The 670490-nt window shown below is 65.9% G+C and carries 634 protein-coding genes, 3 tRNA genes, 1 rRNA gene, 13 pseudogenes and 1 riboswitch (1 of these 652 only partly in view); of the genes and pseudogenes, 304 read left to right on the forward strand and 347 right to left on the reverse strand.

Annotated features, from left to right (window positions below):
* From pheT to BMZ43_RS02800, 7 genes are all read right to left on the reverse strand, one after another.
* On the reverse strand, positions 1-2374 hold the 5' portion of the coding sequence (gene pheT, locus BMZ43_RS02770; RefSeq protein WP_068385421.1) for a phenylalanine--tRNA ligase subunit beta. The gene continues 5 nt to the left of window position 1, outside the view; the window shows 2374 of its 2379 coding nt (coding positions 1-2374); it begins with the start codon at positions 2372-2374; its stop codon lies off the left edge, out of view.
* Between the two features lie 18 nt (positions 2375-2392).
* Positions 2393-3394 carry a phenylalanine--tRNA ligase subunit alpha gene (gene pheS / locus BMZ43_RS02775; RefSeq protein WP_017638834.1) on the reverse strand — a complete coding sequence of 334 codons (1002 nt, stop codon included), beginning with the start codon at positions 3392-3394 and terminating at the stop codon, positions 2393-2395.
* A 96-nt stretch (positions 3395-3490) separates the two neighbouring features.
* Positions 3491-3847 carry a 50S ribosomal protein L20 gene (gene rplT, locus BMZ43_RS02780; RefSeq protein WP_007159199.1) on the reverse strand — a complete coding sequence of 119 codons (357 nt, stop codon included), beginning with the start codon at positions 3845-3847 and terminating at the stop codon, positions 3491-3493.
* Positions 3848-3877: 30 nt separating this feature from the next.
* Positions 3878-4072, reverse strand: coding sequence for a 50S ribosomal protein L35 (gene rpmI, locus BMZ43_RS02785; protein WP_007159200.1), 195 nt, complete (start codon positions 4070-4072; stop codon positions 3878-3880).
* Between the two features lie 61 nt (positions 4073-4133).
* On the reverse strand, positions 4134-4667 hold the full coding sequence (gene infC, locus BMZ43_RS02790; RefSeq protein ID WP_017638835.1) for a translation initiation factor IF-3: 534 nt from the start codon (positions 4665-4667) through the stop codon (positions 4134-4136).
* Positions 4668-4687: 20 nt separating this feature from the next.
* A complete protein-coding gene (thrS, locus tag BMZ43_RS02795; protein ID WP_017638836.1) occupies positions 4688-6610 on the reverse strand; it encodes a threonine--tRNA ligase in 1923 nt (640 codons plus the stop codon).
* A 206-nt stretch (positions 6611-6816) separates the two neighbouring features.
* Positions 6817-7101, reverse strand: a complete 285-nt coding sequence (locus BMZ43_RS02800; RefSeq protein WP_177323646.1) for a hypothetical protein — start codon at positions 7099-7101, stop codon at positions 6817-6819.
* A gap of 431 nt (positions 7102-7532) precedes the next feature.
* On the opposite strand from BMZ43_RS02800, the gene BMZ43_RS02805 reads away from it, so the two are divergent.
* Both BMZ43_RS02805 and BMZ43_RS02810 read left to right on the forward strand, forming a co-directional pair.
* Positions 7533-8210 (forward strand): YfdX family protein, encoded by a 678-nt coding sequence (locus tag BMZ43_RS02805; RefSeq protein ID WP_177344761.1) that lies wholly within the window; start codon positions 7533-7535, stop codon positions 8208-8210.
* 564 nt (positions 8211-8774) lie between these two features.
* The gene (locus BMZ43_RS02810; protein ID WP_064306608.1) at positions 8775-9944 is read left to right on the forward strand and encodes an MFS transporter; all 1170 of its coding nucleotides are present in this window, start codon (positions 8775-8777) and stop codon (positions 9942-9944) included.
* A gap of 343 nt (positions 9945-10287) precedes the next feature.
* On the opposite strand, the gene BMZ43_RS02815 is transcribed toward BMZ43_RS02810, so the two are convergent.
* From BMZ43_RS02815 to BMZ43_RS02830, 4 genes are all read right to left on the reverse strand, one after another.
* Positions 10288-10364, reverse strand: a tRNA-Val gene (locus BMZ43_RS02815).
* A gap of 88 nt (positions 10365-10452) precedes the next feature.
* On the reverse strand, positions 10453-10965 hold the full coding sequence (locus BMZ43_RS02820; protein ID WP_068385407.1) for a DUF2937 family protein: 513 nt from the start codon (positions 10963-10965) through the stop codon (positions 10453-10455).
* A gap of 18 nt (positions 10966-10983) precedes the next feature.
* Positions 10984-11757, reverse strand: coding sequence for a class II glutamine amidotransferase (locus BMZ43_RS02825; RefSeq protein WP_017638841.1), 774 nt, complete (start codon positions 11755-11757; stop codon positions 10984-10986).
* 98 nt (positions 11758-11855) lie between these two features.
* Positions 11856-12329: an MFS transporter gene (locus tag BMZ43_RS02830; protein WP_068385404.1), complete on the reverse strand. Its 474-nt coding sequence runs from the start codon at positions 12327-12329 to the stop codon at positions 11856-11858.
* Between the two features lie 89 nt (positions 12330-12418).
* Between BMZ43_RS02830 and BMZ43_RS02835 the strand changes: the two genes are divergently transcribed.
* The 9 genes from BMZ43_RS02835 to BMZ43_RS02875 all read left to right on the forward strand — a co-directional run bounded on the left by BMZ43_RS02835 (position 12419) and on the right by BMZ43_RS02875 (position 22514).
* A complete protein-coding gene (locus BMZ43_RS02835; RefSeq protein WP_093249602.1) occupies positions 12419-14440 on the forward strand; it encodes a S9 family peptidase in 2022 nt (673 codons plus the stop codon).
* Between the two features lie 53 nt (positions 14441-14493).
* Positions 14494-15249: an SRPBCC family protein gene (locus tag BMZ43_RS02840; RefSeq protein ID WP_093249606.1), complete on the forward strand. Its 756-nt coding sequence runs from the start codon at positions 14494-14496 to the stop codon at positions 15247-15249.
* A 217-nt stretch (positions 15250-15466) separates the two neighbouring features.
* Positions 15467-16318, forward strand: a complete 852-nt coding sequence (locus BMZ43_RS02845) for a MurR/RpiR family transcriptional regulator (protein WP_017638845.1) — start codon at positions 15467-15469, stop codon at positions 16316-16318.
* 41 nt (positions 16319-16359) lie between these two features.
* Positions 16360-16935 (forward strand): D-alanyl-D-alanine dipeptidase, encoded by a 576-nt coding sequence (gene ddpX, locus BMZ43_RS02850; protein ID WP_017638846.1) that lies wholly within the window; start codon positions 16360-16362, stop codon positions 16933-16935.
* Between the two features lie 106 nt (positions 16936-17041).
* Positions 17042-18607: an ABC transporter substrate-binding protein gene (locus BMZ43_RS02855; protein ID WP_093249611.1), complete on the forward strand. Its 1566-nt coding sequence runs from the start codon at positions 17042-17044 to the stop codon at positions 18605-18607.
* Between the two features lie 48 nt (positions 18608-18655).
* Positions 18656-19672, forward strand: coding sequence for an ABC transporter permease (locus tag BMZ43_RS02860; RefSeq protein ID WP_068385385.1), 1017 nt, complete (start codon positions 18656-18658; stop codon positions 19670-19672).
* Position 19673: 1 nt separating this feature from the next.
* The gene (gene ddpC / locus BMZ43_RS02865; protein WP_017638849.1) at positions 19674-20549 is read left to right on the forward strand and encodes a D,D-dipeptide ABC transporter permease; all 876 of its coding nucleotides are present in this window, start codon (positions 19674-19676) and stop codon (positions 20547-20549) included.
* A gap of 1 nt (position 20550) precedes the next feature.
* A complete protein-coding gene (locus BMZ43_RS02870) occupies positions 20551-21534 on the forward strand; it encodes an ABC transporter ATP-binding protein (protein WP_093249617.1) in 984 nt (327 codons plus the stop codon).
* Entirely contained in the window at positions 21531-22514 is a 984-nt protein-coding gene (locus tag BMZ43_RS02875; RefSeq protein ID WP_093249622.1) for an oligopeptide/dipeptide ABC transporter ATP-binding protein, read from the forward strand. The genes BMZ43_RS02870 and BMZ43_RS02875 overlap by 4 nt, the downstream gene beginning before the upstream one ends.
* Positions 22515-22522: 8 nt before the next feature.
* Here BMZ43_RS02875 and BMZ43_RS02880 read toward each other — a convergent pair whose 3' ends face one another.
* On the reverse strand, positions 22523-22972 hold the full coding sequence (locus tag BMZ43_RS02880) for a YcgN family cysteine cluster protein (RefSeq protein ID WP_068385378.1): 450 nt from the start codon (positions 22970-22972) through the stop codon (positions 22523-22525).
* Positions 22973-23109: 137 nt separating this feature from the next.
* On the opposite strand from BMZ43_RS02880, the gene BMZ43_RS02885 reads away from it, so the two are divergent.
* Entirely contained in the window at positions 23110-23706 is a 597-nt protein-coding gene (locus tag BMZ43_RS02885) for a nitroreductase family protein (RefSeq protein ID WP_017638852.1), read from the forward strand.
* Here the strand turns inward: BMZ43_RS02885 and BMZ43_RS02890 are convergent.
* From BMZ43_RS02890 to rnd, 3 genes are read right to left on the reverse strand one after another with little or no spacing between them, the layout of a single operon-like run.
* Positions 23691-24632: a D-2-hydroxyacid dehydrogenase gene (locus BMZ43_RS02890; protein ID WP_093249628.1), complete on the reverse strand. Its 942-nt coding sequence runs from the start codon at positions 24630-24632 to the stop codon at positions 23691-23693. The genes BMZ43_RS02885 and BMZ43_RS02890 overlap by 16 nt on opposite strands.
* Positions 24629-24931 (reverse strand): YcgL domain-containing protein, encoded by a 303-nt coding sequence (locus tag BMZ43_RS02895; protein ID WP_017638854.1) that lies wholly within the window; start codon positions 24929-24931, stop codon positions 24629-24631. Before BMZ43_RS02895 ends, BMZ43_RS02890 begins: the two co-directional genes overlap by 4 nt.
* Positions 24928-26082: a ribonuclease D gene (rnd, locus tag BMZ43_RS02900; protein WP_064306620.1), complete on the reverse strand. Its 1155-nt coding sequence runs from the start codon at positions 26080-26082 to the stop codon at positions 24928-24930. The genes BMZ43_RS02895 and rnd overlap by 4 nt, the downstream gene beginning before the upstream one ends.
* 284 nt (positions 26083-26366) lie before the next feature.
* Between rnd and BMZ43_RS02905 the strand changes: the two genes are divergently transcribed.
* Positions 26367-27671 carry an OmpP1/FadL family transporter gene (locus tag BMZ43_RS02905; RefSeq protein WP_093249633.1) on the forward strand — a complete coding sequence of 435 codons (1305 nt, stop codon included), beginning with the start codon at positions 26367-26369 and terminating at the stop codon, positions 27669-27671.
* Positions 27672-27777: 106 nt separating this feature from the next.
* Here BMZ43_RS02905 and BMZ43_RS02910 read toward each other — a convergent pair whose 3' ends face one another.
* From BMZ43_RS02910 to cobO, 11 genes are all read right to left on the reverse strand, one after another.
* Positions 27778-29931, reverse strand: a complete 2154-nt coding sequence (locus tag BMZ43_RS02910) for a putative bifunctional diguanylate cyclase/phosphodiesterase (protein WP_064306622.1) — start codon at positions 29929-29931, stop codon at positions 27778-27780.
* 159 nt (positions 29932-30090) lie between these two features.
* Positions 30091-30822 carry an adenosylcobinamide-GDP ribazoletransferase gene (locus BMZ43_RS02915; RefSeq protein WP_068385367.1) on the reverse strand — a complete coding sequence of 244 codons (732 nt, stop codon included), beginning with the start codon at positions 30820-30822 and terminating at the stop codon, positions 30091-30093.
* Complete coding sequence (locus tag BMZ43_RS02920; RefSeq protein ID WP_017638859.1) at positions 30822-31373, reverse strand: histidine phosphatase family protein; 552 nt, start codon at positions 31371-31373, stop codon at positions 30822-30824. Before BMZ43_RS02920 ends, BMZ43_RS02915 begins: the two co-directional genes overlap by 1 nt.
* Positions 31366-32424 carry a nicotinate-nucleotide--dimethylbenzimidazole phosphoribosyltransferase gene (gene cobT / locus BMZ43_RS02925; RefSeq protein ID WP_093249638.1) on the reverse strand — a complete coding sequence of 353 codons (1059 nt, stop codon included), beginning with the start codon at positions 32422-32424 and terminating at the stop codon, positions 31366-31368. The genes BMZ43_RS02920 and cobT overlap by 8 nt, the downstream gene beginning before the upstream one ends.
* The gene (gene cobU, locus BMZ43_RS02930) at positions 32421-32942 is read right to left on the reverse strand and encodes a bifunctional adenosylcobinamide kinase/adenosylcobinamide-phosphate guanylyltransferase (RefSeq protein ID WP_093249642.1); all 522 of its coding nucleotides are present in this window, start codon (positions 32940-32942) and stop codon (positions 32421-32423) included. The genes cobT and cobU overlap by 4 nt, the downstream gene beginning before the upstream one ends.
* Positions 32943-34394, reverse strand: a complete 1452-nt coding sequence (locus tag BMZ43_RS02935; RefSeq protein ID WP_093249649.1) for a cobyric acid synthase — start codon at positions 34392-34394, stop codon at positions 32943-32945. It lies immediately after the preceding gene.
* Positions 34391-35380, reverse strand: a complete 990-nt coding sequence (gene cobD / locus BMZ43_RS02940) for a threonine-phosphate decarboxylase CobD (protein WP_093249654.1) — start codon at positions 35378-35380, stop codon at positions 34391-34393. Before cobD ends, BMZ43_RS02935 begins: the two co-directional genes overlap by 4 nt.
* Positions 35373-36281: an adenosylcobinamide-phosphate synthase CbiB gene (gene cbiB / locus BMZ43_RS02945; protein ID WP_093249658.1), complete on the reverse strand. Its 909-nt coding sequence runs from the start codon at positions 36279-36281 to the stop codon at positions 35373-35375. Before cbiB ends, cobD begins: the two co-directional genes overlap by 8 nt.
* Positions 36278-36928: a 5,6-dimethylbenzimidazole synthase gene (gene bluB, locus BMZ43_RS02950; RefSeq protein ID WP_093249663.1), complete on the reverse strand. Its 651-nt coding sequence runs from the start codon at positions 36926-36928 to the stop codon at positions 36278-36280. The genes cbiB and bluB overlap by 4 nt, the downstream gene beginning before the upstream one ends.
* Entirely contained in the window at positions 36925-38223 is a 1299-nt protein-coding gene (locus BMZ43_RS02955) for a cobyrinic acid a,c-diamide synthase CobB (protein WP_068385352.1), read from the reverse strand. The genes bluB and BMZ43_RS02955 overlap by 4 nt, the downstream gene beginning before the upstream one ends.
* The gene (gene cobO, locus BMZ43_RS02960; RefSeq protein ID WP_064306628.1) at positions 38217-38843 is read right to left on the reverse strand and encodes a cob(I)yrinic acid a,c-diamide adenosyltransferase; all 627 of its coding nucleotides are present in this window, start codon (positions 38841-38843) and stop codon (positions 38217-38219) included. The genes BMZ43_RS02955 and cobO overlap by 7 nt, the downstream gene beginning before the upstream one ends.
* A gap of 96 nt (positions 38844-38939) precedes the next feature.
* A riboswitch (cobalamin riboswitch) is annotated at positions 38940-39135 on the reverse strand.
* A gap of 97 nt (positions 39136-39232) precedes the next feature.
* Between cobO and BMZ43_RS02965 the strand changes: the two genes are divergently transcribed.
* The gene (locus BMZ43_RS02965; protein WP_093249668.1) at positions 39233-39562 is read left to right on the forward strand and encodes a four-helix bundle copper-binding protein; all 330 of its coding nucleotides are present in this window, start codon (positions 39233-39235) and stop codon (positions 39560-39562) included.
* Between the two features lie 5 nt (positions 39563-39567).
* On the opposite strand, the gene BMZ43_RS02970 is transcribed toward BMZ43_RS02965, so the two are convergent.
* The 3 genes from BMZ43_RS02970 to BMZ43_RS02980 form a co-directional block, all read right to left on the reverse strand.
* Positions 39568-40767: a mandelate racemase/muconate lactonizing enzyme family protein gene (locus tag BMZ43_RS02970; RefSeq protein WP_017638869.1), complete on the reverse strand. Its 1200-nt coding sequence runs from the start codon at positions 40765-40767 to the stop codon at positions 39568-39570.
* Between the two features lie 10 nt (positions 40768-40777).
* Positions 40778-41755, reverse strand: a complete 978-nt coding sequence (locus BMZ43_RS02975; protein WP_093249671.1) for a 2-hydroxyacid dehydrogenase — start codon at positions 41753-41755, stop codon at positions 40778-40780.
* Between the two features lie 90 nt (positions 41756-41845).
* Positions 41846-42862 (reverse strand): LacI family DNA-binding transcriptional regulator, encoded by a 1017-nt coding sequence (locus BMZ43_RS02980; RefSeq protein ID WP_177344762.1) that lies wholly within the window; start codon positions 42860-42862, stop codon positions 41846-41848.
* 132 nt (positions 42863-42994) lie between these two features.
* Between BMZ43_RS02980 and BMZ43_RS02985 the strand changes: the two genes are divergently transcribed.
* The 3 genes from BMZ43_RS02985 to BMZ43_RS02995 all read left to right on the forward strand — a co-directional run bounded on the left by BMZ43_RS02985 (position 42995) and on the right by BMZ43_RS02995 (position 45158).
* Positions 42995-43363 (forward strand): YggL 50S ribosome-binding family protein, encoded by a 369-nt coding sequence (locus BMZ43_RS02985; RefSeq protein WP_007159230.1) that lies wholly within the window; start codon positions 42995-42997, stop codon positions 43361-43363.
* A gap of 212 nt (positions 43364-43575) precedes the next feature.
* On the forward strand, positions 43576-44409 hold the full coding sequence (locus tag BMZ43_RS02990; RefSeq protein ID WP_093249682.1) for a metallophosphoesterase family protein: 834 nt from the start codon (positions 43576-43578) through the stop codon (positions 44407-44409).
* 131 nt (positions 44410-44540) lie between these two features.
* Complete coding sequence (locus BMZ43_RS02995) at positions 44541-45158, forward strand: DedA family protein (protein WP_093249691.1); 618 nt, start codon at positions 44541-44543, stop codon at positions 45156-45158.
* On the opposite strand, the gene BMZ43_RS03000 is transcribed toward BMZ43_RS02995, so the two are convergent.
* From BMZ43_RS03000 to ttcA, 9 genes are all read right to left on the reverse strand, one after another.
* Positions 45155-47401, reverse strand: coding sequence for a xanthine dehydrogenase family protein molybdopterin-binding subunit (locus BMZ43_RS03000; protein WP_093249701.1), 2247 nt, complete (start codon positions 47399-47401; stop codon positions 45155-45157). The genes BMZ43_RS02995 and BMZ43_RS03000 overlap by 4 nt on opposite strands.
* Positions 47398-47880 carry a (2Fe-2S)-binding protein gene (locus BMZ43_RS03005; RefSeq protein WP_093249703.1) on the reverse strand — a complete coding sequence of 161 codons (483 nt, stop codon included), beginning with the start codon at positions 47878-47880 and terminating at the stop codon, positions 47398-47400. The genes BMZ43_RS03000 and BMZ43_RS03005 overlap by 4 nt, the downstream gene beginning before the upstream one ends.
* A gap of 2 nt (positions 47881-47882) precedes the next feature.
* Positions 47883-49109, reverse strand: a complete 1227-nt coding sequence (locus tag BMZ43_RS03010) for a c-type cytochrome (protein WP_093249706.1) — start codon at positions 49107-49109, stop codon at positions 47883-47885.
* A 281-nt stretch (positions 49110-49390) separates the two neighbouring features.
* Positions 49391-49711, reverse strand: a complete 321-nt coding sequence (locus tag BMZ43_RS03015; protein WP_007159236.1) for a hypothetical protein — start codon at positions 49709-49711, stop codon at positions 49391-49393.
* A 54-nt stretch (positions 49712-49765) separates the two neighbouring features.
* Positions 49766-50302, reverse strand: a complete 537-nt coding sequence (locus BMZ43_RS03020) for a C40 family peptidase (RefSeq protein WP_068385323.1) — start codon at positions 50300-50302, stop codon at positions 49766-49768.
* Between the two features lie 96 nt (positions 50303-50398).
* The gene (locus tag BMZ43_RS03025; protein ID WP_093249714.1) at positions 50399-51037 is read right to left on the reverse strand and encodes a C40 family peptidase; all 639 of its coding nucleotides are present in this window, start codon (positions 51035-51037) and stop codon (positions 50399-50401) included.
* Between the two features lie 96 nt (positions 51038-51133).
* Positions 51134-51898, reverse strand: coding sequence for an NAD-dependent protein deacylase (locus BMZ43_RS03030; protein ID WP_093249721.1), 765 nt, complete (start codon positions 51896-51898; stop codon positions 51134-51136).
* Entirely contained in the window at positions 51895-52566 is a 672-nt protein-coding gene (locus BMZ43_RS03035) for a DNA-3-methyladenine glycosylase I (RefSeq protein WP_093249725.1), read from the reverse strand. Before BMZ43_RS03035 ends, BMZ43_RS03030 begins: the two co-directional genes overlap by 4 nt.
* Positions 52566-53390 (reverse strand): tRNA 2-thiocytidine(32) synthetase TtcA, encoded by an 825-nt coding sequence (ttcA, locus tag BMZ43_RS03040; RefSeq protein WP_007159241.1) that lies wholly within the window; start codon positions 53388-53390, stop codon positions 52566-52568. Before ttcA ends, BMZ43_RS03035 begins: the two co-directional genes overlap by 1 nt.
* Positions 53391-53487: 97 nt before the next feature.
* Here ttcA and BMZ43_RS03045 point away from each other — a divergent pair, with 97 nt between their 5' ends.
* Both BMZ43_RS03045 and BMZ43_RS03050 read left to right on the forward strand, forming a co-directional pair.
* Positions 53488-54114 carry a DNA-J related domain-containing protein gene (locus BMZ43_RS03045; protein WP_064306641.1) on the forward strand — a complete coding sequence of 209 codons (627 nt, stop codon included), beginning with the start codon at positions 53488-53490 and terminating at the stop codon, positions 54112-54114.
* A gap of 207 nt (positions 54115-54321) precedes the next feature.
* Positions 54322-54816, forward strand: a complete 495-nt coding sequence (locus BMZ43_RS03050; protein WP_093249728.1) for a SprT family zinc-dependent metalloprotease — start codon at positions 54322-54324, stop codon at positions 54814-54816.
* 43 nt (positions 54817-54859) lie between these two features.
* Here the strand turns inward: BMZ43_RS03050 and BMZ43_RS03055 are convergent, their stop codons facing one another.
* Positions 54860-55597 (reverse strand): dienelactone hydrolase family protein, encoded by a 738-nt coding sequence (locus BMZ43_RS03055; RefSeq protein ID WP_068385307.1) that lies wholly within the window; start codon positions 55595-55597, stop codon positions 54860-54862.
* 55 nt (positions 55598-55652) lie between these two features.
* The gene (gene htpG, locus BMZ43_RS03060; protein ID WP_093249732.1) at positions 55653-57557 is read right to left on the reverse strand and encodes a molecular chaperone HtpG; all 1905 of its coding nucleotides are present in this window, start codon (positions 57555-57557) and stop codon (positions 55653-55655) included.
* A 200-nt stretch (positions 57558-57757) separates the two neighbouring features.
* Between htpG and BMZ43_RS03065 the strand changes: the two genes are divergently transcribed.
* The gene (locus BMZ43_RS03065) at positions 57758-58039 is read left to right on the forward strand and encodes a hypothetical protein (protein WP_007159246.1); all 282 of its coding nucleotides are present in this window, start codon (positions 57758-57760) and stop codon (positions 58037-58039) included.
* A gap of 54 nt (positions 58040-58093) precedes the next feature.
* Here BMZ43_RS03065 and brnQ read toward each other — a convergent pair whose 3' ends face one another.
* From brnQ to sdhC, 10 genes are all read right to left on the reverse strand, one after another.
* The gene (gene brnQ, locus BMZ43_RS03070) at positions 58094-59437 is read right to left on the reverse strand and encodes a branched-chain amino acid transport system II carrier protein (RefSeq protein ID WP_093249735.1); all 1344 of its coding nucleotides are present in this window, start codon (positions 59435-59437) and stop codon (positions 58094-58096) included.
* A gap of 205 nt (positions 59438-59642) precedes the next feature.
* Positions 59643-60530 carry a succinate--CoA ligase subunit alpha gene (sucD, locus tag BMZ43_RS03075; RefSeq protein WP_017638886.1) on the reverse strand — a complete coding sequence of 296 codons (888 nt, stop codon included), beginning with the start codon at positions 60528-60530 and terminating at the stop codon, positions 59643-59645.
* Positions 60530-61696, reverse strand: coding sequence for an ADP-forming succinate--CoA ligase subunit beta (gene sucC / locus BMZ43_RS03080; protein WP_064306646.1), 1167 nt, complete (start codon positions 61694-61696; stop codon positions 60530-60532). Before sucC ends, sucD begins: the two co-directional genes overlap by 1 nt.
* A 207-nt stretch (positions 61697-61903) precedes the next feature.
* Complete coding sequence (lpdA, locus tag BMZ43_RS03085; RefSeq protein WP_017638888.1) at positions 61904-63340, reverse strand: dihydrolipoyl dehydrogenase; 1437 nt, start codon at positions 63338-63340, stop codon at positions 61904-61906.
* Between the two features lie 80 nt (positions 63341-63420).
* Positions 63421-64641, reverse strand: coding sequence for a 2-oxoglutarate dehydrogenase complex dihydrolipoyllysine-residue succinyltransferase (gene odhB / locus BMZ43_RS03090; RefSeq protein ID WP_093249738.1), 1221 nt, complete (start codon positions 64639-64641; stop codon positions 63421-63423).
* A 42-nt stretch (positions 64642-64683) separates the two neighbouring features.
* On the reverse strand, positions 64684-67515 hold the full coding sequence (locus BMZ43_RS03095; RefSeq protein WP_093249742.1) for a 2-oxoglutarate dehydrogenase E1 component: 2832 nt from the start codon (positions 67513-67515) through the stop codon (positions 64684-64686).
* Positions 67516-67700: 185 nt separating this feature from the next.
* Positions 67701-68405 (reverse strand): succinate dehydrogenase iron-sulfur subunit, encoded by a 705-nt coding sequence (locus BMZ43_RS03100; RefSeq protein WP_017638890.1) that lies wholly within the window; start codon positions 68403-68405, stop codon positions 67701-67703.
* An 11-nt stretch (positions 68406-68416) separates the two neighbouring features.
* Positions 68417-70189: a succinate dehydrogenase flavoprotein subunit gene (sdhA, locus tag BMZ43_RS03105; RefSeq protein ID WP_026083584.1), complete on the reverse strand. Its 1773-nt coding sequence runs from the start codon at positions 70187-70189 to the stop codon at positions 68417-68419.
* Positions 70190-70192: 3 nt separating this feature from the next.
* A complete protein-coding gene (gene sdhD / locus BMZ43_RS03110) occupies positions 70193-70561 on the reverse strand; it encodes a succinate dehydrogenase, hydrophobic membrane anchor protein (protein WP_017638892.1) in 369 nt (122 codons plus the stop codon).
* Positions 70555-70941, reverse strand: a complete 387-nt coding sequence (gene sdhC / locus BMZ43_RS03115) for a succinate dehydrogenase, cytochrome b556 subunit (RefSeq protein ID WP_026083585.1) — start codon at positions 70939-70941, stop codon at positions 70555-70557. Before sdhC ends, sdhD begins: the two co-directional genes overlap by 7 nt.
* A 347-nt stretch (positions 70942-71288) precedes the next feature.
* Between sdhC and gltA the strand changes: the two genes are divergently transcribed.
* On the forward strand, positions 71289-72569 hold the full coding sequence (gene gltA / locus BMZ43_RS03120) for a citrate synthase (protein WP_017638893.1): 1281 nt from the start codon (positions 71289-71291) through the stop codon (positions 72567-72569).
* Between the two features lie 135 nt (positions 72570-72704).
* Here the strand turns inward: gltA and BMZ43_RS03125 are convergent, their stop codons facing one another.
* From BMZ43_RS03125 to ppsA, 6 genes are all read right to left on the reverse strand, one after another.
* Entirely contained in the window at positions 72705-73760 is a 1056-nt protein-coding gene (locus BMZ43_RS03125) for an OmpA family protein (RefSeq protein WP_017638894.1), read from the reverse strand.
* 100 nt (positions 73761-73860) lie between these two features.
* On the reverse strand, positions 73861-74445 hold the full coding sequence (gene sigX, locus BMZ43_RS03130; protein ID WP_007159259.1) for an RNA polymerase sigma factor SigX: 585 nt from the start codon (positions 74443-74445) through the stop codon (positions 73861-73863).
* A 55-nt stretch (positions 74446-74500) separates the two neighbouring features.
* A complete protein-coding gene (locus tag BMZ43_RS03135) occupies positions 74501-75325 on the reverse strand; it encodes a mechanosensitive ion channel family protein (RefSeq protein ID WP_017638896.1) in 825 nt (274 codons plus the stop codon).
* Positions 75326-75589: a hypothetical protein gene (locus tag BMZ43_RS03140; protein ID WP_017638897.1), complete on the reverse strand. Its 264-nt coding sequence runs from the start codon at positions 75587-75589 to the stop codon at positions 75326-75328.
* Positions 75590-75637: 48 nt separating this feature from the next.
* On the reverse strand, positions 75638-76639 hold the full coding sequence (locus tag BMZ43_RS03145) for a zinc transporter ZntB (RefSeq protein ID WP_068385304.1): 1002 nt from the start codon (positions 76637-76639) through the stop codon (positions 75638-75640).
* A 148-nt stretch (positions 76640-76787) separates the two neighbouring features.
* Positions 76788-79157 (reverse strand): phosphoenolpyruvate synthase, encoded by a 2370-nt coding sequence (ppsA, locus tag BMZ43_RS03150; protein ID WP_026083586.1) that lies wholly within the window; start codon positions 79155-79157, stop codon positions 76788-76790.
* Between the two features lie 126 nt (positions 79158-79283).
* Between ppsA and BMZ43_RS03155 the strand changes: the two genes are divergently transcribed.
* Together BMZ43_RS03155 and BMZ43_RS03160 are read left to right on the forward strand one after the other, a co-directional pair.
* Positions 79284-80102 carry a posphoenolpyruvate synthetase regulatory kinase/phosphorylase PpsR gene (locus tag BMZ43_RS03155; RefSeq protein ID WP_017638900.1) on the forward strand — a complete coding sequence of 273 codons (819 nt, stop codon included), beginning with the start codon at positions 79284-79286 and terminating at the stop codon, positions 80100-80102.
* A gap of 49 nt (positions 80103-80151) precedes the next feature.
* Positions 80152-80781 (forward strand): LysE family translocator, encoded by a 630-nt coding sequence (locus BMZ43_RS03160; RefSeq protein WP_017638901.1) that lies wholly within the window; start codon positions 80152-80154, stop codon positions 80779-80781.
* Position 80782: 1 nt separating this feature from the next.
* On the opposite strand, the gene BMZ43_RS03165 is transcribed toward BMZ43_RS03160, so the two are convergent.
* From BMZ43_RS03165 to BMZ43_RS03175, 3 genes are all read right to left on the reverse strand, one after another.
* On the reverse strand, positions 80783-81847 hold the full coding sequence (locus tag BMZ43_RS03165) for a 5-methyltetrahydropteroyltriglutamate--homocysteine methyltransferase (protein WP_093249745.1): 1065 nt from the start codon (positions 81845-81847) through the stop codon (positions 80783-80785).
* A gap of 102 nt (positions 81848-81949) precedes the next feature.
* Positions 81950-82450, reverse strand: a complete 501-nt coding sequence (locus BMZ43_RS03170) for a GNAT family N-acetyltransferase (protein ID WP_017638903.1) — start codon at positions 82448-82450, stop codon at positions 81950-81952.
* Between the two features lie 92 nt (positions 82451-82542).
* Positions 82543-84945, reverse strand: coding sequence for a TonB-dependent siderophore receptor (locus tag BMZ43_RS03175; protein WP_093249749.1), 2403 nt, complete (start codon positions 84943-84945; stop codon positions 82543-82545).
* Positions 84946-85383: 438 nt separating this feature from the next.
* Here BMZ43_RS03175 and BMZ43_RS03180 point away from each other — a divergent pair, with 438 nt between their 5' ends.
* From BMZ43_RS03180 to BMZ43_RS03190, 3 genes are read left to right on the forward strand one after another with little or no spacing between them, the layout of a single operon-like run.
* The gene (locus BMZ43_RS03180; protein WP_177344764.1) at positions 85384-86670 is read left to right on the forward strand and encodes a CHASE2 domain-containing protein; all 1287 of its coding nucleotides are present in this window, start codon (positions 85384-85386) and stop codon (positions 86668-86670) included.
* Positions 86667-87026, forward strand: coding sequence for a hypothetical protein (locus tag BMZ43_RS03185; protein WP_017638906.1), 360 nt, complete (start codon positions 86667-86669; stop codon positions 87024-87026). The genes BMZ43_RS03180 and BMZ43_RS03185 overlap by 4 nt, the downstream gene beginning before the upstream one ends.
* A 2-nt stretch (positions 87027-87028) precedes the next feature.
* Positions 87029-88612, forward strand: coding sequence for a M48 family metallopeptidase (locus BMZ43_RS03190; RefSeq protein WP_093249756.1), 1584 nt, complete (start codon positions 87029-87031; stop codon positions 88610-88612).
* Positions 88613-88730: 118 nt separating this feature from the next.
* On the opposite strand, the gene BMZ43_RS03195 is transcribed toward BMZ43_RS03190, so the two are convergent.
* Genes BMZ43_RS03195 through BMZ43_RS03205 form a run of 3 tightly spaced genes read right to left on the reverse strand, consistent with a single transcriptional unit; the run spans position 88731 to position 91817 of the window.
* On the reverse strand, positions 88731-90728 hold the full coding sequence (locus BMZ43_RS03195; protein WP_256562858.1) for a CHASE2 domain-containing protein: 1998 nt from the start codon (positions 90726-90728) through the stop codon (positions 88731-88733).
* Positions 90729-90738: 10 nt separating this feature from the next.
* The gene (locus tag BMZ43_RS03200; protein ID WP_093249763.1) at positions 90739-91371 is read right to left on the reverse strand and encodes an OmpA family protein; all 633 of its coding nucleotides are present in this window, start codon (positions 91369-91371) and stop codon (positions 90739-90741) included.
* Complete coding sequence (locus BMZ43_RS03205) at positions 91368-91817, reverse strand: FecR family protein (protein WP_026083591.1); 450 nt, start codon at positions 91815-91817, stop codon at positions 91368-91370. Before BMZ43_RS03205 ends, BMZ43_RS03200 begins: the two co-directional genes overlap by 4 nt.
* 274 nt (positions 91818-92091) lie before the next feature.
* Here BMZ43_RS03205 and BMZ43_RS03210 point away from each other — a divergent pair, with 274 nt between their 5' ends.
* Positions 92092-92658, forward strand: coding sequence for a histidine phosphatase family protein (locus BMZ43_RS03210; RefSeq protein ID WP_017638911.1), 567 nt, complete (start codon positions 92092-92094; stop codon positions 92656-92658).
* 110 nt (positions 92659-92768) lie between these two features.
* On the opposite strand, the gene BMZ43_RS26835 is transcribed toward BMZ43_RS03210, so the two are convergent.
* Both BMZ43_RS26835 and BMZ43_RS27150 read right to left on the reverse strand, forming a co-directional pair.
* Complete coding sequence (locus BMZ43_RS26835; RefSeq protein WP_093249767.1) at positions 92769-93578, reverse strand: inositol monophosphatase family protein; 810 nt, start codon at positions 93576-93578, stop codon at positions 92769-92771.
* A 261-nt stretch (positions 93579-93839) separates the two neighbouring features.
* Positions 93840-94037 (reverse strand): annotated as a pseudogene (locus tag BMZ43_RS27150) (SH3 domain-containing protein); the annotation flags it as partial.
* Between the two features lie 192 nt (positions 94038-94229).
* Here BMZ43_RS27150 and BMZ43_RS03220 point away from each other — a divergent pair.
* The 9 genes from BMZ43_RS03220 (at position 94230) to xylB (ending at position 103328) form a co-directional block, all read left to right on the forward strand.
* A complete protein-coding gene (locus BMZ43_RS03220) occupies positions 94230-94670 on the forward strand; it encodes a hypothetical protein (protein ID WP_093249772.1) in 441 nt (146 codons plus the stop codon).
* 152 nt (positions 94671-94822) lie between these two features.
* On the forward strand, positions 94823-95068 hold the full coding sequence (locus tag BMZ43_RS03225; protein WP_093249776.1) for a hypothetical protein: 246 nt from the start codon (positions 94823-94825) through the stop codon (positions 95066-95068).
* Between the two features lie 143 nt (positions 95069-95211).
* Positions 95212-95526 (forward strand): hypothetical protein, encoded by a 315-nt coding sequence (locus BMZ43_RS03230; protein ID WP_064306661.1) that lies wholly within the window; start codon positions 95212-95214, stop codon positions 95524-95526.
* Positions 95527-95742: 216 nt separating this feature from the next.
* Positions 95743-97068, forward strand: a complete 1326-nt coding sequence (locus BMZ43_RS03235; RefSeq protein ID WP_093249780.1) for an ABC transporter substrate-binding protein — start codon at positions 95743-95745, stop codon at positions 97066-97068.
* 122 nt (positions 97069-97190) lie between these two features.
* On the forward strand, positions 97191-98123 hold the full coding sequence (locus BMZ43_RS03240; RefSeq protein WP_093249784.1) for a carbohydrate ABC transporter permease: 933 nt from the start codon (positions 97191-97193) through the stop codon (positions 98121-98123).
* Positions 98124-98133: 10 nt separating this feature from the next.
* Complete coding sequence (locus tag BMZ43_RS03245) at positions 98134-98967, forward strand: carbohydrate ABC transporter permease (RefSeq protein WP_064306664.1); 834 nt, start codon at positions 98134-98136, stop codon at positions 98965-98967.
* Between the two features lie 157 nt (positions 98968-99124).
* Complete coding sequence (locus tag BMZ43_RS03250; RefSeq protein WP_064306665.1) at positions 99125-100222, forward strand: ABC transporter ATP-binding protein; 1098 nt, start codon at positions 99125-99127, stop codon at positions 100220-100222.
* 64 nt (positions 100223-100286) lie between these two features.
* A complete protein-coding gene (locus tag BMZ43_RS03255; protein WP_064306666.1) occupies positions 100287-101762 on the forward strand; it encodes a mannitol dehydrogenase family protein in 1476 nt (491 codons plus the stop codon).
* 69 nt (positions 101763-101831) lie between these two features.
* A complete protein-coding gene (gene xylB / locus BMZ43_RS03260) occupies positions 101832-103328 on the forward strand; it encodes a xylulokinase (protein WP_064306667.1) in 1497 nt (498 codons plus the stop codon).
* A 144-nt stretch (positions 103329-103472) separates the two neighbouring features.
* Here the strand turns inward: xylB and ybaK are convergent, their stop codons facing one another.
* Together ybaK and BMZ43_RS03270 are read right to left on the reverse strand one after the other, a co-directional pair.
* Positions 103473-103943: a Cys-tRNA(Pro) deacylase gene (gene ybaK, locus BMZ43_RS03265; protein WP_064306668.1), complete on the reverse strand. Its 471-nt coding sequence runs from the start codon at positions 103941-103943 to the stop codon at positions 103473-103475.
* Positions 103940-105004: a diguanylate cyclase gene (locus BMZ43_RS03270; protein ID WP_093249787.1), complete on the reverse strand. Its 1065-nt coding sequence runs from the start codon at positions 105002-105004 to the stop codon at positions 103940-103942. The genes ybaK and BMZ43_RS03270 overlap by 4 nt, the downstream gene beginning before the upstream one ends.
* A 223-nt stretch (positions 105005-105227) precedes the next feature.
* On the opposite strand from BMZ43_RS03270, the gene BMZ43_RS03275 reads away from it, so the two are divergent.
* Together BMZ43_RS03275 and BMZ43_RS03280 are read left to right on the forward strand one after the other, a co-directional pair.
* Positions 105228-105665: an HPF/RaiA family ribosome-associated protein gene (locus BMZ43_RS03275; protein ID WP_064306670.1), complete on the forward strand. Its 438-nt coding sequence runs from the start codon at positions 105228-105230 to the stop codon at positions 105663-105665.
* Positions 105666-105747: 82 nt separating this feature from the next.
* A complete protein-coding gene (locus tag BMZ43_RS03280; RefSeq protein ID WP_093249791.1) occupies positions 105748-106806 on the forward strand; it encodes an oxidoreductase in 1059 nt (352 codons plus the stop codon).
* Here BMZ43_RS03280 and BMZ43_RS03285 read toward each other — a convergent pair.
* Together BMZ43_RS03285 and rlmKL are read right to left on the reverse strand one after the other, a co-directional pair.
* Positions 106800-107834 (reverse strand): acyltransferase family protein, encoded by a 1035-nt coding sequence (locus BMZ43_RS03285; protein ID WP_064306672.1) that lies wholly within the window; start codon positions 107832-107834, stop codon positions 106800-106802. The genes BMZ43_RS03280 and BMZ43_RS03285 overlap by 7 nt on opposite strands.
* Before the next feature lie 167 nt (positions 107835-108001).
* A complete protein-coding gene (gene rlmKL, locus BMZ43_RS03290; RefSeq protein ID WP_064306673.1) occupies positions 108002-110173 on the reverse strand; it encodes a bifunctional 23S rRNA (guanine(2069)-N(7))-methyltransferase RlmK/23S rRNA (guanine(2445)-N(2))-methyltransferase RlmL in 2172 nt (723 codons plus the stop codon).
* Between the two features lie 318 nt (positions 110174-110491).
* Between rlmKL and rmf the strand changes: the two genes are divergently transcribed.
* On the forward strand, positions 110492-110707 hold the full coding sequence (gene rmf, locus BMZ43_RS03295; protein ID WP_082900346.1) for a ribosome modulation factor: 216 nt from the start codon (positions 110492-110494) through the stop codon (positions 110705-110707).
* A gap of 120 nt (positions 110708-110827) precedes the next feature.
* On the opposite strand, the gene BMZ43_RS03300 is transcribed toward rmf, so the two are convergent.
* On the reverse strand, positions 110828-111847 hold the full coding sequence (locus tag BMZ43_RS03300) for a quinone-dependent dihydroorotate dehydrogenase (protein WP_064306674.1): 1020 nt from the start codon (positions 111845-111847) through the stop codon (positions 110828-110830).
* Between the two features lie 185 nt (positions 111848-112032).
* On the opposite strand from BMZ43_RS03300, the gene BMZ43_RS03305 reads away from it, so the two are divergent.
* The gene (locus BMZ43_RS03305; protein WP_064306675.1) at positions 112033-112908 is read left to right on the forward strand and encodes a hypothetical protein; all 876 of its coding nucleotides are present in this window, start codon (positions 112033-112035) and stop codon (positions 112906-112908) included.
* A gap of 7 nt (positions 112909-112915) precedes the next feature.
* On the opposite strand, the gene BMZ43_RS03310 is transcribed toward BMZ43_RS03305, so the two are convergent.
* From BMZ43_RS03310 to BMZ43_RS03325, 4 genes are all read right to left on the reverse strand, one after another.
* A complete protein-coding gene (locus BMZ43_RS03310; RefSeq protein WP_026083593.1) occupies positions 112916-113485 on the reverse strand; it encodes a biliverdin-producing heme oxygenase in 570 nt (189 codons plus the stop codon).
* Positions 113486-113512: 27 nt separating this feature from the next.
* Positions 113513-115924, reverse strand: coding sequence for a response regulator (locus BMZ43_RS03315; protein WP_093250961.1), 2412 nt, complete (start codon positions 115922-115924; stop codon positions 113513-113515).
* Between the two features lie 102 nt (positions 115925-116026).
* Complete coding sequence (locus BMZ43_RS03320) at positions 116027-116488, reverse strand: response regulator (RefSeq protein WP_017638932.1); 462 nt, start codon at positions 116486-116488, stop codon at positions 116027-116029.
* An 8-nt stretch (positions 116489-116496) separates the two neighbouring features.
* Positions 116497-118746 (reverse strand): ATP-binding protein, encoded by a 2250-nt coding sequence (locus BMZ43_RS03325; RefSeq protein ID WP_068385239.1) that lies wholly within the window; start codon positions 118744-118746, stop codon positions 116497-116499.
* Positions 118747-118960: 214 nt separating this feature from the next.
* Here BMZ43_RS03325 and BMZ43_RS03330 point away from each other — a divergent pair, with 214 nt between their 5' ends.
* Positions 118961-119986, forward strand: coding sequence for an alpha/beta fold hydrolase (locus tag BMZ43_RS03330; RefSeq protein WP_064306677.1), 1026 nt, complete (start codon positions 118961-118963; stop codon positions 119984-119986).
* 106 nt (positions 119987-120092) lie between these two features.
* Here BMZ43_RS03330 and BMZ43_RS03335 read toward each other — a convergent pair whose 3' ends face one another.
* The 3 genes from BMZ43_RS03335 to BMZ43_RS03345 all read right to left on the reverse strand — a co-directional run bounded on the left by BMZ43_RS03335 (position 120093) and on the right by BMZ43_RS03345 (position 125755).
* Positions 120093-124940 carry an NAD-glutamate dehydrogenase gene (locus tag BMZ43_RS03335; protein WP_093249795.1) on the reverse strand — a complete coding sequence of 1616 codons (4848 nt, stop codon included), beginning with the start codon at positions 124938-124940 and terminating at the stop codon, positions 120093-120095.
* A 192-nt stretch (positions 124941-125132) separates the two neighbouring features.
* On the reverse strand, positions 125133-125342 hold the full coding sequence (locus BMZ43_RS03340) for a SlyX family protein (RefSeq protein WP_064306679.1): 210 nt from the start codon (positions 125340-125342) through the stop codon (positions 125133-125135).
* A complete protein-coding gene (locus BMZ43_RS03345) occupies positions 125339-125755 on the reverse strand; it encodes an HIT domain-containing protein (protein ID WP_093249799.1) in 417 nt (138 codons plus the stop codon). The genes BMZ43_RS03340 and BMZ43_RS03345 overlap by 4 nt, the downstream gene beginning before the upstream one ends.
* Positions 125756-126157: 402 nt before the next feature.
* Here BMZ43_RS03345 and BMZ43_RS03350 point away from each other — a divergent pair.
* Together BMZ43_RS03350 and BMZ43_RS03355 are read left to right on the forward strand one after the other, a co-directional pair.
* Positions 126158-127462: pseudogene (locus BMZ43_RS03350) on the forward strand (OprD family porin).
* A gap of 151 nt (positions 127463-127613) precedes the next feature.
* On the forward strand, positions 127614-129320 hold the full coding sequence (locus tag BMZ43_RS03355) for a proline--tRNA ligase (protein ID WP_064306682.1): 1707 nt from the start codon (positions 127614-127616) through the stop codon (positions 129318-129320).
* A 16-nt stretch (positions 129321-129336) separates the two neighbouring features.
* Here BMZ43_RS03355 and BMZ43_RS03360 read toward each other — a convergent pair whose 3' ends face one another.
* A complete protein-coding gene (locus BMZ43_RS03360; protein ID WP_064306779.1) occupies positions 129337-129621 on the reverse strand; it encodes an acylphosphatase in 285 nt (94 codons plus the stop codon).
* Entirely contained in the window at positions 129621-130871 is a 1251-nt protein-coding gene (locus tag BMZ43_RS03365) for a YihY family inner membrane protein (RefSeq protein ID WP_064306683.1), read from the reverse strand. Before BMZ43_RS03365 ends, BMZ43_RS03360 begins: the two co-directional genes overlap by 1 nt.
* A gap of 91 nt (positions 130872-130962) precedes the next feature.
* On the opposite strand from BMZ43_RS03365, the gene arsC reads away from it, so the two are divergent.
* A complete protein-coding gene (arsC, locus tag BMZ43_RS03370) occupies positions 130963-131316 on the forward strand; it encodes an arsenate reductase (glutaredoxin) (RefSeq protein WP_064306684.1) in 354 nt (117 codons plus the stop codon).
* Positions 131313-131912 carry an NAD(P)H:quinone oxidoreductase gene (gene wrbA / locus BMZ43_RS03375; RefSeq protein ID WP_017638944.1) on the forward strand — a complete coding sequence of 200 codons (600 nt, stop codon included), beginning with the start codon at positions 131313-131315 and terminating at the stop codon, positions 131910-131912. The genes arsC and wrbA overlap by 4 nt, the downstream gene beginning before the upstream one ends.
* A 15-nt stretch (positions 131913-131927) precedes the next feature.
* Here wrbA and hda read toward each other — a convergent pair whose 3' ends face one another.
* A complete protein-coding gene (gene hda, locus BMZ43_RS03380) occupies positions 131928-132632 on the reverse strand; it encodes a DnaA regulatory inactivator Hda (RefSeq protein ID WP_064306685.1) in 705 nt (234 codons plus the stop codon).
* A 97-nt stretch (positions 132633-132729) separates the two neighbouring features.
* Positions 132730-133818, reverse strand: coding sequence for a DUF2066 domain-containing protein (locus BMZ43_RS03385; protein ID WP_064306686.1), 1089 nt, complete (start codon positions 133816-133818; stop codon positions 132730-132732).
* A 285-nt stretch (positions 133819-134103) separates the two neighbouring features.
* Here BMZ43_RS03385 and purM point away from each other — a divergent pair, with 285 nt between their 5' ends.
* From purM to BMZ43_RS03400, 3 genes are read left to right on the forward strand one after another with little or no spacing between them, the layout of a single operon-like run.
* Positions 134104-135165, forward strand: coding sequence for a phosphoribosylformylglycinamidine cyclo-ligase (purM, locus tag BMZ43_RS03390; RefSeq protein ID WP_017638947.1), 1062 nt, complete (start codon positions 134104-134106; stop codon positions 135163-135165).
* On the forward strand, positions 135162-135830 hold the full coding sequence (gene purN, locus BMZ43_RS03395; protein WP_017638948.1) for a phosphoribosylglycinamide formyltransferase: 669 nt from the start codon (positions 135162-135164) through the stop codon (positions 135828-135830). The genes purM and purN overlap by 4 nt, the downstream gene beginning before the upstream one ends.
* Positions 135831-135845: 15 nt before the next feature.
* A complete protein-coding gene (locus BMZ43_RS03400) occupies positions 135846-136559 on the forward strand; it encodes a DUF3108 domain-containing protein (protein ID WP_017638949.1) in 714 nt (237 codons plus the stop codon).
* A gap of 63 nt (positions 136560-136622) precedes the next feature.
* Here the strand turns inward: BMZ43_RS03400 and BMZ43_RS03405 are convergent, their stop codons facing one another.
* Both BMZ43_RS03405 and BMZ43_RS03410 read right to left on the reverse strand, forming a co-directional pair.
* Entirely contained in the window at positions 136623-136991 is a 369-nt protein-coding gene (locus tag BMZ43_RS03405; protein ID WP_064306687.1) for a GFA family protein, read from the reverse strand.
* Positions 136991-137476: a GNAT family N-acetyltransferase gene (locus tag BMZ43_RS03410; protein WP_143075223.1), complete on the reverse strand. Its 486-nt coding sequence runs from the start codon at positions 137474-137476 to the stop codon at positions 136991-136993. The genes BMZ43_RS03405 and BMZ43_RS03410 overlap by 1 nt, the downstream gene beginning before the upstream one ends.
* A gap of 177 nt (positions 137477-137653) precedes the next feature.
* On the opposite strand from BMZ43_RS03410, the gene BMZ43_RS03415 reads away from it, so the two are divergent.
* Positions 137654-137833, forward strand: a complete 180-nt coding sequence (locus BMZ43_RS03415; RefSeq protein ID WP_017638952.1) for a hypothetical protein — start codon at positions 137654-137656, stop codon at positions 137831-137833.
* A gap of 325 nt (positions 137834-138158) precedes the next feature.
* Here the strand turns inward: BMZ43_RS03415 and BMZ43_RS03420 are convergent, their stop codons facing one another.
* From BMZ43_RS03420 to BMZ43_RS03430, 3 genes are read right to left on the reverse strand one after another with little or no spacing between them, the layout of a single operon-like run.
* Positions 138159-140384 carry a xanthine dehydrogenase family protein molybdopterin-binding subunit gene (locus BMZ43_RS03420; RefSeq protein ID WP_064306688.1) on the reverse strand — a complete coding sequence of 742 codons (2226 nt, stop codon included), beginning with the start codon at positions 140382-140384 and terminating at the stop codon, positions 138159-138161.
* Positions 140381-141367, reverse strand: coding sequence for an FAD binding domain-containing protein (locus BMZ43_RS03425; protein WP_064306689.1), 987 nt, complete (start codon positions 141365-141367; stop codon positions 140381-140383). The genes BMZ43_RS03420 and BMZ43_RS03425 overlap by 4 nt, the downstream gene beginning before the upstream one ends.
* Positions 141364-141894 carry a (2Fe-2S)-binding protein gene (locus BMZ43_RS03430; RefSeq protein WP_064306690.1) on the reverse strand — a complete coding sequence of 177 codons (531 nt, stop codon included), beginning with the start codon at positions 141892-141894 and terminating at the stop codon, positions 141364-141366. Before BMZ43_RS03430 ends, BMZ43_RS03425 begins: the two co-directional genes overlap by 4 nt.
* Before the next feature lie 316 nt (positions 141895-142210).
* On the opposite strand from BMZ43_RS03430, the gene paoA reads away from it, so the two are divergent.
* From paoA to BMZ43_RS03445, 3 genes are read left to right on the forward strand one after another with little or no spacing between them, the layout of a single operon-like run.
* Positions 142211-142879 (forward strand): aldehyde dehydrogenase iron-sulfur subunit PaoA, encoded by a 669-nt coding sequence (gene paoA, locus BMZ43_RS03435; RefSeq protein ID WP_017638956.1) that lies wholly within the window; start codon positions 142211-142213, stop codon positions 142877-142879.
* Complete coding sequence (locus BMZ43_RS03440) at positions 142876-143856, forward strand: FAD binding domain-containing protein (protein WP_064306691.1); 981 nt, start codon at positions 142876-142878, stop codon at positions 143854-143856. Before paoA ends, BMZ43_RS03440 begins: the two co-directional genes overlap by 4 nt.
* Before the next feature lie 10 nt (positions 143857-143866).
* On the forward strand, positions 143867-146089 hold the full coding sequence (locus BMZ43_RS03445) for a xanthine dehydrogenase family protein molybdopterin-binding subunit (protein WP_093249808.1): 2223 nt from the start codon (positions 143867-143869) through the stop codon (positions 146087-146089).
* A gap of 16 nt (positions 146090-146105) precedes the next feature.
* Here BMZ43_RS03445 and BMZ43_RS03450 read toward each other — a convergent pair whose 3' ends face one another.
* Complete coding sequence (locus tag BMZ43_RS03450; protein WP_093249813.1) at positions 146106-147002, reverse strand: DMT family transporter; 897 nt, start codon at positions 147000-147002, stop codon at positions 146106-146108.
* 22 nt (positions 147003-147024) lie between these two features.
* A complete protein-coding gene (locus BMZ43_RS03455; protein WP_093249816.1) occupies positions 147025-147927 on the reverse strand; it encodes a DMT family transporter in 903 nt (300 codons plus the stop codon).
* A gap of 104 nt (positions 147928-148031) precedes the next feature.
* Here BMZ43_RS03455 and BMZ43_RS03460 point away from each other — a divergent pair, with 104 nt between their 5' ends.
* From BMZ43_RS03460 to BMZ43_RS03480, 5 genes are all read left to right on the forward strand, one after another.
* Positions 148032-148988: a LysR substrate-binding domain-containing protein gene (locus BMZ43_RS03460; protein WP_093249819.1), complete on the forward strand. Its 957-nt coding sequence runs from the start codon at positions 148032-148034 to the stop codon at positions 148986-148988.
* A gap of 53 nt (positions 148989-149041) precedes the next feature.
* Positions 149042-149422 carry a lysozyme inhibitor LprI family protein gene (locus BMZ43_RS03465; protein WP_064306695.1) on the forward strand — a complete coding sequence of 127 codons (381 nt, stop codon included), beginning with the start codon at positions 149042-149044 and terminating at the stop codon, positions 149420-149422.
* A 70-nt stretch (positions 149423-149492) separates the two neighbouring features.
* Complete coding sequence (locus BMZ43_RS03470; protein WP_093249821.1) at positions 149493-150149, forward strand: DUF2726 domain-containing protein; 657 nt, start codon at positions 149493-149495, stop codon at positions 150147-150149.
* 16 nt (positions 150150-150165) lie between these two features.
* On the forward strand, positions 150166-150492 hold the full coding sequence (locus BMZ43_RS03475; RefSeq protein ID WP_093249825.1) for a hypothetical protein: 327 nt from the start codon (positions 150166-150168) through the stop codon (positions 150490-150492).
* Between the two features lie 53 nt (positions 150493-150545).
* Entirely contained in the window at positions 150546-151019 is a 474-nt protein-coding gene (locus tag BMZ43_RS03480) for a GNAT family N-acetyltransferase (protein ID WP_017638965.1), read from the forward strand.
* 370 nt (positions 151020-151389) lie between these two features.
* On the opposite strand, the gene BMZ43_RS03485 is transcribed toward BMZ43_RS03480, so the two are convergent.
* Complete coding sequence (locus tag BMZ43_RS03485) at positions 151390-152406, reverse strand: HTH-type transcriptional regulator GntR (RefSeq protein ID WP_064306698.1); 1017 nt, start codon at positions 152404-152406, stop codon at positions 151390-151392.
* Between the two features lie 186 nt (positions 152407-152592).
* Here BMZ43_RS03485 and BMZ43_RS03490 point away from each other — a divergent pair, with 186 nt between their 5' ends.
* Both BMZ43_RS03490 and BMZ43_RS03495 read left to right on the forward strand, forming a co-directional pair.
* Entirely contained in the window at positions 152593-153126 is a 534-nt protein-coding gene (locus BMZ43_RS03490) for a gluconokinase (RefSeq protein ID WP_064306699.1), read from the forward strand.
* Positions 153127-153329: 203 nt separating this feature from the next.
* Positions 153330-154682 carry a GntP family permease gene (locus tag BMZ43_RS03495; RefSeq protein ID WP_017638968.1) on the forward strand — a complete coding sequence of 451 codons (1353 nt, stop codon included), beginning with the start codon at positions 153330-153332 and terminating at the stop codon, positions 154680-154682.
* 4 nt (positions 154683-154686) lie between these two features.
* On the opposite strand, the gene BMZ43_RS03500 is transcribed toward BMZ43_RS03495, so the two are convergent.
* The 3 genes from BMZ43_RS03500 to BMZ43_RS03510 form a co-directional block, all read right to left on the reverse strand.
* Positions 154687-156240, reverse strand: coding sequence for an alkaline phosphatase D family protein (locus BMZ43_RS03500; protein WP_064306700.1), 1554 nt, complete (start codon positions 156238-156240; stop codon positions 154687-154689).
* Positions 156241-156302: 62 nt separating this feature from the next.
* Positions 156303-156605 carry a putative quinol monooxygenase gene (locus BMZ43_RS03505; RefSeq protein ID WP_064306701.1) on the reverse strand — a complete coding sequence of 101 codons (303 nt, stop codon included), beginning with the start codon at positions 156603-156605 and terminating at the stop codon, positions 156303-156305.
* 88 nt (positions 156606-156693) lie between these two features.
* Positions 156694-157098 carry an RcnB family protein gene (locus tag BMZ43_RS03510; protein ID WP_017638971.1) on the reverse strand — a complete coding sequence of 135 codons (405 nt, stop codon included), beginning with the start codon at positions 157096-157098 and terminating at the stop codon, positions 156694-156696.
* A 325-nt stretch (positions 157099-157423) separates the two neighbouring features.
* On the opposite strand from BMZ43_RS03510, the gene BMZ43_RS03515 reads away from it, so the two are divergent.
* From BMZ43_RS03515 to trmA, 3 genes are all read left to right on the forward strand, one after another.
* Positions 157424-158815: an MFS transporter gene (locus tag BMZ43_RS03515; protein WP_064306702.1), complete on the forward strand. Its 1392-nt coding sequence runs from the start codon at positions 157424-157426 to the stop codon at positions 158813-158815.
* Positions 158816-158937: 122 nt separating this feature from the next.
* Complete coding sequence (locus BMZ43_RS03520) at positions 158938-160233, forward strand: NCS2 family permease (protein ID WP_064306703.1); 1296 nt, start codon at positions 158938-158940, stop codon at positions 160231-160233.
* Positions 160234-160293: 60 nt separating this feature from the next.
* The gene (gene trmA, locus BMZ43_RS03525; RefSeq protein WP_093249828.1) at positions 160294-161382 is read left to right on the forward strand and encodes a tRNA (uridine(54)-C5)-methyltransferase TrmA; all 1089 of its coding nucleotides are present in this window, start codon (positions 160294-160296) and stop codon (positions 161380-161382) included.
* Between the two features lie 537 nt (positions 161383-161919).
* Here the strand turns inward: trmA and BMZ43_RS03530 are convergent.
* Positions 161920-162840 (reverse strand): Gfo/Idh/MocA family protein, encoded by a 921-nt coding sequence (locus BMZ43_RS03530; protein WP_093249831.1) that lies wholly within the window; start codon positions 162838-162840, stop codon positions 161920-161922.
* Positions 162841-162890: 50 nt separating this feature from the next.
* The gene (locus tag BMZ43_RS03535) at positions 162891-163775 is read right to left on the reverse strand and encodes a putrescine utilization regulator PtrR (RefSeq protein WP_093249834.1); all 885 of its coding nucleotides are present in this window, start codon (positions 163773-163775) and stop codon (positions 162891-162893) included.
* A 102-nt stretch (positions 163776-163877) separates the two neighbouring features.
* Between BMZ43_RS03535 and BMZ43_RS03540 the strand changes: the two genes are divergently transcribed.
* The 4 genes and pseudogenes from BMZ43_RS03540 (at position 163878) to BMZ43_RS27160 (ending at position 169376) form a co-directional block, all read left to right on the forward strand.
* Positions 163878-165026: a YbfB/YjiJ family MFS transporter gene (locus BMZ43_RS03540; RefSeq protein ID WP_093249847.1), complete on the forward strand. Its 1149-nt coding sequence runs from the start codon at positions 163878-163880 to the stop codon at positions 165024-165026.
* Between the two features lie 152 nt (positions 165027-165178).
* The gene (locus BMZ43_RS03545; RefSeq protein ID WP_093249850.1) at positions 165179-166825 is read left to right on the forward strand and encodes an acetolactate synthase large subunit; all 1647 of its coding nucleotides are present in this window, start codon (positions 165179-165181) and stop codon (positions 166823-166825) included.
* 718 nt (positions 166826-167543) lie between these two features.
* A pseudogene (locus BMZ43_RS27155) lies at positions 167544-168518 on the forward strand (methyl-accepting chemotaxis protein); the annotation flags it as partial.
* The gene (locus BMZ43_RS27160; protein WP_371099766.1) at positions 168513-169376 is read left to right on the forward strand and encodes a methyl-accepting chemotaxis protein; all 864 of its coding nucleotides are present in this window, start codon (positions 168513-168515) and stop codon (positions 169374-169376) included. The pseudogene BMZ43_RS27155 and the gene BMZ43_RS27160, both read left to right, overlap by 6 nt.
* A gap of 390 nt (positions 169377-169766) precedes the next feature.
* Here the strand turns inward: BMZ43_RS27160 and BMZ43_RS03555 are convergent, their stop codons facing one another.
* Positions 169767-170636, reverse strand: coding sequence for a LysR substrate-binding domain-containing protein (locus BMZ43_RS03555; protein ID WP_064306710.1), 870 nt, complete (start codon positions 170634-170636; stop codon positions 169767-169769).
* Between the two features lie 131 nt (positions 170637-170767).
* Here BMZ43_RS03555 and BMZ43_RS03560 point away from each other — a divergent pair, with 131 nt between their 5' ends.
* The gene (locus BMZ43_RS03560) at positions 170768-171421 is read left to right on the forward strand and encodes a DUF998 domain-containing protein (protein ID WP_256562859.1); all 654 of its coding nucleotides are present in this window, start codon (positions 170768-170770) and stop codon (positions 171419-171421) included.
* A gap of 22 nt (positions 171422-171443) precedes the next feature.
* Here the strand turns inward: BMZ43_RS03560 and BMZ43_RS03565 are convergent, their stop codons facing one another.
* Entirely contained in the window at positions 171444-171704 is a 261-nt protein-coding gene (locus tag BMZ43_RS03565) for a DUF2798 domain-containing protein (protein WP_064306712.1), read from the reverse strand.
* 118 nt (positions 171705-171822) lie between these two features.
* On the opposite strand from BMZ43_RS03565, the gene BMZ43_RS03570 reads away from it, so the two are divergent.
* Positions 171823-172737: a LysR family transcriptional regulator gene (locus BMZ43_RS03570; protein WP_093249862.1), complete on the forward strand. Its 915-nt coding sequence runs from the start codon at positions 171823-171825 to the stop codon at positions 172735-172737.
* 42 nt (positions 172738-172779) lie between these two features.
* Here BMZ43_RS03570 and BMZ43_RS03575 read toward each other — a convergent pair whose 3' ends face one another.
* The 4 genes from BMZ43_RS03575 to BMZ43_RS03590 form a co-directional block, all read right to left on the reverse strand.
* Complete coding sequence (locus tag BMZ43_RS03575) at positions 172780-173631, reverse strand: universal stress protein (protein WP_064306714.1); 852 nt, start codon at positions 173629-173631, stop codon at positions 172780-172782.
* A 13-nt stretch (positions 173632-173644) separates the two neighbouring features.
* Complete coding sequence (locus BMZ43_RS03580) at positions 173645-175129, reverse strand: SulP family inorganic anion transporter (RefSeq protein ID WP_093249865.1); 1485 nt, start codon at positions 175127-175129, stop codon at positions 173645-173647.
* A 262-nt stretch (positions 175130-175391) separates the two neighbouring features.
* Positions 175392-176006: an ATP-dependent Clp protease proteolytic subunit gene (locus BMZ43_RS03585; protein ID WP_177344765.1), complete on the reverse strand. Its 615-nt coding sequence runs from the start codon at positions 176004-176006 to the stop codon at positions 175392-175394.
* A gap of 191 nt (positions 176007-176197) precedes the next feature.
* Complete coding sequence (locus BMZ43_RS03590) at positions 176198-176554, reverse strand: YajD family HNH nuclease (protein WP_017638989.1); 357 nt, start codon at positions 176552-176554, stop codon at positions 176198-176200.
* Between the two features lie 682 nt (positions 176555-177236).
* Here BMZ43_RS03590 and BMZ43_RS27165 point away from each other — a divergent pair.
* From BMZ43_RS27165 to BMZ43_RS03620, 8 genes and pseudogenes are all read left to right on the forward strand, one after another.
* Positions 177237-178013: pseudogene (locus BMZ43_RS27165) on the forward strand (CHASE3 domain-containing protein); the annotation flags it as partial.
* A gap of 258 nt (positions 178014-178271) precedes the next feature.
* Positions 178272-178868: pseudogene (locus tag BMZ43_RS27170) on the forward strand (methyl-accepting chemotaxis protein); the annotation flags it as partial.
* Between the two features lie 138 nt (positions 178869-179006).
* The gene (locus BMZ43_RS03600; protein ID WP_017638991.1) at positions 179007-180200 is read left to right on the forward strand and encodes a DUF2252 domain-containing protein; all 1194 of its coding nucleotides are present in this window, start codon (positions 179007-179009) and stop codon (positions 180198-180200) included.
* 232 nt (positions 180201-180432) lie between these two features.
* Positions 180433-180948, forward strand: a complete 516-nt coding sequence (locus tag BMZ43_RS03605) for a sigma-70 family RNA polymerase sigma factor (RefSeq protein WP_093249871.1) — start codon at positions 180433-180435, stop codon at positions 180946-180948.
* Positions 180945-181277 (forward strand): FecR/PupR family sigma factor regulator, encoded by a 333-nt coding sequence (locus tag BMZ43_RS26845; RefSeq protein WP_256562860.1) that lies wholly within the window; start codon positions 180945-180947, stop codon positions 181275-181277. Before BMZ43_RS03605 ends, BMZ43_RS26845 begins: the two co-directional genes overlap by 4 nt.
* Before the next feature lie 53 nt (positions 181278-181330).
* Positions 181331-181897, forward strand: coding sequence for a FecR domain-containing protein (locus tag BMZ43_RS26850; protein WP_256562861.1), 567 nt, complete (start codon positions 181331-181333; stop codon positions 181895-181897).
* 135 nt (positions 181898-182032) lie between these two features.
* The gene (locus BMZ43_RS03615) at positions 182033-184429 is read left to right on the forward strand and encodes a TonB-dependent siderophore receptor (RefSeq protein ID WP_093249874.1); all 2397 of its coding nucleotides are present in this window, start codon (positions 182033-182035) and stop codon (positions 184427-184429) included.
* Between the two features lie 131 nt (positions 184430-184560).
* On the forward strand, positions 184561-187173 hold the full coding sequence (locus tag BMZ43_RS03620) for an excinuclease ABC subunit UvrA (protein ID WP_093249877.1): 2613 nt from the start codon (positions 184561-184563) through the stop codon (positions 187171-187173).
* Here the strand turns inward: BMZ43_RS03620 and BMZ43_RS03625 are convergent.
* Positions 187170-188360 (reverse strand): MFS transporter, encoded by a 1191-nt coding sequence (locus tag BMZ43_RS03625; RefSeq protein ID WP_093249881.1) that lies wholly within the window; start codon positions 188358-188360, stop codon positions 187170-187172. The two genes, BMZ43_RS03620 and BMZ43_RS03625, sit on opposite strands and share 4 nt — an antisense overlap.
* Between BMZ43_RS03625 and BMZ43_RS26410 the strand changes: the two genes are divergently transcribed.
* Entirely contained in the window at positions 188296-188433 is a 138-nt protein-coding gene (locus tag BMZ43_RS26410) for a hypothetical protein (protein WP_177344753.1), read from the forward strand. The genes BMZ43_RS03625 and BMZ43_RS26410 overlap by 65 nt on opposite strands.
* 73 nt (positions 188434-188506) lie before the next feature.
* Complete coding sequence (gene cobF, locus BMZ43_RS03630; protein ID WP_093249884.1) at positions 188507-189268, forward strand: precorrin-6A synthase (deacetylating); 762 nt, start codon at positions 188507-188509, stop codon at positions 189266-189268.
* Here cobF and BMZ43_RS03635 read toward each other — a convergent pair.
* A complete protein-coding gene (locus tag BMZ43_RS03635) occupies positions 189235-189780 on the reverse strand; it encodes a GNAT family N-acetyltransferase (RefSeq protein ID WP_093249888.1) in 546 nt (181 codons plus the stop codon). The two genes, cobF and BMZ43_RS03635, sit on opposite strands and share 34 nt — an antisense overlap.
* A gap of 103 nt (positions 189781-189883) precedes the next feature.
* On the opposite strand from BMZ43_RS03635, the gene BMZ43_RS03640 reads away from it, so the two are divergent.
* From BMZ43_RS03640 to BMZ43_RS03655, 4 genes are all read left to right on the forward strand, one after another.
* Positions 189884-190294 carry a DUF2946 family protein gene (locus BMZ43_RS03640; protein ID WP_256562862.1) on the forward strand — a complete coding sequence of 137 codons (411 nt, stop codon included), beginning with the start codon at positions 189884-189886 and terminating at the stop codon, positions 190292-190294.
* An 89-nt stretch (positions 190295-190383) separates the two neighbouring features.
* Positions 190384-191763: a PepSY-associated TM helix domain-containing protein gene (locus tag BMZ43_RS03645; RefSeq protein ID WP_093249894.1), complete on the forward strand. Its 1380-nt coding sequence runs from the start codon at positions 190384-190386 to the stop codon at positions 191761-191763.
* 398 nt (positions 191764-192161) lie between these two features.
* A complete protein-coding gene (locus BMZ43_RS03650; RefSeq protein WP_064306728.1) occupies positions 192162-192770 on the forward strand; it encodes an FMN-dependent NADH-azoreductase in 609 nt (202 codons plus the stop codon).
* 325 nt (positions 192771-193095) lie between these two features.
* Positions 193096-193719, forward strand: coding sequence for a HutD/Ves family protein (locus BMZ43_RS03655; protein WP_064306730.1), 624 nt, complete (start codon positions 193096-193098; stop codon positions 193717-193719).
* 51 nt (positions 193720-193770) lie between these two features.
* On the opposite strand, the gene hutC is transcribed toward BMZ43_RS03655, so the two are convergent.
* From hutC to BMZ43_RS03695, 8 genes and pseudogenes are all read right to left on the reverse strand, one after another.
* Entirely contained in the window at positions 193771-194484 is a 714-nt protein-coding gene (hutC, locus tag BMZ43_RS03660; RefSeq protein ID WP_064306731.1) for a histidine utilization repressor, read from the reverse strand.
* A gap of 94 nt (positions 194485-194578) precedes the next feature.
* Positions 194579-195960, reverse strand: a pseudogene (locus BMZ43_RS03665) (amino acid permease).
* A gap of 79 nt (positions 195961-196039) precedes the next feature.
* Positions 196040-197572, reverse strand: coding sequence for a histidine ammonia-lyase (gene hutH / locus BMZ43_RS03670; protein WP_093249898.1), 1533 nt, complete (start codon positions 197570-197572; stop codon positions 196040-196042).
* A gap of 3 nt (positions 197573-197575) precedes the next feature.
* Positions 197576-199261 carry a urocanate hydratase gene (hutU, locus tag BMZ43_RS03675; RefSeq protein ID WP_064306734.1) on the reverse strand — a complete coding sequence of 562 codons (1686 nt, stop codon included), beginning with the start codon at positions 199259-199261 and terminating at the stop codon, positions 197576-197578.
* Positions 199262-199294: 33 nt separating this feature from the next.
* Positions 199295-200239, reverse strand: a complete 945-nt coding sequence (gene hutG, locus BMZ43_RS03680) for a formimidoylglutamase (protein WP_093249902.1) — start codon at positions 200237-200239, stop codon at positions 199295-199297.
* A complete protein-coding gene (gene hutI, locus BMZ43_RS03685; protein WP_093249906.1) occupies positions 200229-201443 on the reverse strand; it encodes an imidazolonepropionase in 1215 nt (404 codons plus the stop codon). Before hutI ends, hutG begins: the two co-directional genes overlap by 11 nt.
* 331 nt (positions 201444-201774) lie before the next feature.
* Complete coding sequence (locus BMZ43_RS03690) at positions 201775-202656, reverse strand: transglutaminase family protein (protein WP_093249909.1); 882 nt, start codon at positions 202654-202656, stop codon at positions 201775-201777.
* Positions 202656-205136 (reverse strand): circularly permuted type 2 ATP-grasp protein, encoded by a 2481-nt coding sequence (locus tag BMZ43_RS03695; RefSeq protein WP_017639010.1) that lies wholly within the window; start codon positions 205134-205136, stop codon positions 202656-202658. The genes BMZ43_RS03690 and BMZ43_RS03695 overlap by 1 nt, the downstream gene beginning before the upstream one ends.
* Positions 205137-205448: 312 nt before the next feature.
* Between BMZ43_RS03695 and BMZ43_RS03700 the strand changes: the two genes are divergently transcribed.
* Positions 205449-206648, forward strand: coding sequence for a zinc-binding metallopeptidase family protein (locus BMZ43_RS03700; protein WP_017639011.1), 1200 nt, complete (start codon positions 205449-205451; stop codon positions 206646-206648).
* Between the two features lie 12 nt (positions 206649-206660).
* Here BMZ43_RS03700 and BMZ43_RS03705 read toward each other — a convergent pair whose 3' ends face one another.
* Together BMZ43_RS03705 and erdR are read right to left on the reverse strand one after the other, a co-directional pair.
* Complete coding sequence (locus BMZ43_RS03705) at positions 206661-207029, reverse strand: diacylglycerol kinase (protein WP_093249911.1); 369 nt, start codon at positions 207027-207029, stop codon at positions 206661-206663.
* 110 nt (positions 207030-207139) lie between these two features.
* A complete protein-coding gene (erdR, locus tag BMZ43_RS03710) occupies positions 207140-207790 on the reverse strand; it encodes a response regulator transcription factor ErdR (protein ID WP_007159375.1) in 651 nt (216 codons plus the stop codon).
* Between the two features lie 171 nt (positions 207791-207961).
* Here erdR and BMZ43_RS03715 point away from each other — a divergent pair, with 171 nt between their 5' ends.
* Complete coding sequence (locus BMZ43_RS03715) at positions 207962-208858, forward strand: DMT family transporter (RefSeq protein ID WP_093249914.1); 897 nt, start codon at positions 207962-207964, stop codon at positions 208856-208858.
* On the opposite strand, the gene BMZ43_RS03720 is transcribed toward BMZ43_RS03715, so the two are convergent.
* On the reverse strand, positions 208851-209588 hold the full coding sequence (locus BMZ43_RS03720) for a tRNA-uridine aminocarboxypropyltransferase (protein ID WP_093249918.1): 738 nt from the start codon (positions 209586-209588) through the stop codon (positions 208851-208853). The two genes, BMZ43_RS03715 and BMZ43_RS03720, sit on opposite strands and share 8 nt — an antisense overlap.
* Before the next feature lie 141 nt (positions 209589-209729).
* On the opposite strand from BMZ43_RS03720, the gene BMZ43_RS03725 reads away from it, so the two are divergent.
* On the forward strand, positions 209730-210137 hold the full coding sequence (locus BMZ43_RS03725) for a quorum-sensing-regulated virulence factor family protein (RefSeq protein ID WP_093249922.1): 408 nt from the start codon (positions 209730-209732) through the stop codon (positions 210135-210137).
* A gap of 15 nt (positions 210138-210152) precedes the next feature.
* Positions 210153-211232: an LOG family protein gene (locus BMZ43_RS03730; RefSeq protein WP_093249925.1), complete on the forward strand. Its 1080-nt coding sequence runs from the start codon at positions 210153-210155 to the stop codon at positions 211230-211232.
* 559 nt (positions 211233-211791) lie between these two features.
* Here the strand turns inward: BMZ43_RS03730 and recX are convergent.
* The 3 genes from recX to BMZ43_RS03745 all read right to left on the reverse strand — a co-directional run bounded on the left by recX (position 211792) and on the right by BMZ43_RS03745 (position 213939).
* Positions 211792-212244 carry a recombination regulator RecX gene (recX, locus tag BMZ43_RS03735; protein ID WP_082900344.1) on the reverse strand — a complete coding sequence of 151 codons (453 nt, stop codon included), beginning with the start codon at positions 212242-212244 and terminating at the stop codon, positions 211792-211794.
* Positions 212245-212308: 64 nt separating this feature from the next.
* The gene (gene recA / locus BMZ43_RS03740; protein WP_017639019.1) at positions 212309-213352 is read right to left on the reverse strand and encodes a recombinase RecA; all 1044 of its coding nucleotides are present in this window, start codon (positions 213350-213352) and stop codon (positions 212309-212311) included.
* An 86-nt stretch (positions 213353-213438) separates the two neighbouring features.
* Positions 213439-213939, reverse strand: a complete 501-nt coding sequence (locus BMZ43_RS03745) for a CinA family protein (RefSeq protein WP_093249928.1) — start codon at positions 213937-213939, stop codon at positions 213439-213441.
* Between the two features lie 165 nt (positions 213940-214104).
* On the opposite strand from BMZ43_RS03745, the gene BMZ43_RS03750 reads away from it, so the two are divergent.
* The 8 genes from BMZ43_RS03750 (at position 214105) to BMZ43_RS03785 (ending at position 222416) form a co-directional block, all read left to right on the forward strand.
* Complete coding sequence (locus tag BMZ43_RS03750; protein ID WP_093249938.1) at positions 214105-215142, forward strand: LacI family DNA-binding transcriptional regulator; 1038 nt, start codon at positions 214105-214107, stop codon at positions 215140-215142.
* Positions 215143-215199: 57 nt separating this feature from the next.
* A complete protein-coding gene (locus BMZ43_RS03755) occupies positions 215200-215982 on the forward strand; it encodes a sugar phosphate isomerase/epimerase family protein (RefSeq protein ID WP_093249942.1) in 783 nt (260 codons plus the stop codon).
* Entirely contained in the window at positions 215975-216904 is a 930-nt protein-coding gene (locus BMZ43_RS03760; RefSeq protein ID WP_093249947.1) for a sugar kinase, read from the forward strand. The genes BMZ43_RS03755 and BMZ43_RS03760 overlap by 8 nt, the downstream gene beginning before the upstream one ends.
* A gap of 37 nt (positions 216905-216941) precedes the next feature.
* The gene (locus BMZ43_RS03765) at positions 216942-218225 is read left to right on the forward strand and encodes an MFS transporter (RefSeq protein ID WP_026083602.1); all 1284 of its coding nucleotides are present in this window, start codon (positions 216942-216944) and stop codon (positions 218223-218225) included.
* 14 nt (positions 218226-218239) lie between these two features.
* Positions 218240-219223 (forward strand): 2-hydroxyacid dehydrogenase, encoded by a 984-nt coding sequence (locus BMZ43_RS03770; RefSeq protein ID WP_093249962.1) that lies wholly within the window; start codon positions 218240-218242, stop codon positions 219221-219223.
* A gap of 53 nt (positions 219224-219276) precedes the next feature.
* Positions 219277-219483: a hypothetical protein gene (locus BMZ43_RS03775; RefSeq protein ID WP_007159388.1), complete on the forward strand. Its 207-nt coding sequence runs from the start codon at positions 219277-219279 to the stop codon at positions 219481-219483.
* 76 nt (positions 219484-219559) lie between these two features.
* Positions 219560-221509 carry an ATP-binding protein gene (locus tag BMZ43_RS03780; protein ID WP_093249966.1) on the forward strand — a complete coding sequence of 650 codons (1950 nt, stop codon included), beginning with the start codon at positions 219560-219562 and terminating at the stop codon, positions 221507-221509.
* 373 nt (positions 221510-221882) lie between these two features.
* Positions 221883-222416, forward strand: a complete 534-nt coding sequence (locus BMZ43_RS03785) for a hypothetical protein (protein ID WP_093249969.1) — start codon at positions 221883-221885, stop codon at positions 222414-222416.
* Here the strand turns inward: BMZ43_RS03785 and BMZ43_RS03790 are convergent.
* The 48 genes from BMZ43_RS03790 to BMZ43_RS04015 all read right to left on the reverse strand — a co-directional run bounded on the left by BMZ43_RS03790 (position 222379) and on the right by BMZ43_RS04015 (position 253908).
* Positions 222379-222645, reverse strand: coding sequence for a hypothetical protein (locus tag BMZ43_RS03790; protein ID WP_093249973.1), 267 nt, complete (start codon positions 222643-222645; stop codon positions 222379-222381). The two genes, BMZ43_RS03785 and BMZ43_RS03790, sit on opposite strands and share 38 nt — an antisense overlap.
* Positions 222642-223055: a hypothetical protein gene (locus tag BMZ43_RS03795; RefSeq protein WP_256562863.1), complete on the reverse strand. Its 414-nt coding sequence runs from the start codon at positions 223053-223055 to the stop codon at positions 222642-222644. The genes BMZ43_RS03790 and BMZ43_RS03795 overlap by 4 nt, the downstream gene beginning before the upstream one ends.
* A complete protein-coding gene (locus BMZ43_RS03800; RefSeq protein WP_093249977.1) occupies positions 223052-223477 on the reverse strand; it encodes a ubiquitination-like system serine protease family protein in 426 nt (141 codons plus the stop codon). The genes BMZ43_RS03795 and BMZ43_RS03800 overlap by 4 nt, the downstream gene beginning before the upstream one ends.
* Positions 223477-223950 carry a hypothetical protein gene (locus BMZ43_RS03805; RefSeq protein ID WP_093249982.1) on the reverse strand — a complete coding sequence of 158 codons (474 nt, stop codon included), beginning with the start codon at positions 223948-223950 and terminating at the stop codon, positions 223477-223479. The genes BMZ43_RS03800 and BMZ43_RS03805 overlap by 1 nt, the downstream gene beginning before the upstream one ends.
* A 116-nt stretch (positions 223951-224066) precedes the next feature.
* On the reverse strand, positions 224067-224426 hold the full coding sequence (locus tag BMZ43_RS03810) for a DUF1353 domain-containing protein (protein WP_093249985.1): 360 nt from the start codon (positions 224424-224426) through the stop codon (positions 224067-224069).
* Positions 224423-224878, reverse strand: coding sequence for a hypothetical protein (locus BMZ43_RS03815; RefSeq protein ID WP_216352423.1), 456 nt, complete (start codon positions 224876-224878; stop codon positions 224423-224425). Before BMZ43_RS03815 ends, BMZ43_RS03810 begins: the two co-directional genes overlap by 4 nt.
* The gene (locus BMZ43_RS03820) at positions 224875-225759 is read right to left on the reverse strand and encodes a hypothetical protein (RefSeq protein WP_093249993.1); all 885 of its coding nucleotides are present in this window, start codon (positions 225757-225759) and stop codon (positions 224875-224877) included. The genes BMZ43_RS03815 and BMZ43_RS03820 overlap by 4 nt, the downstream gene beginning before the upstream one ends.
* Before the next feature lie 47 nt (positions 225760-225806).
* Positions 225807-226325 carry a hypothetical protein gene (locus tag BMZ43_RS03825; RefSeq protein WP_093249996.1) on the reverse strand — a complete coding sequence of 173 codons (519 nt, stop codon included), beginning with the start codon at positions 226323-226325 and terminating at the stop codon, positions 225807-225809.
* Between the two features lie 9 nt (positions 226326-226334).
* Positions 226335-226817 (reverse strand): hypothetical protein, encoded by a 483-nt coding sequence (locus BMZ43_RS03830; protein ID WP_093250000.1) that lies wholly within the window; start codon positions 226815-226817, stop codon positions 226335-226337.
* On the reverse strand, positions 226814-227398 hold the full coding sequence (locus BMZ43_RS03835; RefSeq protein ID WP_093250007.1) for a hypothetical protein: 585 nt from the start codon (positions 227396-227398) through the stop codon (positions 226814-226816). Before BMZ43_RS03835 ends, BMZ43_RS03830 begins: the two co-directional genes overlap by 4 nt.
* An 18-nt stretch (positions 227399-227416) precedes the next feature.
* On the reverse strand, positions 227417-228109 hold the full coding sequence (locus BMZ43_RS03840; RefSeq protein WP_093250012.1) for a hypothetical protein: 693 nt from the start codon (positions 228107-228109) through the stop codon (positions 227417-227419).
* A gap of 13 nt (positions 228110-228122) precedes the next feature.
* Complete coding sequence (locus BMZ43_RS03845) at positions 228123-229661, reverse strand: hypothetical protein (RefSeq protein WP_093250016.1); 1539 nt, start codon at positions 229659-229661, stop codon at positions 228123-228125.
* Complete coding sequence (locus tag BMZ43_RS03850) at positions 229658-230137, reverse strand: hypothetical protein (protein ID WP_093250019.1); 480 nt, start codon at positions 230135-230137, stop codon at positions 229658-229660. Before BMZ43_RS03850 ends, BMZ43_RS03845 begins: the two co-directional genes overlap by 4 nt.
* A 1-nt stretch (position 230138) precedes the next feature.
* Positions 230139-231857, reverse strand: a complete 1719-nt coding sequence (locus BMZ43_RS03855; protein ID WP_093250023.1) for a hypothetical protein — start codon at positions 231855-231857, stop codon at positions 230139-230141.
* Positions 231857-232366 carry a hypothetical protein gene (locus tag BMZ43_RS03860; protein ID WP_093250026.1) on the reverse strand — a complete coding sequence of 170 codons (510 nt, stop codon included), beginning with the start codon at positions 232364-232366 and terminating at the stop codon, positions 231857-231859. Before BMZ43_RS03860 ends, BMZ43_RS03855 begins: the two co-directional genes overlap by 1 nt.
* A gap of 42 nt (positions 232367-232408) precedes the next feature.
* On the reverse strand, positions 232409-235357 hold the full coding sequence (locus BMZ43_RS03865) for a tape measure protein (protein ID WP_093250031.1): 2949 nt from the start codon (positions 235355-235357) through the stop codon (positions 232409-232411).
* A gap of 99 nt (positions 235358-235456) precedes the next feature.
* Entirely contained in the window at positions 235457-235759 is a 303-nt protein-coding gene (locus BMZ43_RS03870) for a hypothetical protein (protein ID WP_093250034.1), read from the reverse strand.
* Positions 235760-235818: 59 nt separating this feature from the next.
* Positions 235819-236361, reverse strand: coding sequence for a DUF4124 domain-containing protein (locus BMZ43_RS27175; protein WP_093250040.1), 543 nt, complete (start codon positions 236359-236361; stop codon positions 235819-235821).
* 103 nt (positions 236362-236464) lie between these two features.
* Complete coding sequence (locus tag BMZ43_RS03880; protein WP_093250044.1) at positions 236465-237232, reverse strand: phage tail tube protein; 768 nt, start codon at positions 237230-237232, stop codon at positions 236465-236467.
* 1 nt (position 237233) lies between these two features.
* A complete protein-coding gene (locus BMZ43_RS03885) occupies positions 237234-237434 on the reverse strand; it encodes a DUF7210 family protein (RefSeq protein ID WP_093250047.1) in 201 nt (66 codons plus the stop codon).
* Positions 237431-237898, reverse strand: a complete 468-nt coding sequence (locus tag BMZ43_RS03890; RefSeq protein ID WP_093250050.1) for a hypothetical protein — start codon at positions 237896-237898, stop codon at positions 237431-237433. Before BMZ43_RS03890 ends, BMZ43_RS03885 begins: the two co-directional genes overlap by 4 nt.
* Before the next feature lie 3 nt (positions 237899-237901).
* Positions 237902-238216: a hypothetical protein gene (locus tag BMZ43_RS03895; protein ID WP_093250054.1), complete on the reverse strand. Its 315-nt coding sequence runs from the start codon at positions 238214-238216 to the stop codon at positions 237902-237904.
* Positions 238216-238566 (reverse strand): DUF2190 family protein, encoded by a 351-nt coding sequence (locus tag BMZ43_RS03900; RefSeq protein ID WP_093250057.1) that lies wholly within the window; start codon positions 238564-238566, stop codon positions 238216-238218. Before BMZ43_RS03900 ends, BMZ43_RS03895 begins: the two co-directional genes overlap by 1 nt.
* A 59-nt stretch (positions 238567-238625) precedes the next feature.
* Positions 238626-240629, reverse strand: coding sequence for a prohead protease/major capsid protein fusion protein (locus BMZ43_RS03905; RefSeq protein ID WP_256562864.1), 2004 nt, complete (start codon positions 240627-240629; stop codon positions 238626-238628).
* Positions 240598-242127, reverse strand: a complete 1530-nt coding sequence (locus BMZ43_RS03910) for a phage portal protein (RefSeq protein WP_093250060.1) — start codon at positions 242125-242127, stop codon at positions 240598-240600. The genes BMZ43_RS03905 and BMZ43_RS03910 overlap by 32 nt, the downstream gene beginning before the upstream one ends.
* 1 nt (position 242128) lies before the next feature.
* Positions 242129-242332 (reverse strand): phage head-tail joining protein, encoded by a 204-nt coding sequence (locus BMZ43_RS03915; RefSeq protein WP_093250067.1) that lies wholly within the window; start codon positions 242330-242332, stop codon positions 242129-242131.
* 2 nt (positions 242333-242334) lie between these two features.
* Positions 242335-244254 carry a phage terminase large subunit family protein gene (locus BMZ43_RS03920; RefSeq protein ID WP_093250070.1) on the reverse strand — a complete coding sequence of 640 codons (1920 nt, stop codon included), beginning with the start codon at positions 244252-244254 and terminating at the stop codon, positions 242335-242337.
* 16 nt (positions 244255-244270) lie between these two features.
* Complete coding sequence (locus BMZ43_RS03925; RefSeq protein WP_093250075.1) at positions 244271-244798, reverse strand: terminase small subunit; 528 nt, start codon at positions 244796-244798, stop codon at positions 244271-244273.
* A gap of 138 nt (positions 244799-244936) precedes the next feature.
* A complete protein-coding gene (locus BMZ43_RS03930; protein ID WP_093250080.1) occupies positions 244937-245674 on the reverse strand; it encodes a hypothetical protein in 738 nt (245 codons plus the stop codon).
* Positions 245671-245955, reverse strand: a complete 285-nt coding sequence (locus tag BMZ43_RS03935) for a hypothetical protein (protein ID WP_093250084.1) — start codon at positions 245953-245955, stop codon at positions 245671-245673. The genes BMZ43_RS03930 and BMZ43_RS03935 overlap by 4 nt, the downstream gene beginning before the upstream one ends.
* A gap of 4 nt (positions 245956-245959) precedes the next feature.
* Entirely contained in the window at positions 245960-246334 is a 375-nt protein-coding gene (locus BMZ43_RS03940) for a Gp49 family protein (RefSeq protein WP_093250087.1), read from the reverse strand.
* A 39-nt stretch (positions 246335-246373) separates the two neighbouring features.
* The gene (locus tag BMZ43_RS25990; protein ID WP_143075225.1) at positions 246374-246643 is read right to left on the reverse strand and encodes a hypothetical protein; all 270 of its coding nucleotides are present in this window, start codon (positions 246641-246643) and stop codon (positions 246374-246376) included.
* Positions 246640-246834, reverse strand: a complete 195-nt coding sequence (locus tag BMZ43_RS25995) for a hypothetical protein (RefSeq protein ID WP_143075226.1) — start codon at positions 246832-246834, stop codon at positions 246640-246642. The genes BMZ43_RS25990 and BMZ43_RS25995 overlap by 4 nt, the downstream gene beginning before the upstream one ends.
* Positions 246831-247082, reverse strand: coding sequence for a hypothetical protein (locus BMZ43_RS03945; RefSeq protein ID WP_093250090.1), 252 nt, complete (start codon positions 247080-247082; stop codon positions 246831-246833). Before BMZ43_RS03945 ends, BMZ43_RS25995 begins: the two co-directional genes overlap by 4 nt.
* A complete protein-coding gene (locus BMZ43_RS03950) occupies positions 247079-247408 on the reverse strand; it encodes a hypothetical protein (RefSeq protein WP_093250094.1) in 330 nt (109 codons plus the stop codon). The genes BMZ43_RS03945 and BMZ43_RS03950 overlap by 4 nt, the downstream gene beginning before the upstream one ends.
* The gene (locus BMZ43_RS03955; RefSeq protein WP_093250098.1) at positions 247408-247713 is read right to left on the reverse strand and encodes a hypothetical protein; all 306 of its coding nucleotides are present in this window, start codon (positions 247711-247713) and stop codon (positions 247408-247410) included. The genes BMZ43_RS03950 and BMZ43_RS03955 overlap by 1 nt, the downstream gene beginning before the upstream one ends.
* Before the next feature lie 327 nt (positions 247714-248040).
* Positions 248041-248766, reverse strand: coding sequence for a hypothetical protein (locus BMZ43_RS03960; RefSeq protein ID WP_256562866.1), 726 nt, complete (start codon positions 248764-248766; stop codon positions 248041-248043).
* A gap of 3 nt (positions 248767-248769) precedes the next feature.
* A complete protein-coding gene (locus tag BMZ43_RS03965) occupies positions 248770-249072 on the reverse strand; it encodes a hypothetical protein (RefSeq protein ID WP_093250103.1) in 303 nt (100 codons plus the stop codon).
* Positions 249050-249475: a hypothetical protein gene (locus BMZ43_RS03970; RefSeq protein ID WP_093250111.1), complete on the reverse strand. Its 426-nt coding sequence runs from the start codon at positions 249473-249475 to the stop codon at positions 249050-249052. Before BMZ43_RS03970 ends, BMZ43_RS03965 begins: the two co-directional genes overlap by 23 nt.
* Positions 249472-249906 carry a VRR-NUC domain-containing protein gene (locus BMZ43_RS03975; protein ID WP_093250114.1) on the reverse strand — a complete coding sequence of 145 codons (435 nt, stop codon included), beginning with the start codon at positions 249904-249906 and terminating at the stop codon, positions 249472-249474. The genes BMZ43_RS03970 and BMZ43_RS03975 overlap by 4 nt, the downstream gene beginning before the upstream one ends.
* Positions 249903-250208, reverse strand: a complete 306-nt coding sequence (locus BMZ43_RS03980) for a nuclease domain-containing protein (protein ID WP_093250117.1) — start codon at positions 250206-250208, stop codon at positions 249903-249905. Before BMZ43_RS03980 ends, BMZ43_RS03975 begins: the two co-directional genes overlap by 4 nt.
* Complete coding sequence (locus BMZ43_RS03985) at positions 250205-250426, reverse strand: hypothetical protein (protein WP_093250123.1); 222 nt, start codon at positions 250424-250426, stop codon at positions 250205-250207. Before BMZ43_RS03985 ends, BMZ43_RS03980 begins: the two co-directional genes overlap by 4 nt.
* Positions 250423-250692: a hypothetical protein gene (locus BMZ43_RS03990; protein ID WP_093250141.1), complete on the reverse strand. Its 270-nt coding sequence runs from the start codon at positions 250690-250692 to the stop codon at positions 250423-250425. Before BMZ43_RS03990 ends, BMZ43_RS03985 begins: the two co-directional genes overlap by 4 nt.
* Positions 250682-251161 (reverse strand): hypothetical protein, encoded by a 480-nt coding sequence (locus tag BMZ43_RS03995; RefSeq protein ID WP_093250146.1) that lies wholly within the window; start codon positions 251159-251161, stop codon positions 250682-250684. Before BMZ43_RS03995 ends, BMZ43_RS03990 begins: the two co-directional genes overlap by 11 nt.
* A 118-nt stretch (positions 251162-251279) precedes the next feature.
* Complete coding sequence (locus BMZ43_RS04000) at positions 251280-251942, reverse strand: replication protein P (RefSeq protein WP_093250151.1); 663 nt, start codon at positions 251940-251942, stop codon at positions 251280-251282.
* A complete protein-coding gene (locus BMZ43_RS04005) occupies positions 251942-252748 on the reverse strand; it encodes a helix-turn-helix domain-containing protein (protein WP_371913845.1) in 807 nt (268 codons plus the stop codon). The genes BMZ43_RS04000 and BMZ43_RS04005 overlap by 1 nt, the downstream gene beginning before the upstream one ends.
* Positions 252749-252777: 29 nt before the next feature.
* Positions 252778-253518 (reverse strand): phage antirepressor KilAC domain-containing protein, encoded by a 741-nt coding sequence (locus BMZ43_RS26855; protein ID WP_256562867.1) that lies wholly within the window; start codon positions 253516-253518, stop codon positions 252778-252780.
* 162 nt (positions 253519-253680) lie between these two features.
* Positions 253681-253908, reverse strand: coding sequence for a transcriptional regulator (locus tag BMZ43_RS04015; protein ID WP_058790595.1), 228 nt, complete (start codon positions 253906-253908; stop codon positions 253681-253683).
* A gap of 92 nt (positions 253909-254000) precedes the next feature.
* Between BMZ43_RS04015 and BMZ43_RS04020 the strand changes: the two genes are divergently transcribed.
* The 24 genes from BMZ43_RS04020 to fdxA all read left to right on the forward strand — a co-directional run bounded on the left by BMZ43_RS04020 (position 254001) and on the right by fdxA (position 266466).
* Positions 254001-254708 (forward strand): LexA family transcriptional regulator, encoded by a 708-nt coding sequence (locus tag BMZ43_RS04020; protein WP_093250158.1) that lies wholly within the window; start codon positions 254001-254003, stop codon positions 254706-254708.
* 328 nt (positions 254709-255036) lie between these two features.
* A complete protein-coding gene (locus BMZ43_RS26415; RefSeq protein ID WP_177344767.1) occupies positions 255037-255207 on the forward strand; it encodes a hypothetical protein in 171 nt (56 codons plus the stop codon).
* A 5-nt stretch (positions 255208-255212) separates the two neighbouring features.
* A complete protein-coding gene (locus BMZ43_RS04025; protein ID WP_093250162.1) occupies positions 255213-255689 on the forward strand; it encodes a type II toxin-antitoxin system death-on-curing family toxin in 477 nt (158 codons plus the stop codon).
* A gap of 107 nt (positions 255690-255796) precedes the next feature.
* Positions 255797-256054, forward strand: coding sequence for a DUF1654 domain-containing protein (locus BMZ43_RS04030; protein ID WP_093250166.1), 258 nt, complete (start codon positions 255797-255799; stop codon positions 256052-256054).
* A gap of 379 nt (positions 256055-256433) precedes the next feature.
* Entirely contained in the window at positions 256434-256658 is a 225-nt protein-coding gene (locus BMZ43_RS04035) for a LexA family protein (protein WP_177344768.1), read from the forward strand.
* Positions 256655-256870, forward strand: coding sequence for a hypothetical protein (locus BMZ43_RS04040; protein WP_093250174.1), 216 nt, complete (start codon positions 256655-256657; stop codon positions 256868-256870). Before BMZ43_RS04035 ends, BMZ43_RS04040 begins: the two co-directional genes overlap by 4 nt.
* Before the next feature lie 47 nt (positions 256871-256917).
* Positions 256918-257256, forward strand: a complete 339-nt coding sequence (locus tag BMZ43_RS04045) for a response regulator transcription factor (protein ID WP_093250984.1) — start codon at positions 256918-256920, stop codon at positions 257254-257256.
* Positions 257257-257270: 14 nt separating this feature from the next.
* Positions 257271-257486: a hypothetical protein gene (locus BMZ43_RS04050; RefSeq protein WP_093250178.1), complete on the forward strand. Its 216-nt coding sequence runs from the start codon at positions 257271-257273 to the stop codon at positions 257484-257486.
* A gap of 303 nt (positions 257487-257789) precedes the next feature.
* Positions 257790-257984 carry a hypothetical protein gene (locus tag BMZ43_RS26420; protein WP_093250183.1) on the forward strand — a complete coding sequence of 65 codons (195 nt, stop codon included), beginning with the start codon at positions 257790-257792 and terminating at the stop codon, positions 257982-257984.
* Positions 257981-258286, forward strand: coding sequence for a hypothetical protein (locus BMZ43_RS26425; protein WP_093250186.1), 306 nt, complete (start codon positions 257981-257983; stop codon positions 258284-258286). The genes BMZ43_RS26420 and BMZ43_RS26425 overlap by 4 nt, the downstream gene beginning before the upstream one ends.
* Complete coding sequence (locus tag BMZ43_RS04065; protein WP_093250192.1) at positions 258246-258716, forward strand: hypothetical protein; 471 nt, start codon at positions 258246-258248, stop codon at positions 258714-258716. The genes BMZ43_RS26425 and BMZ43_RS04065 overlap by 41 nt, the downstream gene beginning before the upstream one ends.
* 14 nt (positions 258717-258730) lie before the next feature.
* The gene (locus BMZ43_RS04070; protein ID WP_093250195.1) at positions 258731-259102 is read left to right on the forward strand and encodes a hypothetical protein; all 372 of its coding nucleotides are present in this window, start codon (positions 258731-258733) and stop codon (positions 259100-259102) included.
* A gap of 44 nt (positions 259103-259146) precedes the next feature.
* A complete protein-coding gene (locus tag BMZ43_RS04075) occupies positions 259147-259608 on the forward strand; it encodes a hypothetical protein (protein WP_093250200.1) in 462 nt (153 codons plus the stop codon).
* Positions 259601-259855, forward strand: a complete 255-nt coding sequence (locus tag BMZ43_RS04080; protein ID WP_093250203.1) for a hypothetical protein — start codon at positions 259601-259603, stop codon at positions 259853-259855. The genes BMZ43_RS04075 and BMZ43_RS04080 overlap by 8 nt, the downstream gene beginning before the upstream one ends.
* A 9-nt stretch (positions 259856-259864) precedes the next feature.
* Positions 259865-260017, forward strand: coding sequence for a hypothetical protein (locus tag BMZ43_RS26430; RefSeq protein ID WP_177344769.1), 153 nt, complete (start codon positions 259865-259867; stop codon positions 260015-260017).
* 59 nt (positions 260018-260076) lie between these two features.
* On the forward strand, positions 260077-260493 hold the full coding sequence (locus tag BMZ43_RS04085; protein WP_093250208.1) for a hypothetical protein: 417 nt from the start codon (positions 260077-260079) through the stop codon (positions 260491-260493).
* A 64-nt stretch (positions 260494-260557) separates the two neighbouring features.
* Positions 260558-261181 carry a hypothetical protein gene (locus BMZ43_RS04090; RefSeq protein WP_093250211.1) on the forward strand — a complete coding sequence of 208 codons (624 nt, stop codon included), beginning with the start codon at positions 260558-260560 and terminating at the stop codon, positions 261179-261181.
* Between the two features lie 46 nt (positions 261182-261227).
* Positions 261228-261500, forward strand: coding sequence for a hypothetical protein (locus tag BMZ43_RS04095; RefSeq protein ID WP_093250214.1), 273 nt, complete (start codon positions 261228-261230; stop codon positions 261498-261500).
* Complete coding sequence (locus BMZ43_RS04100) at positions 261497-262006, forward strand: hypothetical protein (RefSeq protein ID WP_093250217.1); 510 nt, start codon at positions 261497-261499, stop codon at positions 262004-262006. Before BMZ43_RS04095 ends, BMZ43_RS04100 begins: the two co-directional genes overlap by 4 nt.
* On the forward strand, positions 262003-262206 hold the full coding sequence (locus BMZ43_RS04105; RefSeq protein ID WP_093250222.1) for a phiTE_015 family protein: 204 nt from the start codon (positions 262003-262005) through the stop codon (positions 262204-262206). The genes BMZ43_RS04100 and BMZ43_RS04105 overlap by 4 nt, the downstream gene beginning before the upstream one ends.
* 51 nt (positions 262207-262257) lie before the next feature.
* On the forward strand, positions 262258-262455 hold the full coding sequence (locus BMZ43_RS04110; RefSeq protein ID WP_093250225.1) for a DUF4224 domain-containing protein: 198 nt from the start codon (positions 262258-262260) through the stop codon (positions 262453-262455).
* Positions 262456-262467: 12 nt separating this feature from the next.
* Positions 262468-263445, forward strand: a complete 978-nt coding sequence (locus tag BMZ43_RS04115; protein WP_093250229.1) for a tyrosine-type recombinase/integrase — start codon at positions 262468-262470, stop codon at positions 263443-263445.
* Between the two features lie 52 nt (positions 263446-263497).
* A complete protein-coding gene (gene mutS, locus BMZ43_RS04120) occupies positions 263498-266074 on the forward strand; it encodes a DNA mismatch repair protein MutS (protein ID WP_093250233.1) in 2577 nt (858 codons plus the stop codon).
* A gap of 68 nt (positions 266075-266142) precedes the next feature.
* The gene (fdxA, locus tag BMZ43_RS04125) at positions 266143-266466 is read left to right on the forward strand and encodes a ferredoxin FdxA (RefSeq protein ID WP_007159459.1); all 324 of its coding nucleotides are present in this window, start codon (positions 266143-266145) and stop codon (positions 266464-266466) included.
* 407 nt (positions 266467-266873) lie between these two features.
* On the opposite strand, the gene rpoS is transcribed toward fdxA, so the two are convergent.
* The 8 genes from rpoS to BMZ43_RS04165 all read right to left on the reverse strand — a co-directional run bounded on the left by rpoS (position 266874) and on the right by BMZ43_RS04165 (position 274150).
* Positions 266874-267866, reverse strand: coding sequence for an RNA polymerase sigma factor RpoS (rpoS, locus tag BMZ43_RS04130; protein WP_093250237.1), 993 nt, complete (start codon positions 267864-267866; stop codon positions 266874-266876).
* 110 nt (positions 267867-267976) lie between these two features.
* Complete coding sequence (locus BMZ43_RS04135) at positions 267977-268813, reverse strand: peptidoglycan DD-metalloendopeptidase family protein (RefSeq protein ID WP_064306749.1); 837 nt, start codon at positions 268811-268813, stop codon at positions 267977-267979.
* Positions 268814-268983: 170 nt separating this feature from the next.
* Positions 268984-269622, reverse strand: coding sequence for a protein-L-isoaspartate(D-aspartate) O-methyltransferase (locus BMZ43_RS04140; protein WP_160923793.1), 639 nt, complete (start codon positions 269620-269622; stop codon positions 268984-268986).
* 38 nt (positions 269623-269660) lie between these two features.
* Positions 269661-270416, reverse strand: coding sequence for a 5'/3'-nucleotidase SurE (surE, locus tag BMZ43_RS04145; protein ID WP_017639032.1), 756 nt, complete (start codon positions 270414-270416; stop codon positions 269661-269663).
* Complete coding sequence (gene truD, locus BMZ43_RS04150) at positions 270404-271462, reverse strand: tRNA pseudouridine(13) synthase TruD (RefSeq protein WP_093250240.1); 1059 nt, start codon at positions 271460-271462, stop codon at positions 270404-270406. The genes surE and truD overlap by 13 nt, the downstream gene beginning before the upstream one ends.
* The gene (gene ispF / locus BMZ43_RS04155) at positions 271459-271932 is read right to left on the reverse strand and encodes a 2-C-methyl-D-erythritol 2,4-cyclodiphosphate synthase (protein ID WP_017639034.1); all 474 of its coding nucleotides are present in this window, start codon (positions 271930-271932) and stop codon (positions 271459-271461) included. The genes truD and ispF overlap by 4 nt, the downstream gene beginning before the upstream one ends.
* Before the next feature lie 209 nt (positions 271933-272141).
* Positions 272142-272996, reverse strand: a complete 855-nt coding sequence (gene fghA / locus BMZ43_RS04160; protein WP_177344770.1) for an S-formylglutathione hydrolase — start codon at positions 272994-272996, stop codon at positions 272142-272144.
* Between the two features lie 41 nt (positions 272997-273037).
* Positions 273038-274150: an S-(hydroxymethyl)glutathione dehydrogenase/class III alcohol dehydrogenase gene (locus BMZ43_RS04165; RefSeq protein WP_093250250.1), complete on the reverse strand. Its 1113-nt coding sequence runs from the start codon at positions 274148-274150 to the stop codon at positions 273038-273040.
* 104 nt (positions 274151-274254) lie between these two features.
* Here BMZ43_RS04165 and BMZ43_RS04170 point away from each other — a divergent pair, with 104 nt between their 5' ends.
* Positions 274255-275154 carry a LysR substrate-binding domain-containing protein gene (locus tag BMZ43_RS04170; protein WP_371913846.1) on the forward strand — a complete coding sequence of 300 codons (900 nt, stop codon included), beginning with the start codon at positions 274255-274257 and terminating at the stop codon, positions 275152-275154.
* 48 nt (positions 275155-275202) lie between these two features.
* On the opposite strand, the gene ispD is transcribed toward BMZ43_RS04170, so the two are convergent.
* The 23 genes from ispD to rpsB form a co-directional block, all read right to left on the reverse strand.
* Positions 275203-275904, reverse strand: a complete 702-nt coding sequence (gene ispD / locus BMZ43_RS04175) for a 2-C-methyl-D-erythritol 4-phosphate cytidylyltransferase (RefSeq protein ID WP_093250254.1) — start codon at positions 275902-275904, stop codon at positions 275203-275205.
* The gene (locus BMZ43_RS04180; protein ID WP_007159473.1) at positions 275904-276182 is read right to left on the reverse strand and encodes a septum formation initiator family protein; all 279 of its coding nucleotides are present in this window, start codon (positions 276180-276182) and stop codon (positions 275904-275906) included. Before BMZ43_RS04180 ends, ispD begins: the two co-directional genes overlap by 1 nt.
* A gap of 165 nt (positions 276183-276347) precedes the next feature.
* On the reverse strand, positions 276348-277637 hold the full coding sequence (eno, locus tag BMZ43_RS04185) for a phosphopyruvate hydratase (RefSeq protein WP_007159474.1): 1290 nt from the start codon (positions 277635-277637) through the stop codon (positions 276348-276350).
* A 79-nt stretch (positions 277638-277716) separates the two neighbouring features.
* On the reverse strand, positions 277717-278565 hold the full coding sequence (gene kdsA / locus BMZ43_RS04190) for a 3-deoxy-8-phosphooctulonate synthase (RefSeq protein ID WP_093250258.1): 849 nt from the start codon (positions 278563-278565) through the stop codon (positions 277717-277719).
* Between the two features lie 2 nt (positions 278566-278567).
* Positions 278568-280196 carry a CTP synthase gene (locus BMZ43_RS04195; RefSeq protein WP_007159476.1) on the reverse strand — a complete coding sequence of 543 codons (1629 nt, stop codon included), beginning with the start codon at positions 280194-280196 and terminating at the stop codon, positions 278568-278570.
* A 142-nt stretch (positions 280197-280338) separates the two neighbouring features.
* Positions 280339-281655, reverse strand: coding sequence for a tRNA lysidine(34) synthetase TilS (gene tilS / locus BMZ43_RS04200; protein ID WP_093250262.1), 1317 nt, complete (start codon positions 281653-281655; stop codon positions 280339-280341).
* 10 nt (positions 281656-281665) lie between these two features.
* Entirely contained in the window at positions 281666-282616 is a 951-nt protein-coding gene (locus BMZ43_RS04205; RefSeq protein WP_017639042.1) for an acetyl-CoA carboxylase carboxyltransferase subunit alpha, read from the reverse strand.
* A 140-nt stretch (positions 282617-282756) separates the two neighbouring features.
* The gene (gene dnaE / locus BMZ43_RS04210; protein WP_017639043.1) at positions 282757-286278 is read right to left on the reverse strand and encodes a DNA polymerase III subunit alpha; all 3522 of its coding nucleotides are present in this window, start codon (positions 286276-286278) and stop codon (positions 282757-282759) included.
* Positions 286279-286354: 76 nt separating this feature from the next.
* Positions 286355-286990: a ribonuclease HII gene (gene rnhB / locus BMZ43_RS04215; protein ID WP_064306759.1), complete on the reverse strand. Its 636-nt coding sequence runs from the start codon at positions 286988-286990 to the stop codon at positions 286355-286357.
* Entirely contained in the window at positions 286990-288117 is a 1128-nt protein-coding gene (gene lpxB, locus BMZ43_RS04220) for a lipid-A-disaccharide synthase (RefSeq protein WP_177344777.1), read from the reverse strand. Before lpxB ends, rnhB begins: the two co-directional genes overlap by 1 nt.
* 16 nt (positions 288118-288133) lie before the next feature.
* Complete coding sequence (lpxA, locus tag BMZ43_RS04225) at positions 288134-288910, reverse strand: acyl-ACP--UDP-N-acetylglucosamine O-acyltransferase (protein ID WP_064306761.1); 777 nt, start codon at positions 288908-288910, stop codon at positions 288134-288136.
* Complete coding sequence (gene fabZ / locus BMZ43_RS04230) at positions 288907-289347, reverse strand: 3-hydroxyacyl-ACP dehydratase FabZ (RefSeq protein ID WP_007159483.1); 441 nt, start codon at positions 289345-289347, stop codon at positions 288907-288909. Before fabZ ends, lpxA begins: the two co-directional genes overlap by 4 nt.
* A 45-nt stretch (positions 289348-289392) precedes the next feature.
* Positions 289393-290466: a UDP-3-O-(3-hydroxymyristoyl)glucosamine N-acyltransferase gene (lpxD, locus tag BMZ43_RS04235; protein ID WP_064306762.1), complete on the reverse strand. Its 1074-nt coding sequence runs from the start codon at positions 290464-290466 to the stop codon at positions 289393-289395.
* Positions 290466-290969, reverse strand: coding sequence for an OmpH/Skp family outer membrane protein (locus BMZ43_RS04240; RefSeq protein WP_017639048.1), 504 nt, complete (start codon positions 290967-290969; stop codon positions 290466-290468). The genes lpxD and BMZ43_RS04240 overlap by 1 nt, the downstream gene beginning before the upstream one ends.
* A gap of 38 nt (positions 290970-291007) precedes the next feature.
* Positions 291008-293395 carry an outer membrane protein assembly factor BamA gene (gene bamA, locus BMZ43_RS04245; RefSeq protein WP_026083607.1) on the reverse strand — a complete coding sequence of 796 codons (2388 nt, stop codon included), beginning with the start codon at positions 293393-293395 and terminating at the stop codon, positions 291008-291010.
* Between the two features lie 73 nt (positions 293396-293468).
* On the reverse strand, positions 293469-294821 hold the full coding sequence (gene rseP / locus BMZ43_RS04250) for an RIP metalloprotease RseP (protein WP_093250266.1): 1353 nt from the start codon (positions 294819-294821) through the stop codon (positions 293469-293471).
* A gap of 66 nt (positions 294822-294887) precedes the next feature.
* Positions 294888-296069, reverse strand: a complete 1182-nt coding sequence (gene ispC / locus BMZ43_RS04255) for a 1-deoxy-D-xylulose-5-phosphate reductoisomerase (protein ID WP_037062975.1) — start codon at positions 296067-296069, stop codon at positions 294888-294890.
* The gene (locus BMZ43_RS04260; protein WP_093250272.1) at positions 296066-296881 is read right to left on the reverse strand and encodes a phosphatidate cytidylyltransferase; all 816 of its coding nucleotides are present in this window, start codon (positions 296879-296881) and stop codon (positions 296066-296068) included. The genes ispC and BMZ43_RS04260 overlap by 4 nt, the downstream gene beginning before the upstream one ends.
* Complete coding sequence (gene uppS, locus BMZ43_RS04265; RefSeq protein ID WP_017639053.1) at positions 296881-297630, reverse strand: polyprenyl diphosphate synthase; 750 nt, start codon at positions 297628-297630, stop codon at positions 296881-296883. Before uppS ends, BMZ43_RS04260 begins: the two co-directional genes overlap by 1 nt.
* Positions 297631-297648: 18 nt before the next feature.
* The gene (gene frr, locus BMZ43_RS04270; RefSeq protein WP_007159491.1) at positions 297649-298206 is read right to left on the reverse strand and encodes a ribosome recycling factor; all 558 of its coding nucleotides are present in this window, start codon (positions 298204-298206) and stop codon (positions 297649-297651) included.
* Positions 298203-298946, reverse strand: coding sequence for a UMP kinase (gene pyrH, locus BMZ43_RS04275; RefSeq protein WP_017639054.1), 744 nt, complete (start codon positions 298944-298946; stop codon positions 298203-298205). The genes frr and pyrH overlap by 4 nt, the downstream gene beginning before the upstream one ends.
* Before the next feature lie 191 nt (positions 298947-299137).
* Positions 299138-300007 (reverse strand): translation elongation factor Ts, encoded by an 870-nt coding sequence (gene tsf, locus BMZ43_RS04280; protein WP_017639055.1) that lies wholly within the window; start codon positions 300005-300007, stop codon positions 299138-299140.
* Positions 300008-300138: 131 nt separating this feature from the next.
* Complete coding sequence (gene rpsB / locus BMZ43_RS04285; RefSeq protein WP_017639056.1) at positions 300139-300876, reverse strand: 30S ribosomal protein S2; 738 nt, start codon at positions 300874-300876, stop codon at positions 300139-300141.
* 287 nt (positions 300877-301163) lie between these two features.
* Here rpsB and map point away from each other — a divergent pair, with 287 nt between their 5' ends.
* Genes map through dapC form a run of 3 tightly spaced genes read left to right on the forward strand, consistent with a single transcriptional unit; the run spans position 301164 to position 305889 of the window.
* Entirely contained in the window at positions 301164-301946 is a 783-nt protein-coding gene (gene map / locus BMZ43_RS04290; RefSeq protein ID WP_017639057.1) for a type I methionyl aminopeptidase, read from the forward strand.
* Between the two features lie 10 nt (positions 301947-301956).
* Entirely contained in the window at positions 301957-304656 is a 2700-nt protein-coding gene (locus BMZ43_RS04295) for a [protein-PII] uridylyltransferase (protein ID WP_093250277.1), read from the forward strand.
* Between the two features lie 39 nt (positions 304657-304695).
* Entirely contained in the window at positions 304696-305889 is a 1194-nt protein-coding gene (gene dapC / locus BMZ43_RS04300; protein ID WP_093250282.1) for a succinyldiaminopimelate transaminase, read from the forward strand.
* Here dapC and BMZ43_RS04305 read toward each other — a convergent pair.
* Complete coding sequence (locus BMZ43_RS04305; RefSeq protein WP_093250287.1) at positions 305886-307520, reverse strand: Na+/H+ antiporter; 1635 nt, start codon at positions 307518-307520, stop codon at positions 305886-305888. The two genes, dapC and BMZ43_RS04305, sit on opposite strands and share 4 nt — an antisense overlap.
* A gap of 211 nt (positions 307521-307731) precedes the next feature.
* Between BMZ43_RS04305 and BMZ43_RS04310 the strand changes: the two genes are divergently transcribed.
* Entirely contained in the window at positions 307732-308046 is a 315-nt protein-coding gene (locus BMZ43_RS04310; protein WP_007159499.1) for a hypothetical protein, read from the forward strand.
* Between the two features lie 51 nt (positions 308047-308097).
* On the opposite strand, the gene cysN is transcribed toward BMZ43_RS04310, so the two are convergent.
* The 3 genes from cysN to BMZ43_RS04325 all read right to left on the reverse strand — a co-directional run bounded on the left by cysN (position 308098) and on the right by BMZ43_RS04325 (position 311836).
* Positions 308098-309996 carry a sulfate adenylyltransferase subunit CysN gene (cysN, locus tag BMZ43_RS04315; RefSeq protein WP_093250291.1) on the reverse strand — a complete coding sequence of 633 codons (1899 nt, stop codon included), beginning with the start codon at positions 309994-309996 and terminating at the stop codon, positions 308098-308100.
* 1 nt (position 309997) lies between these two features.
* Positions 309998-310915, reverse strand: coding sequence for a sulfate adenylyltransferase subunit CysD (cysD, locus tag BMZ43_RS04320; RefSeq protein WP_007159501.1), 918 nt, complete (start codon positions 310913-310915; stop codon positions 309998-310000).
* Positions 310916-311080: 165 nt separating this feature from the next.
* Positions 311081-311836 carry a Nif3-like dinuclear metal center hexameric protein gene (locus BMZ43_RS04325; RefSeq protein WP_093250295.1) on the reverse strand — a complete coding sequence of 252 codons (756 nt, stop codon included), beginning with the start codon at positions 311834-311836 and terminating at the stop codon, positions 311081-311083.
* Positions 311837-311953: 117 nt separating this feature from the next.
* Between BMZ43_RS04325 and BMZ43_RS04330 the strand changes: the two genes are divergently transcribed.
* Positions 311954-313072 carry a S1C family serine protease gene (locus BMZ43_RS04330; protein ID WP_093250299.1) on the forward strand — a complete coding sequence of 373 codons (1119 nt, stop codon included), beginning with the start codon at positions 311954-311956 and terminating at the stop codon, positions 313070-313072.
* Between the two features lie 13 nt (positions 313073-313085).
* Here BMZ43_RS04330 and hisC read toward each other — a convergent pair whose 3' ends face one another.
* From hisC to BMZ43_RS04380, 10 genes are all read right to left on the reverse strand, one after another.
* On the reverse strand, positions 313086-314141 hold the full coding sequence (hisC, locus tag BMZ43_RS04335; protein WP_093250304.1) for a histidinol-phosphate transaminase: 1056 nt from the start codon (positions 314139-314141) through the stop codon (positions 313086-313088).
* Positions 314138-315457 (reverse strand): histidinol dehydrogenase, encoded by a 1320-nt coding sequence (gene hisD, locus BMZ43_RS04340; protein WP_093250309.1) that lies wholly within the window; start codon positions 315455-315457, stop codon positions 314138-314140. The genes hisC and hisD overlap by 4 nt, the downstream gene beginning before the upstream one ends.
* Before the next feature lie 146 nt (positions 315458-315603).
* Positions 315604-316236 carry an ATP phosphoribosyltransferase gene (gene hisG, locus BMZ43_RS04345; protein ID WP_093250315.1) on the reverse strand — a complete coding sequence of 211 codons (633 nt, stop codon included), beginning with the start codon at positions 316234-316236 and terminating at the stop codon, positions 315604-315606.
* A gap of 9 nt (positions 316237-316245) precedes the next feature.
* Positions 316246-317511 carry a UDP-N-acetylglucosamine 1-carboxyvinyltransferase gene (murA, locus tag BMZ43_RS04350; RefSeq protein WP_017640061.1) on the reverse strand — a complete coding sequence of 422 codons (1266 nt, stop codon included), beginning with the start codon at positions 317509-317511 and terminating at the stop codon, positions 316246-316248.
* Between the two features lie 22 nt (positions 317512-317533).
* Positions 317534-317773, reverse strand: a complete 240-nt coding sequence (locus BMZ43_RS04355; RefSeq protein ID WP_093250321.1) for a BolA family protein — start codon at positions 317771-317773, stop codon at positions 317534-317536.
* A 73-nt stretch (positions 317774-317846) separates the two neighbouring features.
* On the reverse strand, positions 317847-318161 hold the full coding sequence (locus BMZ43_RS04360; RefSeq protein WP_093250323.1) for an STAS domain-containing protein: 315 nt from the start codon (positions 318159-318161) through the stop codon (positions 317847-317849).
* A complete protein-coding gene (locus BMZ43_RS04365) occupies positions 318158-318808 on the reverse strand; it encodes an MlaC/ttg2D family ABC transporter substrate-binding protein (protein ID WP_093250992.1) in 651 nt (216 codons plus the stop codon). Before BMZ43_RS04365 ends, BMZ43_RS04360 begins: the two co-directional genes overlap by 4 nt.
* A 14-nt stretch (positions 318809-318822) precedes the next feature.
* Positions 318823-319299: an outer membrane lipid asymmetry maintenance protein MlaD gene (mlaD, locus tag BMZ43_RS04370; RefSeq protein ID WP_007159511.1), complete on the reverse strand. Its 477-nt coding sequence runs from the start codon at positions 319297-319299 to the stop codon at positions 318823-318825.
* Positions 319299-320093: a lipid asymmetry maintenance ABC transporter permease subunit MlaE gene (gene mlaE, locus BMZ43_RS04375; RefSeq protein ID WP_093250325.1), complete on the reverse strand. Its 795-nt coding sequence runs from the start codon at positions 320091-320093 to the stop codon at positions 319299-319301. The genes mlaD and mlaE overlap by 1 nt, the downstream gene beginning before the upstream one ends.
* The gene (locus BMZ43_RS04380) at positions 320093-320902 is read right to left on the reverse strand and encodes an ATP-binding cassette domain-containing protein (protein ID WP_017640057.1); all 810 of its coding nucleotides are present in this window, start codon (positions 320900-320902) and stop codon (positions 320093-320095) included. Before BMZ43_RS04380 ends, mlaE begins: the two co-directional genes overlap by 1 nt.
* Before the next feature lie 204 nt (positions 320903-321106).
* Here BMZ43_RS04380 and BMZ43_RS04385 point away from each other — a divergent pair, with 204 nt between their 5' ends.
* The 9 genes from BMZ43_RS04385 to BMZ43_RS04425 all read left to right on the forward strand — a co-directional run bounded on the left by BMZ43_RS04385 (position 321107) and on the right by BMZ43_RS04425 (position 327633).
* Positions 321107-322081, forward strand: coding sequence for a KpsF/GutQ family sugar-phosphate isomerase (locus BMZ43_RS04385; RefSeq protein WP_026083729.1), 975 nt, complete (start codon positions 321107-321109; stop codon positions 322079-322081).
* Positions 322082-322162: 81 nt separating this feature from the next.
* On the forward strand, positions 322163-322735 hold the full coding sequence (lptC, locus tag BMZ43_RS04390; RefSeq protein ID WP_007159515.1) for an LPS export ABC transporter periplasmic protein LptC: 573 nt from the start codon (positions 322163-322165) through the stop codon (positions 322733-322735).
* The gene (lptA, locus tag BMZ43_RS04395) at positions 322722-323264 is read left to right on the forward strand and encodes a lipopolysaccharide transport periplasmic protein LptA (protein WP_017640055.1); all 543 of its coding nucleotides are present in this window, start codon (positions 322722-322724) and stop codon (positions 323262-323264) included. Before lptC ends, lptA begins: the two co-directional genes overlap by 14 nt.
* Complete coding sequence (gene lptB / locus BMZ43_RS04400) at positions 323261-323989, forward strand: LPS export ABC transporter ATP-binding protein (RefSeq protein ID WP_017640054.1); 729 nt, start codon at positions 323261-323263, stop codon at positions 323987-323989. The genes lptA and lptB overlap by 4 nt, the downstream gene beginning before the upstream one ends.
* 102 nt (positions 323990-324091) lie before the next feature.
* Entirely contained in the window at positions 324092-325591 is a 1500-nt protein-coding gene (locus BMZ43_RS04405; RefSeq protein WP_093250327.1) for an RNA polymerase factor sigma-54, read from the forward strand.
* Between the two features lie 91 nt (positions 325592-325682).
* Positions 325683-325991, forward strand: a complete 309-nt coding sequence (hpf, locus tag BMZ43_RS04410; RefSeq protein ID WP_017640052.1) for a ribosome hibernation-promoting factor, HPF/YfiA family — start codon at positions 325683-325685, stop codon at positions 325989-325991.
* Positions 325992-326008: 17 nt separating this feature from the next.
* Positions 326009-326473: a PTS IIA-like nitrogen regulatory protein PtsN gene (gene ptsN / locus BMZ43_RS04415; RefSeq protein ID WP_017640051.1), complete on the forward strand. Its 465-nt coding sequence runs from the start codon at positions 326009-326011 to the stop codon at positions 326471-326473.
* Between the two features lies 1 nt (position 326474).
* Positions 326475-327329, forward strand: a complete 855-nt coding sequence (rapZ, locus tag BMZ43_RS04420) for an RNase adapter RapZ (protein WP_017640050.1) — start codon at positions 326475-326477, stop codon at positions 327327-327329.
* A gap of 31 nt (positions 327330-327360) precedes the next feature.
* Positions 327361-327633 (forward strand): HPr family phosphocarrier protein, encoded by a 273-nt coding sequence (locus tag BMZ43_RS04425; protein WP_017640049.1) that lies wholly within the window; start codon positions 327361-327363, stop codon positions 327631-327633.
* A 71-nt stretch (positions 327634-327704) separates the two neighbouring features.
* On the opposite strand, the gene BMZ43_RS04430 is transcribed toward BMZ43_RS04425, so the two are convergent.
* Positions 327705-328319, reverse strand: a complete 615-nt coding sequence (locus BMZ43_RS04430; protein ID WP_017642374.1) for a superoxide dismutase — start codon at positions 328317-328319, stop codon at positions 327705-327707.
* A gap of 223 nt (positions 328320-328542) precedes the next feature.
* Positions 328543-329892, reverse strand: coding sequence for a metalloprotease PmbA (gene pmbA, locus BMZ43_RS04435; protein WP_017642375.1), 1350 nt, complete (start codon positions 329890-329892; stop codon positions 328543-328545).
* Between the two features lie 92 nt (positions 329893-329984).
* Between pmbA and yjgA the strand changes: the two genes are divergently transcribed.
* Positions 329985-330509: a ribosome biogenesis factor YjgA gene (yjgA, locus tag BMZ43_RS04440; RefSeq protein ID WP_017642376.1), complete on the forward strand. Its 525-nt coding sequence runs from the start codon at positions 329985-329987 to the stop codon at positions 330507-330509.
* Positions 330510-330544: 35 nt separating this feature from the next.
* Here the strand turns inward: yjgA and tldD are convergent, their stop codons facing one another.
* The 8 genes from tldD to mreB all read right to left on the reverse strand — a co-directional run bounded on the left by tldD (position 330545) and on the right by mreB (position 341852).
* A complete protein-coding gene (tldD, locus tag BMZ43_RS04445; protein WP_017642377.1) occupies positions 330545-331990 on the reverse strand; it encodes a metalloprotease TldD in 1446 nt (481 codons plus the stop codon).
* Positions 331991-332101: 111 nt separating this feature from the next.
* Complete coding sequence (locus BMZ43_RS04450; RefSeq protein WP_093250329.1) at positions 332102-332941, reverse strand: carbon-nitrogen hydrolase family protein; 840 nt, start codon at positions 332939-332941, stop codon at positions 332102-332104.
* A gap of 58 nt (positions 332942-332999) precedes the next feature.
* Positions 333000-336836, reverse strand: a complete 3837-nt coding sequence (locus BMZ43_RS04455; protein ID WP_093250994.1) for a YhdP family protein — start codon at positions 336834-336836, stop codon at positions 333000-333002.
* A gap of 12 nt (positions 336837-336848) precedes the next feature.
* Complete coding sequence (gene rng / locus BMZ43_RS04460) at positions 336849-338303, reverse strand: ribonuclease G (protein ID WP_017642380.1); 1455 nt, start codon at positions 338301-338303, stop codon at positions 336849-336851.
* Between the two features lie 61 nt (positions 338304-338364).
* The gene (locus BMZ43_RS04465) at positions 338365-338967 is read right to left on the reverse strand and encodes a Maf family protein (RefSeq protein ID WP_093250334.1); all 603 of its coding nucleotides are present in this window, start codon (positions 338965-338967) and stop codon (positions 338365-338367) included.
* Between the two features lie 63 nt (positions 338968-339030).
* Positions 339031-339519 carry a rod shape-determining protein MreD gene (mreD, locus tag BMZ43_RS04470; RefSeq protein ID WP_017642382.1) on the reverse strand — a complete coding sequence of 163 codons (489 nt, stop codon included), beginning with the start codon at positions 339517-339519 and terminating at the stop codon, positions 339031-339033.
* Positions 339519-340727, reverse strand: coding sequence for a rod shape-determining protein MreC (mreC, locus tag BMZ43_RS04475; protein WP_093250337.1), 1209 nt, complete (start codon positions 340725-340727; stop codon positions 339519-339521). The genes mreD and mreC overlap by 1 nt, the downstream gene beginning before the upstream one ends.
* An 87-nt stretch (positions 340728-340814) precedes the next feature.
* Positions 340815-341852 carry a rod shape-determining protein MreB gene (gene mreB, locus BMZ43_RS04480; RefSeq protein ID WP_007159533.1) on the reverse strand — a complete coding sequence of 346 codons (1038 nt, stop codon included), beginning with the start codon at positions 341850-341852 and terminating at the stop codon, positions 340815-340817.
* A 232-nt stretch (positions 341853-342084) separates the two neighbouring features.
* Here mreB and gatC point away from each other — a divergent pair, with 232 nt between their 5' ends.
* The 4 genes from gatC to BMZ43_RS04500 all read left to right on the forward strand — a co-directional run bounded on the left by gatC (position 342085) and on the right by BMZ43_RS04500 (position 345783).
* Entirely contained in the window at positions 342085-342372 is a 288-nt protein-coding gene (gatC, locus tag BMZ43_RS04485) for an Asp-tRNA(Asn)/Glu-tRNA(Gln) amidotransferase subunit GatC (protein WP_017642385.1), read from the forward strand.
* Between the two features lie 8 nt (positions 342373-342380).
* Positions 342381-343832, forward strand: a complete 1452-nt coding sequence (gene gatA / locus BMZ43_RS04490; protein WP_093250342.1) for an Asp-tRNA(Asn)/Glu-tRNA(Gln) amidotransferase subunit GatA — start codon at positions 342381-342383, stop codon at positions 343830-343832.
* 14 nt (positions 343833-343846) lie between these two features.
* Positions 343847-345295, forward strand: coding sequence for an Asp-tRNA(Asn)/Glu-tRNA(Gln) amidotransferase subunit GatB (gatB, locus tag BMZ43_RS04495; protein WP_017642387.1), 1449 nt, complete (start codon positions 343847-343849; stop codon positions 345293-345295).
* An 89-nt stretch (positions 345296-345384) separates the two neighbouring features.
* Positions 345385-345783 carry a septal ring lytic transglycosylase RlpA family protein gene (locus BMZ43_RS04500; RefSeq protein WP_093250347.1) on the forward strand — a complete coding sequence of 133 codons (399 nt, stop codon included), beginning with the start codon at positions 345385-345387 and terminating at the stop codon, positions 345781-345783.
* A 389-nt stretch (positions 345784-346172) separates the two neighbouring features.
* Here BMZ43_RS04500 and kdgD read toward each other — a convergent pair whose 3' ends face one another.
* The 5 genes from kdgD to BMZ43_RS04525 form a co-directional block, all read right to left on the reverse strand.
* Positions 346173-347084 carry a 5-dehydro-4-deoxyglucarate dehydratase gene (gene kdgD / locus BMZ43_RS04505; RefSeq protein ID WP_017642389.1) on the reverse strand — a complete coding sequence of 304 codons (912 nt, stop codon included), beginning with the start codon at positions 347082-347084 and terminating at the stop codon, positions 346173-346175.
* Positions 347085-347217: 133 nt separating this feature from the next.
* Positions 347218-347970, reverse strand: coding sequence for a FadR/GntR family transcriptional regulator (locus tag BMZ43_RS04510; protein ID WP_026083998.1), 753 nt, complete (start codon positions 347968-347970; stop codon positions 347218-347220).
* Between the two features lie 83 nt (positions 347971-348053).
* A complete protein-coding gene (locus BMZ43_RS04515) occupies positions 348054-349787 on the reverse strand; it encodes an ABC transporter ATP-binding protein/permease (RefSeq protein WP_093250352.1) in 1734 nt (577 codons plus the stop codon).
* A 122-nt stretch (positions 349788-349909) separates the two neighbouring features.
* Positions 349910-350470, reverse strand: coding sequence for a response regulator transcription factor (locus tag BMZ43_RS04520; protein ID WP_017642392.1), 561 nt, complete (start codon positions 350468-350470; stop codon positions 349910-349912).
* A gap of 16 nt (positions 350471-350486) precedes the next feature.
* Complete coding sequence (locus tag BMZ43_RS04525; protein WP_017642393.1) at positions 350487-351746, reverse strand: ATP-binding protein; 1260 nt, start codon at positions 351744-351746, stop codon at positions 350487-350489.
* A gap of 178 nt (positions 351747-351924) precedes the next feature.
* Here BMZ43_RS04525 and BMZ43_RS04530 point away from each other — a divergent pair, with 178 nt between their 5' ends.
* The 11 genes and pseudogenes from BMZ43_RS04530 to BMZ43_RS04580 all read left to right on the forward strand — a co-directional run bounded on the left by BMZ43_RS04530 (position 351925) and on the right by BMZ43_RS04580 (position 365048).
* Positions 351925-352632, forward strand: coding sequence for an SIMPL domain-containing protein (locus tag BMZ43_RS04530; RefSeq protein ID WP_064307242.1), 708 nt, complete (start codon positions 351925-351927; stop codon positions 352630-352632).
* Between the two features lie 246 nt (positions 352633-352878).
* The gene (locus BMZ43_RS04535) at positions 352879-354477 is read left to right on the forward strand and encodes an ABC transporter substrate-binding protein (RefSeq protein ID WP_064307243.1); all 1599 of its coding nucleotides are present in this window, start codon (positions 352879-352881) and stop codon (positions 354475-354477) included.
* 70 nt (positions 354478-354547) lie between these two features.
* Entirely contained in the window at positions 354548-356146 is a 1599-nt protein-coding gene (locus tag BMZ43_RS04540; RefSeq protein WP_064307244.1) for an ABC transporter substrate-binding protein, read from the forward strand.
* Positions 356147-356188: 42 nt separating this feature from the next.
* Positions 356189-357781 (forward strand): annotated as a pseudogene (locus BMZ43_RS04545) (ABC transporter substrate-binding protein).
* A gap of 145 nt (positions 357782-357926) precedes the next feature.
* Positions 357927-359351 (forward strand): OprD family outer membrane porin, encoded by a 1425-nt coding sequence (locus BMZ43_RS04550; RefSeq protein ID WP_093250357.1) that lies wholly within the window; start codon positions 357927-357929, stop codon positions 359349-359351.
* A gap of 360 nt (positions 359352-359711) precedes the next feature.
* Positions 359712-360722 carry an ABC transporter permease subunit gene (locus BMZ43_RS04555; RefSeq protein WP_017642399.1) on the forward strand — a complete coding sequence of 337 codons (1011 nt, stop codon included), beginning with the start codon at positions 359712-359714 and terminating at the stop codon, positions 360720-360722.
* Between the two features lie 22 nt (positions 360723-360744).
* A complete protein-coding gene (locus BMZ43_RS04560; RefSeq protein ID WP_017642400.1) occupies positions 360745-361656 on the forward strand; it encodes an ABC transporter permease subunit in 912 nt (303 codons plus the stop codon).
* Complete coding sequence (locus BMZ43_RS04565; protein WP_017642401.1) at positions 361653-362684, forward strand: ABC transporter ATP-binding protein; 1032 nt, start codon at positions 361653-361655, stop codon at positions 362682-362684. The genes BMZ43_RS04560 and BMZ43_RS04565 overlap by 4 nt, the downstream gene beginning before the upstream one ends.
* Positions 362671-363696: a peptide ABC transporter ATP-binding protein gene (locus tag BMZ43_RS04570; protein WP_017642402.1), complete on the forward strand. Its 1026-nt coding sequence runs from the start codon at positions 362671-362673 to the stop codon at positions 363694-363696. The genes BMZ43_RS04565 and BMZ43_RS04570 overlap by 14 nt, the downstream gene beginning before the upstream one ends.
* A gap of 106 nt (positions 363697-363802) precedes the next feature.
* The gene (locus BMZ43_RS04575) at positions 363803-364222 is read left to right on the forward strand and encodes a GNAT family acetyltransferase (RefSeq protein WP_017642403.1); all 420 of its coding nucleotides are present in this window, start codon (positions 363803-363805) and stop codon (positions 364220-364222) included.
* 355 nt (positions 364223-364577) lie between these two features.
* A complete protein-coding gene (locus BMZ43_RS04580; RefSeq protein WP_017642404.1) occupies positions 364578-365048 on the forward strand; it encodes a helix-turn-helix domain-containing protein in 471 nt (156 codons plus the stop codon).
* A 246-nt stretch (positions 365049-365294) separates the two neighbouring features.
* Here BMZ43_RS04580 and BMZ43_RS04585 read toward each other — a convergent pair whose 3' ends face one another.
* Positions 365295-366413, reverse strand: a complete 1119-nt coding sequence (locus BMZ43_RS04585) for a hypothetical protein (protein WP_064307246.1) — start codon at positions 366411-366413, stop codon at positions 365295-365297.
* 144 nt (positions 366414-366557) lie between these two features.
* On the opposite strand from BMZ43_RS04585, the gene BMZ43_RS04590 reads away from it, so the two are divergent.
* From BMZ43_RS04590 to BMZ43_RS04610, 5 genes are all read left to right on the forward strand, one after another.
* On the forward strand, positions 366558-366863 hold the full coding sequence (locus tag BMZ43_RS04590) for a nucleotide pyrophosphohydrolase (protein WP_017642406.1): 306 nt from the start codon (positions 366558-366560) through the stop codon (positions 366861-366863).
* Positions 366860-367615: a methyltransferase domain-containing protein gene (locus BMZ43_RS04595; protein WP_017642407.1), complete on the forward strand. Its 756-nt coding sequence runs from the start codon at positions 366860-366862 to the stop codon at positions 367613-367615. Before BMZ43_RS04590 ends, BMZ43_RS04595 begins: the two co-directional genes overlap by 4 nt.
* A gap of 46 nt (positions 367616-367661) precedes the next feature.
* Positions 367662-368273, forward strand: a complete 612-nt coding sequence (locus BMZ43_RS04600) for a DUF4136 domain-containing protein (protein ID WP_017642408.1) — start codon at positions 367662-367664, stop codon at positions 368271-368273.
* Positions 368274-368335: 62 nt separating this feature from the next.
* Positions 368336-368920, forward strand: coding sequence for a DUF4136 domain-containing protein (locus tag BMZ43_RS04605; protein ID WP_064307247.1), 585 nt, complete (start codon positions 368336-368338; stop codon positions 368918-368920).
* Positions 368921-369078: 158 nt separating this feature from the next.
* On the forward strand, positions 369079-371622 hold the full coding sequence (locus tag BMZ43_RS04610) for a bifunctional diguanylate cyclase/phosphodiesterase (RefSeq protein ID WP_093250360.1): 2544 nt from the start codon (positions 369079-369081) through the stop codon (positions 371620-371622).
* Positions 371623-371626: 4 nt separating this feature from the next.
* On the opposite strand, the gene BMZ43_RS04615 is transcribed toward BMZ43_RS04610, so the two are convergent.
* The 3 genes from BMZ43_RS04615 to nirB all read right to left on the reverse strand — a co-directional run bounded on the left by BMZ43_RS04615 (position 371627) and on the right by nirB (position 375016).
* Positions 371627-371836: a hypothetical protein gene (locus BMZ43_RS04615; protein ID WP_143075228.1), complete on the reverse strand. Its 210-nt coding sequence runs from the start codon at positions 371834-371836 to the stop codon at positions 371627-371629.
* A 271-nt stretch (positions 371837-372107) separates the two neighbouring features.
* Positions 372108-372464, reverse strand: coding sequence for a nitrite reductase small subunit NirD (nirD, locus tag BMZ43_RS04620; RefSeq protein ID WP_017642412.1), 357 nt, complete (start codon positions 372462-372464; stop codon positions 372108-372110).
* 2 nt (positions 372465-372466) lie between these two features.
* Positions 372467-375016: a nitrite reductase large subunit NirB gene (nirB, locus tag BMZ43_RS04625; RefSeq protein ID WP_064307248.1), complete on the reverse strand. Its 2550-nt coding sequence runs from the start codon at positions 375014-375016 to the stop codon at positions 372467-372469.
* Between the two features lie 583 nt (positions 375017-375599).
* On the opposite strand from nirB, the gene BMZ43_RS04630 reads away from it, so the two are divergent.
* On the forward strand, positions 375600-379631 hold the full coding sequence (locus tag BMZ43_RS04630; RefSeq protein WP_064307249.1) for a bifunctional nitrate reductase/sulfite reductase flavoprotein subunit alpha: 4032 nt from the start codon (positions 375600-375602) through the stop codon (positions 379629-379631).
* A 9-nt stretch (positions 379632-379640) separates the two neighbouring features.
* On the opposite strand, the gene BMZ43_RS04635 is transcribed toward BMZ43_RS04630, so the two are convergent.
* Entirely contained in the window at positions 379641-380249 is a 609-nt protein-coding gene (locus BMZ43_RS04635) for a TetR/AcrR family transcriptional regulator (RefSeq protein WP_256562868.1), read from the reverse strand.
* 146 nt (positions 380250-380395) lie between these two features.
* On the opposite strand from BMZ43_RS04635, the gene BMZ43_RS04640 reads away from it, so the two are divergent.
* On the forward strand, positions 380396-381406 hold the full coding sequence (locus BMZ43_RS04640) for an SDR family oxidoreductase (RefSeq protein WP_017642416.1): 1011 nt from the start codon (positions 380396-380398) through the stop codon (positions 381404-381406).
* Between the two features lie 10 nt (positions 381407-381416).
* On the opposite strand, the gene BMZ43_RS04645 is transcribed toward BMZ43_RS04640, so the two are convergent.
* The 3 genes from BMZ43_RS04645 to BMZ43_RS04655 form a co-directional block, all read right to left on the reverse strand.
* A tRNA-Sec gene (locus tag BMZ43_RS04645) sits at positions 381417-381512 on the reverse strand.
* A gap of 9 nt (positions 381513-381521) precedes the next feature.
* Positions 381522-383435 carry a selenocysteine-specific translation elongation factor gene (gene selB / locus BMZ43_RS04650; RefSeq protein WP_064307250.1) on the reverse strand — a complete coding sequence of 638 codons (1914 nt, stop codon included), beginning with the start codon at positions 383433-383435 and terminating at the stop codon, positions 381522-381524.
* Positions 383436-383524: 89 nt separating this feature from the next.
* A complete protein-coding gene (locus tag BMZ43_RS04655) occupies positions 383525-384412 on the reverse strand; it encodes a LysR family transcriptional regulator (protein ID WP_093250369.1) in 888 nt (295 codons plus the stop codon).
* A gap of 110 nt (positions 384413-384522) precedes the next feature.
* On the opposite strand from BMZ43_RS04655, the gene BMZ43_RS04660 reads away from it, so the two are divergent.
* A complete protein-coding gene (locus tag BMZ43_RS04660) occupies positions 384523-385509 on the forward strand; it encodes an aldo/keto reductase (protein WP_093250372.1) in 987 nt (328 codons plus the stop codon).
* Positions 385510-385556: 47 nt separating this feature from the next.
* Here BMZ43_RS04660 and BMZ43_RS04665 read toward each other — a convergent pair whose 3' ends face one another.
* Positions 385557-385865, reverse strand: a complete 309-nt coding sequence (locus BMZ43_RS04665; protein WP_093250374.1) for a DUF2288 family protein — start codon at positions 385863-385865, stop codon at positions 385557-385559.
* Positions 385866-386079: 214 nt separating this feature from the next.
* On the opposite strand from BMZ43_RS04665, the gene BMZ43_RS04670 reads away from it, so the two are divergent.
* The 5 genes from BMZ43_RS04670 (at position 386080) to BMZ43_RS04690 (ending at position 390969) form a co-directional block, all read left to right on the forward strand.
* Positions 386080-387201, forward strand: a complete 1122-nt coding sequence (locus BMZ43_RS04670) for a branched-chain amino acid ABC transporter substrate-binding protein (RefSeq protein WP_017642421.1) — start codon at positions 386080-386082, stop codon at positions 387199-387201.
* 114 nt (positions 387202-387315) lie between these two features.
* Positions 387316-388239 carry a high-affinity branched-chain amino acid ABC transporter permease LivH gene (gene livH / locus BMZ43_RS04675; protein WP_017642422.1) on the forward strand — a complete coding sequence of 308 codons (924 nt, stop codon included), beginning with the start codon at positions 387316-387318 and terminating at the stop codon, positions 388237-388239.
* The gene (locus tag BMZ43_RS04680) at positions 388236-389492 is read left to right on the forward strand and encodes a high-affinity branched-chain amino acid ABC transporter permease LivM (protein ID WP_064307298.1); all 1257 of its coding nucleotides are present in this window, start codon (positions 388236-388238) and stop codon (positions 389490-389492) included. The genes livH and BMZ43_RS04680 overlap by 4 nt, the downstream gene beginning before the upstream one ends.
* Complete coding sequence (livG, locus tag BMZ43_RS04685; protein ID WP_093250381.1) at positions 389489-390256, forward strand: high-affinity branched-chain amino acid ABC transporter ATP-binding protein LivG; 768 nt, start codon at positions 389489-389491, stop codon at positions 390254-390256. The genes BMZ43_RS04680 and livG overlap by 4 nt, the downstream gene beginning before the upstream one ends.
* Positions 390257-390267: 11 nt before the next feature.
* Positions 390268-390969 carry an ABC transporter ATP-binding protein gene (locus BMZ43_RS04690; protein WP_017642425.1) on the forward strand — a complete coding sequence of 234 codons (702 nt, stop codon included), beginning with the start codon at positions 390268-390270 and terminating at the stop codon, positions 390967-390969.
* A 246-nt stretch (positions 390970-391215) separates the two neighbouring features.
* Here the strand turns inward: BMZ43_RS04690 and BMZ43_RS04695 are convergent, their stop codons facing one another.
* Positions 391216-392127 carry a LysR family transcriptional regulator gene (locus BMZ43_RS04695; protein WP_064307300.1) on the reverse strand — a complete coding sequence of 304 codons (912 nt, stop codon included), beginning with the start codon at positions 392125-392127 and terminating at the stop codon, positions 391216-391218.
* Positions 392128-392225: 98 nt separating this feature from the next.
* Between BMZ43_RS04695 and BMZ43_RS04700 the strand changes: the two genes are divergently transcribed.
* The 3 genes from BMZ43_RS04700 to BMZ43_RS04710 all read left to right on the forward strand — a co-directional run bounded on the left by BMZ43_RS04700 (position 392226) and on the right by BMZ43_RS04710 (position 396304).
* Positions 392226-392825, forward strand: coding sequence for a short chain dehydrogenase (locus BMZ43_RS04700; RefSeq protein ID WP_017642427.1), 600 nt, complete (start codon positions 392226-392228; stop codon positions 392823-392825).
* Positions 392826-392885: 60 nt separating this feature from the next.
* Positions 392886-393566, forward strand: coding sequence for a hypothetical protein (locus BMZ43_RS04705; RefSeq protein ID WP_093250385.1), 681 nt, complete (start codon positions 392886-392888; stop codon positions 393564-393566).
* Positions 393567-393742: 176 nt separating this feature from the next.
* Complete coding sequence (locus BMZ43_RS04710) at positions 393743-396304, forward strand: bifunctional diguanylate cyclase/phosphodiesterase (RefSeq protein WP_093250388.1); 2562 nt, start codon at positions 393743-393745, stop codon at positions 396302-396304.
* Positions 396305-396327: 23 nt separating this feature from the next.
* Here the strand turns inward: BMZ43_RS04710 and BMZ43_RS04715 are convergent, their stop codons facing one another.
* The gene (locus BMZ43_RS04715; protein WP_093250392.1) at positions 396328-397290 is read right to left on the reverse strand and encodes a GlxA family transcriptional regulator; all 963 of its coding nucleotides are present in this window, start codon (positions 397288-397290) and stop codon (positions 396328-396330) included.
* A gap of 283 nt (positions 397291-397573) precedes the next feature.
* Positions 397574-399532 carry an acetate--CoA ligase gene (acs, locus tag BMZ43_RS04720; protein WP_093250396.1) on the reverse strand — a complete coding sequence of 653 codons (1959 nt, stop codon included), beginning with the start codon at positions 399530-399532 and terminating at the stop codon, positions 397574-397576.
* Between the two features lie 163 nt (positions 399533-399695).
* Here acs and BMZ43_RS04725 point away from each other — a divergent pair, with 163 nt between their 5' ends.
* Positions 399696-400046 (forward strand): 4a-hydroxytetrahydrobiopterin dehydratase, encoded by a 351-nt coding sequence (locus BMZ43_RS04725; protein WP_093250409.1) that lies wholly within the window; start codon positions 399696-399698, stop codon positions 400044-400046.
* A gap of 31 nt (positions 400047-400077) precedes the next feature.
* Here BMZ43_RS04725 and BMZ43_RS04730 read toward each other — a convergent pair whose 3' ends face one another.
* The 3 genes and pseudogenes from BMZ43_RS04730 to BMZ43_RS27185 all read right to left on the reverse strand — a co-directional run.
* Entirely contained in the window at positions 400078-400491 is a 414-nt protein-coding gene (locus BMZ43_RS04730) for a VOC family protein (RefSeq protein ID WP_093250411.1), read from the reverse strand.
* 69 nt (positions 400492-400560) lie between these two features.
* A complete protein-coding gene (locus BMZ43_RS27180; protein WP_371099829.1) occupies positions 400561-401379 on the reverse strand; it encodes a methyl-accepting chemotaxis protein in 819 nt (272 codons plus the stop codon).
* Between the two features lie 18 nt (positions 401380-401397).
* Positions 401398-402708: pseudogene (locus BMZ43_RS27185) on the reverse strand (methyl-accepting chemotaxis protein); the annotation flags it as partial.
* Positions 402709-402967: 259 nt separating this feature from the next.
* Here BMZ43_RS27185 and BMZ43_RS04740 point away from each other — a divergent pair.
* The gene (locus BMZ43_RS04740; RefSeq protein ID WP_017642435.1) at positions 402968-403189 is read left to right on the forward strand and encodes a hypothetical protein; all 222 of its coding nucleotides are present in this window, start codon (positions 402968-402970) and stop codon (positions 403187-403189) included.
* Between the two features lie 2 nt (positions 403190-403191).
* Complete coding sequence (locus BMZ43_RS04745; protein ID WP_093250418.1) at positions 403192-403644, forward strand: GNAT family N-acetyltransferase; 453 nt, start codon at positions 403192-403194, stop codon at positions 403642-403644.
* Here BMZ43_RS04745 and BMZ43_RS04750 read toward each other — a convergent pair.
* Positions 403641-403856 carry a DUF3820 family protein gene (locus tag BMZ43_RS04750; protein WP_017642437.1) on the reverse strand — a complete coding sequence of 72 codons (216 nt, stop codon included), beginning with the start codon at positions 403854-403856 and terminating at the stop codon, positions 403641-403643. The two genes, BMZ43_RS04745 and BMZ43_RS04750, sit on opposite strands and share 4 nt — an antisense overlap.
* Before the next feature lie 122 nt (positions 403857-403978).
* On the opposite strand from BMZ43_RS04750, the gene BMZ43_RS04755 reads away from it, so the two are divergent.
* The gene (locus tag BMZ43_RS04755) at positions 403979-404785 is read left to right on the forward strand and encodes an SDR family NAD(P)-dependent oxidoreductase (RefSeq protein WP_064307305.1); all 807 of its coding nucleotides are present in this window, start codon (positions 403979-403981) and stop codon (positions 404783-404785) included.
* A 91-nt stretch (positions 404786-404876) separates the two neighbouring features.
* Here the strand turns inward: BMZ43_RS04755 and BMZ43_RS04760 are convergent, their stop codons facing one another.
* On the reverse strand, positions 404877-405068 hold the full coding sequence (locus tag BMZ43_RS04760; RefSeq protein ID WP_017642439.1) for a hypothetical protein: 192 nt from the start codon (positions 405066-405068) through the stop codon (positions 404877-404879).
* Positions 405069-405251: 183 nt separating this feature from the next.
* Between BMZ43_RS04760 and BMZ43_RS04765 the strand changes: the two genes are divergently transcribed.
* Positions 405252-405944: an aspartate/glutamate racemase family protein gene (locus tag BMZ43_RS04765; protein WP_093250421.1), complete on the forward strand. Its 693-nt coding sequence runs from the start codon at positions 405252-405254 to the stop codon at positions 405942-405944.
* On the opposite strand, the gene BMZ43_RS04770 is transcribed toward BMZ43_RS04765, so the two are convergent.
* Positions 405941-407242 carry a leucine-rich repeat-containing protein kinase family protein gene (locus BMZ43_RS04770; RefSeq protein WP_256562880.1) on the reverse strand — a complete coding sequence of 434 codons (1302 nt, stop codon included), beginning with the start codon at positions 407240-407242 and terminating at the stop codon, positions 405941-405943. The two genes, BMZ43_RS04765 and BMZ43_RS04770, sit on opposite strands and share 4 nt — an antisense overlap.
* A gap of 77 nt (positions 407243-407319) precedes the next feature.
* Positions 407320-407997: a haloacid dehalogenase type II gene (locus tag BMZ43_RS04775; RefSeq protein WP_064307307.1), complete on the reverse strand. Its 678-nt coding sequence runs from the start codon at positions 407995-407997 to the stop codon at positions 407320-407322.
* Positions 407998-408232: 235 nt separating this feature from the next.
* Between BMZ43_RS04775 and BMZ43_RS04780 the strand changes: the two genes are divergently transcribed.
* From BMZ43_RS04780 to BMZ43_RS04795, 4 genes are all read left to right on the forward strand, one after another.
* Positions 408233-409990, forward strand: coding sequence for a putative bifunctional diguanylate cyclase/phosphodiesterase (locus tag BMZ43_RS04780; RefSeq protein WP_093250428.1), 1758 nt, complete (start codon positions 408233-408235; stop codon positions 409988-409990).
* Between the two features lie 83 nt (positions 409991-410073).
* Positions 410074-411327: a sensor domain-containing phosphodiesterase gene (locus BMZ43_RS04785; protein ID WP_093250431.1), complete on the forward strand. Its 1254-nt coding sequence runs from the start codon at positions 410074-410076 to the stop codon at positions 411325-411327.
* A gap of 121 nt (positions 411328-411448) precedes the next feature.
* On the forward strand, positions 411449-412696 hold the full coding sequence (locus tag BMZ43_RS04790; RefSeq protein WP_093250436.1) for a GGDEF domain-containing response regulator: 1248 nt from the start codon (positions 411449-411451) through the stop codon (positions 412694-412696).
* Positions 412697-412813: 117 nt separating this feature from the next.
* The gene (locus BMZ43_RS04795; protein ID WP_017642446.1) at positions 412814-413893 is read left to right on the forward strand and encodes an SMP-30/gluconolactonase/LRE family protein; all 1080 of its coding nucleotides are present in this window, start codon (positions 412814-412816) and stop codon (positions 413891-413893) included.
* Between the two features lie 3 nt (positions 413894-413896).
* On the opposite strand, the gene BMZ43_RS04800 is transcribed toward BMZ43_RS04795, so the two are convergent.
* A complete protein-coding gene (locus tag BMZ43_RS04800; RefSeq protein ID WP_093250441.1) occupies positions 413897-414250 on the reverse strand; it encodes a hypothetical protein in 354 nt (117 codons plus the stop codon).
* Between the two features lie 140 nt (positions 414251-414390).
* On the reverse strand, positions 414391-415485 hold the full coding sequence (locus BMZ43_RS04805) for a DUF1615 domain-containing protein (RefSeq protein WP_143075234.1): 1095 nt from the start codon (positions 415483-415485) through the stop codon (positions 414391-414393).
* A 230-nt stretch (positions 415486-415715) separates the two neighbouring features.
* Between BMZ43_RS04805 and BMZ43_RS04810 the strand changes: the two genes are divergently transcribed.
* Positions 415716-416927 (forward strand): YeeE/YedE family protein, encoded by a 1212-nt coding sequence (locus BMZ43_RS04810; RefSeq protein ID WP_093250450.1) that lies wholly within the window; start codon positions 415716-415718, stop codon positions 416925-416927.
* Here the strand turns inward: BMZ43_RS04810 and BMZ43_RS04815 are convergent.
* Positions 416924-418195 (reverse strand): hypothetical protein, encoded by a 1272-nt coding sequence (locus BMZ43_RS04815; protein ID WP_093250453.1) that lies wholly within the window; start codon positions 418193-418195, stop codon positions 416924-416926. The genes BMZ43_RS04810 and BMZ43_RS04815 overlap by 4 nt on opposite strands.
* Before the next feature lie 37 nt (positions 418196-418232).
* Positions 418233-419837 (reverse strand): hypothetical protein, encoded by a 1605-nt coding sequence (locus tag BMZ43_RS04820; protein ID WP_093250456.1) that lies wholly within the window; start codon positions 419835-419837, stop codon positions 418233-418235.
* Positions 419838-420397: 560 nt separating this feature from the next.
* Here BMZ43_RS04820 and BMZ43_RS04825 point away from each other — a divergent pair.
* The 5 genes from BMZ43_RS04825 to BMZ43_RS04845 all read left to right on the forward strand — a co-directional run bounded on the left by BMZ43_RS04825 (position 420398) and on the right by BMZ43_RS04845 (position 425589).
* Entirely contained in the window at positions 420398-422542 is a 2145-nt protein-coding gene (locus tag BMZ43_RS04825; RefSeq protein ID WP_093250461.1) for a polysaccharide biosynthesis tyrosine autokinase, read from the forward strand.
* Between the two features lie 112 nt (positions 422543-422654).
* Positions 422655-423881 carry a SpoIIE family protein phosphatase gene (locus BMZ43_RS04830; RefSeq protein WP_017642453.1) on the forward strand — a complete coding sequence of 409 codons (1227 nt, stop codon included), beginning with the start codon at positions 422655-422657 and terminating at the stop codon, positions 423879-423881.
* A gap of 5 nt (positions 423882-423886) precedes the next feature.
* Entirely contained in the window at positions 423887-424450 is a 564-nt protein-coding gene (locus BMZ43_RS04835; RefSeq protein WP_093250996.1) for a SiaB family protein kinase, read from the forward strand.
* An 18-nt stretch (positions 424451-424468) separates the two neighbouring features.
* Complete coding sequence (locus BMZ43_RS04840) at positions 424469-424858, forward strand: DUF1987 domain-containing protein (RefSeq protein WP_064307315.1); 390 nt, start codon at positions 424469-424471, stop codon at positions 424856-424858.
* The gene (locus BMZ43_RS04845) at positions 424855-425589 is read left to right on the forward strand and encodes a GGDEF domain-containing protein (protein ID WP_093250466.1); all 735 of its coding nucleotides are present in this window, start codon (positions 424855-424857) and stop codon (positions 425587-425589) included. Before BMZ43_RS04840 ends, BMZ43_RS04845 begins: the two co-directional genes overlap by 4 nt.
* A 90-nt stretch (positions 425590-425679) precedes the next feature.
* On the opposite strand, the gene BMZ43_RS04850 is transcribed toward BMZ43_RS04845, so the two are convergent.
* A complete protein-coding gene (locus BMZ43_RS04850; protein WP_017642457.1) occupies positions 425680-427314 on the reverse strand; it encodes a glucan biosynthesis protein D in 1635 nt (544 codons plus the stop codon).
* 230 nt (positions 427315-427544) lie between these two features.
* Between BMZ43_RS04850 and BMZ43_RS04855 the strand changes: the two genes are divergently transcribed.
* On the forward strand, positions 427545-427928 hold the full coding sequence (locus BMZ43_RS04855; RefSeq protein WP_064307316.1) for a glyoxalase superfamily protein: 384 nt from the start codon (positions 427545-427547) through the stop codon (positions 427926-427928).
* 316 nt (positions 427929-428244) lie between these two features.
* Here BMZ43_RS04855 and BMZ43_RS04860 read toward each other — a convergent pair whose 3' ends face one another.
* Entirely contained in the window at positions 428245-430518 is a 2274-nt protein-coding gene (locus BMZ43_RS04860) for an ATP-dependent DNA helicase (RefSeq protein WP_064307317.1), read from the reverse strand.
* Positions 430515-432176 carry a VRR-NUC domain-containing protein gene (locus BMZ43_RS04865; RefSeq protein ID WP_017642460.1) on the reverse strand — a complete coding sequence of 554 codons (1662 nt, stop codon included), beginning with the start codon at positions 432174-432176 and terminating at the stop codon, positions 430515-430517. The genes BMZ43_RS04860 and BMZ43_RS04865 overlap by 4 nt, the downstream gene beginning before the upstream one ends.
* 185 nt (positions 432177-432361) lie before the next feature.
* Between BMZ43_RS04865 and BMZ43_RS04870 the strand changes: the two genes are divergently transcribed.
* The 5 genes and pseudogenes from BMZ43_RS04870 to BMZ43_RS27195 all read left to right on the forward strand — a co-directional run.
* Positions 432362-433639, forward strand: coding sequence for a glucarate dehydratase family protein (locus BMZ43_RS04870; RefSeq protein ID WP_093250473.1), 1278 nt, complete (start codon positions 432362-432364; stop codon positions 433637-433639).
* 148 nt (positions 433640-433787) lie between these two features.
* Complete coding sequence (bglX, locus tag BMZ43_RS04875; RefSeq protein ID WP_064307320.1) at positions 433788-436067, forward strand: beta-glucosidase BglX; 2280 nt, start codon at positions 433788-433790, stop codon at positions 436065-436067.
* 284 nt (positions 436068-436351) lie between these two features.
* Positions 436352-437107 (forward strand): carbon-nitrogen hydrolase family protein, encoded by a 756-nt coding sequence (locus BMZ43_RS04880; protein ID WP_064307321.1) that lies wholly within the window; start codon positions 436352-436354, stop codon positions 437105-437107.
* A 197-nt stretch (positions 437108-437304) separates the two neighbouring features.
* A pseudogene (locus BMZ43_RS27190) lies at positions 437305-438444 on the forward strand (cache domain-containing protein); the annotation flags it as partial.
* A gap of 288 nt (positions 438445-438732) precedes the next feature.
* Positions 438733-439305: pseudogene (locus BMZ43_RS27195) on the forward strand (methyl-accepting chemotaxis protein); the annotation flags it as partial.
* Positions 439306-439376: 71 nt separating this feature from the next.
* On the opposite strand, the gene BMZ43_RS04890 reads toward BMZ43_RS27195, so the two are convergent.
* The 3 genes from BMZ43_RS04890 to BMZ43_RS04900 all read right to left on the reverse strand — a co-directional run bounded on the left by BMZ43_RS04890 (position 439377) and on the right by BMZ43_RS04900 (position 442954).
* Positions 439377-441350 carry a BCCT family transporter gene (locus BMZ43_RS04890; protein ID WP_064307322.1) on the reverse strand — a complete coding sequence of 658 codons (1974 nt, stop codon included), beginning with the start codon at positions 441348-441350 and terminating at the stop codon, positions 439377-439379.
* A gap of 119 nt (positions 441351-441469) precedes the next feature.
* The gene (locus BMZ43_RS04895) at positions 441470-442327 is read right to left on the reverse strand and encodes an AraC family transcriptional regulator (protein ID WP_064307323.1); all 858 of its coding nucleotides are present in this window, start codon (positions 442325-442327) and stop codon (positions 441470-441472) included.
* 21 nt (positions 442328-442348) lie between these two features.
* Complete coding sequence (locus BMZ43_RS04900) at positions 442349-442954, reverse strand: LysE family translocator (RefSeq protein WP_064307324.1); 606 nt, start codon at positions 442952-442954, stop codon at positions 442349-442351.
* A 145-nt stretch (positions 442955-443099) separates the two neighbouring features.
* On the opposite strand from BMZ43_RS04900, the gene BMZ43_RS04905 reads away from it, so the two are divergent.
* From BMZ43_RS04905 to BMZ43_RS04930, 6 genes are all read left to right on the forward strand, one after another.
* The gene (locus tag BMZ43_RS04905) at positions 443100-444134 is read left to right on the forward strand and encodes a LacI family DNA-binding transcriptional regulator (protein ID WP_082900383.1); all 1035 of its coding nucleotides are present in this window, start codon (positions 443100-443102) and stop codon (positions 444132-444134) included.
* Between the two features lie 87 nt (positions 444135-444221).
* Positions 444222-445577: an MFS transporter gene (locus tag BMZ43_RS04910; protein ID WP_064307325.1), complete on the forward strand. Its 1356-nt coding sequence runs from the start codon at positions 444222-444224 to the stop codon at positions 445575-445577.
* 23 nt (positions 445578-445600) lie between these two features.
* A complete protein-coding gene (locus tag BMZ43_RS04915) occupies positions 445601-446752 on the forward strand; it encodes an L-talarate/galactarate dehydratase (RefSeq protein ID WP_064307326.1) in 1152 nt (383 codons plus the stop codon).
* A 73-nt stretch (positions 446753-446825) separates the two neighbouring features.
* Entirely contained in the window at positions 446826-448271 is a 1446-nt protein-coding gene (locus BMZ43_RS04920) for a sensor histidine kinase (protein ID WP_064307327.1), read from the forward strand.
* A complete protein-coding gene (locus BMZ43_RS04925; RefSeq protein WP_093250477.1) occupies positions 448256-449593 on the forward strand; it encodes a sigma-54-dependent transcriptional regulator in 1338 nt (445 codons plus the stop codon). The genes BMZ43_RS04920 and BMZ43_RS04925 overlap by 16 nt, the downstream gene beginning before the upstream one ends.
* A gap of 153 nt (positions 449594-449746) precedes the next feature.
* On the forward strand, positions 449747-450523 hold the full coding sequence (locus BMZ43_RS04930; protein WP_093250480.1) for a hypothetical protein: 777 nt from the start codon (positions 449747-449749) through the stop codon (positions 450521-450523).
* Here BMZ43_RS04930 and BMZ43_RS04935 read toward each other — a convergent pair whose 3' ends face one another.
* Entirely contained in the window at positions 450524-451744 is a 1221-nt protein-coding gene (locus BMZ43_RS04935; protein WP_093250486.1) for a pyridoxal phosphate-dependent aminotransferase, read from the reverse strand. It lies immediately after the preceding gene.
* A gap of 160 nt (positions 451745-451904) precedes the next feature.
* Here BMZ43_RS04935 and zapE (BMZ43_RS04940) point away from each other — a divergent pair, with 160 nt between their 5' ends.
* From zapE (BMZ43_RS04940) to BMZ43_RS04950, 3 genes and pseudogenes are all read left to right on the forward strand, one after another.
* Positions 451905-453005: a cell division protein ZapE gene (gene zapE / locus BMZ43_RS04940; protein WP_093250490.1), complete on the forward strand. Its 1101-nt coding sequence runs from the start codon at positions 451905-451907 to the stop codon at positions 453003-453005.
* Between the two features lie 98 nt (positions 453006-453103).
* Positions 453104-453967: an MBL fold metallo-hydrolase gene (locus BMZ43_RS04945; protein ID WP_093250495.1), complete on the forward strand. Its 864-nt coding sequence runs from the start codon at positions 453104-453106 to the stop codon at positions 453965-453967.
* A 302-nt stretch (positions 453968-454269) separates the two neighbouring features.
* Positions 454270-454419: pseudogene (locus tag BMZ43_RS04950) on the forward strand (general stress protein); the annotation flags it as partial.
* Positions 454420-454492: 73 nt separating this feature from the next.
* Here BMZ43_RS04950 and BMZ43_RS04955 read toward each other — a convergent pair.
* Positions 454493-454945, reverse strand: coding sequence for a DUF421 domain-containing protein (locus BMZ43_RS04955; RefSeq protein WP_017642480.1), 453 nt, complete (start codon positions 454943-454945; stop codon positions 454493-454495).
* A gap of 8 nt (positions 454946-454953) precedes the next feature.
* Positions 454954-455445 carry a hypothetical protein gene (locus BMZ43_RS04960; RefSeq protein WP_093250498.1) on the reverse strand — a complete coding sequence of 164 codons (492 nt, stop codon included), beginning with the start codon at positions 455443-455445 and terminating at the stop codon, positions 454954-454956.
* A 108-nt stretch (positions 455446-455553) separates the two neighbouring features.
* Here BMZ43_RS04960 and BMZ43_RS04965 point away from each other — a divergent pair, with 108 nt between their 5' ends.
* The gene (locus tag BMZ43_RS04965) at positions 455554-456003 is read left to right on the forward strand and encodes a DMT family transporter (protein WP_231893078.1); all 450 of its coding nucleotides are present in this window, start codon (positions 455554-455556) and stop codon (positions 456001-456003) included.
* Here BMZ43_RS04965 and BMZ43_RS04970 read toward each other — a convergent pair.
* The 7 genes from BMZ43_RS04970 to BMZ43_RS05000 form a co-directional block, all read right to left on the reverse strand.
* A complete protein-coding gene (locus BMZ43_RS04970; protein WP_093250501.1) occupies positions 456000-458504 on the reverse strand; it encodes a sulfite reductase flavoprotein subunit alpha in 2505 nt (834 codons plus the stop codon). The genes BMZ43_RS04965 and BMZ43_RS04970 overlap by 4 nt on opposite strands.
* Positions 458489-459172 carry a Fe2+-dependent dioxygenase gene (locus BMZ43_RS04975; protein WP_093250506.1) on the reverse strand — a complete coding sequence of 228 codons (684 nt, stop codon included), beginning with the start codon at positions 459170-459172 and terminating at the stop codon, positions 458489-458491. The genes BMZ43_RS04970 and BMZ43_RS04975 overlap by 16 nt, the downstream gene beginning before the upstream one ends.
* Before the next feature lie 64 nt (positions 459173-459236).
* Positions 459237-461453, reverse strand: a complete 2217-nt coding sequence (locus BMZ43_RS04980) for a TonB-dependent receptor (protein WP_093250509.1) — start codon at positions 461451-461453, stop codon at positions 459237-459239.
* Between the two features lie 181 nt (positions 461454-461634).
* Complete coding sequence (locus tag BMZ43_RS04985) at positions 461635-462798, reverse strand: type III PLP-dependent enzyme (protein ID WP_007159636.1); 1164 nt, start codon at positions 462796-462798, stop codon at positions 461635-461637.
* 474 nt (positions 462799-463272) lie between these two features.
* A complete protein-coding gene (amn, locus tag BMZ43_RS04990; protein ID WP_093250511.1) occupies positions 463273-464745 on the reverse strand; it encodes an AMP nucleosidase in 1473 nt (490 codons plus the stop codon).
* Positions 464746-464817: 72 nt separating this feature from the next.
* On the reverse strand, positions 464818-466563 hold the full coding sequence (locus BMZ43_RS04995) for an ABC transporter ATP-binding protein (protein WP_093250515.1): 1746 nt from the start codon (positions 466561-466563) through the stop codon (positions 464818-464820).
* A complete protein-coding gene (locus BMZ43_RS05000) occupies positions 466560-468293 on the reverse strand; it encodes an ABC transporter ATP-binding protein (protein ID WP_093250518.1) in 1734 nt (577 codons plus the stop codon). The genes BMZ43_RS04995 and BMZ43_RS05000 overlap by 4 nt, the downstream gene beginning before the upstream one ends.
* 179 nt (positions 468294-468472) lie before the next feature.
* Between BMZ43_RS05000 and BMZ43_RS05005 the strand changes: the two genes are divergently transcribed.
* From BMZ43_RS05005 to BMZ43_RS05020, 4 genes are all read left to right on the forward strand, one after another.
* Positions 468473-469270: a bifunctional hydroxymethylpyrimidine kinase/phosphomethylpyrimidine kinase gene (locus BMZ43_RS05005; protein ID WP_093250520.1), complete on the forward strand. Its 798-nt coding sequence runs from the start codon at positions 468473-468475 to the stop codon at positions 469268-469270.
* On the forward strand, positions 469267-469896 hold the full coding sequence (thiE, locus tag BMZ43_RS05010; RefSeq protein ID WP_093250523.1) for a thiamine phosphate synthase: 630 nt from the start codon (positions 469267-469269) through the stop codon (positions 469894-469896). The genes BMZ43_RS05005 and thiE overlap by 4 nt, the downstream gene beginning before the upstream one ends.
* 20 nt (positions 469897-469916) lie before the next feature.
* Positions 469917-471203 (forward strand): glutamate-1-semialdehyde 2,1-aminomutase, encoded by a 1287-nt coding sequence (gene hemL / locus BMZ43_RS05015; RefSeq protein ID WP_064308514.1) that lies wholly within the window; start codon positions 469917-469919, stop codon positions 471201-471203.
* A gap of 212 nt (positions 471204-471415) precedes the next feature.
* Positions 471416-471961, forward strand: a complete 546-nt coding sequence (locus BMZ43_RS05020; protein ID WP_093250526.1) for a tetratricopeptide repeat protein — start codon at positions 471416-471418, stop codon at positions 471959-471961.
* A gap of 154 nt (positions 471962-472115) precedes the next feature.
* Here the strand turns inward: BMZ43_RS05020 and BMZ43_RS05025 are convergent, their stop codons facing one another.
* Both BMZ43_RS05025 and BMZ43_RS05030 read right to left on the reverse strand, forming a co-directional pair.
* Entirely contained in the window at positions 472116-472451 is a 336-nt protein-coding gene (locus BMZ43_RS05025) for a DUF1820 family protein (protein WP_007159644.1), read from the reverse strand.
* A 65-nt stretch (positions 472452-472516) separates the two neighbouring features.
* On the reverse strand, positions 472517-473440 hold the full coding sequence (locus BMZ43_RS05030; protein ID WP_064308513.1) for a LysR family transcriptional regulator: 924 nt from the start codon (positions 473438-473440) through the stop codon (positions 472517-472519).
* A 119-nt stretch (positions 473441-473559) separates the two neighbouring features.
* Here BMZ43_RS05030 and BMZ43_RS05035 point away from each other — a divergent pair, with 119 nt between their 5' ends.
* From BMZ43_RS05035 to lnt, 6 genes are all read left to right on the forward strand, one after another.
* Complete coding sequence (locus BMZ43_RS05035; RefSeq protein ID WP_093250531.1) at positions 473560-473964, forward strand: Rid family hydrolase; 405 nt, start codon at positions 473560-473562, stop codon at positions 473962-473964.
* An 86-nt stretch (positions 473965-474050) separates the two neighbouring features.
* Positions 474051-475424, forward strand: a complete 1374-nt coding sequence (miaB, locus tag BMZ43_RS05040) for a tRNA (N6-isopentenyl adenosine(37)-C2)-methylthiotransferase MiaB (protein ID WP_093251001.1) — start codon at positions 474051-474053, stop codon at positions 475422-475424.
* 100 nt (positions 475425-475524) lie between these two features.
* Complete coding sequence (locus tag BMZ43_RS05045) at positions 475525-476541, forward strand: PhoH family protein (RefSeq protein ID WP_093250534.1); 1017 nt, start codon at positions 475525-475527, stop codon at positions 476539-476541.
* Entirely contained in the window at positions 476531-476986 is a 456-nt protein-coding gene (gene ybeY, locus BMZ43_RS05050; RefSeq protein WP_017642497.1) for an rRNA maturation RNase YbeY, read from the forward strand. The genes BMZ43_RS05045 and ybeY overlap by 11 nt, the downstream gene beginning before the upstream one ends.
* Before the next feature lie 7 nt (positions 476987-476993).
* On the forward strand, positions 476994-477830 hold the full coding sequence (locus tag BMZ43_RS05055; RefSeq protein ID WP_017642498.1) for an HlyC/CorC family transporter: 837 nt from the start codon (positions 476994-476996) through the stop codon (positions 477828-477830).
* A gap of 273 nt (positions 477831-478103) precedes the next feature.
* Positions 478104-479651: an apolipoprotein N-acyltransferase gene (gene lnt / locus BMZ43_RS05060; RefSeq protein ID WP_093250541.1), complete on the forward strand. Its 1548-nt coding sequence runs from the start codon at positions 478104-478106 to the stop codon at positions 479649-479651.
* Here lnt and BMZ43_RS05065 read toward each other — a convergent pair.
* Complete coding sequence (locus tag BMZ43_RS05065; RefSeq protein WP_093250544.1) at positions 479642-480403, reverse strand: YdcF family protein; 762 nt, start codon at positions 480401-480403, stop codon at positions 479642-479644. The two genes, lnt and BMZ43_RS05065, sit on opposite strands and share 10 nt — an antisense overlap.
* A 40-nt stretch (positions 480404-480443) precedes the next feature.
* Positions 480444-480767, reverse strand: a complete 324-nt coding sequence (locus BMZ43_RS05070; protein ID WP_256562870.1) for a hypothetical protein — start codon at positions 480765-480767, stop codon at positions 480444-480446.
* Positions 480768-480944: 177 nt separating this feature from the next.
* Between BMZ43_RS05070 and leuS the strand changes: the two genes are divergently transcribed.
* The 5 genes from leuS to BMZ43_RS05095 all read left to right on the forward strand — a co-directional run bounded on the left by leuS (position 480945) and on the right by BMZ43_RS05095 (position 486992).
* Positions 480945-483608, forward strand: a complete 2664-nt coding sequence (gene leuS, locus BMZ43_RS05075; RefSeq protein WP_093250552.1) for a leucine--tRNA ligase — start codon at positions 480945-480947, stop codon at positions 483606-483608.
* Positions 483609-483633: 25 nt separating this feature from the next.
* A complete protein-coding gene (gene lptE, locus BMZ43_RS05080; RefSeq protein ID WP_017642503.1) occupies positions 483634-484248 on the forward strand; it encodes an LPS-assembly lipoprotein LptE in 615 nt (204 codons plus the stop codon).
* A 48-nt stretch (positions 484249-484296) separates the two neighbouring features.
* On the forward strand, positions 484297-485334 hold the full coding sequence (gene holA / locus BMZ43_RS05085) for a DNA polymerase III subunit delta (RefSeq protein ID WP_017642504.1): 1038 nt from the start codon (positions 484297-484299) through the stop codon (positions 485332-485334).
* An 89-nt stretch (positions 485335-485423) separates the two neighbouring features.
* Complete coding sequence (arfA, locus tag BMZ43_RS05090; protein WP_007159657.1) at positions 485424-485585, forward strand: alternative ribosome rescue factor ArfA; 162 nt, start codon at positions 485424-485426, stop codon at positions 485583-485585.
* Between the two features lie 84 nt (positions 485586-485669).
* Positions 485670-486992 (forward strand): lytic murein transglycosylase, encoded by a 1323-nt coding sequence (locus BMZ43_RS05095; protein WP_093250555.1) that lies wholly within the window; start codon positions 485670-485672, stop codon positions 486990-486992.
* A gap of 45 nt (positions 486993-487037) precedes the next feature.
* Here BMZ43_RS05095 and BMZ43_RS05100 read toward each other — a convergent pair whose 3' ends face one another.
* Positions 487038-487937 carry a LysR family transcriptional regulator gene (locus tag BMZ43_RS05100; protein WP_093250559.1) on the reverse strand — a complete coding sequence of 300 codons (900 nt, stop codon included), beginning with the start codon at positions 487935-487937 and terminating at the stop codon, positions 487038-487040.
* Between the two features lie 103 nt (positions 487938-488040).
* Here BMZ43_RS05100 and BMZ43_RS05105 point away from each other — a divergent pair, with 103 nt between their 5' ends.
* Together BMZ43_RS05105 and pgm are read left to right on the forward strand one after the other, a co-directional pair.
* A complete protein-coding gene (locus tag BMZ43_RS05105) occupies positions 488041-488790 on the forward strand; it encodes a sulfite exporter TauE/SafE family protein (RefSeq protein WP_093250562.1) in 750 nt (249 codons plus the stop codon).
* 163 nt (positions 488791-488953) lie between these two features.
* Positions 488954-490618, forward strand: coding sequence for a phosphoglucomutase (alpha-D-glucose-1,6-bisphosphate-dependent) (pgm, locus tag BMZ43_RS05110; RefSeq protein WP_093250567.1), 1665 nt, complete (start codon positions 488954-488956; stop codon positions 490616-490618).
* Positions 490619-490749: 131 nt separating this feature from the next.
* On the opposite strand, the gene lipA is transcribed toward pgm, so the two are convergent.
* The 12 genes from lipA to BMZ43_RS05170 form a co-directional block, all read right to left on the reverse strand.
* On the reverse strand, positions 490750-491751 hold the full coding sequence (gene lipA, locus BMZ43_RS05115) for a lipoyl synthase (RefSeq protein ID WP_093250571.1): 1002 nt from the start codon (positions 491749-491751) through the stop codon (positions 490750-490752).
* A 1-nt stretch (position 491752) separates the two neighbouring features.
* A complete protein-coding gene (lipB, locus tag BMZ43_RS05120) occupies positions 491753-492409 on the reverse strand; it encodes a lipoyl(octanoyl) transferase LipB (protein WP_093250574.1) in 657 nt (218 codons plus the stop codon).
* The gene (locus BMZ43_RS05125) at positions 492409-492684 is read right to left on the reverse strand and encodes a DUF493 domain-containing protein (protein ID WP_017642511.1); all 276 of its coding nucleotides are present in this window, start codon (positions 492682-492684) and stop codon (positions 492409-492411) included. The genes lipB and BMZ43_RS05125 overlap by 1 nt, the downstream gene beginning before the upstream one ends.
* A 73-nt stretch (positions 492685-492757) precedes the next feature.
* The gene (locus BMZ43_RS05130; RefSeq protein WP_026084012.1) at positions 492758-493918 is read right to left on the reverse strand and encodes a D-alanyl-D-alanine carboxypeptidase family protein; all 1161 of its coding nucleotides are present in this window, start codon (positions 493916-493918) and stop codon (positions 492758-492760) included.
* Positions 493919-494043: 125 nt separating this feature from the next.
* Positions 494044-495033, reverse strand: a complete 990-nt coding sequence (locus BMZ43_RS05135; RefSeq protein WP_064307939.1) for a septal ring lytic transglycosylase RlpA family protein — start codon at positions 495031-495033, stop codon at positions 494044-494046.
* Positions 495033-496037, reverse strand: a complete 1005-nt coding sequence (gene mltB, locus BMZ43_RS05140; RefSeq protein ID WP_093250577.1) for a lytic murein transglycosylase B — start codon at positions 496035-496037, stop codon at positions 495033-495035. The genes BMZ43_RS05135 and mltB overlap by 1 nt, the downstream gene beginning before the upstream one ends.
* A gap of 39 nt (positions 496038-496076) precedes the next feature.
* Positions 496077-497180, reverse strand: a complete 1104-nt coding sequence (gene rodA, locus BMZ43_RS05145; protein ID WP_093251005.1) for a rod shape-determining protein RodA — start codon at positions 497178-497180, stop codon at positions 496077-496079.
* Positions 497181-497224: 44 nt separating this feature from the next.
* The gene (gene mrdA, locus BMZ43_RS05150; protein WP_093250581.1) at positions 497225-499132 is read right to left on the reverse strand and encodes a penicillin-binding protein 2; all 1908 of its coding nucleotides are present in this window, start codon (positions 499130-499132) and stop codon (positions 497225-497227) included.
* A 12-nt stretch (positions 499133-499144) separates the two neighbouring features.
* A complete protein-coding gene (rlmH, locus tag BMZ43_RS05155; RefSeq protein WP_007159668.1) occupies positions 499145-499612 on the reverse strand; it encodes a 23S rRNA (pseudouridine(1915)-N(3))-methyltransferase RlmH in 468 nt (155 codons plus the stop codon).
* Positions 499613-499617: 5 nt separating this feature from the next.
* On the reverse strand, positions 499618-499968 hold the full coding sequence (gene rsfS, locus BMZ43_RS05160; protein WP_017642516.1) for a ribosome silencing factor: 351 nt from the start codon (positions 499966-499968) through the stop codon (positions 499618-499620).
* A gap of 10 nt (positions 499969-499978) precedes the next feature.
* On the reverse strand, positions 499979-500641 hold the full coding sequence (gene nadD, locus BMZ43_RS05165) for a nicotinate-nucleotide adenylyltransferase (protein ID WP_017642517.1): 663 nt from the start codon (positions 500639-500641) through the stop codon (positions 499979-499981).
* Positions 500641-501900: a glutamate-5-semialdehyde dehydrogenase gene (locus BMZ43_RS05170; RefSeq protein WP_026084015.1), complete on the reverse strand. Its 1260-nt coding sequence runs from the start codon at positions 501898-501900 to the stop codon at positions 500641-500643. The genes nadD and BMZ43_RS05170 overlap by 1 nt, the downstream gene beginning before the upstream one ends.
* 251 nt (positions 501901-502151) lie before the next feature.
* Here BMZ43_RS05170 and BMZ43_RS05175 point away from each other — a divergent pair, with 251 nt between their 5' ends.
* The 11 genes from BMZ43_RS05175 to BMZ43_RS05225 all read left to right on the forward strand — a co-directional run bounded on the left by BMZ43_RS05175 (position 502152) and on the right by BMZ43_RS05225 (position 522777).
* On the forward strand, positions 502152-505169 hold the full coding sequence (locus tag BMZ43_RS05175; protein ID WP_093250584.1) for a cellulose biosynthesis protein BcsC: 3018 nt from the start codon (positions 502152-502154) through the stop codon (positions 505167-505169).
* Between the two features lie 363 nt (positions 505170-505532).
* Entirely contained in the window at positions 505533-506582 is a 1050-nt protein-coding gene (locus tag BMZ43_RS05180; protein WP_017642520.1) for a cellulose synthase operon protein YhjQ/BcsQ, read from the forward strand.
* 2 nt (positions 506583-506584) lie between these two features.
* A complete protein-coding gene (bcsA, locus tag BMZ43_RS05185; RefSeq protein ID WP_093250587.1) occupies positions 506585-508783 on the forward strand; it encodes a UDP-forming cellulose synthase catalytic subunit in 2199 nt (732 codons plus the stop codon).
* A complete protein-coding gene (bcsB, locus tag BMZ43_RS05190) occupies positions 508780-511020 on the forward strand; it encodes a cellulose biosynthesis cyclic di-GMP-binding regulatory protein BcsB (protein WP_093250590.1) in 2241 nt (746 codons plus the stop codon). Before bcsA ends, bcsB begins: the two co-directional genes overlap by 4 nt.
* Positions 511021-511023: 3 nt before the next feature.
* Complete coding sequence (locus tag BMZ43_RS05195; protein WP_093250595.1) at positions 511024-514806, forward strand: cellulose biosynthesis protein BcsC; 3783 nt, start codon at positions 511024-511026, stop codon at positions 514804-514806.
* Between the two features lie 14 nt (positions 514807-514820).
* The gene (locus tag BMZ43_RS05200; protein ID WP_017642524.1) at positions 514821-515486 is read left to right on the forward strand and encodes an SGNH/GDSL hydrolase family protein; all 666 of its coding nucleotides are present in this window, start codon (positions 514821-514823) and stop codon (positions 515484-515486) included.
* Between the two features lie 35 nt (positions 515487-515521).
* Positions 515522-516133, forward strand: a complete 612-nt coding sequence (locus tag BMZ43_RS05205; protein WP_051226201.1) for an alginate O-acetyltransferase AlgF — start codon at positions 515522-515524, stop codon at positions 516131-516133.
* A gap of 13 nt (positions 516134-516146) precedes the next feature.
* Positions 516147-517562 carry an MBOAT family O-acyltransferase gene (locus BMZ43_RS05210; RefSeq protein WP_017642526.1) on the forward strand — a complete coding sequence of 472 codons (1416 nt, stop codon included), beginning with the start codon at positions 516147-516149 and terminating at the stop codon, positions 517560-517562.
* A 10-nt stretch (positions 517563-517572) separates the two neighbouring features.
* Positions 517573-518718 (forward strand): alginate O-acetyltransferase AlgX-related protein, encoded by a 1146-nt coding sequence (locus BMZ43_RS05215; protein WP_093250599.1) that lies wholly within the window; start codon positions 517573-517575, stop codon positions 518716-518718.
* A gap of 62 nt (positions 518719-518780) precedes the next feature.
* Positions 518781-520109, forward strand: coding sequence for a bifunctional DedA family/phosphatase PAP2 family protein (locus BMZ43_RS05220; RefSeq protein ID WP_093250604.1), 1329 nt, complete (start codon positions 518781-518783; stop codon positions 520107-520109).
* A 100-nt stretch (positions 520110-520209) separates the two neighbouring features.
* Positions 520210-522777, forward strand: a complete 2568-nt coding sequence (locus tag BMZ43_RS05225; protein ID WP_093250614.1) for an ATP-binding protein — start codon at positions 520210-520212, stop codon at positions 522775-522777.
* Positions 522778-522807: 30 nt separating this feature from the next.
* On the opposite strand, the gene bfr is transcribed toward BMZ43_RS05225, so the two are convergent.
* The 6 genes from bfr to BMZ43_RS05255 all read right to left on the reverse strand — a co-directional run bounded on the left by bfr (position 522808) and on the right by BMZ43_RS05255 (position 527841).
* Complete coding sequence (gene bfr, locus BMZ43_RS05230) at positions 522808-523305, reverse strand: bacterioferritin (RefSeq protein ID WP_093250619.1); 498 nt, start codon at positions 523303-523305, stop codon at positions 522808-522810.
* Between the two features lie 120 nt (positions 523306-523425).
* Positions 523426-524316, reverse strand: a complete 891-nt coding sequence (locus BMZ43_RS05235) for a PA4780 family RIO1-like protein kinase (protein ID WP_017642530.1) — start codon at positions 524314-524316, stop codon at positions 523426-523428.
* 149 nt (positions 524317-524465) lie between these two features.
* Entirely contained in the window at positions 524466-525398 is a 933-nt protein-coding gene (locus tag BMZ43_RS05240) for a 5-oxoprolinase subunit C family protein (protein ID WP_093250623.1), read from the reverse strand.
* The gene (pxpB, locus tag BMZ43_RS05245; RefSeq protein WP_093250629.1) at positions 525395-526072 is read right to left on the reverse strand and encodes a 5-oxoprolinase subunit PxpB; all 678 of its coding nucleotides are present in this window, start codon (positions 526070-526072) and stop codon (positions 525395-525397) included. Before pxpB ends, BMZ43_RS05240 begins: the two co-directional genes overlap by 4 nt.
* Complete coding sequence (locus BMZ43_RS05250; RefSeq protein ID WP_093250632.1) at positions 526069-526815, reverse strand: 5-oxoprolinase subunit PxpA; 747 nt, start codon at positions 526813-526815, stop codon at positions 526069-526071. The genes pxpB and BMZ43_RS05250 overlap by 4 nt, the downstream gene beginning before the upstream one ends.
* A 105-nt stretch (positions 526816-526920) precedes the next feature.
* Positions 526921-527841, reverse strand: coding sequence for a LysR family transcriptional regulator (locus tag BMZ43_RS05255; protein WP_017642534.1), 921 nt, complete (start codon positions 527839-527841; stop codon positions 526921-526923).
* A gap of 272 nt (positions 527842-528113) precedes the next feature.
* Here BMZ43_RS05255 and BMZ43_RS05260 point away from each other — a divergent pair, with 272 nt between their 5' ends.
* The 7 genes from BMZ43_RS05260 to BMZ43_RS05285 all read left to right on the forward strand — a co-directional run bounded on the left by BMZ43_RS05260 (position 528114) and on the right by BMZ43_RS05285 (position 534042).
* Entirely contained in the window at positions 528114-528821 is a 708-nt protein-coding gene (locus BMZ43_RS05260; protein ID WP_093250634.1) for a DUF969 domain-containing protein, read from the forward strand.
* Positions 528818-529768 (forward strand): DUF979 domain-containing protein, encoded by a 951-nt coding sequence (locus BMZ43_RS05265; protein WP_017642536.1) that lies wholly within the window; start codon positions 528818-528820, stop codon positions 529766-529768. The genes BMZ43_RS05260 and BMZ43_RS05265 overlap by 4 nt, the downstream gene beginning before the upstream one ends.
* Before the next feature lie 8 nt (positions 529769-529776).
* Positions 529777-530415, forward strand: coding sequence for a pyroglutamyl-peptidase I (gene pcp, locus BMZ43_RS05270; RefSeq protein ID WP_093250637.1), 639 nt, complete (start codon positions 529777-529779; stop codon positions 530413-530415).
* Between the two features lie 79 nt (positions 530416-530494).
* On the forward strand, positions 530495-531847 hold the full coding sequence (locus tag BMZ43_RS05275) for an MATE family efflux transporter (protein ID WP_064307955.1): 1353 nt from the start codon (positions 530495-530497) through the stop codon (positions 531845-531847).
* A 64-nt stretch (positions 531848-531911) separates the two neighbouring features.
* Positions 531912-532049 (forward strand): hypothetical protein, encoded by a 138-nt coding sequence (locus BMZ43_RS26435; protein ID WP_007159685.1) that lies wholly within the window; start codon positions 531912-531914, stop codon positions 532047-532049.
* Between the two features lie 120 nt (positions 532050-532169).
* The gene (locus BMZ43_RS05280) at positions 532170-532715 is read left to right on the forward strand and encodes a hypothetical protein (RefSeq protein WP_064307956.1); all 546 of its coding nucleotides are present in this window, start codon (positions 532170-532172) and stop codon (positions 532713-532715) included.
* A gap of 286 nt (positions 532716-533001) precedes the next feature.
* The gene (locus BMZ43_RS05285) at positions 533002-534042 is read left to right on the forward strand and encodes an acyltransferase family protein (protein ID WP_017642540.1); all 1041 of its coding nucleotides are present in this window, start codon (positions 533002-533004) and stop codon (positions 534040-534042) included.
* Positions 534043-534195: 153 nt separating this feature from the next.
* Here BMZ43_RS05285 and BMZ43_RS05290 read toward each other — a convergent pair whose 3' ends face one another.
* From BMZ43_RS05290 to queA, 6 genes are all read right to left on the reverse strand, one after another.
* The gene (locus BMZ43_RS05290; RefSeq protein ID WP_017642541.1) at positions 534196-534723 is read right to left on the reverse strand and encodes a glycine zipper 2TM domain-containing protein; all 528 of its coding nucleotides are present in this window, start codon (positions 534721-534723) and stop codon (positions 534196-534198) included.
* Between the two features lie 59 nt (positions 534724-534782).
* A complete protein-coding gene (gene secF, locus BMZ43_RS05295) occupies positions 534783-535688 on the reverse strand; it encodes a protein translocase subunit SecF (protein ID WP_017642542.1) in 906 nt (301 codons plus the stop codon).
* A 10-nt stretch (positions 535689-535698) separates the two neighbouring features.
* Positions 535699-537567, reverse strand: a complete 1869-nt coding sequence (gene secD, locus BMZ43_RS05300; RefSeq protein ID WP_017642543.1) for a protein translocase subunit SecD — start codon at positions 537565-537567, stop codon at positions 535699-535701.
* A 64-nt stretch (positions 537568-537631) separates the two neighbouring features.
* Positions 537632-537976 (reverse strand): preprotein translocase subunit YajC, encoded by a 345-nt coding sequence (gene yajC / locus BMZ43_RS05305; protein ID WP_007162951.1) that lies wholly within the window; start codon positions 537974-537976, stop codon positions 537632-537634.
* Positions 537977-538123: 147 nt separating this feature from the next.
* Positions 538124-539242 (reverse strand): tRNA guanosine(34) transglycosylase Tgt, encoded by a 1119-nt coding sequence (gene tgt / locus BMZ43_RS05310; protein ID WP_051226203.1) that lies wholly within the window; start codon positions 539240-539242, stop codon positions 538124-538126.
* Positions 539243-539252: 10 nt separating this feature from the next.
* Entirely contained in the window at positions 539253-540296 is a 1044-nt protein-coding gene (gene queA, locus BMZ43_RS05315) for a tRNA preQ1(34) S-adenosylmethionine ribosyltransferase-isomerase QueA (RefSeq protein WP_093250641.1), read from the reverse strand.
* Between the two features lie 106 nt (positions 540297-540402).
* On the opposite strand from queA, the gene BMZ43_RS05320 reads away from it, so the two are divergent.
* From BMZ43_RS05320 to BMZ43_RS26005, 17 genes are all read left to right on the forward strand, one after another.
* Positions 540403-540487 (forward strand) — tRNA-Leu (locus tag BMZ43_RS05320).
* Between the two features lie 207 nt (positions 540488-540694).
* The gene (locus BMZ43_RS05325) at positions 540695-541900 is read left to right on the forward strand and encodes a tyrosine-type recombinase/integrase (protein ID WP_093250644.1); all 1206 of its coding nucleotides are present in this window, start codon (positions 540695-540697) and stop codon (positions 541898-541900) included.
* Complete coding sequence (locus BMZ43_RS05330) at positions 541897-542610, forward strand: hypothetical protein (RefSeq protein WP_143075229.1); 714 nt, start codon at positions 541897-541899, stop codon at positions 542608-542610. Before BMZ43_RS05325 ends, BMZ43_RS05330 begins: the two co-directional genes overlap by 4 nt.
* A gap of 120 nt (positions 542611-542730) precedes the next feature.
* Positions 542731-542940: a helix-turn-helix transcriptional regulator gene (locus BMZ43_RS05335; protein WP_093250650.1), complete on the forward strand. Its 210-nt coding sequence runs from the start codon at positions 542731-542733 to the stop codon at positions 542938-542940.
* The gene (locus BMZ43_RS05340) at positions 542940-543233 is read left to right on the forward strand and encodes a helix-turn-helix domain-containing protein (protein ID WP_093250653.1); all 294 of its coding nucleotides are present in this window, start codon (positions 542940-542942) and stop codon (positions 543231-543233) included. Before BMZ43_RS05335 ends, BMZ43_RS05340 begins: the two co-directional genes overlap by 1 nt.
* Positions 543234-543511: 278 nt before the next feature.
* On the forward strand, positions 543512-543688 hold the full coding sequence (locus BMZ43_RS26440; protein WP_177344772.1) for a hypothetical protein: 177 nt from the start codon (positions 543512-543514) through the stop codon (positions 543686-543688).
* Entirely contained in the window at positions 543675-543875 is a 201-nt protein-coding gene (locus BMZ43_RS05345) for a hypothetical protein (protein ID WP_093250660.1), read from the forward strand. The genes BMZ43_RS26440 and BMZ43_RS05345 overlap by 14 nt, the downstream gene beginning before the upstream one ends.
* A gap of 7 nt (positions 543876-543882) precedes the next feature.
* The gene (locus tag BMZ43_RS05350) at positions 543883-544299 is read left to right on the forward strand and encodes a helix-turn-helix domain-containing protein (protein WP_256562872.1); all 417 of its coding nucleotides are present in this window, start codon (positions 543883-543885) and stop codon (positions 544297-544299) included.
* Positions 544300-545036: 737 nt separating this feature from the next.
* On the forward strand, positions 545037-545264 hold the full coding sequence (locus BMZ43_RS05355; protein WP_058788619.1) for a hypothetical protein: 228 nt from the start codon (positions 545037-545039) through the stop codon (positions 545262-545264).
* Between the two features lie 101 nt (positions 545265-545365).
* Positions 545366-546502 carry a phage major capsid protein gene (locus tag BMZ43_RS05360; RefSeq protein WP_093250664.1) on the forward strand — a complete coding sequence of 379 codons (1137 nt, stop codon included), beginning with the start codon at positions 545366-545368 and terminating at the stop codon, positions 546500-546502.
* 10 nt (positions 546503-546512) lie between these two features.
* Entirely contained in the window at positions 546513-546692 is a 180-nt protein-coding gene (locus tag BMZ43_RS05365) for a hypothetical protein (RefSeq protein WP_058788621.1), read from the forward strand.
* Positions 546693-546813: 121 nt separating this feature from the next.
* A complete protein-coding gene (locus BMZ43_RS05370) occupies positions 546814-547002 on the forward strand; it encodes a hypothetical protein (protein ID WP_093250667.1) in 189 nt (62 codons plus the stop codon).
* 145 nt (positions 547003-547147) lie between these two features.
* On the forward strand, positions 547148-547768 hold the full coding sequence (locus BMZ43_RS05375; RefSeq protein WP_093250671.1) for a tail assembly protein: 621 nt from the start codon (positions 547148-547150) through the stop codon (positions 547766-547768).
* The gene (locus BMZ43_RS05380) at positions 547765-548406 is read left to right on the forward strand and encodes a tail assembly protein (RefSeq protein WP_093250674.1); all 642 of its coding nucleotides are present in this window, start codon (positions 547765-547767) and stop codon (positions 548404-548406) included. Before BMZ43_RS05375 ends, BMZ43_RS05380 begins: the two co-directional genes overlap by 4 nt.
* Complete coding sequence (locus BMZ43_RS05385; protein WP_093250678.1) at positions 548403-548882, forward strand: hypothetical protein; 480 nt, start codon at positions 548403-548405, stop codon at positions 548880-548882. The genes BMZ43_RS05380 and BMZ43_RS05385 overlap by 4 nt, the downstream gene beginning before the upstream one ends.
* 14 nt (positions 548883-548896) lie before the next feature.
* On the forward strand, positions 548897-549199 hold the full coding sequence (locus BMZ43_RS05390; RefSeq protein WP_256562873.1) for an HNH endonuclease: 303 nt from the start codon (positions 548897-548899) through the stop codon (positions 549197-549199).
* Positions 549200-549456: 257 nt separating this feature from the next.
* Complete coding sequence (locus tag BMZ43_RS26005; RefSeq protein WP_143075230.1) at positions 549457-550050, forward strand: hypothetical protein; 594 nt, start codon at positions 549457-549459, stop codon at positions 550048-550050.
* Here the strand turns inward: BMZ43_RS26005 and BMZ43_RS05395 are convergent.
* Positions 550009-550260 (reverse strand): hypothetical protein, encoded by a 252-nt coding sequence (locus tag BMZ43_RS05395; RefSeq protein ID WP_093250684.1) that lies wholly within the window; start codon positions 550258-550260, stop codon positions 550009-550011. The genes BMZ43_RS26005 and BMZ43_RS05395 overlap by 42 nt on opposite strands.
* A gap of 291 nt (positions 550261-550551) precedes the next feature.
* Positions 550552-550881, reverse strand: a complete 330-nt coding sequence (locus tag BMZ43_RS05400) for a DHCW motif cupin fold protein (RefSeq protein ID WP_064307958.1) — start codon at positions 550879-550881, stop codon at positions 550552-550554.
* Between the two features lie 198 nt (positions 550882-551079).
* Between BMZ43_RS05400 and BMZ43_RS26445 the strand changes: the two genes are divergently transcribed.
* The 3 genes from BMZ43_RS26445 (at position 551080) to BMZ43_RS05410 (ending at position 552174) form a co-directional block, all read left to right on the forward strand.
* A complete protein-coding gene (locus BMZ43_RS26445; protein ID WP_017642547.1) occupies positions 551080-551250 on the forward strand; it encodes a hypothetical protein in 171 nt (56 codons plus the stop codon).
* A 35-nt stretch (positions 551251-551285) separates the two neighbouring features.
* Entirely contained in the window at positions 551286-551753 is a 468-nt protein-coding gene (locus BMZ43_RS05405; protein WP_064307959.1) for a hypothetical protein, read from the forward strand.
* 100 nt (positions 551754-551853) lie between these two features.
* Positions 551854-552174, forward strand: coding sequence for a hypothetical protein (locus BMZ43_RS05410; RefSeq protein WP_017642549.1), 321 nt, complete (start codon positions 551854-551856; stop codon positions 552172-552174).
* A 19-nt stretch (positions 552175-552193) separates the two neighbouring features.
* Here BMZ43_RS05410 and lptG read toward each other — a convergent pair whose 3' ends face one another.
* Complete coding sequence (gene lptG / locus BMZ43_RS05415) at positions 552194-553255, reverse strand: LPS export ABC transporter permease LptG (protein ID WP_017642550.1); 1062 nt, start codon at positions 553253-553255, stop codon at positions 552194-552196.
* Positions 553252-554364 (reverse strand): LPS export ABC transporter permease LptF, encoded by a 1113-nt coding sequence (lptF, locus tag BMZ43_RS05420; protein WP_017642551.1) that lies wholly within the window; start codon positions 554362-554364, stop codon positions 553252-553254. The genes lptG and lptF overlap by 4 nt, the downstream gene beginning before the upstream one ends.
* A gap of 171 nt (positions 554365-554535) precedes the next feature.
* Between lptF and BMZ43_RS05425 the strand changes: the two genes are divergently transcribed.
* From BMZ43_RS05425 to BMZ43_RS05445, 5 genes are all read left to right on the forward strand, one after another.
* On the forward strand, positions 554536-556035 hold the full coding sequence (locus BMZ43_RS05425) for a leucyl aminopeptidase (protein WP_093250692.1): 1500 nt from the start codon (positions 554536-554538) through the stop codon (positions 556033-556035).
* 210 nt (positions 556036-556245) lie between these two features.
* Positions 556246-556674: a DNA polymerase III subunit chi gene (locus tag BMZ43_RS05430; protein WP_093250695.1), complete on the forward strand. Its 429-nt coding sequence runs from the start codon at positions 556246-556248 to the stop codon at positions 556672-556674.
* Between the two features lie 4 nt (positions 556675-556678).
* On the forward strand, positions 556679-557041 hold the full coding sequence (locus tag BMZ43_RS05435; RefSeq protein WP_017642554.1) for a hypothetical protein: 363 nt from the start codon (positions 556679-556681) through the stop codon (positions 557039-557041).
* A gap of 87 nt (positions 557042-557128) precedes the next feature.
* Positions 557129-559960 (forward strand): valine--tRNA ligase, encoded by a 2832-nt coding sequence (locus BMZ43_RS05440; protein WP_093250699.1) that lies wholly within the window; start codon positions 557129-557131, stop codon positions 559958-559960.
* Positions 559961-560013: 53 nt separating this feature from the next.
* Entirely contained in the window at positions 560014-560310 is a 297-nt protein-coding gene (locus BMZ43_RS05445) for a winged helix-turn-helix domain-containing protein (protein ID WP_017642556.1), read from the forward strand.
* A 3-nt stretch (positions 560311-560313) separates the two neighbouring features.
* Here BMZ43_RS05445 and BMZ43_RS05450 read toward each other — a convergent pair whose 3' ends face one another.
* A complete protein-coding gene (locus BMZ43_RS05450; protein ID WP_017642557.1) occupies positions 560314-560628 on the reverse strand; it encodes a YqfO family protein in 315 nt (104 codons plus the stop codon).
* A 102-nt stretch (positions 560629-560730) separates the two neighbouring features.
* The gene (purL, locus tag BMZ43_RS05455; RefSeq protein WP_093250703.1) at positions 560731-564630 is read right to left on the reverse strand and encodes a phosphoribosylformylglycinamidine synthase; all 3900 of its coding nucleotides are present in this window, start codon (positions 564628-564630) and stop codon (positions 560731-560733) included.
* A 316-nt stretch (positions 564631-564946) separates the two neighbouring features.
* On the opposite strand from purL, the gene mltF reads away from it, so the two are divergent.
* Positions 564947-566431 carry a membrane-bound lytic murein transglycosylase MltF gene (gene mltF / locus BMZ43_RS05460; RefSeq protein WP_093250707.1) on the forward strand — a complete coding sequence of 495 codons (1485 nt, stop codon included), beginning with the start codon at positions 564947-564949 and terminating at the stop codon, positions 566429-566431.
* A 359-nt stretch (positions 566432-566790) separates the two neighbouring features.
* Here mltF and tcdA read toward each other — a convergent pair whose 3' ends face one another.
* Positions 566791-567576 (reverse strand): tRNA cyclic N6-threonylcarbamoyladenosine(37) synthase TcdA, encoded by a 786-nt coding sequence (gene tcdA / locus BMZ43_RS05465; RefSeq protein ID WP_017642560.1) that lies wholly within the window; start codon positions 567574-567576, stop codon positions 566791-566793.
* Between the two features lie 84 nt (positions 567577-567660).
* Between tcdA and dapE the strand changes: the two genes are divergently transcribed.
* From dapE to BMZ43_RS05480, 3 genes are read left to right on the forward strand one after another with little or no spacing between them, the layout of a single operon-like run.
* Entirely contained in the window at positions 567661-568803 is a 1143-nt protein-coding gene (gene dapE, locus BMZ43_RS05470; protein WP_093250712.1) for a succinyl-diaminopimelate desuccinylase, read from the forward strand.
* The gene (locus BMZ43_RS05475; protein ID WP_017641149.1) at positions 568800-569612 is read left to right on the forward strand and encodes a putative RNA methyltransferase; all 813 of its coding nucleotides are present in this window, start codon (positions 568800-568802) and stop codon (positions 569610-569612) included. Before dapE ends, BMZ43_RS05475 begins: the two co-directional genes overlap by 4 nt.
* A gap of 5 nt (positions 569613-569617) precedes the next feature.
* Positions 569618-570001: a hypothetical protein gene (locus BMZ43_RS05480; protein WP_064307967.1), complete on the forward strand. Its 384-nt coding sequence runs from the start codon at positions 569618-569620 to the stop codon at positions 569999-570001.
* A gap of 184 nt (positions 570002-570185) precedes the next feature.
* Here BMZ43_RS05480 and BMZ43_RS05485 read toward each other — a convergent pair whose 3' ends face one another.
* Positions 570186-570398 carry a cold-shock protein gene (locus BMZ43_RS05485; protein ID WP_017641736.1) on the reverse strand — a complete coding sequence of 71 codons (213 nt, stop codon included), beginning with the start codon at positions 570396-570398 and terminating at the stop codon, positions 570186-570188.
* Between the two features lie 369 nt (positions 570399-570767).
* Between BMZ43_RS05485 and plsB the strand changes: the two genes are divergently transcribed.
* From plsB to BMZ43_RS05500, 3 genes are all read left to right on the forward strand, one after another.
* Positions 570768-573278 (forward strand): glycerol-3-phosphate 1-O-acyltransferase PlsB, encoded by a 2511-nt coding sequence (plsB, locus tag BMZ43_RS05490; RefSeq protein ID WP_093250716.1) that lies wholly within the window; start codon positions 570768-570770, stop codon positions 573276-573278.
* Positions 573279-573326: 48 nt separating this feature from the next.
* A complete protein-coding gene (locus BMZ43_RS05495) occupies positions 573327-573809 on the forward strand; it encodes a YbaY family lipoprotein (protein ID WP_093250721.1) in 483 nt (160 codons plus the stop codon).
* Between the two features lie 110 nt (positions 573810-573919).
* On the forward strand, positions 573920-574480 hold the full coding sequence (locus tag BMZ43_RS05500; RefSeq protein ID WP_093250724.1) for a GNAT family N-acetyltransferase: 561 nt from the start codon (positions 573920-573922) through the stop codon (positions 574478-574480).
* A gap of 54 nt (positions 574481-574534) precedes the next feature.
* Here BMZ43_RS05500 and BMZ43_RS05505 read toward each other — a convergent pair whose 3' ends face one another.
* Positions 574535-575059, reverse strand: a complete 525-nt coding sequence (locus BMZ43_RS05505) for a MarR family winged helix-turn-helix transcriptional regulator (RefSeq protein WP_177344773.1) — start codon at positions 575057-575059, stop codon at positions 574535-574537.
* Positions 575060-575152: 93 nt separating this feature from the next.
* Between BMZ43_RS05505 and BMZ43_RS05510 the strand changes: the two genes are divergently transcribed.
* The 3 genes from BMZ43_RS05510 to BMZ43_RS05520 all read left to right on the forward strand — a co-directional run bounded on the left by BMZ43_RS05510 (position 575153) and on the right by BMZ43_RS05520 (position 577891).
* Positions 575153-576067 carry a DMT family transporter gene (locus BMZ43_RS05510; protein WP_093250732.1) on the forward strand — a complete coding sequence of 305 codons (915 nt, stop codon included), beginning with the start codon at positions 575153-575155 and terminating at the stop codon, positions 576065-576067.
* A gap of 70 nt (positions 576068-576137) precedes the next feature.
* Positions 576138-576863, forward strand: coding sequence for an AraC family transcriptional regulator (locus BMZ43_RS05515; protein ID WP_093250735.1), 726 nt, complete (start codon positions 576138-576140; stop codon positions 576861-576863).
* Positions 576864-576940: 77 nt separating this feature from the next.
* Entirely contained in the window at positions 576941-577891 is a 951-nt protein-coding gene (locus tag BMZ43_RS05520) for a DMT family transporter (RefSeq protein ID WP_143075231.1), read from the forward strand.
* Between the two features lie 10 nt (positions 577892-577901).
* Here BMZ43_RS05520 and BMZ43_RS05525 read toward each other — a convergent pair whose 3' ends face one another.
* The 5 genes from BMZ43_RS05525 to BMZ43_RS05545 all read right to left on the reverse strand — a co-directional run bounded on the left by BMZ43_RS05525 (position 577902) and on the right by BMZ43_RS05545 (position 582057).
* Positions 577902-579191: an Nramp family divalent metal transporter gene (locus tag BMZ43_RS05525; protein WP_093250755.1), complete on the reverse strand. Its 1290-nt coding sequence runs from the start codon at positions 579189-579191 to the stop codon at positions 577902-577904.
* A gap of 96 nt (positions 579192-579287) precedes the next feature.
* Complete coding sequence (ung, locus tag BMZ43_RS05530) at positions 579288-579983, reverse strand: uracil-DNA glycosylase (protein ID WP_093251015.1); 696 nt, start codon at positions 579981-579983, stop codon at positions 579288-579290.
* 64 nt (positions 579984-580047) lie between these two features.
* Positions 580048-580347 (reverse strand): hypothetical protein, encoded by a 300-nt coding sequence (locus tag BMZ43_RS05535; RefSeq protein WP_093250764.1) that lies wholly within the window; start codon positions 580345-580347, stop codon positions 580048-580050.
* A gap of 85 nt (positions 580348-580432) precedes the next feature.
* Positions 580433-580885 carry an NUDIX hydrolase gene (locus BMZ43_RS05540; RefSeq protein WP_093250767.1) on the reverse strand — a complete coding sequence of 151 codons (453 nt, stop codon included), beginning with the start codon at positions 580883-580885 and terminating at the stop codon, positions 580433-580435.
* A 50-nt stretch (positions 580886-580935) separates the two neighbouring features.
* A complete protein-coding gene (locus BMZ43_RS05545) occupies positions 580936-582057 on the reverse strand; it encodes a glycerophosphodiester phosphodiesterase (protein WP_037064265.1) in 1122 nt (373 codons plus the stop codon).
* A 296-nt stretch (positions 582058-582353) separates the two neighbouring features.
* On the opposite strand from BMZ43_RS05545, the gene BMZ43_RS05550 reads away from it, so the two are divergent.
* The 9 genes from BMZ43_RS05550 to BMZ43_RS26450 all read left to right on the forward strand — a co-directional run bounded on the left by BMZ43_RS05550 (position 582354) and on the right by BMZ43_RS26450 (position 594878).
* Positions 582354-582569: a cysteine-rich CWC family protein gene (locus BMZ43_RS05550; protein WP_017641724.1), complete on the forward strand. Its 216-nt coding sequence runs from the start codon at positions 582354-582356 to the stop codon at positions 582567-582569.
* The gene (locus tag BMZ43_RS05555) at positions 582569-583273 is read left to right on the forward strand and encodes a pseudouridine synthase (RefSeq protein WP_017641723.1); all 705 of its coding nucleotides are present in this window, start codon (positions 582569-582571) and stop codon (positions 583271-583273) included. The genes BMZ43_RS05550 and BMZ43_RS05555 overlap by 1 nt, the downstream gene beginning before the upstream one ends.
* Positions 583274-583333: 60 nt before the next feature.
* Positions 583334-584305 carry an aldo/keto reductase gene (locus BMZ43_RS05560; RefSeq protein WP_093250774.1) on the forward strand — a complete coding sequence of 324 codons (972 nt, stop codon included), beginning with the start codon at positions 583334-583336 and terminating at the stop codon, positions 584303-584305.
* 57 nt (positions 584306-584362) lie between these two features.
* Complete coding sequence (gene rlmF / locus BMZ43_RS05565; protein WP_371913847.1) at positions 584363-585301, forward strand: 23S rRNA (adenine(1618)-N(6))-methyltransferase RlmF; 939 nt, start codon at positions 584363-584365, stop codon at positions 585299-585301.
* A gap of 605 nt (positions 585302-585906) precedes the next feature.
* Positions 585907-587544, forward strand: coding sequence for a malate dehydrogenase (quinone) (gene mqo / locus BMZ43_RS05570; protein ID WP_017641720.1), 1638 nt, complete (start codon positions 585907-585909; stop codon positions 587542-587544).
* A gap of 269 nt (positions 587545-587813) precedes the next feature.
* Complete coding sequence (locus BMZ43_RS05575; protein WP_017641719.1) at positions 587814-590453, forward strand: MGH1-like glycoside hydrolase domain-containing protein; 2640 nt, start codon at positions 587814-587816, stop codon at positions 590451-590453.
* A gap of 283 nt (positions 590454-590736) precedes the next feature.
* Positions 590737-592152, forward strand: coding sequence for a GGDEF domain-containing protein (locus BMZ43_RS05580; protein WP_064309221.1), 1416 nt, complete (start codon positions 590737-590739; stop codon positions 592150-592152).
* Between the two features lie 697 nt (positions 592153-592849).
* Entirely contained in the window at positions 592850-594661 is a 1812-nt protein-coding gene (locus BMZ43_RS05585) for an ABC transporter ATP-binding protein (protein ID WP_093250782.1), read from the forward strand.
* Positions 594662-594725: 64 nt separating this feature from the next.
* Entirely contained in the window at positions 594726-594878 is a 153-nt protein-coding gene (locus BMZ43_RS26450) for a hypothetical protein (protein ID WP_167348555.1), read from the forward strand.
* Between the two features lie 315 nt (positions 594879-595193).
* On the opposite strand, the gene treA is transcribed toward BMZ43_RS26450, so the two are convergent.
* From treA to BMZ43_RS05600, 3 genes are all read right to left on the reverse strand, one after another.
* The gene (treA, locus tag BMZ43_RS05590) at positions 595194-596837 is read right to left on the reverse strand and encodes an alpha,alpha-trehalase TreA (RefSeq protein ID WP_093250785.1); all 1644 of its coding nucleotides are present in this window, start codon (positions 596835-596837) and stop codon (positions 595194-595196) included.
* A gap of 99 nt (positions 596838-596936) precedes the next feature.
* Entirely contained in the window at positions 596937-598850 is a 1914-nt protein-coding gene (locus BMZ43_RS05595; protein ID WP_064308620.1) for a hybrid sensor histidine kinase/response regulator, read from the reverse strand.
* Positions 598851-598976: 126 nt separating this feature from the next.
* The gene (locus tag BMZ43_RS05600; protein ID WP_093250789.1) at positions 598977-602402 is read right to left on the reverse strand and encodes an AAA family ATPase; all 3426 of its coding nucleotides are present in this window, start codon (positions 602400-602402) and stop codon (positions 598977-598979) included.
* 172 nt (positions 602403-602574) lie between these two features.
* Here BMZ43_RS05600 and BMZ43_RS26455 point away from each other — a divergent pair, with 172 nt between their 5' ends.
* Positions 602575-602712: a hypothetical protein gene (locus tag BMZ43_RS26455; protein ID WP_156522344.1), complete on the forward strand. Its 138-nt coding sequence runs from the start codon at positions 602575-602577 to the stop codon at positions 602710-602712.
* 42 nt (positions 602713-602754) lie between these two features.
* On the opposite strand, the gene BMZ43_RS05605 is transcribed toward BMZ43_RS26455, so the two are convergent.
* The 5 genes from BMZ43_RS05605 to BMZ43_RS05625 all read right to left on the reverse strand — a co-directional run bounded on the left by BMZ43_RS05605 (position 602755) and on the right by BMZ43_RS05625 (position 608483).
* Positions 602755-603930: a zinc-dependent alcohol dehydrogenase gene (locus BMZ43_RS05605; RefSeq protein WP_064308622.1), complete on the reverse strand. Its 1176-nt coding sequence runs from the start codon at positions 603928-603930 to the stop codon at positions 602755-602757.
* Complete coding sequence (locus BMZ43_RS05610; RefSeq protein ID WP_093250794.1) at positions 603930-604769, reverse strand: SRPBCC family protein; 840 nt, start codon at positions 604767-604769, stop codon at positions 603930-603932. The genes BMZ43_RS05605 and BMZ43_RS05610 overlap by 1 nt, the downstream gene beginning before the upstream one ends.
* A 100-nt stretch (positions 604770-604869) precedes the next feature.
* The gene (gene sbcD / locus BMZ43_RS05615; RefSeq protein WP_093251020.1) at positions 604870-606075 is read right to left on the reverse strand and encodes an exonuclease subunit SbcD; all 1206 of its coding nucleotides are present in this window, start codon (positions 606073-606075) and stop codon (positions 604870-604872) included.
* Between the two features lie 182 nt (positions 606076-606257).
* Positions 606258-607448, reverse strand: coding sequence for an MFS transporter (locus BMZ43_RS05620; protein ID WP_093250798.1), 1191 nt, complete (start codon positions 607446-607448; stop codon positions 606258-606260).
* A gap of 174 nt (positions 607449-607622) precedes the next feature.
* Positions 607623-608483 (reverse strand): LysR family transcriptional regulator, encoded by an 861-nt coding sequence (locus BMZ43_RS05625; protein WP_093250802.1) that lies wholly within the window; start codon positions 608481-608483, stop codon positions 607623-607625.
* 97 nt (positions 608484-608580) lie between these two features.
* Here BMZ43_RS05625 and BMZ43_RS05630 point away from each other — a divergent pair, with 97 nt between their 5' ends.
* Positions 608581-609480: a DMT family transporter gene (locus BMZ43_RS05630; RefSeq protein ID WP_064308625.1), complete on the forward strand. Its 900-nt coding sequence runs from the start codon at positions 608581-608583 to the stop codon at positions 609478-609480.
* Positions 609481-609894: 414 nt separating this feature from the next.
* Here the strand turns inward: BMZ43_RS05630 and BMZ43_RS05640 are convergent, their stop codons facing one another.
* The gene (locus BMZ43_RS05640) at positions 609895-610908 is read right to left on the reverse strand and encodes a GlxA family transcriptional regulator (protein ID WP_093250807.1); all 1014 of its coding nucleotides are present in this window, start codon (positions 610906-610908) and stop codon (positions 609895-609897) included.
* Between the two features lie 249 nt (positions 610909-611157).
* On the opposite strand from BMZ43_RS05640, the gene BMZ43_RS05645 reads away from it, so the two are divergent.
* From BMZ43_RS05645 to BMZ43_RS05660, 4 genes are all read left to right on the forward strand, one after another.
* Positions 611158-612612 (forward strand): amino acid permease, encoded by a 1455-nt coding sequence (locus tag BMZ43_RS05645; protein ID WP_093250813.1) that lies wholly within the window; start codon positions 611158-611160, stop codon positions 612610-612612.
* 86 nt (positions 612613-612698) lie between these two features.
* The gene (locus BMZ43_RS05650) at positions 612699-613577 is read left to right on the forward strand and encodes a GntR family transcriptional regulator (protein ID WP_064308629.1); all 879 of its coding nucleotides are present in this window, start codon (positions 612699-612701) and stop codon (positions 613575-613577) included.
* Positions 613578-613656: 79 nt separating this feature from the next.
* Positions 613657-614664 carry a nucleoid-associated protein YejK gene (gene yejK / locus BMZ43_RS05655; RefSeq protein WP_017640943.1) on the forward strand — a complete coding sequence of 336 codons (1008 nt, stop codon included), beginning with the start codon at positions 613657-613659 and terminating at the stop codon, positions 614662-614664.
* Positions 614665-614828: 164 nt separating this feature from the next.
* Positions 614829-615266 carry a hypothetical protein gene (locus BMZ43_RS05660; RefSeq protein ID WP_017640942.1) on the forward strand — a complete coding sequence of 146 codons (438 nt, stop codon included), beginning with the start codon at positions 614829-614831 and terminating at the stop codon, positions 615264-615266.
* 415 nt (positions 615267-615681) lie between these two features.
* Here BMZ43_RS05660 and BMZ43_RS05665 read toward each other — a convergent pair whose 3' ends face one another.
* Together BMZ43_RS05665 and BMZ43_RS05670 are read right to left on the reverse strand one after the other, a co-directional pair.
* Positions 615682-616587 carry a hypothetical protein gene (locus BMZ43_RS05665; RefSeq protein ID WP_256562874.1) on the reverse strand — a complete coding sequence of 302 codons (906 nt, stop codon included), beginning with the start codon at positions 616585-616587 and terminating at the stop codon, positions 615682-615684.
* 122 nt (positions 616588-616709) lie between these two features.
* Positions 616710-617225: a dihydrofolate reductase gene (locus BMZ43_RS05670; protein WP_017640940.1), complete on the reverse strand. Its 516-nt coding sequence runs from the start codon at positions 617223-617225 to the stop codon at positions 616710-616712.
* A gap of 81 nt (positions 617226-617306) precedes the next feature.
* Here BMZ43_RS05670 and BMZ43_RS05675 point away from each other — a divergent pair, with 81 nt between their 5' ends.
* Positions 617307-618695, forward strand: coding sequence for a DUF2868 domain-containing protein (locus BMZ43_RS05675; RefSeq protein ID WP_093250823.1), 1389 nt, complete (start codon positions 617307-617309; stop codon positions 618693-618695).
* The gene (locus tag BMZ43_RS05680) at positions 618692-620068 is read left to right on the forward strand and encodes a GTPase/DUF3482 domain-containing protein (protein WP_093250827.1); all 1377 of its coding nucleotides are present in this window, start codon (positions 618692-618694) and stop codon (positions 620066-620068) included. The genes BMZ43_RS05675 and BMZ43_RS05680 overlap by 4 nt, the downstream gene beginning before the upstream one ends.
* Here the strand turns inward: BMZ43_RS05680 and BMZ43_RS05685 are convergent.
* From BMZ43_RS05685 to BMZ43_RS05700, 4 genes are all read right to left on the reverse strand, one after another.
* Entirely contained in the window at positions 620065-620958 is an 894-nt protein-coding gene (locus BMZ43_RS05685) for a proline iminopeptidase-family hydrolase (RefSeq protein ID WP_093250830.1), read from the reverse strand. The two genes, BMZ43_RS05680 and BMZ43_RS05685, sit on opposite strands and share 4 nt — an antisense overlap.
* 1032 nt (positions 620959-621990) lie before the next feature.
* A complete protein-coding gene (locus BMZ43_RS05690) occupies positions 621991-622152 on the reverse strand; it encodes a DUF2474 domain-containing protein (protein WP_017640936.1) in 162 nt (53 codons plus the stop codon).
* On the reverse strand, positions 622152-623174 hold the full coding sequence (gene cydB / locus BMZ43_RS05695) for a cytochrome d ubiquinol oxidase subunit II (RefSeq protein WP_017640935.1): 1023 nt from the start codon (positions 623172-623174) through the stop codon (positions 622152-622154). The genes BMZ43_RS05690 and cydB overlap by 1 nt, the downstream gene beginning before the upstream one ends.
* The gene (locus tag BMZ43_RS05700; RefSeq protein WP_017640934.1) at positions 623171-624616 is read right to left on the reverse strand and encodes a cytochrome ubiquinol oxidase subunit I; all 1446 of its coding nucleotides are present in this window, start codon (positions 624614-624616) and stop codon (positions 623171-623173) included. Before BMZ43_RS05700 ends, cydB begins: the two co-directional genes overlap by 4 nt.
* Before the next feature lie 479 nt (positions 624617-625095).
* Between BMZ43_RS05700 and BMZ43_RS05705 the strand changes: the two genes are divergently transcribed.
* The 5 genes and pseudogenes from BMZ43_RS05705 (at position 625096) to BMZ43_RS05720 (ending at position 630812) form a co-directional block, all read left to right on the forward strand.
* Positions 625096-626325 (forward strand): MFS transporter, encoded by a 1230-nt coding sequence (locus BMZ43_RS05705; RefSeq protein WP_093250834.1) that lies wholly within the window; start codon positions 625096-625098, stop codon positions 626323-626325.
* A 147-nt stretch (positions 626326-626472) separates the two neighbouring features.
* Positions 626473-626973, forward strand: a pseudogene (locus BMZ43_RS27200) (MCP four helix bundle domain-containing protein); the annotation flags it as partial.
* Between the two features lie 600 nt (positions 626974-627573).
* Positions 627574-628101 (forward strand): annotated as a pseudogene (locus BMZ43_RS27205) (methyl-accepting chemotaxis protein); the annotation flags it as partial.
* Positions 628102-628186: 85 nt separating this feature from the next.
* Positions 628187-628990: a glucose 1-dehydrogenase gene (locus BMZ43_RS05715; protein WP_093250841.1), complete on the forward strand. Its 804-nt coding sequence runs from the start codon at positions 628187-628189 to the stop codon at positions 628988-628990.
* Positions 628983-630812: a glycoside hydrolase family 15 protein gene (locus BMZ43_RS05720; protein ID WP_093250843.1), complete on the forward strand. Its 1830-nt coding sequence runs from the start codon at positions 628983-628985 to the stop codon at positions 630810-630812. Before BMZ43_RS05715 ends, BMZ43_RS05720 begins: the two co-directional genes overlap by 8 nt.
* Positions 630813-631276: 464 nt before the next feature.
* On the opposite strand, the gene BMZ43_RS05725 is transcribed toward BMZ43_RS05720, so the two are convergent.
* A complete protein-coding gene (locus BMZ43_RS05725; RefSeq protein ID WP_231893081.1) occupies positions 631277-631681 on the reverse strand; it encodes a response regulator in 405 nt (134 codons plus the stop codon).
* 248 nt (positions 631682-631929) lie between these two features.
* On the opposite strand from BMZ43_RS05725, the gene betT reads away from it, so the two are divergent.
* Together betT and BMZ43_RS05735 are read left to right on the forward strand one after the other, a co-directional pair.
* Positions 631930-633894 carry a choline BCCT transporter BetT gene (gene betT, locus BMZ43_RS05730; protein ID WP_085984311.1) on the forward strand — a complete coding sequence of 655 codons (1965 nt, stop codon included), beginning with the start codon at positions 631930-631932 and terminating at the stop codon, positions 633892-633894.
* A 128-nt stretch (positions 633895-634022) separates the two neighbouring features.
* Positions 634023-635093 carry an AbrB family transcriptional regulator gene (locus BMZ43_RS05735; RefSeq protein ID WP_017640927.1) on the forward strand — a complete coding sequence of 357 codons (1071 nt, stop codon included), beginning with the start codon at positions 634023-634025 and terminating at the stop codon, positions 635091-635093.
* Positions 635094-635114: 21 nt separating this feature from the next.
* Here the strand turns inward: BMZ43_RS05735 and BMZ43_RS05740 are convergent, their stop codons facing one another.
* A complete protein-coding gene (locus tag BMZ43_RS05740) occupies positions 635115-635375 on the reverse strand; it encodes a hypothetical protein (RefSeq protein WP_007162574.1) in 261 nt (86 codons plus the stop codon).
* A gap of 204 nt (positions 635376-635579) precedes the next feature.
* Between BMZ43_RS05740 and BMZ43_RS05745 the strand changes: the two genes are divergently transcribed.
* A complete protein-coding gene (locus BMZ43_RS05745; protein ID WP_093250847.1) occupies positions 635580-637139 on the forward strand; it encodes a GGDEF domain-containing protein in 1560 nt (519 codons plus the stop codon).
* Here the strand turns inward: BMZ43_RS05745 and BMZ43_RS05750 are convergent.
* Positions 637136-638155 carry a GGDEF domain-containing protein gene (locus tag BMZ43_RS05750; protein ID WP_093250854.1) on the reverse strand — a complete coding sequence of 340 codons (1020 nt, stop codon included), beginning with the start codon at positions 638153-638155 and terminating at the stop codon, positions 637136-637138. The genes BMZ43_RS05745 and BMZ43_RS05750 overlap by 4 nt on opposite strands.
* Before the next feature lie 341 nt (positions 638156-638496).
* On the opposite strand from BMZ43_RS05750, the gene BMZ43_RS05755 reads away from it, so the two are divergent.
* Both BMZ43_RS05755 and BMZ43_RS05760 read left to right on the forward strand, forming a co-directional pair.
* Entirely contained in the window at positions 638497-639309 is an 813-nt protein-coding gene (locus BMZ43_RS05755; RefSeq protein ID WP_197480265.1) for an HDOD domain-containing protein, read from the forward strand.
* Between the two features lie 124 nt (positions 639310-639433).
* Positions 639434-639706, forward strand: coding sequence for a hypothetical protein (locus tag BMZ43_RS05760; RefSeq protein ID WP_007162578.1), 273 nt, complete (start codon positions 639434-639436; stop codon positions 639704-639706).
* Between the two features lie 55 nt (positions 639707-639761).
* On the opposite strand, the gene BMZ43_RS05765 is transcribed toward BMZ43_RS05760, so the two are convergent.
* Positions 639762-639992 carry a hypothetical protein gene (locus tag BMZ43_RS05765; RefSeq protein ID WP_093250862.1) on the reverse strand — a complete coding sequence of 77 codons (231 nt, stop codon included), beginning with the start codon at positions 639990-639992 and terminating at the stop codon, positions 639762-639764.
* Between the two features lie 152 nt (positions 639993-640144).
* Between BMZ43_RS05765 and BMZ43_RS05770 the strand changes: the two genes are divergently transcribed.
* Positions 640145-640912, forward strand: a complete 768-nt coding sequence (locus BMZ43_RS05770) for a hypothetical protein (protein WP_017640922.1) — start codon at positions 640145-640147, stop codon at positions 640910-640912.
* Between the two features lie 4 nt (positions 640913-640916).
* Here the strand turns inward: BMZ43_RS05770 and BMZ43_RS05775 are convergent, their stop codons facing one another.
* Positions 640917-641690, reverse strand: coding sequence for an SIR2 family NAD-dependent protein deacylase (locus BMZ43_RS05775; RefSeq protein WP_064308586.1), 774 nt, complete (start codon positions 641688-641690; stop codon positions 640917-640919).
* A 196-nt stretch (positions 641691-641886) separates the two neighbouring features.
* Between BMZ43_RS05775 and BMZ43_RS05780 the strand changes: the two genes are divergently transcribed.
* On the forward strand, positions 641887-643815 hold the full coding sequence (locus BMZ43_RS05780; protein WP_017640919.1) for an AAA family ATPase: 1929 nt from the start codon (positions 641887-641889) through the stop codon (positions 643813-643815).
* A gap of 72 nt (positions 643816-643887) precedes the next feature.
* Here BMZ43_RS05780 and BMZ43_RS05785 read toward each other — a convergent pair whose 3' ends face one another.
* Positions 643888-645186, reverse strand: a complete 1299-nt coding sequence (locus tag BMZ43_RS05785) for a flavohemoglobin expression-modulating QEGLA motif protein (RefSeq protein ID WP_064308587.1) — start codon at positions 645184-645186, stop codon at positions 643888-643890.
* 90 nt (positions 645187-645276) lie between these two features.
* The gene (locus tag BMZ43_RS05790; RefSeq protein WP_017640917.1) at positions 645277-645702 is read right to left on the reverse strand and encodes a VOC family protein; all 426 of its coding nucleotides are present in this window, start codon (positions 645700-645702) and stop codon (positions 645277-645279) included.
* A gap of 138 nt (positions 645703-645840) precedes the next feature.
* Between BMZ43_RS05790 and BMZ43_RS05795 the strand changes: the two genes are divergently transcribed.
* Positions 645841-646707: a LysR family transcriptional regulator gene (locus tag BMZ43_RS05795; protein WP_093250867.1), complete on the forward strand. Its 867-nt coding sequence runs from the start codon at positions 645841-645843 to the stop codon at positions 646705-646707.
* Positions 646708-646835: 128 nt separating this feature from the next.
* Here the strand turns inward: BMZ43_RS05795 and BMZ43_RS05800 are convergent, their stop codons facing one another.
* Entirely contained in the window at positions 646836-648446 is a 1611-nt protein-coding gene (locus BMZ43_RS05800) for an inorganic phosphate transporter (protein WP_093250874.1), read from the reverse strand.
* A 153-nt stretch (positions 648447-648599) separates the two neighbouring features.
* Between BMZ43_RS05800 and BMZ43_RS05805 the strand changes: the two genes are divergently transcribed.
* The gene (locus BMZ43_RS05805) at positions 648600-649241 is read left to right on the forward strand and encodes a hypothetical protein (protein WP_093250880.1); all 642 of its coding nucleotides are present in this window, start codon (positions 648600-648602) and stop codon (positions 649239-649241) included.
* On the opposite strand, the gene zapE (BMZ43_RS05810) is transcribed toward BMZ43_RS05805, so the two are convergent.
* The 3 genes from zapE (BMZ43_RS05810) to BMZ43_RS05820 form a co-directional block, all read right to left on the reverse strand.
* Entirely contained in the window at positions 649238-650287 is a 1050-nt protein-coding gene (gene zapE / locus BMZ43_RS05810) for a cell division protein ZapE (RefSeq protein WP_093250883.1), read from the reverse strand. The genes BMZ43_RS05805 and zapE (BMZ43_RS05810) overlap by 4 nt on opposite strands.
* A gap of 85 nt (positions 650288-650372) precedes the next feature.
* Positions 650373-650759, reverse strand: a complete 387-nt coding sequence (locus tag BMZ43_RS05815) for an MAPEG family protein (RefSeq protein ID WP_017638759.1) — start codon at positions 650757-650759, stop codon at positions 650373-650375.
* 68 nt (positions 650760-650827) lie between these two features.
* Positions 650828-652000, reverse strand: a complete 1173-nt coding sequence (locus BMZ43_RS05820) for a multidrug effflux MFS transporter (protein ID WP_026083563.1) — start codon at positions 651998-652000, stop codon at positions 650828-650830.
* A gap of 112 nt (positions 652001-652112) precedes the next feature.
* On the opposite strand from BMZ43_RS05820, the gene BMZ43_RS05825 reads away from it, so the two are divergent.
* Complete coding sequence (locus BMZ43_RS05825) at positions 652113-652742, forward strand: TetR family transcriptional regulator (RefSeq protein WP_093250886.1); 630 nt, start codon at positions 652113-652115, stop codon at positions 652740-652742.
* Here the strand turns inward: BMZ43_RS05825 and BMZ43_RS05830 are convergent.
* Positions 652724-652918 (reverse strand): cation transporter, encoded by a 195-nt coding sequence (locus BMZ43_RS05830; protein WP_093250889.1) that lies wholly within the window; start codon positions 652916-652918, stop codon positions 652724-652726. The genes BMZ43_RS05825 and BMZ43_RS05830 overlap by 19 nt on opposite strands.
* A gap of 111 nt (positions 652919-653029) precedes the next feature.
* On the opposite strand from BMZ43_RS05830, the gene BMZ43_RS05835 reads away from it, so the two are divergent.
* From BMZ43_RS05835 to BMZ43_RS05850, 4 genes are all read left to right on the forward strand, one after another.
* Entirely contained in the window at positions 653030-655414 is a 2385-nt protein-coding gene (locus tag BMZ43_RS05835; protein WP_093250891.1) for a heavy metal translocating P-type ATPase, read from the forward strand.
* Entirely contained in the window at positions 655411-655797 is a 387-nt protein-coding gene (gene cueR, locus BMZ43_RS05840) for a Cu(I)-responsive transcriptional regulator (RefSeq protein ID WP_017638754.1), read from the forward strand. Before BMZ43_RS05835 ends, cueR begins: the two co-directional genes overlap by 4 nt.
* Positions 655798-656044: 247 nt before the next feature.
* Positions 656045-656284 carry a hypothetical protein gene (locus tag BMZ43_RS05845; protein WP_093250907.1) on the forward strand — a complete coding sequence of 80 codons (240 nt, stop codon included), beginning with the start codon at positions 656045-656047 and terminating at the stop codon, positions 656282-656284.
* Positions 656285-656351: 67 nt separating this feature from the next.
* On the forward strand, positions 656352-657545 hold the full coding sequence (locus tag BMZ43_RS05850; protein ID WP_064308918.1) for a class I SAM-dependent rRNA methyltransferase: 1194 nt from the start codon (positions 656352-656354) through the stop codon (positions 657543-657545).
* A 55-nt stretch (positions 657546-657600) separates the two neighbouring features.
* On the opposite strand, the gene BMZ43_RS05855 is transcribed toward BMZ43_RS05850, so the two are convergent.
* From BMZ43_RS05855 to BMZ43_RS05895, 9 genes are all read right to left on the reverse strand, one after another.
* Entirely contained in the window at positions 657601-658002 is a 402-nt protein-coding gene (locus tag BMZ43_RS05855; protein ID WP_093250909.1) for a Rho termination factor N-terminal domain-containing protein, read from the reverse strand.
* A 13-nt stretch (positions 658003-658015) separates the two neighbouring features.
* Positions 658016-658237 (reverse strand): YgdI/YgdR family lipoprotein, encoded by a 222-nt coding sequence (locus BMZ43_RS05860; RefSeq protein WP_017638750.1) that lies wholly within the window; start codon positions 658235-658237, stop codon positions 658016-658018.
* Positions 658234-658470 carry a hypothetical protein gene (locus BMZ43_RS05865; RefSeq protein WP_017638749.1) on the reverse strand — a complete coding sequence of 79 codons (237 nt, stop codon included), beginning with the start codon at positions 658468-658470 and terminating at the stop codon, positions 658234-658236. Before BMZ43_RS05865 ends, BMZ43_RS05860 begins: the two co-directional genes overlap by 4 nt.
* 138 nt (positions 658471-658608) lie before the next feature.
* Entirely contained in the window at positions 658609-660657 is a 2049-nt protein-coding gene (locus BMZ43_RS05870; protein WP_064308916.1) for an AsmA family protein, read from the reverse strand.
* A 67-nt stretch (positions 660658-660724) separates the two neighbouring features.
* Entirely contained in the window at positions 660725-661858 is a 1134-nt protein-coding gene (locus tag BMZ43_RS05875; RefSeq protein ID WP_064308915.1) for an MFS transporter, read from the reverse strand.
* Between the two features lie 20 nt (positions 661859-661878).
* Entirely contained in the window at positions 661879-662661 is a 783-nt protein-coding gene (locus BMZ43_RS05880; RefSeq protein WP_064308914.1) for a DeoR/GlpR family DNA-binding transcription regulator, read from the reverse strand.
* 56 nt (positions 662662-662717) lie between these two features.
* Positions 662718-663608: an EamA family transporter gene (locus BMZ43_RS05885; RefSeq protein WP_093250912.1), complete on the reverse strand. Its 891-nt coding sequence runs from the start codon at positions 663606-663608 to the stop codon at positions 662718-662720.
* A 143-nt stretch (positions 663609-663751) separates the two neighbouring features.
* Positions 663752-664150, reverse strand: a complete 399-nt coding sequence (locus BMZ43_RS05890) for a DUF3140 domain-containing protein (protein WP_017638744.1) — start codon at positions 664148-664150, stop codon at positions 663752-663754.
* Positions 664147-664665: a hypothetical protein gene (locus tag BMZ43_RS05895; RefSeq protein WP_064308912.1), complete on the reverse strand. Its 519-nt coding sequence runs from the start codon at positions 664663-664665 to the stop codon at positions 664147-664149. Before BMZ43_RS05895 ends, BMZ43_RS05890 begins: the two co-directional genes overlap by 4 nt.
* Positions 664666-664788: 123 nt before the next feature.
* Between BMZ43_RS05895 and BMZ43_RS05900 the strand changes: the two genes are divergently transcribed.
* Positions 664789-665724, forward strand: coding sequence for an alpha/beta hydrolase (locus BMZ43_RS05900; RefSeq protein WP_064308911.1), 936 nt, complete (start codon positions 664789-664791; stop codon positions 665722-665724).
* A gap of 120 nt (positions 665725-665844) precedes the next feature.
* Entirely contained in the window at positions 665845-666312 is a 468-nt protein-coding gene (locus BMZ43_RS05905; RefSeq protein WP_064308910.1) for a hypothetical protein, read from the forward strand.
* Positions 666313-666357: 45 nt separating this feature from the next.
* Here BMZ43_RS05905 and BMZ43_RS05910 read toward each other — a convergent pair whose 3' ends face one another.
* From BMZ43_RS05910 to rrf, 6 genes are all read right to left on the reverse strand, one after another.
* Positions 666358-667647 (reverse strand): MFS transporter, encoded by a 1290-nt coding sequence (locus tag BMZ43_RS05910; protein ID WP_064308909.1) that lies wholly within the window; start codon positions 667645-667647, stop codon positions 666358-666360.
* 99 nt (positions 667648-667746) lie between these two features.
* On the reverse strand, positions 667747-668205 hold the full coding sequence (locus tag BMZ43_RS05915; protein ID WP_017638740.1) for a DUF3301 domain-containing protein: 459 nt from the start codon (positions 668203-668205) through the stop codon (positions 667747-667749).
* A gap of 28 nt (positions 668206-668233) precedes the next feature.
* Positions 668234-668413, reverse strand: coding sequence for a hypothetical protein (locus BMZ43_RS05920; protein WP_017638739.1), 180 nt, complete (start codon positions 668411-668413; stop codon positions 668234-668236).
* Positions 668410-669162, reverse strand: coding sequence for a type III pantothenate kinase (locus tag BMZ43_RS05925; protein ID WP_017638738.1), 753 nt, complete (start codon positions 669160-669162; stop codon positions 668410-668412). The genes BMZ43_RS05920 and BMZ43_RS05925 overlap by 4 nt, the downstream gene beginning before the upstream one ends.
* Positions 669152-670099 (reverse strand): bifunctional biotin--[acetyl-CoA-carboxylase] ligase/biotin operon repressor BirA, encoded by a 948-nt coding sequence (gene birA, locus BMZ43_RS05930; RefSeq protein ID WP_068383691.1) that lies wholly within the window; start codon positions 670097-670099, stop codon positions 669152-669154. The genes BMZ43_RS05925 and birA overlap by 11 nt, the downstream gene beginning before the upstream one ends.
* 83 nt (positions 670100-670182) lie before the next feature.
* Positions 670183-670298, reverse strand: a 5S ribosomal RNA gene (rrf, locus tag BMZ43_RS05935).
* Positions 670299-670490: the final 192 nt, after the last annotated feature.

A 670490-nucleotide genomic window follows, 5' to 3' on the forward strand; every position in this document is an offset into this window, starting at 1 on the left:
TCCTTAACGTGGCGTTGAACCTTCTTTCCAGAGAAACGAGGATTTTCTGCGTCGTTTCGTTGACTTCTTCATCGGTTAATGTGCGCGATGGATGTTGCAAGGTCAAGCCGATGGCGACGCTTTTTCTATGTGGATCAATACCTTTGCCTTGGTAGACGTCGAACAGACGCAGTTCCTTGAGGCCTTCTCCGGCGTTTCCGCGGATGTCGGCCAAGAGGTCGCCTGCGGCGACGGCTTCGTCCACCACCAGTGCCAGGTCACGCCGCACTTCCGGGAAGCGCGACAGCTCGCCAAAGCGCGGCAGGCTGCCGGTGGTCAGGGCATCCAGTGCCAGCTCGAAGAGGAACACCGGGCGATCCACGTCCAGCTCGCGCGCCACTTCCGGGTGCAGGGCGCCCAGGTAGCCAACTGGCTGCCCTGCCCTTTCGATCAGCGCGGTCTGCCCCGGGTGCAACGCCGGATGCTCGCCTGTGACGAAGCGGAAGTCGCTACCCGCACCGGACTGAGCCAGCAGCGCCTCGACATCGGCCTTGACGTCGAAGAAGTCCACCGCCTCACGTCCGGACGACCAGCTCTCCGGCAGGCGCGAACCGCAGACGGCGCCAGCCAGGACGTTTTCCTGCACCAGGCCTTCCAGCTGACCAACGAATCTCAGCCCCGACTCGAACAGCCGGACGCGGTCCTGCTGACGGTTGAGGTTGTACTGCACGGCCTTGACCAGGCCCGGCCACAGCGACGAGCGCATGGCGGCCATGTCGGTGGAGATGGGGTTGGCCAGCATCACCGGCTGGGCCTCAGGGGCGAACAGCCGGAAGGTCTTTTCGTCGATGAAGCTGTAGGTGATGGCTTCCTGGTAACCGCGGGCCACCAGCAGGCGACGCAATTGGCTCAGCTCGCCCTTGCTTTCAGGCAGGGGTTGCGGCGCCAGACGGGCCTGGGGGAAACGGATCGGCAGCTGGTTGTAACCATAGAGGCGCGCCAGTTCTTCGATCAGGTCCACTTCGATGCTGATGTCGAAGCGGTGGCTGGGTACGCCCACCTGCCAACGACCGGCTTCCAGGCGCGCCACGGCCAGACCCAGGCCGCTGAGCAGACGCTCGACCTGAGCATCGTCCAGGGTCAGACCCAGGACGCGCTCGATGCGCTCGGCGCGCAGCAGGATCGGCTCGACCTGCGGCAGGTGCTCGGCACTGACCGCTTCGATCACCGGACCCGGTTCGCCGCCGACGATATCTAGCAGCAGACGAGTCGCGCGCTCCATGGCCTTGCGTGCCAGTTCGAAGTCCACGCCCCGCTCGAAGCGGTGGGAGGAATCGGTGTGCAGGCCATAGGAGCGAGCCTTGCCGGCAACGGCGATAGTGTCGAAGAAGGCGCTTTCCAAGAACAGATCACGGGTACCGGCGGCGACGCCACTGTGCTCGCCCCCCATAACGCCAGCTATGGCCAGGGCGCGTTCGTGGTCGGCGATCACCAGGGTGTCGTTGCGCAGTTCGATGTCCTGGCCATCCAGCAGTACCAGGCGCTCGCCGGCATCGGCTAGGCGCACGCGGATGCCGCCCTTGATCTGGTCCAGATCGAAGGCATGCATGGGCTGACCCAGTTCGAGCATCACATAGTTGGTGACGTCGACGGCGGCGTCGATGCTGCGCACGCCGCTGCGGCGCAGGCGCTCGACCATCCAGTCCGGCGTCGGACGGGACAGGTCGACGTTCTTGACCACGCGACCCAGGTAGCGCGGGCAGGCCTGCTGAGCCATCACCTCGACCGGACGGGTCTCCTGGTGCGTAGCCGCTACGGCCTCGACCTGCAGGGGCTCGACGGTGGCGTTGTACAGGGCACCCACTTCCCGCGCCAGACCGGCGATGGACAGGCAGTCACCACGGTTGGGCGTCAGGTCGACGTCGATGATGGCGTCATCCAGCTGCAGGTAGCTGCGGATGCTCTCGCCCACCGGCGCGCCGGCCGGCAGCTCCAGCAGGCCGCTGTTGTCGTCACTAATCTGCAGTTCGCTGGCCGAGCAGAGCATGCCGTGAGATTCCACGCCGCGCAGCCTGGCCTTCTTGATAGTGAAGTCACCGGGTAGCGTGGCGCCGACGGTGGCGAAAGGCACCTTCAGGCCCGCGCGCACATTGGGTGCACCACAGACCACCTGGAAAGACTCCTGACCGTTGCTGACCTGGCAGACGTTGAGCTTGTCGGCATCGGGATGGCGCTCGACGGAAACCACCTCGCCGACGATGACGCCCTGGAAGCGCCCGGCCGCCGCTTCGACGCCGTCCACTTCCAGGCCGGCCATGGACAGCCGGGCAACCAGATCCTCGTGCGTAGCCGCAGGGTTCACCCAGCTACGCAGCCATTGTTCACTGAATTTCATAGGACTCCCGTCTGGCAGCTAGCGGAATTGCGCCAGGAAGCGCAGATCGTTGTCGAAGAAGAGGCGCAGGTCGTTGACCCCGTAGCGCAGCATGGCCAGGCGCTCGGCGCCCATGCCAAAGGCGAAGCCCTGGTACTTCTCCGGATCGATGCCGGCCATGCGCAGGACGTTGGGATGGACCATGCCGCAGCCCAGCACCTCGAGCCAGCGCGAAGCCGGTTCGCCGTCGCGGCTCGGACGGCGGATGTCCACCTCGGCCGATGGCTCGGTGAAGGGGAAGTAGGAGGGACGGAAGCGGACTTCCAGCTCTTCCTCGAAGAATTCGCGCAGGAAAGTCACCAGGGTGCTCTTGAGGTCGGCGAAGCTGACTTCCTCGTCGATCACCAGGCCTTCGACCTGATGGAACATCGGCGAGTGGGTCTGATCGCTGTCGCAGCGGTACACGCGACCCGGGCAGATGATGCGGATCGGCGGCTGCTGGCTCTCCATGGTGCGGATCTGCACCGGCGATGTGTGGGTGCGCAGCAGCATGTTGGCGTTGAAGTAGAAGGTGTCGTGCATCGCCCGTGCCGGGTGGTGGCCGGGGATGTTGAGCGCTTCGAAGTTGTGGTAGTCGTCTTCGATTTCGGGACCGGTGGCGACGCCATAGCCGATGTTGGCGAACAGGCGCTCGATACGCTCCAGGGTGCGGGTGACGGGATGCAGGCCACCGGAGGCCTGACCACGCCCGGGCAGGGTCACGTCGATGCGTTCCGCGGCGAGGCGAGCGGCCAGGGCGGCCTGCTCCAGCGTCGCCTTGCGGCTGTTGATTGCGTCCTGGACACGTTCCTTGGCGGCGTTGATCAGCGCGCCAGCCTGGGGACGCTCCTCCGCCGTGAGGTGGCCCAGGGTCTTCATGATCTGGGTCAGTTCACCCTTCTTGCCCAGGTAATTGACCCGGAGCTGTTCCAGGGCATTGGTGTCTTCGGTGTGCCGCACGGCCTCCAGTGCTTGGGAGACCAGCGCATCCAGGTTTTCCATCTAGGGACTCCAGATACAAAATAGGGGAAGAGCTATGAGGCTCTTCCCCTATTGATAACGTTGCTTCGCGCCAGGGGCGCGAGATTGCCGGGGGGCTTAAGCCAGCGAAGCTTTAGCTTTCTCGACAATCGCAGCAAACGCCGCTTTTTCGTTCACGGCCAGATCGGCCAGTACCTTACGGTCGATCTCGATGGCCGCTTTCTTCAGGCCGGCGATCAGACGGCTGTAGGACAGACCGTTGATACGAGCACCAGCGTTGATACGAGCGATCCACAGAGCGCGGAACTGACGCTTCTTCTGGCGGCGGTCACGGTAGGCGTATTGGCCTGCCTTGATTACCGCTTGCTTAGCGACGCGGAAGACGCGCGAACGGGCACCGTAGTAGCCTTTGGCGAGCTTCAGGATTTTCTTGTGACGGCGACGAGCGATGACGCCACGCTTAACACGAGCCATGGGTAACTTCCTTTAAATTCTTGACCAGGATTAACGAAGGCGCAGCATGCGCTCGACCTTTTGGACGTCGGATGCATGCATCAGCGACGTACCGCGCAGCTGACGCTTACGCTTGGTGGTCATCTTGGTCAGAATGTGGCTCTTGAAAGCGTGCTTGTGCTTGATGCCACCAGCAGTTTTCACGAAGCGCTTCGCAGCGCCGCTTTTGGTTTTCATCTTTGGCATGTTCGGATACTCCGCATTGAGTGATTACGCATAACAGCAAGGCCTGCCAGTGCCCTGGTAGTTACTTTTTCTTCTTGGGGGCGATGACCATGATGAGTTGACGTCCTTCCATCTTAGGATGCTGCTCAACGGCGCCGTGTTCGACGAGGTCTGCTTCGACCCGCTTCAACAGCTCCATGCCCAGCTCCTGGTGGGCCATCTCCCGGCCGCGGAATCTCAACGAGACCTTGGCCTTGTCCCCCTCGGTTAGGAAACGTACCAGGTTGCGTAGTTTTACCTGGTAATCCCCTTCTTCCGTCCCTGGACGAAACTTGATTTCTTTGACCTGAGCCTGCTTCTGGTTCTTCTTCGCCGCCGCGACTTGCTTCTTCTTCTCGAAGACGTGCTTGCCGTAGTCCATGATCCGGCAGACCGGGGGTACGGCGTCGGCGGTGATTTCCACCAGATCCAGCTTGGCGTCTTCAGCAGCCTGCAGGGCCTCCTGGATGGAGACGATGCCTACTTGCTGACCATCGGCGCCAATAAGGCGAACTTCCCGGGCGGTGATATTTTCGTTGATCGGTGCCCGGGGTGCGGCTCGCTTGTCTTGTCTCATGTCACGCTGCTTGATAGTGATTACTCCGAATCTTGCCGGCCACGCCGGGAAACCGCTTGCGTGAGCAGCTCGCGGAAACGCTCGACGGGCATGGAGCCCAGATCTACGCCTTCACGGGTACGCACGGCAACGGATCGTGTCTCAACCTCCCGGTCTCCAATAACCAGGAGATAGGGAACCTTGAGCAAAGTATGCTCGCGGATTTTAAAGCCGATCTTCTCGTTTCTCAAGTCGGCTTTGGCCCGGAAGCCCTCAGCGTTCAATTCGCCGACGACCTGCTGGGCGAAATCGGCCTGTTTGTCGGTGATATTGAGTACCACCGCCTGAGTCGGAGCAAGCCAGGCCGGGAATAGACCGGCATAGTGCTCGATGAGCATGCCGATGAAGCGCTCGAAGGAACCGAGGATGGCACGGTGCAGCATCACCGGGCGCTGACGACTGTTGTCCTCGGAGATGTAGCTGGCGTCGAGGCGCTCCGGCAGGTTGGGATCGTACTGCAGGGTACCACACTGCCAGTTACGCCCCAGGCAGTCCTTGAGGGTGAATTCGATCTTGGGCCCGTAGAAGGCGCCCTCGCCCGGCTGGTATTCCCACTCCAGACCCGAGGCGTCCAGGGCATCGGCCAGCGCCTTCTCGGCGCGATCCCACAGCTCTTCGGAACCGACGCGCTTGGCCGGTCGGGTGGAGAGCTTCATGATCACGTCGGTGAAGCCGAAGTCGGCATAGACCTGCAGAGTCAGCTTGATGAAGTCGGCCGCTTCCTTCTCTACCTGCTCTTCGGTACAGAAGATGTGGGCGTCGTCCTGGGTGAAGCCGCGTACGCGCATGATGCCGTGCAGGGCGCCGGACGGCTCGTTGCGGTGGCAGGCACCGAACTCGGCCAGGCGCAGCGGCAGGTCGCGGTAGGACTTCAGACCCTGGTTGAACACCTGCACGTGGCAGGGGCAGTTCATTGGCTTGACCGCGAAGTCACGGTTTTCCGACGCCGTGGTGAACATGTTCTCGGCGTAGTTGGACCAGTGACCCGAGCGCTCCCAGAGGATGCGATCGACCACCTGGGGCGTCTTGATCTCCTGGTAGCCGTGGTCGCGCTGGACCTTACGCATGTACTGCTCGAGCACCTGGTAGACGGTCCAGCCATTGGCGTGCCAGAACACCATGCCGGGCGCTTCTTCCTGCAGGTGGAAGAGATCGAGCTGCTTGCCGATGCGGCGATGGTCGCGTTTCTCGGCTTCCTCGATGCGCTGGATGTAGGCCGCCAGCTGCTTCTTGTCCGCCCAGGCGGTGCCATAGATACGCTGCAGCTGCTCGTTCTTGGCGTCGCCACGCCAGTAGGCGCCGGACAACTTGGTCAGCTTGAACGCCTTGAGGAAGCGGGTGTTGGGCACGTGCGGGCCCCGGCACATGTCGACGTATTCCTCGTGGTAGTACAGGCCCATGGCCTGCTCCTCGGGCATGTCGTCGATCAGGCGCAGCTTGTACTCCTCACCCCGGGCCTTGAACACCTCGATGACTTCGGCGCGCGGCGTCATCTTCTTGATGACGTCGTAGTCCTTGTCGATCAGCTCGCGCATCCGCGTCTCGATGGCCGAGAGGTCATCCAGGGTAAAGGGACGCTCGAAGGAGATGTCGTAGTAGAAGCCTTCGTCGATCACCGGGCCAATGACCATCTTGGCGGTCGGGAACAGCTGCTTGACCGCATGACCCACCAGGTGAGCGCAGGAGTGGCGGATGATCTCCAGACCGTCCTCGTCCTTGGCGGTGATGATCTGCAGGTTGGCATCCTGCTCGATGAGATCGCTGGCATCGCGCAGCTGGCCGTCGACGCGACCGGCAATGGTGGCCTTGGCAAGACCGGCACCAATGGACTGGGCGACTTCGGCTACGGTGACGGGCTTGTCGAATGGACGTTGGCTACCGTCGGGGAGAGTAATGACAGGCATGGCGCCTCCTCAACTCAGTGGTGACCCATACCAAGGGCCACATGGTGGGATTGGCCAGTAAGCAGCCGCACCGCTGGAAATCCCGCCGCACAGTGGCAGGGCCGCAAGGCATTCCGGGCGACGCGAAAGGATCACTGGAAAGTTTGGGACGGAAATCCTTTCAGAAACTGAGACCTAGCGCAACCTCGCAAGGGACGGTTGCCCGCTCAACGTGCCACGTTGGGATACTTCTTGAGGAACTGCTTCTGCATTTCCTGGCAGTTTTCCATCAGCGCCTGGCGATCGGCCGGCGAGGTGTCCGCGGCATTGGCCCGCGCCAGGCACTGGTCGATGGCCTGCTGCTCGTTGGCGCGGCTGACCGGCGTGGCATTGTGGCGATAGACGTAGATGATGGAGCCGAAGACCACGACCGCGAACAGGATCGACAGCAGGATCAACCCCAGGCAACCACCCTTGCCGATCTGCCGGCCTTCACCACCCTGCGTCATCATTCGCTCCTCGTTGTGGCAGGCCCTGCTCGCGCCTGGCGAAGCAACGAAGCCCAAGAAAAATCGTCCGTCAGTCTACGTGAAAACCCAGGGCCTCACGACCGAGACAAGCGGTCACACCCCTATTCGAATGATCCACGGAAGACCGACGTGGACTTAAGAAAAGTTTTACCGCGCAAAACAAACTTATGCCGGACTCGATCAAATACTCACCTTGATTAATTCGCAGCAAGATCACCCAGATTAGCCATGCAAACTCGTTCAGCAGCCATTCAAGAAAGCCCCGCTTTTATTAATCCAGTGTTAAGCGATACGGCGGAGTATCGACTCCAGGCACTGCAGAACCTGGTTCTGGTACCTGAGCGATAGCCTTACTTCAATTGCATATCCGCTGGAGGCAGCAAATGAACGTCAAGAATAAACTGGCAAAGAGCATGCTGGTCGTCGCCATCGTAGCCGCCTGCTCGTCTGCGGCCATCGCCGCAAACCAAGCCCCCTCGGCAAACGAGCTGGGCAGCTTCCAGGCCCTGTCCACCCAGGGGCAACGGGCCTTCACCGACATCTCCGCGGCACGCCTGGAGCTCTTCCAGGGGCAAACGAAGCAAGCGGTGTCCCATGTCAAGGACGCCCAGCAGGCACTCAAACTTGCGCAGTCGGATAATACCGCGCTGAAAAAAGCCGCGAGTGAATTACAGGTCAAGGATAATCAGGGCAAGGCCGATACCAGTACCACCGTAACCTCCTGGTTACCTATCTGGGGCGATACCGTGGTGCAGGACAGCTATATGGCCAGCCCGCAGAAAGTTAAGGCAGTGGCCGATGCCAATAACAAACTCAAACATGGCGACGCCAAGGGTGCTGCGGAAACCCTGCGCCTGGCCGATGTGGATATCGATGCGGCCATTGCCCTGGCACCGCTCAAGCAGACCATGACGGACGTCGACCAGGCGGCCAAGCAACTGGCCAGCGACAAGTTCTATGAAGCCAACCTGACGCTCAAGCAGGCTCAGGATGGCGTGCGCTACGCCTCGACGGCCCTGGACTTCACGGCGAACAAACACGGGCTGCAGCCGGCGGGCTCCTTCACCGAGACCGTTACCCCGAGCAGCTGATGGCTTGGGGCGGACAACAGGGCGATCGCGAGATCGCCCGGTTAAACGACTCCATGCCGGGCAAGTCCGCCTCGATCACGGCGTGCAGCATGGGTAATAGAAAGGGCGATCTCTTGGATCGCCCTTTCTATTACCCGCCACCGATGGGAATTTCGTTTTGCCAGGTCCAGCTGATCCCAAACCCATACCCCTCCCCGCATAAGCCTTGGCGAGACCTGTCCACAGCCGCCGGCACCTAAAACTTCAAGGCGCCAAACATGGGCTGCCGCTGCAGGAAAGGCAGTCGGTGTGCAGATGACACCCAGGCCTGTTGGCGCGTTGCAGCTCCACTTCGCCCACAAGTTCGTACAGGCCTTCACCTCCCTGCAGGCAGAGCAACCAAGCCCCGCCGATACCTCCCCGCCAGGCGGCTGCCAACGCTCGGATCAAACATGGCCATCCAGCTCTGCGCATATCGTCCTGAAATGCACGATTGTGCGTAATCTTGCTTAATCATGCATGATCAGCTAACACTGGTATGAGGTGTGATTACCCCTACTGCCGTCTTATTTCGGAGCCTCTCCAATGCAACATGTGCAACTCGCCGCCCAACAGCCTTCGGGAGCGATCGAGCAATGGGCGACCCGCGCCGGCTTCCTCATTGCGGGTTCGGCCATGGCCGCGTGGGCACCCCTGGTGCCCGTCGCCAAGGCGAGGATCGGCGCCGATGATTCGACGCTTGGCCTCCTGCTGCTTTGCCTGGGCCTGGGATCCATTGTCGCGATGCCCATCGTCGGCATCCTCGCCAGCCGCTTCGGATGCCGTGCAGTGATCGCGACCAGCTCGGTGGCACTGGCGCTGGTGCTGCCGCTGCTTGCCGTCGCCGATTCGCTTCTCGGCATGGCCATAGCCCTGGCCCTGTTCGGGGCCAGCGTTGGCGCCCTGGATGTCGCGATCAACATCCAGGCCGTGATGGTCGAGAAGGACAGCGGTCGCAACATGATGTCCGGCTTCCACGGCCTGTTCAGTGTCGGCGGGATCGTCGGCGCCGGCGGCATGAGCGTTCTGCTGGGGGCTGGAATCCAACCGCTGGTTGCGACCCTGGTGTTCAGCGCGTTGTTGATCCTTCTACTCGCGGCCTCAATCAAGGGTCTGCTGCCCTACGGCAATCATGACGCCGGGCATACTCCGCTGTTCACGTTGCCGCGCGGGATCGTCGCCTTCATCGGCCTGCTCTGTTTTCTGATCTTTCTCGGCGAAGGCGCGATCCTGGACTGGAGCGCCCTGTTCCTGATCGATGCCCATGACGTCGCCCCGGCACAGGCCGGCTTTGGTTACACGGTATTCGCGTTGGCCATGACCCTTGGTCGTCTGACCGGGGATTGGATCGTGAAGACGCTGGGCGGCCTGAAAGTGGTCGTAGGCGGCGGCCTACTCGCCGCGGCAGGCTTTCTGATGGCGGTGCTGGCACCCAGCCAGCCCTTTGCCTTCGCAGGCTTTCTGCTCGTTGGCCTCGGAGCCTCCAACATCGTCCCGGTGCTCTTCAGTGCCGCAGGGCGGCAGACCCGGATGCCTCCAAGCCACGCCATTGCCGCGATCACCACCATCGGCTACGCCGGCATTCTCATCGGTCCGGCAGCGATCGGTTTCGTGGCCCAGCATTGGAGTTTGAGTGCAGCGCTGGTGCTGGTGGGGGGCGGGATGGCGTTTGTTGCGCTCACCTGGCCGATGACAGCAAGACAGCAAAATATCTAGCGCTTCACCTTCGCCAGAGCCTGGCAGCCGCTATCGAGCCCTTGGCAACGGCGGAATGGCATAGTCGCCGGTCACTGCTCCTTCTTCCATGCGGATCGAGCACCAGGCTCTCGGCTCAGGCCCCTTCCCAGAGGAACACACCAGACGCCAGGGGATCATGTCGATCCGACAGGGTTTCGCTATCACCAAGAAGGCCAAGGCGAACAGGTCGTTGAGTATCAGGCCGCCGGGACGGATCAGCAGCCCTGACAGCTGAACGCCTTCCCATCTCATCCCCAAACGAAAAAAGGGCGACCCTTTCGGATCGCCCTTCTTCTTACCCGCCAGCAGTGCGGGTTTTGTTTGGTAGGCACGATTGGATTCGAACCAACGACCCCCACCATGTCAAGGTGGTGCTCTAACCAACTGAGCTACGTGCCTGCTGTGGGTGCGCATTCTACAGCGCGAGACTTTAGCGTCAAGCCCTTTTTTCAGCTAAACGCCTGAAAACGTGAAATTTTTTTGAGGTCTAGGAAAGACGCCGGGCTGGGCGCCGTGGATAGAGCAGGATGGAAAGCCAGAGCGCGAGGGTTTCCACTGTCACCGCCAGCGCCAATCCCAGCCCTATTCCCCAGCCGATGGCTTCGGGGGTAAGGACCACCTGATAGCGATATTGACGCAGGGTCTCGTCACGCAGCTCGCCGTTGGGCCGTACCAGGATGTGCCAGGCCCGCTGGTACCAGGGGCCTTGCAAGGCCTGCCATTCTTCGTTGAACAGCGCGTTACGGCGCATCAGTACGCCAAGGCTGTCGGCGTCGCTGCGAAAAACCGGATCCTCACTGGTCTGATAGTGGGCCAGCAGGCCGTCGAGACTGCCCTCGAAATATTGTTGCGCGGTCCGCCGGAAGCCGCCCAGGGCCTGATCGGACTCCAGGCGATGGGCGTCCACGCGCTGCTCGTAGTCGAGCATGAAACCGGGGATCTGCACCCCTACCAGCAAGGCCAGGGTGAACAACAGCAGACGAATATAGCTGCGCAGCATCGTGAGGTAGGTTCCTGTCTAGACGCGACCCTGGGTGACGATCTCGCCATCCCACCAGAGATGCCATTCCCCCGGCTGATGCAGGGTCCAGACCTCGTCGCAGGTCAGCGGCTCGGTGGCGATGATGGTGACGACATCATTGGGCGTGGTCTCGGCCTTGAAGTCGATGCGTACTTCCGCATCACGCAACTGGGCCGGACCGAAGGGGGAACGGCGGGTGATATGGGCCAGCTTGGTGGTGCAGAAGCTGAACAGCCAGTCGCCATCGCTGAGCAGGCAGTTGAAGACGCCCTTCTTGCGAAAACCATCGCAGGCGTTCACCAGTTGCGGCAGCAGCATCTCCACCGGGACGGGTTCGGGAAAGCGCTCGCGAACCTGATCCAGCAGACTGCAAAAGGCCGTCTCGCTGTCGGTAGTGCCTACCGGTCGGTAGAAACGCGGCTCGGGATGAAAATCCTGCAGCTGGCCATTGTGGGCAAAGCTCCAATAGCGCCCGCCCAGCTCGCGCACGAAGGGATGGGTGTTGGCCAGATTGACCGCCCCGACATTGGCGTGGCGGATATGGCCGATCACCGTGTGGCTCTTGATCGGATAGCCCTGGACCAGCTTGGCCACTTCGGAATCGGCGCCCGGCAAGGCATCCTTGAACAGGTGCAGGCCCCTACCCTCGTAGAAGGCCACGCCCCAGCCGTCTCGATGCGGACCGGTACGACCGCCGCGCTGCATGAGGCCCTGGAGACTGAAGACCAGATCCGTGGGCACGTTGGCACTCATGCCCAGCAATTCGCACATGTCCGTCCCTCCGGGGTGGCTGCCTGGTTCAACGGCGGCTGCAGCCGCTGCCCTTCGCGGTCATGCTGAAGGGGTCACGGCCCAGGCGCAAGCCTGGATTACAGACGGGGTTCGACGCGCTCGCTGCGGCCACGGGGCTCACGGCGCTCCGCAGGTGCTGCCGGGCTGCGCAGTGCCGTCGGCGATTCCGGCTGTGGATCATCCGCAGGGCTTTCCGCGGCGACCGACGCAGGACGCGGATGGGAGCGGCGGTACAGCCAGCGACAAAGGACGAAGATCAGGTAGAGCACCACGCCGATGGTGCCAGCCGCCGCCAGATTGGCCACGGCCGACCAGGCACTGTTGCCGACCTTGAACACCAGGTCCAGCACCGTCACGGCGATGGCCGGCGCATAGAGGCCATGCTCGGCATCCACCAGAGCCGGGGTCACCAGCAGCACGGCCACCACCAGGCGGATAGGTTCGCGCAACCAGCGCCAGAGCCAACCGGTGGCCTTGAAAGACACCACCAACAGCAGCAGCGCGGCGACGGCGTAGACGGCCCAGGCGATCAGGTACTCTTGCTCGGTCATTGCGATCCATGGCGATAGCGGAAAGGAGAAGCCTATGATAGCGGTTTTGCCCCGCCCGCGTGCTCTTGCGCGGCGCCCAAGGAGCCCGCATGACCCAAGCCCCCATTGCCCGCCGCGCCCCCGGTGACGATCCCTACGCCTGGCTGGAGAGCCGCGACGCCCCCGAGGTGCTGGCGCACCTGGAAGCCGAGAACGCCTACCTGGAAGCCGAGCTGGCACCCGAGGCCGCCCTGCGCGAACAGCTGTTCGAAGAGATCCGCGCGCGCATTCGCGAGACGGATCTGTCGCTGCCCGTCCCCCGCGGCGACTATCTCTACTACCAGCGCACCCAGGCCGGTGACGAATACGGCCGTAACTATCGCTGCCGTCGCCCCGCCAATGGCGACCTCACGCCCGATCCGGCGACCGAAGAATTGCTGTTCGACGGCAATGCCATCGCCGACGGCGGCTTTCTTTCGGTCGGCCGCTTCACCATCAGTCCGGACCAGACCCGGCTCGCCTACAGCCTCGACCAGGTCGGTGACGAGACCTACCGGCTCTATGTGAAGGAACTGGCCACCGGCCTGGTGACCGAACTGCCCTTCGAGGAGTGCGACGGCAGCCTGACCTGGGCCAACGACAGCCGCACCCTGTTCTTTGGCGAGCGCGACGAATCCCATCGTCCGCACAAGCTCTATCGCTACCACCTGGGCGATGCCGAGCCGCAACTGGTCTTCCACGAGACCGACGGGCGCTTCTTTCTCGGCTGCTATCGTTCGAGCTCCGAACGCAAGCTGCTGCTTTTGTCGCACAGCAAGACCACCAGCGAAGCCTGGGTGCTGGACGCGGATCGGCCGGACGAGGCCTTCGTCTGCCTGGCGCCCCGCGAAGAAGGTCATGAGTATTTCCCCGATCATGGCGTCGATGGCTGGTACATCCGCAGCAACCAGGACGGCATCAACTTCGCGCTCTACCAGGCCGCCGAGGAAAGTCCCACGCGCTCGCACTGGCAGCTGCTGGTACCTCACGATCCCGCGGTGATGCTGGAGGACGCCAGCCTCGGCGCCCAGGCGCTGGTCTTGAGCCTGCGCACCGCCGGGTTGCCGATCCTGGAGGTTCGCCCCTATGGTCAGGCCTCCTATCGGGTCGACCTGCCGGACGAGGTCTACAGCCTCGATGCCATGGACGTACTGGAATTCGACAGTCCCGTCATGCGCCTGCGCTACGAGGCGCTCAATCGCCCCGCCGAGATCCGCGAACTGGACCTGGTAAGCGGTACCCAGCGAGTGCTCAAGCAGGTGCCGGTGGAAGGCCCCTTCGACGCCGACGCCTACGAGAGCCGCCGCCTGTGGGCCACCGCCACGGACGGCACGCGCATTCCCATCAGCCTGGTCGGTCGGCGCGATCTGCCGCAGAGCGCCCCGCTCTACCTCTATGGCTATGGTGCCTACGGCCACAGCCTGGACCCCTGGTTCTCCCATGCGCGCCTGAGCCTGCTGGATCGTGGCGTGCGCTTCGCCATCGCCCATGTGCGCGGCGGCGGCGAACTAGGGGAAGCCTGGTATCGCAGCGGCAAGCTGGAACACAAGCAGAACACCTTCGATGACTTCATCGCCTGCACCGAGCATCTGCTGGAACAGGGCCTGACGACGCCGCAACAGGTGGTCATCAGCGGCGGCAGTGCCGGCGGTCTGCTGATCGGCGCCGTGCTCAATCAGCGGCCCGAGCTCTATGCCGCGGCCATTGCCGAGGTGCCCTTCGTCGACGTGCTCAACACCATGCTCAAACCGGACCTGCCTTTGACCGTGACCGAGTACGACGAGTGGGGCGATCCGAACGAGCCCGAGGTGCGCGCGCGCATCGCCAGCTACGCGCCCTACGAAAACGTCAAGGCCCAGGCCTATCCGGCCATCCTGGCGGTGGCGGGCTATCACGACACCCGGGTGCAGTATTGGGAAGCCGCCAAGTGGGTGGCGCGGCTGCGCGAGCGGCGGACCGATCAGGCGCCCCTGCTCCTGCTCAAGACCGAATTCGGTGCCGGACACGGCGGCATGAGCGGGCGTTACCAGGCGTTGCGCGACGTGGCCCTGGAATACGCCTTCGTCTTCCGGGTACTGGGCCTGACCGGCTAGGGAACGGCGGGGGCTCTGGGCAGGTCTTTTCCACAGCTAAAGGAGAATCTGCCATGCACCTAGATGCCCCCACTCCCCCTCTCGCTCCCCCGCCTCGCAAAGCCGCTGCCATCCAGGGCGTGGAACGCCTGGCCTCCGTGGCCGGCGGTGGCTTGCTGCTCAGCCGCGGCCTGGCGCGTGGCGGTCTGCTCGGCCTGCTGACCGGCGCCACCGGCGCCTGGCTGCTGAATCGCGGCCTGCGCGGCCATTGCTCGATCAAGCGCACCCTGACCAAGGTGCGTTTCGAGCGCGACGTCCGCCGTTCGCTGGCCTGGCATTCGGCAGCCTCCCAGACCCGCCGGATCGTCATCGCCCGTCCCCGCGATGAGCTCTATCGCTTCTGGCGCGACTTCTCCAATCTGCCGATCTTCATGCGCCACATCGAACGCGTGGACGTGCTCAACGACCGCTATTCCCACTGGGTGGTCAAGGCGCCCATGGGCCGTTTCGAATGGGATGCCGAAGTCACCGACGACGTGCCGGGCCGCCTGATTGGCTGGCGCTCCTGTGGCTATGCCGGTCTGAACAACCTGGGTTGGGTCAGCTTCGAAGATGTGCCCGGTGGCACCGAGGTGACGGCCGTCATGGCCTACGAACCGCCGGCCGGCCGCCTCGGCCACCTGTTCGCCCGCCTGCTGCGCCGCGACCCTGGCACCCGCATCGCCCAGGACCTGGCCGAGTTGAAGGTGCTGCTGGAACGGGCTCACGCCGTCGGCGATCGCTATGGCGCCGTCGAGCGCACCTCGCACATGGAGTCGCCGCTGGGCTGATCTTCGGCTGTACCGCGGCGTCTCGCTCGGGACGCCGCCACCCTCCTCCCAAGCCATTCAGCCTGTACCGGCTTATCTCGTAACGACCCCAAACCCCGCTTTGCGACACCGCGGTGACAACCGGCGTGCAGCCGCTTGCGACGCCTGGAAAATCAATGTTAGCTTTCGAACAACAGAGCAGTTAATGACAACTCGATAACATTGCAGGCTATCCGGTGTGACCAAGCCACTCTTCTTCCAAGCCCTTGAAGGCGCCTTCGCCGACCTTACGCCCACCGGCAAACGCGTCGCGGGCTACCTGTTGGCCAATCCGGAGAAGCTGCCCTTCGAGACCGCCGACAGCATCGCCCAACGCACCAACACCACCGGCATTTCCGTGGGTCGGCTGCTGCGCTCGCTGGGCTATCGCAATCTCGACGACGTCAAGCAGAGCTTGAGAAACGAAGGCCTGGAAGGCTGGCGCATCACCGATCGCTTCAGTGCCTTTCGCCAGCAGAGCGGACGCAGCGACGCCCTGGACCGCTCTCTGGCCGCCGAGCTCGCCGCCATCGAGGACGTCTACCAGCTGGCCCGCGGTCCGGTGTTCGAACAGGTGGTCCAGCAGCTGACCGGTGCGGACGCCGTGTTCATCGCCGGTATCCAGACCACCCGCGGCGTCCTGGGTAGCTTTCACAGCCTGCTGGAATACATCCGCCCCAAGGCCTTCTACGTCGACGGTCTGTCGGGCACCTACGCCGACATCTTCAACAGCGGCTTCGCCCAGCCCTACCTGGTGGTGGCCGACTTTCGCGCCTATTCCAGCGTGACCCGCAAGCTCTGCGAAGCCGCACGCGATGCCCAGCTGCCCATGGCGCTGATCACCGACTACCACTGCCCCTGGGCACGGGATTACCCCGCCGACCTGCTGCAACTGCGCCTGGAAGTCGACCAGTTTTGGGACTCCCTGGCCCCGCTGGCCTGCCTGCTCAACCTGCTGGTGTCAGCGGTGGCGGATCGCTCGGGCGATGCCTTGGAACAGCGTCTGGCCAGCAACCGCGCCCTGCAGCAGCGCTTCGGGCAATTCGAATGAGCGCCGGCACCCCTCTTTACTCCAAGGAAGCATCCCGTACCGTGAACCATCCGGAACTCGTCGAGATCGACGCCCACCACTATGGTGTGGACATCCACCTGGTCTATGCGACCGCCGACAACCTGGCCGGCAAGGTGCTCTACCAGGACGCCCACTGCCTGCTGCACCGGGATGCCGCCGCCCGCCTGCAACGCGCCAGCGCGCTGGCGCAACAGGCCGGTCTGCGCCTGCAGGTGCTGGATGCCTACCGCCCGCCCTATGCCCAGCAACTGCTGTGGCGGGTGCTGCCCGACGCCCAGTACGTGAGCGATCCAGCGCAGGGTTCGCACCACAGCCGCGGCGTGGCCGTGGACGTGACCCTGCTCGACGAGGCCGGTGAACCGCTGGATATGGGTACCGGCTTCGACGACATGCGCGAGCTGTCGCACCTGTTCAATCCGGCGCTGCCCGCTGCCGCCCAGCGCAACCGCCTGCTGTTGCTGGGCATCATGCAGAGCGCCGGCTTCACCTTCATCCCCAGCGAGTGGTGGCACTTCGAACTGCCCGACGCCCGTCGTTATGCGCTGATCGACTACCACCATCTCAGCCAGGAGGAGCTCGCCGCCCTGCTGAACTGATCCTGCCGGCGACCGGGTCATTCGAATCCGGCGCCGCGAGCCCATCGCTCGACCGCCTTGCCCACTGCCGAAACACCCATAAACCCAAACAATCCGAGGTACCGGCATGTTCTCGTCTTCGCGCACCTGCGTTTCATCGGCGTCCCGCGTGCTCGCCCTGGTTTCCCTGCTGGGCCTCGGCGCCTGGCAACCGGCCAGCGCCGCCACCGCGACCGACACCCTGGTCATCGGTAAGCCTGCAGATCTGCAGACCGTCGATCCGGGCGTGACCTTCGACAACAACGACTGGACCGTGACCTATCCGGCCTACCAGCGCCTGATGCGCTACAAGGTGGAAGACGGCAAGGGCAGCACCGACGTCGAGGGCGACCTGGCCAGCGGTTGGACCGTGTCCCCCGACAACCTGGTGTGGACCTTCACCCTGAAGCCCGGCAACAAATTCGACGATGGCAGCGAGGTCACCGCCGAGGCGGTCAAGTTCTCGGTCGAGCGCCTGATGAAGCTCAAGCAGGGCCCGTCCAGCATCTTCCCGGCGGACATGGCGGTGACCGTGGTGGATCCGCAGACGATCAGATTCACCCTGCAGAAGCCCTTCGCGCCCTTCCTCTTCGCCCTGGCCCACGACGGCGCCAGCGTGATCAACCCCAAGGTGGCCAGCACCCACGGCAAGGACGTGGACGCCTGGCTGGCCGGCCATACCGCCGGCTCCGGCGCCTATCGCCTGGCCGCCTGGCAGAAGGGCCAGTCGCTGACCCTGGAGCCCAACCCGCACTACGCCGGCAAGGCGCCCACGCTCAAACAGGTGGTGATCCGCATCATCGCCGAGCCTTCGGTACGGCGCCTGCAACTGGAACAGGGCGATCTGGACATCATCGAGGACCTGCCCGAAGACCAGGTCAAGGCGCTGGCGCAGAAGTCCGGCTTCGTCACCACCGCCTACCCCTCGCTGCGGGTGACCTACCTCTACCTCAACAACAGGCGCGCACCCCTGAACGACGTCAACGCGCGCAAGGCCGTGGTCGACTCCCTCGACTACCAGGGCATCGTCGAAGGCATCGCCATGGGCAAGGCCAAGCTCATGAACGGCCCGATCCCGGACGGCATGTGGGGGCATGATCCGAGTCTGCCAATGCCCAAGCAGGACCTGGAAGCCGCCCAGACCGCCCTGGGCAAGGCGCCCAAGATGCGGGAGCTGCAATTCCTCTACTCGGACAAGGATCCGGCCTGGGAGCCCATCGGCCTGACCCTGCAGGCGGGCCTGGGCACCCTTGGCGTCAACCTGAAGATGGAGAAGCTGGCCAACGCCACCTTCCGCGAACGCCTGGGCAAGGGCGACTTCGACGTCGCCATCGGCAACTGGAGTCCGGACTTCGCCGACCCCTACATGTTCATGAACTTCTGGTTCGACAGCACCAATGCGGGACTGGCGGGCAACCGCGCCTTCTACAGCAATCCCAAGGTGGATCAGCTGCTACGCGACGCCGCCAGCGTCAGTGACGTGGCTCAGCGCAAGGCGCTGTACCAGGAGGCCCAGAAGATCGTGGTGGGCGACGCCGCCTACGCCTACCTCTACCAGAAGGCCTACACGGTGCCGATGCGCGCCGCGGTCAAGGGGTACGTGTTCAACCCCATGCTCGAGCAGGTCTTCAATTTCGCTGCGATGTCCAAGTAAGGGCGACGGGTGCCGGCGCGCTCCGGCACCCGCCTCGCGAGGTATGCCATGGCCTTCTTCCATCTGCTGCGCAAGCAGCTGACCGATATCCTCATCGTGGTGATCGGGGTATCCCTGATTACCTTCGTCATCTCCCACCTGATCCCGGGCGATCCGGCGCGGCTGATCGCCGGCGAGCGTGCCAGCGATGAAATCGTCGCCGGTATCCGTCAGCAGCTAGGTCTGGACCTGCCGCTCTACCAGCAATACTTCCGCTACATGGGGGACCTGCTGCAGGGCGATCTGGGCCAGTCGATCCGCACCCATCGCCCGGTGTTGGAAGACCTCCAGCTGTTCTTTCCGGCCACCCTGGAGCTGGCCCTGGCGGCGCTGCTGCTGTCGATCCTCATTGGCGTACCCCTGGGCGTGCTCTCGGCGGTCTACAACAACCGCTGGATCGATCACATCAGCCGCACCCTGGCGGTGGCCGGCATCTCCACCCCGGCCTTCTGGCTGGGCCTGGGGCTGATCGTGCTGTTCTACGGGCATCTCGGCTGGCTGCCGGGCGGCGGGCGGCTGGACCAGGGGCTGACGCCACCGCCGACGGTGACCGGCTTCTACCTGATCGATACTCTGCTGGCGGGCGATCTCACCGGCTTCGTCAGTGCGGCCAGACACCTGTTGCTGCCGGCGGTGACCCTAGCCTTCGTCAATCTCGGCGTCATCACCCGGCAGATCCGCGGCGCCATGCTCGAACAGCTGGGCGAGGACTATATCCGCACCGCCCGCGCCTATGGCCTGTCGCAGACCACCGTGGTGCTGCGCCACGCGCTGCCCAACGCGCTGATTCCCTCCATCACGGTAATCGGCCTGGCCCTGGGCGACCTGCTCTATGGGGCAGTGCTCACCGAGACCGTGTTCGCCTGGCCGGGCATGGGCGCCTATGTGGTCAAGTCGATCCAGGCGCTGGATTTCCCGGCGGTCATGGGCTTCGCCATCGTGGTGTCCTTCATCTACGTCCTGCTCAACCGCTTCATCGACCTGCTCTACCGGCTGGTCGATCCCCGCATCGGCAAGGTGAACTAGCATGACGACCCTGACCGCTGCGCGCCCCCGCTGGCGCGAGCAGACCGCCTGGCTGGCCTGGCGCATCCGCCGCAATCCGCTGATGCTCACGGGGCTGGTGATCACCCTGCTGGTGCTGCTGTGCATGGTCGCCGCGCCCTGGCTCGCGCCCTACCAGCCCAACGCGCTGAAACTCACCGCCCGCCTGCAGGCACCCAGCGCCCTGCACTGGTTCGGCACCGACGAGGTGGGTCGCGACCTGCTCAGCCGGGTGATCTACGGCAGCCGCCAGTCGGTGGGCGTCGGCCTGTTCGTGGCCTTTGCCGCCTGCGCCATCGGCGGCCTGCTCGGCTGCCTGTCGGGCATCGTCGGCGGCGCCTTCGATCGGCTGATGATGCGCCTGATGGACATCATCCTCTCGGTGCCTTCGCTGGTGCTGATCATGGCCCTGGCCGCCGCCCTCGGGCCGAGTCTGTTCAACGCCATGCTGGCCATCACCCTGGTGCGCATCCCCTTCTATGTGCGCCTGGCCCGCGGCCAGACCCTGAGCATCCGCCAGCTGGCCTATGTCCAGGCAGCACGCACCTTTGGCGCCGGCAAATGGCACCTGGTGCATTGGCACGTGGCCCGCAACGCCATGCCGCCGCTGCTGGTGCAATTCAGCCTGGACATCGGCAACGCCATCCTCATGGCCTCGGCGCTGGGCTTCATCGGTCTGGGCGCCCAGCCGCCCACCGCGGAATGGGGCGTGATGGTCGCCAGCGGCCGCAATTTCATCCTCGACCAGTGGTGGTACTCGACCTTCCCGGGTCTGGCGATCCTGGTCACCGCCATCGGTTTCAACCTGCTGGGCGATGGCATCCGCGATCTGCTCGATCCTCGCCAAAAGGGCAAATGACATGGGCCAGCCCGTTCTGCACATCGACCAGCTGAATCTAGAATTCCCCGGCTTTCGCAGCAGCGCCAAGGCGCTCAACGGCGTCAGCCTGAGTGTGGCCCCCGGCGAGATCGTCGGCGTGGTGGGCGAGTCCGGCTCGGGCAAGTCGGTCACCGCGATGCTCACCCTCGGCCTGTTGCCACCCGGCAGCTACCGGGTCACTGGTGGCAGCGTCAACCTGGTGGGCCACGACATGCTCGCCTTGAGCGAGCGCCAGCTGATGGAGGTCCGCGGCCGCGAGGCGGCGATGATCTTCCAGGAGCCGATGACCGCGCTCAATCCGACGCGGCGCATCGGCCGCCAGTTGCTGGACGTGATTCGCCGCCATACCGCGCTGGATGCCGCTCAGGCCCGCGCCAAGGCGATCGAGTTGCTCAAGGACATGCACATCGCCGATCCCGAGCAGATCCTCGAACGCTATCCCTTCGAGCTGTCCGGCGGCATGCGCCAGCGCATCATGATCGCCCTGGCCTTCTCCTGCGATCCGCAGCTATTGATCGCCGATGAGCCGACCACCGCGCTGGACGTCACGGTGCAGCGCCAGGTGCTGCTCCTGCTGCGCGAAAAGGCACGGGCCCGGGGCACCGCCATCCTGCTGATCACCCATGACATGGCCCTGGTCGCGCAATTCTGCGATCGCGTCTATGTGATGTACGCCGGCGGCATCGTCGAACAGGGGGCTACCGCGGCGGTCATGCAGGCACCCCGACATCCCTATACCCAGGGCCTGCTGGCCTGCCTGCCGGAAAAGGCGGTGCCCGGCAGCGACCTGGCCAGCATCCCCGGACAGGTGCCCAACCTGGCCCAGCTACCTGGCGGCTGCAGCCTCAAGGATCGTTGCAGTCGGCGCCATGAGCGCTGCGAGACGCGCCCCGCACTGCTGCCGACGGACACCCCCGATCACCTGAGCGCCTGCTGGCTGCAGGCGGAGGACGCCCCGGCATGAACACCTTTTCCCCGCCCGCCGTACCGCTGCTGGAGCTCAGCGGCATCGAGGTACGTTATCCGGTGGGCCGCGACTGGCTCGGGCGCACCAAGGGCCAGGCCCATGCCCTCAACGGCATCGACCTGCGACTATTTTCCGGCGAGACCCTGGGCGTGCTCGGCGAATCCGGCTGCGGCAAGAGCACCCTGGCCCAGGTCCTGATGGGGCTGGTGGAGCCGGTGAGCGGCTCCCTTCGAGGCTCGGCCCGTGGCGAGCGCAACATCCAGATCGTCTTCCAGGACCCGCAGTCCTCGCTGGATCCGCGCCTGCCGGTGTGGAAGCTGATCACCGAGCCGCTGGTGGTGCGGGGTCGCAGCTCCTCTGTCGAATTGCGCGCCCTGGCCGAGCGCCTGGCGGCGCAGGTCGGTATCCGTCCCGAATACCTGGATCGCTACCCGCACCAGTTCTCCGGCGGCCAGCGCCAGCGCATTGCCATCGCCCGGGCGCTGTCGTCGGATCCGGACGTCATCATTCTCGACGAGCCCACCTCGGCCCTGGACATCTCGGTGCAGGCGCAGATCCTCAACCTGCTGGCCCAGCTGCAACGCGATCGCGGCCTGACCTTCGTACTGATCTCCCACAACGTCTCGGTGGTGCGCCACCTGGCCGACCGGGTGGCGGTGATGTACCTGGGGCAGATCGTCGAGCTGGGGGCGGCGGCAGAGGTGCTGGAGCAGCCCAGCCACCCCTATACCCGACTATTGCTGGAGGCGGTGCCGCGGCTGGATCAGCCGCTCACGGGCAATGCCGCGGCGCAGCGCACCGAGCTACCGGGCAACCGAGTACTGCCGGCTGGCTGTTTCTTTCGGGATCGCTGTCCGCAGGCGGGCACCGGTTGCGAGCGACCTCAGGCACTGCTGCCAGGTGAGTTGGCGGAGGTACGCTGCCATCGCGCAACAGGCCTGACGGCGCAGCTGCGGACCAGCTCCGCGGCGGTCTGAAGCCGGGATCAGCCCGCGCGAAAGATCAGATAGTCTTCCCAGTCGTCTTCGGCGACCTGGGTTTCGCTGAGCATGCGGCCGGATTGGGAAATGCCGGCCTTGTGCACCGCCTCGCGGTCGTCACAGATCAGCGGGTGCCACTCCGGCAGATCCTTGCCCTCGGCCACCAGGCGATAGCCGCAAGTAGGCGGCAGCCAGGCGAACTGGTCGGCCTGGGCCGGGGTGAGCTGGATGCAGTCGGGGACGAAGCGGGTGCGCTCGGCGTAGCGACTGCACTGACAGGTCTTGAGATCCAGCAGCTTGCAGGCGATGCGCGTGTAATAAACGGCGCCGTCGTCCTCGTCTTCGAGCTTCTGCAGGCAGCACAGGCCACAGCCGTCGCACAGCGACTCCCATTCCAGGGCATCGAGCTGATCGAGGGTCTTGCGCTTCCAGAACGGCTGGGTGATGGCGGCCATGGCAGAGATCGTGGCAAGGAAAGGGGGCGCGCAGTCTAGTGCCGCACGCCGCGAGCGCCAAGCACCGTTCGCGCCCTTGTCGACGCCGCCCGACCGGATTACCGTGCCGGACTCCCCTTTCCTCCCGTGGTGAAGCCATGACCAGCAGCAGCCGTACGCCCCAGTATCCCGTAGATCCCCAGTTCGTCCAGCGCTGGTCGCCCCGCGCCTTCGACCCGGTCGCCATCGAGGAAGAGACCCTGCTCGGTTTCATCGAGGCCGCGCGCTGGGCGCCGTCAGCCTTCAATGCCCAGCCCTGGCGCTTCCTCTATGCACGTCGCGACGACGCCCATTGGGAGCTGTTCCTGTCGCTGATTAGTGAATTCAACCGCGGCTGGGCGCAGCACGCCTCGGCGCTGGTGATCATCCTGTCGAAGACCACCCTGCTGCGCGCCAGCAGTGGCGAGGAAGTCCCCTTCCCCAGCCACAGCTTCGATGCCGGTGCGGCCTGGGCCTACCTGGCACTGCAGGCGACCAATGCGGGCTGGCACGCCCACGGCATGGCCGGGATCGACCGCGAAGGCATCCAGCGCGAACTCAAGGTGCCGGCGGCGTTCAAGGTCGAGCTGGCGGTCGCCATCGGCAAGCTGGGCGACAAGGCCAGCCTGCCGGAGTCCCTGCAGGGGCGCGAGTTGCCCAGTCCGCGCCTGACCGTCGAGGAGCTGGCGGTGGCCGGCCCCTATACCTTCGACTGAGCGGCCAACTCGACGGCGCCACGCAGGGGCTGCCCCTGTTGCAGGCGCTGGAGATTGTCGAGAAACAACCGGACCGCCGCCGCCGGCGGCGTGGGCCCGGCGACATGGGCGGTGAGGTGCAGGTTGGGCGTCCGCCAGAAAGGGTGCTCGGCCGGCAACGGCTCCTGACGGAACACGTCGAGCACCGCCCCGGCCAGCTGCCCGCTCTCCAACGCGGCGATCAGCTCGGCGTCCACCACGCTGGTGCCGCGTCCGGCATTGATGAACAAGGCACCCGCAGGCAAGGCGGCGAAAAAGTCCGCATCGTAGAGATCCTGGGTGCTGCCGCTGTCCGGCAACAGATTGACCACGAAGTCCGCATCCCGCGCCACCTGGTGCAGTTCCGGGAGCGGCACCACCCGGGCAAAGCCAGGCGAGGTTCGTGCACTGCGGGCGACGCCGGTGAGGATCATGCCGAACGGCGCGAATAGACGAGCGATGTCCTGACCGATGTCCCCTGCCCCGACCAGCAGCAGACGCCGCCCGGCCAGGGTGCCCGGCACCCGGGTGTCCCAGTGCCCCTCGCGTTGGCTGAGCTGACGCGCGGCCACCTGGCGCTCATGCTGCAACAGATAGGTCAGGACGTATTCGCCGATGCTCTGGCCGAACAGCCCTACTGCTCTGCTGAAGCGATAACCGTCTGGCAGGTCCGCCGCCAGCAACGGCGCATAGCCGGCCCAGGTGGATTGCAGCCAGAGCGGCTTGACGCCCTCGCGCAGCAGGGCTGCGGCACGATCCGGCTGGCCAAGCCAGTAGCATGGCCGCTGGGCAAGACGCACGGCCTCGACCGGGTCCGCCGGCACCTGCAGGTCCAGCTCCGGCGCCAATTGGCGCCAGGCCTCGACATAGCCGGCCGCCGCGTCTTCCAGCAGCAGGACGGCGGTCATAGCGGATCGTTGAGACGCAGCAGTTCTTCGGGCAGGTGCTCGATGTAGTCGTCGCGCTCCAGCTCCGGCGGTGGCATCTGCAGGTGATAGCCCTGCTTGGCGATGTTCTCGAGGACCTTGGCGACGTCTTCCCGGGCCAGCGTGCGCTGCGGGGTGAGCACGAACTCGAAGGCCAGTGCCGGAGGCCCGAAAGCCGCGAGCAAGCCTTCAGGGACCAGAGTCAGGCCCTTGAGCTTGTCGACATAGAGGTACATTTCCGGCTTGCGCGGGCTTCGGTAGATGGAGCAGAGCAGTTTCATGGGGTGTCTTCCAGGGGCGCCGGCGGGGTGCGCTGCGCCTGCAGGTGATCGAGAAGGGCCTGGCCGAAGCGTTCGCGGCGCCAACCGCGCAGGTTCGCCGGCAGTTGGTAGTCGCCATCGGGCCAACCGGTGAGCAGCAAGGCTTCGAGCACCTTCTTGCGCAACATCAGTTCCGGCGCCATGCCCAGGGCCTCGGCATCGCGTTCGCCAATGGCGCGCAAGGCCTTGAGCAGCGACGACGCCTCGTGGGGCAAGGGCTCGGCCTGCAGCTCTGGCCATTGGTCAGCCGGGGTGGCGGCGCCTTCGGCAATCAGTTCCAGCAGGGTATCGCCGTCCTGGCGCACGGTGCGCGGGTGCATGTCGTCGATGCGCGCCAGGGCCTGCTTGTCGGTCGGCTGGAAACGCGCCAGCGGCCACAGCGAGCGTTCGCGCAGGACATGGTTGCGCGGCTGATCGCGCTCGCGGGCACTGACCTCGCGCCAGTGGCAGAGCACCCGCAGCACCGCCAACTGCTGGCGCGACAGGCGCCAGGCCAGCTTGACGTCGCGGTAGGCTTCCCAGGGATCGCTGATGCGCCGCAGATTGGCGACCAGTTCAGCGCCATCTTCCAGTAGCCAGGTGCGCCGCTGATCATCCAGACGCGCGTTCAGGTAGTGGTAGACGTCGACCAGATAGGTCACGTCGGCCGCCGCGTAACGTTCCTGCAACGGCGTCAGCGGCCGTTGCAGCCAGTCGGAGCGGGTCTCGTCCTTGGGGATGTCGATCTTGAGCACTTCGGCGACCAGCCGCGAATAACCCATGGAATGGGCCAGCCCCAGATAGGCCGCCGCCAGCTGGGTGTCGTACAGCGGCTGCGGCAGGCTGCCGGTCAGGCGCAACAACACTTCCAGGTCTTCGCTGCAGGCGTGCAGCACCTTGACCACCGCCGGGTCCTCCAGCAGCGCGGCGAAAGGCGTCCAGTCACCGATGCACAGGGGATCGACCAGGTAGGCCTGTTCGCCGTTGCCGATCTGGATCAGACCGGCCTTGGGATAGAAGGTGTCGACCCGCATGAATTCGGTGTCGAGAGCGATGAAGGGCAGGGTCTGGCACCGCGCGCAGAGGGCGGCCAGCGCCGCGTCGTCGCGGATCCAGTGAGGGGCAGAAGTCAAGGGCGCACTCCGAACAGATGAGCCGACAGTATAAGCCACCCGGGCCGGTTCTTCGGTGCCGCTTGACGCCCCTGTCACACACCGGGAAACGTGGCATTCAGCGGCTTTCCAGGCGGGTTCGTCGGATGAACGCCTGATGACCGCCCCGAACCAAACGTGACCGAATAGTTTTTTTTGTATTCGCAAGCAGGGCCTGCTAAAAGCTGAGTGTGCGCAGGTACTCACTCGGACTTGGGAATCCGCGGAGGTAAGCGCTTCTCGCCTTTCAATGGAGCTGCAAGAGCATGAAAACAATAAAACTGACCCTACTTGCATTGGCCGTTTCGAGCGCTTCCGGCTATGCCCTGGCGAACGGTCTGGCTATCAACGAACAGAGTGTCAGCGGGATGGGTACCTCCTTCGCCGGACGCTCTTCCTCCGCGCAGGACGCTTCCACCATCTATGGCAACCCGGCTGGCATGTCCCGCCTGGGCCGTGAGGTGTCCCTGGGTGGCGCCTATATCCACGCCAAGATCGACATCAAGGACGCCAGTGGTCGCTACGCCAACGGCCAGGCCGTGCAGGGCAGCAACGATGGCGACATGGTGCCCACCTCGGTGGTGCCTTTCGGCTACTTCGTGACGCCGGTGGATGACCGCCTGCACTTCGGCCTGGGTGTCTACGTCCCCTATGCGCTGATCAGCAACTACGAGCACGCCTTCCAGGGTCGCTACCAGGGTCAGGCGAGCAAGGTGGAAGTCATCACCATCCAGCCGACCGTCAGCTACAAGATCACCGACAAGGTGTCCGTCGGCTTTGGCCCGACCATCAACCGCATCGAAGGCAAGCTCAACAGTAACGTCAACTTCGGCAGCACCCAGGATGGCCAGGTCAAGATCGATGGCGACGACACCGCCTATGGCTTCAACGTCGGCCTGCTGGCGGACCTGACCGATGACCTGACCTTCGGCCTGACCTACCACTCCAAGGTCACCTACAAGCTCAAGGGCAACACCGAGGTGACTGGCGCCAACAGCCAGGCCAGCCCCATCACCAATGCCCTGGTCAGCCGCCTCAATGGCAAGTATGACGCCAGCCTCAACATCACCCTGCCAGAGAGCAGCGATGCCTCCTTCACCTATCGGCTGAACAACGACTGGACGATGTACGCCGGCGCCACCTGGACCCGCTGGAGTCGCCTGAAGTCGATCGACGTGGAGAACGAGGGCACCCCCACCCTGCCGGTGCTGGGTTCGCCCCTGGCAACCGTGACGGAAGAGCTCAACTGGAAGGACACCTGGTCCTACGCCATCGGCGCGGCCTATCAGCTGAATCCCCAGTGGGTGCTGCGTGCCGGCATGGCCATTGACCCCTCCCCGGCGGACAACGGCAACCGCAACGTGCGCATCCCGGTGGGCGATCGCAAGACCTTCTCGGTGGGCGCAGGCTGGTCGCCGACCAAGGACATGACCATCGATGTGGCCTATGCCTATCTGTGGGAAGACGATGTGTCGATCAATCGCCCCGCTACCTCGACCAAGGCAGGCTACAGCGCCAAATACGACAACAGCGCCCACGGCCTGGGTGCCCAGCTGACCTACCGCTTCTAAGAGCGCCAGGGTCCGTCTGCCGAAGCCGCCGCCAGGCGGCTTCGTGCTTTTCCGGATATAGAGCGAGCATCAGCTACCGGCTGCGATCACCAGCCTGACCTCTTGCCTAGGCCCGGAGCGCCCAGTAACCCTGCTCCTGCCCGGCGTACCAGCGCTGGAAGTCTTCCAGCGACAGGGCGCCGGCCACCAACTGGCCCTGGATCTGGTCGCAGCCGAGCTCGGTAAGGACCTGCAGCGCCTGGTGGGTCTCCACGCCTTCGGCCACCACCCGCAGGCCACGCAACTGGCCCAGCTGGACCAGCAACCTGATCACCTCCTGATCACCGGGCAGTTGGCAATGCTCGATGAACTGCCGATCGATCTTCAGCTCGTCGATGGGAAAGCTGCTCAGGCAGGCCAGCGAGGAATGCCCGGCGCCGAAGTCGTCCAGCGACAATTCGAAGCCCATGGCCTTGAGCTGGCGCAGGCAGTCGAGCACCTGTACCGGATTGCTCATGGCCCGGGACTCGGTGATCTCCAGGCAGAAGCCGGCGGCCACGGCACCCGTCTCGTCCAGCAGCCGGCCGATGCGGGCGATGAAGGCTGGGTGCTCGAGGTCCAGCAGCGACAGATTGACGTTGAGTTTGAGGGCACCTAGCTGCCGCTCGCGCTGCAGGTGCATGCAACGTTCCAGTACCCAGAGCGTGATGTCGCAGATCTTGCGGCTCTGTTCGGCGATACCGACGAAGGCGTCTGGCTTGAGCAGGCCCAGTTCCGGATGCTGCCAGCGGATCAAGACTTCGGCGCCCTCGACCCGGCCATCCGGCAGCGCGATCTTGGGTTGCAGATAGAGCCGCAACTGGTCGTGATCCACGGCGAGGTCCAGGGCATCGAGCATGGCAATGCCGAGCTGCCGCTGGCGCTCCTGGTCCGGATCATGGAAGGCGAAGGGCAGCTGCCGCCGACGCGCATCTTGCAGGGCGGTCTCGGCGTTGGCCAGCAGGGCTTCGGCGCTGGTGCCGTGTTCGGGGTAGCAGGCGATGCCGAAGGTGATGCGCAGGGATACCCGCTGATTGCCACTGACGAAGGGTTTCTCCACTAGGTTGCGCAGCGACAGCAGCGCCGCCTCCGCCGAGGCGCCGTCGAACCAGGGCAGCAGCAGGACGAAGGTGTCGGCGCCGATCCGCGCCACGCCGTTCTCTTCCGGCGCCGCGACCCTTAGCCGGCGGGCCAGATGACGCAGGATCTTGTCGCCGCCCTCCTGGCCAAGCAGTTCGTTGATGTTACGGAAGTTCGCCACGTCCAGCAGCAAGACGGCGAAACGCCCGGCTGCGGCGCGCTCGATGCGCTGGCGGATCTCCAGGACCAGCCGCACCTGGTTGGGCAGGCGGGTGAGCATGTCACGAAAGGCCAGCTGGCTGATGCGCCGCTCGCGCGCGGCGAGGGCGGCGCCCATCTGGTTCATGGCGCGACCCAGCCGGCCGACCGGGTCCCGCCCTTCCTTGAGGCCCAGTTGATAGTCGCCATCGGCGATGCGTTCGGTGGCCTGCCCGAGGCGGGCCAGATAGCGGTTGAGGGCGCCTGCCAGTATTCGACTGACCAACGCCCCCAAGGCAAAGATGATCGCGCCTATCAGCAGCGAATCCAGCAGAGCCGACTGCTCTGCCGCTGCTATTCCTTCCATGAACATGTCCGCCCCTATGACGACTGCTTGCCCGTCCTGCCCGGGAATGGCCAGGAACAGGGAACGGAAACTGCCAAAGTTATCCTGGTATTCCGCGAAACGAGGTTGATGATCGGCAAACACGGCGCCGAGTTCCGGCGGGGCCTGATCGTAGAGCTGGCGATAGTCGCCGAAGTAGCCAACGCGGATTTCTTCCTCGTTGGCCGAATCCATGATGAAGCGAAAGCTCGAACCGTCCTTGACGAAGGCATAGAGCGACGCCAGCCCGGCCTTGCGGGCATAGCGATCCAGGGTGATCAGGGTTCGCTGGTAGCGTTCGGGATCGGCCTGGGCCGGATCCTGCAATTGGGCGAGATAGTCCTCGCCGAGAATTTCCGGCAGCGCCAGGGCCGCGCTCATCAAGCGATAGTCGATGCTCTGGCTGCTGGCATCGCGGGCCTGGCGATAGCTGTGCAGGGTAAACAACAGGGTGCCCAGGGCATCCACCAGGATGAACGCCAGAAAGAAGGTGGCGAACAGGCTGCGCGGTTTGAGGCTGAGCCGCGACGCGGGGGCGACTTCCCGGGGCGAGGCGGCGCTTTGGGGCGCATCGGGCATTGGGGCTCCTTGTCCAGTTGACGACGACTCCCTCTGGATCCGCACGTGCCGAGGTGGCTTCGCTGGGCGCGCAACCAGGCGCCTTCTTAACGGTTTAACCAGGGTCGTTCAAGGACGGAGGTCGCAAAATCCCGGGTATCTCACGCTTGGGTCGATTTTTCAGCCCAGCGACAGGGCCAGCGCGACCAGCACCCCGCTCTCGGCGAGCTCCAGCAGCGCTCCGGCGGTATCGCCGGTGGTGCCGCCGAGACGCTGGCGCAGGGCACGACGCACCAGCAGCGCGACCATGGCGGTCACCAGCAGCGCGGTCACGCCCTGGGGTAGCAGGACCATACCGATGGCCCCCAGCAGCAGCACTCCCTTGAGCGCAGTCCGTGGCAGGTGGCGACTGAGCAGATCGCCGAGGCCACCGGGGCGCACATAGGGCGTGGTCAGCAACAGCCAGGGCAGCGCCAGGCGACCGGCCAGGGGCGCCAGCCACAGGCCGGCCGGCGCATGCGGTAGCAGGACGACCAGGGCGCTCCACTTGAGCAGCAGGGTCAACAGCAGCGCCAGCACGCCCATGGGGCCGCAGGCCGGATCCTTCATGATGGCCAGGGTCCGCTCGCGATCGCCATAGCCGCCGATCCAGGCATCTACCGTGTCGGCCAGGCCATCCAGGTGCAGGCCGCCGGTGAGGATCACCCAGCCGGCCAGCACCAGCGCCGCCTGCAGGAAGACGCCGCCCGCCGCGCTCAACCAGGCGATCAGGCTCAGGAGCGCGCCCAGCAGCAAGCCCACTGCGGGATACCAGAGCACCGAGCGGCCGACGGCCTCGGCGGGCGGCAGGCCGGGCAGCCGGATCGGCAGGCGCGTGAGAAACTGCACGGCGATCAGCAGCGGCAGTGGCATCAGCTCTCCTCCAGCGCCAGTGGCTGCAGGGTCGCATAGGGCGCCTCGACCTGCAGCAGGTCCTTGGCCGCCAGACCGCGCTGGCGAGCCAGCAACAGGCGGATGACGCCGCCGTGGGTGACGAGCAGGCTGCGCCGCCCGTGCAGGCGTGGACGCCAGCGCGCCACCGCTCCCAGCACTCGTTCGGCGAAGGCGGCCACGGGTTCACCGCCAGGGGGGGTATAGGCATAGGGATCGGCCCAGAACAGCCCCAGGGCCTCGGCCTGGTCCTGCATGAGCTCCGCGGCGCTATGGCCTTCCCAGGCGCCGAAATCCAGTTCGCGCAGATCCGCCTCCACCATCAGTTCGGTGCCCTGCTCCGCCGCCAGCCACTCGGCGAAGCGCGCGCAGCGTTGCTGCGGCGACGTCAGGATGAGTTCGAACGGTGGCTGCGCGGCAACGGCGGCGCGCATTTGCTTCCACCCCTGTTCCGACAGTGGCGGATCGAGGCGTCCACGAAAGCCTTCGGGGCCCTCGGTGACGCCATGGCGCAGCAGCCAGCAATCAGTCATGGGCGCGACTGGAGACACTGGCTTCGGCGAAGGTCGCCATCTCGCTGTGCAGGCGGCAGGACAGTTGCAGCAGGGGAACCGCCAGGGCCGCGCCACTGCCTTCGCCAAGGCGCAGGCCGAGATCCAGCAGGGGTTCGCCGCCCAGGGCCAGCAACACCGCCGCATGACCGGGCTCGGCGCCGCAATGGGCGAACAGTAGCCAGTCGCGGGTGTCGGGTTGCAGGTGCTGGGCACAGAGCGCGGCCACCGAGCAGATGAAGCCGTCCACCAGGGTCGGCAGGCCCTGCTGGGCACAGGCCAGGTAGGCGCCGGTCAGGGCGGCCAGCTCGAACCCCCCCAGGCGGCGCAAGAGTTCATAGGGATCCTGCAGGGTATCGCCATGGCGCAACAGGGCGCGCTGGATGACCGCCACCTTGCGCGCCACGCCATCGGCATCCAGCCCGGTCCCGGGTCCGGCCAGGGCCAGCGGCGAGGTATCCAGCAGCACACTGGCAATGGCGCTGGCGGCGGTGGTGTTGCCGATGCCCATCTCGCCGCCAATGAACAGATCGGCACCCCCGGCGCAGGCGCGCAGGACGGCGTCGCGCCCGGCCTGCAGCGCGGCCTGGCACTGGTCATGGGTCATGGCCGGGGTCAGGGTGAAGTTGGCTGTACCGCGTCCGAGCGGCAGGTCGATGACGCCGGGCAAGGCTTCCAGGGGCGTGACGGTGCCCAGGTTGATGACTTCCAGGGCCGCGTCCAACTGCCGGGCGAGCACGCTGATGGCCGCGCCGCCGCGCACGAAGTTGCGCACCATCTCGGCGGTGACGGCCTGCGGATAGGCCGAGACGCCCTCCTCCACCACCCCGTGATCACCGGCGAAGATGGCGATGGCGGTGCGCTGCAGCAGCGGCCGGGGCGTACCCTGCAGGGCGGCCAGCTGGATGGCCAGCACCTCCAGGTCGCCGAGCGAACCGCTCGGCTTGATCAATACCGTCTGCCGCTGGCGTGCGGCTTCGGCCGCGGCGGTATCGGGTTGGCGGCAGGGTCCTTGCCACCAGGGTATGCTCATAGCGGGGTTCCTTTGAGGGTCAGGGGGAGACCGGCGACGGTCAGCACCACGCGCTCGCAGCGCGCGGCCAGGGCCTGATGCAATTCGCCGGCGGCATCGACATAGCGCCGGGTCAGCTCGCCCAGCGGGACGACGCCCAGCCCGGTCTCGTTGCTGACGAAGATCAGGCGACCAGGCAACTGTGGCAAGGCGTCGAGCAGCTGGGTGCAGGCTTGCTCAAGGCGCCGGGGATCATCGAGCAAGAGCAGATTGGTCAGCCAGAGGGTCAGGCAATCCACCAGCAGGCAGGCATCCGGCGCCGCCAGAGCCTGCAGGCGTTCGGCCAGCGCCAGAGGTTCTTCCACCAGCGCCCAGTGCGCCGGCCGGCGGGCGGCATGACGTTCGATGCGCCGGGCCAGCTCGGCATCGTTGCCCCCGGCGGTGGCGATATAGGTGACGGCAAGGCCGGACTCGGCGGCCAGGCGCTCGGCCAGGGCGCTCTTGCCGGAGCGAGCGCCGCCCAGGATGAATTCGCGCATCTAGAGCTCGCAGAGGGCGCGCAGGCGCCCGGTGTCCAAGTGATGCTCGACCAGATCGGCCAGGCGCTCCAGATCCCGTTCGCGCAGGGCGTGGTAGTCCAGTTGCTGGGGTTCGGCGAGACCCGCCCAGCGCAGCAGGGCAACGCTGGCGGCGGGCGACTCGAACAGGCCGTGCAGGTAGGTGCCCAGCACCTGGCCGTCGTCGCTGAGGCTGCCATCGACGCGACCATCGGCGAAGCGCAGCACAGGACGCGCCAGCGCCGCACCCTGGGTGACACCGGCATGAATCTCATAGCCCGCGACCTCGGCCGCGCCGTCGCACAGCCAGCCGTGCACGTTGCGCAGCTGCTTTTCCGCCGCCAGTTCGGTGGTCATGGCCAAGAGGCCCAGACCGGCGCTGTCGCCGGGCGTGCCCTCCAGGCCGAGGGGATCGGCGATCCGCTCGCCGAGCATCTGGAAGCCGCCGCAGATGCCCAGCACCCGCCCGCCGTATCTCAGGTGACGGGCGATGGCCGCGTCCCAGCCCTGGGCGCGCAGGAAGGCCAGGTCGCTGCGCACGCTCTTGGAGCCGCCGAGGATGATCAGATCCGCTGCGGGCAGTTCCTCGCCCTGGCGGACGAAGAGCAGCTCCACCTGGGGATGCAGGCGCAGGGGATCGAAGTCGGTGTGGTTGCTCAGCCGCGGCATCACCGGTACCGCCACCCGCAGCCGCGGACCCTGCTTGGCGACCTGGCCGGTGGCCAGGCGATCCTCGGCTTCCAGGTGCAGGTCGTGCAGATAGGGCAACACGCCCATTACCGGCTTGCCGGTGCGGGCTTCGAGCCAGTCCAAGCCCGGCTGCAGCAGGGCCAGGTCGCCGCGAAAGCGATTGATGATGAAGCCGGCGACCCGCGCCTGCTCGCTGGGCTCGAGCAGGTCCAGGGTGCCGACCAGATGGGCGAAGACGCCGCCACGGTCGATGTCGGCCACCAGCAGCACCGGGCAGTCCACCGCCTCGGCGAAGCCCATGTTGGCGATGTCGCCCTGGCGCAGGTTGATCTCGGCCGGCGAACCGGCGCCCTCCACCAGTATTACCTGATAGCCCTCTGCCAGTCGGGCATGGGAGGCCAGCACCGCCTCGCGGGCTATCGGCTTGTAGGCGTGATAGGCCTTGGCGTCCATGCTGGTGACGGCACGGCCATGGATGATCACCTGGGCACCGACGTCGGTATTGGGCTTGAGCAGCACCGGATTCATGTCGGTATGGGGCGCCAGGCCACAGGCCTGGGCCTGGACCGCCTGGGCGCGGCCGATCTCGCCGCCATCGGCGGTCACGGCGCTGTTGAGCGCCATGTTCTGCGGCTTGAAGGGCACCACGGCCACGCCCTGGCGATAGAGCCAGCGGCACAGGGCGGCCACCAGGGTGCTCTTGCCGGCGTCGGAGGTGGTGCCCTGCACCATCAGCGTACTCATAGGGGGCTCCGGTAACCGGCCAGACCGGCGTCCAGCCGCTGCCAACCCGACTCGTCGCCGGGCAGGCCGACTCTCAGGGCGCCAAGCGCAGGGAACAGGCGGGTCAGAATGGCCTGGCGGGCCAGGTGTTCATGCAGGGCTGCGGCATCGGGACGCCGCAGCAATTGAAACAGGACACAGCCGCCGCTGGGGGCCAGGGCGTGTCGGACGAGCAACGCGGCCAGGCGCTCGCCCGCCTGCAGCAGCGCCTCACGCTGACGCTGCTGGCCCTGCTGATCGGCCAGCAGTTGCCGGGCGAGATAGCGGCTGGGGCCGTTCACCGTCCAGGGCCCGAGGTGCTCGTCGAGGCGCGCCAAGAGTGCTGGCGCCGCCAGCACGAAGCCCAGGCGCATCCCGGCCAGCCCAAAGAACTTGCCAAAGGAGCGCAGGACGATCAGCCCGGGCAGATCGCTGAAAGGCGCCAGACTCGCCGCCGGAGTGGGATCCATGAAGGCCTCGTCCACCACCAGCCAGGCGCCGCGGCGTTCGAGCCGGGCGTGCCAGTCCAGCAGGCGGGCTGGCGACAGGCGCTGCCCGGTGGGATTGTTGGGATTGACCACCACCACCACGTCCAGCTGGTCGAGGTGGGTCACAATCTGATCTTCGCTCCACTCCAGCACCTCGTGCCCGGCGCGTTGCCAGGCCAGGGCGTGCTCGGCATAGCAGGGTGCCAGCACCGCGACCCGCGCGGACGGGCGCAGGGTCGGCAGCGCCTGGATGGCCGCCTGGGAGCCGGCCACTGGCAACAGCGCGGCGGCCCGGTAACAGGCACAGGCAGCTTCCACCAGGCCATCGTCAGGCTCCGGCAGCCGGGCCCAGGCGCTGGCAGGAATCTCCGGCAGCGGCCAGGCCCAGGGGGCCAGACCGGTGGACAGATCCAGCCAGTCGGCCAGGGGAATGTCGTAGGTGCGCGCCGCGCGCCTCAGGCGACCGCCGTGCTCAAGCAAGCAGCAGCCCTCCCAGGGCGATCAGCAGGGTCCACAGCCAGGCACCGCGGCGCACCAGCTTGAGGGCGCGGGTGATGGCCAGGAAGGTCGGCGCCGGACCGCGACCCAGCACCGGGCGCTCGTGCCACTCGCCATGGTAGCGGGCCGCGCCGCCGAGGCTCACGCCCAGGGCGCCGGCACCGGCCGCCATCACCGGGCCGGCGTTGGGGCTGTCCCACAGCGGCGCCTGGGTGCGCCAGCTTTCGATGGCGCTCCAGAAGCGGCCAAGGCCGGCATAGGTCAGAGCCACCAGGCGCGCGGGAACATAGTTGAGGACATCGTCCAGGCGCGCCGCGGCCCAGCCGAAACGCTCCAGACGCGGCGTGCGATAGCCCCACATGGCGTCCAGGGTATTGGCCAGGCGATAGAGCACCACGCCTGGCGCACCCAGCAGGGCGAACCAGAACAAGGCGGCGAAGACGGCGTCGCTGCCATTCTCCAGCACCGATTCGGTGGCGGCGCGGGCCACGGCGGTCTCGTCCAGCTCGCTGGTCTCGCGGCTGACCAGGTAGCCGACCCGACGCCGTGCCTCGGGCAGATTGTTGCGTTGCAGGGCGCGGGCCACCGGCTCGGCGTGCTCGCCGAGGCTGCGCAGTCCCACGGCCAGATACAGCGCCAGGGGCTGGATGATCCAGGCCAGCCAGTCGATCTGGCAGAGCAAGGCGGTGAGCAGCACCCAGGGCAGCACGGCCAGGCTCCAGGCCATCACGCCATGACTGCGCCAGCCGCGCCCGCCGGGATTGAAGCGGGCCTCCAGGCTATCGGCCAGACGCCCGAACAGCACCAGGGGATGGGCACGGCGGGGTTCACCGAACAGCAGATCGAGCAGCATGCCGCCGACGACCGCGAAGGCCAGCATCATGGCTTCTGGCCCCAGCGATTCTCGAAGACCAGTTCCTCCAGCGGCTGCCCCTGACGCCAGCCCTCCTCTTCCAGCATGGGTCGCGGATAGAAAGCCTCTACCGGCCCCAGGCAGAGGATGGCCGCCGGCTGGGAGCCTTCGGGCATCTCCAGCAGGTTGCGCACGGCTTCCGGTTCGAACAGCGACACCCAGCCCATGCCCAGACCCTCGCAGCGCGCCGCCAGCCAGAGATTCTGGATGGCGCAGGACAGCGAGGCGAGGTCCATCTCCGGCAGGGTACGGCGACCGAAGACATGGGCTTCGCGGCCGTCCATGAGGGCCGCCACCAGCACCTCGGCGCAATCGAGAATGCCCTGCACCTTGAGCTTCATGAAGTCGTCGCTGCGCTCGCCGAGCGCTTCGGCGGTGGCGCAACGTTCTTCCTCCACCAGCTCGTGCAGGCGCTGGCGCAAGGCTGGATCGCTGATGCGCAGGAAGCGCCAGGGTTGCATCAACCCGACACTGGGGGCCTGGTGCGCAGCACCCAGCAGCCGGGCCAGTTGTTCGGGAGGTACCTCGCCACCGCAGAAATGGCGCATGTCGCGGCGCTCGGCGATGGCTCGGTAGACGGCGGCTTGTTCGGCGGGGGTATAGGGGGTCGTGGTCACGGCTTGAGCATCGCGGCGGCCGCGGCGGGTGCCGACGGCATGTAGAAGTGAATATAGCTGGCGGTGAGGCGACCGTCGCGGTAGACCGCCTCGGCGACCGCCTTGCCATTGGGACACAGCCCGCGCGCCCAGGGCGCCTCGGGCGACTCCAGGGCGGAGTGGTGATAGGTGTGGCCGCGCAAGGTGCCCTGCTCGAATTCCACCGATTGCAGCGCCAGCGCCGTCAGGCGCGTCTGCATTCGCGCGCTGCCGGGCAGCAGCCCGAGCAGGCTGGCGGATTCGCCGGCCTTGTCGGTGAGTTCGTCGAGCAGATAGAGCATGCCGCCGCACTCGGCGAGGATCGGCTTGCCGGCGGCGTGATGGGCGCGGATGGCCGCGCGCATGCCCAGATTGTTGGACAACGTCTGCAGGTGCAGCTCGGGATAGCCGCCGGGCAGATAGAGGCTGTCCACCTCCGGCAGCGTCGGATCAGCGAGCACGGAAAAGAACTGCAGCTCGGCGCCCAGGGCGCGCAGCAAGTCCAGATTGGCCTGGTAGAGAAACGCCAGGGCCGCATCGCGGGCCACGCCGATGCGCACCCCCGCCAGCAGCGGCTCGACCACGGCCGGTTCCGGCGCGGCGAAGGCCACCGGCGCTGGCAATTCGATGTCGGAACTGGCACCCAGGGCGTCGGCCGCCATGTCCAGACGGCGATCCAGGTCGGTGACCTCGTCGGCCTGGATCAGCCCCAGGTGACGACTGGGCAACTCGATGCCGGCATCGCGCGGCAGGCTACCGAAGAAGGTCATGCCCGCCGGCAGGCTGCCGCGGATCAACTGGGTCTGCCGCGGACTGCCACTGCGATTGGCCAGCACCCCGGCGAAGGGCAGGCTCGGCCGATAGTGGGCCAGGCCATAGGCCAGGGCACCAAAGGTCTGCGCCAGGCCCGCGGCGTCGATCACCCCCAGCACCGGTACGCCAAAGCGCTCGGCCAGGTCCGCCGCCGACGGCTGCCCGTCGAACAGCCCCATGACGCCTTCGATGAGGATGAGGTCCGCCTCCGCCGCCGCTTCCCATAACAGGCGCCGACTCTCGGCCTCGCCTATCATCCACAGATCGAGCTGGTAGACCGGTGCGCCGCTGGCGCGGGCCAGGATCATCGGATCGAGAAAGTCCGGACCGCACTTGAACACCCGCACCCGTCGCCCCTGGCGGGCATGCAGCCGGGCCAGGGCGGCGGTGACGCTGGTCTTGCCCTGCCCGGAGGCCGGAGCGGCGATCAGCAGCGCCGGGCAGTGCCGCGTATCCCCTACCATTCGATGCCCTGCTGGGCGCGGACGCCGGACTGGAAGGCATGCTTGACCAGACTCATGTCGGTCACGGTGTCGGCGGCCTCGATCAGCGCCGGCGGGGCGCCGCGGCCGGTCACCACCACGTGCTGGTGCGCCGGACGTCCGGCCAGATCGGCCAGCACCTGATCGACGTCCAGATAGCCGTGCTTGAAGGCGATGTTGAGTTCATCCAGCAGTACCAGGCCGATGGCTGGATCGCGCAGGAGCTCCACCGCCACCGCCCAGGCGGCGGCAGCCGACTGCAGGTCGCGGGCACGATCCTGGGTGTCCCAGGTGAAGCCCTCGCCCATGACGTGGTAGCGCACCTCGTCGGGGAAGCGCTTGAAGAAGAGTTGCTCGCCGGTGTCACGACGGCCCTTGATGAACTGCACCACGCCCACCTGCATGCCATGGCCGAGGGCGCGCGCCGCCATGCCGAAGGCGGAGCTGCTCTTGCCCTTGCCGATGCCGGTATGCACCAGCAGCAGGCCACGCTCGTCCTGGGCGTCGGCGATACGGGCGTCGATCACCGCCTTCTTGCGCACCATGCGCGCGCGGTGGCGTTCGTCGCGCTCGGGGCTGGTCGAATCGGGGGTGTCGGTCATGGGGCGGTTCTCCAGGTGCGGGCGCGGCGGAGAAACGGGCAGAGACGCCACCCGCGCAAGGCAGATGGCGACGCCGCGCGAAGCCCTCCGCATCGCCGAGATGAGCGCAAGCGTGGCCGGTCTCCGGGCTGGTGAGCCGATGCCTGGTGGCATCCGCCGCGCCCCTTCCCGGCCAGGGCCAGTGGGCATCGCGCAGCTACTGCTCAACTACCGTTGCGGGGGCAGCGCCGGCTCGACCGGCTTCCCTGTTTCACCCCGCTCCAGGCGGGGCACCACGTGCAAGGGCGCAGGGTACGGACTAGCCGGGAGAGCGTCAATCGATGGCACCGCCCGAACTCGGCGTCGAGCGGACGGGTCCACCCTAAGCACCCACCGCCAGGAGCTACCGGATGAACGATGCCACCCTCGCCGCCTGCATCAAGGCCTGCCTCGATTGTGCCGCCGCCTGCGAAACCTGCGCCAGCGCCTGCCTGGGCGAAGCCAATCTGGACATGATGCGCGACTGCGTCCGCCTGGATCGCGATTGCGCCGACGCCTGTCGCCTGGCCGCCACCTTCATGCAGCGCGACAGCGATCGCGTCGCCGAAGCCTGCGCCCTGTGCCTGGCCACCTGCCGTGCCTGCGCCGCCGAATGTGGCAAGCACAAGGCCGATCACTGCCAGGCCTGCGCTCGGGCCTGTGAAGCCTGCGCCGATGCCTGCGCGGCCATGGCCGCCTGAACCCCTTACCGCGCTGATACCCGCCCGATCCGGTCCGGCCGCTGACGCAGCGCCGGATGCAGGGCGGTGCCCAGGCCCGGTGCGGTTGGTGGTAGCAGCCAGCCCTGCTCCAGTACCGGCAGCTCGGTGACCAGCTCACGATAGAAGCCCGCCAGATAGGCTCGCACCACTTCCTGAAAGATGGCATTGGCTGAGGCCAACCCCAGATGCAGCGAGGCCATCAGCACCACCGGCCCGGTGCAGTCGTGCGGGGCGATGGGCTTCTGATAGGCCTCGGCCAAGGTGGCGATCTTGCGCGCCTCGCTCAGCCCTCCGCACCAGGACAGGTCCACCATCACATAGTCCAGCGCATCGGCCGCCAGCAGATCGCGGAAGGCGCCGCGCATCGCCAGGGTCTCGCTGCCGCAGACCGGAATGCCCGCCAGCCGCCGGAAATCTGCCAACCCCTGAACGTGATCCATCTTGATCGGATCTTCCGCCCAGAAGATGTTGTAGTCCTTGAGTGCTCGGGCGATCTGCAGGGCGCAGGTTGGATTCCACAAGGAATGGAATTCGCACATCACCTCGATGCCATCGCCGACCGCCTCCCGGATGCGCGCGAAGGGCTCCAGCCCCTGGCGCAAGTCGGTGCTGGATAGATACTGGCCGCCACTGGCCAGGGCGAAGGCATCGAAGGGCCAGATCTTCATGGCGGCAAACCCTTCGTCCATCAGGCTCTGGGCCAGTTCGCCCGGGTTTTCCACCGCCGCCACCTGATCGTCGTAGCGCCCGGCCACGCGGGCCTCGCCCTTGGCGATCAACCGGCGCTGCTCACCACCGGTATTGAAGTTGGGACTGGCGCAGGTGTTGTAGGCGCGCATCCGCTCGTGGACCTGGCCACCCAGCAGCTGATGGATGGGCACGCCCATAGCCTGGCCGAACAGGTCCCAGAGGGCGATGTCCAGCGCCGAAGCCGCTCGGGTTTCCACGCCGCTGCCGTTGAAGCCCAGATAGCCACGCAGCAGCGCCCGGCTGTGGGCTTCAATCTGTAGGGGATCGCGACCCAGCAGCAGCGGCGCGCAAAGCGAGTGGATCTGCGCCTCCACCGCTTCGGCGCCGCGAAAGGTCTCACCCAGACCAACCAGACCGCTGTCGGTATGGATCTCCACCCAGAGCAGATTGGGCAATTGCGTGAGCCTGGTGGTTTCGATACGAGTGATGCGCATGGCGCCTCCTCTAGCGCGGTCCGTGGACCTGATTGAGCAGCGTTTCGCCCCGCCGCAGGCGTTCGATGTTGGCGGCGATGAAGGCATAGCGGCGCGCGAACAGCCCATGGGTCCAACCCGAGACATGCGGCGTGCAGACGGCATTGGGCAGTTCTTCGAAGCGATGCCGTGCGGGTGCCACGAGATCGCCTTCGCCAATGGGGTAGCGGTACCAGACGTCCAGGTACGCCTTGGCGATGCGCCGGTCGGCGAGCGCCTGATAGAGGGCGTCTTCTTCCACCACCGCCGCTCGTGCCAGGTTCAGCAGCACGGCCTCCGGCCGCATGGCGGCGAATTGGGCAGCGCCGAAGCAGCCCCGGGTGGTCTCGTCCAGCGGACAGGCCAGCACCACGTAATCGGCCAGGCCCAGGGCCTCGTTCAGCGCCTCGGGCGCAAAGGCGGCATCGGCCCCAGAAGGCACCTGGCCGTCGCGGGCACTACGGGTGATGGCCAGGATGCGCATGCCGAAGGCCCGCGCCCGCTGCGCCACCGCCTGGCCGATCCTGCCAAAACCCAGGATCGCCAGGGTCCTGCCCTGCAACTCACCACGCGGCTGGCGCCCCAGATAGGCATGGGTCCAGCGCTCGCTGGCGAAGGCCGCCTGGGCCTCACCCAGGCGCACCTCATGATCCAGCAGGCAGGCCAGGGCGTATTCGGCCATGGGAATCTCGTGCTCGAAGACGTTGCAGACGCGACAGTCCGCTGCCAGCACTCCGAAATCGATGCCATCGAGGCCAGCGCCAGGTACCTGCAGCAGCCGTACCCTGGGCGCCCGCGTTGAACGCTGCAGACGCATGGCGACCAGGACATCGGCGCCCTCGATTCGCTCGTCCCAGGCGGCTGACTCATGGGCTTCCCGCGGCAAGGTCATAAAGGTGGCCGGGCCGGCCAGGTCCCTGGCAAGCGCCTCCTGGTGCGTGGCGGCTTCACCAATCATCACGATCTTCATCCGGCTCCTCCCCTGTTGAGCGAAAATGGTACCGCTACCATTTCAATCACCCTAGCGTCCAGCAAGTCGTCTGACAACCGCCATCTGTCCTTAGGCGCTACCGCGCTCGATCCACTCGACACCCAGGTCGCGCTGCTGTGGCTCTCCATCACTACCCGCCAGACGGGCCAACAACAATTCCGCTGCCGTGTGCCCCAAGGCCGTGGCATCCACCCGTATCGTGGTCAAGGCAGGCAGGGTATGGGCCGCGAAGGCCATGTCGCCGAAACCGATCACCGCCACGTCGCCGGGCACCGCTAGCCCCTGCGCCAGGGCCTCGGTCAGCACGCCATGGGCCAGGGTGTCGGAGGTGCAGACCACCAGCAGCGGCCGCACCTTGGTTTGGGCGAGCAGCTGGCACAGGGCCTGGCGCCCCTGCTCCAGGCTGGGCAGGCCGGTGAATAGCGCCGGCGCCGTCTCGGCGATGCCGAGGGTGGCCAGGGCCTGACTCAATGACAGACGTCGCCGGGTACCGCGGGGATCGTCCACCGCCACCTGGGCGACCTGGGCATAACCGCCAGCGTTCGCCCGCTTGGCCAGCAGGGCACCCACTGCCTCATGGTGAAACCCTACCGCCTGATCGATGGGCTCAGCGCTGAGATCCCAGGTTTCCACCACCGGCACGCCCGCCGCCTGGAGCCGGGCACGGCTGGCCGGCGTGTGATCAACGCCGGTCAGGATCAGGCCATCCGGCCGCCGACTGAGAATGGTCGCCAGCAGCGCCTCTTCATGCCTGGGATCGTGGCCAGTGACGCCCAGCAACACCTGATACCCGGCCTGGGCCAGTCGCTCGGCCACCGCCTGGTAGCTGTCGGCGAACAGCGGATTGGTCAGCATGGGCACCAGCACCGCCACCAGCCGACTGCGATTGGAGGCCAAGGCCCCAGCCACCAGGTTGGGCATGTAGCCGCTTGCTGCTATGGCGGTCAGTACCCGCTCACGGGTGGCCGCCTTGACGCTTGCGGGCGCGTTCACTACCCGCGAGACCGTGATCGGCGCGACGCCGGCCAGGCTGGCCACGTCGCGGATGGTCACGCTACCGGAGCGGCTTCTCGTCTTGCCCGTCATCCTTCCACCCCTGCGCGCTCTGGTCGCAGCCAAAACCGCCATGCTAACCGGCCCTCCTGGCGGCCACCATTGGCATTACCCGTCGACGCCAGGGATAATGCCCGCCCTTTCATCGATATCCAGGCCTTCGCCATGACCGATACCAACCAAGATCCCCGTTTGAGCCGCATGAAGCGTCGCCTGCGCAAGAAGCAGTACCTGGGTGAATTCCAGGAACTGGCCTTCGAAATCAAGGTGAGCTTCAAGAACGAACTCAGCGAAGACGACCTGGACACCTTCCTCGGCGACTTCATCGACTACGTCGAAGAGCGCAAGCTGGACTACATCGGTGGCTTCGACAACGCCTGGGTCGAAGGCACCATCATGGCCAACAAGCGCTACACCTCGCCCACCGCGGAAGACCGTACCGCTCTGCTGGACTGGCTCAAGGCCCGCGCCGAAGTTGGCGAAGCCAATGCCTCCGAGCTGCATGACGCCTGGCACCACGACGGCGAAGTCTAAGAGACTGTTCGAAGGCGGCTGCGTGTCGGCCAAACGGCGTTGAAAATGGCTTCGGGATGCTCGTTTACCACTCGTAAACGCTGCTTCCTCAGCCATTTTTGCCTTGTTTGGCTCTAGCTCACGAGCCTTGGAACAGCCTCTGGGCAACCCTCGTCGGATAGCTTGGCGCCCGTTGCGGTCGTAAAGGGGAATCCGTTGGAAACCAGGTCCTCATGACGACCCTTCTGCAAATCTCCGATACCCACTTCGGCACCGAGCAACCTGCTGTGGTCGCGGCCCTGGAAGCCCATGTCCGCGAACACGGCGCCGATGTCCTCATCCTTTCCGGGGACATCACCCAGCGCGCCCGGCGCGAGCAATTCGCTGCCGCCAAGACCTTCGTCGAACGCCTGGAAAGCTACGGTATCCCGCGTACCCTGGTGATCCCAGGCAATCACGACCTGCCGTTGTACAACCTCTTCACCCGTTTCCTGATGCCCTATGGCAACTATCGCCGCCATTTCGGCCAGGAGTTGGAACCCAGTTTCGAGAACGACGAGCTGCTGCTGGTCGGGCTCAACACCACCGCCCCGCAACGCCACAAGGATGGCGCGGTGAGTGCCGAGCAGATCGAGCGGGTGGCCGAACGCCTGCGCCGCGCCGGTCCCGGCAAGCTGCGCATCGTCATCGCCCACCAGCCCTTTGGCGCCCTCGAACTCAGTGACCTGAGCAATTTGCAGCACAACGCCGATCACGCCCTTGCCACCTGGGCCGATGCCGGCCTGGATCTGGTGATGGGGGGGCATATCCACCTGCCCTATGTGCTGCCCTTGAGTCGCCAGTACCCTACCCTGCCCCGCGAGGTCTGGATCGTTCAGGCCGGCACCGCGCTTTCTTCGCGCGTGCGGGGCACCTCGCCCAACTCCTTCAACCGCCTGTTGGTCGGTGAAGGCGCGGAAAAGACCGTGGACGTGGAACGCTGGGATTTGCATGGCGATCGTTTCATGGTCGGCGAGCGTCACGAACTGCGCTGGCATGCCGCCCAGGATGCCCTGGCGGAGACCTGAGGCGTCCACGCGGAGCGCCGATGCGCGCTCCTGCGCACTTCCAGCCAAGGAAATTGATTCAAGCTGTTGAAACGGCGGACAGACTGCGGGCGCCGCGTAGTCTTAGGACTTTTCGGCAAGAGTAGCCTCCCATGGAATCCCTGACGCAATCGCTGCTTGGCTTTATCGAAACCCACCAGGCCTGGGCGCCGCTGATCGTCGGCCTGCTCGCCTTCGGCGAATCCCTGGTGCTGCTGGGCGTCTTCATTCCGGCCACGGCGCTGATGCTGGTAGTCGGTGGTCTTGCCGGCTCCGGAGTCCTCGCGCCCGTGCCCCTGGTGCTGGCTGCCATCGTTGGCGCCATCCTCGGCGACATCTGCTCCTACATCATCGGCCGCTGGCTCGGTCCCAACATCGTTCACCGCCCGCCCTTTCGCCGCTATCGCAAGCAGGTGGCCAAGACCCGGCTGTTCTTCCGCCGCTATGGCTTCTTCGCCGTGTTCGGCGGGCGTTTCCTGACCATGATCCGCAACACCGTCCCCCTGGTGGCCGGGATGATGGCGATGAACCAACTGCGCTTCCAGTCGGCCAACGTACTGTCGGCCATCGTCTGGGCGCCGCTGATGATGGGCCCGGGCTATCTCGCGGCCAAGGGCGCCAACCATTTCAGTTTTGCCGGCAACGAACCCCTCTGGATCGGTGCGGGGGTCGTCGCCTTGCTGGGCGCCGGCGCCGTGCTGTTCTTCAAGCAGCGGCTGAAACGCGCCTAACGCCGGGCGGCCAGCGCCTCGCGCAGGCGCTCACGATTCAGCGGCACCTCGCGCAGCCGCAGACCGGTCGCCGCCGCCACGGCGTTGGCGATGGCCGCGGGGATGGCGGCAGTGGTGGCCTCCCCGGCCCCCACCGCCGGCTCCTCGGGCCGATCGATCAGCTCCAGTTCCAGCTCGGGCAATTCATTGAAGGTCAGCGGCGGATAGGCGCCCCACTCCAGACTGGTCACTCCCTGGTGATCGAAGCACACCGCCTGCTTAAGGGTCCGGGCGATGCCCTGTACCACGCAGCCCTCCAGCTGATTGCGCAAGCCGTCCGGATTGACGATCAGACCGCAGTCGTGGGCCACCACCACCCGCGTGACCCGGATACCCGTGGCCTCGCTCACCGCCACCTCCACCACCGCAGCCACATAGGCGTTCTCGTTTTCGTAGCGCAGGAAGGCCAGGCCCTGTCCCTTCACCAACGCGCCGTCCCAGGCCTTTTCGTGCGCGGCGGGCGGTTGCCACCCGGCCTTGGCGGTGGCGGCCTGCAGCACCGCCCGCGCGCGTGGGTCCTGCAGATAGCGCAGGCGGAATTCCAGTGGATCGACACCCGCTGCCATGGCCAGCTCGTCCATGAAGGATTCATTGGCGAAGGTGTTGCCGACTGCCCCCAGGGCGCGCAAGGCCGACGGCCGCAACGGTGAATCCCCGGCTTCCAGCCAATGAGTGGCCACCTGAACATTGAGCAGATCGTAGTCCAGCGGCGCATTACGATTGCCGCCGCCCCTACCGCCCTTGAGCGGCAGGTTGTAGGCCAGCTGCCCGGCGAGCAGCGCCGCCTTGCCGGTCTGGCCATTGGGTCGGGTCAGATGGGTGGGCGTCCAGTTGGCGAAGCGCCAGGCCAGCAGATCGCCAGTCACACTCAGGCCGCCGGCCAGACGCATCAGCATCGCCGGCCCCTTGGGATTCCAGCCGTGCTCGTCGGCCCGACTCCATTGCACCCGCACCGGACGGCCGCACAACTTGGAGAGCAGTGCCGCATCGGCCGCCGCATCATCGGCGCCGTTGTGGCCATAGCAACCGGACGCCTGCTGATAGATGACATGGATACCGTCTTCCGGCAGCCCCAGCAGGTCCGCCAGTGCCGCCCTGAGCTGATAGACGCCCTGGGTGCCGCTCCAGACGGTAGCGCTCTCGGCCCCCACGTCCGCGACTGCGCAGGAGGGACCGATGGAATCGTGATTCTGATAGGGCCAGCGATACTCGGCCTCCAGGCGCTGCGCAGCGCTCGCCAGTTCGCCCGCGACATCGCCGGTCTCCTGCTGGATGTCGGCCGGTCCGGCCTTGGCTTCCAGTCGGGCATAGAGCTCGCCCGGCAGCGGCAGGTCCGGTACCAGGCTCCAGTCCACCCGTAGCGCCGCCGCGCCCTGTCGCGCCAGCCACGCCTGCTCCGCCACCACCGCGACGAAGGCGCCCTCGTAGACCAGTCGTGCGCCGGACGGCAGTGCGCTGGCATCGATACCGCGGATGCTCACCCCCGCCAGTCGCGCCGAGCCGGTGCAGGGCGGTCGCACCACGCAACCGTGCAGCATGCCGGGCAGGCGCAGGTCATGGACATAGTCGAAATGGCCGAACAGCTTGGCGGGAATGTCCTCCCGTGGCACCGAGGTGCCGACCAGACGGTAATCCTTGACGGCCCGGGTGCGCACGGCCTGATTGACCAGCCGCCCCAGGGGCCGTCCGCCCACCAGTTCGCCATAGCTGACATAGCGTCCGGTGGGATCGCCGCGATAGACCACGCGGCCGTCCACCGTGTCCACCACGGCCAGATCCAGCCCCAGGCGCCGCGATCCCTCCAGAAACAGGAATTGCCGCGCGCTGGCGGCGGCCTTGCGCAACTGGGCACCGCCTACCTGCAAGCTCTTGCTGCCAGCGGTGATGCCCTGGTCCGGCGTCAGCCGGGTATCGCCCTGGATCAACCGGGTGGCGGCGAAAGACACGCACAGCTCCTCGGCCACGATCTGCCGCAGCGCCGTGCTGACCCCGGTGCCCAGCTCCACCTTGCCGCTGTAGACGGTGACCTGGCCCTGGGCATCCACTGCCAGCCAGGCGTCCAGTTGGCGCTGATCGAGGATCTTGGCCAAGCTCGCATGGTCAGTCGGGGCTGCTAGCACCTGGGCGGCGAGCGGCCGCTGCAGGCTGAAACCCAGCAGCAGGACTGCACCGCCGCCAAGAAAGGTGCGGCGTGACAGCGTCATGCCGAGGCCTTCCCGTCGCGCAGCAGCACCGCCGCGCGCTTGATCGCGCGCAGGATCCGATAGTGGGTACCACAGCCGCAGAAGTTGGCGGCCAATGCCTGACGGATCTGCGCATCGCTGGGATCCGCCACCCGTGCGAGCAGGGCCTGGGCGGTCATCACCATGCCAGGGATGCAATAGCCGCACTGCGCCGCCTGTTCCTCGATAAAGGCCTGCTGCAGCGCATGAGGGGCCTCGGGCGTGCCCAGACCTTCCAGGGTCAGCACCTCGCGACCGACGAAGGAGGCTGCCGGCAACAGGCAGGCGCGCACCGGCTTGCCATCCGCCAGCACCGTGCAGGCGCCGCACTCACCTAGGCCGCAACCGAATTTCGGTCCCTTGAGGCCCAGTTCATCGCGCAAGGCCTCCAGCAGGGGCATGCCCGGGTCGACGTCGAGCTGTCGCGGCTCGCCGTTGACCTTCAATTCAATGACCGCCACCGCTATTTCTCCGCGTTACGCGCCGCTGCCACATCCTCGGGGCGGATGTCGGCGGCATGACCGCCAAAGCGGCGGCCGATGTAGGTGGCCAGATCGGCGAGCTGCTGATCGCTGAGCAATTCCCGATAGGCTGGCATGAAGGCGTGCTCGCTACGCCCCTGGCGGTCGAGACCGTCGAGCAGGACGCGCACCAGGTTAGTCCCTGTGGGATCGCGCACCACCGAGTAGTTGCTGAAGGACCGCGGATAGGGACCCGCCGGCCCCTGGTCATCCGGTGCGTGACAGCTGGCGCAAGCGGATTGCAGCAAAGCCGCGCTTTCCGCCTCCGCGGCCGTGAGAGGTCCGGCCTCTCCGGGCGGCTGCACCTCGGCGCGCGCCGGGACCGCTCCGGGCTGCGCCGGCAGGGTTCGCAGATAGGCGATCAGGGCACCGAGATCGGCGTCGTCCAGATGACGGGTGCCACCACTTACCACCTCGGCCATGGGCCCGGCCGCCACGGCTTCGCCGCGTTGATGGCCTTCGCGCAGATAGCTGGCCAGCTTGGCATCGCTCCAGCCGCCGAGGCCACGCGGATCCGCGGTGAGATTCCAGGCGGTCCAGCCCTGCTGGGTCGCGCCGGCATAGGCCCGGCCGCTGTCGAGCCCCTGACTCCAGGTCCGCGGGGTATGGCATTCCTGGCAGTGCCCCAGCGCCTCCGCCAGGTAGGCGCCTCGCGCCACCTGCGCATCGGCCGTCGCCGGTAACGGACCTGGCGTGAAGTTGAGCCACTTCCAGCCACGGATCAGCGCGCGCTGGTCGAAGGGAAAGCGCAGCGCATTGGCCGGCGGCGCATAGGGCAGCGGTCGCTGGATCTGCAGGAAGGCGAAGATGGCGGCGACGTCCTCGTCGCTCAACCGGGTAAAGGCGGTATAGGGAAAGGCGGGATAGAGCTGCTCGCCCTCACGCCCCAGCCCGTCATGCAAGGCGCGGCGAAACTCATCCACCGTCCAGTCACCCAGCCCGTGCTGGCGATCCGGGGTGATGTTGCTCGAATAGAGACGACCGAAAGGCGTGTCGAAGGCGACCCCGCCAGCGAAGGGCGCGCCATCCGGGCGGGTATGGCAACCCTGGCAGTTGCCCAGGCGCGTCAGATACTCGCCCCGCGCCAGGGTCGCCTCATCGGCGCCGGCCGATGCGACGCTAGACAGGAGCAGCATCCCCGCCAGCAGGGGCAGGGCAAAGGATCTCATCGGCCCTCCTCGTGAGATCGAACCGGACTGGCGGATGTCGCCGCGGCTTCGCCGTCATCCTAATCGCAGCGGCCAACCGCGGTGGCGTTCACCCCTGGAGGTGAGATGCAGACGACAGTTTCGGCCAGCGCGTCAGCGGCGGCCTTTACATTACCGTGCCGGTCCGGCTGCGTTCTGGCGCGGAATTACCGGATCGCTGACAGCCTCCTTTCCTGATTGCCTACCCTCAGGACAGGAAGGACAAAGACAGCAGATCTAAGCACTTATAGGGGTGGTATTACTTATCGCTTGGGCACGAAGCCATCGGGCTTGGCCGCCAGCCAGTCGACGAATTGGCGGATGCGCGCGTCGCTGAGCAGCAACTCGCGGCTGTTGTATTCCAGGGCCAGGGTCTTTTCGTCGAAGGTCTGGTGGATATGGTTGTGGCAGGGGCGGCAGACCCAGAGGGTGGCGGTGATCCGGCTGACGCGGTCGAATCTCTTGCGCACGTAGGCCTTGTCGTGCAGCGAGCGAGGGATCAGGTGATGGCGGGTGAGCGGCGCCGCCCGACCGCACAGCTCGCAGCGAGCCGGCTGGGGCGGCAGACGTATCGCCTGGGGCATGATGGGCTCCGCATGGGCTGGATACCTATTCGAGCGGCCCGGGCGAAACGGGGTTCAATAGCCGCCGGCGAGACTCGGCGTGACCAGCACCCGCTTGGCCTGCAGGTAGCTGTTCTGCCAGTAGGGTTTGGCCAGGCTGTCCAGGCGTACCGTGCCACCGGTGCGCGGCGCATGGACGAAGCGCCCCTCCCCTACATAGATGCCGGCATGGCTGACCTGACGGCCACCGGCAGTGGCGAAGAAGATCAGATCACCGGGCTGCAGGGCATTGCGCGCCACATTAGGCGAGCCCAGGGTGATCATCTCGCGGGTCGAGCGCGGCAGGGTCACCCCAGCCGCATCGCGATAGACGTAGCCGATCAGGCCGCTGCAGTCGAAACCGCCGGCCGGGGTGTTGCCGCCATAGCGATAGGGGGTGCCGACTAGGCCGATGGCCCGAAAGAGTACATCGTTGGCTGCCTGGGCCTGGCTTTCCAGCAGGGGACGAGAGACGACCGGGGCAGCCGGTGCGGGGGCCTGGGGCGGCCTGCCGGCACAGGCGGCCAGCAGTACAAAGGCGCAATACAATCCGAGGCGAGCCGCATGCGGCATTGGAGACATCCTTAGTTATCCATCGATCACCGTCGGCCTGCCACGCAGCCTCGACGGGTCCTCGAAGCGCACCGGCGAAGATCGCGGCGATACGCCTCAGCGCAATACGCGCTTGCCTTCCAGGAAACTCACCTTCCAGTACTGGTCGTTCAGGCTGTCCACCCGCACCCCGCCGCTCCGGCGACTGGAGGAATGGATGAACTTGCCTTCGCCCATGTAGATACCGGTGTGACTGACCCGGCCACGGCCGTTGCTATTGAACAGCAACAGATCGCCAGGTTCCAGATCGTTCTTGCTGACTACCGGTACTTCGAGATCGATGATCTCGCGGGTGGAGCGCGGCAGGGTCATGCCGGCGCGCTCGCGAAAGACGTAATTGACGAAACCACTGCAATCGAAACCGGCCAGGGTGCTGCCGCCGCGGCGATAGGGCGTACCCACCAGTTGGGTGGCACGATTGAGGATCTGGTCCGCCAGATTCGGCAGCGCCTGACGTGGGCCGACCTCGCGCTCCCAGTCGAGCTGATGCGGCGACTGGGTATGGGGAAAGACCGGACGTTGCTGAGCACCCTCGGTCTCCACGGGCACTGAGCCATTGCCAGCGCCACCCAGGCCATGCAGCGAAGCGGTCTGGAACGTCCGGGAGGTAGCGGCCGAATCCTGGGTAATGGTGGTGTCGGGACTTTGCGGCGCACTCGCACAGGCGGCGAGCAGACAGACAAAAGACAGGGGCACGAGGGGTGCGAGGCGGTTCCTTGGCATGGGCACGACCGTGTCGTTTTTTCAAAGTTTCGACACCTTGCCGACCTGGATCACAGATGGCAAGTTTTTTTAGCCCTCGATGTGACTCAAAAGCCGAGGAAGGACGTCTACGGCCCTTTTTTTGAGTTGAACGGTCGCCAAGCCGCTCAGCGACGAACGGTCCGGATTGATCTCGATGAGGTCACCACCCTGCGCCAGGGTCTGCCCGATCGGCGCCTGGATATAGCCGAAGGCAGCCGTGGTGCCGACGGCGATCACCAGATCGAAGCCCTCCTCCGCTGCATCCTGCAGACGCTGCAGTTCGGTGATCGGCAGGGCTTCCTCGAACAGGACCACGGGTGGCCGCAGGATCCCGCCGCAAGAGTGACAGCGCGGTGGCAACGGACCTGCCAGGTAATCCTGAGCCTCCTCGACGGCCTGCGCGCAACTCATGCAGGCGAGCGGCTCCAGTTGTCCGTGGATCTCGATCAGCCGCTCCGATGGAAAACCCGACTGCCGATGAAAGCCGTCGATGTTCTGTGTCAGTACCCAGCTGCCGGGACGCCGAATGCCGAAATCGGTGATCGCCTGGTGCGCCGCATTGGGCACGGCCGCGGCGCAGGCGCGGCCGAGTTGCGCCAGGTAGCGCCAGCAGAGCTCCGGGCGCTGCCGGAGCATGCTGCCCGAAAGAGCCGCCTCGATGGGGATGCCTTCCTCGGTAAGGCCGTTGTACAGCCCACCCAGGCCACGATAGGTCGGCACGCCCGAGTCGGCGGACAGCCCTGCCCCGGTGATGAACAGCACCCGCCCGGCCCGTTCGAGCAGGCCTTGAGCGCGCGTCAGGGCATCACTCAATGATTCACCGTCAGAGCCAGCATCACCGACAGCTGGCAGAGCGGACGCCCGCTCTGTTCCTGCCAGAGGTTGAAGGCCTCCTGAATCTTCTGCCGATCGCGCTTGGCGGTGGGCGCCTTGTCGAGGATGTTCTGCGCCTTGAGGGCCGTTACCACGTCGTCGGTCGCCAGGAAGGTGTCCTTGCCGGCCATGCGCAGGAAGCGCTGCGCCGACAGGCCACCCAACTGATTGCCACGCTTGGTCAGCAGCTCCCACAGGCCGACGATGTCCTGCCCCGGCCAATCGGCCAGCAACTGGCCGAAGCTGCCGTGGCTGCGCTGGAAATCGAGCACCATCTGAGCGTTGATGGGCACGCTACGCAGCTTGCCCAGGTGGCGGATCAGCCGCGCATCCTGCATCAACCGCTCCAGGCGTTCGCCGCCCATGAGCACCACCTTCTCCGGATCGAAGCCGAAGAAGACCTCCTCGAAGGCCGGCCACTTGGCATCCACCAGGCTGTGCTTGAGCCCGGCGCGAAAGATGCGGCGAGTCAGCAGCGACAGATAGCGGTCATCGCCCACGGACCTCAGGGTCGCGGCGTCCACCGGTTGCGGCAGCCGCGCCTCCAAGGCCGCGCGGGAGCCGCAGCGGTTGAGAGCGTATTCGAGCAGCCAGGCGTAATCCCGCATCAGAGATTCATCACCTGGACGAAGCGCGGCGTCGCGCTGTCATCGATCTTGAGACTGGCGAAGTCGAACAGCTCGCGATCCGCCAATTGCGACGGCACCACGTTCTGCAGGGCGCGGAACATGATCTCGGTACGCCCCGGCGTCTTGCGCTCCCACTCCAGCAGCATCTCCTTGACCACCTTGCGCTGCAGGTTTTCCTGGGAGCCGCAGAGGTTGCAGGGAATGATGGGGAATTCGCGCAAGACCGCGTAGGCCTCGATGTCCTTTTCGTTGCAATAGGCCAGCGGGCGGATCACCACGTTGCGGCCGTCATCGGCCCGCAGCTTAGGGGGCATGGCCTTGAGCGTGCCGCCATGGAACAAATTGAGGAAGAAGGTTTCTACCATGTCGTCGCGATGATGGCCCAGCGCCATCTTGGTCGCACCGATCTCGTCGGCGAAGGTGTAGAGGATGCCCCGCCGCAGGCGCGAGCACAGCGAACAGGTGGTCTTGCCCTCGGGGATCTTTTCCTTCACCACGGAATAGGTATCACGTTCCAGAATGTGGTACTCGACTCCCAGTTCCTTCAGGTACTGAGGTAAAACGTGCTCAGGAAAGCCCGGCTGCTTCTGGTCGAGGTTGACCGCCACGATCTCGAAGCGAATCGGCGCGACCTTCTGCAGATAGAGCAGCATGTCGAGCAGGGTGTAGCTGTCCTTGCCACCGGACAGGCAGACCATGACCTTGTCGCCGTCCTCGATCATGTTGTAGTCGGCGATGGCTTCGCCGGTAAGACGGCGCAGGCGTTTCTGCAGCTTGTTCTGGTTGACCGAAAGGGTGCCCATGGATGAATCCGCGAAAGGAAAAAACGAAAGGCCGGCATTTTACGCGCAAAGCGTCCGCCGCCCTACCCCGAACGTCAGTCCGCAGCGACCGGCAGCCATGAGCGAGACCCAGGCGCTCATGACAGCGCTCCATCAGGAACTGCTCCGGGCCAAGTCCGGCCTGTCGGAATACGAGTTGCTGCAGGCCTTGCGTCGGGCGGGGTCGCCCCTGGTGCCCCCGCGCCCGGTGACCGACAACTACGAACTCTTCCGCCTGCACTTTCGCGTCTTCAACGCGCTCTACCGCCTGCGTGACCAACTGCGCGCCGAACAGCGCGCCGAACTCATCATCAGCGCCCTGCGCATCGAACTGCGGCCCTACCTGCGTGCCCGTGCCGGGCTGGTGGTGGCCGATCCGTTGCGCGCCTACTACCTGGATCTCACCCAGCTCGAAACCACCACCCCGGAAGACGTGGCCGATCTGCTCAATCACTTCTGGGCGCTGGTCAATGGCGAGTCGGAACTGCTGGAAGCCCTGCGCCTGCTAGGCCTGGATCGCTCGGCCGACTACGGCCAGATCCGCCGCCGCTATCGCCAGCTCGCCAGCCGTCATCATCCCGATCACGGCGGCAGCACCGGCCGGCTACAAGCCATCAACGCGGCCATGGATACGCTACGGCGGCACTACGGTCACCAGCCGACCGCGGACGCTAGGTTCAGTCCGAAAAGTGCCTGCACTCGGTGATGCTTCGTTGAAAAAGGCCTGGATCGCCAGCCCGGTCGGAATGCTCATTTACTGCCCGTAACTCGTACGCGAGCCCGGTCCGCTTCCTTAGCCTTTTTCGCGCGGCCGCCCAGGCCTCGCCTGACCATCGCTCGTCGACTTTTCGTACAGAACCTAGGGCGCAGGTACGAGCTTCGGCATAATTGCCCGGTTCCCCAGAGGTTGCCCATGCCTGAACCACTCAGAGACCGGGTCGAAGACTGCTATCGCCAGGCCGAGGCCTTCTTCAAATGCCGCTTTCCTCGTCCCGAGGTCAGCCTGGCCTTGCGTGGCCAGCGCGCAGGCGTTGCCCATCTCACCGAGAATCGGCTGAGATTCAACAAGCAGCTCTATCAGGAAAATACCGTCCACTTTCTCGAACAGACCGTCGCTCACGAGGTGGCACATCTGGTGGCGCATCAGCTGTTCGGTGGCCGTATCAGGCCTCATGGCGAGGAGTGGCAGCTAATCATGCGGGGCGTCTATGGCTTGCCGCCGGATCGCTGCCATACCTATGAGCTGCCACAGCGCGCCCGAACGCTCTATCTATATCGCTGCAATTGCCCGGATGGTCGCTTCGAGTTCACCGCCCAGCGGCACGCCCTGGTACGCAAGGGACGGCGCTATCTGTGCCGACGCTGCCATGGACCGCTGGCCTTCACCGACGAAGTGATCAGCGGCTGAGCCTGCCAGACCCGTTCCGGGTACCGGCAGGCAGGGAAAGCACTCAGCCCTGGGCGAAGACTTCGTCGAACAGGTTGTGCATCGCCAGGAAGGCGCGCTTGGCCACAACCGGGTGGTACTGCTGCTTGCCCGGATTATTGGCTTCGGGATCGGTGAAGGAATGCACCGCGCCGCCATAGCTCAGCAACTGCCAATCCACCTGGGCGGCATCCATTTCCTGGCGGAAGCCAGCGAGCTGCTCGTCAGGCACCATGGGATCGGCGGCGCCGTGCAGCACCAGCACCGGACCGGTGATACGCGCCGCATCGGCCGGGTTGGGCGTATCCAGATTGGCGTGGAAGGTCACCACGGCGCTCAGCGGGGCCCCGTCGCGCGCCAGTTCCAGAGCCGCGCAGCCGCCAAAACAGAAGCCGATAGCAGCGATCTGGTGGACGTCCACCGCCGCCGTCTCAGCCTGGGCGACCAGGGCCGCATAGGCTGCCTGCATGCGCTGGCGCAGCAGGGCGCGATCGCCGCGGATCGGCGTCATGGCCGCCAGGGCCTCGTCGGCGTTCTGCGGACGCACATTGCGACCGTAGAAATCCACTACCAGGTAAGCCAGGCCGTCGGCCTCGGCCAGCGCCTTGGCCTGCTCGACGGCGCCATGGGACACCCCCATCCAGTTGGGTGCAAACAATACGCCCGGACGGGTCGGATTACCGCTGGTGGCGTACACCAGCTGGCTCTCGAACGGTTCACCATCGATTTCGTAGGCAACGGGTTTTACAGTGACATCGACCATGGGGTCCTCCAAAGGGTGGATAGAAAGAAGCCCGCCGAGGCGGGCTTCTCTATCTTTAAGCGGACAATTCCACCAGCAGTTTGTTTAACCGGCGGACATAGGCGGCGGGATCCTTGAGGCTATCGCCCGCGGCCAGTGCAGCCTGATCGAACAGGATGTGCGACAGGTCGGCGAAGCGATCCTCATCGGGCTCGCCATCGAGTTTCTCGATCAGCGGGTGCTGCGGATTGATCTCGAAGATCGGCTTGGAGTCCGGCGCCTTCTGGCCGCTGGCTTCCAGGATCCGGCGCATCTGCAGACCCAGGTCCTGCTCACCGATGGCCAGGATCGCCGGCGAATCGGTCAGACGATGGGAAACGCGGACTTCGCTGACCTGGGCGTCCAGGGCCTGCTTGAGACGCTCGACCAGGCCTTCCTTGGTCTTGGCGACCTCTTCCTGGGCCTGCTTGTCTTCTTCGCTGTCCAGCTTGCCGAGGTCGAGATCGCCACGAGCGACGTCAACGAAGTGCTTGCCGTCGAATTCGGTGAGGTAGCTCATCAGCCACTCGTCGATGCGATCGGTCAGCAGCAGCACCTCGACACCCTTCTTGCGGAAGACTTCCAGGTGCGGGCTGTTCTTGATCTGGGCGTGGCTCTCGCCAGTCAGGTAGTAGATCTTGTCTTGACCTTCCTTCATGCGGCCGATGTAGTCGGCCAAGGACACGTTCTGAGCGTCATCGCTGTTGTGGGTCGAGGCGAAGCGCAGCAGACCGGCGATTTTCTCGCGGTTGGCGAAGTCTTCCGCCGGACCTTCCTTGAGCACCTGACCGAAGTGGCCCCAGAACGACTGGTACTTTTCCGGTTCGCTCTTGGCCAGCTTCTCCAGCATGTCCAGCACGCGCTTGGTCAGCGCCGACTTCATGGAGTCGATCACCGGATCCTTCTGCAGGATCTCGCGGGAGACGTTCAACGACAGGTCGTTGGAATCCACCACACCCTTGATGAATCTCAGGTACAGCGGCAGGAACTGGTCGGCCTGGTCCATGATGAAGACGCGCTGCACATAGAGCTTGAGACCCTTGGGCGCTTCGCGCTGATACAGATCGAAGGGCGCACGGGCCGGCACGTATAGCAGCGAGGTGTATTCGAGCTTGCCCTCGACCTTGTTGTGGCTCCAGGTCAGGGGGTTCTCGAAGTCATGACCGACGTGCTTGTAGAACTCCTGGTAGTCCTCGTCCTTGAGTTCGGTACGCGGACGGGTCCAGAGCGCGCTGGCGCGGTTGACGGTTTCCCACTCGGCGGCGGTCGGCTGCTCGTCTTCGCCACCCTGCTGCTCCTTGGGCAGCTCGATGGGCAGGCCGATGTGGTCGGAGTATTTCTTGACCACGTTGCGCAGGCGCCAGCCATCGGCGAATTCGGTTTCCTCGGGCTTGAGGTGCAGCACGATGCGGGTACCGCGCTCGGGCTTGTCGACGTTCGCGACCTCGAACTCCCCTTCCCCCTTGGACGACCAGTGCACGCCCTCGGCGGCAGGCTGGCCGGCACGGCGGGTATAGACATCCACCTGGTCGGCGACGATGAAGGCCGAATAGAAGCCCACGCCGAATTGACCGATGAGGTTGGAATCCTTCTTCTGGTCGCCGCTGAGGTTCTTCAGGAAGTCGGCGGTGCCGGACTTGGCGATGGTGCCGAGGTGGGCGATCACCTCTTCGCGGCTCATGCCGATGCCGTTGTCTTCGAGGGTGACCGTGCCGGCCTCCTTGTCGAAGCTCAGGCGAATCCTCAGCGTATCCCCGCCTTCGAGCAGTTCGGGCTTGGACAAGGCCTCGAATCTGAGCTTGTCGGCCGCGTCGGAGGCGTTGGAAATCAATTCGCGCAGGAAGATTTCCTTGTTGGAATACAGCGAGTGAATCATCAGGTGAAGCAGCTGCTTCACTTCGGTCTGGAAGCCTAGGGTTTCCTTTTGAGTCTCCACACTCATGCTACGAACTCCGCTATCGATAGGAACGCACCAGATGCCTGGCGATGTCGCCGAGATGGGGGCGCCCGGAGACATTTCAACCTTGGCGCGCTCGGTTCGCGATGCAGGTAGGAATTTGCACGATGCCTGAGCTAGACGCGGAACTTAACTTTTAACGGTGCGCTCGAACGGCTGTCGTGTAGTTCATAAGGAGAAAACACATGAAAAAGCCCTTCGCCATCGCCCTGCTCTTCACTGCCGCCTTCGGCCTCGCCGCCTGTGACAAGCCTTCCGAAAACAAGGCTCAGGATGCTGCCAAGACCGAACAGAAAGCTCAGGAAAACCTGAACAAAGCCGCCGAGCAGAGCAACAAGGCTGCCGAGCAGCGTAACGAAGCCGCCAACGAGGCCGCCAAGGAGCAATCCAAAGGCGAAGCCACCTCGGTCAGCCCGGCTACCGGTACCGCCAACGGCAACGCGCCGGCTACCCAGCCCAAGCCGTAAGCTGTCTGGATACGAAAAAAGCCCGCTGCTGCGGGCTTTTTTGTGGGCGCTGATTCAGGAGCGCGAAGGATCCGGTTCGGCCTCGTCCTCTTGGACGCGTTCGCCAGGCCGCAGGCTTTCCAGCGCTAGGGCGACCAGGCCCACCACCACGGCCGGCAACAGCCAGCCCAGGCCCGAGTCGGCCAGCGGCAACCACTGCACGGCCCCGCTCAGATAGGGCACGCTCAGGCGTGCAGCCTGCAGGCCGTCGAGGATGCCGAAGGCCAGGGCGACCAGCAGCACCGGGCCGAGAATGCGTCCAGGCGCCGCCCAGCGGGCGGTGAAGAAGCTCAGCACCACCAGCGCGATGCACGGCGGATAGATGGCGGTCAGGATCGGCACCGAAATCTGGATCAGCTGGGTCAGCCCCAGGTTGGACACCAGCAGCGAGAAGGCCGCCAGCAGAACCACCAGGCTGCGATAGCTGAAGGGCAGGAATTCACTGAAGAATTCCGCGCACGCGCAGGTCAGCCCCACCGCCGTGACCAGACAGGCCAGGGTAATCAGCACCGCGAGAAAGTCGCTGCCGACACTGCCGAAGGTGTGCTGCACATAGGCATGCAGGACCTCGGCGCCATTGCTGGCGTGGGGCACCAGCGACCCGCTGCCAGCGCCGAGCTGGAACAGGCTCAGGTAGACCAGCACCAGCCCTGCCCCGGCGATCAGGCCGGCGATGATGGTATAGCGCGTCAGCAATTGCGGCGCCGTCACGCCCCGGGCGCGAATGGCGTTGACGATGACGATACCGAACACCAGGGCGCCCAGGGTATCCATGGTCAGGTAGCCGTTGACGAAGCCCTGGGACAGCGCCCGCGAAGCATAGTCCGGCGCTGCCGCGGCAGGACCGCCGGCTGGCCAGAACAGCGCCGCACCACCCAGCACTGCCAGCGCCAGGATCTTCAGCGGACCGAGAAAGCGTCCCACGGTGTCGAGCAGGCGCCCCGGATAGAGCGAGACCACCAGCACCACCAGGAAGTAGGCCAGGCTGTAGAGGAACAGCGGTATGGGTCCGTTGCCCAGCAGCGGCGCGACGCCGACCTCGAAGGACACCGTGGCGGTGCGCGGCGTGGCGAACAGCGGCCCCACCGACAGGTAGCAGACGATGGCCAGGGTGCGGGCGGCCGTCTGGCCGAGCGGCTTGCTCAGGGCATCCATGCCACCGCCGACCCGCGCCAGGGCGATCAGCGTCAGCACCGGTAGGCCGACGGCGGTCAGCAGGAAGCCCAGGGCAGCGCTCCAGACGTGCTCGCCCGCCTGCAGACCGACGATCGGGGGAAAGATGATGTTGCCCGCGCCGACGAACAACGCGAACGTCATGAATCCAAGGGCCAGGACATCCCGGCTTTGCAAAGCTTTCATGGAAGGCAGTACCAGCAATGAGGAAAACGAGGCAGCCCGCCCTCATGGGAGCAGGTCTTGGCGGGGCCACGGCGTGGCCGTTGGAGCGGAAGGTTGCCATCCTAACGAATTACCGGCGAAAAGGCAGCCGGCAGCTGATGAGGCGTCATGAGCGCGCCCATGAAAAAGGCCGCCCGGAGGCGGCCTTTTCTACAGTCAGTCAGACTCAGGCCTGCTTGACTTCCCAACCGGTCAGCTCGGCCAGGGCCTTGCCGATGTCGGCCAGGGACCGCACGGTCTTCACACCGGCGTCCTGCAGGGCAGCGAACTTCTCGTCCGCAGTGCCCTTGCCACCGGAAATGATGGCGCCAGCGTGGCCCATGCGCTTGCCGGGCGGAGCGGTGACGCCGGCGATATAGGACACCACCGGCTTGGTCACGTTGGCCTTGATGTAGGCCGCGGCTTCTTCTTCAGCGCTGCCGCCGATCTCGCCGATCATCACGATGGCTTCGGTCTGCGGATCTTCCTGGAACAGCTTCAGGATATCGATGAAGTTCGAACCCGGGATGGGGTCGCCGCCGATGCCCACGCAGGTGGACTGGCCGAAGCCGGCGTCGGTGGTCTGCTTCACGGCTTCATAGGTCAGGGTGCCGGAACGCGACACGATACCGACCTTGCCCGGCAGGTGAATGTGACCGGGCATGATGCCGATCTTGCACTCGCCGGGGGTGATGACGCCGGGGCAGTTCGGGCCGATCAGGCGCACGCCCAGTTCGTCGCACTTCACCTTGGCATCCAGCATGTCCAGGGTGGGGATACCCTCGGTGATGCAGACGATCAGCTTGATGCCGCCGAAGGCCGCTTCCAGGATGGAGTCCTTGCAGAAGGGAGCCGGCACGTAGATCACCGAAGCATCGGCGCCAGTGGCTTCCACCGCCTCGCGCACGGTGTTGAACACCGGCAGACCGAGGTGGGTAGAACCGCCCTTGCCGGGGGTCACGCCGCCAACCATCTGGGTGCCGTAGGCGATGGCCTGTTCGGAGTGGAAGGTACCCTGGCTACCGGTGAAGCCCTGGCAGATGACCTTGGTGTCTTTGTTGATCAGGACGCTCATTACTTACCCTCCGCGGCCTTGACGACCTGCTGGGCAGCGTCGGTCAGGCTGGTTGCCGCGATGATGTTCAGGCCGCTTTCGGCCAGGACCTTGGCACCGAGTTCGGCGTTGTTGCCTTCCAGGCGAACCACGACCGGCACCTTCACGCCAACTTCTTTAACGGCACCGATGATGCCTTCGGCGATCATGTCGCAGCGCACGATGCCGCCGAAGATGTTGACCAGAACGGCCTTCACGTTGCTGTCGGACAGGATGATCTTGAAGGCTTCGGTCACGCGCTCTTTGGTCGCGCCGCCGCCCACGTCCAGGAAGTTGGCCGGCTTGCCGCCGTGCAGGTTGACGATGTCCATGGTACCCATGGCCAGACCGGCACCGTTGACCATGCAGCCGATGCTGCCTTCCAGGGCCACGTAGTTCAGTTCCCACTTCTGCGCATGGGCTTCACGGGCGTCGTCCTGCGACGGGTCGTGGAAGGCACGCAGCTTGGGCTGACGGTAGATGGCGTTGCTGTCGATGTTGATCTTGGCATCCAGGCAGTGCAGGTTGCCATCCTTCTTGATCACCAGCGGGTTCACTTCCAGCAGCGCCAGGTCGTAGTCCTGGAACAGCTTGGCCAGACCGACGAAGATCTGGGTGAACTGCTTGATCTGGTCACCTTTCAGGCCCAGCTGGAACGCCAGGTCGCGACCCTGGTAGGGCTGAGCGCCCACCAGCGGATCGATGGTGGCCTTCAGAATCTTTTCCGGAGTGTCGTGAGCGACCTTCTCGATGTCCACGCCACCTTCGGTGGACGCCATGAACACGATACGGCGGCTGGAACGATCGACCACGGCGCCCAGATAGAGCTCCTGATCGATGTCGGTGCAGGATTCAACCAGGATCTTGGTGACCGGCTGACCGTTGGCGTCGGTCTGGTAGGTCACCAGACGCTGGCCCAGCCACTTGGCGGCGAATTCCTTGGCCTCTTCCTTGCTCTTGACCAGCTTCACACCACCGGCCTTACCACGGCCACCGGCATGTACCTGGGCCTTGACGACCCACTCGTCGCCGCCGATACGGCCGCAAGCCTCGTAGGCCTCCTGGGGGGTGTCGACAGCGTAGCCTTTGGAAACGGGCAGGCCGTATTCAGCGAACAGCTGCTTACCCTGATACTCGTGGAGATTCATGCTTGTCTACCGTCTTCGTTGGGTATTGCGCATTCGACGCTGTGCGTTCTCCGAGCCGTCCTCCGGACGGTCGCGGGCACCGCGCCACCTGTGACCCCTGCCCTAGTGGGGCGTCTCACACCCCACTCACAAGAGTCCGAGGCGCCTTCCTGCGGTGGAGCCCTGAGGCTCCACGGCGGTCGGCAACCCCGTGGTTCCGTAAATCTCTTACCGCTTCTTGCGATTCACTGCGTGGATCGCATGACCGTTCACCGCCAGGGCCGCTTCGTGCAGCGCCTCGGACAACGTCGGGTGCGAGAACACCATCATGCCCAGGTCTTCGGCGCTGGTGCCGAATTCCATGGCGATGGCGCCTTGCTGTACCAGCTCCGCCGCGCTCGGGCCGACCACATGGACGCCCAGGACGCGATCGGTCTTGGCATCGGCCACGACCTTGACGAAACCGGCGGTGTCATTGGCCGCCAGGGCACGACCGCTGACCGCGAAGGGGAAGGTGCCGACATTGACTTCGACGCCTTCGGCCTTCAGGGCCTGCTCGGTCTTGCCGACCCACGCGATTTCCGGGTGGGTGTAGATCACCGAGGGGACCAGATCATAGTTCATCTGGGCCTTGTGACCAGCGATGCGCTCGGCGACCATCACGCCCTCTTCCGAGGCCTTGTGGGCCAGCATCAGACCGCGCACGCAGTCGCCGATGGCGAACACGCCCGGCACGCTGGTGGCGCAGTGGTCGTCGACGTAGATGTAGCCACGCTCGTCGCTTTCCACGCCGCTGTCGGACGCCAGCAGGTCGGTGGTCACCGGACGACGGCCCACGGCAACGATCAGGCGATCGAAGGTGATCTGCTTTTCTTCACCGGCTTCGGTGTAGTTGACGGTGACTTCTTCGCCATTGACCTGCGAGCCGGTCACACGAGCACCCATGCGGATGTTCAGACCCTGCTTGGAGAGGATCTTGTAGGCTTCCTTGGACACCTGCTCATCGGCGGCGACCAGGAACTTGTCCAGGGCCTCCAGCACGGTGACTTCGGCACCCAGGCGGGCCCAGACCGAACCCAGCTCCAGGCCGATGACGCCGGCACCGATCACGCCCAGACGCTTGGGCACGCTCTGGAATTCCAGGGCGCCGGTGGAATCGACGATGACCTTCTGGTCCACCGGAGCCGGCGGGATGTCGATGGGACGCGAGCCGGACGCCAGGATGACGTTTTCGGCCTCGACGACCTGGACGTTGCCGTCCAGACCGGTGACTTCGACCTTCTTGCCCGACAGCAGCTTGCCGTTGCCTTCCAGCAGGGTCACGCCGTTGGCCTTGAACAGGGTGGCCACGCCGCCGGTGAGGTTCTTCACGATCTGGTCCTTGCGGCCGATCATGGTGGGCACGTCGATGGTGACGTTCGGCGCGTCGATGCCGTGAACCTTAAAGCCCTCGTGGGCCTCGTGGTACTTGTAGGAGCTGTCCAGCAGCGCCTTGGAGGGAATGCAGCCCACGTTCAGGCAGGTGCCGCCCAGGGCGACCTTGCCTTCCTTGCCCTTGTAGCGCTCGACACAGGCCGTCTTCAGGCCAAGCTGCGCGGCGCGGATGGCGGCCACGTAGCCACCAGGGCCGGCGCCGATCACCACTACGTCGAATTTGTCGCTCATACACTAATCCCCTTGGAGCAGCTTCAGGCAGGAAAACTTGAAGCGGTGCGTGGCCCCTGCCCCGCACCGCGAGAGCCGGATCAGATGTCCAGCAGCAGACGAGCCGGGTCTTCCAGCAGGTCCTTCATGGTGACCAGGAAGGTCACGGCTTCCTTGCCATCGATCAGGCGATGGTCGTAGGACAGCGCAAGATACATCATCGGCAGGATCACCACCTGGCCGTTCACCGCCATCGGACGTTCCTGGATCTTGTGCATGCCCAGGATCGCGGTCTGCGGCGGGTTGACGATGGGAGTGGACAGCAGCGAACCGAAGACACCACCGTTGGAGATGGTGAAGGTACCACCCTGCATGTCTTCCATGGTCAGCTTGCCGGCCTTGGCCTTCTTGCCGAAGTCGGCGATGGTGCCTTCCACTTCCGCCAGGCTCATGAACTCGGCGTTACGCAGCACCGGCACCACCAGGCCACGGTCGCTGGACACGGCCACGCCGATGTCCTGGTAGCCGTGGTAGACGATGTCGTTGCCGTCGATGGAGGCATTGACGCCCGGCTGACGCTTGAGCGCCTCGGTGGCGGCCTTGACGAAGAAGGACATGAAGCCCAGGCGCACGCCGTTGTGCTTCTTCTCGAACATGTCCTTGTACTTGGAGCGCAGGTCCATGATCGGCTTCATGTTGACCTCGTTGAAGGTCGTCAGCATGGCCATGCTGGACTGGGCTTCAACCAGGCGCTCGGCGACCTTGGCGCGCAGGCGGGTCATGGGCACGCGCTTCTCGGTGCGGTCGCCAGCGGCGGTCACCACCGGAGCGGCGGCGGCAGCGGGCTTGGCAGCCGGAGCGGCAGCGCCGGACTTCTTGGCCTCGACAGCGGCGACGGCGTCTTCCTTGGTGATGCGACCACCCTTGCCGGTGCCGACCAGGGTAGCCGGGTCGATGCCGTTCTCTTCGGCGATCTTGCGCGCGGCAGGCGCCAGGATCGGATCCTCTTCAGCACCGGCGGCCGGTGCGGCGGCCGGAGCGCTGGCGGCAGCCGGCTGGGCAGCCGGAGCGGCGGCGGCAGTGGCGCCCTCCTCCACGCGAGCGATGACTTCTTCGCTCAGCACGGTATCGCCTTCGTTCTTCAGGATTTCGGCCAGGACGCCATCGGCCGGTGCCACGACTTCCAGCACGACCTTGTCGGTTTCGATGTCGACCAGCAGTTCGTCACGCTTGACTGCTTCGCCGGGCTTCTTGTGCCAGGTGGCGACGGTGCCGTCAGCGACCGATTCCGGGAAGGTAGGGGCTTTGATCTCGATAGCCATTCTATGAATTTCCTTAGTGATCTCTAGTAGTCGCGTGGCGAATCAAACGGAGAAAGCATCGTGCAGCAGTTTTTCCTGCTGCTCGGCGTGCATGGAGGCATAGCCGCAGGCCGGCGCGGCGGACGCATCGCGACCGGCGTATTCCAGACCCAGGCCCTGCTTGTAACCGGACACGGCGCGGCGCATGTGATGCTGGCTGCAGTACCAGGCGCCCTGGTTCATCGGCTCTTCCTGGCACCAGACCACGCGCTCGAGGTTCGGATAGCCGGCCAGTACGTCGGCCAGATCGTCTTCCGGGAACGGGTAGAGCTGCTCCAGACGCACGATGGCGATGTCCTGGCGATTCTCGCTGCGGCGCTTTTCCAGCAGGTCGTAGTAGACCTTGCCGCTGCACAGCACCAGGCGCCTCACCTGCTGGGCATCGATCTGATCCAGCTCGTTGATCACGGTCTGGAAGGAGCCATGGGCCAGGTCTTCCAGGGTCGAGATGGCCAGCTTGTGGCGCAGCAGCGACTTGGGCGTGAGCACCACCAGCGGCTTGCGCAGCGGGCGGATCACCTGGCGACGCAAGAGATGGTAGATCTGCGCCGGCGTGGTGGGTACACAGACCTGGATGTTCTGCTCGGCGCACAGTTGCAGATAACGCTCCAGACGTGCCGAGGAGTGCTCCGGGCCCTGGCCTTCGTAGCCATGGGGCAGCAGCATGGTCAGGCCGCAGAGACGACCCCACTTGATCTCGCCGCTGGTGATGAACTGGTCGATGACGACCTGGGCACCGTTGGCGAAGTCACCGAACTGGGCTTCCCAGACCACCAGCGCATTGGGCGTGGTGGTGGCGTAGCCGTATTCGAAGCCCAGTACCGCTTCCTCGGACAGGAAGGAGTCGTAGATCTCGAACGACGGCTGATTCTCGGCCAGGTGCTGCAGGGGCACGTAGGGTACGGCGTCCTTCTGGTTGTGCAGCACCGCGTGACGGTGCGAGAAGGTGCCACGGCCGACATCCTGACCGGTGATGCGGATCGGATGGCCTTCGTGCAACAGGGTGGCGTAGGCCATGGTCTCGGCGAAGCCCCAGTTCAAAGGCAGACCGCCGGCGGTCATCTTCTGGCGATCTTCGAGGATCTTGCCGACCTGACGCTGGACCACGACGCCTTCCGGAACCTGCAGCAGCTTGTTGGCCAAATCCTGCAGGGTCTTGAGGTCGAAGCCGGTGTCGTGCCGGGCGGTCCAGGCATGGCCGAGGTAGGGTTTCCAGTCGACGAACAGGTCGCGATTGGGCTCCTTGACCAAGCTGGCCACGACGTGACGGCCCTCGTCAAGGGCACCGCGATAGGCTTCGAACTGTGCCTGGACCTGCTCGGCAGTGACCACGCCGGCCTGGGTCAGGGCATCCGCATAGAGATCGCGGGTGGTGCGCTGCTTGGCGATCTGCTGATACATCAACGGCTGGGTGCCGCTCGGCTCGTCGGCCTCGTTGTGGCCGCGACGGCGGTAGCACACCAGGTCGATGACGATGTCACGCTTGAACTGCATGCGGTAGTCGACTGCCAGCTGGGTGACGAACAGCACCGCCTCGGGATCGTCGCCGTTCACATGGAAGATCGGCGCCTGGATCATCTTGGCGACATCGGTGGCGTACTCGGTAGAGCGCGCGTCTTCCTGGCGGTTGGTGGTGAAGCCCACCTGGTTGTTGATCACGAGGTGCAGGGTGCCGCCGGTCTTGTAGGCCCGGGTCTGCGACATCTGGAAGGTTTCCATGACCACGCCCTGGCCGGCGAAGGCGGCGTCGCCGTGGATGGCCACGGGCACGACCTTGTCACCGGAGCGATCGCCGCGGCGATCCTGGCGCGCGCGTACCGAACCTTCCACCACCGGAGAGACGATCTCCAGGTGCGAGGGGTTGAACGCCAGCGCGAGGTGGACTTCGCCGCCCTGGGTCATGACGTTGGAGGAGAAGCCCTGGTGATACTTGACGTCACCGGAGCCCAGCTCGACCAGCTTCTTGCCTTCGAATTCGTCGAACAGGTCGCGCGGATTCTTGCCCAGGGTATTGACCAGCACGTTCAGGCGGCCACGGTGGGCCATGCCGATCACCAGTTCCTTGACCCCATAGGAGCCGGAACGCTGGATGATCTCGTCGATCAGCGGAATCAGACTCTCGCCGCCTTCCAGGCCGAATCTCTTGGTGCCCGGGTATTTGGTGCCCAGGTACTTCTCCAGACCCTCGGCGGCGGTAAGGCGCTCCAGCAGATGGGTACGGACTTCCGGCGAATACTGCGGGCGGCCACGGACGCTTTCCAGGCGCTGCAGGAACCAGCGGCGCTCCTCGGAATCGACGATGTGCATGAACTCCGCACCGACCGTGCGGCAATATGTCTCTTGCAGCGCATCCCTGATTTCGCGGAGAGTTGCTTCCTCTTTGCCGATGAACAATTCACCGGTACGGAAGGTGGTATCCAGATCGGCGTCGGTCAACCCATAGTGGTTGAGCAGCAGATCGGCAGGCGGCTGACGCTGCCACAGACCCAAGGGGTCGAGTTGGGCAGCCTGATGACCCTGCAGACGGTACGCCTGGATCAGACGCAGGACTTCGACCTGCTTCTTCTCGTGTTCGGAACTGACGGTACCGGCCGAGACCGGCTGAGCTCGCCGCTGATTCTTGCCCAGCAGCACGAAATGGTCGCGGATCGCGGAATGCGCGACGTCCGGCGAATTGCCAGTGACCGCGGGAAGCTTCTGGAAGTAGGTGCGCCATTCTTCCGGCACAGCGTTGGCATCGTGCAGAAACAGCTCATAGAGCTCTTCCACATAGGCAGCATTACTGCCGGACAGGTGAGCGCTGTCCCACAGTTGCTGCATCTGACTTTCGTGCATCTAGTTCACCCCTTCGGCAGAGATAGCATCAGCCGATGACCAGCCTCGACGCGAGACCTGGCCTCACTACGACTGCGCCAATGCCCGGATGCGGTTCCGGGTATCCCTGAATGGACATTGGTTGAATCAAGCTATCAAGGTCGCTAACGAACCCGCCCGGCACAACTGGCCGGGCGGGACGTGGATCAGGTACCGCTCTGCAGCAGCATCGCCCGTACATGGCCAATGGCCTTGGTCGGGTTCAGCCCCTTGGGACAGACCGCCACGCAGTTCATGATCGAACGGCAGCGGAACACGCTGAACGGATCGTCCATGGCGGCCAGACGCTCCTGGGTCTTGGTGTCGCGACTGTCGGCCAGGAAGCGATAGGCCTGCAGCAGCGCAGCGGGGCCGAGGAACTTGTCGGGATTCCACCAGAAGGACGGGCAGGACGTCGAGCAGCAGGCGCACAGAATGCACTCGTACAGACCATCGATCTTCTCGCGGTCTTCCGGGCTCTGCAGGCGCTCGATGGCCGGTGCCGGGGTCTCGTTCTGCAGGAACGGCTTCACCTTCTCGTACTGCTTGTAGAAGATGCTCATGTCGACGACCAAGTCACGAATGACCGGCAGGCCAGGCAGCGGACGCACGACCAGCTTGCCGTTCTTGACCACCGCCGACAACGGCGTGATGCATGCCAGGCCGTTCTTGCCGTTGATGTTCATACCGTCGGAGCCGCACACGCCTTCGCGGCAGGAACGACGGTAGGAGAAGCCTTCATCCTGCTCTTTGATCAGAGCCAGGACGTCCAGCACCATGAGATCCTTCCCACCGGTATCGACCTGGAACTCCTGCATGGACGGCAGGCCGTCCTGATCCGGGTTGTAACGATAAACGCTGACTTTCAACATGGTGGTCACCTTTAGTAAGTCCGAACCTTGGGTTCGAACATCGGTACGGTCTTGGGCGCGAAGTTGACGTCACGCTTACTGACCCGCTTTTCACCGGGGAAATAGAGGGTGTGGCACAGCCAGTTCTCGTCGTCGCGCTCTTCGAAGTCTTCACGGGCGTGAGCACCACGGGACTCCTTGCGGTTCTCGGCGGCGATGGCGGTCGCTTCGGCCACTTCGAGCAGGTTCTGCAACTCGAGCGCTTCGATACGGGCGGTGTTGAAGCCCTGACTCTTGTCGTTGATCTTGACCTTGGCGATGCGCTCGCGCAGGTCGGCCAGCTCGGCGATGCCCTTCTGCATGTACTCGCCGGTGCGGAACACCCCAAAGTAGTTCTGCATGCAGGTCTGCAGTTGCTTGCGCAGGGTGGCGACGTCGTCACCGGTGGTGCGCTCGTTGACGCCGGACAGGCGCTGCAGCGAGGCTTCCAGATCGCTTTCCGAAGCACCGCGGTGCTCGATACCTTCCTTGAGCGCCTTCTCCAGGTGCAGACCAGCGGCACGCCCGAAGACCACCAGGTCCAGCAGCGAGTTGCCACCCAAACGGTTGGCCCCGTGCACGGACACGCAGGCCACTTCGCCTACGGCGAACAGGCCTTCGATGATCTTGTCGTTGCCGTTGGCGTCCTGGGTGATGGCCTGGCCATGAATGTTGGTGGCGATGCCGCCCATCATATAGTGGCATGTGGGGATCACGGGCACCGGTGCGACGACCGGATCGACATGGGCGAAGGTCTTGGACAGTTCGCAGATACCGGGCAGACGGCTGTGCAGCACGTCTTCACCCAGGTGATCCAGCTTCAGCAGCACATGATCGCCATCCGGACCGCAACCGTTGCCGGCCAGCACTTCCTTGACCATGGAACGGGCGACCACGTCGCGACCGGCCAGGTCCTTGGCGTTGGGCGCATAGCGCTCCATGAAGCGCTCGCCATGCTTGTTGATCAGGTAGCCACCCTCACCGCGGCAACCCTCGGTGACCAGTACCCCGGCGCCGGCGATGCCGGTGGGGTGGAACTGCCACATCTCGATGTCCTGCACCGGCACGCCAGCGCGCAGCGCCATGCCGACGCCGTCACCGGTGTTGATCAGGGCGTTGGTGGTGGAGGCATAGATACGGCCCGCACCGCCGGTGGCCAGCACGGTGGCCTTGGCCTTGACGTAGACGGTCTCGCCGGTTTCGATGGCGATGGCGATGACGCCGACCACGACACCATCCTGGTTCTTGACCAGATCCACGGCGTACCACTCGTTGAGGAACACCGTGTTGTTCTTCAGGTTGCCCTGATAGAGGGTGTGCAGCAGAGCGTGACCGGTACGGTCGGCCGCGGCGCAGGTACGTGCGGCCTGGCCACCCTTGCCGTAGTCCTTGGACTGACCGCCGAAGGGACGCTGATAGATGCGGCCCTGCTCGGTACGGGAAAACGGCAGACCCATGTGCTCGAGTTCGAAGACCGCTTCCGGGCCCACGGAACACATGTACTCGATGGCGTCCTGGTCACCGATGTAGTCCGACCCCTTGACGGTGTCGTACATGTGCCAGCGCCAGTCGTCGTTCGGGTCGGCCGAAGCGATGGCACAGGTAATGCCGCCCTGAGCGGACACGGTATGGGAGCGGGTCGGGAAAACCTTGGTGATCACCGCGGTCTTGTGGCCGGACTGGGCCAGTTGCAGGGCGGCGCGCATACCGGCGCCGCCGCCACCTACGATGATGGCATCAAACGAAATATGACGAATTGTGGACATAGATCAAACACCCCAGAAGATCTGCACGCCCCAGACGAAGAACGCGAACATCGCGAACCCGCATACCGCCTGGAAGAGAAAACGCACGGCGGTAGCACCCTTGCCGATTGCCATGGTGGTCAGGTAGTCGGTGGAGATGGTCCACATACCAACCCAGGCATGAACGCAGATGGACACCAGCGCCAACAGGCTGAAGATGCGCATCAGGGTGTGGGAGAACAGGCCGTGCCATTGCTCGAAGGTGAGCCCTGGATGAAGGATCAGGAAGCCGATGAGAAAGAGGAAGTAGACCGCGAGGACGACTGCCGAGACCCGTTGAGCCATCCAGTCGTAGAGACCGGAACGCGAAAGATTGGTGACGTTGGTTACCATACCCAAACCCCTGCCAGAATGATCAGAACTGCGGAAATGACCAGCACGAGCTGCGCACCCAGCTTGCCGCCCTGCAGGGTTTCGCCGGCGCCACCATCCATGATCAGGTGCCGAATGCCGGCGACCAGGTGGTAGAGCAATGCGGACAGCAGACCCCAGATCACAAGCTTGACCAGCGGATAGGCCAGAAAAGCTTTCACTTGGCCGAAGCCTTCCGGGCTACCCAGCGACAGATGCAGGCCATAGAGCATGACTGCGATGCCGAGGAAGAGGATGACGCCGGAGATACGGTGAAGAATCGAGGTATAAGCTGTGATAGGTAGTTTGATGGTCCTGAGATCTAGGTTTACAGGTCGTTTGCTATTCACGGCTTCTTTCACACTGAGGGCCCAATTACGGTCGGGCTAGTTATAGGAGATTCCACATCTGCTACACGCTTCCTGTTGAAAGCGTCTCGACCGCTCGGCATCAGCTCGCCGACCCGGCACGGTCGGGCGAGAATTATAGACAGTTAGCCTACTCATGACAAACGCGGATACCCGATCCCGACGTCGCCAGCTGATATTCAGAAGCCTGCGTGTTAATGTCTTTTCGCCGCACAATCTGCCCAGAAAGCGCCTCTAGGGTGATATTTTCGTAAATTGACTTTCAAATTTATCCCTCTATAGTGGGCGAGGCCCTGAGTGGAGGGTTTATTGATGATTTCAAAGCAAAATAAGGAGGCCTAATGGCTGACAAGAAAGCGCAGTTGATCATCTCGGGAGCGGATCCGGTTGACCTGCCCGTTATGTCCGGCACCCTCGGCCCGGACGTGATCGATGTTCGCAACCTCACCTCCACTGGTGTGTTCACCTTCGACCCGGGCTTCATGTCCACTGCCTCGTGCGAGTCCAAGATCACCTACATCGACGGTGACAAGGGCATCCTGCTGCATCGTGGCTACCCGATCGAGCAATTGGCGGAGAAATCCGACTACCTCGAGACCTGTTACCTGCTGCTCAAGGGTGAGTTGCCGAACGCGCAAGAAAAAGCGCAGTTCGTTGACACCATCAAGAACCACACCATGGTTCACGAGCAACTGAAGAACTTCTTCAACGGCTTCCGTCGCGATGCGCATCCCATGGCCATCATGTGCGGCGTAGTCGGCGCCTTGTCGGCCTTCTATCACGACTCCCTAGACATCACCGATCCGCAGCACCGCGAGATTTCGGCGATGCGCCTGATCGCCAAGATGCCGACCCTGGCCGCCATGGTGCACAAGTACTCCATGGGTCAGCCGATGATGTATCCCCGCAACAACCTGGGCTATGCGGAAAACTTCCTGCACATGATGTTCAACACCCCGTGCGAGGAAAAACCCATCAGCCCAGTGCTGGCCCGTGCCATGGATCGCATCTTCATCCTGCATGCCGACCATGAGCAGAACGCCTCCACCTCCACCGTTCGCCTGGCCGGCTCTTCGGGCGCCAACCCCTTCGCCTGCATCGCTGCCGGCATTGCCGCCCTCTGGGGTCCGGCGCATGGTGGTGCCAACGAAGCCGTGCTGAAGATGCTGGACGAGATCGGCGATGTCGCCAACATCGACAAGTTCGTGGCCAAGGCCAAGGACAAGAACGATCCGTTCAAGCTGATGGGCTTCGGCCACCGTGTCTACAAGAACTTCGATCCCCGCGCCACGGTGATGAAGCAGACCTGCGACGAAGTCCTGGCCGAGCTCGGCATCAACGATCCGCAACTGGAACTGGCCATGCGCCTGGAAGAACTGGCCCGCAAGGACCCCTACTTCGTCGAGCGCAACCTCTATCCGAACGTGGACTTCTACTCTGGCATCATCCTCAAGGCGATCGGTATTCCGACCAGCATGTTCACCGTGATCTTCGCCATGGCGCGGACCGTTGGCTGGATCTCGCATTGGCAGGAAATGCTGTCCGGCCCCTACAAGATCGGCCGGCCGCGCCAGCTGTACACCGGCGTTGCCCAACGTGATATCTCGGACGATCGCGGCTGATCGATCCGTAAAGAAGAACCCCGCTTCGGCGGGGTTTTTTATGCCTGCAGTGCCTGGATCTACGTCTGACGCCAAGAACGTCAGGCATGAAAAAGCCCGCACTAGGCGGGCTTTTTCACGTCTGGATCAGGCAGATTACTTGGCCTGAGCTTCGACTTCGGCCTCTACGCGACGGTTAACAGCGCGACCGGCTTCGGTAGCGTTGTCAGCAACCGGGCGGGACTCACCGTAACCAACAGCGTTCACACGGCCGCCCTGCACGCCGTACTGGTTGACCAGCACGTTACGCACGGCGTTGGCACGACGCTCGGACAGCTTCTGGTTGTAGGCGTCAGTGCCGACGGAGTCGGTGTGGCCTTCAACGGTAGTCGAGGTCTGCGGGTACTGCTGCATGAAGTCAGCCAGGTTCTTGATGTCGGCGTAGCTGTTGGGCTTGACCACGGCCTTGTCGAAATCGAACTTCACGTCCAGCTCGACGCGAACGGTTTCAGCGGCAGCCGGGCAGCCGGTAGCGTCAACGGTGACGTTGGCCGGGGTGTTCGGGCACTTGTCGACGTTGTCGCAAACGCCATCGTTGTCGGAATCGGTGCAGACGTCAGCAACGGGGGCCGGAGCCGGAGCCGGAGCGACTTCTTTCTTGGTGGAACCACCGAAGTTCAGACCAACACCAACAGCAGCGCTCCACTCGGTGTCGCCGTAGTCGATGTTGTAGTTGGCTTGTACGCCGGTACGGGCATACAGGTTCTCGGTGAAGTAGTACTTCAGGCCGGCACCCAGGTTGGCGTAGGTGGAGTGATCACGACCACCTTCGTTGATGTCGCGGTTGCTGATGGACTGGTGAGCGAAACCACCGGACACGTACGGACGCAGGCCGACGCCGGGCTGACCGAAGTGGTAGTAGGCATCCAGAGCGGCCAGGCTGCCCTTGATGTTCTTGTGGCCCAGGTCGCGGTCGCCACGAGCGTTGTGGTACTCACCGTAGGACAACGCCAGCTCAACGTCGTCGGTCAGGAAGTAGCCAACGGAACCGCCGTACAGGTCAGCGTTGGTCATGTTGCGCTGGCTGTCGGTGAACAGACGGCTGCCGAACAGCTCAGTCTCGACGGCGCCTTGACCTTGTGCCAGGGCGCTCAGCGAGGCGCTTGCCAGCAGGGAGCCGATCACGACGCCCAAGGTGCTCTTCAGTTTCATCCTTTGTATCCCCATTTTAGTGGTACTAATTCCGGCAATCTCCGGAGGCTTCGACAACAAGTTTTCGTGAAGTTCAAAAACTTACAGCTGACACATCCGGTCAGCCCTCAACTTCAGCTGCGAACTTGTCACGCAGTTTGTCGAGTGCCCGCTTGTATCGCATCTTGGTGGCGCTGAGCCCCATGTGCATGATGTCGGCTATCTCCTGGAACTCCAGCTCCGCGACGAAACGCAGCACCAGGATCTCCCGATCGACCTGCCCCACATGGACCAGCCAGCGATCCATCCCTCCCTTTTCTTCCAGCTTCGGCGCCCGTTCCTCGGAGGCTTCCTCCATCGGATCCAGACTTAATGCCTCCACCAGCCGCCGCTTGCGGCGTTCCTTGCGGTACTGAGTGATGCACTCGTTGTAGGTGATGCTGTACAGCCAGGTCTTGAATTTCGATTTCCCCTCGAAATTCTTCAAACCGTAAAGCACCTTCAGCATGATCTCCTGGCAGACATCGTCGGCATCCCGGTCGTTCCCCAGGTAACGGGCGCAGACGTTGAACAGGGTGCGCTGATAGCGGCGCATCAGTTCTTCGTAGGCTCGCGTCACGTGGAAGAGTTCACCATGCGCGCGCTGGACCAGCTCTTCATCGCTGAGCGTGGTCGGATCGTAGGCATGAGGGGCAGGCTTGTTCAAGACGGAATTGGCTACCAAAAAGTGGCGGGCATGATAGCCATCTCCGCGACGCCTGTCAGCGGCTGCGGACCTGAGCCTCCAGCAATAGACGGTTCGGAACCGAAACGATGTCGCCCTCTTCGGTCATGATGAGGGTCTTGGCAGTACCGATCTCCTCGATCTCGCCTTCGACGTCCGCCAAGGTCACCCACTGGCCGACTTCGTAGAGTTCGCGCACGTAGATACCGGCCAGAATCTGCGACACCAGTCCCCGGCTACCCAGCCCCAGGGCCAGGGCTGCAGCCAGGGCGAAGGCGGTGAGCACGATGGCGATGACCAGGTTCAGCAGTTCGGTCTTTATCTCCAGCTGACCGACCGCGACCGAGATCGCAATGATGATGACCAGGCCCTGGGCCAGACGCCCCAGCCCTGCGGCGTAATCCAGGCCGACGCCCTCGGCGGCGCCGTGGACCAGGCCGCTGACCAGTTGCGCCAGCAGCACCCCGACGATGAGCACCAGGGCGGCGCCAAAGATCTTGGGCACATAGAGCGCCATGACGTCCAGGGTGGAGGAAACGCGCTGCAAACCCAGGGACTCGGCCGCCGACACCAGGAACACCAGCAGGACGAACCAGTAGACGATCCGGCCGATCAAAGTGGTGACCGGCATGCGCATGCCGATCTTGGCCAGTTGCTTGGTCACGCCGGCACCGGCGAGCACACGGTCCAGGCCGAGCTTGGCGAGGACCTTCGACAGCACGGTGTCGAGAATCTTGGCGACCGCGAAGCCCGCCAGGATCACCACCAGGGCACCGAAGACGTTGGGAATGAAGCCGGCCACCTTGCTCCACAGGGTGGTCATGGCGGACAGCAGACTCTGGGTCCAGATATCGAATTCCATCTACTTCAGGATCTCCGGGGAAGATTCGCTACGTGCGGTACGGCGCGAGCGCGGCTTCAGATGAGGGGCGCCGTTGCCCAGTGCCAGCAGCAGCGCCGATGCCCAGTGCCGCCCGATCAGATCGAACAGCGCACCCGCGCCCACCTGACGATTGGCGGTCTTGAGCACACGATGCAATCGTGCCTGATCATCGCCCTCCTCGTCCTGAGCATTGGCTGGGGTATTGAGGAGCGCTTTGAGGGACGCTTCGAAGGGATCGTGCATAGGCACCTCGCTGGTCGTTTCCTCTTGACGCAGCGAGGTGGAGACGGGTCACAGCCAGCGCAGTCGGCGAAACAGCCAGACCTGGAAGACCGCCACCGCGCCGATCAGCAGGCAGGCAGCCACGAAACCGAAGGCGGATGACGAACCCGGCATGCCCCCCATGTTCATCCCGAGCAGACCGGTGATGAAGCTGATGGGCAGGAAGAAGCCAGTGATGATGGCCAGCAGATAGAGGGTGCGGTTGGTCTTTTCCGTGGTCGCCCGTTGCTCGGCGTCCTGCAGCAGCGCGACCCGCTCGCGCATGACCTCGAGCTCTTCCAGGTTGCGCACCAGACTGTTGTGCAATTCGCTCCAGTAACCCTGACTGGCCGCCTCGACGAACCAGGCCGGCTTGCCACGAGCCAGATCGCCATAGATGTCACGCTGCGGGGCCAGATAACGGCGCAGCCCGGTGGCGCGGCGCCTGAGGGTCAGCACCTGGGCATGGTCGGGCAGGCTGCCCTCGTCCTGGTCGACCTGCTCCTCGAGACTATCGAGTTGATCGGACAGGCCACGCACCAGGTCATCGACCCGACTGGTCATGTAGCTGGCGAGGTAGAGCACCAGCTCCTCGGCATTCTGGGCGCCGATGCCCGCCTCCAGGTCCTCTTGGACTTCGGCGGCAGCCTTCATGGGCCTCATGCGCAGCGAGATCACCCGGCGTTTATCGACGAATACCCGCAGCGACACCATGTCTTCGGGCACGGCGCCAGGATTGAGGTTCACCCCGCGCAGGAACAGCAGGAGGCTGTCGTCGGGCTGATTGACCAGGCGTGGGCGGGTCGCTTCTTCCAGCAGCAGATCGCAGGCGAATTCGCTCAGACCACTGGATTGCCGGAGCCAGGCCTGGGCCTCGGGCACACTGCGATCCCAGTGCAGCCACAGCACCTCGCCGGGACCCGGCTCGACCTCGGCCAGTTCACGGCGACTCAGGCGCCGTCCACCACCGCGGCCGTCGAGGAGATAGCCATAGACGAGGCCCTGTTCCACATCACTGTCGTACTGCTGCATCTGGTGTCTCGTGCAAGGATCCTGCCCCCGTGTGGTGAGGCGATCCGGCGAACGTGACTCCAGCTGGGCAGGGCCACGCTCGTGGGGAATGGGGGATTAATCCTGGAAAGAGTCACCCTGCCTCAGGCAGGCAGGGTGACCCCTGGGATCAGGCGTTGCCTTCAGCCAGGAAGAACCAGGTGTCGAGCACGGAGTCGGGGTTGAGCGAGACGCTCTCGATGCCCTGCTCCATCAGCCACTTGGCCAGGTCCGGGTGGTCCGAGGGACCCTGACCGCAGATGCCGATGTACTTACCGGCCCGGTTACAGGCCGCGATGGCATTGGCCAGCAGCTTCTTGACCGCCGGATTACGCTCGTCGAACAGGTGGGCAATGATGCCGGAGTCCCGATCCAGGCCCAGGGTGAGCTGGGTCAGATCGTTGGAGCCGATGGAGAAGCCGTCGAAGTGCTCGAGGAACTCGTCCGCCAACAGGGCGTTGGAGGGCAGCTCGCACATCATGATGACGCGCAGGTCGTTCTCACCGCGCTTGAGGCCGTTCTCGCCGAGCAGCTCGACCACCCGCGCCGCCTCGTCCAGGGTGCGCACGAAGGGCACCATGAGCTCGACGTTGGTCAGGCCCATCTCTTCGCGCACCTTCTTCATGGCGCGGCATTCCAGCTCGAAGCAATCGCGGAAGTTCTCGCTGATGTAGCGAGAGGCACCGCGGAAGCCCAGCATGGGGTTCTCTTCCTCGGGTTCGTAAAGCTTGCCGCCGATGAGGTTGGCGTATTCGTTGGACTTGAAGTCCGACAGGCGCACGATGACCTTTTTCGGCCAGAAGGCGGCGGCCAGGGTGGACACCCCTTCCACCAGCTTTTCGACATAGAAGCCGACCGGATCCGAGTAACCGGCGATGCGCTTGTCGACGCTTTCCTTCACCTCGAAGGGCAGGCTGTCGTAGTTGAGCAGCGCCTTGGGGTGCACGCCGATCATGCGGTTGATGATGAATTCCAGGCGGGCCAGGCCCACGCCAGCATTGGGCAGCTGGGCGAAGTCGAAGGCGCGGTCGGGGTTACCGACGTTCATCATGATCTTGAATGGCAGCTCGGGCATGGCATCCACCGAGCTCTGGCGGATGTCGAAGTCCAGTTCGCCTTCGTAGATCAGGCCGGTGTCACCTTCGGCACAGGAGACGGTGACGGTCTGGCCGTCCTTGAGCAGGCTGGTGGCGTTGCCGCAACCGACCACGGCCGGGATCCCCAGCTCGCGGGCGATGATGGCGGCGTGGCAGGTACGGCCGCCACGGTTGGTGACGATGGCGCTGGCGCGCTTCATCACCGGCTCCCAGTCGGGATCGGTCATGTCGGAGACCAGGACGTCACCGGGCTGGACACGATCCATCTCGCTGACGTCGCGGATGATCTTGACCTTGCCGGCGCCGATGCGCTGGCCGATGGCGCGGCCTTCCACCAGCACCAGGCCCTTGTCCTTGAGCAGGTAGCGCTCCATGACGGTGGCGCTGGCCCGGCTCTTCACCGTTTCCGGGCGCGCCTGGACGATGTAGAGCTTGCCGTCGTCGCCGTCTTTGGCCCATTCGATGTCCATCGGCCGACCATAGTGACGCTCGATGATCAGCGCCTGCTTGGACAGTTCGGTGACCTCGGCATCGGTGATGGAGAAACGCGCGCGATCCGCGGGCTCGACATCGACGGTGCGCACGGAGCGACCGGCCTTGGCTTCTTCGCCATAGACCATCTTGATGGCCTTGCTGCCCAGGTTGCGTCTGAGGATGGCCGGGCGACCGGCTTCCAGGGTGGGCTTGTGGACATAGAATTCGTCCGGGTTCACCGCGCCCTGCACCACGGTCTCGCCCAGGCCATAGGCAGCGGTGACGAAGACCGCATCGCGGAAACCGGATTCGGTATCCAGGGTGAAGAGCACGCCAGCGGCGCCGGTTTCCGAACGCACCATGCGCTGCACGCCGGCGGACAGGGCGACCAGCTTGTGATCGAAGCCCTGGTGCACGCGGTAGGCGATGGCGCGGTCATTGAAGAGGGAGGCGAAGACTTCCTTGGCCGCGCGGATGACGTTGTCGACGCCGCGGATATTGAGGAAGGTTTCCTGCTGACCGGCGAAGGAGGCATCCGGCAGGTCTTCGGCGGTCGCCGAGGAGCGTACGGCGACAGCGAGATTGGGGTTGCCTGCCGAGATCTCGGCGAAGGCCCGGCGGATTTCGGCGTCCAGGCGCTCGGGGAAAGGCGCGTCCATTACCCACTGGCGGATCTGGGCGCCGGTCTTGGCCAGGGCGACGACGTCGTCGACATCCAGGGCATCGAGGGCCGCGTGGATACGCTCGTTCAGCCCACTCTGCTCAAGGAAATCGCGATAGGCCTGGGCCGTGGTGGCGAACCCGCCCGGCACGGAGACGCCCGCGTTGGCCAGGTTGGCGATCATCTCGCCGAGGGATGCGTTCTTGCCGCCCACGCGCTCGACGTCGTGCACGCCAAGCTGCTCCAGTGAAATTACATACTCGTCCAAGGTCTTCTCTCCATCTTGTGTCTTTGTGGGAAAGCAGTACGCCTCGGCGCTCGCCCCATGGACAGTGGACGGCGGTAGGTTACAGTGCAGCGATCCCTGCCCCGTACGCCACCAGGACGTCCCTCCATGCAACGAACCGCCTTTTTCATTTCCGACGGTACCGGCATCACGGCCGAAACCCTCGGTCAGAGCCTCCTGGCCCAGTTCGGGGACATCACCTTCAGGAAGGTCACCCGCCCCTACGTGGATACGCTGGACAAGGCCAGGGCGATGGTACAGCAGATCAATGCCGCCGCCGTCCAGGACGGTGCGCGACCCATCATCTTCGATACCATCGTCAACCGCGACATCCGGGCCATTCTGGACCAGTCGAACGGGTTCATGATCGACATCTTCTCCACGTTTTTATCCCCGCTCGAACGGGAACTTTCCGCCGAATCTTCGTATTCGGTAGGGAAGTCACATTCGATCATGCACAATAGTCACTACATGGAGCGGATCGAGGCCGTCAATTTCGCACTCGAAAACGACGACGGCGCCCGCACGACCCACTATGCCCAGGCCGATCTGATCCTGGTGGGGGTCTCGCGCTGCGGCAAGACGCCGACCTGCCTCTATATGGCGCTGCAATACGGCATCCGCGCGGCGAACTATCCGCTGACCGAAGAGGACATGGAGCGCCTGCAACTCCCTGCCTCGCTCAAGACCTATCGCGACAAGCTGTTCGGGCTGACCATCGACGCCGAGCGGCTGGCGGCGATTCGCCACGAGCGCCGGCCGAACAGCCGCTATGCGAGCTTCGCCCAGTGCGAATTCGAACTACGCGAGGTGGAAGGTCTGTTCCGCCGCGAGAACATCTCCTTCATCAACACCACGCATTTTTCCGTAGAGGAGATCTCGGCGAAGATTCTGGTGGAGAAAGGCGTGGAAAGACGGTTTAAATAGCCGACCACCCTTCCTCTTCGGCGCCCTCGCGGCGCACCAGGCGACCGCCATGAATCTCGTCGATGCCCTGCTGTTCTTTCCGGTCGCCCTGCTCATCGCCCTGACACCCGGCCCCAACAACTTCTGCTCGCTCGGCAATGGCATCCGTCACGGCGCGGTGACGGCGGGACTGGCGGCCCTGGGTCGCAATGTGGCCTTCGTGATCTTCCTGGTGATTTCGGCGGTGGGCCTGGGCGCCATGCTGCTGGCCTCGGAAACGGCCTTTACCGTCATCAAGTGGATCGGTGCGTTCTATCTGCTCTACCTGGGCGTGAAGAGCTGGCGCAGCCGGGCCTTCGACGGCCTGGACCTGAGCGAGAACGGCGCAGCGCAACCACGCGCGCTGCATCGGTTGATGCTGCAGGAATTTCTCATCGGCATCAGCAACCCCAAGGCGATCCTGCTGTTCGCCGCGGTCTTTCCGCAATTCATCGACCCCACCCAGCCGACCACCCAACAATTCGTCTACCTGGGTGGTACCCACTTGTTCGCGGAAATGGTCGCGGCCTTCATCTATGGCCTGTTCGGCCGGCAGATCCGCCGCTTCATCCGCGGGCCCCGCGGAGTGCGCCGCCTCAACCAGGCCACCGGCGCCTTCTTTGCCGGCGCAGGCGGCCTGCTGCTGACCGCTCACCGCTAGCTCAGGACGTTACCAGGTGGGACTGGGCAGCGCCCAGCTTCGCCAGGGCCACCTCTATCGCCGACCAAGGCCTTTCCGGGCGCACTGCTGTCCTGCCTATGGCGGCCTGGCGAGCGGCCCGCACCAGGCAGGCGAATTCGGCCGCCACCGCATCGGCCTGCGTCGCGTCGGCGTCCCTGGAAAGGACCGCGGGTGACAACCAGAGGCGCTCCTGCAGGCGTTCGCCGGCCTGGCGAACGAAGTGCAGCCGCCGTTGCTGGCCTACGGGTCCGGCTTCAGTCTCTTCGACCAAGCCCAGCGACAGCGTCTTGTAGGCCGGCAGCCGATCGAGCAGCCCCTGCTGGGCCTGGACCGACCGTGGCCAATCGACATGCAGCCCCTCCAGCGGCAGACCGGCAGCCAACCCCAGGTTCTCGATCAACTCACCATGACGCACACCCAGCAGCTTCTTCAGCGGCTCGCGTTGCAGCAGGTTGTAGGCTCTTTCGAAGGCGGTACGCCAGGCCAGCGGCAGTTCCAGCGTCAGCAGCGGCTCGTCGATCTGGATCCATTCCACGCCCTGGGCGGCCAACCGCGCGAAGATCTCGCCGTAGACCGGCAGCAGAGCTTCCAGCAGTTCGAGGCGATCGAAGGCCGGATCGAGCGAGCGACCGAGCCATAGATAGCTCAGGGGTCCGAGGATCACCGGCTTGACCAGCAGACCGAGCGCCTGGGCCTCGGCGACCTCGTCGAACAGCTGCTCCCAGCCGATGGCAAAGGACTGGTCCGCGGTGAATACCGGGACCTGACAGGGGCCGGCGAATCCCAGATCGTCTGCCGCCTCGGTGCGAGTGGCGGCGCCGACCAGATACGAATGCGCCAGAACCCGATCGCCCCAGCCGAAGTCGCCTACCGTGAGCCACTCACAACCCGCGGCCTGCTGGGCGCGCCACGCCTGCCGACGCTGCTCGCGTCCCTGGGCGATCAGGGCGGCCCGGTCGCAATCGTCGAGAGACGCCATCGTCGCCAGGGACGCGTCACCCTGTTGCTCGCGCCGCGCGGAACTCTGGGAATGAATCTTGACCATTGCACACCTCCACCAGACAAGGTGAAGATTGTCGTCGCGCATGACCCATGAAACAAACTCAGGTTTCTTGTGGTGAACTCAAGTTTCTCTCATACACCGCGATCAGGGTTTGAAGCGCGCCATGCTGTAGGCGTCGACGAACACCCCATCGCGCAGGGCATAGCGCCGCAGCAGCCCTTCTTCTTCGAAACCCAGCTTGCGATAGAGCGCCAGGGCCGGCTCGTTGTCGCTGAAGACGGTCAGTTCGACCCGTTGCAGATTCATCCAGTTGTCGGCGAGGTCGAGCAGGGCCGTCAGCAGCTGGGTACCTATGCCCTGCCCCTGGCAATCCCGGGCCACGCCCATGCCGAGGGCGCCACAGTGCTGGCGGCGAATGCGCTGCTGCTGTTCGAGACTGGCGCTGCCCACCACCTGCCCCTGCCGCAGGGCGACCAATCCTATCCGCCCTTCGCGCTCGCCGCTCAGACGCTGCCGCCATTGTTCGGCGCTCTGATAGGGTAGCTGCAGCACCTGCCGCGCCACGGCCGGATCGCCATAGAGGGCAGCGAGACCCTCGGCATGGCGATCAGCATAGCGTTCCAGATGGACGATCGGGCTGGACATGGGCGGCACTCCTTCGCAGAAGTCCGCAGCTTCGCCCAAGTCCGGTGGGTCGGACAAGGGCGAAGCGTGAGCCCGCTAACGGAGTCGCGGGATCAGAGGGTCCACTTCAGGCTGAGCATGACGTTGCGGGGATCGCCGTAGACGCCGGTACCAGTGCCCGTTGGAATGCCCTGCCAGTATTTCTCGTCGAAGATGTTGTTGAAGTTGACGCGACCATCCCAGTGCTCGTTGAAACGATAGCCCGCCATCACGCCCACCAGCGCATAGCTATCCTGTTTGGCTTCGCCATTACCGACACGCTCGAAGGTCCCGCTCTGGGCCAGCAGATCGGCGCCAATGCGCCACTTGCTCAGCTCGCCGGTGAGCTGATAGCTGGTGGCGGCCTTGAACAGGTGCTTGGGCTGCTCCGGCGCGAAGCGGCGGTCTTCGTAAACAGCGTCTTTCGTGAACTCGCTCAGCACCAGGGTATAGGCCGCCGACGCCTGCCAGTTGGGTGCGAATTGACCGGAGATTTCCGCATCTATGCCGCGACTGCGAACCTCGCCAGCGGCGGTGTAGCAGCTTTGCACCGGATAGCCCGGGCAGAAGGTCGCCTGGTTGCTCGGCAGGTAGGCGCGATTTTCCTGGACGGTGTCGAAGAGCGCGACGGAAGCGTTCAAGGCGCCATCGAAATAGGCGCCCTTCAGCCCGATCTCGTAGCTTTTGCCGGTCCGGGGTTCAAGTACCGAACCTCCGGTGTTCTGCTCGCTTTGCGGCTTGAAGATCTCGGTATAGCTGGCATACACCGAGTAGGTGTCGTTCAGGTCATAGATGATGCCGGCATAGGGCGTGAATTCGCGTGTGGCCTTGTAGTCGTTGTCACTGTAGAGATTGTCGAAGTCGTACCAGCTGACGCGTCCCCCAACGATGACGTGCAGGGGATCGATCGGATTGAGACGCGCAGCAGCGTAAATCGCTTCCTCGGTGGTGGTGTTCTTGCTGGCGTAAGGCGTCAAGCTGTCCTTGGCCGGCTTGGGAATGCTGCTGGGACGGAAGTTGTAGATGTCGACCGGGGTTGCGCCGGAAAAGCCCCCGCGCTGGTAGAACTTTTCCTGACGCCGACTGATGCCCACCATCAACTCATGCTCTCGACCCAGCAACTGGAAGGGGCCGCTCACCGAGGCATCGAGGTTGAGCTGGTCGGAATCCGTCCGATAGGCACCGGAGGCGGTGGCCAGATCGCTGACGGAGGAATAGCTGAAGTCCGGCGCTACAGAGGTCAGGTAATTGGAATAGGTATCCGAATTCGCCCAGACCTGCTGCGCTGCCAGCTTGGCCTTCCAGCCGTTGTCGAAGGTGTGGGTGATGTCCGAGAACAGGGTGTAGGTGTCCTGATCCCAGTACGCCCAGTCGCCGCTCAGGAAGGTGGAGCGTGACAGGTGCAGGTCTTCGCCATTGGGACCGCTGGGCAGGCTGCCCCAGTCGGAGGTCTTGTCCTCGCGCTGCTTGGAGGCGCCGATGGTCCAGGTGGTGGCGTCGCTGAGATCCGCTTCGAGCACGCCATAGAAGGTCTGGCGTTTGCGCTCGCGGACGTCCTGGAAGCTGTTGCTGTCTTCATAGGCAGCCACGGCGCGACCGCGCAGGGTGCCAGCTTCATTCAGCTTGTTGGAGGCGTCGACCTCGGTACGGTAGCGATCCCAGCTGCCGGCGCTGGTGGTGACGCTGACCTGCGGAAAGGCGGTCGGGCGCTTGCGCACCAGATTCAGGGTGGCCGAAGGGTCGCCAGCACCGGTCATCAGGCCGGTCGCGCCGCGCACCACCTCGACCCGGTCGTAGATGGACAGGTCCGCCGAGGACAGGGTGTCGAGGGTGAAGGTCCCGGCCGTGGTGGGCAGGCCGTCGTACATGATGTTGTCGATACGGAAGCCGCGCGCGAGGAATTCCTGGCGGTCGCCGCCGAACTTGTTCAGCGTCACCCCCGGCGCGTAGCGGACCACATCGTTGAGATCGGTCATGCCCTGGTCTTCCATGCGCTGTCGGGTGATGACACTGACCGACTGGGGCGTCTCGCGGATCGACAGGGGCAGCCCGGTGGAGGTGCTCATGGCGCCGGTGGTATAGGAGCGGGTCCCTTCGGTGGTCGCTCGACCAGTAAGGGAGCCGTCGTCCGCACTGATAGTGGTGGCATCCAGGGTCACGCTGCCAGTCTCCGCCTGGGTGGATACCGGCGCGACGGTAGCGACCGAGCCGCTGACCGTGGCCGCCAGGCCACTGCCCGCCAGCAGACGCTGCAGGGCGACATCCGGCTCCATCCGCCCCGACAGCGCTGGCGCACCTTTACCGGCCAGGGCCGCGGGATCGTAGTTCACCTTCAAGCCGCTGACGCGCGCGAAGCTCTGCAGGGCATCGGCCAGCGGCTGCGCCGGTTGCGACAGGGCTATGGGTGCGGCCTGGGCCAAGGCTGTCACGCCCAGGGAAACGGAGAGCGCCAGGGCGCGAAGAGTGAAGTGCTGCATCTAGGTTCGTCCTCAGAATGGAAGCGGTCCGTCCATACCCCACGTAAGGACTCGACAGACCCGGCTCCCGGGTCCATGGACCTGCATCCAACGCCGCCAGCGGCGGGCTGAAAGACTATGAGATGATGTCCTATCTGTAAATGCAAATTAGTATCATAAATATACGCGAACGTTACCCATTGGCGTCCGTGCGCTCTAGGCTGCGGTTCCGTGAAGTTGCAGGAGCTGGGTGCACTTCAGGCAAAAGCTGCCTGATCCATTGCATCCAATACACTGGCGGAACATGGGTACCAGGGCTGGAGCAAAGACAAGAGAGCGGGCAAGCTACTCCCAGACGAAAAACGTGACGCAATTTGCAAAAAGCCCTCCATTGCCGCAGAGTTGCTCTCGCTTGAAACAAGGAACGTTTTGATGTGCCAAGGAATGCCACCAAGGTCCATGACCCGTCTGCGTCGTGGGCTGCTGCTAGGCGTACTAGGGCTGCTGATCCTGGCCTGTGATCCCTTGGGCTTGTCCAGCGCCACGGACAAGGCCAGCGAACAATTCTTCAATCGACTGCTGTCGGCCTTCTACTCCGATCGCGGCCAGCAACAGATCGTTTTGCTGTTGCTGGACGATGCCTTTCTGCTTCGGCACGATCTGCATTGGCCTCTGCCTTATCAGGAACAGGCCAAGGTGTTGGCGCGGCTGCTGCATTATCGGCCCCAGGCGGTATTCGTCGACCTGCTGTATAGCCATGATCACTCCCGGGCGAACGAGACGCCGCAGGTACTAGCCAACGTCTTCGCCCGCTATGCCCAGCAGGACATTCCAGTGTTACTCGCCAGCACCGGGCAGACGCTCCCGCAGACGAATCAGGCGGATACCCTGTCTGAGCTGGCGAAGGTGACGAAGCCGGCCATCATCCAATGGGATGACCAGGGGGACCGCTATCCCCTCACCGTAACCGGCAGCGACGGTCAGCCGCTGCCTACACCTGCCCAAGCGCTCTATCAGGAATACTGTCAACGCCAGACTTGCGAGCCACGTGAGATGGCAGCGGACGCGCCTCCCATCGCCGTGCAATGGGGACTGCATACGGCTAGCCAGCAGCCTCTGCTCAGCAACAGCCAGCATTGCCAACTGCGCTCCAGTGCCCTGGCGGAGACCTTCCAGATGGTGCTGACGGCGCTGTTCTGGCGCTTCTCCACTCCCGCGACCCTGCCCTGCCCCTATACCCTCACCCTGAATGCAGCGGAACTGGAAACGACCCTGCCCGAGGAGCGGGCGCTGCTGCGCAGCGTATTACAAGGGCGCCTGGTTCTGGTGGGTGCCGACATCACGGGGGCGGCGGATCGCATCCATTCACCGGTTCACGGACAGATCCCGGCGGTCTATCAGCACGCCATGGCCTTGGACAATCTCATTACCTTACAGGCCGACTATTACCGAGACCCGCCAAGCCTGGGCGATACCTCACTGGATGTCATCAGTATCGTCGGCCTGGTGTTTGCAGCCGCCATCCTCGCCATTGTCCTGGTTCGTGAGCAAGGTTGGTTCACTAGGCTCTACCTGAGAACGATGCTGGCGATCCTCCTGCTGGCCGCGATGACCGTCTGCTACCTGCTGAGCCTGACGCCGCTCAATGTGGTCGGTCTGGGACTGCTCAGCCTCACCCTTTTTCGCCATCACCTAGAAGCTCGGGCGGAGACCCGAGAGCACATCCGGCAAGGAGAACAATCATGATCAAAGCGTGGCTCACCAGCGCAATTCTCGTGGTATCGCTTGAGCTTCAGGCCGCTCCCCTCACGGTCGTGGCCATCGAGAGCGACCCCTTGAGCCTGCTCGACCCACTCGGCAAACCCTTGGGTAGCCTGTCTCGGGATCGCCTGCCCCAGCTGCCGCTGCCGGTCTTGTCCACCAACGAACTGGATCTGGTGGAGGTGCAACTGGATGGCCGGCGAGTCTGGCTGGACCGGATGGACGTGCGCCTGAACCAAGGCGCAGAGGTAAAGATGCCGTGCGCCAAGCTGGCCAGTGGCACGGCCGACCGCAGCAGTGGGGCCACCTTGGGCTACGGCGCCGGCTGCGCCAAGGAGTAGCGATGAACACCGCCCGCGCTGTCCTACCGCTGCTCTTTGGCTGCCTCGCGCTGAGCGGATGTGGGACGCTCACCGGGGCGCCCGATGCCCTGGCCAATCTGTCAGGAAAGCATACGTATGCCACCTTCGACGGCCACTATCTGGATCAACCGGACGTGCGAGCCCACCGCACGCTCGATGCCCGGCACGTCGAAAACCTGCGCCTCAGCTACGATGGCCGCAGTCTTCCAGCCAATGAGGTGCGCCAGCAGAATCTCGTCGCCATTGCTCCGCTACAGGAGTATCTGGATGGCATCGTGCAAAAACTCGGGCGGGGCTGGCCGGGTGAGATGCCACCCCTCAAGATCGGCCTGGTCGACAGTTACGCCTTCGGCCCTTCGGCCGATCCCTACGGCAACATCTTTGTGCCCCTGGGGATGTTGGAAAACGTCGCCAGCGAAGATGAAATCGCCGCCATGCTGGCTCATGAAATGAGCCACGTTCTGCTGCGGCACCATGATCGCCGCAAGGCGTTCATCCAGCAGAAAGAGAACGTCACGCGCATGGCGACCTTGGCGATCCTGGGTGCGACAGTGGCCGACACCCGCATGGATCGCGCTGGCGATCAGGTCCGCTTCAACCAGAAGAATCCCGCTGAAACCGGCAAGATCATCAACCGTACCCTCCTCTACAGCGCCTTGATCAACAGCTTTTCCGACAATGTCTGGAACACGGCCTGGGGCCGCGTCCAGGAGGATCAGGCAGATCTGCTCGGCGTCGACCTGCTGATCCGTGCTGGCTATGCACCACGGGCCGCCAGCCACAGCCTGCAACGCCTGGACGACTACCAGGGCAAGCAGACCCCGCTGATGGCCACCTTTCTTCAGGAACGCCAGTTGGGCCTCACGGCGGCGGTTACCAAGCTGGATGTCAATGGGGTGCTCAAGGAAGCTCAGACATTCCTCAATCAAGGCATGCTGGTAAGCATTACCACGGCCAGTGACTACCTGCAGCGCTCGCACATGTCGCCCATGCAACGTGATAAGGACCTGCGCCAGTACCTGCAGCGGGAGTATCAGGGCGAGCGGCGCGCCCAGGTGGAGCGCTCGCGCTGGTCGCACCTGCGTGAGGATCCTCGGGTACGGGCCGCACTCAGTGCCTACCGCGATGCCTATGGCGCCAATGTGGCCCTGGAACGCAAGGATCTGCGAGGTGCTCAAGCCCTTGTCGAACGTGCCCTGTCATCACCGGTAGCCAACCAACCCGGCATCCGCCGTGCAGACTTCAATCTTCACCTGGCCCAGGGTAATCGGCAGCAGGCGGCGGCAACCCTGCAGGCCATCGAGAACTGGCGACTGGCGAGTCCGGAGCTTTACGAGCTGGCAATTTCCGCACGCCTGAACAACGGCGATCCCCAGGGTGCGCTCGCCTTGATCGATCAAGGCGAGCAGAACTTCGGCTCCGAAGAAATGTTCATCGTGCAGAAGATCCATGCTGCGCGACAACTCAAGGACCAGCCCGCCCAGCAGCGGCTGGGTAAGAAATGCCTGACCTATCCCAGCGTCAAGGCCAATTGCGTGAAGTTGGTGCCAGGGCTGAAGGCTTGATCCGTTACGCGAGGGACGCTTCCTGACCAGGGGGCATCTCCGATTCGGCATCCGAACACGCTGTGCAGGACCACCCATCCTGCTTGACGATGTCATAGATGGTCGGTGCCGCACCCGTTCAGACCAGGCGCCGACTTCCCCCCGCCCCTTCGTCGCGAAAATGCTGGGCGATGGTCAGGATCTGCGGCTCGATGGCCAGGAAGGCATCGAGCACCTGGGGATCGAAGGTGCTGCCACGCATCTCGCGCATCATCTGCAGCGAGTCTTCGTGGCTGAAAGGCTCCTTGTAGCAGCGACGACTGATCAGCGCATCGTAGATGTCGGCCACCGCCATGATTCGCCCGGCCAAGGGAATGTCTGTACCGGACAGCCTGTTGGGATAGCCGCTGCCGTCCCATTTCTCGTGGTGGGTACTGGCGATCTCGGCGGCCAGGGCGAGGAAGTTGTCATCCTCCAGATGGCTGGCGGTGCTGAGGATGATCTGGCGACCGAATTCGGCGTGCCGTTGCATCACCTGCATTTCCTCGGGCGTCAGCCGCCCGGGCTTGAGCAGGATGGCATCCGGCACCCCGACCTTGCCGATGTCATGCAGCGGCGCGGACAGGAACAGCAGCTGGATGTAGTCCGGCGTCAGCAGGTCCGCCGCCTGACCGGTGCGTCTCATCTGCTCGGCGATGGCACGGACATAGTGTTGGGTGCGCTTGATATGGGCACCGGTCTCGGGATCCCGGGTCTCGGCCACCGCGGCCATCGACTCGATGGTGACCTGGCGTGACCGTTCCAGTTGCCGGCGCCAGCGCTCTTCGTACTGGCGCGCCAGGATGATCCGGGTGACCAACGCCATGCCCGACAGCATCGCCACCAGCAGCAGGGGCGCGGCCAGGGGCAGGAAGACGTCGTAGCGCACGAACAGCCAGATGCCCAGCAGCTGTGGCAGGATGATCAACGCTGCCGCCAACAGGGCGAAGCGGCGCTGATTGTGGTTGTAGAAAAACCCGGCGGACAACAATAGGCCGCCGATCAGGCACAACGCCAGTTGCAGTACTCCAGCGAACTGGGGGACCCGCACCAAGGCGTCGTCCAGCAGGTCCTGGGTCAGGGCGGCCTGCAGCCTGACGCCGGAAAAGGTCTGGCCCAGGGCCGTCGTGTGCAGATCATTGAAGCCCGTGGCAGATACGCCGACGAAGACCACCTTGCCCTTGAGCCTGGCGGGCGCCACCGCGCCGCTGAGCACCGCCAGCGCCGAGACCTCAGGATAATGCTCGGCAGTGCTGTGCAGGTGCAGCAGCGCCTGGCCTCGACTGTCGAGCGGCAGACGGTGATCGCCAAGCCGCAGCACCGGTCCGGTGACGCTGGTCTCCACCACGCCCTCGGCCAGCCCCAGGGCGCGCATGGTGGCGGCCAGGGCCAGACTGGGATGGATGATGCCCTGGTGACTGAGCAGCAGGGGGGTGCGCCTGAGGATGCCATCGCTGTCACGCTGGCTGTTGATGAAGCCGCTAAAGCGCGTCTGGCTGGCGATGGGGGCTACGTTGTCCAGCGCGCCAGTAGCCTCGGGCAGCGCCAGGGCGTCGAGGGCACCGCTGAAGCCAATCCCGGGCCGTAGGCCGCTGGAAGCGGGCTGGTGCAGATCGAGGAAGAAGAAGCGGGCGGCGATGGCCCCCGTCTGTCCCATGACGTAGCCAAGATAGCCGTCGTTGTCCTGCAACTCCGCAGGCACGCCGGAAAAGCTCAGGTCGATGCCGAAGTCGTCTTTGAAGCTCTGCTGCAACGCCTTGAGCGAGGTGCGGTCCGGCTCGCTGAACAAGACGTCGATGGCGATCGCGGCGGGCTCGGCTTCGGCGATGCGGGAGAGCAGCTCGGCTACCCGATAGCGGGGCCAGGGCCACTGGCCCAGTGCCGCCAGGCTGGCTTCGTCGATGCTGACCACCTGTACCCCGGTCGCCTCCTCGTCGCTGGCCGAAAAGCGACTCAGCTGATCGTAGGCGAGGCGGTCGAGATACTGCAGTGGCGTCCATTGCAGCAAGGCGGCGAAGCCAAAGGCCAGCGACAGCCCCAGACTGACCAGGAACATCCAGGGCGCACGACGACGCAACGGGTGGGTGACGGATTTCATGCACCAGACCCTAGAGAATCAGGACTTCGGCACGGCGATTGCGCGGTTCCGACTTTCCCGGGCGAGACGGCACCAGTGGCACCGTGTCGCCGAAGAACTCGACGTTGATACGCAGTTTGGGATCGAGCCGCTGCAGCAGACCGGCCACCTTGCGGGCGCGCTGCCCCGAGAGGTCGAGATTGTAGGAAGGCGTACCCGACGCATCCGCGTGGCCGAACACCGAAATCTCGGTAGGCATGCGCTGGCGCGCAGCGTCCAGCACCTCTGGTAGCAGCGCTTTGGATTGAGGTGTCAGCTCCATGCTGTCGGACCGGAAGTTGAGCACGAAGGTCTTTGGCGGCGAGGGCTGGGCCGCCAGCACCTGGCGATGCTGCTGCTCGAAGAGCGGCTGGGCCACTGACTGCGCGGCGGTCGGCGCCTGGCCCGGTCCAGCTACCGTAACCTCGGCAAAGCCCTGGTCGATTGCCTGGCGCCCGGCGGAACTGGTAACGGAGACGGCACCGACGTGCCCATCCTCGTCGGGCATCAGGGTGACCCTGGTCTGGGGCAGCGGCGGGCTGGCACAGCCGCCCAACACCAGCGCGGACAGCAGGACACCTAGCAGCAGGCGACCTTGGGACGAGGCAGCGATCACGGCGCTCATTGGGCCTGGACCAGGAAGCGGGTGCCACGCACGCCGATAGTGGCGGAAGGCGTCTCGATCTTCACCGAGTCGGGCGAGACCTTGCCGATCTTGCCGGACGAGTAGATGGCCGCGCCTTTGGTGAGGTAGACCGAGAAGCCATAACGGCTGCTCTTGGGTTCAAACAGGTAATCGCGCAGCTGCACATCGGCGTCGTTGCCCAGGGTGAGCAGGGTACCGTCGAGAAAGACGATGGCCGCGGTGGATTCCGGGCCCGCCTGCAAGCGATCGGCCACCTGCAGGGTGGTGCCGGCCTGGGCCTGGAAGGTCGTCGTCTGACGCAGCACCGTGACGCTGCCTGACACGCTCTTGATCAGCGCCACATGGGACTCTTCCGCGGCAGTCACCAGCGGCGCTCCCAGCACCTGGACACCGAGCAGCGCCAACGCGCACAGTATTCTTTTCATGCTTTCCTGTCCTTGGATGGACGACGTGCTTGGACGGTCTCTGACTAGGCAACGCGGGTTGCAGCAGGCGCCCAGGCAACTTCCCGAAGCAGCCTGCTACCCAGCGAGCCAGGCACTAGGCTCGTGAACCCAATCACCTTCTACCAGATAAACAAGCCAGGCGGCATAGCCAGCAGCACAAGTGGCAATTTGATATCACCGTTACGGGGCGGGACAGTGCGAGACGAACGCTGATAACTGCGGTCTAGTGACCATCTTTCCCAGGTCGCCTTCCATGCACATCATTCTGGTCCGTCACGGCAAACCCGATCTTTCCAGTAAGGCTCGCTGCACCCCGCGGGAGATGAAGGACTGGGTCGCGCGCTACCAGGAGGCGCCGGTGCCGGCAGGCCAGGAGCCTGCGGAAACACGGCGGCTGGCGCAGGAGGCGGGCTATGTGGTGAGCAGCCCCCTGGGACGTTGCGTACGCTCGCTGGAATACCTGATGGGGCGCACGGACAGCCCGGTCGATGAGGTCTATGCCGAAGCGCACCTGCCTTATCTGGAACTCGATGCGCCGCGGCTGCCGGTCAAGGCCTGGCGCCTGCTGTTCAGATCCGCCTGGTTCCTTGGCTTCGCCGCCCATACCGAATCCATCGGCAGCTCTTCGGTGCGCGCTGGCCAGGCGGCCGATCGACTCATCGAACTGGCCGAACGCCACGGCTCGGTGCTGTTGCTAGGACACGGCATCATGAACGTCCTGATCGCCTGGCAACTGCGCAAGCGCGGCTGGCGCGGTCCGCTGCATCTGCTGCTGAAGGACTACTGGAAGCCGAGCCTCTATCGCAAAGAGCAGCGCTAGGACGCGGCGCCTGGCTTCGGTCACACCGGTCACGTCCGACGGCGGCAAGGTGACCGGTAATAGCCAGGCAACCTGCCCTCTTGCCTCTTCGTTCCGCCGGAACGGCCCGCTCACTTATCCAGCGAAGGCCCTACCAGCGCGGCGAGCTGGTCGTACACCCCTGGCGCTGCCACCAGCAGGGGATTGCCATTGACCAGGCCCTCGTTACGCAGGAAGGCGTTGTGGCGGCCGCCCGCCTCCTGGATCAGGACCAGGCCCGCCAGGCAGTCCCAGCCATGGATCAGGGTCTCGTAATAGCCGATCAGCCGGCCGGCGGCGACGTAGGCGGTCATCAGGGCGCCCGAGCCATTGCGAAAGAACTGCCCGCCTTCGGCCAGCAGACCGGTCACGAAGGGCAGGAAGTTTTCCTTGCCACGTCTGTGGGTGGTACCCAGGCCGGTCAAGCCCTGGCGGATCTCGGTGGCGGGATGGACACGCAGTGGCTGATCGTTGACGAAGGCACCATGCCCCCGCAGGCCATGGAAGAGTTCGTCGTGATTCGGATCCATGATCGCGCCGAGCAAGGGCTCCCCCTCGTGCATCAGGCCGATGGACACACACCAATTGTGCAGTCCATTGAGAAAGGGCGCGGTGCCGTCGATGGGATCTATGACCCAGAGATAGGGGGCAGCCAGATCGGTTGCACCGCCCTCCTCGCCCAGCAGGCCATCCTCTGGAAAGCGTTCGCTCAGGCGTTGGCGGATGAGCTCCTCCAGCGTCTTGTCGGCGATGCTCACCACGTCCTGCAGGTCGCTGCCCTTGTGGTCCACCTGCAGCGCGCCGCGCCGGTGATAGAAGTCAAGGCCGAGTTGCGCCGCTTCCCGGGCGATCTCCTGGACGGCGCGGTAGCGTTCGGCGATGGCGGGGGCAATGTTGACCATGAAGACTCCTGGAGCAGTTGAAAAGCGCCAGGGTGCCAGCTCGGAACCAGGATGCAAATCCTCCATACGGGACGGCACCAGGTCATCGTCCTCAAGCAGAATTACGGCGTCCGGCAACCAACCCGTGTCTCCAGTCATAGTGGTACAGAATACAAATCCGCTCTCACTGTAATGCAATCTCAATTGATCGCCCTCGCGGACATTCAATTCCAAGGCCGCGAAATCCCGCTTGAGTTGCCAGCCATCGGCGCAAGGCTGGCACCAGGCGTTGGGCACCCAACCAGAACGACCATCCACAGCTTTGCACCATGTCCAGCCCAGCATATCCGTGATCTCTTGCGAGCCATCGATTACCGGCTGAACGATATCGCCGCCTGCAACTGCCAGCGGATTTGGATAAGGTCGTTGATAGGCGAGACTGGCGCTACCTAAGGTGCCAGGAGGAAAGCGATAGAACATATGACTAATCCTTATTGACGCCGTCCTTACTCTTTAAGCTCTACCAGTACCAGGCGGTCACCACCATGTCATCTGCAAGCCGCAGGCTGTCGGGTATTGGCAGTCGATACGGCGAAATGTGGAAGCGGACCGCACCAAATCCGCCAGCAGCCGGTCAGAACATTCAAGCGCTCGATGTACCGGGAGGACGCCATGACCGCACAAACTTCGCTATTCCACGGCAATGGTCAGTTGCAGCAGTTGCGCCGACTGATTCCCAGAAAGCACTTTGAGTGTCTGGAGCGCCATCTGGAGCTGTTGTCGAGCGAATTCCCACTCTTCGATCATCCGCCACTGATGATCGACTGTGCCATCGCCGAAACCCTGGAAAACCTCGGCATCCGTGCCTTCCAGTGGCAAGGCAGCTGCGACCTGCCGCAGCGGATGGCCCTGGGTAGCGCGCTCATGGGTGAGGGGTTCATGGCCCAGTCCAGTACGCCTGAATACACCCTCTACCTCAATGCGCGTGGTGAAAAAGTCCTGTTGCGACAAGAGCCCGCTGCCAGCCAGACCTTGGTCAGCCTGGTCTCGGATTGCCCGCCGCTCTTCGCCTATCTGGCAGCCAAGCACCGCGAGCTGCTATCGGTTGACTGAACGGTTCGGCATCCGGTTGTCGGTGGTGTGACCGACCGGTACTCAGGATGACGAACGGGATCACAGTTACGCAGTAACGTCAGACTAAGAAGGATCCAAATAGGCAGGGTAATGGTAGATTCGCGCTTCGGATCTACCAGGAGACCCAAGGAATGGGAATTCGTATTCTGGCCAGTGTCATTGCGACCTTTGCAGCCCTTCACGCCCAGGCTGCCACCCTTCCCGCCGTACCGCCGCTCAAGCTGGCAGATCTTACGCTCAAGGCTCCCGCCGCAAGTACCGAGGTTCTCCCTAGCAGAACCGACGCCCAGCCCCGTGACACTCGACAGCCTATCAATAGCGCCCGCTGGCTGAATGAACGTCAGACCTTTGTTCAAGAACAGCGCTGGGTATTCTAGGCCGTTCGATTGATGTCGACGGATGGCTTCCAATTCGTATGCTTTTTAATCCCGCCTAGGGAATGAATCGCCGTTTTCCAGGTCCGTCTGGTTCTATGGGCAGCTCACCCCGTCTGCCCTTTCGACCTGCATGCGGAGCCGTCATGAAACGCCTGTCCCTTCTCCTGTTCGCCGCGCTGTCGGCATGCAGTTCGGCGCCTACCTCTCCTCCGGCCGACCCCTCGCAATTCGGCGGCCGTACCCAGGAGCAACTCCGGCAGAGTTTCGGCTCGCCGCAGCGAGTCGCGCAGCTCGATCGCCTAGTGGTCTACGAATATCGCAACCTGCGCGCCCCGGGTAGCGCGACGCCGGTCTATTCCTTCCTCATCGAAAACGAACGGGTGATCGAATCTACCCCCGGAACCTTGCAGCTTTATCGCGAGGACGGCATCACCAAGGTCAAGGCGGAAAGCCTCTAGGCAGAGCGGACGCCCTTGCCGGGGGTTAACGCACGGCCTGGAAGGGATGTGCAAAAAAATACCGATTTTGGTGTCTTCCAGCATTTGTTTCCCAGGCGGCTACGGGCTGTAATCAGTCCGAGGCTTCCGCTGCCAAGGCCGCAATAGCCGGTCGCGTAGTGGGTTACAACAACAAGAAAAGCGTCTGCTGCATTGGCACGGGACGCGGAGTGCAAGATGAAAACCACACCAAAAGCGCTTTTATTGTCCGCTGTCACCCTCTCTGCAGGCCTGACCTTTTCACTGGCCCTTCAGGCCGCTGAAACGGTCACCATCGCTACCGTCAACAACAGTGACATGATCCGCATGCAGCGGCTGTCCAAGACCTTCGAAGAACAGCATCCCGACATCAAGCTCAACTGGGTGGTGCTCGAAGAAAACGTGCTGCGGCAGCGGCTGACCACCGACATCGCCACCCAGGGTGGTCAGTTCGACGTCCTCACCATCGGCATGTACGAGACCGGCCTCTGGGGCGCCCAGAACTGGCTGGAGCCGATGAAGGACCTGCCCGCCAACTACGACCTGGACGACCTCTTCCCGTCGGTTCGCGAAGGCCTGTCGGTCAAGGGCACCCTCTATGCGCTGCCCTTCTATGCCGAAAGCTCCATCACCTACTACCGCAAGGACCTGTTCCAGCAGGCTGGCCTGACCATGCCCGCCCAGCCCACCTGGACCCAGATCGCCGAGTTCGCCGGCAAGCTGCATCAGCCGGACAAGGACCAGTACGGTCTCTGCCTTAGGGGCAAGGCCGGCTGGGGCGAGAACATGGCCCTGGTCACCACCATGGCCAACGCCTTCGGCGCGCGCTGGTTCGATGAAAAGTGGCAACCGGAATTCACCGGTCCGGAATGGACCGCGGCGGCCAACTACTACGTCACCAACATGAAGAAGTACGGTCCGCCCGGCGCCTCCAGCAACGGCTTCAACGAAAACCTGGCGCTGTTCAACAGCGGCAAGTGCGCCATCTGGGTCGATGCCAGCGTCGCCGGCTCCTTCACCATGGACAAGAGCCAGAGCAAGGTCGCCGACAGCGTCGGCTTCGCCGGCTCGCCGCGCGAGGTCACCGACAAGGGCTCCTCCTGGCTGTACGCCTGGTCCTTGGGTATCCCGACCTCCTCCAAGCACAAGGATGCCGCCAAGACCTTCGTGACCTGGGCCACCTCCAAGGACTACGCCAAGCTGGTCGCGGATAAGGACGGCATCGCCAACGTGCCGCCGGGTACCCGCAAGTCCACTTACAGCCAGGCCTACATGAACGCGGCGCCCTTCGCCAAGGTCTCCCTGGACATGCTGCAGCACGCCGACCCGGCCCACCCTTCGGCCAAGCCGGTGCCCTATGTGGGCATCCAGTACGTGACCATTCCCGAGTTCCAGGCCATCGGCACCTCGGTGGGCAAGCTGTTCGCCGCGGCCCTTACCGGGCAGATGTCGGTCGAGCAGGCTCTGCAGGCGGCCCAGCAGTCCACCGCCCGGGAAATGAAGCGCGCCGGCTATCCCAAGTAGCGCTGGATACCGGGATCCGCCGCGCGCGGATCCCGGCCTAGCGGCTTTCCCTGCCTGATCCGCCACTGGCCTCGCGAGACGCCAGTGCCTCGTCACGGCCCACTGCCTTGCGGAGCATCGCCATGCAGACCTCCACCCTCAAGACGCCTGCCGTCGAAACTCCTGCCGCACCCGCCCGGCGTCAACGCCGTCGTGCCGGTCCCGGCTGGTTCCTGATCAGTCCTTCGGTGGCCTTGCTGCTGGTGTGGATGCTGGTGCCCCTGGGCATGACCATCTGGTTCTCGCTGATCCGCTACAACCTGCTGTATCCCGGCGAGCATGGCTTCGTCGGCCTGGAGAACTTCGAATACTTCGTCACCGATGCCGGCTTCTGGCCCGGCATGACCAATACCCTGCTGCTGGTGGGCAGCGTGCTGCTGATCAGCGTGGTCTTCGGCGTACTGATCTCGGCGCTGCTGGAAGCCAGCGAGTTCCTTGGCCGCGGCATCGTCCGCGTCCTGCTGATCTCGCCCTTCTTCATCATGCCCACGGTCAGTGCCCTGATCTGGAAGAACCTGATCTTCCATCCGGTCTCCGGCATTCTCGCCGCGGTCTGGAAGCTGTTCGGCGCCACCCCGGTGGACTGGCTGGCCACCCATCCGCTGCTGTCGATCATCCTGATCGTCTCCTGGCAGTGGCTGCCCTTCGCCATTCTCATCCTGATGACCGCCATGCAGTCGCTGGACCAGGAGCAGAAGGAAGCGGCTCGCCTGGACGGTGCCGGTCCGCTCGCCATCTTCTGGCACCTGACCCTGCCGCACCTGGCGCGCCCCATCGCCGTGGTGGTGATGATCGAGACGATCTTCCTGCTGTCGGTGTTCGCCGAGATCTACACCACCACCAGCGGCGGCCCGGGCTTCGCCTCCACCAACCTGGCCTACCTGATCTACAACCAGGCCCTGCTGCAGTTCGACGTCGGCCTGGCCTCCGCCGGCGGCCTGATCGCCGTGCTCATCGCCAACATCGCCGCCATCATCCTGGTGCGGATGCTTGGCAAGAACCTGACCCAACAGTGAGGACCCTGACATGCTGACGCTCAAGCAATCCCGGCGCCTGCAGAGCCTGCTGCTGGGCCTGCTCGCCTGGCTGGTGGCCCTGGTGCTGTTCTTCCCGATCTTCTGGATGGTGCTGACCAGCTTCAAGACCGAGATCGACGCCTTCGCCACGCCGCCGCAGTTCTTCTTCACGCCCACGCTGGAGAACTACCTGACCATCCAGGCGCGTAGCGACTACTTCCACTTCGCGCTGAACTCGGTGGTGATCTCCTTTGGTGCCACCCTGCTCAGCCTGCTGTTGGCGCTACCGGCGGCCTACTCGATGGCCTTCCACGAGACCAAGCACACCCAGCGCCTGCTCTTGTGGATGCTCTCCACCAAGATGCTGCCGGCGGTCGGAGTGCTGGTACCCATCTACCTGCTGGCCAAGCAATTCGAACTGCTCGATAGCCGGCTGCTGCTGATCGCCGTCTACACCCTGATCAACCTGCCGATCGTGGTCTGGATGGTCTACACCTACTTCAAGGACATTCCCAAGGACATCCTCGAGGCCGCGCGCCTGGATGGCGCCACCACCTACCAGGAAATCGTCCGGGTGCTGCTGCCGATCGCCAAGGGCGGCATCGCCTCGACCATGCTGCTGTCGCTGATCCTGTGCTGGAACGAGGCCTTCTGGTCGCTCAACCTGACGTCGTCCAATGCCGCCCCCCTGACCGCGCTGATCGCCTCCTACTCCAGTCCCCAGGGACTGTTCTGGGCCAAGCTGTCGGCCGTCTCGACGCTGGCCTGCGCGCCCATCCTGATCTTTGGCTGGATCAGCCAGAAACAACTGGTGCGCGGCCTGTCCTTCGGCGCCGTGAAATGAGCCGTCGCTGCGCTACTGCGCTTGCCGATCCGGCGTCGGAAGCTCGCTCGAAATGCTCATTTACCCGCGTAAACTGCGCTTTCTCGCGACCTTCCTCCTTGTCTCGCCTTCGCTCGCGACGCGCAGCGACGGCTCAAATAACAAGAGGATTCCTGTCATGGCCAATCTGAAAATCCGCAGCCTGCGCAAGGGCTTCGACTCGCTGGAAATCATCAAGGGCGTCGACCTGGACATCAACGACCGTGAGTTCGTGGTCTTCGTCGGTCCCTCGGGTTGCGGCAAGTCCACCCTGCTGCGCCTCATCGCCGGTCTGGAAGAGGTCAGCAGCGGCACCCTGGAACTGGACGGGCGCGACATCACCGAGGTCTCGCCAGCCAAACGTGACCTGGCCATGGTGTTCCAGACCTACGCCCTCTATCCGCACATGAGCGTGCGCAAGAATCTGTCCTTCGCCCTGGATCTGGCCAAGATCGACAAGCAGGAAGTGGAGCGCAAGGTCACCGATGCCGCCCGCATCCTCGAACTGACACCCCTGCTGGAGCGCAAGCCGCGCCAGCTCTCCGGCGGCCAGCGCCAGCGTGTGGCCATCGGCCGCGCCATCGTGCGCCAGCCAAAGATCTTCCTGTTCGACGAACCCCTGTCCAACCTAGATGCCGCCCTGCGCGTGCAGATGCGCCTGGAGCTGGCACGCCTGCACCAGGAACTGCAGGCCACCATGATCTACGTGACCCACGACCAGGTAGAGGCCATGACCCTCGCCACCAAGGTGGTGGTACTGAATGGCGGGCGGGTCGAGCAGGTCGGCTCGCCCCTGGAGCTCTATCACCATCCGGCCAACCTCTTCGTCGCCGGCTTCCTCGGCACGCCGAAGATGGCCTTTCTCAAGGGCAAGGTGCTGGCCACCGACGCCCAGGGCGTGGAAGTGGAGCTGGCCGCCGGTCCGCGCCTGCACCTGCCGCGGCGCGGTGACGGCCTGACGGTTGGCAGTCCGGTGACCCTGGGCATTCGCCCGGAACACCTGCGCCTGGCCGCCGACGGCCAGCTGCCGGTAATCAGCGATGTGGCCGAACGCCTGGGCAGCGACACCTATTGCCACATGGTCACCGAGGCCGAGGAGCCGCTGACCGTGCGCGTGCCGGGTGACTGCGCCGTGGCCTACGGCGAACGCCAGCGCCTGGCCCTGGACGCGGACTTCTGTCACCTGTTCGACGAACAGGGCCGCGCCGTGGCGCCGCTGCTGCGCCAGGCCGCCTGATCTCCCCTTCTCTCCTGGTCATGGCCGACCATGACCAGGAGCGCCTTCTGCCAGGATCCCTCTCATGAAACTCAATCGCCAGAATCTCGACCAGCTTCCCGCATACATCGCCAAGCCCTCCTACGCCGCCTGCCAGCTGCGTCAGGGCATCGTCCACATCGGCGTCGGCGGCTTCCACCGCGCCCACCAGGCCATCTACACCGAAGCCCTGCTCAACCAGGGCCGCGACCTGGACTGGAGCATCTGCGGCGTCGGCCTGCGCGCCGAGGACCGCGCCATGCGTGACGCCCTGGCCGGACAGGACTACCTCTATACCCAGGTGGTGCTGGCCGACGAGCCGGACACCGAGGTCCGCGTCGTCGGCGCCATCAGCGGCATGCTGCTGGCAGAGGAAGGCACCCAAACGCTGATCGACAAGCTGGCCCATCCCAGCACCCGCATCGTCTCCCTCACCATCACCGAGGGCGGCTACTGCATGGATGACAGCACTGGCGAATTCAACTTCAAACTGCCGCTGATCCAGCACGACCTGCAGCATCCCGGCGATCCGCGCAGCGTCTTCGGCTTCCTGCTGGCGGCCCTCGCCAAGCGCCGCGCCGAGGGCACCGGCCCCTTCACCGTGATGTCCTGCGACAACCTTCCGCACAATGGCCAGGTGACCCGCAAGGCCCTGCTGGCCTACGCCGGCCTGGTAGACGAAGAGCTGCACGGCTGGATCGCCGAGCACGTCAGCTTCCCTAACGCCATGGTCGATCGCATCACCCCCATGACCAGCACCGCCCATCGCGAGGCCCTGCTGGCCGAACACGGCGTCGAGGATGCTTGGCCGGTGGTCTGCGAGCCCTTCCTGCAGTGGGTGCTGGAAGACAAATTCGTCGCCGGCCGTCCGGCCTGGGAAGACGTCGGCGTGCAGTTCACCGATGACGTCACCCCCTACGAGGAGATGAAGATCAAGCTGCTCAACGGCAGCCACCTGGCCCTCACCTACCTGGGCTTCCTCAAGGGCTATCGCTTCGTCCACGAGACCATGGCCGATCCGTTGTTCGTACGCTACATCCGCACCTACATGGACGAGGACGTGACCCCGCAGCTGGCCCCGGTTCCCGGCATCGACCTCGACCAGTACAAGGACACCCTGATCGAGCGCTTCTCCAATCGCGCGATCGCCGACCAGCTGGAGCGGGTCTGCTCCGACGGTTCCTCGAAGTTTCCCAAGTTCACCGTGCCGACCATCAACCGGCTGATCGAAGACGACCAGGCCATGGATCGCGCCGCCTTGGTGGTGGCCGCCTGGGCGGTCTATCTGCGCGGCGTGGACGAGAGCGGGGCGACCTATCGCATCCCCGATCCGCGGGCCAACTACTGCGAGGAGCTGGTGCAGGATCAGAAGAACCTCACCGAGCGCCTGCTGGGCGCCGAGGAAATCTTCGGCAAGCACATCCCGAAATCCGCCGCCTTCGTTGCCGCCTTCGAGCGGCAGCTGTACAACTTGCGGACCCATGGGGTCAGCGCCACCTTGCAGACCCTGCTCGGCGACTAGCCTTGGCAAAACGCTGCCTAGGTAGCGTCGATGGTTCATACAAGCCCTAACAACAAGGAGCGGCCAGGCATGAAGTTTCTCGGGATCGACTGCGGTACCCAGGGCACCAAGGCGGTGATCCTGGATGTCGAGCGCGGCGTGGTACTGGGTGAAGGCAATGCGCCTCACCCCCTGACCGAGGGCGCCAATGGCCGTCGCGAGCAGAATCCGGCGGACTGGATCAGGGCACTGGTAGCGGCTACCCGCGCCGCCCTGGCCCAGGCCGGCAGCGATGGCCAGGACATCCTCGGTGTTGGCGTCTCGGGCCAGCAGCATGGTCTGGTGCTGCTCGACGACAGCGGCAAGGTGCTGCGTCCGGCCAAGCTCTGGTGCGACACCGAGTCCACCCCGGAAAACCAGCGTCTGCTGGAGCATCTCGGTGGCGCGGCAGGCTCCATCGAGCGCCTGGGTCTGGCCATCGCGCCGGGCTACACCGTCTCCAAGCTGCTCTGGACCAAGGAGCAGCATCCTGAGGTGTTCGACCGGATCGCCCAGGTACTGCTGCCCCACGATTACCTGAACTTCTGGCTGACCGGCCGGGCCGTGGCGGAATACGGCGATGCCTCGGGTACCGGCTATTTCAATGTGCGCACGCGCCAGTACGACCTGGAACTGCTGCGCCATATCGACCCCAGCGGTCGCCTGGAACGCGCCCTGCCGGCGCTGATCGAAGCCGACCAGCCGGTCGGGCGGCTGCGGCCGGAGGTCGCCAGCCAACTGGGCATCAATCCCCAGGCGCTGGTCTCCAGCGGCGGCGGCGACAACATGATGGGCGCCTTGGGCACCGGCAACAGCCGCGCTGGCCAGATCACCCTGAGCCTGGGTACCTCGGGCACCCTCTATGGCTATTCTGACGAACCCCGCATCAGCGAGCATCCCGCCGTGGCGGGTTTCTGCTCCTCCAACGGCGGCTGGCTACCGCTGATCTGCACCATGAACCTGACCAATGCCAGCGGCCAGATCCGCGAGCTGCTCGGTCTGGATCTCGCCGACTTCACCCGTCTGGTGGCGGAGTCGCCCATCGGCGCCGAAGGGGTGCTGATGCTGCCCTTCCTCAATGGCGAACGGGTACCGGCACTGCCGACGGCGACCGCCAGCCTGCACGGCCTAACCGCCACCAACCTGACGCGCGCCAACCTGTGCCGGGCGGTGGTCGAGGGGGTGAGCTTCGCCCTGAGATACGGCTTCGATCTGCTGCGCGACCTGGGCATGCCCGGCGACACCCTGAGACTCATCGGCGGCGGCGCCAGGAGCCCGGTGTGGCGCCAACTGATCGCCGATCTGATGAACACCCCGGTGGTCTGCCCGGTCCACGGCGAAGCCGCGGCCCTGGGCGGCGCCTTGCAGGCGGCCTGGTGCTGGAGTCGCGAACAGGATCGTCCGGAATCGCTCGACAGCCTCACAGAACGCTGCGTGCACCTGGATCCGGCCAGTCGCGCCGAACCGGATCCCGCGCGGGTCGCCGAATACGAGGCGGCCTACCAGCGCTATCGGCAGCAACTGCGGGAGAGCTACGGGGTAGCCTAGCGAGCGGAGGGGGTGGAAAACGCCAGGCGGTTTTCACCCCATGGAGACTCAGCCGTAGGTTGGGCTGAGCACCGCGAAGCCCAACAAAACATAGCCGTACCTTTACATCGTTGGGCTTCGCTGCGCTCAGCACCAACCTACGTCTCAGGCCTTGCCGATCGGCACGAAGGGCGCATCCAGCAGCCGGGCGAGGTCCGTCGGTGCCAGGGCCACTTCCAGTCCGCGGCGTCCCGCACTGACATGGATGCTCGGCAGCTCCGCGGCGGACTCGTCGACAAAGGTACGCAGCCGCTTCTTCTGCCCCAGCGGACTGATGCCACCCACCAGGTAGCCGGTGCTGCGCTGGGCTTGCTCGGGCTTGGCCATCTCCAGCTTCTTCACCCCGGCCGCCTGGGCCAGGGCCTTGAGATCCAGGGTGCCGGCGACCGGCACGATGGCCACCAGCAGTTCCTGCTTCTCGCTCGCCGCCAGCAGGGTCTTGAACACCGTCGCCGGCGCCAGACCGAGTTTCTCGGCGGCTTCCAGGCCGTAGGAGGCGGCCTTGGGATCATGGTGGTAGCTCAGCACCTCGTGGGGCACCTGGCTCTTCTTGAGCAACGCTATCGCCGGGGTCATGCCAGCACTCCTTGGGGATCGGCCACCTCCGCCCTTCCGCGCCCTTGGGCCTTGGCCCGGTAGAGCGCGAAGTCGGCCGCCTGCAGCCAGTGGGCGACGTCATCGTAGGTGCGGTCGAAGCCGGCGATGCCGCAGCTCAGGCCGACGCGCACGTTCTGCCGGTCGCCGGGGCCGCCCGCCTGCATCTCGTGCAAACGCTGCTGCAGCCGCCGGATCAGATCCAGGGCCCGCTCGGGCGAGGTGTCGGGTAAGAGGATACCGAATTCATCGCCGCCAAAACGACCGGCGAGGTCACTGGCGCGGATGGTGCGCGCCAGCAGACCGGAAAATTGGCGCAGCATCTCGTCACCGGCCTGGTGGCCGAAGCGATCGTTGATCAATTTGAAGTTGTCCAGGTCGATCATCAACAGGCTGGCCTCGGCGCCACTGCGCTTGCAGCGGGCGAACTCGCGCTGCAGCAGCTGATCCCAGTGCGTTCTGTTGTGCAGACCGGTCATGCCATCCTGCTTGCTGATCAGCTCCAGCTCCTGCTTGCGCCGCGACAGCTGCTGCGCCAGGCGAAAGCTCACCAGGCCCAGGGCCCACGGGTAGGCGACGATCATCGGCAGGCAGGCATAGATCTGCGCGGTGGAGGTCTGGATGGCGACCGGATGACGCAGCACGACCAGGCCGACCAGGATGCCCGCCAGCTGTGCGAGCAGCCCCCGGCGCCAGAACGCCAGGCCACCGGCGCCGAGCATGTTCATACCGGTCATGGCGAGCAAGGTCACGCTGGGCAGGAGATTGAAGCCCATGCTCGCTGCCCAGAAGCCGGCCGAGCCGCAGTCCAGCAGCAGATTGCCCAGTTCGGTGCGATAGGGGTCGCGAGCGCGCACCGCTCGCCAGTAGGCCAGCGGTGACCAGAGCAGCGCATTGGTCAGCAGCAGGATCCATAGCCCGATGGACACCGGCTGGGTGATCTGCACCGAGACGATGCAACTCAGGCTGAGCAGCAGACCGACCGCACGGGGTAGCCAGAGCCGCCGAGCGAAACCGCGGCCACGCGTGAGCACATCTGGCATTGGCGATCCCCACTGCGACGGACGATGGAAGGTCGCGCATTATCAGTGGATAAGGGCAAAACGCCAGCGACCCGCGACTTCAACGTCGCTTTCCGATCGTTGCGACGCGCCTAGACAGTGCCAGAAGGAAACATCGGGTGACACGCACACCGGACGAACAGCCTTGAACCTCGGCCTGACCGGCCTCATCCAATGGTCAGGCCCGTCAAAAAGAGGAAGCCGCATGCAAGTCCAAGTGAACAGTGATCACAACATCGAAAGCAGTGCCGGTTTGCAGAATTGGGTGGCGTCCGTGGTGGAAGACCGCCTGGATCGCTTCGACGAACTCCTGACCCGTGTCGAGGTGCACCTCAACGACGAGAACGCCGGCAAGTCGGGCGCCCAGGACAAGCGCTGCCAGATGGAGGCGCGCATCAAGGGCCATCAACCCCTCTCGGTCACCCACAAGGCCGAGTCTCTCGATCTGGCCGTGGATGGCGCGGCGGACAAGCTGTTGCGAGCCATCACCAACCTGTCCGGTAAGCTTGAGAAAAAGCGCCTTTCCGGTGGCGAACTCAATGACCCCCTGGCCCTGGAGGATTCCGCAGAGTTCCAGGATTCCTTGCGGCAGGACGAATTCCTTGAACGGGAGCAACTGGCTCACGATCATGAGTTGAAGTAAGGCAACCTCGCGCTTCAGCCTACAACCGGGGCCGCTCATCGAGCGGCCCCGGTCTTTTCCACCCCGGTAAAAAGGATGCTCCATGCCCTCCCCCTTTCGCGTCGCCCTGATCGGCTATGGCTTCGTCGGTCAGACCTTCCACGGCCCGCTGCTGCGTTCCATCCCCGGCCTCACCCTGGAACTGGTGGCCTCGCGGGACGCTAAGCGGGTGCACGCCGATCTGCCCGAGGTACGGGTGACTGCGGATTACCTGGCGGCCGTGCAGGATCCGGCCATCGACCTGGTGGTGATCGCCTCGCCCAACCAGACCCATGCGCCCCTCGCCAGCGCCGCCCTGGCCGCCGGCAAGCACGTGGTGGTCGATAAACCCTTTACCGTCACCCTCGCCGAAGCCCGACAACTGGCCGCCGAAGCCGAACAGGCCGGGCGGTTGCTGTCGGTGTTCCAGAATCGCCGTTGGGACAGTGATTTTCTCGGACTGCAGGCGGTACTCGCCAGCGGCGCCCTGGGCGAACTGACCAGTCTGGAATCGCGCATCGAACGCTTTCGCCCCGAGGTGCGCACGCGTTGGCGCGAAGCGGCGCTGCCCGGCAGTGGACTCTGGTTCGACCTCGGCCCCCATCTGCTGGATCAGGCGCTCTGCCTGTTCGGTCTGCCCGAGCGCCTGCAGGCGCAGCTGGTGCGGCAGCGTGCCGGCGCCCTCACCGACGACTGGTTCCAGGTGCAACTGGACTACGGCGCCCGCCAGGTGACCCTGAGAGCCGGGATGCTGGCCGCCGATGGCGTACCGCGCTTCCTGGCCCAGGGTACAGCGGGCAGCTGGATCAAGCAGGGCGCGGATCGCCAGGAAGACGCGCTCAAGGCCGGCGTGCGCCCCGGTGGTCCGGACTGGGGCCAGGATCCTGATTCTGGCTGGCTCATCACGGGCGATGGCGAACGCCAGGCGTTGCCGACGCCAGCGGGAGATCACCGCCGCTACTACCTTGCCCTGGTCGAGGCTCTTGCCGGGCGCGCCGCCAATCCCGTCCCTCCCGCCCAGGCCTGCGCCCTCATGGCCCTGCTGGAAGCGGCACAGCGTTCCTCGGCGGAAGGTCGGGCGCTAGTGCCCGAGCTCACGGCTGCCGAACGCGTTTCCTACTGACCCGCCACCCACTGCGGACGCCGTCCCGCCAGGCGTTCGCCCAACTGGCGCAGGGTGCGCGAGAGACGCCGCTCGATCCACTCGTAGCTGCCCCAGGCCAGCAGCAGGATCACCGGCAGGCAGACCGCCAGGGTCTGGTAGGGGCTCAGCCCCCACTGCTGGTGCAGCCAGTAGTCGCCCAGCCAGAGCACGATGACGTGCACCAGGTAGACCGAATAGGACCAGTCCCCCAGTGCCTTGCACAGGCGTGAGCCGGCGAACCAGGGTTCGAGGATCACGCAGGCGCCCACCAGGACCGCGCTGGGCACGCCCCAGGTCAGCAGCCGCCAGGGATGGTCCGCCGGAAAGGCCACCAGACAGACCAGTGCCGCCAGAGCAGCCGTCAGGGCCAGCGGCTTGGAGCCGCGCAGGGCGCCGCGCCGATAGAGCGCCGCCAGGCTCACGCCTAGCAGGAACTCGAAGATGATCGGATTGCGATAGAAACTGCTGACGAAGGACTCGCGGGCCAGCACCAGGCTGACGAGGATCACCAGCAGACTGACCACGCCGATGCGCCAGCGCTCGGCCACGCCAAAGGACAGGGCAAACAGCAGGTAGAACAGCATCTCGAAGTTGAGCGTCCAGCCCACCGGCAGGATCGGATAATGGCCGAAGCCCGCCGGGTTCTCGCTGGGAATGAAGAACAGCGAGAGTAGTAGTTCCCGTGCGGCGATCCCGTAGACCGGCATCACGTCGCTGGCCAGATAGAGGATCAGCGCCGTCACCGCGGTGTACAGCCAATAGGCCGGGACGATACGGGCGATGCGGTGCCAGAGGAAGGTGCTGCGCCTGAGCGATCGGCCGGCGGTGGACAGGTAGATCACGAAGCCGCTGAGTACGAAGAAGATATCGACCCCGACCTGTCCCCGGGTGGAGAGCAGATGGCCGCCGAGGCTGTCGGCGTGGAAATCGAAGAACACCTGCATGAAGTGATGAAAGACCACCAACCAGGCGGCCAAGGCCCTGAGAGCTTGCAGTGAAACCAGCATTGTAGAACCTGTCCCTCCTCGTCCCGCCGGGCACGACCCAGCGCCGCGCCGTCATTGTGGACGGCCTGGGCGGATCGGGTGTTCCCGGGAAAAGGCGGGATTGCGCCGGATCACAGGCTGAACGGATCGATGCTCGACCCGTTCAGCGGCAGTTCAGGCGGCTGACCTCATTGCAGACTGAAACGCCAGGCACGGTGGATCTTGGGATTGCGCGCGAAATCCGGATCCAGGGTGCTGGCGCTGATCTCTTCGACGCGATAACGCTCGGCGAGACCTGCATCCAACTCGAACTTGCGGAAGTTGTTGGAGAAGTACAGTACGCCGTTGCGGCTCAGATGGGCCATGGCCGAATCGATCAGGGCGACGTGATCGCGCTGGACGTCGAACACACCTTCCAGACGCTTGGAATTGGAGAAGGTCGGCGGATCGACGAAGATCAGATCGTATTCGCCGCGATCGTTCTCCAGCCAGTGCAAGACATCGCCCTGCTCCAGGCGGTGTCGCTCGGAAAAGCCGTTGAGCGCCAGGTTGCGCCGGGCCCAGTCCAGGTAGGTCCGCGAGAGATCGACGCTGGTGGTGCTGCGCGCTCCACCCACCGCGGCCTGCACCGTGGCGGCGCCGGTGTAGCAGAACAGGTTGAGGAAGCGCTTGCCCTGGGCTTCCTGACGCAGGCGTAGGCGCAGCGGGCGATGGTCGAGGAACAGACCGGTATCCAGGTAGTCGGTGAGATTCACCAGCAGTTTGGCGCCCGCCTCCTCCACCTGCAGGAATTCACCCTGGGCCGCCTGACGCTCGTACTGCTTGGTGCCGCTCTGCCGCTCGCGCCGCTTGACCACCACCCGCGCCGGATCGATGTTCAAGGCTTGGGGAATGGCGGCCAGGGCATCGAGCAATCGCGCCTGGGCCTTGTCCGGATCGATGGAACGGGGCGGTGCATATTCCTGCACGTGCACCCGGTCACCATAGAGATCCACGGCCACCGCGTACTCGGGCATGTCGGCGTCATAGAGGCGATAGCACTGCACGCCCTGGTTGCGCGCCCACTTGCCGAGCTGCTTGAGATTCTTCTGCAGGCGATTGGCGAACATCTGCCCGCCTTCGCTGAGCTTGGCCGGTTCCGCCGCCTGATCGATGGCCGAGCGCTCGCCGCTGCGGCTGCCGGTGACGAACTGGCGGGTCTCCACCTCGAACATCAGCAGCTTGCAGGGCAAGGCGCCGTTCCAGAAGGCGTATTGCTTGTGACTGCGGATCCCCATGCGCTTGCCCAGTTCGGGCGCACCGGTAAAGACCCCCGCGCGCCAGCCCAGGCAGGCCTGGCGCAACCGCTCGCCGAGATTCTGGTAGAGATACAGCAGACTGGCTTCATCGCCCAGGCGCTCGCCATAGGGCGGGTTGCAGATCACCAGACCGGTCTGGCCCTTGTCCGGCCGCGGCTCGAAGCTGGCCACCTCGCCCTGGTAGACCTTGATCCACTCGGACAGACCGGCGCGCTCGATGTTGTTGCGCGCCGGCTGGATCAGTCGGGGATCGGCTTCGTAGCCGCGGATCCAAGCCGGTGTCTTGGCCAGGCCAGCCGCCGCCCGCGCTTCGGCTTCCTGATGCAGCTGCTGCCAGAGCGCGGGCACATGGCCCAGCCAGGCGGAAAAGCCCCAGCGCTCGCGGCGCAGGTTGGGCGCGATGTCCGCCGCCATCAGCCCGGCCTCGACCAGGAAGGTACCCACCCCGCACATGGGGTCGGCCAACGCCCCGCCCGCCGCGGCCAGGGCCGGCCAGCCGGCACGGATCAGCACCGCGGCCGCCAGGTTTTCCTTGAGCGGCGCCGCCCCCTGCTGCAGGCGATAGCCGCGCTGGTGCAGGCTCTGGCCGGAGAGATCCAGCGACAGGATGGCCTGACCCCGCTCCAGGTGCAGATGGACGCGCAGGTCCGGGGCGACCTTGTCGACCGTGGGTCGTTGCCCGGTGCGTTCGCGCAGGCGGTCGACGATGGCGTCCTTGACCTTGAGGGCGCCGAAATGGGTGTTGTCGATGCCCGCGCCCTGGCCGCTGAAGCCCACCGCCAGGGTGCCGTTGGGCGCCAGGTGCTCTTCCCACTCCACGCCATGCACACCCAGGTACAACCCCTGGGGGTCTTCCACCGGGAAGCGGGCCAGCACCAGCAGCACCCGGTTGGCCAGGCGCGACCAGAGGCAGAGGCGGTAGGCGTCCGCGAGACTCGCCTCGCCGCGCACCGCCGCGGTCTGGCTACGGGCTTCCTGCAGGCCGAGGCCCTGGGCCTCTTCCAGCAGCAGGGTCTCGAGCCCCTTGGGACAGGTGAGGATGAGTTGTTGCATCGCGGACATCGTTGAATCCATAGGTTAGCGAAAGGCGCTTCTCTGCCTTTGGTCGGATTGACCGGTAAGGACAGCGCCTCCCGTGAAAGTTTGACTGCGTCTCAACAAGCCGCAGTGACGGCATTCCAGCGGCGGTTTATCGCCATTTCATTTCGATTTGATTACGTCTTATAGCTAAAAGGTCGTTCCCAGCCAGGGTCTCATTGGTTAGTAATTGACCACCCGCAGCGCGAAGGTGCGGGGCGGATGTCAGGACGCCGGCTCTGGCATCCAGGCCTGCAACGGGCCATGGACAATCTGCAAGTCAACCTACGAGGGCACTACCCTATGAGAAGACTCAAGCGTGATCCAATGGAACGAGCTTTCCAGCGTGGTTATCAGCACGGCATTGTGGGCAAATCGCGGGACCTCTGCCCCTTCACCCAGGACGCCGTCCGGCAGGCCTGGCTCAATGGCTGGCGTGAGGGCCGTAGCGACCAATGGGACGGCTACGTAGGCACCGCTGGTCTTCAACGCGTGAATCAACTTCAAGCCGCAGGCTAATTCGATTTCACTAGCGGAAGCCTGAGGGCTTCCACCAGCGTTCTGGTTTTGTTCCAGTCAGATCCCTTCCCAGGATCAGGTACCCGGTCCCACGGGGGCTCCCAGCGAGCCCCCTATCCCTCAGCGGCGCGCTGCCGCGATCGCATCCACGGCTTCGCGGATCAACGTCGGTCCGCGATAGATGAAGCCGCTGTAGAGCTGCACCAGACTGGCCCCTGCGGCGATCTTTTCCGCCGCATCTTCCCCCGACAGGATCCCGCCCGCCGCAATGATCGGCAGCCGGCCACCCAGTTCGCCCGCCAAGACCCGTACCACATGGGTGCTCTTTTCCCGCACCGGAGCGCCTGACAGGCCACCAGCCTCGGCGGCATAGGGCAGATTCTCCACCCCTTCGCGCCCCAGGGTGGTGTTGGTGGCGATGATGGCGTCCATCCCGGCATCGCGGATCGCCTGGGCGGTCAGCACGATTTCCTCATCGGTCATGTCCGGGGCGATCTTGATGGCGATGGGCACCCGCCGGCCATGCTGGACCGCCAGGTCTTCCTGGCGCTGGCGCAGGGCTTCCAGCAGGCTCTTGAGCGCATCGCCGAATTGCAGGCTGCGCAGGCCAGGCGTGTTGGGCGAGCTCACATTCACCGTGATGTAGCTGGCATGGGCGTAGACCCGGTCCAGGCCGATCAGGTAGTCGTCCACCGCCCGCTCCACCGGGGTACTGGCGTTCTTGCCGATGTTGATCCCCAACACACCCTGGAAGCGCGCCGCCTTGACCCGCTCGATCAGGGCGTCGACACCCGCATTATTGAAACCCATGCGGTTGATGATGGCGTCGGCCTGTTCGAGACGGAACAACCGCGGCTTGGGATTGCCCGGCTGCGGCCGTGGCGTCACGGTGCCGATCTCGACGAAGCCGAAACCCAGGCCGGCGAAGCCATCGATGGCGGCGCCGTTCTTGTCGAGTCCGGCGGCCAGGCCCACCGGATTGGGAAACTCCAGACCCATGACTTGGACCGGCAGCCGACCCGGCCGCCGTCCGAGACCGGTCAGGCCCAGACGACCCGCGGCACCGATCAGATCCAGCGCCAGATCGTGCGATCCTTCGGGAGACATTTTGAAAAGCAGAGGACGGAGCGCGTCGTACATGGCGGACTCACAGGCAATTCGGAAAACGCGCATTATACAGGCTTGCCAGCGGCCATACGTCGCTCGCGCCGGACTCGAACGGTCACTCGCACAAAAGATCCTACCTTTCGGGAATCATTTGACGATAGCGCGGTCTTTGCCACGCTAGAATCGGCCGTGCAGTTCCTATCCGCCCCGGAGATCCCATGAGCAACAGTGCCAACCTCCTGGGCAGCCCCTGGTCTTCATTGGCCTTGCATCTGCATCCTTCCCTGGCCAGCCGCCGCATCCAGCGCTGCCTGGAGCGGCTGGCCGACGCCTTCGTCCCCTTGCCCGCGCCAACCGACAGCCTTTGGTGGGACGAAGGCCATCCATTGCATCTGCTCCTCGGCCTGCCACGCGCCGCCCTGTCCGGCCCGACCCAGGAGATCAAGAGCCGGGCCCATGCCCTACTGAGTCAACTGGTGGTGGCTGAAACCGTTCAGGTCGCCGCTCTCGACCTGCGCGCCATCGATGGACTCTGCCAGCGTCTAGGCGACAGCACACCCGCGACAGTGGTGCAGCTGGAGGAGCTGGCCGCCCTGCCCGCGGCGCGCGAGCAGGTGCGGATCATCGGCTATCGGGATTTTCAGGCGGCGCTCTATCGCACCCTGCCGAATCTGTCCGCGGAACAGACTCTGCGTCTGCGCCAGGCCAGCTGGCGGGGTACTCGGCTATTCCTGGAAAACAACCCAGCCACCACGCTCGCCTTTGCCAGCATCATCGCCTATGCCCGGATTCGCGGCATCGCTGTGGAGGTGCCGGCGCAGATCCAGCGTCTGCGCCTGGACCCGGCGGCCATCGACCGCCTGCAAGAGGCCTTTGCCCTCTACGCCCTGCCCAACGCGGTCTGGAATCACCCGGACTTCATCCAGGTGCTGCTGGGGCTGAAGCTCGACTATGCGCGCCTGCCGCTGCCCGCACCGGGCCAGGATCTGGAATGGCTGCTACTGCCCAACGAGGTGGCGAGCACCCGGGTCCTCGCCGAGATTCTCGAACGCCTGGGCGCGGCCGAGGTGATCGGCTACCTGCAGGCGCTCTAGCGATCGCTCAGCAGGCGATGACCGCAGGCGCGTGACGCTGCCCCGCCGCCAGGAAGACCTCGAAGGCCAGCCGCTGGCCGGCCAGCATCGCCGGGTGCAAACGCGCATCGCGGCCGGCCTCGTCCAGGCGCTGCAGAAATCCCGGCCAGGCGCCCTGGGGGGGTACGTGGCCCAGATAGGCCCGGGCATCGCGTACCGCCTCATCGGGACTCTCGCCGGCATGGCGATCCAGCAACCGCGATCCCAGCCGAGATCCCTCCAGCACATAGGCCACCCCCCAGCACTCACCCTCATCGAGCAGACGCTCGAGGGCGACGGGTTCGGGCGGGGCGGCGGCCAGTTGCTGCAGATCTTCCCCCAGCACTTCGGTACGGCGACGCTCGGCCCAATCGGGCAGCAGACGCTGGATGCCGGAGCGCTCCAGGAGCGCTTCGAGGCCGATCAGCGCCTGGGCATGGGCCTGCAGAAAGGCGGTGTAATGGGGCCGGGTCTGCAGTGCATAGCGGCCGAAGGTCGCATCGACCTGCTCGTGCAGGGCACCGCCCTCGGCGCGCAACATTTCACGGATGGTGGACACGCAAATACCTCATGGTGACGGCGGCCTTCAGAGGGGCGAAGGCTGGGGCTTCTCGCCGCGCAGGGCTGCCTGCAGCCGTGCTGCCAGGTCCGCTTCGCGAAAGGGCTTGGGTACGATGAATGATTGTTCCGGATCGAGCTCGCCCAGTTCGGCGTAGCCGGTGATGAAGACCACCGGCAACTGTGGCAGCCGCTTGCGCACCTGACGGGCCAGTTCGGCACCGTTCATGCCGGGCATGGCGAAGTCCGCCAGCAACAGATCGATCTGCGGATCACGCTCCAGCGCGCTCAACGCCGCGAAGCCGTTGCTGGCTTCCACCACCTGATAGCCGAGATCGGCCAACAGGGCGGCGGTCACGTTGCGTACCGCGTGATCGTCGTCGACCAGCAGAATGCGGCGTTCGGCGGCCTGTTCGTCACGATCCATGGCGGGCAGCCCGATCGGATCCAGGGCATCCTCCGCCTCGGTACGGGGCAGATAGACCAGCACCGTGGTACCGCTGCCCATCTGCGTCTCGATGCGCACACCGCCACCGGACTGCTTGGCGAAGCCGAACACCTGGGCCAGGCCCAGACCGGAGCCCTTGCCCACCTCCTTGGTGGTGAAGAAGGGTTCGAAGGCCTTGGCCAGCACCTCTTCGCTCATGCCGGTGCCGGAATCCTGCACCGCCAGCAGTACGTACTCACCGGGTTCGGGTTCTTCAGGACGTTGAGGCGGCTCGCTGATGGTCTGGTTGGAGGTGCTCAGGCGCAGGGTACCGCCGACCGCCATGGCATCCCGGGCATTGATCGCCAGGTTGAGGATGATGAGCTCGATCTGGGTCGGATCAACCAGCGCATGCCAGCAATCGGCGCGCAGATGGGTCTCGATCCAGACACTGCCACCCATGGTGCTGCGCAGCAGTTCGAGCATGCCCTCGACGGTTTCGTTGAGCTTGACCGGTTTGGGCGCCAGGCGCTGGCGGCGGGAGAAGGCCAGCAGCTGGGCGGTGAGCTTGGCGCCCCGCTCGCCCGCTTCGCGGATGTTCTGCACCCGCCCCTGGGTCTTGTCGCTGGCCGCCAGGCGCGTCAGGTCGCGCTCGAGGAAGCTGGCGCTGCTGAGCACCACGGTGAGCAGATTGTTGAAGTCGTGGGCCACGCCCGCGGTGAGCTGGCCCACGGCCTCCAGCCGCTGCATCTGCTGCAGGGTCGCCTCCACCCGCTCGCGCTCGTCGATCTGCTCGCGCAATTGGCGATTCGCCGCGGCCAGCTCTTCCATCGCCAGGACTTCCGAGGAGATGTCGCGACCCGAGCAATAGGTCATGCCCGCATCCGGTACCGCCGTCCAGGAAATCCAGCGATAGCTGCCGTCGCGGTGACGGATACGATTGACGAAGCGCTGGCTGGTCGCGCCATTGGCCAGCTGCTTGAGTTCGTTGTCGGTGATGAAGCGTTCGTCGGGACGCACCAGCGTCAGCAGCGAGGAATCGAGCAGCTCCACGCGGGACCAGCCGAGATTCTCTTCCCAGGCCGGATTGAGCGCCACCAGGGTGCCATCCGGCTTGCACACCAGCAGCAGATCGCGGGTGAGATCCCAGGTCCGATCACGCTCGCGGGTACGTTCTTCGACGCGTTCGCCGAGACTGACGTTGAGCCGCTCGAGCTTTTCCGCGGCATCGCGCTGCTGGGTGATGTCGAGCATCACCCCCAGGAAGCGGGTGCAGACGCCGCTTTCGAAAAAGGGCTGGCCACGGGTCTCGACCCAGCGCTGGGCGCCGTTGTCCAGACGGATGCGGTACTCGCTGCGGTAGTCGTCGTCGCGCTCGTCGGCACCCGCCTGGCGGACCGTGTCGAGAAAGCGTTCGAGGCCGTCGCTGCCGCACAGCCGTGCGAACACCTCGAGATCGACCACCGCATCGGCTGGCAGGCCGAACATGGCCTTGCAGCGTTCGTCCCAGACCAGGGTACGGCTGGCGGGCAGGTATTCCCACATGCCCAGTCGCGAGGCGTCCATGGCCAGGCGCGATCTGACCTCGAGACTGTGCAGGGGTTCTTCGGCCCGACGCCGCTCGCGGCGCTCGTGCACCACCAGCAGCGCTCGCTCGACGGCCTTGGCCAAGAGCTCCATGCTCTGCTTGAGCACATAGTCGTTGGCCCCTAGGCGCATCATTTCCACGGCGTGCACTTCACCGAAGATGCCCGAGACGAAGATGAAGGGCGTTTCCGGAGCCAGCGCTCGCGCCACCCGCAAGGCCTCGGCACCCGAGAAGCCTGGCAGGATGATGTCGGAGAGGATGATGTCGTAGGTCTGCTGGCTCAAGGCCAGGGTGAGACCGGCACGCTCATAGACAATCTTGGATTGCAGCTCGAATCCATGTCTTTCCAGCTCGATCAGAATCAGCTCGGCATCGAGCTTGCTGTCTTCTACCAGCAGGATCTTGATCTGTTTCGAGAGAGGCATAAACGGGCGTCGGCCTTGAATCTGTTCGCTCAGGGGAACCGGTTCGCGCATGTCTGCCTGTCGCGGATAACTGGATACGGATGAACTGAGCTTGCTCACTCGCTAGCGGCCAGTCCGCCTGGTGACACGTCGCGATCCTGGGGGCGGCTCATTGAGCACAGCCCAGAATACGCCGAGATCGCTGATCGCGGCGACGAAATCACGAAACTCGACCGGTTTGACCACGTAAGCGTTCACGCCCAGTTCGTACGCCTTCTCGAGATCAGGTTCTTCGCGTGACGACGTCAGCATGACCACGGGGATGCTGCACAATTCGGGGGTACCGCGCACCAGTTCGAGCACCTCGAGGCCATCGACCTTGGGCAGCTTGAGATCCAGTAGCATCACCGCCGGATTACCAGGCTCCCGGTCAGCATGAGGCTCTCGCCGCAGCAGATAGTTCACCGCCTCGGCGCCGTCGCGGAGCACCACGACATCGTTGGCCAGCTGGCTGCGCTCCAGAGCTACCAGGGTGAGCTCCAGATCGTGCGGATTGTCTTCGACCAGCACAATGGGTTTGAGCATGAACAGAACTACCTTTTGTGTACCGGCGACGGTCGTTGTTTGGGAAGGGCGAAGTAGAAGGTAGCGCCCTCGCCGATGGCGCCCTCTGCCCAGACACGACCGTCATGGCGTTCGATGATGCGTCTGACGCTGGCCAGGCCGATGCCGACCCCTTCGAATTCGTCGGCGTGGTGCAGGCGCTGGAAGACGCCGAACAGCTTGCCCACATAATCCATGTTGAAGCCGACGCCGTTGTCCCGGACAAAGACGATGTCCTCGGAATCGCTCGGCAAGGTGCCGATCTCGATCACCGCGGGGTCTTCGTAGCGACTGTATTTGATGGCATTGGCCAGCAGATTGCGCAAGGCGAGATGGACAAAGGCGGCGTCGGCGATGACCACCGGCAGGGGGCCGATGTGCCACTCCACCTGACGCTCTTCATAGTCCGGCGCCATTTCTTCACGGATGGCTTCCACCAAGGCCGTGAGGTTGACGTCGGAATAGCGAATAGCGGCCCGGCCCATCTGCGAAAAACTCAGCAGATTGTCAACCAGGCTGCCGGCGAAGCGCGCCGAGGAGCCAATGTTCTCCAGGAAGCGCCGACCGCGATCCGACAACTTGCCGCCTTCGATGTCGCCCAGCAGCTCGGCATAGCCGGCGATATGGCGCAACGGCGCACGCAGGTCGTGGGAGACGCTGTAGGAGAAGGCCGCCAGCTCCTTGTTGCTGCGTTGCAGCTCTTCGGCCAGCTCGGCCATTTCTTCGGCCTTGCGCAGGACGATCCCGCGCACCGCGTTGCGCAGTTCGATGGCGCTTTCCAACTCCAGGGGGGACCAGGGCAGCGACAGACCACGTACCGTCTCCTGCCACAGCGCAAAGCTCTGTCGCGGCGACAGGCGCCCATCGCTGCCTTCCTGCTTGGTCGGGCGCCCCGCCCAGTTGACCACCTGGACCAGCTCGCTGCGGAACCAGATCAGGTAGTGGGAATGCAGTTCGGAAATGGGTACGGCGAGGACTCCGGCGGCATACCCGGCGAGCTCGGGCAGCTCGGCGATGTCCTTGGCCACGTTATCGGTGACGTAATGATCCTTGACGTTGACCGACAGCCATTCGACCAGGCTGTCCACCACCTCGCGCGGCGGCACCTGACCGATCAGCTCGGTACCGTCGGAGGAGATGATGGCGGCACCCTGGGCCCGGGCGAAATCCAGATAGACCTGCGGCAGTTCCAGCAGCCCCTGGCAGACACTGTCGCGGTCGGCCATGGCCGACAGCATCTGCACCATGGATTGGCGCAGGGCCAGACGGCGGTCGGATTCCGCGTGGGTCTCGGCCGCATCGATCTGCAGCGACAGCACCCGGCCAAACAGCTCGCAGGCGGTACGCGTCTGGAACGACACCCGCTGGGGCTGACGATCATGGCAGAGCACCAGCCCCCAGAGGCGGTCACCGACCACGATGGAGATGGACATGGATGCCAGGGTGCCCATGTTTCTCATGTACTGCAGATGCACCGGTGACACGCTGCGCAGCTGCGCGAAGCTGAGATCCAGCGGTTGCCCGGTCGATGGATTGATCGGCGGCTGCAGCGGCGAGGGCTGATAGCAGGCATTGCCGATCACCCGGATACGGTTGGCCAGGTACAGATGCCGGGCTTGGGCCGGAATGTCCGAGGCGGGGAATCTCAGCCCCAGGTAGGTGGGTACCCCCGGCGCGCACTCCTCGGCCAGGACCTGACCATGACCGTCGTCGTCGAAGCGATAGATCATGGTGTGATCGAAACCGGAGATACGCTTAGCTTCGCGCACGGCGAGCGTGGCGATGGCGTCGACGGTTTCCGCCTGATGCAGTTGCTCGATGAACACCCGCACCATGGGATAGAGGGTATTGAGGCCGAGTCGACTGTCCACCGGCGCCTCGAACTCGACGATCAGCACCCCGCCGAAGCGATGCATGAACAGGGCGAAGGTCTGCTGTCGCGATCCCAGGGTCACGTCACCCTGATAGATGGGATTCTGCTCTTCCTGGGTCAGGGCGCCAAGCATCGCGGGCAGATCTCGATCCGGCAGCAATTCGCCCAGGGTGCGTCCCAGCACCTCCTCCACGGCAATCCCGAGGTACTCGAGCACATTGGCGCTGGCCTGCACGATGCGCAGATCCGGCTCTTCCACGGCGAACAGGAAGCCATGTTCCTGGATACTGCCGGGAATGTGGATCGGCTCATTGGCACAATCGGCCAGAGCATCGGGCTGCGTCTTGGAGGGTGACTCGAGCGCCAAACCGGGAACCTCGTGTGATCGGGGAGAAACGCAGGGAAGAGGTGCGCAAAAAGGGAATCAAGAATCGTCCAGACTACCAGACCCTGGGCGGGAGGCGAAGCGAAACGGCACCCACCCTGACCACCTGCCCAAAAGGCGATAGCCCGTCCGGGGCAAGCCGGAATCTTCACCCCTGGCGTCTGGTCGGACCTGGTTTAGCCCCTGGAATCCATCCATGTCCCTGCGCCTCGCCCTCCCCCTGGCCACTCTGTTGCTGAGCCCACTCACTCAGGCGCAGTCCGTCTATGGCGAACGTCTCGAAGGCTTCGACTACGCTTTTCCGGTCAAGACCTTCAGCTTCGACTCTCAGCGCCAAGCGTTGGAAATGGCCTATCTCGATGTCGCGCCGAGCGGAAAACCGAACGGCCGAACCCTGGTCCTGCTGCACGGCAAGAACTTCTGTGCCGGTACCTGGGCACAGAGCATCCAGGTGCTGAGCGCTGCCGGCTATCGGATCGTGGCCCCGGATCAGATCGGTTTCTGCAAATCCAGCAAGCCGGCGCACTATCAGTACAGCTTCCAGCAACTCGCCGCCAATACCCGCGCCCTGCTCGACCACCTGGGCATCGCCCGGGCGACGCTGATCGGTCACTCGACCGGCGGCATGCTGGCGACCCGCTATGCGCTACTCTATCCCGAGGCCACCGAACAGCTGGTACTGGTCAACCCCATCGGCCTGGAGGACTGGAAGGCCCTGGGCGTGCCCTATCGCAGCATCGACCAGTGGTACGCCCGGGAACTCAAGACCTCCGCCGATGGCATCCGCGACTACGAGCGCAGCACCTATTACGCCGGCCAGTGGTCGCCGGACTACGACCGCTGGGTCGACATGCTCGCGGGTCTCAACAACGGGCCGGGCAAGGAGCGGGTGGCGTGGAACTCGGCACTGATCTACGACATGATCTACAGCCAGCCGGTGGTCTATGAATTCGCGCGATTGCGCATGCCCACCCTGCTGCTGATCGGCCAGCGCGACACCACGGCCATCGGCAAGGATGCCGCGCCAGCCGAGCTCAAGGCGCAGCTGGGCCGCTATCCCGAATTGGGCAAGGCGGCGGCGCGGCGTATCCCCCAGGCGACCCTGGTGGAATTCGAGGATCTGGGCCATGCGCCCCAGATGCAGGCGCCGGAACGCTTTCACCAGGCACTGCTGCAAGGGCTGAGTACCCTCAAGGCTCTCTCAACGCCGTCCAAACCCTGACCCGCTTCCGCTGGTAAAAAAGGCGGCGCACCCGAGGGTACGCCGCCTTTTCATGGCGCTGTCGGATCAGGGCGCCCGCGAGATCCAGTCGCGGGTACCCTTCGCCTCAGACGCTGCTGCTGGCTAGATCCGCCAGTTCACGACTGGCGACGCTGTACATCGCATAGTCCTGCCCGCTGGCATTGCGCAGATCCACCAGCAGACCCCGCCAGCGCTCCACCGCCGCCCTATGGCGTTCCAGCCACAGTGACAACCGGGCTTCCGGATCGCTCGGCGCCTCGCTCAGATTGAGCATGGCGACGGTGATGGTGCGCTGCTGCACATCCACCTCGTCGCGGAACGCCTCGCGGGCCAGGGCCTGCCAGGCATTGGCCACCGGCAGCTGGTTGAGTTGCTGCTGATACCAGGCCAGATCCAGCACATCGCCCGCCGCGAACCAGGTGGCTGCCACCGCCAGCGGATCCTGGGCGGTGACCTCCGCCGCCTGGATCACCGGCAGCAGCGTATAGATGTGGTTGGTCCCGGCGACCACGCGCGCCAGCAGCTCGGGTACGCCCGCTTCGGTATAGGCGCGGAAGCGCTCTTCCCAGTCCTGACGCGGTTCGCCCTGCAGCAGTTCATCCAGGCGTACGCCCAGAGCGGCGATGCGTGGCCCGAAGAAGGCCGCCACGGCGCCAGCATCCAGACCACTGCGATGGCTGCGCAGGAACCAGCGGGTGGCCCGGCGCCCCAGGCGCATCAGTTCGCTCATCAGACGCAGCTGCAGGTCAGCCGGCACCTGATGATCCAGGGCTTCCACCTGACGCCACCAGTGCGGCAGGTGCAGCACGTCGCGCATCACCACATAGGCCCGGGCGACATCGGCCGCGCTCATGCCGGTGGATTCGCACAGGCGCTGCACGAAGGTGATGCCCATGTGGTTGATCAGGTCGTTGGCGATCTGGTTGGCGACGATCTCGCGCTTGAGGCGGTGGCGCGCCATGGCCTCGGGGAACTGCTCGGTCAGGCGTTGCGGGAAGGCGCCCTGCATGTCCCGGGCGAGGTAGTCATCATCCGGCACCGAAGAGGCCAGCAACTGTTCCTTGAGGTCGATCTTGCTGTAGGAGATCAGCACCGACAGCTCGGCCCGGGTCAGCCCCTGTTCCTTGGCCGCGCGTTCGGCGAGCACCTCATCGCTGGGCAGGAATTCGAGGGTACGATCCAGCTTGCCGCGCCCTTCGAGATCCACGATCAGCCGTTGGTACTCGGCCAGGTGGGTCCGCGCGCGATACTCCGCCAGGGACAGGGCTCCGGTCTGCATGTAGTTGTTGGCGACCACCAGCTCGCCGACCTCGTCGGTCATCTCGCCCATCAGCGTATTGCGCTGCTTGACGGTCATGTCGCCGGCGGAGACCACATCGCCCAGCAGGATCTTGATGTTGACCTCGTGGTCGGAGCAGTCCACGCCCCCGGCATTGTCGATGAAGTCGGTGTTGCAGGCGCCGCCGTGCAGGCCGAACTCTACCCGCGCCAGCTGGCTCATGCCCAGGTTGCCGCCCTCGCCGATCACCTTGGCGCGCAGGTCGCAGCCATCGACGCGCAGACCGTCGTTGGCCTTGTCGCCGATATCGGCGTGGGTTTCGAAGCTGGCCTTGACGTAGGTGCCGATGCCGCCATTCCAGATCAGGTCCACCGGCGCCTTGAGCAGGGCGTTGATCAGCTCGTTGGGCGTCAGGTGATCGGCGGTCAGGTCGAAGCGCGCCTTCATCTCGGGGCTGATGGCGATGCGCTTGGCACTGCGCGGGAAGATGCCACCGCCCTGGGAGATCAGGCTGGCGTCATAGTCGGTCCAGCTCGACCGCGGCAGGTTGAACAGCCGCTCGCGCTCGACATAGCTGCGCTCGGCGTCCGGGTTGGGATCGATGAAGATGTGCAGGTGGTTGAAGGCCGCCACCAGCTCCAGGCTGCGCGAACGCAGCAGGCCGTTACCGAAGACGTCGCCAGCCATGTCGCCGATGCCCACCACGGTGACCGGATCGGTCTGGACATCGATGCCGCGCTCACGGAAGTGACGCTGCACGCTGACCCAGGCACCCCGGGAGGTGATGCCCATCTTCTTGTGGTCATAGCCCGCCGAACCACCGGAGGCGAAGGCGTCGTCGAGCCAGAAACCGTAGTCCTGGGCGATGCCGTTGGCGATGTCGGAGAAGGTCGCGGTGCCCTTGTCGGCCGCCACCACTAGATAGGGATCGTCGCCGTCGTAGCGCACCACCGCGGCCGGCGGTACCACCTCGCCATCCTTGAGATTGTCGGTGATGTCCAGTAGACCGCTGATGAAGATGCGGTAGCAGGCGATGGCCTCGGCCTGGATCTCGTCACGGGAGCCACCGGTGGGTAGCCGGCGCGGCACGAAGCCACCCTTGGCGCCCACGGGCACGATCACCGAATTCTTGACCTGCTGCGCCTTGACCAGGCCCAGCACCTCGGTGCGGTAGTCTTCCTCGCGATCCGACCAGCGCAGGCCGCCACGGGCGACATTGCCGAATCTGAGGTGCACCCCTTCCACACGCGGGCTGTAGACGAAGATCTCGTAGCGCGGCACCGGGCGCGGCAGCTCGGGAATGGCCTTGGGATCGAGCTTGAAGCTGAAGTAGGCCTTGGGCTTGCCGGCGGCATCGGTCTGGAACACGTTGGTTCTCAGGGTCGCCTTGATCAGGTCCAGATAGCGCCGCAGGATGCGGTCTTCGTTGAGCACCGCGACGTCGTCGAGGGCGCTGAGGATGGCCTGCTCCAGCCGCTGTTGCTTGTCGTCCAGGTCTTCGCTGGTCATGCGCCGCGCCAGATAGAACTTCATGCGGAACAGCCGCACCAGTTCCCGGGCGATATCGACATGGGCGTTGAGGGTGGCGGCGATGTAGCCGATGTCGAAGCCGATGCGAATCTGCTTGAGATAGCGCGCATAGGCGCGCAGCACCGCGACGTCGCGCCAGGGCAACCCGGCGGTCAACACCAGGCGATTGAAGCTGTCGTTTTCCGCCTGGCCTTCCACCACTTGGACGAAGGCGTCCTGGAAGGTGTCGTTGAGTTGCTGTAGATCCAGCTCGAGGCCGGCCACGGTGGTGAAGGCGAAGTCATGGATCCAGTAGCGGCGGCCATTGCGATGACGCAGCTCGTAGGGGAATTCGCCGAGCACGCGCAGGCCGAGATTTTCCAGGATCGGCAAGACGTCCGACAGCGCCAGGGGCGTGTCGGCGTGGTAGAGCTTGCAGTGCAGAATGTTGTCGCCGGTCTGGGTCAGCGGCTGGTAGAAGCCCATGGCCAGACGGCGATCGTCCTTCAGGGCCAGCAGGTGCCGCATGTCCACCACGGCCAGGTGCGGCGCGAAGCGCTCGCGGTAGCCGGCCGGGAAACCCAGCGGGTAATCGGCCAGGATGGAGGTGCCCTGGGCTTCGCCGAAGCTGTCCACCATCAGGCTGGCGAAATCGTCCTTCCAGCTGCGGCAGGCCTGCACCATCTCCTGCTCCAGGCGCGCCGGATCGACATCCTGGGGCTGCAGGGGATCGACGCGCAGGATGAACTGCACCCGCGCCAGCACGGATTCGGAGAAGAAGGTCCAGAATTCGCAGTCGGTGCCGTGCAGGCGATCCATGAGGATCTGCTGCATGCGCTGGCGGACTTCGGTGGAGTAGATGTCGCGCGGCACATAGGCCAGGCAATAGAAGAACTGGCCATAGGGATCGCGGCGCAGGAAGACGCGCACCTTGCTGCGTTCCTGGATCTGCACGATGGCCATGGCGGTGCTGAAGAGATCGTCCACCGGGGTCTGGAACAGATCGTCCCGCGGCAGGCCTTCGAGGACCTGGGCCAGTTCCTTGCCCAAATGGGCGCTGCTGTCGAAATCGGCGCGGCGACGCACCTCGTCGACCTTGCGGCGGATATAGGGAATCTCCCGCACGCTGTCGTTGTAGACGCTGGAGGTATAGAGGCCCATGAAGCGATGCTCGCGCACCACCCGGCCGCTGGCATCCACCTCGCGCAGGGAAACGAAATCGGGATAGGCCGGGCGATGCACCCGGCTCGGGTCGGCCGCCTTGGCGAAGGACAGTAGCACCGGCTCGCGCAGGTAACGCAGCGGATCACCGGACAGGCTGATCTCGGCCGTCTCGGGACGGCCGCGCAGCCGCCGCGACAGCCCCAGCAGGGAGTCGGGCAAATAGCGTTGCACCGCGGTCTCGCCATCGCCTTCGACGGTGAATTCCTCGTAGCCGAGGAAGGTGAATCTGTCGTTGCGCAGCCAGTCGAGGAAAGCCTTGACCTCGGCCAGCTCCCCCTCCTCCATGCCCGCCGGACGCCGATCCAGCCAGGTCAGCAGGTCGGCGACCTTGGCCTTCATGGCGGCGAAGTCACCCACGGTCAGGCGGACCTCGCCGAGGATCTCCTGCAGCGCTGCCTCCAAGGCGCGCAACTCGCTGGTTGCCGCGCAGCGGTCGATCTCAAGGAACATCACGGCTTCACGGGTCACTCCTTCGCCCTGCTGGCCCTTGGGCAGCAGCTCGAGCAGACGACCCTGGGCATCTCGACGGACGCTGAGAACGCTGTTCTGCAGGGTATGGACGCTGTAGCCCTGGCGATTGAGTTCCATGCGCACCGAATCCACCAGGAACGGCGAATCGGCGTGCAGCACCTCGACCACAGTGTGGCTCGATTGCCAGCCGTGTCGCTCGTAATCCGGATTGAAGACCTGCACCCGCGGCTCGGCCGGATCGAAGACGTCCAGCAGGCGCCAGGCCGACAGCACGCAGCCGACCAGATCGGACAGCCGACGTTGGGTGAGTTCTTCCAGCGGGACGATGCCGAAGAACTGGGCGGTGAAGCGATCCAGCTGTTCGAGGGCATCCCCTTCGACATGGGCCGCGAGGGCATTCTTGAGTTGTTGTTGGAAATCCGCTTGGCTGGCAGCGGTGAAAAACGCCATAACCGTACTCCGTCCTGAAGGTGCTGTGGGCTTCGCTCCGCAGAGGACAGGCCTCTCCCGGAGCGAGTTCCACAAGGGACGAGGCCGGACTGCACCAAAAAAGTGCAAGGATGCAGTGCCGCTAGAGTAGCCGGCAAAGCCGCCTGCGCACGTACGTCAGGGCGACAACAAGATTCAGCTGCGGAACGGATCTCAATAGTGTGGCGGCGGGGCTTCGTCCGGCATGCCGCCGCCCCCTGCGCTCTGCAACTCCGCCTGGCGTTCGGCCAGCATGCGGATCTGCGCCGCGCAACGATCCAGGGTCCGCTGCTGCTCGACGATGATGTCGTTGAGGGTCTGGATGGTGTCGTCCTGGAACGCCTGGCGCATCTCCAGGTCGGCGATACGTTCTTCGAGGGTCATGCCTGTGCCTCCTGTTCGAGCAGCCCCTGCCAGCGCTGCGCGGCCGCGCGGCCGGCGGCTTCGCCATAGGGCTCACGTGGCGAGTGCCCCCATACCGGGCCGGGCCAGGCCGGGTCACCTTCCTGCCGCAGCAAAACATGCAGGTGCAATTGCCTGACGATGTTGCCCAGGGCACCGATGTTCAATTTTAGATCTGGCTGAGCGCCACGCAACACCTGGGCAACAAGTGTCACCTCTCGCCACAGTTGCACCTGATCCTGGGGTGACAGATCGAGGACCTCGGTAACACCTTCGCTCCGGGGTACCAGCACCAGCCAGTCATAGCGGCGATCGTTCAGCAGCAACACCTGGCACAGCGTCAAGGACGCCACTTCCAGGGAATCGCTCGCCAGTCGTGGATCGATTTGGAACATCTCATCTCCTGCCAACACAGGTCAGCACTAAAAGTGTGCATGACTTTGGGTGAATGAAACCTTTGGTGTCACAAAGGTGCAATCAGTCCTTCCGAAACTGCCCATTGCCTGGAGAACAACCGAGCGATAGACAGGCGGGCACAGGAATTACCGCTTTGTGCACGCTTTTTGCTATCACGATCCGGTACGACGATCGGACGGGAACTCTTAAAGAATTTTCTTAAGAGTCTTGGTTAATCCGCTCATCACACGCAAAATTTTGATGAAGCCTATCGCCCCTCCAAGAGAGGTGCTATATGTGCCGCCATTAGAACAAACAGCCACGGCTGAATGTGCCGCCATTAGAACAAACAGCCACGGCTGACACGATGGCTGACTTTCAACCCAAAGGAGCATTTTCTGATGCAAGCGATGAAGTGGAGCATTCTCGCCCTGGCCGTAGCCGCAGGGACCACTCAACTGGCTTTCGCCGACCAGCAGTCCGAATCCAAGGGCTTCGTCGAAGACAGCAAGCTGAACCTGTTGAACCGCAACTACTACTTCAACCGGGATCGTGATGGTGGAGCGAATGACCGGCGCGACTGGAGCCATGGCTTCCTGCTCAATTATGCATCGGGCTTCACTCAAGGTGTCGTTGGGTTTGGTGTCGACGCGAGCGGTTATTTGGGTCTGAAGCTGGACGGTGGTGCGGGTTACGCAGGAACCGGCAACTTGCCGGTCGGCAGTGATGGTAGCTCCAGAGACGAGTATTCCTTTGCCAACGCCGCCGTCAAAATGCGCATTTCCAATACAGTCCTGAAGTATGGCTATCTGCAGCCGACTTCGCCGGTCTTCGCTTTGGGTGGTAGCCGCCTGTTCCCCGCAACTCGTACCGGCTTCATGCTGACCAGCGAAGAGATCAGCGATCTGTTCCTGGAGGCTGGCTATTTCACCGATGCACGCGATGGCGTAAACACGTTCCACAACGGTGACATCGGTACGAGCTACTCGGGCGCGCTGGCCGACTCGGCCACCTATGCAGGCGGCAAGTACAAGATCAACGATCAGCTGAGCGCCTCGCTCTATTACGGCAATCTGGAAGATATCTGAAATCAGTACTACGCGAACGTGAACTATGTGGTTCCGTTTGGCGCCAGCCAAGCGCTCACCTTCGATGCGAACTACTACTACACCAAGGATACCGGTAACGCCAAAGCCGGCGATATCAGCAACAACACCTACTCCTTGGCCGCTGCTTACTCCTTCGATGCCCACACCATTACTCTTGGCTTCCAGAAAGTGAATGGCAATACGCCCTTCGACTATGCGGCAGCTGGCTCTACCAATGGCGGCGGCGACGGTATCTTCCTGGCCAACTCCATACAGTTCTCTGACTTCAACGCCCCCGGTGAAAAGTCATGGCAACTGCGCTACGACCTGAACATGGCTACCCTAGGCGTGCCGGGTCTGAGCTTCATGACAAGATATGTTCGGGGCACCGACATCAAAGACAGCACCAACGGCGTCTACAGTGCTTATGGCGATGGCGACAAAGAATTCGAAACCAACGTCGAAGCCAAGTACGTGCTGCAGAGCGGCCCGGCCAAGGACCTGTCCTTCCGCATCCGTCAATCCTGGCACCGTGGCGATGCCAGCACCGGCAGCGGCGGCAGCGGCAACATCAACGAGTTCCGCCTGATCACCGAGTACCCGCTGAGCATCCTGTAAGGGACAGCGTCACTCGCACGATCCAGCAGCCCGGCATTCGCCGGGCTGTTCTTTTCCGGCCTCCGGTCGGCGCCGCCTGCGTCCCTGTACGCCCTGCCCCACCCCGCCGTACAATGCCGGTCCCGTCTCGATGCCGACAGACCGCCTAGCCATGCGTACCAGTCAGTTCCTGCTGTCCACCCTCAAAGAAACCCCTTCCGATGCCGTGGTGATCAGCCACCAGCTGCTACTGCGTGCCGGCATGATCCGTAAGCTGGCCTCCGGTCTCTACACCTGGTTGCCACTGGGCCTGCGTGTGCTGCGCAAGGTGGAAGCCGTGGTGCGTGAGGAAATGAACGCCACTGGCGCCCTGGAGGTGCTGATGCCGGCGATCCAGCCCGCCGAGCTGTGGCAGGAATCCGGTCGCTGGGAGCAGTACGGCCCCGAGCTGCTGCGTTTGAAGGACCGTCATCAGCGCGATTTCTGCGTGGGCCCGACCCATGAGGAAGTCATCACCGATCTGATGCGCAACGAGCTGAACAGCTACAAGCAGCTGCCGATCAACCTGTACCAGATCCAGACCAAGTTCCGCGACGAGATCCGCCCGCGTTTCGGCCTGATGCGCGGCCGCGAGTTCGTGATGAAGGACGCCTACTCCTTCCACCTGAACCAGGCGTCGCTGCAGCAAACCTACGACGCCATGTACCAGGCGTACTGCAATGTCTTCACTCGTCTGGGTCTGAATTTCCGTCCGGTGCAGGCCGACAACGGCTCCATCGGCGGCAGCGGCTCCCATGAATTCCACGTGCTGGCCGGCTCCGGTGAAGACGACATCGCCTTCAGCGACAGCTCCGACTACGCCGCCAACATCGAGAAGGCCGAGGCCCTACCGCAGGAAACCGCGCGTGGCGCCGCCACCGAAGAATTGCGCCTGGTCGATACCCCTGACACCAAGACCATCGCCGACCTGGTGGAGAAATTCGGTCTGGCCATCGAGAAGACCGTGAAGACCCTGGTGGTTCGCGGCGCCGAGGAAGGCAAGCTGGTCGCCCTGGTGGTGCGTGGCGATCACGAACTCAATGAGATCAAGGCAGCCAACCTGCCGGAGGTCGCCAGCCCCCTGGTGTTCGCCACCGAGCCCGAGATCCGTGCCGCCATTGGCGCCAGCCCCGGCTCCCTGGGCCCGATGAATCTGTCGATTCCCTGCGTCGTCGATCGCTCGGTCGCCCTGATGAGCGACTTCGGCATCGGCGCCAACCAGGAAGACAAGCACTACTTCGGCGTCAACTGGGAGCGCGATCTGCCGCTGCCCCAGGTCGCCGACCTGCGCAACGTGGTGGCCGGCGATCCGAGTCCGGATGGCCAAGGTACCCTGGTGATCAAGCGCGGCATCGAAGTGGGTCATATCTTCCAGCTGGGCACCAAGTACAGTGAGGCCATGAAGCTGTCGGTCCTGGGCGAGGAAGGCAAGCCTACCCTGCTGACCATGGGCTGCTATGGCATCGGGGTATCCCGCGTGGTCGCCGCCGCCATCGAGCAGAACCACGACGAGCGCGGCATCCGCTGGCCGGCCGCCCTGGCGCCCTTCCAGATCGCCCTGGTGCCGATGAAGTACGAAAACGCGGCAGTGAAGGAAGCCACCGATCGCCTCTATGCCGACCTCAAGGCGGCCGGCTTCGACGTGCTGCTGGACGACCGCGACAAGAAGACCAGCCCTGGCGTGAAGTTCGCCGACATGGAGCTGATCGGCATCCCCCATCGCCTGGTGGTGGGTGAGCGCGGCCTCAATGAAGGCCTGGTCGAGTACAAGGGCCGTACCGACAGCGACAGCCAGAACGTCGCCCTGGCCGAGATCGTCGGCTTCCTCAAGGCCCGCTGAGGGCTACCGTTCCAGGTCAGGCGTCCGTGCGCCTGACCTGGAAGTCGGTGAAGCCTGCGCAGGCCACCTCCTCCAGCTCCACCCCGGTCACCCGCGCCGCTGCCGGTCCCTGCCAGAGCCACTCTTCCAGTCTGGCGAGCGCCTCGGCCGGGCCTTCCAGATGGCACTCCACCCGGCCATCGGCCAGATTCCGCACCCAGCCCGTGACGCCCAGCCGCTGCGCCTCCTGACGCGTGCTCTCGCGATAGTAGACACCCTGAACGCGGCCACTGACCAGGCCGTGACGCGCCGCTCTGTCCATCATCGCGAGGCTCCCCGCTCTTCCAGCACTGGCGCGACCTTGAGCCAGTGAGCCAGGCTCCCAGCCAGCAGTTCATGACGCTGCGCCTGCAGTCGGGTGAAGGCCTCCTGCAGCTGCGGATACCAGTCACCGGGAAAGCGTTCGGCGGGCGGCCAGCAATCCGGCGCGGGCGGCGCCCAGGGCGCGCGATCCAGCAGGTCAAGCAGCGCATAGCCATGCAGATCGCGGCAGAGCACCCAGTGACCGCTGTCGTTCTGGCACACCAGGCGCTCCTGCTGCAGGAAGGCCAGCACCGCATGCCATTCGTGCTCCGGTAGCTTCCAGCCCGCCTGGTGCAACCGCCCCAGGTGCAGACTGGAACCGCTTTGCTGTCGCTCCAGAAAGGCCCGCAGCACGGCGAGCAGGATGAAGAACGCCGGCAACGGTGCGCGCCGCCAATGATGGGTGGTGGACAGGCTGCAGACCACCTCCGCCCCCAGCAGCACGATCAGCCAGCAGACATAGATCCACACCAGGAACAGCGGCACTGTGGCGAAGGCGCCATAGATCAACTGGTAGCCGGGAAAGTAGAAGACATAGAGACCGAACAGACTCTTGGCCGCCTCGAACAGCACCCCGGTCAGGGCACCGCCGATCAGCGCGTGGCGTAGGGGTACCCGTGTGTTGGGCACGGCGGCGTACATCAGGGTGAAGGCGGCGATGCTGAACAGCAGTGGCGTGACCTTGAGCAGCATCTGCGCACCAGACATGCCGTAGGAGCCAAAGACCAGGGCCACCGAGGCCAGATAGGTGCTCATGGCGAAACCGGCGCCCAGCAGCAGGGGGCCCAGGCTGAGCACCGCCCAGTAGAGCAGGAAGCTGGAGACCCCGCGCCGCGGAATGCGTACTCGCCAGATGTCGTTGAAGGTCTTTTCCACCGTCACCAGCATGAAGAAGGACGTCACCGCCAGCAGGGCCACGCCCAGCCAGGTCAGGTGGCGCGCCTGCTCGATGAAGTTGCGCAGGTATTCTTCCAGGGTCGCCCCGGTGGAGGGCACGAAATTGCGGAAGATGAAGGCCTGGATCTGCACTTCCGTGCCCTGGAAGGCGGGTATCGCCGAGAGCATGGCGAAGGTCACGGTCATCACCGGGACCACCGCGAACAGGGTGGTATAGGTCAGGGCCGCGGCATTGTTGGGCGCGCGGTCTTCGATGAAGCGGTCGGCGAGGTAGCGAACGAAGGACAGCAGTTCACGCAAGCGGGCCGGCATTGGCGGTTCCTCGAAAGGCACGGTCAAGGGCTGGCGCGGCAGTCCTCGCCAACCCGCTACAATGGCCATCTTACCTTCTATGGATCAGCCCATGAGTGAAATCGTCCTCTATCACAATCCGCGCTGCTCGAAATCGCGGGCGGCGCTTGAGCTGCTGCAAAGCCGCGAGCTAGCCGTGTCGGTGGTGCCCTACCTGGACACGCCGCCGGATGCCGCGACCCTGCGCGCACTGCTCGCCAAGCTGGGCCTAGAGGCGCGCCGGTTGCTGCGTACCGGCGAGGAGATCTATCGCGAATTGAACCTCGCCGATCCGACGCTGGGTGAAGACGCCCTGATCGCGGCCATGGCTGCCCACCCCAAGCTGATCGAGAGACCCATCGCCGTGCGCGGCTCACGCGCCGTCGTCGGTCGTCCCCCCGAGCGTGTCCTGGAGATCCTGCAATGACCCCCGAAGCCTATGTCCTGGTGCTCTACTACAGCCGCCATGGCGCCACCGCCGAGATGGCCCGCCAGGTCGCCCGCGGGGTGGAAATGGGCGGCATGGCCGCGCGCCTGCGCACCGTGCCGGCGGTGTCCGCCGAGTGTGCCGCGGTCGCCCCGGCCGTGCCCGAGCAGGGCGCGGTCTACGCCACCCTAGACGACCTGCGCGACTGCGCCGCGCTCGCCTTGGGCAGCCCGACGCGCTACGGCAACATGGCCGCCGCCATGAAGTATTTCCTGGATGGCACCAACAGCCTCTGGCTGACCGGCGCCCTGGTGGACAAGCCCGCCGGCGTCTTCACCTCCACCGCCAGCCTGCACGGCGGCCAGGAGAGCACCCTGCTGTCCATGGCCCTGCCGCTGCTGCATCACGGCATGCTCATCACCGGCCTGCCCTACAGCGAAAGCGCCCTGCTGGAAACCAAGGGGGGCGGTACGCCCTATGGGCCGAGTCATTTCGCCGGGGCGGATGGCAAGCGCGCACTGGACGAGCAGGAAACGGCGCTGTGCCGGGCCCTGGGCAAGCGCCTGGCGACCCTGGCGGGGCGTCTGCAAAAGTAGCGGTAGCCGGCGCGGCTACCAGCCCATGATTTCCTTGACGAAGGGAATGGTGAGCTTGCGTCGCGCCTGCAGCGAGGCCTGATCCAGGCGTTCGAGCATGTCGAACAGGGCGTCCATGCTGCGGGTGTTGCGCGAAAGGATGAAGCGGCCGACCTCGTCGGTCAGGTGCAGGCCGCGGCGAGAGGCGCGCAGCTGCAGGGCACGCAGCTTGTCTTCGTCGGACAGGGGTCGCAGCTGGAAGACCAGCGCCAGGGTCAGGCGCGATTTCAGATCGGCAAGTTGCACCGGCAACTGCCGTGGCGCCGCGGTGCTGGAGATCAGTAGCCGCTTGCCGGCATCGCGCAGGCGATTGAACAGATGGAAGAGCGCCTCTTCCCAGCGTCGTTGCCCGGCCAGGGCGTCGAGATCGTCGAGGCAGACCAGCTCGCACTGTTCGAGGTTGTCGAACAACTCCACGCCATAGTCGGCCAGTTCACCCATGGGCAGGTAGATGGCCCGCTCGCCCAGTTCCTCCAGGCGGTGGCAGGCCGCCTGCATCAGATGACTGCGACCGGCGCCGGCGCCACCCCAGAGATAGATCAGACTTTCCGTCCAGCCGGCATCGGCGTCGCAGAGACGCTCGACATAGCCGAGCGCCGCGGCATTGGCGCCAGGGTAGTAATTGACGAAGGTGGCGTCGTCACGCAGACGAATGCCCAGGGGCAGCTGTAAAGGCATCATGCCAGCTCGAACGGCTCTTGGCAGTTTCGCGAGGGCGCCAAGTCTAACCAAATCCCGAGTCCCTCGCAGCAGCCGCTTCAGTCTTGGGTGTCGGCCCTCATGGCCAGCGGAAATACAGGGTGGTACGCGCCGGCTGGGCGGACGGCGCCGGCTGGGCTGCCGGAGCGGTCGGCGTGACGGTGGCGTCCACCGGAGCACCCGGCGTCGCCGGTGCGGGGGACGCGGGGGCGGCCGGCGCGGAAGTCGGCTGCAGACCGGCCAGGCCAAGCTGTGCCTGGAGCTGGTCGGGATTGCCCGTCAGGTCATAGGTCAGCTGAGTACCTTCGACTTTCACCAGGCGGCTCGACAGGGGCTCCAGGACCTTCTGCAGCTGGGCATAGCGCTCGAAGTTAGAGTTGTCGGCGACCAGGGTCAGCGGCTGGGTGGTGCCAGGGCGGGAGACGAACTTCTTCGACAGGCGCCCGGCGACGTCCTGCAGGACGGCTGCGGCCAGGGCGTCCTGGTCGGCTGCCTGACTGCTGCCCTGCTCGGCAGCGCCGTTGTTCCACAGGCGCCACTGGGCTTGCCAGCCGTTACCCTGGGGCTTGGCGTGCACCGCCAGCAGGGCATTGGCGCCATAGCGCTCGGAGGCTTGGCGCAGGGCGGTCGGATCGCTGGCGTCGATGTTGGCGGCAGTGCCGGCCAGTTGCTCGTTGAGATCGGCCAGCGGCAGGCGGATCGGCAGGCCGGCGCGTTGGGCGCCACGCTGGACGCCGGTGCTGGCGGGCTGGCCATCACCTACCAGGGTCGCCCCGCTGTCGGCGTCGTTGAGCCACCAGATCATCACCACCGGACGATTGGCGCCCCATACCGAGAGCCCCGCCTGACCCAGGGCCCGCTCGGTGGCGGCCGGGTCGAAGTTGGCCACCAGCACCTCCGGCGGGCCGGCGTCATAGCTGTACTGGCTGATCAGGGATTCGGGTGCCGCCAGGGCACTGGCAAGACCCGGGGTTTGGCCGGCCTGGGGATTGCCGGTCAGGCGTCCGGCCAGCACCTGCAGGGCGCGCTTGAGGGCGGCATTGCGCTCGTCCGGTTGTTGCGAGGTCACCGGCTCGCGGACCTGGTAGAGGTTGTCCACCACCTCGGCATGGGCGAGCGGACTCAGGACCAGCAGCGAAGCGAGCAACGGAAGGACGAGACGGCGCATGGCGATTCCATAGAAAGGGCAAGGGGCATACCTTAAAAGCCGCCCGACCCGCGAGCAAGGGCACTGGGTCGCGGGTGGCGCAGAAGGTAGCAGCGAACATTGCCCACCCGGCGAACGGATGGGCGATCAGGCTCAGACCCCAGGGCGCTGGCCGGGTGCCATCGCCACCCGGACCAGAGGCCACGGCGGGCCGCGTGCTTTGGCACGGCTTCTGGTAAAATCGCCCGCCTCATTGCCGGCTGGCGCCAGCCGGCTCGTTTCGCCATTAGCCAAAGGCCAGGATTCATGAGCAAACAACCCCAGCTGAGCTACAAGGACGCCGGTGTAGACATCGACGCCGGTGAGGCTCTGGTAGAACGCATCAAGGGCGTCGCCAAGCGCACCGCCCGCCCGGAAGTCATGGGCGGCCTGGGGGGCTTCGGTGCCCTGTGCGAGATCCCGGCAGGCTATCGCCAGCCCGTGCTGGTCTCCGGTACCGACGGCGTCGGCACCAAGCTGCGCCTGGCTATGAACCTGGCCAAGCACGACAGCATCGGCATCGACCTGGTCGCCATGTGCGTTAACGACCTGGTGGTCTGCGGCGCCGAGCCGCTGTTCTTCCTCGACTACTACGCCACCGGCAAGCTCAACGTCGACGTCGCCGCCCAGGTGGTGACCGGCATCGGCACCGGTTGCGAACAGGCTGGCTGCTCCCTGGTGGGTGGCGAGACCGCCGAGATGCCCGGCATGTACGAAGGCGAAGACTACGACCTGGCCGGCTTCTGCGTCGGCGTGGTGGAAAAGTCCGAGATCATCGACGGTTCCAAGGTGACCACCGGCGACGCCCTGATCGCCCTGCCCTCCTCCGGCCCGCACTCCAACGGCTATTCGCTGATCCGCAAGATCATCGAGGTGGCCGGCGCCGACATCGAGAACATCCAGCTCGACGGCCAGCCGCTGACCGAACTGCTGATGGCGCCCACCCGCATCTACGTCAAGCCGCTGCTCAAGCTGATCAAGGACACCGGCGCGGTCAAGGCCATGGCCCACATCACCGGTGGCGGCCTGCTGGACAATATCCCGCGGGTACTGCCCGAGGGTGCTCAGGCGGTGCTCGACGTCGCCAGCTGGCAGCGTCCGGCGGTATTCGACTGGCTGCAACAGCAGGGCAACGTCGACGAGACCGAGATGCACCGTGTGCTGAACTGTGGCGTGGGCATGGTCATCTGCGTGGCCCAGGATCAGGTCGAAGGCGCCCTGCAGGTGCTGCGCGCCGAGGGCGAGCAACCCTGGGTCATCGGCCGTATCGAACAGGCCGCCGAGGGCGCCGACCAGGTCGTGCTGAACAATCTGAAACAGCACGGATGAGCCCTGCCGACTGCGCCGTGGTGGTGCTCATCTCCGGCCACGGCAGCAACCTGCAAGCTCTGATCGACGCCGCGACCCCGCCCGTGCGGATCGCGGCGGTGATCGCCAACCGCGCCGAGGCCTATGGCCTGGAGCGGGCCCGGCAGGCCGGGATCGCCACCCAGGTGATCGACCACCGCGAGCATGCCGATCGCGAAAGCTTCGATGCGGCCCTGGCGGCTGCCATCGACGCCCAGGGCGCCGATCTGGTGGTGCTGGCCGGCTTCATGCGCATTCTCACGCCGACCTTCGTGCGGCGCTACCAGGGTCGTCTGCTCAATATCCATCCCTCGCTGCTGCCACTCTACAAGGGCTTGCACACTCACCAGCGTGCCCTGGATGCCGGCGATGCCTGGCACGGCTGCAGCGTGCACTTCGTCACCGAAGAACTGGATGGCGGTCCGGTCGTCCTGCAGTCGCGGGTGCCGGTACAGGCCGAAGATACGGCGGAGAGCCTGGCGACACGGGTACACGCCGCCGAGCACCTCCTTTATCCTGTGGCCGTGCGGTTGTTCGCCGAAGGTCGTCTGCGGCTGGGTACCCTGGGTGCCGAGCTCGATGGCGAGGCACTGCCGCCTACCGGGGCCACGTTGCCGTCGCTGACGGCCGCGGCCTCCCTTTCCTGATCCAAGGAGAAACTGATGCGACGTCTGTTGTTCCTATTGGCCACCCTCTGCAGTGCCTCGGCCTTCGCCTTCGACCTGCAGCCGTTCACGGCCAGCTACACCGCCGACTGGAAGCAGATGCCGGTCAGCGGCTCGGCCGAACGCTCGCTGGAGAAAGAAGCCGATGGTCGCTGGGAGCTGAAGTTCGAAGCCTCCATGCTGGTCGCCGGCCTCAACGAGTCCAGCACCTTCCGCCACGAAGGCGAAGCCTTCCTACCGGACACCTACCAGTACAAGCGCAGCGGGCTGGGCAAGAGCCGCGAGAGCGAACTGACCTTCGACTGGGCCGCCAAGAAGGTCACCGGCAAGGACAAGGACGATCCGGTCAGCCTGCCCCTGGATCGCGGTCTGCTGGACAAGTCGACCTATCAGCTCAAGCTGCAGCAGGACGTGGCCGACGGCAAGAAGAGCATGAGCTACCAGATCGTCGACGGCGACAGCATCGACACCTACGACTTCCGGGTCATCGGTCCGGAGCGCATCCGCACCCCGTTGGGCCTGTTCGATGCCATCAAGGTGGAGCGCGTGCGTGATCCCACCAAGAGCAGCCGCAAGACCGAACTGTGGTTCGCCAAGGATTGGGACTACCTGCTGGTGCGCCTCTACCAGCAGGAGAGCGACGGCAAGGAATACCAGACCAGCCTCAAGGAAGGCTCGGTCAACGGGCGCACGGTGAAAGGCGCCAACTGATCCCGGTAGTTGCAAAGACGCCCTCTTCGGAGGGCGTTTTCTTTTCAGTTGGGACCCGTCCGCTCAGGGATTCCACCAGCCCGGTCGCTGGTCGGCGAAAGAATGAAAGAGCGGCACAACGTCATCGTCGAGTCGATCCAGGCTACCCACCGCCAGGGCGAGAGTCGGACCGTCATCCACGGCGCCCAGCGTGGAACCGCAGTGCGGGCAGAAGGCTCGGCACGTCGTAGCCGAGGAGCGCCAGAGGGCCGGCTCGCCACCCGGACCGGTCCAGCGCAGCTGGGCCTTGTCCAACTCGATCCAGACCTGCGTCGGCGCCCCGGAATGCCGGCGGCACTGCTCGCAGGAACAGCTGTGGGGATCCCGTGGCGAGCCTGTCACGAGATAACGAATCTGGCCGCAGAGGCAGCCACCGGTGCGCGTGCTGTCCATCAGGAGATGCCTCCTTGATCCTGTCCGGACGTGCGGGATTTCTCGTAGCGGACATCCGTCCCTTCGAGGGAAGCGACCCTATGCCAGCCGTGAGACCGGTAAAAGGCATTCGCCCGTATCACTGGGCGCCCATCGGTGACCAGCCAGATCAGGGCATGATGGCGGAACAGCGCGGTCTCGGCGGCGGCCAGCAGACGGGCGCCGAAACCCTGGCCTTGCCAGTCGGGTCTGACGAACAGAGCGAAGACCTCGCCATTCGCCAGATCGACCAGGCTGAAGCCCACCACCTCGCCTCCCACCTCCACCACCCAGGCACAGGGCTCGGCGGCGAGCAGCTCGGCGATCGATTCAGGGGTGATGCCCAATTCAGCGAGTTGCTCCCGGGTAAGGGCGTTGTCCGTGACCGCGGTACGGATGGCGAACAGCGCCTCTATGTCGGCCAGGGTGGCAAGCCTCAACTGAGCGGAGCCAGCGCAAGCGGTCACAGGGATCCTCTTGATGTCGGCCTAGAGCGATGCCGATGATGACCATGAGCAACGCGACAGATTGTCGCAGAAGTTGTAACGACTTGTTGCCGAGATACGCCTTGGTCCTGAAGCGAAACGCTCTAGTATGGGTTTTCAAGCCCTGCCGTAGCGCGGGCTCGACCAAGGAGATACAGCATGACCATTACCGTAACCGAACGTGACGAAGACCATATGTCCCGCGAAGCCCGTGGCCTGGGCATGCATCTGTGGGACGTGAAACAGGAAGGGGAATTGGTCGGTGTCTACCAGAGCGAAGCGGATGCCCTGGAGTACAAAGAGCAAATCGAACATGACGGCGCGTCGCACGCCGAGTGATCGAATAGCGGTTTACTGACTGCCTGAAAAAGGCCCGTCTCTTGGAGGCGGGCCTTTTTCGTTCCTGGGGGCTTGGTTGTTGGGCTTCGCTGCGCTCAGCGCCAACCTACGGTAGCCTGATCATCGGTTAAGCTGAGACGATTCCCTTATCGAAGCCCAACGGCATGGACCCAGCACGACATGCTGGGCTTCGCTGCGCTCAGCGCCAACCTACGGTAGCCTCACCGTAGGTTGGGTTGAGACGGCTCCATCGTCGAAGCCCAACGCCGCGGACTCGACCGCAAAGCGTTGGGCTTCGTCATGCTCCACCCCTCTACAGCCGAGCCTAGTGCAGCAGCTCGTCGGCGAAGACCTTGTCCAGGGTGATGGGCAGGTCGCGGACCCGCTTGCCCGTAGCATGGAAGATGGCGTTGGCGATGGCCGGCGCTACCCCGACGATACCGATCTCGCCGATGCCCTTGGCGCCCAGCGGATTAACGATCTCGTCGTGTTCCTCGACGAATATCACCTCCAGTTGCTGGATATCGGCCTGCACCGGGAAGTGGTACTCGGCGAGGCTGTGGTTCATCCAGCGGCCTTTAGTAGTGTCCATCATCCCCTCTTCCTGCAGGCCCATGCCGATGCCCCAGACGATACCGCCGGCCACCTGGTTCTCGCCGGTCTTGAGGTTGAGGATACGACCCGCAGCCACCGCGGTGACCACGCGACTGACCTGGACGCTGCCGAAGTCCTCGTCGACCTTGACCTCGACGAACACCGCCGAGTGGGTACCGGTGGCGTAGTTGTCACGCTCTTCCGCCGGCTCGGCGCTGGCCAGGGTTTCCATGGACGGCGAACCCGAAGCCTTGAGGATGGCGGTGAAGTCGACGCGCTGGGCCGGATCGGTCTTAAGACTGATGCCGCCATCGGCGAACACCACCTGCTCCAGTTCGGCCTTGGCCAGCGGGGAGTCGTCCATCTCCTTTGCCGCATCCAGCAGTTGCTGACGCAGCTGGTCGCAGGCCAGTTTCACGGCGGTGCCTACCGAAGACACGGTAAAGGAACCGCCTTCGAGGGGTGCCTTGGGCAGAGTGGAATTACCGAGTTTGAAGGTCACCTTGTCCAGCGGCAGACCGAGGTTCTCGGCGGCGATCTGGGTCATCACCGTATAGGTGCCGGTGCCGATATCGGCGGTCGCACTGGCCACCACCAGGCTGCCATCGATGTTCATCACCGCCTTGGCGGTGGCGGGTTGCTGCATGGCTTCCCAGACACCGGTGGCCATGCCCCAGCCGACCAGCTGGTTGCCATCGCGCATGGAACGCGGCGCCATGCTGCGCTGCTCCCAGCCGAAACGCTCGGCGGCCTGGCGATAGCATTCCAGCAGTTCCTTGCTGGAATAGGGCTTGCCCTTGGCCGGATCCGTGTCGGTGAAATTGCGGATGCGCAGCTCCAGCGGATCGATGTCGGCGGCATAGGCCAGTTCGTCCATGGCGCTTTCCAGCGCATAGACACCTAGCACCGCGCCGGGGGCCCGCATGTCCAGCGGGGTATAGACGTCCAGCGCGGCCAGCTGGTAGGCCAGCTTGACGTTGGGACAGGCATAGAGCGACGCCGACCAGACCAGCACCATCTCGGTGAAGTCTTCGAAGCGCGAGGTGATGCCCAGGGCGCTGTGATCGATGGCCTGCAGCTTGCCGTCGCTGTCGCAGGCCAGCTTGACCTGCTGATAGGTCTCGGGGCGATAGCCGAAGGTGAACATCTGCTGGCGGGTCAGGGTGACCCGTACCGAGCGCTTGAGCTGCAACGCGGCCATGGTCGCCAGCACCAGCTGGTACTGCGGACGCAGGCCGGAACCGAAGGCGCCGCCGACGAAGGGCGAGATGACCTTCACGTCGCCTTCGCCCAGACCGAAGATGCTGCTGACGAACTGGGCGCTGTTCTGCACGCCCTGTGTCTTGTCGTGCACCGTCAGCTTGCCGTCCTTGTGGTAGATGACCGTCGAGGCGTGCATCTCCATGGGGTTATGGAATTCCGCCGCGGAGTGGTATTCGGCTTCGATGCGGGTAGGCGCCGCAGCCCAGGCTGCCGGGGCGTTACCCCGATTCTCCGGCAACTCCATGGGCGCTTCGTGGGCCTGGTCGCGAGCCTGGGCCAAGTCGGTGGCGTGCTCCTCTTCGCTGTATTGGGCGCGAATCAGCGCGGCGGCGTGACGTGCGGCCTCGAAGGTCTCGGCCACTACCAGGGCGATGGGCTGGCCACTGTAGAGGATGCGATCGTTGTACAACGGCCGAAAGGGCTTGCCGTCAGCCGCATCCATGTCGGTATAGCTCTCGTCATAGCTGGCCATCTTGGGTCGATTGAGGTGGCTGAGCACCTCGATCACGCCCGGCTGGGCCAGGGCTTCGCTAACGTCCAGGCCGAGCAGGCGACCCTTGGTGATGGTGGCGTTGACCACGAAACCAAAGGCCAGATCCGGCACGCTGAATTCGCCGGCATACAGCGCCTGGCCGGTGACCTTGAGCGGACCGTCGACGCGGGGAACGGCTTTTTGCAGATGGACGACGGTCATTGCAGGGTACCTCCGGCGGCTTCGGTAAGGGCACGGATGATGGCGCGCCGGGCCAGTTCGATCTTGAAGCTGTTATGGGCGAAGCCCTGGGCGCCTTGTAGCAGGCGATCGGCCAGTTGACCGAAGGCCGCCTTGTCCGCGACCTGGCCAACCAGCGCCTGCTCGGCCTCCGGCAGCCGCCAGGGCTTGTGGGCCACGCCACCCAGGGCGACGCGGACCTGCTTGATGCGCTCGCCGTCCAGTTCCAGGGCTGCCGCCACCGAGACCAGGGCGAAGGCATAGGAGGCGCGGTCGCGGATCTTCAGGTAGGCGCTGTGGGCCGCCAGGCTTTCCGCCGGCAAGGTCACGGCGGTGATGAGTTCGTCGGCCTCAAGGTTAGTGTCGCGCTCCGGGGTGTCGCCGGGCAGGCGGTGGAAATCGGCGAAGTCGATGACGCGATCACCCTGGGGCCCGCTTACCTCGACCTTGGCCTGTAGGGCGGCCAGGGCCACGCACATGTCCGAAGGGTGGGTGGCGATGCACTGCTCGCTGTGGCCGAGGATGGCGTGGATGCGATTCTGCCCTTCACGAGCGCCGCAGCCGGAGCCGGGTTCGCGCTTGTTGCAGGGGGTGCCCACGTCATAGAAGTAATAGCAGCGGGTGCGCTGCAAGAGGTTGCCGCCGGTGGAGGCCATGTTGCGCAATTGCGGGGAAGCGCCGGCGAGGATGGCCTTGGCCAGCAGCGGATAGCGACGCTGCACCTCAGGGTGGTAGGCCACCTCGGCATTCTTGACCAGGGCGCCGATGCGCAGACCGCCTTCGGCGATGGTCTCGACCTCGCGCAAGGGCAGACCGTTGACGTCGATCAGCTGCTCGGGGCGTTCGACGTTTTCCTTCATCAGGTCCAACAGGTTGGTACCGCCGGCGATGAAATGGGTCTGGGGGCCGTGCTGGCGGATGGCATCGGGCACGGCATTGGGCTTGGCGTAACCGAAGCGGTTCATTCGCGGCCCTCCCCTTGCTGGCAATCCGGACGCGCCCGTTCGATGGCAGCGCGGATGTTGCGGTAGGCACCGCAGCGGCAGAGGTTGCCACTCATCTGCTCGGCCACCTCGGCCTCGCTGTGGGCGTGGCCCTCCTTGAGCATGCCGATCGCTGAACAGATCTGGCCGGGGGTGCAGTAGCCGCACTGGAAGGCATCTTCGGCAACGAAGGCGGCCTGCATGGGATGCAGCTGGTCACCCTGGGCCAGGCCTTCGATGGTAATGACCTCGGCACCATCCTGCATGACCGCCAGGGCCAGGCAGCTGTTGATGCGAGTGCCATTGACCAGCACCGTGCAGGCGCCGCACTGACCATGATCACAGCCCTTCTTGGTGCCGGTCAGGTCAAGGTGGTCGCGCAGGAGATCGAGCAGGGTGGTCCAGGGTTCGACGGCCAGCTGCAGCTGCTTGCCGTTGAGGGTCAGGGCGATGGTATGGGACTCGGGTTCGGCCAGGGGCTGAAGCTGGCGCACGGGGGTGGCGTTCATGGCGGACCTCACGGTTAAAGCCGCGGGGTGCAGATGCCCCCGTGGTCGGAATAGGTGGTGGCAGCGAAAGGCCACCTCAGGTAAGGGACTGTTGCCGACCGGAAGCGGTTCAGCACCCCTGCCCAGCGGTATTCAACGTGACGTTGAGGGCTGTTCAGCGAAGCGTTGGGAAGGCCGTTCCAGAGGTTTTCGCCGCGGTCAGGACACATCTGGTATGGCGCTTCGTTGCGCCAACGGCCCAGTGGCCTGAACCCCGTCCCCAAAGGGGCAGTCATCAGAACTCCCGTGATGCGCCTCCAACGATGAGAATCCAACCATGGCTTCCGACTCCGATGCACCCTGGCGCCTGTCCCGGCGCCAGTTCCTCGGCACTTCCGCGGTGCTGGTGGCGACCAGCGCCATTCCCGGCTACACCTTTGCCCAGGCCAGCGGTGGCGCGCCCCTGACGCCCCAGGCCATCGCCGCCCGTCTGCCGCAACTGCTGCCGCTGACCCTGCAGATCAATGGCGAGGCGCGCCGGCTCAAGGTCGACAGCCGCACCACCCTGCTCGATGCCCTGCGCGAAAACCTGCACCTCACCGGCACCAAGAAGGGCTGCGACCATGGCCAGTGTGGCGCCTGCACCGTGCTGGTGAATGGCCAGCGCATCAACAGCTGCCTGAGCCTGGCGGCCATGCACGAAGGCGACGCCATCACCACCATCGAGGGCCTGGGCAACGCCGAGCGCCTGCATCCCATGCAGGCCGCCTTCCTGGCCAAGGACGGTTTCCAGTGCGGCTATTGCACGCCCGGGCAGATCTGCTCGGCGGTGGCCCTGCTCGACGAGGTCAAGGCCGGCATGCCCAGCCACGTCTCGGCACGCCTCGATGGCCCCATGCGGCTGAGCGAGGAAGAGATCCGCGAGCGAATGAGCGGCAATCTCTGTCGCTGCAGCGCCTATCCCAACATCGTCGCGGCCATCCAGATGGCGGGGGGACAGGCATGAGAGTCTTCGACTATCGGCGTGTCCAGAACGAGGCCGACGCCAGCCGCCAGGGCGTCCAGGCGGGCAGTCGCTTCATCGCCGGGGGTACCAATCTGCTGGATCTGATGAAGCTGGAGATCGAGACCCCCAGTCAGGTGCTGGACATCAATCGCCTGCAGCTGGATCAGATCCGCGCCACCGAGGACGGCGGCTTGCGCATCGGTACCCTGGTGCGCAATTCCACCCTGGCTGCCGATGCGCGGGTACGGGAGCGCTATCCGGTGCTGTCGCGCGCCCTGCTGGCCGGCGCCTCGGCGCAGCTACGCAACAAGGCCACCACTGGCGGCAATCTCCTGCAGCGCACCCGCTGCTCCTACTTCTACAACACCGCCATGCCCTGCAACAAACGCCAGCCCGGCAGCGGTTGCGCGGCCCTGGGCGGCTTCAATCGGATGAACGCCGTCATCGGCGCCAGCGACCAGTGCATCGCCGTGCATCCCTCCGACATGGCGGTGGCCATGCGGGTGCTGGACGCCACGGTGGAGACCCGCGAAGCCAATGGCCGCACCCGGCGCATCCCCCTCGCCGACTTCCATCGCCTGCCCGGCGATACCCCGCAGATCGAGACGGCGCTGCAACCCGGCGAACTCATCACCGCCGTGACCCTGCCGCCGCCACCACCCGGCATCCAGGTCTATCGCAAGGTGCGCGACCGTGCCTCCTATGCCTTCGCCCTGGTGTCCATGGCCGCCATCGTCGAGCTGGACGGCCCGCGCATCCGCAGCGGTCGCGCGGCCTTCGGCGGCCTGGCGCACAAGCCCTGGCGGGTGGCGGCGGCCGACCAGGCCTTTGCCGGCCAGGCCGCGGACAGCGACCTGGCCGCCGTGGGCGATGCCCTGCTCGCCGGCGCCCGTGGCTATGGCCACAACGACTTCAAGCTCGAGCTGACCCGCCGCATCCTGCGCGCCGGCGTGGCCGACGCTCGCCAACAGGCCTGAGGACAGCAGCATGGAAATGAACGAACCCGCCGGCCGCAACCTGATCGACGAGAATCGCGGCGGCCTGATCGGCAAGCCCATCGACCGCGTCGACGGCCTGCTCAAGGTCACCGGCCAGGCGCCCTACAGCTTCGAATTCCGCAATGATCGCGTCGCCTACGGCTTCATCGTCGGCGCCACTATCGCCAAGGGTCGCATCAGCCGGCTGGACACCTCGGCCGCGGAGGGCGCGCCGGGCGTGCTCAGCGTGCTGACCTATCGCAACGCACCGCGCCAGGCCGCGCGCGAGCCGGACAACAGCGGTCGCTTCACCCGGCCCAAGCCCTACCTCGACAGCGACCAGGTGCGTTATTTCGGCGAGCCGGTGGCCTTCGTGGTGGCCGAGACCTTCGAGGAGGCACGCCTGGCGGCGGCCCTGGTGGAGATCGACTACGCCGCCGAACCGGGCGCCTTCGATCTGGCCGCCAACCTCGGCCAGGCGGTGAAGCCACCGGATGGCGACCAGCCCACCGACACCGCCTCGGGCGATGTCGACGCCGCCTTCGCCCGGGCACCGGTCAAGCTCGACCAGCGCTATACCACGCCCTACCACATCCATGCGCAGATGGAGCCCCACGCCAGCCTCGCCCAGTGGGACGGCGACCGGGTGACGATCTATTGCTCCACCCAGTTCGTCGAGCAGGCGCAGAGTTGCGTGGCCAATACCTTGCAACTGCCCAAGGAGAACGTCCGCATCGTGGCGCGCTACATCGGCGGTGGTTTCGGCGGCAAGCTGCCGATCTATGCCGATGCCCTGATCGGCGCCATGGCCGCCCGGGCGATCGGTCGGCCGGTCAAGGTCACCCTCACCCGCCAGCAGATGTTCCAGATCACCGACCACCGCTCGGCCACGGTGCAGCGCATCCGCCTGGGTGCCGACCGTGATGGCCGTCTCCTCGCCATGGCCCACGAGGGCTGGTCCCATTCGGCGCGTGGCCTGACCTACTACGAACCCACCGGTCTGTCCTCGCGTACCCTCTATGCCGGCGATGACCGCCTGGTGGCGCACCGCATGGTCGAGCTGGACCTGCCCGAATCCGGCTCCTGCCGCGCGCCCGGCGAAGCCGTGGGCATGCTCGCCAGCGAAAACGCCATGGACGAGCTGGCGGTCATGCTCGCGCTCGATCCCATCGAGCTGCGCATCCGCAACGAGCCCAGCCAGGACCCGGAAAAGCACATCCCCTTCTCCTCCCGCAAGCTGGTGGAGTGCATGCAGGACGGCGCCCGCCGCTTCGGCTGGAACCAGCGCAATGCCACGCCCGGCCAGGTGCGCGACGGCGACTGGCTGATCGGCATGGGCATGGCCGCGGCCAGTCGCGCCAACATGCTCAGGCCATCCCAGGCCGGGGTCCGCCTGGAGGCCGATGGCACGGCCACGGTCAAGACCTCGATGACCGATATCGGCACCGGGACCTATACCATCCTGGCGCAGATCGCCGGTGAGTCCCTCGGCTTGCCGGTGGAACGGGTCAAGGTGCTGCTGGGCGACAGCGACGATCCGGCCGGTGCCGGCTCCGGCGGTTCCTTTGGCGCCGCCAGTTCCGGCTCCTCGGTCTATGTCGCCTGCGAGAACCTGCGCGTTAAGGCGGCGCAAGCGGCGGGCCTCGATCCGGCCAGCGCCCGTTTCGTCGGCGGCCGGCTGATCGCCGACAACGGCAGTCGCGACCTCGCCGAACTGGCGCGCGAGCATGATCTCCAGGCCATTGGCGAGATCAAGCCGGGGCAGACGCTCAAGGACTATTCCCAGCAGGGCTACGGCGCCTTCTTCGCCGAGGTGGGGGTGCACGCCCTCACCGGCGAGATCCGCCTGCGGCGCATGCTCGGGGTGTTCGCCGCGGGGCGCATCCTCAACGAGAAGACCGCCCATTCGCAGATGCTCGGCGGGATGATCTGGGGGGTGGGCAGCGCCTTGCACGAAGACGGGGTGATCGATACCCGTCACGGTCACTTCGTCAACCATGACCTGGCCGACTACCACTACCCCTGTCACCTGGACATCCCCGCCATCGAAGCTCATTTCCTGCCGGAAGTGGACGACAAGGCTAACCCGCTGAAGATCAAGGGCGTCGGCGAACTGGGCATCTGTGGCGCAGGAGCCGCCCTCACCAACGCCGTCTACAACGCCTGCGGGGTGCGCATCCGCGACTATCCGCTCACGGTGGACAAGGTGCTGGCCGGGCTCAAGACGGCTTAGCCGTAGGCGGCGCGGTTCAGCGCGCCGCCTTGCTTCCCGCCCGGGTCGCCAGCAGCACCCCGCCGATGGCGATGACCATGGCCATCCAGGCCGGCGGTGGCAAGGTTTCGCCGAGCAGCAACCAGGCGCTCAGAGCGGCGCCTGGCGGTACGCAGAAGAACAGCGCACTGACCCGTGCCGCCTCGCCAGCGCGGATCATCCACACCAGCAGGCTGATGGCCAGCAGCGAATTGGCCAGCACCAGATAGGCCAGGGCGCCGACGAAGGCTGGCGCCCAGTGCACCGGCGTGTGCTCGAACAGCAACGCCAGGGGCGCGCAACACAGCAGACCGACGCTGTACTGCACCAGGTTGTTGGTGACCGGATGCTGGGCCACGCCCAGGCGCTTTTCATAGAGTACGGCGCTGGTCATGCCCAGCAGCGCGCCCACCGCCAGGAAGATGCCCGCCACGGACTCCACGGCGACGCTCGCCCGCGCCAGGATCACGCCGATGGCGCCGAGCAGTCCCAAGGCCAGTCCCAGCCACTGCAGCGGCGCCACCCGCTCGCCTACCAGCAGCGGTGCGCCCAGGGCCACCAGGATGGGTTGCAACGAGGCGACCATGGCCACCACGTTGGCCGAGGCGCCCATCACCAGAGCGCCATAGCTCATGCCGAAATAGACGCCCTGGATCAGAAAGCCCACCACGGCCAGATTCGCCCACTCCCGCCGCGTACGCGGCAGTGGCGGGCGCAGGATGAGGAAGGCGACCAGTAGCACGCTGAAGGCCAGGGCATAGCGCATCGCCAGCAGGGTGAAGGGTGGTGCATAGGCCAGGCCCACCTTGGACACGGCGAATCCGGCGGACCACAGGGCCAGGAACACCAGGGGAATGAGGCGCAGCAACCAGGGATGCAGCGAGGTGGACGACATCGGATTCTCAAGGCCAGGCGAGTCAGCGGGACGCAGCTCGCGAGCGGGAAGGATAGCTGACGATCAGCAGACCGCTGAGCACCAGGGCGGCACCTGCAAGAAAACCAGGGCCTGGGGTCTCGTCCAGCAGCCAGACGCCCATCAGCACCCCGAACAGCGGCGTCAGCAGGGTCAGCACCCCCAGGGGCGCGGCGCGATAGCGACTGAGCAGCACGAACCACCCCAGCAGACTGATGCCGGCGACGATGAACACCTGGAACGCCAGACTCGACCAGGCCAGGGAGTCGAGTGCTGCCAGATCCAGGCGTTTGCCGAGCGGCAGGGCCAGCGCCAGCAGCACCACCCCGGTCACCCCGAGTTGATAGAACAGGGTGCGCAGCGGCGGCGCCTCGGCCAGGGCGCTGCGGCGGATCAGCACCGTGGTGGCACCCCAGGCGGCACCGCCGACCAGGCCGATCAGATCGCCCTGCCAGCTGGTGCCGCCGCTCGGCTTGCCAATCAGGAAGGCACAGACCACGCCACTGGCCGCCAGCACCATGCCCAGCCACTGACGCCCCGACAGCCGCTCGCCGGGCACCAGCCAGTGCAGGCCACAGGCGGCGAACAGCGGCGCCGTGTAGATGAACACCACCATGTGCGCGGCGCTGGTGTATTTCAGGCCCACCGCCATGCAGAGGAACTCCAGGGCGAACAGCGAACCGGCGAGCAGTCCGGGAATCAGCGTCTGGTCGCGCCCCAGGCAGCGGATGCCGCACCAGCGTGCCAGGCCGTAGAGCAACCCGGCTGCCAGCAGCGAACGCCAGCCGATCTGCAGCAGCGGGTCGACCTGTTCGGCGATGGCCTTGATCGCCGTCTGCTGCAGGCCCCAGACCAGGCAGAGCGCCAGCATGACCAGCACGGCCGTGGCATCCAGCTCCTTGCGCATGAGCGTCGCTCCACGAATAAGTGAGCCTGAATGGTGACGGGGGCTGAACAGGTCGGACAAACGATGTTTAATGGGTGTCAGGCTCAGGAAAACTAAGGCTCAGCGTGACCACTCCCCTTCCCCTCAACGCCCTGCGCGCCTTTGCCGCCGCCGCGCGGCACCAACAGTTCGCCAGGGCCGCGGACGAGCTGCACGTCACCGCCGGCGCCATCAGTCGACAAATCCGCCTGCTCGAAGCCGAGCTGGGGCAACCGCTGTTCGAGCGTCTGCCCCAGGGGGTGCGGCTTACTGCCCAAGGTCGCGCCCTCGCGGCCGAGATCGCGCCGCACCTCGACGGCCTGGCCCGCGCCGTCGCCCGGGCGCGGGTCAAGAACAGTGTCCTGACCGTCAGCGCGCCGCCCACCTTCGGTCAGGAGTGGCTATTGCCGCGCTTGGAAGACTTCCAGCGACAGCATCCGGACATCGAGGTCTTTCTCGACGCCTCGTCCGCCATCGTGCCCCTGGGCACCGAGGGCGGTGCCCAGGCGGCGATCCGCTATGGCCGGGGCGATTGGCAGGACGGCGAGACCCGCCTGCTGCTGCGCGAATGGATCTTTCCGGTGTGCAGCCCGGCGCTGATCCCGGCGCCGCTGGCAGAACCCGCCGCCTTGCTGGACTATCCGCTACTGCATGCCGAATGGCCCGGCGGCTGGCGCTCGGGGCGTCCCAGCAGCCGCTTCAACGCCTGGCAGGATTGGTTCGCCAGCCAGCAGGTTCCTTTGGGCGATAGCCTGCGCGGCCCACGCTATTCCCTGAGCGGCATGGCCCTGCAACAGGCGGCGGCCGGCAAGGGCGTGGCCCTCGGCGGCTGCGTGCTGGCCCAACGGATGCTCGCCAGTGGTGTCCTGGTGCGGCCCCTGCCGGATCGGTTCAACCAGCTCTCGACCCAGGCCTACTTCCTGGTGTTGCCCAAAGGTCCGGTGGACGCCCCGGTGCAGCGCTGGATCGACTGGCTGCTGGTGCAGATCCGCCACTTCCGCGACACCCACGGCGAGACCCAGGAGACCGGCGGCGCTTGGTGAGCGCCCTCCACTTGCGGCAGTCTGAAGGGATTGCCGTCCAGATAGCTGCCTCCATGTCCGCCTTCCGCCTGTCCTCGCTGCTGCTCGTCCTGACCGTTCCGCCCCTGGCGCTCGCCGCCGAACAGCCGCCTGCCGACTGCGATCGCCAGGGCAGCGAGGCCCAGTTGGCGGCCTGCGCCGCCGGGGATCTGGCCGCGGCCGAAGCCCGTCTGGCGGACGTCTACAGCCGACGGCTGGCTGCCACCGCCCCCACGCAACGCCCCGCCTTCGAGCGGCTGCAACAGCTCTGGCAAGACGACCGGGCGCCCCGCTGCGCCACCGCCACCCGCGGTTTCCAGGGCGCCATGCAGCAGCTGCAGTACCTGAGCTGTCTGAAGTCGGTGACCCAGCTGCGCCTGGACGATCTGCAACGGCAACTACCGCGGCGCGACTGACGCTTCGTCGCCCGCGCTGCTGTCCGGCGCCGGAACTCACTATCATGGCGCCCCGCTGTTGGAGTTCGCGATGTACGAGCGTTACCTGCCCCTGCTGGTCCTGGCCGGACTGCTGTACCTGGGGGCACTGTGGTGGTGGCAACGCCATCGCCAGGCCGCCTTTCCCTATCGCCAGGTCGAAGCCCTCTTCACCCCTGCCGAACAGGCCTTTCTCGCCGTGCTCGACGAGGCCGTGGGCGACGACTACCGGGTGTTCGGCAAGGTGCGCATCGCCGATGTGGTCCAGACCTTGCCGCTGCGCGATCGCCGCCGCTACCTGATCGCGCAGAATCGCATCAACTGCAAGCACTTCGACTTCGCCATCTGCCGCCGCGACGACCTCGCCGTACACGCGGTGGTCGAACTCAACGACAGGTCGCACCTGCAGCGTCATCGGCAGCAACGCGACCGCTTCGTCCGCGCGGTGTGCGAGGCCGCCCAGTTGCGTCTGGTGGAGATCCCGGCGGCGGCGCGCTATTCCGCCAGTGCCGTACACGACGCCGTGTTCGGCGGGCGCCGGCCGCGCAACCGTAAGGTAGCGCCCAACCAGGCGCTGGCGCCGGAGTGCCCCGAGTGCCAGGCGCCCATGGTCCGCCGCCGTGCGCGCAGCGGTCGCCACCAGGGGCGGGAATTCTGGGCCTGCTCGAACTACCCGGACTGCCGCGCCCTGCTCGACATCGAAGACTGACCAAGGGGCCCCTGCCATGCGCTATCCCACCACTCCAGACGGTCGTTATTTCGTGGTCAGGGGCCGGCTCTGGCGCTGTACCGACCCCAGCCTGCCCGCCGACCGCCGCGACGCCCTGACCCATGAGCTGATGGACGCCCGCCGCCAGGTGGGTGTGGCCAAGCGCCAGGGTGACGACGCGGCCCTGCGCACCGCCCGCGCGGCGGTGGACGCCGCCAAGCATGCCCTGGGTGAACGCGGACCGGTCTGGTGGACCGTTGGCGCACCCGATTACAACCGTCGGATGGCCAAGAACACGCCCTATGCCGACTGGTACCAGCAGCTGGCGGCGGAGGCTTCCTGACCTGCGCCGTGCGGCGTAAGGTGGAGGGTCGACTCCTCTTGCGAGCACCGCTCTTGCGTATCCGTCCCGCCTTCGTCACCGACCTCGCCGCCATCTGCCGCCTGGCCGAACAACTCGCCGAGCAGCATCACCGACAGGCCCCGGCGACCTTTGCCGCGCCCTCCGGCGGCTGGCGCGACCAGGACTACTGGGCCGCCCAGCTGGAGCCGGACGATGGGGTGATGTTCGTCGGCGAGGCCAGGGGCGAACTGGTGGGCTTCGTCACCGCACGACTGTCCGATACCCGCTCGATTTCCTTTCTGCAGCCCTTGGTCCTCTGCCGGATCGGCACCCTGGTGGTGGCCGCCAACCACCGACGGCTGGGCGTGGGCGCACGGTTGCTGGAAGCCGTGGAAGCCTGGGCCCGGGACAACGACGTCGACGAATTGCGCCTGGAGGTCATGGAATTCAACGAAGATGCCCAGGCGTTCTATGCACGCCAGGATTTCCAGGGCCAGTCACGGATCCTGGCCAAGGCATTGCGGTAGATTGGCGCTAGCGAATCGCGGCCATGGGCCGCTCCTACGGTCGGCACGAAGCGGTAGGAGCGTGAGTGGCTCGGCCCCGTAGGTTGGCGCTGAGCGTAGCGAAGCCCAACATGGCCAGATCGAGACTCTGCCGTTGGGCTTCGACGATGGAGCCGTCTCAACCCAACCTACGCGGGCACCGTAGGTTGGTGCTGAGCGTAGCGAAGCCCAACATCGTCGGACCTAACCCCTATTGTTGGGCTTCGACGATAGAGCCGTCTCAACCCAACCTACGTCGCGTGGCGAACACGGGCACCGTAGGTTGGCGCTGAGCGTGGCGAAGCCCAACGTTGCCGGATCGAAGCCCCGCTAGGAGCCTTCGACGCTGACCTTACACACTCTCCCGGCTCACCAACTCGAACCCCAGGTCCACGCAGGTCGGTTGGCTGCGACCGTCGAGCAGGCCTAGCAGGAGGGTCGCCGCCTGGCGCCCCACCGCGGCGCGCGGGGTCTGGATGGAGGTCAGCCGGGGCACCGTGTGCGCCGAGCCGGGCAGGTCGTTGAAGCCCAGCACCGAGACCCGCTCCGGGATGGCGATTCCCAGCCGCTGGGCCTCGAACAGCGCGCCCTGGGCCAGGTCGTCGTTGCAGAAGAACAGGCCGTCGACATCCGGCCGGCGGGCCAGCAGCTCGCGAAACTGCTGGGCGCCCAGGCCCACGGACGACGGCTGCGAATCCAGCACATCCAGACTCGGATCGTAGCAACCCGCCTCGCGCAGCACCTGGCGAAACCCTTCGCCCCGGGCCAGCGCCCGCGGGTCGAGCTGGGCGGCGACATAACCCAGCCGCTTGCGCCCCGCCGCCAGCAGATGCCGCGCCGCGGCAGCGCCGGCGGCATGCTGGGAAAAGCCCACGCTGGGCACCCCGCCAGCCGGATCCAGCTCCATCATGTGCACCCGCGGTACCCCACTGGCCGCCAAAAGCTGACGGGCGGCGTCGGTACGGTCGAAGCCGGTCAGCAGCAGGCCCCGGGGCTGATAGGCCAGGTAGTTGCGGATCAGCTTCTCCTCTTCCAGGGGATCGTAGTGGTAGTTGCCGATCAGCACTTCCAGGCCACGGGGGCGTAGGACCTCGTGGATGGCCTCCAACGGCTCGATGAACAGATGGTTGGACAGCGAGGGGACCAGCACCACCACCGAGTGCCCCTGAGCCGAGGCCAGGGCGCGGGCGGCCGGATTGGTGACATAGCCGAGACGCGCGGCGGCTTCCTGCACGCGGGTGACCAGCTCGGGCGCCACGCTGGCGACACCACGCAAGGCCCGCGAGGCCGTGATGGGCGAAACACCGGCCTGCAGCGCCACCTCGGTGAGGGTGGGCCGACCGGAACTACGAGAACCCGTTCGATTCATTGTTATGGTTTCAGGCTTGTCAAGGACGGAGAACGCGCCTAAGGTAGCGCTGTCTCACCAGACACTACAAGCCTGGCGTGTCCTCCAGGAACACGTCGGCATTCGGCCTAACAAGATCGACAAGAACTGGAAGCCGCTCCCTTTTTAATTTTCCGGGGTAGCGCTGTCTCCAGACCGGAGGTGACGATGAACACTCCCATTCCCGCGCTCGTGGTCATGGGCGTCGCAGGCTGCGGCAAGAGCAGCGTCGGCGCGGCCATTGCCGAGCAGGACGGTGGCCGCCTGATCGAAGGCGACGCCTTCCACCCCGCCGCCAACATCACCAAGATGAGCGCCGGCATTCCCCTCAACGATGAAGATCGCGCCGGCTGGCTGACTCGCCTGGGTGAGGAACTGGCCGCTGCCGTGGCCGCGGGCGAACGTCCCGTACTCACCTGTTCCGCGCTCAAGCGCCGCTATCGCGACCAGCTGCGCCAGGCCGTGCCCGGTCTCGGTTTCGTCTTTCTCGAACTGACCCGCGAGACCGCGGCCCAGCGCGTCGCCAATCGTCCAGGGCACTTCATGCCCGCCAGCCTGATCGACAGCCAGTTCGCCGCCCTGGAAGCACCCCACGGTGAACCGGCTACGCTGGTAGTGGACGCCCGCGATCCGCTAGCCGCCATCGGCACCCAGGTGTCGGCCTGGTGGACCACCTCGGCGCGCCTGGCCCAACCGGCCTGACGAGACAGCGCTACCCATTCCAACCCTTAGGGTCTGTTCATAGTCTCGCGAGCTAGAGACAAACAAGGCGAAAAGGGCTGAGGAAGCGGAGTTTACGAATGGTAAATGAGCATTCCGAAGCCCTTTTCAACGCACTTTGGCCGACGCGCAGCAGACTTTGAATAGGCTCTTACAACGCCCACAACAACAATAGGAGAGGCACCATGTTCGGCATGGACCACAACAGCTTCCTTCTGCTCGACGCCCTGGTCACCATCATCGGCCTGGTGCTCTTGATCACCAAGTTCAAGGTCCATCCCTTCATCGCCCTGACCATCGCCTCGGGCTTTCTCGGCCTGACCTCCGGCATGCCGGTGGAAAAGGTCATGAAATCCTTCCAGGACGGCTTCGGTGGCGTGCTTGGCTTCGTCGGCATCCTGCTCGGCCTGGGTACCATGCTCGGCAAGCTGATGGCCGATTCCGGCGGCGCCGACCAGATCGCCCAGACGCTGATCCGCGCCTTCGGCATCAAGCGCGTGCACTGGGCGATGATGTTCGCCGCCTTCCTGGTGGGCATTCCGCTGTTCTTCGAGATCGGCTTCGTGCTGCTGGCGCCCCTGGTGTTCATCGTCGCCCGCCGCACCGGCCTGTCGCTGGTCAAACTGGGTATCCCGCTGCTGGCCGGCCTGTCCGCCGTGCACGGCCTGGTGCCGCCGCACCCGGGTCCGCTGCTGGCGGTCGGGGTGTTCGGTGCCGACATCGGCAAGACCATCTTCTATGGCCTGCTGGTCGGCCTGCCCACCGCCATGATCGCCGGTCCCATCTTCGGTGCCTGGATCTCCAAGCGCATCCCCGGTTCGGCCAACGCCGAGCTGGTCGCCCAGATCGCCCAGGAGACCGACAACCGCAACCTGCCAGGCTTCGGCATCACCGTGTTCACCGTGCTGCTGCCGGTGATCCTGATGCTGCTCAAGGCCTTCGCCGACATCTTCTTCGCCGCCGACAACCACTTCCGCATCTGGATGGACTTCATCGGCCACCCCATCACCGCCCTCCTCGCCGCCCTGCTGCTGAGCTTCTACAGCTTCGGCACCGCCTGCGGCTTCTCCCGCGAGAAGATCGTCAAGCTGCTCGACCAGAGTCTGGCCCCGGTGGCGGCCATCGTGCTGATCGTCGGCGCCGGCGGTGGCTTCAAGCAGATGCTGGTGGCCAGCGGCGTCGGTGAGGTGATCGGCAACCTGGCGGTGCAGACGCAGATCTCGCCGATCCTGCTGACCTGGCTGGTGGCGGCGGTGATCCGCGTGGCCACCGGTTCCGCCACCGTGGCGACCATCACCGGTGCCGGCATCGTCGCCCCCGTGGTGGCGCTGGTGCCCGGCGTGAACAAGGAACTGCTGGTGCTGGCCGCCGGCGCCGGTTCGGTGATCCTCTCCCACGTCAACGACGCTGGCTTCTGGTTGGTAAAGCAATACTTCAACATGACCGTGGCCGAGACCTTCAAGACCTGGTCGATGATGGAAACCATCCTCTCGGTGGTGGCCCTGGCCTTCATCATGCTGCTGTCGCTGTTCGTCTGAGCCGTTAGATAGGGACGGCCCCTGGCCGTCCTCCCTCCACCACGAAACTCGCCCGGTTGCTGCGCTCGGCATCCGGACGGGTTCGGTCACTGATGGTGCGCAGGTCCACCTGCAGTCGTTCCCGCGTCAGTTCCAGGGCCAGATAGCCGCGCTGCCGACTGTCGAAGAAGCGCACTTGGGGATTCTCCGGCAACAACGCCTGGAAACGTCGGTAGTCCGGGCCGTCCGAGGTGATGGACGTGCCGACGAATTCGCTCGCCACCACCGGACTCCGCTCGTCTTCCGGATCGCGGTGCAGATCCGTCACCCAGAACGAATGGATATCGCCGCCCAGGGTTACCGGATTGGCCAGGCGGCTGTCGGCCATGGCCGCGAGCAGCCGCTCGCGAGTCGCCGGATAGCCGTCCCAGCCATCGGTCCAGCGCGCCGGATCGCCATCCGGCAGGCGCTGCCGCAGGGGTGCCAGCAGGAGATCCTGGGCGATCAGATTCCAGCGGGTGGCATTATGGCGAAAGCCATCCAGCAGCCAGCGCTCCTGCGCCTGCCCGAGCATGCTGCGCGCGGCGTCGCGCAGACCCGGGCAATCCGGGGCGACCAGCTGGCCACCGCGGGTCCTGGCCGTGGCGCAGGCCGGCTCGCTGCGGTACTGGCGACCATCGAGCAGATGGATCTCGGCCAGGTCGCCAAAGCGCCACCGGTCATAGAGGCGCAGCGCTGTGCCCTGGGTGCGCCAGCTACGCAGGGGTACGTGCTCGCGAAAGGCCTGGTAGGCCGCCTGCCGTCGCGCGGCGAAGGCGGCCAGGCTGACCTGAGGATCCGCCGACCAGGGACCGGAATAGTCGTTCTGCACCTCGTGATCGTCCCAGGTGATGACACTGGTGACCTTGGCGTGCAGGTATTGCAGATCGGGATCGGTGCGGTACAGGGCGTGGCGCCGCCGGTAGCTGGCGAGGTCCCGTGCCTCCGGCAGGCCGTGTCGGCGTACCGTCGGCAGGTGCAGGGGTACGTTGCCCTCATAGAGGTAGTCGCCCAGGAAGAGCGCCAGATCCGGCTGCTCGTCGGCCATATGCCGGTAGGCACTGAAGAAGCCTTTCTCATAGTGGGAACAGGAGGCGGCCACCAGCTTGAGACGCTGCGGCGCACTGGCCGAAGGCGGCAAGGTGGTGGCCTGGCCGATCCGACTCCGATGCCCCAGGGCGGTGAAGCGATACCAGTAGGGGCGCCCCGGGCGCAGATCGACCAGGGTGATCGCCAGGCTGAAAGCCGCCTGAGGCCGCGCCTGGGCCATGCCGCGCTGCACCACCTGGCGCAGCCCCGGATCCAAGGCGACCTCCCACTGCACCTCGACCGGGCTGCGCAGACCGCCCAGGCCATCTGCGGCCAAGGGATCAGGTGCCAGCCGTGTCCAGATGACGAAGCCATCGACGGCAGGATCGCCACTGGCAACGCCCAGGGTGAAAGGATCGGCTTGCGGTTCGCGAGCGCTGCAACCGGCGAACCAGGGCGCGCTCAGACCCAGGCCGAGCAGGCCCAGCGCTTGACGTCTCGAGGTGTTCATCCAGGCCTCCGCGAAAAGAGGCCAGGGTGGCTCAGGCAGGTGACAACAGGATGTCGCCGAACTCAGGCCAGCGGCAATTCTTCCAGGATCATGACCTGCGGCGCCTCGCTGAGCAGACCGTCGAGATCGCTCAGCAGCTGTTTGAAGTGCGCGGTTTCTTCGTGCTCGGCGAGGGCTTCGCGACTGGCCCAACGCTCGATGAAGACATAGCGCCCCTCATGGCTCGGATCGCGATGCGGGGTATAGAAGTGGCAGGCGGGTTCGGCGCGGGAAGGCGCGACGATGGCGCGCATCGCGTTTTCGACGGCTGCAGCCTGGCCAGGCTTGGCCTGCAGAATGGCGACGATGCGGATTTCACTGGTCATGCGGGAGACTCCGAAAAGGGTGTTTCAGCATGCCGCCTGGACACCCCAAACACTACGGGGCCGATCACCCGGCCCCGGCCACGATGGCTTACTGCTTGGCTTTGACGATCTTGTCGATCACCGCGTTGCTGCGCTTGATCAGCACGTAGTCGGAACCGATCTTCACCCATTGGCTGTCTTCGCCCGGCTGTTCCAGTCCGTGCTTCTTCCAGTCCTTGATCACGTACTCATCGCGGATGTACTTGCGTGGCGCCCGGCCACCCTCTTCGAGTTCAAAGGTAGGATGATCAGGGTCGTGGGTAACAGCCTCGTCGCTCTGATTGGCATCCTTCTTGTTGACCTTGTTCTGGTACTGCGCGTTGGTGGGCTCCGAAGCCGCCTTGTCGGCGGCCGGCTTGGTCGGCGTCATGGACTCGGGCGCGGCCTGGACCTGCAGGGCACCTGCCAGGACGACGGTACCCAGAGCCAGGGAGAGCAGCGATTGCTTGATCATGGGGGTGTTTCTCCTCTGCGTTCGAGGTTTTGACCCCGCGCTCAGCGGAAAAGCTCCACGACTACCTGCGGACGCACCGTTGGCCTTACCAGCGTTCGTCCCGATCGGTCCTGCAGGATCAGCCCCCACCCTTGGCTATCGTTCACATCCTTCATGCAACGAATCCCTGGTGGCGACTACAGCTGGCGAAACCGTCTCATCTCGACGCTGGCAGTCTGGCTGGCAGGTGCCGGCGATTCCTCGACCTTTATCGGTAAGCCAGGGCTGGCGAGCCTTGCAGCACCTCAGGCAGAGTAGCCCACCTCTTTTCCGGACGCGCGCACTCATGGAACGCTGGAAGATTCTCGCCGGCCTGGTGAGCTTCACCTTCTTCATGGAAAACCTGGACGCCACCGTGATCGCCACGGCCCTGCCGCAGATGGCCCTGTCCTTCGGCCGTGATCCGGTGGACCTCAACCTGGGCATCAGCGCCTATCTGCTGGCCATCGCCGTGGGTATCCCGGTGAGCGGCTGGATCGCCGAGCGCTTCGGTCCGCGACCGGTCTTTACCCTGGCCATCGGCGTCTTCACCCTGGCCTCGCTGCTGTGCGGGATAGCCCAGTCCCTGGAACACTTCATCGCCGCGCGCATCCTTCAGGGGCTCGGCGGCGCCCTCATGGTCCCCGTGGGCCGCCTGGTGGTGCTGCAGGTGACGGAGAAGCACGAACTGGTGCGGGCCATCGCCCTCATTACCTGGCCCGGCCTGGTGGCGCCCGTGCTCGGTCCGCCCCTGGGTGGCCTGATCACTACCTATGCCGACTGGCGCTGGATCTTCTACCTCAACCTGCCATTGGGCTTGATCGCCCTGGTGCTGGCCTGGCGCCTAGTGCCGGCCGACATCCCCACTCAGCGGCATCCGCTGGACTGGCGCGGTTTCCTGCTGCTGGGCGGGGCCTGTGTGGCCTTCATGTGGGGCGTGGAGCGCCTCGGCCAGAATCAGGGCAGCCTGGGTAGCAACCTGGCCTGGATGGGCATAGGGCTGATCCTCGGCACCAAGGCGGTGCGTCACATGGCCCGTATCGAACGACCGCTGATCGATTTTGGCACACTGCGCATCCCCACCTACCGCGCGGCCATCCTCGGCGGCGGGCTGTTCCGCATCACCATCGCCACCGCGCCCTTCCTGCTGCCGCTGATGTTCCAGCTGGCCTTCGGCCTGGACGCCTTCCAGGCCGGCCTGCTCCTGTTGGCCCTATTCGCCGGCAATCTCGCGGCCAAGCCCTTTACCACCGCCACCATGCGCCGCTTCGGTCTGCGCACCATCCTGATCGTCAATGGCCTGCTCAGCGCTCTCAGCCTGCTGGCCTGCGGCCTGCTCACCCCCGGCTGGCCGCTACCGCTGATCTTGCTCTTGCTGTTCTGCAGCGGGGTGTTCCGCTCACTGCAATTCACCGCCAGCAATGCCCTGGCCTTCGCCGACATCCCCAAGGACCGCCTGGGGCATGCCTCCACCCTCTTCAGCACTAATTTCCAGCTGGCCATGGGCCTGGGCGTGGCCATCGCCGCCCTGTTGCTACGCGCCTCGATGGAGTGGCACGGCCATTTCGACCCGCAATTGGCAGACTTTCGGCTAGCCTTTTGCATCGTGGCCGTGCTCGGCATCCTGAGCACCCTGGATGCCTTCCGCCTGGCCCGCAATGCCGGCGATTCGGTCAGCGGCCATACCTCTGGAAGTTGACCAACCGGACAGTGCTCGACGCGATGCCGATTGGGGGGTAGGTCCTAGCGTCTTACCCGTGTTTACCGACCTGTTATGATGCGCGCCTTTTTCCGATCAGACCGGCGCGCACGAGGCATCCCATGCTGGAAAGACTCTTCCAACTCAAGGCCCACAACACCTCTGTCCGCACCGAACTGCTGGCTGGGGTCACCACCTTTCTGGCCATGGCCTACATCCTGTTCGTCAACCCGAGCATCCTCGGCGCCACCGGCATGGACAAGGGCGCGATCTTCGTCGCCACCTGCCTGGCCGCCGCCATCGGCTCGGCACTCATGGGACTGATCGCCAACTACCCCATCGCCCTCGCCCCGGGCATGGGCCTAAACGCCTTCTTCACCTACACCGTGGTCCTGCATCTGGGCCATACCTGGCAGGTGGCGCTGGGCGCGGTGTTCCTCTCGGCGCTGATGTTCTTCCTGCTGTCGATCTTCCGCATCCGCGAATGGATCATCAACAGCATCCCGCTCCCGCTGCGCTCGGGCATCGCCGCCGGCATCGGCCTGTTCCTGGCGCTGATCGCCCTGCAGACCGCCGGCATCGTGGTGGGTAATCCGGCGACCCTGGTGGGCCTGGGCGACCTGTCCAAACCCGGTCCGCTGCTGGCCATCCTCGGCTTCTTCCTGATCGTCGCGCTCGAAGCGCGCAAGGTCACCGGCGCGGTGCTGATCGGTATCCTGGTGGTCACCGTGATCGCCATCGCCTTGGGCGTCAGTGCCTTCGGCGGTCTGGTGTCCATGCCGCCGTCGCTGGCACCGACCTTCCTCCAGCTGGACATCCGGGGCGCCCTGGACGTCGGCCTGATCAGCGTCATCTTCGCCTTCCTGTTCGTCGACCTGTTCGACAACTCCGGCACCCTGATCGGCGTGGCCAAGCGCGCCGGCCTGATGGGCAAGGATGGCCACCTGCCGAAGATGGGCCGCGCCCTGATCGCCGACAGCTCCGCCGCCATGTTCGGCTCGCTGCTGGGCACCTCCACCACCACCAGCTACATCGAATCCGCCGCGGGGGTTTCCGCGGGTGGTCGTACCGGCCTCACCGCCGTGGTGGTCGCGGTGCTGTTCCTGCTGGCGCTGTTCTTCGCCCCCCTGGCCGGCAGCGTGCCGGCCTTCGCCACCGCCCCGGCGCTGTTCTTCATCGCCGTGCTGATGACCTCGGGGCTGGCCGAGATCGAGTGGGACGACCTGACCACCGCCGCCCCGGTGCTGGTCACTGCCCTGGCCATGCCGCTGACCTATTCCATCGCCAACGGCATCGCCTTCGGCTTCATCGCCTGGACCGTCATCAAGCTGCTGTCCGGCCGCACCCGCGAGCTGAATTCGGCACTGATCGTGCTGTCGATCCTGTTCGTCATCAAGCTGGGCTGGTTCAACGCCTGACCCCTCTCCTCGGGGCTCCGGCCCCGAGGTCTCCCCGCCTCACCCTGCCCCGGATCTACCATGTCCCAACCTTCCTTCGCTCCTGCCGACTACCAGGCTCAACTCGACGCCAAGGCCAACCGCTTGCGCGAACTGCTGGCGCCCTTCCAGGCTCCCGAGCCGGAGGTCTTCGCCTCGCCGCTGCAGCACTACCGGCTGCGCGCCGAATTCCGCCTGTGGCGGGAGAACGAGGAACGCCACTACGCCATGTTCGCCCCGGGCGACAAGCACACGCCGATCCTCATCGAAGACTTCCCCATCGCCAGCCAGCGCATCAATGACCTGATGCCGCGCCTCAAGGCCGGCTGGCAGGCGGACGTGGCGCTGTCGTTCAAGCTGTTCCAGGTGGAATTCCTCACCACCCTGGCCGGCGATGCGCTGATCACCCTGGCCTACCACCGGCCATTGGACGCCGCCTGGCAAGCCGCCGCCGAGCGCCTGGCCGCCGACCTCGGCGTCAGCCTGATCGGTCGTTCCCGCGGCCAGCGCCTGGTGATCGGTCGCGACCATGTGCTCGAAGAACTGGAGGTGGCCGGGAAAACCTACCGCTATCTGCAACCCGAGGGCGGCTTCACCCAGCCCAATGGCACGGTCAACGGCAAGATGCTCGCCTGGGCCCATACCTCCCTGGGCGCGCGTGACGACGATCTGCTGGAGCTCTATTGCGGCAACGGCAATTTCACCCTGCCGCTGGCCAGTCGGGTGCGTAAGGTGCTGGCCACCGAGGTGAGCAAGACCTCGGTCAACGCCGCCCTGCACAACCTGGCCAGCAATGGCGTGGACAACGTCACCCTGGTGCGCCTCTCCGCCGAGGAACTGACCCAGGCGCTCAACGAGGTCCGACCCTTCCGCCGCCTGGCTGGCGTGGAGCTCAAGAACTACGACTTCGGCACCGTCTTCGTCGACCCGCCCCGCGCCGGCATGGACCCGGACACCTGCGAACTGACCCGCCGCTTTGAACGCATCCTCTATATCTCCTGTAACCCGGAGACCCTGGCCGAGAACATCGCCCAGCTGCAGGACACCCATCGCATCACCCGCTGCGCCCTGTTCGACCAGTTCCCCTGGACGCACCATATGGAAAGTGGCGTCTTGCTGGAGCGGCGGTGAGGGCTTTGAGCGTCGAGGTAATCCGCGTGGAAAAGGTTGCGCCGTTTTCCACCCTACGCCGGGGCTGAGCGCCCCTCTCCCTCGGGGAGAGGACTGGGGCGAGGGAAGCTACTGAGCCGTAGGTTGGGCTGAGACGGCTCTACCGTCGAAGCTCAACATGCCAGGCACCCTTGTTGGGCTTCGCTGCGCTCAACCCAACCTACAAAAGCCCACCATGACGCCCCCTCTCCCCGCGGGAGAGGGCTGGGGTGAGGGAGACCGAGCCGTAGGTTGGGCTGAGACAGCTCCACTGTCGAAGCCCAACAGCCAAGCCCCCCTGTTGGGCTTCGCTTTGCTCAGCCCAACCTACAAGAGCCCACCATGACGCCCCTTCTCCCTTGGGATAGGAGACCGAGCCGTAGGTTGGGCTGAGACGGCTCCACCGTCGAAGCCCAACAGCCAAGCCCCCCTGTTGGGCTTCGCTTTGCTCAGCCCAACCTACCAGAGCCCACCATGCCACACCTCTCCACCGGGGAGAGGGCCGGGGTGAGGGAGGCCCTACTCGTGAAACTCCGCCACCGTCTCGCGCCGGCCATAGAGAAAGGCGTCGGCCACGTGGCGCAGCGGGGCCACGTCCACGTCGGAGCGGTTCTGGGCGACCAGCTCGGCGAAGCGGGCATAGAGGCCGGCGTATTCCCGGTCGGGGCCCTGGTGGGTCAGCTGGCCGTCCAGGTACAGCTCGCTGCCGCCCTTGCTCAGGGTCAGGCGACCGCCATCGGTGTCGACGTGGATGTCCCAGGTCTGGGGTCCGGTCTGCAGGAAGTCGAAGTCGGCGGCGATGGGCACGCCGGCGCTGTCGACGAAGGCCAGTTGCGCGGCCACCGGGGTCTGGCAGTTGCCGGGGACCTGCAGCGTCGCCTCCTTGAGAAAGAACGGCCGCGGCAGGATGGCGGTGACGATGGACAGGGCATTGATGCCCGGATCGAAGACACCCATGCCGCCCGGTTCCCAGATCCAGGCCTGACCGGGATGCCAGACGCGCACGTCTTCCTTCCACTCGATCCGCACCGCCTGGATGCGCTTGGCTTCCAGCCATTCGCGGGCCGGCTGCACGCCCTGGGCATAGCGCGAATGCCAGGTGGCGAACAGCGACAGCCCCGCCGCCTCGGCCTGGCGGGCCAGGGCGTCCACTTCGCTCAGGGTCGCGCCCGGCGGCTTCTCCAACATCACGTGCTTGCCGGCGGCCAGGGCCTCGCGCGCCTGTTCGTAACGCACCGCCGCTGGCGCGCAGAGCGATACGGCGTCGATGGCTGGGCCGTCTTCGAGCAAGGCGCTCAGGCTGGGATAGTGGGCGACGCCGTCGAGCTGGGCGTTGCGGCTGGCCACGGCGACCAGCTCGTAGGCGGGATTGGCGGCGAGCGCCGGCAGGTGCTGGTCACGGGCGATCTTGCCCAAACCGACGATGGCTATTCTTATCATGATCGTCCTCGGTAGACGGTAGGAGTCCGCCGCCTAGGATCGGGCAATCATCACATCAAAGCAACAGCTTTGCGGTCGCTCTGCAAGCTCTCGCGCAACTCCAGCCAGCTGCGCAGATTGGCGCCCTCGCGGCCCTTGCGCCACATCAGCCAGGTGGTGGCCTGAGCGAAGCGCGCCTGGATCGGGTGACGCTGCACCCGCTCGCGGCCGGGCAGGCTGTCGAGCATGGATTCCGGCATCAGCGCCACCCCACCGGTGATCACGCAGGCCAGCATGCTGTGGTAGGACTCGATCTCCATAACCGGGCCGCTGGGCACCCCCGCCGCGGCGTACCAGGTGTCCAGGTAGCGTCTATAAGAGCAACCGGCGCGAAAGCCGAACACCGGACGCCCGGCCACGTCGGCCGGTGAGCGCACCGGGCCGAGTTCCAGCCCGGTGATCAGTACCAGGCGTTCCTCGAACCAGGGCTGGCCCTCCAGCGCCACATCGGGCGCCGGGCCGTCCACCAGGGCGGCGTCCAGGCGACCGGCCAGCAGGCCTTCCACCAGTTCGCCGCTGGGGCCGCTGTGCACCTGCAGATTCACCTTGGGATAGCGCTGGTGGTAGCGCGCCAGCAGCCCCGGCAGATGGATGGCTGCGGTGCTGAACATGGAACCCAGGACGAAGGTGCCGGCCGGCTCCCCGCCCTGCACCGCGCTGCGTGCCTCGTCGGCCAGGGCGAACAGGCGATGGGCGTAGTCCAGCAGCCGGTGGCCGGCGGCGGTCAGGTGCAGCCGCTGGCGTTCGCGTAGGAACAGCTCCACCCCCAGCTTGTCTTCCAGCTGGCGCAGGCGCGTGGAGAGATTGGAGGGCACCCGGTTGAGCCGCTCGGCGGCCCGTACCAGCGAGCCCTCCTCAGCCACCGCCTGGAAGATGCGTAATTCGGCGAATTCCATACCTTTCTCTTTAGCTGAACATCTATTTCTCTATTATTCGTTTTTATTGATTAACTTCAAGGCCTAGGCTGTCAGCATCCACCTGTTACCGGAGCCTTTTCGATGACCGCCACTACCCGCCTGCTGGCCTGCCTGCTGGCCCTGGCCACCGCCATGGGCATCGGCCGCTTCGCCCTGACCCCCGCCCTGCCCCACCTGATCGCCGAGGGTCAGATCGACCTCACCGGCGCCAGTCTGCTGGCCGCGGCCAACTACCTGGGCTATCTGCTCGGGGCCCTGGACGCCCTCTTCGCCCGTCGCACCCATGCGCGCCTGGTCGGAGGCCTCTGGCTCTGCGCCGGCCTGACCCTGGCCTCCCTGCTGGCCGATGGCCTGGCCGCCCAGGCGCTGCTGCGCTTCGGCACCGGCCTGGCCAGTGCCTGGGTGCTGGTGATGGTGACCGGTCTGAGCCAGCCCCTGGCCGCCGAGGCCGGACGGCCACGCCTGGGCGCTCTGGTCTTTACCGGTCCCGGGGTCGGCATCCTCATCAGCGGCCTGATGGCCCTGGTCAGCAATCGCCTGGGTGGCGATTCCAACCAGCTGTGGCTGAGCTACGGCCTGCTCGCCAGCGTGGCCACCCTGGCACTGCTGCCGCTGCTGCCACGGCGCGGTCCCGCCACCCCGCTGCCTACCACCGCCGCGGCGCCGACCAAGCGCTCGCCCGCCTTCAACCGCCTGATCCTGGCCTATGGCCTGGTGGGCGTCGGCTACATCCTGCCGGCGACCTTCCTCTCGCAGATGGCCGCCAGCCGCTTCCACGGCCAGTGGCAGGCCGACCTCTTCTGGCCCGGCTATGGCCTGGCGGCAGCCCTGGGCGTGGTGCTGGTGAGCCTGCGTCGCCCGGGCACCGGTACCCGCCGCTGGCTGATCGCCACCCTCTGGCTGCAGGCCGCAGGTGTGCTGCTCTGCCTCCTGCCGGGCAGCCTGGCGCTGTTCCTCGGGGTGCTGCTCTGTGGCGGCCCCTTCCTCGCCTGCATGCAGCTGGTGATGCAGTACGGCCGCGAGCTGGCACCGGCCACGCCGCAACGCAACGCCGGGGTACTGACCGCCAGCTTCGCCAGCGGCCAGTTGCTCGGTCCCTTGCTCGGCGCGGTGAGCAGTCACTTTGCCGGCGACCTGCAACCGGCCTTGGTGATCGCCGCTCTGGGCCTGCTGTTCGCCGGGCTGCACCTGCGCCGCGCCAGGGCGTCGCTACAACGCTGCCTCGCCTGAATCGTTTCCGCTGCGGCCATTCGTCACAGAAGTAAAACTGGGTGGTTCCTTGTTTTGAAATGTTTCGCCGTTCCTGAGTACAGTGACCGCCGCGCCTCATAGAGGAGGCGCTTCAGGCGCTCGCCATCCACCCCACAAGGAATACAACACTCATGATGAAGGCCTCCGATCTGGTCGTTCGCTGCTTGGAAAACGAGGGTGTGGAATACATCTTCGGCATTCCCGGCGAAGAGAACCTGGACCTGCTGGAATACCTGCGTCGCTCCTCGCAGATCAAGCTGATCCTGACTCGCCACGAGCAGTCCGCCGGCTTCATGGCCGCCACCTACGGCCGCTTCACCGGCAAGACCGGTGTCTGCCTCTCCACCCTCGGTCCAGGCGCCACCAACCTGGTCACCGCCGGCGCCTATGCCTACCTGGGCGGCATGCCGATGCTGATGCTGACCGGCCAGAAGCCGATCAAGAAATCCAAGCAGGGTCGTTTCCAGATTCTCGACGTGTGCCGCATGATGGCGCCGCTCACCAAGTACACCCACCAGTTCGCCTCCGCCGACAACATCCCGTCACGCATCCGCGAGGCCTTCCGTCTCGCCGAGGAAGAGAAGCCCGGCTCCGTGCACCTGGAACTGCCGGAAGACATCGCCGACGAGCACACCGAAAGCCTACCGGTACCGCCGAGCCTGAGCCGTCGTCCGGTCGCCGAGGCCAAGGCCATCGCCGCCGCCGTCTCCAAGCTGGAAAACGCCCGCAGCCCGGTGCTGGTATTGGGCGCCGGCGCCAACCGCAAGATGACCGCGCGGGTGCTGCGTCAGCTAATCGAGAAGACCGGCATCCCCTTCGTCACCACCCAGCTGGGCAAGGGCGTGGTCGACGAGCGCCATCCGCGCTTCCTGGGCAACGCCGCCCTCTCCGCCGGTGACTTCGTGCACCGCGCCCTGGAGTCCGCCGACCTCATCGTCAACATCGGCCACGATGTGATCGAGAAGCCGCCGTTCTTCATGACCCGCGGCGGCACCGAGGTCATCCACATCAACTTCCGCTCCGCCGAAGTCGATCCGGTGTACTTCCCCCAGGTCGAGGTGGTCGGCGACATCGCCAACGCCATCTGGGAGATCAAGGAGCGCATCGAGGTCCAGCCCACCTGGGACTTCGACCGCCTGCTGACCATCCGCGAAGCCAACGAGGCCCATGTCGCCGAAGGCGCCACCGATGACCGCTTCCCGGTCTACCCCCAGCGCCTGGTGGCCGATCTGCGCAACGTGCTGCCGTCCGACGGCATCGTCGCCCTGGACAACGGTATCTACAAGATCTGGTTCGCCCGCAACTACAAGGCCTACATGCCCAACACGGTGCTGCTGGACAACGCCCTGGCCACCATGGGCGCCGGCCTGCCGTCGGCCATGGCCGCGCGCCTGGTCCATCCCAACACCCCCATCGTGGCGGTGTGCGGCGACGGCGGCTTCATGATGAACAGCCAGGAGCTGGAAACCGCGGTGCGCCTGAAGATGAACCTGGTGGTCATCATCCTGCGCGACGACGGCTACGGCATGATCCGCTGGAAGCAGGCGCAGATGGGCTTCGAGGACTTCGGCCTGGACTACGGCAACCCGGACTTCGTCCGCTACGCCGAAAGCTACGGCGCTCAGGGCCATCGCGTGGAAAGCGCGGCGGCCTTCGCCCCGCTGGTGCAGCACTGCCTGGACACCCCTGGCGTCCACGTCATCGACTGCCCGGTGGACTACTCCGAGAACGACCGCATCCTGCACCAGGACATCAAGGAGCGCAGCGCGGCGGTCTGATCGAGTAGGTCAGTCAGGTAAGGGAACGCCCCGGCCATGAGGTCGGGGCGTTTTTGCTTGGGCCCACGACGGCATCCCGAACGCCTTGCGGCAGCCAGTCCACGCAGGTCGTCGCCATGGGCAAGCGTCTTGGTAATTGCCATGAAGGGAGGAGTCTTATCAGGCTTTCAGCACGCCTTACCTGTGAAAAAGGACGACTTTTCCTTGTATTTAGTCAAACTGTTCAGCAATTTTTATCAATAAAATCAAAAAGATACGATGTGAGATCTCCACCAGAACAGGCCGCATATCCCGGTAATTGTGCAGCCTATCGCTTGGCTTTAAACCTTCCAGCAATCGCGCCTCTATTAAGGAGACCTTAAGCACCGTCGTGGCTGTACCACCTCATCCGCTGCTTTCCTCGGCGCGAGACCGCAATCGTCTGATTGCCCGTCCGCGCCTGCAGGCGGCAGGGCGAGGTCAGGTCTTGCCCAAGGCGCCTAGGGGAATACCCGTGGTTACTCGCACAAGATGCCAAGCGCCCTTCGCGCCCACCGGCCCTGCCGGTAGCTGACGAAACAGAGGCTGCCGTAACCCTCAAGAAGACGCTGGCCCCGTGGCCGGCGTCATCCAGAGCTCCGCTATCCAGGTAGTCCAAATGCAGCAAAATGGCTGGAATGTATTAAGCAATCTCACCGTCAGGGCCAAGCTGGCCCTCGGCTTCGCTCTGCTCATCGGCATGATCCTGTTGGTGGCCTACACCGGCTGGTCGGCCACCGATACCTTGCGCGATCGCAGCGAACGCATGAACGACATCGCCGGTTACAGCACCGTGGCCCGTGACATGCGCATCGAGCGACTGGTGTACTTCACCAAGGCCGATGATGCCCAGGCGGCCAAGTGGCTCGCCGCCCTGGAAAAGACCGAAGCCCAGTTGCACGGCATCGTTCCGCATTTCAAATCTCCGATTAATCAGACCCTGCTCGACGAGGCGGACAACACCCTGAAGCGTTATCGCGACTTCTACGATCAGACGATCACCGCCACCCGCGAGCGGGAAGCCATCCGCAAGGTCGCCAGCGCTGCGGCCGAGGCCGCCAACACCCATCTGCTCACCCTGGCTGAAGCGGCGAACGGCGAGACCGGTCGCCCCGCCGATCGCCAGCAGCTGGCGGCGCTCTTCATTGGCGTGCAGCGGATGCGAGTGGATTTCCGTGGCTATGCCACCGCACCGAACAAGGATAGCGAACAGAAGGTGCGCGACTCCGTCAACGCCGCGCTCTCCCAGGCCAAGGCGCTCGGCGCCACGGCTCTGCCGGCCGAGACCGTGCAGAAGTTGCTCGGTGAAATCTCCGGCTACGGGCAGCGCCTCGAACAACTGGTGGCAGCGCAGGCGCAGGTGGACCAGGCTCAGGGCGGCATCACCACCACCATCACCACCCTGCTCTCCATCGCCGACAAGCTCACCGCCATCCAGCAGGAATTCCGCGCGGCCGACGTGGCCAATGCCCGCCAGTTGCTGTTGATCTGGCTGGCAATCGCTATCGCCCTGGGCCTGGCCTGTGCCTGGCTGATCACCCGTTCCATCGTCAAACCCTTGCAGGACACCGTGGCGCTGGCCGAAATGGTCGCCAACGGCGACTTCACCCATCAGCAGCAGGTCACCCGCAAGGATGAACTGGGCGCCCTGCAGACCAGCATGCAGCGCATGACCGGCAACCTGCGGCGTCTCATTGGCGAGGTGCGTGACGGTGTCGTCCAGGTAGCCAGCGCTGCCGAGCAGTTGTCGGCGGTCACCGAGCAGACCAGCGCTGGCGTGCAGTCGCAAAAGGTCGAGACCGACCAGATCGCCACCGCCATGCAGGAAATGACCGCCACCACCCACGAGGTGGCGCGCAACGCTGGCGAAGCGGCCAAGTCCGCGCTGGACGCCAGTCGCCAGGCCCAGCAAGGCGATCTATCGGTCAGCAAGGCAATCGACCAGATCGAGCTGCTGGCCCGGGAAATGGCGTCGACCAAGGCGGCCATGGCCACCCTCCGTGGCCACGCCGACAGCATTGGCGGCGTACTCGACGTGATCAAGGCGGTGGCCGAGCAGACCAACCTGCTGGCGCTCAATGCCGCCATCGAAGCCGCCCGCGCAGGCGAGGCGGGACGTGGCTTCGCCGTGGTCGCCGACGAGGTCCGCGGCCTGGCCCAGCGTACCCGCTCCTCGACGGACGAGATCGCCCAGCTCATCACCGGTCTGCACCAGAGCACCGACCGCATGGCGACGGTGCTCGACCATAACGTGCAGTTGACCGACAGCAGCGTCGGCCTGTCCCGCGAGGCGGGCGAGATGCTCAAGCGAATCACCCAGTCGGTGAAAGACATCGAGTCGATGAACGAACAGATCGCCTGCGCGGCCGAGCAGCAGAGTTCGGCCGGCGAAGAGATCAGCCGCAACGTCACCAACGTCCGCGACATCTCCGACCAGACCGCCGCCGCCAGCGAGGAGACGGCCTCGTCGAGCATGGAGCTCGCCCGTATCGGTGTGCGCCTGCAGGAGATGACGACACGCTTCAAGGTGTGATCCTGGCGGGCGCTCCTTCCCCTCACTCCGGTCCTCTCCCCAAGGGAGAGGGAGCGCCTGGGATGGACTTCCAGCAGGAAGGAAAACGCGGCACAAAAGGTAGGTTGGGCTGAGCACAGCGAAGCCCAACGTCAGTCAGGTGAAGGCTGGGCCGTTGGGCTTCGACGGTGAAGCCGTCTCAGCCCAACCTACGGCTGGCTCTACCCGAGGGAGTGGAAAGCACCTGTCATGCCTGGTGTTGCGTGGAAAACGGCGCAGCCTTTTCCACGCGCTGGCACGAGGTAGGTTGGGCTGAGCTCAGCGAAGCCCAACGCCAGTTAGCTGAACACTGGGCCGCTGGGCTTCGACGGTGGAGCCGTCGCAACCCAACCTACGGCTCCACGACTTCCCTCACCCCATCCTCGCCTCTTCCAGCAGCCAGCGTTCGAAACTTGCGAGCGCGGAATCGATTTCCGTCGTGGGACGGGTGACCAGCACATAGCGTTCACGCAGCTCCGGCAGGACCGGCCAGGGCGCCTGAAGTCGGCCGGCGGCCAGATCCTCCTCGATGTAGTGCTCAGGTACCAGGGCCATGCCGAAGCCGGCCTTGGCGGCCTCGATCAGCAGCGAGTAGCGATCATAGGTAGGACCAACCGCCTGGGCGCCCAGGGGTAACCCGGTGAGCGTGGCATAACGGGCCCAGCTGTGCGGACTCTCCAGCTTGTGCAGGAGCGGCAGGCTGGCCGGAGGATTGCCCGCCAGACGTGGATGACAGACCGCGACCAGCTGCGTCTCGAACAACGGCTGCACCCGCAGACCGTGCCAGACCGGATGGTCATAGTTGATCGCGGCGTGCAGTCCGCTGTCTTCCAGGGCGAAGGGCTGCGTCCGCTCGCGCAGATTGACCTCGATGTCCGGATGGCGCGCCTGGAAGCGCGCCAGCATCGGGATCAGCCAGCGACCCGCCAGGGTCGGAATGACGCCAATCTCCAGCGCGGTGGTGCCGCGGGCCTGGGCGACCAGTTGCCGCGTGTGGCGTTCGATGTCGGCAAGGGCCGTGCGCATGTGCGCGGCATAGCGGGCTCCGGCAGCGGAAAGCTCGACGCGGTTGCCGATCCGCAGAAACAGTCTGACGCCCAGTGCAGCCTCCAGCTTGGCGATCTGCCGGCTGATGGCGCCCTCGCTGAGCGACAACTCCTGCGCCGCCTTGGCGAAGCTGAGATGGCGGGCGGCCGCTTCCAGGGCCACCAGCGCCGTAGTACTGGGCAGGCGTCTAGTCATCAGCGGTCATCCTTGGCAGCGGGGCGCCCCAGGATGACGCCTGGGCAAGCTGCCTTGCAAAAAAATCCGTAACGCTCGCCCGCCAGCACCTCCTAGCATGACCAGACGATACCAGGGAGGCAGCAGCAGTGATGATGACGAGGACGTTCGCCTGGAACCGCATGGATCGGCTGCTGCTGGGCACGGGTCTGTTGATTCCGTTCTGGTTGACTATCGGCGTAGGGCTGACCGCCCTGGCGTATCCCGGTTACAGCCATGTCGATCATGCCCTGAGTCGGCTGGGGGCTGTCGATGCGCCCACTCAGGGATTTTCCGCCTGGCTCAACAACGTTCCTCTGGGGGTGCTGTTCGTGCTGGTCGCCCTGGGGCTGGCCAGACGTTTTCGCACTTCGCGCCTAGCCGGGTTGAGCGCGGCCCTGATCCTGCTCCACGGCCTGGCGAGCTTCGCCACCGGGCTGTTCCCCTGCGACCAGGGCTGCGCCCCGCTGCAGCCCTCCGTTTCCCAGCAGCTGCATAATCTGGCCGGCCTGGTGATGTTCCTGTCGCTGACCCTGGCGAGCGCGCTCTGGGCGTGGCTCGGCAAGCGGTTGCTGGCCTCGCCCGGCCTGGCTGCCTTCTCGGCGGTCTGCACCCTGCTGGCCCTGGTCACCGCGGGCATGATGGCGAGCGCGGTCGCCGACGGCCAAGGCTTCGGGCTCTACCAGCGCCTCAACTATGCCGTGGGCGTCGCCTGGCTCGCCGTCCTGAGCGGAATGGCCAGGCGCAGCCCAGGTGGCCGGCCGTGACCGACAAGCCGCCTGAAACCGCTCAGGCATGGACGGTCAGGGCGACGAGTCGGGCGACCAGAGGCCGTACCAGCAACACGCAGACGAAGGCGGACGGCATGGCCACCTGATAGGCATTCATCACATTCCTGAAGTAGTCGGCGTCGAAGCCGAATTCCGCCAGGGTGATCACCAGGCACATCAGCAGGGCCATGATGGTCGACATATAGAGAGCGAAAACATAGGGCGTCGCCCGCTTGGGAAAGCGTGGTTTTATTGATGTGGCAGGACTGATTGGCTTCATCGGGTTGCCTCGGGTCAAGGAATCGAGGCCAAGCTTACAAGGGCGAGTCTCTGCCGGTAGCCTTCTCTGTCTTGGTTCACTATAAACAAAAATCAACGAATCCTTCGGCAGGGACCCCATGGACATCCTGGGCTTGATCAGTACCTACATCAGGGTCGTGGAAGCCGGCAGCATCGCCGGCGCCGCTCGCGCTCAGGGCCTGAGCGCGGCCGCAGTGAGCCAGAGCATCGCTCGTCTGGAGGCACATCTGGGCGTACGGCTGCTGTCGCGGACCACGCGCCGTCTCGCCATGACCGAAAGCGGCGCCCGCTATTTCGAGAAAGTCCGGCACATCCCCCAGGACGTCGAGATCGCCGCCCACCTGGCCACCCTGGCCAGCGAGCCGCAGGGACCGCTGCGGATAGCCACCACCGCCGCCTTTGGCCGCCACCTGCTGGCGCCGCTGCTGCCGGCGTTCAAGCGTACCTATCCGGGCATCGACATCGAATTGATCGGCAGCGACCGGCGCCTGGATCATCGCCTGGAACAGATCGATGTCAGCCTGAGGATCAAAGCACAGCTGAGCGACAGCCTGGTCGCCCGTCGGATCGCCTCCCGTGCCTTTGTGTTCTGCGCCGCGCCCGCCTATCTCGAACAGGCCGGCACACCCCGCACCCCGGAAGAGCTGCAGCAGCACGCCTGTCTGCTGTTTCGCTATCCCACCGATGGACGCTATCTGCCCTGGCGCTTCGTGCGCGCGGGTCAGACCTTCGAGGCGGCCACCCGCCCTGGCTTCGTCTGCGACGACATCGACATGATCGCCCAGCTCGCCGTGAACGGGGGCGGCATCGCACGCTTGGCGGACTTCGTCGCCCTGCCGCTGATCGAGCGGGGCCAGCTGGTGTCACTGTTCGACGCCCAGAGCCAAGACGCCACCGCCGCGCAGTCGGAGCCAATGGACATCTATGCCTGCGTTTCCGAGCGTTCCGCGCTGAGCGGCAAGGTCCGCGCCTTCATCGACTTTCTCGAACAGGCCCTGCAGCCGGGCTCCTGACAGGCGAAAGCCCTGGCCGCCGTAGCGACCAGGGCCGCTCTCTCAGGGACGCAGTACCAGGGTGGTGATGTCGGTGTGGTGCAACAGGTGGGACGTCTGACTTCCCAGCAGCAAGCGCCGGGCAGCGGAATGACGGTAGGCACCCATCACCAGCAGGTCGGCCCGAGAGGCCTGGACCCGCTCGGGAATCACCTCGGCCGGATGCCCTGCCACGAGCTGGGTCGTCACCTCGCTGCCGCCGGTACGCAGGAGCTCCGCAGCGGCCTCCAGTTCGGCCACGCGCGCCGGCGTGGACTCACCGACCTGCAAGACCTCGCCCTGCAGCCCTGCCAGCAACCCGCTCCTGGCGACCTCCAGCAGTCCCCGATGGGTGGCCTCGCTGCCGTCATGGGCGAGCAGAAAGCGCCGGGGTTCGCGGAAGTCGGCGGCGCACACCAGGATGGGCCTGTGCAGCGTTCGCACCACGGTTTCCAGCTGGCTCCCGATGCCGCGGCGACCGGCGTGCTCGCCGCGCTTGCCGATCACCAGCAGGCTCATGTCAGGCTCCAGTTCGCGCAGGGTATCCACCAGGTAGTCGTGCCGCTGGAGCGTGGCAGGCGCCTTGACCAGCCCGCTGCCCTGCAAGCGTTCCACGGCCCCAGCCAACAGAGCCGCGCCATCGGCACGCGCCAGGCGTGCGCGCTGCTCGTCCAGCCGCGCCAGTTCTTCGAGCAGATGCTCGCGCGAACCGAGACCGATGGCGCCGCTGGCATCGGGGGCTGTGGGATAGAGGCTGCGCTCCAGGACATGCAGCAGGGTGAGGGGCAGCGCCAGGCGTCGGGCCAGCCAGGCACCGTGATCGCAGACACTGCCCGCCAGGGGCGAGCCGTCGATACAGGCGATGATCTTGCTCATGGTGTCGCCCTCCTCAGTGGCCCAGCAGTTGGCTGCTGGCCCCGGGTTTGTCGTGGATGCCGAAGCGGTCGACCAGGGTCGCGCTGGCCTGATCGAGATCGAGGACCTGCACGGTCACGCCTTCCCGGCGATACCTGAGCACGACCTTGTCCAGGGCGGCGACGGCGGTGATGTCCCAGAACTGAGCCGCCCTGAGATCGATGCGTACCTCGTCCAGCACCTCCTTGAAATCGAAGGCCTCGATGAAGGCCGCGGTGGACGAGAAGAACACCTGACCACGCACCTCGTAGACGCGAACGCCGGGCGCCTCCAGACGAGACGTCAGCGTCAGTTGGTGCCCCACCTTGTTGGCGAAGAACAGCGCAGCCAGCAGCACCCCGACCAGCACGCCGAGCGCCAGGTTGTGGGTGGCGACCACGACCGCCACGGTGGCCACCATCACCAGGTTGGTGGAGAGCGGATGCCGCCGCAGATTGCGGATCGAATCCCAGCTGAAGGTGCCGATGGAGACCATGATCATCACCGCCACCAGGGCCGCCATGGGAATCCGGGCGAGCCAGTCACCGAGAAACACCACCATCAGCAGCAGGAAGACGCCGGCGCAAAGAGTGGACAGCCGGGTGCGTCCGCCGGATTTCATGTTGATCACCGACTGGCCGATCATGGCGCAGCCCGCCATGCCGCCCAGCAGGCCAGCGGCGATGTTGGCGATCCCCTGCCCCTTGCACTCACGATTCTTGTCGCTGGGCGTATCGGTGATGTCGTCGACGATGGTGGCCGTCATCAGCGACTCCAGCAGCCCCACCACGGCCAGTGCCAGGGAGTAAGGCAAGATGATCAGCAGGGTGTCGAGCGTCAGCGGCACCTGGGGCCAGAGCAGCACTGGCAGGGTATCGGGCAGCTGTCCCATGTCACCCACCGTGCGGATGTCCAGCCCCAGGACGAGGGAGACGGCCGTCAGCACCAGGATGCACACCAGCGGCGAAGGCAGCAGCCTGCCCACCACCGGCAGCAGCGGGAACAGATAGATGATGCCCAGCCCGGCGGCGGTCATGGCGTAGACCTCCCAGCCGACATGGGTCAGCTCGGGCAACTGGGCCAGAAAGATCAGGATCGCCAGGGCATTGACGAAGCCCGTCACCACGGAACGGGACACGAAGCGCATCAGCGCACCCAGGCGCAGATAGCCAGCAGCGATCTGCAGCACCCCGGTCAACAGGGTCGCGGCCAGCAGATATTGCAGGCCGTGCTCCTTGACCAGGGTCACCATCAGCAGCGCCATGGCGCCGGTAGCCGCCGAGATCATCCCGGGGCGACCGCCGACGAAGGCGATCACCACGGCGATGCAGAAGGAGGCGTAGAGCCCCACCTTGGGATCAAGTCCGGCGATGATGGAAAAGGCGATGGCTTCGGGGATCAGCGCCAGGGCGACGACCAATCCGGACAGCACATCGTTCTTCACATTGGAAAACCAATGCCTCTTGAGGGTATTCAACATGGACAACTCGCACCTGTGCCTGACCCGTCGAGCGAGTGGCAGACGCCGGATCAGGCGTGAATTCCAGGGTTGGCAGCCGCCACGCCGCGGGCGCGACAGGACGGCAGACGTCCTTGCGTCAGCGAGCAAGGACGGGAGAGGTGCGAGCTATGGGGGACTGGGTTGCCAGTCGCGGGAGGGGCAATGCATACCCCGAAGGTATCACGAAAGAACGAGCGTTTGTAGACCGCACCTGCCGGTCTGGCCGGGCGTCAACCTGCCCTCACCGGCTTCCGCCGTCGCTGACGAGGTAGGTAGCCCGGTCGATCCCACGCGGCAACCGGTCCGGCGCCCGGGTGATCAAACCGATGTCCTTGGCGGCGTCGTAGCCCAGTCGTCGTCTGTTGCTTTCGGAGGAAAGCAAGGTAGTGAGCTCTTCTGGCGCCAGCTTGATGCAGCCCTTGTAGATCTCGCGGAACTTGAGGTTCTCGCGCTCGACGTCCTCGAACGCCTGCTTGGCCTGGTCCGGCTTCATGTAGCCGTTGACGGCGATGGCCGCCGCGGCCGGATGCAGGAGAAAGCTGGCGAGTGGCGCCGCATAACGATCTTCGGCCGCGCAATAGATCATGGTGGCGGATGAATCCGTCGCGGCGGCGTCGATGGTATTGATGTGCAGTGGATAGTGGCGGATGAACTCGTAGGCGACATAGCCCGCCTCCATGCTGCCGCCAGGGCTGTTGAGGTAGAGATTGACGTTCTTGGTGGCGGGGTACTTGAGGGCGATGTCGCTCAGGGCGGCCAGCAGGGAGCTGACCGAGCGGTCGTTGATACCACTGTTGAAGTACACCGACGCGGTGTCGGCACTGGCAGCACCGCCCTCTCCGCGAATGACGGTCATCTCGGCGGAGGCCTCCGGCAGACAGCCTGCGGCCAGCACGGCCAAGGCTCCGGCGGCCAACCGTTTAGCAACGCTCGAACGTCTCATCCCCTCTCGCTCCCAGGTCGGCAATCGGCCAAAGACCTGAAACGCTAGAGGGCGAGACTTAAGATCAGCTTAAGGCAGGACGGACTGCCTGGATCGCTGTGCGCTCAGTCCTTTTTCAGCAGTCCCGCCAGCCCGGCGAAGGGGTTGTGGGTGGCCTGGGCCACCTTGGGCGTGCTCAGGGAGCTGTCGCTGAAATACTGCTGATCGGTGTAGCGACTGTGCTCGTTGTCGTGGCAGTACAGGCAGAGCAATTCCCAGTTGGAGCCGTCCTGGGGATTGTTGTCGTGGTTGTGGTCCCGATGATGCACGGTCAGCTCGCTCAGGCGCTTGCCGGCGAATTCCCGGGCGCAGCGACCACAGACGTGGGGATACATCTTCAGCGCTTTTTCGCGATAGCCGCGTTCGCGCTCGCGCTGGGTCTCGGCGAGGATTCGATCCAGCTTCGAGGTATCGGTAGCCATGCTGCACCTGGGTGGTCGGGAGAGAGGCCCAGTATAGCCTGGGCCTGGCGCTCCCGGTGAGCGCTCGCCATAGGATCCGGCGGCCGATCGCCCGACCTCTTAATCTCAGGCTTAACCTTCCCCGCCAGTGCCGCCATCGGTTTGCCGAGGCGCTGGCGAATGCCCTGCGCACGGATCGAACTGCCGCCCAGGCCGCCGGCTTGGCAGTCCAGGCGCTGTCGCGCTGCATCTGGAAGCGCCCCACGTCCAGGGCCTGCTGGTGGGTTCATCGACACCGCCAGCCCAGCGGAGGCCGATGAATTGGCAGGCACTTGGCGCAGCTGGAGCGCTGACAGCTTTTTATTCGCCCTCACCTTGACGGACAGCAACCTTCCTGCGAATCGCGCCTGACCGCAAAAATGTTTATTGCGTCACATAAAACTTTTTCATGGACCACCGCTCCAACTCCAGGCTCAGAGGCTCTGGCCTGCGGTTCTTGAACGAAAAAGCCATTTCCGGCGCTCGCTCCGCCACAGGGATGATCGAGCCGCGTCATCTGCGATACCTGTACCACCAGGAGTCACGCTTCCGCCGCCGTCAACGCAAGACACGGATCAGTCGCGTTCCCCTCCGCTAGCTCGCCATAACCCCTAACCTTGCCCCCCTGGGCGTGAGTCGACTACCTAGCACTTGAGGTTTTCCCATGCTGCAACAGCTGACCATCTCGAACAAACTCAGACTCGGCTTCGGCGCGATCCTGGTCATCATCCTGGCGCTGATCCTGGCGGCCAGTCATGGCTTCACCCAAGTCAACCTGGCCGTCCGGCAGAACATCCACTCCTACCATGTGCTGCAGGATTCCGATGCCGCCCTGCTGGCGTTGGTCAACATGGAAACCGGCATGCGTGGCTTCGCCCTGACCGGCAAGGACGAGTTTCTCGAACCCCTGAACAAAGGCGAACAACAGTTCGCCGATCAGTTGCAGGACCTGACCCAGCTCACCCGCGACAATCCCGAGCAGCAGGCCGGTCTGGCCCAGCTGGGTCAGGCCAAGCAGCAATGGAACAACGAGTCCGTGCAGCAGATTCTGGCGCTACGCCGGCAGGTCAACGCCGGTACCCAGCCGCTGGACACCCTCACCGCCCGCATCGCCACCGCCCAGGACAAGGGCAAGATGGACGCGATGCGCGAATTGCTGGGGCAGATCAAGAGCCGGGAGAATCGGCTGCTGGACAGCCGTACCCAGTCGATGGACGACGCCAAGCAGCAGGCCATGCTGATCCTGATCAGCGGTGGCATCCTCGCCGCGCTGCTGGCGCTGGGCATCGCCTGGTCGCTGTCGCGCACCATCGTGGGTCGACTGGCCCAGACCGTCGCCATCGCCCGGGCCATCGCCGCCGGCCGACTCGATTCGCCGATCCCTGCCGGCGGACGTGACGAGCTGGGTCAGCTGCTGACCGCCTTCGGCCAGATGCAGGACAGGCTGCGCGACATGATCCAGGGGATCAAGCAGGGCACCGACCAACTGGTCGCCGCCTCCCACAGCATCTCCGCCAACTCCCAGCAGCTGTCCACCGCCGCCCAGGAGCAATCCAGTGCCGCCTCCAGCATGGCGGCCACCGTGGAGCAGCTGACCGTGAGCATCAACCACGTGTCCGACAACGCCGGGGAAGCCCACGACCTCTCCAGCCAGTCGGGTCGCCTGGCCCAGGATGGCGGCCAGACCATCCAGGCTTCGGTGGACAGCATGAAATCCATCGCCGGCACGGTGCAGTCCTCGGCCACCCGCATCGGTGAACTGGGCGAGCACTCGGAACGGGTGTCGTCCATCGTCAGCGTGATCAAGGGCATCGCCGACCAGACCAACCTGCTGGCGCTCAACGCCGCCATCGAGGCGGCGCGGGCTGGCGAACAGGGGCGCGGCTTCGCCGTGGTGGCCGACGAGGTGCGCCAGCTGGCGCAACGCACCACCAACTCCACCCAGGAGATCGCTGCCATGATCGAGAAGATCCAGGCAGCGACCCAGGCGGCCATGAGCGACATGGAGGTGGGCGTGCGCCAGGTCAACGGCGGGGTCGATCTGGCCAATCAGGCCGGCGAGGCGGTAGTCAGCATCAACAATTCCTCGGACAAGGTGGTACGGGTGGTCAACCAGATCTCCCTGTCCCTTCGCGAACAGACCGCCGCCAGCCATGACGTCGCCCGTACCGTGGAGCGCCTGGCGCAGATGGCCCAGCAAAACAGCGAGGCCATCGACGAGACGGTCAAGACCGCCGTCTCCCTGGATGCCCTGGCCAATGACCTGAATCGGCAGATCGGCCAGTTTCGTTGCTAGCGCTGACCTGCGGTCTTCGCCACGCGATCCCGACCTCCCACCGCCTGGCCCTGGCCAGCGGTGGACTGCTGACACAAACTGAAACATTCCCCTAGCGCAACGGTCACACAGGCGTCTCCCCCAAGGCCTGCGCCCTGCATGAAAACCCCGCGTCCCGTCGATCGTCTGCCTCGCCTCAACCAGCTGCGCAATCTGAAAATGGCCCGTTCTGCCCACGCCTATGTGCGGGGCAGTACGGTGCACTTCTACGAGTGGCTGCACAGCCAGCCCGGTCGCAGCCTGCCCAATGGGCCGGCGGTGTGGATCTGCGGCGACTGCCATGCCGGTAACCTCGGCCCCACGGGCGATCTGCACGGCACCACCGACGTCAATATCCGCGACCTAGACCAGACCGTGGTCGGCAATCCGGCCCACGACCTGGTGCGCCTGGCACTGTCGCTGGCCACGGCGGCACGCGGCTCCGACCTGCCAGGGGTGACCACGGCACGGATGCTCGAAGAGATGATGCGCGGCTACGAGATAGCCTTCGAGGACGACCTCGAGCGCGAGGTGCCGCGACCGGCCCAGGTCAAGGCCGGGATGCGCAGCGCGGTGCAACGCACCTGGAAGCACCTGGCCCGCGAACGCATGGAAAACACCCGACCCAAGCTGCCGCTGGGCAAGCACTTCTGGCAGCTGAGCAAGGCCGAGCGCCAGGCCATCGCCGAGTTGTGCGAAACACCGGGTATCCATGCCCTGGTGACCTCGCTCAAGGGCCGCAGCCACGACAGCCGCGTCGAATTGCTCGACAGTGCCTACTGGGTCAAGGGTTGCAGCTCCCTGGGGCTGCGCCGCTATGCCGTGTTGCTGGGGGTGGACGACGGCGACGACCAGGACTACTGCCTGATCGACGTCAAGCAGGCGGTGGCCGCCGCCGCTCCGCGGGTGGCCCATGCCACCATGCCCCGCGACAACGGCAAGCGCGTGGTGGAAGGGGCACGCCAGCTCTCCCCGGCCCTGGGCAATCGCATGCTGGCGGTACGCCTGCTCGATCACTCCTTTTTCATCCGCGAACTGCTGCCCCAGGATCTCAAGCTGGAACTGGATGAACTCAGCGCCCGCGAGGCCATGAGCGCCGCGGCCTACCTGGCCCGGGTGGTCGGGCGTGCCCATGCCCGGCAGATGGACTTGGCCACCCGGGTGGAGTGGATGAGCGATCTGCAGCGCAATCGTACCCGCACCCTGGATGCGCCCTCCTGGCTGTGGAGCAGCGTGGTGCAACTGGTAGGCGCCCACGAAATGGGCTACCTGGCCCACTGCCGCGCCTATGCCCTGGAGCATGCGCAGGACTGAGGCCACTGTGAAACTGGCCCGGGGCTAACCGCCTCGGGCCGCGCTTCTCGCTCCCGCATCTTCCCCGCCGGCCTGCCCGGCCCAACTCGGAAGCGGCAGGCGATGCCCACCTGCCCCCGACCACCTGCCCGCTTCGTCGATCCGCTCGATCGCAGATTGTGCGACCCCTCGCCTTTAACTAAAATGAGACGCTTTATCATTTAAAGACCGGCGCTCGCGCCAAGGATCTTCCATGCGCCCTGCCCTGTCTTCCGGCTCGCCCACCGTCGCGTTGGATCAGCTCTATCGCGATCATCATGGCTGGCTCAGCGGCTGGCTGCGCGGGCGGCTGGGCAACGCGCCGGATGCGGCGGACATCGCTCAGGACACCTACCTGCGCATCCTCGGTTCCGGGCGCCTGCCGGTGCGTGAAGACTCTCGGCGCTATCTGGTGCAGGTGGCCAAGGGGTTGGTGATCGACCTCTGGCGACGCCAGGAGGTAGAACGCGCCTATCGCGACGCCATCGCCCACCTGCCGGAGGCCCAGGTGCCGTCGCCGGAGACGCACTGGCTGATCGTCGACGCCCTCCTGCGCATCGATGCCATGCTCGATGGCCTGCCCGCCCCGGTCCGGGAGGCCTTTCTGCTGGCGCAATTCCAGCGACTGACCCTGGCCGAGATCGCCGTGCGGCTGGATCTGGCGGTGATCACCGTACGTCGCTACATCCAGCGCGCCCTGGTGGCTTGCCTGGTGGCCGGCGAAGCATGAATCCTCCCGCGCCGCAGCTGCTCGAAGAAGCGGCCGAGTGGCTACTCGCGCTGAACTTCGACGACACCGACGAGGCGCAGCGCCAGGCCTTTGAGCGCTGGCGGGCGCAGAGCGAGGCCCATCGCGCGGCCTGGGCACGGGCCGAGCGGGTCATGGGTACCTTCGCCAGCGTTCCGCTGGATATCGGTCAGCAGGCGCTACGCCGCGCAGGTGACCGGGCCCTCAGCCGGCGGCGCACCCTGCGCCTGCTCACCGCCCTGCTGGTAGGGGCCCCAGCGGCTGGCTGGCGCTGCGCACCCTGCCGCCGGATGGGCTGGGCGCCGAGCTGACGACCGCCATCGGCGAGCGGCGCTCCCTGCTGCTCGCCGACGGCAGCCAACTGGTGCTGAACAGCGACTCCGCCCTGGACGTACGCTTCGACGAAGGCATCCGCCGCCTGCACCTGCGCCGCGGCGAGGTGCTGGTGACCACCCATGCCGATCCGGTCGTGCCGCGCCGACCCTTCGTGATCGACCTGGCGCAGGGCGAGATCGAGGCGCTGGGCACCCGCTTCAGCGTGCGATTGGAAGAAGGGTTGTGCCAGGTCGCGGTCTTCGCCCACGGCGTGGAGCTGCGTCCGCAATGGGGCGCTGCCGTGCGGCTGGCTGCCGGGCAACAGGCCTGGTTCGATGCCCGCGGCGTGCAGCGCCGCGCCCTGGTGGACGAGGATGCCAGCCTCTGGACACGCGGCATGCTGGTCGCCCACGACCGCCCGCTGGCCGAGGTGCTGGCCGAACTGGGTCGCTATCGCCCCGGCCTGCTGCGCTGCGACCCGGCCGTCGCCGGGCTGCGGGTGTCCGGCGCCCTATCGCTGGACGACACCGACCAGGCCCTGCTGGCGCTGGAACGCACCCTGCCGATCCGCATCACGCGCCGCACCCGCTACTGGGTGGCGGTGGGGGCGCCCTGAACGCTGGCGATCCAGCCGAAAAAAGTTCGCGCTGCCCTGAGCACTTTGCCGCGCTCGTCCGGGATAGCTGCAGACACCCTCATGGGGAGCGGTGGCAGCCCGCGCCTGGTGCGCTCAAGAGGACGGCAACACGACATGGCAAAGATCCACCGGCAGCAACCCGCCACCCGAGCCTTCACCCCACTAATCCTGGCCGTCGCCCTGCAGGGCGTGCCCCTGGCGGCTACCGGGCTGGCCCTGCTGCCGCTGCCGGCCCTGGCCGCCGCGGAGGTGCGTGACTACCGGATTCCCGCCGGTCCGCTGAGTGCGGTGCTGGCCCGTTTCGCCGCTACCGCCGGGGTCCAGCTGGTGTTCGATCCGGCGCCGCTGGCCGGGCGCAGCAGTCCGGGACTGCAGGGACGCTATACCCTCGACCAGGGTTTCGAGCGCCTGCTGCGTGGCAGCGGCTATCGCTGGAGCGAACGCGGTGCCGGCATCTATGCCTTGGAAGCCGGCAGCGCCGAGGCCGCCCTGGCCATGCCCGAAACCACCATCCAGGCCAGCGCCACGGGCGGTGGCGCGGATATCGGCTACCAGCGCCCGGTCAGCACCAGCACCACGCGCCTGGGCCTGAGCGAGCGGCAGACACCCCAGGCGATCACCACCCTGACCCGCGACCAGGTCGAGGATTTCCGCCTGCAGAGCATCAAGGAAGCCCTGCGTGCCGCCCCGTCGGTGACCGTCGAGCAGACCGAGACCGACCGCACCCAGTTCACCTCGCGCGGCTTCGACATCAACAGCTTCCAGTACGACGGCATGGGCATGCCCTTCGTCAGCACCACCCTGGTGGGCGACCAGGACCTGGCCGAATACGAGCAGGTGGACGTCCTGCACGGGGCCAATGGCCTGATGAGTGGCACCGGCAATCCCTCCGCCGCCGTCAATTTCGTGCGCAAGCGGCCCACCGCCGAGTTCCAGGCCAGGCTCGGCGCCAGCATCGGTTCCTGGGACAACCGCCGGGTGGATGCCGATGTCTCCGGCCCCCTGACCGAGACCGGCAAGGTACGCGGACGCTTCATCTACGCCCACGACAAGGGCAATTCCTGGCTGGATCGCTATGGCCATGAAAAGAACATCGCGGCCGGCCTGGTGGCCTTCGACCTCAGCGAGGCCGATACCCTGACCCTGGGTTTCTCCCAGCACAACAGCGACGCCAACGGCAGCTCCTGGGGCAACCTGCCGCTGGCCGATGTGGACGGCAATCCGTTGCACTACGGCCGGCGCAGTTCCAGCATCGGCCAGGACTGGACCTACTGGAATCTGGATACCCAGCGCGTCTTCGGCGAATTCACCCACGACTTCGGCAACGGCTGGCGGGGTACCCTCACGGCGACCGGCGTTACCGAGCGGCAGAACGCCGACATGTACTACATCTTCGGCGTCAACGGCGACGACGCCACCGCCTTTGGCGACCATTCCGCCAGCAAGGCGCACCAGCTGATCGGCGAGGCCAGGCTGTCCGGCCCCTTCCAGCTATTCGGCCGCGACCACGAACTCACCCTGGGCGCCAGCTACGGCCGGACCCACCAGAAGTTGCGGGAAAAGATCCTCGCCGAGGATGGCTACTACCCCACCACCCTCTCCGGCTCCCTGGCCGGGGTCCCCGAGCCGTCGCTGCAATACACCGACGATATCGGCCACACCCAGGACTTCACCGACCGCCAGAAAAGCTTGTTCGCCGGCGCCCGCTTCGAGCTGGTCGACGACCTGCACTGGATCGTCGGTGCGCGGATGCTCAGCGCCGATGCCAGCGGCCTGAGCTATGGCGCCGACTACTACACCCGTGCCCATGGCGAGGTCACTCCCTACACCGGCCTGGTCTACGACCTGAGTCCGCAATGGAGCCTCTATGCCAGCTGGACCAAGATCTTCAGCCCACAATACAGCTTCGGCCTGGATGGCCGGCTGCTCGATCCGCTGGAAGGCAAGAGCCTGGAAGCCGGGATCAAGGGTGGCCTGTTCGACGACCGCTTGAGCCTGACCGCCGCGGTGTTCAAGACCGAGCAGCGCAACGTGGCCTCGACCTCGGTGTTCGCCGGTTCGCGCTATCTCTACGACACCACTGACTACCAGAGCCATGGCCTGGAGCTGCAGGTCTCCGGCGAGGCGCTGCCCGGCCTGGACCTGCTAGCCGGCTACACCTATGTGCGCATCGACGACGCGGACGGCGAGCGGGCGCGCAAATTCGTGCCCAGCCACAGCTTGCGTGGCCTGGCGACCTATCGCCTGCCGGGCCTGCCCCAGGCCAAGGTCGGCGCGCGGCTGAGATGGCAGAGCGGTATCGAGAACGACAACAACAGCCGCATCCACCAGAACGCCTATGCCCTGGTGGATGTGCTGGGCAGCTACGATTTCGACGAACACTGGAGCACCCAGCTCAATCTCAACAACCTCACCGACCGCAAATACCTGCTGTCGCTCTACAACAACGCCACCAGCGGCAACTACGGCGCGCCGCGCAACGCGACGCTGTCGGTCAGCTACACCTTCTGAGCCCGCTGCAACCTTGAGCCTGGGTAACCGGACGATGAGACCTCTGTCCCGTCGTCCGGTATCGCCCGGCGATCCTTTGCGCCGTGCCGCGGTCCGAATCTGCACGCTCTCAGTCAAGGTTTCCGCCCGTCATGCCCTCCTCCCCCCGTCCCGGTTTCGTCTCCGTCCGCGGTGCCCGCGAGCACAATCTGAAGAACGTCGACGTGGATATCCCCCGCGATGCCCTGGTGGTCTTTACCGGGGTGTCCGGCTCGGGCAAGTCATCGCTGGCCTTCGGCACCCTCTATGCCGAGGCCCAGCGCCGCTACTTCGAATCGGTGGCGCCCTATGCGCGGCGGCTGATCGATCAGGTGGGGGTGCCCCAGGTGGAGGCCATCGAAGGCCTGCCGCCGGCGGTGGCCCTGCAGCAGCAGCGCGGCCAGCCCAACAGTCGCTCGTCCATGGGCAGCGTGACCGGGCTCTCCAGCCTGGTGCGGATGCTCTACTCCCGCGCCGGCCGCTACCCCGCCCAGCAGCCGATGCTCTATGCCGAGGACTTCTCGCCCAACACGCCCCAGGGCGCCTGTCCCGAGTGCCACGGCCTGGGTCGGGTCTACGAGGTCACGGAAGCCTCCATGGTGCCGGATGCGTCGCTGACCATCCGCCAGCGCGCCATCGCCGCCTGGCCTACCGCCTGGGGCGGGCAAAATCTGCGCGATATCCTGGTCACCCTCGGCTATGACGTCGACATCCCCTGGCGCGACCTGCCACAAAAGCAGCGCGACTGGATCCTTTTCACCGAGGAGCAGCCCACCGTCCCGGTCTATGCCGGCCTCACCCCCGAACAGACCCGCGCCGCCCTCAAACGCAAGGCCGAACCCAGCTACCAGGGCACCTACACCGGGGCGCGGCGCCATGTGCTGCACACCTTCGCCAATTCCCAGAGCGCCAAGATGAAGCAACGCGCGGCGCGCTTCATGATCGGCCAGACCTGTCCGCTGTGCCACGGCAAGCGCCTGACCCGGGCGGCGCTCTCGGTGACCTTTGCCGGCCTGGACATCGGCGAGCTGTCGCGCCTGCCGCTGGATGACCTGAGCGTGCTGCTGCGCCGGGTGGCCGCGGGGGATTTCGACGACACCCAGGACAGGGGCGTGCTGGACGCCCAGGCCGGTAAGCAGGATCGCGCCCGGCGCAAGGCCGCCGGCGGCAGCGATCATGCCAGTGCCCCGGACGTGCGCCGTACCCCCGATCTCTCACCGGAGAAACGCCTGGCCGCCCAGCGCATGGCCAGCGAATTGCTGGAACGGCTGCAGACCCTGACCCGCCTGGGCCTTGGCTACCTGGCGCTGGAGCGCAGCACCACCACCCTTTCCTCCGGTGAACTGCAGCGCCTGCGCCTGGCGACCCAGCTGGTGTCCCAGCTGTTCGGCGTGGTCTATGTGCTGGACGAGCCGTCCGCGGGCCTGCATCCGGCCGATGGCGAGTCGCTGCTGGAAGCCCTCGACGGCCTCAAGGCCCAGGGCAATTCGCTGTTCGTGGTGGAGCACGATCTGGCCACCATGAAGCGCGCCGACTGGCTGGTGGATGTCGGTCCCGCAGCCGGCGAAGGCGGTGGCCGGGTACTCTACAGCGGCCCGCCCGCCGGTCTGGCCGAGGTCGAGGAGTCGGTGACGGCGCGCTATCTGTTCGCCGCGCCGCAACGCGAGACCCGGCCGCCCCGTGAACCCCAGGGCTGGCTGCGGCTGGCCGGGGTCACCCGCAACAACCTGCAGGGCCTGGACGCCGCCTTTCCGCTGGGCTGCCTGACGGCGGTGACCGGTGTCTCCGGTTCGGGCAAATCCAGTCTGGTCAGCCAGGCGCTGCTGGAACTGGTGGGCGCCGAACTGGGCCAGCGCGCCGCCGAAGATGGCGACGAAGCCCCGGAACTGGACGGCGATGCCCTGCCCGCCACCACTGGGCAGGTGGTCGGTGGCCTCGGCGGCATTCGCCGGCTGGTACCGGTGGACCAGAAGCCCATCGGCCGCACCCCACGCTCCAACCTGGCCACCTACACCGGCCTGTTCGACGGGGTGCGCAAGCTGTTCGCCGCCACCCCCGAAGCGCAGGAACGCGGCTTCGATGCCGGGCGCTTCTCCTTCAACGTCGCCAAGGGCCGCTGCCCGACCTGCGAGGGCGAGGGCTTCGTCAGCGTCGAACTGCTGTTCATGCCCAGCGTCTACGCCGCCTGCCCCACCTGTCAGGGCGCGCGCTACAACCCCGAGACCCTGGAGGTGCGCTGGCAGGGCAAGACCATCGCCGAGGTGCTGCATCTGACGGTGGACGAGGCTCTGGCCTTCTTCGCCGAGGAAGCCCCGGTGGCGCGCGCGCTGCGGGTGCTGGCCGACATCGGCCTGGGCTATCTGCGCCTGGGCCAGCCGGCCACCGAACTCTCCGGCGGCGAGGCTCAGCGCATCAAGCTGGCCACCGAACTGCAGCGCACCAGTCGCGGTACCACCCTCTATGTGCTGGACGAGCCCACTACCGGCCTGCACCCGGCCGACGTGGAGCGCCTGATGCGCCAGCTGCACGGCCTGGTCGACGAAGGCAATACCGTGGTGCTGGTGGAGCACAACCTGCAGGTGGTGGCCGGCAGCGATTGGCTGATCGACATCGGCCCCGGCGCCGGCACGGCCGGTGGGCGCATCGTCGCCTGCGGCACGCCCCGCGCGGTAGCGGACGATCCCGCCAGCCCCACGGCACCCTATCTGCGGCCCCTGTTCGACTAACCCGTAATCGGCGCCACGCTACGGCGGCAGGCGGCCAGCACCAGCAAGGTCAGTGCCGCCGCCAGGGCACCGAACTGGAAGGTGGCGGCGGAGCCGACGAAGTGCCAGAGCGCGCCGGCGATGGTGCTGGCCAGCAATAAGGCGATGCCACTGACCAGGTTGAACAGGCCAAAGGCGGTGCCGCGCAATTCGGCCGGGGCGGTCTTGGCGACCATAGCGGCGAGCAGGCCCTGGGTCATGCCCATGTGCAGGCCCCAGAGCAGGATGCCCAGGGCCAGCCCGATCCAGCCGCTGCTGAAGGCCAGCGCCAGGTCGGCCAGGATCAGCAGCACCAGCCCCCAAGCCAGCAGCGCGCAATGGCTGACCCGGTCGGACAGCGCCCCCAGCGGATAGGCCGACAGCGCGAACACCAGGTGCATGCCCACCATCACCAGCGGCACCAGCGCCAGGGGTACGCCCACCTGCTCGGCCTTGAGCACCAGGAAGGCCTCGCTGAAGCGCGCCAGGGTGAAGACGCCGCCGAGCAGCGCCACCTGCCAGAAGGCTGCCGGCAACTTGCGCAGCTGACTGCGGGTGAGCGGATTGGTGCGCGCCTGGACGATGGCCGCCTTGGGTTCCTCCAGGCCGAAATACAGCAAGGCGACGGCGATGAAGGCGGGGATCACCGCCACCCAGAACACCGCGCGGAAATCGTTGGCCCAGAGCAGCATCAGCCCCACCGCCAGCAGCGGGCCGAGAAAGGCGCCGAGGGTATCCAGCGACTGGCGCAGGCCATAGGCGGCACCGCGGATCTCCGGCGGCGTGACGTCGGCCACCAGGGCGTCGCGCGGCGCCCCACGGATACCCTTGCCGATGCGATCCAGGAAGCGCGCGCCGAACACCAGGCCGGCACCACTGGCCAGGGCGAACAGCGGCTTGCTCAGGGCGCCCAGGCCATAGCCCAGCACCGCCAGGCCCTTGCGCTTGCCCAGGTAGTCGCTGAGTACGCCGGAAAAGATCTTGGTGATGAGCGCGGTCGCCTCGGCCACCCCTTCGAGGATGCCGATATAGAGCACGCTCAGGCCCAGGCCGGTAGCCAGGAACAGCGGCAACAGGCTGTGGATCATCTCCGAGGAGATATCCATGAACAGGCTCACCCCACCCAGAATCCAGACCCCGCGGGGTATCCGTCGCCAGCTCGCCGTCATCGTCACGCCCCTGTCCTCCTCGATCCTGTCCATCCCTGCCTGGCAGCAGGCAAACCGGTCGAACCTAGCATGACGATTGCCCGAGTCTCTACGGAGAAGACATCCCCCGTTACACTAGGCGCTGCTCCTTCCATCGAGGCCACCCCATGAAAACCCTGCTGGTCATCGGCATCGGCGCCGGCGATCCCGACTACCTCACCCTCCAGGCCATCGCCGCCCTCAATCGCGCCAGCACCTTCTTCCTGTTCGACAAGGGCACGGAAAAGGACAGCCTGATCCACCTGCGCGAAACCATCTGCGCCCGGCACATCCGCCAGGCGGACTATCGTTTCGTCACCGCGCCCATCCCCGAGCGCCGCCGCGAAGGCGACTATCGTCAGGCGGTGGACGACCTCAACGCCGCCAAGCAGGCGCTGATGGTGGAGATGATCGAGCACGAGCTGGCGGACGACGAATGCGGCGCCTTCCTGGTCTGGGGCGATCCGGCGCTGTACGACAGCACCCTGCGCATCCTGGCGGCGATCCGGCGCGACGGCCGGCTGGACTTCGACTACGAGGTGATCCCCGGCATCTCCAGCGTCCAGGCCCTGGCCGCGCGCCACCGGGTGCCGCTCAATCGCATCGGCCAGGCCCTGGAGATCACCCCCGGCCGGCGCCTGGAGCGCTTCCCCGCGCACCTGGACAGCCTGGTGGTGATGCTCGATTCCCACGAGGCCTATCGCCGCCTGGATGAGCCCGGCCTGCACATCTACTGGGGCGCCTATGTCGGCACGGCGGACGAGATCCTCATCGCCGGACCACTGCAGGAGGTGGCTGAAGAGATCCACCAGGTGCGCAGTGCCGCGCGCGAAGAACACGGCTGGATCATGGATACCTATCTGCTCTGTCGCGGGCCGGCGGACGCCTGAGGGCTGTCCAGCCGTCGATCCAGATGGATGGTCTGCCAGGGCAGGGTCGTCTCCCGTTCGACGACCCGGAAGCCCTGGCCGAGCCAGAAAGCCTCGGCCCCGGGCAGGAAGGGGTGGGTGTGCAGATAGAGGCGGTCGACCGCCTCCTGCCGCGCCTGGGCCAGCAGCGCCCCGAACAGCCGTCGCGCCAGGCCCTGGCGACGCTGCTGCGGCGCCACATACAGCCGCACCACCTCCACCACCCGCTCGCCGGGATAGGCCAGCTGCGGAAAGCGCCGGTCGTAGGGCCGGTAGGCGATGCTGCCGAGGGGCTCCCCGGCGGCACCCCGGGCGATCAGCAGGCAGCCGCGGCCTGCCCCATAGTGGTCGGCGAAGTCCTGTAGATCCGGGGGCAGGGTCGTCGCCTCGACCCGGCTACCGAACAGCTCGCGATAGCTCGCCAGCAGGAAGCCCAGCGTCTCGTCATCCGCTGCGGTGATCCGTTCCAGGCTGATGGAAGGCGCTTGGCTCATGGCGGTGTTTGGTCTCTTCGGCAGCGGGCGGGGCGCGACATTTCGGCGCAGGGCCGCGCCGGCCGGGCTGTGCGCCGCTCGCGACGATGATACAGTCCCAGCCATGAAAACCGTCCGTTTCCCGCGCGCTTCGCTCGCCTGGATGCTGCTCGCCTGCATCCTGTTGAACGGACTCGTCTGCGCCCTGGGCCATGGTCAGATGCTGGCACGCCTCACCCTGCCGGTCCTGCCATCTCTCGGCCAGGTGCATGAGCACCATCACGGCCTGCACGCTCAGGCCGTCCAGGGTGATGACATGGCCGGCATGCACGCGGGCCTCCCGGGCGGCAGCGTGACGACCCTCTCGCCCACGGGTGATTGCGTGTTCGCCGCCACCCTGTTCCTCGCCACCCTGCTGGCCGTCGCCCTGCAATGGCTGCTGCGTCCTGGCGAACCCCATCGCCGCCGCTACCAGAGCGCGCTGCCGCCTCCACCCCGCGCGCGACGCTCCACGCTCCATCCCCAGGCGCCCTGACACCTCGGCGACGAAAGACGGCTGTCCTCTCTTTTCGTAATCCCGCGCGTGGCCCCTCGCTGGTCGCGCGTCGCTCCGTGGTGAACGCTATGACTTCGCACCCCTCCGCTCCGGCCGCCAAGGCGCCGGGGCCGCTGCTACAGCTGCTGGCGCGGCTGCATTTCCTCATCGGCCTGTTCGTCGGTCCCTTCCTGCTGGTGGCCGCCGCCAGCGGCCTGCTCTATGCCCTCACGCCGCAACTGGAAGCGCGCCTCTATGCCGAGGCCCTGCACACCCCCAGCCGTGGCGAAGCCCTGCCACTGGCCGAGCAGGTCCGCGCCGCCCAGGCCGTCGCCGGTCCGGCCCTGACCCTGGGCGCGGTACGTCCCGCCCCTTCGGCGGGCGACACCACCCGGGTGATGTTCAACGATCCGTCCCTGGGCGAATCGGCCCATCGCGCCCTCTTCGTCGATCCTGTCACCGGTGCCATCCGTGGCGACCTGACCGTCTATGGCACCAGCGGCATCCTGCCGCTGCGCACCGCCATCGATCAGTTCCACCGCAGCCTGCTGCTGGGCGAACCCGGTCGCCTCTACAGCGAGCTGGCCGCCTCCTGGCTGTGGGTCGCGGCCCTCGGCGGTCTCACGCTGTGGCTGGTGCGGCGCCGCCAGCGCCGCCCGGCCCGAGGGCTGCGCGGTCTGCATGCCAGCACCGGCGTCTGGCTGCTGGGCGGACTGCTGTTCCTCTCCGCCACCGGCCTGACCTGGTCGCGCTTCGCCGGCGACAACATCGGCGTGCTGCGCGCCCACTATGGCTGGTCCACGCCCAGCGTGAAGACCGCCCTGGGCAGCGCACCGGCACCGGCCATGGCCCACGACGAGCACGCTGAGCACCACGGCCATGGCGCCATGCACATGACCATGGCGCCGCCGCAGGATCCAGCCACCTTCAACCGGGTACTGGCCAGCGCCCGCGCCGCCGGCATCGACGCAGGCAAGCTGGAGATCCGTCCGGCCCGTAGCGCCGACAAGGCCTGGACGGTCAGCGAGATCGACCGCCGCTGGCCGACCCAGGTGGACGCCGTCGCCGTCGATCCGACCAGCCTCCAGGTGGTAGACCAGGTGCGCTTCGCCCAGTACTCGCTGCCGGCCAAGCTGACCCGCTGGGGGATCGATGCCCATATGGGCGTGCTGTTCGGTCTGGCCAACCAGCTGGTGCTGGTGGCCATCGCCCTCGGCCTGCTGGTCATGACCGTCTGGGGCTATCTGCTCTGGTGGCGCCGTCGTCCCACTCGCGATCCGGCGCAACCGGGCCTGGTCGCCCTCTGGCGGCAGCTGTCGCCCCTGCCGCGCCTGCTGGTCCCGGCGACGGCCGTGCTGCTCGGCCTGTGCCTGCCGGTGCTCGGCGGCAGCCTGCTGCTGTTCCTGCTGCTGGACACCCTGCTCGGCCTGCGCGGCTCGGCCCTGCGCACGGAAGCCGGTTCGGCCTGAGGTGGGGATGGGACAGTTGTTGGGCTTCGCCCAACCTACGAGTGAAGGATGGGCGCGTAGGTTGGGTTGAGCGCCAGCGAAGCCCAACGGGGCTGGCACGACGTTGGTTGTCGGGCTTCGACGGTGGAGCTGTCCCAGCGCAACCTACGTAGTCGCCCCGTCGCTCCCGCCCTGACCGAGGCTGCGTCCTTGTCCACCCTACAGCGCACGCGGCCTCCCACTCGCACCCAACCATCCCCTCTCCCCTGGGAGAGGGCTGGGGTGAGGGCCCGCCCAACACCGATCGTCACGCCGAAAATCGCTTTCGAGACCATCCATCGGCCCGCCTCGCTTCAGACTGGCGTACCCCGTTGACGGGATTATAGTTATCGCAATCCCCATCCTTCGAGGATCTGCCCATGCCCCGCCTGCTGCACGTGATAGGTTCGCCCCGCCAGGATCGCTCCGCCTCGCTGGAAGTCGCTACCGCTTTCATCCAGGCCTGGCAGGACAGGCATCCCGACGCCGAGGTGGATACCCTCGATGCCTGGCATTGCGACCTGCCGGAATTCGACGGTCCCATCCTCGACGCCAAATACGCCGGCATCCAGGGCGAGTCCCTCAGCACCGAGCAGGCGCACGCCTGGACGGTCGCCAAGGTGCTGGCGCAGCGCTTCAAGGCCGCCGATGTCCTGGTGTTCGGCGTGCCCTGCTGGAATTTCGGCATCCCCTACAAGCTCAAGCAGCTGTTCGACGTGGTCAGCCAGAAGGACCTGCTGTTCACCTTCGACGAGCGCGGCCTCAATGGCCTGCTCGGCGGTCGCCAGGCGCTGGTGATCGCCGCCCGCGGTGCGGCCCTGGATCGCCAGGAGCATCAGGAATCCTATCTGCGCACCTGGTGCGAGATGGTCGGCATCGACCGGATGCATACCGTGGTGGTGGAAAAGACCCTGTTCGGTGCCGAGGTCGACCAGGCTTCACGCGACCAGGCCAAACAGGATGCCGTGGCGCTGGTGGACAAGCTCTGATTTATCCAGCCGGCGCCTCGGTGTCGGCTATCTGCAGACTGACCAGGACGACCCGACAGACCCAGGCGGACAGAATCAGCTGCGGAGGTACTACCCGAACGCCAAGGCATTCTCCTAGTAAAGCTCTGACCTCTCAAATGTCTATACAAATAGCCAGAGTTGTTCTTACTATCTCGCTTTTGCAGGATCACGCTCGTTTCGCGAGCGATGCCCTTGCACCCCTTGCCGTCGAGGAGGCTGGTCAGATGCTTGAAGGATGTGCGGGCTTGTGGACCAAGACCTTGTGTCAGGGCCAGGCGATCCAGCAAGCCAGGCAGGTCAGCCCATGAATCTCGTCGAGCATCTGCCCGCCGCTGCGCATCGCCGCATGGCCTGGCGTAACGGCCTGGGCACCACCCTGGAGATAGCCCGCGACACGGATGGCACAAAGGCGGACTTCGGCTGGCGGGTCTCCATGGCGGACGTCTCCCAGTCAGGCGACTTCTCTCCCTTCCCCGGCATGACGCGAATCATCAGTGTGCTCGAAGGCGCCGGCATGCGGCTGAATGTCGACGGCCTATGCACCCCAGCGCTCGGCTGTTGGGAGACGTTCATCTTTTCCGGTGACGCCCAGGTCAGCTGCAAATTGCTCGATGGACCCATCCGCGATTTCAATCTGATCTATCGCCCGGATCGCTACCAGGGCGAGCTGAGCTGGCTAAGGCTCGACGGTACTCGGCAGCTAGGCGTGGTGGCGACCACCTTGCTGTTCTGCGACCAAGGGTCTTTGTGCATCCTGGGCGGCCATTCGCCAATCAGGCTGGAGCGGCATGATGCGGCGCGTGTTGCCCTTGCTTCCTCTGGTCAAACCCTGACCCTGCAGGGCCAGGCGCACCTCGGCCTGATCCAGCTGCGACCGCTGGCGACCCCCAAGACCGCCACCAGCGGCTGCGGAACCTGCCCGCCATAGCATCCGGTTGCCTGACTCGCAGCGGCATCGTCCTGGCTTGAGGTCCCTGTTTCAGCGATGCCGCGTCGTCGAGCTCAGCTTGTACCTGTCGCCAGGATGCAGCAGCCGCACGTAACTGATCAGGTGCTCGTTCGACCAGGTCCGGCGGATCATCGACAGGCAGGCCGCCCCCTCGGCGATCTCCAGCCAGTGCGCGGTCTGAGCGTTGGCCAGCACCGCCTCGACGATGTGCTCGACATCACTGATCGGACAGCTGGCCACCAGCACCTCGTTGGGCGTCTGGCAGCTGAAGTCGCTGTCCAGGTAATGCGGCACCCAGCGCGGATTGACATAGCGATCTTCGAGCTGGATGGGCACGCCATCCTCACGGTGCACCAGGATGCTGTGGAACACCTGGCTACCGATCCGCAGGCCGAGACGCAGGGCCACCTCGTCATCGGCGGCGATGGCTTCGCTGCGCAAGACATCGTTGGCGTACCTATGCCCCCTTGCGCGCACCTCGGCGGCAATGTTCATCACCTCGTGTAGCGAGGATTCGGCACGGGAATCGGTGACGAAGGTTCCCAGCCCGGCCTGGCGCACCAGATAGCCTTGCTGCACCAGGTTGTTGATCGCCTTGTTGGCCGTCATCCGACTGACCGAGAAGTCCCGCGCCAGCTGCTCTTCGGGAGGAATCTGGTGATTGACTGGATAGTCCCCGTTGCGGATCCGCGTCAGCAGGAAATCTTCGATCATCTTGTAGCGCGGGGGCGTCTGGCTGGTCACCGGATCTCCATGGCGTTGGCAACGCAAAGAGTCGAATGATACGCCCCGCTCCGTCCCTTGCCATCCGTTGGCAGGGGACGGAAACCTCTCGACGTTACTCCACCGCCAGCGCCGGCTGCCGGTCAGCGGAAGGCCGGACCCAGATGTAGTAGGCGAGGATCAGCAAGCCAAGCCATACCACGCCTACCCCCATGGCCGGACGACTGTCCGGGAACCAGCCCAGCACGCCGAACACGAACAGCATGAAGCCAATCGCTGCAGCAGGCGCCACGGGCCACAGAGGAACCGGAAACTTCAGCGCGGCCGTCTCGGCAGGCGTCATCCCTCGCCGCATGGCGACCTGGGACAGCAGGATCATCAACCAGACCCAGACCGTCGCGAAGGTCGCCAGGGAGGCGATAAGCAAGAAGACGTCTTCGGGGATCAGGTAGTTGAGGATCACGCCCAGCAGCAGGGCAAGCGCCATGACCACCGCCGTCAGCCAGGGCACGCCATTGCGCGACACCTTGGCGAACCCCGCCGGCGCCTGACCTTGCTTGGCCATGCCATAGAGCATGCGTCCCGCGCCGAAGACGTTGCTGTTGATCGCCGAAATCGCCGCGGAGATCACCACGATGTTGAGCAGCACGGCAGCGAAGCCGATGCCGAGGTGATCGAATATCTGTACGAAGGGACTGCCCTTGGTACCGATCTCCGGCCAGGGAAAGATGGCCATCAGCACAAACAGCGTCAGCACATAGAACAGCAGGATCCGCACGGGCACGGCCCTGATCGCCTGGGGGATGACCCGCTGCGGATCCTTGGCCTCACCCGCGGTGACGCCAATGATCTCGATGCCACCGAAGGCGAAGACCACCACCGCGAAACAGGCAATGAAGCCGCCGATGCCATTGGGCAGGAAGCCCCCGTGCGCCCAGAGATTCTGGATGCCGGTCCCGCCTTCGCTCAGGCCCATTCCATAGAACATGATGCCCAGACCACCCAGGATCATCGCCACGATGGCACCGACCTTGAGCGCGGACAGCCAGAACTCCAGCTCGCCAAAGACCTGACCGAGCAGAGATTGAGAGCGCCGATAAAGAAGATGATCGACAGCACCCAGATCCAGCGCGGCACGTCGGGAAACCAGAAGCCCATGTAGATGCCGAACGCGGTCACGTCGGCCAGGCAGACGATGACCATCTCGAAGTAGTAGGTCCAGCCGGTGAGAAAGCCCGCCAGCGGGCCCAGGTAGCTGGAGGCATACGCCCCGAAGGAACCGGAAACCGGATTGCGTACCGCCATCTCGCCCAGGGCGCGCATGACCATGTACACCGCCGCTCCGGCGATCAGATAGGCCAAGAGTACCGACGGGCCGGCTAGCTGGATCGCCGAGGCCGAACCGTAGAACAGGCCCGTGCCGATGGCCGAGCCAAGGGCGATGAAACGTATGTGCCGGGCATTCAAACCCCGCGTGAGGCCAACCAGGTTGGTCATGCTAGAGATCTCCGATTGTTGTTGTAGTACAGAGATGGCCGCCCGCAGAGAAGGCGGCCTTGCAGGCGGGCGGTAGCCCTTAGAGACTAGGTAGCAGGCGCGCTGTGATCAGCTCGTTCAGGCAACCGCTGGCCAGCAGCGCGCTGGCCGCCTCGATGTCCGGGGCGAAGAAACGGTCTTCCTGGTAGTAGGGCACCCGCTCGCGCAAGCGGCTGCGCGCCTTTTCCAGGCGTTCCGAACTCTTCAGGCCGTGACGGAAGTCCAGGCCCTGGCAGGCACCCAGCCACTCGATGGCCAGGATGCCGCGCACGTTCTCGGCCATGGCCCACAGCCGCTTGCCGGCATTGGGCGCCATGGACACGTGGTCCTCCTGGTTGGCCGAGGTGGGCAGGCTGTCGACGCTGGCCGGATGCGCCAGGGCCTTGTTGTCGCTGGCCAGGGCCGCGGCGGTGACCTGGGCGATCATGAAGCCGGAATTGACCCCGCCGTTCTCCACCAGGAAGGGCGGCAGCTGGGACATGTGCCGATCCATCATCAGCGAGATGCGCCGCTCCGACAGGGCGCCGACCTCGGCCAGCGCCAGGGCCAGGTTGTCGGCGGCCATGGCCACTGGCTCGGCGTGGAAGTTGCCGCCGGAGATGACGTCGCCCTCTTCCGCGAACACCAGCGGGTTATCAGACACGGCGTTGGCTTCCACCTCCAGCACCTCGGCGGCCTGGCGCAGCTGGGTCAGGCAGGCGCCCATCACCTGGGGCTGGCAGCGCAGCGAATAGGGATCCTGGACCTTGTCGCAATTGGCGTGGGAGCGGGACACCTCGCTGCTATCGGTGAGCAGCTCGCGATAGGCCGCGGCCACATCGATCTGACCACGCTGGCCCCGCGCGGCATGGATGCGCGCATCGAAGGGCGCCCGGGAACCGAGCATGGCCTCGACGCTCAAGCCGCCGCAGACCGTGGCCGCAGCGAACAGGTCTTCGCCTTCGAACAGCCCGCGCAGCGCATAGGCGGTGGACACCTGGGTGCCATTGAGCAGCGCCAGGCCCTCCTTGGCCGCCAGGGTCATGGGTTCGAGACCCGCGACCGCCAGCGCCTCGCGGGCCGGCAGCCACTGGCCCTGGTAGCGCGCCTTGCTCTCGCCGATCAGCACCAGCGACATGTGCGCCAGCGGCGCCAGGTCACCCGAGGCGCCCACCGAGCCCTTGAGCGGGATATGTGGATAGACCTCGGCATTGATCAAGGCGATCAGCGCCTCGATGACCTGGCGGCGAATGGCGGAGAAACCGCGGGCCAGACTGTTGACCTTGAGCAGCATGATCAGCCGCACCAGGTCGTCGTCCAGCGCCTCGCCCACACCGGCGGCATGGGACAGCACCAGGGAGCGCTGCAGCTTTTCCAGATCCGCCGGCGCGATCCGCGTCGAGGCCAGCAGGCCGAAGCCGGTGTTGATGCCATAGGCGGTCCGGCCTTCGGCCAGGATGCTTTCCACGCAGGCCACACTGGCGTCTATGGCCGCATAGGCCGCTGTATCCAGCTCGACGCGCAGCGGCTGCTGATAGGCCTGGCGCAGCCGGGCCAGGTCGAGGGTGCCGGGTTTCAGGATAAGGGTATTCATCGATCAGACTCCTTTGCCGATCATGGGCAGATTCAGGCCCTGCGCGCGGGCGCAGTCAATGGCGATGTCATAGCCGGCGTCGGCGTGGCGCATCACCCCGGTGGCCGGGTCGTTGTGCAGTACCCGGGCGATACGGGCCGCGGCGGCGTCGCTGCCGTCGCAGACGATGACCATGCCGGAGTGCTGAGAGAAGCCCATCCCCACCCCGCCACCGTGGTGCAGCGAGACCCAGGTGGCGCCGCTGGCGGTGTTGAGCAGGGCGTTCAGCAGGGGCCAGTCGGAGACGGCATCGGAGCCGTCCTGCATGGCCTCGGTCTCGCGGTTGGGGCTGGATACCGAGCCGCTGTCCAGATGGTCGCGGCCGATAACGATGGGCGCCTTGAGTTCGCCGCTGCGCACCATCTCGTTGAAGGCCAGGCCCAGCTTGGCGCGCAGGCCCAGGCCAACCCAGCAGATACGCGCCGGCAAGCCCTGGAAGGCGATGCGCTCGCGGGCCATGTCCAGCCAGCGGTGCAGGTGGGCGTCATCGGGAATCAGTTCCTTGACCTTGGCGTCGGTGCGATAGATGTCCTCGGCATCGCCCGACAGCGCGGCCCAGCGGAACGGACCGATGCCGCGGCAGAACAGCGGACGGATATAGGCCGGCACGAAGCCCGGGAAGGCGAAGGCGTCGGCGACGCCGGCTTCCTGGGCCATCTGGCGGATGTTGTTGCCGTAGTCGAAGGTCGGGACGCCCATCTTCTGGAAGTCGAGCATGGCCTGCACGTGGGCAGCCATGGACTGCTTGGCGGCCTTGACCACGCCCACCGGATCGGTGACTGCACGATCCTTGTATTCGGCCCAGGTCCAGCCGATCGGCAGATAACCATTGAGCGGGTCATGGGCGCTGGTCTGGTCGGTGACCATATCCGGGCGCACGCCACGGCGGACCAGTTCCGGCAGGATTTCGGCGGCATTGCCCAGCAGGGCGATGGAGATGGCCTTGCCGTCGCGGGTCTTGGCTTCTTCGGTGTAGCGGGCGATACGCGCCAGGGCGTCATCGAGGTCAGTGGCCTGCTCGTCGACATAGCGGCTGCGCAGGCGAAAGTCGATGCTGGTCTGTTGGCACTCGATGTTCAGCGAACAGGCGCCGGCCAGGGTCGCGGCCAGCGGCTGGGCACCGCCCATGCCGCCGAGACCGGCGGTGAGCACCCAGCGGCCACGCAGGTCACCCTGGTAATGCTGACGCCCGGCCTCGACAAAGGTCTCGTAGGTACCCTGGACGATGCCCTGGCTGCCGATGTAGATCCAGCTGCCGGCGGTCATCTGGCCGTACATGGCCAGGCCCTTGGCATCCAGTTCGTTGAAGTGCTCCCAGCTGGCCCAGTGCGGTACCAGGTTGGAGTTGGCTATCAGCACCCGCGGGGCATCGGCGTGGGTCTTGAACACCCCGACCGGCTTGCCCGATTGCACCAGCAGGGTTTCGTCGTCACCCAGCGCCTTGAGGCTCTCGACGATCTTGTCGTAGCACTCCCAGTTGCGCGCCGCGCGGCCGATGCCGCCGTAGACCACCAGCTCCTGGGGGTTTTCCGCAACTTCGGGATCGAGATTGTTCATCAGCATGCGCAGCGGCGCCTCGGTCAGCCAGCTCTTGGCATTGAGCTGGGTGCCGCGGGGGGCGCGAATCTCACCTTCACGAAAACGGGTCATGGGATCTTCCTCTCTTGTTGTTCGCGGCAGGCCTTAAAGGTCCAGTGCCAGGGTATGGATCAGCCGCGCCGCGACCCGGGCCGTGCGGCCGTCCTGGTCGAGTGCGGGATTGAGTTCGGCCACGTCGGCCAGGCGCAACTTGCCGCTGGCCTTGAGCCGGCGGATTAGGGGTTCCAGCAAGGCGAGGCTCACGCCATGAGCGGCAGGTGCGCTGACCCCGGGCGCCTCGCCCGCCGGCAGCACATCCAGGTCGAAGGTCAGATAGAGGGCATCGCAGCCGGCGGCGAAGGCGTCCAGCTCGGCGCCGATGCGCTCCAGGCTGCTCTCGCGAATCTCGTGGTCTTCGCGGGTCAGCACGTCCAGCTCGGCGGCACGCCTGAGCAGCGTGCGGGTATTGGCCGCCAGGCTCAGGCCCAGGCAGGCATAGCGAAAGGGCCAGTCGTGATGGGCGCAGTGAGCGGCGATCTGGGCGAAGGGTGTACCGGAGGTGGGGCCCCGCGTCGGATCGCGCAGGTCCAGGTGGGCATCAAAATTGACGATGCCGATGCGTGGCTTGGGCAGCGTCTTGGCCAGGTGCAGCGCCAGGCCCGACCAGCTGGCCCAGGCGACCTCGTGGCCGCCGCCCAGCACCAGCGGCAGATGACCGCCGTCCAGCAGACCGCACACGGCCCCGGCCAGGCGCGTCTGAGCGCTTTCCAGATCACCATCGGCGCAGCGGACATCACCGGCGTCATAGGCTGGGCCCTGACGCTGCCAGGCCACGTTGGCCAGGGCCCGCCGCAGGGCGATGGGACCCTCGGCAGCGCCGGTGCGACCCTGATTGCGCCTTACCCCCTCGTCGCAGGCGAAACCCAGCAGCGCCATACCCGGCGTGCTGTCCGCAGCCAGCGGCTCGATGCGCTGGTGCCAGCGCAAGGCATCGGCTTCCGGATCGATACGGCCGGTCCAGCACTCCAGGGTCTGGCGATCAGCGAACATGCTGCACCTCCCCGCCGAAGACGCGCTGACGCAGGCGGCCCGGACGCACCTCATAGGCCAGCTCCGCTGGCTGACCGACGTCCCACAGGCAGAGATCCGCCGGGGCGCCCACCTGGATACGACCCAGCTCCGGGCGCCCCAGGGCCTGGGCGGCGTGGGCGGTCATGCCGGCCAAGGCCTCGCGGGGCGTGAGGCGAAACAGGGTGCAGCCCAGGTGCGCGATCAGGGTCGGCAGATAGAGCGGCGAGGTGCCGGGATTGGCGTCACTGGCCAGCGCCATGGGCACCCCATGGCGACGCAGCAGTTCGACCGGTGGATGTTGCGTCTCGCCCAGCATCAGGAAGGCGCCGGGCAGCAGCACGGCGACGGTGCCGGCGGCCGCCAGGGCGCGCACGCCGGCTCCGTCGAGGTACTCCACATGATCCGTGGACAAGGCGCCCAGCCGCGCGGCCAAGACGCTGCCACCCAGGTTGGACAGCTGCTCGGCATGAGCCTTGATCGGCAGACCGTGCTCGCGCGCCGCCAGGAATACCCGCTCACACTGGGCCGGCGAAAAGGCGATGCCCTCGCAGAAGACGTCCACCGCATCGGCCAGGCCCTCGGCCACCGCGGCCGGAATCATCTCCCGACAGACCAGATCGACGTAGCCCTCGGCATCACCCTGGAATTCCGGCGGTACGGCATGGGCGCCCAGCAGCGTGGTGATCACCCGGACCGGCAGCGCCTCGCCCAGCTGGCGGGCGACCCGCAATAGCTTGAGTTCGTCGGCCACCGTCAGGCCATAGCCGGACTTGATCTCCACGGTGGTGACGCCCTCGTCGGCCAGGGCCTGCAGGCGCGGCAGGCTCAGGGCGAAGAGGTCCGCCTCGCTGGCTGCCCGGGTGGCCCTTACGGTGCCGAGGATGCCGCCACCGGCGCGGGCGATTTCCGCGTAGCTGGCGCCCTCCAACCGCTGCTCGAATTCTCCGGCACGCTGACCGGCATAGACCAGATGGGTATGGCAATCCACCAGGCCCGGCGTCATCACTCCACCCACTTCCGTCCGCTCGACCCCTGGGGCCAGCTCGGTACGAAACTCGGACTCCGGCCAGACACCGGCAATCTGGTCGTTCTTGATCCAGACCGCAATGGGCTTGGGCAGGGTCTGCAGGCCATCGAACAGGGTGACGTGGCGCCACAGGCGGGAAGTGAAGGCGGAGGACATAGGGATCCCTCTTGTTAATGTATATACATTTAACCAGGAGGGAGACGACTGTCAAGCGCTTAAAATGGCCGCGATCCTATTCCAGACGCATTGCAAAGGCCTGAAACAGGTGTTATCGGTAATGATCCAAATCCAGTCATCCCTGCTGTATATACAATAAGTGTGCAGCGCTCTAAAAAAGTCTTTCCAGATCAAGACGCTAGGCAGCTGGGCCCATGAGACCCGACAGCATCAAGGTTTGTCTGGAGTAGGCGACGCCGCTTCACGCCTTCCGTCATGGCCGGGGATAGCCCGGCGACTTCGCGATCGGCCTGGCGTCTGCCACCCAGACCTACAGCGGCGTCACCGTCACCTCGACCACCGGATCGTGATCGCCGCCGCCGAGGATCACTCCGCGCAATGGCGAGACATCGGTGAAGTCGCGGCCCCAGGCCAGGGTGATGTGTTCCATGTCCGGCAGGACGTCGTTGGTGGGATCGAAGTCGACCCAGCCCAGCCGCGGGCAATGCACGCTGACCCAGGCGTGGGAGGCATCGGCGCCGATCAGCCGCGGCTTGCCGGGTGGCGGGCGGGTCAGCAGATAGCCGCTGACATAGCGCGCCACCAGCCCCAGGGCGCGCAGGCAGGCCAGCATCAGGTGGGCGAAGTCCTGGCAGACGCCATGGCGGTGCTCCAGCACCTCGCGCAGCGGCGTCGCCACCTGGGTGGCGGTGGCGTCGAAGCGGAATTCGCGGTGGATCTTTTCCATCAGCGCCCGACAGCCCAGCAGCAGCGGCCGACCCGGTGGAAAACAGTCCTCGGCGAAGCGAGCGAAGATGCCGTCCAGGGGCACCGCCGGCGATTCGAAGCGGAAGTGGTGGACGTCCAACGGGACCCGGGCGGCGGGATAGCGCAGACCGTCGCGCACCTCTTCCCAGGGGGGCGAATCCGCCAGCCTGAGCCCGGCGCGGGAGTCCACCTCCACCTCCAGCTCGGTGCCGACATAGAGTTCGTCGTGGGGGCGCTCGAAGGATAGCCGCGTCAGCGGATTGCCGAAGGCGTCCCAGGCGTCCTGGCGCTGGGTCGGTTGCGGCAGGATAGCCAATTGCCGGGACAGGCAACGCTGCCAGGCGCAGTCGCGCGGCAGCAGGTGCAGCAACTGCTGGGAGAGCGACACCGGCGCCTCGTAGCGATAGTGGGTGTCGTGCTGGATGCGATAGCGGACCTGGTTCATCACATGGACACCGTGCGCTGGCTGACGGCGTCGACATGGGCGAAGCAGCGATAGATGACCCGCTCGGACAGCTGGCTGCTGGCCTCGGCGATCTGTCGCAGCAGGCGCGCCAGGCCCTGCTGCACCTCGATCCGGCCGGCGTCGCCGAACAGGGTGTTCTCCAGGGTCGCGAGGTCGAAGCGGCGCAGCCGGTCGTAGGCATCGTGCAGCGCCGGATCGCGGGGCAGGCCGTAGTAACGTTCCAGGTGCTCCACGGCGTTGATCAGCGCATGCAGCTGGAAGCGGATCGAATAGGGGTTGTGCTCGTGCAGCATCAGCAGGTCCAGCACCGGGATCAGCTGGGGCGCCGCCTGGTAGCGGGAGCGATAGGTGATGATGCTGTTGCCCAGCTCCAGCAGCCATTCCAGGCCCGCCGCGTCCCAGGTGGCGCCCCCTTCGAGAAAGTGCGCCAGGCTGCCGGCGAGGAATTGTACCCGCTCGATGCGCCGGCCGATCATCAGAAAGCGCCAGCTCTCGTCGTGGGTCATGTCGTCGAAGGTGAAGCCGGCCACCGCCGCCAGCGCCATCACCAGGCGGTTGAGACTCTGCAACGCTTCGCCCGGCTCGCTGCCCACCTGGCCCAGGCCATGGGCCTCGCGCTCCACCTCGCGGATGGCGCGCCAGTTCTCCGGCGACAGCCGTCCGCGGACCTGGGCCGCGGCCCAGTGCAGCCGTTGCAAATTGGCGCCCAGGCCGCTGGGAAAGTCCCCCGGCCCCAGGGCGGCGTGCAACTGCTCGGCCAGCCGGCCACCCGCCGGCAGCAACTCCAGGGCCGTGGCCAGATCGATGGCCGACTGCACCGCCGGCCCGCCGTCGTCGGCGTCCAGGTAGCGACTCAGGACGATCCGTAGAAGGCGCGCGGCATCCTCGCAACGTTCGCTGTAGCGACCGTACCAGAACAGGTTTTCGGCGGTGCGCGAGGGCAGGAAGGGGTCCTTGCGCACCAGGTCGCGCACCCCCAGCACCCGCGCCCCGGGCACTTCGGCGGCAGCGCGACTGCCACCCAGTACCCAGGTGTCCTTGCTCGACCCGCCGCGCTGCATGGACACCACCGCGGCGCCCTCATGGGCGACCCGGGTCAGGCCGCCGGGCATCACCCAGTAGCCGTCTTCGCTGGCCACCGCATAGACGCGCATGCCGATGGCCCGCGACTGCAGGCTACCGCCCTGCCAGACCGGCGCCTGGGACAGCTGGATACGCTCCTGGGCGACATAGGCATGGGGCGTGGCCAGGATGCGCGCGCGCAATTCGGCCAGTCCCTCGGTATCCAGCGCCTTGCCGAACACCGGCTCGAAGCCCTGGGCCGGATAGGCCGGCTTGATCACCAGCTCCGCCAGGCGTGCCAGGGCCGCTTCCCGTACCGGCGTCTCGCCGCACCACCAGGTGGCCACGGAGGGCAGCGCCAGGGTCTCGCCGAGCAGGGCCTGGCAGACGCCGGGCAGGAAGCCCAGCAAGCCGGGCGACTCCAGCAGCCCGCTGCCCAGGGCATTGGCCATGATGACGTTGCCCTGGCGTACCGCTTCCAACAGACCGGGCACGCCCAGCGCCGAATCGGTGCGCAGCTCCAGCGGATCGCAGAAGTCGTCGTCCAGCCGGCGGAAGACCGCATGGACCCGTCTCAGCCCGCTCAGGGTCTTGAGATAGAGGCAGGCATCGCGCACCGTGAGGTCCTGGCCTTCCACCAGCGGAAAGCCCAGTTGGCGGGCCTGGTAGAGGTGCTCGAAGTAGGTCTCGTTGTAACGCCCCGGCGTCAGCAGCACTGCCAGCGGCGCCTCCTCGCCGATGTCCAGCCCGGTGCTCAGGGTGCGCTGCAGGGCCTGGAAATAGCCGTTGAGCGGCTGGACCTGCAGGTCGCGGTGCAGGTCGGGAAAGGCCCGCGCCACGATGTGGCGGTTCTCCAGCGCATAGCCGGCGCCGGAGGGCGCCTGGGTGCGATCGGCCAGCACCCACCAGCGGCCATCGGGCGCGCGGGCCAGATCCACCGCATAGACGTGCAGCCAGGTATCGCCCGGCGGGCGCAACCCCTGGCAGGCCCAGAGAAAGTTGTTGTGGCCGAACACCAGCTCCGGCGGCAGCAGCCGCTCGTGCAACAGGCGCTGCTCGCCATAGAGATCGCCCAGGACCCGGTTCAGCAGGCGCGCCCGCTGCGCGACGCCGGCGGCCAGGGGCGCCCACTCCTCCGCCGAGATCAGCTGCGGCAGCAGGTCCAGCGCCCAGGGCCGGTCGCTGCCCTTGGGATCGGCGTAGACGTTGTAGGTGACGCCGTTTTCCTGGATCTGCCGGGCGATCAATGCCTGGCGCTGGTCGAGCTGCGCCGGTCGCAGCCCGGCCAGATGGCCGTAGAAGCGGCGCCAGGGCGGCCGCACGCCACCCCGCGGACTCCAGAGTTCGTGGTAGCTGCCGGTCATGTCGCTGGCATTGCGGGAAGCGTTCGGGGGCATGGTCGGAGGACGGCTGACAGGCTACGAAAGCGGGTTCGAAAAGGTCGAGTCGGCAGGCACGGCAAGGCAGGCGTGCCGGTCTCGCCGGTAACCTAGGGTAGTGGTGTCGCTCGGGATGCGCCACCGCAAACACGGGCCGCCGCGGCCAGCGGGGCGCAGTCCGGTCCGGGGACCTATCCTAGAGCCCTCGCCGGCGGTGCCAGGCGACGAACAACCCGGAACTCCAGGGTCGGGCCGCTCTACTAATCCGCTAGCAAGACGCCAGCGCCCCGCCGGCGTCCGACGCGGCCGCTCTCGCCAGGTATTAGCCCCATGCGCAATTTTCTCGGAAGCTACAGTTCGAATCGTCAGCAACGCAATGCCCTGCGCGCCCTGCCCGTCCAGCGCAAGGTCGCCAACTGCACCTGCGGCCAGGCCATCTTCTTTCCCAACAGCGAATGCCTGGCCTGCGGCAATGCCCTCGGCTACGCCCCGGACCAGGGCACGCCAACGGCCATTCAGCCCGCCGAAGGCGGCCTCTGGCAGCTGCCCGAGGCCAGCAGCGGCCTCTATCGTCGCTGCGCCAACCTGGATACCCCGGCCGCCTGCAACTGGCTGGTGCCGGCCGAATCGGGCGAAAACTTCTGCGTGGCCTGCCAGCTCAATCACACCATTCCGGATCTGTCCTTCGAGGGCAACGGCGAGCGCTGGCGCAAGCTGGAGCTGGCCAAGCGGCAACTGGTCGCCCAGTTGCTGGGCCTGGGCCTGCAGGTAATCCCCCAGAGCCAGGATGCCGAGCACGGACTCGCCTTCGACTTTCTCGCCCCCGATGCCACCGGCACCCCCACCACCGGGCACGCCAATGGCCTTATCACCCTGAACATCCTCGAAGCGGACGATGCCCACCGGGAAAAGGTCCGCGCCGACATGCACGAACCCTATCGCACCCTGCTCGGCCATTTCCGCCATGAAGTGGGTCACTACTACTTCGATCGTCTGGTCGCCGGCACCGCCTGGGAGGAGCCCTTCCGCGCCCTGTTCGGCGACGAGCGCGCCGACTATGGCGAGGCCCTGCAGCGCCACTACAAGCAGGGCGCGCCGGCTGGCTGGGAAAGCCAGTACGTCAGCGCCTACGCCACCATGCACCCCTGGGAAGACTGGGCGGAGACCTGGGCGCACTACCTGCACATGATGGACACCCTGGCCACCGCTGCCAGCCTGGGCATGAACGCCGGCAGCCTGCAGCTGGATTTCCAGCCCTTCACCCGCGAGGCGCTGTACGAGGCCGAGGACCGCAGTGATGATGAATTCCTTGGCTTCGCCAATGCCTGGATCGAACTGGCGGCCATGCTCAACGAACTGTCCCGCAGCATGGGCCAGCCGGACTTCTATCCCTTCGCCCTGCCTGCGCCGGTGATCGCCAAGCTGCACTTCATCCACAAGGTCATCCACTCGGCCCAGCCCAGCGTGCTGGAACAGGGTCTGGCCGCGGACGACACCACGGCGGGTGCCACCCTGGGCGCTACCCTCTGATCGGGGTCCTGCTCAACCGAGCAGGACGATGCCCCAGACCACGGCAATGATGATCATGGCCACGAACTGCGCGGCACTGCCAAGATCCTTGGCGTTCTTCGACAGTTCGTGCCAGTCCAGGGAAATGCGATCTACCACCGCCTCGATGGCGGCGTTGAACAATTCGACCACCAGCGACAGCAGGCAGACCGCCACCAGCAGCGCCCGCTCGCCGCGACTCACGTCCAGCCAGAAGGCCAGGGGCACCAGCACCACGTTGAGCAGCACCAGCGAACGAAAGGCCGCTTCCTGGCGAAAGGCCGTGCGCAGGCCGGCCAGGGAATAGCCGGCGGCGTTGATGACCCGGCGCAGACCGGTCTTGCCTTTGTAGGGAGAGATCACGGAAAAAGCTCCATCCAGCAGGGGCGAACCGCCGACGCGCGTGGACGGCCGGTGCGAAAAAGGGGAAAGCGGGCAGTCACGCCCAGGCCGGGCGTCGCTGCCAGCGGACGTCAGCCGGACGTGCTCTCCAGCTGTTGCAGCAGCAGGGCCGCCTGGGTGCGGGTGCGGACACCGAGCTTGCGGAAGATGGCCGTGGCATGGGCCTTGACCGTAGCCTCGGAGACATTGAGCTCGAAGGCGATCTGCTTGTTGAGCAGCCCTTCGCAGAGCATGGTCAGCACCCGGAACTGCTGCGGGGTGAGACTGGCGAGCCCGGCGCTGGCGGCCTTGGCTTCCTCGCTCAGGGCGGCGGCACCTTCCACCTGCGGCGGCCACCAGGTATCACCGTCCAGTACCTGGCTGACCGCCTGCTGCAGGGTACTCAGATCGCTGGACTTGGGAATGAAGCCACTGGCGCCGAATTCCCGGGCGCGTTGCACCACCGCCGGTTCTTCCTGAGCCGAGATCATCACCACCGGCACCTGGGGATACTGGCCACGCAGGAGGACCAAGCCGGAAAAGCCATAGGCCCCGGGCATGTTGAGGTCGAGCAGGACCAGATCCCAGTCGGTGCGCTCGGCCAGGCAGGCCTGGAGCTCGGCGATGTCGGCCACCTCGGTGAGCCGTGCCTGGGCGCCCAGGCCGAGGGTCAGGGCCTGCTGCAGGGCGCTGCGAAACAGCGGATGATCGTCGGCGATCAGTATCTGGTAGGCAGCCGCCATGGTGTAGCTTTCCTTGTTTTCGTGAGCGCCCGCATCGACCAGGTACCTGGCGCCCGGGCTGCGTGCAAGCATGCCCAACGGCGCGGACGGGAGCAAGGCCGGGCGGACCGCGGACGGTAGGCAAGACCCGGCGGTTTGCGGCACAGTTGCCGTTTTGCCCAAGAGACGCCCATGCCCAGCGCCGCCCTGCGTGCCGATCTACTCATGCTGCTCACCGCCCTCATCTGGGGCAGCGCCTTCATCGCCCAGACCGGCGGCATGGAGCACATCGGCCCCTTTCTCTATACCGGCCTGAGATTCGCCCTGGGTGCCCTCACCCTTCTTCCGCTGCTGCTGTACCTGCGCCGCCATGGCCGCCAGCGGCGCCTGACCCGCGACACCTTCAAGGGCGGCCTGTTGATGGGCCTGGTGCTGACCCTGGGGATCAATCTGCAGCAGGTCGGCCTGCTGTTCACCAGTGTGACCAACTCCGGCTTCATCACCGGTCTCTATGTCATCGTGGTACCGCTGCTGGGACTGCTGCTCGGCCAGCGCAGCCATCTGGGCACCTGGATTGGCGCCAGTCTGGCGGTGGTGGGCATGGGGTTGCTGAGCATCGGCGACAACTTCCAGGTGGCGTCCGGCGATCTGCTGCAACTGGCCGGCGCCCTGGCCTGGGGGGTCCATGTGCTGCTGGTGGGACACTATTCCAGTCGCCACGACGCCACGGTGCTGTCGATCCTGCAATTCGGCGTCTGCGCCGTGCTCAGCCTGGCGCTGGCACTGGCCTTCGAGCCGATCCAGTCGACCGGGATCGTCCTGGCCCTGCCCGAGTTGCTCTATGGCGGCGTGATCGCTGCCGGCATCGGCTACACCCTGCAGGTGTTCGCCCAGCGCGGCGCCATCGCCTCTCACGCGGCGGTGATCTTTTCCCTGGAGGCGGTATTCGCCGCCTTCTTCGGTGCCTGGTTGCTGGGCGAGGCCCTCAGCGGTCGTGGCTACCTGGGCTGCGTGCTGATGTTCGCCGGCATGCTGGCCGCCCAGCTCTGGCCGCGCCAGGCGCCGGTGGAGATCAAGCCGGTCAACTAGCGCGCAGGGCCTTCAGTTGCCTACTGGCTGGGCTGTCCGCCGCCAGCGGCAGATGATGCTTGGCATCCAGGTAGCGCTCGCTGAACACGTCCAGATAGGCCTCCAGCAGCCGCCCGGCCGGCGCCTCGCCAGCCAGTTCCAGGCACAGGGCGGCGACCTCGGCGGTGCAGAGGTGCTCGCCGCGGGTGGAGCGCCGCAGGCGGTAGCGCGACAGGGCAGTGGGCTGGAAACTCAACACCGGCAGGCGGTCCAGGTAGGGACTCTTGCGAAACATCTTGCGCGCTTCGGTCCAGGTGGCATCCAGCAAGACGAACAGCGGTCGCTGGCCGGGTGCCAGCGGCAGGGTCTCGACCACCCGCTCGGGGGCCGCGTATTCGCCAGGAAACACCAGCAGCGGTTGCCATTCTGGCTGCGCCAGCAGCTCCGGCAGCCCCGGGTCCACCGTCGTGCGACTCCAGCCGAAGGCGTGGGTATCGGCCACCACGTCGGCGATCAGCCAACCGGTGTTGCTCGGTTTGAGCGGCTCGACATCGTGCATCAGCAGGCACATGCCGGCGTGGGTCTGGCGCAGGGGGCGCAGGTCGCAGAGGCAATGACTGGGGGCCAGGCGGCAATTCGGGCAGCGCGCCATGCGCGAGCCCCGGGCGATGAAGGGCTTGATGCTGCGCGCCAGGCGCTCCTGGCGCAGACGGGCCACGGCATGCAGAGGGGTATCGCTGATCGGGGTCATGCCGGGCTCGCGGGTAAAAGCGCAGTTTACCAGAGCGATCGGGATGCCCGCGGCGGCCAGGCAGGTTACCCTGCGTAGACGCCTTGCGAACCCCCGCCCGCGACCACGGTCGAAACGGGCTCCTCTACGCTGGAGAACACGATGCCTCGTTTTGCTTTGCTCGCCCTGACCCTCGCCCTGCCCTTCACCGTCCAGGCCGCCGAGTCGCTCAAGGACCACGAGCTCAACCAGATGCTGCGCAAGGTCGCCACCGAGAGCAGCCAGGGCACGCCACGCGCCATCAACGAGGACATCCTCGACCGCGGCTACACCGTGCAGGGCAAGCAGTTGGTCAACAACCTCAGCGTGCGCCCGGCGCATGCCGCCCGCATGCGCGAGAATCCGGCCACGGTGCGGGTGCAGCTTGCCGAGAGCGTCTGCCAGAACAACGGCTATCGCCAGTTGCTGGCCCGTGGCGCCACCCTGGTCTATGACTTCACCGAATACCAGACCAACAAGCCGGTCATGGTCGAGCGCTTCCAGGCTGCCGACTGCGGCCTGGGCAGGTAAGCGGAGGGTCGCGGCATGACCGAGGACAACGACGACAGCTACCTGGCCCGCCATGTGGAGCCCAGCGCCGCCGACCTCGGTCAGCGCATCGACGAACTGCTAGAGCACGCCCTGCCGGGCGGCAGCCCCAACCTCGGCCTCTACCGCGAGATGCTGGTGACGGTGGTGCGCATGGCGCAGACCAATCCGGCGCGCTGGGACGCCAAGATCATGCTGCAGACCCTCAAGGAGCTGGAGCAGGCCTTCCGCACCCTGGAGCGCTTTCGCCGGCGGCGCAAGGTCACGGTATTCGGCTCGGCGCGGACCCGCATCGACCACGGTCTCTACACCCTCGCCCGCGAACTGGGCAGCGCCCTGGCCCGCCGCGACATGATGGTCATCACCGGCGGCGGCGCCGGCATCATGGGCGCCGCCCACGAGGGCGCCGGGCCCGAAGCCAGTCTCGGCTTCAACATCACCCTGCCCTTCGAACAGCGTGCCAATCCGACCATCGAGGGTACGGATCACCTGCTGTCCTTCCACTTCTTCTATGTGCGCAAGCTGTTCTTCCTCAAGGAGGCGGACGCCCTGGTACTTTGCCCCGGCGGCTTCGGCACCCTGGACGAGACCTTCGAGGTGCTCACCCTGATCCAGACCGGCAAGAGCCCGCTGGTGCCGCTGGTGTTGCTGGATACCCCCGATGGCCACTTCTGGGACGATACCCTGGCCTATCTGGAGCGCAATCTGCTGGAGGAAGGCTACATCCTGCCCGCCGATCTCAAGCTGGTCCGGCTGGTACGCTCACCGGAGGCCGCCGCGGCCGAGATCGAGCGCTTCTATGGCAACTACCACTCCACCCGCCGACGCGACGGCCTGCTCCATATCCGTCTCAAGCACGCCGTGACCCCGGCCTGCCTGGAGCAATTGGCCAGGGATTTCGGCGACCTTTGCCGCACCCCAGGCTTCACCCAGCTGGCCCCGGGCGAAGGCCAGGCCGACGAAGCGGAATTCGCCCACCTGACGCGCCTCACCTTCGACTTCCATGGCCGCCACTACGGCCGCCTGCGCGAACTGGTGGACGAACTCAATCGCCCTGAGCATTGGGTATCCCCGTAGGTTGGCGCTGAGCACAGCGAAGCCCAACGCATCCAGACCCTGGAATCCCTGTTGGGCTTCGACGATGGAGCCGTCTCAACCCAACCTACCCAACTGCCCCGTAGGTTGGCGCTGAGCGCAGCGAAGCCCAACGCATCCAGACCTCGGAGTCTCTGTTGGGCTTCGACGATGGAGCCGTCTCAACCCAACCTACAGCAGCCCCTCGTAGGTTGGGTTGAGCGCAGCGAAGCCCAACGATCTCTGGTACCGGACCCGATGTTGGACTTTGACGATGGAGCCGTCTCAACCCAACCTACCCAACTGCCCCGTAGGTTGGCGCTGAGCATAGCGAAGCCCAATGCATCCAGACCTCGGAGTCTCTGTTGGGCTTCGACGATGGAGCCGTCTCAACCCAACCTACCTAACTGCCCCGTAGGTTGGCGCTGAGCACAGCGAAGCCCAACGCATCCAGACCTAGGAGTCTCTGTTGGGCTTCGACGATGGAGCCGTCTCAACCCAACCTGCCCAACTGCCCCGCAGGTTGGCGCTGAGCACAGCGAAGCGCAACAGAACAGGCTGCCTACCGCCGACTCAACACCCGGTTGATCCCATCCATGGCATAGCCCCGATAGGCCAGGAAGCGGCCCTGCTTGGCGCGTTCCTTGGCATCAGCTGGGGGCGTACCGAATTTCCTGCGCCAGACATCTTCGAGGTGCGCCTGCCAGTCCACGTCCGCTTCACGCAGTGCGGCTTCCACCTGATCCCGCTGCAAGCCGCGCTGACCCAGTTCTTCGCGAATGCGCATGGGCCCGTAACCGGAACGGGCACGGCTGGCGATGTAGCTTTCCAGATAGCGACTCTCGTCGAGCAGGCCATCCTCGGCCAGGCGATCCAGCACCGGGCCGAGCAGGCTTTCCTCGGCCCCGCGCCGCCGCAGTTTGCGCGATAGCTCCTCGCGACCATGTTCGCGACGGGCCAGCAGATCCATGGCGGCGAAACGGATGGCAGCGGTGGTATCCAGTGGATTGCCCAAGGGTGATCCTCCTTATGCAAAAACCCCCGCACGAGGCGGGGGTTGTGTCAAACGTGGCACCCGATCACAGATCGATGTCAGCGTCTTCTTCGGCGGCCACTTCGGCCTTCTGATTGGTCGGCTGACTCAGCAGCTTCTCGCGAATCGCCTTGTCCACGGCACCCTTGATCTCGGGATTGTCTTCCAGGAACTTGGCGGCATTGCCCTTGCCCTGGCCGATCTTGCTGCCCTGGTAGCTGTACCAGGCACCCGACTTCTCGATTAGACCCAGCTGCACGCCCAGATCGATGATCTCGCCGTTCAGGTAGATGCCCTTGCCGTAAAGAATCTGGAACTCGGCCTGGCGGAACGGCGGTGCCACCTTGTTCTTGACCACCTTAACGCGGGTTTCGCTGCCGATCACCTCGTCGCCTTCCTTCACCGCGCCGATGCGACGGATGTCGAGACGGACCGAGGAGTAGAACTTCAGGGCGTTACCGCCGGTGGTGGTCTCGGGGTTGCCGAACATCACGCCGATCTTCATGCGGATCTGGTTGATGAAGATGACCAGGCAGTTGGCGTTCTTGATGTTGCCGGTGATCTTGCGCAGCGCCTGGGACATCAGACGCGCCTGCAGACCCACGTGCATGTCACCCATCTCGCCTTCGATCTCGGCCTTGGGCACCAGGGCCGCTACCGAGTCGACGATGATGACGTCGACCGCGTTGGAGCGCACCAGCATGTCGGTGATTTCCAGGGCCTGTTCGCCGGTATCCGGCTGGGACACCAGCAGGTCGTCGACGTTGACGCCCAGCTTGCCGGCGTAGTCCGGATCGAGCGCGTGCTCGGCGTCGACGAAGGCGCAGGTGGCGCCCTGCTTCTGCGCCTGAGCGATGACCGACAGGGTCAGGGTGGTCTTACCCGAGGATTCGGGACCGTAGATTTCGACGATCCGGCCCTTGGGCAGACCGCCGATGCCGAGGGCGATGTCCAGACCCAGGGAGCCGGTGGAAATCGCCGGAATGGCTTGGCGCTCGTGATCGCCCATGCGCATCACGGTGCCCTTGCCGAATTGCTTTTCGATCTGTCCCAAGGCCGCGGCCAGGGCACGCTTTTTGTTGTCGTCCATTAGATTCCTCTCGGAGAAAGAAGGGCCAGACGGCCGTGGATACCTGTATAAGTGAACAGTATTAAACCATAGTCGCCCTCTGGTTGCTACACCCGGGGGCCTTTTTCCTCGGCCAGCAAGGCCAATAAAACCTGCAGGGCACGGACCTGGGTCTGCTGGCGGACCGCGGCGCGATCGCCGGCAAAGACCTGCCGTTCGGTGCGCAAATTTTCTCCATCGCGCCAGGCCAGCCAGACAGTGCCGACCGGCTTGCCCGGCACTGCACCGCCCGGCCCGGCGATACCGCTTACCGCGACCGCGAAGCGGGCACCGGCGCGCTGTTGCGCACCCAGCGCCATGGCCGTCACCACCTCTTCGCTGACCGCGCCGACCTGCTCGAACAGCGCCTCGGGCACGTCCAGCTGCAGGGTCTTCTGCCGGTTGGAATAGGTGACGAAGCCGGCCTCGAACCAGGCCGAGCTGCCGGCGGCGCGGGTGATCGCCTCGGCGATGCCGCCGCCGGTGCAGGATTCAGCGGTGGTCACCTGGGCACCAGCCGCCTGCAGGGCGTCGCCCAACCGCTGGGCGAGACTGTCGAGGGAATCCATCGAGACCTTCCTGTGCGAAAGAGAACATAAGAGGTGACCGCGGCAAGCGAGCGCCTGCGGCGACCACTGGTCGGCCTGCACCTTAGACCGGCTTGCCGGCCCGCGTGAGAAAAGATTTACTGAAACCGGTTTCAGGCACCTACAAAATCCTAACAGCGGTACGCCATGAACGATGTCTTCATCCCCGGTCCGCGCGCTACCCGTGCGACCATCGCCGAAGTGGCCGCCGTCGCCGGCGTGTCCAAGGCCAGCGTGTCCCGCTATATCAGCGGCGATCGTCGCCTGCTGTCAGACGCCCTCGCCACGCGCATCGAGCAGGCCGTGGTCGCCCTCGATTTCCAGCCCAACCAGATGGCCCGTGGCCTCAAGCGCGGTCGCAGTCGCCTGATCGGCATGTTGGTGGCCGACCTGCTCAATCCCTACTCCACCGCGGTGATGCACGGCGTGGAAACCGCCTGCCGCCAGCAGGGCTATTCGCTGCTGATCTGCAACACCGACCAGGATGCCCGCCAGGAGCGCCAGCAACTGGCCGCGCTGCAGTCCTACAGTATCGAAGGCCTGATCGTTAACACCTTCGGCCAGCATGCCGCCGACCTGCAGCACCTGGGCAGCCGTCTGCCACTGGTGCTGCTGGACCGCGAGTTGCCGGGCGTCGAGGCCGATCTGGTCGGCCTCGACAACCACCAAGCTATCGAGCTGGGGGTAGCGCACCTGCGCGAGCAGGGCTATCGCGACCTGCTGCTGGTGAGCGAGCCCCTGGACGGGACCAGCTCGCGCCTCCAGCGCCTGGGCGCCTTCGACGCGGCCCTGGCCGAGCACCCTGACTGTCGTGGCGGACACTGTGGCGAGGCCGACAACGCCCTGGCGCTGCAAGCCGCCCTGGCCGCCTTCCTCGCCAGCCCCGGCCCCGGCTCCAAGGCCCTGCTCACCGCCAATGGCGTAGCGACCCTGGCGACGACCCTGGCCCTGCAGGCCCTGGGTGAACCCCTGTTCAAGCGCCTTGGCCTGCTGGCTCTGGATGATCTGGATTGGTTTCCCCTGGTGGGTGGTGGCATCAGCGCCCTCGCCCAGCCGACCCATGCTCTGGGCGTGGCCGCCTTCGAACGCTTGCAGCGGCGGATCGACGGGGATCGCAGCGCCCCGGTGCAGCAGACCTTCGGAGCGGAATTGCGCGTCCGCCAGTCGACTCGCGCCAGGGCCTGAGGGCACCTTTCGCATTTTTATCCGTCATTTATTGAAACCGGTTTCAGGAGAATAACAATGCCACCGGAGATCGCCATCACCACCTCGGCCTTTGGTGCCGACGGGGTCCGTACCCAGGGCCAGGCTGCCTGGCTCGACCTGATCGCCGCCGCGGGGGCCAGCCATGTTGAAATCCGCGCCGAACTCTTCACCGATACGCCCGATTTCGCTGCCCTAGGCGCCGCCATCCAGGCGGCTGGTCTGGGCTGTGTCTATTCGGTCCCCCTCGAACTCTGGCCCGACGCCGGCGCGGCCCTCTCGCCGCGCCTGCCCGAAGCCATCGCCGAGGCCCGCCTGCTGGGCGCCGATACGCTCAAGGTGTCCCTCGGGCACTACCGCGCGGCGGTCGATCTGGCGCCGCTCGACAGCATGCTGACGGGCGACGGCCCACAGCTGCTGGTGGAAAACGACCAGACCGCCCAGGGTGGCCGGGTCGAGCCACTGCGCGCCTTCATCCAGGCGGCCCGGGCAATCCAGTTGCCGGTGGCGCTGACCTTCGACGTCGGCAACTGGCGCTGGCAGGACGAAGATCCGCTGCAGGCCGCCCGCCTGCTCGGCCCGGACGTCCGTTACCTGCACTGCAAGGCGGTCCGTCGCCGCGCGGGCGGCCTACACGCCGTGCCGCCGGAAGCCGCCGATCTGCTGGCCTGGCAAGGCCTGATGACCTATTTCCCCCGCGGCTTGCGGCGCGCCATCGAATTTCCCCTGATGGGTGCGGATCTACTCGCCGAGACCCGCCGCCAGGTGGCGGCGCTGCGCACCCTGGATGGCCATGCCCAGGAGGAACGCCGGCATGGCTGACGTCGACATCCTCGCCTTCGGCGAAACCATGACCATGTTCGTCGCCGAGACGCCGGGCGACCTGGCCACGGTCGGCCAGTTCGGCAAGCGCATCGCCGGCGCCGACAACAACGTGGCCATCGGCCTGAGCCGCCTGGGCTTCAAGGTCGCCTGGCTGTCGCGGGTCGGTGACGACTCCTTTGGCCGCTTCGTGCGCGCCAGCCTAGAAGCCGAGGGGCTGGACTGCAGCCGCCTCAAGGTCGATCCGCATCACCCCACCGGCTTCCAGCTCAAATCCCGCATTTCCGATGGCAGCGATCCGGTGGTGGAGTACTTCCGCCGCGGTTCGGCGGCCAGCCACCTCAACATTGAGGAGGATTTCGACCCGAGTCTGCTGCAGGCGCGTCACCTGCATGCCACCGGTATCCCGCCGGCACTGTCACCCAGCGCCCGCGCCTTCAGCCGCAAGCTGCTGCAGGCCATGCGCGACGCCGGTCGCAGCATATCCTTCGACCCCAATCTGCGGCCCTCTCTCTGGGACAACGAAGAGCAGATGCGCCGCGAGCTCAACGACCTCGCCGCCCTCGCCGACTGGGTGCTGCCCGGCCTGGCCGAGGGCCGGCTGCTGACCGGCTACGACACCCCGGCGGACATCGCCGCCTTCTACCTCGACCGAGGCGCCAAGGCCGTGGCCATCAAGCTCGGACCCGAAGGTGGCTACTGGCGCACCCCTGATGCCGAGGGTGAGGTCCCCGGCGTGCCCGTGGCCGAGGTGGTAGACACCGTCGGCGCCGGCGATGGCTTCGCCACCGGCTTCGTCAGCGCCCTGCTCGACGGCCTCGATGTCGCCGCCGCCGTCGCCCGCGGCAACTGGATCGGCGCCCGCGCCGTGCAGGTGGTCGGCGACATGGAAGGACTGCCCTACCGACACGAACTGCCCTGATCTACACCTTTACAAGAACAATCAAGCAGGTGACCCCATGAACGCCTCTTCTCTCGCTCCACGCCGCTGGTGGTATCTGATGCCAGTGGTCTTCATCACCTACAGCCTGGCCTACCTCGACCGGGCCAACTATGGCTTCGCCGCCGCCTCGGGCATGGCCGACGACCTGGGCATCACCCCGGCGATGTCCTCGCTGCTCGGTGCGCTGTTCTTTCTCGGCTACTTCTTCTTCCAGGTACCCGGCGCCATCTATGCCGAGAAGCGCAGCGTCAAGCGGCTGATCTTCTGGAGCCTGATCGCCTGGGGCGGCCTGGCTACCCTGACCGGCATGGTGCCCAACGTCACCCTGCTCATCGCCATCCGCTTCCTACTCGGGGTGGTCGAGGCGGCGGTGATGCCGGCGATGCTGGTCTATCTCTGCCACTGGTTCACCAAGCGGGAACGCTCGCGGGCCAATACCTTCCTGATCCTCGGCAATCCGGTGACCATCCTCTGGATGTCGGTGGTGTCGGGCTATCTGATCCACGCCCTAGACTGGCGCTGGATGTTCATCATCGAAGGCCTACCGGCAGTGATCTGGGCCTTCATCTGGTGGCGCCTGGCCGCCGAGCGGCCCAAGGATGCCACCTGGCTCGCCGCCGAGGAAAAGGCCCGTCTGGAAGAGGCGCTGAAGGCCGAACAGCAGGGCATGAAGCCGGTCAAGAACTATGCCGAAGCCTTCCGCTCGCCCAAGGTCATCCTGCTGTCGCTGCAGTACTTCTGCTGGAGCATCGGCGTCTATGGCTTCGTCCTCTGGCTGCCGTCGATCCTGCGCCAGGGTGCCCAACTGGACATCGTCCAGGCCGGCTGGCTGTCTTCCCTGCCCTATCTCGCCGCCGTGCTGGCCATGCTCGGCGTGTCCTGGGCCTCGGATCGCATGCAGAATCGCAAGCTGTTCGTCTGGCCGCCGCTGCTGATCGCCGCGCTGGCCTTCCTCGGCTCCTTCGCCCTCGGCCCTCACCACTTCTGGTGGTCCTATGCGCTGCTGGTGGTGGCGGGGGCCTGCATGTACGCCCCCTATGGCCCCTTCTTCGCCATCGTCCCGGAGATCCTGCCCGTCAACGTCGCCGGTGGCGCCATGGCGCTGATCAACAGTATGGGCGCCCTGGGCTCCTTTGCCGGCTCCTACCTGGTGGGCTATCTCAACGGCGTGACCGGCGGTCCCGGCGCGTCCTTCGGCTTCATGGGCGGCGCCCTGCTGGTGGCCGTGGTCCTCACCCTGCTCCTGCGCCAGGAACCGGTCGCTCGCGCCGCGGCGCTCAAGCCCGCCACCAGTCACTAGAGGAAGACTCGTCCATGAAAAAGAAGGTGATCCACTACAAGGCCCTGTCGCCGGTGCTGACCGCGCGATTGAGCGAGGCCTTCGACCTGGAGTACATCGACGTCAAGGCCCCGGGCGGCGAAGCCCGGTTGCGCGAACGCCTGCCCGAGGCCCAGGGCCTGCTCGGCTCCAGCTTCAAGCTGACGCCCGAACTACTGGATTTGGCGCCCCGGCTGGAAGCCATCGCCAGCGTCTCGGTGGGTTTCGACAGCTACGACCTGCCCTATCTGCAACGGCGCGGCATCCTGCTGTGCAACACCCCGGATGTGCTCACCGAAAGCGTCGCCGATGCCGCCTTCGCCCTGCTGCTCGCCACCGCACGGCGCATCGTCGAGCTGGCCGACTGGGTCCGCGCCGGCCAGTGGCAGGCCAGTCTGGGCGAGGACCATTTCGGCTGCGACGTCCATGGCAAGACCCTGGGCCTGGTGGGCATGGGCCGCATCGGCCAGGCCATCGCCCGTCGCGCCCACCTGGGCTTCGGCATGCAGGTCAACTACACCGCCCACGCCGCCAAGCCGGAGGTGGACGAACGCTTCGGCGCACGCTTCCTGACGCTGCCGGAGTTGCTGGCGAGCTGCGACTTCCTCTGCGTCACCGTGCCCCTGAGCGACGAGACCCACCACCTGTTGGGCGCTGCCGAACTGGCGCGGTTGCCAGCCCATGCCATCCTGATCAATGTCTCGCGCGGCCCGGTGATCGATGAAGCCGCGCTGATCGCCGCCCTGCAGCAAGGCCGCCTGCGTGGCGCCGGGCTGGACGTCTTCGATCGCGAACCCGTGGCGCCGGACTCACCCTTGCTGCGCCTGCCCAACGTGGTACCGACGCCACACCTGGGCTCGGCGACCCAGGAGACGCGCGAGGCCATGGCCCGCTGCGCGGTGGACAACCTGCTGGCCGCCCTGGACGGTCGCCGGCCGGCGAATCTGGTCAACCCGGAGGTCTGGCAGCACCGCGAGTGAGCCTTGGCGCTCATTTGTGGTCAGACCATTATCAGCCCAACGGAGAACGCCCCATGACCGCCTTCGACGATCCCCAAGCCTTCGTCAACCGCGTGCGCGAGCAGGCCGCCGATGCCGAGCGCAGCGGCGACATCCCCCGCCTGCTGCAACTGGTCAACGAACTGGCCACCGCCTTCGAGCGCCAGGCCCGCAGCACGGCGGCGGACAACGCCGAGGTGGCGCGCGCCGTCGAGGAGTTCGAGCGGCACGAGGGCACCTGAACCGCCGGTCCGCCCGCCTTTCGGTCGTGCGCCCTTTCGGTACCGTGACGGACCAGCGTCCCGAGGTCTAGCTCTAGTGCCCATCGCCACCCACACCCTGCTCGGCCGGCTACTCAAGCTGGTCCCGCGGGACGCCCCCGCCCCCTGGCGCTATCTGGGCGCCGCCCTGCTGATCGCCATCGCGGCCGGGATCCGGTTGAGTCTGGGCATCGACAGCCTGCCCTATCTGCTGTTCATCCCCTTCATCATGGCCGCGGCCTTCTGGTTCGGCCTGGGTCCCGGTCTCTGTGCCATCCTGCTGTCGGTGCTGCTGGCCGAGACCCTGTTCGTCAAGGCGCCGGCCTATTTCGCACTGTTCTCCGAGCGCTGGGTGTCCCATGCGCTCTTCGTGCTGGTCAACGTGATCATGGCGATGGTCTGCGCGGCCCAGCGCCGCAGCCTGGAGTCCCTCTATCGCTTCGCCGGCAATCTCGGCGAAGAGGTGACGCTGCGTACCCGCCAGCGCGACCTGATCTGGCAGGCCAGCCCCGATCTGCTCTGCACGGCAAGCCTGGACGGCCAGTTGCTGGACCTCAATCCGGCCTGGACCAGCACCCTGGGCTGGAGCATCGAGCAGCTGCACCACGAGCCCTTCATGGCCTTTGTCCACGTCGAGGATCGCGCCCGCACCGAGGCGGCACTGGAACGTCTCACGCGCGGTGAGCCGGTGTTCGGCTTCGAGAATCGCTATCGGCATCGCACGGGCGGCTATCGCTGGCTGTCATGGAACGCGGTGCTGCAGGACGGCCTCATCTATGCCGCGGTGCGTGAAGTCACCGCCATCCGCGAGCAACAGGAAGCCCTGCGCCAGACCGAGGAACAGCTGCGCCAGAGCCAGAAGATGGAAGCCGTGGGCCAGTTGACCGGGGGCATCGCCCATGACTTCAACAATCTGCTGACCGGCGTGATCGGCAGCCTCGACATGCTCAGTCTGAGACTCGAACAGGGTCGCTTCACCGACCTCGAGCGCTATGCCACCGGCGCCAAGGGTGCCGCCGAACGCGCCGCGGCCCTAACCCACCGGTTGCTCGCCTTTTCCCGCCGCCAGGCGCTGGACCCCTCGGCCACCCAGACCAACGCCCTGGTGCTGGGCATGGAAGAGCTCATCCGCCGCTCGGTCGGCCCCCAGGTCGAGATCCATATCGAATTGGCGGAGGCGCTGAACCTCACCCTGTGCGATCCCCACCAGCTGGAGAACGCCCTGCTCAACCTGTGCATCAACGCCCGGGATGCCATGCCCGAGGGTGGGATGCTGCGCATCGTAACCGCCAATCGCCGGCTCAACGAAGCCCAGGCTGCGGCTCTGGAATTGCCGCCTGGCGACTATGTGACCCTGGCGGTGCTCGATACCGGCTCTGGAATGCCGCCCGCGGTGCTGGCCCGGGCCTTCGATCCCTTCTTCACCACCAAGCCGGTGGGCATGGGTACCGGCCTTGGCCTCTCGATGATCTATGGCTTCGCCAGGCAGTCCGGCGGCGTTGCCCATATCGCCTCGGCCCCGGGCCGAGGCACTACCGTGACGCTCTATCTGCCACGCCTGGTGGAAATCCCACCGCCGTCGGTCGAGACGATGCGTACCTCGCCGTTGCGCTATCCCGCTGGCATGACGGTGCTGGTGGTGGACGACGAACCCCTGGTGCGGACGCTGGTGGACGAGGCCCTGCGCGAACACCGCATCCGCACCCTGGAGGCGACAGATGCCGCCACCGCACTGCAGGTGCTCGAATCGGATACGCCGCTGGATCTGCTGATCACCGACGTCGGCCTGCCGGGCGGGTTGAGCGGCTGCCAGCTCGCCGCCCTGGCCCGGGAGCGTCGCCCGGGTCTGATGACCCTGCTGATCACCGGCTACGCCGAGGCGGAGCTACCCGGCGAACCCCTGCCCGCCCCTGGCGTCGAGGTGCTGGCCAAGCCCTTCACTCTGGAAAGGCTCATGACCCAGATCGACCTGCTGCTGGCCGCCCGCGAACAAAAGCCGCAGGCCTGATGCCGCTCCCTTGAGCCGAGTGGGGCCGACAAACGCCACGAGTTGGTGGACAATACGCGGCTATCCCAAGGCAACCGGATCGAAACACCCGCATGAGCGATCTCTCCGCGCACACGCCCATGATGCAGCAGTAGTTGTGTCTAGGCGCTGGAGGCCGCTCTGCTGCTGGATTCGCTTTGAAAGCTGTCTAATCTGGTTTCATCGATTTGGCCGAGTTTGACCCAGTATTGGCGCGGTTTCCCGCGTTTCAATTAGACAGCTTTTCTCCCTCCTCCGGCGTTCTGCCGACACCCTATCCCCTGCCTTTCGTCATCAGCCACTCGACAAGCGAGCACGGCGCCGTACTGTATGCCTGAACAGCACGGATGCCGTCATGATCTTCGATCCCCAGACACCCTACCTCCTGAACCTGAAGGCCCAGTTCGAGAACAATCACGAGCGCCTGAACTTCCCTGAGCTGTGGCACCGCAACTGCATCGCCCTCGCGACAGGTCTGCTCCATCGCCAGTCAATCGACCATGCCGCCTGTGTCGAACGCTGCGAATTGGCTGATGCGGGACTGGAGCACGCGCTGGAGATCCATGCGACTTGGCCGCGTGGCTGGGACATCAGCCTCAGCTATGCCCTCACCTGCCAGGCCACCGGCGAGGTCTGGGCTACCGCAAGCGGATGCAGCTTTACCCGACCACAGCTTGGCTTGAACCCGGTGGGGCACTTCAGCCGACAGGATGATGGCCGCATCTACCTGGTGAACATGTTCCAGCGCGAGGCCTACGGCGTATTCGTCACGCCGACCGCGGCGCAGATCGACGGCCGGCTCTACGAGATGGTGCTGAAAGGTCGTTGGGATGGGCGGAAGGTCGTGCCGATCACTGACACGCCTGGCCCGCCGCCTGCAGCTCCCTGATGTACCCCTTCGCCTGCCGGCGCTCGGCCAGCAGCGCCCGGACCTTCACCTCTAACGTGTCCTCCCTCCGCAGTCCATCGGCCGCCCAGGCCGGCACCGCCGGCGCCTTCACCCGGCACGGCACCTGGACCGGCACCTCTACGCGCACCACGCGCGGCTCTGGCTCGGCAACGGGCTGGCCGGCGCACCCCGCCAGCGCAACCAGCATCCCCACGACGATCCACCTCATAGGCCCAGCTCCTTGTCGATGATCGCCGCAGCTGCCGCCGCCGGGTCACCCCCGGTGCGCTCCTGCTGCAGGCGGTTGGCTGCCTGATAGTCCTCGCCGGCGGTCTTGGCGGCTTGCTGCTGGATTGGCTCGGCCTTCTTGGCTCGTTCTTCGGCGGCCTTCCGGAGATCCGCCAGAGCCGAGTTCTGCTGGCCGACCTGCCCTTCCAGCGTGCTGCTGGCGGTACGGCAGGACGCGAGGGTGCTGGCCGAGGCCGTCACTTTGTCCTGTAGCTTCTCGACGACGGGTCGGTAGTGGTCGGCGGTGAGCCAGTAGGCCACTCCGCCGCCGACTACTCCGCCCAGGCCGAGCAGGACGACAACGGCGCCCGCGATGACGGCCGCCCTGTACTGCTCGAACAGCGCGCTCACGACTCACCCCATGCCGCCATGGAATGTTCCCAGTCGGGCAACTCAACGGTCTGCCCGGCGAGATGATGGGTGCAGTCGCCCAGGTACTGAATGCGGCCGTCCGTGATGAACGAATGGCAGATCAGTCCGAAGCGGCTCCGCACTACAGCCTCGAAGCCGCCGGAGGCATAGATCGCGTCATGCTCACGCTCTTCCTCATCGGTCATGACTTCCTTCCCGTCTGGCGCTCTAGTGGTGCGTGCGAGGACCGACGGGGTGAAGGTCGGGCTCTCAGGGTTGCCGTTGAAGCCCCAGCGAGGGCCAGGGCCGGTGCCGATATTGATGGAGTGCGGCATATTGCAGCCGCGGCAGAAGAATGCCAGCTGATCCGGGGACCCCTCCGGTGAAGCTAGGCAACGGGATATTGCGACGAAGGCGCCCATCACTGCACCGCGGCCAGGGCCTGGGCATAGATCGCCTCCCAGGTCTGCGGGTGCGGCTTGCCCGGGCGCCAGACGCGAGCGTAGAGATCCCAGGCTTCCTGCACCTGGCCCAGGGCCGGCAGCGGCTTGGGGTCGGTCCACAGCAGTAGCCGGGCGAAGGCCGCGGCAAGAACGTCGTCGCGCTCCAAGGCTTCGTAGACGGCTTGAGAAGTGGGCTCGACCTGGCGGGCGGAGCAGACTTCCAGGGCATAGGGCCGGCTGGACGCATGACCCAGGACGCCGCGGACTCCGCCGTTCTGTTCAAACTGGAACAAGCCCCGGGCTGGCCCGCCGATCTGGCGCCGGAACTGGAGGCGGGATTCCTGCAGACCGATAGCCAGCAGCATTACAGTGGCGCGCTTGCCGGCCATCTTGGCTGGCAGCAGTGCGAAGGCCGGAGCGATGGCGCCGGTCTGAGTGGTGTCGAGGGCCATGGTTTTCTCCAGGCATGAAAAAGCCCGCGCTCGGCGGGCTGGTTGTCCTCATGATCGTGAGGAATCAGGTGATTAGTCGGTGTCAGGTGGGGAGATTTCGCACGACCGTGAGGATTTCAGCCGTCGCCATAGCGGCTCGCGCCGCCGATCCGGACGCCGCCCCACATCAGCCAGGCGCGCCAGCGAGCGATGCCGCTCGAGCGCAGGGCGTTGAAGAAGACCCGATCGGCCTCCTCGCGCGGCAGGAGCGCGCCGCGGTAGAGGAAGTCGTGCAGCACCGCGGCGGCATGGCCGTAGGCGCCCACCAGGTCGAACACGATCGGTAACCGCGGAACGCTGGCGAAGTCGGTCTCGAAGTCCACCGGCACCGTCAGCAGGCCCTGATAGGGGTCCAGATACGAAAATGGCGCCAAAAGGCGCCATGTCTTGCGGTCGGTCTGCAGTTCGGCCTGCAGCGGCTCCGGGAATCGGTTCATGCCGCCTCCTGTGCCGGTAGTGCCGGTAGCTCGGCCAGGAAAGCATCCAGTGCCGGTATCTCGCGCTCCCCTGCCTTGACCTTCGCCAACTCCTGATAGGCATAGGCCCATACCAATGAGCGCCAGGCCCGGAAGGCCTTGCCGTCTTCCTGGAACTTAGCAACTGCCGGCTCTTCGGCGTAGCTCACCGCGGTGGCGATGGAATCATAGCCACGCGCCCGCGCTTCTCCGTCGAGGCGCGCCTGTATTGCCTGCTCGAAATAGCTCGATAGCTCGTCCAGGGCCTGCTGCTCAGTTTGAGCAGCTTGAGGCGTGTTTCCCTGCTCCAGCCAAGCCTGGTAGTCGTCCCACCAACGATGACCTTTGCTGATGTAGCAGCCGTCCGCCAGGCGCAGCACCATGTCTGCCCGGGTCGTGCCGTCGGTACTCATTACCAGTTGATAGTCACTCATAGCTCTGCATCCGCCGCAAAATAGCCGCCGCCACTCCAGTCCACATAGCAGTTAGCCGCGGCTGCCGAGGACTGGACCAATATCCGGAACCCGTTGATGTTGGGCGACACGCTGACCCCGTTGGTGCCGAAGTTGGTGTTGAGGTTTCCGGTACTCCATGACGAGTTCGATATGGTCATGGCTGGTGCCGTACGCATGGTAACCGGGAAGCTGTAGGCAAACGACTGATAGCCACCCGAGGTATAAATCGGCGTGTTGATCCCGCTTGCCCATGGCAATCCCTGCCAGTAGTAACGCTGACACAGGTGGAGCTCGAAAGCCGTCGACCGGGCGTCCCAGCCGGTGGCCACCGAACCCAACTCCAGCTGCATACGCTTGAATGTGGTGGACGACGATACCGAGACGGTGATCGTGAGATTGCCGGTACCCGAAGGTAGCGTGAGGGTGACGCCCTTCCGGCCGCTACCGGACGCAATCGTGCCAGACACGGAGGTGGTGTCCGTCGCCGCAAAGACCGCGGCCACCGTTACGGTCGCCGACGGATCTTCCACGCTGAACGTGACCGCCTTGCCAGCCAGGTAGGCCGCCGAGTCTGCTTCGACGACCTGGATGATGGCCCCACTCGCCAGCGTGATGGTGCCTCTGGAAACACTTACGGACGCCCCGTTCGAACCGGCTTTCCATCGGTCGAAGCCATACACCCCAGGGGCCAGCGATCCACCCGCAAATGCACGCTGGTTGATCACCATCCCGCCATTGATCAGGGCATTGCGCATCGCTGGCAGCCCGCTGTCCAGCGCTCCAAGGTTGACTCGGGCTGCCGAGGCAGATGAGCCGCCGGTACCGCCGGCGCTCACTGGCACGACGTCACCGGACGGCATCTGTCGGTTCCGGCCGGAAACCCGCACCAGCGGGAGCCGGGGCGCCATTACAGCACCACGTAATCGTAGTCGTCGGTCACCAGCTCGGTGGCGCTGCGAGCGCGACCCAGGCGCTGATCGATCTTGCCGGCCTGGGCGGTATCGGTGGCATCAAGCGGAGTCGCCAGGACACCGCCGGCGGTGCCAAGGTAGTAATCGGCGCCAACAGTGAGGCCCGTCAGCTGATCGTTGGTCGAATCCAGCGGCCAGATGGTGGCCGGCTGGCCGCTGGAAACCTGGGCTTTCACGAAGCCAGTGGCCACTCGGCCATTGCTATTGTCGGCCAACCGCGCCGACAGCGTGCCGCTGTTCGCGTACTCGTTGACGAAAGCACCAGCGGACAGGGCTTCGGTCGCGGGAGCCAGGCGAGTGGCCGCGCCAATACCGTCCGGCATGGTGGTCGGGTCCAGCTTGCCGCTGGAGTTCAGCGCCGGGATCTTGCCGGCATCGGCCGCCCCTGCCGATTGGGTGACAGGGGTGTACTGCTGGGTCTTGCCGTTCTTGCGCTGCAGAAGTTTGTCGACCATGGATCACTCCTAATCGAGCCAGACTGGCTCTTCGATATTGAGAATTACCCGGGTAGCGCTGACGGCCGCCCCGAGTCGAACGTCGAAGCCCGACGCCGGCGGCGTTTGAGTCAGCGCCCCGTTGGTGCCGAGCCAGATCGGCCCGGGTGTCCATGACCAGGCGGCATCTTCGACGGCGCCGATCAGCTGGATGTTGGTTGCGGTGCCGGGCGCGGCGGCGGTGAGCGCCAGGCCGAGCAGCAGGTCGATGTGATCCGCGTCAGTGGACGAGAGCAGGAAGACCTGGCCATCGAGCTCGTACACCACGCGCAAGGCGCTGAGCGTTTCCCCGGCCAAGCGCTGTACTGCGGCGCCACCAGCAGGACCAGGCGCGCCAGGCGGCCCAGGTGGGCCCTGGTCGCTGAGGGTCACCACTAGGATCTCGGCTTCGGGCTCTACAACGATGCAGTGCTCGTCTTCTACGACGATCAGGCCAGGAGAGTCGCAGCTCATGGGCAGCCCTCCAGTCCGACCTCCACCTCGCCCTGGGCGAAGCGCGTTACCGTGCCATCGGCGAAGGTGAGTTCCAGATCCCAGATGGCGCGGGTCCAGCCAAGGACAGCGGTCGCAGCGGCGCTCAGGTGGATCCGCAGCAGACCCAGGCCATCAATGACCAGCCCCCCGTTCGCCGTGGTCAACTCCAGCACTGACGCGGCGCCAATCTCAGGGCGCACCAGCAGGCGTCCACTCACGCCAGCCAGGTCTATCGGCGGAAGGTAGATCAGGCGCCCCGCGGACGGCTTGGCGCCGCTGGCATCAATGACGTTGACCTCGAGCGTGTCCTCGTCGATGACCTTGACCATATGCGGCCTGGCGCTGGCCGGATCGCGGTTTAGGTTGGGCAGCCCCACCACGCCGGCGAACCAAGCTGGCCAAGTGCCAACAAGGCCATGCCCGGGCGCCGTGATGCGCACCGGTGCCGTGGCGACGATGCCGGTGATGTCGCGGTAGATCCGGCCCGGCTGCATCAGTCGCAGGACCTTGTTAAGCGTCGTTCCCTGGATGATGCGCAGGGGAATGCAGGCCGGCGTCATGGCGCATAGTCTCCAAGATTAATAGCCAAATTTTATTTTATGGGTGCCGTCGGCCAGTGGGTTGACGTTCACGCCAGAGAAGTTGATGTTCGTATCAGAGCCGTTTACATAAACGCTGGCGGTATCCGAAGATGCGGAGAAAACTTTTCCGTCTATCGAAATAGATTTAAAGGGAAGCGTTTCAACACTGTACTGACCTCGAATTCGGTTAATTAATTGGCGATTTTCCCACGTCATAATTATCAATTCGCCAGACGCTCCATCAACTGGATTCGCGCCTTTTATTGTTGAAGCGAACGGTGGGTTAAGTGACCCTAGTTCATCTCTCCAGTACCCATATCGGTAATCATCCTGATTGGCAGATGTCAGGACGATGGATCCCCCCTCAAGCGTATCAACCCTAGCTTGAAGATCAGCCACCACAGACGCCAGATACTCGTTCTGCTGGGAAAGGGCGGACATTACGCCTGCCGTAACAGCGCAATAGATGATGCTGCCCGCCGGCCAGGCTTTGGCTACCGTGCCTTCGCGCGCTCGAGTCAGGCTGGCGGCCTTGTTCTCGACGACAGCGTCGACGATCTCCCACACCGAGGCTTGGGATGCTGAGTCGGTCAGCGTCAGTCGATAGGCACCATTGGGCAGATCAAGCGTGCAAGAGGTGGCGCCGGAGGCCAAGGCGAGAGCCTGGCTCCAGTTGTTCACGAAGTTCATCGGTATTCCTCAGTCAGATGTAACAGACAGGCCTTTGCGATCGGGCCACGGCATGAGTCACGGGGCACCAAGTGGCGTAGATCCTGTTACCGCCCTGCTCGTAGCCGAGGGGAACCACTAGCGCGGGAAGGGCCTGAGCGCCATCTGGGGTAGCGACCTGGGCGTCCCAATCCGTTTGATCAACCAGTGCTTGGGCTACGCCAAACACCTGGTTGGATAGGCGTTGAGGGATCAGTCGAAGACTCGCTGCATCTCCATTTTTCCACCACTGGGCATATCCCTTGTCGATAGAGTAGGGAATTTCACCTGGCTGGTTAGCGGCCAATGGAACAGTGGCGTAGCGTCCCCCGATGACGACGAGACCATTACTAGAACTATATGGGACGTCGACCGTGCGATTGACAGCCCGGGTATCGCCCGTGGAAAAGGCCACAGTACCGGCGGCCGAACTTCGGTACTTACCATCCTGCGTGAGCTCTTGAAGCAGTTCAGCGCTTTCCTCAATTTGCTCACTGTATTGAAGCGCCCAACTCGCGATAGGGTTACCGTCGTAGGTAATTGTCAGAACATGGACGCCTGTCATCCTCCTTTTCTGCGTCCACTTCCCTACCAGCGGCTCGTTCGGACCAAAGCTATCTGCGCCCTCGTGCTCAAGCGGAGGCAGTTGATAGGTGGTCGTCGTTTGGGCGGACAGTCGGGTCAGATGCCTATCCCCTTTTTCATCGTAGTGAATGCCCACTAGCCAACCGTTGAAACCCTGGCTTGCTGAACCACTCGCGACGGTCGCGTAGAGAAACCAGCTTTTAGGCGGATTGGGACCGTGACCAAGCGAGTAGCTCCCTGTCTCGGTGTAGTCAGCCCACCAATACTCGATCTCCTCCGCCAAAGGCATTTCGAATGCCGTACCCAGGGTCTGGGCTCGAGTGTAGAGCACAGTCAGCGCGGCTTCGCACTGCGCCCCCTTACCGCTCAGAGATAGCTCAAGCCAGCCCACCGGCCGAAAGCGCCAGGCCTGGTCGTCGCCGAAATACAGGGTCAGTTCTATAGCCGCCCGATCACCTGTCACAGTTGCATGGTGCAGCAGAGCAACAGGATCTTTGCTGGCGCCGGGAGGCTGTGTTACGGCTGGAGCACCCTGGCCCAGGTTCGGCTTTACTATCGGGTAGTTATAGGTTTCCGGCTCTCCGGAGAGCACGCCGAAACGCGCCAGCGTGATGCTCCAATCGACGCTCAGGAAGTCGAAGGTGACGCGCCAGCACGCCCCGTCCGGATCGATGTAGATCCAGCCGTTGAGCTGTCCCCCGTGCAGCTGACCCCCGCCAATGATCGCGCGGTCCCACCACTGCCAGCCGCGCTTGCTGTCCTCCTCCCTCTCTTCATCGCTGCGTTCGACGGCGGCTGCCAGCGGGTGCTTGACCAGGAATGTCGAGCCGGTGAATGAGTAGCTGTCGCGGTAGGTGTGGGGGTGCTTTAGCGTCTTGCCATTGGACAACGTGAGCTTTCCGTCCTCGACGAGCCCGTGATAGGGGCAGCCCCAAACAGGCTTCGTCATGTCGGCTCCTCGGTGGCCACAGTGCCGTTCGGGTCGGCGTACTGGAACTGAACTGTAGCGCCGTTGGCGTCCGTCATGTTCATGGTCTTGATAGCCGGCAGGATGAAGAGGCCATCACTGCTGGTGAGGCCGCTGGCGTAATACTCTCGGTCTGGCACGGTCTTGCCGTCGACCGATCTGGTCTTCTCGGTCAGCGGGCTCGCAATACCCCCGCCGGTGTTGCTCGCCGGCCTGGGCTTGAACTCACCGGTACCGCTGGCAGCGGGCACTCCCCCGCGGGCCTGCACTTCGGGAAGCGACTTGTTCGCTCTGGGCGGCGCCACCACGGCGTTGATGTCGTCCACCGTGGTGCCGCGCCGGGAGGCCTCCATGGCCGCGCCGATTCCGCGGCGTTCAGCCTCATTCGAGGTCCCAATGGCGCGCCGTGCGGTTTCCATCGCCTTGCCACTGGCGCGCCGGGCGTCTCCAAGTGCCATATCAGAGCTCCAGGGTGTCGTTCGGGATGACCACCCGGTACTCCGCGGTGGTGGTATAAGCCTGCTCATCTCGCAAGGCAGCTGGAATTTCCGGCGCAGTGACCTTCATGCGCCGCGGAAACTTCTCCAGGGTGGTGTCCTGCACGTTGCTGTACATGCCCGAGAAGCCGTCACGGTCAGGGTCATAGTCACCGCTATCAAGGTGCCCACCGAGCTGGGTGTCGAGCGCGTAGCCCCTGCTGCCGGTTCCAGGGCGACTGGTGGTCTCTGGCGGAGCGCTGAGGGCGTCCGCATCGGTACCACCGCCACGCATGACCGCAATGGTGGTAGTGATCAGGGCGCTACCTGACTCCAGGTCGTAGGCCTCCTCAAGCCGCCGGCATTTCCCAACGGCCTTCACGCCCTGATCAGCCAGGCTGAGCGTCTGGTCGAGATCTGCGCCCAGGCACATGCTGGCGGGGAAGTCCCAGCTGACAGTGCTATCGCGGTGACTGCTGAGGATTGTGGTCTGCGCCTGGTGGAGCAGCACCTCAATGGCCGCCGCACGCCGGGCAGAATTGCCAAGGTCGGTGAAGCCGTCAGTACCTCCGGTAACCTCATCGCTCTCCCATGCATCGGCCCGATCATCCTCGATCTGGACCGCCAGGCGATCGCGGGACACCTGTTCCCCGGCCTGGGCAACGCTGGTGGGCGCGTAGACCTTCAGCGTCAAGCTCTCGGTGACCTGTTGTGTCCAGCGGCGGGCACCGGTGAAGCTGGCCGACAGCAGAAGGCCCTCATAGACGTTGATCCACGGGATCCCATCGCCGCACGGGTTCGGCATGCTCAGCGGGATGGTGTAGTAGCTGCCGGCCACGAGGGCCTGGCCGCTGCCGCTTACTGCCGACTCGATCATCTCGACGTCCGGTGTGTCCGATGACTCCTTTCGCCATTGGCAGAAGCCGCCCAGGCCGCTTGCCCCGTTGGTCTCAGGATGCACCCAGGTGTAGCCGTTGCTCTGCTGCCAGAGCCGGGCGTAGCGATAGCCACCCTCGATCTGGACGACGTTGGTCAGCCGATCCAGCTGCGCGAGCTCGACGCGGATGCTCTGGTATATGGTGGTGCCGGCGCCGAACTCAAATGCCGGCGCCTTTGCGAACCAGGGCGTGACCCGCAGCGCGCCGGCGGCCGAGGCTTCCAGGCTCGATGGGATGGTGCCCAGGCGCTCGCCCGCATAGTCCCAGCGGCTGCGCCCCTCGGTGGGCTCGAACACATCATCCGACCAGTAGCCGCCGATCAGCGCATCAATGTCAGCGATGGCCATGGCCTCGACCCGCTTCTGCAGCTGGTCGCTGCAGTTCAGGGTCAGCAGGCGCTGGGTGGCATCGTAGGAAGGATCAGAGACCTGGCCGGTGTAGCGCCGGGACTGCGTGACCACACCACCCTGCTCACTGACATAGTCGAGCGTCACCGGGCGGCCGATCCAGTCGGTGGGCACGACAGGCCCCGGCGGCAGGAAGATGATCACGGTGGCCAGGCCAGCGGCGCCCTCCTCCCGGTCCACCGATACCGAGCCGGTCAGCTGCGCGGAGTAGTCCACGCCACCGATCATCAGCAATAGCCGCCAGGTGAAGGACAGCGCCGGCGCCACCGGTACCGGAGGATTGGGACCAGGATCATCGCCCTGGCCTGCCCCTCCAGCGTTCAGCGGCTGGGCATTCAGCGGGTAGGCGTTGAGCATCACGCCTCCTCGGCGGTCAGTGTCCAGTCAAAGGTTGCGGCGCTGGCGTCCATCGCCTCTTCACGGTCGACGTAGACACTGAACATGGGCATCCACTGCACCTGGTAGAGCGTGGCGCCATCGACCGGGGTCACGGTGGCCACCTGGCCGGCCACGCCGGCCGGGGTCGTGACCCACTCGGTGTCGACAAGGGCCAGCGCCCAGGGCGCGACGTCAGGCCGCGGGGTGCTGGTCAGGGTGAAGCTGGTTCCGGTGCCCCGGATCGAACGCGGCTGGGTGCAGCGCAGCTCCAGCGGCTGGTCGAAGTTCAGGCCGTCCAGGCCTGGGCCCATCCACCCGCTTCCGCTGACGGTGATAGCGGTCTTGGACCAGTGACGCATGTTCACCAGCGCGCCTTGGCTCAAACGAACCCGGGCGCGGCCTTCGGCGCCGACCTTGTACTGCTGGCTTGGCGGCCCATCATGGGCAACCAGCGGGATTCCGCCGAGCATCACGCGCGCAACGGCCATAGCGACTCCAGTCAAGAAAAAGCCCGCGCAAGGCGGGCCAGGTTATCCACGTGTCCGGGGTCGTCCGAACTTCTTCCGAGCGATCTCCAGCTCGCTGCGCTGGCTGGCCGGCACCGACACGGTCAGGCTGTCACCGCCGGGCAGCGCCAGATCCATGGTGCCGAGGAAGGCCTGGTCGCCACCCTGCAGTAGCGCTGCCGCAACCGGGGGAATTGTCGGCACCCGACCTACCGCTCCGCCGGTAGCGAACCGCGGCAGGCGCCTGGCGTTCAGCTGTTCCAGCAGATCCGGGCCGTAGTGCCGCACCGCAGCCGCACGCATGACGAACTCCCCGTTGGAGAGGCGCGCCAGGATGCTGTCCGAGGTGCCGGTGCCAGGTCCGGAGATTTGCCCGCCAGTGGCGAAGCCAGGAACTGCTGCGGCTGGGTCTCCAGCAGCGACGGGGGCCACCACCGGAGTGATGACAATCCTCGAAGCTGCGGTGATCCTCTCAATGAGCGCCTGCATGTCCGCCTGGGCTTGCGCGGCAGCCTGTTGATCCAGCGTTGGCTGCACTGTTACGCCGAGTCCCTTCAGGCTTCCAGTCAAGTCCAGCGGGGTGCCCATCAGCCCCATCGACTTCATGTTGTCGGTAGGTGGAAGCAGATTAAACGTCAGATCAACCGTGGCCTCGCTGCCGATCTTCTTCGCCAAGGCCCGCATGTCGTCTAGCAGCTTGTTCGCGGCCTCATCACTCATGAGCGGGGTGACTTGGATGTTTTGCAAGCGCGAGGCCTCCTGCTGCAGCTCCACCAGCTTGTTGCGGATGCTGTCCAGCTTGGCGTCGGCCTGGCTCTTCTCCAGGTCGTTGGCCCCGAGCTCAATGGCCTGCAGCTGCTTGGCGAAGCCTTCCAAGCCATAGGTGCTTTGGCCGGCCTTCTGCATATCCAGAAGCATTTGGCGCGCCGCCTCGGCCTGCTCCATGGCCGTCTTGAAGTCGCCATTGCGCAGGGCATTCTGCGCCGACACCTTCAGATCCTGGGCCGCGCCATAGCTAGGCTCAGCGGTACCGTTACGCAGCTGCGATACGGTGGTCGAGTACTTCTTATTGATCCCCTTCCGCTTTTCGCCGATCGCCTCAATCTTGGAAAGCTGTTCTTGCTCCAGCTTTTCTTGAGCCGCGAAGTACTGCTTGGCATCCGCCAAAAGCAGATTCAGGCCTGCTTTCTGCTGCGTCCGCCTGCTTACCAGCGCCTCAGCATTGGCCTCAAACAAGTCCTCCTGCTGCTTTTTCTCAAGAGCTGCTCGCTCAGCGGCCGCAGTGCGGGCATCCTCGGTCAGTCCAGTCATCTCGGTCAGCAACTTCTGCCGATAGGCCTGATATTGCTTGAGCAGTTCTTCGTTTTGTTCCTTGCTTCTAACCAACGCGGCGTCATTGCCACTTATCAAAGCCCCGAAGAAACCTAGCGGGTCAGACGTAGGCCCTGGACTTTGGATAGCCTGCTTAAGCTGTTCGATCTGCTTATCTACTGAATCCATCTTGGCTAGATTGCCGGTGATCTTCGCCGCGTTATAAGCAATGCTTTCGCCGAACTTTGCAAAACCGGCTGCGCCTTTTACGCCCCAACTAGCCAGCTGAACTAGAGCCGACGCGAGAGCCACAAGCCCTGCTTTAACTTCAGGGTCCTTCACAACCTCTGTTAGCTCCTTGATCTGGCTGATCAAAGGACTCAGGTCAGACGATCCCACGGCCGCATTCAGCGCATCTCCCAGCTGGGTCATGGCGCCGCCTACCGTCTCCGGCATTTTCGCGGCCTCTTCCCTCAGGGTCTCCAGCTGACCCGAGAGCGCCTTGGTCACAACGGAGGCGGTCAACATGCCGTTATCGGCCATGTTCTTGAGCGCGCCGGTGGTGACACCCAGGCCCTTTGCCAGGGCCTGCATCAGTCGCGGAGCCTGATCTGCCACGCTATTGAACTCGTCGCCACGCAGCGCACCGGAACCCAAAGCTTGAGCAAACTGGGTCGCACTGTTGGACGCTTCCTCGGCTGATGCTCCTGAAACGCGGAAGCTCAGCGCTACCGCTTCGACGATCTGGAGCGTCTGCTTCTGAGTGGCACCCGCCTCCTTCATAGGCGTGTTGATCCGCGTGAACAGGTTGACCATCGAGGCCAAGGGTACCGCCGCGCGGGCCGAGATCTCCCTAAGCGATTCCTGCGCAGTGTTGAACGCTTCCTGGCTGCCCGTCGCAAGCCTGAGTCTCGCATTCATAAGCTGGTAGGCATCGGTCATCTTGGCAATCTGGGCGACGGCGGCGATACCGGTAGCGCCAGCGATTAGCGCGCCAGTGCCAACGTCGGTGACCTTGAAGCGCGAGGTGGTGCCCTGAAGGCTATCCATCTCAGCCTTCGTTTCCTTGATCCGCCGTGTCAGCGTCTGCTGTGCGATCGCCAGTTCGCCAGCACTGAGCGTCCCGGAGCGCTTCAGGAGATCGTATTGCGAGCGCAGGTTGCCGATCTCGCTGCCAAGTTCGCGGTAGCGATTTACACCCAAGCTCTGAGCGGCGGACTGCAAGGCACTCCCTCGTTCGGCAACACCTAGCCGAGTGCTGAGCTGCGCGCGCAGGCGGGCCTGCTCCGCCGCCAGCTTGGTGGTATCAACGCCGGCAGCCTGCATCTCAGCACGCATCGCGGCCAGCGTAACGATTTGCTTTGCCTCTGCGCGCTCAAGTCGCTGGAGCTCTGAAACTGAGTCGCGATAGGACTGCTGCAGAGCCTTGCTAGGCGCTACGGCTGTGGCGATCTGGTTGCCAAGGTCTCGAATGCGGTCGCGAGCAGAGCTGGCGGCTTTCTGGGTCCCCTCCAGCGAGGTCTCCATATCGCGAAAGGCATCGATCCGCTGCAGAGGCTTCTGCACCTCTCGCACCAGAGCCTGGTATTCCTTGCGGAAGCCACTCAGATTCGTCTGAGCGCCGCTCACATCGGCCTGCAGCCGCAGTTCTACGTCAGTCATATCAGGCCTTTAGGGAGCGGAGAAAGAGTCGCCATGGGTAGCTGAACGCTTGGTGATGGCCCAGGCGGATGAGCGTGCAGACGGTTTGATCTAGCTGGTTTAGCGCTTGGCGCGGAGTGCCTCCAGGCGCACCAGCATCCCGAAAAAATCCGGGTTCATCTCCTTGCACGCCTTGATGACCTGCTCCAGTTGGCTGGGTCGCATTGCATCAATCTGATCAGCGGTCAGAGATGTCATTTGCACCAGATCCTCTAGGCGGACGTCGCTGAAAAGCTGCAGGTTCACCACATCTTCACCGATTTCGGCCATAAGCATCTGGCGGACGCCGGCCACTGTCAGCTCACGGACGATGATCTCTTGGCCGTCCATGTTCAGGACGCGACTACTGGAAAGCTCTGCCATGCTTTTCTCCGGGCAATAAAAAACCCGCCTTAAGGCGGGCTCTATAACACTGTTCTATTTTACCGGCGTTGCCAGGTATCTACGCTGCCAGCGCATCCATTACGGTCATACGTTACGGCAGTAGCCGACTTATAGTCACTACTCACTTTCACATCTGTTCCGGCTCCGCCGCGGCCTCGCCTCGGGTCGTCGTTTTGGATGCTAGCCACCTGGCTACGAGTCATGCCAGACACGATCTCCTTGCGGACTTTTGCGGTACGCAGATCCTGGTCGTTTAGGCCGGTATCGCAATCTGGCCTGATTCGGCTGGCCCCTACGACTGTAACGCCACCGCTCGCTGTTGATGGAGGGGCGCCGTAATAGGCCTGCCCATGCGTCCGGTAAACTCGCCGCTCTGCCATCACCGTTTCCTCGCCTGCCGAACTGATAGTCGGATTGCGAGCGGACACGACCTCGTCAAGCGCATGGTTGTCTGGACAATTTGCGTGCGCAGTGAAGGTGATCTTTCCTTTGGCATCAACGCACTTAAAGACGCTGGCGGCCTGTGACATACCGGCGACTAGCAGAAGAGCTACAGCAATTAGAACCACTCTCATGGGCATCCCTCCCGAAAACTGTGAGGAATGTATCACTTTCACCAAAATCCAAAACCCAGGTTGCCCTGGGTCTGGATGAGCGGTCTTAGGTCCCCGCCAGGCGTGACCGTCAGACCTCTTTGCGGATCCGGCAGTACTTCGACAGGCCGGAGCCCACCTTAGACGAGTCCAGCAGCACCTTGGCGGTGGTCTCGGCGCCCATGAAGTCCTCGGTGTTGATCCAGTCGAAGCTGGACGCCGGGTTCAGGCGGACACGGAAGTAGCGTGCCTCGATGCGCTTCTGGGTGCCGGCGGCGTTCTCACCCTCAAACAGGAATTCGAAGGTCTTACCGCTGTTGGTCAGCGCCTGGACGACGTCCACGGTTGCCGAGGTGTAGCTGACCTTCACGCTGTAGGGCGTGGTGCCGGCCGCCTTGATGGCCGCCTCCAGAGCGCCGCCCGGTACGGGCTCGATGCCGCTACCGGTCATGACCCAGTCATCGTCTTCCTTGAAGGTGGTCGAGCCGGTGCCGGCCGCCACACTGGCGATGGTCAGCGGCATCTGAGCCAGGGCAATGGTGCCATCGACGCCGGCCAGGTGGGTCTCGTCGGTGATGGTCGTCGAGGGCACGCTGGTGGTGTCACCCCAGACCAAGGCGCCCAGCACCCAGGTGTAGAGCTCGCGGAAGTTGACCGACAGGCCCACGCTGGTGACGCGCGACACCGAGTCGTACTCGCCGCCCTGCGGGGTGGTGGTGTCGGCCAGGGTGATGTCGTTGGTTTCTACGGTGTGCTGGATAGTCGAGACCAGGCCGCACTTCTGGAACGGCAGGTTGGTTCCGGCCTCGCGAGCCTTCAGCCAGCCGCCGATAACGAACGTCTCTTTCTTCTGCGCCATGTTATTTCTCCTTCGAGACGTCGGCGGTGGGGTTTTCGATCACGCCGGCGTCCTTGAGCCAGGCGCGCTGCGCAGCGGTCACCTTGAGGGTGTCGCCGGGCTGCAGCTCTTCGCCTGCATGGGTGTGCGGCTTGATCAGCTTGACTTCGTAGCGGCGCTCTTCGGCTTCGGCCTTGAGTTCCTGGGTCTTGGAATCGGTCATGGGATGCGGCCCTCGATGACGGTGTGGAGGTAGATGGGGATCAGCACGGCGGCGGCGTTCATGCCATCGCCAGGCGGGTAATGCGTCGGCGCACCGAGGGTGATGCTGGAGATGTGCGGCCGACCCCATGGCAGCAGCACGCCGGGAATCGGCGTCAGCGCCTGCAGCAGGTCCAGTTCCAGCTCATCCAGCACCGCTTCGTAATCCTCGACTTGGGTGGAGACGGCGCCGACGATTTCGTAGCCGCGCACCAGCTTGAGCGCCCCCGGTCCTGGAGTCGGCGCCTGGTCACGGCCTGGCTGGACGACGATCAGGGGAAAGGCACTGCCCTTCTCCTTTACCAGCTCATTGAGCCAACCAGAGCGGACATTGGCGCCGGCCTCGGTGCGGTAGTCGTTGGCAGGCGTGATGGTGCCCAGCCGAGCCAGCAGCGCGTGCCGGATCAGCGTCAGCTTGTTCGCCATGGATCAGGTCTCGGGAGTGGTTATAGCCATGATTTCGTAGCCGTCATCGCGGGCAATGTCGTCGACCCGGTAGCGGGTGCAGCCGATGACGAAGTGCGCCCCGCGGTTGGCGGCCGGAAGATCCTTGACCAGCCAGGTGATGGCGGCCTGGCCGGTCAGGAAGATCCCGTCCGGGCCGTTCTGCTGGAGGTTGCGGTCTACCCGGAGCAGGATGCCGCGCACCGGCGGTGCCTCGGCTTCCAGGTAGTCGCCCCGGGAGTCGGCAAGACACCGATGCCCGATGGTCTCCATCTGCTCGATGAGCTTGCCGAACATCATCACGCCACCGCGGTGACGGAGGTGCCGTCCAGGCGGACGCGGCCGACAGCCGAGGGGTTGGCCGCGACCTCGGTGACCACGCCGATGCGGAACAAGCCGGAGGCGGAGACGTTGGTCGCCATGCGGCTGGTGCCGTTCATGTAGATCACGTCGCCGATGGCCCAGGCCTGGGCGCTGATCTTGTCCAGCTCGAACACGCCGGTGGTCTTGAGCACCACGTCCTTGCCCTCGGCTTCAGTGGTGGCCGCAACGCCAACCAGGCCGCCGACCTTGTACAGATCGCCGGACACGGTGCCTCCGGCGGGGGCCGGCAAGGTGATGCAGTCGCCGGCTTGAATGAAGTTCTTCATGGAGCGTTCCTCTTGGATGCGAAGGGTTCAGCAGGGGCGCCCGCAGGCACCCTCGCCTATCAGTTGCCGGGGTTCTTGTAGGCGCCGCGGTAGTCGATCCAGGCCGCGCCGAAGACCAGCCGCGCCTTGACCTCCAGGCCGTCCACCTCGAAGCCCTCGCGGGTCTCGGTGAACACGCCCTGCTCGCCTTCCAGGTAGGCGTACTCGAAGGTATCGACCAGGCCAGGGGTGGCGATCAGGAACCACTGGTTGCCGGGGATGCGGGCATCGACGATCACGGTCAGCTGGGCATTGCGAGGGTCGTTGATGTCGCTGTTCTTGGCCGGCACGTACAGCGAGCTGGTGTACTGGTAGGCCTCCAGCTCTTTGTCCGGGCCCACCACCAGGTACTTCGGCTCCACGTTGAGGAACTGGCCGGCCTTGGACTTCTGCTTGCGCAGCGCGGCGCGGGCAGCGGCCAGGGTGGTGGCGTTGATCGGGCCGCCGCTGGCCGCCACGTTGCCGTGGGAGGCGTCGAAGAACGGCTTGCCGTCGGTGAAGTTGGCGTTGCCCAGGATCAGGCTCCACACCGCATCGCTCTCGGTCTGCGCAGCGGCGGCGCCGAGCGCGGTGGGGATCCGGGTGAACACGCCCAGGTCGTCGTTGACGATGGCTTCCCAGGTGATGGCGATGATCTTGCCGTACTTGACGACGCGCAGCGGGGCGCCCTCTTCGTCCAGGGTGCCGTACTTGTACTCGCCGTGTTCCTTCACCTTTTCCAGGGCGGCAATGTCGCCCAGGGCAGCGCGGGTCACTTCGCGGAAGTCCGGCACGGTGGTCTGGCGACCCAGGACGCGCCAGGTCTGCGGTGCCAACTCATAGCCAGCGCGCAGGGTGCGGTTGACGGTGTTCCCCAGCAGCAGCGGGAAATCGCTAATGGTGTGCATGCCGGCGGCGCGTACCGCCTGGCGATCGCAGCCCAGGGCGGCGCGGGCGACTTCCTGAGCGGTCATCCCGCGAGCGTTGCCGCCGGACAGGGTGACGAACTCGCGAGCCATGTCCACCAGGCGCATGCCGCGGAACTCGCGGGCCGCTTCCGGCAGCTGGGCGCTGGCATCGCAGCGATGGATCAGCGCGGCCTGCATGGCATCACGCTTGGCATTCAGCACACCGGTGTCGGTGGTGCTGGTCACAGTGGCCTGGCTGTTGCGGCTCTGACCCTGCTGGGTCTGCTGACGCTCGGCGACCTTGTCGATCAGGGCAGCGCTGGCATCAGCCACCGACACGCCGCGCTCGATCAGGCCTTCGACATCGTCATCGCCCAGGCCGACCTTGCGCGCCATCTGGCGGATGGTCAGGCAGCGCTTGCGCTCGTTCTCGATCGCTTGCTGCTGCTCGGCTTGGCGTTGCTGCTCGGCCGCGCGCTTCTCTTCTTCGGTCATCACAGGTTCCTCTTGGGTGGTGGCCACGGCGGCCGGTTGCTCGGCAGGCGCTTGGGCCTCCCGGACATTGAATTGGGTTTGGAAGCGGGGCCCCTTGTACTCGGCGGGGTTCTCCGCGTTGCGGGTCTTGGCTCCGTCGTCGAAGCCGATCGGCACCAGGGAGAGCTCCAGCGGCTCCCAGTCCATTGCGCGGTAGGTCGGCAGCTTGTCGTCTTCCGCCTCGATCACCTCGTAGCGGTGCACGGCGTAGCCAACGCTGATGTTGCGGAGGATTCCGCTCTTCACGTCGCGGAAGATGGGCTCCACTTCCTCGCGCTCGCTGAAGCGGACCAGGGCCCGGCCTTCGCCGCCCTCGATCCAAGCGCGCTCCACCACGCCCAGGACATCGTCAAGGTCGTAGGTGCTGTGCGTGTTGAGCAACGGCGCGCCGTTGTTCAGCCGCTCCAGGCGGACCGAATCGGGCGACAGGTCCAGCTCCTCCATGTAGCTGCCCACGTCCCAGGCCCAGCGGCGGCCTTTGGCGCCGGTGGTCCATACCAGCTCGACGGTGCGGGCCTCGGTATCAACGGTGCCGGGGCGCACCGCGGCCCGCAGCACCCGCAGCGGGGTCTCATGCGTCTTGGGAGTCAGTGCTTCCGGCATCGGATTTACTCTCGTCGGTTTTGTCATCGGTGGAATCGGTGCTGGCATCAGCCGGGGTGGCGGCGCCAGCGGTGGCCACGCGGCGCGGATCGCAGTCGAGGATCAGGCCGTGCTTGTCCAGCAGGGCGTTGTTCTTGGCGATCTGCTCGGCGTGGGCGTCGGGATCGGTCACCCCGAGCTCCCGCAGTCCGTCCTGCCAGGTGGTCAGGCCGTTGCGGATGCGTTCCTTGAGGTTCTCGGTCTCTTCGCTCGGGTTCACCATGTCGCGGCGCGGCGGCACCCACTCGGCGCGGGCATCCTCGAGGACACCGCCCGGCAGCAAGGCCTGGGCCTCCATGAACCAGCGCCAGACGCCCTCGCACAGCTGCGGAATCAGCATCCGCCACTGCCACACGTCCACCCGGCGGGCGAAGTGCAGCCAGCCCATGCGGCCACTGGAGAAGTTGACGCCCTTCAGGTCGCCGGCCAGCAGCTCGTAGGGGACACCCAGGCCCACAGCGATCGCGTGGAGGCTCTGCCAGCTGTAGGGCTGGTACCCGTTGAAGGTGGGCGGAGTGCCGAAGCTGACGCTTTCGCCCAGGCCCAGCTCCTGCACGATGCCGGGCTCGACGTGGTCGATCAGCGGGGACTTGGTATTGCTGGTCGCCTGTTCGCCCTTGGTAACGAACGCCGCGAAGCAGGCCGCGATCTTGGCCTGCTCCATCACGGCGTCTTCCATCTCGTCCAGGCTGCGCATCCGCTGCATCACTGGCGCGAACCAGGTGAAGCCGCGCGCCTGGCCCGGCCGCTTAGGCAGGTACAGGTGGATGACGTCTTCCGCCGGCACCCGCTTGGAAGTCAGGGATCCCCAGGCAGCGTTGGCGCCGGGATGCTCGTCGAAGAGCCAGTAGGCGACCCGGCGGCCAATGACGTCGAACTCGACGCCTTGGATGACCCGGTTCGCGCCGATCGGGCCGTCCTTGCTCTCGTCGAGGAAGTCAGCCTCCAGCATCTGGATCTGCAGGGGGACCGGCAGGCCGTCGGAGCTGAAGCGGCGGCGCCGGCGCAGCAGGACCTCACCATCGCCACCAGCGGCCTCCACGCCCTTGTGCTGCAGGCCGTAGAAGTTCTCCAGGCCGTCGGCATCGCAAAGCGTGGTCTCCGCCCAGGCGCGCCAGAGGTCGCCCAGCTTCTTGTTGGCACGGTCGGATCGGGCCAGGGGCCGCGGCACTATGCCGGCGCCGACCACGTTGTCAGCGATGCCGGTGATGGCCCGCTCGGCGTAGGGGTTGTTCCGGCGCAGGTCGCGCGCGCGGTTACGCAGCTTGGCCAGGGCCGGAGCGTTCTCAGCGTTGGCATCAGTGCCGGTGCTGCGCCAACCCTCATTACGGCGTCCGCCGGCGGCGCCTTCGAAGCGCCGGGTCAGCATGTCGCGCACGGTATCGGCGCGGGCTTTCTTCAGGCGCTGCTCAGCGCGCTTCGCAGCCAAGCCGGGAAACCAGTCGTCAATCACACCCATGTCAGTGGCCTTTCGAGAAGGAGGCGTAGCGCCGGCGGTCGTTGGGTACCTGGTTGCCGCCCAGATCGCGCTCCATGAGCGACAGGATGCGCATCATCTCGTCGAGCGATCGGTAGGTGACGCGCCGGCCGTTGAAGTCCACGGTCAGCGCGCCATTGGCGATCGCCTCCTGCAGCGCCTGGTGCTGTTCGCGGGTGAAGGCCATGGTCATCGGTTCCAGAAGTCAGATTTCTTGCGTGCCCGCTCGCGGGGCTGTTCGGTTGCAGCGGTGTCGCCGCCGGCTTCGGGGGCGGCCACTAGGGCGTTCAGGTCCAGGCCGAAGCGCTGCTGGCTGATACGCAGCGCGGCCAGGGAGTAAACGAAACAGTCGCCCGCTTCGTTCCGGCGGCCTTTGTTGTCCCAGCGGTACTGCTGCACGCCACCGACCAGCTTCAGTACCTTGCTCTCGGCGGTCATCTGCTTGACCTCAGCCTCATCGCAGATGAGGTCATTGGCTGGCAGGTGCACCACTTGCGGCTGCGATACGCCGGCCTGGCTCTTCGCCACGTCCAGCGGCAGCCGGAGGCGGCTGTAGATCAGCTCTTTCGCGTTGTCGGTACCGACCGTGGTCAGGTAGACGCCGTGCTTGTTGCGCTTGGTCGGGAAGCTCGCGATCGGCTTGCCGTAGATCGGCGCGCCGATGATGGGGATCATCCAGAGCACCCCGTTCTTCTTGCTGTCGTCGCACACCTGGTCCATGTAGTGGCCACCGGCGTCCCAGCACCAGCGCTCGACCTTCATCACCAAGCCGTCGGCCCTGGTGAACTGCCGGTGCAGCTCCAGATCGCGCTTGCGGCGCAGCTCTTCGCCACCAGGGTCGCCCATCAGCACGAATCGATAGACCAGCCAGCACTCCTCGTTCGGGCCCCAGGCCCAGACGCGGCCTTCGTAGCGGTCGTCCTGGGTGTCACCGCCGCCGGTGAGCGCCACGGCCTGCGCCGGGATCTCGCCCTGCCAGACCTCACGGCGGCCCAGCAGCGTGTCCCACTCCAGTCGCTCGCCCTGGTCTTCCTCCCAGGTTTCGCCCAGGGTGGTGTTGACGAAGGTCTTCAGGTCGCTGCGGCTGCCCTTGGCCTGGAGGAAGTCTTGGGCAATGCGGCCCCAGGACACGAAGAAGCTGTAGGCCGTCCAGATATGGAAGCTCAGCGACTCCGGAGTCGGGATCGGCTGGCCCTCGGCGTCGAAGAAATCGAAGCCATCGCGGGTCCAGATGCCGGTCTTCTCACATACCCAGCGCGCCACGCGCTGCGCGTCGAGCGCCTCCGGATAGCGGATGATGCAGCCGGTCACCTCGCAGACGTACCAGGCGTCGTCGGGTTTGTCCGGGTCCCATTTGATGCCGAAGGAGCAGTCCTTGCCGCCCCACTTCAGGTACTGCTCGGCGCCACAGTGCGGGCACGGCAGGTGAAAGCGGAACAGATGCGGTGATTTCTGGACGGCGCCCTCGATTTGGCAGCCACCCCGGTCGATGGGGCCGCGTAGCTTCGGTGTGCTGCCTCGAATCGACTTCGGGAACGTCGAGCCCTCAATCCGCTTGTCACCCAGGACCAGCGGCGAGCCTTCCTTGTCGATGTCGTGGTCAAAGGCCGCCAGTTCGTCATAGATGACGGTGTCAGCGGAAATCGCCCGGTAGTTCTTGCCCGCAGCGCCGCCGCGGCACCAAAGCTGCTTGCCGTGGCTAAATTTCTTGATGTCGAGCGTGTTGTCCCGGTGCTTCTTGCCGTGCCAGGGCGCCAGCTCCCGGACGGCGCCGACGTCGCGGATCATCGTCTCGATCTCGGACTTCATGAAGAGGTCCGCACTGCCATCGTCAGGCAGAAAGAACGCGATGTGCCGGCGCTTGTGCTCGATCTGGTACGCCGAGGCCGCCAGCAGCATCTTCGAGTAGCCCACCCGGGCCGACTTGATCACGTTGACCACCCGGATCTCATCGTTCCCCATCGCGTTGAGGATGGCCACCTGGTAGGGCAGCGTCTCCCAGCGGCCTTCCTGGTAGGACGACTCGCTGGAGAGGTAGAAGTGATCGTCCGCCCAGGCCACCGGCGTCTGAGGTGCATCGCGGCGCAGAGACAGCAGGCCGGCAGACATCGCCGCCTGGCAGGCCTCAATCTGCGCTGTCGATAAACTCGTCATGCCACTCCGGTAGGCGTTCCGCCGCCTGGGCGATGGTGTTGCGCGCCTTGGTCAGCTCTCGGCCAATGGAGTCGAGCTGACCCGGGGTGAGGTCGGGATGTCGACGGCGCAGCGTCATGACCACCGTGTCGAAGATCGAGCCGGCGGCCGGGATGAATTTGGCAAACGCGAAGGTGATGAAGTCGGCCGGTATCAGCCGCTTCTTGGTCACCTCGTTCTTGAGTTCTTGGGCCTCTGACTGGGCCGCGGTGAGCCGCAGACGCTCTTGCGTCAGCCGGTACTCGATGAGCGGGTCGATGTCGCCCTGCTCCGGGTCCATTTCCGGTTTGACCTGGCTGTTTCCCAGCCCCCGAAGGTGCCGGATGTAGGCCAGCCGGCAGGCTTCGATGTCGTACCCGCCTTTTCCCTTGGAGCCAGGCAGGACGCCGTCTGTAAGGAGATTGCGCACCTGCCGATCGCTGAGATCGAGGTGCTTCGCCACTTCGATCTGAGTCGCCATGAGATGCCCAACCGGAACCGGAAACGGAAGTCCTGGAAAAAGTCCGTGAATAGAGAAAAAACGGGGCTCGAATCACCCCCAATGGGCCCTCCCCCGGGAAGGACCCAAGACCCCACCCAGCACCATAGTGGTGCGTCGCTATCGACGGCGGGTGCGCAGGGCCTGGGCCATGGCTTCCTCGAAGTGGAACGCGAGTCGCTCATTGGCGACGCGCTCACCAATGCCGAAGAAGTCCAGGCGCTTGCGATAGGTCGGCTTGTCGACGAAGGCCAGGAAGATGCTCAGGTCCTCGCGCTTGCGACCAGTGCGTCGGGCTATGCCGATGGGCTTGCCAGCCTTGGTCAGCACGAAGAACGACTGAGCGTTGCGCTTGGCCAGGCTGCGCTTGCTGTCGGTGGCATTGGCGTTGTAGCCCGTCTCACCGAAGCCTCGGATGCCTGACAGCGCCTTGGTCAGCTGCCCGCGCTTGATGTTGCCGTACTGATCGAGGTCAGCCCCTGCGCCTGGCACCACGTACTTGCCGGCGGGCAGGATGCCTCGCGCCCGCAGCATCGCTTCACTGCGCTTGTCAGGGCGATCGCCGCCGTAGACCTCAGGTGCCAGCCACTTGGTGGCAGGCGATGACTTGTCCGCCTCGTCCTTGATCCACACCCTGGCCAGCAGCCTGTCCTTGCGAGCAGGGATCAGGCGCAGGCTGTTCAGCGTCCATTTGGTGGGGCGGTCGAACACCGTGGGCATCTCTGCCTCAATGGCGGCCTTAACATCCTGGGCAGTGCGGGTGAGCGCGAGCGCTGTAGCGAAGGGGATCTGCCGCTGCTCAAGTTCGGTCAGCTCGGAGAGCTGGTCAGTCAGGCCCTGAGCAGTGATCTTGATCACGCAGCCAGATCAGGCATCGCCCGATCGCGCAGCGCATTGGCCAACGAGAAGTGATTGCTAGAAGCGATCAGGTTGGCGCCAGGCCGTGTAGACCGTACCGGCTCATACGCACGCCAGAGGGCCATGACCAGCCTGAACTTTGCCGAAGCCACTGCCGGCAGATCACGGCAGATGTAGCTGGCTCGCGCACTGAGTCCGATGCATTGATCGAGGCGAGTGAGTGTCAGTGCCAGGCCGGCGATCAGGGCGAATGCGATGCTCCGGAAGCGTTGGGAAACCATGGCGCTACTCCTTGTCGTTGTGCAGCTGCTGCTTGAGCGCGTAGCCCATCAGCGGCCAGACCTTGTTGATGGCGTTGGTGCGGGCGATCTTGCGGCCGACCTCGGCGTCGAAGTTCTCCGGGCTGGCGCAGGCGCTTTCGCCGGTTACCGTGAAGCCGTTCTGCAGGATCAGCACGCAGAAGGTCAGCAGGTCCAGCTGCTCGGGCGGCTGAATTACGCCGCCCTCTTCGATGGTCAGCGCAGCAGCACCGGCATAGCCATCGCCAGCGGTGAAGTAGTGCTCGCTGAGGATGTTCGCTTCGATGTCGGCCGGAGTAACGCGCGGAGCGGTCAGGCCTCTGGATTGGATCTCTTGCTCAATGCTTTGGTCGTCGCTCACAGGAAAGTCTCCGATAGATGAATTCGTGACATGTCACGTTTAGCTGCCCGCGATATGGCGGCCGATGTAGATGCCGATGGTCACCGATACCGCAATGACGGCGAGCATTTGCCAGATCGCTCCAGCGGATGGCCGCTCGCCGGGACCAGCAAGTCTGGTACGGAATGCGTACTCGACCGTGGGAGGTGGTGGCGGGGCAGACGGTCGTTCGCCCCAGCCTTTGACCGGGATATCAATGCGATCCCGATCCTGCCAGCACCCGTCGGCATCGCCGGAGCAGCGTGGCCAGGGCTTTTCTGGCTTGATCATGGATCACCCCACGGATCTTCTCCTGCCAGGTCCGCGTATACCTTTCGGAGGTCAGCGGTGATTTCCGGCAGCAATCTCCTCAATTGATCGACATGAAGGTGATCAGGCAGCGGCATATCAAGGACTGCACCCAGGTTGAGCAGGCGTTCGATCTGCTCACCCAGATATTCGATAGTCTGGCCGTTGCTCACGGGTAACCCTCCAGCGGCGGCTTATCGCCACCCCACTGAGCGGGCAGAGTGCAGGATGAGACCTGCAGGCGGTACAGCTTGGCCGGCAGGTCCATGGCGCCGGACTCGAAGCCGGGCGCAGCGACATACACCGTCTGGGTGCCGGACCGGCACTCCCAGGTGCGGCCGAAGTAGCCGAGGCCTGTGCCGAACACCAGCAGAGCAATGCAGGTCATCAGCCAGCGGGCGCCGCTCTTTATCTGTTTCATGGGTTCGCCCTCGATGCGCGGCGATGAGGCAGCTTGCGCCGGTCTCGGCCATCCATCAGGGCGCCGATGCGACGGTAGAAGTAGCTGCCGCAGAAGATCGTGTGTGCCAGCACCATGGCGCCGACGATGCTGTTATTGACCAGCTTCCAGGGCTCGAACACCCAGAGCGACACCAGCGTGACCAAGTAGAGCAGCGAGGCACACACGATGTGCGCTACCTCGGCCCGGTCGTCCTGCCGGTAATCGCCTCCCTGCCAAACGAACCAGCCGCATCGTGCGACTACCAGGCTGTAGGTCAGCATGGCGAAGATGGTGATCAGCAGCATCAGCTTGCTCCTGGCGGGCTGAGTCGACTCGCCCACGCCTTGGCCTTGTCCTCCAGGATCGCGATGACCGGGGAGGCGGCGAAGCCAAGGACCATGATGTAGCCGTAGTGGACTTCACTGGTGACAGGGAAGAAGTAGCCGAACGCGCGCCCTACGAAGAAGGCGGTCAGGAACTTCGTGATGAACATGCCGGCGGAGAACCGGTTCTTGGTGGTCAGCTTCGAGATGTAGGCGATCACGCCGCCGAAGCCACCCAGAAAGCCCGGCAGGCACCAGAGCAGGATGGCTTCCAGACTGAAATTCACTGGCTAGCCCTCGCGGTGCGCCCTCTTCCAGGCATAAAAAAGGCCCGCAGATGCGAGCCTATGGATGATGCCGGCGCTTCCCCGGCGGGCAGATGTTGTCGTCCCGGTCATTCGCGACTTCGTGGGACCCATGGGCGCTGCCACCATGCTTGGCTCAGGGGGTCGGCTAGATGTGCCCACCGGTTGGCTTCGGGGTGCGCTCCCCTTTCAAGACCATCGTGCTACCGGCCGCCCTGAAACGAAAAAAGCCCCGTCAGATGGCTCTGGCGGGGCTTTAGGCGAAATGTGTCACAGTGGCAAAACTATGCCATTTTGCTCTTCAAATCGTCAAGCGGCTTTTTCGCCGGGCTGGCGGATCCACCGGTCATAGTCGTTCGAGCTGAGTTCTTCAGCGCTCAGCAGGCTCTCAACGACCTCGGCAACGGGGCGCAGCGCGGTGCGATCTAGGCCATCCACCTTCTTGGCCAGGTGCGCCCAGACTTCTGCATAGTCGCGAGCCCAGTTGCTGGGGTTGATGCGGCAGCCGGTACGCTCTTCCATGATCATGCACACCTCGCCCGGCGCCAGCTCCTCGCCGCCACTGACGATGCGCTTGTGGGACTGGATAGCGGCTAGAGCCATCCAGTAAGCCCGGCAGCGCTGCTTGTCGGTCAGCTTATCCAGGCCAGAGCTCAGCCACACCATGCCGTGAGCGATGGACAGGTCATTGAAAGTGGCGGTTGGCGAGTAGAGATAGTGGCCGAAGTGCTGAACCGGCTTGGGCAGGGTGTCGATCGCCTGCATGATCAGGCCGGCGGCCAGCATATGGGCGCACTGGTCGGTGCTCAGGCGACGGCCCGGGCGCGTCTCGTGGACGTTGTCGCCCTTCTGCCTGGACTTATAGGTCCGGGCCACCTGCTGACCGTCGTGGTCCTCGAGCATCACGATGACCTTGCCCTCCCCCGTTCCGTGCTTGCGGCCCAGCTCGGCCTTCTGCGCGGCAACGGCCAAGACCGAGTCGCGGTTGTGGTGCAGGGAGTCGTGCCAGGCTTGGCGAGCAGAAATAATGCGCATAGATCAGTCTCCGGTGCGATGCGAGCCGCCAGGGCCGCGGCGGTTGTTTTCTTGGTGATGGGTCTGCGTCCGCTGCAGGTGGGCAATCTGTTGTTCAAGTCGAAGCGTGTAGGCATTGAGCTGGAATCGGGCGTCCTCTGACTCTAGCGGCAGGCCGGTGGCCTTGTCGGTCCAGCCCTCGCCATTGCAGGAGCTGCACTCCATCTCATAGAAGAGGCCCTTGGTGACGCCGCGCCCGTGACATGTCACGCAACGCGAAATCGGCTTCACCTTGCGGGTGAGGTCAGGCCCGTGCTGCTTGCGCATTGGCCCTCCGCTGGATCTCCTCGGTGATAAGGTCCTTCTCGGTCTGAAAACGTGACATGTCACGCTGGGCCTTTTCTTCTGCGGCGCGGTCGATGGTGCTGGTGTCGCGCCAGGACCTGAAGCGGTCACCCCGGCCGCGACCAGAGCGCAGGCCCTGGGCGGCAGAGATACGGCCGAAGCACTGGCTCCGCTGCTCTTCCAGTACCTGCCAGCGGCGACGCAGCTCTTCATCTGTGGCAGCGGCCAGGCGCTGGGCAGACAGGGCGCTCATCTCAGCAATCAGCGCGCGGGCGTTTTCCGGAGCGGCCTGGTAGGCCTTGTCGTGGTGGCTGAGCAGCACGACCATCGAGTGGCCGAGGATCTGCCGGGCCAGGCCGGCCAGGTCTTGGGCGGGGTGATTCATGGACGTGCTTCCGTGGCGGGCAGGCGTAGATAGGCGCGAATCTGCTCCTGGGCGTCATGGACACCCCGGCAGACGATGGCCAGGTAGCCGCGGTCATTGAGCAGCTTCAGGGCGTCGCGCTGCTTGGGCGAGACATCGGCATCGTTCGGCGGGGTTGCCTTGAACTCGATCCGAAGGCCGAAGTAGCCGCCCCGGGCGATATCGACGTTGATGTCCGGCATTCCAGCGCGCACGCCCTGCCCTTTCAGCTTGCCGGCCGTGGCTTTGTGGCGGTGGCCACCGTTGGGCACGTGGTAGATCAGCTTCGACTCGCGCGGGTACTGAAGATCGATCCAGGTGAAGAGGATGGTCTGCTCGTTGCCCTCCCAGTCGATGCGCGGGGCGCGGGCGCGGACTTCGCGGGGCTGGTACTTCTTCGGGAGGGCGCTCATGCCGCCCCCTTTATCGTCATCAAGCCCTGGCTGATCCAGATGGCCTGGGTTTCGCCCAGGGCCCGGATCACGTCCCGCTGATCCAGCTCGCCCTGCCGGCGGCCATCGAGCAGGTCATGGCAGCAGCTGCAGGCGAACACGGCCATGTTGTCTGGGCTCTTCAGGCCCATACCCTTCTGGCCGCAGGCGACGTGAGCCAGCACTGTGGTCTCGGGATTGAAGTTGCAGACGCCCGGGATGCGCAGGGTGCATTCCTGGCCGCAGGCGCTGTCTCGGAGCTTCTTGGACTGGGCGCGGCTCATTGGTCACGGCCCTCCCCGTCACCCAGCCAGTCGCCGATCGGGCGGCGCGCGGTGGGCGCCTTGCGCTCGCGCTTCACCGGCTGGGCCAGCTCGTGCTCGCGAACGTGGATGTAGGCTTCGGTGTGCTGGACCTTGGGGTCCATGCCAGAGCCGCGATTGAAGCCCATGTCATAGGCCAGGCGGCGCTCTTCCAGCACCTCTTGCTCGGTGAACATCATGCCGGCACCTCCTGGGACTTCTGGCGCTCAGGGGCGAAGTCGCCGCGAAGCGGCATGAGGTAACGCTCCGGGTAACCGAGCAAGCCACTCTTTGCCGCGGGCTTGCACACCCAACCGGTCTCGATTGTTCTGCGGGTGATCCCTTCGGAGATCACCAGGTCGCCCTTCTCGATATGGTCCACCAGCTCTACGACGCTACCCGCTTCAACGTCGGACAGAGCCACCAGGGTCAGGGCGAGATCCCCTATCTTGAAGTTATGCGACATGGTCTTGCTCCTTGCCGGCGCTGGCCTGGCTGGCTTGGTAGCCCTCCCACCAGTCCTGATGACGTGAGTCATCAAGGTCATAGGGATTGGTGTGCAGGCCGCTCCGATAGGCAGCCTGGCCGCGGCAATAGGCCGACTTCTTCGCGCACAGGGTCGGGATATCCACCTTCTGGAATGCAGCGCTGACGATGAAGGCTGAGACGATGAAGGACGACGCAGCCAGCAGCTGGTGTCCGGTCATGATCAGCGCGTAGAGCTGGAAGGCGGTACTTCCGCAGCTGAGCCATACCCCTTCGCGGATCTTGGCCGCTGCCTCTTCCTTCACCGCGCCGATCAGCAGGCCGACCCAGGCGAGAACGGTGAACGCAAGCAGCGTGTAATAGGCGAAGTCGTGCCAGGGATCACCCAGCAGGAGAAGGCAGGAAAGGCTGACGCCCATTGCAGTGGAAACGATGTTGGCGGTCTTCATGCTACGTCGGCCTCCGGCCAGATGATGCGAGCGCAGGTCAGGGCCTCGTCGCGGTTGATTTGGGCGCCGACCATTGCGAAGGGCGCGCGATTGGGGAGCAGGACCATCCAGCAGGCCTTCACGAGCGGCGGCCCAGCGCGGCGCGCATCTTGGCCAGCTCGGACTGAACGGTTTCAGGCTTGGCCGGAGTGGACAACTCGGCGGGCAGCGCCTTGGGGATCTCGCGCAGCGGCTGGCCGGCGGCGACCATGCGGCAGGCGATCGAGTAGTTGCGCTCGAACAGCTTGCGCCCGGCGTCTTCGTTCAGGCGGAACAGGTTGCTCAGCCCGGACTCCGTGGCGGCGTGGTGCACGGCCGGATGGCTCCAGCGGGCGCCCTGCCCTACAGCCGGGTGCGAATTGCGGGCAGCCTCCTGGAAGGCCTTTTCGGTCGGCGGCAGGCCCAGCTGCTCGGCGGTGGGTTGGCACCACTCCACGAACTTGCCGACACTGGGCGCGAAGTCCTGGCCGCTGGCACGGCAGGTCATCAGGCCGAAGCGGATCTGCTCCAGTGACTGAATGCCGGCGGCCATAAGGCCCTTGATCCAGGAGCGCTTGGCGCGCTTCAGGGCTTCGTCGTCCGGCCAGGCCTGCTTCCAGGCGGGGAAGATGGACTTCAGCTCGACGAACAGCGCGTTGACGACCTGGGCGGTGCCCTCGTCGATGCTGGCCGGCGGCTGCTGGACTGCCGGCCGGGACTGGCTGAAGTCCACGTGCTTCACGATCTCGGTGGCGTTGCGCATCACAGATCCTCGTTCAGGTTGTTGGCCCAGCTGGTGTCGTCGTCGTTCGGGCCGGCGCCGGGGCCTTGGTGGTGCTTCAGGCGGTTCACCAGCCATTCGGATTTGAGGCCACGCCAGCCGGCGGTCATGGCCTCGGCCAAGCCCTGGTCGGCGCTGATGCCGTGCACGGCGGCCTTGGCTAGTTCGGTCAGGATGGTTTTCCAGATCGTGGCGTTGAGCGGCTTCTTGAGTTCGCGGCGGAAGGCCAGGTAGTCCTTGGCGACGTCGGCGGAGATGGCGATGCCTGCGGTTTCGGTCAGGGCCTGCATGTCGGTCAGGCTGAAGCCCTTGGCGCGGCTCCGGGGTTGATCAGGGGCGGTCTCGGGATCGTTCGAACCAGCCTCACCGGATGCGCTCGCCGCGCCCTCGCGGCCTTGCTCTTGGTTCTGTTCTTGGTTCAGTGACGTATTGGGTGCAACGGCTGCACCCCGTTCTGTCGTGGTTTGCACCCCGTGCTGTTGTGAACTGCACCCCGTTACTTCACCGGGTGCAGCCACTGCACCCCGTTTCAGCTGGAGGTCGTAGACGTTGGTGATGCGGTCTTTCCGGCCGATGTAGGCTGCGGCGATCGCCTGGTTGCCACGGGTGATCAGGCCCATCTCTTCCAGCAGGTCCAGCTTGTAGCGGACGGTCCGCTCGGACAGGCCGGTGTCTTCAGCCAGCTGCTCAGCAGAGGGGAAAGCACCACGACCGTCCTGGCCGGCGTAGTTGGCCAGGCACAGCAGCACGTGGCGGGCGGAGGCATCGCCCAGGGTGGACTTGGGCATCTGCATGGCCCAGGACATGGCTTGAACGCTCACAGCGACTCTCCAGACAGGCGCTCGGCCAGATAGGCCAGACCCTTGGGGGTGACCAGCGGCTGGAAAGCAGCACGCTCAGCGCCGGTCTCTTGGTCGGGCTTCAGCGCGGTGACCTTGTGCACCAGCAGGCCGGCGTTCAGGCGGGGCTGCATGGCGATCCAGCGAGTGGAGCCGTTGCGTCGGTAGATCCAGCGGTTCTGGTCCATCCAGGCGAACAGCTTCGAGGGCTCGATCTGCAGCTGCTTGGCCGCGTCGGTGATGCAGATGGCGCCTTGGGCCTTGGCCAGACGATCAATGGCGGCCACCTTCGGCGCTTGGCGATCCACCACCAAGCGAAGCTGGGCGTTCTCGTCGAGGGTGTCGGCGGCCAGGCGAAGGGCTTCGGCCATGGTCTGCGGGATTTGCCTTTCGTGACATGTCACGCTGGCGTCGTAGGCGCGGATGACCTGCAGGTGGAAGCGAGGGCTGATCCACATGGCGTAGGCGTAGACCAATTCCTTGGCGACGTAGGTACCGCCGAATCGGCCTTCCAGGGTTACTACCGGGATTCCGGTAGTTTCCAGCTCGGCGATCAGCTCCTTGGTCTGGGCGTTCGCCAGCCAATAGCTGGGACCCTGGCGCTTGATGCCACCGGCAGCGCGATGCAGGTCGTTCAGGCTGTAACGACCCTCGGCGTCCTGGCGAATAGCCTGGCCTGCCAGTTCCAGCGGTTGATCGACGGTCTTCATTTGGTTCATACTGAGCCTCGTTGACGACGTATCCCTGGCCTCACCAGGGGGATGAAGAAGCCCGGTTGCCGCCGGGCTTTTTTGTGCCTGCGATTCGCGTACTGGACGGAATCACAGCTATCCCGCGTGACTGCTGGCGCAAGGCCATGACGCGGATAATGGGTTCTATGGTCAGGACGCCAAGGCGACTTCGGCCCAGGGAAAGTCCGGGCAGAGAGATTCGCGGCGAACCGCTCCAGCGGTGGCGACTTCGATCTGAACGGCGCGGCGAGGCGGCACGGGGCGTTCGCCCATGCACCACTGGTTGACGGTTGGGGGCATGACGCCGATGCGCTTGGCCAGCTCGCGCTGACTGCCCACCAGGCGGGATGCTTCCTTTACTGCTTCGGATGCGTTCATTCGGAGTGCTCCTGTCATGAGCACAGAATAAGGCATTGGCTTATCATCAGCAAGCCATTGCCTAATGCGGGTACCGCAAGGAAAATTAGGCAATGCTTACTGGACAAGAGCTTGGCGCAGCTATCGAAAGCGCCCGCCTGAAGAAAGGCATCACCAAGAAGAAGCTCGCTGACGATTTCGACGTGAAACCGCCGTCAGTCCAGGGCTGGACTTCTCATGGGCGGATCGGCAAGGACAAGCTCATGGCCTTGATCGACTATTTCTCGGACGTCGTCGGCCCCGAGCACTGGGGTCTCTCGCGGAAGCCGAAGGGGAACGCTCAGATCATCGGTCCGATCTCGGCCTGGGATGACAGCACCCCGCTCGACGATGACGAGGTGGAGATCCCCCTGCTGAAGGATGTGCGCGTGTCCGGCGGCCCGGGCGTTGTTGCCGAAGACCTAGACTCTGGCCGCTGCGTCCGGATGGGAAAGTCGAGCCTGCGCGAGCGTGGCGTCCAGTTTAGCAACGCCATCTGCGTGACCGTCAGCGGCAACAGCATGGAGCCCGCTCTGCCCGACGGCAGCACCGTGGGCGTCAACATGCACATCACCACCATCAAGGACGGCAAGGTCTACGTGATCAAGCACGATGGCGAGCTGCGGGTGAAGCAGGTCTATCGGCTACCTGGTGGCGGGATCCGGCTGCGTAGCTTCAACCGGGCCGAGCACGCCGACGAGGATTACACCCCCACGGAGATGGCCGAAAAGGACATCTCGATCCTGGGCAAGGTGTTCTGGTCGTCAGCTTTCTGGGACTGATCACTTAGGGCCAGGATTTGATGTTAACTTCAATCCTCACCGATGCGTCTAGCATGCGCGCAAGCGGTACGCACAACCCCGCCCTTACCGGCCACCCGTCAAAAGTACGGCGCTAGAGCGGTTTGTGCCATTACCGAAATCAATCGAACTGATGTGACCGGTCACACTCACATGGTCGTGACATGTCACGTTTAGTTTATTAACATGCGCCCCTATTGAAGGGCCCGAATGGGTCCTAACCGGCTCAAGGATCCGCCAAACGAGCCGTAACCTTCAGGACTGTCCTTCCTGGAGATGGCAAGCAAGAAGCATTGCCCGGAGAACTACCATGTCTGCTCTGCTGAAAGATAAGCCCAAATTCGTCGACCTCCCTCCTCGCGACAAGACTGTCGTGAAGGCCCGCCCAACCACTGGCGACCATCAGGAACAGCTCGACAATGCCTTCGCCATTACCTTTGATCGCTATGAGCGAGCAATCGAAGAGCTGGCCGAGCGGTAGCATCAATGCCTGAGTACTGCGAAGGGATACGCTCGCTCACACCAGATGACCTGATTCAGATAAACGAACGTCTGATCAGGATGAAAACGCCAGGCGAGCAGTCTGGCGTTTTTTCTATGGATGCTCTGCACAGCGCTCAGCAGGCGCCGAACATGCACAGGTTCTATCAGGGAACCGAAGACGTCATCACCCTTGCGTCCGTGCTCTTCGTCAGCATTGCCAAAAATCACCCCTTCCTGAACGCCAACAAGCGGACAGCAGTGGTGGCGACGTCAATGTTCCTGCTTATCAACGGCTATGAGCTCACCGCGCCCGGATCTGATCTCGTAGAGGTTGCCGTAGGCGTAGTCACTGGAGAAATTGACCGGGATTATCTCGAGCGCTTCCTATACAAGTGGCACCATCCACTGGCAGACCTCAGCCTAGAGGGCACCGATGCCCTTCGAAGGCTCATCGAAAGAATGGTCGATAGGATGCTTTAAAACCCAGCCCGCCCCCGCAGCGGGCTTTTTTGTGCCCGGAACCTTGCCGCTCCGCCTCCTGTCGCATACTGTATATTTGAACAGTATCACAGAAAGGAGGTACCCCCATGGCCAAGGCCCAACCCCAAGCTCAGATCGAGTCCACTCCCGTCACGTCCTTCAGCCTGCTGGCTGAGCGCGTCATGCGACTGATCAACTCAGCCCGCGGCGACACGGATAGGCATGTGCATCTCGAACGCCTGGGAGCCTATGAGGCCGACTGGGAACGCCTCCTTGCCGAGATCGAGGAGAACGACAACGTGACCATCGCCCGGCGCGACGATGGCAGCGTTGACCTCTTCTGGAAGGTCCCCAAGGACTTCTGATCCCCTAACCCGAAGCCCGCCGCCGAGCGGGCTTTTTCACGCCCACGCAAAATAAATTAGGCATTAGCTATTTACAGATTATTAGGCATTGGCTTATCTTTGACTCATCGGCAGCGACAACTGCCCGGCAGCGAAAGCCGCCCTGCTCTTTCACAAATTAGACCGCCGAGCCTGCCGGCATAGCAGGCCGACGCACCGGGAGCGAACCCCGATGCGCCGCCCACCGCCCACTCCGAGGGGAGACGTTGCCGACAGTAGAGGACTGGCAGCGGGGTACGTGTACCGCCAGTGATCGATGGCTGCGGTGGGAGCAACACCAGTTTTCCTCGCTGGCCTTGGAGACAGGGCCAGCCGGGAAGACAACCGAACAGGAGGCCACATGGCCAACGCACTGACACCGCGCCAGCTGCAGACCCTGCAGGAAGTGGAAGCCTTCCTGTCGGCCCACAACTACCCGCCCACCCGCGCCGAGCTGGCCGAGCTGATGGGCATGGCATCGCCCAACGGCGCCCAGGAGCACCTGGCAGCGCTCGAGGAAAAGGGATTTCTGAAGCTCACCCCCAATACGGCCCGAGGGATCAGGCTGCTGAGGAGCTCGTCATGAACCAGCACTACGTCGCCTGGCTGCGCGCCCAGATCGAAGCGGCCACGCCAGCCACCCTGCACCTGAACATCCTGCCGCACGTTGAAGACCTCGCCGCCATGTACCGGCGTGAGATGCAGCAGGCCTCCACCCCCGGACTGAAGCTCTACTTCCAGCGCACGCTGGCGGGCTTCGAAGACCTCCTCAACCAGTACCACGCCGCGGCGGCGTAAGGATCCACACCGTGATCGAATTCGGGCAATGGCAAGGACGCCTGGGCATGGGCCTGGCTCCCCGAGAACTGGAATGCGTGATGGGCCTGGCCAGCGGCCTGACCCACAAGGAAATCGCCCGCGACATGGCGATCGCCCCCATGACCGTCACCAAGCGGGTAAGCAGCGCCATGTTCAAGCTGGGCGTCCAGCGAGCCCCGCAGCTGGTGGCCGAGGCGATGAAGCGCCAGATCATCAGCCCGCTCTGCCTGATGCTGGCCGCCCTGGTGGTTGCCCATGCCGCCCTCGATGAAGACCCGATGCGCCGCGACCGCCGCGCGCCGGAGCGCCGCACCGCCCAAGTCCGGATGATGCGCCGCGCTGAAGCCCCTGAAATCTACGCCTGACCCAGGAGATAGCGATGGATAAGGACCTGACTTTGGTGTTCCGCAATGTAGACGCGGATAGAACAGTTGAGCTGCTGAGTAAAAACCCTGACTGGAGCGCGAGCGCTCGATACGACGCGATAACGGCACTTGGAGAACTGGAAGACTTCGTTCGCCAGCTTAGCTACGGAAACATCGATGACCCGCAGACAGCGGCAGATGAGCTTATGGAAAAGATGAAGTGGGCTTGAGAGTTACCGATCGCCTCGCAAGAGGCTGTATCGGAGAGCGTCATGGTGGTGGCTCGCCACCCTACCCATGGAATCCGGTCGGCCTCAGCCTCAGTACGTGGGTGCCGTAGGAAGACCATGACGCTCCCCGATGCAGGAAGACGGAGTCGCGCCAGTTAGCACACAACAGGCACTGGCACTGCATCACCGCCGGCCACGGTTCAACCCTGCCGCCGGCACCTTTTTCGCCAGGTCGCACTCGGTCGCTTCCCCAGCGGCGCGGCCTGGCCCTTTTCTTTCCCCTTCCCCATCGAGGACTTCGCCATGAGCGCACAGGTTCTGCTTCACCCTGCCGTATTGGATCGCGCGCAGGTTTCCGCCATCCAGTTGAAGCTCAGCCGCCGAGCAGTTATCGCTGGCCACAGGGTGCTGCTGGTGCCTTGCCGCTCGATCGGTCGCCGTGACAGCGCCGAAACCGCTGCGAATCTGCTGCGCATTGAAGGGGATCTCACCGCATGATCCCCGACTTCCAGCACGACATCCGGGCGCGAGAGCCGCAACGCGCCAGCCTGGGCCAGGCCGTTGAGCAGTACCTGGCCGCCGGTGGCAGCATCGCCACCCTTCCCTATCTGGCTCCGCGGGAGCTGACTCGCCCCGCCGAGTTCAACAGCAGCGCGCCCCGGGTGCGGGGTATCGCTGCTGAGTCCCGATCCAAGAAGCGCGCAGCCGATCAGCACGCTGCCACCTTCGCCGACCTGCTGCAGACGCTGGAGGCTCCCCATGAGCAAGCGCAAGCCGAACAACACGCGCGCCAGGCTTGAGCGCGCCAGCCGCGCCCTGCTGCGTACCAACCACGTCGGCGTGATCAACATCGACCCGCACGGCGGCAAGGGCCTGATCCACATGCAGAGCGCGAAGAAGATCGTCTGCGGCAGCGCCCTGGTGACGGCGATCAACGACATCCCGCACCAGTGGACCATCTACCTCAGCGCCTTCTGCATCGATCAGCGGGGCGAGCGGTACATCAAGTCCGTCGAGATCGCGACGCCGGGCATCCACATGGCCGGGCAGCTGACCGACGTCATCGCGCTCCACTACCGCGGCCTGATGGACACCTGCAACCGGCGACACCTGATCGGCAGTGCCTGGATAGCCAACCCCTGCGGCGTTTCCCTCAGCGAGGAGCAGGCGGCCCACATCTACGAAGTCACCGGTGCCTGGACGCACGTTGAGCGCATGCAGGCAGCGTAACCAAGGAGGCTCCCATGAGCACATTCGCAGTGTTCGGCATGACTCGTGATGTTGCGCTGGCCGAGGCGCGCAAGAAGGTTTCCACCACCCGCCGAGACGATTCCGGCCAGCGCCTACAGCTGACCCCGCAGGAGTGGCAGCAGGCCTGCGAGGAGCGCGCGGACAAGATCATGGCCAGCAAGCGGGTGAAGCAGCTGTCGCCGCTGTACGACGCCCCCCAGTACGCCGAGCAGTTCATAGCGATCGCCAGGCGCACGCTCGATTGTCGCGATCTGCAGATCAAGGCCAAGTCCGTCCTCCTGGATGCCCAGGGCGAGCCGCTGAAGGACAAGAAGACCGGCGCCCCGAAGGTTGGCCTGCAGGCATACCAGGCCAAAGCAGCCTAACCCCTCCCCGCATGCCATCTGGCGTGCCGACAGAGTATTGACCCATGAACAACGAACGCATGATCGCGGTTTCGCCAGACCTAATCGAGCGCGCTATTTCGCTGCTCGACCTGCTTCCCGAGTCCGGCACCATAATTGAGCTACGCGCCGCCCTCGCTACCCAGCCCGCCGGTGGTGAGCCGGTGGCATGGCGGTACCGGACGCACGGCAATGGACCTTGGTACGTCACGACCAACCTGATACACGCTCGCGTATTCGAGGGGACCGAAGATGGCGGACAGGTTCAGGGGCTGTTTGCTGTAGCCCCGCCTGCCGCCGCGCATGGGGATGAGGCGGCCACTCTGGTGAAGGCTCTGAGCCTCCTGTGGAAGACCACCAACTTCCTTCCGCGAGGAGGAAGCCTGGACGGCAGGGTAAGCGCATTCCTGGCGCAGCACGCGCCTGAGCCAGTGGCTTCGGCTGCCGCCATGCGCGCCCAGGGCGACGGGGGTAGCGGCGATGCCTGACATCGACGAGTTCTACCCTGATGGGCTGACCACCGAACAGCGATGGGAGCAGTGGCGAAAAGAAGAGGCTGAGTACGAGGCGAAGTTCTCCCACCGGAAGGCGGAAGAGCACCACACGCGCTGCCGTGACTGCGGGGTGTTCGTCACCAAGAGCCGGTGGATCAAGAAAGACGCCTACAACGCCATTCAGCACCAGCGCCGTCCGATCTGCCACAACTGCTGGCTGGAAGGTGACCATGACTACTAGGTGCCTGCCATGAAAGGCTCCATGTCCCGCTTCTCCTTCCAGCACTCCACATCCATCTGCGACATCTGCGGCAAGCCTCGTAACCGGGGCCAGGGTCCGGCGCGGCATGACCGCTGCTCGAAGATCCGCCAGCAGATGAACGCTCACAAGCACGCCAGCTGAGGTGAACTATGCCTGGAGGAGCCCCTCCCCACCGCCGGCTTGAAATCCGCGGCGAGCTTATGACCCTGCGCGAGATCGCCGAACGCTACGGCATCCCCTATCGCGCCATCCATGACCGCTATTACGCCCAGTGCCTGGAGGGTGAAGACCTGATCAAGCCGCTGCGCAAGACGGATGCGGAAATAATCGACGCGTGCAAGGCCACTGGTTTGTCGGTAGGCGCTATGCGGTATCGGAAGCTGGCCGGTAAAGACCTGTACGCGCCAGCACGTCCACGGCTGAGCGCGGAGGAGCTGGAGCTGCTGGCCCAGATATCCCGCGAGACCGGCATTCCGCGAAGCGTCCTGAGCACCCGCTACCACCGCGGATGGCGCGGCGCCAAGCTCCGCAAGCCAGTCAGGGATCGAATCTGCAAGAGCACTGATCGCGGCCTGGACGACTGGGTGCCCGGCTCCCGGCCTCGCAAGTCCGCCTGATCCCCTACCCCTACCCACCTATCCACGCATCACCAGCGAGGCGCCCGCGCGCCTGGAGAAAACCATGACGAAGCCTGTGCAGGTAAAGCCGGTCAAGGCATACACCGTCGCAACGAATGATCCGGAAGAATCCACGATCCAGTTCGCCACTACCAACGTCGCCGCTCGGCGACAGGGCGCGGACGCCATAGGCGCCGATTTCACCTGGGTCAGTTGCAAGCGCGCGCCATGGGCTGATCAGTACGCCGGCAGCTTCATCCCGGCCCAGGCCTACATCGAGAACGGCTGGCAGATTGGCTGCACAAACTGCTCCCGCATGGTGAGCGATGAGCACCACGCCTTGGGCAGCGACGGCTATGAGACTGACGAGCTGCTAACGCCAGTCTTCGACGGAGACCGCGTTTTCTGCGATGCCAGCTGCAAGGATGACCACGAGAAGGAGGTTGCCGCACGCAATGCGAAGTTCGAGGACTTCAAGAAAGCAGTGGCTGCAGCTCAGCCTGGCCTGACCTTCAAGGATTTCACCGGCGGCTATCCGTGGTGCGGCAATCGCGCCACCTTCACCTTTCCAGGCGCGCAGTACGGTGGATCCGTCTCCGAGAAGGAGAACTCCACGACGCTGGAGTGGTACGTCGCCAACGGCGATCGAGAGGCATGGGACGCTTTCCAAGCCCAGCGCGCGGCCTAACCCCTACCCCATTGAACCTGCGCCCTGGCGCGGGATGAGGACTGTCATGTCTACGGAAAACGAAAGCTACGAAGCCCGCGTCGCCAGCACCTGCCAGAACCTTTCCTACCGGCTCAGCTACGACGAATCACCACTGGAGAGCGATCTGAAGCACGCGCTGAAGGAGGCGGCTCGCGCCCTGGATAGCCACTCAGTTCGGGTTGAGCGGAAGGGAGCGCACATCGAGGTCGTCAATGCTCGCGGCAAGGCTCGTCAGCTGACCATTCGCGAGCGCCTGGCGCGCCGGCTGCTGCGCGGCAATATGGAGATCCGGCCATGACCATCCTCGTACAGCAGCTGCGCGCGGAGATCGAGCAGCTGAAGGCGGAGAACTCCAGCCTGCGCGATGCCCTGGCGGACAAAGTGGTCGACAGCACCAAGCTGCGCGCTTTCCTGCCGGCCGATGGCGGCTTCACGATAGGCCTGGAGGGCGGCCCCTGTGCCCTGCTTGCGGATGCGTTCGGCGAACAGCTCTACACGTCCGACGCCATCAACTACCTGCAGCTGACCTTAACCAGCGGCGCCTATCCGGATCTTCGCCAGATCGTGGTCACGCTGCAGCGCTGCACCGGCAAGACTCCGCACGAGCTCCGCATATATGCGGAGCAGGAACGTGACCAGCTCAAGGCGGAGAAGGCGGAGCTGCTCGGCGTTCTTCAGGAAACCAACCACTGTCTGGTCGCTTGCCTCACTGGCGGCGAGGTATCGGCCAAGCGCGCCGGCAAGGCCATAGAAGCAGCGGCGATAGTCATAGAGCAGGCTATGACAAAGGAGCAGCAGACATGAGCGATTCGAGAAAGCAGTTTGAGGCGCACCTGCGCCAGACCTCCCCCGCGTGCTTCGATTTGCGGCGGGCGGGCGGCGTCTATACCGACCCGAGTACCCAGGCCGGCTGGGAGCTGTGGCAAGCGGCGCGTCTTTTCCTATTAAGGCAGATCCGAGCATTGGAAGCTCTATCAGTCGCCGGCCTGAGTGGAAAGCGATGAGCCGAATAGCACCCGCAATCGGCTCACCTGATGAGCCGCAAGGAGACAGCCATGTTCTTGACTGAGGAAGAGGTGGCCGAGCTCACCGGCTACAAGCGAGCGCGGGATCAGGTGCGCTGGCTGGAGCGCGAGCGCTTCGGCTTTGTGATAGACGGGAACGGCCGGCCCAAGGTGCTGCGCGAGGTTGTCCTGGCGCGCCTTGGGTCTGTGTCGTCGAAACGGAAGGAGCCGCAGCTGCGGCTGGCATGAGGGGATAGGCGAATGCGCCGACGCATGAAGGACCGGCACCTGCCGGCGTGCATGTACCAGAAGCACGGGGCCTACTACCTAGTGCGCAAGAACGTATGGACGCGGCTCGGCGTGGACTACCAGGAAGCCCTGATCGCCTATGCCAAGGCGATGGACCCGAAGAGTCAGGGCGGGATGCCCGCGCTCATCGACAAGGTGCTGGAGCACATGACTCCGCGCCTGGCGCTGAACACGATCAAGCAGTACCAGATCGCCGCGGCGAAGCTGAAGGAGACCTTTGCCGAGTTCGAGCCGCGCCAGGTGCTGCCCAAGCACGTCGCCCTGCTGAAGATGCACATGGCCGACACGCCGAACATGTGCAACCGGATCCTGTCGTTCCTGCGCGTGGTCTTCCAGCACGCTCTGGAGTGGCAGCTGGTGGACTCGAACCCGTGCGTGGGCATCAAGCGCCACGCCGAGAAGAAGCGCGAGCGCTATGTCAGTGACGAGGAGTTCCACCGCATCCTGGCCGCAGCCGGGCCGAACATGCGTGTGATCTACGAGATGTGCTACCTGACCGGCCAGCGCATCAGCGACGTCCTGGCCATCCGCCTGGCCGACATCTCGCCGGAGGGGATCGCCTTCAAGCAGCAGAAGACTGGCGCGCGCCTGGTGGTGCGGATGACGCCCGACCTGCAGGCGGTGATCGATCGTGCCAAGGCGCTGCCGCGGCCGGTGCGCGGGCTGACCCTATTCTGCACAGCCCGGGGTGGACGGCCGGTGAACTACCAGACCGTCAAGCAGATGTACCAGATCGCCTGCGATCGCGCCGGCGTGGCTGATGCCACCCTTCACGACCTGCGCGCCAAGGCGCTGACCGACACCAAGCGCCAGGGCAACGATGCCCAGAAGCTGGGTGGACACACCGACGCCAAGATGACCGCGAGGTACATCCGCAACCGGGAAATCGACGTCGCAGAACCGCCTCGGATGCCGACAAAGGGCGCCTAAGTATTAGACAATGGGGCATTGTCAAATAGACGCCCCCTCCAGAAAGCCAGCAATGACCGATCTTTCCGCACACACCCCGATGATGCAGCAGTACCTGAAGATCAAGCATCAGCACCCCGAACAGCTGCTGTTCTATCGCATGGGCGATTTCTACGAGCTGTTCTATGATGACGCCCGGCGTGCCGCCAAGTTGCTCGACATCACCCTGACCGCCCGCGGCGCCTCGGCCGGCAAGTCCATCCCCATGGCCGGCATCCCCTTCCATTCCGCCGAGGGCTACCTGGCCAAGCTGGTCAAGCTCGGCGAATCCGTGGTGATCTGCGAGCAGATCGGCGACCCGGCCACCAGCAAGGGCCCGGTGGAACGCCAGGTGGTACGCATCATCACCCCCGGCACCGTCAGCGACGAGGCGCTGCTCGACGAGCGCCGCGACAACCTGCTGACCGCCGTGCTGGGCGACGAGCGCCTGTTCGGCCTGGCCGTGCTGGACATCGCCAGCGGCCGCTTCACCGTGCAGGAACTGGCCGGCTGGGAAACCCTGCTGGCGGAGCTGGACCGCCTCAATCCCGCGGAACTGCTGATCCCCGACGACTGGCCCGTCGGCCTGCCCGCCGAGAAGCGCCGCGGCGTGCGTCGTCGGGCGCCCTGGGATTTCGACTGCGATTCGGCGCTCAAGAGCCTCTGCCAGCAATTCGGCACCGGCGACCTCAAGGGCTTCGGCTGCGACAAGCTGGGCCTGGCCCTCGGCGCCGCCGGCTGCCTGCTGGCCTATGCCAAGGAAACCCAACGCACCGCCCTGCCCCATCTGCGCAGCCTCAGGCACGAGCGTCTGGACGACACCGTCATCCTCGACGGCGCCAGTCGCCGCAACCTGGAATTGGACGTCAACCTGGCCGGTGGTCGCGACAACACCCTGCAATCGGTGGTGGACCGCTGCCAGACCGCCATGGGCAGTCGCCTGCTGACCCGCTGGCTGAATCGCCCGCTGCGCAATCGCGCGGTGATCGAGGCGCGTCAGGACGCCATCACCTGCCTGCTGGAAGGCTATCGCTTCGAGACGCTGCAGCCGCAGCTCAAGGACATCGGCGACCTGGAGCGTATTCTCGCCCGTATCGGCCTGCGCAACGCCCGCCCGCGTGACCTCGCCCGTCTGCGCGATGCCCTGGCCGCGCTGCCGGCGCTGCAGGACGGGCTGACGCAGATGATCGCCCCGCACCTGCTCGATCTGGCCAAGAGCATCCAGACCTATCCGGAACTGGCCGCGACCCTGGCCCGCGCCATCATCGACAACCCGCCGGCGGTGATCCGCGACGGCGGCGTCATCAAGCGCGGCTACGACAGTGAGCTGGACGAGCTGCAGACCCTGAGCGAGAACGCCGGCCAGTTCCTCATGGACCTGGAGGCCCGGGAAAAGGCCCGTACCGGCCTGCAGGGGCTCAAGGTCGGCTACAACCGCGTCCACGGCTACTTCATCGAGATCCCCAGCCGCCAGGCCGAATCGGCACCGGCCGACTACATCCGCCGCCAGACCCTCAAGGGCGCCGAGCGCTTCATCACCCCGGAACTCAAGGCCTTCGAGGACAAGGCCCTGTCGGCCCAGAGTCGCGCCCTGGCGCGAGAAAAGGCCCTCTACGAGGCGCTACTGGACGAACTCATCGGTCACCTGGCGCCGCTGCAGGACAGCGCCGCGGCCCTGGCCGAGCTGGACGTCCTGGCCAACTTCGCCGAGCGCGCCCTCAACCTGGACCTCAACAAGCCGCGCTTCGTCGCGGAGCCCTGCCTGAAGATCGGGCAGGGGCGCCACCCGGTGGTCGAGCAGGTGCTGGAAACCCCCTTCGTCGCCAACGACGTCACCCTCGACAACGACACCCGCATGCTGGTGATCACCGGTCCGAACATGGGCGGCAAGTCCACCTACATGCGCCAGACCGCGCTGATCGTGCTGCTGGCCCATGTCGGCAGCTTCGTCCCGGCGGCCAGTTGCGAACTGTCCCTGGTGGACCGCATCTTCACCCGCATCGGCTCCAGCGACGACCTGGCCGGTGGCCGCTCCACCTTCATGGTGGAGATGAGCGAGACCGCCAACATCCTGCACAACGCCAGCGAACACAGCCTGGTGCTGATGGACGAGGTCGGCCGCGGCACCAGTACCTTCGACGGCCTGTCCCTGGCCTGGGCCGCCGCCGAGCAACTGGCGCGGCTGCGCGCCTGGACGCTGTTCGCCACCCACTACTTCGAGCTGACCGTGTTGCCGGAAGGCCAGCCGAGCGTGGCCAACGTCCACCTCAACGCCACCGAGCACAACGACCGCATCGTCTTCCTGCACCATGTGTTGCCCGGCCCTGCCAGCCAGAGCTATGGCCTGGCCGTGGCGCAACTGGCCGGGGTACCGGAAGACGTCATCCTGCGCGCGCGCGAACACCTCGCCCGCCTGGAGGCGGCCAGTTTCAACGGTGAAGTAGGTACGCCACTGCCGATTAGTGTCCCTTCCAAGGACCGCCCCTTGCAGGCCGATCTGTTCGCCAGCGCCGCCCATCCTCTCATCGAGGAACTGGAACGCCTGCAGCCGGACGACATCACACCCAGACGGGCCCTGGAGCTTATCTACGAATGGAAAAAGCGTATCTGAGTTAACGGATACGAGGGTTCCGGCAATGCTGCTAGAATCCGCCGCCTTAGCCTGAGGAGAACGAGCAGATGACCTTCGTCGTCACTGACAACTGCATCAAATGCAAATATACCGACTGCGTGGAAGTCTGCCCGGTGGACTGCTTCTACGAAGGCCCCAACTTCCTGGTGATCCACCCGGACGAGTGCATCGACTGCGCCCTGTGCGAACCCGAATGTCCGGCCCAGGCGATCTTCTCGGAAGACGAGGTTCCGGCCGGCCAGGAAGCCTTCATCGAACTCAACAGTGAATTGGCCAACATCTGGCCGAACATCACCGAGAAGAAGGATGCCCTGCCTGACGCCGCCGAGTGGGATGGCAAGCCCAACAAGCTCCCCCAGCTCGAACGCTAGGCCTTGCCTGGAATCTCCAGGCAATAAAAAAGGGGGCGGATCGCTCCGCCCCCTTCGTCCCTGTCCCTGTAATCCTGCCACCGTCCTGGTGAGCCTCGTCTTGAGGTGATCCCGATCCGCTTCCTGCCGATCCGTGTCGTCCCAGACACAGAGCCGATAGTACTCTCCTCCCGAGCAATGGCAATCTGCCACAAGCCGCTCTCTCGGGCCGCTTCGCTGCTCCGCCCGAAACAAAAAATCGTTATGCGGCAATCACTTGAAGATTGGCCATACTGATCAAGCGATGCTTTCCGGCAGTCTCAAGCGATTCATGCTTACGCGGCCTGTAAGCCGAGGCTTACAAGAACACGCAGAAAAAAGCCCGGATGAATCCGGGCTTCGTTTGGTTGATATTCAGCTAGGGCTGGTCAGACCAGCGAATCACTGGACAGGCCGTTGCGCTCGAAGATCTCACGCAACCGCTTGAGTGCCTCGACCTGGATCTGCCGCACCCGCTCGCGGGTCAGTCCGATTTCCTGTCCTACCTCTTCCAGGGTGCAGGCTTCATGACCCCGCAGGCCGAAGCGGCGTACCACCACTTCGCGCTGCTTTTCCGGCAGTTCCAGCAGCCACTGGTCGATGCTCTGGTTGAGATCCGAATCCTGCAGCAGTTCGCAGGGGTCGGTGGGGCGATCGTCGGTCAGGGTATCGAGCAGGGTCTTGTCGGAATCGGGACCGAGCACCATGTCCACCGAGCTGATCCGCTCGTTCAGGCCCATCACCCGCTTGACGTCCGCCACCGGTTTTTCCAGCAGCGCGGCGATCTCCTCGGGCGAAGGCTCGTGGTCGAGCTTCTGGGTGAGTTCGCGTGCCGCGCGCAGATGCAGGTTGAGTTCCTTGACCACATGGATCGGCAGGCGAATGGTGCGGGTCTGATTCATGATCGCCCGTTCGATGGTCTGCCGGATCCACCAGGTGGCATAGGTGGAGAAGCGGAAGCCCCGTTCGGGGTCGAATTTCTCCACGGCGCGAATCAGGCCCAGATTGCCTTCCTCGATCAGATCGAGCAGCGACAGGCCGCGATTGATGTAGCGGCGGGCGATCTTGACCACCAGGCGCAGGTTGCTTTCGATCATGCGCTTGCGACCGGCGGGATCACCGCGCTGCGCGAGACGCGCGAAATGCACCTCTTCCGCCGGTGACAGCAGTGGCGAGAAGCCGATTTCGTTGAGATAGAGCTGAGTGGCGTCTAGTGCTCGGCCATAATCGGCCAGCTTGGCGCCGCGCAAGACCTGGTTACCGCGCCCGGAGAGCGCCTTGGTCATGGCGGATTCGGTGGATTCCTCACCGAAGGGATTGGAATCGAGAAGCAGGACATCGTCGCCGAGATCGTACTCGGTTTCTTGTTTGTTCTGGATCATCTTGAGTAACCCTTGCTCGTCTGTGCTTCGAGCCAGGGCGTATCGATACGTTGCCGATGCGCCATGACTCGCCCCCAAAGAGCTGCGGGATCGAGTCGGCGCCTAGCGAATCAGCGATTGGGCAAAAACTGCAAGGGATCCACCGGCTTGCCCTGACGGCGAATCTCGAAATGAAGCTTGACCCGGTCGGTCCCGGTCGAACCCATCTCGGCAATCGTCTGCCCTATCTTGACACGCTCACCTTCCCGAACCAGCAACCTACGATTGTGACCGTAGGCACTGACGTAGGTTTCGCTGTGTTTGACGATAACCAGTTCACCATAACCCCGCAGACCGTTTCCGGCATAGACCACGGTGCCATCGGCGGCGGCCATCACGGGCTGGCCTTCCTGGCCGGCGATGTCTATTCCCTTGTTTAGACTGCTGCTGGCGGAGAAGCGACTGATCAGGGTGCCTTTCGTCGGCCAGGCCCAACCGGAGGCCGATTGGGGGACGTCACGGGTCGGCGTCTGGGCTGGCGTCACCGGGGTCGGCGGTGGCGCCGTAGGCAGATTCGGGGTCACCACCGGGGTGGCGGCGGTGGGACTGGAGGTGACGGGCGGCGGGATGGGTACCGGGGTGGCCACCGGACTGCCCGGTGCCGGAGCGGAAGCTACCGTGGCCGGTCGACGGATGATGCGACTGGAACCACTGGCGCTGGAACCGTTGCCGAAACGAATGACCTGGCCGACATGGATGACATAGGGCGCACTGAGACCATTCTGGGCCGCCAGGGCACGCCATTCCCAGCCGTTGCGGGAAGCGATCGAAAACAGGGTGTCACCGCGCTTGACGCGATATTGCCCGGAAGTGACCTGGGGCACGCTGCCGCGACCATCGCCGCGGTCGACCACCGGCGCTCGCGAACCATTGCTCGAACAACCCGTCAGCAGCAGGGCCACGAGCACTGTCGCCAGCCAGCCTGATCGCCCTCGTCCTGGAAATCCTTGCGCTCGGGCCTTCACCCGTTCCTCCCGCAGAGTCTGATCATCTACCGTCCGGCCATCCCGCCGGCCTCAAGCGGCCAAAGCCGCCAGGCAGCCTTGGAGCGTGGCACCGGGGTAACGTTCCCTATCGCTCACTGGGCCAGAGGTCCGTTGAGCAGGGGCACGAAACGGACGGCGTTGAGTTCGTGGCGGACGAAGCCGTCGTCTTCGCGCACGATCAGCAGGAGCTTCTGCTCCTCGTCGACGCCCACCGGGATCACCAGGCGACCGCCGGGTGCCAGCTGGTCGAGCAGCGCCTGGGGGACTTCCCGCGCGGCCGCGGTGACGATGATGCCATTGTAGGGCGCCAGCGCCGGCCAGCCCTCCCAGCCATCGCCCCAGCGGAACACCACGTTGCGCAGGTTGAGTTCGAGCAGCCGCTCCTTGGCCCGGTCCTGCAGCGACTGGATCCGCTCCACGGAAAACACCCGCTCCACTGTCTGCGCCAGGATGGCGGTCTGGTAGCCGGAGCCGGTACCGATCTCCATGACCTTGTCCAGCGGCCCGCCGGCGAGCAGGAGCTCGGTCATGCGCGCCACCATGAAGGGCTGGGAGATGGTCTGGTTGTGGCCGATGGGCAGCGCCGTGTCTTCGTAGGCGCGATGGGCCAGGGCCTCGTCGACGAACAGATGACGCGGCGTACGGCGGATCACCTCCAGCACCTGGGCGTTGGACAGCCCCTCTTCGTAGAGGCGCTGGATGAGCCGCTCCCGGGTGCGCTGGGAGGTCATGCCGATGCCGTGTCTTTGCATATGCTCTTGCCCCTGAGTCATGTCAGCAGCTCCGTCAGGGCCGACAGGCCGGCGAAACCCTCGCGGAAGGTGCGATCGAACTGCAGCGGCGTCACCGACACATAGCCTTCCAGCACTGCATGGAAATCGGTACCTGGTCCGCCATCCACGGCATCGCCGGAGACCGAGATCCAGTAGCCGGCCTTGCCGCGCGGATTGATCTCGCGCACCGGCGGCTTGGCCTGGGCACGGTGCCCCAGACGGGTCAGCTGCAGGCCCTTGATCTGCTCAAGCGGCAGATCCGGGATGTTGACGTTGAGCACGGTGCGCGGCGGCAGGTCGAAGCGCTCGTGCAGGGCGACAATGCGGGTCGCGATCTCGGCCGCCACCGCCATGTTGTCGGGGCTGCGCGAGACCAGCGAAAAGGCCAGGGCAGGACGATCGAGGAAACGCCCTTCCATGGCCGCGGCGACGGTGCCGGAATAGAGAACGTCGTCGCCCAGGTTGGCACCCAGGTTGATACCGGCCACCACCATGTCCGGCGTCTCGTCCAGCAGGCCGTTGAGGCCGAGGTGAACGCAATCGGTAGGCGTGCCGTTGACGCCCAGGAAGCCATTGGGCAGGCGCTGCGGATGCAGGGGGCGGTCCAGCGTCAGGGCACTGCTCACGCCGCTCATGTCATAGAGCGGCGCGACTACCTGGCACTCGTAGTCCGCACGAGCGGAGAGCGCGGCATGCAGCGCGGCGATACCGGGGGCCAGCACCCCATCGTCGTTGGCGATCAGAAGTCGCATGGATGTTCCGTCTGCCCTGCCTCGCCAAGCGTTACCAGCTCGCGAACCACTGCGGTGGCGAAACAGCCGGCCGGCAGGACGAATTCGAGTTGCAGAATGTCAGGAGCGGGATAATGCCACGTCAGGCCGCCGATGGGGAGGCGCAGGATGCGCCGTTCATGCGAGAGGCCGGCACCGGCCAGCCAGGCGGGCAGCTCTCCGGCGGCCTTCGCCACCGCCTGTTCCAGGGCGGCGGCCGGCCCCTGCACCGGCGACTCGCCGGCGCCCCACAGGGGGCCGGTGGGGTGCAGATCGAGCGCCGCCAGGCGCGGATCCTCTAGATCGGCGGTGGTCGCTGGAAAGTGGCTGCGGCTGTCGGTGAAGGCCAGCAGATCACCCTCCTGCGCCCGCTGCCACGAGCCATCGGCGACACGACCGGCCAGCACCTGATTGAACAGCCAGCTGCGCGCGGCGGACAGGGTTCGCGAACGCCGGTTGCGTTGCTCGGGCAGGCGCTGGTCGCGGGCGCACGCTTGAGCGTCGGCCAGATTGCCGCCCTCATGGCCGAAACGCTGCGGACCGAAATAGTTGGGTACGCCCTCGGCGGCGATGGCCTGCAGCCGCGCCTCCAGCGCCGCGGCATCGGCCTTGAGCCCGGTCAGGCGCAGGCGGAAGCCATTGGCAGCATGAGCGCCGCGTTGCAGCTTGCGCCGGTGCCGCCCCTGCTGGAGGATCACCAGCGTCTCGTCGCAGGCGGCCGCGAGGTCCGGATCGGCCTTGCCGGGCAGGTGCAGACTGAACCACTGGCGGGTCAGCGCCTGGCGATCCTTGAGACCGGCGTAGCTGATCGCCCGCTGCGGCACGCCAGCGGCACGGGCGAGGCGGCGCACGGCCTCCTCGGTGTTGAGGCCACGCTTCTCGACCCATAGCCAGAGGTGCTCGCCATCACCGCTCAGCGGGATGTCCAGTACCTCGTCAACCTGGAAGTCCTCGGCGCTGGCCTTGAGGATCGCCTGGCCACAGGGCTCGCCATGGGCGCGCGGCCCGAGCAGCTGGTCTTCGGTCATAGCGGCAGCAACAGGGCCACGGCGTGCACGGCGATGCCTTCTTCGCGCCCGACGAAACCCAGACGCTCGGTGGTGGTGGCCTTGACGTTGACCTGGCCCAGTTCGACCTGCAGGTCCTCGGCGATGGCCTGGCGCATGGCCTCGATGTGCGGCGCCATCTTCGGCGCCTGGGCTGCGATGGTGCCGTCGACGTTGCCGACCTGCCAGCCCTGCTCGCGCACCAGACCGACCACATGACGCAGAAGCACCCGGCTGTCGGCACCCTTGAAGCGCGGATCGGTATCGGGGAAATGCTTGCCGATGTCGCCCAGAGCGGCCGCGCCCAGCAGGGCGTCGGCCAGGGCATGCAACAGCACGTCGCCGTCGGAGTGGGCGACCAGGCCATGGTGGTGGGGAATGCGAATGCCACCGAGGGTGATGAAATCGCCCTCGCCGAAGGCGTGAACGTCGAAACCGTGACCTATGCGCATGAAGAGAGACGCCCTGGAAAATGACAGGGCGTCGATTCTACCGGCTGGTAACAGCTTCCGTCGCCCTTAGGCTCTGTACCAAAAGTGCCTGCGCTCGGTAATGCTTCGTTGAAAAACGCTTCGGAATACTCATTTACCGCTCGCAAACTCTGCTTCCTCAGCGCTTTTCGCCTCGCCTGACCTTCGCTCGGCAACTTTTCGTACAGAACCTATGGGGTCGACAGGGCCGCCGCGTGATGCCGCAGATGGTCGTCGATGAAGCTGGCGACGAAGAAATAGCTGTGGTCGTAGCCGGGTTGCAGCCGCAGTTCCAGCGGATGACCCGTGGCTTCCGCCGCCCGCTGCAGCGCCTGGGGCTTGAGCTGTTCGGCGAGGAAGCTGTCCTGTTCGCCCTGGTCGACCAGCAGCGGCAGGCGCTCCTCGGCCTTGGCCAGCAGCGCACAGGCATCCCATTCCGCCCAGGTACTGCGGTCTTCGCCCAGATAGTTCGAGAAAGCCTTGTGGCCCCAGGGACAATCCAGCGGATTGACGATGGGCGAGAAGGCCGACACCGAGCGATAGCGACCTGGATGGCGCAGGGCACAGATCAGGGCCCCGTGGCCACCCATGGAATGACCGCTGACGCCGCGGCGATCGGAGACCGGAAAGTTGGCTTCGATCAGCGCCGGCAGTTCCTCGACCACATAGTCGTGCATGCGGTAGTACCGGGCCCAGGGCTGCTGGGTGGCGTTGATGTAGAAGCCGGCACCCAGGCCGAAGTCCCAGGCCTTATCGGGGTCGTCCGGCACGTCCTCGCCGCGCGGACTGGTGTCCGGCGCCACCAGCACCAGGCCCAGCTCGGCGGCCAAGCGCTGGGCACCGGCCTTCTGCATGAAATTCTCGTCGGTACAGGTCAGGCCTGACAGCCAGTAGAGTACCGGCAGATCGCTGCGGGCTTCCGCCTGGGGCGGCAGATAGACGGCGAAGGTCATGTCGCAGTCGAGGCTGCGGGCGCGATGGCGATAGCGCTTGTGCCAGCCGCCGAAACTCTTGTTACTGGAGAGCAGTTCGAGACTCATGGTCATCTCCCTCGGAAAGAAGGCGCCCGTGGGCGCCCTCTCGGCGATCAGTAGTGGACGACGGTGCGGATGCTCTTGCCTTCGTGCATCAGCTCGAAGGCCTCGTTGATCTGCTCCAGGCCCATGGTGTGGGTGATGAAGGTATCCAGCGGAATCTCGCCGCTCTGCGCCTTGCGCACATAGCCGGGCAGCTCGCTACGGCCCTTGACGCCACCGAAGGCGCTGCCGCGCCAGACGCGACCGGTCACCAGCTGGAACGGCCGGGTGCTGATCTCCTGGCCAGCACCGGCCACGCCGATAATCACCGACTCGCCCCAGCCCTTGTGGCAGCACTCCAGCGCCGCCCGCATCAGGTTGACGTTGCCGACGCACTCGAAACTGTAGTCGACGCCGCCATCGGTCAGCTCGACGATGACCTCCTGGATCGGCTTCTGGTGATCCTTGGGATTGACGAAGTCGGTGGCGCCCAGCGCGCGGGCGATGTCGAACTTGGACGGATTGATGTCGATGGCGATGATGCGGCTGGCCTTGGCCATCTTGGCGCCGATGATGGCCGCCAGACCGATGCCGCCCAGGCCGAAGACGGCCACGGTCGCGCCCTCTTCCACCTTGGCGGTGTTGAGCACGGCGCCGATGCCGGTGGTGACGCCACAGCCCAGCAGGCAGACCTTTTCCAGCGGCGCCTCGGCGGGGATCTTGGCTACCGACACCTCTGGCAGCACGGTGTACTCGGAGAAGGTCGAGCAGCCCATGTAGTGATAGATCGGCTCGCCATTGTAGGAGAAGCGGGTGGTGCCATCGGGCATCAGGCCCTTGCCCTGGGTCGCGCGTACCGAGCTGCACAGGTTGGTCTTGCCGGATTTGCAGAATTTGCACTGGCCGCATTCGGCGGTATACAGCGGGATGACGTGATCGCCCACGGCGACCGAGGTCACGCCCTCGCCCACCGCTTCGACGATGCCACCGCCCTCGTGACCGAGGATGCAGGGAAAGACGCCCTCGGAATCCTGGCCGGACAGGGTGTAGGCATCGGTGTGGCAGACGCCGGTGGCGACGATGCGGATCAGCACCTCACCGGCCTTGGGCGGCTCGACGTCCACTTCGACGATCTTCAGAGGCTCATTGGGCGCAAAGGCTACGGCGGCGCGGGATTTGATCATGGTCGACTCCAGAGGGACGAAAAAACGAGGTGACCAGTTTAGACGCCAGAAATCCTGGAACAATCGGGCATACTGGAATTCATTTTTGCCATAGGGAAACAATCATGGGCTGGGAAGGCATCGACGAATTCGTCGCCGTGGCGAGCACCCTGCACTTCGGCCAGGCGGCTGATCGTCTCGGCACCTCGACTTCCCACGTCAGCCGTCAGGTCGCCCGCCTGGAAGAACGCCTGCAGGCGCGGCTGCTCTATCGCAGCACCCGCAGCGTCGCCCTCACCGAAGCCGGCCACACCTTTCTGCAGCACTGCCGCCGTCTGCAGGAGGCGCGCGACGAAGCCCTGCGCGAGGTCAGCGATCTCTCCAGCCAGCCCAAGGGACTGATCCGCATGACCTGCGCCGTGACCTATGGCGAGCGTTTCGTCGTGCCCCTGGTCAACGACTTCCTCGCCCGCCATCCCGAGGTGAGTCTGGAGCTGGACCTGACCAATCGCACCGTCGACCTCTTGCACGAAGGCTACGACCTGGCCATCCGCCTGGGCCGTCTGGCCGATTCCCGCCTGGTGGCGACCCGGCTGGCGCCGCGGGAGCTCTATCTGTGCGCCGCACCCAGCTATCTGGAACGCTTCGGCGCGCCTCACACCCTGTCGGAACTCGCTCGCCATCGCTGCCTGGTCGGCACCAGCGACATCTGGAGCTTTCGCGAAAACGAGCGTGAGGTGCTGCACCGGGTCCAAGGCTCCTGGCGCTGCAACAGCGGCCAGGCGGTATTGGACGCCGCGCTGCGCGGCTTCGGCTTGTGCCAGCTGCCGGACTACTATGTGCTGCCGCATCTGGCCCGGGGTGAACTGCGTGCCCTGCTGGACAACCGCCAGCCGCCCAACAGCGCGGTCTGGGCTCTCTATCCGCAGCGGCGCTTTCTCTCACCGAAGATTCGCCTGCTGGTGGAGCACCTCAAGCAAGGCCTGGGCACCCCGCGCCCAGGCGCTCGTCCCCCAGCGGGTTGAGCGCAGCGAGCGAGTCTTTTAAGCGATGGGCCACTGCGGGCCTGGATCCTAGGCCTCGGCGAAGACCACTTGCAGCCGCTGCAGGTCTTCGGGGGTAGTGACCTTGATGTTGTCCACCCGGCCTTCCACCAGGCGCGGCGCATGGCCCGCCCACTCCATGGCCGAGGCCTCGTCGGTGATGGCGGCGCCCGCTGCCAGACCGGCGCTCAGGGCGTCACGCAGGGCACCGAGGCGAAACATCTGCGGCGTATAGGCCAGCCACACCTGGCTGCGATCCACGGTTTCGCTCACCCGGCCGTCGCGCCCGACGCGCTTGAGGGTATCCCGCGCCGGCACGCCAAGCAGGCCACCCACCGGGTCCTGGGCCAGTTCGGCCAGCAGCCGATCCAGGTCATCACGTCGCAGATTGGGTCGCGCGGCATCGTGCACCAGCACCCAGTCGCCGTCGGTGGCACCCTGTTCGGCTAGCAGCAGCAGGCCGCCCAGTACCGAGTCGGCGCGCTCGCGGCCGCCCGGTGCGCGCAGGATGCGGGCATCGCGAGCGCACGCCAGGGTCGGCCACCAGGGATCTTCCGGGGCCAGGCTCACCGCCAGGCCACGCAGGCGCGGGTGGTCGAGGAAACAGTCGAGGGTGCGCTCCAGCAGGCTGCGGCCACCGAGGTCGAGGTATTGCTTGGGGCGGTCGGCACGCATCCGCGCGCCCACACCCGCGGCGGGAATGACCGCCCAGAAGGAAGGCAGAAGGGACATTATTTGGATTGCAGAAAAAGGGTTTCGCCTTGTTTGACCATGCCGAGTTCGTGGCGGGCACGCTCCTCGACGGTCTCCATGCCTTTCTTGAGCTCGACGACCTCGGCTTCGAGGATCTCGTTGCGCTCCAGCAGGCGCTTGTTCTCGCCATTCTGGTCGGCGATCTGCTGCTTGAGTTCGCGCACCTGGGCGAAGCTGCCATCACCGACCCACAGGCGATACTGGAGACCGCCGAGCAGCAGGAGCAGGAAGGGGAAAAGCCAGTAGGGACTTCGCATGGGAGGTAACGGATTCGCGGACGGCGGATGCCGCAAGGACGGCGGCAGAGACGAAAACAGGATAGAAGCCCAGCTCTACGCTTGTAAACTGGGCATCTATCCTGTGGTCCGTCGGACGTGGTGGGAGAAGACGACCTAGATCATCGCCTCCCGGTCACACAGCGCTTAGCTGCGGAATTCGGCACGACCGCGGTAAGGCGCCTTGGCACCCAGCTGCTCTTCGATGCGCAGCAGCTGGTTGTACTTGGAGACGCGATCGGAACGGCACAGCGAACCGGTCTTGATCTGACCGGCGGCGGTGCCCACGGCCAGGTCAGCGATGGTGGAATCTTCGGTCTCGCCGCTGCGGTGGGAGATCACCGCAGTGTAGCCGGCGGCCTTGGCCATCTGGATGGCTTCCAGGGTCTCGGTCAGGGAGCCGATCTGGTTGAACTTGATCAGGATCGAGTTACCGATGCCTTTCTCGATGCCTTCCTTGAGGATCTTGGTATTGGTGACGAACAGGTCGTCGCCCACCAGCTGCACCTTGCTGCCGATCTTGTCGGTCAGGGCCTTCCAACCGGCCCAGTCGGACTCGTCCATGCCGTCTTCGATGGAGATGATCGGGAACTGCTCGGTCAGCCCGGCCAGGTAGTCGGCGAAACCGTTGGCGTCGAAGGCCTTGCCCTCGCCGGACAGGTCGTACTGACCGTCCTTGTAGAACTCGCTGGAGGCGCAGTCCAGGGCCAGGGTCACGTCGGTGCCCAGCTCGTAGCCGGCGTTCTTCACCGCTTCGGCGATGGCGGCCAGGGCGTCGGCGTTGGAGGCCAGGTTCGGCGCGAAGCCGCCTTCGTCACCCACGGAAGTGCTCAGACCACGGGCCTTGAGCACGGCCTTGAGGTGATGGAAGATCTCGGCGCCCACGCGCAGGGCGTCGGCGAAGCTCTTGGCGCCGACCGGCTGGACCATGAATTCCTGGATGTCGACGTTGTTGTCGGCATGCTCGCCGCCGTTGATGATGTTCATCATCGGCACCGGCATGGAGTACTGACCGGGGGTGCCGTTCAGGTTGGCGATGTGGGCGTAGAGCGGCAGGTCCTGGTCTTCGGCAGCGGCCTTGGCGGCCGCCAGGGACACAGCCAGGATGGCGTTGGCGCCCAGCTTGGCCTTGTTGTCGGTACCGTCCAGCTCGATCATGGCGCGGTCCAGGGCCTTCTGGTCGCTCGGATCCTTGCCCAGCAGCAGGTCACGGATCGGGCCGTTGATGTTGCCCACGGCCTTCAGGACGCCCTTGCCCAGGTAACGGCTCTTGTCGCCGTCGCGCAGCTCCAGTGCCTCGCGCGAACCGGTGGACGCGCCGGACGGCGCGGTGGCGCGACCGACGATACCATTGTCCAGGATCACGTCCGCTTCAACGGTGGGGTTGCCGCGGGAATCCAGGACTTCACGTCCCTTGATGTCGACGATGTTAGCCATTTTTGTATCGATCTCCATGTTACCGGTCATTGACGGATCAGCCTTCGGCTACCCGCGAGCCTTTTGGTTCAGCCGCCGCTCAGGCAGTTTCGATCGGCGTGAACGACTTCACCAGCTCGTCCATCGCCTTGAGCTGGGCCAGGAAGGGCTCCAGCTTGTCCAGGCGCAGGGCACAGGGGCCGTCGCACTTGGCATGTTCGGGATCCGGATGGGCTTCGAGGAACAGACCGGCCAGGCCCTGGCTCATGCCGGCCTTGGCCAGGTCGGTGACCTGGGCGCGGCGGCCGCCGGCGGAATCGGCACGCCCGCCCGGCATCTGCAGGGCATGGGTGACGTCGAAGAACACCGGGTAGCCGAAGCTCTTCATGATGCCGAAGCCGAGCATGTCGACCACCAGGTTGTTGTAGCCGAAGGAGGAGCCCCGCTCGCAGAGGATCAGCTGGTCGTTGCCGGCTTCTTCGCACTTGGCGAGGATGTGCTTCATCTCCTGGGGCGCGAGGAACTGCGCCTTCTTGATGTTGATCACGGCGTCGGTCTTGGCCATGGCCACCACCAGGTCGGTCTGCCGCGAAAGGAAGGCCGGCAGCTGGATGATGTCGCAGACCGCCGCCACCGGCGCCGCCTGGTAGGGCTCGTGGACGTCGGTGATCACCGGCATGCCGAAGGTGGCCTTGAGCTCTTCGAAGATGCGCAGGCCGGCTTCCATGCCCGGACCGCGATAGCTGGTCACGGAGGAACGGTTGGCCTTGTCGAAGCTGGCCTTGAAGACGTAGGGGATGCCCAGCTTCTCGGTCACCTTGACGTATTGCTCGCACACCTGCATGGCCAGGTCGCGGGATTCCAGCACGTTCATGCCGCCGAACAGCACGAAGGGCTTGTCGTTGGCGATCTCGATGTTGCCGACGCGGACGATCTTCTGTGCGGTCATGCTCAATCCTTCTTGGCGTAACGCAGGGCGGCGTTGACGAAGCCGCTGAACAGCGGATGGCCGTCACGCGGGGTGGAGGTGAACTCCGGGTGGAACTGGCAGGCGACAAACCAGGGATGATCCGGGGCTTCCACCACCTCGACCAGGGCGCCGTCGCCCGAGCGACCGGAGATCTTCAGGCCGGCGGCCTCGATCTGCGGCAGGAGGTTGTTGTTGACCTCGTAGCGGTGACGATGACGCTCGACGATGACGTCCTGGCCGTAGCAGTCGTGCACCTGGGTACCGCCGATCAGCTGGCACTCCTGGGCGCCCAGGCGCATGGTGCCGCCCAGGTCGGAGCCTTCGGTACGGATCTCGGTGGCGCCGGTGGAATCCTGCCATTCGGTGATCAGGCCGACCACCGGGTGGCCGCTGGCCTTGTCGAATTCGGTGGAGTTGGCGTCTTTCCAGCCCAGCACGTTACGGGCGAACTCGATGACCGCCACCTGCATGCCCAGGCAGATGCCCAGGTAGGGAATCTTGTTCTCGCGAGCGTACTGCACGGTGGCGATCTTGCCTTCCACGCCGCGCAGGCCGAAGCCGCCGGGCACCAGGATGGCGTCCACGCCCTTGAGCAGATGGGTGCCCTGCTGCTCGATGTGCTCGGAGTCGATATAGCGCAGGTTGACCTTGGTGCGGCTCTGGATGCCGGCGTGGGTCATGGCCTCGATCAGCGACTTGTAGGCGTCGAGCAGCTCCATGTACTTACCGACCATGGCGATGGTGACTTCCTGCTCGGGGTTGAGCTTGGCGTCCACCACGCGATCCCACTCGGACAGATCGGCCGGCTTGCACTCCAGGCCAAAGCGCTCGACGACGAATTCGTCCAGGCCCTGGGCGTGCAGCACGGAGGGAATGCGGTAGATGGTGTCGACGTCTTCCAGGGAGATGACCGCGCGCTCTTCGACGTTGGTGAAGAGCGCGATCTTGCGGCGGGAAGAACTGTCGACGGTGTGGTCGGAACGGCAGATCAGCACATCGGGCTGCAGGCCGATGGAGCGCAGTTCCTTGACCGAATGCTGGGTCGGCTTGGTCTTGGTCTCGCCGGCGGTGGCGATGTAGGGCACCAGGGTCAGGTGCATCAGCATGGCGCGGCGCGCCCCGATCTCCACTCGCAGCTGGCGGATGGCTTCGAGGAAGGGCTGCGACTCGATGTCACCGACGGTGCCGCCGATCTCCACCAGGGCCACGTCGGCATCGCCGGCGCCCTTGATGATACGGCGCTTGATCTCGTCGGTGATGTGCGGGATCACCTGCACGGTGGCGCCCAGGTAGTCGCCACGACGCTCCTTGCGCAGGACGTCCATGTAGATGCGACCGGTGGTGAAGTTGTTGTTCTGGGTCACGGTGGTGCGGATGAATCGCTCGTAGTGACCCAGGTCCAGGTCGGTCTCGGCGCCGTCATGGGTGACGAACACCTCGCCGTGCTGGAAGGGACTCATGGTGCCGGGATCCACGTTGATGTAGGGATCCAGCTTGAGCATGGTGACCTTCAGCCCTCTCGCTTCCAGAATGGCGCCCAGGGAAGCCGAGGCGATGCCTTTCCCCAAAGAAGAAACAACACCGCCCGTGACGAAAATAAAGCGCGTCATGAAAATTCCTAGAATCTGCGTTGAGGCGGAGAGCCGCCGATGAAAGCGAGAGCGGTCGGCCTGGCGCCGGACCAATGCACACCGTCCACTCGGGGCGAGCGGAAAATGCGATATAAGACGGGAGCGTAGTCTAGCCTAAAGGTCATCCCAGCTCAAACCCGCCCATGCCGTCTGCGGGCTGCCACTCAAGCCGCCCTCCCCCCGGCAGGCCATTCAGGCCGGGCAGGTTGGCCACCGCCAGCAGTTCGTCGCCGCGCCAGAGCAGCGGCAATCGGCCGCGCAGGAACGGCGGCACCCCCTGCTCGTTGAACAGGCGCTTGAGCTCGCGCGAGCCGCGACCCGGTACGACCAACCGCTCGCCTCCCTGGCGATAGCCGATCCGCCAGCCGGATTCGGCGGCCTGTTCGAGGAAGTTCAGGCGGCCATTGCCGGCCAGCTCCAGGCTGGTTTCCTGTCCGGTGATGGCCAGGGATTGCGGCGCGACCTGCCAGGCGTCGGGCACCCACCAGATCCGCCCTGCCCCCCGGCGCACCTGGCCACCTTCGAGACGCCAGAGGGGATCGCTCGCCGCGCCCGCCTCGCACATTGCCTGCCAACCAGCCCAGTGGGCGCTGTCGGGCTGGCGCGTCAGCGGATCCAACCAGGTGCGCAAGGCATTGCGCTGGCGCGCCTCGCTCAAGGCTTGCAAAGGCGCCAGGGCCAGATTGGGCAAGGGAATCCAGGCGAACCCGTGATCGACACACCGGGCCCGCTGCAGATCCAGATCGGCCAGCTCGCCGAGCAATTCGTCGGCTTCGGCCAGATGCCGGGCACCGCGCGCCATGACCTGATCGACGCCCGGCCAGCGGTCGCGTAGCCGTGGCAGCACCTCGTGCCGCAGATAGTTGCGATCCAGTCGGGTATCGGCGTTGCTGGGGTCTTCGATCCAGTCCAGCCCTTCGGCTTCGGCATAGGCCAGCAGCGCACTACGCGGCTCGTCCAGCAGGGGCCGCCAGAGGCGACCGGCAGCCAGCGAACGGGTTTCGGGCATGCCGGCCAGCCCCTTCACACCCGCGCCCCGTACCAGCCGCTGCAGCAGGGTTTCCAGCTGATCGTCGCGATGCTGCCCCAGCACCAGGCAGCCATCCTGGGGCAGCACCTGGGCAAAAGCCGCATAGCGCGCCTCGCGCGCAGCCCGTTCGAGACTGGCCGCGCCATCGGCATGGACGTGCAGGGTATCGAGAGGGACAGCCAACTTCTGGCAGACCTGGGCGCAGTGCTCGACCCAGGCATCCGCCGCGGCTTGCAGGCCATGATGCACATGCACCGCCTGCAGATCGCCCGGCAGGCCATGTTCGCGCAGCCGCGCGAAGAGGTACAGGAGAACGGTGGAGTCGAGTCCGCCGGAGAAGCCCACCCGCCAGTGACGGGTGAGCGGCTGCCGCTCCAGGCGGGCGTGCAGCCGATCCAGCAGACTCATGAGAGCGGAATCAGGCGATGCCGTAGCTCATCAGGCGCTCGTAGCGACGCTCCAGCAGCGCCGGCATATCGTAGCCCTTGAGCTCGTCCAGCTGCTCCAGCAACGCAGTGCGCAGGCTGTTGGCCATGGCCTGGGGATCGCGGTGCGCGCCACCCAGGGGTTCATCGATCACCTGATCGACGATGTTCAGGCTCTTCAGCCGCTCGGCGGTGATGCCCATGGCCTCGGCGGCATCGGGGGCCTTCTCGGCGGTCTTCCACAGGATGGAGGCGCAACCTTCCGGCGAGATCACCGAATAGGTGGAGTGCTGCAGCATGTTGAGCTGGTCGCAGACACCGATGGCCAGGGCGCCACCGGAACCACCCTCGCCGATCACGGTGGCGATGATGGGGGTCTTCAGCCGCGCCATGACGCGCAGGTTCCAGGCGATGGCCTCGCTCTGGCCACGCTCTTCGGCGTCGATGCCCGGATAGGCGCCGGGAGTGTCGATGAAGGTCAGGATCGGCATCTTGAAGCGCTCGGCCATTTCCATCAGGCGGCAGGCCTTGCGATAGCCTTCCGGACGCGGCATACCGAAGTTGCGGCGGACCTTCTCGCGGACTTCACGACCCTTCTGGTGGCCGATGATCATCACCGGACGACCTTCCAGGCGGGCGATGCCCCCAACGATGGCCGGATCGTCGGCGAAGTGACGATCGCCGTGCAGCTCTTCGAAATCGCTGAACAGGTAGTTGATGTAGTCGAGGGTATAGGGACGCAGCGGATGCCGGGCCAGACGGGCCACCTGCCAGCTGGACAGGTCGCTGAAGATGCTCTTGGTGAGCGCCTGACTCTTCTCCTGCAACCGGGCGATCTCGTCACTGATGTTCAGCGCATTGTCGTTACCGACCAGTCGAAGTTCTTCGATCTTGGCCTGGAGATCGGCGATGGGCTGTTCGAAATCGAGATAGTTCGGGTTCATGGGCATCCGTTATTACAATCTAGAGCCAGGGGCCGGGGCGCCTACCTTAAGGGATCGGACGAGGCAGGTCGAGACTCCTGCCACGTCACCGGCACCCGCCGCTGGCGAGGGTTGGGACGGAGCGCACGAGGCGCTCGGACTTAACGATAGTTGAGAAAGACGTTCTCCCTGCCGAACTGGTCACGCAGGGTTTGAATCAGGCCATCGGCCGGATCGATCCGGTAGTTCTCGCCAAACTGCAGCAGCGCCCGCGCGGTGGGCCCCTGGTAGTCGATGGTGACCGGGCAGGCGCCGCGATGGCGGCCGCACAATTCGCCCAGCCAGCGCAGCCGATCACCGGCCAGCGCCTCGCTACGCACCGCGATCCTGAGGCTTTCCGCCAGAGCGGTCCGGGCTTCTTCCAACCCCAGCACGCGCTTGGCACGCAGGCGCAGACCACCGGAGAAATCGTCCTGGCTGACCTCGCCCTCGACGATCACCAGGGCATCGGTCTGCAACAGCGCCTGGGCGGCGTTGAAGGCTTCGGCGAACAGCGAGGCCTCGATGCGCCCGGAGCGATCGTCCAGGGTGACGAAGCCCATCTTGTCGCCGCGCTTGTTCTTCATCACCCGCAGGTTGACGATCAACCCGGCCACGGTCTGGGTTTCCCGCGACGGCTTGAGGTCGACGATGCGCTGGCGCGCTAGCCGCCGCACCTCGCCTTCGTATTCCTCGATGGGGTGACCGGTCAGGTACAGCCCCAGGGTTTCCTTTTCTCCGCGCAGGCGCTCCTTGAGATTGAGCTCCCGGGCGCGACGGTGGTTGGCATAGACGTCGGCCTCGGGTTCGGCGAAGACGCCACCGAAGAGATCGACATGGCCGCTGTTGTGGCTGCGCGCGGTCTGCTCGGCCGAGGCGATGGCCTCTTCCATGGCCGCCAGCAGCACGGCGCGATTCTGGTCGATGGTCGCCTGATAGGCCTTGAGTTCGTCGTGGTAATGCGGCCCCAGGCGGTCCAGGGCACCGGAGCGAATCAGGGCTTCCAGGGTGCGTTTGTTGATGCGCTTGAGATCCACCCGCGCGCAGAAGTCGAAGAGATCCTTGAAAGGCCCCTCGGCACGCGCCTCGACGATGGCCTCCACCGGGCCCTCGCCCACGCCCTTGATGGCGCCCAGGCCGTAGACGATGCGCCCGCCCTCGTTCACGGTGAACTTGAACTCGGAGATGTTCACGTCCGGCGTGTCGATGCGCAGCTTCATGTGGCGGCATTCCTCGATGAGGATCACCACCTTGTCGGTGTTATGCATATCCGCCGACAGCACCGCGGCCATGAAGGGCGCCGGATAGTGAGTCTTCAACCAGGCGGTCTGGTAGGAAACCAGGCCGTAGGCGGCCGAGTGCGACTTGTTGAAGCCGTAACCGGCGAATTTCTCCACCAGGTCGAAGATGTTGCCCGCCAGCTCGCCATCAATGCCGTTATTGGCGCAGCCCTCGATGAAGCCGCCGCGCTGCTTGGCCATCTCCTCGGGTTTCTTCTTGCCCATGGCCCGGCGCAGCATGTCCGCCTGGCCCAGGGTGTAGCCGCCCATGACCTGGGCGATCTGCATCACCTGTTCCTGGTAAAGGATGATGCCGTAGGTAGGCGCCAGCACCGGCTGCAGGCCATCGTACTGGTAGTCCGGATGCGGATAGGCCAGCTCGGCGCGGCCATGCTTGCGGTTGATGAAGTCGTCCACCATGCCCGACTGCAGCGGACCAGGGCGGAACAGCGCCACCAGGGCGATGAGGTCTTCCAGGCAGTCCGGCTTGAGCTTCTTGATCAGCTCCTTCATGCCGCGGGATTCCAGCTGGAAGACGGCGGTGGTCTCGGCCTTCTGCAGCAGGGCGTAGGTCGGCTTGTCGTCCAGCGGGATGAAGTCGATGTTGAGCGGCTCGCGCCCCTCCTCCACTTCCGTGCGGTTGATGGTCTCCAGCGCCCACTTGATGATGGTCAGGGTACGCAGACCGAGGAAGTCGAACTTGACCAGGCCGGCCTGCTCGACGTCGTCCTTGTCGAACTGGGTCACCAGGCCGTTGCCGTCCTCGTCGCAGGCGATGGGCGAGAAGTCGGTCAGCTTGGTCGGCGCGATCACCACGCCGCCGGCGTGCTTGCCGGTGCCGCGGGTGATGCCCTCGAGCTTGAGGGCCATGTCCCAGATTTCCTTGGCGTCCTCGTCGGTCGCCAGGAAGTCGCGCAGCACCTCTTCCTGCTCGAAGGCCTTCTGCAGGGTCATGCCCACTTCGAAAGGGATCATCTTCGACAGGCGATCGGCCAGGCCATAGGACTTGCCCTGCACCCGCGCCACGTCGCGCACCACCGCCTTGGCCGCCATGGTGCCGAAGGTGATGATCTGACTCACCGCCTCGCGGCCGTAGAGGTCGGCCACGTACTCGATCACCCGGTCGCGGCCGTCCATGCAGAAGTCGACGTCGAAGTCGGGCATGGAGATCCGTTCGGGGTTGAGGAAGCGCTCGAACAGCAGGTCGTAGGCCAGCGGATCGAGGTCGGTGATCTTGAGCACATAGGCCACCAGGGAGCCGGCACCCGAGCCCCGGCCGGGACCGACCGGTACGCCGTTGTTCTTCGCCCACTTGATGAAGTCCATCACGATGAGGAAGTAACCGGGGAAGCCCATCTGGATGATGATGTCGAGCTCGAAGTTGAGCCGGTCGACGTACTCCTGGCGCTTCTCTTCGTAGTTCGGCGTGGTCTCGCGCGGCCAGAGCACGGCCAGGCGCTCTTCCAGGCCCTCGAAGGACACGTGGCGCAGGTAGTCGTTGATGGTCATCCCGTTTGGAATCGGGAAGTTGGGCAGGAAGTACTTGCCCAGCTGGATCTCGATGTTGCAGCGCTTGGCGATCTCGACGGTGTTTTCCAGCGCCTCGGGCAGGTCGCTGAACAGCTCGGCCATCTCGGCCGCCGACTTCAGGTACTGCTGGTCGCTGTACTTGCGTTCGCGCCGGGGATCGTCCAGCGGACGGCCCTCGCCGATGCAGACGCGGGTCTCGTGGGCCTCGAAGTCCTCGGCCTTGAGAAAGCGCACGTCGTTGGTCGCCACCAGCGCGCCACCGCAACGATCGGCCAAGGCCACGGCGGCATGCAGATGCTCTTCGTCACCGGCTCTTTCGGTGCGCTGCACCTCCAGATAGAAGCGCTCCTGGAAGACCTGCTGCCATTCCTCGAACAACTGATCGGCCAGGGCCAGATCGCCTTCGAGCAGCGCCAGGCCGATCTCGCCCTCCTTGGAACCGGACAGGGCGATCAGACCTTCATTGGCTTCCTTCACCCAGTCGCGCTGGATGACGATCTGGCCGTCCTGCTGACCTTCCTGGAAACCCCGGGACAGCAGCTCGGTCAGGTTGCGATAGCCCTTGGCGTTCATGACCAGCAGGGTCATGCGGGTCAGAGGCGCGTCGCCCTCGCGACCGGCCAGCCAGATATCGGCGCCGGCGATGGGCTTGATCCCGGCGCCCATGGCGGCCTTGTAGAACTTGACCAGCGAACAGAGGTTGCCTTGGTCGGTCACCGCCACGGCCGGCATTCCGGCGGCTTCGGCAGCCTTGACCAGCCCCTTCACCCGCACGATCCCGTCGACCAGGGAATATTCCGTGTGGAGACGCAGGTGGACGAAGGATGCGGACATGGCAGAGACCCCTTGATGCATGAGGCGCGAGATTGTACTGGATTGTCGACCCGAGGTCAGAGCGCCGCGACGGCTGTCAGTAGGTCGCGACGATCTGGGTCGAGGCCTGGGTCTCGAGGGCGTGCCAGGCGTCGCGCACCGGCGCGAAGGAGCGCCGGTGGATGGGCGTGGGGCCCAGGCGCCTGAGCGCGTCCAGGTGCTCGGCGGTGGGATAGCCCTTGTGTCCGGCCAGGCCATAGCCCGGATAGAAAGCGTCCAGCGCCTGCATTTCGCGGTCGCGGGTCACCTTGGCCAGAATGGAGGCCGCGGCGATCGCCGGGACCTGGCTGTCGCCCTTCACCACCGGCGAACTGGGCACCGCCAGCTTGGGACAGCGATTGCCATCGATCAGGGCCACCCGCGGCTGCACCTGCAGGCCTTCCACCGCGCGCTGCATGGCCAGCATGGTAGCGTGCAGGATGTTCAGCCGGTCGATCTCGGCGACCTCGGCACGGGCCACGCACCAGGCCAGGGCCTTTTCCTGGATCTCGTCGAACAGGGCTTCGCGGCGCGCCAGCGACAGCTTCTTCGAATCGTTCAGCCCGAGAATGGGCTTGCCCGGATCGAGGATCACCGCGGCCGTGACCACGGCGCCGCACAGCGGACCGCGGCCGACTTCATCCACCCCGGCGACCAGCGCCTCGACCAGATTGAAATCCAGTCCCAACTGCATCAGCTGCGCTGCCGCAGGAGATCCAGCACGGCCCCGGCCGCCTGGACCGAGGCATCGCGCCTCAGGCTGTGGTGGATGGCGGCGAAGCTGTCGGTCTGCTGCTGTGGCCGCTCCAGCAACGGCAGCAGTTCGGCCACCAGCCGCTCCGGTGTCGCCTCGTGCTGGATCAGCTCGGGCACCAGCTTGCGCCCGGCCAGCAGATTGGGCAGCGAAATGTAGGGACTCTTCACCAGCTGCTTGAGAATCAGATAGGTCAGGGGCGCCACCCGATAGGCCACCACCATGGGCCGCTTGAACAGCAGCGTCTCCAGGGTCGCGGTACCCGAGGCGATCAGCACGCCGTCACAGGCGGCCAGCACCTCGTGGGAACGCCCATCGGTCAGCAGTAGCGGCAAAGGCGGCCGCCCTTCCAGCAGCTGCTCCACCTGCGCCCGTCGTGCGGCGTTGGCACAGGGCAAGACGAAACGCACACCAGGACGCACGGTCAGCAACTGGGCGGCGGCGTCGAGGAACAGCGCACCGAGGCGCCCTACTTCGCCACCGCGACTGCCCGGCAACAGGGCGATGACCGTACCCTCTTCCGGCAGGCCCAAGGCCTGTCTGGCCGCCAGGCGGTCGCTGTCCAGGGGAATGGTATCGGCCAGCGGATGCCCGACGAAGCGCACGGGCACCTGCTGCTCCTCGTAGAAACGGGCTTCGAAGGGAAACAGGGTCAGCATCAGGTCGCAGCCGTCGCGGATCTTGAGCACCCGCTTCTGGCGCCAGGCCCAGACCGAGGGACTGACGTAGTGCACCGCCGGAATGCCCGCGCGATGCAGCTGGGCTTCGATTTCGAGGACGAAATCCGGAGCATCGATACCGATGAAGACGTCGGGACGGGCGTCGAGCAACTGAGCGATCAGCGCCTTGCGCCGACCCAGGAGTTCACGCAGGCGGCCGAGTACCTCGACCAGCCCCATGACCGCCAGGCGTTCCATGGGAAATTCGGACACCAACCCTTCGGCTTCCATCCGCGGACCGCCCACGCCCATGAAGGAGATATTCGGGTGCTGTTCACGCAGCGCCTGCATTAGGCCGGCGCCGAGCAGATCACCCGACGCCTCCCCTGCCACCAGCGCCACGCGCAGCGGGCGTTGGGCGAACTCAGCGGGTGATGCCACGCGTCGCACTCAGGATGGAATCACGGAACACCGCCACCTCGGGAAACCGCTGAGCCACCGGCTCCAGCTCACGCAGGGCGTCATCGACGGTCAGCCCCTGACGATAGACCACCTTGTAGGCGCGGCGCAATTCCTTGATGGCTTCGGCCGAGAAGCCCCGGCGGCGCATGCCTTCGAAGTTCATGCTGCGGGCTTCGGCCGGATTGCCGAACACCGTGACATAGGCCGGCACATCCTTGCCGATGGCCGTGCCCATGCCGGAAAAGCTGTGGGCACCGATGCGGCAGAACTGATGCACCAGGGTATAGCCGGACAGGATCGCCCAGTCGTCGACATGCACGTGCCCGGCGAGGGCCGTGTTGTTGACCAGGATGCAGTGATTGCCGATCACGCTGTCATGGCCGATGTGCACATAGGCCATCAGCAGGTTGTGATCGCCAAGGGTCGTCTCTTCCCGATCCTGCACGGTACCGCGATGGATGGTGACCCCTTCGCGGATGGTGTTGTGATCGCCGATCCGCAGCCGGGTCGGTTCGCCCTGGTACTTGAGATCAGGCGTATCCTCGCCGATCGACGAGAACTGGAAGATACGATTGTGACGTCCGATCACGGTCGGACCCTTGAGGATGACGTGAGGGCCGATGACGGTCCCTTCGCCAATCTCGACATCCGGTCCGATGATCGACCAGGGGCCGACCTGGACATCGGCGGCGAGCCGTGCCTGGGGGTCGACGATAGCCCTGGGGTCAATCAACGTCATAGCTTGCGTTCCGCACAGATGATTTCAGCCGAACAGACCGGCTTGTCGTCCACACTGGCGTGGCACTCGAACTTCCAGATGCCGCGCTTGGTGCTGATGAAGCGGGCGTCGAGCATCAGCTGATCGCCCGGCGTCACCGGTTGGCGAAACCGCAGCTTATCCGATCCGACGAAGTAGTACAGGGTGCCGTCTGCCGGCGAGGAATTCATCATCTTGAAACCGAGCACGCCGGCGGCCTGGGCCATGGCCTCGACGATCAGCACGCCCGGCATGATCGGGTGCTGGGGGAAGTGGCCGGTAAAGAACGGTTCGTTGATGCTGACGTTCTTGTAGGCACGAATGCGCTTGGCTTCGATATCCAGCTCCAGCACGCGATCCACTAACAGAAAGGGATAGCGATGCGGGAGATATTCACGGATCTCGTTGATGTCCATCATGGTCGGGGAAGGCCTGTTCAGAAAGGGGAAACATCCGATGCAGAATCAAGCATCAGAAGCAGCGTCATCCCGCGAGGTCACGGTAGCAACGATTTTTTCCAGATGTTGCAGACGGCGGGCCATGTCGTCGAGGTGACGAATCCGCGCGGCGCTCTTCTTCCATTCACCGGCCGGCTGCATCGCCGTACCGGAGGAATAGGCGCCGGGCTCGGTAATCGAGCGGGTCACCATGGTCATACCGGTGACGAACACGTGGTCGCACACCTCGATATGACCGACCATGCCCACGCCGCCGGCGATGGTGCAGTGTTTGCCGATCTTGGTACTGCCAGAGATGCCCACGCAGGCGGCCATGGCGGTGTGCTCACCGACCTGGACGTTGTGCGCGATCATGATCTGGTTGTCGAGCTTGACGCCATTGCTGATGACCGTGTTCGCCAGGGCGCCGCGGTCGATGGTGGTGTTGGCACCAATCTCGACGTCATCGCCGATCAGCACCCCACCCAGCTGGGCGATCTTCTGCCACTGGCCACCCTCGTTGGCGAAGCCGAAGCCCTCGGCACCGATCACGGCACCCGATTGCACCACGGCGCGCTCGCCAATGGTCACGTCGTGATAGAGCGTGACCCGGGGCGCCAGCCAACTGTCGGCGCCAATGACGCTCCGCGCGCCCACCACGCAGTGGGCGCCCAGACTGACGCCCGCGCCGATGCGCGCCTGCGCCTCAATCACCACATAGGGACCGATGGCCGCCGTCGGATCCACCTGGGCATCCGCCGCGACCAGCGCCGTGGGATGGATACCGGCCGCGCTGCGCGGCTTGCGATCGAACAGATGGGAAAGCCGCGCGTAGGCCAGATAGGGGTTCGCCAGGATCAGGGCGTCACCGGCATAGCCGTCGGCGTCCTTTTCCGTCAGCAGCACGGCCCCGGCCTGGGTATCGGCCAGGTAGCGGCGGTACTGCGGATTGGCGAGAAAACTCAACTGCTCAGGACCGGCCTCGGGCAGAGTAGCCAGACCGGTTACCAGGCGCTCGGACGAACCGCGTAACTCCACGGTCAACTGGCGGCTTTCCAGCCACTGCGCCAGTTCGCCCAGCGTAAAGGTGGTATGGCTCATCAACGACCCGCGTTCATGCGCTCGATCACCTGACGGGTGATGTCGTATTGCGGCTTCACGTCCACCACGGCACCGCGCTCGAGCACCAGATCGTAATCGCCCTTCTTCAGCACCTCTTCCACGGCCTTGTCCAGACGCGGCTTGAGCAGCTTGAGCATGTCACGATCCGACGCCGCCTTGGCATCGTTGAGTTCCTTGGACTGGAACTGGAAGTCCCGAGCCTTCTGGCGGAAGTCGTTCTCCAGACGGGTACGCTCGGCCTGGGCCAGCTTGTCACCGCCCTTGTTGAGCTTGTCTTGGATGTCCTTGGCGGAGCTTTCCAGACCCTTGAGCTTGTTCAGCTGGGGACCGAACTTCTTCTCGGAATCCACCGCGTACTTCTTGGCGGCATCGGATTCCAGCAGGGCCATCTGGTAGTTTAGGACAGCGATCTTGGTATCGGCGAACACCGGAGCGGCGACGAGAACGGCAGCGAACAGAGCGTAACGGGTGTACTTGTGCACAGTTGACTCCTGCGTAAAGCGCAAAGGTGTAGCCTGGGTCAGAACGTCTGACCCAGCGAGAACTGGAAGACCTGCGGATCGGAGTTGGTCGGCTTCTTGACCGGAACGCCCAGGCTGAAGCTCAGCGGACCCAGGGCGGTAACCCAGGTCACACCGACACCAACGGAGCTGGCCATGTTGGAGAAGCTGATGTCTCCGCAATTCTTCGTTCCATCTTGGCCATCGGGCGTCTTGTAGCAATTTCCAGTCGAGAACACATTACCCACGTCCCAGAACAACACGGTACGCAAAGATTTCTGATCCTTCACAAAGGGCAGTGGGAACAGGTATTCCACACCACCGGTGATCAGGACGTTGCCACCGAAGGCCTCGTCGTTCTCCCGATCACGGTAGCCTTGTCCTTTACCTACGTAAGTCGGCGGATTCTTAGGCGGCGTGGTCCGCGGCCCCAGGCTGCTGTCCTCGAAACCCCGTACCGAGTTGAAGCCACCGGCGTAGTAGTTCTCGTAGAACGGCAGGCCATCGGTGCCACCATAGCTGTCGCCGTAACCCAGCTCGGTATGGAAGCGCAGCGCGGTAGTGTCGGTCAGCGGCGTGAACAACTGGCCGCGGTAGTCGAGCTTGTAGAAGCTCAGGTCGCTGCCCGGAATGGTGATCTGGCCGGTCATGCTCTGGGAGGCACCCCGGGTCGGCAGCACACCGCGGTTCAGCGTCGAGCTGGACCAGCCGATGCTAGCCTTGAAGTTGGTGAAGTTGTCCCCTTCGCGATCTACGAAATCGTAGATCTCGTCGGCGCTGTAGGTACCGGGGTTGATCTCGTCCTTCTGCACGCTCAGACCATAGGTCAGGCGCGAGGTCTCGCTGATCGGATAGCCCAGGGTGACACCGGTACCCAGGCTGTTGATCGAGTAGTAGGAGACGTCACTGTCGTACAGTTTGCTGTAGTCGGTGCTGCGATAGAAGATGTTGTAGCCCAGACTCACGCCATCCGGCGTGAAGTAGGGATCGGTGAAGCTGAAGTTGTAGCGACTCTGGTACTGGGAACGGGTCAGACCGATGCTGACCTGGTTGCCGGTACCGAGGAAGTTGTTCTGGCTGATGGAACCGCCGAGGATCAGACCGGCGCTCTGGGCGAAGCCGATGCTGGCGGTAATAGAGCCCGACGGCTGCTCTTCGACGTTGTAGTTGACGTCGACCATGTCGTCGGTGCCAGGCACCTGGGGCGTCTCGACCTTGACTTCCTTGAAGTAGCCCAAGCGTTCGAGACGGGTCTTGGACTGGTCGATGAGGTAGGTGGACGCCCATCCGCCTTCCATCTGGCGCATCTCGCGACGCAGCACCTCGTCCTCGGTCTTGGTGTTGCCGCGGAAGTTGATGCGATTGACGTAGGCACGCTTGCCCGGATCGACCACATAGGTCAGGGACACGCTGTGGTCGTCGTCATGGGGCTCGGGCAGACCGTTGACGTTGGCGAAGGTATAGCCTTCGTTGCCCAGGCGGCGGGTGATCAGATCCGAGGTGCTGGTCATGACCTTGCGCGAGAAGACCTGGCCCGGCTGGACCAGCATCAGTTTGCGCAGCTCTTCCTCCGGCACCTTGAGGTCGCCGGACAGCTTGACTTCACGAACGGTGTACTTCTGCCCTTCGTTGACGTTGACCGTGATGTAGACGTGCTTCTTGTCGGGCGTGATGGACACCTGGGTCGAGGTGATGTCCATGTTGATGTAGCCGCGGTCCAGGTAATAGGAGCGCAGGCGCTCCAGGTCACCCGCCAACTTTTCCCGGGAGTATTTGTCATCGTTACGGAAGAACGACAACCAGTTGCTCGGCTTGAGTTCGAACAGCGAGGTAAGGTCATCCTCGGCGAAGACCGTGTTGCCCACCACATTGACGTGGGAGATGGTCGCGACCTCGCCCTCGTTGACGGTGATCTTGAGCTGCACCCGGTTACGGGGCTGCGGCACCACTTCGGCGTCGATGCTGGCGGAATAACGGCCTTGGGCGACGTACTGGCGCAGCAGTTCGTTGCGCACGCCTTCCAGCGTCGCACGCTGGAAGATCTCGCCCTCGGCGAGACCGGCCTGCTTGAGGCCCTTCATCAGGTCGTCGCTGGAAATCGCCTTGTTGCCTTCCAGGGTGATGCTGGAAATGGAGGGACGCTCGACCAGATTGACGACCAGGACGTTGCCGTCACGGCCCAGCTGGATGTCCTGGAAGAATCCGGTACGGAAGAGCGAGCGGGAGGCTTCGGCCAACTTGTTGTCGTCGACGGATTCGCCGACATTGAGCGGCAGGGCACCGAAGACGCTGCCGGACGATACTCGTTGCAGTCCGTTGACGCGGATATCGGAGATGGTGAAGGACTCGGCGTGTACCTCGCCGATCATCAGCGCGGCTATTACCGCAGGTAGCAGCAGGCGTTTCATGAGTCCCTTTTATTCCAACTGGCAAATAAAGAATCTGCCGCACTGGGCGGCAGATTCGGCAATCAGCAGAGTGTCAGAGGCGACCGAGGTCATTGACCAAGGCCAGCAGCATCACACCCACGACGAGGCTAATACCGATCTGCATGCCCCATGTCTGTACACGCTCGGACAAGGGCCGCCCGCGAATCCACTCGACGAAGTAGAACACCAGGTGACCACCGTCGAGCACAGGGATAGGCAACAGATTCAGAACCCCCAGGCTAATGCTCAGGTACGCCAGAAAATTGAGGAAGTCCCCCAGGCCTGACTGAGCGGAAGCGCCCGCCACTTTAGCAATGGTTATCGGCCCGCTCAAGTTTTTTACCGACAGCTCTCCCAAGAGCATCTTCTTCAGGGAAACCAGCGTCAGCACGCTCATCTGCCAGGTCCGACCGATCCCCTCCCCTACGGCGGCGACGGGTCCATAGCTGATTTCGCGAACCATTTCCGCCGGCCACTTGACCGGTGCCACACCGGCGCCGAGGTAGCCGGCGTCGGTGGAATCGACCCGCCGCGCGCCCAAACGCAGGGACAGATCCCGCCGCTGACCCTCGCGTTCATAGGTGACCTTGACCTGCTGATCGGGGTGCGCCCGCACCCAGTCCACCGCCTGCTGCCAATCGCTGATCGCCGTATCGTTCAAGGCGATCAGGCGATCCTCCGTCTGCAGGCCGGCCGCTTTCGCCGGACCGGCCGGATCCAGCTCGGCGAAGACTGCCGGAATCTGTGGCCGCCAGGGTTTCAGGCCCAGGGCCTGGATCGGATCGGGATCTTCCGCACCGCGCAGCCAGGCGTCGAGCTGGATGACCGTGCGCTGCTCGGCGGTGGTGCCCGGCACCCGGTAACTCAGGCGCAGCGGACCACTTTCACCCAGACGATCGACCAGGCGCAGATTGACTGCCGACCAGCTGTCCACAGCGGCGTCATCCACCGCGGTCAGCTCAGCGCCGACGGGGATGCCTGCGGTGGCAGCCAGCGTATCGGGCGTGATGCCGCCCACGACCGGCCGCGGCTGCTGGGAACCCAGCATGGCCAACACCCAGAAGAACAGGATGGCAAGCAGGAAGTTGGCGATCGGACCGGCGGCGACGATGGCGATGCGCTGGCGTACCGTCTTGCGGTTGAAGGCGGCATGCTGATCTTCAGGGGCCACCGGCGCTTCGCGCTCGCCCAGCATCTTCACGTAGCCGCCCAGTGGGATCGCGGCCACCACGAATTCGGTGCCGTGGCGATCGTGCCAGCGCAGCAGCGGCTTGCCAAAACCGACGGAAAAGCGCAGGACCTTGACGCCGCACCGGCGCGCCGTCCAGAAATGGCCATACTCGTGAATGGTCACCAGGACGCCCAGGGCGATCAGGGTTCCCAGTATCGTATAAAGGATGGACATTGGCTGCCTCCGCTACCTCAGTGTGCCGATTCTGCGGACTCGCAGGTCAGGTGTCGAGGCGCGGGATCAGCGTCTCGCCAACCACTCCCGAGCCAGCTGCCGAGCGGTATTGTCGGCTGCGAAAACCGCGTCCAGATCGGCGGCCGGACCGGGCTCGACACCCTTGAGCACCGACTCGATCAGTTGCGGGATCTCGGTAAAACCCAGTTGACCCGCGAGAAAGGCCTCGACGGCGACTTCGTTGGCGGCATTGAGCGTCGCCGGCATGCAACCACCCGCCTGAGCGGCTTCTCGGGCCAGACGCAGGCATGGAAAGCGCGCTTCGTCAGGGCGCTCGAACTCGAGCCGGCCGATTTCGAACAGATCCAGCGCCGTGACTCCGGAGTCGATTCGCTCGGGCCAGGCCAGGGCATGGGCAATGGGGGTGCGCATATCGGGATTGCCCAACTGGGCCAGCACCGAACCGTCCACATAGTCGACCAGCGAATGAATCACGCTCTGGGGATGGATGACCACCTCGACCTGCTCAGGTGTCGCCTCGAACAGCCAGCACGCCTCGATCAACTCCAAGCCCTTGTTCATCAGGGTCGCGGAGTCCACCGAAATCTTGCGACCCATGGACCACTTGGGATGGGCACAGGCCTGGTCCGGCGTCACCTCGACCAGCTGCTCGGCCGGTGTCTCGCGGAACGGACCACCCGAGGCGGTGAGCAGGATGCGTCGTACGCCCTTGCGCGCCAAGCCGGGTGTCGCCGGATCGGCCAGGCACTGGAAGATGGCGTTGTGCTCGCTGTCGATGGGCAGCAGGGTCGCGCCACTGGCCTGCACCGCCTCAATGAAGAGCGCGCCGCTCATGACCAGGGCTTCCTTGTTGGCCAGCAGCACGCGCTTGCCAGCCTTGACCGCCGCCAGTGTCGGCTTCAGCCCGGCCGCGCCAACGATGGCCGCCATGACGGTATCGACCTGAGGATGAGCGGCGATAGCCTCCAGGCCACCCTCGCCCACCAGGATCTCGGGGAGCATTTCAGCCCCTCGCAGCAGGCCGGCCAAGCAGTCGGCGGACGCCTGATCCGGCACGGCCGCATAGACCGGCTGGAAACGTCGGCAGAGATCAGCCAGCTCATTCAGGCGACGATGCCCGCTCAAGGCAAAGATCCGATAACGCTCAGGGTGCCGCGCTACTACATCCAGGGTGCTGGCACCGATGGAGCCGGTCGCACCCAGCACGCAAAGCCGTTGGAGACTCACTGGACACCCCAGCCGGCCCACCAGAGCAGCAGCGCGAACAGCGGTACGGCGGCCGTGAGGCTGTCGATGCGATCCAGTACGCCACCGTGCCCTGGCAGCAACTGACTGCTGTCCTTGAGCCCGGCCTGACGCTTGAACATGCTTTCGGTGAGATCACCCACCACGGAAATCAGCACCACGCAGGCCGCGCCGATGAGCGCCTGCATGAGGTCACCCACCCCCCAGCCACGGACCAGGCCGAGCACCAGGGTCGCCACCAAAGCGGCGGCCAGGCCGCCATAGAGGCCTTCCCAGCTCTTGCCCGGACTCACCGCCGGCGCCAGCTTGCGCTTGCCAAAGGCCCGCCCGGAGAAATAGGCGAAGATGTCGGCCAGCCACACCAGCATCATCACTTCGAGAATCAGTAGATTGCCACCCGGTGCCGCCTTGAGCAGCATCAGCCCCTGCCAGGCCGGAATCAGCACCACCAGCCCGATCAGCAGGCGTCGCCAGGAGGCTTGCCAGGCCCGAGCGCTATCGGGATAGGTGAGCACCAGCACGGTCGCATAGAGCCACCAGGCCAGGCTGATGAACAGCAGTCCGTGAGCCCCCGCCGGCAACCACCAGCAGAGCAGCAGCGCCAGCGCCACGACGGCGGCATAGGCACAACGCAGCGGCTGGGTTTCCAGACCCGCCAAGCGTGCCCACTCCCAGGCACCCAGGACCACGACCGCACCGATGAACAAGGCGAAGGCCGCCCCTTCCAGCCAGAAAAATCCGGCCAGGGCGATGGGCAGGAGCACCATCGCCGTGATAACTCGCTGCTTCAGCATTAGGCGCGTAGCTCCGCTTCCACCTGTTCGCAGGTCCGGCCGAACCGCCGTTGGCGGGTGGCGAAGTCGGCCAGCGCGGCGTGCATGGCCTCGTGCTTGAAGTCCGGCCAGAACAGGTCGGAAAAATACAGCTCGGCATAGGCGATCTGCCAGAGCAGGAAGTTGCTGACCCGCCGCTCGCCACCCGTGCGGATGCACAGGTCGGGCAACGGCAGGTCAGCGGTCGCCAGGCAGCCCTGCAGCAGCTCAGGCGTGATGTCACCCGGCTGCAGCGACCCCTGCTGGACCTGCGTCGCCAACTGCTGGGCGGCCTGGGTGATATCCCATTGTCCCCCGTAGTTGGCGGCGATCTGCAGCACGAATCGAGTGTGATGGGCAGTGAGTGCCTCGACTTCCGCCATGGCCGCCTGCAGTTCCGGGTGGAACAGCGAGCGATCGCCGATGATGCGCAGCCGGATGCCATTCTGATGCAGCTTCTTGGCCTCTCGCCGCAAAGCGGACAGGAAGAGCTCCATCAGGGCGCCGACCTCGTCGGCCGGACGCCGCCAGTTCTCGCTGGAAAAGGCGAACAGCGTCAGCACCTCGACGCCCGCATCGCCGCACACCTCGATGACCGCGCGCACGGCGTCCACTCCGGCCTTGTGACCGGCGACGCCCGGCAGCAACCGACGGCGCGCCCAGCGATTGTTCCCATCCATGATGATCGCCACGTGACGTGGCACCACCTTGCCTGGCTTGCTCATGCCCATGTTACGTCCCAACCGTTGTCAAACAGCCATCAAGTCGGCTTCCTTGGCCTCCAGAGCCTTGTCCACCTCGGCGACGAATTTATCAGTCAGCTTCTGGACTTCATCCTGAGCGCGACGATCCTCGTCTTCACTGATTTCCTTTTCCTTGAGCAGATCCTTGAGCTGAGCCAGGGCATCGCGGCGGATGTTGCGCACGGAGACCCGCGCCTGCTCGGCCTCGGCACGCGCCTGCTTGGTGAAGCCCTTGCGGGTCTCTTCGGTCAGGGCCGGCATCGGCACGCGAATGGTGGTGCCGGCGGTGGCCGGATTGAGGCCCAGGTCGGAGGTCATGATGGCCTTCTCGACCGCCTGGATCATGCTCTTGTCGAACACGCTCAGGGCCAGGGTCCGCGAATCCTCGACGGTGACGTTGGCCACCTGGCGCAGCGGAGTGTCGCTGCCGTAGTAGGACACCATGACGCTATCCAGGATGCTTGGATGAGCGCGTCCGGTACGGATCTTGGCAAAGGCGTGGCCCAGGGCTTCCAGGGTCTTGGTCATGCGCGTCTGCGCATCCTTCTTGATCTCGTTGATCATGCTGCTCCCTCCTCGATCAGGGTGCCCTCACCACCGCCCACCACGATGTTGAGCAGGGCGCCGGGCTTGTTCATGTTGAAAACCCGCAGGGGCATGTTGTGGTCACGGCAGAGACAGATGGCCGTGAGGTCCATGACACCCAGCTTGCGGTCGAGCACTTCGTCGTAGGTCAGGCGCTCGAATTTTTCGGCATTGGGATCCTTGAAAGGATCTGCCGTGTATACACCATCCACCTTGGTGGCCTTGAGCACCAGATCGGCTTCGACCTCGATGGCGCGCAGGCAGGCGGCGGAATCGGTGGTAAAGAACGGATTGCCGGTCCCGGCGGAGAAGATGACGACTTCGCCATCCTTCAACTGACGCAGGGCCTTGCGGCGATCGTACTGGTCGGTCACGCCGACCATGGAGATGGCGGACATCACCGTGGCGGGAATATTGGAGCGTTCCAGGGCGTCACGCATGGCCAGGGCGTTCATCACGGTAGCCAGCATGCCCATGTGGTCGCCGGTCACCCGGTCCATGCCCACGGCGGACAGCGCCGCACCGCGGAACAGGTTGCCACCACCGATCACCAGACCGACCTGGACACCGATGCCCACCAGTTGGCCAATCTCCAGCGACATGCGATCCAGCACCTTCGGATCGATCCCGAAGTCTTCACTTCCCATCAGGGCTTCGCCACTGAGCTTCAGCAGAATACGCTTGTAACGGGGTTGGCGACCACTCATCTGCTGTGCCATTCACTCTCTCCTGTGGCGATGAACATGTGCGGGGATTTTGATCCAGCGATAGGAAAGCGCAACTGCAGTTGCGTTCACTCCCATCGGCAAAAAACTCCTTGGAAGACGAGAAATCAGACCTGCCTTCCAATTTGACAAAGAGGCCGCGCGCTCGAAGCGGGCGGCCTCCTGGTCAACGGCGGATGCCGGTCTTACTGCTTGCTGGCAGCCAGCTGGGCAGCGACTTCGGCAGCGAAGTCGACTTCAGCCTTCTCGATGCCTTCGCCTACTTCGTAACGCACGAAGGAAACGATTTCGGCGCCGGCTTTCTTGGCCAGTTCACCGACCTTGACTTCCGGATCCTTGATGAAGGGCTGCTCAACCAGGCTGGCTTCGGCCAGGAACTTGTTGATACGACCCTTGACCATGTTCTCCACGATGTTTTCCGGCTTGCCGGCGATCTTGTCGGCATTCAGCGCCAGGAAGATTTCCTTTTCCTTAGCGACAGCTTCTTCGGAAACCTGGGAGGGATTCAGGAACTGGGGATTGCTCGCCGCGACGTGCATGGCGATTTCCTTGGCCAACTCGGCGCTGCCACCCTGCAGGGTAACGACCACACCGATGCGGTGACCGTGGAGGTAGGCGCCAACGACATCGCCTTCGACGCGGGTCAGACGACGGATGTTGACGTTCTCGCCGCACTTGGCGACCAGGGCCTCACGGGCACTTTCCTGAGCGGCGATCAGCGGAGCGGCATCGCTCATCTTCTCGGCGAAGGCCTTGTCCAGGCTGGCGGCGACGAAGCCCTTGAAGTCGTCCTGCAGAGCCAGGAAATCGGTCTGGGAGTTGACTTCGATGATGACGGCAGCCTTGTGGTCGTCAGCGACCTTGACCGCGATGGAGCCTTCGGCAGCCACGTTACCGGCTTTCTTGGCGGCCTTGATGGCGCCAGCGGCACGCATGTCGTCAATGGCCTTCTCGATGTCGCCACCGGCAGCGGCCAGGGCCTTCTTGCAATCCATCATGCCTTGGCCGGTGCGCTCGCGCAGTTCTTTGACCAGGGCTGCAGTGATTTCTGCCATGTTTGAAATCCTCTTGAATCGGTTTCGAGGTCACTCCGCACGGAGACGGAGCCAATGAAACGCCAGTAGGCAAAAAGGGGGCTAGGCCCCCTTCTCGCACGTCGAACCGCTCGACCCTAGGGTCGACCTGCTCAGCCCTCGACGGCTTCGGCAGCGGTTTCTTCGACGAATTGCTCGTTGGCACCGCCGTTGCTGCCGCCACGGATCACGGCATCGGCAACGCTGCTCAGGTACAGAGTAACGGCGCGGAAGGCGTCATCGTTGCCGGGGATGATGTAGTCAACACCTTCCGGGCTGCTGTTGGTATCGACGACGCCGATGACCGGGATGCCCAGCTTGTTGGCTTCGGTGATGGCGATGCGCTCGTGGTCAACGTCGATCACGAACAGGGCATCCGGCAGACCGCCCATGTCCTTGATACCACCCAGGCTGCGCTCGAGCTTCTCGAGGTCGCGGGTACGCATCAGGGCTTCTTTCTTGGTCAGCTTGTCGAAAGTACCGTCCTGGGACTGGACTTCCAGATCGCGCAGACGCTTGATCGAGGCACGGATGGTCTTGTAGTTGGTCAGCATGCCGCCCAACCAGCGATGATCGACGAAGGGCTGACCGCAACGCGCGGCTTCTTCGCGAACGATCTTGCCGGCAGCGCGCTTGGTGCCGACGAACAGGATCTTGTTCTTGCCGGACGCCAGGCGCTCAACGAAGGTCAGGGCCTCGTTGAACATCGGCAGGGTCTTTTCGAGGTTGATGATGTGGATCTTGTTACGCGCGCCGAAGATGTACTTGCCCATCTTCGGGTTCCAGTAACGGGTTTGGTGGCCGAAATGCACGCCGGCTTTCAGCATGTCACGCATGGAGACTTGAGACATTTAGATGTTCCTCGTAGTCGGGTTGGGCCTCCACGCATCCCAATGACCAACTTCCCATCGGGAAGCACCCAGGTCATCGTGTCGATGCGTGTGTGGGGTTAGGAGCGCTAGAGGGCATAGCCCCGAAAAAGCGCGCGACTTTATATCACGCCTTACCGGATACCACTAGCGGCGATTGCCGCCTAGCGGAGTTCCAGGGGTACCGCCGGTAGCCACAGCGCGGGCGACGGCTCTGATAGAATAGCGGATCGAAAGCTAACGCCCGGCGTGATACCTAGAGATTTCCGATGACCGTCATCCTCAAGACCCCTGAAGACATCGCCAAGATGCGCATCGCCGGCCAACTGGCCGCCGAGGTGCTCGAAATGCTGGACGAGCACGTGCGTCCCGGCATCACCACCGAAGAACTGGATCGGCTGGCCCACGACTACATCGTCAACGTGCAGCAGGCCATCCCCGCCCCGCTGAACTACAAGGGCTATCCGAAATCCATCTGCACCTCGCTCAACCACGTGGTCTGCCACGGCATTCCCAATGACAAGCCGCTCAAGAGCGGCGACATCATGAACGTGGACATCACCGTGATCAAAGACGGCTACCACGGCGACACCAGCAAGATGTATCTGGTGGGCGACGTGCCCGAGTGGGCGGACCGCCTCTGTCAGATCACCCAGGAATGCCTCTACAAGGGTATCGAGCTGGTCCGCCCGGGCGCGCGCCTGGGCGATATCGGCGAAGTCATCCAGAAGCATGCGGAGAAGAACGGCTTCTCGGTGGTGCGCGAATACTGCGGCCACGGCATCGGCAAGGGCTTCCACGAGGAGCCGCAGGTAGTGCATTACGGCCGTGCCGGTACCGGCCTCGAGCTGCAGGCCGGGATGATCTTCACCATCGAGCCGATGATCAACCAGGGCCGCTACGAGACCCGCCTGCTGGGCGACGGCTGGACCGCCATCACCAAGGACCGCAAGCTGTCCGCGCAGTGGGAACACACGGTGCTGGTCACCGAACAGGGTTACGAGATCCTGACCCTGAGAAAGGACGAAACCTTTCCCCGCGTTTCTGCGTGAGTGAGCGCCCATGCCCCAGGTCGATTCGGAGTTGTTCGACGCCGGCCAGTTCCAGGCTGAGCTTTCGCTGAAAGCCAGCCCCCTCGCGGCCTTCAAGAAATTCATCCGGGCCGCGAACGCTACCCTCGATGCCCGCTTTCTGGCCGGACGCAGCGTGCGCCGGCTGGTCGAGGATCGCGCCTGGTTCATCGACCAGATGCTCATCGCGGCCTGGAATCGCTTCAGTTGGCCGGAAGATGGCATCGCGCTGCTCGCCGTAGGCGGCTATGGCCGCGGCGAGTTGCACCCGCATTCGGACATCGACCTGCTGATCCTGCTCGCCGAAGAGGAGCAGGAACGCTTCCGCAATTCCATCGAAGGCTTCCTGACCCTGCTGTGGGACGTGGGCCTGGCGGTGGGGCAAAGCGTCAGATCGCTGCGCGAGTGCACCACCGAAGCCCTCGCCGACCTGACGGTCATCACCAACCTGATGGAAAGCCGCACCCTTGCCGGCCCCGAGCACCTGCGCCAGGCGATGCTCGCGGCCACCAGTGTCGAGCACCTCTGGCCAGGGCGCGCCTTCTACCTGGCCAAGCGCGCCGAGCAGAGTGCAAGGCACGCCAAGTACAACGACACCGAGTACAACCTCGAACCCAACGTGAAAGGTTCGCCCGGCGGCCTGCGCGACATCCAGACGCTGCTGTGGATCGCCCGGCGGCAATTCGGCACCCTCAACCTGCAGGCCCTGGTGGGCCAGGGCTTTCTCACCGAAAGCGAGTGCAGCCTGCTGATCTCGGCGCAGGAATACCTGTGGAAGGTTCGCTATGCCCTGCACATGCTGGCCGGTCGCCCGGAGGATCGCCTGCTGTTCGACCACCAGCGACGCATCGCCAACCTGCTCGGCTACGAGGACAACGACGCCAAGCTGGCGGTAGAACGCTTCATGCAGAAGTACTACCGGGTAGTGATGGACGTCTCCCAGCTCAGCGACGTGGTCATGCAGCACTTCGAGGAAGTGAATCTGCGCGACGAGCAGGTGCCCGCCGCGGTGACACCCATCAACAACAGATTCCAGATCCGCAACGGCTACCTGGAGGTGGTGCATCCGCAGGTGTTCCTGCGCACGCCCTTCGCCCTGATGGAACTGTTCGTCCTGCTGGCGCAGAACCCGGCGGTCAAGGGCCCCAGCGCCGGCACCATCCGCTTGCTGCGTGACAGCCGTCACCTGATCGACGACGCCTTCCGCCAGGACATCCGCAATACCAGCCTGTTCATCGAACTGCTCAAGAGCGAATCCGGAATCCATCGCAATCTGCGGCGGATGAATCGCTACGGACTGTTGGGGCTCTACCTGCCCGAATTCGGCCAGATCGTCGGCCAGATGCAGCATGACCTCTTCCACATCTATACGGTGGACGCTCACACCCTCAATCTCATCAAGCATCTGCGCAAGATGAGCTACGACGTCCTGGCGGAGAAGTATCCGCTGGCGACGCGGGTGATCCACAAGCTGCCCAAGCCGGAGCTGATCTATATCGCCGGTCTCTACCACGACATCGCCAAGGGCCGTGGCGGCGATCACTCGGAGCTGGGCGCGGAAGACGTGGAAGCCTTCGGTCGCCGCCACCAGCTGCCGGAATGGGATACCCGCCTGGTCAGCTGGCTGGTGCGCAACCACCTGGTGATGTCCACCACCGCCCAGCGCAAGGATCTCTCCGATCCCCAGGTGATCCACGACTTCGCCCTGACGGTGGGTGACCACACCCACCTGGACTATCTGTACGTCCTCACCGTGGCCGACATCACCGCGACCAATCCGTCGCTGTGGAATTCCTGGCGCGCCACCCTGCTGCGCCAGCTCTACACCGAGACCAAGCGCGCCCTGCGCCGCGGCCTGGAGAATCCGGTCAATCGCGAGGAGCAGATTCGCAGCACCCAGCAATCGGCCCTCGATACCCTGATGCGCCGCGGCATCGATGCCGATGACGCCGAGCAGCTGTGGTCGCAGCTGGGCGACACCTATTTCCTGCGGCATACGGCGCTGGACGTGGCCTGGCACACCGAGGCCATCCTCGGCCATGGCGATACCGCGGAGCCCCTGGTGCTGATCCGCGAGACCACCCAGCGGGATTCCGAAGGCGGCACCCAGATCTTCATCTATGCCGCGGACCAGCATGACTTCTTCGCGGTGACCGTGGCGGTGATGGACCAGCTCAACCTGAACATTCAGGACGCACGCATCATCACCTCCAGCAGCCAGTTCACCCTGGACACCTATATCGTGCTGGACACCGATGGCGGCTCGATCGGCAACAATCCCGCGCGCGTCGCCCAGATCCGCGCCGGCCTGATCGAGGCGCTCAAGCACCCGGAAGAGTACCCGAGCATCATCAACCGGCGCGTGACCCGCCAGCTCAAGCATTTCGCCTTTTCGCCCCAGGTGAACATCTATACCGACACTACGCGTTCGGCGAGTCTGATCGAGTTAACGGCGCCGGACCGACCCGGGCTGCTGGCACGGGTGGGTCGCATCTTCCTCGACTTCGACCTGTCCGTGCTCAACGCCAAGATCGCCACCCTCGGCGAGCGCGTGGAAGACGTCTTCTATGTCACCGACGCCGATGGTCGCCCCCTGGCGGATCCCGCTCTGTGCAGCGCCCTGCAGCAAGCCCTGATCAAGCAACTGGGCGAGTCGGACAGCCAGACGCCACTCAGCCGCATCAGCATCTAGCGCCTTGATCTAACGCCTCGAACGAAGGACCACCCGACGATGAATCCCACCCTCGACCTGCTGCAGCCCTATCCGTTCGAGAAGCTGCGCGCCCTGCTCGCCGGCGTGACCCCGCCGGCGGCGATCAAGCCGATCCCGCTGTCGATCGGCGAGCCCAAGCATCCGGCACCGGCCTTTGTCGCCGAGGCCCTGACCGCGAACCTGGATCAGCTGGCGGTCTACCCGACCACCCTGGGCATCGCCGAGCTGCGCGAGGCCATCGCCAGCTGGGCCGGCCAGCGCTTCGGCGTCCCGGCGGGCTGGCTGGATCCGGCACGCCACGTGCTCCCGGTGACCGGCACCCGGGAAGCCTTGTTCTCCTTTACCCAGGCGGTAGTGGATCGCAGCATGCGCGGCCTGGTGCTGAGTCCCAATCCCTTCTATCAGATCTACGAAGGCGCGGCCCTGCTGGCCGGCGCCGAGCCGCATTACCTGCCCTGCCTGGCGGACAAGGGTTTCAATCCCGATTTCGACAGCGTGCCGGACGAGGTCTGGCAGCGCTGCCAGCTGCTGTTCCTTTGCTCGCCCGGCAACCCGACCGGTGCCCTGCTGCCCGTGGCAACGCTGAAAAAGCTCATCGCCCTGGCCGATCGACACGACTTCGTGATCGCCGCCGACGAGTGCTACAGCGAACTCTATTTCGACGAAGCCAGCCCGCCACCCGGCCTGCTGACCGCCTGCGCCGAACTGGGTCGCAGCGACTTCGCCCGCTGCGTGGTCTTCCACAGTCTGTCCAAGCGTTCCAACCTGCCGGGCATGAGATCGGGTTTCGTCGCGGGCGATGCCGCCATCCTCAAGCGCTTCCTGCTCTATCGCACCTACCATGGCTGCGCCATGCCGGTGCAGGTGCAGAAGGCCAGTGCGGTGGCCTGGCAGGACGAGGCCCATGTCCGCGAGAACCGCGAACTCTATCGGCAGAAGTTCGCCGCCGTGCTGGATATCCTGCAGGGCAGCCTGGAGGTGTCACTGCCGGACGGCGGCTTCTATCTCTGGGCCAAGACCCCGGGCGATGACGAAGCCTTCGCCCGCGATCTGTTCGCCCACGAGCACGTGACCGTGGTGCCGGGCTCCTATCTATCGCGAGAGGTCGCGGGCGTCAACCCGGGCGCCGGACGAATCCGCATGGCGCTGGTCGCACCCCTGGCCGAATGCGTGGAAGCAGCGGAGCGAATCCGCCGCTTCTGCCAGGGCTAGCGATTGCCCTGATCGCGCATCAGCGCGGTCTCCTGGATGTCCAGTTCGCGCAGGAATTCGCTGACCACCAGGTCATCGATCACCCCGGCGATCCGCAGTCGATAGAGTTCACGGCGCTGGGCACGGATGGCGAGCAGGCGCAGCTCGCCGTCCAGGCTATCTCGTAGGCGCGCCAGGGAACGGGCGTCCTCGCTGTCATCGGCGGAACTCAGCTCGTCGCGGAATTCGGCGATGATGCCAGCCTTGATCTCCGCCTGCAGCGCCGCCCGCGCCGGCTCGTCGGTGTCGCTCGACTCCACGTCTTCCAGCGCCGTGATGGCGGCCCGGGCGGCATTGATCCGCACCTCGCAGCGCTCCCGCTCCAGCAGGTCGTTGGATTGTTCCGGCAGCCGCGCCAGCAGCAGCGGTATGCCGATGCTCGCCACCACCAGTGACAGCAGGATCACCCCGGCGGCGATGAACACCAGGACGTCACGCAGGGGAAAGGGCGTGCCATCCGAGAGCAGCAGCGGCAGCGACAGCACACCGGCCAGGGTCACGGCGCCGCGCACCCCGCTGAGGGAGGCGATGGCGGCGATCAGCCGAGGATCTCCGGCGATGGTGATAGGGCCGCTGCCGGGCTGGGTCAGGTGCCAATAGCCGAGGATGACACCGAAGCGAATGGCCATGATCACCGCATAGGCACCCAGCACATAGAGCGTCAGCCAGCCCGCGGCCGGCCAAAGCGCCTGGGACGCCGGCAGCGCCGCCGCCAGGATGTCGGGCAGCTGCAGGCCCAGGATCAGAAACACTAGGCCGTTGAAGGCGAACTCCACCAGCCCCCAGACGCTGTGATTGAGCAGGCGGGTGGCGGTCTGCCGGGGCAGCATGTCGACCCGGCTCTGCATCATCCCGGCGGCCACGGCGGACAGGATGCCGGAAACTCCCAGTCGCTCCGCCAGCACATAGGCGGCGAAGGGCAGCAACAGCATGAAGACGACATGGGGCGCGGCATCGCTCCAACCGCGCTTCACCACCATCCAGGCGCGCGCGCGACCCACCAGCCAGCTCAGCACCCCGCCGACCAGTACGCCGCCCACCGCGACGATGACGAATTCCAGGCTGGCCTGGCTCAACGAGAAGGCACCGGTCAGGGCCGCCGCCACGGCGAACTTGAAGGTCACCAGACCCGAGGCGTCGTTGAGCAGGGCCTCACCCTGGATCACGTGCAGCAAGGCGCTGGGCAGCCGGCCGCGGACGATGCTGGACACCGCCACGGCATCGGTGGGCGACAGCACCGCCGCCAGGGCGAAGGCCACCGCCCAGGGCAGGTGCAGCATCCAGTGCAGGAACCAGCCGGCGCCCAGCACCGTGAGGAATACCAGGCCGAAAGCCAGGACGAAGATCGGCCGGCGCAGCCGCCAGAATTCCCGCTTGGGCATGCGCCAGCCATCGGAGAACAGCAACGCCGGGATGAACAGCAGCAGAAAGAGTTCGGGGTCCAGGGCGACATGCAGCCCCAGCGTGGGCCAGGCGAGCAAGGCACCGACCACCACCTGGATCAGGGGTAGCGGGATAGGGATGAGATGGGCGCTGAGTCGGGTGGCACCCACCATCAGCAAGAGGATCAGAGCGGTATAGAGAATCTGCACGGTGGTCTCGTGGTCAGGGCACCGGTCGCGGTACCAGATACAGGAGATGCGTCCCGCGGGAGTGGGGACACGTCGACCTCGCGTTGTTGGGACTGATGTCCCCGGATTTGGTTTTACCGAAACTTTACCCGAGTCCATCTAGGCGACTCGCCGCCGTTGCGGTCTGATAGACATACCCGGTTTCATTTCCCCGGGTCGCAGGAGAATGATCATGCTACGTCGCATCACTCAAGTCGTGGTGCTTGCCGGCTGCCTCGCCATCGCCGGTCAGGCGTCCGCCCACGGTCGTGGGCCCGGTCCGGCCTTTCTCGGTGCCGTGGTAGGCGCCGTGGTCGGCGGAGCCATCGTCTCCCATTCCTATGCCCGCGAACCGGTCTATGTCGAAGGGCCACCGCCGCCCCCGCCGCCGCGCGTGGTCTATTACGAACCGGCACCGGTCTACGAATATCGCGTGGTGGAACCGCGCCCCGTGTACTACGGCCCACCGCCCGGCGCCTACTACTACGGTCCGCCGCCGCGCTGGTAAAGGCCCATGAAAAAACCCGCCGAGAGGCGGGTTTTTTCATGACTGCAGGCCTTAGATCACCTGGCGTCGACGGAGGACGTCGAGGATCTGCTGGACCCCCTCCTCCACCGACAGCTGCTCGGTATCGATCACCAGATCGGCGTCTTCCGGCGCATCGTAGGCAAAGGAGATGCCTGGGATGTTGTCGCCACCGGCCGTGTAGAGTCCCTGGGGATCGCGCTCGGCACAGGCCTTGGGCGATGCCTTGACATGCACGGTCAGCAGCCGCTCGGCGCCAATCAGCGCCTGGGCCTGGGCGCGGCCCTCGGCATCGGGCGCGACAAAGGCCGCCAGGGCGATCAGGCCCGCCTCGTTGAACTGCCGGGCCACCTGGGCCGCCCGCAGCCAGTTCTCGCGACGACCCGCGCGATCCTGCGGCAGGCCCTTGTTCAGGTCATGGCGCAGATTCTGACCATCCAGCACGAAGACCGCGCGACCGGCATCAAACAGCCGGCGCTCCAGGGCATAGGCCAAGGTGGTCTTGCCGGCACCGGAAAGGCCGGTGAAGAGCACCGTGGTGGGCTGCTGACCGAAACGCGCTGCCCGCTCGCCGGTGGCGACGTGCAACTGGTGTGCGCCCTGGCCATGACCGGCATTGCCCACCGGTTCGGCGATGATCATGCCGGCGCCCACGGTGCCATTGGTCAGGCGATCGATGACGATGAAGGCGCCGGTGGTGCGGTTGACGCCATAGCCGTCCAGGGCGATGGCGGAATCCAGGGCCACCTTGACCCGGGCGATCTCGTTGAGCTTGAGCTCGCTGGCGGCGCCGCGTTCCAGGGTGTTGACGTCCACCGTGTGCACGATGCTCGGCAGCGAACCCGGCACATAGCTGGTGGCGCGCTTGATGTCGTACTTCTTGCCCGGGCGCATGGGCTCTTCGGCCATCCACACCAGCATGGCCTCGAAGCTGTCGGTCACCTGAGGACGGTTGTCGGCATGCACCAGGACGTCGCCCCGGGAGATGTCGATCTCGTCTTCCATGGTCAGGGTCACCGCCTGGCCGGGACCGGCCTGCTCCAGCTCGCCTTCGTAGGTGACGATGGACTTGACCCGGCTGCCCTTGCCCGACGGCAGGACCACCACGGCATCGCCCTTGGTGACCACGCCCGAGGCCAGGGTCCCGGCGAACCCACGGAAGTTGAGGTTGGGGCGATTGACGTACTGCACCGGGAAGCGCAGGTCATCGAGGTTGCGATCCGCAGCGATCTCAACGGTCTCGAGGATTTCCATCAGCGGCTTGCCGCTGTACCAGGGCGTCTGCTCGCTGCGGTTCACCACGTTGTCGCCCTTGAGCGCCGACATGGGAACGAAGTGGATATCCTTGGCCCCCAGCTCGATGCGCTGGGCGAAGGCCAGGTAGTCGTCCTTGATGCGCTCGAACACCGCCTGGTCGAAGCCCAGCAGGTCCATCTTGTTGATGGCGACCACGATGTGCTTGATGCCCAGCAGCGAGGCGATGTAGCTGTGCCGACGGGTCTGGGTCTGGATACCGTAGCGGGCGTCGACCAGGATGATCGCCAGGTCGCAGGTGGAGGCACCGGTGGCCATGTTGCGGGTGTACTGCTCATGGCCGGGGGTATCGGCGATGATGAACTTGCGCTTGGCCGTGGAGAAGTAGCGATAGGCCACGTCGATGGTGATGCCCTGTTCGCGCTCGGCCTGCAGGCCATCCACCAGCAGCGCCAGGTCGACCTCTTCGCCGGTGGTCCCCACCTTCTTGGAATCGCGGGTGATGGCTTCCAGGTGATCCTCGTAGATCATCTTGGAGTCGTGCAGCAGGCGCCCGATCAGGGTGCTCTTGCCGTCGTCGACGTTGCCGCAGGTGAGGAAGCGCAGCAGCTCCTTGCGTTCGTGCTGCGCGAGGTAGGCCAGGATGTCCTGGCCGATCAGATCGGATTGGTGCGACATCTTAGAAATACCCCTGACGTTTCTTCTCTTCCATGGATCCGGCGCCATCGTGGTCGATGACCCGGCCCTGGCGTTCGGAGGTGCGGGTGAGCAGCATCTCTTGGATGATGTCCGTCAGCGTCGTCGCCTGGGACTCTACCGCGCCGGTCAGGGGGTAGCAGCCAAGGGTACGGAAGCGCACCTGGCGCTTGTGGATGCGCGCCTTCTCCTCGGGCGAGAGGTGTTCGAGGATTCGGTCGTCGTCGATCATGAGCAGGGTGCCGTTCTTCTCGATCACCTCGCGCTCGGCGGCGAAGTACAGCGGCACGATCGGGATACCTTCGAGATAGATGTACTGCCAGATGTCCAGCTCGGTCCAGTTGGACAGCGGGAAGACCCGGATCGACTCGCCCTTGTTGGTCTTGCCGTTGTAGATGTTCCACAGCTCGGGGCGCTGGTTCTTGGGATCCCAGCGGTGCTTGCTGTCGCGGAAGGAGTAGACGCGCTCCTTGGCGCGAGACTTCTCCTCGTCACGGCGAGCGCCGCCGAAGGCCGCGTCGAAGCCGTACTTGTCCAGCGCCTGCTTGAGGCCCTGGGTCTTCATGATGTCGGTGTGCTTGGCGCTGCCATGGGTGAAGGGATTGATGCCCTGAGCGACCCCTTCCGGATTCTTGTGCACCAGCAGATCGAGTCCCATGTCGGCGACCATGCGATCGCGGAATTCGTACATGGCCTGGAATTTCCAGCCGGTGTCCACGTGGAGTACCGGGAACGGCAGCTTGCCGGGAAAGAAGGCCTTGCGGGCCAGGTGCAGCATCACGGCCGAATCCTTGCCGATGGAATACAGCATGACCGGATTGTCGAATTCGGCGGCCACTTCACGGATGATGTGGATGCTTTCCGCCTCAAGCTGTTTGAGGTGCGTCTGTTTGTCGAGCATGGCTACTCACGATTGCAGAAAGGTGGCCTAGAAGAGGTCCGTTGCGGCGTCCAGTCGACTGGACACCCCGGACAGAGCGGGCCGTGGACGAACCTCAACCTTACCATAGGCAACGGTTATGGCCCGCCAGGCCATCTAGATCCAGAAGTTATATGCTTATGACGCTCAGGCGGGATTGTCGCAGTCGATGAAGAGGTGCTGGATACCCAGCTGCGCGGCCAGATAATCGCCCAGCGCCTGCACGCCATAGCGCTCGGTGGCATGGTGGCCGGCGGCGAAGAAACTCACGTCGTTCTCGCGAGCGCTGTGTACCGTCTGCTCGGACACCTCGCCGGTCAGATAGGCATCCACCCCGACGGCGATGGCCTGGTCGATGTAGCCCTGAGCACCGCCGGTGCACCAGGCCAGGCGCCGGATCGACCGTCCGCCGTCGACCACCAGCGGCTCGCGCTGCAGCACGTCGGCCACTTGCCGACCGAAGTCCGCGGCGGATTGCGCCTGCGGCAACTCGCCCTGCCAGATCAGCCCCTTGCTATCCCCGGGCAGCGGCCGGATATCCTGCATCCCCAGACGACGCCCCAGCTGGACGTTGTTGCCCACCTCGGGATGGACATCCAGCGGCAGGTGGTAGGCCAGCAGGCTGATGTCGTGGCTCAGCAACGTCTTGATCCGGCGCTGCTTCATGCCGATGAGGCGGGCATCCTCGTTCTTCCAAAAGTAGCCATGGTGCACCAGGATGGCATCGGCGCCGGCGGCGACGGCGGCGTCCAGCAGCTGCTGGGAAGCCGTAACGCCACTGACCAGCAGGCGCACCTGCTCACGACCCTGGACCTGCAGGCCGTTAGGGCAATAATCCTGGATCCGGGCCGACTCCAGGTAACGGTCGGCGGTCTCCACCAGTTGATCAAGGGACAGGGTCACGGACGGTTTACCTCCTCAGCGGCAACGCCACCGCGTGTCTTCGGGTGGCGTCGCTCCTTATAATGCCCGCCAGCTTATCCGGCACGCCCCGGGCGGACAAATTCAAGGATGTGATCGATGAAGGCTCTGCGTTATCTCGGCTGGCCCGTGCTGTGCGGTCTGCTCGTTGCGGCCCTGATCATGCAACGCTATCCCCAGTGGCTCGGCCTGCCCGCCCAGCCGCCGCTGTTCGAGGCCGCCCAGGCGCCCTCCTCTTCGCGCCAGCAAGGGCCGGTTTCCTACGCCGACGCGGCGAGTCGCGCCGCACCGGCGGTGGTGTCGCTGCGTTCGACCAAGGCCGCCAAGCCCGGCAAGGCCGGCGATACGGCCAGCGACCGCAAGAGCCCGGCCAAGCCGGTGGAAGAACTCAGCTTGGGATCGGCGGTGCTGATGAGCCATGACGGCTATCTGTTGACCAACAACCACGTGACCCTCGACGCCGAATCCATCGTGGTGGCCCTCGCCGACGGGCGCCAGACCCTGGCCAAGCTGATCGGCAACGATCCGGCCACGGACCTCGCCGTACTCAAGATCGACCTGCCGAACCTGCCGGCCATCTCGGTAGGCGATTCGACCGCCATCCGCATCGGTGACGTGGTGCTGGCCATCGGCAATCCCTTCGGCGTCGGCCAGACGGTGACCATGGGCATCATCAGCGCCACCGGCCGCAACCAGCTGGGGCTCAATACCTACGAAGACTTCATCCAGACCGATGCGGCGATCAACCTGGGCAACTCCGGCGGCGCGCTGGTGGACGCCAGCGGCAATCTGATCGGCATCAACACCGCCATCCTCTCCGGCGGCTCCCAGGGCATCGGCTTCGCCATCCCGATCAAGCTGGCCATGGAGGTCATGCGCTCGATCATCCAGCATGGCCAGGTCATCCGTGGCTGGCTGGGCGTGGCGGTGGAGGTGATCACCCCGGAACTGGTCAAGACCTATAGCCTCAAGGTCGATCAGGGCATCGTGGTGACGGACATAGATCCCGATGGACCGGCGCACAAGGGCGGTCTGCGCGCCGGCGATGTGCTGGTCAAGCTGGCTGGCCAACCGATCAAGGATGGCCGGCTGGCGATGAACCAGATCGCCCGCAAGCAGCCGGGCGACAGCATCCCCATCGAGGTGCGGCGCCAGGACAAGACGGTGCAGGTCAAGGTCACCGTCGGGCTGCGCCCCCTGATGGAAAAGGCGCGCTAGCCACGGGCGTCTCTCAGAGGGTATCGAGGGCCGCGATCAACGCCTGATTCTGCGCCGGCGTGCCGATGGTGATGCGCAGGAAGTCGGCGATGCGTTCGGGGCGGCTGAAGTGACGCACGATGACGCCATGCTCGCGCAAGCCCGCGGCCAGCACCGCCCCGCCCTTCTGCACATGACGGGCGAAGATGAAGTTGGCGGCCGAGGGCAGGACCTCGAAGCCGCGCGCCAGCAACTCGCCCACCAACGCTTCGCGACTCTCGATCACCTGCCGGCAGGTCTCGTCGAAATAGCCGCGATCCTCGAAGGCCGCGGTCGCGCCGGCCAGGGCCAGGCGATCCAGCGGATAGGAGTTGAAGCTGTTCTTGATCCGCTCCAGGGCCTCCATCAGCGGCGCCTGGCCCATGGCCAGGCCAACGCGCAAGCCGGCCAGGGAGCGGGACTTGGACAGCGTCTGGGTCACCACCAGGTTGGGATGGCGCTCGATCAGGGCGACTGCCGACTCCGCCCCGAAGTCGACGTAGGCCTCGTCCACCACCACCACCGAGGTCGGATTGCCGGCGACGATGCGCTCGATGGCGTCCAGCGCCAGGGCGCTGCCGGTCGGCGCATTGGGGTTGGGGAAGATGATGCCGCCATTGGGCCGCAGATAGTCCTCGGGGACGATCTGGAAATCCTCGTCCAGCGCCGGCGTCTCGAAGGCGATGTCGTAGAGGCCGCAATAGACCGGATAGAAGCTGTAGCTGATGTCTGGGAACAGCACGGGTCGGCCATGGCCGAACAGGCCCAGGAAGATGTGCGCCAGCACCTCGTCCGAGCCGTTGCCGACAAAGACCTGGTCGCTCTGGATGCCGTAGTAGCGAGCGACGGCATCCTTGAGCGCCTGGCCGTTGGGATCGGGATAGAGACGCAAGTCATCGGTGGCCGCGGCGCGGATGGCGTCCAGCGCCCGCGGTGACGGACCGTAGGGATTCTCGTTGGTGTTGAGCTTGACCAGGTTGGTCAGCCTGGGCTGCTCACCCGGGACATAGGGCACCAGATTCTTGACGAAGGGACTCCAGAGTTCGCTCATGCCTGCTCCTCCTGAATGCGGTATTCGGCGCTGCGGGCGTGGGCGGTCAGGGACTCGCCACGCGCCAGGACCGAGGCGACCCGGCCCAGCGCGGAAGCGCCGGCGGCCGAGCAGTGGATGATCGAGGAGCGCTTCTGGAAGTCGTACACGCCCAAGGGCGAGGAGAAGCGCGCGGTGCCCGAGGTAGGCAGCACATGGTTGGGACCGGCGCAGTAGTCGCCCAGGGCCTCGGCGGTGTAGCGCCCCATGAAGATGGCGCCGGCATGGCGGATCTTGGGCAGCCACTGCTCGGGCTCGGCGACGGACAGCTCCAGGTGCTCGGGGGCGATGCGGTTGGCCACCTCAATGGCCTGGGCCATGTCGGTGACCTGGATCAGGGCACCCCGCCCTTCCAGCGAGGCACGGATGATGTCGGCGCGCTCCATCTCCGGCAGCAGGCGGGCGATGCTGGCTGCCACGGCGTCGAGGAAGGCGCCGTCCGGACTGACCAGGATGGCCTGGGCGTCTTCGTCGTGCTCGGCCTGGGAGAACAGGTCCATGGCGATCCAGTCGGGATCGGTCTGGCCGTCGCAGACCACCAGGATCTCCGACGGGCCGGCGATCATGTCGATGCCGACCTTGCCGAACACGTGGCGCTTGGCGGTGGCGACATAGATGTTGCCGGGGCCGACGATCTTGTCCACCGGCGGCACGCTTTCGGTGCCATAGGCCAGGGCGGCCACGGCCTGGGCGCCACCGATGGTGAAGACGCGGTCGACCCCAGCCAGGGCCGCGGCGGCCAGCACCAGCTCGTTGACCTCACCGCGCGGCGTGGGCACCACCATGACCACCTCGAGTACGCCGGCGACCTTGGCGGGAATGGCGTTCATCAGCACCGAGGAGGGATAGGAGGCCTTGCCCCCCGGCACATAGAGACCGGCACGATCCAGCGGGGTGACCTGCTGGCCGAGCACGGTGCCATCCGCTTCCTGGTACTGCCAGGATTCCTGGCGTTGCTTTTCGTGATAACGACGGACGCGCTCGGCAGCGGCTTCCAGCGCGGTGCGCTGCTCCGGGGTGATGCGGGTCAGGGCTTCTTCCAGGCGCGCGCGCGGCAGGATGAGATCGCTCATGGCGGTCGCCTCGACACCATCGAAGCGGCGGGTGTATTCCAGCAGCGCGGCGTCGCCCTGGTGACGCACGTCGGCGATGATCGCCAGGACCCGCTGATTGATGTCGGCGTCGGACACCCCTTCCCAGCTCAACAGATGATCCAGATGCTCGGCGAAATCCGGAGCGGCGGCGGCGAGTCGGCGGATGGCGAGCGGAGCGGTCATGGCGGATCCTCTTCAGGAGAGCGAAAGGGGCGCCCGAGAGTAACAGCCGGCTCCGTGTGGGCGCCCGACAATTTGGCTATGGCACGGATAGGCGAAGCTGGAGGGGTGGAAGCAGTCCGGGCCGGCATCAACCTGCCGGCAAGGACTCAGGCGCCTCGCGTCTCGACGGCGTGGCGCAAGGTCTCGATGAGCGCCTGGATACGGCCATGCTGCATCTTCATCGAGGCCTTGTTGACGATCAAGCGCGAGCTGATGTGAGCGATCAGCTCCTGGGGTTCGAGCCCATTGGCCTTGAGGGTATTGCCGGTGTCGACCACGTCGATGATCTTGTCGGCCAGCCCCACCAACGGTGCCAGCTCCATGGAGCCGTACAGCTTGATGATGTCGACCTGGCGACCCTGCTCGGCATAGTAGCGCTTGGCGACATTGACGAACTTGGTCGCCACCCGCAGGCGGCCACGCGGCGCCGGAGCGCCCACGGCGCCCGCGGTCATCAGCTTGCAGCGGGCGATGCGCAGGTCCAGCGGCTCATAGAGACCATCGCCGCCGTATTCCATCAGCACGTCCTTGCCGGCCACGCCCAGGTCCGCGGCGCCATGCTCCACATAGGTGGGCACGTCGGTGGCGCGGACGATGAGCAGGCGCACATCGTCCTGGGTGGTCGGGATGATGAGCTTGCGGCTCTTGTCCGGATTCTCGGTCGGCGCGATCCCCGCCGCTGCCAGCAGCGGCAGGGTGTCGTCGAGGATTCGGCCCTTGGACAGGGCGATGGTCAGCATCGGAGGTCCTTACTTGGGCGTGCGACGGATCTTGGCGCCGAGCAGCTGGAATTTCTCCTCGATGCATTCGTAGCCGCGGTCGATGTGGTAGATGCGATCGATCAGGGTATCGCCTTCGGCCACCAGGGCGGCGATGACCAGGCTCGCCGAGGCGCGCAGGTCGGTCGCCATGACCGGGGCGGCCTTGAGGCTGGGCACGCCGGTGACGATGGCGGCATTGCCTTCGATGGCGATGTTGGCGCCCATGCGTACCATCTCGTGAACGTGCATGAAGCGGTTCTCGAAGATGGTCTCGACCACGGTACCGGTGCCTTCGGCGACGGCGTTCATGGAAATGAACTGCGCCTGCATGTCGGTGGGGAACGCCGGATAGGGCGCCGTGCGGATGTTGACCGCGCGGGGGCGATTGCCCTTCATGTCCAGCTCGATCCAGTTGCTGCCGGTGGCGATGTGGGCACCGGCCTCTTCCAGCTTGGCCAGCACGGCTTCGAGGATGGTCGGATCGGTATCCTTGAGCTTGACGCGGCCGCGGGTGGCGGCGGCGGCAACCAGGTAGCTGCCGGTCTCGATGCGGTCCGGCAGCACCGAATAGGTGGCCCCACCGAGGCGCTCGACACCTTCCACGGTGATGGTGTCGGTACCGGCGCCCTGGATGTTGGCCCCCATGGCGATCAGGCAGTTGGCCAGATCGACGACCTCGGGTTCGCGAGCGGCGTTCTGGATCACGCTGCGGCCCTTGGCCAGGGTGGCGGCCATCAGCACGTTCTCGGTACCGGTCACGCTGACGGTATCGAAATAGTAGTGGGCACCGCGCAGGCCGCCGGCCGGCGCCTTGGCCTTGATGTAGCCGCCTTCGACGGTGATCTTGGCGCCCATGGCCTCCAGGCCACGCAGGTGCAGATCGACCGGACGCGAGCCGATGGCGCAACCGCCGGGCAGGGCGACTTCCGCCTCGCCGAAGCGGGCGACCATCGGGCCCAGCACCAGGATCGACGCGCGCATGGTCTTGACCAGCTCATAGGGCGCGACCAGGGTCTTGATGCTGGAGGCATCCACCTCGACGTTGAGCTTTTCACCGATCACCGGCTGGACGCCCATACGACCGAACAGCTCGATCATGGTGGTGATGTCGTGCAGGTGCGGCAGGTTGGCGATGGTCACCGGAGTGTCGGCGAGCAGGGTCGCGGCCAGGATCGGCAGGGCCGAATTCTTGGCCCCGGAAATGCGAATTTCACCGTTCAGGCAGTTGCCGCCGGTAATGATCAGTTTGTCCATAGCGAGTTCTCGGCGCTGCGAATCAGGCGCGTTCGGCCCAGGCAGCACGGGTGAAGAATTTCATGGTGACAGCATGGATGCTGCCATCGGCGATCTGCGGCTGGAGGTGGGAGTAGACCTGCTGCTGACGCTTGACCGGGCTGAGTGCCTGGAGCTCGTCGCTGATCAGGTAGAGCTGGAAGTTGCAGCCCTCGCCTTCCACTTCGACCTGGGTATCGGACAGTTTTGCCTCCAGGAGGCTTTTGACTTCTTGGGCCTGCATGGCGGCACCTCGGCAATCTAGTACAGCCGGCGATCATACAAAAAAACCGGCTGTACGGCGACTGCGATGACCGTTAGCCGTGAGCGTCGTCCGCCAGGGGCAGCAACTCCAGGGCATCCGAGACCTCGGCGATCTGCCGCAACTCGGAGGGCAGACGGGCGATGGTCAGCGGGCGCCCCGCGGCCTGGGCATCGCGCAGCCAGGCCAGCAACAGCGCCAATCCGGCGCTATTGGAGCGTTCTATGCCAGCGCAGTCGAGCACCAGCGGCCCACTGCCCTGACCGATCAGTGCCCGGCCCTGCTCACGCAGGGCCGGCACATTGGCGTGATCGAGCACGCCCGACAGCTGCAGCCGGGCGCCCTCGCCGGTGACGGCGGCGCGACTCACGAACCGACCTTGGCCTTCTGGGCCTCGGGAGAGTCCTTGGCCTTGGCCACGGTGCCCGCCCAGTTGTTGATGGTCTTGTCCAGGTCGTTGCCGTTCTCCTGCATCGCCTGGGCGAACTGGTCACGGAACAACTTGCCGAGGTTCAGGCCGTTGATGATGACGTTACGGACCTTCCACTCCTCGCCCTGCTTGACCATGCTGTACTGCACGGGATACACGGCGCCATTGTTGCCCTTGACCTCCATGCCCACGCTGGTGCGGTCGGGACCGTCGGACGGACCTTCAGGCAGCACGCGGATGCCCTGGTTGTTGTACTCCAGCAGCGCGTTGCCATAGAACTGCATCAGGCTGCGCTTGAAGTTTTCCTGGAAGCGCGCCATCTGCTCGGGCGAGGCGCTGCGGCTGTAGCGCACGGTCATGATGCTGCGCGAGATGCCTTCGGCATCCACCACCGGGCCGAGGATGTTGTTGAGCGACTCGTAGAAGGCTTCCGGGCTGCTGCGATACCGGTCGCGATTAGTCTCGAGGTCGCTGAGCAGCGTGCTGGTGGTCTGCTGGATGACGTCATGGGCCGAGGGCGCCGCCTGGGACACCAGCGGCAGCAGGGCCAGGATCGCGATCACTCCGTGACGAAGTAGCTTGAGCATGGAGAAGCCTCTCATCATTTATTGGCGGAAGAGTCTTTATTGACCGAGTTGAGCAGGAATTTGCCAATCAGGTCTTCGAGAACCAGCGAGGATTGTGTATCTCGAATGGTCGAACCCTCCTTGAGCACCTGCTCGTCACCGCCCACGCTGATGCCGATGTACTTCTCGCCGAGCAGGCCGGCGGTCAGGATCGAGGCGATGGAGTCGGTCGGCAGGTTGTCCACCTGCTTGTCGATCTGCATGGTGACCCGACCGCGGTAGCTGTTGCGGTCGAGATCGATGGCGGTGACCTTGCCGATGGTCACGCCCGACATGGTCACCCGCGATCTCACGGTGAGACCGGCGATGTTGTCGAAGTAGGCGTAGACCTTGTAGGTATCGTGGTGGTCGCTCATCGTCAGACCGCTTACCCGCAGTGCCAGCAGCAGCAGTGCGAGCACGCCGGCCAGCAGGAAGAGTCCGACACCGATTTCCTGGGTGCGGGTTTGCATCAGAGATCTCCAAACATCAGGGCGGTAAGAATGAAGTCGAGGCCGAGCACGACAAGCGACGCATAGACGACGGTACGGGTGGTGGCGCGACCGATGCCTTCGGAGGTCGGCTCACAGTCATACCCCTGGAAGACGGCGACCCAGGTCACCACGAAGGCGAACACCAGGCTCTTGACCACGCCATTGAGCACGTCGCTGAGCATCACGCTGTTCTGCATGGTGGCCCAGAAGGAGCCGGCGTAGACGCCGAGCCAATCGATGGCGACCATGGCCGCGCCCCAGATGCCCACCACGTTGAACATGGCGGCCAGCAACGGCATGGAAATGAAACCTGCCCAGAAACGCGGCGCGACGATGTACTTGAGCGGATCCACGCCTATCATTTCCAGACTGGACAGCTGCTCGGTGGATTTCATGTTGCCAATCTCGGCGGTCAGCGCGGAACCCGCCCGGCCGGCGAACAGCAGCGCGGTCACCACCGGGCCAAGTTCGCGCAGCAGGGTCAGGGCCACCATCTGCCCCACGGCCTGCTCGGAACCGTACTTGACCAGGATGTTGTAGCCCTGCAGGGCGATCACCATACCGATGAAGAAGCCCGACACCACAATGATCGGCAGCGACATCACGCCCACCGAATAGAGTTGCTTGCCTAGCAGCTGCAGGCCGTTGCCCACGCCACCGCGACCGAACACCGCCAGCAGCAGGACGATCACCGAGCGGCCGATGGCCGCCACGACGTCCAGCCCGGCTCGGCCCAGCCGACGAATCCGCTCCACGGCGGAGACCTTACGCATCAGTGTTTCCCCAGCAAGGCATCGCGCAGATCCGGCGCGGCATAGTGGAAGGGTACCGGGCCATCGGGGATGCCCTGCATGAACTGGCGAACCCGCGGATCCGGCGATTCGCGCAATTCCTTCGGCGTGCCCTGCCCCAGCACCTTGGTGTCGCCCACCACATAGAGGTAGTCGGCGATGCTGGCGGTCTCGGCCAGGTCGTGGGAGACCACGATGCTGGTCAATCCAAGGGCTTGGTTGAGCAGGCGGATCAAGCGCACCAGCACGCCCATGGCGATGGGGTCCTGGCCGACGAAGGGCTCGTCGTACATGAGGATCTGCGGATCCAGGGCAATGGCCCGCGCCAGGGCGACCCGGCGCTTCATGCCACCCGACAACTCGTCCGGCATCAGTTCGACGGCGCCACGCAACCCCACCGCCTGCAACTTGAGCAGGACGATGTCGCGGATCATTTCCTCGGGCAGCTTGGTGTGCACGCGCAGCGGAAAGGCCACGTTCTCGAACACATCGAGGTCGGTGAACAACGCGCCACTCTGGAACAGCACGCCCATCTGCCGGCGCATCTCGAACAGTTCGCCGCGGGACAGCTGCGGCAGATTGGCGCCATTGACCCAGATCTCGCCGCTGCTCGGCCGCAACTGGGCGGCGATGAGACGCAATAGAGTGGTCTTGCCACTGCCGGACGGTCCCATGATCCCGGTGACCTTGCCCCGCGGGATGCGGATATCGACGCGGTCGTAGATGAGACGCGTGCCGCGCTTGAAGGAAACACCCTTCAACTCCACGGCGTACGGGCTATCGACGGTCATCAAGACTCCTAACGTTCAACTCTGTGCAGGGAGACGCCGCTCCGCCGCTTCAGGGCACGCGGCTCTTGCGTTCGGCGGCCCCGGCAAAAGGGCGGCACTATAGCATTCGTTGCCGATGAGACTTCCAAGCTGCAGGCGGCGTTGCTGAGTGTCGCGGCTTTGCGCATATAATTTCCGATTGTCCTGTCACCTGCCTTCTGACCCATGCCCGACTCAATAGATTTCATCGCCTCCGCCAAGCGCACCATAGATGTAGAGCGAGCGGCCGTGGCCGCCCTGGGCGAGCGCATCGACGCAAGCTTTGCCGCCGCCTGTCGCCGGCTGCTCGCTTGCCGCGGGCGTATCGTGGTCCTGGGCATGGGCAAATCCGGGCATGTCGGCAACAAGATCGCCGCGACCCTTGCCAGTACCGGCAGCCCGGCCTTCTTCGTGCATCCGGCCGAAGCCAGCCATGGCGACATGGGCATGATCACCCGTGATGACGTCATCATCGCCATCTCCCAGTCGGGCACCTCCAGTGAGATCCTGACCCTGCTGCCGCTGATCAAGCGCCTAGGCGTCCCTTTGATCAGCTTTGCCGGCAATCCCGCCTCGCCGCTGGCCAAGGCCGCGGACGTCAACCTGGACACCAGCGTCGCCACCGAGGCCTGCCCGCTCAATCTGGCACCCACCTCCTCCACCACCGTCGCCCTGGTGCTGGGCGATGCCCTGGCCATCGCCCTGCTCGAGGCCCGCGGCTTCACCGCCGAGGACTTCGCCTTTTCCCACCCGGGCGGTGCCCTGGGCCGGCGCCTGCTGCTCAAGGTGGAAAACGTCATGCATGCCGGCGCCGACCTGCCGCAGGTCGGCGAAGACACCCTGGTGTCCGATGCCTTGCTGGAGATGTCGCGCAAGGGGCTGGGCATGACCAGCGTGCTCGCCGCCGATGGCCGTCTCGCCGGCATCTTCACCGACGGCGATCTGCGTCGTGCCCTGGATCGCGGCATCGATGTGCGCACCACGCCCATCGCAACCGTGATGACCCGCGGTGGTCGAACCGCCAGGGCGCCGATGCTCGCGGCCGAGGCGTTGAAGATCATGGAGGAGCACAAGATCAACGCGCTGGTGGTGATCGATGACGAACGGCGCCCGATCGGTGCCCTCAACATGGGTGACCTGCTACGCGCCGGGGTGCTGTAGGCCGGGTTATACTGCCCGACTAATACGCCGCACTCTCGTGTTCAACCCGCCGCCCTGGTGCGGCCCACCACAGGTACCCTCATGTTTCGCAGCTTGCGCCGCCCCGTGCTGTTGGTCCTGATCGCCGCCGCGCTCATCGCGATCGGCTACTGGAACATCCTGCCGCAGCGCTTCGTCGATGCTCCGGCCTCGTCGACCCCGCAAGACAGCGCCATCGACGGCTACGCCCTCAATACCCGGACGATCCAGTATCGTCTGGACGGCAAGATCCAGTACGAACTCAAGGCCGAGCGCAGCGAACACGTCAAGGCGACCGACGTCACCCTGGTGACTCGCCCCGACATGCTGGCCTTTCGCGGTACCGACTATCCCTGGCACATTCGCAGTGCCCGCGCCGAGGTCGCCCCCGGTGGCAGTCAGGCGGAGCTGATCGATGACGTGCGCGTCGAGCGTACCGATGAGAAAGGCCGCCCAGTGGTGTTGACCACCACCCGCATGACCGTCTTTCCTGACAAACAATATGCGCAAACCGAGCAAGCCGTTAGAATCGAGGCCGCCAATGGGGTGACCACGGCCAATGGCATGAAAGCGTATCTAGAAGACGGCAGAATGCTCCTGCTGTCCAACGTAAGAGGCCAGCATGAGGTTCGTTAAAACCCTCCCCTTCCTGTTCACCCTCGGCGCCACCCTTGGCAGTGCCGCGGCTTGGGCCCTGCCGACCGATCGCACCCAGCCGATCCGCGTGCAGGCCGACAGCGCCGAGCTCGACGACAAGCAGGGCGTGGCCGTGTACCGCGGAGACGTGGTCATCACCCAGGGCAGCATGAAGATCACCGGCAATACGGTGACCCTGACCCAGGACAACCAGGGCAACATCAAGGTCGCCACCGCAGTGGGCAAGCCGGCCTACTACGAGCAGAAGCCTTCGGCGGACAAGGACATCGTCAAGGCCTACGGTCTGACCATCCAGTATTTCGCCCAGGAAAATCGCATCATCCTGATCGACCAGGCCAAGGTGGTCCAACAGGGCAACACCTTCGAAGGCGAGAAGATCGTCTACGACACTCAGCGCCAGATCGTCAACGCCGGTCGCGCCAATGGCAGCAAGGTCACCACGCCGCGGCCGCGGATCGACATGGTCATCCAGCCCAAGGATCAGCAGCAGTCGGGGCAGGGACAATGACGGTTACGCTCAAAGCCCAGCATCTGGCCAAGAGCTACAAGGGTCGTCAGGTCGTTCGCGACGTCAGCGTCAGCATCGACAGCGGTCAGATCGTCGGCCTGCTCGGTCCGAACGGCGCCGGCAAGACCACCTGCTTCTACATGATCGTCGGCCTGGTCAAGGCCGATCAGGGCCGCGTGCTGATCGACGATCAGGACGTCACCGCCCTGCCCATGCACGGTCGTGCCCGCGCCGGGATCGGTTACCTGCCGCAGGAAGCCTCGATCTTTCGCAAGCTGACCGTGGCCGACAACATCCTCGGCATCCTGGAAACCCGCAAGGACCTGGACAAGGCCGGCCGTCTGCGCGAGCTGGAAAGCCTGTTGCAGGAATTCCACATCACCCATATCCGCGACAACCGCGGCATGAGCCTGTCGGGTGGCGAGCGTCGCCGTGTCGAGATCGCCCGCGCCCTGGCCACCGCGCCCAAGTTCATCCTGCTGGACGAACCCTTCGCCGGTGTGGACCCCATCTCGGTGGGTGACATCAAGCAGATCATCCGCCACCTCAAGGCCAAGGGTATCGGTGTGCTCATCACCGACCACAACGTGCGGGAAACCCTGACCATCTGCGAAACGGCCTACATCGTCAACGATGGCCAGCTCATCGCCGAGGGCACCGCCGAAGAAGTCCTCGCCAATGACCTGGTGAAGGAAGTCTATCTGGGCCACGAATTCCGCCTCTAGGCAAACCCGGGGAAACAAGGCATATAATTTGCTAACGCTCGCAGGGTTCGCGAGGTTCGGTGGCGCTGTTCGCGTCGGTAGACAAGGTGTATTTCCGCAGCCATGAAACCATCGCTAGTCCTCAAGATGGGCCAGCAGCTGACGATGACGCCGCAGCTGCAACAAGCCATACGTCTGCTCCAGCTCTCGACGCTCGACTTGCAGCAGGAGATCCAGGAAGCCCTGGAATCCAATCCGATGCTGGAACGCCAGGAAGAAGGCGAAGACTTCGACCAGAGCGAAGCCGCGGGCGAAGGCGATGAGAGCTCAGGCTCCGGCACCATGGAAACCACCTTCAAGGAAACCTCGGTCGCCACCAACGAGATGGCCGACGAATCCGAGTGGAGCGAGCGCATCCCCAGCGACAGCGAGCTGCCGGTCGATACCGCCTGGGAAGACATCTACCAGACCAGCGCCAGCAGCCTGCCCAGCAACGACGACGACGAGTGGGACTTCACCACCCGTACCTCCGCCGGCGAGAGCCTGCAGACCCACCTGCTCTGGCAGCTGAACCTGGCGCCTATGTCGGATCTCGACCGCCTGATCGCCCTGGCGATCATCGACGGCATCGACACCGACGGCTATCTGCAGGAAAGCCTGGAAGACATCCATGCCTCCCTCGATCCCGAGCTGGAAGTCGATCTCGACGAGGTCGAGGTGGTGCTCAGGCGTGTCCAGCAATTCGAGCCCGCTGGCGTCGCCGCCCGCAACCTGCGCGAATGCCTGCTGATCCAGCTGGCCCAGCTGCCCGCCACCCTGCCCCTGCTCGGCGAAGCCAAGCGCCTGGTTGGCGACTACCTGGATCTGCTCGGCAGCCGTGACTATGCGCAGTTGATGCGGCGCATGAAGATCAAGGAAGATGAGCTCAAGCCGATCATCGAGCTGATCCAGACCCTGCACCCGCGTCCCGGCTCGCAGATCGAATCCGGCGAAGCCGAATACGTGGTGCCGGACGTCATCGTGCGCAAGCACAACGAGCGTTGGCTGGTGGAGCTCAATCAGGAGGCCGTACCGCGCCTGCGGGTCAATCCCCAGTACGCCGGTTTCGTCAAACGCGCCGACAGCAGCGCCGATAACACCTACATGCGCAACCAGCTCCAGGAAGCGCGCTGGTTCATCAAGAGTCTGCAGAGCCGCAACGAGACCCTGATGAAGGTGGCGACCCAGATCGTCGAGCACCAACGGGGTTTTCTCGAATATGGCGAAGAGGCCATGAAGCCGTTGGTCCTGCACGACATCGCCGAGGCGGTGGGCATGCACGAGTCGACCATCTCTCGGGTGACCACCCAGAAATTCATGCACACCCCGCGTGGCATCTACGAACTCAAGTACTTCTTCTCCAGCCACGTCAGCACTGCCGAGGGCGGCGAATGCTCCTCCACCGCGATCCGCGCGATCATCAAGAAATTGGTGGCGGCGGAAAACGCGAAAAAGCCGTTGAGTGACAGCAAGATCGCTGGTTTACTGGAATCGCAAGGTATACAAGTCGCTCGTCGCACGGTGGCTAAGTATCGGGAATCCCTGGGTATCGCTCCGTCCAGCGAACGCAAGCGTCTCCTCTGACGCGTCCTGATGTGTGACCGTGCCTCGATCGACCCGTGTCATGTCGGCGAGCAGCTTCGCCGATCGCAGCCCGGCAATAAGGAGAAGCGGTATGCAAGTCAACATCAGTGGCCATCAGCTTGAAGTGACAGAAGCCCTGCGTGACTACATCGGCGAGAAACTCGCCCGCCTCGAACGGCACTTCGATCGCATTACCAACGTCCAGGTTATCCTGGAAGTGGACAAGCTCAAGCAAAAGGCCGAAGCCACCCTGCACGTCTCCGGCGCTGCGGTGGTCGCCAACGCCGAGCACGACGACATGTATGCCGCCATCGATCTCCTGGCCGACAAGCTCGACCGCCAACTGATTAAACACAAGGAAAAATCGATCGAACGCCAGCAGGGCATTGGCGTCCGCTGAGGTTCGATCGCCGCTTTATGATCAAACTCGAAAACATCCTGACCCCCGGCCGTACCCAGACGGGTGCGCCGGGTGGCAGCAAAGCCGCCGTACTGGAACGCATCGCCGAGCTGGCCGCGCAGGAACTGCCCGGCCATGATGCGGCGCACATCCATGAATGCCTGATGGCGCGCGAACGCCTGGGGTCCACTGGTTTCGGCAATGGCATCGCCATTCCCCACTGCCGCCTGGCGGGTCTGCAGCAACCGCTGTGCGTGCTCTTCCACCTGCAGCAGCCGGTGGACTTCGATTCCCTGGACGGCGCCCCGGTAGACCTGGTATTCGTCCTGCTGGTCCCGGAAGCGGCCACCGAACAACACCTCACCCTGCTACGCCAGATCGCCGGCATCCTGGATCGCGCCGACATCCGCGACCGACTGCGCAAGGCCAAGGACAGCCAGGCGCTCTATCAGATCGTCGTCGAGGCCCAGAGCGGACACTGACATGCACCTCATCATCGTGAGCGGACGTTCCGGGTCGGGCAAGAGTACGGCGCTCAACGTGCTTGAGGACAATGGCTTCTATTGCATCGACAACCTGCCGGCCAGTCTGCTACCCGAGCTGGCCCAGCACGCCCTGACCGACATGGAGCGGCCCCAGCCCAAGGTCGCCCTGTCCATCGATGCACGCAACCTGCCCAGCCAGTTGCAGCGCTTTCCCGAATTGCTCGAACAGGTACGCAGCCGCAACATCCGCTGTGACATCCTCTATCTGGATGCCGATGACCAGACGCTGCTCAAGCGCTTTTCCGAGACGCGCCGCCGGCATCCGCTGTCCAACCAGGAAAGATCCCTGGCCGAGGCCATTCACGACGAACAGGTGCTGCTGTCGCCCATCGCCGATTTGTCCGACCTGAAGATCGACACCACTCACCTGAATCTCTATCAGCTGCGCGACATCCTCAAATTGCGCCTGCTGAACGCGCCGGAGCCGGGTACCGCCTACCTGGTCGAGTCCTTTGGCTTCAAGCGCGGCCTGCCGGTGGATGCCGACATGGTCTTCGACGTGCGCTTCCTGCCCAATCCCTATTGGAAACCGGACCTGCGCGATTTTTCCGGACTGGACGCCCCGGTGCGGGAGTATCTCGAGCAACAGCCCGAGGTAGAGACCCTGTACAATGACATCCGCGATTACCTGGTGAAGTGGCTGCCGCGTTTCGCCGCCAACAACAGGTCCTATGTGACCGTGGCCATCGGCTGTACCGGTGGTCATCACCGTTCGGTCTATCTGGCCGATCGCCTGGGTCGCGAACTCAAAGACCTGCTCAAGAACGTCCAGATTCGTCACCGCGATCTCTGACGCCCGTTTCGTTTCGACAAGGACAGACTCAATGCCTGCCCAACAGATCACCATCATCAACAAGCTGGGTCTGCACGCCCGTGCCGCCGCCAAGTTCGTCGGCGTGGCTGGCCGCTATCCCGCCAGCGTTCGCGTCGGCCGTAGTGGCGAGTCGCCGGTCGATGGCAAGAGCATCATGGCGGTCATGATGCTGGCCGCCGGCAAGGGCACGGTGCTGCAACTGGAAACCGAAGGTGAACAGAGCGACGAGGCCATGCGCGCCCTGATCGAGCTGATCAACAATTACTTCGACGAGGGTGAGTGATAAGCACCCTGCTCCAGCCGCATCCCATAAAAAAAGCCGCCCGAGGGCGGCTTTTTTTATGGGGCGTCAACTCAGGCGTTCAGCGCCGCTTCGTAGCGACGGGACACTTCCGGCCAGTTGATGACGTTGAAGAAGGCGCCGATGTAGTCGGGACGCCGGTTCTGGTAGCGCAGGTAGTAGGCGTGCTCCCAGACGTCCAGGCCGAGGATCGGGGTATTGCCAGTCATCAGCGGGCTGTCCTGGTTGCCGGTGCTCTCGACCACCAGCTTCTTCTCGGGGGTGACGCTCAGCCAGGCCCAGCCGCTGCCGAAGCGAGTCAGGGCCGCCTTGGTGAAGGCTTCCTTGAAGGCATCGAAGCCGCCCAGCTGGGACTCGATGGCCTCGGCCAGGGCGCCTTCGGGCTTGCCGCCGGCGTTGGGGGCCATCACGGTCCAAAACAGGCTGTGGTTGGCATGGCCGCCACCGTTGTTCTGCACGGCGCCGCGCTTGTCCTGGGGCAGCTTGTCCAGTTGACGAACCACGTCTTCGGCCGACAGGTTGGCGAACTCGGTGCCTTCCAGCGCCGCGTTCAGGTTGTTGATGTAGGTCTGGTGGTGCTTGGTGTGGTGGATTTCCATGGTCTGGGCATCGACGTGCGGTTCCAGCGCGTCGTAGGCGTAGGGCAGCTGAGGCAGAGTATGCGGCATGCGGATTGTCTCCATGGTGGCTTTGGTATGGACCCAACGCCCGAGGGCGCCGGGGAGTACGGCAGATGCGCGAGGACGCATCCTGTGAAGCCTGGGCCGTCCGGTCAACGGATTCGACCGCACGGCTATGTCCTAGTGCATTGCTAGGATACTAACGAGTAACGGGGTGGGCTGTCTCCCGTTCGACGGGATTTTCCTCATCGCGACAACTCCAACCGCTTTTCTAGCTGCCAGCCAGGGTCATGCCGTCGATCAGCACCGAGCCGGTACGTAGACTGCCGCGGCGCTCCACGTCGCTGCCCACGGCCAGGATCTGGCGGAACATGTCGCCGAGGCGACCGGCGATGGTGACCTCCTGGACCGGAAACTGGATCTCGCCATTCTCGATCCAGAAGCCACCGGCACCCCGGGAGTAGTCGCCGGTGACCAGATTGGTGCCCTGCCCCATCATTTCCGTGACCAGGAAGCCCGTGCCCATCTGCCGGATCAGCTCGGCCTGGTCGGCCGTGCCATGACTGACGTGGAGGTTGTGCACGCCACCGGCGTTGGCGGTGCTCTGCATGCCCAGCTTGCGCGCGGAATAGCTGCCGAGCACATAGGACACCAGCTGGCCGTTCTCGACGAAGGGCTTGGCGTAGGTGGCCAGGCCTTCGCCATCGAAGGCGGCACTGCCCAGGGCGCGCGGCAGGTGCGGTCGCTCGTCCAGGGTCAGCCAGTCGGGAAACACCTGCTGACCCAGGGCGCCTTCGAGGAAGGACGACTTGCGATAGAGGTTGCCACCAGAAATGGCGGCGAGAAAGGTGCCGAACAGGCCGGCGGCCATTTCCGGGGAAAACAGCACCGGGACCTTGGCGGTGGGCACCGGCCTGGCACCCAGGCGACTCACGGCACGCTCGGCGGCGCGGCGACCGATCTCCTCGGCGCTCATCAGCTCGCTGCCGATGCGGTTGACGTCGTAGTAGTAGTCGCGCTGCATGGCCTCGCCGCTGCCGGCGATCATCACGCAGCTCAGGCTGTGCCGAGTGCTGGCGTAGCCGCCGACGAAACCGTGGCTGTTGCCGTAGACCCGGCAGCTCTGGTGGGTATTGAGGGTGGTACCGTCGGCATTGCCGATGCGGCTGTCGGCGGCATAGGCGGCCGCCTCGCAGGCCAGGGCCTGCTCGATGGCCTGCTCGGGAGTGATGTCCCAGGGATGATAGAGGTCGAGATCAGGCAGCTCGCCGCGCGCCATCAATTCGGCATCCGCCAGGCCCGCGCAGGGATCCTCCGAGGTGTGCTTGGCGATGGCCAGCGCTGCGGCCACGGTTTCGCGGATCGCTTCGGGACCGGTGGCGGAGGTACTGGCCGAGCCCTTGCGCTGACCGGCATAGAGGGTGATGCCGAAGCCCTGGTCGCGATTGAACTCGACGGTTTCCACCTCGCCCTTGCGGACCGAGGTGGACAGGCCCTGGTCGACCGAGACGGCCACTTCACCGGCGCTGGCACCCTGGCGCCGGGCCTCGGCCAGGATGGCCTCGACCTGTTCGCGCAATTCGGGGAGCGCGGCGGGACCCACGGCAGCGTTGCGATTCATGACGTTCTCCTTACGGACGGCGCCGGCCAGGCCGGACAACCGTGCGGCAACTCGTTATGATGGCGCCCATTCTTAGCTGGACCCCATAGTTCATGGTTGATTCTTACGACGACGACGCGCCGCTGGGCGAAAAGAGCAAGACGCAAGTCAAGCGCGAACTGCACGCGCTGCAGGAGCTGGGCGAACGCCTGGCCGGGTTGCCCGCCGAGCAGCTGGACCGCCTGCCGCTGACCGATCCGCTGCGCAAGGCCCTGGCCGAGGCGCCCAAGCACAAGACCCACATTGCGCGCAAACGGCATGTCCAGTACCTGGGCAAGCTGATGCGCGACCAGGACCTGGAAGCGATCCTGGCGCTGGCCGACCAGATGGACACTTCGACGCGGCAGTACAACGAGCGCTTCCACGCCCTGGAGCGCTGGCGTGACCGCTTGATCGCCGAGGGCGACCAGGCGCTGGAGGCCTTCGTGGCGCTGTATCCGGAAACCGATCGCCAGCATCTGCGCGGCCTGGTGCGCCATGCCCAGCACGAGGCGGCGCACAACAAGCCGCCCGCGGCGGCGCGCAAGGTCTTCAAGTACATCCGCACCCTCGACGAAACCCAGCGCGGTCTGCGCTAGGTTTCTGTCCGCTACGGCTACGGCCGGTGCCCGCATCAGGCGCCGGTGCCGCCCACGGTGATGGCGTCGATCTTCAGCGTCGGCTGACCCACGCCCACCGGCAGTGACTGGCCGTCCTTGCCACAGGTCCCTACCCCCGCATCCAGCGCCAGGTCGTTGCCGACCATGGATACCCGGTTCATGACCTCAGGTCCGTTGCCGATCAGGGTGGCGCCCTTCACCGGACGACCGAGCTTGCCGTTCTCGATCAGGTAGGCCTCGTTGGTGGTGAAGACGAACTTGCCACTGGTAATGTCCACCTGACCGCCACCCAGGCTGGCGCAATAGATGCCCTTCTCCACCGAGGCGATGATCTCGGCCGGATCGCTCTGGCCGGCGAGCATGTAGGTGTTGGTCATGCGCGGCATGGGCAGGTGGGCATAGGACTCGCGGCGACCATTGCCGGTGGGCGCCACGCCCATCAGCCGGGCGTTGAGCTTGTCCTGCATGTAGCCCTTGAGGATGCCGTTCTCGATCAGCACGTTGTAGCCGCTGGGCGTGCCCTCGTCGTCGATGGACAGGGAGCCACGGCGATCCGGCAGGGTGCCGTCGTCGACGATGGTGCACAGCGACGAGGCTACCTGGCGCCCGAGCTGGCCGCTGTAGTTGGAGCTGCCCTTGCGGTTGAAATCGCCTTCCAGGCCATGGCCGACCGCTTCATGCAGCAGCACGCCGGACCAGCCGGCGCCCAGCACCACCGGCAGGGTACCGGCCGGGGCCGCCGTGGCCTCCAGATTGACCAGCGCCTGGCGGACCGCTTCGCGGGCATAGCCCAGGGCGCGGTCGTCACGCTGGAAGTAACGATAGTCGCAGCGACCACCACCACCGCTGTTGCCGCGCTCGCGGCGGCCGTTCTGCTCGACGATGACGCTGACGCCCAGGCGCACCAACGGGCGCACATCGGCAGCGAGGGTGCCGTCGACCGCGGCCACCAGAGTGCGCTCCCAGACCCCGGCCAGGCTGATGGTGACCTGCTGGATGCGCGGATCCAGGGCACGGGTGGCCTCGTCCAGCTGCTTCAGGAAGGTGACCTTGGTGGCGCGATCCAGCACATCGAGGGGATTGTCCTGGCCATAGAGGCGCTGCGCGGGTTCTACCGCACGAAATGCCTGGACCTGGCCCTCGACGCCGCTACGGGAGATGGAACGCGCGGCTTGGGCGGCCAGATCCAGGGCCTCGCCGGTAATGGCGTTGCTGTAGGCGAAGCCGGTCTTCTCGCCGGACAGCGCCCGCACCCCGACGCCCTGGTCGAGGTGGAAGCCGCCTTCCTTGACGATGCCGTCTTCCAGCAGCCAGGACTCGGAGACGATGCTCTGGAAATACAGGTCGGCGGCGTCGATGCCGGGCCCGGCCAGACGCTGCAGCACGGGTTGCAGATCGTCCACCGCGAGTCCGCCGGGGCCCAGCAGGGCCGAGCCGACGCTATTCAGGTAATCACTCATGGAAACTCCAGACGACGCCAACAGGGGCGCCGGAACGATGAAGGGGTCGCGAGCTGGCCTCTAGCCTACTCGCGGAAGTCTCGGGTCCCTGATGCAAAAGACCAATGGCCGTCATTGCCGTTCGGCCAGGCGCGCCGGTGCGAAGCGGCGGTGCTGGGTAACGGGCATCCGCCGCCGCAACTCGGCCTGGCGCTCGGCATCGCGTTCGATGAGCAACACCGCCTCGCCGCTGGCCTGGACGGCCAGGATCTCGCCCCAGGGATCCACTGCCATGGCGTGGCCCCAGGTCGTGCGGCCATTGGCATGGATGCCGCCCTGGGCGGCGCCCAGCAGATAGCTCTGGGTCTCCACCGCCCGGGCACGCAGCAGCAGCTCCCAATGGGCCTGGCCGGTGGGCACGGTAAAGGCCGAAGGCGCGCTGATCAGCTCCGCCCCGGCGGCACGCAGGGCGCCGTAGAGTTCGGGAAAGCGCAGGTCGTAGCAGACGCTCAGGCCCAGGCGACCGACCGGGGTGTCCACCACCGTGAGGGCTTCGCCGGCGGCATAGTGATCGGATTCGCGATAGCTGCCCTGGCTGTCGCTGACGTCGGCATCGAAGAGGTGCAACTTGTCGTAGCGGGCGATGCGCTGCCCCCGGTCGTCATACAGCAGCGAGCAGGCACAGGGCTTGCCCTCGGTGGCACCGTCGGGCAGCAGCGGCAGGGTGCCGGCGAGCAGCCAGAGGCCTCGTTCACGCGCTTGGCTGGACAGCCAGGGCAGGATCTCGCCCTCGCCGAGCGCCTCCGCTCGGGCCAGTTCGGCGGGAGCCGAATGGCCGATGGCGACGAAGTTTTCCGGCAGCACCGCCAGTTGCGCACCGGCGTTGGCGGCGCGTTCGAGCAGTCGCTCGGCAGCGCGCAGATTGGCCGCCACCGCGGGGCCGCTGACCATCTGCAGGATGGCTATGGACATGCAGGCACTCCAGAAGGGAGCGTCCATCCTAAGCAGCGGGGCGACCGCAGGGCAATGCTCAATCGCGCTTACCCGTGGTCATGGTCGGATTCTGCCAGGGGCCTTCGATGTGATAGTTGATGCTGGCCATGCGCGTGATGCGATCGCCGATCAGTCGATCGACGATGAACAGCGCGCCACCGATGGCGGGTGCCCCGGCGATCAGCGCGGCCAGCGGCAGGGAGTTGCTGACCGGCAGCCCGACCTTGAGGTTGGCGTCGACCCGGTTGCTGGCCATGTCCAGCAGGCCCTGCAGACTCATCTCGGCACCCGGCCCGCTGAGGCTGATGGGCTTGCGGGTGCGGAAGGCGCCCTGCTGGGCGTCGAGCACGCCGGTGATGCTGTCGTAGCTCAGGCCCTTGCCGAACAGATCGGAGAAGTCCAGGCGCAGGCGGCGGCGGATGGACTCGAAGTTGAGCAGGCCGAAGATGCGTAGCGCCGAAGCCGTGCCTTCCACCTGGCGCAGCTGGCCATCGTTGAAGCGGGCATCGAGACTGCCATTGAGTCGGGCCAGGGCGACATGGGCCGGCGAGCCAGGCCAGTCGACCCGGGCATCCAGGCGGAAATCGCGACTGGTGACGCTGGAGGCGAAATTCCAGCCCAGCAGGATGTCGGCGATGTTGCCGCCAGACAGACGTCCCTGGTAGTAGCTGTGGGTCGCACCCGGTGCGCCTTCCCAACGCAGGGCGCCCATGACCTTGAGGCCCCGCAGGTCGAGATCCAGGGCATTGAAATTGGCGCCTGACGGCGAAGGCCTGAGCTGCAGGCGCTGGGCGCCGACCAGACGACCACCCAGTTCCAGACGGTCGATGGCCAGATTCAGCGCTGGCAGGGCGCGCGGATCGACGTCTGCCAGGGGATCGGGACGTGGCGCCTCGCTTGCCACCGAGGGATCCGCCGGCGTCTGGGGAATGCGCAGGTGTTGCAGATTGATGTCGATCGGCTGCCCGGTCTGGCGGGGAATGCGCACCTGGCCCGCGATGGTCTGGCTGGCCAGGCCGAGTTGCCAGGCAGTACCCAGGGGTTCGTAGGTGAGGCGCAGGTTGTCGATCTGCTGACCGAAGGCCAGGAAGCGCCCGAAGCTGAGATCACCCCGCCCGAGGCTGGAGATGTCCAGGGTATTGCCACCGCCCTGCCCTGCGCTACCACCGCCACCGGCACTGGCCTTGCCATAGCGCTGGTAGACGTCCTGCCAGGCGGCCAGATCGAATTCCGCCAGTTGCCCGCGCAGGTTGTAGCCGGGGGCAGTGGGCAAATTGGCGGTGCCGCCCCCCAGCACGATCTCGCCGCGGCCCTTGGCGATGGCCTTGGGATCGAGCATCAGCACGGCATCGGCGAGGCCCTTGTAGGTCGCCTCCACCCGGCGCTCGCCATCGTTGAGCGCCAGGCTGAAGAAGCCTTCGCGCGTCTCGTCGGCCTTCTTGCCGAAGGGTGCCGGCAGCTCGATGGTCACCCCGCGCAGATCCGAGGTGACGGCCAGTTCGCTGTGCTCGGCGAGGGTCAGGCCGAGGCGATAACCGAGCAGGCCACGCGCCGGAAGGGGTCGCCCTTCGCTACCCAGCCAACGCGCCAACTGGTCGACATCGACGCGGCCGTCCACCACCAGCCGGGTGCGGGGATCGTCGGGCTTGCCCTCGGCCAGCGCCTGACCGCGGATGGGCTGGTCGAAGACCCGCGCCTGGATGTCGGGGGCGCTGAGGCCGCTGCGAGTGTCGTAGCGAAAGCTGCCGCGCAGGTCGGTGAGGGTCAGTTGGGGATCGGCCAGTTCCAGGCGCGCCTTGTCCGGCGTCAGCTCGACCACCACCACCGGTGGCTGCCCCTTGGCCAGGGGGATGTCCAGATTGAGGCTGCTGTTGTTCAGCGCACCCTCGCCCTTCCAGCCGGCAAAGACCTTGGCGGTCGGCAGCGGCGTATCCTGGAGGATCTTCAGGCCATCGCGCACGCTGCTGTCGAGTCGGGCGGAGAGACGTAGATGCGGCGCGCTGCCATCGTGCAGCAGCGGGATGCGCGCCTCGACGTCTCTGACCCGGGTGTCGAGAATGCGTCCCTCGGGGACCTGGACCTTGACCCCGTCGCTTTCGATGAAGACATCGCCACGCGCCTCGCGCAGAGCGGGCCAGCCTGGCTGATAGGCCAGCTGGGCGTCGTGCACGCGGAAGAACAGACTCATGGTGCGCGAGTGCGCGGGCGAGCCGTGGCGCAGGGAGCCCTGGTACTGGTAGATGGCCTCGTCGATGCGGCCGCCGACGATGGCGGTGGTCAGCCACTGGGCCAGCTCCGGGCTGAAATCCGTGGCCGGCAGCTTGGTCGGCAGGTACTTGCGGGTGTAGCTGGCGTCGCCATCCTTGAGGCCGACGCGCAGGTCCATGTAACTGTCCACCTCCGGATGCAGGCCAAGCTGAATGTGCATGTCGCCACTGGCCGCGCCCTCCGGCCCGGTGACCTGCATCAGGGCACTGCCCAGGGTGAAACGCTGGTCGTCGAGACTCCAGGTCAGCCGCGCCTTGGCGGTACGATAGCGCCAGGGCTCAGGGAAGAGATCGCTCAGGTGCAGCATGAAGTCGGAGCTGTCCAGGCGCAATTCGCCACCGCCCAGGCTGCCGCTCAGGCTGCCGGTGACGCCCTCGGCGGCCGGGGCGCCACGATAGGCGGCAAAGCCCACCCGCTCCAGGTTGGCCGCATAGGAGAGCCGCTCGCGCAGTGGTTTCTGCGGATAGAAGTCGGCGTTGAGATTGCGCAGCTGGCCATGAGGCGCCAACGCCTGGAGCGCCTGGACCACCGGCGCCGGCAAGGGTGCCAGGTCCCGGGCCAGCCGGGCAGCCTGCTTGAGATCCAACTGGTCGCCACGGACCTGCAGGTGCTGGGCGGTGCTGTCATAGCCCAGACCATAGCGCGCCTCCAGCGGTTTGCCGTCGAGTTGGGTCTTGAGCGCCAGAGCCCCGTTGTACCGGTTGGCATCGCCGGCCTGCTGGTCGGCGTCCAGGGTCAGGGCCTGCAGGCGCACCGGGGTATGGTCGGCATAGGCGAGGGTCAGTTCATCCGCCTTCAGGCGCAGGTGGGAACGTTGCAACCGCCCTTCGGCCCAGGCGAACCAGAGCTCGCCTTCCGCCTGGGCACGGCGCAATTGCCATTGTCGGGTCAGGGTGCCCGGGACCCAGCGAGACCAGTCGCTGGCGGGCAAACTGACATAGCCTTCTAGCCCACTGGCGCGCCAGTCCTCGGGACGTGGCATGGCGCTGAAGTGCGCCGCGACCGTGCCGCCATCGGGCAGGCGGAAACGCGTCGCCAATTCCAGGGCGCCGCTGAGCTGCCGGGACAGGCTGGCCTCGGCATACCTCAGGGTCACCGGGGAACCCTGCTGGGGGATCAGGCTGAGCTGACTGTCCAGCAGACTGGCATGGCCCAGCCGCGCCAGGCCATCGAGCACGGGACCCGGATCGAAGGGCTTGGCATCCGGCGCGCGCGGCGGCAGGCCGCGCAGTTGCCAGTGCCCCTGGGCATCCTCCTCCAGCACCAGATGGACCCCGTCGATCTGCACGGACTTGAGCCGCAGCTGGCGATGCCAGAGGCTGCCAAGGACATCCGGCACCACCTTGAGATGATCCAGCTGCACCGTACCTTCGCCGCGTCCGAGACTCAGGTCGCGCAGGATCAGCACCGGATTCCAGCGGGCCCAGCGTCCTTCGAGTCGGCCCAGGCGCACCGGCTCGCCGAACGCCGCCGCAGCGCGCGACTCGACTTCGTTGCGGTATTCGCCGACCCAGGGCATGAGCAACCGCCCCAGGCCGAGGTAGAGCGTCAACAGGACGAGCAGCAGCAGCGCCAGACCCAGCGCGCCGCGCTTGAACAGGGCCATCAAGGCGCGGACCTAGAGCAGCACGACATCGTACTGCTCCTGGGAATACATGGTCTCCACCTGGAATTTGACGGTACGGCCGATGAAGGCTTCGAGATCGGCGACGTTGCCCGACTCCTCGTCCAGCAGCCGATCCACTACCTTCTGGTTGGCCAGCACCAGATAGGAATTGGCCTGGTAGGCCCGCGCCTCGCGCAGGATCTCGCGGAAGATCTCGTAGCAGATGGTCTCGGCGGTACGCAGGATGCCGCGCCCCTGGCAGTTTGCGCAGGGCTCGCAGAGCACCTGGGACAGGCTCTCGCGGGTGCGCTTGCGGGTCATCTGCAGGAGACCCAGCTCGGTGATGCCGATGATGTTGGTCTTGGCATGGTCGCGTTCGAGCTGCTTTTCCAGGGTGCGGATCACCTGGCGCTGGTGCTCTTCGTCTTCCATGTCGATGAAATCGATGATGATGATGCCACCGAGATTACGCAGCCGCAGTTGGCGAGCGATGGCGGTGGCCGCCTCCAGATTGGTCTTGAAGATGGTCTCTTCCAGATTGCGATGACCGACGAAGGCGCCGGTATTGACGTCGATGGTGGTCATCGCCTCGGTGGGATCGATCACCAGATAGCCACCGGACTTGAGCAGCACCTTGCGCTCCAGGGCCTTCTGGATCTCGTCTTCCACGCCATAGAGATCGAAGATCGGCCGTTCGCCCGGATAGTGCTCCAGCCGCGTCGCCACCTCGGGCATCAGCTCCTCGACGAACTGGCCGATGCGCTGGAAATTCTCGCGGCTGTCGACGCGGATCTTTTCCGTGCGCGGCCCGACCAGATCGCGCAGGGCGCGCAGGGCCAGGGTCAGGTCTTCGTAGATGGGCACCGGCGTCGGCCCCTGGAGGTTTCCGGAGATCTGCTGCCAGAGCCGCCGCAGGTAGCGGATGTCGGCCAGGATGTCTTCTTCGCGGGCCGCCTCGGCGGCGGTGCGCAGGATGAAGCCGCCTTCGTGCTCGATGCCCTCGCTCTCCACGCAGCGCGCCATGATCGCCTTGAGCCGCTCGCGCTCGGCTTCGTCCTCGATCTTCAGCGAGATACCGACGTGGGAGGTACGCGGCATATAGACCAGGTAGCGCGACGGGATGGACAGATGGGTGGTGAGGCGGGCGCCCTTGGTACCGATGGGATCCTTGGTGACCTGGACCACCAGGGTCTGGCCCTCGCGCACCAGGGCATTGATGCTCTCCACCGCCGCGCCTTCGCGCTGGGAGATCTCGGCGGCATGGATGAAGGCCGCGCGGGCCAGGCCGATGTCGACGAAGGCCGCTTGCATGCCCGGCAGCACCCGCACCACCCGGCCGCGATAGATGTTGCCGACGATGCCGCGTCTCAGGGTGCGCTCGACGTGCACCTCTTGCAGCACACCGTTTTCCACGACGGCGACACGGGACTCCATGGGAGTGATGTTGATGAGGATCTCTTCGCTCATGGAGGACTCTTGGACGACGTGGAAGGGCAGAAAGGGGACCAAGGCGCCAGGCGCCTCAGGACTAGATGGTCGGCCGTCCGACAGACCGCCAACAAGGGATGGCGAAAGCGCTCAGCAGTTCCGCGGTTTCGCACAGCGGCAGCCCTACGACGGCACTGTAGCTACCCTGCAGGCCGCGCACGAACACCGCGCCGGCGCCCTGGATGGCGTAGCTGCCAGCCTTGTCGGCCGGCTCGCCGGTGTCCCAGTAGCGTTCGGCCTCCCCGGGCGCCAGGGGGCGGAATTCCACCGCGGCGGATACCACGCGACTCAGGCAGCGCTCGCCATCGGCGACGGCGACGCCGGTCACCACCCGGTGTAGGCGCCCGCTGAGGGCGGCGAGCATGGCCAGGGCGTCGGCGCGATCCCGGGGCTTGCCGAGCAGCTGGTCATCGAGCACCACGCAGGTGTCGGCGCCCAGCACGCAGCCGGCGGAGGCACCGGCCAGCACCTGCCAGCCCATCGCCGCCTTGGCCCGCGCCAGGCGCTCGACATAGGCGTCCGCCGCCTCGCCGGGATGGGGAGTTTCGTCCACCGCCGCAGCGACCTTCTGAAAGGCGACGCCGATCTGTTCGAGCAGTTCGGCGCGACGAGGCGAAGCGGAGGCAAGGTAGAGCTGGGGCATCGACGACGACCAGGCGACAGGAAGATGACGGGAGCATGCCAGTCCAGGACCCGCGAAACCAGTTCAGTTGACGCCGAATCTGAGGCGCAGCCCGCGGAGCAACAGATAGATCCACGGCCAGAGCAGCGCGCTGACCAGCGAGGGAGTGAGAAACACCAGGGTCGGAGGTCGGCTGCCGGCCAGGGCGTTGAGCCACAGTGCCAGCAGCTGGGCGATGCCGTAGATCACCAGCAGCACGAAGCTCTGTTGCCAGATGGGAAAGGCGCGCAATCGCTGCGCCAGGGAACGGACGAGGAACACCACCAGACTCAGCACCAGGGCGGTCTGCCCCAGCAGGTTGCCATAGAGCACGTCTTCGGCGATGCCCATCACCCAGGCGGTGAACAGACCGACGCGATGCGGCAGGGTCAGGGTCCAGAAGGTCAGCAGCATGGCCAGCCACAGCGGGCGGCCGATCTCCATGAATTCCGGCATGGGCGCGACGGACAGCAGCAAGCCGACCAGCAGGGTGAGCCAGATTACCCACCCCTTGTGGCCGATGCGCAGCGCCATCAACGATCACCCTCGTCCGGCAGTTCCGGTGCGGGTTGCTGAGTGCGACCTGGCGCCTGACTGCTGGCCGCCGGCTGCCCAGGGGTACCGGTCGCCCCGTGGACGGGTGGCTTGGTGGCAGGATGAGCGGTGCTGCCGTTGGCGTTCGCCGGAGGCTTGGTCGGCGTGGCGGGATGAGTAGCGCTACTGCCCTGGGCCGCTGCCGGCGGCTTGGTGGGGGTCGCGGTGCGACTGCCCGTGGTGGCCGCGGGCGCAGGCGTGGCGCTGGCTGCCGCCGGTTGCGCGGCCGAGGCCCCGGCCGGGGGCGGATTCGCCGGGGCGGCCGGACGCTGGGCCGCGTGGCGATCCGCGGCTTCCTGCGCCTCGGCAGCGTCATTGGCGCGCTGCTCGGGAGTGCGGGTATCGCTAAACACCAGCAGCATGTAGCGACTGCGATTGAGCTTGGCGGTGGGAATGGCGCGCACCACGGCGAAGGGTTGCCCCGAATCGTGGATCACCTTGGATACCGTGGCCACCGGATAGCCGGCCGGGAAGCGCTGCCCCAGGCCGGAGCTCACCAGCAGATCGCCTTCCTTGATGTCGGCGGTGTCGGCCACATAGCGCAGTTCCAGGCGCTCGGGGTTGCCGGTGCCGACGGCAATGGCGCGCAGGCCGTTGCGATTGACCTGCACCGGAATGCTGTGGGTCACGTCGGTGAGCAGCAGGACGCGCGCCGAATAGGGCATCACTTCCACCACCTGGCCCATCAGGCCGCTGGCGTCGAGCACCGGCTGGCCGACGAAGACGCCGTCCTTCGCGCCCTTGTCGATGATGATGCGATGGGTATAGGGATTGGGGTCGACACCGATCAGTTCACCGACCAGCACCTTGTCGTCCACCAGGGCGGCGGAATTGAGCAGTTCGCGCAGACGCACGTTCTGTTCGGTGAGGGCGGCGAGTTTCTGCAGGCGGCGTTGCAGCAGCAGCTGTTCGGCCTTGAGACGCTCGTTTTCCGCCATCAGCTCGGTGCGGCTGGAAAACTGATCGCTGACGCCTTCCCAGGCGCGCAGGGGAAAGCCCGCCACCTCATAGAGGGGCGAGAGGACCAGCGCCAGTTCGCTGCGTACCGGTTTCAGGTAGTCGAAGCGCGCGTCGGTGACCATGACACCCACCGAAAGGGCGGCCAGGATCAGCAGACGAATGCCCAGCGCCGGGCTTTTGCTGAAAATCGGCTTGATGGTGAGTTCCTCGCAGAACGCGCCCAGCGCTCCGGCTGCCAGGTACAGCCGGAGCGGGGCCTGTAGCCTGGAACTGCCTTATTCGGTGGACAGCAGGTCCATGGCGTGGCGATCCATCATGTCCAGCGCCTTGCCGCCGCCACGAGCCACGCAGGTCAGCGGGTCTTCGGCGACGATCACCGGCAGCCCGGTTTCCAGCGACAGCAGCTTGTCCAGGTCGCGCAGCAGCGCGCCACCACCGGTCAGCACCAGGCCGCGCTCGGCGATGTCGGAGGCCAGTTCCGGCGGCGACTGCTCCAGGCAGCTCTTGACCGCCTGGACGATGGTCGCCAGGGATTCCTGCATGGCTTCGAGCACCTCGTTGGAATTGAGGGTGAAGCTGCGCGGTACGCCTTCGGCCAGGTTGCGGCCACGGACGTCGATCTCGCGGACCTCGCCGCCCGGATAGGCGGTGCCGATTTCCTGCTTGATGCGCTCGGCGGTGGATTCGCCGATCAGGCTGCCGTAGTTGCGACGCACGTAGGTGACGATGGCTTCGTCGAAGCGATCACCGCCGACGCGGACGGATTCGGCATAGACCACGCCGTTCAACGAGATCAGCGCGATCTCGGTGGTGCCGCCACCGATGTCGACGACCATGGAACCATGGGCTTCCTCGACCGGCAGACCGGCGCCGATGGCTGCGGCCATGGGCTCCTCGATCAGGAACACCTCGCGGGCACCGGCGCCCAGCGCGGATTCGCGAATGGCGCGACGCTCGACCTGGGTCGACTTGCAGGGCACACAGATCAGCACCCGCGGACTGGGCTGCAGGAAGCTGTTCTCGTGCACCTTGTTGATGAAGTATTGCAACATCTTTTCGCAGACGCTGAAGTCGGCGATGACACCGTCCTTCATCGGGCGAATGGCGGAAATGTTGCCCGGCGTCCGACCGAGCATGCGCTTGGCGTCGGTACCGACGGCGACGACGCTCTTCTGGTTGCCATGGGTACGAATGGCGACGACGGACGGCTCGTTGAGCACGATGCCACGCTCGCGGACATAAATCAGGGTGTTGGCGGTTCCCAGGTCGATCGACAGATCGCTGGAGAACATGCCACGCAATTTCTTGAACATGAGGTGACCCTAGGCGGTGACAAGCAGGCACGCGACAGGACAAACGTGCGGGTAAAAAAGTGCGGCAGACTCTAACAATCGCAGGGATTTAGGGCAAGGCGCCGATATGCTAGATTGAGAGCTTTTCCGGGCCGTTAAGCCCCTGTTCAACGCGGCGCCCGACCCGCCCAGCCCGTCTCCAGCATACGCGGCCGCCAACCGGGTCACGCCGCCTTCCTGCTTGGAGAAGCCGATGGCGCTCGAACGCACCGACGTCGAAAAGATCGCTCACCTGGCCCGCCTGGGTCTCGATGAAGCGGATCTCGCCGCTACCACCGCTACCCTCAACGACATCCTCGGCCTCGTCGACCAGATGCAGGCCGTGGACACCACGGGTATCGATCCCCTCGCCCACCCGCTGGAAGCCACCCAGCGGCTGCGCCCCGACCAGGCCACCGAAGGCGACCGGCGCGCGGCCTACCAGGCCATCGCCCCGGCGGTGGAAGCCGGCCTGTACCTGGTCCCCAAGGTGATCGAGTGAGACACGACATGCATCAGCTGACCCTGACCGAGATCGCCGCCGCCCTGGCCGCGAAGGATTTTTCCGCCGAGGAATTGACCCGCGGCCTGCTGCAGCGGATCGAGCAGCTCGATCCCCAGCTCAACAGCTTCATCACCGTGACCGCCGATGCGGCCCTGGCCCAGGCCCGCGCCGCCGACGCCCGCCGCGCCGCGGGCGAGACCGGCTCCCTGCTCGGTGCGCCCCTCGCCCACAAGGATCTGTTCTGCACTCAGGGGGTGCTCACCAGCTGCGGCTCGAAGATCCTCACCGGCTTCAAGGCGCCCTATGACGCCACCGTGGTGGAGCGGCTGGCCGCGGCCGGTACCGTTTCCCTCGGAAAGCTGAATATGGACGAATTCGCCATGGGTTCGGCCAACGAATCCAGCCACTACGGCCCGGTGAAGAATCCCTGGGACCTCACCCGCGTCCCGGGTGGCTCCTCCGGCGGTTCCGCCGCGGCCGTGGCCGCGCGCCTGCTGCCCGCTGCCACCGGCACCGACACCGGCGGCTCGATCCGCCAACCGGCGGCCCTGACCAACCTCACCGGCATCAAGCCCACCTATGGCCGCGTCTCGCGCTGGGGCATGATCGCCTACGCCTCCAGCCTCGACCAGGGCGGCCCCCTGGCCCGCACCGCCGAGGATTGCGCCCTGCTGCTGCAGGCCATGGCCGGCTTCGATCCCAAGGACTCCACCAGCGTCGACCAGCCGGTGGACGACTACCGCGCCGCCCTGCAGCAGCCGCTGACCGGCCTGCGCATCGGCCTGCCGCGGGAATACTTCGGCGCCGGGCTGGATGCCCGCATCGGTGACAAGGTGCTGGCCGTGGTCGAGGCGCTGAAAAAGCTCGGCGCCACCGTCAAGGACATCTCCCTGCCCACGCTGCAGCACGCGATTCCGGCCTACTACGTCATCGCCCCGGCCGAGGCCAGCTCCAACCTGTCGCGCTTCGACGGTGTGCGCTTCGGCTATCGCTGCGAGAACCCGGTCAACCTGCAGGATCTCTACAAGAGGTCCCGTGGTGAAGGCTTCGGCGCCGAGGTGAAGCGGCGCATCATGGTCGGCACCTATGCCCTGTCGGCCGGCTACTACGACGCCTACTACCTCAAGGCCCAGCGCATCCGCCGGCTGATCAAGAACGACTTCGTCGCGGCTTTCGCCGAGGTCGACGTCATCCTCGGCCCGACCACGCCGAACCTGGCCTGGAAACTCGGCGAGAAGAGCAACGATCCGGTCTCCGCCTACCTCGAAGACCTCTACACCATCGCCGCCAACCTCGCCGGCATCCCCGGCCTGTCGATGCCAGCCGGCTTCGTCGACGGCCTGCCGGTGGGCGTGCAGCTGCTCGGCAACTATTTCCAGGAAGGCCGGCTACTCAACGTCGCCCACCAGTACCAGCAGGTCAGCGACTGGCATCGCCAGGCGCCGAGCGGCTTCTGAGGAAGGATAGAGACATGCAATGGGAAACCGTGATCGGGCTTGAGATCCACGCTCAGCTCAGCACCCAATCGAAGATTTTCTCCGGCAGCGCCACCAGTTTCGGCGCCGAGCCCAACGCCCACGCCAGCCTGGTCGACCTCGGCATGCCCGGCACCCTGCCGGTGCTCAACGCCGAGGCCGTGCGCATGGCCTGCAAGTTCGGCCTGGCCATCGATGCCGAGATCGCCGAGCGCAACGTCTTCGCGCGCAAGAACTACTTCTACCCGGACCTGCCCAAGGGCTACCAGACCAGCCAGATGGATCATCCCATCGTTGGCAAGGGCCACCTGGACATCACCCTGGAAGATGGCACCGTCAAGCGCATCGGCATCACCCGAGCGCACTTGGAAGAAGACGCCGGCAAGAGCCTGCACGAAGACTTCCACGGCATGAGCGGCATCGACCTGAACCGCGCCGGTACGCCGCTCTTGGAGATCGTTTCCGAGCCGGACATCCGCAGCGCCAAGGAAGCCGTGGCCTATGTGAAAGCCATCCATGCCCTAGTGCGCTACCTGGGCATCTGCGACGGCAACATGGCCGAAGGCTCGCTGCGTTGCGACTGCAACGTCTCGGTGCGCCCCAAGGGTCAGGAAGCCTTCGGCACCCGTGCCGAGATCAAGAACGTCAACTCCTTCCGCTTCATCGAAAAGGCCATCAACCACGAGGTGCAGCGCCAGATCGAACTGATCGAGGACGGGGGCAAGGTGGTGCAGGAAACCCGCCTGTACGACCCCAACAAGGACGAAACCCGCTCCATGCGGAGCAAGGAAGAAGCCAACGACTACCGTTACTTCCCCTGTCCCGATCTCTTGCCGGTGGTGATCGAGCCGGCCTTCCTGGCCGAGGTGCGCAGCCAGCTGCCCGAGCTGCCGACCGAGAAGCGTGATCGCTTCCAGAACGAATACGGCCTGTCGGTCTATGACGCCAGCGTGCTGTCCGCCAGCCGTGAGCTGGCCGACTACTTCGAGGAAGTCCAGCGGGTGAGCGGCGATGCCAAGCTGGCCGCCAACTGGGTGATGGGCGACCTGTCCAGCCTGCTCAACAAGCAGGACCTGGAGATCGGCCAGGCACCGGTGAGCGCGGCCCAGCTGGGCGGCCTGATCCTGCGCATCAAGGACGACACCATCTCCGGCAAGATCGCCAAGATGGTGTTCGAAGCCCTGGCCGCCGGCGAAGGCGCCAGCGCCGATGCCATCATCGAAGCCAAGGGCCTCAAGCAGGTCACCGACAGCGGCGCCATCGAGGCCATGCTAGACGAGGTCCTGGCGGCCAACGCCGCCCAGGTCGAGCAATACCGCGCCAGCGACGAAGCCAAGCGCGGCAAGATGTTCGGCTTCTTCGTCGGCCAGGCGATGAAGGCTTCCAAGGGCAAGGCCAACCCCGGCCAGGTCAACCAGTTGCTCAAGCAGAAACTGGAAGGCTGACGGCAGTCGCACGGGGTTACGGACCTGGGCTGACAGTCTCGGTCCGACCCCTTAAGCTGCTGCCGGTCGTTTTGCCAGGAGGCATCGAGATGCATCGGATCCACCGTGCCGGACTGCTGTCGCTGGTCCTGCTGTTCGCTGGTTGCGCCAGTCATGAGAGCTTCCCGCCACCGCTATCCTCCAGCGCGGCCCATGACTATCAGGACACCGGCATCGCGTCCTTCTACTCCAAGTGGCACGCCGGTCGCCGCACCGCCAGCGGCGAGAAGTACGACCCCAACGCCCTGACCGCGGCCCACCGCACCCTGCCCTTCGGCACCCGGGTCCAGGTCACCAACCTGGCCAACGGTCGCAGCGTAGTGGTCCGCATCAATGATCGCGGCCCGACGGTGCGTCGCCGGGTGATCGACCTGTCGCGCAGTGCGGCCGATCGCCTCGACATGGTGGCCGATGGCACCTCCAAGGTCAGCATCCGCAGCCTGGACTGACCGGTGCGCTAGCCTCGACAAGTCGGGTAGTCCGGCCATCGCGCACTGCACGTCGAAGCGCCTCTTGGCATGGCGGAATCCTCATGGCTGCGCTGACCTGATCGCCTAGGCCAGGGCAGCGCACGCAGGTAGCTTAGCAAGTGCCAGACACAACAAGGTTGCGCTCATGGCGGGAATCCTCCGGTTGCACCTTGCCCGGATGGCCAGGCGCCGCCCTACCCTTTCCAGGATCGGAGCGTGGTGGGTGATCCAGCCTGGCACCCAGACCTTCGTTCCCTCAAGCCCGCTGCACCCAGGTAAAACGGCAAAAAAAAGCCCGCGACCAAGCGACTGGACGCGGGTTGTGCAACAGGAAGAGAGGCCGTGAGGCCGCTCTTGGATAACCGTGGTTACTGCGGACCAAGCTTGTCCATCAGTGCCGCCAGTTGCTCGTATTCGTCCTGCTTGAGATCGGTCAGCGGGGTACGCACGGGACCGGCGTCGTAGCCAGCGATCTTGGCGCCCGCCTTGACGATGCTGACGGCATAGCCGGCGCAACGGTTGCGGATTTCCAGGTACGGCAGGAAGAAGTCGTCGATCAGCTTGCCGACCGCCTCATGATCGTCACGGGCGATGGCTTCGTAGAATTGCACGGCAGTCTTGGGAACGAAGTTGAACACGGCCGAGGAATAGACCGGCACGCCCAGCGCCTTGTAGGCAGCGGCATAGACTTCCGCGGTGGGCAGGCCACCCAGGTAGCTGAAGCGATCACCCAGGCGGCGGCGGATGGCGACCATCAGTTCGATGTCACCCAGACCGTCCTTGTAGCCGATCAGGTTCGGGCAACGCTCGGCCAGCTGCTCCAGATGGTGCGGCTGCAGGCGGCAGACGTTGCGGTTGTAGACCACCACACCGATCTTGACCGACTTGCAGACGGCTTCGACATGGGCGGCCACGCCGTCCTGGCTGGCTTCGGTCAGGTAGTGCGGCAGCAGCAGCAGACCCTTGGCGCCCAGACGCTCGGCTTCCTGGGCGTAGGCGATGGCCTGGCGGGTGGAGCCACCGACACCGGCGAGGATCGGTACGCTGCCCTGGCAGGTATCCACGGCGGTCTTGATGATGCCGCTGTATTCGCTGGCTTCCAGGGAAAAGAATTCACCGGTGCCGCCGGCGGCGAACAGCGCGGTCGCGCCATAGGGGGCCAGCCACTCCAGGCGCTTGGCATAGGTGTCGGGACGGAAGTCGCCGTTGGCATCGAAGTCGGTCAGCGGGAAGGACAGCAGACCGGAAGAGAGGACGTGTTTGAGTTCTTGTGGAGTCATCTTGAGTGCCTCGGCATAGGTTGGACTAAGGTGCGGCAGGTCCGCCACCTGTTGTAAGTCATCGTACAACCTCTTTTATGGAAGGGGCAAGCCCCAACCAGAAAAATGCTCCTTAAGACGCTCCAGCCCTGTTTCAGACCTCTTCCGCCTGACGCTCCATTTCTTCGTGAGCGCGTCTCAGACGCTCGCGACTGTTGCTCAGGTGCAGCCGCATGGCGGCGCGAGCCGCTTCCAAGTTGCCGTCTTCGATGGCCTGGACGATGGCTTCGTGCTCCGCATCCAGACGACGCTGGTAGAGTTGCTGGTCATCGTGGGCGAGATAGGCGGAATTGAGGCGGGTCCGGGGAATCAGCACCGTGCCCAGGTAGCTCATGATGTCGCTGAAATAGCGATTGCCGGTCGAGCTGGCGATCAGCAGGTGCAGCTCCAGGTCGGCGCTCACCGCGCGATCAGGCTCTTCGACGCCGGTGCGCATGGCTTCCAGCAATGCCCACATGGCCTGCAGTTGCTCGGCCGAGCGGCGCTGGGCGGCCAGACCGGCGGCCTCGACCTCCAGGCTGATGCGCAATTCGAGCATCGCCAGCACGTCCTTGAGGGTGGTAATGGTGGCCGGATCGATCGGCAGCGGCGACTCGGGGCGCCGCTCCAGCACGAAGGTGCCGATGCCGTGGCGAGTCTCCACATAGCCACCGGCCTGCAGTCGGGAAATGGCCTCGCGCACCACGGTGCGGCTCACGCCCTGGGCCTGCATGATGGCCGACTCAGTGGGAAGCTTGTCGCCGGGCTGGAACTGGCCATCGCCGATCTGCTGAATCAGCACCCCGACGACCTCTTCTGCCAGGCTACGGGGTCTTTTTCGGGGGCGGGATACGGTGGGTGCTGACATGGATTTTCGTACCAATTGAAGTAACTCCGGAATCATAGCACCCACCTTCCCCAAAACGCCCGATTTAGACCGCTTAGTCCATATCAAGGCACTTCGCCAACCGCTCTAGGACGCAGTTCTTGTCCCTCCAGCAGCAGGTGGCGGCGGTGGTAGGCGCGCAGACTCGGACGGTGGCCGACGCTGACCAGGGTAAGGCCGGGATTCTCGCTCAGCAGACGTTCGTAAAGGGCGCGTTCGTCCGCTTCGCTCAATGCCGAGCTGGCTTCATCGAGGAACAGCCAGTCGGGGGCATAGAGCAGCGCCCGCGCCAGGGCCACGCGCTGCTGCTCGCCCGGCGACAGGGTGCGCTCCCAATGACGGGCTTCGTCCAGGTGCTCGCGCAGGTGATCGAGGCGGCATTGATGCAGCACCTCGGCCAGGCGCTCGTCGGAATAGGCATCCGCCGGCTGCGGATAGGCCAGGGCTTTACGCAGGGTGCCTATGGGCAGATAGGGTTGCTGCGGCAGGAACAGCTGACGCCCCGGCGGTACGGCGATACCGCCCTGCCCTTGCCGCCAGAGTCCGGCCAGGGCGCGCAGCAGGGTGCTCTTGCCGCTGCCCGAGGCGCCTTCGATCAGCAGGTGCTCACCACGGGCGATGCGCAGATCGGTGGGGTGCAGCAGCAACCGGCCGGCGGCCCCCAGGGAAAGCCCTTCCAAAACCAGGTCGCTGTCACTGGCATGGGGCACCAGGATATCGGTCTCCTGGCTGAATTCGGCCATGGCCTCGCGGAACGTCAGCAGACGGTCGGAGACGGCGCGCCAGCCGGCCAGACTGACGTAGGCGTCGACGAACCAGCTGAGGCTTTCCTGGACATTGCCGAAGGCCGAGTTGATCTGCATCAGATCGCCCAGCTGGATCTTGCCGGAGAAGTAACGCGGCGCCGCCAGGACGAAGCCAGCGATGATGGCGATCTGGCTGTAGCCGGCCGTAAAGAAGGTCAGTCGCTTGGTGTAGTTCATCACCAGGTGGTAGTTGCCCCAGACATAGCCGAAGCGCTCCAGCAGACGCTGGTGTTCGTTGGATTCACCGCGAAACAACGCCACGCTCTCGGCCTTTTCGCGGACGCGGATCAGGCCGAAGCGCAGGTCGGCTTCATAACGCTGCTGCTGGTTATAGAGGCCGATCAGCCGACGGCCGATGAGGTGGGTCAGCCAGGTACCGATGGTGGCGTAGATCAGCGCGGCCCAGAACATATAGGCCGGAATGGTGATGCCGAACAGGGTGATGTCGCCGGAGATGCCGAACAGGATGATGCTGAAGGACACCAGGCTGACCACGGTACGGATGAAGCCCAGGCCCAGACTCAGGGTGGTGTCGGCGAAGTCGCGGATGTCTTCGGTGAGGCGCTGGTCGGGGTTGTCGGCGCCACCTTCGCGTTCCAGCTGGTAGTAGTTGCGATCGGACAGCCAGAGGCCGAAGTGCTTTTCGGTCAGCCAGCGCCGCCAGTTGATGGTCAGCGCCTGGGTCAGGTACAGCCGGTACACCGCCAGCAGGATGGCGGTGGTCGCCAGGCCGCAGAAGTACAGCATCAGCCGGATGAAGGCGGCCAGATCGCGATTCTGCAGGGCATCATAGAAGTAGCGATACCAGGTGTTCAGGGCCACGGACAAGCCGACCCCGGCCAGGGACAGGGCGATGACCACGGACAGCAGGAGCCAGGCCTTGCCCTTCTCTTCACTGCGCCAGTAGGGGGTGATCAGGGCCCAGACGCGGGCCAGGAAATGCCCACGGGAAGCCCCGTAGACGGAGGGCACGGGTACGGCGGATTCGGACATGCTCGGACTCTCAAGGACTGCTCAACGAGACGCCTGCACAGCCTATGCCGGAAAGCCTGAACGAATTCTGACTGAAACAATGTAACACTCATCGTCCATGGCGCGTGGACGATGAGGCTCGCTCAGCGGCGTACGGGGCGCTTCTGCAGCTTGCGCTGCAGGGTCCGGCGGTGCATGCCCAAGGCGCGGGCGGTCGCCGAGATGTTGCCTTCGTGCTCGGACAGTACCCGCTGGATGTGTTCCCACTGCAGGCGATCCACCGACATGGGATTGTCCGGTACCAGGGTGTCGAGATCGGCGTGCTGGGCGAGCAGAGCGGCCAGGACGTCGTCGGCGTCGGCCGGCTTGCACAGGTAGTTGGTGGCGCCGCGCTTGATGGCTTCCACGGCGGTGGCGATGCTGGAATAGCCGGTCAGCAAGACCACGCGCATGTCCGGATGCAATTCCAGCAGCTTGGGCAGCAGCACCAGGCCCGAGTCGCCTTCCATCTTCAGGTCGACCACGGCGTAGTCCGGCAGGTCGTCCTTGGCCAGCTGCAGGCCTTCTTCGGCGCTGTCGGCGATGGACACGCGCAGGCCGCGACGGTCCATGGCGCGAGCCATTACCCGGGTAAAGGTAGGGTCGTCGTCGACCAGCAGGATATGGGGCTGGTCGTCGAAACCGCTGTTGAGGTCGTCAGTCATAGAATTCTCCAGGCATTCACGCCAGGGCGTAGTGCCGCGGCAGGCGCAATTCGGTCAGGGTGCCGCCTTCTTCGTGATTGTAGAGCTTCACCGTGCCACCGGCGCGGGTGACGCTGGCCTGGCTGAGGAACAGGCCCAGGCCGAAGCCCTTGCCCTTGGTGGTGAAGAAGGGCTTGCCCAGCTGCTCGGCGATGGCCAGAGGCACGCCGGCGCCATGGTCGCGGATCGACAGGCACAGCTCGCGAGCATCCCAGTGCAGACGGATGGCCAGGTTTTCCGGGCAGGCGTCGGCGGCATTGTTGAGTAGATTCAGCAGCGCCTGGGTAAGTTCGACCGGCGGCGTCAGCCGCGGCGGCGTGCCCAGACTCACCACCTCGAAACTGTAGCTGGCTTCCGGGCGCATCAGGTGCCAGCGATCCATGGTCGCCTCCAGCCACTCCACGGCGGTCTGTTCCTGCACCGTCTGCCGGCGGTCGGCCTCGGCGGCGCGCACCAGTTGCTGCAGGGTCTGCTTGCACTGGCCGACCTGCGCCTGCAACAGCTTGAGGTCCTCGCTCAGGGTCGGCTGATTGGCATGCTCCTGCTGTAATTCCTTGAGCAGCACGCTCATGGTGGACAGCGGCGTGCCCAGTTCGTGGGCAGCGCCCGCGGCCTGGGTGGCCACCGCCAGCAGTTGCTGGTCGCGCATGGCTTGCTCGCGGCGCTGGGCCTGCAGATTTTCCTGTTCGCGCAGGGCGGTGGCCATGCGCGCGACGAACAGGGTGATGACGGCGGCGGACAGGGCGAAGCTCAGCCACATGCCGTAGCTGAGCACCGCACCGTCGTTGGCCACCAGCAGGTGCAGCGGCTCGTAGGACAGCAGCATCAGCGAGAAGACCACCAGGGTCAGGGCCGCCAGTACCAGGGTGTAGAGCCAGGGCAGCGTGGCCGCAGCGATGGTCAGGGGCACCAGGTAATAGGAGGCGAAGGGGTTGGTCGGACCTCCGGCGAAATACAACAGGGCGCTGTGGATGGCCAGGTCGCAGCCCAGGTGCGCGGCATATTCCTGCTCGGTGACCGGCCAGGGGCGGGTCAGCCGCAAGGCGGCGAACAGGCAGAGCACCGCGGAGACGCCCAGGGTGATGGCCAGGGCCGTCCAGGGCAGCTGGACGATGCCCGACAGCCGGGCGATGCCGACCGAGCCGGCCTGGGCGGCCAGCACCAGCACGCGGATAAGCACCAGGCGCCCGAGATTCTGGCGATTGGCGGACAACCATTGAACGGGCAAGGAGAACATGCGAGGTTCCAGGCGCAAGAAACGATCGAGACGGCAGCCCCTGGCGGGCCTGCCCGTCAGAGCAGACTCGCCATTATAGCGAGAGCCGTTCGCCCTCAGCCGCCGACGCGGCAAAGCGACGCACCAACCGGCGGGTCTGAGGTCACACCGCTGTCGTACCGCCAATCAGGAGAACACCATGACCCCTTCCCTACGCCCGCTCGCGCTGGGCGCCGCCCTGTTCAGTGCCCTGCTCGCCACCGGCGCCCAGGCCGACGAACCGCGCTACAACCAGATCAGCCTGAGGGCCGAGGTCAGTCGTGAAGTGCCGCGCGACCGCATGCAGGTCATGCTCTATACCGAAAGCCAGGGCCAAGATCCGGCGGCCCTGGCCAGCGACACCACCAAGACCCTCAACGCGGCCCTGGAACAGGCACGCAAGGTCAAAGGCGTGGATGTCTCCCTGGGCAATCGCAACACCTATCCAGTCTACGAAGACCAGGGCCGGGCGATCAACGCCTGGCGCGAGCGCGGTGAACTGCGCCTGGAAAGCGCCGACTTCGCCGCCCTGTCCAAGCTGACCGGCGAACTGCTGGGCAGCCTGAAGATGGGCAATCTGCAATTCACCATCGCCGACGGCACCCGCAAGCAGCAGGAGGACGCTCTGTTCAAGGACGCCGTGGCCGCCTTCAAGGCACGTGCCCAACTGGCCACCGAGGCCCTGGGTGGCTCGGGCTATCGCATCGTCAATCTGGACCTGGGCACCAGCGGTGTTCCCCAGCCGCTGCCGATGCTGCGCATGTCGGCGATGAAGGCTGCCAGTGATGCCGTGACCCCTGACGTCGCCCCGGGTACGACCACTGTCGAAGTGACGGCTGGCGGTACCATCGAAGTACAGATGCCCTGATCTAGTGCAGAAAAGTAACAATGCTGTCTCGGTGCGCACTTTTGGTGCGCACCTATTTCCAGTTGCGACACCTCGTCTTACATCTTTGCGACATCTGTTTTGTGTTTGGGTCACCTTGGGTCAATAGCTCGCCTGAGCTATGGACATGGGCATAAGCTGTGCATGTGGGCTCATTTGTCCACAAGACACCGGCATTCTGTTTCGCAACGCCACATCGTGTTGCGCCGTCCCCGACATGAGGTCTCCATGCACAAGAACGTACTCGCTGCCCTCTTCGCTTCCGGTCTGCTAGCCGGCGCACCCCTGGCCCAGGCGACCAACCTGGTGTTCTGCTCCGAAGGCAGCCCGGCCGGCTTCGATCCGGCGCAATACACCACCGGCACGGACTTCGATGCGTCGGCGGAAACCATCTTCAACAAGCTGACCCAGTTCGAGCGCGGCGGTACCCAGGTCAAGCCGGGTCTGGCGGAAAGCTGGGACATCAGCGAAGACGGCAAGGTCTACACCTTCCATCTGCGCAAGGGCGTGAAATTCCACACCACGGACTACTTCAAGCCGACCCGCGAGTTCAATGTCGATGACGTGCTGTTCACCTTCCAGCGCATGCTGGACAAGAACAATACGTTCCGTAAGGCCTACCCCACCGAATTCCCCTACTTCACCGACATGGGCCTCGACCAGAACATCGCCAAGGTGGAAAAGGTCGACGACCACACGGTGCGCATGACCCTCAACGAAGTGGATGCCGCCTTCCTGCAGAATCTGGCGATGCCCTTCCCGTCGATCCAGTCGGCCGAGTACGCCGACAAGCTGCTCAAGGCCGGCAAGGCGGCCGAGATCAACCAGAAGCCTATCGGCACCGGCCCCTTCGTGTTCAGCCGCTACCAGAAGGATGCGGTGATCCGCTACAAGGCCAATCCGGACTACTGGGACAAGGTCGATGGTCCCAAAGTGGACAACCTGATCTTCTCCATCAACACCGATCCTTCGGTGCGGATGCAGAAACTCAAGGCCGGTGAATGCCAGATCACTGTCTACCCGCGTCCGGCGGACCTGGATGGCCTGAAGAAGGATCCGAATCTCAAGCTGCCGTCGCAGCCGGGCTTCAACCTGGGCTATATCTCCTACAACGTCGAGCATGGCGAACTGACCAAGCTCAAGGTGCGCCAGGCCATGGACATGGCCGTCAACAAGGAGGCCATCATCAATGCCGTCTACCAGGGCGCTGGCCAGGTAGCGGTCAATAGCATGCCGCCGACGCAGTGGTCCTACGACAAGTCCATCAAGGACGCGCCCTACGATCCGGAAAAGGCCAAGGCCCTGCTCAAGGAAGCCGGCTTCAAGGAAGGCACCGAGCTCACCCTCTGGGCCATGCCGGTGCAGCGCCCCTACAACCCCAACGCTCGTTTGATGGCGGAAATGCTGCAGCAGGACTGGGCCAAGATCGGCGTCAAGACCAAGATCGTCAGCTACGAATGGGGCGAGTACATCAAGCGCTCCAAGAGCGGTGAGCAGGACATCATGCTGATCGGCTGGAGCGGCGATAACGGTGACCCGGACAACTGGCTGGCGACCCTCTTCGGCTGCAAGGCCATTGGCGGCAACAACTTCTCTCGCTGGTGCTACCAGCCGTTCGAGGACCTGGTGGTCAAGGCCAAGCGCGTGACCGACCAGGGCGAACGCACCAAGCTCTACGAGCAGGCCCAGCAGGTGCTCAAGCAGCAGGTGCCCATGACGCCCATCGCGCATTCCACGGTCTATATGCCGATGCGCAAGGAAGTCCAGGACTACAAGATCAGCCCCTTCGGGTTGAACGAGTTCTACGGCGTCAGCGTCAGCAAGTGAAGCCGCTTGGCCAGGGTCGGGAGCTAGACTCCCGGCCTTGGCCGTTCATTTGACTGATGGAGTGAGACCCATGCGCCTTCCCTACGCCTACTCGCTGTTGGCGGCGAGCCTGCTCGCCTGCGCTCCCCTGGCCCAGGCCGCGAGCAATCTCGTCTACTGCTCGGAAGCCAGCCCTGCCGGTTTCGATCCGGCGCAATACACCTCGGGCACCGAGTTCGATGCCTCGGCGGAAACGGTCTTCAACCGCCTGGTGCAGTTCCAGCGCGGCGGCACCACCCTGGAGCCGGGCCTGGCGACCCAATGGGACGTGAGCGCGGATGGCAAGACCTATACCTTCCACCTGCGCCAGGGCGTGAAATTCCACACCACCGACTACTTCAAGCCCACGCGCGACTTCACTGCCGACGATGTGGTCTTCACCTTCCAGCGCATGCTCGACAAGGAGCAGCCGTTCCGTAAGGCCTATCCCACGGAGTTCCCCTACTTCACCGACATGGGGCTGGACCAGAACATCGCCAAGGTGGCCAAGGTCGATGACCACACCGTGGTCTTCACCCTGAACAAGGTGGACGCCGCCTTCGCTGCCGACCTGGCCATGAGCTTCGCCTCCATTCAATCGGCCGAATACGCCGATCAGTTGCTCAAGGAAGGCAAGCCCGAGCTGCTCAACCAGCAGCCCATCGGCACCGGGCCCTTCGTCTTCAGCCGCTACCAGAAGGATGCGGTGATCCGCTTCAAGGGCAATCCGGACTACTGGAAGCCTGAGGACGTCAAGCTCGACAACCTGATCTTCGCCATCACCCCCGATGCCGCTACCCGCCTGCAGAAGCTCAAGGCCAACGAGTGCCAGGTCAGCGGCTATGCGCGCCCGGCGGATCTGGTGGAGATGAAGCAGGATCCTCATCTCAAGGTGCTGCAGCAGCCAGGTTTCAACGTCGGCTTCCTCGCCTACAACGTTCAGCATCCGCCGTTGGACAAGCCCGAGGTGCGCCGTGCCCTGGACATGGCCATCAACAAGCAGGCCATCGTCGATACCGTGTTCCAAGGGGCCGGCCAGGTCGCGCAGAACGTGATCCCGCCGAATCAGTGGTCCTACGACAAGCAGATCAAGGGCGCGCCCTATGATCCGACCAAGGCCCGCGCGCTGCTCAAGCAAGCCGGGATCAAGGACGGCACCGAGATCGCCCTCTGGGCCATGACCGTGCAGCGCTCTTCCAATCCCAACGCCCGCCAGTCGGCGCAGATGATCCAGCAGGACTGGGCCAAGGTCGGCATCAAGGCCAGGATCGTCAGCTACGAATGGGGCGAGTACATCAAGAGAGCCAAGGCCGGCGAACACGATGTCCTGACCTATGGCTGGACCGGCGACAACGGTGATCCGGACAACTGGCTGGGCGTGCTCTATGGCTGCAGCGCCATCGGCGGCAGCAACTATGCGCGCTGGTGCGACAAGGACTACGACGCCCTGATCCAGCAGGCCAAGACCAGTAACGATCGCGCCGAGCGCACCCGTCTCTACGAGCAGGCGCAACAACTCATTCGCCAGCAGATGCCGGTGAGCCCCATGGCCCATTCGGTGGTGTCCCAGCCCATGCGCAAAGAAGTGCAGGGCTTCAAGATCAACCCCTTCGGCGTCACCGGTTTCTATGGCGTAAGCCTCGACCGCTGATCCTGTCCGGCCCGCCTGGCGGGCCTTCACGAGGAGCCTTCCGTGTCCAAACCGCTATTCTCGCTGTCACTCGCCGCCCTCCTCTGCCTGACGGCCAACGCCGCCCTGGCGCGGCCCCTGGTGGTCTGCACCGAGGCCAATCCGGAAGGCTTCGATCCAGGCCGCTACACCTCGGGCTACACCTTCAACGCCTCGGCCACGCCGCTGTACAACCGCCTGGTGGAATTCAAGCAGGGCACCGCCGAGCTGGAGCCGGGCCTGGCCGAAAGCTGGGAGGTCTCCGCCGATGGCCTGCAGTACACTTTCGCCCTGCGCCAGGGGGTGAAATTCCACACCACCGACTACTTCAAGCCCAGCCGCGACTTCAACGCCGACGACGTGGTGTTCAGCTTCGAGCGCATGCTCGACAAGAACAATCCCTGGTAAAACCTCTCCCCGAGCGGCTATCCCTATGCCGCGGCCATGGAGATGGGCACCCTGATCAAGTCCATCGACAAGGTGGACGACAGCCATGTGCGCTTCACCCTCAACCAGCCCGAGGCGCCCTTCCTCGCCGACCTGGCCATGGCCTTCGGCTCGATCCTGTCCAAGGAATACGCCGACAGCCTGCTCGCCAGCAAGAAGACCGACGACATCAACCAGAAGCCCATCGGCACCGGTCCCTTCGTCTTCCAGCGCTATGCCAAGGATTCCAATACCCGCTACAAGGTCAATCTGGACTACTTCGGCAAGAAGCCGCAGATGGATGGCCTGGTGCTGGCGGTGACCCTGGATCCCAACGTGCGCATCCAGCGGGTGCGCAACAACGAGTGCCAGATCGGCCTGACGGTCAAACCGCAGGACGTGCCGATGCTCAAGCAGGACAAGAGCCTCAAGCTGGCCCAGGTGGAAAGCCAGACCACCTCCTTCCTGGCGATGAACACCCGGCACAAGGCGCTGAGCGACGTACGGGTCCGCCAGGCCATCGCCATGGCCTTCGATCAGCAGAACTACCTGAAGACGGTGTTCGGCGAAGGCGGTGCCAAGGCGGCGATCAACCCCTATCCCTCTTCGCTGCTGGGCTACGCCAAGGACATCAAGCCCTGGCCCCATGATGTGGAAAAAGCCAAGGCGCTGCTCAAGGAAGCCGGCTACGCCGACGGCCTCACCCTCAAGTACTACATCAGCACCGGCAGCGGCCCTGGCGGCAGTCCGGCCCTGGTGGCCCAGCTGATCCAGGGTGACCTGGCCAAGATCGGCATCAAGGCCGAAATCACCCAGTTCGAGTGGGGCGAGTTCGTCAAGCGCACCAAGGCCGGCGAGCACGACCTGATGATGATGAGCTGGACCGGCGACAACGGCGATCCGGACAACTTCCTCACCACCAACCTGAGCTGCGCTGCGACTGAAAGTGGCGAGAACCGCGCCTTCTGGTGCGACAAGGCCTTCAACGATGCCATCGAAAAGGCCAAGCGCATCAATGACCCGGCCCAGCGCACGGCGCTGTATGAGCAGGCGCAGCAGATCTTCCACCAGCAGATGCCCTGGATTCCCCTGGCGCATCCGCTGTTCACCGATGTCCTGCAACCCAAGGTACAGGGCTATGTGCAGAGTCCGCTGGGGGTCTACGACTTCTCCACGGTGACCCTCGACTGATCAGCGCCTGATGCCGTAAGCGACCGGGCCCGGGCGGCCCGCCCCTCGACCTTTCCCGCCTCGCGCCGTGTTTCGGCGCGACGGGTTCTGTCGTGCCGGAAAACGCCCAGATAACAGAAAAAACGACCGCTTTGGAGCACCTTCTATGACCAACGTCCACCGTGGAGGCCTCGCCCTCTCCCTGCTTACCCTGGCCCTGACCGCCCACGCCCAGTCCCCGGCGCCGGAAGATCCCAGCTACGCCAACGAGGTCCAGACCCTGCCCAACGTGCAGAAGCCGGTGAAGGGCCAGGCAGGCGCCAAGGGCTTCTTCGCCGATGACAGCCTGACCCTGACCACCCGCAACTTCTTTGCCCGCGAGACCAGCTCCGATCCGGTCTTCAGCTACAGCAAGAACGGCACCCGGGTACGCACCCACTCGCGCAACACCTGGGTCCAGGCCACGGCGCTCAAGTACAGCTCTGGCTACACCCAGGGTCCGGTGGGCTTCGGCATCGACGTGGCCGGCTACCAGGCCACCAACCTGGAACGCGGCAAGGGCCAGATCGGTGGCGGCGGCAACCGCACCCTGGCCAACGCCGAGGGCGAGGGTCATGCCGAGTGGTCCAAGCTGGGCATCGCCGATGCGCGCTTCCGCGTCTCCAACACCGAGCTCAAGATCGGTCGTTTCATGCTCGACACCCCGGTGATCAGCTACAACGACAACCGGCCCTTCCCCTCCGGCTTCGACGGCTTCGCGCTGACCAGCGATGAGTGGGACAACCTCTCGCTGCAGGGCGGCAGCTTCACCCGCGTCAGCCCGCGGACCGGCGCTGGCGATGAGAAGTGGACCACCGAGTACGGCACCCGCGAGGTCACCGCCGACCGCCTGAGCTTTCTCGGCGGCAACTACAAGCTGCCCCAGGGTTGGGAAGTTAGCGTCTATGGCGCCAACTTCGAGGACGTCTGGAACCAGTACTTCCTGAGCGTCACCCAGGCCGGCGGCAACCTCGACACCTTCGCCTGGAAGGCGGTGGCCAACGCCTATCGCACCGTCGACGCCGGCAGCGCCAAGGCCGGCGACATCGACAATACCGCCTGGAGCCTGGCGTTCACCGGCAGCCACCAGGCCCACAGCCTGACCCTGGCCTACCAGCAGATCGACGGCAACGAGTACTTCGACTACGCCCACGAGACCGCGGCCATCTACCTGGCCAACTCCCTGGTCTCGGACTACAACGGCCCCAACGAGAAGTCGCTGCAGATCCGCTACGAGACCGACTGGAGCTACTTCGGTGTGCCCGGTCTGAGCACCGGCGTCTGGTACGCCAAGGGCTGGGACATCGACGGTACCCACTACGACGCCGGCGCCGGCGCCGGCAAGTACGCCAACTATGCGGAGGTCCTGCAACAGGATGGCGAGAAGCACCGCGAGATCGGCCTGGTCACCACCTACAAGGTGCAACAGGGCACGCTCAAGGACAGTCGCTTCCGCCTGCTGCTGACCGATCACCGCGCCAGCCAGAATCAGGTCGACGGTAACGTCAAGGAACTGCGCCTGGTCTCCACCTTGCCGTTCAACCTGCTGTGATGACCAAACCCGGCAGATTTCGCGCAGCATCCGGCACTTGGCCGGGATCGCGTCGCGAACACCGGCGAAGCCCTGGACATGTCGAAGATATCGACGCCCGGGGCAACGTGGTAGTCTGCCGGGTTTGGAGCACTGGTTCAGAGCACTCTTCGAACCTATTCGTAGGACCGAACGAGCCTGCTGCCTGCAGGTGGCGTTCGGTACGGACCAGGATGGTCCCTTCAGGGATGAATTCAGACCCACAAGGTCTGAGAGTCAGAGCAAAAGCTCTTTAGCTTTTGCGCGGGCTCTCACTTAAAAACGCGGCCGGGCATGTACTCGCGCCGTCTTGATCAGCCTCAAGAGGAGACACCCCCTCCGATGCTCGCCTTCATCGCCCGTCGCTTCGGGCTGCTGATACCGACGTTCTTTGGCGTCACCCTGCTGACCTTCGCCCTGATCCGCCTCATCCCCGGCGATCCGGTGGAAGTCATGATGGGCGAACGCCGCGTCGATCCGCAGATGCACGCCGAAGCCATGCACCGCCTGGGCCTCGACAAGCCCCTGTACCAGCAGTATTTCGACTACATCGGCAATCTCGCCCAGGGCAACCTCGGCGAATCCCTGCGCAGTCGCGTCGGGGTCTGGGACGAATTCCTGACCCTGTTCCCGGCCACCCTGGAACTCTCGGTGGCGGCCATGCTGTTCGCCACGGTCTTCGGCGTGCTGGCCGGCATCATCGCCGCGCTGAGGCGCGGCTCCACGGTGGACCACGGGGTGATGGGCGTGGCCCTGACCGGCTACTCCATGCCGATCTTCTGGTGGGGCCTGCTGCTGATCATGCTGTTCTCCGTGCAGCTCGGCTGGACCCCGGTTTCCGGTCGCCTGGACCTGCTCTACGACATCCCGCCGCGCACCGGCTTCATGCTCATCGACACCCTGCTCTCCGACGAGCCCGGCGCCTTCGTCGATGCCCTCAAGCACCTGATCCTGCCGGCCATCGTGGTGGGCACCATTCCCCTGGCGGTAATCGCCCGCATGACCCGCTCGGCCATGCTCGAGGTCCTGCGTGAGGACTATGTGCGCACCGCTCGCGCCAAGGGTCTGTCGCCAGGCCGAGTGGTCTTCGTCCACGCCCTGCGCAATGCTCTGATCCCGGTGTTGACGGTGCTCGGCCTGCAGGTCGGCAGCCTGCTCTCCGGCGCGGTGCTCACCGAGACCATCTTTTCCTGGCCCGGCATCGGCAAGTGGCTGATCGAGGCCATCGGCGCCCGGGACTACCCAGTGGTGCAGAACGGCATCCTGCTGATCGCCACCCTGGTCATCCTGGTCAATTTCGTCGTGGACATCCTCTACGGCCTGGTCAATCCGCGCATCCGCCACCAGCGTTGATGCGCCCATACGGACAGAGCCTATGACAACGGTAAACACCCCGGCCGCTCAAGACCCGAGCGCCCTCTATCCCTCTCCCTTCAAGGAGTTCTGGCACGCCTTCGCCCGCAACAAGGGCGCCCTCGGTGGGCTGGTCTTCATGGTCATCGTGGTGTTCTGCGCGCTCTTCGCGCCCTGGGTAGCACCCCATGCGCCCAGCGAGCAGTTCCGCGACTTCATGCTCACCCCGCCGCTGTGGCTGGACGGTGGCAACAGCCAGTTCCCACTGGGCACCGACGAGCTGGGGCGTGACCTGCTCAGCCGGCTGATCCATGGTGCTCGGCTGTCGCTGCTGATCGGCCTGGCCTCGGTGGTCTTCTCGCTGATCCCCGGCATCCTGCTCGGGCTGGTCGCCGGCTTCTCGCCCAACCGCGCCGGTCCGGTGATCATGCGCCTGATGGACATCATGCTGGCGCTGCCCTCGCTGCTGCTGGCCGTGGCCATCGTCGCCATCCTCGGCCCAGGCCTAATCAACACCGTGGTGGCCATCGCCATCGTCTCGCTGCCCTCCTATGTCCGCCTGACCCGCGCCGCGGTGATGGGCGAACTGCATCGCGACTATGTCACCGCCTCGCGACTGGCCGGCGCCGGCACCCTGCGCCTGATGTTCGTCAGCGTGCTGCCCAATTGCATGGCGCCGCTGATCGTCCAGGCCACCCTGAGCTTTTCCTCGGCGATCCTCGATGCCGCCGCCCTGGGCTTCCTCGGCCTCGGCGTGCAGCCGCCCACCCCCGAGTGGGGCACCATGCTGGCCTCGGCCCGCGACTACATCGAGCGCGCCTGGTGGGTGGTGACCCTGCCGGGTCTCGCCATCCTCTTCACCGTGCTGGCCATCAACCTGATGGGCGACGGCCTGCGCGATGCCCTCGATCCGCGTCTGAAGGTGCAGTCATGAGCCTCCTCGAAATCCAGAACCTCTCGGTGCGCTTCGGCGGCACCGACGCCCCGCCGGTGGTGGAAGGCCTCGATCTCACGGTGGATCAGGGCGAGATCGTCGCTATCGTCGGTGAATCCGGCTCCGGCAAGTCGGTGACCATGATGGCCGTGATGGGCCTGATCGATCATCCCGGTCGCATCACCGCCGACCGCCTGGCCTTCGACGGCCAGGACCTGCTCAGCCTCAAGGGCCGCCGCCGGCGGCACCTGATAGGCAAGGAGCTGTCGATGGTCTTCCAGGACCCGATGACGGCGCTCAACCCCAGCTACACCGTGGGCTTCCAGCTGGAAGAGGTGATCCGCCAGCACCTGGGCCTCAAGGGTCGCGCCGCTCGCCAGCGCGCCCTGGAATTGCTGGAAAAGGTCGAGATCCCGGCCGCGGCCAGTCGCCTCGGCGCCTATCCGCACCAGCTGTCCGGGGGCATGAGCCAGCGCGTCGCCATCGCCATGGCCATCGCCGCCGAGCCGCGCCTGCTCATCGCCGACGAACCCACCACCGCCTTGGACGTGACCATCCAGGCGCAGATCATGGAGCTGCTGGTCAATCTGCAGCGCGACGAGGGCATGGGCCTGATCCTCATCACCCACGACCTCGCCGTGGTGGCCGAGACCGCCCAGCGCGTGGTGGTGATGTATGCCGGTCAGGCGGTGGAGAAAGGCGTGGTGCCGACGCTGTTCGACGCCCCCGCCCATCCCTACACCGAAGCTCTGCTGGCGGCCATTCCCGAACACAGCCAGACCGACCGCCTGCACACCCTGCCCGGCATCGTCCCCGGTCGCTACGACCGGCCGGCCGGCTGCCTGCTCAGCCCGCGCTGCCCCTATGTGCAGCCGCGCTGCCAGGAGCGCCCGGCGCTGGAGCCCTACGATCGCGGGGCGGTGCGCTGCTTCTTCCCGCGCAACGTAGCGCCCGGCGAGGTGCCCGAGGTGCTGCCCGAACATCAACGTCCCAGCCAGTTGCCGGAGGATCGCCATGGCGCCGTCTGAAGCCACCGTCCTCGCCCGCTCCACCCCTGCGGAGCAGGCGCCCGAGCACCTCGTGCTCGAAGCCAAGGGCCTGACCCAGCACTATCAAATCTCCCGCGGGCTGTTCAAGGACAATGCCACGGTCAAGGCGCTCAACGGCGTCTCCTTCGACCTGCAGGCCGGGCGCACCCTGGCCGTGGTGGGTGAGTCCGGTTGCGGCAAGTCGACCCTGGCCCGTGCCCTGACCCTGATCGAGCAGCCCACCGCCGGCAGCCTGGTCATCGGCGGCCAGGACGTGGCCAACGCCGACGCCGCCCGCCGCAAGGAACTGCGCCGCGAGGTGCAGATGGTGTTCCAGAACCCCTACGCCTCGCTCAATCCGCGGCGCAAGATCGGCGACCAGCTGGCCGAACCGCTGCAGATCAACACTAGCCTGTCCCGCAGCGAAAGACGCGAGAAGGTGCAGGCGATGATGCAGCAGGTGGGCCTGCGTCCGGAGCACTACCAGCGCTATCCGCACATGTTCTCCGGTGGCCAGCGCCAGCGTATCGCCGTGGCCCGCGCCATGATGCTGCAGCCCAAGGTGCTGGTGGCGGACGAGCCGACCTCGGCGCTGGACGTTTCCATCCAGGCGCAGGTGCTCAATCTGTTCATGGATCTGCAGCAGCAGTACCGGACCGCCTATGTGTTCATCTCCCACAACCTCTCGGTGGTGCGCCATATCGCCGACGAGGTGATGGTGATGTACCTGGGCTGCATCGTCGAAAAGACCAGTCGCGACCTGCTGTTCGAGCGGCCCCTGCATCCCTATACCCAGATGCTGCTGTCGGCCACCCCGAGTCTGCACCCGGATCCGAGCAAGCCGCGCATCCGCATCCAGGGCGAACTGCCCAATCCGCTGGATCCGCCACCCGGTTGCGTCTTCCACCGTCGTTGCCCCTATGCGACGGAGAAGTGCAAGACCGAGGTCCCGGCGTTGCGCAACGTGGAAGCCCGCCAGGTGGCCTGCCACTATGCGGAGAACTTTCTCTAGCTGGAAAAGCTGATCGCGGCCATGGGCCGCTCCTACAGGGTGTACCGTAACCTGTAGGAGCGGTCGCTACGGCGCACCGCCATGGCCGCGATGGAGATCCCGCCCCATGCACATCCGCCCCTTCCAGTCCGCCGACACCGATGCCCTGGTCAGCCTCTGGCAGGCCTGTGATATGACTCGCCCCTGGAACGATCCCTACCGTGACATCCAGCGCAAGCTTGCCGAGCAACCCGAGTTGTTCCTGGTGGGCGAGGTGGACGGCACCCTCATGGCCAGCGTCATGGTCGGCACCGATGGCCATCGCGGCTGGCTCTACTACCTGGCGGTGGCACCGGAGCATCAGCGGCGTGGCCACGCCCGGCGGCTGGTGGCGACTGCCGAACAGCTGCTGAGCGAACGCGGCTGCCCCAAGCTGCAGCTGATGGTGCGGCGGGACAATGCGGCGATCATCGGCTTCTATACGGCCTTGGGTTATGTGGAAGCCGAGGTCATCACCCTGGGCAAGCGGCTGATCGCCGACGATTAGGGTGGAAGGCGGCGAAGCCCTGTCCGCTGGCGATACTCAACGCCCAGTGGAAAACGCCCAGCGGCTTTCCACGCTACGGACCGATAGCGTCCGTAGCGGAGGTAACGGCGCAGCCTTACCCCCCGCGGAGTCGAACCTGCTGTGGAAATCCCTGGACGGCTTTCACCGCGTGTAGCCGGTGTAGAGTGGATGGACAGGGAAGACCCTGTGAGGAGACGGGCTTCCGCCTTCCCTGTCAGCGAGGCCATCAGGTCCCTGTCACCTCGCTGTCAGGCTGCTGTCGGGTTGTCGTCGTGTCGGACAGAAGGCCCTGCGGCTAGGCTTTTGCTCGTCCACCACCGCTGGAGAAACCGAGATGCAACTGCCTAACAAGATCAAGGAACACCGCCTGGCCCGAGCGTGGTCGCAAGAGCAGCTGGCTGAACTCGCGGGCATCAGCACCCGTACGGTGCAACGCATCGAAAATGGCGAGCAGGCCAGTCTGGAGACCCTGAGCGCCCTGGCTGCCGTTCTGGAAATCAGCGTTGCCGACCTGACAGGGCAAGCCACTCAAGCAGTGGGATCCGCTGCAGACGAGCGAATCGCGAATGCCCGTGAACAGGTCGCCGCCGAGATCGGCTTCTATTGGCAGGTGCTGCGCGGCCTGGTCATCTGTGTCTTTCTCTATGTGCTCAATCGCGCGACCTCGCCTGAGAGCCACTGGTCCCTGTGGGTCGCCGCCATCTGGGGAATTCTGTTGCTGGGTCGTGGCATCCAGACCTTCTTCCTGCGCGACAGGATCGCCCTCTGGCAGCACGCCCGGCTGCAAAAGCTCTTGCGGAAGTAGGAAAGGCCACCGATCGTTACCAGCGTTAGGCGCAGCTGAACCGCCTAGCTGGTCATGGCGCTGCTACTGCGCAGCCAGACCTTCGAGGCAGGCGGCGCTGTTGGGCTTCGCTGCGCTCAGCGCCAACCTACAGGTGTGTCATGAAACCACCGTAGGTTGGGCCGAGACGGTTCCAGCGTCGAAGCCCGACATGTCCGCGCCGGGTAGAGGAGCGTTGGGCTTCGCTGCGCTCAGCGCCAACCTACGTCAGCGGGGCAGGAGGTCCACCAATGGCCCTGGGTGCTTGCGGACCTCGGCGTAGGGCACCAGGGTGCCACCGGGTTCGTCGCAGCTGCGGGCGGCGCGGAAGAAGGTCGGGCCCAGGTAGAGGCCCTTGGGCGTCAGGTACCAGGGCGCGAATTGCCAGACGTCGGCGCTGCGATAGTCGCAGCCATCGCTGTCGGCCGGCGCCTGCATCAGCTCCGGATACAGCCGGGTGAACAACCGCACCACCCAGGGCGCCAGGGTCTTTTCCCGATAGTCCGCCAGGGCCTGGGAATAGCGATCCTCCGGCGCCGGACGAAGCGGCTGGCCGTGGCCCAGCCAGAGGAAGTCTTCCAGCGCCAATTCCTGCCCGGTCTGCAGATCCAGGGTCAGGGGTGCGCTGCCGAAATCCGGGTGGGCCGCGCCGCTGCAGCTGTATTGGCTGAACAGATTGACGCTGAGCACCCGCTGGGTGAGCAACTGCGGAGTCACCTGCAGGCTGTGCTCGCCATCAGGGCCGATGCAGCTCAGGTGGGCATCGACCTCCGCCCAGAGTCGGTCACGCAGCACGGCATTGGCCGCCTCGCTGGCGCCCGCCACGGTGAACAGCCGCATGCCCGACACCGGCTCGCGCCACCAATGCAGCTCACGGCCCATGAAGGTCTGGCGCTCACCCTGCTCCAGGGTCAGCCCCTGCAGGCGGCGGAATTCGTAGGGATCGTCCTGGCGCAGTGTCTGCCGATAGCGATCCGCCGCCGCGGACTGTCCCAGCTGCAGCGGCGCCAGGGCGAGCGGCAAGGTCTTGCCGGCACCGCTCCAGGTACCGCTCCAGCGACCGTCCTTGCCGCGCGTCAGCGACCAGTTGGCCTTGGGGCCGTCCTGCCAGGGCGCACCCTCCTCCAGCCTGAGCTGGTCGCCCGATTGCGCCGGACCGCTCAGGCGCAGATCGCGGCGATAGCGGTCATAGAAGTAGCGGCCAGAGGCTTCGTCATTGGCGGTGGGATCGACCTCCACCACCACCCGGGACTGGCCGAGAGTGCCTTCCAGCAGCAGCTTTTCGGCATGGGCGGCGCTGGTGATCATCAGCAGGGTCAGCAACGGTCCGGACAGGCGAAATTTCATCAGGGCTCCAGCGGCCAGCGTATCGGTGATGGGCCCAGAGTAGAGCAGTAGCGCCGGACTGTCGCGCAGAGACCAGCGGACAAGACACTGCCGCGCGCTGGTCCCGCCATGGGACAATGACGTTTTGCCAATCCCTGGACGCCCATGGACCTCCCTGCCCTGCTCACCCGCCTGCACGCCATCCGCGATGCCAACGCCTGGCGGCGCTATCACAACCCCAAGAATCTGGCGATGGCCGCCAGCGTCGAGATGGCCGAGCTGGTGGAGATCTTCCAGTGGAAAAGCGATGCCGAGGCCCGCGAGCTGAGCGCCGCCGAGCGCGAACACGCCGGCCAGGAAATCGCCGACGTGCTGCTCTATCTGCTGCAACTGGGCAGCGAACTGGAGCTGGACGTGGAACAGGCAGTGCTGGCCAAGCTGGCCGACAACGAGAGGCGCTTCCTGCCGTGAGCGATACCTTCTTCGACGACCGCGCCACCCGTTTCGCCGCCAACATCTATGGCGGCACCAAGGGCGCCATCCGCCTGGCGGTGCTGCAGGCGGATCTCGCCGAGGTACTGCCCGGGCGTCCCCTGCGGGTGCTGGACATCGGTGCCGGCCTGGGCCACATGAGTCTCTGGCTGGCCCAGCAGGGCCATGCCGTGACCCTGGCCGAGCCGTCGGCGCCCATGCTCGCCGGCGCCCAGGAGGCCTTTGCCGCGGCCGGACTCGGCGCCGATTGGCTGGCATTGCCCTGGCAGGAGTTGCCCGCCTTCGCCGAGCCCTTCGACCTGGTGCTCTGCCACGCAGTGCTGGAATGGCTGGAGACGCCTACGGCGATCCTGCCGACGCTAGAGCGCTGCCTGGCCCCGAACGGCTGGCTGTCCCTGGCCTTCTACAACCGCGACGCCCTGATCTATCGCAATCTTCTCAAGGGGCATTTCCGCAAACTCAGGCAGGGCGATTACGCGGGCGCCGGCCAACGGGGCCTCACCCCGCAACGGCCCCTCGATCCGCGCGAAGTCGAGGCCTGGCTGACGCCGGACTGGCGGATCCAGGCGCGCAGCGGCGTACGGGTCTTTCACGACTACATGCCGCCGGAATTCCAGGCTCGCGCCAACGGCGAGGAACTGGTGGCCATGGAGTTGGCCCACCGGCGGCACCCGGCTTTCGCGGGCCTGGGGCGCTATCTGCATTGGCTCTGCCAAGCTAAGGCAGGATAACGCCGGGCGCGGTATGCTCTGGCCAGCATTCCTTCGAGGAACGGTCATGCGTCGCCCCCTGCTCTGCCTGTCGCTCGCGCTGCTCGCCCTGGCCGGTTGCCAGACGCCCAATCCCTATGTTGCCAGCAGCCTCCCGGAGGCCGCGGTGCCGGTACTGCCGCAGCAGGATCCGGCGGCCTACCCGCCAGCGCCCCGCGACTGGAGTCGCTATCGCACCTGGAGTTGGGCACCTGGTGCCGCGGTGGTCAGCGGTGGCCTGGATGGCCAGACCGTGCAGCAGGCGGTGGCCGATGGCCTCGACCAGCGCGGGTTGCGACCGGCCATCGGCGGTGCCCGCGCCGATCTCCAGGTGCGTGCCCGCCTCACCCAGCAGCAGCGCAGCGAGCAGTACACCGACTACTACGACACCAGCTACGGCTACGGCGGCTACGGGCCCTATGGCTATGGCCCCGGCTATGGCGCCACGGTCGGCCAGGCGCGGACCCGCACCCGGACCTTTGTGGTCGATGTGCTGGAGGTGGAATTGCTCGATCCCGCCACGGGGCGCGTGCTCTGGCATTCGGCCGCCGAGCAGGCCACCGGCGGCAACAGCGGCGAACGCGCACGTACCCTGAGAGACACCACCCGCCGCCTGCTGGCCAACTATCCGCCGAGCTAAGGGGATAAGTGGCCCTCAAGCCAGTCCAAGCAGACTACTACCCTCACCGCCGAGGATCGCCCATGAAACGTTGCCTCCTGCTGCTTGCGGTCCTCCTGCTGACGGCCTGCGCCGAACGCGGCCCGCGCAATCTGGACTATGACGCCAGCCGCGACTTCGCCGCCTATCGCAGCTGGGGCTGGGCGGATCCGGCCATCGAATACCGCCCCAACGATCCGCGGGTGCGCAGCGATCTCACCGAGCAGCGCCTGCGCGACTCGGTCAGCGGCGGCCTCGACCAGCGTGGGCTGCGTCCCGCCATGGCCGGTGCGCGCCCGGACTTGAAGATCAAGCTCTATGTGATCCTCGATCAGCGCCAGCAGAGCTTCAGCTATGCCGATCCTTACTGGGGACCGGGCTGGGGTGGCCCCTGGGGCTCCGCCTGGGGCCCTGGTCCCTGGGGGCCGAGCTATGTACGCACCCAGACCGTCACCTACCCGGTGATGACGGTGCAACTCGACATGCTCGATGGCCGTGACGGCAAGCTGGTCTGGCGCGCCAGCGAAGAGCGCCTGCTGGACGACCAGAACGCCACGCCCGCGCAACGCAGTGCTGGCTTCGGCCGTCTGATCAACGAACTGCTGATCGGCTATCCGCCGCGTCCTTGAGCGGTCGACCGTCCGGGCAGCTCAGCGCTGCCCCTGGTCCGATGATGAGCAGACGTCTGTTAGCCAGTCGCCGATAATGGCACCTGGCCAGATATTCCTCGCGCCGTCTTTGGCCACCGCGCAGGAAACCTGACCGTCGTCCAGCGCCCAGGTCCCTCATGTCGCCAACCCCCATCGCCACCCGTCGCAGTCACGCCCTGTTGCTGCGCCTGTTTCCGGTCATTTGCGCCCTGCCGATCCTGCTCGGCATCGGCTGCTACCTGCTGATCAAGACCGCCTCCAGCCAGGACGCCGATGTCCAGCAGCGGGCGCGGACCTATATCACCCGCACCCTGGAGCAGGTGGAAAACGAGATCGGCCATAACATCATCAACTATGCCAAGTGGGGCGAGGCCTACAAGCACCTGCACCTGAAGGTCGATCGCTTCTGGGCCAACGAGGAGCGTAACGTTGGCGACATTCCCTATGAGCTCTATGGCTACAACGGCGTCTTCGTGCTGGATCCCCAGGACCGTACCGTCTATGCCGTGATCGACGGGCAGCCAACGGAGCGCACGGCCGCGCAATGGCTGGAAGGGGATCTCACTGCCCTGCTGGCGGCGACTCGCCAGCGACCTGGAGAAACCGAAAGCCTGGTGCGGATCCTGAGTGTCGGCGGCGTCCCTGCGCTGGTCGCCGCTGCCACCATCACGCCGGGCGCGAGCTATGGCGTCACGCCGGGCACCGGCGTGCCCTCGGTGATGCTGTTCGTCAATGTGCTCGACCCCGCGACCCTGGCTCATCTCAGCGACACCTACGGGCTGCCGACGCTGCAGGCCTCCCGGCTGCCTCTGCCCGATCATGAATCCCTGCGCCCGCTGGATTCACCGCTGTTGCTCAACTGGCAACCCCCACGGCCCGGCGCCCAGTTGCTGCGCCGGACGCTACCGGTGTTCCTGGCCGGGGTGCTGTTGCTCGGCCTGGTGCTGGCGCTGCTGATCCGCCATGCGCTGAATTCAGCCCGGCAGCTCGACCAGCAGTTCGATGCCCTGATCGCCAGCCAGGCCGAGCTGAGCCGCAGCGAAAGCCGCTTTCGCGAGCTCGCCGAGGCGGCCTCCGACTGGCTCTGGGAAAGCGATGCCGAAGGCCGCATCGCCTATCTGTCTGAACGCTTCGCCCGCATCACCGGGCATGCGCCTGGCAGCTGGCTCGGTCGGCCGCTCGCGGAGCTGTTCAGCAGCGAGACGACCCGCCTGGCTGACTGGCTCCTGGACAAGGCTCGCCAGCTCGACGAGCGCCAGGTGCTGCGCTGCCATTATCGTGACCGTCTCGGCCATTCCCGGGTCTGCGAGATCACCGCGCGGCCCCTGCCCAAGGACGCCGGCTTCCGCGGGACCGCCAGCGACATCACCGCCGCGGTCAACGCCCAGGCCGAGATCGAGCACCTGTCGCAACACGACAGCCTGACCGGCCTGGCCAACCGGTTGCAGTTGCAGCACTACCTGGCCGCTCAACTGGCGCAACCCAGCACGCCGCTCACCCTGCTCAGTCTGGACCTGGATCGCTTCAAACCGATCAACGACAGCCTCGGCCACGCCGCCGGTGATCGGGTGCTGCAGGAAATCGCCCGGCGTCTGCAAGCCAGCCTGAGGCCCGGCGGCCTGGTGGCGCGCCTAGGGGGCGACGAATTCATCGTGGTGCTGCTCGGCCACCTGGATGTGGCGACGGTCGACCAGATCTGTGCGCGCCTGGTAAGCGCCATCGGCCGGCCGATTCCCCTGGAGGAGCAGACCGTCAGCGTCGGCACCAGCATTGGCATCGCCCAGGCACCGGAGCAGGCCAGCCAGGTCGAGGACTTGCTGCGCCTGGCCGACATCGCGCTCTACCAGGCCAAGGCCGCGGGCCGCAACGGCTGGTGCTTTCATGCACCGGCCATGGACGCCCAGCTCAGCCAGCGTCGTGACCTGGAACAGGAACTGCGCCAGGCCTTGGCGCGCGACCAGGTGCGCCTGGCCTACCTCCCCCGCCGGCGCACGGCAGACGGCACCCTGAGTGGCGTCGAAGCCCAGCTGCACTGGGCCCATCCGATACGCGGAACGTTACCGCCAGAGGCCTTCTTGCCCCTGGCCGAAGAGACCGGACTCAGCGCTCCCCTGGGGCTCTGGCTGTTGGACAGCGCCTGTCGCGCCGCAGCGGCCTGGCCCGCGCCGCTGCGGCTGGTCATTAGCGTGTCGCCTCGCCAGTTCGACGATGCCAAGGCCCTGGTGGAGGCAGTCGCCCAGGCCTTGCAGACCAGTGGCCTGGCAGCGGAACGCCTGGAGCTGCAGCTGCCCGAGGCGCTGCTGCGGGTAGACGGTGATCCGCCGCTCCCTCAACTCCAGGCGCTCAACGCCCTGGGCGTGCGCCTGAGCCTGGCCGATTTCGGCAAAGGCCTCGGCGCCTTCGATGCACTGCGCCAGCCCCTGCTGGAGGGCATCAGCCTCGATAGCCAGCTCATCGCTCACCTGGACCAGCGGCAGGCAGATGCCGCCATCGCCCAGGCGCTGATCGGTCTGGGACGCACCCTGGGGCTCCGGGTGGCAGCGACGGGCGTCGAGACATCAGGCCAGTTGGCCTGGCTGAAGGCGCAGCACTGCGCCGAAGTCCAGGGCCCGCTGTTCGGCCACGCCCTGTTCGACCGCGAACTGGCGGCGCTGCTGGATACCGACCTACGGGCTGGGTGAGGACCTAGAGTCGCTCCAGCCACCCCAGGTCGCCGCCACGGGCCGGTACCGGATAGCAGCCATAGGGCGCATAGCCGTGGCTACAGACCGGATCGGCGCGCAAGGCGGGTTCGCCCACCGGTTGCGCGCGCCAGCCTTCCAGCAGGGCGATGGCGGCCAGGGCCAGCAGCAGGGCGATGAACAGCGCGGAGCGAAGGGTTCTTGTCAGGCGCATGATGACCTCCCGCAGGGCGACTGCCAGGATCGGCAGACAGCGTCCCCGCTCCTTGAGTATCGCCCCGACCAAGAGTTTTCGCCTGCCTGGACCAGCACCCATCGCGCAACGCTGCACTACGGTGGGTGCAACAGTCAGCCGCCTAGGCGCGGTGATCACCCGGGCAAGGCGGCGCCGTTGTCCAACTACGTGAATAGCTCCGCGCCACACCGTACCGCCCCCTCTCCCTCCGGGAGAAGAATGGGGTGAGAGAAGGCCAGACGCGAAAGCCTCAGGCGATCTCCACCCGCTCCCCGTTCAGCCGTACCGCCCAGGTGGGCAGCGCCTGCTCGGGGTACTCCAGGCAGCCACCGTCCGCCAGGCGGAAATGCTGCTTGTACAGCGGTGAGGCGATCACCAGGTCCTGGCCCAGTTGGCCGACGATGCCGCGACCGATGACATTGGCACCGGACTTGGGATCGCGATTGCCCACGGCGAAGACCTTCTGCTCGGTCTCGGGTAGATAGAACAGCGCCACCTGCTCGCCCTCGTACAGGGCCACCACACCGGACTGGGGCACCAGATCGGTCAGGTGGCACAGGGGTTGCCAGCGGGGCTCCAGGGCGCGAGCGGTATTGGTCTGGGTCATGGTCAAGCCTCCTCGGTAACGGCGATGAGCTGAAGTTCGTGGTGACGCGCCGGCCGGCGCTGGCCGCGCTCCTTGACGAAGTGGATGTCCGGGTCGTTGCCGCGCTGGTTGACGAAGGTCCGGAAGCGCTTGAGCTTGTCGGGATCGTTCAGGGCATTGGCCCATTCGCATTCGTAGCGATCCACCACCAGCTGCATCTGAGCTTCCAGCTCGGCGCCAAGGCCCAGGCTGTCTTCGATGATCACCTGCTTGAGGTAGTCCAGCCCGCCCTCCAGCGACTCGCGCCACACCGAGGTGCGCTGCAGGCGGTCGGCGGTGCGGATGTAGAACATCAGCAGCCGGTCGATGTAGCGGATCAGGGTCTCGTCATCCAGGTCGGTGGCGAACAGCTCGGCATGCCGCGGACGCATGCCGCCGTTGCCGCAGACATAGAGATTCCAGCCGTTCTCGGTGGCGATCACGCCGATGTCCTTGCTCTGGGCCTCGGCGCACTCGCGGGTGCAGCCGCTGACGGCGAACTTGAGCTTGTGCGGCGCGCGCAGGCCCTTGTAGCGGTGCTCGATGTCCAGCGCCATCTTGACGCTGTCCTGCACCCCGTAGCGGCACCAGGTGCTGCCGACGCAGCTTTTCACCGTGCGGGTCGACTTGCCGTAGGCATGGCCGGTCTCGAAGCCGGCGGCGATCAGCTCGCCCCAGATGTCCGGCAATTCGTGCAGCTGGGCGCCGAAGAGATCGATGCGCTGGCCGCCGGTGATCTTGGTGTAGAGGTCGTACTTCTTCGCCACCTGGCCGATGGCGATCAGGCCTTCCGGGCTGATCTCGCCACCCGGAATGCGTGGCACCACCGAATAGGTGCCGTTCTTCTGCATGTTGGCCATGAAGGTGTCGTTGGTGTCCTGCAGCGGCACCAGGTGCGGATCGGTGATGGGCGCGTTCCAGCAGGAGGCCAGGACGTTGGCCACCGCCGGCTTGCAGATGTCGCAGCCATGGTGGCCGCGACCGTGACGCGCCAGTAGCTCGTCGAAGCTCTGGATGCCTTCCACCCGTACCAGGTGATAGAGCTCCTGGCGCGTGTGGGCGAAGTGTTCGCAAAGGCTCTTGTCGACCTCGACGCCCCGGGCGATCAGCTCATGCTCGAAGACCTGCTTGACCAGCGCCGCGCAGCCACCGCAACCGGTGGCCGCCTTAGTGCAGCTCTTGATGCCGGCCAGATCGGTGCAGCCGGCGTCGATGGCGGCGCAGACCGCGCCCTTGGTGACGTTGTGGCAGGAGCAGAGGGTGGCGGTGGCCGGCAGGGCATCGGCGCCCAGGGTCGGGGTGCCCTCGCCCACCGGCATGATCAGGCTGGCCGGATCCTGGGGCAGCGGGATGCCGTTCTGGGCGTATTGCAGCAGGGTGTCGTAGTAGCTGTTGTCACCCACCAGCACGGCGCCGAGCACGTGCTTGCCGTCGGCGGACACCACCAGGCGGCGGTAGCTGGCGCTGGCTTCGTCGATGTAGCGATAGCTGCGCGCCCCGGGCGTGGCGCCGTGGGCATCGCCGATGGAGCCCACGTCCACGCCCAGCAGCTTGAGCTTGGTGGACATGTCGGCGCCGGTGAAGGGCGTGGCCTGGCCGTGGCAGAGGGTGGCGGCCACCAGGCGCGCCATCTGGTAGCCCGGGGCGACCAGGCCGAAGATGCTGCCGTTCCAGGCGGCGCACTCGCCGATGGCATGGATGAAGGGGTCGCTGGTCAGGCAGCCGTTGTCCACCGCCACCCCGCCGCGGGCGCCGAGTTCCAGGCCGCAGCTGCGGGCCAGGGCGTCCTGGGGACGGATGCCGGCGGAAAACAGGATCAGGTCGGTCTCGAGGAAATCCTCGCCGGCGAAGTTCATGCGGTAGCGGTACTCGCTGCCGGCGGTGATGTTCTGGGTGGCCTTGGACAGGTGCACGCCCACGCCCAGGTCTTCGATGCGCTGCCGGAGCGCGGCGCCGCCCAGGTCGTCCAGCTGTACCGGCATCAAGCGCGGGGCGAATTCCACCACATGGGCTTCCAGGCCCAGGGATTTCAGCGCATTGGCCGCTTCCAGGCCGAGCAGGCCGCCCCCCACCACCACGCCGCGGCGCGCCTTGGCGGCAGCCAGGCGGATGGTGTCCAGGTCGTCCAGGGTGCGATAGACCAGGCGCGAGTCGCCCTCGGCGCCCTCGATGGGCGGTACGAAGGGATAGGAGCCTGTGGCCAGCACCAGGCGATCGTAGCCGAAGGCGCCTTCAGGGGTCAGCACCTCACGCTGTTCGCGGTCGATGCCGGTCACCGCGCAGCCCAGGTGCAGCACCAGACCGGGCACGGCATAGAGGTCGGCTGTGCTCATCGCCAGGGATTCGGCGTCACGGCCGGCGAAGTATTCCGAGAGATGCACCCGGTCGTAGGCGCGCTGACGCTCTTCGCCGAAGACGTGGATCTCGTAGTGGTCCAGGGCGCCGGCCGCCAGCAGCTGCTCGACGAGGTGATGGCCGACCATGCCGTTGCCGACGACGATCAGGCGTTCTTTGCGGGTCACGATGCTGTTCATGGAGGCTATCCCCCGGCCGAGGCCAATCAGGTTGAGTCGCGGCAAATAAAAAGGCGCCTGAAACCTCGCGGTCTCAGGCGCCTTTGCCTGTTCTATGTAGGGAGGAGCCCTGGGCTCTGCTCCGTGCCCGTCGCCTGCAGTGGCTGTCGATCGCCGTTGATCGACCGGGCGACCCGAAAATGCGGGTCTGTCAGGGCTTTTGCATCGGCTGTGCCAGTTCTGCCTGATCGCCTGGAGATCCGCCACTGGCGCGGCCTGCAGCCAGCAGAGGGCATCGCCGACTCGCCACCGGCTACCCGCCAGCCGGAACCACAACGGTGCAAGGCAAGGCCTGCCTGCCCCGTCACGGCGCACATCACCCGTGGTTGCCATGACGTCGAGCAGGACTGCCGCCCCTCCGCCGGACCAGCAGTCATGCGCTCCCTGAGCCCGTCGGACCAAGCTGGCGCGGGCCTTGCTAAATACCCAGCATGGAGCGGTCAACGCCGATCGCCCCCTTTCACGACAAAGGCGCCGTGTTCGTCTCCCTCCGGGGAGCACGACCGGCGCCTTTTCGCTTTCTGGTTCTCGAAGGATCCTTGCCATGGCCACTACCCACATCAAGAGCGTCTGCCCCTACTGCGGCGTCGGCTGCGGGATCGTCATGCAGGTGGAAGACGGCCGGGTCACCAAGGTCAGTGGCGATCGCGACCATCCGGCCAATCGCGGCCGCCTCTGCACCAAGGGCAGCACCAGCCACCAGGCGCTGGTGGACAGTGGGCGCATGGCGCAGGCCTACGTCCGCCACGACCGCTCCCACGAACCGGTGCAGACCGGGCTGGATCAGGCCGTCACTGCCACCGCCGAGCGGTTGCGTGCCATCCTCGACCGCCACGGGCCGGACGCCATCGCCTTCTATGTGTCCGGCCAGCTGTCGCTGGAGGCCCAGTACCTGGTGAGCAAGCTGGCGCGGGGCTTCATCGGCACCAACCAGCTCGAATCCAATTCCCGGCTGTGCATGGCCAGCGCCGGCACCGGCTACAAGCTGTCCCTTGGCGCCGACGGCCCGCCCGGCTCCTACGACGACCTCGACCACGCCGATCTCTTCCTGGTCAGCGGCGCCAACATGGCCGACTGTCACCCCATCCTCTTCCTGCGCCTGCTGGATCGGGTCAAGCGCGGCGCCCGGCTGATCGTCATCGATCCGCGGCGCACCGCCACTGCCGAAAAGGCCGATCTCTTCCTGCAACTGCGCCCGGGCACCGATCTGCTGCTGCTCAATGGCCTGCTGCACCTGTTGCACGCCGAGGGCTATCTGGACGAAGCCTTCATCGCCGCCCATACCGAGGGCTGGGAGGCCATGCCCGATTTTCTCGCCGACTACAGTCCCGCGCGCGTGGCCGCCGGGACGGGGCTGGCCGAGGCGGACATCCGCACGGCGGCGCGCTGGATCGGCGAGGCCGGTGAATGGACCAGTCTCTGGACCATGGGCCTGAACCAGAGTACCCACGGCACCTGGAGCACCAACGCCCTGTGCAACCTGCACCTGGCCACCGGCAAGATCTGCCGCCCCGGCAGCGGCCCCTTCTCCCTGACCGGCCAGCCCAATGCCATGGGCGGGCGCGAGATGGGCTACATGGGGCCCGGCCTGCCCGGCCAGCGCAGCCTGCTGTCCGCCGCCGACCGCGCCTTCGTCGAACGCGCCTGGCGGATTCCGGAAGGCACCCTGCACACCCGCCTGGGCCAGGGCACCGTCGCCCTGTTCGAGGACCTGGCCGCCGGCACCGTGAAGGCCTGCTGGATCATCTGCACCAATCCGGTGGCCAGCGTGGCCAATCGCGAGACGGTCATCCGCGGGCTGCAGGCGGCCGAACTGGTGATCACCCAGGACGCCTTTCTCGACACCGAGACCAACCGCTACGCCGACATCCTCCTGCCCGGCGCGCTCTGGGCCGAGGCCGACGGGGTGATGATCAACTCCGAGCGCAACCTGACCCTGGCCCCCCAGGCCGTCAACCCGCCCGGCGCGGCCCGCGCCGACTGGCGGATCATCGCCGACGTCGCCTGTGCGATGGGTTATGGCGAGCACTTCAGCTACGCCTCGGCCGCCGAGGTGTTCGACGAGATCAAGCAGTTCCACAACCCCCAGACCGGCTACGACCTCCGCGGCGCCAGCCATGCCCGGCTGCGCGAGACGCCGCTGCAATGGCCCTGCCCCAGCGCGGAAAGCGATCCGCGCCAGCCGATCCGCTATCGCAACGACGGCCGTAGCCAGACCCTGCGCCTGGATGAAACCGGCGAACCCACCGCGCTCAACTTCGCCACCCCCAGCGGCAAGGCGCAATTCTTCGCTCGCCCGCACCTGGACCCGGCGGAATTGCCGGATGCCGACTACCCCTTCGTGCTCAACACCGGGCGTCTGCAGCACCAGTGGCATACGCTCACCAAGACCGGCAAGATCGCCGCGCTGAATCGCCTCAATCCGGCGCCCTTCGTCGAGGTGCATCCCCAGGACGCCCAGGCGTTGGGGCTCAGCGCGGGCGACCGGCTGGAGATCACCTCGCGCCGCGGCCGTGCCGTGTTGCCGGTGACCCTCAGCGACCGGGTCCAGCCCGGTAACTGCTTCGCGCCCTTTCACTGGGCCGACGTCCAGGGCAGCGACCTGGCCATCAATGCCGTCACCAGCGACGCCGTCGACCCGCTCTCGCTGCAACCGGAACTCAAGGTCTGCGCGGTGCGCCTGACCCGGGTCGCCACCATTCCCCACCGCCAGCTGCCGGCCGACGAGCCGGTCACCGAGAGCGTCCAGCAACCCGCCCTGGCGCGGCTGGCCGATCTCACCGGGGTCGCCACCGCGGTCCGGCCCCAGCTCAGCGCGGCCGAACGCACCTACCTGGCCGGCTTCATGGACGGCCTGCGCGACGGTGGCGCCCAGGGCGTACCCTGCCTGCCGGCCCAGGCGCCGCTGGCCGCCGAAACCCGGCTCTGGCTCGATGGCCTGCTCGCCGGGCTGTTCAGCCGCCTGCCGCAAAGCCAGAGCGCCGGCCTGCCCCAGACCGCTACCGCGCCGGCCGATCTGGTGGTGCTCTGGGCCTCCCAGACCGGCAACGCCGAAGCCCTGGCCGAGCGCTGCGTCGCCCGCCTGTGCCAGGCCGGTCTCACCGTCGAATTGCACGACATGGCCGCCTATGCCGTCGAACGCCTGAGCGGTGCCCGCCGCGTCCTGCTGGTGAGCAGCACCTTTGGCGACGGCGAGGCCCCGGACAATGGCCAGGCCTTCTGGCAGGGCCTCGGGCGCCTCGATGCCTCCCTCGCCGAGCTGGACTACGCCGTGCTGGCCCTGGGCGATTCCACCTATGAGCAGTTCTGCGGCCACGGCCAGCGCCTCGACGCCCGCCTGGCCGAACTCGGCGCCCGCCGCCTCTGCCCGCGGCTGGACTGCGACGCCGATGGCCTCGACGCCGCCGACGCCTGGCTGACCGCCCTGCAAGGGCAGCTGGCGCCCCAGGCCGCCCAGGTACCCGTCGCCCCTCCGACCACGACCGGTCGCCCGACGGCGGTGCCCGCGCGGCTGGTCATCAACCGGAGACTCAACGGTGCCGGATCGAACAAGGAGGTCCGGCTGTTCGGTTTCGAATCCGCGCAGCCCCTGACCTACCAGGCCGGTGACGCCTTGAGCGTGAAGGCGCGCAACTGCCCGGAACTGGTCGAGGAGGTCCTCGCCCTCGCCGGCCTGGACGGCGAACAAGCGGTCACGGTAGCCAAGGTCGGCGAGCTGTCGCTGCGCCAGGCGCTAAGCGAACACTATGAGATCGCCCGTCCCAACCCCGAGACCCTGGCGCTGATCGCCGAGCGCAGCGATGCTGCCGAGTGCCGCGCCCTGCTGGGCGACCGGGAGAGACTCAAGACCTGGCTCTGGGACCGGCAACTGGCCGACGTCCTGGCCCGCTTTCCCGCCCGGCACGACGCCAGCGAATTGCTCGGCAGCCTCAAGCGCCTGCAACCGCGGCTCTATTCCATCGCCTCCAGCCCCCTGGCCCATGCCGGCCAGGTGCACCTCACGGTCTCGGCGGTGCGCTACGGTCAACGCAAGGGCGTGGCCTCCACCTTTATCGCCGACCGCCTGCAGGACGCCACCACCGAGGTGCATATCCAGCCTTCACGTCACTTCCGCCTGCCGGACCAGGGTGACGTCCCGCTGATCATGATCGGCCCCGGCACCGGCATCGCGCCCTTCCGCGGCTTTCTCCACGAGCGCCGCGCCCGGGGCGACGGGGGTCGCAACTGGCTGTTCTTTGGCGAGCAGCACGCCGCCCATGACTTCTACTACCGCGACGAACTGGAAGCCTTCCAGCGCGATGGCCTGCTGGACGAACTCAGTCTGGCCTTCTCCCGCGACCAGGCCGAGAAGGTCTATGTGCAGGATCGGCTGCGCGAACGCGGCGCCGAGGTCTGGCGCTGGCTGCAGGACGGCGCCCGCGTCTATGTCTGCGGCGATGCCAGCCGCATGGCCAGGGACGTGGACCAGGCCCTGCGCCAGGTGGTGGCGACCCATGGCCACCTCAGCGACGAGGCCGCTGCCGACTATGTGCGCGGGATGAGCGAGCAAAAGAGATATCTGAAGGACGTCTACTAGCGCCAGCCGCTACAGCACCGCGCGCACCAGGCGGGTAAAGGCCGCGATGGCCTCGCGCTCGCCCAGCGCCCCGCGCACCACGGCCGCGGCCAGGGCCTCGCCGGCGCCGACCAGGCCGATGCAGGACACCTGCAACTCCGCAGCGGACCCTTCGCTATGCGGCGTGAGCACCGCCGCCACTATCCGGGTGCCGTGCTCCAGCAACTCCTGATACACCGCGGTCTTTTCCTCGCTCCCCGCCAGGGCCGCCGCCAGCACGCCGACCTCGCCCTGCATGTCGGTTACGCAGCGGATGTAGCCCTCGGCCAGCGCCGCGGTGGCCTCTTCGGCGCTCTGCTGCCGGGCGGTCATGGCCTGGCGAAAGGCATCCATCTGCGCCAGATCGAGCCAGCGATAGAGTTCGATGAGCAGTCCCGAGCGGGTCCCGAAATGCTCGTAGACGACCGGTTTGGAGACGCCTGCCTGTACGGCCAGATAGCCCAGGGTCAGGCGATCCGCGCCCTCTTCCCGGACGATAACCCGCGCTGTTTCCAGCAATTGCTGACGCCGCGCCGCCTTCGAAAGACGCCGCCCGGCCCCTTCGGAGACCGGTGTTTCAGGGGTGGATCGCTCTGCCATTGGTCAACTCTTCTTGCAAACCTACTAAAGGTAGGTTAATCCTGGACTGGAACCTACTCTTGGTAGGTTAACGCGGAGAACGGCTGCTGCCCAAGGGGCCGTGCAGTCTCCCGGGACCTCAGCACTGCAACGACGAGGACAGCATCATGCCACTGCAACCCATACTCTTTGCCGGCGGTTCGGGCACGGTAGGCCGCCAGGCCGTCCACTGGTTCCGCCAGCGCCAGCCTGACTGGCCGCTGCTGGTCGGGGGTCGCAACCTCGCCACGGCCGAGGACGTCGCCCAGGCCGCCGGCCAGGCCCGGGCGGTGGGCCTGGATCTCGATCAGCCGGGGCTGGGACTGGATCCCGCCCTCAACCCGGCAGCCGTGATCATGCTGGCACCGGATCAGGCCCTGCACGGCCTGCGCCTCGCCCAGCGCCTGGGCATCCCCTATCTCAATGCCAACACCGGCGTCACCGAACTGGGCCCGGAGGTCGCCCTGTTCATGCACCGCCCCGGCGCCCATGCCCTGGTGCTGTCCAGCCACTGGGCTTCGGGCGCCGCCCTGGCGCTGGCGCTCGATCTCGCCCGCCGCTTCACCCGGGTCACGGCGATCGGGGTGGAGGTCTTGCTGGATGAAGAAGATCCGGCCGGTCCCCTGGCCTGGGAAGACATGGCGCGAGTGCACAGCGCGGCGCCCGCGGCCCTGGCGTTCCGCCATGGGCGCCGCCACTGGCTGAGCGGTGCCGACCTGCAGGGCAGCGTCAGGGCGCTGGACGGTCGCACGCTGGCCGCCACGGCCTTTGGCTCCATCGACCTGCTCAGTCTCTGGGCCACCACCGCCGCGCCGGAACTCCGCTTCGACATCGCCATGGGCGAGTCCTCCAGCCGCCGGCGGGGCGCGGAAACGGCGGCCGAAATCGCGGTCAGGGCGACCGGCGAAAGGGACAGCCAGACCACCACCGCACGGTCCGTGCTGGAATTCAGCCAGGGGCAGGCCTCGCTGACCGCCCTCGGGCTGGTGCTGTCGCTGGAGCGGGTGCTGGGCCTGGTAGGCGGAAAACCACTGCCGGCGGGTCTCTATATGCCCGAACAGCTCTGGGCGGCCGACTGGTTCCTGCAGGAGTTGCAGCGGGAGGGCGCGGTGCTGCATCACCCGGTGGACGGGCACTGACCGCAGGAAATGGCGGAAGGCAGTGGGAGTCGAACCCACCCGGGAACGGCTGCCGTCCCCAACCGGGTTTGAAGCCCGGCCACGCCACCGGGCGTGATTGCCTTCCTCTGTTGCGCTAGCCCTCGGCGCCGCGGGCCCAGGCGCTGTCCGGGCGGACCCGGCGCTCGTCGCCGAAGCGACGGGTGAAACCGATGCGATCCAGGCATTCGAGGATCTGGATGCTGCGCTTGCGACCGATGCCAAGGGCATCGCGAAAGGCCGCGGCGCGAATGATCCCTGCTTCGCACTCCAGGCGCAATGCCTCGCCTGCCGCGGCTTCCAGACTCGCCTGGGGATAGAAGAGATCCTTGACCACCTGGGTCAGTTCCCCCAGCCGGGCCAGTTTGCGCAGCAACAGCCGCACCTCGGCCTCGGGCTGACCCAGGCTCTTGGCGAGATCGCGGGTCCAGGGCGGATCGAAGCGCTGGGCCTCCAGCAGCGGCCAGAGCCGGGCCTTGAGCCCCTCCTCCGCCTCGGTGAGGCGTACCCGGTGATCGGGCAGGTGCAGCCAGGGACCGCTGCTCTGCAGGCGCCCTTCGGCCAGGGCCGTCTCCAGCAGCGCCAGATAGACGGGCCGCTCAAGTTCCGGCGCGGCGATGCGGCGCAGGCGATCCCGATCCGGACCCAGCTCGTCGGGTTGTTCCTGGTGAAAGGTAGCGAGCGCTTCGCTCAGGCGCTCGAGCGCTGCCTGCCACAAGGAGGCTGCAAACAACCGCGGGCCGACCCGCGTCTCCACCCTCAGGGTGTCGGCGGGCAGTTGCCAGTCGCCTTCGGGTCGGTTGAACTGACGCGCCAGCAGCCGTGGATCGAGACCGCCGTCGGCCTGGGCCAGGAGTTCGGGCAGGGCTTCCTCCAGGCCGCCCTGCCGCAGCGCCTGAAGTTGCGCCAGGCGTTGCGGGGTGCGGCGATGGCGGGCCGGGGCGAAGGGATCGAGCAGCCGCGCACCGCCCAGGGTGCGCTGGGCGGACTGGTCGCGCAGCACCAGGCGATCGCCGTGCACCCCGTGCAAAGGCGCATTGAGCACCAGCTGCGCCAGGGCCGTGGCACCCGGGGCGAGGCTGTCGCCTTCCAGCAGGGCGACGCGCCCGGTGAGATCCTGGGCGCCGAGGTGCACGTGCACCGGCGTCCAGTGCGCCAGGTTGCGCGCCTCGCCGGGCAGCAGGCGCAGCTCCACGTCGAGGCGGGTGGTGGGCGCGTGCAGCGCCTCGGCCACCAGCCAGTCGCCGCGGGCGAGGCTGTCGGTGCTCAGGCGCTCTCCCGCCAGATTGAGCGACACCCGCTGACCGGCCTGAGCCGCTTCCGCGGCGCGATTCTGCGCATGCAGTCCCCGCACCCGCAGCCGCTGGCCACGCGGGGTGAGGATGAGTTCGTCGCCAATGGCCACCTGGCCGGCAAAGGCGGTGCCGGTGACCACCACGCCGGCCCCGGCGACGCTGAATACCCGGTCCACCGCCAGGCGAAAGCCGCCGCGGGCATTGCGCTGGCGCACCTGGTCCAGGGCCGCGAGCAGGGCGGCGCGCAACGCGGGGATGCCGGCGCCGCTGGGGCTGGCCACCGGATACAGCGGCGCCCCGGCGAAGGGCCCGGCAGCCAGCAGCGCACTGACCTCCTGACGCACCTGGGCCAGCCGCTCGGCGTCCACCCGATCGGCCTTGGTCAGGGCCACCAGCAGCCGGGGAATGCCGAGCAATTCGAGGATCGCCAGGTGCTCGCGGGTCTGCGGCATGACGCCATCGTCGGCCGCCACCACCAGCAGGGCCAGATCCAGGCCGCTGGCACCGGCCAGCATGTTGTGCACGAAGCGCTCGTGGCCGGGTACGTCGATGAAGCCGGTGAGGCCGCCGTCGCCCAGGTCGGCATAGACATAGCCCAGGTCGATGGTGATGCCACGCGCCTGCTCTTCGCGGCGGCGGTCACCGGCGACCCCGGTGAGGGCCTGGATCAGCGCGGTCTTGCCATGGTCGATGTGGCCGGCGGTGCCGATGATCATGAGGACGTTACCAGGCGGATGTACAGGGACGTCATGGCGGCTCCAGGCGGCGGACTGGCGCTCAGGGTAGCGGCGCCCCGCGCGCTCGCCTAGCCGTGACGCTCGCGCAGGAAGGCCACGAAGGCGCGCAGGGGCGCGGGCAACTGGCGGCGATCCGCGTAGTAGAGCCGCGGACCGGGAAAGGACGGCGACCAGTCCGCCAGCACTTCCACCAGGCGGCCGTCGGCCAGGGGCGCGGCCAGGTAGTCGGCGAAGGAATAGATGAGGCCGACGCCGTCGAGGGCGGCCTGCAGCTCCAGGTCGAGCGCCGAGGCCAGCAGGCGACTGCCCGGCGCGACATTGATGACCTCGCTGCCGCGCTCGAGGCTCCACTGCGCCACCAGGCCACTGGCGAAGCGATGCCCGATGCAGGAATGCCTGACCAGGTCGGCGGGGTGTGCCGGTACGCCGTGCTGCTCCAGGTAGGCCGGGGTTCCGGCCACGGCGAATCTCTGGGTGACGGGGCCCAGCCGCACGCTGATCATGTCGGCCTCCAGATGCTCGTCGTAGCGCACCCCGGCATCGAAACCGGCGGCGAGTACGTCGATCAGCCGGTCCTCGGCCACCACCTCCAGGCGAATGCCCGGATGCCGGGCCAGGAAGGGGCCGATCAGCGGCGGCAGCAGCACCCGGGCGACGATGGTGGGCACATTGAGTCTCAGGCTGCCCACCGGACTCTCGCCCTCGGCATTGATGGCGTCCAGCGCGCCGCGCACCTCGCGCAGGGCCGGGGTCAGGCGTTCCAGCAGGCGCTGGCCGGCCGCGGTGGGCGTCACGCTGCGGGTGGTGCGGTGCAGCAGCCGCACATCCAGTTCCCGCTCCAGCCGCCGCACCGCATCGCTCAGCGAAGAGGCGGCCACGCCACGCACATAGGCGGCGCCGCGAAAGCTGCGAGCCTCGGCCACGGCGGCGAAGGCCGCCAGGTCATCCAGATTCAAGACGCCTCCATTGTACGGCTGCGCGAACAGGTCGTTGTGTCAGGAGCGGATTATCGCACAGCGTCCGGACGACTAGAGTGAAGCCTCATCCACCTGACGAGGAATCCCTCATGCAACAGCGTCGCTTGGGCCAGCAGGGCCCTCTGGTATCCACGCTCGGTCTGGGCTGCATGGGCATGTCCGATCTCTATGGCGCCGCCGACCGTGGCGAGGCCATCGCCATCGTCCAGGCCGCCCTCGAACGCGGCGTCACCCTGTTCGACACCGGTGACTTCTATGGCATGGGCCACAACGAGCTGCTCCTGGGCGAAGCCCTGCGCGGTCGGCGGGAGCAGGCGCTGATCAGCGTCAAGTTCGGCGCCCTGCGCGGTCCGGGCGGCGAGTGGCTGGGCTACGACGCCCGGCCGGCGGCGATCAAGAATTTCGTCGCCTACAGCCTCAAGCGCCTGGGCGTGGACCACATCGACATCTATCGCCCGGCGCGGCTGGATCGCCAGGTGCCCATCGAGGACACCATGGGCGCCCTCGCCGAGCTGGTGCAGGCCGGCTACATCCGCCACATCGGCCTCTCGGAAGTGGGCGCCCAGACCCTGCGGCGGGCGGCCGCGGTGCATCCGGTCTGCGACCTGCAGATCGAGTATTCGCTGGTCTCGCGCGGCATCGAGGCCGAGATCCTGCCGACCTGCCGCGACCTGGGCATCGGCATCACCGCCTATGGCGTGCTCTCCCGCGGCCTGCTCAGCGGTCACTGGCGCCAACCCTCGGGCAGCGGCGACTTCCGTGCCCTCAGTCCGCGCTTCCAGCCGGGCAACGTGGAGCGCAACCTGGCGCTGGTGGAAGGCCTGAAGCAATTCGCCGAACGCCGCGGCACCACCCCGGCCCGGCTGGCGGTGGCCTGGGTCGCCGCCCAGGGCGACGGCATCGTGCCCCTGGTCGGTGCCCGCCGTCGCGAACAACTGGACGAATCCCTCGGTGCGCTGGCGGTGACCCTGAGCGCCGCGGACCGTGCCGAGCTGGAACGGCTGCTGCCGCCAGGCGCGGTGGCCGGCGATCGCTACGGCGAACACCAGTTGCGCGATCTCGACAGCGAACGCTGAGTCACGCCCGCCAGCCAACGGCCCGCCTTGCGCGGGCCGTTGACGTTTTAGCGCTCGGCCGGACGCTCCTGCATCAGCACCCAGGGCGCCACCACCACCGCCCACAGAGCCACCGCCGGCGCTTCCAGTCGGCGGCGCGCCCGGTCTTCGTCGACCTTGGCCAGCTGGCCCTGCTGCAGCCACAGCCCTACCTGGGCGGCATCGTCCTGGGTCACGGCGATGGCCGCCTCGATCAGGTCCAGCTCCGGTGCCACTTCCAGCAGCACGCCCCGCGCAAAATGCGGTTGCAATTCTTCCCAGCTGATGGCGGCAGTCTGCCCGAGCAGGGTGGCGTAGCGCGTTGCGTGATCGGTCATGGTGCGGGCCTCGTGAAAAGGGCGGATTCTACCGGCGCCCTCTTCGCTTGCCGAGCGCCCGGACGCGCGGTCGACAAGTCCAACAAGTTGTCGTCGCCAGCTTTCCAAGACGAACAGACGGTGATTAAACTGCGCAGCGCGTCATATAGAACAAAATCGGCACACTTTCGCTTCCAACTGCCTCATTAATAAAAGCATTCCGAGTGGAGCACTCATGAAAAAGGCAACTCTGCGTTTCTCCCGTCTGATCGCGGCCCTGGCCCTGGCCGGCATGGCCAGCCACACCCTGGCAGCCGACACCCTGAAGATCGGTCTGGCCGGCCCCAAGACCGGTCCGGTCGCCCAGTACGGTGACATGGAGTTCATTGGTGCCCAGATGGCCATCGAGCAGATCAACAAGGCCGGCGGCGTCAAGGGCAAGCAACTCGAAGGCGTGATCTACGACGACGCCTGCGATCCCAAGCAGGCCGTGGCGGTTGCCAACAAGATCGTCAACGATGGCGTAAAGTTCGTCGTCGGTCACCTCTGCTCCAGCTCCACCCAGCCGGCCTCCGACATCTATGAAGACGAAGGCATCCTGATGGTGACTCCGGCGGCCACCAGCCCCGACATCACCAACCGTGGCTACAAGCTGATCTTCCGCACCATCGGCCTGGACAACATGCAGGGCCCGACCGCCGGCAAGTTCATCGTCGAGCACGTCAAGCCCAAGGTCGTCGCCGTCATCCACGACAAGCAGCAGTACGGCGAAGGCATCGCCACCGCGGTCAAGCAGACCCTGGACAAGGCCGGCATCAAGGTCGCCATGTTCGAAGGCATCAACTCCGGCGACAAGGACTTCTCCTCGCTGATCGCCAAGCTCAAGCAGGCCAACGTCGACTTCGTCTACTACGGCGGCTACCACCCCGAGCTGGGTCTGATCCTGCGCCAGGCGGCCGAGAAGGGCCTGACCGCCAAGTTCATGGGTCCGGAAGGCGTGGGCAACAGCTCCATCTCCGCCATCGCCGGCAAGGCCTCCGAAGGCCTGCTGGTCACCCTGCCGCGCTCCTTCGACCAGGATCCCAAGAACCAGGCCCTGGTGCAGGCGTTCAAGGACAAGAAGCAGGATGCGAGCGGTCCCTTCGTGTTCCCCTCCTACGCCGCCGTGCAGGTCATCGCCCAGGGCATCGAGAAGGCGGGCGACGAGAAGCCCGAGGACGTGGCCAAGGCACTGCGCAGCAACACCTTCAACACCCCCACCGGTGAGTTGGCGTTCGACGAGAAAGGCGACCTGAAGAACTTCGAGTTCGTGGTCTACGAATGGCACGCCGACGGCTCCAAGACCGAAGCCAAGTAAGCCCTGCCTGTAACACCGAAGCCCACCGCCAACGGCGGTGGGCTTCGTTTATCCGCCTCCATCCGAGGCCTGGGACCCGCACCAGAAGTGCACTTGGGTCCCCTGGAGACACCCATGCCCGAGTTCTACCATTACCTGCAACAGCTGGTGAACGGCCTCACGGTCGGCAGCACCTATGCCCTGATCGCCATCGGCTATACCATGGTCTACGGCATCATCGGCATGATCAACTTCGCCCATGGCGAGGTGTACATGATCGGCTCCTACGTGGCCTTCATCGCCATCGCGGGCCTCGCCATGCTGGGCATCCACAGCCTGCCCATCGTCATGCTCGCCGCCTTCGCCGCCAGCATCGTCATCGCCAGTGCCTATGGCTACAGCATCGAACGCATCGCCTATCGCCCCCTGCGTGGCGGTAACCGGCTGATCCCGCTGATCTCGGCGATCGGCATGTCGATCTTCCTGCAGAACTGGGTGCTGCTGGCGCAGGATTCCAAGGACAAGTCGATCCCCAACCTGCTGCCGGGCAACTTCATCATCGGCACCGACGCCATGAATGGCGTGGTGATCTCCTATGTACAGGTGCTGATCTTCATCGTCACCCTGCTTACCATGTTCGGCTTGACCTGGTTCATCTCCCGCTCCCGCCTGGGCCGCGCCTGCCGCGCCTGCGCCGAGGACATCAAGATGGCCAACCTGCTGGGCATCAACACCAATGGCATCATCGCCCTGACCTTCGTCATCGGCGCCACCCTGGCCGCCGTGGCCGCGGTGCTGCTGGGCATCCAGTACGGCGTGATCAACCCGAGCCTGGGCTTCCTGGCCGGCATCAAGGCCTTTACCGCCGCCGTGCTCGGCGGCATCGGCAGCATCCCCGGCGCCATGCTCGGCGGCCTGGTGCTGGGCGTGGCCGAAGCCTTCGGTGCCGACGTCTTCGGTGACCAGTACAAGGACGTGGTGGCCTTCAGCCTGCTGGTACTGGTGCTGCTGTTCCGCCCCACCGGCATCCTCGGTCGCCCGGAGGTGGAAAAGGTATGAGTGCCCGTCTGCGAACCGCCTTCTTCAGCGCCCTGCTGGTGCTGGCCGTCGCCTATCCCATCCTCGGCCTCAAGCTGGAAACGGTCGGCGTCAACCTCGAAGTGCACGGCGCCACGCCGCGTACCCTCTGGATCGTGGCCCTGGCCGCGGTGCTGATGTTCGTCTGGCAACTGGTGCGTGATCCGCTCACCGCCGGCTGGCGTAACCGCGGCGGCCTGCAGCTGCCGGTTACCGGCCTGGGCACCAAGCTCACCGAACCCAAGACCCAGCGCTGGGTGATCCTGGCCCTGGTGCTGGTCGCCCTGGCGTGGCCCTTCTACGGCTCGCGCGGCGCGGTGGACATCGCCACCCTGATCCTCATCTACGTGATGCTCGGCCTCGGTCTGAACATCGTGGTGGGTCTGGCCGGTCTGCTCGACCTGGGCTACGTCGGCTTCTATGCCGTCGGCGCCTACACCTACGCCATGCTCTCCCACTACTACGGCCTCGGCTTCTGGGTCTGCCTGCCGCTGGCGGGGCTGATGGCGGCACTGTTCGGCTTCCTGCTCGGCTTTCCGGTGCTGCGCCTGCGCGGCGACTACCTGGCCATCGTCACCCTGGGCTTCGGCGAGATCATCCGCATCCTCCTGCGCAATCTCACCGAATGGACCGGCGGCCCCAACGGCATCAGCGGCATCGACAAGCCGACCCTGTTCGGCCTGACCTTCGAGCGCCGGGCACCCGAGGGCATGACGCCCTTCCACGAGTATTTCGGCATCCCCTACAACTCCGAGTACAAGGTGATCTTCCTTTATTTGATCGCCCTGCTGCTGGTGCTGCTGACCCTGTTCGTGATCAACCGCCTCTTGCGCATGCCCATCGGCCGCGCCTGGGAAGCCCTGCGCGAAGACGAGATCGCCTGCCGCGCCCTGGGTCTGAATCCCACGCTGATCAAGCTCTCGGCCTTTACCCTGGGCGCCTGCTTCGCCGGATTCGCCGGCAGCTTCTTCGCTGCCCGCCAGGGCCTGGTGTCGCCGGAGTCCTTCACCTTCATCGAATCGGCCATCATCCTGGCCATCGTGGTGCTGGGCGGCATGGGTTCCCAGCTCGGCGTGATCCTCGCGGCCATCGTGATGATCCTGCTGCCGGAGCTGATGCGCGAATTCAGCGAATACCGCATGTTGATGTTCGGCCTGCTGATGGTCGTGATGATGATCTGGCGTCCGCAAGGCCTGCTCCCGATGCAACGCCCGCACCTGGAGTTGCGCAAATGAGCCAAGCCCTTCTCGATGTCTCCGGCCTGTCCATGAGGTTCGGCGGCCTGCTGGCCGTCAACGGCGTCAACATTCGCGTGGAGCAGGGCCAGGTGGTCTCGCTGATCGGCCCCAACGGCGCCGGCAAGACCACGGTGTTCAACTGCCTGACCGGCTTCTACCGTCCCAGCGGCGGGGAGATCCTGCTCAACGGCGAGGCCATCCAGGGCCTGCCCGGGCACAGGATCGCCCGCAGGGGCGTGGTGCGCACCTTCCAGAACGTCCGCCTGTTCAAGGAAATGACCGCGGTGGAGAACCTGCTGGTCGCCCAGCATCGCCACCTCAACACCGGCTTCCTGGCCGGACTGTTCAAGACCCCGGCCTTTCGCAAGAGCGAGGCCGAGGCCATGGACTATGCGCGCTTCTGGCTGGAGCAGGTCAACCTCACCGAATTCGCCAACCGCAACGCCGGCAACCTCGCCTATGGCCAGCAGCGCCGTCTGGAAATCGCCCGCTGCATGATGACCCGCCCGCAGATCCTCATGCTCGACGAGCCGGCCGCCGGCCTCAACCCGCGCGAGACCGAGGACCTCAAGGCGCTCATCGCCCTGCTGCGCGCCGAGCATGGCGTGACCGTGCTGCTGATCGAGCACGACATGCACCTGGTGATGAGCATTTCCAACCACATCGTGGTGATCAACCAGGGCACGCCCCTGGCCGACGGGACGCCGGAGCAGATCCGCAACAATCCCGACGTGATCAAGGCCTACCTGGGCGAATCCTGATGGAGACCTCCATGCTGCAGTTCGACAACGTCTCCACCTTCTACGGCAAGATCCAGGCGCTGCATGGCGTCAGCGTGCAGGTCAACCGGGGCGAGATCGTTACCCTGATCGGCGCCAACGGGGCCGGCAAGTCCACCCTGCTGATGACCCTTTGTGGCACGCCGCGCGCCCATGGCGGCAGCATCCGCTACGAGGGCGAAGAACTGGTCGGCCAGGAAACCGCGCAGATCATGCGCAAGGGCATCGCCGTGGTGCCCGAGGGTCGCCGGGTGTTCGCCCGCCTGACCGTGGAAGAGAATCTGGCCATGGGCGGCTTCTTCACCGAGAAGGACGGCTACGACCGTCAGCTGGACAGGGTCCTCGGCCTCTTCCCACGCCTCAAGGAGCGCTATGCCCAGCGCGCCGGCACCATGTCCGGCGGCGAGCAGCAGATGCTCGCCATCGGCCGGGCGATGATGAGCGAGCCGCGCCTGCTGCTGCTGGACGAACCCTCGCTGGGGCTGGCGCCCATCATCATCCAGCAGATCTTCGAGATCATCGAACAACTGCGCCAGGATGGGGTGACGGTGTTCCTGGTCGAGCAGAACGCCAACCAGGCGCTCAAGCTGGCCGACCGCGGCTACGTGCTGGAGAACGGCCGCATCGTCATGCAGGACAGCGGCGCCGAGCTGCTGGCCAACCCGGACGTGCGCAAGGCCTATCTGGGCGGTTGAGTCCTTCTCCAATCGCGGCCATGGCGGTCCGCTGATGCGACCGCTCTTGCTGTGGATCTCATCGCGGCCATGGGCCGCTCCTACGGTTGCCTGTAGGAGCGGCCCATGGCCGCGATAGCACGTAGGTTAGGTTGAGACGGCTCCCTCGTCGAAGCCCAACGATGCCTGCTCGAATTCCGGCTCTGTTGGGCTTCGTTGCGCTCAACCCAACCTACGAGGGTAAGCCGGCGCTGGCGTGACAACCCCCTACCCCAACGCCTCCAGGCGCTGCCGACTGCGCTCGAACCAGTCGCTCAGGGCCTCCGCCACCACCCGTGTTCGCTTGGGCAGGCCACCCTGGTAGGGATGCACCAGAAACAGCGGCTGGCTGGGCGTGCGCCAGTCCCTGAGCAGCCAGACCAGTGCACCGCTGGCCAACTCCTCGTGCACCATGAACGACGGCAGCCGGGCGATGCCCTGCCCGGCCAGGGCTGCCTGCTTGAGCAGGCTGTAGTGATTGCAGGCCAGGCTGGGCGCCACCTGGACACGACCGAGGCGGTGATCGCGGTGATAGAGCCAGACCTCGCCCTCGGCATAGTGATTGTTCACCAGGCAACGGTGATCGAGCAGCTCCTCGGGCACCTGCGGCAACTCATGCGCGGCCAGGTAGGCGGGCGCGGCGCAGGTCACCTCCTGCATGGCGAACAGTGGGCGAGCGACCAGGCGCTCGTCCGGCTCCACACGCGCACGGATCGCCAGGTCGAAGCCCTCGGCCACCAGGTCGCGGTAGCCATTGTCCAGCACCAGGTCCAACTGGATGGCGGGATGGGCGGCGCGGCAGGCCAGCAGCACCTCGAAAAAGGTGTAGCCCAGGGACACCGGCACGGTCAGGCGTACCGGACCGACGGCCTCCTCCTGCAGCCGGGCCACGCTCTGCAGGGCCCGCTCACGCTGGCGCACCAGGGCCTGGGCCTCGGGCAGCAGGGTGCGCCCGGCGGCGGTGGGGTCGAGGCGGCGGGTGGTGCGGTGCAGCAGGCGGGTCTCCAGCCGTACCTCCAGCGCGCGGATGCGCTTCGACAGCTGCCCCTTGCTGCAGCCCAGGCGCTCGGCGGCACGGGTGAAGCTGCCGCTTTCACAGAGGATGGCGAAGGCGGCGAGATCGGCGAAGTCGTCCTGCATCGTTTCCTCCAGGAAACACTGGATTGCCATTCCGGTGATTTATCAGGGTAATGCGCCATTCTAGGCTGAGGACTCCCTTCCCTTCACGGAGTCGTCCCATGAAAATCATCCTCGTCGGTGCCAGCGGTACCCTGGGCAGCGCCATCGCCGAACGCCTCGGTAGGCGCCACGATTTGGTGCGGGTCGGTCGCCACTCGGGCGATCTCCAGGCGGACATCACCCAGCCGGACTCCATCCGTGCCCTGTTCGCCAAGGTCGGCCGCTTCGATGCCCTGGTCAGTGCCACCGGCGCCCTCGCCTTCGCACCTGTGACCGAATTGACCCAGGCCGACTTCCAAGTCGGCCTGAGCAGTAAACTCATGGGCCAGGTCAACCTGGTGTTGCTGGGACAGGCCCAGGCGTCCGACGGTGCCTCCTTTACCCTCACCAGCGGCATCGTGAGCGAACATCCCATCCACCAGGGCAGCGCGGCGGCCATGGTCAACGCGGGGCTGGAAGGTTTCGCCCGAGGTGCCGCCATCGAGCTACCACGCGGCCAGCGCCTGAATGTGGTCAGCCCCACCGTGGTAGAAGAGTCCCTGGCGCACTATGGCGACTTCTTCCTCGGCTTCAAGGCCATTCCCGTCGCCGAAGCCGCCCGCGCCTACGAACGCAGCGTAGAAGGACGAGAAACCGGCAAGACTTATCGCGTCTGGTAAGTCCTTGAGCTCCCGACGTTGTCTGAGTAACGTGTGCCCACCTCAGTCGGGAGTCCCGCGATGCCAGCGCCGCGTTCCATCTTTCCCCTTGCCCTGCTCGGCCTCCTCGGCGGTTGCAGTCTGTTCCAGAGCGACGACACCCCGCGTGCACCGGGCGGCGAACGCCTGCAGGGCGATCTGCGCTGGAGCGGTGACCAGCTGCTGTTCCGCCCCTGCCAGGAACAGCGCTTCTTCGACGTCACCGACGCCAACAACACCGCCATCCTGCGTGATGCCCACGAACTGGCCGCCGACAGCGGTGCCGCTTCGCTGTTCGCCGATCTGCGCGGCAAGCTCAAGTCCGGCGGTCGCGATGGCGCCCAGGGCGTGTTCGCCGTCACCGATGTCTACCGTGTGCAATACAGCGGTCCGGGTTGCAGCGATCCCAACTTCAAGCGCACCGCCATGAACGCCGGTGGCCATGGACCGGACTGGAGCGTCCAGGTCAGCAATCAGGGCATGCTGGTCAGCACCGCCGGCCAGCAGCGCCGCGCCCTGCCCTTCGTGCAGGAAGAATTGCCCGGCGGCATGCGCGCCCTGTCCACCGAGGCCAATGGCGAGAAGGTCGAGTTGTGGATCAATCCGCGCCGCTGCGTGGACGGCCGTACCGGCACCGTGCAATCGCTGCAGGCCGAATTGCGCATCAATGGCCAGACCTGGCAGGGCTGCGCCTTCTACGGCGGTGCCGGCAACCCCACCTAGCCCGGGTGTTCGCGCGTTGCTTAGCGCGATCCCCTTGGCATCTCGCGCTTTACGTTTAGCGTCGCGCGCCCTCAGGGGCTAGTCTAGCGACGGCAAGGATTCACCCGCTTCGCTTGGCCGCCCCCGGGTCCGATCAGGCGAAGGCACAGGAACGCTCATCTAGCCAGGGTCCAGGCATGCCTACCTCTCCAGCGTCCCGTAGCGCCTCTCCGCGCCGACGGGGCCATACCGTCCTCCTGCGGCTGTTCCCAGCGCTTTGCGTACTGCTCTTGGGCCTTATCGGCCTGGGCTGCTACCTGCTGGTCGACAATGCCGTGCGCCAGGATGCCACCGTCGCCCAGCACACCGAGCGTGCCGTCGGCCGCACCTTCACCCGCCTCGACGAAGAGGTGGCCCGCAACCTGATCGACTACAGCAAATGGGACGAGGCCTATCGCCGCCTTCACCTGGAGCTGGACCACGACTGGGCCTACGACCAGGGCAATCTCGGCGAATCGCTGTACCGGGTCTATGGCTACGAAGGGGTGCTGGTGTTCGACAGCCAGGATCGGCCCCGCTATCGCCTGCTCGAAGGGCAACTGGCCGATCCTGCTACGCCCTGGCTGCAGGGCGACATCGCTGGTCTGCTGGCCGCGGCGCGCAGCGTCGATGCCCGCGCCGGCAGTGTGTCTGGCGTCCTCAACGTGGCCGGCACGCCGGCGCTGGTGGCCGCCGCGGCCATCACCCCGGGTGACCAGCCCGGCGTCCGTTCCCTGGATACGCCGGCTTCGGTACTGGTCTTCGTCAATGTGCTGAGTCCCGCCCGGCTGGCGACCCTGAGCGAAGCCAACAACCTGCCACCGCTCGGCATTACCACCGATCCGGCCGGGAGTCGCGGCAGCTGGCAACTGCCCGGCTCCAGCTATCAGTTGACCTGGCGTCCGCCGCGCCCGGGGCTGTGGCTGATGCAGCAGACCCTGCCGCTGTTCGGCGGCGGGGTGTTGATCCTGCTGCTGGGACTGATCTGGCTGTTTCGCCAGGCGCTGCTGTCGATGCGCCAGCTGGATACCCAGTACGATGACCTGCTGGCCAGTCGCAGCGAACTGGCCATTGGCGAGCGACGCTTCCGCGACATCGCCGAGGCCACCTCGGACTGGCTGTGGGAGGTCGATGCCGGTCTGCGCCTGGTCTATGTCTCGGAGCGCTTCGCCGAGGTCACCGGGGAAGCCGCCGACCGCTGGCTGGGACGGCCGCTCAACGAACTCCTGACACCCCACGCCGATACCCTGGCGCACTGGCTGGCCGGCCATGCCCACGACCGCAAACCGAGACCCCCGCTGGTCTGCCACTACCTGGATGGCAGCGGTCGCGAGCGCACCTGCCGGGTGGCCGCCCGGGCCATTCCCGAGGGTGGCTATCGTGGCACCGTCACCGACCTCACCGACGAGATCGAGGCCCTGGCCCAGGTCCAGCACCTGTCCTGGCACGACCCCCTCACCGGCCTGCCCAATCGCCACCGCCTGCACCAATTTCTCGCCACCCACCTGGAGGGCCCGGAGCCCCGTCCCCTGGCCCTGCTCAGTCTCGACCTGGATAGATTCAAGACGGTCAACGACGCCCTCGGCCATGCCGCCGGCGATCAGGTACTGCAGGAGGCAGCGCAGCGTCTGCGGCAGAACGTGACCGCCACCGACCTGGTGGCGCGTCTGGGCGGCGATGAATTCTGCGTGGTGCTCAGCGGCGAACGCGAGCCGGGCGCCATCGCCGACCTCTGTCGACGGCTGGTGGAGCAGCTGCGGCAGCCCTTCCGCCTCGGCGAGCAGCGCATCTTCATCGGCAGCAGCCTGGGCGTGGCCCTGGCACCGCGGGATACCAGCATCCCGGCCGAGTTGTTGCGCCTGGCCGACATCGCCCTCTACCAGGCCAAGGCCGCTGGCCGTGGCACCTGGCGCTTCCACGAACCGGCCATGAACGAACAGGTGCTGTTGCGCCGGCAACTGGAACAGGACCTGCGCCAGGCCCTGCGCGACGACCGTCTCAGTCTCTACTACCAGCCGCGGCGCAGCCTCGCCGACGGCAGCCTGCGCGGCTTCGAGGCGCTGGTGCGCTGGGAACACCCGACCCAGGGCTTGTTGGAGCCGCTGGACTTTTTGGCCTTGGCCGAAGACGCCGGACTCGCCCAGCGCCTCGGCCGCTGGGTGCTGGAGACCGCCTGCCACGACGCCCAGGGCTGGCCGGAACGGCTCTCGGTGTCGGTCAATCTGTCACCGCAGCAATTCCACGCCAACGAGGATCCGGTGCAGACCGTGGCCGAGGCGCTCTACCAGAGTGGCCTGGCCGCCCCGCGCCTGGAGCTGGAACTCACCGAACGCACCCTGCTGGACCCCGCGGCCGATGTGGCCAACACCCTGAGCGCGCTCAAGGGCCTGGGCGTACGGCTGTGCCTGGACGACTTCGGTTCCGGCCTCTGCTCCCTGGCCTATCTGCGCCGCTATCCGCTGGACGGCATCCGCCTGGATCGCAGCCTGATCGCCCGGCGCAACCACGCGCCGGAAGACAGTGCCCTGGTCCGCGCCATGATCGATCTCGGCCGCTCACTGGGGCTGACCGTGACCCTCAAGGGCGTGGAAGACGCCGAGCACCTGCGCCAGCTGCAGCACCTGCCGGCGGACGAGATCCAGGGCTTCCATTGCGGCGCGCCCCTGCCGGCCGATCAGCTAGGCGCCTGGCTGGACGAAGGGGTGGCCGAGCCACTGTGAGCTGAAGGGGGTGCGCCGGGCGCCTAGCGCTCGGCCACCATGCTGCCCTCGCCCGCCGCGCCACGGCGCTGGTTGCGGTCGTCGCGGGGGGTGACGCCAAAGAAGTTGCGATAGGCGCTGGAGAAATGCGGTCCCGACGAGAAGCCGCAGGACAGGCCGATCTGGATGATGGACTTGCTGGTCTGGGTGAGCATCTTGCGCGCCCGGTTCAGGCGCAATTCCAGATAGTACTGGCTGGGCACCCGCGCCAGGTACTGCTTGAAGATCCGCTCCAGTTGCCGGCGGGACACGCAGACGTGCTGGGCAATCTCGTCGGTGGTGAGCGGCTCTTCGATGTTGGCCTCCATCAGCATGACCGCCTGGGTCAGCTTGGGATGACTTGACCCCAGCCGGTTCTTCAGCGGAATGCGCTGCCGCTCGCTGCCTTCGCGCAGGCGCTCGACGATCAGCTCCTCGGCGATGGTGCCGGCCTGCTCCGCGTCGCGATCGCGGCCGATCATCGCCAGCAGCAGATCAAGGATGGCCAGGCCGCCACAGGCGGTCAGGCGATCGCGGTCCCACTCATAGAGGTGGTGAGTGGCGATGATCTTGGGAAACTGCTCGCTGAATTCCTCCAGCCAGCGCCAGTGCACGGCGGCGCGATGACCGTCGAGCAGGCCGAGCTGGGCGAGGATGTGCACCCCGGCGGAAAAGCCTCCCAGCACCACTCCGGCCCGGGCGGTCTGACGCAGAGCCGCGGCCAGGGGTGGCGGCAGCGTCGGCGAAGGTTCGTCGGCCAGCACGAAAAGGCGATCCAGGCGCTCCAGCTGCCCTTCCCAATGGCCACCCGGCAGCCGCGGCTGCAACTCGCTGCCGGCCTGCAGAAAGCGCACCTCGTAGGGCGTATCGCTCGAATGGCGAGCGGCGAGTTCCAGCGCTTCCTCGACCAAGCCCACGGTCAGCGGACGAACGTCGGGCCACAGCAGAAAGGCGATGCGGATGGTCATCTAACGTCTGGCTTCCTGTCGAGAGCGGCGGGGGCGGACCGATCCGGGACCGCGCGCCATGAAACCCTTGTGGGGTGGCACGCATGGTACGCCGGAGTACTGCCCCTGTCCCAGCCTTTGCCCGGGTAGCGGACCGATGCGCCCTCCGGTCCGCCGGCTGGCGCGATTCTAGCCCCGCCTGGCTGGCCAGGGCTTCTGCCCTGGCGACAAGTCTTTACAGGGATGCCAAAAACGAACCGCCCGCGACCGGAGACGGACGCGGGCGGCTGCTGGTGGAAGATGATCAGGCGACGGCCTGGCTCATCTGCTGGTGGGTCCCGACCAGATGCTGCACCACCCCCGGATCGGCCAGGGTGGAGATGTCGCCGAGGGAGTCGTATTCACCCACGGCGATCTTGCGCAGGATGCGTCTCATGATCTTGCCGGAACGGGTCTTGGGCAGCCCCGGCGCCCACTGGATGACGTCGGGCGTGGCGATGGGGCCGATCTCCTTGCGCACCCACTGCTTGAGTTCTTGACGCAGGGCCTCGTTGCCCTCCTCGCCCTGGTTGAGGGTGACGTAGACATAGATGCCCTGGCCCTTGAGGTCATGGGGCATGCCCACCACCGCGGCTTCGGCGACCTTGGGATGGGCCACCAGGGCGCTCTCGATCTCGGCGGTGCCCATGCGATGGCCGGAGACGTTGAGCACGTCGTCGACGCGACCGGTGATCCAGTAGTAGCCGTCTTCGTCGCGGCGGGCGCCGTCACCGGTGAAGTACATGCCCTTGAAGGTCTTGAAGTAGGTGTCGACGAAGCGGTCGTGGTCGCCATAGATGGAACGCGACTGGCCCGGCCAGGAATCGAGGATCACCAGGTTGCCTTCCACGGCGCCGTCGAGCAGGTTGCCTTCGTTGTCCACCAGCGCCGGCTGGATGCCAAAGAAGGGACGGGTCGCCGAGCCGGGCTTCTGGCCGATGGCGCCGGGCAGCGGGCTGATGAGAATGCCGCCGGTCTCGGTCTGCCACCAGGTGTCGACGATGGGGCAGCGCTCCTGGCCCACGGTCTTGTAGTACCAGTGCCAGGCCTCGGGATTGATGGGCTCGCCCACCGAACCGAGCAGGCGCAGGCTGCTGCCGTCGACGCCCTGCATGGCGGCATCGCCCTGGGCCATCATGGCGCGGATGGCGGTGGGCGCGGTGTAGAGGACGTTGACCTGGTGCTTGTCCACCACCTGGCCCATGCGGGTGACGTCCGGGTAGTTGGGCACGCCCTCGAACAGCAGGGTGGTGGCGCCATTGGCCAGGGGGCCGTAGACGATATAGCTGTGACCGGTGATCCAGCCGACGTCGGCGGTGCACCAGTAGACCTCGCCGGGGCGATAGTCGAAGACCCGCTCGTGGGTCAGGGCGGCATAGGTCAGGTAGCCACCGGTGGTGTGCAGGATGCCCTTGGGCTTGCCGGTGGAGCCGGAGGTATAGAGGATGAACAGCGCCGCCTCGGCGGACATCTCCTTGGGCTCGCAGTGTTCCGGAGCCACCGAGGTGATCTCTTCGTACCAGACGTCGCGGTGGCGGTGCCAGGCGATGTCGGCACCGGTGCGCTTGCAGACGATCACCTTGTGCACCGAATGGGTGGCCGGATTGGTCAGGGCTTCGTCGACATTGGCCTTGAGCGGGATCTTGCGACCGCCGCGCACGCCTTCGTCGGCGGTGATCACCAGCTTGGACTGGCAGTCGCTGATGCGGCCGGCCAGGGATTCGGGGGAGAAGCCGCCGAACACCACCGAGTGCACCGCGCCGATGCGGGCGCAGGCCAGCATGGCGACCACGGCCTCGGGGATCATCGGCATGTAGATGGTCACCACGTCGCCGCGGTGGATGTCCTGGCCGCGCAGGGCGTTGGCCAGCTGGCAGACCTCGCGATGCAGTTCGCGGTAGGTGATGTGACGGCTGTCGGCCGGATCGTCGCCTTCCCAGATGATGGCGGTCTGGTCGCCACGGGTTTCCAGGTGGCGATCCAGGCAGTTGTAGGAGGCGTTCAGGGTGCCGTCGGCAAACCACTGGATGTCGACGCGATGATCGTCGAAGGAGGTCTGCTTGACCCGGCTGAAGGGCTTGATCCAGTCCAGGCGCTGGGCCTGTTCGCGCCAGAAGCCATCCGGGTTGAGGATGGACTGCTGGTACAGGCGACGATAGGTGACTTCATCGGTCAGGGTCCGGGAAGCGACTTCCGCGCGGACCGGGTAGAAGGCGGCACTCATGGGACGATCTCCTCGGCGGGAAACTGTTGTTCTTGTTGCCTTCCGTTGTACGGCGCGCACCGGTTTCGGACCATTCGACCATGGTCGGACGGGGCGCCGGGAGCTGACCGACGGGTCTGTTACCCTTGCCCCTTCATGACTTTCTTCCCCCAAGGAGCGCCCCATGGCCGATCTCGCCCATTCCCATTGCGTCCCCTGCCGCTCCAGCGAGCCGGCCCTGAGCGCGGCCGCCAGCACCGAGCTGCTTAAGGCGGTCCCCGGCTGGACGCTGGTAGAACGCGAAGGGATTGCGCGCCTGGAACGCCGCTATGCGTTCGGCAACTTTTTGGAGGCGCTGGCCTTCACCAACCGGGTCGGCCGCGAGGCGCAGGACGAGGACCATCACCCGGCCCTGCTCACCGAATGGGGCGCGGTGACGGTGAGCTGGTGGACCCACAACATCGGTGGCCTGCACCGCAATGACTTCATCATGGCGGCGCGCACCGATGCCGTCGCCCTGGCGGCCAACGTCTGAGCGAGGGACTGCCGGATCGCCGGATCGCACGCTAGTCGCAGGCGGCGGCGAGCCCCTCGGCATGCACGAAACACAGCTTGTTGCCTTCCGGATCCCGGCAATAGGCGGCATAGAAGTCCGCACCGTAGCCAGGGCGCACCCCGGGTGCGCCTTCGTCGCTACCGCCCGATTGCAATGCCCGGTGCCAGGCGGCCTCCACGGCCTGGCGCGACGGCGCGGCGAAGCTCACCTGCACGCCATTGCCCCAGGACGCGGGCAGGCCGTTGAAGGGAATCTGCACATAGAATTGCGGCCAGGGGCGACCCTGCCGCTGCCAGCCGCAGCCAGGAGGACCGCCATCGTCCTCGACGGGCATCCGCACGAAACCGAATTCACGCAGAACGGCATCGTAAAAATCGACCAAGCGTTCCAGGTCGCGTGCACCCAGCTGGATGTGACTGAACATGAGCGGTACCCGTTGACTTCCCATCCGCCAACACCATACCGCTCTTGCGAGTCCGTCAAGCTACGGCGATCAAGCGCTCACCTTGAACCTGTTGGCGAGCCGCTCCAGTGTGCACACTGCCCCACCGGTCAACTGCGCACTCTGATGCGCCGCGGTACTGGACTGATGAACACTGGCCGCCAGGCTGCCCATGACCCTGAATCGCTGCCCGTTCTCCAGAGTTCCAGCGGTGAGCTTGTCGATGGTGATGAACAGTTGTTGCAACACCTGTTGAACCTCCTGCCTGTCTTCTGCAGCGGCCAAGGCCAATTGCAGGCCCGATTTCAGCTGTTCAATGCTGCTGTCCATGATGGCCACGGCGTCCTCGGTTCGACGCTGCATGTTGCTGATCATGTCGGCGATCTCTCCCGTGGAACGTGAGGTGCGATCGGCCAATTGCCGGACTTCATCGGCAACCACGGCGAAGCCCCGGCCACTTTCGCCCGCACGCGCCGCCTCGATGGCGGCGTTGAGGGCAAGCAGGTTGGTCTGATTGGCGATGGCGTTGATTACCGTCACGACCCGGCCGACTTCACTGGCGCTGTCTTTCACCTGCTTGATGGTGACGGTGGCCTCCTGTACCGAACGCTGGATATCGCTGCTGCTGCTCTGGACCTCCTGAAACTGCTTACGCGCCTCCTGTGCAGCGGTTCGTACCTGGGCGCGCATGACCTCCACCTCCGTCCCCGCCTCTTCCAATTCCTTCACCTGACTGCCGAGCGTCTGCATGCCCAACTCGAGTGACGAGCGCAGCCGCTGAGACTCATTCAATGAACGCTGGCTGGTTCCCTGCAGCTGGCTGTTGGCCTGTTCGATGTCACTACTGGTCATGACCACCTGCCCCACCATTTGGCCAAGGCTGTCGATCAGGCTGTTGATCCACTGGGCCACCAACGAGATTTCGTCGGGCCGCTCGTTTTGGGCCGGCAACCGCTCGGTGAGATCGCCGCCGCCTTCGGCGATGGTTCGCAGCATTTGGCTGGTCTTCCTGAGTCTGCTTATCAGCGGTCTGCTGACGCGCGCACTGAACAGGACCGTACCCGCCATCGCGCTCGTGGCTACGGCTGCACACTGCGCGACCAGCCCCAGGTTCAGTTTGGAACAAGCCAGCAGCGGTAGCAGACTGCAGCAGAGCGACGTCACCAAGAAGTGCAGGTTGAGGCGGTATCTCAGGCTGCGATAGCGAAAGACTTCCTCCAGATCCGCTTCGCACATCATGCCCCAACGATCAGGCGATCCTGGCAGTGAAAAGGTGATGCCTCGTCCGACCACGGGCACATGACGGTAATCGGCATACCCTGGATAGTCGACGAAGAGGTTTTCACCGTGGCGGATGGTCTCGCGAATGCCGGGATGGAGCTGACCCGTGGCGGGATCGTTGAAGACGATCTCGAATTCGGTATGGTTGCGGATCCTGACGTCACCGAAGGCAGTGCGGACCCCACTCTTCAGATTTTCCCCCTTGGAAAAGGTCGAATCCTCGAACCGCGAACGCGACAAGGCGATACCCGGCCTCAAGTTAGGATCGAACCGCGATTCGACCATGAAGAGATAGTTGTCGCCTGAATCCTGATAGATATGCCCCGCTTCGCGCTGGATCAGATCACCGAGCACATCATTGGGAATACGCACGATCAATGCACCCTGCTGATCTCCACAGCGGGCCGGCTCGTAGAACATTAGGGTGACCGCATCGTGAAACTTCGAGGACGTCCGCCCTAACGCCTCCGTCACCGGATCCACATAAGGGCCATGGAGGAACCGCTGGGTCAGTCCGTTGCGCACCGCATCCTTGTGCAGATCGCAACTACCAATGCGGCTGGTCTTGGTGGAAATTATCACCTCGCCTTGGGCATCGATGAACGCTATCTCGCTCGCGTCCCGGATAACCTGTTGCTTGGCCGCCAGCAGGGCGGGTACCTCTTCCACAGACAGGTCTGTGATGGCCGCCTTCAAGGTCCGTAAATGTTCCCAGATGCTTTCCGCCCAGGTCTGCAGTAGATCGCGACGAGTGTTGGCGAAGCTGACGAATGTGGCCTCCAATTCAGATTGGCGATCCCGGTTCAAGCAAGCGGCCCACCTGCGCACAAGCTTGCTATTGGTACCCAGCCAGGGCAACCAGGCGCGCTCCTCGGGTGTCAGCGCCATGGGTTTGGAATATTGCGTGGAGCTATGCATACAGACACCTCCTCGAGTGGGACATCATCGCGAGATGCAGTGCAATCAAAAGGCCATCAATCGAAACCGCCTGTCTCCTGTTTGAATCCGCTCAGCCTGGATGTGTAGGATCCGCAAGGCGTCTTGGGTGCCAAAGTGGTGCGAATCGAGATTTCCACGGTGAAATGAGACCTACATCGATGCACAAAAAACCTCTTAAACCCTTGATATAGAGCCTTTCTAAGCCTGAACGGCCACTACTGGAGTCCTCCTCTCCGTGATGGATAAAAAGCTAAGTCGCCTGACCAAGATAGGTCTGGTCTTCTTCATCCTCGGCCTGCTGGGCGTGGCCTTCGCCCTTTACGGTCTCTACCAGGGGCCCCGCCCTGCCGACCCCGGCGCGATCCGCAGCCTGCTGTTCGCAGCGGGGCTGCAGTTGACCGGCTACGTGCTGCTCAATCGCAATCGCTTCCGCTTCATGTTCGGCCGGCGCAAGGACTGAGCATGGCCATCCAGTGGATCTGCCGCGCCGCCCCGGCGCTGACTACCGCCGAGCTCTACGCCGCCCTGGTCCTGCGCGCCCGGGTCTTCGTGGTGGAGCAGCAGTGCGTCTATCCCGATCCCGACGGCCTGGATCTGTCGGACGACGTCTGGCACCTGTTCGGTTGGCGCGACGACCAGTTGCACGCCTACCTGCGCCTGCTGGGCTCCGTACGCGATGAAGTGGTGATCGGCCGGGTGATCGTCGCCCCCGAGGGCCGCGGCAGCGGTCTGGGCCATCTATTGCTGGCGGAAGCCTTGCGCGTCTGCGCCGAGCGCTGGCCCGGACGTTCGTTGTTCCTCTCCGCCCAGGCTCATCTGCAGGCCTACTATGGCCGCTATGGCTTCACGCCCTGTTCAGGGGTGTACGACGAGGACGGCATCCCCCATGTCGACATGCATCGCGCGGCGGACTAACGGCGACGGCGCAGCGGATCGAGCAGCGGCTTGAGGCCGTTGTGGTCGATCTCCTGCATCAGCGCCAGCAGCCGGCCCAGTTCACCGGGCGGAAAGCCGCTGCGGGCGAACCAGTTGAGGTAGTGGCCCGGCAGGTCGACCAGCAGGCGGCCGGCGTACTTGCCATAGGGCATGGTCCAGGTCACCAGGGCTTCCAGGTCAGCGGGTTGCATCGCTTGTCTCCTCCAGACGGCCTGGCGATTATGCCATGCCGTCAGGGGTCAACCGTCGGCCGCGGGGAGCACCAGCTCTCCGCGACGATCCCAGCTACACCAGGTCTGCAGAGGATTTCCGCATGAGCAATGTTACCCGGCCCCTGGCCGCCGTCACCGGTGCCTCCAGTGGCATCGGCTTCGAACTGGCCAAGCAGCTGGCCCGCCATGGCCACGATCTGCTGCTGGTCTCCCGCGGTGATGGGCTGGACGCCGCCGAGCGCGAATTGCGTGCCCTGGGGGTCAAGGTCTGGAGCCATGCGGCCGATCTGCGCACCGCCGTAGGCGTGGAAGAGACCTATAGATTCCTGCGCCGCCAGGGCCGTCCGCTGGACGTCGTGGTGCTCAACGCCGGCGTCGGCCTGGGCGGCGCCTTCGTTGGCCAGACGCGGCTGGAAGACGAGATGGCACTGATCCAGCTCAATGTCATGTCCACCGTGCACCTGGCCAAGCTGGTGTTGCCGGACATGGTCGCCGCCGGTCGCGGCCGGGTGCTCTTCACCTCGTCCATCTCGGCTACCGCGCCGATTCCCTTCGAGGCCGTCTACGGCGCTTCCAAGGCCTTCATCAATTCCTTCGCCTTCGCCGTGCGCAACGAACTCAAGGACAGCGGCGTGACCCTCACGGTGCTCATGCCCGGCCAGACCGATACCAACTTCTTCCACCGCGCCGGCGAGGACGACACCAGTGTGGGTGCCGGGCCCAAGAACGATCCGGTCCAGGTGGCCGCCCAGGGCTACGCCGCCCTGATGCAGGGCCTCGACCATGTCTATGGCGGCGGCCCAGAGGTGCAGCACGAGGGCGAGGTGCTCAATCGGGTGGAAAGCGAAGCCCAGAAGGCCGAGCGTCATCGCGCCTGGTCGGAGCCGGGCTCGGCGGAAAAGGACTAGCGGCCCTCATGCCAGGCGCTGGCAGACGCCGCTGGTGACGTCAGGCGAGGCGTCACGGCCAAGGCCCCGCCTGACATCCAGATAGCCGCCTCTAGTTGACCGGCGTGGCCCCAGGTGTGCCGCACTTGGCGAACCTGCCCTGGCTGTCCTTGCATTGCGCCGCCTTGGTCTTGGCTGTGTCGCATTTGACGAACTTGCCGTGAGCGTCGCGGCAGGGCGCCGCCTGGACGCTGGCGGCGGCGAAGAGGGTCAGGGCTACCGCGGTGAGCAACGCTTTGAGCATGACGATCACCTTCAGGGCCGGGAGTGGCCCCTTGAAGCGTAGCGGAAGCCAGTGCAGTCGCCACCTGCCCGGCCAAAGCCGCGGCCAGGACCACTGTATGCCTAGATCCGGTCGCGACTGCGTCTCTTCAGAGGCCCTGCCTGCCAGGCAAGATAAGCCCTCGCGAATAACGGGAGACACGCCATGCGCACCCTTGGCCTGCTGGGCGGCATGAGCTGGGAAAGCTCGGCTCACTACTATCGCATCCTCAATGAAGAAGTCCGGCGCCGGCTGGGCGGCAGTCATTCGGCAGCCTGCCTGCTGCTGTCGGTGGATTTCGCCGAGATCGCCGCGCTGCAGCATGCCGGCGACTGGACGGCGCTTGGTCAGCGTCTACAAGGCCATGCGCGGCAACTGGCTGCCGGCGGCGCCGAGGCGCTGGTGCTCTGCACCAACACCATGCACTGCCTGGCAACGGAGATCGAGGCAGCCACGGCGCTGCCGTTGCTGCACATTGCCGACCCCACGGGTGCGGCGATCCGCGCCCGGGGCCTGCGGACTGTCGGCCTGCTGGGCACCGCCTTCACCATGGAACAGGCCTTCTATCGCGAGCGGCTGACGGCACACTTCGGTCTGGAGGTCCTGGTGCCCGAAGCGACCGCGCGCCAGACCGTGCATCACGTCATCTATGACGAGCTGGTACGTGGCGAGGTGCGCCCCGAGTCGCGGACAGCCTATCGCGCGATCATCGCCGAGCTGGTCGCCCAGGGGGCCGAAGGCATCGTGCTCGGTTGCACCGAGATAATGCTGCTGGTGGACCAGGGCGACAGCGCGGTGCCGCTGTTCGACACCACGCGACTGCACGCCCTGGCCGCCGTGGACTGGGCGCTGGACTAGCCCTGCAGCCGCTGCGCCACCTCGGCCAGCAGGGGGCGCGCATCGAGATCGGGTTGCTGGCACTCCGCGGCCAGGGCCGCCAACGCTGGATCGACCGGCTCGCTGCACCGCGTCAACCACTCTTCCAGCAGGATGCCGAAGGCACGACTCTCGAAGCGCTGCAGGCGCGCGGCTTGCGCAGCGTCCTCAGGGAGCAGCGAGGCGCCCCCGAAGTCGCCCAGCAGGCAGCGCGCGCCACCGTCCCAGAGGATGTTGTGGGCATAGAAGTCACCATGGACCAAGCCGTGGCCATGCAGGTGCGCCAGGGCGCTGGCCATGCCGCCGGCCATCTCACGTACGGCGGCGGCGGTAAAGCGGGTGTCTTCCGGATAGACGTCACGGCTGCACGTAGTGAAGCTGGGCGGTCCGGCCAGGTTGCCGAAGGCCGGCTCCACCAGTTCCAGCACCAGGCCGCTGCGCTGCTCGGGATGCTCGGCCAGATCGCCGAGGGCCCCGATCAGCCAGGGATGGGTGCCGGCGCTGAGGCTGGCGGCGCTTTCGCTTTCCGGGGTGCCATCGCTGGTCATGCTGCCCTTGAACAGCTTGACGGCGACCTCGCGCGGCCCCGTGGGCGACTGCCAGCGCGCCTGGTGGATGATGCCGGAGGCGCCCTCCCCCAGCCGCTCGCCCAGCGCCAGGTCGCTCCAGGCGATGCGTTGTTGCCACGCCGCCTGGGTGCGCACCGCGCGCTCGCGCTTGGCCCCCAGGGGATTGTCGCCATAGGCCAGCCAGGTCAGCCGGGGCAGCGCGAGAATGGCCGGGGGCAGCGTCGCGAAGCGATTCGCCGACAGCCGCAGCAGCTCCAGTTGGTGCAGGTCGGCCATGCTCGCCGGCAAAGCCTCCAGCCGGTTGCCGGCCAACATCAGTTTTTGCAGCGCCGGTCGTTCACCCAGGGCAGCGGGCACCTCGGCGATGCGGTTGTCGGTCAGGATCAGCCAGCGCAGGCGCGGTGGCAGGGCCGCAGCACTCACCCGCTCCAGCTGGCAGGCCTTGAAGCCGATCATCTCCAGGTTGGGTAACGTACCCAGCACCTCCGGCAACTCGGTGAAGGGATTGCCCGAGCAGAAGAGAATGCGCAGCCGGTGCAGTCGGCCCAGGTCGGCGGGCAGGCGGGTCAGCCGATTGCCCGACAGGTCGAGGATTTCCAGGCTGTCGGCCAGGCTATAGAGCTCTTCGGGGAATTCGGTCAGGTCGGCGCGCAGGGTCAGGCGCGTGGCCCCGGCCAGTTCGCCGGCACGCAGCCGGGCTAGGATATCCATCATGGCAAAGCGACTCTCACGGTCTGGAAAAACCGGCATTCGGCCGGTGATGGCGCGGACGTTAGCATGCCAGGCCGCTAGCTGCGGCCCTCGTGCGCCAGAATGCGCGCCACTGCCTCTTGCAGCGTGCCGGCGGTCACCAGGGGCGGCGCCAGAGGATTGGCCACCTGCTCGGGACGCCGCTGCAGCAGGGCACCCCTGAACCCGGCAGCCTGGGCGCCGGCGATGTCCCAGGCATGGACGGCGATCAGCCACAGGCCCTCGGTGGGTTGACCCAGGCTGGCGGCGGCCTGGCGATAGGTGGCCGTGACCGGCTTGCTGGCGCCGGCGTCCTCGGCCGAGAGGATGTCGGCGAAAGCATCGCTCAGGCCGGCGTATTCCAGCTGCGCCTGGGTGGCGGCGCGGGCGTTGTTGGAGAAGGCGATGCAGCGCACGCCCTGCGCCCGAGCAAAATCGAGGCCCGCGCGGACATCGGCATGGGCGGGCAGCCGTTTGAGCGCATCGGCGACACGTTGCTTGTCCGCTGCGGCCAGCGTACGGCCGAGCCGCGCCGCGATCATGTCCAGCGCCGCCTGGCCCTGGGCCTCGAAGGGCGCGTGCCGGCCGCAGAGCTCGGCGGTCATGGCGTTCTGCAGGGTCTGGGCGAACCACAGCGTGCGGCTCTGGGGGTCGCCGAACAGCTCGGTGAACAGGCCGTCAAGCGCGGACAGGTCCAGCACGGTCTCGTTGATGTCGAACAGGCAGGTCAGGGTCATGGTCGCTACTCGGCGGAGGTTGTGCGTTCGACCAGGACTCGCGATCGACGTGCAGCCGCGCTAAGGTTTGCAGGACGTGCAGACGCGAGAAACAGCTAAAGTCTTATGATTTGCAGCCGATACCCTCAGTCAGCCCGCCTCTTGTCAGCCGCTCGTCCGGCTCGACTGGCGCTCCGGTCTTCCAAGCTGTGCCTGGGTCTCCTGCCAGGCCTGTCGATTCTCTTGAGCTAGTCCGATGGCCGATCCCTTGAAGTACGAAGATGACCGCCTCAACGCCTTGCATGCCCTGGAGCTGCTCGACTCGGCGCCGGCGGAGGAATTCGACCGCCTCTGCGAACTGGTCGCCAGCAGCTTCAATGTGCCGACCGCCCTGATCAGCCTGGTGGATCGCGATCGCCAGTGGTTCAAGGCCCGCGTCGGCTTCGACCTGGCGCAGATGCCCATCGAGGACGCCTTCTGCGCCCACACCATCCAGGCCGCGGATGGCCGGATGGAGATCAACGATGCCCGCTGCGATACCCGCTTCAGCCACAATCCCCTGGTGGTCAAGGCGCCGCTGGTGCGCTTCTATGCCGGCTCGGCCCTGGTCACCGAGGGCGGCTATGCCATCGGCAGCCTCTGCATCCTCGACAACCAACCACGCGAGCTGACGGCGACGGAACGCAAGCGCCTGGACGATTTCGCCGCCCAGGTGATGAGACTCATCGTCCTGCGTCAGCACCTGCGCCGGCGCGATCCGGTCAGCGGTCTGCCCAATCGGCAGCAGTTCCAAGCCGATGTGGCCCAGTTGACCGAACTCCATCCCGGCGAGGCGCGCCTGCTGGTGCTGGTGGATCCGCTGGAAACCCACTGGAAGGAGCAGCTGGTCCTGGCCCAGGGCATGTGGCCCTTCGAGACCTTTCTGCGCAGCCTGGCCCTGCGCCTGTGCGACGCCCTGAGCGAGCGGGCCAAGGTCTATCACGTGGACACCAAGAGATTCGCCTTTCTGTTGCCCGCGAACTACGACTACCCGCCGCTGCTGGAAGCCCTGATCGCCCAGTTGCGGACCCCGGTCCAGGCCGACCGGATTCCCATCGATCCGCCGGTAAAGGCCGGCGTGGTGCCCTTCGAGCTCAAACCGGGCGAGGTGCGCGACCTGCTGCGCAAGGCCATGGTAGCCGTCAACCAGGCCGCCCTGAGCCCCTGCCACTGGGGACTCTACGAGCGCCCCCTGGACGAAGCCTTCCAGCGGATCTTCCAGCTGGTCCGGCAGCTTCCCGAGGCCCTCGAACGCGGCGACTTCAGCCTGGCCTTCCAGCCGCGCCTGGCACTGCCCGGGCGCCGGCTGTGCAGCGCCGAAGCCCTGCTGCGCTGGACGCACCCACAACTCGGGCCCATCGCGCCGGGCGACTTCATTCCGGCGATCGAAAAGACCGCGCTGATCCACAGCGTCACCCGGTGGGTGATCCGCACCGCCATCGGCCAACTGGCGCGCTGGGACAGCCGCTACCAGGGACGGCTGTCGCTCAACCTGTCACCGCGGGATTTCGACGAAGGCGATCTGGTCGAGTTGTTGCGCGAGACCTGCCAGCGCCAGGGCGTCGATCCACGACGGCTGGAGGTGGAGATCACCGAAGGCGAATGGCTGAGACGTAATCCGGAGGCCATCGCCCAGCTGCATGCCCTGCGCGAGCTGGGCCTGGAAATCGCCATCGACGACTTCGGCAGTGGCTACAGCAACTTCGCCTATCTCTACGAATTGCCGGTCACCAGCGTCAAGCTCGATCGCTCGCTGATCCACGACCTGCCCCAGGATCCACGCAAGCAGGAGGTGGTCCGGGCGCTGCTGGCACTGATCGGCAAGCTGGGCTATCGCAGCGTCGCCGAAGGGATAGAGACCCCCGAGGTGCTGGCCTTCCTGCAGGAAGCCGGCTGCGATGAGGTCCAGGGCTATCTGCTGGCCCGCCCCATGGCCCTGCCCGCCTTCGAGGCCTGGTACGCCGAACAGGCTTAAGCCGAACGGATGAGGTCATTTGACTGACAAATTCATTCCAGGCTCTACACTGGTTCAGGTCGTAGTTTCCCGGGAGTGAGGACATGAGGGAATCAGGTACCGAGTTGTTGGACGTGGTTGGCCTGGATACTGGCAATCTGAGCAGTCAAGGTTGCATCGACAAGGTGCTGCACGCGTTGCGCATCCACCTGGACATGGACGTGGCCTTTCTGGCCGAATTTCGCCAGCAGGACCGGGTCTTTCGCAATGTCGATGCCGTGCCCGATGCGCCGCTCAAGGCCGGCGACGCCCTGCCGCTCAGCCAGGGCTATTGTCAGCAGGTGGTCACCGGCCATCTGCCCGAACTCATCCCCGATACCCGCGCCGTCGGCCCGGCCCGCCTGATCCCGGAAACCCGCAGCGTCCCCATCGGCGCCCACGTCAGCGTGCCCGTCCGGCTCAGCGATGGCGAACTCTATGGCACCTTCTGCTGCTTCAAGTACCAACCTGATCCGACCCTGAGTCCCCGTGACCTGGAACTGGTGCGGACCTTCGCCGAACTGGTGGCCGATCGCCTCAGCCTGGACGTCTCCAGTCGCCGCGGCCAGGTCGAGATGCGTCAGCGCATTCAGGGCGCGGTGGCTGCGCACCAGCCCAGCATCGTCTACCAGCCGATCTATCATCTCGCCGATCTGCGCATCGCTGGCTGGGAGTCGCTGTCGCGTTTCCACTGCCCGCCACAGCGCAGCCCGGACCTGTGGTTTTCCGAAGCCAGCGCCATCGGTCTGGGCGACGAGCTCGAAGAATGCGCCATGCGCTTTGCCCTGCAGGGGCTGCAGAGTCTGCCCGACGACAGCTACCTGACCATGAACTGTTCACCGCAGACCATCCTGGCCGGCCGCCTGCCCGTGCTGCTGGCGGGCAATCCGCCGGGCCGGCTGGTGCTGGAGATCACCGAGCACGCCGAAGTCGACGACTACGACGCCCTCCACGCCCAGCTGCGACCGCTGCGGGCCCAGGGCGTGCGCCTGGCCATCGACGATGCCGGCGCCGGCTATTCGAGTCTGAGGCACATCCTTAGGCTGCGTCCGGACATGATCAAGCTGGACATGAGCCTGGTGCGCGACATCGATCGCGACGCCGAGCGGCGGGCGCTGGCGTCGGCGATCATCGCCTTCGCCCGCGAGACCCACAAGGAGGTGATCGCCGAGGGGGTGGAGACCCTCGCCGAGCTGGAAGCGCTCAGGGCGCTGCAGGTGGACAAGGTGCAGGGCAACCTGCTGAGCCGTCCGCTGCCGCGCGACGACGCCTTGCGCCTGCCCCGGCGGCGCGAGCTGGAAGGCCTGCAGGACAGCTGAACCGGCAAGGATCGGCGACCATTCAAGTCGCCGATCCTTTGGCCGATACGCCTAGGCGAATGATCGCTTCATCTGACGCCAGACCCGTTCTCGGCCGTTCTTTGTCCTGCAGGAGTTACCGGTGCGCTCCATCCTGGTCATCGAAGACAGCCCCATGGTCCTCAAGATCCTGGCGCACCTCTTTCGTCAGCAGCGCGACTTCGAGCCGGTGTTCTGCGCCACCCTCGCCGAAGCCGAGCTGATGCTGGAAACCTCGGCCAACCTGTTCTTTGCCGCCTTGGTGGATCTCAACCTGCCCGATGCGCCCAATGGCGAAAGCGTCGACCTGGTATTGCGCTATCGTCTGCCCTGCATCGTCCTCAGCGGTTCCTACGACGAGCGCCGGCGCGACGACCTGCTGACCAAGGGCGTGGTCGACTACGTGCTCAAGGAAAGTCAGTACTCCTACGAATTCGCCTTCCGCCTGCTGCGCCGGCTGGATAGCAATACCGCGGTGAAGATTCTGATCGCCGAGGACTCCGACGCCACCCGCAACTACATCCGCCACGTGCTGACGCCCCACCGCTACCAGTTGCTGGATGCCTGCGACGGCAACGAAGCCCTGCGCCTGCTGGAGGAGCAGCCGGACATCGACCTGCTGGTGGTGGACCACAGCATGCCCGGCCTGAGCGGTTTCGAACTGGTGCAGCTGCTGCGGCAGAAGCTGCGCCGCCACGACCTCAGCATCATCGGCCTGTCGGCCGACGAAAAGGGCTCGCTCAGCGCCAAGTTCATCAAGCAGGGCGCCGACGACTTCCTGCGCAAGCCCTTCTGCCCCGAGGAGCTCAACTGCCGGGTGGTCTCGACCCTGGAGCGGCGGGATCTCATGCGCGCCCTCACCCATGCCGCCCAGTACGACTCCCTCACCGGGCTGCGCAATCGGCGTGCCTTCCAGGATCAGGCCCAGGAGTGGTTTCGCCAGGCCGAGCGCGAGGGTCACACCCTGAGCGTGGCCATGCTCGACCTGGATCACTTCAAGCGCATCAACGACGAACACGGCCATGCCAGCGGCGACAGCGCCCTGGTGGTCTTCGCCCAGGCGCTGGCCCGCACCCTGCCCCAGGACCTGACCGGGCGCCTGGGCGGCGAGGAATTCGCCCTGGTCAGCCGCATGCCGCCAGAGCAGTTGCTGCAGGCGCTGGACCTGTTGCGACGTTACTGCCAGTCCCAGGCATATGCCCCGGGCGCGCCGCCGCTGTCGTTCAGCGCGGGGGTCTTCAGCGGCCTCGCCAACGATCTCGAAGGGTTCCTGCACGAAGCCGATCGCCGCCTCTATCAGGCCAAGCGTCAGGGCCGTGGCCGTACCTGCCTGGTGCTGGACGCCGAGTAGCGCGGATCCCGGGTTGGCGCCCTGCGCCACAAGACATATGATGTCAGACGATTGATCTGCTGCCGCAGGTCGATCCGCATAGCCTCGTCTGAACAATAACAATCAAGGACCTGCACCATGCATGACTCTTCCCCGGGGCTCGCCCGGCCGCTGTCGCGTCGTCGTCTGCTTCAGGGCGGCCTGGTCTGCAGCGCGGCCCTCGCGCTACCCACCCTCGCCCGCGCCGCCGAACCCCTGAGCCAACGCTATCCCGATCCGCTGATCGAGATCCTCGACGACCGCTTCCTGGAATTGCGCCTGTTCAACGCCAGCGTCGAGCGCCTGGCCACCGGTCTGCGCTGGGCCGAAGGGCCGGTCTGGATCGGCGACGGCAACTACCTGCTGATGAGCGACATCCCCAATAACCGCATCGTGCGCTGGGATGAAGTCAGCGGCCGGCTGGACACCTATCGCGCCCAGTCGAATTTCTCCAACGGCCTGACCCGCGACCGCCAGGGTCGACTGATCGCCTGCGAAGGCTCCACCACCCACGGTCTCGGTCGGCGGGTCACCCGCACCGAGCACGACGGGCGCCTCACGGTGCTGGCCGATAACTTCGAAGGCAAGCCGTTCAATTCGCCCAATGACGTGGTGGTCAAGCGCGACGGCTCCATCTGGTTCAGCGATCCGCCGTTCCAGGCCAACAGCGACTACGAGGGCCACAGGGTCAAGACCGAGCAGCCCGATGCGGTCTATCGCATCGACGGCGAAAGCCTGGCGGTGACGCGGGTCATTGGCGATCTTAACGGCCCCAATGGCCTGGCCTTCTCACCGGACGAGAAACTGCTCTATGTGGTCGAGGGCCGCGCCAAGCCCAATCGCCTGGTGTGGGCCTATACCGTCAAGGACGACGGTAGCCTGGGCGAACGCCGCAAGCATATCGAGGCGCTGGAGTATGGCGCCCTGGATGGCATCAAGTGCGACGTGGCGGGCAATCTCTGGTGCGGCTGGGGCAGCAGTGGCGCCCCAGCGGCCAAGCCCGAGGTGCTCGATGGCGTGCGGGTGTTCGATCCCAGCGGCAAGGCGCTGGGGCATATCCACCTGCCGGAGCGCTGCCCCAACCTGTGCTTTGGCGGACCTGAGGGTAATCGGCTGTTCATGGCCGGCTCCCACTCGCTGTATAGCCTCTACGTCAATATCCGCGGTGCCGGGCTCTAGCCGCTAGCGGGACTCGGGCGGCGACTGCTCGACCAGGGTGGTCAGGGAGTCGAGCACGCTGTCCAGGGCATAGGCCGCTTCGAAGCGCGCCAGATTCTGGGTGAGGTCGGCCAGGCTGGTGGTGATCCCCAGCCAGTTGCCCAGGCCGATCTGGCGCGCCGCTTCCGGCAGCGAGCAGCCGCTGTCGCGGCGTTCCAGCCAGGCCAGCACCAGTTCGGGCGGGGTATCGGCCTCGAGGCCCAGGGTGCGCAGCAGGCGCAGCGCCTTGGCCTGTTCGCGGGGCGGCAGCCGATGGCGGGCCGAGGGGGTGGGCTGGTCGACGACGAGCGTCAACCGGGAGCCGGGGATATCGGTCATCTGGACCTCTAGGGACTACACCAGAACCGTACGGCACGAGGCCGCTTCATCTCCCCATGGTAGGGCAATAGTCTGGCCAATTGCCATAGTTAACCCCGACCCTCATCGCCCGGAAAACGCCGTTCGGCCCCCTGCCCCGCTCAGCGGGCGGCGCGGCCCCGGCAGCGCTGCCAGCGCTCTTCCACTCGCTGGGCGAACCAGGCGGTGGTCAGGGTGCGGGTGATCTTGGGGCTTTCCAGGGTGATGCCCGGCAGCATGGCGCGCGGCAGGCTGCGTCCGGTCTTGCGCTCGGCCAGCGCATAGACCTTGGCATAGAGATCGGTCTTGGCGAAGTCTTCGGACTCCCCCGCCTCCAGGTCATGGCGGATGGCGATGTCGCTCATGCCCAGGGCCGGCGCCAGGCGATTCACCGCCCGCTCGGTCTCGCCCTGGGTGCGCGAGCCAGGCACCACCAGATCGCCGTCCAGCGCCAGCTTCATCCCGGTAGCCCGGCTCACCGCGCTCTGGAAGGCGGCATTGCGACTGGCGTACCAGCCGGCGTTGAAATCGGCGAAGCGATACAGCGGCGTGGAATAGTCCGCCGGATAGCCGAGCAGGTGCGCGGTGCCGAAATAGAGACCGCCCCGGCGGCTGAACACCTCGTGGCGGATGGACCCGTCGCGGTCATAGGGATAGCCGCGGGCATGGGCCTCGGCGAAGTCGATGCTGACCTGCATGGGGCCGCCGGTGCGTACCGGATTGAAGCGCCCGAACAGCTGGCCGCCCAGGGGCACCATGGCGATGAAGTCTTCGAAGATCAGACTCAGCTCGCGCTCGGTACGGGCACTGTCCAGGCGCTGGGCGTAGGTCTTGCCGGTCGGTGAGTCGAGGTTGAGCGCGGTGCGCACCAGCAGCTGGGGCACATAGGCCCGCGCCGCGCGTCTGTCGATCTCCTCCCGGGCGATGCGTCCCAGCCCCGGCACCGGCGGATCGACCTGGTAGGTGGACTCCTGCTCCGCCACGGCCAGCACGGCGCAGAGGTTATCCGTCGAGGGCTCGAGGCCCTGGGCGCTGAAAGCGGTCTGGATGTCACTGGCCCAGCCCTGCCGGTCCGCCAACTTGGCGGGTAGCAGGCGCAGGAGCTCAGCACGCACCTCGGCTGGCGAGCGGGTGGGCCCCTGGGAGGTGGGCGTCAGGCTGCAACCGGCCAGGACCAGCGCAGCGGCGAGGGCGGTCCAGCCGCGTAGTCGCGACAGCCTGGGCAAAACGGGAACGGACAGGGCGACAGCAGCGGACACGGCGACTCCAGAGGATTCCTTTGGCCGCTTTGACCACATCCCTGGGCAAACGGCTGCCCTGAACCATCAATAACTTCTAGCTATATCGATGTAACCTTTTCATTCAACCAGAGCAGGGTAGTCGCTGGGATTCCCCGACAAGTCCTACTAAAATTGTCGGACTTTAGTTCGAATATACCGGAACCCTAATGCAGCAGACTTCCACGCTCTCCTCTCCTCAGCTGCCCTGGGCGGCGCTCTGGGCCACCGGCCTGCTGGCCGTGGGCATGGTCTTTCTCAGCCAGGCCGTGGGTAGCCGCCAGGCGCTCCTGCTGCTGCTTGGCGGCGCCCTGGGCCTGACCCTCTATCACGCCGCCTTTGGCTTCACCTCGGCCTGGCGAGTGTTCATCCTCGACCGTCGCGGCGCCGGCCTGCGGGCGCAGATGGTGATGCTGGCCCTGGCGGTGCTGCTGTTCTTTCCCGTCCTCGGTGCCGGCAGCCTGTTCGGTGAGGCGGTCCGTGGCAACGTCTCGCCGCTGTCCACCTCGGTGGTGATCGGCGCCTTCCTGTTCGGCATCGGCATGCAACTGGGCGGTGGCTGCGCCTCCGGCACCCTGTTCACCGCCGGTGGCGGCAATGCGCGGATGCTGGTAACCCTGCTGTTCTTCGTCATCGGTTCGCTGATCGCTACCCAGCACCTGGGCTGGTGGTTCGCCCTGCCCAGCCTGCCACCCACCTCCCTGGTGACCCGCCTGGGCGTGCTACCCGGCATCCTGGTCAGCCTGGCGCTGTTCGCCCTGATCGCCGCGGCCACGGTGGTGCTGGAGCGCCGTCGCCATGGCAGCCTGGAAGTCACGGTACCCGGTGAACACCAGGGTGCGACGCGCCTACTACGCGGCAACTGGCCGCTGGTCTGGGGCGCCATCGCCCTGGCCGTGCTCAACTTCGTCACCCTGGCCCTGGCCGGCCGCCCCTGGGGCGTCACCTCGGCCTTCGCCCTCTGGGGTGCCAAGGGTGCCGGCCTGCTCGGGCTGGACGTCTCCGGCTGGGCCTTCTGGCAGCAACCGGCCAATGCCCGGGCCCTGGCGGAGCCCTTCTGGTTCGACGTCACCAGCGTGATGAACCTCGGCATCATGCTGGGCGCCCTGGCCGCGGCGGGCCTCGCCGGGCGCTTCGCCCCGAGCCTGCGCATCCCCGCGCGGTCGCTGGTGGCGGCGGTGCTCGGCGGCCTGCTGCTGGGCTACGGTGCACGGCTGGCCTATGGCTGCAACATCGGCGCCTACTTCAGCGGCATCGCCTCGGGCAGCCTGCATGGCTGGCTATGGCTGGTGGCGGCCTTTTTCGGCAACAGCCTGGGCGTGCGCCTGCGCCCCTTCTTCTTCCCTGGCGAGCGTCGGGTGGAGCGCCTGACCGGCTGCTAGACCGGTAAGACCTGGCGACCGGGCGGCAGCGCCCCCGGTCGCTCCGGCAGACTCACCACCCCATACTGGGGCGCGCCGTGGTAGGTCTTCAACGCCTGCATGACGAAGAGCAGGGCCGCGGTGCCCTGGTATTCGAACAGGCCCTGCAGCGGCCAGATGGTCATGAAGGCGAGAAACACCGCCAGGGTGAATTCCAGGTCACGGCTCAGTTTGCGCGCCACCAGGTAGTGGATCGCCAGGCCGATGGGAATGACCAGGATGGACAGGAAGCCGAAGCGGAACACGGTGCCGAAGATGCCGACGTCGGAGAGGAAGAAGTAGTCGCCGAAGATCGGCTTGAAGCCGTCGTTCCACATCAGGCTCAGGCTGCCGCTGGGCAGGCCGTTGTACAGCTGCAGGTGGTTGATGATCTGGGAAATGGTGTTTTCCCGGACGTTGTCGGTGGGGCCTTCCTGCACCGAGCGCGCATAGAAGTCCAGGTTGAAGCCGAGGGTTTCCAGCAGGTGCGGATAGAGGATCAGCGGCGCGATGATGATGGCGCCGAACAGTGCCGGCCCCACCAGGCGTGCACGCAGGGCGAGGATGGTGAACACCAGGCAGACCACGATCAGCTGGCGGGTCTGTAGCACCACCACGATGGTCGCCAGAAAGAACAGCGCCAGCAGGCCGTGACGCAGCTTGGGCCGCAACTGGCCGTCGATGAAGGAACGCCCACGACCGGCGAAGTAGATGCAAATGAAGTAGCCGAAGAAGATGGCGCCCGCGCCCGTGGACGCCCGTCCGGGGCGGCTGAGATCCTTCACCTCCTCGCGTAGATCGGGCAGCATCTTGAAGTAGGACAGCCAGCACAGCAGCGCCGAGAGCAGCCCCACCAGGATGATCAGATTCTCGAACTGGGTGGCGTTCAGCCGCTTGGCCAGGTAGAGCACCAGAAAGGCGCTGAAGCAGTAGAGCACGCGCCGCTCCTCGATGAGGCCATAGACCAGCGGCTGCCCCCAGAACAGCTGGGCGAACACCGCCGGCAGGCCGACGAACACCGCCGTGGAAAACAGGCAGAAGCCCATCAGCAGGCGATAGTCGCGCTGGGGCCGGTGCCAGGTGCTCAGGGTGAAGAGCGCGAAGAAGCCCAGGCAGATCGCCAGGTACATTTCGCCCACGTAGCGGATGCCCACCGGATTGGTCGGGCTCTGTTCGAAGACGCCGAACTGCAGGACCATCAGGCCACCCAGGGCCAGAAAACTCAGTCGATTGATCAGCGTACCCGGCATGCCCGGTTTCCTCGCAGCGTGTTCATGGATAAGGCATTCATTGCAGGCGCCAGTCACCCTCGACCTTGGCGTAGGTCAACTGGCGACCGTCCGCCAGACTCAGGCGGGCGCGGGTGTATTCGGGCAGGTCGACGCGGAAATCCCGGCCTTCCAGATAGAGTCCGCCACAGGCCCCCGGCTCGCCGTGGTAGTCCAGCGGCTGGCGCTGCAATTCATGGATGCTGCGGTGGAACAGCAGGTTGGCGTAGCCGCGCACCGACATGTCGGTGGAGATGAGGGTGCAATCCAATGCGACCTGGCCCTGCACCAGACCGACCAGCGCCTGGTTCTGCCGGTCGATGGCACTCCAACCGGCATAGCCGGCGAGATCCTGGCGATAGGTCTGGCCATTCTGCAGAGCGGCCGCCACCAGCAGCACCGCAAGCAGGGCGCGCCCCGGAGTCTTGAGGGCAACAAAGGCCAGCCCCAGCAGCAGCGCGGCCGGAAAGATGAACTTTAGGCGGTCGAAGGAAAACTGGGTGGCGTGCTGCAGCAGCAGCAGATTTTCCAGCAGCGGCACGCTGGCGGCCGCCAGCAGCAGGCCGGTGCTGCGTGGCCAGCTCAGGCTCCGGCGCTTCCAGACCAGCACCCCCAGGGCAATGGCCACGGCCGCCAGGAACAGGCCGAAGGACAGGCCATAGCCGGCAAGGAAGTCAGTCATATGAGCATTGTTCGGACTGCGGGCGAGAAAACGTCGGGCAAAGGCCTTGAGCGTCGGCAACAGGCCCGCCGCCAGGCTGTAGTGCAGCAGCACCAGCAGCCCGGCCAGCGCCGTGGCGAAGGCCAGGCGCCAGGCCAGGCGCTGGCCTTCCGGCAGCTGCCGGCGCTGCAGCCAGAACAGCGCGACCAGCCCACCGCCGAAGACATAGCCGGTCCATTCGGTCAGGGCGCCAAAGCACACCAGCCCGGCCAGCAGCCAGCCCAGCCGGCTGCGCTGGCGCGCCGGCGCCTGCAGGTAGTGGAAGAGCGTCAGCAGGCTGGCCAGCAGCAGCACCTGGTAGAAACTCTGCACCCAGTAGAGCAGGCCCTGGGACAACAGCGCCTCGCGGCTGAATATCGCGATCAGGCAGCTCAACACCGCGCCGGTGGCGGCCAGGGCGCGGGTGGCGCCGGTGGCGGCCAGGGCGCGGGTGGCGCCATGGCTGCGCAGCACCAGATAGAGCAGGCGAAACAACAGCAGCGCCGTCAGGGCGCCGAGGGCGGCGTTGAACAGCGCGAGACTGTGCAGCGAAGGCGAGAGGCCTGCGGCCTTGAGGCCGAGATAGGCCGCCAGGAAGCCGTAGCTGCTGAAGCTGGTGTAGACGTAGTCGCCGCTATGGGTAGGGATGGTCGCGCCCCAGGACACCTGCCGGTCGTGACTGCCGCCCAGGGTCACCGTGGGCAACCACCAGTGCCGGGCCACGCCGGATTCGTCCAGGGCATTGAGGCTGAGCAGGACGTGGTAGCTGGCTTCGAGATTCTGCGCCCCGGTGCCGTCACGGAAATCCGGCAGGCGCCACAGCAGGGCCAGCAGCAACAGCAGGCCGACCGCCAGACCGCCCAGCCAGAACGGCCACCGTCCCACCCCGACTCCGGGATGGGTAACGTCAGATACCACGCTCATTGTCCTGTCTCCTGACAGCCATGCAGTCGAGAACGCCGTCCAGGGCAGTGAAGAACCAGGCGTCCTCTTCCGCAGGCCTGGTACAACCGGTGCAAGACCGCCCACGCAGACCAAGGAGGCCGCGCGGGCGGGTAACCGGGCTTCAACCGCTGACTACATTCAAGAAGCCGTCAGGAACACGGCGTCGCAAGGGGCGACGCCGCTCAACACGAAGACTGGCTCGACGACCCCGCGTGGGGACGACGAACAGGGCCTGCCACGGTGCGTCGTCGGCAGGCATGACAGGTCGCAAAGAAGACTGCCTTAGCACCTTGACGCTGCCAAGCCGGCATCCGTCGCGTTCTGCACGGGGTGTCACATTTTTGGCTTTTGCTTTCGCTTAGAGTCGACGCAGCACTCCAGCCGACAAGGCGCGGATCCCCGATCCAGCGCCTGGCGTTTCCAGCTGTGCCCAGCCTGGTGTGAAGATCCTGACCCCGGTTCGCCGATCGCTGTCTTTCTGGACAGGCATCGGCCGCGACGGCTGTCCTCTTCCGTACCTGCCCAAGGCCCGCTCCTGCATGGACCAGTCGCATCAGTCTCCACCCGCCGCCGCCCAGGCCGCGGACATCGGTTTCGCCCGCTATTGCGCCGCCCTTTGGCGCCATCGCCGCAGCCTGCTGGCTTGCGTGGCCCTCTGCACCCTGCTCGGTGTGGCCTATACCCAACTCGCCGCGCCGCGTTACCAGGCGGTGGCGACCGTGCAGATCGAATACCAGCGCGGCATCGTGCGCCTGGACGAGTCCGACAATGGCCGCCCCCTGCCGCCGCCGGAAGCCATCACCGAGATGCAGCTGCTCACCTCGCGGCGGGTGGTCGGCGAGGTGGTGGACGTCGAGGGCCTGGACCTGAGCGTCACCCCGCGGCGCCTGCCGCTGCTGGGCGACTGGCTGGCTCGCCGCCACGAAAGGACCAGCGACGCGGTGGCCCCGCCGCGCTTCGGTCTCGCCCGGTTCGGCTGGGGCGGTGAGCAGTTGGCCATCGCCAGCCTGAACGTACCCGCTGCCCTCTATGGCCAGCCGCTGACCCTCACCGCCGAAGCCCCGGATCGCTTCCTGCTGAGCGATGCCCAGGGCAAACGCCTGCTGGAGGGCCGCCTGGGCCAGCCGGCCAGCGCCGGCGAGCTACAGCTGGACATCACCCAGCTGCACGCCTATCCGGGCACCGAATTCATCCTGGTCAAGCAGCGCCGTGGGGTCGCCATTCAGGCGCTGCAGGAGCGCCTCATGGTCAGCGAACGCGGCAAGCGCTCGGGGATCCTCTCGATCAAGCTGCAGGGTACTGATGCGCAGCAGGCGCAACGTATCCTGCGCGGCATCACCGAGGCCTATGTGCGCCAGGACGTGACCCGTAATGCCGACGAGTCGACCCAGCAACTGGCCTTCCTGCGCCAGGAGCTGCCACGGGTGAACCAGCGCCTGAGTGCCGGTCGCCAGGCCCTGGACGGCTACCAGCGGCAACGGGGCTCCATCGCCATCGGCGCGGAGGGGCGCAGCCTGCTGCGTCAGGCGGTGGAGCTCGACGGTCAGCTGTCGGCCCTGGAGATGGAGCGCCTCGGATTGGCGCTGCGCTTCACCACTACTCATCCGCTGTACCAGACCCTGCTGGCGCGCCGCCAGGTGTTGAATCGCGAGCGCCAGGTCCTGCAGCGGCGCCTGGGCCAGCTGCCGCAGACCCAGCAGGAGGTGCTGCGCCTGCAGCGCGAAGTGGAGGCGGCGGACAAGGTCTATGCACTGATCAGCAAGCGCATCCAAGAGTTGTCGGTGGTGCGGGCGGGCACGGTGAGCGACGTGCGCATCATCGACAGCGCCTACACCCAGATTGCGCCGGTCTACCCGAAGAAGCCCTTGCTGATCCTTAGCGCCCTGCTGTTCGGCTGCCTGGCCGGCGCCGCCTGGGTATACCTGCGCGCCAGCCTGGAGCGCGGTATCGAGGACGCCGAGGGCCTGGAGAATCTGGGCCTGCCGGTGCTGGCGCAACTGCCCCTGGCGCCAGGCCGCCAGCTCGGCGGACCGTTGCAGACGCCGCTCGACAGCGGCTACCAGGAAGCCCTGCGGATCCTGCGCACCAGCCTGGCCTTCGCTCGCACCGAGGCACGCAACGACCTGCTGCTGATCACCAGTGCCAGTCCCGCCGCCGGCAAATCGTCGGTGGCCGTGCAACTGGCCCGGGTGCTGGCCGAAGGTGGAACGCGAGTGCTGCTGGTGGATGCCGACCTGCGCCGTGGGCGCCTGCACCGCCGTCTGCAGCTGGCTCGCCGCCCGGGCCTCGCCGAGGTGCTGGCCGGCTTGGCGACCCCCGAGCAGGCGATTCAGCCCACGGCGATACCTGGCCTGGATTGCCTGGTGGGCGGCATCCGCCCGCCGAACCCGGCCGAGTTGCTGATGAGCGCACGCTGCACCGAGCTGCTGCGCGGCCTGCAGCAGGACTACGAGCTGATCATCCTCGACACCCCGCCGGTGCTGGCGGTGACCGACGCCGTGCTGCTGGCCGCCCAGGCCGGCACCTGCCTTCTGGTGTCACGCCACGGCTGCAACACTGCCAAGGAGATCGAGGCGACCCAGCGCCAGTTCGCCCACAGCGGTCTGGCGTTGCAGGGCGCGGTGCTCAATGCCGTCCCGCCACCGCCGTTCACGCGCGCAGCTCTGGGCGTGCTGACCGGCTGACCCACCCCCTGGCCAGGCCCAGCGCGATGCTGGCGCCTGGCCACCTCCTGTCATCAAAGCTCAACACGGAGCCCCTAGGCTGCATCGACCTCCCGAGAACGGATTCGTATCGATGTCGTCCGCTCCCCTGCCCTCCGCGCGCTCCGCCACCCGCCCCGGCCAACGCTGCGCCCTCGACCTCTGCACCCAATGGCCCGCGGTCGAGGCCGAGCACACCAACGCCATGGTCATGGACCTGTTCAACGAACGCCGCGAGATCACCAGTCTCGCGGTGGTCGAGCACGACCGGCCGATCGGGCTCATCAATCGCGACATCTTCCTCTCGCAGATGAGCAAGCCGTATCACCGCGAAGTCTATGATCGCAAGAGCTGCATCGCCTTCATGGACAAGGAGCCGCTGGTGGTGGACGCCGGCCTGTCCATCGAGGAGCTGACCCGCCGGACCGTCGAGGTGGGCGAAAAGGTGCTGGCCGACGGCTTCATCGTCACCCGCGAGGGCCGCTTCGTCGGCCTCGGCCTGGGCGTGCAGCTGATGCGCATCGTCTCGGACCTGCAGGCCGAGAAGAATCGCCAGATCATGCACAGCATCGAATACGCCAGCGTCATCCAGCGGGCCATGCTGCGCAGCTCGCGCGAGGCCCTGGCGGTGATGGAGCAGGACGCCACCCTGGTCTGGGAACCGCGCGACGTGGTCGGCGGCGACTTCTATCACTTCGCCCAGCATGAGGACGGCTGGTTCGGCGCCATCGCCGACTGCACCGGCCACGGCGTGCCGGGCGCCTTCATGACCCTGATCGCCTCGGCGTCCCTGACCCAGGCCCTGCAACAGCTGGGGCCGCGCGATCCCTCGGCGCTGCTGGCGGCGATCAACGGCAGCGTCAAGGCGATGCTGGGGCAGTCCGGCGGCATCTCCGAGTCCAACGATGGCCTGGATCTGGCCTGCTTCTGGGTGGATAGCCGCAGCCATAGCCTGACCTACGCCGGCGCCCGCATGCCGCTCTACCTGCTGGCGCCCGACGCCGCCGAGGTACTGACCCTGGCGCCGCTGCGCCTGGGCATCGGCTACGCCGACAGCCCACTGGAGCAGTGCTGGCCCGCCACCACCCTGCCGTTGCAGCCGGGCAGCCTGCTGTTCGCCACCACCGATGGCCTGATCGACCAGATCGGCGGCCCGCGGCGCACCTCCTTTGGCAAGCGCCGCGCCCTGGCCCGGTTGACCGAATCGCGCACGGCGCCCACCGCCGTCTTCTGCGAGCAACTCAGCGCGGACCTCGCCCGCTGGCAAGGCGACGAACTCCGCCGCGACGACCTCACCTTCCTTTGCATTCGCGTGGCCTGACCGACATGACCGCCTCCTTTACCGCGAACGGCGCCTTTCTCGAAATCGCCCAACAACAGCACGTGATCTTCTATCACCACGGCTACTTCTCCCATGGCATCGTCGCCGCCATGGCCGAGGTGGTGAAGCTGCAACTGGAATTCGAAGGGATCAGCGGCGCCACCCGGCGCAAGCTGTTTTCCTCTTTCATCGAACTGTCACAGAACGTCCTGCACTATTCCGCCGATGCCCTGCCCCCGGACGCTCTGGCGAACGCCAAACTGGGACAGGGGTCGGTCTGTATCACCCGCCAGGACGGCAACTACCAGATGCTCTGCGCCAACCCCATCGTCAGCGACAAGGTAGAGGCCCTGCGCGAGCGGCTTGAGCCGCTGTGCAGCATGTCGCTGGAACAGATCAAGCAGGCCTATCGCGAATCCCTGCGCGCCGAGACCCCGGTCGACAGCAAGGGGGCCGGCCTCGGCTTCCTGACCATGGCGCGCGATGCCAGCGCGCCCCTGGAATTCGCCTTCCATCCCTCCACGCAGACGCCGGGCACCACCCTGTTCTGCCTGAAAGCCATCATCTGACAGGGACTCCGACCTCGTATGGACACCGTGTTCATCGCGCCCACCGCCACCTCTCCGGAGGTGGATTTCCGTTTTGCCGAGGACGAACTCTGGCTCAAGGGCGAATCCTTTCCGGAAAACGCCGCGGCCTTCTACCTGCCGGTGATCGAATCCCTTCGGGCCTATCTCGACCAGCGCCAGGGCGCCAGCATCCGGGTGCATGTCGCCCTCGCCTACTTCAACAGCTCCAGCACCAAGATGCTGTTCACCCTGTTCGACGCCCTGGACCAGGCGGCCCAGGCCGGCAATCGGGTGGAGCTGCACTGGTATTACGACGCCGAGGACGAGACCATCCAGGAATTCGGCGAAGAGCTGCGACTGGACTTCCAGGCGTTGACCTTCGTCGAGCATCCCGAGCTGCCGGCATGACCGCCAGCGTCAGGCGCTACAGCCCGGCCGACCCCGGACCCGACCTGTTCGAGCAGGAGGCCGGAGTGCTGCAGGCCGCACGCGCCCTCTATGGGGCCGACGACGCCGATGCCGAGCGCTACCGAGCCGCCCTCGGCGACCTGACGCTGCATTTCGAACGACTGATGCGCGAGACCCGCCGGCTGATCGCCCGCAGCGATCGCGCCGAACGCGAGATGAACGCCCTCAACCAGCAATTGCAGACCCTCAGCCAGCAGCTGGAGTACCGCGCCACCCACGACGCCCTCACCGGGATGCTCAATCGCGGCGCGGTGATCGACCAGGCCGGCCGGGCCCTGCGGCAACAGGGCGGCGCCATGATCGTGCTGGACATCGACCACTTCAAACGCATCAACGACGAGTTCGGCCATCCCGCCGGCGATCGGGTGATCCAGGCCATCGCCCGCTGCCTGCAGGAGCTCGTCCAGGCGCCGGCCATCGTCGGCCGGGTGGGTGGCGAGGAATTCACCGTGCTGCTGCCGACCCTGGCACGGGACGAGGCCCTGGCCATGACCGAGCGGCTGCGCCAGCGCATCGCCCAGGAGGCGACCGGCCCGGCGCCGGTGACGGCCAGCTTCGGCCTCAGTCTCAATCCACCGGGTACCGAATTCGAGCTCGCCTATGGGCTGGCCGACGCGGCGCTCTACCGGGCCAAGCGCGGCGGCCGTAATCAGGTGGTGCTGGCCGACTGACGAGCTCGGCCGTCTCGCCAGCCGTCCGGCTCCCGGACACAAAAAAGCCGTTGCGCCGAAAGGGCGCAGCGGCTTTTTCATAGCGGTCGCTTAGGACTGCTTCCAGTCCGGATAACGGCGCTGGTCGGCGGCCGGCGGGAAGTACTGGTACAACCAGGTCTCGCTCAGAGCGCGATCCTGGGTGCGGATGAAGGCGCGCATCTGCACCGGATCGGCCTTGTCGCTGGTGGGGTACCAATCGAAGATCACCCGGTAGCCGCCGATCTCGTCGATCTTGAGCACGTGGAAATCCTGCACCTTGCCGTCGGTGACGGTCACCACCGGCTCGATGCCGGTGCCTTCGGGCAGGAACGACAGGCCGCCGCCATTGAAATCGATGGCGAAGCGCCGTGCCCAGACCTTGGGCCAATGCTCACCGGGCGCCCAGCCCTCGGGGAAGCCGCCGATCCCGGAACGGGTGGCGTTGACCCGCGCCAGCGGCGTGCTCACCGGCGGCAGCGCGCTCCAGTGCAGCTTGTAGCCATAGTGCAGCGACTTGCCGGCGGTGATGGTCTCGGCCGGGGCCCAGAAGGCCACGATGTTATCCAGGGTCTCGCCGGTGGTGGGAATCTCCAGCAGCTGGATGGCGCCCTCGCCCCAGGCGGAGGTGGGCTCGACCCACAGGCTCGGCCGGCGGTCGTAGCGGACCATGACGTCCTGGTAGCTTTCGAATTCGTGGTCGGTCTGTACCAGGCCGAAGCCCTTGGGGCTGTCGTCCTTGAAGGCGTTGAACTGTAGCTTGGGCGGATTGTTCAGCGGGCGGCAGATCCACTCGCCGTTGCCCTTCCACATGGCCAGGCGGTCGGAGTCATGGATCTGCGGGTGGTAGGTGTTGCAGGTCTGGCGCTCGTGGGTGCCGCAGCCGAACATGCTGGTCATGGGCGCGATGCCCAGTTGCTTGATGTCGCGGCGGGCATTGACGTTGGCGTCCACGTCCATCACCACCCGGTCGTTCAGGCAGTCGATGTCGAAGCGATAGGCGCCGGTGGCGCTGGGCGAATCCAGCAGCGCATAGACCACGAAGCGGGTGCTGTTCTTGTTCGGGGTGACGAACCAGAACTTGGTGAAGTCGGGGAATTCCTCGGGCCGCTCGGCATAGGTGTCGATGGCCAGGCCGCGGGCCGAAAGGCCGTATTGACGGGTCTTGTCCACGGCGCGGAAGTAGCTGGCGCCGAGGAAGGAGACGATGTCGTACTGGGCCAGGTGCGGCGCCTTGAACAGCTTGAAGCCGGCAAAGCCCAAGTCGCCCTTGAGCTGGCTCTTGTCGACGCCGCTGTCGTTGTAGTTGAACAACTCGGGGCGGAAGTGGACTTCCTTGGCCTCGTTGGTCTTGGGGTCCACCGAATACATGTGCACCGGGGTCTTGAAGCCCATGCCGACGTGGAAGAACTGCACGTCCAGCTGACCCTTGAGGTCATGCCAGAGCGAATGCTGGGCATCGTAGCCGATGGCATTGAACTGCTGGGGCGTCATCTTCGCCAGGGTGTCGGGCAGTTGCTGGGCGGTGGGCTGATAGGCCTTACCAGCCAGTTCCTTGGCGTGCTGCTTGAGCCAGTCGAAATCGAAGGCCTGGCCGTCGCCATTGGCCGGATTGGCGAAGGCCTGAAGGGCGAACAGCCCGGTGGAGGGAATGCCGGTGTAGGCCGCCAGGGCCAGGGACGCTTTGAGCAGGTGTCGACGCTGCATGGATCAACCTTGGTCACAAAGGATGAAAAGATTCGGCCCAGCCGAACCGCCAGAGAGAAAAAGAATGCACGATACCCGGATAGGTTCGCCATCGCACCGGTGAACTGCCGCCTAGCGCACGCTCTGGCCTGCCAGAGCGGTTACCAAAGCTTTCCGGATCACACTTCGGGTTGCCGGACGCGGTGGAATGGGCATCATCGACATTCCTCCCGCGCCCCTGGAGACCGCTCATGGTCAATGCCGCCGTCACCTTCGGGCAACCCAGCCCCATCCTGCGCAGCTTCGATGACGAAAAGGCGCGTGAATTCTACTGCCACTTCCTGGGCTTCCGCCTGGTCTGGGAGCATCGCTTCGAGCCGGGATTGCCGCTCTATGCCGAAGTCGAGCGCGCCGGCCTACGCCTGCACCTATCCGGCCACCATGGCGACGCCTGTCCGGGCTCGACGGTCTTCGTCCGCATGACCGGCATCCGCGCCTTCCAGGCCGAGTTGCTGGCCAAGGACTACGGATTCGCCCGGCCAGACATCCAGGAATTGCCCTGGGGCCTGGTGATGGAGATCGCCGATCCCTTTGGTAATCGATTGAGGTTTTGCGAGGAGACGCCGGAGGCCTAAGCAACGGCTGTACGGTGATCGCGGCCATGGGCCGCTCCTACAGGCTCGATGATGGAGATGACCGCCTGCGCGGATGGCTCCCTCTCCCCTCGGGAGAGGGTTGGGGTGAGGGCGCCCTCGCCACGAAGTCCCCAGTGGAAAAGGCTGCGCCGTTTTCCACGCTACGGCTCTACAACTGGTGCACCCCAATAACGGCTAAGGCAGTTGCTCCTACAGGCTCGATGTAATCGTAGGAGCGCCCATGGCCGCGATCAACAAAACACCGGAGTGCCATAGGATCAGTTGCATCGGCGGGCGGCCATGACCTCGGTAGCCTTCAAGCGGGCGCAGGTTCGCCCGTGGGCACCACCCCCTCCTCTACCTGCCACCAGGTCGGCAGCAGTGCCCTGACCTCGGGTTGGGTGAATCTATCGTCGATGAGGTAGAGGCAGCCGCGGTCCTGCACGGTGCGGATCACTCGGCCGGCGGCCTGGATGACCTTTTGCAGGCCCGGATAGAGGTAGGCGTAGCGATAGCCGTCGCCGAAGCGCCGTTGCAGGCGCTGGCGCAGCTGTTCGTTGACCGGATTGAGCTGGGGCAGGCCCAGGGTGGCGACGAAGGCGCCGATCAGGCGGTCGCCGGGCAGGTCGATGCCCTCGCCAAAGCTGCCACCGAGCACGGCGAAACCGATACCACGGCCATCGGCCTGGAAGCGGTCGAGAAAGGCCTGGCGCGCGGCTTCGTCCATGCCGCGGGACTGACGCCACTGGGGCACGTCGGGCGCCAGCTCGGCGAGGGCCTCGGCGACCTGATCGAGGTAGTCGAAGCTGCTGAAGAAGGCCAGGTAGTTGCCCGGTCGCTGGCGATAACGGCTGGCGATCAGGGCGGCGATGGGCGCGCGGGAGGCGGCGCGATCGGCGTAGCGGGTGGAAAGCCGTACCAGGCGCACCTCGAGCTGCTCGGCGGCGAAGGGCGAGGCCACGTCCACCCAGGCGCTGCCGACCGGCACCCCGAGCAGGTCGCGGTGGAAGTGCTGGGGGATCAGGGTGGCCGAGAACAGGGTGCAGCTGTGGGCCGCCGCCAGCCGCGGACCGACGAAGGGTGCCGGCACCAGGTTGCGCAGGTTGAGTTGCGACTGGGCCTTGCCGCGGCCCTTGAGCAGGGTGACGTCGAACAGCGAGTGATCGCCAAAGGTCTCGCCCAAGCGCATGAACTGCAGCAGGTCGAAGAACAGCGTCTGCAGCTCCGGTGCCGGTGGCTGTCCGGGTTCGCCGAAATGCTCGGTGAGCAGACCCACCACCCGTTGCAGGGCGGTGAGGAAGGCCGCGGGCAATTCCGGCTGCACCTGGTAGTCGACCTGCTGTTCCTTGTGCAGGCGATTCCATTCGCGATTGAGCGTCTGCAGGCCCTTGGCGATGGCCGGCGGCGCCACCGCCTTGCCCGCCGCCAGGCGGCGCTGGTCGAGGCTGGCGCTGTACATGCCGCGGGCGCGGTCGAGCAGGTTGTGGGCCTCGTCCACCAGCACCCCGACCCGCCACTCCTGGGTCTGGGCCAGGGCATGGAGCATGGCGCTGCCGTCGAAATAGTAGTTGTAGTCGCCCACCACCACGTCGCTCCAGCGCGCCAGTTCCTGGGCCAGGTAGTAGGGGCAGACCTCATGGGCCAGGGCCGTCTCCCGCACCCGCGCCCGGGTCAGCTGCGTGGGTTCGGCCAGGGCCGCGGCGCGGGCCGCCGGCAGCCGGTCATAGAAGCCGCGGGCCAGCGGGCAGGACTCGCCATGGCAGGCCAGCTCCGGGTGCTCGCAGGCCTTGTCCCGCGCCACCAGTTCCAGCACCCGCACCGGCGCGGCCAGGGATTCCAGGCCATGCAGGGCCAGGGCGCGACCAGGGGTCTTGGCGGCGAGAAAGAACAGCCGGTCCAGGTGCTGCCGCGGCATGGCCTTGAGCAGCGGGAACAGAGTGCCCACCGTCTTGCCGATGCCAGTGGGCGCCTGGGCCAGCAGGCAACAGCCGACGCTGGCGGCCTTGTAGACGGCTTCCGCCAGGGGCCGTTGGCCGTGGCGAAAGTCGGGATGGGGAAAGGCCAGGGTCGCCAACGCCTCATCCCGCGCGGCGCGATGAGCCAGCTCCTGGCGCGCCCAGGCGAGAAAGCGCGAGCACTGCAAGGCGAAGTGCTCGGCCAGATCGGCCGCCGTCCAGGCTTCGGTGAAGACGGTCTCGGCGCCCGTGCCGATATCGAAATAGACCAGCGCCAGGGTCAGCTCCGCCAGCGCGCGGCTCTGGCACAGCAGATGCCCATAGACCTTGGCCTGGGCCCAGTGCAGGTGACGGTGGTTGCCCGGCTGGCGCTCCAGGCTGCCCCTGTGGGTCTTGATCTCTTCCAGGCGATTGGCGGCGGCGTCGAAGCCATCGGCGCGACCACGCACCTGCAGGTCCTCGAAGTCGCCCTGCAGGCTGACCTCGCGCTCATAGCCGGGACCGCGCCGCGCCGCCACCCGCTGGTGGCCTTCGATACCTTCCAGGGCGGTGGGCGACGGGGTGAACCTGAGGTCCAGGTCGCCGGCCTTGGCGGTGAATTCGCAGAGGGCGCGAACGGCGATGCGATAGCTCATGCGGAGGTCGCGGCCACCTGCCACTGCACGTGGCAGACGCTGACCGGGATGTCATGGGCGGCGAAGAAGTCCAGCCAGCGGCGCTGGTTGTCCTGCAGGCGGTCGCCCGGGCCCTTGACCTCGATCATCCGGTAGCGGCCTTCCGCCGGCCAGAACTGGATCAGGTCGGGCAAGCCGGTACGGTTGTTGTCCGGATCCTCCAGCAGTCGCTCGAAGCACAGCCGCAGGTGCCGCGCTGGCAGGCAGGCCAGGGCCTGGTCGAGCAAGTCGCTGCTGAGGATGCCCCAGGCGACGAAGGGCGAGGCCAGACCGCGCTTGGCGGCGAAACGCTCGCGGATCACCGCCGCATGGGAGCCGTCGTCTAGCCGCGCCAAACAGGCGGCGAAGGCCTCGGCCCGGCGTTCGCGAAAGCCCGGCAGGCGCAGGTCGGCCGGTTCGCGCTGATAGGGGTGGAAGAAGGCGCCGGGGATGGCGAGGAAGATGGCGTCCCAGCACAGCAGGCCGAACAGGCTGGTGAGCAGGGTGTTTTCCACATAGTGCACCGGCGCCTCGTCGCGGCCCAGGTGCTCGCGCACCAGCCACTCGACCCGGCGCAGGCCGTCGTTGACTAGCTCGAAGTCGAGCCGCTCCACCGGGCTGGCGGGGCGGCGCTTGTTGGGTGGGCCACCCTGCTTGCGCACCAGCCGCGGCAGGATGCGCGCCACCTGCTGGCGCTCGGCGTCATGGGCCGGCGCGGCGACGATGGCTTCCGCCAGCGCCTGGGCGGCGGGCCAGTCCTCCAGGCGTTCGAGCATGCGCAGGGCGCGGATACGCGACTCGGGATGCGCCGAGGCGGCATAGAGCGCCTGCGCCTGGGCCAGTTCACCGAGGCGTTCGTGGTGCTGCGCCAGTTCGTGGAGCAGCTTGCCCCGACGCAATTCCAGCCAGGTGTTGGCAAAGCGCTCGGCGGGCAGCAGTGGCAGCAGCTCGGCGGCCGGTAGCCCATCGCGCAGCGCCTGGCGACAACGCTGGATGTGGAGGTAGGCGTCCACCTCATGGCGCTGGCCAAAGGCGCGGGATTCGGCGCTGAAGGCCACCGTCTCGTACTGGAAGATGCCCAGGTCGGCCAGCACGAAGTCGGTCCAGTCCTGGTGCAGGTTGCCAAAGAACAGCAGGCGCAGGCGGTCGCAGAGGTCCATCAGCGTCAGGCGCCAGACGCCCTCCTCCACCAGCTCCGGCACGGTGCCGGCCCAGCCGCTGAAGGCCAGGGGCGTGGCCTGTTCGGCTTCCAGGCGGGCCAGCCAGTCTTCCTTGCGGCCGGCCTTGGGCAGGCGGGCGCCGAAACAGCCGAGCAGTTCTTCCTTGCGCAGCAGGGCGAAGAGTTCGATCAGGTGCAATTCGGGATCGGAAAGCAGCCAGCCAAGCTCCACCAGCGGCAAGGCGGCGGCACGCGGGCAGCCAATCTCGCCGTAGACCAGCTTGCTGGCGCGGAACACCTCGCCCTTGCGCATCACCAGGCGCACCAGCAATGCCCGCGAGGGCTGTGGCAAGTCGGCGAAGGCCGCGATGAAACCCTGCTCGTGGTCGTCGAGCAGATCGGGATAGCGCAGGGCGACCCAGTCCAGTACCCGCTGGAAGTTGTGCAGATAGTAGAGGGGATCTTCGAGCGGAGCGTTCATGACGACACGGGCAATAGGCAAGCGGCTGGCTATTTATCCAGCCCCGACCGGAGCGGGCAACCCTCAAGCGATGCGCGGTCGTTCGCCCGGGCGTTCGTGCGATTTCCAGGTTGAAGAACCCGACCAGTAGTCATACGATGACTGACAAAGACCGCCTTCATAATTACAAGTCCAGGAGTCTGAGCGTGAAGATCAAACGCATCAAAGTCACCCCCATCGCGTTTCGCGATGCCCCGCTGCTCAACGCCAGCGGCATCCACGAACCCTATGCGCTGAGATCCATCATCGAGGTGGAAGGCGACAATGGCCACATCGGCCTCGGCGAAAGCTATGGCGACGCCCCGGTGCTGGCAGTGCTCAAGGCCATGGAAGGCAGCCTGGTCGGCCTTTCCGCCTGGGACCTCAATGGCCTGCGCGCGCGGGTGGTGGAAACCGTCGCCAGTCTCGCCGGCGGCGTGGTGGCCGGTGCCGAACTGGCGCCCGGCTCCCATCCGAGCAAGCAGGTGGCCAATGCCTATTCCGCCTTCGAAGTGGCTTTCCTCGATCTGCAGGCGCGCTCCCTGGGCATTCCGCTGGTGGAGCTGCTCGGCGGCGCGGTGCGCCGCGAAGTCCCCTTCAGCGCCTACCTGTTCCTCAAGTACGCCGAGCACATCGACGCGACCTACAAGCCCGATCGCTGGGGCGAGGCCATCAGCCCCGAGCAGGTGGTGGCCCAGGCCGCGCGGATGATCGAGGAGAACGGCTTCCAGAGCATCAAGCTCAAGGCCGGCACCCTGCTTGGCCCGGATCACGAAGCGGCCTGCATCAAGGCGCTGCGCCAGGCCTTTCCCGAGGCACCGCTGCGCATCGACCCCAACGGCAACTGGTCGCTGGAAACCTCCCTGCGCATCGCCGAGGTCCTGGCGGGCGACCTCCAGTACTACGAGGACCCGACCCCGGGCCTGGACGGCATGGCCGAACTGCATCGGCGCACCGGCATACCCCTGGCCACCAACATGGTGGTCACCGATTTCGACGAATTCCGCCGCAGCGTGGCCCAGAACAGCGTGCAGATCGTGCTCGCCGACCACCACTACTGGGGCGGCCTCCGGGACACCCAGATCCTCGCGCGGCTGTGCGGCACCTTTGGCCTGGGCGTCTCCATGCACTCCAACTCGCACCTGGGCATCAGCCTCATGGCCATGACCCACGTGGCCGCCGCGGTGCCCAACCTGGCCTATGCCTGCGACACCCACTATCCCTGGCAGGAAGAGGACGAAGAGGTCATTCGGGGCGGCAAGCTGCCGATCCGCAATGGCTGCGTGGCGATCACCGATGCGCCCGGCCTGGGCGTGGAGCTGGACCAGGACCAGCTCGCCAAGCTGCACGAGCAGTTCCTCGCCATCGACATCCGCAGCCGCGACGACGTGCGCCAGATGCGCAAGTACCAGCCGGACTGGGAAACCCGCAAGCCGCGTTTCTAGATCTTCGCCCCCCTCTCCCAGGCCCCTGACGACCGGCTCGCCCGCCGGCCGTCAACGGCTCCGCTTCCCGGCGTCGCGGCTGTACAATCCCCTCGGCACAAGGGTGCCCAAGAACAACGAGAAAGTACGCACAGGGAATTGGGGGACGATGTTGAACGCACCACGCCTCACCGCACTCATGCTCGGCCTGGGACTGGCGGTCAGCGCCACCCTCGCCCCGGCGCAGGACAGGGATCAGGCACGCGCCTACGTCGACGCCCTGCTGGCGAAGATGACCCTGGAGGAAAAGATCGGCCAGCTCAATCTGGTGAGCGTCGGGCCGGACTATCCCAAGGAAGCCATCATGGCGGACATCCGCGCCGGCAAGGTGGGCGCCATGTTCAACACCGTGACCCGCCCCGACATCCGCCAGATGCAGGACCAGGTCGCCCAAAGCCGGCTGAAGATCCCGCTGTTCTATGCCTATGACGTCATCCACGGCATGCGCACCATCTTCCCTATCAACCTGGGCCTGGCCAGCACCTGGAATCTCGACGCCATCGCCACCAGCGCGCACATCTCCGCCATCGAGGCGGCCGCCGATGGCCTCGACCTGACCTTCTCCCCCACCGTCGACGTCACCCGCGAGCCGCGCTGGGGCCGTGCCTCGGAAACCTTCGGCGAAGACACCTGGCTGACCTCGCGCATCGGCGCCACCCTAGTGCACGCCTACCAAGGCGACGACCTGCGCGCCCCCGACAGCCTCATGGCCAGCATCAAGCACTTCGGCGGCTACGGCGCGGTGGAAGCCGGGCGCGACTACAGCAACGTCGACATGAGTCCGCAACGGCTGATGCAGGACTACCTGCCGCCCTATCGCGCCGCCGCCGAGGCCGGTGCCGGCGCGGTGATGGTGGCCCTGAACAGCATCAATGGCGTTCCCGCCACGGCCAATCGCTGGCTGCTGCAGGACCTGCTGCGCAAGGACTGGAATTACCAGGGCCTATTGATCAGCGACCACGGCGCCATCAACGAACTGGTGCTGCACGGGGTGGCCAAGGACACTCGCGACGCCGCCGAGCAGGCGCTCAAGGCCGGCGTCGAGCTGAACATGCACGACGACGTCTATGGCAAGCAGCTGCCCGCCCTGCTGGCGGCCGGCAAGGTGACCCAGGCTGAGATCGACCAGGCCGTGCGCGACATGCTGCTGACCAAGTACCGCCTGGGCCTGTTCGACGATCCCTACCGTCGCCTGCAGGGCCAGGACCCGGTCGACACCAACGCCGAATCGCGCCTGCACCGCGCCGAGGCGCGCCAGGTGGCGCGCGAGAGCCTGGTGCTGCTGAAGAACGAAAAGGCCGTCCTGCCGCTGCGCAAGGGCGCCACCCTGGCCGTGGTCGGTCCGCTGGCCGACAGCCCGCGCGATGTCATGGGCAACTGGTCCGCCGCTGGTGTGGCCGCCCAGGCAGTCTCCATCCGCCGTGGGCTGGAAAACGCCGTGGCCGGCCAGGGCAAGGTGCTCTATGCCAAGGGCGCCAACCTGCTGGACGACCGCGATGTGCTGGCCTACCTCAACTCCTATGAACCCGCGGTCGCGGTGGATCCGCGCAGTGCCGGCGAGATGATCGCCGAAGCCGTGGCCGCGGCACGCCAGGCCGAGGTGGTGGTGGCCGTGGTCGGTGAGTCCCAGGGCATGGCCCACGAGGCCTCCAGCCGCGCCCGCATCAGCGTGCCCGACACCCAGCGTGAGCTGATCAAGGCGCTCAAGGCCACCGGCAAGCCGCTGGTGCTGGTGCTGATGAACGGCCGCCCGCTGGCGCTGGAATGGGAACAGGAGCAGGCCAACGCCCTGCTGGAAGCCTGGTTCCCCGGCACCGAGGGCGGCAACGCCGTGGCCGATGTGCTGTTCGGCGACCACAACCCGTCCGGCAAGCTGACCATGACCTTTCCCCGCGAAGTGGGCCAGGTGCCGCTGTACTACAACCACCTGAGCAGCGGCCGGCCCTTCGACGCGGCCAAGCCGAACAAGTACACCTCGCGCTACTTCGACATCGTCAACGGTCCGCTCTACCCCTTCGGCTACGGCCTGAGCTACACCAGCTTCGACGTCTCGGCGCCGCAGCTGTCCAGCGCCACCCTGAAGCAGGGCGACACCCTGACCGCCAGGGTCACGGTCAAGAACACCGGCGACCGCGTCGGCGCCACCGTGGTGCAGCTCTATCTGCACGACGTGACCGCCTCCCTGGCGCGACCGGTCAAGGAGCTCAAGGGCTTCCAGAAGGTGATGCTGCAACCGGGCGAGAGCCGCGAGCTGGACTTCCCCATCACCGAGGCGGACCTGCGCTTCTACAACAATGACCTCAAGCTGGTCTCGGAACCGGGCGAATTCAAGGTGATGGTCGGCCTGGATTCGGAACGGGTGCGTGAGGGGAGTTTCACGCTGCTGTAAGGACCGCTTTCCTCCCTCTCCCCCTGGAGAGGGTTGGGGTGAGGGCGAGCGCCTTGAATCTAGCCTGTTGGGCTTCGCTAACGCTCAGCCCAACCGGGCACGAAGCCAAGGCTGCGAGGTGTCGGGCTTGGCTACGCTCGACCCCAGCTACGAAGCGCTATCTACACCGACTGGTCATCGAGCACCGCGCCGAGCTCAACCGCGTAGCCGGCCCCGAAGCAGATCTCCGCTATAGCGTTGATTAGCGACATGAATAATGATTTCCACACGCTTTCGGAGTCCCGGTGAATGCGCTCAGCCTGACCCTCGCCGCTGCCCAATCCGCTTCAGTCGCCGGCGATCTCGCCGCCAATCTGCGCACCCATCTGGCGTTCGTCGCCGCGGCCGCAGCGGCTGGGGCGGATCTCCTGCTGTTTCCCGAGTTATCTCTGACCGGCTATGAACCGGCGCTGGCGACGGGTTTGGCGCTGGAACCCGACGATACGCAGCTGCTGCCGCTGCGCGAAGCCTGCAGCAAGGCCGGGCTCACGGCCGTGGTCGGGGCGCCGGTCCAGGGTGCGGCAGGATTGCAGATAGGCGCCTTGATCCTGGGCGCGGACGGTGGCTGTCGCGTCCATACCAAGCAATACCTGCATCCGGGCGAGGCACCGCCCTTCGTGCCCGGCAACGGCGGGGAGTTGCTGGCGGTGCAGGGCCTGCAAGCCGCCCTGGCCATCTGCGCCGACAGCAACCATCCGGCCCATGCCGATGCCGCCCGCGCCCGGGGCGCCGATCTCTATCTGGCCTCGGCGGTGATCGGCCCGACCGGCTATCCCAGCGACAGCGCCCTGCTGGCCGGCCACGCCCGGCGGCTGGGCATGCCGGTGCTCATGGCCAATCATGGCGCACCCACCGGTGGCTATGCCTGCGTGGGCCGCAGTGCCTTCTGGCAGGCCGACGGCCAGTGCCTGATCGCAGCGCCGGGAGACGGCGCCTGCCTGGTGCTCGTGCGGCGGGTAGCGGATGACTGGCAGGGTGAAGTCTGCGCCTTGCCGGCCTGATCCGTGCAGGAAGATCCGCTGACTGCAAAGCGGCTGGCGGGTCACGTTGCGACCCTGGTAGCGATTTGATATCTCGCCCCTTCCTGCGACTAAAGGTCACACATCAGACGCCGATAAGGCTCTGACATCCTTTTTCAGAACGGCGCCAAGGATGCCTTTCGCAGCGTGAACGACGCTGTAACCGCAGGAGCGACATCATGGCCTTGAACACCATCCGGACCCGCTACACCCTGATCTTCCTTGGCTTCATCGGCGCGACCCTCGCGGCCACCATCATCGGCATCCGCCTCTGGGTGACCCCGGACCTGGTCGCCGCCGGCGAGTCCGCCGTGCTCACCCGGGTCAACGAGGTGGGTATCCGCATCTATCGCGAACTCAATCAGATCCAGGCGCAGCAGCGCTCCATCACCCAGACGATACCGCTGCTGGACAGCGCCGCCATCGATCGGGTACTGCCTGGCCTGGTGGACCAGTATGGCGATGCCAAGGTATTCGGCGGCGGCATCTGGCCGCTGCCCAGCCAGCGCGAACAGGGCCGCGACAAGTTCAGCACCTTCTATCACCGCGATGCCAGCGGCAAGCTGATCGTCAACACCCACTGGAATTCGCCCGAGTCGCTCAACTACTGGGAGCAGCCCTGGTTCCAGGCCGGCCTCAAGGGCCCCGCCGGCCAGTGCGTCTGGGCCGCCGCCTACAAGGACGCCGCCAGCGCCGAGCCGCGCACCAACTGCGCCATGGCCATCCAGCGCGACGGCAAGGCCTTTGGCGTCTCGACCGTCGACCTGACCCTGGGCTTCTTCAACCCGCTAGTGGAGCAGCTGCGCAAGGAACTCGACGACACCGACATGATGATCGTCGAAGCCGATGGCAAGATCCTCAGCAACCTCAGCGAACTCGGCGATTCGCAGATCCTGAACAACGTCTCGGCCTATGCCGCCCGTTCGCCCTTCGTCGCCGCCATCCAGCAGAACCTCGGCAAGCTCAAGGGTGAGGCGGTGGTGCGCGACACCTATGTCGACGAACACGGCACGCCTCACACCTTCTTCCTGCGCCCGCTGGCCGGCACGCCCTGGCTGCTGGCCACGGCGCTGCCCACCTCGCTCATCGCGGCGACCAACACCGGCATCCTCAAGACCCTGGCGGCGATCCAGTTGCCGCTGGTCCTGCTGCTGGTGGGCATCATGGTGCTGGCGCTCGGCAAGCTGATGGGGCGCCTGGGCCTGCTGCAACGCAACATCGAATCCCTGTCCGCCGGTGATGCCGACCTGACCCGACGCATTCCGGTGCACGGCAAGGATGAAGTGGATGCGGTGGCAGGCGCGGTCAACGGCTTCATCGGTTATCTGCAGCGGCTGATCGGCGAGGTGGGCGACGCCACCGACCGCATCGACACCGGCCTCAAGCAACTCCATGGCCAGGCCCAGCAGAACGGCGCCATCCTGGCCCGGCATGCCAGCGAGACCGACCAGGCGGTGACCGCCATCACCGAGATGAGCGCCACCTCAGATTCCGTGGCACGCAGCGCCAGCGACACCGCCACCCTCACCCAGGCCGCCAATGGCCAGGCCGAGCGTTCCCGCGCGGTGGTCCAGCAGGCCTCGGCCAGCGTCCTGGCCCTGGTGGATCAGGTGGAAGACGCCACCCTCAAGGTGCAGGCCATGCAGAGCGATGCCCAGCGCATCAACGATGTGCTCGGGGTGATCGGCGAGATCGCCGGCCAGACCAACCTGCTGGCGCTCAACGCTGCCATCGAGGCAGCCCGGGCCGGTGAGCAGGGTCGGGGCTTCGCGGTGGTGGCCGACGAGGTGCGCGCCTTGGCTGGCCGTACCCAGCAGAGTACCGCCGAGATCAACGAGATGCTAGGGCGGCTGCAGCAGGGCGTGAGCTCCGCCGTGGCGGCCATGGAAGTGACCAAGAGCAGCTGCCAGAGCACCGCCGAAAAGACCCGCGAAGTCACCGCTGGCCTGGACGAGATGAACGGCTCGGTGGTGCGTATCAGCGACCTGTCGACCCAGATCGCCGCGGCGGCCGAAGAGCAGAGCGTGGTGGCCGGCGAGATCAACCAGAACATGGTCGCCGTGCGCCACATGGTCGACGACCTGGTCACCAGCGGTCAGCGCACCGCCGAGAGCACCGCGGCGGTGCAGTCGTCCAACGAGCAGTTGATCGCCGTGGTCCGGCGTTTCCGGGTGAAATAGAAAAAGACCGCTGCCGGGTCGGCAGCGGTCTTCGGGTATCGGCGGACCGGGCGCAAGGCCCGGTTCGCGTTTCAGCCCACCAGATGCAGGAAGTGCATGTGGCGTTCGTACTGGTCGAGGATGTCGCCGATGACGTCCTCGCGCGACCAGCCCATGACGTCATGGTCCTGACCGCCCTCGCGCAGATAGACCTGGGCGCGGAAGTACTTGCGCTCCTCCCCCGGCTCGCTGCCCATGACGAAACTGGGCATGGCATAGGCATGGGGTCTTACCTGGTAGACGAACTCGGGCTGCTCGGCCGGACCGACGTACAGCCGCACCCCTCCATCGTCACGGTCTTCCACACCGCAGACGTAGCCCTGCTTGCGCCATTCCTCGGCCACCGCCAGACAGGCCGGCTTGGCGACCTCGCCGATGAAGCGCACCACGTGGCTGCGCCGGGGAAACATCGCCAGGCCGCGCAGGCGCCGCTGCCAGCCGCCCGGCGTGCGGGTGGTGGGCGGAGTGAGACTCAGCGACTGATGGCGCAGGCCACGCTTGGTGGCGTCCAGCTTGAGGGCCTTGAGCAGGCCGTGCATGCTGAACAGCAGGGCGATGGTGAACGGCAGCGCACTGGCGATGGTGGCGGTCTGCAAGGCTTTCAGGCCATCGGCCAGCAGCAACGCGATGGCCACCAGGCCCATGCTGGCGCCCCAGAACACCCGCTGCCAGACCGGCGTCTGGTCCTGGCCACCGGAAGCCAGCATGTCCACCACCATGGCGCCGGAATCGGCCGAGGTGACGAAGAACACCACCACCATGACGATGGCCACCATGGAAATCACGCTGGCGAAGGGGAAGTGTTCGAGAAAGGCGAACAGCGCCAGGGAGCTGTCCTGGGATACCGCGGTGGCCAGATCGGTGATGCCTTCGGTGAGGATCATGTGGATCGCCGTGTTGCCGAACACCGTCATCCACAGCAGGGTGAAACCGGCCGGCACCAGCAGCACGCCGGAGACGAATTCGCGGATGGTCCGCCCGCGCGAGATGCGGGCGATGAACAGCCCGACGAAGGGCGACCAGGCCAGCCACCAGCCCCAGTAGAACAGCGTCCAGCCACCGATCCAGTCGGTGGGTCGATAGGCGTTGAGATTGAGGGTGCGGCTGACGATCTCGCTGAGGTAGCCACCGGTGTTCTCGACGAAGGTCTGCAGGATCAGCACCGTGGGGCCGAGGATGATCACGGTGAGCATCAACAGCACCGCCAGGCCCAGGTTGAGTTCCGACAGGCGCCGTACGCCCTTGTCCAGGCCGGAGACCACCGACAGGGTGGCCAGCGCCGTGGTGATCACGATCAGACCGATCTGCACCGGGGTGGACACCGGTACGCCGAACAGCACGTTCAGGCCGGTGTTGATCTGCGACACGCCAAAGCCCAGGGAGGTGGCGACGCCCAGCACGGTGCCGATGATGGCGAAGATGTCCACGGCGTGGCCGATAGGTCCGTAGATGCGCTCGCCGATCAGGGGATAGAGCGCCGATCTCAGGGTCAGCGGCAGGCCGTGACGGTAGCTGAAGTAGGCCAGGATCAGGGCGACGATGGCGTAGATCGACCAGGCGTGGAGCCCCCAATGGAAGAAGGTGATGCGCATGGCCTGGCGGGCGGCGTCCACCGTCTGGCCATCGGCATAGGGCGGATTGAGAAAGTGCATCACCGGCTCGGCGACACCGAAGAACATCAGGCCGATACCCATGCCGGCGGAAAACAGCATGGCGAACCAGGTGGTGTTGGCGTAGTCCGGTTCGCTGTGGTCCGGGCCGAGCTTGATGTCGCCATAGCGACTCATGCCGAGAAACACCACGGTGCCGAGGATGATGGCCACGGCGAGGATGTAGAACCAGCTGAGGTTGGTGATGATCCAGCCCTGGATGGCGGCGAACAGCCATTGGGCATTGGCCTGGAACAGACTGGCATAGAGCACCAGCACCAGTAGCAGCAGCGTCGAGGTCCAGAAGACCGGAGGACTGAAGGTGGGACGAGCGGCAGATTCTCCCTGGCCGGTCATAGAGGGCTCCTGTTTATGAAGTGCGCACAGGTTGACTGTCCTCGGCCCTGATCGTTTCGCTGGCGGCGCCCATTGAACAGTGCATGCCGCTGAACAAGACCGTCGTGATCGTTGCGGCGCTAATGGCCGGGTGCACTATCCGTAGCAGACGCGACGGGCGGTCTGGCCAGTTCACGAAACCAGCGGGCTGGAGCCATTCCGAAGGCCTGACGGAAATGTTTCGTCATGTGACTCTGGTCGTAGAAACCCGCCGCCACGGCGGCCTCGGCCAGCCCTCGACCCAGACGTACCTGCAGCCGTACCCGATCGAGGCGGCGCAGGGTCAGGTAGCGATGGGGACTGGTGCCGAAGTAGGCGCGGAAATCCCGCGTCAGACTCCAGCGATCTCGGCCAGCGCAGCGGGCCAGATCATCCAGGGAGACGGCCTGGTCGAAATGGTCCTCCAGGTATTCACGCGCCCGCAGCGCGGCGGCGAAATCCACCCGCCCGCGACTGGGCCAGGTCTGGCAGACCTCGGCGAGAGTGGCGACCAGGCCATAGAGGGCATCGTCGCGCCCCAGGGCATCGGCATGCTCGTCAAGGGTGGCGAACACCGCATCGGTGGCCCGCGCCAGCCGTGGATCCAGGGAAACGCCCTCGCGGTGGAAGGGCAAGGGCCGCCCGCCGAGGATGTCCTGCACCAGGGCCGGCGGTACATAGAGCATCCGATAGCGAAAGCCGCAGGCGGCACCGGCGCGGCCATCGTGGACCTCGTCGGGGTGAAAGACCATGGTCTCGCCCGGCAGGCTGCTGGCCTTGGCACCGCGATAGGAAAAGCTCTGCACCCCGGCCAGGGTGCGACCGATGGCATAGGTCGCATGGCGATGGGGATCGAAGGCATGACCGCTGAAAAAGGCCTCGATGGATTCCAGGCGGTCATCCAGCGGGGCATGCCGGACCCAGTCGCGGGGCGAAGGCAGGGCGGATGTCGAAGTCATAGCCAACCTCCCGGGCGGCGATCAGCTGAGCAGGTCGCGGTAGGCATCGTGGAACAGCAACAGGGCACAGCCTACCAGGCTCAACCCCAGCAGCCGATTCACCCAGCGCAGGCCCCGTCCGCGCAGCAGGGTGCGACCCAGCAGGCTGCCCAGCAGCGCATAGCAGGCCGGCGCCCCGCCAGCGGCGATGGCCAGCGGCAGCGAGCAGAGGGCGATCTTGATGCCGGTCACCTGGGCCGCCGGAAACATCACCGTGGCGATGGGCAGCACGGCCAGCCAACCCTTGGGATTGAGTCCCTGCATCAGCAGTCCGCCCAGAAAGCTCAGCCGCGCATCCTGTGTCCCCTCGGCGTCGGTCGCGACCGTCGGCGTCGCCCTGGCGAGACGATAGCCCAGGTACAGGCTGTAGGCGCCGCCGGCCAGCGCCAGCCACGGCAGCACCCGGGCAGACACCAAGGCAGCACCGCCATAACCCAGGCCGAGAAACAGCAGCAGCATGGCGCAGCCAACGCCGAGATGGAAACCCAGGGCGCGCCGGGCCTGGCCCTGCAGACCGGCGTTCAGGCCCAGGGCGTTGACCGGGCCGGGGCTGTACATGACGCTCAGGGCATAGAGGACGATTTCCAAGGGGCACCTGCCGGAGTTCTAGGGAGAGGCCCAGGCTAGCCAGCGCGCCCTGCCCTGGCTTGTACGTTTGTGGCTCGTCCGCCTTGAGGGTCATCGTACGACTTGGCAGAATCCCGCTTTCCCTCGCCTGTCGTGGAGATCTCCCTTGTCCAGCGATCGCAGCACCCTGCCCTGGCGGGGCCGTCCCGATGGCAAGCCGCCGACCCTCAAGGACGTGGCCCGCCTGGCCGGAGTCTCGCCGATCACCGTTTCGCGTACCCTCAACCAGCCGGAGATCGTCCGTCCGGCGCTGCGCGAAAAGGTCTTTCGCGCGGTACGCGAGAGCGGCTACCAGCCCGCCATGCTCACCGCTGGCAGCGCGCCCCAGGAGAGCCGGCTGATCGCCATCCTGGTACCCACCATCGTCAACTCCATCTTCGCCGACACCGTGCAGGCGCTCATGCAGACCCTGACCAGGGCCGGCCACCAGACCCTGCTGGGCCTGACCGACTATTCCGCCGAACGCGAAGAGCAGCTAGTGGCCGCCCTGCTGCGCCGCCGTCCCGACGCCATGGTGCTCACCGGCACCCTGCACACTGCTGCCAGCCGGCTGCGCCTGTCCCAGGCCGGCATTCCGCTGGTGGAGTGCTGGGACCAGGGCGAGCGACCGCTGGACATGCTGGTGGGCTTTTCCCATGAGGCGGTGGGCCAGGCCATCGCCCGACAGCTACTGACGCGCGGCTATCGCCACTTCGCCAGCCTGACCCTGGACGATCCCCGGGGGCGGCTGCGCCGCGATGCCTTTCGTGCCGAACTGGCCCGCCAGAGACTGGCCGCGCCAGCCGATGTCAGCCTACCACCGCCGGCCACCCCGGCACTGGGTCGCCAGGGCTTGGCCCGCCTGCTCGAGATCGGCGCCCGTCCCGAAGTGGTGGTCTGCAGCTCCGACACCCTCGCCCACGGGGTACTCGCCGAAGCCCATGCCCGCGGCCTGCGCGTACCGGCGGAGCTGGCCGTGATGGGCTTTGGCAACCTGGCCAGCGCCGCCCATCTGCTCCCAGCGCTGAGCACCGTCGATGTCCGCGGTGCCGAAATGGGCACCCATGCCGCCGCGGTGTTGCTTGCCCGCCTGGCGGGTGCGGAGGCCCCGCGAAAACGGGATACCGGCTTCGAACTGGTCATGCGCGAGAGCACTCGCTGACGCTTGAATGATTGCGTAATCAGCTTAGCGTCCTCCTGCAGGTGCCGGCCTCGCCGCCGGCTTTGCCCGCTGAAAAGGACAATAACAATGCGCACTTCCCCTGAGCCGTCGCGGCGTACTCGCGTCCGCTATCTCGTCCTGGCGATGATCTTTCTGGTGACGGTATTCAACTACGTCGACCGCGCCACCCTCTCCATCGCCGCACCGGCCATGCGTCACGACCTCGGTTTCGACGCCGTGGCCATGGGGCTCGCCTTCTCGGCCTTCGGCTGGGCCTACACCGCCATGCAGATTCCCGGCGGCATCGTGCTCGATCGCTTCGGCTCCCGGCTGGTGCTGGGCGCCAGCCTGATCCTCTGGTCGGCGCTGACCTTCCTGCAGGGCTACGTCGGCCTCTTCTCCTCGGCCCTGCTGGCGCTGTTCGTGCTGCGCTTTCTCATGGGCGTGGCCGAGTCGCCGGCCTTTCCGGCCAACAACCGCCTCACGGTGATGTGGTTCCCGCGCCAGGAGCGCGGCCTGGCCACCGCCATCTTCCAGTCGGCGCAGTATTTCGCCCTGGCGGTGTTCACGCCACTGATGGTGATCCTGCTCAACCAGTTCGGCTGGGAGCACGTGTTCTTCTGGACCGGCGGCGCCGGCATCCTCATCGGCCTGCTGTGGTTCGCCACCGTGCAGGAGCCCCGGCATGACAGACGCGTCAGCCAGAGCGAGCTGGACCATATCGAGGCTGGCGGCGGCCTGCCCGACCTGGGCGACACCCGGGCGCCCTTCAGCTGGCGCACCTTCAAGGCCATCAGCGGCAATCGCATGATGCTGGGCATCTACCTGGGGCAATTCTGCCTGACCACCATCACCTGGTTCTTTCTCACCTGGTTTCCCACCTACCTGGTCGAGGCCAAGGGGCTGACCATGCTCAAGGTCGGCCTGATCGCCGCCATCCCGCCGGTGGCCGGCTGCCTGGGCGGCGTTCTCGGCGGACTCTGGTCGGACGGCATGCTGCGCCGCGGCTACAGCCTCACCGCCGCGCGCAAGACGCCGATCATCGTCGGCCTGTTGCTCTCCAGCAGCATCGTGGTGGCCAACTACACCCAGTCCATCGCCCTGGTCACCCTGGTGATGTCCATCGCCTTCTTCGCCAAGGGCGTGGGCAACCTCGGCTGGTGCATCGTCGGCGATGTCTCGCCCAAGCGCGCCATGGGCGTGAGCGGCGCGCTCTTCAACTTCTGCGGCAACATCGCCAGCATCGTCACCCCACTGGCGATTGGCCTGATGATCAACCAGCTCGGCTCCTTCGACGTGGCCCTCACCTACGTCGCCGCCATGGGCCTGCTCGGCGCCTTCTCCTACCTGGTCATCGTCGGCCCGCTCAAGCGCCTGGACCTCGGCGAACTCAACGACGAGCCAGCCGCCACCGCCGACGCCCTGCCTGCCACCCGTCCCTGATCCCTCACCCCGGAGACTTCCCCATGACCGATATCGCCTACAGCGCCGACCAGGACCGCATCGCCTGGGTCCGCCTGGCTTCCGTGTTCCTGCCGCTGGCCACCCCCATCAGCGACGCCAAGGTGCTCACCGGCCGGCAGAAGCCGATGACCGAGATCGCCATCCTCTTCGTCGAGATCGAAACCCGCGACGGCCAGCGCGGCCTGGGCTTCAGCTATTCCAAGCGCGCCGGTGGCCCCGGCCAGTTCGCCCACGCCCATGAAATTGCCCCGGTGCTGCTCGACGAGAATCCCAGCGACATCCAGAAACTCTGGACCAAGCTCTGCTGGGCCGGCGCCTCGGTGGGTCGCAGCGGTCTCGCCACCCAGGCCATCGGCGCCTTCGACGTGGCCCTCTGGGACCTCAAGGCCCGTCGCGCCAACCTCTCCCTGGCACGCCTGCTGGGTGCCCAGCGCGACTCGGTGCGCTGCTACAACACCTCCGGCGGCTTCCTGCATACGCCGCTGGAGCAGTTGTTGGTGAATACCGATCGCTCCCGCGAAAAAGGCATTGGCGGCATCAAGCTCAAGGTCGGCCAGCCCGATTGCGCCCTGGACCTGGAGCGCGTCGCCCGCGTGCGCCGCCACCTGGGCGACAGCTTCCCGCTGATGGTCGACGCCAACCAGCAATGGGACCGACCCACCGCCCAGCGTATGTGCCGGCGCTTCGAGGAATTCAACCTGATCTGGATCGAGGAGCCGCTGGACTGCTACGACGCCGAGGGCCACGCCGCCCTGGCCGCGGCCTTCGACACCCCCATCGCCACCGGCGAGATGCTGACCAGCATCGCCGAGCACCAGGAATTCATCCGCCTGCGCGGTGCCGACTTCCTGATGCCCGACGCGCCACGGGTCGGTGGCATCACGCCCTTCCTCAAGGTGGCCGCCCTGGCCGAGCAGGCCGGCGTGATGCTGGCACCGCACTTCGCCATGGAATTGCACGTGCACCTTGCCGCCACCTATCCCACCGAGCCCTGGGTGGAACACTTCGAATGGCTGGAGCCGCTGTTCAACGAACGCCTGGAAACCCGTGACGGGCGGATGCAGGTACCGACCCGTCCGGGTCTCGGGCTGTCCCTGAGCGAGCGGGTACCCGGCTGGACGGCGCAGGAAGCGGAATTCGGCCGGCGCGCCTGACACCCGCTCTGGCACTCGAACTCCGCCGGGGTGTGGCACTCTATCCAGGCCAAGGCCTGGATAGAGAAATCCCATGTTCGGATCGCTGCGCAGTCGTCTGATTGCTCTGCTGCTGATGCTCGGCGGCATGGCCGTCGGGGTCGGCTGGCTGATGATCCTGCTCCTGCGCCAGTCGGAAAGCGCCCAGCTCGGCCAGGCCACCGTGGAAGCCGAGCAGGCCTGCCAGGCCATCGCCAGCAGCTACCGGTTCTACAGCAATGGCTGGTCCGGACCTACCGCTGGCCTCGTCGATCCGGCGCTGCAGCGCAGTCTCGCCGGCGTGGCCAGTGTCGCCCTGCTGCGCTATCGCGGCATGGCCGGTGGCCTCTGGCAGGAACAGGCCGGGCTCCTGGCCGATGCCAGTCCCTTCACCCTGACCGCCGCTGAACGCCAGCACCTGGCCGATCTCTCCGCCGCGACCCTGGCCGAGGCGCGCAGCCTGAGCGACAGCTTCAGCGCGGACGGCGCCACGGTGCTGGTCGCCGCCTGCCCGCTGTCCGGCCCCATCCCCGATCTCGCCGCCTGGACCCTGACCCGCCTGACCTTCGCCGAAGGCAGCGGCCAGCGCCAGCTGAAACTGGGCCTGGGTCTGCTGCTGCTGGCCATGCTCGCCGCCACCCTGCTGCTCGGTCGACTCACCTGGCAGTGGTCGCGGCATGTCGCGCGAGTCGAGCGCGATCTGGGCGCCAGTGCCAGCCATGACCTGCCCACCCTCGCCCTCACCGGCGAACGCGAGCTGGATCGGGTGCTGACGGCGCTCAACCAGGCCGGCCAGCGCCTGGCCCAGGCCCGCAGCGAAGCCCAGCGGCTGACCACCCAGGTGCATGCCAGTGAGCGGCTGGCGGCCCTCGGTCGGGTGGCCGCCGGGGTCGCCCACGAGATCCGCAATCCGCTGGCCGCCATGCGCCTCAAGGCCGAGAACGCCCTGGTCGGCGACAGCGGCCGTCAGCAACGCGCGCTGGACGCCATCCTGCTGCAGGTCACCCGCCTCGACAGCCTGCTGCGTCGCCTGCTGGACCTCACCCAGCCGCCGCAACTGCAACCGACCGCCATCGAACTGCAGGTGTTCTGCCGCGAGGTGCTGGCCGGTCACGAAGACCAGGCGGCCCAACGCGGCATCCGCCTGACCGCCAGGGTGGCCGTCGAGCAGGGCTATTTCGACCGCGACGCCCTGGCGCGTGCCCTGGACAACCTGCTGCTCAACGCCCTGCAGGCCGCCCCGGCCGCCAGCGAGATCCGCCTCGACGCCAGCCGGCGCGGCGACTGGCTGGTGCTGGCGGTGGAAGACGCAGGCCAAGGCCCGCCTGCCGAGTTGCGCGCCCAGCTCTTCGAGCCCTTCGTTACCGGTCGCCCCGAAGGCACCGGCCTGGGCCTGGCCCTGGTCCGCGAGACCGCCCGCGCCCACGGCGGCGAGGCGCGCCTGATCGAACCTTCCGTCCCCACCCGCTTCGAGATCCTCCTGCCATGCCAACCCTGCTGATCATCGACGACGACGCCGGTCTGCGCGACGCCCTGGCGGAAACCGCCGCGGACCAGGGCTACCGGGTGCTGCAGGCCGAAGAAGGCGAAGCGGGCTTGCGGCTCCTGGCGCAGGAGACGGTGGACGCCGTGCTGCTCGACCTGCGCATGCCCGGGCTGGATGGCCTGGAGGTACTGGCGCGCATCCGCGCCCTGCCCGAGCCGCCGGCGGTCACGGTGCTGACCGCCTTCGCCAGCGCCGGCAACACCATCGAGGCCATGCGCCTGGGCGCCTTCGACCACCTCACCAAGCCCATCGGTCGCGATGACCTGATCCGGGTGCTGGCCGGCATGACCGCCCAGCGCGGTCCCGCTGCGGCGCCGCCGGCCACGGTCGAAGGCCACACCCTGGTGGGCGGCAGCGATGCCCTGCGTCAGGTGCAGAAGACCATCGGCCGTCTGGTGGACAGCGAGGCCACGGTGCTGGTCACCGGTGAGACCGGCACCGGCAAGGAGCTGGTGGCCCGCGCCATCCACGAGCACGGCAAGCGACACGGGGCGCCCTTCGTCGCGGTCAACTGCGCGGCCATCCCGCCGGACCTGCTGGAAAGCGAACTCTTCGGTCATGTGCGCGGCGCCTTCAGCGGGGCCACCGCCAATCGCCTCGGTGCCTTTCGCGAAGCCCAGGGCGGCACCCTCTTTCTCGACGAGATAGGCGACATGCCGCTGCCGATGCAGGCCAAGATCCTCCGCGCCCTGCAGGAACGCGAGGTGACCCCGGTGGGCGGCGCGCCGGTGCGCCTGGACGTGCGGCTGGTAGCGGCCACCCACCGCGACCTGGCCCAGCGCGTCGCCAGTGGGGACTTCCGCGAAGACCTCTTCTATCGCCTGCATGTGGTGCCCATCCACCTGCCGGCCCTGCGCGAGCGCCGTGCCGACATCCTGCCGCTGGCCGAGCACTTCCTCGCGCCCAGCGGTCGCGTCCTGGCGGACGATGCCGCCGCCCTGCTGCTGCGCCACCCCTGGCCGGGTAACGTGCGGGAATTGCGCAACGCCATCCAGCGCGCCGCGACCCTGGCCCAAGGCGAGCGCATCGTCGCCGCCGACCTGGCCTTCCTGCAGGGCGAGACCTCGGATGCGGTCACCATCGACGCCAGCTGGCCGGAGGAGACCCTGGCGGAAGCCACCGCGCGCCTGGAGCGGCTGCTGATCGAGCGGGCCCTGCAACGCAGCGGCGGCAATCGCGCCGAGGCGGCCCGCCGGCTGGGCATTCATCGCCAGCTGCTCTACACCAAGCTGAGCCGGCTGGGCCTGGGTGTCGGCGAAGAAGACAGCCCCGCCTAGGCTGTCCGCTTTACCGACAGGGCTGTCCGCAAGCCGGACGCAATGCCTGGCCCGGATAGCTGCTAAAAGTACCAAGCCATTGATTGATAACGAAAATAAAAGTTGGCACAGGCCCTGCAGTAGCCTGATCGTCAACTACCGCAGGAGTCATCCATGCCTACCAAGACCCAAACCCTCGTGATCGGGACCTTCGCCCTGCTGTCCGTCAGCGGCCTCGTCCTGGCACAGACCGCGCCGGCTACCAGCACCGCGACCACCGCTGCCAGCGCCCAGATTCCCACCCAGCAGGGCCAGCTCAAGCAGTTCCTGCTCAACCCCCGCGGCGACATCGACGGCCTGATCCTGGCCGACGGCACCGAGGTCAACACCCCGCCGCACCTGTCCGAGCAACTGGCCGCCACCTTCAAGCCAGGTGACAGCATCAACGTAGCCGGCCTGCGCGCCGCCAGCCTGCCGCTGGTCCAGGCGATCTCGCTGACCAATGTCCAGACCGGCAAGACAGTCACCGACGAAGGCCCCGAGCGCAGCGGCAAACCGCGTCCGCCGCCGCCCCGTCCGGGCGCCGAACGCGATAACGACAGCCTCCAGGGCCAGATCGTCCAGCTGCTGCACGGTCCCCGTGGCGACGTGAACGGCGCCCTGCTGCAGGACGGCACCGCCCTGCGTCTGCCGCCCCACGAAGCGCTGCGCCTGCAAGCCCTGCTCAAGCCCGGTCAGAGCATCGCCGCTCGCGGCGAGCTGGTGGCCAATGCCCAGGGCCGTGCCTTCCGGGTCAGCGCCCTGGGTGCCGATGCCAACTCGCTGCAGCCCCTGGACACCCCGCCGGCGCCCCGTGGCCCCGGTCGTCTGCCGCCGCCCCCGCCCCCTGGCGTCCAGCCGGTCGCCCCGGGTGCGCAACCGCCGGCGCCGCCCGCTCCGCCGGCCGGCTGATCAGGCCAGCAGTCGCTGGGTCGCCTCGGCGATCCGGCGGCAGGCTTCCTTTAGCACCTCCCGCGAGGTGGCGTAGGAAACCCGGAAGTAAGGCGCCAGGCCAAAGGCCGAGCCTGGCACCACCGCCACCCCGCCCTCGTCCATGAGGTAGCGGGCAAAGGTCGTATCGCTGTCGATCACCTCCCCGTTCGGCGTCCGCCGACCCAAGACCCCCGCGCAACTGGCGTAGACATAGAAGGCCCCCTCGGGCCGCCGCGCCGACAGACCCGGCACCGCATTCAAGGCATCCACCACCAGATCCCGCCGCTCGCGAAACAGCGCGCAGCGCTCGCGCACGATGTCCTGCGGCCCATCCAGGGCGGCGATGGCCGCGGCCTGGCTGACCGAGCAGGGGCAGGAGGTCACCTGGCTCTGCACACTGGCCATGGCCTGGATCAGCGCCTTCGGTCCGCCGGCGTAGCCCAGGCGCCAACCGGTCATGGCATAGGCCTTGGAGACGCCGTTGATGGTCAGGGTGCGCTCGCGCAGCCGCGGCTCCAGCGCCGCCGGGGTGACGAAGCGAAAGCCGTCGTAGAGGATGTGTTCGTACATGTCGTCGACCATCAGCCAGACCTGCGGATGGCGCAGCAGCACCTCCAGCAGCGGGCGATAGTGCTGCTCGCCATAGGCCGCCCCCGAGGGGTTGGACGGCGAGTTGAGCATCACCCAGCGGGTGCGCGGAGTGATGGCCGCCTCCAGCGCCGCGGCGGTCAGGCGGAAGCCATCCTCCTCACGGCACGGCAGCACCACCGGCGTGCCGCCGAGGATGGTGACGATGTCGGCATAGGTCACCCAGAAGGGCGCGGGGATGATCACCTCGTCGCCCGCGTCCAGGGTCGCCATCATGGCATTGAAGATCACCTGCTTGGCGCCGGCCGAGGCGGTCACCTCGTCCTGGGCGAATACCAGGTCGTTCTCACGCGCGAACTTGCGGCGGATGGCCTCCTTGAGCGCCGGGCTGCCGTCGAGCACCGTGTACTTGGTCTGGCCGGCGCGGATGGCCTGGATCGCCGCTTCCTTGATGTGCTCCGGGGTATCGAAATCCGGCTCGCCCGCACCCAGCACCAGCAGATCGGCGCCCTGGCGGCGCAGGGCGTTGGCCCGCTCGGTGATCTTGAGGATCTCGGAGACGCCCACGGAGGCGAGGCAGTGGGCGAGGTGCAGGGTCGAATCGGCGGCCATGACAGGGCTCCAGGCAGAGATGAAAGCGGGTGCCGGCGGCGTCCGGCAGGGTCGTCTCGCACTATCGAACCGCCGCGGCTGGCCTTCAAACGCTATAAAGGACTCATGTCATTCCGCTGGGGCATGGTCTGCTGACTGCACGGGCGCTAGAGTGGCGACCATGTCGAATGCCCTCTCTCCCCTCGCCGCCTACCGCCAGGCCCTGGCCCAGGGGGACCGCCTGCCCGATGCCGCCCAGGAGGCCGCTGCGCGCCAGCTGGAAGCCTGCCACGCGGCGCTGCTGGCCGGCCGTCCGGCACGCGGTCTCTATCTCTGGGGTCCGGTCGGCCGCGGCAAGACCTGGCTGCTGGACCTGTTCCACGCCAGCCTGCCGGTGCCCGCCCGCCGCCAGCACTTCCATCACTTCATGCGCTGGGTGCACCAGCGCCAGTTCCAGCTCAGCGGCACCCGTGATCCCCTGCAGGCGCTGGCCCGGGAACTGGCCGCCGAAGTGCGGGTGCTGTGTTTCGACGAACTCTTCGTCAGCGACATCGGCGACGCCATCCTGGTAGGCGGCCTGCTGCGCGCCCTGCTGGACCAGGGCCTGGTGCTGGTGGTCACCTCCAACCAGCCGCCGGAGCAGCTCTATGCCGACGGCTTCAATCGCGAGCGCCTGTTGCCGGCCATCGCCGCGCTCCAGGCGCAGCTGGACGTGCTGGAGGTGGACGGCGGCCAGGACCACCGTCTGCATGAAGGCCAGGCCGAACCACGCTATTGGGTGGACGATCCCACCGCCCTGGCCGCGACCTTCGCCCAGCTCACCGTCGGCCAAGCCGCGACCGATGAGCCCCTCGCCCTCGGCGAGCGCCTGTTGCCGGTTATCCAGCGTGCACCCGGCGCGATCTGGCTGGACTTCACCACCCTCTGCCAGGGCGCCTGGGCGACCACCGACTACATCGATCTCTGCACCCGCTTCCCTGCCCTGTTGCTGGGCAACGTCCCCTGCCTGTCCGGCGATCCCCGCGCGGGCCGGATCGCCCGCGGCACCGAAGACGGCGCGACGCGCGTCCTCGCCGGCGACCGCGAACTGCCGCGCCTGGCGCCCCAGGACGACGCCGTGCGCCGCTTCATCGCCCTGGTCGACGAAGCCTACGACCGCCGCCGCCCGCTCTACCTGGACGCCGCCGTGCCCCTGGAGCAGCTGTACACCCGCGGCTTTCTGGAATTCCCTTTCCGCCGCACCCTGAGCCGGCTCAGGGAGATGCAGCAGGCGCGGTACTAGGCGGACCCGAACGATCGCCCTGCGGCAACGAGGCACGCCACGGGGCAGCAGGGCCCCGTGTTAAGGTGGGACGTCCTTTCTCTTCACGAGGCCCGGTCATGACTCCGCGCATCGAACCCTTCTTCGACGCCACCACGTCCACCTTCACCTATGTGATCTACGAGGCGCCCGGCAGTCGCTGCGCCGTCGTCGATTCGGTGCTGGACTACGATCCGCATTCGGGCCGCACCGCCACCCTGTCGGCGGATCGCGTCGCCCGCTTCGTGCGCGACCAGGGGCTGACGGTGGAGTGGCTGCTGGAGACCCACGCCCACGCCGACCACCTCTCCGCCGCGCCCTATCTGCGCCGGCAACTGGGTGGCCGCATCGCCATCGGCGAGGGCATCCGCCGCGTCCAGGGCGCCTTCAAGGACGTCTTCAACCTGGAAGCGGAATTCCGCCTCGACGGCTCCCAGTTCGATCACCTGTTCCAGCCCGACGAGGTCTTCCATATCGGCGCCCTCAGCGCCCGCGCCCTGCACGTGCCTGGCCATACCCCGGCCGACATGGCCTATCAGGTGGAAGAAGCACACGTCTTCGTTGGCGATACCCTGTTCATGCCCGACGTCGGCTCGGCCCGTTGCGACTTTCCCGGTGGCAGCGCCCGCGACCTCTATCGCTCGATCCGCCGGTTGCTGACCCTGCCGGAGGCCACGCGCCTCTACCTGTGCCACGACTATCCGCCGGCGGGCCGCGAGGCACGCCACGAGACCACCGTGGGTGAAGAGCGCGCCCTCAACGTCCACGTTCGCGATGGGGTGGACGAAGACGCCTTCGTCGCCCTGCGCACCCGCCGCGACGCCACCCTGTCCATGCCGACGCTGATCCTGCCGGCGATCCAGGTGAACATCCGTGCCGGTACCCTGCCGCCGGCCGAGGCTAATGGCCGGCGCTACCTGAAGATTCCCATCGACGGTTTCTAGCGCAGGCGCCATCCGTCGTACAAGCCAATAGCCACAGGAGTTGGACGCAGCGACACCGCTGCGTCCAGGCTTTTCCGGGCGGGGCACACCTGGCGCACCTTGCAACCCAGCGGCCAGGTTGGACAGGCCTTCGGCCAAAGCTAGATACGGTCCAGACAGTGGCTCCTGGCCAGCGACCGCCCATCCTCCGACCGGGAAACCTTGCCGCGTTCGCCCCTCCATACCAAGGCAGGCAATGCGTTCTGCACTACATTCCTACGAGAGGTAGAGCGACCATGACCACCAAGCAATCGAATTCCAATCCAGGCAACTTCGCCAATGATCGCGAGAAAGCCGCCGAAGCCGGCAGCAAGGGCGGTCAGAACAGCGGCGGCAGTTTCGCCAATGACCGCGAGAAAGCGTCCGAGGCCGGTCGCAAGGGCGGTCAGAACAGTGGTGGCGGCCAGCGGTAACCCGGCGTCATTCAGACCATGACCAGGGCAGGATCATCCTGCCCTTCCTGCCCTTCCTACCTTTCACCTCTCGTTACTTCGCTCCGGGCTCGGGTATCACCGAGATCTGCCCATTCTTCTCCAGCACCGCGAAGCGGATCTGCTCCAGCCGCTCCAGCCCCTGACTCTGCCGCGCCGCTTCGAGGATGTCCTCCTCGGTCAGGCGGGCCTTGCGCAGCCGCGCGGTCAACGGCTTGCCGTACTCCACCACGATCAGCGGCACGCCATCGAGAAAGCGCCCCACCTTGGGTGAGCGCTCCTTGAACAGCGAAAGCAGGATGTCGATCAGCACCAGGGTGGCGATCACCACGAAGGCGTTGATCACCGAAAAATCATCCCCCAACAGCGCCTGCTGGGTCGCCTCGCCGATCACCAGCAGCAGGACGAAATCGAAAGTGGTGATCTCCGACAGCGCCCGGCGCCCGGTGATGCGAAAGAGCACCAGCAAGAAGACGTAGATCGCGGCGGCGCGCAGGACGGATTCCATGGCAGTTCCTAGGGATAGACGAAGGCAGAGAGTTCCAGGGGTGGCTGGCCGGGTCGCAGGATGCGCCAGTCGACCGTGCCCAAAGCATCCGGACGCAGCGCCAGGTGCACGCGATTCGACCCCGTACCGCCGGCCAGTTCCAACCAGAGCACCCCGTCGCTGCTGGTCATGCGCAGGGGCTGCGGATAGAGAGCTTCCACCGTCCAGTCGGCCACCAGGCGTTCGTGGAGGCCGACGCGGTTGACGCCGGGCGCGAGTTCCAGGGTCAGGGTCGCCGCTGCCCCGCGGCGCTGGAAACGCTCGTAGTCGACCCTGAGCTGGCCATCGTCGCTGATCCGGGTCGCCTTGGCCCAGGGCCCGCCACTGGCGAACAACCCGGCCAGGGCCAGCGCCACGAACATGGCCAGCAGTACCCAGCCCAGCCGCTCGCAGCGCCAGATCCAGCGTTGCAGGCCCGGCTCCTCGCGGATCGGCAAGCGCTTCTCCAAGGGTGACGCCATGACGGTTGCTCCGGAATGCGATAGCCCTTGGAGCCTGACCGAAGGTCGCCGGTTCGACCGCTTCGCCCCACCCTGGGGCATACTGCGCGCCCCCTTTCGCCTGGAGTCCTGTCGATGCCCGTCTGGTGGCTGCTCGTCCTGCCCTTCATCGCCGGTGCCTGCCTGCCGCTGCAGGCCGGCATCAACGGTCAACTGGCCCGCCAGCTGTCCAGTGTCTTCGCCGCGGCGTCCATTTCCTTCCTGGTCGGGCTACTGGCCCTGCTGGGCCTGACGCTCTGGCAGCGCGGTGTCCCCACCCTGGGGGCCTTGCGCGAGCTGCACTGGTGGCACTGGTGCGGCGGTCTGCTGGGCATGTTCTTTATCGCCATGGCCGCCTTTGCCGGTCCGCGCATCGGCGCCACCCTGTTCATGGCGCTGGTGATCGCCGGCCAGCTGGCCATGTCCCTGAGTCTGGATCACTTCGGCTGGGCCGGCTTTCGCCAGGACCCGGTCACCCTGGGCAAGCTGGCCGGCGTGGTGCTGATCGGCGCCGGCGTCTGGTGCATCGCCCGGGCCTAGTAGAGATCGCGGCGGTAGCGATCATCCTCCAACAGCCGCTGGACCTCGGCCTCGCCGAGCAGCCCCTGCAGGGTGGCGTGCACGCCACGCCCCAGCCCTTGCAGACTGCCGCAGACCATGATCACGGCATCCGCCGCCAGCCAGTCCAGCAGCAGGTCCGCCTGCGCGCTCAGGCGCTCCTGCACGTAACCGGCGCCGTCCCGCGAGAACACCCGGTCCAGCCGGGCCAGCTCGCCTTGCGCCTGCCAGGCATCCAGCTCCGCTCCATAGAAATCGTCGTGCGCCGCCGTGCGTTCGCCAAACAGCAGCCAATTGCGCCGGTGTCCGGCGGCGATGCGGGCGACCAGCAGCGGGCGCACCCCGGCCAGGCCGGTACCGGCAGCGATCAGGATCAGTGGGCGCTCGTCCAGCGGCGGTCGGAAGCCGGGATGGGCGCGTAGCCGCGCCTGCACCTGGTCACCGGGTCGTAGCGCCGTGGTCAGCCAACCGGAGGCGATGCCCAGGCGGCCATCCGCCTTGCGCTCCTGGCGTACCAATAACCGCAAGGTGCCTTCGCCGGGCAGCGAGGCGATGGAGTACTGACGTACGGCGAGCGGTTTCAGGGCGTCGACCAGGGCCTGGGCGTCCAAGCCCGGCAGCGCGGTCTGGTCTTCCGGCAGCAGACGGGCTTCCAGAGCCGTCGCCAAGGTGAGCGTCACACCCCCGATCTCGACCCTGCTGTCAGCGGCCAGGCCCAGGGGCTGCAGCCAGGCCGCCACGCGCTCGGCGCGCTGGCGCGGCGCGATCTCCAGCAGGTCACCCGGTGCCCAGTGGCTTCCAGGCGGTGGCCGCAGCTGCAGCTCGAAGGCAGCTCCGCCGGGGCTGCCGGCGTTGAGCCGCTGCACCGCCGCCAGCTGCCAGGACTGCAGCGGACGCTCGGGCGGTGGCTCGGCACACGCAGCGCCCAGGGCCTGCAACTGCCCCTGCCAGACGGCGAGCGCCAGGGGATCGCCATTGTCCACCTCCACCGGGGCGAACAGTGATCGGGCGCCCTGCCCAGCCAGCCAGGCGTCCAGCCGGCGGGCGAAGGCGCAGTAGGCCGGATAGCGCTGGTCGCCCAGGGCCAGCACCCCATAGCTCAGACTTGGCAGCGTCGCCGCCTGGGTCAGCATGCGCCGCTCGAAGCCGCGCGCGGCATCCGGGGCTTCGCCGTCGCCGTGGGTGGCGACGACGAACAGCGCCCGGGTGGCCTGCTGCAGTCGCTCCACCGAGAGACGCCCCAGCGCGACCACCTCGGCGCTCAGCCCCGCCGACTGCAACTGGCCGGCGGCCTGCCAGGCCAGCGCCTCGCCCTGGCCACTCTGGCTGGCATAGCCGATCAGCCAGTCGGCGCTCCCTGCCGCGGCCGGAGTGAACCCGATCTGCGCCTGGCGCGCCTGGCGGCCTTTGCGCCGGCGATCCAGATAGAGCCAGAGCCCGGTCACCATGAACAGCGGCATGGCCAGGCTGGCGAGCAGCAGAGCTATCCGGCCCCCCAGGCCGAAGTACTCCCCCGAATGCAGGGCATAGACGCTGAGCAACAGCCGGGCACCCAGCGGCTGCTCGCGGTAGCGGCGATGGTCGAGCACCCGCCCCTGCTCATCGAAGACGATGCGATTGAGGGCGCGGAGGTGCTCGGCATCCTCGGGCAGGTACCAGAGGGTGGGATGGCTGACCTTGCGCGCCGGATTGGGCAGCAGCAGGCCGTAGCCCTCGATGCGTCCACCGGTCTCTGCGCGGAAGCTCTGCCAGAGCGCGTCCAGATCCACGTCCTGGCGCGCCACCACCCCCGCAGTCTGGGGCTCCGGGGCGGCGCCGAGCAGGCGCTCGCTGGCCTCGCGGTACCAGTCATAGGACCAATAGAGACCGGTCAGCGCCGCCAGCAGATAGAGCAGCAGGCACCAGGTGCCCGCCACGGCGTGCAGGTCCCAATGGAAGCTGCGCCCCCGGCGGCCCCAGTCCAGGGTCAGCCAGGTGCGCCAGCGCCGGACCTGGCGCGGCCAGCGCAGGTAGAGGCCGGACAGACAGAGCACCAGCAGGATCAGGGTGGCCGCGCCGGTCAGGGCCTTGCCCACCGGTCCCAGGGCCAGGGAGCGGTGCAGGTCAAGGATCAGGCGAAAGAACGCCTGGCCACGGGGCGACGTCAGCACCTCGCCGGTGTAGCGATCGAACAGCTGCACCTCGCCACGGCCCTGACCCTTCGCCGGTGCCAGACCGAGCAGGCCGTAGCCCTCCCCCGCCATGCTGGAAACGAAGCTCAACTCCCGGCCCGGAGGAACGAGGCGCTGCCGCACCTCCGGCAGCGTCAGCGGACGCCGGTCCGCAGTCGCGGCGCTTGGCGGCGGATTGAGCAGCTCCAGCAATTCCAGCTGAAAGCTATAGAGCGCACCCGTCACCCCTAGCACCACCAGTACCAGGCCAGCCGCCAGCCCAAGCAGGCTGTGCAGCTGGAAGAGGCCCCTGCGGATCAGGGCTGAGCCCATTGTCGCAGGAGGTTGTGATAGACGCCGGTCAGTTGCAGGCAGGCCTCATGGCCCTGCCCCAGCTCGGCGGCCACCCGCTGGATGCCCTGGTCGAGTTCGAACAGCTGACTGCGCTGACCGGCATCGCGCACCAGGCTCTGGATCCAGAAGAAGGAACACAGCCGCGCGCCTCGGGTGACCGGCAGCACCCGGTGCAGGCTGCTGGCCGGATAGAGGATCAGGTCGCCGGCCGCCAGTTTGACGCTGTGGGCGCCATAGGTGTCTTCCACCACCAGCTCGCCGCCGTCGTACGTGTCCGGCTCGCACAGGAACAGCGTGGCCGACAGGTCGGTACGCAGATAGCCGCTGCCATCCGGCAGGGCCCGTAGCGCATTGTCCACGTGCAGCCCGAAGGACTGGCCGCCCTGATAAAGATTGAACAGCGGCGGAAACACCCGCGCTGGTAGCGCCGCGGCGACGAACAGCGGATGCCGCGCCAACGCCTGCTGGATCAGTTCACCCACCGCCCGCGCCGCCGGCTCATCCGCCGGCAGCTGCAGATTGTCCTTGGCCATGGCCGACTGGAAGCCGGCGGTGTGCTTGCCATCGGCCCAGGCGGCCGCCTCCAGCCGCTGGCGGCACTCCCTTACCTGCTCGGGCGTCAGCACGCCCGGAACGCTGATCATCATTGGCGCTGTTCTCCTCAAAGCCGAAAGCCCCGCGGGTGCAGGGCTCGGCGTCTGGCGGACGACCTTAGAAGCTGTAGGTCGCGGTCAGGATGGCGGAACGGGCATCGCCGTATTCGATGGCCGACGACCTCGTGCTCACGCCCAGTTGCGAGCGGACCCGCTCCACATAGTCCTTGTCGAAGACGTTGTTGACGTTGAGTTGCAGGTCGACGTTGCGATTGACGCGATAGCCGACCATGGCGTTGTGCAGCCAGTAGTCGTCGAGCTTGGCGCCGTCGTTGCTGGAGGTGACGTTGCGCTCGCTGACGTAGCGGGCACCATAGCCCACCCGCCAACCGGCCGGCAGCTCATAGGTGGTCCAGAGATTGAGCGAGCGCGGCGGGGTGTTGGCGAGGGCCTGGCCTTCGCGATTGCGCCCGTCCAGGGTGTCGGCGGCCTTGAGCGTCTCGCTGTCGAGGAAGGTGAAGTTGGCGTAGACGTTCCACTGCGGGGTGATCCGTCCGGTGGCGCCCAGCTCGATGCCCTGCACGCGCTGCTTGCCGGCCAGGGCGGTGCTGCCGTCGGCCAGGGTTTCCCGCGCATTGCTCTTCTCGACGCGGAACAGGGCGCCGTCCAGCTCCAGGCGCCTGTCGAGGAATTCCCACTTGGTGCCCAGTTCCCAGGTCTTGTTCTTTTCCGGACCCAGATCCTGGTTGGCCGCGCTCAGGCCGGCGCCGGTGGAGGTCAGGCTTTCCGCCGAGGGGTTGAAGGAGGTGCCATAGGCCACATAGACCCGTCCGTTCGGCGCCGGCTTGAATACCAGGCCGGCGCGCCCGCTCAACTTGGCGTCATCGGAACTCAGGCGGGTCTTGCTGCCGCGCACGCCGTTGGCGACCGGGGTGGTGTCGCTGTCACCGTCGAACCAGTCATAGCGCAGCCCCAGGTTCAGATCCCAATACTGATTGAGGGCGATGGTATCGAAGGCATAGATGGCCTTGTCGGTCAGCACGTTGTTGGCGATGGCCGAGGTCTGCTTGTCGGTCGCGCCGTCGTAGCGCTCCGGCGGTGCAGCCAGGGCATAGCCGGCGGCCGGGAAGGTCAGGCCATAGCTGTAGGTGTCGCGGTCGTAGTCCTCTCGGGAGAATTCGGCGCCCAGCACGAAGGAATGGCCCAGGCCGAAGGTATCGACGGTGCCGGTCAGGTTGGTCTGGTTGATCCACATTTCCGAGGTCACGTCGCGGCCATAGCCCTGGGGACCGGCCGGACGATAGCGGCCCGCGGCCACGCCACTCAGGTTGACGTGAGAGGCGGAGATTACCGCGTCGCGTTCGATGCGGCTGTAGCGGGTCAGGTTCTGCAGACTCAGGTTGTCATTGAAGCGATGCTCCAGCTCCACGGTGAAGACATTGTTATTGATGTCTTCCTTGTCGATGTTCTTGAAGCCGAAATAGGCATCGCGATCCACCCCGCCCAGACGTTTGCCGTTGAACGCCGGCACCCCGTAGTCGGGCTGGTTGTCGTCGGTCTGGTGGAAATAGCTCAGGGTCAGGCGGGTATCGTCCGACAGGCCCAGGGCCAGCGACGGCGCGATGCCCCAGCGCTCGCGGTCGATCTGGTCGCGGCCGGGCACGTCGTTCTCGTGGGCCATCAGGTTCAGGCGAAAGGCGCTGTCGGTACCCACGCCCTGCAGCGGCTGGTTGGTGTCCAGGGTCAAGCGGCGATAGCTGTCGGTGCCGAGGCCCGCGCCAATGCGGGTGAACTGGCGCTCCTGGGGCTTCTTGCTGATCAGATTGATGGAGCCACCGGTGGTGCCGGCGCCGCCGAACACCGAGTTGGGGCCCTTGATGACCTCGACCGATTCCAGGTTGAAGGTGTCGGTACGGTTGGTCTGGGTGCTGTCGCGCAGACCATCGATCTGGATGTTCGAGTTGGCGCTGAAGCCGCGGATATTGATGCTGTCGCCGGAGCCGCCGCCGCCCTCACCGGCATTGAAGGTGATGCCGGAGACGTTGGACAGCACCGATCTCAGACTCAGCGCCTGCTGGTCCTGGATGACCTGCGCGGGAACCACGGTCACGGTCTGCGGGGTGTCCAGCAAGGGGGCGGTGTACTTGCGCGAGGCGGACTGTTCGGCCTTGAAGCCCTCCTGCTGCGCCTGACCCTCGATGGTCAGACTTTCCAGCCGGGTCACCGGCTCCTTGGCGTCCTGGGCCTGTACCCCCAGGGATAGCGAAGCGACGGCGACACTGAAGGTAGAAACCAGCAAACGGCGTTGGGACAGCGAAGAAAGTTCCTTGGACATGATGGCGAGCCGCCTCCTTTTGTGAATGCGGCGCGATTCTATTTGCAAACGATTATCAAATCCATAGCGAATGTAAACTATTCTTAACAAATCCTGACGTTGCCTGATAGGCGTCCTGGCGACAGGCATGAAAAAGCCCGCGTTCCTTGCGGGACGCGGGCTCGATCGACACCCAGAGGCCTTAGAGGTAGAAGGCCTTCAGTGGCGGGAAGCCGTTGAATTCCACCGCGCTGTAGCTGGTGGTGTAGGCACCGGTGGACAGCCAGTACAGGCGGTCACCGCTGGCCAGGTTCAGCGGCAGGCCATACTTGTAGTGCTCGTACATGATGTCGGCGCTGTCGCAGGTCGGACCGGCGATCACCACCTCTTCCATCTCGCCTTTCTTCTCGGTCCAGATCGGGAACTTGATGGACTCGTCCATGGTTTCGATCAGGCCGGAGAACTTGCCCACGTCGGTGTAGACCCAGCGCTCCACGGCGGTCCGCGACTTGCGCGCCACCAGCACCACTTCGCTGACCAGGATGCCGGCGTTGGAGATCAGCGAACGGCCCGGCTCCAGGATGATTTCCGGCAGTTCGTCGCCGAAATCTTCCTTGAGGAAGCGGATGATCTCCTCGGCATAGGTCTCCAGGCTGTTGGTGCGCTGGATGTAGTTGGCCGGGAAGCCACCGCCCATGTTGATCATCTTCAGGGTGATGCCGTCTTCTTCCTTGAGGCGCTCGAAGATCACCTTGACCTTGGCGATGGCGGCGTCCCAGACGTCGATGTCGCGCTGCTGGCTGCCGACGTGGAAGGAGATGCCATAGGGCTCCAGGCCCAGCTGGCGGGCCAGGATCAGCAGGTCCAGGGCCATGTCGGGCTGGCAGCCGAACTTGCGCGACAGCGGCCAGTCGGCGGAGTTGGAGCCTTCGGTGAGGATCCGCACATAGATGCGCGAGCCCGGGGCAGCCTTGGCGATGTTGCGCAGGTCGGCCTCGGAGTCAGTGGCGAACATGCGCACGCCCTTCTCGTAGAAGTAGCGGATGTCCTTGGATTTCTTGATGGTGTTGCCGTAGCTGATGCGCTCCGGCTCGACGCCGGTGGACAGCACCTTGTCCAGCTCGTAGATGGAGGCGATGTCGAAATTCGAGCCCTTGTCGCGCAGCAGCTCGGTGATCTCGATGGCCGGGTTGGCCTTGACCGCATAGTAGATCTTGGCGAACGGGAAGTTGCCAACGAGATCGTCATAGGCCCGGCCGATGGTGGCGGTGTCGATGACGACGAAGGGGGTTTCCTGCTGGTCGGCGAAGGCCTTCATCTTCTGGAAGGTTTCGCGAGAATAGTAATCTTCGACCTTGATGGACATGCGTCGGACTCCCGATGGGCAGAACAAATTGAAGGAGGGGGTGTTCTGAACGCCTAATCCGTTTCCCCACTTTGGTTCGCCTACTTCCCAAGGCACATCGCCGAAAGCAAAAAGGTCAACGCGTACTGGCGTTGACCTCGCTGTCTCGTCGTCGGTACTTGAGCCGGATGGATCGTTTCCAGCATGGACGTTCGGGCGCGAACTTTAGGGCCAGACGTCCCAGAGATCAATGTTAAATCCGTGATCTTTACCGAACGGTGACGCGCGCGGACTCACCCCCACTCCTGCAACCGACCGGAGCGGGCGACGAGATGTTCCGGAGGGGCGATAACAGGGGGTTGCCGAGCGGGCAGAGAAGGTGGGGAAGGTTGCGTTGGGCTTCGACGATGGAGCTGTCTCAACCCAACCTACCAGAGCCTGGGCCCGTAGGTTGGGTTGAGCGCAGCGAAGCCCAACACGCCCAACCCCAGCGCCTTACCGGAACGGTGGCTCGTCGAAGCTGCGCAGCTTGCGCGAGTGCAGGGAGTCGAGCTGGGTACGCAGCTGGTCGAGGGCGGCGATGCCGATGGCCAGGTGCTGGCTCACCGCGCGGGCATAGAAGGCGTTGGCCGAGCCGGGCAGCTTGATCTCGCTGTGCAGGGGCTTGTCGGACACGCACAGCAGGGTGCCGTAGGGCACCCGCAGGCGATAGCCCTGGGCGGCGATGGTGCCGCTCTCCATGTCCACCGCCACGGCGCGCGCCAGGTTGATCAGCGGGCGTTCCTGAGCCCAGCGTAATTCCCAGTTGCGGTCGTCGTAGGTCAGCACGGTACCGGTACGCAGGCGCCGCTTGAGCGCCTCGCCGCGTTCGCCGGTGACGCTGGCGGCGGCTTCCTGCAGGGCCACCTGCACCTCGGCCAGCGCCGGGATGGGAATGTGCGGCGGCACCACGCGGTCGAGGATGCCGTCGCGTCTCATGTAGGCGTGGGCCAGCACGTAGTCGCCGATGGTCTGCGACTGCCGCAGGCCGCCACAGTGGCCGATCATCAGCCAGCAGTGCGGACGCAGCACCGCCAGGTGGTCGGTGATGTTCTTGGCGTTGGACGGGCCGACGCCGATGTTGACCAGGGTGACGCCATGGCCGTCGCCGGCGATCAGGTGGTAGGCCGGCATCTGGAAGCGGTGCCAGGCGATGGCGGCGATGACCGCCTGGGCCTCGGTGGGGTCCATGTCGCGCTCGATGATGACGTTGCCCGGCAGCACCAGGCGCTCGAAGCGCGGATCGCTGCGCAGTTGCTCCAGGCCATGCTGGATGAACTGGTCGACGTAGCGATGGTAGTTGGTCAGCAGGATCCAGGGCTGCACGTGACGCCAGTCGCTGCCGGTGTAGTGAACGATGCGTCTCAGCGAGAAGTCGGTACGGGCGGCATCGAACAAGGCCAGCGGCAGCGGATCGATGCGCTCCCAGTCGTAGTGGCCGTCGGCGATGTCGTCGTGGGCGGCGGAGAGATCGGTGCTGGGAAAGACCCGCGCCAGTTCGGCGGCGGTCACGCCGCTGCCGGCCAGTTCGTCGCCCTGCTCCACCACATAGGGGTAGGGGATGTCCTGGCGACTGCGACCGACCTCGACCTGGACGTCGTAGTCGCGCATCAGCGGCTCGAGCTGCTCCAGCAGATAGCCGCGAAAGGCCGCCGGATGGGTCACGGTGGCTACATAGGTGCCGGGCAGCTGGATCTTGGCGTAGGCGCGGGTGGTGGCCGGCGGCACGCCGGGCGCGCGATAGCGGATGCGGATCTCGGGATAGCGGAACAGCTGGCGCTCGGCGGCGCTGGGTTCGACGCGATCCTTGAGATAGCGCTTGAGCGCCGCATCCAGGGCCTGGGTGGCCTCCTGGTGCAACGCCGCGAGCCGGTCGACCGCCTCGCTGGCGGTGGCGACGACGGTGAAATCCTCGGATACGGAGGTCATGCAGGTTTCCTTGTTGGGGCGCTGGCTATAGCTGACACCCTAACACCCCTGGGTGACAACGGCTGTGACGGCTCATAGGGGTTTGTCACCCTGGGCATGCTGCTCCCACAGCCGGCGATAGTGGCCGTCGGGCCGCTGCAGCAGCGATTCGTGACTACCCTCCTCCACCTTGCGGCCGTCGCGCAGCACCAGGATGCGATCGGCATGGCGGATGGTGGACAGCCGGTGCGCCACCACGATCAGAGTGACCTGGCCGCGCAATTCGTCCAGCGCCCCCTGCAGCCGCGCCTCGGTGGCGCTGTCGATGCTGGCGGTGGCCTCGTCGAGCAGCAGCACCTTGGGTTCGCGCAAGAGCGCCCGGGCCAGGGCCAGCAGTTGCCGCTCGCCGGTGGACAGGGTGAAGCCACGCTCGCCCAGCAGGGTATCCAGGCCTTCCGGCAGGCGCGCCACCAGGTCATCCAGGTGGGCGGCGGCCAGGGCCTCGCGCAGGCGCGCATCCGGCACCTGACTGCCCAGCAGCAGGTTGTCCCTGAGGCTGCTGGAACGGATGAAGGGCTCCTGAGGCACGCTGGCCAAGGCGGCGCCCAGCACTTCCGGAGTCAGCGTGCCCAGTTCGCGACCGTCCAGGCAGAGGTGGCCGCCGGTGACCGGTTGCAGTCCGGCGAGCAGGTCGAGCAGCGTCGACTTGCCGCTGCCAGTGGGGCCGACGATACCGAGAAAGGTGCCCGGAGCGATGTCCAGGTCGATGCCATGCAGGGTGTCGTGCCCGGCGCCGGCATGGCGAAAACGCACGGCGTCGAGGTGGAAGTGCGCGGTCGCGATGGGGCGGTCATCTTCGCCGCTCAGCGCCGGCTTCTCTTCCAGCAGGTGCAGCAGCCGGGTGCCGGCCACCGTGGCCTGTTGGAACAGGTTGAATCTCTGGGTGATGTCCATTAGCGGCTCGGTCACCCGGCCCAGGTAGGTGACGAAGGCATAGAGCACGCCGATCTCGGCGCCGCCCTGCAAATGCCCCATACCGTAGACCAGCAGCAGCACCGCCAGCACCGCCACGCTGACCAGATCCAGCGCCGAGCGCAGCAGCAGGCCGGAGACGCGGATGGTGCGCATGCGCGCGCCGTACTGGGCCTGGTTGAGCCGCTGGAAATCCTGGCGGAAGCGCTCGGTCTGGTTGAAGGCCTGCAACAGACCCATGCCGCCGATGGCCTCGCCCAGCCGGGCGCTCTGCTCGGCGCGCAGCATCCGCACCTCCATGGCCGCCGCCCCGCTGTATCGCTGGTAGGCCCAGACGATCAGCACCGCGGCCGGGATCAGCAGCACGGCGATGGCCATCAGCCGCACGTCGAGCAGCGCCATGGCCACCAGGATGCCGATCAGCAGCACGATGTTGCCGACCATGTTGCCGAGGAAGGCCACATAGAGTTCGCGCAGGGCATCGGTGTCGTTGGTGACCCGCGCCACCAGTTCGCCGGTGGCGGTACGATCGTGGAAGCTCTGCGGCAGGCTCAGCACATGGCGGAACAGCCGGCGCCGCTGCAGGAGCACCACGTCCATGGCGATCTCGGCGAATCTCAGGGATTGCAGATAGCGGCCATAGGCGGCCAGGCCTTGGGAGACCACATAGGCGGCGACCAGGCCCACCAGCGGCCAGAGGCGCAGGTCGTGGGGCACCAGGTAGTTGTCCAGGTAGTGCTTGGTCAGCCAGGGCCCCAGCACGTCGAACAGCGTGGCCACGACCAGGATCGCCAGGGTGCCGGCCAGCTTGCGCGGATTGGCCAGTACCGGCTTGAGCAGCAGCGAGAGCACGCGCGTCCTGGTCATTGGCTGGCCTCCTCCGCCTGCTGCAGATTCCAGAGTCGGGCATAGAGTCCCCCGGCGGCGAGCAGCTCGCCATGGCGACCCCGCTCCACCAGGCTGCCCTGGTCGAGCACGATGATCTCGTCGGCGTGCTGCACGGCCGAGAGCCGGTGGCTGACGATCAGGGTGGTACGCCCCTGCAGCCTGGCCAGCGTCTTGAGCAGGCGGGCTTCGGTGGCGGTATCCACCGCCGAGAGGGTGTCGTCCAGCAGCAGGATGGGCGCCGGAGAGAGCAGCGCCCGGGCCAGGGCCACCCGCTGGCGCTGGCCGCCGGAGAGGGTCAGGCCGCGCTCGCCCACCGGGGTATCCAGGCCTTGCGGCAGGGCCGCCAGGTCGGTGCCGAAGGCAGCAGCGTCGAGGGCTTCGCGGATCTCTCCGGCGGTGGCGTCGGGGCGACTGAGGGCGACGTTTTCGCCCAGGGTACGGGCGAACAGGAAGGGATCCTGGGGCACATAGGCGAACTGGGCGCGTAGGTCGCCCAGCCGGTAGTCCTCCAGCGGCACCCCACCCAGGCGAATGCAGCCCTGCTCCAGCGGAAACTGGCGCAGCAGCAGGCGCAGCAGGGTGCTCTTGCCGCTGCCGGTGGCACCGACGATGCCCAGCGTATCGCCCGCGGGCAGGTCGATGACCACGTCCTGCAAGGCCGGCTGGCGTGCCTGGGGATAGGTGAAGGCCGGGATATAGACCGACAGATCCGCCTGGTCCGGCGGCGTCTGGGTGCCTTCGTCACGGATGCGCTCGATGACGGCGAACACCTCCTCCAGCCGACGGGCACCCGCTTCGCCGCGCTGCAGCAGGTTGAAGCACCAGCCGATGGCGAACATCGGCCAGATCAGCTGCACGAGATAGAGGCTGAAGCTGGTCAGCTGGCCCAGGGTGATGTGGCCGTCGAGATAGCGCCAGCTGCCCATGACCAGGGTCAGCAGGGTGGCGAGACTCAGGGCGACGAAGATGATCGGCTCGTAGCGCGCCTCGGTGCGCTGCACCTGGTAGTCGGCCTTGGCCACGCTGCGGGCGCGGGCGTCGAAGTCATCCAGTTCGGCTTCGATCAGGGCATGCTGGCGCAGCATGCGCAGGCCGCTCAAGGCCTCCTGGGTACGGTCGTTGAGGGCGGAAAAGCCGGCCAGCGCCAAGCCGAAGCGCTGCTGCACCCGCCGCGCCACGCGGTAGAAACCCCAGGCCATGAAGGGAAAGGGCAACAATGCCAGGGCGGCCAGGGGTGCGTCGATGCCGATGAACATGGCCAGCAGCACCAGCAGCAGGGTCAGCATGCCATCGAAACTGGCCAGCACCCCTTCGCCGGCGGCGGTCTCCACGGCGTCGATGTCCTGGGTGGCGCGGGCCAGCAGATCTCCGGTACGACTGGACTGGAAGAAGCCGGGATCCAGGCGCGCTAGCTTGGCGAAGAAGGCATCGCGCAGCTCCACGCCGACCTGGTAGGAGGTGCCGAACAGGCGCACCCGCCACTGATAGCGGAGCACATAGAGGCCACAGCCGACCGCCACGATCAGGGCGACGCGCCAGAGCAGGCCGGTCTGATCCAGCTCGCCGGCACGCAGGGCGTCGATGGCCTTGCCGATCCACCAGGGCAGGGTCAGGTTGAGCAGACCGACGCCCAGCAGGCAGAGGATGGCCGTCCCGTAGGCACGCCGTTGGCGCAGGAAGAAATCACGCAACAACCGCCACAACGCCATAGAACCGCCTTACCCGAGCAAAGGTGCAGTATATCGGCTACCCAACCGGCAGCGGAGTTCCTTCGTCCCGATCCGGGTCCCATGTCAACGGGTGGCGCAGGGCGCGAGGTCGTTGTAGGGTGCCACTCCCTGCGGCGCCCGGCCGCTGCGCCCCTTTTCCCTTTGCTAGGCTGACGTCCATGACCCTCGAACCCCAACGTCCCGTCGTCCTCTGCCTGTCCGGCCACGATCCGAGTGGCGGCGCCGGGCTGCAGGCCGACATCGAAGCCCTGATTGCCCAGGGCTGCCATGCCGCCCCGGCGGTCACCGCGCTGACCGTGCAGGACACCGTCGACGTGCTGAACTTCCGGGTGCTGGATCGCGAGTGGGTGCTGGCCCAGGCCCGGGCGATCATCGCCGACCTGCCAGTGGCGGCGGTCAAGCTGGGCATGCTCGGTTCGGTGGAGATGGTCGAGACGGTGCTGGAGATCATGGAAGCGCTCCCTGGCGTGCCCCTGGTCTGCGATCCGGTGCTGCGCGCCGGTGGTGGCGGCGCCCTGGGCAAGGACGAGGTCGGCTACGCCATCCGCGAGCGCTTGCTGCCGCGCGCTACCATCGCCACCCCCAACCTGCCCGAGGCGCGCATCCTCGCCGAGTTACCCGAGGGCACCCCGGAGCAATGCGCCGAGCGCCTGCTGCCCTTTTGCGCCCACCTGCTGATCACTGGCGGCCATGGCGAAGAACACGAGGTGCACAACCGCCTCTATGACCGTACCGGTGGCTGCGAGACCCATGTCTGCCAGCGCCTGCCCGGCAGCTACCACGGCTCCGGCTGCACCCTGGCCAGTACCCTGGCCGGGCGCCTGGCCCTGGGCGAAGCCCTGCCCAGCGCGGTACGCAGCGCCCTGGACTACACCTGGCGCACCCTGAGGGACGCCGAGCGCCCCGGTCGCGGCCAGTACGTGCCGCGGCGCCTGCCACTGGACTTCTGCTCATGAGCACCCTGCGCGGCCTCTATGCCATCACCGACAGCGTGCTGCTCGCCGAGGGTCGCCTGCTGCCCTATGTCGAAGCTGCCCTGCAGGGCGGTGCCCGCCTGGTGCAGTACCGCGACAAGTCAGGGGATGCCAACCGTCGTCATGACGAAGCCGCGGCTCTTGCCGACCTCTGCCGCCAGCATGGCGCCCTGTTGATCATCAATGACGACCTCGCCCTGGCCCGCCAGCTGGGCGTCGGCCTGCACCTGGGTCAGGAAGACGGTTCCCTGGCCGCGGCCCGCGCCGAACTGGGTGCGGAAGCCATCCTCGGCGGCACCTGCCACGCCAGTCTGGAGTTGGCCGAGGCCGCGGTCCAGGCCGGCGTCAGCTACCTGGCCTTCGGTCGCTTCTTCGCCTCCAGCACCAAGCCGGATGCCCCGCCAGCGCCCCTGGAATTGCTCGACCAAGCCCGCAGTCGTTTCGCTCTGCCCGTCTGCGCCATCGGCGGTGTCACCCTGGACAATGCCCCACATCTGCTCGCCCACGGCGTCGACCTGCTCGCCGTCGTCCACACCTTGTTTTCCGCCGCCAGCGCGGGCGAGGTGGAGCGCCGCGCGCGCGCCTTCGCCCGGCTATTCACGGCCTGATCCCCTTCAAGGAGACCCCTATGTCCCGCTCCGCGCAACTCTTCGACCAGGCCCAGCGCCACATCCCCGGTGGCGTCAACTCACCGGTTCGTGCCTTCAAGAGCGTCGGCGGCACGCCGCTGTTCTTCAAGCACGCCCAGGGCGCCTATATCGTCGACGAGGATGACAAGCGCTATGTCGACTACGTCGGTTCCTGGGGACCGATGATCCTCGGCCACAGCCATCCCGACGTGCTCGACGCCGTGCGTCGTCAGCTGGAACACGGCCTCTCCTACGGCGCCCCGACCGCCCTGGAAACCACCATGGCTGATCTCATCTGCGAGATCGTGCCGTCCATGGAAATGGTGCGCATGGTCAGCTCGGGCACCGAGGCCACCATGAGCGCCATCCGCCTGGCACGCGGCTACACCGGGCGCGACACCATCATCAAATTCGAGGGCTGCTACCACGGCCACTCCGACAGCCTGCTGGTCAAGGCCGGTTCCGGCGCCCTGACCCTGGGCGTGCCCAGCTCTCCCGGCGTGCCGGCGGCCTTCGCCCAGCACACCCTGACCCTGGCCTACAACGACCTGGGCGAGGTGGAAGAAACCCTGGCCAAAGTCGGCGACCAGATCGCCTGCATCATCGTCGAGCCGGTGGCCGGCAACATGAATTGCGTACCGCCGGCGCCGGGCTTTCTGGAAGGGCTGCGCAGCCTCTGCGATCGCTATGGCGTGGTGCTGATCTTCGACGAGGTCATGACCGGCTTCCGCGTCGCCCTGGGCGGTGCCCAGGCGCACTACGGCATCCGCCCGGACCTCACCACCTTCGGCAAGATCGTCGGCGGCGGCATGCCGGTCGGCTGCTTTGGCGGCAAGCGCGAGATCATGGAAAAGATCGCCCCGCTCGGCCCGGTCTACCAGGCCGGCACCCTGTCGGGCAATCCGCTGGCCATGGCCGCCGGCCTTACCACCCTGCAGCTGATCCGCCGTCCCGGCTTCCACGCCGAGCTGACCGACTACACCACGCGAATGCTGCAAGGCTTGCAGGACCGCGCCGATGCCGCCGGTGTGCCCTTCGTCACCACCCAGGCAGGCGGCATGTTCGGTCTCTACTTTAGCGGCGCCGAAGACATCGTTACCTTCAGCGATGTCATGGCCAGCGACAGCGAGAGATTCAAGCGCTTCTTCCACCTGATGCTGGACGGTGGCGTCTACCTGGCGCCCAGTGCCTTCGAGGCCGGCTTCACCTCCATCGCCCATGGCGACGAGGAATTGCGCATCACCCTGGACGCCGCCGAGCGCGCCTTCGCCACCTTCAAGGACTAGGACCCGTCTGACAGGTGTCATTCGTCTCGCCTGTGGAACCTCTCTGCCCCGCCGGCCTCACACACTAGTTGAGTGGCCGGCGTCACGGGTAAAAAAGTTCCGCCGTTGCGCGTAAAGGTTTTGAAAGCGTGCGTCGGCTTGACCCATAATGAGATGTCGGCGCGTTTCGCCGACCGGGTTCTCCGAACCTGCCTCGCTCGTGGAGGCGCTTCATGCACCGCGCTGGTCGTACCCTGTGCGCAGCCCTGATCCTGATGCCCCTGGCCGCCCTGGCCGGAGGCAATTCGCTGCTCGTCCCCAGCACCAGCCGTTGCAACCTGAATCTGGCCAACGAAGCCCTGGCGCAGGCGATCGCCCGCTGCCAGCAGATCGCCCACGAAGGCGATTCTCAGGCGCAGTACGAACTCGGTGACTTCTACTACGAAGGCAAGCAGACGCCCAAGGATCTCAACCAGGCGCGTCAGTGGTTCGAGCAGGCCTCGCTCAAGGGAAATGCCGATGCGCAGAATCGCCTCGGCAACATGTTCTTTCGTGGCGAGGGCGTACCGCCCAACAACATCCAGGCCTACATAGTGCTGAAGATGGCCGCCATCAACGGCAACGACGAAGCCATGGACACCGCCGACCTGGTCAGCGCCCAGATGCGCCGTGACGAACTGGAGATGGCTACCCAGGTGCTGGGGCAGATCTTCCGCGACTATCTGCAGGACATGCAGACCGCAGGCAATCTCAATCCCTTCCAGCCGCCGCAGAACTGACGGCGAGCCCGGCAGAGCCTGTTCAAAATCTCGCGAGCTAGAGACAAACAAGGCGAAAATGGCTTAGGAAGCGGAGTTTACAAGTCGTGAATGAGCATTCCGAAGCCATTTTCAACGCCGTTTGGCCGACGCGCAGCAGACTTTGGCCAGGTTCTCAGGGCTTGTCGGGCATTGGCATCGGAAACGGCATGACATTGGTGCCACCCTTGGCTTCGCTGATCTTGGGCTGCCCCAGGCGCTCCACCTCGTCGATGCGGATGATCGAGTGCATGGGCACGAAGCTGCGCACCACGCCTTCGAATTGCGCCTTGAGCTTTTCCTCGCTCGGATCCACCACCACCTGGGTGCGCTCGCCGAACACCAGCTCCTCGATTTCCAGGAAGCCCCAGAGATCGCTCTGGAAGATCTGCTTGGCGTAGATCTCGAAGACCTGACCCTGGTTGACGAAGATGACCTTGTAGATGGCCGGCTTGCTGGGGGATGAGCTCATGGTGGACGCGGGTTTCGCCGAGGAAAAAGGGGGCAGCGAGCATAGCACGCCGGCCCCGGCAGCCGTCAGCGTTCGCCAGGGGTTTCCAGCCAGGCCCGCTCGGCCACCACGGCTGTCACCCAGTCGATGAACACCCGCAACTTGGCGCTGACATGACGATTGGGGGCGAAGGCCAGATACAGCGGCAGGGGTGCCACCTGCCAGTCCGCGAACAGCCTGACCAGTTCGCCACGAGCGACCGCCTCCGCTGCCAGGTAGTGCGGCAGGCAGACCACCCCTAGTCCGGCCTGCCCCGCCGCTAGGCAGGCATTGCCGTCGTCCACCTCCAGACTGTGGCGGCCCTGCAGCTCCAGGCGCTCGGCGCCGCGCTGCAGGGCATAGGGAAAGCCCTTGCCCCTACCCCAGAGAAACCGCACCACCCGGTGCGGCGTCTCGGCCAGCTCGGCGGGATGAACCGGCACACCCTGGGCGGCGAGATAGGCCGGTGCGGCATAGCAGCCCAGTTGCAGCGCCCCTAGCGGCCGGGCCACCAGGTACTGCTCGCGGATGCGCCCGCCGCGGATCACGCAATCGACGTTGTCACCGATCAGATCCACCTGGCGATCGCTGACGCCCAGCTCGAGCTGGATATCCGGATAGCGCTCGAAGAAGTCCGGCAGAGCCGGGATCAGGATCAACCGCGCCAGCGGGCTGGGCACGTCCACCCGCAGGCGGCCACGGGGCGTGCGGGTGGCGACCGAAAGCCCCGTCTCGGCATCGTCCACCGCTGCCAGCACGCCCAGGCAGCGGTCGTAATAGGCCGCGCCGTCGGCGGTGACCTGCACCTGCCGGGTGGTGCGATTGAGCAGGCGCACCTGCAGGTGCGCCTCCAGCTGCTGCACCTGCTGGGTGACGCGGGTGCGGCTGCTGCCGAGGGTCTCGGCCGCGCGGGTGAAGCTGCCGGCTTCCACCACCCGCACGAAGGTCTGCATCGCGGCGAACAGATCCATGCCGATTCCTGAACAGGGGATTGTTTGAATTGTACAAACAATGCTGACCGCCTGGCCGGGTTTATCCCCTGGCGGACGGCGCCTAAGGTGGCTCCAGCGATCCCTACCGGAGCCCCAGCATGACCCGCGACGTCGTCTTTCCCGCCCAGCGCCACGCCCTCTACGAACAGCACCGCTATTCGCCGGCCATCCGTTCCAACGGCTTTCTCTTCGTCTCGGGGCAGGTCGGCAGCCGCGCCGACGGTTCGCCCGAGCCGGAGCTGGAAGACCAGGTCCGCCTGGCCTTCGCCAACCTCGACGCCGTCCTTGCCGCGGCCGGCGCCGCCTTTGCCGACGTGGTGGACGTCACCCTGTTCATGGTCGATGCCGAAGCCAGCTTCGAACGGATCTGGCCGGTGCTGCTGGAGCACTGGGGCACGGCGCCCTACCCCACGGTGACCGCGGTCGGCGCCACCTGGCTGGCCGGCTTTCGCTTCGAGATCAAGGCCATCGCCCGGCTGCCGGAGGACGCTGCCCAGGCCTAGGCCGACCGCCTTCCGGGCGGCTCTTCCCCGTGCGGAAGGCCATCATTATAATGCGCGGTCCACTCGCCACCGACCTCCTGCCGCGCATGTCCAAGAAGCTCTATATCGAAACCCATGGCTGCCAGATGAACGAATACGATTCGTCGCGCATGGTCGACCTGCTCGGCGAACGGGAGCCGCTGGAAGTCACCCAGAATCCGGCCGAGGCCGATGTCATCCTGCTCAACACCTGCTCGATCCGCGAGAAGGCGCAGGAGAAGGTGTTTTCCCAGCTCGGTCGCTGGCGCGAACTCAAGCTGGAGAATCCCGATCTGGTGATCGGTGTCGGTGGCTGCGTGGCCAGCCAGGAAGGCGCCGCCATCCGCGACCGCGCGCCCTATGTCGATGTGGTCTTCGGGCCCCAGACCTTGCACCGCCTGCCGGAGATGATCGACGCCGCGCGCACCACCCGGGCGCCCCAGGTGGACATCTCCTTCCCCGAGATCGAGAAGTTCGACCGCCTGCCCGAGCCGCGCATCGACGGCCCCAGCGCCTTCGTCTCCATCATGGAAGGCTGCAGCAAGTACTGCACCTTCTGCGTGGTGCCCTATACCCGCGGCGAAGAGGTCAGCCGGCCGCTGGACGACGTCCTCGCCGAGATCATCCACCTCGCCGAGCACGGCGTGCGCGAGGTGACCCTGCTGGGCCAGAACGTCAATGGCTATCGCGGCGCCACCGGCGACGGCCGCATCGCCGACTTCGCCGAGCTGCTCTATGTGGTGGCGGCGGTGGACGGCATCGACCGCATCCGCTACACCACCTCGCACCCGCTGGAATTCTCCGACGCCCTGATCCAGGCCCACGCCGAGATCCCGGAGCTGGTGAAATTCGTCCACCTGCCGGTGCAGGCCGGTTCGGATCGCATCCTGGCGGCCATGAAGCGCAACCACACGGCGCTGGAATACAAGTCGCGCATCCGCCGGCTCAAGGCGGCGGTACCCGACATCTGCATCAGCTCGGACTTCATCGTCGGCTTCCCCGGCGAGACCGAGAAGGACTTCGAACAGACCATGAAGCTGATCGAGGACGTCGGTTTCGACTTCTCCTTCTCCTTCATCTACAGCGCCCGTCCCGGCACCCCGGCGGCGGACCTGGTCGACGACACCCCGGACGAGCTCAAGAAGCAGCGCCTGCAGATCCTGCAGACGCGTATCCACCAGCAGGGCTTCGAGATCAGCCGGCGCATGGCCGGCAGCGTCCAGACCATCCTGGTCAGCGATTTCTCCAAGCGCGATCCCGGCATGCTGCAGGGTCGCACCGAGAACAACCGCATCGTCAACTTCCGTTGCAGCGACGCCAGCCTGATCGGTCAGTTCGTCCAGGTGCACATCGACGAAGCCCTGCCGCACTCCCTGCGCGGCACCCTGCTGGCCCCCGTCGCCAGCGGTGCGCGCCCGCCCGTCGCCGTCGCGCTGGCCTGATGGATGGTCACACGCGCCCTTTGCCAAGGGCGCGACCCAGGTTACTCTCACGCTACGTCAAGTTTTCGTAAAGCCAATCCAAAGGGTTTCCCAGCACACCTTGAATACCCCCCAGACGCTCCAGCACTTCACCCTCGAACCCTTCGATGCCGACCGTTTCGCCAACCTGTGCGGCCAGCTCGATGAAAATCTGCGCCAGATCGAACGCCGTCTCGGCATCGAGATCCGCAATCGCGGCAACCAGTTCGAACTGGTCGGCGATCCCGAGCGCACCCGCGCAGCGCAGAATCTCCTGCAGCGCCTCTATCGCGAAACCGCCAGCGGCACCGCGGTGGCTCCGGAACTGGTGCACCTCTATCTGCAGGAATCCGGTTTGGAAGCCCTGCAGGAAGAGCACCGCAGCGGTGGCGACACCAGCGTCGCCCTGCGCACCAAGAAGGGCATGATCCGCCCGCGCGGCGCCAACCAGCAGCGCTACGTCAAGTCGATCCTCGATCACGACATCAACTTCGGCATAGGTCCGGCCGGTACCGGCAAGACCTACCTGGCCGTGGCCTGCGCCGTGGACGCCCTGGAGCGCGAGCAGATACGCCGCATCCTGCTGGTGCGTCCGGCGGTGGAAGCCGGCGAGAAGCTGGGCTTCCTGCCCGGCGACCTGGCACAGAAGATCGACCCCTATCTGCGACCGCTGTACGACGCCCTCTACGAGATGCTCGGCTTCGAGCAGGTGGCCAAGCTCATCGAGCGCCAGGTCATCGAGGTCGCGCCGCTGGCCTACATGCGTGGCCGCACCCTCAACAATAGCTTCATCATTCTCGACGAGAGTCAGAACACCACCCTCGAGCAGATGAAGATGTTCCTGACCCGCATCGGTTTCGGTTCCACCGCGGTGATCACCGGTGACGTCACCCAGGTCGACCTGCCGCGCGGCACCAAGTCGGGCCTCAAGCACGTCATCGAGGTCCTGCGCGACGTGCCCGGCATCGGCTTCACCCACTTCGAGTCCAAGGACGTGGTGCGCCATCCGCTGGTGCAGCGCATCGTCGAGGCCTACGACCGCTTCGAGGCGCTGCAGGACCAGCCGCGCGCGTCCGGAGAGGATCGCCATGGCGATTGAACTGGACGTCCAGGTCGCCAGCGAGGCGGCCGACCTCCCCGAGGAGCCGGACTTACGCCGCTGGTGTGAACTGGCCCTGCGCGCCCGCCAGGGCGACTCGGAACTCACCATCCGCCTGGTGGACGAAGACGAAGGCCGCGAGCTGAATCGCACCTGGCGCCACAAGGACTACGCCACCAACGTGCTGTCCTTTCCGGCCGACGTGCCGGACGAATTCCTCGATATCCCCCTGCTCGGCGACCTGGTGATCTGCGCCCCCGTGGTGGCCCGCGAGGCCGCCGAGCAAGGCAAGCCCGCCAAGGCGCACTGGGCGCACCTGGTCATCCACGGCTGCCTGCACCTGCTCGGCTACGATCATCTGGAAGATGACGAAGCCGAGGAGATGGAAGACCTGGAACGCCAATTGCTCGCTGAACTGGGCTACCCCGATCCCTACGGTGAATGACACACACATGAACGAAGATCGATCAGGCACTGGGCATCGTTCCTGGCTGGAACGCATCGTCCAGGCCTTTGCCCATGAACCCAAGAGCCGCCAGGAACTGCTGGAACTGCTGCGCGAAGCGCACGAGAACAAGGTGCTCGACAGCGAGGTGCTGTCCATCGTCGAAGGCGCCATCTCGGTGGCCGACCTGCAGGTGCGCGACATCATGGTGCCGCGCTCGCAGATCATCAGCATTCGCGCCCAGCAGACCCCCGCCGAATTCCTGCCGGCGGTGATCGAGGCGGCCCACTCGCGCTATCCGGTGATCGGCGATGGCCCCGACGACGTGCTCGGCCTGCTGCTGGCCAAGGACCTACTGCCGCTGCTGCTGGACCCTGCACGGGTCTTCGACTTCAAGACGGCGCTGCGCCCGGCCACCTTCGTGCCCGAGTCCAAGCGGCTCAACGTACTCCTGCGCGAATTCCGTTCCACCCACAGCCACATGGCCATCGTGGTGGACGAATACGGCGGCGTCGCCGGCCTGGTGACCATCGAGGACGTGCTGGAGCAGATCGTCGGCGAGATCGAGGACGAGCACGACGTGGAGGAAGAGAGCTTCATCAAGTCGCTGCCCAATGGCGACTTCGTGGTCAAGGCGCTCACCCCCATCGAGACGCTCAACGAGATTCTGGAAACTCGCTTCGCCGACACCGAGGCCGACACGGCCGGCGGCCTGGTGATGAATCGCCTGGGCCACCTGCCCAAGCGCAACGAGGAAACGGTGATCGACGATTTCCGCTTCCGCGTCCTCAACGCCGACGGCCGCCGCATCCACCTGCTGCGCGTGACCCCGGTCAACCGCTAGCACGGCCCAGGCAATGCCCATCGCACGCCCTCCTACGGACCGCCGTAGGTTGGGTTGAGCGCAGCGAAGCCCAACAGGCCTTGCCTCGACTGCACGACTGTTGGGCTTCGACGATAGAATCGTCCTAGCCCAACCGACGGATCGCCATGGCCGCGATAGCCTTTACCATCCCCTCCCCAACTGCGACCTGGCTCGCTCTCCCTCAAGCGCCTTTGGCACTGACTCGCGCTGGCGAGTAAGCTTGCGCAGCCTCGATCGGACCAAGGATTTTCGATGCGCTGGATCTCTCAACCCGGCTGGAAGGGCAACCTTCTGGCGCTCTTCGCTGGCGCCCTCACGCCCCTGGCGTTGGCCCCTTTCAACATCTGGCCGCTGGCACTGCTGTCCGCCGGTCTCTTCTACCTGGGCCTCAAGGGGCTCGGCGCCTGGCGCGCCCTGCTGCGCGGCTGGTGCTACGGCTTCGGCGCCTTTCTCGCCGGCACCAGCTGGATCTACGTCAGCATCCACACCTACGGGGCCGCGCCGGTGCCCCTGGCGCTCTTTCTCACCGTGGGCTTCTGCGCAGGCATCGCGCTGTTCTTCGCCCTGCCCGCCGGCCTGTGGGCGCTGTGCCTGAGACGCAACCAGGCACCCCTGGGCGACGCCCTCACCTTCGCCGGCCTGTGGTTCGCCCTGGAGCTGTTTCGCAGCTGGGCGCTGACCGGCTTTCCCTGGCTGCTGCTGGGCTACAGCCAGCTCAGCGGTCCCCTGCAGGGGCTGGCGCCCCTGGGCGGCGTCTGGCTGATCTCGGCCGTGCTGGCCTTTACCGCGGCGCTGCTGGTCAACGCCCCGCGGCTGATCCTGCGACCGGTGGCCCTGGTCGCGGCCCTGGTGCTGGTGGCCCTGCCCTGGGTGGCCGGCGATGTCTTCCAGGGCCAGGTATGGACGCAACCGGCCGGCGCGCCGCTCAAGGTCGCCGGGATCCAGGGCAACATCGCCCAGGAACTCAAGTGGAATCCCGACCACGCCCGCGCCACCCTGGCGCTCTATCGCGACCGTACCGCCGAGCAGACCGACGCCGACCTGGTGGTCTGGCCGGAAAACGCCATTCCCGTGCTGCGCGAATACGTCAGTGACTTCCTCGCCGCCGAAGGCGCCCAGGTGGCGGCCCATGGCGGCGCCCTGGTGACCGGCCTGCCCGCCCGGGAACGCGACGCCGACGGCGATTCGCGCTACTTCAACAGCATCACCGCGGTCGGCAACGGCTCGGGTACCTACTACAAGCAGAAGCTGGTGCCCTTCGGCGAATACGTGCCGCTGCAGGAATACCTGCGCGGCCTGATCGGCTTCTTCGACCTGCCCATGTCCGACTTCGTCCGCGGCCCCGAGCAGCAGGAGCCACTACTGGTGAAGGGCTATCGCGTGGCGCCCTACATCTGCTACGAGGTGGTCTATCCGGAATTCGTCGCCAGCATGGCGGCCCAGAGTCAGTTGCTGCTCACCATCAGCAACGACACCTGGTTCGGCAAGTCCATCGGTCCGCAGCAGCACCTGCAGATGGCGCAGATGCGCGCTTTGGAAAGCGGTCGCTGGCTGGTACGGGTTACCAACGACGGCATCACCGCCCTGGTCGATCCCTTCGGTCGCATCAGCCGGCAGATCCCGGCCTTCGAGGTCGGCGTGCTGCAGGGCAGCGTGGTGCCCATGGATGGCCTGACGCCCTATCTGCACTACCGCCTCTGGCCGCTGGCGATCTTTTCCGCCCTGGTGCTGCTGTGGGGCCTGCTGCTGCGTCGGCAGGATCGTCCCGAAGAGGCACCGCTGGTGGTGACTCAGCGATAGGCGAGCGGATAGAGCAGCAGCCCAGCAGCCTCGTTGAGCAACTGGGCGGTCTGCTCGACCGCCTTGGCTTCCGGTAGCCAGCCACCGAAGGGCCGGGCATTGGCGACGCCGATGAAGCCCATGGGCGCGGCCACCACCGCGAAGCCCTGCCGTTCGAAACACCAGCGCGAACGGGCCATGTGATAGGCCTGGGTCACCAGCACCACCCGCTTGACCCCGGCCTCGCGCAGCAGCGGCGCACTCAGGGTGGCGTTTTCCCAGGTGGTGCGGCTGGCCCCTTCCTGCCAGCGCACCGGCACCCCCAGGTCGCGTTCCATCACCTCGGTCATCAGCGCCGCCTCGCTCAGCGGGCGGTCATGGGGCGAGCCTCCGGTGATCAGCACCGGCAGGCCGCTGGCCTTGGCCAGCCGCGCCGCATAGCGCAATCGCTCCACCGCCAGGTGACTGGCGGCATCGCCGGCCCAGCCCGGATCGTCCACCTCGCGCCCGGCGCCCAGCACCACGATGGCATCGGCCTGCTGCGCAAGCGTCGCCCAGCGCGCTTCGGGCAGGGCGGCGTCGCGCTCCAGCAGGCGACCGCCGGTTTCCACCACCACCGGCAGGGTACTGGCCCAGAGCCCCAGCAGACCGCCCAGGAAGCAGGCCAGGCCCAAACGGGGATAGCGACGACGCAACCACCACCCCAGCAACAGGAGCAGCAGCAGGCCGCCCGGTGGCAGCAGCAGTTGCTTGAAGAAATAGCGCAGACCCATGGTCTCTCCGGTCGAGGCGACCTCCGGGCCGCGGCGGCGCTCAGTGTAGGGGAGCGCGGACCCGGGCAGAAGGACTCTCGACCAGGACCTGCCGCCCCTGGCAATGACTGCAAAAGGATCCCGCCGGCTGTACCCGCCCGCAGCCCAGGCAGCAGGCCATGGCCGCTTCCGTCGCCTCGTGACGTTCCAGCCAGCGCCTGATCAGGGCGTACTCGGCCGGACTCAGGCCCTGCACTTCGACCTCCCCATCGGCGCTGTCATAGAGACGCTCCTGGGTAGCCGCCTCATCCAGCGCCAGCGCCAGGCGCCGTTGCAGGCGCACGTCTACGGGCAGCTTGTCGGACTCGCGTCGAAACTTTCCCATGATGGCGATCATCCTCCCGAGTAATTGAACGGACGTTTGATCAGCCTAGTACGGCCCTTCCAACCCTGCCTCCCCCGGAGTGCGAAACAAGCGACAGCCCGGGACATTTCCCCGCGCTCGGGGGGTCATGTATGCTTGGCGGCTCGATCAAACGCCTCTGCAGCCCTCGACACGCCCATGCACGAACACTATCAGCCCCGCGAAATAGAAGCCGCCGCCCAGTCCTTCTGGGACCAGAATCTGTCCTTCAAGGCCACCATGCGTCCGGGCCAGGAGAAGTTCTACTGCCTGTCGATGTTCCCCTACCCCAGCGGCAAGCTGCACATGGGGCACGTGCGCAACTACACCATCGGCGACGTCATCGCCCGCTACCAGCGGATGCTGGGCAAGAACGTCCTGCAGCCCATGGGCTGGGACGCCTTCGGCATGCCCGCCGAAAACGCGGCCATGAAGAACGGCGTGGCCCCGGCCAAGTGGACCTACGAGAACATCGCCTACATGAAGTCCCAGCTGCAGAGCCTGGGCCTGGCGATCGACTGGTCCCGCGAGGTCACCACCTGCAAGCCCGACTACTATCGCTGGGAGCAGTGGCTGTTCACCCAGCTGTTCGAGAAGGGCATCATCTACCGCAAGAACGGCACGGTGAACTGGGACCCGGTGGACCAGACCGTACTGGCCAACGAGCAGGTCATCGACGGCCGCGGCTGGCGCAGCGGTGCGCTGATCGAGAAGCGCGAGATCCCCATGTACTACTTCCGCATCACCGACTATGCGGAAGAGTTGCTGACCTCCCTCGACGGTCTGCCCGGCTGGCCCGAGCAGGTCAAGACCATGCAGCGCAACTGGATCGGCAAGTCCCGCGGCATGGAGGTGCAATTCCCCTATGACCAGGACAGCATCGGCGCCGAAGGCACCCTGAAGGTCTTCACCACCCGCCCCGACACCCTGCTCGGCGCCACCTATGTCGCCGTGGCCGCGGAACACCCGCTGGCCACCCAGGCCGCCCAGGGCAATGCCGAGCTGCAGGCGTTCATCGACGAGTGCAAGCGCGGCGGCGTCGCCGAAGCCGACATCGCCACCCAGGAGAAGAAGGGCCTGGACACCGGCCTGTTCGTCCGCCATCCGCTGACCAACGCCCGCCTGCCGGTGTGGGTCGCCAACTATGTGCTGATGCACTATGGCGACGGCGCGGTCATGGCCGTGCCCGGTCACGACGAGCGTGACTTCGAATTCGCCAACAAGTACCAGTTGCCCATCGTCCAGGTGGTGGATACCGCCGAGGCCACCCGCGTGCTGGCCAATCCGGACGACTACAGCCCCGCGGAATACGAGCGCTACCAGTTCGACCCGGTGCAGTGGAAGGACTGGTACGGCAGCAAGGAAGGCTTCCTGATCAATTCCGGCGCCTACGACAACCTGAGCTACGACGCCGCCTTCGACGCCATCGGCGCCGATCTGCAGGCCAAGGGCCTGGGTCAGCCGCGCACCCAGTTCCGCCTGCGCGACTGGGGCATCAGCCGCCAGCGCTACTGGGGCTGCCCGATCCCGATCATCCACGGCGAAGATGGCATCGACATCCCGGTGCCGGCCGACCTGCTGCCGGTGGTGCTGCCCGAAGACGTGGTGCCGGACGGCGCCGGCTCGCCCCTGGCGCGCATGCCCGAGTTCTATGAGACCGCCGATCCGCGCAACGGCCAGCCGGCCCGGCGTGAAACCGACACCATGGATACCTTCGTCGAAAGCTCCTGGTATTTCGCCCGCTATGCCTCGCCGAACTTCACCGGCGGCATGCTGGACAAGGAAGAAGCCAACTACTGGCTGCCCGTCGACCAGTACATCGGCGGCATCGAGCACGCCATCCTGCACCTGCTCTATTCGCGCTTCTTCCACAAGCTGATGCGCGACCAGGGCCTGATCGATTCCGACGAGCCCTTCGAGAATCTGCTGACCCAGGGCATGGTGGTGGCCGAGACCTACTACCGCACCCTGCCCAACGGCAGCAAGGACTGGTTCAACCCGGCCGATGTCGAGGTGGAGCGCGATGCCAAGGCCAAGGTGATCGGCGCGCGCCTGAAGAGCGACGGCCAGCCGGTGGAAATCGGCGGCGTCGAGAAGATGTCCAAGTCGAAGAACAACGGCGTCGATCCCCAGGCGATGATCGACCAGTACGGTGCCGATACCTGCCGGCTGTTCATGATGTTCGCCTCGCCGCCGGACATGAGTCTGGAATGGTCCGATTCCGGCGTCGAGGGCGCGAGCCGCTTCCTGCGTCGGGTCTGGCGTCTGGCCCAGGCCCACGTCACCCAGGGCCTGCCCAGCGCCGGCGCCCTTGGCGAGCTGTCGCCGGCCCAGAAGGAGGTGCGTCGCGCCATCCACCTGGCCATCCGCCAGGCCAGCCAGGATATCGGTCAGCATCACAAGTTCAACACCGCCATCGCCGCGGTCATGACCCTGATGAACGTGCTGGAAAAGGCCGCCCAGGACAGCGACACCGATCGCCGTCTGCTGCAGGAAGGCCTGGAGGCCGTCACCCTGCTGCTGGCCCCCATCACCCCGCACATCGCCCACGGTCTCTGGCAGCAGCTGGGCCACAGCGATGCGGTCATCGACGCCCGCTGGCCGCAGGTGGACGAAAGCGCCCTGGTGCAGGACAGTCTGCAGATCGTCATCCAGGTGAACGGCAAGCTGCGCGGCCAGATCGAAGTACCGGCCGATGCCAGCCGCGAGGCCATTGAGGCCGCCGCCCGCGCCAACGAGAACGTGGCACGCTTCACCGAGGGCCTGACCATCCGCAAGGTCGTCGTGGTCCCGGGTAAACTGGTCAACATCGTCGCCAACTAAGACACGCGAACGGAGCAGACAACAGATGAAGAAACGGATTCTCCCCGGCCTTGCGGTAGTCGGCCTGGCGACCCTGCTGACCGCCTGCGGCTTCCAGCTGCGTGGCACCGGCGAAACTCGCCTGACCGTGAACGAGCTGAACCTGACGGCGCGCGACGCCTATGGCCAGACCGTCAAGGACGTACGCGACATGCTCGAGGACGCCCATGTGCGGATCACCTCGGGCGCGCCCTACACCCTGGATCTGGGTGGCGAAGCCCAGAGCGAGCGCACCGCCAGCTACACCAGCGGCGCCCGCAGTGCCGAGGTCGAGCTGACCACCCGTCAGCCCTACACCATCATCGGCAAGAACCAGGCGGTGCTGGTCAGTGACTATCTGGAAACCCAGCGCTACTACGTGACCGACCAGAACAACATCGTCGGTTCCGAACAGCAGAAGGACCAGCTGCGTCGCGAAATGCGTCGCGAACTGGTGCAGCAGCTGGCCGCCCGCCTGCAGGCCCTGACGCCGGAGCGCCTGGACAAGCTGCAGCGCGACGCCGATGCCCGCGCCGCCGCCAAGGCCGAAGCCGACCGCCGCGCCCGCGAGTCCGCCCCGCCGCAGCAGTCGCCGATCGACATCCCCACCCCCGCGCGCTAAGCGCCGCAGCCGGAGCCGCAAGGCTCCGGTTTGCCCTTCCGGTTCAGTATGAAACTCAACGCCAATCAGCTGGGCAAGCAGCTCCAGGGCTCGCTGGCCGCCGTCTATGCCGTCAGCGGCGATGAGCCCCTGCTCTGCCAGGAAGCCAGCGACGCCATTCGCGGCGCGGCCCGCGCCCAGGGCTTCGACGAGCGCGAGGTCTTCGACGTCGATGCCGGCTTCGATTGGGGTCGTCTCTATGAGGCCGGCGCCAGCCTCTCGCTGTTCGCCCAGAAACGCATCCTCGAATTGCGTCTGCCCACCGGCAAGCCCGGCGACAAGGGCTCCGCTGCCTTGCTCGACTACCTCGCCCGCCCGGCCGAGGACACCCTGCTGCTGATCAGCCTGCCGCGCCTCGACGCCGCCGCCCAGAAGACCAAGTGGGCCAAGGCCCTGCTGGAGCACCCGCAGGCGCAATTCGTGCAGATCTGGCCGGTGGAACTGGCGCAGTTGCCGCAGTGGATCAACCAGCGCCTGTCGCGCCTGGGGTTGGCCGCCACGCCCGAAGCGGTCGAACTGATCGCCGAGCGGGTGGAAGGCAATCTGCTGGCCGCCGCCCAGGAGATCGAAAAGCTCCGCCTGCTCATCGAAGGCTCCCAGGTGGATGCCGAGACCGTGCGCGCCTCGGTGGCCGACAGTGCCCGCTACGACGTCTTCGGCCTGCTGGATGCCGCCCTGGCCGGCGATGCGGAGCACGCCCTGCGCATTCTCGAAGGCCTGCGTGGCGAAGGCGTGGAGGCGGCCGTGGTGCTCTGGGCCCTGGCCCGGGAACTGCGGCTGCTGGCCAACCTGGCCCATCTGCAGGAAAGCGGTACGCCCCTGGAGCGCGCCTTCACCCAGGTCAAGCCGCCGGTGTGGGACAAGCGGCGCCCCCTGGTCAGCCGCGCCCTGCAGCGCCAGGGTGCCCGCCGCCTGGAAGCCCTGCTGCGCGAGGCCCAGGTCGCCGACGAACAGATCAAGGGCCAGGCGCCCGGCGAGGTCTGGCTGACGCTGGCCAGCCTCGCCCTGACGCTCGCCGGCAAGCGACTGGCCCTGCCCAGGTCCTAGCGCTGGCCGGCGCTTGTAATGGCCGGCCCTTGCAATAGACTGGCGTGCCCCCATCAAGGGGGAGTCCCCACCCCTCGGAGCACGCACTCATGGCCAAGAAATACAGCCGCGGCCCCAACAAGGCCAAGGTCCTCGTCAGCGATCCCCGTTATCGCGCCCGCCAGGAAAAGCCCGCCAAGGGCAAAGGCAGCTACCGCCGCGAAGCCTTCTCGTTGCAAGACGAGAAGGCTTCGGTCTTTCTGGCCGCCTGAAAGCCGCGCTCAGACGCCTGACAGACGTCAGGACCCGGGCCGTGCTAAGGTGAGCCTTCCTGCCTAGACGTCCGGTGGAGACAGATGCAATTCGGGAAAACCCGCGGATTCAAGACCGGCGGCCTCCTCGCCGGAACCCTGGTCACCCTGCTGACCGCCGCCCTGGCCGCCTGCGCCCAGACCCAGACGACGCCCACCGCGGCGCCCTCTTCACCCGCCTCGTCCAAACCCGCACCCGCGGCCAATGCCCCCGCCTCGGCGGCCGAGGCCCTGCCGCAACCGGATGAGAGCTTCGAGCAATGGCGCAGTCGCTTTCGTACCCTGGCCCTGGGCCGGGGCATCTCGGCCGCTACCTTCGACCAGGCCTTTGCCGGCGTGCAACCCGATCCGGCGGTCATCGCCGCCGATCGCAGCCAGCCGGAATTCACCAAGCCGGTCTGGGAGTACCTGGAATCCGCCGTCTCGCCCCTGCGGGTGCGCAACGGCAAGAGCCTGCTGATCCAGCAGGCCGGGCTGCTGGCCTCCCTGGAAGCCCGCTACGGCATCGAGCCTGCGCGCTTGGTGGCCTTCTGGGGCATGGAAAGCAACTACGGCAACAACATGGGCAACAAGGGCGTCATCCGCTCTCTGGCTACCCTCGCCTATGAAGGTCGCCGCCCGGACTTCGCCCAGGACCAGCTCATCGCCGCCCTCGGCATCCTGCAGCACGGCGACGTCACCGCCGACCGCATGATCGGCTCCTGGGCCGGCGCCATGGGCCAGACCCAGTTCATTCCCACCACCTACGACCAGTACGCAGTGGACTTCGACGGCGACGGTCGCCGCGACATCTGGGGCTCCACTGCCGATGCCCTGGCCTCCACCGCCAACTATCTCAAGGCCTCCGGCTGGCAGGACGGCAAGCCCTGGGGCTACGAGGTCCGGGTCCCGGCCAACTTCGACTACAGCCTGGCCGACATGGGCGTGCGCAAGAGCCTGGCCGAGTGGAATGCCCTGGGCATCCAGGGCCTCGGCCTGCCGCAACCGGCCGCCCAGCCCAGCGACAGCGCCTCGCTGCTGCTGCCCGCCGGCCATCGCGGTCCGGCCTTTCTGGTGTTCAACAACTTCCGCACCATCCTCAGGTACAACAACTCCAGCTCCTATGCTCTGGGCGTGGCGCTGCTCTCGGAGCGCTATCGCGACGCCGGCCAGATCGCCGGCAGCTGGCCCACCGATGACCTGCCGTTGAGCCGCAGCGAGCGGGTTGAACTGCAGCAGCGCCTGGCCGCCCTGGGGCTGGACCCGGGCAGTGCCGACGGCATCATCGGCGCCAACACCCGCAAGGCCATCCGCGCCTACCAGCAATCCCAGGGCTGGCCCGCCGACGGCTATCCCAATCACCAGCTGCTGGAAAAACTGCGCGGCTGAGGCCTTCGACGACCCGTACCTCAGGCAGGGGCGGGTCGTCGAGCGTCAGGCGTAGCGCGCCTCTCCCACCAGCACCGCCAGCAGGGCCGTTGCCGCTGGCGACAGTTCGGCGAAATCCCGACAGCCCACCACCAGCTCCCGACGCGCCCAGGCATCGCTCAGCGGATGGCTGGCCAGTACCCATCGCTTTTCCGCCTGGACCAGACTCGCCGCGGGCAGGATGGCCACGCCCAGGCCCCGGGCGACCAGGGCACAGGCCTGGGCCGGACTCGGCACCCGGATACGGATCGCCAGCTCCCGCCCCCACTGTGCCGCCTGGGCTTCCACATGCAGCTGCAAGGCATTGCCACGCGACAGACCGACGAAGGGCTGTTCGAGCAACCGCGCGAACTCGATCGCCTCACCCGTGGCCAGCGGTACGCGTCCCGGTGCTGCGACCAGCACCAGGGGATCCGCCCGGAAGGGCCGGACGTGCAGCCCCTCCACCTCCGGCGCCGCGACGAAGATGCCCAGGTCGGCACGGCCTTCGCGGAGCGCCGGTACGATGCGCGAACTCGGCAATTCCTCGACCTCCACATCCACCCTGGGCTGCGCCTGGAGGAAAACCGCCAGGGGCTCATCGAGGTGCTCCATCAGCGCGGCGCCATTCGCCAACAAACGCACCCGCGTGCGGCTGTTGGCCACCGCGCCGGCAAGATCCTGGGCCATCTCGTCCAACCGCAGCAGGATCGCCCGGGCATGGCGCTCCAGGGTCAGGCCGGCCGGTGTGGGACGCACGCCACGCGCATGACGAACCAGGAGCGGCGTGCCCAGGCTGTCTTCCAGGGCCTTGATGCGGGCACTGGCCGAGGGCAACGCCAGGTGGCTCCGCTCGGCGCCCAGGGTGATGCTGCGCGCTTCCACGACATGGAGGAACAGCCGCAGATCGAGCAGGTCGTAGCGCATCGCCTCAAAGCCTCTGTATGGACCTTAGGCAGCCTTCGCCAATCCCGGCTTCTCACCCAGGGTCCTGGAGCCCATGGTAACGCCTCCACCCGAGGAGACGACCATGACCCTGCTGCTCTGTACCCTGATCTTCGTGCTGGCGGGACTGACCAAGGGTGTGCTCGGCCTGGGCCTGCCCACCGTCGCCATGAGTCTGCTGGCGCTGCTGATGACCCCGGCCGAAGCCGCTGCCCTGCTGTTGATTCCGTCCCTGCTCACCAATATATGGCAATTCTGCGCCGGCCCCGCGCCCTGGCAGAGCGTCAAACGCCTGTTGCCGCTGCAACTGGCACTGGTGCCGGGCACCCTGCTCAGCATCCCGCTGCTGACCGGGAGCGATAGCGCCGGACTCGCCGCCGCGCTCGGTGCGGTGCTGGTCGCCTATGGCCTGATCGGCTGGACCGGCTGGCGGCTGCCCGTGCCGGGCCGCCACGAGGGCAAGATCGCGCCCCTGGTGGGCTTCGTCACCGGTCTGATCACCGGCATGACCGGGGTCTTCGTGCTGCCGGCGGTGCCCTACCTGCAAAGCCTGGCCCTGGACAAGGAACGGCTGATCGAGGCCTTGGGCCTGACCTTCACCGTGGCCTCCCTGGCGCTGCTGATCGGCCTCTGGTGGCAGGACGCGCTGGCCATAGAACGCCTGGGCGCCTCCAGCCTGCTGCTGCTGCCGGCCCTCCTGGGCATGTGGGTGGGCCAGCGCGTGCGTCAGGGACTCGACGAGCAGTTGTTCCGCCGGCTGTTCTTTGGGGGGTTGCTGCTGTTGGGTGCCTACGCCGTCCTGCATTATCTGCTGCGCCTGGGCTATCTTGGCTGAGCCCGTCATCACAGTGCAGCCTGGCCCAGCCGGTGTAGGCTGCACCTTCGGCGGGCGTCACGGTCTATGGGCGTAGCTGAACGGTCGCCGCACAGCGGTTAGCCTTCAGACCCGGCCCCCGTGCCCGACCGTTGCCCTTTTCCGACGTATACAGGACGCTTTCATGACGCTCGCTCCCAATGCAGGACGCCTCCCCGACGAGAACACCCTGACCCATCTGCCGCGCCTGGTGGCACGCTACTACAGCGATCGCCCCGACCCCAGCGATCCGGGTCAGCAGGTGGCCTTCGGCACCTCCGGGCACCGCGGTTCCTCGCTCAAGGGCAGCTTCAACGAGTGGCACATCCTCGCCATCACCCAGGCCATCTGCGAATACCGCCAGGCTCAGGGCGTCGACGGTCCGCTGTTCATGGGCATGGACACCCATGCGCTGTCCGAGCCGGCCTTCATCTCCGCCCTGGAAGTCCTGGCCGCCAACGGCGTGGACGTCCGTATCGACGCTGGCTGCGCCGAGACCAACGGCGAACCGGGTTACACCCCCACCCCGGCGCTGTCCAACGCCATCCTCGAATACAACGCCGGCCGCAGCTCGGGCCTGGCCGATGGCATCGTCATCACCCCGTCGCACAACCCGCCGGCCGATGGCGGTTTCAAGTACAACCCCACCAATGGCGGCCCGGCCGACACCAACGTCACCAAATGGATTCAGGACCGTGCCAATGCCCTGCTGGCGAACGGTCTGGAGGGTGTCCAGCGCATGGATTACCGCCAGGCGCTCAAGGCCGCCACCACCCAGAGATTCGACTTCCTCGACCGCTATGTCGGCGGGCTGGGCCAGGTCATCGACCTGGACGCCATCCGTGGCTCCGGCCTGACCTTTGGCGTCGACCCCCTCGGCGGCGCCGGGGTGCACTACTGGCCGCGCATCGCCGAGCGCTATGGCCTGCCGCTGGAAGTGCTGTCGACCCGTGTCGATCAGACCTTCCGCTTCATGCGCCTGGACTGGGACGGCAAGATCCGCATGGACTGCAGCTCGCCCCACGCCATGGCCGGCCTGATCGAGAACAAGGACAGATTCGACGTCTCCTTCGCCTGCGACACCGACCATGACCGCCACGGCATCGTCGCCCGCTCGGTGGGCCTGCTCAACCCCAACCATTACCTGGCGGTGGCCATCGAGTACCTGTTCACCCATAGACCCCAGTGGAGCCAGCAGGCCGGCATCGGCAAGACCCTGGTGTCTTCCTCGATGATCGACCGGGTAGCCCAGGGCATCGGCCGCCAGGTGGTGGAAGTGCCGGTAGGCTTCAAGTGGTTCGTCGACGGCCTGCTGGACGGCAGCCTGGGCTTTGGTGGCGAGGAATCCGCCGGCGCGTCCTTCCTGCGCAAGGCTGGCGGCGCCTGGTCCACCGACAAGGACGGCCTCATCCTCGGCCTGCTGGCGGCGGAAATCACCGCCGTGACTGGCAAGGACCCGGGCGAGCGCTACCAGGCCCTGACCGAGCGCTTCGGCGCGCCGGTCTACCAGCGCATCGACGCCGCCGCCGACCGTGAGCAGAAGGCCCGCCTCGGCAAGCTGTCCGCGGCCCAGGTGACGGCCAAGGAGCTGGCCGGCCAGCCAATCACCGCGATCCTCACCGAGGCTCCCGGCAACGGCGCCGCCATCGGCGGCCTCAAGGTGGTCACCGAGAACGGCTGGTTCGCCGCCCGCCCCTCGGGCACCGAAGACGTCTACAAGATCTACGCGGAAAGCTTCGAGGGCGAAGCCCACCTGGGCCGCATCCAGGAAGAAGCCAAGGCGCTGGTGGACGGCGTGCTGCGCGGCTGATGGCGCGCGCCCTCACCCCAACCCTCTCCCTCAGGGAGAGGACGCTAAAAGCGGGTCGGTGAGGGATTGGCTGCGCAGCCAGCATGAAAAAGGGCAGCCAGTGGCTGCCCTTCTCTATTACGACGCGAGGATCAGCTGATCTTCTTGGCGCCGTGCGCCTGCTGGTCGGCGTGGTAGGACGAGCGCACCAGCGGACCGGACGCGACGTTCTTGAAGCCCATCTTGGCGCCTTCCTCGGCATACCAGGCGAAGGTATCCGGGTGGACGAAGCGCTGCACCGGCAGGTGGTTGCGCGAGGGCTGCAGGTACTGGCCGAGGGTCAGCATGTCGATCTCGTGCTCGCGCATGCGCTGCATGACCTCGATGACTTCCTCGTCGGTCTCGCCCAGGCCCAGCATCAGGCCGGACTTGGTCGGCACGTGGGGCACGCGCTTCTTGAAGTTCTGCAGCAGGTCCAGCGACCACTCGAAGTCCGAACCCGGGCGCGCGGCCTTGTACAGGCGCGGGACGGTCTCCAGGTTGTGGTTGAAGACATCCGGCGGCTCCTGCTCGGTGATCGCCAGGGCAACGTCCATGCGGCCGCGGTAGTCGGGCACCAGGGTCTCCAGCTGAATGCCGGGGGTCAGCTTGCGGATCTCGCGTAGGCAGTCGACGAAGTGCTGGGCACCGCCGTCGCGCAGGTCGTCGCGGTCCACCGAGGTGATCACCACGTACTTGAGGCCCAGGTCGGCGATGGCCACCGCCAGGTTCTTCGGCTCGTCCACGTCCAGCGGCTTCGGCCGGCCGTGGCCGACGTCGCAGAAGGGGCAGCGCCGGGTGCAGATGTCACCCATGATCATGAAGGTGGCCGTGCCACCGGAGAAGCACTCGCCCAGGTTCGGGCAAGAGGCCTCTTCGCAGACACTGTGCAGCTTGTGCTTGCGCAGCAGCTGCTTGATGCGCTCGACTTCGGGGGTGACCGGGATGCGTACGCGGATCCAGTCCGGCTTGCGCGGCAGCTCCTCGGTAGGAATGATCTTTACCGGGATGCGCGCGACCTTTTCGGCGCCGCGCAACTTGACGCCGGCTTCCACCTTGTTGGGGCGGGCGGGCGGGGTAAGGGTCTGGACGCTGTCTTGTACTGTAGTGGTCATGTCAATCCGATTCCAGGGTGATCGGTTCGGGGTAGCCCAGGCGCAGACTCAGGTGACGCACCAGAGACTCGCGGACCTCGTCGAAAGCTAGTGGCCCGGTCACCAGATCGCGGAGCTGGGTCATGGCCAGGCCGGCATAACCGCAGGGGTTGATCCGGCGGAAGGGCGCCAGATCCATGTCAACGTTGAGCGCCAGTCCATGGAAGGAACGCCCATTGCGGATGCGCAGCCCCAGGGAGGCGATCTTGGCGCCATCCACATAGACACCCGGCGCATCGGCCCGGGCCTCGGCCTGCACATCCCAATCGGCGAGCAGCGCGATCAGGCTGTCTTCCATGGCGCTGACCAATTCTCTCACGCCCAGACCCTTGCGGCGAACATCCAGCAGCACATAGGCGATGAGCTGACCGGGTCCATGGTACGTGACCTGGCCGCCGCGATCGACCTGCACCACCGGAATGTCGCCCACGGCGAGCAGGTGCTCGGGCTTGCCGGCCTGCCCCTGGGTGAAGACCGCAGGGTGCTGCAGCAGCCAGAGTTCGTCGGGGGTGGCCGGGCCGCGCTCGTCGGTGAAGCGACGCATGGCGTCCAGGGTCGCCGCGTAGGGCCGCAGGCCCCAGCGGCGCACGCCCAGGCTGGCCGGGGCGGGAGCGTTCATCAGATCACCATGTGCACGCGGCCGGTGGCGCGCAGGTCCTGGTGGATGGCCTGCAGCTGGTCCACGCCGGTGGCGGTGATGAGCACCTGCACCGAGAGGAAGCGGCCATTGCGGCTGTCACGGCTCACCAGGGTGCCGCGATCCAGGTCCGGCGCGTGGCGCTGGACGATGTCGAGCACCAGCTCGGCGAAATCGGCACCGGCATCGCCGATCACCTTGATGGGATAGCGCGGGCAGGGAAATTCGATCTTGGGGGGTTGTACGTCTTCGGTCATGCGGACTTCCAGGCCGATCGCGGTCGGCAGGGGGTGAAAGGCCCGCGAGCGCGGGCCTTTCCAGGACAACGGATCAGTTGAACAATCCGTAGAAGAACAGGCGAATGCTATCCCACAGGCGACGGAAGAGGCCACCCTCCTCGACCGGCTGCAAGGCGACCAGGTCGGCGGTGTGCACCACCTTGTCATCCAGCTTCACCTCGACCTTGCCGATCACCTGGCCCTGGGCGATGGGAGCGGTCAGCTGCGGATTGAGCACCATCTCGGCATGCAGCTTCTTGGCCTGGCCACGCGGCAGGGTCATGGTCAGGTCGTTGGCCAGACCGGCCTGGACCTCACGAGCGTCGCCCTTCCACACCGGCGCCTTGGCCAGTTCGGTGCCCTTCTTGTAGAAGGACTGGGTCTCGAAGAAGCGGAAGCCGTAGGTCAGCAGCTTCTGGGTCTCGGCGGCACGGGCCTGTTCGCTGTTGGTGCCGAACACCACGGCGACCAGGCGCATGCCATCGCGAACGGCCGAGGCCACCAGGCAGTAGCCGGCTTCGTCGGTGTGGCCGGTCTTCAGGCCGTCGACGGTCTTGTCGCGCCACAGCAGCAGGTTGCGATTGGGCTGCTTGATGTTGTTCCAGAAGAATTCCTTCTGGGAGTAGATGGCGTAGTGCTGGGCATCGGCGTTGATGATGGCGCGCGCCAGGATGGCCATGTCATGGGCCGAGGAATAGTGGTTCGGATCCGGCAGGCCGGTGGCGTCCATGAAGTGGGTGTTCTGCATGCCCAGCTTCTGCGCGGTGGTGTTCATCATGTCGGCGAAGGCGTCTTCGCTGCCGGCGATGTGCTCGGCCAGGGCGACGCTGGCGTCGTTGCCGGACTGGATGATGATGCCGTGCAGCAGGTCACCGACCGACACCTGGGTGCCGACCTTGATGAACATCCGTGAACCGCCGGTACGCCAGGCGTGCTCGCTGACGGTGACCATGTCCGATTCCTTGATGCGACCCCGGTTGATTTCCAGGGTGGCGATGTAGGCGGTCATCAGCTTGGTCAGGCTGGCCGGCGGCAGGCGCTGGTCGGAGTTGGATTCGGTGAGCACGGCGCCGCTGTTGGCGTCCATGAGAATCCAGGCCTTGGCGGCCAGCTGGGGCGCCGCCGGGACCATGGTCTCGGCCGCCCAGACGGCCGGGACACAGGCGATCGTTACTAGGAGGAGCAGGCGTCGAGCGAGTTTTGCGATTGTCATCCGAATCTCTGAAAGGTTGGGGTATGGCAGGAGCAGCGGACCCAGACCGCACGGTCCACGTCGATCCCCGCGAGGGGATCACGACGGCCGGGGCCGGCGACTGGGCGTCATGAAGCATCCCTGCTTCAATCCGGTTGCACGAGAGACGCCTGACCCAAGCGGGCCACGCGTACGCTGTTCTGGAGCTGGGGGACCTCAGCCGGCTGGACCGGTCCGAGGCGGACCCGATGCAAGGTCTGCTGGTTGCGCACCGTCGAACTGATGAACACCGGGGCACCGGTCAGGTCGCTGAGCTTGTCCTTGAGCAATTCCGCAGCGTCCGGATTGGCGAAGGCCGCCACCTGCAGATAGAGCCCAGCGGCTGGGGCAGAAACGTTTTTTTTTGCGTCGACGGCCGCGGGCGTCACCGGCTCGGCGTGCTGGTTGACCGGTGGCGTATAGGTCTCGATGGCACCGAAGGTCTGGGTCTCGGTGGTCTTCTGGGCCACCGGCGCCTGGCGCGGCTGGGCCAGCACCATGGGCACCGCCTGACCGCGCTGGGCCCAATACTGCTGCGGATCGATGCCCTCGACGCTGACCCGGGCGGTACCGATCTCGGCATAGCCGAGCTTCTTGGCGGCGGCGAAGGACAGGTCGATGACCCGGTCGGAATAGAAAGGTCCGCGGTCGTTGACGCGCAGGATGACGCTGCGGCCGTTGTCCAGATTGGTGACCCGCACGTAGCTGGGCAGCGGCAGGGTCTTGTGCGCCGCGGTCATGCCGTAGAGGTCGTAGGTCTCGCCGTTGGCGGTGGCCTGGCCGTGGAACTTGGTGCCGTACCAGGAGGCGGTGCCGGTCACGCGGTAGTTGCGCGAGTCGGTCAGCGGGAAATAGGTCTTGCCCAGCACGGTGTAGGGATTGTTCTTCAGCGGCCCGTTGTAGGGCATGGGCACGGCGTCGGGAATGCGGCTGACGTCCACGTCCCACCAGGGCGCACCGTCACGGTGCGGACGCAGGTAGCCACCCGGCCCGGCCACACCCTTGCTGGTCGGCTTGGGCGCCTGGCTGGAACAGCTCACCAGCAACAGGCCGAGACCCAGGCAGCCGGCCAGGCGCGCCAGGGCAGTCAGACGCATCACGGCTTGACGCCCTCGGCGGCATGGCGCTCGGCGATGGCGTTCGCCAGATCGGTCACCGCCATGGCGTACATGACGCTGCGGTTGTATCGGGTAATGGCGTAGAAATTGGGCAGGCCCATCCAGTACTCCGGTCCCTTGTCTCCGTCGAGGCGGAACGAGGTTACACGCAAATCGTCACGCAGGGCAGGGTCTTGAGCGTTCCAGCCCAGGGCACGCAGCTCGGCGACGCTCTTGACCGGCTCGATCCCGGCCACCACGCCCTCCTCCACCCGCTCGCCGCTGACCTGGGCGCGAATGGCGGTCGGCCCGCGGCCGGACCAGCCGTGGCGCTTGAAGTAGTTGGCCACGCTGCCGATGGCGTCGGTGGGATCGGACCAGATGTTGATGTGGCCGTCGCCATCGAAGTCCACCGCATAGGCGCGGAAGCTGCCCGGCATGAATTGCGGCAGGCCCATGGCCCCGGCATAGGAACCGGTCAGGCTGAGTGGATCGACCTGCTGCTCGCGGGCGAGCAGCAGGAATTCACGCAGCTGGCTGCGGAAGAAGGGCGCGCGCGGCGGATAGTCGAAGGCCAGGGTCGAGAGCGCATCCAGAACCCGGTAGTTGCCGGTATTGCGACCGTAGAAGGTTTCCACGCCGATGATGGCGACGATGAACTGGGCCGGCACGTCGTATTCGCGCTCGGCGCGGGCCAGCGCCTCTTCGTGGGTCTTCCAGAAGTCGACGCCCTGGGCGATGCGCCGATCGGTGATGAAGATGGGGCGGTATTCGCTCCAGGGCTTGACCCGCTCGGCCGGTCGCGAGATGGCGTCGAGGATGGCCTGCTTGCGCTCGACCTCACCGAACAGCGCCTGCAACTGTTCCGGGGCGAAGCCATAGCTCTGACTCATCTCGGCGATGAAGTCGCGCGTCAGCGGTGCCGTGTCGTAGTCACCCGCGACGACACCGGTCGTCACGCCCATCGCCGTGGCGAGCCCGAGGCTCTGCAAGCAGCGACGCATCCATCCCATTGTCGGCATCTAACCCTTCTTTGTTGCGTGTTAAACCTGGGCGATCCACTTGCGGTGCGTGTGGATCGACATCAAAACTCCGAACCCGGTGAGCAAGGTGACCACCGAGGTGCCGCCATAACTGATGAATGGCAGCGGGACACCCACCACGGGCAGGAGGCCGCTGACCATGCCGATGTTGACGAAGACATAGACGAAGAAGGTCATGGTCACGCCGCCGGCGAGCAATTTGCCGAACAACGTCTGGGCCTGCACGGTGATGGTCAGGCCGCGACCGATGAGCAGCAGATAGAGCACCAGCAGCAGGCAGACACCGACCATGCCGAACTCTTCGCCGAGGACGGCAATGATAAAGTCCGTGTGACTTTCCGGCAAAAAATCCAGATGAGACTGGGTACCCAGCAGCCAGCCCTTGCCGAACACCCCGCCCGAGCCGATGGCGGCCTTGGACTGGATGATGTTCCAGCCGGCGCCCAGCGGATCCATTTCCGGATCGAGGAAGGTCAGCACGCGGCGTTTCTGGTAGTCGTGCAGCACGAAGAACCACATGGCCACCGCCAAGGGCACCGCAGCGCTCACCGCGCCGATCAGCCAGCGCCACTGCAGGCCGCCGACGAACAGCACGAAGCCACCCGAGGCCAGCACCAGCATGGCGGTACCGAGGTCGGGCTGATCGAGGATCAGCACGAAGGGCACCACCACCAGCGACAGGCTGATCAGGCTGTGCTTGAAGTTCGGCGGCAGACTGCGCTTGGACAGGTACCAGGCCATCATCATGGGCATCAAGAGCTTCATGAATTCCGACGGCTGGAAGCGGATGACCCCGGGAATGTTGATCCAGCGGGTCGCGCCCATGGCGTTGTGGCCCATGACGTCCACCACCACCAGCAAGGCCACGCCGACCACATAGCCCAGGGGTACCCAGCGCGCCATGAAGCGCGGTTCGAGCTGGGCGACGACGGCCATGGCCACCAGGCCGAGACCAAAGGAGGTGGCCTGCTTGAACAGCAGGTCGAGATTGCGCCCACCGGCGGAATAGAGGACGAACAGGCCGGTCGCGCCCAGCATCAGCAGCAGGATCAGCAGAGGGCCGTCGATGTGCAGGCGCTGCAGCAGGGTAGCCCGCCGCTTCATCACGTCCCCTTCGGGAATGGTGCGATCGAAGTTGGGAGCGAGACTCATGGCTGCACCTTGGTCGCGGCGGCGGTGGCCCCGGCGGTAGTCGGCTTGGCGTACTCGGCCTTGAGATGGCCCTGGTCATCGAGCAGCCAGGCGTCGAGCACCTGACGCACCACCGGGGCGGCCACGCCGCTGCCCGACTCGCCGTTCTCGACCATCACCGCCACGGCGATCTGCGGATTGTCGGCCGGGGCGAAGGCGACGAACAGGGCGTGGTCGCGATGCCGCTCCTTAAGCGCCGCCGAGTTGTACTTTTCGTTCTGGCGAATGGCGACCACCTGGGCCGTACCGCTCTTGCCGGCGATGCGGTACTGGGCACCGACGTTGATCTTGTGCGCGGTGCCGCGGGGATTCTGCACCACCATTTCCATGCCGTGGATGGCGCGATCCCAATAGCTGGGATCCTTGAGCTCGATGTCGGGCATGGGATTGCTGTCCACCGGCGGCTGGCCATCGAGGCTCTTGGCCAGGTGCGGGCGGATCCATTTGCCATGGTTGGCGATCAGGGTGGTGACCTGGGCCAGCTGCAGCGGCGTGGTCTGCATGTAGCCCTGGCCGATACCGAGGATCAGCGTCTCGCCGGGGAACCAGGCCTGGCGGCGGGTGGCACGCTTCCACTGGCGCGAGGGCATCAGGCCCGGTGCCTCTTCGAACATGTCCAAGGCGACCTTTTGCCCGAGGCCGAACTTGCCCATGTACTCGGAAAGCCGATCGATGCCGATCTTGTGGGCGAGATCATAGAAGTAGGTGTCGTTGGATCTCATCAGCGCCATGTCCAGATCCACGTAGCCGTCGCCACCATGGTTCCAGTTGCGGTACTTGTGATCGTAGTTGGGCAACTCGTAGTAGCCCGGATCGAAGACCCGCGCCTGGGGCGTGGTGGCGCCGCTGTCGAGACCGGCGATGGCCACCGCCGGCTTGATGGTCGACCCCGGCGGATAGAGGCCACGCAGCACCCGGTTGTAGAGCGGGCGATCGATGGAGTCGCGTAGCTCGGAGTATTCCTTGAAGCTGATCCCGGTGACGAAGGGATTGGGGTCGTAGCTAGGTTGGCTGACCATGGCCAATACCTCGCCAGTCCTGGGCTGGATGGCGACGATGGCGCCACGGCGCCCACCCAGGGCGGCTTCGGCGGCGGCCTGCAGGCGCGAATCGATGGTCAGGACGATGTCCTTGCCCGGCTTGGGGTCGGTGCGATTGAGCACCCGCAGCACCCGGCCGCGGGCGTTGGTCTCCACCTCTTCGTAGCCTACCTCACCGTGCAGCTCGGGCTCGTAGAAGCGCTCCACGCCGGTCTTGCCGATGTGGTGGGTACCGCTGTAGTTGACCGGATCCAGGCGCTTGAGCTCCTGTTCGTTGATCCGCCCGACATAACCCACCGAATGGGCGAAGTGTTCGCCCATGGGATAGTGACGCACCAGTTGCGCCGTCACCTCGACCCCGGGCAGGCGGAACTGGTTGACGGCGATCTTGGCGATCTGCTCCTCGGTCAGCTCGAACAGTACCGGCACCGGCTCGAAGGGACGCCGGCCCTGTTTCATGCGCTTCTCGAACAGCTCGCGGTCTTCCTCGGTCAGGCCCAGGACCTGCACCAGCGTATCGAGAGTCTGTCGCCAGTTGTCGGCCCGCTCGCGGGTGATGGTCAGGCTGAAGCTGGGACGGTTGTCGGCGACGATGATGCCGTTGCGGTCGTAGATCAGGCCCCGGGTGGGCGGGATCGGCTGGACATGGACCCGGTTGTTTTCCGACAGGGTCGAATGGTAGTCGTGCTGGATGACCTGCAGGTAGTACATGCGCGCCACCAGTACGCAGGCGAGCGCGAGAAAGATCACCGCCCCGATCGTCACGCGGGCGCGGACGAGCTGGGCGTCTTTCTCGTGGTCCTTGAGGCGTATGGGTTGCGACATCGCAGGTACGGACTACTTGTGATACGGATGGCCGGCCAATACGGTCCAGGCGCGATAGAGCTGCTCACCGACGAGGATGCGCACCAGCGGATGCGGCAGGGTCAACGGCGAGAGCGACCAGCGCTGTTCACTGCGGGCCTGCACCTCGGGCGCGAGGCCCTCGGGGCCGCCGACCATGAGGTTGACGGTCCGGGCCTCCAGGCGCCACTGCTGGAGTGTTTCAGCCAGTTGCTCGGTGCTCCAGGGCTTGCCGGTGACCTCCAGGGTCACCACGCGCTCGCCCGGCTGCACCTTAGCCAGCATGGCCTCACCCTCCTGGCGGATCAGCCGGGCGACGTCGGCGTTCTTGCCGCGGGTCTGCAGTGGGATCTCGACGAGTTCCAGCGGCAGTTCCGGCGGTAGACGCTTGACGTACTCGTGCCAGCCCTCCTCGACCCAGCGCGGCATGCGCGAGCCGACGGCGATGAGACGCAGGCGCACCGGACTTATTCGCCTTGGGCGGCGCGGCTCTGCTCGGCACCGCGCCAGAGGCGCTCGAGGTCATAGAACTCACGGGTGGTCGGCAGCATCACGTGGACGACCACGTCGCCCAGGTCCAGCAGCGCCCATTCGCCGCCTTCAAGACCTTCGCTGCCCAGCGGACGCACGCCCTGCTGCTTGACCTTTTCCAGCACGTTGTCGGCCAGCGACTTGACGTGGCGGCTGGAGGTGCCGCTGGCGATGACCATGATGTCGGTCACGCTGGTCTTTTCCCGCACGTCCAGGGAGATGATGTCCTGGGCCTTCATGTCTTCCAGGGCGGCGATGGCCACCTGGACGAGTTGTTCGCTTTGCATGGTGTAGCTCTTACCTCGGTTCGGAGGACGCCGGATAGAGGCCGTGCGTCCGGATGTAGTCAAGCACGGCATCGGGCACCAGGAAGCGGATGGACTTCCCGGTGGCCAGGAGGCCGCGGATCTGGGTGGCAGACACCGCGAGCGGGTTCTGCCAGATAAAGGTGATCTGCCCGCCCGGCCCCTTCAGGGCCTGGGGATCGGGCTGACTGCGCGCTGCCAGGAAATCACGCAATTCCTGGCAGGGCTCGCTGTCGGCGTCGGGTCGTTGCAGGACCAGGATGTGGCACAGCTCCAGCAATTCGCGCCAGCGGTGCCAGCCTGGCAGGCCGCAGAAGGCGTCCCAGCCCAGCATGAGCAACAGCTGCACCTCATCGCCGAGTTCGGCGCGCAGGCTTTCCAGGGTCTCTATGGTATAGGAGTGGCGCGTCCGGCGCAGTTCCCGGTCATCGACCACCAGGGTCGCGACGTCGGCCACCGCCAGGCGCACCATCGCCAGGCGATCCTCGGCGGAGACGCTGGGCGCCTCGCGATGGGGCGGTCGGGCGCTGGGAATCAGCCGTAGCTCGTCCAGCGCCAGGGCTTCGGCCACCTCCAGCGCCGCGCGCAGGTGGCCGATGTGCACGGGATCGAAGGTACCGCCGAACAAGCCGATGCGGGTGGGCAGGCTGCTCATCAGCTGCGGACGTGACCGTCGCCGAAGACCACGTATTTCTCGCTGGTCAGCCCTTCCAAGCCCACCGGTCCGCGGGCGTGCAGCTTGTCAGTGGAGATGCCGATCTCGGCGCCCAGGCCGTATTCGAAGCCGTCGGCGAAGCAGGTCGGCGCATTGACCATGACCGAACTGGAGTCGACTTCGGCGAGGAAGCGCCGCGAACGGCCGAGATTTTCCGTCACGATCGCATCGGTGTGATGGGAGCCGTAGTGGTTGATATGCTCGATTGCCTGGTCCAGACCCTCGACGATGCGGATCGACAGAATGGGTGCCAGGTATTCGGTGGACCAGTCAGCCTCGGTGGCGGGCAGGGCCTGGATCAGGTCACGCGTACGCTCGCAGCCCCGCAGTTCCACGCCCTTCTCTTCGAAGCGGCGCGCCATGGCCGGCAGGAAGGTTTCAGCCACCTTGGCGTCGACCAGCAACGTTTCCATGGCACCGCAGATGCCATAGCGGTAGCACTTGGCGTTGAAGGCGATGGACTCGGCCTTGGCAAGGTCAGCAGCCTCGTCGACATAGACGTGGCAGATACCGTCGAGGTGCTTGATCACCGGGACGCGGGCATCGTTGCTGATGCGCTCGATCAGATTCTTGCCACCCCGCGGCACGATGACGTCGACAAACTCCGGCATGGTGATCAGGGCGCCGACGGCAGCCCGGTCGGTGGTCTCCACCACCTGGACCGCGGCAGCGGGCAATCCGACCTTCGCCAGGCCCTTCTGAATGCAGGCCGCGATGGCGCGATTGGAGCGAATGGCTTCCGAGCCGCCGCGCAGGATAGTCGCGTTGCCCGACTTCAGGCAGAGACTGGCCGCATCGATCGTCACGTTGGGACGAGATTCATAGATGATGCCGATGACCCCCAGCGGCACGCGCATCTTGCCAATCTGGATACCGGAAGGCCGAGCGCTCAGGTCGCGAACGGCGCCCACGGGATCGGGCAAGGCGGCAACCTGTTTGAGACCGTTGATCATCGCGTCGATCCGTGCCGGCGTCAGCGTCAGCCGGTCCAGCAAGGCCGGCTCGAGTCCCGCTGCTGTGGCCGCGACGACATCCTCGGCATTGGCTGCGACCAACGCCTCGCGATCTTCGCCCAAGGCATCCGCAATGGCGCTCAACGCCAGGTTCTTCTGGCCAGTGGACGTACGAGCAAGGACCCGCGACGCGGCACGGGCAGCCTGGCCAAGACGGGTCATGTAGGCGGAGACGGACTCGGTCATGGTCGGCGGCCTGCGAAAGACGGTGGGAAAGCCGCAGAGTATAGCGTCGCCGGGCCCTGCGCGGCCAGCGCCGAGGGGCTTGGCCATGGCATTCGCCTGCGCGATTTGGTTGACTCGCCACGGCCTGTCGGGAATCATCCGCGGCTGTATTTGCCGTTCAGCTTGCGTTCAGCTATTCCCTAATAGCCGAAATCGTTCCAGCTCTGCGCCAGGTGCTGCAGCGACGCCTACCAGCCTTCACGGAAAGAACCATGCCCAAGCACCTCACCTTGTCCCTTGGTCTGCTCGCCCTGCTGATCCATGCCGACGCGACCTGGGCCGCCGCTGCCGACGCCGCGCCGACCGCGGCCGCCGTCCAGGCGCTGGAAGCCCAGCTGAAGAAGACGCCCCAGGATCCGGATGCCCTGGGCAAGCTGGGCAGTGCCCGGCTGACGCAGCAGCGCTGGACCGATGCCGAGCAGTTGCTGACCCAGGCCGTACAGAAAGGCGGCAAGACCTGGCAGCCGGCGCTGGACGAGGCGCGCTACCACCACCTGCTGGAACGCGCCCATGCGGCCGAGAACAAGCGCGAGCTGGACCAGGCGCGGGATCTCAGCGTCGAAGCCATCCGGCTGAAGCCCGAAGCGGTCGAGGCGCAGCTGTTCCTCGCCGGCATCCAGAGCCAGAAGCGCCAATGGGAACTGGCCGAGGCCACCTACCGCCAGGTGCTGATGCGCGAGCCGGCCAACGTCGACGCCTACTATGGGCGCATCGCCGCGCTCAACGAGCTGGGCCGCACCGAAGAAGCCCTGCAACTCACCAAGAATCTGCAGCCGAGCGCCAAGAGCCCGATCAAGGGCCTGGATCGCCTGCGCGCCGGCCAGGCCATGCAGGAAGCCGAAGCCGCCGAGGCGCGGGGCGATCTGCAGGGCGCCTCGCGGCTGCTGGAACAGGCGCGCAAGGAAGCCCCGGAAGATCCCTGGCTGCGCCTGGCCCAGGCCCGCCTGGAGGTCCGTCAGGGCCGGCCGCGCGCCGCCCGCGACCTGGTGGACAGTCTGGTCAAGGATGGCGCCCAGCGTCCCGAGGTGCTCTATGCCAGCGCCCTGCTGTCCAACGAACTGGGCGAATACCCGCGCGCCATGCAGACCCTGATGCGCATCCCCCAGGCGCAGCGTTCGCCGGACATGAACGCCCTGGCCGCGCGCATCACCTTCAACGAACAACTGGCCGAGACCGTGGCCCTGGCCAAGCAGGGTCGCCGCGAGGAAGCGCGCAGCCTGATGCAGCGCCTGGAAGCCCGCGCCGGGCGCAATCCGGATCTGATCGGCGATCTGGCCGAGGCCTTCGCCACCGCTGGCGATCCCGAACACGGTCTGGCCCTGCTCAAGCCGATGATCTCCGGCGATACCCGCCCGGCGCCCGCCATGCAGCTGCACTACGCCAGCATTCAGCTACAGCTGAACCAGGACCAGACCGTGGGCAACGTCCTGCGCGACCTGCAGGGCGTGGTACTCGACAGTGGCGAGAAGCAACAGTACGACGATCTCCTCGCCCGCTATCGCATCCGCCAGGCCGATCGCCTCACCGATCAGGGCAAGCTGGCCGCCGCCTACGACACCCTGGCCCCGGCGCTCAAGGCCCGTCCCGACGACAAGGCCGCCCAGGCCGCCCTGGCGCGCATGTACCTGGCCAGTGGCGACACCCAGAAGGCCCGCCAGCTCTATCGCGACGTGCTCAGCGACCAGCCCAAGGACGCCGAACTCTACCTGGGCGCCGCCGAGATCGCCGCCAAGTCCCAGGACAGCGTCACCGCCCGCCAGTATCTGGATCAGGCGGTCAAGCTCGGCCAGAGCGATCCCCAGGTGCTGCGCCGCGCCGCCCTGCTCTATCGCGACATCGGCATGGCCGGTACCGCGACCGGCCTGCTGGAGCAGGTGGTGCAGGTGGAGCGCAAGGATCGCGAATCCGCGGCCCGCGCCGCCGGTGCCAGCGACAATCCCTTCGCCACCCTGCCCGGGCAGACCCGCAGCGATGACGCCCTGGCCGCCGTTCCGGCCGCCGCGGGTGGCAACGCCGGCGGCGCCGACTACGCCTGGAGCGATCCGCTGCAGGCGCAGAAGGCTGCCAACAACCCCTTCAACGACCTGTCCGTGGTGCCCACCAGCAGCCTGTCGAGCAGCCTGGCCACCGAGCAGATACTCGGCCAGTTGCAGCGCGAGCGCAGCATCCGCATCACCCAGGGTCTGAGCGTACGCAGCTACGATCCCAGCGGCAGTTCGCGTCAGACCACCGTCAGCGCGCCGCTGGAGATCTCCTTCCCCGCCGGCGACCAGCGCCTGGCCGTGCGCGTCACCCCGACGCGAATCAACGACAGCAGCAGCGAGGGCAGCCAGAAGGAAAACGGCGTGGCGGCATCCATCGCCGTGGAAGACGCCGGGCGCGGCCTCAAGGGCGATATCGGCGTCTCGCCGGTGGGCCTGAGATACAGCACCGTGGTCGGCGGCGCGACCCTGGAACGCCCGCTGAGCAGCCTCAGCGAGAACCTGCTCTATGCCCTGAGCGTGTCGCGGCGTTCGGTGACCGACTCCCTGGCCTCCTACGGCGGCATCCGCGATCCGCGCACCGGCCAGGAGTGGGGCGGCGTCACCGCCAATGGCGGCCTGGCGCGGCTGAGATACGACGACGGGCGCTACGGCTCCTACATCTACGGCGCGGCCCATCGCCTGACTGGCCATGACGTCAAGGACAACGACCGCTTCGAGATCGGCACCGGCGTCTACTACTATCTGCGCAATGGCCCGGACAGCCTGTTCACCGTGGGCCTCTCGGCCACCGCGATCGGCTACGACAACAACCAGAATCACCTGACCTACGGCCATGGCGGTTACTTCAGTCCACAGCGCTACTTCGCCATCGGCGTGCCCCTGGTGTGGGCGCAGCGCGGCGATCTCTGGGCCTATCAGGTGCAGGGCATGCTGGGCGTGCAGACCATTCGCCAGGACGCTGCGGATCGCTATCCCGACGACGCCGCCCTGCAGGCGGCCGCGGAAGCCGCCGGCGAAGGCCAATACGGCAGCAAGAGCAAGACCGGCGTGGCCTACAGCCTCTCGGCCAGCGGCGAATACCGCCTCAGCGGGCAGTTCGCTCTGGGGGGCCGTCTGGGCATGGACAATGCCCAGGACGAGCGCGACGTCAACGGCAACCTCTATCTGCGCTACTTCTTCGAAGAGCAGGAAGGCCGACCGCAACTCTCGCGGCCGCAGCCCTACCGTTCGCGCAACGAGGAATAAGCACAAAGGCCCGCACCCGCGGGCCTTTTTCTTACCCTGCGGCATCCTTCCTTCGCCGCCGAAACGACCGCTCATCCCCACATTCGTCGTCGCTTCGACCGCCCCATCCCCAGGCCGCGCCTTTCGTCCGAACCGCACCAGACATGGCGTTGACGAGGCGTTGAGGTCATCCAACCATTGCCGCAAGACAGGGGCGAATAGCGCAACTATCCGTTCGCTCCGCTGCAATGCCCGCATACGCATTTTCAATTGGTGCGTCACGAATCCCGCGTGACAGTATTCGCAAAAATGACGCCTGGTGGCTTTTAGCCATTAATCTGACGTCAAGCATCCGCCCAGCCCCTCAACCTCCCGGAATTAGCCATGGTCCGTTCGCTGGATATTGCCAATCTGTTCCGCTCCTTCGGCGGTGATCCCCAGCGCTACCAGGAATTCGAGGCGCCCGAAGCGGAGTTGCATGAGGCGGTCTCGACGGCTGCGCCGCTGCCGTCCCCACGCGCACCGGTCGAAGCGGTCAGGGCGCTTGCCGAGTCTGCCGTTCAGGCCGAGCCAGGCGAGTTGCCGCCGCTGTCGCGGGAGCTGGCGCAGCTGCACAGCAGCCGCCAGGCCAGCCAGGCGGCTGCTGCGCTGGATCAGGCGCTGAGTCGCTCGCGACCGGCACTGGCCGGTCCAGTGCTGGCACTGACCTCGGCCCGGGGCGGGACCGGCAAGACGGTCATCGCCGCAGGCCTGGCCCAGGCACTGAGCCGCAGCGGCCAGGCGGTGCTGCTGATGGAGCTGGACAGTCAGAACGTGCTGTCTTCGCTGTTGCTGCAGGAAGCCTCGTCCACCACCGGCTCGATCAGGGCTCCGCTCTCCGCCTGCCTGGCGGTGGACGATCGCCTGCGCCTGGTGCCCTTCGGCGCCCCCGACGACCTGGATCTGCAGGCTTTGGAACGCGCGCTGGCCACCGACACCCAGTGGCTGACGCGGCGCCTGCAGGCACTCGACGTCCCGGCCGACACCCTGGTGATCCTCGACTGCCCCACGGGCTCGACGCCCTTGACTCGTCAGGCGCTGGCCCTGGCCACCCGGGTCCTCGGGGTGACGACCGCGGATGCGACCGGCTATGCCAGTCTGCCGCGCCTCGAACGCCAGTGGCAGCACTGCACCGGCCAGGTCCATCCGCTGCACCTGCTCAACCGGGTCGATCCCGCACGTCCCCTGAGTCAGGACATCGCTGCCATCGTGGCGCATTCCTGGGGCGACCGCCTTCTCGGCGTACTGCCGGAAAGTCCTGATCTGGAGCAGGCACTGGCCTTGGGCCAGGGGTTGGCCAGCGTCCAGGACGCCTGGGCGCACGGCCTCGCCGAGTTGGGCCGGAAATTGCTCGGCGAGCTGCGACCGGCCTTGCGTTACGCGGCGCATTCCTAGCCATGAGCGTTCTCGACCGCCTGGATCAGGTTCGCCAGCGCCGCGCGGCGCGCAGTGCCGACGTCCCGCCCGCAACGCCGGTGGCGCCGGCCTGGCTGCAGCTGCTCGCCTGGACGGCCGCCGCGCTGCTGGGCGCCCTGCTGGTGAGCGTACCCCTGGCGCTGGAAGAGCAGGCGCTGTTCGCCGTCGGCTGCTTCGTCGCGGCCCTGCTGCTGCGCCGGCTGCCCGGGCGGCTGCCGGTGATCGCGCTGATCCTCTTGTCGCTGCTGGCGTCGCTGCGCTACCTCTACTGGCGCCTGACCAGCACCTTGGGCTTCGAGACGCCGCTGGAAATGGTGCTCGGCTACGGGCTGGTGGCCGCCGAGCTCTATGCCCTGGCGGTGCTGGTGTTCGGCTATCTGCAGACCATCTGGCCGCTGCGCCGCACACCGGTGCCGCTGCCGGCCGATCCGGCCGCCTGGCCCACCGTGGACGTCTTCATCCCCACCTACAACGAAGCCCTGAGCATCGTGAAGCTGTCGATCCTGGCGGCCCAGGCCATCGACTGGCCGCGCGACAAGCTCAGGGTGCACGTGCTCGACGATGGCCGCCGCGAGGACTTCCGCCACTTCTGCGCGACCGCTGGCGTCTCCTACCTGGTGCGCGAGAACAACGAGCATGCCAAGGCCGGCAATCTCAACGCGGCGCTCAAGGTGACCGATGGCGAGTACATCGCCATCTTCGATGCCGACCACGTGCCGACGCGCTCCTTCCTGCAGGTCTGCCTGGGCTGGTTCCTCAAGGATCCGCAGCTGGCCATGCTGCAGACGCCGCACTTCTTCTTTTCCCCGGATCCCTTCGAGAAGAACCTCAAGACCTTTCGCACCGTGCCCAACGAGGGCGAACTGTTCTATGGGCTGGTGCAGGACGGCAACGACCTGTGGAACGCCACCTTCTTCTGCGGCTCCTGCGCGGTGATCCGGCGCACCATGCTGGAAGAGGTCGGCGGCGTGGCCACCGAGACGGTGACCGAAGACGCCCACACCGCGCTCAAGCTCAATCGGCTCGGTTACAACACCGCTTACCTGGGCATTCCCCAGGCCGCCGGTCTGGCCACCGAAAGCCTGTCGCGCCATATCGCCCAGCGCATCCGCTGGGCCCGCGGCATGGCGCAGATCTTTCGCATGGACAATCCGCTGCTGGGCAAGGGCCTCGCCCTCGGCCAGCGGCTCTGCTACCTCAACGCCATGCTGCACTTCTTCTATGGTCTGCCGCGCCTGGTGTTCCTCACCGCGCCACTGGCCTATCTGCTGTTCAGCGCGCAGATCTTTCACGCCTCGGCACTGCTGATCACCTGCTATGTGCTGCCCCATGTGCTGCATTCCAACCTGACCAACTCGCGCATCCAGGGCGAATTCCGCCACTCCTTCTGGAACGAGGTCTACGAGACGGTGCTGGCCTGGTACATCCTCAGACCCACGCTGCTGGCGCTGATCAACCCGCGGCTGGGCAAGTTCAACGTCACCGACAAGGGCGGCATCATCGCCCGCGACTACTTCGACTGGGAGCTGGCACGGCCCTACATCGTGCTGCTGGCACTCAATCTGCTCGGTCTGGGGGTGGGTATCGGTCGGCTGTTCTTCGGCGATCCCGAAGCGGTGACCACGGTGGCCATCAATCTGGTCTGGACCCTCTACAACCTGGTGATCGCCAGTGCTGCGGTGGCCGTGGCGAGCGAGACGCGCCAGGTACGCGCCGAACCGCGGGTGGCCGCCGCCCTGCCGGCCGGACTCGTCCTCGCCGATGGCAGCCGCCTGGCGTGCACTACCCTGGACTTCTCCCAGAGCGGCGTTGGCCTGCAGCTACCCGAGGGTGTGCAGGTGCCCGAGGGCAGCGCGGTCGAGGTGGAACTCAGCCGCGACGGTCGCAGCCGCCGCTTCCCGGCCACCGTGGCCTTCAGCCGCGCCGGCGCTGTGGGCACCCGCTTCGCCGAGCTCAGCGTCACCGAACAGCGCGAGCTGGTGCGCATGACCTTTTCCCGCGCCGATCTCTGGGCCGAGGCCTGGGGCAATCATCGCCCGGACTCCCTGCTGGGCTCGCTGCGCGAGGTCAGTCTGATCGGCATGCGCGGCATCGCCGATCTCAATCGCAACGTCTGGCGCCTGAGCCGACCTTCCCGGCGCACGGCGCCCTCCTCTTCCGCCTCCCTGGACCGCCCATGACCGTGTCGCTTCGTCTCGCCCCGCTCCTGCTCGCCACCCTGGGTGCCGCACCCGCCATCACCCTGGCCCAGAGCGCACCCCCGGTGGCCGTGGCCATGGCCGGCAGCGGCTACGACAACAGCTTCAAGCAGCTCGGCGCGGTCTATCCCTTCAATCTGCGCGGCATCGACAGTCGCGACGGGGTCAGCTTCGATATCCGTGCCGACGAGATCGTCAGCGCCGCCAAGGTGACGCTGAACTACACCTATTCCCCAGCGCTGCTGCCGGAGTTGTCCCAGCTCAATGTACTGGTCAACGACGAGGTCGCCGCCAGCATTCCGCTGCCCAAGGAGACCGCCGGCACGCCCCAGACCCGGGTAGTGGATATCCCGCCGCGGCTGATCACCGAGTTCAACCGGTTGAGCATCCAGCTGATCGGCCACTACACCATGCAGTGCGAAGACCCGCTGCACTCCAGTCTCTGGGCCAAGGTGAGCAACGGCAGCCGCCTGGACATCCAGGTCAACCGCCTGGACCTGGCGCCGGATCTGGCGCGCCTGCCGCAGCCGTTCTTCGATCGCCGCGATGCCCGCCCGCTGGAGCTGCCCTTCGTCATCGCCGGCGCGGCGGACAACGGCACCCTGGAGGCCGCCGGCACCCTGTCGTCCTGGTTCAGCGCCCTGGCCAGCTATCGCGGCGCCCGCTTTCCCAGCAGCCAGAGCGCCTTGCCGGCCAAGGGCAATGCCGTGGTGCTGGTCACCAGCGAAGAGCGCGCCAAGACCCTGGGCCTGAGTCTGCCGGCACCGGCGGCGGCGCGGGTCGACATCCTGGTCAACCCCTTCGATCCCCAGGGCCAGCTGCTGGTGATCTCCGGGCGCGATGCCAACGAACTCAAGCGCGCAGCGAGCGCCGTGGCCCTGGGTCACCAGACCCTGTCCGGCCAGGGCATGACCATCGAGACCCTGCAGGCGCTACAACCGCGCAAGCCCTACGATGCGCCCAACTGGCTGCCCAGCGACCGACCGGTGCGTCTGGGCGAGCTGGCGACGCCCAAGGAGCTCGCCGTCTCCGGCTACGCGCCGGGAACGGTGACCGTGCCGCTGCGACTGCCGCCGGACCTGTTCCTCTGGCGCAACCAGGGGTTGCCGCTGCACCTCAGATACCGCTACACCCCGCAGCCGGTGGCGACCAATTCCTCGCTGCTGGTGAGCTTCAACGACCGCTTCGTGCAGTCCATCCCCCTGCCGTCCCAGGAGCACCTGGACCAGGGCTTGCTGGGTCTGATCAAGGACGAGGAATTGCCCCGCGAGGCCGAGGTGCGGCTGCCGCTGGATGGGGAGGCACTGCAGGCCCGCCTGCAATTCCGCTTCATGTACGACTACCTCAAGCAGGGTGAATGCCGCGACGTCATCATCGACAACATGCGCGGCACCCTGGAACCGGACTCGACCCTGGATCTGTCCGGCTATCGGCACTTCATCGCCCTGCCCAATCTGGGCGTGTTCAAGGACAGCGGCTTTCCCTTCACCCGCCTGGCGGATCTGAGCGAAACCGCGGTGATCCTGCCCGATGCGCCCAGCGCAGCGGAGATCGACAGCTACCTGAACGTGCTCGGCCGCTTCGGCAGTTCCACCGGCTATCCCGCCACCGCGGTCACCGTGGCCCGCGCGGGCGAGGTCGAGGGTCTGGCCGACAAGGACCTGCTGCTGATCGCCAGCGGCGCCGACCAGCCGCTGCTGCAGCGCTGGGCCGCCCAGTTGCCGGCCGGCTTCGCCGGCAACAGCCAGCGCTTCGAGGTTTCCGACCTGGCGTTCAAGGTGCGCCAGTGGTTCAGCAGTGACAACGCGGTCAGCCTGGCGCGCAGCCGCGCGGCCCTGAGTGCCAGTGGCGGTGCCGGCACGGCCTTCGTCGCCGGCTTCGAATCGCCGCTCAGGAGCGGTCGCAGCGTGGTGGCCCTGGTCGCCGCCCGCCCCGAAGGTCTGGCCGACATCAGCCGCGCCCTCACCACCCGGGAAGACTATGCCCAGGGGCTGCAGGGCAGCCTGGCCACGGTGCGCGGCCAGCAGGTGGAGAGCCTGGTGGCCGACGAGACCTATCACATCGGTAGCCTGGGGCCGCTGCTCTATGTCCGCTGGCAACTGGCTCGCCACCCGCTGTTGATGCTGGGCTTGAGCGCCCTGGGCGTGGCCTTGCTGGCCGGCCTGCTCTATGCGGCGCTGCGTGCCCGTGCCCGTGCCCGTCAACGGCTGGAGCGCTAGACCATGATCCGCACGCCACTGTTGGCTACCCTGCTGACCGGTCTCCTGCTGCCGCCGCTGGCCCTGGCGGCCGGCACGCCCGAAGCGCTGCTCATCGAGCAGGGGCATTTCTGGCAGGCACGCAAGAACGCGCCCCGCGCCCAGGAGACCTGGAACAAACTGCTCGAACTGGATGCGCAGCAGCCCGAGGCGCTCTACGGCCTGGGCCTGATCGAGGTACAGGCCGACCGGCTGTCGGCGGCCCAGGCCTATCTGCGCCGCCTGCAGGCGCTCAAGCCCCTGCCCCAGCAGGCCTTGCAACTGGAACAGGACATCGCCCTGGCCAGTGGCGACAATCCGCAGCGCCTGGTGGATGCCCGCCAGTTGGTCAGCGAAGAAAAGCCCGTGCCGGCCCTGGCGCTCTATCGCCAGCTGTTTGGCGGTCGGCTGCCCCAGGGCGATCTGGCGCGGGAGTACTACGACATCCTCGCCTATACCCCCAATGGCTGGCAGGAAGCGGGTCCAGGCATCGAGCGCCTGCGCAAGCTGCAACCTGCCGACCCGGCGCTGATGCTGATCCAGGCCAAGCACCTGGCGCGTTTTCCGGCCAGTCGCAGCCGTGGCATCCAGGCCCTGGCCGATCTCAGCACGCGTAAGGACATCGGCGGCGAGGCCGCTGAGTACTGGCGCCAGGCCCTGGTCTGGAGCGGTCCGCCCGGTCCGGCCGAGGTGCCGCTGTTCGAGGCCTATCTACGCCAGCATCCCGACGACGCCGAGTTGCGCGCCCAGCTGGAAAAGGGCCGTGCCCTGAATCGCAGCGGCGGTCTGGATCCGCAACTGGCCCGCGGCATCGAGGCCTTGCGCCGCAATGAGCTGGGCGCTGCCGAAGAGGCCTTCCAGGCACGGCTCAAGACGGCACCTAACGACGCCAACGCCCTGGGCGGACTGGGCATCGTCCGCCAGCGCCAGGAGCGCTTCAGCGACGCCGAGGACCTCTTGAGCCGCGCCAGCCGCCAACCGGGCGGGGCGCGCTGGCAGGCGCCCCTGGCCGAGGTGCGCTACTGGGCGCTGCTCGCCCAGGCCCGTCAGGCCCAGCAGAGCAACGACTTCACTACCGCCCGTGCCCGCGTGGAGCAGGCGCTGCGGCTGGACGCCAAGCGTCCGGAAGCGCCGCTAGCCCTGGCCGGACTCCAGGCCCAGACCGGGCAGCTGGACGCCGCCGAGGCCGGTTATCGGCGGATCCTGCAGCAGGATCCGCGCAATCTGGAAGCCCGCCGCGGCCTGATCGACCTGCTGGCCGAGAGCGACCGTCCGGCCGAGGCCCTGCGCCTGCTCGACACCCTGACCCCGGCCGAGCGCGCCAAGCTCGGCAATCTGGATCGGCTCAAGGCCACCCAGGCCCTGCAGGAAGCCAAGCTGGCCGAAGGTCGTGGCGATCTCCAGGGCGCCCGGCGCGCCCTGGAAGACGCTCGCCGCGCCGATCCGGACGACGTCTGGACGCTGCTCGCCCTGGCCCGCCTGCAGCTACGCCAGGGCCAGGCTCAGGCGGCCCGCCAGACCCTGGCCAGTGGCCTAGCCAAGGATCCCCAACGCCCCGAGGCGCTCTATGTCCGCGCCCTGTTCGCCCTGGAGCAGCAGGATCCCGCGGCGGCGCGCGAGCTGCTCGGGCGCATCCCGTCGGCCCAGCGCACTCCGGCCATGAACGGCCTGGCCACCGATCTCGACTTCGATGCCAGGGTAAGCGCCGCTCGCGACCTAGCCCGCCGCGGCCAGCAGCAGGCCGCACGCCGCCAGCTGGCGGCCCTGGAGCCGCAGGCCGGCGAGCGCGCCGCGGCCCTGGGTGGTCTGGCAGCGGCCTATGCCGAGGCCGGCGATCCCGAACGCGGTCTGCGCCTGCTGCGCGATGTCCTGGCCCGCGAACGCACGCCCGATCCCGCCCTGCGCCTGCAATATGGCGAGGTGCTGCTGCGCAGTGGCGCCGACGACGAGGTCAACGCCCTGCTGCACGACCTCCAGGGGCAGCGCCTGAGCGCCGCGCACCGTCAGGGCTATGAAGACCTGCTCTATCGCTATCGGGTGCGCCAGGCCGACCAGCTGCGCGAGCGCGGCGATCTGGTCACCGCCTACGACACCCTCGCGCCAGCCCTGGCCCAGCGCCCGGACGATGACCTGGCCAATGCCGCCCTGGCGCGGTTGTACCTGGCCAATGGTGAGGCCGACAAGGCGCTGCGCCTCTATGAGCCCCTGTTGCGCCGCGCGCCCGACAATCCCGGGCTGCAACTGGGCGCGGCCGATGCGGCCGTGCGGGCCCGTGACAGCGCCTATGCCGAACGCGCCCTCGAACGCGCCGTCACCCTGGGCGCCGATGACGTGGCGGTGCTGACCGAGGCCGCACGTCTCTATCGCGCCCTGGGCCGCGATGGCCGGGCCACCGAACTGCTGCGCCAGGTGGTCGCGGTGGAGCGCCGCGACGCCGAGACCGCGCGGCCCCTGGCCAGCGCGCCGGCCAATCCCTTCGGCACGCGGCGCGGCAGCGCCACCCTGGCCAGCCAGGCCATTCCGCCCACTGCCGACCAGTTGCTGGCGGCGGCCAAGGCCGCACCCCTGGCGGACGCGCCCGTGGCCCCGCAGGACAGCGCCGCCGAGCGCGCCCTGGACGACCTGTTGCAGACCCGCAGTGCGCGCATCACCCAGGGCCTCACCGTGCGCAGCAACGACAACGAGCGCGGCCTCGGCAAGCTCACCGACGTGGAGGCGCCGCTGGAGATCGACTTCCCGCTGGGCGACGTGCGCCTGGCCGTGCGGGTGACCCCGGTCAGCCTGAACGCCGGCAGCGTCGGCAGCGACGCCCGCAGTCGCTTCGGTGGCGGTCCGGCCGCGACCCAGGCCGCGCCGGATGCCTCGCCGGGCAGCCAGAGCGACAGCGGCGTGGGCCTCGCGGTGGCCTACAGCGATCCCCAGCGCGGTCTCAAGGCCGACGCTGGCACCACCCCCCTGGGCTTTCTCTATTCGACGCCAGTGGGAGGGGTGAGCCTGGAGCGGCCGCTGACCGATAACAGCCGCTACACCCTCTCGGCCTCGCGCCGCGCGGTGATCGACAGCCTGACCTCCTTTGCCGGCAGCGAGGACGCCCGTACCGGTCAGCAATGGGGCGGCGTGACCGCCAACGGCGTACGCGGCCAGCTCGGTTATGACGACCGCCAGTTCGGCGCCTATGCCTATGCTTCCTGGTACCGGCTGCTGGGCAACCATGTCGCCGACAATAGCCGCACCGAATTGGGCACCGGGCTGTATCGCTATCTGATCAACAGCGAAGACAGCCGCCTGACGCTGGGCCTGTCCCTCACCGGCATCGCCTACGACAACAACCAGGCCTTCTTCACCTACGGCCATGGCGGCTACTTCAGTCCGCAGCGCTTCTATGCCCTGGGCGTGCCCCTGACCTGGTCGCAGCGTACCGATCGCTGGACCTGGCAGCTGCGCGGCGCGGTAGGCGTGCAGCGCATCGTGCAGGACGGCGCCGACTTCTATCCGACCGACGCCCGGCTGCAGGCCGCGGCAAGCCAGGCGCTCGGCGCCCCGGCGGTCTATGGCGGCCAGAGCAAGACCAGTATCGGCTACAGCCTCCATGGCGCCACCGAGTACCAGCTCGGGCGCCAGCTGTTCGTTGGCGGCAACCTCGGCGTCGACAACGGCCGCGATTTCCAACAGCTCAATGGCGGCCTCTATCTGCGCTATACGCTGGATCCCCAGGACCGTGCACTCGCCCTGCCGGTCAGTCCCTATCGTTCCCCCTACGACAACTGATTCACGGAGCTCCCATGGCAGCCAGCCTTCTCACCGGCCTTACCATTCTCATGATCGGCGACAGCCACCTGGCCACCCCCGACTACCTGATCGGCGCCCTGCAGGACAGCCTGGTGCAGCAAGGCGCCAAGGTGCACACCCTGGGTATCTGCGGCACCAACGCCGGCGACTGGCTCAAGGTCACCCCTGGCACCTGCGGCGGCGCCGAGCGGCGCAACGGCGACAAGGCCGTGGTGCTCGGCGGCAAGGCCGCCACCCAGCCGATCAACGAACTCATCGCCGCCGACAAGCCCGACCTGGTGCTGATCGTCATGGGCGACACCATGGCCAGCTACACCAACCCCAGCTTTCCCAAGACCTGGGTCTGGCAGCAGACCACCAGCCTGACCAAGGCCATCGCCGCCACCAAGACCCACTGCGCCTGGGTCGGCCCGACCTGGGGCACCGAGGGCGGCAAATACGGCAAGACCTTCGACCGGGTCAAGCTGATGTCCGGCTTCCTCGCCAGCAACGTCGCACCCTGCAGCTACATCGACTCTCTGAGCTTCGCCAAGCCCGGTCAGTGGGCCACCATCGACGGCCAGCACCTCACCGGCCCGGGCTACAAGTCCTGGAGTTCGGCCATCGTCGACGCCCTGAACAAGCTGCCCGCCGACAAACTCAAGGGAGCCGCCCAGTGAAGGCCCTGCTGCTGCTCGGCCTGCTAGTGAGCGGGATGGCCCAGGCCGAGGTGTCCCTCTATCCCACCGGCCCCAGCGAAGACTCGGCTTTCCTCAGATTCGTCAACGCCGGCAGCGAGCCGCTGGCGCTACAGGCCTCCGGCTCCGCCGCACGGCTCCAACTGGAAGCCGCCAAGCCGGTCTCCGACTACCTGACGGTGCCGGCGACCAAGGCCATCCAGGGCGAACTGGTCCAGGGCGCGGCCAAGGCCCCGCTGGAGCTGACCGTGGCCGCCGGTGAATTCGCCACCCTGGTAGTTCTGCCCGGCAGCCCGCTGGTGCAGCGCCTGGTGCGCGAGCAACCCGACGACTTCAACGCCCTCAAGGCCTCGCTGGCCTTCTACAGCCTGGATCCGCAGTGCGCGAGCCCGGGGCTGCAGGCGGCCGGTCGCAATGCCGAGATATTCAAGAACGTTGCCGACGGCACCCTCCAGCGCCGCAGCCTCAACGCCGTGGCGCTCAAGGTGCAGCTGACCTGCGCCGGCCAAGCCACCGGTGACGCCCTGGACCTGGGCGAACTCAAGGCCGGCGAGCGCTACAGCGTGCTGCTGCTACCCGGCGCCGCGGGTCCGCGGTTGCTCGCCACCCAGGACGCTATCGCCCACTAAGGACAGCCGCTCGATGGTCTTCGCCTCGCTGGAATTCCTCACCCTCTTCCTGCCGCTGTTCCTGCTGGTCTACGCCCTGGCGCGGCCCGGCGGGCGCAACGGGGTGCTGCTGGTGGGCAGCTGGCTGTTCTATGGCTGGCTGAGTCCGCTGTTCCTGCTGCTGCACATGGCCCTGGCCTTGCTGGCCTGGGTCGGCGGGCTACTGGTGGATCGCGCGCGCGAAGGCTCAAGGACCCGGCTGCGGCTGCTCGCCGGGCTGATCGTGCTCAACCTGGCGGTGCTCTGCTGGTACAAGTACGCCAACATCGTCGCCGCCACCTGGAGTCAGGTGCTGGTGAGCGCCGGCGCCCTGCCGCTGGACTGGCAGAAGGTGGCCTTGCCGGCCGGGCTGTCCTTTATCGTGCTGCAGGCCATCTCCTACCTGGTGGATGTCCACCGCCACGTGGTGCCGGTGGAGCGCAGCTTCGTCAACTACGCCACCTACCTCTCCATGTTCGGCCACTCCATTGCCGGGCCGATCATCCGCTACGACTGGGTGCGGCGCGAACTCAACCAGCGCTGGTTCACTCGTGAGAATTTCGCCCTCGGCGCGCGCCGTTTCATGATCGGCCTATGCATGAAGGTGCTGGTGGCCGACACCCTGTCGCCGCTGGTGGATGTGGCCTTCCACCTCGATCAGCCGTCCTTCGTCGACGCCTGGATCGGCTGCCTGGCCTATTCGCTGCAGCTGTTCTTCGACTTCGCCGGCTACAGCGCCATGGCCATCGGCCTGGGCCTGATGCTGGGTTTCCACTTCCCGGAAAACTTCAACCGACCCTATCTCGCCCGCAGCATCCAGGACTTCTGGCGGCGCTGGCACCTGTCGCTGTCCAGCTGGCTGCGCGACTACCTCTATATCTCCCTGGGCGGCAATCGCGGCGGTCGCTGGCGCACCTATCGCAATCTCTTCCTGACCATGGCCATCGCCGGCCTCTGGCACGGCGGCGACAGCTGGAACTACCTGCTCTGGGGCATGCTGCACGGCCTGGCGCTGTGCCTGGATCGCCTCTGGGACGAACTCGGTGGCCGCCCGCTGCCGCGTCCCCTGGCCCACGGCCTGACCCTGCTGTTCGTGGCCCTGGCCTGGACACTGTTCCGCGCGCCGGACTTCGCCACGGCGCTGTCGATGTACGCCGGTCAGTTCGGCCTGCACGGCTTCGCCCTGGGCGATGCCCTGGCCGTGACCCTGAGACCCGTGCACGGCCTGGCTGCCGCCCTGGGTGTGGCCTGCGTCCTCGCCCCGCTGTGGCAGGCGCGCATCGAGGCGCGTCTGCCTGGCAGCGCCCTGCTGCGCGGTGTCGGTGCCTTTTGGCCGATAGCCGGCTTCCTGCTCTGCTTCGCGCTGATCGCCAGCCGCGAAGCCGTGCCCTTCCTCTACTTCCAGTTCTGAGGCCGCCGTCATGAGCGCTCCCGCCCTGCCGCCCTCGCCCGCCCCGCAGCCGCCCAGTGTCACCAGCACACGCCTGGCGCCCCTGGCGGGAATCGTCTTCGCGCTGTTCCTGGCACTTGGCCTGGCGTCCTGCGCCTGGGCGCTGCTGAGCGAGCGCCTGTCGCTCTGGCCGGAGCGGGTGGATCGCCACGCCCTGCTCGAAGGCGAGCTCACCCACCATATCGCCAAGGAGCTGGCCAAGGCGCCGCTGCCGGAAGCGGCTGCCCGCCTGGAACGGGGCGCCAGCTGGCTGCTGCTGGGCGATACCGGTCCGCGGGTACGTCAGGGCTGCCCTGGCTGGCTGTTTCTCGCCGAAGAACTCGACGTCCCGCGCCAGGCGGCCGCCAATGCCCGGGCCCGCGCCCAGACGGTGATCGAGCTGCGTCAGCAACTGGCTGCCCGGCACATCCAGCTGCTGGTCACCGTGGTGCCGGACAAGAGCCGCATCGCCGCCGACCAGCTGTGCAGCCTGCACCGACCGGCCGCCTTCGCCAGCCGCGTCGCCGACTGGACGCGGCTGCTCAGCGCCGCCCAGGTGCCGGTGCTCGACCTCACCGCGGCACTCGCGCCCCTGGGCAGCGCCGCCTTCCTGCGCACCGACACCCACTGGAACGAGACCGGTGCCGAGGCCGCGGCCCGCGCCCTGGCCACCCATATCCAGGCGCTGCCCTTCCACGCCACTCCGGCGCGGGCCTTCAGTCGTACGCACCTGGCGCCAGCGCCGCGGCCCGGTGACCTGGTGCGCCTGGCCGGCCTGGACTGGCTACCGCCGCGCCTGCAACCCGCGCCCGAGGTCCTGCGGCTGACCCAGGTCGACAGCCGCGCCGCGGCCGGCGCCAGCGATGACCTGTTCGGCGACGGCGACCTGCCCAATGTCGCGGTGATCGGCACCTCCTTCTCGCGCAATTCCAATTTTCTGCCCTTCCTGGAACAGGCCCTGGGGGCCAGCGTCGGGCGCTTCGCCAAGGACGGCGGACATTTCGCCGGCGCGGCGCGGGACTACTTCGACAGCCCTGCCTTTCGACAAACCCCGCCACAGTTATTGGTCTGGGAAATTCCCGAGCGCGATTTACAATCTCCCCGCCCCGAGGCGTTGCGTCTCGATCCGCGTCCTTGAGGCAACCAAGGCTTTCCCCATGGGTCTGAGGACGCAGCCCTTAGCTCCCAGGAAGCCTTTCGATGACGGAACTGTTCGCCGGCCTGACCCAGTGGATCACCCATCACAATGAGTGGCTCGGCGTTGCCATCTTCGTCGTAGCCTTTCTCGAATGCCTGGCCTTGGCCGGTCTGGTGGTGCCCGGCACGGTGGTGCTGTTCGCCATTTCCATCGCCGCCGGCAACGGCGCCATGAGTCTCTTCGACACCCTGCTGCTGGGCTTCCTGGGTGGCATCCTCGGCGATGCCGTATCGTATTTTCTCGGCCGCCATTTCCACGAACGCATTCGCCGCCTGCCGGGCCTGCGTACCCATCCCGAATGGATCAGCCGCGCGGAAGACTTCATCCACAAGTACGGCGTTGCCAGCCTGCTGGTCGGCCGCTTCATCGGCCCCTTGCGGCCCCTGTTGCCGCTGATCGCCGGCATGCTCGACATGCCCGTGGTGAAGTTCGCCGCCGTCAGTCTGGTGGCCGCGACTGGCTGGTCGATCGCGGCTCTGGGCCCAGGCTGGCTGGCCGGGGCGGCCTTGCGCCTGCCGCTGCCCGAGGGCTTCTGGTATCAGGCGGGCCTCGTGACGGGCGGCACTGTGCTGCTGGCGACCGTCATCGCCCACGGCGCCTGGCGCGAGCGGGCCGGCACCACCCTGCTCAGCGGTGCGCTCTGCCTGGTCGGTCTGCTGGCCCTGCTGTTCGGCTGGCACCACCTGCGCGCCTTCGACGAGGGCCTGATGGCGCTGGTCCAGGAGCATCGCGAAGGCTGGCTCAACCTGGTCGCCGTGGTCATTACCCGCATGGGCGATTTCCGCACCCAGCTGATCCTCGCCGCGGTGCTGATTCTGGTGCTGGCCGCCTTCCGCCAGTGGCGGCCGCTGCTGTTCGCCCTGGGCACCACCCTGGGCACCGCTCTGGCCAATGGCCAACTGAAGAACCTGCTGGCCCGCGCCAGACCGGACGTGCTGGCCGAGCCGCTCACCACCTACAGTCTGCCCAGCGGCCATAGTTCGGCCTCCTTTGCCTTCTTCCTGACCCTGGGCATCCTGGTCGGTCGCCGCTACGGGCCACGCGGGCGCCTCGCCTGGCTGGTGATCGCGGCCCTGCCGGCCGCGCTCATCGCCCTCAGTCGCGTTTATCTGGGCGTGCACTGGCCGACCGACATCCTGGCCGGCGCCCTGCTCGCCGGGGGCTTCTGCGGCCTTAGCCTGGCGCTGTTGCAAAAGACCGGCGGCAATCGCCTGGAACCCGTTCCGACCCGGACTTGGTGGGTACTGTTGCCGCTGATCCTGCTGATCCTGGCTTTCGCCGCGGGCTGGGCCCTGCCGGAGGCCATCGAACGCTACGCGCCCCGCCTGTAGCGCCACCCCGAACTAAAAAAACCTGTCGCGGTCATGCAGTTCCGGTGCAATTGTGGTCTGAACGCCTGGAACGGCAGCAGTGGCTGGGGAGAGGTGATCGATGGCAGCGCAGATTGCCGACTGGAACGAATTGGACTTTCTCGCCGGCGGCGGCGAAATGGGTGCCCGATTGCGTACCCACGACTGGTCGGAATCCCCTCTGGGCGCGCCGTCGCAGTGGCCGCAATCACTGCGCTCCGCGCTCAGCATCTGCTTGAATTCCAGCTTTCCCACCGCCATCTACTGGGGGCCGGACCTGCTGCTGCTCTACAACGACGCCTGGGCGCCGATCCCCGCCGAGCGGCATCCCTGGGCCCTGGGCCGTCCGGCACAGGAGGTCTGGCAGGACATCTGGCCCGTGGTTGGGCCGCAATTCGAGCAGGTCCTGAGCACCGGCCAGGGCTTTTCCGTCTTCGACCAGTTGCTGCCGATGGTGCGTCAGGGCGTGGTCACCGAGACCTACTGGAACTACAGCTTCACGCCGATCCGCGGTGAAGGCGGCGAGGTCGCCGGATTATTCAACCAGGGGCACGAGACCACCCAACGCATCCTCGACGAACGCCGCCGCGCCGCCGATGCCGCGCGCCAGCGGCGGATGTTCGAACAGGCGCCGGGCTTCGTCGCCATCGTCCGCGGGCCGGACCACGTCTTCGATTTCGTCAACGTCGCCTTCAGCCGACTGTTCGATGGTCGGCCCCGCGAAGGTCTCACGGTACGCGAAGTCTTTCCCGAGCTGCAGAATCAGGGTTACTTCGAGTGGCTCGAACAGGTCTATCGCAGCGGTCGCCGCTTCGTCGCCGAACACCAGCCGATGCGACTGGAAACGGCGGGTGAACCGATCCGGACCCTGTACCTGGATTTCATCTATGAACCCCTGACCGACGAAACCGGCCAGGTAATCGGCATCTTCTGCCAGGGGCAGGACGTCACCGAAGCCCATCTGGCACGGGCCGCCCTGGAGGCCAGCGAGCGCCGCTTTCGCACCGCCCTGGAAATCGAGACGGTGGGGGCGCTGTGCTTCGACGCCGAGGGCCGGTTGATCGATGCCAACGACGCCTTCCTGCGCATGAGCGGGCATGACCACGAGGATCTGGCGGCCGGTCGCATCGCCTGGCCCGCGCCGACGTTGCGATGCGCCGACGACCAGCTGCCGCCCGACGAGCGCAGCTACCGGCGACGCGACGGCTCGACCGGCTGGGCCCTGGTGGCGGCCAAGCGCCTGCCCGACGGCAGTGCCTTCGAATTCCTCGTCGACATCAGCGACCGCAAGCGGGCCGAGGCCGAGTTGCGCGAGGAAACCCGTACCCTGGAAGCCCTCAAGCGCATCGACACGGAGCTGGCCAGCCAGCTGGATCTGGCGCACCTGGTGCAGACCGTGACCGATGCCGGCGTGGAGCTGACCGGAGCGGACTTCGGCGCCTATTTCAATCCACAGCCCGAAGCGCGTGGCGGGCGCCTGCAGCGCTTCACCCTGTCCGGCGTCGAGCGGGGTGTTTTCGAGCAGTTCGGCGAGTCCGGCGCCACCGCGCTGTTCGCCACCACCCTGGACAGCGCGGGCGTGGTCCGGAGTGACGACCTGGCGAGCGATCCCCGGCTTGGCCAGGCCCTGGCGACTCCCGGCAGAACGGCCAGCCGTCTGCCCCTGCGCAGCTATCTGGCCGTCTCGGTGGTAGCCCGCAGCGGGGCGGTGCTGGGCGGACTGGGCTTCGGCCATCCCGAGCCGAGGCGCTTCAACGCCCGCCACGAACGGCTGATGGTCGCCCTGGCCGCCCGTGCGGCCATTGCCATCGAACAGGCCCAGTTGTTCCAGGCGGTGCGGACCGCCAACGAGACCCTCGAACAGCGGGTGGTCGAGCGCACCGCCGAGTTGACCCAGGCCCAACAGGCCCTGCACCAGGCGCAGAAGATGGAAGCCATCGGCCAACTGACTGGCGGCATCGCCCATGACTTCAACAACCTGCTGGCCGGCATCATCGGCAGCCTGGAGCTGATCGAGCGCCGCCTGCAGCAGAACCGTACCGACCAGCTCGACCGGCTGCTCGGTGGCGCCCAGGCCTATGCCGCGCGCGCGGCCTCCCTGACCCAGCGGTTGCTGGCCTTTTCCCGGCGGCAGACGCTGGAACCCAAGCCCACCGACGTCAACGAGCTGATGCTGGCCATGGAGGAGCTGATCCGTCGCAGCGTCGGCCCGGCGATCGAGGTCCAGGCCGAGCCGGCGGAGCCGCTCTGGCCGACGGTGATCGATGCGGTCCAGCTGGAAAGCGCCCTGCTCAATCTGGCAATCAACGCCCGCGATGCCATGCCCCAGGGAGGCCAGTTGCGGTTGTCCACGGCCAATCTGCCCGAGGATGCGCCGGAGCGACCGCACGACCTGCCCGCCGGCGACTATGTGAGGGTCAAGGTGAGCGATACCGGGACCGGCATCGCGTCGGAGATAGTGGAGCGGATCTTCGATCCCTTCTTCACCACCAAGCCGCCAGGCCAGGGCACCGGCCTGGGACTGTCGATGGTGCACGGCTTCGTGCACCAGTCGGGCGGTCAGATCCAGGTGGACACCACACCTGGCGCAGGCACCTGCATCTCGCTCTATCTACCACGCGCGCCGGAGGGCGACGCCCGCGGGTCTTGAGCGACACCTGGCGGCGCCGCTCCGCCGAGTTTAGAGGCCGGCGCCGTGGGGCGTGGTGCCGCCCTTCATCTGGGATTGCAGGTAGTTCTGCAAGCCGATCTTGTCGATCAGGCCCAGCTGCTGCTCCAGCCAGTAGGCGTGGTCTTCCTCGGTGTCTTCCAGCTGCACGACCAGGATCTCGCGGGTGACGAAGTCCTTGTGCTGGTTGCACAGCGCCACGCCCTGGGCCAGGGCTTCGCGCACCTCGTACTCCAGCGCCAGGTCCGCACGCAGCATCTCCGGCACGGTCTGGCCCACGGTGATGCCGTTGGGCCGCATGTCCGGCGTGCCTTCGAGGAACAGGATGCGGCGCAGCAGGGCATCGGCGTGCTGGGTTTCCTCTTCCATCTCGTGGCCAATCCGCTCGTACAGACGCATCAAGCCCCAGTCCTCGTACATCCGCGAATGGATGAAGTACTGGTCGCGCGCTGCCAGCTCGCCACGCAGCAGCTGGTTGAGGTAGTTGATGACGTCCGGATGGCCTTGCATGAAAAGAGTCCTGTGCTGTTCAGTGCCCAGTTTAGCGCGCCGGCGCCAGGGAGGCGCCGTTCATCGCCCGACCACTGGGGCCGTTCGTCTCATCGCAGCGCTAATCGTTCTGCTTCACGCTCAGCTTAACCACGGTGGTGGTGGCTCTTCGCGCACACTGGGCTCATCCTGTTCGCGACGCGCCGCCTGCCGTCGTTCCTCGTCACGCCGCGCCGCCTCGATCTCGCGCATCACCGCATGGACGTCGGCCTGGTCTTCACGCTCGGCGAACTCGCCGGTCAGCCGCGTATTGGCGAACAACTCGCCCTTCTCGAACAGGGCCCACATCTCCGGCGCATAGCGCGTCGTACGCAATTCCGGCGCGAAGCGACCGAAGTACAGCGCCATGTTCTCCACGTCCCGCGCCAGCAGGCGGAAGGCGTGGTTGTTGCCAGCCGCGTCCACCGCCTGGGGCAGGTCGATGATCACCGGGCCGTCCTCGGCCAGCAGCACGTTGAATTCGGAAAGGTCGCCGTGGACCAGTCCGGCGCAGAGCATGCGCACGATCTGGCCGATCATCAGCTCGTGATAGCGCAGTGCTTCCTCGGCGGTGAGGGTCACGTCGTTGAGCCGCGGTGCGGCCTCGCCATTGCCGTCGGTGACCAGGTCCATCAGCAGCACACCGTCGAGGAAGTCATGGGGCTTGGGTACCCGGACCCCGGCATCGGCCAAGCGATAGAGCGCCGTCACCTCGGCGTTCTGCCAATTGTCCTCACGCTCGCGGCGACCGAACTTGGAGCCCTTGGCCATGGCGCGATTTTCCCGGCTGCCACGCACCTTGCGCCCCTCCTGGTATTCGGCGGCCTGGCGGAAGCTGCGCTTGTCGGCTTCCTTGTAGACCTTGGCGCAGCGTACCTGGCTGCCGCAGCGCACCACGTAGACCGCCGCCTCCTTGCCACTCATCAGGGGCCGTATCACCTCATCGACCAAGCCGTCCTCGATCAGCGGCTCGATGCGTTTGGGAGTTTTCATCGCCGGTTCCAGCTCCTTCTTGTCGGTCGTCACAGGGGACGTGTGAGGCAAGTTTCAAGCCAGACGCCGAGAAAGGGAAGTCGGCATCGCCCCTGAGCGTGCGACTCATCGAAGCGGACAAGATTCCTTGGGTGTGACCGGCTGCGCCCTCAACCGGAAAAGAACGCGAGGAAACGACGCCATTCGTCTTGGGCCACCGCCAGCTCCACCGGAGCGAAGCGCACCTCGTGATGGGCCGGGCACTGGGCCAGGCGCGCCAGGTCCAGGGGATGGATGAAGCCCAGCAGCGGATAGCCGCCCATGGTCTGGCGATCGGCCATGAGCACGATGGGCTGGCCGTCGGGCGGTACCTGGATGGCGCCGGTCACCACCCCCAGCGACCACTGGCGGCGTGGTGGCGCCAGGGGCACGTCCCCGGCCAGGCGGATGCCCATGCGGTCGGATTGCGGGCTGATGCGCCAGGGCTGGTCGCAGAGCGCCTGCTGCGCCGCCGGACCGAAGGCCTCGACGTCACCGCCAAAGATCACCCTTAACGTTGGCACCTCGCGATAGTCCGGCACGAAGCGCGCCGCCGGCCCACAACCGCGCGCATGCAGTTCGGTCACGGCAGCGCAGGCCAACTGCTGCCCTGCCACCAGCGCAGCGCCATTGCCATCCGGACCGCCCAGGCCTTCGCGTCTGTTGCTGGCCATGCTGCCTAGGGTCGCAGGCGCCTGGAAGCCTCCGCCGGCCGCAGCCAGGTAGGCGCGCTGTCCAGCCTGAGCGAAGCCCAGCCGCAGTCGCGCGCCGGCCTTTACCGGAAAGCACGACCAGGCCGGCAGGGACTCGCCATCCAGCCGGGCGTCCAGGGGCGCGCCGGTCAGGGCCAGCCAGGTGTCGGTCTCGATCTCGAATTCGGCGCCGCCCAGGGCGATCTCCAGCAGCGGCGCCGTCATCGGGTTAGCCACCAGGCGATTGGCCCAGCGCGCGGCATGGCCGTCCATGGGGCCCGAGGGCGCCACGCCCAGGTGCTGCCAGCCCTGGCGGCCGAGATCCTGCAGCAGGGTCAGGGGACCGGGCTTGCTGACCAGCAGATCGCTCATGGCTGACCTCCCTGGGCACGAAAGGCCGCTTCGTCGACCGGTACGAAGCGCACGCGATCGCCAGGCGCCAGCAGGCACGGCGGCTCGGCCCGGACATCGAAGACCGTCCACAGGCAGCGGCCGATGAGATTCCAGCCCCCTGGCGAGGCCTGGGGATAGACCGCGGTCTGGCGCTCGGCGATGGCCAGACTGCCGGCAGGGACGCTGGTGCGCGGCGTACTGCGCCGGGGCAGCGCCAGGCGCTCGTCCAGCTCACCGAGAAAGGCGAAACCGGGCATGAAGCCGATGGCGCCTACCTGATAGTCACGACCACAGTGCCGGGCGATGACCTCGGCCTCGCTCAGGCCACAGCGCTCGGCCACCTCGGCGAGGTCTGGGCCGGCATAGAGCGTCGGCACCTCGTGCAGACGCCCGCCCTCGCCCGCCTGCGCGGCACCTGGCCAATCGGCCAGCAGGGGTTCGAGGCCGGCCTGCAGCTCGGCCAGGGTCAGTTGCCGGGGATCGTAGTGCACTAGCAGGCTGGTCCAGCCCGCCACCAGATCGGTCACCGCCGCGCCGAAGCGCTGGCGAATCCGCTCGCCCAGGCGCGCGATGCGCGAAGGCAGTTCGGCATCGGGGTGCTCGGCCAGTTCGAGCAGCAGCGCCGCGACGCCAAAGGGCTTGCAGGCGATCATAGGGCGTCCAGCGCCGCGCGCAGCCGGCGCAGCACTGCCAGGGATTCGGCATTGTCGCCATGCACGCAGAGGCTGTCGGCCTGCAGGCGCATGGGCTGGCCATCGAAGCCGGGAAAGTCTTCGCCCCGGGCGATGGCGACGGCCTGCGCCAGGATGCGCTCGGGATCATGGTGAACGGCGCCGGCCTGGCCACGCGGGGCCAGGGAGCCGTCGGCCAGATAGGCGCGGTCGGCGAAGGCTTCCAGCAGCAACGGCACCCCGGCGGCTTCGGCCAGCCGGCGCTCGCGGGCGTTGTCGGCCTTGGCCAGCACCATCAGCGGCAGTCCCTGGCGATAACGGGCGCAGGCGGAGAGCGCCGCGCTCAGCAGGGCATCGTCCTTGACCAGGGCGTTGTAGAGGGCGCCATGGGGCTTCACGTATTCGACGCGCACGCCTGCGGCGCGGCAGAAGGCGTCCAGGGCGCCGATCTGGTAAAGGATCATGGCCTCCACTTCGGCCGGGGTGCAGGCCATGGGCCGCCGACCGAAACCCACCAGGTCGGGATAGGCCGGATGGGCGCCGATCTGTACGTCATTGGCCACCGCCAGGGTCACGGCGCGCTGCATGGTCAGGGGATCGGCGGCGTGGAAGCCGCAGGCCAGATTGGCCTGGTCGACCAGGGGAATGGCATGGGCATCGTCGCCCATGGACCAGGCACCGTAGCTTTCACCGGAATCGCAATTGAGCAGCAGGCGAGCGGGCATGACAGGATCCTCTGAGGAAGTAGCTCGAGTGTCGGAAAGACGGGGCGCCGCTGTCCAACAAAAGATTCCAGGCGCTGGCGATAAGATACCGTTGAAACACCCGGGCTAGACCAGCACCGGCAAGGCACGCTCCGGGCCCAGGCGCGTACACCAGTCGGCCACCACCGTCTGGCTCAGGGCCACCACCGCCTCGCTCAGCGCCAGGCCGGCACCGCCGTGCCAGCTGGCCTGGACATCGAAGGGCGGCGGTCCGGCCAGCGGCAAGGGCATCAGGCTGCCGCGGGCCAATTCTTCGATCACCAGGGCCGGCGGCAAGGCACCGATGCCGAAGCCCTCGCCCATCAGCTTGATGATGGCCGCCACCGAGTTGATGCAGCAGACCCGCGGTTCGGCGATGCCCTCGCGCTGCAAGAGGCCGAGGATGTCCTGGTGCGGCCGCGAATGGCGGGAAAAGGTGATCAGCCGCTCGCCGGCCAACTCGGCCAGGTTGGCGTAAGGCCGCGCCAAGTGGCTGTCGCTCGCCACCAGCCAGCGCACCGGGTAGCTGGCCAGGTGCAGGTTGCGAATGCCTTCGGCGCGCAGCAGATCGGTCTGGAAGATCAGGTCGAGCTGTCCCCGCGCCAGTTGCTCGGCCAGATTCAGCGCGGTATCGGCGGTCAACTCCAGTTCGATGGCCGGATAGCTCTGGGTGACCGCGGCGATCAACTGATCCAGCCAACTGTGGATCACGGTATCCATCACGCCGATGCGCAGGCGGCCCTCCAGGGTCTGACCATGACCCAGGGCCTCGTGCAGTTCACGCTGGGTCGCCAGCATCCGCTCGGCGTAGCCCAGCACCCGATGCCCCTCGGCGGTCAGACTCACGCCGCGGGAGTCGCGCAGAAACAGTTGCACGCCCAGTTCGCTTTCCAGCACGGCGATGCGGCTGGAGATGGCGGCCTGGGTGGTGGAGAGCTTTTCCGCCGTCAGGCGGAAACTGCCCAGACGGGCGACCCAGACGAAGGTATCGAGAAAGCGCAGATTCATGGGGACCTCGACAAGGCTATCCCGTCACTTTACCCCCACCAGCAGGCTTGTCTGCCCCGCTTTTCCCTATCGGCGGCGAACAGTTTTATTTGCTGGACGCCAGCTCCACCGACGGCAAAAGATGCCAGCCGGCGCCATGCCAAATGACGTCCGACAACAATAACGAGCCGTGCCACGGGCACGGCCTGGATCAGCCGAAGCCGCCTGCGGCTTCCTACCGTCCGCCGCACCGTCTGCCCGGAGCGCGGTGGACCCGCTGGAGACATCCACCCATGCAAACCACCGTCAACCTCTGGCCGCTGCTGGGCGTGCTGGTCATCGTGGTCGGCTTCGTGCTGAGGTTCAATCCGCTGCTGGTGGTCGCCCTGGCCGCCGTGGCCACCGGGATCGCCGCTCAGTTCAGCCCCGAGGCACTGCTCGCCGCCATCGGCACCGGCTTCATCAAGGCGCGCGCCCTGCCGCTGATCATCCTGCTGCCGCTGGCGGTGATCGGCCTGCTCGAGCGCCACGGCCTGCGCCTGCATGCGCAGAACTGGATCGCCCGCTTTCGCAACGCCACCGTCGGCCGCCTGCTGATCTTCTACCTGTTCGTCCGCGAGACCACCGCGGCCTTGGGGCTGACCAGCCTCGGCGGCCATCCGCAGATGGTCCGGCCGCTGCTGGCGCCCATGGCCGAAGGCACCGCCGAAAGACTCCATGGCCGCCTGCCCGAGGCGCTGCGCCAGCGGTTGCTGGCCTTCTGCGCGGCCACCGACAACGTCGGGCTGTTCTTTGGCGAGGACATCTTCGTCGCCTTTGGCGCCATCGCCCTGATGCACACCTTCCTGCTCGGCGCCGGCCTCGATGTCGAACCCCTGCACATCGCTCTCTGGGGCATTCCCACGGCCCTCTGCGCCTTCTTCATCCATGCCCTGCGCCTGCACCGCTTCGACCGCCAGCTCTATCGCGAGCTGACCGCGCGCAAGGAGGTGCAACCATGATCCTGTCGATCCAGTATCTGTTCTGGCTGGCTGGCGCCATCCTGGCGCTGACCGCGGTCATGACCCTGGCCGATCGTCACCACCCCAAGCGCTGGACCAGCGGCCTATTCTGGGGCCTGTTCAGCCTGGTCTTCCTGATCGGCGATCGCCTGCCGCCGGCCTGGGTCGGCGCCGGAGTGCTGCTGATGGCCGTGCTGGCCGGTTGCGGCGCAGTGGGCAGTGGTCACCACGTGACTCGCCCTGAACGCGAGACCCGCGCCAGCGCCGGCCGCCTGGGCAATCGCCTGTTCATTCCGGCCCTGGCGATTCCCGTGGTGACGGTGATCGGCAGCGTGCTGCTCAAGGATGTGCAGATCGCCGGCCTGCCGCTGCTCGATCCCAAGAACGTCACCTTCGTCTCCCTGGGCCTGGGCGCCCTGGTGGCCCTGGCGCTGGCCTGCTGGCTGACCCGGGACACCCCGATCCAGGCCATGCGCGAATCGCGCCGCCTGACCGATGCCCTGGGCTGGTCGCTGGTGTTGCCCCAGGCCCTGGCCATGCTCGGCCTGGTCTTCACCGATGCCGGCGTCGGCAAGGCGGTGGCGCACCTGGCCACCGCCTACGTGGCCCTCGACCTGCGCCTGGTGGCGGTAGTGGTCTATGTGGTGGGCATGGCCGCCTTCACCGTCATCATGGGCAACGGCTTCGCCGCCTTCCCGGTGATGACCGGCGGCATCGGCGTGCCGGTGCTGGTGGGTGTCTATCATGCCGATCCGGCGGTGATGGCTGCCATCGGCATGTTCTCCGGCTACTGTGGCACCCTGATGACGCCCATGGCGGCCAACTTCAACATCGTCCCGGCGGCCCTGCTGGAACTGGACGACAAGAACGCCGTGATCAAGGCCCAGGTCCCCACCGCCCTGGCGGTGCTGGCTTGCAACGTGGTGCTGCTCTATCTGCTGATGTGAGGTATCCCATGACCCTGCTGCTCACCGGCTTCGCACCCTTCGGTGGCGAAGAGCTCAACCCTTCCTGGGAGGCCGTGCGCCGACTCGACGGCGAACGCCTCGGCGATCTACCCGTGGTCGCGGCGCAGTTGCCGACCGCATTCGGCGCCGCCCTTCGGGTGCTGGACGAGTTACTCGACCGCCATCGTCCCACCCTGGTGGTAGCGGTCGGCCAGGCCGGCGGGCGGGCCGAGCTGTCGCTGGAACGCATCGCCATCAACGTCGACGATGCCCGCATCCCCGACAATGTCGGACGTCAGCCCATCGACGAACCGGTGGTGCCCGGCGGCCCCGCGGCCTACTTCAGCACCCTGCCGATCAAGGCCATGGTCCATGCCCTGCGCGCCGCCGGCTTTCCCGCGGCGGTGTCCCAGACCGCCGGTACCTTCGTCTGCAACCACGTCTTCTACGGCCTGCAGCATCGCCTGCAGGGCACCGGGGTACGCGGCGGGTTCATCCATATTCCTTATCTGCCGGCCCAGGCCGCCAACCAGCCCGGGGCGCCGTCCATGGCCCTGGAGACCCTGGTCGCCGGCCTGCGCCTGGCGCTCACCTGCGCGGCGACCACCCAGGCGGACCTGCGCGAAGGCGGCGGCCAACTGGACTGACCCCCGCAGGCGCTGCGGCGGAGGACCACCCGGGCTGGCTGGCCTACAATGCCCCCTCCGCCGCCGCTGCGATTAGCCCATGTCCACCCTGCTTGCCGACTGGCGTCATCCCCTGCTGCACCGCCGCGTCTGGGCGCTGGCCGCGCCCATGATCCTGTCCAATCTCAGCGTGCCGCTGGTGACCCTGGTCGACAGCGCCATCGCCGGTCACCTGCCGCAAGCCCGCCAGCTCGCCGCGGTGGCCATGGGCGGCGCCTTCTACACCGCCCTGCTCGGCATCCTCGCCTTCCTGCGCATGGGCACCACCGGCTTCGCCGCCCAGGCCAGTGGGCGGCGCGATGGCGCCGCCCTGCGCCAGATCCTCTTGCAAGCCGGTCTGCTGGGCCTCGGGTTGTCTCTGGTCCTGCTGCTGATGGCCAGCCTGGCGCTGGAGCCGCTGCTCGCCTGGCTCGGCCTGGATCCCGCCTTCGCCGAGCTGGCCGCGCGCTTCCTGCACCTGCGCCTGCTCGGCCTGCCTGCGGCGCTGCTCAGCTACGCGCTGATCGGCTGGCTGCTCGGCACCCAGGATGCACGCACGCCGCTGGTGCTGCTGCTCACCACCAATGCCCTGAACCTGCTGCTGGTGACCGCTTTCGTGCTCGGCCTCGGCGCCGGGGTGCAGGGCATCGCCCTGGCCTCGGTCCTGGCGGAATGGAGCGGCATGCTGCTCGGCCTCGGGCTGGTGTTGCGCCGTCTGCGGTTGTGGCCGGGACGGATCGATCGCCAGGCGCTGCGCCAGCTCGCCAGCTGGCGCCCGCTGCTGGCGGTCAATCGCGACATCTTCATCCGCTCCCTGGCGCTGCAGGCGGTGTTCCTGCTGTTCGCCGCCCAGGGCGCCCAGCTGGGCGAGACCACGGTGGCGGTCAACGCCCTGCTGCTCAATGGCCTGCTGGTCACCGCCTTCGCCCTCGACGGCCTCGCCCATGCGGTGGAGGCCCTGGCCGGTCATGCCCTCGGCGCTCGCGAGGGCGCCACCCTGCGCCGGGTGCTGGTAATCGCCGGCGGCTGGTCGTTGCTGGCCAGCCTGGTGTTCGCCGTCGCCTTCGCCCTGGGCGGCGATCTGTTCGTCGCCCTGCAGAGCGACATCGCCGCGGTGCGCCAGGAGGCCCATGCCTACCTGCCCTATCTTGCGCTGCTACCCTTGATCGCCATGGTCAGCTACCTGCTGGACGGCCTCTTCATCGGCGCCACCCGCGCCCGCGAGATGCGCAACTCGATGCTCCTCGCCCTGCTGCTGGCACTGCCCCTCGGCGGGTTGCTGCGCGGCCTCGGCAATCACGGCCTGTGGCTGGCCTTTCTGACCTTCATGGCGTTGCGCGGCCTGATCTCCGCCCTACTCGCCTGGCGCCTGGCCCGCCGCGAAGGCTGGCTCGACGACCACGCCAGCGCCTGATCCTGCGGAACCGTCGGGTCGGCGCTCCCCTCAAAGTCGAACATCCCCTGCCGAGAGCGCTGCCATGAGCGAAGACACCCGCGATCAGGAACCCCTGGACACCCCCGCCGACGGCGACGACGTCCCCGAGCACCAGAAGCCGGAAAACCTGGAGAAGCTCAAGGATTACGGCAAGGACCAGATTCCGCCCGGCATCGCCTGACGCCAACCCTGAACCCCTCGACAAAAGCCGTCGACAGCGGTGGCAAAGCCCCGGCGGAGCTTCTAGCATCCGTCGGGTTGAGTGGGCCCCAGGGCCTTCGTGAAGGGAATCCAGATCACCATGACCGTCAGGTCCTACCTGTCGCCTTTCCTTGCGCCCTTATTGGCGCTGCTGGTGCTGTTCCCGGCGCTGGCCCAGGCCGTGGATGGCTATGCGGGCATCGCCTTCGGCACTGACCAGAAAACCTTTCTGGCGAAAAAGCTCTGCACCTTCCAGCCGCGCAAGATCGACGTGGTCGGCGTCGAGTATTTCGAATGCAACGACCTCGCCTTCGCCGGTGAAAAGGTCGAGGCCGGTGCCTTCTTCATCGATGGTCGCTTCCTGCGGCTGTCCATCGTCACGCCCCTGGCCCAGTCCTTTCTGATCGCCGAAGGCCTCACCCAGAAGTATGGCAAGCCCTCCTCCCAGTCATCGGCCGCCGCCTTCGAACGCCTGAACCAGGATGACGACGCCCAGGCCTATCTGGCCTTCGATCACGACACCGTGGTCTACAAGTTCAGCGCCCAGGCGGCACGTCGGAAACAGGTCCTGCTGATCTACACCTCGCCACGTTACGAACCCCTGCTCAAGGAGCGGCAGTTGCAGTTCGTCAAAGACTCGCTTTAAACATCCGGTTACAGCTCGTCGGACAGTTGTCCCCCGGGCGGCCAAAGTGTCGCCCCGTTCACGCCTGGCCGGAAACAAGCCATGAACAATGGCAGATAGCCATGGTCAGAACGCGGGCAAGGAGCCCCTTCCTGTAACCGGCTACTTACGGACGTCGTTCCTTCGGGAGTCCTACCATGACCGAACCTGTCGCGATGCGCGCTCTGGCGCCGCAGCGTTCCTGCTTTCGTTTGCCCCCAGCGCTTGGCTTCAGCGGCACAGGTTCTCCTTTGAAAAGGATCATTCAATGAACACTCGCAATCTCTGGGTCGACTATGCGAAAGCCATTGGCATCGTGCTGGTCGTCTATGGCCATGTCGTCCGCGGCCTGCTCAACGCCGGCATCCTGCAGGACGCCGAATTCCACGGCCTGGTGGACAGCGTCATCTACAGCTTCCACATGCCGCTGTTCTTCTTTCTTTCCGGCCTGTTCTTCTACAGCTCCTTCGTCAAGCGCGGCACCGGCGGCCTGTTGGTGAACAAGATCGACACCATCGTCTATCCCTTCCTGGTCTGGTCGCTGTTGCAGGGCTCGGTGGAGGCGCTAATGTCGCGCTACACCAATGGCGGCGTCAGCTTCAGCGAAGTCCTGACGGTCTGGGAGCCACGCCAGCAGTTCTGGTTCCTCTATGCCCTGTTCCTGGTGTTCTGCCTGGCCATGCTCGCCTATCGCTGGGCCAAGCCGCTGGCCTTCTTTGCCGTGTTCGCCTTTGGCGCCCTGGTCTATCTGTTCCAGAACGCCGGCCCGGAAGACTTCTTCTTCACCTTCACCGCGCAGAACTTCGTGTTCTTCGCCTTCGGCGTCTGGTTCAACAACTTCAAGCAGGCCATCGAGGAACAGGCCGGCCGGGTGATGCTGGGCTCGGGTCTGCTGTTCGTGGTGCTGGAATACTGGTTCCACGGCCTACTAGGCCTGGTCTATACCGATCGTGGCCTGGCCACCCTGGTCCTGGCGCTGAACGGCATCGTCTTCGTCAGCGCCACCTGCATGGTGCTGGCGCAACGGCCGCTGCAGTGGGTGCTGACCCTGGGGGCGCTGTCCATGCCCATCTATGTGATGCACGTACTGAGTGGCAGCGGTGCGCGCATCGTCCTGAGCAAGGGCCTGCACATCAACGACGGCCTGCTGCACATCGTCGCCGGTTGCGCCTTCGGCATCCTGGTGCCCGTGGCCATCGCCAAGCTGCTGGAAGCCCGTGGCATCAACGGTCTGTTCGAGGCGCCGGCGTGGATCTCCGCCCGGCGGTGGCTTCGGCCCAAAGCTGAAACCCCCCGCCCCGCCGTCTGAGTGACGGCTCCGGCCAGGGCGCCCTGCGCCTCTGGCTAGCGTGGAAGAGCGTTTCGATCAGCACGAAACCCCCATGAAAAAACCCGCTACCAGTCACCTGGTAGCGGGTTTTTTCATGGGCTGAAACCCTGGGGCTTCAGCGGTCAAGGCGGATCACTGGCTGGCCAGCACCTGGCCGTTCTTCACTTCCAGTTGCTTGCCCGGCTCGTGGTCCATGCGGACCTGGCCGATCTTGCCATCCAGCAGATACTTGACGTCATAGCCGACCACCTGGTCCTTGCTGTCGGTAACCGTGTTGCAGCGGGTCTGGGTGGTGGTGTAGGTGTCGCGGTTCTGCATGTATTCCTGACCCTTGTTGCCGGCGTAACCACCGCCCACGGCACCGGCGATGGTCGCCAGGGTCTTGCCGCTGCCGTTGCCGACCTGGTTGCCCAGCAGACCGCCGACGACCGCGCCTACGGCGGTCCCGGCGATCTGGTGTTGGTCCTGAACAGGTCGCCGATGAGTCACCGCGACCTCCTTGCAGACCTCGCGCGGGGTCTTGACCGTTTCCTTGACCGGCTGGACGGCGACGACCTCGGCGTACTGAGGCCCGCGGTCGACGAAACTGTACGCCACGGCGCCACCTGCGGTGGCGACGATGGCTCCCAGAACCGTACCTACGAGCATCGACTTGTTCACTACAACCTCCTGACTACTCTGTCATAGCGGGCACCTGGCCCTTTGCCATGCCTGGGACATCAGGGACGCTCGTCGAGTTCCTTGGCCTGCGGCGGAATCAGGTCCTCGCTCTTCAGATCCAGCCAGATCAGCACAACGTTGGCGATATAGATCGACGAGTAGGTACCGGCCATCACGCCGATGAACAGCGCCAGCGAGAAGCCGAACAGGTTGTCGCCACCAAAGATCAGCAGGGCTCCCACGGCGAGCAGGGTCGAGATCGAGGTCGCCAGGGTCCGTAGCAGGGTCTGGGTGGTCGAGACGTTGATGTTCTCGATCAGGTCGGCCTTGCGCAGCACCCGGAAGTTCTCCCGCACCCGGTCGAACACCACGATGGTGTCGTTGAGCGAGTAACCGATGATCGCCAGGACCGCCGCCAGCACCGTCAGGTCGAAGGTGATCTGGAAGAACGACAGCAGCCCCAGGGTCACCACCACGTCGTGCACCAGCGACAGGATGGCGCCCACGGCGAACTTCCACTGGAAGCGGAAGGCCACGTAGACCAGCACGCTGCCCAGGGCCAGCAACATGCCCAGGCCGCCCTGGTCACGCAGCTCCTCGCCCACCTGCGGGCCGACGAACTCGGTACGGGTCAGGGAGAAGTTCTCGGTGCTCGCCTGCTGCAGCGCGCCGGTCACCTTCTGGCCCAGTTGGGGATCGTCACCGGGCATCCGTACCAGCACGTCGGTGGTGGCGCCGAAGCTCTGCACCACGGCGTCTTCGAAGCCGGCGCCCTGCAATTCCTGACGGATCTTGCCGAGGTCGGCCGGCTGCTCGTAGCGCAGCTCGATCAGGGTGCCGCCGGTGAAGTCCAGGCCGAAGTTCAGCCCCTTATAGAACCAGCTGAACAGCGCCAGTACGGTCAGGAGCGCGGTGATGGCGAACGCGATATTGCGTACGCCCATGAAGTTGATGGTCTTTTTCATGGCCGCGTCCTCAAATCCACAGCTTCTTGACGTTCCGGCCGCCATAAATCAGGTTGACCATGGCACGGGTCACGAAGATGGCGGTGAACAGGGAGGTGAAGATACCCAGCGACATGGTCACGGCGAAGCCCTTGACCGGCCCGGTGCCCATGGCGAACAGGATGGCGCCCACCAGCAGGGTCGTCAGGTTGGAGTCCAGGATCGCCGTGAAGGCCCGATTGAAACCTTCGTGGATGGCGCGCTGGATCGGCATGCCATTGGCGATCTCTTCACGGATCCGCGAGAAGATCAGCACGTTGGCGTCCACCGCCTGCCCCATGGTCAGCACGATACCGGCGATACCCGGCAGCGTCAGGGTGGCATGCAGGATGGACATCAGCGCCATCAGCAGCACCATGTTGAACGCCAGGGCGATGGTCGCCAGCACCCCGAAGAAGCGGTAGATGGCGATCAGGAACAGCGAGACGAAGACCATGCCCCACAGCGAGGCATCGATGCCCTTCTCGATGTTGTCGGCGCCCAGGCTCGGGCCGAGGGTGCGTTCTTCGGCGAAGTACATGGGTGCGGCCAGGCCACCGGCACGCAGCAGCAGCGCCAGTTCCGAGGCCTCGCCCGAACCGTTCAGGCCGGTGATGCGGAAGCTGTTGCCCAGGGCCGACTGGATGGTCGCCAGGCTGATGATGCGCCGCTCTTCCTCGAAGCCGGGCACCGCCACTTCCTTCTGCACGCCGTCCACGGTCTGGGTGGTGTAGCGGGTGACCGGGCGCTGCTCGATGAACACCACGGCCATGCTGCGGCCGACGTTGGTGCGGGTGGCACGGTTGATCAGATCGCCACCATGGCCATCCAGGCGGATGTTGACCTGGGGCCGGCCGTTCTCGTCGAAGCTGGCCGAGGCGTCGGTGACCTGGTCACCGGTGATGATGACGTTACGCTCCAGCGGTACCGCCGGACGCCCGGGCTCGCGGAATTCGAAGCTTTCGGTGGAGGCCCGCGGGGTGTCCGCGGTGGCGGCCAGGCGGAATTCCAGGTTGGCGGTCTTGCCGAGGATGCGCTTGGCTTCGGCGGTGTCCTGCACACCCGGTAGCTCGACCACAATGCGGTCGGCGCCCTGGCGCTGCACCAGCGGCTCGGCCACACCCAGTTCGTTGACCCGGTTGCGTACCGTGGTCAGGTTCTGGGTGACGGCATAGTTGCGGATCTCCCGCAGCTTGGCCTCGGTCAGCTGCAGACGCAGCACCTGCAGGTCGCCACGGGTATCGGTGGTCAGCTCGAAATCGGTGTAGTTCTTGCGGATCAGGCTCTGGGCCTGCTGCAGGTCGGCGGCATCGGTGAAGCCAAGCTGCAGGGCGCCGTTCTGGTCGGGCATGCTGCGATAGCGCACCTTCTCGCGGCGCAGCAGGGTCTTGACCTCGTTGTCATAGACCTTCAGGCGCGCATCCACGGCCTTGTCCATGTCCACCGCCAGCAGAAAGTGCACACCGCCGGAGAGATCCAGACCCAGCTTCATGGGGCTGGCGCCCAGCTTGCGCAGCCACTGCGGGGTGGTGGGCGCCAGGTTCAGGGCCACCACGAAGTCGTCGCCCAGGGTACGGCGGACCACTTCCTGGGCCGGCAGTTGATCATCGGCGCGCATCAGGCGGATCAGCACCCGGCTGCCGTTCTCATTGAGATCGCTGGACTTCACCGCCAGATGAGCCTCGGCCAGGGCCGCGTTGACACGCTGCACCTCGGCGGGGGTCACCGTGCGTTCGGTGCTGGAAGCGCTGATCTGCAGGGCCGGATCGTCGGGGTACAGATTAGGAACCGAATAGATGGCGCCCACGACCAGTACGGCCAGGATCAGCAGGTACTTCCAGAGGGGATATTTGTTGAGCATGACACCGCCCGAGATAAAGGCGGGGCGCCTTGCGCGCCCCGGTGTTAGCTAGAGTGAGGAAGGCTCAGAGGGCCTTCAGGGTGCCCTTCGGCAGGGTCGCGGCGATGGCGCCCTTCTGGAACTTGAGTTCGACGTTGTCGGACACTTCCAGCACCACGAACTCGTCGGTGACCTTGTTGATGCGACCAGCGATGCCGCCGGTGGTCACCACTTCGTCACCCTTCTGCAGGCCGCCGATCAGGTTCTTGTGATCCTTGGTGCGCTTGGCCTGGGGACGCCAGATCAGGAAATAGAAGATCACCACGAAGCCGATCAGGAAGATGAACTGAATGTATTCACCTCCCGGTGCGGCGTTGGCGGCCGGCGCGGCAGCTTCCTGGGCCTGGGCCGTGGAAATCAGAAAACTCATTGCACTACTCCTTGCAGAGTTGGATGACGGAAAAAGAAGAGATGCCGGGGGTCGCTCGCCACCGGTTCGACCGCTGCAGAACCCCGGTCACGCACCCGGCGAAGGACGCGTGAGCGCCGTTTCGCCTGGACGATCGGACAGGGGCTTTCAGCGGTCGAGCGGCGGCGTAGGCAGGCCGCGCCGAGCATAGAAGGCGTCCACAAAGTCGGCCAATTTACCCTCTTGGATAGCCTGGCGCAAACCGGCCATCACCCGCTGGTAATACCGCAGGTTGTGGATCGTATTCAGCATACTCCCCAGCATTTCCCCGCATTTATCCAGATGGTGCAGATAGGCCCGGGAGAAATGTTTGCAGGTGTAACAGTCGCAGGTGGGATCCAGCGGCGTCTCGTCGTGACGATGCACGGCGTTGCGCAACTTGAGCACGCCGGTGTCGATGAACAGATGGCCGTTGCGCGCGTTGCGGGTGGGCATCACGCAGTCGAACATGTCGACGCCACGGCGCACGCCTTCCACCAGGTCTTCCGGCTTGCCCACGCCCATCAGGTAGCGCGGCTTGTCCGCCGGCAGGTGCGGCGGCAGGAAGTCCAGCACGCGGATCATCTCTTCCTTGGGCTCGCCCACCGACAGGCCGCCAATGGCGTAGCCGTCGAAGCCGATGCCTTCCAGGCCCTCCAGGGACCTCAGGCGCAACTCCTCGTGCATGCCGCCCTGGACGATGCCGAACAGCGCCGAGGGGTTGTCGCCATGGGCTTCGCGGGAGCGCTTGGCCCAGCGCAGCGACAGCTCCATGGAGCGGCGCGCGGTGTCGAAATCCGCCGGATAAGGGGTGCATTCGTCGAAGATCATCACGATGTCCGAGCCCAGGGCGCGCTGCACCGCCATGGATTCCTCGGGGCCCATGAAGACCTTGGCGCCGTCCACCGGTGAGGCGAAGTAGACGCCCTCTTCCTTGATCTTGCGCAGCGCGCCCAGGCTGAACACCTGGAAGCCGCCGGAATCGGTGAGGATCGGCCCCTGCCACTGCATGAAGTCGTGCAGGTCGCCGTGGCGCTGGATCACCTCGGTCCCGGGCCGCAGCCAGAGGTGGAAGGTGTTGCCCAGGATGATCTGGGCGCCGATGTCGGCGACGCTGTCGGGCAGCATGCCCTTGACCGTGCCGTAGGTACCGACCGGCATGAAGGCCGGGGTCTCGACCACGCCGCGGGGAAAGGTCAGGCGGCCGCGACGGGCCTTGCCCTCGGTGGCCAGCAATTCGAAATTCATGAAACTCATATCAGCTCTCCGGGCCCTGGGCCCCGGGATTGCGGGTGATGAACATGGCGTCGCCATAACTGAAGAAGCGATAGCCCTCGACCACGGCCGTCGCATAGGCGGCCATGGTCTCGCGGTAACCGGCGAAGGCCGACACCAGCATCAGCAGGGTCGATTCGGGCAGGTGGAAGTTGGTCACCAGCGCATCGACGACATGGAAGGGGCGACCGGGATAGAGAAAGATATCCGTCTCGCCGGCGAAGGCCTTGAGCTGGCCATCACGGGCGGCGCTTTCCAGCGAACGCACGCTGGTGGTACCGACGGCGATCACCCGACCGCCACGGGCGCGGCAGGCGGCCACGGCATCCACGACGGCCTGGTCGACCTGCAGCCACTCGCGGTGCATGTGGTGGTCTTCGATGCGCTCGACCCGCACCGGCTGGAAGGTGCCGGCGCCGACGTGCAGGGTGACGAAGGCGTTCGCCACGCCCTTGGCGCGGATGGCCTCCAGCAGCGGCTCGTCGAAGTGCAGTCCGGCGGTGGGCGCGGCCACAGCGCCGGCATTGCGCGCATAGACGGTCTGGTAGCGCTCGCGATCCTCGGCTTCGTCGGGTCGGTCGATATAGGGCGGCAACGGCATATGACCGACCCGCTCCAGCAGCGGCAGCACGGGCTCGGCGAATTTCAGTTCGAACAGCGCCTCGTGGCGCGCCACCATCTCGGCCTCGGCACCGCCGTCGATGAGGATGCGGCTGCCTGGTTTGGGCGATTTGCTGGACCGCACATGGGCCAGCACCCGCTCCTCGTCCAGCACCCGCTCCACCAGGATCTCCAGCTTGCCGCCACTGGCCTTCTGGCCGAACAGCCGCGCGGGTATCACCCGGGTGTCGTTGAACACCATCAGGTCGCCCGGCTGCAGATAGCCCAGCAGATCGGCGAAGTGGCGATGGCTCAGCTCACCGCTGGGGCCGTCGAGCACCAGCAATCGACTGCCGCGGCGCTCGGCCAGCGGATGACGGGCGATGAGGGATTCGGGAAGGTCGAAATGGAAGTCGGCGACGTGCATGGCAGGTAGATCTCGAAAGGCCGCACAGCTTACCGGAAGCGGCCTTTTTCACCAACGCACTTTGGATTGACCGGACCTGCCTGCATCCCTATACTCCGCCGCCATTGCCCCGGTGGCGGAACCGGTAGACGCGGCGGATTCAAAATCCGTTTCCGAAAGGAGTGGGAGTTCGAGTCTCCCCCGGGGCACCATGTGACTGTTCCAAGGCATCCCCAGCGATCCACGGAACCCAGAGAAACCGCCACTTCAGGCGGTTTTTTTGTGCCTAGCGATTCTCACGCATCCCTTGAGAGCGCAGCCGAATGTGAGTAGATTTGTGAGTAGGACGAGTTAGGCCGCAATCCTACTCACACGCCAGCGCCTGTCCCGCGCCGCCTCTCACATCCAAGGATCGCCCCGTGGCGCTCACAGACACCGCGGCCCGCACCGCCAAACCGCGCGACAAGCTCTACCGGCTGACCGACTCCCTGGGCCTGTGCCTGGAGGTCACCACCGCCGGCGGAAAGCTCTGGCGCTTCCGGTACCGCTTCGCCGGCAAAGCCAAGATGGTCGGCCTCGGCGCCTACCCTTCAGTCACCCTCGCCCAGGCCCGGGAGCGCCGCGACGAAGCGCGCCGGCAACTTGCCCAGGGTCTGGACCCCAGCGCGCACAAGAAGGAAGCCAGAGCAGCCGCCGCTGCCCAGTTGCTGACCTTCGAGGGCCTGGCGCGCGAGTGGTACCGCTACAACGTGCCCCGCTGGGCGCCGGCGACCGCCGCCAAGGTGCTGCAGTATCTGGAGGCCGACATTCTGCCGGTGATCGGCCAGCGCCCGGTCGGCGAGGTCACACGGCCGGAGCTGGTAGACCTGGTGCGCCGCGTGGAGAAGCGCGAGGCCTTCAACGTGGCCGCCAAGGTGCGGCAGTGGCTGAGCCAGATCTTCCGCTTCGGCCTGGCCAAGGGCGTGGTGGCCAGCAACCCGGCGACCGATCTGGACGTAGTGGCCGCGCACGCGCCCCGCACCCGGCATCACCCGCACGTCACGGAAGCCGAGCTGCCCCAGCTGCTGAAGGATCTGGACGCAGCCCGCTGCGACATAACCACCCGGCTCGCCGTGCGCCTGCTGCTGCTCACCGGCGTGCGCCCGGGCGAGTTGCGGATGGCGCCCTGGTCGGAGTTCGACCTGAAGGCCCAGACCTGGACGATTCCAGCGGCCAGGATGAAGGCCCGCCGGCCGCACGTCGTCCCCCTGCCCCGCCAGGCCGTCGTCCTGCTGCGCCAGCTGCACGAAATCACCGGCACCTATGCCCTAGCCTTCCCCGGCCGGAACAACCGTGAGCGGCCCATGAGCGAGAACACCGTGAACAAGGTGCTGGCCGTGATGGGCTACGAGGGCCGCCAGACGGGTCACGGCTTCCGTCACCTGCTGAGCACCAGCCTCAACTCCCGCGGCTACAACCGCGACTGGATCGAGCGCCAGCTGGCCCACGGCGACCAGGATGCGATCCGCGACACCTACAACCACGCGAACTACCTTGAGCAGCGCCGGGAGATGATGCAGGCCTGGGCTGACAGCCTGGACGCCATGTGCGCCGGCGCCGATGTCGTGCCATTCCGGAGAGCATGATGGGTCCCTACGATGAGTACGACTGGCGCAGCTACGATCTGAGCGAAATGACAGAAGAGCAGCGAGAGAACTTCAAGCGCCTGCTCGCATACCGCAAGGAAAGCGCCAATCGGCCGCCTGAGCAGCGACTGACAGATGCCAATCTGCCTTCTAATCGCCGATTTCTGCCTATCTTCAACACCTTCATTAGGTCCGCCTTTCCTGCGACCCTGGACCCTGGCGAGTTTGCATCGCTGGATCAGCTTGAGGCAGCAGCAGCGACGCTGTTCAATCCTGACGCCAATAGCGCTCAGATCCTGAGAAAAGGCTTTGAGAGTCTACGCAGCTTGGCGGTAGATGATGAGCAGATGCATACGCTTCAGTACGCGATTAGCTGCCTTCTGATGGTGGCAATGAGTAGTGAAACTGACCGGGTATCTGCGGCTGCCGATCGAGAAAGAGACCAGCTAAAGGGAATCACCGCTCGCAATCAGGCCATCAGCCTGACGACTGACAGAGCTCGAGCCATTGCTGCCGACCTTTGGGAGCAGGATGAAGAGCAGTTGATTCGCATAGGCGACATGGCTCAGCGGGTGTGGTCTGTGATGATCGACGAGGGCCTGAGTGAGCACATGCCGGAGCAGGCCGACCGTTTAAAGGTCTGGATCAAGCCGGTGGCGCCGGCCTACGCGACAAAGGGCGGGCGAGCAAAGAAACCCCCAAGGACGTAACGGATATAGGGTTTTCCATCATGGATATGGGGTTATCCATGACGCCCGGCCAGTTTTCTGTTTATCCATCCAGTATAAATATCCGTAGCCATACCCAGAACGCCTAAGGAGGCAAACGGTATGGCTACTGAACAACTTCGCCGCTTCATCCGCCTTCCCCAGGTCCAGGAACTGACCAGCCTCAGCCGGACCGAGATCTACAAGCGCATGAAGGCGCGCACCTTCCCCGCCACCGTCAAGCTGGGCCCCGGGCACACCGTATGGGTGGAGTCTGAGGTAGCCGAGTGGGTGGAAGCCCGTATCGCTGAAGCACGGGGAGTGGCCGCCTAATGGACAAAAAAAAGGCCGACCAACAGGCCAGCCCCAAGCATTCGAGCGTCGAGAATACCACCACCCAGGCCCAGCGCGCACGCCTGCTGGATGCCCTGGAGCTGGGCCCTATCACCACGATCGATGCCCGCTCGCGCCTGAACATCATGATGCCCGCGGCCCGGGTCAAGGAGCTGCGCAGTCTCGGTCACCCGATCGTCACCCACCTGCGCGACCTCTACGATGATCAGGGCCGCCGGCACTCCCGCGTCGCCGTCTACTACCTCGCCGGCCGTGGCCAGGAGGTCGCATGATTTCCCTTGCCATCCCCAGGCGTCCCGGCTATCGTGGCTCTGTCGCAGCAAAATCTGCGGCCGGGTTTGGCGACCCGAATGTATGCAGGCGCAACAGCGCCCAGATCACGACTGCGAGCGCTTTTTTTGTGCTCGCCGTCCCGTGTTATGGCGGCTGTGCGTGGGAGACCGAAAGGTCTGCCGGGTTCCTGTATCTCCGGTTCGCCAACCTGCGCACAGCTGCCTCCCTTCGTTTGGCGACGTTGGTGGCAGCTCCTACTGATACAGGAGCTTTGCCCATGATCCCTACCCGCAATCCGTCCGCTATCCGTGCTCGTGCCGCTGCGCACCGCCAGATGGCCATGTCCGCCCTGCACGCTGATTCCTCGCTGTCGACCCGCCTGCGCCGCTACAACGCGCACATGGCGATCGCTCGCGATCTGGAAGCCCAGGGGGTGACCCATGGCCAGCGTTAAGCACCCCAGCCAACAGCACCAGCCCAACACCTCCGACGATCACATTTCCTTCGGTGTGTGGATCTACGTGGACGACAAGTACGTCCGCCAGGTGGCCTACGACCTGGAGACCGTCGAAGAGGCCCGCGCAATCGCCGCGCGCTGCACAGGTGACGCCAAGGTCGTTCGCTTCACGTTCTGGGACTGATCCAGCCGTGGCCGGCAAGACGAAGGGGAACCAGAAGACCAGTGGCCCGAAGCACTTCCAGACGCAGAACCGCATGGTTCAGTCGCCTGGGCATCGAGCGCTGAGCTTCGTGGCCCGTGTCGTCCTGCAGGAGCTGTGCGCGCAATACAACGGGCGCAACAACGGCGACCTGTCGGCGACCCGGACGATGGCCGAGGAATGGGGGATCGGCTCAGACAACACGCTGCGAAAGGCGCTCAAGGAGCTTGAGGCCGCCGGCTGGATCATCCAGACCCGGAGCAGCCTGTTCTCCCGTCACGGCGCCCGCTGCGCGCTCTACGCGCTCGGCTGGCTACCGATCAACGATTGCGAGGGAAAGGGCCTGGAGGTGGCACCGACGAAGGCGCCACGCCGGCCAATGACCGAGCTGATGGCTTGCGTTTGATCCTGCGCAATTTCTGCGACTGTACGGCGCACTTTTTGCGCACGTAGACCGGGAAAACACCCCGGAAACAGTCCTTTTTGGGGCTCTACGTGCGCAGAAACTGCGCCATAAACGCGGTTTTACGTACGCAGAAAGTGCGCACCCTTTTATACGTATACCAGGTACCCAGGTGAAACCATGGCAATGCTCATGCTTTTCCAAGGCTTCAAACACGATGAAAACAGGGTGCAAATGGCCGGCGGCCCTAGCGGCGCAAATTGCACCCCGTACCCTACGCAGATTGCACCTCGTGAGATCCGTCCAACTCTGGACACATCTCAAGATGGCGCACTTCTGCTCCATGGCTCAGATCTGAGCCATCATCCAGAACTGGATCATCCGAAACCCAGCGCAAAGCGAACGAAACCCAGTCGGTTACCCCTGGGTTATCTGAAGGGCTTTTACGATCAAGTCGTAGAACTCGCAGCCGGTGGCCTGAACGCCAGGAGACCCCATGGTCCAGAACTGGGCCATCTGCAAATTTGCAGACCCCTCAAGCTGAGGAGTTGGGTGGACGCCGGCGACGCACACCCCGCTAACGCTCGCAGCGTTACCCGAGCGTTTCCAACTACCGGAAAGCCGGTAGATCGCCTGGCCGACTTCCTCAGCCTGAGGGAGTGCGTACCGATTGCGCGAAATCCCTCACTTGCGAGGGCTTTTCCTCAGGTTGAGGAAAAGGGTGGGAGGGATTTGCCGTGATGGACCTAGAACAGGACATTCTCGCGCGCCTGGCGCGGATGGGCGTAGAGCCCCTGATCGGCGGCCTGATCCCAGAGAAGGCCGCGGCGGTGCTGCTGGGCTACTCGCCGGCATACATGAGGCAGCAGGCCTCCCGGGGACTGTCGCCGCTGCCGTTCGTGATGCGTGGCAACCGGCGGCTGTACCGGATAGCAGACATCAAGAGGTTCGCGCAGGACATAGCCTGAAGCCGCAGAAGATCGAAGGTTTGTTGGCGTGCAGCCCGAGGGAGCGGGCCGCAGCATATCGGTAACGCCCAGCAGGGCATACCAGACGCCAAGAGGCACCGATGGACGCCGCAGCAATCAAGCAACTCAGCAACGACCTCAAGAACGCCACCGACGAGTTCACCAAGCAGGTGATCGACGTCAAATCCCAGTCGAAGCAGGACAGCAAGCGCCTGGACGATCTGGAGCAGGAGTTCGCCCGCCTGCCCGCTGGTGGCTTCACCGCCTCCGCCCCGACCAAGACCAACCCTGTCGCCGCGGCCATCGTCGAAGGCGACCAGCTGACCACCGTTCGCGCTGGCGCCCCGTCCACCGGCCTGATGAACGTCCAGCAGCCGCTGCGCGCCGCCATCAGCAACCCCGGCAGCGGCCAGACCGGCGACACCGCCTACCCCACCCCCACCTACCGCGAGAGCAACGTCCAGGGCATCCCGGCCGTCCGCCTGTCCATCCTGGACCTGCTGCCCACCGTGTCGATCAGCGAGAAGGTCTACGAGTTCGTGGTGCTGGATGGCTACCTGAACGCCGCCGACTACCAGGTCAAGGAAGGCGACCTCAAGGCCGGTACCGATCTGCCCACCAAGCTGGCACGCTCCGAGGTGGCCACCATCGCCCACTGGCTGCCGGCCTCCCTGCAGGTGCTGGACGACAATGCCGGCCTGCAGACACTGATCCAGCAGGTGCTGTCCGTGGGCTGCCGCCAGAAGCTCGAGCGCGAAGTGCTGATCGGCAACGGCGGCGACGGCAAGATCAAAGGCCTGGTGCCGCAGGCGACCGTCTACGACCCCATGGCTACCACCACCGCCGACCGCGTGGGCGCCGCCATCACTGACCTGAACGCCGCCGGCTGGAACGCCAACGCCATCGTGATGCACCCGGAGACCTGGTTCGCCATCTCCAGCGCCAAGAACACCACCTCCGACTACCTGCTGGGCAGCCCGCGCGATCCGTCGCCGGCCAGCCTGTGGGGCGTCCGCGTGGTCACCAGTCCGGCGATGGTCGCGAACATGGTCCTGGTGCTGGACACCTCGGTGACCGCTCTGCTGGATCGCCAGCAGGTGTCCGTCCAGGTGTCGCGACACGACGGAGACAACTTCCGCCGCAACATGGTGACCATCCTGGCAGAGCTGCGCGCCGGCCTGGCTGTGTACGCCACCAGCGGCACCCGCCTGGTCTCGCTGACCAAGCCGGCGAGCTAAGGGGAACGCAATGGACGATCAACCGCTGACCGTTGCGGCCCTGAAAGAGCTGCTCGGCACCATCCATGTGATCCGCCAGCGCGAGCGCATCCGGCTCCGCATCTATGAACTGCAATCGAAGGGCCTGAGCGACGCCGAGGTGATCCAGTCTCTGCGCGACAACCCTCCGATCACCGAAATGCCGCTCTAGCGGTTGCGGCTGGGGATTAGTCGGCGAGTGCCCCGCTCCAAAAACCCCGACAGGCTGCGCGGTTTGATCCTCTCCAGTTTCTGGGCCGGCGGCAGCCATTCCTTTCCTTTGAGGTGCAGCGATGACCAATGACTACCGGCGCCGCCCTGCGCCTTTCCCCAGGGCCCTGGCCGCCAAGATCGCCCGCAAGGCCGACGTGATGGCGAAACGCTTCGAGGACCAGGTGCTGCGCGAGCTGACCAGCTCGGCCCGATCGGCGCTGAACCGTGGCCTGGAGCCGGAAGAAATCGCCCGCCAGCTGCAGCTGTGAGCCAGGGGGTGGGCAGAGACTTCAGCACTTGCCGACCGGACACCGCCCGCCCCGACAGATTTTCACGACCGCGAAATTACAGATTCTGTGCGGGCGCTACCCGCGAAAAATGAGAACGTCCGGCAAGGCCGGCGAGGAGACCGAAATGACCACCGCCGCCCACTACACAACGGCGACCACGATCAAGCTGTCTGGCCCGCTGGCCCGCCTGTTCGGCCGTACCCACCGCTACTTCCTGGACCGGGGAACCGCCGAGGAAGCCTTCAGCGCTCTGCGCAACACCCTGGACGGCTTCCGCGAGGCCATCGCTGCCCTGGAACGCCGCGGCCTGGTCTACGCCGTCTTCCGCAACCGGGAGAACGTCGGCGCCGATCGCTTCCAGCTGGTCGGTACCCGAGAGATACGAATCGTGCCGGTGCTGCGCGGCAGCAAGCGGGCCGGCCTGGTGCAGACGGTGGTCGGCGTGGTGCTGATCGCCGCGGCGACCATCGCCACCGGCGGTTTCGCGGGCATCGCTGCCGGTGGGGCCTGGGGCGCTGTAGGCGCGGCCGGCGTATCGATTGCCGCCGGTGGCGTGGTGCAGATGATAAGTCCCCAGGCCAAAGGCCTCAGTACCAGTGCGGCGCCGGAGAACACGCCGAGTTACGCCTTCGGCAGCGCCAGAAACACAACGGTCAGTGGCAACCCGGTCCCGATCTGCTACGGCCACCGCAGGTGGGGCGGCGCAATCATCAGCGCGGGGATCTATGCGGAGGACGCCCAATGAGCGAGCGCATCCGCGTCGTGCGCCTCTACGGCGTCCTGGGCGCCCGGTTCGGCCGGGTGCATCGCCTGGTTGTGAACAGCGCCGCTGAGGCGGTGCGGGCGCTATCGGTCCAGTTGCCTGGGTTCGAGCAATTCTTCTACACCGCCCGCGACCGGGGCCTGGCCTTCGCCGTTTTTCACGGGCGGCGGAACATCGGTCATGACGAGCTGGGCCATCCGCCGGGCCGCGCCGAGATCCGCATCGCGCCGGTCATTGAGGGCAGCAAGCGCTCTGGCGGCCTGCAGACGGTTATCGGCGTGGCCATCGTCGTGGCTGCCTCGTACTTCTCCGGTGGCCTGGCGGCCGGCGCAGCGGGGTCTGGCGGCCTGTTCGGCACCGCGGGCTATGCCGGGGGAGCTGTCTGGGCGGCGGTGGGCACGGTGGGCATCTCGTTGGCGATAGGTGGCGTCACCCAGATGGTAACCAAGCAGCCCACCGGCCTGAGTAACAGCGATAGCGCTGACAACTCGCCTAGCTACAGCTTCAACGGCCCGGTGAACACCCAGGCCCAGGGCAACCCGGTGCCGCTGGGCTATGGCCGGATGATCGTCGGTAGTGCTGTACTGAGCGCCGGCATCTACGCGGAGGACAAGGCATGACCAGTCCCACCGACTACGGCGGCCTGACACCGACTGAGCGGATGCAACGTACCGTGCAAGCGACAGCGGCCCGCAGCTTTGGCGAGGTCCGTCGGCTGATCGACACAGCGCCCCGGCGCACCACCACCAGCGCCGACCCTGAATATTTGGACCTGGCCAGGATGGTGCTGCGCGTGGCCAGCCAATACGAACTGGAGCTGCGCGGCCTGGCGCTGACCTGGCTCTGCGCGGGAAATGCGGCAGCCGGTCAGCAGATTCGAGCCGAGGCAGCGGCAGCCGCTTGTGCCTGGACTGACTTCTGCTCTGGCCAAGGCCTGCAGCCGGACGAGCTGATTGTCGCGGCCGGTGGGCACCATCCTGTCGTGGTCGACCTGGTGCGCTGGGCGCCCGAGCCACAGCCGGAGCTGGTGGAGAAGTGGCGCGGCCTGTTCGCTGTGGCCGCCCGCGGCGAGGTCTTCGGCGAGGTCCGGCACTGATGAAGAAGCTCCGAATGCTCAAGCCGCGTACCAAGACGCTGGAGACCTCGAAGGCCAGCACCAGGCCCAGGGGTAACACTTGGGGCGAAGGCCGCGGAGGTCGTCCGTGGCGCCGACTGAGGGATGAGATCCTGCTGCGCGATGCCTACACCTGCAGATCTTGCGGCCTGGTCTCACAGCACCTGGAAGTCGATCACATCGTCAACGTCGCCCAGGGCGGCACAGACGATCCGAACAACCTGCAGTGTCTGTGCCCTGCCTGTCATCGATCGAAGACCGCCCGCGAGTCAGCGGCAGCCCGCACCGATCCCGCTTGAGCGCACAAGAGGCCAGGGGCGGGGTAAATCTTCAGGAGATGAGGGGTCGGACACCGCGCCTCAACGCACGCACAGATTTTTTTCCCGCTGGATGAAAAGTTAAAGGCGTCCGGCCAGACGTTAAAGGGCCTTAACCACCTAAAAGCCGCGCCAGGCCTGGCTTAGGCTATGTTAAAGGGGGTACGGGAAGTTAAAGCTGGCTGGCTCGAAAAGTTAAAGCTAGCCTTAATCTGCGAAGCGCAGAGGAGGCCAAAAAAATGGCTGCAGTGAGCGTTTATATAGACAACAACGTCTGGGACTTTCTGTTTGCGCGGGGACTCGACCTAAGTGTTGAGCTTCCATCAGACCGGTATTGCCTATGCATGACTAGGGAAGCCGAGTTCGAAATTCCCCCGATCTCCCCAGAAAAAGCAGAACTCAAACGGTTCATAGAGGCGACAGTAGCTAAATGCGTCAAAACGGTACCGATTTTCGGTTTCTATGACGAATCGCTGCCGCCAGATGAACAGCGGGCCGGCGGCTTCGGTGTGGGTCGATACGCGAGTGATGCTGAAATTGAATTTGTCGATCAGCAGCGGAAGACCATCGGCAACAAAAAGAGGGACAAATCCAAGCTTTACAAGAACGAAGCAGACGTTTCGATAGCTTCGCGGTCTTTCGAGTCGGTGGTGCTTTCCTTGGACGCGAAAAAAGGCCCGATCAACACTGCGTATAAGCAGGGCGGGCTCGTTGTTTTTCTAACAGAGTTCGATGGTAGCAGCCTGTCTCTGAGCAATTTTGTAGATAGAGAAATCGGCAAATGTGACATGTCACGGAATGCCTTCCGATCGCGACGTGATTTCGAAGCCTGACCAGCCTTTCTTCTGGAAGTCGTCCCACACCCTTTGCGGGTCGAAGCCTATGAGCTGCTCATTCGTGTCCAATTCACGCTCGCCCTCGGTAACCTTCGGGCCTATCCACTGCTGTACTTCACGTGGCTGCAGATCCAGCGAGCTATCCTCCGGAATAGCCAGAGCCCTGAATTGCTGGTGGTTGAAATAGACCTTCGCCTTGAACTTCATCGCTTCGCCTCCGTGTGGGTGGAGTCAGAAGCCTAGCAGCAGAAATCCAGATCGGTAGGGACGTGTGAGGGACCAGCGGCGGCAAATGTGAGTAGGAATGTGAGTAGGCCCAGGCTACTGAAATCACCGATCAGCGCTTGGCGCCGGCTACAAGCCTGAGTTCGAGTCTCCCCCGGGCACCAAGTTGGTACCTTCCAGGCCTCCCCCGTGTTGCCTGGAAGCCGAAGAAACCGCCCCTCGAGGCGGTTTTTTTGTGCCTGGTGCGCCTTGGTCGCGGCGTCGATACGAGCCTCAATCCACGACGAATAACCTAGCCCCAGTCGCGGTCGAGGATCTGTGAGCCTCTGCATTGTCGGCCACCTGGTAACTCATGCCGGCGGTCAAGGTGAAGACGCGACCATCGGCCAGCTCGGTATCCAGCCGACCATCCAGGCAAAGTAGAATATGTCCCTTGCTGCACCAGTGATCGGCAAGATAACCCTCACTGTACTCGACCATGCGGACCCGTATTGCACCAAACTGGCAGGTACGCCAAAGCGCTGAGCCGCTCGCTCCCGCATGGACTACAGGTTCGATTTTCGACCAGTCACTGGTACCGAATGGAATGTCGCTCAGTTGCATGACGGCCTCTACCTAGGTCAGGAAGGGTATGTTAGCCCGGCAGCAAGACGGTCAAGGGATACAGATTGGATGAATTTTCAAGGTATGCAGCCTTGCGCTAATTGCGGTTTTTGTACCTTTGCGAATACGGCGACCCCCATCCATCAGGCACGTTCTTGATCACCACACTCCCGCTTTCATCGTAGGGAAGGATGCCTTTTGAAATGGATATTGCTTGGCCTCGCGTTACTGCTGACCGGCTGCAACCACTACAGCTCGGCCGACTCCGTCTGCGAACCCAGCCCACTGAGCGGTGAGGACTGCAAGAAGTCGCAACCGGTCGGTAACTACCTGATGGACAAGTATCGGGAATGGCAGCGTTACCAATAGGCTGGTGCCCGCACAAGGCTTGCCGAGACCGGAAGATGCGCCTGAGCCCTTCCCTGCTACTCGTCCTGCTGCTGACCCTGGGTGGCTGCGCCGTGCAGCGACCCACCCAGCCAGCGAGTGCGGGTGTCGACCTGAATCGCTCGCCCAGCTGGACGTTGCAGGCCCGGTTGCACAGCGCCCTCTATGGCTGCGAGTTGCTGGTGCTGCATGGCAACAACGCCCGCTTGGCGGGCGAACAAGGGCGGCTGGCGGACTTTCGTCAGCGGCTGAGCAGTTGCCAGACCCAGGCCGCTGCCGAAGAGAAGTCTGCTACGGACCAATTACCCGCCGGCCAGGATTGGCGGCTGCGCAATGCGCAGAAAGCCTACTTGGCCATCTGGCAGGGCTATCTGGCGGGGCTAACCATCGATCATCCAGCCGACTTGCAGCAGAAGCAGTCTTATCTTAAGGCGCGATCAGCGCTGCTCGACGTGGCGACAGGAGCAGCCGGACATCCGCGCTGAGCCCCGGAAACGATCGGATAGCCAGCTGACCACCGGCAGCTGAAACGCAAGGGCAAAGCGTGCAATAGTAAGACATCGATACGGACGCGAGATCTTGCACATGGAAACGCTCTCCCCCCTCTCTCAGGTGGCGGTCAAGGACCTGGAAACGGCCCAGACCCCCGCCCGCTTCTCCACCGCCTTCATCGAGCGCCTGCTCTCGCGTTGCGAGACGCGCATGGACGAGATGGACGCCTGCCCCGACATGAGCGCTGATCTGCGCCTGATCCACATGCAGAACGTCGATCTGCTGGTGCGTACCGTGGTGGGCGAATGCCGCCATCGGGATCAGATCCGCCGCGTGCAGCGCATCCTGAGCTTCTGCGAAGCCCACGCCGGCTGGCTGCAGCCGCAACCGGTCGTGAGCAAGGGCGCCGCCTAGCGGACGGCGCCGCCGGGCCCTAGCCGGCCCGGCGCAGCAACAGGATCCCAGCCACGGCGCAGAGCAGCGCCGGTGCCAGCACGGCCAGCAGCGGCGAGAAGCCGAACACCAGGCTGGACGGTCCCAGCAGGTCCTGGAAGATGCGCAGGGCGAAGCCGATGATCACCCCGGTGAAGATCCGCTGGCCCAGGGTCACCGAGCGCAGCGGGCCGAAGATGAAGGAGATCGCCATCAGCACCAGGGCGGCGGTCACCAGCGGCTGGAAGATCTTCGACCAGAACGCCAGCCAGTAGCTCTTGTTGCTCAGCCCCTGATCGGCCAGGTAGTGGATGTACCACCACAGCCCGGAGATCGACAGCGCATCCGGCTCCATGATCACGGTATCGAGCACCTGCGGGGTCAGCTCGACGTTCCAGATCACCTTGGGCTCCTGACGCACGCTGGTCTGGCGATTGCCGAAGTCGGTGATGCTGACGTTTTCCAGCTCCCAGTGATCGCCACGATAGATACCGCGCTGGGCGAAGCTGGATTGCAGCAGATGGCGATTGTCGTCGAATTCGTAGCGCGTCACGCCCAGCAGCAGGCCATTGGGCTGCACGGCGTTGACGTGGGTGTACTCGTGGCCCTGGCGATGCCAGAGGCCATGACGCGAACTCTGCGCCTTGCCGGCGCTCTGCGCCAGGGCACGACCGCTCTGCGCCAGGTTCTCCGACCAGGGCGCCACGTACTCGCCGACCAGGATGCCGGCGATGAGCAGCACGAACATCGGCTTCATCACCGCCCAGACGATGCGCCCCAGGGAAACCCCAGCGGCACGCATCACGATCAGCTCGCTGCTGCTGGCCAGGGTGCCCAGGCCGATCAGGCAGCCAATCAGCGCCGCCATGGGCAGCATCTCGTAGGCTCGCCGCGGCGAGGTGAGCAGGACGAACTTGAGCGCCTCGGCGACGCCGTAGTTGTCGTCGAAGTCACCGAGCTGGTCGATGAAGGCGAACAGCAGGGCCAGACCAACGATCACACCCAGCACCGCGAGGATGCTGACGAAGACGGTGCGCCCTATGTACCAATCGAGCTTGTTCATGCCGCTACCTCCGGCTTGCGACCGCGCAGACGCGCCTTGAGCGGTTCCCAGAAGGCCAGCAGCAGCCCCAGCACCAGGAACAGCAGGTGCACGCCCCACAGACCGATGGCCGGCGGCAGGCGGCCTTTATCCAGGGCGCCGCGGGCGGCGATCAGCAGCGACAGGTAGGCCATGTACAGCAGGATCGCCGGCAGCAGCTTGAGGAAACGGCCCTGACGCGGATTGACCTTGGCCAAGGGCACGGCGATGAGAGTCACGACGAACACCAGGATTGGCAGCGACAGCCGCCATTGCAGCTCGCCGCGATACTGCAGCTCGTTGCTGCGCATGAGTTCACCGGTGGTGACGGCATCACGCTCGCTGATGTCCTCGCTGACCGCAGGCTTGGGCAGGAGCACGCCATAGGTCTCGTACTGCACGGCGCGGTAATCGGCCTGGCCCGGCACGCCGTCGTAGCGGAAGCCGTTCTGCAGGATCAGGTAGCGACTGCCGTCCGGGTGGATTTCCTGCCGCCCGGTGTCGGCCACCAGCACGCCCACGCCGCGGTCCTTGCCGCCGGCGGTGGAGGTGTTGCGCTCGGAAATGAAGACGCCGCCCAGCTGGCTGCGATCCGCCGACAGGCGCTCGGTGTAGGTGACCCGCGAATTGTCCCGCAGCGACTGGAAGCGGCCCGGTTCGAGGGTGTCGAACTCGGTCATGGCATCCTGCTGATTGAGGATGGTGGTGACCTTCTGCACGCCCAGGGGTGCCAGCGACAGACTCAGCCAGGCGACCACCAGGGCCACCACCGCGGCCGGCGCCATGCTGTAGGCCAGCAGGCGGCGCGGACTCAGGCCGGTGGCGGTGAGCACGGTCATCTCGCTGTCCAGGTACAGCCGGCCATAGGCGAGCAGGAAGCCGAGAAAGAGGCCCAGCGGCAGGATCAGCTGCAGGAAGCCGGGGATGCGGTAGGCCATGATGAGCAGGAGCACGCCCGGATCCAGCAGGCCCTGGGCCGCTTGGGCCAGGTACTTGATGAAGCGGCCGCTCATGATGATCACCAGCAGCACGGCACTGACCGCACCGAGGGTGGTGAGAACTTCTCGAGACAGATAGCGGAAGACGATCAAACAGGATTCTCCAGGGTTGTCAGGCTCTGGCGCGAACGCTCACACTAGCTCGGCTGCATGGCTTGCGTTGCAAGGCCCACCCGTTGAAGGCCGATCGCCGGGAAAGGCCCTGGCGAAAGCCCCGCATTATATCCTGCGAACTCATGTGTTTGTCTTGGGGAGCTTCTCCTAATGGAATTCGTCGTCAAAAACGCTCGTCCGGAAACCCTGAAAACCGCCACGCTGGTCGTGGCCGTCGGTGAAGGCGGTGCGCTCGACGCAGCGGCCAGCGCCGTGGACGCTGCCACTTCCGGCGCCCTGAGCGCGGCCGTCAAGCGCGGCGACATCGCCGGCAAGGCCGGCCAGACCCTGCTGCTCACCAATCTGCCCGGCATCAAGGCCGAGCGCGTGCTGCTCGTCGGTAGCGGCGCCAGCGAAGGGCTGTCCGACCGCCAGTACCGCAAGCTGGCCAGCGGCGCCCTGGGCGTGCTCAAGAGCCTGGGCGGCAGCGACGCTGCCATCGCCCTCGGCGATGTGCCGGTCAAGAATCGCGATGGTTATGCCCGCCTGCGCCTGCTGGCCGAGACCCTGGCCGATGGCGACTACGTCTTCGATCGATTCAAGAGCAAGAAGGCCGAGCCGCGGCCGCTGAAGAAGCTGACCCTGGTCACCACCAAGGCCTCCCAGCCGGAAGCCGAACGCGCCCTGGCCCATGCCCTGGCGATCACCCACGGCACCGCCTATGCCAAGGACTTCGGCAACCTGCCGCCAAACGTCTGCAACCCGGTCTATGTGGCCGATCAGGCCAAGGCCCTGGGCAAGCAGTTCAAGGACGCCGGGCTCTCCGTCGAGGTGCTCGACGAGAAGAAGATGCGCGAACTGGGCATGGGCTCCTTCCTCGCCGTGGCCCAGGGCAGCGCCCAGCCGCCGCGCCTGGTGGTGCTGCAGTACCGGGGCGGCGCCAAGAACGCCCAGCCCTACACCCTGGTCGGCAAGGGCATCACCTTCGACACCGGCGGCATCAGCATCAAGCCCAGCGCCGGCATGGACGAGATGAAGTACGACATGTGCGGCGCCGCCAGCGTCCTGGGCACCTTCCGCGCCCTCATGGAGCTCAAGCCAGCGATCAACGTGGTGGGTCTGCTGGCCCTGGCCGAGAACATGCCCAGCGGCACCGCCACCCGCCCGGGTGACATCGTCACCAGCATGAGCGGTCAGACCATCGAGATCCTCAACACCGACGCCGAAGGCCGCCTGGTGCTGTGCGACACCCTCACCTACGCCGAGCGCTTCCAGCCCAAGGCGGTGATCGACATTGCCACCCTCACCGGCGCCTGCATCACCGCCCTGGGTTCGCTGGTCTCGGGCCTGATGGGCAACGACGATGCGCTGATCGACCAGGTCAAGCAGGCCGGCGATCGCGCCGACGACCGCGTCTGGCAACTGCCGCTGCACGAGGAGTACCAGGAGCAGCTGGACAGCCCCTTCGCCGACATGGCCAACATCGGCGGTCCCAAGGCCGGCACCATCACCGCGGGCTGCTTCCTGGCGCGCTATGCCAAGGCCTATCCCTGGGCGCACCTGGACGTGGCCGGCACCGCCTGGATCAGCGGCGGCAAGGACAAGGCCGCCACCGGTCGCCCGGTACCGCTGCTGGTGCAATATCTGCTCGACCGCAGCAACGAGGCCTAAGGCCTGCTCAAAGTCTGCTGCGCGTCGGCCAAACGGCGTTGAAAAGACCTTCGGAATGCTCATTTACTCTTTGTAAACTCCGCTTCCTCAGGTCTTTTCGCCTTGTTTGGCTCTAGCTCGCGAGACTTTGAACACGCGCTAACGCCTATAGAGGCCGCGACGCCCCTACGTCGCGGCCTTGCCGTTCCCCTCCCCTCGCCGTGACCGCCCATGACCCGTGTCGATTTCTATGTTCTGCCTTCCACCGATCCCGCGGCGCGGCTGGCCTTTGCCTGCCGGCTGGTGGACAAGGCCTGGAAGCAGGGCATGCCGGTCTATGTGCATTGCGCCGACGCCGAGCAGCGCCAGCGCCTGGACGAACAGCTATGGGCCTTCCGTCCCGACAGCTTCATTCCCCACGACTTGGCGGAAACCGCCAGTGACAGTCCGGTGGTGCTGGGCCTGACCACGACCGCCGAGCAAACGGGCGAACTGCTGATCAACCTCAGCCTGGCCCCGCCGCCCTGCCATGCGGGTTTCGCCCGGATCGCCGAAGTGGTCGTCGAAGCCCCCGACGTGCGCCAGGCGATGCGCGAAGGTTTTCGCTTCTACCGCAAGCTTGGCTATGCTCTACAGGACCATCAGCTGTCACGTGTCTGATTTCATGACCAGCACCAAGCCTCCCGCGCACGTCCTGCAAGACCTCGAAGCCATCCGCCAGGTGCTCGACAAGAGTCGCAACACGATTCATCCGAGCAGCGCCGATGGCATCCCCATCCTCTCCGACGTCATCGCGCCCAGCGCCGAGCGCCTCAAGGCCATCCCGCCGCTGCTCGACCAGATCGTGCCGGACGCCATCGAAGAGGTGACGCCCAGCGCGCCCCATGAAGACCTGGCCCACGTCCGCCTGCACCAGGAGGCGCCGGCCATCCTGCAGGAACTGCTCGACGAGCAGTTGCCGCGCCTGGAGGCCGAGTTGCAGCGCCGTCTGCAGCGGCGACTGGAAGAACTGCTGCAGCGTCCCTGAGCGCGGGGCGCCAAGGCGCCCTGCCGTCGGCCGGCGGGAGTCGCTATACTCGGAGGCTTTCCTCTTCCAGCGACAAAAGCCCCCTCCATGGACAAGACCTACCAGCCGCACGCCATCGAAACCTCCTGGTACCAGACCTGGGAACGCCAGGGCTACTTCGCGCCCCAGGGGTCGGGCGAGCCCTACACCATCATGATCCCGCCGCCGAACGTGACCGGCAGCCTGCACATGGGCCATGGCTTCAACAACGCCATCATGGACGCCCTGATCCGCTTCCGCCGCATGCAGGGTCGCAACACCCTCTGGCAGCCGGGCACCGACCACGCCGGCATCGCCACCCAGATGCTGGTGGAGCGCCGCATCGGTGCCGAGGGCCTGTCGCGCCATGACCTGGGCCGGGAAAAATTCCTGGAGAAGGTCTGGGAATGGAAGAATGAATCCGGTGGCAACATCAGCCGGCAGATCCGCCGCCTGGGCTCCTCGGTGGACTGGTCGCGCGAGCGCTTCACCATGGACGACGGCCTCTCCGAGGCGGTCAAGGAAGCCTTCGTGCGCCTGCACGAGGACGGCCTGATCTATCGCGGCAAGCGCCTGGTCAACTGGGACACCAAGCTGCACACCGCCATTTCCGACCTGGAAGTGGAAAGCCATGACGAGAAGGGCCACCTCTGGCACCTGCGCTATCCCCTGGCGGACGGTGCCCGCACCGCCGAGGGCATGGACCATCTGGTGGTCGCCACCACCCGCCCCGAGACCCTGCTGGGCGATGCCGCCGTGGCCGTGCACCCGGAAGATCCGCGCTACAAGGATCTGATCGGCCAGTACGTCGAGCTGCCCCTGGTGGGCCGTCGCATCCCCATCGTCGGCGACGACTACTGCGACCCCGAATTCGGCACCGGCTGCGTCAAGATCACCCCGGCCCACGACTTCAACGACTATGAAGTCGGCAAGCGCCACAACCTGCCGCTGATCAACATCTTCGATGCCGACGCGGCCGTCCTACCCGGTGCCCAGGTGTTCAACCTGGACGGCAGCGTCAACGGCATGTTCGACGCCACCCTGCCCGCCGCCTACGCCGGCCTGGATCGCTTCGAGGCGCGCAAGCGCATCGTCGCCGATCTGGAGGCCGCCGGCCGCCTGGAAAAGATCGACGACCACGCCCTCAAGGTACCCAAGGGCGACCGCTCCGGCACCGTGATCGAGCCCTGGCTGACCGACCAGTGGTACGTCTCCACCAAGCCCTTGGCCGAGAAGGCCATCGCCGTGGTCGAGAGCGGTGAGGTGCAATTCGTGCCCAAGCAGTACGAGAACATGTACTTCAGCTGGATGCGCGACATCCAGGACTGGTGCATCAGCCGCCAGCTCTGGTGGGGCCACCGCATTCCCGCCTGGTACGACCAGGCCGGCAACGTCTACGTCGGTCGCGACGAGGCCGAGGTACGCGCCAAGCACAACCTGGGTGACATCGCCCTGCGCCAGGACGACGATGTCCTGGACACCTGGTTCAGTTCCGGCCTGTGGACCTTCTCCACCCTGGGCTGGCCCGAGCAGACCGAGGCGCTGAAGACCTTCCACCCCACCGACGTGCTGGTCACCGGCTTCGACATCATCTTCTTCTGGGTCGCCCGGATGATCATGCTGTCCACCCACCTGACCGGGCAGATTCCGTTCAAGACCGTCTACGTCCACGGCCTGGTGCGCGATGGCCAGGGCCAGAAGATGTCCAAGTCCAAGGGCAACGTGCTCGACCCACTGGACATCGTCGACGGCATCGACCTGGACACCCTGCTGCAGAAGCGCACCAGCGGCCTGATGCAGCCCAAGCTGGCCGAGAAGATCGCCAAGCAGACCCGTGCCGAGTTCCCGGATGGCATCGCCAGCTACGGCACCGATGCCCTGAGATTCACCTTCTGCTCCCTGGCCACCACCGGCCGCGACGTCAAGTTCGACATGGGTCGCGTCGAGGGCTATCGCAACTTCTGCAACAAGCTGTGGAACGCGGCGAACTTCGTCATGGAGAACGTCGAGGGCCAGGATACTGGCGTCAACGACGAACCTGTCGAGCTGTCCTCGGTGGATCGCTGGATCATCTCCCAGCTGCAGCGCACCGAGGCCGAGGTGACCCGTCAGCTCGACGCCTTCCGCTTCGACCTGGCCACTCAGGCCCTCTATGAATTCGTCTGGGACGAGTACTGTGCCTGGTACCTGGAGCTGGTCAAGCCGGTGCTGTGGGACGAGAACGCCTCCATCGAGCGCCAGCGCGGTACCCGCCGCACTCTGGCGCGGGTCCTGGAAGTGGTACTGCGCCTGGCGCACCCCTTCATGCCCTTCATCACCGAGGAAATCTGGCAGCGCCTCAAGGCGCCGGCCGGTGTCCAGGGTGAGACGCTGATGCTGCAGCCCTGGCCGGTAGCCAACGAGGCGCGCATCGACGCCGCCGCCGAAGGCGACATCGAGTGGGTCAAGGCGCTGATGCTGGGCGTGCGGCAGATCCGCGGCGAGATGAAGATTTCCATGGCCAAGCGCATCGACATCATCGTCGCCAATGCCAGTGCCGAGGACCAGCGCCGCCTGGCCGACTTCGAGCCGCTGCTGAACAAGCTGGCCAAGTTGGAATCGGTCCGCATGCTGGCCGCCGGCGAGGAAGCGCCGATGTCCGCCACCACCCTGGTGGGCGAGATGGAAGTGCTGGTGCCCATGGCCGGGCTGATCGACAAGGACGCGGAACTGGCGCGCCTGGACAAGGAGATCGGCCGCCTGGAAGGCGAGGTCAAGCGCGTCGGCGGCAAGCTGGGCAACGAAGGCTTCGTCGCCAAGGCGCCTGCCGAAGTGCTGGAGAAGGAGCGTGCCAAACTGGCAGAAGCCGAACAGGCCCTGGCCAAGATGGTGGACCAGCGGCAGCGCATCGCTACCCTCTGATGCCCCTGAAGCCCACCCTCGCGGTGGGCTTTTTATTGCCTAGGACGATTCTCATGGATGTGAGCAAGACCAAGACCAGTTTCTATCGCCGGCTCTATGTGGCCTGGCTGGTGGCCAGCGGCACCGCCACCAGCGTGCCCGCGCTGATGGCCGCCACCGGCATGCCGCGGCGTACGGCCCAGGACACCCTGCTGGCGCTGGCCGATCTGGATATCGACTGTCAGTTCGTGCAGGGCGACGGCGCGCGCAACAACGCGGGCGGCTACGAGGTCCGCGATTGGGGCGCGGTGGATCCGCGCTGGGTCGAGCGTGAGCTTGCACGGATCAAGACCGTTCTCGGCTATCCCTGACGACTAGAAATCCAGCACCTGCACCACGTCGTAGGCCGGCGTTTCATAGGGATGCGCCTCCTTGAGCGCCGCCACGGCCTGGCGGGCGACCTGCTCATCGGCCAGTACCAGCTCCACTCGCCATTCCGTTAGCTGTTCGAGACTGCCCTGCTCGCCCAGGTGCGGCTGGCTGCCCGCCAGTGGACGGAATTGACCGAGGCCCTGGACCTGCCAGCAGCAACTGTCATAGAGCCCGATGCGGCCACCGCCCACAGCAAAGATCGCCTGCTTGACGGCATCGAGGTGCGAGTCGGGGACGTAGAAACACAGCTTGAACATCGAGGACTCCGGAGACGCTGGACGGTCCCTTCAGCTTAAACCCTTCCCAGAAAGACGAAACCCGCGCCGAGGCGCGGGTTTCGTCAGACGCGAGCCGAGGACTCAGTCCACCCAGACCCGCGCATTGCGGAACAGGCGCATCCAGCCGCCGTCCTCGCCCTGCCAGTCGGCCGGGATCCAGGAGTTCTGTACGGCGCGGAAGCAGCGCTCGGGGTGCGGCATCATCAGCAGCACTCGACCGTCCTGGCTGGACAGACCGGTGATGCCCAGCGGCGAGCCGTTGGGGTTGGCCGGGTAGGCCTCGGTGACCTTGCTGTGACCGTCGACATAGCGCAGCGCCACGGTGCCGGAGACGTCAGCGGCGACCAGCGCCTGCTGGTTCGGGTATTCGGCGAAGCCTTCGCCATGGGCGATGGCGATGGGCAGCCGCGACCCGGCCATGCCAGCGAGGAACAGCGAGGGCGAATCCTGCACCTGGACCATGGCCACCCGCGCCTCGAACTGCTCGGAGCGGTTGCGCACGAAGCGCGGCCAGAATTCGCTGCCGGGCACCAGCTCGCGCAGGTTGGCGACCATCTGGCAGCCGTTGCACACGCCGAGGGTGAAGGTATCGGTGCGCTCGAAGAACTGCTGGAAGCCGTCGCGGGCCCGGGCGTTGAACAGGATGGACTTGGCCCAACCACCGCCGGCGCCGAGGACGTCACCATAGGAGAAGCCGCCACAGGCGACCACGCCCTTGAAGTCCGCCAGGTCGATGCGACCGGAGAGGATGTCGCTCATGTGCACGTCGATGGCGGCGAAGCCGGCGCGATCGAAGGCCGCGCCCATCTCCACCTGACCGTTGACGCCCTGCTCGCGCAGGATGGCGACCTGGGGCCGCACGCCCTTCTTGATGTAGGGGGCGCAGATGTCCTCGTTAGGATCATAAGCCAGCTTGGCCGACAGACCCGGATGATCCTCTTCCAGCAGAGCGTCGAATTCCTGCTGGGCGCAGTCGGCGTTGTCGCGCAGGCGCTGGATCTGGAAGCTGGTCTCGCTCCAGACGCGCTGCAGCATGCGCCGCTCGGCCCGGTAGAGATGCTCGTCGTGGTAGTGGATGTTGATCTCGTAGCCGTTGACCGGGTTGCCGATCACCGCCACGCAGTCTTCCAAACCGGCCGCGCTGAACTGGGCCAGCACCTCGTGGGTGAAGTCCTGGGGCACCTGGATGACGGCGCCCAGTTCTTCGGCGAACAGCGCCCGGGTCAGCTCGTCACGGTCGGCGGCCAGGGCGTCCAGGCGCAGGGCCAGGCCGCAGTGACCGGCGAAGGCCATTTCCACCAGGGTGGTGATGAGGCCGCCGTCGGAACGGTCGTGGTAGGCCAGCAGCAGGCCGTCCTGGTTGAGGCCCTGGATCACGGCGAAGAAGGCCTTGAGGTCTTCGGCTTCGTCGACGTCGGGAGCCTGCTGGCCGAGCTTGCCGTGGGTCTGGGCAAGGATGGAGCCGCCCAGGCGATTCTGGCCGCGGCCGAGATCGATCAGGATCAGGTCGGTCTGGCCCTTGTCCAAGCGCAGCTGGGGGGTCAGGGTGCGGCGGATGTCCTGCACCGGGGCGAAGCCGGTGATCACCAGTGACAACGGCGCGGTGACGCTCTTGTCTTCGCCACCGTCCTGCCAGCGGGTCTTCATGGACATGGAGTCCTTGCCGACCGGGATGGTGATGCCCAGCTGCGGGCACAGCTCCATGCCCACCGCCTTGACGGTTTCATAGAGGCGCGCATCTTCGCCCGGGTGGCCGGCGGCGGCCATCCAGTTGGCGGAGAGCTTGATGTCGCCGAGCTTGTCGATGCGCGCTGCGGCCAGGTTGGTGATGGTCTCGCCGATGGCCATGCGGCCGGAAGCGGGCGCGTCGAGCAGCGCCAGCGGGGTGCGCTCGCCCATGGCCATGGCTTCGCCGGTGTGGACGTCGAAGCTGGTGGCGGTCACGGCGCAGTCGGCCACCGGGACCTGCCAGGGACCGACCATCTGGTCGCGGGCGACCAGGCCGGTGATGGTGCGGTCGCCGATGGTGATCAGGAAGCTCTTGCTGGCCACGGCCGGGTGGCGCAGGACGCGCTCCACCGACTCGGTCAGGTCCAGGCCGGCGCCGTCGAAGGCGTCGCCCAGTTCGGCTTCCCGGGTGGCGCTGCGGTGCATGCGCGGCGGCTTGCCGAGCAGGACGTCCAGCGGCATGTCCACGGCGTTGTTGCCGAAGTGGCTGTCGGCCACGGTCAGCTGGCGCTCCTCGGTGGCTTCGCCGACCACGGCGAAGGGGCAGCGCTCGCGTTCGCAGATGGCCTTGAAGGTCTCGAAGTTCTCGGCGTCCACGGAGAGCACGTAGCGCTCCTGGGACTCGTTGCACCAGATCTCCAGCGGACTCATGCCCGGCTCGTCGTTCGGCACGTTGCGCAGTTCGAAGCGGCCGCCGCGACCGGCATCGTTGACCAGTTCGGGGAAGGCGTTGGACAGGCCGCCCGCGCCTACGTCATGGATGAAGGTGATGGGGTTGTTTTCGCCCAGCTGCCAGCAGCGGTCGATGACCTCCTGACAGCGGCGCTCCATTTCCGGGTTCTCGCGCTGCACCGAGGCGAAATCCAGGTCGGCGGAGCTGGCACCGGTGGACATGGACGAGGCGGCGCCGCCGCCCAGACCGATCAGCATGGCCGGACCACCGAGCACGATGAGCTTGCCGCCCACCGAGATGTCGCCCTTCTGCACGTGGTCGGCGCGGATGTTGCCCAGGCCGCCGGCGAGCATGATCGGCTTGTGGTAGCCGCGCACCTCGGGACCACGGGGGGTCTCGACCTGCTGCTCGAAGGTGCGGAAGTAGCCGGCTAGAGCCGGGCGACCGAATTCGTTGTTGAAGGCGGCGCCGCCCAGCGGGCCCTCGATCATGATGTCCAGCGGGGTGACGATGCGCTCGGGCTTGCCGTAGGGCTGCTCCCAGGGCTGCGCGAAACCGGGGATGTTCAGGTTGGAGACGGTGAAGCCGGTCAGGCCGGCCTTGGGCTTGGAGCCGCGGCCGGTGGCGCCTTCGTCGCGGATCTCGCCGCCGGAGCCGGTGGAGGCGCCGGGGAAGGGGGCGATGGCCGTCGGGTGGTTGTGGGTCTCCACCTTCATCAGGATGTGCACGGGCTGGCTGTGCGCGCCGTACTCACGGGACTCGGCGTCGGGATAGAAGCGGCCGGCGGTGAAGCCTTCCATGACCGCCGCGTTGTCCTTGTAGGCGGACAGCACGCCAGCGCGGTTCATCTCGTAGGTGTTCTTGATCATGCCGAACAGCGACTTCTCCTGGCTTTCGCCGTCGATGTCCCAGCTGGCATTGAAGATCTTGTGCCGGCAGTGCTCGGAGTTGGCCTGGGCGAACATCATGAGTTCGATGTCATGGGGATTGCGCCCCAGGGCGGTGAAGCTCTTGACCAGGTAGTCGATCTCGTCCTCGGCCAGGGCCAGGCCCAGCTCGAGGTTGGCCTGCTCCAGCGCGGCGTGACCACCGCCGAGCACGTCCACCGCGGTGAGCGGCTTGGGCGCGGCATGGCTGAAGATGTCGGCGGCGGCGTCCAGGGTCGGCAGCACGCGCTGGGTCATGCGGTCATGCAGGGCCGCGGCCAGCTGCGCGTGGGCAACGCCGTCCAGCTCGCCGGCGACATAGTAGGCCACGCCGCGCTCCAGACGCTCGATCTGCGCCAGGCCACAGTTGTGGGCGATGTCGGTGGCCTTGCTCGACCAGGGCGAGATGGTGCCCAGGCGCGGGACGATGAGGAACAGCGCGCCTTGGGGTTCTTGCTGGGGGACGCTGGGGCCGTATTGCAGCAGTCGGCCGAGGATGCCCTCTTCCTCCGCGCTCAGGGTGCCGGCGACTTCGGCGAAATGAACGAACTCGGCATAGAGCCCGGAGACACCGGGAACCAGGCGAGTCAGCTGGTCGAGAAGTTTGCCGTGACGGAACGAAGAAAGAGCGGGAGCGCCGCGCAGGATCAGCATCGGGGACAGCCTCGGGGCCAAGTCACTTTGGGGCCGTGCATTCTAGCCTAAAGGCGCGCCGGGGACACCTTCCGGCGACGAGGGTTCATGCAGCCTTACCACCATCCTTGTATGTATAAAATGGGCGCTGGGCCACTTCTCGCGTATACTGCCCGCCGTTACGGCCTGCCGCGCCCCATGGACGCGGCTCCCCATTGGGCTCAGGATAGAGCCTTTGGCCGGACCGGTGGCGCGGAGCGTCCCGACCATAACGAGTGCCCGGAGGGGCCGACCGATGAGGCGCGTCAGCAAGGCGCCAGTGCCGTTTTGATGCCGTATGGCCGAGCTAGCCCATTTGAATAGAGCCTTCAAGCGATTCGCCTGGCTTACCCTGCCCTTCCTCGCCTTGCTCATGAGCTGCGGGGAGGCCGACGTGCCTGCGCCGCCCAAGCCTACCGCGCTGGAGCAGGTGCAGCAGGCGGGAGTCCTGCGCGTGGTGACGCGCAACAGTCCGGCGACCTATTTCCAGGACCGCAACGGCGAGACCGGCTTCGAATACGAACTGGTCAAGGGCTTCGCCGAATCGCTCAAGGTACGCCTGGAAATCAGCACCGCCGACAACCTCGACGACCTCTTCAATCGCTTGACCGCGCCTGACGGGCCGGTGATCGCCGCGGCCGGCCTCACGCCTTCGATCAATCGCCAGAGTCTGAAGTTTTCCCGCAGCTATCTGGACGTGGTGCCCCAGGTCATCTATCGCAACGGCACCGTCCGCCCCAGCACGCCCAAGGACCTGGTCGGCAAGCGCATCCTGGTGCTCAAGGGCAGCAGCCAGGCCCAGCAACTAAAGGCGCTGCAGGCCCAGGTGTCGGGGCTGGCCTTCGACGAATCCGATCAGGTGGAGGTCAGCGACCTGCTGCGCATGGTCGACGAGGGCCAGATCGACCTGACCCTGGTGGATTCCAACGAACTGGCCATGAACCAGGTCTATTTCCCCAATGTGCGGGTGGCCTTCGACCTGGGCGATAACCAGGGCCAGGCCTGGGCGCTGCAGCCCGGTGAGGACAACAGCCTGCTCGACGCGGTCAACGCCTACCTGGACAAGGTCCGCCGCGACGGCACCCTGCAGCAGCTCAAGGAGCGCTACTACGGCCACGTCGACGTGCTTGGTTACGTCGGTGCCTACACCTTCGCCCAGCACCTGCAGGAACGCCTGCCCAAGTACGAGAAGCACTTCCGCAAGGTGGCGCAGAAACACCAGTTGGACTGGCGCCTGCTGGCCGCCATGGGCTACCAGGAATCGCTGTGGACGCCGGACGCCACCTCCAAGACCGGGGTACGCGGACTGATGATGCTGACCAACAACACGGCCCAGGCCATGGGGGTATCCAATCGCCTGGATCCCGAGCAGAGCATCACCGGCGGCGCCAAGTACTTCGACCAGATCCGTGACGAGCTGCCCGACAGCATCAACGAACCGGATCGCACCTGGTTCGCCCTGGCCACCTACAACATCGGCATCGCCCATATCCTCGACGCCCGCCGGCTGGCCGAATCCCAGGGCCTGGACCCGGATCGCTGGCTGGACGTGAAGAAGATGCTGCCGCGCCTGGCGCAGAAGCAGTGGTACAGCAAGACCCGCTATGGCTACGCCCGTGGTGGTGAGACGGTGCAGTTCGTGCAGAACGTGCGCCGTTATTACGACATCCTCACCTGGACCACCCAGCCGCAGATGGAAGGCCAGCAACTGGCCAAGACCGGCCTGCACGTCCCCGCCATCGCCGACGACCGTCCCGTCCGGGAAACGCCCCAGGATATGTGAGGCTGCGGCCCGGTCTTGGCGCTGACGTAGGTTGGGCTGAGGCAGCTTCACCGCCGAAGCCCAACATGCGGGCTCGACCTGGGCACCGTTGGGCTTCGCTGCGCTCAACCCAACCTACCGAAGCGACCATCGTCCTCTGAACGTAGGTTGGGTTGAGGCAGCTCCATCGCCGAAGCCCAACATGCGGACTCGACCTGGGCACCGTTGGGCTTCGCTGCGCTCAACCCAACCTACCAAAGCGCCCACTCGTCGTCAGGACGTAGGTTGGGCTGAGACGGCTCCATCGTCGAAGCCCAACATTGCGGGCTCGACCTGGGCAGCGTTGGGCTTCGCTGCGCTCAACCCAACCTACGAGAGCTTTAACCTTTGGGCTTCTGGATCAGCTTGTCCACGGCGCGGGCGGCGGCGACCATGCCGAAGGTGGCGGTGACCATCATCACCGCGCCGAAGCCGCCAGCGCAGTCCAGGCGCACGCCTTCGCCGACGAAACTCTTCTGCTGGCAAACGCTCCCGTCCGGCTTGGGATAGCGCAGCTGCTCGGTGGAAAAGACGCAGGGCACGCTGTAGTGGCGGCTGGGATTGCGCGAGAAGCCGTAGTCGCGGCGCAGCAGCGAACGCACCCGCGAGGCCAGGGGGTCGTTGTAGGTGCGATTGAGGTCCACCACCTGGATCTGGGTGGGGTCGATCTGGCCGCCCGCACCGCCAGTGGTGACGATGGCGATCTTGCGTCTCTTGCACCAGGCGATCAACGCCGCCTTGGAGGCCACGCTGTCAATGCAGTCCAGCACCAGATCGAGCTCCTCGGTGATGTAGTCGGCCATGGTCTCGCGGGTGACGAAGTCCGCCACCGCCTTGACCGTGCAGGCCGGGTTGATGGCCTGGATGCGCTCGGCCATCACCGTGACCTTGGGTCGCCCCACCTGGCCGTCCAGGGCGTGCACCTGGCGATTGGTGTTGCTGACGCAAACGTCGTCCAGATCGAACAGGCTGATGCGACCGACGCCGCTACGGGCCAGGGCCTCGGCGGCCCAGGAACCCACTCCGCCGATGCCGACCACGGCGACGTGACTGGCGGCCAGGCGCTCGACGGCCTCCTGCCCATAGAGCCGGGCGATCCCGCCGAAGCGTTGTTCATCGAACGTCATGAAGGCTTTCCACAAAAGCCACAGTATAGGTTTTCCTTTACCATACCGCTCCCCCTGAACCCTAGCCGCCTCCCGGGACCCGCCATGACCACCGCTCTCACCCCCACTCTGGAACTCGCCTGCGACCTCATCGGCCGGGCCTCGGTCACGCCGCTGGACGAAGGCTGCCAGGCGCTGATGATGCAGCGCCTGGAGCGCCTGGGCTTCGCCCTGGAACCGCTGCGCTTCGAGGAGGTGGATAACTTCTGGGCCCGCCGTGGCGGCGAGGGTCCGGTGCTGTGCTTCGCCGGCCACACCGACGTGGTGCCCACCGGCCCGCTGGAGGCCTGGCAGCAGGCGCCCTTCAATGCCCACGTGGATGCCGATGGCATGCTGCGTGGCCGCGGCGCCGCCGACATGAAGGGCAGTCTGGCGAGCATGATCATCGCCGTGGAGCGCTTCGTCGCCGACCATCCGGACCATCGCGGCGCCATCGCCTTCCTCATCACCAGCGACGAGGAAGGCCCCGCCCTGCACGGCACTCGTGCCGTGGTCGAGCGCCTGCGCGAGCGCGGCGAGCGGCTGGACTGGTGCATCGTCGGTGAACCCTCCAGCACCCGGCTGTTGGGCGATGTGGTCAAGAACGGTCGCCGCGGCTCGCTCAATGGCCGCCTGACCGTGCGCGGCAAGCAGGGCCACGTGGCCTATCCGCACCTGGCGCGCAATCCCATCCACCTGGCGGCCCAGGCCCTGGCGGATCTCGCCGCCGAGCAATGGGACGACGGCAACGCCTTCTTCCCGCCCACCAGCTTCCAGATTTCCAACCTCAATTCCGGCACCGGTGCCGGCAACGTGGTGCCGGGCGAGCTGCAGGCACTGTTCAACTTCCGCTTCTCCACCGAATCCACCGTGGAAGGCCTGCAGGCCCGGGTCGAGGCCATCCTCGATCGCCACGGCCTAGACTGGCACATCGACTGGTCGCTGTCCGGCCTACCCTTCCTCACTGAGCCGGGCGACCTGCTCGACGCCGTCTCGGCCAGCGTGGAGGCGGTCACCGGCTATCGCCCCGAGGCCTCCACCAGCGGCGGCACCTCGGACGGCCGCTTCATCGCCACCCTGGGCGCCCAGGTGGTGGAACTGGGTCCGGTCAACGCCACCATCCACCAGGTGGACGAGCACGTCCTGGCCAGCGACCTGGATCTGCTGACCGAGGTCTACTACGGCACCCTGGTGCGGTTGCTGGCATGAAGCTGATCTGTCCGCTCTGCCAGGCCCCGCTGGCCGAACTCGAGGGTGGCGTCGGTTGCGCCGTCGGCCATCGTTTCGACCGCGCCCGCCAGGGCTACCTGAACCTCCTGCCGGTGCAGCACAAGAAGAGCCTGGATCCGGGTGACAACGCCGCGATGGTCGAGGCGCGCCGGCGCTTTCTCGATGCCGGTCACTATGCGCCCCTGGCCGAGCGCCTGGCGCAGCTGGCCGCCGAACGCGCACCTCAGCGCTGGATCGACGTGGGCTGTGGCGAAGGCTTCTATACCGCGCGTCTGGCCCAGGCCCTGCCCGCAGCCGACGGCTATGCGCTGGACATCTCCCGTGAGGCGGTGCGCCGCGCCTGCCGACGTACCCCGGCGCTGACCTGGCTGGTGGCGAGCATGGCGCGTCTGCCGCTGCCGGACGCCAGTTGCCAGCTGCTGGCCAGTGTCTTCAGCCCCATCGACTGGGCCGAAGCCCTGCGCGTGCTGGCACCGGGCGGCGGAATCCTGCGCCTGGGTCCGGCCAGCGCCCACCTGCTGGAGTTGCGCCAGCGGCTCTATGACGAGGTGCGCGACTATGCCGAAGACAAGCACTTGCAGGATCTGCCGCCAGGTCTGGAACTGGCCCACAGCGAAGGGCTCGAATTCGTGCTGCCGCTGACCGAGCGCCAGACCCGCGAAGACCTGCTGGCCATGACGCCCCACGGTTGGCGGGTCAACGCCGAGCGACGCGAGCGGGTTCTCGCCGAGCCCTTCGAGGTGCGGGTGGCAGTACGTTACGATTGGATCGTCAAATCCGGAGCCTAAGCCCCATGCGCCAGCCCGATATCGAAATCTACCTAAAGGACGTCGACCAGGACGCCGTCTCGGCCTGGCTCGAACAGGTGTTCGCCATGCCTTGCGCCTGGCAGGCGCGTGGGCAGACCTTCAAGTGCACCCTGCGCTATGGTGGCGAGCCCATTCCAGTCACCTGGCTGCCGAAGGCGGTGGGCAAGTGGCACAGCCTGCTGCTGGAAAGCGATGTCTCGCCCTGGGTGGACGACCTGGCCTGTGCCCGCGACGCCCAGGCGGCCCTGCAGGTGCAGGTACGCTGCGCCCCGAGTGGCTGGAGCGAGGAAGAAGAGGAAGAAACCGCCGATCGCTGGCTGAAGGTGACGGACGAGGGCGTCGAGGAAATCGTCTGGCGCACCGAGTGAACTGAAGGCGCGAGGAGCTTTGCGCTCCTCGCGAAGCGGGCTCAGAGCCTGTTCAAAGGCTCGCGAGCTAGAGACAAACAAGGCGAAAATGGCTGAGGAAGCGGAGTTTACGAGTGGTAAATGAGCATTCCGAAGCCATTTTCAACGCCGTTTGGCCGACGCGCAGCAGACTTTGAATAGGCTCTTACAGCCGGGCGACGTCTTCGGCCTGCAGACCCTTCTGGCCTTCGATCACCGAGAACTCCACCTGCTGGCCTTCGACCAGGGAGCGGTGGCCTTCACCACGAATGGCGCGGTAGTGAACGAACACGTCGGCGCCGCCCTCGCGTTGAATGAATCCATATCCCTTGGCGTCATTGAACCACTTGACGGTCCCGGTTTCGCGTTGCTCACCCATCACATCTCTCCGAAGCTTTTCTGGATTTCCTATCCCCGCTCGCCACAGCCTGGGCGACCGGGTCGCTTTGTTGTATCGGTACGGATCGCGCATCGGACCGGTCACCAGGCTGGCCCGTATCCGACCATCGGCAACACGTTGCCGAAACCTTATGAAGCAGGGCTTTTCCGGCAAAAGCAACGTTCTTTACGCACAGTGCCATCACGGCTGGAAGCCACGCCAGCGCCGGATTGTCGACGATTTGAATGGCATTTTTTCGACGCTGGGGACAAGGCGCCGACTGCCGGGTCGAAGTCAGAACAACACGGGTGGTTTTACGCCCGCCAGGCCATCCGGCACACTGCCGCCCCGTCCACCCGGTAGCCCTCCATGAACCGTTCGCCGCTGCGTCTGCTGGCCTTTTCGCTGCTCAAGCGCCTGCTCTATCTCTGGGTTCGCTCCGAGACCACCCAGGCGGCCAGCCTGCTCAGCCGCATCGATCCCACCAAACCAGTGCTCTACGTACTGCCCGAGGCCTCGCTGAGCGATCTGGCGGTGCTCGACCGGGAATGCCGCAAGGCCGGCCTGCCACGACCGCTACGCCCGCTGGTGCTGGGGAGCAAGACCGAACCACTGGCCTACTTCAACGCCACCGGCAAGGCGAACTGGCGCGGGCGCCCCGCCCGGCGCTCGGTACCTCCTACCCTGCGCCGGGTGGTGACCGCAGTGACCGAGCAGCAGCTGGAAGACGTCCAGCTGGTACCGGTCAGCGTCTTCTGGGGCCAGTCGCCGGATCGCGAGACCAGTCCCTGGAAGCTGCTCTGGGCGGACAACTGGGTGGTGACCGGACGGCTGCGCAAGCTGGCGCGCATCCTGGTGCTGGGCCGGCTGACTCGGGTGCAGTTCTCCAAGCCACTGTCGCTGGGCGAACTGGCCAGCCAGCGCCCCGATCCACAGCGCCTGGAACGTCTGGTGATGCGGCGGTTGCGCATCCACTTCCGCAACGTGCGCCAGGCGGTGATCGGCCCGGACCTGTCGCACCGACGCACCCTGCTGCGCGGCCTGCTGCGGGCGCCCCAGGTACGGGCGACCATCGCCCACGAGATCACCCAGCGCAAGGCTACCCCCGGGCGCATCGAAGACGAGGCGGCGCACTATGCGCGGGAGATCGCCTCGGACTTCTCCTATCCGGTGGTGCGCTGCCTGGACGTGGGTCTGCGCTGGTTCTGGAACAGCATCTACGATGGCGTCACGGTCAGCCACATCGAGCGGATCCAGGAGATGGCGCCCGGTCACACCGTGGTCTATGTGCCCTGCCATCGCAGCCACATCGACTACCTGCTGCTGTCCTACCTGCTGTTCCAGAATGGCCTGACGCCGCCGCACATCGCCGCCGGCATCAACCTGGACATGCCGGTGGTGGGCAATATCCTGCGCCGTGGCGGCGCCTTCTTCATGAGGCGCAGCTTCAAGGGCAACGCCCTCTATGCCGCGGTGTTCAACGAATACCTGCACAGCCTGTTCAGCCGCGGCTTCTCCACCGAGTACTTCGTCGAGGGGGGTCGCTCGCGTACCGGACGCACCCTGCAGCCGCGCACCGGCATGCTGGCCATGACCCTGCGTAGCTTCCTGCGCGACTCCCGGCGGCCCATCGTCTTCGTGCCGGTGTACATCGGCTACGAGAAGGTCTTCGAGGGCCGCACCTACCTGGGTGAATTGCGCGGCGCGGCGAAAAAGAAGGAATCCATCTTCGACCTGGTCAAGGTGTTTGGCGCCCTGCGCCAGCGCTTCGGCCGGGTCTGGGTCAACTTCGGCGAACCCATTCCGCTGCAGGGCTTTCTCGATGCCCGCCGTCCGGGCTGGCGCGACGAACCCCTCGACGAAGACCTGAAGCCCGCCTGGTTCAATTCGGTCACCCACGAATTGGGCGAGCGGGTGGTACGCCGCATCAATGCTGCGGCGGCCGTCACCCCGGTCAACCTGGTGGCCCTGGCGCTGCTCTCGACCCATCGCCAGGCCCTCGACGAAGGCGCCCTGGTACGCGCCATCGACCTCTATCTGGATCTGCTGAAGCGGGTGCCCTACTCCACCAGCGTCACCCTGCCCGAGGGCGACGGCCAGGCGATCATCGAGGAGGTGCGCGCCCTGGGTTTCCTCTCCGAGCAGCAGGACGCCCTGGGGCGCATCCTCTACCTGGACGAGCAGAACGCGGTGCTGATGACCTACTACCGCAACAACGTCCTGCACCTCTTCGCCATCCCGGCGCTGATCGCCAGCTTCTTCCAGAACACCGGGCGCATGACCCGTGAGCTGATCCATAGATTCGCCCTGGCGCTCTATCCCTATCTGCAGGCCGAATTGTTCATCCACTGGGAGCGCGAGGAGCTGCCCCTGGTGCTGGACGGCTGGCTGGAAGCCATGGTGGAGCGCGGCCTGCTGCGTATCGAGGACGACGTCTTCGTGCGCGCCGCGCCCAGCTCGCGGCAATTCGTCCGCCTCACCCTGCTGGCGCGGGCCATCCTGCAGACCCTGCAGCGCTACTACATGACCACCGCGCTGATCCTCAACCACGGCCAGAACAGCCTGACCGCGCCGCAGCTGGAAGAACTCTGCACGGTGATGGCCCAGCGGCTGTCGGTGCTGCACGGCCTCAATGCGCCGGAATTCTTCGACAAGTCGCTGTTCCGCCATTTCATTCAGACGTTGCTGGCCGAGGGGGTGTTGCGCAAGGCCGACGACGGCACCCTGGGCCACCATGAATTGCTCGGCGAGTTGGCCGAGGGTGCCGGCAAGCGGGTGTTGCCGGCGGAGATTCGCCTGTCGATCCGACAGGTGGCCCTGGACCGCCCCGACGCCCCGGACCTGCCGGATCCGGAAACACCCGTTGTCGCCGGCAACTAAGCCGGCGTCCGTGGGTCACAGCAGTCGATTTCAGTCCAGGATCTAGCCATGAAAAGAATCGCCGCTCTGCTCGCCACCTCGCTGCTGCTCAGCGCCTGTAGCGGGCTGCGCCCCGGTCCCGCGACACCACCGCCGCCGAGCGGCCAGCCGCTGCCGCCCACCGAGCAGCCACAGACCACCACCCCTGGCGTACCCGCCCAGCCAAGCATGACCAGTCTCAGCGGCCAGGCCACCTTTACCGCCAACGAGCCGGTGCCGCCCACCGCCAAGCTCACCGTCAGCCTCTACAGCGCCAGCGCCGGCGACACCCCCGCCGGCCGGCTGGCCCAGCGCACCCTGTTCGTCAAGCAACAGGACCAGGTGCCCTTCCGCCTCGACTACGCTCCGGCCAAGGTCAAGAACGGCGAGCGCTACCTGCTCAGCGGCCGCATCCTGCTAGGCGGTCGCCCGCTGTACCTGACCCAGGAGCCGGTAGTGGTGGACCTGAACAGCGGTGGCGAGGTGGAGTTGCCGTTGCAGCCGGTGCGTTGAGGTCCAGCCACTCTTGATGTCCATTTCGTAACAGCAGCTGTCCGCTGACTGGTTAAGCGATAGCGATAAAAGGCAAGGTCCGGGTTCCATGATCGCTCAGGAACCCGCTCTTGGACTTCGCCCAACTAACGCTCACGACACCCCGACTTTCGATCAGGCCTTTCCAACCGTCTGATCTTGAGACCTATGCGTCCTACCACAGCAAGCCGGGTGTCTACCGGTATCTTTGTAGCGAGCCCCCTACCCCAGCGGCGCTCGTCGAGCGTTTCCGCGATCTGCAGCAGCCCCGCTTCGAGACGACGGGCGACGAGTTAAGGTTGGCCGTCGTCAGGAAGGCTGATGGCAGGGTCTTGGGCGAGGTGTTGCTCAAGCTGGCAAGCGTGGACGCACGGCAAGCTGAGGTCGGCTACATCTTCGATCCTGAACAGGCAGGCCAGGGCTACGCCACCGAGGCCGTTGCGCGATTACTCACCTTCGGTTTCGCGGAGCTAGGCCTGCACCGCATTTTCGCTCGCCTGGACGTGCTCAATCAGGGCTCGATAGGCGTGGTGGAACGCCTGGGCTTGCGCCGGGAAGCCCACTTCGTCGAGAACGACCGCTTCGCCGGAATGTGGGGGGACGAGTACGTCTACGCGGTGCTGGCGCAAGAATGGCCGGTAGCGCAGACCTAATAACCCTTGGCTGACGCGCGGCAGCCTTCGAAAAGGCGCTTGCCGTAACGCCGACTAGGCTTTTTTGGCAGCCAAGTGCTCGACCTCGGCTGCTACCGGACAACTCGAGCCACAGGCAGACTCATCGCAGAAGCGGCAGAGATGATCGGCCTGCTGCGCGCCGGTCGTCAGCGCGGCCAGTATGGCTGCCAAGGCCTGCTGCAAGGCGTCCCGCTGGGTCTGGGGTACGGCATCCAGCGCCCGCGTCAATACCGCCGTTCGCGCCGCGATCAGCCGCTCACGTTGCACCTCGCCCGCCGAAGTCAGGCTGGCCTGGACTTCACGGCGATCCTGCCCAGGTTGGCGACTGACCAGGCCCGCACCGACCAGGGCATCGAGCGTCCGCACCATGACCGAATGGCTGAGACCGGCAATGGCCGCCAGCTCACGGATCGTCAGGCCGGGATACTGAGCCAGGGCATTGAGCACGGTACAGCCGGCGCTGCTGACGCCACTCGCCTGCTGTAAAGCCTGGGTCTGGGCATCGGCCACGGCCAGAGCGCAGGCCCCCAAGAGATTTTCCAGTTGCGCTTCGTTCATGGCTATAATATATGTGTTCTGCATACATTTAAAAACACGTTACTATTCATCAGCTTCATCCCCATGACTTCTCAGAATGCGAGCCTAGCTTAAATGACAGCCACCCAAGCGATCCCCTTCAAGCGCGACCGCAGTCTGGCGACGCTAGCCATGATAGGTTCGGCAGCCTGCTGGGGCCTGGCCACCGTCGCCAGCCGCGACCTGCTGGAACAGGTGCCCGCCGCGACCCTGCTGCCGATCCAATTGCTAGCCAGTCTGCTCTTTCTGGCTATTCTCGCATCGTGCGAGAGCCGCCGGCCGGCATCGTGGCCGCTCTTGCTGCGTACCGCCTGGCCAGGCGTGCTCGAACCAGGGCTGGCTTATGGGATAGGGCTCGCCGGTCTCTCCCTGACCAGCGCCGGCCATGCCGCGGTGATAGGTTCGGCCGAACCCATGTTCATCGTCCTGCTGGGCTGGCTACTACTGGGGCAACGTCCTCGGCGACGCCTGCTCGCTTGTCTGCTGAGCACCGTGATCGGTTTGTCGCTGATCGGCCTCTGCGGTAGCGAGACCGGGAATTCGGCAACCTCGCTCCGGGGCGATCTGCTGATCGTGCTGGGGACGCTGTTCGCCGCCGGCTACGTCATCGCTTCGTCGCGCTTGGGAAATCTCTATCCACCCGCCAGCCTGGCCTTGGTGCAACAAAGCGCTGGACTGTTGTTCATCCTGGCGCTGCAAGGGGTCATCGTCGCCGCGGGGTTCGCCACCCCCCGCTGGGATGCCCTGGACAAGGCAGTGATCGCCGAGGCGGCGCTGTCCGGGGTTCTACAATACGCCCTGCCCTTTTGGCTCTACCTCCTGGGCTTGCGCCACCTGAGCGCCGCCAGCGCCGGTCTCTATCTCGCCCTCATTCCGGTATTCGGCCTGGTCGCCGCCTTTCTCTGGCTGGACGAACGACCGACGATGGGCATGCTTCTCGGCGCCGCTTTCATCCTGGCGTCCATCGCGGTCGCGAGGCGATATACCTGACTCCCCTGCTACGCCTCGTTCTGGATTCCGTGCGAAGATCCTGGCTCTTACCCTTCTCCCAAGGTGACTCGTGACGCCACGCCTCGCCATCAAGAGCTATGAGGGCGAACATCGGCCCCATGCCCATGCCTTCGCCCAGTTGGTGCTGCCCATTCAGGGCGGGATGCAGCTGGAGCTGGAAGGTCGAGGCGAGTTGCGGCTGCATACCGGTCTCGCGGCCCTGGTGGGGCCTGACTGCGGTCATGCGCAGCTGTCCGCGCCGGACAGCCGCTTCCTGGTGATCGACTGCGCCACCGACTGGCTGCCGGCCCGGACGCTGGATCAGGCGCTGCGCCAACCCGGCCTGCCGATTCCACCGGCGGCACGGCAGCTGATTACCTTTGCCGAACTGACTCCAGCGGCAGCCCTCGCCCAGCACGCCAGCGAACTCACGCGCCTGCTCCTGCACTCCCTTACCGTCACAGTCCCGGCCTCGGCCTTCGAGCTCTTGCTGGCACGGGTAGAGGCCCAGCCTGCGGGTGACTGGACCAATGCGGCCATGGCCAATCTGGCCGGGGTCGGCCTGAGTCGCCTGCACCTGCTTTTCCACGAGCGCTTCGGCCAGACACCCCAGGCCTGGCTGACCGATCTGCGGCTGCGCCAGGCTCAGCGCTGGCTGGGAGACAGCCGCCTGCCCATCGTCGAGATCGCCCTGCGCGTCGGCTTTTCCGATCAGGCCGCCCTCACCAGGGCCATGACCCGTCGCCAGGGCATCAGCCCCGCCGCCTGGCGGCGCAGCCAGCGCACGCCTGGGTAAAAAACGCCGGAGCCTCGCGCAAGACCCACCCCTCAGGCTATCGCCAGACTGCTGCCGAAACAGCGAAGGCGAGTGACATGAGCGAACGACGGGTATCGGCAACGGGAATTGGCTATGGGGTCGCGGCAGGCCTGTGCTGGGGCGTGATCTTTCTCGCCCCGGCGCTGGTGCCCGATCTCGGCGGCACCCAGTTCGCCGTGCTGCGCTTTCTCTGTTACGGCGGGGTCTCGCTGGTGTTGCTCCTGCCACGCTGGCACAGGCTGCGCGCACAACTCACCCGTAGCGATGGGAGACGGCTGTTCTGGCTGAGCCTGATCGGCAACCTGGGCTACTACGCCCTGGTAGGCGCCGGGGTGCAGCAGGCCGGCATCGCCTCGACCACCCTGATCGTCGGCCTGATTCCGCTGCTGATAGCCCTGGCCGCGCGCGCTGACACCGGGGCCGTGGGTGTCGATCGCCTATGGCCATCAATGGCCTGTGCCCTGCTCGGGGTGGGGCTGATCAGCTACGAGGCGCTGACCGTCACGGCCCTGGGCGCCCAACCGGCCCTGGGTTTGCTCTGCGCCTGCGGCGCCCTGCTGGCCTGGAGTTGGTTCGCGGTAGCCAATACCCGTCACCTGACCGTGACTGCCATCGGCAGCCACGACTGGGCCCTGCTGCTGGGCGGAGTGACCGGCCTCCAGGCGCTGCTGGCCGCGCCCTTCCTGCTGGGGCCGGAACTGCTGGTACGGGCACCCCAGGACTGGGTGCAGCCGCTGGTGGTAGCCGCCGGCGTGGCGCTGCTCGCCTCGGTGGTCGGTGGCTTCTGCTGGAACCAGGCCAGTCGCCGCCTGCCGCTGACCCTGAGCGGCCAGGCCATCGTCATCGAAACGCTGTCTTCGCTGCTCTACGGCTTTCTCTGGCAGTGGCGGTTACCGACGCTGCTGGAAGCCCTGGCCATCGGCCTGCTGATCGTGGGGGTGGTCTGGTGCCTGAGGTGCCACCAGCAGCCTGTCCCGACCAGCGCGCCAGCCGGGTCGGCCTGCTAGCAGCGCAGCCCTAGAACAACCGGGCTATCTCGTTCAGGCTGAGCACGATGAACAGCGCCGCGGCCAGCCCCAGCAGGCCGTTGGACAGCCAGCCCGAACGCCATTCCTTGGGCACCCGCTTGGAGTTGAGCAGCCAGATCAGCGTCAGGGCCAGGAACGGCATGAAGAAGGCGCCAAAGGCCCCGTAGGCGATGATCAGGCCAAAGGGGCGGCCGAGCAGCAGCAACACCATCGGCGGGAAGGTCAGCCAGAGCACATAGAAACGGAAGGCCGGGGTCTTCTCCAGATCACCCCGGTCGCCGGTGCCACCGGTGGCCTGGCGGACGAAGTCGGCGAACAGCAGGGACACGCCGTGCCACACCCCCAGGATCGAGGAGAAGGTGGTCGCCGCGAAGCCGATCAGGAAGACGGTGGAGACCACCGGGCCGAAGCGCTGCTCCAGCACCTCGTCCAGGTCGAGCAGGCCGCGATCGCCGCTGGAAAGGGTGATCTGCGCGGTATAGAGCAACTCGGCGCCGACGATGAGCATGGCGATGACGAAGATGCCGGTGGCGATGTAGGCCACCTGGTTGTCCAGGCGCATCACGCCCATCCAGGCCGGAGTCCGCCAACCCTTGGCGTTCACCCAGTAGCCATAGGCGGCCATGGTGATGGTGCCACCGACGCCGCCGATGAGGCCCAGGGTGTAGATCGCCGAGCCTTCGGGGATGGTCGGCACCAGGCCGGTGACGGCATGGCCGAGGTTGGGCATGACCAGGATGGCCAGCCCCACCACCACCACGAACATCACGCCGATGAAGAACTTCATCGCCGCCTCGAACACCGCATAGCGATTGAGCAGCACGAAGACCGCGCCGGCGATGCCCGACAGGGCGCCCCAGGCCCAGAACGGCAGCACGTCCGGGAACAGCGCGGCCAGCGGCAAGGCCGTGGCGCTCATGGCGGTGCCGCCATAGACGAAGCCCCAGAGCACGATGTAGATGCCGAAGTACCAGTAGGTCCAGATGCCCAGGGAGCGCCAGCCTTCGAGCATGGTCGAGCCGGTGGCCAGGTGGTAGCGCGCGGAGCCTTCGGCCAGGGCGATCTTGACGATGCAGCCCACCACCGCGGCCCAGAGCAGGGCATAGCCGAAGCGCGAGCCGGCGATGAGGGTGGCGACCAGATCGCCGGCGCCGACCCCGGTCACCGCGACCACGATGCCCGGGCCCACCAGTTTCCAGCGCGCCAGGGTACCGCGGGGCGGTTGCGACGGATCGGCCGCCGAGGGGGTGGGCGCGACCTTGTTGTTGTTTTCGGTCATGGGCTCTCTCCGGTGTGGGACGTGCCTCGACTGTCCCGGATGACCGGTCAGTCAACAAGCGCCGGAGGATTACAAGGTGTAAACGCCTGAACCGCTCTAGGACAGTGGCGGCAGCGCCCAGTCGATGGGGGTGAGGCCGGCGTTGCGCAGGAATTCGTTGGTGCGGCCGAAATGGCCGTTGCCGATGAAGCCGCGGTGGGCCGACAGCGGCGAGGGATGCGCCGACTTGAGGATCAGGTGCTTCTGAGGGTCGATGAGCGTCTGCTTGCTCTGGGCATGGCTGCCCCAGAGCAGGAACACCAGATTCTCGCGCTCGGCGCTGACCACCTCGATGATACGGTCGGTGAAGCGCTGCCAGCCGGCCTTGGCGTGGGAACCGGCGTTGGCCTGCTCCACGGTCAGCGAGGTGTTGAGCAGCAGGACGCCCTGCTCGGCCCAGTGCTGCAGATAGCCGTGATTGGGAATGGGCAGGTTCAGGTCGCGCTTGAGTTCCTTGAAGATGTTCTGCAACGACGGTGGTGCCGGCACGCCAGGCTGCACCGAAAAGCTCAGGCCGTGGGCCTGGCCCGGCCCGTGATAGGGATCCTGCCCGAGGATGACCACCCGGACCTGATCCAAAGGGGTGGTATTGAGGGCATTGAAGATCAGCGGACCGGGCGGATGGATGACCTTGCCCGCCGCCTTTTCGCGCCTGAGGAATTCGCTCAGCTGACGCATGTAGGGCTGCTCGAATTCGTCGCGCAGCGCGGCTTTCCATTGGGGGTCGAGCTTGATGCGATCGTCGTCCACGATTCGGGGCTTCCTGGTCAAGACAAGGGCAGCACCCTAGGAAAGCTGGCTGCCCCTGTCAAACCCGCTACCAGCGCGGACCATAGCGCGGGCCCCAGCCGGGCGGACCATAACCCGGACGCGGCCCCCAGCCCGGCGGTCCCCAACCGGGACCCGGCCCCCAGTGAGGCGGTGGCGGCGGGGCCGGTCGATAGTAGTAGCCGTAGCCATAGGGCCGCACGATGACCGCGGGCGGCGGATAGGCCGGCGTGCCGTAGAAGACCGCCGCGGGCGGCGCCGGACGGCTGTAATAGCGTGGGGACGTGTCGTAGACGGTGCAGCCGGTGAAGGTCAGGGCACAGAGCGACGCCAAGAGAAGATGGCGCATGGGGGAGATCTCCAGGACGGCCCGGATGGGCCTGGAGAAAGCTTAAGCTGGGCCCGCCGCTCGCGCTCGATTATCGCGCGTTCATTCAGCCGGGATTAAGAGACGCCGGCCCGTTCTCCTCCCGCTCGCCCAGGTAGTCCCGCAGCCGCGCCTGCAGATGAGGCACGGCCTGGGGATGGTCGAGAAAGTCGACGATGCTCATCAGCTGCCAGTGCTGGCCTTCGTCGCCAAAGCGAATGGCAGCGATCTCGGCCGGGTGCAGTTCTCCGGCGAACAGCCAGCTGGGGAGATAGCCGGGCTGGCGCGGTGGATAACAGCGACCCCAGGTCAGCCGAGCTTCATCCAGTACCAGGCCGAATTCCTCGTCCAGCTCGCGCAAGGCACAACGCTCCGGGGTCTCGCCGTCTTCGCGACCGCCCCCGGGCAGATCCCAGAGGCCAGGCCAGGGAATGTCGGGCTTGTCGTCGCGCTGATAGACCAGGATCTGGTCAGCGCAGAGCAGTGCCAGCTTGGCGCCGTTGAAGGCATGGCGGGACATGCTGAACTTCCAGTGATGACGGGGAGACCGCCAGGCCTCCCCGCCGGGCCTCAATAACCCAACTGCTTGAGCAGGGCGCCAGGTGCCTGCTTGGCCGGCCGCTCATAGAACTTCAGCAGTTCGGCGCTGCGGTTGGTGAAGAAGCCATCCACACCACGCGGCGCCAGGCGAGCGAAGTCCACCGCCGAATCCACGGTATAGGCGTGCACCAGCAGGCCGCGCTCGTGGGCCACGTCGTTCATCCAGGGCTTCACCAGGTCCGCGTAGCTCTGGTCGCCACCCTCCTCCAGTGCCGCCGACGGACCGATGCCGATGGCGCCATGGGCCTTGGCCCATTCGACCCAGGCGGTGAAGTCACCCTCGGAACGTACCTGCTGCTTGGCGTAGTAGGCCGCCTTGCTGGCCTCCCCCGACTCGGCATAGGTCGGCCCGGGCTTGGCCGGGATATAGTCGTCGCCCAGCCACAGCAGCAGGATCTTCGGCGTATTGGGCATCTCCTTTTGCAGCAGCTCCAGGCTGCCTTTCTCGAAGGTCTGCAGGATCACCCGCCCGGGCATGGCGGCGACACCGGTGGCACCGGCCTTGGGCTGACCGAGCCAGCCGCGCTGGGTCAGCTTGGCCTTGAGATCGCGCTCGATGCCGGGGAACAGCTTGGGCTGCTTGGTCTCGATGTAGAGGCCCGGCTTGTTGCGCCCGCCCTCGGCGATGTCGATGACCTCGTCGAGGGTGAGGATCTTGAGTCCGGCGAACTTGGCTCGGGCGCGGTCGGGATGGGCCTGGTTGAACCAGCTGCCGGCATCCAGCGACTTGAGCTCGGCCAGGGTGAACTGGCTGACCGGCGCCTTGGCACGCTCGGGAAAGCGCTTGGCGACATCGGTGGTGCGTTCCAGGGTGTCGTCGTGCAGGGCGATGAGCTGGCCGTCCTTGGTGCGCTGCAGATCGAGCTCCAGGTAGTCGGCACCCAGCTCTCGTGCCACCAGATAGGCCGGGGCGGTGGATTCCGGCGCATCGAAGGAGGCGCCGCGATGGGCGATCACCGCCGGCCAGGGAATGCCGGCCTGGCGGGCCAGGGTCTGGCCGACGTCGGCTTCGGTGGCCAGGGCCAGCTGGCTGACCAGCAGGGTTCCGGGTATGAGGGTACGGATCAGGGTGCGCAAGGCGTTTATTGTCATGGGGTCCTCGGGTGGTCCGACGGGTAGCGCTGAGGCTGCTGGAGATCGCACGCCCCCTTGCAGGTTCGGCTGCGGCTCCACGGAAACAGCTGCAGAAGCCTAGCTCAAGGTGAGCGGATGGGTCGGTCGGTCAAGGACGACAGCCTGTCGTCGATCCCCTACACCGCCCCCCTGAACAGCCTTCAGGTGGCAGACTGCACCCCGGATGTGACATTGGGCAGACACCCGGGGCAGCAGACGTTATCCAGGTCGCAATTTCCGGTACTCTGCCGCCCGCTTCGCCTGACGAGATCACCATGGCTGCATCACCCATCCCCTGCGATCCCACCCGCTGCCCGCTGTGCGGCAAGGCCAATAGCTGCGCCCTCGCCACCGGTGGCGAGATCCACGATTGCTGGTGCCTGCAGACGCCGGTCGATCCAGCGGCCTTGACGCGCCTGCCCGAGGACGAGCGCAACCAGCGCTGCCTGTGCCCGGCCTGCGCGGCGGGTATTGCGCGCGAATCCCGCTGATGCGCCTGGACCGTTGGCTGGGCAACAGACCCGAACTGGGTCGCCAACTGGCCCGCCGTCTGCTCGCCGAAGGCCGGGTGCGGGTCAATGGCGCCACCACCCAGCAGGCCGAGCAGGAGGTGTTCACCTTCGATCGCATCGAGGCCGACGAACGCCTGCTGCAGGACGGTCCCGGCGGTCGCTATCTGATGCTGCACAAGCCACGTGGCTGCGTGAGCGCCACCGTCGACGCCCGCCATGCCACGGTGCTGGACTGCCTGGCAGCGGACCAGCGCGCCGACCTGCACCTGGCCGGCCGGCTGGACTTCAACACCACCGGCCTGCTGCTGCTCACCAACGACGGCCAGTGGTCGCGAGGCCTCAGTCATCCCCGCCACAAGCAGACCAAGCGCTACCGGGTCACCACCGCCGAGGTCATCCCACCGCAGTTGGTGACCGCCTTCGCCGAAGGACTCTATTTCGCCTACGAAGACCTCACCACCCAGCCCGCCCAGCTGGAGCTGCTGGATGAGCACAGCGCCTACCTGACCCTGGTCGAGGGCCGCTATCACCAGGTCAAGCGCATGTTCGGTCGCTTCGGCATCGAGGTCATCGCCCTGCACCGCGATCGTATCGGCGCGCTGCCCCTGGATCCGGCGCTGGCGGAGGGCGCCTATCGCTCGCTCACCGCTGCCGAGGTGGCCCTACTACGTCCGGCGGATTAGGGGAACGGGACTCGGGAGTACCGGTCGGGATGCAGACACGCACCCTCCCGGAGACCTTTCATGCGTATCGACATCCCCTCCCTCGGTTTCGGCGGCGCCCCTCTGGGCAACATGTTCCGCGAGATAGGCGACGCCGACGCCCGGGCGACCCTCGAAGCCGCCTGGGATGCTGGCATCCGCCTCTACGATACCTCGCCGCACTATGGCGCCGGCCTGTCCGAGCGCCGCTTCGCCGAGGTGCTGGCCGACAAACCGCGCGATGACTTCGTGCTCTGCAGCAAGGTCGGTCGCCTGCTGGAACCGGCTGACCAACCGGAAAACGCCCCGCCGTTCGTCAACGAACTGCCCTTCAAGCGGGTGCTCGACTATTCCGCCGAGGGTGCCCGCCGCTCCATCGAAGCCAGCCTGGAACGCCTCAAGACCGACCGCCTCGACCTGGTCTGGATTCACGATCTCTCGGAAGACCAGCATGGTCCGGCCTGGCGCGACTACTTCGCCCAGGCCATGCAGGGGGCGGCGAAGGCCCTTACCGAGATGCGCGAGGAAGGCCTGATCCTGGGCTGGGGCCTGGGCGTCAACCTGGTGGAACCCTGCCGTCTGGCGCTGGAGCAAAGCGATCCCGACGCCTTCCTGCTGGCCGGTCGCTATTCGCTGCTGGACCACCGCGAAGCACTGGACACCCTCTTCCCCGAATGCGAACGCCGCGGCGTGGGCATCGTGGTGGGCGGGCCCTTCAACTCCGGCCTGCTGGCCGGCGGTAAGCATTACAACTATGCCGAAGCCGAGCCCGCGTTGCGCCGCAAGGTCGAATTGATCGAAGGCGTCTGCCAGGATCACGGGGTGGATATCCGCGCCGCGGCCCTGCAGTTCTGCCTGGCCCATCCCACCGTGGCCGCCACCATCCCCGGCAGCAGCACCCCGGCGCGGGCCCGGCAGAACGCTGAACTGCTGCGGGCGCCTATCCCCGCTGCCTTCTGGCGCAATCTGCGTGAGATCGGGGTATTGCCGGAAGATGCACCGACGCCAGCGTGAGCCCCTTTGCGTGAGTCAAGGGGGCGGCTGTGCTAGGCTCGCCGCCCCCTTTCGACCTTGCCCACCGCCATGACCTCGCCCCGCCGCCCCCTGCCTGGCCGCCCCGCGCCCCTGCATCCACGCAATCGCCACCACGGCAGCTATGACTTTCCGGCCCTGATGCGGACGAGCCCAGCGCTCAGGCCCTTCGTAGCACCGACGCCGCGGGGCAATCTGTCCATCGATTTCACCGATCCCCAGGCGGTTCGGGCGCTCAATCGGGCCTTGCTGGCGCTGCACCATGGCGTGCGGGACTGGGACATCCCCGCCGATTTCCTCTGCCCACCGATTCCCGGTCGGGCGGATTACCTGCATCATCTAGCCGATCTGCTGGCCGAGGGCACGGGTGGCCGGATTCCCCGTGGCGCGACGACGCGGCTGCTGGACGTAGGCACCGGCGCCAATGGCGTCTACCCGTTGATCGGTTTCAAGGAGTATGGCTGGCACTTCGTGGGCAGCGACATCGCCCCAGCGGCCCTGGACGCTTTCGGCCGCACCCTGGCCACCAATCCGGATTGCGCCGCCGCCATCGAATTGCGCCACCAGCCGGATCCCCAGGCGATCTTCGCCGGCATCCTGCAACCCGGGGAGCGCTACGCCGCCACCCTGTGCAATCCGCCCTTCCACGCCAGCCCCGACGATGCCGTGCGCGGCAGCACGCGCAAATGGAAGAACCTGGGCAAGACCACTGGCAAGCAGGTTCCCCTGCTCAACTTCGGCGGCCAGGCGGCCGAACTCTGGTGCCCCGGCGGCGAGGCAGCCTTTATCGAACGGATGATTCGCGAGAGCCACGCCTTCGCCACGCAGGTCGGCTGGTTCACCTGTCTGGTGTCCAAGGTCAGCAACCTGCCGCTGCTACAGGCGGCGCTGCACCGCGAGCAAGCCAGCGAGATCCGTGTCGTGGCCATGGCCCAGGGCCAGAAGCAGAGTCGCTTTCTCGCCTGGCGTTTCGGCTAGGTGCTGTACGAAAAATGCCCGCGCGGCGATGTTTCGTTGAAAAAGGCATGGATCGCCAGCCCGACCTAGCCCTCGTCTGACCTTAGCTCGTCGACCTTTCGTACAGCACCTGGTCGATCTTTCCACCCCTTGCTTACCGCTACGGACGACGACCCTTCGGCGGCTTTCTGGCCGGTTTCGTCGGTACCGCCGGCTATTCGCGGAGTGGCCCCGGCACCGCTGCGGTTCGCCCGCCGAGGCATCTGGCGGGACTTTGACCCAGGTCGCAAGAGATTAGACCAAAGGATAATAGGCAAAGCCTATGAATTACGGGCTAGGCATCCCCGACCCTTCTCATTAAAATGTCCAGCAACAAAAACGCATGCGCATGTAGCCGCGCCCGAGACCTCTGTTTCCGGTCAGCCGCTGCCAAGGCCGCGCATTGCGTTTTTGCTCCGACTCCTCCGGTGACGCACAAGAGAGGGGCGGTGGAGGGACAAGAACCTGCCCTTGCGTGTTTCCGGCTGCATTCTGCCTTGCCCACTGCACATCTACCCATGTGCCATGGTGCCGCACCGCACCGAAACTCGATAAGCAGACCCCGCTTCTATCGATTGAGAGACCATATGCTGAAGAAAATGACTGGCGCGCTGCTCGGCGTAGCTATCGCCTCCGCCCTGGGCACCGCACAGGCCGAAGACATCAAGAAGGTCGACGTCCTGCTGATCGGCGGCGGCATCATGAGCTCCACCCTGGGCATCTGGCTGAACGAGCTGGAACCGAACTGGACCATGGAAATGGTCGAGCGCCTGGACAAGGTCGCCGACGAGAGCTCCAACGGCTGGAACAACGCTGGTACCGGCCACTCCGCCCTGGCCGAGCTGAACTACACCCCGGAAGACAAGGACGGCAAGGTCACCATCGCCAAGGCCATCGAGATCAACGAAGCCTTCCAGATCTCCCGTCAATTCTGGTCCTGGCAGGTCAAGAACGGCGTCCTCAAGGATCCGAAGAGCTTCATCAACAGCACCCCGCACATGAGCTTCGTCTGGGGTGACGAGAACATCGCCTTCCTGAAGAAGCGCTACGAAGCGCTGAAGGCCAGCCCGCTGTTCTCCGGCATGCAGTACTCGGAAGATCCCGCGCAGATCAAGCAGTGGGTTCCGCTGATGATGGAAGGCCGCGATCCCAAGCAGAAGATCGCCGCTACCTGGAGTCCGCTGGGCACCGACGTCAACTTCGGCGAGATCACCCGCCAGTTCGCCGCCAACCTGCAGTCCAAGCCGAACTTCAAGCTGAACCTGTCCAGCGAAGTCGAGAACATCACCCGCAATGCCGATGGCAGCTGGCGCGTGGAGTACAAGAATCTCAAGGACGGCAAGAAGACCGAGACCGACGCCAAGTTCGTCTTCATCGGCGCCGGCGGCGGTGCCCTGCACCTGCTGCAGAAGTCGGGCATCCCCGAGGCCAACGACTACGCCGGCTTCCCGGTGGGTGGCTCCTTCCTGGTCACCGACAATCCCGAGATCGCCCAGCAGCACCTGGCCAAGGCCTATGGCAAGGCCTCGGTGGGCGCACCGCCGATGTCGGTTCCGCACCTGGACACCCGCATGCTCGATGGCAAGCGCGTGATCCTGTTCGGGCCCTTCGCCACCTTCTCCACCAAGTTCCTCAAGCAGGGCTCCTACCTGGACCTGCTGACCAGCACCAACACCCACAACGCCTGGCCGATGGTGCGCGTGGGCGTGGCCGAATACCCGCTGGTGGAATACCTCGCCGGCCAGCTGATGCTGTCGGATGACGACCGCATGGCCGCCCTGCGCGAGTACTTCCCCAACGCCAAGAAGGAAGACTGGCGCCTGTGGCAGGCCGGTCAGCGCGTGCAGATCATCAAGCGCGACGCCGACAAAGGTGGCGTGCTGAAGCTGGGCACCGAGATCGTCGCGGCCAAGGACGGCAGCCTCGCCGGCCTGCTGGGCGCCTCCCCGGGCGCCTCGACCGCCGCGCCCATCATGCTGAGCGTGCTGGAGAAGGTGTTCAAGGACAAGGTCGCGACCCCGGAGTGGCAAGCCAAGCTGCACCAGATCGTGCCCAGCTACGGCACCAAGCTCAACGGCGATCCCGAGCGCGTGCAGCAGGAGTGGAACTACACCGCCGAAGTGCTGCAACTGGCCACCCCGCCGGTCGCCACCGGCAGCCAGAACGCCAAGGCCACCGTCAGCGCTCCGCGCGCCGACAAGGCCGCCAACGACATGGCGCTGTAAATCGCCGTCAGGCCCGCTGTGCAAGCAGCGGGCTCACCGCGATAAGCAAAGGCCCCACCCCGATCCGGCGTGGGGCTTTTTTTCGCCCCTGCATTGGCCGTGATAGAGCCCTTGCGCCCAGCCAGGTCCTGTGACAAAAACCGCAACGGCGTGAATTTTTTCCCGCCAGACAGGCACTAAAACAGCAGCGATACGCCGAGGCAGCTCATTGCACGCCACAATGCTGATCTATCCTCGAGCCTTAACCGTTACCTGAATCTGGAGACACGATGACGGCACATCCCGCCCCGGGCATCCTGCATACCCGAGAAGGCCAGCGCCTGGCTGATACCGACGCCGCCGCCTGGCGGCAGTGGGGGCCCTACCTGAGCGAGCGCCAGTGGGCCACGGTCCGTGAAGACTACAGCGCCGATGGCGACGCCTGGCGCTACTTTCCCCATGACCATGCGCGCAGCCGCGCCTATCGCTGGGGCGAAGACGGCCTCGCCGGTTTCTGCGACAAGGCTCAGCAATGGTGCCTGGGCATCGCCCTGTGGAACGAGCGCGATCCCTTCCTCAAGGAACGCCTGTTCGGCCTGACCAACGCCGAGGGCAACCATGGCGAAGACGTCAAGGAGCTGTACTTCTACCTGGACGGGGTGCCGAGTCACGCCTACCAGAAGATGCTCTACAAGTATCCCCACGCCGCCTTTCCCTATGCCCAGCTCACCGAGGAAAACGCCCGGCGTGGCCTGAACGATCGTGAGTACGAGATCCTCGATACTGGCGTCTTCGCCGAAGATCGCTATTTCGACGTCACCGTCGAATACGCCAAGCACACCCCCGACGACATCCTCATGCGGGTCACCGTGGAAAACCGCGGGGCCGAGCGCGCCAGCCTGCGGGTGCTGCCGCAGATCTGGTCGCGCAACACCTGGGCCTGGACCGGCACCCCGCCGCGCTCCATGCTCAGCCTGGAAGGCGACCAGGTCCGCGCCAGCTATTTCGACCGGCCCGACCTGGTGGTGAGCGCCTGGGGCCCCCGCGAAGTCGAGTGGCTGTTCTGCAACAACGAAACCAATCTGCCCCGCCTCACCGGTGAGCCGGCCGAAGGCCCCTTCAAGGACGGCATCAACGACTACGTGGTGCGCGGTGCCCGCGAGGCGATCCGCCGCGACTTCGGCAGCAAGGCGGCCGCCCATTTCGCCGTGGAGCTGGAGGGTGGCGCCAAGACCGTGGTCTATCTGCGCCTGGCGCCCACCAACGCTCTGTCGGTGGATGCCGACGCCGTCTTTGCCGAGCGCATCGCCGAAGCCGATGCCTTCTATGCCGCTCTGCAGGAAAAGATCGCCGAGCCCGATGCGCGCCTGGTGCAGCGCCAGGCCCTGGCCGGCCTGCTCTGGTCCAAGCAACTCTACTACTTCGAGGTCAATCGCTGGCTCGATGGCGACCCGGCCCAGCCGACGCCACCCGCCCAGCGCCAGCGCATCCGCAACGGTCACTGGCGCCACCTGCTCAATTTCGACATCGTCTCCATGCCGGATAAATGGGAGTACCCCTGGTACGCCTCCTGGGACCTGGCCTTCCAAGCGGTCGCCTATGCGCTGATCGATCCCGGTTTCGCCAAGCAGCAGCTGCTGCTCCTGGTGAAAGACAGATTCATGCACCCCAACGGCCAGTTGCCGGCCTACGAGTGGAATTTCGAGGACGCCAATCCGCCGGTGCACGCCTGGGCCACCTGGCACGTCTACCTGCAGGACAAGTCCCTGACCGGCGTGGGCGATCGGGTCTTTCTCGAACGGGTCTTCCACAAGCTGCTGCTGAACTTCTCCTGGTGGATCAACCGCAAGGACACCGAGGGTCGCAACATCTTCCAGGGCGGCTTCCTCGGCCTGGACAACATCGCCCTCTTCGACCGCTCGGCGCCCCTGCCGGAGGGCTATCACCTGGATCAGGCCGACGGTACCGCCTGGATGGCCGCCTATGCCCTGGACCTGATGCGCATCGCCCTGGAGCTGGCCAAGGAAAATCCGGTGTACGTCGATCTGGGGGTCAAGTTCTTCGAGCACTTCCTGCACATCGCCGGCGCCATCAACCACAGCGATGATCGCGAAGACGGCCTCTGGGACGAACAGGACGAATTCTTCTATGACGTCCTGCACAAGGCCGATGGCAGCGCCGAGCCGCTGCGCCTGAGGTCCATCGTCGGCCTCATCCCGCTGTTCGCGGTGCAGGTGCTGGAACAGCGCGAGCATGAAGGCCTGCCCGGCCTGGGCGGACGGCTACGCGGCTTCCTGCGCCAGCGTCCGGACCTCGCGCGACTGGTCTCGCGCTGGACCGAACCCGGCCAGGGCAATAGATTCCTGCTCTCGTTGCTGCGCGGCCATCGCACCAAGCTGTTGCTCAAGCGCATGCTGGATGATCAGGAATTCCTCTCCGAATACGGCATCCGCTCGCTGTCCAAGGCTCACGAGCAGCAGCCCTTCGAGATGCGCCAGGCCGACGGCAACCTGCTCAGTGCCCGCTACCAGCCGGCGGAATCGGATTCGCGCCTCTATGGCGGCAACTCCAACTGGCGCGGGCCGCTGTGGATGCCGATCAACTACATGCTCATCGAGTCGCTGCACGAATTCCACCGCTACTACGCCGACAGCTTCTCGGTGGAATACCCCAGCGGTTCCGGTTACCTGGCCAATCTGGAAGAGGTCGCCGACGGCCTCAGCCAGCGCCTGACCCGGCTGTTCCTCAAGGACGCCGACGGCAAGCGCCCGAGCATGGTCGACTATCCGCAATTGCAGAACGATCCGCGCAGTCGCGACCTGGTGCTGTTCCACGAGTACTTCCATGGCGAAAACGGCCGTGGACTCGGGGCCTCGCACCAGACCGGTTGGAGTGCCCTGGTGGCACTGCTGCTGCAACCCCGGCGCTAGCCCGAGCACGCCACGGTGCCAGTCCCGGCCGGCACAGTGGCAGACTGCAACAAGGCGGCAGTTTTCCTCGGCCGCCCTGGATACTATGCTCTAGTGCGGTGTTTCAGAAGTTCGCGCAAGAAAGGGCGAGTGATTTTTGTTCTTGGGCAAGGCGCCGCGACGAGTCATGGCAGGGCTATGGCTAGGCGTGGCAACGCCGTCCAAGGAGCAAAAGCACCGCCAACATTGTGCAGTTAACTTCTGAAACACCACACTAGCCAGAGACCCGCCTTCGCGAGCCCGCATGACTCTCCCCGATGACGTCCAGCGTCTCCACGCCTTGAGCGAATTGCAGATTCTCGATAGCGGAGCCGAAGCCGCCTACGAGGACATCGTCGCGCTGGCCTGCCAGCTGACCCGGGCGCCCGTGGCCTTCATCACCCTGGCCGATCGGCACCGACTCTGGTTCAAGGCCTGCCAGGGCGTGACGATGAGCGAGATGCCGGTCGACGCCTCTCTCTGCCACTTGGCGATCCGCACCCCTCGTCAGCCCTTTCTGGTGGAAGACCTGCAAGAGGATCCACGGGTCGCGCACCTCAGATCGGCCCCCGGCCTGGAACGGATGCGTGCCTACCTGGGCATTCCCCTGCTCGATGGGCGCGGGATCGCCCTCGGCACCCTCTGCGTGATGGACGATCGCGTCCGCCGCTTCGAGGCCGTCCAGGTGGAAAATCTGCAACGCCTGGCCCGGCAGGTCACGAGGCTGCTGCAGCAGCGCGACACCCTGCGCCAGCTGGAAGAGCTGGACATCAACTTTTCCGCCTTCATGAACAACGGGCCCTTCATCGCCTATATCAAGGACCGCGACTGGCGCTATGCCTATGTCAACGAACCCTTCCTGCAGCAACTGGAGCTGACCCGCGACGAGGTCCTCGGCCAGGACGACTTCAGCATCTGGCCAGAGGCGGCGCCACGCTTTCGCCAGGTCGACGAGCAGGTGATGAACGAACTCAAGCCGAGCCGACTCGTCGAGCGCATGACTGTCCACGACGGTAGGCGCATCTTCTGGCAGTCCTACAAGTTTCCCCTGGTCACCCGGCAGGGCATCGCCCTGGCCGGATTGTCGGTGGATGTCACCGAGCACATAGAGCAGCAACACATGCTGGAGGCCTCTCAGCGCCAGCTGCTGGACATGATGCAGGCCGCCGAACAGCGCAGCGTCACCGACGCCCTGACCGGCCTGTACAACAGACGCGCCTTCGACCTGCGGTTGGCGGAGCATCTGCTGCGCGCCGAGGAGCAGCGCACGCCGCTGTCCATGCTGTTGATCGACGTGGATCACTTCAAGGCCTACAACGATGCCTATGGTCACCAGGCGGGTGATAGCGCCTTGCAGGCCGTCGGCCAGCTGCTGCTGCAGAGCTGTCGCGACAACGACGCCTGCTTCCGCTACGGCGGCGAGGAATTCGCCATCCTGCTACCGGGTGCCGATCTCACCGCGGCCCATCTGGTGGCCGAGCGCTGCCGCGCCGCCGTCGCCAACCACGCCTGGTCACGACGCCCCATCACCCTGAGCGTCGGCCTGGCCACCCACAGGGCCGGGATGGATGCCTACAGTCTCACCGAAGGCGCCGACCGGGCGCTCTATGCAGCCAAGGGGGCCGGCCGCAACCGTATCGCCGCGGAGCCCGGACCCGAAGCCCCTGCCAGTCCGGAATGACGCCCAAAACAAAAAACCCGCCGAAGCGGGTTCTTTGTTGCGACCATCCCAACGTCCTGTCAGGCGCCATCCTGGCCTGGTCTTCATCCGTGACCTCAGGGCTGCGCATCCTGCGCGGCTGATGGGTGTAGATTACGCAGCCCCCGCAGGTGGCAACATGGCCAGGTGACACCAGTGCGTGTAAGCCTTTTGCCATACCCCGCCCGATCCGCCTACCGACCTCAAATAGCGCCCAACAAAAAACCCGCCGAAGCGGGTTCTTTGTTGCGACCATCCCAACATCCTGTCAGGCGCCATCCTGGCCTGGTCTTCATCCGTGACCTCAGGGCTGCGCATCCTGCGCGGCTGATGGGTGTAGATTACGCAACCAACGGCAGCGGCGACATGGCCAGCTGACACCAGGGCGTGTAAGCCTTTTGCCATAGCCCGCCAACCAGAAATCGCGCCCAACAAAAAACCCGCCGAAGCGGGTTCTTTGTTGCGACCATCCCAACGTCCTGTCAGGCGCCATCCTGGCCTGGTCTTCGTCCGTGACCTCAGGGCTGCGCATCCTGCGCGGCTGATGGGTGTAGATTACGCAGCCCCTGCGGACGGCAACATGGCCAGGTGACACCAGGACGTGTAAGCCTTTTGCCATAGCCTGGGGAACACGACGACCGCTGCCCCACCTAATGCTGACCCCTGCCGAAGACCCACCATGGCCCTCTCCACCTCCTTCGCTATCGTGCAACAGCAGATGCACCGCGCTGCCGGCCTGGTCTGGAGCACCTCTCCCGCACTGATGATCGGCCTGTTCCTGGCGACCCTGGTCGCCGGCCTGCTGCCGGCCCTGGCCGCCTGGCTGGGACAGCGTATCGTCGATGCCGTGGTAGCGGCCATGCGGCTGCATGCCGAGCAGGGTCAGGCACCACTGTGGCCGGTACTGAAATTCGTGCTGGCCGAAGCCGGGGTGCTGGCCGCCCTGGCGGGCGCCCAGCGCCTGCTGTCGGTGCAGCAATCGCTGCTGCGGGTGCGCCTGGGGCAGACCGTGAATCTGCTGATCCTGGAAAAGGCCCAGACCCTGTCGCTGGCGCAATTCGAGGACGCCGAGTTCTACGACAAGCTGGTGCGAGCCCGGCGCGAGGCTTCGATACGACCGCTGGCCCTGGTGACCAAGTCCCTCACCTTGCTGCAGAACCTCATCTCCCTGGTCAGCTTCGCCGTGCTGCTGGTGCATTTCTCGCCTTGGGCCCTGCTGCTCCTGGTGGTAGGCGCCCTGCCGGTGTTTCTGGCCGAAGCGCGCTTTTCCGGCGATGCCTTTCGCCTGTTCAGCCGGCGTGCGCCCGAGACCCGCCGCCAGACCTATCTGGAAACCCTGCTCTCCCACGAGGCCTACATCAAGGAGGTCAAGCTGTTCGGCTTGGCGCCGCTGCTGCTGGAGCGCTATCGCACCACCTTCGCCAAGCTCTATGCCGAGGACCGCCGCCTGACCCTGAGACGTGACGGCTGGGGGTTCGTCTTTGGCCTGCTGGGCACCCTCGCCTTCTATGCCGCCTATGCCTGGGTGGTGCTCGATACCGTGCGCGGTCGCCTGAGCCTGGGCCAGATGACCCTCTATCTCACCCTGTTCCGCCAGGGTCAGGCGGCGGTCAGCGCCAGCCTGACGGCCCTGGGCGGGCTCTACGAAGACAGCCTCTACCTGAGCAATCTCTACGACTATCTGGGCCAGCCGACCAGTGCCGAGGGCGGCAGTCTCACCCTGGGCAGCCAGCCTGGCGACGGCCTGAGATTCGAAGGGGTCGGCTTCACCTATCCGGGTGCGACCGCGCCGACGCTCAAGGACATCAGCTTTCACCTGGCGCCGGGCCAGAGCCTGGCCCTGGTGGGCGCCAACGGTTCGGGCAAGACCACCCTGATCAAGCTGCTGACCCGCCTGCACAGCCCGACGCGTGGCCGTATCCTGCTCGATGGCAGCGATCTGCAGGAGTGGCAGCCGGCGGCGCTGCACAGGCGCATCGGCGTCATCTTCCAGGACTTCATCCGCTACCAGCTCACCGCCGGCGAGAACCTGGGGGTCGGCGATACCGCGGCCTTCCACGACGAGACGCGCTGGCGCAAGGCAGCCGAGCAGGGCCTGGCCGACGAGGTCATCGCTGGTTTGCGCGAAGGCTACGAGACGCAACTGGGGCGCTGGTTCCTGGGCGGTCAGGAGCTGTCCGGCGGGCAGTGGCAAAAGATCGCCCTGTCGCGCGCCTACATGCGCGAAGACGCCGACATCCTGGTGCTGGACGAACCCACCGCCGCCCTGGACGCCGCGGCCGAGGCGGTGATCTTCGAGCGCTTTCGGGCCCAGGCGCAGCAACGCATGACCCTGCTGATCTCGCACCGTTTCTCCAGCGTGCGCAACGCCGATCAGATCCTGGTGCTGGAAGACGGAGAGATCCGCGAGCGTGGCGATCACGAGGAGTTGCTGGCCAGCGGCGGCCGCTATGCCCAGCTGTTCGATCTGCAGGCCCGGGGTTATCGCTGATCGCCGGTGGCGAACTTCGCGCAGGGCGCTCTGCCCAACCTTAACAACCACTCGCGGAGGCCGCATGAACGATCAGATCAAGGAAAACCCCGACGACCTGGACATCGATCCGGACATCGCGCCCGATCCCGAAGAGCCCGTGGGCGATGACCCGGAAGACCGGCCGGTGGAAGAGCGCCTGCCGCAAAAGAATCCGCGCGATCCGGAGTACAGCTGATGAACGCCATCCTGCCGCTGCCCGAGGATGAAGATCCGGAAGGGCTGCATCCTGCGGAGCTGCCCGCGGACGAAGACGATGCGCCGCCCGTGGATCCGCTGTGACGGGTCAGGCGTAGGGTTTGCCCTCACCCCAACCCTCTCCCCGAGGGAGAGGGTGAATGGTGGCCCGTAGGTTGGGTTGAGCGCAGCGAAGCCCAACGCTTTCCGGGCCGGCACAGGTTTGTTGGGCTTCGACGATGGAGCCGTCTCAGCCCAACCTACGGAAATTCCGCATCATGAAAAAGGTCCGCCATGGCGGACCTTTTCTTTGGCCTTACTTCGGGCCGGGTTGCGGTTGGTAGAGTTCGAGCAACTTGAGCGTGACGCCGTTGGTCCAGCCGAAGCCGTCCTGCAGCTCGTACTCGCCGCCGCCACCGCCCTGGCCACCAGTGAGGTCGTATTTTTCCACCAGCTTCTGCTCCCGGGCGTAGAGATTCTGCACCTGGGTCAGGAAGCGGGTGCCGATGTCCGCCGCCAGCTTGTCCTGCTGATAGCGGCGCAGGCCATCCACGGCCACCCACTGCAGCGGTGCCCAGCCATTGGGCTCATCCCATTGCTGGCCGGTCTTGACCGTGGTGGTGGCGATGCCGCCCGGACGCAGCAGCTGGTTGGCCACGGTCGCGGCGGTCTGGTCGGCGCTGCTCTGGCTGGCCGCACCCACGAACAATGGGAACAACGTCGCCGCGGTGACCTTGTCGGTGCGGCGCTTGGCCTGCCAGTCGAAGTCGGTGTAGTAGCCGGCGGGATTCCACAGGTAGCGATCGATGGCCTGCTGGCGGGTCTTGGCCTTCTGGCTGTAGGCCTGGACGCAACTGGCCTCGCCGGTCTTCTCGCAGGCCTTGGCGATGGTCTGTTCCAGGTGATAGAGCAGGCTGTTCAGATCCACCGGGGCGATGGCGGTGGTGCGGATGGTCGCCAGGGTCTTGCCATCGCCGAGCCAGCGCGAGGAAAAGTCCCAGCCACTCTCGGCACCCGCGCGCAGGTCTCGATAGACCTCGCCGGCCGGTCGACCCTTGGCCTGGGCGGCGGTGGCCAGGTCTTCCATATAGGACTCCTGGCGCGGGGTATCGCGGGCGTCCCAGTAGCGATTTAGCAGGGTGCCGTCGGCCAGCTTGACCACATGGGCGTTGGCCTGGCCTGCCTGCAGCCCTTCGGCGCCGGCCATCCAGTAGGCGTATTCCTTCTGCAGCTGCGGGAGATAGCGACGATAGGCGGAATCGCCTTCCAGGCTGGCCTGCAGGTCGACCATGTAGGCGAAGAACGGCGGCTGCGAGCGACTCAGGTAGTAGCTGCGATTGCCGTTGGGGATGTGGCCGTAGACGTCGATCTCATGGGCGAAGTTGTCCACCATGTCGCGGACCAGGTCGGTGCGCCCATCCTTGGCCAGGCCCAGCATGGTGAAGTAGGAATCCCAGTAGTACACCTCACGGAAGCGACCGCCCGGTACCACATAGGGCTTGGGCAGCGGCAACAGGCTGCTGTAGGCCGGGACCTGTTCGTAATGGCGGGTCAGTACCGGCCAGAGGTCCTTGACGTGGGTGGGCAGGTCGGCGCCCGCCTTGGGCGGCTCGGCCTTGATCGGAGCGGATTCTTCGAAGTTGGCGCTGACGAAGGCCTTGAGATCGAAGCCCGGCTTGTCGCGCTGAGCCAGGTAGTCCTGGCGGATGTCGGCCGGATTGCGCTTGGGCAGGGCATCGACGAAATGCTTCTGGTCGGTGAACAGCTTGCCCTGCTGCACCGCGGCGAACAGCTCGGGATAGGCCTGGTCCGGCGGCACGGCGCGGGCGTTGCTGGCGTCACGCCAACTCCAGGTCGGGGTTTCCGGCTTGCTGCCCTCATGGGCGCAGGCGGCGAGAAAGGCGATGGACAGGGACAGGACGAGCATCCGCGCGGGTGGCGCAGGTGGCAGGCGTTTCATGAAGCGCTCCTTTTCTTGTCGACACGACAGCAGCCGCAACAGACGTTGCGACACGAAAGGATCGACCCTGAAGCGCCGCGACAGTTCGCCGCGACGGGCTCAGCTACCCGGGCGCAGACGCCTCACGCTGCGCGCCAGTTCCTCCAGGCCGAAGGGCTTGCCGATGAGTTCGACGCCCTCCTCGGCCAGCTCCGGCAAGGACGCGGGATCGGCCTGGCCGGACAGATAGAGCACCGGCAGTCCGGGGCTGGTGGCCCTGGCCTGCTCGGCCAGTTGCCGGCCATCCAGCCCGGAGAGGCCGAGACTGGTCACCAGCAGATCGATGCGCAGGGTGCCCGAGGCGATGAGGGCAACCGCGGTGGCGCTGTCGGCCACCGCCAGCGGGGTGTAGCCCAGTTCCGCCAGCACCTCGCCGATGATGACGCGAACCTCGCGCTCTTCCTCGACGATCAGCGCGCAGTCACCGGAGACTTCCGGCAGCACCGGGCCTTCGGCTTCGCTGGGGGTGGGCTGCACCTCGGGCTGGGCCAGCAACCGCGGCAGATAGAGACTGATGCAGGTGCCCTCGCCCACCACCGAGTGGATTTCCACCTGGCCACCGGATTGGCGGACGAAACCATAGATCATCGACAGGCCGAGACCAGTGCCGCGACCGCTGGGCTTGGTGGTGAAGAAGGGCTCGCAGGCACGTTTGAGGGTATCGGCGTCCATGCCGGTGCCGGTATCGCAGACCTGGATACGGACGAAATCACCGGCCACCGTCTCGATCGGCAAGCCGATGCTGAGGGGGCCGCTGACGTTTTCTACCCGGATGCTCAGATTGCCGCCTTCGGGCATGGCGTCGCGGGCGTTGATGGCCAGGTTGAGGATGGCGTTTTCCAACTGGTGCGGATCGCAATGCAGCAGCCAGAGGTCGGCGTCCAGCTGGACGTCCTTGCGTATCTTCTTGCCCAGGCTGTGGCGCAGCAACTCGTGCATGCCCTGCACCAGCTGACCGGCATCCACCGGGCGCGGTTCGAGCACCTGACGGCGGGCGAAGGCCAGCAGGCGCTGGGTCAGGGCAGCGGCGTTCTCGGCCGAGCGGGTAGCGGTGTCCAGATAGCGCTCTAGCTCCTGGATGCGTCCCTGCTGCACCCGCCGACGCATCAGGTCGAGCGAGCCGACGATGCCGGTCAGCAGGTTGTTGAAGTCGTGGGCGATGCCGCCGGTGAGTTGGCCGATGGCTTCCATCTTCTGCGCCTGGCGCAGTTCCTCTTCCAGGGCCACCAGCTCCTGGCTGCGCACCTCGATGCGTTCTTCCAGGTTGCGGTTGAGTTCGTCCAGGGCCTCGCGGGCCCGCACGGTTTCGCTGACGTCGCGAGAGATGGAGAGGAATTTCAGGGGGTTGCCGTCATCGCCCAGGATCGGCGTGACCACCACGTCCCACCAGCGCCGGGTGCCCTTGGCGGTGGGCGCGAGCCCGGTGAAGCGCCCAATGCCGCCGTGGCGCGCCGCCTCGATCGCGGCCAGCACCTCGTGACGCTGCCCCTCGGGCCAGAGTTCGGCCCAGAGGCGCCCCTGGAAGGGAATGAAGTCATCGATCTCCATGACCATCAGGCCGCCCGGATTCATGTATTCCAGGCGCCCTTCCAGATCGATCAGCTTGATGCAGTCGACGCTGCAGACCATGACGCTGCGCTTGAAGGCCTCGCCCTGCCAGAGCTCCGCCTCATGGCGGCGCTGCGCGGTGACGTCCAGCAGTACGCCGCCGGCCTCGCGCCGCTGGAACTGCAGGCAGCGCAACTGGCCATCGGCACCCTGGTGCCAGGCCTCCCAGACCTGCCCTGGCGCGGGCAGCAGTCCCTCGGGCGGCGTACTGCGACTCTGCAGGCCGCTCAGCACCTCGGCGGGTGGAAGGCCCCGGGCCAGCGCCTCGGCGTCCCGTTCCAGCATGGCCGCACAGGCGGCATCCGCGCGCCATTCGGCGCGGCTGGGATCGTATTCGAACAGGCCGACGGCAAGGAATTGGGACATGGTGGGTAGGTGGCCGGTAGGAAAAGGAGATGTCATAACGCCATCAAAGACGGCGAACCTGTCTACGTTAACAGTTTCATCGTTTCGCTTCGCGCTGCGCTTCGACCACTGCGCCGGAAAAATTACTCACTCGGTCGCGTTTTTCTCCACGGCATAGCGCCGCTCCAGACCGCTATGGCCCAAACCGACGCCCTTGCGCACCTTGAGCTGCACCGGAATGCGTTCCTTGAGCGCCTCCACGTGGCTGATGATGCCGATGGTCTTGCCGCTGGCATTGAGCTGGTCGAGGGCATCCAGGGCGACCTCCAGGGTTTCGCCATCGAGGGTACCAAAGCCCTCGTCGAGAAACAGCGAATCGATGCCGGTGCGCTGACTGACCAGATCCGACAGGGCCAGCGCCAGAGCCAGACTCACCAGGAAGCTCTCGCCACCGGACAGGGTACGGATGTCGCGCAGGGCATCGGCCTGCCAGGTGTCGAGGATCTGCAGTTCCAGTTCCGCCGCCTGGCGCCGGATCAGCCGATAGCGTCCGTGCAGACGCATGAGCTGACCATTGGCCAGGTGCACCAGGTGATCCAGGGTCAGGCCCTGGGCGAACTTGCGGAATTTAGCGCCGTCGGCCGAGCCGATCAGGCCGTTGAGGTGCTGCCAGAGATCGTGATCGCGCTCCTGGGCGGCGATCTCGCCGAGCAGGGCCTGCAGGCCGTCCCGGCGCCGTTCGTCTTCGCGCAGGGCGGCGTTGACCTCGCCCTGGCGCTGGCCCAGCGCACGCAATTCGGCGTTGGCGGCGGCCAGTTCGGCATCCAGCTCGGCGGCGCTGCGCTCGGTCTGCGGCGCGGCGTTCAAGGTTGCCAGGCGTTCCTGCGCCGCACCGGCCAAGGCGCGAGCCTCGGTCAGGGCGGTCTCCAGGCGGCTGCGCTCCGCGGTCAGGGCGGCGTGCTCGCCTTCGTCCAGTTGCGCGGCGCGCCAGGCGTCGGCATCGGCGAAGGCACTGGCGGCCAGGGCGGCCTGCCAGCGCTCGTCGGCCTCGCGGGCCTGGCGTGTTTCACCCGCCAGCCGCTCGTGCAGCGCCTGGCGGGTCCCCTGCAGCGCCGCGCCCTGGTCGCGGCAGTCCTCCCAGGTCGTGGTGGCCTCAACCAGGACGGCGGCGGCGTCTTGCGGCGCTACCGTGGCAGGCGCGACCTCGCCAGCGCGCTGGCGCCAGGTCGCCACCAGCGGGGCAAGCGTGGCCAGGCGCTGGGCGCTGTCCTTCAAGCGCTGCTGCAACGCCTGCGCTCGTTGGCAATCGGCCTGCCAGACTCGCCATTCCTGGTCGCGCTGGGCCAGCCATTCCGCCGCGCGACGGGGTACCTCATGGCCCCAGCCGGCCAGCTCCTCGCCCAGTCGACGCTCGGCACTGGTCTGTTGCGCCTGGGCTTCGCGCTGCTCGTCGGCCCCCTCGGCCAGCGCCTGGCGAGCCCGCTCCCAGGCCGCCTCGGCCAGGGCCAGGCGCTGTTCGGCATCGGCCTGCTGGCGCGCCAGGCGCAAGGCCTCCTGGCGACTTTCCTCGCCCTGCTGGCGCAGACCATCCAGGGTGGCGAGCACCTGCTGGATGCGCGCCAGTTCCTGATCCTGACGCCGGCGTAATTCGGCCACCGCGCCGGGCGCCTCGGGATCGGCGCCCAGGGCCGTGCAACGCTGGCGCCAGAGTTCGCCCAACTGCTCCAGTTGTTGACTGGCCTCGGTCTGCTGCTCGTTGGCCTGATCGAGTTGCGCCTTGAGCGCGGCCAGGGCCTCGCTGAGCTCCTTGCCCTCCTGGGTCAGGCGCTCCAGCTCGGCCTTGGCGTCCTGCAGGGCGGTCTGGGTGGCGGAGACGTCCAGAGCGGCATAGTCGGCCACCGCGGGATGCTCGCGAGAGCCGCACAGCGGACAGGGTTCGTCGGGCTGCAATGCAGCGCGCTGGGCCTCCAGACTGCGGATGACCCGCTCCTGTTCGAGCAGCTTCTCGCGCTCGCGCACCTGCTGGGCCACTTCGCGGTAGCGTCCGCGCAGGGCATCCAGGCGCACCTGATGATCGCCATGCTGGCGCTGGCGCTCGCCCTGGCTGCGGGCCAGGCGCTCCAGCTGGGTCTGCAGCTGGCGCCGACGCTCGACCAGCTGATCCAGCTGGTCCACCTCGTTGACCCGGCCCAGCGCGGCCTGCCAGAGGGCGCGCCAGGCCTTTTCGTCGCGCCCGTCCAGCGCCGCCTGCCAGCGTTCGGTCTGGGCCTGCTCCGTCGCCTGGGCCTGGGTGGCCTGCTCGCGGGCGCGGGTCAGCGCCCCCTGCTGGGCCTCGCGCTCCTCGGCCAGCAACTGCAGCTGGCGGGTCTGCTCCTGCTGGCGGCGGGTCAGGCGGGTCAGGGCCTCGGCTCTTTCGTCGCGTAGCGCCAGTTGGCTGCGCCAATCGCCCAGGCGTTCGCCGAGTTCGGCATGGCGGCTACGCTCGGCCAGGCTCTCGGTCAGGTGGTGCTGCTCCTCGAGCGTACGCGCCTGCTCCGCTTCGGCCTGGCGCAGCTGTTCGCCACTGGCGCCCAGGGCCTGGGCCAGGGCAACGTCACGGCGACTGGCCAGAATCTGGATGCGTTGATCGAGCTGTTCCAGCTCTTCCCGGCTGCGCTGTTCGCGGGTTTGGGCCTCGCGCCAGGCCTGTTCGATGGGCAGCAATCGCGCCGCCGGTTCGGCCGCCGCCAATCGCTGGCGCTGCGGCTCGGCGGCCTCCCAGGCCTGCTGCGCCGCGGCCAGGCGCGCCTCGGCCTGCTGCTCGCCCGCCACCGCCTGCTCCAGGGCGGTCAGCCACTGGCGTTGGGTCTGCCAGGTCTTGAGGTCGGCGCCCAGCTGCTCTTCGCGCTGCGCCAGACCGAGACCCTCGGCGGCCAGCGCCTGACGGCGTTCGTCGTCCAGTACCTCGACTCCCGCGACGCGCTGGCGCAGGCCGTCCAGCACGCCCTTGGCCTCCCGCGCCCGCTCGTATACCCGCTGGGAGATCTGGCCATACACGGCGGTCCCGGTCAGCTCTTCCAGGAGTTCGGCGCGCTGGCTGGCACTGGCCTCCAGGAAGGCGGCGAAGCCCCCCTGGGCCAGCAGCATGGAGCGGGTGAAGCGCTCGAAGTCGAGGCCGGTGAGTTCTTCGGTGAGCCTGAGCTTGTCGCCGGTCTTTTCGGCGAGGATGGTCCCATCGAGCCGGGCCAGTTCAACCTTGGGTGGCTGCAGGGCGCCATCGGCACGATCCCGCGCGCGCCTCTGACTCCAGAAGGCCCGGTAGCGCTCGCCACGCACGGCGAATTCCACCTCGGCGAGGCAGTCGCCGGTATGGCGGGTCATGAGTTCGTTGCTCTCCCCGCCCACCTTGCTCATGCGTGGGGTGCGGTGATAGAGCGCCAGGCAGATGGCATCCAGCAGCGTGGTCTTGCCCGCCCCGGTCGGTCCGGTGATGGCGAACAGGCCACTGCTGGCGAAGGGTTCGGCGGTGAAGTCGATCTTCCACTCACCCTTGAGGGAATTGAGGTTCTTCAGGCGCAGGGTGAGGATCTTCATCGGGCTTTTCCAGGACGACTCGGCGAACCGCCGATTCTGGCATTGTTGGGCGCGCGCGCCCATGCCAACCGACCATTCGACCTATGGTCATGCCCGCTGCTGAACTTGCCTCCCGCTCCGTTCTCAACAGAAAGGTACCGCCTTGCAACAACGTTTCCCGGGAGGATCCGTCGTGCGCTCACCTCTGTCTCCCTTCGATTTTCTTGGCATGCCGCTGCTGATCGGCCTGGGCATCCTGGCACTGGTCAGTTGCGGTGGTGATGACAAGACCGCTGCGCTCTGGCAGCCGCTGACAACCTGGCTGGTCTAGCGGATAAAAAGCCCGACGATCCTGGGATCGCCGGGCGGCCCCTCAAGGCATGAACACCGCCCTCATGCAGTTCTTGTCCTTGGACTTGAACAGCTCGTAGCCATAGGGCGATTCCTCCAGACTCATCGGGTGGGTGAGCAGGTAGGACGGATCCAGCTCGCCTTTCTGGATGTGCTCGAACAGCCGCTCCACATAGCGCTGCCCCGGCTGCTGACCCGATCTCAGGGTCAGGGCCTTGTTGACGATGGCGCCCATGGGAAACTTGTCGATCAAGCCGCCATAGACCCCGATCACCGACACCGTACCGCCCTTGCGACAGGCGCGGATGGCCTGGCGTAGCGCCGACCCACGCTCGGTGTGCAGGCGCAGCATCTGCTTGGTCTTGTCGTAGGCGTAATCCAACTGGGTGCCATGGGCCTCCATGCCGACACAATCGATGCAGCGATCGGGGCCGCGCCCGCCAGTCAGTTCCAGCAAGGCTTCATGGATGTTGGTGGTCTCGTAGTCGAGGACGATGGCACCGGCCTTCTCGGCCGCCAGCTGCAGGCGATCACTGAAGCGGTCGATGGCGATGACCCGCTCGGCGCCCAGCAGGTAGGCGCTGCGAATGGCCATCTGGCCAACGCCACCACAACCCCAGACCGCCACGGTATCACCGGGCTGGATGTCGGCGATGTCGGCGGCGTAGTAGCCGGTGGGCACGGCGTCGGACACGAACACCGCCTGGGCATCGCTGACGCCGTCGGGCACCTTGAACAGGTTGACGTCGGCATAGGGCACCCGCACGTAGGTCGCGTGGCTGCCGGCATAGCCGCCGAAGGCGTGGCTGTAGCCAAAGATGCCGGAACAGGGCTGCCCGTAGGCCAGTTCGGTCATTTCAGGCTTGGGATTGCTGTTGTCGCAGCAGTTGTAATCCTCGCGCTGGCAGTGCTCGCAGTCCCCACAGCCGATGATGGAGACGGTCACCACTCGATCGCCCACGGCCAGGCCCTGGTTGCGCAGGCTGCTGCCCAGCTCGACGATCTCGCCGAGGAATTCGTGGCCGATGATGTCGCCGGGTTTCATCGCCGGGACATAGCCGCCCAGCAGGTGCAGGTCCGAGCCACACACCGAGGACATGATGATGCGCACGATGGCATCGCGCGGATTGAGGATCTCCGGATCCGGGACGGTTTCCACCTGCAGGCGGTTGGGGGCTTGCCAGGTCAGGGCACGCATCAATTCGCCCTCCCCGGAGTACCAAGGCCCGCGTCGATGTCAGCCGAGGGTTCATCGGCCGGGCGAGTCACCGGCGGATGGGGTGGCGCCAGCGGGCGACCGCTACGCGAGACTTCTGGGGTGGCGATCTCGCCGGTTTCCAGTTGCTGCTTGAGGCGGCGCAGGCCGAGGTTGACCGCCTTGCCGGTGAAGCGGCTGATGCCTTCGGTGACGGCATGGCCGAGCAGGCCGGCCGGGGCTTCGCAGGCCAGCACGACCTGCACCAGGGTGCCACGGCCCTGGGGCGCGTCACTGAAGGTCAGACTGGCCTTGTGCGCCATGAAGGTGCCGGGCACGGTGCTCCACAGCAGGAACTCGTTCTCGCGGCGCTCGCTCTGCTCCAGGGTCCAGCTCAGGGTGCGTCCCAGGGGACCGGAGGCATGCCAGTGGCTGTCGCCATCGGCACCCAGCTCGATGCGATCGACGAAGGGCAGCAGCTCGCGCAGGTGCTGCAGATCGGCGCAGTAGGCGAACACCTCTTCACGCGGCTTGGCGATGGTCACGCTGCGCTGGATGGCGGTGGGATTGCGCCAGCCCCAGCGTTCGCCCAAGGCCTGCTCGAAGGGCGACGGCTGCAGTGCGGCCTTGAGTTCGCAGCGCTGGCGTACCCCGCGGCTGAGGGCCATGGCGCCCAAGGCCATCTTCACGCAGCCGGCCAGACCACCGCGGCGCAAGCCGCCAAGGATCAGCAAGCCGCCGCCCAGCAGGGAAACCACCCGTTCGGTGCCCTGGACGTTGGGGACCTGGTTGTCGGAACGCTCATGGCGCGTGGCGGCGAGGGGTTGGGATAGGTCGTGCATGGGGTCTCCTCCGGTATGGGCTACATAGAGAGGGTGACCCCAGGGCGTGGGACGTTGTTCCGAAGGGGAAAATCGGCCCGATGGACGCGTTTCGCTGCGATCAGGCAGGCAACTCGCCAAGAACCTCGCGGTAAAGCCCTTCCAGGCGGGTGCGCAGCTCGTCGTCCAGGGTCTCTTCGGCCAGGCGCTGGCTGAACACGTCCAGGGGACTGAGTTCTTCCAGCGTTTCGTGCTGGGTACCCTGCAGGGTGGGCGCCACCGCGCTACGTGCGCGCCTTACCCGCAGTACCTCCAGCGGCAACTCGGCGACCAGGGCGGAGATGCGTGGCTGCAGATCGGCCAGGTAGTCGTCTCCGGTCACCACCACCTCGGCCCACACCGGGCACCCGGGGCGACCATCGGCAGCGGCCTCGATCAGCGCCGCACCCAGGGTATCGAGGCTGCCCTGCACCACGGCCAGGGGCTGGAAACAGGGCACCGCCACGGGCGTCACTCGCTCCAGGGCGGTGCCGAACTCCACCAGCAGGACCTGCTTGGCGCGCTCTTCGTCGAAACTCAGGCACAGTGGCGAGCCGCTGTAGCGCACCTGCTCCAGGCCGCCGACGCGCTGGGGTCGGTGGATATGGCCGAGGGCGATATAGTCCGCCGGCGGAAAGGCGCTGGTGGGAAAGGCGTCGAGGCTGCCGACATAGATCTCGCGCACCGACTCGCTGGCGCTGGCGCCCACGGTGGTCAGGTGGCCGGTGGCGATGATCGGCAGGGCCATGCCCAGCTCGGCGCGGCGCGCTTCGGCCAGACCATGGAGCTCGGCATAGTGCCCCTGGATGGCCTGCTGCAGCGCCTGGCGCTTTTCAGCGGCGCTTTGCCCGGCCTGGCTCTGCACCACGTCCCGTGGGCGGACGAAGGGAATGCCGCAGAGCAGCGCGCCGATCTCGCCATCGCGGCGACGCAACTCCAGCAACTGATCGGCCGGCGTCTCGCTGACGCAGGGGATCACCCGGGTGTCCAGGCAGGCCAGCAACTCGCGGGACTCGGCCAGCACCGCGGCGGAATCATGGTTGCCGCCCAGCACCACCAGGCTGGCACCGGTACCACGCAGGGCGACGATGAAACCGTTGTACAGCTCGCGGGCATAGCTCGGCGGCGTGGCGGTATCGAAGATATCTCCCGCCACCAGCACCACGTCCACCCCCTGCTCCTCCACCTGGGCGACCAGCCAGGCGAGAAAGGCGCGATGCTCGGCCTCGCGGGTGCGCCCGAGAAAGTGCTGCCCCAGGTGCCAGTCGGAAGTGTGCAGCAGGCGCAGGCCGCCTTGAGCGGTGGCCTTGCGGGCGCGTCTGGGCTTGGATTTTTCCTCGGGGGCAGCGGCGGGCAGATCGAACAGCGGGAGGTTTTCCATGGGTATCGGCGGTCAGAGCGGCAAAGAGGCGCAGTATCCTCCTCCTGCTGCACCGAGGGAAATCCGCGCCGGTACGCACGGCCGAGCGGTCACTCCGCGCAGGGCCGTGCCGCGATTGCCGCATCCCTTCGCAAGCCCAGGGGAAGCAGACTCAGCAGCCCCAGCAGCGCCATCCCCAGGCCGACCCACAGCGGCGCGCGCAGGCCCTGACCGGCATCGATGGCCGCGCCACCGGCCCAGGCGCCTACCGCCAGGCCCGCGGTGATCACCGAGGTGTGCAGGGTATTGACCAGGGGCCCTGGCGTGGCCGCGGCCATGACCCGAGCGACCATGGCCGGGTTGAGCGCCACCCCGGTCAGGCCGATCAGGGCAAGGGCCAGGAGGCTGGGCGCGGCGCTGTCGGCGCAACCGACGAACAGGGCGAAGCCCAGCGCCAGCACGGCCAGGCCGACGCCCTGCACCCTCAGGGTATGGCGATCGGCCAGCCGGCCCACCAGCAGATTGCCCAGCACATTGGCCAGGCCATAGCCCATCAGCAACCAGGGAATGGTGGTGGGCGCGAAACCCGTCACCTGGATGAGGATGGGCGAGAAGTAGCTGAAGCCGGCGAAGGTCGCACCGATGATCAGGCCGCTGGTGAGGTAGGCCGCCCAGAGCCGGGCACTGACCAGGGTATCTAGTTCTCCGCGCAACTGTCCGGCCGCGCGCGCCGGTGAGCGGGGCACGCACAGACCGACCAGGAGGGTGCAGCAGGCCGCCAGCAGGGCGACCGCCCAGAAGCTGGCGCGCCAGCCGGCCTGTTGCTCGATCAATACCGTACCCGGCACGCCAAACACCGGCGCCAGCATGAGGCCGGACAGGATCAGCGAGGCGGCCCGACCGCGACGATCCGGCGTGACCAGGTTGGCGCCCAGGGTCAGGCACAGGCCAATGCTGGCGGAGCTGGCGACACCCATGAGCACCCTGCCTGCCGCCATCACCGGATAGCTGGCCGCCAGCGCGGCCACCACGGCGCCCACCAGATAGAGCGACAGCAGCCATAGCAGCGCCGACTTTTCCGCCAGGCGCAGGGCCAGCAACAGCAGGGTCAGGGGTGGGCCGCCCAAGGCCATGCCCAGGGCATACCAGGAGATCAGATAGCCGATCTGGCCGATGGAGACGCCGAGATCAGCGGCCAATGTCGGCATCATGCCGGCGACCATGAATTCGGCGGTGGTCAGCGCGAAGATGGTGAGGGCCAGCAGATAGATGAGACGGGGGATGGCGGGTGGGGCATTCATGACAGGCGGAGGATTCCAGAAAAGCGGACAGGAGCGGCTGTAGCGGGCCGGACGGGCGGACTGATCCCGCGTGTCTCGGGGGTGGGGCTGGGTGCGATCGGTGCCAGGGTTGGCGCACCAAGGGCGGCACCTTAGTGGCTGCGCCGCCGTCCGGTCAAACATGGGGCCGCCGGGCTAGATCCGGAAATCCTCGGCGATCAGCCCGGCCAGAGAGGCGCAGGCGGGGCTGCGTTCGCCCGGTGGCGAGGCCAACCGCAGTTCGTGCACCGGCAGTTGTACAAAGCCCTCCTCCGGCGTCAATTCGCGCATCGGCGGGGTCATGCGCGCCCGGTCGGTGATGGCCACGGCCTGGCCCAGTTCGACCGCCGCCTCCAGCGCCGACGAGGCGGCGCTGGTCACCACCGCGTGCCAGCGCCGGCCCTGGCGGATCAGCAGATCGATGCCCAGCTCGCGATAGCTGCAGCCTTCGCCGTGCAGGGCCAGGGGCACGCTGGCGTCCGGGCTCAGCTGCAGACCGGGACCGGCGACCCACACCGGCTGGGTATGGCCGAACAGCTGGCCATCCGCCCGGTCGGTGCGCGGCGGCCCTACCAGCAGCGCCAGGTCCAGCAGCCCTTGGCCAAGCCAGCGACGGAGCTGGCCGCTATTGCCGGTAAGCACTTCGAGAACGATGCCAGGGTGCTCGCCTTGCAGGCGCGGCAAGACAGCCTTGAGCAGTCGCGCGGCATAGTCCTCGGCCACACCCAGGCGCACCTCGCCCACTACCGGCTGCCCCGTGAGACCGGCGAGGATGCGGTCGTGGGCCTGCAGCAGCTCGGCGGTCTCCAGCAGCACGCGGCGTCCGAGCGGGGTCAGGGTCACGGCCTGGTTGTCGCGCTCGAACAGCCGGCCGCCGGTCTGCTCTTCCAACCGGCGGATCTGGCTGCTCACCGCCGAGGGGCTGCGGTTGAGCTGCAGCGAGGCGGCGCGAAACTGCCCCAGCCGGACGATGGTATGAAAGGTGCGCAGGACGTCGATATCGAGGGGAGCAGGCATGATGCACCTTTATCGAAGAATAGCTGCATGTAATGTCGTTTGAGTGTATTAGCACCTCGGTCCAGGCTCAAGACATCCCGTCACCTGGAGTCTGGTCATGTCCCCTGCGCTGTCTTCTCCGTTGTTACGTCAATTCGCCCTGGTGCTGTGCTGGAGCGCCGGTTTCGTCGGTTATCGCTATGCAGCGGACCAGGCCCCTACCCTGCTGGTGACCTTCTGGCGCCTGCTGCTGGCCGCCCTGCTGTTGCTGCCGTTCGCCTGGACCGAGGTGCGGCGGCTACCGCTGAAGATCATTGGCCAACAGGCGGGTATCGGCGTCCTGGCCTTCGCCTGCTGCATTGCCCCTGCAGCCAAGGCCATCGAATTGGGTGTCTCACCTGGGCTGGCGGCACTGCTCTCGGATCTGTCGCCGCTGCTGGTGGCCCTGGGCTGCTGCCTGCTGCCGGGCCAGCGTACCAACGGGCGTCAGTGGCTCGGCCTGGGGCTGGGCCTGGCCGGGGTCCTGCTCGCGACCGGCGCCGGACTGGGGCTGGGCGTGGCGCCTGCCTGGGCCTATGCCCTGCCCTTGGGCAGCGCCCTGGCCCTGGCGCTGGCGACCCTGGTGCAGAGTCGCCTGCCACCCAGCCGCCTGGCCCTGCGGACCCAGCTGTTCATCCAGCTCGCAGCTAGTAGCCTGGTGATGCTGGGAGTGGCCGGGGTGGAAGGCCCGCTGACTCCACCGCTGACCCTTGGCTTCGCCCTGGCGGTTCTATGGCTGCTGATCCCGACCCTGCTCGGCTTCGGCCTCTACTGGCTGTGCCTGCGCCAGGGCAGCCCCCAGGCGGTGAGTGGCGCTCTCTATCTCAGTCCGCCGGTGGCGCTGCTGTGGGCCTGGGCCTGCTTCGACGAACCCCTGGCACCCGGCATGCTGCTCGGCCTGCTGTTCGCCCTGGCGGGGCTGCTGTGCCTGAATGCCGCGGAGCGGAGCGGCCGCCTGGAGCCGGCGCTGGGCAGATGAGGGTCTCCAGAACGCGATGCTGACGGCTGTCAGCATCGTCATGCGCCTCGTTCGATACGAGGCGCGCCCATGCTCACTCCTTTTCGTCAGCCTGCTCGTCGTGATCCTTGAGCGCAGGCTTCTTACCTGGTTGCGGCGCGTGCTCGGCATCGGGGGCGATGTCCTCACCATGATGCTTTTTTCTTGCTGCACTTTCTTGTCGTGAGCGACGTTGCGTGGATCGGTCATGGGATTTCCTTGGCTTGGTAGGTCATTCGGATCCCCATCGACGCATCATGCGGGCAGTGTTGCACCGGGGGTGATGTTTCGAGCGGGACGGCGCGCAGCCGTTCCAGCGCACCGACGAAACACTCTGAAGTAGGCCATGCAGGCGTTTTCTCGACGGTTGTCATTGCCTGGCGGCGTACCGGCAGGCTAGTACTTCAACCGCCGCTCCTTGGACGGCGGATAGCCGAAGTAGGCCGAGTATCTCTTGCTGAAGTGGGTGACCGAGGTGAAGCCGCAGGCCACCGCCACCTCCAGCACCGACAGGGTGGAGTGCTGCAGCAGGCGCCGTCCTTCGGTGATGCGCAACTCCAGGTAGTAGCGCATGGGCGCGGTATCGAGCTGCTCGCGGAACAGCCGCTCGACCTGGCGCCGCGAGCGGCCGGCGTAGTCGCACAGCTGCTCGATGGTCAGGGGCTCCTCGATGTTGGCCTCCATCAGGGTCACCACCTCGCGCAGCGGCGGCGTCATCTGCACCTTGAGCGTCGGATTGACCTGGCGGAAGCGCGATTCCTCGAAAGCCAGGATATTGACCAGGCCATCGGCCAGGGCGCTGCCGCACTGGGCGCCGATCCATTCGAGAAAGAGGTGGAAGGCGCCGCTGGGGCTGGCGGCGGTGAGGCGGTCGCGATCCAGCACATGGCTTTCCGCCGAGGTCTTGCAACCACGCACCCGCTCGCTGAAGGCGCCGCGGTGCTCGGGATGGATGGCGCAGCGATAGCCGTCCAGTACCCCGGCCTGACCCAGTTGCCAGGCGCCATTCCACAGGCCGCACAGGGTCACCTGCTGCTTGGCGGCACGCAGCAGCAGCGCCTTGAGCCGCGGATCCAGCTCCAGCGGTGTCCGCAGCCCGCCGCAGACCACCAGCAGGTCGAAGCGGGCCTGCTCCACGGCGCGGTAGTCGCCATCCGGACGGATGACGATGCCGAGATCGCTGAGCACCTCGGCGCCGGTCGGGCTGTAGGTCTGGGTGGCGAAGGTGCCGGCGGCCAGCAGGTTGGCGGTCACCAGGGTATCCAGCGCCTGGGTGAAGGACGGCAGGGAGAAGTGATCGAGCAGGATGAAGCCGACCAGTCGGGAAAACTCCGGTCGCGGCCGCGTCGACTGCAACTGCAGGTAGTTCTTGCCCTGGATACCGCTGCCAAAGGTTCTTGAATCGATCACGCTATGCTGCCTTCTCCGACCTTGGGCTCATGCTAGCCGAAGCTCAACCTGGCGATGATCGGACTGCGACAGCTTCGCACCGACGACCGCCATCCCACCTGGCGCCCTTAGCCTGCTAAGCTTCGCCGCTTTTTTGCCACCTGCCCGTGCAGGTCGCCGCAGGCGGTGGGTTCACCGCCCTGCGCCCCATGACCGTGAATGGCCGCCAGAGCCAACGTCCGGCCCCTTCAACTGCCAGCTGGAAATTCCATGTCCACCGCCTCTCCGAGTCTGCAGCGCCGGCTCAAGCCCCGCCACCTCAACATGATCGCCATCGGCGGCTCCATCGGCACCGGCCTGTTCGTCGCCTCCGGCGCCACCGTGGCCACCGCCGGCCCGGGCGGCGCCCTGGCGGCCTATGCGCTGATCGGCCTGATGGTCTACTTCCTCATGACCAGCCTCGGCGAAATGGCCGCCTACCAGCCGGTGTCGGGCTCCTTTTCCATCTACGGCAGTCGCTTCGTCGAGGACGGCTTCGGCTTCGCCCTGGGCTGGAACTACTGGTACAACTGGGCGGTGACCATCGCCGCCGAACTGGTGGCGGCGCAGCTGGTAATGGGCTTCTGGTTTCCCGAGGTACCGGGGCTGATCTGGAGCGCGCTGTTTCTCGCGCTGATGTTCCTGCTCAATGCGGTGTCGGTGCGCGGCTTCGGCGAGAGCGAATTCTGGTTCGCGCTGATCAAGGTGGCCACCGTGGTGGTCTTCATCGGCCTGGGCCTGGCCGCCATTCTCGGCATCTTCAGCGGCATCGAGCCGCCGGGCCTGTCCGTGTTCACCCAGGGCGAGGCGCCCTTCGTCGGCGGCCTGCAGGCCATGGTCGGGGTGGCCATGATCGCCGGCTTTTCCTTCCAGGGCACCGAGCTGATCGGCATCGCCGCCGGTGAATCGGAGAATCCGCGCAAGAATGTACCCATCGCCATCCGCCAGGTGTTCTGGCGCATCCTGATGTTCTATGTGCTGGCGATCTTCGTCATCGGCATGCTGATTCCCTACACCGATCCGCGCCTCTTGCAGAACGATGCCACCGACGTTTCCGTCTCGCCGTTCACCCTGCTGTTCGAGCGCGCCGGCCTGGCCTTCGCCGCCAGCCTGATGAACGCGGTGATCCTCTCGGCGGTGCTCTCCGCCGGCACCTCGGGCATGTACGCCTCGACCCGGATGCTGCACAGCCTGGCCGAACAGGGCAAGGCGCCGCGCCTGTTCGCCCGCGTTTCGCGCAATGGCGTGCCGCGCAATGCCCTGCTGGCCACCACCGCGGTGGGCGCCCTGTGCTTCTTTACCTCGCTGGTGGACGACAAGGCCCTCTATGGCTGGCTGCTCAACACCTCGGGCATGTGCGGCTTCATCGCCTGGCTGGGCATCGCCGTCTCCCACTATCGCTTCCGCCAGGGCTACCTGGCCCAGGGTCGCCGCCTGGAAGACCTGCCCTACCGCGCCAAGCTGTTTCCCTTCGGGCCGCTGCTGGCCTTCGCCCTCTGCCTGGTGATCACCCTGGGGCAGAACTATGCCGCCCTGTTCGGGCCGAACGGCGTCGACTGGCTGGGCCTGGCCGCCACCTACATCAGCCTGCCGCTGTTTCTCGCCGTCTGGCTGGGCTACCGCTTCAAGCATCGGAGCCGCCTGGTGAAGATCAAGGACATGGACGTCAGTCCGAGCGGGGACTGAGCGACCGCCAGCGGGACCCACCGGCTGCGCCCGGCGGGTCCCGTGCTAGCATCCCGGATCTTTCCGATCGACTCGCCAGCGCTGCCATGGGCACCACCCTCGCCTCCCAACTGATTCCCGACATCCTCACCTACATCGCCTCGCACCAGCTGGCGGTCGGCACCCGGCTGCCCGAGCGCACCCTGGCCGAGCGGCTGCGGGTGTCGCGCTCGCCGGTGCGCAGCGCCCTGCAGCAGATGGCCGACCAGAGCCTGCTGGCGCGGCATCCCGAGGGCGGTTTCGCCGTGGCCGCCGCGGCCCTGGACGCCACGCCCCAGGCGCGCGAAGAGGTGTCCGCCAGCGAACGCCTGTACCTGACCATCGCCCGCGACCGCATCGAGGGCGAATTGCCGCTCAAGGTCACGGAAAACGAGCTGATCCGCCGCTACCAGGTCACCCGTGGGCAACTGGCCGATATCCTCAGGCGCATCGTCCAGGAAGGCTGGGCCGAGCGCCTGCCGGGCTACGGCTGGAGCTTCGTCGAAGGTCTCACCTCGCCCGATGCCTATGCCCAGAGCTATGCCTTCCGCCTGCTGATCGAACCGGCCGGCATCCGCGACGCCGACTTCACCCTGGATGCCGGAGAATTGCGCCGCTGCCGCGACGAGCAGGCGCTGCTGGCCGCAGGCCGGGTGTTCGAGGCCTCGCCCGCGGAAATCTTCGACGCCAACACCCGCCTGCACGAGACCATCGCCCGCTGCTCGGGCAATGCCTTCATCCTTGATGCGCTGCGCCGGCTCAATCGCCTGCGCCGCTTGATCGAGTACCAGAAGTCGGTGGATCGCCAGCAGGCCCAGCGCCGCTGCCAGGAACATCTGCAGCTGATCGATCTGCTGCTGGAGGGCCGCCGCGAAGAGGCCGCGACCTTCATGACCCGCCACCTGGGCAACGCGCTGCAGGAAAAGCAGGCCACGGCGGCGCGCTGAGCCTGCGGCGCCCAGGGCCTGCCCGCCAGGGCGCGGGGGCGTTAGACTGGCGGACTTTTCTCCGTTACCCGAGGCCGTCATGCCGATCCGTCACGCCATCGTCCATCTGATCGACAAGAAGCCCGACGGCCAGCCCGCGACCCTGCACGCGCGGGACGCCGAACTGGCCGACTCCCAGGCCATCGAGAATCTGCTGGCCGATCTCAATGACAGCTACAACGCCAAGCCCAACAAGGCCTGGGGCCTGTTCCACGAGGAATCCGGCGCCTATCCCTTGAGCGGCTGGCTCCATGCCTACCTGGAAGGCGAGCAGGACTTCGTCGCCTTCAGTCGCCAGGCGGTGGAGCATCTCAAGGGGCTGATGGAGAGCAGCAACCTTTCCACCGGCGGCCATGTGCTGTTCGCCCAGTACCAGCAGGGCATGACCGACTACCTGAGCATCGCCCTGCTGCACCACAGCGAGGGGGTGACCGTCACCGAGAGCCTGGAAGTCGCCCCGGCCAAGCACCTGGACCTGGGCCAGCTGCACCTGGCGGCGCGCATCAACCTCTCGGAATGGCGCAACAACAAGCAGTCGCGCCAGTACATCTCCTTTATCCGCGGCAAGGGCGGCAAGAAGGTCTCGGACTACTTCCGCGACTTCATCGGTTGCCAGGAAGGCGTCGACGCCAAGGGCGAGACCCGCACCCTGCTCAAGGCCTTCAGCGACTACGTGGAAAGCGAGGACCTGCCCGAAGAAGCCGCCAAGGAAAAGACCGATACCCTGGTGGACTACGCCAGCAGCCAGGCCAAGCGCGGCGAACCCATGGCCCTGGACGCCCTTTCCGAGCTGATGGACGACCAGGCCCCGCGCGCCTTCTACGACTACATCCGCAACAAGGATTACGGCCTGGCGCCGGAGATCCCGGCGGACAAGCGCACCCTCAATCAATTCCGCCGCTTCACCGGTCGCGCCGAAGGCCTGTCGATCAGCTTCGAAGCGCACCTGCTGGGTTCGCGCATCGAATACGACGAAGGCCAGGATCTGCTGATCATTCGCGAGGTGCCGACCCAGCTCAAGGACCAGCTCAAGCGGCGTAATGACTAGCCTGAGCGCAGCGAGCACGGTCATCCGCGAATGACCGTCGAGCCTCCTGGACACCTGGGGTTGCAAACGCGATCACCGATCGGGCGCCCCCGGCTGGACAGTGGCCGGCCAAAGGGGGCACAAGATGTCCCTTCTTTTCCTTATCTGCCGAAAAAGTCGAAACCATGAGCCAGTACCCCTTCGAACGCCGCATCGTCATCACCCTGCAATCGAACAATGAACTGACGCTCGACGCCGCCCTCGACCAGGCCGTGTCGCGCATCAAGCAGGGCGAGACCCACGGTGGCGACGAAGGCCTGGCCACCGCCTACAGCTTCCATGTGGACACCGTGGCCGAAGGCCCCTCCGGCCCGGTGGACCTGGGCGAATACCTGGGCCGCCCGGCGACCAAGGCCGAGCAGAGCGTGGTGGACGCCGGCGTGGTCCCGCGCTTCCGTCTGGGCCAGACGGTGGCCGTGCAGGTCGGCAATGGCGAACCCAAGCCCAGCAGCATCCAGGAAGTGCGCCTCTTTCCCCAGGTGGAAGGCCCCTGCTGGTTGTACCTGGTGGAAGAACGCGTCCATCGCGACTACCTGCCGGCGAAGAAACTGCGGGCGATCTGAGGTCAGCTTGGTGTTGAACTTCGCTGCGCTCAACCCAGCCTACCGACCCGTAGGTTGGGTTGAGACGGCTCCATCGTCGAAGCCCAACAGATAGACCTGAGCGCCACGATGTTGGGCTTCGCTGGCGCTCAGCGCCAACCTACTGACCCGTAGGTTGGGTTGAGACGGCTTCATCGTCGAAGCCCAACAGATAGACCTGAGCGCCACGATGTTGGGCTTCGCTGGCGCTCAGCGCCAACCTACCGACCCGTAGGTTGGGCTGAGACGGCTTCATCGTCGAAGCCCAACAGATAGACCTGAGCGCCACGATGTTGGGCTTCGCTGGCGCTCAGCGCTAACCTACTGCGCCGTAGGTTGGGTTGAGACGGTTTCATCGTCGAAGCCCAACAAGCAGGCCCTAGCCCAACAGCCCCACTCAACCGAACGCGGCGATCTGCCGATAGAGCGACAGCGCCGGCGCGGCCGTCGTGCCGGTCATCTGGGTGAGGATACTGCCATCCAGCGCGGTGTTTGCCCCTGCGCCCTGTTCGTCCACCGGCAGCACCGTCCACTGGGGTGCACCATCGGCACCGGTGCTGACGTTGAAGGTCGGCGCCGACAACTGGGCGGTTTCCTGGGCGGCAGCGGTCGCCACGCCGCCGGGACTCAGGCCGTCGATGAGCTGGCTGCTCAACTGATTGGGTTGCCAATCCGGCATACCGGGATTCAGCGTACCGAGGATACCGGCGTCTTCCGTGGCGGCGGGAGCCCAGTTCCAGGACGCGGCACCCTGCTCCTGCGGGGAGAGCCCGGAGAAGGCCACGTTGGCCGCATCGGTGCCACGCTGCGCGCCTTCGAAATAGGCGAGCTGACGTTCAGCCGAAGTGAAGGTGCCCGAATCGTCGCTGGCGATACGCGTCAGGCTGTCGCTGTCCAGGTTGGCGAAAGGATCCTGGGTGGAGGCGTCGGCATAGCGACTGTCGTCATGGTAATAGCTCACCAAGAGGTGATTGGCCGCCTGCTTCGCCAACTGGATACGGTCGGGACTGGCCCCCTCGGGCAGCTCGCCGAGCACGGCGGCGTCGGTACCCTGGCTGCGGATCTGTTGCTGGAGGATCTGCATGAAACCGTCGAGATCGCTGTTACCGTTCGACTGGCCCGGCAACAGCCTGGCAATGAGCTGGGCGGCGGGCGACAGGTCCACCGCGACATCGGTGCCGGCTTGGGTTCCCCCCGCGCTGGCGGAATCGGCGGCGGGTGCGCCCTGATTGCCGGTAGCGCTCGGATTGGCAGGCTGAGTCCCTGCCATTGCCGTCGAAGTCTGGCTGTCGATCGCCCTCATGGTCGTGCCCTCCGGCCGCCCAGGCGGCCTGCCTCAGCGTCTTTATGCCACACCCGTCTTAGGTTTTACTTAAGGTCGGAACAATGACCAGAGCTAGGCGGGAAGGCTGCAGGCGACCGCCCCTAGGCCCGGCGCTCCCAGACCTCGCAGGCATAGGCCGGACGATCGTCCTCGGCCGCGTGTTCCTGGCGCGAGACAAGCTGCCAGTCGCTCTCCTGCCATGGGGGAAAGAAGACATCGCCTTGCGGCGCCAGGGCAACTCGGGTCAGGTAGAGGCGCTGCGCCTGGGGCAGGGCGTCGGCGAACAGCTGGGCGCCGCCGATCAGCATGATCTCGGCTGCCTGGTGCTCAAGGGCCCAGGCCTCGGCGCGCTCGACCGCAGCGGCCAGCGACGTCCGCACCTCGGCACCTTCGGCCACCAGATCAGTCTGACGGGAGACCACCAGATTCAGCCGACCCGGCAACGGGCGGCCCAGGGAATCCCAGGTCTTGCGACCCATGACCAGCGGCTTGCCGAGGGTCACGGCCTTGAAATACTTGAGCTCCGCCGGCAGGTGCCAGGGGAGACGATTGTCGATGCCGATGACGCCGTTGTCGGCCACGGCGACGATCAGGCTCAGGGGAAGAGAGGTTTTCATGGTGACAGAGCATAACAGAGGCGTTAACAGCCGGGGCGCCAGGGACTATCCTCGGCGTTTTTGCCGCAAGGGCACCGACGCGTGACCGCAACCCCCTCCCCCGCCTTCGAAGATCTCTGGCTGACCGAAGCTCTGCGCCTGACCGAGGAAGACAGCGGCCCGCTGGAAGACGCCGAGGCCAATCGCCAGGCACGAGCAGCCGGTGGTGCCTTCGAGACGCGCCTGGTGACCCGCGCCCGGCTGCTCGGCCAGCGTGACGGTCTGCTGGCCGCGCGGCGTCGCTGGCGCCAGGGTGCGGTGCTGGCCGCCTGGCTGCTGGGCATCGTGGCGCTGTTCTGCGGCGCTGGCCTCGCCGCTGGCGCCCTGGGTGACGGCAGTCGTCCGGTCAATGTGTTCTGGGCGCTGGGCAGTCTGCTCGGCCTCAATCTGCTCAGCCTGCTGGTCTGGGCCCTTGGCCTGCTGGGCGGTGGACGGCAACTGGCCTCACCGCTGGCGCGACTCTGGTTGTGGCTCTCCGGCCGCCTGGCGCGGGATGCCCGAGCCCTGCACCTGGGGCCGGCACTGGTCGGGCTGCTGGGTCGCGCGCGGCTGCTGCCCTGGGCCCTGGGCGGCCTGGTGCACGGCCTCTGGCTGCTGATCCTCGGCAGTGCCCTGGCAACCCTGCTGGCACTGCTCTCCGGACGCAGCTATCTGTTCGTCTGGGAGACCACCCTGCTCGGCAGCGACACCTTCGTGCTGCTGACCCAGGTGCTGGGCGCCCTGCCCCAGCTGCTGGGCTTTCCCCTGCCCGACCCGGCCAGCATCGCCGCCAGCGGCGATGCCGCCAGCCCCCTGGCCACAGCGCGCCAGGCCTGGGCCGGCTGGCTGCTGGGCGTGGTGCTGGTCTATGGCCTGCTGCCACGGCTGCTGCTGACCCTGCTCTGCCTGTGGCGCTGGCGGCGCGGGCGCGGGCGCCTGCGGCTGGACGTGGAACGCCCCGGCTATCTGCACCTGCGCGAACGCCTGCTGCCGACCAGCGAACGCCTGGGCGTGAATGACGCCGCTCCCGCCCACCTGCCCCAGCAGGACGCCGGTGGCCTCGCCCGCACCGGCGACGAGGCGCTGCTGGTGGGTCTCGAACTCACCGACCACACCTGGCCGCCGCCACTGCCCGAGGGCGTGCGTGACGCCGGCGTGCTCGACGACGGCCAGGGCCGCCGTCATCTGCTCGAACAGCTGACCCGCTATCCGGCGCGCCGCCTGCTGATCGCCTGCGATCCCCGCCGCTCGCCGGATCGCGGTACCCTGACGCTGTTGGCGGAATTGTCGCGCTGCGCCACGGCGACCCGCGTCTGGCTATTGCCCGCGCCCCTGGGTGGCAAGCTCGATCCGGTCCGCCTGGACGACTGGCGCCAGGCACTGGACGCCCTGCGTCTGGCACACTGCGAGGGCGATCTCGAAGAACTGGCCTGGCTGGAGACGAATCCATGAGCGGCCCCCTGCGCCTGGCGCTGGTCGGCCATACCAATGTCGGCAAGACCTCGCTACTGCGCACCCTGACCCGCGACGTCGACTTCGGCGAGGTCTCCCATCGCCCCAGCACCACCCGTCATGTCGAGGGCGCACGCCTGTCGGTGGATGGCGAGGCCCTGCTGGAGCTCTACGACACGCCCGGCCTGGAAGACGCCATCGCCCTGCGCGACTACCTGGAGCAGCTGGAAAGACCCGGCGAACGCCTGGACGCCGCCACCCTGCTCGATCGCTTTCTCGACAGCGTGGAAGCCCGCCAGAGATTCGAGCAGGAGGCCAAGGTGATCCGCCAGCTGCGCGCCTCCGATGCCGGGCTCTATGTGATCGACGCCCGCGAGCCGGTGCTGGCCAAGTACCGCGACGAACTGGCGGTGCTGGCTGGTTGCGGGCGGCCGCTGGTGCCGGTGCTCAACTTCGTCGCCGCCGACGGTCACCGCGCCGACGACTGGCGCGCCACCCTGGCCCGTCTCGGCCTGCACGCCCTGGTGCGCTTCGACAGCGTCGCCCCGCCGGCGGATGGCGAGGCGCGTCTCTATGAAAGCCTGGCGACCCTGCTGGAAAGCGGCCGCCCGGCGCTGCAACGGCTGATCGCCGACCATGCCGAACAGGCCCGCCGGCGCCATCAGCAAGGCGTGCGGCTGATCGCTGAATTGCTGGTGGACGCCGCCGCTGCCCGGCGCAGCGTGGCGCCCGGCGAAGCCGAGGTGAGCAACGCGACCGCCGAATTGCGCGATGCCCTGCGCAGCCGCGAACAACGCTGCGTGGAAGAACTCCTGCGGCTGTTCGGCTTTCGCCCGGGCGACGCCCATGCCAGCGACCTGCCACTGCTGGACGGCCGCTGGGGCGATGACCTGTTCAATCCGGAAACCCTGCGCCTGCTGGGCATTCGGCTGGGCGGCGGGGTGGCGGCCGGTGCCGCGGCGGGGGTCGGTCTCGACCTGCTCGCCGGTGGCCTGACCCTGGGCGCCGCCACGGTACTGGGCGCCCTGGCCGGCGGCCTGGCACAGACCGGCGGCCACTATGGCCGACGACTGTTCGGCAAGCTGCGCGGCGGGCGGGAGCTGTCCATCGACGATGCCGTGCTGCGCCTGCTGGCGCTACGGCAGCGTCAGCTATTGGCGGCGCTGGAAATTCGCGGCCACGCCGCCCAGGGCGCCATCGAAGTGGCCGCGCCTGACGAGCAGCGCTGGCGCGAAGGCAAGCTGCCCGCCGCCGTGCAGGTGGCCCGGGCCCATCCGGAATGGTCGGCGCTCAATCCGCGGTCGCGCCTGCAGGCCGACGACCGCCAGACCCGCATCGACGAGATCGCCGCGGCCCTCGACGCCGAGGCCTAGCGGCCTTCCACCTCGGCGAGAAAGATCGCCACGGTGGCCATGCAGGCCTCGCGTTCTTCCACGTGGGGCATGTGGCTGGAATTCTCGAAGATGCGCCAGCGCACGTCCGGGATGAGCCGATCGAAGGGCTCCACACAGGCCGGCGTGGCCTCATCGTGACGCCCGGAGATCAGCAGTGTCGGCACCTGGATCCGCGCCAGCCGCTCGATCACGCTCCAGTCCCGCAGACTGCCGATGACATGGAATTCGGTGGGGCCGTTCATGGCGTGGTAGACGGTGGGATCGGCGTCGATGGCGGCGAAGGTCCGCGCCACCTCGGCCGGCAGCGGCTGCACCCGGCAGACATGGCGGGCATAGAAGACCTGGCTGGCGGCGCGGTACTCCAGCGAGTCGGTCGTGCCGGCGGCCTCGTGTCGCGCCAGGGTGGCCTGCACCTCGAGCGGCAATTCGGCCCGCAGCCCAGCCGCCGCCTCGCGCCAGAGCGCCATGGACGCAGGCGAATTGGAGATGATCAGCCCCCGCAGCCCTGCCGGCTGCCGTACCCCATGCTCAGCGACGAGCATCCCGCCCCAGGATTGGCCGAGCAGCACGTACTGGTCGATACCCAGGTGGCGCAGCAGGTTGTTCAGTTCGTCGAGAAACAACGCCACCGTCCAGAATCCCGGATCGATCCCCCGCAGGTGGGTGGAACGGCCATTGCCCAGTTGGTCGTAATGCACCACCGGCCAGCCGTGCTCGGCCAGGTCCTTGAAGCTGTCGACATAGTCGTGCGTGCAGCCGGGTCCGCCATGGGCCACCACCAGCGGCAACCGTCCACTGGCCAGGTCGCCGGTGACCCGGTACCAGGTCTGGTGGCCCTGGAAATCGGCGTAGCCTTCTTGAACCTGCATGGATGCCTTCCTCGTCTGGATGGGAACGGGGTCAGGCTAGCGGGTAGGTGGGAAGGGGATAACTGGGAAAAGTTGTAGGTTTGGGGAGTTTGGCTGATTCGCGGAACCAATGGATTCCCTGTGCTGATGGTCCCTGTGCGCCGGATGCCTCCTCCACGCTAGACAGCCCCCTCTCCCGCTTGCGAGGGAGGGTTGGGATGGGGGCCATTAGGCCAGGTCATCAAGCTGATTCACGGCGTGCTCGGATAGCTCTCGTTCCGCCCTCGCCGGGCGGGTCACTTTTTGCAGTCGCGCAAAAAGTAACCAAAAACGCTCGCCCCAACTAGCCGGTCCTGCGCGTTGCGCAGGATGCCCTCACGTCAGCGCCGCTCCAGCGGGCCGGGGCCGAAGGGCCGTCCTGGCCCTCGGCCCCTTTCGCGGCATCCATACCGCTCACCCGCTTCCTCGACACTAACGTTCGGCCGGCCAGACGGGGCACTGGAGTGCCCGCTGAAAGTTTAGGGTTATTCAAGCGGTTTTAAGACGTTGGCTAACGCTTGCTACTTGCCATGCCTATTGAATGAAAGGCACGAGGACATTACGTAACACGCCAGGCTAACCAGCTTTTAAAAAGATACTTCCAGCCGGCACCCAAGCGCCCTGTTCAGTAGGCCGAACGCAGCCGCTCTGGAGGTGGGTGAGCGGCAGGGATGCCGCGAAAGGCGTCGAGGGCCAGGACGGCCCTTCGACGGCGGCCCGCCGGAAGAGCGGCGGAGCGAGGGGACCCGGAGCGCAGCGTAGGGCCGGATGACCAGGGCAAGCGTTTTTGGTTACTTTTTTGGCGACTGCAAAAAGTAACCCGCCCGGCGGGGGCGGAACAAAAGCTTACCGAGTACACCGTAAATCAGCTTGGCGATCCGAACAGATATAAGCGTACTCCCCCACAAGCGGGAGAGGGGGTAATCTGGTGTGCGGGATAAGTTTCCTACGCAAGTACAAGCTCCTGCGTAGGGTGGATGACGGCGCAGCCTCATCCACCGACACATGGAAGGGTCAGTGCGACTTGAGCCCCGCCGCCGTCAGCACCAATCTCAGCACCCAGGCCACCACGCCGAGCGCCACCAGGCTGCAGGCCCAGATGCCGGCCATCCAGGCCAGCCGCTGCCAGAGCGGCTTGTTGTCCGCGGGGTTAGGTTCGCGCGAGCGGCCGACCATCAGTGATAGCCCTCCCCCGCGCGGACCTTGCCGCGGAACACGTAGTAGCCCCAGAAGGTGTACATCAGGGTGATGGGGATGATGAACAGGGTGCCGATGAGCAGGAACAGCTGGCTCTGCGGCGGTGACGAAGCCTCCCAGATGGAAACGCCCGGCGGGATGATGTTCGGCCAGAGGCTGATGCCCAGGCCGCTGTAGCCGAGAAAGATCAACGCCAGGGTCAGCAGGAAGGGCGCATGGTGCGAGTCCTCGCGCAGGATGGCGCGCAGCAGGGCCAGGGTCACCACGCCCACCAGGATCGGTACCGGCAGGAACCAGACCAGATTGGGCATGCTGAACCAGCGGGCGGAGATGGCCGCCTGGCTCAGCGGGGTCCAGATGCTCACCACCGCGGTAAAGGCCAGCAGCAGGAACAGCAGCGGCTTGGTCAGGCGACGCATGGTGGCCTGCAGCGGGCCCTCGGTCTTCATGATCAGCCAGGTGCTGCCCAGCAGCGCATAGGCGGCGATGACGCCCAGGCCGCAGAACATCGAGAAGGGCGTCAGCCAGTCCAGCGGCCCGCCGACGTACTGGCGATTCTCCACCGGGAAGCCTTCGATGAAGGCGCCCAGGGCCACGCCCTGGCAGAAACTGGCCAGCAGCGAGCCGAAGATGAAGGACTTGTCCCACAGGGCTTCCTTGCCTTCCTGGACCTTGAAGCGGAATTCGAAGGCCACGCCGCGGAAGATCAGGCCGATCAGCATGAAGATCAGCGGCAGGTACAGGGCCGGCAGGATCACCGAGTAGGCCAGCGGGAAGGCGCCATAGAGCCCCGCCCCGCCGAGCACCAGCCAGGTCTCGTTGCCATCCCAGATGGGCGCCACGGTGTTCATCATGACGTCGCGATCTTCCTTGCCCTTGACGAAGGGGAAGAGGATGCCGATGCCCAGGTCGAAGCCGTCCATGACCACGTACATCATGAGACCGAAGATGATGATGATCGCCCAGATCAGCGGGAGGTCGATGCCAGGGATGCCGTTCATGTGCGGTCTCCGGTCAGCTGGTCATTGGGATTGTCTTCTTCCAGGCCGCCATCGGCGCCGGACAGCGGACGCTTGGGATGACGATCGGTGCCCGGGCCGCCGGAGGTGGGCAGGTCGCCTTCACCGGTGTGCGGACCCTTGCCGATCATGCGCAGGGCATAGAGGGTGCCGATGCCGAACACGGCGAAGTAGACCACCACGAAGGCCACCAGGGTGATGCTCAACTGGGTGACGCTGTGGTTGGATACCCCGTCCTTGGTGCGCAACAGGCCGTAGACGATCCACGGCTGGCGGCCCACCTCGGTGGTGAACCAGCCGGCCAGCAGGGCGATGAGGCCGACCGGGCCCATGCAGGTGACCAGGCGCAGGAAGCCGCGGGTCTCGTACAGCTTGCCGCGCCAGCGCAGCCAGGCGCTCCACAGACCGGCAGCGATCATCAGCATGCCCAGGGCGACCATGATGCGGAACGACCAGAACACCACATAGGCCGGCGGCCGGTCTTCCTTGGGGAAGTCCTTGAGCGCCGGGATCGGCTCGGTGAGGCTGTGCTTGAGGATCAGGCTGCCGAGCACCGGGATCTCCAGCTTGAAGCGGGTTTCCTCGCGCTCCATGTCCGGCCAGCCGAACAGGATCAGCGGAGTCGCTTCGCCCGGAGGATTCTCCCAGTGGCCCTCCATCGCGGCGATCTTGGCCGGCTGGTGCTCCAGGGTGTTGAGGCCATGGGCGTCGCCAACGAACGCCTGGATGGGCGCTACCAGCAGCGCCATCCACATGGCCATGGAGAACATCTTGCGCACCGCCGGGTTGTCGTTGCCGCGCAGCAGGTGCCAAGCCGCCGAGGCGCCGACCAGGAAGGCCACCGACAGGTAGGCGGCGATGGTCATGTGCGCCCAGCGGAAGGGGAACGACGGGTTGAAGATCACCGCCAGCCAGTCCACCGGGACGATGCGACCATCGACGATCTCGTAGCCACTCGGGGTGTGCATCCAGCTGTTGGACGACAGGATCCAGAAGGTTGACATCAGGGTGCCGATGGCGACCATGACCGTCGAGAAGAAGTGCAGGCCGCGGCCCACGCGATTCCAGCCGAACAGCATGACGCCGAGGAAGCCGGCTTCGATGAAGAAGGCGGTGAGCACCTCGTAGGTCAGCAGCGGACCGGTCACGGCGCCGGCATAGTCGGCGAAACCGCTCCAGTTGGTGCCGAACTCATAGGCCATCACCAGACCGGACACCACGCCCATGCCGAAGAAGATGGCGAAGATCTTCAGCCAGAAGTGATACAGATCCTTGTAGACATGGTTGTCGGTCTTCAGCCACAGCCCTTCGAGCACGGCGAGAAAGCTCGCGGTACCGATGGACAGCGCCGGGAAGACGATGTGGAAGGACACGGTGAAGGCGAACTGGATCCGGGCGAGATCCAGGGCTTCGAGGCCGAACATAGCTATTCCTCTCAGGCACGCCGGCCGTCGAGAGCAGCCGGTCGAGTTGACGCTGACCGAGGTTCGAACCTCCGGCGTCGCCTGGGGTTCTAGCGGGACGCTAAAAAGGCGGCGCCGCTGCTAGCCCAAAGGGCCAGGTCGGAAGCTGACGTGGATCAACGTCAGGCTTTAGAATAGTCCTCCTGGATACATTTGCTTACGTGGTTCGATGTCGCATCGGGCAGGCTGTCGCACCCCAAGGGCGGTGTTTCGGCAGTCACCTGCGTCATTTGGGCGGTGCTTTTTGCTTCTGGACGTCGTGGCCACGCCTCGCCATACCTCTGCCATGCCGCGTCGTCGCGTATGGCCCCATGGCCGCGCCGAACCGCAAGAATCACTCGTCATCCCTCAAGTGAACTGCTGAACCACCACGGCAAGTTGTCTGACGATTAGCCTTGAGGTGGCTTAAGATGCCGCCTCTGCCCTCGCGAGCCCCTGCCATGTCCGGCGATACCCTGAAGCTGCGTCACCATCGTCCCTTCGTCGCCTTCTGGTTCGCCCGCATCTGCACCGCCGGCAGCTTCCAGATGCTGACCGTGGCCATCGGCTGGCACCTTTATTCCCTCACCGGCAACGTGCTCGATCTCGGTCTGGTGGGGCTGGTGGAGTTCCTGCCGCGGGTGCTGTTCATGCTGCACACCGGCCATGTCGCCGATCGCTACGATCGCCGCCGGGTGGCGGCCCTCTGCCAGACCGGCCAGGGGCTGATCGCCCTGGTGCTGCTGGTGGGCAGCCTGAATCAGGCGGTCACCCGCGAGCTGATCTTCATCCTGGCCTTCTGCCTGGGCACCGCGCGCGCCTTCGAGCAGCCCACCACCCAGGCGCTGCTGCCCAACATCGTGCCGCCTTCGATCTTTCCGCGCGCCATCGCCGCCGCAGCCTCGGCCATGCAGGGCGCCACCATCATCGCCCCGGCGCTGGGCGGCCTGCTCTATGCCCTGGGCGCCGCCTGGGTCTATGGTCCGGCCGTGGTGCTCTATGGCATCGCCATCCTGCTGGTCACGAGTCTGCCGGCGCGGCAGACGCCCAGCCAGAAGGAAAAGCCGACCCTGGACAACCTGCTGGCCGGCATCCGCTTCATCAGGAGTCGCCCGGACGTGCTCGGCGCCATTTCCCTGGATCTGTTCGCCGTGCTCCTGGGCGGCGCTACCGCCCTGCTGCCGGTGTTCGCCGCCGACATCCTGCTCACCGGCCCCTGGGGCCTGGGCCTGCTGCGCTCGGCACCGGCCGTGGGCGCCCTGGGCATGTCCTTTCTGCTCGCCTATGTCAGTCTCAATCGCCACGTGGGTCGCATCATGTTCGGCTCGGTGGCGCTGTTCGGCGTCGCCACCATCGCCTTCGGCCTGTCCACCTCGCTATGGTTCTCGCTGGGTACCCTGGTGGTTCTCGGCGCCGCCGACATGGTCAGCGTGGTGATCCGCAGCTCCTTCGTCCAGCTGGAGACCCCGGATGCCATGCGCGGCCGGGTCAGTGCGGTCAACGGCCTGTTCATCGGTGCCTCCAACCAGCTCGGCGAATTCGAATCGGGGGTCACCGCGCACTTCTTCGGCACGGTGCCCGCGGTGGTGCTGGGTGGCGTCGGCACCCTGGTGATCACCGGGGTCTGGATGAAGCTGTTCCCGGGCCTGGCCAGGCGCGACCGGCTGACGGAGCCGCGCCAGGACGGCTGAATCCAGCCCTGTCACCCGAATTGCCACTCATACCCAGGGGATGACCGCTCGCTCCGGAATAACCTTATCGCGCAAACCTTTGTCGCAAAATGTGATCTATGTCACATCCTTTCAAGCGTTGAGGTCTGCATGCGTACCCCTCTTTCCATGGCCGCCCGCCTGGGCCTGGGCTTCGGCCTGATCCTGGTGCTGATGCTGCTGATCACCCTGGTGGGCGTTCAGCGCGTCGGCGTCATCGACGACACCCTGACCGCTGTCAGCCAGGGCGCCAGCGTCAAGCAGCGCTACGCCATCAACTTCCGCGGCAGCGTGCACGACCGCGCCATCGCCATTCGCGATACGGTGCTGATCCACGACGCCGCGCCCCTGGCCAGTCGCCTGGCCGACATCGACCGACTCAAGACCTTCTATCACCAGTCCGCCGAGCCCATGGATCAGCTGTTCGTCAGCCAGGGCGCCACCGCCGAGGAACAGCGCCTGCTGGCGGCCATCAAGGACATCGAAGGCACCGCCCTGCCCCTGACCGACCACCTGCTGCAACTGCGCCAGACCGGTGATCTGGAAGGCGCCCGGGTGTTCCTGCTGGAGCGCGTCTCGCCGGCCTATGTCGAGTGGCTCAAGCGCATCAATGCGCTCATCGATCACGAGGAAGCCATCGCCAGCGGTCATCTGACCGAGGTCCGCGGCATCGCCGGCGGCTTCCGCTGGCTGATGCTGGTGACCTGTGCCCTCGCCCTGCTGCTGAGCGTGGCCGTTTCCGTGCTGATCATCCGTCAGATGGGCGCGACCCTGGGCGGCGAACCCCACGCCGTGGCCGCCGCCATCCGCCGGCTGGCCGAGGGCCGGCTGGACGAGCGCCCTGCCACCCGTCACCCGGACAGCGTCATGGGCACCCTGGGCAGCGCCACCGCACACCTGGGCGAGACCATTGTCCAGGTGCGCCATACCGCCAGCTCGGTCGCCACGGCGGCGGCCCAGCTGCAAGGCACCGCCCAGACCAACCAGCGCCACACCGATGTGCAGTCCAACCAGGCCCAGCACATGGCCGCGGCGGTCACCGAGCTGGCCGCCACCATCGGCGAGGTCGCCGGCTACGCCGCCCAGGCCGCCCAGGCCACCGGCAATGCCAGCGCCCAGGTGGACACCGGCAATCAGTTGGTGACCCGTTCCGGCCAGGCCATCGGCCAGCTGGTGCAGGCGCTGGAGCAGGCCAGCGTCACCGTGCAACAGGTATCCAGCGACAGCGCCAGCATCGAGAACATCGTCGCCGTCATCAACGGCATCGCCGAGCAGACCAATCTGCTGGCGCTGAATGCCGCCATCGAGGCCGCTCGCGCCGGTGAGCAGGGTCGCGGCTTCGCCGTGGTGGCCGACGAGGTGCGCAACCTGGCCACCCGCACCCAGGAATCGACCCGCGAGATCCGCGCCATGATCGCCAACCTGCAGGAAGGCGCCGGGCGCGCTTCGGCGCAAATGGAAGAGAGCCGCGGCCAGGCCCACGAGACCGCCGCGCTGACCCAGCGCGCCGTCGCGGCGCTGGCGGCCATCCAGGCGGACGTCGGCTCGGTGAACGCCATGAATGCGCAGATCGCCACCGCCGCGGCCCAGCAGACCGCCGTGGCCGAGGAGGTCAACGAGAACATCAACCGCATCCATGCCGCCACCCTGGAAACCGCCAGCGGTTCGCAGCAGATCGCCGGCGCCAGTCGCCAGCTGGCGGAACTGGCCGAGGATCTGGAGCGGCGCATGAGCCTGTTCCGCACGGCCTCGGCCTGAACATCTGGCAACGCCTGCGGGCTGAACCTAGACGCGAGCGTGGCGGTCAGCAGTCAGACACCTTTTCCCGCGCAGGAGTCTGGACATGCAGCTTTCCCTCAACGGCCAGGTCGCCTTGGTCACCGGCGGCAGTTCCGGGATCGGTGCCGCCGTCGCCGAAGCCCTGGCCAAGGCCGGTGCCGCCGTCGCCATCAACTACCATTCCAGCGCCGAACCGGCCGAGGAATTGGCCAAGCGCATCCAGGACGCCGGTGGTCGCGCCATCGCCGTGGGCGGTGACGTCGGCGACGAGGCCGAGGTCCAGGCGCTGTTCGACCGCACCCTGGAAGCCTTCGGCCGCCTGGACATACTGGTCGCCAATTCCGGCCTGCAAAAGGACGCACCGGTCGCCGACCTGTCGCTCGAGGACTGGAACACGGTGATCAACACCAACCTCACCGGCCAGTTCCTCTGCGCCCGGGCGGCGATCCGCCAGTTCCGCCAGCAGGGCCGCGACGAAAACGCCTCCCGCGCCCTCGGCAAGATCATCCACATGAGTTCGGTGCACGAGGTCATTCCCTGGGCCGGGCACGTCAACTACGCCGCCTCCAAGGGTGGAGTCAACCTGCTGATGCGCAGCCTGGCCCAGGAAGTCGCCGCCGAGGGCATCCGCGTCAACAGCATCGCCCCGGGCGCCATCGCCACCGCCATCAACGAAGAGGTGACCGGTGACGAGGCCAAGGCACGCGAACTGCTCAAGCTGATCCCCTACAAGCGCGTCGGCCATGTCGACGATGTGGGCAACGTGGCGGTCTTTCTCGCCAGCGACCTGGCCGACTACATCGTCGGCACCACCCTGTTCGTCGACGGCGGCATGTGCCTCTATCCGGGATTCGAAGACAATGGCTGATTCCTCCTCCGTGCACGCCCGCCGCAGTATCGGCGCCCACGGTGTCATCGGCGACCTGCGCACCTGTGCCCTGGTCGCCACCGACGGCACCATCGACCACTTCTGCTGGCCGAATCTGGACAGCCCCTCGGTGTTCGCCGCCCTGCTCGATTCGGAAAAGGCCGGCTACTTCAGCCTGGCCCCGGTCTGGGAAGACGCCCGCGAGCAGCAGCTCTACCTACCCGATACCAACATCCTGCAGACCCGCTGGCTGTCGGCGGACGGCGTCGCCGAGGTCACCGACCTGATGCCGGTGTGCAGCAGCGAGGACACCCAGCCGCGCATCGTCCGCCGCGTACAGGTGGTGGCCGGACGCTGCCGCTTCCGCCTGGTCTGCGCCCCGGCCCACGACTATGCTCGCGTCGAGACCCGCGCGCGCCTGGTGGAGGGCGGCGCCCTGTTCGAGGCCCAGGGCCAGCCAACCCTGCGCCTGGCCTCGAGCGTCACCCTGCAGGTGGACGGCAACGCCGCCCTGGCCGAGTTCGAACTGGAGCAGGGGCAGCAGCTGGATTTCGTCTTTGGCTGCGAGGAAGACGACAAGGTTGTCGCCGGCCAGAGCGATCTCTGCTTCGAGGACACCCTCTCCTACTGGACCTCCTGGGCGGCCAAGAGTCACTACCAGGGCCGCTGGCGCGAGATGGTCACCCGCTCGGCCCTCGCGCTGAAGCTGCTGACCTCCTGCAAGCACGGTTCCATCGCCGCGGCCGCCACCTTCAGCCTGCCCGAAGCCCTGGGCGGTGAACGCAACTGGGACTATCGCGCCTCCTGGATCCGCGACGCCTCCTTTACCGTCTACGCCTTCATGCGCCTGGGCTACACCCAGGAAGCCAAGGATTTCACCCACTGGGTCGGCCAGTGCGTGGAAAACAGCCACAACGCCCCGGAAAAGCTGCAGATCATGTATCGCCTGGACGGCGGCCTAGACCTGCCCGAGGAAACCCTCGACCACCTGGCGGGCTATGCCAATTCGAGTCCGGTGCGCATCGGCAACGAGGCCTACCAGCAGATTCAGCTGGACATCTATGGCGAGCTGATGGATGCCATCTACCTGTCCAACAAGTATGGCGAAGCCATCTCCCACCATGGCTGGAAGGACGTGGTGCGGATGATCGACCACGTCTGCGAGAACTGGAACCAACCCGATGCCGGTATCTGGGAAATGCGCGGCGATCCCGAGCATTTCCTGCATTCACGGCTGATGTGCTGGGTGGCCATCGACCGCGCCATGCGCCTGTCGGTCAAGCGTTCGCTGCCGATGCCCTATGAACGCTGGTACGCCGCGCGCGCCGCCATCCAGGAAGACATCTGGGACAACTTCTGGAACGCCGAACTGGGTCACTTCACCTCGACCCGCCACGGCAGGAGCCTGGACGCCGCCCTGCTGCTGATGCCCCTGGTGCGCTTCGTCAGCGCCACCGATCCCATGTGGCTGTCCACCCTGGATGCCATCAAGACCAACCTGGCCTATGACGGCATGATCCGTCGCTACAACCCGGCCGATACGCCGGCGGACAACCTCAAGGGCGAAGAAGGCGCCTTCGTCGCCTGCTCCTTCTGGTACGTCGAATGCCTGGCCCGCGCCGGTCGTGTCGACGAAGCCCACCTGGAGTTCGAAAAACTGCTGGGCTACGCCAACCCCCTGGGCCTCTACGCCGAGGAACTGGACAAGCGCGGCTACCCGCTGGGCAACCTGCCCCAGGCCCTGTCACATCTGGCCCTGATCAGCACCGCCTTCTTCCTGGATCGCAAGCTGAGCGGCAAGGATCCGCAGTGGCAACCGTAAATTGACCTGGATGGCGGTCCTGGGTCGCTCCTGAAGTATCCGTAGGAGCGGCCCATGGCCGCGACCTCGTCAAAAGCAAAAGTCGTGACGATCATGGGAAAGCCGAAAGCTGCCGATAGGCAGGTTATCTCGCCCAGCTATTCTCTCTGCACCGGTGCTACCACTCCGCACCCATCGCGGCCGCCGATGCGGCCGCTCCCACGGGTGCTGCCTGATGGAGCTGATAAAGCTGAACGCCTGCTCAGGCAACTCCCTCTCCCCCTGGGAGAGGGTTGGGGTGAGGGCGCAGCAGGCTAATAAGCTGTCAGTGGCAAAGGCTGCACCGTTTTTCACGCTACTGCTCTGCAACTCATTAATCTGTAATTCATCGCGACCGCGGACTACCCCTACAACTAAAGCGTAAGCCTGTAGCAATGGCCGCATCGGCGGACCGCCATGGCCGCGATATCTTGCGTTCTATCCCCTCACGCCACCCGACTCTGCCCCAGCGCCTCGTTGACGCAATTGGCCATGTCATCGATATGCCAGGGTTTGGGCATGAAGCGGGTGCGACCGGCGCCGCGGGGTACGGTCAGACGGTCGCCGGAGGTGAGGATCACCGGGATATGCGGCCAACGCTGGGAGACCAACTGGGCCAGGGCCTCGCCGTCCAGCCGTCCCGGCATGCGCACATCGGTAAAGAGGATATCAATGCGGGCACCGGTCTGTTCCAGATAGCTCAAGGCCGCATCGGCGGTCGATACGGCCACCACCTGCAGATCCACCAGGGACTCCAGCGCCTCGGTGGCCAACTCCCTCAGCAACGGCTCGTCCTCTACCAGCAACAGTAGTGGACGATAGGAGCCGAGTGGAGAAGATGCTTGAGTCATAACCTACAGACTTTGCCAAGGGGTCACGGTTCTGACCATTCGGCTTGGGCTCGACCAAAGTCGACCACCGGCATAAGCAAGGTTTCTAAACGGCAACTTTCAGCGCTTCGCTGACTCGAAGCGTTCACCTCAGGGGCCTCCTGTGGTATTCTTTTTTAATCGAACGATCAATAAAAAAAGAATTCTCTCCCTTTGGCAGTTCGCAAGGAGTCCCCATGAGTGCGACGCCCTCATCCGGCACCGTAAAGCTGAATCCCCCCGCCTTCTATTGCGCGGCTGCAGTGATCCTGCTGTTTTCCCTGGCCGTCATCGGTCGTCCCGAGCAGGCCGGCGCCTGGCTGCTGCAGGCCCAGACCTGGGCCGCCAACACGGTTGGCTGGTACTACCTGCTGGCCATGTCGCTCTATCTGGTGTTCGTGGTGGTCACCGCCCTGTCCGGCTACGGCAAGATCAAGCTCGGTGCCGACCACGACCAACCCGAGTTCAGCTACCTGTCCTGGGCCGGCATGCTGTTCGCCGCGGGCATCAGCATCACCCTGTTCTTCTTCTGCGTCTCCGAACCCCTGACCCACTTCGCCCAGCCCCCCGCCGGCGAAGGGGGTAATCCGGCGGCGGCACGCCAAGCCATGCAGATCCTCTTCCTGCACTGGGGCCTGCATGGCTGGGGGGTCTTCGCCCTGGTGGCCATGGCGCTGGCCTACTTCGCCTATCGCCACAACCTGCCGCTGGCCCTGCGTTCGGCGCTCTATCCGCTGATCGGCAAGCGCATCAACGGTCCCATCGGCCATGCCGTGGACGCCTTCGGCATCATCGCCACCATCTTCGGCCTCGGCGCCGACCTGGGTTTCGGCGTGCTGCACCTCAATGCCGGACTGGACTACCTGTTCGGCATCAGCCACAGCCACTGGGTGCAACTGATCCTCATCGTGCTGATGATGGGCGCGGCCATCGCCGTGGCCGTGTCCGGCGTCGACAAGGGCGTGCGCATCATGTCCGACATCAACATGGTGCTGGCCGTCGCCCTGTTGCTGTTCGTGCTGTTCGCCGGTCCGACCCAGCATCTGCTCAACACCCTGATCCAGAACATCGGTGACTACCTCTCGGCCTTGCCAGGCAAGAGCTTCGACCTCTACGCCTATGACGAGCCCTCCGACTGGCTCGGTGGCTGGACGGTGTTCTACTGGGCCTGGTGGATCGCCTGGGCGCCCTTCGTCGGGCTGTTCATCGCCCGTATCTCCCGCGGCCGCACCATTCGCGAATTCGTCTTTGGCGTCTTGTTCATCCCCCTGGGCTTCACCCTGGCCTGGCTGTCGATCTTCGGCAACAGCGCCCTGGAACTGGTGCTTGGCCAGGGCATGACCGGTCTGGCGCAGACCGCCCTCACCGATCCGGCCATGGCCTTCTACCAGGTGCTGGAAACCTATCCGGCCAGCCGCGCGGTGATCAGCGTCGCCGTGCTGGTGAGTTTCGTCTTCTTCGTCACCTCGGCCGACTCGGGCACCGTGGTGCTGTCCACCCTGTCGTCCAAGGGCGGTGAAGCCAACGAAGACGGTCCCAAGTGGTTGCGGGTGTTCTGGGGCGCGGCCGTGGCCCTGGTCACCGGCGGGCTGCTGTTCGCTGGCAGCATGGATGCGCTGAAATCGGCGGTGGTGCTGACCTCGCTGCCCTTCTCGGTGGTGGTACTGCTGATGATGTGGGGCCTGCACAAGGCGCTGCACCTGGAATCCCAGCGCCAGCGCGCGCGGCTGCACTCCCTGGCGCCGGTGGCGACCAACGGCAAGGCACGGCACGGCGGCTGGCGCCAGCGGCTGTCCCAGGCGGTGTACTTCCCCTCGCGGGACGAGGTCTATCGCTTCATGGACAGCACCGTGCGTCCGGCCATGGAAGAGATGGTCGAGGTCTCGCGGGAGAAAGGTCTGGTGGTGGAGACCCAGTTCGACGCCACCAACGCCAACCTGCAACTCATCATCGGCCACGGCGAGGAGCATCCCTTCATCTACCAGGTGATCATGCAGGGCTATTTCACCCCCTCCTTCGCCCGCGCCGGCATCGGTGGCCTGCACCTGAAGAATCGTCGCTACTACCGCGCCGAGGTGCATCTCACCGAGGGCAGCCAGGACTACGACCTGGTGGGCTACAACCGCGAGCAGATCCTCAACGACATGCTCGACCAGTACGAACGCCACCTGCAGTTCCTGCACCTGGTGCGTTAAACAGTGGTTTTTTCAATGACTGAAAGGCCATTGAAAGCCATAAAGGTCGTATAATCGCCCCAGGGTCGGCCCCGTGCCGGCCCCGGGGTCGGTACGCCTCGCCGGTCCCCCGCCGTTCGGAGACCGCTTTGCCCACCCCACCTGCACCCTCGCCCTATCCTCCCCTGCTGCAATGGCTGGCCCTGATCCTCTGCTCCGCCCTGGTCGGGGGCGGACTCAGCTGGCTGCAGGTGCCCGCGGCCCTCTTTCTCGGCCCCATGCTGGTGGCCATCGCCTTCGGCGTCTGCGGCGCCACCATCCGTCTGCCCCGTCGGCTGTTCCAGACTGGCCAGGGCGTGGTGGGCTGCCTGATCGCCCACGCCATGACCGCCGCGGTCCTGCTCACCGTTGCCGAGCACTGGCCGGTGATGCTGCTGGCCACCGCCCTGACCGTGCTGCTCAGCCTGCTCACTGGCGCCCTGCTGGTGCGCTTCGGCGGCCTGCCTGGCAGCACCGCCGCCTGGGGCACCACGCCCGGCGCGGCCGCCGCCATGGTGGCCATGGCCGAGGAGTACGGCGCCGATCCACGGATCGTCGCCACCATGCAATACGTGCGGGTGGTCTGCGTGGTGCTGATCAGTGCCCTGGTCGGCCGGCTGCTGGGGGCCGAGGGCAGCGGCACCGGCCATCAGGCCGCGGTGGTCAGCCTGGACGGCCATTTCGCCTTCAATCTCATGCTGACCCTGGCAGTGGCCCTGGCCGGCAGCTGGCTGGGCGGCCGCCTGTTCCCCGCCGGCGCCCTGCTGCTGCCCATCGCCCTGGGTACGCTCCTGCAACTCAATGGCTGGCTGGACATCACCCTGCCCCATCTGCTGCTCGCGGTGGCCTATGGCGCCATGGGTTGCTATGTGGGACTGAGATTCGATCGGGCCACGGTCGCCTATGTCTGGCGCGCCCTGCCCAAGATGATCTTTGCCTCCCTGCTGCTGATCGCCCTCTGCGCCCTGTCGGCGCTGCTGATGGCGAAGCTGATGCACGTGGACTTTCTCACGGCCTACCTGGCGACCAGTCCGGGCGGACTGGATTCCATGGCCATCATCGCCGTGGATGCCCATGCCGATGTCGGCCTGGTACTGGCCATGCAGGCGTTGCGCCTGATCGGAGTGGTGCTGACCGGACCGCTACTGGCCCGGCAACTGGTCAAGCTGGCCCGCACCTGACGGAGGATGCGGGCGGCGCGCTCAGGCCGAGCGACGGCGCTCGACCTGAGCGGTGATGTTGTAGCCCTCGGCGGCATGGCCGCGGACCACCACCCGTGCATCCGGATAGAAGCCCTTGAGGCGTTGTTCGAAAAGAAAGTAGATCTCCGCGCCAACCCGGATCTCCGCGGGATCGGTCAGGGTCAGGGAGAAATTGCGTACGGGATCGGCAGCATGCTGCGACTCGTTCTCCTCGATGCGCTGCATGGCGTCTTCGACGATCTGTTCGGCGATCTGCGACATCTGTGACCTCCTGGTCGGGCATTGACAGGGCGCCGTCCCAGAGACGGCCGTATCGCTAATGACCACGGGCGCGCCACGACGATTCGTTCTCTCTGCAAGATTCCGACGAAACTGTAGACTTGTCTGACTTTTATCCCCGTGTAGTGGCGTGAATCGGCCGGCTAGCGGTCTCCTGCACACCGAGGACGAGGAAGCAGCCCCGCCATGGTCGACGCTGACGATACCCCCCTCCCACCACGCAATCCGGCCACCCAGCGCCGGGCGCTGTGGCTGCTCGTCTGCGCCGTGGCGGTGATCCTGGCGCTGGAATCCTGGCAGGTGTGGCGCAACTACCAGAACGCCTTCGCCAGTGCGCGCAGCGATGTCGGCAACATCGCCCTGGCGGCGGCCCAACATGCCGATGACGCCATCAAGGAAGCGGATTCGCTGCTGGTCAGTATCCGTGACCGGCTGGAGGATCAACCCCTCGACCAAATTGACCGCCCTCGGGTGCATCGCCTGCTGGCGCGCCAGGCCGCCCTGTTGCCGCAACTGCACGGGCTGTTCATCTATGATCGCGACGGCGGCTGGCGGGTGACCGACAAGAGCAGTGACCCGCCCCGGGCCAGCAACGCCGATCGCGAGTACTTCCAGTTTCACCGCCAGCACGCCGCCGATGTGCTGCACGTCGGCACGGTGATCGAGAGTCGCAGCACCCAGGAGCTGATCATCCCGGTATCACGTCGCCTGGAGGACCGCGACGGTCGCTTTGCCGGCGTCCTGCTCGCCACCATCCGCCTGCAGTACTTCGTCGACTACTACGAGCGGTTCAAGCTGGATGCCCGGGGTGCCATCACCCTGGCGCAGGATGACGGTACCCTGATGGTCCGCCGTCCCTATGTACCCGCGCACGTCGGTACCCCGCTCGCCAGCAGCGAGCTGTTTCGCCAGTACGTGACCCAGGCGCCCAACGGTACCGCCCTGGTGCGGGCCATGATCGACGGCCGTGAACGCCTCTATGCCTTCCAGCATCTGGAAGGCTATCCCCTGGTGGCCCTGGCCGGTATCTCCAGGAGCGATATCCTCGCCAGCTGGCGCCAGGACATGCTGAGATCGGTGACGGTGGTCGGCCTCATCATCGTCGGCATGCTGATCTTCGGCTTCAGCCTGCTGCGCGAGATCCGCGCCGGCGAACGCAGCGCGGCGGCTCTGCGTCTGGCCCACGACGAGCTGCACCTGCTGACCCTCAAGGACAGTCTGACCGGGCTGGGCAATCGTCGCCAGTTCGACAACCTGCTGCCGGTGGAGCTGGCCCGGGCGCAGCGCAACGCTCAGTCGCTCAGCCTGCTGATGATCGACATCGATCACTTCAAGGCCTACAACGACCACTATGGCCATCCGGCGGGCGATCGCTGCCTGCAGGCCGTGGCCGGTGTGGTGGCCTCGGCGGCGCGACGCCCGGGCGATCTGGCGGCACGCTACGGCGGCGAGGAGATGGTCCTGCTGCTGCCCAATTGCGACGAGATCGGCGCCCAGCGGGTAGCCGCCACGGTCCAGGAACGCCTGCAGGTGCTGGAGGTGGCCCATGCCACCAGTCCTTTCGGCCGCATCACCGTCAGCCTTGGCATCGCCGTCCAGCCGCCTGGTCAATCGCCACCGCCGCAGCCCGCCGACCTGCTGGCCAGCGCCGATGCCGCCCTCTATCGCGCCAAGCACCTGGGCCGCAATCGCACCCATCCACCGCCGGAGACGGACGCCGTCCAGGACCGGTCAGGCCTGCCTTAGCCGCAGATCATGCCGCCGCGATAGTGCACCCGGTCCTTGCCCGCGCGCTTGGCCTGGTAGAGCTCGCTGTCGGCCTGCTTGAGCAGGTCCGAGGGCTGGTAGCCCGGCGCGAAGCGCGCCACGCCCGCACTGAAGGAAAAGCAGGTGCCGGTGCGGGTGTTGCTGCGGATGTCGTCCAGCAGCGCCTGCAGCCGCTGCGCCAGGTGGCGCTCGTCGTCGGGCTTGAGCAGTACCCCGAATTCCTCGCCGCCCAGGCGTCCGAAATGGCCGTCGGGGAAATGCCGGCCAAGGATCAGCGCGGTTTCCTTGAGCACCTGGTCGCCCACGTCGTGGCCGAATCTGTCGTTGATCCGCTTGAAGTCATCGATGTCGAGCATGACGAAACACCAGGACGGGGAGCCCTCACGGCAGACCTGCTCCGCGTCCAGCATGAGCGCACGGCGGTTGCTGATCCCGGTGAGGGCATCGGTTTCCGCCTGCAGGCGATAGCGCTCCTTGAGCTCCAGGGTGGTGGCGACGATACGCACGAAGGTGGCGTTGAGCAGCAGCCCCAGCGCCAGGCTGGCGCCCAGCATCACCGCGAACAGCGGCAGGGCCGCCGCCGTGACGGTGTCCAGCTCGCCATAGAAGAGCAGCAGCCAGACCGCACCGGCGGCGATGCCGTAATCGAGCACATGAGAAAAGAGAATGGTCGAGCCGAGGATGATGACGATGGCCGTGGGGATCATCCAGGCATGGCCAGCCTCGCCCATGCCGAGGATCTGAAAGCGGAAGGCCAGGGCCTCGAACAGCACGAACACCAGGGCGAACAGGCGCCAGACGGCAAAGCGGCGCGCAGTGGTCATCGCCAGGCAAGAGCCGATCATGCCGGCAAAGGCCAGCCAGCCCCACACCGGCACCCCGGCGGTCAGAAAGGGGTTGATCAGCACACTGATCAACCAGCCCAGGATGCCGGTGCTCTGCGCCAGCACATTGGGCAACTGCAGCATCTGGCGGATATGAGTCTGATAAGTCATTGCACAACTCGAACGCCAAATTTAGTGGCCAACCGATATCACCGGATGCTATCCCATTCGTGGCCCGTCGTCGGCGGGAAGCGGACTCAAGCAAGACAATAGACGTCTGAACAGCGCACTGCTGGTGACAAGACCGCATAGGACCACGCCTGCGAGCAGACTGACCAAACGGACGGCGGCGAAATGACGCCATCGGTCAGCTCACTCTGCGGACCGGCGCGCCCGTCCCGCTAAGCTCTTCGCTTCGGGAGTTTCGACTAGGCTTGGCAGTGCCCAGGCCGTCGTTCATGCTTCCAAGGCTTTATCAGCTTCCACTACCGGTATAGAACAAACCAGGCGCCATCATGGAAATCGATGCTCTGTTCGATCACCTGCATACCCTTCCCAGCATTCCCAAGGTGGCTCAGGAGCTGATCCAGCAATTCGACGATCCGGACAGCAGCATCGAAGACGTGGCCCGCAATCTGGCCCTGGATCCGGTGCTGTCGGCCAAGGTCCTGCGCCTGGCCAATTCGGTGCGCTTTCGTGGCGTCCGTCCCTCCACCAGCATCGAAGGCGCGGCCATCCGTCTGGGTTTCGACGCTCTGCGCACCCTGGTGCTGGCCTCGGCAGTGACCGCGGCCTTCCGCCACAATCCCAGCTTCGATCCGCGGGATTTCTGGCAGCACAGTTTCGACGTGGCCAGCATCTGCCGCGTTCTCGCCCGCCAGGCCGGCGCCGATCCCGAGACCGCCTTTACCTGCGGCATGCTGCACAGCATCGGCGAGTTGCTGATCAAGACGGCGGCGCCCGACATCGCCGCGCGCATCGACGCCGAGCAACGCGCGCCGGTGCCCGCCGACCAGGCCATCGGCTTCGGCTACCCCGAGGTGGGCGCGGAGCTGGCCCGCCGCTGGCAACTGCCGGTGGTGATCCAGCATGCCATCGCCTACCAGCTGCATCCCCAGGATGCACCCGAGGATTCCACCCAGGCGCGGATGGTCGCTCAGGCCCGGCTGGTGTCCTTTGTCCTGCGCCGCCATGGCGGTATCAATGACCAGGCCAAGGCCGCCCTGGCCAATCCCCTGCTGGAAGGCGTGGATCTGGATCACCTGCTGGGCGAGTTGCCCGAGGTCATAGAGGCGGACAAGGCCTTTGGTACCCTGATCAACTGACCGGCTGTCCCGTGCGCAGGCAAGGCCACCGCCTGCATCACAAATCTGCTAGTCGGTCATGGCGAAAATCGAACGGGCACCGCAAGAATCGGTCGAAGCGTTATAGCTGACAGGAGTGATTGCGATGGCCGAGCCGCTGAAGTTCACGGATGCGAACACCATTATCAAGGGCGCTTTTCAACCGATGCTGTGCGCCATGACCGCCCAGGATCCCGCGACCTTCAACGTCGAGGTCTATGCACCCAACGGCACGGCCCTCCTGCAACGCCGCATCGCCCGGGTCGATCTGCTGGACAATTCGCTGCTGGAAGCCTTCATCTGCGACAGCCGCGCCCGTATCGAGCGGGCGACCCATGAGCGACTCGACTGGCAGGTGCGTTACACCCGCGCCTCCTGAGATCGCATCGAGCGGTCGAACAAAGGCGCCCCGCGAGGCGCCTTTCGTTTGTCCATCAATCGTTGAGCACGCGCTTCTGCTGACTGCCCTGGGCCTTCTTCTGGGTGGACGGCTTGGCGCTTGACGTGTCGTCGGCGCTGTCTTTGTTGCTGGTGTTGGAGCTGCCCGGCGCGCCGATGCCGTTGCCGGTCACTCCAGCGTCGTTGTTGCTGCTGGCGGCCAGACTGGGACCGGCTACCAGGGCCAGGGCAGCGCTCAGGGCGAGGATCAGCGGGGTCTTGCGCATCTTGGTGTCCTCCGGCCGCGAAAGGAAGGGTGTCGCGGGCTGCACCCTGCCTGATTAGGCCAAAGGCCGGGCCAAGCGTTCCCACCTTCCTATAGACTAACGGCCATCCCGCCGCGCCTCGAAAGGTCCGGCCGTCGTATTCAGGAGTTGCCGTGAAGCACCGTTACCTCATCGTCGATCGCACCGCGCTCGATAGCCCTGCGCTGTTCGACTACCTGGCCGAGGCGCCGCAGCACCGCGTCATCGTCTCCGGCGGTACGGCCGAGCAACTGTTCGCGGCGGAGCTCTGGCCGCGCCTGCGCGAGCGCCTGGCGCCCCATGCCGAACGCTTCTTCTTCGCCGACTCCAGCGGCCCGCTGCTGCAGGCCGAACTGGAGGGCCGCAAGCCCGGTCTGCTGGATCGCGAGTTGACCCTGGCCTTCAAGCAGGCGGTGACCGCCGATGCCGAGGACGATCGCGTCCTGACCCGTATCCGCCGCGAACTGCTCGATACCGATGACGACTACCAGGCCAATCGCCGCATCTTCCTCAACAGCCTGCTGGGCCAGATGCGCCGCGCCCTGCCGGCAGGGGCGGTGACCGCCGGCAACTGGCAGGACGCCGTCCGCCAGGCCATCGCCGCGGCCCAGCAGGGGCTGGCCAAGGGCTTCGCGCCGGGTCTGGCCGATGCGCCCTTCAAGGTCTTCCTCAAGGCCTATCCGCTGGCCGCACGCTATGTCGCCCAGCTCGCCGTGCTGCTGATCACCGCCGGGCGCCAGGACAACGACGTCCTCATCGATCGCTTCGTCGCCCAGGATCCGGCCCTGGTCGCCACTCTGTTCGATGGCCTGCTCACCGAAGACGACGACCAGCGCCAGGCCTACACCGCGCTCAAACGCACCCTGGATGCCCTGGGGACCGGCGGTCAGGCGTTGCACTAGGTCTCTAGAGACGCTCCAACAGCGCCGGCAGGATTACCCCGGCGGCGCCCAGCAGTTGCCAGTCGCCACTGAAATCCGCTGCCGGTTGCGGATCGATGCGCACCACCGTGGCGCCCTGCTGGCGCGCCACTTCAGGCAGACTGGCCGCCGGCTGCACCAGTCCCGACGTGCCGACCACCAGGCAGAGGTCGCAACGCTCGGCCAGCGCCCAGGCGTTGGCCAGGGCCGCCTCGGGCAGGGACTCGCCAAACCAGACCACCCCAGGCCGGGCCAGACCGCCACAGTAGGCACAACGTGGTGGCGCCACGAGCTGATCCTCGGCTTCCGGTAACGCCGGCGCTGCCAAGGGCCGCGCGCATTCGAAGCAGCGCGGCGCATGCAGGCTGCCATGCAGATGAATCACGTCGCCACTGCCCGCGCGCTCGTGCAGGTCGTCGACATTCTGGGTGACCAGGCCCAGCCGCCCGTGCCGGCTACCCCAGTCCGCCAGGGCGCGATGCGCGGGATTGGGCTGGGCCGCCAGCACCTGGACACGGCGCCACTCGTACCAGCTCCAGACCCGGACCGGGTCCTCGACGAAGGCTGCGGCCGTCGCCAGTTGCGCCGGATCGAAGCGCGCCCACAAGCCGGTCAGGGCTTCGCGAAAGGTGGCGATACCGCTTTCCGCCGACACGCCGGCACCGGTCAGCACCAGCACCTCGTCGGCCTGGCGCAGGCGATCGAGCAGTACCGGCGGTAAGGCGGCGAGGCCGTCTCGGCAATCGATGGGATCGGGCATGAAGGCGTTGGCTCCTGACATCTGCGGCAAAACAACAGGGTCTTGCGGACCGCGGAAAAGGGCGAAAGTGTGACGATACTCGACGGATGGTGAGTCCACTCATCGTTTTCCAGGGAACTGAGGTTCAACCCTGGCGCTACAGGCCGATAATCCGGGAGTCCGCGTCCGATGTCGCTCCTACCCCAACGGTATGTGAATGAAGAAGTCCGTCGTTTCCAAGTATCCGCGCCTGCTGATCGCCGGCGTTCTCGCCCTCGTCACCCTGGTCAGCCTGGCCTGCTGGTGGTGGCTCAAGCCTTCCACTCCGGCTCCGACCGCCACGGCCATGCTCGCCAGTGTGCAGCAGGCCCCCGAACACTGGACCCAGGAGCCCCGCGATTTCTCCGTGCTGCTGGCCGATCTGCGCGCCGGCGTCATCAGTGGCGCCGTGATCGGTGACCGTACCCTCTACGTCGACACCACCCGCGGCGAGCACTACGCGGTGACCGATAATGGCGGTCGCCTGACCGACCGGTTGCTGGCCGATTACGCCACCCAGGCCGAGCCGCTGTTTCCGATCGCCACCTGGAGCGAGTCCGGCCAGCGCCACCCCTGGCTGGATGCCCTGCTGTTCAACCTGCCGGGCTATCTGCTCCTGCTGTTGCTGGCCGTGCCCCTGGCGCTGCGCTTCGCCAGCCCCTTCAAGCTGCACCGCAAGGGCACCGGCATCTCCTTCAAGGATGTGGTCGGCGCCGCCGAAGCCAAGCGCGCCCTGGAAGACGTCACCACCTGTCTGCGCAATCCCAAGGCCTTCGCCGCCCTGGGTGCCCGTCCGCCCAAGGGCGTGCTGCTGACCGGCGAACCCGGCACCGGCAAGACCCAGCTGGCCAAGGCCCTGGCCACCGAGTGCAACGCCCACTTCATCCAGGTGACCGGCAGTGATTTCTCCTCGATGTTCTTCGGCGTAGGCATCCAGAAGGTCAAGTCGCTGTTCCGCACCGCGCGCAAGAAGGCGCCCTGCATCATCTTCATCGACGAGATCGACGGCATCGGCCGCCGCGCCGAGCAGTCGCGCTCCAGCGATGCCGAAGCCAACCGCATCATCAACCAGTTCCTTACCGAGCTGGACGGCTTCGATGGCACCAGCGGCGTACTGGTCCTGGGCGCCACCAACTTCGCCGACTCCCTGGATCCGGCGCTGCGCCGCGAAGGCCGCTTCGACCGCACCATCGCCGTGCCGTTGCCGAGCCTGGAAGACCGTCGCGCGCTGTTCGAACTCTATGCCGGCAAGCTGCCCTGCCAGGGCGAACTGGATCTGGCCGCCCTCTCCCGCGGCACCGTGGGCCTGACCCCGGCGGCCATCGCCTACATCAGCAACCACGCCGCCCTGCTGGCCGCCCGCGAGAACGCCAGCGCCGTGACCATGGCCCACTTCGTCGAGGCCATCGAGACCTGCCGCATCGGCGAGCAACCGGTCGGCGTCACCCCGCTGGGTTCGGCCGAACGCACCCGCATCGCCGTGCACGAAGCCGGTCATGCCCTGGTCGCCGCCGTGCTCAATGTCGGTCGGGTGGAAAAGGTCACCCTGCTGCCCCGTGGCCAGGCCCTGGGCGTGACCCTGATCACCCCCACCGAAGACAAGCGCCTGCACCTGAAATCGGAACTCGAAGGCCGCATCCAGATGCTGCTGGCCGGTCGCTGCGCCGAGCAGCTGTACTTCAACGAGGTTTCCTCGGGTGCCGCCCAGGATCTGCAGGAAGCCTCCAAGCTGGCGCTGTCCATGGTCGCCTCCCTGGGCATGGGCCCGAGCGGCTCGCTGCTCAGCCTGCAGGCCCTGCGCGACGCTGGCATCGACTTCGACGCCGCGCCCAGCATCGCCGCTGCCGACCAGTTGCTGCACAGCCTGGATCATCGCTGCCTGGCGCTGATCACCGAACTCAAGCCGGCGCTGGACGACATCACCGACCAGTTGCTGCGCGACGAGACCATTCCCGGCAGCGCCGTGGCCGAAGCCATCGCCCGCGCCAGCGGCCTGGAAGCCTGCGGCGCCCTCAACCGTGCCCTGGCCTTCGTCCCGGAACGTTCGACTGACCCGCGCGCGGGTGACGGCGAACGCAGCATTGCGGCGGCCTTCAAGGGCGAGTGATACCCGCGACGCCTTGAAACGCAAAAGCCCCGGTCCGCCGGGGCTTTTTCATGTCAGCGCCTGAACAGGCTCCTAGAGGATATTGGCGTAATCCGCCTCTATCCGATCCAGGCTCAGGTGGTTGAGGAAGTTGGAGAAGCACATCCAGGCCGCCAGGGCGTTGAGGTCCTGGAATTGCGCGGGCAGGTACTTGGGCGGTACCACCACGCCCTCGTCCACCAGCTGGCGCAGGATGCGCATGTCCTCCAGGGTGGTCTTGCCGCAGAACAGCAGCGGGATCTGTTCCAGCTTGCCCTTGCGCACCGCCAGCTGGATGTAGTTGTAGATCAGGATGAAGCCCTTGAGATAGGACAGGTCCTTGGTGAAGGGCAGCCCGGTCGGCGTCGAGCCGCGAAACACCCGGCTGGCGTTCTGGTAGCCCGACTCCAGGTCGTAGCCCTGCTCCTGGAAGAAGCGGAAGACCTCGAGGAAATCGGCGCCGTCCTCGGCCAGGTGGATGGCGCGGGTGCGATTGGTCAGCTTGCGCAGGCGGGTCGGATAGGAGGCGAAGGCGATCACCTCCATGAGGATCGCCAGGCCTTCCTGGGTCACGGTGGACGACGGCGGGCCCTTGGCCAGGAAGGTGCAGATCGGCTGGTTCTGGCCATTGAGGGTGGTGCCGACGTGCACCAGGCCCTCGTGGACCTCCAGGGCGCGCACGTCACGCTCGTTGAACAGGGCGTCGGCGCGCACCTTGATGTAGTCGGCGCCAGCCGCGGCGTCGGCGACGATACCGTCGGACTCGAACACCCGGATGGTGCCTTCCGTCTCGCCAAAGACCCGATTCAGCCGTTCCTGCAGGATGGGCACGGCGTCCTTGGCGGTCAGGGTCTTGGGCTCGTCTTCCAGGGCGCCGCGATGGGCGATGTTGTCCAGGTAGCTGGACATCATCATGCCCAGGTCGGCCAGGGTCGGATCGCCGGCATGAAAGGCGTCCGAGGCGGCGCCATAGAGCTCCTGGGAAATCAGCCCGAAGTCCGGGGTGCCGCGCGCCTGCAGCATGCGGATCACCATGCGGTACTCGCGGCACATGCGCCTCATGATCTGGCCGACCGGATTGAACTGGCCGAGCTGGCGGGTGACCTCCCGCTCGATGCTCTGGAATTCGCCCTTGAGCGCATCGGCGTCGAAGCCCAACGGGCGCCCTTCGTAGAAGGCGCGATCCACCGCCGGCAGGCGCTTGCCCTTGCCGTCCAGGAAGCCCTGGCGCACCCCGTCGTCCCACTTCACCGCATCGAGGATGCGGATCGGCGCCTGGGCCGCGACGATGCGATCGGACAGCTGGCGGATGGTCTGGTGATAGGGATCGAGAAAGGGCTGGCGGGCATTCATGACGGCGACCGGGCGACGGGCAAGACCTCAAGGATGGCCGTTGCCGCGTCTTTTGCCTAGGTTTCGTGACGGCAGACCGGCCGAGCCGCGCTATTTGGCGAACAGCTGGCTCATGTCCTTGAAGGCCTTGAACTCCAGGGCATTGCCGCAGGGGTCGAAGAGAAACATGGTGGCCTGCTCGCCGACCTGGCCCTGGAAGCGGATATAGGGCTCGATGACGAATTGGGTCTCGCGGGCGCGCAGACGGTCGGCCAGGGCTTCCCACTCGTCCCAGCCCAGCACGATACCGAAGTGCGGCACCGGCACGTTGTGGCCGTCCACGGCGTTGGTATGGGCCTCGTCCTGGGACGCGGTCTTGGGGTGCTCGTGGATCACCAGCTGATGACCATAGAAGTCGAAGTCGACCCAGTGATCACTGGAGCGACCTTCGGCGAGGCCGAAGACATCGCCGTAGAAGTGCCGGGCGGCGGCCAGATCGTAGACGGGAATGGCGAGGTGAAAGGGCGACAGGGCCATGCTGGGAAATCCTGCTGAGGGGGAATGCAGCCATTCTCACCCCAGGTTTTCCTGTGCATAAAGCGTATTTTACTGCCCCCGAGCGACAAAAATTTTGGGGCTCGCTACAGTGGCCTCTCCTGACTTCAGGCCACCACCATGCTTCGCGAACTCAAGACCCTGCTCGCCGTCGCGCGCCACGGCAGTTTCGCTGCGGCCGGTCTGCATGTGGGGCTTACGCCCTCGGCGGTCAGCGCCCAGATCCGCAACCTGGAACAGAATCTGGGCGTGGACCTGTTCGACCGCAACGGACGCAGCGCCCTGCTCAATGCCGCGGGACGCCGCGCCCTTCCGCTGGCCGAGGAGATCCTCGCCATCTACGCGCGCATGGCCGGCGCCGGCGACGAGATCCAGGGCGAGTTGCGCATCGGCGCCATCGCCAGCGTCCAGACCGGTCTCCTACCTGGCACCCTGGTGCGGCTACGCCAGCGGGCGCCACGCCTGGAGCCCCGCCTGGTGCCTGGGGTGTCGCTCGCCCTGCTCAGCCAGGTGGACGCCGGCGAGCTGGACCTGGCCATCCTCATCCGCCCGCCCTTCGAACTGCCCAAGGAGTTGCACGCCACCACCTTGCTGCAGGAACCCTTCGTGCTGATCGTCCCGCCAGGGCTGACAGGTGACGATCCCCGGCTGCTGCTGGAGACCCAACCCTTCATCCGCTACGACCGCCACTCCTTCGGCGGGCGCCGGGTCAGCGCCTTTCTACGCGAGCAGCGCCTGACGGTGCGCCAGGTGCTCGAACTCGACGAACTCGACGCCATCGTCAAGATGGTGGAGCACGGCCTGGGGGTGGCCCTGGTGCCCTGCGCCGGCCTCTGGTTGGAGCATGCGCGGGTGCGCCGGCTATCGCTCGGCGCCCTCACCTTCCATCGCGAACTGCAGGTCATCGCCCGCCACGCCGGGCGCGACCTGCCGGCCGTGGCGCTATTCCGCCGCTGCCTGACCGAAGCCGTGTCAGAGCCTGGTTAAAATCTCGCGAGCTAGAGACAAACAAGGCGAAAATGGCTGAGGAAGCGGAGTTTACGAGTGGTAAATGAGCATTCCGAAGCCATTTTCAACACAGTTTGGCCGACGCGCAGCAGATTTTGAACAGGCTCTTAGAACAGGTGCACCAGCAACCAGTAGAGTGACGCGGACAGCGCCATGGCCACCGGCAGGGTGAGCACCCAGGCCAGCGCCAGGTTGCGCACCGTGGCCCACTGCAGCCCGGAACCGTTGGCGGCCATGGTCCCGGCCACGCCCGAAGAGAGCACATGGGTGGTGGAGACCGGCAGGCCGAAGGCGTCCGCCGCGCCGATGGTGCCCATGGCCACCAGCTCGGCCGAGGCGCCCTGGGCATAGGTCAGGTGGGTCTTGCCGATGCGCTCGCCGACGGTGATGACGATGCGCCGCCAGCCGACCAGGGTCCCCAAGCCCAGGGCGATGGCCACCGCCACCTTGACCCACAGCGGGATGAAACGGGTGGCCTGGTCGATCTGCCGCTTGAATTCCTTGAGATCCTCCTGCGCCTTGGGCGCCAGCCCCGGCAGGTGCTCCTTTTCCAGCAGGCGGATGGATTCCGAGGCCAGGTACATGGCATTGCGTACGTTGGGCATGCTCTGCGCCGGCACGTTGTTGAGAGCGCCGTACTGACGCACCTCGCGGGCGATGTCGTCGGTGATGGCCGCCAGCGCCGGAAGCACCGCGGGATTGCTCTGCCGCTTGCGCACGAACTCCAGCAGTACGCCGTGGGGATCGGCTGGCGCAGCCTGGGGCGCCGCCTGGCGCAGGCCGCTGGCGGTGACCTCGGCCACAGCGGCAAAGGCCGGGGTGGCGGTGGCCGGCACCGCTCGATTGAGCGCATAGGCGGTCGGCAGGGCGCCGACCAGGATCAGCATGATCAGGCCCATGCCCTTCTGGCCATCGTTGGAACCATGGGCGAAGGATACCCCGGTGCAGGTCAGTATCAGCAGGCCGCGGATCCACGGCGGCGGCGGCTCGGCGCTCTTCGGCTCCTGGTAGAGCGTCTGGTCGCGCACGATCCGCTTGAGCAGCACCAGCAGCAGCGCGGCGCAGGCGAAGCCGATCAGCGGCGAGAACAGCAGCGCATAGCCGACCTTGGCCACCTGGCCCCAGTCCACCCCACTGCTGCCATCCATCCCGCCCAGCCAGGCATGCATCAGACCGACCCCGATGATGGAGCCGATCAGGGTATGGGAGGACGACGCCGGCAAGCCCAGCCACCAGGTGCCGAGATTCCAGATGATGGCGGCGATCAGCAGGGCGAAGATCATGGCGAAGCCCTTGCCCGCGCCCATCTCCACCACCAAGTCCACCGGCAGCAGGGCGATGACGCTGAAGGCCACCGCACCGCTGGAGAACAGCACCCCGAGGAAGTTGCAGAAGCCGGACCAGAGCACCGCCGCATTGGGCGGCAGCGAGTGGGTGTAGATGACCGTGGCCACGGCGTTGGCGGTGTCGTGGAAGCCATTGACGAATTCGAAGCCGAGGGCGATCACCAGCGCCAGTGCCAGGCCGGCGAAGGGCAGCCAGGTGGTGGGCGGCGACTGGGCATCGCTGACATCGTTGTGGATACCGCCGAGGGTCACCGCCAGACCGGTCAGCAGCAGCGCGGTGAACAGCACGATCCGCAGCGGACCGGGCTTGCGCGAACTGTGCAGAGGATGGGACAGCGGTGACAGGGAGGCGACTGGACTGGACGAAGGCATGGGGCGAACTCCGACACGGGATCTGCCTACCCTGCGCCGGCCACATGACGCTTTTACGTCAGCCAAGTGGCCAGACGACGGATGACCGTCGCGGGCTTTTTTCCACGTCGCCCCTGCCCTGCTAGGCTGGGACTTTGCTCAAGGATCTCGCCGATGTCCCCGCGCTGGCTGCTCTGCCCCCTGCTGCTGTCCCTCGTCACCGGCGCCATGGCTGCCACCGGACCTTCACCGCGCAGTTGCGTCCAGGAAATCGGACAGCGGCCCGCTCAGGCCCTGGCCACCACCTGCCGAGCGCTCTCCCCCGCCACGCGACCGCCCTGCAACGCGGCCAACAGCTGCGCGCTGATGCAGGACGAGATCGCTCGCAGCTGTGCCCTGTTCGGCGATGGCGAGGCGGCCAGGGAACCCGGTTGCGGTCCGTTGCCCAGTAGCGCCGAGGCGGCGGCGGCCGTGGTCCGGCGTTACTACGGGGCGCTGGATGCGCGGGACTACGGCACCGCCTGGCAGCTATGGGGAAGCGATGGCCAGCCCGGCAACAGCTACGAGAAATTCCGCCAGGACTATGCCAGGACTCGCAGCGTCCAGGTGACCCTCGGTCAACCTGGCCCGGTCGAGGGTGCGGCCGGTTCGAGCTATGTCAGCATCCCGGTGACGGTCAAGGCGCGCCTCGCCGACGGTACCCGCCAGACCTTCAGCGGCCGCTATCAGCTACGCCGGGTCAACGACGTCAACGGCGCCTCGGCCGAGCAGCGCCGTTGGCATCTGGACAGTGCGAAGCTACGGCAACAGCACTAACCGGGGCCGATCTGCCGCAGCTGTGACAGCCGACTACGCGTCCGCGACATGTCGGCGATCTCGCTGTCGGCCAGGGTCGCGTCGAGCGGCGCGGCGCTGACCAGGAACAGCGCCAGGCGGCGGTCGTAGAGCACATCCACCAGGTTGATGAAGCGCTGTCGCGCGGCGGGGCTGGCGTCGCGCAGCGGCGGCACCGCATCGAGTAGCCAGCGCTGCCAGCTTTCGCTCAGGGTCAGGTAGTCGAGGACTGCCGTGGGGCCTTCGCAGAGGTCGGCGAAGCTGAAGTGCAGCAGACCCTCCGCGGCGCTGATGGCGGGCAGGCTGCGATGGCCTACCGGCACCTCGATCCTGGTCTGCGCCAATGGCGGCAGCGCCAGCCGACGACGCTGCTCCGGGCTACCCGGCCAGAGATAGGCACCAGCGCCGAAGGGATCGGGCTCGGCAGGGCTGGCGCCGCGATAGTCCTGGGGACCGGCCACCGAGAGGATGTCCATGCGCGTCTCGATCAAACGGATCGCCGGCAGGAAGCGCTCGTGGTAGAGCGGATTGGGCAGCAACCCCTCCGGCGGATAGTTGGAGGTGGTGATCAGCACCACACCGCGGCTGAACAAGGCCTTGAACAGCCGGGTGATGAGCATGGCATCGCCGATGTCATGCACATGGAATTCATCGAAACAGAGCAGTCGGCAGCCGGCGAGCAAGTCGTCCAGGCTGGCGGCCAGGGCATCGCCCCCCGGCGGTTGGCGAAACATCCGCTCGTGCAGCTCGCGAAAGAAGGCATGGAAGTGCACCCGTCGCTTCTCGGCGAATGGCAGGGCGGCGAAGAAGCCGTCCAGTAGGAAGCTCTTGCCACGCCCCACCGGCCCCCAGAGATAGAGGCTGCGCGGCGTCTGGCGGCGAAACAAGCGCGGGCGCAGGAGTTCGTCGGCCAAGACGGCGAAGCGCTCGATGGCGGCCTGTTGAGCGCTATCGAGAGTGTACCCACGGGCTTGGGCCAGATCGGCGAAATGCTCCAGCACCTGCTGGGCGGGCGAAGCGGAAGTCATGGCGGCTGGCCAGGAAAGATAGGCCGCTAATGAAGCCGGAGCCGACGCCGCCGGTCAAGACCGATGACGTCGGCTCACCGCAGGTTCAGGCTGCGGCGATGAACAGGCACAGGCAGCAGAAGAAACCACCGGCCCAGGCCAGGGAACGGCGGGTGGCGTGGTCGCGGATATACAGCCAGGTGTAGGCGATGCGGCTGAGCAGGAAGAGGAAGGCCCAGAAGTTGATGGTGCCCTGGTCGGCGCCACCGGTGACGTGGGCGACGATCACTGCCGCGGCGAACAGCGGATTGATCTCGAAGGCGTTCTGCTGAGCGGCATTGGCCCGGGCCCGGGCGCCTTCCAGCTTGCCGAGGAAGCTGCGCGGATCCCGATTGTCCTCGGGCGTGAAGCCGCTGCCCTTGAACTTGGCGTAATAGGCCGCGCCATAGGGCACGAGATAGACGAGGAAGATGCACCAGTAGGCGAAGGTCATGTCGGCGTCCCTGGAAGTGTGAGGGTTCGCCTATCTGACCTGCCTGGCCGGGAAAAATCCACTCCGCTTCAGGTGGGTGTGGATCTATGGGTCCACCGGGCCATCAGCGCGGTCGCCACCGCACAGAGCGCCAGCACCGCGCACATGGGCACCACGGTGCCGTTGTGCAGCGCGCCCACGCTGCTGGAGGCCAGCGCCGCCAGGATGAACTGCAGACTGCCCATCAGCGCCGAGGCACTGCCGGCATTGGCGCCCTGCCCCGCCAGGGCGCAGGCCGAGGCGTTGGGCACGATGCCACCGAGCAGGGCGATGGCGCAGAACAATGGAATCATCAGCACCGGCAGCGCCTTGGGCTGGAAGGCACCCACCAGCAGCAGGACCAGCCCCGCCGCGGCATAGGCCACCACCGCGCGACGCAACCAGAAGGCCGGTCCCTGGCGGACCACCAGGCGGGCATTGAGCTGCCCCAGCAGGATGAAGCCAGCGGCGTTGAGGCCGAAGACCCAGCCGTAGTGCTCGGGTTTGACGCCGTAGAGTTCGATCAGCACGAAGGGCGAGCCGGAGATGTAGGCGAACATGCCGGCCATGGCGATGCCGCCGGTGAGGGTGTGGCCGATGAAGGTGCGATCACGCAGCAGCCGCAGGTAGTTGCGCAAGGCCCCCCGCAGCGGCGGCCGTGGATGGTGCGCCGGCAAGGACTCGGGCAACCAGAGCGCCACGGCGGTACCGCAGGCGGCGGCGAACAGCGCCAGGCTGACGAAGATCGCCTGCCAGCCAAAGGTGCTGAGCAGGAGGCTGCCGGCGAAGGGCGCGATGATGGGGGCGATCCCGGTCACCAGCATGATCTGCGAGAAGGCCCGCGCCGCGGCCATGGGCTCGCAGAGATCCCGCACCACGGCTCGCGCGATCACCATGCCGGCGCAACCGCCCAGGGCCTGGACGAAGCGCGCGGCGATCAGCCAGGGCAGACTCGGCGCCAGGGCGCAGCCCAGCGACGCCAGGCAGAACAGGCCGATGCCGATCAGCAGCGGCAGGCGGCGACCGAAGCGGTCCGCCAGGGGGCCATAGAACAGCTGGCCGCTGGCCAGACCGGCGAAATACACCGCCAGACTCAGCTGCACGTGTTCGATGTCGGTGGCGAACGACAGTGCCAGCGACGGGAAGCTGGGCAGGTACATATCGATGGCGAAGGGAGCGAAGGCCGAAAGGGCCCCGAGAATCAACAATAAGCGAAAAGTCATGAAGCCTGATCCGATGGAAGCGGAAGTGTCGCGCAGTTACATACAATCATGTTTGTAAAAGCGCCGAGGCGCGCTAGACTGCGTGGCAGACCCACTGCCAGTCAGATCGCCCATGCGTCGTACGAAAGAAGAAGCCGAACAGACCCGCCAAGCCATTCTCGATGCGGCGGAAGCCCTGTTCCTGACCAATGGCGTGGCGCGTACCAGCTTGGAAATGATCGCCCGCGAATGCGGCGTCACCCGGGGTGCAGTGTACTGGCATTTCCAGAACAAGGCCCACCTGTTCCACGAAATGCTTAGCCCGATAAGGATCCCCGCCGACGAACTGAGCGAACGCCTGCGCGTCGACGGCGAGGAAGATAGCCTGCAACGGCTGTTCAAACTGTGCATCGAAGGCATGGCGAAGTTCACCCAGCCTGGCCGCGAGCAGCGGGTGATGACGATCATGCTGCACCGCTGCGAATTCACCGAAGAGCTGCGCGAGGCCGAAGAACGCGATCTGCAGTTCCTGCGGCAGTTCATTCGCATTACCGACGCCCTCTTCACCGCCCAGGCGCACCGCCTGCAGCCGGGCGTGACGCCGCAACTGGCCAGTCGGATGCTGCACAGCCTGTTTCTCGGCACCCTCTCCGATCTGCTGCGCGACGAACAGACTTTCGCCCCGCTGCTGGCCGCCGATCAGGTGTTCACCACCTTTTTCCGCGCCATCGTGCGCGACTGGACTCAGTCGACGACGGTATAGCCCGCCTGCTCGATGGCCGCGCGGAAGGGCGCAGCCACCGCGGCGCTGTCGATGCGCACCTCGCCCGCCTGCAGATCCACCTCGACCCGCGCCCGGGCATCGACCTTGAGGACCGCCGCCTCGACCGCGCTCACGCAGTGGGCGCAACTCATTCCGACTACCTTGATGACATGCATGGTCTGCTCCTGTCTGTCTTGACCTCTTTCTCCTGACGCCAGCGCCAGGACCGGGTTCCAGTGTTGACCTTGACCCGAGGTCAAGGTCAACACTGAGCTTAGGAGGTGCCCATGCACGAATTCGAACTCTCCATCAGCGGCATGACCTGCGCGGCCTGCGCCGGGCGGGTCGAGCGCGCCCTGCAGAAGGTCCCGGCCGTCAGTGCGGCCGGCGTCAACCTGGCCAGCGAAAAGGCTCGCGTCAGCGCGCCAATCGACGCGGCACCGGCGCTGGCCGAGGCGGTCAGCGCGGCTGGCTACCGGGTGGCCGAGGTCGAGCATGACCTGTCACTGTCCGGCATGAGCTGCGCCAACTGCGCCGGGCGTATCGAAAAGGTCTTGCGTACGGTGCCCGGGGTGCTGACCGCCGAGGTCAATCTGGCCAGCGAAAGAGTCCGGGTGAAGACCCTGGCCGCGGTCGAGACGCAGGCCCTGATCGTCGCGGTAGAAGCGGCGGGTTACGGCGCCGAGGATCGCCTGGCCGAAGACGACCGCCCTGCCCCGGTACGTCAGGGCCTGCGCTGGGAACGCCTGGAGCTGGCCTTGACGCTGCTCTTGGCCGCGCCGCTGATCCTGCCCATGCTGCTGACGCCCTTCGGCTGGCACCTGATGCCGCCCGCCTGGCTGCAATTTCTGCTGGCGACACCGGTGCAATTCCTCATCGGCGCGCGCTTCTATCGTGGCGCCTGGCATGCCCTGCGCGCCCGCAGTGGCAACATGGACGTGCTGGTCGCCCTGGGCACCAGCGCCGCCTACTGCTTGAGTCTCTATCTCTGGCTGGTCAAGGGCAGCCCCCATCTCTACTTCGAGACGGCGGCCATGGTCATCGCCCTGGTGCGCTTGGGCAAATATCTGGAGACCCGTGCCAAGCGCCGTACTGGCGCGGCCTTGCGCGCTCTGGAAGCTCTGCGCCCCGAAAGCGCCCGCCGCCTGGATGCCGACGGCAACGAAGAGGAGGTCGCCCTCAACCGGCTGCGCCTGGGCGATCGCCTGCAGCTTCGTCCGGGTGAACGCATCCCCGCCGATGGCCGCATCTTGCAAGGCGAAAGCCAGGTGGATGAAGCCCTGCTCACCGGCGAGAGCCGCCCGGTCGCCAAGGGCCCCGGCGACGAGGTGGTGGGTGGCGCCATCAATGGCGAGGGCAATCTGCAGGTCGAGGTCACCGCCCTGGGTGGCGAGACGGTGCTGGCCGGCATCATCCGCCTGGTGGAAGACGCCCAGGCCACCAAGGCGCCCATCCAGCAACTGGTGGATCGCATCAGCCGGGTGTTCGTCCCCGTGGTGGTGACCCTGGCGCTGGTCACCCTGCTCGGCTGGCTGCTGGCCGGTCACGCCCTGGAGCCCAGCCTGCTCGCCGCCGTCGCCGTGTTGGTCATCGCCTGCCCCTGCGCCCTGGGTCTAGCGACGCCAGCCGCGCTGATGGCCGGCACCGGAGTGGCGGCGCGTCACGGCATCCTGATCAAGGACGCCGAAACCCTGGAGCGCGCTCAGGGCATCACCACCGTGGTCTTCGACAAGACCGGCACCCTGACCGCCGGCCAGTTGCGCCTACGCCACCTGGCCACGGCGCCTGGCATCGAGGAAGCCGAGTTGCTGAGTCTGGCCGGCAGCCTGCAACGCGGCAGCGAACACCCCCTGGCCGCAGCGGTGCTTTTCGCCTGTCGTGACCGTGACCTGGACACTCCGCCCGCCCAGGACGTCCGCGCCCTCCCCGGCCGCGGCCTCCAGGGCAGTTGGCAAGGACGGCCGCTGTTGCTGGGCAATGCCCGCCTGCTGGCCGAACGGCAGCTGGACGCCGGCCCCCTGGCCGACGCCGCTCGCGCCTGGGAAGACCAGGGACTGACCCTGTCCTGGCTGTTGGAAACCGGCGCCCAACCGCGGGTGCTGGGCCTGCTGGCCTTTGGCGACGAGCTTCGCCCAGGGGCCAATGCGGCCATCGCCCGGTTGCGCCGCGACGGCATCGACAGCTGGCTGCTGACCGGTGACAACCGCGGCAGCGCCAGCCAGGTAGCCGCGGCGCTGGGCATCGCGCAGTGGGAGGCCGAGGTACTGCCCGCCGACAAGGCCGCGGTGGTCGCCCGCCTGCAAGCGACCCAGGGCGGCGTCGCCATGGTCGGCGACGGCCTCAACGACGCCCCGGCACTGGCCGCTGCCGAGCTGGGCATCGCCATGGGCTCGGGCACCGCCGCCGCGCGCCATGCCGCCGGCATCACCCTCTTGCAGGAGGATCCACGCCAGGTGGTAGCGGCCTTGGACATCGCCCGGCGTACCCAGCGCAAGATCCGCCAGAATCTGTTCTGGGCCTTCGTCTACAATGTCATCGGCCTGCCGCTCGCGGCCTTTGGCCTGCTCGACCCGGTCTATGCCGGCGCCGCCATGGCCTTTTCCAGCGTCAGTGTCCTGGCCAATGCCCTACTGCTCGGCCGCTGGCGCCCGTCTGGAGATCTCTTGTCATGAACATCGGCCAGGCCGCCAAGGCCAGCGGGCTCACCGCCAAGATGCTGCGCTACTACGAGCGCATCGGTCTCCTGGCGCCTGCCGGGCGTACCGACAGCGGCTATCGCCAGTACGGCGCCGAAGATCTGCGGGTGCTGGCTTTCGTCCGCCGCTCGCGGGAACTGGGCTTCAGCCTGGAGGAGATCCGCCAGTTGCTCAGTCTCTGGCAGGACCGGCAGCGTGCCAGTGCCGACGTAAAGGCGCTGGCCAAGCGGCACATCGCCGAGCTGGATCTGAAGATCGCCGAACTGACCCGCCTGCGCAGCACCCTGGGCGAACTGGTTTCCTGCTGCCACGGCGATGCCAGCCCCGACTGCCCGATCCTCGATACCCTCGGCGGCTGAGGACCTGTTCACGATCTCGCGAGCTAGAGCCAAACAAGGCCTAGGCGGCCCCACGAAAATGCCTGAGGAAGCGGATCGGACCCGCGCTCGGGTTTACAAGTGGTAAATGAGCATTCTGACGGGGCTGGCCTTCCAGGGCGTTTTCAACGCCGTTTGGCCGACGCGCAGCAGATCGTTAACAGGTTCTGACGCAACCGCGGCCGCCTGGCGGAGTCCATCGCTTATCCCCCGCTGCCGAGGTACCCCCATGCAGACCCTGCACCGTTACCAGATCCGCTATCGCCTCAATGGCGAGCCACTCAGCCACGAGCTGGAGAGCTTCGAGCCGGTCACCGAGGAGGAAGCGCTGCTGCAGTTGCTGATCAAGCACGTCGAGGAACCCCAGGTGGTGGTCGATGCGCCCTGGGAGCGCCATGCCCAGCCGAGCATCGCCCGTCGTGCCCAGGAAGCCGGACTGAGCGATATCGAGGTCAGCCAGCGGGACTGACGGCCGGCCCAGGCAGGTGGCTTTGCGCTATAATTCCGCGCTTTTGCCCCCTTCGTTGGAGTGATTCATGACCCTGCCTCGCCTGCGCCTCAAAGCCAATGCCGACCGCCGTCTGCGCGCCGGGCACCTCTGGGTGTACAGCAACGAGGTGGACGTCGTCGCCACCCCGCTCACCGCCTTCGAACCGGGCGACCAGGCCATCCTGGAAACCACCAGCGGCAAGCCGCTGGGCTTGGTGGCGCTGTCGCCCAACAACCTAATCTGCGCCCGCCTGTTCTCCCGCGACACCGGCTATCCGCTGGACAAGTCGCTGCTGGTGCATCGCTTCAAGGTCGCCCTGAGCCTGCGCGAGCGGTTGTTCGGCAGCCACTGCTATCGCCTGGTCTATGGCGATGCGGATTTCCTGCCCGGCCTGGTGGTGGATCGCTTCAACGATATCCTGGTGGTGCAGATCGCCTCGGCGACCATGGAGCGCCAGCGCGAGGCCATCCTCGCCGCCCTGCTGCAGGTGTTCAAGCCCCAGGGCGTGCTGTGGAAGAACGATGGCAGCGCCCGCACGGCCGAGGGTCTTTCCAGCTACGTGGAAGTGGCCTACGGCGAGGTACCGGACTGGGTAGCGCTGGAAGAGAACGGCGTGCGCTTCGAGGCACCGGTCCGCGAAGGCCAGAAGACCGGCTGGTTCTATGACCACCGCCTGAACCGTGCGCGCCTGGCGCCCTATGTCGAAGGCAAGCGGGTGCTCGACCTGTTCAGCTACATCGGCGGCTGGGGCGTGCAGGCCGCGGCCTTCGGTGCCAGCGAGGTCATGTGCGTGGACGCCTCGGGCTTTGCCCTCGACGGCGTGGAACGCAACGCCACCCTCAACGGCCTGGCGGAAAAGCTGGTGTGCGTCGAGGGCGATGTCTTCGAAGCGCTCAAGGAACTCAAGGCCGGTGAAGAGAAATTCGACGTCATCGTCGCCGACCCGCCAGCCTTCATCAAGAAGCGCAAGGACCTGAAGAACGGCGAGGCCGCCTATCGCCGCCTCAACGAACAGGCCATGCGGCTGCTGAACAAGGACGGCATCCTCGTCAGCGCCTCCTGCTCCATGCACCTGCCCGAAGACGACCTGCAAAACATCCTGCTCGGCAGCGCCCGCCATCTGGATCGCAACCTGCAGATCCTCGAACGCGGCGCTCAGGGCCCGGATCACCCGGTGCACCCGGCCATCCCGGAGACCCGCTACATCAAGAGCCTCACCTGCCGTCTGCTACCCAGCTAAACGCCAGGCAAAGAAAAGCCGGACATTGTCCGGCTTTTTTATTTGTGTCTTTGCCTCAGCTCAGGGCACGAATCAACTCGTCCTTCTTCATTCGCGACCGACCGCGGACGTTCTGCTCAGCCGCCTTCTTCACCAGCTCATCGCGAGTCAGGTCACTTAGCGAGGTGCTGCCAGTGCGCGAATGCCGCGCTGAAGCGCGACCGCTGTTGGGCGACTGGCCTTGCTTGGTCGCCACCGCCCGCCGGGCGGAATCCTTGCGGTCCGCGCTTTTGGCGGTACCACTCTTGGCCTTGCCGGAATCTGCCTTTTCACCACCGCCGGACTGCTTGTTCACCGTCGCCCAGGCCCGTGCTTCGGCTTCATCCTTGGAGACGCCCTTTTTCTCGTAGCTCTCCTCGATGTGCTCGGCCTTACGTTCCTGTTTGTCGCTGTACTTGGATTTGTCGCCGCGGGGCATGGCAGTCTCCTGATTAGTCTTCCGCCTTGATGGTGGCTACATCGGCTGCCTTCACCCGCACGTGACGACCCGCCACATCGGTGAATTCATAGAAACCGTCGGCCGTCTTGGTGTTGGGACGATCTTCGGTGATGTACTGGGTACCGTCCTGCAGGGTCACTACCGTCTCGGTGGAACAGGCCGCCAGCCCCGTCAGGGTCAGGGCCAGCAACCCACCGCCTAGTAGCCGCTTCATGGGGCTTCCGGTGCGACGCGATGAATGGACACATCGTGCAGCGCCACCAGCGCCTGACCGGACTCGATGTCGGCCAGGTGGAAGCGCTCGTCGTTGATCGCATCCAGGTGCCGACAGGCCAAGTCACGGACCACGTCGGTGATGGGCACGTCCAGATTGCTGATACGGTCGGTATAGCTTTCGCCCAGCAGTTTGTAGTGGATTTCGTAGTGGCTATCGGTGTCGTCACGCATGAGGGATCTCCGCGAAAAGGCTGCCCGACTCGGGTTATTTCTATAGAGCCTAGGCAACCAGAGCGGTTCTTTTCCACCCGTCAGACGCCGCCGAACGGTCATCTGTCAAGGCGCGCGAACCGGCTCTAGCGCAGGAGTTCAACGCCCTGTACGCATCTGTTGCAACAGCGCACTGCACTGGGCGCCCTGCTCGTTGCTGGGCGCCACCAGCGCCAGCAGACCGGCCGCCGGCGCCGCGAAGGTGGCAAGCAAGGCCGCCGCCGCGCCACGGGCCGCCAGGGGCAGTGCCTTCACCCCCGGCGCGGGATTCTTCAGGGTGCCGCGCACATAGAGCGGTGAGCGCAGCGAGAAGATGCGCAAGCCCTTGCTGTGGGGATCGACGGTCAGATCCAGTCGTTCGCTCGCCAGGTTGATGGTGCCGGTGATGTTGATCAGGGCATTCTCGGTGTCGAGCACGAAGACCTGGGGCTGCACCAAGCCCTTCTTGAAATCGAGATCGGCGACCGCGCAGTTGATCTCCACCGCGTCATCGCCGAACAGCCGGTCGACCAGATAGTTGCCGACGTTGAGTCCGGCGAGCTCCATCAAGCTGCGGCTGATGCGGCCGTCGTTCATCAGCAGCTTGAGTTCGCCGTTGCTGGTGCCGAGCAATGCCGCCACCGAGTTGCCGGTGCCACTCAGGGTGGCATCGCCATTGAGTTCGCCCATGCTGCGCTTCATGGTCTCCACGGTGGGGAACAGCTGGTTCAGCTTGACCCGGCGCACATGCAGATCGACCCGCCCCTGCAGGGGCGTCTTGTCGCCTTCCAGGCGCACCGTGGTGTTCAGATCGCCGCCGGCCACACCAAAGCGCAGGGGGTCGAGCAGCAGCACGCCATCGGTCAGGCGCACGTGGGTGTTGAGATCGGTAATCGGCAGCTGCGCGTTCTGCACGATGCGCTTGCCGGTGAAACGCACGTCCGCATCCATGGCGCGCCAGCGCTCGGTGCGGAATTCGGAGATCGGCAGCGCCTTGTCCGCCGGCTGCTTGCTGGCCTCGCCCTTGGCCGCCTGCTGCTCCTTGGTATCGGCGCCAATCAGTGGTGCCAGGTCTTCGAACAGCAGCTGATCGGAGCGCAGGGTGCCACTGAGCTTGGGCCGCGGCTTGCCGCCGGTGAACAGCACCTCGCCGTGCAGGTCGCTCTTGCCGACCCGGCCATTGAAGTCTTCATAGCTGAAGCGGGCGCCCGCCGGATCGTTGAGCTTGACCGTGAGATGGCCGTCGGTGGCATAGGGCGCCGTCTCCGGCAGGGTGACCCCGGTCAGCGGATAGAGCTGCGCCAGGCTCTTGCCTTCCAGCACCAGGTGCAGATCCAGGGCGCCCAGCCGCCGCGGATCGGTCAGGGTGCCAAAGACCTGGACGCGGGTCTCGCCGGCCCGGGCATCGAGCTGGATGGGAAAAGGCACGTCGGCGTCCTGCAGCGCCAGCAGGCCGCCGATCTGGCCACGGCCACTGACCGGTACCTGCTTGTAGCTGCCCTCCACCGCCAGGGCGAACTGGAAGGGCTGGGTCTGCTTGACGTGGGAGCGCTGGCGCGAAGTGCCCTGCTTGCCGACCAGATCGGCGTAGGCGATGGGGGCATCCAGGGAGGTGATCCGCGCCCTTAGCCGGGTGGCGGTCTGGGCATCGTCGAAGCCGACCTGGCCGGCGTCGAAGCCAATGGTGCCGATATCTACGGTCCAGGCCGAGGGTTCGGCCTTGGGGTCCTTCTCGGCGGTCTCGAAGGTCCAGCTGTTGCGGCCATCGGCCAGCCGCTGGGCATTGACCACCGGCCCGCTGAGGTCGATGCGCGGGATATAGATCTGCTTGGCCAGCAGTGCCAGCGGGGAGATCCGCAGTTGCACCCGGTCGAGGTGGACGAAGGTCTTTTCCTTGGCCCAGTCCGGGTTGCCCAGGGTCAGGTCCTCGGCGGCGATGTGCGGCCAGGGAATCCAGGCGCGCCAGCCGCCCTGATCCGGCTCGCGATGCCAGACCACGCCCAGGTTGCCCTCGATGGCGAAGGGCCGGTGCAAGGCGCTCGACACCTGCTCGTTGATGGTCGGCTTGAGCCGATTCCAGTCGAAGGTGGCAAGGATCACCACCACCAGCACGAACAGCAGCAGGATGATTCCCAGCAGCCAGGCGAGGATCTTGCGTGGGCGCGTCATGGCCGCCTCCTTGGATTTCCGTTCCCTCTTGGGTCTGCTCAGCGCAGCGGGGTTCCCTGAATAGACGTCATGCCTTGCGCTGGCGTAGCGCCAGCAGCGCCACCGCCACCCCGATCAGGGTCAACAACAGCAGACTGCCACGCAGTCCCACCTGCCCCGCCACGGCACCGATCAGCGGCGGACCGAGCAGGAACCCGAGATAACCGGCGGTGGCGGTCATGGCGATGCCCGCAGCCGGCGTCTCGGCCACCTGGCCGGCGGCGCTGAAGGCCGCGGGCACCACATTGGACAGGCCCAGGCCGACCAGCGCGAAGCCGAGGATCGCCGTCCAGGGCGCCGGCAGGATTACCGCCAGGGCCAGCCCCAGGGTCGCCAGCAGGGCCCCGCCAACGATCACCTGGGGGCCGCCGAAGCGAGCGCGGATGCCGTCGCCGAACAGCCGCCCCACCAGCATGGTCAGCGAAAAGGCCGCATAGCCCAGGGTCGCCACCACCGGACTCGCGCCGCCCACCTGGCCCAGGTAGACGGCGCTCCAGTCGGTCATGGCCCCTTCCAGCATCAGACAGCCCATGGCGATCAACCCCAGCGCCAGTACGCGTCGATTCGGAAGCCGCAGGGCATGGCTCACCGGGCTGCGATCGCCTTCGTCCAGGGCCAGGGCGGCGGGCAAGGCCAGCACCAGCGCCACCAGGGCAGCGGCCAGCAACACCACCAGCGCCGAGGCGCCCAGGTGCAGCACCAGTGCCCCCAGGCCGGCACCGAGAAATCCGCCCAGGCTGAAGGCGGCATGGAAGGACGACATCAGCGGGCCGTTCCAGCGGCTTTCGACATCGCTGGCATGGGCATTCATGGCCACGTCGATCAGGCCATTGCTGGCACCGAGCAGCAGCGCGCAAGGCAGCAGCCAGCCCAGCGACGGCGCCACCCCAGGCCAGATCAGCACCAGCACGAAGGCCAGGATGCTCAGCCGGGTGAGGCGTCCGGTACCGCCCAGGCGCGGCACCAGCACCCCGGCGAAGGGCATGGTCAGCAGGGCGCCCAGGGCGACCGCCAGCAGCACCAGACTCAGCTGGCCGTCGCCCAGCGCCAGATCGCGCTTGAGTTCGGGAATGGCGGCCGCCCAGCCACCGATCCCGCAACCATTGGCGAGAAAGACGGTAAAGGTGGCGCGGCGTTGGCGACGCAGTACGGCAGAGGTCATGGGAATCCTTGGGCGAGAGATCAGCGGTCGCTAGCGAGCGAATGCAGGTGCAGGCCGGCATCGCGATAGGGCTGCAGGCGCTCCTCGCTCAACCCCGGCTCCAACACCAGATGGTTCAGCTGATCGAGCCGGAGCACGTGATAGAAGGCCACGCTGTCGAGCTTTTCGGCGGTCACCGCGACGGCGACCTGGGCGCTCTGTTCGGCCACGGCCGCCTTGAACTCGGCCTCCTCCAGGTCGAAGCCGGTCACCCCGGTTTCCACCGCCAGGGCGCAGGTCCCGAGAAAGGCCAGGTCGGCGCGCACGCCACGCAGGTCACGCAGGGCCCGGGCGCCCAGGCAGGCGCCGGACTGCGGCGCAGCCAGGCCGCCGATCATCAGCACCCGGATGCCCGGGCGCTGCAGCAGCGCCGTGGCGATCACCGGCGCATTGGTGGCCACGGTCAGGTCAAGATCCGTGGGCAGCGCCTGGGCGATGGCCAGGTTGGTCGAGCCGGCATCCAGCAGCAGCAATTGCCCCCGCTGTACCAGCCTGGCCGCGGCGTGGCCCAGCGCCTGCTTGGCCGTCTCGTCCTGGCTGATCCGCGCCGGCAGTGCCTGCGGCGGTGTCAGCAGCGAGAGCGCCCCACCGTACACCCGGCGGCACAGGCCCTGGCGGGCCAGTTCACGCAGGTCGCGACGTACGCTGTCTTCGGAAATGCCCCAGGTGGCGGCCAGTTCGGCCGACAGGACCCGGCCCTGCTCACGCAACAGGGCCAGGATCGCGGCCTGGCGTTCTTCGGGGAGGTGGATGGATGCAGTCATGCTGATACTCCAGGAGGATCAGCAGATCATGCACAATCATTTATAAACGTGCAACATCATGCAGAGGCTGAGGCCTTGTCCCGCGTATCCAGCCAGCGACCGCCAAAGACATTGATCAACAGGCCGAACATGACAGCCAGGCCACCTACCGCTTGTTGGATGGTCATCTGCTCCCCCAGCAGCACCGCGGCGGAAGTCAGCCCCACCACCGGCACCAACAGCGAAAAGGGCGCCACCTGGCCCGCCGGATAGCGCGACAGCAGCCGGCTCCAGATGCCGTAGCCGACCAGGGTGGCGATAAAGGCCAGGTAGACGATGGCAAAGACCGAGCCGCCCGACAGCGACGTCAGCGCCGTGGCGATCTGTTCCGGGCCTTCCAGCAGCAACGACAGGATGAAGAAGGGGATGGGCGGAATCAGGCTGCCCCAGACCACCAGGCCGAGCATGTCCACCTTGCCGATCTTCTTGGTGACGATATTGCCCAGGCCCCACATGGCCGCCGCCGCCAGGGTCAGCAGAAAACCGGCCAGGGTCATGGTGACGCCATGCTCGGTACCGATCAGCAACAGCCCCAAGGCCGCCACCAGCAGCCCGACCAGACTCGCCCGCCGTACCTTCTCACCCAGGAAGGTGGCGGCGAAGGCCAGGGTAAAGAAGGCCTGGGCCTGCAACACCAGCGAGGCCAGCCCCGCTGGCATCCCCACGTACATGGCCGAGAACAGGAAGGCGAACTGGCCGAGCGAGATGGTCAGGCCGTAGGCCAGCAGCAGCTGCCAGGACACCTGGGGTCGCCGTACGAAGAGAATGGCGGGAAAGGCCGCCAGACAGAATCTCAGGGCGCCCAGCAACATGGGCGGTACGCCATGCAGGCCAACCTTGATGACGACGAAATTCACCCCCCAGGCCAGGATGACGACCAATGCCAGCAACAGATCCCGGGGTGCCATTCACAACTCCTTGAAGGATTTCAGATAGATAGGTGGCTACCCTACTCCTTTGCGTCCGCGCTGCGGCGTCACAGTTGCCCACAAATTCGGCCAGTCACTCCCTAGCAACGAAAAACCGCAGCCTGGGCTGCGGTTCGTCGGGATCAGGCACTGCGCTTGTCGCGCAAGGGATCATGGCCCCAGTTCATCAGCGACTTGCGCCAGCGCGAGTCTTCGATATCGCCCTCCGGTCGCTGCTTGAGATGGCGATGCACATAGCCGATGACCTTGCGCATGGCCTGGTAGTCATCGTCTTCCAGCTCGGCCTGGCGCTTGCCCTTGAGCTCCAGGATGCGCTCACCCATGGCATGGCCGACCGCCTTGCCATCGTTGGCGGCCGTGACCTTCTTGCCGCCCTTGGTCATGCCCACACCCTTGCTGGTATCACCGCTGAGCCATTTGCGCAGCTGGCTGGGGGTCATGTTGACCACCTGCTTGAATTCGCTGCGAACCTCTTTCCTGTCGTCTTTCTTGTCGTCGTTGGAAGCCTTCTTGGTGCTCATTTTTCACCTGCCTTTTGCAACGCCTTCACCAGTTCGTCTTTCTTCATGCGCGACCGGCCCCGCACCTCGCGACGCGCGGCACGCTTCATCAATTCGTCCTTGGTCAGACCGGCCAGGCCCGACTCACGCGCGGTCGCCGTCTTGCGCGCCACATCCGCCGGCTGTTTGGAATGCTGCTTGCCGCGGCGGGTGTCGCGACGCTTCTTGGCGGTGGTGCGCTGGTACTCTTCCTTGCTCAGGGAATCCCGGGCCTTTTCCGGCAGATAGCGTTCGCCGGTCTCTTCGGATTTCTTGCCGGAGCGGGTGTCCCACTTCTCGTCGGTCCACTGTTGCAGATGATTGTCCTTGCCCTTGCCGCCCTGGTATTCACCACCGCGCTTCTGGTACTCCTGGGACGCCAGTTGCGCCTTGCGCGCCGACCATTGGCCGGGCTTGCCGCCCTTGTCGCCCTCGGTAATCTCTTTCTTCACCTTTTCCCAGAGTTCGGGATCGCTCTTCTTGGCCGTAGCACTCATGGCTCACCTCAGGTGTGGGGTCACTGCAGTCGCTGTCTCTAGGATGACTGTCCAACCGAAACGGGGGTTCGCGCCAGGCGACGAACGCCCCTACCCTGCGTCTTCCGGTATCCAGAGAAACCCATGCCCCTTGCCACCCTGCTCCGCCGTCGCCTGATCCCGCTGCTCTTCGTCACCCTGCTGGTGGGTGTCGGGGTCCCCTATGGCTGCTCGGAACTGGCCTACCGCGAACGTCAATGGGTGTTCAGCATCGAGCCCGGCAATGCCAGCTGGTTCACCGGGGTGCCGGAAGGCGTCCGCCAGTTCAATCTGCCGGTCCCGGACGGTCTGACCGGCACCGACTACCTGCATGCCTGGTGGTGGCCCGCCCGGCGCCCGGACGCCCCCACCCTGCTCTATCTGCACGGCACCCGCTGGAATCTCACCGCCCAGGTCCGGCGCATCGCCACCCTGCGACAACTGGGTTACTCGGTGCTGGCCATCGACTATCGCGGCTTTGGCGAAAGTCCTGGCGACGTTCCCTCCGAACGCAGCGTCTACCAGGACGCCCGGGTCGCCTGGAAGCACCTGCAGAGCCTGCAGCCCGATCCGCGCAAGAGATACCTCTATGGCCATTCCCTGGGTGGCGCCGTGGCGGTGGATCTGGCCTGGCGCATCGCCCGCGACGGGGATCCCACGGGCGACTATCCCGCCGCGGCCGGTCTGATCATCGAATCCACCTTCACCACCCTGGCCGATGCCGCCTCGGCGGTGGTCGACACCCGCTTTCCCCTGCGCTGGCTGATGACGGAGAAATTCGATTCCCTGGACAAGATCCCGGAGATCCATATCCCGGTGCTCATCGTTCACGGCAGCGACGACCGCTATGTGCCGCCCCGCTTCAGCGAGGCCCTCTATGCCGCCGCGCAACCCCCCAAGCGGCTGCTGTTGATCCCGGGCGGCACCCATTCCAACAGCATGGTGATAGGCACACGTGCCTATGCCGCCGCTCTGCGCGAGCTGTTCGGTGGCACGCACCTGAGCGAAGCGGAAAAGCAGGAATCATCGACGGGAGGCTAGAGGTTTTTTGAAAGGCATCGACGGCGCTGATAGTCACTATCTCGCCAGTCTATTTTTTTCGAGCGGTCCTGCTCGGGATACTGAACTCACTCCAGCACAGTTTCCCCAGAGGACACCATCATGAACCTGCGTATCGCCTTCGGTTTCGCCCTGACCGCCCTGGCCCTGAACACCTTCGCCCAGGACTTCTCCTTCACCCCCACCAGCCCTGCCACCCAGATCGCCGAGGAATCCAGCCAGCGTCCGCTAGGCCATCTGATCAAGCAACAGCAGCAACGTCTGCAGGAACGCACCCTGGCCGAAGAATCCAGCCTGCGTCCGCTGGGTGAAGTCATCAAGCAGCAGCAACGCCAACTGCAGGACCGCCGGATCGCCGAAGAGTCCAGTCTGCGTCCCCTGGGCCAGGTGATCGAAGACCAACAACAGCGTCTCGGTGGCGACGAAGTGGCCGAAGAAAGCGGTCAGCGTCCCGTGGGTCGACTGATCGAGCATCAGCAGCATCGTCTGCAGGAGGGCGCCCTGGCCGAAAACGGCTCGGCCCAGACCCTGGACCGCCTGATCAAGCCCGGCCAGACCCGTCAGGCCTAAGCGCTACCCGCTCCTTCCTGCCTGGCCTCGCGCCGGGCTCGCCTATCAGGTCTTCTCGCTACCCGGTCCGATGCTGGCGGGGGCCTCCACCACCATTTCCTGCGGCACCTCGTCGATACGCGGATCCAGCGCCGCTGCCATCGGACTGACGGAATCCGGCATGGCCACATGATGCAGCGGTGCCGCGTCCAGCCGGTGCTCGCCACTGACGAACCGGGGCTGCACGAAGACGATCAGGATCAGCGCATAGGCCGAGGTCAGCACATAGAAGGTGCCCGGGCCGAAATGCTCCATGGCCGCGCCGGCCAGCAGCGGCCCGATGCAGGCACCGACGCCATAGGTGGTCAGCAGCATCGCCGACAGTTCCACCCGCCGCTCGGGCTCGACGTGGTCGTTGGCAAAGGCGGTCGCCAGCGGATAGAGGGTGAACAGCAGCATGCCCGAGACGAAGCCCGCAGCCAGCAACCAGGGATAGGGCAAGGTGATCAGTCCCCACAGCGGTACCGCCGCTAGGCACAGCAGCACCGCATTGGCGCGGATCAGCTTGCAGCGGTCGAGTCGATCCGACAGCCAGCCCAGCGGCCACTGGGCGCAGAAGCCCGCGACGATGCACAGCCCGACGTAGAAGCTCGATTGCGCCGTATCCAGGCCACTGCGACTGGCGAACACCGGTGCCAGGCCATAGAAGCCCCCCACCAGCAGGCCTGCGGTAAAGATGGTCACCAGTGACTGGGGCACCCGCTGCCAGAAGAAGCGGATCTCCAGCGGCGCCGCCACCAGCTTGGCCGGGTGCACCCGCCGCGTCATCGCCAGAGGAATCAGGCAAGAGGCGAAGCAGATGGCTACCAGCAACAGCGGCTTGTAGTCGAGTTGCGGATGCCAGGCCAGCAGCGCCTGGCCGATCACCAGCCCCAGGTCCACCGCCACCATGTAGCCGGCAAACACCTTGCCGCGCTGGTGATTCTCCGCCTGCTCGTTGAGCCAGCTCTCGATCACCATGTACTGATTCATCATCACCACGCCCATGATGAATCTCAACGCGATCCAGACGTTCAGGTCGTCGATCAGGGCGTGAATGAGCACGGTAACGGTGGCCGCACCGGCGCAGGCCACATAGGAACGGATATGGCCGACACTGGCGATCAGCCGATGGCCGAACTTGCCGCCGCACACCAGCCCGAAGTAGTAGGCCGCCATCAGGGCGCCGGTCCAGAAATCCCCTGCCCCCTGCTCAGTCAGTCGCAGACCGATATAGGTGGTGAACAGACCGGAGCCGGCCAACATCAGGAGGGTGGCGAAATAGAGCGCAGGAAAGGTAACGAGAGGGCTGAACATCAGGGATCACATGAAAAGAAGCAGAAAGCCAGAACGGATCAGCCGGAACTGATCGTCAGACTACGGAAGGAAAAAAATATCAGGAGATAGTGCCGGGGATCACTCCGGCTCCTGGCGCCTATTGGTCTCGGTACGCTGGCGCTGTCGCCATTGATCCAGATAGACCACCTGGCCGTGCTCGGGCTTGGCCTGATAGGCAGGGGCCGAAGCCACCACCGAATCCGCCGCCGGGCGTTCGACCTCGGGCACCACGAAAGGCGCGAACTCGACCTTGGCCAGCGTCTTGCCGAACAGGGCCAGAGAGGCGTCGAGTCGCTCCTCTCCCGTCACGGTGAATTCGAAGGAGAACAACCGCGCCAGGCGCTTGCGGCCTTTGGCATCGGCCAGCCAGCGAAAACGGGAAAAGGCCACGGCGCCATCGAGCAGCGTGACCTTGCGGCGACGACACTCCTGCTCGGCCAGCACCAGTGCCTGCTCGCGAATGCCGTGGGCGTGCCAGAACCACAGACCAATGCCGACTGCGCCCAGCAACAGGCAGAGATTACCTAGCGTCAGCATCTTCGCTCCTCATCGAAGGGTACCGCCGTCACTGACGCCGTGCAGCGTCACCAGATGCCGTCTCGTTCAACAGACGAATGTTTTCACGCTCGCCTTTGTACAGCGTCAGAGGGGCGATTTCCTTACCTAGCAAAGGCACCTGCTGTTGATGCCATATGTAGTAGAAAACGTTCAGTACCACCAATAGCAGAAACAACCAACGCATCATTCGTTCTCGAGCGGACACGCCAAAGCCAATCCAGCAAACACCATATCGGGCACGATCCGCGCGCCCGGAACGACATGTTTGACCAGTTCCGCGTCACCCCCGGTCAGAAACACCTCGCAGCCTTCGGCGAACATCTCCTGAGCCAGTTCGTACTGGGTGCGGACAAAGCCCTTGAGCATGTACAGACACCCACGCTCCACGGCCTCGATGGTCGTACGTCCCGGCGCCTCGTAGCGTTCACCACTGGCCCAATGTGGATCGTAGCGGATCCGACGGGTATGGGTCTGCAGTTCCCGACGCATCAACGGAATCCCCGGACAGATGAACCCGCCCTGATGCTCACCCTGGGCGTCGACCAGATCGGCCGTCACCGCAGTGCCCAGATCCAGGACCACGCAGGCCTTGCCCTCGGCCAGTTGCACCGCGGCCAGGATCACCAACCAGCGATCCATGCCCAGACGCTGGTGATCCCGATAGCCATTGCGCACACCATTCCACACCTCTACCGGCACGGCCTGGTGACAGGGGATGGCGAAGGTCGCCGTCAACCGCTCCTTGAGCTGCTGGGTCTCTTCGTCGCTGCGCACGCTGACCAGCCGACAGGCCGCCAGGGTGGGAGCATCCGGCTGGGACAGGGCCGCGATCAGGGCGTCGTCGCTGTCGACGATGCCGGTGTCGACCACTTCGGCTCCCGCGGCGAGCAGTCGCCACTTGATCAGGCTGTTACCGCAATCGAGTTCAAGAATCATGATCTAGGCTCAGGCTCAATTCGCCACCGCTGAATGCCTGTGTCTGCCCGTCTACGCGCATGAGGATAGCCCCATCTTCGGCAACTCCTGCCACTGTGCCCTGAATACAGCGAACCCCCGAAGACAGGGTTACCGCTCGACCTTGCCAGCCATGATAACGCTCCCACTCGCCGCGCAGGGCGGCGAATCCGGATTGGCGGTGAATCTGCCACAGGCTGTCGATCTCCCGCAGCAGCAGACTGGCGACCTGGTTGCGATCCTGCAGACCGCCCAGGACCTCGGCCATGGAAATCCATGGCTGATCGATGTCGTTGGCCATGCGCATGTTGACGTTGATACCGATGCCGATGATGGCCTGGCAGACGTCCTGCGGATCACCCGACAATTCGATGAGGATACCGGCCAGCTTGCGACCACGAACCAGGACGTCGTTGGGCCACTTCAGCCAGGCATCCTCCACTCCCAGCTGTTGCAGGGTACGGATCACCGCCAGGCCCATGGTCAGGCTCAAGGCCTGCAGCTTCTGGATCCCGCCCTGGCTGGAGACCACGGCGGTGAGATAGAGATTCTTGCCATAGGGACTGACCCAGGCGCGGCCACGCCGGCCACGTCCGGCCTGCTGATGCTCGGCCAGCAAGGCGAACGGCGTTTGCTGCTGTTGTTGCAGACGGCGTTGTGCCTCGGCATTGGTGGAGTCGATGGAAGCCAGGACCGCTACCGGCCAACCACCCTCCCCCGCGATCCGTTCGGCATCGAGCAGCGACAGGGGCTCTTCCAGGCGGTAACCCCGCCCCGGAACCTTGAACACCTCGACGCCCAGGTCATCTTCCAGCGTCTTCAGCCGCTTCCAGATGGCACTCCTGGAGACGCCCAGGGCCTCACCAAGCTCGACGCCGGAATGAAATTTTCCATCACTCAGCAATTTCAGCAACGGCATCCTCGAACTCCGTTCGACTTTCTTCCGCCCCAAAGACAACACCCCCGCCAGAGTGAACTGAGCGGGGGTGCTGGGTGTTAGGCGCTTGACGATGACCTACTCTCACATGGGGAAACCCCACACTACCATCGGCGATGCATCGTTTCACTTCTGAGTTCGGGAAGGGATCAGGTGGTTCCAATGCTCTATGTTCGTCAAGCAATTCGGTTGGCTGGCCAGGCGTTGAAGCTTACCTGGCTGGCCCAATTGGGTCGGTGATCGAAGTAGACAACTCGTCTTGGGTCTTGCGAACCCACGCGCCGTTTTCGGCGTCGTCTTCCTCACGCTCTGACCGCGGTCAGATTGTTTGGGTGTTATATGGTCAAGCCTCACGGGCAATTAGTATCGGTTA

It is taken from the genome of Pseudomonas sp. Snoq117.2, from assembly GCF_900110545.1.
Classification (GTDB): domain Bacteria; phylum Pseudomonadota; class Gammaproteobacteria; order Pseudomonadales; family Pseudomonadaceae; genus Chryseomonas; species Chryseomonas benzopyrenica.

Excerpts from the sequence above, each read along its gene's own strand:
- pheS (WP_017638834.1), bottom strand. The coding sequence starts at position 3,394 with ATGGAAAACCTGGATGCGCTGGTCTCCCAAGCACTGGAGGCCGTGCGG.
- rplT (WP_007159199.1), bottom strand. The coding sequence starts at position 3,847 with ATGGCTCGTGTTAAGCGTGGCGTCATCGCTCGTCGCCGTCACAAGAAA.
- rpmI (WP_007159200.1), bottom strand. The coding sequence starts at position 4,072 with ATGCCAAAGATGAAAACCAAAAGCGGCGCTGCGAAGCGCTTCGTGAAA.
- infC (WP_017638835.1), bottom strand. The coding sequence starts at position 4,667 with ATGAGACAAGACAAGCGAGCCGCACCCCGGGCACCGATCAACGAAAAT.
- thrS (WP_017638836.1), bottom strand. The coding sequence starts at position 6,610 with ATGCCTGTCATTACTCTCCCCGACGGTAGCCAACGTCCATTCGACAAG.
- BMZ43_RS02800 (WP_177323646.1), bottom strand. The coding sequence starts at position 7,101 with ATGATGACGCAGGGTGGTGAAGGCCGGCAGATCGGCAAGGGTGGTTGC.
- BMZ43_RS02805 (WP_177344761.1), top strand. The coding sequence starts at position 7,533 with ATGCTGGTCGTCGCCATCGTAGCCGCCTGCTCGTCTGCGGCCATCGCC.
- BMZ43_RS02810 (WP_064306608.1), top strand. The coding sequence starts at position 8,775 with ATGCAACATGTGCAACTCGCCGCCCAACAGCCTTCGGGAGCGATCGAG.
- BMZ43_RS02820 (WP_068385407.1), bottom strand. The coding sequence starts at position 10,965 with ATGCTGCGCAGCTATATTCGTCTGCTGTTGTTCACCCTGGCCTTGCTG.
- BMZ43_RS02825 (WP_017638841.1), bottom strand. The coding sequence starts at position 11,757 with ATGTGCGAATTGCTGGGCATGAGTGCCAACGTGCCCACGGATCTGGTC.
- BMZ43_RS02830 (WP_068385404.1), bottom strand. The coding sequence starts at position 12,329 with ATGACCGAGCAAGAGTACCTGATCGCCTGGGCCGTCTACGCCGTCGCC.
- BMZ43_RS02835 (WP_093249602.1), top strand. The coding sequence starts at position 12,419 with ATGACCCAAGCCCCCATTGCCCGCCGCGCCCCCGGTGACGATCCCTAC.
- BMZ43_RS02840 (WP_093249606.1), top strand. The coding sequence starts at position 14,494 with ATGCACCTAGATGCCCCCACTCCCCCTCTCGCTCCCCCGCCTCGCAAA.
- BMZ43_RS02855 (WP_093249611.1), top strand. The coding sequence starts at position 17,042 with ATGTTCTCGTCTTCGCGCACCTGCGTTTCATCGGCGTCCCGCGTGCTC.
- BMZ43_RS02860 (WP_068385385.1), top strand. The coding sequence starts at position 18,656 with ATGGCCTTCTTCCATCTGCTGCGCAAGCAGCTGACCGATATCCTCATC.
- ddpC (WP_017638849.1), top strand. The coding sequence starts at position 19,674 with ATGACGACCCTGACCGCTGCGCGCCCCCGCTGGCGCGAGCAGACCGCC.
- BMZ43_RS02870 (WP_093249617.1), top strand. The coding sequence starts at position 20,551 with ATGGGCCAGCCCGTTCTGCACATCGACCAGCTGAATCTAGAATTCCCC.
- BMZ43_RS02875 (WP_093249622.1), top strand. The coding sequence starts at position 21,531 with ATGAACACCTTTTCCCCGCCCGCCGTACCGCTGCTGGAGCTCAGCGGC.
- BMZ43_RS02880 (WP_068385378.1), bottom strand. The coding sequence starts at position 22,972 with ATGGCCGCCATCACCCAGCCGTTCTGGAAGCGCAAGACCCTCGATCAG.
- BMZ43_RS02885 (WP_017638852.1), top strand. The coding sequence starts at position 23,110 with ATGACCAGCAGCAGCCGTACGCCCCAGTATCCCGTAGATCCCCAGTTC.
- BMZ43_RS02890 (WP_093249628.1), bottom strand. The coding sequence starts at position 24,632 with ATGACCGCCGTCCTGCTGCTGGAAGACGCGGCGGCCGGCTATGTCGAG.
- BMZ43_RS02895 (WP_017638854.1), bottom strand. The coding sequence starts at position 24,931 with ATGAAACTGCTCTGCTCCATCTACCGAAGCCCGCGCAAGCCGGAAATG.
- BMZ43_RS02905 (WP_093249633.1), top strand. The coding sequence starts at position 26,367 with ATGAAAACAATAAAACTGACCCTACTTGCATTGGCCGTTTCGAGCGCT.
- BMZ43_RS02910 (WP_064306622.1), bottom strand. The coding sequence starts at position 29,931 with ATGCCCGATGCGCCCCAAAGCGCCGCCTCGCCCCGGGAAGTCGCCCCC.
- BMZ43_RS02915 (WP_068385367.1), bottom strand. The coding sequence starts at position 30,822 with ATGCCACTGCCGCTGCTGATCGCCGTGCAGTTTCTCACGCGCCTGCCG.
- BMZ43_RS02920 (WP_017638859.1), bottom strand. The coding sequence starts at position 31,373 with ATGACTGATTGCTGGCTGCTGCGCCATGGCGTCACCGAGGGCCCCGAA.
- cobT (WP_093249638.1), bottom strand. The coding sequence starts at position 32,424 with ATGAGCATACCCTGGTGGCAAGGACCCTGCCGCCAACCCGATACCGCC.
- cobU (WP_093249642.1), bottom strand. The coding sequence starts at position 32,942 with ATGCGCGAATTCATCCTGGGCGGCGCTCGCTCCGGCAAGAGCGCCCTG.
- BMZ43_RS02935 (WP_093249649.1), bottom strand. The coding sequence starts at position 34,394 with ATGAGTACGCTGATGGTGCAGGGCACCACCTCCGACGCCGGCAAGAGC.
- cbiB (WP_093249658.1), bottom strand. The coding sequence starts at position 36,281 with ATGATGCTGGCCTTCGCGGTCGTCGGCGGCATGCTGCTCGATCTGCTG.
- BMZ43_RS02955 (WP_068385352.1), bottom strand. The coding sequence starts at position 38,223 with ATGGTAGGGGATACGCGGCACTGCCCGGCGCTGCTGATCGCCGCTCCG.
- cobO (WP_064306628.1), bottom strand. The coding sequence starts at position 38,843 with ATGACCGACACCCCCGATTCGACCAGCCCCGAGCGCGACGAACGCCAC.
- BMZ43_RS02965 (WP_093249668.1), top strand. The coding sequence starts at position 39,233 with ATGAACGATGCCACCCTCGCCGCCTGCATCAAGGCCTGCCTCGATTGT.
- BMZ43_RS02970 (WP_017638869.1), bottom strand. The coding sequence starts at position 40,767 with ATGCGCATCACTCGTATCGAAACCACCAGGCTCACGCAATTGCCCAAT.
- BMZ43_RS02975 (WP_093249671.1), bottom strand. The coding sequence starts at position 41,755 with ATGAAGATCGTGATGATTGGTGAAGCCGCCACGCACCAGGAGGCGCTT.
- BMZ43_RS02980 (WP_177344762.1), bottom strand. The coding sequence starts at position 42,862 with ATGACGGGCAAGACGAGAAGCCGCTCCGGTAGCGTGACCATCCGCGAC.
- BMZ43_RS02985 (WP_007159230.1), top strand. The coding sequence starts at position 42,995 with ATGACCGATACCAACCAAGATCCCCGTTTGAGCCGCATGAAGCGTCGC.
- BMZ43_RS02990 (WP_093249682.1), top strand. The coding sequence starts at position 43,576 with ATGACGACCCTTCTGCAAATCTCCGATACCCACTTCGGCACCGAGCAA.
- BMZ43_RS02995 (WP_093249691.1), top strand. The coding sequence starts at position 44,541 with ATGGAATCCCTGACGCAATCGCTGCTTGGCTTTATCGAAACCCACCAG.
- BMZ43_RS03000 (WP_093249701.1), bottom strand. The coding sequence starts at position 47,401 with ATGACGCTGTCACGCCGCACCTTTCTTGGCGGCGGTGCAGTCCTGCTG.
- BMZ43_RS03010 (WP_093249706.1), bottom strand. The coding sequence starts at position 49,109 with ATGAGATCCTTTGCCCTGCCCCTGCTGGCGGGGATGCTGCTCCTGTCT.
- BMZ43_RS03015 (WP_007159236.1), bottom strand. The coding sequence starts at position 49,711 with ATGCCCCAGGCGATACGTCTGCCGCCCCAGCCGGCTCGCTGCGAGCTG.
- BMZ43_RS03020 (WP_068385323.1), bottom strand. The coding sequence starts at position 50,302 with ATGCCGCATGCGGCTCGCCTCGGATTGTATTGCGCCTTTGTACTGCTG.
- BMZ43_RS03035 (WP_093249725.1), bottom strand. The coding sequence starts at position 52,566 with ATGCGGGATTACGCCTGGCTGCTCGAATACGCTCTCAACCGCTGCGGC.
- ttcA (WP_007159241.1), bottom strand. The coding sequence starts at position 53,390 with ATGGGCACCCTTTCGGTCAACCAGAACAAGCTGCAGAAACGCCTGCGC.
- BMZ43_RS03045 (WP_064306641.1), top strand. The coding sequence starts at position 53,488 with ATGAGCGAGACCCAGGCGCTCATGACAGCGCTCCATCAGGAACTGCTC.
- BMZ43_RS03050 (WP_093249728.1), top strand. The coding sequence starts at position 54,322 with ATGCCTGAACCACTCAGAGACCGGGTCGAAGACTGCTATCGCCAGGCC.
- BMZ43_RS03055 (WP_068385307.1), bottom strand. The coding sequence starts at position 55,597 with ATGGTCGATGTCACTGTAAAACCCGTTGCCTACGAAATCGATGGTGAA.
- htpG (WP_093249732.1), bottom strand. The coding sequence starts at position 57,557 with ATGAGTGTGGAGACTCAAAAGGAAACCCTAGGCTTCCAGACCGAAGTG.
- BMZ43_RS03065 (WP_007159246.1), top strand. The coding sequence starts at position 57,758 with ATGAAAAAGCCCTTCGCCATCGCCCTGCTCTTCACTGCCGCCTTCGGC.
- brnQ (WP_093249735.1), bottom strand. The coding sequence starts at position 59,437 with ATGAAAGCTTTGCAAAGCCGGGATGTCCTGGCCCTTGGATTCATGACG.
- sucD (WP_017638886.1), bottom strand. The coding sequence starts at position 60,530 with ATGAGCGTCCTGATCAACAAAGACACCAAGGTCATCTGCCAGGGCTTC.
- sucC (WP_064306646.1), bottom strand. The coding sequence starts at position 61,696 with ATGAATCTCCACGAGTATCAGGGTAAGCAGCTGTTCGCTGAATACGGC.
- lpdA (WP_017638888.1), bottom strand. The coding sequence starts at position 63,340 with ATGAGCGACAAATTCGACGTAGTGGTGATCGGCGCCGGCCCTGGTGGC.
- odhB (WP_093249738.1), bottom strand. The coding sequence starts at position 64,641 with ATGGCTATCGAGATCAAAGCCCCTACCTTCCCGGAATCGGTCGCTGAC.
- BMZ43_RS03095 (WP_093249742.1), bottom strand. The coding sequence starts at position 67,515 with ATGCACGAAAGTCAGATGCAGCAACTGTGGGACAGCGCTCACCTGTCC.
- BMZ43_RS03100 (WP_017638890.1), bottom strand. The coding sequence starts at position 68,405 with ATGTTGAAAGTCAGCGTTTATCGTTACAACCCGGATCAGGACGGCCTG.
- sdhA (WP_026083584.1), bottom strand. The coding sequence starts at position 70,189 with ATGTCCACAATTCGTCATATTTCGTTTGATGCCATCATCGTAGGTGGC.
- sdhD (WP_017638892.1), bottom strand. The coding sequence starts at position 70,561 with ATGGTAACCAACGTCACCAATCTTTCGCGTTCCGGTCTCTACGACTGG.
- gltA (WP_017638893.1), top strand. The coding sequence starts at position 71,289 with ATGGCTGACAAGAAAGCGCAGTTGATCATCTCGGGAGCGGATCCGGTT.
- BMZ43_RS03125 (WP_017638894.1), bottom strand. The coding sequence starts at position 73,760 with ATGAAACTGAAGAGCACCTTGGGCGTCGTGATCGGCTCCCTGCTGGCA.
- BMZ43_RS03135 (WP_017638896.1), bottom strand. The coding sequence starts at position 75,325 with ATGGAATTCGATATCTGGACCCAGAGTCTGCTGTCCGCCATGACCACC.
- BMZ43_RS03140 (WP_017638897.1), bottom strand. The coding sequence starts at position 75,589 with ATGCACGATCCCTTCGAAGCGTCCCTCAAAGCGCTCCTCAATACCCCA.
- BMZ43_RS03145 (WP_068385304.1), bottom strand. The coding sequence starts at position 76,639 with ATGCAGCAGTACGACAGTGATGTGGAACAGGGCCTCGTCTATGGCTAT.
- BMZ43_RS03155 (WP_017638900.1), top strand. The coding sequence starts at position 79,284 with ATGCAACGAACCGCCTTTTTCATTTCCGACGGTACCGGCATCACGGCC.
- BMZ43_RS03160 (WP_017638901.1), top strand. The coding sequence starts at position 80,152 with ATGAATCTCGTCGATGCCCTGCTGTTCTTTCCGGTCGCCCTGCTCATC.
- BMZ43_RS03165 (WP_093249745.1), bottom strand. The coding sequence starts at position 81,847 with ATGGTCAAGATTCATTCCCAGAGTTCCGCGCGGCGCGAGCAACAGGGT.
- BMZ43_RS03170 (WP_017638903.1), bottom strand. The coding sequence starts at position 82,450 with ATGTCCAGCCCGATCGTCCATCTGGAACGCTATGCTGATCGCCATGCC.
- BMZ43_RS03175 (WP_093249749.1), bottom strand. The coding sequence starts at position 84,945 with ATGCAGCACTTCACTCTTCGCGCCCTGGCGCTCTCCGTTTCCCTGGGC.
- BMZ43_RS03180 (WP_177344764.1), top strand. The coding sequence starts at position 85,384 with ATGACCCGTCTGCGTCGTGGGCTGCTGCTAGGCGTACTAGGGCTGCTG.
- BMZ43_RS03185 (WP_017638906.1), top strand. The coding sequence starts at position 86,667 with ATGATCAAAGCGTGGCTCACCAGCGCAATTCTCGTGGTATCGCTTGAG.
- BMZ43_RS03190 (WP_093249756.1), top strand. The coding sequence starts at position 87,029 with ATGAACACCGCCCGCGCTGTCCTACCGCTGCTCTTTGGCTGCCTCGCG.
- BMZ43_RS03195 (WP_256562858.1), bottom strand. The coding sequence starts at position 90,728 with ATGAAATCCGTCACCCACCCGTTGCGTCGTCGTGCGCCCTGGATGTTC.
- BMZ43_RS03200 (WP_093249763.1), bottom strand. The coding sequence starts at position 91,371 with ATGAGCGCCGTGATCGCTGCCTCGTCCCAAGGTCGCCTGCTGCTAGGT.
- BMZ43_RS03205 (WP_026083591.1), bottom strand. The coding sequence starts at position 91,817 with ATGAAAAGAATACTGTGCGCGTTGGCGCTGCTCGGTGTCCAGGTGCTG.
- BMZ43_RS03210 (WP_017638911.1), top strand. The coding sequence starts at position 92,092 with ATGCACATCATTCTGGTCCGTCACGGCAAACCCGATCTTTCCAGTAAG.
- BMZ43_RS26835 (WP_093249767.1), bottom strand. The coding sequence starts at position 93,578 with ATGGTCAACATTGCCCCCGCCATCGCCGAACGCTACCGCGCCGTCCAG.
- BMZ43_RS03220 (WP_093249772.1), top strand. The coding sequence starts at position 94,230 with ATGACCGCACAAACTTCGCTATTCCACGGCAATGGTCAGTTGCAGCAG.
- BMZ43_RS03225 (WP_093249776.1), top strand. The coding sequence starts at position 94,823 with ATGGGAATTCGTATTCTGGCCAGTGTCATTGCGACCTTTGCAGCCCTT.
- BMZ43_RS03230 (WP_064306661.1), top strand. The coding sequence starts at position 95,212 with ATGAAACGCCTGTCCCTTCTCCTGTTCGCCGCGCTGTCGGCATGCAGT.
- BMZ43_RS03235 (WP_093249780.1), top strand. The coding sequence starts at position 95,743 with ATGAAAACCACACCAAAAGCGCTTTTATTGTCCGCTGTCACCCTCTCT.
- BMZ43_RS03240 (WP_093249784.1), top strand. The coding sequence starts at position 97,191 with ATGCAGACCTCCACCCTCAAGACGCCTGCCGTCGAAACTCCTGCCGCA.
- BMZ43_RS03245 (WP_064306664.1), top strand. The coding sequence starts at position 98,134 with ATGCTGACGCTCAAGCAATCCCGGCGCCTGCAGAGCCTGCTGCTGGGC.
- BMZ43_RS03250 (WP_064306665.1), top strand. The coding sequence starts at position 99,125 with ATGGCCAATCTGAAAATCCGCAGCCTGCGCAAGGGCTTCGACTCGCTG.
- BMZ43_RS03255 (WP_064306666.1), top strand. The coding sequence starts at position 100,287 with ATGAAACTCAATCGCCAGAATCTCGACCAGCTTCCCGCATACATCGCC.
- xylB (WP_064306667.1), top strand. The coding sequence starts at position 101,832 with ATGAAGTTTCTCGGGATCGACTGCGGTACCCAGGGCACCAAGGCGGTG.
- ybaK (WP_064306668.1), bottom strand. The coding sequence starts at position 103,943 with ATGACCCCGGCGATAGCGTTGCTCAAGAAGAGCCAGGTGCCCCACGAG.
- BMZ43_RS03270 (WP_093249787.1), bottom strand. The coding sequence starts at position 105,004 with ATGCCAGATGTGCTCACGCGTGGCCGCGGTTTCGCTCGGCGGCTCTGG.
- BMZ43_RS03275 (WP_064306670.1), top strand. The coding sequence starts at position 105,228 with ATGCAAGTCCAAGTGAACAGTGATCACAACATCGAAAGCAGTGCCGGT.
- BMZ43_RS03280 (WP_093249791.1), top strand. The coding sequence starts at position 105,748 with ATGCCCTCCCCCTTTCGCGTCGCCCTGATCGGCTATGGCTTCGTCGGT.
- BMZ43_RS03285 (WP_064306672.1), bottom strand. The coding sequence starts at position 107,834 with ATGCTGGTTTCACTGCAAGCTCTCAGGGCCTTGGCCGCCTGGTTGGTG.
- rlmKL (WP_064306673.1), bottom strand. The coding sequence starts at position 110,173 with ATGTCCGCGATGCAACAACTCATCCTCACCTGTCCCAAGGGGCTCGAG.
- rmf (WP_082900346.1), top strand. The coding sequence starts at position 110,492 with ATGAGAAGACTCAAGCGTGATCCAATGGAACGAGCTTTCCAGCGTGGT.
- BMZ43_RS03300 (WP_064306674.1), bottom strand. The coding sequence starts at position 111,847 with ATGTACGACGCGCTCCGTCCTCTGCTTTTCAAAATGTCTCCCGAAGGA.
- BMZ43_RS03305 (WP_064306675.1), top strand. The coding sequence starts at position 112,033 with ATGAGCAACAGTGCCAACCTCCTGGGCAGCCCCTGGTCTTCATTGGCC.
- BMZ43_RS03315 (WP_093250961.1), bottom strand. The coding sequence starts at position 115,924 with ATGCCTCTCTCGAAACAGATCAAGATCCTGCTGGTAGAAGACAGCAAG.
- BMZ43_RS03320 (WP_017638932.1), bottom strand. The coding sequence starts at position 116,488 with ATGCTCAAACCCATTGTGCTGGTCGAAGACAATCCGCACGATCTGGAG.
- BMZ43_RS03330 (WP_064306677.1), top strand. The coding sequence starts at position 118,961 with ATGTCCCTGCGCCTCGCCCTCCCCCTGGCCACTCTGTTGCTGAGCCCA.
- BMZ43_RS03335 (WP_093249795.1), bottom strand. The coding sequence starts at position 124,940 with ATGGCGTTTTTCACCGCTGCCAGCCAAGCGGATTTCCAACAACAACTC.
- BMZ43_RS03340 (WP_064306679.1), bottom strand. The coding sequence starts at position 125,342 with ATGACCCTCGAAGAACGTATCGCCGACCTGGAGATGCGCCAGGCGTTC.
- BMZ43_RS03345 (WP_093249799.1), bottom strand. The coding sequence starts at position 125,755 with ATGTTCCAAATCGATCCACGACTGGCGAGCGATTCCCTGGAAGTGGCG.
- BMZ43_RS03355 (WP_064306682.1), top strand. The coding sequence starts at position 127,614 with ATGCGTACCAGTCAGTTCCTGCTGTCCACCCTCAAAGAAACCCCTTCC.
- BMZ43_RS03360 (WP_064306779.1), bottom strand. The coding sequence starts at position 129,621 with ATGGACAGAGCGGCGCGTCACGGCCTGGTCAGTGGCCGCGTTCAGGGT.
- BMZ43_RS03365 (WP_064306683.1), bottom strand. The coding sequence starts at position 130,871 with ATGCCGGCCCGCTTGCGTGAACTGCTGTCCTTCGTTCGCTACCTCGCC.
- arsC (WP_064306684.1), top strand. The coding sequence starts at position 130,963 with ATGAGTGAAATCGTCCTCTATCACAATCCGCGCTGCTCGAAATCGCGG.
- wrbA (WP_017638944.1), top strand. The coding sequence starts at position 131,313 with ATGACCCCCGAAGCCTATGTCCTGGTGCTCTACTACAGCCGCCATGGC.
- hda (WP_064306685.1), bottom strand. The coding sequence starts at position 132,632 with ATGATGCCTTTACAGCTGCCCCTGGGCATTCGTCTGCGTGACGACGCC.
- BMZ43_RS03385 (WP_064306686.1), bottom strand. The coding sequence starts at position 133,818 with ATGCGCCGTCTCGTCCTTCCGTTGCTCGCTTCGCTGCTGGTCCTGAGT.
- purM (WP_017638947.1), top strand. The coding sequence starts at position 134,104 with ATGAGCAAACAACCCCAGCTGAGCTACAAGGACGCCGGTGTAGACATC.
- purN (WP_017638948.1), top strand. The coding sequence starts at position 135,162 with ATGAGCCCTGCCGACTGCGCCGTGGTGGTGCTCATCTCCGGCCACGGC.
- BMZ43_RS03400 (WP_017638949.1), top strand. The coding sequence starts at position 135,846 with ATGCGACGTCTGTTGTTCCTATTGGCCACCCTCTGCAGTGCCTCGGCC.
- BMZ43_RS03405 (WP_064306687.1), bottom strand. The coding sequence starts at position 136,991 with ATGGACAGCACGCGCACCGGTGGCTGCCTCTGCGGCCAGATTCGTTAT.
- BMZ43_RS03415 (WP_017638952.1), top strand. The coding sequence starts at position 137,654 with ATGACCATTACCGTAACCGAACGTGACGAAGACCATATGTCCCGCGAA.
- BMZ43_RS03420 (WP_064306688.1), bottom strand. The coding sequence starts at position 140,384 with ATGACCGTCGTCCATCTGCAAAAAGCCGTTCCCCGCGTCGACGGTCCG.
- BMZ43_RS03425 (WP_064306689.1), bottom strand. The coding sequence starts at position 141,367 with ATGAACCGCTTCGGTTACGCCAAGCCCAATGCCGTGCCCGATGCCATC.
- BMZ43_RS03430 (WP_064306690.1), bottom strand. The coding sequence starts at position 141,894 with ATGAACGCCACCCCCGTGCGCCAGCTTCAGCCCCTGGCCGAACCCGAG.
- paoA (WP_017638956.1), top strand. The coding sequence starts at position 142,211 with ATGGCTTCCGACTCCGATGCACCCTGGCGCCTGTCCCGGCGCCAGTTC.
- BMZ43_RS03440 (WP_064306691.1), top strand. The coding sequence starts at position 142,876 with ATGAGAGTCTTCGACTATCGGCGTGTCCAGAACGAGGCCGACGCCAGC.
- BMZ43_RS03445 (WP_093249808.1), top strand. The coding sequence starts at position 143,867 with ATGGAAATGAACGAACCCGCCGGCCGCAACCTGATCGACGAGAATCGC.
- BMZ43_RS03450 (WP_093249813.1), bottom strand. The coding sequence starts at position 147,002 with ATGTCGTCCACCTCGCTGCATCCCTGGTTGCTGCGCCTCATTCCCCTG.
- BMZ43_RS03455 (WP_093249816.1), bottom strand. The coding sequence starts at position 147,927 with ATGCGCAAGGAGCTGGATGCCACGGCCGTGCTGGTCATGCTGGCGCTC.
- BMZ43_RS03465 (WP_064306695.1), top strand. The coding sequence starts at position 149,042 with ATGTCCGCCTTCCGCCTGTCCTCGCTGCTGCTCGTCCTGACCGTTCCG.
- BMZ43_RS03470 (WP_093249821.1), top strand. The coding sequence starts at position 149,493 with ATGTACGAGCGTTACCTGCCCCTGCTGGTCCTGGCCGGACTGCTGTAC.
- BMZ43_RS03475 (WP_093249825.1), top strand. The coding sequence starts at position 150,166 with ATGCGCTATCCCACCACTCCAGACGGTCGTTATTTCGTGGTCAGGGGC.
- BMZ43_RS03485 (WP_064306698.1), bottom strand. The coding sequence starts at position 152,406 with ATGAATCGAACGGGTTCTCGTAGTTCCGGTCGGCCCACCCTCACCGAG.
- BMZ43_RS03490 (WP_064306699.1), top strand. The coding sequence starts at position 152,593 with ATGAACACTCCCATTCCCGCGCTCGTGGTCATGGGCGTCGCAGGCTGC.
- BMZ43_RS03495 (WP_017638968.1), top strand. The coding sequence starts at position 153,330 with ATGTTCGGCATGGACCACAACAGCTTCCTTCTGCTCGACGCCCTGGTC.
- BMZ43_RS03500 (WP_064306700.1), bottom strand. The coding sequence starts at position 156,240 with ATGAACACCTCGAGACGTCAAGCGCTGGGCCTGCTCGGCCTGGGTCTG.
- BMZ43_RS03505 (WP_064306701.1), bottom strand. The coding sequence starts at position 156,605 with ATGACCAGTGAAATCCGCATCGTCGCCATTCTGCAGGCCAAGCCTGGC.
- BMZ43_RS03510 (WP_017638971.1), bottom strand. The coding sequence starts at position 157,098 with ATGATCAAGCAATCGCTGCTCTCCCTGGCTCTGGGTACCGTCGTCCTG.
- BMZ43_RS03515 (WP_064306702.1), top strand. The coding sequence starts at position 157,424 with ATGGAACGCTGGAAGATTCTCGCCGGCCTGGTGAGCTTCACCTTCTTC.
- BMZ43_RS03520 (WP_064306703.1), top strand. The coding sequence starts at position 158,938 with ATGCTGGAAAGACTCTTCCAACTCAAGGCCCACAACACCTCTGTCCGC.
- trmA (WP_093249828.1), top strand. The coding sequence starts at position 160,294 with ATGTCCCAACCTTCCTTCGCTCCTGCCGACTACCAGGCTCAACTCGAC.
- BMZ43_RS03530 (WP_093249831.1), bottom strand. The coding sequence starts at position 162,840 with ATGATAAGAATAGCCATCGTCGGTTTGGGCAAGATCGCCCGTGACCAG.
- BMZ43_RS03535 (WP_093249834.1), bottom strand. The coding sequence starts at position 163,775 with ATGGAATTCGCCGAATTACGCATCTTCCAGGCGGTGGCTGAGGAGGGC.
- BMZ43_RS03540 (WP_093249847.1), top strand. The coding sequence starts at position 163,878 with ATGACCGCCACTACCCGCCTGCTGGCCTGCCTGCTGGCCCTGGCCACC.
- BMZ43_RS03545 (WP_093249850.1), top strand. The coding sequence starts at position 165,179 with ATGATGAAGGCCTCCGATCTGGTCGTTCGCTGCTTGGAAAACGAGGGT.
- BMZ43_RS27160 (WP_371099766.1), top strand. The coding sequence starts at position 168,513 with ATGACCGGCAACCTGCGGCGTCTCATTGGCGAGGTGCGTGACGGTGTC.
- BMZ43_RS03555 (WP_064306710.1), bottom strand. The coding sequence starts at position 170,636 with ATGACTAGACGCCTGCCCAGTACTACGGCGCTGGTGGCCCTGGAAGCG.
- BMZ43_RS03560 (WP_256562859.1), top strand. The coding sequence starts at position 170,768 with ATGATGACGAGGACGTTCGCCTGGAACCGCATGGATCGGCTGCTGCTG.
- BMZ43_RS03565 (WP_064306712.1), bottom strand. The coding sequence starts at position 171,704 with ATGAAGCCAATCAGTCCTGCCACATCAATAAAACCACGCTTTCCCAAG.
- BMZ43_RS03570 (WP_093249862.1), top strand. The coding sequence starts at position 171,823 with ATGGACATCCTGGGCTTGATCAGTACCTACATCAGGGTCGTGGAAGCC.
- BMZ43_RS03575 (WP_064306714.1), bottom strand. The coding sequence starts at position 173,631 with ATGAGCAAGATCATCGCCTGTATCGACGGCTCGCCCCTGGCGGGCAGT.
- BMZ43_RS03580 (WP_093249865.1), bottom strand. The coding sequence starts at position 175,129 with ATGTTGAATACCCTCAAGAGGCATTGGTTTTCCAATGTGAAGAACGAT.
- BMZ43_RS03585 (WP_177344765.1), bottom strand. The coding sequence starts at position 176,006 with ATGACCGTCATTCGCGGAGAGGGCGGTGCTGCCAGTGCCGACACCGCG.
- BMZ43_RS03590 (WP_017638989.1), bottom strand. The coding sequence starts at position 176,554 with ATGGCTACCGATACCTCGAAGCTGGATCGAATCCTCGCCGAGACCCAG.
- BMZ43_RS03600 (WP_017638991.1), top strand. The coding sequence starts at position 179,007 with ATGAAAACCCCGCGTCCCGTCGATCGTCTGCCTCGCCTCAACCAGCTG.
- BMZ43_RS03605 (WP_093249871.1), top strand. The coding sequence starts at position 180,433 with ATGCGCCCTGCCCTGTCTTCCGGCTCGCCCACCGTCGCGTTGGATCAG.
- BMZ43_RS26845 (WP_256562860.1), top strand. The coding sequence starts at position 180,945 with ATGAATCCTCCCGCGCCGCAGCTGCTCGAAGAAGCGGCCGAGTGGCTA.
- BMZ43_RS03615 (WP_093249874.1), top strand. The coding sequence starts at position 182,033 with ATGGCAAAGATCCACCGGCAGCAACCCGCCACCCGAGCCTTCACCCCA.
- BMZ43_RS03620 (WP_093249877.1), top strand. The coding sequence starts at position 184,561 with ATGCCCTCCTCCCCCCGTCCCGGTTTCGTCTCCGTCCGCGGTGCCCGC.
- BMZ43_RS26410 (WP_177344753.1), top strand. The coding sequence starts at position 188,296 with ATGAACAGGCTCACCCCACCCAGAATCCAGACCCCGCGGGGTATCCGT.
- BMZ43_RS03625 (WP_093249881.1), bottom strand. The coding sequence starts at position 188,360 with ATGACGGCGAGCTGGCGACGGATACCCCGCGGGGTCTGGATTCTGGGT.
- cobF (WP_093249884.1), top strand. The coding sequence starts at position 188,507 with ATGAAAACCCTGCTGGTCATCGGCATCGGCGCCGGCGATCCCGACTAC.
- BMZ43_RS03635 (WP_093249888.1), bottom strand. The coding sequence starts at position 189,780 with ATGAGCCAAGCGCCTTCCATCAGCCTGGAACGGATCACCGCAGCGGAT.
- BMZ43_RS03640 (WP_256562862.1), top strand. The coding sequence starts at position 189,884 with ATGAAAACCGTCCGTTTCCCGCGCGCTTCGCTCGCCTGGATGCTGCTC.
- BMZ43_RS03645 (WP_093249894.1), top strand. The coding sequence starts at position 190,384 with ATGACTTCGCACCCCTCCGCTCCGGCCGCCAAGGCGCCGGGGCCGCTG.
- BMZ43_RS03650 (WP_064306728.1), top strand. The coding sequence starts at position 192,162 with ATGCCCCGCCTGCTGCACGTGATAGGTTCGCCCCGCCAGGATCGCTCC.
- BMZ43_RS03655 (WP_064306730.1), top strand. The coding sequence starts at position 193,096 with ATGAATCTCGTCGAGCATCTGCCCGCCGCTGCGCATCGCCGCATGGCC.
- hutH (WP_093249898.1), bottom strand. The coding sequence starts at position 197,572 with ATGAATACCCTTATCCTGAAACCCGGCACCCTCGACCTGGCCCGGCTG.
- hutU (WP_064306734.1), bottom strand. The coding sequence starts at position 199,261 with ATGACCCGTTTTCGTGAAGGTGAGATTCGCGCCCCCCGCGGCACCCAG.
- hutG (WP_093249902.1), bottom strand. The coding sequence starts at position 200,239 with ATGTTCGCTGATCGCCAGACCCTGGAGTGCTGGACCGGCCGTATCGAT.
- hutI (WP_093249906.1), bottom strand. The coding sequence starts at position 201,443 with ATGTCCTCCGCCTTCACTTCCCGCCTGTGGCGCCACGTCACCCTGTTC.
- BMZ43_RS03690 (WP_093249909.1), bottom strand. The coding sequence starts at position 202,656 with ATGAACCAGGTCCGCTATCGCATCCAGCACGACACCCACTATCGCTAC.
- BMZ43_RS03695 (WP_017639010.1), bottom strand. The coding sequence starts at position 205,136 with ATGCCCCCGAACGCTTCCCGCAATGCCAGCGACATGACCGGCAGCTAC.
- BMZ43_RS03700 (WP_017639011.1), top strand. The coding sequence starts at position 205,449 with ATGCGCAATTTTCTCGGAAGCTACAGTTCGAATCGTCAGCAACGCAAT.
- erdR (WP_007159375.1), bottom strand. The coding sequence starts at position 207,790 with ATGGCGGCTGCCTACCAGATACTGATCGCCGACGATCATCCGCTGTTT.
- BMZ43_RS03715 (WP_093249914.1), top strand. The coding sequence starts at position 207,962 with ATGCCCAGCGCCGCCCTGCGTGCCGATCTACTCATGCTGCTCACCGCC.
- BMZ43_RS03720 (WP_093249918.1), bottom strand. The coding sequence starts at position 209,588 with ATGACCCCGATCAGCGATACCCCTCTGCATGCCGTGGCCCGTCTGCGC.
- BMZ43_RS03725 (WP_093249922.1), top strand. The coding sequence starts at position 209,730 with ATGCCTCGTTTTGCTTTGCTCGCCCTGACCCTCGCCCTGCCCTTCACC.
- BMZ43_RS03730 (WP_093249925.1), top strand. The coding sequence starts at position 210,153 with ATGACCGAGGACAACGACGACAGCTACCTGGCCCGCCATGTGGAGCCC.
- recA (WP_017639019.1), bottom strand. The coding sequence starts at position 213,352 with ATGGACGACAACAAAAAGCGTGCCCTGGCCGCGGCCTTGGGACAGATC.
- BMZ43_RS03745 (WP_093249928.1), bottom strand. The coding sequence starts at position 213,939 with ATGGATTCCCTCGACAGTCTCGCCCAGCGGTTGGGCGACGCCCTGCAG.
- BMZ43_RS03750 (WP_093249938.1), top strand. The coding sequence starts at position 214,105 with ATGAACGATGTCTTCATCCCCGGTCCGCGCGCTACCCGTGCGACCATC.
- BMZ43_RS03755 (WP_093249942.1), top strand. The coding sequence starts at position 215,200 with ATGCCACCGGAGATCGCCATCACCACCTCGGCCTTTGGTGCCGACGGG.
- BMZ43_RS03760 (WP_093249947.1), top strand. The coding sequence starts at position 215,975 with ATGGCTGACGTCGACATCCTCGCCTTCGGCGAAACCATGACCATGTTC.
- BMZ43_RS03765 (WP_026083602.1), top strand. The coding sequence starts at position 216,942 with ATGAACGCCTCTTCTCTCGCTCCACGCCGCTGGTGGTATCTGATGCCA.
- BMZ43_RS03770 (WP_093249962.1), top strand. The coding sequence starts at position 218,240 with ATGAAAAAGAAGGTGATCCACTACAAGGCCCTGTCGCCGGTGCTGACC.
- BMZ43_RS03775 (WP_007159388.1), top strand. The coding sequence starts at position 219,277 with ATGACCGCCTTCGACGATCCCCAAGCCTTCGTCAACCGCGTGCGCGAG.
- BMZ43_RS03785 (WP_093249969.1), top strand. The coding sequence starts at position 221,883 with ATGATCTTCGATCCCCAGACACCCTACCTCCTGAACCTGAAGGCCCAG.
- BMZ43_RS03790 (WP_093249973.1), bottom strand. The coding sequence starts at position 222,645 with ATGAGGTGGATCGTCGTGGGGATGCTGGTTGCGCTGGCGGGGTGCGCC.
- BMZ43_RS03800 (WP_093249977.1), bottom strand. The coding sequence starts at position 223,477 with ATGGGCGCCTTCGTCGCAATATCCCGTTGCCTAGCTTCACCGGAGGGG.
- BMZ43_RS03805 (WP_093249982.1), bottom strand. The coding sequence starts at position 223,950 with ATGGCCCTCGACACCACTCAGACCGGCGCCATCGCTCCGGCCTTCGCA.
- BMZ43_RS03810 (WP_093249985.1), bottom strand. The coding sequence starts at position 224,426 with ATGAACCGATTCCCGGAGCCGCTGCAGGCCGAACTGCAGACCGACCGC.
- BMZ43_RS03815 (WP_216352423.1), bottom strand. The coding sequence starts at position 224,878 with ATGAGTGACTATCAACTGGTAATGAGTACCGACGGCACGACCCGGGCA.
- BMZ43_RS03820 (WP_093249993.1), bottom strand. The coding sequence starts at position 225,759 with ATGCCGTCCGGTGACGTCGTGCCAGTGAGCGCCGGCGGTACCGGCGGC.
- BMZ43_RS03825 (WP_093249996.1), bottom strand. The coding sequence starts at position 226,325 with ATGGTCGACAAACTTCTGCAGCGCAAGAACGGCAAGACCCAGCAGTAC.
- BMZ43_RS03830 (WP_093250000.1), bottom strand. The coding sequence starts at position 226,817 with ATGAGCTGCGACTCTCCTGGCCTGATCGTCGTAGAAGACGAGCACTGC.
- BMZ43_RS03835 (WP_093250007.1), bottom strand. The coding sequence starts at position 227,398 with ATGACGCCGGCCTGCATTCCCCTGCGCATCATCCAGGGAACGACGCTT.
- BMZ43_RS03840 (WP_093250012.1), bottom strand. The coding sequence starts at position 228,109 with ATGAACTTCGTGAACAACTGGAGCCAGGCTCTCGCCTTGGCCTCCGGC.
- BMZ43_RS03845 (WP_093250016.1), bottom strand. The coding sequence starts at position 229,661 with ATGACGAAGCCTGTTTGGGGCTGCCCCTATCACGGGCTCGTCGAGGAC.
- BMZ43_RS03850 (WP_093250019.1), bottom strand. The coding sequence starts at position 230,137 with ATGGCACTTGGAGACGCCCGGCGCGCCAGTGGCAAGGCGATGGAAACC.
- BMZ43_RS03855 (WP_093250023.1), bottom strand. The coding sequence starts at position 231,857 with ATGCTCAACGCCTACCCGCTGAATGCCCAGCCGCTGAACGCTGGAGGG.
- BMZ43_RS03860 (WP_093250026.1), bottom strand. The coding sequence starts at position 232,366 with ATGGCCGTTGCGCGCGTGATGCTCGGCGGAATCCCGCTGGTTGCCCAT.
- BMZ43_RS03865 (WP_093250031.1), bottom strand. The coding sequence starts at position 235,357 with ATGACTGACGTAGAACTGCGGCTGCAGGCCGATGTGAGCGGCGCTCAG.
- BMZ43_RS03870 (WP_093250034.1), bottom strand. The coding sequence starts at position 235,759 with ATGGCAGAGCTTTCCAGTAGTCGCGTCCTGAACATGGACGGCCAAGAG.
- BMZ43_RS27175 (WP_093250040.1), bottom strand. The coding sequence starts at position 236,361 with ATGCCCATGAGAGTGGTTCTAATTGCTGTAGCTCTTCTGCTAGTCGCC.
- BMZ43_RS03880 (WP_093250044.1), bottom strand. The coding sequence starts at position 237,232 with ATGGCGCAGAAGAAAGAGACGTTCGTTATCGGCGGCTGGCTGAAGGCT.
- BMZ43_RS03885 (WP_093250047.1), bottom strand. The coding sequence starts at position 237,434 with ATGACCGATTCCAAGACCCAGGAACTCAAGGCCGAAGCCGAAGAGCGC.
- BMZ43_RS03890 (WP_093250050.1), bottom strand. The coding sequence starts at position 237,898 with ATGGCGAACAAGCTGACGCTGATCCGGCACGCGCTGCTGGCTCGGCTG.
- BMZ43_RS03895 (WP_093250054.1), bottom strand. The coding sequence starts at position 238,216 with ATGATGTTCGGCAAGCTCATCGAGCAGATGGAGACCATCGGGCATCGG.
- BMZ43_RS03900 (WP_093250057.1), bottom strand. The coding sequence starts at position 238,566 with ATGAAGAACTTCATTCAAGCCGGCGACTGCATCACCTTGCCGGCCCCC.
- BMZ43_RS03905 (WP_256562864.1), bottom strand. The coding sequence starts at position 240,629 with ATGCCGGAAGCACTGACTCCCAAGACGCATGAGACCCCGCTGCGGGTG.
- BMZ43_RS03910 (WP_093250060.1), bottom strand. The coding sequence starts at position 242,127 with ATGGGTGTGATTGACGACTGGTTTCCCGGCTTGGCTGCGAAGCGCGCT.
- BMZ43_RS03915 (WP_093250067.1), bottom strand. The coding sequence starts at position 242,332 with ATGGCCTTCACCCGCGAACAGCACCAGGCGCTGCAGGAGGCGATCGCC.
- BMZ43_RS03920 (WP_093250070.1), bottom strand. The coding sequence starts at position 244,254 with ATGTCTGCCGGCCTGCTGTCTCTGCGCCGCGATGCACCTCAGACGCCG.
- BMZ43_RS03925 (WP_093250075.1), bottom strand. The coding sequence starts at position 244,798 with ATGGCGACTCAGATCGAAGTGGCGAAGCACCTCGATCTCAGCGATCGG.
- BMZ43_RS03935 (WP_093250084.1), bottom strand. The coding sequence starts at position 245,955 with ATGGTTTCCCAACGCTTCCGGAGCATCGCATTCGCCCTGATCGCCGGC.
- BMZ43_RS25990 (WP_143075225.1), bottom strand. The coding sequence starts at position 246,643 with ATGATCAAGCCAGAAAAGCCCTGGCCACGCTGCTCCGGCGATGCCGAC.
- BMZ43_RS03945 (WP_093250090.1), bottom strand. The coding sequence starts at position 247,082 with ATGAAACAGATAAAGAGCGGCGCCCGCTGGCTGATGACCTGCATTGCT.
- BMZ43_RS03950 (WP_093250094.1), bottom strand. The coding sequence starts at position 247,408 with ATGCTGCTGATCACCATCTTCGCCATGCTGACCTACAGCCTGGTAGTC.
- BMZ43_RS03960 (WP_256562866.1), bottom strand. The coding sequence starts at position 248,766 with ATGCGCATTATTTCTGCTCGCCAAGCCTGGCACGACTCCCTGCACCAC.
- BMZ43_RS03965 (WP_093250103.1), bottom strand. The coding sequence starts at position 249,072 with ATGCGCAAGCAGCACGGGCCTGACCTCACCCGCAAGGTGAAGCCGATT.
- BMZ43_RS03970 (WP_093250111.1), bottom strand. The coding sequence starts at position 249,475 with ATGAATCACCCCGCCCAAGACCTGGCCGGCCTGGCCCGGCAGATCCTC.
- BMZ43_RS03975 (WP_093250114.1), bottom strand. The coding sequence starts at position 249,906 with ATGAGCGCCCTCCCGAAGAAGTACCAGCCCCGCGAAGTCCGCGCCCGC.
- BMZ43_RS03980 (WP_093250117.1), bottom strand. The coding sequence starts at position 250,208 with ATGAGCCGCGCCCAGTCCAAGAAGCTCCGAGACAGCGCCTGCGGCCAG.
- BMZ43_RS03985 (WP_093250123.1), bottom strand. The coding sequence starts at position 250,426 with ATGATGTTCACCGAGCAAGAGGTGCTGGAAGAGCGCCGCCTGGCCTAT.
- BMZ43_RS03990 (WP_093250141.1), bottom strand. The coding sequence starts at position 250,692 with ATGTCGCATAACTTCAAGATAGGGGATCTCGCCCTGACCCTGGTGGCT.
- BMZ43_RS03995 (WP_093250146.1), bottom strand. The coding sequence starts at position 251,161 with ATGAAGACCGCCAACATCGTTTCCACTGCAATGGGCGTCAGCCTTTCC.
- BMZ43_RS04000 (WP_093250151.1), bottom strand. The coding sequence starts at position 251,942 with ATGCGCAACGCCACCGAGATCGTGAAGCACGTGGACTTCAGCCAGTCC.
- BMZ43_RS04005 (WP_371913845.1), bottom strand. The coding sequence starts at position 252,748 with ATGCCCAAGTCCACCCTGGGCGATGCCTCCGCCCGCCACGTGCTGCTG.
- BMZ43_RS26855 (WP_256562867.1), bottom strand. The coding sequence starts at position 253,518 with ATGAACCAAATGAAGACCGTCGATCAACCGCTGGAACTGGCAGGCCAG.
- BMZ43_RS04015 (WP_058790595.1), bottom strand. The coding sequence starts at position 253,908 with ATGAACGCATCCGAAGCAGTAAAGGAAGCATCCCGCCTGGTGGGCAGT.
- BMZ43_RS04020 (WP_093250158.1), top strand. The coding sequence starts at position 254,001 with ATGCTTACTGGACAAGAGCTTGGCGCAGCTATCGAAAGCGCCCGCCTG.
- BMZ43_RS26415 (WP_177344767.1), top strand. The coding sequence starts at position 255,037 with ATGTCTGCTCTGCTGAAAGATAAGCCCAAATTCGTCGACCTCCCTCCT.
- BMZ43_RS04025 (WP_093250162.1), top strand. The coding sequence starts at position 255,213 with ATGCCTGAGTACTGCGAAGGGATACGCTCGCTCACACCAGATGACCTG.
- BMZ43_RS04030 (WP_093250166.1), top strand. The coding sequence starts at position 255,797 with ATGGCCAAGGCCCAACCCCAAGCTCAGATCGAGTCCACTCCCGTCACG.
- BMZ43_RS04035 (WP_177344768.1), top strand. The coding sequence starts at position 256,434 with ATGGCCAACGCACTGACACCGCGCCAGCTGCAGACCCTGCAGGAAGTG.
- BMZ43_RS04040 (WP_093250174.1), top strand. The coding sequence starts at position 256,655 with ATGAACCAGCACTACGTCGCCTGGCTGCGCGCCCAGATCGAAGCGGCC.
- BMZ43_RS04045 (WP_093250984.1), top strand. The coding sequence starts at position 256,918 with ATGGGCCTGGCTCCCCGAGAACTGGAATGCGTGATGGGCCTGGCCAGC.
- BMZ43_RS04050 (WP_093250178.1), top strand. The coding sequence starts at position 257,271 with ATGGATAAGGACCTGACTTTGGTGTTCCGCAATGTAGACGCGGATAGA.
- BMZ43_RS26420 (WP_093250183.1), top strand. The coding sequence starts at position 257,790 with ATGAGCGCACAGGTTCTGCTTCACCCTGCCGTATTGGATCGCGCGCAG.
- BMZ43_RS26425 (WP_093250186.1), top strand. The coding sequence starts at position 257,981 with ATGATCCCCGACTTCCAGCACGACATCCGGGCGCGAGAGCCGCAACGC.
- BMZ43_RS04065 (WP_093250192.1), top strand. The coding sequence starts at position 258,246 with ATGAGCAAGCGCAAGCCGAACAACACGCGCGCCAGGCTTGAGCGCGCC.
- BMZ43_RS04070 (WP_093250195.1), top strand. The coding sequence starts at position 258,731 with ATGAGCACATTCGCAGTGTTCGGCATGACTCGTGATGTTGCGCTGGCC.
- BMZ43_RS04075 (WP_093250200.1), top strand. The coding sequence starts at position 259,147 with ATGAACAACGAACGCATGATCGCGGTTTCGCCAGACCTAATCGAGCGC.
- BMZ43_RS04080 (WP_093250203.1), top strand. The coding sequence starts at position 259,601 with ATGCCTGACATCGACGAGTTCTACCCTGATGGGCTGACCACCGAACAG.
- BMZ43_RS26430 (WP_177344769.1), top strand. The coding sequence starts at position 259,865 with ATGAAAGGCTCCATGTCCCGCTTCTCCTTCCAGCACTCCACATCCATC.
- BMZ43_RS04085 (WP_093250208.1), top strand. The coding sequence starts at position 260,077 with ATGACCCTGCGCGAGATCGCCGAACGCTACGGCATCCCCTATCGCGCC.
- BMZ43_RS04090 (WP_093250211.1), top strand. The coding sequence starts at position 260,558 with ATGACGAAGCCTGTGCAGGTAAAGCCGGTCAAGGCATACACCGTCGCA.
- BMZ43_RS04095 (WP_093250214.1), top strand. The coding sequence starts at position 261,228 with ATGTCTACGGAAAACGAAAGCTACGAAGCCCGCGTCGCCAGCACCTGC.
- BMZ43_RS04100 (WP_093250217.1), top strand. The coding sequence starts at position 261,497 with ATGACCATCCTCGTACAGCAGCTGCGCGCGGAGATCGAGCAGCTGAAG.
- BMZ43_RS04105 (WP_093250222.1), top strand. The coding sequence starts at position 262,003 with ATGAGCGATTCGAGAAAGCAGTTTGAGGCGCACCTGCGCCAGACCTCC.
- BMZ43_RS04110 (WP_093250225.1), top strand. The coding sequence starts at position 262,258 with ATGTTCTTGACTGAGGAAGAGGTGGCCGAGCTCACCGGCTACAAGCGA.
- BMZ43_RS04115 (WP_093250229.1), top strand. The coding sequence starts at position 262,468 with ATGCGCCGACGCATGAAGGACCGGCACCTGCCGGCGTGCATGTACCAG.
- mutS (WP_093250233.1), top strand. The coding sequence starts at position 263,498 with ATGACCGATCTTTCCGCACACACCCCGATGATGCAGCAGTACCTGAAG.
- fdxA (WP_007159459.1), top strand. The coding sequence starts at position 266,143 with ATGACCTTCGTCGTCACTGACAACTGCATCAAATGCAAATATACCGAC.
- rpoS (WP_093250237.1), bottom strand. The coding sequence starts at position 267,866 with ATGATCCAGAACAAACAAGAAACCGAGTACGATCTCGGCGACGATGTC.
- BMZ43_RS04140 (WP_160923793.1), bottom strand. The coding sequence starts at position 269,622 with ATGACCTCCCAGCGCACCCGGGAGCGGCTCATCCAGCGCCTCTACGAA.
- surE (WP_017639032.1), bottom strand. The coding sequence starts at position 270,416 with ATGCGACTTCTGATCGCCAACGACGATGGGGTGCTGGCCCCCGGTATC.
- truD (WP_093250240.1), bottom strand. The coding sequence starts at position 271,462 with ATGACCGAAGACCAGCTGCTCGGGCCGCGCGCCCATGGCGAGCCCTGT.
- ispF (WP_017639034.1), bottom strand. The coding sequence starts at position 271,932 with ATGCGCATAGGTCACGGTTTCGACGTTCACGCCTTCGGCGAGGGCGAT.
- fghA (WP_177344770.1), bottom strand. The coding sequence starts at position 272,996 with ATGACCATGAGTCTCGAACTGCTCTCCAGTAACAAGAGTTTCGGCGGC.
- BMZ43_RS04165 (WP_093250250.1), bottom strand. The coding sequence starts at position 274,150 with ATGATCAAATCCCGCGCCGCCGTAGCCTTTGCGCCCAATGAGCCTCTG.
- BMZ43_RS04170 (WP_371913846.1), top strand. The coding sequence starts at position 274,255 with ATGGGCTGGGAAGGCATCGACGAATTCGTCGCCGTGGCGAGCACCCTG.
- ispD (WP_093250254.1), bottom strand. The coding sequence starts at position 275,904 with ATGTCCCTTCTGCCTTCCTTCTGGGCGGTCATTCCCGCCGCGGGTGTG.
- BMZ43_RS04180 (WP_007159473.1), bottom strand. The coding sequence starts at position 276,182 with ATGCGAAGTCCCTACTGGCTTTTCCCCTTCCTGCTCCTGCTGCTCGGC.
- eno (WP_007159474.1), bottom strand. The coding sequence starts at position 277,637 with ATGGCTAACATCGTCGACATCAAGGGACGTGAAGTCCTGGATTCCCGC.
- kdsA (WP_093250258.1), bottom strand. The coding sequence starts at position 278,565 with ATGACCGCACAGAAGATCGTCCGCGTCGGCAACATCGAGATCGCCAAC.
- BMZ43_RS04195 (WP_007159476.1), bottom strand. The coding sequence starts at position 280,196 with ATGACGCGCTTTATTTTCGTCACGGGCGGTGTTGTTTCTTCTTTGGGG.
- tilS (WP_093250262.1), bottom strand. The coding sequence starts at position 281,655 with ATGAGTCTGCTGGATCGGCTGCACGCCCGCCTGGAGCGGCAGCCGCTC.
- BMZ43_RS04205 (WP_017639042.1), bottom strand. The coding sequence starts at position 282,616 with ATGAACCCGAACTATCTCGATTTCGAACAGCCCATCGCCGATCTCCAG.
- dnaE (WP_017639043.1), bottom strand. The coding sequence starts at position 286,278 with ATGTCCGCATCCTTCGTCCACCTGCGTCTCCACACGGAATATTCCCTG.
- rnhB (WP_064306759.1), bottom strand. The coding sequence starts at position 286,990 with ATGCAGTTGGGACTGGATTTCAATCTGGTCGAGGCGCTGGTCGCCGGG.
- lpxA (WP_064306761.1), bottom strand. The coding sequence starts at position 288,910 with ATGACGTTGATTGACCCCAGGGCTATCGTCGACCCCCAGGCACGGCTC.
- fabZ (WP_007159483.1), bottom strand. The coding sequence starts at position 289,347 with ATGATGGACATCAACGAGATCCGTGAATATCTCCCGCATCGCTATCCC.
- lpxD (WP_064306762.1), bottom strand. The coding sequence starts at position 290,466 with ATGAGCCATACCACCTTTACGCTGGGCGAACTGGCGCAGTGGCTGGAA.
- bamA (WP_026083607.1), bottom strand. The coding sequence starts at position 293,395 with ATGAAACGCCTGCTGCTACCTGCGGTAATAGCCGCGCTGATGATCGGC.
- rseP (WP_093250266.1), bottom strand. The coding sequence starts at position 294,821 with ATGTCCATCCTTTATACGATACTGGGAACCCTGATCGCCCTGGGCGTC.
- BMZ43_RS04260 (WP_093250272.1), bottom strand. The coding sequence starts at position 296,881 with ATGCTGAAGCAGCGAGTTATCACGGCGATGGTGCTCCTGCCCATCGCC.
- uppS (WP_017639053.1), bottom strand. The coding sequence starts at position 297,630 with ATGGGCATGAGCAAGCCAGGCAAGGTGGTGCCACGTCACGTGGCGATC.
- frr (WP_007159491.1), bottom strand. The coding sequence starts at position 298,206 with ATGATCAACGAGATCAAGAAGGATGCGCAGACGCGCATGACCAAGACC.
- pyrH (WP_017639054.1), bottom strand. The coding sequence starts at position 298,946 with ATGGCACAGCAGATGAGTGGTCGCCAACCCCGTTACAAGCGTATTCTG.
- tsf (WP_017639055.1), bottom strand. The coding sequence starts at position 300,007 with ATGGCAGAAATCACTGCAGCCCTGGTCAAAGAACTGCGCGAGCGCACC.
- rpsB (WP_017639056.1), bottom strand. The coding sequence starts at position 300,876 with ATGTCTCAAGTCTCCATGCGTGACATGCTGAAAGCCGGCGTGCATTTC.
- map (WP_017639057.1), top strand. The coding sequence starts at position 301,164 with ATGACCGTCATCCTCAAGACCCCTGAAGACATCGCCAAGATGCGCATC.
- BMZ43_RS04295 (WP_093250277.1), top strand. The coding sequence starts at position 301,957 with ATGCCCCAGGTCGATTCGGAGTTGTTCGACGCCGGCCAGTTCCAGGCT.
- dapC (WP_093250282.1), top strand. The coding sequence starts at position 304,696 with ATGAATCCCACCCTCGACCTGCTGCAGCCCTATCCGTTCGAGAAGCTG.
- BMZ43_RS04310 (WP_007159499.1), top strand. The coding sequence starts at position 307,732 with ATGCTACGTCGCATCACTCAAGTCGTGGTGCTTGCCGGCTGCCTCGCC.
- cysN (WP_093250291.1), bottom strand. The coding sequence starts at position 309,996 with ATGTCGCACCAATCCGATCTGATCGGCCAGGACATCCTGGCCTACCTC.
- cysD (WP_007159501.1), bottom strand. The coding sequence starts at position 310,915 with ATGCTCGACAAACAGACGCACCTCAAACAGCTTGAGGCGGAAAGCATC.
- BMZ43_RS04330 (WP_093250299.1), top strand. The coding sequence starts at position 311,954 with ATGAAGGCTCTGCGTTATCTCGGCTGGCCCGTGCTGTGCGGTCTGCTC.
- hisC (WP_093250304.1), bottom strand. The coding sequence starts at position 314,141 with ATGAGCGAACTCTGGAGTCCCTTCGTCAAGAATCTGGTGCCCTATGTC.
- hisD (WP_093250309.1), bottom strand. The coding sequence starts at position 315,457 with ATGACCGCTCCGCTCGCCATCCGCCGACTCGCCGCCGCCGCTCCGGAT.
- hisG (WP_093250315.1), bottom strand. The coding sequence starts at position 316,236 with ATGCTGACCATCGCCCTGTCCAAGGGCCGAATCCTCGACGACACCCTG.
- murA (WP_017640061.1), bottom strand. The coding sequence starts at position 317,511 with ATGGACAAACTGATCATTACCGGCGGCAACTGCCTGAACGGTGAAATT.
- BMZ43_RS04355 (WP_093250321.1), bottom strand. The coding sequence starts at position 317,773 with ATGCAGGCCCAAGAAGTCAAAAGCCTCCTGGAGGCAAAACTGTCCGAT.
- BMZ43_RS04365 (WP_093250992.1), bottom strand. The coding sequence starts at position 318,808 with ATGCTCAAGCTACTTCGTCACGGAGTGATCGCGATCCTGGCCCTGCTG.
- mlaD (WP_007159511.1), bottom strand. The coding sequence starts at position 319,299 with ATGCAAACCCGCACCCAGGAAATCGGTGTCGGACTCTTCCTGCTGGCC.
- mlaE (WP_093250325.1), bottom strand. The coding sequence starts at position 320,093 with ATGCGTAAGGTCTCCGCCGTGGAGCGGATTCGTCGGCTGGGCCGAGCC.
- BMZ43_RS04380 (WP_017640057.1), bottom strand. The coding sequence starts at position 320,902 with ATGACCGTCGATAGCCCGTACGCCGTGGAGTTGAAGGGTGTTTCCTTC.
- BMZ43_RS04385 (WP_026083729.1), top strand. The coding sequence starts at position 321,107 with ATGCCCGACTCAATAGATTTCATCGCCTCCGCCAAGCGCACCATAGAT.
- lptC (WP_007159515.1), top strand. The coding sequence starts at position 322,163 with ATGTTTCGCAGCTTGCGCCGCCCCGTGCTGTTGGTCCTGATCGCCGCC.
- lptA (WP_017640055.1), top strand. The coding sequence starts at position 322,722 with ATGAGGTTCGTTAAAACCCTCCCCTTCCTGTTCACCCTCGGCGCCACC.
- lptB (WP_017640054.1), top strand. The coding sequence starts at position 323,261 with ATGACGGTTACGCTCAAAGCCCAGCATCTGGCCAAGAGCTACAAGGGT.
- BMZ43_RS04405 (WP_093250327.1), top strand. The coding sequence starts at position 324,092 with ATGAAACCATCGCTAGTCCTCAAGATGGGCCAGCAGCTGACGATGACG.
- hpf (WP_017640052.1), top strand. The coding sequence starts at position 325,683 with ATGCAAGTCAACATCAGTGGCCATCAGCTTGAAGTGACAGAAGCCCTG.
- ptsN (WP_017640051.1), top strand. The coding sequence starts at position 326,009 with ATGATCAAACTCGAAAACATCCTGACCCCCGGCCGTACCCAGACGGGT.
- rapZ (WP_017640050.1), top strand. The coding sequence starts at position 326,475 with ATGCACCTCATCATCGTGAGCGGACGTTCCGGGTCGGGCAAGAGTACG.
- BMZ43_RS04425 (WP_017640049.1), top strand. The coding sequence starts at position 327,361 with ATGCCTGCCCAACAGATCACCATCATCAACAAGCTGGGTCTGCACGCC.
- BMZ43_RS04430 (WP_017642374.1), bottom strand. The coding sequence starts at position 328,319 with ATGCCGCATACTCTGCCTCAGCTGCCCTACGCCTACGACGCGCTGGAA.
- pmbA (WP_017642375.1), bottom strand. The coding sequence starts at position 329,892 with ATGAATCGCAACGCTGCCGTGGGTCCCGCCGCGCTCCCCGAATTGCGC.
- yjgA (WP_017642376.1), top strand. The coding sequence starts at position 329,985 with ATGGTTGATTCTTACGACGACGACGCGCCGCTGGGCGAAAAGAGCAAG.
- tldD (WP_017642377.1), bottom strand. The coding sequence starts at position 331,990 with ATGAGTGATTACCTGAATAGCGTCGGCTCGGCCCTGCTGGGCCCCGGC.
- BMZ43_RS04450 (WP_093250329.1), bottom strand. The coding sequence starts at position 332,941 with ATGTCCATAGCCATCCTGCAGATGGTCAGCGGCCCCGCGGTGGCGGCC.
- BMZ43_RS04455 (WP_093250994.1), bottom strand. The coding sequence starts at position 336,836 with ATGGCCCTGTTCAAGCGCGGCGCGCTGGGTCTGGCGCTGCTGCTGCTC.
- rng (WP_017642380.1), bottom strand. The coding sequence starts at position 338,303 with ATGAGCGAAGAGATCCTCATCAACATCACTCCCATGGAGTCCCGTGTC.
- BMZ43_RS04465 (WP_093250334.1), bottom strand. The coding sequence starts at position 338,967 with ATGCCCCAGCTCTACCTTGCCTCCGCTTCGCCTCGTCGCGCCGAACTG.
- mreD (WP_017642382.1), bottom strand. The coding sequence starts at position 339,519 with ATGGCGCTGCGCATCGGCCACAAGGGGTGGGTAATCTGGCTCACCCTG.
- mreB (WP_007159533.1), bottom strand. The coding sequence starts at position 341,852 with ATGTTCAAGAAATTGCGTGGCATGTTCTCCAGCGATCTGTCGATCGAC.
- gatC (WP_017642385.1), top strand. The coding sequence starts at position 342,085 with ATGGCGCTCGAACGCACCGACGTCGAAAAGATCGCTCACCTGGCCCGC.
- gatA (WP_093250342.1), top strand. The coding sequence starts at position 342,381 with ATGCATCAGCTGACCCTGACCGAGATCGCCGCCGCCCTGGCCGCGAAG.
- gatB (WP_017642387.1), top strand. The coding sequence starts at position 343,847 with ATGCAATGGGAAACCGTGATCGGGCTTGAGATCCACGCTCAGCTCAGC.
- BMZ43_RS04500 (WP_093250347.1), top strand. The coding sequence starts at position 345,385 with ATGCATCGGATCCACCGTGCCGGACTGCTGTCGCTGGTCCTGCTGTTC.
- kdgD (WP_017642389.1), bottom strand. The coding sequence starts at position 347,084 with ATGACTCCACAAGAACTCAAACACGTCCTCTCTTCCGGTCTGCTGTCC.
- BMZ43_RS04510 (WP_026083998.1), bottom strand. The coding sequence starts at position 347,970 with ATGTCAGCACCCACCGTATCCCGCCCCCGAAAAAGACCCCGTAGCCTG.
- BMZ43_RS04515 (WP_093250352.1), bottom strand. The coding sequence starts at position 349,787 with ATGTCCGAATCCGCCGTACCCGTGCCCTCCGTCTACGGGGCTTCCCGT.
- BMZ43_RS04520 (WP_017642392.1), bottom strand. The coding sequence starts at position 350,470 with ATGACTGACGACCTCAACAGCGGTTTCGACGACCAGCCCCATATCCTG.
- BMZ43_RS04525 (WP_017642393.1), bottom strand. The coding sequence starts at position 351,746 with ATGTTCTCCTTGCCCGTTCAATGGTTGTCCGCCAATCGCCAGAATCTC.
- BMZ43_RS04530 (WP_064307242.1), top strand. The coding sequence starts at position 351,925 with ATGACCCCTTCCCTACGCCCGCTCGCGCTGGGCGCCGCCCTGTTCAGT.
- BMZ43_RS04535 (WP_064307243.1), top strand. The coding sequence starts at position 352,879 with ATGCACAAGAACGTACTCGCTGCCCTCTTCGCTTCCGGTCTGCTAGCC.
- BMZ43_RS04540 (WP_064307244.1), top strand. The coding sequence starts at position 354,548 with ATGCGCCTTCCCTACGCCTACTCGCTGTTGGCGGCGAGCCTGCTCGCC.
- BMZ43_RS04550 (WP_093250357.1), top strand. The coding sequence starts at position 357,927 with ATGACCAACGTCCACCGTGGAGGCCTCGCCCTCTCCCTGCTTACCCTG.
- BMZ43_RS04555 (WP_017642399.1), top strand. The coding sequence starts at position 359,712 with ATGCTCGCCTTCATCGCCCGTCGCTTCGGGCTGCTGATACCGACGTTC.
- BMZ43_RS04560 (WP_017642400.1), top strand. The coding sequence starts at position 360,745 with ATGACAACGGTAAACACCCCGGCCGCTCAAGACCCGAGCGCCCTCTAT.
- BMZ43_RS04565 (WP_017642401.1), top strand. The coding sequence starts at position 361,653 with ATGAGCCTCCTCGAAATCCAGAACCTCTCGGTGCGCTTCGGCGGCACC.
- BMZ43_RS04570 (WP_017642402.1), top strand. The coding sequence starts at position 362,671 with ATGGCGCCGTCTGAAGCCACCGTCCTCGCCCGCTCCACCCCTGCGGAG.
- BMZ43_RS04575 (WP_017642403.1), top strand. The coding sequence starts at position 363,803 with ATGCACATCCGCCCCTTCCAGTCCGCCGACACCGATGCCCTGGTCAGC.
- BMZ43_RS04580 (WP_017642404.1), top strand. The coding sequence starts at position 364,578 with ATGCAACTGCCTAACAAGATCAAGGAACACCGCCTGGCCCGAGCGTGG.
- BMZ43_RS04585 (WP_064307246.1), bottom strand. The coding sequence starts at position 366,413 with ATGAAATTTCGCCTGTCCGGACCGTTGCTGACCCTGCTGATGATCACC.
- BMZ43_RS04590 (WP_017642406.1), top strand. The coding sequence starts at position 366,558 with ATGGACCTCCCTGCCCTGCTCACCCGCCTGCACGCCATCCGCGATGCC.
- BMZ43_RS04600 (WP_017642408.1), top strand. The coding sequence starts at position 367,662 with ATGCGTCGCCCCCTGCTCTGCCTGTCGCTCGCGCTGCTCGCCCTGGCC.
- BMZ43_RS04605 (WP_064307247.1), top strand. The coding sequence starts at position 368,336 with ATGAAACGTTGCCTCCTGCTGCTTGCGGTCCTCCTGCTGACGGCCTGC.
- BMZ43_RS04610 (WP_093250360.1), top strand. The coding sequence starts at position 369,079 with ATGTCGCCAACCCCCATCGCCACCCGTCGCAGTCACGCCCTGTTGCTG.
- BMZ43_RS04615 (WP_143075228.1), bottom strand. The coding sequence starts at position 371,836 with ATGCGCCTGACAAGAACCCTTCGCTCCGCGCTGTTCATCGCCCTGCTG.
- nirD (WP_017642412.1), bottom strand. The coding sequence starts at position 372,464 with ATGACCCAGACCAATACCGCTCGCGCCCTGGAGCCCCGCTGGCAACCC.
- nirB (WP_064307248.1), bottom strand. The coding sequence starts at position 375,016 with ATGAACAGCATCGTGACCCGCAAAGAACGCCTGATCGTCGTCGGCAAC.
- BMZ43_RS04630 (WP_064307249.1), top strand. The coding sequence starts at position 375,600 with ATGGCCACTACCCACATCAAGAGCGTCTGCCCCTACTGCGGCGTCGGC.
- BMZ43_RS04635 (WP_256562868.1), bottom strand. The coding sequence starts at position 380,249 with ATGGCAGAGCGATCCACCCCTGAAACACCGGTCTCCGAAGGGGCCGGG.
- BMZ43_RS04640 (WP_017642416.1), top strand. The coding sequence starts at position 380,396 with ATGCCACTGCAACCCATACTCTTTGCCGGCGGTTCGGGCACGGTAGGC.
- selB (WP_064307250.1), bottom strand. The coding sequence starts at position 383,435 with ATGATCATCGGCACCGCCGGCCACATCGACCATGGCAAGACCGCGCTG.
- BMZ43_RS04660 (WP_093250372.1), top strand. The coding sequence starts at position 384,523 with ATGCAACAGCGTCGCTTGGGCCAGCAGGGCCCTCTGGTATCCACGCTC.
- BMZ43_RS04665 (WP_093250374.1), bottom strand. The coding sequence starts at position 385,865 with ATGACCGATCACGCAACGCGCTACGCCACCCTGCTCGGGCAGACTGCC.
- BMZ43_RS04670 (WP_017642421.1), top strand. The coding sequence starts at position 386,080 with ATGAAAAAGGCAACTCTGCGTTTCTCCCGTCTGATCGCGGCCCTGGCC.
- livH (WP_017642422.1), top strand. The coding sequence starts at position 387,316 with ATGCCCGAGTTCTACCATTACCTGCAACAGCTGGTGAACGGCCTCACG.
- BMZ43_RS04680 (WP_064307298.1), top strand. The coding sequence starts at position 388,236 with ATGAGTGCCCGTCTGCGAACCGCCTTCTTCAGCGCCCTGCTGGTGCTG.
- livG (WP_093250381.1), top strand. The coding sequence starts at position 389,489 with ATGAGCCAAGCCCTTCTCGATGTCTCCGGCCTGTCCATGAGGTTCGGC.
- BMZ43_RS04690 (WP_017642425.1), top strand. The coding sequence starts at position 390,268 with ATGCTGCAGTTCGACAACGTCTCCACCTTCTACGGCAAGATCCAGGCG.
- BMZ43_RS04695 (WP_064307300.1), bottom strand. The coding sequence starts at position 392,127 with ATGCAGGACGACTTCGCCGATCTCGCCGCCTTCGCCATCCTCTGTGAA.
- BMZ43_RS04700 (WP_017642427.1), top strand. The coding sequence starts at position 392,226 with ATGAAAATCATCCTCGTCGGTGCCAGCGGTACCCTGGGCAGCGCCATC.
- BMZ43_RS04705 (WP_093250385.1), top strand. The coding sequence starts at position 392,886 with ATGCCAGCGCCGCGTTCCATCTTTCCCCTTGCCCTGCTCGGCCTCCTC.
- BMZ43_RS04710 (WP_093250388.1), top strand. The coding sequence starts at position 393,743 with ATGCCTACCTCTCCAGCGTCCCGTAGCGCCTCTCCGCGCCGACGGGGC.
- BMZ43_RS04715 (WP_093250392.1), bottom strand. The coding sequence starts at position 397,290 with ATGACCATCCGCATCGCCTTTCTGCTGTGGCCCGACGTTCGTCCGCTG.
- acs (WP_093250396.1), bottom strand. The coding sequence starts at position 399,532 with ATGAGTGCCGCCTTCTACCCGGTCCGCGCGGAAGTCGCTTCCCGGACC.
- BMZ43_RS04725 (WP_093250409.1), top strand. The coding sequence starts at position 399,696 with ATGGCCGATCTCGCCCATTCCCATTGCGTCCCCTGCCGCTCCAGCGAG.
- BMZ43_RS04730 (WP_093250411.1), bottom strand. The coding sequence starts at position 400,491 with ATGTTCAGTCACATCCAGCTGGGTGCACGCGACCTGGAACGCTTGGTC.
- BMZ43_RS27180 (WP_371099829.1), bottom strand. The coding sequence starts at position 401,379 with ATGGTGGGGCAGGTGGTCATGACCAGTAGTGACATCGAACAGGCCAAC.
- BMZ43_RS04740 (WP_017642435.1), top strand. The coding sequence starts at position 402,968 with ATGGATAAAAAGCTAAGTCGCCTGACCAAGATAGGTCTGGTCTTCTTC.
- BMZ43_RS04745 (WP_093250418.1), top strand. The coding sequence starts at position 403,192 with ATGGCCATCCAGTGGATCTGCCGCGCCGCCCCGGCGCTGACTACCGCC.
- BMZ43_RS04750 (WP_017642437.1), bottom strand. The coding sequence starts at position 403,856 with ATGCAACCCGCTGACCTGGAAGCCCTGGTGACCTGGACCATGCCCTAT.
- BMZ43_RS04755 (WP_064307305.1), top strand. The coding sequence starts at position 403,979 with ATGAGCAATGTTACCCGGCCCCTGGCCGCCGTCACCGGTGCCTCCAGT.
- BMZ43_RS04760 (WP_017642439.1), bottom strand. The coding sequence starts at position 405,068 with ATGCTCAAAGCGTTGCTCACCGCGGTAGCCCTGACCCTCTTCGCCGCC.
- BMZ43_RS04765 (WP_093250421.1), top strand. The coding sequence starts at position 405,252 with ATGCGCACCCTTGGCCTGCTGGGCGGCATGAGCTGGGAAAGCTCGGCT.
- BMZ43_RS04770 (WP_256562880.1), bottom strand. The coding sequence starts at position 407,242 with ATGGATATCCTAGCCCGGCTGCGTGCCGGCGAACTGGCCGGGGCCACG.
- BMZ43_RS04775 (WP_064307307.1), bottom strand. The coding sequence starts at position 407,997 with ATGACCCTGACCTGCCTGTTCGACATCAACGAGACCGTGCTGGACCTG.
- BMZ43_RS04780 (WP_093250428.1), top strand. The coding sequence starts at position 408,233 with ATGGCCGATCCCTTGAAGTACGAAGATGACCGCCTCAACGCCTTGCAT.
- BMZ43_RS04785 (WP_093250431.1), top strand. The coding sequence starts at position 410,074 with ATGAGGGAATCAGGTACCGAGTTGTTGGACGTGGTTGGCCTGGATACT.
- BMZ43_RS04795 (WP_017642446.1), top strand. The coding sequence starts at position 412,814 with ATGCATGACTCTTCCCCGGGGCTCGCCCGGCCGCTGTCGCGTCGTCGT.
- BMZ43_RS04800 (WP_093250441.1), bottom strand. The coding sequence starts at position 414,250 with ATGACCGATATCCCCGGCTCCCGGTTGACGCTCGTCGTCGACCAGCCC.
- BMZ43_RS04810 (WP_093250450.1), top strand. The coding sequence starts at position 415,716 with ATGCAGCAGACTTCCACGCTCTCCTCTCCTCAGCTGCCCTGGGCGGCG.
- BMZ43_RS04815 (WP_093250453.1), bottom strand. The coding sequence starts at position 418,195 with ATGCCGGGTACGCTGATCAATCGACTGAGTTTTCTGGCCCTGGGTGGC.
- BMZ43_RS04820 (WP_093250456.1), bottom strand. The coding sequence starts at position 419,837 with ATGAGCGTGGTATCTGACGTTACCCATCCCGGAGTCGGGGTGGGACGG.
- BMZ43_RS04825 (WP_093250461.1), top strand. The coding sequence starts at position 420,398 with ATGGACCAGTCGCATCAGTCTCCACCCGCCGCCGCCCAGGCCGCGGAC.
- BMZ43_RS04830 (WP_017642453.1), top strand. The coding sequence starts at position 422,655 with ATGTCGTCCGCTCCCCTGCCCTCCGCGCGCTCCGCCACCCGCCCCGGC.
- BMZ43_RS04835 (WP_093250996.1), top strand. The coding sequence starts at position 423,887 with ATGACCGCCTCCTTTACCGCGAACGGCGCCTTTCTCGAAATCGCCCAA.
- BMZ43_RS04840 (WP_064307315.1), top strand. The coding sequence starts at position 424,469 with ATGGACACCGTGTTCATCGCGCCCACCGCCACCTCTCCGGAGGTGGAT.
- BMZ43_RS04845 (WP_093250466.1), top strand. The coding sequence starts at position 424,855 with ATGACCGCCAGCGTCAGGCGCTACAGCCCGGCCGACCCCGGACCCGAC.
- BMZ43_RS04850 (WP_017642457.1), bottom strand. The coding sequence starts at position 427,314 with ATGCAGCGTCGACACCTGCTCAAAGCGTCCCTGGCCCTGGCGGCCTAC.
- BMZ43_RS04855 (WP_064307316.1), top strand. The coding sequence starts at position 427,545 with ATGGTCAATGCCGCCGTCACCTTCGGGCAACCCAGCCCCATCCTGCGC.
- BMZ43_RS04860 (WP_064307317.1), bottom strand. The coding sequence starts at position 430,518 with ATGAGCTATCGCATCGCCGTTCGCGCCCTCTGCGAATTCACCGCCAAG.
- BMZ43_RS04865 (WP_017642460.1), bottom strand. The coding sequence starts at position 432,176 with ATGAACGCTCCGCTCGAAGATCCCCTCTACTATCTGCACAACTTCCAG.
- bglX (WP_064307320.1), top strand. The coding sequence starts at position 433,788 with ATGTTGAACGCACCACGCCTCACCGCACTCATGCTCGGCCTGGGACTG.
- BMZ43_RS04890 (WP_064307322.1), bottom strand. The coding sequence starts at position 441,350 with ATGACCGGCCAGGGAGAATCTGCCGCTCGTCCCACCTTCAGTCCTCCG.
- BMZ43_RS04895 (WP_064307323.1), bottom strand. The coding sequence starts at position 442,327 with ATGACTTCGACATCCGCCCTGCCTTCGCCCCGCGACTGGGTCCGGCAT.
- BMZ43_RS04910 (WP_064307325.1), top strand. The coding sequence starts at position 444,222 with ATGCGCACTTCCCCTGAGCCGTCGCGGCGTACTCGCGTCCGCTATCTC.
- BMZ43_RS04915 (WP_064307326.1), top strand. The coding sequence starts at position 445,601 with ATGACCGATATCGCCTACAGCGCCGACCAGGACCGCATCGCCTGGGTC.
- BMZ43_RS04920 (WP_064307327.1), top strand. The coding sequence starts at position 446,826 with ATGTTCGGATCGCTGCGCAGTCGTCTGATTGCTCTGCTGCTGATGCTC.
- BMZ43_RS04925 (WP_093250477.1), top strand. The coding sequence starts at position 448,256 with ATGCCAACCCTGCTGATCATCGACGACGACGCCGGTCTGCGCGACGCC.
- BMZ43_RS04930 (WP_093250480.1), top strand. The coding sequence starts at position 449,747 with ATGCCTACCAAGACCCAAACCCTCGTGATCGGGACCTTCGCCCTGCTG.
- BMZ43_RS04935 (WP_093250486.1), bottom strand. The coding sequence starts at position 451,744 with ATGGCCGCCGATTCGACCCTGCACCTCGCCCACTGCCTCGCCTCCGTG.
- zapE (WP_093250490.1), top strand. The coding sequence starts at position 451,905 with ATGTCGAATGCCCTCTCTCCCCTCGCCGCCTACCGCCAGGCCCTGGCC.
- BMZ43_RS04945 (WP_093250495.1), top strand. The coding sequence starts at position 453,104 with ATGACTCCGCGCATCGAACCCTTCTTCGACGCCACCACGTCCACCTTC.
- BMZ43_RS04955 (WP_017642480.1), bottom strand. The coding sequence starts at position 454,945 with ATGGAATCCGTCCTGCGCGCCGCCGCGATCTACGTCTTCTTGCTGGTG.
- BMZ43_RS04960 (WP_093250498.1), bottom strand. The coding sequence starts at position 455,445 with ATGGCGTCACCCTTGGAGAAGCGCTTGCCGATCCGCGAGGAGCCGGGC.
- BMZ43_RS04970 (WP_093250501.1), bottom strand. The coding sequence starts at position 458,504 with ATGGGCTCAGCCCTGATCCGCAGGGGCCTCTTCCAGCTGCACAGCCTG.
- BMZ43_RS04975 (WP_093250506.1), bottom strand. The coding sequence starts at position 459,172 with ATGATGATCAGCGTTCCGGGCGTGCTGACGCCCGAGCAGGTAAGGGAG.
- BMZ43_RS04980 (WP_093250509.1), bottom strand. The coding sequence starts at position 461,453 with ATGTCCAAGGAACTTTCTTCGCTGTCCCAACGCCGTTTGCTGGTTTCT.
- BMZ43_RS04985 (WP_007159636.1), bottom strand. The coding sequence starts at position 462,798 with ATGTCCATCAAGGTCGAAGATTACTATTCTCGCGAAACCTTCCAGAAG.
- amn (WP_093250511.1), bottom strand. The coding sequence starts at position 464,745 with ATGACCTCCGTATCCGAGGATTTCACCGTCGTCGCCACCGCCAGCGAG.
- BMZ43_RS04995 (WP_093250515.1), bottom strand. The coding sequence starts at position 466,563 with ATGACCAGGACGCGCGTGCTCTCGCTGCTGCTCAAGCCGGTACTGGCC.
- BMZ43_RS05000 (WP_093250518.1), bottom strand. The coding sequence starts at position 468,293 with ATGGCGTTGTGGCGGTTGTTGCGTGATTTCTTCCTGCGCCAACGGCGT.
- BMZ43_RS05005 (WP_093250520.1), top strand. The coding sequence starts at position 468,473 with ATGACCCTCGAACCCCAACGTCCCGTCGTCCTCTGCCTGTCCGGCCAC.
- thiE (WP_093250523.1), top strand. The coding sequence starts at position 469,267 with ATGAGCACCCTGCGCGGCCTCTATGCCATCACCGACAGCGTGCTGCTC.
- hemL (WP_064308514.1), top strand. The coding sequence starts at position 469,917 with ATGTCCCGCTCCGCGCAACTCTTCGACCAGGCCCAGCGCCACATCCCC.
- BMZ43_RS05020 (WP_093250526.1), top strand. The coding sequence starts at position 471,416 with ATGCACCGCGCTGGTCGTACCCTGTGCGCAGCCCTGATCCTGATGCCC.
- BMZ43_RS05025 (WP_007159644.1), bottom strand. The coding sequence starts at position 472,451 with ATGAGCTCATCCCCCAGCAAGCCGGCCATCTACAAGGTCATCTTCGTC.
- BMZ43_RS05030 (WP_064308513.1), bottom strand. The coding sequence starts at position 473,440 with ATGGATCTGTTCGCCGCGATGCAGACCTTCGTGCGGGTGGTGGAAGCC.
- BMZ43_RS05035 (WP_093250531.1), top strand. The coding sequence starts at position 473,560 with ATGACCCGCGACGTCGTCTTTCCCGCCCAGCGCCACGCCCTCTACGAA.
- miaB (WP_093251001.1), top strand. The coding sequence starts at position 474,051 with ATGTCCAAGAAGCTCTATATCGAAACCCATGGCTGCCAGATGAACGAA.
- ybeY (WP_017642497.1), top strand. The coding sequence starts at position 476,531 with ATGGCGATTGAACTGGACGTCCAGGTCGCCAGCGAGGCGGCCGACCTC.
- BMZ43_RS05055 (WP_017642498.1), top strand. The coding sequence starts at position 476,994 with ATGAACGAAGATCGATCAGGCACTGGGCATCGTTCCTGGCTGGAACGC.
- lnt (WP_093250541.1), top strand. The coding sequence starts at position 478,104 with ATGCGCTGGATCTCTCAACCCGGCTGGAAGGGCAACCTTCTGGCGCTC.
- BMZ43_RS05065 (WP_093250544.1), bottom strand. The coding sequence starts at position 480,403 with ATGGGTCTGCGCTATTTCTTCAAGCAACTGCTGCTGCCACCGGGCGGC.
- BMZ43_RS05070 (WP_256562870.1), bottom strand. The coding sequence starts at position 480,767 with ATGGGAAAGTTTCGACGCGAGTCCGACAAGCTGCCCGTAGACGTGCGC.
- leuS (WP_093250552.1), top strand. The coding sequence starts at position 480,945 with ATGCACGAACACTATCAGCCCCGCGAAATAGAAGCCGCCGCCCAGTCC.
- lptE (WP_017642503.1), top strand. The coding sequence starts at position 483,634 with ATGAAGAAACGGATTCTCCCCGGCCTTGCGGTAGTCGGCCTGGCGACC.
- holA (WP_017642504.1), top strand. The coding sequence starts at position 484,297 with ATGAAACTCAACGCCAATCAGCTGGGCAAGCAGCTCCAGGGCTCGCTG.
- arfA (WP_007159657.1), top strand. The coding sequence starts at position 485,424 with ATGGCCAAGAAATACAGCCGCGGCCCCAACAAGGCCAAGGTCCTCGTC.
- BMZ43_RS05095 (WP_093250555.1), top strand. The coding sequence starts at position 485,670 with ATGCAATTCGGGAAAACCCGCGGATTCAAGACCGGCGGCCTCCTCGCC.
- BMZ43_RS05100 (WP_093250559.1), bottom strand. The coding sequence starts at position 487,937 with ATGCGCTACGACCTGCTCGATCTGCGGCTGTTCCTCCATGTCGTGGAA.
- BMZ43_RS05105 (WP_093250562.1), top strand. The coding sequence starts at position 488,041 with ATGACCCTGCTGCTCTGTACCCTGATCTTCGTGCTGGCGGGACTGACC.
- pgm (WP_093250567.1), top strand. The coding sequence starts at position 488,954 with ATGACGCTCGCTCCCAATGCAGGACGCCTCCCCGACGAGAACACCCTG.
- lipA (WP_093250571.1), bottom strand. The coding sequence starts at position 491,751 with ATGACCACTACAGTACAAGACAGCGTCCAGACCCTTACCCCGCCCGCC.
- lipB (WP_093250574.1), bottom strand. The coding sequence starts at position 492,409 with ATGAACGCTCCCGCCCCGGCCAGCCTGGGCGTGCGCCGCTGGGGCCTG.
- BMZ43_RS05125 (WP_017642511.1), bottom strand. The coding sequence starts at position 492,684 with ATGACCGAAGACGTACAACCCCCCAAGATCGAATTTCCCTGCCCGCGC.
- BMZ43_RS05130 (WP_026084012.1), bottom strand. The coding sequence starts at position 493,918 with ATGACAATCGCAAAACTCGCTCGACGCCTGCTCCTCCTAGTAACGATC.
- BMZ43_RS05135 (WP_064307939.1), bottom strand. The coding sequence starts at position 495,033 with ATGCGTCTGACTGCCCTGGCGCGCCTGGCCGGCTGCCTGGGTCTCGGC.
- mltB (WP_093250577.1), bottom strand. The coding sequence starts at position 496,037 with ATGCGTCGCTGCTTGCAGAGCCTCGGGCTCGCCACGGCGATGGGCGTG.
- rodA (WP_093251005.1), bottom strand. The coding sequence starts at position 497,180 with ATGAAGCGGCGGGCTACCCTGCTGCAGCGCCTGCACATCGACGGCCCT.
- mrdA (WP_093250581.1), bottom strand. The coding sequence starts at position 499,132 with ATGTCGCAACCCATACGCCTCAAGGACCACGAGAAAGACGCCCAGCTC.
- rsfS (WP_017642516.1), bottom strand. The coding sequence starts at position 499,968 with ATGCAAAGCGAACAACTCGTCCAGGTGGCCATCGCCGCCCTGGAAGAC.
- nadD (WP_017642517.1), bottom strand. The coding sequence starts at position 500,641 with ATGAGCAGCCTGCCCACCCGCATCGGCTTGTTCGGCGGTACCTTCGAT.
- BMZ43_RS05170 (WP_026084015.1), bottom strand. The coding sequence starts at position 501,900 with ATGACCGAGTCCGTCTCCGCCTACATGACCCGTCTTGGCCAGGCTGCC.
- BMZ43_RS05175 (WP_093250584.1), top strand. The coding sequence starts at position 502,152 with ATGCCCAAGCACCTCACCTTGTCCCTTGGTCTGCTCGCCCTGCTGATC.
- BMZ43_RS05180 (WP_017642520.1), top strand. The coding sequence starts at position 505,533 with ATGGTCCGTTCGCTGGATATTGCCAATCTGTTCCGCTCCTTCGGCGGT.
- bcsA (WP_093250587.1), top strand. The coding sequence starts at position 506,585 with ATGAGCGTTCTCGACCGCCTGGATCAGGTTCGCCAGCGCCGCGCGGCG.
- bcsB (WP_093250590.1), top strand. The coding sequence starts at position 508,780 with ATGACCGTGTCGCTTCGTCTCGCCCCGCTCCTGCTCGCCACCCTGGGT.
- BMZ43_RS05195 (WP_093250595.1), top strand. The coding sequence starts at position 511,024 with ATGATCCGCACGCCACTGTTGGCTACCCTGCTGACCGGTCTCCTGCTG.
- BMZ43_RS05200 (WP_017642524.1), top strand. The coding sequence starts at position 514,821 with ATGGCAGCCAGCCTTCTCACCGGCCTTACCATTCTCATGATCGGCGAC.
- BMZ43_RS05205 (WP_051226201.1), top strand. The coding sequence starts at position 515,522 with ATGGCCCAGGCCGAGGTGTCCCTCTATCCCACCGGCCCCAGCGAAGAC.
- BMZ43_RS05210 (WP_017642526.1), top strand. The coding sequence starts at position 516,147 with ATGGTCTTCGCCTCGCTGGAATTCCTCACCCTCTTCCTGCCGCTGTTC.
- BMZ43_RS05215 (WP_093250599.1), top strand. The coding sequence starts at position 517,573 with ATGAGCGCTCCCGCCCTGCCGCCCTCGCCCGCCCCGCAGCCGCCCAGT.
- BMZ43_RS05220 (WP_093250604.1), top strand. The coding sequence starts at position 518,781 with ATGACGGAACTGTTCGCCGGCCTGACCCAGTGGATCACCCATCACAAT.
- BMZ43_RS05225 (WP_093250614.1), top strand. The coding sequence starts at position 520,210 with ATGGCAGCGCAGATTGCCGACTGGAACGAATTGGACTTTCTCGCCGGC.
- bfr (WP_093250619.1), bottom strand. The coding sequence starts at position 523,305 with ATGCAAGGCCATCCGGACGTCATCAACTACCTCAACCAGCTGCTGCGT.
- BMZ43_RS05235 (WP_017642530.1), bottom strand. The coding sequence starts at position 524,316 with ATGAAAACTCCCAAACGCATCGAGCCGCTGATCGAGGACGGCTTGGTC.
- BMZ43_RS05240 (WP_093250623.1), bottom strand. The coding sequence starts at position 525,398 with ATGAGCGATCTGCTGGTCAGCAAGCCCGGTCCCCTGACCCTGCTGCAG.
- pxpB (WP_093250629.1), bottom strand. The coding sequence starts at position 526,072 with ATGATCGCCTGCAAGCCCTTTGGCGTCGCGGCGCTGCTGCTCGAACTG.
- BMZ43_RS05250 (WP_093250632.1), bottom strand. The coding sequence starts at position 526,815 with ATGCCCGCTCGCCTGCTGCTCAATTGCGATTCCGGTGAAAGCTACGGT.
- BMZ43_RS05255 (WP_017642534.1), bottom strand. The coding sequence starts at position 527,841 with ATGAATCTGCGCTTTCTCGATACCTTCGTCTGGGTCGCCCGTCTGGGC.
- BMZ43_RS05260 (WP_093250634.1), top strand. The coding sequence starts at position 528,114 with ATGCAAACCACCGTCAACCTCTGGCCGCTGCTGGGCGTGCTGGTCATC.
- BMZ43_RS05265 (WP_017642536.1), top strand. The coding sequence starts at position 528,818 with ATGATCCTGTCGATCCAGTATCTGTTCTGGCTGGCTGGCGCCATCCTG.
- pcp (WP_093250637.1), top strand. The coding sequence starts at position 529,777 with ATGACCCTGCTGCTCACCGGCTTCGCACCCTTCGGTGGCGAAGAGCTC.
- BMZ43_RS05275 (WP_064307955.1), top strand. The coding sequence starts at position 530,495 with ATGTCCACCCTGCTTGCCGACTGGCGTCATCCCCTGCTGCACCGCCGC.
- BMZ43_RS26435 (WP_007159685.1), top strand. The coding sequence starts at position 531,912 with ATGAGCGAAGACACCCGCGATCAGGAACCCCTGGACACCCCCGCCGAC.
- BMZ43_RS05280 (WP_064307956.1), top strand. The coding sequence starts at position 532,170 with ATGACCGTCAGGTCCTACCTGTCGCCTTTCCTTGCGCCCTTATTGGCG.
- BMZ43_RS05285 (WP_017642540.1), top strand. The coding sequence starts at position 533,002 with ATGAACACTCGCAATCTCTGGGTCGACTATGCGAAAGCCATTGGCATC.
- secF (WP_017642542.1), bottom strand. The coding sequence starts at position 535,688 with ATGAAAAAGACCATCAACTTCATGGGCGTACGCAATATCGCGTTCGCC.
- secD (WP_017642543.1), bottom strand. The coding sequence starts at position 537,567 with ATGCTCAACAAATATCCCCTCTGGAAGTACCTGCTGATCCTGGCCGTA.
- yajC (WP_007162951.1), bottom strand. The coding sequence starts at position 537,976 with ATGAGTTTTCTGATTTCCACGGCCCAGGCCCAGGAAGCTGCCGCGCCG.
- tgt (WP_051226203.1), bottom strand. The coding sequence starts at position 539,242 with ATGAATTTCGAATTGCTGGCCACCGAGGGCAAGGCCCGTCGCGGCCGC.
- queA (WP_093250641.1), bottom strand. The coding sequence starts at position 540,296 with ATGCACGTCGCCGACTTCCATTTCGACCTTCCCGAATCCCTCATCGCC.
- BMZ43_RS05330 (WP_143075229.1), top strand. The coding sequence starts at position 541,897 with ATGATGGGTCCCTACGATGAGTACGACTGGCGCAGCTACGATCTGAGC.
- BMZ43_RS05335 (WP_093250650.1), top strand. The coding sequence starts at position 542,731 with ATGGCTACTGAACAACTTCGCCGCTTCATCCGCCTTCCCCAGGTCCAG.
- BMZ43_RS05340 (WP_093250653.1), top strand. The coding sequence starts at position 542,940 with ATGGACAAAAAAAAGGCCGACCAACAGGCCAGCCCCAAGCATTCGAGC.
- BMZ43_RS26440 (WP_177344772.1), top strand. The coding sequence starts at position 543,512 with ATGATCCCTACCCGCAATCCGTCCGCTATCCGTGCTCGTGCCGCTGCG.
- BMZ43_RS05345 (WP_093250660.1), top strand. The coding sequence starts at position 543,675 with ATGGCCAGCGTTAAGCACCCCAGCCAACAGCACCAGCCCAACACCTCC.
- BMZ43_RS05355 (WP_058788619.1), top strand. The coding sequence starts at position 545,037 with ATGGACCTAGAACAGGACATTCTCGCGCGCCTGGCGCGGATGGGCGTA.
- BMZ43_RS05360 (WP_093250664.1), top strand. The coding sequence starts at position 545,366 with ATGGACGCCGCAGCAATCAAGCAACTCAGCAACGACCTCAAGAACGCC.
- BMZ43_RS05365 (WP_058788621.1), top strand. The coding sequence starts at position 546,513 with ATGGACGATCAACCGCTGACCGTTGCGGCCCTGAAAGAGCTGCTCGGC.
- BMZ43_RS05370 (WP_093250667.1), top strand. The coding sequence starts at position 546,814 with ATGACCAATGACTACCGGCGCCGCCCTGCGCCTTTCCCCAGGGCCCTG.
- BMZ43_RS05375 (WP_093250671.1), top strand. The coding sequence starts at position 547,148 with ATGACCACCGCCGCCCACTACACAACGGCGACCACGATCAAGCTGTCT.
- BMZ43_RS05380 (WP_093250674.1), top strand. The coding sequence starts at position 547,765 with ATGAGCGAGCGCATCCGCGTCGTGCGCCTCTACGGCGTCCTGGGCGCC.
- BMZ43_RS05385 (WP_093250678.1), top strand. The coding sequence starts at position 548,403 with ATGACCAGTCCCACCGACTACGGCGGCCTGACACCGACTGAGCGGATG.
- BMZ43_RS05390 (WP_256562873.1), top strand. The coding sequence starts at position 548,897 with ATGCTCAAGCCGCGTACCAAGACGCTGGAGACCTCGAAGGCCAGCACC.
- BMZ43_RS26005 (WP_143075230.1), top strand. The coding sequence starts at position 549,457 with ATGGCTGCAGTGAGCGTTTATATAGACAACAACGTCTGGGACTTTCTG.
- BMZ43_RS05395 (WP_093250684.1), bottom strand. The coding sequence starts at position 550,260 with ATGAAGTTCAAGGCGAAGGTCTATTTCAACCACCAGCAATTCAGGGCT.
- BMZ43_RS05400 (WP_064307958.1), bottom strand. The coding sequence starts at position 550,881 with ATGCAACTGAGCGACATTCCATTCGGTACCAGTGACTGGTCGAAAATC.
- BMZ43_RS05405 (WP_064307959.1), top strand. The coding sequence starts at position 551,286 with ATGCGCCTGAGCCCTTCCCTGCTACTCGTCCTGCTGCTGACCCTGGGT.
- BMZ43_RS05410 (WP_017642549.1), top strand. The coding sequence starts at position 551,854 with ATGGAAACGCTCTCCCCCCTCTCTCAGGTGGCGGTCAAGGACCTGGAA.
- lptG (WP_017642550.1), bottom strand. The coding sequence starts at position 553,255 with ATGAACAAGCTCGATTGGTACATAGGGCGCACCGTCTTCGTCAGCATC.
- BMZ43_RS05425 (WP_093250692.1), top strand. The coding sequence starts at position 554,536 with ATGGAATTCGTCGTCAAAAACGCTCGTCCGGAAACCCTGAAAACCGCC.
- BMZ43_RS05430 (WP_093250695.1), top strand. The coding sequence starts at position 556,246 with ATGACCCGTGTCGATTTCTATGTTCTGCCTTCCACCGATCCCGCGGCG.
- BMZ43_RS05435 (WP_017642554.1), top strand. The coding sequence starts at position 556,679 with ATGACCAGCACCAAGCCTCCCGCGCACGTCCTGCAAGACCTCGAAGCC.
- BMZ43_RS05440 (WP_093250699.1), top strand. The coding sequence starts at position 557,129 with ATGGACAAGACCTACCAGCCGCACGCCATCGAAACCTCCTGGTACCAG.
- BMZ43_RS05445 (WP_017642556.1), top strand. The coding sequence starts at position 560,014 with ATGGATGTGAGCAAGACCAAGACCAGTTTCTATCGCCGGCTCTATGTG.
- BMZ43_RS05450 (WP_017642557.1), bottom strand. The coding sequence starts at position 560,628 with ATGTTCAAGCTGTGTTTCTACGTCCCCGACTCGCACCTCGATGCCGTC.
- purL (WP_093250703.1), bottom strand. The coding sequence starts at position 564,630 with ATGCTGATCCTGCGCGGCGCTCCCGCTCTTTCTTCGTTCCGTCACGGC.
- mltF (WP_093250707.1), top strand. The coding sequence starts at position 564,947 with ATGGCCGAGCTAGCCCATTTGAATAGAGCCTTCAAGCGATTCGCCTGG.
- tcdA (WP_017642560.1), bottom strand. The coding sequence starts at position 567,576 with ATGACGTTCGATGAACAACGCTTCGGCGGGATCGCCCGGCTCTATGGG.
- dapE (WP_093250712.1), top strand. The coding sequence starts at position 567,661 with ATGACCACCGCTCTCACCCCCACTCTGGAACTCGCCTGCGACCTCATC.
- BMZ43_RS05475 (WP_017641149.1), top strand. The coding sequence starts at position 568,800 with ATGAAGCTGATCTGTCCGCTCTGCCAGGCCCCGCTGGCCGAACTCGAG.
- BMZ43_RS05480 (WP_064307967.1), top strand. The coding sequence starts at position 569,618 with ATGCGCCAGCCCGATATCGAAATCTACCTAAAGGACGTCGACCAGGAC.
- BMZ43_RS05485 (WP_017641736.1), bottom strand. The coding sequence starts at position 570,398 with ATGGGTGAGCAACGCGAAACCGGGACCGTCAAGTGGTTCAATGACGCC.
- plsB (WP_093250716.1), top strand. The coding sequence starts at position 570,768 with ATGAACCGTTCGCCGCTGCGTCTGCTGGCCTTTTCGCTGCTCAAGCGC.
- BMZ43_RS05495 (WP_093250721.1), top strand. The coding sequence starts at position 573,327 with ATGAAAAGAATCGCCGCTCTGCTCGCCACCTCGCTGCTGCTCAGCGCC.
- BMZ43_RS05505 (WP_177344773.1), bottom strand. The coding sequence starts at position 575,059 with ATGAACGAAGCGCAACTGGAAAATCTCTTGGGGGCCTGCGCTCTGGCC.
- BMZ43_RS05510 (WP_093250732.1), top strand. The coding sequence starts at position 575,153 with ATGACAGCCACCCAAGCGATCCCCTTCAAGCGCGACCGCAGTCTGGCG.
- BMZ43_RS05520 (WP_143075231.1), top strand. The coding sequence starts at position 576,941 with ATGAGCGAACGACGGGTATCGGCAACGGGAATTGGCTATGGGGTCGCG.
- BMZ43_RS05525 (WP_093250755.1), bottom strand. The coding sequence starts at position 579,191 with ATGACCGAAAACAACAACAAGGTCGCGCCCACCCCCTCGGCGGCCGAT.
- BMZ43_RS05535 (WP_093250764.1), bottom strand. The coding sequence starts at position 580,347 with ATGCGCCATCTTCTCTTGGCGTCGCTCTGTGCCCTGACCTTCACCGGC.
- BMZ43_RS05540 (WP_093250767.1), bottom strand. The coding sequence starts at position 580,885 with ATGTCCCGCCATGCCTTCAACGGCGCCAAGCTGGCACTGCTCTGCGCT.
- BMZ43_RS05545 (WP_037064265.1), bottom strand. The coding sequence starts at position 582,057 with ATGACAATAAACGCCTTGCGCACCCTGATCCGTACCCTCATACCCGGA.
- BMZ43_RS05550 (WP_017641724.1), top strand. The coding sequence starts at position 582,354 with ATGGCTGCATCACCCATCCCCTGCGATCCCACCCGCTGCCCGCTGTGC.
- BMZ43_RS05555 (WP_017641723.1), top strand. The coding sequence starts at position 582,569 with ATGCGCCTGGACCGTTGGCTGGGCAACAGACCCGAACTGGGTCGCCAA.
- BMZ43_RS05560 (WP_093250774.1), top strand. The coding sequence starts at position 583,334 with ATGCGTATCGACATCCCCTCCCTCGGTTTCGGCGGCGCCCCTCTGGGC.
- mqo (WP_017641720.1), top strand. The coding sequence starts at position 585,907 with ATGCTGAAGAAAATGACTGGCGCGCTGCTCGGCGTAGCTATCGCCTCC.
- BMZ43_RS05575 (WP_017641719.1), top strand. The coding sequence starts at position 587,814 with ATGACGGCACATCCCGCCCCGGGCATCCTGCATACCCGAGAAGGCCAG.
- BMZ43_RS05580 (WP_064309221.1), top strand. The coding sequence starts at position 590,737 with ATGACTCTCCCCGATGACGTCCAGCGTCTCCACGCCTTGAGCGAATTG.
- BMZ43_RS05585 (WP_093250782.1), top strand. The coding sequence starts at position 592,850 with ATGGCCCTCTCCACCTCCTTCGCTATCGTGCAACAGCAGATGCACCGC.
- BMZ43_RS26450 (WP_167348555.1), top strand. The coding sequence starts at position 594,726 with ATGAACGATCAGATCAAGGAAAACCCCGACGACCTGGACATCGATCCG.
- treA (WP_093250785.1), bottom strand. The coding sequence starts at position 596,837 with ATGAAACGCCTGCCACCTGCGCCACCCGCGCGGATGCTCGTCCTGTCC.
- BMZ43_RS05595 (WP_064308620.1), bottom strand. The coding sequence starts at position 598,850 with ATGTCCCAATTCCTTGCCGTCGGCCTGTTCGAATACGATCCCAGCCGC.
- BMZ43_RS05600 (WP_093250789.1), bottom strand. The coding sequence starts at position 602,402 with ATGAAGATCCTCACCCTGCGCCTGAAGAACCTCAATTCCCTCAAGGGT.
- BMZ43_RS05605 (WP_064308622.1), bottom strand. The coding sequence starts at position 603,930 with ATGCGTGCCCTGACCTGGCAAGCCCCCAACCGCCTGCAGGTGGAAACC.
- BMZ43_RS05610 (WP_093250794.1), bottom strand. The coding sequence starts at position 604,769 with ATGCACGACCTATCCCAACCCCTCGCCGCCACGCGCCATGAGCGTTCC.
- BMZ43_RS05620 (WP_093250798.1), bottom strand. The coding sequence starts at position 607,448 with ATGAATGCCCCACCCGCCATCCCCCGTCTCATCTATCTGCTGGCCCTC.
- BMZ43_RS05625 (WP_093250802.1), bottom strand. The coding sequence starts at position 608,483 with ATGCCTGCTCCCCTCGATATCGACGTCCTGCGCACCTTTCATACCATC.
- BMZ43_RS05630 (WP_064308625.1), top strand. The coding sequence starts at position 608,581 with ATGTCCCCTGCGCTGTCTTCTCCGTTGTTACGTCAATTCGCCCTGGTG.
- BMZ43_RS05645 (WP_093250813.1), top strand. The coding sequence starts at position 611,158 with ATGTCCACCGCCTCTCCGAGTCTGCAGCGCCGGCTCAAGCCCCGCCAC.
- BMZ43_RS05650 (WP_064308629.1), top strand. The coding sequence starts at position 612,699 with ATGGGCACCACCCTCGCCTCCCAACTGATTCCCGACATCCTCACCTAC.
- yejK (WP_017640943.1), top strand. The coding sequence starts at position 613,657 with ATGCCGATCCGTCACGCCATCGTCCATCTGATCGACAAGAAGCCCGAC.
- BMZ43_RS05660 (WP_017640942.1), top strand. The coding sequence starts at position 614,829 with ATGAGCCAGTACCCCTTCGAACGCCGCATCGTCATCACCCTGCAATCG.
- BMZ43_RS05665 (WP_256562874.1), bottom strand. The coding sequence starts at position 616,587 with ATGAGGGCGATCGACAGCCAGACTTCGACGGCAATGGCAGGGACTCAG.
- BMZ43_RS05670 (WP_017640940.1), bottom strand. The coding sequence starts at position 617,225 with ATGAAAACCTCTCTTCCCCTGAGCCTGATCGTCGCCGTGGCCGACAAC.
- BMZ43_RS05680 (WP_093250827.1), top strand. The coding sequence starts at position 618,692 with ATGAGCGGCCCCCTGCGCCTGGCGCTGGTCGGCCATACCAATGTCGGC.
- BMZ43_RS05685 (WP_093250830.1), bottom strand. The coding sequence starts at position 620,958 with ATGCAGGTTCAAGAAGGCTACGCCGATTTCCAGGGCCACCAGACCTGG.
- BMZ43_RS05690 (WP_017640936.1), bottom strand. The coding sequence starts at position 622,152 with ATGGTCGGCCGCTCGCGCGAACCTAACCCCGCGGACAACAAGCCGCTC.
- cydB (WP_017640935.1), bottom strand. The coding sequence starts at position 623,174 with ATGAACGGCATCCCTGGCATCGACCTCCCGCTGATCTGGGCGATCATC.
- BMZ43_RS05700 (WP_017640934.1), bottom strand. The coding sequence starts at position 624,616 with ATGTTCGGCCTCGAAGCCCTGGATCTCGCCCGGATCCAGTTCGCCTTC.
- BMZ43_RS05705 (WP_093250834.1), top strand. The coding sequence starts at position 625,096 with ATGTCCGGCGATACCCTGAAGCTGCGTCACCATCGTCCCTTCGTCGCC.
- BMZ43_RS05715 (WP_093250841.1), top strand. The coding sequence starts at position 628,187 with ATGCAGCTTTCCCTCAACGGCCAGGTCGCCTTGGTCACCGGCGGCAGT.
- BMZ43_RS05720 (WP_093250843.1), top strand. The coding sequence starts at position 628,983 with ATGGCTGATTCCTCCTCCGTGCACGCCCGCCGCAGTATCGGCGCCCAC.
- BMZ43_RS05725 (WP_231893081.1), bottom strand. The coding sequence starts at position 631,681 with ATGACTCAAGCATCTTCTCCACTCGGCTCCTATCGTCCACTACTGTTG.
- BMZ43_RS05740 (WP_007162574.1), bottom strand. The coding sequence starts at position 635,375 with ATGTCGCAGATCGCCGAACAGATCGTCGAAGACGCCATGCAGCGCATC.
- BMZ43_RS05745 (WP_093250847.1), top strand. The coding sequence starts at position 635,580 with ATGGTCGACGCTGACGATACCCCCCTCCCACCACGCAATCCGGCCACC.
- BMZ43_RS05750 (WP_093250854.1), bottom strand. The coding sequence starts at position 638,155 with ATGACTTATCAGACTCATATCCGCCAGATGCTGCAGTTGCCCAATGTG.
- BMZ43_RS05760 (WP_007162578.1), top strand. The coding sequence starts at position 639,434 with ATGGCCGAGCCGCTGAAGTTCACGGATGCGAACACCATTATCAAGGGC.
- BMZ43_RS05765 (WP_093250862.1), bottom strand. The coding sequence starts at position 639,992 with ATGCGCAAGACCCCGCTGATCCTCGCCCTGAGCGCTGCCCTGGCCCTG.
- BMZ43_RS05775 (WP_064308586.1), bottom strand. The coding sequence starts at position 641,690 with ATGCCCGATCCCATCGATTGCCGAGACGGCCTCGCCGCCTTACCGCCG.
- BMZ43_RS05780 (WP_017640919.1), top strand. The coding sequence starts at position 641,887 with ATGAAGAAGTCCGTCGTTTCCAAGTATCCGCGCCTGCTGATCGCCGGC.
- BMZ43_RS05785 (WP_064308587.1), bottom strand. The coding sequence starts at position 645,186 with ATGAATGCCCGCCAGCCCTTTCTCGATCCCTATCACCAGACCATCCGC.
- BMZ43_RS05790 (WP_017640917.1), bottom strand. The coding sequence starts at position 645,702 with ATGGCCCTGTCGCCCTTTCACCTCGCCATTCCCGTCTACGATCTGGCC.
- BMZ43_RS05795 (WP_093250867.1), top strand. The coding sequence starts at position 645,841 with ATGCTTCGCGAACTCAAGACCCTGCTCGCCGTCGCGCGCCACGGCAGT.
- BMZ43_RS05800 (WP_093250874.1), bottom strand. The coding sequence starts at position 648,446 with ATGCCTTCGTCCAGTCCAGTCGCCTCCCTGTCACCGCTGTCCCATCCT.
- BMZ43_RS05805 (WP_093250880.1), top strand. The coding sequence starts at position 648,600 with ATGTCCCCGCGCTGGCTGCTCTGCCCCCTGCTGCTGTCCCTCGTCACC.
- zapE (WP_093250883.1), bottom strand. The coding sequence starts at position 650,287 with ATGACTTCCGCTTCGCCCGCCCAGCAGGTGCTGGAGCATTTCGCCGAT.
- BMZ43_RS05815 (WP_017638759.1), bottom strand. The coding sequence starts at position 650,759 with ATGACCTTCGCCTACTGGTGCATCTTCCTCGTCTATCTCGTGCCCTAT.
- BMZ43_RS05820 (WP_026083563.1), bottom strand. The coding sequence starts at position 652,000 with ATGACTTTTCGCTTATTGTTGATTCTCGGGGCCCTTTCGGCCTTCGCT.
- BMZ43_RS05825 (WP_093250886.1), top strand. The coding sequence starts at position 652,113 with ATGCGTCGTACGAAAGAAGAAGCCGAACAGACCCGCCAAGCCATTCTC.
- BMZ43_RS05830 (WP_093250889.1), bottom strand. The coding sequence starts at position 652,918 with ATGCATGTCATCAAGGTAGTCGGAATGAGTTGCGCCCACTGCGTGAGC.
- BMZ43_RS05835 (WP_093250891.1), top strand. The coding sequence starts at position 653,030 with ATGCACGAATTCGAACTCTCCATCAGCGGCATGACCTGCGCGGCCTGC.
- cueR (WP_017638754.1), top strand. The coding sequence starts at position 655,411 with ATGAACATCGGCCAGGCCGCCAAGGCCAGCGGGCTCACCGCCAAGATG.
- BMZ43_RS05845 (WP_093250907.1), top strand. The coding sequence starts at position 656,045 with ATGCAGACCCTGCACCGTTACCAGATCCGCTATCGCCTCAATGGCGAG.
- BMZ43_RS05850 (WP_064308918.1), top strand. The coding sequence starts at position 656,352 with ATGACCCTGCCTCGCCTGCGCCTCAAAGCCAATGCCGACCGCCGTCTG.
- BMZ43_RS05855 (WP_093250909.1), bottom strand. The coding sequence starts at position 658,002 with ATGCCCCGCGGCGACAAATCCAAGTACAGCGACAAACAGGAACGTAAG.
- BMZ43_RS05860 (WP_017638750.1), bottom strand. The coding sequence starts at position 658,237 with ATGAAGCGGCTACTAGGCGGTGGGTTGCTGGCCCTGACCCTGACGGGG.
- BMZ43_RS05865 (WP_017638749.1), bottom strand. The coding sequence starts at position 658,470 with ATGCGTGACGACACCGATAGCCACTACGAAATCCACTACAAACTGCTG.
- BMZ43_RS05870 (WP_064308916.1), bottom strand. The coding sequence starts at position 660,657 with ATGACGCGCCCACGCAAGATCCTCGCCTGGCTGCTGGGAATCATCCTG.
- BMZ43_RS05875 (WP_064308915.1), bottom strand. The coding sequence starts at position 661,858 with ATGACCTCTGCCGTACTGCGTCGCCAACGCCGCGCCACCTTTACCGTC.
- BMZ43_RS05880 (WP_064308914.1), bottom strand. The coding sequence starts at position 662,661 with ATGACTGCATCCATCCACCTCCCCGAAGAACGCCAGGCCGCGATCCTG.
- BMZ43_RS05885 (WP_093250912.1), bottom strand. The coding sequence starts at position 663,608 with ATGGCACCCCGGGATCTGTTGCTGGCATTGGTCGTCATCCTGGCCTGG.
- BMZ43_RS05890 (WP_017638744.1), bottom strand. The coding sequence starts at position 664,150 with ATGAGCACCAAGAAGGCTTCCAACGACGACAAGAAAGACGACAGGAAA.
- BMZ43_RS05895 (WP_064308912.1), bottom strand. The coding sequence starts at position 664,665 with ATGAGTGCTACGGCCAAGAAGAGCGATCCCGAACTCTGGGAAAAGGTG.
- BMZ43_RS05900 (WP_064308911.1), top strand. The coding sequence starts at position 664,789 with ATGCCCCTTGCCACCCTGCTCCGCCGTCGCCTGATCCCGCTGCTCTTC.
- BMZ43_RS05905 (WP_064308910.1), top strand. The coding sequence starts at position 665,845 with ATGAACCTGCGTATCGCCTTCGGTTTCGCCCTGACCGCCCTGGCCCTG.
- BMZ43_RS05910 (WP_064308909.1), bottom strand. The coding sequence starts at position 667,647 with ATGTTCAGCCCTCTCGTTACCTTTCCTGCGCTCTATTTCGCCACCCTC.
- BMZ43_RS05915 (WP_017638740.1), bottom strand. The coding sequence starts at position 668,205 with ATGCTGACGCTAGGTAATCTCTGCCTGTTGCTGGGCGCAGTCGGCATT.
- BMZ43_RS05920 (WP_017638739.1), bottom strand. The coding sequence starts at position 668,413 with ATGATGCGTTGGTTGTTTCTGCTATTGGTGGTACTGAACGTTTTCTAC.
- BMZ43_RS05925 (WP_017638738.1), bottom strand. The coding sequence starts at position 669,162 with ATGATTCTTGAACTCGATTGCGGTAACAGCCTGATCAAGTGGCGACTG.
- birA (WP_068383691.1), bottom strand. The coding sequence starts at position 670,099 with ATGCCGTTGCTGAAATTGCTGAGTGATGGAAAATTTCATTCCGGCGTC.